867 protein-coding genes, 14 tRNA genes, 6 rRNA genes, 1 other RNA gene, 15 pseudogenes, 1 riboswitch and 2 other annotated features (2 of these 906 cut by a window edge) are annotated in these 917,498 nt (G+C 57.7%); of the genes and pseudogenes, 427 read left to right on the top strand and 476 right to left on the bottom strand.

Going from position 1 to position 917,498, the window contains the following annotated elements; all coding sequences use genetic code 11:
* Positions 1-733, top strand: the 3' portion of a protein-coding gene (locus CE636_RS22205; protein WP_017899026.1) for a PLP-dependent aminotransferase family protein. The gene continues 731 nt to the left of window position 1, outside the view; 733 of the gene's 1,464 nt are visible here — the last part of the coding sequence; its start codon lies off the left edge, out of view; the stop codon is at positions 731-733.
* Here the strand turns inward: CE636_RS22205 and CE636_RS22200 are convergent.
* Complete coding sequence (locus tag CE636_RS22200; RefSeq protein WP_017899025.1) at positions 730-2,064, bottom strand: PLP-dependent aminotransferase family protein; 1,335 nt, start codon at positions 2,062-2,064, stop codon at positions 730-732. The genes CE636_RS22205 and CE636_RS22200 overlap by 4 nt on opposite strands.
* Before the next feature lie 124 nt (positions 2,065-2,188).
* Between CE636_RS22200 and CE636_RS22195 the strand changes: the two genes are divergently transcribed.
* Positions 2,189-3,097, top strand: a complete 909-nt coding sequence (locus tag CE636_RS22195; protein WP_020481001.1) for a DMT family transporter — start codon at positions 2,189-2,191, stop codon at positions 3,095-3,097.
* A 106-nt stretch (positions 3,098-3,203) separates the two neighbouring features.
* Here the strand turns inward: CE636_RS22195 and CE636_RS22190 are convergent, their stop codons facing one another.
* From CE636_RS22190 to CE636_RS22165, 6 genes are all read right to left on the bottom strand, one after another.
* Positions 3,204-4,472 (bottom strand): Zn-dependent hydrolase, encoded by a 1,269-nt coding sequence (locus CE636_RS22190; protein ID WP_017899023.1) that lies wholly within the window; start codon positions 4,470-4,472, stop codon positions 3,204-3,206.
* 94 nt (positions 4,473-4,566) lie between these two features.
* Positions 4,567-5,577, bottom strand: a complete 1,011-nt coding sequence (locus CE636_RS22185) for an ABC transporter ATP-binding protein (RefSeq protein ID WP_017899022.1) — start codon at positions 5,575-5,577, stop codon at positions 4,567-4,569.
* Positions 5,567-6,604, bottom strand: coding sequence for an ABC transporter ATP-binding protein (locus CE636_RS22180; RefSeq protein WP_017899021.1), 1,038 nt, complete (start codon positions 6,602-6,604; stop codon positions 5,567-5,569). The genes CE636_RS22185 and CE636_RS22180 overlap by 11 nt, the downstream gene beginning before the upstream one ends.
* 3 nt (positions 6,605-6,607) lie before the next feature.
* A complete protein-coding gene (locus CE636_RS22175) occupies positions 6,608-7,501 on the bottom strand; it encodes an ABC transporter permease (protein WP_017899020.1) in 894 nt (297 codons plus the stop codon).
* Positions 7,502-7,503: 2 nt separating this feature from the next.
* On the bottom strand, positions 7,504-8,457 hold the full coding sequence (locus CE636_RS22170) for an ABC transporter permease (RefSeq protein WP_017899019.1): 954 nt from the start codon (positions 8,455-8,457) through the stop codon (positions 7,504-7,506).
* An 18-nt stretch (positions 8,458-8,475) separates the two neighbouring features.
* On the bottom strand, positions 8,476-10,143 hold the full coding sequence (locus CE636_RS22165; RefSeq protein WP_017899018.1) for an ABC transporter substrate-binding protein: 1,668 nt from the start codon (positions 10,141-10,143) through the stop codon (positions 8,476-8,478).
* Positions 10,144-10,469: 326 nt separating this feature from the next.
* On the opposite strand from CE636_RS22165, the gene CE636_RS22160 reads away from it, so the two are divergent.
* The gene (locus CE636_RS22160) at positions 10,470-11,585 is read left to right on the top strand and encodes a YbdK family carboxylate-amine ligase (RefSeq protein ID WP_004202501.1); all 1,116 of its coding nucleotides are present in this window, start codon (positions 10,470-10,472) and stop codon (positions 11,583-11,585) included.
* 47 nt (positions 11,586-11,632) lie between these two features.
* The gene (locus tag CE636_RS22155) at positions 11,633-12,352 is read left to right on the top strand and encodes a phosphodiester glycosidase family protein (RefSeq protein ID WP_017899017.1); all 720 of its coding nucleotides are present in this window, start codon (positions 11,633-11,635) and stop codon (positions 12,350-12,352) included.
* A gap of 348 nt (positions 12,353-12,700) precedes the next feature.
* On the opposite strand, the gene CE636_RS22150 is transcribed toward CE636_RS22155, so the two are convergent.
* The 3 genes from CE636_RS22150 to CE636_RS22140 are packed head-to-tail and all read right to left on the bottom strand — an operon-like array spanning position 12,701 to position 19,662.
* Positions 12,701-15,793, bottom strand: a complete 3,093-nt coding sequence (locus CE636_RS22150; protein ID WP_017899016.1) for an efflux RND transporter permease subunit — start codon at positions 15,791-15,793, stop codon at positions 12,701-12,703.
* A gap of 13 nt (positions 15,794-15,806) precedes the next feature.
* Positions 15,807-16,886 (bottom strand): efflux RND transporter periplasmic adaptor subunit, encoded by a 1,080-nt coding sequence (locus CE636_RS22145; RefSeq protein ID WP_004202498.1) that lies wholly within the window; start codon positions 16,884-16,886, stop codon positions 15,807-15,809.
* A gap of 52 nt (positions 16,887-16,938) precedes the next feature.
* Entirely contained in the window at positions 16,939-19,662 is a 2,724-nt protein-coding gene (locus tag CE636_RS22140) for a cation-transporting P-type ATPase (protein ID WP_017899015.1), read from the bottom strand.
* 501 nt (positions 19,663-20,163) lie between these two features.
* On the opposite strand from CE636_RS22140, the gene CE636_RS22130 reads away from it, so the two are divergent.
* Positions 20,164-20,412 carry a DUF1158 domain-containing protein gene (locus CE636_RS22130; protein ID WP_002893037.1) on the top strand — a complete coding sequence of 83 codons (249 nt, stop codon included), beginning with the start codon at positions 20,164-20,166 and terminating at the stop codon, positions 20,410-20,412.
* A 17-nt stretch (positions 20,413-20,429) separates the two neighbouring features.
* Here CE636_RS22130 and CE636_RS22125 read toward each other — a convergent pair whose 3' ends face one another.
* Positions 20,430-20,771, bottom strand: coding sequence for a RamA family antibiotic efflux transcriptional regulator (locus CE636_RS22125; protein WP_004202492.1), 342 nt, complete (start codon positions 20,769-20,771; stop codon positions 20,430-20,432).
* A gap of 30 nt (positions 20,772-20,801) precedes the next feature.
* Positions 20,802-21,917 (bottom strand): MBL fold metallo-hydrolase, encoded by a 1,116-nt coding sequence (locus CE636_RS22120; protein WP_025999133.1) that lies wholly within the window; start codon positions 21,915-21,917, stop codon positions 20,802-20,804.
* 179 nt (positions 21,918-22,096) lie between these two features.
* On the opposite strand from CE636_RS22120, the gene CE636_RS22115 reads away from it, so the two are divergent.
* From CE636_RS22115 to nfsB, 3 genes are all read left to right on the top strand, one after another.
* Complete coding sequence (locus CE636_RS22115; protein ID WP_017899014.1) at positions 22,097-22,678, top strand: TetR/AcrR family transcriptional regulator; 582 nt, start codon at positions 22,097-22,099, stop codon at positions 22,676-22,678.
* The gene (locus CE636_RS22110) at positions 22,678-23,046 is read left to right on the top strand and encodes an MmcQ/YjbR family DNA-binding protein (protein WP_004202487.1); all 369 of its coding nucleotides are present in this window, start codon (positions 22,678-22,680) and stop codon (positions 23,044-23,046) included. The genes CE636_RS22115 and CE636_RS22110 overlap by 1 nt, the downstream gene beginning before the upstream one ends.
* Positions 23,047-23,165: 119 nt before the next feature.
* Positions 23,166-23,819 carry an oxygen-insensitive NAD(P)H nitroreductase gene (nfsB, locus tag CE636_RS22105; RefSeq protein WP_004202485.1) on the top strand — a complete coding sequence of 218 codons (654 nt, stop codon included), beginning with the start codon at positions 23,166-23,168 and terminating at the stop codon, positions 23,817-23,819.
* A 257-nt stretch (positions 23,820-24,076) separates the two neighbouring features.
* Here nfsB and CE636_RS22100 read toward each other — a convergent pair whose 3' ends face one another.
* The 4 genes from CE636_RS22100 to CE636_RS22080 form a co-directional block, all read right to left on the bottom strand.
* Positions 24,077-24,364 (bottom strand): helix-turn-helix domain-containing protein, encoded by a 288-nt coding sequence (locus CE636_RS22100; protein ID WP_017899013.1) that lies wholly within the window; start codon positions 24,362-24,364, stop codon positions 24,077-24,079.
* A complete protein-coding gene (locus CE636_RS22095; protein ID WP_017899012.1) occupies positions 24,357-24,674 on the bottom strand; it encodes a type II toxin-antitoxin system RelE/ParE family toxin in 318 nt (105 codons plus the stop codon). Before CE636_RS22095 ends, CE636_RS22100 begins: the two co-directional genes overlap by 8 nt.
* A gap of 184 nt (positions 24,675-24,858) precedes the next feature.
* On the bottom strand, positions 24,859-25,902 hold the full coding sequence (locus CE636_RS22090) for a hypothetical protein (RefSeq protein WP_017899011.1): 1,044 nt from the start codon (positions 25,900-25,902) through the stop codon (positions 24,859-24,861).
* Between the two features lie 532 nt (positions 25,903-26,434).
* Positions 26,435-27,304 (bottom strand): helix-turn-helix transcriptional regulator, encoded by an 870-nt coding sequence (locus CE636_RS22080; protein ID WP_017900842.1) that lies wholly within the window; start codon positions 27,302-27,304, stop codon positions 26,435-26,437.
* A 108-nt stretch (positions 27,305-27,412) separates the two neighbouring features.
* On the opposite strand from CE636_RS22080, the gene CE636_RS22075 reads away from it, so the two are divergent.
* Both CE636_RS22075 and CE636_RS22070 read left to right on the top strand, forming a co-directional pair.
* Complete coding sequence (locus CE636_RS22075) at positions 27,413-28,840, top strand: MFS transporter (protein ID WP_017900841.1); 1,428 nt, start codon at positions 27,413-27,415, stop codon at positions 28,838-28,840.
* A gap of 70 nt (positions 28,841-28,910) precedes the next feature.
* Positions 28,911-30,155, top strand: a complete 1,245-nt coding sequence (locus CE636_RS22070; protein ID WP_004202471.1) for a mechanosensitive ion channel family protein — start codon at positions 28,911-28,913, stop codon at positions 30,153-30,155.
* Positions 30,156-30,157: 2 nt separating this feature from the next.
* Here CE636_RS22070 and CE636_RS22065 read toward each other — a convergent pair whose 3' ends face one another.
* Positions 30,158-31,138, bottom strand: a complete 981-nt coding sequence (locus tag CE636_RS22065) for a LacI family DNA-binding transcriptional regulator (RefSeq protein ID WP_017900840.1) — start codon at positions 31,136-31,138, stop codon at positions 30,158-30,160.
* A gap of 248 nt (positions 31,139-31,386) precedes the next feature.
* Between CE636_RS22065 and CE636_RS22060 the strand changes: the two genes are divergently transcribed.
* Positions 31,387-31,803, top strand: coding sequence for an Exc2 family lipoprotein (locus CE636_RS22060; protein WP_017900839.1), 417 nt, complete (start codon positions 31,387-31,389; stop codon positions 31,801-31,803).
* 18 nt (positions 31,804-31,821) lie between these two features.
* Here CE636_RS22060 and CE636_RS22055 read toward each other — a convergent pair whose 3' ends face one another.
* The 5 genes from CE636_RS22055 to CE636_RS22035 form a co-directional block, all read right to left on the bottom strand.
* Complete coding sequence (locus CE636_RS22055; RefSeq protein ID WP_017900838.1) at positions 31,822-32,973, bottom strand: Gfo/Idh/MocA family protein; 1,152 nt, start codon at positions 32,971-32,973, stop codon at positions 31,822-31,824.
* Position 32,974: 1 nt separating this feature from the next.
* Complete coding sequence (locus CE636_RS22050; RefSeq protein ID WP_004202459.1) at positions 32,975-33,997, bottom strand: sugar phosphate isomerase/epimerase family protein; 1,023 nt, start codon at positions 33,995-33,997, stop codon at positions 32,975-32,977.
* Positions 33,998-34,013: 16 nt separating this feature from the next.
* A complete protein-coding gene (locus tag CE636_RS22045; protein ID WP_025999301.1) occupies positions 34,014-35,219 on the bottom strand; it encodes an MFS transporter in 1,206 nt (401 codons plus the stop codon).
* Positions 35,220-35,406: 187 nt separating this feature from the next.
* Positions 35,407-36,783: a phenylalanine transporter gene (gene pheP, locus CE636_RS22040; RefSeq protein WP_004202454.1), complete on the bottom strand. Its 1,377-nt coding sequence runs from the start codon at positions 36,781-36,783 to the stop codon at positions 35,407-35,409.
* A 246-nt stretch (positions 36,784-37,029) separates the two neighbouring features.
* Positions 37,030-38,514, bottom strand: coding sequence for an aldehyde dehydrogenase family protein (locus tag CE636_RS22035; protein WP_017900837.1), 1,485 nt, complete (start codon positions 38,512-38,514; stop codon positions 37,030-37,032).
* 159 nt (positions 38,515-38,673) lie between these two features.
* On the opposite strand from CE636_RS22035, the gene CE636_RS22030 reads away from it, so the two are divergent.
* The 4 genes from CE636_RS22030 (at position 38,674) to CE636_RS22010 (ending at position 42,855) form a co-directional block, all read left to right on the top strand.
* Positions 38,674-39,975, top strand: coding sequence for an NAD(P)/FAD-dependent oxidoreductase (locus tag CE636_RS22030; protein ID WP_017900836.1), 1,302 nt, complete (start codon positions 38,674-38,676; stop codon positions 39,973-39,975).
* A gap of 13 nt (positions 39,976-39,988) precedes the next feature.
* Positions 39,989-40,354 carry a cupin domain-containing protein gene (locus tag CE636_RS22025; protein WP_002892824.1) on the top strand — a complete coding sequence of 122 codons (366 nt, stop codon included), beginning with the start codon at positions 39,989-39,991 and terminating at the stop codon, positions 40,352-40,354.
* Positions 40,355-40,784: 430 nt separating this feature from the next.
* Positions 40,785-42,284 (top strand): APC family permease, encoded by a 1,500-nt coding sequence (locus tag CE636_RS22015; RefSeq protein WP_002892820.1) that lies wholly within the window; start codon positions 40,785-40,787, stop codon positions 42,282-42,284.
* A complete protein-coding gene (locus tag CE636_RS22010; RefSeq protein WP_004202449.1) occupies positions 42,262-42,855 on the top strand; it encodes a DUF3156 family protein in 594 nt (197 codons plus the stop codon). The genes CE636_RS22015 and CE636_RS22010 overlap by 23 nt, the downstream gene beginning before the upstream one ends.
* Positions 42,856-42,861: 6 nt before the next feature.
* Here the strand turns inward: CE636_RS22010 and CE636_RS22005 are convergent, their stop codons facing one another.
* The 3 genes from CE636_RS22005 to CE636_RS21995 all read right to left on the bottom strand — a co-directional run bounded on the left by CE636_RS22005 (position 42,862) and on the right by CE636_RS21995 (position 45,967).
* Positions 42,862-43,977, bottom strand: a complete 1,116-nt coding sequence (locus CE636_RS22005; protein ID WP_017900835.1) for a class II histone deacetylase — start codon at positions 43,975-43,977, stop codon at positions 42,862-42,864.
* Between the two features lie 16 nt (positions 43,978-43,993).
* Positions 43,994-45,166, bottom strand: coding sequence for an MFS transporter (locus tag CE636_RS22000; RefSeq protein WP_017900834.1), 1,173 nt, complete (start codon positions 45,164-45,166; stop codon positions 43,994-43,996).
* Positions 45,167-45,283: 117 nt separating this feature from the next.
* A complete protein-coding gene (locus CE636_RS21995; protein WP_004202446.1) occupies positions 45,284-45,967 on the bottom strand; it encodes a response regulator transcription factor in 684 nt (227 codons plus the stop codon).
* A 425-nt stretch (positions 45,968-46,392) separates the two neighbouring features.
* On the opposite strand from CE636_RS21995, the gene CE636_RS21990 reads away from it, so the two are divergent.
* The 4 genes from CE636_RS21990 (at position 46,393) to CE636_RS21975 (ending at position 51,039) form a co-directional block, all read left to right on the top strand.
* Complete coding sequence (locus tag CE636_RS21990; RefSeq protein WP_017900833.1) at positions 46,393-47,580, top strand: anaerobic sulfatase maturase; 1,188 nt, start codon at positions 46,393-46,395, stop codon at positions 47,578-47,580.
* Between the two features lie 45 nt (positions 47,581-47,625).
* Positions 47,626-49,359: an arylsulfatase gene (locus CE636_RS21985; RefSeq protein ID WP_017900832.1), complete on the top strand. Its 1,734-nt coding sequence runs from the start codon at positions 47,626-47,628 to the stop codon at positions 49,357-49,359.
* An 86-nt stretch (positions 49,360-49,445) separates the two neighbouring features.
* On the top strand, positions 49,446-50,222 hold the full coding sequence (locus CE636_RS21980; RefSeq protein WP_004202438.1) for an SDR family NAD(P)-dependent oxidoreductase: 777 nt from the start codon (positions 49,446-49,448) through the stop codon (positions 50,220-50,222).
* A 25-nt stretch (positions 50,223-50,247) separates the two neighbouring features.
* Positions 50,248-51,039: a MoaF C-terminal domain-containing protein gene (locus tag CE636_RS21975; RefSeq protein ID WP_017901098.1), complete on the top strand. Its 792-nt coding sequence runs from the start codon at positions 50,248-50,250 to the stop codon at positions 51,037-51,039.
* 663 nt (positions 51,040-51,702) lie between these two features.
* Here CE636_RS21975 and CE636_RS21965 read toward each other — a convergent pair.
* The 3 genes from CE636_RS21965 to CE636_RS21955 form a co-directional block, all read right to left on the bottom strand.
* Positions 51,703-52,656 carry an aldo/keto reductase gene (locus tag CE636_RS21965; protein WP_017898790.1) on the bottom strand — a complete coding sequence of 318 codons (954 nt, stop codon included), beginning with the start codon at positions 52,654-52,656 and terminating at the stop codon, positions 51,703-51,705.
* A gap of 128 nt (positions 52,657-52,784) precedes the next feature.
* On the bottom strand, positions 52,785-53,561 hold the full coding sequence (locus CE636_RS21960) for an ABC transporter substrate-binding protein (RefSeq protein ID WP_017898791.1): 777 nt from the start codon (positions 53,559-53,561) through the stop codon (positions 52,785-52,787).
* A 19-nt stretch (positions 53,562-53,580) separates the two neighbouring features.
* Entirely contained in the window at positions 53,581-54,759 is a 1,179-nt protein-coding gene (locus CE636_RS21955) for a M20 aminoacylase family protein (protein ID WP_004202432.1), read from the bottom strand.
* 233 nt (positions 54,760-54,992) lie between these two features.
* Between CE636_RS21955 and CE636_RS21950 the strand changes: the two genes are divergently transcribed.
* Complete coding sequence (locus CE636_RS21950; RefSeq protein ID WP_017898792.1) at positions 54,993-55,580, top strand: YSC84-related protein; 588 nt, start codon at positions 54,993-54,995, stop codon at positions 55,578-55,580.
* Between the two features lie 60 nt (positions 55,581-55,640).
* Here the strand turns inward: CE636_RS21950 and CE636_RS21945 are convergent, their stop codons facing one another.
* Together CE636_RS21945 and CE636_RS21940 are read right to left on the bottom strand one after the other, a co-directional pair.
* Positions 55,641-56,096, bottom strand: a complete 456-nt coding sequence (locus CE636_RS21945; RefSeq protein WP_017898793.1) for an RcnB family protein — start codon at positions 56,094-56,096, stop codon at positions 55,641-55,643.
* Positions 56,097-56,274: 178 nt separating this feature from the next.
* Positions 56,275-56,664 carry a hypothetical protein gene (locus CE636_RS21940; RefSeq protein ID WP_002892699.1) on the bottom strand — a complete coding sequence of 130 codons (390 nt, stop codon included), beginning with the start codon at positions 56,662-56,664 and terminating at the stop codon, positions 56,275-56,277.
* Positions 56,665-56,933: 269 nt separating this feature from the next.
* On the opposite strand from CE636_RS21940, the gene CE636_RS21930 reads away from it, so the two are divergent.
* From CE636_RS21930 to CE636_RS21920, 3 genes are read left to right on the top strand one after another with little or no spacing between them, the layout of a single operon-like run.
* Complete coding sequence (locus CE636_RS21930; protein ID WP_017898794.1) at positions 56,934-58,052, top strand: ABC transporter substrate-binding protein; 1,119 nt, start codon at positions 56,934-56,936, stop codon at positions 58,050-58,052.
* 60 nt (positions 58,053-58,112) lie between these two features.
* Positions 58,113-59,141, top strand: a complete 1,029-nt coding sequence (locus tag CE636_RS21925) for a FecCD family ABC transporter permease (RefSeq protein ID WP_072140534.1) — start codon at positions 58,113-58,115, stop codon at positions 59,139-59,141.
* On the top strand, positions 59,138-59,935 hold the full coding sequence (locus tag CE636_RS21920) for an ABC transporter ATP-binding protein (protein ID WP_017898796.1): 798 nt from the start codon (positions 59,138-59,140) through the stop codon (positions 59,933-59,935). Before CE636_RS21925 ends, CE636_RS21920 begins: the two co-directional genes overlap by 4 nt.
* A gap of 41 nt (positions 59,936-59,976) precedes the next feature.
* Here the strand turns inward: CE636_RS21920 and CE636_RS21915 are convergent, their stop codons facing one another.
* The 3 genes from CE636_RS21915 to CE636_RS21905 form a co-directional block, all read right to left on the bottom strand.
* Complete coding sequence (locus tag CE636_RS21915) at positions 59,977-61,119, bottom strand: HlyD family secretion protein (protein ID WP_017898797.1); 1,143 nt, start codon at positions 61,117-61,119, stop codon at positions 59,977-59,979.
* Positions 61,119-61,463 (bottom strand): DUF3302 domain-containing protein, encoded by a 345-nt coding sequence (locus tag CE636_RS21910; protein ID WP_004202413.1) that lies wholly within the window; start codon positions 61,461-61,463, stop codon positions 61,119-61,121. Before CE636_RS21910 ends, CE636_RS21915 begins: the two co-directional genes overlap by 1 nt.
* A 137-nt stretch (positions 61,464-61,600) precedes the next feature.
* Positions 61,601-62,242, bottom strand: coding sequence for a Crp/Fnr family transcriptional regulator (locus CE636_RS21905; protein ID WP_025999104.1), 642 nt, complete (start codon positions 62,240-62,242; stop codon positions 61,601-61,603).
* Positions 62,243-62,480: 238 nt separating this feature from the next.
* On the opposite strand from CE636_RS21905, the gene CE636_RS21900 reads away from it, so the two are divergent.
* The 5 genes from CE636_RS21900 (at position 62,481) to CE636_RS21880 (ending at position 68,995) form a co-directional block, all read left to right on the top strand.
* Positions 62,481-63,404 (top strand): aminoimidazole riboside kinase, encoded by a 924-nt coding sequence (locus tag CE636_RS21900; protein WP_017898799.1) that lies wholly within the window; start codon positions 62,481-62,483, stop codon positions 63,402-63,404.
* A gap of 164 nt (positions 63,405-63,568) precedes the next feature.
* Positions 63,569-65,086: a carbohydrate porin gene (locus tag CE636_RS21895; RefSeq protein WP_004202408.1), complete on the top strand. Its 1,518-nt coding sequence runs from the start codon at positions 63,569-63,571 to the stop codon at positions 65,084-65,086.
* 104 nt (positions 65,087-65,190) lie between these two features.
* On the top strand, positions 65,191-66,561 hold the full coding sequence (locus tag CE636_RS21890; protein ID WP_017898801.1) for a sucrose-specific PTS transporter subunit IIBC: 1,371 nt from the start codon (positions 65,191-65,193) through the stop codon (positions 66,559-66,561).
* Positions 66,561-67,961 (top strand): sucrose-6-phosphate hydrolase, encoded by a 1,401-nt coding sequence (locus CE636_RS21885; RefSeq protein WP_017898802.1) that lies wholly within the window; start codon positions 66,561-66,563, stop codon positions 67,959-67,961. Before CE636_RS21890 ends, CE636_RS21885 begins: the two co-directional genes overlap by 1 nt.
* Positions 67,962-67,984: 23 nt before the next feature.
* A complete protein-coding gene (locus CE636_RS21880; protein WP_017898803.1) occupies positions 67,985-68,995 on the top strand; it encodes a LacI family DNA-binding transcriptional regulator in 1,011 nt (336 codons plus the stop codon).
* 53 nt (positions 68,996-69,048) lie between these two features.
* Here the strand turns inward: CE636_RS21880 and CE636_RS21875 are convergent.
* The 5 genes and pseudogenes from CE636_RS21875 to CE636_RS21855 form a co-directional block, all read right to left on the bottom strand.
* Positions 69,049-69,652: pseudogene (locus CE636_RS21875) on the bottom strand (hypothetical protein).
* Positions 69,653-69,836: 184 nt separating this feature from the next.
* Positions 69,837-70,859 carry an ABC transporter permease gene (locus CE636_RS21870; protein WP_025999105.1) on the bottom strand — a complete coding sequence of 341 codons (1,023 nt, stop codon included), beginning with the start codon at positions 70,857-70,859 and terminating at the stop codon, positions 69,837-69,839.
* Between the two features lie 19 nt (positions 70,860-70,878).
* Positions 70,879-72,363 (bottom strand): sugar ABC transporter ATP-binding protein, encoded by a 1,485-nt coding sequence (locus CE636_RS21865; protein WP_004202401.1) that lies wholly within the window; start codon positions 72,361-72,363, stop codon positions 70,879-70,881.
* A gap of 32 nt (positions 72,364-72,395) precedes the next feature.
* Positions 72,396-73,319, bottom strand: coding sequence for a sugar ABC transporter substrate-binding protein (locus tag CE636_RS21860; protein ID WP_002892597.1), 924 nt, complete (start codon positions 73,317-73,319; stop codon positions 72,396-72,398).
* Between the two features lie 429 nt (positions 73,320-73,748).
* Positions 73,749-74,768, bottom strand: coding sequence for a LacI family DNA-binding transcriptional regulator (locus tag CE636_RS21855; RefSeq protein WP_025999106.1), 1,020 nt, complete (start codon positions 74,766-74,768; stop codon positions 73,749-73,751).
* Positions 74,769-74,871: 103 nt separating this feature from the next.
* Here CE636_RS21855 and CE636_RS21850 point away from each other — a divergent pair, with 103 nt between their 5' ends.
* Positions 74,872-75,879, top strand: coding sequence for a Gfo/Idh/MocA family oxidoreductase (locus CE636_RS21850; RefSeq protein ID WP_004202399.1), 1,008 nt, complete (start codon positions 74,872-74,874; stop codon positions 75,877-75,879).
* A 242-nt stretch (positions 75,880-76,121) separates the two neighbouring features.
* Here CE636_RS21850 and CE636_RS21845 read toward each other — a convergent pair whose 3' ends face one another.
* The 3 genes from CE636_RS21845 to iolE (CE636_RS21835) are packed head-to-tail and all read right to left on the bottom strand — an operon-like array spanning position 76,122 to position 79,252.
* Positions 76,122-77,153 carry a Gfo/Idh/MocA family protein gene (locus CE636_RS21845; protein ID WP_017898807.1) on the bottom strand — a complete coding sequence of 344 codons (1,032 nt, stop codon included), beginning with the start codon at positions 77,151-77,153 and terminating at the stop codon, positions 76,122-76,124.
* Between the two features lie 9 nt (positions 77,154-77,162).
* Positions 77,163-78,335, bottom strand: coding sequence for a Gfo/Idh/MocA family protein (locus CE636_RS21840; RefSeq protein ID WP_004202397.1), 1,173 nt, complete (start codon positions 78,333-78,335; stop codon positions 77,163-77,165).
* The gene (iolE, locus tag CE636_RS21835) at positions 78,332-79,252 is read right to left on the bottom strand and encodes a myo-inosose-2 dehydratase (RefSeq protein WP_017898808.1); all 921 of its coding nucleotides are present in this window, start codon (positions 79,250-79,252) and stop codon (positions 78,332-78,334) included. The genes CE636_RS21840 and iolE (CE636_RS21835) overlap by 4 nt, the downstream gene beginning before the upstream one ends.
* 572 nt (positions 79,253-79,824) lie before the next feature.
* Here iolE (CE636_RS21835) and CE636_RS21825 point away from each other — a divergent pair.
* On the top strand, positions 79,825-80,250 hold the full coding sequence (locus CE636_RS21825; protein ID WP_025999107.1) for a hypothetical protein: 426 nt from the start codon (positions 79,825-79,827) through the stop codon (positions 80,248-80,250).
* A gap of 131 nt (positions 80,251-80,381) precedes the next feature.
* Here the strand turns inward: CE636_RS21825 and lysS are convergent, their stop codons facing one another.
* The 7 genes from lysS to CE636_RS21785 all read right to left on the bottom strand — a co-directional run bounded on the left by lysS (position 80,382) and on the right by CE636_RS21785 (position 90,835).
* Positions 80,382-81,899 carry a lysine--tRNA ligase gene (lysS, locus tag CE636_RS21820; RefSeq protein ID WP_004202393.1) on the bottom strand — a complete coding sequence of 506 codons (1,518 nt, stop codon included), beginning with the start codon at positions 81,897-81,899 and terminating at the stop codon, positions 80,382-80,384.
* Between the two features lie 319 nt (positions 81,900-82,218).
* Positions 82,219-83,694 carry a dipeptide permease DtpD gene (dtpD, locus tag CE636_RS21815; protein WP_004202391.1) on the bottom strand — a complete coding sequence of 492 codons (1,476 nt, stop codon included), beginning with the start codon at positions 83,692-83,694 and terminating at the stop codon, positions 82,219-82,221.
* A 59-nt stretch (positions 83,695-83,753) separates the two neighbouring features.
* A complete protein-coding gene (cadA, locus tag CE636_RS21810; RefSeq protein WP_002892486.1) occupies positions 83,754-85,901 on the bottom strand; it encodes a lysine decarboxylase CadA in 2,148 nt (715 codons plus the stop codon).
* 82 nt (positions 85,902-85,983) lie between these two features.
* Positions 85,984-87,318 (bottom strand): cadaverine/lysine antiporter, encoded by a 1,335-nt coding sequence (gene cadB, locus CE636_RS21805; RefSeq protein ID WP_017898811.1) that lies wholly within the window; start codon positions 87,316-87,318, stop codon positions 85,984-85,986.
* A 365-nt stretch (positions 87,319-87,683) separates the two neighbouring features.
* Positions 87,684-89,252, bottom strand: coding sequence for a lysine decarboxylation/transport transcriptional activator CadC (cadC, locus tag CE636_RS21795; protein ID WP_017898812.1), 1,569 nt, complete (start codon positions 89,250-89,252; stop codon positions 87,684-87,686).
* A 289-nt stretch (positions 89,253-89,541) separates the two neighbouring features.
* Positions 89,542-89,814, bottom strand: coding sequence for a DUF1471 domain-containing protein (locus tag CE636_RS21790; protein ID WP_004202387.1), 273 nt, complete (start codon positions 89,812-89,814; stop codon positions 89,542-89,544).
* 100 nt (positions 89,815-89,914) lie between these two features.
* On the bottom strand, positions 89,915-90,835 hold the full coding sequence (locus CE636_RS21785; RefSeq protein ID WP_017898813.1) for a Kdo(2)-lipid IV(A) acyltransferase: 921 nt from the start codon (positions 90,833-90,835) through the stop codon (positions 89,915-89,917).
* A 508-nt stretch (positions 90,836-91,343) separates the two neighbouring features.
* Here CE636_RS21785 and CE636_RS21780 point away from each other — a divergent pair.
* Positions 91,344-92,210 (top strand): GNAT family N-acetyltransferase, encoded by an 867-nt coding sequence (locus CE636_RS21780; RefSeq protein ID WP_017898814.1) that lies wholly within the window; start codon positions 91,344-91,346, stop codon positions 92,208-92,210.
* A 72-nt stretch (positions 92,211-92,282) separates the two neighbouring features.
* On the opposite strand, the gene CE636_RS21775 is transcribed toward CE636_RS21780, so the two are convergent.
* The 3 genes from CE636_RS21775 to uraH form a co-directional block, all read right to left on the bottom strand.
* Positions 92,283-93,587 (bottom strand): citrate synthase, encoded by a 1,305-nt coding sequence (locus CE636_RS21775; protein ID WP_017898815.1) that lies wholly within the window; start codon positions 93,585-93,587, stop codon positions 92,283-92,285.
* 45 nt (positions 93,588-93,632) lie between these two features.
* Positions 93,633-93,773 carry a hypothetical protein gene (locus CE636_RS28930; RefSeq protein WP_032446989.1) on the bottom strand — a complete coding sequence of 47 codons (141 nt, stop codon included), beginning with the start codon at positions 93,771-93,773 and terminating at the stop codon, positions 93,633-93,635.
* 368 nt (positions 93,774-94,141) lie between these two features.
* On the bottom strand, positions 94,142-94,543 hold the full coding sequence (gene uraH / locus CE636_RS21770; RefSeq protein WP_017898816.1) for a hydroxyisourate hydrolase: 402 nt from the start codon (positions 94,541-94,543) through the stop codon (positions 94,142-94,144).
* A 380-nt stretch (positions 94,544-94,923) separates the two neighbouring features.
* Between uraH and CE636_RS21765 the strand changes: the two genes are divergently transcribed.
* Positions 94,924-95,463, top strand: coding sequence for a hypothetical protein (locus tag CE636_RS21765; protein ID WP_017898817.1), 540 nt, complete (start codon positions 94,924-94,926; stop codon positions 95,461-95,463).
* 467 nt (positions 95,464-95,930) lie between these two features.
* Here the strand turns inward: CE636_RS21765 and CE636_RS21760 are convergent, their stop codons facing one another.
* The 57 genes and pseudogenes from CE636_RS21760 to CE636_RS21490 all read right to left on the bottom strand — a co-directional run bounded on the left by CE636_RS21760 (position 95,931) and on the right by CE636_RS21490 (position 134,135).
* Positions 95,931-96,215, bottom strand: a complete 285-nt coding sequence (locus CE636_RS21760; protein WP_017898818.1) for a hypothetical protein — start codon at positions 96,213-96,215, stop codon at positions 95,931-95,933.
* Positions 96,216-96,859: 644 nt separating this feature from the next.
* Entirely contained in the window at positions 96,860-97,891 is a 1,032-nt protein-coding gene (locus CE636_RS21755) for a glycine-rich domain-containing protein (protein WP_017898819.1), read from the bottom strand.
* Between the two features lie 11 nt (positions 97,892-97,902).
* A complete protein-coding gene (locus CE636_RS21750) occupies positions 97,903-98,220 on the bottom strand; it encodes a hypothetical protein (protein WP_017898820.1) in 318 nt (105 codons plus the stop codon).
* Complete coding sequence (locus CE636_RS21745) at positions 98,220-98,459, bottom strand: hypothetical protein (RefSeq protein ID WP_025999108.1); 240 nt, start codon at positions 98,457-98,459, stop codon at positions 98,220-98,222. The genes CE636_RS21750 and CE636_RS21745 overlap by 1 nt, the downstream gene beginning before the upstream one ends.
* A gap of 387 nt (positions 98,460-98,846) precedes the next feature.
* Positions 98,847-99,596 carry a hypothetical protein gene (locus CE636_RS21740; RefSeq protein ID WP_017898823.1) on the bottom strand — a complete coding sequence of 250 codons (750 nt, stop codon included), beginning with the start codon at positions 99,594-99,596 and terminating at the stop codon, positions 98,847-98,849.
* A gap of 2 nt (positions 99,597-99,598) precedes the next feature.
* A complete protein-coding gene (locus CE636_RS21735; RefSeq protein ID WP_017898824.1) occupies positions 99,599-101,746 on the bottom strand; it encodes an SGNH/GDSL hydrolase family protein in 2,148 nt (715 codons plus the stop codon).
* A gap of 62 nt (positions 101,747-101,808) precedes the next feature.
* On the bottom strand, positions 101,809-102,327 hold the full coding sequence (locus tag CE636_RS21730) for a hypothetical protein (protein ID WP_127837818.1): 519 nt from the start codon (positions 102,325-102,327) through the stop codon (positions 101,809-101,811).
* Between the two features lie 54 nt (positions 102,328-102,381).
* On the bottom strand, positions 102,382-103,086 hold the full coding sequence (locus CE636_RS21725; RefSeq protein ID WP_017898825.1) for a hypothetical protein: 705 nt from the start codon (positions 103,084-103,086) through the stop codon (positions 102,382-102,384).
* A 1-nt stretch (position 103,087) separates the two neighbouring features.
* Positions 103,088-104,506: a ubiquitin-activating E1 FCCH domain-containing protein gene (locus CE636_RS21720; protein WP_017898826.1), complete on the bottom strand. Its 1,419-nt coding sequence runs from the start codon at positions 104,504-104,506 to the stop codon at positions 103,088-103,090.
* Positions 104,503-104,835: a hypothetical protein gene (locus CE636_RS21715; protein WP_004884185.1), complete on the bottom strand. Its 333-nt coding sequence runs from the start codon at positions 104,833-104,835 to the stop codon at positions 104,503-104,505. The genes CE636_RS21720 and CE636_RS21715 overlap by 4 nt, the downstream gene beginning before the upstream one ends.
* Entirely contained in the window at positions 104,832-105,548 is a 717-nt protein-coding gene (locus CE636_RS21710; protein ID WP_017898827.1) for a hypothetical protein, read from the bottom strand. Before CE636_RS21710 ends, CE636_RS21715 begins: the two co-directional genes overlap by 4 nt.
* Positions 105,549-105,550: 2 nt before the next feature.
* The gene (locus CE636_RS21705) at positions 105,551-106,519 is read right to left on the bottom strand and encodes a hypothetical protein (protein WP_017898828.1); all 969 of its coding nucleotides are present in this window, start codon (positions 106,517-106,519) and stop codon (positions 105,551-105,553) included.
* The gene (locus CE636_RS21700; RefSeq protein WP_017898829.1) at positions 106,519-106,794 is read right to left on the bottom strand and encodes a phage baseplate plug family protein; all 276 of its coding nucleotides are present in this window, start codon (positions 106,792-106,794) and stop codon (positions 106,519-106,521) included. Before CE636_RS21700 ends, CE636_RS21705 begins: the two co-directional genes overlap by 1 nt.
* The gene (locus tag CE636_RS21695) at positions 106,791-107,516 is read right to left on the bottom strand and encodes a hypothetical protein (RefSeq protein WP_017898830.1); all 726 of its coding nucleotides are present in this window, start codon (positions 107,514-107,516) and stop codon (positions 106,791-106,793) included. The genes CE636_RS21700 and CE636_RS21695 overlap by 4 nt, the downstream gene beginning before the upstream one ends.
* A 2-nt stretch (positions 107,517-107,518) precedes the next feature.
* The gene (locus tag CE636_RS21690) at positions 107,519-109,405 is read right to left on the bottom strand and encodes a lytic transglycosylase domain-containing protein (RefSeq protein ID WP_025999110.1); all 1,887 of its coding nucleotides are present in this window, start codon (positions 109,403-109,405) and stop codon (positions 107,519-107,521) included.
* A gap of 123 nt (positions 109,406-109,528) precedes the next feature.
* Positions 109,529-110,101: a hypothetical protein gene (locus tag CE636_RS21685; protein ID WP_017898832.1), complete on the bottom strand. Its 573-nt coding sequence runs from the start codon at positions 110,099-110,101 to the stop codon at positions 109,529-109,531.
* A gap of 3 nt (positions 110,102-110,104) precedes the next feature.
* Positions 110,105-110,542 (bottom strand): hypothetical protein, encoded by a 438-nt coding sequence (locus tag CE636_RS21680; protein WP_025999111.1) that lies wholly within the window; start codon positions 110,540-110,542, stop codon positions 110,105-110,107.
* Between the two features lie 3 nt (positions 110,543-110,545).
* Entirely contained in the window at positions 110,546-111,940 is a 1,395-nt protein-coding gene (locus CE636_RS21675; RefSeq protein WP_017898834.1) for a hypothetical protein, read from the bottom strand.
* A 4-nt stretch (positions 111,941-111,944) separates the two neighbouring features.
* A complete protein-coding gene (locus CE636_RS21670; protein WP_017898835.1) occupies positions 111,945-112,883 on the bottom strand; it encodes a hypothetical protein in 939 nt (312 codons plus the stop codon).
* Positions 112,867-113,301, bottom strand: a complete 435-nt coding sequence (locus CE636_RS21665) for a hypothetical protein (protein WP_017898836.1) — start codon at positions 113,299-113,301, stop codon at positions 112,867-112,869. Before CE636_RS21665 ends, CE636_RS21670 begins: the two co-directional genes overlap by 17 nt.
* On the bottom strand, positions 113,298-113,726 hold the full coding sequence (locus CE636_RS21660) for a hypothetical protein (protein WP_017898837.1): 429 nt from the start codon (positions 113,724-113,726) through the stop codon (positions 113,298-113,300). The genes CE636_RS21665 and CE636_RS21660 overlap by 4 nt, the downstream gene beginning before the upstream one ends.
* Positions 113,723-114,205 (bottom strand): hypothetical protein, encoded by a 483-nt coding sequence (locus tag CE636_RS21655; RefSeq protein ID WP_017898838.1) that lies wholly within the window; start codon positions 114,203-114,205, stop codon positions 113,723-113,725. The genes CE636_RS21660 and CE636_RS21655 overlap by 4 nt, the downstream gene beginning before the upstream one ends.
* A gap of 71 nt (positions 114,206-114,276) precedes the next feature.
* Positions 114,277-115,308: a hypothetical protein gene (locus CE636_RS21650; RefSeq protein WP_004884229.1), complete on the bottom strand. Its 1,032-nt coding sequence runs from the start codon at positions 115,306-115,308 to the stop codon at positions 114,277-114,279.
* 13 nt (positions 115,309-115,321) lie between these two features.
* Positions 115,322-116,182: a hypothetical protein gene (locus tag CE636_RS21645; protein WP_025999112.1), complete on the bottom strand. Its 861-nt coding sequence runs from the start codon at positions 116,180-116,182 to the stop codon at positions 115,322-115,324.
* A 15-nt stretch (positions 116,183-116,197) separates the two neighbouring features.
* Positions 116,198-117,811: an NUDIX hydrolase gene (locus CE636_RS21640; protein WP_017898840.1), complete on the bottom strand. Its 1,614-nt coding sequence runs from the start codon at positions 117,809-117,811 to the stop codon at positions 116,198-116,200.
* A 12-nt stretch (positions 117,812-117,823) separates the two neighbouring features.
* Positions 117,824-118,654, bottom strand: coding sequence for a hypothetical protein (locus CE636_RS21635; RefSeq protein ID WP_017898841.1), 831 nt, complete (start codon positions 118,652-118,654; stop codon positions 117,824-117,826).
* Entirely contained in the window at positions 118,651-120,066 is a 1,416-nt protein-coding gene (locus tag CE636_RS21630) for an anti-CBASS protein Acb1 family protein (RefSeq protein ID WP_017898842.1), read from the bottom strand. Before CE636_RS21630 ends, CE636_RS21635 begins: the two co-directional genes overlap by 4 nt.
* An 11-nt stretch (positions 120,067-120,077) precedes the next feature.
* Positions 120,078-121,409 carry a terminase large subunit domain-containing protein gene (locus tag CE636_RS21625; RefSeq protein WP_020480997.1) on the bottom strand — a complete coding sequence of 444 codons (1,332 nt, stop codon included), beginning with the start codon at positions 121,407-121,409 and terminating at the stop codon, positions 120,078-120,080.
* 3 nt (positions 121,410-121,412) lie between these two features.
* Positions 121,413-122,153, bottom strand: a complete 741-nt coding sequence (locus CE636_RS21620; RefSeq protein ID WP_017898844.1) for a hypothetical protein — start codon at positions 122,151-122,153, stop codon at positions 121,413-121,415.
* A gap of 60 nt (positions 122,154-122,213) precedes the next feature.
* Positions 122,214-122,588: a hypothetical protein gene (locus CE636_RS21615; protein ID WP_017898845.1), complete on the bottom strand. Its 375-nt coding sequence runs from the start codon at positions 122,586-122,588 to the stop codon at positions 122,214-122,216.
* Positions 122,589-122,711: 123 nt separating this feature from the next.
* Positions 122,712-122,969, bottom strand: coding sequence for an Rz1 lytic protein (locus tag CE636_RS29425; RefSeq protein WP_218839463.1), 258 nt, complete (start codon positions 122,967-122,969; stop codon positions 122,712-122,714).
* A complete protein-coding gene (locus CE636_RS21605; protein WP_025999114.1) occupies positions 122,854-123,243 on the bottom strand; it encodes a DUF2570 domain-containing protein in 390 nt (129 codons plus the stop codon). The genes CE636_RS29425 and CE636_RS21605 overlap by 116 nt, the downstream gene beginning before the upstream one ends.
* The gene (locus CE636_RS21600) at positions 123,240-123,770 is read right to left on the bottom strand and encodes a lysozyme (RefSeq protein ID WP_017898848.1); all 531 of its coding nucleotides are present in this window, start codon (positions 123,768-123,770) and stop codon (positions 123,240-123,242) included. The genes CE636_RS21605 and CE636_RS21600 overlap by 4 nt, the downstream gene beginning before the upstream one ends.
* Positions 123,771-123,772: 2 nt before the next feature.
* Positions 123,773-124,021: a phage holin gene (locus tag CE636_RS21595; RefSeq protein WP_004146526.1), complete on the bottom strand. Its 249-nt coding sequence runs from the start codon at positions 124,019-124,021 to the stop codon at positions 123,773-123,775.
* A 576-nt stretch (positions 124,022-124,597) separates the two neighbouring features.
* Positions 124,598-124,673 (bottom strand) — tRNA-Thr (locus CE636_RS21590).
* 175 nt (positions 124,674-124,848) lie between these two features.
* The gene (locus CE636_RS21585) at positions 124,849-125,349 is read right to left on the bottom strand and encodes an antiterminator Q family protein (protein ID WP_017898850.1); all 501 of its coding nucleotides are present in this window, start codon (positions 125,347-125,349) and stop codon (positions 124,849-124,851) included.
* A complete protein-coding gene (locus CE636_RS21580; RefSeq protein WP_004884232.1) occupies positions 125,346-125,486 on the bottom strand; it encodes a YlcG family protein in 141 nt (46 codons plus the stop codon). Before CE636_RS21580 ends, CE636_RS21585 begins: the two co-directional genes overlap by 4 nt.
* The gene (locus tag CE636_RS21575) at positions 125,483-125,707 is read right to left on the bottom strand and encodes a hypothetical protein (protein ID WP_017898851.1); all 225 of its coding nucleotides are present in this window, start codon (positions 125,705-125,707) and stop codon (positions 125,483-125,485) included. Before CE636_RS21575 ends, CE636_RS21580 begins: the two co-directional genes overlap by 4 nt.
* Entirely contained in the window at positions 125,704-126,285 is a 582-nt protein-coding gene (locus tag CE636_RS21570) for a recombination protein NinG (RefSeq protein WP_017898852.1), read from the bottom strand. Before CE636_RS21570 ends, CE636_RS21575 begins: the two co-directional genes overlap by 4 nt.
* Positions 126,278-126,448 (bottom strand): NinE family protein, encoded by a 171-nt coding sequence (locus CE636_RS21565; protein ID WP_017898853.1) that lies wholly within the window; start codon positions 126,446-126,448, stop codon positions 126,278-126,280. The genes CE636_RS21570 and CE636_RS21565 overlap by 8 nt, the downstream gene beginning before the upstream one ends.
* Complete coding sequence (locus tag CE636_RS21560; protein ID WP_017898854.1) at positions 126,429-127,013, bottom strand: NUMOD4 motif-containing HNH endonuclease; 585 nt, start codon at positions 127,011-127,013, stop codon at positions 126,429-126,431. Before CE636_RS21560 ends, CE636_RS21565 begins: the two co-directional genes overlap by 20 nt.
* A complete protein-coding gene (locus CE636_RS21555) occupies positions 127,006-127,437 on the bottom strand; it encodes a hypothetical protein (RefSeq protein ID WP_017898855.1) in 432 nt (143 codons plus the stop codon). Before CE636_RS21555 ends, CE636_RS21560 begins: the two co-directional genes overlap by 8 nt.
* A 200-nt stretch (positions 127,438-127,637) precedes the next feature.
* Positions 127,638-127,895, bottom strand: a complete 258-nt coding sequence (locus CE636_RS21550) for a DNA polymerase III subunit theta (RefSeq protein WP_017898856.1) — start codon at positions 127,893-127,895, stop codon at positions 127,638-127,640.
* A gap of 48 nt (positions 127,896-127,943) precedes the next feature.
* A complete protein-coding gene (locus CE636_RS21545; protein WP_017898857.1) occupies positions 127,944-128,177 on the bottom strand; it encodes a hypothetical protein in 234 nt (77 codons plus the stop codon).
* Between the two features lie 84 nt (positions 128,178-128,261).
* Positions 128,262-128,675: a DUF551 domain-containing protein gene (locus CE636_RS29700; RefSeq protein WP_017898858.1), complete on the bottom strand. Its 414-nt coding sequence runs from the start codon at positions 128,673-128,675 to the stop codon at positions 128,262-128,264.
* A complete protein-coding gene (locus CE636_RS21535) occupies positions 128,672-129,289 on the bottom strand; it encodes a hypothetical protein (RefSeq protein ID WP_416234135.1) in 618 nt (205 codons plus the stop codon). The genes CE636_RS29700 and CE636_RS21535 overlap by 4 nt, the downstream gene beginning before the upstream one ends.
* A pseudogene (locus CE636_RS29695) lies at positions 129,287-129,440 on the bottom strand (hypothetical protein); the annotation flags it as partial. The pseudogene CE636_RS29695 and the gene CE636_RS21535, both read right to left, overlap by 3 nt.
* Before the next feature lie 98 nt (positions 129,441-129,538).
* Entirely contained in the window at positions 129,539-129,751 is a 213-nt protein-coding gene (locus CE636_RS21530; RefSeq protein WP_023283338.1) for a hypothetical protein, read from the bottom strand.
* Positions 129,751-130,041 (bottom strand): hypothetical protein, encoded by a 291-nt coding sequence (locus CE636_RS21525; protein WP_017898861.1) that lies wholly within the window; start codon positions 130,039-130,041, stop codon positions 129,751-129,753. The genes CE636_RS21530 and CE636_RS21525 overlap by 1 nt, the downstream gene beginning before the upstream one ends.
* A complete protein-coding gene (locus CE636_RS21520) occupies positions 130,038-130,244 on the bottom strand; it encodes a hypothetical protein (RefSeq protein ID WP_004178825.1) in 207 nt (68 codons plus the stop codon). Before CE636_RS21520 ends, CE636_RS21525 begins: the two co-directional genes overlap by 4 nt.
* Positions 130,241-130,807, bottom strand: a complete 567-nt coding sequence (locus CE636_RS21515) for a hypothetical protein (protein WP_017898862.1) — start codon at positions 130,805-130,807, stop codon at positions 130,241-130,243. The genes CE636_RS21520 and CE636_RS21515 overlap by 4 nt, the downstream gene beginning before the upstream one ends.
* Positions 130,804-131,097 carry a protein ren gene (locus CE636_RS21510; protein ID WP_012542626.1) on the bottom strand — a complete coding sequence of 98 codons (294 nt, stop codon included), beginning with the start codon at positions 131,095-131,097 and terminating at the stop codon, positions 130,804-130,806. The genes CE636_RS21515 and CE636_RS21510 overlap by 4 nt, the downstream gene beginning before the upstream one ends.
* Positions 131,097-132,512, bottom strand: a complete 1,416-nt coding sequence (locus tag CE636_RS21505) for a DnaB-like helicase C-terminal domain-containing protein (RefSeq protein WP_164852396.1) — start codon at positions 132,510-132,512, stop codon at positions 131,097-131,099. The genes CE636_RS21510 and CE636_RS21505 overlap by 1 nt, the downstream gene beginning before the upstream one ends.
* A gap of 4 nt (positions 132,513-132,516) precedes the next feature.
* The gene (locus CE636_RS21500; RefSeq protein WP_164852372.1) at positions 132,517-133,368 is read right to left on the bottom strand and encodes a DNA replication protein; all 852 of its coding nucleotides are present in this window, start codon (positions 133,366-133,368) and stop codon (positions 132,517-132,519) included.
* 40 nt (positions 133,369-133,408) lie between these two features.
* On the bottom strand, positions 133,409-133,555 hold the full coding sequence (locus CE636_RS28925) for a hypothetical protein (protein WP_004151298.1): 147 nt from the start codon (positions 133,553-133,555) through the stop codon (positions 133,409-133,411).
* Positions 133,556-133,589: 34 nt separating this feature from the next.
* Positions 133,590-133,874 (bottom strand): CII family transcriptional regulator, encoded by a 285-nt coding sequence (locus tag CE636_RS21495; RefSeq protein WP_017898865.1) that lies wholly within the window; start codon positions 133,872-133,874, stop codon positions 133,590-133,592.
* A 39-nt stretch (positions 133,875-133,913) separates the two neighbouring features.
* A complete protein-coding gene (locus CE636_RS21490; protein ID WP_071600374.1) occupies positions 133,914-134,135 on the bottom strand; it encodes a helix-turn-helix domain-containing protein in 222 nt (73 codons plus the stop codon).
* A gap of 102 nt (positions 134,136-134,237) precedes the next feature.
* Here CE636_RS21490 and CE636_RS21485 point away from each other — a divergent pair, with 102 nt between their 5' ends.
* The 16 genes and pseudogenes from CE636_RS21485 to CE636_RS21415 all read left to right on the top strand — a co-directional run bounded on the left by CE636_RS21485 (position 134,238) and on the right by CE636_RS21415 (position 143,416).
* Positions 134,238-134,933, top strand: a complete 696-nt coding sequence (locus tag CE636_RS21485) for an XRE family transcriptional regulator (RefSeq protein WP_032446994.1) — start codon at positions 134,238-134,240, stop codon at positions 134,931-134,933.
* A gap of 19 nt (positions 134,934-134,952) precedes the next feature.
* Positions 134,953-135,387: a hypothetical protein gene (locus CE636_RS21480; RefSeq protein ID WP_017898867.1), complete on the top strand. Its 435-nt coding sequence runs from the start codon at positions 134,953-134,955 to the stop codon at positions 135,385-135,387.
* Between the two features lie 343 nt (positions 135,388-135,730).
* Positions 135,731-135,856 (top strand): hypothetical protein, encoded by a 126-nt coding sequence (locus CE636_RS28920; protein WP_164852370.1) that lies wholly within the window; start codon positions 135,731-135,733, stop codon positions 135,854-135,856.
* Positions 135,849-136,043 carry a hypothetical protein gene (locus CE636_RS21475; protein ID WP_017898869.1) on the top strand — a complete coding sequence of 65 codons (195 nt, stop codon included), beginning with the start codon at positions 135,849-135,851 and terminating at the stop codon, positions 136,041-136,043. The genes CE636_RS28920 and CE636_RS21475 overlap by 8 nt, the downstream gene beginning before the upstream one ends.
* 87 nt (positions 136,044-136,130) lie before the next feature.
* Entirely contained in the window at positions 136,131-137,102 is a 972-nt protein-coding gene (locus CE636_RS21470; RefSeq protein WP_017898870.1) for a hypothetical protein, read from the top strand.
* A gap of 7 nt (positions 137,103-137,109) precedes the next feature.
* On the top strand, positions 137,110-137,394 hold the full coding sequence (gamL, locus tag CE636_RS21465) for a host nuclease inhibitor GamL (protein WP_017898871.1): 285 nt from the start codon (positions 137,110-137,112) through the stop codon (positions 137,392-137,394).
* Between the two features lie 15 nt (positions 137,395-137,409).
* A complete protein-coding gene (gene bet / locus CE636_RS21460) occupies positions 137,410-138,255 on the top strand; it encodes a phage recombination protein Bet (protein WP_017898872.1) in 846 nt (281 codons plus the stop codon).
* Positions 138,252-138,932, top strand: a complete 681-nt coding sequence (locus CE636_RS21455; protein ID WP_017898873.1) for a lambda exonuclease family protein — start codon at positions 138,252-138,254, stop codon at positions 138,930-138,932. Before bet ends, CE636_RS21455 begins: the two co-directional genes overlap by 4 nt.
* Positions 138,929-139,357: a hypothetical protein gene (locus tag CE636_RS21450; RefSeq protein WP_017898874.1), complete on the top strand. Its 429-nt coding sequence runs from the start codon at positions 138,929-138,931 to the stop codon at positions 139,355-139,357. The genes CE636_RS21455 and CE636_RS21450 overlap by 4 nt, the downstream gene beginning before the upstream one ends.
* The gene (locus CE636_RS21445) at positions 139,354-140,010 is read left to right on the top strand and encodes an MT-A70 family methyltransferase (protein ID WP_017898875.1); all 657 of its coding nucleotides are present in this window, start codon (positions 139,354-139,356) and stop codon (positions 140,008-140,010) included. Before CE636_RS21450 ends, CE636_RS21445 begins: the two co-directional genes overlap by 4 nt.
* Positions 140,007-141,059, top strand: a complete 1,053-nt coding sequence (locus tag CE636_RS21440; protein ID WP_017898876.1) for a DNA cytosine methyltransferase — start codon at positions 140,007-140,009, stop codon at positions 141,057-141,059. Before CE636_RS21445 ends, CE636_RS21440 begins: the two co-directional genes overlap by 4 nt.
* Entirely contained in the window at positions 141,056-141,277 is a 222-nt protein-coding gene (locus tag CE636_RS21435; protein ID WP_017898877.1) for a hypothetical protein, read from the top strand. Before CE636_RS21440 ends, CE636_RS21435 begins: the two co-directional genes overlap by 4 nt.
* Positions 141,274-141,810, top strand: coding sequence for a hypothetical protein (locus CE636_RS21430; protein WP_017898878.1), 537 nt, complete (start codon positions 141,274-141,276; stop codon positions 141,808-141,810). The genes CE636_RS21435 and CE636_RS21430 overlap by 4 nt, the downstream gene beginning before the upstream one ends.
* Entirely contained in the window at positions 141,807-142,025 is a 219-nt protein-coding gene (locus tag CE636_RS21425; RefSeq protein ID WP_009483816.1) for a TraR/DksA family transcriptional regulator, read from the top strand. The genes CE636_RS21430 and CE636_RS21425 overlap by 4 nt, the downstream gene beginning before the upstream one ends.
* A gap of 3 nt (positions 142,026-142,028) precedes the next feature.
* Positions 142,029-142,121 (top strand): annotated as a pseudogene (locus tag CE636_RS29585) (helix-turn-helix domain-containing protein); the annotation flags it as partial.
* Positions 142,122-142,255: 134 nt separating this feature from the next.
* Positions 142,256-143,416 (top strand): tyrosine-type recombinase/integrase, encoded by a 1,161-nt coding sequence (locus CE636_RS21415; RefSeq protein ID WP_017898879.1) that lies wholly within the window; start codon positions 142,256-142,258, stop codon positions 143,414-143,416.
* Between the two features lie 18 nt (positions 143,417-143,434).
* Here CE636_RS21415 and CE636_RS21410 read toward each other — a convergent pair.
* A tRNA-Arg gene (locus CE636_RS21410) sits at positions 143,435-143,511 on the bottom strand.
* A gap of 339 nt (positions 143,512-143,850) precedes the next feature.
* Here CE636_RS21410 and folD point away from each other — a divergent pair.
* Positions 143,851-144,717: a bifunctional methylenetetrahydrofolate dehydrogenase/methenyltetrahydrofolate cyclohydrolase FolD gene (gene folD / locus CE636_RS21400; protein ID WP_004143017.1), complete on the top strand. Its 867-nt coding sequence runs from the start codon at positions 143,851-143,853 to the stop codon at positions 144,715-144,717.
* A gap of 1 nt (position 144,718) precedes the next feature.
* Complete coding sequence (gene ybcJ, locus CE636_RS21395) at positions 144,719-144,931, top strand: ribosome-associated protein YbcJ (RefSeq protein WP_004143016.1); 213 nt, start codon at positions 144,719-144,721, stop codon at positions 144,929-144,931.
* A 45-nt stretch (positions 144,932-144,976) separates the two neighbouring features.
* Here ybcJ and cysS read toward each other — a convergent pair whose 3' ends face one another.
* Positions 144,977-146,362, bottom strand: coding sequence for a cysteine--tRNA ligase (cysS, locus tag CE636_RS21390; RefSeq protein WP_004204706.1), 1,386 nt, complete (start codon positions 146,360-146,362; stop codon positions 144,977-144,979).
* 175 nt (positions 146,363-146,537) lie between these two features.
* Between cysS and ppiB the strand changes: the two genes are divergently transcribed.
* From ppiB to mnmH, 6 genes are all read left to right on the top strand, one after another.
* Entirely contained in the window at positions 146,538-147,032 is a 495-nt protein-coding gene (ppiB, locus tag CE636_RS21385; protein WP_004151319.1) for a peptidylprolyl isomerase B, read from the top strand.
* Between the two features lie 3 nt (positions 147,033-147,035).
* Positions 147,036-147,758 carry a UDP-2,3-diacylglucosamine diphosphatase gene (gene lpxH / locus CE636_RS21380; RefSeq protein WP_004204708.1) on the top strand — a complete coding sequence of 241 codons (723 nt, stop codon included), beginning with the start codon at positions 147,036-147,038 and terminating at the stop codon, positions 147,756-147,758.
* A gap of 107 nt (positions 147,759-147,865) precedes the next feature.
* The gene (locus CE636_RS21375) at positions 147,866-148,204 is read left to right on the top strand and encodes a hypothetical protein (protein ID WP_017898880.1); all 339 of its coding nucleotides are present in this window, start codon (positions 147,866-147,868) and stop codon (positions 148,202-148,204) included.
* A 96-nt stretch (positions 148,205-148,300) separates the two neighbouring features.
* Positions 148,301-148,810: a 5-(carboxyamino)imidazole ribonucleotide mutase gene (purE, locus tag CE636_RS21370; RefSeq protein ID WP_004204711.1), complete on the top strand. Its 510-nt coding sequence runs from the start codon at positions 148,301-148,303 to the stop codon at positions 148,808-148,810.
* Positions 148,807-149,874 (top strand): 5-(carboxyamino)imidazole ribonucleotide synthase, encoded by a 1,068-nt coding sequence (purK, locus tag CE636_RS21365; protein WP_004204712.1) that lies wholly within the window; start codon positions 148,807-148,809, stop codon positions 149,872-149,874. The genes purE and purK overlap by 4 nt, the downstream gene beginning before the upstream one ends.
* A 111-nt stretch (positions 149,875-149,985) precedes the next feature.
* Positions 149,986-151,062, top strand: coding sequence for a tRNA 2-selenouridine(34) synthase MnmH (mnmH, locus tag CE636_RS21360; protein ID WP_017898881.1), 1,077 nt, complete (start codon positions 149,986-149,988; stop codon positions 151,060-151,062).
* A 108-nt stretch (positions 151,063-151,170) separates the two neighbouring features.
* Here the strand turns inward: mnmH and CE636_RS21355 are convergent, their stop codons facing one another.
* Positions 151,171-152,316, bottom strand: a complete 1,146-nt coding sequence (locus CE636_RS21355; protein WP_017898882.1) for a porin — start codon at positions 152,314-152,316, stop codon at positions 151,171-151,173.
* Positions 152,317-152,407: 91 nt separating this feature from the next.
* On the opposite strand from CE636_RS21355, the gene CE636_RS28915 reads away from it, so the two are divergent.
* Positions 152,408-152,536, top strand: a complete 129-nt coding sequence (locus tag CE636_RS28915) for a hypothetical protein (protein WP_032446990.1) — start codon at positions 152,408-152,410, stop codon at positions 152,534-152,536.
* Here the strand turns inward: CE636_RS28915 and ybbP are convergent.
* Together ybbP and ybbA are read right to left on the bottom strand one after the other, a co-directional pair.
* Positions 152,498-154,912, bottom strand: coding sequence for a putative ABC transporter permease subunit YbbP (gene ybbP, locus CE636_RS21350; protein ID WP_017898883.1), 2,415 nt, complete (start codon positions 154,910-154,912; stop codon positions 152,498-152,500). The two genes, CE636_RS28915 and ybbP, sit on opposite strands and share 39 nt — an antisense overlap.
* Positions 154,909-155,595, bottom strand: coding sequence for a putative ABC transporter ATP-binding protein YbbA (gene ybbA / locus CE636_RS21345; RefSeq protein WP_004146399.1), 687 nt, complete (start codon positions 155,593-155,595; stop codon positions 154,909-154,911). The genes ybbP and ybbA overlap by 4 nt, the downstream gene beginning before the upstream one ends.
* Here ybbA and tesA point away from each other — a divergent pair.
* The 3 genes from tesA to CE636_RS21330 are packed head-to-tail and all read left to right on the top strand — an operon-like array spanning position 155,566 to position 157,901.
* A complete protein-coding gene (tesA, locus tag CE636_RS21340; protein ID WP_025999119.1) occupies positions 155,566-156,189 on the top strand; it encodes a multifunctional acyl-CoA thioesterase I/protease I/lysophospholipase L1 in 624 nt (207 codons plus the stop codon). The two genes, ybbA and tesA, sit on opposite strands and share 30 nt — an antisense overlap.
* Complete coding sequence (locus CE636_RS21335; RefSeq protein ID WP_025999120.1) at positions 156,179-156,988, top strand: SDR family oxidoreductase; 810 nt, start codon at positions 156,179-156,181, stop codon at positions 156,986-156,988. The genes tesA and CE636_RS21335 overlap by 11 nt, the downstream gene beginning before the upstream one ends.
* A gap of 58 nt (positions 156,989-157,046) precedes the next feature.
* Positions 157,047-157,901 (top strand): co-chaperone YbbN, encoded by an 855-nt coding sequence (locus CE636_RS21330; protein ID WP_004204720.1) that lies wholly within the window; start codon positions 157,047-157,049, stop codon positions 157,899-157,901.
* Positions 157,902-158,008: 107 nt separating this feature from the next.
* On the opposite strand, the gene fetB is transcribed toward CE636_RS21330, so the two are convergent.
* Together fetB and fetA are read right to left on the bottom strand one after the other, a co-directional pair.
* Positions 158,009-158,791 (bottom strand): iron efflux ABC transporter permease subunit FetB, encoded by a 783-nt coding sequence (fetB, locus tag CE636_RS21320; RefSeq protein ID WP_004204721.1) that lies wholly within the window; start codon positions 158,789-158,791, stop codon positions 158,009-158,011.
* Entirely contained in the window at positions 158,778-159,455 is a 678-nt protein-coding gene (gene fetA / locus CE636_RS21315; RefSeq protein ID WP_004204722.1) for an iron efflux ABC transporter ATP-binding subunit FetA, read from the bottom strand. The genes fetB and fetA overlap by 14 nt, the downstream gene beginning before the upstream one ends.
* A 140-nt stretch (positions 159,456-159,595) precedes the next feature.
* On the opposite strand from fetA, the gene CE636_RS21310 reads away from it, so the two are divergent.
* Together CE636_RS21310 and CE636_RS21305 are read left to right on the top strand one after the other, a co-directional pair.
* Positions 159,596-160,513: an SPFH domain-containing protein gene (locus CE636_RS21310; protein ID WP_004204723.1), complete on the top strand. Its 918-nt coding sequence runs from the start codon at positions 159,596-159,598 to the stop codon at positions 160,511-160,513.
* Positions 160,510-160,968, top strand: a complete 459-nt coding sequence (locus tag CE636_RS21305) for an NfeD family protein (protein WP_017898886.1) — start codon at positions 160,510-160,512, stop codon at positions 160,966-160,968. The genes CE636_RS21310 and CE636_RS21305 overlap by 4 nt, the downstream gene beginning before the upstream one ends.
* On the opposite strand, the gene cueR is transcribed toward CE636_RS21305, so the two are convergent.
* Positions 160,965-161,375, bottom strand: a complete 411-nt coding sequence (gene cueR / locus CE636_RS21300; RefSeq protein ID WP_004204725.1) for a Cu(I)-responsive transcriptional regulator — start codon at positions 161,373-161,375, stop codon at positions 160,965-160,967. The two genes, CE636_RS21305 and cueR, sit on opposite strands and share 4 nt — an antisense overlap.
* 106 nt (positions 161,376-161,481) lie before the next feature.
* Here cueR and copA point away from each other — a divergent pair, with 106 nt between their 5' ends.
* The 3 genes from copA to ybaK all read left to right on the top strand — a co-directional run bounded on the left by copA (position 161,482) and on the right by ybaK (position 165,590).
* Positions 161,482-163,983 carry a copper-exporting P-type ATPase CopA gene (gene copA, locus CE636_RS21295; RefSeq protein WP_032446995.1) on the top strand — a complete coding sequence of 834 codons (2,502 nt, stop codon included), beginning with the start codon at positions 161,482-161,484 and terminating at the stop codon, positions 163,981-163,983.
* A 131-nt stretch (positions 163,984-164,114) separates the two neighbouring features.
* Positions 164,115-164,909, top strand: a complete 795-nt coding sequence (locus tag CE636_RS21290) for a TraB/GumN family protein (protein ID WP_017898888.1) — start codon at positions 164,115-164,117, stop codon at positions 164,907-164,909.
* 201 nt (positions 164,910-165,110) lie between these two features.
* Entirely contained in the window at positions 165,111-165,590 is a 480-nt protein-coding gene (gene ybaK, locus CE636_RS21285) for a Cys-tRNA(Pro)/Cys-tRNA(Cys) deacylase YbaK (protein WP_004204728.1), read from the top strand.
* A gap of 105 nt (positions 165,591-165,695) precedes the next feature.
* Here ybaK and ushA read toward each other — a convergent pair whose 3' ends face one another.
* Complete coding sequence (ushA, locus tag CE636_RS21280) at positions 165,696-167,348, bottom strand: bifunctional UDP-sugar hydrolase/5'-nucleotidase UshA (protein ID WP_004204729.1); 1,653 nt, start codon at positions 167,346-167,348, stop codon at positions 165,696-165,698.
* Between the two features lie 268 nt (positions 167,349-167,616).
* Here ushA and CE636_RS21275 point away from each other — a divergent pair, with 268 nt between their 5' ends.
* On the top strand, positions 167,617-168,837 hold the full coding sequence (locus CE636_RS21275) for an MFS transporter (protein ID WP_004204731.1): 1,221 nt from the start codon (positions 167,617-167,619) through the stop codon (positions 168,835-168,837).
* A gap of 225 nt (positions 168,838-169,062) precedes the next feature.
* On the top strand, positions 169,063-170,739 hold the full coding sequence (gene ybaL / locus CE636_RS21270) for a YbaL family putative K(+) efflux transporter (RefSeq protein ID WP_004204732.1): 1,677 nt from the start codon (positions 169,063-169,065) through the stop codon (positions 170,737-170,739).
* A 34-nt stretch (positions 170,740-170,773) separates the two neighbouring features.
* Here ybaL and CE636_RS21265 read toward each other — a convergent pair whose 3' ends face one another.
* From CE636_RS21265 to CE636_RS21225, 9 genes are all read right to left on the bottom strand, one after another.
* Complete coding sequence (locus CE636_RS21265) at positions 170,774-172,078, bottom strand: inosine/guanosine kinase (protein WP_004204733.1); 1,305 nt, start codon at positions 172,076-172,078, stop codon at positions 170,774-170,776.
* Positions 172,079-172,141: 63 nt separating this feature from the next.
* Positions 172,142-173,104 (bottom strand): ferrochelatase, encoded by a 963-nt coding sequence (gene hemH, locus CE636_RS21260; protein ID WP_017898889.1) that lies wholly within the window; start codon positions 173,102-173,104, stop codon positions 172,142-172,144.
* Positions 173,105-173,232: 128 nt separating this feature from the next.
* Positions 173,233-173,877: an adenylate kinase gene (gene adk / locus CE636_RS21255; RefSeq protein ID WP_002892184.1), complete on the bottom strand. Its 645-nt coding sequence runs from the start codon at positions 173,875-173,877 to the stop codon at positions 173,233-173,235.
* A gap of 222 nt (positions 173,878-174,099) precedes the next feature.
* On the bottom strand, positions 174,100-175,974 hold the full coding sequence (gene htpG, locus CE636_RS21250) for a molecular chaperone HtpG (RefSeq protein ID WP_004177228.1): 1,875 nt from the start codon (positions 175,972-175,974) through the stop codon (positions 174,100-174,102).
* A gap of 111 nt (positions 175,975-176,085) precedes the next feature.
* Positions 176,086-176,691: a recombination mediator RecR gene (gene recR, locus CE636_RS21245; protein WP_002892177.1), complete on the bottom strand. Its 606-nt coding sequence runs from the start codon at positions 176,689-176,691 to the stop codon at positions 176,086-176,088.
* Positions 176,691-177,023 (bottom strand): YbaB/EbfC family nucleoid-associated protein, encoded by a 333-nt coding sequence (locus CE636_RS21240; RefSeq protein WP_002892173.1) that lies wholly within the window; start codon positions 177,021-177,023, stop codon positions 176,691-176,693. Before CE636_RS21240 ends, recR begins: the two co-directional genes overlap by 1 nt.
* Before the next feature lie 57 nt (positions 177,024-177,080).
* Complete coding sequence (gene dnaX / locus CE636_RS21235) at positions 177,081-178,988, bottom strand: DNA polymerase III subunit gamma/tau (protein WP_017898890.1); 1,908 nt, start codon at positions 178,986-178,988, stop codon at positions 177,081-177,083.
* Positions 177,684-177,748: a sequence feature (DnaX frameshifting element), on the bottom strand. Its footprint overlaps the gene before it by 65 nt.
* A 92-nt stretch (positions 178,989-179,080) precedes the next feature.
* A complete protein-coding gene (gene apt / locus CE636_RS21230) occupies positions 179,081-179,632 on the bottom strand; it encodes an adenine phosphoribosyltransferase (RefSeq protein ID WP_004204738.1) in 552 nt (183 codons plus the stop codon).
* Between the two features lie 150 nt (positions 179,633-179,782).
* The gene (locus CE636_RS21225; RefSeq protein WP_004204740.1) at positions 179,783-180,160 is read right to left on the bottom strand and encodes a DUF454 family protein; all 378 of its coding nucleotides are present in this window, start codon (positions 180,158-180,160) and stop codon (positions 179,783-179,785) included.
* Positions 180,161-180,229: 69 nt separating this feature from the next.
* On the opposite strand from CE636_RS21225, the gene priC reads away from it, so the two are divergent.
* The 3 genes from priC to CE636_RS21210 all read left to right on the top strand — a co-directional run bounded on the left by priC (position 180,230) and on the right by CE636_RS21210 (position 181,922).
* Positions 180,230-180,757, top strand: coding sequence for a primosomal replication protein N'' (priC, locus tag CE636_RS21220; RefSeq protein WP_004204741.1), 528 nt, complete (start codon positions 180,230-180,232; stop codon positions 180,755-180,757).
* A 12-nt stretch (positions 180,758-180,769) separates the two neighbouring features.
* Positions 180,770-180,943 carry a pleiotropic regulatory protein RsmS gene (rsmS, locus tag CE636_RS21215; protein WP_004204742.1) on the top strand — a complete coding sequence of 58 codons (174 nt, stop codon included), beginning with the start codon at positions 180,770-180,772 and terminating at the stop codon, positions 180,941-180,943.
* 67 nt (positions 180,944-181,010) lie between these two features.
* Complete coding sequence (locus CE636_RS21210) at positions 181,011-181,922, top strand: Rpn family recombination-promoting nuclease/putative transposase (protein ID WP_017898891.1); 912 nt, start codon at positions 181,011-181,013, stop codon at positions 181,920-181,922.
* Between the two features lie 35 nt (positions 181,923-181,957).
* On the opposite strand, the gene mscK is transcribed toward CE636_RS21210, so the two are convergent.
* Both mscK and acrR read right to left on the bottom strand, forming a co-directional pair.
* The gene (gene mscK / locus CE636_RS21205; protein WP_004204744.1) at positions 181,958-185,305 is read right to left on the bottom strand and encodes a mechanosensitive channel MscK; all 3,348 of its coding nucleotides are present in this window, start codon (positions 185,303-185,305) and stop codon (positions 181,958-181,960) included.
* 128 nt (positions 185,306-185,433) lie between these two features.
* Positions 185,434-186,084 carry a multidrug efflux transporter transcriptional repressor AcrR gene (gene acrR, locus CE636_RS21200; RefSeq protein ID WP_004204746.1) on the bottom strand — a complete coding sequence of 217 codons (651 nt, stop codon included), beginning with the start codon at positions 186,082-186,084 and terminating at the stop codon, positions 185,434-185,436.
* Between the two features lie 142 nt (positions 186,085-186,226).
* On the opposite strand from acrR, the gene acrA reads away from it, so the two are divergent.
* From acrA to maa, 5 genes are all read left to right on the top strand, one after another.
* Positions 186,227-187,420, top strand: coding sequence for a multidrug efflux RND transporter periplasmic adaptor subunit AcrA (acrA, locus tag CE636_RS21195; RefSeq protein ID WP_004204747.1), 1,194 nt, complete (start codon positions 186,227-186,229; stop codon positions 187,418-187,420).
* Between the two features lie 22 nt (positions 187,421-187,442).
* Positions 187,443-190,589 carry a multidrug efflux RND transporter permease subunit AcrB gene (acrB, locus tag CE636_RS21190; RefSeq protein WP_017898892.1) on the top strand — a complete coding sequence of 1,049 codons (3,147 nt, stop codon included), beginning with the start codon at positions 187,443-187,445 and terminating at the stop codon, positions 190,587-190,589.
* Between the two features lie 484 nt (positions 190,590-191,073).
* Positions 191,074-191,448, top strand: coding sequence for an Hha toxicity modulator TomB (gene tomB / locus CE636_RS21185; protein WP_002892066.1), 375 nt, complete (start codon positions 191,074-191,076; stop codon positions 191,446-191,448).
* A gap of 26 nt (positions 191,449-191,474) precedes the next feature.
* Positions 191,475-191,693, top strand: a complete 219-nt coding sequence (locus CE636_RS21180; protein ID WP_002892050.1) for an HHA domain-containing protein — start codon at positions 191,475-191,477, stop codon at positions 191,691-191,693.
* A gap of 158 nt (positions 191,694-191,851) precedes the next feature.
* Entirely contained in the window at positions 191,852-192,418 is a 567-nt protein-coding gene (maa, locus tag CE636_RS21175) for a maltose O-acetyltransferase (protein ID WP_004204750.1), read from the top strand.
* Here maa and CE636_RS28905 read toward each other — a convergent pair.
* On the bottom strand, positions 192,390-192,512 hold the full coding sequence (locus tag CE636_RS28905; protein WP_032426076.1) for a hypothetical protein: 123 nt from the start codon (positions 192,510-192,512) through the stop codon (positions 192,390-192,392). The genes maa and CE636_RS28905 overlap by 29 nt on opposite strands.
* Before the next feature lie 42 nt (positions 192,513-192,554).
* On the opposite strand from CE636_RS28905, the gene CE636_RS21170 reads away from it, so the two are divergent.
* Entirely contained in the window at positions 192,555-193,025 is a 471-nt protein-coding gene (locus CE636_RS21170) for a YlaC family protein (protein ID WP_017898893.1), read from the top strand.
* On the opposite strand, the gene CE636_RS21165 is transcribed toward CE636_RS21170, so the two are convergent.
* A complete protein-coding gene (locus CE636_RS21165; protein WP_017898894.1) occupies positions 192,994-194,451 on the bottom strand; it encodes a PLP-dependent aminotransferase family protein in 1,458 nt (485 codons plus the stop codon). The two genes, CE636_RS21170 and CE636_RS21165, sit on opposite strands and share 32 nt — an antisense overlap.
* Positions 194,452-194,551: 100 nt before the next feature.
* Here CE636_RS21165 and CE636_RS21160 point away from each other — a divergent pair, with 100 nt between their 5' ends.
* Entirely contained in the window at positions 194,552-195,250 is a 699-nt protein-coding gene (locus CE636_RS21160) for a GNAT family N-acetyltransferase (RefSeq protein ID WP_017898895.1), read from the top strand.
* On the opposite strand, the gene ykgO is transcribed toward CE636_RS21160, so the two are convergent.
* From ykgO to CE636_RS21145, 3 genes are all read right to left on the bottom strand, one after another.
* Complete coding sequence (gene ykgO / locus CE636_RS21155; protein ID WP_002892018.1) at positions 195,247-195,387, bottom strand: type B 50S ribosomal protein L36; 141 nt, start codon at positions 195,385-195,387, stop codon at positions 195,247-195,249. The two genes, CE636_RS21160 and ykgO, sit on opposite strands and share 4 nt — an antisense overlap.
* Positions 195,387-195,650, bottom strand: coding sequence for a type B 50S ribosomal protein L31 (locus CE636_RS21150; RefSeq protein WP_004204754.1), 264 nt, complete (start codon positions 195,648-195,650; stop codon positions 195,387-195,389). The genes ykgO and CE636_RS21150 overlap by 1 nt, the downstream gene beginning before the upstream one ends.
* Before the next feature lie 116 nt (positions 195,651-195,766).
* Positions 195,767-196,837 carry a LacI family DNA-binding transcriptional regulator gene (locus CE636_RS21145; RefSeq protein WP_004204755.1) on the bottom strand — a complete coding sequence of 357 codons (1,071 nt, stop codon included), beginning with the start codon at positions 196,835-196,837 and terminating at the stop codon, positions 195,767-195,769.
* Between the two features lie 270 nt (positions 196,838-197,107).
* On the opposite strand from CE636_RS21145, the gene CE636_RS21140 reads away from it, so the two are divergent.
* Complete coding sequence (locus tag CE636_RS21140; RefSeq protein WP_004204756.1) at positions 197,108-198,379, top strand: maltoporin; 1,272 nt, start codon at positions 197,108-197,110, stop codon at positions 198,377-198,379.
* Between the two features lie 136 nt (positions 198,380-198,515).
* On the opposite strand, the gene CE636_RS21135 is transcribed toward CE636_RS21140, so the two are convergent.
* From CE636_RS21135 to CE636_RS21110, 6 genes are all read right to left on the bottom strand, one after another.
* The gene (locus CE636_RS21135; RefSeq protein WP_004204757.1) at positions 198,516-198,830 is read right to left on the bottom strand and encodes a glucose PTS transporter subunit EIIB; all 315 of its coding nucleotides are present in this window, start codon (positions 198,828-198,830) and stop codon (positions 198,516-198,518) included.
* Positions 198,831-198,895: 65 nt separating this feature from the next.
* Positions 198,896-200,953, bottom strand: a complete 2,058-nt coding sequence (locus CE636_RS21130; protein WP_017898897.1) for a beta-galactosidase — start codon at positions 200,951-200,953, stop codon at positions 198,896-198,898.
* 30 nt (positions 200,954-200,983) lie between these two features.
* A complete protein-coding gene (locus CE636_RS21125) occupies positions 200,984-202,186 on the bottom strand; it encodes a glycoside hydrolase family 53 protein (RefSeq protein WP_004204760.1) in 1,203 nt (400 codons plus the stop codon).
* A gap of 4 nt (positions 202,187-202,190) precedes the next feature.
* The gene (locus CE636_RS21120) at positions 202,191-203,042 is read right to left on the bottom strand and encodes a sugar ABC transporter permease (protein ID WP_004204761.1); all 852 of its coding nucleotides are present in this window, start codon (positions 203,040-203,042) and stop codon (positions 202,191-202,193) included.
* A 10-nt stretch (positions 203,043-203,052) separates the two neighbouring features.
* Positions 203,053-204,360 carry a carbohydrate ABC transporter permease gene (locus CE636_RS21115; RefSeq protein ID WP_017898898.1) on the bottom strand — a complete coding sequence of 436 codons (1,308 nt, stop codon included), beginning with the start codon at positions 204,358-204,360 and terminating at the stop codon, positions 203,053-203,055.
* 62 nt (positions 204,361-204,422) lie between these two features.
* Positions 204,423-205,655: a maltodextrin ABC transporter substrate-binding protein gene (locus tag CE636_RS21110; RefSeq protein ID WP_017898899.1), complete on the bottom strand. Its 1,233-nt coding sequence runs from the start codon at positions 205,653-205,655 to the stop codon at positions 204,423-204,425.
* Positions 205,656-206,010: 355 nt separating this feature from the next.
* Between CE636_RS21110 and CE636_RS21105 the strand changes: the two genes are divergently transcribed.
* A complete protein-coding gene (locus tag CE636_RS21105) occupies positions 206,011-207,120 on the top strand; it encodes an ABC transporter ATP-binding protein (RefSeq protein WP_017898900.1) in 1,110 nt (369 codons plus the stop codon).
* Between the two features lie 236 nt (positions 207,121-207,356).
* Positions 207,357-208,916, top strand: coding sequence for an EAL domain-containing protein (locus CE636_RS21100; protein ID WP_004204766.1), 1,560 nt, complete (start codon positions 207,357-207,359; stop codon positions 208,914-208,916).
* A 62-nt stretch (positions 208,917-208,978) separates the two neighbouring features.
* On the opposite strand, the gene CE636_RS21095 is transcribed toward CE636_RS21100, so the two are convergent.
* The gene (locus CE636_RS21095) at positions 208,979-209,251 is read right to left on the bottom strand and encodes a metal-sensing transcriptional repressor (protein ID WP_004204767.1); all 273 of its coding nucleotides are present in this window, start codon (positions 209,249-209,251) and stop codon (positions 208,979-208,981) included.
* Between the two features lie 164 nt (positions 209,252-209,415).
* On the opposite strand from CE636_RS21095, the gene CE636_RS21090 reads away from it, so the two are divergent.
* Positions 209,416-210,279 carry a nickel/cobalt efflux protein RcnA gene (locus tag CE636_RS21090; protein WP_017898902.1) on the top strand — a complete coding sequence of 288 codons (864 nt, stop codon included), beginning with the start codon at positions 209,416-209,418 and terminating at the stop codon, positions 210,277-210,279.
* Positions 210,280-210,323: 44 nt separating this feature from the next.
* Here the strand turns inward: CE636_RS21090 and CE636_RS21085 are convergent, their stop codons facing one another.
* Entirely contained in the window at positions 210,324-210,938 is a 615-nt protein-coding gene (locus CE636_RS21085) for a YczE/YyaS/YitT family protein (RefSeq protein WP_017898903.1), read from the bottom strand.
* 88 nt (positions 210,939-211,026) lie between these two features.
* On the opposite strand from CE636_RS21085, the gene CE636_RS21080 reads away from it, so the two are divergent.
* On the top strand, positions 211,027-212,454 hold the full coding sequence (locus CE636_RS21080; protein ID WP_017898904.1) for a PLP-dependent aminotransferase family protein: 1,428 nt from the start codon (positions 211,027-211,029) through the stop codon (positions 212,452-212,454).
* Between the two features lie 134 nt (positions 212,455-212,588).
* Here the strand turns inward: CE636_RS21080 and CE636_RS21075 are convergent, their stop codons facing one another.
* The 3 genes from CE636_RS21075 to ffs all read right to left on the bottom strand — a co-directional run bounded on the left by CE636_RS21075 (position 212,589) and on the right by ffs (position 213,466).
* Positions 212,589-212,804, bottom strand: a complete 216-nt coding sequence (locus CE636_RS21075) for a hypothetical protein (protein ID WP_004142688.1) — start codon at positions 212,802-212,804, stop codon at positions 212,589-212,591.
* Positions 212,801-213,058 carry a hypothetical protein gene (locus CE636_RS21070; RefSeq protein WP_004204776.1) on the bottom strand — a complete coding sequence of 86 codons (258 nt, stop codon included), beginning with the start codon at positions 213,056-213,058 and terminating at the stop codon, positions 212,801-212,803. Before CE636_RS21070 ends, CE636_RS21075 begins: the two co-directional genes overlap by 4 nt.
* Positions 213,059-213,369: 311 nt before the next feature.
* Positions 213,370-213,466, bottom strand: an RNA gene (gene ffs / locus CE636_RS21065) — signal recognition particle sRNA small type.
* A 241-nt stretch (positions 213,467-213,707) separates the two neighbouring features.
* On the opposite strand from ffs, the gene CE636_RS21060 reads away from it, so the two are divergent.
* Together CE636_RS21060 and CE636_RS21055 are read left to right on the top strand one after the other, a co-directional pair.
* Positions 213,708-214,115: a hypothetical protein gene (locus tag CE636_RS21060; RefSeq protein WP_017898905.1), complete on the top strand. Its 408-nt coding sequence runs from the start codon at positions 213,708-213,710 to the stop codon at positions 214,113-214,115.
* Between the two features lie 66 nt (positions 214,116-214,181).
* On the top strand, positions 214,182-214,493 hold the full coding sequence (locus tag CE636_RS21055; RefSeq protein WP_004204778.1) for an MGMT family protein: 312 nt from the start codon (positions 214,182-214,184) through the stop codon (positions 214,491-214,493).
* Positions 214,494-214,531: 38 nt separating this feature from the next.
* On the opposite strand, the gene CE636_RS21050 is transcribed toward CE636_RS21055, so the two are convergent.
* Positions 214,532-215,023, bottom strand: a complete 492-nt coding sequence (locus CE636_RS21050) for a YbaY family lipoprotein (protein ID WP_002891903.1) — start codon at positions 215,021-215,023, stop codon at positions 214,532-214,534.
* Between the two features lie 216 nt (positions 215,024-215,239).
* On the opposite strand from CE636_RS21050, the gene tesB reads away from it, so the two are divergent.
* Positions 215,240-216,103 (top strand): acyl-CoA thioesterase II, encoded by an 864-nt coding sequence (gene tesB / locus CE636_RS21045; RefSeq protein ID WP_004204779.1) that lies wholly within the window; start codon positions 215,240-215,242, stop codon positions 216,101-216,103.
* Between the two features lie 51 nt (positions 216,104-216,154).
* On the opposite strand, the gene amtB is transcribed toward tesB, so the two are convergent.
* The 5 genes from amtB to CE636_RS21020 all read right to left on the bottom strand — a co-directional run bounded on the left by amtB (position 216,155) and on the right by CE636_RS21020 (position 222,101).
* On the bottom strand, positions 216,155-217,441 hold the full coding sequence (gene amtB, locus CE636_RS21040; protein WP_004204781.1) for an ammonium transporter AmtB: 1,287 nt from the start codon (positions 217,439-217,441) through the stop codon (positions 216,155-216,157).
* A gap of 33 nt (positions 217,442-217,474) precedes the next feature.
* Positions 217,475-217,813 carry a P-II family nitrogen regulator gene (gene glnK / locus CE636_RS21035; RefSeq protein ID WP_002891893.1) on the bottom strand — a complete coding sequence of 113 codons (339 nt, stop codon included), beginning with the start codon at positions 217,811-217,813 and terminating at the stop codon, positions 217,475-217,477.
* Between the two features lie 243 nt (positions 217,814-218,056).
* Positions 218,057-219,835 (bottom strand): SmdB family multidrug efflux ABC transporter permease/ATP-binding protein, encoded by a 1,779-nt coding sequence (locus CE636_RS21030; RefSeq protein ID WP_004204783.1) that lies wholly within the window; start codon positions 219,833-219,835, stop codon positions 218,057-218,059.
* Positions 219,828-221,600: a SmdA family multidrug ABC transporter permease/ATP-binding protein gene (locus CE636_RS21025; RefSeq protein WP_017898906.1), complete on the bottom strand. Its 1,773-nt coding sequence runs from the start codon at positions 221,598-221,600 to the stop codon at positions 219,828-219,830. The genes CE636_RS21030 and CE636_RS21025 overlap by 8 nt, the downstream gene beginning before the upstream one ends.
* A gap of 42 nt (positions 221,601-221,642) precedes the next feature.
* A complete protein-coding gene (locus tag CE636_RS21020; RefSeq protein ID WP_004204786.1) occupies positions 221,643-222,101 on the bottom strand; it encodes an Lrp/AsnC family transcriptional regulator in 459 nt (152 codons plus the stop codon).
* Between the two features lie 115 nt (positions 222,102-222,216).
* On the opposite strand from CE636_RS21020, the gene CE636_RS21015 reads away from it, so the two are divergent.
* Positions 222,217-223,269, top strand: coding sequence for a PLP-dependent cysteine synthase family protein (locus CE636_RS21015; RefSeq protein ID WP_017898907.1), 1,053 nt, complete (start codon positions 222,217-222,219; stop codon positions 223,267-223,269).
* A 44-nt stretch (positions 223,270-223,313) separates the two neighbouring features.
* Here the strand turns inward: CE636_RS21015 and cof are convergent, their stop codons facing one another.
* A complete protein-coding gene (gene cof, locus CE636_RS21010) occupies positions 223,314-224,132 on the bottom strand; it encodes an HMP-PP phosphatase (protein ID WP_017898908.1) in 819 nt (272 codons plus the stop codon).
* Between the two features lie 127 nt (positions 224,133-224,259).
* On the opposite strand from cof, the gene CE636_RS21005 reads away from it, so the two are divergent.
* Both CE636_RS21005 and queC read left to right on the top strand, forming a co-directional pair.
* A complete protein-coding gene (locus tag CE636_RS21005; protein ID WP_017898909.1) occupies positions 224,260-225,957 on the top strand; it encodes an SgrR family transcriptional regulator in 1,698 nt (565 codons plus the stop codon).
* A 66-nt stretch (positions 225,958-226,023) separates the two neighbouring features.
* A complete protein-coding gene (gene queC / locus CE636_RS21000) occupies positions 226,024-226,725 on the top strand; it encodes a 7-cyano-7-deazaguanine synthase QueC (RefSeq protein WP_017898910.1) in 702 nt (233 codons plus the stop codon).
* A gap of 132 nt (positions 226,726-226,857) precedes the next feature.
* Here the strand turns inward: queC and CE636_RS20995 are convergent, their stop codons facing one another.
* From CE636_RS20995 to bolA, 9 genes are all read right to left on the bottom strand, one after another.
* Complete coding sequence (locus CE636_RS20995) at positions 226,858-227,259, bottom strand: YbgC/FadM family acyl-CoA thioesterase (protein ID WP_017898911.1); 402 nt, start codon at positions 227,257-227,259, stop codon at positions 226,858-226,860.
* A gap of 111 nt (positions 227,260-227,370) precedes the next feature.
* Complete coding sequence (locus CE636_RS20990) at positions 227,371-227,739, bottom strand: ComEA family DNA-binding protein (RefSeq protein WP_004204794.1); 369 nt, start codon at positions 227,737-227,739, stop codon at positions 227,371-227,373.
* A 148-nt stretch (positions 227,740-227,887) separates the two neighbouring features.
* The gene (ppiD, locus tag CE636_RS20985; protein WP_017898913.1) at positions 227,888-229,762 is read right to left on the bottom strand and encodes a peptidylprolyl isomerase; all 1,875 of its coding nucleotides are present in this window, start codon (positions 229,760-229,762) and stop codon (positions 227,888-227,890) included.
* A 214-nt stretch (positions 229,763-229,976) separates the two neighbouring features.
* Positions 229,977-230,249, bottom strand: a complete 273-nt coding sequence (gene hupB / locus CE636_RS20980) for a nucleoid-associated protein HU-beta (RefSeq protein ID WP_002444653.1) — start codon at positions 230,247-230,249, stop codon at positions 229,977-229,979.
* Positions 230,250-230,458: 209 nt separating this feature from the next.
* Positions 230,459-232,813, bottom strand: a complete 2,355-nt coding sequence (lon, locus tag CE636_RS20975; protein WP_025999121.1) for an endopeptidase La — start codon at positions 232,811-232,813, stop codon at positions 230,459-230,461.
* Positions 232,814-232,996: 183 nt separating this feature from the next.
* Entirely contained in the window at positions 232,997-234,271 is a 1,275-nt protein-coding gene (gene clpX, locus CE636_RS20970; RefSeq protein WP_002891807.1) for an ATP-dependent protease ATP-binding subunit ClpX, read from the bottom strand.
* Positions 234,272-234,520: 249 nt separating this feature from the next.
* Positions 234,521-235,144 carry an ATP-dependent Clp endopeptidase proteolytic subunit ClpP gene (gene clpP / locus CE636_RS20965; protein WP_002891804.1) on the bottom strand — a complete coding sequence of 208 codons (624 nt, stop codon included), beginning with the start codon at positions 235,142-235,144 and terminating at the stop codon, positions 234,521-234,523.
* A 308-nt stretch (positions 235,145-235,452) separates the two neighbouring features.
* Positions 235,453-236,751: a trigger factor gene (gene tig / locus CE636_RS20960; protein ID WP_004204798.1), complete on the bottom strand. Its 1,299-nt coding sequence runs from the start codon at positions 236,749-236,751 to the stop codon at positions 235,453-235,455.
* Positions 236,752-237,096: 345 nt separating this feature from the next.
* Entirely contained in the window at positions 237,097-237,414 is a 318-nt protein-coding gene (bolA, locus tag CE636_RS20945; RefSeq protein ID WP_002891649.1) for a transcriptional regulator BolA, read from the bottom strand.
* Positions 237,415-237,716: 302 nt separating this feature from the next.
* Between bolA and CE636_RS20940 the strand changes: the two genes are divergently transcribed.
* The 8 genes from CE636_RS20940 to CE636_RS20905 all read left to right on the top strand — a co-directional run bounded on the left by CE636_RS20940 (position 237,717) and on the right by CE636_RS20905 (position 245,659).
* On the top strand, positions 237,717-238,295 hold the full coding sequence (locus tag CE636_RS20940) for a lipoprotein (protein ID WP_004204800.1): 579 nt from the start codon (positions 237,717-237,719) through the stop codon (positions 238,293-238,295).
* A gap of 43 nt (positions 238,296-238,338) precedes the next feature.
* A complete protein-coding gene (gene ampG / locus CE636_RS20935) occupies positions 238,339-239,814 on the top strand; it encodes a muropeptide MFS transporter AmpG (protein WP_017898915.1) in 1,476 nt (491 codons plus the stop codon).
* 479 nt (positions 239,815-240,293) lie between these two features.
* Complete coding sequence (gene cyoA, locus CE636_RS20930; protein ID WP_017898916.1) at positions 240,294-241,238, top strand: cytochrome o ubiquinol oxidase subunit II; 945 nt, start codon at positions 240,294-240,296, stop codon at positions 241,236-241,238.
* 19 nt (positions 241,239-241,257) lie between these two features.
* Positions 241,258-243,249 (top strand): cytochrome o ubiquinol oxidase subunit I, encoded by a 1,992-nt coding sequence (gene cyoB / locus CE636_RS20925; RefSeq protein ID WP_004204804.1) that lies wholly within the window; start codon positions 241,258-241,260, stop codon positions 243,247-243,249.
* Positions 243,239-243,850, top strand: coding sequence for a cytochrome o ubiquinol oxidase subunit III (locus tag CE636_RS20920; protein ID WP_002891635.1), 612 nt, complete (start codon positions 243,239-243,241; stop codon positions 243,848-243,850). The genes cyoB and CE636_RS20920 overlap by 11 nt, the downstream gene beginning before the upstream one ends.
* Entirely contained in the window at positions 243,850-244,179 is a 330-nt protein-coding gene (locus CE636_RS20915) for a cytochrome o ubiquinol oxidase subunit IV (protein WP_017898917.1), read from the top strand. The genes CE636_RS20920 and CE636_RS20915 overlap by 1 nt, the downstream gene beginning before the upstream one ends.
* Positions 244,180-244,190: 11 nt before the next feature.
* Positions 244,191-245,078, top strand: coding sequence for a heme o synthase (gene cyoE, locus CE636_RS20910; RefSeq protein ID WP_002891629.1), 888 nt, complete (start codon positions 244,191-244,193; stop codon positions 245,076-245,078).
* Positions 245,079-245,326: 248 nt separating this feature from the next.
* On the top strand, positions 245,327-245,659 hold the full coding sequence (locus CE636_RS20905) for a hypothetical protein (protein WP_017898918.1): 333 nt from the start codon (positions 245,327-245,329) through the stop codon (positions 245,657-245,659).
* A gap of 38 nt (positions 245,660-245,697) precedes the next feature.
* Here CE636_RS20905 and CE636_RS20900 read toward each other — a convergent pair whose 3' ends face one another.
* A complete protein-coding gene (locus tag CE636_RS20900; protein WP_004204808.1) occupies positions 245,698-246,456 on the bottom strand; it encodes an IclR family transcriptional regulator domain-containing protein in 759 nt (252 codons plus the stop codon).
* Between the two features lie 152 nt (positions 246,457-246,608).
* On the opposite strand from CE636_RS20900, the gene CE636_RS20895 reads away from it, so the two are divergent.
* From CE636_RS20895 to CE636_RS20860, 8 genes are all read left to right on the top strand, one after another.
* Positions 246,609-247,430 (top strand): shikimate dehydrogenase family protein, encoded by an 822-nt coding sequence (locus tag CE636_RS20895; RefSeq protein WP_017898919.1) that lies wholly within the window; start codon positions 246,609-246,611, stop codon positions 247,428-247,430.
* Positions 247,427-249,103, top strand: coding sequence for an FAD-dependent oxidoreductase (locus CE636_RS20890; RefSeq protein ID WP_017898920.1), 1,677 nt, complete (start codon positions 247,427-247,429; stop codon positions 249,101-249,103). Before CE636_RS20895 ends, CE636_RS20890 begins: the two co-directional genes overlap by 4 nt.
* Positions 249,104-249,116: 13 nt before the next feature.
* Positions 249,117-249,437 (top strand): NIPSNAP family protein, encoded by a 321-nt coding sequence (locus tag CE636_RS20885; protein ID WP_004204812.1) that lies wholly within the window; start codon positions 249,117-249,119, stop codon positions 249,435-249,437.
* Between the two features lie 10 nt (positions 249,438-249,447).
* The gene (locus CE636_RS20880) at positions 249,448-251,139 is read left to right on the top strand and encodes an FAD-dependent oxidoreductase (protein ID WP_017898921.1); all 1,692 of its coding nucleotides are present in this window, start codon (positions 249,448-249,450) and stop codon (positions 251,137-251,139) included.
* A 58-nt stretch (positions 251,140-251,197) separates the two neighbouring features.
* Complete coding sequence (locus tag CE636_RS20875; protein WP_017898922.1) at positions 251,198-252,016, top strand: sugar phosphate isomerase/epimerase family protein; 819 nt, start codon at positions 251,198-251,200, stop codon at positions 252,014-252,016.
* A gap of 10 nt (positions 252,017-252,026) precedes the next feature.
* Positions 252,027-253,388, top strand: a complete 1,362-nt coding sequence (locus tag CE636_RS20870; protein ID WP_017898923.1) for an MFS transporter — start codon at positions 252,027-252,029, stop codon at positions 253,386-253,388.
* Positions 253,389-253,719: 331 nt separating this feature from the next.
* Entirely contained in the window at positions 253,720-254,898 is a 1,179-nt protein-coding gene (locus tag CE636_RS20865) for a Gfo/Idh/MocA family protein (RefSeq protein ID WP_004204816.1), read from the top strand.
* A 159-nt stretch (positions 254,899-255,057) separates the two neighbouring features.
* On the top strand, positions 255,058-256,422 hold the full coding sequence (locus tag CE636_RS20860; RefSeq protein WP_017898924.1) for an MFS transporter: 1,365 nt from the start codon (positions 255,058-255,060) through the stop codon (positions 256,420-256,422).
* A 43-nt stretch (positions 256,423-256,465) separates the two neighbouring features.
* Here the strand turns inward: CE636_RS20860 and CE636_RS20855 are convergent, their stop codons facing one another.
* Positions 256,466-256,957, bottom strand: a complete 492-nt coding sequence (locus tag CE636_RS20855) for a YajQ family cyclic di-GMP-binding protein (protein ID WP_002891465.1) — start codon at positions 256,955-256,957, stop codon at positions 256,466-256,468.
* A gap of 218 nt (positions 256,958-257,175) precedes the next feature.
* Between CE636_RS20855 and panE the strand changes: the two genes are divergently transcribed.
* From panE to CE636_RS20840, 3 genes are read left to right on the top strand one after another with little or no spacing between them, the layout of a single operon-like run.
* Complete coding sequence (gene panE, locus CE636_RS20850) at positions 257,176-258,087, top strand: 2-dehydropantoate 2-reductase (RefSeq protein ID WP_017898925.1); 912 nt, start codon at positions 257,176-257,178, stop codon at positions 258,085-258,087.
* Entirely contained in the window at positions 258,050-258,643 is a 594-nt protein-coding gene (gene yajL, locus CE636_RS20845; protein WP_004204820.1) for a protein deglycase YajL, read from the top strand. Before panE ends, yajL begins: the two co-directional genes overlap by 38 nt.
* 51 nt (positions 258,644-258,694) lie before the next feature.
* Positions 258,695-259,171: an SRPBCC family protein gene (locus CE636_RS20840; RefSeq protein ID WP_017898926.1), complete on the top strand. Its 477-nt coding sequence runs from the start codon at positions 258,695-258,697 to the stop codon at positions 259,169-259,171.
* 66 nt (positions 259,172-259,237) lie between these two features.
* Here CE636_RS20840 and thiI read toward each other — a convergent pair whose 3' ends face one another.
* Positions 259,238-260,686 (bottom strand): tRNA uracil 4-sulfurtransferase ThiI, encoded by a 1,449-nt coding sequence (gene thiI, locus CE636_RS20835; protein WP_004204823.1) that lies wholly within the window; start codon positions 260,684-260,686, stop codon positions 259,238-259,240.
* A gap of 181 nt (positions 260,687-260,867) precedes the next feature.
* Between thiI and xseB the strand changes: the two genes are divergently transcribed.
* Genes xseB through CE636_RS20815 form a run of 4 tightly spaced genes read left to right on the top strand, consistent with a single transcriptional unit; the run spans position 260,868 to position 264,926 of the window.
* Positions 260,868-261,110, top strand: coding sequence for an exodeoxyribonuclease VII small subunit (xseB, locus tag CE636_RS20830; RefSeq protein ID WP_004204824.1), 243 nt, complete (start codon positions 260,868-260,870; stop codon positions 261,108-261,110).
* A complete protein-coding gene (ispA, locus tag CE636_RS20825) occupies positions 261,111-262,010 on the top strand; it encodes a (2E,6E)-farnesyl diphosphate synthase (protein WP_004204826.1) in 900 nt (299 codons plus the stop codon).
* An 18-nt stretch (positions 262,011-262,028) separates the two neighbouring features.
* Positions 262,029-263,891: a 1-deoxy-D-xylulose-5-phosphate synthase gene (dxs, locus tag CE636_RS20820; RefSeq protein WP_004204827.1), complete on the top strand. Its 1,863-nt coding sequence runs from the start codon at positions 262,029-262,031 to the stop codon at positions 263,889-263,891.
* A gap of 60 nt (positions 263,892-263,951) precedes the next feature.
* Complete coding sequence (locus CE636_RS20815; RefSeq protein WP_017898927.1) at positions 263,952-264,926, top strand: aldo/keto reductase; 975 nt, start codon at positions 263,952-263,954, stop codon at positions 264,924-264,926.
* A 45-nt stretch (positions 264,927-264,971) separates the two neighbouring features.
* Here CE636_RS20815 and pgpA read toward each other — a convergent pair whose 3' ends face one another.
* From pgpA to nrdR, 6 genes are all read right to left on the bottom strand, one after another.
* Entirely contained in the window at positions 264,972-265,475 is a 504-nt protein-coding gene (pgpA, locus tag CE636_RS20810; RefSeq protein WP_004177266.1) for a phosphatidylglycerophosphatase A, read from the bottom strand.
* On the bottom strand, positions 265,468-266,439 hold the full coding sequence (gene thiL / locus CE636_RS20805) for a thiamine-phosphate kinase (protein ID WP_017898928.1): 972 nt from the start codon (positions 266,437-266,439) through the stop codon (positions 265,468-265,470). Before thiL ends, pgpA begins: the two co-directional genes overlap by 8 nt.
* A gap of 71 nt (positions 266,440-266,510) precedes the next feature.
* Positions 266,511-266,930, bottom strand: coding sequence for a transcription antitermination factor NusB (gene nusB / locus CE636_RS20800; RefSeq protein ID WP_004204833.1), 420 nt, complete (start codon positions 266,928-266,930; stop codon positions 266,511-266,513).
* A 19-nt stretch (positions 266,931-266,949) separates the two neighbouring features.
* The gene (gene ribE / locus CE636_RS20795; RefSeq protein ID WP_001021161.1) at positions 266,950-267,420 is read right to left on the bottom strand and encodes a 6,7-dimethyl-8-ribityllumazine synthase; all 471 of its coding nucleotides are present in this window, start codon (positions 267,418-267,420) and stop codon (positions 266,950-266,952) included.
* 87 nt (positions 267,421-267,507) lie between these two features.
* Entirely contained in the window at positions 267,508-268,611 is a 1,104-nt protein-coding gene (ribD, locus tag CE636_RS20790) for a bifunctional diaminohydroxyphosphoribosylaminopyrimidine deaminase/5-amino-6-(5-phosphoribosylamino)uracil reductase RibD (protein ID WP_004204834.1), read from the bottom strand.
* A gap of 3 nt (positions 268,612-268,614) precedes the next feature.
* The gene (nrdR, locus tag CE636_RS20785; RefSeq protein ID WP_002890417.1) at positions 268,615-269,064 is read right to left on the bottom strand and encodes a transcriptional regulator NrdR; all 450 of its coding nucleotides are present in this window, start codon (positions 269,062-269,064) and stop codon (positions 268,615-268,617) included.
* Between the two features lie 147 nt (positions 269,065-269,211).
* On the opposite strand from nrdR, the gene CE636_RS20780 reads away from it, so the two are divergent.
* A complete protein-coding gene (locus CE636_RS20780) occupies positions 269,212-269,751 on the top strand; it encodes a DUF3251 domain-containing protein (protein ID WP_004204835.1) in 540 nt (179 codons plus the stop codon).
* 300 nt (positions 269,752-270,051) lie between these two features.
* Positions 270,052-270,936: a nucleoside-specific channel-forming protein Tsx gene (locus CE636_RS20775; RefSeq protein WP_004204836.1), complete on the top strand. Its 885-nt coding sequence runs from the start codon at positions 270,052-270,054 to the stop codon at positions 270,934-270,936.
* A gap of 42 nt (positions 270,937-270,978) precedes the next feature.
* Here the strand turns inward: CE636_RS20775 and CE636_RS20770 are convergent, their stop codons facing one another.
* The 8 genes and pseudogenes from CE636_RS20770 to CE636_RS28895 all read right to left on the bottom strand — a co-directional run bounded on the left by CE636_RS20770 (position 270,979) and on the right by CE636_RS28895 (position 277,895).
* Entirely contained in the window at positions 270,979-271,674 is a 696-nt protein-coding gene (locus CE636_RS20770; protein ID WP_004204837.1) for a helix-turn-helix transcriptional regulator, read from the bottom strand.
* Positions 271,675-271,698: 24 nt separating this feature from the next.
* Positions 271,699-272,064 (bottom strand): VOC family protein, encoded by a 366-nt coding sequence (locus CE636_RS20765; RefSeq protein WP_004204838.1) that lies wholly within the window; start codon positions 272,062-272,064, stop codon positions 271,699-271,701.
* A gap of 137 nt (positions 272,065-272,201) precedes the next feature.
* Positions 272,202-273,173, bottom strand: a complete 972-nt coding sequence (secF, locus tag CE636_RS20760; RefSeq protein WP_004204839.1) for a protein translocase subunit SecF — start codon at positions 273,171-273,173, stop codon at positions 272,202-272,204.
* 10 nt (positions 273,174-273,183) lie between these two features.
* Positions 273,184-275,031 carry a protein translocase subunit SecD gene (gene secD, locus CE636_RS20755; protein ID WP_004204840.1) on the bottom strand — a complete coding sequence of 616 codons (1,848 nt, stop codon included), beginning with the start codon at positions 275,029-275,031 and terminating at the stop codon, positions 273,184-273,186.
* A gap of 26 nt (positions 275,032-275,057) precedes the next feature.
* Positions 275,058-275,390, bottom strand: a complete 333-nt coding sequence (yajC, locus tag CE636_RS20750; protein ID WP_002890398.1) for a preprotein translocase subunit YajC — start codon at positions 275,388-275,390, stop codon at positions 275,058-275,060.
* A gap of 22 nt (positions 275,391-275,412) precedes the next feature.
* The gene (gene tgt / locus CE636_RS20745) at positions 275,413-276,540 is read right to left on the bottom strand and encodes a tRNA guanosine(34) transglycosylase Tgt (protein ID WP_002890395.1); all 1,128 of its coding nucleotides are present in this window, start codon (positions 276,538-276,540) and stop codon (positions 275,413-275,415) included.
* A 110-nt stretch (positions 276,541-276,650) separates the two neighbouring features.
* The gene (queA, locus tag CE636_RS20740; RefSeq protein ID WP_004204841.1) at positions 276,651-277,715 is read right to left on the bottom strand and encodes a tRNA preQ1(34) S-adenosylmethionine ribosyltransferase-isomerase QueA; all 1,065 of its coding nucleotides are present in this window, start codon (positions 277,713-277,715) and stop codon (positions 276,651-276,653) included.
* Positions 277,716-277,779: 64 nt separating this feature from the next.
* Positions 277,780-277,895 (bottom strand): annotated as a pseudogene (locus CE636_RS28895) (hypothetical protein).
* 88 nt (positions 277,896-277,983) lie between these two features.
* Here CE636_RS28895 and acpH point away from each other — a divergent pair.
* Together acpH and CE636_RS20730 are read left to right on the top strand one after the other, a co-directional pair.
* A complete protein-coding gene (acpH, locus tag CE636_RS20735) occupies positions 277,984-278,565 on the top strand; it encodes an ACP phosphodiesterase (protein ID WP_017898929.1) in 582 nt (193 codons plus the stop codon).
* A gap of 127 nt (positions 278,566-278,692) precedes the next feature.
* Positions 278,693-279,295, top strand: a complete 603-nt coding sequence (locus tag CE636_RS20730; protein WP_004178733.1) for a peroxiredoxin — start codon at positions 278,693-278,695, stop codon at positions 279,293-279,295.
* Positions 279,296-279,439: 144 nt separating this feature from the next.
* Here the strand turns inward: CE636_RS20730 and CE636_RS28890 are convergent, their stop codons facing one another.
* A complete protein-coding gene (locus CE636_RS28890) occupies positions 279,440-279,586 on the bottom strand; it encodes a hypothetical protein (protein WP_032446996.1) in 147 nt (48 codons plus the stop codon).
* Positions 279,587-279,641: 55 nt separating this feature from the next.
* On the opposite strand from CE636_RS28890, the gene CE636_RS20725 reads away from it, so the two are divergent.
* The 5 genes and pseudogenes from CE636_RS20725 (at position 279,642) to fba (ending at position 283,708) form a co-directional block, all read left to right on the top strand.
* Positions 279,642-280,085, top strand: a complete 444-nt coding sequence (locus tag CE636_RS20725) for a PTS sugar transporter subunit IIA (protein ID WP_004204845.1) — start codon at positions 279,642-279,644, stop codon at positions 280,083-280,085.
* 5 nt (positions 280,086-280,090) lie between these two features.
* Positions 280,091-280,378 carry a PTS sugar transporter subunit IIB gene (locus CE636_RS20720; RefSeq protein WP_017898931.1) on the top strand — a complete coding sequence of 96 codons (288 nt, stop codon included), beginning with the start codon at positions 280,091-280,093 and terminating at the stop codon, positions 280,376-280,378.
* 20 nt (positions 280,379-280,398) lie between these two features.
* Positions 280,399-281,790 (top strand): annotated as a pseudogene (locus CE636_RS20715) (PTS ascorbate transporter subunit IIC).
* Positions 281,791-281,855: 65 nt separating this feature from the next.
* Positions 281,856-282,818: a carbohydrate kinase family protein gene (locus CE636_RS20710; protein ID WP_004204849.1), complete on the top strand. Its 963-nt coding sequence runs from the start codon at positions 281,856-281,858 to the stop codon at positions 282,816-282,818.
* Between the two features lie 35 nt (positions 282,819-282,853).
* Positions 282,854-283,708 carry a class II fructose-1,6-bisphosphate aldolase gene (gene fba, locus CE636_RS20705; protein WP_074194122.1) on the top strand — a complete coding sequence of 285 codons (855 nt, stop codon included), beginning with the start codon at positions 282,854-282,856 and terminating at the stop codon, positions 283,706-283,708.
* A gap of 58 nt (positions 283,709-283,766) precedes the next feature.
* Here the strand turns inward: fba and CE636_RS20700 are convergent, their stop codons facing one another.
* The 3 genes from CE636_RS20700 to CE636_RS20690 form a co-directional block, all read right to left on the bottom strand.
* The gene (locus tag CE636_RS20700; RefSeq protein WP_017898933.1) at positions 283,767-285,635 is read right to left on the bottom strand and encodes an amidohydrolase; all 1,869 of its coding nucleotides are present in this window, start codon (positions 285,633-285,635) and stop codon (positions 283,767-283,769) included.
* Between the two features lie 24 nt (positions 285,636-285,659).
* Positions 285,660-286,205 carry an antibiotic biosynthesis monooxygenase gene (locus CE636_RS20695; protein ID WP_017898934.1) on the bottom strand — a complete coding sequence of 182 codons (546 nt, stop codon included), beginning with the start codon at positions 286,203-286,205 and terminating at the stop codon, positions 285,660-285,662.
* Positions 286,206-286,388: 183 nt separating this feature from the next.
* On the bottom strand, positions 286,389-287,030 hold the full coding sequence (locus CE636_RS20690) for a hydrolase (RefSeq protein ID WP_002890357.1): 642 nt from the start codon (positions 287,028-287,030) through the stop codon (positions 286,389-286,391).
* A gap of 265 nt (positions 287,031-287,295) precedes the next feature.
* On the opposite strand from CE636_RS20690, the gene CE636_RS20685 reads away from it, so the two are divergent.
* Entirely contained in the window at positions 287,296-288,198 is a 903-nt protein-coding gene (locus CE636_RS20685; RefSeq protein ID WP_004204855.1) for a LysR substrate-binding domain-containing protein, read from the top strand.
* On the opposite strand, the gene malZ is transcribed toward CE636_RS20685, so the two are convergent.
* The 5 genes from malZ to phoB form a co-directional block, all read right to left on the bottom strand.
* Positions 288,195-290,012, bottom strand: a complete 1,818-nt coding sequence (gene malZ, locus CE636_RS20680) for a maltodextrin glucosidase (RefSeq protein WP_017898935.1) — start codon at positions 290,010-290,012, stop codon at positions 288,195-288,197. The genes CE636_RS20685 and malZ overlap by 4 nt on opposite strands.
* 151 nt (positions 290,013-290,163) lie before the next feature.
* The gene (proY, locus tag CE636_RS20675) at positions 290,164-291,537 is read right to left on the bottom strand and encodes a proline-specific permease ProY (protein ID WP_004204857.1); all 1,374 of its coding nucleotides are present in this window, start codon (positions 291,535-291,537) and stop codon (positions 290,164-290,166) included.
* Between the two features lie 86 nt (positions 291,538-291,623).
* On the bottom strand, positions 291,624-292,943 hold the full coding sequence (brnQ, locus tag CE636_RS20670) for a branched-chain amino acid transporter carrier protein BrnQ (RefSeq protein ID WP_004204859.1): 1,320 nt from the start codon (positions 292,941-292,943) through the stop codon (positions 291,624-291,626).
* Between the two features lie 414 nt (positions 292,944-293,357).
* Positions 293,358-294,653 (bottom strand): phosphate regulon sensor histidine kinase PhoR, encoded by a 1,296-nt coding sequence (gene phoR / locus CE636_RS20665; RefSeq protein ID WP_017898936.1) that lies wholly within the window; start codon positions 294,651-294,653, stop codon positions 293,358-293,360.
* A gap of 21 nt (positions 294,654-294,674) precedes the next feature.
* The gene (gene phoB / locus CE636_RS20660) at positions 294,675-295,364 is read right to left on the bottom strand and encodes a phosphate response regulator transcription factor PhoB (RefSeq protein WP_004204861.1); all 690 of its coding nucleotides are present in this window, start codon (positions 295,362-295,364) and stop codon (positions 294,675-294,677) included.
* Between the two features lie 182 nt (positions 295,365-295,546).
* Between phoB and sbcD the strand changes: the two genes are divergently transcribed.
* Positions 295,547-296,752 (top strand): exonuclease subunit SbcD, encoded by a 1,206-nt coding sequence (sbcD, locus tag CE636_RS20655; RefSeq protein WP_017898937.1) that lies wholly within the window; start codon positions 295,547-295,549, stop codon positions 296,750-296,752.
* Positions 296,749-299,892, top strand: coding sequence for an exonuclease subunit SbcC (gene sbcC / locus CE636_RS20650; RefSeq protein WP_017898938.1), 3,144 nt, complete (start codon positions 296,749-296,751; stop codon positions 299,890-299,892). Before sbcD ends, sbcC begins: the two co-directional genes overlap by 4 nt.
* Before the next feature lie 201 nt (positions 299,893-300,093).
* On the opposite strand, the gene mak is transcribed toward sbcC, so the two are convergent.
* Positions 300,094-301,008, bottom strand: coding sequence for a fructokinase (gene mak / locus CE636_RS20645; protein WP_004204864.1), 915 nt, complete (start codon positions 301,006-301,008; stop codon positions 300,094-300,096).
* A gap of 91 nt (positions 301,009-301,099) precedes the next feature.
* Between mak and rdgC the strand changes: the two genes are divergently transcribed.
* On the top strand, positions 301,100-302,011 hold the full coding sequence (gene rdgC / locus CE636_RS20640) for a recombination-associated protein RdgC (protein ID WP_002890285.1): 912 nt from the start codon (positions 301,100-301,102) through the stop codon (positions 302,009-302,011).
* Between the two features lie 70 nt (positions 302,012-302,081).
* Here rdgC and ppnP read toward each other — a convergent pair whose 3' ends face one another.
* From ppnP to aroL, 4 genes are all read right to left on the bottom strand, one after another.
* Positions 302,082-302,366 carry a pyrimidine/purine nucleoside phosphorylase gene (gene ppnP / locus CE636_RS20635; RefSeq protein WP_004204865.1) on the bottom strand — a complete coding sequence of 95 codons (285 nt, stop codon included), beginning with the start codon at positions 302,364-302,366 and terminating at the stop codon, positions 302,082-302,084.
* Between the two features lie 77 nt (positions 302,367-302,443).
* Complete coding sequence (locus CE636_RS20630; protein WP_072096489.1) at positions 302,444-303,124, bottom strand: AroM family protein; 681 nt, start codon at positions 303,122-303,124, stop codon at positions 302,444-302,446.
* A gap of 249 nt (positions 303,125-303,373) precedes the next feature.
* Positions 303,374-303,565, bottom strand: a complete 192-nt coding sequence (locus tag CE636_RS20625) for a YaiA family protein (RefSeq protein WP_002890278.1) — start codon at positions 303,563-303,565, stop codon at positions 303,374-303,376.
* Between the two features lie 71 nt (positions 303,566-303,636).
* A complete protein-coding gene (aroL, locus tag CE636_RS20620; RefSeq protein ID WP_017898939.1) occupies positions 303,637-304,170 on the bottom strand; it encodes a shikimate kinase AroL in 534 nt (177 codons plus the stop codon).
* A 329-nt stretch (positions 304,171-304,499) separates the two neighbouring features.
* Between aroL and CE636_RS20615 the strand changes: the two genes are divergently transcribed.
* Entirely contained in the window at positions 304,500-305,201 is a 702-nt protein-coding gene (locus CE636_RS20615) for a DUF2076 domain-containing protein (RefSeq protein ID WP_017898940.1), read from the top strand.
* Here the strand turns inward: CE636_RS20615 and CE636_RS20610 are convergent.
* The gene (locus tag CE636_RS20610; RefSeq protein ID WP_004204870.1) at positions 305,198-305,656 is read right to left on the bottom strand and encodes a YaiI/YqxD family protein; all 459 of its coding nucleotides are present in this window, start codon (positions 305,654-305,656) and stop codon (positions 305,198-305,200) included. The genes CE636_RS20615 and CE636_RS20610 overlap by 4 nt on opposite strands.
* Positions 305,657-305,772: 116 nt before the next feature.
* Here CE636_RS20610 and proC point away from each other — a divergent pair, with 116 nt between their 5' ends.
* Positions 305,773-306,582, top strand: coding sequence for a pyrroline-5-carboxylate reductase (gene proC, locus CE636_RS20605; protein ID WP_004204871.1), 810 nt, complete (start codon positions 305,773-305,775; stop codon positions 306,580-306,582).
* Between the two features lie 67 nt (positions 306,583-306,649).
* On the opposite strand, the gene CE636_RS20600 is transcribed toward proC, so the two are convergent.
* The 5 genes from CE636_RS20600 to CE636_RS20580 all read right to left on the bottom strand — a co-directional run bounded on the left by CE636_RS20600 (position 306,650) and on the right by CE636_RS20580 (position 311,193).
* Positions 306,650-306,967, bottom strand: a complete 318-nt coding sequence (locus CE636_RS20600; protein ID WP_004204873.1) for a PsiF family protein — start codon at positions 306,965-306,967, stop codon at positions 306,650-306,652.
* Between the two features lie 91 nt (positions 306,968-307,058).
* Positions 307,059-308,489 carry an alkaline phosphatase gene (gene phoA / locus CE636_RS20595; protein WP_025999123.1) on the bottom strand — a complete coding sequence of 477 codons (1,431 nt, stop codon included), beginning with the start codon at positions 308,487-308,489 and terminating at the stop codon, positions 307,059-307,061.
* Positions 308,490-308,578: 89 nt separating this feature from the next.
* Positions 308,579-308,839: an anti-adapter protein IraP gene (gene iraP / locus CE636_RS20590; RefSeq protein WP_004204875.1), complete on the bottom strand. Its 261-nt coding sequence runs from the start codon at positions 308,837-308,839 to the stop codon at positions 308,579-308,581.
* A gap of 301 nt (positions 308,840-309,140) precedes the next feature.
* Positions 309,141-310,340: a multidrug efflux MFS transporter gene (locus CE636_RS20585; RefSeq protein ID WP_004204877.1), complete on the bottom strand. Its 1,200-nt coding sequence runs from the start codon at positions 310,338-310,340 to the stop codon at positions 309,141-309,143.
* Between the two features lie 169 nt (positions 310,341-310,509).
* Positions 310,510-311,193, bottom strand: a complete 684-nt coding sequence (locus CE636_RS20580) for an extensin family protein (protein ID WP_017898943.1) — start codon at positions 311,191-311,193, stop codon at positions 310,510-310,512.
* A 99-nt stretch (positions 311,194-311,292) separates the two neighbouring features.
* Here CE636_RS20580 and ddlA point away from each other — a divergent pair, with 99 nt between their 5' ends.
* Complete coding sequence (gene ddlA / locus CE636_RS20575; RefSeq protein WP_004151348.1) at positions 311,293-312,390, top strand: D-alanine--D-alanine ligase; 1,098 nt, start codon at positions 311,293-311,295, stop codon at positions 312,388-312,390.
* Positions 312,391-312,422: 32 nt separating this feature from the next.
* On the opposite strand, the gene CE636_RS20570 is transcribed toward ddlA, so the two are convergent.
* Positions 312,423-312,626 carry a DUF2754 family protein gene (locus CE636_RS20570; protein WP_004204881.1) on the bottom strand — a complete coding sequence of 68 codons (204 nt, stop codon included), beginning with the start codon at positions 312,624-312,626 and terminating at the stop codon, positions 312,423-312,425.
* Between the two features lie 252 nt (positions 312,627-312,878).
* Here CE636_RS20570 and CE636_RS20565 point away from each other — a divergent pair, with 252 nt between their 5' ends.
* Entirely contained in the window at positions 312,879-313,181 is a 303-nt protein-coding gene (locus CE636_RS20565) for a YaiY family protein (RefSeq protein WP_017898944.1), read from the top strand.
* Here the strand turns inward: CE636_RS20565 and CE636_RS20560 are convergent.
* The 3 genes from CE636_RS20560 to CE636_RS20550 form a co-directional block, all read right to left on the bottom strand.
* Complete coding sequence (locus CE636_RS20560; RefSeq protein ID WP_017898945.1) at positions 313,178-314,284, bottom strand: DUF1615 domain-containing protein; 1,107 nt, start codon at positions 314,282-314,284, stop codon at positions 313,178-313,180. The two genes, CE636_RS20565 and CE636_RS20560, sit on opposite strands and share 4 nt — an antisense overlap.
* An 18-nt stretch (positions 314,285-314,302) precedes the next feature.
* Positions 314,303-315,523, bottom strand: coding sequence for a peptide antibiotic transporter SbmA (sbmA, locus tag CE636_RS20555; protein WP_017898946.1), 1,221 nt, complete (start codon positions 315,521-315,523; stop codon positions 314,303-314,305).
* A gap of 117 nt (positions 315,524-315,640) precedes the next feature.
* Entirely contained in the window at positions 315,641-316,153 is a 513-nt protein-coding gene (locus CE636_RS20550; RefSeq protein WP_072096510.1) for an isochorismatase family protein, read from the bottom strand.
* 219 nt (positions 316,154-316,372) lie between these two features.
* On the opposite strand from CE636_RS20550, the gene ampH reads away from it, so the two are divergent.
* Both ampH and hemB read left to right on the top strand, forming a co-directional pair.
* Positions 316,373-317,533, top strand: coding sequence for a D-alanyl-D-alanine-carboxypeptidase/endopeptidase AmpH (gene ampH / locus CE636_RS20545; protein WP_004204886.1), 1,161 nt, complete (start codon positions 316,373-316,375; stop codon positions 317,531-317,533).
* A gap of 106 nt (positions 317,534-317,639) precedes the next feature.
* Positions 317,640-318,614 (top strand): porphobilinogen synthase, encoded by a 975-nt coding sequence (hemB, locus tag CE636_RS20540; protein WP_004204887.1) that lies wholly within the window; start codon positions 317,640-317,642, stop codon positions 318,612-318,614.
* 47 nt (positions 318,615-318,661) lie between these two features.
* Here the strand turns inward: hemB and CE636_RS28885 are convergent, their stop codons facing one another.
* Positions 318,662-318,838, bottom strand: a complete 177-nt coding sequence (locus CE636_RS28885; protein WP_017898947.1) for a hypothetical protein — start codon at positions 318,836-318,838, stop codon at positions 318,662-318,664.
* Between the two features lie 24 nt (positions 318,839-318,862).
* Between CE636_RS28885 and CE636_RS20535 the strand changes: the two genes are divergently transcribed.
* Together CE636_RS20535 and CE636_RS20530 are read left to right on the top strand one after the other, a co-directional pair.
* The gene (locus CE636_RS20535) at positions 318,863-319,354 is read left to right on the top strand and encodes an REP-associated tyrosine transposase (protein WP_004204888.1); all 492 of its coding nucleotides are present in this window, start codon (positions 318,863-318,865) and stop codon (positions 319,352-319,354) included.
* 178 nt (positions 319,355-319,532) lie between these two features.
* Positions 319,533-321,248 (top strand): lysophospholipid acyltransferase family protein, encoded by a 1,716-nt coding sequence (locus CE636_RS20530; protein WP_017898948.1) that lies wholly within the window; start codon positions 319,533-319,535, stop codon positions 321,246-321,248.
* A gap of 70 nt (positions 321,249-321,318) precedes the next feature.
* On the opposite strand, the gene tauD is transcribed toward CE636_RS20530, so the two are convergent.
* The 7 genes from tauD to CE636_RS28880 all read right to left on the bottom strand — a co-directional run bounded on the left by tauD (position 321,319) and on the right by CE636_RS28880 (position 327,512).
* Positions 321,319-322,170 carry a taurine dioxygenase gene (gene tauD / locus CE636_RS20525; RefSeq protein ID WP_017898949.1) on the bottom strand — a complete coding sequence of 284 codons (852 nt, stop codon included), beginning with the start codon at positions 322,168-322,170 and terminating at the stop codon, positions 321,319-321,321.
* Complete coding sequence (gene tauC / locus CE636_RS20520) at positions 322,167-322,994, bottom strand: taurine ABC transporter permease TauC (protein WP_017898950.1); 828 nt, start codon at positions 322,992-322,994, stop codon at positions 322,167-322,169. The genes tauD and tauC overlap by 4 nt, the downstream gene beginning before the upstream one ends.
* A complete protein-coding gene (tauB, locus tag CE636_RS20515; protein ID WP_004178719.1) occupies positions 322,991-323,758 on the bottom strand; it encodes a taurine ABC transporter ATP-binding subunit in 768 nt (255 codons plus the stop codon). Before tauB ends, tauC begins: the two co-directional genes overlap by 4 nt.
* 11 nt (positions 323,759-323,769) lie before the next feature.
* Positions 323,770-324,732 (bottom strand): taurine ABC transporter substrate-binding protein, encoded by a 963-nt coding sequence (gene tauA / locus CE636_RS20510; protein WP_004204897.1) that lies wholly within the window; start codon positions 324,730-324,732, stop codon positions 323,770-323,772.
* A gap of 240 nt (positions 324,733-324,972) precedes the next feature.
* Positions 324,973-325,905, bottom strand: a complete 933-nt coding sequence (gene mmuM, locus CE636_RS20500; protein WP_017898951.1) for a homocysteine S-methyltransferase — start codon at positions 325,903-325,905, stop codon at positions 324,973-324,975.
* Positions 325,892-327,301, bottom strand: a complete 1,410-nt coding sequence (gene mmuP, locus CE636_RS20495) for an S-methylmethionine permease (RefSeq protein WP_094354774.1) — start codon at positions 327,299-327,301, stop codon at positions 325,892-325,894. The genes mmuM and mmuP overlap by 14 nt, the downstream gene beginning before the upstream one ends.
* An 82-nt stretch (positions 327,302-327,383) precedes the next feature.
* Positions 327,384-327,512 carry a hypothetical protein gene (locus tag CE636_RS28880; protein ID WP_162489163.1) on the bottom strand — a complete coding sequence of 43 codons (129 nt, stop codon included), beginning with the start codon at positions 327,510-327,512 and terminating at the stop codon, positions 327,384-327,386.
* A gap of 62 nt (positions 327,513-327,574) precedes the next feature.
* On the opposite strand from CE636_RS28880, the gene eat reads away from it, so the two are divergent.
* From eat to eutC, 3 genes are read left to right on the top strand one after another with little or no spacing between them, the layout of a single operon-like run.
* Positions 327,575-328,954 (top strand): ethanolamine permease, encoded by a 1,380-nt coding sequence (gene eat / locus CE636_RS20490; protein ID WP_042939282.1) that lies wholly within the window; start codon positions 327,575-327,577, stop codon positions 328,952-328,954.
* A 9-nt stretch (positions 328,955-328,963) separates the two neighbouring features.
* Positions 328,964-330,352 carry an ethanolamine ammonia-lyase subunit EutB gene (locus CE636_RS20485; protein ID WP_004204902.1) on the top strand — a complete coding sequence of 463 codons (1,389 nt, stop codon included), beginning with the start codon at positions 328,964-328,966 and terminating at the stop codon, positions 330,350-330,352.
* Entirely contained in the window at positions 330,349-331,125 is a 777-nt protein-coding gene (eutC, locus tag CE636_RS20480) for an ethanolamine ammonia-lyase subunit EutC (protein ID WP_004204903.1), read from the top strand. Before CE636_RS20485 ends, eutC begins: the two co-directional genes overlap by 4 nt.
* Before the next feature lie 426 nt (positions 331,126-331,551).
* On the opposite strand, the gene CE636_RS28875 is transcribed toward eutC, so the two are convergent.
* Complete coding sequence (locus CE636_RS28875) at positions 331,552-331,695, bottom strand: hypothetical protein (protein ID WP_032426080.1); 144 nt, start codon at positions 331,693-331,695, stop codon at positions 331,552-331,554.
* On the opposite strand from CE636_RS28875, the gene CE636_RS20475 reads away from it, so the two are divergent.
* From CE636_RS20475 to CE636_RS20455, 5 genes are read left to right on the top strand one after another with little or no spacing between them, the layout of a single operon-like run.
* Positions 331,688-332,794, top strand: a complete 1,107-nt coding sequence (locus tag CE636_RS20475) for an ABC transporter substrate-binding protein (protein WP_004147267.1) — start codon at positions 331,688-331,690, stop codon at positions 332,792-332,794. The two genes, CE636_RS28875 and CE636_RS20475, sit on opposite strands and share 8 nt — an antisense overlap.
* A gap of 19 nt (positions 332,795-332,813) precedes the next feature.
* Positions 332,814-333,713 (top strand): branched-chain amino acid ABC transporter permease, encoded by a 900-nt coding sequence (locus CE636_RS20470; RefSeq protein WP_004204905.1) that lies wholly within the window; start codon positions 332,814-332,816, stop codon positions 333,711-333,713.
* Positions 333,713-334,762, top strand: coding sequence for a branched-chain amino acid ABC transporter permease (locus CE636_RS20465; RefSeq protein ID WP_002890127.1), 1,050 nt, complete (start codon positions 333,713-333,715; stop codon positions 334,760-334,762). Before CE636_RS20470 ends, CE636_RS20465 begins: the two co-directional genes overlap by 1 nt.
* The gene (locus CE636_RS20460; RefSeq protein ID WP_017900983.1) at positions 334,749-335,531 is read left to right on the top strand and encodes an ABC transporter ATP-binding protein; all 783 of its coding nucleotides are present in this window, start codon (positions 334,749-334,751) and stop codon (positions 335,529-335,531) included. The genes CE636_RS20465 and CE636_RS20460 overlap by 14 nt, the downstream gene beginning before the upstream one ends.
* Positions 335,524-336,219, top strand: a complete 696-nt coding sequence (locus CE636_RS20455) for an ABC transporter ATP-binding protein (protein WP_004204908.1) — start codon at positions 335,524-335,526, stop codon at positions 336,217-336,219. Before CE636_RS20460 ends, CE636_RS20455 begins: the two co-directional genes overlap by 8 nt.
* A gap of 116 nt (positions 336,220-336,335) precedes the next feature.
* Here CE636_RS20455 and CE636_RS20450 read toward each other — a convergent pair whose 3' ends face one another.
* The gene (locus CE636_RS20450) at positions 336,336-336,506 is read right to left on the bottom strand and encodes a hypothetical protein (RefSeq protein WP_002890108.1); all 171 of its coding nucleotides are present in this window, start codon (positions 336,504-336,506) and stop codon (positions 336,336-336,338) included.
* A gap of 334 nt (positions 336,507-336,840) precedes the next feature.
* Between CE636_RS20450 and CE636_RS20440 the strand changes: the two genes are divergently transcribed.
* From CE636_RS20440 to CE636_RS20425, 4 genes are read left to right on the top strand one after another with little or no spacing between them, the layout of a single operon-like run.
* Positions 336,841-337,650: an ABC transporter substrate-binding protein gene (locus CE636_RS20440; protein ID WP_017900982.1), complete on the top strand. Its 810-nt coding sequence runs from the start codon at positions 336,841-336,843 to the stop codon at positions 337,648-337,650.
* Position 337,651: 1 nt separating this feature from the next.
* The gene (locus tag CE636_RS20435; RefSeq protein WP_017900981.1) at positions 337,652-338,470 is read left to right on the top strand and encodes an amino acid ABC transporter ATP-binding protein; all 819 of its coding nucleotides are present in this window, start codon (positions 337,652-337,654) and stop codon (positions 338,468-338,470) included.
* On the top strand, positions 338,467-339,219 hold the full coding sequence (locus tag CE636_RS20430) for an amino acid ABC transporter permease (protein WP_017900980.1): 753 nt from the start codon (positions 338,467-338,469) through the stop codon (positions 339,217-339,219). The genes CE636_RS20435 and CE636_RS20430 overlap by 4 nt, the downstream gene beginning before the upstream one ends.
* The gene (locus tag CE636_RS20425) at positions 339,209-339,898 is read left to right on the top strand and encodes an amino acid ABC transporter permease (RefSeq protein WP_017900979.1); all 690 of its coding nucleotides are present in this window, start codon (positions 339,209-339,211) and stop codon (positions 339,896-339,898) included. Before CE636_RS20430 ends, CE636_RS20425 begins: the two co-directional genes overlap by 11 nt.
* Positions 339,899-339,901: 3 nt before the next feature.
* Here CE636_RS20425 and CE636_RS20420 read toward each other — a convergent pair whose 3' ends face one another.
* The 6 genes from CE636_RS20420 to ecpR form a co-directional block, all read right to left on the bottom strand.
* The gene (locus CE636_RS20420) at positions 339,902-340,612 is read right to left on the bottom strand and encodes a fimbria/pilus periplasmic chaperone (protein WP_017900978.1); all 711 of its coding nucleotides are present in this window, start codon (positions 340,610-340,612) and stop codon (positions 339,902-339,904) included.
* A complete protein-coding gene (gene ecpD, locus CE636_RS20415) occupies positions 340,581-342,224 on the bottom strand; it encodes a fimbrial adhesin EcpD (RefSeq protein ID WP_004204915.1) in 1,644 nt (547 codons plus the stop codon). The genes CE636_RS20420 and ecpD overlap by 32 nt, the downstream gene beginning before the upstream one ends.
* A complete protein-coding gene (locus CE636_RS20410) occupies positions 342,214-344,739 on the bottom strand; it encodes a fimbrial biogenesis outer membrane usher protein (RefSeq protein ID WP_017900977.1) in 2,526 nt (841 codons plus the stop codon). The genes ecpD and CE636_RS20410 overlap by 11 nt, the downstream gene beginning before the upstream one ends.
* A gap of 25 nt (positions 344,740-344,764) precedes the next feature.
* Positions 344,765-345,433: a hypothetical protein gene (locus tag CE636_RS20405; protein ID WP_017900976.1), complete on the bottom strand. Its 669-nt coding sequence runs from the start codon at positions 345,431-345,433 to the stop codon at positions 344,765-344,767.
* 57 nt (positions 345,434-345,490) lie between these two features.
* Positions 345,491-346,078: a common pilus major fimbrillin subunit EcpA gene (ecpA, locus tag CE636_RS20400; protein ID WP_004204919.1), complete on the bottom strand. Its 588-nt coding sequence runs from the start codon at positions 346,076-346,078 to the stop codon at positions 345,491-345,493.
* Positions 346,079-346,151: 73 nt separating this feature from the next.
* On the bottom strand, positions 346,152-346,694 hold the full coding sequence (gene ecpR / locus CE636_RS20395; protein WP_004144585.1) for an ECP biosynthesis operon DNA-binding transcriptional regulator EcpR: 543 nt from the start codon (positions 346,692-346,694) through the stop codon (positions 346,152-346,154).
* Positions 346,695-347,531: 837 nt separating this feature from the next.
* On the opposite strand from ecpR, the gene phnC reads away from it, so the two are divergent.
* From phnC to phnE (CE636_RS20375), 4 genes are all read left to right on the top strand, one after another.
* Positions 347,532-348,374 carry a phosphonate ABC transporter ATP-binding protein gene (gene phnC, locus CE636_RS20390; RefSeq protein ID WP_004204921.1) on the top strand — a complete coding sequence of 281 codons (843 nt, stop codon included), beginning with the start codon at positions 347,532-347,534 and terminating at the stop codon, positions 348,372-348,374.
* A 22-nt stretch (positions 348,375-348,396) separates the two neighbouring features.
* Positions 348,397-349,335 (top strand): phosphonate ABC transporter substrate-binding protein, encoded by a 939-nt coding sequence (gene phnD, locus CE636_RS20385; RefSeq protein WP_025999319.1) that lies wholly within the window; start codon positions 348,397-348,399, stop codon positions 349,333-349,335.
* A gap of 66 nt (positions 349,336-349,401) precedes the next feature.
* Positions 349,402-350,274: a phosphonate ABC transporter, permease protein PhnE gene (gene phnE / locus CE636_RS20380; protein ID WP_017900974.1), complete on the top strand. Its 873-nt coding sequence runs from the start codon at positions 349,402-349,404 to the stop codon at positions 350,272-350,274.
* The gene (gene phnE / locus CE636_RS20375) at positions 350,271-351,155 is read left to right on the top strand and encodes a phosphonate ABC transporter, permease protein PhnE (protein WP_017900973.1); all 885 of its coding nucleotides are present in this window, start codon (positions 350,271-350,273) and stop codon (positions 351,153-351,155) included. The genes phnE (CE636_RS20380) and phnE (CE636_RS20375) overlap by 4 nt, the downstream gene beginning before the upstream one ends.
* A gap of 735 nt (positions 351,156-351,890) precedes the next feature.
* Here the strand turns inward: phnE (CE636_RS20375) and CE636_RS20360 are convergent.
* Together CE636_RS20360 and CE636_RS20355 are read right to left on the bottom strand one after the other, a co-directional pair.
* Positions 351,891-352,556 (bottom strand): HAD family hydrolase, encoded by a 666-nt coding sequence (locus CE636_RS20360; protein WP_017901338.1) that lies wholly within the window; start codon positions 352,554-352,556, stop codon positions 351,891-351,893.
* A 95-nt stretch (positions 352,557-352,651) separates the two neighbouring features.
* Entirely contained in the window at positions 352,652-353,521 is an 870-nt protein-coding gene (locus CE636_RS20355; protein WP_017901339.1) for a DMT family transporter, read from the bottom strand.
* A 410-nt stretch (positions 353,522-353,931) separates the two neighbouring features.
* Between CE636_RS20355 and CE636_RS20345 the strand changes: the two genes are divergently transcribed.
* Positions 353,932-354,498, top strand: coding sequence for an NlpC/P60 family protein (locus tag CE636_RS20345; RefSeq protein ID WP_004222859.1), 567 nt, complete (start codon positions 353,932-353,934; stop codon positions 354,496-354,498).
* Between the two features lie 45 nt (positions 354,499-354,543).
* On the opposite strand, the gene phoE is transcribed toward CE636_RS20345, so the two are convergent.
* Positions 354,544-355,596, bottom strand: a complete 1,053-nt coding sequence (phoE, locus tag CE636_RS20340) for a phosphoporin PhoE (RefSeq protein WP_017901340.1) — start codon at positions 355,594-355,596, stop codon at positions 354,544-354,546.
* 289 nt (positions 355,597-355,885) lie between these two features.
* On the opposite strand from phoE, the gene proB reads away from it, so the two are divergent.
* The 3 genes from proB to CE636_RS20325 all read left to right on the top strand — a co-directional run bounded on the left by proB (position 355,886) and on the right by CE636_RS20325 (position 358,439).
* Positions 355,886-356,989 carry a glutamate 5-kinase gene (proB, locus tag CE636_RS20335; protein ID WP_008805306.1) on the top strand — a complete coding sequence of 368 codons (1,104 nt, stop codon included), beginning with the start codon at positions 355,886-355,888 and terminating at the stop codon, positions 356,987-356,989.
* A gap of 10 nt (positions 356,990-356,999) precedes the next feature.
* Positions 357,000-358,253, top strand: a complete 1,254-nt coding sequence (proA, locus tag CE636_RS20330) for a glutamate-5-semialdehyde dehydrogenase (RefSeq protein ID WP_004147253.1) — start codon at positions 357,000-357,002, stop codon at positions 358,251-358,253.
* 113 nt (positions 358,254-358,366) lie between these two features.
* Positions 358,367-358,439, top strand: a tRNA-Thr gene (locus CE636_RS20325).
* Positions 358,440-359,169: 730 nt separating this feature from the next.
* On the opposite strand, the gene CE636_RS20320 is transcribed toward CE636_RS20325, so the two are convergent.
* Both CE636_RS20320 and CE636_RS20315 read right to left on the bottom strand, forming a co-directional pair.
* Positions 359,170-359,868: a hypothetical protein gene (locus tag CE636_RS20320; RefSeq protein WP_023286074.1), complete on the bottom strand. Its 699-nt coding sequence runs from the start codon at positions 359,866-359,868 to the stop codon at positions 359,170-359,172.
* A 78-nt stretch (positions 359,869-359,946) separates the two neighbouring features.
* Entirely contained in the window at positions 359,947-360,213 is a 267-nt protein-coding gene (locus tag CE636_RS20315) for a hypothetical protein (RefSeq protein WP_071600431.1), read from the bottom strand.
* Positions 360,214-360,793: 580 nt separating this feature from the next.
* Between CE636_RS20315 and CE636_RS29415 the strand changes: the two genes are divergently transcribed.
* The 4 genes from CE636_RS29415 (at position 360,794) to CE636_RS20290 (ending at position 363,143) form a co-directional block, all read left to right on the top strand.
* Entirely contained in the window at positions 360,794-361,240 is a 447-nt protein-coding gene (locus CE636_RS29415) for a hypothetical protein (RefSeq protein ID WP_223171734.1), read from the top strand.
* Positions 361,241-361,308: 68 nt separating this feature from the next.
* Positions 361,309-361,623 (top strand): hypothetical protein, encoded by a 315-nt coding sequence (locus tag CE636_RS20300; protein WP_127837817.1) that lies wholly within the window; start codon positions 361,309-361,311, stop codon positions 361,621-361,623.
* A 139-nt stretch (positions 361,624-361,762) separates the two neighbouring features.
* Entirely contained in the window at positions 361,763-362,134 is a 372-nt protein-coding gene (locus tag CE636_RS20295; RefSeq protein ID WP_017901343.1) for a hypothetical protein, read from the top strand.
* A 457-nt stretch (positions 362,135-362,591) separates the two neighbouring features.
* Positions 362,592-363,143, top strand: coding sequence for a recombinase family protein (locus tag CE636_RS20290; protein WP_017901344.1), 552 nt, complete (start codon positions 362,592-362,594; stop codon positions 363,141-363,143).
* A 429-nt stretch (positions 363,144-363,572) separates the two neighbouring features.
* Here the strand turns inward: CE636_RS20290 and CE636_RS20285 are convergent, their stop codons facing one another.
* On the bottom strand, positions 363,573-363,944 hold the full coding sequence (locus tag CE636_RS20285; RefSeq protein ID WP_017901345.1) for a hypothetical protein: 372 nt from the start codon (positions 363,942-363,944) through the stop codon (positions 363,573-363,575).
* Positions 363,945-364,874: 930 nt separating this feature from the next.
* Here CE636_RS20285 and CE636_RS20280 point away from each other — a divergent pair.
* From CE636_RS20280 to CE636_RS20235, 11 genes are all read left to right on the top strand, one after another.
* Positions 364,875-366,043 (top strand): IS3-like element ISEc52 family transposase gene (locus tag CE636_RS20280; RefSeq protein WP_085929673.1). Its coding sequence is split into 2 segments (ribosomal slippage): positions 364,875-365,124 and positions 365,124-366,043, totalling 1,170 coding nucleotides; the frame shifts between segments, so codons are not numbered across the junction.
* Between the two features lie 60 nt (positions 366,044-366,103).
* The gene (locus CE636_RS20275; protein ID WP_017900993.1) at positions 366,104-366,370 is read left to right on the top strand and encodes a hypothetical protein; all 267 of its coding nucleotides are present in this window, start codon (positions 366,104-366,106) and stop codon (positions 366,368-366,370) included.
* Between the two features lie 158 nt (positions 366,371-366,528).
* Complete coding sequence (locus CE636_RS20270; protein ID WP_023286072.1) at positions 366,529-366,720, top strand: hypothetical protein; 192 nt, start codon at positions 366,529-366,531, stop codon at positions 366,718-366,720.
* The gene (locus CE636_RS20265) at positions 366,695-367,324 is read left to right on the top strand and encodes a DUF6945 domain-containing protein (RefSeq protein WP_017900994.1); all 630 of its coding nucleotides are present in this window, start codon (positions 366,695-366,697) and stop codon (positions 367,322-367,324) included. The genes CE636_RS20270 and CE636_RS20265 overlap by 26 nt, the downstream gene beginning before the upstream one ends.
* Before the next feature lie 15 nt (positions 367,325-367,339).
* Complete coding sequence (locus CE636_RS20260) at positions 367,340-367,879, top strand: hypothetical protein (protein WP_017900995.1); 540 nt, start codon at positions 367,340-367,342, stop codon at positions 367,877-367,879.
* Positions 367,880-367,996: 117 nt separating this feature from the next.
* Positions 367,997-368,311, top strand: coding sequence for a hypothetical protein (locus CE636_RS20255; protein ID WP_017900996.1), 315 nt, complete (start codon positions 367,997-367,999; stop codon positions 368,309-368,311).
* Between the two features lie 627 nt (positions 368,312-368,938).
* Complete coding sequence (locus CE636_RS20250) at positions 368,939-369,283, top strand: hypothetical protein (protein WP_017900997.1); 345 nt, start codon at positions 368,939-368,941, stop codon at positions 369,281-369,283.
* A gap of 18 nt (positions 369,284-369,301) precedes the next feature.
* Positions 369,302-370,318 carry a major capsid protein gene (locus CE636_RS20245; RefSeq protein ID WP_017900998.1) on the top strand — a complete coding sequence of 339 codons (1,017 nt, stop codon included), beginning with the start codon at positions 369,302-369,304 and terminating at the stop codon, positions 370,316-370,318.
* A gap of 116 nt (positions 370,319-370,434) precedes the next feature.
* Positions 370,435-370,644: a hypothetical protein gene (locus tag CE636_RS20240; RefSeq protein ID WP_017900999.1), complete on the top strand. Its 210-nt coding sequence runs from the start codon at positions 370,435-370,437 to the stop codon at positions 370,642-370,644.
* A 90-nt stretch (positions 370,645-370,734) separates the two neighbouring features.
* Positions 370,735-370,908 carry a hypothetical protein gene (locus CE636_RS28870; RefSeq protein WP_023286069.1) on the top strand — a complete coding sequence of 58 codons (174 nt, stop codon included), beginning with the start codon at positions 370,735-370,737 and terminating at the stop codon, positions 370,906-370,908.
* Positions 370,886-371,368, top strand: a complete 483-nt coding sequence (locus tag CE636_RS20235; protein ID WP_017901000.1) for a hypothetical protein — start codon at positions 370,886-370,888, stop codon at positions 371,366-371,368. Before CE636_RS28870 ends, CE636_RS20235 begins: the two co-directional genes overlap by 23 nt.
* 71 nt (positions 371,369-371,439) lie before the next feature.
* Here CE636_RS20235 and CE636_RS20230 read toward each other — a convergent pair whose 3' ends face one another.
* The gene (locus tag CE636_RS20230) at positions 371,440-372,654 is read right to left on the bottom strand and encodes a site-specific integrase (protein WP_017901001.1); all 1,215 of its coding nucleotides are present in this window, start codon (positions 372,652-372,654) and stop codon (positions 371,440-371,442) included.
* Between the two features lie 314 nt (positions 372,655-372,968).
* On the opposite strand from CE636_RS20230, the pseudogene CE636_RS20225 reads away from it, so the two are divergent.
* The 5 genes and pseudogenes from CE636_RS20225 (at position 372,969) to CE636_RS20210 (ending at position 379,357) form a co-directional block, all read left to right on the top strand.
* Positions 372,969-374,153 (top strand): annotated as a pseudogene (locus CE636_RS20225) (tyrosine-type recombinase/integrase).
* Between the two features lie 402 nt (positions 374,154-374,555).
* On the top strand, positions 374,556-377,129 hold the full coding sequence (locus tag CE636_RS20220; RefSeq protein WP_032447082.1) for a hypothetical protein: 2,574 nt from the start codon (positions 374,556-374,558) through the stop codon (positions 377,127-377,129).
* Entirely contained in the window at positions 377,074-377,913 is an 840-nt protein-coding gene (locus CE636_RS29195; protein ID WP_017901003.1) for a hypothetical protein, read from the top strand. The genes CE636_RS20220 and CE636_RS29195 overlap by 56 nt, the downstream gene beginning before the upstream one ends.
* A complete protein-coding gene (locus CE636_RS29190; protein ID WP_206613388.1) occupies positions 377,850-378,545 on the top strand; it encodes a hypothetical protein in 696 nt (231 codons plus the stop codon). Before CE636_RS29195 ends, CE636_RS29190 begins: the two co-directional genes overlap by 64 nt.
* Before the next feature lie 89 nt (positions 378,546-378,634).
* Positions 378,635-379,357: a hypothetical protein gene (locus CE636_RS20210; RefSeq protein ID WP_127837816.1), complete on the top strand. Its 723-nt coding sequence runs from the start codon at positions 378,635-378,637 to the stop codon at positions 379,355-379,357.
* Positions 379,358-379,515: 158 nt separating this feature from the next.
* On the opposite strand, the gene CE636_RS20205 is transcribed toward CE636_RS20210, so the two are convergent.
* Entirely contained in the window at positions 379,516-383,325 is a 3,810-nt protein-coding gene (locus CE636_RS20205) for an SIR2 family protein (RefSeq protein ID WP_025999323.1), read from the bottom strand.
* A gap of 656 nt (positions 383,326-383,981) precedes the next feature.
* Here CE636_RS20205 and CE636_RS20200 point away from each other — a divergent pair.
* Positions 383,982-385,505 carry an AAA family ATPase gene (locus tag CE636_RS20200; RefSeq protein ID WP_071600420.1) on the top strand — a complete coding sequence of 508 codons (1,524 nt, stop codon included), beginning with the start codon at positions 383,982-383,984 and terminating at the stop codon, positions 385,503-385,505.
* Positions 385,498-386,355, top strand: a complete 858-nt coding sequence (locus CE636_RS20195; RefSeq protein ID WP_071600421.1) for an HNH endonuclease — start codon at positions 385,498-385,500, stop codon at positions 386,353-386,355. The genes CE636_RS20200 and CE636_RS20195 overlap by 8 nt, the downstream gene beginning before the upstream one ends.
* Before the next feature lie 408 nt (positions 386,356-386,763).
* Here CE636_RS20195 and CE636_RS20190 read toward each other — a convergent pair whose 3' ends face one another.
* Positions 386,764-389,529 carry a LuxR C-terminal-related transcriptional regulator gene (locus CE636_RS20190; RefSeq protein WP_017901008.1) on the bottom strand — a complete coding sequence of 922 codons (2,766 nt, stop codon included), beginning with the start codon at positions 389,527-389,529 and terminating at the stop codon, positions 386,764-386,766.
* A gap of 255 nt (positions 389,530-389,784) precedes the next feature.
* Here CE636_RS20190 and CE636_RS20185 point away from each other — a divergent pair, with 255 nt between their 5' ends.
* The 12 genes from CE636_RS20185 to CE636_RS20125 all read left to right on the top strand — a co-directional run bounded on the left by CE636_RS20185 (position 389,785) and on the right by CE636_RS20125 (position 402,549).
* Positions 389,785-390,744 (top strand): thiamine pyrophosphate-dependent dehydrogenase E1 component subunit alpha, encoded by a 960-nt coding sequence (locus CE636_RS20185; protein WP_017901009.1) that lies wholly within the window; start codon positions 389,785-389,787, stop codon positions 390,742-390,744.
* Positions 390,745-390,755: 11 nt separating this feature from the next.
* Positions 390,756-391,775 (top strand): alpha-ketoacid dehydrogenase subunit beta, encoded by a 1,020-nt coding sequence (locus CE636_RS20180; RefSeq protein ID WP_017901010.1) that lies wholly within the window; start codon positions 390,756-390,758, stop codon positions 391,773-391,775.
* Between the two features lie 3 nt (positions 391,776-391,778).
* Positions 391,779-393,314, top strand: coding sequence for a 2-oxo acid dehydrogenase subunit E2 (locus CE636_RS20175; RefSeq protein ID WP_017901011.1), 1,536 nt, complete (start codon positions 391,779-391,781; stop codon positions 393,312-393,314).
* Positions 393,304-394,701: a dihydrolipoyl dehydrogenase gene (lpdA, locus tag CE636_RS20170; RefSeq protein WP_017901012.1), complete on the top strand. Its 1,398-nt coding sequence runs from the start codon at positions 393,304-393,306 to the stop codon at positions 394,699-394,701. Before CE636_RS20175 ends, lpdA (CE636_RS20170) begins: the two co-directional genes overlap by 11 nt.
* 176 nt (positions 394,702-394,877) lie before the next feature.
* Positions 394,878-395,129 carry a zinc ribbon domain-containing protein gene (locus tag CE636_RS20165; protein ID WP_017901013.1) on the top strand — a complete coding sequence of 84 codons (252 nt, stop codon included), beginning with the start codon at positions 394,878-394,880 and terminating at the stop codon, positions 395,127-395,129.
* A gap of 511 nt (positions 395,130-395,640) precedes the next feature.
* On the top strand, positions 395,641-396,432 hold the full coding sequence (locus tag CE636_RS20155) for a class I fructose-bisphosphate aldolase (RefSeq protein ID WP_002889868.1): 792 nt from the start codon (positions 395,641-395,643) through the stop codon (positions 396,430-396,432).
* Positions 396,433-396,446: 14 nt separating this feature from the next.
* On the top strand, positions 396,447-396,998 hold the full coding sequence (locus CE636_RS20150) for a glycerol-3-phosphate responsive antiterminator (RefSeq protein WP_017901014.1): 552 nt from the start codon (positions 396,447-396,449) through the stop codon (positions 396,996-396,998).
* A gap of 20 nt (positions 396,999-397,018) precedes the next feature.
* Positions 397,019-398,557 (top strand): FGGY-family carbohydrate kinase, encoded by a 1,539-nt coding sequence (locus CE636_RS20145; protein ID WP_017901015.1) that lies wholly within the window; start codon positions 397,019-397,021, stop codon positions 398,555-398,557.
* 11 nt (positions 398,558-398,568) lie between these two features.
* Positions 398,569-399,330 (top strand): SDR family NAD(P)-dependent oxidoreductase, encoded by a 762-nt coding sequence (locus CE636_RS20140; RefSeq protein ID WP_017901016.1) that lies wholly within the window; start codon positions 398,569-398,571, stop codon positions 399,328-399,330.
* 16 nt (positions 399,331-399,346) lie between these two features.
* Complete coding sequence (locus CE636_RS20135) at positions 399,347-400,342, top strand: 2-hydroxyacid dehydrogenase (protein ID WP_017901017.1); 996 nt, start codon at positions 399,347-399,349, stop codon at positions 400,340-400,342.
* 88 nt (positions 400,343-400,430) lie between these two features.
* Positions 400,431-401,693, top strand: coding sequence for a PTS galactitol transporter subunit IIC (locus CE636_RS20130; RefSeq protein WP_004204671.1), 1,263 nt, complete (start codon positions 400,431-400,433; stop codon positions 401,691-401,693).
* A 217-nt stretch (positions 401,694-401,910) separates the two neighbouring features.
* Positions 401,911-402,549, top strand: coding sequence for a glutathione S-transferase family protein (locus tag CE636_RS20125; protein WP_017901320.1), 639 nt, complete (start codon positions 401,911-401,913; stop codon positions 402,547-402,549).
* Positions 402,550-402,589: 40 nt separating this feature from the next.
* Here CE636_RS20125 and CE636_RS20120 read toward each other — a convergent pair whose 3' ends face one another.
* Both CE636_RS20120 and CE636_RS20115 read right to left on the bottom strand, forming a co-directional pair.
* The gene (locus tag CE636_RS20120; protein WP_017901319.1) at positions 402,590-403,339 is read right to left on the bottom strand and encodes an SAM-dependent methyltransferase; all 750 of its coding nucleotides are present in this window, start codon (positions 403,337-403,339) and stop codon (positions 402,590-402,592) included.
* Between the two features lie 57 nt (positions 403,340-403,396).
* The gene (locus tag CE636_RS20115) at positions 403,397-403,654 is read right to left on the bottom strand and encodes a YjhX family toxin (protein ID WP_002889848.1); all 258 of its coding nucleotides are present in this window, start codon (positions 403,652-403,654) and stop codon (positions 403,397-403,399) included.
* A 463-nt stretch (positions 403,655-404,117) separates the two neighbouring features.
* Between CE636_RS20115 and glaH the strand changes: the two genes are divergently transcribed.
* The 6 genes from glaH (at position 404,118) to csiR (ending at position 411,433) form a co-directional block, all read left to right on the top strand.
* Positions 404,118-405,095, top strand: a complete 978-nt coding sequence (gene glaH, locus CE636_RS20105; RefSeq protein WP_025999352.1) for a glutarate dioxygenase GlaH — start codon at positions 404,118-404,120, stop codon at positions 405,093-405,095.
* 27 nt (positions 405,096-405,122) lie between these two features.
* On the top strand, positions 405,123-406,391 hold the full coding sequence (gene lhgO / locus CE636_RS20100) for an L-2-hydroxyglutarate oxidase (protein ID WP_017901317.1): 1,269 nt from the start codon (positions 405,123-405,125) through the stop codon (positions 406,389-406,391).
* A 23-nt stretch (positions 406,392-406,414) separates the two neighbouring features.
* The gene (gene gabD / locus CE636_RS20095) at positions 406,415-407,863 is read left to right on the top strand and encodes an NADP-dependent succinate-semialdehyde dehydrogenase (protein ID WP_004204664.1); all 1,449 of its coding nucleotides are present in this window, start codon (positions 406,415-406,417) and stop codon (positions 407,861-407,863) included.
* 12 nt (positions 407,864-407,875) lie between these two features.
* Positions 407,876-409,159 (top strand): 4-aminobutyrate--2-oxoglutarate transaminase, encoded by a 1,284-nt coding sequence (gabT, locus tag CE636_RS20090; protein WP_017901316.1) that lies wholly within the window; start codon positions 407,876-407,878, stop codon positions 409,157-409,159.
* A gap of 135 nt (positions 409,160-409,294) precedes the next feature.
* Complete coding sequence (gabP, locus tag CE636_RS20085) at positions 409,295-410,695, top strand: GABA permease (RefSeq protein WP_004204661.1); 1,401 nt, start codon at positions 409,295-409,297, stop codon at positions 410,693-410,695.
* A 45-nt stretch (positions 410,696-410,740) separates the two neighbouring features.
* Complete coding sequence (gene csiR, locus CE636_RS20080; RefSeq protein WP_004204660.1) at positions 410,741-411,433, top strand: DNA-binding transcriptional regulator CsiR; 693 nt, start codon at positions 410,741-410,743, stop codon at positions 411,431-411,433.
* Positions 411,434-411,530: 97 nt separating this feature from the next.
* On the opposite strand, the gene crl is transcribed toward csiR, so the two are convergent.
* The 3 genes from crl to gpt all read right to left on the bottom strand — a co-directional run bounded on the left by crl (position 411,531) and on the right by gpt (position 413,795).
* Entirely contained in the window at positions 411,531-411,929 is a 399-nt protein-coding gene (gene crl / locus CE636_RS20075) for a sigma factor-binding protein Crl (protein WP_002889793.1), read from the bottom strand.
* A gap of 57 nt (positions 411,930-411,986) precedes the next feature.
* Positions 411,987-413,231 (bottom strand): esterase FrsA, encoded by a 1,245-nt coding sequence (gene frsA, locus CE636_RS20070; RefSeq protein WP_004204644.1) that lies wholly within the window; start codon positions 413,229-413,231, stop codon positions 411,987-411,989.
* A gap of 105 nt (positions 413,232-413,336) precedes the next feature.
* Positions 413,337-413,795, bottom strand: coding sequence for a xanthine phosphoribosyltransferase (gene gpt / locus CE636_RS20065; protein ID WP_002889733.1), 459 nt, complete (start codon positions 413,793-413,795; stop codon positions 413,337-413,339).
* A 257-nt stretch (positions 413,796-414,052) separates the two neighbouring features.
* On the opposite strand from gpt, the gene pepD reads away from it, so the two are divergent.
* Positions 414,053-415,510 carry a cytosol nonspecific dipeptidase gene (pepD, locus tag CE636_RS20060; RefSeq protein WP_012968882.1) on the top strand — a complete coding sequence of 486 codons (1,458 nt, stop codon included), beginning with the start codon at positions 414,053-414,055 and terminating at the stop codon, positions 415,508-415,510.
* A gap of 48 nt (positions 415,511-415,558) precedes the next feature.
* Here pepD and CE636_RS20055 read toward each other — a convergent pair whose 3' ends face one another.
* On the bottom strand, positions 415,559-416,005 hold the full coding sequence (locus CE636_RS20055) for a GNAT family N-acetyltransferase (protein ID WP_017901315.1): 447 nt from the start codon (positions 416,003-416,005) through the stop codon (positions 415,559-415,561).
* Between the two features lie 2 nt (positions 416,006-416,007).
* Positions 416,008-417,063 carry a DNA polymerase IV gene (dinB, locus tag CE636_RS20050; protein WP_004204641.1) on the bottom strand — a complete coding sequence of 352 codons (1,056 nt, stop codon included), beginning with the start codon at positions 417,061-417,063 and terminating at the stop codon, positions 416,008-416,010.
* A gap of 159 nt (positions 417,064-417,222) precedes the next feature.
* Between dinB and CE636_RS20045 the strand changes: the two genes are divergently transcribed.
* Positions 417,223-418,083, top strand: a complete 861-nt coding sequence (locus CE636_RS20045; protein WP_017901314.1) for a glycerophosphodiester phosphodiesterase family protein — start codon at positions 417,223-417,225, stop codon at positions 418,081-418,083.
* A gap of 146 nt (positions 418,084-418,229) precedes the next feature.
* On the opposite strand, the gene nqrM is transcribed toward CE636_RS20045, so the two are convergent.
* The 7 genes from nqrM to CE636_RS20010 are packed head-to-tail and all read right to left on the bottom strand — an operon-like array spanning position 418,230 to position 424,290.
* Entirely contained in the window at positions 418,230-418,445 is a 216-nt protein-coding gene (gene nqrM / locus CE636_RS20040) for a (Na+)-NQR maturation NqrM (protein ID WP_004204638.1), read from the bottom strand.
* A gap of 2 nt (positions 418,446-418,447) precedes the next feature.
* The gene (gene nqrF / locus CE636_RS20035; protein ID WP_004204637.1) at positions 418,448-419,671 is read right to left on the bottom strand and encodes an NADH:ubiquinone reductase (Na(+)-transporting) subunit F; all 1,224 of its coding nucleotides are present in this window, start codon (positions 419,669-419,671) and stop codon (positions 418,448-418,450) included.
* A gap of 12 nt (positions 419,672-419,683) precedes the next feature.
* Positions 419,684-420,280: an NADH:ubiquinone reductase (Na(+)-transporting) subunit E gene (gene nqrE, locus CE636_RS20030; protein WP_004177335.1), complete on the bottom strand. Its 597-nt coding sequence runs from the start codon at positions 420,278-420,280 to the stop codon at positions 419,684-419,686.
* A gap of 6 nt (positions 420,281-420,286) precedes the next feature.
* Positions 420,287-420,925, bottom strand: coding sequence for an NADH:ubiquinone reductase (Na(+)-transporting) subunit D (locus CE636_RS20025; protein ID WP_002889716.1), 639 nt, complete (start codon positions 420,923-420,925; stop codon positions 420,287-420,289).
* Positions 420,918-421,712 (bottom strand): Na(+)-translocating NADH-quinone reductase subunit C, encoded by a 795-nt coding sequence (locus CE636_RS20020; protein ID WP_017901313.1) that lies wholly within the window; start codon positions 421,710-421,712, stop codon positions 420,918-420,920. The genes CE636_RS20025 and CE636_RS20020 overlap by 8 nt, the downstream gene beginning before the upstream one ends.
* Positions 421,705-422,943, bottom strand: a complete 1,239-nt coding sequence (locus CE636_RS20015; RefSeq protein WP_017901312.1) for an NADH:ubiquinone reductase (Na(+)-transporting) subunit B — start codon at positions 422,941-422,943, stop codon at positions 421,705-421,707. Before CE636_RS20015 ends, CE636_RS20020 begins: the two co-directional genes overlap by 8 nt.
* A gap of 3 nt (positions 422,944-422,946) precedes the next feature.
* Entirely contained in the window at positions 422,947-424,290 is a 1,344-nt protein-coding gene (locus CE636_RS20010) for a Na(+)-translocating NADH-quinone reductase subunit A (RefSeq protein WP_004204633.1), read from the bottom strand.
* Positions 424,291-424,701: 411 nt separating this feature from the next.
* Between CE636_RS20010 and dpaA the strand changes: the two genes are divergently transcribed.
* The gene (gene dpaA / locus CE636_RS20000) at positions 424,702-425,442 is read left to right on the top strand and encodes a peptidoglycan meso-diaminopimelic acid protein amidase (protein WP_002889699.1); all 741 of its coding nucleotides are present in this window, start codon (positions 424,702-424,704) and stop codon (positions 425,440-425,442) included.
* Here the strand turns inward: dpaA and CE636_RS19995 are convergent.
* Both CE636_RS19995 and lpcA read right to left on the bottom strand, forming a co-directional pair.
* Complete coding sequence (locus CE636_RS19995) at positions 425,413-426,180, bottom strand: class II glutamine amidotransferase (RefSeq protein ID WP_004204630.1); 768 nt, start codon at positions 426,178-426,180, stop codon at positions 425,413-425,415. The genes dpaA and CE636_RS19995 overlap by 30 nt on opposite strands.
* A 74-nt stretch (positions 426,181-426,254) precedes the next feature.
* A complete protein-coding gene (lpcA, locus tag CE636_RS19990; protein WP_004145825.1) occupies positions 426,255-426,836 on the bottom strand; it encodes a D-sedoheptulose 7-phosphate isomerase in 582 nt (193 codons plus the stop codon).
* A 239-nt stretch (positions 426,837-427,075) separates the two neighbouring features.
* Here lpcA and fadE point away from each other — a divergent pair, with 239 nt between their 5' ends.
* The 3 genes from fadE (at position 427,076) to CE636_RS19975 (ending at position 431,819) form a co-directional block, all read left to right on the top strand.
* Entirely contained in the window at positions 427,076-429,520 is a 2,445-nt protein-coding gene (gene fadE / locus CE636_RS19985; protein ID WP_017901311.1) for an acyl-CoA dehydrogenase FadE, read from the top strand.
* A 178-nt stretch (positions 429,521-429,698) separates the two neighbouring features.
* Positions 429,699-430,469 (top strand): amidohydrolase, encoded by a 771-nt coding sequence (locus CE636_RS19980; protein WP_004204628.1) that lies wholly within the window; start codon positions 429,699-429,701, stop codon positions 430,467-430,469.
* A gap of 249 nt (positions 430,470-430,718) precedes the next feature.
* Positions 430,719-431,819, top strand: a complete 1,101-nt coding sequence (locus CE636_RS19975; protein WP_017901309.1) for an AI-2E family transporter — start codon at positions 430,719-430,721, stop codon at positions 431,817-431,819.
* 28 nt (positions 431,820-431,847) lie between these two features.
* Here CE636_RS19975 and eamB read toward each other — a convergent pair whose 3' ends face one another.
* Entirely contained in the window at positions 431,848-432,438 is a 591-nt protein-coding gene (eamB, locus tag CE636_RS19970) for a cysteine/O-acetylserine transporter (RefSeq protein ID WP_004204623.1), read from the bottom strand.
* A 103-nt stretch (positions 432,439-432,541) separates the two neighbouring features.
* Between eamB and CE636_RS19965 the strand changes: the two genes are divergently transcribed.
* Positions 432,542-433,423, top strand: a complete 882-nt coding sequence (locus tag CE636_RS19965) for a LysR family transcriptional regulator (protein ID WP_012968890.1) — start codon at positions 432,542-432,544, stop codon at positions 433,421-433,423.
* 59 nt (positions 433,424-433,482) lie between these two features.
* Here the strand turns inward: CE636_RS19965 and CE636_RS19960 are convergent.
* A tRNA-Asp gene (locus tag CE636_RS19960) sits at positions 433,483-433,559 on the bottom strand.
* A gap of 133 nt (positions 433,560-433,692) precedes the next feature.
* Entirely contained in the window at positions 433,693-434,424 is a 732-nt protein-coding gene (gene dnaQ, locus CE636_RS19955; protein WP_004204621.1) for a DNA polymerase III subunit epsilon, read from the bottom strand.
* A 64-nt stretch (positions 434,425-434,488) separates the two neighbouring features.
* Between dnaQ and rnhA the strand changes: the two genes are divergently transcribed.
* Positions 434,489-434,956 (top strand): ribonuclease HI, encoded by a 468-nt coding sequence (gene rnhA / locus CE636_RS19950; RefSeq protein ID WP_004204620.1) that lies wholly within the window; start codon positions 434,489-434,491, stop codon positions 434,954-434,956.
* Here the strand turns inward: rnhA and CE636_RS19945 are convergent.
* Positions 434,953-435,675, bottom strand: coding sequence for a class I SAM-dependent methyltransferase (locus CE636_RS19945; protein WP_004204619.1), 723 nt, complete (start codon positions 435,673-435,675; stop codon positions 434,953-434,955). The two genes, rnhA and CE636_RS19945, sit on opposite strands and share 4 nt — an antisense overlap.
* Positions 435,676-435,707: 32 nt before the next feature.
* On the opposite strand from CE636_RS19945, the gene gloB reads away from it, so the two are divergent.
* Together gloB and mltD are read left to right on the top strand one after the other, a co-directional pair.
* A complete protein-coding gene (gene gloB / locus CE636_RS19940) occupies positions 435,708-436,463 on the top strand; it encodes a hydroxyacylglutathione hydrolase (protein ID WP_004204618.1) in 756 nt (251 codons plus the stop codon).
* A gap of 71 nt (positions 436,464-436,534) precedes the next feature.
* Complete coding sequence (mltD, locus tag CE636_RS19935; RefSeq protein ID WP_017901308.1) at positions 436,535-437,902, top strand: murein transglycosylase D; 1,368 nt, start codon at positions 436,535-436,537, stop codon at positions 437,900-437,902.
* A 59-nt stretch (positions 437,903-437,961) separates the two neighbouring features.
* Here mltD and CE636_RS19930 read toward each other — a convergent pair whose 3' ends face one another.
* From CE636_RS19930 to CE636_RS19920, 3 genes are all read right to left on the bottom strand, one after another.
* The gene (locus CE636_RS19930; RefSeq protein ID WP_017901307.1) at positions 437,962-438,732 is read right to left on the bottom strand and encodes a class I SAM-dependent methyltransferase; all 771 of its coding nucleotides are present in this window, start codon (positions 438,730-438,732) and stop codon (positions 437,962-437,964) included.
* 89 nt (positions 438,733-438,821) lie between these two features.
* A complete protein-coding gene (locus CE636_RS19925) occupies positions 438,822-439,619 on the bottom strand; it encodes an endonuclease/exonuclease/phosphatase family protein (RefSeq protein WP_004204614.1) in 798 nt (265 codons plus the stop codon).
* Positions 439,620-439,721: 102 nt separating this feature from the next.
* The gene (locus CE636_RS19920) at positions 439,722-440,912 is read right to left on the bottom strand and encodes an MFS transporter (protein WP_004204613.1); all 1,191 of its coding nucleotides are present in this window, start codon (positions 440,910-440,912) and stop codon (positions 439,722-439,724) included.
* Positions 440,913-441,016: 104 nt separating this feature from the next.
* Here CE636_RS19920 and yafC point away from each other — a divergent pair, with 104 nt between their 5' ends.
* Complete coding sequence (gene yafC / locus CE636_RS19915; protein WP_004204612.1) at positions 441,017-441,922, top strand: DNA-binding transcriptional regulator YafC; 906 nt, start codon at positions 441,017-441,019, stop codon at positions 441,920-441,922.
* Positions 441,923-441,954: 32 nt separating this feature from the next.
* On the opposite strand, the gene dkgB is transcribed toward yafC, so the two are convergent.
* From dkgB to gmhB, 8 genes are all read right to left on the bottom strand, one after another.
* Positions 441,955-442,758 (bottom strand): 2,5-didehydrogluconate reductase DkgB, encoded by an 804-nt coding sequence (gene dkgB, locus CE636_RS19910; RefSeq protein WP_017901305.1) that lies wholly within the window; start codon positions 442,756-442,758, stop codon positions 441,955-441,957.
* Positions 442,759-442,922: 164 nt separating this feature from the next.
* Positions 442,923-442,999: transfer RNA gene (locus CE636_RS19905), tRNA-Asp, on the bottom strand.
* A 57-nt stretch (positions 443,000-443,056) separates the two neighbouring features.
* Positions 443,057-443,172: ribosomal RNA gene (gene rrf, locus CE636_RS19900) — 5S ribosomal RNA — on the bottom strand.
* Between the two features lie 196 nt (positions 443,173-443,368).
* Positions 443,369-446,270: ribosomal RNA gene (locus CE636_RS19895) — 23S ribosomal RNA — on the bottom strand.
* Positions 446,271-446,447: 177 nt separating this feature from the next.
* Positions 446,448-446,523, bottom strand: a tRNA-Ala gene (locus CE636_RS19890).
* 106 nt (positions 446,524-446,629) lie between these two features.
* A tRNA-Ile gene (locus CE636_RS19885) sits at positions 446,630-446,706 on the bottom strand.
* A gap of 70 nt (positions 446,707-446,776) precedes the next feature.
* Positions 446,777-448,316: ribosomal RNA gene (locus CE636_RS19880) — 16S ribosomal RNA — on the bottom strand.
* The 16S, 23S and 5S rRNA genes sit together here with 3 tRNA genes alongside, the layout of an rRNA operon.
* Positions 448,317-448,684: 368 nt before the next feature.
* A complete protein-coding gene (gene gmhB / locus CE636_RS19875) occupies positions 448,685-449,251 on the bottom strand; it encodes a D-glycero-beta-D-manno-heptose 1,7-bisphosphate 7-phosphatase (RefSeq protein ID WP_004204479.1) in 567 nt (188 codons plus the stop codon).
* A gap of 188 nt (positions 449,252-449,439) precedes the next feature.
* On the opposite strand from gmhB, the gene metN reads away from it, so the two are divergent.
* The 7 genes and pseudogenes from metN to CE636_RS19840 all read left to right on the top strand — a co-directional run.
* Positions 449,440-450,471, top strand: a complete 1,032-nt coding sequence (metN, locus tag CE636_RS19870; RefSeq protein ID WP_002889450.1) for a methionine ABC transporter ATP-binding protein MetN — start codon at positions 449,440-449,442, stop codon at positions 450,469-450,471.
* Entirely contained in the window at positions 450,464-451,117 is a 654-nt protein-coding gene (locus tag CE636_RS19865; RefSeq protein ID WP_004204478.1) for a methionine ABC transporter permease MetI, read from the top strand. Before metN ends, CE636_RS19865 begins: the two co-directional genes overlap by 8 nt.
* Positions 451,118-451,160: 43 nt before the next feature.
* Positions 451,161-451,976: a methionine ABC transporter substrate-binding lipoprotein MetQ gene (gene metQ / locus CE636_RS19860; RefSeq protein ID WP_002889445.1), complete on the top strand. Its 816-nt coding sequence runs from the start codon at positions 451,161-451,163 to the stop codon at positions 451,974-451,976.
* 107 nt (positions 451,977-452,083) lie between these two features.
* Entirely contained in the window at positions 452,084-452,491 is a 408-nt protein-coding gene (gene rcsF / locus CE636_RS19855) for an Rcs stress response system protein RcsF (protein WP_004204477.1), read from the top strand.
* The gene (gene tsaA / locus CE636_RS19850) at positions 452,488-453,195 is read left to right on the top strand and encodes a tRNA (N6-threonylcarbamoyladenosine(37)-N6)-methyltransferase TrmO (protein ID WP_017900660.1); all 708 of its coding nucleotides are present in this window, start codon (positions 452,488-452,490) and stop codon (positions 453,193-453,195) included. Before rcsF ends, tsaA begins: the two co-directional genes overlap by 4 nt.
* A gap of 112 nt (positions 453,196-453,307) precedes the next feature.
* Complete coding sequence (gene proS / locus CE636_RS19845; protein WP_004204474.1) at positions 453,308-455,026, top strand: proline--tRNA ligase; 1,719 nt, start codon at positions 453,308-453,310, stop codon at positions 455,024-455,026.
* Positions 455,027-455,084: 58 nt separating this feature from the next.
* A pseudogene (locus CE636_RS19840) lies at positions 455,085-455,378 on the top strand (hypothetical protein); the annotation flags it as partial.
* A gap of 187 nt (positions 455,379-455,565) precedes the next feature.
* Here the strand turns inward: CE636_RS19840 and nlpE are convergent.
* The 3 genes from nlpE to CE636_RS19825 are packed head-to-tail and all read right to left on the bottom strand — an operon-like array spanning position 455,566 to position 457,262.
* Positions 455,566-456,264: an envelope stress response activation lipoprotein NlpE gene (nlpE, locus tag CE636_RS19835; RefSeq protein ID WP_020481015.1), complete on the bottom strand. Its 699-nt coding sequence runs from the start codon at positions 456,262-456,264 to the stop codon at positions 455,566-455,568.
* 42 nt (positions 456,265-456,306) lie between these two features.
* A complete protein-coding gene (arfB, locus tag CE636_RS19830) occupies positions 456,307-456,720 on the bottom strand; it encodes an alternative ribosome rescue aminoacyl-tRNA hydrolase ArfB (RefSeq protein WP_017900657.1) in 414 nt (137 codons plus the stop codon).
* On the bottom strand, positions 456,717-457,262 hold the full coding sequence (locus tag CE636_RS19825) for a YaeQ family protein (protein ID WP_017900656.1): 546 nt from the start codon (positions 457,260-457,262) through the stop codon (positions 456,717-456,719). Before CE636_RS19825 ends, arfB begins: the two co-directional genes overlap by 4 nt.
* A gap of 197 nt (positions 457,263-457,459) precedes the next feature.
* On the opposite strand from CE636_RS19825, the gene CE636_RS19820 reads away from it, so the two are divergent.
* Complete coding sequence (locus tag CE636_RS19820) at positions 457,460-457,660, top strand: YaeP family protein (RefSeq protein WP_002889429.1); 201 nt, start codon at positions 457,460-457,462, stop codon at positions 457,658-457,660.
* On the top strand, positions 457,647-457,907 hold the full coding sequence (gene rof / locus CE636_RS19815; protein ID WP_002889424.1) for a Rho-binding antiterminator: 261 nt from the start codon (positions 457,647-457,649) through the stop codon (positions 457,905-457,907). The genes CE636_RS19820 and rof overlap by 14 nt, the downstream gene beginning before the upstream one ends.
* A gap of 12 nt (positions 457,908-457,919) precedes the next feature.
* Here the strand turns inward: rof and tilS are convergent, their stop codons facing one another.
* The 20 genes from tilS to rpsB form a co-directional block, all read right to left on the bottom strand.
* Entirely contained in the window at positions 457,920-459,233 is a 1,314-nt protein-coding gene (tilS, locus tag CE636_RS19810; RefSeq protein ID WP_017900655.1) for a tRNA lysidine(34) synthetase TilS, read from the bottom strand.
* Positions 459,234-459,286: 53 nt separating this feature from the next.
* The gene (locus tag CE636_RS19805; protein WP_004204463.1) at positions 459,287-459,676 is read right to left on the bottom strand and encodes a VOC family protein; all 390 of its coding nucleotides are present in this window, start codon (positions 459,674-459,676) and stop codon (positions 459,287-459,289) included.
* Positions 459,677-459,722: 46 nt separating this feature from the next.
* Positions 459,723-461,876: a lysine decarboxylase LdcC gene (locus CE636_RS19800; RefSeq protein ID WP_004204462.1), complete on the bottom strand. Its 2,154-nt coding sequence runs from the start codon at positions 461,874-461,876 to the stop codon at positions 459,723-459,725.
* 113 nt (positions 461,877-461,989) lie between these two features.
* Positions 461,990-462,949: an acetyl-CoA carboxylase carboxyl transferase subunit alpha gene (gene accA, locus CE636_RS19795; protein ID WP_004204460.1), complete on the bottom strand. Its 960-nt coding sequence runs from the start codon at positions 462,947-462,949 to the stop codon at positions 461,990-461,992.
* Positions 462,950-462,961: 12 nt separating this feature from the next.
* Positions 462,962-466,444 carry a DNA polymerase III subunit alpha gene (gene dnaE / locus CE636_RS19790; RefSeq protein WP_017900653.1) on the bottom strand — a complete coding sequence of 1,161 codons (3,483 nt, stop codon included), beginning with the start codon at positions 466,442-466,444 and terminating at the stop codon, positions 462,962-462,964.
* Between the two features lie 17 nt (positions 466,445-466,461).
* Positions 466,462-467,061, bottom strand: a complete 600-nt coding sequence (gene rnhB, locus CE636_RS19785; RefSeq protein WP_004204458.1) for a ribonuclease HII — start codon at positions 467,059-467,061, stop codon at positions 466,462-466,464.
* Positions 467,058-468,209 carry a lipid-A-disaccharide synthase gene (gene lpxB / locus CE636_RS19780; protein WP_004204457.1) on the bottom strand — a complete coding sequence of 384 codons (1,152 nt, stop codon included), beginning with the start codon at positions 468,207-468,209 and terminating at the stop codon, positions 467,058-467,060. Before lpxB ends, rnhB begins: the two co-directional genes overlap by 4 nt.
* Complete coding sequence (lpxA, locus tag CE636_RS19775) at positions 468,209-468,997, bottom strand: acyl-ACP--UDP-N-acetylglucosamine O-acyltransferase (protein ID WP_004204455.1); 789 nt, start codon at positions 468,995-468,997, stop codon at positions 468,209-468,211. The genes lpxB and lpxA overlap by 1 nt, the downstream gene beginning before the upstream one ends.
* A gap of 3 nt (positions 468,998-469,000) precedes the next feature.
* Complete coding sequence (gene fabZ, locus CE636_RS19770; RefSeq protein WP_004145858.1) at positions 469,001-469,456, bottom strand: 3-hydroxyacyl-ACP dehydratase FabZ; 456 nt, start codon at positions 469,454-469,456, stop codon at positions 469,001-469,003.
* Between the two features lie 105 nt (positions 469,457-469,561).
* Entirely contained in the window at positions 469,562-470,587 is a 1,026-nt protein-coding gene (gene lpxD / locus CE636_RS19765; protein ID WP_004204453.1) for a UDP-3-O-(3-hydroxymyristoyl)glucosamine N-acyltransferase, read from the bottom strand.
* 3 nt (positions 470,588-470,590) lie between these two features.
* Positions 470,591-471,076 (bottom strand): molecular chaperone Skp, encoded by a 486-nt coding sequence (gene skp, locus CE636_RS19760; protein WP_002889325.1) that lies wholly within the window; start codon positions 471,074-471,076, stop codon positions 470,591-470,593.
* 121 nt (positions 471,077-471,197) lie between these two features.
* Positions 471,198-473,627, bottom strand: a complete 2,430-nt coding sequence (bamA, locus tag CE636_RS19755) for an outer membrane protein assembly factor BamA (RefSeq protein WP_004204452.1) — start codon at positions 473,625-473,627, stop codon at positions 471,198-471,200.
* 31 nt (positions 473,628-473,658) lie between these two features.
* A complete protein-coding gene (rseP, locus tag CE636_RS19750) occupies positions 473,659-475,011 on the bottom strand; it encodes a sigma E protease regulator RseP (RefSeq protein ID WP_004204451.1) in 1,353 nt (450 codons plus the stop codon).
* An 11-nt stretch (positions 475,012-475,022) separates the two neighbouring features.
* Positions 475,023-475,880, bottom strand: coding sequence for a phosphatidate cytidylyltransferase (cdsA, locus tag CE636_RS19745; protein WP_004204449.1), 858 nt, complete (start codon positions 475,878-475,880; stop codon positions 475,023-475,025).
* A 12-nt stretch (positions 475,881-475,892) separates the two neighbouring features.
* On the bottom strand, positions 475,893-476,651 hold the full coding sequence (ispU, locus tag CE636_RS19740; protein WP_002889316.1) for a (2E,6E)-farnesyl-diphosphate-specific ditrans,polycis-undecaprenyl-diphosphate synthase: 759 nt from the start codon (positions 476,649-476,651) through the stop codon (positions 475,893-475,895).
* 237 nt (positions 476,652-476,888) lie between these two features.
* Positions 476,889-478,091 carry a 1-deoxy-D-xylulose-5-phosphate reductoisomerase gene (gene ispC, locus CE636_RS19730; RefSeq protein ID WP_017900652.1) on the bottom strand — a complete coding sequence of 401 codons (1,203 nt, stop codon included), beginning with the start codon at positions 478,089-478,091 and terminating at the stop codon, positions 476,889-476,891.
* A gap of 228 nt (positions 478,092-478,319) precedes the next feature.
* Positions 478,320-478,877 (bottom strand): ribosome recycling factor, encoded by a 558-nt coding sequence (frr, locus tag CE636_RS19725; RefSeq protein WP_002889308.1) that lies wholly within the window; start codon positions 478,875-478,877, stop codon positions 478,320-478,322.
* Between the two features lie 150 nt (positions 478,878-479,027).
* Positions 479,028-479,753, bottom strand: coding sequence for a UMP kinase (gene pyrH / locus CE636_RS19720; RefSeq protein WP_002889306.1), 726 nt, complete (start codon positions 479,751-479,753; stop codon positions 479,028-479,030).
* Positions 479,754-479,900: 147 nt separating this feature from the next.
* Entirely contained in the window at positions 479,901-480,752 is an 852-nt protein-coding gene (gene tsf, locus CE636_RS19715; RefSeq protein WP_004151930.1) for a translation elongation factor Ts, read from the bottom strand.
* 119 nt (positions 480,753-480,871) lie between these two features.
* Positions 480,872-481,597 (bottom strand): 30S ribosomal protein S2, encoded by a 726-nt coding sequence (gene rpsB / locus CE636_RS19710; RefSeq protein WP_004204447.1) that lies wholly within the window; start codon positions 481,595-481,597, stop codon positions 480,872-480,874.
* 321 nt (positions 481,598-481,918) lie between these two features.
* On the opposite strand from rpsB, the gene map reads away from it, so the two are divergent.
* From map to CE636_RS19690, 4 genes are all read left to right on the top strand, one after another.
* Positions 481,919-482,713 (top strand): type I methionyl aminopeptidase, encoded by a 795-nt coding sequence (gene map, locus CE636_RS19705; protein WP_004204446.1) that lies wholly within the window; start codon positions 481,919-481,921, stop codon positions 482,711-482,713.
* A 57-nt stretch (positions 482,714-482,770) separates the two neighbouring features.
* A complete protein-coding gene (glnD, locus tag CE636_RS19700; RefSeq protein ID WP_017900651.1) occupies positions 482,771-485,434 on the top strand; it encodes a bifunctional uridylyltransferase/uridylyl-removing protein GlnD in 2,664 nt (887 codons plus the stop codon).
* 30 nt (positions 485,435-485,464) lie between these two features.
* Positions 485,465-486,289, top strand: a complete 825-nt coding sequence (gene dapD / locus CE636_RS19695) for a 2,3,4,5-tetrahydropyridine-2,6-dicarboxylate N-succinyltransferase (RefSeq protein ID WP_002889295.1) — start codon at positions 485,465-485,467, stop codon at positions 486,287-486,289.
* Between the two features lie 107 nt (positions 486,290-486,396).
* Complete coding sequence (locus tag CE636_RS19690) at positions 486,397-486,783, top strand: DUF3461 family protein (RefSeq protein WP_002889292.1); 387 nt, start codon at positions 486,397-486,399, stop codon at positions 486,781-486,783.
* 120 nt (positions 486,784-486,903) lie between these two features.
* On the opposite strand, the gene cdaR is transcribed toward CE636_RS19690, so the two are convergent.
* The 3 genes from cdaR to dgt form a co-directional block, all read right to left on the bottom strand.
* Positions 486,904-488,061 carry a DNA-binding transcriptional regulator CdaR gene (gene cdaR / locus CE636_RS19685; protein ID WP_004204443.1) on the bottom strand — a complete coding sequence of 386 codons (1,158 nt, stop codon included), beginning with the start codon at positions 488,059-488,061 and terminating at the stop codon, positions 486,904-486,906.
* A 167-nt stretch (positions 488,062-488,228) separates the two neighbouring features.
* On the bottom strand, positions 488,229-489,662 hold the full coding sequence (degP, locus tag CE636_RS19680) for a serine endoprotease DegP (RefSeq protein ID WP_004145870.1): 1,434 nt from the start codon (positions 489,660-489,662) through the stop codon (positions 488,229-488,231).
* 134 nt (positions 489,663-489,796) lie between these two features.
* Positions 489,797-491,311, bottom strand: a complete 1,515-nt coding sequence (dgt, locus tag CE636_RS19675; protein WP_017900649.1) for a dGTPase — start codon at positions 491,309-491,311, stop codon at positions 489,797-489,799.
* A gap of 83 nt (positions 491,312-491,394) precedes the next feature.
* On the opposite strand from dgt, the gene mtnN reads away from it, so the two are divergent.
* Genes mtnN through CE636_RS19660 form a run of 3 tightly spaced genes read left to right on the top strand, consistent with a single transcriptional unit; the run spans position 491,395 to position 493,549 of the window.
* Entirely contained in the window at positions 491,395-492,093 is a 699-nt protein-coding gene (gene mtnN, locus CE636_RS19670; protein WP_004204440.1) for a 5'-methylthioadenosine/S-adenosylhomocysteine nucleosidase, read from the top strand.
* On the top strand, positions 492,086-492,886 hold the full coding sequence (gene btuF, locus CE636_RS19665; RefSeq protein WP_004204438.1) for a vitamin B12 ABC transporter substrate-binding protein BtuF: 801 nt from the start codon (positions 492,086-492,088) through the stop codon (positions 492,884-492,886). Before mtnN ends, btuF begins: the two co-directional genes overlap by 8 nt.
* Before the next feature lie 36 nt (positions 492,887-492,922).
* Positions 492,923-493,549 (top strand): TRIC cation channel family protein, encoded by a 627-nt coding sequence (locus CE636_RS19660; RefSeq protein WP_004204437.1) that lies wholly within the window; start codon positions 492,923-492,925, stop codon positions 493,547-493,549.
* An 81-nt stretch (positions 493,550-493,630) separates the two neighbouring features.
* On the opposite strand, the gene erpA is transcribed toward CE636_RS19660, so the two are convergent.
* Together erpA and clcA are read right to left on the bottom strand one after the other, a co-directional pair.
* On the bottom strand, positions 493,631-493,975 hold the full coding sequence (erpA, locus tag CE636_RS19655) for an iron-sulfur cluster insertion protein ErpA (RefSeq protein WP_002889275.1): 345 nt from the start codon (positions 493,973-493,975) through the stop codon (positions 493,631-493,633).
* A gap of 81 nt (positions 493,976-494,056) precedes the next feature.
* On the bottom strand, positions 494,057-495,475 hold the full coding sequence (clcA, locus tag CE636_RS19650) for a H(+)/Cl(-) exchange transporter ClcA (protein ID WP_004204436.1): 1,419 nt from the start codon (positions 495,473-495,475) through the stop codon (positions 494,057-494,059).
* 180 nt (positions 495,476-495,655) lie between these two features.
* Between clcA and hemL the strand changes: the two genes are divergently transcribed.
* Entirely contained in the window at positions 495,656-496,936 is a 1,281-nt protein-coding gene (gene hemL / locus CE636_RS19645; RefSeq protein WP_017900647.1) for a glutamate-1-semialdehyde 2,1-aminomutase, read from the top strand.
* A gap of 174 nt (positions 496,937-497,110) precedes the next feature.
* Here hemL and fhuB read toward each other — a convergent pair whose 3' ends face one another.
* The 7 genes and pseudogenes from fhuB to mrcB all read right to left on the bottom strand — a co-directional run bounded on the left by fhuB (position 497,111) and on the right by mrcB (position 507,078).
* Complete coding sequence (gene fhuB, locus CE636_RS19640) at positions 497,111-499,093, bottom strand: Fe(3+)-hydroxamate ABC transporter permease FhuB (RefSeq protein ID WP_004204433.1); 1,983 nt, start codon at positions 499,091-499,093, stop codon at positions 497,111-497,113.
* Positions 499,090-499,980: a Fe(3+)-hydroxamate ABC transporter substrate-binding protein FhuD gene (fhuD, locus tag CE636_RS19635; RefSeq protein ID WP_004204432.1), complete on the bottom strand. Its 891-nt coding sequence runs from the start codon at positions 499,978-499,980 to the stop codon at positions 499,090-499,092. The genes fhuB and fhuD overlap by 4 nt, the downstream gene beginning before the upstream one ends.
* Positions 499,980-500,777 carry a Fe3+-hydroxamate ABC transporter ATP-binding protein FhuC gene (gene fhuC, locus CE636_RS19630; RefSeq protein WP_004204431.1) on the bottom strand — a complete coding sequence of 266 codons (798 nt, stop codon included), beginning with the start codon at positions 500,775-500,777 and terminating at the stop codon, positions 499,980-499,982. The genes fhuD and fhuC overlap by 1 nt, the downstream gene beginning before the upstream one ends.
* A gap of 45 nt (positions 500,778-500,822) precedes the next feature.
* Positions 500,823-502,649, bottom strand: a pseudogene (gene fhuA, locus CE636_RS19625) (ferrichrome porin FhuA); the annotation flags it as partial.
* Positions 502,650-502,659: 10 nt separating this feature from the next.
* A protein-coding gene (locus tag CE636_RS19620; protein ID WP_085929673.1) for an IS3-like element ISEc52 family transposase occupies positions 502,660-503,828 on the bottom strand; the annotation gives its coding sequence in 2 pieces (ribosomal slippage) (positions 502,660-503,579 and positions 503,579-503,828; 1,170 coding nt in all).
* 73 nt (positions 503,829-503,901) lie between these two features.
* Positions 503,902-504,282: pseudogene (locus CE636_RS19615) on the bottom strand (TonB-dependent receptor plug domain-containing protein); the annotation flags it as partial.
* A 234-nt stretch (positions 504,283-504,516) separates the two neighbouring features.
* Entirely contained in the window at positions 504,517-507,078 is a 2,562-nt protein-coding gene (gene mrcB / locus CE636_RS19610) for a bifunctional glycosyl transferase/transpeptidase (RefSeq protein WP_004204429.1), read from the bottom strand.
* A gap of 587 nt (positions 507,079-507,665) precedes the next feature.
* On the opposite strand from mrcB, the gene gspS reads away from it, so the two are divergent.
* On the top strand, positions 507,666-508,040 hold the full coding sequence (gene gspS, locus CE636_RS19600) for a type II secretion system pilot lipoprotein GspS (RefSeq protein ID WP_023319765.1): 375 nt from the start codon (positions 507,666-507,668) through the stop codon (positions 508,038-508,040).
* A gap of 39 nt (positions 508,041-508,079) precedes the next feature.
* Here the strand turns inward: gspS and gspB are convergent, their stop codons facing one another.
* Positions 508,080-508,637: a type II secretion system assembly factor GspB gene (gene gspB / locus CE636_RS19595; protein ID WP_004204426.1), complete on the bottom strand. Its 558-nt coding sequence runs from the start codon at positions 508,635-508,637 to the stop codon at positions 508,080-508,082.
* A gap of 60 nt (positions 508,638-508,697) precedes the next feature.
* On the bottom strand, positions 508,698-511,988 hold the full coding sequence (pulA, locus tag CE636_RS19590; RefSeq protein WP_017901151.1) for a pullulanase-type alpha-1,6-glucosidase: 3,291 nt from the start codon (positions 511,986-511,988) through the stop codon (positions 508,698-508,700).
* Between the two features lie 184 nt (positions 511,989-512,172).
* Here pulA and CE636_RS28860 point away from each other — a divergent pair, with 184 nt between their 5' ends.
* The 14 genes from CE636_RS28860 to CE636_RS19525 are packed head-to-tail and all read left to right on the top strand — an operon-like array spanning position 512,173 to position 523,916.
* Positions 512,173-512,310 carry a hypothetical protein gene (locus CE636_RS28860; RefSeq protein WP_032426032.1) on the top strand — a complete coding sequence of 46 codons (138 nt, stop codon included), beginning with the start codon at positions 512,173-512,175 and terminating at the stop codon, positions 512,308-512,310.
* The gene (gene gspC, locus CE636_RS19585; protein WP_017901152.1) at positions 512,295-513,137 is read left to right on the top strand and encodes a type II secretion system protein GspC; all 843 of its coding nucleotides are present in this window, start codon (positions 512,295-512,297) and stop codon (positions 513,135-513,137) included. Before CE636_RS28860 ends, gspC begins: the two co-directional genes overlap by 16 nt.
* A gap of 9 nt (positions 513,138-513,146) precedes the next feature.
* Positions 513,147-515,120, top strand: coding sequence for a GspD family T2SS secretin variant PulD (gene pulD / locus CE636_RS19580; protein WP_004204420.1), 1,974 nt, complete (start codon positions 513,147-513,149; stop codon positions 515,118-515,120).
* Positions 515,117-516,610, top strand: a complete 1,494-nt coding sequence (gspE, locus tag CE636_RS19575) for a type II secretion system ATPase GspE (protein ID WP_017901153.1) — start codon at positions 515,117-515,119, stop codon at positions 516,608-516,610. The genes pulD and gspE (CE636_RS19575) overlap by 4 nt, the downstream gene beginning before the upstream one ends.
* A 1-nt stretch (position 516,611) precedes the next feature.
* Positions 516,612-517,826: a type II secretion system inner membrane protein GspF gene (gspF, locus tag CE636_RS19570; RefSeq protein ID WP_004204418.1), complete on the top strand. Its 1,215-nt coding sequence runs from the start codon at positions 516,612-516,614 to the stop codon at positions 517,824-517,826.
* A gap of 20 nt (positions 517,827-517,846) precedes the next feature.
* Positions 517,847-518,269, top strand: a complete 423-nt coding sequence (gene gspG, locus CE636_RS19565; protein ID WP_004204417.1) for a type II secretion system major pseudopilin GspG — start codon at positions 517,847-517,849, stop codon at positions 518,267-518,269.
* A complete protein-coding gene (gene gspH, locus CE636_RS19560; RefSeq protein WP_017901154.1) occupies positions 518,269-518,784 on the top strand; it encodes a type II secretion system minor pseudopilin GspH in 516 nt (171 codons plus the stop codon). The genes gspG and gspH overlap by 1 nt, the downstream gene beginning before the upstream one ends.
* Positions 518,781-519,146, top strand: coding sequence for a type II secretion system minor pseudopilin GspI (gene gspI / locus CE636_RS19555; protein ID WP_004204415.1), 366 nt, complete (start codon positions 518,781-518,783; stop codon positions 519,144-519,146). Before gspH ends, gspI begins: the two co-directional genes overlap by 4 nt.
* Positions 519,143-519,739 carry a type II secretion system minor pseudopilin GspJ gene (gene gspJ / locus CE636_RS19550; RefSeq protein WP_017901155.1) on the top strand — a complete coding sequence of 199 codons (597 nt, stop codon included), beginning with the start codon at positions 519,143-519,145 and terminating at the stop codon, positions 519,737-519,739. Before gspI ends, gspJ begins: the two co-directional genes overlap by 4 nt.
* On the top strand, positions 519,736-520,716 hold the full coding sequence (gspK, locus tag CE636_RS19545; RefSeq protein WP_017901156.1) for a type II secretion system minor pseudopilin GspK: 981 nt from the start codon (positions 519,736-519,738) through the stop codon (positions 520,714-520,716). Before gspJ ends, gspK begins: the two co-directional genes overlap by 4 nt.
* A complete protein-coding gene (gene gspL / locus CE636_RS19540) occupies positions 520,709-521,905 on the top strand; it encodes a type II secretion system protein GspL (protein ID WP_004204411.1) in 1,197 nt (398 codons plus the stop codon). Before gspK ends, gspL begins: the two co-directional genes overlap by 8 nt.
* Positions 521,898-522,383: a type II secretion system protein M gene (locus tag CE636_RS19535; RefSeq protein ID WP_004204409.1), complete on the top strand. Its 486-nt coding sequence runs from the start codon at positions 521,898-521,900 to the stop codon at positions 522,381-522,383. The genes gspL and CE636_RS19535 overlap by 8 nt, the downstream gene beginning before the upstream one ends.
* Complete coding sequence (locus CE636_RS19530; protein ID WP_004204408.1) at positions 522,373-523,101, top strand: type II secretion system protein N; 729 nt, start codon at positions 522,373-522,375, stop codon at positions 523,099-523,101. Before CE636_RS19535 ends, CE636_RS19530 begins: the two co-directional genes overlap by 11 nt.
* Positions 523,102-523,115: 14 nt before the next feature.
* On the top strand, positions 523,116-523,916 hold the full coding sequence (locus CE636_RS19525; RefSeq protein ID WP_017901157.1) for a prepilin peptidase: 801 nt from the start codon (positions 523,116-523,118) through the stop codon (positions 523,914-523,916).
* Positions 523,917-523,963: 47 nt separating this feature from the next.
* Here the strand turns inward: CE636_RS19525 and hrpB are convergent, their stop codons facing one another.
* Positions 523,964-526,393, bottom strand: a complete 2,430-nt coding sequence (gene hrpB / locus CE636_RS19520) for an ATP-dependent helicase HrpB (RefSeq protein ID WP_017901158.1) — start codon at positions 526,391-526,393, stop codon at positions 523,964-523,966.
* A gap of 72 nt (positions 526,394-526,465) precedes the next feature.
* Here hrpB and thpR point away from each other — a divergent pair, with 72 nt between their 5' ends.
* From thpR to panD, 9 genes are all read left to right on the top strand, one after another.
* On the top strand, positions 526,466-527,002 hold the full coding sequence (thpR, locus tag CE636_RS19515) for an RNA 2',3'-cyclic phosphodiesterase (RefSeq protein WP_004204405.1): 537 nt from the start codon (positions 526,466-526,468) through the stop codon (positions 527,000-527,002).
* The gene (gene sfsA / locus CE636_RS19510) at positions 527,002-527,718 is read left to right on the top strand and encodes a DNA/RNA nuclease SfsA (RefSeq protein ID WP_004204404.1); all 717 of its coding nucleotides are present in this window, start codon (positions 527,002-527,004) and stop codon (positions 527,716-527,718) included. Before thpR ends, sfsA begins: the two co-directional genes overlap by 1 nt.
* Positions 527,719-527,880: 162 nt before the next feature.
* Positions 527,881-528,336, top strand: a complete 456-nt coding sequence (dksA, locus tag CE636_RS19505; protein WP_002888845.1) for an RNA polymerase-binding protein DksA — start codon at positions 527,881-527,883, stop codon at positions 528,334-528,336.
* Between the two features lie 59 nt (positions 528,337-528,395).
* On the top strand, positions 528,396-529,277 hold the full coding sequence (gluQRS, locus tag CE636_RS19500) for a tRNA glutamyl-Q(34) synthetase GluQRS (RefSeq protein ID WP_017901159.1): 882 nt from the start codon (positions 528,396-528,398) through the stop codon (positions 529,275-529,277).
* A 62-nt stretch (positions 529,278-529,339) separates the two neighbouring features.
* The gene (gene pcnB / locus CE636_RS19495; RefSeq protein WP_071592560.1) at positions 529,340-530,734 is read left to right on the top strand and encodes a polynucleotide adenylyltransferase PcnB; all 1,395 of its coding nucleotides are present in this window, start codon (positions 529,340-529,342) and stop codon (positions 530,732-530,734) included.
* The gene (folK, locus tag CE636_RS19490) at positions 530,731-531,210 is read left to right on the top strand and encodes a 2-amino-4-hydroxy-6-hydroxymethyldihydropteridine diphosphokinase (RefSeq protein ID WP_017901161.1); all 480 of its coding nucleotides are present in this window, start codon (positions 530,731-530,733) and stop codon (positions 531,208-531,210) included. Before pcnB ends, folK begins: the two co-directional genes overlap by 4 nt.
* A 119-nt stretch (positions 531,211-531,329) precedes the next feature.
* Positions 531,330-532,121 (top strand): 3-methyl-2-oxobutanoate hydroxymethyltransferase, encoded by a 792-nt coding sequence (panB, locus tag CE636_RS19485; RefSeq protein ID WP_004204400.1) that lies wholly within the window; start codon positions 531,330-531,332, stop codon positions 532,119-532,121.
* An 11-nt stretch (positions 532,122-532,132) separates the two neighbouring features.
* Complete coding sequence (gene panC / locus CE636_RS19480) at positions 532,133-532,987, top strand: pantoate--beta-alanine ligase (RefSeq protein ID WP_017901162.1); 855 nt, start codon at positions 532,133-532,135, stop codon at positions 532,985-532,987.
* 93 nt (positions 532,988-533,080) lie between these two features.
* Positions 533,081-533,461 (top strand): aspartate 1-decarboxylase, encoded by a 381-nt coding sequence (gene panD, locus CE636_RS19475; protein WP_004204397.1) that lies wholly within the window; start codon positions 533,081-533,083, stop codon positions 533,459-533,461.
* A 36-nt stretch (positions 533,462-533,497) separates the two neighbouring features.
* On the opposite strand, the gene CE636_RS19470 is transcribed toward panD, so the two are convergent.
* The 4 genes from CE636_RS19470 to CE636_RS19455 all read right to left on the bottom strand — a co-directional run bounded on the left by CE636_RS19470 (position 533,498) and on the right by CE636_RS19455 (position 537,066).
* Positions 533,498-534,751 carry a polysaccharide deacetylase family protein gene (locus tag CE636_RS19470; RefSeq protein ID WP_017901163.1) on the bottom strand — a complete coding sequence of 418 codons (1,254 nt, stop codon included), beginning with the start codon at positions 534,749-534,751 and terminating at the stop codon, positions 533,498-533,500.
* 58 nt (positions 534,752-534,809) lie between these two features.
* Positions 534,810-535,250, bottom strand: coding sequence for a PTS sugar transporter subunit IIA (locus CE636_RS19465; protein WP_004204391.1), 441 nt, complete (start codon positions 535,248-535,250; stop codon positions 534,810-534,812).
* A gap of 122 nt (positions 535,251-535,372) precedes the next feature.
* Positions 535,373-536,143: an ABC transporter permease gene (locus tag CE636_RS19460; protein ID WP_004204389.1), complete on the bottom strand. Its 771-nt coding sequence runs from the start codon at positions 536,141-536,143 to the stop codon at positions 535,373-535,375.
* Positions 536,140-537,066, bottom strand: a complete 927-nt coding sequence (locus CE636_RS19455) for an ABC transporter ATP-binding protein (RefSeq protein ID WP_004204387.1) — start codon at positions 537,064-537,066, stop codon at positions 536,140-536,142. The genes CE636_RS19460 and CE636_RS19455 overlap by 4 nt, the downstream gene beginning before the upstream one ends.
* Positions 537,067-537,244: 178 nt before the next feature.
* Here CE636_RS19455 and can point away from each other — a divergent pair, with 178 nt between their 5' ends.
* Positions 537,245-537,907 carry a carbonate dehydratase gene (can, locus tag CE636_RS19450; protein ID WP_004204385.1) on the top strand — a complete coding sequence of 221 codons (663 nt, stop codon included), beginning with the start codon at positions 537,245-537,247 and terminating at the stop codon, positions 537,905-537,907.
* 55 nt (positions 537,908-537,962) lie between these two features.
* On the opposite strand, the gene hpt is transcribed toward can, so the two are convergent.
* On the bottom strand, positions 537,963-538,499 hold the full coding sequence (gene hpt, locus CE636_RS19445) for a hypoxanthine phosphoribosyltransferase (RefSeq protein ID WP_004204384.1): 537 nt from the start codon (positions 538,497-538,499) through the stop codon (positions 537,963-537,965).
* Positions 538,500-538,503: 4 nt separating this feature from the next.
* The gene (locus CE636_RS28855; protein WP_032426021.1) at positions 538,504-538,623 is read right to left on the bottom strand and encodes a hypothetical protein; all 120 of its coding nucleotides are present in this window, start codon (positions 538,621-538,623) and stop codon (positions 538,504-538,506) included.
* Between the two features lie 79 nt (positions 538,624-538,702).
* On the opposite strand from CE636_RS28855, the gene CE636_RS19440 reads away from it, so the two are divergent.
* Positions 538,703-541,093: a glucose/quinate/shikimate family membrane-bound PQQ-dependent dehydrogenase gene (locus tag CE636_RS19440; protein WP_004204383.1), complete on the top strand. Its 2,391-nt coding sequence runs from the start codon at positions 538,703-538,705 to the stop codon at positions 541,091-541,093.
* 75 nt (positions 541,094-541,168) lie between these two features.
* On the opposite strand, the gene cueO is transcribed toward CE636_RS19440, so the two are convergent.
* Positions 541,169-542,770, bottom strand: a complete 1,602-nt coding sequence (gene cueO / locus CE636_RS19435) for a multicopper oxidase CueO (RefSeq protein WP_017901164.1) — start codon at positions 542,768-542,770, stop codon at positions 541,169-541,171.
* 145 nt (positions 542,771-542,915) lie between these two features.
* On the opposite strand from cueO, the gene CE636_RS19430 reads away from it, so the two are divergent.
* The 5 genes from CE636_RS19430 to speD all read left to right on the top strand — a co-directional run bounded on the left by CE636_RS19430 (position 542,916) and on the right by speD (position 547,675).
* Complete coding sequence (locus CE636_RS19430) at positions 542,916-543,263, top strand: YacC family pilotin-like protein (RefSeq protein ID WP_004204381.1); 348 nt, start codon at positions 542,916-542,918, stop codon at positions 543,261-543,263.
* A gap of 246 nt (positions 543,264-543,509) precedes the next feature.
* Complete coding sequence (locus CE636_RS19425) at positions 543,510-543,920, top strand: hypothetical protein (protein ID WP_004204380.1); 411 nt, start codon at positions 543,510-543,512, stop codon at positions 543,918-543,920.
* Between the two features lie 674 nt (positions 543,921-544,594).
* Positions 544,595-545,848 carry an FKBP-type peptidyl-prolyl cis-trans isomerase N-terminal domain-containing protein gene (locus CE636_RS28845; protein ID WP_164852394.1) on the top strand — a complete coding sequence of 418 codons (1,254 nt, stop codon included), beginning with the start codon at positions 544,595-544,597 and terminating at the stop codon, positions 545,846-545,848.
* Positions 545,849-545,995: 147 nt separating this feature from the next.
* The gene (gene speE, locus CE636_RS19415) at positions 545,996-546,856 is read left to right on the top strand and encodes a polyamine aminopropyltransferase (protein ID WP_017901167.1); all 861 of its coding nucleotides are present in this window, start codon (positions 545,996-545,998) and stop codon (positions 546,854-546,856) included.
* Between the two features lie 24 nt (positions 546,857-546,880).
* Complete coding sequence (gene speD / locus CE636_RS19410; RefSeq protein ID WP_004204375.1) at positions 546,881-547,675, top strand: adenosylmethionine decarboxylase; 795 nt, start codon at positions 546,881-546,883, stop codon at positions 547,673-547,675.
* Between the two features lie 154 nt (positions 547,676-547,829).
* Here the strand turns inward: speD and yacL are convergent, their stop codons facing one another.
* Positions 547,830-548,192 carry a protein YacL gene (yacL, locus tag CE636_RS19405; RefSeq protein WP_004204373.1) on the bottom strand — a complete coding sequence of 121 codons (363 nt, stop codon included), beginning with the start codon at positions 548,190-548,192 and terminating at the stop codon, positions 547,830-547,832.
* 187 nt (positions 548,193-548,379) lie between these two features.
* Positions 548,380-550,977: a bifunctional aconitate hydratase 2/2-methylisocitrate dehydratase gene (gene acnB / locus CE636_RS19400; protein ID WP_017901168.1), complete on the bottom strand. Its 2,598-nt coding sequence runs from the start codon at positions 550,975-550,977 to the stop codon at positions 548,380-548,382.
* Between the two features lie 431 nt (positions 550,978-551,408).
* Here acnB and CE636_RS19395 point away from each other — a divergent pair, with 431 nt between their 5' ends.
* Positions 551,409-553,046, top strand: coding sequence for a DUF3300 domain-containing protein (locus tag CE636_RS19395; protein ID WP_017901169.1), 1,638 nt, complete (start codon positions 551,409-551,411; stop codon positions 553,044-553,046).
* A gap of 11 nt (positions 553,047-553,057) precedes the next feature.
* Positions 553,058-553,864 (top strand): DUF2950 family protein, encoded by an 807-nt coding sequence (locus tag CE636_RS19390; RefSeq protein WP_017901170.1) that lies wholly within the window; start codon positions 553,058-553,060, stop codon positions 553,862-553,864.
* A 43-nt stretch (positions 553,865-553,907) separates the two neighbouring features.
* On the opposite strand, the gene CE636_RS19385 is transcribed toward CE636_RS19390, so the two are convergent.
* The 5 genes from CE636_RS19385 to pdhR all read right to left on the bottom strand — a co-directional run bounded on the left by CE636_RS19385 (position 553,908) and on the right by pdhR (position 561,481).
* A complete protein-coding gene (locus tag CE636_RS19385; RefSeq protein ID WP_004204367.1) occupies positions 553,908-554,192 on the bottom strand; it encodes a hypothetical protein in 285 nt (94 codons plus the stop codon).
* A 164-nt stretch (positions 554,193-554,356) separates the two neighbouring features.
* Positions 554,357-555,781: a dihydrolipoyl dehydrogenase gene (gene lpdA / locus CE636_RS19380; RefSeq protein WP_002888731.1), complete on the bottom strand. Its 1,425-nt coding sequence runs from the start codon at positions 555,779-555,781 to the stop codon at positions 554,357-554,359.
* Between the two features lie 206 nt (positions 555,782-555,987).
* Positions 555,988-557,886 carry a pyruvate dehydrogenase complex dihydrolipoyllysine-residue acetyltransferase gene (gene aceF / locus CE636_RS19375; RefSeq protein ID WP_017901171.1) on the bottom strand — a complete coding sequence of 633 codons (1,899 nt, stop codon included), beginning with the start codon at positions 557,884-557,886 and terminating at the stop codon, positions 555,988-555,990.
* 14 nt (positions 557,887-557,900) lie between these two features.
* Positions 557,901-560,564: a pyruvate dehydrogenase (acetyl-transferring), homodimeric type gene (aceE, locus tag CE636_RS19370; protein WP_004204365.1), complete on the bottom strand. Its 2,664-nt coding sequence runs from the start codon at positions 560,562-560,564 to the stop codon at positions 557,901-557,903.
* A 137-nt stretch (positions 560,565-560,701) separates the two neighbouring features.
* On the bottom strand, positions 560,702-561,481 hold the full coding sequence (gene pdhR, locus CE636_RS19365; protein ID WP_002888699.1) for a pyruvate dehydrogenase complex transcriptional repressor PdhR: 780 nt from the start codon (positions 561,479-561,481) through the stop codon (positions 560,702-560,704).
* Between the two features lie 644 nt (positions 561,482-562,125).
* Here pdhR and aroP point away from each other — a divergent pair.
* The 3 genes from aroP to CE636_RS19350 all read left to right on the top strand — a co-directional run bounded on the left by aroP (position 562,126) and on the right by CE636_RS19350 (position 566,038).
* Entirely contained in the window at positions 562,126-563,496 is a 1,371-nt protein-coding gene (gene aroP, locus CE636_RS19360; RefSeq protein ID WP_017901172.1) for an aromatic amino acid transporter AroP, read from the top strand.
* Positions 563,497-563,681: 185 nt separating this feature from the next.
* Positions 563,682-565,088 carry a glycoside-pentoside-hexuronide (GPH):cation symporter gene (locus CE636_RS19355; protein ID WP_017901173.1) on the top strand — a complete coding sequence of 469 codons (1,407 nt, stop codon included), beginning with the start codon at positions 563,682-563,684 and terminating at the stop codon, positions 565,086-565,088.
* Positions 565,088-566,038, top strand: coding sequence for a family 43 glycosylhydrolase (locus CE636_RS19350; protein WP_017901174.1), 951 nt, complete (start codon positions 565,088-565,090; stop codon positions 566,036-566,038). The genes CE636_RS19355 and CE636_RS19350 overlap by 1 nt, the downstream gene beginning before the upstream one ends.
* A gap of 223 nt (positions 566,039-566,261) precedes the next feature.
* Here the strand turns inward: CE636_RS19350 and ampE are convergent, their stop codons facing one another.
* Both ampE and ampD read right to left on the bottom strand, forming a co-directional pair.
* Positions 566,262-567,116, bottom strand: coding sequence for a beta-lactamase regulator AmpE (ampE, locus tag CE636_RS19345; protein WP_004204361.1), 855 nt, complete (start codon positions 567,114-567,116; stop codon positions 566,262-566,264).
* Positions 567,113-567,676, bottom strand: coding sequence for a 1,6-anhydro-N-acetylmuramyl-L-alanine amidase AmpD (gene ampD / locus CE636_RS19340; RefSeq protein WP_017901175.1), 564 nt, complete (start codon positions 567,674-567,676; stop codon positions 567,113-567,115). Before ampD ends, ampE begins: the two co-directional genes overlap by 4 nt.
* A 133-nt stretch (positions 567,677-567,809) precedes the next feature.
* On the opposite strand from ampD, the gene nadC reads away from it, so the two are divergent.
* The 4 genes and pseudogenes from nadC (at position 567,810) to hofC (ending at position 571,906) form a co-directional block, all read left to right on the top strand.
* On the top strand, positions 567,810-568,703 hold the full coding sequence (nadC, locus tag CE636_RS19335) for a carboxylating nicotinate-nucleotide diphosphorylase (protein WP_017901176.1): 894 nt from the start codon (positions 567,810-567,812) through the stop codon (positions 568,701-568,703).
* A gap of 180 nt (positions 568,704-568,883) precedes the next feature.
* A pseudogene (gene ppdD / locus CE636_RS19330) lies at positions 568,884-569,306 on the top strand (prepilin peptidase-dependent pilin); the annotation flags it as partial.
* Between the two features lie 19 nt (positions 569,307-569,325).
* Positions 569,326-570,711: a type II secretion system protein GspE gene (gene gspE, locus CE636_RS19325; RefSeq protein ID WP_017901178.1), complete on the top strand. Its 1,386-nt coding sequence runs from the start codon at positions 569,326-569,328 to the stop codon at positions 570,709-570,711.
* On the top strand, positions 570,701-571,906 hold the full coding sequence (hofC, locus tag CE636_RS19320) for a protein transport protein HofC (RefSeq protein WP_017901179.1): 1,206 nt from the start codon (positions 570,701-570,703) through the stop codon (positions 571,904-571,906). The genes gspE (CE636_RS19325) and hofC overlap by 11 nt, the downstream gene beginning before the upstream one ends.
* 36 nt (positions 571,907-571,942) lie before the next feature.
* Here hofC and CE636_RS19315 read toward each other — a convergent pair whose 3' ends face one another.
* Positions 571,943-572,986, bottom strand: coding sequence for a GMP reductase (locus tag CE636_RS19315; RefSeq protein ID WP_017901180.1), 1,044 nt, complete (start codon positions 572,984-572,986; stop codon positions 571,943-571,945).
* A gap of 343 nt (positions 572,987-573,329) precedes the next feature.
* On the opposite strand from CE636_RS19315, the gene coaE reads away from it, so the two are divergent.
* Genes coaE through yacG form a run of 3 tightly spaced genes read left to right on the top strand, consistent with a single transcriptional unit; the run spans position 573,330 to position 574,897 of the window.
* Complete coding sequence (gene coaE / locus CE636_RS19310; RefSeq protein ID WP_017901181.1) at positions 573,330-573,950, top strand: dephospho-CoA kinase; 621 nt, start codon at positions 573,330-573,332, stop codon at positions 573,948-573,950.
* Positions 573,950-574,693, top strand: a complete 744-nt coding sequence (gene zapD / locus CE636_RS19305; RefSeq protein ID WP_017901182.1) for a cell division protein ZapD — start codon at positions 573,950-573,952, stop codon at positions 574,691-574,693. The genes coaE and zapD overlap by 1 nt, the downstream gene beginning before the upstream one ends.
* A gap of 9 nt (positions 574,694-574,702) precedes the next feature.
* Positions 574,703-574,897 (top strand): DNA gyrase inhibitor YacG, encoded by a 195-nt coding sequence (yacG, locus tag CE636_RS19300; protein ID WP_004204348.1) that lies wholly within the window; start codon positions 574,703-574,705, stop codon positions 574,895-574,897.
* 52 nt (positions 574,898-574,949) lie between these two features.
* Here the strand turns inward: yacG and mutT are convergent, their stop codons facing one another.
* From mutT to leuO, 23 genes are all read right to left on the bottom strand, one after another.
* Positions 574,950-575,342: an 8-oxo-dGTP diphosphatase MutT gene (gene mutT / locus CE636_RS19295; RefSeq protein ID WP_017901183.1), complete on the bottom strand. Its 393-nt coding sequence runs from the start codon at positions 575,340-575,342 to the stop codon at positions 574,950-574,952.
* A 57-nt stretch (positions 575,343-575,399) separates the two neighbouring features.
* Positions 575,400-578,105, bottom strand: a complete 2,706-nt coding sequence (secA, locus tag CE636_RS19290) for a preprotein translocase subunit SecA (RefSeq protein ID WP_004204346.1) — start codon at positions 578,103-578,105, stop codon at positions 575,400-575,402.
* A 62-nt stretch (positions 578,106-578,167) separates the two neighbouring features.
* Positions 578,168-578,665, bottom strand: a complete 498-nt coding sequence (gene secM, locus CE636_RS19285) for a secA translation cis-regulator SecM (RefSeq protein ID WP_196611919.1) — start codon at positions 578,663-578,665, stop codon at positions 578,168-578,170.
* Between the two features lie 323 nt (positions 578,666-578,988).
* On the bottom strand, positions 578,989-579,906 hold the full coding sequence (lpxC, locus tag CE636_RS19280) for a UDP-3-O-acyl-N-acetylglucosamine deacetylase (protein WP_002888632.1): 918 nt from the start codon (positions 579,904-579,906) through the stop codon (positions 578,989-578,991).
* Between the two features lie 100 nt (positions 579,907-580,006).
* Positions 580,007-581,158 (bottom strand): cell division protein FtsZ, encoded by a 1,152-nt coding sequence (gene ftsZ, locus CE636_RS19275; RefSeq protein ID WP_002888628.1) that lies wholly within the window; start codon positions 581,156-581,158, stop codon positions 580,007-580,009.
* A gap of 62 nt (positions 581,159-581,220) precedes the next feature.
* Entirely contained in the window at positions 581,221-582,483 is a 1,263-nt protein-coding gene (gene ftsA / locus CE636_RS19270; RefSeq protein WP_004204343.1) for a cell division protein FtsA, read from the bottom strand.
* Positions 582,480-583,310, bottom strand: a complete 831-nt coding sequence (ftsQ, locus tag CE636_RS19265) for a cell division protein FtsQ (protein WP_004204342.1) — start codon at positions 583,308-583,310, stop codon at positions 582,480-582,482. Before ftsQ ends, ftsA begins: the two co-directional genes overlap by 4 nt.
* Position 583,311: 1 nt before the next feature.
* A complete protein-coding gene (locus CE636_RS19260; RefSeq protein WP_004204341.1) occupies positions 583,312-584,232 on the bottom strand; it encodes a D-alanine--D-alanine ligase in 921 nt (306 codons plus the stop codon).
* On the bottom strand, positions 584,225-585,700 hold the full coding sequence (gene murC, locus CE636_RS19255; protein WP_017901185.1) for a UDP-N-acetylmuramate--L-alanine ligase: 1,476 nt from the start codon (positions 585,698-585,700) through the stop codon (positions 584,225-584,227). The genes CE636_RS19260 and murC overlap by 8 nt, the downstream gene beginning before the upstream one ends.
* A gap of 47 nt (positions 585,701-585,747) precedes the next feature.
* On the bottom strand, positions 585,748-586,818 hold the full coding sequence (murG, locus tag CE636_RS19250; protein ID WP_017901186.1) for an undecaprenyldiphospho-muramoylpentapeptide beta-N-acetylglucosaminyltransferase: 1,071 nt from the start codon (positions 586,816-586,818) through the stop codon (positions 585,748-585,750).
* Entirely contained in the window at positions 586,815-588,089 is a 1,275-nt protein-coding gene (gene ftsW / locus CE636_RS19245; protein ID WP_004204337.1) for a cell division protein FtsW, read from the bottom strand. Before ftsW ends, murG begins: the two co-directional genes overlap by 4 nt.
* Positions 588,089-589,405, bottom strand: coding sequence for a UDP-N-acetylmuramoyl-L-alanine--D-glutamate ligase (murD, locus tag CE636_RS19240; protein ID WP_004204336.1), 1,317 nt, complete (start codon positions 589,403-589,405; stop codon positions 588,089-588,091). Before murD ends, ftsW begins: the two co-directional genes overlap by 1 nt.
* Before the next feature lie 2 nt (positions 589,406-589,407).
* Positions 589,408-590,490 (bottom strand): phospho-N-acetylmuramoyl-pentapeptide-transferase, encoded by a 1,083-nt coding sequence (gene mraY / locus CE636_RS19235; protein ID WP_004204335.1) that lies wholly within the window; start codon positions 590,488-590,490, stop codon positions 589,408-589,410.
* Positions 590,484-591,842 carry a UDP-N-acetylmuramoyl-tripeptide--D-alanyl-D-alanine ligase gene (gene murF, locus CE636_RS19230; protein ID WP_017901187.1) on the bottom strand — a complete coding sequence of 453 codons (1,359 nt, stop codon included), beginning with the start codon at positions 591,840-591,842 and terminating at the stop codon, positions 590,484-590,486. The genes mraY and murF overlap by 7 nt, the downstream gene beginning before the upstream one ends.
* Entirely contained in the window at positions 591,839-593,326 is a 1,488-nt protein-coding gene (gene murE / locus CE636_RS19225; protein WP_017901188.1) for a UDP-N-acetylmuramoyl-L-alanyl-D-glutamate--2,6-diaminopimelate ligase, read from the bottom strand. The genes murF and murE overlap by 4 nt, the downstream gene beginning before the upstream one ends.
* Positions 593,313-595,079, bottom strand: coding sequence for a peptidoglycan glycosyltransferase FtsI (locus CE636_RS19220; protein ID WP_004204330.1), 1,767 nt, complete (start codon positions 595,077-595,079; stop codon positions 593,313-593,315). The genes murE and CE636_RS19220 overlap by 14 nt, the downstream gene beginning before the upstream one ends.
* A gap of 15 nt (positions 595,080-595,094) precedes the next feature.
* Positions 595,095-595,460, bottom strand: a complete 366-nt coding sequence (ftsL, locus tag CE636_RS19215; protein ID WP_002888550.1) for a cell division protein FtsL — start codon at positions 595,458-595,460, stop codon at positions 595,095-595,097.
* Positions 595,457-596,398, bottom strand: coding sequence for a 16S rRNA (cytosine(1402)-N(4))-methyltransferase RsmH (gene rsmH, locus CE636_RS19210; RefSeq protein ID WP_017901189.1), 942 nt, complete (start codon positions 596,396-596,398; stop codon positions 595,457-595,459). The genes ftsL and rsmH overlap by 4 nt, the downstream gene beginning before the upstream one ends.
* A gap of 2 nt (positions 596,399-596,400) precedes the next feature.
* Positions 596,401-596,859, bottom strand: coding sequence for a division/cell wall cluster transcriptional repressor MraZ (gene mraZ / locus CE636_RS19205; protein WP_004204327.1), 459 nt, complete (start codon positions 596,857-596,859; stop codon positions 596,401-596,403).
* A gap of 640 nt (positions 596,860-597,499) precedes the next feature.
* Positions 597,500-598,504, bottom strand: a complete 1,005-nt coding sequence (cra, locus tag CE636_RS19200) for a catabolite repressor/activator (RefSeq protein ID WP_004145952.1) — start codon at positions 598,502-598,504, stop codon at positions 597,500-597,502.
* Between the two features lie 180 nt (positions 598,505-598,684).
* Complete coding sequence (ilvN, locus tag CE636_RS19195) at positions 598,685-599,176, bottom strand: acetolactate synthase small subunit (protein ID WP_002888536.1); 492 nt, start codon at positions 599,174-599,176, stop codon at positions 598,685-598,687.
* A gap of 2 nt (positions 599,177-599,178) precedes the next feature.
* Entirely contained in the window at positions 599,179-600,903 is a 1,725-nt protein-coding gene (ilvI, locus tag CE636_RS19190; RefSeq protein ID WP_017901190.1) for an acetolactate synthase 3 large subunit, read from the bottom strand.
* Positions 600,904-601,297: 394 nt separating this feature from the next.
* Positions 601,298-602,266 carry a transcriptional regulator LeuO gene (leuO, locus tag CE636_RS19180; RefSeq protein WP_072140386.1) on the bottom strand — a complete coding sequence of 323 codons (969 nt, stop codon included), beginning with the start codon at positions 602,264-602,266 and terminating at the stop codon, positions 601,298-601,300.
* A 614-nt stretch (positions 602,267-602,880) separates the two neighbouring features.
* On the opposite strand from leuO, the gene leuL reads away from it, so the two are divergent.
* The 9 genes from leuL (at position 602,881) to aroD (ending at position 613,061) form a co-directional block, all read left to right on the top strand.
* Positions 602,881-602,967, top strand: coding sequence for a leu operon leader peptide (leuL, locus tag CE636_RS19170; protein WP_017901192.1), 87 nt, complete (start codon positions 602,881-602,883; stop codon positions 602,965-602,967).
* Positions 602,968-603,062: 95 nt separating this feature from the next.
* A complete protein-coding gene (leuA, locus tag CE636_RS19165; protein ID WP_004204323.1) occupies positions 603,063-604,634 on the top strand; it encodes a 2-isopropylmalate synthase in 1,572 nt (523 codons plus the stop codon).
* Entirely contained in the window at positions 604,634-605,725 is a 1,092-nt protein-coding gene (gene leuB, locus CE636_RS19160; RefSeq protein ID WP_017901193.1) for a 3-isopropylmalate dehydrogenase, read from the top strand. Before leuA ends, leuB begins: the two co-directional genes overlap by 1 nt.
* A gap of 2 nt (positions 605,726-605,727) precedes the next feature.
* Complete coding sequence (gene leuC / locus CE636_RS19155; RefSeq protein ID WP_004177417.1) at positions 605,728-607,128, top strand: 3-isopropylmalate dehydratase large subunit; 1,401 nt, start codon at positions 605,728-605,730, stop codon at positions 607,126-607,128.
* A gap of 10 nt (positions 607,129-607,138) precedes the next feature.
* Complete coding sequence (gene leuD / locus CE636_RS19150; RefSeq protein ID WP_004204321.1) at positions 607,139-607,744, top strand: 3-isopropylmalate dehydratase small subunit; 606 nt, start codon at positions 607,139-607,141, stop codon at positions 607,742-607,744.
* A 397-nt stretch (positions 607,745-608,141) separates the two neighbouring features.
* Positions 608,142-610,175 carry an FAD-dependent oxidoreductase gene (locus CE636_RS19145; RefSeq protein ID WP_004204320.1) on the top strand — a complete coding sequence of 678 codons (2,034 nt, stop codon included), beginning with the start codon at positions 608,142-608,144 and terminating at the stop codon, positions 610,173-610,175.
* 11 nt (positions 610,176-610,186) lie between these two features.
* A complete protein-coding gene (locus tag CE636_RS19140) occupies positions 610,187-611,050 on the top strand; it encodes a shikimate dehydrogenase (RefSeq protein WP_017901194.1) in 864 nt (287 codons plus the stop codon).
* Positions 611,051-611,060: 10 nt separating this feature from the next.
* Positions 611,061-612,275: an MFS transporter gene (locus CE636_RS19135; RefSeq protein ID WP_004204317.1), complete on the top strand. Its 1,215-nt coding sequence runs from the start codon at positions 611,061-611,063 to the stop codon at positions 612,273-612,275.
* Between the two features lie 30 nt (positions 612,276-612,305).
* Entirely contained in the window at positions 612,306-613,061 is a 756-nt protein-coding gene (aroD, locus tag CE636_RS19130; protein WP_004204316.1) for a type I 3-dehydroquinate dehydratase, read from the top strand.
* 37 nt (positions 613,062-613,098) lie between these two features.
* Here the strand turns inward: aroD and CE636_RS19125 are convergent, their stop codons facing one another.
* Positions 613,099-613,995 carry a LysR family transcriptional regulator gene (locus CE636_RS19125; protein ID WP_004204315.1) on the bottom strand — a complete coding sequence of 299 codons (897 nt, stop codon included), beginning with the start codon at positions 613,993-613,995 and terminating at the stop codon, positions 613,099-613,101.
* A 231-nt stretch (positions 613,996-614,226) separates the two neighbouring features.
* Here CE636_RS19125 and CE636_RS19120 point away from each other — a divergent pair, with 231 nt between their 5' ends.
* The gene (locus CE636_RS19120) at positions 614,227-615,537 is read left to right on the top strand and encodes an MFS transporter (RefSeq protein ID WP_017901195.1); all 1,311 of its coding nucleotides are present in this window, start codon (positions 614,227-614,229) and stop codon (positions 615,535-615,537) included.
* 44 nt (positions 615,538-615,581) lie between these two features.
* Here the strand turns inward: CE636_RS19120 and CE636_RS19115 are convergent, their stop codons facing one another.
* Together CE636_RS19115 and sgrT are read right to left on the bottom strand one after the other, a co-directional pair.
* A complete protein-coding gene (locus CE636_RS19115; protein WP_004204311.1) occupies positions 615,582-616,766 on the bottom strand; it encodes a sugar efflux transporter in 1,185 nt (394 codons plus the stop codon).
* 271 nt (positions 616,767-617,037) lie between these two features.
* Positions 617,038-617,190: a glucose uptake inhibitor SgrT gene (gene sgrT, locus CE636_RS19110; RefSeq protein WP_017901196.1), complete on the bottom strand. Its 153-nt coding sequence runs from the start codon at positions 617,188-617,190 to the stop codon at positions 617,038-617,040.
* A gap of 87 nt (positions 617,191-617,277) precedes the next feature.
* Here sgrT and sgrR point away from each other — a divergent pair, with 87 nt between their 5' ends.
* The 4 genes from sgrR to thiQ all read left to right on the top strand — a co-directional run bounded on the left by sgrR (position 617,278) and on the right by thiQ (position 622,476).
* Positions 617,278-618,933 carry an HTH-type transcriptional regulator SgrR gene (gene sgrR / locus CE636_RS19105; protein ID WP_017901197.1) on the top strand — a complete coding sequence of 552 codons (1,656 nt, stop codon included), beginning with the start codon at positions 617,278-617,280 and terminating at the stop codon, positions 618,931-618,933.
* A gap of 36 nt (positions 618,934-618,969) precedes the next feature.
* Positions 618,970-619,189, top strand: a riboswitch (TPP riboswitch).
* Positions 619,190-619,221: 32 nt separating this feature from the next.
* The gene (gene thiB, locus CE636_RS19100; protein WP_004204306.1) at positions 619,222-620,205 is read left to right on the top strand and encodes a thiamine ABC transporter substrate binding subunit; all 984 of its coding nucleotides are present in this window, start codon (positions 619,222-619,224) and stop codon (positions 620,203-620,205) included.
* Entirely contained in the window at positions 620,181-621,791 is a 1,611-nt protein-coding gene (gene thiP, locus CE636_RS19095; protein ID WP_004204304.1) for a thiamine/thiamine pyrophosphate ABC transporter permease ThiP, read from the top strand. Before thiB ends, thiP begins: the two co-directional genes overlap by 25 nt.
* Positions 621,775-622,476: a thiamine ABC transporter ATP-binding protein ThiQ gene (thiQ, locus tag CE636_RS19090; protein ID WP_017901198.1), complete on the top strand. Its 702-nt coding sequence runs from the start codon at positions 621,775-621,777 to the stop codon at positions 622,474-622,476. Before thiP ends, thiQ begins: the two co-directional genes overlap by 17 nt.
* Here thiQ and CE636_RS19085 read toward each other — a convergent pair.
* Both CE636_RS19085 and araC read right to left on the bottom strand, forming a co-directional pair.
* Positions 622,463-623,230 (bottom strand): DedA family protein, encoded by a 768-nt coding sequence (locus CE636_RS19085; protein WP_017901199.1) that lies wholly within the window; start codon positions 623,228-623,230, stop codon positions 622,463-622,465. The genes thiQ and CE636_RS19085 overlap by 14 nt on opposite strands.
* A 128-nt stretch (positions 623,231-623,358) precedes the next feature.
* Complete coding sequence (gene araC, locus CE636_RS19080; RefSeq protein WP_004204301.1) at positions 623,359-624,204, bottom strand: arabinose operon transcriptional regulator AraC; 846 nt, start codon at positions 624,202-624,204, stop codon at positions 623,359-623,361.
* Positions 624,205-624,541: 337 nt separating this feature from the next.
* On the opposite strand from araC, the gene araB reads away from it, so the two are divergent.
* From araB to rluA, 6 genes are all read left to right on the top strand, one after another.
* Positions 624,542-626,251: a ribulokinase gene (araB, locus tag CE636_RS19075; protein ID WP_017901200.1), complete on the top strand. Its 1,710-nt coding sequence runs from the start codon at positions 624,542-624,544 to the stop codon at positions 626,249-626,251.
* Positions 626,252-626,261: 10 nt separating this feature from the next.
* The gene (araA, locus tag CE636_RS19070) at positions 626,262-627,764 is read left to right on the top strand and encodes an L-arabinose isomerase (protein WP_004204297.1); all 1,503 of its coding nucleotides are present in this window, start codon (positions 626,262-626,264) and stop codon (positions 627,762-627,764) included.
* 136 nt (positions 627,765-627,900) lie between these two features.
* On the top strand, positions 627,901-628,596 hold the full coding sequence (gene araD, locus CE636_RS19065; RefSeq protein ID WP_017901201.1) for an L-ribulose-5-phosphate 4-epimerase: 696 nt from the start codon (positions 627,901-627,903) through the stop codon (positions 628,594-628,596).
* Positions 628,597-628,772: 176 nt separating this feature from the next.
* Positions 628,773-631,130 (top strand): DNA polymerase II, encoded by a 2,358-nt coding sequence (gene polB, locus CE636_RS19060; protein WP_017901202.1) that lies wholly within the window; start codon positions 628,773-628,775, stop codon positions 631,128-631,130.
* A 187-nt stretch (positions 631,131-631,317) separates the two neighbouring features.
* A complete protein-coding gene (gene rapA / locus CE636_RS19055; protein WP_017901204.1) occupies positions 631,318-634,224 on the top strand; it encodes an RNA polymerase-associated protein RapA in 2,907 nt (968 codons plus the stop codon).
* Between the two features lie 11 nt (positions 634,225-634,235).
* On the top strand, positions 634,236-634,895 hold the full coding sequence (rluA, locus tag CE636_RS19050; RefSeq protein WP_004204288.1) for a bifunctional tRNA pseudouridine(32) synthase/23S rRNA pseudouridine(746) synthase RluA: 660 nt from the start codon (positions 634,236-634,238) through the stop codon (positions 634,893-634,895).
* 42 nt (positions 634,896-634,937) lie between these two features.
* Here rluA and citX read toward each other — a convergent pair whose 3' ends face one another.
* Both citX and CE636_RS19035 read right to left on the bottom strand, forming a co-directional pair.
* Positions 634,938-635,477, bottom strand: coding sequence for a citrate lyase holo-[acyl-carrier protein] synthase (gene citX / locus CE636_RS19045; protein WP_004204286.1), 540 nt, complete (start codon positions 635,475-635,477; stop codon positions 634,938-634,940).
* A 179-nt stretch (positions 635,478-635,656) separates the two neighbouring features.
* Complete coding sequence (locus CE636_RS19035) at positions 635,657-637,021, bottom strand: 2-hydroxycarboxylate transporter family protein (RefSeq protein WP_017901205.1); 1,365 nt, start codon at positions 637,019-637,021, stop codon at positions 635,657-635,659.
* Positions 637,022-637,353: 332 nt separating this feature from the next.
* On the opposite strand from CE636_RS19035, the gene CE636_RS19030 reads away from it, so the two are divergent.
* Positions 637,354-638,979 carry an ATP-binding protein gene (locus CE636_RS19030; RefSeq protein ID WP_017901206.1) on the top strand — a complete coding sequence of 542 codons (1,626 nt, stop codon included), beginning with the start codon at positions 637,354-637,356 and terminating at the stop codon, positions 638,977-638,979.
* Complete coding sequence (locus CE636_RS19025) at positions 638,969-639,667, top strand: response regulator (protein WP_004204282.1); 699 nt, start codon at positions 638,969-638,971, stop codon at positions 639,665-639,667. The genes CE636_RS19030 and CE636_RS19025 overlap by 11 nt, the downstream gene beginning before the upstream one ends.
* 30 nt (positions 639,668-639,697) lie before the next feature.
* On the opposite strand, the gene djlA is transcribed toward CE636_RS19025, so the two are convergent.
* Positions 639,698-640,525 (bottom strand): co-chaperone DjlA, encoded by an 828-nt coding sequence (gene djlA / locus CE636_RS19020; protein ID WP_008807470.1) that lies wholly within the window; start codon positions 640,523-640,525, stop codon positions 639,698-639,700.
* Between the two features lie 243 nt (positions 640,526-640,768).
* Here djlA and lptD point away from each other — a divergent pair, with 243 nt between their 5' ends.
* Genes lptD through apaH form a run of 6 tightly spaced genes read left to right on the top strand, consistent with a single transcriptional unit; the run spans position 640,769 to position 647,504 of the window.
* A complete protein-coding gene (gene lptD / locus CE636_RS19015) occupies positions 640,769-643,117 on the top strand; it encodes an LPS assembly protein LptD (RefSeq protein WP_004204279.1) in 2,349 nt (782 codons plus the stop codon).
* A gap of 54 nt (positions 643,118-643,171) precedes the next feature.
* On the top strand, positions 643,172-644,458 hold the full coding sequence (gene surA, locus CE636_RS19010; protein WP_004204278.1) for a peptidylprolyl isomerase SurA: 1,287 nt from the start codon (positions 643,172-643,174) through the stop codon (positions 644,456-644,458).
* Between the two features lie 5 nt (positions 644,459-644,463).
* Positions 644,464-645,453 (top strand): 4-hydroxythreonine-4-phosphate dehydrogenase PdxA, encoded by a 990-nt coding sequence (pdxA, locus tag CE636_RS19005; protein ID WP_017901207.1) that lies wholly within the window; start codon positions 644,464-644,466, stop codon positions 645,451-645,453.
* Complete coding sequence (gene rsmA, locus CE636_RS19000) at positions 645,450-646,271, top strand: 16S rRNA (adenine(1518)-N(6)/adenine(1519)-N(6))-dimethyltransferase RsmA (RefSeq protein ID WP_004204275.1); 822 nt, start codon at positions 645,450-645,452, stop codon at positions 646,269-646,271. The genes pdxA and rsmA overlap by 4 nt, the downstream gene beginning before the upstream one ends.
* Positions 646,272-646,273: 2 nt before the next feature.
* Positions 646,274-646,651, top strand: a complete 378-nt coding sequence (gene apaG / locus CE636_RS18995; RefSeq protein WP_004204274.1) for a Co2+/Mg2+ efflux protein ApaG — start codon at positions 646,274-646,276, stop codon at positions 646,649-646,651.
* Positions 646,652-646,655: 4 nt separating this feature from the next.
* Positions 646,656-647,504, top strand: a complete 849-nt coding sequence (gene apaH / locus CE636_RS18990; RefSeq protein WP_004204272.1) for a bis(5'-nucleosyl)-tetraphosphatase (symmetrical) ApaH — start codon at positions 646,656-646,658, stop codon at positions 647,502-647,504.
* Positions 647,505-647,781: 277 nt separating this feature from the next.
* Here the strand turns inward: apaH and folA are convergent, their stop codons facing one another.
* The 12 genes from folA to citC form a co-directional block, all read right to left on the bottom strand.
* Entirely contained in the window at positions 647,782-648,261 is a 480-nt protein-coding gene (gene folA, locus CE636_RS18985; RefSeq protein ID WP_004204271.1) for a type 3 dihydrofolate reductase, read from the bottom strand.
* Positions 648,262-648,434: 173 nt separating this feature from the next.
* Positions 648,435-650,300, bottom strand: coding sequence for a glutathione-regulated potassium-efflux system protein KefC (gene kefC / locus CE636_RS18975; protein WP_004204270.1), 1,866 nt, complete (start codon positions 650,298-650,300; stop codon positions 648,435-648,437).
* The gene (kefF, locus tag CE636_RS18970) at positions 650,293-650,826 is read right to left on the bottom strand and encodes a glutathione-regulated potassium-efflux system oxidoreductase KefF (protein ID WP_004204269.1); all 534 of its coding nucleotides are present in this window, start codon (positions 650,824-650,826) and stop codon (positions 650,293-650,295) included. Before kefF ends, kefC begins: the two co-directional genes overlap by 8 nt.
* A 131-nt stretch (positions 650,827-650,957) precedes the next feature.
* The gene (locus CE636_RS18965) at positions 650,958-651,191 is read right to left on the bottom strand and encodes a YgdI/YgdR family lipoprotein (protein WP_002888059.1); all 234 of its coding nucleotides are present in this window, start codon (positions 651,189-651,191) and stop codon (positions 650,958-650,960) included.
* A 169-nt stretch (positions 651,192-651,360) separates the two neighbouring features.
* Complete coding sequence (carB, locus tag CE636_RS18960; RefSeq protein WP_017901208.1) at positions 651,361-654,585, bottom strand: carbamoyl-phosphate synthase large subunit; 3,225 nt, start codon at positions 654,583-654,585, stop codon at positions 651,361-651,363.
* 17 nt (positions 654,586-654,602) lie between these two features.
* Positions 654,603-655,751 carry a glutamine-hydrolyzing carbamoyl-phosphate synthase small subunit gene (gene carA / locus CE636_RS18955; protein WP_004204266.1) on the bottom strand — a complete coding sequence of 383 codons (1,149 nt, stop codon included), beginning with the start codon at positions 655,749-655,751 and terminating at the stop codon, positions 654,603-654,605.
* 457 nt (positions 655,752-656,208) lie between these two features.
* Positions 656,209-657,030: a 4-hydroxy-tetrahydrodipicolinate reductase gene (dapB, locus tag CE636_RS18950; RefSeq protein ID WP_004204265.1), complete on the bottom strand. Its 822-nt coding sequence runs from the start codon at positions 657,028-657,030 to the stop codon at positions 656,209-656,211.
* 227 nt (positions 657,031-657,257) lie between these two features.
* The gene (gene citG, locus CE636_RS18945) at positions 657,258-658,166 is read right to left on the bottom strand and encodes a triphosphoribosyl-dephospho-CoA synthase CitG (RefSeq protein ID WP_017901209.1); all 909 of its coding nucleotides are present in this window, start codon (positions 658,164-658,166) and stop codon (positions 657,258-657,260) included.
* An 18-nt stretch (positions 658,167-658,184) separates the two neighbouring features.
* Positions 658,185-659,711, bottom strand: a complete 1,527-nt coding sequence (gene citF / locus CE636_RS18940; RefSeq protein ID WP_025999339.1) for a citrate lyase subunit alpha — start codon at positions 659,709-659,711, stop codon at positions 658,185-658,187.
* Positions 659,712-659,721: 10 nt separating this feature from the next.
* A complete protein-coding gene (gene citE / locus CE636_RS18935; protein ID WP_017901211.1) occupies positions 659,722-660,591 on the bottom strand; it encodes a citrate (pro-3S)-lyase subunit beta in 870 nt (289 codons plus the stop codon).
* Positions 660,588-660,881: a citrate lyase acyl carrier protein gene (citD, locus tag CE636_RS18930; RefSeq protein WP_017901212.1), complete on the bottom strand. Its 294-nt coding sequence runs from the start codon at positions 660,879-660,881 to the stop codon at positions 660,588-660,590. Before citD ends, citE begins: the two co-directional genes overlap by 4 nt.
* Positions 660,882-660,911: 30 nt before the next feature.
* A complete protein-coding gene (gene citC / locus CE636_RS18925) occupies positions 660,912-661,940 on the bottom strand; it encodes a [citrate (pro-3S)-lyase] ligase (protein ID WP_017901213.1) in 1,029 nt (342 codons plus the stop codon).
* Between the two features lie 256 nt (positions 661,941-662,196).
* On the opposite strand from citC, the gene citS reads away from it, so the two are divergent.
* The 6 genes from citS (at position 662,197) to CE636_RS18895 (ending at position 669,536) form a co-directional block, all read left to right on the top strand.
* Positions 662,197-663,537, top strand: coding sequence for a citrate/sodium symporter CitS (citS, locus tag CE636_RS18920; RefSeq protein ID WP_004204255.1), 1,341 nt, complete (start codon positions 662,197-662,199; stop codon positions 663,535-663,537).
* Positions 663,538-663,694: 157 nt separating this feature from the next.
* Positions 663,695-663,943 carry an oxaloacetate decarboxylase subunit gamma gene (locus tag CE636_RS18915; protein ID WP_004204254.1) on the top strand — a complete coding sequence of 83 codons (249 nt, stop codon included), beginning with the start codon at positions 663,695-663,697 and terminating at the stop codon, positions 663,941-663,943.
* Between the two features lie 15 nt (positions 663,944-663,958).
* Positions 663,959-665,728 carry a sodium-extruding oxaloacetate decarboxylase subunit alpha gene (oadA, locus tag CE636_RS18910; protein ID WP_017901214.1) on the top strand — a complete coding sequence of 590 codons (1,770 nt, stop codon included), beginning with the start codon at positions 663,959-663,961 and terminating at the stop codon, positions 665,726-665,728.
* 15 nt (positions 665,729-665,743) lie between these two features.
* Positions 665,744-667,045 carry an oxaloacetate decarboxylase subunit beta gene (locus CE636_RS18905; protein WP_004204249.1) on the top strand — a complete coding sequence of 434 codons (1,302 nt, stop codon included), beginning with the start codon at positions 665,744-665,746 and terminating at the stop codon, positions 667,043-667,045.
* A gap of 165 nt (positions 667,046-667,210) precedes the next feature.
* The gene (locus tag CE636_RS18900) at positions 667,211-668,839 is read left to right on the top strand and encodes an ATP-binding protein (protein WP_048322953.1); all 1,629 of its coding nucleotides are present in this window, start codon (positions 667,211-667,213) and stop codon (positions 668,837-668,839) included.
* Positions 668,832-669,536, top strand: a complete 705-nt coding sequence (locus CE636_RS18895; protein ID WP_017901216.1) for a response regulator — start codon at positions 668,832-668,834, stop codon at positions 669,534-669,536. The genes CE636_RS18900 and CE636_RS18895 overlap by 8 nt, the downstream gene beginning before the upstream one ends.
* Positions 669,537-669,541: 5 nt before the next feature.
* Here the strand turns inward: CE636_RS18895 and CE636_RS18890 are convergent, their stop codons facing one another.
* A complete protein-coding gene (locus CE636_RS18890; RefSeq protein WP_004204246.1) occupies positions 669,542-670,171 on the bottom strand; it encodes a hypothetical protein in 630 nt (209 codons plus the stop codon).
* Between the two features lie 92 nt (positions 670,172-670,263).
* On the opposite strand from CE636_RS18890, the gene CE636_RS18885 reads away from it, so the two are divergent.
* The gene (locus tag CE636_RS18885) at positions 670,264-671,193 is read left to right on the top strand and encodes a LysR family transcriptional regulator (protein WP_017901217.1); all 930 of its coding nucleotides are present in this window, start codon (positions 670,264-670,266) and stop codon (positions 671,191-671,193) included.
* Here the strand turns inward: CE636_RS18885 and CE636_RS18880 are convergent.
* The 8 genes and pseudogenes from CE636_RS18880 to CE636_RS29690 all read right to left on the bottom strand — a co-directional run.
* Complete coding sequence (locus tag CE636_RS18880; protein ID WP_017901218.1) at positions 671,141-671,506, bottom strand: DUF805 domain-containing protein; 366 nt, start codon at positions 671,504-671,506, stop codon at positions 671,141-671,143. The two genes, CE636_RS18885 and CE636_RS18880, sit on opposite strands and share 53 nt — an antisense overlap.
* A 29-nt stretch (positions 671,507-671,535) precedes the next feature.
* Positions 671,536-672,450 (bottom strand): ribonucleoside hydrolase RihC, encoded by a 915-nt coding sequence (gene rihC / locus CE636_RS18875; RefSeq protein WP_004204242.1) that lies wholly within the window; start codon positions 672,448-672,450, stop codon positions 671,536-671,538.
* A 67-nt stretch (positions 672,451-672,517) separates the two neighbouring features.
* Positions 672,518-673,468: a 4-hydroxy-3-methylbut-2-enyl diphosphate reductase gene (gene ispH, locus CE636_RS18870; RefSeq protein WP_002887979.1), complete on the bottom strand. Its 951-nt coding sequence runs from the start codon at positions 673,466-673,468 to the stop codon at positions 672,518-672,520.
* Between the two features lies 1 nt (position 673,469).
* On the bottom strand, positions 673,470-673,919 hold the full coding sequence (fkpB, locus tag CE636_RS18865; RefSeq protein ID WP_004204241.1) for an FKBP-type peptidyl-prolyl cis-trans isomerase: 450 nt from the start codon (positions 673,917-673,919) through the stop codon (positions 673,470-673,472).
* 116 nt (positions 673,920-674,035) lie between these two features.
* Positions 674,036-674,536 (bottom strand): signal peptidase II, encoded by a 501-nt coding sequence (gene lspA, locus CE636_RS18860; RefSeq protein ID WP_017901219.1) that lies wholly within the window; start codon positions 674,534-674,536, stop codon positions 674,036-674,038.
* Positions 674,536-677,352, bottom strand: coding sequence for an isoleucine--tRNA ligase (gene ileS, locus CE636_RS18855; protein WP_004204238.1), 2,817 nt, complete (start codon positions 677,350-677,352; stop codon positions 674,536-674,538). The genes lspA and ileS overlap by 1 nt, the downstream gene beginning before the upstream one ends.
* Positions 677,353-677,395: 43 nt before the next feature.
* Positions 677,396-678,334, bottom strand: a complete 939-nt coding sequence (gene ribF / locus CE636_RS18850; RefSeq protein WP_004204236.1) for a bifunctional riboflavin kinase/FAD synthetase — start codon at positions 678,332-678,334, stop codon at positions 677,396-677,398.
* A gap of 7 nt (positions 678,335-678,341) precedes the next feature.
* A pseudogene (locus CE636_RS29690) lies at positions 678,342-678,547 on the bottom strand (DUF2575 domain-containing protein); the annotation flags it as partial.
* A 116-nt stretch (positions 678,548-678,663) separates the two neighbouring features.
* On the opposite strand from CE636_RS29690, the gene rpsT reads away from it, so the two are divergent.
* Positions 678,664-678,927 carry a 30S ribosomal protein S20 gene (gene rpsT / locus CE636_RS18840; RefSeq protein ID WP_002887965.1) on the top strand — a complete coding sequence of 88 codons (264 nt, stop codon included), beginning with the start codon at positions 678,664-678,666 and terminating at the stop codon, positions 678,925-678,927.
* 108 nt (positions 678,928-679,035) lie between these two features.
* Here rpsT and nhaR read toward each other — a convergent pair whose 3' ends face one another.
* The 4 genes from nhaR to dnaK form a co-directional block, all read right to left on the bottom strand.
* The gene (gene nhaR / locus CE636_RS18835; protein ID WP_002887961.1) at positions 679,036-679,932 is read right to left on the bottom strand and encodes a transcriptional activator NhaR; all 897 of its coding nucleotides are present in this window, start codon (positions 679,930-679,932) and stop codon (positions 679,036-679,038) included.
* A 53-nt stretch (positions 679,933-679,985) separates the two neighbouring features.
* Positions 679,986-681,161 (bottom strand): Na+/H+ antiporter NhaA, encoded by a 1,176-nt coding sequence (nhaA, locus tag CE636_RS18830; RefSeq protein WP_017901221.1) that lies wholly within the window; start codon positions 681,159-681,161, stop codon positions 679,986-679,988.
* Positions 681,162-681,337: 176 nt separating this feature from the next.
* Positions 681,338-682,471, bottom strand: a complete 1,134-nt coding sequence (dnaJ, locus tag CE636_RS18825; RefSeq protein WP_002887955.1) for a molecular chaperone DnaJ — start codon at positions 682,469-682,471, stop codon at positions 681,338-681,340.
* A gap of 87 nt (positions 682,472-682,558) precedes the next feature.
* Positions 682,559-684,475 carry a molecular chaperone DnaK gene (gene dnaK / locus CE636_RS18820; RefSeq protein ID WP_004204234.1) on the bottom strand — a complete coding sequence of 639 codons (1,917 nt, stop codon included), beginning with the start codon at positions 684,473-684,475 and terminating at the stop codon, positions 682,559-682,561.
* A 396-nt stretch (positions 684,476-684,871) separates the two neighbouring features.
* Here dnaK and CE636_RS18815 point away from each other — a divergent pair, with 396 nt between their 5' ends.
* From CE636_RS18815 to satP, 3 genes are all read left to right on the top strand, one after another.
* Entirely contained in the window at positions 684,872-685,276 is a 405-nt protein-coding gene (locus CE636_RS18815; RefSeq protein ID WP_017901222.1) for a DUF2541 family protein, read from the top strand.
* A gap of 28 nt (positions 685,277-685,304) precedes the next feature.
* Complete coding sequence (gene msyB, locus CE636_RS18810; protein ID WP_004204232.1) at positions 685,305-686,054, top strand: acidic protein MsyB; 750 nt, start codon at positions 685,305-685,307, stop codon at positions 686,052-686,054.
* Positions 686,055-686,142: 88 nt separating this feature from the next.
* Positions 686,143-686,709, top strand: a complete 567-nt coding sequence (satP, locus tag CE636_RS18805) for an acetate uptake transporter (RefSeq protein ID WP_004204231.1) — start codon at positions 686,143-686,145, stop codon at positions 686,707-686,709.
* 56 nt (positions 686,710-686,765) lie between these two features.
* Here the strand turns inward: satP and CE636_RS18800 are convergent, their stop codons facing one another.
* The 3 genes from CE636_RS18800 to tal all read right to left on the bottom strand — a co-directional run bounded on the left by CE636_RS18800 (position 686,766) and on the right by tal (position 689,827).
* A complete protein-coding gene (locus tag CE636_RS18800) occupies positions 686,766-688,067 on the bottom strand; it encodes an MFS transporter (protein ID WP_004204230.1) in 1,302 nt (433 codons plus the stop codon).
* Between the two features lie 119 nt (positions 688,068-688,186).
* The gene (gene mog, locus CE636_RS18795; RefSeq protein WP_004204229.1) at positions 688,187-688,774 is read right to left on the bottom strand and encodes a molybdopterin adenylyltransferase; all 588 of its coding nucleotides are present in this window, start codon (positions 688,772-688,774) and stop codon (positions 688,187-688,189) included.
* Positions 688,775-688,873: 99 nt separating this feature from the next.
* Positions 688,874-689,827 (bottom strand): transaldolase, encoded by a 954-nt coding sequence (gene tal / locus CE636_RS18790; RefSeq protein WP_004204228.1) that lies wholly within the window; start codon positions 689,825-689,827, stop codon positions 688,874-688,876.
* A 202-nt stretch (positions 689,828-690,029) separates the two neighbouring features.
* Between tal and CE636_RS18785 the strand changes: the two genes are divergently transcribed.
* Together CE636_RS18785 and yaaA are read left to right on the top strand one after the other, a co-directional pair.
* Positions 690,030-691,460, top strand: a complete 1,431-nt coding sequence (locus CE636_RS18785) for an alanine/glycine:cation symporter family protein (RefSeq protein WP_004204227.1) — start codon at positions 690,030-690,032, stop codon at positions 691,458-691,460.
* 77 nt (positions 691,461-691,537) lie between these two features.
* Complete coding sequence (yaaA, locus tag CE636_RS18780) at positions 691,538-692,311, top strand: peroxide stress protein YaaA (RefSeq protein WP_017901223.1); 774 nt, start codon at positions 691,538-691,540, stop codon at positions 692,309-692,311.
* 48 nt (positions 692,312-692,359) lie between these two features.
* On the opposite strand, the gene thrC is transcribed toward yaaA, so the two are convergent.
* The 6 genes from thrC to yjjY all read right to left on the bottom strand — a co-directional run bounded on the left by thrC (position 692,360) and on the right by yjjY (position 698,623).
* Positions 692,360-693,640: a threonine synthase gene (gene thrC / locus CE636_RS18775; RefSeq protein ID WP_002887863.1), complete on the bottom strand. Its 1,281-nt coding sequence runs from the start codon at positions 693,638-693,640 to the stop codon at positions 692,360-692,362.
* Positions 693,641-693,643: 3 nt separating this feature from the next.
* Entirely contained in the window at positions 693,644-694,573 is a 930-nt protein-coding gene (gene thrB / locus CE636_RS18770; protein WP_002887853.1) for a homoserine kinase, read from the bottom strand.
* Position 694,574: 1 nt separating this feature from the next.
* Positions 694,575-697,037: a bifunctional aspartate kinase/homoserine dehydrogenase I gene (thrA, locus tag CE636_RS18765; protein ID WP_009309175.1), complete on the bottom strand. Its 2,463-nt coding sequence runs from the start codon at positions 697,035-697,037 to the stop codon at positions 694,575-694,577.
* 25 nt (positions 697,038-697,062) lie between these two features.
* Positions 697,063-697,180 (bottom strand) — a sequence feature (Thr leader region).
* Positions 697,119-697,187 (bottom strand): thr operon leader peptide, encoded by a 69-nt coding sequence (gene thrL, locus CE636_RS18760; RefSeq protein ID WP_004222578.1) that lies wholly within the window; start codon positions 697,185-697,187, stop codon positions 697,119-697,121. It overlaps the preceding feature by 62 nt.
* Positions 697,188-697,398: 211 nt before the next feature.
* Complete coding sequence (locus CE636_RS18755; protein ID WP_004204223.1) at positions 697,399-698,085, bottom strand: tRNA/rRNA methyltransferase; 687 nt, start codon at positions 698,083-698,085, stop codon at positions 697,399-697,401.
* A 397-nt stretch (positions 698,086-698,482) separates the two neighbouring features.
* Positions 698,483-698,623, bottom strand: a complete 141-nt coding sequence (yjjY, locus tag CE636_RS18750) for a protein YjjY (RefSeq protein WP_004146984.1) — start codon at positions 698,621-698,623, stop codon at positions 698,483-698,485.
* Positions 698,624-698,718: 95 nt separating this feature from the next.
* Between yjjY and arcA the strand changes: the two genes are divergently transcribed.
* Positions 698,719-699,435 carry a two-component system response regulator ArcA gene (gene arcA, locus CE636_RS18745; protein ID WP_002887843.1) on the top strand — a complete coding sequence of 239 codons (717 nt, stop codon included), beginning with the start codon at positions 698,719-698,721 and terminating at the stop codon, positions 699,433-699,435.
* A 63-nt stretch (positions 699,436-699,498) separates the two neighbouring features.
* Here the strand turns inward: arcA and creD are convergent, their stop codons facing one another.
* The 4 genes from creD to creA are packed head-to-tail and all read right to left on the bottom strand — an operon-like array spanning position 699,499 to position 703,516.
* Entirely contained in the window at positions 699,499-700,857 is a 1,359-nt protein-coding gene (gene creD, locus CE636_RS18740; RefSeq protein WP_017901224.1) for a cell envelope integrity protein CreD, read from the bottom strand.
* A gap of 59 nt (positions 700,858-700,916) precedes the next feature.
* A complete protein-coding gene (gene creC, locus CE636_RS18735; protein WP_017901225.1) occupies positions 700,917-702,341 on the bottom strand; it encodes a two-component system sensor histidine kinase CreC in 1,425 nt (474 codons plus the stop codon).
* Positions 702,341-703,030, bottom strand: coding sequence for a two-component system response regulator CreB (gene creB / locus CE636_RS18730; protein ID WP_017901226.1), 690 nt, complete (start codon positions 703,028-703,030; stop codon positions 702,341-702,343). The genes creC and creB overlap by 1 nt, the downstream gene beginning before the upstream one ends.
* 12 nt (positions 703,031-703,042) lie before the next feature.
* Entirely contained in the window at positions 703,043-703,516 is a 474-nt protein-coding gene (creA, locus tag CE636_RS18725; protein ID WP_004204218.1) for a protein CreA, read from the bottom strand.
* A 209-nt stretch (positions 703,517-703,725) separates the two neighbouring features.
* On the opposite strand from creA, the gene robA reads away from it, so the two are divergent.
* Positions 703,726-704,595, top strand: a complete 870-nt coding sequence (robA, locus tag CE636_RS18720; RefSeq protein ID WP_004204217.1) for an MDR efflux pump AcrAB transcriptional activator RobA — start codon at positions 703,726-703,728, stop codon at positions 704,593-704,595.
* Here robA and gpmB read toward each other — a convergent pair.
* Entirely contained in the window at positions 704,592-705,239 is a 648-nt protein-coding gene (gene gpmB, locus CE636_RS18715; RefSeq protein WP_004204216.1) for a 2,3-diphosphoglycerate-dependent phosphoglycerate mutase GpmB, read from the bottom strand. The two genes, robA and gpmB, sit on opposite strands and share 4 nt — an antisense overlap.
* Positions 705,240-705,352: 113 nt before the next feature.
* Here gpmB and yjjX point away from each other — a divergent pair, with 113 nt between their 5' ends.
* Positions 705,353-705,868: an inosine/xanthosine triphosphatase gene (gene yjjX / locus CE636_RS18710; RefSeq protein ID WP_004204215.1), complete on the top strand. Its 516-nt coding sequence runs from the start codon at positions 705,353-705,355 to the stop codon at positions 705,866-705,868.
* Here yjjX and trpR read toward each other — a convergent pair.
* Together trpR and sltY are read right to left on the bottom strand one after the other, a co-directional pair.
* Positions 705,855-706,184: a trp operon repressor gene (trpR, locus tag CE636_RS18705; RefSeq protein WP_004204213.1), complete on the bottom strand. Its 330-nt coding sequence runs from the start codon at positions 706,182-706,184 to the stop codon at positions 705,855-705,857. The two genes, yjjX and trpR, sit on opposite strands and share 14 nt — an antisense overlap.
* A gap of 88 nt (positions 706,185-706,272) precedes the next feature.
* Positions 706,273-708,210, bottom strand: coding sequence for a murein transglycosylase (sltY, locus tag CE636_RS18700; RefSeq protein WP_004204212.1), 1,938 nt, complete (start codon positions 708,208-708,210; stop codon positions 706,273-706,275).
* A 228-nt stretch (positions 708,211-708,438) separates the two neighbouring features.
* Here sltY and ettA point away from each other — a divergent pair, with 228 nt between their 5' ends.
* Positions 708,439-710,106 carry an energy-dependent translational throttle protein EttA gene (gene ettA, locus CE636_RS18695; protein ID WP_004204211.1) on the top strand — a complete coding sequence of 556 codons (1,668 nt, stop codon included), beginning with the start codon at positions 708,439-708,441 and terminating at the stop codon, positions 710,104-710,106.
* Positions 710,107-710,281: 175 nt separating this feature from the next.
* Here ettA and nadR read toward each other — a convergent pair whose 3' ends face one another.
* The 3 genes from nadR to serB are packed head-to-tail and all read right to left on the bottom strand — an operon-like array spanning position 710,282 to position 713,899.
* Positions 710,282-711,514, bottom strand: a complete 1,233-nt coding sequence (nadR, locus tag CE636_RS18690) for a multifunctional transcriptional regulator/nicotinamide-nucleotide adenylyltransferase/ribosylnicotinamide kinase NadR (RefSeq protein ID WP_004886547.1) — start codon at positions 711,512-711,514, stop codon at positions 710,282-710,284.
* Positions 711,515-711,535: 21 nt separating this feature from the next.
* Positions 711,536-712,918: a DNA repair protein RadA gene (gene radA, locus CE636_RS18685; RefSeq protein ID WP_002887800.1), complete on the bottom strand. Its 1,383-nt coding sequence runs from the start codon at positions 712,916-712,918 to the stop codon at positions 711,536-711,538.
* A 9-nt stretch (positions 712,919-712,927) separates the two neighbouring features.
* Positions 712,928-713,899 (bottom strand): phosphoserine phosphatase, encoded by a 972-nt coding sequence (gene serB, locus CE636_RS18680; RefSeq protein WP_017901228.1) that lies wholly within the window; start codon positions 713,897-713,899, stop codon positions 712,928-712,930.
* A gap of 104 nt (positions 713,900-714,003) precedes the next feature.
* Between serB and CE636_RS18670 the strand changes: the two genes are divergently transcribed.
* Both CE636_RS18670 and lplA read left to right on the top strand, forming a co-directional pair.
* On the top strand, positions 714,004-714,651 hold the full coding sequence (locus CE636_RS18670; RefSeq protein WP_017901229.1) for a YtjB family periplasmic protein: 648 nt from the start codon (positions 714,004-714,006) through the stop codon (positions 714,649-714,651).
* A complete protein-coding gene (gene lplA / locus CE636_RS18665; RefSeq protein ID WP_017901230.1) occupies positions 714,651-715,667 on the top strand; it encodes a lipoate--protein ligase LplA in 1,017 nt (338 codons plus the stop codon). The genes CE636_RS18670 and lplA overlap by 1 nt, the downstream gene beginning before the upstream one ends.
* Before the next feature lie 89 nt (positions 715,668-715,756).
* On the opposite strand, the gene deoD is transcribed toward lplA, so the two are convergent.
* From deoD to CE636_RS18600, 13 genes are all read right to left on the bottom strand, one after another.
* Positions 715,757-716,476: a purine-nucleoside phosphorylase gene (gene deoD, locus CE636_RS18660; RefSeq protein ID WP_004886539.1), complete on the bottom strand. Its 720-nt coding sequence runs from the start codon at positions 716,474-716,476 to the stop codon at positions 715,757-715,759.
* Between the two features lie 103 nt (positions 716,477-716,579).
* The gene (gene deoB / locus CE636_RS18655; protein ID WP_004886536.1) at positions 716,580-717,803 is read right to left on the bottom strand and encodes a phosphopentomutase; all 1,224 of its coding nucleotides are present in this window, start codon (positions 717,801-717,803) and stop codon (positions 716,580-716,582) included.
* Positions 717,804-717,855: 52 nt separating this feature from the next.
* Complete coding sequence (deoA, locus tag CE636_RS18650) at positions 717,856-719,178, bottom strand: thymidine phosphorylase (RefSeq protein ID WP_004886532.1); 1,323 nt, start codon at positions 719,176-719,178, stop codon at positions 717,856-717,858.
* 109 nt (positions 719,179-719,287) lie between these two features.
* Positions 719,288-720,067 carry a deoxyribose-phosphate aldolase gene (gene deoC, locus CE636_RS18645; RefSeq protein ID WP_017901231.1) on the bottom strand — a complete coding sequence of 260 codons (780 nt, stop codon included), beginning with the start codon at positions 720,065-720,067 and terminating at the stop codon, positions 719,288-719,290.
* A 415-nt stretch (positions 720,068-720,482) separates the two neighbouring features.
* A complete protein-coding gene (locus CE636_RS18640; protein WP_017901232.1) occupies positions 720,483-721,760 on the bottom strand; it encodes a NupC/NupG family nucleoside CNT transporter in 1,278 nt (425 codons plus the stop codon).
* A gap of 129 nt (positions 721,761-721,889) precedes the next feature.
* Positions 721,890-722,684, bottom strand: coding sequence for a metal-dependent hydrolase (locus CE636_RS18635; protein WP_017901233.1), 795 nt, complete (start codon positions 722,682-722,684; stop codon positions 721,890-721,892).
* Positions 722,681-723,754, bottom strand: a complete 1,074-nt coding sequence (locus tag CE636_RS18630; protein ID WP_004886521.1) for a patatin-like phospholipase family protein — start codon at positions 723,752-723,754, stop codon at positions 722,681-722,683. Before CE636_RS18630 ends, CE636_RS18635 begins: the two co-directional genes overlap by 4 nt.
* Positions 723,755-723,907: 153 nt before the next feature.
* Positions 723,908-724,069: a DUF1328 domain-containing protein gene (locus CE636_RS18625; RefSeq protein ID WP_002887716.1), complete on the bottom strand. Its 162-nt coding sequence runs from the start codon at positions 724,067-724,069 to the stop codon at positions 723,908-723,910.
* Between the two features lie 129 nt (positions 724,070-724,198).
* On the bottom strand, positions 724,199-724,819 hold the full coding sequence (gene osmY / locus CE636_RS18620) for a molecular chaperone OsmY (protein ID WP_017901234.1): 621 nt from the start codon (positions 724,817-724,819) through the stop codon (positions 724,199-724,201).
* 219 nt (positions 724,820-725,038) lie between these two features.
* Positions 725,039-726,628 (bottom strand): peptide chain release factor 3, encoded by a 1,590-nt coding sequence (gene prfC / locus CE636_RS18615; protein WP_004886513.1) that lies wholly within the window; start codon positions 726,626-726,628, stop codon positions 725,039-725,041.
* Positions 726,629-726,718: 90 nt separating this feature from the next.
* Positions 726,719-727,396 carry a pyrimidine 5'-nucleotidase gene (gene yjjG / locus CE636_RS18610; protein WP_004886511.1) on the bottom strand — a complete coding sequence of 226 codons (678 nt, stop codon included), beginning with the start codon at positions 727,394-727,396 and terminating at the stop codon, positions 726,719-726,721.
* Positions 727,397-727,410: 14 nt separating this feature from the next.
* Positions 727,411-727,857, bottom strand: a complete 447-nt coding sequence (gene rimI, locus CE636_RS18605) for a ribosomal protein S18-alanine N-acetyltransferase (protein ID WP_017901235.1) — start codon at positions 727,855-727,857, stop codon at positions 727,411-727,413.
* Entirely contained in the window at positions 727,826-728,239 is a 414-nt protein-coding gene (locus CE636_RS18600) for a DNA polymerase III subunit psi (RefSeq protein WP_004886506.1), read from the bottom strand. Before CE636_RS18600 ends, rimI begins: the two co-directional genes overlap by 32 nt.
* 102 nt (positions 728,240-728,341) lie before the next feature.
* Between CE636_RS18600 and rsmC the strand changes: the two genes are divergently transcribed.
* The 6 genes from rsmC to CE636_RS18570 all read left to right on the top strand — a co-directional run bounded on the left by rsmC (position 728,342) and on the right by CE636_RS18570 (position 730,092).
* Positions 728,342-729,370, top strand: coding sequence for a 16S rRNA (guanine(1207)-N(2))-methyltransferase RsmC (rsmC, locus tag CE636_RS18595; protein WP_017901236.1), 1,029 nt, complete (start codon positions 728,342-728,344; stop codon positions 729,368-729,370).
* Between the two features lie 171 nt (positions 729,371-729,541).
* Positions 729,542-729,628 (top strand) — tRNA-Leu (locus tag CE636_RS18590).
* Between the two features lie 28 nt (positions 729,629-729,656).
* Positions 729,657-729,743 (top strand) — tRNA-Leu (locus CE636_RS18585).
* A gap of 30 nt (positions 729,744-729,773) precedes the next feature.
* Positions 729,774-729,860, top strand: a tRNA-Leu gene (locus tag CE636_RS18580).
* 28 nt (positions 729,861-729,888) lie between these two features.
* A tRNA-Leu gene (locus CE636_RS18575) sits at positions 729,889-729,975 on the top strand.
* Between the two features lie 30 nt (positions 729,976-730,005).
* Positions 730,006-730,092, top strand: a tRNA-Leu gene (locus tag CE636_RS18570).
* A 21-nt stretch (positions 730,093-730,113) separates the two neighbouring features.
* On the opposite strand, the gene CE636_RS18565 is transcribed toward CE636_RS18570, so the two are convergent.
* On the bottom strand, positions 730,114-730,353 hold the full coding sequence (locus CE636_RS18565) for a DUF1435 domain-containing protein (protein WP_025999141.1): 240 nt from the start codon (positions 730,351-730,353) through the stop codon (positions 730,114-730,116).
* Between the two features lie 70 nt (positions 730,354-730,423).
* Here CE636_RS18565 and CE636_RS28820 point away from each other — a divergent pair, with 70 nt between their 5' ends.
* The 3 genes from CE636_RS28820 (at position 730,424) to fhuF (ending at position 732,559) form a co-directional block, all read left to right on the top strand.
* The gene (locus CE636_RS28820; RefSeq protein WP_164852368.1) at positions 730,424-730,594 is read left to right on the top strand and encodes a hypothetical protein; all 171 of its coding nucleotides are present in this window, start codon (positions 730,424-730,426) and stop codon (positions 730,592-730,594) included.
* Positions 730,595-730,617: 23 nt separating this feature from the next.
* Positions 730,618-731,664 (top strand): GGDEF domain-containing protein, encoded by a 1,047-nt coding sequence (locus CE636_RS18560; protein WP_017899096.1) that lies wholly within the window; start codon positions 730,618-730,620, stop codon positions 731,662-731,664.
* A gap of 106 nt (positions 731,665-731,770) precedes the next feature.
* Positions 731,771-732,559, top strand: coding sequence for a siderophore-iron reductase FhuF (gene fhuF / locus CE636_RS18555; RefSeq protein ID WP_017899097.1), 789 nt, complete (start codon positions 731,771-731,773; stop codon positions 732,557-732,559).
* Positions 732,560-732,609: 50 nt separating this feature from the next.
* On the opposite strand, the gene CE636_RS18550 is transcribed toward fhuF, so the two are convergent.
* Positions 732,610-733,953 carry a PTS cellobiose transporter subunit IIC gene (locus tag CE636_RS18550; RefSeq protein ID WP_002887650.1) on the bottom strand — a complete coding sequence of 448 codons (1,344 nt, stop codon included), beginning with the start codon at positions 733,951-733,953 and terminating at the stop codon, positions 732,610-732,612.
* Between the two features lie 333 nt (positions 733,954-734,286).
* On the opposite strand from CE636_RS18550, the gene CE636_RS18545 reads away from it, so the two are divergent.
* A complete protein-coding gene (locus CE636_RS18545) occupies positions 734,287-734,745 on the top strand; it encodes a YbaK/EbsC family protein (protein WP_004886490.1) in 459 nt (152 codons plus the stop codon).
* A gap of 5 nt (positions 734,746-734,750) precedes the next feature.
* Here the strand turns inward: CE636_RS18545 and bglJ are convergent, their stop codons facing one another.
* The 4 genes from bglJ to pobA all read right to left on the bottom strand — a co-directional run bounded on the left by bglJ (position 734,751) and on the right by pobA (position 738,455).
* Entirely contained in the window at positions 734,751-735,425 is a 675-nt protein-coding gene (bglJ, locus tag CE636_RS18540) for a DNA-binding transcriptional activator BglJ (protein WP_025999142.1), read from the bottom strand.
* Positions 735,386-736,108 (bottom strand): helix-turn-helix transcriptional regulator, encoded by a 723-nt coding sequence (locus tag CE636_RS18535; protein WP_025999143.1) that lies wholly within the window; start codon positions 736,106-736,108, stop codon positions 735,386-735,388. Before CE636_RS18535 ends, bglJ begins: the two co-directional genes overlap by 40 nt.
* 264 nt (positions 736,109-736,372) lie before the next feature.
* Positions 736,373-737,254, bottom strand: coding sequence for a helix-turn-helix domain-containing protein (locus CE636_RS18530; RefSeq protein WP_017899100.1), 882 nt, complete (start codon positions 737,252-737,254; stop codon positions 736,373-736,375).
* 16 nt (positions 737,255-737,270) lie between these two features.
* Positions 737,271-738,455, bottom strand: coding sequence for a 4-hydroxybenzoate 3-monooxygenase (pobA, locus tag CE636_RS18525; RefSeq protein WP_017899101.1), 1,185 nt, complete (start codon positions 738,453-738,455; stop codon positions 737,271-737,273).
* A 280-nt stretch (positions 738,456-738,735) separates the two neighbouring features.
* Between pobA and CE636_RS18520 the strand changes: the two genes are divergently transcribed.
* The 6 genes from CE636_RS18520 (at position 738,736) to opgB (ending at position 744,467) form a co-directional block, all read left to right on the top strand.
* Positions 738,736-739,512: a threonine/serine ThrE exporter family protein gene (locus CE636_RS18520; protein WP_017899102.1), complete on the top strand. Its 777-nt coding sequence runs from the start codon at positions 738,736-738,738 to the stop codon at positions 739,510-739,512.
* Positions 739,503-739,976 (top strand): threonine/serine exporter, encoded by a 474-nt coding sequence (locus CE636_RS18515; protein ID WP_004886472.1) that lies wholly within the window; start codon positions 739,503-739,505, stop codon positions 739,974-739,976. The genes CE636_RS18520 and CE636_RS18515 overlap by 10 nt, the downstream gene beginning before the upstream one ends.
* A 102-nt stretch (positions 739,977-740,078) precedes the next feature.
* Positions 740,079-740,618: a primosomal protein DnaT gene (dnaT, locus tag CE636_RS18510; RefSeq protein WP_017899103.1), complete on the top strand. Its 540-nt coding sequence runs from the start codon at positions 740,079-740,081 to the stop codon at positions 740,616-740,618.
* 2 nt (positions 740,619-740,620) lie between these two features.
* Positions 740,621-741,358, top strand: a complete 738-nt coding sequence (gene dnaC, locus CE636_RS18505; protein WP_025999144.1) for a DNA replication protein DnaC — start codon at positions 740,621-740,623, stop codon at positions 741,356-741,358.
* Positions 741,359-741,423: 65 nt separating this feature from the next.
* Positions 741,424-741,918, top strand: a complete 495-nt coding sequence (locus tag CE636_RS18500; RefSeq protein WP_004886462.1) for a DUF2501 domain-containing protein — start codon at positions 741,424-741,426, stop codon at positions 741,916-741,918.
* Positions 741,919-742,175: 257 nt separating this feature from the next.
* A complete protein-coding gene (opgB, locus tag CE636_RS18495; RefSeq protein WP_017899105.1) occupies positions 742,176-744,467 on the top strand; it encodes a phosphatidylglycerol--membrane-oligosaccharide glycerophosphotransferase in 2,292 nt (763 codons plus the stop codon).
* A 54-nt stretch (positions 744,468-744,521) separates the two neighbouring features.
* On the opposite strand, the gene CE636_RS18490 is transcribed toward opgB, so the two are convergent.
* The 9 genes from CE636_RS18490 to CE636_RS18450 form a co-directional block, all read right to left on the bottom strand.
* Positions 744,522-745,466: an Rpn family recombination-promoting nuclease/putative transposase gene (locus CE636_RS18490; protein ID WP_017899106.1), complete on the bottom strand. Its 945-nt coding sequence runs from the start codon at positions 745,464-745,466 to the stop codon at positions 744,522-744,524.
* Between the two features lie 133 nt (positions 745,467-745,599).
* Positions 745,600-746,610: an SIS domain-containing protein gene (locus tag CE636_RS18485; protein ID WP_017899107.1), complete on the bottom strand. Its 1,011-nt coding sequence runs from the start codon at positions 746,608-746,610 to the stop codon at positions 745,600-745,602.
* A gap of 17 nt (positions 746,611-746,627) precedes the next feature.
* Positions 746,628-747,689: an SIS domain-containing protein gene (locus CE636_RS18480; protein ID WP_017899108.1), complete on the bottom strand. Its 1,062-nt coding sequence runs from the start codon at positions 747,687-747,689 to the stop codon at positions 746,628-746,630.
* Between the two features lie 12 nt (positions 747,690-747,701).
* Positions 747,702-748,553 (bottom strand): PTS system mannose/fructose/sorbose family transporter subunit IID, encoded by an 852-nt coding sequence (locus tag CE636_RS18475; RefSeq protein ID WP_017899109.1) that lies wholly within the window; start codon positions 748,551-748,553, stop codon positions 747,702-747,704.
* A complete protein-coding gene (locus tag CE636_RS18470; RefSeq protein ID WP_004886445.1) occupies positions 748,531-749,310 on the bottom strand; it encodes a PTS mannose/fructose/sorbose/N-acetylgalactosamine transporter subunit IIC in 780 nt (259 codons plus the stop codon). The genes CE636_RS18475 and CE636_RS18470 overlap by 23 nt, the downstream gene beginning before the upstream one ends.
* Before the next feature lie 16 nt (positions 749,311-749,326).
* Complete coding sequence (locus tag CE636_RS18465; RefSeq protein ID WP_023319678.1) at positions 749,327-749,797, bottom strand: PTS sugar transporter subunit IIB; 471 nt, start codon at positions 749,795-749,797, stop codon at positions 749,327-749,329.
* Between the two features lie 14 nt (positions 749,798-749,811).
* Positions 749,812-750,234, bottom strand: a complete 423-nt coding sequence (locus CE636_RS18460; protein ID WP_004886440.1) for a PTS sugar transporter subunit IIA — start codon at positions 750,232-750,234, stop codon at positions 749,812-749,814.
* 99 nt (positions 750,235-750,333) lie between these two features.
* A complete protein-coding gene (locus tag CE636_RS18455; protein WP_017899111.1) occupies positions 750,334-753,099 on the bottom strand; it encodes a sigma 54-interacting transcriptional regulator in 2,766 nt (921 codons plus the stop codon).
* A 99-nt stretch (positions 753,100-753,198) separates the two neighbouring features.
* Positions 753,199-754,029 carry a GNAT family N-acetyltransferase gene (locus tag CE636_RS18450; RefSeq protein ID WP_017899112.1) on the bottom strand — a complete coding sequence of 277 codons (831 nt, stop codon included), beginning with the start codon at positions 754,027-754,029 and terminating at the stop codon, positions 753,199-753,201.
* Between the two features lie 32 nt (positions 754,030-754,061).
* On the opposite strand from CE636_RS18450, the gene CE636_RS18445 reads away from it, so the two are divergent.
* Positions 754,062-754,595 (top strand): GNAT family N-acetyltransferase, encoded by a 534-nt coding sequence (locus tag CE636_RS18445; RefSeq protein ID WP_017899113.1) that lies wholly within the window; start codon positions 754,062-754,064, stop codon positions 754,593-754,595.
* A 29-nt stretch (positions 754,596-754,624) separates the two neighbouring features.
* Here CE636_RS18445 and CE636_RS18440 read toward each other — a convergent pair whose 3' ends face one another.
* The 5 genes from CE636_RS18440 to CE636_RS18420 all read right to left on the bottom strand — a co-directional run bounded on the left by CE636_RS18440 (position 754,625) and on the right by CE636_RS18420 (position 760,779).
* Entirely contained in the window at positions 754,625-755,635 is a 1,011-nt protein-coding gene (locus CE636_RS18440; RefSeq protein WP_017899114.1) for an Ldh family oxidoreductase, read from the bottom strand.
* 11 nt (positions 755,636-755,646) lie between these two features.
* Complete coding sequence (locus tag CE636_RS18435) at positions 755,647-757,248, bottom strand: APC family permease (protein ID WP_017899115.1); 1,602 nt, start codon at positions 757,246-757,248, stop codon at positions 755,647-755,649.
* Between the two features lie 15 nt (positions 757,249-757,263).
* Positions 757,264-758,868: an aldehyde dehydrogenase (NADP(+)) gene (locus CE636_RS18430; protein WP_017899116.1), complete on the bottom strand. Its 1,605-nt coding sequence runs from the start codon at positions 758,866-758,868 to the stop codon at positions 757,264-757,266.
* 14 nt (positions 758,869-758,882) lie between these two features.
* Positions 758,883-759,803 carry a dihydrodipicolinate synthase family protein gene (locus tag CE636_RS18425; RefSeq protein ID WP_004204197.1) on the bottom strand — a complete coding sequence of 307 codons (921 nt, stop codon included), beginning with the start codon at positions 759,801-759,803 and terminating at the stop codon, positions 758,883-758,885.
* 151 nt (positions 759,804-759,954) lie between these two features.
* Complete coding sequence (locus CE636_RS18420; protein WP_017899117.1) at positions 759,955-760,779, bottom strand: AraC family transcriptional regulator; 825 nt, start codon at positions 760,777-760,779, stop codon at positions 759,955-759,957.
* A gap of 310 nt (positions 760,780-761,089) precedes the next feature.
* Here CE636_RS18420 and CE636_RS18415 point away from each other — a divergent pair, with 310 nt between their 5' ends.
* The 4 genes from CE636_RS18415 to CE636_RS18400 are packed head-to-tail and all read left to right on the top strand — an operon-like array spanning position 761,090 to position 764,646.
* On the top strand, positions 761,090-762,037 hold the full coding sequence (locus tag CE636_RS18415) for a 4-hydroxyproline epimerase (RefSeq protein ID WP_004204193.1): 948 nt from the start codon (positions 761,090-761,092) through the stop codon (positions 762,035-762,037).
* The gene (locus tag CE636_RS18410; RefSeq protein WP_017899118.1) at positions 762,034-763,143 is read left to right on the top strand and encodes an NAD(P)/FAD-dependent oxidoreductase; all 1,110 of its coding nucleotides are present in this window, start codon (positions 762,034-762,036) and stop codon (positions 763,141-763,143) included. Before CE636_RS18415 ends, CE636_RS18410 begins: the two co-directional genes overlap by 4 nt.
* Positions 763,140-763,403, top strand: coding sequence for a (2Fe-2S)-binding protein (locus CE636_RS18405; protein ID WP_017899119.1), 264 nt, complete (start codon positions 763,140-763,142; stop codon positions 763,401-763,403). The genes CE636_RS18410 and CE636_RS18405 overlap by 4 nt, the downstream gene beginning before the upstream one ends.
* Positions 763,384-764,646 (top strand): FAD-dependent oxidoreductase, encoded by a 1,263-nt coding sequence (locus CE636_RS18400; RefSeq protein WP_017899120.1) that lies wholly within the window; start codon positions 763,384-763,386, stop codon positions 764,644-764,646. Before CE636_RS18405 ends, CE636_RS18400 begins: the two co-directional genes overlap by 20 nt.
* Positions 764,647-764,649: 3 nt before the next feature.
* Here CE636_RS18400 and hpaR read toward each other — a convergent pair whose 3' ends face one another.
* A complete protein-coding gene (gene hpaR, locus CE636_RS18395) occupies positions 764,650-765,090 on the bottom strand; it encodes a homoprotocatechuate degradation operon regulator HpaR (RefSeq protein WP_002887503.1) in 441 nt (146 codons plus the stop codon).
* Positions 765,091-765,154: 64 nt separating this feature from the next.
* Between hpaR and CE636_RS28815 the strand changes: the two are divergent.
* The 16 genes and pseudogenes from CE636_RS28815 to CE636_RS18315 all read left to right on the top strand — a co-directional run bounded on the left by CE636_RS28815 (position 765,155) and on the right by CE636_RS18315 (position 780,786).
* A pseudogene (locus CE636_RS28815) lies at positions 765,155-765,319 on the top strand (hypothetical protein).
* Between the two features lie 57 nt (positions 765,320-765,376).
* Positions 765,377-766,770 (top strand): annotated as a pseudogene (locus CE636_RS29685) (fumarylacetoacetate hydrolase family protein).
* The gene (gene hpaE / locus CE636_RS18380; protein WP_017899122.1) at positions 766,767-768,233 is read left to right on the top strand and encodes a 5-carboxymethyl-2-hydroxymuconate semialdehyde dehydrogenase; all 1,467 of its coding nucleotides are present in this window, start codon (positions 766,767-766,769) and stop codon (positions 768,231-768,233) included. Before CE636_RS29685 ends, hpaE begins: the two are co-directional and overlap by 4 nt.
* A 1-nt stretch (position 768,234) precedes the next feature.
* A complete protein-coding gene (gene hpaD / locus CE636_RS18375; protein WP_017899123.1) occupies positions 768,235-769,092 on the top strand; it encodes a 3,4-dihydroxyphenylacetate 2,3-dioxygenase in 858 nt (285 codons plus the stop codon).
* A 9-nt stretch (positions 769,093-769,101) separates the two neighbouring features.
* Positions 769,102-769,482, top strand: a complete 381-nt coding sequence (locus CE636_RS18370) for a 5-carboxymethyl-2-hydroxymuconate Delta-isomerase (protein ID WP_017899124.1) — start codon at positions 769,102-769,104, stop codon at positions 769,480-769,482.
* A 108-nt stretch (positions 769,483-769,590) separates the two neighbouring features.
* Positions 769,591-770,394 (top strand): 2-oxo-hept-4-ene-1,7-dioate hydratase, encoded by an 804-nt coding sequence (hpaH, locus tag CE636_RS18365; RefSeq protein ID WP_004204180.1) that lies wholly within the window; start codon positions 769,591-769,593, stop codon positions 770,392-770,394.
* A 10-nt stretch (positions 770,395-770,404) separates the two neighbouring features.
* Positions 770,405-771,202 carry a 4-hydroxy-2-oxoheptanedioate aldolase gene (gene hpaI, locus CE636_RS18360; RefSeq protein ID WP_017899125.1) on the top strand — a complete coding sequence of 266 codons (798 nt, stop codon included), beginning with the start codon at positions 770,405-770,407 and terminating at the stop codon, positions 771,200-771,202.
* A 21-nt stretch (positions 771,203-771,223) separates the two neighbouring features.
* Positions 771,224-772,582: a 4-hydroxyphenylacetate permease gene (gene hpaX / locus CE636_RS18355; RefSeq protein WP_004204177.1), complete on the top strand. Its 1,359-nt coding sequence runs from the start codon at positions 771,224-771,226 to the stop codon at positions 772,580-772,582.
* A gap of 9 nt (positions 772,583-772,591) precedes the next feature.
* Positions 772,592-773,482 (top strand): 4-hydroxyphenylacetate catabolism regulatory protein HpaA, encoded by an 891-nt coding sequence (hpaA, locus tag CE636_RS18350; protein WP_004204176.1) that lies wholly within the window; start codon positions 772,592-772,594, stop codon positions 773,480-773,482.
* A gap of 223 nt (positions 773,483-773,705) precedes the next feature.
* Positions 773,706-775,268, top strand: coding sequence for a 4-hydroxyphenylacetate 3-monooxygenase, oxygenase component (gene hpaB / locus CE636_RS18345; RefSeq protein ID WP_017899126.1), 1,563 nt, complete (start codon positions 773,706-773,708; stop codon positions 775,266-775,268).
* Between the two features lie 19 nt (positions 775,269-775,287).
* Positions 775,288-775,800, top strand: a complete 513-nt coding sequence (locus tag CE636_RS18340) for a 4-hydroxyphenylacetate 3-monooxygenase reductase subunit (RefSeq protein ID WP_017899127.1) — start codon at positions 775,288-775,290, stop codon at positions 775,798-775,800.
* Positions 775,801-776,095: 295 nt separating this feature from the next.
* Positions 776,096-778,246, top strand: a complete 2,151-nt coding sequence (locus tag CE636_RS18335; RefSeq protein WP_004204173.1) for a carbon starvation CstA family protein — start codon at positions 776,096-776,098, stop codon at positions 778,244-778,246.
* A 110-nt stretch (positions 778,247-778,356) separates the two neighbouring features.
* On the top strand, positions 778,357-778,560 hold the full coding sequence (locus tag CE636_RS18330; RefSeq protein WP_004204171.1) for a YbdD/YjiX family protein: 204 nt from the start codon (positions 778,357-778,359) through the stop codon (positions 778,558-778,560).
* An 11-nt stretch (positions 778,561-778,571) separates the two neighbouring features.
* Positions 778,572-779,528, top strand: a complete 957-nt coding sequence (gene yjiA / locus CE636_RS18325) for a GTPase (protein ID WP_017899128.1) — start codon at positions 778,572-778,574, stop codon at positions 779,526-779,528.
* A 392-nt stretch (positions 779,529-779,920) separates the two neighbouring features.
* The gene (locus tag CE636_RS18320; protein ID WP_004204167.1) at positions 779,921-780,466 is read left to right on the top strand and encodes a YfaZ family outer membrane protein; all 546 of its coding nucleotides are present in this window, start codon (positions 779,921-779,923) and stop codon (positions 780,464-780,466) included.
* Positions 780,466-780,786, top strand: a complete 321-nt coding sequence (locus CE636_RS18315; RefSeq protein ID WP_004204165.1) for a hypothetical protein — start codon at positions 780,466-780,468, stop codon at positions 780,784-780,786. The genes CE636_RS18320 and CE636_RS18315 overlap by 1 nt, the downstream gene beginning before the upstream one ends.
* 48 nt (positions 780,787-780,834) lie before the next feature.
* Here CE636_RS18315 and CE636_RS18310 read toward each other — a convergent pair whose 3' ends face one another.
* On the bottom strand, positions 780,835-782,205 hold the full coding sequence (locus CE636_RS18310) for an NAD-dependent succinate-semialdehyde dehydrogenase (RefSeq protein WP_017899129.1): 1,371 nt from the start codon (positions 782,203-782,205) through the stop codon (positions 780,835-780,837).
* 159 nt (positions 782,206-782,364) lie between these two features.
* A complete protein-coding gene (locus CE636_RS18305; protein WP_017899130.1) occupies positions 782,365-783,267 on the bottom strand; it encodes an Rpn family recombination-promoting nuclease/putative transposase in 903 nt (300 codons plus the stop codon).
* 215 nt (positions 783,268-783,482) lie between these two features.
* Between CE636_RS18305 and CE636_RS18300 the strand changes: the two genes are divergently transcribed.
* The 8 genes from CE636_RS18300 to CE636_RS18265 all read left to right on the top strand — a co-directional run bounded on the left by CE636_RS18300 (position 783,483) and on the right by CE636_RS18265 (position 790,136).
* Positions 783,483-784,298, top strand: coding sequence for an AraC family transcriptional regulator (locus CE636_RS18300; protein ID WP_025999145.1), 816 nt, complete (start codon positions 783,483-783,485; stop codon positions 784,296-784,298).
* A gap of 47 nt (positions 784,299-784,345) precedes the next feature.
* Complete coding sequence (locus tag CE636_RS18295) at positions 784,346-785,008, top strand: LysE family translocator (RefSeq protein ID WP_017899132.1); 663 nt, start codon at positions 784,346-784,348, stop codon at positions 785,006-785,008.
* Complete coding sequence (locus tag CE636_RS18290; protein ID WP_017899133.1) at positions 785,001-786,293, top strand: DUF445 domain-containing protein; 1,293 nt, start codon at positions 785,001-785,003, stop codon at positions 786,291-786,293. Before CE636_RS18295 ends, CE636_RS18290 begins: the two co-directional genes overlap by 8 nt.
* 53 nt (positions 786,294-786,346) lie before the next feature.
* The gene (mdtM, locus tag CE636_RS18285) at positions 786,347-787,594 is read left to right on the top strand and encodes a multidrug efflux MFS transporter MdtM (RefSeq protein ID WP_025999147.1); all 1,248 of its coding nucleotides are present in this window, start codon (positions 786,347-786,349) and stop codon (positions 787,592-787,594) included.
* Between the two features lie 25 nt (positions 787,595-787,619).
* On the top strand, positions 787,620-787,859 hold the full coding sequence (locus CE636_RS18280; protein ID WP_004204157.1) for a DUF2164 domain-containing protein: 240 nt from the start codon (positions 787,620-787,622) through the stop codon (positions 787,857-787,859).
* Positions 787,860-787,956: 97 nt separating this feature from the next.
* Positions 787,957-789,108, top strand: a complete 1,152-nt coding sequence (locus CE636_RS18275) for a double-cubane-cluster-containing anaerobic reductase (protein WP_017899135.1) — start codon at positions 787,957-787,959, stop codon at positions 789,106-789,108.
* Between the two features lie 9 nt (positions 789,109-789,117).
* Positions 789,118-789,885, top strand: a complete 768-nt coding sequence (gene yjiL, locus CE636_RS18270) for a putative 2-hydroxyacyl-CoA dehydratase activator YjiL (RefSeq protein WP_017899136.1) — start codon at positions 789,118-789,120, stop codon at positions 789,883-789,885.
* A complete protein-coding gene (locus tag CE636_RS18265; RefSeq protein WP_004204154.1) occupies positions 789,882-790,136 on the top strand; it encodes a DUF3343 domain-containing protein in 255 nt (84 codons plus the stop codon). Before yjiL ends, CE636_RS18265 begins: the two co-directional genes overlap by 4 nt.
* Here CE636_RS18265 and CE636_RS18260 read toward each other — a convergent pair.
* The 4 genes from CE636_RS18260 to CE636_RS18245 all read right to left on the bottom strand — a co-directional run bounded on the left by CE636_RS18260 (position 790,133) and on the right by CE636_RS18245 (position 793,053).
* Positions 790,133-791,197: a DUF2955 domain-containing protein gene (locus tag CE636_RS18260; RefSeq protein ID WP_004204153.1), complete on the bottom strand. Its 1,065-nt coding sequence runs from the start codon at positions 791,195-791,197 to the stop codon at positions 790,133-790,135. The genes CE636_RS18265 and CE636_RS18260 overlap by 4 nt on opposite strands.
* On the bottom strand, positions 791,187-792,254 hold the full coding sequence (locus CE636_RS18255) for an HlyD family secretion protein (protein WP_004204152.1): 1,068 nt from the start codon (positions 792,252-792,254) through the stop codon (positions 791,187-791,189). Before CE636_RS18255 ends, CE636_RS18260 begins: the two co-directional genes overlap by 11 nt.
* A gap of 6 nt (positions 792,255-792,260) precedes the next feature.
* A complete protein-coding gene (locus CE636_RS18250; protein WP_004204151.1) occupies positions 792,261-792,725 on the bottom strand; it encodes a MarR family winged helix-turn-helix transcriptional regulator in 465 nt (154 codons plus the stop codon).
* A 163-nt stretch (positions 792,726-792,888) separates the two neighbouring features.
* Positions 792,889-793,053 carry a DUF1127 domain-containing protein gene (locus CE636_RS18245; protein WP_004204150.1) on the bottom strand — a complete coding sequence of 55 codons (165 nt, stop codon included), beginning with the start codon at positions 793,051-793,053 and terminating at the stop codon, positions 792,889-792,891.
* 177 nt (positions 793,054-793,230) lie between these two features.
* Here CE636_RS18245 and CE636_RS18240 point away from each other — a divergent pair, with 177 nt between their 5' ends.
* On the top strand, positions 793,231-794,643 hold the full coding sequence (locus CE636_RS18240) for a PLP-dependent aminotransferase family protein (protein ID WP_004204148.1): 1,413 nt from the start codon (positions 793,231-793,233) through the stop codon (positions 794,641-794,643).
* 72 nt (positions 794,644-794,715) lie between these two features.
* Here CE636_RS18240 and fosA read toward each other — a convergent pair whose 3' ends face one another.
* Complete coding sequence (gene fosA / locus CE636_RS18235) at positions 794,716-795,135, bottom strand: FosA5 family fosfomycin resistance glutathione transferase (protein ID WP_017899137.1); 420 nt, start codon at positions 795,133-795,135, stop codon at positions 794,716-794,718.
* On the bottom strand, positions 795,129-796,037 hold the full coding sequence (locus CE636_RS18230; protein ID WP_017899138.1) for a LysR family transcriptional regulator: 909 nt from the start codon (positions 796,035-796,037) through the stop codon (positions 795,129-795,131). The genes fosA and CE636_RS18230 overlap by 7 nt, the downstream gene beginning before the upstream one ends.
* An 86-nt stretch (positions 796,038-796,123) precedes the next feature.
* On the opposite strand from CE636_RS18230, the gene CE636_RS18225 reads away from it, so the two are divergent.
* The 21 genes from CE636_RS18225 (at position 796,124) to CE636_RS18125 (ending at position 816,880) form a co-directional block, all read left to right on the top strand.
* Entirely contained in the window at positions 796,124-796,906 is a 783-nt protein-coding gene (locus CE636_RS18225; RefSeq protein ID WP_017899139.1) for an NAD(P)H-dependent oxidoreductase, read from the top strand.
* 141 nt (positions 796,907-797,047) lie between these two features.
* Positions 797,048-797,632, top strand: coding sequence for a TetR/AcrR family transcriptional regulator (locus CE636_RS18220; protein ID WP_017899140.1), 585 nt, complete (start codon positions 797,048-797,050; stop codon positions 797,630-797,632).
* A gap of 21 nt (positions 797,633-797,653) precedes the next feature.
* Complete coding sequence (locus tag CE636_RS18215) at positions 797,654-798,460, top strand: winged helix-turn-helix domain-containing protein (protein ID WP_017899141.1); 807 nt, start codon at positions 797,654-797,656, stop codon at positions 798,458-798,460.
* Positions 798,457-798,975, top strand: coding sequence for a FidL-like protein (locus CE636_RS18210; protein WP_004204137.1), 519 nt, complete (start codon positions 798,457-798,459; stop codon positions 798,973-798,975). The genes CE636_RS18215 and CE636_RS18210 overlap by 4 nt, the downstream gene beginning before the upstream one ends.
* Positions 798,976-799,421: 446 nt before the next feature.
* Positions 799,422-799,700 carry a BMC domain-containing protein gene (locus CE636_RS18205; protein WP_004182810.1) on the top strand — a complete coding sequence of 93 codons (279 nt, stop codon included), beginning with the start codon at positions 799,422-799,424 and terminating at the stop codon, positions 799,698-799,700.
* 17 nt (positions 799,701-799,717) lie between these two features.
* Positions 799,718-800,002, top strand: coding sequence for a BMC domain-containing protein (locus CE636_RS18200; protein ID WP_002442227.1), 285 nt, complete (start codon positions 799,718-799,720; stop codon positions 800,000-800,002).
* A 12-nt stretch (positions 800,003-800,014) separates the two neighbouring features.
* Positions 800,015-800,293 (top strand): BMC domain-containing protein, encoded by a 279-nt coding sequence (locus CE636_RS18195; protein WP_004146125.1) that lies wholly within the window; start codon positions 800,015-800,017, stop codon positions 800,291-800,293.
* A 53-nt stretch (positions 800,294-800,346) separates the two neighbouring features.
* The gene (locus CE636_RS18190) at positions 800,347-801,951 is read left to right on the top strand and encodes an acetaldehyde dehydrogenase (acetylating) (RefSeq protein ID WP_017899142.1); all 1,605 of its coding nucleotides are present in this window, start codon (positions 800,347-800,349) and stop codon (positions 801,949-801,951) included.
* Positions 801,952-801,976: 25 nt separating this feature from the next.
* Positions 801,977-802,243, top strand: coding sequence for a EutN/CcmL family microcompartment protein (locus CE636_RS18185; RefSeq protein WP_017899143.1), 267 nt, complete (start codon positions 801,977-801,979; stop codon positions 802,241-802,243).
* An 8-nt stretch (positions 802,244-802,251) separates the two neighbouring features.
* Positions 802,252-803,406, top strand: coding sequence for a 1-propanol dehydrogenase PduQ (locus CE636_RS18180; protein WP_017899144.1), 1,155 nt, complete (start codon positions 802,252-802,254; stop codon positions 803,404-803,406).
* Between the two features lie 25 nt (positions 803,407-803,431).
* A complete protein-coding gene (gene cutC / locus CE636_RS18175; protein ID WP_017899145.1) occupies positions 803,432-806,818 on the top strand; it encodes a choline trimethylamine-lyase in 3,387 nt (1,128 codons plus the stop codon).
* Positions 806,819-806,903: 85 nt separating this feature from the next.
* Positions 806,904-807,851, top strand: coding sequence for a choline TMA-lyase-activating enzyme (cutD, locus tag CE636_RS18170; protein ID WP_017899146.1), 948 nt, complete (start codon positions 806,904-806,906; stop codon positions 807,849-807,851).
* A gap of 12 nt (positions 807,852-807,863) precedes the next feature.
* A complete protein-coding gene (locus tag CE636_RS18165; protein WP_004204127.1) occupies positions 807,864-808,262 on the top strand; it encodes a BMC domain-containing protein in 399 nt (132 codons plus the stop codon).
* Complete coding sequence (locus CE636_RS18160; RefSeq protein ID WP_017899147.1) at positions 808,259-808,879, top strand: phosphate propanoyltransferase; 621 nt, start codon at positions 808,259-808,261, stop codon at positions 808,877-808,879. The genes CE636_RS18165 and CE636_RS18160 overlap by 4 nt, the downstream gene beginning before the upstream one ends.
* A 12-nt stretch (positions 808,880-808,891) precedes the next feature.
* On the top strand, positions 808,892-809,560 hold the full coding sequence (locus CE636_RS18155) for a hypothetical protein (protein ID WP_004204125.1): 669 nt from the start codon (positions 808,892-808,894) through the stop codon (positions 809,558-809,560).
* Between the two features lie 31 nt (positions 809,561-809,591).
* On the top strand, positions 809,592-810,005 hold the full coding sequence (locus CE636_RS18150; protein ID WP_017899148.1) for a DMT family transporter: 414 nt from the start codon (positions 809,592-809,594) through the stop codon (positions 810,003-810,005).
* 19 nt (positions 810,006-810,024) lie between these two features.
* Positions 810,025-810,354, top strand: a complete 330-nt coding sequence (locus tag CE636_RS18145; RefSeq protein ID WP_004204123.1) for a DMT family transporter — start codon at positions 810,025-810,027, stop codon at positions 810,352-810,354.
* 279 nt (positions 810,355-810,633) lie between these two features.
* Entirely contained in the window at positions 810,634-811,641 is a 1,008-nt protein-coding gene (trpS, locus tag CE636_RS18140; RefSeq protein ID WP_017899149.1) for a tryptophan--tRNA ligase, read from the top strand.
* 306 nt (positions 811,642-811,947) lie between these two features.
* Positions 811,948-813,015, top strand: a complete 1,068-nt coding sequence (locus CE636_RS18135) for an HlyD family secretion protein (RefSeq protein WP_017899150.1) — start codon at positions 811,948-811,950, stop codon at positions 813,013-813,015.
* The gene (gene rbbA, locus CE636_RS18130; protein WP_017899151.1) at positions 813,012-815,756 is read left to right on the top strand and encodes a ribosome-associated ATPase/putative transporter RbbA; all 2,745 of its coding nucleotides are present in this window, start codon (positions 813,012-813,014) and stop codon (positions 815,754-815,756) included. The genes CE636_RS18135 and rbbA overlap by 4 nt, the downstream gene beginning before the upstream one ends.
* The gene (locus CE636_RS18125; protein ID WP_017899152.1) at positions 815,756-816,880 is read left to right on the top strand and encodes an ABC transporter permease; all 1,125 of its coding nucleotides are present in this window, start codon (positions 815,756-815,758) and stop codon (positions 816,878-816,880) included. The genes rbbA and CE636_RS18125 overlap by 1 nt, the downstream gene beginning before the upstream one ends.
* Positions 816,881-816,921: 41 nt before the next feature.
* On the opposite strand, the gene CE636_RS18120 is transcribed toward CE636_RS18125, so the two are convergent.
* The 6 genes from CE636_RS18120 to CE636_RS18095 form a co-directional block, all read right to left on the bottom strand.
* A complete protein-coding gene (locus CE636_RS18120) occupies positions 816,922-817,239 on the bottom strand; it encodes a hypothetical protein (protein ID WP_004204117.1) in 318 nt (105 codons plus the stop codon).
* 321 nt (positions 817,240-817,560) lie between these two features.
* The gene (locus CE636_RS18115) at positions 817,561-817,836 is read right to left on the bottom strand and encodes a DUF2574 family protein (protein ID WP_004204116.1); all 276 of its coding nucleotides are present in this window, start codon (positions 817,834-817,836) and stop codon (positions 817,561-817,563) included.
* 365 nt (positions 817,837-818,201) lie between these two features.
* A 5S ribosomal RNA gene (rrf, locus tag CE636_RS18110) occupies positions 818,202-818,317 on the bottom strand.
* Positions 818,318-818,412: 95 nt separating this feature from the next.
* Positions 818,413-821,314: ribosomal RNA gene (locus tag CE636_RS18105) — 23S ribosomal RNA — on the bottom strand.
* Positions 821,315-821,496: 182 nt separating this feature from the next.
* Positions 821,497-821,572 (bottom strand) — tRNA-Glu (locus CE636_RS18100).
* A gap of 85 nt (positions 821,573-821,657) precedes the next feature.
* Positions 821,658-823,197: ribosomal RNA gene (locus tag CE636_RS18095) — 16S ribosomal RNA — on the bottom strand.
* Positions 823,198-823,788: 591 nt separating this feature from the next.
* On the opposite strand from CE636_RS18095, the gene CE636_RS18090 reads away from it, so the two are divergent.
* Positions 823,789-824,910: a cupin domain-containing protein gene (locus tag CE636_RS18090; protein ID WP_017900882.1), complete on the top strand. Its 1,122-nt coding sequence runs from the start codon at positions 823,789-823,791 to the stop codon at positions 824,908-824,910.
* 57 nt (positions 824,911-824,967) lie between these two features.
* On the opposite strand, the gene CE636_RS18085 is transcribed toward CE636_RS18090, so the two are convergent.
* Together CE636_RS18085 and cusR are read right to left on the bottom strand one after the other, a co-directional pair.
* Positions 824,968-826,404 carry a Cu(+)/Ag(+) sensor histidine kinase gene (locus CE636_RS18085; protein ID WP_017900883.1) on the bottom strand — a complete coding sequence of 479 codons (1,437 nt, stop codon included), beginning with the start codon at positions 826,402-826,404 and terminating at the stop codon, positions 824,968-824,970.
* On the bottom strand, positions 826,394-827,077 hold the full coding sequence (gene cusR, locus CE636_RS18080; RefSeq protein ID WP_004206716.1) for a copper response regulator transcription factor CusR: 684 nt from the start codon (positions 827,075-827,077) through the stop codon (positions 826,394-826,396). Before cusR ends, CE636_RS18085 begins: the two co-directional genes overlap by 11 nt.
* A gap of 172 nt (positions 827,078-827,249) precedes the next feature.
* Between cusR and CE636_RS18075 the strand changes: the two genes are divergently transcribed.
* The 5 genes from CE636_RS18075 (at position 827,250) to CE636_RS18055 (ending at position 833,894) form a co-directional block, all read left to right on the top strand.
* Positions 827,250-828,635, top strand: coding sequence for an efflux transporter outer membrane subunit (locus tag CE636_RS18075; RefSeq protein ID WP_025999306.1), 1,386 nt, complete (start codon positions 827,250-827,252; stop codon positions 828,633-828,635).
* A gap of 17 nt (positions 828,636-828,652) precedes the next feature.
* Positions 828,653-828,997, top strand: a complete 345-nt coding sequence (gene cusF, locus CE636_RS18070) for a cation efflux system protein CusF (protein WP_017900885.1) — start codon at positions 828,653-828,655, stop codon at positions 828,995-828,997.
* Between the two features lie 44 nt (positions 828,998-829,041).
* Complete coding sequence (locus tag CE636_RS18065; protein ID WP_017900886.1) at positions 829,042-830,313, top strand: efflux RND transporter periplasmic adaptor subunit; 1,272 nt, start codon at positions 829,042-829,044, stop codon at positions 830,311-830,313.
* An 11-nt stretch (positions 830,314-830,324) separates the two neighbouring features.
* Positions 830,325-833,474, top strand: a complete 3,150-nt coding sequence (locus CE636_RS18060; protein ID WP_017900887.1) for a CusA/CzcA family heavy metal efflux RND transporter — start codon at positions 830,325-830,327, stop codon at positions 833,472-833,474.
* Between the two features lie 72 nt (positions 833,475-833,546).
* Positions 833,547-833,894 carry a DUF1294 domain-containing protein gene (locus tag CE636_RS18055; RefSeq protein ID WP_017900888.1) on the top strand — a complete coding sequence of 116 codons (348 nt, stop codon included), beginning with the start codon at positions 833,547-833,549 and terminating at the stop codon, positions 833,892-833,894.
* Positions 833,895-833,903: 9 nt separating this feature from the next.
* Here the strand turns inward: CE636_RS18055 and CE636_RS18050 are convergent, their stop codons facing one another.
* Positions 833,904-834,437 (bottom strand): lipocalin family protein, encoded by a 534-nt coding sequence (locus tag CE636_RS18050; protein WP_002887259.1) that lies wholly within the window; start codon positions 834,435-834,437, stop codon positions 833,904-833,906.
* A 117-nt stretch (positions 834,438-834,554) separates the two neighbouring features.
* On the opposite strand from CE636_RS18050, the gene CE636_RS18045 reads away from it, so the two are divergent.
* The 10 genes from CE636_RS18045 to CE636_RS17995 all read left to right on the top strand — a co-directional run bounded on the left by CE636_RS18045 (position 834,555) and on the right by CE636_RS17995 (position 842,369).
* Positions 834,555-835,283: a MerR family transcriptional regulator gene (locus tag CE636_RS18045; RefSeq protein WP_004206722.1), complete on the top strand. Its 729-nt coding sequence runs from the start codon at positions 834,555-834,557 to the stop codon at positions 835,281-835,283.
* Between the two features lie 231 nt (positions 835,284-835,514).
* Positions 835,515-835,949 carry a nuclear transport factor 2 family protein gene (locus tag CE636_RS18035; RefSeq protein WP_016946719.1) on the top strand — a complete coding sequence of 145 codons (435 nt, stop codon included), beginning with the start codon at positions 835,515-835,517 and terminating at the stop codon, positions 835,947-835,949.
* Positions 835,946-836,665 (top strand): SDR family NAD(P)-dependent oxidoreductase, encoded by a 720-nt coding sequence (locus CE636_RS18030; protein ID WP_017900889.1) that lies wholly within the window; start codon positions 835,946-835,948, stop codon positions 836,663-836,665. The genes CE636_RS18035 and CE636_RS18030 overlap by 4 nt, the downstream gene beginning before the upstream one ends.
* The gene (locus CE636_RS18025; RefSeq protein WP_017900890.1) at positions 836,662-837,921 is read left to right on the top strand and encodes an NAD(P)/FAD-dependent oxidoreductase; all 1,260 of its coding nucleotides are present in this window, start codon (positions 836,662-836,664) and stop codon (positions 837,919-837,921) included. Before CE636_RS18030 ends, CE636_RS18025 begins: the two co-directional genes overlap by 4 nt.
* Position 837,922: 1 nt before the next feature.
* Positions 837,923-838,645 carry a DUF1365 domain-containing protein gene (locus CE636_RS18020; RefSeq protein WP_004178444.1) on the top strand — a complete coding sequence of 241 codons (723 nt, stop codon included), beginning with the start codon at positions 837,923-837,925 and terminating at the stop codon, positions 838,643-838,645.
* The gene (locus CE636_RS18015) at positions 838,642-839,862 is read left to right on the top strand and encodes an SAM-dependent methyltransferase (RefSeq protein WP_004206726.1); all 1,221 of its coding nucleotides are present in this window, start codon (positions 838,642-838,644) and stop codon (positions 839,860-839,862) included. The genes CE636_RS18020 and CE636_RS18015 overlap by 4 nt, the downstream gene beginning before the upstream one ends.
* A complete protein-coding gene (locus tag CE636_RS18010) occupies positions 839,859-840,344 on the top strand; it encodes a DUF2878 domain-containing protein (protein ID WP_017900891.1) in 486 nt (161 codons plus the stop codon). The genes CE636_RS18015 and CE636_RS18010 overlap by 4 nt, the downstream gene beginning before the upstream one ends.
* Complete coding sequence (locus CE636_RS18005; protein WP_004214859.1) at positions 840,341-840,865, top strand: hypothetical protein; 525 nt, start codon at positions 840,341-840,343, stop codon at positions 840,863-840,865. Before CE636_RS18010 ends, CE636_RS18005 begins: the two co-directional genes overlap by 4 nt.
* A complete protein-coding gene (locus CE636_RS18000) occupies positions 840,862-841,413 on the top strand; it encodes a DUF3833 domain-containing protein (protein WP_017900892.1) in 552 nt (183 codons plus the stop codon). Before CE636_RS18005 ends, CE636_RS18000 begins: the two co-directional genes overlap by 4 nt.
* Positions 841,410-842,369 (top strand): YbgA family protein, encoded by a 960-nt coding sequence (locus CE636_RS17995; protein WP_004206730.1) that lies wholly within the window; start codon positions 841,410-841,412, stop codon positions 842,367-842,369. Before CE636_RS18000 ends, CE636_RS17995 begins: the two co-directional genes overlap by 4 nt.
* 183 nt (positions 842,370-842,552) lie before the next feature.
* On the opposite strand, the gene CE636_RS17990 is transcribed toward CE636_RS17995, so the two are convergent.
* A complete protein-coding gene (locus CE636_RS17990) occupies positions 842,553-843,935 on the bottom strand; it encodes a carbohydrate porin (protein ID WP_127837815.1) in 1,383 nt (460 codons plus the stop codon).
* Between the two features lie 330 nt (positions 843,936-844,265).
* Positions 844,266-845,585, bottom strand: a complete 1,320-nt coding sequence (gene xylA / locus CE636_RS17985) for a xylose isomerase (RefSeq protein ID WP_017900971.1) — start codon at positions 845,583-845,585, stop codon at positions 844,266-844,268.
* 426 nt (positions 845,586-846,011) lie between these two features.
* On the opposite strand from xylA, the gene CE636_RS17980 reads away from it, so the two are divergent.
* On the top strand, positions 846,012-847,451 hold the full coding sequence (locus CE636_RS17980; RefSeq protein WP_072206957.1) for an MFS transporter: 1,440 nt from the start codon (positions 846,012-846,014) through the stop codon (positions 847,449-847,451).
* Between the two features lie 58 nt (positions 847,452-847,509).
* Positions 847,510-849,189: a glycoside hydrolase family 43 protein gene (locus tag CE636_RS17975; RefSeq protein WP_017900969.1), complete on the top strand. Its 1,680-nt coding sequence runs from the start codon at positions 847,510-847,512 to the stop codon at positions 849,187-849,189.
* An 82-nt stretch (positions 849,190-849,271) separates the two neighbouring features.
* Here CE636_RS17975 and CE636_RS17970 read toward each other — a convergent pair whose 3' ends face one another.
* Positions 849,272-849,910: an HNH endonuclease gene (locus CE636_RS17970; RefSeq protein WP_017900968.1), complete on the bottom strand. Its 639-nt coding sequence runs from the start codon at positions 849,908-849,910 to the stop codon at positions 849,272-849,274.
* A 179-nt stretch (positions 849,911-850,089) separates the two neighbouring features.
* Here CE636_RS17970 and CE636_RS17965 point away from each other — a divergent pair, with 179 nt between their 5' ends.
* On the top strand, positions 850,090-850,959 hold the full coding sequence (locus CE636_RS17965) for a phosphorothioated DNA-binding restriction endonuclease (protein ID WP_017900967.1): 870 nt from the start codon (positions 850,090-850,092) through the stop codon (positions 850,957-850,959).
* 1,016 nt (positions 850,960-851,975) lie between these two features.
* Complete coding sequence (locus tag CE636_RS17955; RefSeq protein ID WP_071600417.1) at positions 851,976-852,752, top strand: hypothetical protein; 777 nt, start codon at positions 851,976-851,978, stop codon at positions 852,750-852,752.
* A gap of 161 nt (positions 852,753-852,913) precedes the next feature.
* On the opposite strand, the gene CE636_RS17950 is transcribed toward CE636_RS17955, so the two are convergent.
* From CE636_RS17950 to CE636_RS17890, 13 genes and pseudogenes are all read right to left on the bottom strand, one after another.
* Entirely contained in the window at positions 852,914-854,287 is a 1,374-nt protein-coding gene (locus CE636_RS17950) for a reverse transcriptase domain-containing protein (protein ID WP_032447079.1), read from the bottom strand.
* Positions 854,280-854,819 carry an SLATT domain-containing protein gene (locus CE636_RS17945; protein ID WP_017900964.1) on the bottom strand — a complete coding sequence of 180 codons (540 nt, stop codon included), beginning with the start codon at positions 854,817-854,819 and terminating at the stop codon, positions 854,280-854,282. The genes CE636_RS17950 and CE636_RS17945 overlap by 8 nt, the downstream gene beginning before the upstream one ends.
* A 378-nt stretch (positions 854,820-855,197) precedes the next feature.
* A pseudogene (locus tag CE636_RS17940) lies at positions 855,198-855,287 on the bottom strand (TA system toxin CbtA family protein); the annotation flags it as partial.
* A gap of 21 nt (positions 855,288-855,308) precedes the next feature.
* Entirely contained in the window at positions 855,309-855,665 is a 357-nt protein-coding gene (locus CE636_RS17935; RefSeq protein WP_017900963.1) for a type IV toxin-antitoxin system YeeU family antitoxin, read from the bottom strand.
* A gap of 25 nt (positions 855,666-855,690) precedes the next feature.
* On the bottom strand, positions 855,691-855,912 hold the full coding sequence (locus CE636_RS17930) for a DUF987 domain-containing protein (protein ID WP_071600415.1): 222 nt from the start codon (positions 855,910-855,912) through the stop codon (positions 855,691-855,693).
* On the bottom strand, positions 855,909-856,451 hold the full coding sequence (gene radC, locus CE636_RS17925; RefSeq protein WP_017900962.1) for a RadC family protein: 543 nt from the start codon (positions 856,449-856,451) through the stop codon (positions 855,909-855,911). The genes CE636_RS17930 and radC overlap by 4 nt, the downstream gene beginning before the upstream one ends.
* A 12-nt stretch (positions 856,452-856,463) precedes the next feature.
* Complete coding sequence (locus tag CE636_RS17920) at positions 856,464-856,901, bottom strand: antirestriction protein (RefSeq protein ID WP_017900961.1); 438 nt, start codon at positions 856,899-856,901, stop codon at positions 856,464-856,466.
* Between the two features lie 74 nt (positions 856,902-856,975).
* On the bottom strand, positions 856,976-857,239 hold the full coding sequence (locus CE636_RS17915) for a DUF905 domain-containing protein (RefSeq protein WP_017900960.1): 264 nt from the start codon (positions 857,237-857,239) through the stop codon (positions 856,976-856,978).
* Positions 857,236-858,054 carry a DUF932 domain-containing protein gene (locus CE636_RS17910; protein WP_017900959.1) on the bottom strand — a complete coding sequence of 273 codons (819 nt, stop codon included), beginning with the start codon at positions 858,052-858,054 and terminating at the stop codon, positions 857,236-857,238. The genes CE636_RS17915 and CE636_RS17910 overlap by 4 nt, the downstream gene beginning before the upstream one ends.
* 82 nt (positions 858,055-858,136) lie before the next feature.
* Complete coding sequence (locus CE636_RS17905; RefSeq protein WP_017900958.1) at positions 858,137-858,478, bottom strand: hypothetical protein; 342 nt, start codon at positions 858,476-858,478, stop codon at positions 858,137-858,139.
* Between the two features lie 20 nt (positions 858,479-858,498).
* Positions 858,499-858,963 (bottom strand): hypothetical protein, encoded by a 465-nt coding sequence (locus CE636_RS17900; protein WP_017900957.1) that lies wholly within the window; start codon positions 858,961-858,963, stop codon positions 858,499-858,501.
* A 28-nt stretch (positions 858,964-858,991) separates the two neighbouring features.
* The gene (locus tag CE636_RS28810; RefSeq protein WP_052705568.1) at positions 858,992-859,246 is read right to left on the bottom strand and encodes a hypothetical protein; all 255 of its coding nucleotides are present in this window, start codon (positions 859,244-859,246) and stop codon (positions 858,992-858,994) included.
* 211 nt (positions 859,247-859,457) lie between these two features.
* On the bottom strand, positions 859,458-860,345 hold the full coding sequence (locus CE636_RS17890; RefSeq protein WP_017900955.1) for a GTPase family protein: 888 nt from the start codon (positions 860,343-860,345) through the stop codon (positions 859,458-859,460).
* 390 nt (positions 860,346-860,735) lie between these two features.
* Here CE636_RS17890 and CE636_RS17885 point away from each other — a divergent pair, with 390 nt between their 5' ends.
* Together CE636_RS17885 and CE636_RS17880 are read left to right on the top strand one after the other, a co-directional pair.
* A complete protein-coding gene (locus CE636_RS17885) occupies positions 860,736-861,485 on the top strand; it encodes a restriction endonuclease (RefSeq protein ID WP_017900954.1) in 750 nt (249 codons plus the stop codon).
* A gap of 56 nt (positions 861,486-861,541) precedes the next feature.
* A protein-coding gene (locus tag CE636_RS17880; protein ID WP_085929673.1) for an IS3-like element ISEc52 family transposase occupies positions 861,542-862,710 on the top strand; the annotation gives its coding sequence in 2 pieces (ribosomal slippage) (positions 861,542-861,791 and positions 861,791-862,710; 1,170 coding nt in all).
* Here the strand turns inward: CE636_RS17880 and CE636_RS17875 are convergent.
* Positions 862,703-863,677, bottom strand: a pseudogene (locus tag CE636_RS17875) (tyrosine-type recombinase/integrase); the annotation flags it as partial. The gene CE636_RS17880 and the pseudogene CE636_RS17875 sit on opposite strands and share 8 nt — an antisense overlap.
* 198 nt (positions 863,678-863,875) lie before the next feature.
* Positions 863,876-863,960: transfer RNA gene (locus CE636_RS17870), tRNA-Leu, on the bottom strand.
* A gap of 591 nt (positions 863,961-864,551) precedes the next feature.
* On the opposite strand from CE636_RS17870, the gene CE636_RS17860 reads away from it, so the two are divergent.
* From CE636_RS17860 to CE636_RS17820, 8 genes are all read left to right on the top strand, one after another.
* Positions 864,552-865,226 (top strand): carbonic anhydrase, encoded by a 675-nt coding sequence (locus CE636_RS17860; RefSeq protein ID WP_017899876.1) that lies wholly within the window; start codon positions 864,552-864,554, stop codon positions 865,224-865,226.
* Positions 865,223-866,692, top strand: coding sequence for a SulP family inorganic anion transporter (locus tag CE636_RS17855; RefSeq protein WP_017899877.1), 1,470 nt, complete (start codon positions 865,223-865,225; stop codon positions 866,690-866,692). The genes CE636_RS17860 and CE636_RS17855 overlap by 4 nt, the downstream gene beginning before the upstream one ends.
* Positions 866,693-866,803: 111 nt before the next feature.
* Positions 866,804-867,823 (top strand): NADPH-dependent aldehyde reductase Ahr, encoded by a 1,020-nt coding sequence (gene ahr, locus CE636_RS17850; protein WP_004178400.1) that lies wholly within the window; start codon positions 866,804-866,806, stop codon positions 867,821-867,823.
* 130 nt (positions 867,824-867,953) lie between these two features.
* Complete coding sequence (locus tag CE636_RS17840; protein WP_004146807.1) at positions 867,954-868,838, top strand: carbohydrate ABC transporter permease; 885 nt, start codon at positions 867,954-867,956, stop codon at positions 868,836-868,838.
* Positions 868,828-869,715 (top strand): carbohydrate ABC transporter permease, encoded by an 888-nt coding sequence (locus CE636_RS17835; RefSeq protein WP_017899878.1) that lies wholly within the window; start codon positions 868,828-868,830, stop codon positions 869,713-869,715. Before CE636_RS17840 ends, CE636_RS17835 begins: the two co-directional genes overlap by 11 nt.
* 10 nt (positions 869,716-869,725) lie before the next feature.
* Complete coding sequence (locus CE636_RS17830) at positions 869,726-870,550, top strand: phosphodiesterase (RefSeq protein WP_017899879.1); 825 nt, start codon at positions 869,726-869,728, stop codon at positions 870,548-870,550.
* 5 nt (positions 870,551-870,555) lie between these two features.
* Positions 870,556-871,629 carry an ABC transporter ATP-binding protein gene (locus CE636_RS17825; RefSeq protein WP_017899880.1) on the top strand — a complete coding sequence of 358 codons (1,074 nt, stop codon included), beginning with the start codon at positions 870,556-870,558 and terminating at the stop codon, positions 871,627-871,629.
* Entirely contained in the window at positions 871,622-872,932 is a 1,311-nt protein-coding gene (locus tag CE636_RS17820) for an ABC transporter substrate-binding protein (protein WP_017899881.1), read from the top strand. Before CE636_RS17825 ends, CE636_RS17820 begins: the two co-directional genes overlap by 8 nt.
* A gap of 186 nt (positions 872,933-873,118) precedes the next feature.
* On the opposite strand, the gene iolE (CE636_RS17815) is transcribed toward CE636_RS17820, so the two are convergent.
* Genes iolE (CE636_RS17815) through iolD form a run of 4 tightly spaced genes read right to left on the bottom strand, consistent with a single transcriptional unit; the run spans position 873,119 to position 877,968 of the window.
* Entirely contained in the window at positions 873,119-874,018 is a 900-nt protein-coding gene (gene iolE, locus CE636_RS17815; protein ID WP_002886970.1) for a myo-inosose-2 dehydratase, read from the bottom strand.
* Between the two features lie 23 nt (positions 874,019-874,041).
* Positions 874,042-874,926: a sugar phosphate isomerase/epimerase family protein gene (locus tag CE636_RS17810; RefSeq protein WP_004152193.1), complete on the bottom strand. Its 885-nt coding sequence runs from the start codon at positions 874,924-874,926 to the stop codon at positions 874,042-874,044.
* A 41-nt stretch (positions 874,927-874,967) separates the two neighbouring features.
* Complete coding sequence (locus CE636_RS17805) at positions 874,968-875,981, bottom strand: Gfo/Idh/MocA family protein (RefSeq protein ID WP_004186740.1); 1,014 nt, start codon at positions 875,979-875,981, stop codon at positions 874,968-874,970.
* 46 nt (positions 875,982-876,027) lie between these two features.
* Positions 876,028-877,968: a 3D-(3,5/4)-trihydroxycyclohexane-1,2-dione acylhydrolase (decyclizing) gene (gene iolD / locus CE636_RS17800; RefSeq protein ID WP_017899882.1), complete on the bottom strand. Its 1,941-nt coding sequence runs from the start codon at positions 877,966-877,968 to the stop codon at positions 876,028-876,030.
* 505 nt (positions 877,969-878,473) lie between these two features.
* Here iolD and CE636_RS17795 point away from each other — a divergent pair.
* Positions 878,474-880,387 carry a bifunctional 5-dehydro-2-deoxygluconokinase/5-dehydro-2-deoxyphosphogluconate aldolase gene (locus tag CE636_RS17795; protein ID WP_017899883.1) on the top strand — a complete coding sequence of 638 codons (1,914 nt, stop codon included), beginning with the start codon at positions 878,474-878,476 and terminating at the stop codon, positions 880,385-880,387.
* A gap of 151 nt (positions 880,388-880,538) precedes the next feature.
* On the top strand, positions 880,539-881,396 hold the full coding sequence (locus CE636_RS17790) for a MurR/RpiR family transcriptional regulator (protein WP_004206536.1): 858 nt from the start codon (positions 880,539-880,541) through the stop codon (positions 881,394-881,396).
* An 869-nt stretch (positions 881,397-882,265) separates the two neighbouring features.
* Here the strand turns inward: CE636_RS17790 and iolB are convergent.
* A complete protein-coding gene (gene iolB / locus CE636_RS17780) occupies positions 882,266-883,075 on the bottom strand; it encodes a 5-deoxy-glucuronate isomerase (RefSeq protein ID WP_017900561.1) in 810 nt (269 codons plus the stop codon).
* Positions 883,076-883,093: 18 nt separating this feature from the next.
* Positions 883,094-884,599: a CoA-acylating methylmalonate-semialdehyde dehydrogenase gene (locus tag CE636_RS17775; protein ID WP_004146794.1), complete on the bottom strand. Its 1,506-nt coding sequence runs from the start codon at positions 884,597-884,599 to the stop codon at positions 883,094-883,096.
* Between the two features lie 351 nt (positions 884,600-884,950).
* Here CE636_RS17775 and CE636_RS17770 point away from each other — a divergent pair, with 351 nt between their 5' ends.
* Both CE636_RS17770 and CE636_RS17765 read left to right on the top strand, forming a co-directional pair.
* Positions 884,951-885,772 carry a TIM barrel protein gene (locus tag CE636_RS17770; protein ID WP_017900562.1) on the top strand — a complete coding sequence of 274 codons (822 nt, stop codon included), beginning with the start codon at positions 884,951-884,953 and terminating at the stop codon, positions 885,770-885,772.
* Between the two features lie 97 nt (positions 885,773-885,869).
* Positions 885,870-887,372, top strand: coding sequence for a helicase HerA-like C-terminal domain-containing protein (locus tag CE636_RS17765; protein WP_017900563.1), 1,503 nt, complete (start codon positions 885,870-885,872; stop codon positions 887,370-887,372).
* Between the two features lie 48 nt (positions 887,373-887,420).
* Here the strand turns inward: CE636_RS17765 and lptG are convergent, their stop codons facing one another.
* Both lptG and lptF read right to left on the bottom strand, forming a co-directional pair.
* The gene (gene lptG, locus CE636_RS17760; protein WP_002886956.1) at positions 887,421-888,503 is read right to left on the bottom strand and encodes an LPS export ABC transporter permease LptG; all 1,083 of its coding nucleotides are present in this window, start codon (positions 888,501-888,503) and stop codon (positions 887,421-887,423) included.
* The gene (gene lptF, locus CE636_RS17755; RefSeq protein WP_012969078.1) at positions 888,503-889,600 is read right to left on the bottom strand and encodes an LPS export ABC transporter permease LptF; all 1,098 of its coding nucleotides are present in this window, start codon (positions 889,598-889,600) and stop codon (positions 888,503-888,505) included. Before lptF ends, lptG begins: the two co-directional genes overlap by 1 nt.
* A gap of 389 nt (positions 889,601-889,989) precedes the next feature.
* On the opposite strand from lptF, the gene pepA reads away from it, so the two are divergent.
* The 4 genes from pepA to CE636_RS17730 all read left to right on the top strand — a co-directional run bounded on the left by pepA (position 889,990) and on the right by CE636_RS17730 (position 895,544).
* Positions 889,990-891,501 carry a leucyl aminopeptidase gene (gene pepA / locus CE636_RS17745; protein WP_004206531.1) on the top strand — a complete coding sequence of 504 codons (1,512 nt, stop codon included), beginning with the start codon at positions 889,990-889,992 and terminating at the stop codon, positions 891,499-891,501.
* 121 nt (positions 891,502-891,622) lie between these two features.
* The gene (holC, locus tag CE636_RS17740) at positions 891,623-892,066 is read left to right on the top strand and encodes a DNA polymerase III subunit chi (protein ID WP_004206530.1); all 444 of its coding nucleotides are present in this window, start codon (positions 891,623-891,625) and stop codon (positions 892,064-892,066) included.
* Positions 892,066-894,921 (top strand): valine--tRNA ligase, encoded by a 2,856-nt coding sequence (locus CE636_RS17735; RefSeq protein ID WP_017900564.1) that lies wholly within the window; start codon positions 892,066-892,068, stop codon positions 894,919-894,921. The genes holC and CE636_RS17735 overlap by 1 nt, the downstream gene beginning before the upstream one ends.
* A gap of 119 nt (positions 894,922-895,040) precedes the next feature.
* Complete coding sequence (locus CE636_RS17730) at positions 895,041-895,544, top strand: GNAT family N-acetyltransferase (RefSeq protein WP_017900565.1); 504 nt, start codon at positions 895,041-895,043, stop codon at positions 895,542-895,544.
* A 283-nt stretch (positions 895,545-895,827) separates the two neighbouring features.
* On the opposite strand, the gene miaE is transcribed toward CE636_RS17730, so the two are convergent.
* Both miaE and rraB read right to left on the bottom strand, forming a co-directional pair.
* Positions 895,828-896,592: a tRNA isopentenyl-2-thiomethyl-A-37 hydroxylase MiaE gene (gene miaE / locus CE636_RS17725; protein ID WP_004206526.1), complete on the bottom strand. Its 765-nt coding sequence runs from the start codon at positions 896,590-896,592 to the stop codon at positions 895,828-895,830.
* A gap of 58 nt (positions 896,593-896,650) precedes the next feature.
* Positions 896,651-897,073 (bottom strand): ribonuclease E inhibitor RraB, encoded by a 423-nt coding sequence (gene rraB, locus CE636_RS17720; protein WP_004206524.1) that lies wholly within the window; start codon positions 897,071-897,073, stop codon positions 896,651-896,653.
* Positions 897,074-897,171: 98 nt separating this feature from the next.
* Between rraB and argL the strand changes: the two genes are divergently transcribed.
* Positions 897,172-897,267, top strand: a complete 96-nt coding sequence (gene argL / locus CE636_RS29680; RefSeq protein ID WP_370736902.1) for a putative translational regulatory protein ArgL — start codon at positions 897,172-897,174, stop codon at positions 897,265-897,267.
* The gene (gene argF, locus CE636_RS17715) at positions 897,237-898,241 is read left to right on the top strand and encodes an ornithine carbamoyltransferase (protein ID WP_017900566.1); all 1,005 of its coding nucleotides are present in this window, start codon (positions 897,237-897,239) and stop codon (positions 898,239-898,241) included. The genes argL and argF overlap by 31 nt, the downstream gene beginning before the upstream one ends.
* Positions 898,242-898,310: 69 nt before the next feature.
* Here the strand turns inward: argF and CE636_RS17710 are convergent, their stop codons facing one another.
* The gene (locus CE636_RS17710) at positions 898,311-898,763 is read right to left on the bottom strand and encodes a YhcH/YjgK/YiaL family protein (protein WP_017900567.1); all 453 of its coding nucleotides are present in this window, start codon (positions 898,761-898,763) and stop codon (positions 898,311-898,313) included.
* Between the two features lie 194 nt (positions 898,764-898,957).
* Here CE636_RS17710 and CE636_RS17700 point away from each other — a divergent pair, with 194 nt between their 5' ends.
* The 5 genes from CE636_RS17700 to ridA all read left to right on the top strand — a co-directional run bounded on the left by CE636_RS17700 (position 898,958) and on the right by ridA (position 901,049).
* Positions 898,958-899,062 (top strand): pyrBI operon leader peptide, encoded by a 105-nt coding sequence (locus CE636_RS17700; protein ID WP_002886930.1) that lies wholly within the window; start codon positions 898,958-898,960, stop codon positions 899,060-899,062.
* Entirely contained in the window at positions 899,037-899,096 is a 60-nt protein-coding gene (locus CE636_RS29675) for a pyrBI operon leader peptide (protein ID WP_227650304.1), read from the top strand. The genes CE636_RS17700 and CE636_RS29675 overlap by 26 nt, the downstream gene beginning before the upstream one ends.
* Positions 899,097-899,098: 2 nt before the next feature.
* Positions 899,099-900,034 carry an aspartate carbamoyltransferase gene (pyrB, locus tag CE636_RS17690; protein ID WP_004206522.1) on the top strand — a complete coding sequence of 312 codons (936 nt, stop codon included), beginning with the start codon at positions 899,099-899,101 and terminating at the stop codon, positions 900,032-900,034.
* Positions 900,035-900,048: 14 nt separating this feature from the next.
* Entirely contained in the window at positions 900,049-900,510 is a 462-nt protein-coding gene (gene pyrI / locus CE636_RS17685; RefSeq protein ID WP_002886927.1) for an aspartate carbamoyltransferase regulatory subunit, read from the top strand.
* A gap of 152 nt (positions 900,511-900,662) precedes the next feature.
* Positions 900,663-901,049, top strand: coding sequence for a 2-iminobutanoate/2-iminopropanoate deaminase (ridA, locus tag CE636_RS17680; RefSeq protein WP_002886926.1), 387 nt, complete (start codon positions 900,663-900,665; stop codon positions 901,047-901,049).
* Positions 901,050-901,122: 73 nt separating this feature from the next.
* On the opposite strand, the gene mgtA is transcribed toward ridA, so the two are convergent.
* Both mgtA and mgtL read right to left on the bottom strand, forming a co-directional pair.
* Complete coding sequence (gene mgtA / locus CE636_RS17675; RefSeq protein ID WP_004206521.1) at positions 901,123-903,831, bottom strand: magnesium-translocating P-type ATPase; 2,709 nt, start codon at positions 903,829-903,831, stop codon at positions 901,123-901,125.
* A gap of 145 nt (positions 903,832-903,976) precedes the next feature.
* Positions 903,977-904,030: a mgtA regulatory leader peptide MgtL gene (mgtL, locus tag CE636_RS29670; RefSeq protein ID WP_219340445.1), complete on the bottom strand. Its 54-nt coding sequence runs from the start codon at positions 904,028-904,030 to the stop codon at positions 903,977-903,979.
* A gap of 178 nt (positions 904,031-904,208) precedes the next feature.
* Between mgtL and treR the strand changes: the two genes are divergently transcribed.
* From treR to nrdG, 5 genes are all read left to right on the top strand, one after another.
* On the top strand, positions 904,209-905,156 hold the full coding sequence (gene treR, locus CE636_RS17665; RefSeq protein WP_004206520.1) for a trehalose operon repressor TreR: 948 nt from the start codon (positions 904,209-904,211) through the stop codon (positions 905,154-905,156).
* A gap of 131 nt (positions 905,157-905,287) precedes the next feature.
* On the top strand, positions 905,288-906,706 hold the full coding sequence (treB, locus tag CE636_RS17660; protein ID WP_017900568.1) for a PTS trehalose transporter subunit IIBC: 1,419 nt from the start codon (positions 905,288-905,290) through the stop codon (positions 906,704-906,706).
* 51 nt (positions 906,707-906,757) lie between these two features.
* Entirely contained in the window at positions 906,758-908,413 is a 1,656-nt protein-coding gene (gene treC / locus CE636_RS17655; RefSeq protein ID WP_017900569.1) for an alpha,alpha-phosphotrehalase, read from the top strand.
* A 385-nt stretch (positions 908,414-908,798) separates the two neighbouring features.
* Positions 908,799-910,937 (top strand): anaerobic ribonucleoside-triphosphate reductase, encoded by a 2,139-nt coding sequence (gene nrdD, locus CE636_RS17650; RefSeq protein ID WP_004206513.1) that lies wholly within the window; start codon positions 908,799-908,801, stop codon positions 910,935-910,937.
* A 310-nt stretch (positions 910,938-911,247) separates the two neighbouring features.
* Complete coding sequence (nrdG, locus tag CE636_RS17645; protein ID WP_004206512.1) at positions 911,248-911,712, top strand: anaerobic ribonucleoside-triphosphate reductase-activating protein; 465 nt, start codon at positions 911,248-911,250, stop codon at positions 911,710-911,712.
* Between the two features lie 3 nt (positions 911,713-911,715).
* On the opposite strand, the gene CE636_RS17640 is transcribed toward nrdG, so the two are convergent.
* From CE636_RS17640 to CE636_RS17610, 7 genes are all read right to left on the bottom strand, one after another.
* Positions 911,716-911,997 carry a type II toxin-antitoxin system RelE family toxin gene (locus CE636_RS17640; protein WP_017900571.1) on the bottom strand — a complete coding sequence of 94 codons (282 nt, stop codon included), beginning with the start codon at positions 911,995-911,997 and terminating at the stop codon, positions 911,716-911,718.
* On the bottom strand, positions 911,987-912,229 hold the full coding sequence (locus CE636_RS17635) for a type II toxin-antitoxin system RelB/DinJ family antitoxin (protein WP_002886901.1): 243 nt from the start codon (positions 912,227-912,229) through the stop codon (positions 911,987-911,989). Before CE636_RS17635 ends, CE636_RS17640 begins: the two co-directional genes overlap by 11 nt.
* A 77-nt stretch (positions 912,230-912,306) precedes the next feature.
* Positions 912,307-914,217 (bottom strand): BglG family transcription antiterminator, encoded by a 1,911-nt coding sequence (locus CE636_RS17630; protein ID WP_017900572.1) that lies wholly within the window; start codon positions 914,215-914,217, stop codon positions 912,307-912,309.
* A gap of 22 nt (positions 914,218-914,239) precedes the next feature.
* The gene (locus tag CE636_RS17625) at positions 914,240-915,391 is read right to left on the bottom strand and encodes a lactonase family protein (RefSeq protein ID WP_017900573.1); all 1,152 of its coding nucleotides are present in this window, start codon (positions 915,389-915,391) and stop codon (positions 914,240-914,242) included.
* Between the two features lie 67 nt (positions 915,392-915,458).
* Positions 915,459-916,199, bottom strand: a complete 741-nt coding sequence (gene dagF / locus CE636_RS17620) for a 2-dehydro-3-deoxy-phosphogluconate aldolase (RefSeq protein WP_017900574.1) — start codon at positions 916,197-916,199, stop codon at positions 915,459-915,461.
* Positions 916,196-917,314 carry a DgaE family pyridoxal phosphate-dependent ammonia lyase gene (locus CE636_RS17615; RefSeq protein ID WP_017900575.1) on the bottom strand — a complete coding sequence of 373 codons (1,119 nt, stop codon included), beginning with the start codon at positions 917,312-917,314 and terminating at the stop codon, positions 916,196-916,198. Before CE636_RS17615 ends, dagF begins: the two co-directional genes overlap by 4 nt.
* Positions 917,298-917,498, bottom strand: partial view of an amidohydrolase/deacetylase family metallohydrolase gene (locus tag CE636_RS17610; protein WP_004206505.1) — the 3' end only. The gene runs 933 nt beyond the window's last position; 201 of the gene's 1,134 nt are visible here — the last part of the coding sequence; the start codon falls outside the window, past its right edge — the gene reads right to left on this strand; its stop codon occupies positions 917,298-917,300. The genes CE636_RS17615 and CE636_RS17610 overlap by 17 nt, the downstream gene beginning before the upstream one ends.

Here is a 917,498-nt window from a genome sequence, read left to right as displayed (position 1 = left end):
GGTGGATGAAGAGGGGATCGTGCTTAATGAGCGTCCCTGCGATTACTACTATGTCACCCCCGGCCACCAGGTGCCCACCGGTGTGGCGATGAGCAGCGCGCGCCGCCGCCAGCTGCTGGAGCATGCCGCCCGCCATGACGCGGTGATCATTGAAGATGATTATGACTCGGAGAGTAACTTTACCCAAAACCCGCTGCCGGCGCTGAAGGCCAGCGATCGCAGCGGCCGGGTGGTGTATGTCAGCAGCCTGTCAAAGGCGCTGTCGCCGGGGCTGCGGCTGGGGTTTATGGTCGCCGACCCGGACCTGATCGACGAGGCGCGCGCCCTGCGCCGGTTGGTCTATCGCCATCCGCCGACCAACATTCAGTACCAGATGGCCCATTTCCTCGCCCAGGGCCATTATGAAACCCATCTGCGGCGCTACCACTACGACTCCGCCCAGCGCTGGGAGCGCCTGCACGCCGCCCTGCAGCGCTATCTGCCGTCGTGCCGCGCGCTGGCGGGGAGCGAACACGCTAACGCCTTCTGGCTGCAGACACCGGCGCAGATCAACACCCAGCAGCTCACCTGGCGCGCCGCCCACGCCGGCGTGCTGATTGAGCCCGGGGCGCGCCATTTTCTCAGCGCCGCGCCGCCGGATAACTACTTTCGCATGGGTTTCCACGCCATTAACCCCGACGCCATCGCCCAGGGGGTGGAGGTCCTGCGCGGCCAGCTGGAGCAGATGGGTTAGCGAAATTGTTCGTACTCAACGGCATCGCGCACGCTGAGCAGCGCCGGGCGCAGACTGTCGAAAGGCACCGATCCGAGCGCAACGCGCAGCGCCTGTGGAATCGTGGCGGAGACGCAGAACGGCTCGGCGGTCGACACCGAAATACGCCGTTCCATCAGCGCGTTCGCCAGCCGATCGGCCCGGCTCTCTTCCCCCAGAGGCAGCCAGACGAAGTACGAATCGGGATGACTGACAACGGGAAGCCCACAAAGCACCTCGCGGGCCACCTGCTGCCGCTGTCGCGCATCCTGGCGTTTCTGTGTTTCAAAGCGGGCCACCGTGCCATCTTCAATCCAGGCGCAGATCAGCGAACTTATCAGCGTCGGCGTATTCCACGTCGTGGCCCGGATGGCGCGCTCAATCTCCGGCCGATAGCGCGGCGGAGAAATCACCACCCCCACGCGCAGCCCGGTGGCGATATTTTTCGAAAATCCGGTGACATACACCGTTCTTTCCGGCGCATAGCTGACCACCGGCGGCGGCGGGCGGCTCACCAGCCTGGCGTAAGCCGCATCTTCAATAATCAGCAGATCGTGCTGGCGCGCGAGGTCGGCCAGCGCCTGCCGCTGCCCGGCGTTGAGCACCCAGCCCAGCGGATTGTGCAGCGTCGGCATGGTATACACCGCCCGCACTCGCCGCTGCTGGCACAGCGCATGAAGCGCCTGCAGGTCCGGCCCCTCGGCCCCACAGGGGATGGCCGCCAGCTCCAGATGATAGAGCGCCGCCAGCACCTTGAAGCCCGAATAGGTCAGAGCATCAACCGCCACCACATCGCCCGGACGTAACAGCCCCATAACGGTCACCGCCAGCCCGTGCTGTGCGCCGTTAACGATCAGGACATTTTCCGCGGCCGGCGCAAAGTGTCGGCAGGTCAAATGGCGGGCGATAATGTCCCGCTCGGCGAGCCGCCCGGCGTGAGGCTGATAGCGCAGATGCGAATCAATATCGCCCGCTATCGCCAGCTGCCTGAGCGCCTCGCGCAGCGCATCGCCCTGCGCCGGCAGCGAAGGGTAGTTGAAGTTAAGATCCACGACGTCAGCGGCCACCACCTGCTGATCGACCCCGTGCCCCGGCGGCAGCGCGAGGTCGCGCACGAAGGTGCCGCGGCCGGTTTCGCCGCTAACCAGCCCCATCTCTTCCAGTTCACGGTAGACGCGGGTGGCGGTGGCCAGCGAGAGGCGTTCATTGGCGGCAAGGGTACGGTGCGTTGGCAGACGGCTGCCGGCGGGCAGCTGCCCGCTGCGGATCGCCTGCGCGTATCGGTCGACAACGGCTTTGTATCGAGCTTTCATCGTGAAATGTATCTATGACAATAATTTGATTGTATCAGATTGGCCACATTACCATCGCCACTGACGATGCTCAAGCGGGCGCAGCCCAATCAGATAACGCGAGGTTAACGTGGTAGATTCAATATTGGATAAATCGGCGCCCGGCCCCTGGTCCGGATGGTTTCATGGTTTACTGGGGGTGATTATTTTTAGCGGTTCCCTGCCCGCGACGCGGCTGGCGGTGCAGGATATGGATCCGTTGTTATTGACCTTTCTGCGCGCCTCCATCGCCGGGCTGCTTGCCATCGCCTTGCTGGTCGGCTTTCGCCAGAAACGCCCGCGCCTGGTGCAGCTTGTCCCCCTGATCATCATCTCATCAGGGGTGGTGATCGGCTTTCCCCTGCTCACGGCGCTGGCCCTGCAGCGCATCACCTCGGCGCATTCGATTGTGTTTATTGGTCTGCTGCCGCTGATGACCGCTATTTTTGGCGTGCTGCGCGGCGGCGAGCGTCCGCAGCGCGCTTTCTGGATCTTTTCGCTGCTGGGCAGTCTGCTGGTGATGGGATTCTCCCTGACGCAAAGTGCGGCGACGTCGCTCAGCGGCGATCTGCTGATGCTTGCGGCGGTTATCGCCTGCGGCCTCGGCTATGCGGAAGGGGCGAAGCTGACGCGGGAGCTCGGCGGCTGGCAGGTGATCTGCTGGGCGCTGATGATTGCCCTGCCGTTGATGCTCCCCGCCTCGCTGATGGTTCAGCCTGCGTCCTGGCATGCCATATCGGCCTCCTCCTGGACCGCGCTCGGCTATGTGTCGCTCTTCAGTATGCTGATCGGTTTTATCTTCTGGTACAAAGGGCTGGCCGCGGGCGGGATCGCCGCCGTCGGCCAGCTCCAGCTATTGCAGCCGTTCTTCGGGCTTGGCCTGTCGGCGGCGCTGTTGCACGAAACCGTCAGCCCCTTGATGCTGGCGGTTACCCTCGGCGTGGTGCTGTGCGTAATGGGCTCGCGCAAATGTGGCCGCCGGCGGGTTAGCGCAGAGAGCAGGAGCAGTGATTGACCGCCCCTACATCCGCCGTCCCGGGTTTCGGCGGCGTAACCGCTGACCCGGGCTACCGCATGACAAACGGCTGGAAACAGGTCGCCCCGCCGGGGAGGGCGACCGCCTACAGCGGCCGCGCGTACTGGAGCATCACCTGCAGCAGCACGTTGGCGCCGGCGGCGACGTGCTCCGGCGAGGCATACTCCATTTCGTTATGGCTGATCCCATCCTTGCAGGGGATAAAAATCATCCCGGTCGGCGCCAGGTAGCTCATATACACTGCGTCATGCCCGGCGCCGGAGACGATCGGCCGCGCCGGGTAGCCCAGCCGCTGCGCGGCATCGGCAATGGCCTGCTGGCATTCGCCATCGAAGGGCGCCGCCGGATAGTGGCTCACCTGCTTCAGGGCCACCTGCAGACCGCTTTCCCGCTCAACCTCCGCGATAAACGCCCGCAGCTGGCGATCCATTTCATCCACCAGCGCATCGCTGAGATTGCGCATATCAATGGAGAAGGTGACCTCTCCGGGCACCACGTTGCGGCTGTTGGGCCACACCTGCACGCTGCCGACGGTGCCGCGTCCCTCTTCGCTGCGTCCGGCAATGGCTACCACCTCCTGCATAATGCGGGTCGCCACCTGCATGGCATCCTGACGCAGGCGCATCGGCGTGGGCCCGGCATGCGACGCCTGACCGGTCACCACGCAGTCGTACCAGCGGATCCCCAGCACGCCCTGCACGATACCGATGGTTTTCGCTTCATCTTCGAGAATCGGCCCCTGCTCAATGTGCGCCTCAAAATAGGCGCCGACGGGATGCTCTCCCGGGGTCTGCTCGCCGATATAGCCGATCTGCGCCAGCGCCTCGCCGACGCTGACGCCCTCTTTATCCGTGACGGCCCAGGTCTCCTCCAGCGGGAAGACCCCGGCAAAGACCCCGGAGCCCATCATCACCGGCACAAAGCGCGACCCCTCTTCGTTGGTCCAGAACACCACCTCAATCGGCGCCTCGGTGGCAATCTGCAGATCGTTGAGCGTGCGCACCACCTCCAGCGCCGCCAGCACGCCGTAGTTGCCGTCAAATTTGCCGCCGGTGGGCTGGGTGTCGATATGGCTGCCGGAGACGATGGGCGGCAGGCTGGGGTTGCGCCCTTCCCGACGCATAAACACATTGCCGATTTTATCGATGGTGACGCTCATCCCGGCCTCCCGCGCCCAGCCAATCACCCGATCCCGCCCCTGACGGTCGAGGTCGGTGAGGGTCAGACGGCGGCAGCCGCCCTTCGGCGTGGCGCCGATCTGCGCGAGATCCATTAACGACGCCCACAGGCGGTCGCCATTGATGCGCCAGCCGGTGGTGTCGGTGGCGGGGGTAAAAAGTACATCACAGCTCATGGTGGTCTCCTGACATCAAGGTCGCCGCCAGCGCAACCGGCGGTGGGAAAAAAGGCATCAGCGCCTGGTCTTCATCGTGGTGTGTTGCCGCCGGTCAGACGGCCAGGGCCTGCGCGTTGGCGTCAATCGCCAGCTCGCGCCAGCGGTGGCAACTCACCGCATGGCGCTCCGCGACGGATTCCGTCGGCGGCAGGCTCTGCTCGCAGACCGGGCGACGGTGCGGGCAGCGCTCGGCAAAGGCGCAGCCGGGCGGCAAGCGCGCCAGATCCGGCGGCGCGCCGGGAATGCAGTGCAGGGCATCGCCTTTCTTAAGCCCCTCTTTCGGCCGGCTGCCCAGCAGCACCCGGGTATAAGGATGGCGTGGGTGGCGCAGGATCTCACTCATAGAAGCCTCCTCGACGATCCGCCCGGCGTACATCACCGCCACCCGGTCGGCGATCTCCACCGCGGCGCCGATGTCGTGGGTCACAAACACGATCGACAGCCCGCGCTGCTTTTGCTGCTCGCGCAGCAGGATCAGGATCTGGATTTGCACCGTGGCGTCGAGGGCGGTGGTCGGCTCATCCGCCAGCAGCAGCTGCGGGTTACAGGAGAGCGCGAGGGCGATCATCGCCCGCTGGCGCATCCCGCCGGACATCTCGTGCGGGTAAGCGTCCAGCCGCCGCTCGGGGCTGGGAATGCGCACCTGGCGCAGGGCCTCCAGTGCCCTGTCCCGGGCCGCCTGGCGCGACAGCCCTTCGTGGCGACGCAGCCCTTCAATAATCTGCTGCCCAACGGTGTAGACCGGGTCGAAGGCCAGTAGCGGCTCCTGAAAAATCATCGCGCAGCGCCCGCCGCGGTAGCGCCGCAGCTGGCTGGCGCTCATCGTCAGCACCGCGTCGTCACCCACCCGCAGGGTGCCGGAGAGCTCACTGCTCCCCGGCGGGTGCAGGCGCATCAGCGCCCGCAGGGTCACGCTCTTGCCGGAACCCGACTCGCCAATCAGCGCCATCACCTCCCCCTTTTGTACGTCAAAGGAGACCCCGTTGACCGCGTTGATGGTCTGCCCGTCGCGGCGAAAGACGACCCGCAGGTCGCGCACATGGACAAAGGCGTTATCCGACATGGCTGACCTCCTTAAGGGGGATGCTCTGATGCCAGAGCGAGGCCGGCTGCGCCATCAGGCAGGCGCTCTGGTGCCCCTCCCCGACCGCCTCCAGCCGCGGTTTCACTTCGGCGCAGACCGCCTTCGCATGCGGGCAGCGGGTGTGAAAGCGACAGCCGCTCGGCGGCGCGATGGGGCTGGGGGGATCGCCGCTCAGCGGCGAGGTCAGGGTGCGGTGTTCCGGGTCCATGGAGGGCATGGAGCTTAACAGCGCCCGGGTATAGGGGTGGGCGGAGGCGGTAAACAGCTGCTCCGCCGGGCCGATCTCTACCACTTCGCCAAGGTACATAACGAGGATCCGATCCGACAGCCAGCGAACCACGTGCAGATCGTGGCTGATAAACACATAGGTCAGCTCGAGGGTGCGTTTTAGCTCCTGCAGCAGCTGCAGCACCTGAGCTTCCACCGATTTATCCAGTGCCGACACCGCCTCATCAAGAATGACCAGCCGCGGCTTCATCGCCAGCGCGCGGGCGATATTCACCCGCTGCCGCTGGCCGCCGGAGAGCGCATGCGGGTAGCGGTCGGCAAAGCGCGCCGGTTCAAGGCCGACGTGCGCCAGCAGATAGCGGGCGTATTCGCTGGCCTCTCTGGCGCTGACGCCGTGGACGCGCTGGCCGAAGGCGATACTCTCCTCCATGGTCATGCGCGGATTGAGCGAGGCATAGCTATCCTGGAAAACCATCTGCACCTGGCGACGGTAGGCTTTCATGGGCAGACGCGACGAGCCAACCTCCAGCCCGTCGAAGATCAGTTCGCCGCTGTCCTGGGTGAGCAGCTGCATCAGCAGTCGGGCGGTGGTCGATTTGCCGCAGCCCGACTCGCCGACCACCCCCAGGGTTTCACCTTTCATCACCGTGAAGCTGATATCGTCCACCGCCTGGACCACCTCCCGGCCTTTGCCGCCGCGGAAGTACTTCAGCAGGTGATTGACCTTCAGCAGCGGCTGCGCCGGCCCGCCGAGATCGATATTGATAAAGGGTTGCATCGCTTACTCCTTAATCGCCATTGCCGCACGCAGGCGGTCCGCGAGGATATTGAACGAAATGGAGGTGATAAAAATCATCAGGCCCGGCAGGGCGGCCACCCACGGCTGGGTATAGATTGCCGTGCGCAGGGTATTGAGCATCAGCCCCCACTCGGGCTCCGGCGGCCGCACGCCGAGGCCGAGAAACGACAGGCCGGAGGCGAGGATCATGCACACCGAAATCAGCCCGGTGGAGAAGACGAAGATCGGCCCGAGCACGTTACCCAGCACCTGGACGCGGATAATGGTCAATGCGCTGGCGCCGGTGGCCCGGGCGGCGTCGATATAGTCCATATGCCGTACCTGGGCGGTCACGCTCTCGGCAATCCGCGCCACCTGCGGGACAAACACCAGGGTCAGCGACAGCAGCGCATTGTCGATGCCCGCCCCCAGCGCCCCCGACAGCGCAATCGCCAGCAGGACCGAGGGAAAGGCATAGAACACATCCACGGTGCGCATAATCACGGTATTGATTTTGCCGCCCATGTAGCCGGCGATGATCCCGATGGCGCCGCCGATAAAAAAGGCGAACACCACCGGGACAATCCCCATAAACAGCGACAGCCGGGTGCCGAGAATCAGTCGCGACAGCATGTCGCGCCCCAGCTCATCAGAGCCCAGCGGGAAGCCGTCGCTGCCGATGGGCTTCAGGCGCAGGAACATTGACGTTTGATAGGGGTCTTTGACGATAAGCCATGGCCCTAACAGCGCCAGGGCCAGCAGCAGCAGGATCACTACCCCCACCACCACGCCGCCGGGATCGCGCAGTAAGCGGCGCAGCACGCCGCGCCAGTAACCTTGCCGGGAAGCGTTGGCCGGCGCGGCCGGGACCGCTTTCGTCGTTGCCGTATCCACCATGGTCAGCTCCTCTTAATGCGCGGGTCGAGGGTGGCCTGCAGAATATCCACCAACAGGTTGAGCAACACGAAAAACAGCGCCAGCACCCAGATAGTGCCCTGCAGCAGGGGCAAGTCGCGCTGAAAGATGGCGGTGTTGAGCAGCAGCCCGGTCCCCGGCCAGGAGAAGACGGTCTCCACGAGGATCGAGCCGCCCATCAGATAGCCCACCTGCAGCCCCATCACCGCCAGCGCGGTTGGCGCGGCATTTTTCATGACGTGGACAAAGATGCGCGATTCGTTAAGGCCGCGGGCGCGCAGGCCAACGATAAACTCCTGGCTGAGGATATCGGCTACCTGCGAGCGCACGGTGCGGGCGATAATCCCGGTCGGGATCACCGACAGCGTGATGGCCGGCAGCAGCATGAACTGCAGGTGCGCCCAGTCCCATTGCCAGCCCACCTCGCCTATCGGCCCGCCGCCGGTGGCCGGCAGCAGCGCGAACTTGACGCTGCAGAGGATCACCAACAGCATCCCCAGCCAGTAATGCGGCACGCTGACGCCAAACACCGACAACACCGAGGCCAGACGGTCAATGACGCTGTTGCGAAAATAGCCGGCGACAAAGCCAAACAGGCTGCCGAGGACGAAGCCGATCGCCGTCGCCAGCAGCGCCAGGCGCAGGGAGTAAGCCACTGCGGTCATCACCTCGTCTATCACCGGGCGGCCGGTGGCGACCGACATACCGAGGTCGCCGTGCAGTGCCCGCCACAGCCAGTGGATAAACTGCAGAGGCAGCGGCTTATCAAAGCCGTAGGCCTGCATCAGCGTCTGGCGCAGCGCCTCCGAGGCGTCCGGCGGCATCACCGACACCAGCGGGTCGCCCGGCGCGATCTGCACCAGCATGAAACAGATCACCGCCACCCCAAGCATGGTGGGGATAGCCAGCAGAATGCGGTATAGCAGCGTATTGATCATCGGTTGCCCCTTTCGCGATTACTCTTTTTTGCTCACCAGGCTGAGGTCGATAAACCAGCTCTGCGGTTGCACCACTCCGGTCACCGCGGGCGAAATCGCGCGCGGCCCGACGTCGTGGGCGACAAACAGGAACGGCACCTGATCCACCAGCGCGGCGTGCAGATCGCCGGCGGCTTTATTCATCGCTTCCGGGGTAAAGGCGTGCTTGACGGCGGCGGCGAGTTTTTCCGTCTCTGGGGTGGCGAAGTAGCCCCAGTTGGTCGCCACCGGCGGAAACGCTTTGGCGGTCGAGAAGCGGATCAGGCCAAAATAGGGATCATTGACTGCGGCGCTGACGTTGATCGCGTCGATCCCTTTTGCCGAGGGATCCCGGGCGCCCAGGCGCCAGTTGGTGAACAGGGTGTTCCATTCCACCACTTTAATATCCACATTGAAGAAGCAGCTCTTCAGGCTCTGCTGGATATACTCGTTCATCGGCAAGGGCTGCATCTGCCCGGAGCCGGAGGCCGAGGTGGCCACCGTGACGTGCAGCGGCTTGCCGGCGCTGTATCCAGCCTCGGTCATCAGTTGACGGGCGGCGTCCGGGTCATATTTGATCTGGAAGGTGGGTTTGCCATGCCACGGGCTGTCGGCCTCGTAGACCCCGGTGGCCTCGGTCATGTAGCCGCCGAGGTAGCTCTTCAGCTCGGCGCGGTTCAGACACAGGTTGGCCGCTTTGCGCACCCGAATGTCCTGCCACGGCGATCCTTTTTCAAAGGAGAACTGCCAGGGCCACAGGTGCGGCTGGGTGTTGGCGTAAAGGTGAAAACCCTGAGACTTGATCTGATCGATGGCGTCCGGCGCCGGGGCTTCAATCCAGTCCACCTGCTTCGACAGCAGCGCCGCGGTGCGGGCGTTGGCCTCCGGCAAAGGGATCAGCACCACCTTATCCACCCGGGGAATGCGATCTTTGTTCCAGTAGTCGGGGTTTTTCGCGAGGATCAGCTGCTGCCGCGGCACCAGCTTCTCCAGTTTGAACGGGCCGCTGCCCACCGCATGGGCGGCGAAGACGGTCCACGCCTGTTTGCTGCGCGCGGCGCTATCCCCCGCGCTGGCCGGCACCGCGTCATACTGCTTCTGCCACGCCGTGGGCGAGACAATAAACAGGTTGGTGATGTTGTACGGCAGCAGCGCGTCCGGTTCCGAGGTGGTCAGCGCCACAGTGTGGTCGTCAATTTTCTCCGCGCCGGTGAGGGTCGGCATCCGCGACAGGGTGTTGCCGATCTGCCCCGGGGCGTACTGCGGCGCTGCTTTATTGAGCACCTTATCCACGTTCCAGACGATGGCGTCGGCGTTCACCTCCGTCCCATCATGAAACTTCACCCCCGGACGCAGGGTGAAAATCCAGCGGCTGGTGTTCTGCGGATCGATGTGCCACTCGGTCGCCAGCCCCGGCACCAGACCGCTGGGCTTTTCACCTTGCGACAGATCCCACTCCACCAGCGCGTCATACAGCGGGATGCCGGTAAAGCGGTTGCCCTCATAGCCCTGATCCGGCTGGCCGAGGGTTAACGGAATATCCGCGGCGGTCATGGCGATCCGCAGCGTGGAGGCGTTGGCAGGTAAGGCGGCGCCCGCCAGGGCCAGTGCGCCGCTCACCGCCACGGCGAGACGACCGGCACGCGAAAATAACGTTGTTTTGTGCATCACATGATCCCTGTTAAATAAAGTGTCACGAATTAACAGGCAAAATGCGTACCAGCTCTTGCGCGGGCGGAAATAGGCCGAAACCGACCGATAAAATAAGAAGGACTTATATTATCACCATGATAATTATGGGAAAATAATTGCACCTTATTCCGTCGCACCGCCAGCGGGAAATATGTTGCAGAATTGCACCAGTCGCTATATGGCAAATTTCAAATAATCACTCTGCGTCACTTTTTTATTCATCCCCGTCCTCCGCCGCGGCGTATTCTCCGTCGGGATCAATCCCTTCTATACTTCAGGGAACACATCGACCGGGAGAGACTATGCCTTTAGCCGATTTTCACCGCTCCGATCCTTTTACCCTCGGTATCGAACTGGAGCTGCAGGTGGTGAACCCGCCGGGTTACGACCTCAGCCAGGATGCCTCGACGCTGATTGCCGACGTCCAGCATGAGCTGACCGTGGGAGAAGCCAAGCACGATATCACCGAGAGCATGCTGGAGATCGCCACCGGGGTGTGCCGCGACATCAGCCATGCGCAAATCCAGCTCAGCGCCATCCAGCAGGCGGTCCAGCGCGCGGCGCTGCATCATCATCTGCAGATCTGCGGCGGGGGTTCCCACCCCTTTCATGCCTGGCAGCGCCAGCAGATCAGCGACAATCCGCGCTATGTCAAAACCGTCGAGCATTTTGGCTATCTGGCGCAGCAGGCGACGGTCTTTGGCCAGCATGTGCACGTCGGCTGCCAGAGCGGCGACGACGCCATCTATCTGCTGCACGGCTTGTCGCGCTTTGTGCCGCACTTCATCGCCCTCAACGCCGCCTCGCCGTGGTTCGACAGCACCGACAGCCGCTTCGCCTGTTCGCGCCTCAACCGCTTCTCCTCCTATCCCGACAACGGTCCGATGCCGTGGGTGGCCGACTGGCAGGGGTTTCGTCGCCTGTTCCGCCAGCTGAGCTACACCAGCATGATCGACAGCATGAAGGATCTGCACTGGGATATTCGCCCCAGCCCGCAGTTTGGGACCGTCGAGGTGCGGGTGATGGACACTCCCCTGACCCTCGCCCAGGCGATCCATATCGCCGGCTTTATACAGACCCTGGCCTGCTGGCTGTTGACGGAGCGTCCTTTTAAGCACCAGCCTGACGATTATCTGCTGTATCCTTTTAATCGCTATCAGGCCTGCCGCTACGGGCTGGACGGGACCCTTACCGACGTGCGCAGCGGGGAGCAGCGCAGCATCCGCCAGGAGATCCTGCAGCTCGCCGACCGGCTGGCTCCTTTCGCCCATCAGCTGAAGGCGACGGCGGCGCTGGAGGCGGTGGTTCGCCAGGCGAAATCGCCGCACAGCGAGGCGCAGCAGATGCGCGAGTTTATCGCCAACGGCGGTTCGCTTTCCGGGCTGGTGCAAAAACACTGTGAGATTTGGGCGGCATAAGACAGCGAGGCGGGTATACTCGGCGCAGACCATAGAAAGGATTGCCCATGTTATTACGCTGCCTGCTCCCCCTGGCGCTGCTGCCCCTGGCCGCCGTCGCCAGCGCCGCCTGTACCCTCACCGACCCGACGCTAACCCTGCAGAGCTATCGGGTGGATGCGCAGAAAGAGCGCATTGCAATGTACTGGCAGGATCGGCACGGTAAAGCCTGGGGTTCCCTGCGTTCGCTGCTGGCGGGTATCGATGGCGATGGCCGGGTGCAGATGGCGATGAACGGCGGCATTTACGATAAGGCCTACGCGCCGCTGGGGCTGTATATCGAAGACGGCAAACGCCTGACGCCGGTAAACCGCTCCGCCGGCGGCGGGAACTTCTTTATCCGCCCCGGCGGCGTATTCCTGGTGGAGAACGGCCGGGCGAAAATCGTGCCGCTGCCGGCGTACAAACGCTCTCCCGCCATCCGCTATGCGGTGCAGTCCGGCCCGATGCTGATTGAGAATGGCGTCATCAACTGGCGGCTGAAGCCCTCCGCCAGCTCGCGCAAACTGCGCAACGGGGTTGGCATCGATAAGCAAGGCCGGGTGGTGTTTATGCTCAGCGATCGCGAGACCAACTTCTATGATTTTGCCTGCTATGCGCAGTCAAAGCTTGGGGTGCGGCAGATGCTTTATCTCGACGGCACCCTGTCGAAGATGTACCGCAAAGGCGGCAGCGTGCCGTGGCAATATCATCCGTTCGTGACCATGATAACGGTGGAGAGGAAATAGCGGGCGCGTTTGGGGGCGGCCATTCCAGCCAGGAGAGTGAATAAATTAACGGCAGGCCGGGCAAGGTATTGCCGCCGTGCCCGATGTCCTTGCCCGGTGGCGCTGCGCTTACCGGGCCTACAGAGTCTGTTCGCTATGATATGGCCCCTGAAATCTACGGGCGTGCAGCAGGGCCGATTCCCGCTGAAATCGGCTAACCGGAGGTCGGCAGATAAGGCGGGGCTCACGCCCAAACGCAACGTGAACGCAAAACCCACCCTCACCCTACCCCTCTCCCAAAGGGAGAGGGGACCGCCCGGTAGTCGTTGCAGCCTGGAGTATCCCCGTTACCGACCGGTAGCGCCGCGCTTACCCCCGCCGATGCGCCCACTCGCGCATACGCTGAAACAGCACATACAGCGAAGGAATAAACAGGATGCCAACCATCGTCGCCACCAGCATTCCGCTGAACACCGTGGTGCCGATGATCCGCCGGCTCTGCGCCCCGGCGCCGGTGGCGAGCATCATCGGCATGATGCCGATAATAAACGACACCGCGGTCATCATCACCGCGCGGAAGCGGCGGGTGGCGCCCTCGCGCGCGGCGTCGACTATCGACAATCCCTCTTCGCGCCGGCTGCGGGCAAACTCAACGATCAGAATCGCATTCTTCGCCGCCAGGGCGATCAGCAGCACCAGTCCTATCTGGACATACACATCGTTGGCATAGCCCGCCGTCCACAGCCAGAGCAGCGCTCCGCCGATGGCGAACAGCACCGAAAGCATGACGCTCGCCGGCAGCGTCCAGCTCTCATACTGCGCCACCAGGAACAGCCACGCCATCGCCACCGCCGCCAGCACGATCCACACCGCCTGATTGCCGGTCTGCTGCTCCTGCCAGGAGATGCCGCTCCAGGCGTAGTCATACCCCGGAGGCAGATGGGCCTGCAGAATCTGCTCCATGGCCGCCATCGCCGTACGGCTGCTGACCCCCTCGGCCGCTGAACCGCTCACCGACACGGACGGGAACTGGTTGTACTGCTGAATAAACGGCGCCCCCACCGTCGGCGTAATGGTGACCAGATTGCTCAGCCGCACCCGCTCGCCGTCGCGGCTGCGGACGTACAGCTCGCTAATCTGCTCAGCCCGCTCGCGCCACTGCATCTCATTTTGCATCACCACATGATAGACACGGTTGTTAAGGCTGAAATCGCCGGCGCGCGTGCCACCGAACGCCGTCTGCAGGCTGCTGAAGATCTGCGCCACCGGCACATCCAGCAGCGCCGCCCGATCGCGGTCGACCGTCAGGGTCAGCTGCGGCACGTTGCTGCTCCAGGTGGTAAACACCCGGCTCAGCTGCGGATGCTGGTTCGCCAGTTGAAGGATCTCCCGCGTCACCTGCTCCAGCTCCGCCGACGACTGACCGGCCTGCGCCAGGATGCGCAGGTCAAATCCCGAGGCATTGCCCAGGCCCGGCAGGGTCGGCGGCGCGAAGGTCATGATCGTCGCCTCCGGCAGCGACAGCAGCTGGCGCTGGATATCCGCCATCACCGTATCCAGCGGCGGCCGCTGATGCCAGTCCTTGAGCATCACCGAGATAAACCCGCCGTTAGCGGCGCTGGTGCCGTTGAGAATGTTGAAGCCGGACACCTGAATCACATCCTCCACCGCCGGGTTAGCCATCAGCAGCTTGCGCGCCTGGGCCATCACCGCTTCGGTACGCTCCAGCGACGCCGCCTCCGGCAGCTGCACGCTGGCAAACAGGTAACCCTGATCTTCCTGCGGCAGGAAGCCTTTCGGCATTGAGCTAAAGCTGAACGCCACCAGCGCGCCCGCCGCGACCGTCGCCGCCAGCGCCAGCCAGGGGCGGCGGTTCATCCAGCCAACCAGCCGGCCATAGCCGTCGCGGGTGCCGTCGAGGAGACGGTTAAACGCCCGCCACACCGCCGCCGGCCGGGCGGGACGCGGGCGCAGCAGCAGCGCGCAGAGGGCCGGGGTCAGGGTTAACGCCACCAGGCTCGACAGGGCCACCGCGGTGGAGAGCGTCACGGCAAACTGCCGATACAGCTCGCCGACGATCCCCGGGAGCAGCGCCACCGGCACAAACACCGCCAGCAGCACCAAGGTCGTAGCGATCACCGGCCCGGCGATCTGCCGCAGCGCCTGGGCGGTGGCCTGCAGGCGATCCAGCCCTTCCGCCATTTTGGTTTCCACATTCTCCACCACCACAATGGCGTCATCCACCACCATCGTCAGGGCGAGAATGATCGCGAACAGGCTGAGGGTGTTGGCGCTGTAGCCCAGCAGATAGAGCACCGCAAAGGTGCCGATCAGTGACACAGGGATTGCCAGCACTACGATCAGCGTCGCCCGCCAGCTCTGCAGGAACAGCGACACCACCACGACCACCGCCAGCAGGGTCAGCGCCAGCGAGACGCCGATCTCTTTGATCGTCGCCGCCACAAAGCGGGTGGTATCGAACTTCACCTCCCAGGTGAGATCCGCCGGAAAGCGGGTGTGCAGGCGGTTAAGCTCAGCGCGCACTGCGCTGGCGACCTGCAGGGCATTGGCGGTGGGCGTCGGGTAGATACCCAGATAGGCCGAGGCTTTACCGTTCAGCTGCGCGCCGGAGCTGTAGCTGCGGGCGCCCAGCTCAATGGTCGCCACGTCAGCGAGGCGAACCAGCTGCCCCTGCGCGCCGCGGCGGAGGATAATCTCGCCAAAGCTGGCCGCCTCGTTCAGACGCCCCAGCCCGTTGATGGTCAGCGTCTGCTGCTGACCGTTGAATACCGGCGGGGTGCCCACCTGCCCCGCCGCGCCCTGCACATTCTGCTCGCGCAGCGCCTGGGCAACGTCATCCGTGGTGATGTTGAGGGCGTTCATGCGGTCCGGACGCAGCCAGATGCGCATACTGTAATCCCGGGCGCCAAACATCTGCACCTCGCCGACGCCGGGCAGGCGCGCCAGCGCCTCGCGTACCTGGGTGCTGGCGTAGTTACTGACAAACAGCGGCGACAGCGTGCCCAGCGGCGAATAAAGGCTTACCCCCATCAGCAGGTTGCTGGCGCGCTTGCGTACCTGGACCCCATTCTGCTGCACCTCCGCCGGGAGCTGCGCCAGCGCCTGCGACACCCGGTTTTGCACGTCGATCGCCGCCAGGTCGGCATCGGTGCCCGCCGCGAAGGTAATACTCAGGCGGTACGTTCCCTCATCCGAGCTGGTGGACTCCATATACAGCATATGATCGACGCCGTTGAGCTGGGTCTCCAGCGGGGCGGCGATAGCCTCCGCCACGTCTGACGCGCTGGCGCCTGGCCAGCTGGCGGTAACGTTCACCACCGGAGGCGTGATCGCCGGGTACTGCTCCACCGGGATCAGCTTCAGCGACACCGCGCCGACAAAGGTCAGCAGCAGCGCGATCACCATGGCAAATCGCGGACGACGGATAAAAAAGGTCAGCATCCCTTCTCCTTACTTAGTTCAGCACCTGTACCGCGGCGCCTTCGCGTAAACGCTGCGCGCCGTCGGTGATCACCTGCTCGCCCGCCTGCAGCCCTTTCTCAACCGCAAACTGCTGCCCCTGCTGCCCGGCGAGGGTCAGACGACGCTGCCCGGCGGTATGGTCCGGCTTCAGCACCCAGCTGAAAAAGCCCTGCGGATCCTGCTGCACGGCGGCGGCCGGGATCATCACCCGTGACTGCAGCTCCTGCGGACGGAACAGGATTGTTACGCTGCCCCCCGGCAGCAGACGGTGCTGCGGATTGGCGAACTCCGCCCGCACCGCCACGCTGCCGGTGCGGGCATCAATCCGGTTATCGATGGAGGTCAACACCCCATCGCGCCGTTTGCCATCCACGTCAATCTGCGCCAGCCACGCCTGCTTCAGAGCGTGGATGTCGGCATGCTGGCCGGTTTTGCTGAAAAACGCGGCTTCGTCGAGGGCGAACGACACCCGCACCGGATCCAGCTGCACAATGTCCACCAGCACTCCGCTGGATGGGTTAATCAGCGTCCCGACGTGAAAGGCGCTGTGGCCCACCCGTCCGGTCACCGGCGCCGCAATCCGGGTATAACTGAGCACAATCTGCTGGGCCTCGACGCGGGCTTTCGCCTGCTGCACGGCGGCGGCGGCGACGTCGCGCTGCATCCGGGCTGTGTCGACGTCGTTGCGGCTGATGGAGTGGTTGTTGATGAGTCGCTCGTAGCGAGTGAGCAGCTGTTGCGACTGGCGTAATGAGGCCTCTGCGCTTTTCAGCTCGGCCTGCGCCAGGGCCAGCGCCGCGCGGGGCTGTGCGTCGTCGAGGGTAAACAGCAGGTCGCCCTCGGTCACATACTGCCCGTCCTGGAAGTGGCGCTGAACAATCACCCCTTCGGTGCGCGCGCGAATGTCGACGGCGCGGATTGCCTCGACCCGTCCGGGGATGGCGCGTTCTTCAGCATGAGGAGCCAGTTCGGCTGTGGCGACACGGACCGGCACCGCCGGCGCGGCGGTGGCCGTCAGGGCGCTGCTGGCCAGGGCGCTAGCCAGCAGCGCAAAGCGGAAGGTTTTAATCATAGGGGATCCTTGCGACAGTAACGCGCGCCTGCGGCGAGGCGCGCGAGATCGATCAGGCCGTTTTGCGGAACCGGCGCGTCAGACGCTTCTCGATTTCCACCACCAGGAACATGGCGATGCCGATGACCAGGGTGACAAACCAGTAGCGCAGCGGCAGCGCTTCCGTGCCAAACATGTTCTGCATCAGCGGGACATAGATAATCACCAGCTGCATCAGCAGCAGGACACCGGTCACCAGCCAGATGCCTTTGTTGCGCAGCAGGCCCATGCTCAGGGAGAAGCTGTCGCTGCTGCGGCAGTTGATCATGTAGACCCACTGCGCCGTCACCAGCATCTGCAGCAGCACGGTGCGGATAAACTCCGGACTGTGGCCGCGCGGCGCCAGCCAGGCCTCAAGGATAAAGGCGGCAATAGCAATCATAGACCCGACAAAAGCCACCCGCCACACGGCGAAACCATCCATCACGTGCTGGCCGGTTTTACGCGGCGGGCGGTTCATCACGTTGCGCTCCGCGGCCTCAAAGGCCAGGCCGAAGGAGAGCGTCGCCGACGTCGCCATGTTCATCCACAGGATCAGCACCGGGGTCAGCGGAATCATGTTCCCCGCCAGCAGGGCGATGATGATCAGCAGCCCCTGCGCCAGGTTGGTCGGCATGATGAAGAGGATGGTCTTCTTCAGGTTGTCATAGACCCGGCGCCCCTCTTTTACCGAGCTGGCGATGGTGGCGAAGTTATCATCGGTCAACACCATGTCAGCCGCCTCTTTGGTGACTTCGGTACCTTTGATACCCATCGCGATACCCACGTCGGCCTGGCGCAGCGCCGGCGCGTCGTTGACGCCGTCGCCGGTCATGCCGACCACTTCGCCGTTATCCTGCAGGGCTTTCACCAGGCGCAGCTTATGCTCCGGACTGGTGCGGGCAAAGATGTCGTACTCCACCGCCGCCTTCGCCAGCGCCGCATCGTCCATGTGCTCCAGCTGGTAGCCGGTCATGGCCTGGCTGCTGTTGGTGATCCCCAGCATCTGGCCGATGCTCATCGCCGTCTGCGGGTGGTCGCCGGTGATCATCTTCACGCGGATGCCGGCGGTCTGGCAGGCGTGGATAGCGTCAATGGCTTCCGGACGCGGCGGATCCATCATCCCGGCTATGCCGAGGAAAATCAGTCCCTCCTGCAGATCCTCATGGTTCAACGTGGTGGCATCAAGGCTGGCCGGCTTACAGGCCGCCGCCACCATGCGCAGTCCCTGACGGGCGAAGCGCGCCATCTCCTCTTCCCAGTACTGCGCCTCGAACGGCACCGCGCCCTGGCGGCTCATCTGCTCACGGCACATGCCGAAGATGACGTCCGGCGCACCGGTGATTAACACCCGGGCATCGCCATCGATGTGCTGCAGTGTGGACATATATTTGTACTGCGAGTCAAAGGGGATCTTGGCCACCAGACGGGCCTCCACCGCCGGGAGCTGCGCTTTCGCCGCCAGCACCTTCAGCGCCCCTTCGGTTGGCCCGCCGGTGATCCCCCACAGGCCGCGCTCATCCTGGATAAGCTGGCTGTCGTTGCACAGGTCGATGGTGCGCAGCCAGGTCTCCAGCACGGTACCCGGCTGAACCTGCACGGGCTCATCGCTCCCCTCAAGGAAGATCCGCCCCTGCGGCTCATAGCTGTCGCCTTCCACCCGGTAGCAGCAGTCGGCGGTGATGATCGCCTTGACGGTCATTTCGTTCATTGTCAGGGTGCCGGTTTTATCCGAGCAAACCACGGTCATGGCGCCGAGGGTTTCCACGGTCGGCAGCTTACGAATAATCGCCCGCTTGCGCGCCATCGTCTGCACGCCGAGCGACAGAATAATTGAAATGATCGCCGGCAGCCCCTCCGGTACCGCGGCCACCGCCAGGCTAATCAGCGACAGCAGCAGCTCGCCCATCGGGATATCCCGCAGCGCGAGGCTGAAGATAAACAGCGCCACCATCATGGCGAGGATAATGACGAAAATCGCTTTGCCGAGCTTATCCATTTGCACCAGCAGCGGGGTGCGGTGCTTCTCAATGCCCGCCATCATCTGGTTAATGTGGCCGAGTTCGGTCTGCGCGCCGGTGGCGGTCACCACGCCGACGCCGCCGCCGGCGCTGACGGTGGTCCCGGAGAAGACCATGTTCACCCGGTCGCCCAACGGCAGGTCGCCTTCCAGCGCGTCGGTGATTTTATCCACCACCGTCGACTCGCCGGTGAGGATCGCCTCTTCCACCCGCAGGTTGTGCGTTTCAATCAGCCGCATGTCCGCCGGCACGCGGTCGCCGGCGCGCAGGATAACGATATCTCCCGGAACCAGGTCGCGCGTCGGGATAGTCTCATGTTTGCCGTTACGCTGGACGCGGGCATCGCTGGAGAGCATGTTGCGGATCCCCTGCAGGGACTTTTCGGCGTTGCTCTCCTGGATATGGCCGATCAGGGCGTTAATCACCGTCACGCCGAGGATCACCAGGGTATCGACCCAGTGCCCCATGATGGCGGTCAGCGCCGCGGCGGCCAGCAGCACGTAAATCAGTACGTCGTTAAAGTGGGCAAGAAAGCGCAGCCAGGCCGGTTTCCCTTTCTTTTCCGGCAGCGCGTTCGGCCCACAGCTATTCAGGCGCTCGGCGGCGTCTGCGGAACTTAACCCAGCGGCCTGGCTTTTGGTCTGCGCCAGCACTGCGTCAACGGTCTGCTGCCAGACCTGCCGTGGCGCGGTGTCGCCCGAGGGCGTCGTAAACTTTGGGTTATTCATCTTGGTCAAATTACATTTTCCTTATAAATTCCGTGAGTCGGAAAGCCTGAAATCATTCCTGGCCAATGCAGTAAAAGGTGGCGAAAAAGCCGATAAAAATGTGAACCAATACAAGCCTAAATTTTTCGCAAAATAAAAAATATGTGGTAAGTTAATTCCACGAGACAACTATTACAGAATATTAATAAACCAAAACTAAACGAGGTTAAATATGTTTGGAATCTACCGCGGACGCCGTCTGGCGCTGTACATCTTGCTGGCCATCATCGCTGCCACGCTGGTGGGATATAGCACTTATAGTTTTGTAAAAGCGCTGGCATAATAATGACAGTAATTTACAGGAGACTGATTTTAATTTAATTACAAATTATTTCAGATTAATTAACATGGGAATAAAAGGCAGGCCATAATATTAAACAGAAGCGCATTAAGGCGAGTAAAATACAAAGCATATTGCGTTAGGGATTATTTTGCCGGACAATATGTTTTTTAACTGATGATTAACATGACATGAAACATCCGCTGGAAACGCTCCTCTCCGCCGCCGGGATCCTGCTCCTGGCTCTGCTCTCCTGTCTGCTGTTGCCCGCGCCGTCGCTGGGCCTGACGCTGGCGCAAAAGCTGGTTGAGACATTCCATATGATGGATCTCAACCAGCTTTATACGGTGTTGTTTTGTTTGTGGTTCTTAGCACTGGGCGCCATTGAGTATCTGGTGCTGCGCTGGGTGTGGCGTCGCTGGTTTTCGCTCGAACGCTAAACCAGGAAGGGCGCGCCTCAGTGGGCGCGACTGTGGTTCTCTTTACGGTAGGCGCCCGGCGGCAGATTGAAGGTCCGGGTGAAGACGCGGGTAAAGGTCTGTTGCGAATCGAAGCCATACTTCAGGCAGATATCGTAGACCCGCTGATCGGTGTCACGCAGATCGCGGGCGGCCAGCAGCAGCTTCCTTTCGCGAATATAGCGCCCCAGGCTCTCCCCTTTATACTGTAAAAACAGCCGTTGCAGATGCCATTTCGAATACCCGGCATGGCGAGCGATATCATCAATACGCAGCGGTTGATGCAGGTTGTCATCAATCCACTCGACGATAGTATCAATCACCTGAGCGGAAATCGTCATATGCTCTCTCCTCTGATACTGCACTGGCGCTTAGCGCCACCAGGCGTTAAATGATTGCGTCTTATCGGCGACCCACACCGGCTCGCCCTGCACAGGCGTCAGCAGACGCCAGGCCCTTCCTTCGCTGGCAGCCGCCAGCCGTTGATACGGTTCATCCCAGCTGTGTTTCGCCAAAACGAATCGTCCTGCATGCCCAGGCAGCACCGCGCGAGCGCGCAGGTCGTCGGCGGCCTGAGCTGTTTCATCCGGCATCATGTGAATATATTTCCAGTCCTGGTCATACTGCCCGTTCTCCATGATCGCCAGATCGACCGGACCAAATTCATCGCCTATCGCTTTAAAGTGCGGCCCATAGCCGCTGTCGCCGCTGTAATAAATCTTTTGCTGCGGGGTAACGAACAGAAAACTGGCCCACAGCGTCTGGTTGCGCTTCAGCCCACGGCCGGAAAAGTGCCGCGCCGGCAGGACGTGGACGGTGAGCTCGTCGTTAACCGGAATCGCCTGCTGCCAGTCCGCTTCGGTAATCAGCGCCCCGTCCATCCCCCAGTAACGCAGGTGCGAGCCAACCCCCAGCGGCGTAATGACCCGCTTAATTTTCGGCAGCAGAGCGCGGATGGTGGCGTAATCCAGATGGTCGTAATGATCGTGGGAGATGATCAGCAGATCGATCTCCGGCATCCCTTCCGCCCGCCACGGATAGTCGCCGGGGAAAGCTTTATTAATAAAGGAGAACGGCGCCGCGTAATCGCTGAACACCGGGTCGATCAGGATGCGTTTTCCCGCCAGCTGCAGATACCAGGAGGAGTGGCCGAGCCAGACCATCACGTCCTGCCCGAGGGGCAGCGTCGCCAGATCGGTCTTCACCAGCGGCAGCGGCTGCGCGGGACGGGCGTTTTCCCGTTTAGTCATCAGGAAATCCCACCATGCCGCCAGCATATTTTTTTGCCCGGTGAACCCCGGCGTGGGCAGCTGGTTATGGAACTGGCCATCCCGGTAGTGGGGGGACGCTTCCACCTGGCTAAGCTGTGCCCCCTGCGGCGCCTTACCAAAACCGGCATTGAGGACAAACGGCAATGTCGTTGCTGCTGCGAGTAACATGATGGCGACCACGCTGAAAGTGACACGGTTCATATCCTGACCAGACAAAAGCCCCCATCCCGGAGGCTTTATGATATAACTTGATTATGAGTGAGTACGCACTCATTATTAGGAATGTGATGAAAGTCGTCAAGACGATTTTCAGTTTTTGCGTTCCGCCGTTGCAGCAACCAGGTCAGACGTGCAAAGATCGGCGGTTTGTTTAAACCTGCGTGAGGAAAAAAGTAGTGGCTCGTCCAAAGAGTGAAGATAAAAAGCAAGCGTTACTGGAAGCTGCCACCGCGGCTTTCGCCCAGTCCGGCATCGCCGCCTCGACGTCGGCCATCGCCCGCAGCGCCGGTGTGGCCGAGGGGACGCTGTTTCGCTATTTCGCTACCAAGGATGAGTTGCTCAACGAACTGTACCTCGCCATTAAGCTGCGCCTGGTGCGCACCATGATCGCCGGGCTGGATCCGGACGAGAAGCGCCCGAAAGAGAATGCGCGCAATATCTGGAACAGCTATATCGACTGGGGCGTGCGCAACCCGATGGAGCACAAGGCGATCCGCCGTATGGCGCTCAGCGAGCGCATCACTGACGAAACCCGCCGCCAGGTGAAAGAGAGCTTTCCGGAGCTCAACGAAATGTGCCAGCTGTCGGTGAAAGAGATATTCCTCAGCGAGGCGTATCGCGCCTTTGGCGACGCCCTGTTTTTGTCGCTGGCGGAAACCACCATCGAATTCGCCAGCCACGATCCGCAGCGCGCCCGGGAGATTATCGCCCTCGGTTTTGAAGCCATGTGGAACGCCCTGCATGAGGCGGACGCCTAATGACGCCGGAAACACTGCATCCCTGCGCTCACCGTATCGCCCTGACCTACCCGTTTACCGAACATTGCTGGCCCTTTGGGCCGGAGTACGATGTGTTTAAGGTCGACGGCCGCATCTTTATGATCACCATGACCATTCGCGGGCGGGCGCTGGTCAACCTGAAGGCCGAGCCGCAGAAGTCGCTGCTCAATCAGGAAATTTATCGCAGTATCGAACCCGGCTACCATATGAACAAGAAACACTGGATCACGGTGGTGCCGGGCGACGACATCAGCGAGGATCTGCTGGCCGAGCTGATTGACGATTCGTGGCACCAGGTGGTGAACAAGCTGAGCAAAAAGGCGCAGCAGCGCCTGCGTCCGCGCTGATTTTCAGCCAAACGCGATAAGTGTTATCGCATTTTTCACCCTTATCATTTTGCGATCTTCGCTGTACTCTTCCTCTCCTGAACGCACCGGTAAGGTGCTGTAAACTGTGAGGAAGAGTTATGGATATCGTATCGGTCGCTTTGAAGCGCTATTCCACCAAGGCCTTTGACGCCACGAAAAAGCTGACTGCCGGGGAAGCGGAACAGCTGAAAACGCTGCTGCAGTACAGCCCGTCAAGCACCAACTCCCAGCCGTGGCACTTTATCGTTGCCAGCACCGATGAAGGCAAAGCCCGCGTGGCGAAAGCCGCCAGCGGTACCTACGTGTTCAACGAACGTAAAATTCTTGACGCCTCGCACGTGGTGGTGTTCTGCGCGAAAACCGCGATGGACGACGCCTGGCTGCAGCGCGTCGTGGATCAGGAAGAGGCCGATGGCCGTTTCGCCACTCCTGACGCAAAAGCCGCTAACCACAAGGGTCGCACCTTCTTTGCCGATATGCACCGCAAAGAGCTGAAAGATGACGATCAGTGGATGGCGAAGCAGGTGTATCTCAACGTCGGCAATTTCCTGCTGGGCGTAGCGGCGATGGGCCTCGACGCCGTGCCGATCGAAGGGGTTGATTTTGCGATCCTCGATGAGGAATTTGACCTGAAAGCCAAGGGCTACACCAGCCTGGTGGTGGTCCCGGTTGGCCACCATAGCGTGGAAGATTTCAACGCTACCCTGCCGAAGTCGCGTCTGCCGCAGTCGACGACCATTACCGAGATTTAATCTCTCCACGGGCGCCTTTAACCGGGCGCCTCTGGTGCCGCTTGTCAGTGCCGGATGGCGGCCAGGCCTTAACCGGCCTACATAACCATCCATATATCAGATAGTTACCCTTTGCCGTAGGCCCGCGCAAACGCAGCGCCGCCGGGCGATGACAACGGGCTCGGAGCCGATTTTATGCCTGGTGGCGGCTGCGCCTGACCCGGCATACGGGATCCTCTTACAGGCTTACACCTCGCAGCGCCGCCGGGCGCGTTAATTTAGTAAAGTAAAACTTGCGGGTGCTTTATACCGCACGCTAACGCGTATCGCGTTAAGGTATCCAGGCTGGTGCGGGTGATATTGGCTTCCATTCTGGAGACCGTTGGCGCACTCACCCCCATCCTCTGCGCAACCTGGGCTCGGGTCAGCCCCGCCTGCTCGCGCCATTGTGCCAGCATAGTACGTAATCGGTGCTGACGTTCTTGCGCATCGAACGCAGCCTGAACCTCAGGCTGGCTAAGCAGTTCTGTTTTTAACGTATCCCAGTCAATGATCTTTTTACTCATTGCGCATCTCCTCTAATCGCTTCAGCGCCAGGCGAATTTCCGATAACGGGGTTTTTTGCGTTTTCTTGACAAAAACACGTAGCAGAAAGAGCGTTTTGTTTTGCTGAAAAACGTAGATCCCCCGCCCCTGTACCGAACCTAACGCTCGAATTTCAAATAGCCCTTGTCCAAGCGGTTTACTATCAGGTTCTCTCAGCGCGGTGGGATTTTGGCGTAACTTGTCTAATTGCCTGATCATCTTCGCCTGGACAATAGCCGGAAGCGCCTGCAACTCCTTTTTAACGTCCACATGCACAACCATTCTGAACATCAGACTCCCTTCCTCTGAATGTTAGCATAGAAGATAAATTGCCTTAAAGGCTAATCTTTGAGATACCCGGCAAGCCTATGCTCATTTGCAGCCAATCGCAGAAAAATGCGCTAAAACTGGAATCAGGGACGAAAAAAAGCCGCGACTTAGCGCGGCCTGAGTGGTGAGCATGCTCAAAACGAGATTAGTTGTTCTTCCCCCGCCCTTCACCCGCGTGCCAGATGCGCTCGGCATAGCGGCCAATCACCGCCAGCGAGACGGCAAGGATCAGGAAAAACAGCACCTTGTGCATCCCGTTCCAGAAAAACTCAAAGAAGCGGGTATAGAGATTGATCGCCAGGAAGGTTAACCCAAAGCCGCGCAGCATTGCGTCATCGGTTTTCAGACTGATAAAAATGCAGACGCCGGCCGCCGCGGCAAACAGCAGCCCCCACGGCAGGAGTCGCGCCTGGCTTACGTTGTACCAGCTGTCAGCGTCGTAATTGCCGAAAATCGACAGGATCCACAGCGCAATAAACAGATACGTGAGGCCCATCGCCTTGCTGACGGTAAACAGCTGCCGCTGGCGAAGCAGGGACTGCGCGCCGTAGCAGAGCGCCAGCAGCGCGCCGCCGAACAGGACGAAGCGAATCGGGTAGTTCATGCCCAGCCAGTAGGCGCCCCACCCCGAGACGTAGCCGGTTTCTGCGCCAAACCAGTTACCCAGCGCCAGCAGAAAAAAAAGCCACACCAGCCCGGAGCGGGCAACATAGCCGATAGCGCCGTAAATCATGCATCCGGCCAGAAACAGCGGCGCGATATGGCCGCTGCCGTTATCCAGCCGTTCACCCAACTGCCATAGCGCCACCGCGGTAAAGACGACGCCCAGAAACAAAATCGCCTCGGTGCTGTAGTGCCACTGCGTCTCCCGCTGCTGGCGGCGAAAACCCCAGCCGTAGCAGGCGACTGCCAGCAGTGCAGGCAGCAGGATCCGCGTCAGCGCCGAGTGGCTGAACAGGCTCAGCAGCCACGCCACCAGTTCGCTGTCGGCAAACAGACTGCCCAGAGCAATCAGCACGCAGGCCAGCGCGGTCCAGAAGGCATAGCGGCTCAGGCGCCGCCAGTCGAAGGGGGAGACGCACAGCGTGTGCGCCAGCCGCTGACTGTCCGACGGGGTTAACTCCCCGCTGGCCTGCCAGGCGTTCAGCGCGCGCTGAATAATGCGCTGCTCTTTTCGGGTTACGTTCATAGGCATTCCTTGAGACTGATGACAAACCTGTTTTCGCTAATATGCTCGCCTTTTTGCCGGGTGGCGGCGTACGCCTTACCCGGCCTACAAACCCAAATCACCGCGGGTCCTGGGGCTGCTGAAACTGCCGGTGCTGGCGGCCTCAACATCGCTGAGACGTTCCCGGCAGGCCGGGGCAGCCCGCATGGATGCGGGCTGAGGGCCGTGTTTTGCATGGACGCTGCCTCGGCCCGACCCGAAGCCTGCAGGGATAAGTCGAAGGCACCACGCAGTGGCGATTTTGCTGGCCGGAGCCCGGGGGTACAGGGGGCGGCGGCGACTGGCCGCCCCCTGTGCGCTCCCTGCGTCATGAGAGATATAACGCAGAAGACTAACCGGGAGCGCAATGTGCGCTGAAGTCGCAGATAACATAAAAGACTTCCCTGCAGTGCTTTCCCTCACCCTGGCCCTCTCCCGGAGGGAGAGGGAACCGTCCAGCAGCCCGGCCGGGCAATACCCGAAGATGGCACATTCTCAACCATCTGAGTCCTTGTCATGAATGTTGGTCCAGCCACGCCAGCGCCTGCTCGCCCGCCTCGTCCATCGGCAGGTAGACCAGCAGACGCGAACCATTGCGCGGCGCCGAATACCAGTACATCTGCTGCAGGCTGAATCGCCCGAGCTGCGGGTGGTTAAAATGTTTAATCTGGTTTTCCACGCCGCGCACCTCGTAGCGCTGATGCCACAGCGCTTCAAACTCCGACGAGGCGGCGAAAAAGCGCGCCAGTTTGTTTTCCCATGCCGGATCGCCACGGTGCTCGGCCATCGCGGCGCGGAAATAGGAGACAAAAGTCGGCAGCACATCGCGATTTTCAATCCGGCTGCGCCAGGTCTCATGGGTCAGATACAGATAAATGCAGTTGCGATCTTCTTCCGCAAGGGTGGCGAAATCGACACCCATCAGGCGGCAGAAGCTGTCGTTCCAGGCCACAATATCAAAGTTCGGTTTTTGAATGCTGGCCGGCTGCGGCATCAGGCTGTCCAGCATGCGACGGGTGCCGGGGCTGATGCCTTCGCACGCCGTCACCTGGGTGGCTTCCGGCGGGGTCAGCCCGGCGAGCACGAACAGATGCCGGGTCTCCAGCGGACTGCACTGCAGGGCATTCGCCACCCCCACCAGCACTGCCTCCGACGGATTCACCTCCCGCCCCTGCTCCAGCCAGGTGTACCAGGTAACGCCGACGTCGGCGAGCATCGCCACCTCTTCCCGGCGCAGACCCGGCGTGCGTCGGCGGCCCACCCGGGGTAACCCCAGGCGCTGCGGATCGAGGCTTTCACGGCGGGCGCGCAGAAACGCCCCCAGCTGTTTGCGCCGATCGTCCGGCACGGCGAACGTCGACTCCCGTTGCGGCATCGTGGTCATCACCCCTCCAGCATGGTAGTTCCAGTACCAGTATAGACAGGAACTGGTACCCGTTTAATTTATCGGTAATGCTACGTCGGTCTGCTGAATGACGCAATGGAGATTCCCATGAAAACGTCTGCTGTTTCACCCGGCCGCGCCGGTCTGTTGCTGCTGCTGGGCGGCCAGATGCTGCCGCTTATTGATACCTCGATCACCAATGTGGCGCTGGACGCCATCACCCATACCCTGGCGGCCAGCGCCACGCAGCTGGAACTTATCGTCGCGCTCTACGGTGTCGCCTTTGCCGTCTGCCTGGCGATGGGCAGTAAGCTTGGCGATAACTATGGCCGCCGGCGCCTGTTTATGTGGGGCGTCGCCCTCTTTGGCATCGCTTCCCTGCTGTGCGGGATGGCGAACAGCATCGGCGCCCTGCTGGCGGCCCGCACCCTGCAGGGCGCCGGGGCGGCGCTGATTGTGCCGCAGATCCTCGCCACCCTGCACGTCACCCTCAAAGGCCCCGCCCACGCCCGGGCCATCAGCCTGTACGGCGGGATCGGCGGGATCGCCTTTATCGTCGGTCAGATGGGCGGCGGCTGGCTGGTGTCGGCGGACATCGCCGGGCTGGGCTGGCGCAACGCCTTTTTTATCAATGTGCCGATCTGCCTGCTGGTGCTGGCTCTGAGCCGCCGCTATGTGCCGGAAACCCGTCGCGAGACGCCGTCGCGGATTGACTGGCAGGGCACGCTGTACCTCGCGCTGATCCTCTGCTGCCTGCTGTTCCCGATGGCCCTCGGTCCGGAGCTGCGCTGGCCGCTGTGGCTGCAGCTGATGCTGGTGGCGGTCCTGCCGCTGCTGTTCGCCATGCGTCAGAGCGCCCTGCGCCAGCAGCAGCGCGGCGATCATCCCCTGCTGCCGCCGCGTCTGCTGCAGTTGACCAGCATCCGCTTCGGGATGGCCATCGCCCTGCTGTTTTTCAGCGCCTGGTCCGGCTTTATGTTCTGCATGGCGCTGACCATGCAGGAGGGGCTGGGGATGGCGCCGTGGCAGTCCGGCAATAGCTTTATCGCCCTCGGCGTGGCCTATTTTATTTCGGCGCTGTATGCCCCGCGGCTTATCGCCCGCTACAGCATGGGGCGGATCCTGCTGACCGGTCTGGCGGTGCAGATCGCCGGTCTACTGCTGCTGTGCGCCACCTTCTCCCGCTTCGGGATCGCCACCACCGCCCTGACGCTGGTCCCCGCCACGGCGCTGATCGGCTACGGCCAGGCGCTGATCGTCAACAGCTTTTACCGGATTGGCATGCGCGATATCAGCGCCAGCGACGCCGGGGCCGGGAGCGCCATCCTCAGTACCCTGCAGCAGGCGACTCTCGGCCTTGGGCCGGCTATCCTCGGCTCGCTGTTCCTGGCGCTGGCCCGTCGCGGCGGCGGAAACTATCCGCAGGCGCTGATTGATTTTCTGCTGGTCGAGGTGGCTATGATGCTGTTGCTGGGGGCCATCGCGCTGTGGCTGCGTCATCATCTCAACCGACAGCCGGCGACGGTAGCGTCGTAATACCGGCGGCGGTGATTTGCATAATCGTCATCCAGCGGTCATCATACCCGCTGGATATTCAGGAGACGTTATGCAGGAATTAATATCGCAAATTGCCGCCTTAGGAATCGAAATAACTCCCACCCGCTCGCTGATGATTATCTTCGGCATTATCTTGTTCACCGCCGTCGTCGTGCATCTGATATTGCATAAAGTGGTGCTGCGCGCTTTTGAAAAACGGGCATTGGCCAGCAGCCATCTGTGGCTGCAAATCATCACGCAGAATAAACTCTTTCACCGACTGGCCTTTACCCTGCAGGGGATCATCGTCAACGTGCAGGCGGTGCTGTGGCTGCAAAAAGGCAGCGAGGCCGCAGAAATATTAACCACCGTGGCTCAGCTATGGGTGATGATATATGCCATGCTGTCCTTCTTCTCGCTGCTGGATGTGATCTTAAAGCTGGCGCAGAAATTTCCCGCCGCCTCTCAGCTACCGCTGAAGGGGATATTCCAGGGAATTAAGCTGGTGACGGCGATTATTATCGGCATCCTGATTATTTCCCTGCTGATAGGCCAGTCGCCAGCGATCCTGATTAGCGGGCTCGGCGCCATGGCCGCGGTGCTCATGCTGGTATTTAAAGATCCGATCCTTGGCCTGGTGGCCGGTATCCAGCTCTCGGCCAACGATATGCTCAAGCTTGGCGACTGGCTGGAGATGCCGAAGTACGGCGCCGACGGCGCGGTGATCGATATCGGCCTCACTACGGTCAAGGTACGTAACTGGGATAATACCATCACCACCATTCCGACCTGGTCGCTGGTCTCCGACTCGTTTAAAAACTGGAGCGGCATGTCGGCCTCCGGCGGCCGCCGCATTAAGCGCAGCCTCAACATCGACACCACCAGCATTCATTTCCTCGATGAACAGGAGCAGCAGCGCTTGATCCGGGCGAAGTTGCTTAAACCCTATATGGATTCGCGCCACGAGGAAATTAGCGCCTGGAACCAGCAGTATGCCGGGGAACAGTCGGTTCTCAATGAGCGGCGAATGACCAATGTCGGCACCTTCCGTGCCTATCTGCAGGAGTATTTACGTCATCATCCACGCATCCGCCAGGATATGACCCTGATGGTGCGCCAGCTGGCGCCGGATGCCAACGGCTTGCCGATCGAGATCTATTGCTTCACCAACACCGTGGTGTGGGCGGAGTATGAGGGGATCCAGGCGGATATTTTCGACCATGTCTTCGCCGTGGTGGAGGAGTTTGGCTTACGCATTCATCAGACGCCCACCGGCAACGACATTCGCGCGCTGGCGGGCGCCTTCTCCCGCTGAACTCAGGCGCTGGCGCGGGCTATCACGCGCCAGTCCATCATCACCCGCTCAACGGCAGCGTCGGGATCGTCGATGCGTTTCATTAACAGATCCACCGCCGTGCGGCCGATCGCCCGGGAGGGCTGTTCAACGGTGGTCAGCTGCGGGGAGACCACTTCCGCCAGCTCGGTGCCGTCGAAGCCGATCACCGCGATATCCTCCGGCACCCGCAGTCCAGCCTGGTCAATCGCCCGTAGCGCCCCGGCGGCAAGGGAGTCCGAAACGGCAAACACCGCGTCAGGCTTCTCGTCTTGCGACAGCAGCTGCTCCATCGCCCGTTTACCGGCCGCCGCGCTAAGATCCTGCGCGTAGGTCACCTGCTGATACGCCAGACCGTGCACGTGCAGCACGCTTTTATAGCCGCGCTCGCGCAGGCGGGCGTAGCGATAGCTGAGGTCGTGATTAATGAGCGCGATGCGACGGCGGCCGCCGTCGGCCAGCCGGGACACCGCCCCCTGAGCCGCCTCGACGTCGTTAATCCCGACGCAGGAGATGCTGCCGGTATCGGCATACTCCGCACACTGCACCCAGGGCGCATCGCCAATCATGGTGGTCAGTTCCGGCAGGCTGGAGAGCGCGTTCATGGTAATAATGCCGTCGACCATTTTGCCGGAGAGCAGCTGCAGGCCCGAGGTCGAGCGGGCCAGATCCGACCCGGAATTACACAGCAAAATGCGGTAGCCGTTCTTCTCCGCCTCTTCTTCTATCCCTTTCACCACCTCGGCGCAAAAAGGGTTAGCGATATTGGAGACCATCACCAGGATCATATTGCTGCGGGCGGTTCGCAGCTGACGCGCCAGCAGGTTCGGCTGATAGTTGCTCTCTTTGATCGCCTGCAGCACGCGCTCACGGTTTTTGGCTTTTACCGTATCGCTGTTGTTCAGCACCCGCGACACCGTGGCCACCGAGACGCCGGCCAGACGAGCAATTTTCTGAATAGACATAAACCCTGCACTTCCTGCGATAGAGGTGGATCCTGCAGGCTATCATAAATGAGCTCTGGTTGGCCTGCCAGCCTGGCGCGAAAGCGTGGCTCAGTGAGACGGCGTCTCGGGACACTATTAATAATCAGGGCTTCTCTCCCGCCCCGATAACGCGCATCCTTTTGCCGTTTCATATTCTCATTAGCGCAGGAGGCGCAACAGACCGCCTGCGCCCCATTTGTGCTTTTATGATTAAGGATGATATCCCCATGAGGCTCTCCACCACGATTCTCGCCCTCAGCTGTGCCCTGGCAACGATCACCGGCTGCACCTCGTCAAAATCGTCACCGGAACGCCACGCCTACGCGTTCGTCGCCCACCGCTCCGATTTTGTCGGCGGCAACTTCACCGTCAACCGTCAGGAAAATTACCGTTTAAACCTGCCGACCTTCACGGCGATGTACGCCCGCGGCCAGCAGGATAAAGCCGCTGGCATGAACGAAAGCGACGCCCGCCGCACCGCGGAGGCCATCAAACAGCAGGCGGCGCAGGGCACCCGCACCGAGCACGCCTTTACCGGCAACGCCAGCGACAAATGGGATAATGCAATGGAAAATAAAGATGCCGTCCTGTTCGGCAACGAACTCTCCGGTGCCTATCTCGACGGCTATCTTGGGGTGAAATAATCCTTCGCTCCCCCGCCCTCAGCGTTCGACGCTCACCCAGCGCTGCTGCTGATGGCTTTTGACGATCGCCTCGATGATGTACATCACATCGGCGCCGTCGTCGAAAGCGGCGAAGCGCCGGGCCCCGGCCTCCGGCATCTTCCCGGCGCGCACCGCCTGATAAAAATGCCCCATCATATTCTTAAAGGCGTCCGGCCAGCCCTCAATATGGCCGCCGGGGTAATGGGCGCTGTCAGCGATCTCCGGCCGCAGCAGGCTGGGGTCGTCGCTGAGCCGCCGATCCGGCTGCTCGCGGTGGCCGATCCACAGCCGCTGGGGCACTTCCTGATCCCAGGCCAGAGAACAGCGGCTGCCGTTAACCTCCACCGCCAGACGGTTTTTCCGCCCGGCGCTCACCTGAGAGACCATAAAGCTGCCTTTGCTACCATCGTCAAAACGCAACAGTACCGTGCCAAAGTCCTCAGTATCGACAGGCCGGGTTTCATATCCCTGCGCCTCGTGAACGGCGCTGAAGGTCGCTTGGCCATTGACCGGCGCTTTACGCGTCGGCCAGACGATAGACAGATCCGCCATCACCTCGACAATCCGCCGACCGGTCATAAACTGCACGGTATCGCACCAGTGGGAGCCGATGTCAGCCACCGTCCGCGATGCGCCGCCCTGCGCCGAATCAACCCGCCAGTTGTAGTCGGTCTCCAGCAACATCCAGTCCTGTAAATAGCTGCCGTGCGCCGCGAAGATTCTGCCGACCTCGCCATGGCGGATCATCGCCGCCGCCTGCTGGACCATGGCGAACTGGCGATAGACGAAGCTGACGCCATGCACCACGCCGGCCCGGGCGGCAAGCGCCACCAGCTCCCGCGCCTCCTCCGCCGTCATACACAGCGGTTTTTCGGAGAAGACGTGCAGCCCGGCGGCGAGGATCTGCCGGTTAATCTGGGCATGCAGATGGTTCGGCGTACAGTTATGCACCACCTGTAGCCCCGGATGGGTCAGCAGCGCTTCCACGCTGTCGTAGGCATGGGCAATATTCAACGCTTGCGCCTTGCGCTGCGCCGCCTCAAGGCTGCTGTCGCACAGCGCCACCACCTCGATATCCCCCAGCCGCCGCAGCGCCTCCAGATGCGCCGGGCCAATAAACCCAGCCCCAATAATCGCGACCTGAATCATGTTATTCCCTCCCACCGGCGGCAAAGTCATCGAAGGCCCGTCCGGCAACGGGAATGATATGGCGACGAATAAACTCGCTGCCCTCGCGCGCGCCGGTCTCGGCATCCTTCAGGCAGCACTCCCACTCCAGCACCGCCCAGCCGTCAAAATCATATTCGGTCAGCTTACTGAACACCCCTTTGAAGTCGATCTGCCCGTCGCCGGGAGAGCGGAAACGGCCAGCCCGCTGCTGCCAGGGCTGATAGCCGCCGTAGACGCCATTGCGCCCGTTGCGGCGAAATTCGGCGTCCTTGACGTGAAACGCCTTAATACGCGCATGATAGATATCGATATAGGTCAGGTAATCCATTTGCTGCAGATGCAGGTGGCTCGGGTCATAGAGCATATTGCAGCGCGGATGGTTATCCACCCGCGCGAGAAAACGCTCAAAGGTCACGCCATCGTGCAGGTCTTCGCCGGGGTGGATCTCATAGCAGACATCGACCCCCTGCTCGTCGAAGAGGTCCAGCAGCGGCCGCCAGCGCCGGGCCAGCTCGGCAAAGGCCTCATCCAGAAGCGACTGATTATGCGGCGGCCACGGATAAAAAAAGGGCCATGCCAGCGCCCCGGAAAAGGTCGCATGCGCCTGCAGCCCCAGGCGGCCGGAGGCCACCGCCGCCTGGCGCACTTTCTCCACCGCCCAGCGCTGGCGCGCCTGCGGATCGCCGTGCAGCGCCGCCGGGGCGAAGGCGTCAAACGCCGCGTCATACGCCGGATGCACCGCCACCAGCTGTCCTTCAAGATGAGTGGACAGCTCGCTGATGACCAGCCCATGCTCCGCCAGGGTACCGCGGACCTCGTCGCAGTAGGTCTGGCTCGCCGCCGCCCGCTCGACATCGAAAATCGCCGGGTGGTTGCAGGGGATCTGCAATGCCTTGTACCCCAGGCCGGCGGCCCACTGCGCCATCCCCGCCAGGGTGTTGAACGGCGCCTGCGGGCCGATAAACTGCGCCAGAAAAATGCCCGGTCCCTTGATCGTTTTCATACCCCCTCCTGTAAAATTAGTGCGGCTCTTTCTCGTTGTACTGGAAAGAGAAAAGGAAAATCAGCGCGATAACCGCGGCGGCCACCGCCGGGATCCACCAGAAGGTCACCCAGGCCTGCGGCACGCTCTGGCCGGCCACCAGATGGTTATACAGCGCGCCGGAGATCTGCGAGCCCAGCAGCATGCCGATCCCGTAGGTGAACATCACAATCATGCTCTGCGCCTGGCCTTTGACCTTCTCGCCCGCCACGCGGTCGGTGTAGATAAAGCCGACGACAAAGAAAAAGTCATAGCACACGCCGTGCAGCAAAATACCCAGATAGAGCAGGAAGCGCCCCTCTTCGCTGACCCCGAGGGCGAAAAAGGCATAGCGAACAAACCACGCCGCCATGCCGATAAGCAGCATGTATTTCACCCCGAGGCGACGGAACAGCAGCGGGATCACCAGCATAAAGACGATCTCTGACATCTGGCCGAAGGACATCGCGGTGCTGACATCCTTAACGCCGGCATCCGCCAGATACGACGCGGTATAGGCGTAATAGGTGCCTAACGGCACGGAAATTAAGGTGGCGCAGAGGGAGAAAATCAGGAAATGGCGGGTTTTCAGCAGCGCGAAGGCGTCCGCGCACAGCAGATCGCGAAACTGAACCGGCATGCCTTTGGCCGGCGCCGGGGTGTGGGGCAGCGTCAGGCTGTAGATCGCCAGCGCCACCGAACAGAGCGCCGCCACGGTGAAGATGCCGGTGGTGTCAGAGATGCCGGTCACCCCGATGCAGATCCCAGCGATAATCCAGCCGATGGTGCCGAACACGCGGACCACCGGAAAGGTTTTATCGACGTTAGCCAGGCTGTGGAAGGCGATATTGTTGGTCAGCGCCAGGGTCGGCATATAGCACAGCGTATAGCCGAACAGCAGGCCAATCAGCAGCGCGCCATTCTGCGCCACCAGCGCCTGGGGGACAAACCACAGGATCGCCGCCCCGGCCAGGTGCATCACCGCCATCACCTTCTGCGAGGCGAAAAAGCGATCCACCAGCATCCCTAGCACAAAGGGGGACAGGATGGAGGCGATCGGCCCGGCGGAGAACGCATCGCCGATCAGCAATGACATCTCATAGCGGGTCATCACCAGCCCCAGGGTCACCGACCAGCTGCCCCAGATAAAGAACTGCATAAACATCATTAACGACAGCCGCGGCACCAGAAAACGGTGGCTCACGCGGACACTTTCCCGACCTTCTGTTGTTGTGACCATGTTGCTCGCCCTCAGAAAAGTAATCGATTACAAAATCGCTCCAAACAAAAGTAATCGATTACAAAAAGAAGATCGCCAGGCAAATGCCCCACCTGCGAAGAGGATCACAATAAAAAGCCAGGCAGCCCCGCCGGACGGCGGGGCATCTCGCTTACGCCGGGCGGCGCAGCAGTTTGAAGGCGATAAACAGGAACAGGATCCACACCGGCAGCAGGATCGCCGACAGGCGCATCCCGTCGATAGTGCACATCAGCGCCAGAATCAGCCCAAGGAAAGCAATGCAGAAGTAGTTGCTGGCGGGCGCCAGCAGCGCTTTAAACTTCGATTCACGCCCTTTGCGGCGCTGGGCGGCGCGGAACTTCAGGTGCGCCATACAGATCATGATCCAGTTCAGCAGCAGCGTCGCCACCACCAGGGCCATCAGCAGTCCCAGCGCTTCATGCGGCAGCAGGTAGTTCAGCACCACCACCAGCGAGGTGATAATCCCCGAGAGCAGCAGAGAGTTCACCGGCACGCCGCGCTTGCTGACGCGGGCGAGGAACGTCGGCGCATTGCCCTGCACCGACAGGCCGAACAACATCCGGCTGTTGGAGTACACGCCGCTGTTATACACCGACAGCGAGGCCACCAGAATGACGAAGTTCAGCGCGGAGGCCACCAGGTTGCTGTCGAGATGATGGAAAATCATCACGAACGGGCTACTGTCGGATTTGATCTCCACCCACGGGTAGAGCGCCAGCAGCACCACCAGCGAACCGATATAGAACAGCAGGATACGATAAACCACCTGGTTGACCGCTTTTGGAATGCTCTTTTCCGGGTTTTGCGCTTCAGCGGCGGTGATGCCGATAAGCTCCAGCCCGCCGAAGGAGAACATGATCACCGCCAGCGACAGGATAAGACCGTGCCAGCCGGTGGCGAGGAAGCCGCCGTGTTTCCACAGATTATCGAATCCGGCTTTGCTGCCGCCGTGGCCGCCAAACAGCATCCACAGGCCAAAGGCAATCATGCCGATAATCGCCAGCACTTTTATCAGCGCAAACCAGAACTCCGCTTCGCCATACAGGCGTACGTTGACGAGATTGACGGCGTTAATAATGAGGAAGAAGGCCGCCGCCCAGATCCAGGTCGGGACGTCGGGCAGCCAGTACTGCATGTAGATCCCGGCGGCGGTCAGCTCCGCCATTCCCACCAGCACGAACATCACCCAGTAGTTCCAGCCGGAAAGGAAGCCGGCGAACGGGCCCCAGTATTTGTAGGCAAAGTGGGCAAAGGAGCCGGATACCGGCTCTTCCACCACCATTTCGCCCAGCTGGCGCATGATCAGAAAAGCGACAATCCCGGCGACGGCGTAGCCCAGTAATACCGCCGGACCGGCCATCTGGATAGCGGGACCAATGCCGAGAAACAGGCCGGTGCCAATCGCGCCGCCAAGGGCGATAAGTTGAATGTGTCGGTTCTGTAAACCGCGATGAAGCGTCGGGCCGCTCTCTTCTACGGCATCCGACGACGTTGACGCGTCTTTCACGTCGTTCCCCTGTGTGTTTTTGCGAAGGGGCACCTTTTATCACTTAGGGGGGATTGTCGCAAGTTGCGAGGGGTTATGGCGGCGGCGACATTAACCTTCGCTTGCACGGACTCAGGCCGTGCAAGGCGCCGTCGTCGCCTGGCACATTCGCGGCTGTCCATCCGCTGTCCTTGCCCGGAGGCGCTGCGCTTACCGGGCCTACGCAGACGCCTGAAGCCCGGTTAAGGCTACCTCCACCGACAAAACTTAATAGCGCACCATCACCGACTTCAGCTCCGTGTAGTCATCGATAAACGCGCTGCCGAATTCGCGCCCGATGCCCGAGCCCTTCATGCCGCCGAACGGTACCGCCGGGTCGAGGAAGGTATGCATATTGACCCACACGATGCCGGCCTCAATCGCCTCCGAGTAGCGCAGCGCCAGGCGAATATTATCCGACCAGACGCTGGCCGCCAGGCCATACGGCGAGGCATTGATCCGCGCCAGCGCCTCGTCTTCACTGTGATAACCGATAAAACTGCACACCGGGCCGAAGGTCTCCTCGCGCATCAGGGTGCTCTCTTCGCTGCGCACTTTGACCGCCGTCGGCTGCAGGAAATAGCCCTCCCCCGGCAGGGCTTCGCCGCCGCAGACGATGGTATCGCCCTCGTCGCGCGCGGTCTGAATGAGCCGCAACACTTTGTCATACTGCTGGCGGTTGGCCAGCGGCCCCATCAGCGTGCGCTCATCCAGCGGCGATCCCGGCGCGAAGGCGCTGAGCTTATCTTTCAGCAGCGCCAGCACCGCATCCAGTTTACCCTGCGGCAGATAAAAGCGCTCCGCGGCGGCGCAAATCTGCCCCTGATTCAGGTAGCCGGCTTCCAGAATGCCGTTGACCATCGCCTCCGGCGTCAGATCATCCAGGAACAGCGCGGCGTTTTTGCCCCCCAGCTCAAGGGTCACCCGTTTACCTGACGCACTGGCCGACTGCTGGACTTTCTCGCCAGTGGCCACCGAGCCGGTGAAGCTCACCTTGGCGCAGGCCGGGTGGGTAATCAGCCGCTGAGCAATCTCGCCGCCGGCGCCGTTGACCACGTTAATCACCCCGTCCGGAATACCCACCGCTTTTGCCAGCTCCGCCACGCGCAGCAGCGTCAGCGGCGTATACTCGCTCGGCTTGAGAACAATGGTGCAGCCGCAGACCAGGGCCGCCGCCAGCTTCCAGACGGCAATCATGATGGAGAAGTTCCACGGCACGATGCCCACCACTACCCCCAGCGGCTGACGGCGAGTGAAGGCGGTATATTTCTCCCCGGCCATCGACGGCAGCGACACATTCAGGGTTTCGCCGGTGACTTTCCCCGCCCAGCCGGCGAAGTAGCGCAGGAAAGCGACCGATTGATCCAGCTCGAGCATGCGCGCCAGCGTGATGGTCTTGCCGGAGCAGAGACTTTCCAGCTGCGCCAGCGCTTCGCGATGCTCAGCCAGGGCATCCGCCAGCTTCAGCAGCAAGGTTCCGCGCGCCAGCGTCGGCATTTCGCGCCACTGATTAAACGCCTGGCGGGCACTCTCTACCGCGCGATCCGCCTGGTCGCTATCCGCCGCGGTGACCTCGGCGATCGCCCGCCCGGTGGCCGGGTTGATCACCGCAAACGGCGCGCCGCGGCCCGCCTCTCGCTCACCGGCGATAAACTGCCCGTGCGGCTGGCGTAAAAAGGCGGTCACTTCCGCCAGTAAGGTTATCTCGCTCATCGTCAGTACCCGTTTTTTCAGCAACGTTGGCCCATCACAGCACGGCTTCCCGCCGCCGCCTATCGTTCTAAAGAACGTCATTCTTCCGGACGATATTCAACGCCCGCGCGGCGTGCTGTGATGAGGCACTTGAGCGAGGCAAGACCACAGGGTAACGCGATGAACATCAAAATCGATGCGCTGAACTACTACGGCGCGACGAAGAAATACCACCTCCATTTTCCGGCGCTGCGGGAAGATATTGAAGCCGACGTGGTGATTATCGGCGGCGGCTTCTCCGGTATTAACACCGCCCTTGAGCTGGCGGAACAGGGCATCACCAACGTGGTGGTGCTGGAAGCGCGCCATCTCGGCTATGGCGGCACCGGGCGCAACGGCGGCCAGGTGATGGCCGGTATCGGTCACGACATCGAAGCGGTGAAAAAGCACGTCGGCAAAGAAGGGCTGGAAACGCTGTTTAAAATCGCCAACCTTGGCGCGGGCATCATTCGCGAACGCATCCGCAAATATAATATCGACGCCGATTTCGTCCCCGGCTATGGCTATCTCGCTTATAACCAGCGGCAACTGAAAACGCTGCGCCAGTGGGAGAAGGAGTTTAAGGCTGCCACCCCGGATGAAGAGATCGAGCTGTATACCGGGAAAGAGGTGCAGCAGGTGGTGGGCTCCGAGGTCTACTGCGGCGCGCTGAAACATATGGGCGGCGGCCAGATCCATTCGCTCAATATGCTCCTCGGCTCGGCGCAGGCCGCCCATTCGCTGGGAGTGAAGATCTTCGAATCCTCGCCGGTGGTGGAGGTGAATTACGGCAAACAGGTGCGGGTACGTACCGCGATGGGCAGCGTCAAAGCCGCCAAACTGCTGTGGGCCTGCGACAGCTTCCTCAACAATATGGAGCCGGAGATCTACAACAAAACGCTGGTCACCTACTCCTATCAGGTATCGACCGAGCCGCTCTCCGATGAATTGATCGAGCGCATCAGCCCGCTGCGCGGCGCCTTCAGCGATATTCGCCCGGTGATTAACTACTACCGCGTCACCCGGGAAAACCGCCTGCTGTTCGGCAGCGCCACCCGCTTTGTGGAGTATACGCCGAACGATTTCGCCGCCTGGAACCGCACCCTGCTGGCGGAGGTCTTCCCCTATTTGAAGGATGTGAAGATCGATTTCGCCTGGGGAGGGCCAATGGCCTGTAGCGCCAACCTGTTCCCGCAGATCGGCACGCTACGCGATCACAACAACGTCTTTTACGTCCAGGGGTACTCCGGCTTCGGCGTCACCCCATCGCACATCGTGTGCAAAATCCTCGCCGAAGGGATCAACGGCGGTTCAGACCGCTATCGTCTGCTGAGCAGCATCCCCCACGCGACCATCCACGGCCGTGACAGCCTGCGCCTGCTGCTGGTCACCGCCGGAAAATTGATGCATCAAACCGCCGGTTTCTGGAAAGGCCGGAGTTAACCAGGAGAACGCTATGCACGCTTTTAAACTTAAACACCCGGTGCCCGACCTGCAGCCAATCGGCAGCGTCAGCCTGCTCGGCGCGACGCCGACCGCCGGCGACCCGCAGGTGGCCGGGGCGATGATCTACGGCGAGCCGCAGGATGCCTTTACCTGCGGACTGTTTTCGTCCACTGAAGGGAGCTTTACCATGACCTATCCGTTTACCGAACACGCCACCGTGCTGGAAGGCGAAGTGGAGTTGACCGTCGCCGGCGGTGAACCGCAGCGCTTTGCGCCAGGCGATAGCTGGTTTGTTAAACAGGGCACCGAAGTGGAGTGGAAAATCCTGACGCCGCGCTTTGTGAAGCACTACCTGGCGAACGTCGAGACGCGCTAACGCGCTGATACTGCCCGGCGGCGCAGGGGGGACCCGGAGGCGACGCATTGCGCCTTCTCCGGGCTACCAAATCGCACAGCGCTGTAGCCCCGGTAAGCGGCAGCGCCACCGGGGGTTTTGAGGCCGCCAACACCGGCAGTTTCAGTCAGCATGGTGAATAAATTAAAGGCAGGCCGCGCGGATCGTAGGCCGGGTAAGGCGCAGCCGCCACCCGGCAGAAACAGGCGCAACGTGGCAAGACGGATGGCCCCGGTTTTCGGGGTCATCTTGTTTATCCACCCTCACATTCATGGACTGCGTCACAGAATCATGCGCCACCCTCCACCTTCCGGACGATATTCGTTGAGCAGGATGCCCGCCTAAATTATGACTATCCGGGAGTGGCGCTGGCTATTCCCTGCCCTACCCCATTATTGTGCAGAGGTTGACTATGTTTAGTAACAGACTTGCCAGCCATCTTGAGCGCGGCGTCGTCGGCTTCCCGACCACCCTCGCCAGCTCCGTCGGGCTGATTATGGCCAGCCCGGTGATCCTGACGGTGACCAGCGGCTTCGGCATGGGCGGCGATACCTTCGCGCTGGCGGTGCTGCTGGCCTTTATTATGATGCAGGCGCAGGTCACCACCTTTGCCGAGGCGGCGACGCTCATTCCCACCACCGGTTCGGTGTACGACTATATCTCCTGCGGCATGGGCCGCTTTTTCGCTATCACCGGCGCGCTGTGCGCCTATCTGATCGTCCATATTTTCGCCGGGACGGCGGAGACGATCCTGGCGGGCATTATGGCGCTGGTGAACTTCGAATCGATCAACGCCCAGATGGCCGCTCACCAAAACACCTGGATGGTGGGCGTCGGCATGGTGGTGATTTTCGGCCTGCTGAACGCCATCGGCGTGGAAATCTTCGGCAAGGTCGAAGTGGTGCTGACCTTCGGCATGTGGACCACGCTGACCATTTTCGGCCTGTGCGGCATTTTTATGGCGCCGGTGACTCATCTTTCCGGCTGGTTCGGCACGCCGCTGAACGTTAGCGATATCAACGGCCTGTTCGGCTATATCGGCATGGCGATGTTTATGTTCGTCGGTTGCGAACTGGTGACGCCGATGGCGCCGGAGATCAAACAGGCCCACCGCACCATACCGCGGGCGATGGCGCTGGGCCTGCTGGGGGTCGCCAGCTGCATGTTTATCTACGGTGCGGCGATCAACCGCCAGGTGGAGAATACCGTGCTCGACGCGGCCAACAACGTCCATCTGCTGGATACGCCGATGGCGATCCCGGCCTTCGCCGAGCGGGTGATGGGCCACGCCGGCCAGTACTGGCTGGGGGTCGGGCTGCTGCTGGCGGGCTGCGCCACCATCAATACGCTGATGGCCGCCGTGCCGCGCATTATCTACGGTATGGCGCTGGACGGCGCGCTGCCCCGCTTCCTGACCTGGCTGCATCCGCGCTTTAAAACGCCGGTAATCGCCATCGCCATCGGGGTGGCGATCCCCTGCCTGCACGCCTGGTATCTGAACGGCGATCTGGACCGCATCGTGCCGCTGATCCTCGCCGCGGTCTGCGCCTGGGGCGTCGCCTATCTGCTGGTGACGCTGTCGGTGGTGATGCTGCGCATTCGCCGCCCGGACCTGCCGCGCGCCTACCGCTCGCCGTGGTTCCCACTGCCGCAGATTATCTCCAGCGTCGGCATTATCATCGCTATCGTCAATATCACCCCGCCGGGGATGGACAGTCGCCAGGTGCTGGTGCCGTTCGGCATTATGCTCGGCCTGACCGCCGCCTACGCCCTGTTCTGGACGGTGTGCGTGCAGCGCGTCAATCCGTTCAAGCCGCTGGTGGTGGAAGAGGTAGTGGAGCGCGCCATCAACAACTACGAAAAACAGACCCGCGGGGAGATGACGCCAGATGTCCTCCGTCCCCTGGTTTGAAACGCCGTTAATGAACGCGGTGCAGCGCGATCTGGCCGGCTGGCCCTGCGAAAAGCTGAGCGAGCGCAGCGCGCTGCTGCGCTTGAACAACGCCACCGCCGTGACCTTCAGCGTGCGTCAGAAGCGGCTGTTTATGGCCAGCATTCACAGCTGCGAGTTTGTCGTCGAGGGGCCGGTGACCCGGCCCGTACGCGGTAACATTCACGCCCATCAATCCGGCTGGTGGAAACGCCAGCCGATCCGCTTTATCGGCGGCAAAGGCAGCGAGGCACTCGCCGGCTATCTCAATGGTTTCCCTAATCTCCAGCAGACCTTAAGCGAGCTGGACTACCGCCGCTTTTCGCTGACCTTTGACGGTCGCGGCTGGCGCTGCAGCATTGAACCCTGGGCCGCCAGCGAAGTGGTCTGTAAAATGCCGCCGCTGCGCCGTTATCTGCGGCTGGAAGCGCAGCAGCGGATGCTGCTGCTCAGCGTGCTGGCGATGATCGATCAGGCAGTAAGTCAGTGGATGCGCGGTGAAATCGTAGAAGAGAAAGCATTGACTTCCCCGCCATCACCGCGGGGAAGCTGAGGCGTTTTATAGCAGGCCAAACTGCTGCGCCAGCCGATCGAGAGCCCGCCTCTGGAACTGCGCAAACTCCGCCCTCGGCTGTTGTTGTTGAATAAATTCCCGCAGCGGATCCTGGACCTCGGTGCGGATGCCGCTCAGAGCCTCCATCACCGCCAGGCCGCAGAACGGCACGTAGGATTCGGCGTAGCCGCCTTCGTGCACCATCACCAGTTTCCCGCCGCACAGGCGATCCGCCGCCTGCTGGACCTGTTCAGTCATCGCCCGGAAGCTGTCGCTGTGCAGCTGCATGCGCGCCAGCGGATCCATGGCGTTGGCATCATAGCCGCAGGCGATGATAATCAGCTCCGGCTCAAAGCGCGCCAGCGCCGGAATAACGATGGTTTCCAGCGCATAGCGCCAGCTGTCATCCCCCGCGCCGGCCAGCAGCGGAATATTGATGTTGTAACCCTCCCCCGCCCCCACGCCGCGATCCTCCTCGCCAGAGTAGCCCGGCGGGAAGCAGCCGTCCTGATGCAAGGAGATAGTCAGCACGTCATCGCGCTGCAGGTAGATATGCTGGGTGCCGTTGCCGTGATGAACGTCCCAGTCAATGATCGCCACCTTGCCGAGCCCGAGCAGCGCTTTCGCTCGCTCCACGGCAATGGGGATATTGGCGAGAAAACAGAAGCCCATCGACTGGTCCGGCAGGCAGTGGTGTCCGGGCGGACGCGACAGCGAATAGGCGTTATCCAGTTCTCCCTTCAGCACCGCTTCCACCGCCGCGCAGGCCAGCCCGGCGGAAAGACAGGCGATTTCATAACTGCCCGGCCCCAGCGGCGCCTCTTTGCCGAGCATGCCGCCGCCGTTATCGCTTATCGCCTTGAAGCGCTCCAGATAACTGTCGGGATGGATCCGCCGCAGGTCCGCAAGGCTCGCCGGCGCCGCGCTGCGCAGCGCCAGCTGCGGCGTCAGCCCGGAGACATCCATCAGGTTTTTCATCCGCCGTTTGGTCTCCGGCGATTCGGCATGACCGCCGCCGGCGGGTGGCTGTACCCACCCGCCCACCGGCAGCGTCACTGCGTGCAGCCCGGTACTGTGCCAGAAACAACGTTCATCAAAGAAGAAACCGGTTTTTCTTTTCACTCTATCCTCCCGTGGGCTAACCCTTCCCGGCGGCGGAAGCCGCCACAATTAAAATCAGTGACAGCAGCGCGCAGACGCCTGCCGCCGCCAGCAGCGGGTCGGCGCTGGCGAAGCGTTGCAGTAAGGCCCCCGCGAGCGCCGGGCCTGCCGCCATGCCGCCGCCGATCACCAGATTGATGCTGTTCATCAGCCGACCGCTGTTATCGAGCCCGGCGACGCGGGCGAGAATAAAGGGCAGCACGAAGGTCCAGGTGAACTTAAACAGCAGCGCCGCGATGGCGTAGCGCGCCAGCAGCGGCTGGCCAACCAGCAGCCCGACGCTGACGATCAGCAGCCCGTAGCCCAGCCACACCGGTAAGCGATCGGCGCGCCGGGTGCCGCGCAGGGCCGCGCCGCCGGCGCCGATAATGCCGCAAACCGTCGCCGCCGCCAGCACCAGCCCCACCTGCGTCGGGCTCAGCCCCGCCGTGCTGCCGATGGTGCCGATAAAGGTCCACACTGCGCTGAGGCTGATATAGAAAGTGAGCACCGCCAGCACCGCCAGCGCCTGACGCCACAGCGCCGTCGACGGCTGCTGGCGGGAGGCAGAGAGCGGTTGAAAGCGCGGCGGGAAAGCGGACACAAGCGGCAGGCAGCAGAGCATGATGGCGGCGAGGATCAGATACACCACCTTCAGGCCAAAGGTCGCGAACAGGCCGGGCAGCGCCAGCAGGCCAAGCATCCCCAACAGCAGTTGCCCGAGCACCCAAAAGGCGTAGACCCGCGACGGGTTCGGCGTTCCCGCCGCGCAGCTGATGCACAGAATCATCAGCGTGCCGCCCGCCAGTGAGGCGATAAAGCGCGCCGCCAGCAGCGTCTCATACTGGGTGACCACCGCCGAGGCGAGGTTGGCGGTCAGAAACACCGCCCCGGCCATCAGGGCGACCCGCCGCCAGTCGAGGCGACTCATCCACCACCACGCCGGGAGCGTCGCCAGGCTCATCGCCCCCAGCTCCGCTGAGAACAGCCAGCCTACCTGCCCGGGTTTTAGCTGCCATTCGCTGGCCAGCTGCGCCGCTACCGCCGGCGCGGTCATCAGAATACCCGGCGCAATAGCGGCAAAAATCACAATCGCCGCCAGCAAACGCAGGGACACCACCAGCCCGGCGGGCCGGGAAAGCGCATTATCAGTGACAGGTGTACTCGACATCGTAGGGCGTGCTCCGGTCAAAAAAGCCTCCCCCCGGAGGATCCTCCAGGGAGTGATACCCACAGGCATCAGGAAAACGCCGTGTTGCCACGGCGCGCGCGGGATGTGAAAGTCAGATCACAGATGCAGCGTACGCTGAGCAGCCGGCATCCAGGTTCGGGAAACCAGTTCGGTACGATTGACCACTTCGGTCTTGGCGAAGATATTGCGCAGGTGCGTTTTCACCGTCGAGAGCGAGATATCCAGCTGGCGGGCAATCAGCTTATTACTGGCCCCTTCGCGCACCATGCCGACGATTTCCCGCTCTTTGGCGGTCAGGATAGCGGGCAGGTCATCTTCTTCCTGCAGGCAGTCGCGGATCGCCAGCTCCACCAGCGGCAGCACCGCCTGGGCCCGATGACGCTCTTCGCTGGAGAAAGGCACGTCGCGCATCAGCGAGATACCGGCGATGATCCGCCGCTCGCGGCGGATGAAGATCTCGGTCATGTCACGCACGTTATTCGGCAACATAAATTCATGATAATAATGCCGGTTGCGATCGCAGAGCCGCGGCGTCATCGCCGCCACGGTGGTGTTCTGGTGGCTAAAGTGCGCCGGTAAATGCGGATCCAGCGGCTGGAAGTTTTCCAGATATTGTTGGTGCGTATTATCGGAAATATTATGCAATATATAGTTTTCGGGTTTTAACCGGTTATTTACTCGATAAAACACCGCTGAAGTCAGTGGAATTAACTGAGAAATAGTCTGTAAACAACGGGCTATTATCGCATCATTACGGCTGGCTTTTAACAAAGCAGACATGATAGGGCCTCCCCGTCGAGATGATGGTGCATGACACATGGATGACTACCGATAATTGAAGCATACATTTCACATTTAAGTAACACAATCATTAACATATTAACAATGTGATAGCCGTTACAAAATTTTCAGCAATGCATTGTTATATAAAGCATTTAAAAAACACACTCGCCATGCCTTACGATAGCGGCGTTAAAACATAAACAAAAAAGATTAATACCCGGCGTACCTGCCTCTGGTGATAAAAAAACCCTATCCCGGACGCGTCTCTCTCATCCTTAAGAACGATGGATTTCTGTTTTTTTTCACTTATACCCTTAACAGGATGCCATTAATTTTCGCCGCGGCTTAATCATGTGATTACGCCTGACCCGCTGTTGCCAAAATAATAGCAACAGCGCCGGTCATTAACCGAGGATAAGCCGATGCTGAATATCGCCGCCCTGCGCCAGCAGCAAATTCCGCTGGCCGCTGAGCCGCGCTCGCCGGTGCCGTTTCATATTCTGATGAAGCCGATTGGCCCCGCCTGCAATCTCGCCTGCCGCTACTGCTATTACCCCCAGGATGAAACGCCGGTCAACAAGATGGACGAGGCGCGGCTGGAGCAGTTTATCCGCCGCTACATCGCGGCCCAGCCCGTCGGCGCGCGGGAAATCAACTTTGTCTGGCAGGGCGGTGAGCCGCTGCTGGCCGGCCTGAGCTTTTACAAAAAAGCGCTCGCCCTGCAGGCGCGTTATGCCCCCGACGGCGTCACCATCAGCAACAGTCTGCAGACCAATGGCACGCTGATCAACGACGCCTGGTGCCGGCTGTTCCGCGAGCATCGCTTTATTATCGGCTTGAGCCTCGAAGGCAGCGAAGCGCTACAGGACCAGCATCGTCCGGATAAACGCGGCCGGGCCAGCTGGCCGGCGGCACTGCGCGGCATCGGCTTTCTCCACCAGCATCAGGTGGATTTTAACCTGCTGGTGGTGGTGCATAACGAGATGGCGGCCCACGCGGCGGCGATTTATGACCGGCTGGTCAGCCTCGGCGCGCGCTATCTACAGTTTCAGCCGCTGATGAGCGAAGGCGCAGCGTTGCGCGAGGGCTATCAGCTGAGTGCCGATAACTGGGGGCGTTTTATGGTCGGCATCTGGCGGCAGTGGCAGAAGCGCTGCGACAAGGGGCGGGTGTTCGTCATCAATATCGAGCAGGCGTGGGCGCAGTACTTCACTCACACCAGCGGCAGCTGCGTGCACAGCGCCCGCTGCGGCAGCAATCTGGTGATGGAGCCCGACGGAGAGCTCTACGCCTGCGACCATCTGATCAACGCCGAACATCGGCTGGGCCGCCTTGACGACATGACGCTGGCGCACGCGGTTGACGCCTCGGTGCAGCTGCCTTTCGGTCAGCAGAAAAGCCTGCGCCGCGAATGCCAGACCTGCGCGGTCAAAATGGTCTGCCAGGGCGGCTGCCCGGCGCATCTGAACGCCGCGGGCAACAACCGCCTCTGCGGCGGCTACTACCGCTTCTTTAGCGAAATTCTGGCGCCCGTGCGCCCTTTTTCCCGCGACCTTCAAGGGCTACAAGCCTGGCGGGCCGCGTTTGTCGGGGCCGCGCATCCGGCGTAGCCCATTGCTCTGAAAGTGATACCCGCAGAAACAGGAGAATCCGTTGTGAATAAAACAGCCATGGCCGCGGCGGTCAGTGTGATCCTCGCCGGTGGCGCGCACGCCGCCCAGCAAGAGCGTCCGAACGTCATCGTGATTATCGCCGATGATATGGGCTACTCTGACATCAGCCCCTTCGGCGGCGAAATCCCCACCCCCAACCTGCAGGCGATGGCCGAGCAGGGGATGCGCATGAGCCAGTATTACACCTCGCCGATGTCGGCCCCGGCGCGTTCGATGCTGCTCACCGGTAACAGCAACCAGCAGGCCGGGATGGGCGGTATGTGGTGGTACGACAGCACCATTGGCAAGGAGGGCTACGAGCTGCGGCTGACCGACCGCGTCACCACCATGGCCGAGCGCTTTAAAGACGCTGGCTATAACACCCTGATGGCCGGCAAGTGGCACCTCGGTTTTGTTCCCGGCGCCACGCCGAAAGATCGCGGCTTTAATCACGCCTTCGCCTTTATGGGCGGCGGCACCAGCCACTTTAACGACGCGATACCCCTGGGGACCGTTGAAGCCTTCCACACCTACTACACCCGCGACGGCGAGCGCGTCTCCCTACCGGATGATTTTTACTCCAGCGAAGCCTACGCCCGGCAGATGAACAGCTGGATTAAAGCGACGCCGAAGGAACAGCCGGTCTTCGCCTGGCTGGCCTTCACCGCCCCTCATGATCCCCTGCAGGCGCCGGACGAGTGGATTAAGCGCTTCAAAGGCCAGTATGAGCAGGGTTACGCCGAGGTCTATCGCCAGCGCATCGCCCGCCTGAAAGCGCTGGGAATTATCCATGACGATACCCCGCTGCCGCATCTGGAGCTGGATAAAGAGTGGGAGGCGCTAACGCCAGAGCAGCAGAAATATACGGCGAAAGTGATGCAGGTGTATGCGGCGATGATCGCCAATATGGACGCGCAGATCGGCACCCTGATGGAGACGCTGAAACACACCGGGCGCGATAAAAATACCCTACTGGTCTTTTTAACCGATAACGGCGCCAACCCGGCGCAGGGTTTTTATTACGAATCTACCCCGGAATTCTGGAAGCAGTTCGATAACCGCTATGACAACATCGGCCGCAAAGGCTCGTTTGTCTCCTACGGCCCCCACTGGGCCAACGTCAGCAACGCCCCCTACGCCAACTACCATAAGACCACCAGCGCCCAGGGCGGGATTAACACCGACTTTATGATCGCCGGTCCCGGGATCACCCGCCACGGTCACATCGACGCCTCGACGATGGCGGTGTACGACGTAGCGCCGACCCTGTATGAATTCGCCGGTATCGATCCGAACAAATCGCTGGCGAAGAAGCCGGTGTTGCCGATGATCGGCGTCAGCTTTAAGCGCTATCTCACCGGCGAAGTACAGGCGCCGCCGCGCGGGAAATACGGCGTTGAGCTGCACCATCAGGCGGCGTGGGTCGATGGTGAATGGAAGCTGCGGCGGCTGGTGCCGCGGGGCCTCACCGCCGGTGACGCGCCGTGGCAGCTGTTTAATCTGCACGACGACCCGCTGGAGACCCATGACGTCGCGGCCCAACATCCCGATCGGGTCAAAGCGATGAGCGAGGCCTACGAGGCGTTCGCCAGACGCACCATGGTCACCTGGGCGCAGGGCAAGATGATCGATTACGTCGGTATTGACAGCAAAACCGGACGCTATCTGGCGGTCGATCCCGCCACCATGAAGCCGGTTCCGGCGCCGCAGGCGATCCCGGTGAGCGAGATCCATTAACCCCGCGGCTATCGTTCTTCCGGGCGATAGCCGGGAGCTGACGCGCTTTTTAAGGTAATCGGAAACCCCATTACAGGAGAGAGCGAATGGCGAGAGTCGTGGTGATCACCGGCGGCGGAACCGGAATTGGCGCCGCCTGCGCGCGGCTGATGCGCGCCGCGGGCGACCGCGTGTTTATTACCGGACGGCGCGAGGCGCCGCTGCAGGCTGTCGCCGATGAGACCGGCGCCACGGCGCTGATGGGCGATGCCGCCGACGGCGAGGTGTGGCGCCAGCGGCTGTTGCCGGCCATTCTCGACCAGAGCGGCGGTGTTGATGTCCTCATCTGCAGCGCCGGCGGGATGGGCAACAGCCCCGCCGCCGAGACCAGCGACCGCCAGTGGCGCGAGGCGCTGGACGGCAATCTCACCAGCGCCTTCGCCAGCGTTCGCGCCTGCCTGCCCTCGCTGATTACCCGCCGTGGCAACGTGCTGTTTGTTGCCTCCATCGCCTCGCTGGCCGCCGGTCCGCAGGCCTGCGGCTACGTCACCGCCAAACACGCCTTAATCGGCCTGATGCGCTCCGTCGCCCGCGATTACGGTCCCCAGGGGGTGCGCGCCAACGCCGTCTGCCCCGGCTGGGTCACCACGCCGATGGCGGATGAAGAGATGCTCCCGCTGATGCAGGCGGAAGGGCTATCGTTGACTGAGGCTTATCAGCGAGTCTGTCGCGACGTTCCGCTGCGCCGCCCCGCCAGCCCCGAGGAGATAGCCGAGGCTTGTCAGTTTCTCTGTTCGCCGCAGGCCGCCATCATCAGCGGCGCCACGCTGGTCGCCGACGGCGGCGCCAGTATCGTCGATGTTCCCACTCTGGCGTTTGCCTAACGCCCTACTCTGTTCAGGAGCCCCTATGACTTCAGAAGCCGTATTTATCCAGGTCGGCGCGCTGGCCGATGGTTTTGCGCCACACGGTAATTTACTCGCCACCGCCAGCCTGCCCGCAGGCGAGCGCTTTACCTTTTATGTCGCCGGAAGTGAGCCGCAGCAGCTGATCATCGAAGATGAGCAGACGCTAAGCTGGAACGGCAAGCGCGCCCCCTGGCGGGCGACCGCCCTGCGCCCGGATATTCTGTTTATCGACTTCCTTGACCCGGAGCGGGATAACGCCAGCGTCAGCGCGGTATGCAACCTGACGCAGCGCAACGCCACCCTGGTCTACGGCCAGCTGCCGGACGAAGCCGCCGCGCGGCTGGACGCTTTCAGCCGGGTGGAGCGAGGCCTGCCGCTGACCGCGGTAGAAACGCGCTTTGTCTTCGCCCGCCTGGATGCGCAGCCGGGGCCGCTGCCGGGCTTTACCGATGCGCTGGTCGGCATGCGCAATCAGTACACCTACAGCCCGACTGAGCGCTATGAGCACATCTATCTCAACGATAATTTTTACGCCTGGCAATGTCTGGACGGCGTGGAAAAGGGGCTGGCGGATGTCGATCGCTGCCACTATGTGCAGGTGGCTGAGGATCTCTATTTGTTCGTCTGGCGGGAGAAAATCATTCCCACGCTGGGGGTGATCCTGATCGATCTTCAGCAGATGCGCACCGACGGCAAGATCATGGGCTATCAGGGCAGCGACTTCGGCGCCCTCAGCAATTTCCCGGTCGGCGCCAGCGCGAAGATCCTCAACCTCACCCGCCATCAGGAATAAAGGGCCGCCGCCGGGCACGCTTTCAGGCCCCCTGCCCGTCATGTTGCCGGGTGGCGGCTGCGCCTGACCCGGCCTACAGGGTCCTCTCACAGGCTGATACATCGTAGGCCCGGCAAGCGCAGCGCCGCCGGGCGATGACAGCGGGTACGGAGCCGCTTTATGCCGGGTGGCGGCTGCGCCTGACCCGGCCTACAGGGTTCGTGCGACCTGTCCTTGATTTACCCACTTGCACGACTGAAACTGCCGGTGCTGACGGCCTCAAAATCGCTGAGACGTTCCCGGAAGGCCGGGGCAGCCCGCATGGATGCGGGCTGAGGGCCGTGTTTTGCAGGGACGCTGCCTCGGCCCGACCCGAAGCCTGCAGGGAAAAGTCGAAGGTACCGCGCAGCGGCGATTTTGCTGGCCGGAGCCCGGGGGTACAGGGGGCGGCGGCGACTGGCCGCCCCCTGTGCGCTCCCAGCGCCATAAGAGACATAGCGCAGAAGACATATCGGGAGCGCAATCTGTCCGGAAATCACATAGAAGTTGTAGCCCTGCCAGGCGCATTGCAAACAGGGAAATTGACGATTGTGCCGTTATTTCGCCGGGTGGCGGTTGGCGCCTTACCCGACCTGCGGTCTGCGCCATTTGTCCACCCTCTCCCCGCCGGGAAGAGGGCGTGACTTAGGCGCTGGCGCTATCCAGTCGCGCCACCTGCTCCGCGCTCAGGCTCAGCGCCGCCGCGCGGGCAAAACTTTCCACCTGGGCCACGCTGGTGGCGCTGGCGATCGGCGCGGTCACCCCTTCGCGGCCGATCAGCCACGCGAGGGCCACTTCCGCCGGCTTCGCCCCCTGCTCATCCGCGACCGCCACCAGGGTATCGATAATCCGCATCCCGCGCGGATTCAGGTACTTACCAATCCCTCCTCCGCGCTGGCTCTGCGCCAGGTCCGACGGCTGACGGTACTTACCGGTTAAGAATCCCGAGGCCAGGCTGTAGTAGGTCACCACCCCGATATCGCGGCTGACGCAGAGATCGCACAGCGCGCCTTCAAACGCGGAGCGGTGGTAGAGGTTATATTCCGGCTGCAGCACCTGCCAGGCAGGCAAGCCGCCCTTGCGCGCTACCTCCAGCGCCCCCGCCAGCTGCATTGCATCGAGGTTAGAGGCCCCCATCGCGCGAATTTTCCCCGCCTGTTGCAGGCTGTGGAAAGCCTCCAGCGTTTCCGCTACCGGGGTTTGCGGATCCGGCCAGTGGGAAAAGTAGAGATCGATATAGTCGGTATTGAGGCGGCGCAGGGAGTCGTCTACCGCCTGCTGGATCCAGGCTTTGCTGAGTCCCTTATGGCCTGGAAGGCCGAGATCGGAGCCGACTTTGGTGAAAATTTTGACTTTATCGCGCATGCCGGGGCGCGCCTGCAGCCAGCGGCCAATAATGGTTTCGGATTCGCCGCCCTGGTTGCCCTCTGCCCAGCGGGAATAAACATCCGCCGTATCGATAGTGTCAAAGCCGTGGTCAACAAAAGCATCAAGAAGGGCAAAACTGGTTTTTTCATCAATGGTCCAGCCAAAGACGTTACCGCCAAACACTAACGGGGCGATGGAAAATCCGGTTTTGCCCAAGGGACGTGTCATCATGCCGAGTACTCCTTAGCTTATATTCTGCTTCCCTCAGGTAACCACAATGGTCAGGAGAGGAGGTCGATTGGATAATCAGAAAAGGAATCTTACGGCGGGCGATCCATGCCCGCGGGTACACTCAGACATTATGTCCCGGAATAAACATCAAAGCTAAAATATTTGCTGGCTAATTTTTTATAGGTGCCGTCGGCAAGGATCTTCGCAATCGCGCCGTTTATTTCCTGACGCAGCGCCTCATCGTCTTTACGTAAGCCGATAGCCGCCCCGGCGCCAAACAGCGTATCATCCTGCAGATGGCTGCCGACAAAGGCGAATTCCTTACCCTGCGGCTGCTGCAGGAAGCTGTAGTCGGCCATCATGCCGGAGAGTACCGCGCCGTCGATGCGCCCGGACTCCAGATCGCGCACCACGCTATCGGCCCCCTGGTAGGCCACAATGTTGATCCCCTGCGGACGCCAGTGCTGATTAACGTAAGTCTCCTGCGCCGAGCCCTGCTCGACGCCAATGGTTTTGCCCTTCAGCTGGTCCGGCGTATTGCCTTTCAGGGTATTTTTACGCGCCACGAGGAACACTGGCCCGTTATACAGCTTGTCGCTAAAGGCAATCTGCGCTTTACGCTTCTCGGTCATGTACATCCCGGAAAGGATGGCGTCGAATTTCCGCGCCTTCAGCGCCGGGATAATGCCGTCGAAATTGCTTTCCACCCACACGCATTTCGCCTGCAGCTGCTGGCAAATGGCGTTGCCTAAATCGATATCAAACCCCGCCAGCTTGCCCTGCGGATCCTTCCATTCAAACGGCGCGAAGGTCGGGTCGACGCCAAAGCGGATCGCCTTTCCCCCTTCGGCCAGCGCCGACGTCGACGCCATTAACGCCAGCCATAGCAGTAGTGATTTTTTCATTCCAGTTCTTCTCCAGAGGTTAACGGCAGTGCTTTTCCACCAGACGGGCGAACAGCGTCGCGCCGGTGGTGATAATGTCATCGTTGAAGTCGTAGCCGGGGTTATGCACCATGCAGCCGCCTTTCTCCCCCTTCTCGCCGTTGCCCAGCAGGAAGTAGCAGCCCGGACGTTCGCGCAGCATAAAAGCGAAATCCTCGCTGGCGTTCATCGGCGAGACCGACTCCAGCACCCCTTCGCGGCCAAACACCTCCAGAGCCAGCGCCCGGGCGAAGTCAGTCTCTTCAGGGCTGTTGGTTAATACCGGGTAGGAGTCGTAAACCTCCACCGCGCTGCTGGCGCCATAGCTTTTAGCGGTAAATTCGCTGAGCTCGTGAATACGTTTGATCAGCAGGTCGCGGATTTCCGGCTTCATCGCCCGCACGCTGAGCTCCATCACCGCGCTCTCCGGAATGACGTTGGAGGCGATACCGGCCTGGAAGGTGCCGACGCTGACCACCGCCGTTTCGCCCGGCGGCACGTTGCGCGCCACGATGCTCTGCAGGGCCATCACCAGCGCCGCGCCGGCGACGATCGGGTCGACGGTGCGCTCCGGATGGGCGCCGTGGCCGCCGTAGCCGGTAAGGGTGATTTTGACGGTGTCCGCCGAGGCCATAAAGTTGCCGGCATAGAAGCCCAGCTTGCCCACCGGCAACCCCGGCATGTTGTGCAGACCGAAAATGCGTTCGCAGGGGAACTGCTCAAACAGGCCGTCTTTAATCATTAAATCGGCGCCGCCGATAGCCTCTTCCGCCGGCTGAAAAATCAGATGCACCGTGCCATTGAACTGACAGGCCGGCGAGGCGATGTATTTCGCCGCTGCCAGCAGAATGGTGGTATGGCCGTCATGACCGCAGGCGTGCATTTTCCCCGATACCGTACTGGCCCAGGGTAAACCGGTGGTTTCCTCGATCGGCAGTGCGTCCATATCGGCGCGCAGGCCGATGGTGCGCGGCGAATCGCCTTTGCTCAGGCTGCCGACCACCCCGGTCTTGCCGAGGCCGCGCGTCACCTGATAGCCCCACTCGGTCAGCTTGCTGGCGACCAGTTCGCTGGTATTAAACTCTTCCAGACTTAATTCCGGATTGGCATGTAAATAATGACGCAGAGAAATCATTTCCGCTTCCGTCGCTTTAATTTCTGGAATTACATAATCACTCATGCCGCTCTCCGGGAAATATCGTAAGGACTTAACACGGTAGCGTGGTGAAAACTTTATGCAAGCAGGATTTCTAATATCGGAAATGACGGCATCTTATTTAATAATGCGTTCGCGGCAGTGTAAAAAGCATTCGAAACGGTGAAATTTAAAAATAAATGTTTATTTCATGGAGGATTAACCGTTATTTACCCTACTATTTCCGGCCGTATTCAGATTTAAATAAAAAGACTTCTATGAGATTACAGACGCTTTTCCTCGTCGCCATGACCGCGCTGGCGGGCTGCAGCGCGCAGGGGGATACCGCCAGCCAGCAGCGGGCCAGTATTCAGAAGATGCGCAACGAAACCCTCAATAAACTTTACACCCTGCAGCCCGAGGCCCGCAGCGATATTCAGCATGCGAAGGGTTATGCGGTCTTCGCCAACAACAGCAGCAAGATCCTGCTGTTCGGATTTGGCAGCGGCTACGGCGTGGTGCGGGATAAGGCCACCGGGAAGGACACCTATATGAAAATGGCCCAGGGCGGCGCCGGCCTGGGGATGGGGATTAAACAGCAACGCACGGTGCTGGTTTTCCATGATAAAGCGGCCCTGGAGACCTTTATCCGCCAGGGATATATGGTCGGCGCCGATGCGAACGCCGCGGCGAAATATGATGACAAAGGCATCGCGCCGATCGCCGCCTCCGCGAACGGCGTAGCGAAGGACACCTCCTCGCTGCCGTCAAAAGTGAACGTCTATGAAATCACCGACAAGGGGCTGGCCGCCCAGGCGATGGTCAATGGCTATAAATACTGGCCGGATGACGAACTGAACCCGTAGCCCCGGCGGTGATCCATCGCCGGGTCAGGTGTTCCCTGCCCGGCGTTGGGAGACGTGCATTTAGTGGCCGAGGGCGCCGCTCACCAGAATCGAGGTGATGATCCCGGTCGCCGCGGCGATCAGCACATAGTTACCGTCGATATAGGACCAGTGATGGCCCTCCGGCGGGGGCGGCAGGCCGCGGTCGCTCCAGTCACGGACGCGATACTCATCGCCACGGAACGGCGCCGGAGCCGGGTGGCCTTTGCGGAAATCGTTACCGCGCCAGGCGAAATGGTCCTGCTCATGCCGTGCCTGATCGCGCTTGTCATGCCCGTCACGATCCGGGCCACGCAGGTCATGGTCACCCTGACGATGCGCGTCAGGTCCGCCCTGCGGCGCATGCCCATGATGATCCGAACCGTTCTGCCACACCGTTGGCTGCCCCGGACGATGGCCGTCGTTTGGGCCATCGGCAAAGGCCTGGACGCTCAGCACAGTGGATAATATTACCGCCAGAGAAATCATCTTTTTCATCGTACACCTCCTGATTGAAGTTCTTTGTAACGGGAAAATGTGAAGAAAGAGTGAGTATCCGCTTAACCAGGACGATTCCTGGCATCTGGGGTTTCTGCTGTCGGGGAAGGCATTATGGGGGAGTACGAGCAATAAAAAAGGCCGCTCTCGCGACCTTTATTCAGACTGATATCAGGACTTACTCAGTCACTTTATTTTTTAACTCTTCAGCGCCGGTTTTGGTTTTATCCCAGCCCTTTTCTGCGCCGGATTTGGTGGCGTTCCAGCCTTTTTCGCTGACCTCTTTGGTCTTATCCCAACCTTTCTCAGTCCCTTCTTTGGTCTTGTTCCAGGTCTTCTGCGCGCCTTCGCTCACCTGGCTGCCGACGCTATCCTGTTTGCCTTCGGCCGCATGTTTCGCCTTCAGCTGCTGCTCTTCGCCCTCGTGCTGGGCCTGGTGCAGCTTCTCTTTAGCGGTGTTGGCATTGGCATTGGCCGCCGCGACGGTATCATCTGTTGCATGTGTTGTCGCAGCAAAAACCGGAGCCGCAACCAGAATAGCCGATAACGCAATCATTGCTTTTTTCATAATATCCTCTCTCACGTGTCGTGTTATGAGTCGTATTCAGGATGGCACAACGAACCGGGGATGACATTAGGAATTAGCCTGAAAAACGTCTTCGACCAGCAACCATGGCAGAAAATGCTGACGCTGTGCGCCCTGTCGGCGTTGGCATAATTTCCAACATGTTTGTTACATTTCGTGAAATTTGCGCTTGATATACTTGCCGTTGACGTTTACTCGAGAATAATTCTCAGAATCATTATATTTATAAATTGGCAAACGGAACTCATTTTATGGCAAGAAAATCAGTAAGATCGCTGTTGCTTACTGCGCTGATCGCGACTCCCTTCTTCAGCTATGCAACCCAATATCCTCTGACGGTTACTGACCTCGACGGCCGGCAGGTCACCCTGGCTAAAGAGCCGCAGCGTATTATTTTGCAGGATGGCCGCGACATTATGACCCTCGCCCTGCTGGACCGGGACAATCCATTTAAGCGGCTGGTGGCATGGAATAATCTGGCGAAAAAGCAGGACGTTGCCACCTGGCAGATGCTGAAAACGACGTGGCCGCAGTCGGCCACGATCCTTGACATGGGCTTCAGCGACAAGGGGAATGTCGATCTTGAAAGCGTCATCGCCCGCCAGCCGGATCTGATGATCGCCCAGCTGCGCGCCAGGCCAGCGCTGATGGAGAGCGGCGTCATCGACAAGCTCAGCGCCCTGCACGTTCCGGTGCTGTTTGTCGACTATGAGATCGACCCGGCGAAAGATACCGCTCCCAGCATCGACCTGCTGGGCAAAGTCCTCAACCGCGAGAGCCAGGCCAAAGCCTTTACCGATTACTATCGTCAGCAGCTGCAGTCGATTCGCCAGAAAACCGCGACCATCACGCCGAAGGCCAACGTCTTCGTGGAAGCGCTGGCCGGCAACAGCGACGCCTGCTGCTTTACTCACGGCCACAGCGGCTGGGGCGGGCTGGTGGAGGCGGTCGGGGCGAACAATATCGGTTCGCAGCTGCTGCCGGGCGCCTCCGGGTTCGTCTCGCTGGAGAAAATCATCAGCATGAAGCCCGACGCCTGGATAATGACCGGCTCGAAGCGCGGAAACAGCCAGGTGCTGCCCCTCGGCTATGAGGTTAAGCCGGAGGCGGTGAAAGCCCAGGCGCAGACGCTGCTGGCGCGACCGGGGGTCAGCCAGATCCCGGCGGTGCAGGAAAAGCGGGCCTATGGCGTCTATCACCACTTCTATAACCATCCGTGGAATATTGTCGGCATGGAATATCTGGCGAAAGATATCTATCCGCAGGCCTTCCGCGATCTCAACCCCGATGAGACTTACCATTATATCGTGCGTCACTTCACCGACCTGCCGGACCAGCCGTTCGTCTTTTCCTGGCAGCAGAGCGAGTAATCCGGCATGCGTTTAACCTCCGACTCCGTGCTCGACGAGCTGCCCGCCGGGACTTCTGGCGTGATGGATCATTATCGCCATATCGTGCGTCGCCGCCTGCTGCTGTTGCTGCTGCTGGCGCTGTTGATTGTCGCTTCACTGCTGTTCGATTTTATGCTCGGCCCTTCCGGACTGCCGCTGCAGAGCCTGTGGCAGACGTTAACCGATCCGGCCAGCGCCGATCCGGGCATTCGCGCCATCGTCTGGGATATCCGCCTACCCTATGCGGTGATGGCGATTATCGTCGGTCTGGCGCTGGGACTGGCTGGTGCCGAAATGCAGACCATCCTCAATAACCCGCTGGCCAGCCCGTTTACCCTGGGCGTCTCCTCGGCTGCGGCGTTTGGCGCCGCGCTGGCGATTGTGCTGGGTATTGGTCTGCCCGGTATTCCCGGCCAGTGGTTTATCTCGGCCAACGCCTTTATCTTCGCCCTGCTGGCGGCCCTGCTGCTGGATGGCATTACCCGCTGGACCCAGGTGGCTACCTCCGGCGTCATTCTGTTCGGCATCGCGCTGGTCTTTACCTTTAACGCCCTGGTCTCGATGCTGCAGTTCATTGCTAATGAAGACACTCTGCAGGGGCTGGTGTTCTGGACCATGGGCAGCATCGACCGCGCCTCCTGGAGCAAAGTCGCCATCCTGCTGGTCGCCCTGGCGCTGGTGATGCCCCTGTCGCTGCGCAGCGCGTGGGCGCTGACCGCCCTAAGGCTGGGCGAGGACCGGGCCATCAGCTTTGGCATTAACGTTCGCCGTCTGCGCCTGACCACGCTGCTGCGGATCAGCATTCTGTCGGCGCTTTCGGTGGCCTTTGTCGGGCCAATCGGCTTTATCGGCCTGGTGGCGCCGCATATTGCGCGGATGCTCTTCGGCGAAGATCATCGCTTTTACCTGCCCGCCAGCGCGCTGATCGGCGCCCTGGTGCTCTCCCTGGCCTCCATCGCCTCGAAGAACCTGATACCGGGGGCCATTATTCCGGTGGGGATCGTCACTTCCCTGGTAGGGGTCCCGTTCTTTTTGAGCATTATTTTACGTCACCGGGGGCAAGTATGAGCGACCAGACGTTATCCGGGCTGTCGCTGTCTCACTTCAGCGCTGGCTACCCCAGACGCAAGGTGATCGAGAACCTGACGGTTCCCCATCTGCCGCGGGGGAAAATCACTGCGCTGCTGGGGCCAAACGGCAGCGGTAAATCGACGTTAATGCGAGCGATGGCGGGGCTGGGCCCCTGCCGCGGCGAGCTGCGCCTGGAGGGAGAAAATCTGCTGACGCAGCCGTTCTCACGTCGCGCAGAACAGGTGGTCTATCTTCCGCAGACGCTGCCCGCCGGCGTGCATCTGCATGTGCTGGAGTCGATTATCGTGGCCCAGCGCGCCGCCGGGGGACGCCACAGCGCCCAGCAGCAGGAAGAGGTGATGGCGCTGCTGCGACAGCTGGGAATTGCCCACCTGGCGATGAGCTACCTCGATCAGCTCTCCGGCGGGCAAAAACAGTTGGTGGGTCTCGCCCAGTCGCTGATTCGCCAGCCGCGCCTGCTACTACTCGATGAACCGCTCAGCGCGCTTGACCTCAACTACCAGTTTCACGTGATGGATCTGGTGCGCCGGGAGACCCGGCGGCGCAACATCGTGACTCTGGTGGTGGTGCACGACATCAATATTGCCCTGCGTCACGCCGACCACGTGCTGATGCTCAAAGCGGGCCAGCTGCTCGGCGACGGCACCCCGGCCACGGTCATCACCCCTGAGACCCTGGCGGCCGTCTATGGCGTGCGCGGCCGTATTGAACCCTGTTCGCAGGGGGTGCGGCAGGTGATTATTGACGGGCTGGTGGACCGCGAGGCCTGACCGCGGCGCGGGGATGGTTGGTCCTCCCCGCGCCCGCCGGCTTAGTGATCGAGATAGATGTAATTTTCCCAGCTCTTCATGCGGATCAGGATCTTCCTGATCAGCGACAGCTCTTTCAGGTGATCTGAGTAGACCGCCGCCTCGAGGGTAGCACCCTGCGGCAGGGCGTATTCGGCAAAACGTGGATCGGTCACCTTCAGCACCACCAGCGCCCGGCCATGGGTATTGAGCGCGTCCGTGGTCAGCAGTTTGCCCTGGCCCTGAAACTGACTCTCGCCAATCGCCGGCAGCACATCGGCCACTTCCCCGCGGAAGACGGTGCCCGGGATGGCCGGAAACATCAGCTCCGCGGGCTCGCCTTTGTACAGACGCTGCAGGGCGTTCTGGCGAAATGCCGCGACATACTCCCGCGAGGCGTCGCCCTCCACCGGCACAAAGGTCATCAGCGGCAGCATTCCCAGCGCGGTGGACATGGTGCCAGGGCGTAAGCCGACGGTGCTAACATAGCCGTCTTCCGGGGCGCGGACGACGGTGTTATCCAGCTGAAACTGCGCCTTCTGCAGCTGCGCCAGCAGGGAGGCCACGGTGGTATTTTTGCCCTTCACCACCGAGTCCAGCGCGTTACGCGCCTGAACCACTTTCGCCTGAGCCGCGCTGACGCTGGCTTCATCGGCTTTCCACGTCTGCAGACGGGTATCGACCATTTGATCGGAGAAGGCGCCCTGGGCATGCCCCTCCCGAAAGCGGGCATACTCCCGCCGCGACTGGTCGCGCTGAGCCACCGCTCTGCTCAGCTCGGCCTCCGCCTGGCTTAACGCGGCGTTGAGGGAGAGCGCATCCTGGCTGGCCGCTTTAATCTGCGCCTGCAGATCGTCCACCTTTGCCTGGAACGGCGTCGGGTCGAGAGTAAACAGCACATCGCCCTTATGCAGCCTCTGGTTAGGCCTCACCGGTACGCTCTGCACCCGACCGCGCACCTGCGACACAATCGGTACGGTGCGAAACACCTGATTACCGACGTCGGTATAGGGGAAGTTGTAATTCATCCCGAAAATCACCGCGCCAATCAGGGCGATACCGCCGAGCACCGCCGTCGGCACGGTCCACTTATTGAGCGGGATGCGGAAGACTTTAAACACCACGATGCATAGCGCGGCGTAGGTCAGCAACATTAACGTTTCCATTATTTTGCCTCCTTCGCTTTCAGAAGGTCCACTTCGCGCTGCACCTGCTCCAGCCGCTGGACCACCGTTTCCAGACGCTGATGCAGCACCTGCTGGTCGTCGGCGATGCGGCGCATCCCCCATCCGCGATCTTCGCGCCACAGCGTCGCCCAGATCCACAACAAGGGCCACAGGGCATGCAGGGTAAATAAGCTGACCCAGCCGGCATAATGAATCGCATCCTGATGAGGATGGCGCCGCTCTTTGGCGATTTCATAAGGAATATCGTGAATAACAATCACGCCATAAAAAAGTATTAAGGCCACGGCGATCAGAATCGCCAGCGCCACATAGTCCAGGGTCATAAAATAACTCCAGAGTGCAAGGTTAAATAAATAAAACGGCCAGATTCAGGCGTAGCAGGGCCGGGAGAAAACGCGCGCTTAGCGCTTTCCCCGGGCGGATTTTAGCGACGTTATGTCGGGGAGCCGACGAATCTGAATCAGAATTTCTCAGGAATAGAGCGGTCGATGGAAATCAGTTTGCCTTTTTTCACCGTGATATATCCCCCCTCGCGCAGGGCGGCCAGCACCTGATAAACATAGCTGCGCGAGAGATTGGTTCGTTTAATAATAAATGCCGACAGACTTTCATGTTGCCCACCATCGATTTCACCGCGATATAAATAGCGCGACAGCATCGACTTAATAGTCTGAAAGCTAGTCTGGCTGCCGCGTTCATAGTGGGCATCAAGGGCAAATATACCCATATAGGCCAGGATCGTGGTCAGCTCTTGCATATAGCCCGGCGACGAATGAAAGAATATCCGTTCAAAATCGTTGGCAGATATTTTCGCCAGCTGGCATTCGCCCAGACACTGATAATAAAGCGCCACCGACGGACAATAATGTTCCAGCAACCCTAACGGCATATGCGCGATAACAATCCCGATCAGGTTCTGCTCGTCACCAAAGGCCAGCGTCATTTGCCCCTGCAGCAAAAAATAGAGATAGCCCGGCTGCGGCAGAAACGGCTGGTCTTTACTCAGGCTCAGGGTTTCACTGCAGGCGATCACCGCCGGCAGGTGCGTGGTCAGCGTCAGCTTCTGGTACCGATCGTAAATATCGCCAAAACTGGGGTTCATCGCGCTACGCACTCCTTCACCTTTTATCACCGCGGCGGGGCTAACCGCGGCCTGTGGAACTATACCTAAGCGGGTCAGGAAGGAAAAGTCCAGATCTGGAGTGGCGAAATATTCCGCCTGGCTCACATTTTTCACCCTCGCCCCGCCCTTTCGTCCGCCAATCGTTCCGCTTGCTGCCAGGCTGTGCTTTAATTAGCTAAAACGGTTTAACAAAGTTTAGCTAAGAGGAACTAGTCCTATGAATGGTAAAATCTGGGTACTCGGCGATGCGGTCGTCGATCTCCTGCCCGACGGAGAGGGCCGCCTGCTGCAATGCCCCGGCGGCGCGCCGGCCAACGTCGCGGTCGGCGTGGCGCGGCTCGGCGGCGATAGCGGGTTTATCGGCCGCGTCGGCGACGATCCCTTCGGCCGCTTTATGCGTCACACCCTGGCGCAGGAGAAGGTGGATGTGAACTATATGCGCCTCGATGCGGCGCAGCGCACCTCCACGGTGGTGGTCGATCTCGATCGCCACGGGGAGCGCACCTTTACCTTTATGGTCCGTCCGAGCGCCGACCTGTTTCTTGCGCCTGAGGATCTTCCGCCGTTTGCCGCCGGTCAGTGGCTGCACGTTTGCTCTATCGCTCTCAGCGCGGAGCCGAGCCGCAGCACGGCATTCGCGGCGATGGAGGCGATAAAGCGCGCCGGGGGCTATGTCAGCTTCGACCCCAATATCCGCAGCGACCTGTGGCAGGATCCGCAGGAACTGCGCGACTGTCTCGACCGGGCGCTGGCCCTCGCCGACGCCATAAAACTCTCGGAAGAGGAGCTGGCTTTTATCAGCGGCAGCGACGACATCGTCAGCGGCATCGCCCGGCTGAACGCCCGCTACCAGCCGACGCTGTTGCTGGTGACCCAGGGCAAAGCGGGGGTGCAGGCCGCGCTGCGCGGGCAGGTTAGCCACTTCCCTGCCCGCCCGGTGGTCGCCGTCGATACTACCGGCGCCGGCGATGCCTTTGTCGCCGGGCTGCTCGCCGGACTCGCCGCCCATGGTATCCCTGACAACCTCGCCGCCCTGGCTCCCGACCTCACGCTGGCGCAAACCTGCGGCGCGCTGGCCACCACCGCCAAAGGCGCCATGACCGCCCTGCCCTACAGGGACGATCTTCAGCGCTCGCTGTGATCCCGTTGGGCCGGCTAACGGCCCACTTTGCTGGCGACATCACAATTCTTAAACCGGTTTAGCAATTTTTATTTTCACCGCATTACCGACATGTTTACCATATTAACTAAACCGGTTTAGCAAACGTTAGCACACTCACTGATTTACCTTTGGATGTCACCAACATGTATAAAAAACGGAAGTTAGCCATTCTTATTGCTTTGCTAACCGGCGCCGCCGCCGCCCATGGGCAGACAGACCTGAACAGCATTGAAGCGCGTCTCGCCGCCCTGGAAAAACGTCTGCAGGATGCCGAGACTCGCGCCAGCACTGCCGAAAGCCGCGCCGCCTCGGCGGAGCAGAAAGTTCAGCAGCTAACCCAGCAGCAGCAACAAACCCAGGCCACCACCCAGCAGGTGGCCAAACGCACCACCCAACTGGAAGAAAAAGCCGAACGGCCCGGCGGCTTTGAGTTCCACGGCTACGCCCGCTCCGGGGTGATCATGAACGACTCCGCCGCCAGCACGAAATCCGGGGCCTATATGACCCCCGCCGGGGAAACCGGCGGCGCCATTGGTCGTCTGGGCAACCAGGCCGATACCTATGTGGAAATGAACCTCGAACATAAGCAGACCCTGGACAACGGGGCGACCACCCGGTTCAAAGTGATGGTGGCCGATGGGCAAACCACCTATAACGACTGGACGGCGAGCAGCAGCGACCTGAACGTGCGCCAGGCGTTCGTCGAGCTGGGCAACCTGCCGACCTTCGAGGGTCCGTTCAAAGGCTCGACCCTGTGGGCCGGGAAGCGCTTTGACCGCGACAACTTCGATATCCACTGGATTGACTCGGATGTGGTGTTCCTCGCCGGGACCGGCGGCGGGATCTACGACGTGAAGTGGAACGACAGCCTGCGCAGCAACTTCTCGTTATACGGCCGCAACTTTGGCGATATCGCCGACAGCAGCAACAGCGTGCAGAACTATATCGTCAGCATGAATAACTTTGCCGGCCCGGTGCAGATGATGGTCAGCGGGATGCGGGCGAAAGATAATGACGACCGCCAGGACGCAAACGGCAATCTGGTGAAAGGCGATGCCGCTAACACCGGGGTTCATGCCCTGCTGGGTCTGCACAATGAGAGCTTCTATGGCCTGCGCGACGGGACCAGCAAAACGGCCCTGCTGTACGGTCACGGCCTGGGCGCCGAGGTCAAAGGCATCGGCTCCGACGGCGCGCTGCGTCCGGGAGCCAACACCTGGCGTTTCGCCAGCTACGGCACCACCCCGCTGAGCGATCGCTGGTTTATTGCCCCGGCCGTGCTGGCGCAGAGCAGTAAAGATCGCTATGTCGATGGCGACAGCTATCAGTGGGCCACTCTCAACCTGCGTCTGATTCAGGAAGTGACGCAGAACTTCGCCCTCGCCTGGGAGGGCAGCTATCAGTACATGGATCTGCAGCCTGAAGGCTACAACGATCGCCATGCGGTCAATGGCAGCTTCTACAAGCTGACCTTCGCCCCGACCTTCAAGGTCGGCAGCATCGGCGACTTCTTCTCGCGCCCGGAGATCCGCTTTTATACATCGTGGATGGACTGGAGCAAAAAGCTGGATAACTACGCCAACGACGACGCGTTAGGCAGCAACGGGTTCAAATCGGGCGGCGAATGGTCGTTCGGTATGCAAATGGAGACCTGGTTCTGACGTGAACCCGGGCGACAGGGTAAGTAAAACATAAATATAAGGTTCGCGGTGCCAGCCATGGCCGGCGCCGCCCACGCCATATCATCATGCATTCAGAGGGTACTATGGATTTTGAACAGATTTCCCGCTCACTGCTTCCCCTGCTGGGCGGCAAGGAAAATATCGCCAGCGCCGCGCACTGCGCCACCCGGCTGCGGCTGGTGCTGGTCGACGACGCGCTCGCCGACCAGCAGGCGATTGGCAAAATCGACGGCGTGAAAGGCTGCTTTCGTAATGCCGGACAGATGCAGATCATCTTCGGCACCGGGGTGGTCAATAAAGTCTATGCTGCCTTTATCCAGGCGGCGGGTATCAGCGAATCGAGCAAATCCGAAGCCGCCGACCTGGCGGCGAAAAAGCTGAACCCGTTCCAGCGCATTGCCCGCCTGCTGTCCAACATCTTTGTGCCGATTATTCCCGCCATCGTCGCCTCCGGCCTGCTGATGGGCCTGCTGGGGATGGTGAAAACCTACGGCTGGGTCGACCCGGGCAACGCTATCTATATCATGCTGGATATGTGCAGCTCGGCGGCGTTTATTATTCTGCCGATCCTGATCGGCTTTACCGCCGCCCGCGAATTTGGCGGCAACCCTTATCTGGGCGCGACCCTCGGCGGGATCCTCACCCACCCGGCGTTGACCAACGCCTGGGGCGTCGCCGCCGGCTTCCACACCATGAATTTCTTCGGCATCGAAGTGGCGATGATCGGCTATCAGGGTACGGTCTTCCCGGTGCTTCTGGCGGTGTGGTTTATGAGCCTTGTCGAAAAACGGCTGCGCCGCGTTATTCCTGACGCGCTGGATCTGATCCTCACGCCGTTCCTGACGGTGATTATCTCTGGCTTTATCGCCCTACTGCTGATCGGCCCGGCCGGGCGCGCGCTCGGCGACGGCATTTCGTTTATCCTCAGCACGCTTATCAGCCATGCCGGCTGGCTGGCGGGCCTGCTGTTCGGCGGCCTCTATTCGGTGATCGTCATTACCGGTATCCATCACAGCTTCCATGCCATTGAGGCGGGTCTGCTCGGCAATCCGTCAATCGGCGTCAACTTCCTGCTGCCTATCTGGGCGATGGCCAACGTCGCTCAGGGCGGCGCCTGCTTTGCCGTGTGGTTTAAAACCAAAGATGCCAAAATCAAAGCCATTACCTTGCCGTCGGCGTTTTCGGCGATGCTGGGGATCACCGAGGCGGCGATCTTCGGGATTAACCTGCGCTTTGTGAAACCGTTCATCGCCGCACTGGTGGGCGGTGCCGCCGGCGGCGCCTGGGTGGTGTCGATGCACGTCTACATGACCGCGGTGGGCCTGACGGCGATCCCGGGAATGGCCATCGTGCAGGCCAGTTCGCTGCTGAACTACATTATCGGGATGGCGATCGCCTTCGCCGTGGCATTCGCGCTCTCTCTGACGCTGAAATACAAAACGGACGCTGAATAATGTCATTACCGTCACGCCTGCCTGCGATCCTGCAGGCCGTTATGCAGGGCCAGCCGCAGGCGCTGGCCGACGACCATTACCCGCAATGGCATCTGGCGCCGGTCAGCGGACTGCTGAACGATCCCAACGGCTTTTGCCAGGTCGCCGGGCGTTATCACCTGTTTTATCAGTGGAACCCGCTCGCCTGCGACCACACCTATAAGTGCTGGGGACACTGGAGCTCAGCCGACCTGCTGCACTGGCGGCATGAACCTATCGCCCTGATGCCGGATGAAGAGTATGACCGCAACGGCTGCTACTCCGGCAGCGCAGTCGAGTTCGAGGGTACCCTGACCCTGTGCTACACCGGCAACGTGAAGTTCCCCGACGGCGGGCGCACCGCCTGGCAATGTCTGGCGACGGAAAATGCCGATGGCACCTTCAGCAAGCTGGGGCCGGTACTGCCGCTGCCGGAAGGCTATACCGGCCATGTACGCGACCCTAAGGTGTGGCGCCAGGACGGGCGCTGGTACATGGTCCTCGGGGCGCAGGATGTGCAACAGCGCGGCAAAGTGCTGCTGTTTACCGCCAGCGACCTGCGGGATTGGCGCCTGGTGGGCGAGATAGCCGGGCATGACGTTAACGGCCTGGCGAACGGTGGCTACATGTGGGAGTGCCCGGACCTGTTTCCGCTGGCGGACACCCACCTGCTGATCTGCTGCCCGCAGGGGCTGGCCCGCGAAGCTCAGCGTTTTCTCAATACCTATCCTGCGGTGTGGATGGCAGGCCGTTTCGACGCCGAACGCGGCGCCTTCGACCATGGCCCGCTGCACGAGCTGGACAGCGGATTTGAGTTCTACGCGCCGCAGACCATGCTGGCCGAAGATGGCCGCCGCCTGCTGGTCGGCTGGATGGGCGTCCCGGACGGGGAAGAGATGCATCAGCCCACACGCGCGCAGGGATGGATCCACCAGATGACCTGCGTGCGCGAACTGGAGTGGCAGTCGGGTGCCCTGTATCAGCGTCCGCTGCGCGAACTGACCGCCCTGCGCGGGGAAGCCCAGGGCTGGCGCGGGCAGACTCTGCCCCTCGCCCCGATGGAGCTGGCCTTTGACATCGCCTCCAACAGCACGCTGGGGCTGGATTTTGCCGGCGCCCTGCAGCTCACCGTCAACCGCGACGGCCTGCGCCTGTCGCGCCGCGGCCTGCAGACGGCGGAGATGCATCACCGCTACTGGCGCGGCGAGGCGCGGCGGCTGCAGATCTTTATCGACCGCTCCAGTGTGGAAATTTTCATCAACGATGGCGAAGGGGTAATGAGCAGCCGCTTCTTCCCGGGCTATCCGGGGCAGCTCATCTTCAGCGGTGCGACGCCGGTGGCATTCTGCCGCTGGCTGCTGCGGCCATGCATGGTAGAATAAGCGTTTTGCTTTCAGGCTCCCGGGTGCTGATGAAAACCAAACGCGTAACTATCAAAGATATCGCCGAACTGGCGGGCGTCTCCAAAGCGACCGCCAGCCTGGTACTCAACGGTCGTGGCAAAGAGCTGCGCGTGGCGCAGGAGACGCGCGAGCGCGTGCTGGCGATCGCCCGCGAGCAGCACTATCAGCCGAGCATTCACGCGCGCTCGCTGCGTGATAACCGCAGCCATACCATTGGCCTGGTGGTGCCGGAAATCACCAACTACGGGTTTGCCGTTTTCTCCCATGAGCTTGAGACGCTCTGCCGGGAAGCCGGCGTGCAGCTGCTTATCTCCTGCACCGACGAAAACCCCGGCCAGGAGAGCGTGGTGGTCAATAACATGATTGCCCGCCAGGTCGACGGCCTGATCGTCGCCTCGTGCATGCACAGCGATGCCGACTACCTGAAGCTCAGCGAACAGCTGCCGGTGGTGCTGTTTGACCGCTCCCCCAGCGACAGCGCCCTGCCGCTGGTGATGACTGACTCGGTCACCCCAACGGCCGAACTGATCTCCCGCATCGCCCCTCAGCATGCGGACGAGTTCTGGTTTCTCGGCGGCCAGCCGCGGCTATCGCCTTCGCGCGACCGGCTGGCGGGATTCACCCAGGGCCTGGCTCAGGCGGGGGTTACGCTGCGTCCCGAATGGGTGATCAACGGCAACTATCACCCCAGCTCCGGCTACGAGATGTTCGCCGCGCTCTGCGCGCGGCTGGGACGGCCGCCGAAGGCGCTGTTCACCGCGGCCTGCGGCCTGCTGGAAGGGGTCCTGCGCTATATGAGCCAGCACCATCTGTTGGACTCCAATATTCATCTCGCCAGCTTCGACGATCACTATCTGTACGATTCACTTTCCCTGCGCATTGATACCGTGCAGCAGGATAATCGCCAGCTGGCCTGGCACTGCTACGATCTGCTCAGCCAGTTGATCGACGGCCAGGCGCCGGAGCCGCTCCAGCGCTATCTGCCCGCTACCCTGCAGTTTCGCCATGCCTGACGGCGCCGGCGGCGATTAGCGTTTTCGCCGGGCGCGCGCCGCCTGCCTCAGCGTCAGCAGCACGCTGGCGAGCACCACGCCGAGGCCAATTGTTACCTGCCAGCGGTAAGCCATCAGCAGCGAGGGCAATCCGCCGTCCGGCGCCAGCATCACGAGATTCCAGCCCGCCAGGCCGGCATTGCCGTTCAGCGCCCGGCTTAACATCCGCTGATGCGGGGCGAAGGGCTGAATGGTCTGGTAATGGCTGCCGAACAGCGGCGGCTGCATCTCCCGCGGGAATTGTGCCTGCACCTGGGCCAGCACGCTGGCCGGCAACGCATGCGATGCCGCCAGCAGATGCCCGTCGCCATTCACCAGCAGTAGCCGATAATGCCGCTGCCGGGCCAGGGTATGCAGATCGGCGCGCATCACCGCCAGCGGCCAGGTCGCTTCCCGCTGCGGAGCGGGGGTGTTCATCCGCTGTTCAAGGCGTTCCGCCACCCACCGCGCATCCTCCTCCAGCTGCCGGGTATGCATCTCACGGTAAACCTCTCTGGCCGGCAGGTTCACGCCCCGACTGAGGATCAGGATCGCCAGTCCCGCCAGCAGGCTGACGATAATGCCCTTTCTCCCCGGTCGCGAGAGCGGCGAGGATTTGATTAAGGATGGTGTATTCATACGACTCCAGAAACAGGGGGCAAGGCGTGGCCCCCTGGCGAATGGACAACAAAAGTCGCGAAACTGTACAGGATGCGCAGCGCGGGAAAAATAGACAGCCGGCGCCTGGCGGGACGTATTTTGTTTATTTCTGGACAGGGCTGGCGGCAACGACGCGCTTCGCCGTTGCCGCCAGTTGATAAGATTAGCGTTTTTTCCGGTTGCGGCGCATGTCGATGGTCACCGCCGCGACGATAATGATCCCTTTAATAATATCCTGCACGTAGGCATCGACGCCGACAAAGGTAAAGCCGCTCTTGATCAGGCCAAGGATCATCGCGCCAATCAGGGTGCCAGTAATGCGCCCCACCCCGCCCATTAAGCTGCTGCCGCCGATCACCGCCGCGGCAATCGCGTCCAGCTCGTAGGACATCCCCATGCTGGACTGGCCACTGCTGACGCGCGCCGCCAGCACTACCCCAGCCAGCCCGGAGAGCGCCCCGGCGATGGTGTAGACGATCACCAGGTATTTATTCACGTTGATGCCGGACACTTTGGCCGAGGTCATGTTGCCGCCGATGGCATACACATATTTGCCATACCGGGTATGCTTCAGCGCAATGTGAAACACTGCGGCAATCACGAAGAAGATGATCACCGGCATCGCCCCCTGGCCTATCGCCGTAAAACTGTCGGAGAGGAAGCTTATCGGATTGCCCTGGGTGTAATACTGCGCCAGACCGCGCGCCGAGACCATCATCCCGAGGGTGGCGATAAATGGCGGGATGCCGGTTCGCGTCACCAGGAAACCGTTGGTCAGCCCACACAGCAGGCCGACGCCGATCCCCGCGCAAATCGGGATCACCGCCGGCAGGTTGACCAGCGCCGGGAACATTGGCGACAGGCTGTCGGAGGTTTGCGCCAGGCTCGCCGCCACCACCGCCGCGAGGGCGATAACCGAGCCGGAGGAGAGGTCAATCCCGGTGGTGATGATCACCTGGGTGACGCCGACGGCGATGATGCCGATGATCGCCACCTGCAGCACAATCAGCACCAGGCGGTTGGTATTGAGCAGGAACGACTGGTCGCGAACATACCAGCCGGCGATTTCAAAGGTCAGGGCAATCACCAGCATCACCACAAAGATGCCGGTATCTTTCGGCATTTTATGCCGCAAATTAGCGAAGAAGGAGGAACCCTCGCTGGCCGGAGCCGCCGTTAATTTCATATTACTCATTCTCTGTGCCTCAATGGGATGCCAACGACAAAATGGTTTCCTGGTCGGCTTCGTCTTTTTCCAGGATGCCGGTGATACGGCCTTCATGCATCACCATGACCCGGTCACTCATGCCAAGGATTTCCGGCAGCTCAGAGGAGACCATAATGACCGCCACCCCCCGGTTCGCCAGTTCACTGATAAGATGATAAATTTCCGCCTTCGCCCCGACGTCGATGCCGCGGGTCGGCTCATCGAGAATTAAGATTTTCGGTTGCGCTAACAGCCAGCGCGCAATCAGAACTTTTTGCTGATTCCCCCCGCTGAGGTTATTAATAATTTGATCCATCGTCGGCGTTTTAATATTGAGCCGACGGATTTGCTCCATGCAGTCTTCGGCCATTTTCACGTGCTGGACAAAACCGCTCTTGCCGATATATTCCGGCATTTTGACGATACTCATATTTTCCAGCACCGACAGCACCAGAAACAGGCCCGACTTTTTACGGTCTTCGGTTAATAACGCCATTCCCTTTTCAATCGCCACGGAGGGGGAATCAATGGTCACCGGCGCCCCGTCGATCAGCACTTCGCCGCTGTCGAAGCGTTCCATGCCAAACAGGCTTTCCATCACCTCGCTGCGCCCGGCGCCCACCAGCCCGGCCACGCCGAGGATCTCGCCGCGACGCACGGTAAAGCTGACATCATGGAACACGCCCTGGCGCGTCAGATTGCGTACCGTCAGCACCTCTTCGCCGATGGTGTTATTAAATTTCGGGAACAGCTGGGTTAATTCGCGGCCCACCATCTGGGTAATCAGCGACTGGCGGGTAAATTCGGTGGTGTTTTTGCTCCCCACCCAGGTCCCATCGCGAAAGACGCTGATCTCATCGGTGATAGCGAAGATCTCATCCATTTTATGGCTGATATAGATGATCGCTTTGCCCTGGGCCCGCAGGTCGCGGATGATGGTGAACAGGTGAGCTACCTCGCCTTCGGTCAGCGCCGAAGTGGGCTCATCCATGATCACAATATCCGCGTTCCATGAGACCGCTTTGGCAATCTCCACCATCTGCTGGGCGGCGATGCTCAGGTCGCCCACCAGCCGGTCGGCGGTTAAGCGAATATTCAGCTTATCCAGCAGCGCCTGGGTCTGGCGGGTCAGCTGGCCGTGGTCGACAAAGCCGTACTTCATCGGCTCGCGCCCCAGCCAGATATTCTCCGCCACCGTCATATGCGGCACCAGATTCAGCTCCTGGTGGATCATCGATATCCCCGAGCGCAGCGCATCCATGGTGTCGGTAAACTCAACCGGCTCACCTTTCACGCGAATCGATCCTTTATCCGGGCGATAGATACCGATCAGGCACTTCATCAGCGTGGATTTACCGGCGCCGTTCTCACCCATCAGGGCGTGCACCGTTCCCGGGCGCACGCGTAATGAGACATTATCGAGCGCCTTCACGCCGGGGAAGAACTTACTGATACCTTCGGCTTCAAGAGCAAAAGCGTTCATACATCCACCTCCGTACAGCGGGTTGGCCAGGATTATTTCTGATTACGATTGGTAAATTCAGCCATGTTCTCTTTGGTGATCAGCTGATACGGCACGTCGATGATTTTCTCCACTTTCTCACCGTTCGCCAGCTTGATGGCCGCGTCTACGGCGCCCTCGCCCTGGCCTTTCGCATCCTGGAAGATGGTGGCGATCATCTTGCCGCTCTTCAGCATCTGCAGCGCATCCGGGGTGCCATCCACGCCGGCGATGAGAATATGGTTCGGGTTTTTACCCAGCGCCTGCAGGGCGCCGATCGCCATTTCATCGTTGTTGGAGGCGATGGCCTGGATATCCTCGCCGCTGGTCATCCAGTTGCTGACCACGTCCACGGCGTCATTGCGGGTGAATTTCGCGGTCTGCTTCTGCACGATTTTGATGTTCGGGTATTTGGCGACGACCTCTTCCACCCCTTTGGTGCGGTCGCGAGTAGATTCATTCGCCAGGTCGCCGAGCAGGATCGCCACATTGCCCTTGCCGTTCATCGCTTTCGCCAGCGCTTCCATCTGCAGACGGCCGGCGAGAATCGAGTCCGACCCCACATAGGCCATCTTGTCGGTCAGCTCCGCCTGCGGGCGACGGTTCACAAATACCAGCGGGATCCCGGCCTTGGTGGCCTGATCCATGATCGGTTTCACCGCATTGGTATCCACCGGGTTAACGATAATGGCGTCCACCCCCTGGCCTATAAAGTTCTGCACCTGCTGCAGCTGCTGGGAGACATCCCCTTTCGCGTCCTCGATCTGCGATTTCACCCCATCTTTTTTCATCTCTTTTTGCATCGAGGTACGCAGGATCGTCAGGAAGTTATCGTCAAACAGCGCCATCGAGACGCCAATGGAGACATCTTTTGCCATAACCACCGCAGGCAGCATGCAGGCTAACAAAGAGGCAACAATCGTTTTCTTAATATTCATAGTTGATCCTTGATTTTGTAGGTACGCCGGTGAATGAAACAAAATGAAAAATTAATTTCAATCAGGTTGCGACAAATGTCTGTTGTGACGGCGACGGCGCTGCGGGGTTTTCCGCATTTCGCCGTGATCGGAATCACAAATAATGACTGTTTTATCATCACTTTTTTGAAACATCAGTCCATTTATGCCACACCGTGAATTCCAGACCATTTATTTCATTAACAAGACATTTGAAACTTTTATAAGTAAATAACTGAAATGAAAATTTTAAAACTATGCGGTAACAGAATTTTGACAGACATCTAACATTGCTGCATAAATGAGCGAAAAATGAGAGGCAGACAACGCTTTAAAGCGATCGCCCCCGGTGGGGTTGACATTTACCCGCCGGGGAAATCCGTGTTGTCAGGAAGGGAGGCGCCGCACGCCTTAGTCCACGTTCTCGGCGCTGTAGAGGATAAAGTCGACTTTCCCGTCGGCATAGGTTTGCGGCTGATAGCCGGACTCCAGATGGCGCAGCATCAGGTCGATCGCCAGCTGGGCGTGCTGGCGGGTGTTCTGATCGAGCGTTAACGCCAGGCTGCCCCGGGCCAGCTGCTTGCGGGTGGTATTGTAGCGCTCATGGGTGATCCAGCAGACGTCGCTTTCGCGGCGGTGGCGAGCCAGCGCCTCGGCTATCTGAGTATTGCCAAGCCCGGTGTTATAGATCCCGACAATATGCCGGCTGCGGCACAGGGCCTGCTCCAGCAGGCGGGTGATCTGCTCCCGCCGCTCCTCGCCCGCCAGCACCTCATTTAGCTGCAGGTGGGGAAAGCGCTGGCTCAGCACCTCGCGGAACCCCTGGATGCGCAGGCGATGCGCGCTGTAATCCTCCCGGCCGCTCACCATCAGCACCTCCCCGGGCCGCGGCGTCATTCTCCCCATCATTAACCCCGCGGTGCGGCCAGCCTGCAGCTGATTGATCCCGACGTGGCAGAGCCGGTCGGCGCCGGGCAGATCCGTCGCCAGGGTGATGACGGGGACGCCCGCTTCCCGGCAGCGGCGCAGCGCGTCATGCACCACAGGGTGGTCATTGCCGAAGACGATGATCCCCTGACGCTGCTGGCAGCTGCGCATAATGCGCCGGGCCAGGGTCGCCGGCTGCGACTCCGGGACAAAGGTGCGGTGCAGGGTCAGACGGCGATAGCCGAGGCTATCCGCGACGGCGGCGAAATCCTGCGCCAGCTGCGGAAAAAAGAACGAGTCATTGCTGCTGAGAAAGAGCTCAATCTGCCACGGAAAGCGGTGCTCCTCCGGCAGGATCCGCTTCAGCCCCGCCTCCCGCGCCGCCTGCAGCACTTTGCGCGTGGTCTGCGGCGATACGCCGCCGCGTTCGTTCAGCACCCGGTCCACAGTGGCCACGCCGACGCCAATCTGTCTGGCCAGCATCGCCAGTGACATGTTTTTCATCGCCCCTCTCTTCAATGATGGAAATACATCAAAACGGCAGTGTCAGTGAGTTTAGCAAACCGATTATGGTGGCACCGTCCCTTCGCCATTCTGGAGAAAAATAATGAATTGCAAACGTTTTGCCCTGGTAGGCAGTGGTTTTATCGGTCAGGTTCATGCCGCCAGCCTCGCCCGTCATGACGGGAGCGAGTTGACGATGGTAGCCGATGTCGCGCCGGAGCGCGCCCAGGCGCTGGCCGCCCGCTATGGCGCCCGGGCGGTGACGGTGAGCGAGGCTCTCCGTAGCGACGCCATCGACGCTGTGCTGATCGCCAGCTCGACCCCGTCGCATGCCGAACTGCTGGAAGCCGCCGCCCGGGCGGGCAAGGCAGTCTATTGCGAAAAACCGATCGACCTCTCCCTGGCGCGCGCCCGCGAGGTGGTGGAGCGGGTGCTTCCCCTGAACGTGCCGGTCACCGTCGGCTTTAACCGGCGCTTCGACAGCAGCCATCAGCAGCTCCGCCGCCAGCTGGAGCAGGGCGCGATCGGTCGGGTGGAGCTGGTGCAGATGGTCTGCCGCGCCTCCAGCATGCCGCCGCTCGACTATCTGCGCAGCTCCGGCGGTCAGATGCGCGATCAGGCGATTCACTTCTTCGACCTTCTGCGCTTTCTCACCGGCGATGAAGTGCATACCGTGGCGGCGATGGGCGCGGCGCTGGCCCTGCCGGAAATCGCCGAATTTGGCGATGTTGACACCTCCATCCTGATGATGCAGATGCGCGGCGGCGCGCTGGCGCAGCTGGACAACACCCGCCGCACCGGCCACGGGTATGATGAACGGATCACCCTGCTGGGCGCAGAGGGCGCGCTGGAGTCCGGCAGCCAGTCGCCGGTGGGCCCTACCCTGTGGCGCGGCAATCAGCGCATTGAGCCAGGCCTGTGGCCGGACTGGTTCAGCCGGGTGCAAGGATCTTATTACCAGCATCTTGACGCCTTTATCCGCGCTCTGAATGGCGAAACCGTGGCCGACCTGCCCGGCCTGGTGGACGGCCTGCAGGCGCAGGCGATTGCCGAAGCGGCCGTTCAGTCTCTGCAGCGCGGCCAGTTTGTCGCCGTCGACGACTGTCGATGAGGGGTTGCGTGGCACCAGCTATCAGGCTCTGAACCTGCCTTTATGCCGGGCGGCGGCAACGCCTTGCCCGGCCTACATAACACAGGCATTAATCTGCTTTAATATCAAACGGTTGCATAGATACCCCAGGCCCGCGCAAGCGCCGCGCCGCCGGGCAAGGACGGCAGGCACCGTGCGCGTCCCGGTGCCGGGCAATGGCGGACACGCTCGTGCGGCCTGCAAACCAAAGCCCGGCCGGCCCCTTAGCGTTCTTCGTTAAACACCGCGCCCACCTGGCGCCGCACCTCATCCATCACCTGCAGATTCTGCAGCACCTGACTGAGCGGCCGCAGCGGCGAGTCCCGCAGCCCCTGACCGATGCACCAGGCAAAATGCTCCGCCTGCCAGAACAGCTGGTCGTAGCGATTGCGCGGCTCTTCCCAGCGCAGCGCCTGCCCGCCCTGGCTGGCGGCGAGGGTGAACCCGCCGGGGGCGTAAAACTGACCGTCGATCGTCAGGGTCGCCTGGCGTCCGGCCACCACTGCCCCGCCCGGCGTGTTGCTGAACAACGTCGTGTTTAACAGCCCCTGCATCCCGTTCCGCCAGCTGAACAGCATCGACGTCTGGCCGTTAAGCCCCTCTGCCGTCGCGCTGCCGCGGGCGACAATCTCCTGCGGCATGCCGCCCACCATTAGCGCAAACGAGGTCAGATAGCTGCCGAGGTCCATCATCGGCCCGCCGGCAAGGTCGGCATTAAAGATGCGGTGGTCGGTAGTAAAATACTCGCCGTGATCGGCCAGCAGGGTATGCAGGTCGCCGAGTACCCCATCCTCCAGCAGCTGGCGGATCACATCATACTTCGGCGCGTAATCGCACCACATCGCCTCCAGCGCCAGTTTTCCCTGGCGGGCGGCTTCGGCCTGCAGTTCACGTCCTTCGCCAAGGTTGAGCGCGAAGGGCTTCTCAATCAGCACGTGTTTGCCCGCCTTCAGCGCCTGCATGCCGTCGGGAAAGTGATGGTTGTGCGGCGTCGCAATATACACCGCATCAATATCCGGACGCGCCAGCATCTCCGCCACATGGCCGTAAGCCTGGGGGATCCCCCATTCCGCAGCTACCCGGTCGGCCTTCGCCTGGCTGCGGGAGGCAACGGCCACCACCTGCTGCCGGCTCTGGGTTTTCAATGAGTGCACAAAGCGCTCGGCGATCCAGCCTGGACCGATGATGCCCCAGCGCAGGGAGGGAATGCTCTGCGCCGCCGGGCGGCGCGGGGTCGGTAATTGTGAGGGAAACATAACGGCTCCTTAATCCTTAACCACGTTAACCCAGCGACGGCTGACCATTGAGGCTTCAATCGCCGACAGCACGCGCTGATTCTGTAAACCAAATTCAAAGCTGGGATAGCAGTCGTCGTCCCCGCAAATCCCCTGCACCAGGTCATGCACTTCAATCACCTTGACGTCAAAATAGCCCAGCCCGCCGCCGCCAAAATCGAAGCCGAAGAAGCCGGCATAGGCCGGGATCTGGCTCCCGGCATACAGCGTTTTAAAGCCGCGGTCGTGTTTGTCATCGCGGAAGCGATAGACCTGCAGTTCGTTAAAGCGCTCCCCGTCCATATACAGCGTGCCTTCGGTGCCGGAGACCTCCCAGAACACGCCGAAGATGCGCCCGGCGGCGATGCGCGAGGCCTCAATCACCCCCGCGGCGCCGCTGTCGAAATTGACCAGACACTGAACCTGATCGTCATTTTCCACTTCCCGCCACTCGGCATCGGCCGCGACCCGGCTGGCATACCCGGCATCGGTCTGCGGTACCGGACGCTGGCGCAGACAGGTTTGCGCGCTGGCGGTCACTTCACGGATCCCGCCCATCAAAAACTGGGCGACGGACAGGGTATGGGCGCCGAGGTCGCCAAGCGCCCCGCTGCCGCCGAGGGTTTTCGAGCAGCGCCAGGACCAGGGCAGGTTCGGGTCGTTATAAAACCCCTGATCAAAGGTGCCGCGAAAGCGCACCGGTTCGCCAATATCGCCCCGGGCGATAATCTGCTTTGCCAGCAGCGCCGCCGGGGTTTTGATGTTGTTAAAGGCCACCATGGTCTTCACCCCCGCGCGCCGGGCCGCCTGCGCCATCTCCTGCGCCTGCTGCTCGTTAACCGCCAGCGGCTTCTCGCAATAGACATGTTTACCCGCCGCGATCGCCGCCATCGCCATCGTGTAGTGCAGATGGTTCGGCGAGGTAATATCCACCACGTCCACCAGCGGATCGTTCACCAGTTCGCGCCAGTCACCGTAAGCCTTCTCCGCCCCCAGCTTCACCGCATGACGTTCGGCCAGCGCCTGATCCTGATCCGCCAGCGCGTAAAGATAGGGGCGCTTCGGCAGATCGGGATAGAACATGGCCGCGCGACGGTAAGCGTCGGCGTGCGCCTGGCCCATAAAACCGGAGCCGATGAGACCAATATTTAACCGCGCGCTCATGATGCGTGCTCCTCTGATGATGAAGGGGACGAGAAATGGTGCGCCAGCCAGGCGAAGGCGCGGCGGGCGGTGGCCAACGGCGGCGCCATCGCCGGGTCCTGCTCGGCTTCGATAATCAGCCAGCCGCGGTAGTCGCTGTCGCGGGCAAAGTCGAGGATCGGCGCATAGTCGATGCAGCCGTCGCCTGGGATGGTAAACAGCCCGGCGCGCACCGCCTCGTTAAAGCTCAGGTTTTCGCGATACAGGCGCCCCAGCACCTGCGGACGGACGTCTTTCAGATGCAGATGGCGGATACGGTGACCATATTTTTCCAGCACGCGCGGGATATCGACCCCGGCGACGAAGGCGTGTCCGGTATCAAACGCCAGCCCGACGTTGTCATGGGTCTGTGACAGAAACCGCTCCAGCTCGTCGTCGTGCTCCACCAGCATCATCAGGTGATGGTGATAGGCCAGCCGCAGACCGTAGTCCCGCAGCAGCAGGTCGGCAAAGGTATTCAGCTTATGGCAATACACCGTCAGACTGACGCGGCTTAACGGCGGTGAGAGCGAGATCGGCTCATCAAGCGGCGTTTCACCGGGCAGCTGCCCGCACTCGCCATAGACCATGACCCTGGCGGCGAGCTGCTGCAGGAGCTGCGCGTGGCCCCGCACCGCCTCCAGCTCCGCTTCCACGCTGCGGTCAGCCAGTAAGCCGCTGTACCAGCCGGACGCCAGCCGCAGGTCAGCCGCCGCCAGCAGAGGCCCCAGCGTCTCCGCCTGGCGGGGAAACTTGCGCCCTAACTCAATGCCCTGAAATCCCGCCTCCCGCGCCTCGCGCAGACAGGTGTCGAGAGGGATATCGCCGCCTAAATCCTCCAGCACATCGTTGGTCCAGCACAGGGGGCTAATGCCCCACTGCAGGTGCTCTGTCGCCATGTTTATCTCCTTTTCAGCCAGTCGTCTGGTGTGCCGTCACTATAAGCAGGCGACGACCAGCGATGAAAACGGAGAAATGATGGAAATCCATCATTGCCGCGGGCGGAATATCCGTTGTCGCCAGTAGCCCTGGAAAATTAATGGAAATAATGCTTGCCGCAGGCTTATTTTGCAGATAAAAATTACTGGCTTAATAACCCGTTTCAGAGGTTATCCCTTTCATTCGAAATATGATGATAGCAATATGAAAAAACTCAATACCGCACCAGCGCGGGCTTTAGCCCTGCGCCCAGGCCTGGCCTGCTGTTATTTGCGTAAGTGACAAATAATCGCTTTTAAAACATCAATTACTTAACATTCTCTCTGCAATAATATGACAAGCAGCGGGAAGATACGGTGATAAATAAAATCAGGGTAATGATGTTTTTACAAATAAATAACCCTTCGCCTTTCTGCTCATTATTTGTCAGGAATGGCTGCGGTTATATTTATTCTGACGCCCCCGGAGAATACACCAATGTGTATCAACCTTTTTGACAATGCGCGCCGCTATCGCTATGAGAAACAATAAGATGAATAAGACCTGGCTTTTCACCACCCTCACCCTGGCGCTGGTCGCCGCCGCGCCGGCCCACGCCATTAGCGCGAAATACCGGGAGCAGCTTGAACGCTCCGGCTGTACGCAGATGACCGACGGGACCACCTGCGATATTCATAAAACCAAAGCCGAGAATGCCGCCGCCGCGCAGCAGGCCAGCAGCGGCTTCGGCCCCTGGCTGGGCACCTGGTATGTTTATACTGAATATGGCGATAAAATTGATGAGATTACCGTCACCGCTAAAACGGTGAAAACTCATGGTCATCTGGTGGAGGACGCGAAAGCGAGCCAGGGTAAGCTGACTTTCCGGGTGAAAAACTCAACCTTTACTCTCAACGACGCCTTTAACGGCAACTGGACAAACGGCAGCCAGCGCGGCACGTTGCAAAAAATAGAGTAAACTCCCTGCTCCCCGGCGTGGGCACACCATGCCGATAGACTGCGGTGACCGGTTCGTCCGGCCAGGCAAGCAATGTGATGTGACTCATGCGGGGAGACCTCCCGGCGCGGGCCGGGAGGGAGTGCAACAGATTACTTCTGCGGACGCATGGCCGGGAAGAGGATTACGTCGCGGATGGTATGGCTGTTGGTAAACAGCATCACCATGCGGTCGATACCGATGCCCAGACCGGCGGTCGGCGGCAGGCCGTACTCCAGCGCGGTGACGTAGTCTTCGTCATAGAACATCGCTTCGTCATCGCCCGCCGCTTTGGCGTTGACCTGATCCTGGAAACGCTGCGCCTGATCTTCCGCATCGTTCAGCTCGCTGAAACCGTTACCGATTTCGCGGCCGCCGATGAAGAACTCGAAGCGGTCGGTGATTTCCGGGTTCACGTCGTTGCGGCGCGCCAGCGGGGAAACTTCCGCTGGATATTCAGTGATAAAGGTCGGCTGGATGAGGTGCGCTTCCGCCACTTCATCGAAGATTTCGGTGACAATGCGCCCCAGACCCCAGCTTTTCTCTACCTGAATGCCGAGAGATTCCGCCAGCGCTTTCGCCGCGTCGAAGTTATCCAGATCCGCCATGTTGGTTTCCGGACGATGTTTTTTGATCGCCTCGCGCATGGTCAGTTTTTCAAACGGCTTGCCGAAGTCAAACACCTGGTCGCCATACGGCACCTCGGTTTTGCCCAGCACCGTCTGCGCCAGGGTGCGGAACAGCGACTCGGTCAGTTCGATCAGGTCTTTGTAGTCCGCGTACGCCATGTACAGTTCCATCATGGTGAACTCTGGGTTATGACGTACCGAGATCCCTTCGTTGCGGAAGTTACGGTTGATTTCAAACACGCGTTCGAAACCGCCGACCACCAGACGTTTCAGATACAGTTCCGGCGCGATGCGCAGGTACATATCGAGATCGAGCGCGTTGTGATGAGTGATAAACGGACGGGCGGACGCGCCGCCAGGGATCACCTGCATCATCGGGGTTTCCACTTCCATAAAGCCGCGGGCCACCATGAACTGACGCATGGTCGCGAGGATCTGCGAGCGGATGCGGAACGTATGGCGCGACTCTTCGTTAGCGATCAGATCCAGATAGCGCTGGCGATAGCGGACTTCCTGATCCTGCAGGCCGTGGAATTTATCCGGCAGCGGGCGCAGGGCTTTGGTCAGCAGGCGCAGCTCGGTGCAGTGGATGGAGAGTTCGCCGGTTTGCGTTTTGAACAGCTTGCCGCGGGCGGCGATGATGTCGCCGAGATCCCATTTCTTAAACTGTTCGTTGTAGACGCCTTCCGGCAGGTCATCGCGGGCCACGTACAGCTGGATACGGCCGCCGACGTCCTGGAGGGTGACGAAGGAGGCTTTGCCCATCACGCGGCGGGTCATCATCCGGCCGGCCACCGCAACTTCAACGTTCAGGGAAGCGAGTTCATCGTTATCCTTCGCATCGAATTCAGCGTGCAATTGGTCAGAGGTATGATCGCGACGGAAATCGTTGGGGAAAGCTACGCCCTGCTCACGCAGCGCAGCCAGTTTTTCGCGACGAGTTTTCAGTTCATTATTAAGGTCAATGGCCTCATCGGCACCTTGTGCTTGTTGTTCAGACATATGGGTTCCTCATAACCTTGCTTTCAAACTAGCTTCGATAAATTGAACCAGGTCACCCTTCCGCGCGGCCTGTCTCCGGCTTTACACCGAAGAACAAGAGTAACGAATCTGGCTTCACTTCAAGCTGATCTCACTCAGCTATGCCTTCACTAACGGTATTTTTTATCGTTGGCCTCCGCGCCTGCCAGAATATCCTCCTCCTGTTCACTACGCTGTGCAAGGAGCGGCTTTGCGCTCCGCTGTTGATGGGATACCCCCGGTCGCGCTGCGCTTACCGGGGCGATAAATCGCGCTGGCCGATAGCCCGCCGGGACGCGCATCAGGCGCCGCCGCCGGGAAGTTCGCCAGCCGCCGCGCGGCGTTTGCCGACGCTACAGGCTGCGGCAAAGGCGATAATCACCATCACCGCCACGCAGCCGAGGGTCCATTCGCCCATCTGCGAGAAAAAATGCTGATAGGCGGCAATCGCCGTATCGCTGATTTGCGATTCGGTGGTCTGCTGGGCGACCACGCCCGCCAGCCAGTTGGCCACCGCGCCGGTGGCCAGCATGTAGATCCCGGTCAACACCCCGGTGACGCCGGGCATGTTCAGGCGGGTGATTTGCGCCATCGCCACCGGGTCGATAAACAGTTCGGCAAAGCCCATCATCGCCAGCCCGGCGACCATCATGCCCATCGAAGCCTGACCGTCAGCGGCGCCGTGGCGGGCATTAAGCGCCAGCAGCATAAAGCCGCCGCCCATCAGCAGCAGGCCGAAAGCGAATTTCAACCAGACGCGCAACACCGAACGTACGCTGCCTTCCGGGCGCATCAGCCACGCCAGTACCACGCCGGCCGCCATCACCGCCACCGCATTAACCGACTGGAACAGCGCCGTCGGCACCTCCCAGTTCAGCAGGCGGCGGTTAACAAAGTGGTCGATAAACAGGCTAATCGAGCTCCCGCCTTGCTGAGCCAGCACCCAGAACAGCGTCCCGGCAAGCATCAGCAGGACGATCTGCCATAGCGCGCGACGATGCTCGGGCGCTTTGATCATGATCCGCGCCACCATCTGGGCGGCAAACAAGCAGACGATCGCCAGCAGATAGCCGGACCAGTTGTTTTGCAGTAGCAATGTGAAGAACACCGGCGCAAGGCACAGCATCACCAGCAGCCAACCCCAGGTCGGCAGCACGAATTTCACCGCCCGCAGCGCCGGTTTATCGACGCCGCGGGTATGCCGGAAATGGCGGCTGCCGCTTAAGAAAATCATCAGTCCGATGAACATACCGATTCCCGCCAGGGCGAAGCCGATATGCCAGCCGTACCACTGGGCCGCCAGCCCGCAGGCGATGGGCGCGGCGATGGAGCCGACATTGCCGGCGGCGTACAGCAGCGAAAAGCCGCCGTCGCGACGCGGATCGTCGTGGGCGTAGAGTTCGCCAAGCAGGCAGCTGATATTGGATTTGAACAGGCCATAGCCGCAGATAATGATCGCCAGCGCGACGTACAGGCTCCATGCGGAGGTCGACTCAACGCCCAGCACCACGTGGCCGAGAGTCATCAACAGCGCCCCGGCAATCACCGCCGTGCGGTTGCCAAGCAGGCGGTCGGCAAGCCAGCCGCCGAGAATAGGGGTAACGTAAACCAGAGATGCGTAAGCGCTGAACAGGCTGATGGCGTGGCTGTCGTCGAAGCCAAGCTGGTGGGTGAGGTAGAGGATGAGTAAGGCGCGCATGCCGTAAAAGCTGAAGTACTCCCAGATCTGGATCGCAACGATGTAGTAAATCGCGCGCGGCTGTGAGGGTGTTTTCATGTGTTCTCCTTGCAGCGTGAAAAAGGGAAGTGGCAAGCCACTTCCCTGGTGTGCGTCTATTACTTGTTATTCTCTTCTTTCAGCACTTTAACGGTGTAACGACCATCCGCCTGACGATAGGCGCCGTGGATATCGGTTTCGAAGCCCGGGTAGTGGGCGCCGATTTCGCACAGCATCTGCAGGAACTCCAGCACCGGACGGCTCTCTTCGGTGATCATTTCACCCGGCATCACCAGCGGCACTCCCGGAGGATACGGCAGGATCATGTTGGCGTTGACGCGGCCGACCATCTCTTCGAGGTACACTTCTTCCGTCTGACCGTGCAGCTCTTTCTGGAACGCGGCATACGGGGTCATCACCATCGATGGCAGCACTTCGAAGGCGCGGAACATCAGATCCGGCAGGTTGTGGTGCTCAATCAGTTTGTGAATGTTCTGCGCCAGGTCCTGAATACGCATGTTCTCATAGAATTCAGGATCTTCACGGTACAGCGACGGCAGCATGTTTTTCACCCGCAGGTTCAGGTCGAACGCGCGTTTGAAGTCGGTCAGCGCACGCAGCAGGCTCAGCGCTTTGGTTTTGTCGATACCGATGCTGAACAGGAACAGCAGGTTGTACGGACCGGTTTTCTCCACCACGATGCCGTGTTCGTCGAGATATTTCGCCACGATGCTTGCCGGAATACCGAAGTCATCCATGGTGCCGTCTTTCTTCATCCCCGGGGTCAGCAGCGTGACTTTGATCGGGTCGAGGTACATGTGTTCGTTATCGATGTTTTTGAAACCGTGCCATGCGCTGTCAGAGCGCAGCGGCCAGCATTCAGGGCCGTCGATATGTTCCGGCTGCCATACGTCGAAGAACCAGCCGTCAGACTCGCCTTTCAGACGTTTGATCTCTTTACGGAACTTGATGGAACGTTCGATAGAGCCGTCGATCAGGCGCTTACCGGCGTTGCCTTTCATCATCGCTGCCGCGGTTTCGGTGGACGCCACGATCCCGTAGTGCGGGGAGGTGGTGGTGTGCATCATGTAGGCTTCGTTAAAGGTCTCTTCGTTAACGTCGCCTTTCACGTGGATCATCGACGCCTGAGAGAACGCCGCCAGCAGTTTGTGCGTGGACTGGGTTTCGTAAATCACTTTCCCTTCGACGCGGCCGCCGCTCATCCCGCATTTGCCTTCATAGATCGGCGAGAAGTTGGTGTAAGGCACCCACGCGGAGTCAAAGTGGATGGATTTCACATCCAGGGTTTTCTTGATGAAGTCAGTGTTGTACAGCAGACCATCGTAAGTCGAGTTGGTGATCACCGCGTGTACCGGCCAGGTCGCGTTCGGCGTCTCTTTCACACGCTTGGCGATAGTCGCGTGCTGAAATTCGCTCTGCGGAATACCGCCGAGGATACCGTAGGCGTTACGGGTCGGACGGAAGTAGATCGGCGTAATGTCGCTCATCATCATCAGGTGAGTCAGCGATTTGTGGCAGTTACGGTCAATCAGCACGGTGCTGCCGGCCGGCGCGGAGTACATACCGACGATTTTGTTGGCGGTAGAGGTACCGTTGGTCACCATGTAGCTGCGTTCTGCGTTAAAGACGCGAGCGATATACTCTTCCGCTTCTTTGTGCGGGCCGCTGTGGTCCAGCAGGGAACCCAGTTCAGAAACCGAAATCGAGATATCGGATTTCATGGTGTTGGAGCCAAAGAAATCGTAGAAGATGCTGCCTACCGGGCTTTTCTGGAAGGCGGTACCGCCCATGTGGCCCGGGGTACAGAAGGTGTATTTGCCTTCACGCACATATTTGAACAGCGCTTTGGTCAGCGGCGGCAGAATGGTGTCGATATATTCGTCAGTGTTCTGTTTGATTTTGTTCGCGATATCTTCCGCAGCGCCCAGCGCATATTCGAAGAAGCGAACCTGCATGCGCAGATCGTTCAGGCTAACGTCCAGCGTGGAGTAGGTGTTAGCGAACGCATACAGCGGCATGTACTCGTTCATTTTGCTGATTTCTTCGCACAGCTCGAGATTGTATTTATCCCAGTCGAAGATCACGCCGCACAGACGAGAGTTGTTTTCGATCAGTTTTAATAAGTCGTCACGGTCGTTCGGGTAGACAATGCGGAAGTCCAGGCGTTCGAGAGCACGATGCAGTTCACGGATGGGTTCTTCTTTGAAGTAAACCCCCATGTGATTCATGATTGCAATAACGTTCATAGTCAAATCTCCAGATGTAGAAAGCCCCTCCCGTCGCGCTATGACAGGTGATGGAAGGAGCCTCAGGAAAAAGGGTTACTGATTAGTGCGCGTTAGCGGGGCTGTTGCTATCCGATGTGTTGTTCTGGCGCTGGTGCATTTTGCGACCGTAGAACATCAGGATAATCAGGCTAACGATAAAGGTGCCGGCCAGTTCGAAGGAGCTTGCGCCCATCAGCGCGATGAAGCAGAACACGCAACCCAGTACCGAACAAATCAGGCTGACAAAGTTACGGATGTTGATGCCTTCAAAACGAATCAGGTCAACACAGGAGTAGAAGTAAGGCAGCATGGTCAGCAGTACCGCGATACCGGTCAGTTCGCCGAACAGGTCAGAGGCTTTACCACCGGCGGAGTTCATCAGGGTAATCAGCACCATCAGCGCGGTCATTTTCACTGCGGCCAGCAGCAGGCCTTTTTTCGGGATACCGTTGCTATCAACTTCGCCATACACTTTCGGGAAGTTGCCGTCGTTGGCGGCGCGGACACCGGCCTGGCCAACCAGCATCATCCACGAGCCCAGAGAAGTCAGGCAGGCAAAGGCGGTGAAAGCGGATACCATCGGCGCAGCCCAGCCGCCGAGAATAGTAGAGGCGCTAATCGCGAACGGCGCACCCGACGCGGCCATCTGAGAAGCAGGATACATACCGGCGATAACCTGAGTCGCGGCGATATAGACGATACCGGCCATCGCAGTACCCAGCATGGTAGCCAGCGGTACGGTACGTTTCGGGTTTTTCACCATCCCGGTACTCACGGCGGCGGATTCTACGCCAACGAAGGCCCACAGGCAGAGCAGGATACTTTTAATGACCGCGTGGCTATCGGTGGAGCTGGAGGTGTTCCAGTTCGCCTGATAGGTAGCGACATCAAACCAGTGCCAGCCGACGACCGCGGTCATCACCACTGGAATAAGCACCAGCACCAGACCAATGGTGGTCAGACGGCTGACCCAGGTCCCGCCGAGCATATTAACGAAAGTAAAGATCCACACGATGGCAATACAGGCAATCCCTGCTGGCACCGGGTTATTTAAAATGGGGAAGAACGTAGACAGATAAGAAACCGCGGTAATCCCGATAGCCAGGTTACCAATCCAGTTTGCATGATAATAAAGCACACCGGTCTGGAAACCGAATGCCGGAGATATTTCCCCTGCGTAAGCAATTGGGCCACCCTGCTGCGGGTTTTTAGTGGCCAGTCGGGCATAAACATAAGCCAGAGACATCGCACCAATAATTGAAATCACCCAGCCCCAAATGGCAATACCACCGATGCTGGCCAGGTTCGCAGGTAATAATGCAATACCGCTCCCCATCATATTACCGGCGACAACACCGGTACAGGCAAATAGCCCGATCTTCTTGGCAGAACTCATGGTTGTTTTTCTCCTAAGTTTATTTGGGAGGTACAGATCATGATACAGAACCATTAATTGACCCGACCAACTGCCAACAAGATTACTGATTTGTACGAGATAAGTCCTAAAGATAAAGTGAAATAACAACAAACATCAGACAAATGATATTTTGACCTTTTTCGCTTAACATATAAACATGACAACAGGGTGTCATAAAAAGATAAACATTGTTGTTTTACATGCACTTAAACCAGATGCAGTGTGTTGCCGAACTGTTATTTAAAGCCTACTGAATGCTAAATACAAATAACAACAAGAGGCTTCATGAGAAACATAAATTTAACCTCATCATGCCCAAAACCTTGTACACGATGAGGGTTTACTTATTCTGAAGAGAGGAAATTATCGAGATACGGAACCACCCGGTTGACCGACGTCTGGAAAACCCCGTTTTCAATCCAGTACAATGTGTCTCCCCCGGGGCGTAAATTAAACGCCGTAATGTAAGAATCTGCTGCCAGCCGGTTCTCACCTTTCATCTCATAGACTTTGCCTAACAGCACATAATTCAGCCACGACATCTCTAAATCGATCGCACTGTTAATCGCGGTATTCGCTTCATCGACTTTGCCCTTCCCCAGCAAATCCACCGCTTTTATTTGATAATAAATCGCCATGTCTTTAATACCTGGCATCTCCCCTACCCGCTCAACTTCGCTGTAGAGGGCTGCCAGCTGTTTATCATCCAGCGGCTGTTGCGAATGGCGTAATACATCCACCAGCGTCTTTTCGGCATACGCATAAATAAAATCAGGCGCCCGTTTAATCACGTCATCCAGCAGGCTGCTGGCCTTGCTTAATGAGTCAACATCGCCCTTCATTAACAGCTGATGCGACTGGTAGAAATAGGTTAACGCCACGCTTTGCGAGGGTTGATACTGCCTGAGCATCGCCTGCATCCGCGCCGGCCACGGCTGCGTCAGGGCATCCGACAGGCTGTTCATCAAATCGTTCTGGATGGTGAGCTGGTTGTCATTGGTCACAAAGTAGCGCTTATCGAGCATCGTCGAGCTGTCGGCATTATCCACCAACTGTACCGACATAAAGCACTGCTGCGCCCGGTAGTGGCGCTGATTGACGAACTCAATGGTTAGCGTTTTACCGGAACTGCTCGGCTCATTGATGTTGTAGTCCGTTTTGTCATGCACCATAAAGGTCGAGAAGGTGTTCAGCGAGGTGGTGATCAGGCTGGCCAGGCCGACCGCGTAGGAGTGCTGCGACGACCAGTTGGTGCAGGAGTTACCATTCACCAGGTGGATATCGATATCGCGCGGATTAAGCAACAGGCGCGCCTTGTTGACCGGCGGCCGCGATTCCATGCTCGACAGCGCCACCAGCGCCACGCAGGTGCCCAGCGCCAACAGGAACAGTCCCCACACCAGGGCGGTGGTGAGCCGTTTACGCACTGACGGCGCGCTGGCCACTGTCGGAGCGGGAGCTGGCACGGCGGGATCGGCGGCGGAGACGGGCGCATCGGGCGGCGCACCGGCAGCCGGCGGCGCGGTCGCGGCGACCGAAGGCGAAGGCGTCAGCGCCTCCATCTGTGGGGCGAGTTCCTCCCCTTCTTCGGTGCACCAGATCACCGGCACCGTGAGCTTATACCCCCGTTTGGGTACCGTCGCGATGTACTCAAGGCTAACGTCGTCGCCGTCTTTGAGCGACTTGCGCAGTTCAGAAATACTCTGCGTGACGACGTGGCTGGTCACAACGTTCCGGGTCCAGACGTTTTCGATAAGCTCGTCCCGACTAAGCACTTCCCCCGGATGGCGAGCGAAAAAGACCAGAAGGTCGATTAAACGCGGTTCAAGGGTAAGCTGGCGCCCCTTCCTGCTGATTTGGTTTACAGAGGGGGTTACCAGCCATTCACCGACGCGAACAACAGGTTGTAGCATACAAGAAAGCCCCAGACAAAAAGGGAAAGGCGCGATGATAACACATTTGTCCTACCTATTTTTGCCAGGGGTCACTCCCTCAGGCATTAGGTTGGAATTCGCCTTTTAGCGACAATAAAAAGCAATATTTCATTAACATCGTGATCATCAAATTCATATATAGCGATAAAAAACGTTTTCGCTTCCGCTTAGCCGTCGGAACGTGGGCAGCGGAAAAAAATAAGCCCGGAGGCGTAATGCGCTCCAGGCTCAGTCAGTGGCGTGCCGTTATGGCACGCGGAAGAATCGATTATTTATACACTTCCGCTGTGGCTTCAAAGTTAGGACCATGCTCACGCGCAGCAGTAATCACGTAGTACTTTCCGCCTTTCTCATCGGCCAGCTTGGAGAGCTGATCGTGCAGATCGGAAGGTGAAGAGAACTGCCCACCTGACGGCCCCACCGAGATCGGTCCGACCTTGGTCAGTTTAAAGTGTTTAGCTTCTTCTTTGGTGATCAACTGCGCGGCGGACGCGCCAAACGCAACGGCGGAAAGGGCTAACGCGACTATCACTTTTTTCATCCTGCAATCTCCTTGGAATGGGCCTTAGATCAGGCTCTTTCAGTATAGACGGCGATTTAATAAGCGTGCTACCGGTGCGCTGATTTTTTGGCCGCAGCGTTCAGTAACGTGGCGGCACCCCTTCCGGGCGGGTCTTAAAGCGCCGGTGCAGCCACATATATTGTTCAGGCGCCATCAGGATGCACTGTTCGATAATCTGGTTCATCCACGCCGCGGTAACCTCGGCGCTGGCCAGCGGCGGCGTGCGCTCCGGCGTCAGGGAGATCAGCTCATATCCCATACCGTTAGGCTTGCGTCGCGGAACAAACGGCACAATCGTCGCCCCGGACATCTTCGCCAGCATCCAGGTGCCGGTAGTGGTCGCCGCCTGCTCGACAGCAAACAGCGGCGCAAAAACGCTGCTGGCCGGCCCGTAATCATGATCCGGCGCGTACCAGAGGATCTCTCCCTCTTTCAGCGCCCTGACCATGCCTTTCAGATTTTTTCGATCCAGCATGGTCTTGTTCGAGCGCAAGCGTCCCCAGGTCTGCAGCCAGTCAATCAGCGGGTTATCATTGGGCCGGTAGACGCCGATCCCCGGGGTAAACATGCCATACATTCTCGCCCCCATTTCGAGGGTCAGAAAATGGATACCGATCAGTAAGATGCCCTGCTTTTGTTCCAGAAGTTCGACCACCTCGTTTACGCCGCTGGTCTCGGTCCAGCGCGCCACCCGGTGCGTCGGCCAGAACCAGGCCATGCCGGTCTCCATCAGCCCCATGCCCAGCGATTCAAAGTTTTTCACCAGCAGTGCCTCACGCTCGGCGACGCTCATCGCGGGAAAGCAGAGTTCGAGATTACGTCTGGCAATCCGTGCGCGGCTTTTCATCACCCGCATTGCCAGCCGCCCGAGCGCAGTGCCCAGTCGGTAGATCACCGGATACGGTAATTGCACCAGCAGCCATAAGAGGCCAATTCCCAGCCATAACAGCCAGTAACGCGGGTGCAACAGCGCGCGGGAAAATTTGGGTAAATTTGACATAGTAATCCTGTTAATTCACTCAATAATAGCTGAGCAAAAACCGCGAAATAAAGTAGCGGATCCTGCCGGTTGTATTTTTCCAATTCGTGCGGTAACACTAAGACACAAAGCACGATATTATACGTTGTTCAATCACTAATTTCAGTCTTGCGATTGCGGCTACTCTATTATTAGCCACATCGCGTAAAACTTCCTTTTTTACGCATAAAAAAATAAACCAGACCTCTACAGCGCGACTGGTTGCCCAAAAAACAAACAGCATATTTTCTCATCGCCTGTTGCATTGGCCCCTTGGTTGCTCTGCAGCACGGAGATAACGTGCTGCGCGGCGGGATGTTCAACGTCATTTGTGACGCCTTCATGCGGTTATTTGTGACTCGGGCAAAGGTTAAGCATCGACATTGCGGATCCTTTTCCCAGATATGCTACGTTTACAGCGCTCATTCGACGCAAGTGCCTTTGCCGACGTCGTCGCTTTCAGAAGCCATAGTGAGAAGGAACTATGACAATGAATTATCAATTAGTGAAGCAAGTCAGAGAAAATAACATATTAAGAAAAAGCTTCATTGACCTTGCCGTTAAGACTTTCGACCTGTCTTTTGAAGAGTGGTATCAGCAAGGTTACTGGACCGACGCCTATATCCCCTACGCCTTTGTCGAACGTAATAAAATTATCGCTAACGCCTCGGCCAACATCATCGATCTGCGCTGGCAGGGCGAGCCCCGGCGGTATATTCAGATTGGTACCGTGATGACCGAACCGGACCACCGCAATAAGGGATTAGCCGGCCAGCTTATCCACCATATTCTGCAGGACTGGCAGCAGGAGGCGGACGCCTTCTTTTTATTTGCCAATCCCACCACGGTGGATTTTTACCCCAAATTTGGTTTCACCCGCAGCGAAGAGCATCAATATATTATGCCGGTCGCTCCGCGCGCCGGTGATTTTCGCAAACTGGATATGGACAGCGCTGACGATGTCGCCCTGCTCCGCCATTACTATGAAAAATCCAACCCGTTCTCACCGCTGCGGGTGGAGCACAACTTTGGCCTGCTGATGTTTTACTGCTCAGCCTTTATGAAGCATTTCGTTTACTATTCGGCAAAAAATGAGGCGGTGGTTATCGCCATGCAAAACGGTCCGGTGCTGATCTGCTTTGACCTGTTCTGCGATGCGGGCAAAAGCCTGTCGACGCTGGTCAACGAGCTGGCCGATGACTATGTTTACCAGGCTATCCTCGGCTTTACCCCCAATGAAGACCGGCTCGGCGAGTACGAGAAGATTGAAGGAGAAGATATCCTCTTTGTCTATGACCAGAAGGAAAACTTGTTTAAAGACAGGAAGTTGATGTTTCCTTTACTGGCGCATGCCTGACGGCGCCGCGCCGTCAGGCCGATCAGTTATAGGTCACCACGAAGGTCGCGCTGGCGTTCACCTCACCCGCTGTCACTGCGGGCCCGTTGACCGCTCGCCGCGTCGGGAGACGTAATCCCGATACTCCTCGCCAACGTAAATCTGCCGTGGCCGGTAGATGGTCAGCGGCGCCTGGTGCATCTCGTTCCAGTGCGCCACCCAGCCGACCGTCCGGCCGACCGCGGTGACCACCGCAAACATCGACGAAGGCAGATTCATCGCCTTGAGGATCACCGCGGTATAAAAATCCACGCTCGGCGACAGGCCATTGTCCACAAAGTAGGGATCGGTCAGCGCCACGTCCTCAAGGGCCATCGCCACCTGCAGCAGACGGTCAGACATGCCTACCTCCGCCAGGACCCGATGGCTGGTTTCACGCAGGATATCGGCGCGCGGGTCACGGTGACGGTAGCGTGAGTTGCCAAAACCGAGGCGGCGAAATGCCTGCGGGTCGCGCTTTGCCTGACGCAGAAACGCCGGAACCTGATCGACGCTTTCAATCTCCTCCAGCATTCGCATGCTCGATTCATTGGCCCCGCCGTGCATCGGTCCCCATAATGATGCCAGCCCGGCGGCGACGCAGGCGAATAAGTTCGCTCCGGAGGAGCCCGCCGCGCGCACCGTGGTGGTGGAGGCGCACTGCCCGTGATCGGCATGCAGGACCAGGATCTGGTTCATCGCCTGCTCGATAACCGGATTGAGGACGTACTTTTCGGCCGGGATAGCAAACAGCATCTGCAGGAAATTTCCGGCATAGGAGAGATCGTTGCGCGGATAGGCGGCGGGTTGTTCAATGGTGTACTTGTAGCTCATGGCGGCGATAGTGGGCATTTTCGACAGCAGCCGCGTGGCGGCCAGCGCCCGGTGCTGCGGATTTTCCACGTCCAGAACATCATGATAGAACGCCGCCAGCGCCCCCACCAGAGCACACATCAGCGCCATCGGGTGCGAATCGCGGCGAAAGCCGCTGCACATGCGGGCTATCTGCTCGTGCACCAGGGTATGGCGGGTGATGGTCTCGCGAAACGTTTGATAGCTGGCCTCATCCGGCGCGTCGCCCCGCAGCATGATGTACGCCACCTCGAGAAAATCACACTGGCGAGCCAGCTGATCCACCGGATAGCCTCGGTGCAGCAGCACGTTGTTTTCCGTATCGATCCACGAGATCGCCGACTGGCATCCGGCGGTGTTGGCAAAGCCAGGGTCGTAGCTGCAGAATCCGGAGTGATTCAGCTCGCGTATGTCGACTCCCACATGGCCCCGGGTTCCCGGCACCTGCGGCAGGGTGATGGGCGTCGGTTGCCCGGCAATAGAAAGCGTTAACGGTGTGGTGCTCATCCTGTCAGTTCCCCCAGCAGCTTATCAGCGACCTGAAGTCATTCTTCAGGCGGAAAGACCAACATAACCAATGTGATGCAGCTTATTCATTGATGTCATCACTATAACTCTGACAAAGAGGATATTTTGCTGGCCTTCCCGGGGAAACAGGCCATCTTTCCCCACCCCATCGTCGGATAGCGGCACAAATCGCCAAGGATAAAGGCGATCAGCGCTGTCAAAATTTACGCTGAGTACAGAAAGGATGAAGAGGAGCTACCATGAATTTTGTGCTGTCGATGACGCTTATCTGCATCGCCATCGCCTGGCTGATGATGAGCCTCCTGCCGGTGTAGGCGCAGCGCTTTCCGGCCCGCCAGAGATTTATCCCTGGTATTGACCTTTCCTCACGGTCTGCGTATCTGAGGATTTCCCACCCTGCCAGCGATGTCCGGCGAGGCCATTAACACGTAAAAGAGGAAGAGACCGGGCGTTAGGCGTGGAGGTCGTTGTGCGGGGAAAGGGTGACGCCTGCGGGAGACGCGCAGGCGTTGGCTGGATAGCGGCTTGGGTCATCAGCTGCCGCGGTAGGTAGAGTATCCGTACTGACTGAGCAGCAGCGGGATATGCAGTTTTTGATTTTGCTTTGTGACATTGAAAATAACAGGAATCACCGGGAAGAACGTATTCATGTTTTGGCTTTTAAAATAGTCACCGGTTTTAAACGTCACTTTATAAACCCCCGGCTCCATATTTTCCGCCTGCGGATAGAGCGATTTAATCCGCCCATCGGCATCCGTTTTGCCGGTGGCGATATGCTGCCAGCTCTCCCCTTGCTGCTTATCCAGATCAATCTGCACACCCGGCGAAGGGAGCCCGGTTTGCTGATTAAGAATGTGTACGCTGAGCGTGCCCTCTGGCGCCGCCAGCGCGCTGAAGCTGAGAAGGGAAATTACGGAGGCGATAACTAATTTCATAATCGTGACCTTTTGGGCAAGTGAAAGTGCCCTAACTATAGTCAGGGCGGCGGGGAAAAAAATTAAACTTTTTGTTATCAGATTGCGGTTATTTGGCGGGGAACGGTACAACTGGGTGTACTCTGAAACAGGCCGCAAGCGGCCTCCTGCGCAGAGAAGTCGGCTAACAGATATGGTTTGCGAAGCCACTTTTCATCTTGAAAAGTAGATTTTTTCCGGATGGCGGGTAACGAACGTCCGGGACCCACCGCTGATATTTATACCGTTAGACGCTCGTTGTCAGAAGAGGGATTGATTGTATATAGACTTTGGATAAATGTTTGACCAGGATGGGAGCATAGTTTGTCACTGATGCGCTCAATTTTACAAGGAATAATCTGATGCCATTACCCGAACGTCTGCAACCAGCCAAAGTAAACCGCCAGAAACTGAAACAGCTAGCGGACATGGCCGAAGAGATACTGGCGCAAATTGATAACGGGGCTAAGGAAGAGGATGCCGGGGTGAAAATGTTGATAAATGACTGGAATAGCCAGGTTATTAACCCGTATGCATTCTCTGATTTCCGGGATTTCTCTTCCTGGACCAGTGCAAAAGACTTCACCCGGATGGCGTTTAATCAAGAAAAATACGTGGCGGATTTATCCTGGGATGAGCTGATTCAGATCATCCAGTTTGTGTGTCAGGCCGAAGGTAAGGAATCTGAACAAAGCTACGCGCTGGGACTGCTTGAGAAAAACTTTGATGCCAATCCATCCGACCTCATCTACTGGCCTAATGAATGGTTTCAGGATAAAGACATGCTTCATGTCGATTTAACGCCTGAAGAAATCGCCGGATACCTGATGGCAAAATCTGGCCGGCGGCTAAGCGATGCGCCGCAAATCGAGCTGAAGTATCCTATCCCTTCAAATATTTAAGGTGTATTACCCTGCCCGCAAAATGTGAGTACGGGCCCCGCTCCAGTGAGGAGTCTACCAGGTATATAGCCTGCGGATATTCAACGTAATGCGCGACTATTATAAATAATTCAGAGTAACGAACCATGCATAATTTGCGTTATGTCCGACGCCCTTCAGAAGCCAGCGATAGTGTAAGTATCACTGCAAAAAGCAGGGCGAGGCTAAACGTTGTCTTGCAATAGGTAGACCAGGCGATCAACTACTGATGAATCCGTTTAACGCTCCGCCAGGCGCCAACTCAATGAATGCCAAGTCATCGACAGCATGCACATCTTTGCAGATGAGTTATCACTTAATAAACCCCTGAGTGCTATCCAGGATTGATAGCGGAAACTAGAGGATAAAAGTACATAGCTGCAAAGGTGTTCGAGTTAGTCGGTTACGTCGTGCCATGAACCTATTTTCGGGTAATCTGGATGTTGCTATTACCGCGGATGCGGAAAGTATTTCTCCATTTTCACGAACTCTGGTTCAACCCATTTAGGCCCCTTCACTACTTGACCATTCTCACCAGTCATCAAAATTCCGGCCTGATATAATCGGTCAAACGACTCGATTAATTCCGCATTTGTGATGTGCTCTGTTCGCCCCCTGATGATTAATGGGTCTAATCTGTACAAAGGAATCTTGTACGCAAGCGCGGTTAGCAGGTCATTAATAGACTCATCACGAAGCATTGCCTTAAATCTTTCAAGTTCAATATCTGACATGTGAAATCAGGCTCCTGTTCCTTCAATATAACGAACGAGCATTCATATATTACCCAAGCCTTAATATTTTTGAGGAGGGCTCCTGACAGCAACGGTATCCTACCACAGCCGCCATGCTTAGCGCTCGCTGATTATCGGTCTGAAAACATGATGCGGGTAATGAAGTGCCCCTGCTGTTACGTGTCGTTGGCTGACAATAATGCATTCCAACTCACGCGCATCAAACGGTGCTAAAGGCCACCGACATCATACAGTTTATAGGGTTTGTTCTTAGTTTTAGATATATCGACCTGGCGGGCTGCGAGCTTCACCTGGGGTATCTCCTTTCATTGAATAGGAATCTCCCTCCACATGAATGTGGATTTCAATGAATCATAGAAGACATTGAGGTAATGGAATATTTGAAAATGCCGCGTATATACTGGGTTGAGTAGACTTTAGAGGTCGCTAAGAGAAGTGAGTATGGCACGCCCTACAGGATTCGAACCTGTGACCTACGGCTTAGAAGTTCCTAGAACTATACGCTAATTCATATACTTACCGCGTCATTCCTGCGCTCACACGTCCCATGATGCGAAAAGTTAGAAAGAGATGAAAACGGTTAAGAAGCTATGATTGTCCCAAAACCGTCTCACCCAGCCCCATTACGCGAATTCTTCCACGATCAGGATGCCATCCGCGCCCGCGCCGCCGGTATAAGCCGTGCTGGTAAACCCAAGGTCATACGCGCCACCACCGCCGGAGCCAGGAGCAGCGCCAGCAATACCGGCCTGAGCCCCTGCCCGGCCACCGCCGCCAAAATACGACGCCCCACCGTTACCCGTCAAAAGGCTCTTGCCTGTCTGGCCATCTGACCCAGTGCCACCGTTGATCCTGATGCCTCCGGCCGCCGCCGTACCTCCGGCGCCGCCGGCGGTATTGGACACGCCTGACTTCACGCCGCCTTTCCCGCCAGGAGCTGAGAACAGGCTGGCAAACGAGGTGGCCCCACCATCTGCACCACTTACTGCGCCAACGCCTCCCACACCACCTTTTCCGACAGTAATCGCATATGAACTGGCAGCAGATAAGTCAACCCATACGATAATGGTCGCGCCCGCGCCGCCGCCAGCACCGGAAAAGGTTTCGGTGTTATTAGATGCCTGGCAGCCGCCACCGCCGCCGCCGCCTCCGACCAACGTTACTTTTGCAAAACGGGCCAGCGGTGAGCGCGTATAGGTTCCATTAGCATAAAAAGATTTTGGTGCACCAAGTGAACGCCCGACAAAACCAGAGGAATCAGATATTCCGAGGTTATAACGGGCTTCATTTACCGCATCCTCACCGGCATCTTTAATTTCTGACAGGTTATTACTGATCTGCAGGAAAGATAATAATGACCCAGCGGTCATTAAATTCGCGACAATGTCATTCGTTGACCATACGCGCGCCGTAGTTCCTTCCTGACCACGAATTACTGTCATCACGTCACCAGATACTGACGTAACGTGCATAATTTCAGAAATTGTTTTCGTGGCCGCGTCGGTTATCGTTAATTTGAAATAACTCTGCCCAGATACAGGGGAAGGGAATAAAGACCCCGCTCCAGTACCCACGGTAATAACGGTAGCGGACGCGCTAATACCCGCAGCGAGCACACTCTTTGCGTTATTATTGGCTAATAGCTTCAGCGCCATATATACCCCAGTTAAATAATAGAATTATCAGAACGAACATCGCAGATAGTAAATGTCACGACCCCGATGACCGTAACATCGTCCAGGGCTTCGCCCTCGATCGCTTCGCCATCTTCGGTAATCAGCGACCTTCCTCTCAGCGTGGCAAGCTCTGTCCCGCCTCCGTGCTGGATCAGAACCTGACTGCCTTGTGATGGCTTCAGGGAGATATCCAGCACAACGTAACCGCCTGATCGCTCGAAGAGGCGCGTATTTGGCCCGACATTGCAGATCGAGTTAACCGTTAATCGCTGTTCTGTGTAGTCCGTCGCGGGTGATGGAAAGCCCATTACAGGACCCTCCCCATATTGGTCATCATCCACAGGCGGTTTTCACTATGCTCTGCCGTTTTATCGATGAAATAAGACTGCTCTCGTGCGATCCAGGAGTTAGCCTCCACCTCGGTAAAGTGAATGCCACGCCGGCGCAGCGCGGTAACGAAGTCGCGAGTGTGAAGGTACTGGAACCCCTTGGAACTGCGCAAAATGGACTCGCGGAAAGCCGCGGCGATGTCTGACTGTCGAAGCATGATCTGCCCTCCGATGAATACTGTTTTTATATACAGTAGTTTCATTTGAGGGCCGGATCAATACCTGATGATGACTTTGTTTAGTCTTGCGGCTGACCATTAAATTGCTTTTTATACAACTAATTGATATCAATGCGGCAATAATGAACCTGCCAAGACACTTCGCCACCAAAATGAGTACAAAACGTGACACCCTTATTCGTAGAATACTACGTAAATCAGATGGCCTGGGCCTCAAGCTCAGCAAGTCTGTGATCAACTACGAGGCCCTACAGTCACATGGATGGGCTGAAGTTTCAGATGGCACTAACACGATAATGGTGGAGCTTACTGATGGTGGTAAGTTGCAATTCTTCTTATGCGTCAAACATCTGAGAGCATAGCCAGTTATTGCATCGCCAGTAAAAATTGAGAGACAGATATTTTTTCCGCAGAAGTTAAAGTGCCGTTCATCAGCAATGTTGACTTAATATACTTGCTGGATGTTTCAACGTTGTTATCCGTCTTTCTGCCCATCAGTACGTTGTTTGTTCCGGCAACTCTGGTGCCTGGTAGGGTAGATGTTGCAGATACCAACGAAGATGTTGCGGCGTTGAAAATATCAATCGCTACCACCCCTTGGTTAACGGTAGCCACAAATGCAAACAGACTTCCTGAGGCTATTGATGAAGGAAAATCTGCATAAGCATACACCGCAGACTTCCCGGTATTTTGAGCTACACAGAACAACCGGCCGGTAGTATCAAAGCCTATAGAAAATCCGCTGCCCGTAGAGCCGCTCCCTGCATAATCGGCAATCATATGAGCGTTCAGTCCAGCTGCGGCATTCCTTTTTACCACGCCGCAAATGGTAACACTAAGTGTTGCTTTCTTCCTTGTATCCAGATAGTTACTAGGATTAACGGTAATAAACCCGCCAGTGTTATTCACTGCCCCGTTAATCACCGCCGGGTTATTTTGATCGTATGAATCGTAAGTAATATCTGTTACCGGGTCCCCGAAATAGAACCCGGCATACGGTGTTGCCCCTGTGGTTGGCAGACCAATAAACCAGTTCGAAACATCAAAATCAGAAAGAGTTTTCATTCCTGCTATCACAGGAAGAACTGCATCAATATAAATGGCGGAAATAGGCATTATCAACTCCCGATAAAAAATTCTTTTTTAATTGCTCTCGTCAGTACGTACGCGCCAAGAGGACTTAGATGGAGGCCGTCAGCCCACGCCCCCCCAACACTGTTATAAACCTTTGGAAATAGTTGATACCCACTAATAAAATTAACATTTTGCTCTACAGCTATTTCCCTCATTGTTTTATCGTACTCTGACAATGCTGGCGTACCTGTGGCGTTGCATTGCGCGGGTGACATTAGGCAGATGCAAATATCTGGCGTTGCACTACGGTATTTCGAGATAATCTCAACTATTCCTGACTTGTACTCAGCGACACCCTGGCTCAGTCTGAAGTCATTTGTCCCGAGAATAATAAACAGCAGATCAATGTCCAGATATTGCGCTACTGGCTGTATCCATGATGAAAAGTTGAAATAATCGCTCGCTATAGATGCTCCGTTGCCCATCCTTGATACGGTAAGCCCAGATGCAATAGAGTTATTTTTACCGTACATTCCAAGGATAGAAACAACACCGGTACCGGTACTTTGGATCGTCACCGTATGTGCTGTCGCGCTAAGTCCGCTGAAATCATACTTCTTGGCAGTTCCTGTATTCCCTCCCGTGATTGTTATGGGTGTATTACTGTCGATGGTGATAGTGAACGTTCCAGACCCGTCATAATAAAATACTGATAGATTTGTTACGGTCACGCCGGTCCAGACGAGAGAACCAACAGTGTTGTTGTTATAGTACCCGTTTCCATCAGGCCCGCAGCCATACGGCGGAATGTTCGTGTTATTGCTCCCACCATCATATTTTGTAAAGTTGGTGGCTGTAACGGGTGATATCCCGGACATGACACCATCAGTTCTGTCTGAGCAACTTATCCACCCAGGGTCTTTGTATGTACCACCAAGAATATTAATTAAAGACTGAGGAATGGTGTTTTTCTCTGTCCACGAATCGCCGGTGAAAGCAATGTTTAGGCTTGTAGACTGGCCTGCAAAAATACGGCTATTTTTGAAAAAGAACTTGTACTGGTCCCCTTCGATGAAGGAACGAACCGCATCAACTTCTCCACCAGATACAAGGTTTTTTACATATTCCTGCAATACCGGGCCAAGACCTGGAGCATCGAATAGCCCACCATGAAACCACGCATATACTTTCCCTTGCTGGTCATATAAAAAAGGAAAGTAATAAGGTGAAAAGTCTCCTTGCGGGATAAACTTCTGGGCCCATTCGTTTGGAATTTCAGAAACAACCCGTGTAACATTTGGGCCCAGTCCGGCCACATCAAATTTGCCGCCATCAAACCATGCTGGCACCATACTATTCCTGTCAAAGAAGGCCGGGAAATAACCAGGCCTGTATTCACCTGGGACGAGGCGTTCATTAATTTTATTATCTATTGTTTTTGAAGAAGGAGAGATTACTCCTGTAGGCTGCAAAGTTCCGGAGTTGTTTATATATTCATTTGCAAGAGAGCTATCATCCGCGCTTGTCACCCAGCATTTCGCTCCTGGCTGTATATTCCCTGCGTCAGCGTCGGCCTGCGCCGCATCCAGCGTCGGAAATTCGCGGATGGTCCCGGTTATAGCTGCCGTTCCCGGCTGAGAAGCCTGCAGCACAGCCACGCCATCCTGGTTCTCGTAGGTTTTGAATGCCGCTGTCGCTTCCGGACCTTCCGCTACACGAAACGACTGTCCGTTGGTTGTAGCAGCGAGCCCTGCAATTGTGCCGTCCGGATCGCTCGGTGTTTTATAGAAAGTGAACTTGTTCAGCGCATACTCAGAAGCGTTATCTGCATACTCTTCAGCCAGTGCTGCTGATGCAGCTGCCTGCTGGGAATATTGAGCGATGATGTTCAGCGTATCCGCCGTCATCATGTTGGCAACCATATCATTGGCCGCCCACGCACGCGCCAGCGTTCCTTCTTGCGCACGTTCAATCGTGAAGATGTCCCCAGCCTTAGCTGTCACGTTCACGATCTCAACCTGTGAGCCAGTGGCGGCATCGGTGAGCGTGAGTTTAAAGTAGCTCTCGCCTGCCACAGCATCAGGGAACTCGGCACCAGTTCCAGCGCTAACGATCAGCGACGTGTCGATTGCGCTGATAGCAGAAGCCAGCGTGCTTTCTGCGTTGTTTGTAGCCAAAAGGGTTAGTGCCATGTCTCCTCCGGATTTAGGCATAAAAAAACCCGCCGAAGCGGGTTAGTGTGAAATTAAAGGCTCTATATTTTTCTACATTCACTTAAAGTGATGTTACCTGCATAGACTGGGGTTAATATTTGATGTGCCGTTCCGTAAACAACCTTATATAAAGACCCGTCTTTTATTTTGCTTTCAAAGTTAACTTCATACCGGTACCCTACGCTATCTTCCCTGTAACCGACGAAAACACTTGCAGTAATATTTTCATCTTCTAATGATGCCGTTCTATCTTTTGTTATGGTATTTATGGAAAGTTCTGGACTTGTAAATACCAAGTTGTTTTGTTCATACACTTTAAATCTAACAACTTCATCAGTTACTTTAACTATCGAATTTGGTTTCAGGCCTTTAAATTCTGAGCCAAATGTTTTACATAAGAATTCACCACCTTGGTGTTCCTCATTTTCTTTTAATATTTTGGCAGCCTTTTGGTTTTCTCCTTCATCAATCCTATCAATTAAGTATTTATGATACTCGGATGAAGTCATGCAACCAGATGAAAGAAAACATAAAAACAGCACTACAGGAAATAATTTCATAGCCATGCCCCATCAAATAAATTCAAATAAATTTATTAGTAGTGGGATAAAAAATCAATCAATTATTTCAACGCTAATTGACTGATAAAACGGCATGTGCAGCAGGCCGCTATCCATGGCCTGCTTGAAGAAAATGGCGAACTCGAAATCCTCGGTGATCACAAAGGCCGTGTCCTTCTGGTTGTACTTCCTGGAGTTATAGGCCGATGCGTTGTAGATGGCGCTGCGCGTGAACCTACGCCGCCCCTTATAGATGGATATCACGATACCGCCATCCACAAACTGGATCGATATACTCCACCGCTGGTCATTGATGATGTCAGTGCCATTCACTCCCAACAGGAACCGCAGAATACGCCGCTTTATCCATGGAATGGAGAAATAGAAACCGTCACCTTTGTAAAAATTCCAGGTCATGATCCGCTTAAAAAGGTCATCGGAGACAACAACCTGGTTCGACTGGTCAATCACCCGGTACTCATTGAATGCCAGCTGGTTAAATTCGAAGGTGTTATATGGGCCTATCTCCTGCTGTTCGCTGCTGGAAATCACCGGCGGCAACACGCCATAAATGCCATGGGCAATCCACCGGAGCTGGTCACCGGTATTGTAGTCACCGATGAAAATCGGCAGGTTGGCATTAACCATCCAGTCATAAATGCCCTGCGCCATCGAGTTATACGCAGTAAAAAACGCTCGCAGATTGTCATCGTCGTTATATTGCGTATACATATACGACCGGATGATATCGTCCAGCATGCTACGCCCCTGTTACGATCACGCCATCCGACGCGATATAAAAATAACTGAACTTATCGCCGCTGATGATATTCGTCCCGGAATCCGGTGGCGTTATCACACCATTGATGGTGACCACGACGTTTAAAGTGCTGATCAGCCCCATGTCGATTGTCGAGTTAATCGCCTGTAAGAATGCGTCTTTCAGGTTGTTAACGTTCAGCGGTTTCCCGGCGAATATGCCGTTCACATACTGAATCGTAGGAGCCGAGACCAGAGAGGCGACCGTCGCATCAGTCAGGTAGTTAACACTTTCGGTCCCCCACTGATACGTCACAGTGATCCGCTGCAGCAATGGCGTCACGAACGGGATCACGTAGTTATCAGGCCAATCATTCACCGTCACGGTATTGTTTCTGACGTTCGGCGTCACCTCGCCGCCGCCTCCCCAAGTTCCGGATGAAGTGGTGTCAATCCCGATGGAAAAAGTGTGAGGAGACAGTACCGTCACGGCCAGAGGAACGTCATTAATGCCCGTCATCCCGGTAACGCCAGTGATCCGGATAACCTGGCCGTCAGTGTAGCCATGAGTCAGGTCTGTGCTGACGACGCCAGGATTTGCATTCGTGATCCCCGTTACGTTCAGTGAACACCCTTTCAGCCGGCTGATATCCCCCGCAGACTTATAGAGCGCGCCAGCAATATCGTAAATATCACCGCCTGCGCACATGACTATCCACTTATCCCCGTCCTGAATGACAGAAACCAGGCGCGCCTGCACGTTATCAAGGCTGGTGAGATGTTGCCGGATAAATCCAGGATATCCCTGAACTGTGGCCATCTGAGCCTGCCATACTCGATCACGAAACTGATAATTCGTTTCCGGGTCAGCACCAGGAGTGCCGGCGATCGGGTTGGTGCAGGTAATGGTGACGTCAGAAGGAAGACTGGTGATTATCTGGTTAACCGTATTTGCCGGTACTGCCCAAGTACCGGTCTCCGTTCCTTCGCATGACACACTGGCAGACACACCGGACGAGGAGATTATCGTCGCATCACTAACGGAATACGTATGTGTGCCATCAGAAACAATAAAACCTTGTGGGATGACAAACCCAGCCGGGCCGGAAAACTGAATCGGTACCGTGGTAGTGCCAGCTGTTTTCTGGCCCGGGATACCTGCCTGCTGTGCGAGAAGCTCCAGCATGGCGAGGTTAGCCTTTAGCGGCCCCACTGAGTTAATCAGGTCAACCCTTGCCTGATCACAAACGATGAGCGCGCCAACATCGGTACTGGCCACGTCTTCAATCAGAGAGCCAGGCAAATCAGTTGTGAGTCCCGGAGATAGCGCAATGGCCTGGGAAACGAGCTGTGCTCGTAGCTCTTCCGCCGTCAGAGGAACCGGGCCCGCTGACGTATAGCTGACTGGTAAATCGCTCATACGGCCACCTGTGTAATTATTTTTGAACCTGCGTTTGTGATTGCCGAGATGTTATAAACAGGCGGGTCGTCGCTGATCAGTGCAATCTGCAGCGAGGAAAAATACTGGCTGAACTGTTTTTGAATACGGTTTACGTAATACGTCGGCAGGATTTGCTGGATCACCGACCCGGCGGCCGGTATTCCGTTGTTCGCATAAAATGGTGACTCCTGCGGCGCCAGTTTCAGATTCTGGATCAGGGTGGTTAAATACACCGAGTCATTAAACCCATTTTCGTCGGTTTCCACCAGGACCCACTTCCCCTCAGAGTTTCGGCCATAGGTTCTCACTCGGTGATACTCCCGTTAAACGTTGAAGTCGGCCCCCCGGTATCATTTCCATCGTTGCCGTTTGAATGTTCATGGCTGTTAAGCCAGGTCAGAAGCGACTGCCACCCGGCGTGCATGATTGCAGGGCTGGTACTGGCCACTGAATCCTGCAGGTGACCAGCCTGGCCTGAAAGGCTCCATTTGCTACCCGTCAGTGAGAAAACTGTCCCGCCAACGGTGACGGTGAAGCTGTCAGGTGTGGAAATAGCAATGCTGCCAGGCTTCAGGAGAAAAGTAGTATTGCTGCCGCTGTCGCGCAGCGTTACACCCTCCGGCCCGTATACCGTCACCACCTGTCCGTCGACATCCTGCCACTCGGTATTGCTGATCGGCAGATAAACCAGTGCGCTGAGGTTCATCGGCTGAGTCAGATCGGCAACGCCGCCACCCAGGCCGCTCATTCCGCCGATATAGGTATCAGCAGGGATCACAATACCCCGATCTCCTGGCTGCATTGGATAGCGCACGTACTCCGGACCAAAAAGAGGAATGGTTACCTGTGGCAAGGTAAATGGGATATTCGTCAGGCTGAACGAGACAGTGATCATTTTCCCTGACTGGCTGACGACAGTTGCAGGCAATACCTTCCCGACCAGCTCCATTGCTTCGGCAATTTTCACCTCAGCGAAATTGTTCATACTCTTGGCGAAGTTAAGACGCTGACTAATAGTCACAATCAGGCCTCCTGCGTCACATACGCCTCATAGATGGTTACCCAACTCGCAGCGTCTGGCTGCCTGCTGTTTCCTACACATCTGCAGGTCTGCACAGCGAACACGCCGGAAAAGGCGCTTTTACTGCGATACTGAGAATATGATGAGGCCTGCGTTACCGCCATTGCACCGGCAGGCATCCTCACGTAGTCACCAACCTGAATATCCGCCCTCATTACGCAGGTGATCATCACCCGGTTGTATTCAATCCACACCGGCTGTCCGACGAGATCGGTAAACTCGAGCTGAATGGGGGTTTTCTTTTTCTCAGTAGCGGCGCTATCCCATACTCTGATCTCTTTCCCCGGGAACATGGCCATTTCCACGCCGAGATAATTCTCATCACGGATAATGCTACGGCTCAGGTTTTTAAGGTTCGATGCAAGCTGCTGCATGGTCGAGCAGTAAATCGGGGAATCGTAGTTCAGAACCAGCAAGTCGCTGATGTTGATATTTATTTTATGCCCAGGGAAGGCACGTTGAAGCGCAAAAAATAGCGCAACAGACAGCTTTTGCCCCTTTATCCACGGCATTGTAATGTTCACTGGCTGATCTACTGATCCAGCCCCAGCCGTAATAATCATGTCCAGAGATAGATCGATTCCTTGCCAGTTACCGAATGGCTGCTGAATGATACCTTCAAGAATCATTCCGCTCTGGGAGGATTTGGCCAGTGGCAAACCTTTCGACATACCGACAAATCCCTTAATGGTCATGCCGAACATGTTTTGCTCTGCCTGCTGCATTTCTTTAATGCTGACGCCATACACCCTTACGAGACTTGACCCTATAGGCGTGGACATTCCATATCGCTGAATGTCAAACTCCACCATCAGGCATCCAGGGTTATAATTTCCATAGGCATCAAGGCTTTTGTACTGACGATAAAGTTTTCCGTCATGGTCAAAAATCTGGAAATCGTAATACCTCATTAGCTGGTCACCTCAATTACGCCGTTTTGCTCCCGCCAGATCATGGTTGTTCCGGAGAAAACGCCAGCTAGCAGGTTTATGCCGGTTCCATTGGTAGAGCCCACCGCGGGAGTGTTCAGCATGGTGTTGCCGGAATTGTCGGTGATCAGGATGTACCAGCGTTGCGCCGCTATATTCCACTTCACCTGGCAGTTATAAACCGTTCCATCCAGCGTCGGAGTAAAAGCTACGCTCTCTCTTTCATTGCCGGTAAACGTGTAGGTATCCGTCGTCATAGGCCAAACTCCCCGCTCAGCTTACCGATGAGGCCTACTATGTCATTCGCGGCGCCTGACACGGTGCCGCCGAGAGAGGTATTCCCGAGGGCTGCGACAGTGTTTGTCCATGACGCATCCGTTTGCCGGGTTCCTCCATCGATTTTGCTCAGGAAACTGTTAACCGCCTGCTCGGCGCCTGTTTCAGATACCAGCGGCTGCTCAAAATCCCATAACCAGGATCGCTGAGGCACAGCCTCATTAAAACTGGTCATGTCCTTAACCGTACGCAATATACAGCCGCTATAAAACAGCGCTGGCGTAGCGACGATATAGGTTCCGCCAAGGTTTGCATGCGCCTGCAGAACAGCTTGCAGCGCACTGAGAGTCACGAATTTCGTCATCGCCCCAGTATTTTCATTCACCGGGGCATCCATCATCAACGCAATGCGCAAAGGCTGAGCAAGTAGCGCGTTAGCGGCAACGGTCTGGTTAGCAAACGGGTATTTGGCGATGTCGTAATCGACCATCGTCCCACCCTGAACCGGCTTCCAGTGGCAAAAATATTTATCGAGGTCAGTAAGGTTGAATGCGCCGCCCAAAAGCCCTGTGACAAAGCTCGCGCTCTGCGTCAAAGCTACAATGGGCAGCATTCCGCCGGGGATGCTCTGCGCAATCCCGTTGCACAGAATCACCGGAGAGACTTCAAAACCCAGCTTATACAGTTCGCGAGTGAATCCCATATCTATCGCACTCCGCTAAGAAGGGCGCCGGAGACAATGGCGTTCCCACCCGTGTTGTTGTAAACGACGATCTCCCTACCGCTATTACCGTGGTTATCGACGATTTGCTGCAGGAGCTGGTTAGTTTTCGAGGTGTTTTTAGCAATCTCAAAACTATTGACGCCGGTAGCATCATTGTTCTTCGGTGCGCCATACATCTCAGCATACTTTTCCCTGATCCTGCCGGGATAAGCCCTGTTTTCAGCACTGCCGCGGCGGCTTCCGCCGTTGTAATAACGCAGTGCCTCGTCGAGATCGCCATTCGCGCTCTGCATCGCCCAGGAGAAAACTCGGGCCCCAGCCATGATGTTGTCCCGCGGGTCAAATGGATTCTCTCCCGGCAGGAAGTTGCCGGGCATCACCTGCATTAACCCTTTGGCTCCCGCCTTGCTGACAGCATTTTGGTCCCAAGAGGATTCCCCCGCGGTAATGGCTTTAAGCCAGCGCGGGTCGACGTTGTACTTATTGGCTGCATCAAGGAAATACTGGTCATACTCCTTCGGCGCCGTTCCGCTCCAGCTGTAGAGGTGGCGAGTCAGCCATTTCGAAAATGCTGGCGTGTTCGGATCGCTGAGACCGCCTTTTACGAAGTGGTTTCCGCCGGCATCGGTCTGGACGTCATTATTCAGGAGTGAGGAGCCGGACTTGATATCGTCCATCGCCGACGATCCGCCATCGAGCCAGCCGAGCACTTTCATGATGACGCGCCCAAGCCGCTCAACGCCCGACATAAACGACTCAACGTCGCTTTTGAACGTCGGCGAAGCCAGGTAGTTACCGAACCGCTCAATGCCACCGGCCAGCGCGTCAATCCACTTGCCGAGTTCGGGGGATTTCAGGACGGTATCGATCGCGCCTGCCAGCGCATCAGACAGCTTGCTCAGCTGCGGCGTGAGCGGACCGAGTCCGCGCACAAACGTGTTCCTGATGCTCTGGCTGCTGTAGTCGAGCTGGACGTTAAAATCCTGCCACTGGCGAGCCTGCTGGTCGGTAATTTGCAACATGCGCGCATCCTGCTGCGCGCGCTTCTCCATGGCGGTGATCTCTTCATCGCTCATGTTTTTGAAGCGGTTCAGGTCGTCCAGCGTAAAGAAGTTTGTCAGGCCGTGCGCCTGTGCGCCCTGCAGCGTGCTTCCGTTCTGTACGAAGATATCGCGCGCATTACGAATCATCTGCGGGAGCAGTTTGGCCGGGTCCTGGTCGGGATTGTTAATCCCCATCGCCTGAAACGTCCAGCGCTTCGACAGGTCCATTTGCGAATCGCGGATAGCGCCCAGCGTCCCCGCCGGGTTACCCAGCGCTTTCTGGTAGTTTATGGCGGTAGAATCCAGCGCACCGATGCTCGTCCCGAGCCCGAGAGAGGTAAACCGCTGGGCGCCGGTGGTGGCCGCCAGACGGTTGATGCCAAACAGGCCGCCAACGCCCAGGACGCCGGTAAATATCCCGACAATACCACCCCAGGACAGAAGGCTGGCCGTCGCTTCCTTGATGTGTCCAGCAAGTTCTTTGGCATCCTTTTTTGCCTGATTAATAAATCCCTGACCTTGCCCGGCTTTTTTGTTGAATTCGTCCTGCTTTTTATTCGAGTCTTCCAGGTTGGCATTGAGCCGATCGATACCGCTGTTAATGGTCAGGATGGCCTCGGCCACGGCATTAAACTCCGCGCCTAACCCCTTCGCCTCACCTTTGGCCTTTTCGGTCTGCTTGCTGCTTTCGCCAATACCAACGGCAGCTACCCGCCAGGCTTCCGGTAAATCATCCAGCGCGCTCTGGTACTCGCGAAACCTTTCCATAAACGCGACAAACTTGTCGTCATTTACGTCAATGTCGACGATCGACTTAGCTACCATTGAAGAAACCTCTTTCTTTGAGCGCGGCGAGAAGGTAGCGCTGCCGGTACTGCGCCGGGCTGGCATACTCCTCGCCGGTGATCTCCCTTATCACCTGCCAGAATCCCTCATTAGACGCCCAGTCTAAGAGGGTATAAATGACGTTTCCGGCTGGGCATTCTGGGTCGGGGTATCGGTATCCGGCCTCGACGTCTGCAACGAATCGCGGAACGCCGTAACGCTCGATGAGGTTAATTGCCCATCGTACATTTTGATCACCGTTCCCACTGTCGGCGCGATCAGGTTTGCCTTCTGAATAGCAGAGGAAACCATAAAAAAAACCACTTCGCCTTCGACCTCGCGATACTCATCAGGGTCGATAATCCCCTGCTTGAATGCCACCTCAAGAGGCGTGGTTTTCCACTGGCCGCCGACGTTATGGATAACGACCGTCAGTCGCTGAATTTCATCAACGATGTTCGGGCCTGTCCGACCGTTATCGATTTCCGCTTTCAGGCTCTGCCTCAGCATCATCGCGGCGATTCTGGCGGCGCCAAGACCACCCACCTGCGAGATGAATTTGGTGAACAGATTTCCCAGCAGGATGCAGTGCTCTTCCACCACCTCATAGGGGAACGGCGTCACATGCAGGTATACGGTCGAGCCGTCATCTCGGGTAATGTTGGTGACCAGATTCAGTTTCTTGTCGATTTTCATGCATTACGCCCACATGTTGTCATTGGTGACCATATAGCCGCCGATAGTTACCACAAAGGCCGGGTCCATCCCGTTTACAGTCACCTCGTTAAAGTTGACCAGGTAGCAGTTGAGCAGCGTGGTATTGCCGAACGTCGTTGCATCCGGCGTCACCACGATTTCACCCAGCGATGTATCGGTTAAAAAACGCTGCCGGTAGCTTTCGCCCAGCCCCTGAGTTTTCAGAAGATGCACGGTCAGCGTTACTTGCTGATAAGGCACCTGACTGCCGACGGTGCCGGTCTGCGTAGGGATGATGTCGGTAGCCGGGCCGTCAGGCCGCATACTGATACCATCTTTTGCCAAATAAGATGCCGAAACATTCAACGCAGGAATTTCCGTGACAGAAATAGCCCCGCGTACGCGGTTAAGAAAGCCCTGCGATACTAATGGGTTCGCCATTTTTTACGCCCCTACAAAGTTCGTTACGTTCACGTTAAACGTGATGGATTCGAAGCCGCGGCGCGGCGTCATGACGGCGCTCAGCCCGTTATATTTGCCTTCCTGGTAATCGGAGGGGTTCAGGCTGTTGTAGTTACTGAACGGCACGGCGTTGATCACGGCGTTGCCGGCGTAAGTGCCTTTGTCATACTCGGTGTTGAAATCTTCCTGCGTCAGTTGCGTGTCAATGACGCGACCGAGGATCAGCCCGTAGCTGATGCCATTACGCAAGGTTTTCAGAGCACGACGCTGCAGGCGGTCAATGCCCTTCTGCTCGTAGTACAGCGGGTTAACGGTCGTGTTGGAGCCGTTGATGATTTCATTCGCCAGGTCGAGCTCAAGGTTGATCGCCGTCCACGCCACCGAATACCAGTAGTTGAACGGGTTACCGTCTAGCATGCGGCCGGTGAACAGCACTTTGTTACTGAGACCACCTTCGGCGCCGGTGCCGATGTAGTTGATGTTGCTGTCCTGCAGCGATTTCAGCAGCGCGCTGTTGCCTTCCAGCGGGTACTCAGTCAGGCCGTACATAAAGCGGTACGACATCGGCGGCACCATGTTGCTCGACCCCGGGTCGTTTGCCAGGGATGACTGGAACGGGCCGGCCATGGAAAACTCGCTCGCCGGAATATCAGGAGCCTCGACGCCGGCAAAGACAGTTTTGTTTTTCGTCGCAGTCCACGCTTCATAGGTAGCGATCGTCGAGGTGACAAAGAAGTAAACCAGGCTGCCCGGCGAGGTATAGAGGCTGGTCAGGGTTTTAAATTCATCGACCGAATCCCATTCGCGCGGCACCAGATAGGAGAAAAACTTCTGGTAGGTGTTACCCAGGGAGACGTCTTCAGCAATGAAGGTTGTCAGTGCTGCGACAGCTGCCTCCATGGACACAGCACCAAGCTCCAGCACATAAACTGCCCGCGTTTTCCCCTGGGCCCAGAACGAGGTATTCATCTGGGAAATTTCGGTCTGTACTACCGTTTTTACCGTACCCATTGCCGTTGCGGTGCCGGGGTTGGTCGTCAGCGGATAGGTGAAGGTATTGGCACCTGTCACCGTGGCGGTATATGCGCCATTGTATCCCGCCGGAGTCGCGCCGGAGATGATCACCGGGACCTGTGATCCGTTAGTCCAGCCATGAGCGGCCGCCAGCGTGACGGTTACCACGCCAGTAGCCCAGGCGAGCGTTGAGATAGTCTTTGCCGGTGCGAGGATGTCGGCCAGGTCGGTTTCACTGGTCAGCAGCTGATATTCACCGGCATTCAGCGTCGTGCCGCCCATAGAAATCATCGCCCCGGACTTTAACAACTGCGAGGGCTTCGGCGGATTCGTCACCGACACGTTAATATTAACAATTGCCATTTACTTATTTCTCCGGGTCAATGGACGGAATTGCAGACGTGATCAGCTGGCGCGCTAAGTTACGCATCCGTTGCTGGTAATAATTGATTTTGAATTTGATGGTCTTACGCATGGCGATGATGTTGAGCTCGTTCTGAGTGACTCGCTCATCCTGCACGACGGGAATATTCATGATCCCCATCTCCGGGTCATCGCCGGTCGTGTAGTCCTGCACATACCGCACAAAGTCTTCAATGCTGGCGTTACGCAGGCCGGTGACCGAAAGCGTCACATCTTCCGATACCAGCTGATACTGGTTTTGCTTCTCGTCCAGATAGAACGCGCCGGCTATCGGTGACGTGTTACTGCATTTCACCGTTGCATACGGCGGTGAAAGGTTCTGCGTTGAGAGCATAGCCGGGAACATCGGCATGTACTGATTCAGGGCCAGCCAGATCGGCAACGAGCTCGACACCACTACATCAGAGAGGTCTATGTCATCCGCAGAGTTGACGATCTGCGACCGCATGTGCGGGAAAATAGCCTCTCCGGTGTAGTGGTACAGGTTCGCCGGTTCATTCAGCCCGGTACGCCGGGAGAACGAGAACTGCACGCCAAAAAACTCGCCGATATACAGCACCTCTGACCCGATGTCGTTAAACGGGTCGATGTCCGCCTGCGCGGTGAACGTCACCACGTTGCGATCGTACAGCTGCTCGTCGTCCTGAATGGTTTCTGTCGTCAGGTGCAAATAGCCCTTCACATCCACCGTATCCGGCTCATTGTTCGGATCGTCAGACAGAACCGAGGCTTTCACCCAGAACACGAAGCCATCGAGCGGAAGCACCTTTCTGATGTACTTCGTGAACGTCACCACCTGGAACCGACTCAGATCATCCAGCCCCTGCGTCAGGGTAGCGTTAAGCTCGGTTTTGGCGTTCTGTAACTCACTCAGGGAAGGCATTCAGCACCCCGCTTACCCAGGCGCGCATAGCTGCCTGATAGGTTCCTGTGTCAATGAAGGAAGGACGCGGCGGCCCCTTTTTGCCTTTAAAGCGCTTCGAGATGCCCTCAAGCGCGCGGCGCGTTGGTACTCCAGGGAGGCCGTTCATCTCGGTGTTATCGAGGAAGCCGACAAAGAGATCGTGAACTTTGGACATTGACTCAGCGAGCGGGTCTTTTGCCGGCGGCGCGCCGGCGAACATGTTTTCAAACGCTGCGGCCAGGTCTTTGCTCATCAGATCAGCGATGTCGTTCCCGTAGCGGTCAAAGAACGTCTGCATAATCTGATACCTTGCTTCCAGCTCTTCCGCTACGCTCCCCGTCGTGGTGTCCTCGTCCTCGTAGGGGATATCGATAACGCCCAGATGAAAGGTGATCATGTCAGACCCCACAGGCTCCCGAACTGCTGAGCGATCATCAGGTAGCGACGGCCCCACGGGTCCTGGAGCATCTGCAGGTCTGCCAGCGACAGGTCTTTGAAGAAGTCAGGGACCAGGCGCTGTGCGCTGGTAGAGTTATCCCCGGCTCCCGTGATAACCCCGGCCTTGAAGTCATTCAGCCCATACTGGCTACGGAAATTGGCGAACACAGCCTCTGCCCCGTAATTGATGAGAAACGACGCCCCAAGGTTATAAACGGCGATGCTGTACATGTTCGGCATAACGCACGCGATGTCCGGGTTTACCCATTCAACGGCGCCGCCATAGGCGAGAGAAAAAGACGGCGAGTCGTCGGGAACCTGGTCGGGGGTGATGCCCATATCAGATCGAACGAATTCGATAAATCCCGACAGACTGGTGGTCATTTCTTCTTGCTCCCGGCTTTCGGCGTGACAATTTTTTCGTTGATGGTCGGATCGTCAGAATGGTCATCGCGCCCCTTGGCCTGCTCTGCGCTGAATTCCATGTCACCCTCGTAGCCGATACCGCTTTCGCGCAGTGTGTTATCCAGCGCAGCGACGGATGCCTGCCGGCGGTTATGAGCGCCGCGGGTCAGATGGCCATCGTTATCGCGAATGGTTTTCTCAATAACGCTGGCGGAAACGGGTTTGTTGATGCTGTAGCACAGACCGACAAATGCCTGGCTCTGGTCGATTTTGGTTGAGTCAACCAAGCCGTAAACCTGATGATGCTGAATAACCGCTTCGACTTCTTCGGTCGAACCATCCAGAACCTGCATCTGAGAACCGTGCTCAATGGGGATCTGGCGGAGGCGCCCGGTTTCCAGCTGGCGGAAAGTGAAGATGTGGCGCTGCTTGGTAGTGTTGGCGATGTACAGTTTCATTGTTTACCCTCGTAAAAAAGCCCCTGCACAGCGAACCATGCAGAGGCTTAAGCACTTCTCAATTTCGCGTTTTAGGAGCTGTATGCCATCGACAGGATGGTGATAGCTTCCGGACGGACTGCCCAGCCAGCCGTAGAGCGCATTTCTGACAGCACGTCGATAGCGCCCCCGGGGATTGGCGTCGGGATTTCCATCGGTGCCGCCATGTCGGTGAACATCAGGGCATTCGCCGCCAGAGACGGGCTCAGTTTGGCGAATTCGTTGGTGTTCACGGTGGAATTGACCATCGGCACTTCCACTTCAGGGATGGTGATAACCACCGCGTCAGTACCACCGGCACCGGCGCCGATCAGCGTGTCGTCGTATACCCAGTCAACCTGGACATTCGCGCCGCGGAGCACCTCTTTCATTGTACCGGCGACGGTATCAGTACCACCACCAGGACGCTGATAAGAGGTCAGCTGAACGATCTGCTGAATCTCCATCGCGCCCAGCACGCGCTGCGGCCCGAGGATAACGACACGCTGCTGGCGACCAAGTTGCATGGTGCGGGTCAGCGCGGCCTGCACGTGGCCCAGCAGATAGACCGCCATCTGTCCGTGGTCATAGGTCAGCACAGTGGTATTGCCGCTGCTGTCCGCCGGCAGGGTTTCGGTGGTCGCGCCTGCGGTGTTCAGCAGACCTTCGCCGCCTGCCGGGTTCATGCCGTACAGCAGCGCAGAACGCAACTGCTGGAAGATTCCCTGACGCATGCCGAGACGCTGAGCTTCTGGCAGAGCCACGTTCCAGTTACCGGCCGCCGCGGTGTCGTGGTGATCGTAGATACCACGGCAGCGGAACAGATAGGTTGGGGTGGAGATCATGCGCGCCTCGAGTGCCACGCTCGGCAGCTGGTTGGCGTTGCCGGACTGGCTTGAGGTCACCTGGGTGCGGATATCCAGGCGGCGCATATAAACGTACTGGTCGCCCACGCCAAGGCGGACCTGCGGGTTACCGCTGGCGATGGTTTCGAACGCACCGGACGCCTGCTGGTAACCAATGATCAACTCCGGCGCAATATACGACGGGTTGACGATGGTGTAGCTGGGGGTAATTGCAGCCATTTAAAGCTCCCGATTAAAGTAAGACCAGCGCGCAGCTGTCGGTGTTGTTCCAGGTAAGGAAGCCCGTAGCGCTGTCATAGCTGACAGTTTTCGAGTTCCCGCTCTCGATGGAGATAACTTTCACCGGCAGGGTGATGTCTGCCTGAGCCACAGCACCGATATTGCCCTGCGTGGTTGCGGAACCGCCCGGCGCGCTGGCAGGCGCATAGGTGAAGGTTGTCGCACCGCCCACGGTCAGCACAACGACGGTGCCGTTATAGGCCGCCGGAGCTACGCCGCTGATCTTCACGTACTGGCCAGCGGTCAGTCCATGCGCAGAGGCGGTGGTGGCGGTGGCCACGCCGTTCGAATAGGTCACGGCAGTGGTGGCAATGTCAGCACCGGCAAAAGCCGCCGCGGCTGCGGTGGTGACCTGGTTATTGACGAAGTCCCACGCCAGCGGCGTTTTCACTGATGCGCCAGCGGTTCCCAGCGCGACCACCTGCGCTGAAGCTTTCAGCGGAACGCGCATGTTGGAGCCAAGGCGATAGAATGAAACGCTCATGCCGGACGCATACAGCGGAACCGGTGATTGCGGAGTGGTAAGCCCGTTGTGGGCCTGGTTGAAGACGGTGAAGCCTTCGAGCTCAGCCAGTGACACAGCGCGACGAATAGTCGACCCGCGAGGGCTGGAGTTCACGCCGGGAAGCAACTCGGCAACCGGCAGGCCGCCCCAGAGCGGTTTGGTTTCGGTGGCGGCGACAGTGCCGGACGCCAGGTTAAAGCGGTTTGCCGGATCATCCAGAGCAACGCCCTGAATGAAGCCATCAGACTGCACACCGAAGGAACCAGCGGCATTCGTGGTCGCCATCGGGTTAAGAGATAAATTAGCCATGCTTCAGAGCTCCCGTTAAGCCTGGTTGTTAAAACTGGTGACCTGACGCTTGCCAGACTGGAACGGCGCCCAGGTGACGGCGGGATCGCCTTCAAAGGTGCTGATCTCGCGACCAGTAGCATCCTTGCGCTTAATCTCGCGCAACATGCCCGGACCAACTGACAGGCTGGCCGCCTTCTGCGCATCAGCGTAGATATGCTTTTCGGCAGTGCTCAGCAGTTGAGAGTCAGCGATGGCAGAGAGATCGACGGCTTTGTAGTCCGGCGAATGCTCCTGCAGTTGAATCATCAGCCGGCGGCGATACGCCATCGGTTTTTCACCGGACAGCGGGATCGGGGCGCGCTTGCCAAAGCTGGAGAAGACGCTATCAGCTTTCACCTGCGCTTCAGCAACTTCGTTGCGCTCTTCGTCGCTCAGTTCGGTAGGAATGCGGGAGCGAAGCTCAGCAATTTCCTGGCGGATTTGAGAGTCGGCTTTTTCTTTTGCCATTTTCTCAGCCTCTTCGGCATCTGCCTTTTCTTTGGCTTCAGCATCAGCTTTTTCCTTAGCGGCTTTCTCTTCCGCGTCGGCTTTAGCTTTCGCCTCTTCCGCTTCTTTGTCTTCTGCGTCCGCCTTCTCTTTCTTGGCGGCCTCTTCGGCGTCAGCCTTGGCTTTCGCTTCCTTCTCTTCGTCGGCCTTAGCCAAACGCGCATCGATCGCCTTATTAATCAGCGCTACGATTTTTTCCTCGTCCATCTTTTCAGCCTCTTCAGGAATGGAATCAGATTTAACACCGGTAGGGGCAAGGAGCTTGTCCCACACGCCCTGTTCACAAATTGCAACGTGGTCGAGCAGCTCGGGGGATGGCTCCACCAGTAGAGGCTGACCGTCGACAATGATTGATTGAGCAACCTCTGAGAACTTCACAGTTGGCGAGGTGCTTAATTGCCTTGTTGCCATAATTTCAGCAGCTTCGGCGTCGTACACACGCGCAACGGCCCACACTTCGCCCTTATCGGCAACCCAGGCATTTGTCAGGGTGCCAATAACGCGCTTTGAGAACTCGTCGCTATCAAGTGTTCTTTTTTCGGGGTGAAGCCAGATAAGCGGTACGCCAGCTACCCGCTGGAGAAATTCAGGGGTGAGATAGTCGTCCGGGTTACGGAACGTCATCTCCTGATCTGCAGATCGCCAGGTAACCCCTGTTCCGGTCACCCGGATGGCGAACATCCACATGTTGTAAAAATATTGCGGGCTGCTGAGCGTTCCGTCAGCGATGAGCGCGGCCACGTCGGTTTCATTGAGCGCCTGCTGCGCCAGCATTTCAGCGAATGGCTGATGAAGCGGCTTTGGCAGATCGTCAATATGGAACCATCCGGCGGCCAGCGATTCGTCGTTTATCTTCGCTTCGAACTGCTCCGGCACGTCGGCGCGGTAGGTCAGGTAGTCACCATGTACGCTGTGCGGCGTCAGCGGGCCATCGTACTGATAGCCTGTTTCCTCCAGCACCTCGCGCCGTGCGGCGTCTATGGCTAACTCTCCCGGCTCTATCGTCCCGCCCGGCTGGCACCATGTGCCATCATCCGAGCGCTGGATCAGGAAGACGAACTTCCCCTGACGGAACATTATCCCGCTGCCAAAAATAGCCACGTTTTAATGCTCCTATGCTGCTTTCATGGACTCCAGGAACTTGCTGCCCTTCTGGGTCAGCATGTTCTCGGGAATGCTGCGGAGGTTGTAGAGATAGGTGACGTAGCACCGACAGAAAACCTCTTCGCCAGGCTGTGTGATTTCGTCGAGATAGCCGGCAGGGCCAGCTTTGACATAGCCATTTTTCTGCGCCCAGTTTCCGCGGATGAGATAGACCAGCTTGTCCCTCTCCTTGTGATCTTCCCGGTAGTCATACCCTGGCTGGCGCCAGTGGCTATGCCATTCGGCAGCAATCGCGTTATTGCCCGTCGCGATGATGTTGTCGATATTGGCGATCAGCTTATGGCTCTGGTCAATCATCACGCGGCGCGCTTCGTAGTCCACCTGCTCAGCACTCTTCTGAATGTGCTGGGCGTTTGCCACAATGCCACTTCGCGACGACGCAGACAGGCCGCCACCGACATAATCCTGCACCGGGATGCTGGTTGCCCAACCACTGAAACGCTGAACGGTTTTGTTAATCGCCGCGGTGCGATTCAGCTTTATCAGGTCAGCGCTGGCCAGGATGCGGCGGTCCAACTCGCTGCGTAGCTTCGGCTCCATGTATTTCAGCGTGAAGCGTGAAAGCCCCTTGTGGCGCTCCAGCGCTCCAGCCTTGCTCACCTGCAGGTCATAGGTCTTACGCAACCGATCCGACACCATACTCATGTAGTCGTCATCAGTTTCGCTTTCGGCTGCCTGTCGGATAATGGCCTGCCATTGCTCCAGCTCCTGCCGCGAGGTGTAGCCATTGCGCAGAAAGAACTTCACCGCCTCACGTACGGTGCGCGTGAAAGTCTTCATAGCATCATCCCGCCACCGGGATCTTCTCCCTGCGGCTGCTGAGGTCGGTTAGCCTTTAACGATTCGATATCGAGATCGAGACGCTGCGGGAACAGGCTTTCGTTAGCGTTCGCGTTGGTTTGCGCCCACTCGATAAGCAGAGAGCGGTTTTCATCATCCGTGTTGACCTGCGGAAGCAGCACTTCCAGCATGCTGACGATCGCCTTAAACCGGATTTCGTCGACCTTCACTTTTTCGCTTTCCGGCTCTTTCAGGGATGACGGCCAGCGATATTCGAAGTTGTTAATCCACGATGAGAAATACAGGCTGTAGGTGTTTTTCAGATCTGGGAAGTCAGCACGCAGCGACTGGAAGAACTCAATGCTCCAGGCGCGGTACTGGCAAATGCGGATGAAATAGTCATACAGCGGCTCAAGCCATTCGCGAATGTTGTCGATGTAGACCGCAACCGAACGCGCGTCTTCCGTGCCCTCGCCGAAGCCCTGGGCGAATGTTTCCGAGTTCAGAATGATAGCCGGCATGTCAGCTGCCGCCGCGATGTTCTCCAGAATGTGATTGCGGGAGGAGTCGAGCGGCTTTTCCAGGTTGCTCAGGTCGATGGATTCGATGCTGTCATTTGCGCCGATCTGCAGGACTTCGCCTGTCTTTCCTCGCTTCAGCATCATTCGTTTGATGCCGCTGAGCTTTTGCATCATGTTGTTGACGACTGAGCTCGGGCCCTGAATCTTCGTTACCAGCAAGCCACCCTTCACGGAAACCATGTCGTCAGTGCGCATGGTCTGGATGAAGGATTTCAGCGGAAACAGTGCGCGCTGGTAAACGCTGCGACCGGTAAAGCCAAAGGCCGCAGAGTTATAGGCCAGATAAATCGGGTCCTCGTTCTGCTGCACAACGCAGCGGGATTTGTGATACGGCTTGCCCGCCACTCTGATCCCGTCGACCCTCTGGAAGTCTTGCGCGTTAGGATCCTGGTTCAGAACGATGCTCCCCGCGGTATTCAGCGGGTCGAGAATGTTGAATGTCACGTTGTGCTTATACAGCGTGCGGTAGTCCACCGCTGAGGACGACTCCTGGTTATCAACCAGCATTGCGATCGCCGAAACACCGTAAATGCGAGAGATGCGCGCCGCATTAGCGATGTGCTTATCGGCGCCCAGCGCTTTCCACTCCCGCTCAAATGCATCGCGAAGACGCTGCTCAATGCCATACGCCTGCGAAATGTGAACGGTGCGCGATTCGTTCATCGCCATCTTGATCGGGCGATCCACCATTTTCCCGCCCAACGGGTGGAAGAGGTAAATCGTTTTGCAGGTCTGATAGCCAGCCGACATACCCGGCTGAATATCATCGCTGTCCAGGAGCGTGATCAGCTCCGGCGAGCAACTGCCGATTGCGATATCATCTTCGTTCATTGGTTTTCTCGCTAGAGTGCGTCGCCGCTACCGAACGCGATGATCAGCCCGTAGGTATAGCAGTCGAGCAAGTCGTCGGCGCGCTTGTGCGCTTTCTTATCGGCAAGGTGGAATCGGGATACCTGCTTATGCAGATGGTTTGCTGTTTCGCCTTTGAAGACGGCTGTCTTCTCGTAGGCGTATCGGGATATTTTCGCCAGCCCGCGGTAGTGATACCCAGAGGCCATAATGGCGCGCTCATCCTTCCCTTTGCTGGTCAGAGCGGATTCAATTTTGTTGACCGGCCATCCCAGGCTTTCGCCTTTCTGCAGGAGGATGCTGCCCATACTGGCGTCTTCGATGAAAACGCCGAGGCTGCCATTTACAGCGACGCACTGGCCGGATAGCTCATTCAGCCGGGCGAAAACGGACGGAATCCACTCTTCCAGCAGCGCGCCATCGATCTGCACCACATCCCAGTCGAGAATGGTCAGGCGCTGAATGCCGGGCCTGGTGTCGACGGCGTAGTAAACCACCGCCGTGCCGTCGTGCTCTGTTCCGCCCTTAACGGCGGTATCCATGACAGCGAAGACGGCCTGACACATCGCAGGGTAATCGACAGGTTGATCCTGGTTTTCACCCTCAAACCATTTGCGGACGTCGAACAGCGACGCAGCGGACCAGTCGACGAACTCGGCCAGGAACTCCTGCCGGAAAACGCGAGGGTCGTTGTTCTGTCGCTCTTTCTCCAGCTCCTCGGGAGGAACGAAGGGGTTTGATGACGTCGGAGCATGATGCTCATGGAAGCCGAGGTCTTTGTTATGGCAGATGGCATAAAAGAAGTTTTCTTCGTCCACACCGTCAGGCGTTGAGAATACGTAGGCCCGGCCTTTTGTCGTCAGTAGCGTCGGCTTAATCGACTTCGGCCAGATTTCCTTCAGCATTTCAGGCGACTTGGTAAACGCCGCCTCATCGATCAGGATAATTTCATATTCACGACCACGACCGGCCAGTTTGTTGTCGTTGGTGACCCAGAAGTCAATCTTACCGCCATTCTTCAGCAGCAGGCGCTTTTCCTGCCGGCTGAAGCTCTTTTTCAGCGGCAGAAGGATTTCTTCCAGCTTGTCGTAGATCTCCTGGTACTGGCGATACTCGGCAGTGAAGATACCGACCCGCCCGCCCAGCTCGATGTCCATGCCCGGGCGCCGGAACTGCGACGTTGCGTAGGTCACCGCAGCGCTCGACAGCATGAAGGTTTTCCCCCAGCGTCGACCACAGCGAACCGCATTCAACTGGTGATCCCAGGAGTCAGACCAGACCGTTAACTGCCCGTTGTGTAGCGTGGGTAGGTAAATGTCGGCCATGATTTATCTTCCAGGGATTGGCAGCGAGTTATGCACGACGATCGCGTTATCCTTGTCACCGTCTTTCAGCACATCGATTTCGAGTTCAACCTTTTCGGTCGCGGCTTCGCGGTAAGCGGCATCAACGCGCTGCTTGATAATCGCCGCTTTGGTGTACTCCAGCGACTCAATGCGCGCAGTGTTGCGATGCATAGCCTTCTGCGCCTGAGAGATAAGGTCGTGCAGATCTTTGGCCCGCTCGCTGTCTGCCGTCTCCAGCTCTGTATGCCAGCGCCCGATATTCTCTGCCGCTGTCAGGCTCGCCGCACGCAGCCAGAAAAGCTCATCGTCGAGCGTGAGCATCTGGGCATCTTCAGTGATAGCGTCAGAGAGCAGCATCCGCCGGCCGTAGCCACCGTGCTTTAATGCATTCTGGTTGCCATGCTGGAAAGCGTTCGTCGGCGGTGCGGTGCGTGATCCGCGTATCGGTTTCGTTTCTGGAGATTTTGAGCGGGCGCCTGTGTCGGGCTGGTTTTTTTTCACCCTCCCGTTTTTATTGGCCCCGCCTTTCTCCTTCTGCGAATTCGCAGATTTATTCGCACTTTTTTTTTGCGAATTCGCACCGTAAGTCGTTACTTTGATATAGCGTTTCGCAGATGAGTAATTCAGTCCCTGCGCTGCGCACCAGTCTTTCGGGGATATTCCTGTTTTGGCATGCTCGGCGAGGAACTGGTGTTGCAGTGCTCCCCAGTCCGGTTTTGCCATAGTCCTTACCTCGTTGTGACATTATCGAGCCACCTCTTGAAGTGGCTCTGTAATGCCCGATCAGTCCTTAATGAACTCTTCCGTGTGAATGCCGATTTCACCAGTAAGCAGTTGAGCACTGGTTGCGTCGATGCTCACTGATGTATGAGGGTTGGCGTTTTCGTTAAGCCATTTGATTACCGGCTTCACTACGTCTTCAAAGGAGGATGATTTTGACTGCATTGCCTTAGCTTGTACCCCCGGAATTTTCCCTGCGGAAATGGCATCGAATAGGCTCAGGATTTGATCCCAGTCCCTTCCGCCGTTCGGGAAATATTCCTGCATTATTCCTGCAGCGAGATTCCGGTTTTCGTCATAAACGTTGCATTCGCCAAGGCATGGACCTTTATCGGTAAAGCAGTTTATGCAGGCGTGATCGTGGATTTCACCTTTCATATTTTTTCCTTTTAGATGTGAGCCTGTCGCATGGCAAAGCCGCCAAGAGTGAACGGCTTGCCCAGGCTCACGACTGAAAGTCTCTCTTCGAAATGCGCATGCGAAGCGCAATAAAAAGCCCCGCTATTGCGAGGCTCTTTTCTTCTCTGCTTGCCTGATGTCAGCCTTATCACGGTTGCACTGCCCAAGCGCTGATAGCAGACTGACATTTAAATCAAGGCTCTGGCCCCACGTCAGGTTGTCAGGGATTTCCGGTTGCGGGGTGTCAGCCGTCAGGCTGGCTGGTAACGGGACCACCGGCACTTTGACGTAGACCGTTCGCGTATTGCTGCAGCCGCTTAACTGCGCCAGCAGGCACAGGGCGATTAGTGCAATCATCATTCGCAACAGCAACCCGGATATCAGCCGAGGCTCCCGATGCGTCCAGTGCGATCTGCTCTTTTGCATGCTGATTGGCCTCGACGATGGTGTTGAAGATGGTCATGGTGGTCAGAACGTTGGAGGTGATCGCCTGTGCTGCGTTTACCTGCTGCTCAGCGCTATCGGCTCTGGTTTTCTGCTCAGCAGCAGCATTGTGGTAATGCATTGCCAGCCACCCAAGGCAAACAACCAGGCAGATCACAATCGCGCTGATAATGGCGGTTAACCGGCTCATTCATCTATCCCCCAACATGCCAGTGCGCTTTCCTGATCACGACGAGAGACCTGGCCGTAACAATTGTTGGAACGCACGCGGCAATCTTTTCCGCCATCAAAAATCCACCTGCGAATTTCAGCGCAGGCGCCTTTCCGGTCACCGGCATTCAGCTTGCGGTAGAAAGTGGAAGGAAAGCATTTACCTGGCCCGATATTATAGGGGCAGAAACTGGCAATTCCGACCTTTTGAGGAGGCGTAAGATGAACCCGCACATTCTGATCAACCCATGCCAGCGCTTTATTGCGCTCGACGGCATTAACTTGGTCGCATTTAGCCTGGGTTAACTTCATCCCCTGCGTTACAGGCCTTCCGTCTACCCGGGTTGCTCCACGACATATCGTCCAGATGCCGGAGCCATCGCGGTATGACGTGAGGCTATTGCCCTCTTTCTCATTCAGGAACTGATCCATGAGAACGGGAGCTGATGCGCCAGCAGCGATAAGCGCCAGCATGGCCGCACTGAGTTTCGTTTTCAGGTTAGCCATCGCTATTCATCCTGCGGTGGCGGGCCACCATAACCACGATCGAGGGACTGCTGATACATCTTCGTCCAGCGGCGCTTAAAGTAGAGATTGGTCAGGTAAGTCGCTACACCGATTATCACGCCGCTGGCCAGGGCAATAAAATTCCAGTCAAGACCATGAAACCAGTCATAGGTCCTTGCCAGCCCGGTGCATATCAGGCCGCCTGACGAGCAGTACGAGGCCGCCGAAAAGATTTTGTCAGGCATTTTCATAGTCTCCACCTCCGATAATGTTCGGGGTGCTATCTGTAGTCAGTAAAAGGTTCAGGGCCGTCGGGCTGATTTACCAACAAAGCGTCGAGGGTGATTCCCGCGACCCTGAAAATAAAAAACCCGCTCAAGGCGGGAAGAAATACCAAGGGTAAAAGCGACGGCGCGGTAGCCGTAATGGTCCCAAGGTAGAGGGATGAGGTGGTGGTGGCCGGTGCTGATCTCCGGCTTTCTCTGGCATACACGTACCCAAGACTATTCTCCAGAGATAGCGCTGTCCTCATCAAGGGGTGCCGTCTCTAACGTATCAGCCTACGCATTCACCACAACGGAAAGAGCACTGCGGCGGAATCGAACCGCATCTGCATAAGCCGCATTTCCCAGATATGCTACTTACAATGCCCTTACCTGTTATGGGCTCCGTTTCGTGGAGCAACGGCCAGGCGATCAATCTGGCACCGGGGGAGGACTTATTTTAGGCGATAATGCCCGTGCTCCATATCTGGCGGCCTGTTGCGTTGCGCCAACAACGCCCTGATGGATTGGATTATGAGCCCGTCATCAGGCCAGGCCATTATCTGGTGCTGGTTGACGGAATCGTACCGCCGACATCCTGCTTACAAGGCAGGCGCTCTACCTGCTGAGCTAAACCAGCAATCTGGTTCAGGGCTCTGCGCGTGTAGGGTTTCAACGTGTCGTGCAGCACGTCTCTACCCAAGAGCCCTGACCGGATTGCAGATACAAAAAAGCCCCGCACGATGGCGAGGCTCGGTGTTCTGATAGGTCAAACGCAAATACGGCAACCTACACTAAATATATTGCTCATTTGTTCATTGAAATGCAAGCACGTTATGACTATTTTTTGCAATTTTCCTCACGCTTTCGCGATCGTTAAACGCATTTTGCAGCGGCTGGTACAGGCAAAAGAGTGCCGCGTTGATAACCTGCTTAACTTCCCGGCGGATGGTTGAAATGCTCGGGTGCTTATACTGGTTTCCGGCACGGGTCTTCATCAGGCGAGGTTTGCTCACAGCATGCTGCCATGAAGCGATCCTTATCTCGCTTGAGTTACAGACGTAATAGGCAAAAATTACCTTCCATGCGTTCTCATCTACGTTTTTCAAATAATGCCGGATAACGGCATCAATCAGCATCCCATCATCATCGCTGCACACAGGCCTTGATGGTGCTTGTGGCTCAACGGTGGCCATGAACTTGGCAATCATATTTATCATCGCCTTGTCTATCTTCCCTGTCTGGCACCACGCGCCCCAAAGCTGGAGCCACTGATCTATCCACTGGTGCTGTTCGTTGGTTAATTCCAGTTTCATGCTGTCTCTCCCAGGGTCTGATAGATGCGAACGAAATTTCTCAGTATGCGGTAGTCAACCAGTACAGTGCCGCGGTGCCGGCAGAGGCGGAGCTTTTGCCAGCGGTCGCGGATGCGTTCGATAACGTCACGGCTCATTTGGCCTCCGCCATAAGTTGGTCATACGTCAGGTAAAGGCCCCAGCAGCTAAACAGCACATGCGCCTTAACGACGGCCATCTCCTCGTTGTTCCACCGGCAGAACCATCTGATCGCGCCCATAGCCTCGCTCTCTATCTGATGCGCCCCGTTCAGGTGGATGGGATAAACCACGTCATCAAAAACTGCGGCAGTGGACATTGGGTATTGGATTTTGCTCATGCGGCCTCCCGTTGTTTTATGAGCGCACGGCGTAGCGCGCTGTAATGGCGCCTGATGCCTTCCAGTTCTTCGATGGTGTATCGGTGAGGGGTGTTGTTGTTTTCGAGCGCCTCGACGCGCTCAGCGCCGATTTTCTCTACCAGGCCGATGCGGTACTGCTGCTGGTTACCTGACATTTGCACGTTGCAGTGATGGCACTGCTTGTGAATGTTGTCCTCGTTGTAGCGCAGGTGAGACGCTTTCCCGCGGGATCGGTAATGACCGGCCTCCCACTGAACAGTGTCGAACGTGCCGCAACTGATGCACGGCAGATCGTGGTCACGCTCGCGGATATAGTCGTTAACGACACGCTGAGTCATATCTTCCCAGTGCCGGAGCGGTTTCACCGCTGCTTTGCGCTTTCTCCAGGCTGCGCGCTCTTTCTTCTCTTTCGCCTGAGCCTGCTTTTCGCGCTTCTTCTCAAGTTCCTGCATGGCAAATTCAGCACCATGCTCAGGGCAGCACCAACGATGGTTTTCGAATGTTGGGGTGAATTTGGCCCGGCAGATTTTGCAACGGCGCTGAGCACGTTTAAGCATGTGGACTCCTTGCTCTCAGGCGGAGCCACTTCTTATCGACCAGGCGGGCGGTGTAGTCCTTCAGGGTCGGTATATCGGAAGGCTTAACCTCGACCTTGCGCTTGCGGCGCGCCGGTACGCGGAAGATGCCGCGATCCATGACCTTAGCGAGCAGACTGTGCATGCGAAGACTCCTCAAAGCGCCAGTAATATCCTTTGTGGCTTACTGACTTCCCGTTGCAGCAACGGCTAATGCAGCTACTATCAAAACCGTCTCGAACGGCGTCCATTGCAGCGCCATATCTGATTTCTTTTCCGGTGATTTTGCAGGTGGCTATAACTACCTTACTTGCGTTATTGTCTTCGCCATATTTCCCTAGCTGTTCCGGTATTACGCCCAGCTCTCTATAGGCGTGTTTGATATTTTCTGAGCTAGTTACCCACTCAAGGTTTTCAGCTCTGTTATCTGCTCGATCTCCATTTTTGTGGTTTACCACGAGGCCATTTGCGAACCCTTCACAAAATGCCAGCGCAACCAGCCGATGGGCTAAATATTTTTTCCCGCAGATTTTTACCTGGAGATACCCTGTCGGCTGCACCTTAAAAGGCTTGATCGGCATCCCTGATAATCCTTTTGAATAGCCGCCAATGGTTTCAATGACACGATCAACCGATCTGAATCTCCCCTCCGAAGAAACCTCATAATCACGAGAAACAGCCGTTTCTTTCCATACCTCATCGTCAAACATGATCATGTCCTTTTTCGTGGTATTCGGAATTAGCAGGAATGCGTAGTTTGATACCTCTTTCTGCGCACCAGACTTCAATGCGGCGCAGGTAAAAGGTCATCTCTTCGGTGTCGAGGAGCTTGGTGGACTTCACCATCTTGGTTTCACCAAAAACCGTTACTGGCTTGGCAGGGCAGAACATGTCCTTCAGGAACTCGTGTAGGTCTTCCTCGTTAAGTTTTTCAGTCGAATGTTGGTTTACTGCAGTTGCCACATCGCTGTTCCACATCCACATAAGAGAATTTTGCGGAATGGATCGCTTGTCTCGCCAAGGCTTTAGGATCAGCCGATAGCAGTCACCAGATTCCAGCATTGGCTGAATCTGTTGCCCTATGGCGGAGAAATTAGATTTATGAAGGCGGATGCCATCTTTTTGGATGCTCACGCTTCACCTCCGCAGAGGCCAAACGCTGAATGCAGAAAATCGCCGGTGGCCTTCGTCATCGGTGACAGGGATTGCTGTAAGGTTTTGTGCGCCATGTGTCCCCACTTGGCGCCGGATAATCGTGTCAGTTGCTCAGGCTGACCAGGTAATTATCGCCCGTCACGGGGATAAAAGCAAAATGAGCATATACGAGAAAATCGCTATTTCTTGGCGTTCTGCTCTGCCATTTCGAGATAGCGCGGATCGGATGCGCGGGGGAGCTGGACGCTCTGCTCGCGGTAGTAGCGGACGCGCTCCATGAAATACTCGCGCAGGTGTTCTGGCTGCTCTCTGGCTACCACTTCGGCGACTACCGGCTGGTTAAGCCGCTCTTTGTACGCGACACCGGACGCCGCGAGGTCGACGTTGACCTTGTCCTGCTCGTCTTTCGATTTGGCTGCAATGTTCCACTTCGACATAAGAAAAATCCCCTCTGCTGTGGAGGGGATTATATACCACTATCAACCTTATTTCGGAATAAAGCGATGCTTGGTCAGCCTGGATGATGCCATCTCGTGTTCCTGCCGCATGGCCTCTCTTGTCTCGTCAAAGCGCCTTTTGCTTTCGGCAACAAATGAAAGCGCCACTTTCGTGGGATCGACACACTCAGGCTCCTTTCCATTCCTGAATATCACGAAGCTTGTTCCGTACAGCTCAGCAAGTTTCTCAGCCTGCTGCTGCCACTCTGGTTTATTTTCCATTCGTTATCTCCTGCGCCGTTCTGCGCTGAGCTATTACCAGCAAACAAGTCAGCACGAAAGCGCGGTGCTGTCGCATTCCCTCAGTCATGGTTTTGGCTCCTGCGGTGCGGCCGGCAGCGGCATCCAGTGAGTTGGCGTCCATGACGCGCCGGGAATCAACCAGCCACTACCCTGCGCATCAGGGTGGCCAGGGATATACGTTGCCCATTTGCAACACCACCGCGGCTTCTCTCCCCACCAACGCCCGACCAAAACCTCATGACGACTTGGTGGCATCTGCTCGCTTAACGGAATCCATCCATGCCTTTGCGCTGGAGTGTCGCCGCCTTGCTCCGGAGAAACGTGGTTTTGCGCCAGGCAGCAATCTGATTGCGCCGGAGGGTTGCCAGCCTTATTCACAAGAATGTCGATAGCTCTCTGCAGGAGCATTGCTTCAGCGAATGATATTCTATGCCCCATCTTCAGCTGATTTCTGAGTAGCAGCAGCTTGTCTTTCATGGCTTACCTCCGCTGAGCATCGCGGCGCGGAGTGTGCTTGCGATATCGCCATCAGTTTCGCCGTATGCATCTTGAGCCGCCGCTAGCATGTCGCCGTTCGGCTCGACAGGAACCATCACGTAACCATCCGGAATTCCCGTATAGTTGCCGATTATCGACTCAGCTTTTTTTTGCAAGGAAACCAGATCTGGCGCGGGATTGATGCTGGTTAGCGACTTCTCATCGACACGGTCGACAAGTTGTCGTTCGAGCATGGCGGCGCGGCAGGCGTTCCAGCCCTTCACCTCAGCGATGGCTGCTACTGCATCCACGGCGTACATGCTCAGTGTATTTGGAATTGGTTTTTCCTCCGGCACTACCGGCGCTGGCTGCACGTGGCGATAGAGCGGCGCTATGTTTCGCTCGAGGTCGGTAATGACGCTCCAAATTGGTACTGACTCGACGCCTTGTTTCGCCATATCACGATAACTGTCGGCATACGCCAGCACAGGATTGCGATCCGGCTCGCTGTCCGCCACCGGCTGCGCGTGGCGATAGAGCTGAGTGCCAACAGGAAGCGCCCTGTCAATTGTCGACGTGTCATTGCCTGGGCGGTTAGATAAAACTTCTGCCACTGGCTCGATATCTACTACCGGCTGCGCGTGGCGATAGAGCGGCGCACCCTCGGTACCAGCAGAGACGGAGATTACCTTTCTCATCCTGGCTGTATCGGTTGATACAGAATAGTTTTCTCTCCTTGCAGTCTGCCTCGCTTTCCATTGCGGCCAGCGCCATGCGGGCCATCATCGCAAACTCGCTACCCTGATTAATCATTGGGTCGCTGACAATTTCTTCCAGGCGCTCTCTGGTTATGGTTGATTTGGTCATTGGTTGGCTCCCCGTGAAATTTTGTGGCCTGGCGCATAGCAGCGCTGACGGTCTTTGCTGATGCGCCAGCCAGCTTTGCGCGCCTGCTGAGAAATGTCGGTCATATTCCGGCCAATAAAATCAGCCTGCCCCTGCGGATAGATTTTCCCTGACTGACAACCATCACAGTCGCAATACAAATCGGCGCAAAATCCTTCAGTTATTCCCATCACTCAGCCTCCCACTTGATGCCAGCGGCGGTAAGCGCTGCATCGACCTCGTCGGCGTAGTAGTAAGTTAATCCGCTCGATGATTTAGCCAACTTGAATGGCTCTGGCAGCTTCACAGTGCGGGACTCCAGCTGAGAAATCCGCTTCTGCGCCTTCTCCAGCGCCTCTACCAGCGCGAGGAATTCATCCCATTTCATGACTGGCGCATACGTATCTTTATCGCCGTGTTTCAGCTTCATATCTGAAATTATGTGTTCGACTCGCCGCGCCATTTCGGTGATATCAGTCATGCTGCTCGCTCCGCCTTCTGCTTGTTGTATACGGCCCAGCTAAGGGCATCGAGTTTGCGCTGGCCGGCTTTGTCGAAGAGGTGAATGCCGTTTTTGCAGGCATGCTCGGCCTTAACCTGCTCCTCAAGCTCCGCCAGTTGCTCATAGGTGAGCGTTGCCAGTTTCAGGCGGTTCCAGCCGAAATTAGGGATGCGATTGCTCATTTGCCGTCCCCCTCGCGCAGCTGCTTGGCGAAGTCATCAGCGTGCTCACTGGCAAGCCACCAGTTGTCCCTGATATCAGAAGAAATGGCCTGCTTAGATTTCTCACGGCATTTTTCAACAAACTCCTCCACCCCATCAGCCTTAATCCCGGCTACGATGCGATCGGTGGCGGGGGTTTCAGGCAGCAATCTGTAATCGCACGAGCCAAGCCACCCGTTTTCAGCTGACGGCTTTTCGTAATCACACTCAGTGGCCTGTTGGATAATCACGCCCCAGCAGGTTGTTCCTGCCTCCTCCGGCCATCCATCGCCAGCATCCCCGCGATAATCATCAATCATCTCTTCAGCTGCTTTGATTGCCTCTTCGCGAGTCTGGTACTTCTCAAACCCTGCATCATCGCTGTACATGAAAAACTTGCGCCCTGCCTTCAGCCCCACATTCTCCGCAGCCAGCTGCTTAAACGCTTTCGCCAGCGCCATAACCTTTGTCTCTTTGATCGACAGCTCTCCTGCGCTCTCCAGGGAGGCGATGAGCTCGTTTACTGCCTGTAGTGTGATAGTCATGCTGATGTTCTCCCGTAAACAGCCAGTACCCGCTTCATCGCCGGGCTTTGCCGACACTCGTTGAAAATCTGGTTTGTGCTCTTTCTGCCTGAAATTTCTTCTTCAGTGGCCAGCCGGTAGTAAACCGTCCGCCACACCCGAGCTTCAGCTACCAGCACCCCCTGCTTTGCCAGGATATTTGCAGCCTGGTTGATGCAGGTATGCGTCATCCCGGAAGCCGCGGCTACATCTGGCGAGCTACAGGTTTTATGCGTTTTCAGGTAGTTCAGAATTGCGTCTTTGCCTGTCATCAAAATCCACCCCGCTTGGTTGGTTTTTGCTCTTTATCGCGACGGCGCTGACTGGCAGCCTCCTGATCGCAGTCATAAATTGCCCCGTGACGCTGCTCGCAGTAGACAACCCCAGTCTCACCATGCCGGTTAAGGCGCAGGAGGAGTTCTGTGTCGCTCTGGTTTGCGTTCTCGTCGTAGGCGCCCTCCCGGTATATGGCCAGCCAGTAATCGCAGTCCTGTTCAATCTGCCCGGTGTCTCTGGAGTCGCTCGGCAAGGGGCGCTTATTGGTTCGCTTCTCAAGCTCACGGTTAAGCTGAGTCAGGAGAACGACGACGCAATCCAGCTCCTTAGCCAGGGTCTTGAGGCCTTTGGTGATCAGCCCGTAAGCCAGGTCATTACGCTCTGCCTTATCGGCAGTCATCAGCGTCAGGTAGTCAACGAGGATCATCCCGACCTTGCCGCGTTCGCGCTTGACGCGGCGAGACTCAGCCATGACATGCGCCAGTGAAATGCCCGGGGTGTCATCAATCAGGAGATTGTTGGTTTCAATAAGCGCGCCCATTACACCGGTGGCCTTTTGCAGATCGCTGTTCCAGTCCCCGCGATAGCCGTAGTCATCCTTCGTCATGTCCGGGTAAAACAGGTTTGGCGAGATCCGACTTTTCTGGGCGGTGATTTTCTCGACCATCTGCCCCTCCGGCATTTCCAGGGAAAACATAAGGGCAGGCTCGTTCTCGACCGTCGCGCAGTTGATCCCCATCTGGGTGTAGAGCGTGGTTTTACCCATTTTCGGGCGAGCGCCGATAACGAACAGGCTGCCACGCACAATGCGTTTCACACCGAGAAGCTCATCCAGAGAGCGGATCCCGGTCGACAACCCGCGGGAACGACCATCCGGCTTGAGCCTTTCGTCGAATTCTGCTGACCAGTCAGTGACAGCGTCGTAGAACGTGCGAAGCCCTGTCCGCCGGCCGGTTTTTACGTGCTCGGTTATCTCAGTGAACAGCCCCTGAATAGCATCGAATTTCTGCTCTGCCGTCATCCCGTTGCGGGAGTACAGCAACTCGATCGCCTTCGTTGTTTTCTCGATGCCGTAACGCTCCATCGCCGTCTCACGAACGCGCATTGCATAAGCCACGATGTTGGCCGCGCTTGGCGTGTTCTTCGACATTTCAGCCAGGTATGCAAAGCCCCCAACGGTCTCTGTCAGCCCCTTGCTTTCCAGAGCATCAAACAGGGTCAGCAGATCGACCGGCTTATGGTCGCGGTACATCTGGCGCATTTCAGCGAAAATGACCTGGTGCTGGCGCGAGTAGAAAGATTCCGGCTTGAGGATCGAAAGCACCTTCTGAGTACGCTCGCTGGTGTCGTCGTCCAGCAGGAGCCCGCCCAGCACGCTCTGCTCTGCTTCAATGCTGTGCGGAGGTGTCATGAAATCAGAGGTCATCACAGGCCCCCTCGCGCGTTTTGGCGTAGACATCGACATTCAGGAAGTATTCCAGCGACTTGCGGCGCCAAGTTTTCCCGGTGCGCTGATCAGGGCGATTCTCAAGCATCCAGCGGCAGTTACTGGCGATGTAGCTCAGGTAAGACTCCCAGTCGGCCAGGGTAAAGCTGTGGCCATCAAGCTGACGGGTAATTTTGTTGGCCTTCTGCCAGAACGAGCGGATCAGGTTACGGCGCTTGTCAGTGAGGATCCTGATACCTTGAGCTTCTGGCAGAACCCGGTGGTAAACCTCAACAACCTGCTCACAGCTGAGAGACGGTTTTTTTGGTTCTGATTTTTGCGATGCTGATGCACTCTCTTCTACGTCAGTAGAAGAGATATTATTTAATATATTGTTTGTGGCACTCTGTTGGCATTCTGTTGGCACAACCTCGCCTGTACGCAGCGTGGTTACTGGGTTTGCGTTGGCATTCTGTTGGCATTCTGTTGGCACAAAAAATTGCTGATAGTCGTCGTATTTGGTGACGGTTAAGAGGGTAAATTTCTTGTTTGCAAGAGTGGTGATCATGCCCATTTTCGCGAACTTGTTCAGCAGGTACTTAACCCTGTCAGGTGCTATTCCCGTGTCTTTCGACAAGGCATGTCGCCCGGTGATCACCTGACCGCGGGAAACTGGGTATTCGCCAAACTCCGTGGTGACCATACCGTCAGCTGAATTCACTTCCATGATGAGATGGATCCACAAATGGACGGCCTCACTGTCGCTCTTGTAGAACGGCAGCTCTCTTACTTTACGGTGCAGGAATACCAACCCCTGCCCTGATGGCTGAGGTTTCTCCATGGGCTTCTGAGACCCTCTAAAATCGGATATGCGGAGAACGTTACTCACGGCCTTCCTCCTTCCGTTTCAGCTCTTCCAGGATGGCGCGCATTTTCATGCCAACCACCGGGTTAACCGAGCGAATGAAGCGATCGCGGGTAACATTTTTGTGTGTTTGTGCCTGGTAAAATCTGTTGCTCTTAGGCATAATTACTCCTGTGAATTTGTTCAGTTAATTCGCATCAGGCCTCAAAGTGTTTCGAGCACTTTGGGGCCATCTCTTTTTTGAGAAGACTTGCCACCTCCTTTGCCAGCCGGGCCATGTCATCATCGACCACGCCCCACTCAAGAACCGCCAGTAACATCGCCATTTTCGGCACCCAAGATGATTTCCAGCGCGTAACCTGCGACTCATTGACGCCTACAGCCATGGCCACTTTTTTCCCTCCCATGAGAGAGATGCGATTCAGCAGCCATGTCTCGATGCGACGTGCGTTGTCCTTATTGCGTTTAATTGCGTTCTCCATTTGTGATACTTCCTCTGGTGTTGATTGAAAGGCCGCCGGTTAGGCGGCATTAGTTTTAGTCCCTTGCTCTCCAAAAAGAAGCCAGCGTGGCTCGCACTGAAGGGCAGTAGCTAGCTCAATGAGCTTGCGTGGGCGTTTTGTTAATCCGGATTCAACTTGCTGAATAGTCTGTTGTTTTGTTCCAGAAAGCTCAGCAAGACCAGCCTGGGTCAAATTAAGTTCACTGCGGCGTTTTTTAACGCGGTCAGAAAGAGTTTCCATGATGCCTCCTTTACAAGGTTATTTGTATTTTATTGTCAAACAAACTTGTTTGTCAAATACCTTGTTTCTTGTAAGCATGAGGGATCGGTTTATGAGGTGGATATGAATATTGCGGACAGAGTAAAACTTAGGCGTGCGGAGCTATCATTGACGCAGGCAGAGCTGGCTTCACTAGCTAAAACCTCTCAGCAGGCCATACAGCAACTCGAAGACGGAAGAACGAAGCGCCCAAGATACTTGCCAGAGCTAGCAGCAGCTTTAAAGTGCTCAGTTAGCTGGCTGTTAACTGGTGAGCATGAAATGACCAGTGAGATCCCTCCCGAGAAAGAATGGTCCCAGGTCGACTCATGGGACAAAAATACCCCGCTAAGTGAGGGTGAAGTAGAAGTGCCATTTTTGAAAGATATCGAATTTGCCTGCGGAAATGGGCGCATTCAAAGTGATGATCACAATGGCTTTAAGTTGAGATTCTCCAAAGCTACTCTGCGAAGAGTTGGTGCCAACAGCGATGGTTCTGGCGTTATCTGCTTCCCAGCTACTGGAGACAGCATGGAGCCAGTTATTCCTGATGGAACAACGGTTGCAGTTGACACCAATAACAAACGGATTATTGATGGAAAACTATATGCTATTGCGCAACCAGGGGCCGGAGATGAAAAGCTAAAGCGGATAAAGCAGCTATACCGCAAACCAGGTGGAATTCTTGTGATCCGCAGCTTCAACCGAGAGGACGAAGAGGCGATGGAGCAGGACGTTGAAATCATAGGGCGAGTTTTTTGGTATTCAGTTTTACTTTAACCTTTAAGGTATTGTAATAATGAGTATTTTATCTTTTTTGCTGGGTGCCTTTTCAGCAGTTTTTTGTTGCCTATTTATTCTTTTCCGGCATAAAAAACAGTCTGCGAAAAAGAAGTTGAAACAGTATGAGCCATTAAACATTGACTCTTCGGTTAATAATGCGAAAACGCTACTGAATGCAGCTGACCATAATTATGCAATTGATAACAATGCCCTTGCAGCTGTATGGAAATCAAGAGGCTGCAAAGAGCATGAAGAACGAGATGGGAGGATCTATGTAATTAAGGGATCATGGGCGATAAAGAAAAAATTGATAAAGCCTGGGGCTGATGGTTTTCTCAATGACATATCGCTCCCAAGGGATTGCGGGTGTTATATGACTTACCTTTATCATCTTCGCAGCCTCCCCCCTTCTATGCTCAATCCTTCAGCAATAAAAATCCTGCAAAAATAACCGCCACCACTACTGCAGAGCCCGATGTCGGGCTTTTTTTTCGCCCGCGACACAACATACCTCACGAAAAAACGCCAAATAACAAATATTAAAACAACAAAAACAACCACTTGATTGCCAAATACAACAAAATACAATTTTATGTGTTTACAAGATAGATTGTATTTTGTATATTCAATCCATCCAAACAACAACGTTGGCGCCGGGAATAGGTAACAACGCTCCGTTAGCCGCGATAAGGCAAAGGTGAAGAGATGATCCGCGAAGAAGACAAGCCTGCATGGCGTAATTTTTGGTTAAAGGTCGTTCCGTTTTTGGTTGCAGTCCTCTTTTTTAGCTTCGCATGCTGGGGTGGCAAATGAGCAAACAAGGCATTCGTTCACTGATTTACTGCCTGCTGATCTGCGGCGTTATCTGGACAGCGTTGATTATCAAAATTCTTCACGTAACGGGGGTGCTCAATGGATAACTCAATTCCTAACAGCGGACGCGCCGTGATGATGCGCAATCGCCGCACCGGCGCCGCCTGGCTGGTCAGCTTCGACTATCGCGACGGCAGCTACTGGCATGAGCCGCAGGGCAATCTGCGCCACATCCGCCGGCCATACGCTTCACGCAATATCGAACCGAACCTGGTTCCAGCCGGGACGCATTAACCGCGCATATCGGCGCATGAATTTAACCGAGCTATCAGGCAGCCATTACGGTGCCGGGATTCTTACAACCAAATTTCAGGGGAAACCATGAGCGAAATAATGGATTTAACCGTCATCGAAATAAAACCAGAACAGGCGCCGACCCTGTACCGGGCTGGCGGTCTTGACGCGTACCTGGAGCAGATTCGCCAGGCCGTGAACGAGGTTCCGGACCTGACTACCAAGAAAGGTCGTGACCGTGTCGCTTCTCTGGCGGCGCAGGTATCACGCAGTAAGACGGCAATCGAAAAGCCGGGCCGCGAGTACCTGAAGCGCCTTAAAGAGGCTGTGCGCCCTGCTGAGGCGGAAATTAAGCGGTTCGTTGACGCATGTGACGAGCTGCGCGATGCGACACGTAAGCCGTTGACCGAATGGGAAGCCGAGCAGGAACGCATTAAGGCAGAAGAAACCATGAACGCCCTTCACGTCGAAGCGCTGGTCATGAATGAAGAGTTCGATCGTCAGCTGGCTGCTCGTATTGAGTCTGACCATGAAATGGCCCTGCTGATGAATGACGCTTTCGACCGTGATCAGGCCGAGAAGAATGCAGAAGCCGAACGCCAGCGCATTGCCCGCGAAGAAGAGATTAAGCGCCAGGCCGAAGAGAAAGCGAAGCGTGAAGCAGCAGAACAAGCGCAGCGTGAAATTGACGCCGCAGCCGCCAGGGAGCGTGAAGCGATTTTGGCCAAAGAGCGAGCCGAACGTGAACAGCGAGAAGCAGCTGAGCGTGCGGAGCGCGAAAAGCAGGCTGCTGTTGAAGCAGAGCGCCGCAAAGCACAGGAAGAAGCCGATCGCATCCGCCGCGAGGCAGAGCAGCGCGAACAGGCCCGCCTGGCTGAGGAGAAACGTAAAGCAGATGAGCAGGCGCGCCGCGAAGCCGACGTTAAGCACCGCAAGGCTGTAGGCACTGAAATCGTCAAAGCTCTTCTGGCCAATACCAGCCTTACCAGGGATCAGGCTATCGAGGTACTCACCGCGGTTAAAGACGGCCGCATTCCTCATACCGGTATCAGTTACTGAGGTGCTTATGAACGCATACCGCGCATACGACGCTATCGAAGAACGGAAATGGGCTGAACAGTCGCTCACCGAAGAGAAGCAAAAGTGGGTTGACGATCGGGCGCAGGAAATTATCGACGCGCTGCCGAAAGAGCCGTCAGGCCTGTTCCGCTTCTCTGTGCCGATGGACAAAAGCCCATACGAAGGCCTCCGCAGCGATGCAGCTGGCGAGGCATATAACGATCTCATCTCGGCAGTAGCTTACGCCCAGGCGGAATACGACTGGGATCACCGCACCGGCTGCCCGTTTTAACTTTGGGGAATAGCAATGGCTAACGAACTTGTGATTACAGCCAGCTCTCTTGCTGAGCGAGGCATTGACGGCGCTACCTGGAGCGCCCTCAAGAACAGTATTTATCCTGGTGCCAAGGATGAGTCGGTGATGATGGCGCTGGACTACTGCCGGGCCAGAAACCTCGATCCGCTTCTGAAGCCCGTTCATCTGGTGCCGATGAGCGTTAAGGACTCGAAGTCGGGTAAAAGCGAGTGGCGCGATGTGGTTATGCCTGGCATCGGGCTTTATCGGATTCAGGCCGATCGCTCCGGTGATTACGCTGGCGCAAAAGAACCAGAGTTCGGCCCGGACGTCACTCTGACGCTTACCGGTATTGAAGTGACCGTACCTCAATGGTGCAAATACACAGTCAGCAAGCGCATGCCGAGCGGGGAGATCGTCGAATTCAGCGCGAAAGAATACTGGGTTGAGAACTATGCCACCGCCGGCCGCGACACTACCGCGCCAAACGCAATGTGGAAAAAGCGCCCTTACGGCCAGTTGGCGAAGTGTGCCGAGGCTCAGGCTCTGCGTAAGGCGTGGCCTGAAATTGGCCAGCAGCCCACTGCCGAAGAGATGGAAGGTAAAACACTGGAAGTTGATGCGCGTGACGTAACTCCGCGAACCACGACAGAGGCGCTCCCCCTGGTGGCCAGTGAGGAAACGTTGCAGGCAATTACCGACCTTCTGACGTCCCTGAATAAGGACTGGGATCAGGACTTCCTGCCTCTGTGCAGCAACATCTTCAAGCGTGACATTTTCCAGGCGTCACAGCTCACCGAAGAAGAAGCGCAGAAAGGCTTTAGCTTCCTCCAGAAAAAAGCGCAGGTGGCAGCATGACACCAGAAATTATCCTTGCACGCACTGGCATTGACGTTACCCGCGTTGAGCAGGGTGATGAATCCTGGCACCGCTTACGCCTGGGCGTGATCACCGCCTCGGAAGTCCATAACGTCATTTCGAAGCCGAGATCAGGCACCAAGTGGACTGACATGAAAATGTCTTATTTCCACACGCTGCTCGCAGAGGTTTGCACCGGCGCGGCGCCGGAAGTTAACGCCAAGGCGCTGGCCTGGGGGAAACAGTATGAGTCCGACGCTCGCACCCTGTTTGAGTTCACCACCGACGTGCAGGTAACCGAGTCGCCGATCCTTTTCCGTGACGAAGGTATGCGCACTGCCTGCTCACCAGACGGCCTGTGCAGTGATGGCCGCGGCCTTGAGCTGAAGTGCCCTTTTACCTCTAGGGACTTCATGAAGTTCCGGCTTGGCGGCTTCGAGGCTATCAAATCCGCCTACATGGCCCAGGTGCAATTCAGCATGTGGGTAACCGGGAAGGATGCCTGGTACTTCGCGAATTACGACCCTCGCATGAAGCGAGAAGGTATTCACCATGTTGTTGTTGAGCGCGACGAAAAATACATGTCCGACTTCAACGAAATGGTGCCGGAGTTCATCAGCAAGATGGACGAATCGCTGGCGGAGATCGGCTTTACCTTCGGGGAGCAGTGGAAATGAAACGCACCCCATTTTACCGCAGGCCAGGCAAAGCAGGGAAATTCTCCGGCCTTCGCGAGCGCGTGATCTGGATGATTCAGACGCGCGGACGTCCTGTTACCGGCAGCGAAATAGCGGAGAAGTTCGGCGTGACGCTTGTCGAGTTTAACCGCGTTGCGAACGGCATAACCAAGGGAGAAGGCCGCATTGCACAGCTGATCGCATCGGAAACCTGGCTTAACGAGGACGGCATCTGCGATCGCACCTTTGACCTGATCACAAGGCCAAAGGTCATTACCCCGCAGGGTAAAACTCGCCTGTTCACTAAGCGCTCGATAGCTCAGGCCGCCTCTGGCAACCGCCAGAAATGTATTGATAAAGCGGCCCGGCGCCGCCGGCTTATCGCATCTGGCCTCTATATCGATGAAATGGAGTCAGTCCTATGAACCGCTACTCACTTATCTATGCCGACCCGGCCTGGTCTTACGGGAACCAGATCAGCAACGGCGCCGCCGTCGACCACTACCCCACCATGAGCTTGCTCGATATGAAGCGGCTCCCGGTGTGGGAGCTCGCCGCGGATAACGCCGTGTTGGCGATGTGGTACACCGGCACCCACAACCAGGAGGCGATCGAGCTGGCCGAAGCCTGGGGCTTTACGGTGCGCACAATGAAGGGCTTCACCTGGGTGAAGTTGAATCAGCTGGCCGAGTTGCGCATTACCAAGGCTCTGGCAGAGGGAGAGATCTCCGACTTTTACGACTTCCTCGACCTGCTGAATGCCGAGACACGCATGAACGGTGGCAATCATACCCGCGCCAATACCGAAGACGTTCTTATCGCCACCCGCGGTGCCGGGCTGGAACGCAAGCACGCCGGAATTAAGCAGGTGGTCTACAGCCCACTCGGCGCGCACAGCGAGAAGCCGTGGGAAGTTCGCCACCGCCTGGAGCTGCTCTACGGCGACGTGACGCGGATTGAGTTATTCAGCCGCAGCGCAGCGCCAGGCTGGAGCCACTGGGGCAACCAGTGCGCCACCGCTTCCGTTGAGCTGATCCCTGGCTGCGCCATCGACGTTGTGAAGACGGAGGCAGCATGAGCGCGACAGCTTACTACAACGAGATCGACCCATTCGCGGCGCAGTGGCTGCGTAACCTCATAGCCGCCGGGCATATCGCCCCGGGCGAAGTTGACGAACGGAGTATTGAAGATGTCACACCTGACGACCTCAGAGGATTTACCCAGTGCCACTTTTTCGCCGGGATTGGTGGATGGTCATATGCTCTGCGTCTGGCCGGATGGCCGGATAACAGACCGATTTGGACAGGAAGTTGCCCATGCCAGCCTTTCTCCTCGACTGGCAAAGGCGCTGGGTTTGGTGACGAGAGACATTTGTGGCCTGCCTTTGGCTGGCTTATCAAGCAGTGCCGACCTCAGCGCATCGCTGGCGAGCAAGTTGCAGGAGGTCGTGCGGATCCATGGTTCGACCTTGTACAAAATGACGTGGAAAGAATGGGCTACGCCTTCGGGCTTACGCCGTTCCCGGCTGCGGGTGTCGGGTCGCCGAACGAACGAGAGCGGGCCTACTGGGTGGCCGACGCCAACCTGCAATACGAATCCACAGCCAGAAACGAAGCGCGGACTGCAGAACCTGTCCGGAGCGGTGAAATTATCTGGCTGGCAAACTCCGCTCGCGAACGACGCGACGGGGTCGACCCATTGCTACAGCGGAAAGAACCCGGACGGTACTCCGAAAGTCTGCCTGAAATTACCGGGAACCGTTCTACTGACGGGTTGGGTAACTCCAACGTCACGCGACTGGAAGGATTCGTCGGGAATGACGGCGCAGCGGGACGGGAAAGATCGACTGGACCAGCTGCCGCGCCAGGCTTACACCTGCGGCCCCTTGAGGTTAACGGTTTTTGGCGAGATGCGGACTGGCTCTTTTGTCGAGATGGAAAATGGCGTCCAGTTGAACCCGGCACATTCCCGCTGGTTGATGGGGCTGCCGCACGCCTGGGACGAGTCGAGCCCGGGGTGGCAAGAGTGGCAAGCAGCAACCGCGTCGGCCGCCTGAAGGGTTACGGCAACGCCATAAACGCACAGGCAGCTGCGGCTTTCATTCGCGCTTATATGGGGGTCGCATGACGCCAGAAGAAAAAGAAAACGCTCTCCGCGCCCAGGCTCGTCGCTGCGCAGAAGAGATAACAAAAGCGATGAGCGTAAAGCCTAAACCGAAGTGGAACGCTGTATGCCCCCCCATCCTTCGCAAGCACTACGAGAAGGTAAAGCCGATGGGTGTCAGCCTGGTGAAATTTGTCAGTGTTATTGGCCGCATGAATGGCCGGTATGGAGTGGAATCATGAAGGTAGAAAAAAGCGATGTTCTGGCATTTACCATTTCCGATGTTGAACGCCTCGACCCTGTCAGGGTGGTGATTGAAAACTACGAGCCAGGAAAGGGGTGCATCACTGTAACCTGCTTCGGAAAGGCGTGGACCGGTGCCTGGTTTGCTATGGGCGGAGACAACGTTCAGGAGTTCATTAAGCGTGTCAGCAATGACTACCTTATCGGCTATTTCGACCCGCAACTGCAAAGCACAGTTGATGATGATAACGACGCCAACCTTGAATTTGTAAAGGGTGAAATCATCAAACTCCGGCGTCAGCAGGAAATCGATGCTGAGGAGGCCAGGGATATGTGGGTGGAGGCAGAAAACGCTGAGGATGTGAAGGAAAGCTGCTGCGATTGTCGCATCGGTAATAAGTTGCCTGGTCTGCTTGGTGATGATCCGTGGTATGCAAAATGGCCGGCAGTGCCAAACCACAATTATCAATATCTCGAACGCATCATTGACGCGGTACGTGGCGGGCTCGCAGAACTGGAGCGTGCAGCATGAGCGCAGAAATCATCGATCAGGCCAACGAGCTGGCAGAGCGCCGGCTTGAAATGACCATCCAGAACATGCGCATCAACCATGCGGCGGTCTCGGCTACTCACTGCCGCGACTGCGGGGAAGAGATACCCGAGCGGCGCCGGGAACTGGTGGCGGGCTGTCAGCGCTGCGCTGACTGTCAGGAAGAAGAGGAATTACGCGGTAAGCATCGGAGGTGATGGATGGAATCACATAGCCTTACTCTGGCCGAAGCCTGTGAGTTTCTGCAGATATCACGTCCTACAGCCACTAACTGGATACGATCAGGCAGGCTTATCGCAACCAGAAAAGACCCAAGTAAACCAAAGTCACCATACCTCACAACCAGACAGGCATGCATTGCAGCACTAAACTCGCCACTGCATACTGTCGGAGTGAGCGCGGGTGATGCACATAAAGAGGATCGAAAATGTCCATCTTCCGCAGAGGTGAAATATGGTACGCCTCGTACTCGCTCCCGGGCGGGAAGCGAATTAAGGAATCTCTTGGGACAGCGGACAAGCGGCAAGCTCAGGAGTTGCACGATAAAAGAAAGGCCGAACTCTGGCGAGTAGACAGGCTCGGCGACTTTCCTGAAGTGACTTTTGAAGAAGCATGCCTCCGCTGGCTGGAAGAGAAAGCAGACAAGAAATCGCTCGATACCGATAAAGGCCGGATGGGATTCTGGCTTGAGCATTTCGAAGGCGTGACGCTAAAGGATATTACCGAGGCAAAGATTTATGCTGCGGTTAGCAGGATGCAGAACAGGAAAGCAAGGGAGACCTGGCAGAAAAGAGTTGAAGCGGCAAAGAGGAAGGGTAAGGAGATCCCAGTGTTTGAGCCAAAGCCTGTCACTACATCGACAAAGGCTAAGCACCTGGCGCTGATGAAAGCTATCCTGCGCGCAGCTGAGCGAGACTGGAAATGGCTGGAGAAAGCGCCAGTCATCAAGATACCGTCAGTGAGAAATAAGCGCGTTCGGTGGCTAGAGCATGAAGAGGCGAAAAGGCTGATTGATGAATGTCCGGAGCCGCTGAAGTCGGTCGTTAAGTTTGCGCTGGCGACCGGCCTCAGAAGGTCGAACATCATCAATCTGGAATGGCAGCAAATCGACATGCAGCGTCGGGTTGCCTGGGTTAACCCTGAGGACAGCAAATCAAACCGCGCTATTGGCGTAGCGCTTAATGATACTGCCTGTAAGGTTCTGCGCGATCAGATAGGGAACCATCATAAATGGGTGTTCGTCCATACTAAAGCATGGCATCGCCCGGATCGCTCATTAACCCCATCTGTAAGGAAGATGCGCGTTGATGACAATCGGGCGTGGAACTCGGCATGCAAACGGGCAGGAATTGAGGATTTCCGTTTCCATGACCTGAGACACACCTGGGCAAGCTGGTTAATTCAGTCTGGCGTTCCGCTTTCTGTACTTCAGGAAATGGGTGGTTGGGAAAGCATCGAAATGGTCCGTCGATATGCTCACCTGGCACCTAACCATTTAACTGAGCACGCACGTCAAATTGACTCGATTTTTGCAGAAGGTGTCCCAAATATGTCCCACAAGGAAAAATCAGCGACTGGAGGAAGTTGATAAGTGATTGATTATTAATGGCACGCCCTACAGGATTCGAACCTGTGACCTACGGCTTAGAAGGCCGTTGCTCTATCCAGCTGAGCTAAGGGCGCCCTGAGAAGCGAGTGCTTCGCGGAGTGAAACGCCTGGAATTATACGGTCCACGTCGGTTGAGTCAATCCATTTTGCCAGGAAACTGCGGGGCTTATACGACGCTGGCGAAATATCCTCCACCAACTGTACAAGAAGCATACCGCCGGGCCTAATGCGCGCGTAAATCGACTCAGTAGCCAGGCGCAACGCACCTATAACCATGTAATAACCAGGGTCATAACAGGCTAAATTAGCCTCAGACAGGATAAAACAGCAAACGAGGACTGACAGCGAGGCCGGCTTCTGACAAAATATCCTCATCCCCCTTTCGTAAAGATACAGATGGAATCCTCTCTCTGATGGCAGCAAAAATTATTGACGGTAAAACGATTGCGCAGCAGGTACGCTCTGAGGTTGCGGAAAAAGTGAAGGCTCGCGTTGCGGCCGGAAAACGCGCCCCTGGGCTGGCCGTCGTGCTGGTCGGCAGCAACCCGGCCTCGCAGATTTATGTCGGCAGCAAGCGCAAAGCATGTGAAGAAGTGGGCTTCGTCTCCCGCTCTTACGATCTCCCGGAAACCACCAGCGAAGCCGAGCTGCTGGAGCTTATCGACACCCTGAATGCCGATAAGACCATCGACGGTATTCTGGTTCAGCTGCCCCTGCCTGCAGGGATAGATAACGTCAAAGTTCTTGAGCGCATCGCGCCGGATAAAGACGTTGACGGCTTCCATCCTTACAACGTTGGCCGCCTGTGCCAGCGGGCGCCGCGCCTGCGTCCGTGCACCCCACGCGGTATCGTGACGCTGCTGGAACGCTACAATATCGACACCTACGGCCTGAATGCGGTGGTCATTGGCGCCTCCAATATCGTTGGCCGCCCAATGAGCATGGAGCTGCTGCTGGCCGGCTGCACCACCACCGTCACCCACCGCTTTACCAAAAACCTGCGCCATCATGTCGAAAACGCCGACCTGCTGATCGTCGCGGTGGGTAAACCGGGCTTTATTCCTGGCGAATGGATCAAAGAAGGGGCGATTGTGGTCGATGTCGGCATTAACCGTCTGGAAAGCGGCAAAGTGGTCGGCGACGTGGTGTATGAAGATGCCGCTGAACGCGCCTCCTACATCACCCCGGTTCCCGGCGGCGTTGGCCCGATGACCGTCGCCACTCTGATTCAGAACACGCTGCAGGCGTGCGAAGAGTACCACGACGTTGAGGAGGCCTGAGATGGCGACATTTTCCTTAGGAAAACACCCGCACGTTGAGCTGTGCGATCTGCTGAAACTCGAAGGCTGGAGCGAAAGCGGCGCCCAGGCGAAGATCGCCATCGCCGACGGGCTGGTAAAAGTCGACGGTGCGGTGGAAACTCGCAAACGCTGCAAAATCGTCGCCGGTCAGACAGTGAGCTTTGAAGGCCAGAGCGTGACCGTCACGGCCTGACCGCGAAAAGGAAAACGCCCGCTTAAGCGGGCGTTTTTTTATGGCTTACTTCCGGCGCCAGGTGGTGCCCTGCGGGCCATCTTCCAGCACGATACCCATCTCGTTAAGACGATCGCGCGCCGCATCCGCCGCCGCCCAGTCTTTCGCTTTACGCGCGTCCAGACGCTGCTGGATAAGCGATTCAATTTCCGCCACTTCCGCGTCGTCAGCCTGCGCACCGCTCTGCAGGAAGGCGTCCGGCTCCTGCTCCAGCAGCCCCAGCACCGACGCAAGCTTACGCAGGTGGGCCGCCATGGCGTTCGCCGCGGCCGCGTCCTCGGTTTTCAGACGGTTCACTTCGCGAGCCATATCGAACAGCACCGAGTAGGCTTCCGGGGTGTTGAAGTCATCGTCCATCGCCTCGATAAAGCGTGCTTCGAAGGCTTCGCCGCCCGCCGCATCGACGGATTTGTCGGTACCGCGCAGCGCAGTATACAGACGCTCCAGCGCCGAACGCGCCTGCTTGAGGTTCTCTTCGCTATAGTTCAGCTGGCTGCGATAGTGGCCGGACATCAGGAAGTAGCGAATGGTCTCGGCATCGTAATACTTCAGCACGTCGCGGACGGTAAAGAAGTTGCCCAGCGATTTCGACATCTTCTCGCGGTCGACCATCACCATGCCGGAGTGCATCCAGTAGTTAACGTACTCGCCGTCATGGGCGCAGGTGGACTGAGCGATTTCGTTTTCGTGATGCGGGAACATCAGATCGGAACCGCCGCCGTGAATGTCAAAATGGTTGCCCAGCTGTTTGCAGTTCATCGCCGAGCACTCGATATGCCATCCCGGACGGCCTGCGCCCCACGGCGACGGCCAGCTTGGCTCGCCCTCTTTCGACATCTTCCACAGGACGAAGTCCATCGGATTACGCTTGACGTCAACCACGTCGACGCGCGCCCCCGCCTGCAGCTGATCGAGATCCTGACGCGACAGCAAACCGTAGTTCGGGTCTGTCGGCACATCGAACATTACGTCGCCGTTATCCGCCACATAGGCATGGCCTTTGGCGATCAGTTGCTCGGTAATCTCGATGATCTCCGCAATATGATGCGTCGCGCGCGGCTCGCTGTCGGGACGCAAAATATTCAGGGCGTCAAAATCCTTGTGCATTTCGGCGATCATCCGATCGACCAGCGCGACAAAGCTTTCGCCGTTTTCATTAGCGCGCTTAATGATTTTGTCGTCGATATCGGTGATATTGCGCACGTACTTCAGCTTATAGCCGAGAAAACGCAGATAACGCGCCACAACGTCAAAGGAGACGAAGGTACGCCCATGGCCGATGTGACAGAGATCGTAAACGGTAATACCACACACGTACATGCCGACTTCCCCGGCATGGATAGGTTTAAATTCCTCTTTCTGGCGCGTCAGTGTATTAAAAATTTTTAACATCGAAGATTCCGTGTAGACGTGTGTGGGTGATGAAGCCTCTATAATACCCATAATTCAGACAGGACGCAGCACACATTGCAAGGTGCATCGACCCCCGCGGTTATGCTATAACACCCCCCTATATCTCACCCGACACCGGGTGCTGGCACCACACTCATCGGAACAGGATGCAAAAATGGTTACTTTCCACACCAATCATGGCGATATCGTAATCAAAACGTTTGACGACAAAGCGCCGGAAACAGTTAAAAACTTCCTGGACTACTGCCGCGAAGGTTTCTACGACAACACCATTTTCCACCGTGTTATCAACGGCTTCATGATTCAGGGCGGCGGTTTTGAACCTGGCATGAAACAAAAAGCGACCAAATCTCCGATTCAGAACGAAGCAAACAACGGTCTGAAAAACACCCGCGGCACGCTGGCGATGGCCCGTACTCAGGCGCCGCACTCTGCCACCGCGCAGTTCTTCATCAACGTGGTTGACAACGACTTCCTGAACTTCTCCGGCGAAAGTCTGCAGGGCTGGGGCTACTGCGTCTTCGCGGAAGTGGTTGAAGGCATGGACGTGGTTGACAAAATCAAAGCGGTTGCCACCGGCCGCAGCGGCATGCACCAGGATGTGCCGAAAGACGATGTGATTATCAAAAGCGTCACCGTCAGCGAGTAATTCGTGGCGACACTTTTTATTGCAGATTTGCACCTGCAAACAGAAGAACCGGCGATCACCGCCGGTTTTCTGCGTTTTTTACAGGGGGAAGCCCGTCAGGCGGACGCCCTGTATATCCTTGGCGATCTGTTTGAGGCGTGGATCGGCGATGACGATCCCAACCCGTTGCATCAGCAAATCGCTACGGCAATCAAAGCCGTCGTCGACGCCGGCGTGCCCTGCTACTTCATTCACGGCAACCGCGATTTTCTCGTCGGCCAGCGCTTCGCCCGTCAGAGCGGGATGATCCTGCTCGCCGAAGAAGAGCGACTGGACCTCTATGGCCGTGACGTCTTGATTATGCATGGCGACACGCTGTGCACCGATGACCAAGGCTATCTGGCGTTTCGCGCGAAAGTCCACACCCCGTGGATCCAGCGTCTGTTCCTGGCTCTGCCGCTGTTTGTCCGCCGCCGCATCGCCGCCCGCATGCGCGCCGACAGCAAAGCCGCCAACAGCAGCAAATCAATGGAAATTATGGATGTGAATCCACAGGCGGTGGTTAACGCCATGGAGCGGCATCACGTGCAGTGGCTGATCCACGGCCATACCCATCGCCCGGCGGTCCATGACCTGCAGGCCAACGGCCAGCCCGCATGGCGCGTGGTACTCGGCGCCTGGCACAGCGAAGGTTCGATGGTGAAGGTGACGCCGGACGACGTCGAACTGATCCATTTCCCGTTCTAATTCCTGCGCGAGCACAATTCTGAAATCCCCTCTTGCCTGGACGGAGGTATGCTCCTGCCGGCATTGCGCATGCTAGTCTTCCACAACATCACTCTCAAGGAACGAGCATGAGCAGGAAAAAGTGGAGCCAGCCGCTGATCTGGGGAATGATCATCGCGATCCTCAATCCGTTAGGGATAAGTTATATCGCCTTAATCGGCATCGCTCTCGGCAACACGCTGACGTTTGTCTGGTGTGCGATGCTGGCGTGGGCTATTTATTTCTATGCCATTTATTTGCTCTGTACCCGCCCTCACGAGAGCCGACTGGTACAAATCTATTTACTGATGATGGGCACCCTGATGCTCCCCTGGGGGTTAGTACTGCTTATCACTTGTTGCATGAATGAGATCAAGGCCATTAAGCCGCGATCGTCGTCATCGCAGAGTGAGACAAAAGACGGCTAACCATGCACACGCAACCGTTTTCCTTGCCGGCAGTTCATGCTATTCTCTGTGGCCTCTAAAGCAGTGTGAAACACACCCACAGGAGTTTTAAGACGCATGTCTTCCCGCAATAATTCGGCGCGTATCGCCATCGTGATGGGGTCCAAAAGCGACTGGGCTACCATGCAATTTACCGCAGAAATTCTTGATGCCCTGAACGTTCCGTACCATGTCGAAGTGGTCTCCGCCCATCGCACGCCCGATAAGCTGTTCAGCTTCGCTGAAAGCGCCGAAAGCAATGGCTATCAGGTGATTATTGCTGGGGCAGGCGGCGCGGCGCATCTGCCGGGCATGATTGCGGCGAAAACCCTGGTGCCAGTGCTCGGCGTACCGGTTCAGAGCGCAGCCTTAAGCGGTGTCGACAGTCTTTACTCCATTGTTCAGATGCCGCGCGGTATTCCGGTCGGCACACTGGCCATCGGCAAAGCCGGCGCCGCGAACGCCGGTCTGCTCGCCGCGCAGATCCTCGCCCAGCATGATGCTGAACTCCACCAGCGCCTGAGCGCCTGGCGCCAGGCGCAAACCGATGAAGTGCTGGATAACCCGGACCCGCGGGGTGCGGCATGAAACAGGTATGCGTACTCGGCAACGGCCAGTTAGGCCGTATGCTGCGCCAGGCCGGCGAGCCGCTGGGTATTGCCGTCTGGCCGGTGGGGCTGGAAGCCGATCCGGAAGCGGTGCCATTCCAGCAGAGCGTCATCACGGCAGAAATTGAACGCTGGCCGGAAACCGCCCTCACCCGCGAGCTGGCCCGCCACCCGGCGTTCGTCAACCGCGACGTCTTCCCGATTATCGCCGATCGCCTGACGCAAAAGCAGCTGTTTGACAAGCTTGGTCTCGCCACTGCCCCGTGGCAGCTGCTGGCGGATAAAAGCGAGTGGCCGGCGGTGTTTGCCCGCCTTGGCGAACTGGCGATCGTTAAGCGTCGCGTTGGCGGTTACGACGGCCGCGGCCAGTGGCGTCTGCGGGAAAACGAGATCGATCAGCTACCGGCCGATAACTACGGCGAGTGCATCGTCGAGCAGGGGATTAACTTCTCCGGCGAAGTGTCGCTGGTGGGTGCCCGCGCCCATGACGGCAGCACCGTCTTCTACCCGCTGACCCGCAACCTGCATCAGGACGGTATTCTGCGCGCCAGCGTCGCCTTCCCGCAGGCCAATGTCCGCCAGCAGGAGCAAGCGGAAAGCATGCTGACGGCGATCATGAACGAGCTGAACTACGTCGGTGTGATGGCGATGGAGTGCTTCGTCACTGCCGAGGGACTGCTGATCAACGAGCTGGCGCCGCGCGTGCACAACAGCGGCCACTGGACGCAAAATGGCGCCTCCATCAGCCAGTTTGAGCTGCATCTGCGAGCGATTACCGGCCTGCCGCTGCCGCCGCCAGTGGTTAACAGCCCGTCGGTAATGATCAACCTGATCGGCACCGATCTCAATTACGACTGGCTGAAGCTGCCGCTGGTCCACCTGCACTGGTACGATAAAGAGGTGCGCCCGGGTCGTAAAGTCGGCCACCTGAACCTGACCGACAGCGATACTGACCGTCTGAGCGCGACGCTGGAAGCGATCAAGCCGCTGCTGCCAGCGGAGTACACCAGCGGTCTGTTCTGGGCGCAATCGCAGCTCAGCTAAACTCTTCGTGCCGGGGATTTGATCTATCCCCTTCCCCGGCACACCTTGAGGCGCGTACAATCCCCCCCTTGCTGTAAAGCCCATTTCTGTTTTGACTTCAGAGGATACCCCATGACCAATGGGACGGATTATCGCGCCATTCTCGCCAGCGATACGCCACTGATTGACGTACGCGCCCCGGTGGAGTTTAGCCAAAGCGCGATGCCGGCGGCGATCAACCTGCCGCTGATGAATGATGAAGAGCGCGCCGCAGTCGGCACCTGCTATAAGCGCCAGGGGCCGGAAGCGGCGCTGGCGCTCGGCCATAAGCTGGTTCAGGGCGATCTGCGCGCCAGCCGGATCCGGGCATGGCTGGAAGCATGCGCCCGTTACCCGCACGGTTACCTGTGCTGCGCCCGCGGCGGCCAGCGCTCGCATATTGTCCAGCAGTGGCTGAAAGAAGCTGGCGTGGATTACCCCCTGATCGTCGGCGGCTATAAAGCGCTGCGCCAGGCGGCGATCCAGGCTACCGACGCGCTGGTACAGCGGCCGATCGTGCTGATTGGCGGCTGCACCGGCAACGGCAAAACCCAGCTGGTTTGCTCGCGACCGGACGGTATCGATTTGGAGGGCCATGCCCACCACCGCGGCTCTTCGTTTGGCCGCACGCTACAGCCGCAGCATCCGCAAGCCACCTTTGAAAACCACCTGGCGGTCAGCCTGCTCAAAAAAGCCGAACAGCAGACGCGCTGGGTGCTGGAAGATGAAGGCCATATGATCGGCGCCAACCATCTGCCGGAGTGCCTGCGCATCCGCATGGCGCAATCGCCGCTGGCGGTGGTGGAAGATCCGTTTGACGTTCGCCTCGAACGGCTGCGCGAGGAGTATTTCGATCGCATGTATCGCGACTTTATCGCCGCGTATGGCGAAGAGAAAGGCTGGCAGGCATACGGCGAGTATCTGCATCACGGCCTGTTTGCCATCCGCCGTCGCCTGGGGCTGCAGCGTTTTGCCCAGCTCACTGAACGCCTCGATGAGGCGCTGGCGCAGCAGCAGCGCACCGCCAGCACCGAGGCGCACTTCGCCTGGCTGGTGCCGCTACTGGAAGAATACTACGACCCGATGTATCGCTATCAGTTGGGGAAAAAAGCCGGGAAGATTATTTTTCGCGGCAGCTGGCAGGAGGTCGCCGCCTGGCTGGCGAAGTAATCGCATGCTCGATTGTCCCGGCTTGCGGCGTAAACGCCTTAGCCGGGCTACCGGTCGGCACGATTTGTAGCCCCGGTGAGCGCATCGCGACCGGGGAGATGTGACCGCTTAGAAGTCGTAGCGCAGACGCACCAGGTTCATATCGCCCAGATTGTCGGTGCTGGAGGTAAACACGTGCTCGTAGTCAACGCGGAAACCGTAATCCAGCTGGAAGCTAATCCCCAGACCGTTATCGATACGCTGGTAGTTGCGGCCATTCACGTACTGCAGACGGTCGCCCATAAAGTACGGCTGAATAGATTTAACAGCGTATTGATTGATCGGGAATTTATAGCCCGCAAAATATTCAATCCCCCAGGCGTCGCCGGCGAAGTAATTATGCACATCGGTTTTTTTGGTGGTGAGGAAGTTCTGATACCAGCCGCCGCCGAAGGAGAAGGTCCAGTTATCCGGGGTCCAGCTCAGCGCGGTACCGACGATGTTCTGGTCATAGGTTTTGCTGTCGGCGCTTGACGGGTCGCGCATTTCGGCGCGGGTGTAGTTCCATGCGGTCCCCCAGGTCAGATCCTTCATGATGTGGTAGTCCGCGCCAACAGAACCGCCGCCTTTACGTTTATAGCGCAGACCGTTACCCGGCAGGTATTCGCTGTCTTCGAACAGATAAGAGCCGTAAAGATCGACATCGCCAACGGTTTTCTTATATTTCAGCATATTACGTGAACGATAAGAACCATCGTAATCGCCGTTAATGCCGTTGCCCGGGGCCTGGCCGATCATGTCGTAGTCCCAGATATCGGTTTTCACCCCCACCACATCATAGTAAATACTGTTTTGCTGACCGTAGGTTAACGTCCCCCAGGTATCGCTTTTCAGGCCGGTATACAGCATGCGGCGGGTAGTATTGTTCGCCCCTTCCGCGTAGTGATTATCCCAGTCGAACAGCGCCGGAATGTTCACCCCCAGTTCGTAGTAGCTGATCCAGCTAATATCATCGAACAGGTAGTAATCCGCCGCGAAGCGGAAACGGGTGCCGCCGTCGAAACCGTTACGCTTATAGGAGCCTTTATCGCCATCGCCGGTCATCATGTTGAATTGCGGACGAATACTCCCGCCGACGGTAAAGTTAAGCCGGCTTAACGGATCGCCCGCCTGCGGATCTTGTTTCAGCAGCGTGATCTCCGCGTGAGAAGCAAATGAAGTGAACACCAGTGTTGCGCCGATCGAGATCGCCAGCGCTTTTATTTTATGTGCCATAGTTTTCCCTTGATTAATAAGCAACCTTATATTTACCAGCTGAATATTAACCGCGAATCAGTACAGCGTGTTGTCGGTTTTTTAATGTTTTGTGCGCTTAAAAATCAAAGAGTTATCAATTTGTGCGCTTAAAATAAAAGCGCCGCCAAAAACGGCGGCGCATCATCAAAATGCAATAATCTTACTGGCTAAACTGACGGAACAACGCTTTCCCTTTTAACAAACGCAGCCCCAGCCCGCCGCCGCACAGGGATAACAACACCGCCCCCGTCAGCGGCAGCATCACCCACAGCCGCCAGTCCGGCGTCCAGGGGAAATCAAAGACTTTCGTCTGCAGCATCGCCAGCGCCACTTCCGCGCCTATCGCCGCCACCAGGCCGGAAACCAGCCCCAGCAGGGCAAACTCCGCCCACAGCGTGGCGCGCAGCAGCGATTTTCCGGCCCCCAGCGTGCGCCAGACCACCAGCTCCTGATGACGCTGGCGCATACCGACCTGGACCTGCGCCAGCAACAGCAGCACGCCGCAGGCCGTGACCAGGCCCACCATCACCTCCAGCGCCCGGCTGACCTGGGAGAGCACCTGGCCGACCTGACGCAGGATGGCGCCGATATCCAACAGGCTAACGGTGGGAAACTCGCGGTTCAACTGGGTCAACATCGCGGGACCGTTATCCCAGCGGAAGCTGGTGAGCCAGCTCTGCGGCTGCCCGTCCAGCGCCCCGGAGGGGAAAATAAAGAAGAAGTTGGGCCGCAGGCTCTCCCAGTCGACTTTGCGCACGCTGCTCACCTTCGCGCTGAAGTCCTGAGTATCGCCGGTAAAGGTCACCGTATCGCCGATCTTCACCCCCAGCCGCTGCGCCAGCCCCTCCTCAATCGATACCTCGCCCGACTTCGGCGGCCAGCTGCCGGCCACCAGCGGATTATGATCCGGACGCTGTTCGCTCCAGGTGAGATTAAGCTCGCGATTCAGCGCTTCGTCTTTGTTCCCGTCCGTGGAGTGGCCGTTGATCTGCGTCAGACGAGCCCGGACGATCGGATAAAATTCCGCCGCCCGCGTCTGGTGTTCGGCGAGGAAAGTCTTCACCGGCATTATCTGCTCAGGGGCGATATTGATCAGGAAGTAGTTTGGGCTCTCCGGGGGCAGCTGCTGCTGCCAGCGGTCGAGCAGATCGCCGCGCAGCACCAGCAGGAGCGCCAGCAGCATAAACGACAGGGAAAACGCCGCCAGCTGGCTGAGGGTCGACCACGGCTGGCGCAGCAGGCGGTTCACCGCCAGACGCAGCGGCAAGGCGCTGAGCGTCAGGCGTTTGAGCAGCCACAGCAATCCCCAGCCCACCAGGCCGCACAGCAGCGCCAGCACCACCGCCCCGGCCAGCACCGACCACAGCAGGGGGCTGCCGCCCATCAGCCACGCCAGCAGGCCCACCACCACGGCGCTGACCGTCGGGATCCAGATTTTCAGCGGCCAGACGTTAGCCACCACGTCCTGGCGCAGCACCCGCAGCGGCAGGGTCGCCAGCAGCAGCCGATAGGGGCGCAGGCCCACCAGCAGGGAAATCACGCCGGTCGCGCCCACCGCCCACAGCCACGGCCAGCCGCTGGCCGGCGGGAGCGCGGCGGGCAGAACCGGTTTGAGCACCAGCAGCAGCAGACGCTCCAGCGCTAGCCCTGCTGCCCCGCCGGTTATCAGCGACAGAGTCAACAGCAGCAGCCATTGGCCGACAATCAGCTTGCGCAGCTGCGCCCGTCCGGCGCCCAGCGTCTTGAGTATGGCGACCAGATCGTAGCGGCTGCGGCAGTAGTGGCCCATCGCCACGGCCACCGCCGCGACGGCCAGCAGCAGCGTCAGCAGCGCGGATAACAACAGGAATTGCTGCGAGCGTTCGAGGGATTTGCCCAGCGCGCTGTCGTCCTGGTCAAGACCAATCCAGCGATGCTCCGGGCCGAGTTTCGGCAGCAGCCACTGCTCATAATTGGCCAGCTGTTCAGCGTCGCCGGCGAACTTATAGCGCCATGCGACGCGACTCCCGGGCTGCACGGCGCCGGTCTTTGCCACGTCGGCCATATTCATCATCAGCCGCGGCGCCATCTGGAAGGGGTTGAACCCCGCATCCGGCTCCTGAATCACTTCCCCGGCAATGCGCAGCGTGGCGTCGCCAACGTCAATCGTATCGCCGGTTTTCAGGTTCAGCAGCGCCATCAACCTTGGCGCCAGCAGCACGCTGCCCGCCTGGGGCTTCAGCCCCGGCGGCTGCGTCTCGAGAGTGCCATACAGCGGATAGCGGTCATCCACCGCCTTGACGTCCGCCAGCTGCGGCGTATCGCCCGCAAAGGTCATGGTGGCGAAGCTCAGCTGTTCGCTGACGCTCAGCCCTGACTGGCGCGCATGCGCGATCCACTCAGCGGGCACCTCGCGCGAACTGCGCAGCGTGCGGTCGCCTGCCATAAACTCACGGCTTTGCTGGCTGAGGCCTTTCTCCATCCGATCGCTTATCGACCCCAGGGCCAGCACGCAGGCCACGGCGAGGCTTAACGCCAGCCAGACGATCAGCAGCGACGGCGAGCGCCATTCGCGCCAGAACCAGCGGGCGATCATGCTTCCTCCCGCAGCTGGCCATCCACCAGGCGCAGACGACGGTCGCAGCGCGCCGCCAGCAGCGGATCGTGAGTGACGAGGATCAGGGTGGTGCCGTGTTCGCGATTAAGCGAGAACAGCAGATCGGCAATTTTATCCCCGGTCTGGCGATCGAGGTTGCCGGTGGGCTCATCGGCGAACAGAATGGCCGGACGACCATTGAAGGCCCGGGCCAGCGCGACCCGCTGCTGTTCACCGCCGGAGAGCTGTGCCGGCAGGTGGTGCAGGCGTTTGCCAAGCCCCAGCTGCTCAAGTAGCGCGCGGGCATCGCCCCGGCTCTGGCTATCGCTGGCGCCACGCAGCAGCGCCGGCAGCTCGACGTTCTCCAGGGCGTTGAGCGTCGGGATCAGCATAAACGACTGAAAGACAAAACCGACGTGCTGCGCCCGCAGCGCCGCCCGCGCCTCCTCATCCATCCGATGCAGCGGTTTGCCCAGCATCGATACTTCCCCACTGCTGCCATCGTCCAGGCCGGCGAGGATCGCCAACAGGGTCGATTTACCGGAGCCCGACTCGCCGATCAGGGCGATGGTCTGCCGCGGTTTGACAACCAGCTCAACTCCGGTAAGGATGGAGAGCTGATGCTCCCCCTGACCGACGGACTTCTTAAGATGATGAACTTCAAGTATGTTTTCCGCTGGCATGTGCCTTTCCTGTTTTTGTTCCTGTTTACCTGCCGCGCGATGGCGGCGGATACGCTGCTGATCCTCGGCGACAGCCTGAGCGCTGGCTATCGGATGGCGGCTAACGCCGCGTGGCCTGCGCTGCTCAATGAGAAGTGGCAGGCGAAAACGCCAGTGGTGAACGCCAGCATCAGCGGCGATACCTCCCAGCAAGGGCTGGCTCGTCTGCCTGCGCTGCTTAAACAGCATCAGCCGCGCTGGGTGCTGGTTGAGCTCGGCGGCAATGACGGGCTACGCGGCTTTCCGCCGCAGCAGACCGAGCAGACGCTGCGCACCATTATTAAGGATATCAAAGCGGCCAACGCCGAGCCGCTGCTGATGCAAATTCACCTGCCGGCGAACTATGGCCGCCGCTATAATGAAGCCTTCGGCGCGATTTACCCGGCCCTGGCCAAAGAGTTCGCTATTCCTCTCCTGCCCTTTTTTATGGAGGAGGTGTATCTGAAACCCCAGTGGATGCAGGACGACGGCATTCACCCGAATCGCGACGCGCAGCCGTTTATCGCCGAGTGGATGGCGAACCGGCTGGCTCCCTTAGTTAATCATGACTCCTGAACGCCAGGGGTCGCTGACAGGTAAAGTTATGCAAAAAACGGTTTTAGTGACAGGCTGTTCCAGTGGAATTGGTCTGGAAAGCGCACTGGATTTAACCCGCCAGGGCTTTCGCGTGCTGGCGGCCTGCCGCAAGGCAGAGGACGTGGCGCGGATGCAGGAGCTGGGGCTAACCGGTATTTTGCTCGATCTGGACGACCCGCAGAGCGTGGAGCGCGCGGCGGCGGAGGTGCTTGCGCTGACCGATAATCGTCTCTACGGCCTGTTCAATAACGCCGGATACGGCGTCTATGGCCCGCTGAACACCATCAGCCGCCAGCAGATGGAACAGCAGTTTTCCGCTAACTTTTTCGGCGTCCATCAGCTCACCATGCTGCTGCTGCCAGCGATGACGCCGCACGGCGAAGGTCGCATCGTGATGACCTCGTCGGTGATGGGGCTTATCGCCAGCCCCGGCCGCGGCGCCTACGCCGCCAGTAAATACGCCCTCGAGGCATGGTCCGACGCACTGCGCATGGAGCTGCGTCACAGCGGTATCAAGGTCAGCCTGATTGAGCCGGGCCCGATCCGCACCCGCTTTACCGATAACGTCAACCAGACGCAAAGCGACAAGCCCGTTGAAAACCCGGGCATCGCCGCCCGTTTTACCCTCGGGCCGGAGGCGGTAGTGGAAAAAGTGCGCCACGCTTTTATCAGCGATAAGCCGAAGCTGCGCTACCCGGTCACCCTGGTCACCCACGCGGTGGCGCTGCTCAAACGCCTGCTGCCAGACCGCGCGATGGACAAAATTATCCACGGCTGAGTTGAAGCGCGGCATGCCGCCCCCATGTAAAACAGAAATCGACTAACGAGAAATGCCCATGTCCGAACAGAATATTGTCAACATTAGCGAAGCGAACCTGCAGCAGACGCTACAGCAGTCCATGAACGTCCCGGTGCTGTTTTACTTCTGGTCTGCCCGCAGCCAGCACTGCGAACAGCTGACCCCGGTTCTTGAGCGCCTGGCCGCTCAATACAACGGCCAGTTTACGCTGGCAAAGGTCGATTGCGACGCCGAGCAAATGCTCGCTTCACAGTTTGGTCTGCGCGCCATCCCTACGGTTTATCTGTTCCAGAACGGCCAACCAGTGGACGGTTTTGAAGGCCCGCAGCCGGAAGAAGCGATCCGCGCCCTGCTGGATAAAGTCCTGCCCCGCGAAGAGGAGCTGAAAGCGCAGCAGGCCCTGGCCCTGATGCAGGAAGAAAAATACGCCGATGCCCTGCCGCTGCTGAAGGAGGCCTGGCAGCTGTCGAATCAGGACAGCCAGATTGGCCTGCTGTTGGCGGAAACGCTGATTGCTCTGCACCGTTCCGATGAAGCGGAAAATGTACTGAAGACTATTCCGCTGCAGGATCAGGATACCCACTATCAGGGTCTGGTGGCGCAGATTGAGCTGCTCAAACAGGCCGCCGACACGCCGGAAATCCAGCAGCTGCAGCAGCAGGTGGAACAGAATCCGGAGGACGCGCAGCTGGCCTCCCAGCTGGCGCTACAGCTGCATCAGGTCGGGCGTAACGAAGAAGCGCTGGCGCTGCTGTTCAGCCATCTGCAGAAGGATTTAGGCGCTGGCGACGGCCAGGCGCGCAAGATGCTGCAGGAGATCCTCGCCGCCCTCGGTACCGGCGATGCGCTGGCCGCCAAATACCGCCGTCAGCTCTATTCGCTGCTGTACTAATCCGTTGCCAGCCCCGGATAGCGCTGCGCTTATCCGGGCTACGCGAACGATGCGGAACCTAGCCTTAGTCGCCCGGGTGAGGCGTGAACGCCGCAACCCGGGATCGTTCACGGGCGCTTTTTCAGCTGCGTCACCACCAGCTGATGGCGGGCGTTGAAGAACTTCCGGTAGGTCAGATAGCCGGCGATAATCGTCGACAGACTGGCGGTCGACAGCAGCATAAAGGTCACCATGATCTGGTACTTAATCGCCTTTACCGGGTCAATACCGGCAAAAATTAGCCCCGACATCATCCCTGGCAAGCTCACCAGGCCGACCGTTTTCGCTGAATCGACGGTGGGTATCAATGACGCGCGAATGCTGTCGCGAATCAGCCGCGCCGAGGCCATTTTCGGCGTCGCGCCGAGGCTCAGCTTCTCCTGAATCTGCTGCTGCTCGCTGCTGAAGCGCTGGCCCATATTGTTGTAGCACAGTCCCACCGCTACCATGGCGTTCCCGGCCACCATCCCGGCAATCGGGATCACCTGCATCGGGACAAAGGCTATCGAGCCAGAGAACACCAGCACCGCCAGCGTCAGCCCGGCGCCGGTGGTGATGGCGATAAATGACGAGACAAAAGCCTTATCGATATACTTGCTGCGCTTTTTGGCATTCCACGCCGCGTTAAAGCAGATAAACAGCACCATCAACAGCGTCAGAACCGCATGATTGACGTTAAAGATATATTTCAATACATAGCCGACGATAATCAGCTGCACGATCGCCCGGCAGATGCTCCAGAGAATATCTTTTTCCAGCGCCAGCTTTTCCCGATAGCTCACCAGAATAGCGATCAGCACCAGCACCATCGACAGCGCCAGCGATTCGTTCGTAATGTTATGCCCGTTCATGCCGCACCTCCTGCATGTTTCCGCCGGCAGGCTGCAAGGTAATCACTTCATCGGCATGCGAAATTTCGTTGCGATCGTGGGTGACCCACAGAACAGCGACCTGCTTTTCCGTCGCATAGCCATGAATAATGTCATTCACATTCTGTTTATTACTGTCATCCAGCGCGCTGGTAATTTCGTCCAGCAGCAGCACGCGCGGCAGAAATTGTAAATTGCGGATCAGCGAGACGCGCTGCTTTTCCCCGCCGGACAGTTCATTAATCGATTTTTCCAGCATATTTTCGCCAAGACCAAAGCGCTGCAGGTCGGCCACCAGCGCCTGCGGATCCGGTTGTTTATTGCGGATCTGCCACGGAAAAATCAGGTTATCGTAAACCGAATCCCCGAACAGCGCCGGCGTCTGCGCACAGTAAGAGACCTGCTGGCGATACCTTTCCGGCGACAGCGTCGCGACATCGGCATTGTCGAAAAACAGCCGTCCGGAGGTCGGACTGAGCAGCGAGGCGATAATTTTCAGCAAGGTGCTTTTCCCGCAGCCGGAAGGCCCGGTAATCAACTTAAATTCCCCGGGTCTGAGCTCAAGATTGATATTGTGTAAAATAACTGCGTCGTCGGTCTTAAATCCCACACCCTCGAGACGCAAAAGCGCGTTATTTTCCTTCATGAGGCTTCCTGATTATTTTCTGAAACACCGCTAGTTTACCGCACTTTCCTTTCTCCCGGTGGTGGAGAAAGATATACTCAGTTTAAACACGCGCTATTTCTTTGTAGCGCTTCACCAGGCAACAAGACAGGAGGTTTTTGATGCTGATTTTTATTCCTATCCTTATTTTCGTCGCGCTGGTCATTGTGGCCGCGGCGGTGAAAATCGTCCCGCAGGGCTACCAGTGGACGGTGGAGCGCTTCGGGCGTTTTACCCAGACGCTGCAGCCGGGATTAAGCTTAGTCGTGCCGTTTATGGACCGCATCGGCCGCAAAGTGAACATGATGGAGCAGGTGCTCGACATCCCCTCACAGGAGGTTATCTCCAGAGATAACGCCAACGTCACCATCGACGCCGTTTGCTTTATTCAGGTGGTTGACGCGCCAAAGGCCGCCTACGAGGTCAGCAATCTTGAGCAGGCGATCGTCAACCTGACGATGACCAACATTCGTACCGTGCTCGGCTCGATGGAGCTGGATGAAATGCTCTCCCAGCGCGACAGCATTAACACCCGCCTACTGCATATCGTTGACGACGCCACCAACCCGTGGGGGGTGAAAATCACCCGCGTCGAAATTCGCGACGTTCGCCCACCGGCGGAGCTTATCGCCTCGATGAACGCCCAGATGAAAGCCGAACGTACCAAACGCGCCTATATCCTTGAGGCCGAAGGGGTGCGTCAGGCGGAAATTCTGAAAGCGGAAGGGGAAAAGCAGTCGCAGATCCTCAAGGCGGAGGGCGAGCGGCAGTCCGCCTTCCTGCAGGCGGAGGCCCGCGAGCGTTCCGCTGAAGCGGAAGCCCGCGCCACCCAGATGGTCTCCTCAGCGATCGCCTCAGGCGATATTCAGGCGATCAACTACTTCGTGGCGCAGAAATACACCGATGCGCTGCAGCAGATTGGCGCCGCCAACAACAGTAAAGTGGTGCTGATGCCGCTGGATGCCAGCAGCCTGATGGGATCGATCGCCGGGATCAGCGAGCTGATCAAAGAAGGCGCTGGCGATCGGAAAAAATCATGATCGACATGATCCTCGCCCACCCTCATCTGTTCTGGCTAAGCCTCGGCGGGCTGCTGCTGGCGGCCGAGATGCTGGGCGGCAGCGGATACCTGCTGTGGAGCGGCGTCGCCGGCGTGGTGACCGGCGCCCTGACCTGGCTCCTGCCGCTGAGCTGGGAATGGCAAGGCACGCTGTTTGCCGTCCTCACTCTGCTGGCGGCGTGGCTGTGGTCGAAGTGGCTGCGTAAGCGCGTCAAACTGCAGCGTCCTGCCGATGCTCAACTCAACCAGCGCGGGCAGCAGCTGATAGGCCGCCGTTTGACGCTGGATGCCCCGCTGGTAAACGGCCGCGGCCACGTGCGCGTGGGCGACAGCTCATGGCCGGTGATGGCTGACGAGGACCTCGCCCCAGGCAGTCAAGTCGAAGTGGTCGCCGTGGAAGGGATTACGCTACGGATCAGACCCGTCGTTCGTTAAGCCTGCGCCTTGCGATGACAGCAGCCGGAAAGATTATCGATAATCGGGCACTCCGCGCTGTCGTCGCCGGGACAGGATTCGGCCAGCGCCAGCAGGTGCGCGCGCATATTTTGCAGCTCGCGGATGTGGTTCTCAATATCCGCCACTTTCTCCAGCGTGCGTTTTTTCACATCGGCGCTGTGGCGTGACGGGTCGTTGAATAACGCCACCAGCTCGCGGCACTCTTCCAGATTAAACCCCACCTGCCGCGCCTGGCGCAGCAGCGTCAGCTCATCGAGATGCTGCTGACCGTAGGTGCGGTAGCCGTTTTCGCTGCGCAACGGCGGCGTCACCAGCCCCTTTTCTTCGTAAAAACGAATCGCTTTGCTGGTTAAGCCGGTTTTTTTCGCCACATCGCTGATATTCATTTTTTCTCCTTGACCTTCCCCTTGCTGGAAGGTTTAACCTTCTTAATACTCGATGAAAGAGTGGTTCTGGTCAATCGTTGACCGGAAAATTATTCAGGAGTTATTTATGTCTAACACTATCGACCTGACGCTGGATGGCCTCTCCTGCGGCCACTGCGTCAAACGCGTGAAAGAGAGTCTGGAGCAGCGTCCTGACGTTGAGCAAGCGGAAGTCACCCTCACTGAAGCCCATGTGACGGGCAGCGCCAGCGCACAAGCGCTGATTGAAACCGTTAAACAAGCCGGATACGGCGCGGAGCTCAGCCACCCAAAGGCTAAACCGCTGGCAGAATCATCAATCCCGTCGGAAGCACTGACAGCGGCCACTCCTGAGCTTCCGGCAGCCCATGACGAAGATGACAGTCAACAGCTGCTGATCAACGGCATGAGCTGCGCCAGCTGCGTCTCCCGGGTACAGAACGCGCTTGCCGCGGTGCCGGGCGTCTCACAGGCGCGGGTTAACCTGGCGGAACGCACGGCGCTGGTGATGGGCAGTGCGTCCGCCGCAGAATTAGTGCAGGCGGTGGAGAAAGCGGGCTACGGCGCGGAGGCGATCGAGGACGATCTGGAACGCCGCGAACGTCAGCAGGAAACCGCCATCGCCACCATGAAACGTTTTCGCTGGCAGGCGATTGTCGCTCTGCTGGTCGGCGTGCCGGTGATGGTCTGGGGCATGATCGGCGATAACATGATGGTCAGCGACGACAACCGTTCGCTGTGGCTGGTCATCGGCCTCGTCACCCTTGCGGTGATGGTCTTCGCCGGCGGGCACTTCTACCGCAGCGCGTGGAAAAGCCTGAAAAACGGCACCGCCACCATGGATACGCTGGTGGCGCTCGGTACCGGCGTCGCCTGGCTGTACTCGATGAGCGTCAACCTGTGGCCACAGTGGTTCCCGATGGAAGCCCGCCATCTCTATTACGAAGCCAGCGCAATGATTATCGGCCTGATTAACCTCGGCCATATGCTGGAGGCCCGCGCCCGCCAGCGCTCCTCAAAAGCGCTGGAAAAACTGCTCGACCTGACGCCGCCTTCAGCCCGCGTGGTGACCCCTGAGGGAGAAAAGGATCTGCCGCTCGCTGAAGTTCAGGCCGGCATGACGCTGCGCCTGACCACTGGCGATCGCGTTCCGGTTGACGGCGTGATAAGCCAGGGCGAAGCCTGGTTTGATGAAGCGATGCTCACCGGCGAACCGGTACCACAGCAAAAAGGCGATGGCGATGCCATTCACGCCGGCACCGTGGTGCAGGACGGCAGCGTGCTGTTCACCGCCAGCGCCGTCGGCAGCCAGACCACGCTGGCACGTATTATCCGCATGGTGCGCCAGGCGCAGAGCAGCAAGCCGGAGATCGGCCAGCTGGCGGATAAAATCTCCGCGGTGTTTGTCCCGGCGGTGGTCGCCATTGCGCTGATTAGCGCGGCGATCTGGTACTTCTTCGGCCCGGCGCCGCAGATCGTCTATACCCTGGTGATCGCCACCACGGTGCTGATTATCGCCTGTCCGTGCGCCTTAGGGCTGGCGACGCCAATGTCGATCATTTCCGGCGTTGGCCGGGCGGCGGAATACGGCGTACTGGTGCGCGACGCCGATGCGCTGCAGCGCGCCAGTGAACTCGACACCCTGGTGTTCGATAAAACCGGCACCCTGACCGAAGGCAAGCCGCAGGTGGTGGCGGTGAAAACTTTCACTGGCGTTGATGAGATTACCGCGCTGCGTCTTGCCGCCGCGCTCGAGCAGGGCTCAAGCCATCCGCTGGCGCGAGCGATCCTCGATAAAGCCGGAGACAGCCCGTTGCCGGAAGTGAGCGGCTTCCGCACCCTGCGCGGCCTTGGTGTCAGCGGTGAGGCGGAAGGTCATCGCCTGCTGCTCGGCAACCAGGCGCTGCTCAACGAGCAGCATATCGCCACCAGCGATATAGAAAGCGAGATGATGGCGCAGGCCTCGCGCGGCGCTACGCCGGTGCTGCTGGCGGTGGATGGTCAGGCGGCCGCGCTGTTCGCCATCCGTGACCCGCTGCGCGAAGACAGCGTCGACGCCCTGGCGCGCCTGCATCGTCAGGGCTACCGCCTGGTGATGCTCACCGGGGATAACCCCACTACCGCGAATGCCATCGCCAAAGAAGCCGGCATTGATGAAGTGATTGCCGGCGTGCTGCCGGACGGTAAAGCCGACGCCATTAAGCGTCTGCAGAGCCAGGGGCACAAAGTGGCGATGGTTGGCGATGGGATTAACGATGCCCCGGCGCTGGCGCAGGCGGATGTCGGTATCGCCATGGGCGGCGGCAGCGATGTCGCTATTGAAACCGCGGCGATCACCCTGATGCGCCATAGCCTTCACGGCGTGGCCGATGCGCTGGCGATTTCGAAGGCGACCTTACGCAATATGAAGCAGAACCTGCTGGGGGCCTTTGTCTACAACTCGCTGGGCATCCCGATTGCCGCCGGGATCCTCTGGCCGTTGACCGGCACGCTGCTCAATCCGGTGGTCGCCGGCGCGGCGATGGCGCTGTCGTCGATCACCGTGGTGAGTAACGCTAACCGCCTGTTGCGCTTTAAACCAAAAGAGTAAACGCTGTTGCAGGAAAGCGGACGCTGACAGGATCGGCGCCCGCTTTTTTTCCGGGGCAAGAAAAGCCCGCCGGAAGGGTGACGTGTATCACCATATGCGCTAGCATGAATGCCTCACACTTCGGAGCGCGTATGGGCCTGTTAAACCGGATAAAAATGCTGTGGCGAGCCGCCGTCGGCTCGTCTTATTCCTGGCCTGCGATGGATATCGTCCTGCCCGGCAAACGCTATCTGCACCTCGTCGGCAGCATCCATATGGGCACCCGCGACATGGCGCCGCCGCCAGCGAAACTGCTGAAAAAAATACGCCAGGCCGATGCGTTAATCGTCGAGGCCGATATCAGCGGCAATGAAACCCCGTTTAGCAATCTCCCCGCTTATCCGCCGCTGGCGGAGCGCCTGAGCGGCGCGCAGCTGAGCGAGCTACAAGCGCGAGCCGGCGAGCTGGGCCTGTCGGTCGAGCTGTTCGACAGCCAGCCGCTGTGGCAGGTGGCGATGGTTCTGCAGGCCACCCAGGCGCAGAAGCTGGGGCTGCGGCCGGATTACGGTATCGATTATCAGTTGCTGATGGCAGCCCGCGAGAGCAACATAGCGGTGATGGAGCTGGAAGGCGCCGACAGCCAGATCGCGCTGCTGCGCGACCTGCCCGATGGCGGAATGGCGCTGCTGGAAGATACGCTGACCCACTGGCGCACCAACGCCCGTTTACTGCAGGTCATGATCGGCTGGTGGCTGGAGCAACCGCCGTCGCGCGGTGCGGTATCGCTGCCGACGACCTTCAGCCAGTCTTTATATGATGTGCTGATGCATCAGCGCAATCTCGCCTGGCGCGAGACGCTGCTGGCCTTGCCGCCGGGGCGCTACGTGGTCGCCGTCGGCGCGCTGCATCTGTATGGCGAAGGGAATCTGCCGGATATGCTGACATAAAAAAATGGCCAATATTGCTATTGGCCCGTCAAAGAGGAATTTCATCATTATTATTATCCCGGGATTTGTATCCCGGATCGTCTGATTGTCGCTCAAAGTGACCATCACTGCCAACACTATTGCGCAAGATGGTACTATTTTTTAGACAACCTGCGGGCGTATTCTGACGTCACGCAAAACCGGTTGGTAAGAAGGATAGCTATGACTCCCGCCGTTAAATTACTCGAAAAAAACAAAATTCCCTTTCAGATCCACAGTTACGATCACGATCCCAATGAGACCAACTTCGGTGATGAAGTGGTGCGCAAGCTCGGCCTCAATGCCGATCAGGTTTACAAGACCCTGCTGGTCGCCGTTAATGGCGATATGAAGCATCTGGCGGTCGCCGTCACCCCGGTCGCCGGGCAACTGGATTTGAAGAAAGTGGCGAAAGCGCTGGGCGCCAAGAAAGTCGACATGGCCGACCCGATGGTGGCGCAGCGTATCACCGGCTATCTGGTGGGCGGTATCAGTCCGCTGGGGCAGAAGAAGCGCCTGCCGACGGTGATTGACGCCCCGGCGCAGGAATTTGCCACTATCTATATTTCCGGCGGCAAACGCGGGCTGGATATTGAGCTGGCGGCCAGCGATCTGGCGCAGCTTCTGGATGCGAAGTTCGCCGATATCGCCCGCCGCGATTGATAACACTATCCCGGATAACGGCGCACGCGCCTTATCCGGGCCCCCCAACTCATAGCCACGGTAAGCGTAGCGCCACCGTGGAAATAGCTCACCCGAAACCCAGGCTTACTGCCAGCTCACCTCGCCTTTCGGCTCATAGGCGGCGGCATCCAGCGGCGAGTTCTTCTCGATATACTCTTTCAGCACTTCGGCATCGATAAAGCCGGTATTCACATACCCAGGTTTATCGGCGATGTTCGGGTAACCATCGCCGCCGGTGGCGTTAAAGCTCAGCGTCGCCATCCGATAGGTCTTCGACGGATCCACCGGTTCGCCTTTGATTTTCAGATCGTTCAACTTGCCGTCTTTGGCCACAAAGCTGACGTTGGCAAACTGCGGATAGGCGCCGGAATCTGGCTTCATCTGCGCGACGGCGGTCAGGTAATCCACCACCTCCTTGCCGCTCATATCGACATAGGTCAGCACATTGCCAAACGGCTGGACCTTCATCACATCCTTGTAGGTGATATCGCCCGCCTCAATGGAGTCGCGGATCCCGCCGCCGCTCATCACCGCGAAATCCGCATTACTGCGCGCCATCTGCGCCGCCAGCAGCAGGTGGCCCATGTTGGTCTGCACGAAACGCACTTTACTGCGATCGCCCTCCAGATGACCATTCACGCTGCCGATCTTGACCTGCAGTTGCGCCTTACCTTTGTTCTGGAACGGCGTCAGCAGCGACATCATCTGCGGGTTCTCCGCGATCTGCGGCGTATACAGCACCCGCTCGCTTTGGCCGTTATCGTAAGTCACTTTTTTCTTCAGGTTGACCGGGATCAGCTGATAGTGCACCAGCTTCATCTCGCCGTTGCGGAACTCAAAATCGGCGCGGCCGACGTATTTGCCCCACTCATGCGCCTGGACGATCCAGATGCCGTTCTGACGATCCGGGGCGCACGGCGTCCCTGGCACATAGTCGACCTGCTTTTTATTTTCCGACGCCATGCACACCGGATCCTGCGAGTGACCGCCGACGATCATCGCCAGCGAGCCCGCGGGTAAACTCCGCGCCATCTCGACATCCCCCGGCGCGTTAGAGCCGTGGTTGCCGTTGTCATAGTGGCCCATATGGGTGGTGGCCAGGATCACGTCCGGCTTTTCATTCTGCTGCAGCTCCTGGATCACCAGCTTCGCCTCTTCCGCCGGTTTGCGGAATTCGATATCGGTGAAATATTCTGGATTGCCAATCTTGGCCGTATCGTCAGTGGTTAAGCCAATCACCGCGATTTTTAACCCGCCGCGCTTAAACAGCGCCCAGGGTTTGAACAGCCGTTCGCCGGTGCTTTTCTGATAAATATTGGCCGACAGGAACGGGAACTTCGCCCACTTTTCCTGCTGGCGCAGCACGCTCAGCGGATTATCAAACTCGTGGTTCCCCACCGCCATCGCGTCGTAGCCGATCAGGTTCATGCCGCGAAAATCGGGCTCTGCATCCTGTAAATCAGACTCCGGCACCCCGGTATTGATATCCCCGCCGGACAGCAGCAGAACGCTACCGCCTTCAGCCGCCACCTCTTTACGAATACCGTCCACCAACGTTTTCTGCGCCGCCAGGCCATATTCGCCGTAGTCATTGCGCCAGAAATGGCCGTGGTGATCGTTGGTGTGCAGGATGGTAATTTTATAGGTTTTATCCTGCTCATAGGCCTGCGCGGACAGGCTGCCCAGCGATAACGCGGCGAATAACGCCAGCGCCACGCTGTGTTTTAAACAATGCATGCTTCACTCCCTGACTTAATCCCAAGTGCCGAAAGTATAGCGAGTTAGTCGCATTGACAAATATGTTTTCAGAATTGCGACTTCCTTCAAACCTTGTCAGCAGGTATGTTAGTTGGATAATAATTCCACCTGCATCCTCTATACGCCTTCGCGTTGTATGGCAGTGCGTTAGCCCGTTCGTCATATTTCCCATGCAGTAGCCGGGAAAATCAGGGCAGTCGCATGGCGTACAAATAACGAAAGCTATATAAAAAAGTGACGTGAACCTATGGCAATCAATCAGACCGCTCAACCCGTGTCCGGCCCCGCTGCGCCGCCGCAAAAAGCGCGCACCTCGTTTGGCATCTTAGGCGCGATCAGCCTGTCCCATTTGCTTAACGATATGATCCAGTCGCTCATTCTCGCGATCTACCCGCTGCTGCAGGCCGAGTTCTCCCTTACCTTTGTGCAGATCGGGATGATCACTCTCACCTTCCAGCTCACCTCATCGCTGTTCCAACCGGTGATTGGCTATATTACCGATAAACGATCGATGCCGTGGTCGCTGCCGGTGGGCATGTGCTTTACCCTCTGCGGTTTGATCCTCCTGGCGCTGGCCGGTAGCTTCGGTATGGTGCTGCTGGCCGCCGCGCTGGTGGGTACCGGCTCCTCAGTTTTCCATCCGGAATCGTCCCGCGTAGCGCGGATGGCCTCCGGCGGCCGTCACGGCCTGGCCCAGTCGCTGTTCCAGGTCGGCGGCAACTTCGGCAGTTCGCTTGGTCCGCTGCTGGCGGCGGTGATCATCGCCCCGTATGGTAAAGGCAACGTCGCCTGGTTCGTACTGGCCGCCCTGCTGGCTATCGTCGTGCTGTCGCAAATCAGCCGCTGGTACGCCGCACAGCACCGGATGAATAAGGGCAAACCGAAGCCGGCGATCGTCAATCCGCTGCCGCGCAATAAGGTGATTCTGGCGGTAGGTATTCTGCTGATGCTGATTTTCTCGAAATATTTCTATATGGCGAGCATCAGCAGCTATTACACGTTTTATCTGATGCATAAATTCGGCTTATCGGTGCAAAATGCCCAGCTGCATCTGTTTGCCTTCCTGTTCGCGGTGGCCGCCGGGACGGTGATTGGCGGGCCCGTTGGCGATAAGATTGGGCGAAAATATGTTATTTGGGGCTCTATCCTCGGCGTGGCGCCCTTCACCCTTGTTTTACCCTATGCCAGCCTTGAATGGACCGGGATTTTAACGGTGATCATTGGTTTTATCCTCGCCTCGGCCTTCTCCGCTATCCTGGTCTATGCCCAGGAGCTGCTGCCGGGACGTATCGGTATGGTTTCTGGTCTGTTTTTCGGCTTCGCCTTTGGCATGGGCGGCCTTGGCGCCGCGGTGCTGGGCCTGCTGGCGGACCATACCAGTATCGACCTGGTGTATAAAATCTGCGCCTTCCTGCCGCTGCTGGGATTCCTGACGATATTTCTTCCTGATAACCGGCAAAAAGCCTGATTATCCGGCGGCCAAAGTGTAACGTTGGCCGCCGTTACCCCTTGCGCCATCGGCCTGATGCGCGCATTCCTCCCTCGATTTTCCCTTCTGTGCCTTTTCATCCACTAATTGCATTTTTTTGCACAATTCAAGAATTATTCATAAACAAAGTGAACGTTTTTGTCATAAACTATTACGCGGACAGGGTAGCAAAATGGACCGATTCACCACTGGAAAGGAGACGGAATGCACCACGCAACACCGCTAATCACCACCATTGTCGGCGGCCTCGTGCTCGCCTTTATTCTCGGCATGATTGCCAATAAGCTACGTATTTCTCCTCTGGTGGGATATCTCTTAGCGGGCGTGCTGGCCGGACCTTTCACCCCTGGCTTTGTTGCTGACACCAAACTGGCTCCGGAACTGGCGGAACTCGGCGTGATCCTGCTGATGTTCGGCGTCGGGCTGCATTTTTCCCTCAAGGATCTGATGGCGGTAAAGTCGATCGCCATTCCCGGGGCCATCGCCCAGATAGCTGTGGCGACGCTGTTGGGTATGGCGCTCTCCGCCGCCCTTGGCTGGTCGCTGATGACCGGCATCGTCTTTGGCCTGTGTCTCTCCACCGCCAGTACCGTGGTGCTGCTGCGCGCCCTGGAGGAACGACAGCTGATTGACAGTCAGCGCGGGCAGATCGCCATCGGCTGGCTGATTGTGGAAGACCTGGTGATGGTCCTGACGCTGGTCCTGCTGCCAGCAGTGGCCGGTATGGCGGAGAAAGGCAACGTTGGCTTCGCTTCCCTCGCCCTCGACCTCGGGATCACCATTGGCAAAGTGGTGGCCTTTATCGCCATCATGATGCTGGTCGGCCGTCGGCTGGTGCCGTGGATCATGTCCCGCAGCGCGGCCACCGGCTCGCGCGAGCTGTTCACCCTGTCGGTGCTGGCCCTGGCGCTGGGCATCGCCTTCGGCGCCGTGGAGCTGTTTGATGTCTCCTTCGCCCTCGGCGCCTTCTTTGCCGGCATGGTGCTTAATGAATCCGAGCTGAGCCACCGCGCCGCCCATGACACCCTGCCGCTGCGCGACGCCTTCGCGGTGCTGTTCTTTGTCTCCGTCGGCATGCTGTTTGACCCAATGGTGCTGGTCCAGCAGCCGCTGGCGGTGCTGGCGACGCTGGCGATCATTATCTTTGGTAAATCCGCAGCCGCCTTTTTCCTCGTGCGTATGTTTGGCCACTCGCCGCGTACCGCACTGACGATTGCCGCCAGCCTGGCGCAGATTGGTGAATTTGCCTTTATTCTCGCCGGCCTGGGGATGGCGCTTAACCTGCTGCCGCAGGCCGGGCAAAACCTGGTGCTGGCCGGGGCGATCATCTCGATTATGCTCAACCCGGTGCTGTTTACCCTGCTGGAGAAATATCTCGATAAAACCGAAACCCTCGACGAGCAGACCCTGGAAGAGGTGCTGGAAGACGAGAAGCAGGTGCCGGTCGATATCTGCAACCACGCGCTGCTGGTCGGCTTCGGCCGCGTCGGCAGCCTGCTGGGCGAGAAGCTGATGGCCCAGGGGATCCCGCTGGTGGTGGTTGAAACCTCGCGCACCCGCGTGGATGAGCTACGCGAGCGCGGGATCAGCGCGGTGCTGGGCAATGCCGCCAATGAAGAGATCATGGAGCTGGCGCATCTCGACTGCGCTCGCTGGCTGCTGCTGACCATTCCCAACGGCTATGAGGCCGGCGAGATTGTCGCCTCCGCACGGGAAAAATGTCCGAATATCGAGATTATCGCCCGCGCCCATTACGATGATGAAGTGGATTACATTATCGACCGTGGGGCCAATCAGGTGGTGATGGGCGAGCGGGAAATTGCCCGCGCCATGCTGCAGCTTCTGGAAACGCCACCCGCCGGTGAAGTGGTCACTGGCTGATGTACAGCCCTCTCCCGTCGGGAGAGGGACTCGCTTATCGATCCCAGTACGCCTCTTCCAGGCTGTCCTCACGTTCCGGCAGGCCGCGGGTTAAACGCGGCGAGTGCTGGTTCAGCACCTGATAGCTCACGCGGTTGGCATATTTACACACCTGCGCCAGCGAGGAGTAGGTCAGCCATTTGCATTTGTGTTTGCTGGAGTTGGGTACGTTATTGCGATGGTAGTTATTGGCGGTGATGTCATGCAGCAGCGCCGCCAGCGCGCCGTCGCCTGCGCCGTTGGTGTTCATGATCTTCTCCGGGCCGCCCATATACGGCGCGATGTGCGAATAAATGCGCAGCGGATTGACGCAGTCCTGGTGACGCATCGCGCGACTGAATTCAAACTGGTTAAATTCCGGGATCGCCCCCGGCAGCAGCGGATGCTGGGTTTTACGCTTCGCCTCTTCTTCGGTGAAGCCCGCCATATATAGCCCCGCCGGTCCGGCGGTGCACAGCACCAGGTCGACCCAGTCCAGCGCTTTGTCCGCCGCCGACAGCGGATCGGCAAAACCGGTCAGCGCTTCCCCTTCCTCTTCATTCATCGCCAGAATCGAGACATGATCCTGCAGGAACTGCTGCCACCACGCCGGGTTATCGGCAATCACGTATTTGGTACCAAGAGTTAACACCACCGGCACATCATGCTTTTTGGCATACTCGATGGCTTTCATCGTCGCGTCCGGCATCGGCTCGCCCGGCTTGCAGCGTACCAGGTAGGAGGTCAGCACCAGCGCCGAGGCGCCAGCGATCACCGCTTCCGGAATGCTTTCCGGGCGCAGCTTGTTCATATGACCCGGGCTAATGGCGAAGGTGCGCTCGCCGCTATCGCCGATCAGGGTGAAGCAGCGGCCAATGGCGCCGTCAACGCCCTGCAGATAGTTCAGATCGGTACGGCTGGAGGTATTGCACAGGTAGCGATAGGCATAGCCGCCGATTTCGATATTACTGCACATGACGCCAAGCAGCACCGAGCGATCGTCCGCCAGCACCGAGTAGTTGTGCATGGTATTGCCGATCGTGCCGCCGGCAAACTGATGAGTAATAAGATTATTGCGCACCAGCTCCTGGTACAGCGCCTCGGCGACATCATCTTCAATCACCAGAGAGTGGCCCGCGCTCAGGCCGTAGCGCACGATAAACGCCTCATCCACTTTCGCTTCGATATCCACCAGCGTCTGGTCAATACCCACCACCCAGGAGACGCTGGATTCATTCTCCGGCTGAATTTGCTGCAGCAGCGGGTCGCGGGCGTTAACGGGAAAATAGTGTTTGGACTTGCGTTTACCGGGAAATTTCATAGTGGCGCTTAAATAACAGGGAACAAGCGGGAAATAGTAGCATATTCCCCGCCCTGCGCGCGATCAGCGATAAGGCGCCGTCAGGTTGACCATCATCTCAATATGCGCGGCGTCCGCGTTAAGCGCCGGAATGTATTCATATTGCTTGCCACCCGCTTCGAGGAAGATTTCCCGGTTCTGGACGGCGATCTCTTCCAGCGTTTCGAGACAGTCGGCGGCAAAGCCCGGGCACAGCACCTGAATATGCTTCGTCCCTTTCTCGCCGAGCATCTTCAGCGTCTCATCGGTGTACGGCGTCAGCCAGGGTTCCCGCCCAAAGCGCGACTGGAAGGTCATCATCACCCGCTCCGGTGGCAGCCCCAGCGCGGAGACCAGTTCCCGCGTGGTATCACGACAGCGCTGAGGATAATCATCTCCCTGGTTGGCATAGCGCTGCGGGATCCCATGATAGGAAAGCAGCAGCAGATCCGGTTCCCCATGAACGGCAAACGAGGCGCGCACGCTGGCCGCCAGAGCATGGATATAGTCCGGGTGCCCGGCGTAATCGCGAATAAACGAGATACCGGGAATGGCACGTTTTTTCGCGAGGATCCGCGCCAGCTCATCCCAGACGGCAGCCACCGTCGAGCAGGAATATTGCGGATACAGCGGCAGCACCACGATGTGCCCCACCCCTTGCGCCAGTAAATCATCCACCGCGCTGGCCAGCGACGGCGTTCCATAGCTCATGCCCAGCGCCACCGGGGTATCCGGCAGTCTGGCAGCCAGCGCCTGCTGCTGGCGACGGCTGTATACCATCAGCGGCGACCCCTCTTCCATCCAGACGGACTGATAGAGTTTAGCCACGCGGGGAGAGCGAATCGGCAGTATGACGCCGCGCAGCAGCGGCCACCATAGCAGACGAGACGTATCCACCACCCGTTTGTCGCTGAGGAATTGTCGCAGATAACGCTTCACCGCACCGGGGGTGGGCGCATCGGGAGTGCCTAAATTGGCCAGCAAGATACCTGTTTTCGTCTGATGCATTACCGCCTCTTAACCATTTGAATCGCAGCCAATTGTAGCTGAAATGGCGCTAAACGGAACCAATCATAGCAAAAGGTAGGAATGAGAGGAGTTCTCATCCTGCCGCAGCAGGATGAGAAAAGGCTTTATCAGCCGAGGATTTTTTCCAGTTCGGCGCGCACGTCAGCCACCGCTTTGGTGCCGTCGACTTTGGCGTATTTGGTGTTGCCCGCCTGCGCTTCTTTGGTGTAGTAGCCGATCAGCGGCGCCGTCATCTGATGATATTCCACCAGACGCTTACGCACGGTCTCTTCCTGGTCGTCTTTACGGGTGGTCAGCTCTTCGCCGGTCACGTCGTCTTTGCCTTCCACCTTCGGCGGATTGAATTTGATGTGGTATACGCGACCGGATGCCGCGTGAACGCGACGGCCAACGATACGGTCGACAATCAGTTCGTCCGGCACGTCGAATTCCAGCACGTAATCAACGGTAATGCCCGCTTCTTTCATGGCGTCAGCCTGCGGAATAGTGCGCGGGAAACCGTCCAGCAGGAAGCCGTTACGGCAATCTTCCTGGGCGATACGCTCTTTAACCAGCGCGATAACCAGCTCATCGGTCACCAGCTTGCCGGCGTCCATGATGTCTTTCGCCTGCTTACCGAGCTCAGAGCCGGATTTTACCGCAGCGCGCAGCATATCGCCGGTGGAGATTTGCGGAATACCGTATTTCTCCATGATGAACTGAGCCTGAGTTCCTTTACCCGCGCCCGGAGCGCCAAGCAGAATAATACGCATTACGAAAATCCCCTCAAAAGTCGATTCAATTTTTCAAAAACGCTAAACCATACCACCAGAACGGCGATGGCTCAAGGAAGGCGGTGCGGCTGAAACGGTTAATGGTGAGATATTTTATGCAATCCAATGTGAAATGCCCCGTCTGAGCAAATCGCTCAGACGGGGCATTTATCCCGTTCCCGGCGTCGCGTCGCTCGGCCGGGCTACTCGTTCAGGTTCGCGTCAGGAAGCCAGCAGCTGGTTCATACGGCGGATAAACTGGTTCGGATCTTCCAGCGTGCCGCGCTCGGCCAGCAGCGCCTGATCCAGCAGCAGTTCCACCCATTCGCCGAACTGCGCGTCATCCTGGGTATCGGCTGCGCGTTTCACCAGCTGATGCGCCGGGTTCAGTTCGAAGATGTATTTCACTTCCGGCGCCGCCTGGCCCGCAGCCGCGAAAAGCTTCGCCATCTGGGTGCTCATCTCGTCGGCATCGGTGGTGACAATCGCCGGGGTATCGGTCAGACGATGGGTCAGACGCACCTCTTTGACCCGGTCGCCAAGCAGGTTTTTCACACGCTCAACGAACGGCTCCAGCGCTTTTTCGGCTTCTTTGGTGGACTCGTCCACTTCATCCGCCAGCTTGTCCAGCGACTCGTCGGCTTTAGCGACAGACTGGAACGCTTTGCCGTCGAACTCGGTCAGGTAGCTCATCATCCACTCGTCGATGCGATCGGAGAGCAGCAGCACTTCGATCCCTTTCTTACGCAGCAGCTCGAGGTGCGGGCTGCTCTTCGCCGCCGCATAGCTGTCGGCAGTGATGTAGTAGATCTTCTCCTGACCTTCTTTCATGCGTGAGACGTACTCTTCCAGCGACACGGTCTGCGCGGAGGAATCAGTATGGGTGGTCGCGAAGCGCAGCAGTTTGGCGATCGCCTCCTGGTTGCTCGGATCTTCCGCCGGCCCCTCTTTCAGCACCAGGCCGAACTGTTTCCAGAAGGTCTGATATTTTTCGGCGTCGTCTTTCGCCAGCTTATCCAGCATCTGCAGCGCGCGTTTGGTCAGCGCGGTGCGCAGGTTGCGGGTCACGCTGCTGTCCTGCAGAATTTCACGGGAGACGTTCAACGGCAGATCGTTGGAGTCTATCAGGCCGCGTACGAAGCGCAGGTAGTTCGGCATAAACTGCTCGGCGTCGTCCATGATGAACACACGCTGGACGTACAGCTTCAGGCCGTGTTTATGATCGCGGTTCCACATATCCCACGGCGCCTGCGACGGGATATACAGCAGGCTGGTGTACTCCTGCTTACCTTCCACGCGGTTGTGGCTCCAGGTCAGCGGGTCGCTGTAGTCATGGGCAATGTGCTTGTAGAATTCTTTGTATTCGTCGTCGTTAACTTCAGACTTGCTGCGAGTCCACAGGGCCTGCGCCTTGTTGATTTTTTCCCAACTGATAACGGTTTCGCCGTCTTTCTCTTCCCGTTTCTCAATCTCAACCGGCAGCGCGATATGGTCGGAATACTTGCTGATGATGGAGCGCACGCGCCAGTCGTTGAGGAAATCGTCCTCACCTTCGCGCAGATGCAGGGTGATTTCGGTCCCGCGATCGGCTTTGGTGATGTCAGCCACGGTATATTCCCCTTCGCCGGCGGATTCCCAGAACACGCCGTTCTCAGGTTTATCGCCTGCCGCACGGGTACGGACGGTCACTTTATCCGCCACGATGAAGGCCGAATAGAAGCCGACACCGAACTGGCCAATCAGCTGGCTATCTTTTGCCTGGTCGGAACCCATCGATTCGAGGAACGCTTTGGTGCCGGATTTGGCGATGGTGCCGAGATGGTCGATAACCTCTTCCCGGTTCATACCGATACCGTTATCGGCAATGGTCAGGGTACGGTTGTCTTTATCAAACGAAACCCGCACGCGCAGCTCGCCGTCTCCCTCATACAAATCCGGCTGCGACAGCGCGCGGAAACGCAGCTTATCGGCCGCATCAGAGGCGTTGGAAATCAGCTCACGCAGAAAGATTTCTTTGTTGGAATAGAGGGAATGGATCATCAGGTGCAGAAGCTGTTTTACTTCTGACTGAAAACCACGAGTTTCTTGTCCTTTCATCTGATTCAACCTCAACAATGCCATTTTAAATGGGTAAAAAACCGTTGAGTGGGAGATGGGGACAGCGGGGAAATTTTTCAAGCGGAGGCGGCGATAGCCGCCTCCATTTGTTCAGAAAGTAATCTTGTGGCGACCGGCCAGCGAGTGGGACAGCGTGGTGCCGTCGACCATCTCCAGCTCGCCGCCCACCGGCACGCCGTGGGCGATTCGGCTGGCGTCGACGCCATACTGCGCGCACAGCTCCGCGATATAGTTGGCTGTCGCCTCGCCCTCAACGGTCGGGTTGGTGGCAAGGATCACCTCGGTGATCGACTCCGCCTCCAGCCGTTGCTCCAGGCGATCGAGCCCGATGTCATCAGGCCCGATGCCGTCGAGCGGCGACAGGTGCCCCATCAGCACGAAGTAGCGGCCGGAATACTGCCCGGTCTGCTCAATGGCGTAGATGTCCGCCGGACTCTCCACCACGCAGATCTGGCCGTTTTCCTGGCGACGCGGGTTGCTGCAGATATTGCACACCTCCTGCTCGGTGAAGGTGCGGCAATCGGCACAGTGGCCGATCTCCGACATCGCGCGCGTCAGCGCCTGCGCCAGACGCATCCCGCCGCTGCGATCGCGCTGCAGCAGGGTAAACGCCATGCGCTGCGCCGACTTCGGGCCGACGCCCGGCAGACAGCGCAGTGCTTCCATAAGCTGAGTTAACAGCGGGCTGGTTTGCATCAGAACGGCATCTTGAAGCCTGGCGGCAGCTGCATACCGGCAGAGACGGAAGCCATCTTCTCTTTCTGAGTCTCTTCGATACGGCGCGCAGCGTCGTTGAACGCGGCAGCCACCAGATCTTCCAGCATCTCTTTGTCATCTTCCAGCAGGCTTGGGTCGATCTCCACGCGGCGGCAGTTGTGCGCGCCGTTAATGGTCACTTTCACCAGACCCGCGCCGGATTCGCCGGTCACTTCCAGCTGAGCGATCTCTTCCTGCATCTTCTGCATTTTTTCTTGCATCTGCTGGGCCTGCTTCATCAGGTTACCCAGGCCGCCTTTTCCACCAAACATAGGCTTCTCTCTCAGTCAGTCATCATTAAAGGTACTGACTGCAAGTCAAACTTGCAGTCAAATGGGGCGAATACTCTCTTCATCCAGATCGGCGTCAAAGAAACGACGCAGGGTCTGAATGTTATTATCCGCAATAATCGCTTCGCGCGCCTGCGCGAGCTTCTCTTCATAAATAGCCTGCCGCCACTCCAGCGGCGTGCGCATCGCGGGATTATCGTCTTCCACGATGGTCAATTCAACGGGCGTACCGTACAACACCCCCAGCGCTTCAGCCAGCTTTTGCTGTGCGCCGGCGGAATTGAGGTGGCGCTGGCTGGAGCGCAGATGCAGACAGACGCGATTGCCCTCCTGCTCTTTCCACGCGTTGAGCGCTACCTGCTCGACCAGCTTCGGTACTGCCAACTGGCTCACTTCCGCCGCCCAGCTGTCGCGCTCGACCGCTTCAACGGCAAGCTTGGCCGCCAGCTCAGGCGTTTTTTCATGCTCCAGCGCTTTTTTCAGCGCTTTAGGCGTGGCGACTTCGACTTTGGTCTCTTCAACCACCGTCGTCGCCTTCCAGCGATAAGCCTCTTTCTTCGCCGGGGCCTGCTCCAGCGCCGCCGCGGCCGGACGAGCCTGGACGCGCTCGGTAATCGAACTCAGTCGCTCCAGCGCAGCGTTATTCACCGGCCGCGCGCGGGAAGCGGCTGCCGGTTCACTCTTTTTTGGGGTGGTTGCTCCCTGGCTGCGCTGCAGGTGGCTGCGGGCCGCCAGCACCTGGCTGGTGGTCGGCGGCAAACTCTGCGGCGGCTGTGGCGGCGGCGCTGCGGGGGAAACCGGCTGGCGCGGCGCGGGCGCGGCGGCCTGCGCCGGCTGCACCTCGGGCTCCGGCAGCGGCTTACGCGGATGAAACGCCAGGGCGCGCAGCAGCGTCATTTCGACGCCCATCCGCCGGTCCGGGGCATAGGGTAGCTCTTTGCGGCCAATCAGCAGCGTTTGGTAGTAGAGCTGAACGTCGCTCGGCGGTACGGTGCGCGCCAGTTCGCGCATCCGCACTTCGACCGCGGCCATGTCGGTGCCCAGCGCCGAAGGGGACAGCTGAACCATGGCGATGCGGTGCAGCAGGCTCTGCATCTCCACCAGCAGCGCCTCCCATTCAACGCCGCGCGCGGCGGCGTCATTGACGCCCGCCATGACTCGCTCGCCATCGGCGGCGACCAGGGCTTCAATCAACGACAGTGCCTGATCGTCATCGAGGGTGCCGAGCATGGTGCTCACCGACGCCGCCGTCAGTTGCCCTTCTCCACTGGCAATAGCCTGATCGGTCAGGCTTAAGGCATCGCGCAGGCTGCCGTCGGCGGCGCGCGACAACAGCTGCAGCGCGCGGGGCTCGAAGGCAATCTGCTCTTCGCCAAGAATATGCTCCAGCTGATGGCGGATCTGTTCAACGTCCAGCGCCTTCAGGTGGAACTGCAGGCAGCGGGATAAGATCGTCACCGGCAGCTTCTGCGGATCCGTCGTCGCCAGCAGGAATTTGACGTGCGCCGGCGGCTCCTCCAGCGTTTTTAATAACGCATTGAAGCTGTGGCGCGACAGCATATGAACTTCGTCGATGAGATAGACCTTGAAGCGGCCCCGGGCCGGCGCGTACTGGACGTTATCCAGCAGGTCGCGGGTATCTTCGACTTTGGTGCGTGAGGCGGCGTCAATCTCAATCAGATCGACAAAGCGCCCCTGTTCAATTTCCCGGCAGTTATCGCACACGCCGCAGGGGGTGGCGGTGATGCCGGTTTCACAGTTTAACCCTTTCGCCAGCAGGCGGGCGATGGAGGTCTTACCGACTCCGCGGGTACCGGAAAAGAGATAAGCGTGATGAATGCGCCCTAACGACAAGCCGTTCGCCAGTGCGGTCAGCACATGTTCCTGGCCGACGACGTCAGCAAAGGTTTGTGGGCGCCATTTACGGGCTAAGACCTGATAACTCATGGGCTGGCTCTGAAACGCTGGAAGGTGAAATCACGAAGGGGTCATGCTATCACAGCCCCGCCCGATCGGCGAGGCTATGTGGAGGGATTTGCTTAGTGGCCCGGGAACGGCACCAGACTGAAGCAGTGGATCCCCAGCTTCTCCAGGCGCTGTTCGCCGCCCAGATCGAAGAGATTGATAATGAAAGCGGCATCCTGCACTTCGCCGCCGAGACGGCGGATCAGTTTGACCGTCGCGTCGATGGTTCCGCCGGTCGCCAGCAGATCGTCCACCACCAGCACTTTGTCGCCCGGTTTGATGGCGTCAACGTGGATCTCCAGCTGATCGGTGCCGTATTCCAGCTCATAGCTCTCAGCGATGGTTTCACGCGGCAACTTACGCGGCTTGCGTACCGGAACAAAGCCCACGCCCAGCGCCAGCGCAACCGGTGCGCCGAAAAGGAAGCCACGCGCCTCAGTCCCTACCACTTTGGTAATTCCCGCGTCTTTGTAGCGCTCGGTCAGCAGTTCAATGCTGAGCGCGTAAGCTTTCGGGTCTTCCAGTAAACTGGTGACATCGCGGAAAAGAATGCCCGGTTTTGGATAATCCTCGATACTCTGGATGCTGTTCTTCAGATATTCAAGCTGCTGTGCAGTTGCGGTCATAAGTGTATGCCTGATTGAAACGGTGTTACCCACGGGCGTGCAAAAGGGGCCAAAGAAACATTTGTTTAACCTTTGACCAGGCTTACCCGCGCTCGAAAACGCCAGAATTTACTGGCTGTCAGCAACAATTGCAACAGGCATTATTGCGCATCAGTGCTTTTGTTGCTTTGCGTCAACCACCGGAATGCGCCACATAAAGATCAGCAGACAGGCCAGAATGACCAACAGCATGATGCGCACCCACGTAAGCTTAACCAGCCACAGCGAAATAGCAAAAGTCGCCACGATCATGGCAATGGCGCGCGGTTTGGCGCCGCGAGGCATGGCGCGGTACTGTTGCCAGTGGCGAAGATAGCCGCCGAACCATGAGCGATACAGCAGCCACTGGTGAAAGCGCGGCGATGAGCGGGCAAAGCACCAGGCAGCAAGCAGAATAAACGGCGTCGTCGGCAGCAACGGTAAGAAGACGCCCAGCGTACCCAGCGCTACCGCCAGCCAGCCGATAATGGTTAAAATAACAGGTGGCATAATGCGAATCGTTATCAAACAGATACGGCTACTGTAGCACAGTTGGCTGATGGAGAATGGAGGGGGTTGGTGAAAACAGCTCAACTTTTACAAACGCTGAACAATCAGCTCAGCGAGCTGGCCGCGCAGGTGGCGCCGCTGGCGGAGCACGCGACCCTCAGCCCGCGCTTTGACCGCCAGCTCTTCCACACCCGCAGCACGCTGATGCAGGCCTATCTGGCGGAAGCCCAACACAACTTTCACCAGCTCCGCCAGGCCGTCGAGCGCCAGCAGTTGCCGCAGGTAGCCTGGATCGCCGAGCGTCTGGCGGCGCAAATCGCTGCGCTGCGTCGCGAAACCGCCACCTGGTCGCTGCGCAGTTGGGACCATGCCTCGCCAACGCTGAGCCGCTGGCAGCGCCGTCGCCTACAGCATCAGGAGTATGAGCGCCGCCTGCTGGCGATGCGCGACCAACGCCAGCGCCAGCTGACGCAGGCTACCAGCCTCGACGAGCAGCAGCGGCTGGCCAGGGAAGTCGAGGTCTACAGTGGACGGCTGGCGCGCTGCCGACAGGCGCTGGATAAGATTGAAAACGTACTGGCGCGGCTGACGCGCTAACAGGAGAGTCCGATGTCGCTGGAAAATGCCCCCGATGAGGTCAAACTGGCCGTCGATTTAATCATGTTGCTGGAATCACATCAGATCCCGGCGCAAACCGTGCTGGACGCGCTGGAAATTGTCAGGCGGGATTATGCAAACAAGTTAAAAAACGCGGAAAGCGCCTCGCAAACGCCGCAGAAGTAAGATGTTGCCCACGGCGGAGTGCTGGCAGAGTGGTCCTCTGCGCATGACGCCGATGGAGGCAATATTGATGGAAAAGGTCAGTCAAACCCCGTACGATGCGGTTTTTCGCCAGATGCTGATGCATCAGGCGGTGGCGAAGGATTTCCTGCAGCTGTATCTGCCCGCGCCGTTTCTGGCAATCTGCGAGCTGGATTCGCTGCAGCTGGTCTCCGGTAGCTTTGTTGAAGAGGACCTGCGCGCCAGCTATTCCGATATCCTTTACTCACTGCGCACCCGCCACGGACCGGGCTATGTTTACGCGCTGATTGAGCACCAGAGTACCCCGGACAAGCTGATGGCGTTTAGACTGCTGCGCTACGCGCTGGCCGCCATGCAGCGTCATCTGGACGCTGGCCACGATACGCTGCCGCTGGTGGTGCCGATTCTGTTTTATCACGGCAAGGTCACCCCCTGGCCCTGGCCCCGCAACTGGCAACAGCTATTCGCCGAACCGGCGCTGGCGAAGGCGCTCTATAGCGGTGATTTTCCGCTGGTGGACCTCACCGTTATGCCAGATAATCAGATCGTCCGTCATCGGCGGATGGCCATGCTGGAGCTGTTGCAAAAGCATATCCGCCATCGCGATCTGGCCGAGCTGCAGGTGCCGCTGATTGCGCTGATGACGCAAGGCTATCTGACAGAAGCGCAGTTGAATACGCTGCTGCGCTATATGTTGCAGGCGGGTACAACGGAACATCCGGGGGCGCTGATCCGCGCGCTGGCGGCGCAGTCGCCCAGGCATAAGGAGCTGATGATGACCATTGCCGAATGGCTGGAAGAGAAAGGCCGTAAACAGGGGCAGCAGGAGGGCGAGCAGGAAGGTCGAGAAGCCGCCACTCGCAGCATCGCCGCCAGAATGCTGGCGCGCGGCCTCGAAAGACAAATCGTGCGGGAACTCACCGGGCTTAGCGACGAGGAGCTCGCCGCGCTGGCGCCCTGATGCAGCAGGGGCGGCGTTGCGCCGCCCCTCTTCAGTTAAGACGCGACGGAGGGTGCTAAATCGTCGCCCTTTCCATCCCGCTTCACTTCCGTGACTTCATCACCCTTTTCATTTCGCAGATGGACTTCCAGCTGGTTAAAGGCAATGTTGATGTCATTCTCCCGGCACAGACGGTCGATGGCGCGGTTGAGCTCATCCACCGTGTAGCTGCGATCGCGCAGTTCACGGACATACAGACGTAGTTCATGATCCAGCGTACTGGGGCCGAAGGTGGTGAAGAAGACCGCCGGCGCTGGCTCCTGCATCACTTTCGGATGATCGTGCGCCACCTTCAGCAGCACCTCCTTCACCTTATCCAGGTCGGAACCGTAGGCGACGCCGAGGCGGATTACCACGCGGGTCACGGTGTCGGAGAGCGACCAGTTGATCAAGCGCTCGGTAACGAACGCCTTGTTCGGGATGATCACCTCTTTGCGATCGAAGTCGGTAATGGTGGTGGCGCGAATACGGATTTTGCTTACCGTACCGGAGAAGGTGCCGATAGTCACCGTATCCCCGATGCGCACCGGACGTTCGAACAGAATAATCAGGCCGGAGACAAAGTTACCGAAGATCTCCTGCAGACCAAAACCCAAACCAACCGACAGCGCGGCCGCCAGCCATTGCAGTTTGTCCCAGGAGACGCCCAGCGACCCGAATACCGTCATCGCCCCAATGGCGATAATCGCATAGTTAAGAATGGTGGTGATGGCGTAGGAAGTCCCCTGACGCATATTGAGCCGCGACAGGACCAGCACCTCCAGCAGCCCCGGCAGGTTGCGGATTAGCGCCCAGGCAACCATCGACGCCACAATGGCAAACAGCAGGCTGCCCATCGTCACGCTGCGCACCACGCTGGCCCCCGCCTCGGTGCCGTTGTAATGCCAGAGGGTGATGCTGTCGAGATAGGCGAAAACGGTGATCAAATCCGACCAAATCGCCCAGAACATGACCGCGAACAGCGCGATCATCACCAGCATGGTGATGCGCAACGTCTGCTGGTTAACCTGTTCGAGAGCGATAGTCGGCTCCTCCTGCGGCTCAGCGCCTTCCGCGCCCTCCTTCACCAGATGCTGACGGCGCGCCAGCGCCCGGCGCCAGGCGATACGCCGCGCCGCCACGCTCAGGCCACGCAGCACGGTCTGGTACAGCAGGTTCCAGATCATTACCAGATAAACCGTCTCGATCCAGCGTCCCGCCAGGCGCAGCGTGGTGTAGAAGTAGCCGGTCGCCGTCAGCACCATCAGGGCCACCGGAACGATAGACAGCACCGTGATCGTCAGCAGGCGCAGGCTGTGCGACTCTTTATCGCGCCAGCTTTCCCGGCACATCGGCCAGACCAGCACCGCGATCAGCAGTAAGTTGAAGAAAATCACCAGCTGCCCCAGCACATCGTCCATCAGGTTCAGCGGCGACAGCTCGGAAATCACCGACCAGAAATTCAGCGGCAGCAGCGCCAGGCTGACGCGGACAATCTGCCGCCGCCAGTGGCTGGTCAACTGCGCCGGCATATTAAAGTGGCTGACCGCCACGCCGTTCTTTTCCAGCACTTTCCAGCACAGGCCAAACACCAGCCAGAACATCGCCAGTTTTTTACTGTACGCCCACAGCAGTCCGCTGATATTTAACTGCATGGTGAGTAAGATCAGGCCAATCGCCAGAATCACCAGCACCACCGGTAAGGCGCGGATCAGGTCGATAAAGATCGCCTTCGGCGTATGCAGTTGGGTATCATTGCGTAGTTGGCCTACCTGAGAAGCCAGCTTCGCCTGATAATCCTTGAGCCACTGCAAACGCCAGCGGATCAGGCCGGCAATTAGCAGCAGCGGTAATCCGGCGAGGAAAGCGATAAATACCGCCGGCCACGCTTTTTCCCAGTTCACGGTGATTTTCATCGCCTTAAACTGACCTTTCAGCGCTTCCGGGAAGGCCTTAATCCACTCCCAGTCCATCGGTTTATTGCTGTTCACCCAGAAAATTTGCTGGGTCAGGATTTCTTTCAGGCTGCTGGAGACGCTCATCAGCTGCTGCTGATTGATCTGCAGGTTGATGGCCATCATCAGCTGGTTCCCCAGCTGTTTATTGAACTGGTCAAGCAGCTCGCGACGCATGTCGATCACTTCCAGCAGCGCGGCGTGCACTTCATCGGTTACTTCAGCGCTGTGCCCCTCTTCCAGCTTAGCGACATAGGCATCGCTCTGGAACAGGGCGTCGCGCTGCTGGTTAACTTCAAACTGTTCGAGCCGCAGGTCGGCTATGCGATTAGTCATATCCTGCAGCTCATCCGCCGACGGCAGCGTCTGCTGCTGCTGATAAAGAATGCGCGACAGCAGGAGGCTGCCCTTGAGCACGGAAATTTGCTCTTTAATATCCCGCTCAGACTGCAGGGCGCGGTCGAGCCAGTTCTTTACCTGGATATTGCGCTGCACCAGCTGGTTGCCATTCTCCGTCGCCTGGATCAGCTTCTCGCTCAACTGGTGGTTAACATCCAGCTCCTGCTTGACCAGCGGGTTGGCCTGAATACGCGTGGTTTCATCCGGCGTGACCGCCTCCTGGGCGGTTTTCTCAGTCAGCGTCAGCCGCTTGCTGTTCACCGCCTCCTGCAGCAGCTGCAGCTGATGCTCCAGCCGGTTGCTCCAGGCGGTTACATAGTCACGCTGCTTCTGCAGGGTATCCTGCAGGATAGTGTTGCCTTCGAGGCTCTTACGCTGCTGCTCGATCTGCGCGTTGAGCAACGCCTGCTGGGCCTGCAGCAACACCTGCTGGGTCGGACGCAGAGTCTCATCGCCCACCGAGGTGCCATTCAGACGATTACGGATCTGCTGCAGCTGCTGGGAGGCGTTGTACATCGCATTTTGCACCCGTTCCGGCTGCGTTTGCAGGGAAACCAGCTGGCTGTTGTAGGTTGCCAGATCGTTTTGCGCATTCTGCAGATCGTCCAGCGTTTGGGTGACGCGTGATTCCAGCTGACGCAGGGAGAGCGTGCTCAGCGTCTTGCGCGTCGCGTCGTCGTTCGGGACATCGCTCAGGTTGTTAAGGTTATCCACCGCCTGGCGCAGCTTCGCCGGGGCTTGCTCGACCTGCTGGCGGAGCTGCGTCGTCTCGCTCTTGATGCGATCGATTTTATCCAGCGTTTCCAGGGTCTGGGTCAAATCCTGCTGGACCAGTTTATCCTGCGGAGTCAGTTCCTTTTGCTTGTTTAATGTGTTGAGCTGACTCTGTACCTCCGCCCGGTCAGGGAGGTCTGCGGCGCGGCCCTGAACTGGACTGAAAAGGCCAATAAAACAGAGCAGCATAATGGTAAAGATGAACGTGGCGCGTTGCCTGGAGATCGTGTGCAGCATAGTTAATATGAATGAATGCAAATGCCGGAGAATACCGGGGGTCGTCGCAAGCGCGCAGAATAGCACTTCTCATCGCTGGCGAATAGCGGCGGACCACGCTAAAAATTCACGCTCATCCGCACGCTTCGTTAAGCTGGCAGGCTCTCCGGGCCGCGAAGCGTGGGGCAGAATTGATACATCTCCAGCAGGATGGCGACGTAGTCACGCGCTTCCGCATGCAGGTCGAACGAGTCGGGAGCAAACAGCCAGTTCTCCATCAGGCCTGAAAGGTAGCTGCGCATTAAAATCGCCGCTCGCCGGGTGAGTAAATTGGCAGGCAACAGCTTCGCCGCGATACACTCTTTTAAGGTTTGCTCGATACGCTCGTAGCTCGCCAGGGAGAGCTGCCGCTGGGCCTGCTGCACTACGGTCATTTCTCCGACGAATTCGCACTTATGGAAGATAATCTCCATCATCAACCGACGACGCTCTTCTGTCACTGTCGCTTCAAGAACATAGACTAATATCTCCCTGATAACTGAGAGTGGATCGTTGGGGAATTTTGCCCGATACTCAATTTCGAGATCGCTAATACTGGCGTCTGACAGCTCCCAAATTTCGTTGAATAAATCTGATTTATTCTTGAAATGCCAGTAGATAGCCCCCCTCGTTACACCCGCAGCTTTTGCAATTGTTGCCAACGAGGTAGATGATACGCCTTGCTGCGAAAACAGACGCAGAGCAACATCCAGAATCAGTTGCCGGGTTTCACGTGCCTGTTGTTTGGTTTTTCGTGCCATAGGTTAATGACTTTACAGAGGTTACGTTTACATACATTTGTGAATGTATGTACCATAGCACGACCATAATAGAAAGACTGTAGTGGGTTTGTGGTTGTTTGAGCCACTGAACATTTTGAAATTGGACACTCGAGGTTTACATATGAACAAAAACAGAGGGTTAACGCCTCTGGCGGTCGTTCTGATGCTCTCAGGCAGCTTAGCGCTAACAGGATGTGACGATAAACCGGCTCAACAAGGAGCCCAGCACATGCCGGAAGTCGGTATTGTGACGCTCAAATCCGCACCTCTACAAATAACCACCGAACTGCCAGGCCGCACCAGCGCCTATCGCATTGCGGAAGTTCGTCCTCAGGTCAGTGGCATTATTTTAAAACGTAACTTCGTGGAAGGTAGCGATATCCAGGCCGGCGTTTCCCTGTATCAGATCGATCCAGCCACCTATCAGGCCAGCTATGACAGCGCCAAAGGCGACCTGGCAAAAGCCCAGGCGGCGGCAAACATGGATCAACTGACGGTCAAGCGTTATCAGAAACTGTTAGGCACTAAATATATCAGTCAACAAGACTACGATACCGCCGTCGCGACGGCGCAGCAGAGCAATGCGGCCGTGGTCGCGGCGAAAGCAGCCGTTGAAACCGCGCGCATCAATCTGGCCTACACCAAAGTCACCTCGCCGATTAGCGGTCGCATTGGTAAATCCGCAGTGACCGAAGGGGCGCTGGTGCAAAATGGTCAAACAACCGCCCTGGCAACCGTTCAGCAGTTGGATCCGATCTATGTCGACGTCACCCAGTCGAGCAATGATTTCCTGCGCCTGAAACAGGAGCTGGCCGATGGCCGTCTGAAACAGGAAAACGGGAAAGCGAAAGTGGAGCTGGTGACTAACGACGGTCTTAAGTATCCGCAGGCTGGCACGCTGGAATTCTCGGATGTCACCGTCGATCAGACCACCGGCTCTATCACGCTGCGCGCTATTTTCCCTAACCCGGATCACACCCTGCTACCGGGGATGTTTGTCCGTGCCCGTCTGGAAGAAGGGGTTAACCCTGACGCCCTGCTGGTGCCGCAACAGGGTGTCACCCGTACGCCGCGCGGCGATGCCAGCGTCATGGTAGTGGGTGAAGGCGATAAGGTCGAAGTCCGCCAGGTCACTGCTTCTCAAGCGATTGGCGATAAATGGCTGGTCACTGACGGTCTGAAATCCGGCGATCGCGTTATCGTCACTGGCCTGCAAAAAATCAAACCAGGCGTGCAGGTAAAAGCGCAGGAAGTAGCTTCTGATGATAAACAGCAAGCCGCAGGCAACGCGCCATCAGAACAAACCAAGTCTTAACTTAAACAGGAGCCGTTAAGACATGCCTAATTTCTTTATCGATCGCCCCATATTTGCATGGGTGATCGCCATCATCATCATGCTGGCTGGGGGATTATCGATCCTCAAATTGCCGGTGGCGCAATATCCGACGATTGCGCCGCCAGCAATTTCCATTACCGCCATGTACCCCGGTGCTGACGCCGAAACCGTGCAGAACACCGTGACTCAGGTTATCGAACAGAATATGAACGGTATCGATCACCTGATGTACATGTCCTCGAATGGCGACTCCACCGGTACGGCGACCATCACCCTGACCTTCGAATCCGGTACCGATCCGGACATCGCCCAGGTTCAGGTTCAGAACAAGCTGGCCCTGGCCACCCCTCTGCTGCCGCAAGAAGTACAGCAGCAAGGGATCAGCGTTGAGAAAGCGTCCAGCAGCTTCCTGATGGTTGTCGGCGTTATTAACACCAACGGCACCATGAACCAGGACGATATTTCGGACTACGTGGCGGCCAACATGAAGGACCCGATCAGCCGTACCAGCGGCGTCGGCGACGTTCAGCTTTTCGGTTCCCAGTACGCGATGCGTATCTGGATGGATCCGAATAAACTGAATAACTTCCAGCTCACGCCGGTGGACGTGATCAGCGCTCTGAAAGCGCAGAACGCCCAGGTAGCCGCTGGTCAGTTAGGCGGTACGCCGCCGGTGAAAGGCCAGCAGCTCAACGCGTCTATCGTCGCACAGACGCGTCTGACCAATACGGAAGAGTTTGGCAACATCCTGCTGAAGGTGAACCAGGATGGTTCCCAGGTTCGTCTGCGTGATGTCGCCAAAATTGAGCTGGGTGGCGAAAGCTATGACGTGGTGGCGAAGTATAACGGCCAGCCAGCGTCCGGTCTGGGTATTAAACTGGCTACCGGCGCGAACGCGCTGGATACCGCCAACGCGATCCGCGCTGAACTGGCGAAGATGGAGCCGTTTTTCCCGTCGGGGATGAAAATCGTTTACCCGTATGACACCACCCCGTTCGTGAAAATCTCTATTCACGAAGTGGTTAAAACGCTGGTGGAAGCGATCATCCTGGTCTTCCTGGTGATGTATCTGTTCCTGCAGAACTTCCGCGCCACGCTGATCCCGACCATCGCGGTGCCGGTGGTCCTGTTAGGGACCTTCGCGGTGCTGGCGGCGTTTGGCTTCTCGATAAACACCCTGACGATGTTCGGGATGGTGCTCGCCATCGGCCTGCTGGTGGATGACGCCATCGTGGTGGTCGAGAACGTCGAGCGCGTCATGGCCGAAGAAGGCCTGCCGCCGAAAGAAGCGACGCGTAAATCGATGGGGCAGATTCAGGGCGCGCTGGTAGGTATCGCCATGGTGCTGTCGGCGGTATTTATCCCGATGGCATTCTTCGGCGGTTCAACCGGCGCCATCTATCGCCAGTTCTCCATCACCATCGTTTCCGCGATGGCGCTATCGGTACTGGTCGCGCTGATCCTGACGCCGGCGCTGTGCGCCACGATGCTGAAGCCTATCCAGAAAGGCAGCCACGGCGCGACCACCGGTTTCTTCGGCTGGTTTAACCGCATGTTCGATAAGAGCACGCACCATTACACCGACAGCGTAGGCAACATTCTGCGCAGCACCGGTCGCTATCTGGTGCTGTATCTGATCATCGTGGTGGGCATGGCGTGGCTGTTCGTTCGTCTGCCGAGCTCGTTCCTGCCGGACGAAGACCAGGGGGTATTCCTGAGTATGGCCCAGCTGCCTGCCGGCGCCACCCAGGAGCGCACGCAGAAAGTGCTGGATGAGATGACGAATTACTATCTCACCAAAGAGAAGGACAACGTGGAATCCGTGTTTGCGGTTAACGGCTTCGGCTTCGCCGGCCGCGGCCAGAACACCGGTATCGCGTTCGTCTCGCTGAAAGACTGGAGCCAACGTCCGGGCGACGAAAACAAAGTTGAAGCGATCACCGGTCGGGCGATGGGCTACTTCTCGCAGATTAAAGACGCGATGGTCTTCGCCTTTAACCTGCCGGCTATCGTTGAACTGGGTACCGCGACCGGCTTTGACTTCCAGCTGATTGATCAGGGCGGCCTGGGACACGAAAAACTGACCCAGGCACGTAATCAGCTGTTTGGTATGGTGGCGCAGCATCCTGACGTGCTGACCGGCGTGCGTCCTAACGGTCTGGAAGATACACCGCAGTTCAAAGTCGATATCGATCAGGAAAAAGCCCAGGCGCTGGGCGTCTCCATCAGCGACATTAACACCACGCTGGGCGCTGCCTGGGGCGGAAGCTATGTCAACGACTTTATCGACCGCGGCCGCGTGAAGAAAGTGTACATCATGTCCGAAGCGAAATACCGTATGCTGCCGGAAGACATCGGCAAGTGGTATGTTCGCGGCAGTGATGGCCAGATGGTGCCATTCTCCGCCTTCTCCACCTCGCGTTGGGAATACGGTTCGCCGCGTCTGGAACGCTACAACGGTCTGCCATCGATGGAAATTCTTGGCCAGGCAGCGCCAGGCAAGAGTACCGGTGAGGCGATGAGCCTGATGGAAGAGCTGGCGGGTAAACTGCCGTCGGGTATCGGCTACGACTGGACCGGGATGTCTTATCAGGAGCGGCTGTCCGGTAACCAGGCCCCTGCCCTGTATGCCATCTCGCTGATTGTCGTCTTCCTGTGTCTGGCAGCGCTGTATGAGAGCTGGTCGATTCCGTTCTCGGTCATGCTGGTCGTACCGTTAGGTGTGGTCGGCGCGCTGTTAGCCGCCACCCTCCGCGGTTTAACCAATGACGTTTACTTCCAGGTTGGCCTGTTGACCACCATCGGCCTGTCGGCGAAGAACGCGATACTGATCGTTGAATTCGCCAAAGACCTGATGGAGAAAGAGGGCAAAGGGCTGATTGAGGCGACGCTTGAAGCGGTGCGTATGCGTCTGCGTCCGATCCTGATGACCTCTCTGGCGTTTATCCTTGGGGTTATGCCGCTGGTTATCAGCTCCGGTGCTGGCTCCGGTGCGCAGAACGCCGTCGGTACAGGCGTAATGGGCGGGATGGTGACCGCGACGATCCTGGCTATCTTCTTCGTGCCGGTGTTCTTTGTGGTGGTTCGTCGCCGCTTTAGTAAGAAAACGGAAGATATTGAGCACAGCCATCAGGTTGAGCATCATTAATCTGCACTACTGAACAAAGGGCCGCCACCGCGGCCCTTTTTTTGTTCATTACCGACAGGGCACATATTGCCATTGTTTATTTTTCGCGCTGCATTTAATATCTATTGATGTGTTGCAGACTATATCTATCGCGCTGTTTAGCCCTTAGGATCTTCTTACGCTCATTTACCAGGAATAATCCTAATATCATCATTCACGGCCGGCGGTTTCTGAACGCGACGACTGCCTGTCTTAAACCAATGATTGATAAGACATCTCTATTTTTCAGGCTGCGCGCCCGGGCCGCAGAAATTAATTCGTCTATTTTTAAGATAATTTCTCTCTGATAATTGTAATTTTTCGTAATAGCACGATGAAATCTCCTGGAGAGTGGATTATAGTTAAATCAGCAGGATTACTCAGTTAGTGTCAGGTCAGTTAGTCGTGTTCATCCCACAACGGTGTTTGTTAGTCGTCGTTTAAACCACTCAAAAGGGGATGCGTTATGGACGAATACTCGCCAAAAAGACATGATATCGCACAACTACGCTTTCTCTGCGAAACGCTGTATCATGACTGCCTTGCAAACCTGGAAGAGAGCAACCATGGCTGGGTCAACGACCCGACATCGGCTGTCAATCTCCAGTTAAATGAACTGATCGAGCACATTGCCACATTCGCCCTTAATTATAAAATTAAGTACGCTGAGGATAATAAGCTGATCGCTCAGGTTGACGAATATCTGGACGACACATTTACGTTGTTCAGTAACTACGGCATTAACTCTACGGATTTGCAAAAGTGGAAAAAATCCGGTAATCGGTTATTTCGTTGTTTTGTCAACGCCAGCCGGGAAAATCCGGCCAGTCTTTCGTGTTAGGATTATTACAATCAAAAGGTGGAATTATGTCTGATAAGCCATTAACTAAAACAGACTATTTGATGCGCTTACGTCGTTGCCAGACAATTGACACGCTGGAGCGCGTCATTGAAAAAAACAAATATGAACTTTCTGATAATGAGCTGGCGGTATTTTACTCAGCCGCCGATCATCGTCTGGCTGAACTGACTATGAATAAGCTGTACGATAAAATCCCGACGTCTGTCTGGAAATTTATCCGCTAATTAGTGCGCCCGACGCGGTCTGCTGACCGGATGGTAATCGCCAGCCTCAGCAGGACATCTTTGTGATAGTCATCACAGCATTCAGCCAACAGCAAACTTGTAACCGGTTTCTTTTTTATACTGTTGCGACCCTCTAACGTCAGGTATAAGGAAGACCAATGAGTGAAGAAAAACGCAAAATGATCGCCGGTGAGCTCTATTTATCTGGCGACCCAACGCTTCGCGCCGATCGCCTGCGCGCCAGACAGCTGCTGCACCGTTATAATCATTCCGCCCCGAATGCCCAGGAAGAACGTCAGCATATTCTGGCCGAGCTGTTCGGTCGCGCTGGCGATGCGTATATCGAGCCAAGCTTTCGCTGCGACTACGGCTACAATATCTTTCTCGGCGCCGGTTTTTACGCCAATTTCGACTGTGTGATGCTGGACGTCTGCCCTATCCATATTGGCGATAACTGCATGCTGGCGCCGGGCGTCCATATCTATACCGCCACCCATCCGCTGGATGCTGAGGCCCGAAACAGCGGCCAGGAATATGGCAAACCGGTGACCATTGGCCACAATGTGTGGATTGGTGGTCGGGCGGTGATCAATCCCGGGGTGACCATTGGCGATAATGCGGTCATCGCCTCCGGAGCGGTGGTCACTAAAGACGTTCCCGCCAGTACCGTTGTCGGCGGCAACCCGGCGCAGATCATCAAGCGCCTTCCGCCGCCGAATGCGTAACTGTTATGCTTTTCTGTAACTGATCTGTTACTTTCTCCGCAGAATACTGCAACATAAAATAACCTTCAGGCTGAGCCTGCCGCACCTGATCCATCGGGCGCACGGGGCGGGCTTATTGCAGAATTCGGGGACCAAGATGACAGAAATACAACGCCTGCTGACTCACACCATTGACGAACTTAACGTGCAGGAAAAACGCGATAATCGCCCGCGTTTTAGCATCAGTTTCATCCGCAACCATCCGGGCCTGTTTGTTGCCATGTATGCTGCGTTTCTGGCGACGCTGGTGGTCATGCTGCGCTCTGAAACGCTGGTGGATTCGGTCTGGTTGTTGGTGGTGCTGTTCATCCTGTTCAACGCTTTTTTCTTCTTTGACGTCTATCCACGCTATCGTTACGAAGATATCGATGTCCTCGACTTTCGCGTGTGTTACAACGGCGAATGGTACAACACCCGCTTTGTCCCCCAACAGCTGATCGACCGTATCCTGCAGTCGCCGGACGTCGATAGCGAGCAGAAGGCACAGCTTAAAAAAATGGTCGACACCAAAGGCGAACTCTCCTTTTACGATGTCTTTACGCTGACCCGCGCCGGTACTGCGCAATAAGACGATTCAGCGTCCGCAGCGCCAGCGGATAGCGGGAAGCCGAAGTATTGCCATACCCCAGCACCAGCCCGCTCCGCCCCCGCCGCGGGTCGAGATAGAAATGACTTAGCGCAGCGGGCGCCAGCTGAAACTGACGCGCCTGCTGCGCAATCGTTTGATCGTCGATCCCCTCTATGGCCAACGTCAGATGGAGTCCCCCTTCCCCACCGAGGACTTCGCACGGCACGGTAATCTCTTGTGCCAGCGCCTCGCGCAGCTGTTGCTGACGTTTGCGGTACAGACGACGCATCGCTGCCAGATGACGCGCATAGTGTCCCATCTCGATAAAGCTGGCCAGCGCACGCTGTTCAGCGCGGTGCCCGCCGCGCAGCAGCGCGCCAATGGCCTCCTGAGCGGCATCCGCCAGCGCGGACGGCATGACCATAAAACCGATACGCAGCGCCGGAAACAGGGTTTTGCTGAAGGTGCCGAGATAGACCACCGGGGCATCCGGGACCATCCCCAGCATCGCCGGGATCGGCTCTCCGCTGTGGCGAAACTCGCTGTCGTAGTCATCCTCCACAATCCACGCGCCGTGCCGATGGGCATACTCCACCAGCGCCAGACGCCGCGCGGCGCTCATGACGCTCCCAAGGGGATACTGATGAGAGGGAGAGGTGAAAATCAGCCGGGGTGGCTCTGCCACGCCGTTGGCAATACACATCCCTTCACCATCGACGGCCATCCCACAGACCCGCAGCCCCGCTCGCTGGAAACCACTCCTGGCGCCCAGGTACCCCGGCTCTTCCAGCCACACGCTGTCGCCCGGGTTGGTCAACAGCGAGGCGCATAAGTTGACCCCTTCCAGCGCCCCCTCGGTGATGACGATCTGCCGGATATCGCACCGGATGCCCCGGGAGAGCGCCAGATGGCGGGCGATAGCCTCCCGCAGTTGGGGATCGCCCGCGGCCTCACCGTAGCCCAGCAGCGTGCTGCCTTCGTCGCGCAATGCCTTATCGATTAACCGCCGCCACAGCGGCAGCGGGAAATAGTTCACCGCCGGCATGCCAGGCGTAAACGGCAGCGCCGGCGAGTCACGGCGCATAGCGGCTGGCAGCCCCTGCAGCCGCTCAGACAGCACAACGGGTGGCGCGATTACCTCCTGCCGACCGCTAGCGGCGAGCGGCACCACCTGCGTCCCCTGACGGCTTCGCGTCAGGTATCCCTCCAGCGTCAGCTGCTCCAGTGCGGCATTCACCGTATTACGCGACAGATGCAGTCGACCGGCAATCACGCGCGATCCTGGCAAACGGCAGCTGGCCGCCAGGGTTCCCTGCAGGATGGCATGGCGCAAAGTGTGGTAAAGGGCACGCTGCAGGGTTTCGTCCGTTCGCTGCCGCATCCCCTGCGTCACCAACCCATAAAACGCATCGTCCGGTATATTCATGTCGCCTCCTCGTGGATCCATAAAAACATACTCTAATGGCACTTTTTATGGAACCAGCCAGCGCGTACGCTGCCTGTACATCCCCAATAAGGAAACCGCAATGTGTGAATGCAATCAGTTTGGACAGGCGCTCGGCGCCGCGCTGCCCGACTGGCAACCCCGCCCCTGGCCGACCCGGCAGATACTTCAGGGCAGCCGCTGTCGGCTCGAACCACTCACCCTCGCCCACGCCAGCGATCTGTTTGCTGCCCATCAGCTGGCGCCCGACGCCCGCAGCTGGACGTGGCTGCTGCGCGAACCGGAAACCAGCCTGGCTGAATTTAGCGCCTGGGTGGCGCAGGTTGCGACGCTGGCCGATCCGATCCATTTCGCCGTCGTTGACCAGCAGCGTGGAACGGCGGTCGGCTCGCTGGCGTTAATGCGCATCGATGCCACCCATGGCGTGGTCGAGGTGGGGCATGTCCATTTCTCTCCGCTGCTAAGCCGAACGGCTATGGCCACCGAAGCGCACTGGCTGTTGATGCAGTATGTGTTCGAGACGCTCGGCTACCGTCGCTATGAATGGAAATGCAATAGCCTCAATACGCCGTCAGGCCGTGCGGCAAGGCGACTGGGATTTCAGTACGAAGGACGTTTTCGTCAGGCACTGGTGAGCAAAGGACACAACCGGGACACGGACTGGTTTTCAGTGATTGATGGCGAATGGCCGCAGCTGGATAGCGCCATGCGCCAATGGCTGGCCGCCGACAATTTTACCGCCGACGGCCAGCAGCGCCGTCCCCTGGAAAGCTTCCGTTAACGACGTTTTTTGCGCCCCTGCACTGCTTTGAAGCGGGGGTTGCTCTTGCAGATCACGTACAGCCGCCCTTTGCGTTTGACCAGCTGGCAATCCGGGTGGCGCTGTTTGGCGCTGCGTAATGAGTTAACGACCTGCATCATGCCTTCCTTTTTGCATCAATGAAGCCGCCAAAGCGCTGGCGGAAACGGGCCGCGCTACCCTCGCTGGCGAACGTTTTTTGTTTGCCGGTGTAGTAGGGATGCGATTTCGAGGAGACGTCGATCGTCACATACGGATACGTCTCACCGTCGAGCTCAATCACGCGTTCGGTGCGGATGGTTGAGCCAACTTTAAAATATTCATTGGCGCTGGTGTCGTGAAACACCACCGTGCGATAGGGAGGATGGATATGGGCTTTCATCATGACCTCGTCATTATGTTATAACATAACAATTAAGGTACGCCGTTCCACGACAAAGATCAACCATGGTCATATCAGGGGTAATAACAAAGAGGCGAGTTTCCTCGCCTTTGGCTTCAGGGCGCCAGACGGTGGGCGATAGCGCGAAGTTGCTCCGCGATAGCCTGCAGATCTTTCCCCTGCTCGACTCTGGCGCCGCTGGAATGGCGAATCACCAGGCGCGCCGGCAGGATGGATGAGGTATGCGCCGCACCGCTGGTACTGGCGAGGATCCGCCGCACCGCCTCTTTCCCCTGCAGGTCGAGGTCCAGCGAGACCGTACTCAATGCCGGATAGAAAAAGGAGCTTTCGTAGGTATCGTCATAGCCAATCACCGACTTCTCTCCCGGCACCGCCACCTGATGCTGATGGAAGGCGCTGAGCACCCCCAGCGCCATCTGGTCATTGCCCACCAGCACGGCGCTGAAATTAGGCGTTTCCCGCAGCATCTGCAGCGCGCCGGCGTAGCCGCTCTGCGCATCCCAGTTGCCGCGCAGGACGGTCACCGGCTTCAGACCGTAGCCATCCAGGGTCTCGAGCCAGCTTTTCAGCCGCAGTTTCGCCGATACGGAGCTGTCCGGGCCTGCCAGCAACGCAATCTCCCGATGCCCCATCTCATAGAGATATTTGACGCTGGCCCGGGTGCCGTCCGCCGGGTTAAACGAAACGTTAAACACGGAGCTGTAGGGATCAACGTCGAGAAACAGGCAGACGATATCATCATTGTCAGCGGCGATTTTCTGCGCCTGTTCGGTCTCCAGCGGCACGTTGATAATGACCTTATCCACCCGCTGAGACTTCAGCTCATTGATGGAATCCTGGATGCTTTGGTTGACGCTCTCATCAATCATTGAAATCAGGACCTGGTAACCTTCCAGATTAGCATAGCGTTTTACCGCCGCCGCCACCTGGGAGGGGGCATGCCAGGCCAGCGAAATCGTCACCAGTCCGACCGTCTGGCTCTCCTTCCCCACCAGCTGCTGCGCCAGCCGGTTTGGCACATAGCGCAGAGCCTCTATCGATTTCTCCACCTTGCGGCGCGTCGCTTCGGATACATTGGCAGATTTGTTGAGTACCCTGGACACGGTCTGGTAAGAGACGCCCGCATGACGAGCGACGTCTTCCAGAGTAGCGCTTTTAGACTTCATGGTCCGGTTCCTTATGTTGTTATCCCATGATTGTAACAGGGGCCATTTGAAAAAACGCTCACCGCTACCTCTCATCGCAAAATTACACCACAAAAAGTATTACGTTCACAACCAGGTTAATTGTGAAACACTTCACTCATCACAACAAAAACCAGCGTTATTATTTGCACTTAGTCACACAATAATCATATCTCATTTGCCTGAAGTTACATTTAGGCATTTTATGACATCAGTTATGTGAACGTAATACAAAACAATAAGAGGATAGAGATGAATACGACACTGCGCGTCCTTTCCACAGCATTAGCCGCTGCGCTAATCGCCCCTTCCGCCTTTGCGGCTACCGCTGCGATCCCGACCGTTGATTTTCATGGCTATTTGCGTGCCGGGGTTGGGGTCTCCGGCGACGGTAGCGAAGCGGAATGGCAAAAGAACAAGCTGGGCCGGTTGGGGAACGAATCGGATACCTATGGCGAGCTGGAGCTAGGCTCCGAGGTCTACAAAAAAGATGATGTCAGTTTCTATCTCGACAGCATGGTCAGCATGGTCTCCGATGGCTCTAACGATAATGAAACCACGCTGAACGATGACGCGCAGTTCGGCTTACGTCAGCTGAACCTGCAGATCAAAGGGCTGATCCCGGGCGATCCGAATGCGGTGATCTGGGGCGGCAAACGTTACTACCAGCGTCACGACCTGCACATCATCGATACTAAATACTGGAACATTTCCGGCTCCGGGGCCGGGGTGGAAAACTACACCCTTGGCCCGGGCGCCGTCTCGCTGGCGTGGATCCGCGGCGATGCCAACGACGTTGACTATCGCGTCGATGGCGACAGCAACGTCAATATCAACTATATCGATTTACGCTACGCGGGATGGAAGCCGTGGTCCGGGTCGTGGACCGAATTCGGCATCGACTACGCCATGCCGAACACCACTAAAAAACAGGACAGCTACGGCGGACTGTACGATGCCGAAAATGGCGTGATGCTGACCGGTGAAATCAGTCAGGATATGCTGGGCGGCTATAACAAAACCGTGCTGCAGTATGCCAACAAAGGTCTGGCGCAGAACATGGTCTCCCAGGGCGGCGGCTGGTACGATATGTGGAACTACGTGAACGACGCCACCGGCTATCGCGTGATTAACACCGGTCTGATCCCCATTACCGAGAAGTTCTCCATCAACCACGTTCTGACCTGGGGCTCGGCGGATGACATTACCGACTATACCGATAAAACGCGGATGCTGTCGCTGGTCGCCCGCGGGCAGTATCAGTTCACCGACTACGTGCGCCTGATTGGCGAAGTCGGCGGTTTCTATCAGAAAGACAGCTATAACAATGGCACCAGCTACAAACAGGCCGGTGAGAAATATACCATTGCGCTGGGCCTGGCGGACGGGCCGGACTTTATGTCACGCCCGGAATTACGTATTTTCGCGTCGTATCTGAATGATTCCGAAGATGGTAAACCGTTTGAAGACCAGACGGCGAATAATACCTGGAATTTCGGCGTACAGGTTGAAGCCTGGTGGTAATATCGCGCTGGTAAGACAAATACGTTATTGATATCTCCAACTGTAAGGTCATTAATTTCCCTCCGGTAATCATTATTGCCACTGCTGTCTTTGTCTTATTTTCGGGATAACCTGTTTTCAGGTTATCCCGTTTTATTTATTTCCGCGCGGCAAAATGGTCATCCAGCAATTGACGTAGCGCATCGGACTGCTTACCGAAAATAGCATGAACCTGCTGGCCAAGAATAATGACACCCAGCGCGCCCTGCTGCTGTAATGCGTCCGAGTCCACGGCTGCCAGATGACGAACCGTTACCCGTAGACGGGTAATACAGGCGTCCACTTGGGTAATATTCGCTTCACCGCCGAAGGCCTGAACCAACGCCTCGATTTGCTGTTTTTCCGCTTCGCTTAACGGCTGTGCCGGACGTGCAGGAGAGAAATAGTGCAGGAAAGATTTTAAACTCACCATCATAAACTCCAGGGTAATAGATACAAAAAAGCCTGCTCGGCAGAGCAGGCGTGGAGAAAAAAGGATTAGGCGTGGCGACGGAGAATACGGCAATCCCATGCTGACAGGGTCAGCGGGTCCGACACCGCCGCGTCGGTCAGGCAATCCCGATACCCTGACGGCAGGCTCAAGGTATGGCTTTGCGCGCTGTAGTTCTGCAGGAAGACAAACGTGCTCTCACCGTCGGTGCGCGCAGTAGCCACCACGCCGGGCGGTAAATCCGCCGCGATCGCCCGCGGTAGCGCCAGCTCCTTGCTCAGGGCGGCAAAGAAGTCGCGCTGGAAGGCCAAATCGTTGCGGGAGGCCACATGCCAGGCTTTACCTTTCCCGAAGCCGTTCACCGTCACCGCTGGCCTTCCGGCATAAAAATCATCCCGGTAGGTGGCCAGCGTCTGCGCGCTTTCGGTATGGATCAGTTCACAGAGATGGCGCACCTGATACGGGCCCTGCAGACCGCACTGATTCCCGGCCAGGCCCTGCACCAGATTAAACTCGCCGTCATTCAGGCAGTCGATCTCTTCCGCCCAGATGCCCAGCAGATTGCGCAGCGGGCCCGGGAAGCCGCCGAGATAGCAGAGATCGGATTCGTTGACGATGCCGGTCCAGTAAGTGGTCACCAGATGGCCGCCGCTGGCGACAAACGCCTCCGCCCGCGCGGCAAAGCCGTCGCGCACCATGTATAACATCGGGGCAATGACCAGCCGGTACGGCGTTAAATCAGCGTCGGCGTCAATCACATCGACGGCGATGCCCTGCTCCCAGAACGGACGGTAGTGCTCATTGACCGTCTTCTCATACTCCATACCCAGATTGCGCGGTCCCTGGGCGTCATCAAGCGCCCAGCGGTTCTGCTGGTCGAAGATAATCGCCACTTTAGCCTCGGTGCGACAGCCCCGGACCTCCGGTAGCTTGCTCAGTATCTCACCGAGTTTGCTGACTTCACGGCCAATACGGGTATCGATGTGCCCGACATGGTCGACCACCGCGCCGTGAAATTTCTCAACCGAACCGCGACTTTTCCGCCACTGGAAATACTGCACCGAGTCGGCGCCATGCGCCACCGCCTGCAGCGAGGAGAGAATATGCATGCCCGGTTTCTTCAGTTTGCTGGTCGGCTGCCAGTTAGTCGCGCCCGGCGTGGACTCCATCAGCACAAACGGCTGGCCGCCCTTCAGGCTGCGCATCATGTCGTGATACATCGCGGTGTAGCAGGCCAGCGCGGTTTCGTCTTTATCGCGGTGCCACATCGGATAGCTGTCCCACGAGATAAAGTCCAGCACCTCCGCCAGCTGCCAGTAGTCGTAATCGTAGAAATACTCCATAAAGTTGGTGGTCACCGGCAGGGCGGCATTCGCCGCCTTCAGCGGGGCGATTTCATGGCGGCAGAAATCGGTCACCTGAGCGGTGTTAAAGCGATGCCAGTCAAGGTTGAGACCGTGGATCGACGTTTCGCCCTGCGGCGCAGGCGATTCAATCTGCGACCAGTCGCTATAGGTATGGCTCCAGAAGGTGCTCCACCAGGCCTGGTTGAGGTTCTCCAGGGTCTGATACCGCGCCTTCAGCCAGCCGCGAAAGCGGGCCTGGCAGAGATCGCAATGGCATTCGCCGCCATATTCATTGGAAATATGCCAGCCCAGCACCGCCGGGTGCGCAGAATAGCGATCCGCCAGCAGGCTATTGATTTTCAGGGTCTTCTCACGATAGATCGGCGATGACATACAGTGGTTGTGACGGCCGCCGTGCAGGGCCGGCACCCGATCGCGCCCCACCCGCAGAACCTGCGGATAGCGTTGAGACATCCACGCCGGACGCGCGCCGCTCGGCGTGGCCAGAAATACATGAATGCCGGCGGCATACAGTTTATCGAGAATAGTATCCAGCCAGGCGAAATCAAATACCCCTTCGCGCGGCTCAAGTTTCGCCCAGCTAAATATGCCCACCGACATCACATTGCATTTTGCCTGCTGCATCATGGCAATGTCTTTATCAATAATGTCGGGGTCATTCTCCCATTGTTCCGGATTATAATCCGCGCCATGCAGCAGCGTATTAACCTTTGGATGTAAAGGTGCAAATTTATTCATAATAAACTTCCTGAAAAGAACGACAAATAATTAATTAAATACTTTTACCGACGGCAGTACTTTTCCCTGGCAGTCAAATAGCGCCTGATTTTCCCGCGCATTACCCTCTTTCCATTCGTCATGGATATATTTCATCCCCGCCGGGGTGGCCCAGGTATTTCCCGGCACGGCAATCCACGTCGGCTCCCAGTAAAAAATACCTTTGCCGCGCTGGTCAGGAACATCTATTACGGCCTGCATCAGATCGTGAATATAGCGATATTGCCCCTGCACGGTGGCGGGATAGCCTCCGTCCTTTTCCTCTTTGGCCTGAAAACTGTTTTCCGCGTTATCGCAGTTAGCCAGGGTATAGGCATAGGCCGCCTCGACGACAATGACATCTTTGTTATAGCGTTTGCTGATGTCATCCATATTGGCCTTCAGGGCGCTGATCGGCCCGTTCCAGTAGGTGTACATCGACAAACCAATCACGTCATAGGGCACATGACGTTTCTCTATTTCGTCAAACCACCAGCGGAAGGTATCGTTCTTGGTCCCTTCAGCCAGATGCAGCATGATTTTCACCTGCTCGCCATTGCGCAGATTCGCCTTCAGACCATCAATGGCCGCGTTCAGCAGCCCGGCCAGCCGGTCGAACTCGCCGCCCCCCTGCCCCCAGCTTTTCCCTTCCGGCCACAGCATACCGCCGTTGATCTCATTGCCGATCTGCACCATATCCGGCAGGACGCCCGCCTGCTTAAAGCGGGCGATGGTATCCCGGGTATAGTCATGAATCGCCGTTTTCAGCTGCGGATAATCCATCTTTTCCCAGGCCTTGGGTTTGAACTGCTTGCCGGGATCGGTCCAAAAATCGCTGTAATGGAAGTCGAGCAGCAGCTTCATTCCCTGGGCTTTCGCCCGTTTCGCCAGCGCCAGAGTAGTGGCCAGATCGTTATTCCCGCCGCCATAGCCCTCGCCGCTTGCCGATTGCGGATCCACCCACAGGCGGAGGCGAACATAGTTGACGCCGTTCTCTTTCAGAATGGCGATCGGATCCTTACGCTGGTTATTCTGGTCGTAGAAAATTGCCCCGTGCTTTTCGGCATCCAGCAGCGTGGAGATATCCGCGCCTTTAATAAAGTCCGCCGGCATACCCTGAAAGGCGCGGGTTTCAAGCGCGTCCGCTGCCAGCGAAGGGAGGGAAAAACTGCATGCCAGACAAACCGCAAGCCATGCGGGTGTAAATCTTTTCATGTGCTTATCCTTTAGTACTGCCCGAGGTCAGGCCGGAGACGAAGTATTTTTGTAACGCCAGATAGAGGATCGCGACCGGCACGGCAATCAGCACCGCCCCCGCCGCGTAGGTGGTGTAGCTGGCCCCCATTTTTTGTGCCACCAGGTTATACAGACCGATAGGCAGCGTGTATTTATCCGGGGTACGCAGGATGGTGCTGGAGAGGATGAAATCCCCCAGCGGGCCGGTGAAGGAGAACAGCGCCACCACCGCGAGGATCGGCCTCGACAACGGCATGATGATCTCAATAAAGATGCGAAAGCTACTGGCGCCGTCCATGCGGGCGGACTCATCCAGATCTTTAGGGATCGCGTCGAGATACCCCTTCATCAGCCAGGTGTTCATCGGGATCATTCCCCCGACGTAGATCAGCACCAGCGCCAGATGGCTGTTTATCAGGCCAAGCAGTTGCGACAGCACAAAGATGGCAATCAGCGCGGAAAACTGCGGGATCATCTGCAGCAGCAGGAACAGCATCAGCCCGTTTTGCCGCCCTTTAAAGCGGAAGCGGGAGAAGGCGTAAGCGGTAAAGCTGACGCTAATCAGGGTCAGCACCATGGTCAGAAAGCTGATTTTCATCGAGTTCCAGTACCAGGTGAGGTAATTCACATTGCCATTGAACAGATCGGCATAGTGCTGGAACGACAGGTTTTCCGGAATGATCGAGGTACTGAGCAGGCTATTGCCGGCGTTCAGCGACGCCCCGACGGTCCAGACCAGCGGGTAGATAATCACCACCGAGACCAGGATAACCACCAGCCAGGTGAGAGAGAGTCGGATCCACTTTTCGCGTTTAATACTGGGTGATTGAGCCATGTTGCTTCCCTTACGCCATGTCGTCATTTTTGAAGGATTTGGTGGCGCGGAACTGCCACAGCGCCAGGCCGACGACGAAGATCGACAGCAGGATAGTGATGGTCGCCGCGATGGCGTACTGCGACGAGGACATCGTCAGCTTATAGATCCACGACACCAGAATATCCGTCCCGCCGGCGTTAGATCCCGCCACCGCAGGGCCGCCGTTGTTAAACAGATAAATAATGTTGAAATTATTAAAGTTGAAGGTGTACTGGGTGATGATGATCGGCGCGATCGCGTACAGCACCAGCGGCAGGGTGATGGTGCGCAGGCGGGTAAAGGCGCTGGCGCCGTCCATCGTCGCCGCTTCATACAGATCGTCCGGGATCGCCTGCAGCACGCCGGTGGTCATGGCAAAGACAAACGGAAAGCCAAGCCAGGTCTGCATCATGATCAGCGCGGTTTTGGTCCAGAACGGATCGGTTAGCCATGCCTTCGGGCTGATGCCGAAGAATGACAGGATCGCGTTGTTAATCACCCCGAAGGAGTCATTGAACATCCCGGCAAAGACGAGGATAGTGACAAACCCCGGCACCGCCCACGGCAAAATAAAGATGGTGCGGATCAGCGGCTTAAAGCGCAGATCTTTTTGGTTCACCAGAATCGCCAACAGCACGCCCACCGTACACTGCAGGGTGGTCGCCAGCAGCGTCCACACCACGGTCCACTGCAGCACATCCAGGAAGGTGGAGCGCCAGATGGAGAGGGTGAAAATATTGACGAAGTTTTTCAGCCCCACCCAGTCCACCAGCTTCGCCGGCGGCGTGTGGTACAGGTTGTAGTTGGTGAAGGCGATGGCAAAACCAAACAGAATGGGAAAGATCACCACAAAGACCAGCAGAATAAAGCCCGGGGTGATCATCAGGTACGGGAAGCCGTCGCTCAGCAGCATCTGGTACTGCTTACGCACGCTGTTCAGCGCGACCCCTTCATCGCGTTTTTTGCCGTTCAGCCACGCGTCCCGCAGCGAGAGAAAATAGATCAGCACGCCAAAAGCGACGATCAGCACGCTGATAATCCCCTCCGCTAACAGGAAGATAGAGTTATCCCGGGGCACCTCTTCACCCAGGGTATAGAGCCCCCACAGCCCCTCGCGCAGGAAATCGTAAAAAATACCCAAAAAGCTGCTCAGCAGCACCAGGAAGACCAGCCCCTTCAGCCACTGGCGATGATAAAACTGGCCGAAACCCGGCACGATTGCCAGCAACAGGCCGCACCACGCATGGCGCCCGGGCCCGCGCGCGTCGCTAAAATTTTCGCTGGAATGGATGCTCACACTCGACTCCTTCTACAAACGGGAGGTCCCCCTCCCGCTCGGTGACTTCACGTGACGGTAAATTACTGATTGCTGGCCTGCATCGCTTCAATCTGCATCTTGATCTGTTTCACCGCATTATCGAGCGCGGCCTGCGGCGCCTGCTTGCCGGTGAGGCTCAGTTCAAGCGCGGCATTGGCCGGCCCCCACACTTCCCCCATCTCCGGAATGCCCGGCATAGCCATCGCCCGAGCCGACTGAACGGCGACGGCGCTGGCCTTTTCGTCATTTTTAATCACCGGGTCGTCAATCATCGCCTTCAGCGGCGGGATTTCGCCGGTGGCGACATAGCGGGCTTTTACATACTGCGGCTGGTTGATGAACTCGATAAACTGTTGCGCCAGCGCCTTGTCTTTACTCCAGGTCGATACCACGTAGCCCTTAACGCCGAGGAAGGAGCTCATTGGCTTGCCGTCCGGCAGGGTCGGCAGCGGCACCACGCCATAGTTGATACCGGCGGCTTCATACGGCTGGAAGGCCCAGGGGCCGTTGATCACCGCCGCCGCTTTTTTCTCGGTAAACAGCGAATCAATGGCGTTCAGCCCGTTATCGCCGAGGATTCCTGCGGGGAAGGCCTTCTCGGCATAGAATTTTTTCAGGAAGGTCACGGCTTCCACGGCGCCGGGCGTATTGAGCCCCACCTGCTGCGGATTAAAACCGCCGCCGTCGTTCTTCGCGAAGATATAGCCGCCCATCGGGCCAATCGCCCCCCAGCTGTAGTAGATCTGATCAAACTTGGCCAGCAGGCCGTATTTGTTCTGCTCGCGCTGGGTCTTCGAGTAGTCCAGCCAGGCCTGCAGACTGTCCAGCGGCTTGTCGATCAGGTCCTTGTTGTAGATAAGCACCAGGGTTTCCACCGCTTTCGGGATCCCATACAGCGCGTTGTCCATGCGGAAGGCGTTGATAGAGGCTGGCGTAAAGGCATCCTGTTTCGCCTGCTCAACGTTGAGCGGCGAGAGAAGTCCCTGAACGACGGCGCCGCCGAGCTGGTCATTCGGGATCACCAGCACGTCCGGCCCAATGCCCGCCGGGCCATCGAGGCGCAGCTTTTCCAGCTGCTGGGCATAAGGCATCTCCTGCAGATTGACCTTCACGTTGTACTGCTTCTCAAAATCGCTGACCGCGGTTTTGATGCCAGTGGATTTTTTAATGTCTTCCCAAACGTTGAGCTGCCCGGCGGCATGCGCCTGCAGGCTGGTAAGTTGCCCCGCCGCGAGGGTGGTAAGGATCAGTGCAGCAAGCGTGTTCTTTTTCATTATCAACCTCATGTGAAGGTATAACAATTTAATGGTTTTTTATTTGACTTACGTCTGCCAGTTAGAAAAAAAATCATTTCAAACTGCCGTGTTACATAGAAAGCAGACTCTGGTTCGCTTTTGTTACACGCTACGCTTTGATTGGGGATAAAACTACCATAAGCTGCCAGTTGTGTGATCATCCTTGCAGAAATGAAACGCCGCTGTATGGCGCAAAAACCGCGGAAGTTATAGTCAGGACATGATTTTAGCGCTGTTGAATATTGTCACGCTGATTTGTTACACGTAATACAAACACACTCAAATCAACGACACGCCAACGGCAAACAACGGCTACTCACTTCGGGGAATGTGGATGTCCAATATACGACTGAGGAATGTCACCAAAAGGTTCGGCAGCACGGTGACGCTGCACCAGGTCAATCTCGATATTGAAGATGGCGAGTTTGCGGTCTTCGTCGGCCCTTCCGGCTGTGGAAAATCGACGCTGTTACGTATGATTGCCGGGCTGGAAGAGGTCAGTGACGGGGAAGTGCTGATTGGCGATGAGGTGATGAACGATGTGGTCCCCGCCCGCCGCGGCGTGGCGATGGTTTTTCAGTCCTATGCGCTCTATCCGCACATGACGGTGGCGGAGAATATGGGCTATGGGCTGAAAGTGAATAAAGTGCCGAAAGCGGAGATCCGTCGCCAGGTGGAAATGGTGGCCAAAACGCTGCAGCTCTCTCACCTGCTGGATCGTAAACCGAAGCAACTCTCCGGCGGCCAGCGGCAGCGTGTGGCCATTGGCCGCGCTATCGTGCGTAATCCCCGGGTGTTTATGTTCGATGAGCCGCTTTCTAACCTCGATGCGGAGCTGCGCGTCGATATGCGCCTGCATATTGCCCGCCTGCACCAGGAGCTGAAGACCACCATGGTGTATGTCACGCACGATCAGGTGGAGGCGATGACGCTTGCCGATAAAATCGTAGTCATGAACTACGGGAAGGTCGAACAAATGGGTTCGCCGATGGCGCTGTACTACAATCCGGTCAACAAATTCGTCGCCGGTTTTATCGGCTCGCCAAAGATGAACTTTTTGCCGGCCACCGTCAGCGACTGGCAGGCAGAGCGCTTAACGGTCACACTCGCCCAGGACCAACAGCTCACCCTGAACGTTGCCACCCAACCGCTGAAGCCCGGCGCCGCAGTCACGCTGGGGATCCGGCCAGAGCACCTCACGCCGGAAGTCTCCACCGGTACCGTGGTGGAGTTTCAATGTGAAGTGGTGGAGCGTCTGGGCAACAATACCTACCTGTTCGGCCAGTGCTACGGTCACGATAACGTCAAGGTTCTGCTGCCCGGCGACGTCCTTTTCCGCCCGTGGCAGAAGATTAATCTGGCCTTCGATGACCGCTTCTGCATGGTGTTTGATGAGAACGATCTGCGCATCAGCGCCGATATCACGGCGCCGGATGCGCACTAAGCCAACATATTGCTGTCATCTGCGCAGCGTATGCTGCGACTGAATGCCGGAATACATCCTGCCCGGCATTCACACCCTCATTTTTATTCTGCTGCATCGGAATCATCCTTCTCACCCGGCATCGCAGGCTATTGTGATGCCGGTTTTTTTTCCCCGCGCAGCGCGATTTCTCCCGCTGCGCCCGGTTTATCTTTCGCATATACTGATGACACCCGGCGAACGATAAGGATACAGGCATGAGGACCCGGCATCTGATGGCGCTGTTTACAGGAGTGCTGATACTGGCCATCATCCTGCCTATCTCGCTCAGCATCTGGCAGGCGGCGCGGCAGGCCAAAATGCAGTTCTATCGTGAGCTGGATGATTATTCCAACCGTATTGTCGTCCGCACGCTGCAGGTCGCCGATCAGGCCCGGGAAGCACTGAGGGAGGCCGACTCACACTCTGCCGCCTCCTGTAGCCCGGAGCATCTGCTCGCCCTCCGCCGGATCGCCTATACCCATCGCTACGTGCAGGAAGTGCTCTGGCTGGAAGATTCCGTACCGCAATGCTCCTCCCTGGAAGACCATAGCGTTGCGGTGACCTTCCCGCCACCGGACCACATTGCCCCCGACGGCTATCGCACCTGGCTGACCTCGATTAACGATCTTGGCCTTAATCACCAGATGACGGCCATGGCCAGCCGGCAGCATATGGTAATGATCGATCCCATCTCCTTCATTGATGTGGTGCCCGCCAGCGAGGAGAAGATCCATACCATGCTGTTTGGTTTGGACCATCTGAAAATGGTGATCAGCAGCCAGCCGCTGCCGGCGAAGGTCTGGCAACGGATTAAAGATCCGCACCTGAATATGCTGACCCTGGATAATACGGTCTACCGGATCCAGCGCATTCCCGAGCTGGGATCCGGCATTGTGACCTGGTCATCCACGCTGCCGCTACAGCAGCGTATTCGCCAGCAGCTGATCTTCTGGCTCCCTGTCGGCATCTTCACCAGCCTGCTTGCCACCTGGCTGCTGCTGCGCCTGCTGAGACACCTGCGTTCACCGCGCAACAGTATGCTGGACGCCCTCAATTCCCAGGCGATTCAGGTTCACTATCAGCCGATTATTTCATTGCAGGACGGAAAAATCGCCGGGGCCGAAGCGCTGGCGCGCTGGCAGCAACCCGACGGCACCTTTTTATCGCCGGATATCTTCATTCCCCTGGCCGAGCAAACCGGACTGATCACCCAGCTGACGGAAGATATCGTCAGGAAAATTTTTGCCGACCTGGGTCCCTGGCTGAGGCAGCGGCCGGAAGTGCATATCTCCATCAACCTGTCGGTGGATGACTTACGCTCTCCCACCCTACCCAAGCTATTACACGATCAGCTGCAGCACTGGGGGATCGCCGCGGAACAGATTATCCTTGAGATCACCGAGCGCGGGTTTGTTGACCCGGAGACCACCATGCCGGTGATCGCACACTACCGCGAGGCCGGGCACCGCATTTCGATTGACGATTTCGGTACCGGCTACTCCAGCCTGAGCTATCTGCAGAAGCTGGACGTCGACACGCTGAAAATCGATAAATCCTTTGTCGATACGCTCGAGTACCGGCCGCTGACGCCGCACATTATTGAAATGGCCAAGGCGCTCAATTTGGCCACCGTCGCCGAAGGGGTGGAAACCGTAAGCCAGCGCGACTGGCTGAGACAGCATGGCGTTCAGTACGCCCAGGGCTGGCTGTACAGCAAAGCGCTGCCAAAAGAGTCGTTTATTCTGTGGGCGGAAGAGAACCTCCATGCGCATTAAGCGGCAGGCGGCCTGCGCAGAAGGTCAGCGGGCGCGGCCTCTTCGCCGCCCTCTGCCGGAGGCTACTTCAGATAGGATTTAATCACCTGCATCACCGTCTCCAGATCCGCCTCACGCTGCGTCTCGTCTGGCTCTTTCACCACATGGTCGGTGAGATGTCCCTGGATAACCTGCAGCATCATGCCATTGACCGCGCCGCGGATCGCCGCCAGCTGCTGTAGCACCTCAGCGCACTCATGCTCGCGATTAAGCATTTTCTCTAATGCGGTACTCTGCCCCTGAATTTTCTTCAGCCGGGTCAGTAACTTCTTTTTGTCTCTCACTGTGTGTGACATTACGCGATCCACCGTTTTTTTCTGTCCGGGATTACCGACCTGCGTGGTCAGCAACGCCTGCCAGCATACCATGATCCTTTTTATTAGCCGCCTTATCTACTGGGGGGTAGTATTTTACTACTGGGGGGGAGTAGGATAAAGGCACTTTTGGCAAGGATCCCGATATGAACGATTTCACTTCCCTTCTGCAGCAGGGCAATGCCTGGCTGTTTATTCCCAGCGCAATACTGCTCGGCGCGCTGCACGGCCTCGAACCCGGGCACTCAAAAACAATGATGGCCGCCTTTATCGTGGCGGTGCGAGGAACCTTAAAACAGGCGGTACTGCTGGGGCTGGCGGCCACGGTTTCGCATACGGCGGTGGTCTGGCTGATCGCCATGGCCGGTCTGTGGTTTGGCCGCGGCTGGAACGCCCAAACCTCTGAACCCTGGTTTCAGCTGGTCTCAGGGATTGTCATTGTGCTGATTGCCTGCTGGATGCTCTGGCGCACCTGGCGCGAATCGCAGCCCCACACGCACCATGATCACCACCATGAACATGAGCACCACCATGAACATGAGCACCACCACGAACATGATCATCACCACGAACATGATCACCACCATGACCATCACCATGCGTCCTCATCCGCCGCGCCGCTGGTGGCGGAGGAGTGGCAGGACGCGCATCAGCGGGCCCATGCCCAGGAGATCAACCGGCGCTTTGATGGCCGTCAGGTGACGACCGGGCAGATCGTGCTGTTTGGCCTGACCGGCGGGCTGATCCCCTGCCCGGCGTCCATTACCGTGCTGCTTATCTGTTTACAGCTGAAGAAATTCTCGCTGGGCGCCACGCTGGTGCTGGGCTTTAGCGTCGGTCTGGCGCTGACGCTGGTGGCTTCAGGGGCTATCGCCGCCCTGAGCATGAAACATGCCACCCGCCGCTGGCCGTGGCTTAACGACCTCTCGCGCAAGGCACCCTGGTTCTCAGGCTTACTGATTATTGTGGTGGGGATCTACATGATGCTTCATGGCCTGAGCGGCCTGTAAGCGATGAAAGGCCCTCTCCGTGATGAAGAGGGCGATGGGTTAATTCAGGAGACTATTTCCCGGGGAGGGCTGACCGCGTTGCGGTTGACGGGCTGACTGAACCACGGCAGGCACAGCTGGATAAGCGGTCCAATCGACAGCGCGTAAATGACGGTTCCGACGCCAAACTTCCCCCCCAGCAGACAGCCAATCAGCAGCACGGAAAGCTCGATCGCCGTCCGGATACCGCGCAATGACCAGCCGGTGCGAGCGTGCAGCCCGGTCATCAGGCCATCGCGCGGACCCGGGCCAAACCCCGCGCCAATGTACATCCCGGTGGCGATCGCGTTCAGCACAATCGCCACCACCAGCAGCGCACTGCGCGCCACCAGCGATTCCAGCGGCGGCAGGACGGCCAGCGTGGCGTCCGCCGCCAGCCCCAGCACGATCACATTGCTCACCGTGCCGAGCCCCGGCATCTGCCGGATCGGGATCCATAGCAGCAGCACCGCGGCGCCGGTCAGAATAATCACGGTCCCGAAACTGATCCCCAGCTGTTTAGCCACTCCAAGATGAAAGACGTCCCACGGATCGGCGCCGAGATTAGCATGCACGAAGAGCGCCGTGGACACGCCGTAGAGCACCAGACCGATATATAACTGCAGCAGGCGACGAAGCATATTTTTTCCTCAACATCATTGCGAATGCCCTCATCATCAGCAAAAATGGACTGATAATTAATGGCCAGTTTTGGAAAAGTGGATCGCTATGTCAGCCCGACGCTTTGGAACACAGTCCCTGGTACGCCTGCTCGGCAACTGGCAGGAGTCCAGTTCTCGCACACCGCTATGGCGCCAGCTGGCGGAAGCGCTCCGCCTGCTGATCCTCGATGGCCGTCTGACGCTACAGACGCGCCTGCCCGGCGAGCGCGAGCTGGCGGCGGCCCTCAACGTCAGCCGGACGACCATCGCCAGCGCCCTCGGCCAGCTGCGGGAGGAGGGATTTATCCAAAGCCGCCAGGGGAGCGGGTCGCGCATTGTTTTGCCGGAACGCCCTGCCGACCTGCCGCCGCCCTCTGCGACCCCCTCGACGATCAATCTCTCCACCGCCGCCCTCAGCGCCGGTCCGGAGGTCCATCAGGCCTTCCAGCATGCCATGACCCTGTTGCCGCCCTATCTCGCCCAGACCGGTTACGATCAGCAGGGGCTCCCGGTGCTACGGGAAGCGATTGCCCGGCGCTACAGCGAACGTGGCCTGCCGACGCGGCCCGATGAAGTGATGGTGGTCAACGGCGCGCTCAGCGCCTTCGCGCTGATCCTGCGTCTGTTCACCGGCCCCGGTGACCGGGTGGTCATTGATGCCCCGACCTATCCAATGGCCATCAGCGCCATTCAGGGCGCCTCCTGCCGGCCCATTGGGGTCGCACTCCCACAGCAGGGGTGGGACTGCGATGGATTCGCGGCGATCATTGCGCAGACCGCGCCGCGTCTGGCATGGCTGATGCCGGATTTTCACAACCCCACCGGGCGCTGTATGGATGCCCTCACCCGCCAGCGGGTCGCGGACATCGCGGCCAGGACGCGAACAACGCTGGTGATCGATGAGACCATGGTCGACCTCTGGTATAACGCCCCGCCCCCGCCGCCGCTGGCCTGCTTTAATCCCGACGCCGCGGTGATCACCATCGGTTCGGCCGGGAAAAGTTTCTGGGGGGGACTGCGCATCGGCTGGATCCGCGCCAGCACGCGGACGATCGCCTCGCTTATTCAGGCCCGCGACTCTCTGGACTTGGGTACGCCGCTGCTGGAGCAGCTGGCCTGCAGCTGGCTGCTGGCAAACGCCGCCACGCTGCTGCCGCCGCGACGGGAGATGCTGAAGGCGCGCCGGGACATGTGCGAAGAGCTGATGAAAGAGTATTTTCCCCGCTGGCGCTTTACGCCACCGGAAGGCGGGCTCTCTTTTTGGGTGGAACTCCCTGACATGCTAGCCACTTTGTTCTCTGCACGTGCGGAAAGCCAGGGGATCCATATCGGCACCGGCACGCGGTTTGGTCTGGAGGGCGCGTTCGATCGCTATTTACGTCTGCCGTTTACGCTGCCGGATGAAGCATTGCGCCAGGCCTTCTCCACGCTACAACCATTGTGGCACAGCCTTGCAGAACAGCGGGAAAGTACGCGTTTGCGGAAAATAATATAAGAAAATATCGACGGGCTGGCTTCAGCCCGTCAAAAGTCCGTCATCCATGAGGTATATGAGATGTTTTTATAAAATTGCCTGGGTATCCTGCCATCTGGTTATGGCAACCCGGTGACGGAAATAAGGCTATTTCATTAATGCTGGCGCGGAATAGGAAACCCTTTCAAGGAAATAATAAAGCCATCTTCATCTTTTTTAATTTTAGCGCCGGTGTCACACCAGTCGGAGGCAATGCGAAAGAACTCATCACTACCGATATTCCAGTTCAGGCGAACGTGTTTCACGTATCCTGAGCGCAACATATCGCAGGCTTCGCTGTAGTTACTGGCTGTAGAGAATTGTTGTTTCATTTTTTCTTCTTCAGAAGTTTTCTTAATGCTTTGATTTCTTTAGGGGTTAATGGCGTCGCTTCCTCTTCGGTATGCTGGCTGTCAATGTCCTCTTCCGTCACCCCCGCCTCATCTGCTGACGCCTCCAGCTGAAAAGCCAGCTGCAGCAGCTTTTCCGTTGCCGTACCCAGGTTCTCGTTATTCACTTCCGCATAATGACGCAACTTCTCTTTTAACTCAGCGTCAATTTTTACATTCAAAACCACTGTGGTCATAGCTACGCTTCCCGTGCAATAAAATCATCATAATTAATACACGAAGTTAACATGCTGATCCAGAGATATATTTTATAGCATGGATCTGGCAACAAATTCCCACCAATAAGATGCGCTTTATTTATGACACGCAAATGACATTAATATTTCAGTAGCATTTCAGATTTATGACAAGTAAATATTATGGAATAAGTAGAGGGTGTTTTAGCAACTAAAAATAATATGTGATCTGTATTAGGAATAAATTCTGGCCAGCAGAGAAGACCGCACAAATACAAGGGGAAAATTACGAAGGCCGAAATGGGTGGGGGCCCTGCCAGCTACATCCCGGCACACACGTCGTCTGCTCTGGCTGCTTCCTTCCGGACCTGACCTGGTAAACAGAGTAGCGTTGCGGGAGAACCAACAGAGCCCCCATTGAGAGCGTTGTTACCCAACGCGCTGGCGCATTATCCCTGCTGACCTGGTGAATTGCAAGCACGCCCCGACTGCCTGCTGGTTTATTGCGCAATAATGCGAATAAAACCAGTCACTCACGCTCAACCTGTGAGATTGCGAGCGCGCGCTCAGCACACAGTCGGGATATCCACCATACTTAGCCATCTTGCGTCCCCTTTTATCATCAGCACCTTGTCTCGACGGTAATCGAATGACTGACTCATCACCACAGACCATCACTCTGCCTTTACCCGCCATTGAAGGGATGACCATCGCCTTTCAGGGGGTGAATTATCTGCGCCCTGAAAAAATGCTCGACTTCGTGACCATCAGTCAGGCGCCGGTGCGGGCGGTCACGCCGCTGGCGCTGCTCTATTCCACCGTCGGCGTCCTGCGCCAGGTGGAACTGCGCAAGCTACCGGTCTACATCAGCGGTCGGGTGGTATACCCCATCTCGTCGCTGACCATGCCGGGCCTGCGCGCGAAGCTGATCATCAACGCGACCTCGCAGCGGTTAAAATTCCTTGAGAGCCTCATCGCCAGTTCACCTTCCGACAATGTCCATGGCATGCAGATCCTCGGCCTCGCTCTGACGTTCACCGTCGAACAGCCCGCCTGATCGGGCAGGCTGTACAGCCTGAAGATCAGCGCTTATGCTGGCGTTTTTCGGGTAACAGGACTGAATATGGATCCGCACGATACATTTCCCCAACGTGTCTGGCACATTGTGGCGTCGATACCGGAAGGGTATGTCACGACCTATGGCGATGTCGCCAGGCTGGCCGGTTCGCCGCGCGCGGCGCGCCAGGTGGGCGGTGTGCTGAAGCGTCTGCCGGAAGGGTCCACTCTGCCCTGGCATCGGGTGGTCAATCGCCATGGCGATATCTCCCTCACCGGCCCCGATCTGCAGCGGCAGCGTCAGGCGCTGCTGGCCGAAGGGGTGCAGGTCTCCGGCGGCGGCCATATCGATCTCCAGCGCTATCGCTGGGTTTACTGAAGACCAAAAAAAAGCCCCCATTCGGGGGCTTAGCGAGCTTACTGTGCGACAGGCACGGCGGTCTGCTGAACCGGAACCAGCGTCAGGTCGGCATGGGTGCCCCCCTGGTTGATCACCGTCTGCACGGTATCGGTAATGAACATCAGCTGGCCGTTAACCGTAATCGCTGCGCTCAACAGAATGCGGGCGTTCGGTTGAATATCTGCCGGGTTGTAAGGCAGTGCAAAGTTGAATGGCGCCTGCTTGCCTTCGGTACGCACCGCTTTTTGCGACAATACGCGGGCTGGCGCATCGGCCAGAGAAGCATCCGACAGGGTCACCGTCAGCACCGCATCCGGCGGCAAAGCGATTCTCTGGCGGATATTAATCGTCCCCGTGACGCTCGGCTGCTGCTGCGCCACGCTCAGCGTCGCAATACCGTAAGGGTCGGGTGCAGCCGCCTGCGTCGAAGAATTGTTCGAGTGGTGATTAGCACAGGCGGTCAGCGTCGCGGCGACGGCTAAGGCACTAAACATATAGGCAAATTTCATGATGTTCTCCTTATCATCCCTTAATACCCAGGAGGATGTTCCGCCGCTTCGCCGGCAGGAACTTTCGTGTCGTCAATAAGTGTGGCACAGATCGCAGATTTCTTCCTGTTGACCGGTTGTTATTCAGATTATTACACCCATCGGACCACTTGCGATTCCAGGTTATACTTTGCCACATTACGCGCGCGGCGCCGCCATTGTTAACTGAGGAAAAGTATGAGTCAGGCACTCTCTAACCTGCTGGCATTATTAGATTTGGAAAAAATTGAGGAAGGGTTGTTCCGTGGACAGAGCGAAGACCTGGGATTGCGCCAGGTTTTTGGCGGCCAGGTGGTGGGCCAGGCGCTGTATGCGGCAAAAGAGACCGTGCCCGTTGAACGTCTGGTGCATTCGTTTCACAGCTACTTTCTGCGCCCCGGCGACAGTCAAAAACCGATCGTCTACGATGTGGAGGTGCTGCGCGACGGCAACAGCTTTAGCGCCCGCCGGGTCGCCGCCATCCAGAACGGGAAGCCGATCTTCTATATGACCGCCTCCTTCCAGGCGCCAGAGCACGGCTATGAACATCAGAAAGCGATGCCGGCCGCCCCCTCCCCTGATGGGCTGCCTTCGGAAACCGACATTGCCCGCAAGCTGGCGCATCTCCTGCCGCCGCAGGTGAAAGACAAATTCCTCTGCGATAAGCCGCTGGAGATCCGCCCGGTGGAGTTTCATAACCCGATGAAAGGCCATATCGCCGAGCCGGTGCGTCAGGTGTGGCTGCGCGCCAACGGCGCCGTTCCCGACGATCTGCGCATTCATCAGTATCTGCTGGGCTATGCCTCGGACTTTAACTTCCTGCCGGTGGCGCTGCAGCCGCACGGCGTTGGTTTCCTTGAGCCCGGCATGCAGGTCGCTACTATCGATCACTCGATGTGGTTCCATCGGCCGTTTAATATCAATGAGTGGCTGCTGTACAGCGTCGAAAGCACCTCGGCCTCCAGCGCCCGCGGCTTCGTCCGCGGCGAGTTCTACACCCAGGATGGCACGCTGGTTGCCTCAACGGTGCAGGAAGGGGTGATGCGCAACCGCAACGCATAAAAAAAGCCTCCCCTACGGGAGGCTTTTTGCTACATGGAGAAGGGTTTTCTGTCAGGCGTTGTAAGCGTTTTCGCCATGGCTGTTGACGTCCAGCCCTTCGCGCTCCTGCTCTTCCGGCACGCGTAGCCCTACGGTCATATCCGCTACTTTGTAGCCGATAAAAGCGACGACGCCGGACCAGACCACGGTAATGCCGATACTTTCCAGTTGCACCAGCAGCTGATGGCCCATGGTGACGCCTTCCGCATAACCGACGCCGCCCAGAGAAGTCGCCGCGAAGATACCGGTCAGAATACAGCCGACGATGCCGCAGACGCCGTGAACGCCGAAGACGTCGCAAGGGTCATCCACACGCAGCCAGCGTTTCAGCGCAGTCACGCCCCAGATACCCGCCAGGCCAGAGGCGATACCGACGATCAGCGCGCCGCCGACACCGATATAACCACACGCCGGCGTAACGCCAACCAGACCGGCAATTGCCCCGGAGCAGGCGCCCAGCAGTGAAGGTTTGCCGCGCAGAGCCCATTCGCCAAAGGTCCACGCCAGGATAGCAGCGGCGGTCGCCACGACGGTGTTAACGAACGCCAGGGCCGCGATTTCATTCGCTGCGCTGGCAGACCCGGCGTTGAAACCGAACCAACCCACGTAGAGGATAGCGGTGCCGGTGAACACCATCGGCAGGTTATGCGGTTTGAACGCTTCTTTGCCGAAGCCCACGCGTTTGCCCATCATATACGCGCCCACCAGCCCGGCGACCGCGGCGTTGATGTGCACAACGGTGCCGCCGGCGAAATCCAGCGCGCCATGCGTCGCCAGCAGACCGCCGCCCCAGACCATATGCGCAATCGGCACGTAGGAGAGCGTCATCCACACCACCACGAAAATCAGCACGGCGGAGAAACGGATACGTTCAGCCAGCGCCCCGACGATCAGCCCGACGGTGATGCAGGCGAACGAGCCCTGGAAGGCGACGTGGATATACTGATAGAAGGTGCCCATCAGCGCTTTCAGTTCAATATTTTTCAGCATCACCCAGTCAAAGCTGCCGAAGAAGCTGCCGCCGGTGCCGAAGGCCAGAGTATAACCATAAATGACCCACAGTACGCAGACCAGGCCAAAGGTGACAATCACCTGCGTCAGCATGGAAAGAACGTTCTTACCGCGGATCAGGCCGCCGTAAAACAGCGCAATCCCCGGGATAGTCATAAACAGAACCAGCGCGGTGCAAATCATCATAAACGCGTTATCGGCTTTGTCCGCCACCGCAGGCGCGGCCATCGCCAGCCCCGGAAGAAGGGCTAATGCCCCCAGACCCGATTTCATTGTTGCCATTTTCATTGTTTCGTTCCCCATCACTGTGTGGTCTGGAAATTACAGTGCCGCTTCGTCAGCTTCGCCGGTACGGATGCGAATGACGCGCTGCAATTCAGCGACAAAAATTTTGCCGTCGCCAATTTTTCCGGTGTAAGCCGCTTTGCTGATGACATCGATAACTTCATCCAGCTGATCGTCGGCGATCGCCACATCAATCTTCACTTTTGGCAGAAAGTTGACGCTATACTCGGCGCCGCGGTAGAGCTCCGCATGTCCTTTCTGACGGCCAAATCCTTTGACTTCAGTGACCGTCAGGCCCTGAATGCCGATGGAAGACAAGGCTTCACGCACGTCTTCCAGTTTGAATGGTTTGATTACCACGGTAACCAGCTTCATAAGTCCCCTCCAGTCAGTATTCGGTAATGGCCGCAGCTAACACGATGGATATAAAGCAAGGGCTATGCCAGAAATGAAAAAAGGCCGCTGAGCGGCCCTTTGATGGCAAAAAACAGGCGAGAGGTCAGGCATTAGCCGGCGTAAAGGCATTTAACGGGCAAAAATGCACCACAGCGGTGCATTTGATGTAACGTTTTTGCACCACGACAGGCCGCCCAGCCTTCGCTGCCTGCTGGTGGTGCATCAGGCGCTGAGCGACTCTTCTCTGGCGCTGGCCGCCAGCTCTTCACCAGCCAGCTGTAGCTGATACATCTGCCAGTAGCGGCCTTTCGCCGCCAGCAGCTGCTGGTGGTTGCCCCGCTCGACGGCCTGACCACGATGCAGAACCAGAATGGTATCCGCCTCGACGATGGTCGACAGCCGATGGGCGATAACCACCAGGGTGGTATGCTGGCGAACCTTCGCCAGCGCCTGCTGGATCGCCTGCTCGGTACCGGAGTCGATGTTTGCCGTCGCCTCATCCAGAATCAGTACCTGCGGGGTGTCCACCAGCACGCGCGCCAGCGCCAGCAGTTGCTTCTGTCCGACGGAGAGATTATTGCCCTGCTCGCCCAGTTGGGTGTACAGGCCGTCGCTCATGCTGCGCGCCACCGCCGCCAGCTGCACCGCCTCCAGCGCTTCCCAGACCTGGGTTTCGCTGATGTCCCGGCCCAGCGCGACGTTGGCGTAGAAGGTATCCGCCAGCACCACCGGATCCTGTTGCACCATCGCGATGCCCCGACGCAACGCGCTGTGGCTAAGAGAAGCGAGCGGCCGGCCATCGATGCGGATCTCCCCGTGGGTTAACGGGTAATAGCCCATCATCAGACTGGCGAGGGTACTCTTCCCGCTGCCGGTATGCCCGACCAGCGCCACAAAGCTGCGGGAAGGGATATCCAGCGTGATATCCTGGAGGACCAGACGATCGCCGCGGTAGGCGAAGGAGAGATGGTCGATTTCCACTCGACCGCTGCTCAGCGGCGCATCATCGGCGCCCCACGCCTGGCGCGGACGATCCATTAGCTCGAAAACGCGTTCGCCAGCGACCACCGCCTGCTGCAGCATTGACTGCTGGGTGGTCAGCTCAATGAGCGGCTCGTTAAGGCGTCCGAGATAGCTGATAAACGCATACAGGACCCCGACCTCAATCGTGCCCGCCGCGCTAAAGCCGAACAGCATCAGCAGCCCGCACAGCACCAGCGAGGAAAAAAGACTCAGCAGCGGACGCAGCAGAAAACCGTCGAGGCGTAGCGTCTGCATCCGCGCCAGGTAGTGGGCGTAGCTGGCCTCACGCATCCGTTCGCCAAAACGCGCCTGCTGGCGGAACTGCTGAATGACCCCCATGCCGTTGATCACTTCGTTAAAGCCATCGTTGATGTCGGCAAGCCAGGCGCGTACCCGGCGCACGATCGGCGTGCTATAGCGCTGATAAATGATCATCACGATCAGCACCGCCGGGAAAATCGCGATCGCCACCAGCGCCATCCGCCAGTCGAGGCTAAACATCGCCACCAGCATCGCGCCGATCAGCGCCGCGCTACGCAGCACCGTCGCCACTACCGTCACGTACAGGTCGCGAATGACTTCCGTATCGTTGGTTACCCGGGAGATAAGCTGCCCGACCGGCTGAGTATCAAACTCGCTGAGCGGCTGATGCAGGGCGGCATCCATCACATCGCTGCGTAACTGCTGGACCACGCCAACCGCGGCGCGGTTAAACAGCAGCGACTGGCTATAGTGCAGTAACGCCGCCAGCAGCTGCAGACCGATATATGCTGCCGCCAGGCCTGCCACCAGCTTCAGCGGCAGAGTATGTTTCGCCACCATATTGTCGATGAAATAGCTGATAAGCAGCGGACCGCTCACTTCCGCCGCCGCCGCGATCCACATCATCGCCACCGCGATGGCCAGCGGCTTACGCCACGGTGAACCATAGGCCAGCAGGCGTTTAAGCGTCGGCCAGAGTTCGGTAAAGCTACGCATCCAGGACCTCCTCTTGCTCCTGGGGAACCTCGTCGAGCGCGGCCTCCAGCTGCTGATAGCGATACATGTCGCGATACCAGCCTGGCTGCACGGCCAGCGCCTCATGGCGGCCGCGCTGGGCGACATGCCCATGCTGCAGCACCAGAATTTCACTGGCCTCGGTCAGCGCCGACAGCCGGTGGGCGCTGATGATCACCGTCCTCCCCTCTCCCCATTGGCGCAGGTTGTGCAGGATCTGGTGCTCCGTACGGCCATCCACCGCCGATAAGGCATCATCCAGGATCAGAATTTCGGCCTCCAGCAGCAGGGCGCGGGCAATAGAGATACGCTGTTTCTGGCCGCCGGAGAGCATCACGCCGCGCTCGCCCACTTCGGTATCGTACCCCTGGGGCAGACGCAGAATGTCGTCATGCACGCTGGCCAGCCGCGCCACCCGCTCAATCTGTTCCGGCGTCGCGTCCGGTTTTCCCAACGCGATATTATTGGCGACGGTATCGGAGAATAAAAACGGCGTCTGATTGACCACCGCCAGCCGTTCGCGCCAGCTGTCGAGCTGCAGACGCGGTAGCGGCAGATCGTGAAAGCGGATCTCGCCGCTGGTGACGTCAAAATGGCGCTGCAGCAGGGCCAGAATGGTGCTTTTGCCGGCGCCCGTCGGCCCGCAGATGCCCAACATTTGCCCCGGCTGAAGGGTAAAATTAACCTGTTCCAGTGAAGGTTTGCTCGCCTGCGGATAGATGAAATCGCGGATAGCGACCTGCAGGACGCCGCGGCCTGCCGGCACCGTCTCGGTCCCGTCGTCCACCGCCGGCGCCTCTTCGAGCAGGGTGCGGATACGACCATAGGCCGCGCTACCGCGCTCCACGATGTTAAACATCCACGCCAGCGCCAGCATCGGCCAGATCATCAGGCCAAGGTACATCACGAAGCTGGTCAGCTGCCCCAGCGTCAGGCTGCCGTGGATAACCATCCAGCTGCCGCCGCCGATGGCCAGCAGGTTCGCCGCCCCGATGGCGATATAGATGGTAGGGTCGAAGCGCGCGTCAATTCGCGCCACGCGCATATTTTTCGCTCCGGTATCGGCCGCATCGGCGGCAAACTGCGCCGACTGGCGATCCTCCAGCCCGAACGCCTTAATCATGCGGATGCTGGTCAGGCTCTCCTGCGTGCGATCGTTGAGGCTGGAAAAGGCCGCCTGGGCGACGCGAAAACGTTCGTGAAGGGCATCGCCGTTGCGTTTGATCGCCAGGGCCATCAGCGGCATCGGCAGCAGCGCCAGCAGGGTGAGCTGCCAGCTAATCTGCGTCGACATCACAATCAACACCGCACAGCCCATCACCAGGGAATCCACCAGGGTTAACACCCCTTCACCGGCGGCAAACACCACCCGGTCCACGTCGTTGGTGGCGCGGGCGATCAGATCCCCGGTGCGATGGCGCAAATAGAACGCCGGATGCTGGCGGCTCAGCTGCCGGTAAAAGTCTTCCCGCAGTTCGACCGCCAGCTGGTAAGAGGCGCCGAACAGCAGCACGCGCCAGACATAGCGCAGCAGGTAGACCATCACCGCGATCAGCACCAGCGCGCCGATCCACATCCACACCTTCTCCGCGGTGTAATGTTGTTGCGTCACGCCGTCGACCACAATGCCCACCACCTTCGGCGGAACAAGCTGCAGGACGGCAATAATGGCCAGCAGGGCAATTGCGCCAAGATAGCGGCGCCACTCCCGGCGGAAATACCAGCTGAGTTGTGCAAATAATCGCAAGCAGTAAGATCCTGATTTGTTATGGGTTACGGCGCAATACCGTTATTCGACAGGCAAGGCGGTGGTGTATTTTATCTGTTCCATGGCAAAACTCGAAGTGACATCCGACAGCCCCGGCACGCTGTTCACCAACCGTTTATAAAAGTCGTCATAGCGCTTCATATCGGCCACCTGCACCCGCAGCAGATAGTCATACTCCCCCGCCATCCGCCAGAAGCCGAGCACTTCAGCCATCTGCGTCACTTCGCTCACAAAATGGCAATACCAGTCGCTGCTGTGATGCTGGGTCTTGATTAGGACAAACGCCGTCAGCCCCAGCCCCACCTTTTCCGCATCCAGTAAGGCGACGCGCCCGCGGAGAATACCCTCATCCTCGAGTCGTTTCAGGCGTTTCCAGCAAGGGGTCGTGGTCAGATTAACGGCATCGGCCAGCGCCTGCAAAGAGAGGGTGCAATCTTCCTGCAGCAGCGCCAGCAGCTTACGGTCAATTTTATCTAACATAAGGCCACCAGAGAGAATAATTTACTCCCGCAATTGTAATTGAAAGGTCAAATAGCAACAATTTTTCCCGCACAATCCGCTAAGCTGGGCACAAAATGACAAACAGGAATCCGAGATGAATAGCGCCTGGGTAAAACACGCCATTAGTGAAATTAACGCCGACTATCAGCGTTCCGCCGAAACACACCTGATTCGCCTGGCGTTGCCTGGTTTTCCGGGGATCCCGATTTATCTGAAGGATGAAAGTACGCATCCGACCGGTAGCCTCAAACATCGTCTGGCGCGGTCGCTGTTTCTCTATGGCCTGTGCAACGGCTGGATCAAAGAAGGCACCACGATTATCGAATCGTCTTCGGGTTCGACCGCAGTTTCTGAAGCCTATTTCGCCCGCCTGCTGGGGCTGCCGTTTATCGCCGTGATGCCCTCCTGCACCGCCAGACGAAAAATCGAACAGATCGAGTTCTACGGCGGACGCTGCCATTTTGTGCAGAGCGCCTGCGAAATCTACGCGGCTTCCGAAACGCTGGCGCGTGAACTGAACGGCCACTATATGGATCAGTTTACCTTCGCCGAGCGGGCCACCGACTGGCGCGGCAATAACAATATCGCCGACAGTATTTTCCGCCAGATGAGCCATGAGCCGCACCCGCAGCCGTCGTGGATCGTGATGAGCGCCGGCACCGGGGGGACCTCGGCGACCATTGGCCGCTATATTCGTAGCCAGGGTTACGAGACGCAGCTGATGGTTGTCGACCCGCAAAATTCAGTATTCCTCGATTACTGGCAGACCCGCGACGCCAGCCTGCGCAGCCCGATCGGCAGCAAAATTGAAGGCATCGGCCGCCCGCGCGTCGAGCCATCGTTTATTCCCGATGTTGTCGATGAGATGCTGCGCGTGCCGGATGCGGCGAGCGTGGCCACTGCTCTGTGGCTGGAAACGCAGCTTGGGCGAAAAGTCGGCGCCTCGACCGGGACCAACATGTGGGGCGTGCTGCAGCTGGCCGCGCGGATGCGCGAGGAAGGACGCACGGGTTCCCTCGTCACCCTGCTGTGCGACAGCGGCGAGCGTTATCTGGAAAGCTATTACAACCCGCAGTGGGTGGCGGCCAACATCGGCGATATCGCACCCTGGCAGGCGGAGATCGCCCGGCTGGTCGGCAGAACATAAAAAAAGCCAGATAGAATGCTATCTGGCTTGCTGGAAGGGTCTCTCTATTCGGGGGAATAAGGAAGATCAGGATTATCCAGCCAATGCGTTAAAAAATGGGAGACCGCCTGATGCCGGCAGTCGCCAATAACCGGGAGATGCGGCAGCTCGGCTTTCAGCTGCGGCATCGCGTTGCCCATGATGAACCCCCGCCCGACGCTGCGAAGCATCTCGCGATCGTTCATCGCATCGCCGAAGGCCATGCACTCCTGTAGGGAGAGTCCCAGGTGCTGGCTCAGCCTCGCCAGCGCCGCGCCTTTATTGCAGCCAACCGGCAGCACTTCCAGACAGTCCATCGCCGAGAAGCAGAGAAACGCGCGCTGGCCCAGCGCCTCATTCAGTTGGATCCGCAGGCGGCGCAGATCGTCATGATCGCCGCAGAAGCAGATCTTGGTGACATGATGCGCCGACATACGTTTCGGATCGCACAGTTGATAGCGAAACCCGCTGAAGACATGCGCCTTCAGCAGCTCAGGTCTTGCCTGGCCGGTGAACCAACCGCCGTCATTAAACACGTGCATGCTGGCCCGGGTATCCCATCGACTATGCAGCACGTCTTCCGCTACCTCGGGATTGAGATCCTGACGGTACAGCTCCTCCCCTTCCAAAGAGTGGATGCGCGTCCCGTTGCCCGTGATCAGAAATGCGTCCAGGGAAAATTCACCCATCACATGGTGCATCTCCAGCGCATGGCGGCCGGTGGCGAACGTCAGGGTGATATCGCGTTCCCGCAGCCGTTTCAGCGCGGTGAGCGTCTTTTCTCCGAGACGATGGTCCGGCATCAGCAAGGTGCCGTCCATATCAAATGCTGCCAGTTTTGCCATGGTGTTTTCCCCGATGTGTGATGGGCTTCGCTTGTGTTGCAGTATCACCTGGGATATACGGAAGTAATAGTGAATAGATAATATAAATTGTTCCGGGTTTATTGCGGCCCGGTGGGCGACAGCGCTTATGCGACTCTTACACCGTTTAAACCAGTACCAGCGGCTGTGGCAGCCCTCTGCCGGGGCGCCGCAGCAGGTCACCGTCGGCGAGCTGGCGGAACGCTGTTTTTGCAGCGAACGCCACGTCCGTACCCTACTGCGTCAGGCGCAGGAAGCTGGATGGTTAAGCTGGCAGGCCAGCTCCGGGCGCGGCAAGCGCGGCTTGCTCTCTTTTTACAAAACGCCGGAACGTCTGCGCAATGAGATGATGGAGCAGGCGCTGCATAAAGGTCAGCAGCAAAACGCGCTGGAGCTGGCGCAGCTGGCCCCGGTGGAGCTGAAAGCCCTGCTCCACCCCTTTCTGGGCGGTCAATGGCAAAACAATACCCCGACGCTGCGTATTCCCTACTATCGCCCGCTGGAGCCGCTGCGTCCCGGCTTTCTGCCCGGACGCGCCGAGCAGCATCTGGCCGGGCAGATCTATGCCGGGCTGACGCGCTTCGACGAAGGTGACAATATGCCGATCGGCGATCTGGCGCACCACTGGCAGGTCTCCCCTGACGGCCTGCGCTGGCAGTTTTATATCCGCTCCACGCTGTGCTGGCACAACGGCGATGCGGTGGAAACCGCACAGCTGCGGCAGCGCTTACTGCTGCTGCTGGATCTGCCCGCCTTGCGGACCCTCTTCGCCAGCATCAGCCGCATCGATGTCACTCACGCCCAGTGCCTGACCATCACGCTGCATCGTCCTGACTACTGGCTGCCGTTCCGCCTCGCCAGCTATTGCAGCGTGCTGGCCCATCCTGACGATCCGGCCATCGGCTGCGGACCGTTCCGCCTGAAGCGGTTTAGTCCGGAACTCGTCCGCCTGGAGAACCATCCCCGCTACCACCTGCGGCATCCGCTGATCCAGGCGGTGGAGTACTGGATCACCCCCCAGCTCTTCGATCGCGATCTCGGGACCAGCTGCCGCCACCCGGTGCAGATCACTATTGGCGATCGCGAAGAGCTGCATAACCTGCGCCAGGTCAGCAATAGCATCAGTCTTGGCTTCTGCTATCTGACCCTGCGTCACAGCCCTCGGCTTAGCAAAGCGCAGGCCCAGCGGCTGGTATCGATAATTCACCGCTCGTCGTTGCTGGACACGCTGCCGCTCGACGAGGATCTGATTACGCCAAGCCATGAGGTGTTGCCGGGATGGTCCATCCCGCAGGGGCCGGAAAACAGCGCGGTGCCGCTGCCGGCCAGGCTCACGCTGCTCTACCATCTGCCGGTCGAACTCCACGCCATGGCCGAACAGCTGAGACAGCGGCTGGCTGTGCTCGGCTGCGAGCTGACGCTGCTGTTCCATGACGCCAAAAACTGGGAAGGCTGCCAACATCTGGGGCAGGCCGACCTGATGATGGGCGACCGCCTGATCGGCGAAGCGCCGGAGTATGCCCTGGAGCAGTGGCTGCGCTGCGATATGCTGTGGCCCAATTTGCTGACCGGGGCGCAATATGCCCATCTGCAGGCGACATTAGACGCGGTACAGGCGCAGCCGGAAGCCCGCAGCCGCAACGATGCGCTGCGCAACGTATTTAACAGCCTGATGGAAGACGCCATCATGACGCCGCTGTTTAAATATAACTATCGGATCAGCGCCCCGCCGGGAGTCAATGGCTTGCGCCTCAACGCCCGCGGCTGGTTCGACTTCGCCAGCGCCTGGCTGCCGGCGTCGACGTGACAGAGCTGGTGGTGGCGGGCGTCTGGCGCTACCATATCGCCTTTACTCATTTAGTCAGGAATTGCCATGAAACGCGCCGTAGTTGTCTTCAGCGGAGGACAAGATTCAACCACCTGTCTGGTGCAGGCTCTGCAACAGTATGATGAAGTGCATTGCGTCACTTTTGATTATGGCCAACGCCACCGCGCGGAAATCGACGTTGCGCGCGAACTCGCCCTGAAACTTGGCGCCGTCGCGCATAAAGTGCTGGACGTTACCCTGCTCAATGAACTGGCGGTCAGCAGCCTGACCCGCGATAACATTCCGGTACCGGACTATCAGCCTAATGCCGAGGGCATTCCCAATACTTTTGTCCCGGGGCGCAATATTCTGTTTTTAACCCTGACGGCCATCTACGCCTATCAGGTAAAAGCCGAAGCTATCATCACCGGCGTGTGCGAGACCGACTTCTCCGGCTACCCGGACTGCCGCGATGAGTTTGTCAAAGCGCTGCACCACGCCGTCAGCCTTGGAATGGCGAAAGACATACGCTTTGAAACACCGCTGATGTGGCTGAACAAAGCCGAGACCTGGGCGCTGGCCGACTACTGGGGTCAGTTAGATCTGGTGCGCCGGGAAACCCTTACCTGCTACAACGGCATTAAGGGCGATGGCTGCGGCCAGTGCGCCTCCTGCAACCTGCGCGCTAACGGGCTTAACCAGTATCTGGCCGATAAAGTCGGGGTAATGGCGGTGATGAAGCAAAAAACCGGGCTGATACAGGCATAGCCTCCGCAGAGGTATCTTCCAAAAGCTTCAGTTCAACTTCCCCGGTAGCGCTACGCTTACCGGGGCAAGGGGTTCATCACCTTCCGTGGGTCGAGGTGCGCCACCGCCCGGCACGCACGCACGCGACGGTTGTCAGCGCAAGTTCATCTGGTCGAGTTTCTCACGCAGTTCCCCTTCCAGCGGCAGCGCCTTCTGGGTTTTCAAATCGATACAGACGAAGGTAATCAGCGCATCGGCCACCACCTCGCCGTTGGGGTTGAGAGTGACCACCTGGCTGAGCGTGCCGCTTTTGCCGTTGAGTTGCTCCAGTTTGCTGCTCACTGTCAGCACATCGCCCAGGACCGCCGGACGGCGGTAGTTAATATTAATGTTCACCACCACGAAGGCGATGTTTTTCTCGGTCATCCACTGAAATGCCGGACTCTTTTCCAGACCATCCCAGCGGGCCTCCTCAAGGAACTCCAGGTAGCGTGCGTTATTCACATGCTGGTAGACGTCCAGATGATAGCCGCGAACTTTAATTTGTGTCTGCATAGCATCAATGCCTTTCTGTTATTGTTGTTTATGAGGTAAGAGGTCACACCACTTGATGCAACCTCTTTATCCTGGCAAAAAATCACCGCTGTGCAAGCGCTGGCAAAAAATTTACAGCGTCAGATGGGATAAATTCCGCTCCACCAGCGCGCTGCCCATCCCCGGGACCTGCTTCAGATCATCAAGGGTTTTGAACGGTCCGTACTCCTCACGGTAGCTGACAATCGCCTGGGCTTTTTTCAACCCCACGCCATTCAGAGCCTGCGCCAGCTGTTCGGCGCTGGCGTGGTTAATGCTGACTTTGGTCGCCCCGTTGTTGGCCTCGCCGGGCTCCGCTTTCGCCTTCGCCGAAGAGGACGCCTGGACATGCTCTTTGGTTACCGCCGCTTTGCCGCTGGCGGGGGCAGCCAGCGCGCCCTGTGCGCCTACCGCGAAAACCAGAACGCCCGCGGCCATCAGTGCTTTTATTCCATATTTCATGCTGATATCTCCTTGTGTATAGACAGCAAGGCTACGATAGCGTCAGTGCGGATGGCCGACAAAAGGCAAATCACAGAAATGGAAAGGGCCGCGAAAGCGGCCCTTGAGGATTACATGGTGTTGCGTATTTTTGCGAAATGACGCGAAATTACTGCTGCTGGTCGATGCTGTCGCCCAGCTTAATTTTCGCCGCCTTGCGCAGGTTGCTCATCAGCGCTTCGAAAGCGATTTGGGCATTGTTCTGGGTAATCCCCTGAACCATAGCCTTCTTCTGCTCTTCCGGCATGCTGCCTGCTTTCACTTCATCGAGCGCCACCAGCACCACATCGCCTTGCATGTTGCTGCCAACGCCATAGACCGGTTTGCCCTGCTGCGGCAGCGGCAGAGTAAATGCCAGCTGGCTCAGCGGATCCTGGCCGGTACGGGAAAGCGTCTGCGGTGCGCCAAAGCTCAGGCCAGCCGCCTTCATCGCCTCATCGCCTTTGCCGTCTTTCAGCGCCGCCAGCAGCTTATCGGCATCCCGCTTCGCCTGCTGTTCCGCTTTATTGTGCTTAACGATATCGCTGACCTGTGCCTTCACTTCGGCCAGCGGTTTCACCGCCTCGGCTTTGTGCTCGCTGATACGCAGAACAAAGGCTCGATCGCCGTCAACGGTAATGATGTCGGAGTTGCTGCCCGGCGCGCCGTTCACACCGACCAGACCGCCGTTGAAGATAGCGTCAGCGACCGGTTTAAAGTTCAGCTCTTCCGGCAGGTTATCGCGGCCAAACCAGCCGGTTTCCACCACCTGCAGTCCGGCGACCTGCGCCGCGCCCGCCAGCGATTCATTATCGTTGCTGGCCGCATCGCTCACCTTCTGCTGCAGCGCATAGTAAGCATCCAGCGCTTTCTCCTGCTTCACTTTCGCCGCAATGTCATTGCGCACGTCAGCCAGCGGCTTGACTTGAGCCGGCTGGACGTCGTCCAGACGGGCCACCAGGAAGCCAACCGAGGATTTGATCACCCCGGAGAGCTGGCCTTTCTCTTTCAGGCCGGCGTCTTTCAGCTCAGGCACGGTAGAAGCATCTTCCATCCACCCCATATCGCCGCCGTTGCGGGCAGAGATAATATCGGTCGATTTTTCTTTTGCCAGCGTGGCGAAATCGGCGCCTTTTTGCAGCTCGGCCAGTACCGCTTTCGCATCAGCTTCAGTTTTAGTCTGAATCACGCTGTAGCGATTACGCTGCGGCTGAGTGAACTGATCTTTGTGCTGGTCATACCACGACTGAATTTCTTCGTCAGAGGCGTTTTCCTGCATGCTGGCGGCATCCATCTTGATGTAGCTTACGCGGAACTGCTCCGGCGCCATAAAACGGGCCTGATTCTGCTGCCAGAAAGCGTTGATTTCCTCATCGCTGGCGGTCTGTTTTGCCGCCAGGGCGTTGACGTTGATGGTCGCTTCGCGAACGACACGCTGCTGAGACACCAGCGCCGCCAGCTGATCGGACTCGCCGGGCAGCATGAAGTCGGTACCCGCAATGGCGTTAATCAGCTGCTGCGTGGTCAGCTGGTTACGCAGCGCCTGGGCGTACTGATCGGTGGTCATCCCCATCTGGGCGACAATACCGCTGAAACGCTGGTTGTCGAACTTACCGTTCGTCTGGAACGCCTGCGTCTGGAAGATCGCCTGCTTCACCTGCTCATCGCTGATGCTGAGGCCCAGCTCGCGGGCATACTGATCCAGAAGCGACTCGTCAATCAGGCGGTTCAGCACCTGCTGGCGCATGGTTTTCATGTAGTTTTCGTTCGCCGCCAGCTCGGAGAACTGGTCGCCAAGCTGCTGCTGCATACGGTTACGTTCGCTGGCGACGGCGTTTTCAAACTGCCCACGGCCAATCTCCTGGCCATTCACTTTTGCGGCATAGTTTTTGCCACCGCCAATCAGGTAACCACTCACCCCGGTCAAAATGAACGAGACGATAATGATACCGAAAATAATCTTGAGCACGACGCTGTTGGCGGCCGTGCGTAGGTTGTCCATCATGGTGTAACAACGCTCCGCTGTAGATGACTTTAGCTCGCGCAGCATAGCACGTGATGGCCGCCGCGCGTGAGGACGTATTTTGACAAGAAAACAGGGTGATTGTCAGCCCACAAGTGGCGATAAACACACATAAAGTGGTCTGAAAAGGCAATAAAAAAGGCACATCTCACGATGCGCCCTTGTACTTCGTCACATTCCCTGACGGGAAAGCCGATCAGTTCACCGCGTCTTTCAGCGCTTTACCAGCACGGAAGCCCGGCACTTTTGCGGCAGCGATAGTAATTTCTTTACCTGTTTGTGGGTTGCGACCAGTACGGGCGGCACGTTCTTTAACAGCAAAGGTACCGAAACCTACCAGCGCAACGTCATCCCCAGCCTGCAGAGATTCAGTAACAGAAGCGATTAAAGCATCTAACGCACGTCCAGCTGCAGCTTTAGAAATGTCCGCACCCGCAGCAATTTTGTCAATCAGTTGAGATTTATTCACTGTTCTCTTCCTCTCTTTATAATTTATATCGCACCAGAGTCCTTCATAGTGCGACCGCGCAGCAGTTATATCAGGACTGTCATGCCCTTACAACAGCAGTTGTCGATGACCCCCCTGCCAGCGATCTAAGTTAGCTACACAAAAAAAGGCTGGCAAGTCCGAAATGACTTACCAGCCCTATTTTTATTAGCGCAATTTGCGCAGAATCACTATTTCGCGGTCACAACCTGCATGCCAAACGGTTCGTTTTGCAGCGCAAGTGTCAGAACTTCCTCGATTCGTTTCACCGGATGGATATCCAAATCAGCGATAACGTTATCCGGAATTTCTTCAAGGTCGCGTTTGTTCTCATCAGGAATCAGAACAGTCTTAATACCGCCGCGATGCGCCGCCAGCAGTTTTTCCTTCAGACCGCCGATCGGCAGCACCTGACCACGCAGCGTAATTTCCCCGGTCATCGCCACATCGGCGCGTACCGGGTTGCCGGTCAGGCAGGAGACCAGCGCCGTACACATGGCAATCCCCGCGCTCGGACCGTCCTTCGGCGTCGCCCCTTCCGGTACGTGGACGTGAATATCACGCTTCTCGTAAAAGTCGGCGTTAATCCCCAGCTTGTCCGCCCGCGAACGTACCACGGTCAGCGCAGCCTGAATCGACTCCTGCATCACCTCGCCCAGCGATCCGGTGTAGGTCAGTTTGCCTTTGCCCGGTACGCAGGCGGTTTCGATGGTCAGCAGATCGCCGCCCACTTCCGTCCACGCCAGACCGGTCACCTGACCGACGCGGTTCTCGCTATCGGCGCGGCCATAGTCGAAGCGCTGCACGCCGAGATAATCATGCAGATTCTCACCATTAATTTCGATGTGTTTCAGCGATTTATCCAGCAACAGCTGCTTAACGGCCTTACGGCACAGCTTGGAGATTTCACGCTCCAGGCTACGAACGCCCGCTTCACGGGTGTAGTAACGAATAATGCCGATAATGGCGCTGTCGTCGACGGTCAGTTCGCCTTTCTTCAGCGCGTTGCGTTCGATCTGCTTCGGCAGCAGGTGACGCTTGGCGATGTTCAGTTTTTCATCCTCGGTGTAACCCGAGAGGCGAATCACTTCCATACGGTCCAGCAGCGGCGCCGGAATGTTCATGGAGTTGGAAGTCGCCACGAACATCACGTCGCTGAGATCGTAATCCACTTCCAGATAGTGGTCGTTAAAGGCCACGTTCTGTTCCGGATCCAGCACCTCAAGCAACGCAGAAGCCGGGTCGCCGCGCATGTCGGAAGACATTTTGTCAATCTCATCCAGCAGGAACAGCGGGTTTTTTACCCCCACTTTCGCCATTTTCTGGATCAGTTTGCCCGGCATCGAGCCAATATAGGTTCGACGATGACCGCGAATTTCCGCTTCATCGCGCACGCCGCCCAGCGCCATGCGGACGTATTTCCGGCCAGTCGCTTTGGCGATAGATTGCCCCAGCGAGGTTTTACCTACCCCCGGCGGTCCCACCAGGCAGAGGATCGGCCCCTTGATTTTGTTCACCCGGCTCTGCACCGCGAGATACTCAAGGATGCGGTCCTTCACGCGCTCCAGACCATAGTGATCGGTATCGAGGATCTCCTGGGCCTGACGCAGGTCTTTCTTGACCTTACTGCGCGCATTCCACGGCACCTGCACCATCCAGTCGATGTAGCCACGCACGACGGTCGCTTCCGCAGACATCGGCGACATCATCTTCAGCTTCTGCAGTTCCGCTTCGGTTTTCTCTTTCGCCTCTTTCGGCATTTTCGCCGCGTCGATCTTGCGCTTCAGCGCTTCGTTTTCGTCCGGGGCGTCGTCCATCTCGCCGAGTTCTTTCTGAATCGCTTTCATTTGCTCGTTCAGATAGTACTCGCGCTGGGATTTCTCCATCTGCTTTTTGACGCGGTTGCGAATGCGCTTCTCAACCTGCAGCAGATCGATTTCCGATTCCATCATCGCCATCAGATATTCCAGACGTTCGTTGACGTCGGACATCTCAAGCACGGACTGCTTGTCCGCCAGCTTCAGCGGCATATGCGCCGCGATGGTATCCGCCAGGCGCGCCGCATCGTCGATGCTGTTCAGCGACGTCAGCACTTCCGGTGGAATCTTCTTATTCAGCTTGATATAGCCTTCAAACTGGCTGATAGCGGTACGAACCAGCACTTCCTGCTCACGTTCGTCAATCGCCGGCGAGTCGAGATACTCCGCTTTCGCCGAGAAATGCTCGCCATTATCAGACAGCGCAGAAATGCGTGCACGCTGTAGCCCTTCGACCAGCACCTTCACGGTGCCGTCTGGCAGCTTCAGCATCTGCAAAATAGACGCCACGGTTCCAACGGTGAAAAGATCGTTTACACCCGGCTCATCCGTCGACGCTTCTTTCTGCGCAACCAGCATGATTTTTTTATCATGGTCCATGGCCGCTTCGAGGCAACGGATAGATTTTTCCCGCCCTACGAACAGGGGTATGACCATGTGCGGATAAACCACCACATCGCGCAACGGCAATACGGGGATTTCAATGCGTTCAGAACGCTCAGGATTCATAGAGCTCTCTCTTAGTTTAAAGTCCGCCAGGTAGCCGACGACGCCACACTCCACTGCATCGTCGTTAATATGTAATCCAGTATATGGGGATGTATTCCACACATTCAACGGCGGGAATGCAGGAAAAATAAAAGGGGAGATAAAATCCCCCCTTTTTGTTAACTGCTTGAGTGAAATGGCTAATTATTCGCCAGATGCCTGCTGCGCTTCCGGTTTGCCGTAGATCAGCAGCGGTTTGCTCTGACCGGCGATAACCGACTCATCAATGACCACTTTTTCGACATCTTCCATCGAAGGCAGATCATACATGGTGTCCAGCAGCGCCGCTTCCACAATGGAACGCAGGCCACGGGCGCCGGTTTTACGCGCCATCGCTTTCTTGGCGATGGCATCCAGCGCTTCGTCGCGGAATTCAAGCTCTGCGCCTTCAAGGCTAAACAGCGCCTGATACTGCTTGGTCAGGGCGTTTTTCGGCTCTTTCAGGATCTGGATCAGCGCTTCTTCGCTCAGCTCGTTCAGGGTCGCCACGACCGGCAGACGGCCGATGAATTCCGGAATCAAACCAAACTTGATCAGATCTTCCGGCTCGACCTGGGCCAGCAGCTCGCCTTCGCTCGCTTTGTCGGACTTCGCTTTAACCGTCGCGCCAAAACCAATGCCGGAGCCGGTTTCCACACGGTGGGAAATCACTTTGTCCAGACCGGCAAACGCGCCGCCGCAGATAAACAGGATCTTGGAGGTATCAACCTGCAGGAACTCCTGCTGCGGGTGTTTACGCCCGCCCTGCGGTGGAACGGCGGCGACGGTGCCTTCGATAAGCTTCAGCAGCGCCTGTTGCACGCCTTCGCCGGAGACATCGCGAGTAATCGACGGGTTATCGGACTTACGCGAAATTTTGTCGATTTCGTCGATATAGACGATGCCGCGCTGCGCTTTCTGCACGTCGTAATCGCACTTCTGCAGCAGTTTCTGAATGATATTTTCTACGTCCTCACCCACATAACCGGCTTCGGTCAGGGTGGTGGCGTCCGCCATGGTAAACGGCACATCCAGCAGGCGCGCCAGCGTTTCCGCCAGCAGCGTTTTACCGGAGCCGGTCGGCCCGATCAGCAGGATGTTACTTTTACCCAGCTCTACGCCATTGCTGGTATCGCCATTGCGCAGACGTTTGTAGTGGTTGTATACCGCGACCGCCAACACTTTTTTCGCCTGTTCCTGACCGATGACGTAGTCATCAAGGTGGTGGCGAATCTCGTGCGGCGTCGGCAGCGCGCTGCGCTCGCGGTGCGGCGCAACTTCTTTAATCTCTTCGCGAATGATGTCGTTACATAAATCAACGCATTCGTCGCAGATATACACGGATGGCCCGGCGATCAGCTTACGCACTTCATGCTGGCTTTTGCCGCAAAAAGAGCAATACAACAATTTGCCCGATCCATCTTTGCGTTTATCTGTCATGAGTCCAAACCTCTTTTTAAGTTCTTTGTGCCGCACACGACGACGCAAATGCCATTCTCAGGCGCAAGCCGCCATATAGCGTTGTGCCGCCCTTCATTAGTATATACACAAAATCCTTCGCGCTACATCGCGGCGGTAGCGAAGCGACCGGCCGCCTGCCTGCCCGGCAAGCGTCCGGAAAAATGCCAACCGCTCAGCAAACGTGGCGAGAAGGATGAAGCGTAAAGCGGCACCCTTACGCCCAGGGCATCAATTACGATGGGTCAAAATAGAGTCGACCAGTCCGTACTCCACGGCTTCCGCAGCAGACAGGAAGCGGTCACGCTCGGTGTCACGCTCAATCTGCTCAAGAGACTGGCCGGTATGATGCGCCATCAGCTCATTCATGCGTCCTTTCACCTTCAGGATTTCACGGGCGTGGATCTCAATATCCGTCGCCTGCCCCTGATAGCCGCCCAGCGGCTGGTGGATCATCACGCGGGAGTTCGGCAGGCAGAAACGCTTGCCCTTCGCCCCGGCGGTCAGCAGGAACGCGCCCATGGACGCGGCCTGGCCCATACAGATGGTGCTGACGTCCGGCTTGATGAACTGCATGGTGTCATAAATCGACATCCCGGCGGTGATCACCCCGCCCGGAGAGTTAATGTACAGGTAAATGTCTTTTTCCGGGTTTTCCGCTTCCAGAAACAGCATCTGCGCCACGATCAGATTTGCCATGTGGTCTTCGACCTGGCCGGTCAGAAAAATGACGCGTTCCTTAAGCAGACGGGAGTAGATATCAAAAGAACGTTCACCGCGTGAGGTCTGTTCAATGACCATCGGCACCAGGGCCATATGGGGTGCAAAGTTGTCTCGTTCGCCACTGTATGACATTTCCGTCTCCTGGAGTAATTTTAAAATACCTGCTGCACTGATTGTAACCTTACGGACGGATTATCAGCCACAGTTTCTATCCGCTGAACGCGTCACCGCCTCTTCAACACGCGTGCGATTGCGGATGCAGTTGCCTCCCTCGGTAATGGGGATGGCGTTGCCATATTTCAAGCATAACAAGCTTTTGCTGTAACGCTATCATGGTAAATGCGTTTTAGCACCGTGCCTGAGGCTATCATTAGCTAAAAAAAAACCCGCCGCCTTTCGGCAACGGGTTTTTGCCCGAACCTTGAACAATCGCGGCGAAATTACGCCTGCTGGTTCATCAGTTCGTTGAAGGAAGTGGCTTTTTCAGACACTTTGGCTTTCGCCAGCACGGCTTCAACAGCCTGCTCTTCCAGCGCCACGTTGCGCATGTTGTCCATCAGCTCTTTGTTCTTGCTGTAGAACTCAACCACTTCTGACGGATCTTCGTAAGCAGAAGCCATCTCTTCGATCAGGCCTTTCACGCGCTCTTCGTCAGCTTTCAGCTCGTTGGTGCGAATCACTTCGCCCAGCAGCAGGCCAACCACTACGCGGCGTTTAGCCTGCTCTTCGAACAGTTCGCGCGGCAGTTCCAGAGCCTGTTTCTCGTTGCCACCGAAACGCTGAGCTGCCTGGCGACGCAGCACGTCGATTTCGCTGTCGATCAGAGCTGCCGGAACGTCGATGTCGTTAGCTTTAACCAGACCTTCGATAGCCTGAGACTTCACGCGGTTACGCACAGCGCCTTTCAGCTCGCGTTCCATGTTTTTACGCACTTCAGCGCGCAGGCCAGCGACGGAACCATCTTCCACGCCGAAACGTTTGATGAATTCTTCGGTCAGCTCCGGCAGTTCACGTTCTTCAACTTTCTTCAGGTTGATAACGAACTTAGCCGCTTTACCTTTCAGGTTTTCTGCGTGGTATTCTTCCGGGAAGGTCACGTCGATGGTGAACTCGTCACCCGCTTTGTGGCCTTTGATACCGTCTTCGAAGCCCGGGATCATGCGACCCTGGCCCATCGCCAGTACGAAGTCAGAAGCTTTGCCGCCTTCGAACTCTTCACCATCTACGGAACCGGTGAAGTCGATGGTTACGCGATCTTCAGCGTCAACCGCGCCTTCTTTTTCTTTCCAGGTTGCCTGCTGCTTGCGCAGGGTTTCCAGCATGGTGTCAACGTCAGCGTCGGTCACTTCAACAACCGGTTTTTCTACTTCGATCGCTTCCAGACCCTGCAGTTCAACTTCCGGATACACTTCGAACTCTACCGCGTAGGTGAAGTCTTCACCCAGTTTGTATTCGCCCGGAACGTAGTTCGGCGCGCCGGCCGGATTGATTTTTTCTTTGATGATCGCGTCAACGAAATGACGGCTCATCAGGTCGCCCAGCACGTCCTGACGAACGGAAGCGCCATAGCGCTGAGCAACAACATTCATCGGCACTTTGCCTTTACGGAAGCCGTCAATGCGAACTTTTTTCGCTACGTTGACCAGCTCGCTTTTGACAGCATTCTCGATGCTGTCAGCGGCGATAGTAATCGTTACACGGCGCCCAAGGCCCTGAGTGGTTTCAACTGAAACTTGCATCTTGTTACCTCAAAAAAATCACAGTGCTCGGTCAACTCTGGAAGCGCGTGTAGGTGGCTTCGCAGAACCGGGATGCCCTCTTCAAATCAGAAACACATTCCCTGTCGTCAGAATCATCCCGAAGACATTCATATATAAGACGCGGCATTATAGCGGCATCACTTTTGTGAGTCGAGAACGGTTGTCGCCTGGTGCTGCGGCATTTTTCACATTTCCCGCTCAATTTTGTCCGCAAAAGCGCTGAGTTTGCGCATTTTCCAGGCAAAACAAAACGGCCCGTAGGCCGTTTTTGCTAAATCTGCAAGCAACATACTGGAAAAGCGCCAGCGGTTGCAAATGGGATTTCTAGGCGATGCTCCCCGCGCCGCGGCACGGCGGCGAGGCGAAAACCGTATCCTGTAGCGCTTCCCATTCTTTAATCGTGTAGGTGTGTAGCGCCAGGGCGTGCACCGTATTCGACAGCTCCTCGGTTAGCGTGCCGTAGATCATACGGTGGCGATTTAGGAAACGCTCGCCAGTGAAGCGATCGCTCACTAACACCACTTTAAAATGACTTTCAGAGCCCGCAGGGACGTTGTGACGATAACTTTCATCCACGACTTCGAGATACATCGGGTCGAACGCTGCTCTAAGTTTTGCTTCGATCTGTTCACGTATCATCATGAATTTTCTCCTCCGACAACGCTGAGATGCCGCCACTCCATTTAAATGTTAGCCGCTTTTACCGCTTCCATTAGGAGAAAACAACAAAAAATTAGCATTGTTCTGATATTTTCATTCAAAAGTATCACGTTTACTGGCTCTGGTCGCCAGATCCGCCGGGGAAAGAGCGATTAACCGTGGCGGGACGCTCAGAAAACCGCCAGGGCGATGGATTTACACGCGTTGCCACTTCCCCTTGCCGTTGGCAATGCTATGATGGCGGTAATTTTCCTTATAACAACACCATGCGTTGAGACCTGAACATGCTTAAGAAGATCCTTTTCCCGTTGGTCGCCATGTTTATGCTGGCAGGATGCGCCACGCCGCCGACCACCATTGAAGTATCGCCGAAAATCACGCTGCCGCAGCAGGATCCTAGCCTGATGGGCGTGACCGTCAGCATCAACGGCGCCGACCAGCGTCCGGACCAGGCGCTGGCGAAAGTGACGCGCGACAACCAACAGGTCACCCTTACCGCCTCCCGCGATCTGCGCTTCCTGCTGCAGGAAGTGCTGGAGAAACAAATGACCGCGCGCGGCTACATGATTGGCCCGAACGGCGCAGTCGATCTGCAGATCATCGTCAACAAACTCTACGCTGACGTCTCCCAGGGCAACGTGCGCTACAACATCGCCACCAAAGCCGATATCGCCATCATCGCCACCGCGGCAAACGGCACGAAGATGACCAAAAACTACCGCGCCAGCTACTCGGTAGAAGGTGCCTTCCAGGCCTCGAACAAAAACATCGCTGATGCCGTCAACAGCGTCCTGACTGATACCATCGCCGATATGGCGCAGGACACCAGCATCCACGATTTCATCAAGCAAAACGCGCGTTAATGCCCCCACGAACCCGGCCTCCGCCGGGTTCGTGCTTTATGCTATGTCCAGTCACTACTTACGCATTTTTCAGCAGCCTAAATCAGCGATTTTGCTGATCCTCGGCTTCGCCTCCGGTCTGCCGCTGGCCCTCACCTCCGGTACCCTGCAGGCCTGGATGACGGTGGAAAACATCGATCTGAAAACGATCGGTTTTTTCTCGCTTGTCGGCCAGGCCTATGTCTTTAAATTCCTCTGGTCCCCGCTGATGGACCGCTACACGCCGCCGTTTCTCGGGCGCCGTCGCGGCTGGTTGGTGACCACCCAGGTCCTGCTTCTGCTGGCCATCGCGGCGATGGGTTTTCTCGAACCTGCCTCCCAGCTGCGCTGGATGGCGGCGCTGGCGGTAGTGATCGCCTTCTGTTCGGCGTCGCAGGATATTGTTTTTGACGCCTGGAAAACCGACGTTCTGCCAGCGGAAGAGCGCGGCGCTGGCGCCGCGATCAGTGTGCTGGGCTATCGCCTCGGGATGCTGGTCTCCGGTGGTCTGGCCCTGTGGATCGCCGACCGCTATCTCGGCTGGCAGGGCATGTACTGGCTGATGGCGGCGCTGCTGGTGCCCTGCATCATCGCCACGCTGCTGGCGCCCGAGCCAAGCGACGTTATCCCGGTTCCCCGGTCGCTGGAGCAGGCGGTAGCTGAACCGCTGCGCGATTTTTTCGGCCGTAACAACGCCTGGCTGATTCTGCTGCTCATCGTTCTTTATAAGCTTGGCGATGCGTTTGCCATGAGTCTGACCACCACCTTTCTCATCCGCGGCGTCGGTTTTGACGCCGGCGAGGTGGGAATGGTGAACAAAACCTTAGGCCTGTTCGCCACCATTCTTGGCGCCCTGTACGGCGGCGTCCTGATGCAGCGATTGACGCTGTTCCGGGCGCTGCTGATCTTCGGTCTGCTGCAGGGGGTTTCCAACGCCGGCTACTGGCTGCTGTCGATTACCGATAAGCACCTCTATTCCATGGCGACCGCGGTATTCTTTGAAAATCTGTGCGGGGGAATGGGGACGGCGGCGTTTGTGGCGCTGCTGATGACGCTGTGCAACAAGTCGTTCTCCGCCACCCAGTTCGCGCTGCTCTCGGCGCTGTCCGCGGTTGGCCGCGTGTACGTCGGGCCGATTGCCGGCTGGTTTGTCGAGGCCCACGGCTGGTCCGCCTTCTATCTCTTCTCCGTGGTCGCGGCGGTGCCGGGGATCGCGCTGCTGCTGCTGTGCCGACAAACGCTCGAGCATACCCAACGCACGGCAAGCTTTATGCCGCGTAGCGAATATCCGCAGGCCTATGCGCTGGCGCTGGGGATCCTGACGCTGGGCTGCCTGCTGCTGGCGGTATGGCTGGGTCTGCTGATCCTCAACGCGCTGGATTATACGTCGTTCAGCTTCCTGTCCGGCCTGCTGGAAGTTGCCGCGCTGACCGCCGTTGGCGGTATTTTGTTCGGCGGCCTGCTCGACTACCTGGCGCTGCGTAAAACCCACCTGATTTAAGGACGCTGCATCATTATTAGCCGTTGTAATTACGAAACGTAATTATAACGGCTTATTAACGCTTTTATATTGCCCGCCGCGCTATTTGTTGTTTTGTGCGTTTTTGTTTTCTGGAAATTATTGACAGTTTTCATTCGATTCTTTAAATAATTTAACCGATTCAGCTACGCCGTTTTTATTTCACGTTTCCACAATGTCTTTTATTTGATAATTAAATGTTAAACAATTGTTCTAATTTTTGGGTGGTTATGCCCATTCGCCGCTAAGTACACCTTTTCTTATCTCTTTCGTTATCGATCCCACGAAAATCAGGCTTTGCAAGCGATTACGTAACACTACGTAACATATGTGACAAACCAAGCAGAAGCCGCTAACACAGAACTGACAGAGATCCAATCATGTTTACAGTAATGCAACCTTACCGTAAAATGCCCATACACTTTAAACGCCACCAGATCCCGTGGAATTGAGGTCGTTCAATGAGACTCAGGAAATACAATAAAAGTTTGGGATGGATGTCATTAATCGCAGGTACTGTATTACTCAGTGGTTGTGATTCTGCACTCCTTGACCCAAAAGGACAGATTGGACTGGAGCAACGCTCTTTGATTCTGACGGCCTTCGGCCTGATGATGATTGTCGTTATTCCGGCCGTCTTGATGGCAGTAGGATTTGCCTGGAAGTATCGCGCGAGCAATAAAGATGCGAAGTATAGCCCGAACTGGTCACACTCCAATAAAGTGGAAGCTGTGGTCTGGACGGTACCTATTCTGATCATCCTGTTCCTGGCCGTTCTGACCTGGAAAACCACTCACGCACTGGAGCCAAGCAAACCGCTTGTCCATGACGAGAAACCAATCACCATCGAAGTCGTATCGATGGACTGGAAATGGTTCTTTATCTATCCGGAACAGGGTATTGCTACCGTTAACGAAATCGCCTTCCCGGCGAACGTACCGGTACACTTCAAAGTGACCTCTAACTCGGTGATGAACTCGTTCTTTATTCCGCGCTTAGGCAGCCAGATCTACGCAATGGCCGGGATGCAGACTCAGCTGCACCTCATTGCTGACGAAGCTGGTACTTATGACGGTATCTCCGCTAGCTACAGTGGCCCGGGCTTCTCTGGTATGAAGTTCAAAGCGATTGCTACCCCGGATCGTGCAACTTTCGATCAGTGGGTTGAAAAAGCGAAACAGTCTCCGAACGCCATGGACTCTATGGCCGCGTTCGAGAAAGTGGCTGTGCCTAGCGAATACAACAAAGTGGAATACTTCTCTAACGTGAAACCGGATCTGTTCAAAGATGTTGTGAACAAATTCATGTCTCACGAGAGCATGAACATGTCCCAACCTGAAGGCGAGCATGCCGCTCACGACGGGATGGAAGGCATGGACATGAGCCACGCGGAAACCGCTCACTAAGGGGCCGAGGAAGAAAACGATGTTCGGAAAACTTACACTGGATGCAGTGCCCTACCACGAACCTATTATCGTGGTAACGGTGGCTGCGATTATCATTGGGGGACTGGCGCTTCTGGCAGCCATCACTTACTTCGGTAAGTGGTCCTACCTATGGAACGAGTGGCTGACCTCTGTCGACCACAAACGTCTCGGTATCATGTACGTTATCGTGGCAATCGTCATGCTGCTGCGTGGCTTTGCTGACGCCATCATGATGCGTAGCCAGCAGGTGCTGGCCTCGGCCGGGGAAGCAGGCTTCCTGCCGCCTCATCACTACGATCAGATCTTTACCGCCCACGGCGTTATCATGATCTTCTTCGTGGCGATGCCGTTCGTTATCGGTCTGATGAACCTGGTAGTTCCGCTTCAGCTCGGCGCACGCGACGTAGCCTTCCCGTTCCTCAACAACCTGAGCTTCTGGTTCACCGTTGTGGGCGTGATTCTGGTTAACCTGTCTCTGGGCGTCGGTGAGTTCGCGCAGACCGGTTGGCTGGCTTATCCGCCGCTGTCGGGAATTGAATACAGTCCTGGCGTAGGGGTCGACTACTGGATTTGGGCGCTGCAGCTCTCCGGTATCGGTACTACCCTGACCGGTATTAACTTCTTCGTGACCATTATCAAGATGCGCGCCCCGGGCATGACCATGTTCAAGATGCCGGTATTCTCCTGGGCATCTCTGTGCGCTAACATCCTGATTATCGCCTCTTTCCCAATTCTGACCGTCACCATCGCGCTGCTGACCCTGGATCGTTACCTGGGCACCCATTTCTTTACCAACGATATGGGTGGCAACATGATGATGTACATCAACCTGATTTGGGCCTGGGGTCACCCGGAAGTGTACATCCTGGTTCTGCCGGTGTTCGGGGTCTTCTCCGAAATCGCCGCGACCTTCTCGCGTAAGCGTCTGTTCGGTTACACCTCTCTGGTGTGGGCAACCGTCTGTATTACCGTTCTGTCGTTCATCGTTTGGCTGCACCACTTCTTCACCATGGGTGCTGGCGCGAACGTAAACGCCTTCTTCGGTATTACCACCATGATTATCGCGATCCCGACCGGGGTTAAGATCTTCAACTGGCTGTTCACCATGTATCAGGGCCGCATCGTCTTCAACTCGGCGATGATGTGGACTATCGGCTTTATCGTCACCTTCTCCGTCGGTGGGATGACCGGTGTGCTGCTGGCGGTACCGGGCGCGGACTTCGTTCTGCACAACAGCCTGTTCCTGATCGCGCACTTCCATAACGTTATCATCGGCGGTGTGGTGTTCGGTTGCTTCGCCGGTCTGACCTACTGGTGGCCGAAAGCCTTTGGCTTCACCCTGAACGAAACCTGGGGCAAACGCGCTTTCTGGTTCTGGATCATCGGCTTCTTCGTGGCGTTTATGCCGCTGTACGTGCTGGGCTTCATGGGGATGACCCGTCGTCTGAGCCAGCAGATCGATCCGCAGTTCCACCCGATGCTGGTTGTTGCAGCTTGCGGTGCGGCGCTGATCGCCTGCGGTATCCTGTGCCAGCTGATTCAGTTCTACGTCTCTATTCGCGACCGCGATCAGAACCGTGACCTGACCGGTGACCCATGGGGTGGCCGTACGCTGGAGTGGGCAACCTCTTCTCCACCGCCGTTCTACAACTTCGCTATCGTTCCTCAGGTTCACGAGCGTGACGCCTTCTGGGAAATGAAAGAGAAAGGTGAAGCGTACAAACAGCCTGCTCACTATGAAGAAATTCATATGCCGAAGAACAGCGGCGCCGGCATCGTCATTGCCGCCTTCGCGACGGTATTTGGTTTCGCCATGATCTGGCATATCTGGTGGATGGCGATCGCCAGCTTCATCGGCATCGTAGCGACCTGGATTATTAAGAGCTTTGACGAGGACGTGGATTACTACGTACCGGTTGCAGAAGTCGAAAAACTGGAAAAACAGCATTTCGATGAGATTAACAAAGCAGGGCTGAAAAATGGCAACTGATACTCTTGCGCATACTGCCCACGCGCATGAACACGGGCACCATGATACAGGACCGATGAAGGTATTCGGTTTCTGGATCTACCTGATGAGCGACTGCATTATCTTCGCTACGCTGTTTGCTACCTATGCCGTTCTGGTGAACGGCACAGCCGGCGGACCAACTGGCAAAGATATTTTCGAACTGCCGTTCGTTCTGGTTGAAACCGCACTGCTGCTGTTCAGCTCCATCACCTACGGCATGGCGGCTATCGCCATGTACAAAAACAACAAGAGCCAGGTGGTTTCCTGGCTGGCGTTGACCTGGTTGTTTGGCGCCGGATTTATCGGGATGGAAATCTATGAATTCCATCACCTGATCATGGAAGGCTTTGGTCCGGATCGTAGTGGCTTCCTGTCCGCGTTCTTCGCGCTGGTCGGCACCCACGGTCTGCACGTGACCTCCGGTCTTATCTGGATGGCGGTGCTGATGTTCCAGGTTTCACGTCGTGGCCTGACCAGCACTAACCGCACCCGTATCCTGTGCCTGAGCCTGTTCTGGCACTTCCTGGACGTGGTGTGGATCTGCGTGTTCTCGGTTGTCTATCTGATGGGGGCGATGTAATGAGTCATTCTACCGATCATAGCGGCGCTTCTCACGGCAGCATGAAGAGCTACATGACAGGATTTATCCTGTCCATCATCCTGACGGTCATTCCGTTCGCCATGGTGATGAGTGGCTCCGCCTCGCATGCGGTTATCCTTGGCACCATTCTGGTGACCGCTGTGGTGCAGATCGTGGTACACCTCGTGTACTTCCTGCATATGAACAGCAAGTCCGATGAAGGCTGGAACCTGACCGCATTTATCTTCACCGTAATCATCATTGCGATCGTGGTTGTCGGCTCCATCTGGATTATGTGGAACCTGAACTACAACATGATGATGCACTAAGAGCGGCGAGTATGTTTAAGCAATACCTGCAAGTTACGAAACCAGGCATTATTTTTGGCAACCTGATCTCCGTGATCGGCGGTTTCCTGCTGGCCTCCAAAGGCCACATCGACTATCCGCTGTTCGTCTGGACGCTCCTTGGAGTATCCCTGGTGGTCGCCTCGGGTTGTGTATTCAACAACTACATCGACCGGGACATCGATCGTAAGATGGAACGGACGAAAAACCGGGTGCTGGTCAAAGGGCTGATCTCGCCAGAAGCTTCGCTGGTGTACGCCACCTTGCTGGGTATTGCTGGCTTTATGCTGCTGTGGTTCGGCGCAAATCCGCTGGCCTGCTGGCTGGGGGTGATGGGGTTCGTGGTTTATGTCGGCGTCTACAGCCTGTACATGAAACGCCACTCCGTCTATGGCACGCTGATTGGCTCACTCTCCGGCGCAGCGCCGCCGGTGATTGGCTACTGCGCAGTGACCGGTGATTTCGACAGCGGTGCGGCTATCCTGTTGGCTATCTTTAGCCTGTGGCAGATGCCTCACTCCTACGCCATCGCGATTTTCCGCTTCAAGGATTATCAGGCGGCGAATATTCCGGTGCTGCCGGTAGTGAAAGGTATATCGGTCGCCAAAAACCATATTACGCTGTACATCGTCGCCTTTGCCGTTGCGACCCTGATGCTCTCGCTGGGGGGCTATGCCGGGTACAAATACCTGGTCGTAGCGGCAGCAGTCAGCGTCTGGTGGCTAGGCATGGCGCTGCGCGGCTACAAAGTGGCAGATGATAAAGTCTGGGCGCGTAAGCTCTTCGTCTTTTCCATCGTCGCCATCACTGCGCTGTCCGTGATGATGTCCGTTGACTTTATGGTGCCGGATTCACATAGTCTGCTGGCTTATGTGAGATAATCACCCGCTCCAGTATGATATAAAGCCCCGTTTTTACGGGGCTTTTTCTTTTCTGTTTCATGTCTTTTTCCTTTCTCAATTCATACTTCCCTCCCCTCCCCCACACCGTTTTCGTAGCTACCCGCTAATAAATGAGGAAAAAATGAGCTTATACCAGCTCGACGTCGCTCGCCCCGTTCAGCTCTACGGTGCTACCTTTCGCCTCGGGCTTACGCCCGTTTTGGAAATATTCAATACAAGGAATTGCAATGAAAGAGTTAACACTGAACGAAATGGACTACATCTCCGGCGGCTTTAACCTGTTCGGCGCGGCCAGCGGCTTCGCCAGCTTCGTCGCCAACTCGGGCATCGGTTTCACCTCATTTGTCCTCACCTCTGGCAACGCATTCGCCTCGTTCGTCTGCGACAGCACAATGGCGTTTGGTTCCTTCCTGACCGGTCAGTCAAATTGGGAAACCTTTGTGACCGCCGGTAAGGATAACTGGGGAAGCTTCGTCAATACCGCCGGCAACAGCTGGAACACCTTTGTCGATAACGCCGCCAGCGACTGGAGCAGTTTCCTGAACAAAGCATCAGCCTAAGCGACATCTTGCCGAGGGCAGCGCATCGGCTGCCCTGTTTACCCCACCAGCATCGCCTGCGCGCTGTAGAGCAGATCGAGATGATCACGGCATAACGCTTCCAGCGAGGTCCGCGATTGATGGCTGGTCAGACTTAGCGCTCCCCACCAGGTTCCTTCCCTGTCGGTTAACGGTACCGCCAGCACCAGCATGCCAATCTCAAACTCCTGTTCAATGGTGGCGTATCCCTGACGCCGCACCTGAGCGATTTTCTCCATCAGCGGCGCGACGTCGGTCACCGTATAGGGCGTGCGTTGTTCCCGGGTAATGCGCTGCAGAACCGCTTCACACTCTGCTTCCGGCAGCGAAGCCAGCCATAATCGCCCCCCGGCGGTACAGAAGATGGGCACCCGCTCCCCTAACCGAACCGACGTGGAGTTAAACGGCGTATGCCGGCTGCGGGCGATATAGACCAGCTCATCTTCATCCACCACCCCCACCGAGGCGTGCTCTTCGGTCCGGCTGGCGATGTATTCGACAATCGGTCGCACCATGCGTGGAAACTGCGCCGAATCAACATAGGCCTGGCCAAGCCGCAGGGTCTTCGGGGTAAGCCAGTAATAGCGCCCATCGGTTTGCAAATAACGATCATGCAGCAGCGTCAACAAAAAACGTCGTGCCGCGCTTTGCGTCAGACCGCTCATTTTCGCCGCCTGGGCAACAGTGAGCTTTGGGCAGTTTTTGGAAAAAAGCTGGATCAACGCCAACCCTTTTTGTAAACCGACGATCAGATCGCGTGGATGAATGGTGTTTTGCATATTCGCTCACATTTTTGCAACATCATTATCGATTTCCTGCGATTATCGCAGCGATGGTGCGATTAACAACCAACATGTCCGAATTCTGCGTTGTCGCTCCCAGCTTCCGCTGAAATACTTTCACAACATTCATTTAACAAATGAGGTTTGAAATGGTCAGTGGAACTACCCAGGTTGTCGCCGTGATTGGTCATCCGATCGCCCAGGTGAAATCACCGGATAACTTCAACCGCTACTTTGCCGAACAGCACATGGACAGCGTCATGATCCCGGTGGATATCGTCCCGGACGCGGTGGCCGCCTACCTCAACGCCCTGCGCGGCTGGCAGAACATGAGCGGCGTGCTGGTGACGGTACCGCATAAACAACGCGCCGCCGCGCTGGTCGACGAGCTTACGCCGCGCGCTCGCCGACTCAACGCCATCAATGTGATCCGCAAGCTGGCGGATGGCCGGTTACAGGGCGATATGCTGGACGGCGTCGGATTTCAGCTTGCCGCCGAGGCACAGGGTTTTCAGCCGGCAGGTAAGCAGGCGCTGCTCTCCGGTTGCGGCGGCGTCGGCAGCGCCATCGCCTGGGGATTGTGCGAGGCGGGGATCCGCCAACTGGCTCTGTACGATCAAAACCCGGCCACCCGGCAACGCCTGCACGATCTTCTGACCGAGGCCTTTCCGGCGGTGCAACTGAGCACGCTGCCGGACAGCCTGCACGGTGTCGATCTGCTGATCAACGGCTCGCCGGCCGGCATGGCCGGGTTTGATGCACTGCCCCTACCCCAGGCGCTGCTGGAGACGCTCGACAGCGCCACCCACGTGGCCGACGTTGTCACCGCCCCGGTGATGACGCCGTTGCTCACCTTCGCCGCCGCCCGCGGCTGCCGGGTACAGACTGGGCCGGAAATGGCGCTGGCGCAGATGACGCTGATGGGCCAGTTTATCGGCGCCATCCCGTCGGCGCAGGGAGCGGCGGCATGAAAAGCTGGGATGTGATCGTCATCGGCAGTGGCGCCGCTGGCTTTGCCGCCGCGGTCACCGCCAGCTGCAAAGGGCTGTCGGTGCTGATGCTGGAGAAAGCCGGTGAGTTCGGCGGCACCTCGGCCATCTCCGGCGGCGCCGTGTGGCTGCACGATACCGACCAGGCGCGCGCCGAGGGCAAAAGCGGTAGCGCCGAAGCGATCAAAACCTATCTACGAACCATTATCGGCGAGGCCCACTACCGCGAAGATATCGCCGAGGCGTTTGTCCGCGCCGGGCGAGAGGCCCTCTCCTTTCTGGAGCGCGAGGGGGCGGTGAAATATAGCCTGCGCCCGCTCTCACCCGATTACTATCCGGATGAGCCCGGCGCCGTCGACGTCGGTCGGGCGCTGGAGGTGGTCGAGTATGACGGCCGTGAACTGGGGGACGCGTTTCGCGACCTGCGCTCGCCTCCGCCGGGGATGCTGCTGTTTGGCGGGATGATGGTCAACCGCGTCGACATTCAACATTTTCTCGATATGCGTCGCTCGCTGCGCTCCCTGGCCCATTGCACCCGGCTGCTGCTGCGCTACGCCCGCGACCGGGTGAAATATCCTCGCGGCACCCGCCTGGCGATGGGCAATGCGCTGATTGCCCGCATGGCGACCACGGCGCTGCGTAAAGGCATGAGCCTTCGGCTGAATGTCAATGTGCTGGCGCTGTGCGAATCGCAAGGCGCGGTCACCGGGGTAGAGATTGACTATCAGGGGCAAAAAGAGACGCTACACGCCCGCCGTGGGGTGGTGCTAGCCGCAGGCGGCTTTGCCGCTGGCGCGCTGGCGGCGCGCTATCGGCCTCACACCCGAGAGCACTTCACCATGTCGCCGCCAGCCAATGATGGCGCTGCGCTGCGTCTTGCGGCGGCACTTAACGCTCGCGAGGGAGCCGATCGCGCGTCCAACTTTTTCTGGGCGCCGGTATCGGTGCTGACCCGGGCCGACGGTAGCGAGGAGCGCTTCCCCCACCTGGTGACCGACCGGGCCAAGCCGGGCGTGATTGCCGTCAATCAGCAAGCGGTACGCTTCGTTAACGAGTCCAGCTCCTATCACCATTTTGCCAGCGCGATGCAGCGTGCAGCGGAGAATGCCCCCTGCTTTTTACTGTGCGACGCGCAGGCGATGAAGCGTTACGGCCTCGGGCTGGCGCGCCCGGCGCCGGTGAACAATGACGCCCTGATCGCCGCTGGCTATCTGCATAGAGCCGATACCCTGGCCGCGCTGGCGCAGCAGCTTGGGCTGGATGCCCACGCCCTGAGCGAGACGGTCGCCCGCTACAATCGTGACGCCGCGCAGGGTGTGGACCGTGAGTTTGCCAAAGGCGGCAACAGCTATAACCGGGCGATGGGCGATCCGGGCCGTCATCCTGACGCCTGCAACGCTCCCCTGCTCAGCGCGCCGTTCTATGCCATCAAACTCTATACCGGCGATCTGGGGACTTCTCGAGGTCTGGTCACCACCGCCGATGCCCAGGTCGTCAACGCTGAAGGCAACCCCATTGCGGGTCTGTACGCGGTGGGAAACGACATGGATTCGCTGATGGCCGGCACCTACCCGGGTCCCGGCATCACCCTTGGCCCGGGGCTGACGTTTGGCTACCTCGCCGCCTGCCATCTGGCGCAACCCGCCACCCACTAATCAGGAAAACATCATGATCTACGAAAAACGCACCTACACCATCAATCCGCTGAAAATGGCCGACTGGCTGGCGCTGTACCAAAGCGATGCCCTGGCGGTGCAAACTGACCATCTTGGCAAACTGATCGGCTTCTTTTTTACCGAGATCGGCGTGGTCAATCAGGTAGTGCACATCTGGGCTTACGAAAGCCTGGACGATCGCCTGGTACGCCGCGCACGGATGGCCCAGGACGAGCGCTGGCAGACCTTCTCGCGGAAAAACCGCGAACTGGCCGCCGTGGAGCGCCTCGAATCGGTGCTGATGCGCCCCACCGCTTTTTCACCATTGCAATAAGGAGTCCATCATGAGCGGGCCTGTGAAGGTGGATGTGCTGGTGGTCGGATCCGGCGCGGCGGGACTCTCTGCCGCGGTCACCGCGGCAGTGCACGGCGCCAGCGTCATGGTGGCGGAGAAAGCGTCAGTGCTCGGCGGGACCAGCGCCTGGTCCGGCGGCTGGCTGTGGATCCCCCGCAACCCGCTGGCGCGAGCGGAGGGCATCGACGAAGCGGCCGATGCCCCGCTGACCTATCTGCAGCATGAGATGGGGGGAGAAGCCGCCGACGAACGGCTGCAGACCTTCCTGCATTACGGACCGGAAATGGTGGATTTTTTTCATCAACGGACGGCGGTGAAGTTTCTGTCGGGCAGCACCATGCCGGACTTTCACGCGTCGCCGGGCGCGGCGAACGGTGGGCGGTCGGTCACCGCTCAGCCCTACGATGGCCGCCTGCTCGGCGACTGGCTCCACCGACTGCGCCCGCCGCTGGAGACCATCAGTCTTGCCGGGATGGGCATCGCCGGCGGCGCGGACATGGCGCATTTTTTCAACGCTACCCGCTCGCCGCGCTCTGCGCTGTATGCCGCCCGCCGCCTGCTGCGCCACGGCTGGCAGCGGCTGCGCGCCGGACGAGGGCTGCATCTGGTCAATGGCAATGCGCTGGTCGCCCGTCTGCTGCGATCCGCCCTCGACGCCGGGGTGCGCTTTCAGCTCAACGCCCCGGCGGTCAGACTGCTGCAGGGTCCGCAGGGAGTGTCCGGTGCAGTGCTGCGTAGCGACGGCGGGGAGATACTCGTCGAAGCGGGCGCCGTGGTGCTGGCCTGCGGCGGTTTTCCCCACGATCGGCAGCGCCTGGCGCAGGTGGTGCCTCATGCCGCGGAGGGTTACGGCCATTTCTCCGCCGCGCCGCCTGACAATCAGGGCGAGGGGATCCGCCTTGGCGAATCCGCCGGCGGCCAGTTCGATACCCGCCTGCGCCACCCGCTGGCCTGGGCGCCGGTGTCCCGCGTCACCCTCGCCAGCGGCCAGCAGCTGATGTTTCCCCATCTGGTGGAACGCGCCAAGCCCGGGGTGATCGCCGTCCTGCCTAACGGCAAACGCTTTGTTAACGAGGCCGACTCCTATCACGACTTTATCGCCGCCCTGCTGGCGGCGACGCCCGCGGGCGACACGCCGCAGGCCTGGCTGCTGGCCGATCGGCGCGCGCTGCGCCGCTATGGCCTGGGCCACGCCAGGCCCTTTCCATTCTCCCCTACCGCCTGGCTGCGTACCGGCTATCTGCGGCGAGGAAACACCCTTGCCGAGCTGGCGAAGCGGTGCGCCATCGATACCGATGCGCTGGCGGAAACCGTTGCACGCTTTAACCATTTTGCCAGCACCGGTGAAGACATCGATTTTCACCGCGGCGCATCGGCCTATAACCGCGCGCAGGGTGACCATCAGGTGACGCTCGGACCGCTGCGCGAAGGGCCGTTCTACGCGGTGCGCATTCTGCCCGGCTCGCTGGGCACCTTTAGCGGGTTACAAACCGACGAGCACGCTCGGGTGTTGGATGGGCAGCAGCAGCCGATACCGGGCCTGTTCGCCATCGGCAACGACATGTCGAGCGTGATGCGCGGCTATTACCCCAGCGGAGGGATCACCCTCGGGCCGGCTATGACCTTCGGCTACCTGGTGGGCAAAAATCTGGCGGCAAACACAATAAAAACAAAGCAATAAAAACCAGGGACGGCAATACCCCTGGCTAACTTCACCTGCAACTGTACCGGAGCCCTTTATGAACATGCGTACCCTATCGCTCGCCGCGCTGAGCCTGCTCGATGTCCCTCCCCCCGAACAGGTGCGGATAGCGGCCAGAACCGGTTTTACCCACGTGGGACTGCGGCTGCTGCCCGCCACACCCGCCGACCCGGACTACGACATGCTGGGCGATACCCCCGCCGTCCGCGCGACCCTGGTCGCGCTGATGGAAACCGGCATCCGCGTCTCGGACGTGGAGATCGTCCGCCTCAGCCCGGGGTTTACCCTCGACGATCGGCTGCAGCGCTTTATGGAGACCGCCGCGCGGCTTGGCGCCGGACAGGTGTTAGTCGCCGGGAATGACGACAACCTGCAGCGCAGCGCCGACAACCTGGCCACTCTCGCCGCAGCCGGTCGCTCATTTGGCCTGACCATGAACCTTGAGCCGATGCCCTGGACCCAGCTGCGCACGATCGCCGATGCGCAGGCGCTGATCGCCGCCAGCGGGCGGGAAGATATCGGCATCCTGGTGGACGCCCTTCATTTCTGGCGCGCGGGGGAATCGCTCGCCGCCCTCTCCAGCCTGCCCGCGCATCATCTGAACTATATGCAACTCTGCGATGGCGCGGCGCAGCGGCCGGAAAGCGAGCAGGAGCTCATCCGCCAGGCCCGCTCAGCGCGCAACGTGCCTGGGGAAGGCGGTCTGGATCTGCACGGTCTGATGGCGGCACTGCCGGCAACGCTACCGGTCTCCCTCGAAGTGCCGCTGGACGGTGAGCAGGGCGCCCTGCCGCCCCTCCAGCGGGCGCAATTACTGTTCAATGCCGCGCAGCCCTACCTGCGCTCCTGCGCATAAGGAATACGCTATGACACAGACTCAACGCCTGGATGTCAGAGAGTTAATTAACCGTAATCCTCTGAGCCGCTTTCAAAAGCAGATTATTTTTCTCGGCTTTTGCGTTATCGCTCTTGATGGGTTTGATATCGCGATCATGGGCTTTATCGCCCCGACGCTGAAGCTGGAGTGGGGGGTAAGCAACCACCAGTTGGGCCTGGTGATTAGCGCCGCGCTGATCGGCCTCGCGCTGGGCGCGATTTTCTCTGGCCCGCTCGCCGACTGGCTGGGACGCAAGAAGATCATCATCAACAGCGTCTTCTTCTTCGGCTTCTGGACCATCGCCACCGCCTTCTCGCACAACATTGAGCAGATGATGTTCTTCCGCTTTATGACCGGCCTCGGACTGGGCGCCGCGATGCCGAACATCGGGACGCTGGTGTCGGAATACGCTCCGGAACGCCAGCGCTCATTTATTATTACCGTCATCTTCTGCGGCTTCACCTTCGGCGCGGCGGCCGGAGGATTTACCGCGTCATGGCTGATCCCGCAGTTTGGCTGGCACTCGCTGATGGCGCTCGGCGGCATTCTGCCGCTGCTGTTTGCCCCCCTGCTTATCTGGCGGCTGCCGGAATCGGTTCGTTTTCTGGTGATCAAACAAGCGCCCGCGGCGCGCATTCGCGCCATCCTCAATCGTCTTTATCCCGGACAAATCAGCGACAACGTGACGTTTATCCTGCCGGCGCAGCCGGCGGCCGGGAATGCGATGCGCATTGTGCTCTCCCGCCAGTATGGCTTTGGCTCGCTGATGCTATGGCTGGTCTACTTTATGGGGCTGTTCCTCGTCTATATTCTCGGCAGCTGGCTGCCAACGCTGGTTAAGGAGGTCGGGCTTACCGTCAGCCAGGCGGCCGTCATGACGGCCATCTACCAGGCGGGAGGTACCCTCGGCTCGCTGTTTGCCGGCTGGCTGATGGACCGCATCAATCCCCATCGCGCGCTGGGGATGATCTACGCCGTCGGCGGCCTGTTTACCATGGCGATGGGCTACGCGGCGGGCAGCTTTGCCCTGCTCTGTATGCTGGCGTTTATCAGCGGCGCCTGCCTGAACGGCGCCAATACCGGCATGAACGCCCTCTCCGCCCGTTACTACCCCACGCAGGCGCGAGCGACGGGATCCAGCTGGATGCACGGCGTCGGGCGGATCGGCGCGATCCTCAGCGCCTTTGCTGGCGCTGAGATGATGGCGCTCAACCTGCCCTTCGAAAGCGTCTTTTTGATCCTCGGCATCCCGGCAGCCCTCACCGTCGCAGGCCTGGCGGCGAAGGGTATCTTTGCGGCCGGTAATCCTCCCGCCGCTTCGCCAGCCCCCGCATCTGTGCGCGGAGCGTAATGTCGTCGTCTTCCTCCGGTGCAATCTGCGGATTGCACCGCACGTTGAGGTTAAAAAGAAAATTTATTTCATCTTGCTCTGTAACGAAAAGCATTCCGCCACATTCCGGCCTGTACCCGTCGCCGTTGATTCCCCTCTCCTTTTCAACCCAGCGGAAAATAAACTTCTGCTTATTCGATCCCCTTCGCATATATGAAAAATAAATTCCACAATACAATTGAAACAGAACAAACATTTCCTTAAGTTTAGGTCAGTCTATCCGGATGCGCGTTGCCGCAGGCGTCGGCATTGAGCGCCTCAGAGTGCGAATGATTTCAAAAAGGAGAGCACCATGTTAAACGGTCTGAAACCCTTATCCCGTTCCCTGCGTTGGGGCATGGTCGGCGGCGGGGGAACCAGCCAGATCGGCTACAGCCACCGCTGTGCGGCGCTGCGTGACAATGTTTACACCCTACTGGCCGGCGCGCTTGACGTCGATGCCGAGCGCGGGCGCGCGTTCGGTGAGCAACTGGGCATCGCGCCGGAGCGCTGCTACGCCGACTACCAGACCCTGTTTCGTGAAGAGGCGCAGCGCCCTGACGGCATCGAGGTCGTCTCGGTCACCACCCCGAATAATACCCATTTCGCCATCACCAAAGCGGCGCTGGAAGCGGGCCTCCATGTCATCTGTGAAAAGCCCCTCTGTTTTACCGCCGAAGAGGCGCGCGAACTGGTGGACCTGAGTAAAAAACAGAACAAAATCGTCGGCGTCACCTACGGCTATGCCGGCTATCAGATGATCCAGCAGGCGCGGCAGATGATTGCCGATGGACTGCTCGGCGAGATCCGCATCGTCAATATGCAGTTCGCCCACGGCTTTCATAACCAGGCCGTCGAGCTGCAGGCAGAATCCACCCGCTGGCGCGTGACGCCGAAGTTCGCCGGGCCCAGCTATGTGCTGGGAGATTTGGCCACCCATCCGCTGTTTGTCGCCGAAACCATGGCGCCACAGCTCAATATCAAACGGCTGATGTGCTCCCGCCAGAGCTTTGTTCCCTCTCGCGCGCCGCTGGAAGATAACGCCTTTGTCCTGATGGAATATGACAACGGCGCGGTTGGCTCGATGTGGACCAGCGCGGTGAACAGCGGCGCCATGCACTCGCAAAAAGTACGCATCGTCGGCGAAAAAGCGAGTATCGAATGGTGGGATGAGCATCCTAACCAGCTCAGCTATGAGGTGCAGGGCGAGCCGGCGCGCATTCTGGAACGCGGGATGCCCTACCTGAGCGCAAACGCGCTGGCGGACGATCGCATCGGCGGCGGTCATCCGGAAGGGCTGTTTGAAGCCTGGGCCAACCTCTATCGCCGCTATGCGCAGGCGATTGACGCTACGGACCGTGACGATCGCGCCTTCCTGCAAGACTTCTGGTATCCGGACGTCGAAGCCGGTCTGCACGGCGTCTATTGGGTCGAGCAATGCGTCAAATCGGCTGATGCCGGCAGCCAGTGGGTTGACTTTACTTTACCTTAATTTTCCCCCTCGCCAGTGGAGTCCTCCTCCACTGGTTTATTGATTTTTACCAACTTGCCGCATCGCGCAACAGCCCCGTAATATCTGTTAAACAAACATTTATTTACGCTTCTTACCCCCCGCCGCTACACTAGGCGCAGTTTTTATATTGAGGTGGTAATGAACGATAACAAAATGACGCCAGGGGAACTGCGCGCGACCTGGGGTTTGGGGACGGTATTCTCCCTGCGCATGCTTGGCATGTTTATGGTCCTGCCGGTTCTGGCCACGTATGGCATGGCATTGCAGGGCGCCAGTGAAGCGCTGATTGGCCTGGCGATCGGCATCTACGGTCTGGCGCAGGCGGTGTTCCAGATCCCCTTCGGACTGTTATCTGACCGTATTGGCCGTAAGCCGTTGATCGTCGGCGGCCTGCTTATTTTCGTGCTCGGCAGCGTCATCGCCGCGCTCACCGACTCCATCTGGGGCATCATTCTTGGCCGTGCCCTTCAGGGCTCCGGCGCCATCGCCGCCGCGGTCATGGCCCTGCTCTCCGATCTCACCCGCGAACAGAACCGCACTAAAGCGATGGCGTTTATTGGCGTCAGCTTCGGCGTCACTTTCGCTATCGCCATGGTGCTGGGGCCGATTATTACCCATCAGCTGGGTCTGCACGCCCTGTTCTGGATGATCGCCATCCTGGCGACCGTCGGCATTCTGCTCACCCTGTGGGTGGTTCCCAACAGCCAGAACCACGTGCTTAACCGCGAATCCGGGATGGTGAAGGGCTGCTTTAGCAAGGTGCTGGCGGAGCCGCGCCTGTTGAAGCTCAACTTTGGCATCATGTGCCTGCACATCATGCTGATGTCCACTTTTGTCGCGCTGCCCGGACAGCTGGAGGCCGCCGGCTTCCCGGCCGCCGAGCACTGGAAGATTTACCTGGTCACCATGGTTATCTCCTTCATCTCGGTGGTGCCGTTTATCATCTACGCCGAAGTGAAGCGTAAGATGAAGCGCGTCTTTTTGCTCTGCGTCGCCATCCTGCTGATTGCGGAGATTGTCCTCTGGGGCGCAGGAGGCTACTTCTGGGAACTGGTGGCGGGCGTTCAGCTCTTCTTCCTGGCGTTTAACCTGCTGGAAGCGCTGCTGCCGTCGTTGATTAGCAAAGAGTCGCCGGCGGGCTACAAAGGCACCGCGATGGGCGTCTACTCCACCAGCCAGTTCCTCGGGGTGGCGATTGGCGGCGCCCTTGGCGGTTGGGTCGATGGTTTCTTTGATTCGCAGACCGTGTTTCTGCTGGGCGCCCTGCTGGCGATGCTGTGGCTGCTGGTGGCCAGCACCATGAGCGAGCCGCCCTACGTCAGCAGCCTGCGGGTAGAGGTACCGGACGGCGTGGTGGTCGACAGCGCGCTGCAGGCGCGTCTGCTGAATGCCAGCGGGGTTCATCAGGCGCTGGTGGTGCCCGAGGAGCGTTCGGTGTATATCAAAATCGACAGCAAAGTCACCAACCGCTTTGAGATAGAGCAGCTCATCAAAGGGGTATAAAAAAAGCGGGGAATTCCCCGCTTTTTGCTGTCTGTCGGCCGCCTTAGTCGCGGAAGTTTTTGAACTGGAACGGTTGTCCCAGATCGCCACCGCGCACCAGCGCCATCACCGACTGCAGATCGTCGCGGGACTTACCGGTCACGCGGATCTCTTCGCCCTGAATCTGGGCCTGCACTTTCAGCTTGCTGTCTTTGATCAGTTTAACGATCTTCTTCTGCACCGCGCTTTCAATGCCCTGCTTCAGCTTCGCTTCAACAAACCAGGTTTTACCGCTGTGTACGATATCTTCCGGCACGTCGAGGGAGGTGCCTTCAATGCCGCGCTTGAGCAGCTTGGCGCGCAGGATATCCAGCAGCTGGTTCACCTGGAAGTCAGACTCGCTCAGCACTTTAATGGTCTTGTTGGCGTCGTTTAATTCAAACGTGGCTTCAACGCCACGAAAATCAAAACGCGACTCGACTTCGCGGCTCGCGTTGTCTACCGCGTTACGGGCTTCCTGAAGATCAACTTCAGAGACAATATCGAAAGATGGCATCTTTTCCTCTCCTTCCGTTTCTTTTGCGTTGCATAATACCTACAACGCGGCATAACTCAACTTGTTATCCCGGAAGCTTAGCTGATTACGCAACGCTCGCGCTATTTTCCCCATGCTGCCCGACGACGCCGAAACCCCCTTTCCGTGCGACGATGCGAAAAGCGACGAGATAGACTTTAGTCATCAGCGCCTGGGGTAGCGGCAGATGAGGAGGAACAATGAAAGTAACCGTACTGGGATGCGGTGCACTGGGACAACTATGGCTGACCGCGTTGTGCAAACAGGGACATGAAGTCCAGGGCTGGCTGCGCGTGCCGCAGCCATTCTGTAGCGTCAACGTCATTGAAACCGACGGCTCGGTGTTCAACGAGTCGCTGACGGCCAACGATCCCGATTTTCTTGCCAGCAGCGAGCTGCTGATTGTCACTTTAAAAGCCTGGCAGGTTTCAAACGCGGTGAAGCACCTGGCCGCGATCCTGCCGGACACCACGCCGATTGTGCTGGTGCATAACGGCATGGGAACCGTCGAGGAGCTGCGCAGCGTGAAACAGCCGTTGCTGCTGGCCTCCACCACCCAGGCTGCTCGCCGGGACGGGAATGTCATCATCCACGTCGCCCAGGGCACCACGCATATCGGGCCGGCGAAAAGCTACGAACAGGACTACAGCTACCTCGCTGAAGTGCTGCAGAACGTGCTGCCGGATGTCGCCTGGCACAACAATATTTTCTCGGCCACCTGGCGCAAACTCGCGGTTAACTGCGTGATTAACCCCCTGACCGCGATAAAAGGGTGTAAAAATGGCGATCTGCGCGACTATCCGCAGGAAGTTGCGGCCATTTGTCGCGAGGTGGCGGCAGTGATGGAGCGCGAAGGTATTCATACCTCGGCGGAAAACCTGCTATTTTATGTCGAACAGGTGATTGAAAGTACGGCAGAAAATATCTCATCCATGCTGCAGGACGTTCGCGCCCAGCGGCACACGGAGATCGACTATATCACCGGTTTTCTGCTCAACCGCGCCCGCGCCCACGGCGTTGCCGTACCGGAAAACGCCCGCTTATTTGAACTGGTCAAGCGTAAGGAGAATGAATATGAGCGCGTCGGCACTGATTTGCCTCGCCCCTGGTAGCGAAGAGACCGAAGCGGTCACCACTATCGACCTGCTGGTCCGCGGCGGGGTGAAGGTGACCACCGCCAGCGTCGCCAGCGACGGCGGCCTGACCATCGTCTGCTCGCGCGGCGTCAAGCTGCTGGCGGATGCTCCTCTGGTCGAGGTGGCCGATGGCGATTTCGATATTATCGTCCTCCCGGGCGGCCTCAAGGGAGCGGAGTGCTTTCGCGACAGCCCGCTGTTGGTGGAAACCGTCCGCCAGTTTCATCTCTCTGGGCGCATTGTGGCCGCTATCTGCGCCGCTCCGGCGACCGTGCTGGTACCTCATCATCTGTTCCCGATCGGCAACATGACCGGTTTTCCAGCGCTGAAGGCGCAGATCCCCGCCGATCAGTGGCAGGATAAGCGGGTGGTCTGGGATCCGCGGGTGAATCTGTTAACCAGCCAGGGTCCAGGGACATCGATTGATTTCGCCCTGAAAATGATCGATCTGCTGGTGGGGCGCGAGAAAGCGTATGAGGTCGCCTCACAGTTGGTGATGGCCGCCGGCATCTATAATTACTACGAAGCCTGATAGCCGGTCCGCGCCGCGGACTGGCTCCCCCTTTTCCTGAGGAGTCGTAGCATGTCCCGTAGCGCAACCGATTCTCGCGATCTTGTTATCAGCCGCCTGCTCAGCGCGCCCGCCGCAGCCCTGTGGCGCGCGTGGGCCGACCCGGCATTACTCCGAACCTGGTGGTGCCCGAAGCCCCGGCAAACCGAGGTTCTGACCTTTGATTTTCGCGCCGGCGGGGCCTTTCACACCGTGATGCACGGCCCTGACGGTGAACGCAGCGATAACCCCGGCTGTTTTCTTGAGGTTATCCCGCAACAAAAAATCGTCATGACCTCGATGCTGACGGCGGATTATCGCCCCGCCGTTTCCCCCTTCGCGATGACGGCCATCATCACTTTTGCCGATGAACAGGGCGGGTGTCGCTATACGGCTACGGTGCTGCATGCCGATGATGAAACCCGCGAGCAGCATGAGCAGATGGGATTTTTCGAGGGCTGGAATATTGTCATCGATCAACTCAATGACCTGGCGCTGACCCTGCGCTAATACACTCCCCAGCCAATAGTAAAAAGGCCTTCCATCAAGGAAGGCCTTTTGCATCATAACAACCTGTTACGGGCGATAAACTTTCACGTTGCTGAAGCCCTGCTCGCGCAAATAAAGCGCCTGCAGACGGCTCATCACTCCGCGTTCGCACCACAGCAGCCAGGTTTTACTCTGATCGAGATCGCCAAACTTGGTGCTCAGCTTGTAGAACGGCAGAGAAACAACTTCAACCCCCTCGACCTTAAGCGGCTTGTCTTCCTGCTCGTCGATGGAGCGAATGTCGAGGATCGCGTCGTTGGCGCCAAAGCCGTTCACGGTTTCCACTTCCACCACCGTCTCTTCCGTCTGCTGGGCGATTTCGCGGATATCGATATTGCTCGCCTCTTCCACCACTTTATCGAGGATGCTGAAATCGAAGTGTTCTTCTTCCGCTTCAATCTTCGCCTTCACCGCCTTCACGGTCGGGCTCTTGGAGATCACGCCGCAGTACTCCGGCATCGTGCGGGCGAAATCTTCCGTACCGATCTCGCGGGCCAGGTCGATGATGTGCTCTTTATCGTGCGAAATCAGCGGACGCAGGATCAGGGTATCGGAGACGTTGTCGATCAGGCGCAGGTTGGTGAGAGTCTGACTGGAGACCTGGCCCAGCGCTTCGCCGGTGACCAGCGCCTGCACGCCGTAGCGTTCCGCGACTTTTGACGCGGCGCGGACCATCATGCGCTTGAGCACCACGCCCATCTGGCCGTCATCCACTTTTTCAAGGATTTCGCCGACCACCGGCTCAAAGTTAATCGCCACAAAGCGAACGCGGTGAGAGCTGCCGAAGCGGTTCCACAGGTAATGCGCGACCTGGCGGACGCCAATCTCATGGGCGGCGCCGCCAAGGTTAAAGAAGCAGTAGTGCACGCGGCAGCCGCGGCGCATCAGCATGTAGCTGGAGACGCCGGAGTCAAAGCCGCCGGAAATCAGCGACAGCACATCTTCCTGCGTGCCGATCGGGAAACCGCCGATACCTTCATAGCGGCCTTTCACCAGCAGCAGGCGATCGTTTTCAATCTCAAGATTGACGGTAACGTCCGGGTCGGTCAGCTTCACGCGCGCCGTTTCAATATGCTGATTCAGGCCGCCGCCGACGTAGCGCTCCACCTCAATTGAGGTGAATTCATGTTTGCCGCGACGCTTCACCCGCACGCAGAAGGTTTTGCCTTCCAGCGCCTCGCGCCACAGCGGCAGCGTCTGCTCAAAAATATCGTGCAGCGAGGTGAACGGTACGTCTTCGACTTCCAGAATATGGTGGATGCCGGGAATACGGGTCAGCGCATCGCGAATAGCCGGGCGCTGATTTTCATCTTTCGCGCGAACTTCGATATGATCCCAATGGCGAACGACGGCCAGCGTCTCGTCATAGTTTTTGAGAACGTTACGAATGTTCCCGGTTAAGATTTTAATGAAGCGCAACCGCACAGATTGGCTTTTGATGGTGATTTCCGGGAACAATTTAATGATAAACTTCATGGCGACAATAGTTCGTTGGCAAGCCCGACGGGGCTTTAAGCAAAAGTTGTAAAGCAGCGCACACCGGTGCCTGCATCCTGGGCGCGGAGTATATCACCATTGCGCGTTATTTGCTTACACGCGTGACTTCGTTACCATACCCGGTATTGCCGTCGCGAAATAACAAGAGTCTATATTCACTATGCCAAAGAAAAATGAGGCCCCGGCCAGCTTTGAAACTGCACTGGGCGAACTGGAGCAGATCGTAAACCGTCTGGAAAGCGGCGATTTGCCGTTAGAAGAAGCGCTCAGCGAATTTGAGCGCGGGGTCCAGCTGGCCCGCCAGGGGCAAAGCCAGCTGCAGCAGGCCGAACAGCGCGTGCAGATCCTGCTGGCGGATAGTGAAGATTCCCCGACCACGCCTTTTACGCCGGACGCTGAATAAATGGATTTCCCGCAACAATTGCAGGCCTGTGTGGAACAGGCTAACGAGGCGCTGCGCCGTTTTATCGCGCCGCAGCCCTTTCAGAACACTCCGCTGGTGGAAGCGATGCATTATGGCGCACTCTTAGGCGGTAAACGCCTGCGTCCCTTCCTTGTCTACGCTACCGGCGAGATGTTCGGCGTGAGCCGCACCACGCTGGATGCCCCTGCCGCCGCGGTCGAATGCATTCATGCTTATTCTCTGATGCATGATGATTTGCCGGCGATGGATGATGACGATCTGCGTCGCGGACTGCCGACCTGCCATATTAAATTTGGCGAAGCCAACGCAATTCTTGCGGGAGATGCCCTGCAAACGCTGGCGTTCTCTATACTCAGTGATGCGCCGATGACGGACGTCCCTGACCGGGATCGTCTGGCGATGGTTTCCGAACTGGCGCAGGCCAGCGGCGTGGCGGGCATGTGCGGCGGCCAGGCGCTGGATCTACAGGCGGAAGGACAGCAGGTGAATCTGCAGGCGCTGGAACGTATCCACCGCCACAAAACGGGCGCGCTAATCCGCGCCGCCGTCCGCATGGGGGCGCTGAGCGCCGGCGAGCGCGGGCGTGCCGCCCTGCCCGCGCTGGATCGCTATGCGGAAAATATCGGCCTGGCCTTCCAGGTCCAGGATGACATTCTCGACGTGGTAGGGGATACTGCGACCCTTGGCAAACGTCAGGGTGCCGACCAGCAATTGGGTAAAAGCACCTATCCCGCCCTCCTGGGTCTTGAGCAAGCCCGGAAGAAAGCGCACGACCTGATCGCTGATGCCCGCCGTTCGTTAGATGAACTGGCCGCACAATCTCTGGATACTTCGGCACTGGAAGCGCTCGCGAATTACATTATTCAGCGCGATAAATAAACAATAAATGAGTCTCTGATGAGTTTTGATATTGCCAAATACCCGACCCTGGCGCTGGTAGATTCCACCCAGGAGTTGCGCCTGTTGCCAAAAGAGAGCCTGCCGAAGCTGTGTGATGAGCTGCGGCGCTACCTGTTGGACAGCGTCAGCCGCTCCAGCGGTCACTTTGCCTCTGGCCTCGGCACGGTGGAACTGACCGTGGCGCTGCACTACGTCTATAACACGCCCTTCGATCGCCTGATCTGGGACGTCGGTCACCAGGCCTACCCGCATAAAATTCTGACCGGCCGCCGCGACAAAATCGGCACCATTCGCCAGAAAGGCGGCCTGCACCCCTTCCCGTGGCGCGGTGAAAGCGAGTACGACGTGCTGAGCGTCGGTCACTCCTCCACCTCCATTTCCGCTGGCATCGGGGTGGCTATCGCCGCCGCGAAAGAGGATAAACAGCGGCGCGCGGTGTGCGTGATTGGCGACGGGGCGATTACCGCCGGCATGGCGTTTGAGGCGATGAACCACGCCGGGGATATCAAACCCGACCTGCTGGTGGTGCTGAATGACAATGAAATGTCGATCTCCGAGAACGTCGGGGCGCTGAATAATCATCTGGCGCAGCTGCTCTCCGGTAAGCTCTACTCCACCCTGCGCGAAGGCGGCAAAAAGGTCTTTTCCGGCGTACCGCCGATTAAAGAGCTGCTTAAGCGGACCGAAGAGCATATCAAAGGCATGGTGGTGCCTGGGACGCTGTTTGAAGAGCTGGGCTTTAACTACATCGGCCCGGTGGATGGCCACGATGTGCTCGGTCTGGTCAGCACCCTGAAGAACATGCGCGACCTGAAGGGCCCGCAGTTCCTGCATATTATGACCAAAAAAGGCCGCGGCTATGAGCCCGCCGAGAAAGACCCGATCACTTTCCACGCGGTGCCAAAGTTCGACCATACCAGCGGCGTACTGCCCAAAAGCAGCGGCGGTCTCCCTTCCTATTCGAAAATCTTCGGCGACTGGCTGTGCGAAACGGCGGCCAAAGACAGCAAGCTGATGGCCATCACCCCGGCGATGCGCGAAGGTTCAGGGATGGTGGAATTTTCGAAGAAATTCCCCGATCAGTACTTTGATGTCGCCATCGCCGAGCAGCATGCAGTCACCTTCGCCGCCGGACTGGCGATTGGCGACTACAAACCAGTGGTGGCTATCTACTCCACCTTCCTGCAGCGAGCCTACGATCAGGTGATCCACGATGTGGCTATTCAGAAGCTGCCGGTGCTGTTTGCCATCGACCGCGCCGGGATTGTCGGCGCAGACGGCCAGACGCATCAGGGGGCGTTCGATCTCTCCTTCCTGCGCTGTATTCCGGATATGGTGGTGATGACGCCGAGCGATGAAAATGAATGCCGCCAGATGCTGTACACCGGCTACCACTACAGCGACGGACCCTGCGCGGTGCGCTATCCGCGCGGCAGCGGCACCGGCGCGACGCTGGAGCCGCTGGCATCGCTGCCGATCGGCAAAGGGGTAGTGAAACGCCAGGGCGAAAAGGTAGCGATCCTCAACTTCGGCACCCTGCTGCCGGAGGCCGCAGCGGTGGCGGACAAACTCAACGCCACCCTGGTGGACATGCGCTTTGTGAAGCCGCTGGATACCGCGCTGATCCTGCAGCTGGCAGGCGAGCACGACGTTCTGGTGACGCTGGAAGAGAACGCCATTATGGGCGGCGCCGGCAGCGGCGTGAATGAAGTGCTGATGGCCCATCGCCGGGCGGTACCGGTGCTCAATATTGGCCTGCCGGACGTCTTTATTCCGCAGGGCACTCAGGAAGAGATCCGCGCCGACCTCGGCCTCGATGCCGCCGGTATTGAAGCCAAAATCCTCGACTGGCTGGCATAATCGCCCCTCCCGCTCCTGCTATGCTTAAGGGATACCCTTGATGAATAGCAGGAGCGCACCATGCACTATATCCCCCTCGGCGATACTGCCTTACGTGTTTCCCGACTCTGCCTCGGCTGCATGACCTTCGGCGAGCCGGACCGCGGCAGACACGCCTGGACGCTTCCGGAAGAGAGCAGTCGCCCGCTCATCCAGCACGCCATTGAAGGCGGCATCAACTTCTTCGATACCGCAAACAGCTACTCCGACGGCAGTAGCGAAGAGATCGTCGGCCGCGCTCTGCGCGACTTTGCCCGCCGCGACGAGGTGGTTGTCGCCACCAAGGTCTATCACCAGGTCGGCGATCTGGCGGAAGGGCTTTCCCGGGCGCAGATCCTGCGCTCTATCGACGACAGCCTGCGCCGTCTCGGTATGGACTATGTCGACCTGTTGCAGATCCACCGCTGGGACTACAGCACCCCGATTGAAGAGACGCTCGAAGCGCTGGACGAGGTGGTGAAAGCCGGCAAAGCGCGCTATATCGGCGCCTCGTCCATGCATGCCCGGCAGTTTGCCCAGGCGCTGGCGCTTCAGCAGCAGAACGGCTGGGCGCGCTTCGTCACCATGCAGGATCACTACAACCTGATTTACCGGGAAGAAGAGAATGAGATGCTGCCCCTGTGCCAGCGTAACGGCGTGGCGGTGATCCCGTGGAGCCCGCTGGCGCGCGGCAGGCTGACCCGCCCATGGGGTGAGACCACCGCCCGGCTGGTCTCGGATGAGTTCGGCAAATCGCTTTACAGCACCAGCGAAGAGAACGACGCGCAGATCGCCGGGAATCTCGCGGACGTGGCGGAAGAGCTCGACGCCAGTCGCGCGCAGGTCGCCCTCGCCTGGCTGTTAAGCAAGCCCGGCGTCGCCGCGCCAATTATCGGTCCGTCGCGTCAGGAACAGCTCGATGACCTGTTGCAGGCGGTGGATTTGACGCTATCTCCGGAACAGATCGACAAACTGGAGGCGCCCTATCAGCCGCATCCGGTGGTGGGATTTAAGTGACGGGCGTGGTTTCCCCGACAGCATGGCGCTGCCGGGGAGAAGCGGTCAAAGCAGACCGATGGGCCAGTGATGGCCAATAACATACAGCACGCCGGCGGAGATCACGCCGGCGACGATATCATCCACCATGATCCCCATTCCGCCGTGAATATTACGGTCAAACCAGCGAATCGGCCACGGTTTCCACATATCGAAGATACGGAAAATGACGAAGCCGGCGGCCACCCACTGCCAGTCCAGGGTCGGCAGCGCCATCAGGGTGATCCACATCCCGACGAACTCGTCCCAGACGATGCTGCCGTGGTCATGGGTGCCCATATCTTTGGCCGTGCGATGGCACAGATAGACCCCGATACAGATGCTCATCATCACCACCAGCGAGTAGAGCTGCCAGGGGAGAAAAGTCATCAGATACCAGAACGGGATCGCCGCCAGCGACCCCATCGTGCCCGGCACCACCGGGCTTAAGCCGCTGCCAAAGCCGGTCGCCAGCAGATGCCATGGATTACGCATACTCAGGCGGCTAAGCGCCTCGTCTCGACTACGCAAAGTGATCGTATCCCTTTAAATCAAGCGTGACCGGCTTACCGTCGCGGATAAACTGCAGACCTTCGCTCTCCGGCGCAATCTGTCCGATACAGGTAAAACGCGCGCCAAGATGGCCAAGGGCCACGTCCAGCGCCCCACGGTTCAGTTCCGGTACGGTAAAGCACATCTCGTAGTCTTCGCCACCGGCGAGCGCCCAGCGCAGCGCCTGCTCAGAATCAACCTGGCGTAGCATCGCGTCAGAGTACGGCATGGCATCAAGCTCGATACGCGCGCCGCAGCCGCTGGCTTTGAGAATATGACCCAGATCGGAGATCAGGCCGTCGGAGAGATCGATCGCCGACGTCGCCAGGTCGCGCAGCGCCTGGCCCTGCAGCACGCGGGGCATCGGACGCAGGTGACGGGCCAGCAAATAGTCGGCGTCAGTCGGCGTATCCACCGTCAGCCGGTTCTGCAACAGCGCCAGGCCGGCGGCGCTGTCCCCCGGGGTACCGGTGACATAGATCCAGTCTCCCGGCTTCGCACCTGAACGCTTCATGGCGCGCCCAGGCGGCACAAAGCCGTGGATACCCAGGGTCATGGCGAGCGGGCCACGGGTGGTGTCGCCGCCAATCAGCTGCATATCGTAGTAGTCAAGCTGGACAAACAGGCTGTCGCTGAAGGCTTCCAGCCAGGCTTCATCCACCTCCGGCAAGGTCAGCGCCAGGGTGAGCCACGCCGGCTCCGCGCCCATCGCTGCGAGGTCGCTCAGGTTCACCGCCAGGGCTTTATAGGCGAGGTCGGCCGGGTCGATATCGGGTAAGAAGTGATTGCCCGCCACCAGAGTGTCGGTGCTGATTGCCAGCGTTTTTTTCTCGGGAATATTCAGGAGAGCGCAGTCGTCGCCGATACCGGTCTCGACATCAAGACGAGCGCTTTTAACGCGATCAAAATAACGGGCAATCAGGGAGAATTCGCCACATGCCATACGTTATGCCTCAGCAAAATAATAAATAAGGCCGGGTTGCGAGACGACCCTCGCAAAACCCGGCCTGCAGTTTACTTCTTGTGGGGACGAATTACCGGAGCCGCTTTGTCCAGCACACCGTTGACGAACTTGTGGCTATCTTCAGCGCCGAAGGTTTTCGCCAGTTCGATAGCTTCATTGATGGCCACTTTATACGGTACGTCATCGCGTTTGGACAGCTCAAACAGCGCGATACGCAGCACCGCTTTTTCCACCTGACCCAGCTCTTCCAGCTGACGGGACAGGTAGGGCTTCATCAGGCCGTCGAGGTACGCGCTGTTAGTCGCCACTCCGGACAGCAGTTCGCGGAAATACAGAACATCAACATCTTTTACGTCCTGTTCCGCCAGGAACTGGTATTCGACATCAGCGATGTCGTTCTGGGACAACTGCCAGGAGTAGAGCGCCTGAACGGCACACTCACGGGCGCGGCGACGAGCAGCAGGTTTCACGGAATTCCCCTTACAAAAATCAGGCCTTGATGGCTTTCAATACGTTAATCATTTCCAGCGCGGTCAGCGCAGCTTCTGCGCCTTTGTTACCGGCTTTGGTGCCAGCGCGCTCAATGGCTTGTTCAATACTTTCAGTGGTCAGAACACCAAAGGCTACCGGGATTTCGCTGTCCTGAGCGACGTGCGCCAGGCCATTGCTGGCACCGCCTGCCACATATTCAAAGTGGGCGGTACCGCCGCGAATCACCGTACCCAGCGCGATCACCGCGTCATATTTACCGGTTTTCGCCAGTGCGCCAGCCGCCAGCGGCAGCTCATACGCGCCTGGAACCCAAACAACGGTGATGTTTTCATCTTTTACCTGACCAATGCGTTTCAGGGCGTCAATCGCACCTTCCAGCAGGCTGTCATTGATAAAGTTGTTGAAACGCGCAATGGTGATGGCGACGCGAGCGTCCGGGGTAGCAACGTTAGCTTCAATAATGTTCATACTCTTCCTTCGGGTTCATGTGCCCCGCAAGGGGGGCGGATTTTATCATATTATTCTGAGCGCTGCTTCCTAATAATCAGGAAAGCCTCACGCAGTGGTTAAATGCAGGCAGACATCCGGGCCAACCTGACGTATCTCATTGAATTTAAAATGGGGCGCCTGGCTCAGTTCTTCAAGCCCCGGCAGCGCGCATAATCCACGCGCCGCATTGCCTAACAGTTTAGGCGCAATATAGACGATAAGCTCGTCGACCAGCCCCGCCTGCAGCAGCGCCCCGGCAAGCGTGGCCCCCGCCTCCACCCAGACGCTGTTGATCTGCTGTTTGCCAAGCAGCATCATCAGCAGCACCAGATCGAGATGGCCGTTATGTTCCGGAACCAGCAGCGTGCGCACGCTGTCCGGCCACTGGCGCTCATCGGCGCCCAGGCGGGCAAACAGCGTTTCCCCCGCCTGCTGCACAATACGATGCTCAGGCGTGACGCGGTTCTGACTGTCGATCACGACGCGCAGCGGCTGGCGCAAATTCTCTTGGGGATACAGCGCCTGGGTATCGGCGCTCAGCTCCTGCCAGCGCACGGTCAGCGCCGGATCGTCCGCCAGTACGGTGGCGCTGCTGGTCAGAATGGCATGGCTCTGTGCGCGCAGACGCTGCACGTCGCGTCGCGCCTGCGGGGAGGTGATCCACTGGCTTTCGCCGCTGGCCATCGCCGTGCGGCCGTCCAGCGAAGCACCCAGCTTGAGCTGCACCCAGGGAAAACCGGTGCGCATCCGCTTCAGGAAGCCCTTGTTCAGCGCTTCCGCCTCGTTCATCATCAGCCCGTGGCTGACTTCAATACCGGCCTGCTGCAGACGGTACAAGCCGCGCCCCGCCACCTGCGGGTTCGGATCCTGCATCGCGGCGACCACGCGGCTGATGCCGGCGGCAATCAGCGCATCGCAGCACGGCGGCGTACGGCCGTGGTGGCTGCAGGGCTCAAGGGTGACATAGGCGGTGGCGCCTCGCGCCTGTTCCCCCGCCATCCGCAGGGCGTGCACTTCGGCGTGCGGCTCGCCGGCGCGATAGTGGAACCCTTCGCCGACGATCTCGCCGTCTTTTACAATGACACAGCCAACGTTAGGGTTAGGATGGGTGGTAAAGCGACCGCGGGCGGCGAGCTTAAGCGCACGCGCCATGTACATTTCGTCCTGCATGGCTTAGTCCTGTAAGCGGGCGATCTCTTCGCCGAATTCTTTGATATCTTCGAAGCTGCGATAGACCGACGCGAAGCGAATATAGGCGACTTTATCCAGTTTTTTCAGCTGTTCCATCACCAGATTGCCGATCATTTTGCTGGCCACTTCGCGCTCGCCGGTGCCGCGCAGATGGGTTTTGATATGGTTGACCGCCATTTCGACGTCATCGGCGCTGACCGGACGTTTCTCCAGCGCTTTCAGCATCCCACTGCGCAGCTTGTCTTCGTTGAAGGGTTCACGCACATCGTTACTCTTCACCACCCGGGGCATCACCAGCTCCGCCACTTCGAAGGTGGTAAAGCGCTCATTACAGACCAGACACTGCCGACGGCGACGCACGGAAGAGCCTTCCCCCACCAGACGAGAGTCAATCACTTTGGTATCCACGGCGAAACAGAAAGGGCAATGCATAGCGCGTCCTGACAGGTAGTTAAACTGAAGGGTAGTTTACCGCGAAGTGACCTGACTACAAAGAAAGAGCTTTTGAGACAAAGGATCTATGGGAGAGACAGGCGGTTTGGCTACCATTAAGCATCCTCTGCAAACGGAATCCTGACCATGACAAGACGTTACCTGAAACTCGCCATCGCGGGCAGCCTGTTTACCCTTACCGCCTGCGCCCAGCAAAGCGAAATCCGCCAGATGCACCAGAGCGTGAGCACCCTGAGCCAGGAGATGACCCAGCTCAATCAGCAAACGATCAAAATTACCCAGCAAAACGCGCTGAACGCGAAATCTACCCGCGGCGTCTATTTGCTGCCGGAGGCGAAAACCCCGGCGCGGCTGGAGAGCCAGATCGGCACCCTGCGCATGTCGGTGGCGAGCATTACGCCGGATGGCGACGGATCACGCCTGACGTTACGTATTCAGGGCGAATCCAACGATCCGCTGCCGGCCTTTACCGCCACCGTCGCCTCCGGACAGATCACCGGCACTACCCACAGCTATCAGGAAGTGAATGTTCAGGATCAGTTGATCAGCGCCCCGGCCAGCATCCTCGCACCCAGCGATGTCAACATCCCGCTGCGCCTGAACGTAACGCCGGACAAAGTCGGTTTTATTCGCGTCCACGATATCCAGCCCGCCGCCGCACAGTAAGCCTTTGCGCCGGGCTTTCCCCTGCCCGGCGACATCCTGCCCCGTCATTCTTCTCCACTTACAACTTTTCACAAGAGTTCATTAGAAATCGTTCTGCATCGCGATTTTCAGTAGCATTTTGTCAAGAAATGCATAGAATCGTGAACGCAATCGATTACGCATGTTCTGGTTATGTGAAACAACACGTATTTTTGTGAGCAATGATTCCTATAATAGACCTCCACAGAAAGACGAAATATTTAGAAACGCTTCGGCACTTCTTTTAACGCCTTCAGGCTCAATTTAAACAGTGGCATTACTATGAAAAAAACATTACTGGCAGCGGGTGCGGTTGTGGCGCTCTCCACTTCTTTTACCGCGGGCGCGGCAGAAAACGACAAACCGCAGTATCTGTCTGACTGGTGGCACCAGAGTGTTAACGTGGTAGGGAGCTACCACACCCGTTTCGGACCGCAGATCCGTAACGATACCTATCTGGAATACGAAGCGTTCGCCAAAAAAGACTGGTTTGATTTTTACGGCTATATCGATGCTCCGGTGTTCTTCGGCGGCAATAGCACGGCAAAAGGTATCTGGAACAACGGTTCTCCGCTGTTTATGGAGATCGAACCGCGCTTCTCTATCGACAAGCTGACCAACACCGATCTGAGCTTCGGGCCGTTCAAAGAGTGGTATTTCGCGAACAACTATATCTACGATATGGGCCGCAATGATTCCCAGGAGCAGAGCACCTGGTATATGGGTCTGGGTACCGATATCGACACCGGCCTGCCGATGAGCCTGTCGTTGAACGTCTACGCCAAATACCAGTGGCAGAACTACGGCGCGTCCAATGAGAACGAGTGGGACGGCTACCGCTTCAAAGTGAAATACTTTGTGCCGCTGACCGACCTGTGGGGCGGTTCGCTGAGCTACATCGGCTTCACCAACTTCGACTGGGGTTCTGACCTCGGCGATGACAACTTCTACGATCTGAACGGGAAGCACGCGCGCACCAGCAACTCCATCGCCTCCAGCCACATCCTGGCGCTGAACTACGCGCACTGGCACTACTCGGTAGTGGCCCGTTACTTCCATAACGGCGGCCAGTGGGCTGACGATGCCAAGCTGAACTTCGGCGATGGCGATTTCAGCGTCCGCTCAACCGGCTGGGGTGGTTACTTCGTGGTTGGTTACAACTTCTAATTGCTGAAACGGCAAGACAACGCCCGGGCCATCCGGGCGTTTTTATTTCTCCCACACGTCGCACCGAACCTTGCGCAGAAAATCATTTAACGAGCGGTCGGCGCACTCGCTGAATCGACGCTCGGTCGCCCTGACCGCCAGACAGCGGTCGAGGCGAAAGTTGCGATAATCATTGCGCAGCTCACACCAGGCTACCAGCAGCCAGCGCTCCCCCCAGAAAAACAGCCCCAGCGGCAGCACGTCGCGCTCGGTCACCCGACCGGACTCATCCTGATAGCGCAACGCCAGCACCTGCTGGCCGGAGACCGCCTGATGAATGATGTCAAAGAAGGTTTTGGCATAGCGATGGGCGCCGAGATCGGGGGCAAACAGGCGGGTCTGCTCCGCCTGGCGTCGGCGCGCCTCCGGCAGGATCGCCAGCATCTTCTCCTGTGCGGATTCCAGCGATTGCGACAGCGCCTCGCCGCCCCAGGTTTTCAGCAGCCGGATCGCGGCGATCAGCGCTTCGGATTCTTTGGTGGTCAGCATTAGCGGCGGCAGATCGTAGCCCGCCAGCAGCCGGTAGCCGCTACCCGCCTCCCCCTCCACCGGCACGCCGGAGAGGGAGAGATCGCGAATATCGCGATACACGGTGCGCTCCGACACGCCCAGCCGCTCCGCCAGCAGCGAGGCGGTGGTGAGCCGCCTGCCGCGCAGGATCTGCACAATCTGAAATAAACGGTCGGCGCGTCGGGTCATGTTTCACTTCACAAAAAGTTCAGGTTAAGCCGGTTGATGCAGGCCGACGCGGTTGCCCTCGCTGTCAGTAAACAGCGCGATGGTGCCAATATTATTCGGCAGCGTCAGCGGCCCGAAAACACACGCCCCACCCGCCGAGGCGACGCGGTCGAGTGTGGCGGCAAGATGGTCTGTATGCAGGTAAATAATAGCGCCCTGCGCTGAAGGCGCGATACCCTCAAATTTGGCCAGCGCGCCGCCGGGGGCCGGGTCCTGATGCGGGAACACCGCCAGCTCGGCGCAGTCCATGGTTTCGCGACGCAGCGTCACCTGCATCACCGGCTCATAAAACGCGACGGCGCGATCCATATCGGCGACCGGAATTTCAAACCAGTTAATCACGTTATTCATACTTCCTCCTGCTCGTTATTGAGTTCAAAAGGAGTGTATGGGAGGGCTCCTGACAGCATACTGTCAGCAGGTTTTGTCGCGGGCAAAAAAAATCCCGGCCGCCTGGGCCGGGATTGCTTTATTTCAACTGAACCGTATTACGGCAGAATTGACGGCTGGTCCGCCCCTTCTTTTTCCACCTTCTGCTGCAGCAGATGCTCGCGCTTCATGCCCAGCTTCAACGCCAGCGCGGAGGCGACGTAGATAGAAGAAGCCGTACCGATGGAAACACCGATCAGCATGGTCAGCGAGAAGCCTTCCAGAATCGGGCCGCCGAACAGGAACAGCATCAGGATCACCATCAGGGTGGTCCCGGAGGTGATCAAGGTACGGTGCAGCGTCTGGGTCAACGACACGTTGAAGATCTCGTACGGCGTACCGCGGCGGATCTTACGGAAGTTTTCACGGATACGGTCCGATACCACGATACTGTCGTTCAGCGAGTAGCCGATAACCGACATCAACGAGGCCACAATGGTCAGGTCGATTTCGATATGGAACAGCGACAGCACGCCCATGGTGATCACCACGTCGTGCGCCAGGGCGATAACCACCCCCGCCGCCAGACGCCATTCGAAGCGGAAGCCGACGTAGATCAGGATACAGACCAGCGCGGCAATCAGCGCCAGGGCGCCGGTTTGCGCAAGGTCCGCACCGACGCTCGGGCCGACAAACTCAATGCGCTTCACCGCCGCGTTCTGGCTGGTCGATTCGTTAATCACCGTCACGACCTTACTGCCCAGCTCCTGGCTGCCGTTGGCGTCATGCACCGGCGGCATACGTACCATGATGTCGCGGCTGCTGCCAAAGTTCTGCACCTGCGGCTCTTCAAAGCCCGCTTTTTGCAGGGAATCGCGCATCTGGTCGAGATCGACCGGCTTCTCAAGGGTAATTTCGATCACCGTACCGCCGGTGAAATCGAGACCCCAGTTAAAGCCGCGGACGCCGATGATGGCGATCGACACAATCAGCAGAAAACCTGAAATGCCGAAGGCCCAGTAGTCCCAGCGCATAAAGTCCCAGACTTTACGGCCGTGGTTCAATTGTTCAACAGTATATTCCTGTGCCACAACGCACTCCTCAGATAGACAGCTTTTTAACGCGCTTGCCGCCGTACAGCAGGTTCACGATGGCACGGGTGCCGACGATAGCGGTAAACATTGAGGTCGCGATACCGATACCGGTAGTAATCGCAAACCCTTTAATGGCACCGGTACCGACCGCGTACAGGATGATCACTTTGATAAGCGTCGTCACGTTGGCGTCGAAGATCGAGCTGAACGCGCCGCGATAACCTTCGTCAATCGCCTGCTGAACGGTACGCCCGTTGCTCAACTCTTCTTTGATGCGCTCGTTGATCAGAACGTTAGCATCGACCGCCACCGCAAGGGTTAACACGATACCCGCGATGCCCGGCATGGTCAGCGTCGCCCCCGGGATGAGGGACATAATGCCGACAATCAGCACCAGGTTGGCAATCAGCGCCGAGGTCGCAATCAGACCGAACTTCTTATAGAAGAGGATCATGAACAGGATGGAGACCACCAGGCCGGCCAGACAGGCTTCCAGACCCTGCTTGATGTTCTGCATACCAAGGGTTGGGCCGATAGTCCGCTCTTCGACGATCTGAATCGGCGCAATCAACGCGCCGGCACGCAGCAGCAGCGACAGCTGGCGCGCTTCGTTCGGGTTGCTGATACCGGTAATACGGAAGCTGTTACCCAGACGCGACTGGATGTTGGCGATGTTAATCACCTCTTCCTCTTTCGCCAGGATAGCCCGACCGTTGGCGTCTTTCTTACCGCTGTCTTTATACTCCACGAACAGGGTCGCCATCGGCTTGCCGATATTGTCCTTGGTGAAGTTGGACATGATGTTACCGCCCGCGCTGTCCAGCGAGATGTTGACCTGCGGCTGGTTGTACTCATCCATGCTGGAGGTCGAGTCGGTGATATGGTCACCGGTCAGGATCACCCGCTTGTACAGCACCACCGGCTGGCCTTCACGCGTCTGCTTCACTTCCGAGTCGCCCGGTACGCGGCCAGAGGCGGCGGCGGACTGGTCAACGTTGGTATTGACCAGACGGAACTCGAGGGTCGCGGTCGCGCCAAGGATCTCCTTCGCCCGCGCGGTATCCTGGATACCCGGCAGCTCAACGACGATGCGGTCAGCGCCCTGACGCTGAACCAGCGGTTCGGCGACGCCTAGCTGGTTCACACGGTTACGCAGAATGTTAATGTTCTGCTGAACCGCGTACTCACGGGCTTCTTTCAGGCGCTCATCGGTCATCACCGCTTTCAGGCTGTTGTCACCCTGAGAGGAGATCACCAGATCGCGATGGCGAGGGCTGAGATAAGAGATAGCCTGGTCGCGCGCCGCGCTGTCGCGGAAGACGATGCTCAGACCGTAGTTGTCTTCCTTGCGCACGGTCGCGTAAGGAATGCCTTTGTCGCGCAGCTCGCTGCGCAGGCTGTCGATGTTCTGTTCCTGCAGTTTGCCTAACGCGGTGTCCATGTCGACTTCCATCAGGAAGTGCACGCCGCCGCGCAGATCAAGACCCAGCTTCATCGGTTCGGCATAGAGTGCCGCCAGCCAGCGTGGGGTTGCCGGAGCAAGGTTTAGCGCCACGACGTATTTGTCACCCAGCACGGTAAGCAGCGCTTCACGCGCGCGCAGCTGGGTATCAGTGGTGTCGAAGCGCGCAAGAATAGCGCCCTCTTCCAGTGCCACAGACTTCGCGGTAATTTTTTCTTCTTGTAAAGTTTTCTGGACCTGGATCAGCGTTTGCTCACTGGCGGCGACGCCGCGCGCGCCAGTGATTTGAACAGCCGGATCCTCACCATACAGGTTGGGAAGCGCATAGATCAGGCCGACGACAATGACGACGACCAGCATGACATACTTCCACAAAGGATAACGGTTTAACACGGCAGTTCCCTTTGGGAAAAGTTAGATTACAGCGCCTTCATGGTGCCTTTCGGCAGAACGGCAGCAACGAAGTCACGTTTGATAACCACTTCAGTGGTATCGTTCAGCGCGATAGCAATGTAGCCAGTTTCCGCTACTTTGGTCACGCGACCGACCAGACCGCCGTTGGTCAGCACTTCATCACCTTTGGCGATAGAGTTCATCAGGTTCTTATGTTCCTTGGTGCGCTTCTGCTGTGGACGCAGGATCATGAAGTAAAAAATCAGACCGAACACCACCAGCATCAGAATCAGAGACATCGGGCTGCCCTGCGCCGGTGCACCCGTTGCCGCTACCGCATCAGAAATAAAAAAGCTCATTGAAATTCCCTCATTATTAAAATTAATCAACGTTCAAAGGAGGCACGGTGCGCCCCTGACGTTGGTAAAAATCGGTCACGAAGCTCTCTAATTTACCCTCTTCGATAGCCTTGCGTAAACCAGCCATTAAACGCTGATAGTAGCGCAGGTTATGAATGGTATTGAGACGCGCGCCCAATATTTCGTTGCAACGGTCAAGGTGATGCAAGTAAGCGCGTGAATAATTGCGACATGTATAGCAATCACACTCGGCGTCCAGCGGCGCGGTATCGCTTTTGTGCTTCGCGTTACGGATTTTCACCACGCCGTCGGTGACGAACAGGTGGCCGTTACGCGCGTTGCGCGTCGGCATGACGCAGTCGAACATATCGATACCGCGACGTACCCCTTCCACCAGATCTTCCGGCTTCCCGACGCCCATCAGGTATCGTGGTTTATCGGCCGGGATCTGCGGGCAGACGTGCTCCAGAATACGGTGCATGTCTTCCTTCGGCTCGCCGACCGCCAAACCGCCGACAGCGTAGCCATCAAAGCCAATCTCTACCAGACCTTTCACCGAGATATCACGTAAATCTTCGTAAACGCTGCCCTGAATGATGCCGAACAGCGCATTTTTATTGCCAAGGCTATCGAAACGGTCACGGCTGCGCTTCGCCCAGCGCAGAGACATCTCCATTGAGCGCTTGGCGTAATCCCAGTCCGCTGGATACGGCGTACATTCGTCGAAGATCATCACGATATCAGAGCCGAGATCGTACTGAATCTCCATGGATTTTTCCGGATCGAGGAAAATCGGATCGCCATTGATTGGGTTGCGGAAATGCACGCCCTGCTCGGTGATCTTACGGATATCGCCAAGGCTGAACACCTGGAAGCCGCCGGAGTCGGTCAGGATCGGTCCTTTCCACTGCATAAAATCGTGCAGATCGCCGTGCAGCTTCATGATCTCCTGACCCGGGCGCAGCCACAGGTGGAAGGTGTTGCCGAGAATAATCTGCGCGCCGGTGGCTTCCACCTCTTCCGGCGTCATCCCTTTGACGGTGCCGTAGGTGCCAACGGGCATAAAGGCCGGTGTTTCCACCACGCCGCGCTCAAACACCAGGCGACCGCGGCGGGCGCGACCGTCGGTGGTATCCAGTTCAAATTTCATGCTTGCTCCTGCGTCAGAAAAACAGTCCGACGTTTTCATACTCGCCACGGAATGATTCCGTGGCTAAAAAAATGCGTCATGGCGTCCAAAAAGCCGGCGGGCCGGCCTCTTCAGGGACGCTCAGAAATAGCCTGCGGATTGTACGTGATAAACATCGCATCCCCGTAGCTAAAAAAGCGATATTTCTGCTCCACCGCTACCTTATAGGCGTTCATGGTGTGCTGATAACCCGCAAACGCCGACACCAACATAATCAGTGTGGATTCAGGGAGATGGAAGTTGGTTACCAGCGCATCGATCACCTGGTACTGATAACCCGGATAGATGAAAATCTGCGTATCGTCGAAGAACGGCGCAATCAGGGCGTCTTTCGCCGCCTGCGCCGCGCTCTCCAGCGAGCGTACCGAGGTGGTGCCCACCGCGATCACGCGATTGCCGCGCGCCTTCGCCGCCAGCACCGCATCGACTACCTCCTGCGGCACTTCCGCATATTCAGAGTGCATGGTGTGCTCTTCAATGCTGTCGACGCGCACCGGCTGGAAGGTACCCGCGCCCACGTGCAGGGTGACAAACGCCATCTCAACGCCTTTGGCGCGCAGTTTATCCAGCAGCGGTTCGTCGAAGTGCAGACCAGCGGTCGGGGCGGCTACCGCGCCCGGCCTGGTGCCGTAGACGGTTTGATAGAGCTCGCGGTCAGCGTCTTCATCCGGGCGGTCAATGTAGGGCGGCAGCGGCATATGGCCAATCCCGTTAAGGATCTCCAGCACCGGGCGCTCGTCGTTAAATTCCACTTCAAACAGCGCGCCGTGACGCGCCAGCATGGTGGCCTGAATGCTCTCGTCGTCGCCCAGCAGCAGCTCGGCGCCCGGCTTCGGCGCTTTCGAGGCGCGAATATGGGCGAGGATGCGCTTATCATCCAGCATCCGCTCCACCAGCACTTCGATCTTGCCGCCGCTGGCCTTACGACCGAACAGACGCGCCGGGATCACCCGGGTGTTGTTAAACACCAGCAGATCGCCAGGATTGAGCTTATCGAGGATGTCGGTGAAGGTGCCATGCGTCAGCGCGCCCGTCGGCCCGTCCAGGGAAAGTAAGCGGCAGCTGCTGCGCTCAGGCATCGGATAGTGGGCGATCAGAGATTCGGGTAGTTCAAAAGCAAAATCGGTAACGCGCATGACGGTAACTCAGACTGAATAAAGAGGCGGGTAGTCTAGTGCCGGGGCGTTCTGCCTGCAACCTTTACCCCTCCGGACGAATGACATAATCTATATTCCAAATCATTCCGAATGCCGCCATGCGGCAGCCGAATGCATCACCGGTGGCAGAGGGCCGCGCGCGGCCAGACAGCACGCCATTCGGGCACCGGGGCTGCCGTTCAGGGCGACGCGCAGCGCTACACCGCTCACTCTGCTCGCCATAAAGTATTTAAAGGATGTCGTCGCTATGAATTTTCTCGCCCACCTGCACCTGGCCCATCTCGCCGACAGTTCGCTGCCCGGCAATCTGATGGCCGACTTTGTGCGCGGCAACCCGCAGGGCGACTATCCGGCGACGATCGTCGATGGCATCTATATGCATCGGCGAATTGACGTGCTGACTGACAACCTGGCGGAAGTCAAAGAGGCGCGGGAGTGGTTTCGCCCGCAGACCCGCCGCGTCGCCCCCATCACCCTCGACGTCATGTGGGATCATTTCCTGTCGCAGCACTGGGCGCAACTCTCCCCTGACCTGCCGCTGGACGAGTTCGTGCGCTACGCCGAGCGGCAGATCGTGCCGATCCTGCCCGACTCGCCGCCCCGCTTCGTCAATCTCAATCAATACCTGTGGTCGGAGCGCTGGCTGGAGCGCTATCAGGAGATGGATTTTATTCAGCGCGTGCTCAATGGCATGGCCAGCCGCCGCCCGCGTCTCGAGGCGCTGCGCGACTCCTGGCAGGATCTGGATACCCACTACGACCGGCTGGAGGGGCAGTTCTGGCGCTTTTATCCGCAGATGATGCGTCAGGCGAAAAACAAACAGCTGTAATCGCTGCGACATTGATAGGTAAAAGCTGGCTGAACGATTGTCAGCGCCTCTTTGTGTTATTGGCGGACAGGCTCTATACTTGCCCGCGTTGCGTTCCAAATAACCTTAGTAATTACAGGAGAATCAAATGGTTCTGGTCACTCGTCAAGCGCCGGATTTTACTGCAGCCGCTGTGCTGGGTAATGGTGAGATCGTTGAGAAATTCAATTTCAAACAGCACACCAACGGTAAACCTACCGTTCTGTTCTTCTGGCCGATGGACTTCACCTTCGTTTGCCCGTCTGAGCTGATCGCGTTCGACAAACGTTACGAAGAATTCCAGAAACGCGGCGTGGAAGTGGTTGGCGTTTCCTTCGACTCCGAGTTCGTGCACAACGCATGGCGTAATACCCCGGTAGACCAGGGCGGTATCGGCCCGGTTAAATACGCGATGGTTGCCGACATCAAACGTGAAATCCAGAAAGCTTACGGTATCGAGCATCCGGACGAAGGCGTAGCGCTGCGCGGCTCCTTCCTGATCGACGCCAACGGCGTGGTTCGCCACCAGGTGGTTAACGACCTGCCGCTGGGCCGTAACATCGACGAAATGCTGCGCATGGTTGACGCGCTGCAGTTCCACGAAGAGCACGGCGAAGTCTGCCCGGCGCAGTGGGAAAAAGGAAAAGAAGGTATGGCTGCCTCTCCGGAAGGCGTGGCAAAATACCTGACCGAAAACGTCTCCAGCCTGTAATCGGCACCCGTTTTTATAAAAGGCCCGCTCAAGCGGGCCTTTTTTGTTAGCGGCGTCAAAATTTAAGAAAATGACCCGCTGATATTTGTGACCAGCAATACACTTCTGCTGAAAAATTTCGCTCTGCCTCTCATTTTTTCTCTGTCAAATTTCAGCGTTAAATCTCAACCACTTCATAACAGTCTGAAAAACAAATAAATTAATTATATGATTTTCAGCCAGCACTTTGCCGTCGATGTGATCGCCATCAATATTTAAAACCGCGGATGTGATCTCATCCATCATTTTTATCAATGTATTTGGTCATGATTTTACTCAGGAACAGGAATACGTTCAGGAGAAGAGAATGGATATTATTTTTGACCCGACGTTAATCGCCCTGAAGCAGAATATTTCCCATGCGGAGGAGGCCATCGAACTGGCGGGTTCATTACTCGCCAGGCGCCAGATTTGCAGCGCCGAATATGTCAACGAGATGCTGACAGTATACGAGGATTTTGGCGCCGCCATCGTGATAGATGACGGGATTGCCATGCCGCACGCCCGCCCGGAAAAAGGGGCATTGCAGACCGGATTTTCGCTTGTCACCACCGCCACACCAGTGACCTTCGGCCACGATGAGTTCGATCCGGTTACCGTCGTCATCGCGATCGCCGGCGCCGATGCTGACAGTCATATCAAAATGATCCAACTGATTGCCTCGCTGATCGAGTCAGATATCGTGACTTTTCTTCAGCAGGAAAATGACGTGAATTCAGTCTTACATTTCATCCAAAAACAAATGGAGTAGTCATTATGTTAGTTATCAGAACGGTTTGTGGTAACGGTATTGGCAGTTCATTGATGGCTGCGAATAATGTGAAGAAGATCTGTGAAGAATTAGGTATCAAAGCGGACGTCGCTTCGGTCGATTTTGCTAACGCCGTCGGGGAAAAAGCCGACCTTTACGTCACGATCAAAGAACTGGCAAATCAATTTCCGGCCCACTGTCATGTCGCCATTATTCGCAGCTACGTCCATAAAGCAAAAATCGCCGAGGATATTACCGACGCGCTGATGAAAATTGCTGCGACTCACTCTTAATCAGCATAGAGGGAACGACCATGCAGGCTATTCTTAGTTTCTTAACGGAAATATTCAGTCAACCCGCTTTTTTAATGGGGCTTATCGCCTTCGTTGGCTTAGTGGCGCTGCGCTCCCCCGGCAACAAACTCCTTACCGGCACATTAAAGCCGATTTTAGGCTATTTGATGCTGAGCGCTGGCGCAGGCGTTATCGTTGCCAATCTCAACCCGCTGGGCGGTATTATCGAAGCTGGATTTAATATCCGCGGCGTTATTCCTAACAATTAAGCCATTGTCTCCGTCGCCCAGAAAATGCTGGGCGTGGAAACCATGAGTATTTTGCTGTTGGGCTTTATTTTCAACCTGATCATAGCCCGCTGCACCAAATATAAATATATCTTTCTCACCGGCCATCATTCGTTCTTTCTCGCCTGCCTGTTCTCCGCCGTCCTGCAGGCGGCGGAGTTCCAGGGCTGGATGTTGATCCTGATCGGCGGATTCCTGTTGGGCTCATGGTCGGCCATTTCCCCGGCCATTGGCCAGCGTTACACCAGGCAGGTAACCGAAGACGGCGGGATCGCCATGGGCCATTTCGGCTCCCTGGGCTACTACCTCTCGGCGTGGATCGCCAGCCGGACCGGCAATCCGGCAAACTCCTTCGCCGATACCGAAATCTCAGAAAAATGGGGTTTTCTGCGCGATACCACCGTCACCACCGGTATCGTGATGTTTGTTATCTACTTCATCTGCAGCGCTGTCGCCGGGTCGGCGTACCTGAGCACCATCACCGACCAGAATATGCTGATCTTCTCCGTGCTGACCGGTCTGCAGTTCGCCGTTGGCGTAGCCATTGTCTACAACGGCGTGCGGTTGATCCTCGGCGATCTGGTGCCGGCATTCCAGGGCATCAGCCAGAAACTGATCCCGGACTCCATCCCGGCCGTTGACTGCGCGGTGTTCTTCACCTTTAGCCCCACCGCGGTGGTGGTGGGATTCATCAGCTCCTTTGTGGGCGGTCTGGTCGGGATGCTCATGCTCGGCGGACTGGGCATGGCGCTGATTATTCCCGGCATGGTGCCGCACTTCTTCTGCGGCGGCACCTCCGGGGTCTTTGCCGACAAGCTGGGCGGTAAGCGCGGGTGTATCATCGCCGCGTTTATCGGCGGGATCTTCCTCGCCTTCCTGCCGGCGATGCTGCTGCCGGCGCTCGGCAACCTCGGGTTTGAAAACAGCACCTTCGCCGATTTCGACTTCGCAGTGTGGGGCATCATTATTGGTAACGCGTTCACCCAGTTTGGCCAGGTCACTATCTACCTGATTTGTCTGGCGCTGCTCGTCGCGCTGCTGGTGCCTTTCTGCTTCCGTCAGGTACGGGTAGTGGGCAACACGCTCAGCTATGAGGAGCTTACTGCCAAGCAGAAAAATGAATAAGCGAGGTCATTTTTCCCTGCGGGAAGGTCACGCTTCCCGCCGCTGACAAATAATCAGGAGTGGTTATGGCTATTTTGTCCATTGGATTTGCCTGTTTCGATCAGTTTTTCTTTCTCAATGAATGGCCCCAGGAGAATACCAAAAACTTTTGTCATGATTTTATAGAAAGCGGCGGCGGCCCGGCGGCCAATGCGGCATGGCTGCTGGGATTATGGGGTGAGGAGGTCTATTACATCGGCCATCTGCATCAGGACCTTTACGGTCAGCGCATTATCGATGAGTTTGCCGAAGCGGGGGTGGATACCAGCCAGGTGGTTTTCTCCGATGACATGATCACCCCGCTGGCCTCGGTGCTGGTCAATCGCTTAACGGGTTCGCGGACGATTATTACCCGCAAGATGCAGACACCGCCTTCCCTGACCTACGATCAAAAGCTCAAACTGGACGACCTCGCCGAACGACTGATTGCCGCCGAGGAGCCGGTCACCATTTTAATTGACGGCCATGAGCCGGAAATCAGTGAATATTTAATTAAGAAACTGCCGAACGCCAGAGTGGTGATGGACGGCGGGTCACTGCGCGCCAGCAATATAAAACTCGCAGCCTGGACCGACTATTTTGTAGTGAGCGAACATTTTGCCCGCGATTATATGAGCTATCGCTCGCTGAGCACCGAAGCAGAAATTAAAGCGGCGCTGATTGAGCTGAATAAAATTTGCCGCGGTGAAGCATTTATTACCCTTGGCGAAAAAGGCTGCGCTTTTTTAAAAAGCGGTATGCTGCAGATCGTTCCTTCCTGGCTGTGCAATGCCGTTGATACCACCGGAGCCGGAGATGTATTTCACGGTGCCTTCACCTATGGCGTCCACTACTCATGGCACATAGATAATATTATTTTATTTGCCAGCCTGACCGCCGCCATTTCTATTGAGAAAAAAGGGGTACGGGAATCTATGCCGGACCTGGCGGTCGTCCACCACTCGTTAAATAACTACGAGAGAAACTTAAAGCAATATTTTGAAGAATAACTGCATTTAATAAATATCAAGAGGTGAATATGTTAGTGTCGATGAAGGACATGCTTCAGCATGCCCTGCGGGACGGCTACGCCGTCGGTCAGTTCAACATTAATAATCTGGAATGGGTCGGCGCCGTATTAAGCACCGCCCAGCAGTGCCGCTCACCGGTTATTTTGGGCGTGTCCGGCGGCACGGTTAAGCATATGCTCGGGTTAAAATGTATTCATGACATCGTAGTTAACGCCATGGAGTATTTGCATATTGATGTTCCGGTGGCGCTGCATCTGGATCATGGCACCTCCCGGGAGGCCTGCGAAGCGGCGATCGCCGCCGGCTTCAGTTCCATTATGTTTGATGGCTCGCATCTGCCGTTCAGGGAAAACCTGGCTATTACTCGCCATCTGGTGACGCTGGCGCACAGCAAAGGTATCTCTGTTGAGGCCGAACTGGGGACTATCGCCGGCAGTGAAGACGGCATTGTCAATTCCGAAGTCATCTACGCCGATCCCGAGGAGTGCTACACCCTGGTGACAGAAACCCAGGTGGATTGCCTCGCCGCCGCGCTGGGCTCCACCCATGGCCTGTATAAAGGCAAAGCCCGACTGGGATTTACCGAGATGAAAGCCATTGCCGAGCGGGTGAAGATTCCGCTGGTGCTGCATGGCGGCACCGGTATTGCCGATGAGGATATGCGCCGGGCGATTGCCTGCGGCACCGCCAAGATTAACGTTAATACCGAAAATATGTACGCCTGGTGCCAGCAGGTGAAGGCGATCTTTGCTGCCGATACCGGGCACGATGTGAACGATCCGCGGAAAGTGATCGCCCAGGGACTGCAGCCAGTACGCGAAATGATTGCCCGCCGCATGGCGCTTTTTGGCTCACAGCAGCGCTATTGATGCGTGAAAGGTGGCTGAGACCTCCGCCCCTTAGCAACCGGGGCGGAGGCGTCAGGCATCAGAAGGCAAAGCAGGAGCAACCCAGCACGCCCCAGAAGGCCTGCTCGTCGGAGACCGGGATCGACGATTTTCGCGCGATATCATGCTGATGGCCGTGGACACCGCAGCTACCGCAGCACTGGTGCATCTGCACTATGGCGCCAATTTTGGCCGCCGCTGGCGGAGCGGAACGGTAATGGCCCGGGACCTTCACCACCGGCGACCACTCCGGCAGCACCGGGATCGGCGGCGGCGCCAGCGGCGAGAAGTGACCGGCGGCGTACACCACTTTGCCATCAACCACCGTCAGCACCGACTCAATGCCTTTGATCTCCTCTTCCGCGACGCTGAAATAGTCCTTCGACAGCACCACCAGATCGGCAAGCTGACCGGCGGCCAGACGGCCCTTTTTACCCTGCTCGCTGGAGAACCAGGCGCTGCCCGCCGTCCACAGCTCCAGCGCGACATCGCGCGGCAGGCGGTTGTTGTCGTCATACATCGCCATCCCGCCAACGGTGCGCCCGGAGACCAGCCAGTACAGCGCGGTCCACGGATTATAGCTGGCGACGCGGGTGGCATCGGTCCCTAACCCTACCGGTACGTCCAGCTCCAGCATTTTCGCTACCGGCGGCGTATGTTTCACCGCCTCTTTGCCGTAGCGATCGACAAAATATTCGCCCTGGAAGGCCATCCGGTGCTGCACCGCAATGCCGCCCCCCAGCGCCTTCACCCGCTCAATGTTGCGCTCGGTAATGGTCTCGGCATGATCGAAGAACCAGTGCAGGCCATTAAACGGAATGTCACGGTTCACCTTCTCAAACACGTCCAGCATCCGGCTGATGGACTCGTCGTAGGTGGCATGCAGGCGGAACGGCCAGCGATGTTCTACCAGATGGCGCACCACCCGCTCCAGCTCATCTTCCATGCCTTGCGGCAAATCCGGCCGCGGCTGCAGGAAATCTTCAAAATCCGCCGCCGAAAACACCAACATCTCGCCGGCGCCGTTGGCGCGATAGAAATCGGTTCCCTGCCCCGGCTTCAGCATATCGGTCCAGCGCTCGAAGTCCTCCAGCTCCTGCTTCGGTCGCTGGGTAAACAGGTTGTAGGCGATGCGCACGGTCATCTGATCTTTTGCGTGCAGCTGCTCGATAATTTCGTAATCTTCCGGGTAGTTCTGGAAACCGCCCCCGGCGTCGATGGCGCTGGTCAGCCCCAGTCGGTTCAGCTCGCGCATAAACTGACGGGTGGAGTTCACCTGCAGATCCAGCGGCAGCTTCGGCCCTTTGGCCAGGGTGGCGTAGAGGATCATGGCGTTTGGTTTGGCAATCAGCATCCCGGTCGGGTTGCCGTGGCTATCGCGGACGATCTCTCCGCCCACCGGATCCGGCGTCTCTTTGCTATACCCCACGGCTTTCAGCGCCGCGCGGTTCAGCAGTGCGCGATCGTAGAGATGTAGCACAAACACTGGCGTATCGGGCGCCGCGTCGTTTAGCTCTTCCAGGGTCGGCATCCGTCGTTCGGCGAACTGGAATTCGCTCCAGCCGCCGACCACCCGCACCCACTGCGGCGACGGTGTGCGATCCGCCTGATCCTTAAGCATTCGCAGGGCATCGGCCAGCGAGGGCACGCCCTCCCAGCGGAGCTCAAGGTTGTAGTTCAACCCTCCGCGGATCAGATGCAGGTGAGAATCGTTGAGGCCCGGGATCACCGTATGCCCTTTGAGATCGACGATCTGCGTTCCCTCGGCGGCAAAGCTCATGATCCGATCGTGGCTTCCGGTGGCAACAATTTTTCCGTCGGCGATGGCCACGGCTTCCGCCAGCGGATTCGCACGATCGAGGGTATGAATCTGGCCGTGGGTCAGAATCAGTGTGGCAGTTTGCGACATAACACACTCCTTGGGGAGGCTGACTCAGTTTTTCTTCAACCAGCCAGCAAACAGGCGGGTCACGATGGGCATCCAGAACCAGACCACCAGCGCAACCACGCAGGCATCATTGATCAGGTGCAGCAGCAGGCTCCCCTTAAGCGTCGGCAACAGCATGCCGGTCACCGTCGGCACCAGGTTGGTGCTGGGGAAAATCACCAGCAGGGTGATCAGAAACTGTTTCCAGCGCCGCGGCTGGCGCACATTCGCCACCGGCGGGGTAAACCAGAAGGCCGGTTCGGTCCGCACCTCCGTCCGATCGCCCTCCGTCAGCAGCGGGGCAATTTCCGCCACCAGCTGACGACGGGTTTCCGACTGCGTCCAGGCATAGAGATGCTCCAGGGTGTCGAAGCGGATAATCACGCTCCACAGATTCTGCCCTGCGGCGGGCCGGATCACATTCGCCCCGAGATGGCCGGGAAACTCAGCCGCGATGGGCATGATTTTGCCGAGCCACTCTTCGTAGCGCTGGCCGTGTTGCGGATCGAGCAGATGGCTGATGACAAGGGTCACCGATTTTTGCTGCGCCATAAAGATTCCTTGCTTCAGGGGAATGGCAGGATGATTCTCGCCATTAGCCATAGATGACCATACACAACGTCATTCATGCTGCGTCGAGGCGGCAAGCCGGCACGTCCCGGGAGCTGACATCAGTCAGTGACCGGGGCGGGCAAACCCAGCTAACAAAGAGGCAGCCTGAAGGGTGAAGTGTATTTAAGCTTTACGCTCTGGCGCGCCATGCACCATGGTATAAGCGTAATCCACGCCCATCCCGTAGGCGCCGCTGTGTTCGCGCACCAGGTCCATCACCGCATCGTAAGTCGCTTTGCGCGACCAGTCGCGCTGGTACTCCAGCAGCACCTGCTGCCAGGTCACCGGCACCGCGCCCGCCTGCACCATCCGGTCAATGGAGCGCTCATGGGCGTCGACAGAGGTACCGCCGGAGGTATCGGTGACCACATACACTTCGTAGCCCGCCTCCAGGGCCATCAGCGCCGGAAACGTCAGGCAAACTTCGGTCCACAGAGCGGAGATCACCAGCTTTTTACGGCCGGTCGCTTTCACCGCCGCAACGAAGGCATCGTCTTCCCAGGAGTTCATTGAAGTACGCTCAATCGGCTTGACGTCAGGATGCACGGCCAATAATTCCGGCCAAATATAACCGCTGAAGCTTTTGGTCTCTACGGAAGTGTAAATCACCGGTACATTAAAAATTTTGCCGGCTTTAGCCAGCGCCACGGTGTTATTTTTGAGGGTCTGGCGATCGATATTCGCCACGCCGAATGACATCTGTGGCTGATGATCAATAAAGATAAGGGCGGAATTAGTGGGATCGAGCAGTTCACGAATAGACATTAAATACCTTCTTAATCAATTAGTTAAAAAGATGACATGATGGTTAATGCGTCGTGTAGATCCTGACTGATAAAGCATGGTGAGTATAGCCAGTTATTTCTAACAAGTTATTAAAGTTTTTTTGTGGTTTATATTTTGTCAGCGGTTAGTATTTACTCATGCCAGCGTTCATCAAAATTTTACGGCAAACTGTTCTGATTTATTCACTGGCATTGATTATTGCGCTTAGGTACAACAAGGGGAAATTAATGAATGGAAACTCCTGATGCGCGTAAACTTTGATGTTCTGATGATCCTTGATGCGCTGGACCGACACGGATCCTTCGCCACCGCCGCAGAGTCGCTTTATAAAACCCCCGCCGCTCTGAGCTATATGATCCAGAAGCTGGAGAGCGATCTGGAGATCGTCTTGTTGGATCGTTCCGGCCATCGGGCAAAATTTACTGATACCGGGCGGCTGATGCTGGAGAAGGGGCGACAGCTTTTAAGCGCCGCCAGAGATCTGGAAAAGCAGGCCCAGCAGCTGAGCGCGGGCTGGGAGCGAGAGCTGGCGATCGCCCTCGACGCCTCGTTTCCCTTTTCGGCCCTGCTGCCGCTGATCGCCGAGTTCTACGCGCAAAACCCGCAGACCCGGCTGAACTTCAGTCATCACACCCTCGCCGGTTCATGGGAAGAGCTGACCCACCATGGCGCGGATATTATCCTCGGCGCCATCAATGAGCCGCCCACCTCTGCCGAGTGGTCATGGCAAACCCTCGGCGCGCTGGATAACATTTTCGTGGTCGCCCCGGCCCACCCGCTGGCCGGAGCGGAAACGCCGCTCAGCAATAAGCAGCTCAGCCAGCACCGGGCGGTGGTGATCCGCGACAGCGCCCGCTATTGCCATCCGCTGAACAGCAATCTGCTTGATGAACAGCCGCAAATCGGCGTCGATGATTTCGCCAGCAAAGTCGAACTGCTGTGCGCCGGGCTGGGCTGCGGCTTTCTGCCGCGTCATATCGCCCGCCCGTGGCTGGAAAAAGGCTGTCTGGTGGAGAAAAGCGTCGCCGGCTGGCGGGAAAAAGATATCACCTACATGGCCTGGCGCAGCGGGAATGACGGACTGGCTCAGCGCTGGTGGCGGGAGGCGCTCCTCCGCGACGACCTGCTGAGCCAGCTCTATCGTTAACGACCGGACCAGACGCAGGCGGAGATAGCCGGGAGCGTCAGTACCCCGTCATGGAAGGCGCCGGCGCCCTCCTGCAGCGTCCAGGCTCCCACGTCCAACAGCGGCGAATCCTCGATAACCACTTCGCAGGCTTCGCCGCGGTTAATCGCCACCAGTACCCGCTGCTGTTTGTAGACGCGGACAAACACCACCACGTTATCCTCGGCGTAAATCACCTGGCAGCCGCCGTAGCGCAGCGCCTGGTGGGCTTTACGTAGTTTCGCCATTCGCTGATACAGCGCCAGCAGCTGGGTATCCTGCAGCGCCGGATCCCACGGGAACGGTTTGCGGCAGAACGGATCGTTATTGCCATCTACGCCCACCTCATCGCCGTAGTAGATACACGGTACTCCGGGCCAGCTGAACAGCCACACCACCGCCAGCGGCAGACGCGCTACGTCTTTGCCAAGGAGAGATTTAAAACGCGCCGTATCATGGCTGTCGAGCTGGTTGAACATCCGCAGCTGCTGCTGATGCGACAGCCCGGCGCGATAATTATCCATCCACGCCATACAGGTCTGGGCGTCTATCTTCTGCGGATCGTAAGAGATATCGGTATTGGCGAGGAATCCCCAGATCGGGAAGGTGAAGCCGCGGTAGTTCATTGCCGCATCTTCAGCATCCGCCTGCAGCCACTGGCGCGCGTCGCCAAAATGTTCGCCAAAGACAAAGGCTTCCGGCTGCGTTTGTTTCGCCGCCAGGGTGATGCCGGCGATATGCCGCAGGTTATTCCGCGCCCCGCCGCCTTCGCCGAGCATATGCACCACGTCCAGACGCCAGCCGTCCATACTCCACGGCGCCTTCAGCCAGTGGCGTACGATGCTGTCCTCGCCGGCATAGATCTCGTTGACCAGGCTGGTCGACCGATAGTCGAGCTTCGGCAGACTGGCATAGCCCAGCCAGTTGTGCGCCTGCCCCTCCCCGGAGAAGGTAAACCAGTCGCGCCACGGGGAGTCCGGATGGTGGCCGGCGCCGCCGCTGCCCTGCTGGTGGCGATCGAACCAGGGATGGGAATCGCCGGTATGGTTGAACACGCCGTCGAGGATCATGCGCATCCCCGCCCGCTGGGTGTTGTGGCGCAAGCGGAGCAGCGCCGCGTCGCCGCCAAACTGCGGATCGACGCGCCGATAATCCTCGGTGTCGTATTTATGCACGCTGGGGGCGGCGAAGACCGGGTTCAGATACAGGGCGGTGACACCGAGCTGCTTCAGGTAAGGCAGTTTTTCGCTGATGCCGTCGAGATCCCCGCCGTAGAACGTCGACCCGCCCGCCTCGCCGGTAAGCGGTTCGTCCCACGCCTTGCGCACAATCTCCCGTCCCGCCGCGTGATGGTAATAGACCGCATCCTGTTCGGCGTCACGCGCAGCGCTGCGGGCAAAGCGATCGGGGAAAATCTGGTAGAAAACCTGATCGGCCACCCACTGCGGGCCGGCGTCCGGCAGGTCGACGGCGAACTGCTCCAGCCTGGCCGGCGGGAAACGGCTGAAGCCCTGCGGCGTAAACCAGCGCTGATGGTCGGCCCACAGTAGCTTAAAGCTGTAGCGGCGGCGCGGCTGACCGTTGGCGAGAGAGATTTCGCCGCGCCATGCCACCACACCCGGCCTCGGCGCCTGGCGGAGGCGCTGCATCGGCAGCGACAGCTCTTCGTTATCTTCTTCCGCGCGCAGCGTGATCCGCTGCGGCAGCGACTCACCGCTCAACCACAGGGTAATAAACAGTCGGTCCTGTTGCACCTTGATAAAGGGTGCAACCGGAAGGTGCCATGCCTTCAACATCGTGAATCCTCATTGTGCAGAATGGGCACACCTTGCCATAGCCGTCAGGCGCAGAACTCATCGTCACAGGATTTTTTGGGGGAGGATAACGGGGGAGGACGCGGGTCGGCAAGCCGCCCCGGTCGCGCGATGCTGACCGGGGCGATGTTGATTACTGCGCCTGCGCCAGGCGGCGCTCACGACGGGTCTTAAAGACCCAGCCCAGCAGCAGCAGCGCAATCCACGCCATACCGACGTACAGCGAGATGCGGGTGTCCGGATGATAGCCGATCAGGGCGATAATAAACGCCAGGAACAGCAGGCCGACAACCGTGGTCGCCACCCCACCGGGAACTTTGAATTTCAGGGCTTTGACCTCCTCCGGCGACAGACGGCGGCGGAAGGCAATCTGCGACAGCAGGATCATAATCCACACCCACACGGTGGCGAAGGTGGCCAGCGAGGCGATCACCAGGAAGACGTTTTCCGGCATGATGTAATTGAGGTATACCGCAAACAGCAGCGCAATGGTCATCACCATCACCGTCACCCACGGAATACCGCGACGCGAGGTTTTGGCGAACACCTTCGGCGCGCTCCCCTGCTCGGCCATGCCGTGCAGCATACGGCCCACGCCGAACACGTCGGAGTTAATCGCCGACAGCGAGGCCGTCAGGACCACGAAGTTAAGAATGCTGGCCGCAAAGGTAATGCCCAGATGCTGGAAGGTCAGGACAAAGGGGCTGCCGTCGGTACCCACCTGGTTCCACGGATAGATAGACATAATGACAAACAGCGTGCCGACATAGAACACCAGAATGCGCATCGGCACCGAGTTGATAGCGCGTGGAATGGATTTCTCCGGATCTTTCGCCTCACCGGCGGTAATACCGATGATTTCGATACCGCCGTAGGCGAACATCACCATCTGCAGCGACATCACCATTCCCAGCCAACCGTTGCTGAAGAAGCCGCCGTTGCTCCAGAGGTTATGAATGCCCGTCGGCTGGCCGCCGTTGCCGATCCCCCAGATAATGATGCCGAACCCGGCGAGGATCATAATGATGATGGTGGCCACTTTGAAGAACGAGAACCAGAACTCCAGCTCGCCAAACACCTTGACGCTCATCAGGTTGACGGCGCAGATGATGAGCACCACGCTGAGCACCCAGATCCAGTGCGGCACCGTCGGGAACCAGACGCCCATGTAGATACCGAAGGCGGTGACGTCGGCGATGGCGACGATCAGGATTTCAAAGCAGTAGGTCCAGCCGGTGATATAGCCCGCCAGTCCGCCGAGGTTTTCCTGAGCATAGCGAGAGAATGAGCTGGCGGAAGGGTTATGCACCGACATCTCACCGAGCGCGCGCATAATGATATATGCCGCGACGCCGCCGATAATGTAGGCCAACAGTACGCTGGGTCCGGCCATTTTAATCGCGTCGGCTGAACCGTAAAAAAGCCCGGTGCCGATGGCGGAACCCAGGGCCATAAAGCGGATGTGCCGGGTGCTTAGCCCGCGCTTAAGCTTGTTACTACTTTCCATCGTGGTTTTTCAATGCCGTTTAACACAAAAAATAAAAAACCACGGAACCCGAAGTCCCGTGGTTAAACGCTTGTCTTCAACGCCGGTTAGTGCGCGCTGGAGGTCACCTGACGTCCGGCGGCACGGTCCCAGATCACCGCGAGGATTGCCATCACGGCGGTCGGCATCAGCCAGGCCAGACCTTGCTCCGCCAGCGGCAGACGCGCGGTCCAGGCCGGCAGGATAGCGGCAAACGCCGATGACTTAATCCCGTCAATGATACCAAACATCAGACTGATAAACATGGCCGGCGCGATAACACGTGACGAATTATGCCACCAACTGCGGGTAAAGCTTAATACAACCAGTGCGATACACGGCGGATAGATAGCGGTCAACACCGGAATCGACACCTGAATCAGGTGGCTCAGACCAAGGTTGGAGACCGCCATCGAGAACAGGCCGAGGATGAAGACCAGCGTGCGATAGGAGAACGGCAGATACTGGGCAAAGAACTCAGCGCAGGCGCAGGTCAGACCCACCGCCGTCACCAGGCAGGCGATGAAGATCAGCGCCGCCAGCAGGAAGCTGCCCGCCCCGCCGAAGGTATGCTGCACGTAAGCGTGGAGGATTGCCGCGCCGTTAGCGGACTGGTCCACGAGGGTGGCGCTATCAGAGCCCAGACGGAACAGCGCCAGATACAGCAGGGTCAGACCGACGCCTGCCATCAGGCCCGCCCAGACGGTGTAGCGGGTCAACAAACGCGCTTCGCTGACGCCGCGGGAGCGTGCGGCATTGACAATCACGATCCCGAACACCATCGCGCCGAGGGTGTCCATGGTCAGGTAGCCGTTGACGAAGCCATTGGAGAATGGCGCGGTACGATACGCTTCCATCGCGTCGCTGATCGGGCCCGCCGGCCAGACAACCGCGGCGACCGCCAGCACAATCAGGGCGATAATTTTCAGCGGCGCAAGGAAATTTCCCACCGTATCCAGCAGTTTGCCCGGATAGAGTGAGACCAGGATCACCAGCGCGAAGTAGATAACGCTGTAGATCAGCAGCGGCAGCGGGCCGTCGCCGGTCAGCGGCGCAATCCCGACCTCAAAAGAGACGGTCGCGGTGCGCGGGGTCGCGAACAGCGGTCCTACCGCGAGATAACACACCACCGCCAGCAGGATACCCGCCACTTTACCAATCGGGGTGCTCAGGCTTTCAACGCCTCCGCCGACTTTCGCCAGCGCCACCACCGTCAGCACCGGCAGACCCACCGCAGTGATCAGGAAGCCGATCGCCGCCGTCCAGACGTGCTCGCCCGCCTGTAAGCCAACCATCGGAGGGAAAATAATATTGCCTGCGCCAACGAACAACGCGAAGGTCATAAAGCCCAACGCTATGATGTCGCGAGATTTTAACTGATGGGTCATAAATTCATTACTGCCTGTGGATGTGGTGTTGTAAAAAAATGGAAAAATACCGCGCTACCCTCTCAGGGACGATACAGCGGCGATTGCCGGTAAACTCAGCGAGATATGCTCCCGAAGCGGCGTGGGAAAGAATTGTTTTTGGTATTACCACGCAAAAGCAGTCTGTCATCGACTGCGCAGGCGCAATTTAAACGCTTATAACGTTTTAAAGCAAGGCACGATCGCAAAAGCAGATGATTATGCTGGTTATCCTTTTCACACCAGAATCATTTACCATATTGATGGAAAACCCGTGGCTTATCATGCGAACAAAAAAGCAGCGCACGTTCATTAAATAGGCGAGGGGAAAATGACTGCCAATGAAAATGACCAGCCGAAGCTGGTCATTGGCAAGATAAGCTGACAGTGCGCCGCTCAGGTGTCGTTTCTGGCAATTAATCGTTCCGGGAGCAGGAAGCTAAAACGGGTTCCCTTGCCCACCGTACTTTCTATTTCCAGTCGGCTGTCATGATGGTTGACCGCGTGTTTGACAATCGCCAGCCCCAGGCCGCTGCCCCCCGTTTGCCGGGAGCGGGCTTTATCCACCCGATAGAAACGCTCGGTCAGACGGGGAATATGCTCCGGCGCAATGCCTGGCCCATTATCTTCGACGCTGAACAGCGCCCCCTGCGGCGTTCGCTGCCAGCTGACGCGAATTTCAGTGCCCGGCGGGGTGTGGTTCACCGCGTTATAAACCAGGTTAGAAATGGCGCTGCGCAGCTGCTCTTCGTTGCCCAGCACCTTGAGCTGCTCATCGACGGTAAAAAACAGCGTCTGCTTATCCTGGCTGAGGGTCTGCGCCTCGCGCTCCACCACCCGCAGCATCATCGGCACGTCGATGCGGTCATTCATCGCCAGCGCCGGCGCGGCTTCAATACGCGACAGCGTGAGCAGCTGCTTCACCAGCCCCTCCATACGCTGGGTTTGCTCACGCATGGTGTGCAGGGCCTTTTCACGGGTCGCCCCTTCCAGCACCTGCTCCTGCATCATCTCCAGATAGCCCTGCAGCACCGTCAGCGGGGTGCGCAGCTCATGGCTGACGTTAGCGAAGAAGTTACGCCGCGCCCCTTCCAGTTGATGCATCTGCGTCACGTCGCGCGCCACCATTAGCCACTGCTTGTCGCTGTAGGGCATCACGCGAATTTCCAGATGACGGGCATTATTCAGCACCAGATTGAGCGGTTTTGAAAAATCACGCTGTTTCAGGTAGGTGGCGAATTCAGGATAGCGCAGAAGGTTAAGAATGTTTTGCCCACTGTCGTCCGGCCAGCGCAGGTTTAAAATCTGCTGCGCCAGGCCATTACACCAGAAAATGGCTCCCTCCTCCGTGGTCAGGACCACCGCGTCCGGCAACGATTCCGCTCCACTGCGGAAGCGTTTAATCAGGCTTCCCAGCTCACGTCGACGCTTTTTATTACGCATCTGCATCTGGTGCAGACCATACAGCAGCGGCTCCCAGCTGCCGCGGCCGGGCGGAGGGGTCATGCTCCGGTCCACCCACAGCCACCACGACAGGCGCATCAAATTCCAGAAATGCCAGATCAGCAAACCGGTCACTGCCGCCAGTAAAAACCACGGCAAATGACCCACAAACGCCCCCAGAATCAGGGCCGGAATACACGCTAAAAAGAGCTCCAGCGCCAGCCTTTTCCATGACAGCCGTTCCAGCACGGGTCACACTCCTGTCAAAATTCAGAAACGGGCGGAGAAACGATACCCCGTGCCGCGAACCGTTTGCACCATCCGATCATGGCCACTGTGTTCCAGCGCTTTGCGCAGGCGACGAATATGGACGTCCACCGTGCGGTCTTCCACATAGACGTTGGTTCCCCAAACGTGGTTCAGCAGCTGCTCGCGGCTGTACACCCGCTCCGGATGGGTCATAAAGAAATGCAATAATTTAAATTCCGTTGGCCCCATGTCCAGCGGACTTTCGCCGGTCATCACCCGGTGCGATGAGGGATCGAGGCTCAGCCCCTGCATTTCAATCACCTCTTCCACCGCCATCGGCGAAATACGGCGCATCACCGCTTTGATTCTCGCCACCAGCTCCTTCGGTGAGAAAGGCTTGGTAATGTAGTCGTCCGCCCCGGTCTCCAGGCCGCGAACGCGATCCTCTTCTTCTCCGCGCGCGGTCAGCATCACCACCGGAATATCACGGGTCATCGCCTCGCGCTTGAGCAGCTTAATAAACTGCAGCCCCGAACCGCCCGGCAGCATCCAGTCAAGGAGAATCAAATCAGGCCAGGGTTCATTGAGTTGATTCACCGCGCTGTCATAATCTTCCGCTTCGACAGGCTGAAAGCCATTTTGCTCCAGAACAAAGCAGACCATTTCGCGGATTGGAGCTTCATCTTCAACGACCAGAATTCTTCTCGCCATTATTTACCCTGTGTTTTTTAGCCATCAGTATAGAAGTGCGGCGTCATTATGCGTCACTTTTGTGACAGATTTATGAAAAAAATGACCGTCTGATGATCGGGTATTTTGAAGCATGACGCGGACTTACCCCTCTCCGACAAATGATATACTGCCGCTCATGCTTTTTTCGCTAGGGAAGATTTATGCGCATCCTTCACACCTCCGACTGGCACCTGGGCCAGAATTTTTACAGCAAAAGCCGTGCGGCCGAACATGACGCCTTCCTGAGCTGGCTGCTGGCCCGCGCGCAGGAGCATGAAGTCGACGCCATCATCGTGGCCGGCGATATTTTTGATACCGGATCGCCGCCGAGCTACGCTCGCGAACTGTATAACCGCTTTGTCGTCCAGTTGCAGCAGACCGGCTGTCGCCTGGTGGTGCTGGCGGGCAACCACGATTCGGTGGCGATGCTCAATGAATCCCGCGATATCCTCGCCTTTTTACACACCACCGTCGTGGCGAACGCCGGCTGCCCGCCCATTGAGCTGCCGCGGCGCGACGGCACCCCTGGGGCTATCTTCTGCCCGGTGCCGTTTTTACGCCCGCGCGAGCTGGTCATCAGCCAGGCCGGCCACTCCGGTCGGGAAAAACAGCAGCAGCTGCTGCACGCCATCAGCGACTATTATCAGGAACAGTATCAGCAGGCCTGCGCGCTGCGCGGCGATCGCCCGCTGCCCGTCATTGCCAGCGGCCATCTGACCACCGTCGGCGCCAGCAAAAGCGATGCCGTTCGCGACATTTATATCGGCACGCTGGATGCCTTCCCGGCGCAGCACTTCCCCCCTGCCGACTACATTGCGCTGGGCCATATTCACCGGGCGCAGGTGGTCGGCGGCTGCGAGCACATCCGCTACAGCGGCTCGCCGCTGCCGCTGAGCTTTGATGAAACCGGCAAAGCGAAATCGGTGCATCTGGTGAGCTTTAGCGATGGGCGACTCAGCGCCGTGGAAACCCTCGAGGTGCCCGTCACCCAGCCGCTGGCGGTCATCAAAGGCGATCTGGCCGCCATCACCGCCCAGCTGGAGCAGTGGCGCGGCGTTGAACAGGACCCGCCGGTGTGGCTGGATATCGAAATCACCACCGAGGAGTACCTGCACGATATTCAGCGTCAAATTCAGGCGCTGACGGAGGATCTGCCGGTGGAAGTATTGCTGGTGCGCCGCAGCCGCGAGCAGCGCGAGAAAATACTGCTCAACGCCCAGCGGGAGACCCTCAGCGAACTGAAGGTGGAAGAGGTGTTCGAGCGCCGGCTGGCGCTGACCGAGATTGACGATGAGAAGCGCGCCCGGCTGCACGAGCTGTTCGCCCATACGCTGCATACGCTCACCGCGGAGGACGAAAACGCATGAAAATCCTCAGTCTGCGTCTGAAAAACCTTAACTCCCTGAAAGGGGAATGGAAGATAGACTTTACCGCCGAGCCGTTCGCCAGCAACGGCCTGTTCGCCATTACCGGCGCCACCGGCGCCGGGAAAACCACCCTGCTCGACGCCATTTGCCTCGCGCTTTACCACGAAACGCCGCGCCTGAATAAAGTCTCCCAGTCGCAAAACGACCTGATGACCCGCGATACCGCCGAGTGTCTGGCGGAGGTGGAGTTTGAAGTGAAGGGCATCGCCTACCGCGCCTTCTGGAGCCAGAACCGGGCGCGTAACCAGCCGGATGGCAACCTGCAGGCGCCCCGCGTCGAGCTGGCGCGCTGCGCCGACGGCAAAATCCTCGCCGATAAGGTCTCGGATAAGCTGGAGCAAACCGCGACGCTCACCGGCCTCGACTATGGCCGCTTCACCCGCTCGATGCTGCTCTCCCAGGGACAATTTGCCGCCTTCCTGAACGCGAAGCCGAGCGATCGCGCGGAGCTGCTGGAGGAGCTGACAGGCACGGAAATCTACGGTCAGATTTCGGCGATGGTCTATGAGCAGCACAAAACCGCTCGCCATACGCTGGAGAAGTTCGAAGCCCAGGCGGCGGGCATCGTACTGCTGACGGAGGCCCAGCAGCAGGCGCTGCAGGAAAGTTTGCAGGTGCTTACTGACGAAGAGAAAGCCCTGCTGGCGCAGCAGCAAAACCAGCAGCGGCAGCTCCAGTGGCTAACGCGCCGCGACGAGCTGGCGCAGCAGCAGCAGCAGGCGGTCAGCGGCCAGGAGCAGGCCCGCCAGGCGCTGGCCGACGCCGCGCCGGCGCTGGCGAAGCTTGAGCTGGCCCAGCCCGCCGCCCAGCTGCGCCCCCTGTGGGAGCGCCAGCAGGAGCACGCGGCAGGCCTGGAGCAAACCCGCCAGCGAATCAATGAAGTAAATGCTCGCTTACTTGCCAGCACGACGCTGCGCGCGCGCATCCGCCGCAGCGCCCTGCACGCTCAGCAGCAGCGGCAGGCTGAACTGACCGATCTGGCGCAGTGGCTGGCGGCCCATGAGCGATTCCGCTTGTGGGGCCAGGAGATTGCCGGCTGGCGGGCGCAATTTTCGCAGCTAACGCGGGATAAACAGCAGCTGACGGCCCAGACCAGCCGCCTGGCCGCGCTGCGCCAGAAGCTGACCGCGCTGCCGGCCAGTCCTCTGTCGCTGAGCGCCGATGACGTTGCGGCGGCGATAGCGCAGCAAACCCAGTCGCGACCGCTGCGCCAGCGGCTGCTCTCCCTGCATGAACAGCATCAGCTGCTGCGCAAGCGTCTGCGCCAGAACGCCGAAAGCGTACAGCAGGCGCAGGCGGAGCAGGCAAAACTCAACGCTACCCTGGCGCAACGCCGGGCGCAGTACAAAGACAAAAACCAGCACTATCTCGACCTGAAAGCGCTCTGCCAGCGGGAAGAAACGATTAAAGATCTGGAAGATTACCGCGCCCGGCTTGAGGCGGGTAAGCCCTGCCCGCTGTGCGGCTCCTGTGAACATCCGGCGATTGAGCAATACGCTTCGCTAACAGTCACGGATAATCAGCGCCGCCGCGATGCGCTGGAAAAAGAGGTCGCCGCGCTAAAAGAAGAAGGTCTGCTGATCCTCGGGCAGGTCAACGCCCTGACGCAGCAGCTCCAGCGTGAGACCGAAGCGGCCGGGCGGCTCGCTGAGGAAGAGCAAGCGCTCACTAAAGCGTGGCAGGAAACCTGCGCCTCTCTGCAGGTCACGCGGGATATTGCGCAAGAGATAAACGACTGGATCCAGGAGCAGGAGCGCTACGAGCAGCAGCTCTACCAGCTCAGCCAGCGCCTGATGCTGCAGAGCCAGCTCAACGATCAGGAGGCGCTGGAGCGCCAGGCTCTGCAGCAGCTGACGGCCACGCGCCAGGGGCTGGAGAGCGCCCTGCAGGCCCTGACGCTGACCCTACCGGAAGAAGGGACAGAATCCGCCTGGCTGAACGCTCGCGAAAGCGAATTTGCCCAGTGGCAGGCGCAACAGACCCGGCATGGCGCCATTCAGGAGCAGATTGCCGCCCTGCAGCCGCTGCTCGAGACGCTGCCAGCCAGCGACGAGGCAGAGGCTGAAGCTGAAGCGGAACCGGCGATCCCCGACAACTGGCGCGCGATCCACGAAGAGTGCCTGGCGCTGCACAGCCAGCTTGTCGCTCAGCAGCAGCTGGAGACCGAAGAGAAGGCGCGCCTGGACCAGTCGCAGGCGCAATTTACCGCCGCCCTGGCCGCCAGCCGCTTTAACGATCGGCAGGCGTTCCTCGCCGCGCTGCTGGACGACGAGACCGCCCAGCGGCTAACGCAGTTAAAACAGACGCTGGAGCAGCAGCTTCAGCAGGCGACGGCGCTCTGCGAGCAGGCGACCCGGCAGCAGCAGGCGCACCTGGCGCTGCGTCCGCAAGGGACGGACGCGGACATCCCCGCCCTGCAAACTCAGCTGCACGACCTGGCCCAGCGGCTGCGGGACAACACCACCCGCCAGGGCGAGATCCGTCAGCAGCTCAGGCAGGACGCAGAGAGCCGTCAGCATCAGCAGGCGCTGGGGCGGCAGATTGCAGAGGCGGCGCAGCTGGCGGATGACTGGGGCTATCTCAACTCGCTGATCGGCTCCAGCACCGGCGATCGGTTCCGCAAATTCGCCCAGGGGCTGACGCTGGATAATCTGGTCTGGCTGGCAAACCAGCAGCTTAACCGCCTGCACGGGCGCTATCTGCTGCAGCGCAAAGCCAGCGAAGCGCTGGAGCTGGAGGTGGTCGATACCTGGCAGGCCGACGCCGTGCGCGACACCCGCACCCTCTCCGGCGGCGAAAGTTTCCTCGTCAGCCTGGCGCTGGCCCTGGCGCTGTCAGACCTGGTGAGCCATAAGACGCGGATTGACTCTCTGTTTCTTGATGAAGGCTTCGGCACCCTCGACAGCGAAACGCTGGACACGGCGCTGGACGCGCTGGATGCGCTCAACGCCAGCGGCAAGATTATCGGGGTGATCAGCCACGTGGAGGCGATGAAAGAACGCATTCCGGTGCAGATCAAAGTGAAGAAGATAAATGGTCTGGGCTACAGTCGGCTGGATAGAGCGTTTGCGGTGGAGTGAGGTCTGAGTCATTGCGATGTTCCCTCACCCTAACCCTCTCCGGGGGGAGAGGGAACCGTCCGGCGCTGGTTTTCCGTTTCGTACGCTGTTGCGATTACCCCTCTCCCCGCAAGAGACCGGGGGTTCCTGCCACACCCCCAACCACCGACGCCGCCTTTCCCCCTCTCCCTCCTGGAGAGGGCCGGGGTGAGAGGGAGTGGTTCAGGTCCCCTGCAGCGGCCACAGCCATGCCGCGCCGCGTACTCCGCTGGAGTCGCCGTGCATCGCTTTACGGATCGGCGTTTCACACTCGCCGCCGAAGACCCACTGTTTCACCAGGTCCGGCACCGTCTGATACAGCCGCTCGACGTTGCTCATCCCGCCGCCCAGCACGATGACGTCCGGATCGAGGATGTTCACCACGTGGGCGAGCGATTTCGCCAGCCGCTGTTCATAGCGGCTCAGCGCCAGTTCGGCTTTTTCGTCACCTTCACCCACCAGGCGCATAATCTCGCTGCCGCTTAACCCCTTGCCGCTCAGCCGCTGATAGTCAGTGGCAAAGCCGGTGCCGGAGATAAAGGTTTCGATACACCCCTGTTTACCGCAGTAGCAAGGCACTTCCGCACGGTAGCGCAGCTCATCGTCGTTCATCCACGGCAATGGGTTATGTCCCCACTCGCCGGCGTTACCGTTGCCGCCGATATGCGCCCGCCCGTTGAGCGCTACGCCCGCGCCGCAGCCGGTGCCGATAATCACCGCGAACACCGTTTGCGCCCCCGCCGCCGCGCCGTCCACCGCTTCCGACACCGCCAGACAGTTGGCGTCGTTAGCCAGCCGAACTTCGCGGTCAAGGCGCAGGCTGAGGTCCTTGTCAAAGGGCTGGCCGTTGAGCCAGGTCGAGTTGGCGTTTTTCACTACCCCGGTATAGGGCGAAATCGAGCCCGGGATCCCCATCCCCACGGTGCCACGCTGTCCGGTCGCCTGCTCGGCCATCGCCACCAGGGTAGCGATAGTCTCGATGGTTTGCCGGTAATCCTCCCGCGGCGTGGGTAACCGATGGCGAAACAGCTGCTCTCCCTGGTCGCTCAGGGCTATCACTTCGGTTTTTGTACCACCTAAATCAATACCAATACGCACGCTCAGCTCCTCACCCCGATTAACAATGCAAGCATAGCGACAATTCGCTATCATGCCCGCCTGATTTAACGACAAAGCCGTGGAAATTATCATGCTGTGGTTCAAAAATTTAATGGTTTACCGTCTCAGCCGCGATATCGAATTGCGCGCCGAGGAGATGGAAAAACAGCTGGCCGAGCTGACATTTACCCCTTGTGGCAGCCAGGATATGGCGAAAACCGGTTGGGTATCGCCGATGGGATCGCACAGCGACGCGCTGACGCATACGGCGAACGGCCAGATCATTATCTGCGCGCGTAAAGAAGAAAAGATCCTGCCGTCGCCGGTGATCAAGCAGGCGCTGGAGGCGAAGATCCAGAAGCTCGAAGCCGATCAGGGGCGCAAGCTGAAGAAGACTGAGAAAGATTCCCTGAAAGATGAAGTGCTGCACTCGCTGCTGCCGCGCGCCTTCAGCCGCTTCAGCCAGACGATGATGTGGATCGACACCGTCAACGGCCTGATCATGGTGGACTGCGCCAGCGCGAAAAAAGCGGAAGATACCCTGGCCCTGCTGCGTAAAACCCTCGGCTCGCTGCCGGTGGTGCCGCTGACCCTGGAGAATCCGATCGAGCTGACGCTGACCGAGTGGGTCCGCTCCGGCACCGTAGCGCAGGGCTTCCAGCTGCTGGACGAAGCCGAGCTGAAAGCGATGCTGGAAGATGGCGGCGTGATCCGCGCCAAGAAGCAGGATCTGGTCAGCGACGAAATCGCTGTGCACATTGAGGCCGGGAAGGTCGTCACCAAGCTGGCGCTGGACTGGCAGCAGCGTATTCAGTTTGTGATCTGCGACGACGCGTCAATTAAGCGCCTCAAGTTCTGCGATGAATTACGCGACCAAAACGAAGATATCGATCGGGAAGATTTCGCCCAGCGCTTTGACGCCGACTTTATCTTAATGACCGGCGAACTGGCTGCCCTGATCCAAAGCCTGGTGGAAGGGCTCGGCGGCGAAGCGCAGCGCTAAGCGCCGCTTTCTTTCCTGCCTGACAGGAAAAAAATACAACCCGGCGGCAAGCGCCGGGCGTTACGCTGACTTACAGATAGCGGCACAGATAGGAGGTTGGCTCAGCCACCTGCAGATGGAATTCGCTGTTGCCTGGCACATTGAAGGCTTCGCCGGCGGCGTAAACTTTCCACTCAGTCTCACCCGGCAGCAGGACATTCAGCGCCCCGCTGACCACCGTCATCTCTTCCGGCTGCGCCGTACCAAAGGTGTATTCTCCTTCCGCCATCACGCCAACGCTGGCGCGACCGGTACTGCTGCTGGTGAAGCCAATGGATTTCACTTTTCCGTCAAAGTATTCATTGCTTTGAAGCATAAACAAGCCCTTCTGATCGTCGTTGAAAGGCTCAATATAGGGGGCGCTCCTTGCCCCTGTCACGTGAAATTAACACATTAGACTAATAGTTCTGCCGCCAGTCGGGAAACCAGCACATTCGACAGCAAAACCGGGACATCAAGGGCTTTTTGTAACACATCGCGATGATGCTGATAGTAACCGAGACAGTCGAGGACCAGCACGTCGGCCCCCTGCTCCAGCAGCGCTTTACCGGCGGTTAACAGCTCACTGTCGCTACCGGTAAACGGGTTGGCCAACGCGTAGTACGGTGACTTCTCCAGTGAATGCCACTTTTGTCGCTGCATGGGCATGATCTCTTCCACCGGCACGATCACCCCGACCTGGTGCCCATCGACGATCGACGCCACAAGCGGCGGAATGATCCGCTGCGGCTCGAGGAGGATCGCGTGGTGGGTGGTAAAACCGGTCAGCTGTTCGGAGCTGAGCAGCAGGATCACATCAAAATGCTGTCGATCCAGCATGGCGATCACGCTGCGAACATCACGTTCAATTTTTTGTCGCGACACCATCACCAGCTGGTTATCGCTGAGCAAGGTCAACAGACCCTGTTCGCCGTCACCCACGGCGTACTCTGCCATCACGTCGTCACGCGTCATCTCGCCCAGCAGGCTGATGTGAGCGATCTGTTCTTCCCTGATATGTTCGGTCAGGAGCGGTAATACTCCCGCCAGCGGCACAACGCCGATGGTCAAAATTGCCATCGTTGCACTACTCATATCATGTACCTTTTCACTACCACTGCTTCAACACAGGCTTACCACACACAGCATTCGCCCCCCTGGTGAGTAAAAATCAACCGTCGAGAAGCGTAGCAGCTCCACGCCGCGGTTGAATGTAAAGATTGCCGGGCAGCGGCGGCGTGCCTGAAAAATCCGTGTGTTAGAAATTCATTAGTACGACTGATAAATAAAAAATGTGAGATACGCCCGATATTGCCCGCAGGACAGGCAATCCGGGCTCAGGGGTTAAGACTTGTCGGGATCTTCATAACGCCGCTTGGCATCCACGGCTTCCTGCTCGGTAGGATGTTCGCTGATTAGCGAATCGGGCTCAGGATAGTCCGCGCGGAGTTGATACCAGGTCACCGTCTGACCCTGAGGACCTTTCTCTACCGCAACCACGCGCGCTTCTCTCGGATATGGGGGTCTGTTTGGCATAGTTCTTCCTTCTTCCGGTATCAGAACTATCAAGTATAGGCGCCCCTCGCCGCCTTAATGTAAGTAAATTCTTAACTTACCGGAGCTGCCGTCGCGCCGCACAGCATGGTCATAATTTGCTCCACCACCCGATCCGGGGAGGCTGTAGCATCGACAATATGATGGGCAGCATCACGGTATAACGCTTCACGCTGCGACAGCACCTCGCCCACTTCCTCACGCACCGGTTTCCCGGTGAGCGTCGGCCGTTGTTCGGCTTTCGGGTAGGCTTCCAGACGGTCAATCAGCGCCGACACCGACGCCTGAAGATAAATCACCACGCCGTTCTCCCGCATAAACTGACGGTTACATTCCGCGAGGATGATGCCGCCGCCGGTGGCGATCACCGTATTCGGCAGGGTCACGGCCTTCAGCGACAGGGTCTCCAGCTCGCGAAAGCGCGCCCACCCTTCCGCCTGCACGATCTCCGCCACCGTCCGCTGCTCATGGGCCTGCAGCCGATGATCGGTATCGGAGAACTGAAAATGTCGCGCTCGCGCCAGCGCATGGCCGACGGTGGTTTTACCGCAGCCGCGTGGCCCGATGAGAAAGATTGGCTGTGTCATAACCGAAGACCCCCTGGTTCCGTCTGTCGCAAAAAAAGGAAAACGAAAGAACGTATTATCGCTGTCTGTTCCGCAACGTAGTCGTAAAGAAAACGTTACAAAACTTCTTTACACCCCATCACCGCAGTGAGACAAAGGGCTCTTAATGTAAACTTATCATTGCATTTGGTGTTTAACCAGCTTTACTTTTCTGCCTGGCGTTATTTTTTATCCACTGCTGGCGTAAACGGTAACACATTTATGCATAGCTTTACGAAGCAACATATTTACAACATCGTGTTTCAGACGCACCCTGATGCCTATTCGACAGTGTGACAGAGGAATGTAACATGCAATCTGAAGAACAACGCCTTATTGATGGACTGTTTTCCCGGCTGAAAGAGGCTGAGGCGCACAGTGCATCGCGCGATGCCAGCGCCGAGGAGCGGATTGCCCAACACGTGAGCGCGCAGCCGGCGGCCCCCTACTATATGGCGCAAACCATCCTTATCCAGGAAGCCGCGATTAAACAGCTCAACGATCGCATCCAGGCGCTGGAGAGCCAGGTCAGCCAGCTGCAGACGGCGAAGCCCAGCAGCGGCGGTTTCCTCTCCGGCCTGTTTGGCGGCGGCGGCTCGTCACGCGGTTCTGACCCGATCCCGGGCGCGGAGCAATACGGTCGCCCGCAGGCCAGCTCACAGCCGCAGTATGCCCCACAGCAGCAGCAGAGCTATGCCCCGCAGGCTGCCGCACGCGGCGGCGGCTTTATGGCGGGCGCGCTGCAAACGGCCGCAGGCGTAGCGGGCGGGGTGGTGCTGGGCAATATGCTGACCAGTATGTTCAGCGGCTCGCACCCGCAGGAGATTGTGAATATCATCGAAGAGAAGCCGCAGCCTGATGCTGACGCCCCCGCCGCACAGGACGCCGCCGCGGGTGACGATCCGTTCCGTCAGGGAGACGATCAGTTCCTTGCCGACAACACCTGGAACGACGACTTCGACGCCGGCTTTGGCGATGATGATATTGGCAGCGATGACGACAGTTGGGTTTAACCCTGCTGACGTTTAACCGCCAGCAACCACTTCTCCAGCTCGGCGGCAAACTGTTGCCGATCGCGCTGCGATAAACTATCCGGGCCGCCGGTCTGAACGCCGCTGGCCCGTAATGTCTCCATAAAATCCCGCATCGTCAACCGCTCGCGGATCGTCGCTTCGCTGTAGCGCTCTCCGCGCGGATTGAGCGCCGCCCCGCCCTTCGCCAGCACCTCCGCCGCCAGCGGAATATCGGCGGTGATCACTAAATCCCCCGCCGCGCACTGACGGACGATTTCGTTATCCGCCACGTCAAAACCCTGCTCAACCCGCAGGGTGCGGATGAAACGCGACGGCGGTACGCGCAGCGGCTGGTTCGCCACCAGCGTCAGCGGCGTCTGGGTCCGCTCTGCCGCGCGGAACAATATCTCTTTAATCACGTTCGGACACGCGTCTGCATCCACCCAAATGGCCATGCCAGCTCCTGTTACCTGCAATAAGTGTCGCCAATGTTACCTGCTTTTCTCCCCCATGAAAGCGCCAGGATGATAAGCTAATCAGATCGTAACGAAAAAAGCAGAGGGGAATGGTGATGGATAAGAAAATTGGCTTTATCGGCTGCGGCAATATGGGTAAGGCCATTCTGGGTGGACTGATCGCCAGCGGCCAGGTACAGCCGGGACAAATTTGGGTCTACACCCCGTCGCCGGACAAGGTTGCGGCTCTGCGCGACCAGTACGGCATCAACGCCGCCGATAGCGCCCAGGAAGTGGCGCAAATTGCCGATATCGTCTTCGGCGCGGTGAAGCCGGGGATCATGACCAAAGTGCTGGGCGATATCGCCTCCAGCCTGAATAAAGAGTCGCTGGTGGTCTCCATCGCCGCCGGCGTCACGCTTGACCAGCTGGCGCGCGCGCTCGGCCACGATCGCAAAATTATTCGCGCGATGCCCAATACCCCGTCGCTGGTTAACGCCGGCATGACCTCCGTTACGCCAAACGCGCTGGTGAGCAGCGAAGATGTGGCTGAAGTGTTGACCATTTTCCGCTGCTTTGGCCAGGCGGAGCAAATTGCCGAGCCGATGATCCATCCGGTGGTGGGTGTGAGCGGTTCGGCGCCAGCCTATGTCTTTATGTTTATCGAAGCGATGGCCGATGCCGCCGTTCTCGGCGGGATGCCGCGCGCCCAGGCCTACAAATTCGCCGCGCAGGCGGTGATGGGCTCTGCCAAAATGGTGCTGGAGAGCGGTGAGCATCCGGGAGCGCTGAAAGATATGGTCTGCTCTCCTGGCGGGACCACCATCGAAGCCGTGCGCGTGCTGGAAGAAAAAGGCTTCCGCTCCGCGGTGATCGAAGCCATCAGCCAGTGCATGGAAAAATCAGAGAAACTGAGCCGCTCCTGAAGCTGAGCTGGCGGGCTGCAAGCCCTGAGAGGTCAAAGAACAAGGGAGCGCGTGCGCTCCCTTTTTTTCAGGCTTTCTTCAGGCAGCTACTCATGAAGGTACTGCGTTCATCGCCCTTCAGTGATTTTGCCGAAGCCGCTTTGTTGCAGTCGCTCATCTTCTGCTGTTGGGGCGTGAGGGGCTTTCCTTGCGAGGTCGTGGTCTCTTTTTTGAGGCACTGACTCATAAAGGTTTTGCGCTCCTCCCCTTTCAGCGTTTTGGCTGACGCTTGCTGATTGCAGTCCGTCATCCTTTGCTGCTGAGGAGTGGGCGTTTTTTCTGCCGCGCCAACCGCGCTGATAAAGATCAAGCCAAACAGTAGGGTCATCAGTAAGGTTATTTTCATCGCACCATCCTTCTGTGAGTGGATCGTTGTAAGTCTGGACGCAGATAGAAAAAAAACCAGCCGGTGACGCGATTTCGCCACCGGCAGCGACTTATTTCAGACTCAGGGCAGCTTTCATAGTTGAGAAGAGGTCGGTCTGATCGGTCAGGCCGACGACGTTAGCCGCATGCGGACCGTAGGCCGCAATGCGCAGCTGGGTGCCGGTGTGCTCCATCGACTCTTCCTCTGAGTTGCCGTAGCTCATGACCATCACTGCGCCATCGTGAGTATTCAGAGCCTGAGTCAGGCCCGGGGCTTTGCTATCCGCCGGGATGATCTGGCTGGCGTGCGCATGGTCGGCGGTGACGATCACCAGGGTATTGCCGTCTTTTTTGGCAAATTCCAGCGCCTTCTGCACCGCCTCGTCGAGATCAACCGTTTCGCCGATCTGGCCGCACGGATTCGCCGCATGATCCTGCTTATCGATGGAGGCACCTTCCACCTGCAGGAAGAAGCCTTTCTCGTGGCGGCTCAGCAGGTCAATCGCTTTCTCCGTCATCTGCGCCAGCGTCGGCACCGAGGCGTCGCGTTTCGGGTTTGGGGTACAGGTTACCGGCGGCTTATCGATATTACCGTGATAAGACGCCTTGGGCCCTTCCCAGCGTACCGGCATATTGCCGTCGGCGAAGAGTCCCAGCAGCGGTTTATCCTGGCTGGCTTCCGTCGCGGCGGCAAGAGAGGCCGCGTCGGTCACAATCTGGTAGCCGCGCGCTTCCGCCTGCTCACGCAGGGTTTTGCCCTGCCACTCGCCCGCCGTCGCCGTTTCGGCAAAAGTCTTCGCGCCGCCGCCCAGGGTGACATCCGGCCGGGCGTTCAGCAGCTGTTCGGTAATGGAGCCTTTGCCCCCTTTCTCCAGCGCATTGCTGGGGCATTTTTCGCTGGTAACCGTAGGGCCGTAGCATTTACGCGATGTCACATGCGCCACCAGCGCCGCGGGGGTAGCGTCCTGCAGCTCGGCGGTGGAAACGTTGCCGGTGGCCAGTCCCGCCGCTTTCGCCAGTTCGAGGATGGTCTGATGCGCGTTCTCATGAATATCGACGCCCAGCGCGCCGTTATAGGTCTTCACGCCGGTGGTCCAGGCGGTGGCGGAGGCCGCCGAGTCGGTGACGTAGTCCGGTTTACCGGTTTTTTTATCCAGCGAATAGTGCGTGTACTGCCCGGTTAACGGCAGGGCGTCAATGCCTTTAAAGAAACCGCCCGCCCCTTCCGCATAATTTCGCGCAGCGGTAATTTCAGAATCGCCCATCCCATCGCCAATCAGCAAGATAATGTTTTTGGCCGGCTTATTGATTATCGAGGCGCGCAGCGCTTCGGTTTGATCGCCCGTTAAACGACGCGCGCCGCCGGGAGTGGTGATATCTCCCTGGGCAGCGCGATTTTCCAGAACCGGCGCGGTCGTGGTTTCCGCATGAATAACCGGCGAGCCCAGCAGAGGCAGCAGGGCAATAAACAGGGCGCTTAATTTCACTTTTGTCATCTCCATGTAAAAAATACTTAAAAAAACAAAACGTGGGAGACTTTATAAAAGGGAGATGACAGAAAAATGACGGCATCCTTGTCGCGTCGCAAAGATTAGCTACGAGGATGCCGCAACAGCTTCTTTAGATATTGCTGCAGCAGGATGGCATCCTGGTCGTTGACCGGCGGACAAGGCGTCACCTGGTCTATCGCCTGCTCAATATCCTGAATCAATGCCTGCTGGGCATCATGCTCCATATGGCGCAATAATGCGGTGACCACGATCTCCAGCGCTTCAACCTGCACCGTCAGTTCCTTTGCTTCTTCTTCTTTTTGCGCCAGTTTAACCAGTAACTCAGCAATGAGATTCTTCATAGCACCAGTTCCTTATGCGAGGCCTGTTTTTCGATTGAGATGTCATACCTGATGACGGACCCCAGAATTACTTAAAATAAGAATCGTCGCAACACCCAATATACAGCGAAACGTTTTACCACAACAAAATACCACTATAAATAGTATTGTTTAATCACAACCGGGTCTGTTTATAACTAAATGACGTCGGAAATAATAAAATGGAATAGCGCTCACGCAATGGCGATAACAAAAAGTAATGGTAAATCGACCGACGTTGAATAACGCTGACGGTATTGCGTTAAATACCGTCAGCAGAGGTTCAGGCATTCGCCCGGCGGGTACGGCGCAGCATCCATGCCAGTTGCCAGAGGTTAATGAAAACGATAATGGCGGTAGCAATAAACACCCAGCGGAAGCCGGCCATCGCTGATACGGAAGCGCCAATTAGCGGCCCGGCGACGTTGCCAAGATACATAAACGACTGGTTATAGCCAAAGATGCGCCCGGTGACGCTGTCGCTGCTGTATTTCAGCAGCAGGGTCTGCACCGCCGGAAGCATCGCGCCATCGGCAAAGCCGAGCAGAAAACGCAGCGTACCTAATTGCAGCGGGGTGGTGACAAAGGACATGGCGAAGAACATCACCACCGCGCAGCAGAGCGTCGCCAGCAGGATCCGCGAGGTGCCGATGCGGTCTCCAAGCTTACCCAGACGTGGCGCAGAGATCAGCGCCGACACCCCGGGCACCGCGGCGATCATCCCGGCCAGAAAAGCGATATTGTTGCTGTCCGGCGCCATCGACTTGATAAACAGCGCCAGAATCGGGCCGATTGAGCCGTTGCACAACTGGATCACCAGAGTGGTGAAAAAGAGGCTGATTACCAGCCCCGGATAGGGCAAGGAGGCAAAGACCTGTTTCCCGGTGAGACGATCGCTTTTGCTGACCTGCGGGCGAACGCCCTCTTTAATCAGAAACAGGGTCACCAGAAAACTGATGGTCAGCAGGATCGCCGTAATAAAAAAGACCATTCGCAGCCCGACGTGGTCCGCCAGGAAGCCGCCCAGCAGCGGCCCGCCGATCACGCCGCTGATTTGCGCCGTCGACAGGGTGCTCAGCGCCCAGCCGCTGCGCTCGCGCGGCACCTGGGAGGCCACCAGCGCCATGGCGTTAGGGATATAACCGGAGGTTAAGCCCATGATCGCCCGCAGGATAAACAGCTGCCAGACATTAGTGGCGAAGGCCTGCAGTAAAATGGCGATCGCCATTCCCAGCGAGGCGCGCAGCAGCATCAGCTTGCGACCTTTGCGGTCCGCCAGGCTCCCCCACATCGGCGAGACGATCGCCGAGACGAGGAAGGTGACGCTGAAGGTCAGCCCCGACCACATCGACAGCGCTTCATGCGAGGTGACGCCCAGCTGGGAGACGTAGAGCGGTAAAAAGGGGAGAATTTGACTGATCGCCAGGCCGGTAAAAAAGCAACCAAACCAGACAGAGATAAGATTAACCTTCCAGGATTCCATAACTACGCGTATTCATTAATGATTTGCCAATTATTACCTAGCTTAGCAATTTCATTGCACTGGTGTACTACCATAGATGCGCTGGCGGTGAGTTTGGTGTTTTATGACTGCGCATGAGAGGCTGACGAAGCATTTTCTGGTCATTCAGGCTGCTCACAGGGCTTTATGCTCAAAAGCAGAAGCCCTGCCCGCGCATCCCAAAGTGAAAATGGTTGGCGTGCGCCGCGTTGTACTCCGGCCCCAGGGCGTTGCCGAAGTAAGGGCAGCTGTTGCTTAACAGCGCCGCCAGCCAGGGGTGAGAGCGATCGCTGCGCCAGCCCTGCAGGACGCTGATGCGTCTGCCGTCCGTCAGGCGGAAGCCGCTAACATCAAGGGCATCCGCCGTCGCGTGTTCACTACGCCGCGCCTGTTCCCGATGGTAGATATTGCGGCAGGCGAAGCTGCCGAGATGATCGATCTGGCGCAGATCGCTGGCCATCAGCTGACGGGTTAGCGGCTTCGCCTGTTGCTCGACGTACAGCGCGCTGCTGAGCGCCAGCGGGCAGCTGGCGAGGAAACTACTGCTCAACTGCACCGAGCCAAAATTAGCCACCCGCACCACGTTACGCAGCGGGCAGGCGCCCTCGCTGTCGGCCACCGGCTGGCTGGCGATGAGCCGCCGGCGGTTGGCCTCCGCCAGCAGGGAGGCGCACTGGTCGGCCGTCAGGCTGCGCAGCTTGAACGACGTCAGCCAGCCCGGGGGATCGTCAAGGGCCAGCGGCGCCAGCGGATTCAGGTGTGGCGGCAGATAGCGATATCCCACAAGGCCCGCGCCGAGCAGCCCGGCCAGCACCAGCAGCGTCTTTCCTCTCACGCCCGCTCCCGTCAATTGATCAGGTAAATATTATGGCAGGCAGGCGGCGGTTTCACATGGTATGTTATGCCCTTTGATGTAATCTGGATGGAAGTTGAAATGGCAAAGATGAGGGTTGGGATCGTTTTTGGCGGTAAGTCGGCAGAGCATGAAGTGTCGCTGCAGTCAGCGAAGAATATCGTGGAAGCGATTGATAAATCACGCTTCGATGTGGTTCTGTTAGGGATTGATAAACAGGGGCTATGGCACATCAACGACGCCGGCAACTACCTGCTCAACGCTCAGGATCCTGCCCGCATCGCCCTGCGCCCTTCAACGGTGACCCTGGCGCAGATCCCGGGCCGCGAGGCGCAGCAACTGATTAACGCCGAAAGCGGCCAGCCGCTGGCGGCCATCGATGTAATTTTCCCCATCGTCCACGGCACGCTGGGCGAAGACGGTTCCCTGCAGGGGATGCTGCGCATGGCCAATCTGCCTTTCGTCGGATCCGATGTGCTGGGCTCTGCGGCCTGTATGGACAAAGATGTGACCAAACGCCTGCTGCGCGACGCCGGTCTCGCGGTTGCGCCGTTTATCACCCTGACCCGCGCCAACCGCGCGCAGTTCAGCTTTGCCGATGTCGAAGCGAAGCTGGGCCTGCCGCTGTTCGTTAAGCCGGCCAACCAGGGATCGTCGGTTGGCGTCAGCAAAGTTAAAAACGAAGAGCAGTACCATCAGGCGGTGGCCCTGGCCTTTGAATTTGACCATAAAGTGGTGGTGGAGCAAGGTATTAAAGGGCGGGAAATTGAGTGTGCGGTGCTGGGTAACGACCATCCGCAGGCCAGCACCTGCGGTGAAATTGTCCTCAACAGCGAGTTTTACGCTTACGACACCAAGTATATCGACGACCAGGGCGCGCAGGTGGTGGTCCCGGCCGCTATCGCCCCGGAGATCAACGACAAGATCCGCGCTATCGCGGTGCAGGCTTACCAGACCCTGGGCTGCAGCGGCATGGCCCGCGTCGACGTCTTCCTCACCGCCGACAACGAGGTGGTGATCAACGAGATCAACACCCTGCCGGGCTTCACCAATATCAGTATGTATCCGAAGCTGTGGCAGGCCAGCGGCCTCGATTACACCAGTCTGATCACCCGCCTGATTGAGCTGGCGCTGGAGCGCCATGCCGCGGACCGGGCGCTGAAAACCTCCATGAACTAAAACGCGTTTTACCCCGCCTGGCAGCGGCGGCCTCAGGCCTCTTCTGCCGGGCGGCGGCGGATCACAAAGCCCGCAATCCAGAAGCTTATCACCCAGGTGACCAGACCGACGGCGTAGGATTGCCAGCCCTGCGTCTCAAACCCCAGCAGCCCCACCACGCCATTAAGAATAAAAATTAACCCCAGCGCCACCGCGTAGTAGTGCCAGTCGCGGCGAATTTTATCAGTGAGCTTCATGCGGCCTCCAACAGCAAAAAACGCATCTTCGCATAGCCGCCCGCGGCGGTCTGTAGCGATATGGAGAATGTTGCTGGATTGCGACGCCGGTCTCCCTTTTCCCTTCCTGTGGCGCGGTTAACACAACGGCGAAAACAGGATTATTCCTGGAGGGCAATTACCAGCAATCTGATACTGGCGACGGCGTCGCACTGCCAGAATACCTGCCATAGAGCTGGAGAAAAAACCAGCAGTACAGAGGTGGGAGGGCCTATGGCTGAATTCAGTTTTTCAAAATCGCTTTTGGGAAATAAAAAGAGAGGGGCGCTGACCGGCAGCCATGTCGCCTACGGGCTGTTCGTGCTGATCTGCTGCTGGGCCGGCGCGCAGATGCTCAGCATGCTGATCCACGCCCCGGGGGTGTTTGAGCGCCTGATGCAGGCCCAGGACGCCAGCCGTCCGCAGGTCGACATCAGTCTCGCCGTTGGCACCCTCTTTGGCCTGATCCCTTTCCTGGTCGGCTGCGCGTTCATCGGGCTGCTGGCGATCATTGTACGCTGGCGTCGGCGCCGTTAACGCCGCGCCATACAGCTTGCCCGCCGCTCATCGACCCGTTTCGCAAACCACGCCGTCGTCAGATTACGGGTGATTTTCGGACTCTCAAGCTGGATCCCCGGCAACATCTCCCGCGGCAGGGTTTTGCCCGCTTTTTTATCAGCGAGACGGAAAACCTGTTGATAGAGGTCGGTCTTCTCAAACGCCAGGCTGTCGCCCTTTTTCAGCTGGCTGTGGATCTCGCTGTCGCTCATCCCCAGCTGGCCCGCCAGGCGACGTACCGCCAGCTCGGTGCTGCCCGGCTCGTCGCTGTCATAGCGGATAAGGTCGCCGTCGAGCGCCAGTTTCACCCCGCTGGCTTTCACCACCGCGTTCTGGAAGGCGGCGTTACGGCTGGCATACCAGCCGGCGTTAAAGTCGGCAAAACGGTACAACGGCACGCTGTAGCTGGCCGGGTAGTTCAGCAGATGATAGGTGCCAAACCACAGGCCGCCGCGCAGGCTGAAGACCTCCTGGCGCACCGTACCGTTCATTTTCCACGGGTAGCCGGAGGTATGCTGCTCAGCAAAGGCGATGCTGACCTGCATTGGGCCGCCGGTGTGCACCGGGTTCAGGGAGCCGAACAGCTTCTGCCCCATCGGCACCATCCCGATAAAGTCATCAAAAATAGCGCTCAGCTGCTTTTCCGTCTTCACGTTGTCCAGACGGTCGCTGTAGCTTTTGCCGTTTGGCGAGGTGATCTTCAGCGCGGTATGGACCAGAAACAGCGGAATGTGCATTTTTTCCGCCCGGCGGTCGATCTCCTGCCAGGCGATTTTATTCAGCCCCGGCACCACCGGATCGGACTGATAATTGGACTCCTGCTGCGCGACCGCCAGCACCGAGCAGACGTTCTCTTCCGTCGGCGCCAGCTTCTGGCTGTCAAAGGCGGTGGCGATGGCTTGCGCCCAGGCCTCCCGATCCTTGACGCTGGCGGGCATTTTCTGCCGCACCACCGACGCCACGTCAACGGGCTTCTCGCCCTCTTTCAGCACCGGCGCCTGCTGGCTGGTACAGGCGCTGAGCACCACGGCCGCCAGCAGCGTCAATGAACCGGGTATAATGCGCGATAAACGTGCGGCCATCCTGCTTCCTTGTCTTGATTAACGTAATGTCGGGATCGCTTCCTGCAGCGACTTGCCGTCCAGTTCGCGCTCAAAGCTGCGCAGACGTTTGTAGATGGACATCAGTTCCACCAGCGTCGTCCACGAGCTGATCAGGTACTGGAACGAACCGCGCACCTGGCCGAAAACGTTGGTAATTTGCGTCATCAGCCCGAGGGTAATCGTACCGGCAACGATCGACGGAAACAGCAGGAAAAGGCCGAAAACGTTATCCACCTGCAGATAGAGAATGCGGGCGATATTGAAGTACATATAGTGAAAATAGAGACGGAAATAGTTGCGACGCACCGCGCTGAACAGCTCGCGCACCGTCGGCGGCGTGGCGCGGGTTTCATCGTCCTCGCCGTAGACCAGCTCTTTACGATAGGCCGCTTCCACGCGCTGGTTTTTAAATTCCAGACCCGGCAGCTTAATCCCCACCACCGCCAGCAGGCCGGTCCCCATCAGCGACCAGACGATCGCGGCAATCACCAGGCCATACGGCAAGTGACCGACGATGGGCAGGTCGGGAACGTGTTCGGAGAGCGTCACCAGCACCGGCAGGAAGGCGATCAGGGTCATCACCGCGTTGATAAAGCTCACGCCCATATCTTCCAGGGTGGAGGCAAAGCGCATGGTATCTTCCTGCACACGCTGCGCGGCGCCTTCGATATGGCGCAGATGCTGCCAGTGGGCCATGTAGTGTTCGTTCATCGCCGTGCGCCAGCGGAAGACGTAGTGGCTGACGAAAAAGTTGTTCATCACGCCGATGATCACCGCGATGAGCGCGATGCCGAGAAAGATGCCGATCTCATGATAAAACTGGTTGATACTGACCTTATGCGGGGTGGCCAGCGCGCTCTGGATCAGATCATAGAACGGCGCATACCAGGCGTTGATCGCCACCCCCACTTCCACCAGAAACCAGGTGACGAAGATGATGAGCGACGTGCCGAGAATCGACCAGTACTGCCAGCGATGCGGGCAGTAGACAAACCAGAACAGCGCAAACACGCCGACGCAAAACAGATAGTAAGCGTAGAACACCAGATAGTTGAGCGACCAGAAGCGCGCCGCGCTGATCGCCACATCCTTCGATGCCCCGGTGACCCGCAGCAGCCAGTCGCCGCCGCCCGCCTGCCAAAAGATCACCGCCAGCAGCGACCAGATAAAGGCAGAAATAAAAAACGGCCCCGGTTTGGGGAAAAAAGATTTAAACATCATTGTCTCCTGCTAACTTCTTATCGTTCTGCTATTGCTGTATACGACGCATACGTCGGCCGCCGCGTGAAAGCGCTCTCGCGGGGAAGACGGATGATAAGACCGGATATCAACAGCTTAGTTCTGCTGCCAGGCGTGCAGAATTGTTTCTGTGGGTTTCACCTGTAAAGGATTGCCAGGAACGGTCAGCGTACGCCACACCTCATTGTAGTGGGCGATCAGCGTCGCGGCCTGCGCGGCGGGGCGGTTGGCGGTGGTGTGGGCATCTTCCGCGATAACAATGCCGTACCCGCGGCTGGCGCCGTTTTTAATGGTGGTGTCGAGGCAGTAGTCGGTGGCGCAACCGCAGATGACGAACTGCTGAATGTCGTGTTCCCGCAGCACCTGCTCCAGCGAGGTGTGGTAGAAGGCGTCGCAGGCGGTTTTGGTGACATACAGCGCGCCGGCCGGCTGTTCCAGCTCAGGGAGCAGGGCGAAGCCTTCGCTGCCGGCTTCGAGGCCGCCGGCCTCATCATGCTGAATAAAAATCACTTTATCCGCCGCGCGCACCAGACGATTAATTTGCGCGACGCAGCGCTCGCGCGCCAGACGCGGCGTGGCGAACACGCCGTTTTGCATATCCACGACCATCACTACCCGTTGAGCCGCCATTGTTTTCTCCCGCAAACCTTCAGCCAAACGGTCATCATACGCGCCGGCGAAAAAAGCCGGTATCCGAAAGCGTAAAAAAGTCTTTTTTACGCACCGTTACCTTTTTCCTGCAGGAATGTCGTGAATCCCGCTTTGTTCTGCGCCACTTCGTAGTATAAATACCCTCTTCTTTTTTATTTATTTAATGGATGATCTCCGTTGAAACGTAGTTTGCTCATTTTTGCTGCGCTGTGCGCGGCGTCGTGGACCTCGGCGCAGGCCGCACAGCCTACCGTTGACCCGGTTTTCGCCTCGGATGTGGTCGATCGTTACGCCAATCATATCTACTACGGCAGCGGCGCCACCGGCATGGCGCTGGTGGTGATCGATGGCAATCAGCGTGTGTTTCGCAGCTTTGGCGAAACCCGCCCGGGGAATAATCAGCACCCGCAGCTCGACTCGGTGATCCGTATCGCCTCCCTCAGCAAACTGATGACCAGCGAGATGCTGGTGAAGCTGCTCGACCAGGGGGTGGTGAAACTCAACGATCCGCTGAGCAAATACGCTCCGCCGGGCGCCCGAGTGCCTGACTGGCAGGGAAAACCAATCACTCTGGTGAATCTCGCGACCCATACCAGCGCCCTGCCGCGCGAACAGCCTGGCGGCGCCGCTCATCGTCCGGTGTTTGTCTGGCCAACCCGCCAGCAGCGCTGGAACTGGCTCTCAACCGCCACCCTGAAGACCGCGCCCGGCTCGCAAGCGGCCTACTCCAACCTTGCCTTCGATTTACTGGCGGACGCGCTCTCCACCGCCGCCGGCAAACCTTATCCGCAGCTGTTTGAAGAGCAGATCACCCGGCCGCTGGGGATGAAGGACACTACTTTTACCCCATCGCCGGATCAGTGCCAGCGGCTGATGATCCCGGAGAAAGGCGCCAGCCCGTGTAACAACACTCTGGCGGCGATCGGCAGCGGCGGCGTCTACTCGACGCCGGGGGATATGATGCGCTGGATGCAGCAGTTCCTGTCATCCGATTTCTATACCCGCAGCCAGCAGGCCGACCGGATGCAGACGCTGATTTATCAGCGTAACCAGCTGACTCGGGTGATCGGTATGGACGTGCCTGGCCGCGCCGACGCGCTGGGGCTTGGCTGGGTGTATATGAAGCCGAAGAATGGCCATCCGGGGATTATTCAGAAAACCGGCGGCGGCGGCGGGTTTATCACCTATATGGCGATGAATCCGCAGGCTAACGTCGGCGCTTTTGTGGTAGTGACCCGCTCGCCGTTAACCCGTTTCAACAATATGAGCGATGGCATCAACGATCTGGTCAGCGAGCTGAGCGGCATGCAGCCCAACATGCAGACGGCCAGTCAGTAAGCCCGGGGGAGGTTTCGCCGATGCGACATAACGATCGTTTTGGCGAAACATCCCGCTGCCATTTCAGTTACACTACCCTCTTTCATTTCACAAAATCAGGCAAACCATGACAGATTTAATCACTCGCCCCCGCCGCCTGCGTCAATCCGCTGCGCTGCGCGCCCTGTTTGAAGAGACAACACTGAGTTTGAACGACCTGGTGTTGCCGATCTTTGTTGAAGAAGAAATTGATGATTACAAAGCGATCGAGGCCATGCCCGGGGTGATGCGCATTCCGGAAAAATATCTGGCGCGCGAGATCGAACGCATCGCCAATGCCGGCATTCGCTCGGTGATGACCTTTGGTATTTCTCATCACACCGATGCCACCGGCAGCGATACCTGGAATGAAAATGGTCTGGTGGCGCGTATGTCGCGGATCTGTAAGTCCACGGTGCCGGAGATGATCGTCATGTCCGATACCTGCTTCTGCGAATACACCTCCCACGGCCACTGTGGCGTGCTGTGCGACCACGGGGTGGATAACGACGCGACCCTGGAAAACCTCGGCAAACAGGCCGTTGTCGCTGCCGCCGCCGGCGCGGATTTCATCGCCCCTTCCGCCGCGATGGATGGTCAGGTGCAGGCGATTCGCCGCTCGCTGGACGCCGCCGGCTTCACCAATACGGCGATCATGTCCTATTCGACCAAGTTCGCCTCTTCCTTCTACGGCCCGTTCCGCGAAGCGGCCGGTACCGCGCTGAAGGGCGATCGTAAAACCTATCAGATGAGCCCGATGAACCGCCGGGAAGCCATTCGCGAGTCGCTGCTCGATGAAGCCCAGGGCGCCGACTGCCTGATGGTGAAACCGGCGGGCGCCTACCTGGATATTCTGCGCGATATCCGCGAGCGCAGCGATCTGCCGCTCGGCGCGTATCAGGTCAGCGGGGAGTACGCGATGATCAAATTCGCCGCCCAGGCGGGCGCTATCGATGAAGAGAAAGTGGTTCTGGAAAGCCTCGGCGCTATCAAACGCGCGGGCGCCGATCTGATCTTCAGCTATTTCGCCCTCGACCTGGCCGAGAAAAACATCCTCCGTTAAGCCTCCCTCTCCCCGGTGGCGCTGACGCTTACCGGGGCTACCAAACCTCATCTCCGGTGCGCTGTATTTATCGCGACCACCACACCGTAGCCCGGATAAGGCGCTTGCGCCGCTATCCGGGGACAGGCGCTAAACAATATCTGTAGCTGCACGCCGCTTTCCATCTTCTGCGCGTTCTTCTTGGCGTACCGGATTTCGCCTTTTAACGTGTTAAACCACATCATAAATACCGAATTCCAGGAGATCCTGTGGTGGCTTATCGACGTTATTACATTAAAGGGGGAACCTGGTTCTTCACCGTTAACCTTAAAGACCGTAGAAGCATGCACCTAACTGAAAACATAGAATTATTGCGCTACTCTGTCGCCGTAGTTAAACAACATCGCCCCTTTATTATTGATGCCTGGGTGGTGTTGCCTGAACATCTGCATTGCATCTGGACACTACCTCATAATGATGACGATTTTTCTTCACGCTGGAGAGATATCAAAGGCTGTTTTACCAGAACGTTAAAACGACACCCCCTCTGGCAACCGCGCTTTTGGGAGCATGCCATACGCGATGAAGATGATTACCGCCGACACGTTGATTACATCCATATCAATCCACTTAAGCATGGCTGGGTCACCCGAGTGATCGATTGGCCATTTTCAACCTTTCATCGCGATGTCCAGCGCGGGCTATATCCCCCAAATTGGGCTGGCGATAGCTTTGATCTTAGCTGCGGTGAACGCCGATAGCCTCTCCCCGGTGGCGCTGACGCTTACCGGGGCTACAAATCGGCGCCAACCGTAGCCCGGATGAGGCGTTAGCCGCTATCCGGGAAACCTCGCTTGCTGCGACCGAATCTTCACCCAACTGTAATCTGAACGACATCTCTACCTTCTACTGTCTGGGCAGGACGGAGGAGGAGCCACTATGTTTAGTCTCGACAACGTACTCGATGACCTGTGGCCTCAGGCGAGGCCCGCACCCTGGCAAAAGAAACTGTTAAAAAAGCTATTTTATGAGGAAGAGTTTCAACAATTTGCCGACCGTCACCGCCACCTGAAGGGGCTTGATACGGTCGAACAGGTGCTGGAATACCTCAATATCCGCTGCGCCATCCCGGCGCACGATCTCGAACAAATCCCCGAATATGGCCCGCTGGTCATTATCGCCAACCACCCCACCGGCACCCTCGACGGCCTGGCGCTCCTGTATGCGGTATCCCGCGTGCGACGCGACGTCAAAGTGGTCACCAACCGCATGCTCACCCACCTTGAGCCCCTGAGCTCGCTGTTTATCCCGGTGGATAATATTCATGGCCGCACCGCTAAAACAGCGCTGCAGCAGATGGACCAGCAGCTACAGGCCGGTGGGGTGCTGATCTTCTTCCCGGCGGGGGAAGTCTCTCGCCTTACCCGTCGCGGCATCCGCGATAAAAAATGGCACTCGGGCTTTATTAAGCTGGCGGCGAAATATCGCGCCCCGCTGCTGCCGGCGTGGATTCATGCCCACAACAGCGCCCTGTTTTACGCCAGCACCCTGGTCTCCGACAACCTGCCGCTGCTCCTGCTGATGCAGCAGATGTTTCGCCGGCGCAACAGCAGCTTGCCGGTGCGTATCGGCCAGCAGATCCCCTGGTCGAGCTGGTTCGATGCCCAGTCCAGCGCTCGCGAACTTACCGGCCGCTGCTATCAGCACCTTGAACAGCTGCGCAAAGGGCTGCCTGGGCAGTTCAAAACTGAAAGCGCCATCGCCCGCCCGGAAGATCGGGCGCGGCTCAAACGCGAACTGCACAAGGCCGAATGCCTGGGCCGCACCGCCGATGGCAAAGTGATTTACCTCTGGCAGCGCAACGGTCAGGAGGAGGCGCCGCTGCTGCGCGAGCTGGGACGCCTGCGGGAAATCGCCTTCCGCGCGGTTGGCGAAGGCAGCGGCAAACGGCGGGATATCGACGGGTATGATGACGACTATTTGCATCTGATCCTGTGGGATGAAGAAGACCTCGAGATCGTCGGCGCTTACCGCTTTATGCCGACGGCCATACAGCTGGCAAAGCGCGGCCTGGAGGGGATCTACAGCTCCAGTCTGTTCCACTACGACGGGCGAATGGACGACATCCTGCAGCACGGCATTGAGCTGGGGCGCAGCTTTATCCAACCGCGCTACTGGGGTCGACGCGGGCTGGACTACCTGTGGTCCGGCATCGGCGCTTATATGGCGCGCTACCCGCACTATCGCTATCTGTTTGGCCCGGTATCGATTTCTGGTGGGCTGCCGCCCGCCGCTCGCGATCTGCTGGTGGCGTTCTACCGGCTGTGGTTCCCGGCCACGCACCCGCTGGCGGAGTCCCGTCGCCCTTATCCGGCGTCGCTGCCCGATGTGCTGGCGCAGTTTGGCGGGGAGGATTACAACGACGACCTGGCCCGGCTGAAGTCCCTGCTCGGCAACCTCGGCTGCGCGATCCCGCCGCTGTATAAGCAGTACTCGGAAGTGTGCGAGCCGGGCGGCGTGCAGTTTATCGATTTCGGCAGCGATCCGGATTTCAATAACTGCGTGGATGGTCTGGTGCTGGTGGATTTGACCTATCTGAAAGCGAACCGCTATCAGCGCTATATTGGCGCGCATTTAGCTTTGCAGGCCGGATAGCCGGTTTATCCTGCCATCCGGCCAGGGTGGCGGATGGCAGGGGTAGTTCTGCAGGCAACATTAACCGCGGCTACGACGCCCGGAAATACGGCTTATCGCCGAGAATCGTCGCCCGGTGCATAATGCGCCGCTGCGGCAGATAGTCGGCATTGGCGTAATGCTGCGTCACCCGGTTATCCCAGATAGCGACATCGTTCGGCTGCCAGCGCCAGCGCACCTGAAACTCCGGTTTGGTGATATGGGCAAACAGGAAGCTCAGCAGCGCCGCGCTCTCTTTCTCGGTCACGTCGACAATCCGCGTGGTAAAGCCTTCATTAACGAACAGCGCCTGCTTGCCGGTCACCGGGTGGGTACGCACCACCGGGTGCAGCAGGGGTGGATGCTTCGCCACCGCCTCCTGCCAGCGCCGATGCTCGGCTTCCGTGTGGTTGTACTTATACTCCTGGAACGATTTACGGAAATCGTGTTCCGCATGCAGGCCGCTCAGCAGCTGCCGGAAGGGTTCTGACAGCGCTTCCCAGGCGGCAATGCCGCTGGTCCACAGAGTATCCCCGCCGGTCGCCGGCAGCTCTTTCGCCGCCAGAATGGCGCCGGCGGGCGGCGTGTCGATAAAGGTGACATCGGTATGCCAGTTGTCATTATCCGGCGGATTATCGTTGTGGGTATCGAGGACGATAATCTCTTCCACGCCAGGGGCGTGAGGGTAGACCGGATGAATATGCAGGTCACCAAACCGCAGCGCCAGGTCGCGCTGTTGCGCCGGGGTGATATTCTGTTCGCGCAGGAATACCACCTGATGACGCAGCACCGCGTGATACAGCTGCTCAAACTGGTTGTCGCTCAGCGGACGGGTTAAATCCGCCCCGGTCACCAGCGCGCCAATATACGGCCCCAGCGGGGTAATGCTCAGACGTTCACTCATTGTACTTCTCCATGCCAGGGCGTCAGGCGGCGCTGCAGCGCGCGCAGCCCCAGTTCCAGTAAAAAGGCGATAATGGCAATGACTGCGATCCCCGCCAGCACCACATCGGTGGCGAGAAACTCGCCGGCGGACTGCACCATAAACCCTAACCCACGGGTGGCGGCGATCAGCTCTGCGGCCACCAGCGTTGACCAGCCCACCCCGAGACCAATGCGCAGCCCGGTGAGGATCTCCGGCAGCGCGCCGGGCAGGATCACCAGCCACAGCACCTGCGCCCGGCTGGCGCCCAGCGAACGGGCGGCGCGAATCCGCACCTGCTGCGCGCTTTTCACCCCCGCCAGCGCCGACATCGCTACCGGGGCGAAAATCGCCAGGTAGATCAGCAGGATCTTTGACGTTTCACCAATGCCAAACCAGATCACCATCAGCGGTAAGTAGGCCAGCGGCGGCACCGGACGATAAAGCTCGATCAGCGGATCGAGGATCCCGCGCACCGTTGAGTTGAGCCCCATGGCGATCCCCACCGGTACGCCGAGCAGCACCGCCGCCAGCAGCGCGATAACGATCCGCGTCAGGCTCGCCGCCAGGTGCTGCCAGAGCGTCGCATCCATAAAGCCCTGCGGCCCGGCGATGGTGATAAGCTTCTGCAACACCTGTCCTGGCGGCGGCAGAAACAGCGGGCTAATCAGCTGCAGCGCCGCGACCGCCCACCAGACGGCCAGCAGCACCGCCAGGGTCGCCACGCTGAGGGTAAGCTGACGGGAGAGCGGCCAGCGCCATTTCAGCGTCGACTGACGCGGTTTGTCGTTCAGTACCACGCTCATGAGAAAGCCTCCCGTTGGTCAAACACCCGGCTCAAAATGTATTCCCGCTGTTCAATAAAGCGCGGGTCGGATTTGATGCTGCGGCAGGATTCGCCCGCGACAAAGCGACGGCTGAAATCAAGCGGCAGCCGCTCCACCACCCGTCCCGGCCCCGGCGACAGCAGCACCAGCTCGGTGGCCATAAAGATGGCCTCTTCAATGTCATGAGTGATCAGCAGCACCTGTTTGCCGGTCTCATGCCACAGTTTCAGCAGCAATGTCTGCATCTGCTCGCGGGTAAAGGCGTCAAGCGCGCCGAAGGGCTCATCCAGCAGCAACAGCTGCGGATTCGCCGCCAGCGCCCGGGCGATGCCCACCCGCTGGCGTTGACCGCCGGACAGCTGCCAGATAAAGCGTTTTTCCGCCCCTTCGAGACCCACCTTCTTCAGCATCTGCGCCGCCGCTTGCCGGCGCTGCGCTTTATCCACGCCCGCCAGCTGCAGACCCAGCGCCACGTTATCCTGCACATTGCGCCACGGCAGCAGACCTTCGTTCTGGAAGACCACGCCGCGCTCTGCGCCCGGCCCGGTCACCCGCTGACCTTCGAGAGTGATGCTGCCGTGCTGATAGGGCACGAATCCGGCAATCAGGTTCAGCAGGGTAGTTTTACCGCAGCCCGAGGGCCCCAGCACCACCAACAGCTCCCCACTCTCCAGCGTCAGGTTGATATCCGCCAGCGCCGGTTTACCGCCGTAGTCGGCGGAAAGATGCGAGATTTGCAGCATCGCCGCCTCCTTTACTTCACAAAGCGGTCAGTCACGTACTGACGATAATCGGTTCCCGCCGCAGGCACTTTGCCCTGCTCTTTCAGGAAGCGCGCGGTATCCACGATGGCCTGATTGACCGGCCCGTTCAGCGCCTGCGCCTGCTCAGCGGCGGTGAGATAGGTATTGCCCTTCACCAGCCCCGGGACATCGGCTTCCGGCACCCCGCTCAGGCGCGCCAGCTTGCTGATGTTGTCCGGCTGTTTCAGCCATGCCTCCGGGTTGGCGATGTAGGGCTGCTGGGCGTCGATGGCGCTTTTAGCGAACGCTTTGACAATCTCCGGATGCTGCTCGGCGAAGTCCTTACGGACCACCCAGACGTCGAGGGTCGGCGCGCCCCACTCCCCAACCTGCGCGGAATCGGTCAGCACCTTGCCCTCTTTTTCCAGTTCATTAACCGCTGGCGCCCAGACGTAAGCGCCATCGATATCCCCGCGCTGCCAGGCGGCGATAATCGCCGGCGGCTGCAGGTTAATAATCTGCACCTGGCCCGGCTTGATGCCCCAGTGTTTGAGCGCCGACAGCAGGCTATAGTGGGTGGTGGAGATAAACGGCACGGCGATGCGCTTGCCGATCAGATCTTCCGGTTTGGTGATGCTTTTCTTCACCACCAGCGCTTCGGAGTTGCCGAGCTTTGAGGCAAGCAGGAACACTTCAATCGGCACCTGCTGGCTGGCGGCCACCGCCAGCGGGCTGGAGCCGATATTGCCGATCTGCACATCGCCGGAGGCCAGAGCCCGCACCACGCTGGCGCCGCTGTCAAATTTCCGCCAGTCGACGGTCGCCCCGCTGGTTTTGGCGAAGGTGTTGTCCGCCTGGGCGACTTTCGCCGGCTCAGCGGAGGTTTGATACGCCACGGTCACGTTGACCGCCTGCGCCTGGAAGGCGGCGACGGCCAGCGCCGCCAGAAGAGTAATTCGCGATGTGAATGCCATAATGTCTGCTTCCCCTGAGTTGTTATAGGTGCAGTATTTCCGGCATCAGGATGGAGATGAAGTAATTAAAAATTCTGGCTAATAGCGAATCGTTTTTAGAACAAAAGCGGGAAAGGATAGTTGATTTTGAGCGATTGGTTGGTGGCAGATGGTTGGCGCCGGGTGGCGGCTGCGCCTTGCCCGGCCTCCGGTTCGCGCAATATGTAGGCCGGGTAAGCGCAGCGCCACCCGGCAAAAAACTCAGCGCTTCGCGTTAAGCTCAGCAATATCCTTCGGCGTGGTGCGGCAGCAGCCGCCGATCAGCTTCGCCCCGGCCGCCAGCCACTGCGGCAGATAATCCGCCAGGCTGGCGCAGGCTTCGCCATGATGATGCCAGGTCTTGCTCACCGCATCATAATGCTCGCCGGAGTTAGGATAGACCACCAGCGGCAGCGCCGTCAGGCTGTGCAAATGCGCCAGCGCCGCGGGCGTATTTTCCAGCGCGATACAGTTGATCCCCACCGCCACCACCTGCGGGTTATCCGCCAGGGCGGCCATCACCTCGCGCAGCGGCGTGCCGTCGCTGAGATGTTCGGCGTCGCGCAGTGTGAAGGAGTACCAGGCGCGAGCGCGGGGATACTCCTGCAGCAGGGCCGCCAGGGCCTGGATCTCGGCGAATGACGGCAGGGTTTCACAGGCCAGCAGGTCGGCGCCCGCATCCAGCAGCGCTTCGACGCGCGGCCGGTGGAAGGCCTGGAACTCTGCCGCGCTGCGCTGATAATCGCCGCGATACTCCGAGCCGTCGGCAAGAAACGCGCCATACGGCCCCACCGAACCGGCGACCAGCAGCGTGCCGGCCTGCGGGTTCTCGGCGAGGTACGCCTCGCGCGCTTTGCGCGCCAGCTCGACGCTTTTGCCGATCAGCGCCCGGGACTGCGCGTCATCCAGCCCGCGTGCGGCAAAACCCGCCGGGGTGGCCTGATAGCTGGCGGTGATCGCCACCTGCGCCCCGGCGCGAAAGTAGTCGAGATGCACATCGCGGATCAGCTGCGGGTTCTCCAGCAGCACTTTCGCCGACCACAGGCTGTCAGCCAGATCGCAGCCGCGGGCCTCCAGCTCGGTGGCCATAGCGCCGTCCAGCAGCACGAAAGGCTGGGCGGCAAGCAGGGCGGTAAACGGATTAGTCTGCGACATGTTGGGGCTCCTGAGTCATTTTCCGTGAACGAGTAAGATACCAGGCACCATAGCACAGGGCCACAAAGGGGATCCCGCACCACAGCGCAATTCTCTGGCTCGGGTCAAAAGCAAGGCCCACGCAGGCCACCAGGCACAGCACAAAGCCCAGAATCGGCACCACTGGATACCAGGGGGCGCGATATTGCAGGTCGCTCAGCGCCTTACCCTGCTGCAGATGGCGGCGGCGGAACATAAAGTGCGAGGCGCAGATGCTCAACCACACCGCCACCACCGCAAAACCGGAGATCGCCGACAGCGCCACAAACACCGTGTCGGGCGCCAGCACGCTGGAGAACAGCGCCAGCACGCCGCCCAGCATACTCACCGACAGCGCGGTCACCGGCACGCCCCGTTTATTGACTTTGGCAAAGCAGGCCGGCAGCGTCTTCTCGTTCGACAGCGACCAGAGCATCCGCCCGGAAGCGTACAGGCCGGAGTTGGCCGCCGAGAGGATCGCCGTCAGGATCACGAAGTTGAAAATATCCGCCGCGTAAGGGATACCCACCTTTTCAAACACCAGCACGAAGGGGCTTTTCTCCACCCCCGCCTGCTGCATCGGGATCAGCGCCGCCAGCACAAATACGGTGCCGATAAAGAAAATAATCAGCCGGGCGATGGTGGTGCGGATGGCGACCGGAATAACCTTATGCGGGTTTTCCGTCTCCCCGGCGGCAATGCCGATAAGCTCCGTCCCGGAGAAGGCGAAGTTCACCGCCACCATGGTCATCAGGATCGGCAGGCCGCCGTGCGGGAACCAGCCTTCGGCGGTGATATTGCGCAGGCCCGGCGCCGGGGAGCCATCCTGCATCGGAATGATGCCGAAAATGGCCGCGCCGCCGAGAATAATAAACGCGATGATGGTGATCACTTTCACCAGCGAGAACCAGAACTCGCCTTCGGCGAAGAAGCGGGTCGAAATGATGTTAAGGCCGAAGATCACCGCGCAGAACACCACGCACCAGATCCAGACCGGCACCTGCGGGAACCAGTACTGCATACAGAAGCCGGCGGCGGTAAAGCTCGAACCCAGCGCCACCGTCCACGTCAGCCAGTAGAGCCACGCCACGGTATAGCCCGTCGCCGGGCCAAGGTAACGCGCCGCGTAAACGTGGAAAGCGCCGGTCTCCGGCATCGCTACCGACAGTTCGCCGAGGCACTGCATCACCAGCCAGACCACCAGGGCGCCAATCAGATACGCCAGCAGCGTCCCGGCCGCGCCGGTGGTGGAGATGATATAGCCGGTATTAAAGAACAGGCCGGTGCCAATCACGCCGCCGAGCGACAGCATGATCAGATGACGCGTTTTCATGGTGCGCTTCAGTTGCCCACCTTGTTGTTGTGTTGTGCTTTGCATTTTATTTTCTCACGCCAGCCCGCTTGCCCGGGTCATGATGCGTATAAACGTATAGACATCTAAACATCCAAAAGAAGAAGTGTTATACCGTGCCGCCGCTGAAAAAGCAAAGCCGCTGCACCAGGTCGCGCGCCGACAGCGTGCAGCCTGCCCCATTTTTGCGCAGCGCCGACCGGCGCTCCCCGAACTGGCGCCTCATCGCGACGGACAACGTTCTGGCACTCTCTTTGCAGCCTGTCGTTCAGAACCTTTCTATCTGGCGAGGCAACACGTATGACAGAGCACACCACCACCTTAAAAAGAACGCTCGGCAGTTTTCGTTTATGGGGGATCGCCGTCGGACTGGTGATATCCGGGGAGTACTTCGGCTGGAGCTACGGCTGGTCGCAGGCGGGCACGATGGGGTTTATGGTCGTCGCCCTCGCGGTCGCCGCCATGTACTGCGCCTTTATTTTCAGCTTTACCGAGCTGACCACCGCCATCCCGCACGCTGGCGGCCCTTTCGCCTATGCCTACCGCGCCTTCGGGCCCACCGGCGGCTTTATCGCCGGTTTTGCCACTCTGATTGAATTCGTCTTCGCCCCGCCGGCCATCGCCATGGCCATCGGCGCCTACCTCAACGTGCAGTTTCCGGCGCTGGATCCGAAATGGGTCGCCTGCGGCGCCTACGTGATCTTTATGACGCTCAATATCCTCGGCGTCGGCATCGCCGCCACCTTCGAGCTGATCGTCACCCTGCTGGCCATCTTCGAGCTGCTGGTGTTTATGGGCGTAGTCGCCCCCGGCTTCTCCTGGAGCCATTTCACCACTAACGGCTGGGCGGGCGCGGAAAGCTTTAGCGGCCTGGCGCTGCCGGGGATGTTCGCCGCCATTCCGTTCGCTATCTGGTTCTTCCTCGCCATTGAGGGGGCTTCCATGGCCGCCGAAGAGGCCAAAGATCCGCAGCGCACCATTCCCCGCGCCCTGGGCGGCGGCATTCTGACGCTGACGGTGCTAGCGATTGGGGTGATGGTCTTCGCCGGCGGCGTCGGCGACTGGCGCGCGCTGTCCAATATTAACGATCCGCTGCCCCAGGCGATGAAGACGGTCGTGGGCAACGGCAGCGGCTGGCTGCATATGCTGGTGTGGCTGGGGCTGTTTGGCCTCGTCGCCTCCTTCCACGGCATCATTATGGGCTACTCGCGGCAGATCTACTCCCTCGCCCGCGCCGGCTATCTGCCCGCCGGTCTGGCCACCCTCAATCGCCGCACCCGCACTCCGCATCTGGCGATCCTCGCCGGCGGCGTGGTGGGCATCGCCGCGATTTTCTCCGACTCGCTGATCACCATCAGCGGCATGCCGCTAACCGCCTGCATCGTCACCATGTCGGTATTTGGGGCTATTGTTATGTATATCACTTCCATGGCGGCGCTGTTCAAACTGCGCCGTAGCGAGCCGAAGCTGATCCGTCCGTTCCGCGCGCCGCTCTACCCGCTGGCGCCGGCCTTTGCCCTCGGCATGGCGGTGCTCTGCCTGGTGGCGATGGTTTGGTATAACCTGCTGCTGGCGCTGATTTTCGCGGCGATGATGCTCGGCGGCTACCTGTGGTTCCGCAAAACCGCAGCGGCCCGTGAACGGGCGCCAGTGGATCCTCAACTGCGAACGGTCTCCTGAGGAGGCGGCATGTATAAAACCACGCTATCGGGCCAGGTATGGCGCTTTGATAGTCTGAAAACGCTGATGGCGAAAGCGTCGCCGGCCCGCTCCGGCGACGCCCTGGCGGGGGTTATCGCCCACTCAGCCGAAGAGCGGATGGCGGCGAAAATGACCCTCGCCGAGGTGCCGCTGACCGACATCCTCGACAATCCGCTTATCCCTTACGAGCAGGACGAAGTGACCCGCCTGATCATCGACACCCACGATGCGCAGGGCTTTGCCGCCCTGCGTCACCTGACGGTCGGCGATTTCCGCGACTGGCTGCTGGACGATGCCACCGATACCGCCACGCTGCAGCGGGTCGCCCGCGCTATCACCCCGGAGATGGCGGCGGCGGTAAGCAAGCTGATGCGCAATCAGGATCTGATCCTCGCCGCCAGCAAATGTCAGGTGGTGACGCGCTTTCGCAACACCATCGGCCTGCCCGGCCACCTCAGCGTGCGCCTGCAGCCCAACCATCCCACCGATGACCTGAAAGGCATTGCCGCCAGTATGCTCGACGGGCTGCTGTACGGCGCCGGGGACGCGGTGATCGGCATCAACCCGGCCAGCGACAGCTTACCGGTGCTGGCGCAGTTGAACGTGATGCTGGACGATATTATCCAGCGCTTCGCCATTCCCACCCAGTCCTGCATTTTGACCCACGTCACCAATACGCTGCAGCTGATTGAGCGCGGCGCGCCGGTGGATCTGGTGTTTCAGTCGGTGGCGGGAACCGAAGCGGCCAACAGCGGCTTCGGCATCAATCTTGCCATGCTGCAGGAGGCCCGCGAAGCGGCCCTCAGCCTCGGTCGCGGTACCCTCGGCAACAATGTGATGTATTTTGAGACCGGCCAGGGGAGCTGCCTGTCGGCCAACGCCCACCACGGCGTCGACCAACAGACCTGCGAGGCGCGGGCCTACGCCGTCGCCCGCCACTTTGAACCGCTGCTGGTCAATACGGTGGTCGGCTTTATCGGTCCGGAGTATCTCTACGACGGCAAGCAGATTATTCGCGCCGGGCTGGAAGATCACTTCTGCGGCAAGCTGATGGGCCTGCCGATCGGCTGCGACGTCTGCTATACCAACCACGCGGAAGCGGATCAGGATGATATGGACACCCTGCTGACCCTGCTGTGCGCCGCCGGGCTCACCTTCCTGATCGGCGTGCCCGGAGCGGACGATATCATGCTCAATTACCAGAGCACCTCGTTCCATGACGCGCTGTACGCCCGTCGTCTGCTGGGCTTAAAGCATGCCCCGGAGTTCGCCGACTGGCTGGCGAAGATGCAGATTATCGATCCGCACGGCGCGCTGCGGCTCACCGACGCCCGTCATCCACTGTTGTCCGTCCTGCCGCAAGGAGCCTCCGTATGAACCGTCCCGACGCCTGGAACCCGCTGCGTGAATTTACCGATGCGCGGATTGCCCTGGGGCGCAGCGGCGCCAGCCTGCCGACCCGCGAAGTCCTCAACTTTGGTCTGGCCCACGCCAGAGCGCGGGATGCTATTCATCAGCCGTTCGCCAGCCAGCAGCTGGTGGCGCCGCTGGCGGCGCTCGGCCTCGACGCTCTGACGGTGCACAGCGCCGCGCCGGACCGTCACACCTATCTGCGGCGTCCGGATCTCGGAAGGCAGCTTGCCGACGAAAGCCGCGCCGACCTCGCCGCCAGCGGCGTCCGCCCCGCCGACCTGCTGCTGGTGATCGGCGACGGCCTCTCTTCATGGGCGGTAGAGCGCCAGGCGGTGCCGTTGATCCGCGCCCTGCTGCCCTATCTGCAGACGCTGGGTATCGGCCTGGCGCCGGTGGTGCTGGCCCATCAGTCACGGGTGGCGCTGGGGGATGATATTGGCGAAACCCTGAAAGCCCGCGCGGTGGCGATCCTGATTGGCGAACGACCGGGTCTCTCCTCACCGGACAGCCTCGGCGTCTACCTCACCTGGCAGCCGCATCGGCAGCGGCTGGAGTCGGAGCGCAACTGTATCTCCAATATTCGCCCGGAAGGGCTGAGCCATGACGCCGCCGCCTTTAAACTGGCCTGGCTGCTGGAGCAGGCTTTTTTACGACGGCTTACCGGAGTGCGCCTGAAAGATGAAAGCGATAATCCGGCGCTGCATGGGAAAATAAAACCATTGCCCCCTTTAAAATAATAAGTCACGTGAGCAGCAGAATACATTGTTAATATGACCGGGCGCACCTGAATATTATATTCGGGTGCACGCTGAAATTTCCCGGCGGCGCTTCGCTTGCGCGGGCCGACGAAAACCGTTTAACCGGTATATTGCCTGTTTTCAGGCCGGTGAAGGCGCCTGTCGCCACCCGGCAAAATGCGTTCACCGTATCAAAAACCGTGTGGTCGCCAGCCTTATGCCCTTGCCTGCAGGTAATAAGAATATTGCATGAGTAAAAACGAAACGGACGTTGTAAGGTAATTCAGCGCATTAAAAATACCCGTCATACTTCAAGTTGCATGGGCGTTGGCTGTCAGTCACTTACTTCTGTAAGCGCCTGGGGACTCGCTCACTTGCCGCCTTCATGCGACTCGAATTATTTAGGGTATATATCTCGTTATCTATTCAACATAACAGCCAATAATTTGCCGGATAAGCTGGCGCATTATTCCTCAATGTTATGCAGTCATTGATGGTTAAAGATAAATAATCGACCGACGGAGAAATACCCATGAAATCGTTTTCCGGGAAAGCGTCTTTAATGGCCACGCTGGTTGCCGCGCTGGTCGGCGCCAGCAGCGCGCAGGCAGCGGAAATTAAAATCGGGGTGGTATTACCCCTGAGCGGCGCCCTCAGCGGCTATGGCCAGCCGTCGCAGAAAGGTCTGGACATTATTCAGGCCATCACCCCGACGTTAAAAAATGGCGATACCATCAAGCTTATCGTTATCGATGATAAAAGCGACAAAGTCGAAGCGGCCAACGCCATGCAGCGCCTGGTCTCCAGCGATAAAGTGGATGCCGTTATCGGGGAAGTCACCTCCTCCAACACCCTGGCGATGACCAAGATCGCCGATGACAGCAAAACGCCGCTGGTCTCCTCCACCGCCACCAACGACCGCGTCACCCGCAACCATCCCTACGTCAGCCGGGTCTGCTTCTCGGACAGCTTCCAGGGGGTGGTCGGGGCCAATCTGGCCTCCCGCGATCTGAAAGCCAAAACCGCCGCCATCGTGTTTGACAGCAGCAACGATTACTCCGTCGGCCTGGCGAAAGCGTTCCGCACCCAGTTCCTGAAAAACGGCGGCACCATTCCCATCGAGGTCCAGGCCCCGGGCGGCAGCAAGGACTTTAAAGCCCAGCTGGCGAGCGTCAAGGCGAAGAATGTCGACATGATTTACATGCCGATCTACTACACCGAAGGGGCGCTGATTGCCGTGCAGTCTAAACAGCTGGGGCTCAACAAACCGGTGGTGGGCGGCGATGGACTGGCCGCGGATCAGGTCTTCTTCGATGTCGGTAAAGACGCGGTCAACGGCTATATGACCACCGATTATTACTCGCCGAACGCCAAAGAGCAGACCCCGGCGGGGGAAACCTTCATCAAAGCCTGGGAAGCCAAATACCAGCAGCCGACCCATACCTGGGGCGCAATGGCGGCGGATGCCTATAACGTCATCGTCAACGCCATGAACCAGTGCAGCGATCCCCACGATCGGGTCTGCGTAAATGAAAAAATCCGCGCCACCAAAGATTTCCAGGGCGTGACCGGCACGCTGACCTTACAGAACGGCGATGCCATTCGCAGCGCGGTCATCAACGAAGTGAAAGATGGCAAGCTGGCGTTTCGTACCGTGGTTAACCCTTAAGTTGTGACGAGGCTACAAAATGGACGGCGCCATTTTTCTCCAGCAAGTGGTCAATGGAATGAGTCTTGGGGGCATGTACGCCCTGATTGCCATCGGTTATACGATGGTTTATGGCGTGCTGCGGCTGATCAACTTCGCCCATGCGGACGTGATGATGGTCGGCGCGTTTAGTACGCTGTTTTTATTTTCTTCGGTTGGGCTACCCTTCGGGGTAGCCGTTTTCCTGACCCTCGGGCTGTGCGGCCTGTTTGGTATGCTAATTGACCGGGTCGCCTATCGTCCGCTGCGTCAGGCCTCGAAAATCTCCATGCTGATCACCGCCATCGGCGTCAGCTTCTTCCTCGAAAACCTGTTTAACGTGCTGTTCGGCGGCAGCTCGCGCTTCTTCTCCGCCCCGGACTTTTTCAACCAGACCCGAGCCTTTGGCAGCGTCATCATTACCAACGTGGCGTGGATTGTGCCGCTGATCACCGTCCTGCTGCTGCTGGCGATCCTCTGGCTGCTGTACCGCACCCGCTATGGGATGGCGATCCGCGCGGTGGCCTTTGACGTCAACACCGTGCGCCTGATGGGCATTGACGCCAACCGGATCATCTCCCTGGTCTTCGCCCTCGGCAGTAGCCTCGCGGCGCTCGGCGGCGTGTTCTACTCCATCAGCTACCCAACGATCGATCCCCTGATGGGCGTGCTTATCGGCCTGAAGGCCTTTGCCGCCGCCGTGCTCGGCGGGATCGGCAGCGTCACCGGCGCGGTGCTGGGCGGCTTTATCCTCGGTTTTACCGAAGTGGTCGCGGTGGCGATCGTCCCCGAACTGGGCGGCTATAAAGATGCTTTCGCCTTCCTGTTCTTGATTCTGGTCCTCTTGTTCCGCCCGGTCGGCATTATGGGCGACGAACGTCTGGAAAGGAGCCGTTTCTGATGCTCAACGCGACGACGACCGCCGGGGCGCAGCTGCGCAACCTGGCCATTATTGTCATCTGTATCGCGCTGTTGGCCGGAATCAACGTGGTTTTCAATGACTACATTGTTCGCGTCATCAGCACCATTTTTATCTTTATGATCCTCGCGGTCAGCTACAACCTGATCAACGGCGTGACCGGCCAGCTGTCGCTGGAGCCGAACGGCTTCGTGGCGGTGGGCGCCTACGTCACCGCCCTGCTGATCCTCTCCAGCGACAGCAAGGTAGACATGTTTGAAATGGCCGCCCCCAGCCCGTGGATCCTCAGCCTGCACGCGGGTTTCCTCCCCGCCCTGCTGATAAGCGGCCTGTGCGCGGCGGCGCTGGCGGTGTGCCTCGCCGTACCGGTCTTCCGGGTGCGGGGCGACTACCTGGCCATCGTCACCCTCGGCTTCGGGTTTATCATCAAGATCCTCGCCATTAACAACCCGCAAATCACCAACGGCGCCATCGGGCTGAACGATATTCCGCAGCAGCCGCATCTTCTGTTCTGGTGCGGGCTGTTCGCCCTGCTGGCCACCGGCATGATCCTTCAGCTGGTGTGGTCGAAGTATGGTCGGATGATGAAAGCTATTCGCGACGACGAAGATGCGGCGATCGCCATGGGGGTCAACACCTTCCGCATTAAAACCTGCGCCTTCGCCACCAGCGCCTTCTTCGAAGGGATCGGCGGCGGTCTGCTGGCTTCCCTGCTGACCACCATCTCCCCGGGGCTGTTCGACTTTATGCTCACCTTCCAGCTGCTGATTATTATCGTCCTCGGCGGACTCGGCAGCACCACCGGCGCCCTGCTCGGCACCGTGCTGGTGGTCGGCAGCGGCGAGTGGCTGCGCTTTCTCGACCAGCCGCTGCAGTTCTTCGGTCACGATCTCGGCGCCTATCCGGGCCTGAGAATGGTGGTCTTCTCCCTGCTGCTGCTGATTATCATGCTCTTCGCCCGCGAAGGGCTGCTGGGGAAAAAAGAGATTTGGCAGACCGGAAGAAGGAGCGGCGGCTATGGCGGAAAATAAAATCATCCTGCAGGTGCAGGACGTCACCATGCAGTTTGGCGGCCTGCGGGCCATCGACAACGTCAGCTTCCATGTTGACGAGGCGGAGATCTTTGGCCTTATCGGCCCGAACGGCGCGGGCAAGACCACCCTGTTTAACGTCATCACCGCCAACTATAAGCCCACCAGCGGCAGCGTCACCCTCGCGGGCGCCTCGCTGAAGGGGCTGAAGCCCAACCAGGTGGTGAACGCCGGGATCGCCCGCACCTTCCAGAATATCCGGCTGTTTAACTCTATGACGGTGCTGGAGAATGTGATGGTCGGGCTCGACCGGGCCAGCCGCTATTCGCTGCTGGAGGCGGCCCTGCACATTGGCCGCTACTTTCCGGCCGAGCGGGCGGCGAAGGCCAAAGCGATGGCCATTCTGGAGGATATCGGCATCGCCCACTTCGCCCATATGCAGGCCACGAACCTGAGCTATGGCAACCAGCGCAAAGTGGAGATCGCCCGCGCGCTGGCCACCGCGCCGAAGCTGCTGCTGCTCGATGAGCCGGCTGCCGGGATGAACCCAAAGGAGACCGAGGATCTGGCGGAGCTGATCTTCCGCATGCGCCATGACTATCAGCTCAGCGTCCTGTTAATCGAGCACGATATGCCCTTCGTCAACCGCCTGTGCGAACGGGTGATGGTCCTGGAGTATGGTAAGCCATTGTTCAGCGGCCTGATGGCCGAGGCGATCCAGCATCCGGACGTCATTTCCGCTTATCTGGGAGAAGCCAATTATGCTTAACGCCCGGGAACTGAAGGTTTTTTACGGCGTGATCCAGGGGCTGAAGGGCGTCGATATCGACGTCTATGACCGGGAGATCGTCACCCTGATCGGTAGCAATGGCGCCGGTAAAACCTCCACCCTGAACGGGATCGTCAACCTGGTGCGCTCCAGCGGGCGCGTCAGCTTCCTTAACGACGATATCTCGCGCAGCCAGACCCACCAGATCGTGCGCCGCGGGCTGGCGCTGGTGCCGGAGGGACGCCGGGTCTTTACCAACCTGACCATCGAAGAGAACCTGCGCATGGGCGCTTACAATAATCTCGCCGGCTACACCCGCCTGCGCGATCGCATGTACGCCCTCTTTCCACGGCTCAAGGAGCGGCGCCATCAGATGGCAGGCACCATGAGCGGCGGCGAGCAGCAGATGCTGGCCATCGCCCGGGCGCTGATGAGCGAGCCGGTGTTATTGATGCTGGATGAACCGAGCCTCGGACTGGCGCCGAAAATTGTCGGCGAGCTGTTCGGCATCATTAAGCAACTGCGCGAAGAGAATATGACGGTGCTGCTGGTGGAGCAGAATGCGACGGCCGCGCTGGCGATCGCCGATCGGGCGTATGTCCTGGAGAATGGCCGGATCACCTTGTCAGGCGCGGCGCGGGAGATGCTGACTAATCCGGAAATTAAGCGGATGTATCTGGGGGGATAGGCATGGTCAAAACTGCCTGGGCTGCGGCGGCGCCTCCTGCGAGGCCGCAACCTCAGGCAGTCTCTTGCTACACAAAGCACACCTCGTTCCAGTAGGCTTCTCGCGTCCTGCGTCGCTCAGTATGTCTTATCATGACGGAACCACCGGGTTTCCACGTTGCCAATGTCCACGCCGTAAAGGCTGGCCACCGGCAGGATCGCCTCCATGACGCGTTGGGTATCTTGCTGTCCGGCTTCACCGTTGGACAAAAAAGCCAGCCAGCCCGTTAACCGTTGCCACAATGCCACTTTCGTTTTCTCCTCTGTCGGGAAGCGTATCGCCTGGGTCTATTTCAACCACAGTTGGCCGGGCGCGGGAAATATTAATTCCGAATTTGCAATCCTGGCTGGCGCATATTACCCCCGGTCCTTTTCCCCTCACCCTAACCCTCTCCCTGAGGGAGAGGGAACCGTTCGGCGGTCGTTGTCGCACCGGGAAAACGCCAGCGGCGCATAAAGAATACCCATAAGTTTGTTAAGTTCTTTTTGGTTATAGATAAGAATTTTTTCTTCTTTGCCGCCGACGGGGAATTTGTGGGAGCGTGATGTCCACAAAACAAAACAGGGATTCAGGGGAAAAACTATGCGCAACAAAACCACAAAAATCGCACTGGCGCTGGGTATGCTGCTGCTCGCCTCGCAGGCGCAGGCCGACCAGCTGGCTGACATCAAAGCCGCCGGCGTCGTGAAAGTCGCCACCTTTGACGCCAACCCGCCGTTCGGCTCCGTAGACGCCAAAACCCACCATATCGTCGGCTACGACGTCGACTTTGCCCAGGCGCTGGCGAAAGCGCTCGGCGTCAAACTCGAGCTGGTGGCCACTAACCCGGCCAACCGTATTCCGCTGCTGCAGTCCGGCAAAGCCGACCTGATCGTCGCCGACATTACCATCACCCCGGAGCGGGCCCAGGTTATTGATTTCTCAACGCCGTATTTCGTCACCGGCCAGCAGTTCCTCGTGCCGGCCGGTTCTCCGGATAAGCTTGATGAGTACAGCAAAGCGCGCATCGGCGCGGTGAAAGGCACCACCGGCGAACAGGCCCTGCACCAGCGTTTCCCGCAGGCTCGCGTCATCTCCTATGACGATATTCCGCTGGCCCTGACCGCCCTGCGCAACGGCAACGTCCAGGCCATCACCCAGGACAGCACTATCCTTGCCGGTCTGTTGGCGGAAGCGCCGGATAAAGCCAAGTTTAAAATTCTGCCCGACCTGCTCAGCAAAGAAGAGATTGGCGTGGGCGTGAAGAAAGGCGAACCGGCCCTGCTGAAGGCCGTCAACGATGAGCTGGTGAAGCTGGAGAAAACCGGCGAAGCCGCGAAAATTTACGATGTCTGGTTTGGCCCTGCCACTAAAACGCCGCAGCCGCGCGCCTTTACCATAGAAGCGAAATAATATGTTCTCGGGTTTATTCTCCCACTCCGCGGCCCCGGCCGCGGATTTTTCACGTCTGCAGCGCGCCAGCATAACGTTTCGTGAGGTAGCCAAGCGCTTCGGCGATCATCAGGTGCTTAACGCTATCAACCTGCAGGTCGAGCCCGGCGAAGTGGTGGCGATCCTCGGTCCTTCCGGATCGGGAAAATCGACGCTGATCCGCTTGATCAACCAGCTCGAATCCTTAAGCGGCGGCGAGATCCTGATCGACGGTAAACCCACCAGCCGGCTGAGCGGCAGCGCCTTGCGCCAGCTGCGTAGCCGCGTCGGCTTTGTCTTCCAGCAGTTCAACCTTTACGCCCACCTGACGGCGCAGGAGAACATCACGCTGGCGCTGGAGCGCGTCCACGGCTGGGGAAAAAGCGCGGCTCAGGAGCGAGCGCTTGCGCTGCTGCGCCAGGTCGGGCTGGAGGAGAAAGCGCAGCAGATGCCGGCGCAGCTCTCCGGCGGCCAGCAGCAGCGGGTGGCCATCGCCCGCGCTCTGGCCTCCTCGCCGCAGATTATCCTGTTCGACGAGCCCACCTCGGCCCTCGACCCGGAGATGATCGGCGAAGTGCTGCAGGTGATGAAAAACCTCGCCCACAGTGGGATCACCATGCTGGTGGTGACCCACGAGATGCAGTTTGCCCGCGAAATTGCCGACCGGGTGGTGTTTATCGACGGCGGCGACATTCTCGAGGTCGCCCCGCCGGCTGAGTTTTTCGCCCATCCGCAGCATGCCCGCGCGCGGCGTTTTCTGCAGAAGGTGCTGGATCCGCTGCACCAGGAGAGCCTCGAGTGACGCCGATGCTTGACTGGCACGGCGTCCTGAGCGGACAGCCGTTGCAATGGATTATCTCTGGTTTTCTCACCACCGTCTGGGTCAGCGTCGCCGGGATCCTGCTCGCCACTGCGCTGGCGGTCCTGCTGCTGGCCCTGCGTCTCGGCGGCGGCCGCGTGGGGCGCGGGCTGGTGGCCGCGTGGGTCTCGCTGTTTCGCAATACTCCGCTGCTGGTCCAGCTGCTGTTCTGGTACTTTGCCGCCTGGAACCTGCTGCCGCTGGCGGTGAAGGACGTGGTAAACGACGAGCACGCCTGGTCCATTCTGCCGGGCAACGTCTGGTGGCTGACGCCGGAGTTCCTCTGCTCGATGTGGGGGCTGGGGGTCTTTACCTCTGCCTTTCTGGTGGAAGAGATCGCCTCCGGACTGCGCGCCGTCAGCCACGGGCAGCGGGAAGCCGCGCTGTCGCAGGGCTTTACCCCATGGCAGGAGCTGCGCTTTATCCTCCTGCCGCAGGGACTGGCCAACGCCTGGCAGCCGATTGTCGGCCAGTATCTCAACCTGATGAAACTCTCATCGCTGGCCAGCGGCATCGGCTTTGCGGAACTGACTTATCAGGTGCGGCAGATTGAGAGCTATAACGCGCACGCCCTGGAGGCGTTTGCCGTCGGCACCGCGCTGTATCTGGCGCTGGGGGTGGCGATGGGCGTGGCGCTAACGCGTCTCGGCCCGGGAAGAAAACTGCAACGGAGCGCCCAACATGAACGCTAATCTGGCGGTGATCGCCGATAACCTTGATTACCTGCTGTGGGGCCGGCTGGCGGAGGGCCAGCCCGGCGGCGTGGCCCTGACCCTGCTGATGGCCATCGGCGCCACCCTGCTGGCGCTGCCGGGAGGCATTGCGCTGGCGGGGCTGGCCTGGCGCTACGGCGGGCTGACGCGACGTCTGCTGTTCCTGTGGGCGGAAATTATCCGCGGCATCCCGCTGATATTTGTCATCTTCTGGCTGTGGTATCTGCTGCCGATGCTGACCGGCGGCGATCTGCCCGGCGCGGTGACCGTGACCCTGGCGCTGGCGTGGTTTACCGCCGCCTCGGTGATGCATTCGGTGCTGGCCGGGCTGCAGTCGCTGCCGAAAGGACAGTATGAGGCGGCGCTGACCCAGGGGTTCGCCCCCGGGCAAACGCTGCGCCTGGTGCTGCTCCCGCAGGCGCTGCGCAACGTTCAGCCGTCGCTGGTGGGGATCTTTATCGGCCTGCTGAAGGACACTTCGCTGGCGTTTATCGTCAACGTCCCGGAGCTGACCACCGTGGCCGGCCAGGTCAACAACCGGGTGCAAATCTATCCCCTGGCGATCTTCGTCTTCACCGGCGCGGTGTACTACCTGCTGTGCTGCGGTCTGAGCCTGCTGGCCAGCCGGCGCTTTACCCGCCGCGCGACCGCCGGATAAGGCTCACTCCGCGGGACGGGGCTTCAGCGGACAGGTATCGCTGATTTTAATAAATTTGTCGTTATAGACCAGATAGTGGTTCCCCGGCTGGCGCAGCGCCGGCTGGCGAACTACGTCCCCGGGACGCAGATACCACGCGTCGCCCTCCTCTTCGGTCGAATCGCACCCGGGTTTAATCAGCAGCTTAAACCAGGTATTGCCGGTGTTGCTCACCGTCCCGGCCGCCTTATCGAAAGACCATTTAAACTGTACCTGCCGCGGGCGCACCACCAGAATGGTATCCATCACCACCACCGGCTCCATGCTGACTTCGCCGCCGGTCGGGCTGCGCCTCGTCAGGTTACGGGTGGGAATTTCACGAAACGAGACCCGATAGTAGCGCTCGCGGTTATCCCGCGGCCCATGATAATAAAATTTGAAATATTCGCTCTCCCCGGCCTGCAGCGCCAGCTGGCGGGGGGCGAACAGCAGTTCGCCATCCACCGGCCGGGAGCGCACTTCGCTGCCGCCAGGGCGGTCGATGGCGCTGACGGTGATCCGGTACAGCCGCGCGCTTTTATTGTTATTGACCACCCGTTTGCTGGCGAAATCCGCTTCAGCCGGCAGGGAAAAGGTCAGATTGCCGACCGAGATCGCCTGCGCCAGCGGCGCCGCCAGCAGGCAGCTCAGCGTCAGCAGGGCCTTAGTTAATGTTGCGCCACGTCGCCTGGACATGAATCTCTCCTGAAGCGCTGACTTCGCCAAACCAGCCGTTATCGTCTACCGTCCGCAGCGAAATGGCGTTATCCATCGGAATCGAAAATTTCACCGTGGTCTTATCCATCTGCCCCACTTCGCCGGAGATATCGGTCCACGGCGTGGTCAGCCACAGCGCATCGGTCATATCCCGCCAGCTGTCATCGCACCCGGCGTCGTAGGTCTGCGTCGCGCCGCTGCGGGTGATAAAAGAGAGCGTCGCCGGGAACGGCACTTTCGCCGTACCGTCATCGGAGCTGAAGAGACAGTAGGAGCGCCCACCAATCACCTGCGCCGGTCCGGTCACTTTGATCAGCACTTCGTCGGCGGCCGTTTTACCGCTGGTGGTGACGATGTAGCCGAAATCGAGCGCCGGTTCACCGCTGCCGACATACCCCTCCCGCGACGGCGCCGAGGTATATTCGTCAGAGATAATGCTGATGCTGAAATCACGGGGCTTGATAATCAGCGTATTGGAGGTGGAAAACTCATACCAGCCTGACTCCGGCGAGGTGGTGTTCTGGAAGCGAAAGTTGAACAGATCCTTGGTATTGATATCGCTGATCCCGAGATTCACCATCTGCTTAAAGAAGTTGCTGGAGAAGAACACATAGATCGCATCTGAGCTCTTCATCTCGTTGAAGGTGTAGTAATAGGCGGTATTGCTCACCGGCTTCCATGAGCTGCCGTTGAGGCTGAACTGCATATCATACGCCCCGACGGCCGAGGCCAGCGACGAGTTGGCGATCGCTGGGAAAATATGGATCGACGTATTGCTTAACCCATTGGTCTGCAAGGTATAATTGACCATCTTACAGCTTAATCCTGAACGGCTGCCAATGGTCTGCGTCCGGCAGTCGGCGTTCCCTTCCCCAAGGGTTGGCACGCCATCGCTGTTGATAAACACCTCCGCCAGCGAGTGGGTGTTAATCAACCGCAGGTTCGCGGCTTTGGTGTGGGTTACGTTGCGCACATACCAGTTGCCGGAAGCCTGATCCTTACAGCGCGCGCCGCTGCTGGCGTCGTAGTTCACCGAGGTCTGACAGGCATTGATGGTCATCGTAAAGCTGCCGCCGACCGGCATCTGTTGCAGATACTGATAAAACGCGTCCGACATCATACCGTGCATCCACTTCGCGCCGCCGCTGGTCACCGTCGCGCCATAGAACCCGCTGGCGTCAGTGGTCTGCGGCAGGATCAGGCTGGTGGCCATATCGCACCCGGCGTACCAGTTGATGCAGCGCAGGCCGGTTAAGGGGTGCGAAACCGGCGAGTTTTCCAGCCACATATCAAACTTCCAGTTGGCATTGAGCCCGGTGTTGTAGCCGTTATCGATATAGCCGAGACTCTGCTGATAGATGGTGCCGGAGCCGGTGTATTTTAAGCCGGTCCAGCGGTTGGCGCCGGTCATGCGCGGATCCAGCGCCCCGCCAGGAGTGACGAAAAAGTTGTCGTCGGAGTTGTTTTCCACAAACACAAACTCGCGCGCCGGCGCATCCGACCAGGTGGTCTTGGTCACCGCCGCCCTGAGCGCAGCCGCCGGCCAGAGCAGCGCGAGGATCGCCAGGGCGATTAATGGGTTAACTTTCATTCTCTTCTCCTGTCTGCTGCACCGCCGCCCACGACGAGAGGCCGCTGCAAACCACATCCCCCACCCACACGGCGCCGCGCGCCTGGCTGAGCTCCAGCGCCACTTCGCAGGTTTTATTGCCGCCGTAGCTGAAATCGATCGTGGGGTATTTCTTATCCACATCCATAACAAACTCGCCGTTTTCATCGGTGCGGGTACGGCCGATATGGTTGTTAATCCGCGCATTCGCCAGCAGCGTGCCGTCTTCCGCCCGAATACGACCGGAGACGGTGACCATCTGCTTCACCTCTGGCTCAATCACCGCCACGTTGCCGGGATAGAGAGTCAGATGACTCTTGCGCCCGCTGACGATGTCGTAACTGTCGAGCGAGTTTTTGCTGTTCTGCAGCTCCACCTCATAGCGGCCATAAGGGGAGAGCGGCAGATAGTTACGCTTACCGCTGAGCGGGAAGATCCGCCCGTTGACCCTGGCGCTGATTTGACCATCGTCCTCCAGCCCGGTGTTGAAGATCACCCCGGCGTTGCCGTCGGTTCGTCCGCTGGCGGCGATATTTTTGCCCTGCCAGCCGACGCTGCCGCTGGCGGTGAGGTTGGTGTTGACGTAGCCGTCCGCTGCGCTGTTGACGTTCAGCGTGCCGCTGGCGTAGCGGGCGTCGAACTGGGCATACGCCCCGCCGCTGAGGGTTTTGTCATCCCCGGTATCGCCGGAGATGGCCCGCGACAGATTGGCGCCGATGGTGCGAATGGTGCCTTCATCAAACTGTTTACGCGCTGAGAGGTTAGCCATGGTGTAGCCGTTCTGATGGGTCATCCCGGCGCTGAACCAGTTGCCCAGCGGCAGCGACAGATCGAGGGCGATATATTTCCCGGTGTTGGCGCTGCTGTCGCCATTGTTATAGCGCTGGATCCCCGCCCGCAGGCCGAGCGAGCCAAAGGCGCCGCTGTAGACCGTCTGATAGTAATCCGCGGTGTAGTAATGGCTGTTGTAGCGGCGATCATCGTTGTAGCTCACGCTGAACGTCCCCAGCTTCGACCACAGCGCGTTCAGGTTGAGGGTGCCGCCGATCGCCCGGTTATCGGCATCGCTGCGCCGCAATTGATCGCCAATGTGGGTTCTCTCCTGGTTGACCCACACTGAACTAAAGCCCCCCGGCAACGTGGCGCTGATGCTGCCGACGCTGCTCCACGAGCTGTCGCTGGCCAGCATGTTTTGCAGGTTAACGTTGATCGCCTCGCCCAGCGGCAGCGTCAGGCGAGTTTCTCCCACCGCCTGGTTGTCGTAGCCATAGCCCGTTGCCGCCCAGCTCAGGGTGCTGAGCGACCCGGAGGCCGAGAGGCCCGCCAGCCAGCTCTCTTTCGCCGGTCGGGTCTTTTTTCCGCTCTCCGACCAGCGATCCATATGAAAACTGCCGCCCCATACCTGCCACGCCAGCGGCGCGCCGGCGCCGCGTCCCCGGCTGAACAGCTTATTGACCCGCTGGGTGCGTTTGCTGACCACCCGCCCGTTGACGATCACCTCCACTTCCACGTCGTAAATACCGTACGGCAGGCCGCGGGTATCCACTTCATGGTTGCCCATGGCGAAGTTCTGGACGCTCAGCAACCGGCCGTCGCGGGTGAGATGCACCTCGCCCGCCGCCGGTAAAAAGGCAATCACCGGCGTGGCGGACTGGCTGTTGTCGAAGACGGTGGAGCTGGCCTGGTTCCCCCAGGAAAGGCCGTAAATCTTGCCCGCCGAAATAGCGGTCATCGGTCCCAGAGACTGCAGGTTCCAGGTGTCAAGCATCCCGCCGGCAAAGCGGTGGCCGGCGAAATCGCGTTCATACATGGCTTTATATAATTCACTGTCCTGCTGACCACTGCCGATGCCGTACAGCGAGCCGTCGAGCACCACGTGATGCTCACGCAGCGCCGTGACGTTGTTCAGCGACAGGTAGCTGGAGGTGTTGCTTCCGCCGTTGCGCATCTGGTTGTTATAGACGCCGAGGTTATAGCTCAGGTTGCTGCTCAGGGCGTTGACGCTCGACTGGCCGATGTCTTCGCTGCGCGAGCGCAGCACAGTGCCCAGCGCCTCGCGCTTGACCACCAGCTGCAGCAGCAGCTGACGCAGGCTGAGATCCAGCTGCGCGCTGTCGGTCAGAGTAATGGTGAGCGCCTCGCTGAACGGGGCGTTGGCGAGGCCGATCAGCTGCTGTCGGGTCTGTTCACTGACGCTGGCGTTACCCTCATTGTCCTCCAGGCGGATCTGCCGAACGCGCAGCTGGCCGCCGTCCAGCCAGATAAAGGCGCTGCCGATCCGCTGATCGTCCCGGGTGTCCTGGCTGCCGGCAAGATGAATATAAAGAGGAACGCTCATGCCGTCCTGCAGCGCCTGGCTGAAGGCCTGCGGAATAATCACCCCGCCAATCTGCTGCGCGCCTGGGGCCGCCGCACTGGCGTCGGGCTGAATGAACAAAAAAAACATGCCGAAGGCAAGCCGCGTTTTCAGTCCTGGGGAAATCCGTTGTAGAGGCATCGTCGTTATCCATCTGCACAGCTGTCTATTTCACGGGAACAAACTGCTCACCCTGCCAAAGCGCAACCCGTCCTTTTTTATCCGCCGTGTCCACGCGCGTAAAACGGCGTGATTTACCCGGCATCAGGTAGTAGTTCTCTTTGCACTCCTTACCGTCGGCGGCCTTCAGGCAGGGGCCGTAGGCGAGGATCCGCAGCGTCGCATTCCCGGTGTTGGTCAGGGAGCCGTTGGCGTACTGAAAGCGGTAGTTCACCTGCCGGGGCGCCACCACCAGGATGGTGCCGATGCGAGCGGAAGCGGTGGCCACCGCGCTGCGGGTGGCGTTATCGCGCTGGGCATCGCTGAGCGCCTGGTCGAACCAGACAATGCGGTAGTAGCGCTCTTTGTTATCCGCCGGGCCTTTGTAGAAGAAGCGGATCACATCGCTGGCCTGGGCGGGTAGCAGCAGGCTGGCGGGAGTGAGCAGCACCTCATCCGGTTTATCCATCGGGATAACCTGTCCGTCGTCCAGCGGGGAAGAGAGCCTTTCGAGATGGATATTGATCAGGCGGCCGCTGTCGGTGCTGTTCTTGATCGTTTTGCTCAGTGTGCTGCTGCCGCTGTTCATAAACGATGAGATATCGCCGACATCCAGCGCCTGCGCCGGCGATACTCCGGCAAGCAGCAGCCCGAGGGCCAGAAGGTGCTTTTTCATAACAATTCCGTCCGTGAAAAAAGCAGGGGGAGCCCCCCTGCTGGCGCATCACAAGGATCAGCTGGTCCAGGTGGCGTCGAACTGTACGCTGACGTCGCCGCTCCAGATCCCTTCCGGCAGGGTGCTGTAATCGGTCACGGCGGTGGTGCCGTCGGTGGTGCCGCTGATGATCGAGAAGGTGAAACCATCCTGCGCGGTGGTACGGCCGCTGGCGTTGTAGCCGTTAGCCAGCGCGCTGAGGTTGCCGCCCAGAACGTTGTTGGCGGTATCGATCATCACGGTATCACCGGTTTTTTCCACCGCTGCGCCGTTATAATCCACGCCCACGCTCAGCGTGGAGCCGGAGGTATCCAGCTGGGTTAAGGTGTTGGTGATAAGACGCGAGGTCAGCTTAAAGGCGGTCGCCGTTGCGTCACCCTCAATCGCCACGTCAAACAGACCTTTCTGTGAGTTAAAACCTTTCACGCCTTCGGCATACTGGAACGCCAGGCTGCCGAGCGGGGTGACCACCAGCTTGCTGGTGGTGTCTTTTTTGGCGGTCGCAGACCAGGTCGCTACAGCCTGAGCCGTTACGTCAGCAGCCTGCGCCACGCCCATACCGGTAAACGCCGTTACCAGAGCTATTGCCAGAACCTTTTTTTTCATCGCTTTTTCTTCCTGAGTTGAATTAAGGACATGATGTCCCGGTGAACCATTCAAAAATTAACTTACCTGGGTGTTACTGAACTAATTTGTATATTTTGGAATACAGCTTGGCCTCGGCATTGCGCCGATGGGTATATACTGTCTTCACGCTACAATTTTCAATTCTGGCGATCGATTTCGGCTGCATGCCCTGGGCGGTCATGCGGATAATTTTCATTTCCCGGTCTGTAATTTTATCTTTCTTAATATCTTTACGGAGAAACCTGCCATTAATCACATAGGCCAGCTCTTTTCGAATATCGCGACTCAGGCCAACATATACCACGCCGCGAATATCGCTATTGTAATACCAGTAATTCGCTAAGGCTTCTGACTTCCTGGCCGCAATTAATACGACCTGTTTCCCCTTTACCGCGGATAGCCATTCGCTGTCGCGCCTGATAAACTCGTTTAACGAAGCCGTATTGAGATTGATAAACACGAAATCTTTTCTGATTTTCTCTAGCGACAGATAAATTAATTCGTCGATATCTACAATCAGTTCGGACAATCCTTTATAGAAGTAGGAGTCATCGGCAGACCAAATATACTTATCGGAACAGCTTTTATATTCCATATAGTTTTTAACCTCATAGTCCTTGAAGTAATCATTTTTAAAACGTCACTGCTTGCCAGGCCTATAAAGTTTACTGGCGTATTCGATTCCTTTAGTAAATCGCCATTAAATAAGACACGCATTACTTATCAATATTGAATAAGCGGGGTTAAACTATAATTATTTTCTGCTTGGCGTTGAATTTAAGTTTTTTCCTATGGAGTGTCAACATGCGGGAAGGCAATGAATTTCGCGCCCAGGTCAATATTTACAAAAACTGAAAATATCTCATTTTTGAGCGCAAGAAAAAGGTATTTATTTTCATAAGGTTATTAGCAATATAACCCTCAATTCTTAGCTGAATTTTATATTACCCAGGATCTTCACCCTATTATGTTAGGAATATTCTTAATGAAGGGCAGAATGCAGTTGTCAAATAAACCAAATTTATTCAAAAATAAAGAATATAAGTCTAAAAATCAGCAATAACCAGGATGATTCACCAATGCATAAGACTCATAAATAGATTAACATGCCGCACAAAATAGTTATATATATGTTAATTTTGCGGAATGATGAATGCTAAACAAAGGCAGAAGCATTATCTATTCGATTAAACAGACCTCATTAGCAAGATAAAACGAGTTTTGCCGATGGGTTCCTGCCGCACGGGGACGCCAGCCTCCGCGTTCCCGAAAGCATAGCCGCTTTTCGGCGCTTCGCCAGCGTACCGCGCACGGTGAACCGCTCACCGCCGCCCTTTCCCGCCTGTTCACGGTTTGTTCGCAATACCGTCATCGAAATTTCACATAAAGACCTATTAATAGTGGCCAGTTAATGACGAACCTGGACACTCTTATGAACAGCTCTCTTGCCGCGGTGGCCGAAACTGATTTCCAGCCGTTCACCGAACTCAATGCCGGCCGGCAGCGGAAGGTCTTAAGCGTGCGTAATCTGAGTAAAGCTTATCAAGCCCAGCACAAGGTGCTGGACGGCATCAGCTTTGATCTGCACGCTGGCGAAATGGTTGGCATCATAGGCCGCTCCGGCGCCGGTAAATCGACGCTCCTGCATGTCCTCAACGGCACCCACAGCGCCAGCGGCGGCGAAATTCTTAGCTACCCGGAAGTCGGTACCCCGCACGATGTCTCCCGGCTGAAAGGGCGCGCGCTCAATGCCTGGCGCAGCCACTGCGGAATGATTTTTCAGGACTTCTGCCTGGTGCCCCGTCTCGATGTGCTCACCAACGTCCTGCTGGGCCGCCTCAGCCAGACTTCAACCCTGAAATCGCTGTTTAAAATCTTTCCTGAAGCCGACCGGGCGCGCGCCATTGCGCTGCTTGAGTGGATGAACATGCTGCCGCACGCGCTGCAGCGGGCGGAGAACCTCTCCGGCGGGCAGATGCAGCGGGTGGCGATCTGCCGGGCGCTGATGCAGAACCCCGGGATCCTGCTGGCCGACGAGCCTGTCGCCTCGCTGGATCCGAAAAACACCCAGCGCATCATGGATGTGTTGCGCGAAATTAGCGAGCAGGGCATCAGCGTGATGGTAAACCTGCATTCGGTAGAGCTGGTGAAGACCTACTGCACCCGGGTTATCGGCGTCGCCAGCGGTCAGCTTATTTTTGACGATCACCCCTCCCGGCTGACGCAGGATGTGCTGCAGCGGCTGTACGGCGATGAAGTTAGCCAATTGCATTAATTTCACTCACACGGGCAACATAATGAAAAAATCTATGACTGGCGCAGTTCGTTTATCCGCAATGGTCGCGGGCATGATGATGGCATGGCAGGCAGCGGCGGCGCAGCCGAAAGAGCTGAATCTGGGCATTCTCGGCGGACAGAACGCCACCCAGCAAATCGGCGATAACCAGTGCGTGAAGGCCTTCCTCGATAAAGAGCTGAACGTGGACACCAAACTGCGCAACTCTTCCGACTATTCCGGGGTGATCCAGGGTCTGCTGGGAGGGAAAGTCGACGTGGTGCTGAGCATGTCTCCCTCCTCTTACGCCTCGGTTTATCTTAATAACCCCAAAGCGGTGGATATCGTCGGTATCGCCGTGGACGACAAAGATCAGTCTCGCGGCTACCACTCGGTGGTGATTGTCAAAGCTGACTCCCCGTATAAAAAGCTGGACGATTTAAAAGGCAAAGCCTTCGGCTTCGCCGACCCGGACTCCACTTCCGGGTATCTGATCCCTAACCATGCGTTTAAAGAAAAATTTGGCGGTAACGCCGACAACAAATACAACAACACCTTCTCCAGCGTCACCTTCTCCGGTGGCCACGAGCAGGACATCCTCGGCGTGCTGAATGGCCAGTTCGCGGGCGCGGTCACCTGGGCCTCGATGGTGGGCGATTACAACACCGGCTACACCACCGGCGCGTTCAACCGCCTGATTCGCATGGATCATCCGGATCTGATGAAGCAGATCCGTATTATCTGGCAATCGCCGCTGATCCCGAACGGCCCGATCCTGGTGAGCAATGCGCTGCCAGCAGACTTTAAAGCGAAGGTCGTGGCGGCGGTGAAAAAACTGGATACTGAGGATCACGCCTGCTTTATCAAAGCGATGGGCGGTACTCAGCACATCGGCCCGGGCAGCGTGGCTGACTTCCAGCAGATTATTGATATGAAACGCGAGCTGGTGAGCGCGCGTTAATCCTGCCTCAACGCCGCCTGCTTGCCCCAGGGTAAGCGGCGGCGCTACGTTGAAGATCCCCGACGCATGAAGACGACCCACACCGAATTTGAACACTATTACCAGCAGGTACGCTCGCGGCAAAAGCGCGATGCCGTCTGCTGGTCGCTGCTGCTGCTGGCGCTCTATTTTGCCGCCGGCAGCGCCGCGGAATTTAATCTGCTGACTATCTGGCACTCGCTCCCCCATTTCTTTGACTATATGGCAGAAACCATTCCGCCCCTGAGCGCCGGCAACCTGTTCGCCGACGTGCAGACCAAAGGCTCGCTGGCCTGGTGGGGCTATCGCCTGCCGATCCAGCTGCCGCTGATCTGGGAAACTCTGCAGCTGGCGCTGGCCTCAACCCTGGTGGCCGTCGCCATTGCCACGGTTTTCGCGTTTCTTGCCGCCAATAACGCCTGGTCCCCGGCGCCGGTGCGCTTTGCCATTCGCGTGCTGGTGGCGTTTTTGCGTACCATGCCCGAGCTGGCGTGGGCGGTGATCTTTGTGATGGCGTTCGGCATCGGCGCGATTCCGGGCTTTCTGGCGCTGATGCTGCATACCGTCGGCAGCCTGACCAAACTGTTCTACGAGGCGGTGGAAAGCGCGCAAAACAAACCGGTACGCGGCCTGGCGGCCTGCGGCGCATCCCCGCTGCAGAAAATTCGCTTCGCTCTGTGGCCTCAGGTGAAACCTCTGTTTCTCTCCTATGGCTTTATGCGGCTTGAAATCAACTTCCGCTCGTCGACCATTCTCGGGCTGGTGGGCGCGGGCGGCATCGGCCAGGAGCTGATGACCAACATCAAGCTCGACCGCTACGATCAGGTGAGCATCACCCTGCTGCTGATCATTCTGGTGGTGTCGGCGCTGGACATGCTGTCCGGTCGTCTGCGCCTGTGGGTACTGGAGGGTAAGAAATGAGCGTCTGGCACATGCAACCGGATCTCGCCGCCAGCCGGCGGCAGCATAAGCAGCTCTATCAGGTCCAGGGGCGCTACCTGCGCTACGTCGGGCTGGTGGCGCTGGCCTGCCTGCTCTATTACGTCTGGTTTTTTCTGCAGTTCGGCATCAGCGGCGAACAGCTGACCACCGGCCTACAGCAGATTGGCCGCTATCTGGCGCGGATGTTCGTCTGGCACGACTTCTGGAACTGGCCGTTCGGCTATTACTTCACGCAAATCGGCATCACCCTGGCTATCGTCTTCGCCGGGACACTCACCGCCACGGTGCTGGCGCTGCTGCTTTCCTTCTTCGCCGCCCGCAACATCATGCGCGGCGTGGTGCTGGGGACCCTCGCCCTGCTGATGCGCCGCCTGTTTGATGTGCTGCGCGGTATCGACATGGCTATCTGGGGGCTGATATTCGTGCGCGCGGTAGGCCTCGGGCCGCTGGCCGGGGTGCTGGCGATCATCATGCAGGACACCGGCCTGCTGGGACGGCTGTACGCGGAAGGCCATGAAGCGGTGGACCGCTCCCCCGGGCGCGGACTGACCGCCGTGGGCGCGAATGGCCTGCAAAAGCATCGCTTTGGCATTTTTACCCAGTCGTTCCCGACCTTCCTCGCGTTGAGCCTGTATCAGATTGAATCCAACACCCGCTCCGCGGCGGTGCTGGGCTTCGTCGGCGCCGGCGGTATTGGGCTTATCTATGCCGAGAATATGCGCCTGTGGAACTGGGATGTGGTGATGTTTATCACCCTGCTGCTGGTGGCGGTGGTGATGATCATGGACACCCTCTCCGCCTGGCTGCGCCGTCGCTATATCGGCGGCGCCGTGGTGCCGCTGTATCAGGACGAACGCTAGCGCACCTTTGTGCCGGGTGGCGGCTACGCCTTACCCGGCCTACAGGATCCTCTCACAGGTTCACACGCCGTAGGCCCGCGCAAGCGCAGCGCCGCCGGGCGAGGGCATCAGGCACGGCGCTGCTTTTATGCCGGGTGGCGGCTGCGCCTTACCCGGCCTACGGCCCGAGCAACCAGTCATTAATTTACCCACTTGCGCGACTGAAACTGCCGGTGCTGGCGGCCTCAACATCGCTGAGACGTTCCCGGAAGGCCGGGGCAGCCCGCATGGATGCGGGCTGAGGGCCGTGTTTTGCAGGGACGCTGCCTCGGCCCGACCCGAAGCCTGCAGGGATAAGTCGAAGGCACCACGCAGTGGCGATGTTGCTGGCCGGAGCCCGGGGGTACAGGGGGCGGCGGCGACTGGCCGCCCCCTGTGCGCTCCCGGCGCCGTAAGTGACATAACGCAGAAGAACTAACCGGGAGCGCAATCTGCCCGGCATTAAAATAGAAGTTGTAGCCCTGCTAAACGCAGCGCGAGCAGGGACATTTCCGGTTGCGCCGATATTTCGCCGGGTGGCGGCTGCGCCTTACCCGGCCTACAGGGCCCTCTCACAGGCTCACACCCCGTAGGCCCGCGCAAGCGCAGCGCCGCCGGGCAATGACCGCCGGCACGGAGCCGCCTGTATGCCGAATGGCGGCACACGCCTTATCCGGCCTGGAACGACTGAACCCGAAGAAACATTTATCCGCTCCGCTATTCCAGCCGCCAGCTCAGCACCGGCCAGCCGTATCCGGCACCGGCCGCCTGCAGCTGCGGACAGGGATTGACCAGCCGCACACGATCCGCATGCAGGCACAGCGGCAGATCGTTAATGGAATCGGTATAGAACGTCACCTCGCCGTCATACTGCGGATGCGCCTCGCGCCACTGCGCCAGACGCGCCACCTTCCCCTGCTGATAGCTGGGGATCCCGTCGATTTCACCGCTGTAGCCGCCGTCGACCATCTCCACGTCAATGCCCAGCGCCTGATCGATCTCCAGCGCGGCGGCCACCGCCTGCACCAGCAGGCTAACCGAGGCGGAGATAATCAGCATCTGCTCCCCCTCGGCCCGCAGACGACGAATGAGCTCCCACGCCTGCGGATAGACCCGGGGCAGGATCGCCTCGCGGACGCAGCGGGCCACCAGCGCGTCAACGTCCGATTTCGGTATTCCGGCCAGCGGCGCCTGGATCAGGGCCACATAATCGGCGATATTCATCTCTCCCCGGTCATAATCCGCCATTAGCCGCGCCTCGCGGGCAAGATACCCCTGCTGCGTCGCCAGCCCTTCGCGAACCATAAACTGGCTCCAGACCGTACTGCTATCGCCCTGTATCAGGGTGTTATCGAGATCAAAAATCGTCAGCGTGTTGCCCATGGTACTTTCCCTTACTGGTCAAAATAAGCTGCCGGGAGCATGCGTAAAAAAGATGACAGGAAAATGAACCGGACGCCGCAGCGCCCGGCTCGTCGTCAGCCGGCGCGGACCTTGCCGGTGCGGAACACCAATACGATCCCGCCGACGATCGCCACCATACCGACCATCGCCGCCGCCGGCAGCCGGTTGCCCAGCAGCAGATAATCCAGCAGCGCCGTGATCGCCGGCACCAGATAAAAGAGGCTGGTGACATTGACAATATTTCCCGCGCTCAGCAGACGATACAGCAGCAGCTGGGCGACCACCGAAATCAGCAGCCCGAGAAACAGCACCGGAATAATCAACCCGACGTTAACGGTAAACCGGAAGCCGCTGACCGGGGCGATCAACAGGCACAGCCCCAGACTCACGGCATACTGCAGCGGCAGGACATCCGCCGGCGACTGGCGGCTGCGCTTTTGCCACAGCGCGCCAAAGGTCATCAGCAGCAAAGCCGCCAGCGCAAACAGGATCCCCGCCATCGCCATGGGCGACGCCGCCAGGCTGCGCCATACCAGCAGCACCAGCCCCGCCAGGGCAAGCAGCAGCCCCAGCAGCCGCCGCCCCTGCAGGCGGCGCTCCACCACGCAAAGCGTGAGGATGGGCTGGATCCCCATCATGGTGGCGATAAGTCCCGGCGTCACGCCGTTGGCCATCGCCTCGAAGTAACAGACCGAATAGCCGCCAATCAGCATCAGGCCGGTGGCCGCGGTCTGCAGGCGAGTGCCCGGCGCGGGCAGCCAGCGCCGACGGACGATGGCCAGCGGCGCCAGCGCGACCAGGGCAATCAGAAAACGAAAGACCAGCAGCGCCATCGGCGAGGCATTGTCCAGTCCCCAGCGGGTGAAAATGGCCGCGCTGCCCCACAGCAGCACAAAGGTGGCCGTTGTCGCCTGCGAGGCGAGCAGAGAATAGCGAACGTGCATAGCATGCTCCCGAACGTCAAACACAAGGTATCAAGCGTCATACCGGCAGGTAAGCGCCTGGAAAGACGGCGTTAAGCGCCGAAAACAACCCGGTCTGGAGGGGGAGGCGGTGGGCAGAGCGTGGCGAAGCAATGATGAGGCGCAGACGTCATCCACCCCGCGTCGAAAGCGGCGCCGGGTAAAGTCTCGGTGGCGATGGCGTTATGCGTCATGGAATGCCTCGTGAAATGTTTAATCAGAATCCTGGCACAGGCCGTTCGGAAGTGACAACTGCCTTTTATGGGTGATCTCTCGGCTGGTTGTTTATTTTTAATCGTAAATAAACGTAAAGGCGGCCTCGGCTTATTCAGCCGTTCTTTTTAATCGGCTATAAAACAAAGCAGTCTGCTTGCTACTTCGAAAATAACGATATGAAGCCAAAACTGACGCATGCTCTCTTTTTAATTCCTTTTTTGCTGTTGGCAGGATGCTCCTCCTCACCGAAACAGGCAAAGAACACAAAATCTCATGCGGATATGACCATTGACGGCGGATCGGACGATCTGATCCCGGTGGTGGCGGCCCTGCATGATCAGATGCACACCTGGCAGGGAACCCCCTATGAATGGGGCGGTACTGAACAAAGCGGCGTCGACTGCTCGGGTTTCGTCTGGCGCACGCTGAAGGATCGCTTTAACCTGCCGATGGAGCGGATCACCACCCGCGAGCTACTGCACATGGGCGTGCGGGTCAATAAGCGCGATTTACGTCCCGGCGATCTGGTGTTCTTCCGCACCCGGGCCGGGATGCACGTTGGCTTTTACGATACCGATCATAATTTCCTTCACGCCTCGAGCAGCCAGGGCGTGATGCGTTCTTCGCTGGACAACCCTTACTGGGAGTCGGCGTTCTACCAGGCGCGTCGTCTGCCGAAGGAGTATAACGCGCAGATCACCATGAACAGCGACACCCTGCATCTGGCGAAGAATCGCCGCTAAAAAAAAAGCCGCAGCCAGGGCTGCGGCGGGTGGTTCTGAAGTTGATCAGAACTGGTAGGTCATGCCCAGCGCGACGATGTCGTCATCGTTGATGCCGAGTTTGTTATCGCTTTTCAGCTGGTTGATTTTGTAATCCACGAAGGCGTTCATGTTTTTGTTGAAGTAGTAGGTCAGGCCCACGTCAATGTAGTTAACCAGATCTTCGCTCCCCACCCCTTCGATATCCTTCCCTTTCGACAGCACATAGCCGAGGGACGGACGCAGACCGAAGTCGAACTGATACTGGGCCACCGCTTCAAAGTTCTGCGCTTTGTTGGCAAAACCGCCGCTGATCGGGGTCATTTTGCGGGTTTCAGAATACATGGTCGCCAGGTAGATATTGTTGGCGTCATATTTCAGGCCGGTCGCCCAGGCTTCCGCTTTCGAACCCTGGCCGCGGGCCAGAAGGTTCTGATCGTTGGTACGGTCGGAGCTGGTGTAGGCTGCGCTGACGGCGAAGTCGCTGCCGCCGAAGTCATAGCTTAACGAGGTGCCGACGCCGTCGCCGTTCTGTTTCTTCGCTTCACGGCCTTCGTTTTTACCCTGGTACTGCAGGGTCATATCCAGGCCATCCACCAGACCGAAGAAGTCGGTGTTGCGGTAGGTCGCCAGACCGCTGGCGCGCTTGGTCATAAAGTTATCGGTCTGAGCAGAGGAATCGCCGCCGAATTCCGGGAACATATCGGTCCAGGCTTCCACGTCGTACAGGGCGCCAAGGTTACGGCCGTAGTCGAAAGAACCGTAGTTCTTCAGCTTCACCCCAGCGAACGCCAGACGAGTCTTCTGGCTGGAGTCGCTCTCGGTTTTGTTACCCGAGAATTCAGATTCCCAACGGCCATAGCCGGTCAGGTCTTCGTTAATCTGCGTTTCGCCTTTAATACCGAAACGCACGTAAGTCTGATCGCCATCTTTGCTGTCATAATCGCTGAAGTAGTGCATGGCTTTGATCTTGCCGTACACATCCAGCTTGTTCGCGTTCTTATTATAAACTTCCGCTGCCTGCGTCGCTGTTGAAGCCACAAAGCCCATCATCATTAATGCCAGAGTACTCTTTTTCATTATTCAGTCCTGGTGATTTATTTATACGCGCTATTCAATTGCGGGCGCTCGCCCATCAAAAACTGGAGGTTTTTTAACGCCGGGATATTAAATATTTATGACAAGATGGAACTTTTTATAAAAAAGGGTATTTAAATGTATCTGACATATTTTTGTCACATTCCCTCTCCAGAATGCCCGATCCCGCGCAATAAAATGGCGCGCCCGCCGCCCCGGGTGTTGGCAAGCGGGCCGACTCCTGCTACAACATCAGCTCGATATCGATATTCCTTTTGAACGGCAGAGAATCATGAGTGAAAGCCAGACGCTGGTGGTAAAACTGGGCACCAGTGTTTTAACAGGCGGGTCCCGTCGCCTGAACCGCGCCCATATCGTCGAGCTCGTGCGCCAGTGCGCACAGCTGCACGCCATGGGACACCGTATTGTCATCGTGACCTCCGGGGCCATTGCCGCCGGGCGCGAGCACCTTGGTTACCCGGAACTGCCCGCCACCATCGCCTCCAAGCAGCTGCTGGCGGCGGTGGGACAAAGCCGTCTTATCCAGCTGTGGGAACAGCTGTTTTCTATCTATGGCATTCACGTTGGCCAGATGCTGCTGACCCGCGCCGACATGGAAGACAGAGAACGGTTCCTCAACGCCCGCGACACTCTGCGCGCGCTGCTGGATAACAGCATCGTCCCGGTCATTAACGAAAACGACGCCGTCGCCACCGCGGAAATCAAAGTGGGCGATAACGACAATCTCTCCGCGCTGGCCGCGATCCTCGCCGGGGCAGATAAGCTGCTGCTGTTAACCGACCAGCCAGGCCTGTTCACCGCCGACCCGCGTAGCAACCCGCAGGCGGAGCTGATTAAAGACGTTTACGGCATCGACGACGCGCTGCGCGCCATCGCCGGCGACAGCGTCTCCGGACTCGGCACCGGCGGCATGGGCACCAAGCTGCAGGCCGCGGACGTCGCCTGCCGCGCGGGGATTGATACCATTATCGCCGCCGGCAACCGCCCGGACGTCATCGGCCATGCGATGGAAGGCCTGCCAGTAGGCACCTGCTTCCACGCTCAGGAGTCTCCGCTGGAGAACCGTAAGCGCTGGATCTTCGGCGCCCCGCCGGCCGGTGAACTGACCGTCGATGCGGGCGCGACTCAGGCGATCCTCGAAAGAGGCAGCTCGCTGTTGCCAAAAGGCATCAAAATCGTCAGCGGCAACTTCTCCCGCGGCGAAGTGATCCGCATCCGCAATAGCGAAGGACGCGATATCGCTCACGGCGTCAGCCGCTACAACAGCGATGCGCTGCGCCTTATCGCCGGCCAGCACTCGCAGCAAATCGATGCCATTCTGGGCTACGAATACGGCCCGGTGGCCGTCCACCGCGATGATATGATCATCCGTTAAGGAGCTGAAAATGCTGGAACAAATGGGCATTGCCGCCAAAGCGGCCTCCTGGCAGCTGGCGTTACTCTCCAGCCGGGAAAAGAACCAGGTACTGGAAAAGATCGCCGATTATCTGGAAGCGCAGACCGACGATATTCTGCGCGCCAACGCGGAAGATTTAGCCGAAGCTCGCGCCAATGGCCTGAGTGAAGCGATGCTTGATCGCCTCGCGCTGACCCCGGCGCGCCTGAGCGGCATCGCCAGCGATGTGCGCCAGGTGTGCAATCTGGCCGATCCGGTCGGCCAGGTGATCGACGGCGGGCTGCTGGACAGCGGTCTGCGTATTGAACGTCGCCGCGTCCCGCTGGGGGTGATTGGCGTGATTTATGAAGCGCGTCCCAACGTGACGGTCGACGTCGCCTCCCTGTGTCTGAAAACCGGCAACGCGGCGATCCTGCGCGGCGGGAAAGAGACCTGGCGCACCAACGCCGCCACGGTGAAGGTGATCCAGCAGGCGCTGCAGGAGTGCGGTCTGCCGGCCGCCGCGGTACAGGCCATTGAGAGCCCGGATCGCGCGCTGGTGGGCGAAATGCTGAAGATGGATAAATACATCGATATGCTGATCCCCCGCGGCGGCGCGGGCCTGCACAAGCTGTGCCGCGAGCAGTCAACGATCCCGGTGATCACCGGCGGGATTGGCGTATGCCATATCTTCGTTGATGAAACCGCCGAGATCGCCCCCGCGCTGAAGATCATCGTCAACGCCAAAACCCAGCGGCCGAGCACCTGCAATACCGTGGAAACGCTGCTGGTGCACCGCAACATCGCCGACACCTTCCTGCCGGCGTTGAGCAAGCAGATGGCCGAGAGCGGCGTCACCCTGCATGCCGCCCCTTCCGCCCTGCCCGCGCTGCAGAACGGCCCGGCGAAGGTCGAGCCGGTGAAGGCGGAGCAGTATGACGACGAGTATCTGTCGCTGGATCTGAACGTCAAAGTGGTGGCTGATATGGATGAGGCTATCGCCCATATCCGCGAACATGGCACCCAGCACTCCGACGCCATCCTGACCCGCACCCTGCGTAACGCCAACCGCTTTATCAATGAAGTGGACTCTTCCGCGGTCTATGTGAACGCCTCCACGCGCTTCACCGACGGCGGCCAGTTCGGCCTCGGCGCGGAAGTGGCGGTCAGCACTCAGAAGCTGCACGCCCGCGGCCCGATGGGGCTGGAAGCGTTAACCACCTATAAGTGGATTGGTTTCGGCGACGATACTATTCGTGCGTAAATGAGAACGGGCGATGTAAAAATAGGCAGTTGATTCCACTGACTATTGACGCATCGCCCGCTAAGTTCTAACCTTTTGCCTCGTGATTCACGCTCGTGAACACCTCTTGCAGGGCCGATATAGCTCAGTTGGTAGAGCAGCGCATTCGTAATGCGAAGGTCGTAGGTTCGACTCCTATTATCGGCACTCACACAACAAAATCCATTAAAAACAATAACTTAAAGAATATTTCTCTCTCAAGTTACGATCTTCTTTTAAGGGATTATTTGACCAACAGTTGCCGCTATGGTTAACAGTGGCTATTCAGGGATGTTAGCACGTAGCGGCCTGTAGTTGTAAAGCTCGAACAGGTATAAAGCGTGAACGGGGCCGATGCTCGGTGAACCATTGGTTCATTCGATAATTTTTATCACAGGGTTGTAACCTGCTTATTATCGAACCGGATAACAGTCCACATGAACCGCTATCAACTCGAAGCTGATGACGCTGCCAACGTCTTTAATCAATCCCGCAACTTTTAACCGTTCCACACTTAGCGCGGTGTCCCGTAACAGCCTGTCGTGATGACACGCCACGGATAAACGAGCAAATGATGGGAATCCTAACCAGTCCGGGAAAGGGGCTGGCTCTCTCGTGGTGTTCACCGTGCCATAAACGAACGGTACTCGATAAGAGAACGGTTAACTGACATACCATGATGATGCGCCTATCGGCGCTTGCTATAGTGTCCCATCACGGCGCTAAATGGCTACTATTGTCAAAATACTGGAGGATTTTGAGCTATGAACAAAGCAGCGCCGCTTAAATGCAATAATTCATGCCATGAAGTATCCGGGTTGGATTGAGTTAAAGAGTCCTGTGCAAAAGCCAATTCAGCTTAGTCTTTATGTAAATAGGGCATATTAGTCCTATCTAATTATAACTTTCTCACTTTTCTTTTCTCTCTTTCTTCTAGAGCATTTTTACACCACTCGTCATATGCTATTCTTTCTTTTTCTCTATCACTTGAACTATAGTTATCTGTTTTAATTTTTTTAGACCCTTGTGTAATAGGTCTCCAGTCATCTCTAATTTTTTTAATCTGGTCCGCTATTTGCGTCAGTGGGTTTCGTGCACCTAAATAAGTAACTCCCTCAAATGAGGTCATGTCATATTCGTATTGGTTGACCTCTCTTTCAGACGAGTTGGCTTTCTTTGACCAACTGATTGTTACAGTATAGGTCTTTCCTTTTATCTGATTGTAATCACAGAGGTTACTAGATAAAACCTGACCATTCTTCAATATGCTAATTTTTCTGAATGGTATAGAGTGCTGTCTGGCTTCTCTGTGTTCTGCATTGGTCAAAGGTGGGTCAAAATTAACTTCGATGTTGTAAGCTGGTGCATTACCTGTATTTGCTACATTAATATCAAAATAATATACAGACCAAGCATTAGGTTCAAGAGTCACAACGATATTTGGCTGTGATGAGGCTTCAACCATTCGGGTAGTCTCTCTCGCAAGTAATTTTGTTACGCGCCAAAGGAAAAATGTAGCTACGGCTGTTAATACTGCTGCGACTGCACTTATGAATGTACTCCATTGTTCAATATGAGATATAAGAATATCAAACATAATGATTTCCTCAGATGGTATATAGAAGGTTTCATAAATAAAAGTTAATGAAATGAGGAGGCTTTAGCCTCCTCTAATCTAAATAACCTGAAGATAAGAATCATTCACACCGTTACGATACCCTTCAGCAAAAGCAGCCTGTGGGCTTTTATGACGCACAGTCCCTGCCTGACTATCAGGAAGAGCCGCCAAATCAACCCAAGGTTGACCTGTACGAGCTAGACCAGCGCGATACCCCTGATCATAGGCACAACCACAACATTTGTGGCGACCATCACCACCTTGATCATGAGGTAAGCTGATGAAAATAGAGTTATAACGGTGTGCTTGTTTGCAAATTGGCATGTATTTGTCCTTTATCAACATTAACTTCAGGGTTTACATGACCAACCAAGCCAGGCACAATCAAGTCGTCAAAAATGATGATGAGGCTAACAATCGTTATGAGTCTGCAAACTCATGGCGGTCATGCTTCAGAGACCGGGTTTGTGAAAATGGACCCGGTTTTTTTATGCCTACAATTTAGGCAAGGGTACTACATGTAGTGGAATACTCATGACTACCTACTACATAAGCAATATTTTATTAAGGAATCTTTTGAGTACAAGGGTTGATTTTGACGTTAAATTGAGGTTGCGGAAGGGTAATAATTCGCAAGCCCACGTCGCATAAGGCCTGGAGAAGATTTCAACAAGATTGAAAAAAATATGTAAATTTGATCGAATGCTGATTTCTTCATCGTTTGTACTAACTAAGCGGCTTCATGCCGCGCAATCACCATAAGCGGAGGGGCTGACCTCAGTCCTGTTTTGCGGAGATATGCAACATATAGTTAACAATTGTCTCGCATTATCTGTGAGGAACCTAGATCACCATCTGATAGGTCTGGTTCACTTCGTCCTGGGTAATATCAAGATACGTCATAGTGACTGCTGGGCTGCTGTGGTTCAGCATCTTACTGATCGTCTCGATTGGTGTTCCTGCCTCCCCCAATGATGCGCCTACAGCGCTTTTATGGTGTCCCATCACGGCGCTAAATGGCTGCTATTATCTAAAATCTGGCTTTCGAAAGAATTTGATTGATAATATGAATGGTACATTCCATATACTAAACAAAAAGCTTTCAACTGGGGGAGTCATGGGACGAGTAATGCAAGAGATGAAGAAAAGTGACGGAAAGATTATCTCTATTTATGAAAGAGATGCAGGGTGGAGCGTAGTTATGTCGTATTCCTCAGAATGTCTCGCCAGCCAAAATTTCGGGAGTTATGCCGAGGCTGAGTCATACGCAAGAACACTGTCTGGGATGCCTGCCAATGAGGATTTACCTTGGGAACATCTCGTTACATCCACCTCAACTGAGCTTAAGTAAAGAATCTATCATAATGGACCAGTGGTATTACTGCCGTCGACAATAAAAAATAGGGGTAGGTTAGAAACATGAGTGATTTAAAGGATTTTTATCAAATTCAAGATGCTGATGGAAACCCACTATATGGACATTTAAGAAATGATGGAGGGGTATGGTGGTATGAGTTGAATCCTCTTGCAGGGCCTGCTCAAGAATTAACCGCCAAAGGTAATTTTACATTAAAAGGCAATCGAACATATCAAAGCGCATGGATTACTCCCAACCTTCCAGACCATGCGATTGTTGATTGGGAAAAACTGACTGTTAGGACATCTAATGGGGACATGTTTAATTTAGTCTATATCGCACCTTTTGATGACGAGAATCGTTTGATAATCAAATAGGCGAAAATGGCAATGTCTGCTTAGTTTTTCTTCGAATCACAATGGCGGTAGAGATCGACTCTTGCATCACAAAAGTGTTACCACTAATGTAATGTGGGTTTTATTTTGATAAAACGTCACACATCACGAGGTCAGAACTATGTCATACAATGAAGATGAGAAAGTGCTAGACGGTATTGATTCAAATACGTTAGTTGCGGGGCTTGAAACGTTTGGCGGTACCAGTCGAGTTTTGGAGGTTCTGTGTGATGCCACAAATTTACTCGTTGAAAATAACAAGCAAGAAGTGATTGAAGTTTCGATTGATTTTTGTGATGACCCTCTCTTTAAGAACCCGGAAAATTTACTTGAGGATCACCTTGTTCAACTGGGGGATGATTACCAAGCGTACGCTAATGAAGAAACTGGCGTATACAAATCGCACAATGGAGAAGTGGAGCGGGACTTCAAGTCTGCTGAAGAACTTCGTGAAGATATTGAACATCATTTTTCTACCAAAAAGGGGCGTTAGTTCCTTTTATCATTTTGATTCACTTCAGGAGCGTATATAATTGCGCTCCTGTGATTGCTGAAACCTTGATGAAGTGTAGGTTTCGGCGTGTGGCTCACGCCACATCCTGAAACCCACCTGTCCCCCCACGAGAAAAATGTAAACAAGCACCCCCCTCTTCTGATGTTCTGCCGAAAAATATCTGTTTCACATCATCTGTGGTGTCTAACGGACAGATCCTACCGTCAACTATCTTTACGGATCTTTACGAAATATCGATGGGGTTAGTGGCCCGGCCCCCGGTATCCTGGTTCATTAGGCTGGCTGCATAACCTTTACTATGCAGTCTTAAAAGGACTTCCTTTTGAGACTATTTTACTTAACAGAAGAATGCGCCCTGATGATGTCTTAAAAGTTTGATTTTAGGTTTTGAGACAGTTATATTAATGAGACTTACTTTTGAGACAGGGAAATTACCATGACATCAATCATCGGATATGTGCGTGTGTCTACCAACGAGCAGACAGTAGAGAACCAGAAGCAGCAGATTGCTGATGCAGGTTACCAGGTTAGCAAGTGGTACTGCGATGAAGCCACAAGCGGTAGTGTGAAGGCGGCAGAGCGTAAAGGGTTCGGTGACCTTCTGGCTTACATTCGTGAAGGTGATACCTTAATTGTGGTTGGTATAGACCGCTTAGGCCGTAACACTATCGACGTATTATCCACGGTTGAGACTTTACGGGCTAAAGGTGTGAAGGTTATCAGCTTGCGTGAAGGCTTCGACCTATCAACACCTGTGGGTAAATTGATGTTAACCATGATGGCTGGACTGGCTTCACTGGAAAAGGATTTGATCGCAGAGCGTAGAACCGCTGGCATTAAACGTGCTCAGTCTGAGGGGGTTCACTGCGGTAGACCTAACAAAGTGACGCCAGAACAGGTTCAGGAGCTAATTAGCTCCGGTTTACCACCAAAGGATATTCAAAAGGAGTTGGGTATCAGCAAGGCTACTTTCTATCGTCTGAAATGATTTAACTTTACGCCCCTTGTCTCTCTGACCTCGCCACTTAGCGGGGTTTTTTATTGCCTGAAATCCACACCAGCGCGAGCACCACCACCAATCCCTCCTACGTTTCACCAGAAGCCCGTAGCGGCGTTATCTCCACACAATCGTGACTGCCTCACCCATATCACAGCGCCCCGCTGAGAGGCTCTCACAGGCCCAGGAATGGAGGGTTTTCAATTGTTTTTTCGAAGAAAATTAATTTTTTCGGTATTGAAGGGCGGATCGGTAAACTGGTTTAACACCCGACTGGGTGACAGATTTAACGAAGCCGCGTCTGTGCTGGATGTGTTGCGCACATCTCGATATAACGATCACCAAATCCCACAGGCGAGCCAGCGACAACAGACAGGATTTTCTATCAATTAACCGCAATTAACAGGTATTTAAGCTCAATTATTTCCCGCCGAAAATCCGACCGATGATGGCACCGATGAGCGCTGTCCGGGTTTCACCTGCTGCACCTTTCAGAATGTTGATCACAGTATCGCCTACGCCTGGAGCCTGCTGTTGAAGTAAATTCAAACCACGAGGTGTTAACTTGGCGGCGCTGTCCATATCGGTTGAAGAGATTATTTCGATATAACCCATATCGCTGAGAGCCTGGAGTGTGTTGCAAAGCAGGTCAATCTGAGTTCTGTCTCCTCTGGGCTTCCAGCCGAAGTCTGAAAATTCGAAAGAAGAGTAAGCCGGATAGTCCGCAAACAGTTTCACCAAGATTCCAGTTGCCATCTCGTTAAAGCAGTCTTTGCCTTGGATGAATTCCATAATGTTTCCTTTTGTTCACTGATTGAACGAGGTTACTCAGTTACGGCAGGAAGTACCAGTCAGAAGTCATCGGTAACGAATACATATGAAAAGAAGTTTTCATCGGTAATGGTTACAGATGGGTCATCGGTAACGGTTACACACCAATAAGATCAACACATTAAGATCAAATAAAAACCATTAAGATCTTTAAAACCTTAAGGTCAAAGGCAGGGTGAACTGGTGTTCACTAGTTGGTGTTAAGGAGTGATGTCTTATCGCTCTGAATGGCTCTGCCACTTCAGATATGTGTGGAAGACAAGCGCAAGCGCGTCAGTCAATGTGAACGGCTTCGATGAAGCCAGGAGCTTTAAACGCGACGTAACTCCCCCCTTGGAGGGCGGCGCTCCCCCCTCAGACTTCACAGGAGGTTCACAGAGCGCATCAGACACGCTACACGGCATTTAAACGGTAGAGGTAACCCATAGGTACTGCCTACGGCTTGGAATCGCTTAGAGTGCGTCAGGGGCGATTTGTGTAACCCTGAATTATTTCCCATCTAAAATAAGAATGCAATACATATAATTAAATTCAGCACGAATTGCTAATGACATTGTATGTTGCTTTATGGGACTATGCGGTCCAGCCCAAAATTGGATAGCACAATTTTATCCATGATGCAATAAAAAACTTGAAAAAAAGTGTGATTTATGACATAATATAATAATAAAGTAAGAAACTAATATTAATTGACCTAGGAGACTAAATGGCAAAACCAGTCCTGTTCGACTTCTCGAACGCTACCGCATCTGAGATTGTTTCTGCAATCGACAACAAGATCACCTCTTTAGTAAATCTGAGAAGTTTCAGAACTCGCGTTGAAGTGGTTTACTGAATTTGGCCACCTGAACAGAGGTGATATGCTCACCTCAGAACAACACAGGTGTCATAATGAAAAAAAGAAATTTCAGCGCAGAGTTTAAACGCGAATCCGCTCAACTGGTCGTTGACCAGAACTACACCGTGGCAGATGCAGCCAGCGCTATGGATGTCGGCCTTTCCACAATGACGCGATGGGTGAAACAATTACGTGATGAACGGCAGGGCAAAACACCAAAAGCCTCCCCCATTACCCCGGAACAAATTGAAATCCGTGAGCTCAGGAAAAAGCTACAACGTATTGAAATGGAAAATGAAATATTAAAAAAGGCTACCGCGCTCTTGATGTCAGACTCCCTGAACAGTTCTCGATAATCGGGAAACTCAGGGCGCGTTATCCTGTGGCCACTCTCTGCCATGTGTTCGGGGTTCATCGCAGCAGCTACAAATACTGGAAAAACCGTCCTGAAAAGCCAGACGGCAGACGGGCTGTATTACGCAGTCAGGTACTTGAACTGCATGGCATCAGCCACGGCTCTGCCGGAGCAAGAAGCATCGCCACAATGGCAACCCAGAGAGGTTACCAGATGGGGCGCTGGCTTGCTGGCAGACTCATGAAAGAGCTGGGGCTGGTCAGTTGCCAGCAGCCGACTCACCGGTATAAGCGTGGCGGTCATGAGCACGTTGCTATCCCGAATCATCTTGAGCGACAGTTCGCCGTAACGGAACCAAATCAGGTGTGGTGCGGTGATGTGACCTATATCTGGACGGGTAAGCGCTGGGCGTACCTCGCCGTTGTTCTCGACCTGTTCGCAAGAAAACCAGTGGGCTGGGCCATGTCGTTCTCGCCGGACAGCAGGCTCACCATGAAAGCACTGGAAATGGCATGGGAAACCCGTGGTAAGCCCGTCGGGGTGATGTTCCACAGCGATCAAGGCAGCCATTATACGAGCAGGCAGTTCCGGCAGTTACTGTGGCGATACCGGATCAGGCAGAGTATGAGTCGGCGTGGAAACTGCTGGGATAACAGCCCAATGGAGCGCTTCTTCAGGAGTCTGAAGAACGAATGGGTGCCGGCGACGGGCTATGTAAGCTTCAGCGATGCAGCTCACGCAATAACGGACTATATCGTTGGATATTACAGCGCACTAAGACCGCACGAATATAATGGTGGGTTACCGCCAAACGAATCAGAAAACCGATACTGGAAAAACTCTAACGCGGTGGCCAGTTTTTGTTGACCACTTCACGTTGGCGGCTCCAGAGTTGCCGATCGGCGCTATCCAGCTACTCGCGAAGCAATGAACATCATCAAACGCCTGCGTCAGCAAGCGAAAGATGCAAAAATCATCCGTGATATTTTGCAACCATACTCAGCAGAGTTGGCAAAAGGTCGTGATGTTATGGAAATCATCAAGCCTGTTATTAGTGCCTGGAAAGAGTTCTACTTCTCCAAAGGCTTCGGTCTGGCTGATGAGCAAGTTTTGATTCTCAGGATGATTGAATGTGGTAGTGAACTTGAGAGCTTGACCGGACGAACTACCCCGGATATGACAACCCCAGCTTAACCCGCCTTAGCTCTACCCGCTGGCAGCAATGCCGAGCTAACAAATCGCCGCAAATACGGCAGACCATATGATTAAAGCAGGCCATAGGGCCGCCTAATCCTGATCGCTCCCCGCGAAAGCAGGATCGATAACTTTTATGCATTCGGAGGAAACTTGATATGAATTTGAAGATTCAACAGCACGTATACGCCGGACTTTTAGAAGAAGCGAAGCGCCGGGGAACAACTGTTCCAAACCTTGCACGCGAAGTGCTAGAAATCGCCGCCCATCTTTTTGATAACGGTGAACCTTTACCCGCCTTGGGGAATATTAATGGAGAACATAATGAACAGCAGAGCATCGCAAAATAAGCCAGAGCTATGGATTGAAGAAGATCGCCTCCTTTTCTTTGCAGAAACCATCACAATTAAAGCAACTGGTGAATGTTTCAACATTGAGGACAAACTTGAAAAGATTCATACCTACATGCTTGACCAATATAACAGTTACCGTGCTGATGGTAAGAATTTCTATGAAGATCAGCGGGATATTGCGACTAAATGTAAATGCACGCCAAAAACTCTTAGCAAGTGGCTGAAAGTTCTTCAAGCACTTGGTCTACTTATCATTGATGAGAGCCAGAAGAGCCACTCTTACACGGTGCGGTCAGTAGTCAGCCAGCAACACAACTTGATTTTCAGCTATCCGAAATTGTTGAACGGCAAGCCGTCATACGACCATGAAGAGGCGCTTAAACGCCTTTATGCATCTCAGGGACGTAGGAACGTAAAAAATCATCAGCCAAAAACCGAAGAGAGCGGTAAGAATGAGCAAAAACCTGTTGTGGAATCTGCCGCGCCTGCTGTTGGAAAACCCGACGGCGTACCTGTTGTGGATATTCCTGTCGATGCTGATGTACCTGCCAATGATGATGCGATGAACCTGGATGAAATGTTTAATGAGATCCCATACTAATAATACGGAGGACAATTGTGTACGCAAGCAACTGGCGATTGCCAGACTACCAACAACCGCCAGGCTGACCAGGAAGAACAACTCCCCGACTTAACCAGACTGTTCAAAAATCGTGCACGAGATAGCGACGTAATAAAAAAATGCAAAACCATGCTCATCGCCGGGTATAGCCCCCAGAAAACAGCACTTTTGCTGCGCCTGCCGATAGAAAAAGTTATTGATTTATATAATAATTCCTACAATCCGAAATGCAGGCGATTTGCCAACCGCAATTCCTTTCAAGATGCAAAACTAGCCCTAACGATGTTTCATCAAGGTGAATCACTCGCTGATATCTGTGATGTGCTAGGAGGACTACATCTATATACTGTGGTGATGTCCCTCCGGCAGAATGGCGTTGCTGAATCCGCTATTGAGCAGCGTTTACCTCATGAAGGCGACCCCTTACTAATCGAATACCAACGCGTCTGCAAAAGAAAGTCTACCAGCAGATATAAGGCTATCCAGATCAATCCGGTCCAACGAGTCAACACTGGGTTGGCAACTACTGCCTGAAAGCACGGCCTGATAGCACAGTTTTGAACCTATTTGAAATTTTACCAAGCCTACCGTTGTCGATGGCTGTTTTCCTATGCCTCCGTGACGGCCTGAACCTCTACAGGAAATATAAAAATGACACTGAACAGCATTCGAAATGCTCTGTGCGCCGCGATGCATGGCATGACACCGGAGGAATACGAACTTCAAAAGGCACGGGATAATCTGAAGGGCGTCACCGATAACTTTCTGGATCAACATCCTGAATATCTCCGAGGGAGATTTGCCGAAGGCAACCCCCCTACCGAGTTAGAAGTGCTCAAATCCGTCCCGGTTAATGCCGGAACGTTTACACCTCACATTATAGATGAGGGCGCTCTCGAACGTGCTCGCGTTAAATGCCGCGAGGTTGTAGCCTCAGACCCAGACCGCTATTCACATATTATCTAACCAGCACGTAGCGGTGCTGGTTAGATATAATCTTTTATTTTGAATCACAAATAAACCAAGATGTCAATTAAATTGATGGCGAATTTAACGGTTTAATGATAAAATAATAAAAAGATGTGATTAATAGATTCGAAAGAGTCTGCGTACTACTGCCAATTGTTACGTGTCACCTCTCAGGCAGCTGGTCTCCGAAACGCTTTGCACGAGCCTCTTTGCACCAGCCAGCCGCTTATTCGTTCAGCCGGACAACAAACCCCGACTGAAACAAAATAATACTGCCGTGGTATCACCTCGACGGGATTAGCCAAAGCCCTGCCTCCTCGCAGGCCGTCATCGCCAGACGAAAACTGGCACGAGCGCGGTGCGTTTGAGACTCCTTGCCCATCAATTGGCGTTAGCCGTGCTCCCTTCTTCTTAATCTCTCCATCAGAAAAATAATAAACGCTGTTTATTTCTCTACCACCGGGGCAGGCGCTCCTGCTTCCGGGTGTTTTTTCTGCGTGGAACACGAAGCGAAAAAGGTCGCCCCTGGGCGGCCTCTTTTACACCTGTACCAAATCCCGGCAAATCTGCCGAATAACGATAACTACCTGTATATCAGGCTATTTAACTGTATGGAGATACAAAATGGCATTCGAATATGAAAGCAAAACCCCACAGGATGTATTGGTTTATACCGATAGTCCGATTTTCCACAAACGAGAAGTTATCCTCGATCTGGCTGCTGACGTGACTTGTGGTGATGTGATTAACCCGACCACTGGCGCGGCATATGTTGCAGCCGATGCTGATAACTGTGCTGTTGCACTGCAAAACCAAATCGCAGGTGAGGCACGTAGCCTCGTTATCAGTGATACCCAATGTGTTTTCAACCCGGCGGGTCTGGTTGTAGCGGCTGCTGCAAAAGATGCTGCTTACGCCGCCCTTGTTAAGCAAGGCAACCGCATTGCTGACGCAAACACCGCTATCTAATCAAGGAGAGATAACAATATGAAATTAAGTGATTTTACAAACCTTTCTGGGCAATTCGTCAAGCCGAGTGGTGAGGGGTTCCTTCTGTCCAGTCTGGGGATCTTTACCAGCCGTCCGAGTGATACACAAATCATCGCACTCGACACTTTGGAAGATGTGCAGCGTGAAGTGACTAAATCAGTTGCCCGTTATGGTTCTGAAATGAGCGCTATCAACTTCCCTAAAGCGGCTAACGTGACTATCACCGCGCCGTTACATGTCTACAGCTCAACCATCACCAGCCAGGATTGGCAGGGCAAAAGGGCACCAGGGACAAATCGCCAGATGACCGCTGAAGATGTAGTTGCTAATCATACCCTGAAGCACTACCTGCAAACCCGCCGTGACGTTGAATATGCAATGGCGCAGAGTCTTCTGCATAACGTGACTGAAGCCACGCATTTACGCGAAGGCCCAACCATTCACTGGGACCAGTTCTGGGGTATTAACCAGCCGTCTGCTGTGGTGAAAACTGGCACCAGTGCCAACGTCATTACTGAGATGCAGAACGCTGTCACGTTGCTGAAGAAAAATCTGGGTGGCTGGTCTTCCAGCATCAAGCAGGTTTATCTGCTAGCGAGTCCGAGTCTTTTCACCGCCATTCAAGGTAACCCAACCGCATATCAGGCTGCATTATTTGGAGCAACTTCCCGCGCCATCATTTTCCCTGACACTTTGGGTGCATATGATCGATACAACATTGGGCGCGTAACTGTAGTTCAAGTTGACGATCCGTTATACGGCATTGCAGATGGTGAAGGCTACATGCTGGCGACGTTCTCCAATGTTGTTGAAGGCGACCTTTCACCTTATATGACCTACTGCACGCCAGCCTCACGCCACGCAGAAGTTGCTAATGGTCCGGTTTATCCGTCTTACCATTACGTTCTGCGTGATAAGTTCATGAACTATGAGGTGGTCAGTGAGTTATCACAGATTCAGATCCCAATGCGTCCAGACTTCGTTCTGAAGGTCACTATGGACGACGCAGCGTAAGACAGCCGATTTTGGGGGCGCATTGCCCCCGCTGCTGGCGAGGCTAATGGTGCGAAGCACTCTCGCTATTGCGAGACACCTTCGGTGCTGGAGGCAAAGAAGAGGAGATACACAACATGAAATTAGCTTTGATCGGTACTGGCAACATGCCGCTTATGCAGTGGATTCTAGATGGCAAGGGCGATGATGCGATTATCAACATGTCAGCGCTGGCGCGTCGGCTTGAGTGTAGTCGTTCCAGCCTACTTGACCGCATCCATACGCATGGATTCGACAGCGCTATCAGGTACTACCTGAGCGAGAAAAGAAAAAGAATGATTAACTAACCGGACGGGAAGCCGTCCGGTTTTTTTAAAGATTTTTCTTTGTAGTGGTTATGCTTTATACTATTGGCGTAGATTAACTGGAGGTTCCCTATGAAATACTCTCCAACACAAAAAGAGATTGTTGAGATTTTGAATGCCGCCCGTACAAGTGGTAGTGTTCATTTGACTGGCTCGAGAGAAGCCCGCAAAGCGCAGTTGCAGGCTCTCCGCCGTAAAGATTTAACCGAGGAAGGTTATCAAGTTGTCCAACAGTACATCGGATAAAGGGAAATGCATTTACATCTCCAAAGTTGAGGTGGCTGAGAAATTTGCTTCAACAAGCATAAAGTTTGGTTATGATGAGGAAACGCAAGAATCCTACGATGACGACTTGTTAGATCTCCAAACGGAATGGGAGAAAAACGGGTACATTGAGATTTATGATAGCGCAGTTCATGGTGACCGCGCTGTATATCCTTTGGCTAAAGATTCAAACAAAACCCCGGGATCCTCTCCGCACTACACTGGGCTATACCATGCTCGTTTATTAAGCGATAGTAGCCCAGACCCTTTAGTTATTGTGACCTTTCAAGGGGCAACGGTAGACCCAGATCGGTATGAGAAAGCGGTTATTGAGGCTATGATTTATCATGACCTTATGTTTTTGCCTAAGGGTAAAAAAACCCCAGAAAAGATGAAAAATCAAGGTAGTTGGGTGCGTTCAAAACTCGAAGATAAAAACTAATCGCTGATTGCGTGGCTATACATTTTCAAACGAAGAGGCCTTACGTGATTGTAAGGCCTCTTCGTTTTTACTTAATTGATATCTAACGATTTATAACTCACCAACTCAACGTATTTTGATAGCTCCATCATCCCCGCGCCCTTGCTGTACGTTCTGAAACTCTCCGTTTTGCCTCGCTCATGGCCCACGATTAGGGCGATCCTGTCTTCTGGTACACCATGCCGATCAAGTTGGCTGACGAACATTCCCCGGAGACTATGAAACACCTTACGCTCTGTCCCCTGCTCTCCTAAAGCTATACGCTTAGCCCGTGTAAATCGCTGCGTATGCCACGTTGAGCGCTTGCCATCTGCACGTTCTGTGATGCTGGCATGGTAGAATAAGAAGCCATTGTGGTTGTTCTGGACGAGGTCTTTAACGAGTGTCGTCAATCGGCTATGAATTGGAACCAAGCGAGCCGCATTGCGTGTCTTACCTTCCGTCACCTCGAAACACCATACCCCCTCAACGGTTTTGATATTGCTGATTTGCAGAGAGCAGATTTCGTTAAGACGCATACCGCTATACATTCCCACTATCGCAACGGCTTTCATCTCTTCATCAAGCATCGCATACACTTTAGCCAGTTCGTCACCGCTAAAGGGTTCGTAGCTTTCCCGATCATGGCGCACGTCCAGTTTATGGCCTGTAAAAACATTCTCTTTTGGCGCGTCGTGATAACGGTTTTGAGCCAGTGTCACAAGCTGGGACAGACAACCAAGGTAATTAGCCAGCGTTTGACTAGCTTTCTCTTGTTTTGCCATGTCGAGCCAATCAGTCACCATTGTTCTGTTGATGTCGTGCAAGCGAAAATCCTTGCATCGGAAATGAGCCGTAAAGACTTCAACCGCTTTAATGTACTTGCTGAGCGTAGACAGCTTACGCCTGTCGTTGTGCTGAACAATAAATTCATCACGTAACTGGACAAGTGAAGGACAAACACGAGCCGTTGCGAAGTCTATTCCCGCATTCTGGTTTACATACTGGTGGATTGAGCGTAGTTCCTTCAGGACGCGCTCAACGCAATTTCCTTGCGGCTTAGGCTTGAGTTGCTCACGCAGAGTGAAAAATTCGTGCATGATTCTGTCCCGAATGATTCGGGCTTCCCTAATATCTGTCGTGCCAGTTGTACGCATGAAGGCTGTTCGATTCCCAAAAAGGGAACGCATATAATGCGGTATGGTGACCTTGACGGAGTACACCGAAGAGTTTTCTTTAACAAGATACGCATTAGGCTTGTATTTCATCTTTCCCCCGATCTATTATTCAGGGGCAACTGTGATCAGTTGTGTCAGTTTTGCCTTTAATGAGCAGCGCATTCGGTTCGAAGAATCAATAACTTATGAAGTAAGTTATTGGAATCGAAGGTCGTAGGTTCGACTCCTATTATCGGCACCATTTCAAACTCTTCCCAAGTAAACCGAAATCAATTAAACCCAAGAATACTGCGCTTTGTAGCCCGGTTCTTATCTTCCGTTATCAACTTGATTCAACCGAAATCAAGCACCTGTTGGGGGCATAAGTGGGGGCGTTCTGTGTTCGGTCCAGGGAGATGCCCCCAATGAAGCTTAATGCTCGACAGGTAGATGCAGCTAAACCCAGAGAGAAAGCCTATAAGCTGGCAGATAGTGCTGGTTTGTATCTTGAAGTTGTTCCCTCTGGTTCCCGATACTGGCGGATGAAATATCGCTTCAATGGAAAAGAGAAGCGTATGGCTTTTGGGGTCTATCCGGCAGTTTCCCTTGCACAAGCGAGGGCAGTGCGCAATGAAGCTAAGAAAAAGCTGGCCGAGGGTATTGATCCATCGTTTGCCAAGAAATAAGAAAAGCTGGTTCGGGATGTGCAGCTCAATAATACGTTTCAGGCTGTGGCGCTTGAATGGCACGGAACAAAGGTGAACCGATGGTCAGAAGGTTATGCCTCCGACATTATCGAAGCTTTCAATAAAGATATTTTTCCCTATATCGGCCAGCAGCCGGTGAATGAAATCAAACCGCTGGTTCTGCTTAATGTGCTGCGTCGAATGGAAAGCCGTGGCGCGACAGAGAAGGCTAAGAAGGTTCGCCAGCGCTGCAGTGAAGTTTTTCGTTACGCCATCGTTACTGGACGCGCGGAATACAATCCTGCTGCAGATCTAACCAGTGCGATGTCAGGGCATGAATCAAAGCATTATCCCTTCCTTACTGTTGAGGAGTTACCAGACTTCTTTAAAGCCCTCGCAGGCTACACAGGAAGCCCGTTAGTTGTTCTTGCAGCACGTTTGCTGATCCTATACCGGCGAGCTTCGAGGTGCTTTCTGGAATGAGTTTGATCTTGAGAAAGCGGTGTGGGAAATTCCTGCCGACCGATGAAGATGAAACGGCCTCACCTTGTCCCCCTCTCTACCCAAGCACTAGAGATCGTACAACAGCTCAAAGGGATGACTGGGCAATATCCACTGGTATTCCCAGGGCGAAATGATCCCCGCAAAACGATGAGCGAAGCGAGTATAAATCAGGTGTTCAAGCGGATTGGATATACGGGGAAGGTAACGGGGCATGGTTTCCGCCACACGATGAGTACGATTTTGCATGAGGAAGGGTTCAATACGGCAGGGATTGAAACCCAGCTGGCTCACGTTGATAAGAATGCTATTCGTGGGACGTATAACCATGCGTTGTATCTGGAAGGGCGAAGAGAGATGATGCAGTGGTATGCGGATTATATTGATAAAGTTGGAAGGGGTGCTCTCAGGAGTGCTTCATAATTAGATTTCTCTAAGCCTAACTGGATCGTTAGGAATACAGGAAAACTATATATACAATTATTGCTCCTCCATAATGGAGGGGCTGTGAATAATTATTTTTTTATGAATCACACTCAAGTTGATTATTAGCTTCCTCAACTATTAGATATAAGGTTTCTAAATCCCAGAAGAATATGTAAATTATAACTTATTTATTGGTTAACTTGAGGGGGCGATAAATAAGTTCACATTTAATGATGCTACAAACCTCGAAATACTACCCCTTTGGATGTGAGTTGGTTTTTATATGTAACTAATTGACTTATATCACATTTCATAATACACAGCATTCATTGTTTTAGGTATAATAATCCGGTTACAGCATTTTAGATGAGTACATATTCCTTATAAAGGGTTATCTAAATGGATGATTTTGAAGATAAAAAAAGATTTGAAGAGGCAATCGAAGCTGGTCAACGAAATCTCCGTGCTGTACACCTACTTAGTAACTGGTGTTCTCACTCTGAATTCATTCGATCAGAGGGGAGAAGCATGATTGAGGCTGAAACAGGGTTACCCATTGGTCACATGGGAGTTCAATGCAAATTTGTTAAGCAAAGTTCAATGCTTAGCTGGCTTCTGGAAGACTCGGTTTACAGCTTCTATAAACAGAACTGTAAACATTGTAATCAACGGGTTCCGGTGGGATTTCCCAATATTTTAGAGTTTGTAGGCCCAAGAGAAAAATCTGCCGAAGAACGAAATTTGGCTCGCAAAGAAGAAGAAAGGCAGAGAAAGCAGAAGCAGCTCAATAGACAACAAGAACGAGCAGTATTACGTCTTTCACTTACTCTAGAAGAAACGTTTGTGCTTGATTTGCTTGATGAACTCGATCAAGAAGATATAGAGAACAACGATCCCCGTTTGGAACAACTTGCTAATCTGGCACCTGAGACATTTACAAGTAAAATAATTGAACACTTGTTGCCTGCAGTGTTACATGAGAAATTACCATATTCAATGCCAGTAGCAAAAGCTTTAATAAGAACTGAATTATCACAAGCGGAAAAACTGGCAATTTCAGTATATTTAATAAACAACTTCGAATATTGTCCACCTGCTATAGAAGCAATACTCTTGGAAGCAGAGAATCTATCTGGAGATGATTTCTTAAAAGTCCTTTACCACTTTGTTAGAATGGCTGTTGAATCTCCTCCTGGAATGATGATTGGTACATTTAAGCGAAAAGTACTTAATAAAGGCCCCATTCAGTCACTTTTTAAAAAAAGACAAGCTGATATCTGTGATGTTGTTGATGAATACATAAAAGATACTCACCAGGGAAAATTTCAATTTGCTATTGAGATAATTATTGCATCGGATGATGATGAGCTGCTTCTAAGACATATTAGAAGTATATTTGCTAAGCTGATGCGTCGACGGACTCTACTCCCGGAGGAACGGAGAGATAGCAGCATTCTTTTCTTTCTTCGGGAGGCTGCTACGAAATGCTTAGATAGATTTCCCGATGAAAGCGATAAAGTTATTCAATCCTATCTTGCTGACAAAGATGATATTGGGAGACATGAGGCCAATAGAGCTTACAGATCTGTACTGCGAAATAACTATAGAAAAAAAAGTAAAATAGGAAAGACGCAAAAAATAGCTTTTAGACGTTTACTCTGGGCTGCAGTGGAAAATCCAGAGGATAGCATGGATGATGCAGGACAATTCTTTAGGCACTCTTGGGACGAATTTACTGAGCTTGCAGTTGATAATTTTGACGATTTGATCGGAGCGGCTGCAACGCTAAGCGAGAAATTTGATGCGTTGAATAAAGAAAAAATCATAGAAATAAATGAGAGTTTTCTAGATCATTTAGATAAAAGTAATAAGCGTAATGCTATTGATGGCTTACAGGGTGCATTGATTGAATGGGCTGCGATTGGAGCTAAATCTAGAGGGAGTGAAGGAATCGATGATTTTCTTCAGCTCTATAGAAGCTTACCAGAAGAACAAACTCAAATGCGTGGGAACATGATTGCCCATGTTTCTAAGTTATTAACTGGTATTGACAGCCTAACACTAGTGCTCTCTGATTGGTATCGTGCTCTTATGGATGAGAGTACATTGATTCGAGCACGTGCCGTACAAGCGTGGGAAAATGTTCCCTATGATTTAGTGAAGAATTTCCCAGATTTATTCTTCGAAGCATATTCAGTCTTGCTATTAGATCAATATGTTATGGTGCATCAGTATGCTGTTCGCGCTTTGAGCCGTAGATCTTTTCCTGAGGAGAAACGGGGACTTGTGAGATCCCGGCTGTGGAATCTAATTTGCTATTATACTCAACAAGATAAAAAAGATAATTTCATTGTAGAATGCATTGACGTATTTTCTTCTCTTTGCTTATCAGATGAAGAGAGAAAGGGAAAAATAGGATTGCTTCTTTCTAATATATTATTAATCTTAGAAGGAAGTGCACTTTATGATGCTATTAATCGATTGCGTTTCCATTTTGATGATATTCCCGGTTTTGTCAAAGTCGCACTCAAAGCAATTCAGGATAAGTATACTCGCAGTATTTCTATTGATGACTGCATCTCAGTGATATTAAGAGCGCCATATGATGAGCTTCGAAATTCTAAAGACGATCTCCAAAAAGCATTTAATGCTCTGAAACCATTTAAACCTCAACAATTTATTGAAGCATTAGTGTACGTGGCTGCGTTAAGCAAGTGTGGTGATAACGTAACTGCAAATGTTTGTTTAAAGGAACTACTGGAAGAAATTCCAAATGATGAAAGAAATACGCAATGGAAACTTAAGGCTGCTTTAGTTACAGAAGCAGCTAGTATTGAACATGCCATAAGTGTTTGCGAACCCTATAATGACTTAATTGAAAAATGGAAGGGCCTTACGGCTGAGTTGGAGAAAGAATATGAAGAACGAGCTAAATTTCGAGATTTTCCGCCAAGCTTTTTCTCCGAGAGTTGAGATTGCAGCAGCGTTGGATGGTGCACTCAAGTCCATTCCGAATGACTTGGTGAAACTTAAAGAAGCGTGTCAAAAGCTCAATGAAACGCTCGATGAGCTCGGTCAGGGATACGTTGAGGATCAATATCGTGCATATTGCATAGCAATGACTATATTTGTATCTCTAGCTGAGTGGAAACATGCTATACGTAATGCTGAGACTGATGCTCAAAGGTTTTTAAATTCAGCACAATTAAAAGCATCAGAGATCGAAATGACGACGAGTCTCTCGGAGAACAAACAATTTAATGAATTTATAGAGCAAGTCCGTTCAATCAGTAAATTAGATTCATTAAAACAAATACAAGACCAGTTAACAAGCTGGTCATTGCCTCTACTCTTATTCGCAAATCTTCGCGATAAAAATATTGAGGGGATTAGGCAAGGGATATCTAGTAAAGGGGCAAAAGAGAATAAAATACAAGAATCAACAGTTGCATTTCTAAAGTTTGATATTGATGGGGAACCAGCTCAGCAATGGAATTATCTTAAGCCGGGTACAGCTTATGACCTTAACATAGAGGTCAGGGTTTCAAATTGGCCAAAAAGTGCAAATTTCCTCTCATTAAAGCCAGTGACAATTGATGCTCGTGAGCGAGACTGGTTGCCTGATTTTAGATTTGAGAAACCAGAGGGGGAAGGCCCCTTCACACTGAAGGGATCGGTCGTGTCGTCTTGGAAGTGGCAAATTCATTTGGGTCGAGACCTTACGAATTCCTATATGCTGCCGAGTTTGACAATTTAAGTAATTGCCAAAATATTGCTATCGTAGGACATAGGCGCTTACTACTTGAAGGGAGTGATTCCGCTCAAGCTCCATTAACTGGATTTTCAAGCGTCGATAGGCATCTTATAAAAATTCGTAACATATTAAGAGCTTTCCCTGGATTACACTCAGATGACATTGCTAATACAATGGTTATACTTGGCGGCTTAGGAAATGTTGCAGCACAAGCTCTTAAAGCTAGTTTATTTATTGCTGGCACATCAGAGCAAAAATTTCAGCGTAAAATAGCCGAAATGCTTAGAAGTAGGAATGAGATTGGCGAGAACTTACAAGGCCATCCAGAGGCTGCTGGCGGGATAACGGATCTTACATTTAAAGACATTCCGATAGAACTAAAAGTTGAAAATAATAAAGTTCTTTTCCCCAAGGATTTTCAAAAATATTTCGATCAAACAGCAGCTTATGCCATTGGATTAGGTAAGCGTATCGGTATTTTGGTTGTTCTGGAATCAACGTCAAAATCAGCGCCGGTGGGAGTCATAGAGGATGATATTGAAGTATTCACTCATCCAACAGGTCAATCTCAAGTTGCAATTGTTGTTGTCGTCGTCAGAGGTGGTTTCCCTAAACCCAGTTCTTATTCTCGATAGCCATTTATATCAACAATTAGTAGAATATAAAGATTATATGGAATTGTATTTTGTCTATATGATTTTATTTTTTATGCAGAGGGCTACGTGTGAAAAGAAAAGTTGAAATAACCAAGAACAGCTTTTTTGAGCTTTTTTCTGATGCAATAACTCTTTATGAATTATCAATTGCAACAAAAGAATCATACATCAAAAAAACACTTGCCAAATCAAGTGTACTTTCAATTAACTACGCTATTGAGGCTGCAGCTAACTCATTTTTATCTTCTATAGAAATAACGCAAAAGTTAAAAGATCAAATTGACAGGTTCTCTTCACTTGATAAATTTGACTATACTCTCCAATGGCATAAAGACATATCTTTACCTCGCGGAGCCACTCAAACACAAATAATAAAAGAATTAATAGCACAACGAAATGCATTGGTACATCCCAAGATTAAAATTTTCACCGATACAATACAAACTAAACCGGGTGAAGGAAAAGTTGCTTATCAACACCAGTCTAATATTAATTCCGAACAAGCTAAAAGTAATATATCAGGTATATCCCTCGATCCTGAAATATATACTGAAAAAGATGCTTTTATTGCGATTAAGGCTCTTGTTGATTTTTTAAATTGCTATGTTAACGATTGGTGGGGTATTGATTTGGAAACATCTGCTTTATTGCTTTTGCCATCATGGAACGGCTCAATACAAGCACAATCAATAATTTATGAGCGGAACTCACTTGAGACTATTCTAAGGCATGATCCTGCACTAAAAATAAAATTTATTGGGTTGCATGGTATATTTGAGCAATTTCAATAATACTCCAAAAATTATTTCTAAAAGAAGGAATGGTTAGAGGTTTTCCTTTAACCAAACTTTAACGCCTGCTTCTCATCTTAGTCAAGAACAGGCAGTAAGCGCTACGGCATGTCGAAAAGCGTTGCTGAGTAATCAACAACGGTAAAAAACCATAAATGCTAATTTTTCTCAACCAGTGCAATAAGCCGTAAGTACCGTGAATCCTTGGTCAGACTTATATCTGTATCTTCAATTAGCTCAAGAATCTTCTGCAGCTCTCCTGATGTACGCGTGAATATCTGTGGTGTTATTTTGTCCATTAAATCAAGTGTGGTTTCTGGAAAAATAGTTGCAATTGCTCCTTTACCACCGAGCTCCCGAGTGAATCTGTAGAACAAATGATCAATTGTCTCAATTGGTACTAAGTATGTTTTTACTGAATCGTAAACCTCCGGAAACTTATCGCCAGTATCGTCAAGTAAACCAACCCATGCTTTTACAGAGCTCGTGGTTCTGTATTGGCGTTCTTTGGGCCAGTCCTCTCTGATTAATGGGATCACATACTTAACCCAGCCACTCTCGTTTTTCTGCCCGACCAATCCTAACCAGGAAATAAAACGATTTCGAGCCTCGTCAGATAATGCTCGTAATATGGAGCGCATTTCATTCCTGGAAGGACTGGAGGGCTCATCAGGGTGAAACATTCTCATTAAGCCAAGCCATTGCGAAGCTCGAACTGAATAATCTTTTTCCCAAGAAAGAGATTCGATCCAAGGGATAAGGTTAAGAAAAGTTGGTTTAATAAGTTCAGCTACTGCAATTGAAGGCATAGCATTGCACTGAAGATAACCATTCCATGCTGGTTCTGCTGCAGGATGTTTTAAATCCAAAATGGGTATAAGCCATTCCTTTACCCATGCAGGATCAACAAACATTAGCCGATTTAGATTGCGAGAAGTTATAGCTATAGCGTGGTCCGCTCCTTCTCCTGGTGCAGTAAAAAGACGTTCAATACGAGACTTAATAGAGTAAGGAATAAGCGAACCAGCTTTTTTCTCTTCACTTGGCATTGCTTGAAAAAGCGCTTGAGTACATTTACCGACAGGACCATTGATTGCATGACTGAACGTGCGCCGAGACTGTATTACAACTTCTCCATTCCGGATAACTTCTTCGAAACTACCCCGTATTGCACTGGCCCCACCACTCAGTATGCCTGCTATGACATGATCGTAAACTGCCCACCCGAGATCCTCATCAAATTCAAGAGTCGCAACTAAATTTTGTTCAAGCCAGTTACTTAATGTATGTCGTAACTCGATCAAAGCTGTAACTGGCAACCGCATAATTCGGTTCAGGAATACTCGTCTCACCCTTGGTTTAAGATCTTTAGGTAACTCACTTATCATTGGCGACCAAAATTCCTTAGGGTAATCACCGCCTCTCCCTGCAATAGCGAGTGCAGACAAAGCCTTACGCGGGTTTTCTTTTATCAATCCGACAAAGGGCTGCCTACTAGTAAAGCTGTCATCTTCTCGTTTAAGTATCTCTTTTACTTTTGGGATTATTTCGTTTGCTGGAAGATCTAAGATTATATCTGGCTTTTCGTCTGTACGAACCCAACCTGTCCGTGAACCCCAATTGATGACAACAGATCTAGCCCAGCCATCATTCCAGTCAGGAATTCTTTTAATCATCGCAGTTAGTTGGTCACGATGAATAGTGGTCATTTTACAGCCGTTTAGTTCGAGATAGCGAGCGTATCTAGCTGCCAGTATCTCCCTTTTTTTTGGAATTTCTTCCTCAGGAAAAGAAAGTGAATGGTTCGGACCGGTTAAAATATGCTCTATAATTCGATTCTGATTTTCTTGCGAGAATTCTTCCCAACGATCAGTGAGCAGAAAAAGAAGTTCGCGGGTAACATTTGTGTCCCAAAATTCATCTTGATCCAAGGATAAAATCTCTTCAACAACACGGTTAGCCTCAAAGACGTCTGTTTTACTGAATGCATAAAGTCTAAGCTTTCGGAAGAAAAATGGCTCCTTTACTGGCCAAGTTGTTACATGTGCGTTAGCTAATTCTGGCCACTTCATAGCAACTCGGTCAAAAAGGTGGACAAACCATGTCAATATCTCCGCACCTTTCGAGAAATGTTCTTCACCTTCAACCGCACGTTCTGGATAACAACTTGGGCTTGGAAAGTAGTACGTATCAATTTCCTCTAACATTCCGGAGGCAATTATTATTTGCTCTTCTAAAACGCTAAATACTGGTAGTAATACCTTGTCAGGTATGTCTAAATCGTCATCATGTCTTTCGGTAAACACAACTTCAAATTGGCCTAATTCGCTGAACTGGAGTTCCTCCCAGGAGCCACTTGGTGGTCTGACTTCACCCAATCCATATGGCGATTTCATTTCCAATCGGGGTGCCATTACCCTACGAAAATCTCGTAATACACCAGCTGTCCAGCCTTGGTTTGTAATTCGAGCTTTTAAGTCGTACCAATCAACGTCATAACGACGATTGCGAGGATCTCTATGATGTTCGAGAATTAAGCTCCACAGTTGACGAGAGCGTTTGTGGATTGATGTTGAATACTCAATGTTGCGTTCAATATTTTGTAGTAGTAGGGGATGAATGCTGATTTTTCTGATAGCCCACCAAGCCATCACGGGGCTGTCTAGAGATTTGCATAGCCAGGCCATTAGATGACTCAATCGTTTCGGCATTGCCTCAAAACATCCAGCCAAACGATGGTAATCTGACGGATTATCATCTTCGTCGCGCCATTCAAGGAGATTATCGTTATTCACTCCACGCTTACGTTCATCGTCAGAGATATCTTGCAGATCGTCATCAAGTCCATAAGCTTCTTGCGGATCGAAGGTCTCTGCATCATTGTCATCAATCGTGTAGTATCTTTTCTTCTGTTTGGCTGACCGAATATTTGCATCCATCACACAAATCCACTCTGGATGAGGAATAGGAACAGCTTCAGAAAACAATTTCGCACCTTGTGTAGTGCGAAGTATATGGGCAAGTTGACCACGTTCATACGGCGCTAGAACTTTAGGATCTTGCTGGCTTTTAGCGATAATAGACGCTCGCCATCGACGTGGATCATCTGCTCGCTCAGCCCATGCTTCCAAAGTCTTCCAAAGAGCTGGATGATCGGAATAGGCTATGGCTGTAACTCCTCTGTCACGCCATTTGGCTTCGATATCCTCGGCAAGGCCGCGATCAAATGCATAAAGTCTGGAACGATCATATTGGCCATCATGATTGAGACCCTGAAGGAGGTATTTAACTGGTGGGTCTTCTGCCTGATAACCGACCAAAACAACGATGTATCGTTCCAGAAGAAGCTTAATAAAATTGGTCGCCCATCCTTCTGAAAGATATGCTCGTCCAAAGTCTGCACTGCTCAGCACATAAGGATGGTTTACAGCATTTTCGTCGACCAGGCGGCCGTGAAGATATGTTATTCCCTCAATTGTCGAACCGAAATTCAGATTTGGGAAAGCTGGCGGCACATATCGAGTTAGATTATCTTGCGCTTGGTTATCCTCGAACAGTCGGTCAAAGTTCGTTGTGACAATCTGTGGGACACCACTCTGATTTGAGGAAATTCTTTTAATCAGGGCATGCTCACGTCCAATCTCTATATCAGTTCTTGCAGTCCCCAGACGCTTTGATACCAAAGAATTCACCTCATCCTTGCCATATTCCAGATGTAGGAGGTTGAAAATTTGGTCGAGAGGGACATTTGCCGAAGATTGGTCGTGCAGCCATGGGCGAAATGCGGCCATGATTTCTGAATCGTGTGGTGGATCAAAGTATTCAATTACATGCCGGGTAAGCTCTACAAAGCTTGGCATCCCTGAAGGTAATGAAACCCCAGCACCACAGAGAAATACAACTCGACCTGTATCACAGCGTTCTAAGAGGATATCGGGTATGGAAGGCCCTTCAGGGTGGAATCTCATGAGCTCAACTTTTCTAAGCGTTAATGTCTGCTTGGATTCTACTATTCATAGCCATGTGATGAACACTGGTAATGAAAAAACCTTGGTCATTCAAGTGATTCATCTCAAAGTAAACGATATGAATTGCCACTGTTTTGGTAGTCATCCTTTTAGGTGGCTGGACTGACCCCGCCCCGGTAGACGATCCTGCCCTATAGTTGGACTGCCCCACAAAAGTGCCAACTTCCGCTTCACGCTCATAGCGGAGATTCAGCCCAATTATCTTGTCTGCTTCGTGCCAAATGCAGACATTATCATGTACCAATCAACGCGACGTCAGCCTGTCAGCCAGCTAGTTGGTGATGGAAGTGAGTTGTCAAAAGTTGTAGCTCCCTACCAGCGCCATCGGGGATTCTTGAGTGTACCCACCCTAAGTTACAGTTGCTTCATTGTGAAAGCTTATATTTGAGATAAACCAAAAAATCTCCTTATGTATCAGTAAATTATAATCATAGTTAAAACAGAGGGTTAATGGTTTTTTTGTCAATTAGAATCACTTACAAAGAGAACAATTGATTTTGCCAACCCAACTGCAAAAATGAATAAAAGTATGGAGATTTAATACTCTATGGACATAATGATGTTTACTATACTCATGCAGGATAATCGAGCATTTTATGAACATTTTAATCATCCCTCGAGAGCAAAGAATCCCTTATTCAGGGGTAAACACAGCTTATCTACATGTTGATCGCTGGGATGATTACTCTTTCATAACAATGTTTTATTTGTCTTTACATGATGAATCAGGAAATTTGCATGAAATTGGAAATGTAAAAATTGGATTTCAAGGTCAAGTTATTGGAAAGCCAACACATACAACCCTAGGGCATGCATTTCAGGCTTTACCAAATGGATATTTTTCAGTTGGTCAAGACGTGGAATATTATCAAAAAATATTTAATCTTTCCGATTCTATAAAAAATAAAATTCTTGAATCATTAAAGGATATAGCTTATTCATCAGAGGCCATGGCATTAGCTGAGACCGAAGCTGTTTTTAAAACATCTCTTCTTAGAGATGTTAGTTTGTCAGTTATCAAAGGTCAGTTTACTAGGGTTATTGAAGGAAAGAATCCATTAACAAACTTTGAATTTAAATTCATGAGGCCTGCTACGGAAAAAATTTCAGGCATTGAGTTAATGTTTAAAGTTGAAATAGATGAAAAACCCAGTACAAATATTCATGCGATAATAGGTAGGAATGGAGTCGGTAAAACAACCCTTCTAAATGGAATGATTGAGGCAGTTACCAGCAGAGGACATTCAAATTCAAAATTTTATGATGTTGAGGGTTTTTCTGAAAGTCCAATCGGAAAAGATTATTTTAGTAGTTTAGTTTCAGTCTCTTTCAGTGCTTTTGATCCTTTCGAACCCCCGACTGAACAAGATGATCCTTCAATGGGAACATGTTACTTCTATATAGGTTTAAAAAAAGCAGGTGAAGTTCTTAAGGGGCTTAATGATATTCATGAAGATTTTATTCAAGCATTAAAGCAATGTTTTAGCCAAGGCCCTAAAAAAAAGAGGTGGGTAAGCGCTATTGATACCCTTGAATCTGATGAGAATTTTGAAAGTATGGATCTTAAAGATCTTGTGCGGTTTACCGGTGCAGATTTAGTTAATAATGCTCGAAAGCTAATAAAGAAAATGAGTTCAGGACATGCTATTGTTCTATTAACCATCACACGATTAGTTGCTACTGTAGAGGAAAAAACATTAGTTCTAATCGATGAACCTGAAAGCCATCTACACCCTCCATTGCTTTCAGCTTTTATTCGAGCGCTATCAGATTTGTTACTTGACCGCAATGGCGTAGCTCTCATCGCAACACATTCACCAGTAGTCCTTCAGGAAGTGCCTAGAAGTTGTGTTTGGAAGCTCAATCGTTCTCGATTAGTAACAGTGGTGCGTAGACCAGATATAGAAACGTTTGGTGAAAATGTTGGGGTTTTAACGAGAGAAGTTTTTGGTCTAGAAGTAGTGAAGTCGGGTTTTCATGATTTATTAACAAAATCTGTTGAATCAGGTCAATCTTATCAAGATATAATTAATGAATATAAAGGTCAGCTTGGGGTTGAAGCAAGGGCACTATTAAAAGCTTTAGTGATCCACCGGGATAGGGGGGCAACTAGTGTTTAAACTTAAAAGACCAATATTTACTTATGGTAATGCATTAACTCTATGTTGTAATGGAATTACTGGGAATAATGATTTACTAGAAAAAGTTCATAAAGCTTCAACTGATTTGGAGTTACAAGTAAGTTCTTATGAAAATTCAGCATTAACTGAAGAGCTTTTCACAATTCAACCTATCAAAATGGATGATGTTGCAGATCCTGTAATATTAAAAGGTTTGAAAAAATCTGATTTCATAAAATTATATACACTTTATTTGGTCGGAATGACGAAGCCAGCAAGAGAAATTTATGATGTACTTATGGCTTCAGCTAATGAAAGATGTCCGTTTTGTGGTGGAATAGGGCGTCCAAGGAACCTAGACCATTACTTACCAAAGGCATATTTTCCACAGTTTGCCATTGCACCGATGAATCTTGTTCCATCCTGTCGGGATTGTAATATGGATGGTAAGGGAGAAGATTTTGCCACGTCAGCTGGTGAGCAAATACTTCATCCTTATTTAGATAATGATCGCTATTTTAATGTTCAATGGATTTTTGCGCGATACTTAGCGGGTGCCCAAGGTGAACCTGGGGTAATTGAATATTTTGTTTCTCCTCCTGTTGAATGGGACGCAAATCAAAAAGAGCGAGTCATAAAGCATTTTAATGATTTTAATCTGTCGTTAAGATATTCGAAGGAAGCAAGCGCAAGACTTGGTACTTTATTATCTCAATATGATGGATTGCTTAAAATAACATTGGATAAAGAAACATCGAAGCAAATTATATTTCAGACAGTTATAGACAATGCGGCATTTGTCAATCATTGGGAAAGGGTTATGTGTTTGGCACTTATGAGAGATCTTTAGTGTAGCAAAAGGTTCATTCCAGCTTATTCAGGACATCCAATTTGCAAAACGGCTTAGTGTAAAGATGGATTTGGAGGGCACCTTTTGGGGTGCCTTATATGTTGTGTTTTAATATTATTGTTATAAAGCAATGTGTTTCCATTTGTGAATTGTTCCTATTATCGGCACCACCTCAATCAAAACGTTACAGAAAACACTCGCCTAAAGCCTCACTGTGATGACTTTCCCCTGGCGTCGCCTCCTTAAAACCAATGTTCATATCGCTGAGCCTGGGCATCAAAACTGCCATCACTGTTCAGAGAGCTCCCCATGGACTTACAAGTACCTCACTTATCCATGGCTCATAGCCCGTTAAGAAAGTGGCTCGTTTGAATAATATTTTGTGCCCAGCCCTCCCTGTTCAAACCGTTAATCCAGTAATTTCATCTCCAGCGCCCGGCTCATCGCTTGAGTGCGACTATTCACTTTAAGCTTCGCGTAGATGTTTTTGATATGCCATTTGACCGTCTCGGCAGAAATAGCGAGGGAGCGAGCGATTTCTTTGTTCATCTGACCTTCAGCGATCAGTTGTAATATCTGCAACTCTCGCTCGCTGAGTTCCCCATGAATATCGGGGCTTCCACTATTAAACGGTGTTCCATCTGCAGGCGCGCGCTTGCCGGCCCAGGGTTCATGGACTATCCCTTCCTCTGTACAAGCCGAAGAGGAATCGTTCATACCGATAAGCAAAGGTTGCAATGTATCGCCAGCGTCAAGAAAGAGGCCTTTGAGATGCTGTTGTTCAGCCAGCTGCACGACAGGCTGAAATGTCGTGCGCGCTGCCGCAGTTTTGCCGCTGTGCCACAAGGCTAATGACCAGAGCGTACGCAGACGCGCTGCGGTTAACCTGTCCCCCCGGCTTTCCTGATCGGAGACCATCTCAGCCAGTAGAATGCAGGCTTGCGGCGCCAGGCCTCTGGCGAGAAGAAGCCGGCTGCGGCTAAGGGATGCAGACATAACCATAGCGCGTTGGCAGGGATGTTCGGCATCCATTCTGAAGCTGGCGGCCATTTGTTCAAGCTGTCGCTGCAGTTGCTCTGCGCCTGTGAAATTGCCGCTCTGCAGTCGCACCCTCACCTGCTCGGCTAACATCATGGCCTGGAGCCGTTGCCAGCCGCGAGACACCGCAAGACGCTGCGCATGCTCCAGCAATCGCTCGGCCTCATACGGCATATCGCCGTCCAGGGCCTGACGCGCGAGATAGGTATAGCAACGACTCAGCGCGTCGGGTGGACTGAATCGGTCGATGAATTCGAGCCGATCGGCTAACAGATGCTCGGGCGAGTCCCCCCTCTGACATTCATAGGCTATCTCCGCCAGCAGCGGCGCCAGCGTCGCGCCACTGGTCGACTGGGTACCGGTATAACATTCAGCCTGGCGCAACGTTTTCTCTGCATACCACCCGGCTTTTCCCAGATCGCCCTGACAAAGATGGCACTGGGCAATGATAAACGCGCGATAAACCGAGACAAACAGATTATCTAAAGGACTTTCCGGAGAGGGCATATGCTGTTGAACCTCCAGCGCGTCGTGATAGCGCTGGTTAACAACATGGCAATAGCTGAGAATATTGCATATCAGACCATCAACCCAGGTGTCACCGCAGGGCACTTCGGCCAGCAACGGCTGAACAATAGCCAGACTCTCCGGGATGTTTTCCGCAAAGGCTTCGCAAATTGCCCGCACAACGCGCAATTTACACCAGGTGCTGCGAGTTAAATCCTCACGATGATGAAGTACCATCTGATCGAGGTTATCAAGCAGCTGCCTCGACTCATCAAAGTGGAAATAATGCGCCAGTGCCCAGGCCAGGTTAATTTGCAGGTCAATGCGCGAAGGATCGGTGCTGGGCGGTAAATGATGCATCCATGAGATCAGGGTATCGATATCCCCTTCTTCCGCCAGTGACTGAGCGCTTGCGCCATCCTGCACGGGGCTATGCACCGGCTTGCCTGCGCTGAGCGCATGGCGTACCGCCTCAGACCACAGCTTCTGTTCGACGAACCAATGACTGGCTAATTCATGTAGCTGTTTGCGATCAATAGCGTTGTTCTGCTGCAGCATGGTCCGAAGATTTTCCTGCAACAGAGGGTGGTAGCGAAACCAGTAGCCTTGTTCGTCAAGGGCTGACAAAAAAAGGTTGTGTCGCTCAATCCATGCCAGCATTGCTTGACTGTCATCTCGTCCTGTCACTGCATTGCATAGTTCGGCATTTAACCGGCTGAGGAAGGACGTTTTCACCAGGAAATCGAGAACCTCTTCCGGCAGCGGGTCCAGTACCACCTCTTTCAGATAGCGGGCAATGGACCGTGTTCCTCCATGCATATTGCGCAACAGATGCTCGGGATCATGCTGTAATTCTGCCGACAATGAAGCGATCTTCATCCCTGCGATCCAGCCCTCTGTCACGGACTGTAGCCGCTGTGCATGGTGGTTGCTGAGGGGTAGCGCAACCGTACGGCTAAAATAGTGTTTTGTTTCTTCGAGCGTGAATTGCAGGTCTCGATCATAGATCTCCACCAGTTGGTCCTGGGCCTGCAGCTGGCTCAGCGCAAGATTCGGGTGGAAACGGCTGCCAATGATCAGATGCAAGGCGGCAGGCGCATGCTTGATTAAATACCCCAGCGCTTCATAGACCCCACGATCGTTAATCACGTGGAAGTCGTCGATAATCAGGTACACGTCATGCGGGCAGTAGTGTAGCTGGTTAATGAGCCCGGCCAGCAGTTGCTCGGAGCTGGAGAGCTTCTGTTCTTCCATGTCACGCCAGAAATCGGCGTCCCAGTCAGCATAGAGTGGACGCAATGCTTGCAGCAGATAAGGAATAAACTGCCATACGTCATCATCATCCTCATCGAGGCTCAGCCAGGCGATACGTTCGCCCTGGGCGACCATCTGCTGATGCCATTGCGCCAACAGAGTGGTTTTGCCAAATCCAGCGCCGGCGCAGACGACGCCCAGCCGGCACTGCTGAACGGGACTGAGAAGCTGAAGCAGCCGGGGGCGCTCCAGCAATTGTATCGAGGAGCGAGGCGGGACGAATTTGGTCAGGATTAGCGGCAAGCCTCGCGTCAGCCGCAATGGCCCGGAGACCAGTGAGGGTGATTGGCGACTTTCTAAATCCGATGGCTTCATCCGTGGTTATCTACTCGCTTTGTTTTTTTTCAATTGTACGCCAGCCCCCGGGATGACATGGGACAGCCAAACTTTATTACTACACAAAATTTAGAAAGTTTGACCTCAAGCATGAAAACCCCCACCTACCCCCCCCATGAAGGTGGCTTCGCACTCCCTTTAACCGCTCGTAGATTCATTGCATGGGTGTGGCCAGGGTTATCCGCCCTGTCTGTTGGCCCCGCCTGAGTGACCTTTATTGAGGAGAATTAAACGATGCTCAGCAAACAGGCGTTATTGCAGGCTTACCGCAAGATGCGGGAGATCAGGACCTTTGAAGAGCGGTTGCATCAGGAAAATACCAGCGGTGATATTCCGGGCTTCATTCACCTTTACACCGGCGAGGAAGCCATCGCGGTGGGGGTCTGCGAAAATTTAACGAGCGCAGATTTCATTGGTTCAACACACCGTGGACATGGCCACTGTATTGCTAAAGGTTGCGACATTCACGGCATGATGGCCGAAATATTCGGTAAGGACAGCGGGTTATGTCGCGGTAAGGGCGGGTCGATGCACATTGCCGATCTGTCGAAAGGAATGCTGGGGGCGAACGCTATCGTTGGGGGAGCCCCTCCCCTGGCCATCGGCGCCGCGCTAACGGCAAAGACGCTAAAAACCGGCAACGTCGGTGTCTCTTTTACGGGCGATGGGGGTTCTAATCAGGGCCTGGTCTTTGAAGCCATCAATATGGCCGTCGTGCTCCAGCTTCCAGCCGTCTTTATTTTCGAGAACAACGGTTACGGCGAAGGGACCGGTCACGACTACGCCGTGGGTGGGCGTGATATCGCCCGACGCGCCGCTGGCTTCGGCCTGCCGGCAGTGACCGTTGATGGCACCGATTTCTTTGCCGTTTATGAGGCAACCTCAGAGGCGGTCAAGCGTGCGCGAGAAGGCGGTGGCCCAAGCGTCATTGAGGCCAAAGCCTTCCGCTGGCATGGTCATTTTGAGGGCGATCCCGCGCTATACCGCGCGGAAGGTGAAGTGCAACGCCTGCGTGAACAACATGATCCGCTGAAGATTTTCACCGCTAAGGTCAAGCAGCATATCACCCAGGAAGAACTGACGGCGATTGACGAGGAAGTAGAAGGCCTGGTCAACGATGCGGTATTGAAGGCCCGCGCCGCTGCCTATCCGGCTCCGGAAGACCTGCTGACAGACGTTTATGTCTCATACTGAGGGTGATAACTATGGCGATTAAAACTTATCGTGAAGCGGTCAAGGAAGCCCTGGCCCAGGAAATGGAACGCGATGAACGCGTGGTGCTGATCGGTGAAGACTTACGTGGCGGTCATGGCGGAAATGCGCCCGAAGAGGCGAAGATAGAAGCCTTTGGCGGTGTGCTTGGGGTCACTAAAGGGCTGTGGACGCAGTTCGGCTCCGATCGGGTGATCGACACGCCCATTACCGAGTCGGCCATTATCGGTATGGCGGCCGGCGCCGCAGCGACGGGTCTGCGGCCGGTCGCGGAATTGATGTTCATGGATTTTTTTGGCGTGAGTCACGATGCGCTGTACAACCAGGCGGCTAAGTTCCGCTACATGTTTGGTGGCAAAGCCAGGGCCCCGCTGGTGATGCGAGGTATGATCGGCGCGGGGTTTTCCGCCGCGGCCCAGCATTCACAGTCACCCTATAATATCTTTGCCACCACCCCAGGGCTGAAGGTGGTGGTGCCCTCGACGCCTTATGACGTCAAGGGTCTGTTAATCCAGTCCATTCGCGACGACGACCCGGTGGTATTCTGCGAGCATAAAATGCTGTACGACCTCAAGGGCGAGGTACCGGACGAGAGCTATACCATCCCGCTAGGTGTAGCCAACTATACCCGCGAAGGAGAGGACGTCACCATCATTGCGCTGTCGGCAATGGTGCATAAAGCCAACCAGGTGGCGGACAAGCTGGCCAAAGAGGGGATCTCGGTCGAGGTGGTCGACCCGCGAACCATTTCGCCGCTGGATGAGGAAGGGATTCTGGAATCGGTGGCTTCCACGGGGCGGGTCGTGATTGTCGACGAATCCGCGGCACGCTTCGGTTTTGCTCATGATGTCGCAGCGCTGATTGCGTCCCAGGCATTCCATTTCCTCAAAGCGCCCGTTCTGCTGGTGACGCCGCCACACACGCCGGTCCCGTTCTCCCCTGCTCTCGAAAAACTCTGGATCCCTGGCGTAGAACGTATCGAAGCCGCCGTCCGTCAAGTGCTGGAGGATTAACCGATGAGCGAAATCAAGACGCTTGAAATGCCAAAGTGGGGGCTTTCCATGGAGGAAGGCTTGCTCGCTCGGTGGGCAATCCAGGAGGGTGACAGCTTCACCCCAGGGCAGGAAATCTGTGAGATTGAAACCAGTAAAATCGTTAATGTGCTGGAGGCACCCTTTGCCGGTACGTTACGTCGGATAATCGCCCGCGAGGGTGAGACGCTTCAGGTAGGCGCCGTGCTGGCCCTGGCGGCTGACGCGTCGGTCAGCGATGCTGAACTGGACGAATTTGCTGCCAGCCTGGCTTCGGCGAAACCCGCAGCCCCTGGCCCGGAGTCTGCCGCGCCGGGCGTAGCGGCACAGGCAGGCGCTAAGCCAGCTTCCGTTGTTTCCCCGCCATCCAACAGCCCCGAGCCCCCTGTTGGGCAGACCGATATCCCCGTTAGTCTGCAAGGCGTGACCGATGTGACTCAGGTTAATGCCACGCCCCATGCGTTACGACTCTCTGCCCGCTGGGGTGTCGACCTGAAAAAAGTCCGCGGCAGCGGGCGCGGGGATCGTATCTCTGTTTCTGATCTGGAAAGCGCGATCGTTGCCGCCGGCGGTCGTCTGGCCTCTCCGACGCCTCCCGTTCGTCGCAGCAAAGCGCCCCGCTCGCATGCCGATGACAGCCAGGTATCGGCCACCCCGCTGGCGCGCCGTCTGGCCGGCAAACTGGGTATCAACTTACATGACTGCCGAAGCAGCGGTTCACGCGGTCGAGTGAGTCGCGATGATGTGCTGGCCGCGGCGTTGTTACTCGACGAGCACCCGCAGACCAGCCCTGTGCAGGAGAGTGCCCCGGCACCCTTTGAGAGCATCCCGATGTCCGGTATGCGGCGGGCTATCGCTTCTCGCCTGCAAACGTCCAAGCAACAGTCTCCCCACTTCCGTTTGAACGTCGATCTCGATCTGGAACGACTGTTAGCGTTACGTCAGGACATTAACCGCGAAGTACCCGGCGTCAAGATTTCGGTTAATGACCTGTTGGTGAAGGCCTGCGCCCTGGCTTTGGTGGCCGTGCCTGACGTCAACATCCAGTTTGATGAAGCGACACAAAGTATCCGCCGCTTTGCGGATGCCGACATTTCGGTGGCCGTTGCGCTGCCTGCCGGGCTAATTACCCCTATTGTTCGCTCGGCGAACCGGAAATCGATTAGCGACATATCGAACGAAATTCACTCGCTGGTGACCAGAGCCAAAGCGGGCACGCTGAAGCCGGAAGAGTTCCAGGGCGGGACCTTTAGCGTGTCAAATCTGGGAATGCTCGGCGTCCGGCAGTTTGACGCCATCATCAATCCACCGCAAAGCGCAATCCTCGCCATTGGCGCCGGCGAGCTCCGGGCGGTAGTACGCGACGGGCAAATCGTCGCGCGCCAGCAAATGACGGTATCGCTATCCTGCGATCACCGGGTCATCGATGGCGCGGCAGGTGCGGCTTTTCTCCGGGAACTCAAGCGACTGATTGAAATCCCGACCTTGATGTTTATCCAGGAGACGAGCTATGCACGATAAATACGATGTGCTGATCATCGGCGGTGGTCCTGGGGGATACGTTGCCGCCATCCGTGCCGGTCAGCTAGGGCTTCGTACCGCATTAGTGGAAAAACAGCATCTGGGCGGCATCTGCCTGAACTGGGGATGCATTCCAACCAAGGCGCTGCTGCATGGCGCTGAGGTTGCGCACACTATCACCCATGCCAGTCAGCTGGGCATCAGCGTGGGCGAGGTGAACGTCGATCTGCAAAAACTGGTGCAATTTAGCCGTAACGTATCGCAACAGCTCACCGCAGGGGTTGCGTACCTGTTGAAGAAAAATGGCGTGCAGGTCATTGATGGCACCGCGCGGCTGCGCGGCAAGGGGCAAATCACGGTCGAGGATGCACGCGGTGAAGCGCGCGATTACCGGGCCGATCACGTGATCCTGGCAACCGGCGCCCGGCCACGCGCATTACCAGGCATCACGCCAGATGGCGAATATATCTGGACCTATTTCGAGGCGCTGCGGCCTAAGCTATTACCCAAGTCGCTCTTAATCATCGGTTCAGGGGCGATTGGCGTCGAGTTCGCCAGCCTTTATAACGATCTGGGCTGTAAAGTGACGCTGGTCGAGCTAGCTTCGCAGATTTTGCCAGTGGAAGATGCCGAGGTGTCTGCAGCAGTGCGTAAGTCATTCGAAAAACGCGGTATTCAGGTCCATACCCAGACCCTGGTGACGCAAGTACAGCTCACCGATACCGGGGTGCGCTGCACACTGAAAAACACCGGCGGCGAATATTCCCAGGATGTCGAACGTGTGCTGCTGGCGGTCGGCGTACAGCCGAATATTGAAGATCTGGGGCTGGAAACGCTGGGCGTTGAGTTAGACCACGGTTTTATCAAGACGGACGCGGCTTGTCGCACTAACGTATTCGGGCTTTATGCCATCGGCGATGTAGCCGGCCCGCCGTGTCTGGCGCACAAGGCCAGCCACGAAGGCGTGATCTGCGTTGAAACCCTGGCCGGTGTCGAAGGCGCCCATCCGCTTGATCGCGACTATGTACCCGGTTGCACTTATGCCCGGCCTCAGGTTGCCAGTCTGGGCCTGACGGAATCGACGGCTCTGGCCAGGGGACGGCCCGTCAGGATCGGTAAGTTCTCTTATCAGAGCAATGGTAAGGCGCTGGCCAGCGGCGAGACAGAGGGTTTTGTGAAGACGATTTTCGATGCTGAAACCGGCGAGTTGCTGGGCGCGCATATGGTTGGCGCACAGGTCACGGAACAGATCCAGGGCTTTGGCATCGCCCGTCACCTGGAGGCCACAGACGAAAGTCTCCTGTCGATGATCTTTGCGCATCCGACACTTTCCGAAGCGATGCATGAATCCATACTCGCGGCCTGCGATCAACCGTTGCATCAATAAAAAATAAGGGAGGCGATAGCTGTGCGATACGGAGTAAGTTCCCGTTATCCCTCCCGCACTCCCCGGCAGAAGATCCCCAACAACGGTTACGGCAGGATCTATTGATCTGAAACGCTAAGCGCCATGCGTAAATTCTGTATGTTTAGTAGACAACCAAACGACAGGAGGGGCGATCTATGACACAGCACGAAAGTTTTTGCCAGGCCTGCGGAATGCCGATGTCCGCACCTGATGCGCAAGGGACCAGCGATAAATATTGCGCGTATTGCAGCGACAGCGACGGTAATCTGAAATCCTGGGAAGAGGCCGTATCCGGTCTGGCGGCTTTTCTCGACTCCTGGCAAAAGGTGGGCGTAGCGGAATCACGGAAACGGGCAAAACGTTATCTGACGGCGATGCCTGCCTGGGCGCACAAAGCGGATGAGTAATTTGCCCGGGCGGCAGGATGAAATCAGTAGGGACAGATCGCCATGCCGACAACATTGCTATAGCGTTTTTGTACGCCATCCGGACAGGAATAAATGCGCGTTGTAGATGACGACCTGCAGGCATAGGCATGCATGGATGCGATCTTCATGCGGATGAAATAAACGCCTGGCGTTCTCACCCTTGACCAGATGCGTTATTGCCTGGTTTTTAAAGGTTCTGTTTCTGTATTTAACCCGGCACTTCTCATGGAATACAACATATTGATGTGATGAATCTCTCATTTCAACGATACCAACTGGACAATAAGTTATCGCGTGTGTTAGTTATTTAATCACGCAAGAGAATAGATTTAATTTAAACAAAAGTTAAACCTTTCTCACTTTGCTAAAAAATTGCATTGATAATGCTTTGGATTCCCGAACCATTATCAAAAGGGTATGTGAACAGAAAGCCCTCAGAGACGCGAGTCTCTGAGGGCTTTTTTTTGTTTTTTATCTCAGGAGTAAATAAATGTCTAAAGAACGTCGTCTCTCAAGAATATTCGCAAAAGATGGTAAATCCGTGACCTTAGCGCTGGATGGCTACTATTTTTCCACGAAAACAAATGGTATTGATAATACGATAAATCAGCTCCCTGCTCTGGTGGAACACGGCCTGGATTGCGCGCTCGTCACGTACGGCATGTTGAAGAATTATCGTGAAGCGCTGAACAGCGTTCCCGTTGTGTTACGCGTCGACAGCACGGTCAGTATCTTTGACAATACCGTTCCCGATACTACCCCCGTTTTTTCCGTCGAAGATGCGCTTAAAGTCGCTGCCGAGGGCGTGGTCTGCATGACCTTCCCCGGCGCCTTCAATGAAGAAAAAACCCACATTATGGCGATGCAGCTCGCGCAGGCAGCGGATCGCTGGAACGTACCGCTGATTGTCGAATCGCTCCCGTATGGTTATCCCGTCACCAGCGATGACTCTAACAATCCGGCGATCATCGCTGCATCGGCCCGCGCAGCGGTGGAGCTGGGCGCGGACGTCATCAAAACGCGTTTTACCGGTTCACCAGAGGACCGACTGATCGTTGAAGCTGCTGGCGTGCCGGTGCTTGCCTTAGGGGGGCCAAAAACCGGCATCGATGGTTACTTCAAATTTGTTCAGCACTGTATGCAGATGGGTGCGAAAGGCGTGGCTGTGGGACGAAACATTACCCAGGATCCGCAGCCGGCGAAAGTGGTAGCAGGTCTGAATGCCATCATCCATGAAAACGCAACAGCGGAAGATGCATACAGCCTCTACATGGCTAAATAACATCGGAAATTAATATGATTTTAAATAACACCATCATCCCTTCCATCAGGAAGTATAAATACTTTGAGAAAGCATTATCCTGCCAGTCAGAATATGTGCTGCTATCCGAAGCGAATATCGGCAATCTGCAGTCGCTGATTGGCAAATGCCATCAAAGCGGTAAGAAGGTCCTCGTTCATCTTGAATTACTGGGTGGTTTCAAACCGGATCAGGCGGGGATCAATCTACTGAAAAATTATTACAAGGTTGATGGTGTTATTTCTTCCAATCTCTCCGCGCTACGCTACGCCAAAAAAGAGGGATTGCTGACCGTATATCGGGTTTTACTTATCGATTCGCGATCGCTTGATCAGTCGCTCGATATTGTTAAACACAGTCCACCGGACGCAATTGAAATCTTACCTGCTGAATATGCCTGCCAGTGTCTGGAGTTGATTAGCCGAAATTTGAAAGGCTTTGATGTGGTATTCATCGCCGGAGGCTTTGTTAAGCGCAAATACCTTGTAGATAAAATATTCCATGCCGGATTTAAAGGGATAACCACCAGCGAGCCCGGCTTATGGTAACCAATAAGGAGTCCACGCGAATGAAAGATGAATACGTCATGGGCATCGACAATGGTGGAACCGTCACCAAGGCAGCCATCTATGACCGTAAAGGACAGGTGCTCGCCATCGCCTCAAAATCCACGCAGATGCTGACACCCCGGGAATTCCACACAGAGCGCAGTATCGATGAGCTGTGGACCGCGAATGTTGAAGTGATTAAAAAAGCGATTGCGCAATCAGGTATCGATGCCAGCCAGATAAAAGGAGTGGCCGTCACCGGTCATGGTAACGGTCTGTATCTGGTTGACGAAGAAGGTCACCCGGTGCGTAACGGCATTATATCCACCGACAGCCGGGCAAAAGAGTACGTTGAGAGATGGCAACGCTCGCCAGAATTCCTTACCGACATTTTGCCAAAAACAATGCAGTCCATCTGGGCCGGACAACCTGTCGCCTTGTTGGCATGGCTGAAGGAGTTCGAGCCCGAGACGCTGCAAAAAGCGCGTTATATTTTTATGGTCAAGGACCTGATCCGTTTTTACCTGACCGGAGAGGCTTTTCTTGAGCTGACCGATATCTCAGGCACCAACCTGATCAACGTACGTGACTGCCAGTATGACGATGAACTACTGGCATGGTGGGGACTTGATGAACTGCGGGACAAATTGCCCCCCATCAAACGCTCAACGGAATGCTGCGGAAAAATCACTGACGACGTGGCCCGTCTGACCGGTTTATGCGCAGGTACGCCGGTTTCTGGCGGGGTGTTTGATATCTCGGCCTCTTCCATTGCCTCGGGGATCAACAGTCTCGATAAGATGGCGATCGTCACCGGCACCTGGAGCATAAACGAATACGTTACCGACCACCCGGTTATTGATAAAGATCTGTTTATGACCTCCATTTATCCCATTGAGGGTAAATGGCTCATCACCGAGGCCAGCCCCACCTCCGCGAGCAACCTGGAGTGGTTTATTAACAACTTTATGGAGAGCGATCGGAAAACCTCCGCCGAACAAGGATCGTCGGTCTATGACCTGTGCAATAAGCTGGTTTCATCAACGACGCCGGATGAAAGTCACCTGCTGTTCTTTCCGTTCGTGTTTGGCTCTAACACCATTCCCGACGCCTCGGCCGGCTTTATCGGTGTCAACAGCTTCCATAAAAAAGCCCATTTTCTGCGGGCGATTTATGAGGGCGTGGCCTTCAGCCATCTCTACCACACCGAGCGCTTACGCAATATTAACCCAAAGTTAAGCCGCACTATTCGTATTGCTGGCGGCGTCACGAACTCCCCGGTCTGGCTGCAGATATTCGCCGATATCTTCCAGGCCACGCTGGAAATCGTTGACGTCAAAGAGCACGGGACCCTGGGTACCGCGATGACCGCCGCCGTTATGGTGGGCTGGTTTGCAGAGGTATTTGCGGCCTCAAACGACATGGTCCATGTCTCACGCACCGTCTCCCCTAATCCGGAAAACCACCGGGTCTACCAGACCAAATACCAGCTTTATAAAAACCTGTTATCAGAAATGCAGTCGCCGTGGAAAAGCTGCAGCAACTACATCGCGCACTAAGTGAGGAAAAAATGGATCTGAATTTAACGAATCGTACGGCCATCGTGACAGGCGGCGCAACCGGCCTGGGGAAAGAGTTTGTTCTTTCTCTCGCCAAAGAAGGCGTCAATATCTGCTTTACCTATATGCGTGAGGAAGAGCATCCCGAACGGCTGATCGAAACGGTGAAGGCCAGCGCGAACGTAGAGATCATTGCGGTCAAAACCGATCTCTCTGACGAGCAGAGCCGGGAAAATCTGTTTGCCACCTGTATCGACAGACTGGGCAAAGCCGACATTCTGGTGAATAACGCCGGGATCTGGCTGAGCGGCTACGTCACCGAGATCAGCCCGCAGGACTGGGATCTGGTGATGAATGTCAATCTGAAAGCCATCTTCCATATCAGCCAGCTGTTTGTAAATCACTGCCTGCAGCATGACCAGATGGGCAGCATTCTGAATATTACCTCGCAGGCCGCGTTCCACGGCTCCACGACGGGACATGCGCACTACGCGGCAAGTAAGGCCGGCCTGGTCGCCTTTGCTATCTCTCTGGCGCGGGAAGTCGCCAAACAAAAAATCAATGTGAACAATATCGCCGTCGGGATCATGGATACTGCGATGATCCGTAAGAACATTGAGCAAAACCCTGACTATTACGTCAGTCGTATTCCGGTGGGCCGCGTGGCCCAGCCGCAAGAAATTGCCGACATCGGAGTCTTCATGGTTTCTCCTAAGACCAGCTATATGACGGGAGCAACTCTGGACGTTACCGGCGGTATGTTGATGCGTTAATCTAGGGAGAATCATTATGAAATGTCTGGCAATTGCCGATCTGTTTATCAATGCAGCGATGATGGAATCAGGACTGAAAGCGCTCAGGGATAAGGGAATTGAAGTAGAAATACGCGAGTGGTCACATGACTCCGTTGAGAAACTTCAGGAAGATAATCTGCGGGTTGAACAGGAAGGAGCAGAAGCCGTGGCCTTACCGGAAGCGCTGCTTCAGGGAACGGATGATATTGACATCCTGATCACTCAGTTTGCCCCCGTCAATACTGCGGTGTTCGATAAACTACCAAAGCTGAAATATGTAGGCGTGCTCCGCGGTGGCGTGGAAAACGTGAATCTTCAGGTGGCGAACGCCCGGGGCGTTGAGGTGATAAACACACCGGGGCGTAACGCTCGCAGCGTCGCCGAATTCACGGTCGGCATGATCCTGACGGAAATGCGCAATATCGCCCGTTCACACGATGCCCTGCGTGACAAATACTGGCGTAAAGACAGTCCGAACCATCAGGCGATCCCGGAGCTTGGCGGAAAAGTCGTGGGGCTGGTTGGCCTCGGTCATATTGCCCAACTGGTCGCGGGATTTCTCAGTGGCTTTGGCACGGAGATTATCTTTTACGATAAGTACGTTGCAGACCATGAACGTTATGAGAAAGTCGATTCTCTGGACGAACTGGTACAACGCGCCGACGTTATCTCGTTACATGCTCGCCTGACGCCGGAAACCGAAAATCTGATTAATGCACACCATTTCGCGCTAATGAAGCGCAGTGCCATCATTGTTAACACGGCACGCTCCGGGTTAATCAATGAAAAAGAGATGGTTGATGCGCTCAGATCCGGGCAAATCATGGGCGCCGCGCTTGATACCTTTGATGACGAGCCACTCCCTGACGACAGTGCATTCTATACACTGAATAACGTGACTATTACGCCGCATATTGCCGGGAGTACCATTGACGCATTCAGTAATTCGCCCAAACTCTTCGCTGAGATCCTTTTAAAGAAACTCAGTTAAATACTAAAAGAACCATTAAAGGTATTAACAGGGCCCAATGGGCACGGGTTAACTCGTGCCCAATTCGCCCGCCTTTTAAGGAATCATTATGGATATTATCAACAGCATTATTAGTCTGGGGGCATCAGTAATGATGCCAGTAATATTCTTTATTATCGCGCTTTGCTTTGGCGTTAAAATCGGTACGGCATTTAAAGCAGGAATGCTGGTAGGCATTGGTTTTGAAGGGGTGGGGCTGGTGATTGGCCTGCTGCTGACAAATCTGGGCCCCGCATCGCAGGCGATGGTTGAGCGTATCGGCCTGCAGTTAACGGTCGTTGATACCGGTTGGCCTACCGCATCGACCATTGGCTGGGGTTCGCCGCTGATGCTGCCCGTCGTGGTGGGCTTTATCGTCATCAACCTGGCTATGCTTCTGTTGAAATTAACCAAAACGGTGAATATCGATATTTTTAACTACTGGATTTTCCTGATCATGGGGTCTGTGGTCTATGCCGGAACGGGAAATTACTGGCTTTCGGTCGGTATTACATTCGCTATTTTTGTGTTGACGCTATTGGCGGCAGATTTAACGGCTCCATATTTACAAAAAAACTATAATCTTAAAGGGATATCATTCCCACATCTTACCTGTATAGCTTACGTGCCGTTTGGCATTGCCTGTAATTACATCATTGATAAGATCCCGCTTATCAATAAAATCAATTTCGATCCGGAAAGTATTAATAAAAAATTCGGCGTTTTTGGCGAGCCTCTTACCCTGGGATTTGTGCTGGGACTGCTGTTGGCCTTCCTGGCGGGATATGACGTTTCTGCTGCCGTTTCACTGGCCATTAAGGTTTCAGCCGCCATGCTGCTACTGCCTAAAATGATTGAAATTCTGGTGCAGGGATTGTTGATTGTCCGTGATGCCGCTGAAGCAAAACTGAAGGCTAAATTCCCGGGGCGCGATTTTTACATCGGGATGGATACGGCGTTACTGATCGGTGAACCTTCGGTACTGGCGACCGGTCTGCTGTTAATCCCTATGGCTGTGGTGCTGTCTATCATTCTGCCCGGCAACCGCGTACTGCCCTTTGTCGATCTGGCTTCATTAATGTTCCTGCTGGCAATGGTCACGCCGTTCTGTAAACGAAATATGTTCCGCATGTTCATAACCGGAACCCTGATCGTGACCTGCATCCTGTATGTCGGGACGGACATTTCGCAAGAATACACTCAGGCGGCGGTGAACTCGCATATTCCAGTGCCGGAAGGGATGGCCGAGATCACCAATATCGTCGGCGGCGCCACGACGCCTGTCGGCTGGCTGGCCGTCAAGTTTGGCGAGTTTTTTAGCGCCACACCTTAGTACAAGACCACACAAGTAAACAGAGGGCAAACTGCTGCCCTCTGTTTCTTCCTCTTATACTGTGTACTGAATAGCTGGCTCAGCTACGCCCCTGGTTTGAACATCTGACCAGCGCGTCCGCCCCCTGCGCGGCGAGGTGGTTCATTTCTTTTGTGCCCCCTCACGTTTTCAACCCAACCTGCTATGCTCCTTCTTTCATTATTCTCTGGAGATCCCGATGTTGACCATCTGGGGCCGAAAAACCTCCTCTAACGTGCAGGCGCTGATGTGGTGTGTTGGCGAGCTTGGGTTGGACTATCTCCGGTTCGACGTGGGGCATCGCTATGGCGGTACCGACAGCGAGGCGTTTTATCAGCTCAATCCCAATCGTACGGTGCCAGTGCTGCAGGATGACGAAAATCCGCCGCTGTGGGAAACCGGCGCGATCCTTCGCTATTTAGCCAGTCGCTACGCCGACGACGCCTTCTGGCCGGGCGAACTGCTGGCTCGTACTGAGGTTGATCGCTGGGCCGAGTGGTCAAAGCAGAATATCGCCCTCGGCTTTACGGCGCCGGTGTTCTGGCGCGTGGTGCGCACGCCCGCCGCCGAGCGGGATCCGCAGGCCATCGCCGCGGCGGTGACGGCCCTGGAGCAAAAGCTGGCGATTGCCGAGGCACGTCTCGCCGGCAGTCGCTATCTGGTGGGCGATACCGTCACCCTGGCCGATATCCAGTTTGGTCATGTGCTGTACCGCTACTTTGCCATCGATATCACCCGTCGTCCCCTCCCCCACCTTGCGGCGTATTATGCACGGCTAACCGCACGGCCCGCCTTTCGCCAGCACGTCATGGTCAGCTACGACGAGCTGAAGGTCTGAAAATGGTCGGTAGCGCCTCCTGACGCTACCGACATACCGGTTAACGCGCCATCAGGACAAACACGCCCCAGCCGAGATATTCCCGGGTCCAGGTGACGTGGTGTAGCGGCGCAGTGGTCAACTGCTGGCGAACCTCCGGCGCGAAGTCATCGTGCGGATTGGCCTCCAGCCAGCGGCGCATCGTCAGCCATTTCGCCGCTTCATAACGATCCCAGCCCTCCTGGTCGGCCAGCACCATCTCCACCACGTCATAGCCCAGTTCGCCAAAGTGAGCGACCAGCGCCGGCAGCGTCAGGAAGTCATCGGGTGACTGCGCGCCGCAGGCAACCGCTTCTTCCGCCGTGGCGGGGCGTTTGCGCCACCATGGCTCGCCGATAAGCAGCATGCCGCCTGGGTTAAGACTCTGCTTCAGTAGCGCAATCGTGCCTGCCACTCCGCCGCCGATCCACGTTGCCCCCACGCAGGCGGCAATATCGCACGGCTGACTGGCGACATACCCGCTGGCATCCTGGTGTATGAAGGTCACCCGGTCGCTCACCCCGAGCGCTTCTGCCCGGGCGGCCGCCTGCTGACTGAATAGCAGACTCATGTCCACCCCGGTGCCGACGATCTGATGATCGCGCGCCCAGCTACAGAGCATCTCGCCGGAACCGCTGCCGAGGTCAAGAATGGTGGTGCCCGGCGCCATTCGCAGCGCCCGTCCCAGCGTGGCGTACTTTTCCGGGGTAAAAGGGTTATGAATACGGTGTTCGCTTTCACTGATAGTAAAAATGCGAGGGATATCGATCATGGGTGTTTCTCCTTGAGAGCCATACGCCCGGGCAGCGACCCTGCCCGGGTCGCTGTATCAGCGGTTGTCCGCCTGTGCGCGAACGTTATTCAAACCGGTGGTGTTGATCCGGTACGGCTGGCCATTCACCGACTTAATCAGCTTTTTGGTTTTGAGCTTTTTGAAGACCGCGAGGGTACAGTCGCTCAGCAACAGCCCTTCCCGGGTGTAGCATTCGACGGCGGTAATGCGGCCGGAGGTATCGCGGACGTGCGCAATACGGCCACCTTTGGCGAGTACGTGTAAGGTCCGTTGTTCCTGACGGGATAAATTCATACTGAAACCTGTTCATTATCATGTGCGAAAACATGCCTACACCCGCAGGTGTGTGCGTAAGGTTTAAGCGCAGCGATAATCAGTCCGGCCTGGGCAGGTCGGGAAGCTGATTATCTGATAATGACATTCTCCAGCATCGAAGCCTCGGTGAGCATTGAAAGGTATTTACCGGCTGAATATTAACACCTTCATCTGGTAAGGGTATTGTGCAGATTAAAAACTGTGACCGGTATTACGATTTCCCGTCAGCCTACCCCCCATTTTTTGCGCTATCCGCCGCTCGCTCTGCTCCTCAACTTTCACCACCACCTTATCCCCCTCCCGCATTGTTAAATAATTGTTGTCAGATCACAAAATGGAAACAAAAAGGCCATTTCGTACGCATTTTATAAAAATGTAGATATTTTTAATTTATGGCTACGAAATGAACATCACCCTGACCTTACAGCGAGGAACGATCCTGATGAACGCCCTGACCGCAGTAAAACCGACACCCGCGCCGTTAGCCCAGCAATACCCTGGCTTTACCGTCTCCCCTTCCGCCCAGTCGCCGCGCCTGCTGGAGCTCACCTTTTCCGCGGACACCACCACCCAGTTTCTGCAGCAGGTCGCGCAGTGGCCGGTGCAGGCGCTGGAGTACAAATCTTTCTTACGCTTCCAGGTGGGCAAGATCCTCGACGATCTGTGCGGCAACCAGCTGCAGCCGCTGCTGATCAAAACATTGCTCGATCGCGCGGAAGGCGCGCTGCTGATCAACGGCGAAGGGATCGATAACGTCAGCCAGGCCGAAGAGATGGTCAAGCTGGCCACCGCCGTCGCCCACCTGATTGGCCGTTCCAACTTCGACGCCATGAGCGGCCAGTATTACGCCCGCTTCGTGGTGAAAAACGTCGATAATTCCGACAGCTACCTGCGCCAGCCGCACCGGGTGATGGAGCTGCACAACGACGGTACCTACGTCGAAGAGCAAACCGACTACGTGCTGATGATGAAGATCGACGAGCAGAACATGCAGGGCGGCAATTCCCTGCTGCTGCATCTCGACGACTGGGAGCACCTCGACGAATTCTTCCGCGACCCGCTCGCCCGCCGCCCGATGCGCTGGGCCGCGCCGCCGAGCAAAAACGTCAGCAAAGATGTTTTCCACCCGGTGTTCGACGTCGACCAGCTGGGTCGCCCGGTGATGCGCTATATCGACCAGTTCGTCCAGCCGAAAGATTTCGAAGAAGGCACCTGGCTGAGCCGCCTCTCCGACGCGCTGGAGACCAGCAAAAACATTCTTTCTATACCGGTGCCGGTAGGCAAATTTCTGTTGATTAACAACCTGTTCTGGCTGCACGGCCGCGACCGTTTTACGCCGCACCCGGACCTGCGCCGCGAGCTGATGCGCCAGCGCGGCTACTTTGCGTATTCCACGAATCATTACCAGACTCATCAATAAGGGTTTTCAGGCGAAGGAATTGAGCGGATGTATGATTTCGTGATTATCGGCGGCGGCATCATCGGCATGTCGACCGCCATGCAGTTAATTGAGATTTACCCGGACGCCCGCATTGCGCTGCTGGAAAAAGAGTCCGGCCCGGCCTGCCATCAGACCGGCCACAACAGCGGCGTGATCCACGCCGGGGTGTATTACACCCCCGGCAGCCTCAAGGCGCAGTTTTGCCTCGCCGGCAACCGCGCTACCAAGGCCTTTTGCGAGCAGAACGGCATCCGCTATGACGTCTGCGGCAAGATGCTGGTCGCCACCTCGCCGCTGGAGATGGAGCGGATGCGCGCCCTGTGGGATCGCACCGCCGCCAACGGCCTGCAGCGGGAATGGCTGAGCGCCGGGGAGCTGCGCGAGCGCGAACCGAACATCAGCGGGCTCGGCGGGATCTTCGTCCCTTCCAGCGGCATCGTCAGCTACCGCGACGTGGCGGCGGCGATGGCGAAGAACTTCGAATCGAAAGGCGGCGCCATTGTCTACAACGCCGAAGTCAGCGCCCTGAAAGAACACGCCAGCGGCGTGGTGATCCGTACCCGTCAGGGCGGTGAGTATGAGGCCTCGACGCTGATTACCTGCTCCGGGCTGATGGCCGATCGGCTGGTGAAAATGCTCGGCGTCGATCCCGGGTTTATCATCTGCCCGTTCCGCGGGGAGTATTTCCAGCTTGCCCCGCAGCACAATCAGATCGTCAACCATCTGATCTATCCGATCCCCGATCCGGCGATGCCGTTCCTCGGCGTCCACCTGACCCGCATGATCGACGGCAGCGTCACCGTCGGCCCCAACGCCGTGCTGGCCCTGAAGCGCGAAGGCTATCGCAAGCGTGATATCTCGCTGGCCGATACCCTGGAGATCCTCACCTCGCCCGGCATCCGCCGGGTGCTGCAAAACAACCTGCGCTCCGGACTGGGCGAAATGAAGAATTCGCTGTGCAGAAGCGGCTATCTGCGGCTGGTGCAGAAATACTGCCCGAGCCTGACGCTCAGCGATTTACGCCCGTGGCCGGCCGGCGTGCGGGCGCAGGCGGTGTCGCCGCAGGGCAAACTGATCGACGATTTTCTCTTTGTCACCACCGCGCGTTCCATTCACACCTGTAACGCGCCGTCGCCGGCGGCGACGTCGGCTATCCCGATCGGCGCGCATATCGTCAGCAAGGTGCAGACCCTGCTGGCCAGCCAGAGCAATCCCGGACGCACGCTGCGTGCGGCACGTAGCGTGGAGACACTACACGCCGCTTTTACCCGTTAACCCCCTGAAGACAGGAAGCGATTATGCAACTCAACGATATGACTCTGTTTCGCCAGCAGGCGCTGATTGATGGTCAGTGGCGCGATGCGCCCAACGGCGACGTGATTGCGGTGACCAACCCGGCCAACGGCGAGCAGCTCGGCAGCGTGCCGAAAATGGGCGCCGACGAAACCCGACAAGCGATCGAGGCCGCTAACCGCGCCCTTCCCGCCTGGCGTGCCCTCACCGCCAAAGAGCGGGCGAACATTCTGCGCCGCTGGTTCGATCTTATGATGGAGAATCAGGACGATCTCGCTCGTCTGATGACCCTCGAGCAGGGGAAACCGCTGGCGGAAGCCAAAGGTGAAATCAGCTACGCCGCCTCCTTTATTGAGTGGTTCGCCGAAGAAGGTAAGCGCATTTACGGCGACACCATTCCTGGCCACCAGGCCGACAAGCGCCTGCTGGTGATTAAGCAGCCCATCGGCGTTACCGCCGCCATCACCCCGTGGAACTTCCCGGCGGCGATGATCACCCGCAAAGCGGGCCCGGCGCTGGCTGCGGGCTGCACCATGGTCCTGAAACCGGCCAGCCAGACGCCGTTTTCCGCGCTGGCGCTGGCCGAACTGGCCAATCGCGCCGGGATCCCCGCCGGGGTGTTCAACGTCGTCACCGGCTCAGCCGGCGCGGTCGGCGGCGAACTGACCAGTAACCCGCTGGTGCGCAAGCTCTCCTTTACCGGCTCGACCGAGATTGGCCGCCAGCTGATGGAGCAGTGCGCGAAAGACATCAAAAAAGTCTCCCTGGAGCTGGGCGGCAACGCGCCGTTTATCGTCTTCGACGATGCCGACCTCGACAAAGCCGTCGAGGGGGCGCTGGCGTCGAAGTTCCGCAACGCCGGGCAGACCTGCGTTTGCGCCAACCGCCTGTACGTCCAGGATGGGGTATATGACCGTTTCGCCGAGAAGCTGCAGCAGGCGGTGGAAAAACTGCGCATTGGCGACGGCCTGCAGGACGGGGTCACCACCGGCCCGCTGATCGACGAGAAAGCCGTCGCCAAAGTTGAAGAACACATTGCCGACGCCATCGCCAAAGGCGCGAAGGTGGTCACCGGCGGCAAACCGCACGCCCTGGGCGGCAACTTCTTCCAGCCGACCATCCTGGTCAACGTTCCCGACAGCGCCAAAGTGGCGAAAGAGGAGACCTTCGGCCCGCTGGCCCCGCTGTTCCGCTTTAAAGATGAAGCCGACGTCATTGCCCAGGCCAACGATACCGAGTTCGGCCTCGCCGCCTATTTCTACGCCCGCGATCTGAGCCGCGTGTTCCGCGTCGGCGAAGCGCTGGAGTACGGCATCATCGGCATCAATACCGGCATTATCTCCACCGAAGTCGCCCCGTTCGGCGGCGTCAAGGCCTCCGGCCTCGGCCGCGAAGGGTCGAAGTACGGTATCGAAGACTACTTAGAAATCAAATACATGTGTATTGGCCTTTAACAGGAGTGTCGGATGAACAGCAATAAAGCATTAATGGCGCGTCGCAGCGACGCGGTCCCGCGCGGCGTCGGCCAGATCCATCCTATCTTCGCCGAGCGCGCGGAGAACTGCCGGGTGTGGGACGTCGAAGGGCGGGAATATCTCGATTTTGCCGGCGGTATCGCGGTGCTCAATACCGGCCACCTGCATCCGCAGATTGTCGCCGCCGTGGAGGACCAGCTGAAAAAGCTGTCCCATACCTGCTTCCAGGTGCTGGCCTACGAGCCCTACCTGGCGCTGTGCGAAAAGATGAACCAGAAGGTGCCAGGTGATTTCGCCAAGAAAACCCTGCTGGTCACCACCGGGTCGGAAGCGGTGGAGAACGCGGTGAAGATCGCCCGCGCGGCAACCGGGCGCAGCGGCGCTATCGCCTTCACCGGCGCCTATCACGGCCGTACCCACTACACCCTGTCGCTGACCGGTAAAGTGAATCCTTACTCCGCCGGTATGGGCTTAATGCCGGGCCACGTCTATCGCGCCCTCTACCCGTGCGCGCTGCACGGCGTCAGCGATGACGAGGCGATCGCCAGCATCCATCGCATCTTCAAAAACGATGCCGCGCCGGAAGATATCGCCGCCATCATTATCGAGCCGGTGCAGGGTGAAGGCGGATTCTATGCCGCCTCCCCGGCCTTTATGCAGCGCCTGCGCGCCCTGTGCGACGAGCACGGCATTATGCTCATCGCCGATGAGGTTCAGAGCGGCGCGGGCCGCACCGGTACCCTGTTCGCCATGGAGCAGATGGGCGTCGCGGCGGATATCACCACCTTCGCCAAATCCATCGCCGGCGGTTTCCCGCTGGCGGGCGTCACCGGCCGCGCGGAAGTGATGGACGCCATCGCCCCCGGCGGACTGGGCGGCACCTACGCTGGCAACCCCATCGCCTGCACCGCCGCCCTGGCGGTATTGCAGATTTTCGAGCAGGAAAACCTGCTGGAAAAAGCCAACCAGCTCGGCGATACCCTGCGCCAGGGCCTGCTGGCGATCGCTGAAGATCATCCGGAGATCGGCGATGTCCGCGGTCTGGGAGCGATGATCGCCATCGAGCTGTTTGAAGAAGGCGACCACAGCAGACCGAATGCAAGACTCACGGCGGATATCGTCGCCCGCGCGCGCGACAAAGGCCTGATCCTGCTCTCCTGCGGGCCGTACTACAACGTACTGCGCATCCTGGTGCCACTGACCATCGAAGAGGCGCAGATCGAGCAGGGGCTGAAGATCATCGCCGACTGCTTTACCGAGGCGAAACAGGCATAAAACAACAGATATGCGGACACGAAGTACGTTAGTAAGGGAATGAAGACGAGACCTGCAAAACAACAATAATACGCGTGCCCCGGCGCGGGAATGTCGGGGCGCTCTCCCAGGTGACACACTTCGAGAGGGTAAATGATGGGGCAACTGTCGCAATCACAGGATTTAGGGGCGGGACTGAAGTCGCGCCACGTCACAATGTTATCTATCGCCGGGGTGATCGGCGCGAGTTTATTTGTCGGATCCAGCGTCGCCATTGCCGAGGCGGGCCCGGCGGTGCTGCTGGCCTATCTGTTTGCCGGGCTGCTGGTGGTGATGATTATGCGTATGCTGGCCGAAATGGCGGTCGCCACGCCGGATACCGGCTCCTTTTCCACCTATGCTGATAAAGCCATCGGCCGCTGGGCGGGGTATACCATCGGCTGGCTGTACTGGTGGTTTTGGGTCCTGGTTATTCCGCTGGAAGCCAATATCGCGGCGATTATTTTGCATTCATGGGTGCCGGGCGTCCCGGTGTGGTTGTTCTCCCTGGTCATCACCCTCGCCCTCACCGGCAGTAACCTGCTGAGCGTCAAAAACTACGGCGAATTCGAGTTCTGGCTGGCGCTGTGCAAAGTGGTCGCTATTCTGGCGTTTATCGTCCTGGGCGCGGTCGCCATTACCGGTTTTTATCCCTATGCCGAGGTGAGCGGCATTTCGCGGCTGTGGGATCACGGCGGCTTTATGCCCAACGGCTTCGGCGCGGTGCTCAGCGCGATGCTGATCACCATGTTCTCGTTTATGGGCGCGGAGATTGTCACCATTGCCGCCGCCGAATCAGATACTCCGGATAAACATATCGTGCGCGCCACCAACTCGGTGATCTGGCGTATCTCTATTTTTTATCTGTGCTCGATCTTTATCGTCGTCGCCCTCATCCCGTGGAATATGCCGGGGCTGAAGAGCATCGGCTCCTACCGCTCGGTGCTCGAGCTGCTGCATATTCCCTATGCCAAGCTGATTATGGACGGCGTGATCCTCCTGTCGGTCACCAGCTGTCTGAACTCGGCGCTGTATACCGCTTCGCGGATGCTCTACTCCCTGAGCCGCCGCGGCGATGCGCCGGCCATCATGGGGCGGACCAACCGCAGCAAAACGCCGTACGTGGCGGTGCTGCTCTCCACCGGCGCGGCATTCCTCACCGTGGTGGTGAACTACTACGCGCCTGCCAAGGTGTTTAAATTCCTCATCGACAGCTCCGGCGCCATCGCCCTGCTGGTCTATCTGGTGATCGCCGTTTCGCAACTGCGGATGCGCAAAATCCTTCAGGCGCAAGGCGGCGAGATCCGTCTCAGAATGTGGCTCTATCCGTATCTGACCTGGCTGGTGATCGCCTTTATCACCTTCGTGTTGGTGGTGATGCTGTTCCGTCCGGCGCAGCAGCTGGAGGTGATCTCTACCGGCCTGTTAGCATTGGGAATTATTTGTACGGTACCGATTATGTCGCGCTGGAAAAAGCTGGTATTGTGGCAAAAACTGCCGCTGCAAAATACGCGTTAACCCTCTTCCCGGCGCCCGCCGGGAAGAGTCTTCAGGAGTAAGAACATGACCGCCATTTCCCAGGCGACGGCCATTGACGGGTACCGTTGGTTAAAAAACGACATCATCCGCGGGGTCTACCAACCCGATGAGAAGCTGCGGATGAGCCTGTTGACCTCGCGCTATGCCCTGGGGGTCGGTCCGCTGCGCGAGGCGCTTTCGCAGCTGGTGGCCGAGCGGCTGGTGACGGTGGTCAATCAGAAAGGCTATCGGGTAGCGCCCATGTCGGAACAGGAGCTTCTCGATATCTTCGACGCGCGCGCCAACATGGAAGCCATGCTGGTGCGCCTCGCCATTGAGCGCGGCGGCGATGAGTGGGAAGCCGAGCTGCTGGCCCGCGCCCATCTGCTCAACAAGCTGGAGTCGTGCGAAGCGAGTGAGCACTTACTCGATGAATGGGACCAGCGCCATCAGGCATTTCACACCGCCATCGTCGCCGGCTGCGGTTCGCAGTATCTGCTGCAGATGCGCGAACGGCTGTTCGACCTGGCGGCCCGCTACCGCTTCATCTGGCTGCGCACCACTGTGCTGTCGGTGGAGATGCTGGAAGATAAGCATGTCCAGCATCAGACTCTGGTGGACGCTATTCTGGCGCGCGACGCTGAACAGGCCAGCGCGCTGATGCGCGAGCACTTACTGACTCCGATCCCGATTATTCAGCAGGCGATGGCCGGCAAGCTGCAGCCGCAGGTAGTGTGAGTCAGGCGGCGGGGTAGAAAGTACGGGGATGCCGGCAACGTCTTCGTCACGCTCCTCCACGCCGCACGGGCGTGGAGAAATCGTATCCGTAGATCAATCAGGCCCGCAGACGAACCGGCTCGCTGAAATCGTCGGCCGGTTCCAGCTTCAGATTAAAGGTGGTCAGCAGCGCTGCCGCGCGCTCGTGAAACTCGCGCAGCGTTTTTTCCAGTCTGTCGCTCACTTCCGGGTCGTCAATATCGACCGCCTGCCAAGACCCTTCTTTATTGAACAGACCAAACTGGTAGCTATAGGTGAAACGTGACTCTTGTGCTTCCATTTCCATCCACCAGCCCCAGAATTCACGCTTCTCCGGCGCGGGCTTAACATTGACGCAAACTGCCAGGCAATCGAAAAAGAAACGGTTGTCATGGCACTGCTCTTCGCGAATGTAAGGCCCTAGCGCCGTGAATTTCTTGATCAACTTACTTTTCAGGTGTCCACTCGGTAACGTCATTGCGATCTCCTTTAGTGATGCAACTGTTTTACCAAACCAATAGAATTTAGCAATAAATTAACCAAATCTATGATTGATCCAGCGGGCGATCTGTCGCAATGCGTGATCAAAATTGCGATACACCGGGTTAAACGGGATCTCCAGCAGTTTGCCATCGGCAGATGACGAGGTGATTAACCGCGACTCCTCTTCAGGGCTGAACGGATCATCCTTCCAGAAGCCGGAGAGCATCGGCGTCGGGCAACGGCGCCCCAGCAGTCCCTGGGTTTTGAGCGAATAGCGATTGAGCTCCACGCGCAGCGCTTCATCGGATGCGTCATGCATGCCCAGCCGCGAGGCCAGCACGTCGAGGTACATCTCCGGCACGCGCCCCTGATGCAGGGGATCCACCAGCAGACCGTGGACCACCGGCCCCAGACAGGCTACGGCCTTCAGCCGCTGCGGCTCCAGGTAACCGAGACGCACCGCGATATTGGCGCCAAAGCGGAAGCCGAAGGCGGCGACCCGGGTATGGTCAATCCACGGCACATTTTCCAGATGGCGCAGCGCGTGCTGATGCAGCAGGCTGGTGTCCTGATTCAGCGTCCATTTTGATGAGAAGCCGATGGAGGGCATATCAATGGTCAGCATGGCAATGCCGAGCGGTGAGAAGTAGTTTTCATACAGGTTGTAATAATCGGTCTGCAGCGAGTCCAGCCCCCCGCACATCAGCACCGTCGGAAACGGCCCCTCGCCTTTCGGCATATGCAAAAAGCCGGTTATCGGCGAGCCGCCAGGGATAGTAAACTCCAGCTCGCGCAGGGCGCCAGGCAGTCGCTGGGCGGCCTCTTCATACGCCCGGTTGGCTAAAGCCTGCGCCTGTTCCGCCAGCTCATCGCCTTTGATATGCGGATAAGCGGCAATGCTGTACAGGTTCGAAGCATGCAGCCAGTGGCGGCCGCTCAGCAAAGGATCGGCTTCCTGCCCGGCCTTTTGCTGCCACTGCATGGCTTCTTTCGCCCACTCAAAAATCCAGTTGCCGCCGCGATAGCCGATAACGGTATCGAACAGCTCGGGATCGGTTCGTTCGGCCTCGCTCATCACAATGCGCGCTTGCACATCGAGGATCTCCTGCGGGGTTACGCCGCGCCAGATCCACATTAAGCGATTGATCAGACGGTACCAGTGATCGACGTGATTGCCGCTCAGCGCTGACTGCATCGCCTGGGGTTTTCCGGCAGAAAACCGGCGCACCAGCGTAGAGGTTTCGGGATGTTTGAAGCGAGGTTTAAACAGCGTTTCGCTAAGGTTAGCCTGTGACATGTGCAGTCTCCGTCGTAGTGCCACTCCGGATATTGTAACCTGCTAAAGGATAAAAAAAACCACGCCCGGCAAGCCGGGCGTGGTAAATAGCACTGTCCTGAAGAATTAACGACCTGCGATAGGCGGTACAAACACCACGCCCATATCCCACGGCTGTTCAATCCAGGTATCCTGCGGAATATCAACCACGTAATCATCCACCAGCGGACGGCCTGCCGGTTTGGCGAAAATGGTGACAAAGTGCGCTTTGGGATACATTTCGCGGATCGCCACAGCGGTCCCGCCGGTATCCACCAGATCGTCGATAACGATAAAGCCTTCGCCATCGCCTTCCGCACGTTTCAGCACTTTCAGCTCGCGCTGGTTATCATGGTCGTAGCTGGAGATGCATACGGTATCAACATGACGAATGCCCAGTTCACGCGCCAGTAACGCTCCCGGTACCAGTCCGCCGCGGCTAACGGCAATAATGCCTTTCCATTGCTCAACCGGCAGCAGACGGCTGGCCAGTTTGCGGGCGTGAATCTGCAACATGTCCCAGGTGACGACGTATTTTTCGCTCATGTGAAGTGTCCCAGCCTGTGTAATACGGCTTAAATAATGTTCGAGGGGGAAAATGGTTGCGCGAGATTATAGAGATCTGACGCACTAAAAACCAGTGTTAAGCGGTTTGCGCAACGCTTTTTGCGTTGTTTACACTACCTGCGGCGGTGGAAAGTGGTATTCTCAACCCCATCGCGCAAGCCCGGGCTTGTTGTGTATTTTAACGCTAACCCTCGTCCTGCAACCGCTGTATGCAGGAGTCTGTAAGGAGACTTACCGTGTCTGAACTGTCTCAACTATCCCCGCAGCCGCTTTGGGATATTTTTGCCAAGATTTGCTCCATCCCGCACCCGTCCTATCACGAAGAACAGCTCGCCGAGCACATTATGGGTTGGGCAAAAGAAAAAGGCTTACACGCGGAACGCGACCAGGTTGGCAACATTCTGATTCGTAAAGGCGCGACTGCCGGTATGGAAAACCGTAAGCCGGTAGCGCTGCAGGCGCACCTCGATATGGTGCCGCAGAAAAATAACGACACCGTCCACGACTTCGCCAAAGATCCGATTCAGCCGTACATTGACGGCGAATGGGTGAAAGCGCGCGGCACCACGCTGGGCGCGGACAACGGTATCGGGATGGCGTCCGCGCTGGCGGTACTGGCCGACGACAGCGTCGCTCACGGCCCGCTGGAAGTGCTGCTGACCATGACCGAAGAAGCCGGCATGGACGGTGCCTTCGGTCTGCAGGCCAACTGGCTGCAGGCCGATATCCTGATCAACACCGACTCCGAAGAAGAAGGCGAAATCTACATGGGTTGCGCCGGCGGGATCGATTTCACCTCTAACCTGGCGCTGACCCGCGAAGCGATTCCGGCCGGGTTCCAGAGCTTTAAAGTCACCTTAAAAGGGCTGAAAGGCGGCCACTCCGGCGGTGATATTCACCTTGGTCTGGGTAACGCCAACAAGCTGCTGTCGCGCTTCCTCGCCGGCCACGCCGATGAGCTGGATCTGCGTCTGGTCGATTTCAACGGCGGCACGTTGCGCAACGCCATCCCGCGTGAAGCTTACGCTACTGTCGCCGTCGCCGCGGATAAAGCCGATGCGCTGAAAGCGCTGGTGAATACTTACCAGGCGCTGCTGAAAAACGAGCTGGAGGCCAAAGAGAAGAACCTGGTGGTGCTCCTTGAAGCGGTCGATAACGACAAAGCGGCGCTGACTCAGGCTTCCCGCGACGGTTTCATCCGCCTGCTGAACGCCACGCCGAACGGGGTTATCCGCAACTCTGACGTGGCGAAAGGCGTAGTGGAAACTTCGCTGAACGTCGGCGTCGTCACCATGACCGATGACAACGTACAGATCCACTGCCTGATCCGCTCGCTGATCGACAGCGGCAAAGACTACGTGGTCAGCATGCTGGATTCTCTGGGTAAGCTGGCGGGGGCGAAAACCGAAGCCAAAGGCGCTTACCCTGGCTGGCAACCGGACGCCAATTCGCCGGTGATGCACCTGGTGCGCGAGACCTATCAGCGTCTGTTCAACAAGACGCCGAACATCCAGATCATCCACGCCGGTCTGGAATGCGGCCTGTTCAAAAAACCGTATCCGGAAATGGACATGGTCTCCATCGGGCCGACCATTACCGGTCCGCACTCTCCGGATGAGCAGGTACATATCGAAAGCGTCGGCCAGTACTGGACGCTGCTGACCGAGCTGCTGAAAGCCATTCCGGCTAAATAAGCACCACCACCGGCGGCAGTCCGCCGCCGGTTTTTCACCCGCCTCACCTTAGCAACCCGCGTTTTCCATCCGGTAGTTAATAAACCACTCTCCGCGCGCCGCTACCCGCTGCTCAGCCACCACCTTAAAGCCATGGGCTGTAAAACAGGGTTTTGCCGTAATGCTGGCGTCCACCGTCAGGATTTGCGCAGGATACTGAGCGCAGAGCGCCTCGATAAGCGCGCCGCCGATACCCTGCCGGCCATGATCCGGCGAGACGAAGAGTAAATCGATATGCGTCCCGATGGCGGTGATAAAGCCAACCGGTTGATGCTCTACTTCCGCCACCAGCCCGATTGAATCAGCCAGCTTTTGCCGCCATCGCGTCTCATCCACCTGCGCCCAGGCCGCAATCTGCGCCGGGGTATAGTCCCGGCTGGCCGTTTCCCGCACCGCGCGCAGAAAGATCTGGCAGAGCAGTGGTAAATCGCTGTCGTGGTAAGGGCGAATGTGCATGGTTAAATCCCTAATAAAAGCTGCCTTTCCAGCTGCGGATCGAGCAGCGTTACGTGGAGCCCAACCAGACGCACGCCACGTCCGCCACGGCGCTCATCCCAGGCCTTGTGCGCGGTGGCAATCAGATCCGCTTTGTTCAGCCGCGGCCAGACGTGCTCCTGGGTGGTCAGCTGGAAGTCATTGAATTTCAGTTTAATCCCCTGACGGGCGATCAGCAGGTCCGGTTTAACCTTCGCCAGCCGGCGCTCCAGCTCCGGGTAGAGGTTTTCGATTATCGCTTCGCACTCCGGCCATTCGTGAATATCTTCCGCCAGGGTGCGCTCCACGCCCACCGACTTGCGCTGACGGTCGTTATGGATTTCCCGCTCATCAATCCCGTGGCTGCGCTCCCACAAAATACGGCCAAATTTACCGAAGCGCTTAAGCAGCATGGCCAGATCGCTGTTCTGCACATCGCCACAGGTACGCAGGCCCATATTTTCCAGCTTCGCTGCCGATACCTTCCCGACGCCGGGTATTTTCGCCAGCGGCAGCGCCCGCACAAACTCAGCCACCTGATGGGGAGCGATAACGAACTGGCCGTTGGGTTTATTCATGTCAGAGGCGATTTTGGCAAGAAACTTTACCGGCGCGACCCCCGCCGAGGCGGTGAGGCGCAGCTCCCGTTCAATGGTTTCGCGGATCTCCTGGGCTATCAGGGTGGCCGACCCGTGACAATGCACGCTGTCGCTGACGTCAAGATAGGCTTCATCCAGCGACAGCGGCTCAATGCGCGAGGTGTAGCGGGAGAAAATTTCGCGGATATGGTTCGAGGCTTCTTTGTAGGCATCGAAGCGGCCGGGAAGCAGTGTGAGATGCGGGCACAGCTTGAGCGCTGTCGCCGTCGGCATAGCGCTGCGCACGCCAAACTTGCGCGCAGGATAGTTCGCGGTACTAATCACGCCACGCTGTACCCGACTGCCGCCTATTGCGAGGGGGATATCGCGCAACGCCGGGTTGTCGCGCATCTCCACCGCCGCAAAGAAACAGTCCATATCGACATGGATAATTTTACGCATCGTCAGACTCAACACTGTATACCCATACAGCATAGCAAAACTCGCTGCGAATTTGATGCTTTTTTTATTTCATCGGCTAAAAAAGCGGTCAAAACATAAAAATGCAATGAATTATGTTTATTTTCATAAAGTTAACCAATGAATCTGGAAGGTGTAATCATGAAGAAAATACTTACCGCACTTTGCCTGCTGGCCACCGCCGGCGCCTGGGCAGCCCCACAGCTGATTGCCCACCGCGGCGGCACCGGCGATGCGCCGGAAAATACCCTGCCAGCGATCAAGCTGGCGCTGGAGAATAACGCTGAGGCCATCTGGGTCACCGTGCAGTTAAGCCGCGACGGCGTGCCGGTGCTCTACCGGTCAAGCGATCTTTCCGCATTGACCAATAGCGAGGGCAAAGTTTCCAGTTTGACCGCCGCCGAGATGGCGAAAGTCGATGCCGGCTGGAAATGGGGTGATGACAGCCACCCCTGGCGCGGCAAGCAGGCCACCATTCCCACGCTGCAAGCCGTTTTGCAGCAATGGCCGCACACGTTCTTCTACATCGACATTAAATCTCCTGATGCCGACCCGACCGTGATGGGCGAGCGCCTGCTTGCGGTGTTAAAAGCCACGCACAGCCTCAATCGCGTACGGGTCTATTCCACCGAAGACCGCTATATCGCCGCGCTGCCACCGGCTATTCCCCGCTTCGTCACCCGTAGCGAAACCCGCACCAGGCTCGCCAGTATTTCGCTCAGCCATCAGTGCCAACCTGCCAGCCAGCGCGAAGGCGAACAGTGGTATGGGCTGGAGCTGAAGCGCAAGGTAGAGGTGGTGGAGAAATTCACCCTTGGAGAAGGGATCTCCCCGGCGACGCTCACCTGGGATAAAGAGGCGATGGATTGCTTCCGCTCGCAGGGCAAAGCGCACATTATCTTCTTCGGCATCAACAGTGCGGAAGATTACCGCACGGCGAAGGCGCTGGGCGCTGACGGCGTGATGGTTGATTCCCCGGCGCAGGCGAAAAGCTGGCAGTAAGAGCGCAAAGGGATAAAAAAGGCCGCGAAAGCGGCCTCACGTTGCTGGCATGTTGTTGCCGGGTGGCGGCTGCGCCTGACCCGGCCTACAAAACCGAAGCAGCAGGCCCGGCAAGCGCAGCGCCTCCGGGCCAAAATGGCCAAAGATTACAAAATACGCCGCTGCTGGCGCTGCGCCTCGCGGGCGAGACGTTTCTTACGCGCGTCGCAGGGCTCAGGACAGTCGCAGACTTTCTCCAGCCCCAGCGAGGAGATCCCCCCGCAGCTGCCCTGAATGCTCTTGCGCTTCACCAGGTAGCCCAGCGACATCCCGAGGATCACCAACGCAAAAATCACAAAGGTTGCGACAAACACCGTCAGCATCGTCAGCCTCCAAAGTCGTCGAGCAGAATATTCTCGTCCTCGACGCCCAGGTCCTTCAGCATCTTAATCACCGCGGCATTCATTACCGGCGGCCCGCACATGTAGAACTCGCAGTCTTCCGGCGCCGGGTGATCGCGCAGATAGTTCTCGTACAGAACGTTATGGATAAAGCCGGTATGCCCCGTCCAGTTATCTTCCGGCAGCGGATCGGAGAGCGCGACGTGGAAGGTAAAATTCGGGTTATCCCGCGCCAGCTGTTCAAACTCATCATCGTAGAACATCTCACGCAGCGAGCGCGCTCCGTACCAGAAGCTGATTTTGCGTGTGCTGTGCAGGCGCTTGAGCTGGTCGAAAATATGCGAACGCATCGGCGCCATCCCGGCGCCGCCGCCGATAAACACCATCTCAGCGTCGGTTTCTTTGGCAAAGAACTCGCCGAACGGCCCGGAAATCGTCACCTTATCGCCCGGCTTCAGCGACCAGATATAGGACGACATGATCCCCGGCGGGGCATCCGGCACCTTCGGCGGCGGCGTCGCAATGCGCACGTTGAGCATAATGATGCCCTTCTCTTCCGGATAGTTAGCCATCGAGTAGGCGCGCAGGGTCGGCTCTTTCACCTCAGAGACGTAGCGGAACAGGTTGAACTTGTCCCAGTCCGAGCGGTATTCATCCGGAACATCGAAGTCAGCATAGGCCACTTTATGCGGCGGGCATTCGATCTGAATATAGCCCCCCGCGCGGAACGGCACCACCTCCCCCTCCGGGATCCGCAGCTTGAGCTCTTTAATGAAAGTGGCTTTGTTATCATTGGAGATAACTTCACACTCCCATTTTTTCACACCGAAGATTTCCTCCGGTAGCTCAATCTTCATGTTCTGCTTCACCGCGACCTGGCAAGCCAGACGGCAGCCGGCTTTTGCTTCACGTTTGGTAATATGCGAAAGCTCGGTCGGCAGGATATCGCCGCCGCCCTCTTTGATAGTCACCCGACACTGGCCGCAGGAGCCGCCGCCGCCGCAGGCGGAGGAGACAAAAATCCCGTTGCTCGACAGCGTGTTCAGCAGCTTATCCCCCGCCGGGGTGCGGATCTGCTTATCCGCTTCGTTATTGATCTCAATAACCACGTCGCCCGCGTTCACCAGCTTTGAGCGCGCTGCCAGGATAAGCCCCGACAGCACCAGCACAATCAGCGTGAACATCACGACGCCAAGAATAATTTCCATACTTATTCGCCCTTATAGCTGCACGCCTGAGAAGGACATAAAGCCCAGCGCCATCAACCCGGTGGTAATAAAGGTGATCCCTAACCCGCGCAAGCCGGCAGGCACATTGGCGTACTTCATCTTTTCGCGGATCCCCGCCATCGCCACGATCGCCAGCATCCAGCCGATACCGGAGCCGAAGCCGTAGACGATGGATTCCGGGAAGTTGTAATCACGCTGCACCATGAACGACACACCGCCAAAAATCGCGCAGTTAACTGCAATCAGCGGCAGGAAGATCCCCAGCGCGTTGTATAGCGCCGGGAAGTACTTATCGAGGATCATCTCGAGGATCTGCACCAGCGCGGCGATCACCCCGATAAAGGTGATGAAGTTCAGGAAGCTGAGGTCCACCCCTTCCACCAGCGCGCCGTCGCGCAGCACCAGGTTATACACCAGGTTGTTGATCGGTACGGCAAGACCCAGCACCACCGTCACCGCAACGCCGAGGCCGAAGGCGGTGGAGACCTTTTTCGACACCGCGAGGAAGGTACACATCCCGAGGAAGAAGGCCAGCGCCATGTTCTCAACGAACACCGCGCGGACAAACAGGCTAATGTAATGAGCCATCATCGATTACTCCTTTTCCTGCTGTTCAGGCTTCCAGCTACGCAGGGCCCAGATCAGCAAACCGATAATGAAGAACGCGCTCGGCGCCAGCAGGAACAGGCCGTTCGGCTGATACCAGCCGCCGTTCTGCACCGTCTCCAGCACCGTGATACCGAACAGCTTGCCGCTGCCGATAAGCTCGCGCAGGAAGCCGACGATAATCAGGATCGCGCCATAGCCGAGACCGTTGCCAATACCGTCCATAAAGCTCGCCAGCGGTGGCGACTTCATGGCATAGGCTTCGGCGCGGCCCATCACGATACAGTTAGTGATGATAAGCCCGACGAACACCGACAGCTGCTTAGAGGTCTCATAGGCGAAAGCCCGCAGTAGCTGATCCACCACGATAACCAGCGAGGCGATGATCGCCATCTGCACGATGATGCGCACGCTGTTGGGAATGTGGTGGCGGATCATCGAGATAAACATGCTGGAGAACGCCGTCACCAGGGTTACCGCAATGGTCATCACGAAGGCGGTTTCCAGTTTAGTGGTGACCGCCAACGCGGAGCAGACGCCCAGCACCTGCAGGGCGATGGGGTTATTGGCGATGAGCGGGCCCACCAGCACGCGCTTCACCTCTTTCATATCGCTCTGTTCAGCCATTGTTCAGCCCTCCTTCACGCACCTTTTTCAGGAACGGACCAAAGCCCAGTTCACCCATCCAGAAATCAAAGCTGTGCTGTACGCCATTTGACGTCAGCGTGGCGCCCGATAAGCCATCAACCGCATGCAGGTCACCAGCGCGCGCGCCGCCTTTGACCACTCTCAGCGCCGGCATGCCGTTGTCATCCAGCACCTGCTTGCCGACAAACTGCTGGCGCCAGTTCGGGTTCTCCACTTCGCCGCCCAGCCCCGGAGTCTCCCCCTGGTCATAGTAGGTAATGCCTTTCACCGTGCGGCCATCGACGTCCAGCGCTACGAAGGCGTACATCATCGACCACAGGCCATTGCCATAAATGGGCAACACCACCTGCTCAATCCTCTGCTGCGCGTCACGCACCAGGTAGATTTCCGCCAGATTGCTGCGGCGTTTTATCCCGGCCGGATCCTGGCTGGCGTCCAGCGCCATACTCTGTTGCGGATCCTTCAGCGCCTGGGCCTGATTGAATTTTGCCGGGTCTTTCTCCAGCAACTCACCGGTCGCCAGATTCACCAGTCGCGGCGAAATGCGCGCCGCGAAGGTGTCCGCTACCGCATCCGCATCCATACCGGGCTGCATCAGGCCGGACACCGCCAGGATATTACGCTGCTTATCCAGCGCCCGTTGCGCCTGCTGGCGGGATTTCAGCCCCACGGCCGAGCCCGCTACTACAATGGAGCAGACCAGACAAAGCACCAGCACCACCAGCAGCGTTTTGCCGATGCTATCGTTACTTTTCTTCTCAGCCACGCGACTTCCTCCGCTTAATATTGGCCTGCACCACCAGGTAGTCGAACAGCGGTGCGAAGAGGTTGGCGAAGAGGATCGCCAGCATCATCCCTTCCGGATAAGCCGGGTTCACCACGCGGATCAGCACGCACATCACGCCGATCAGCACGCCGTAACTCCATTTCCCTTTATCAGTAAACGAGGCGGATACCGGGTCCGTCGCCATAAACATCATGCCGAAAGCAAAGCCGCCGAGCACCAGATGCCAGTACCATGGCATAGCGAACATCGGGTTGGTGTCGGAGCCGATAACGTTAAACAGGGTGGCGGTGGCGATCATGCCGATCATTACCCCGGCGACGATGCGCCAGGACGCGACGCGGCCAAAGAGAATGATCGCGCCGCCGATCAGGATCATCAGCGTTGAAACTTCGCCAATCGAGCCCGGAATATTGCCGAGGAAGGCGTCCATCCAGCTCACCGGGATGCCTGTAGCGACGTTAACCAGCGCTTCACCGCCGCCGCTGGCCCACTGGGAGAGCGGCGTCGCGCCGGAGAAACCGTCCGCCGCCGTCCACACCAGGTCGCCGGAGATCTGCGCCGGATAGGCGAAGAACAGGAACGCGCGCCCCGCCAGCGCCGGGTTGAGGAAGTTGCGCCCGGTGCCGCCGAAAATCTCCTTAGCGATCACCACCCCGAAGGAGATCCCCAGCGCCGCCTGCCATAGCGGCAGCGTGGGCGGGACGATCAGCGCAAACAGAATCGAGGTGACAAAGAAGCCTTCGTTGATCTCATGTTTGCGCACGATAGCGAACAGCACTTCCCAGAAGCCGCCGACGATAAAGACGGTGATATAGATAGGCAGGAAGAAGACCGCGCCTAAGGTCATCATGCTCAGCCAGCCGGCGTCGGCGCTGAAGCTCACCCCTAACCACTGGGCAACGCTATAGTGCCAGTTGTTGGCAATGACCTGCTGCAGCTGTTCGGCGCCGTAAAGCTTATGTAGCGCCGGAATGGTCTGTAGCCCGACGTTGTACATCCCCCAGAACATCGCCGGGAATACGGCAAACCACACGAGGATCATCATCCGCTTGAGGTCGATGGCGTCACGCACGTGCGCCGCGCCGCGGGTGACCTGGCCTGGAGTGTAGAAGATGGTCGCCGCCGCCTCATACAGCGGGTAATATTTTTCCAGCTTGCCGCCGTGCGTGAAATGCGGCTCAAGTTTTTCAATCAGATGCTTTAAGCCCATCTCTTATCCTTCCTGCTCAATCCGGGTTAATACGCTGCGCAGCGCCGGGCCATATTCATATTTCCCGGGGCAGACGTAGGTGCAGAGCGCCAGATCTTCTTCATCCAGCTCCAGACAGCCCAGCGCCTGAGCGCTGTCGGTGTCCCCGGCCAGCAGATCGCGCAGCAGTATAGTCGGCAGGATATCCAGCGGCATCACCCGTTCGTAGTTGCCGATCGGCACCATCGCCCGCTCGCCGCCGTGGGTATCGGTGGAGAAATGAAAGCGCTTGCGCTTGAAGAAATGGCCTAGCGTAGTGCGGGTAATCGAGAACTTCTCTTTGCCCGGCATCACCCAGCCAAACAGCTCTTTTTCCCGACCTTCGCGAACCACGCTCACCTGCAGATGGAAACGCCCGAGGAAGGCGTGGGGGCCGTGGGCGCGGGTACCGCTAAGTACCGAGCCGGAAATGACGCGGTTTTCCCCCTCCTCCAGCTCGCCCGCCAGCAGATCGTCCAGACTGGCGCCCAGCGTCGTTTTGACCAGCCGCGGCGACTTCACCTGCGGGCCGCCGAGCGCAATCACCCGCTCGCAGTTCAGCTCACCTTCAAGGAAAAGCTTACCAATGGCGATCGCGTCCTGATAATTGAGGTGCCAGACCTGCTTATTCAGGCTCACCGGCTCCAGAAAGTGAATATGCGTTCCCGGCAGCCCCGCCGGGTGCGGCCCGGTGAACTGGTTAAAACAGACCTGGCCAGCTGGATGACCGCCGAGCTTACCGCCGCTGGGCTGGCAGACGTGGACTTTCCCGTCGGTCAGACGCGTCAGCACGGTAAGGCCGGCGTCGAAAGCGGCCCGTTCGGCCAGAATAATCGGCTGCGGCTCCGCCGCCAGCGGATTGGTATCCATGGCGTTAACAAAGATAGCAGCCGGCACGCTGCCCGGGCGCGGCGTTTTACTGAATGGCCGGGTGCGCAGCGCCGTCCACAGGCCCGACGCCAACAGCTGCTGCTGCACGGTGTCGCGCGGCAGTTCAGCCAGCGCGTCCGCGGCGTAACGGGTAAACGCCACCGCGTCATTGCCCTCGATATCAATCACCACCGACTGCAACACGCGCCGTTCACCGCGGTGGATCGCGCTGACGACCCCGCTCGCCGGGGCGGTAAAGCAGACGCCGGGGATCTTTTTATCTTCGAACAGGATCTGACCTTTTTTGACCCGATCGCCTTCTTTGACCGCCATGGCGGGACGCATGCCGACGTACTCTTCTCCGAGTAGCGCGACGCGCTTCACCGCTGGCGCGGAAGAAATCTGCTGTAATGGCATGCCAGCTATGGGCAAATCCAGCCCTTTCGTGATTTTAATCATATCGTTAGCAGGTATCCGTAACCTCAACCCCGACGCAGGCCGGGGCCAGCTTATTGACAGAATGGTAGAGAAGAAAGGTCAAAACGGCGCCAGTAGCGCTCAGGACGGAAGAGAAGCATCCTTTCTTACTCTGGTGATGAACCGGCGCAAGTGTAACATTTCGTGAGCGGCGGCTGTAGCGCAAGGGGCGATAAGTGCTTCTAAAATGCGAGCTATTGCGCAAAGTTCTCACTGTGTTTTCGTCGGCGTCAGGGTATAAAGTGAGGCGGAATTGTAAACGCCGCCACGTCGCCCTTGCGAAAAAATGCCGTGATGCTAATGTGAGCGCTCTAAATCCAGAAAACTCTGATTTCGGGTCTCTCTTGCCGTCCTGGCAATGTGGCTATTTTGTTTTATCAAGGAACAAGCAGTATGCGCAAAATCGCATTATTTATTGCGATGCTTCTGCTGCCGTGCGTGTCATTTGCCGGGCTGCTCAGCAGCAACAGCCCGACGACGCCGGTTAGCAAAGAATATAAGCAGCAATTAATGGGTTCACCGGTTTACATTGAGATCTTTAAAGAAGAGCGCATGCTCGACCTTTACGTCAAAATGGGTGAGACCTACCAGCTCCTCGACAGCTATCGGATCTGCAACTACTCCGGTGGCCTGGGCCCGAAACAGCGCCAGGGCGATTTCAAGAGCCCGGAAGGGTTCTATAACGTCACCCGCAGCCAGCTCAAACCCGACAGTCGCTTCTATAAAGCGATTAATATCGGCTTCCCGAACGCCTACGATCGCGCCCATGGTTATGAAGGGAAATACCTGATGATCCACGGCGACTGCGTATCAGTCGGCTGCTACGCCATGACCGACAGCGGGATCGATGAGATCTTCCAGTTCGTGACCGGCGCCTTAGTCTTCGGTCAGCCAAGCGTGCAGGTGAGTATCTATCCGTTCCGCATGACCAACGCCAATATGGAACGCCACAAATACTCCTACTATGCGGATTTCTGGAAACAGCTGAAGCCTGGCTATGATTATTTCCAGCAGACCCACAAACCGCCGGTCGTATCAGTGACCGACGGCCGCTATGTGGTGAGCAAGCCGCTCAGCCACGAGGTTGTCCAGCCGCAGCTGGCCTCAAACTATACGCTCCCCGAGACAAAATAACGCCCACTCGCCTGGCATGATCTTATGCCAGGTCTCATTGGCCGTCAGCGGCTGCGTGGCGATAACCGTGACCACATCGTTGGGTGTGGTCTCGCGTTGAAAGTCGATCTCCACATCCTGGTCCAGCAGTTTTGCCACGCCGAACGGCGCCCGCCGGGTGATCCAGTGCAGGTTGGTCGAGCAGAACGCCATCACATAGCGTCCGTCCGATAGCAGCATGTTGAACACCCCTTTCTCACGCAGCTCCCCCGCCAGGGTGGCGATATACTTAAATACGCCCAGCATATTGCCCGGCGTACGCGGGTAGCGCTCGGTTAAGCGGTGCAGCAGCCAGCAGAAGGCCTTTTCACTGTCGGTTTCACCTACCGGGTGGAAATTGCCGGTTTTCAGCGATTTATAGCCTTTGAGCTGCCCGTTGTGCGCGTAGGTCCAGTTGCGCCCCCACAGCTCGCGGGTGAACGGATGCGTATTCTCCAGGGCCACCATCCCGCGGTTGGCCTGACGGATATGCGCGACGACGGAACAGGACTTAATCGGGTAATCCTGGACCAGTTTCGCGATCGGCGACTGAAAGCTCGGCTGCGGATCTTTGAATGTGCGACAGCCTTTGCCTTCATAGAAGGTGATGCCCCAGCCGTCTTTATGCGGCCCCGTCCCGCCTCCGCGCTGTACCAGCCCGGTAAAGCTAAAACAGATATCTGTTGGCACATTGGCGCTCATCCCGAGCAGTTCGCACATAGATCACCTCACCATCACAAATCACGACGGCGCCAAAGCGAGGCCGCCGTCAACAGTACACACTCACCTGCCTGTTAGCCTTTCGCCATCTCTTTTTCGATCAGCATAATCAGGATATGGATCACTTTGATGTGGATCTCCTGAATGCGGTCGGCGTAGCCAAAGTGCGGCACGCGAATTTCAACATCGGCGCTACCGGCCATTTTACCGCCGTCTTTACCGGTCAGGGTGATCACTTTCATCCCCTGCGCCCGGGCGGCTTCAATGGCCTTGATAACGTTGCCGGAGTTGCCGGAGGTGGAGATGCCAAGCAGCACATCGCCCGCGCGGCCGACGGATTCAACGTAGCGGGAGAATACATACTCATAGCCAAAATCATTGCTCACACAGGAGAGATGGCTGACGTCGGAGATCGCAATGGCCGGATAACCCGGGCGGTTTTCGCGATAACGTCCGGTCAGCTCTTCCGCAAAATGCATCGCATCGCAATGGGAACCGCCGTTACCGCAGGACAGCACTTTACCACCCGCCTTAAAGCTATCCGCCAGCAGGACAGCGGCACGCTGGATAGCATGGATATTGGCTTCGTCCTGCAGAAAGTTAGCCAGCGTTTCCGCGGCTTCGTTCAGTTCGTTACGAATAAGATCCTGGTACATGAGGATAATCCTTCAGTATGAGTGGAATAACCCTGGCAGTGTACCGGATAGCCGCCGAAGCGAGAAGCAGCAGGCAGCGTTATCCCCCGCCCTTTTGATTTTATGTGCCGCTTTTGCATACAACAATGTGAGCAAGGTTGTAATTATTTTGTAAACACATTGCTAAATAAAAAAGCATGCACTACAACCAATACATCACAAGTGGTCAGACCTCCTACAAGCACAGGGAGCATTTCTCTATGATGATTTTGAGTATTGTTGCAACCGTTGTTTTACTCGGTGCGCTCTTCTATCACCGGGTCAGCCTGCTGCTCAGCAGCGTGATCTTGCTCGCCTGGACCGCAGCGCTCGGCGCGGCCGGTCTGTGGAATATCTGGCTGCTGCTGCCGCTGGCGATCATTCTGTTGCCGTTTAACTTTGCGCCTATGCGTAAATCCATGATTTCCGCACCGGCGTTTCGCGCTTTCCGCAAGGTGATGCCGCCGATGTCGCGTACTGAAAAAGAAGCCATCGACGCCGGGACCACCTGGTGGGAAGGGGATCTGTTTCGCGGCAACCCTGACTGGCACAAGCTGCATAACTATCCGCAGCCGCGTCTGACCGCCGAAGAGCAAGCCTTCCTCGACGGCCCGGTGGAAGAAGCCTGCCGGATGGCCAACGACTTCGCCATCACCCACGAAATGGCCGATCTGCCGCCGGAGCTGTGGGCGTATCTGAAAGAGCATCGCTTCTTCGCGATGATCATTAAGAAAGAGTATGGCGGGCTTGAATTCTCCGCTTATGCCCAGTCGCGGGTGCTGCAGAAGCTCTCTGGCGTCTCCGGCATTCTGGCGATCACCGTCGGCGTCCCGAACTCACTGGGGCCGGGCGAGCTGCTGCAGCATTACGGTACCGAAGAGCAGAAAAACCATTATCTGCCGCGTCTGGCGCGCGGGCAGGAGATCCCCTGCTTCGCTCTCACTAGCCCGGAAGCGGGCTCTGACGCCGGCGCCATTCCGGATACCGGCGTGGTCTGCATGGGTGACTGGCAGGGCCAGCAGGTGCTGGGTATGCGCCTGACATGGAACAAACGCTACATTACGCTGGCGCCTATCGCCACCGTGCTGGGACTGGCGTTTAAACTTTCTGACCCAGATCGTCTGCTGGGGGGAGAAGAAGAGCTGGGCATCACCTGCGCGCTGATCCCGACCTCCACCCCGGGCGTGGAAATTGGCCGTCGTCACTTCCCGCTTAACGTCCCTTTCCAGAACGGCCCAACCCGCGGCAAAGATATCTTCGTGCCGATCGATTACATCATTGGTGGGCCGGGGATGGCCGGTCAGGGCTGGCGCATGCTGGTTGAATGTCTGTCGGTGGGACGCGGTATTACTCTGCCGTCCAACTCCACCGGCGGCCTGAAATCGGTGGCTATGGCGACCGGGGCTTACGCCCATATTCGCCGCCAGTTCAAAATCTCGATCGGTAAAATGGAAGGGATTGAAGAGGCGCTGGCGCGCATTGCCGGTAATGCTTATGTAATGGACGCTGCGGCGTCGCTTATCACCTACGGCATTATGCGCGGCGAGAAACCGGCGGTGCTCTCCGCGATCGTGAAATATCACTGCACCCACCGCGGCCAGCGCTCCATTATCGACGCAATGGATATTACCGGCGGGAAAGGCATTATGCTGGGCGAAGGCAACTTCCTCGCCCGGGCCTATCAGGGCGCGCCTATCGCCATCACCGTGGAAGGGGCGAACATTCTGACCCGCAGCATGATGATCTTCGGTCAGGGTGCGATCCGCTGCCATCCGTACGTGCTGGAGGAGATGGCCGCCGCGCAGAACAACGACCTGAACGCCTATGACAAGCTGCTGTTCAAACATATCGGCCATGTCGGCAGCAACAAAGTACGGAGTTTCTGGTTGGGCCTGACCGGCGGACGCACCAGCAGCGCGCCGACCCGCGACGTCACCCGCCGCTACTATCAGCAAATGAACCGCCTGAGCGCGAACCTGGCGCTGCTGTCAGACGTCTCGATGGCGGTGCTGGGGGGCAGTCTCAAGCGTCGCGAACGTATCTCCGCGCGTCTGGGGGATGTGTTAAGCCAGCTGTACCTGGCCTCGGCGGTGCTGAAACGCTATGACGATGAAGGACGCAACGAAGCCGATCTGCCGCTGGTTCACTGGGGGGTGCAGGATGCGCTGCATCAGGCCGAGCAGGCCATCGACGATCTGCTGAAAAACTTCCCCAACCGTCTGGTGGCTGGCGCAATGCAGCTGGTCATCTTCCCGACCGGTCGTCATCATCATGCGCCGTCGGATAAGCTGGACCATAAAGTCGCTAAAATTCTGCAGGTGCCCAGCGCCACCCGCTCCCGCATCGGTCGCGGTCAGTACCTGACGCCGAGCGAGCATAACCCGGTCGGCCTGCTGGAAGAGGCGCTGCTGGAAGTGATGGCGGCCGATCCTATCCACCAGCGTATCTGTAAAGAGCTGGGTAAAAATCTGCCGTTCACCCGTCTCGACGAACTGGCCACCCATGCCCTGGCGAAAGGCTTAATTAATCAGGAAGAAGCCGCTATTCTGACCCGCGCAGAGCACAGTCGCTTGCGCAGCATTAACGTCGACGACTTTGCGCCAGAGGAGCTGGCGACAAAGCCGGTAAAGCTGCCGGAAAAAGTTCGCAACGTTGAAGCCGCATAATAAAACAATCACCACATCACAGGCCGGGCGGGGAATTTTCCCCGCCTTTTTTTCGTCCCCCCCTCCTCCGTGGCTTCTGTCAGTAGCATTTTTTTAACAAAATATTCCGCTGACCGCCGCGAGGCTGATAAGGTGTTACAGTTAACCTAACCCCCTCATGAGAATGGAGTTGACCATTGTGCCTGGCCTGAAAATTACGCTGTTGCAACAACCGCTGGTCTGGATGGACGGCCCTGCTAACCTGCGCCATTTTGATCGCCAACTGGAAGGGATTGTCGGGCGCGATATCATTGTTTTACCTGAGATGTTTACCACCGGCTTTGCGATGGAAGCGGCAAAACAGTCTTTACCCGAGGCCGAGGTGGTGGCGTGGATGCATGCCCGGGCGGCGCAAACCCAGGCGTTGATCGCCGGCAGCGCCGCGCTGCAAACTGAGCGCGGGGCCGTTAACCGCTTCCTGCTGGTCGAGCCTGACGGCACGGTTCATCATTATGATAAACGGCACCTGTTTCGTATGGCGGATGAACACCATCACTATGAGGCCGGGGACAAGCGCGTGGTCTTTGAATGGCGCGGATGGCGGATCCTGCCGCTGGTCTGTTACGACCTGCGCTTCCCGGTATGGTCGCGTAACCTTAACGATTATGATCTGGCGCTGTATGTGGCGAACTGGCCGGCGCCGCGCTCGCTGCACTGGCAGTCGCTGCTGGTCGCCCGCGCGATTGAGAACCAGGCCTACGTCGCCGGCTGTAACCGGGTCGGCACCGACGGCAACGGTCATCATTACCGCGGTGATAGCCGGGTTATCAGTCCCCAGGGGGAGATTGTCGCCACCGCCGATCCGCATCAGGCCACTCGTCTTGACGCCGAACTGTCGCTGAGCGCCCTGCAGGAATATCGTGAAAAATTCCCCGCCTGGCGCGATGCCGATCCTTTTACTCTGGATTAATCCCCCTCCGCTTTCTTCCCCCCTTCTGCGGGAAAAGAAAGCGGAATTTCCTCTTGCAGCGCCCAACAGAATATTTACAGGGCGCCTTTCATTTCTGTTCTACACTCATTAAAAGACCCCACAACCAAACGGGCGGAGATCATTTTCAATTCACTTCTGCTTTGTAAATCATGAGTTTTCTATTGCCAGCTTGTTTTGTTGAACCCGGCTGAGCGTTGGCGTATGAATATTTAATGAGCGTAATGGAAAATGGATAATAATAATCTTCAGTTAATAGAAAAACGGCTGGTCACCCGCTTTCTCGATATGTTTATTCGGTTCGGTCTTATTCTGGCGCTGGCCTCATTCTGTTTTACCGTCTTTTCTCCCTTCGTCAATATGATGCTCTGGGCGTTGATTCTGGCCGTGGCGCTCTATCCTTTACATCAGTATTTTGCCAGACTGTTAGCGGGAAAACAGGGACTGGCGTCGGTGGTGCTGGTGCTGTTAGGTATTTTACTGATTGTTATCCCCACGGTGCTAATGATCACCTCGCTGGCGGAAAGCGCCAGCGCCATGATTGACAAGATGGGTAGCCAGAGCTTTACCATTCCCCCGCCCTCTTCACGAATTGCCTCTTTACCGATCGTTGGCGAGCGGCTTAGCGCCCTGTGGATGCGGGCTTCCGTGGATCTCCCGGGACTGCTCAACAATTACCGTTCGCAAATCGGCGATATTGCCAAACAGTTCCTCAGCATATTAGCCAGCATGGGCGGCGGACTGATTGGCTTTATTATTTCGTTTATCGTCTCGGGCATTATGATGGCCTGGGGCGCCGCGGGCGCCATCAGCGCCCAGCGTATTGCCATCCGTATTACCGATGAAAATAAAGGCGTGACCCTCACCCGCCTGTGTACCAGCACCATCCGCGCGGTCGCCCAGGGCGTCATCGGGGTGGCATTGATCCAGGCGCTGCTGGTCGGTGTGATCATGCTGATGGCCAGCATTCCCGCCGTCGGGATCTTCTTTATACTTGCCCTGATCCTCGGCATTGCACAGGTGCCGGTGATCCTGGTGACGGCCCCGGCCATCGCACTGATGTGGAGTCTCGGCACCCACAGTACCGGAATGGATATCTTCTACACCATCCTGCTGATCGTCGCCGGTATGGCCGATAACGTCCTCAAACCTCTGCTGCTGGGGCGCGGAGTCGATGCGCCAATGACGGTGGTGCTGCTGGGCGCCCTCGGTGGAATGGCCTCTAACGGCATTCTCGGTATGTTCCTCGGCGCCACCCTGCTGGCCATCGGTTATCGGATCTTCATGACCTGGGTAAATGAAGGGCAACCCGCCCTGCCGCAGGATAAATAACCGCAGGGGAGCGTTACGCTCCCTTAATTCATTCCATAAACATTCGTACCGCGCACCAGACCAGCAGCAGCGCCAGCAGCAGATTTAACCCTCTTCCATGGCGTTCGAACACCGGCTGAAACAGATGACCGGCCAGCGCCCAGCAAAGATTGCCGGCAACGCCTATTACTGATAGCAACAGGCTTATCATCACCAGCCAGAATGGCTCGCGAGTCACCGGCAGAACAAAGGTCGACAGGGCCGTGATGCCGTACAGGATAATTTTTACATTCACAAACTGCAGCCCCAGGCTGGCCCAGAAGCTGACAGGCCGCTCCTCCTGCCCACCGCTGGCCGGGTCGCTGCGCGCAATGTGCCAGGCCAGCCACAGGATATACCCCGCGCCGACCCAGCGTAGCAGGGAGGTTATCCCCTCATCCAGGGTAACGAGAGTGAACGTCAGCCCGGCACAAATCAGCATGATGATCACAAACCCCAGGCTCATGCCGGCCAGAACCCGCATGCTCCGTCGAAAGCCGTGCGCGGTGACGCTGCTCAGCGCCAGAATATTATTCGGCCCGGGCGTCAGGGCGGTGATCAGGGTGTAAGTTAAAAAGGCGCTAATCAGGGTAGGTGTCACGTGTTTTCTCCTCTTGACTGGCAGACAGTACCCGAAGCTGATAATTTAAAAAAATGAATGTTTTTTCATTCTGAATTCGAGAATGTCGATATAAAGAGGAAATATGGATCTGCGACGCTTTATCACCTTCAAAACGGTTGTCGAAGAAGGATCCTTTCTGCGCGCCTCGCAGAAACTGTGCTGCACCCAGTCCACCGTAACCTTTCATATCCAGCAGCTTGAGCAGGAGCTTGCTATCCCGCTGTTTGAGAAAATTGGCCGGCGGATGTGTCTCACCGCCGCGGGTAAGAATGTCCTGCCGCACGTCTACGATCTGACCAAAGTGATGGCGTCGATTCGCCAGGCGGCGCGCCAGGACGATGAACCCGGCGGCGAACTTCGCGTCGCCACTGGTGAAACCCTGCTGGCGTACAAAATGCCGCCGGTGCTGCAGCGTTTTAAGCAACGCGCCCCGAAGGTCCGCCTGTCACTGCAGTCGCTCAATTGCTACAGCATCCGTGATGCGCTGCTCGCTGACGAAGTCGACTTGGGGGTGTTTTACCGGGTTGGCAACGATGATGCACTCACCATGATGGAACTTGGCCCGCAGCCGCTGGCGCTGGTCGCGTCAGTCGATCAGGCGCCAGTCGACTTCCTGCGCCCGCGGCAGCATATCCCATTGAGCTTTATCATCAACGAGCCCCAGTGCGTGTTCCGGCAGATTTTTGAAAGTACCCTGCGCCAGCGCGGCATTACCATGGAGAACACCATCGAACTGTGGAGCATTGAAAGCATCAAACAGTGCGTGGCGGGCAATCTTGGGGTGAGCTTCCTGCCGCGCTTTGCGGTAGAGGAGGAACTCAAACGCGGGACGCTGGTCGAGCTGCCGTTCAGCGAGACGCCGCTGACGATCCATGCGCTCTGCGCCCATCACGCCGGGAAAGCAATCAGTCCTGCGATGCGGGTATTCATGCAGTGTATGCAGGAGGAACAAGAGGCGCGCTGAAATTCGGCGACGAAAACGACGAAAGCCTGAATCATTGCTGATTCAGGCTTTCTGAATAGTGGCGGAACGGACGGGACTCGAACCCGCGACCCCCTGCGTGACAGGCAGGTATTCTAACCGACTGAACTACCGCTCCGCGTTGTTGTTCCGTTGGGAACGAGGCGAATATTACGGATTCCCCTCTACCCCGTCAACGCTTTTTCTACCGTTTTGAATCGTTTGCTGCAAAAATCGCCCAACCGCCTACTTTTAATCCATTTTAGTGGTTATCAGGCACGCCACAGGCAGCTTCCGCCTTTCTTTTGTACCAGATCGAGGCGGGATTCATGGTTCACCAGTTCTTCATCAGAGGCATAAACTACCCGTAACTGGCTGGCGGCGCGGACGACGCGCTGAATGCCCATCTCTCCCGCCTGCTGCTGGCTTTCGCCTTCCATAGAGAACGCCATCGACGTCTGGCCGCCGGTCATCATCAAATAGACATCGGCAAGGATCTGGGCATCGAGTAATGCCCCGTGCAGCGTGCGCTTGCTGTTATCTATTTCGTAACGCGAACATAACGCATCCAAACTGTTGCGCTTGCCGGGGAACATTTTCCGCGCCAGTGCCAGACTGTCGGTGATTTTACAAAAGGTCTCGGTTTTTCCGATGCCGCGGTTCAGCTTACCGAACTCATAATCCATAAAGCCGATATCGAACGAGGCGTTATGGATCACCAGCTCCGCGCCGCGGATGTAATCCATAAACTCATCAGCCACATCGGCAAAGGTGGGTTTATCCAGCAGGAATTCATCGGCGATCCCGTGCACGCCGAACGCCTCCGGATCCACCAGCCGATCGGGCTTCAGATAGACGTGGAAATTGTTACCGGTCAGGCGGCGGTTGATCACCTCCACCGCGCCGATCTCAATGATCTTGTGTCCTTCGTAGTGCGCCCCGATCTGGTTCATACCGGTGGTTTCGGTATCGAGAACAATCTGGCGCGTAATTGCAGTGCTCATAGCGGTCATTTATGTCAGACTTATCGTTTACAAATCGATTTCAATTACAGGAAGTCTACCAGAGATGCTCAAACAGGTAGAAATTTTCACCGACGGCTCTTGCCTGGGAAATCCAGGACCCGGCGGTTACGGCGCCATCATGCGCTACCGCCAGCACGAAAAAACCTTTAGCGCCGGCTACCGTCTGACCACCAATAACCGCATGGAACTGATGGCGGCGATCGTCGCTCTCGAGGCGTTAAAAGAGCATTGTGAGGTGGTGCTCAGCACCGACAGCCAGTATGTCCGCCAGGGGATCACCCAGTGGATCCACAACTGGAAAAAGCGCGGCTGGAAAACGGCAGAGAAAAAACCGGTAAAGAATGTCGACCTCTGGCAGCGGCTGGACGCCGCGCTTGGCCAGCATAAGATCAAATGGGAGTGGGTGAAGGGCCACGCCGGCCATCCAGAAAACGAACGCTGCGACGAGCTGGCCCGCGCGGCGGCCTCCCATCCCACTCAGGACGACATCGGCTACCAGCCGGAGAGCTAATTCTGCCCCTTGCGCCACTGCCGGGTGGCGCCGACTGCCGGCCGCAGCTGGGTTTTCGCTTTACCGGATTTCATCGGATTGAGCGTCAGCGGAATGGTCCGTTTGCGGGCGACAATCAATTGCAAACAGCCCAGCGCTGGCAGATGGGTGCTCAGCAGTTTGCCGCCATGCCGCGACCAGGGTAAAACCTGATAACGCCCATAATGCAGCACTTCAAAGTTGAGCAGCGACAGCCAGTCCAGCTGGCGCATCAGCGTAAACATACGGCTGTTGTACGGCGTGCCTTTGCGCAGGACCGGCACCAGTTTACGCAACCCCATCAGGCTCACCGGATTAAACCCGGTCAGGATCATCCAGCCATCATCGATCAGGACGCGATCGGCCTCCCGCAGCAGGCGATGCGGATCGCTGCACCACGGCAGGGTATGCGCCAGCAGGCAGGCGTCGACGGACTTTTCGGCAAAGGGCAAATGCAGCGGGTCGGCCCGGACCTGCATTGGGTTTCCCGCCAGCGAGACATTCACCTGGTGCGAGATGGCGCAAGCTTCGGTATTGATTTCCGCGCTCAGATTGCCAATCTTAAGCAGATGAAAGCCATATAATTTAGCCAGCCATGGCTTCATCTGCTGTTCAAGCGTTTCGCGATAGTATTCGCCCCACGGCATACTGGACCAATGCTCAGGCGCTGTCACTGTATGAGGTATCCTTGCCGGCTTCATTGCCACCTTCCGCTACGCTTTAGAGGTAATTTATGAATCTTATCAGTATTCCCGCGTTTCAGGACAACTACATCTGGGTTCTCATTGAGAATCACGGCCGCTGCATCATCGTTGATCCGGGCGAGGCCGCGCCGGTTCTGGCGGCAATCGAGGAAAACCAGTGGCAGCCCGAGGCCATTTTACTGACCCATCACCATCAGGATCACGTCGGCGGCGTAAAACAATTACGTGAAAAATTCCCCTCTCTGGTGGTTTACGGGCCGGCAGAAACCCAGGATAAGGGGGTTACTCAGGTAGTAGACGATGGCGATCGGTTGTCAATTCTGGGTCACGATTTTTCCATTTTCTCCACGCCAGGTCACACATTAGGACATATCTGTTACTACAGCGAACCTTATCTGTTTTGCGGCGACACAATGTTCTCCGGCGGCTGCGGAAGGCTGTTCGAAGGCACCGCAGAGCAAATGTATCAATCATTTATGAAAATTAACGCCCTTCCTGCAGAAACCATTATATGTTGCGCACATGAATATACGTTAGCGAATATGAAGTTTGCGTTAAGTATCCTGCCTGATGATAGGGACATAAACGATTACTATCATAAAGTTAATGAGTTACGTGCAAAAAAACAAAAAACACTACCCGTAATTCTGAAAAACGAGCGGCGTATAAATTTATTTTTACGCGTAAATGATGTTGATTTAATTGATAAAATTAACAAAGAAACAAAATTGCAACACTCTGTGGCGCGATTTGCGTGGTTAAGGTCAAAGAAAGACGAATTCTGACATTTAATTCTTGTCATCGGCTAACTTCGCCGTTATCCTTGGTCGTCTTTTAAGCAACTATTGACACACACATGAAGGCACGAGCGATATTATTCGCCTCTGTCCTGCTGGTGGGGTGCCAGGCGTCTAAGCACGATGGCACCGTCGAACAGCGAGCACAGAGCCTTTCTGCGGCTGGTCAAGGGGAAGCAGGCAAGTTCACAAGTCAAGCGCGCTGGTTAGATGATGGAACCTTCTACGCGCAAGACCAGGATCTGTGGACTTCCATAGGCGACGAGCTAAAGATGGGAATACCGGATAACCCCCGGATTCGCGAGCAAAAACAGAAGTACTTGAGAAATAAGAGCTATCTCCACGATGTAACTTTACGGGCAGAGCCGTATATGTACTGGATAGCCGGGCAGGTTAAGAAACGTAACATGCCAATGGAACTGGTATTACTACCCATAGTGGAGAGCGCTTTTGACCCACACGCGACGTCTGGCGCCAATGCCGCAGGCATCTGGCAGATCATTCCGAGCACAGGGCGCAATTATGGTTTAAAACAGACCCGCAGTTACGATGCGCGTCGTGATGTTGTCGCATCGACAACCGCGGCGCTGGACATGATGCAACGTCTGAACAAAATGTTCGACGGCGACTGGTTGTTAACGGTCGCGGCATATAACAGCGGCGAAGGTCGGGTCATGAAGGCAGTGAAAGCGAACCGTTCGCGTGGCAAACCCACCGATTTCTGGTCGCTGTCTCTGCCGCATGAAACGAAAGTCTACGTACCGAAAATGCTGGCATTGAGCGACATCCTCAAAAACAGCAAACGTTACGGCGTAAAGTTGCCTACGGCTGATGAAAGCCGTGCGCTGGCGCGCGTTCGCCTCGACAGTCCGGTTGAGATTTCTCAGCTCGCGGATATGGCCGGTATGCCGGTCAGCAAGCTGAAGACCTTCAACGCCGGCGTAAAGGGGTCAACGCTGGGCGCTAGCGGGCCAAAGTATGTCATGGTGCCGCAGAAGCACGCCGCTCAGCTGCGTGAATCGCTGGCCTCTGGCGACATTGCCGCCGTGCAGCCGACGCAGCTCGCGGACAATACGCCGCTGACCAGCCGTAGCTATAAGGTACGCTCTGGCGACACGATTTCCGGGATTGCTTCCCGTCTCGGCGTCACGACCCGGGATTTGCAGCAGTGGAACAATCTGCGCGGTTCAGGGTTAAAAGTCGGGCAGAGTCTGGTTGTCGGCGCAGGTAGCAGCGCACAGCGCCTGGCGAACAACAGCGATAGCATCACCTATCGCGTTCGCAAAGGTGACTCGCTGTCGAGCATCGCCAAACGTCATGGCGTTAATATTCGCGACGTCATGCGCTGGAACAGCGATACCGACAATCTGCGGCCTGGCGATCAGCTAACCCTGTTTGTGAAAAACAGCGATCGACCAGAGTCCTGATACGTCAGGGTTCGATAAAAAGGCACCGACTTCCCCCGGTGCCTTTTTTGTTGTCCGTATTAAACCGCTTTATGCGCTTCAAACATGATGGTATCGCTGGTAAAGGAACCATCCTGCTGTAACTCAAAGTAGGCTTTCACCTCCGCCGAGGCGCTCTGCTGGTATAAACGAATCGCCTCCACCAGCGGCTCAGGGGTACGCATCCGCGCCACCCACGAACTGAATTCCAGCGGCAGGCGATCGGTCAACAGCCGATTAATCACCAGCCCCGCCTCCGTCGCCAGCGTCAGCCACTCGCCGCTGGAATAATTACGCACGTGCGAGGTATCGCGCAGGGCTTCCACGGTCTGCAACCAGACATCACGCACCGGATGACCCGGCGACATCACGTCCATCACGATCATCACCCCGCCCGGCTTGAGAACACGTTTCACCTCACGCAGCGCCTGGCCGACATCATGCCAGTGGTGCGCGGAATAGCGGCTGATAACGATATCAAAGCTGGCATCAGCGAACGGCAGCGTTTCGGCATACCCCTGCTGGGTCACGATATTGCTAAAACCTTTTTCCTGTGCCGCGGCGGCAACGACCTCCAGCATCTGGCTCGATAAATCATAGGCGGTCACCTCGGCAACCTGTCCCGCCGCGGTAAAGCTGGCGTGCCCTGCCCCGCAGCCCATATCCAGCACTTTCGCCTGCGGAAAATCAGCCAGACGTTCCGCCAGCCGCTGCAGATCGCGACCAGAGGCGTGTACGGCGCTGGTCAGATAGGCGCTGGCCTGGGAGCTGAACTGCTTTTCAACGTTGTCATGGTGAGAGCGTGTTGTCATGTTGTCTTGTCCTTACGGTTTTTTGAGTAATAAAAGGCAGCACCATGCATGCGCAGGCCTGCCCCATGGCAGGCCTGACCAACCTTAAATTAATCAGGCTTGCCGGGACTGAATTCGACTAGTAGCGGGTTGTGGTCGGAGGCGCGGGTTACCAGCACGGAAGCATCGTGCACGCTTAACCCACGGTAGAACACAAAATCGAGCGGGCGACCAAACGCGCGGCGGCGCTGGTCGTCAGAGAAACGAACTTCACGCAGCGACATCTCGCGTGCAAAGCGGTACAGGGCGTTCATCCGCGGGCGGCTCCAGGCATTGAAGTCGCCGGCCATGATCACCGGCCCGCTGTGATGGGCAATCTGATCGCCAATCGGCAGCAGCTGTTTGCTGTAGACGTCGACGCCAAGGCTGAAATTGACGGCATGGATATTGACCACCATTAACAACCGCGCATCGGGCAGCGGATAGACAGTCACTAATGCTGATTTAGGCAGACGCAAAATAGGTTCACGCTCGCGCAATGGGCAGCAATAGATAGGATGAGCGGAAGCCAGCGTCATCACGCCGGAAGGATGCTGGGGCAGCACCAGCGCAGGCACCTGATCGGCGGCCAGATAGTTGGTGGTCGCGAACCTGACCAGCTCCGGCGTCGTCTGCGCCTCCTGTAACAGGACCAAATGCGCGTCTTTGCCAAAATTCTTAAGGACCGACTGCCACTCTGCTCGCTGCTGTTTGAAGATATTCCACACCAGCACGCGGATCTTCTCATCGCTGCTTAACGGCGTGCCGGCGGGATAAACCGGACTCACGCCCGCAAACGCCCCCGGAGGCAATATTCTCTCCGCAGGTTGTCCGGCGACATAGCGCATGGCGTAGGTGTTCTTTCGCAATTTGGGCATTAATCCTCGATAACAGAAACCAGCCCGACGACGACTGGTTCTTCTGTTATAGGGATTTTCCCATACACTTTCAATGCAATTTGCGAGAAACCCTTAGCCTTCGGGAGAAAGCGCTGCCGAACGGCGCGGCAATTTATCTAAACGCCCGCTCAGGACCACCAACAGCAAAGCGACCAGCACAATCACCGCGCCAATCCACGGCGTCTGCGCCAGACCATATCGTTCAACTGTCTGCCCACCGACGATCGATCCCAGCGCAATACCAATATTGAAGGCGGCAATATTGAGACCGGAAGCGACGTCGACGGCGCCAGGCGTATACTGTTCGGCTTTTTGCACCACATAGACCTGTAGACCCGGCACGTTGCCGAAGGCGAAAACGCCCATCACCAGCACCGTTGCCAGCGCGGCATAGTGAACGCTGGCGGTCAGCTGGAACACCAGCAGCAGCACAACCAGAGCGGCGAAGATAAACTTCAGCGCGGAGACGGCGCCATGCTTATCGGCCAGTTTGCCGCCCCATACGTTGCCGATAGCCACCGAGACGCCATAACCCAGCAGGATCCAGCTCACCGCTGAGGGGCTGAAGCCGGCCAGCTCCTGCATCATCGGCGCAAGGAAGGTAAAAGCGGTAAACACGCCGCCATAGCCCAGCGCGGTAATGGCATAGATCATCAGCAGGCGCGGATGGGTTAAGACTTTCAGCTGATCGCGCAGGCTGGCGCTGGCGCGGCCCGGAATATTATTCGGCACCAGAATCAGACTGCTGACAAGCGCAATTACACCCAGAATCGATACCGCGAGGAAGGTTTCACGCCAGCCGAAATGCTGGCCAATAAAGGTGCCAAAGGGAACGCCGGTCACCAGCGCGACCGTCAGGCCGCCGAACATAATGGCGATAGCCGAGGCTGCTTTCTCTTTTGCCACCAGGCTGGTGGCGATTGTCGAGCCGATAGAAAAGAACACGCCGTGCGCCAGGCCGGTCAGCAGGCGCGCCAGGATCAGCGTTTCATAGCCTGGAGCCTGCCAGGCCAGCACATTACCCGCCGTAAACAGGACCATCAACGCCAGCAGCAGCTGTTTACGCGGCATACGCCCGGTTAATGCCGTCAGCACCGGGGCGCCGATCGCCACGCCCAGCGCGTAGATAGAGACCAGCAGTCCCGCAGAAGGTAGAGAGATAGAAAGTTGTTGGGCAATCGTCGGGACCAGGCCGACAATCACGAATTCAGTGGTGCCAATTGCAAAGGCACCGATGGTTAAGGCAAATAGCGCCAGTGGCATAATTTACTCCGTAGCATCAGGATTAAGATGACACGTAGTATGAAGGGTTGTATAAATAACAAAAACTATCAAAGTATCAATAGAGTTTTGCTACAGGTGCAATAATGAGAGCCACATCCGAGGAGATCGCCATCTTTGTGGCGGTAGTGGAAAGCGGGAGTTTCAGCCGGGCAGCCGAACAGCTGGGTCAGGCCAACTCTGCCGTCAGCCGGGCAGTCAAAAAGCTCGAATCAAAGCTTGGTGTCAGCCTGCTTAATCGGACCACCCGCCAGCTCAGTCTGACAGAGGAAGGCGAGCGCTATTTTCGGCGGATGCAGGTGGTATTGCAGGAGATGGCGGCGGCAGAAAATGACCTGCTGGAAACGCGCACGACGCCGCGGGGCTTGCTGCGGGTGGATGCCGCGACGCCGGTGATGCTGCATTTTCTCATGCCGCTGGTGAAGCCGTTTCGCGAGCGTTACCCGGAAATGACGCTGTCGCTCGTCTCTTCAGAGACGTTTATTAACCTGATTGAACGGAAAGTGGATGTAGCGATACGGGCCGGAACCTTAACGGATTCCAGCCTGCGCGCCCGACCGCTGTTCACCAGCTATCGTAAGATCGTCGCCTCGCCAGCGTATGTCTCGCGCTACGGTGTGCCGCAGCATCCGTCAGATCTGAAACAACATCAGTGTCTGGGCTTCACTGAACCCGTCTCTCTGAACACCTGGCCAGTCTCCTGTTGCGATGGTCAGTTGTTAGAGATTGAGGCGGCGGTGTCATCAAACAGTGGGGAAACCCTCAAACAACTGTGTCTGACCGGCAACGGTATTGCCTGTCTGTCGGATTATATGGTGGATAAAGAGATAGCCAGCGGGGAGTTTGTTGAACTACTGGCCGACAAACGCTTGCCGGTGGAGATGCCCTTCAGTGCGGTGTACTACAGCGACAGAGCCGTCAGTACACGTATCAGGGCGTTTATTGATTTTCTAAGCGAACACGTAAAACAGCTCCCGAAGGAGCTGTCGTAGTACTCTCTGATAGGCATGCCGGAAGCGGGAGATTAATCCCACTGCGGCGCCAGACCTTCCGGGCTCACCAGCCGATCGTTGCAATCCAGCGCAGCGATCGCCTGGCGATCTTCATCATCCAGCTGCAGATCCAACGCCTTCAGGTTGCTGGCCAGGTTCTCACGCTTCGTCGAGGACGGGATTACCGCGTACCCCTCGCCCATCGCCCATGCCAGGATAACCTGCGCCGGAGTCGCATTATGTTTCGCCGCGATACGGGCAATCACCTCATCTTTCAGTGCCTTACCGTAGGCCAGGGTCATGTAAGAGGTGATATGGATACCGTGCTCACGCGCCCAATCGACGACTTTACGGTTTTGCAGATACGGCGAGAGCTCAATCTGATTGGTAGCAATGTTTTCAGCGCCAACGGCGGCAATCGCGCGCTCCATCAGTGGAATAGTGAAGTTGGAGATACCGATCTGACGGGTCAGGCCGAGCGTCTTCGCTTCCATCAGAGCGGCCATAAACTCTTCAACAGCCACCGCATCGTTCGGTGACGGCCAGTGGATCAGCGTCAGATCAACATAGTCAGTGCGCAGCTTCTGCAGGCTCTCTTGCAGGCTGGCGATGAGTTTGTCTTTGCTCAGGTTCTCGATCCAGATTTTGGTCGTGATGAACAACTCATCACGCGGCACGCCGCTCTCAGCGATAGCCTGACCCACCGCGCCTTCGTTGTCATAGATTTGCGCGGTGTCGATAGTACAATAGCCCAGCTCCAGCGCGGTTTTTACGGATGCGATAACAACATCATCTTTCAGACGGAAGGTGCCAAGACCAAATGCAGGAATTGCCATGTTTTTCCTCGTTATTTGTTCATTTCGGTTAACGGATGAAATTATGGCGGATGGTGTGGAGGGGAAAAAGAGCGATTAATGCAGAGGATTTTTGCTGGTTTAGCAATAATCGGGAACAGATGAAACAAAAAAGCCCTGAGCAAATGCTCAGGGCTCTTATTAAGTGGCGGAACGGACGGGACTCGAACCCGCGACCCCCTGCGTGACAGGCAGGTATTCTAACCGACTGAACTACCGCTCCACCGAATTTTTTCGCTTTATGACCACCGGTTGTCACCCCGGCTTACTGCAATTTGATGCCTGGCAGTTCCCTACTCTCACATGGGGAGACCCCACACTACCATCGGCGCTACGGCGTTTCACTTCTGAGTTCGGCATGGGGTCAGGTGGGACCACCGCGCTAGTGCCGCCAGGCAAATTCTTTGTGCTCAGCACGCAATTCTTTATCGCATCAGCTGCGTTGCCTGCGCTCGTAAAGTCAGTCACATACTTCAGTATGCTCCTTCCTTTCCTTCGCTGGTCGCCTTGCTGCTGCGCAAATTATTGCGTACTCAACTCTGAATCTAAGCTGAAAATCTTCTCAAATCCGCCAAAACATCTTCGGCGTTGTAAGGTTAAGCCTCACGGTTCATTAGTACCGGTTAGCTCAACGCATCGCTGCGCTTACACACCCGGCCTATCAACGTCATCGTCTTTAACGTTCCTTCAGGAGACTTAAAGTCTCAGGGAGAACTCATCTCGGGGCAAGTTTCGTGCTTAGATGCTTTCAGCACTTATCTCTTCCGCATTTAGCTACCGGGCAGTGCCATTGGCATGACAACCCGAACACCAGTGATGCGTCCACTCCGGTCCTCTCGTACTAGGAGCAGCCCCCCTCAATTCTCCAGCGCCCACGGCAGATAGGGACCGAACTGTCTCACGACGTTCTAAACCCAGCTCGCGTACCACTTTAAATGGCGAACAGCCATACCCTTGGGACCTACTTCAGCCCCAGGATGTGATGAGCCGACATCGAGGTGCCAAACACCGCCGTCGATATGAACTCTTGGGCGGTATCAGCCTGTTATCCCCGGAGTACCTTTTATCCGTTGAGCGATGGCCCTTCCATTCAGAACCACCGGATCACTATGACCTGCTTTCGCACCTGCTCGCGCCGTCACGCTCGCAGTCAAGCTAGCTTATGCCATTGCACTAACCTCCTGATGTCCGACCAGGATTAGCTAACCTTCGTGCTCCTCCGTTACGCTTTGGGAGGAGACCGCCCCAGTCAAACTACCCACCAGACACTGTCCGCAACCCCGGTAAGGGGCCAACGTTAGAACATCAAACATTAAAGGGTGGTATTTCAAGGTTGGCTCCACGCAGACTGGCGTCCACGCTTCAAAGCCTCCCACCTATCCTACACATCAAGGCTCAATGTTCAGTGTCAAGCTATAGTAAAGGTTCACGGGGTCTTTCCGTCTTGCCGCGGGTACACTGCATCTTCACAGCGAGTTCAATTTCACTGAGTCTCGGGTGGAGACAGCCTGGCCATCATTACGCCATTCGTGCAGGTCGGAACTTACCCGACAAGGAATTTCGCTACCTTAGGACCGTTATAGTTACGGCCGCCGTTTACCGGGGCTTCGATCAAGAGCTTCTCCTTACGGATAACCCCATCAATTAACCTTCCGGCACCGGGCAGGCGTCACACCGTATACGTCCACTTTCGTGTTTGCACAGTGCTGTGTTTTTAATAAACAGTTGCAGCCAGCTGGTATCTTCGACTGGTCTCAGCTCCATCCGCAGGGACTTCACCTACACACCAGCGTGCCTTCTCCCGAAGTTACGGCACCATTTTGCCTAGTTCCTTCACCCGAGTTCTCTCAAGCGCCTTGGTATTCTCTACCTGACCACCTGTGTCGGTTTGGGGTACGATTTGATGTTACCTGATGCTTAGAGGCTTTTCCTGGAAGCAGGGCATTTGTTACTTCAGCACCGTAGTGCCTCGTCATCACACCTCAGCCTTGATTATCCGGATTTGCCTGGATAACCAGCCTACATGCTTAAACCAGGACAACCGTCGCCCGGCTAACATAGCCTTCTCCGTCCCCCCTTCGCAGTAACACCAAGTACAGGAATATTAACCTGTTTCCCATCGACTACGCCTTTCGGCCTCGCCTTAGGGGTCGACTCACCCTGCCCCGATTAACGTTGGACAGGAACCCTTGGTCTTCCGGCGAGCGGGCTTTTCACCCGCTTTATCGTTACTTATGTCAGCATTCGCACTTCTGATACCTCCAGCAGCCCTCACAGGCCACCTTCGCAGGCTTACAGAACGCTCCCCTACCCAACAACACATCGTGTCGCTGCCGCAGCTTCGGTGCATGGTTTAGCCCCGTTACATCTTCCGCGCAGGCCGACTCGACCAGTGAGCTATTACGCTTTCTTTAAATGATGGCTGCTTCTAAGCCAACATCCTGGCTGTCTGTGCCTTCCCACATCGTTTCCCACTTAACCATGACTTTGGGACCTTAGCTGGCGGTCTGGGTTGTTTCCCTCTTCACGACGGACGTTAGCACCCGCCGTGTGTCTCCCGTGATAACATTCTTCGGTATTCGTAGTTTGCATCGGGTTGGTAAGTCGGGATGACCCCCTAGCCGAAACAGTGCTCTACCCCCGAAGATGAGTTCACGAGGCGCTACCTAAATAGCTTTCGGGGAGAACCAGCTATCTCCCGGTTTGATTGGCCTTTCACCCCCAGCCACAAGTCATCCGCTAATTTTTCAACATTAGTCGGTTCGGTCCTCCAGTTAGTGTTACCCAACCTTCAACCTGCCCATGGCTAGATCACCGGGTTTCGGGTCTATACCCTGCAACTTAACGCCCAGTTAAGACTCGGTTTCCCTGCGGCTCCCCTATACGGTTAACCTTGCTACAGAATATAAGTCGCTGACCCATTATACAAAAGGTACGCAGTCACACCCGAAGGTGCTCCCACTGCTTGTACGTACACGGTTTCAGGTTCTTTTTCACTCCCCTCGCCGGGGTTCTTTTCGCCTTTCCCTCACGGTACTGGTTCACTATCGGTCAGTCAGGAGTATTTAGCCTTGGAGGATGGTCCCCCCATATTCAGACAGGATACCACGTGTCCCGCCCTACTCTTCGAGTTCACAGCCTGTGCATTTTGGTGTACGGGACTATCACCCTGTACCGTCGGACTTTCCAGACCGTTCCACTAACACACAAGCTGATTCAGACTCTGGGCTGCTCCCCGTTCGCTCGCCGCTACTGGGGGAATCTCGGTTGATTTCTTTTCCTCGGGGTACTTAGATGTTTCAGTTCCCCCGGTTCGCCTCGTTAACCTATGTATTCAGTTAACGATAGTGCAACGAATTGCACTGGGTTTCCCCATTCGGACATCGCCGGTTATAACGGTTCATATCACCTTACCGACGCTTTTCGCAGATTAGCACGTCCTTCATCGCCTCTGACTGCCAGGGCATCCACCGTGTACGCTTAGTCGCTTAACCTCACAACCCGAAGATGTTTCGTAAAACATCATCGCGTCGCGAAAATTTGAGAGACTCGAACACACATAACATGTGTGTCGTTTCAATTTTCAGCTTGATCCAGATTTTTAAAGAGCAAAACTTCGCAGTGCACCTTTTCAGGTTCACTCTGAAGTTTTCTTGTATTCGCAGTAAAGATGGTGGAGCTATGCGGGATCGAACCGCAGACCTCCTGCGTGCAAAGCAGGCGCTCTCCCAGCTGAGCTATAGCCCCATCGGTGTTATCTCTGTACCGGTAATTTTTCCTGAGACAAGGCGTGGTGAAGCGAAGCATACTGAAGTATGCGAGCTTTGCCACAACGCAGTATTCAGGGAAAATTTGGTAGGCCTGAGTGGACTTGAACCACCGACCTCACCCTTATCAGGGGTGCGCTCTAACCACCTGAGCTACAAGCCTGCAGAGATTATTTACTGCTCTATTTCATCAGACAATCTGTGTGAGCACTGCAAAGGCAGGTTCTTTAAGGTAAGGAGGTGATCCAACCGCAGGTTCCCCTACGGTTACCTTGTTACGACTTCACCCCAGTCATGAATCACAAAGTGGTAAGCGCCCTCCCGAAGGTTAAGCTACCTACTTCTTTTGCAACCCACTCCCATGGTGTGACGGGCGGTGTGTACAAGGCCCGGGAACGTATTCACCGTAGCATTCTGATCTACGATTACTAGCGATTCCGACTTCATGGAGTCGAGTTGCAGACTCCAATCCGGACTACGACATACTTTATGAGGTCCGCTTGCTCTCGCGAGGTCGCTTCTCTTTGTATATGCCATTGTAGCACGTGTGTAGCCCTGGTCGTAAGGGCCATGATGACTTGACGTCATCCCCACCTTCCTCCAGTTTATCACTGGCAGTCTCCTTTGAGTTCCCGGCCGAACCGCTGGCAACAAAGGATAAGGGTTGCGCTCGTTGCGGGACTTAACCCAACATTTCACAACACGAGCTGACGACAGCCATGCAGCACCTGTCTCACAGTTCCCGAAGGCACCAAAGCATCTCTGCTAAGTTCTGTGGATGTCAAGACCAGGTAAGGTTCTTCGCGTTGCATCGAATTAAACCACATGCTCCACCGCTTGTGCGGGCCCCCGTCAATTCATTTGAGTTTTAACCTTGCGGCCGTACTCCCCAGGCGGTCGATTTAACGCGTTAGCTCCGGAAGCCACGCCTCAAGGGCACAACCTCCAAATCGACATCGTTTACGGCGTGGACTACCAGGGTATCTAATCCTGTTTGCTCCCCACGCTTTCGCACCTGAGCGTCAGTCTTTGTCCAGGGGGCCGCCTTCGCCACCGGTATTCCTCCAGATCTCTACGCATTTCACCGCTACACCTGGAATTCTACCCCCCTCTACAAGACTCTAGCCTGCCAGTTTCGAATGCAGTTCCCAGGTTGAGCCCGGGGATTTCACATCCGACTTGACAGACCGCCTGCGTGCGCTTTACGCCCAGTAATTCCGATTAACGCTTGCACCCTCCGTATTACCGCGGCTGCTGGCACGGAGTTAGCCGGTGCTTCTTCTGCGGGTAACGTCAATCGACAAGGTTATTAACCTTATCGCCTTCCTCCCCGCTGAAAGTACTTTACAACCCGAAGGCCTTCTTCATACACGCGGCATGGCTGCATCAGGCTTGCGCCCATTGTGCAATATTCCCCACTGCTGCCTCCCGTAGGAGTCTGGACCGTGTCTCAGTTCCAGTGTGGCTGGTCATCCTCTCAGACCAGCTAGGGATCGTCGCCTAGGTGAGCCATTACCCCACCTACTAGCTAATCCCATCTGGGCACATCTGATGGCATGAGGCCCGAAGGTCCCCCACTTTGGTCTTGCGACGTTATGCGGTATTAGCTACCGTTTCCAGTAGTTATCCCCCTCCATCAGGCAGTTTCCCAGACATTACTCACCCGTCCGCCGCTCGTCACCCGAGAGCAAGCTCTCTGTGCTACCGCTCGACTTGCATGTGTTAGGCCTGCCGCCAGCGTTCAATCTGAGCCATGATCAAACTCTTCAATTTAAGTTTGATGCTCAAAGAATTAAACTTCGTAATGAATTACGTGTTCACTCTTGAGACTTGGTATTCATTTATTGTCCGAAGACATTAAGAATCCATGTCACTTTGAGTGCCCACACAGATTGTCTGATAAATTGTTAAAGAGCAGTTGCGACGCGCTTTAGCGCTCTGTCGCGAGGTGGCGTATATTACGCTTTCCTCTTTCAGAGTCAACCCGTTTTTCAGGATTTTTCTCTTCAACCGAACTGGCTGTTTGTGTGAAGTGATTCACATCCGCCGTGTCGATGGAGGCGCATTATAGGGAGCCCGCCGGGAATGACAAGCGGAAAAATACAATTTTATTTCAACCGCTCATCTTTTATACGTAACGCTTATTTTTGCTGCTTTTTAATCGCCGCCGGCAGCTCTGTCAGGCTATTTAGCACCCAGTCCGCGGCTTTTTCCGCTTCTTCAGTAACAGGCTTACCGGTACGTACCAGCACTTTAGTACCGACATCAGCAGCCGCTGCAGCCTGCATATCTTCCAGTTTGTCCCCTACCATATAGGAAGCGGCCATATCGATATGCAGATAATCGCGAGCTGAGATCAGCATCCCCGGATGCGGTTTACGGCAATCACAGGTCTGACGGTACTCCTCAACCGCACCCTGCGGGTGATGCGGGCAATAATAGATACCGTCCAGATCGACGCCACGGTCTGCCAGAGACCAGTCCATCCATTCGGTCAGCGTTTCAAACTGAGCTTCGGTAAATTTACCGCGAGCAATACCGGACTGGTTAGTGACCAGCACCAGCGCGTAGCCCATCTCTTTTAGTTCGCGCATTGCGTCAATGACGCCATCGATAAATTCAAAATTGTCGATTTCGTGGACGTAGCCATGATCGACATTAATAGTGCCGTCACGGTCGAGAAAAATTGCGGGTACTGACTTTGCCACCGGTTTGCTCCTGAAAAAGGCTAGTGCCGTTAGTATCGCATGTTTCCGCATGCAAGAAAGTGCTCATTATAAAGAGTCAGATTGATTTAGACGTCTGGATGCCTTAACATCCATTTCATTGCCAGGCATCGCCTGGATACGGCAGAAGAAAATGCCACGGCAAACGGCTAAACGATAATAAATAACTGATGATTAAACTTTCCAATATCACCAAAGTGTTCCAGCAGGGGAATCGCAGCATTCAGGCGCTGAATAACGTCAGCCTGCATGTCCCTGCCGGACAGATTTACGGCGTCATCGGTGCCTCCGGCGCCGGTAAAAGTACGCTGATTCGCTGCGTTAACCTGCTGGAGCGCCCGACCGAGGGCAGCGTACAGGTTGACGGTCAGGAGCTGACTGCGCTGTCGGAAAAAGAGCTAACCCGCGCTCGCCGTCAGATTGGCATGATTTTCCAGCATTTTAACCTGCTGGCATCCCGCACCGTTTTCGGCAACGTGGCGTTACCTCTGGAGCTGGATAACACGCCACAGGCAGAAATCAAACGCCGCGTGACGGAACTGCTGGATCTTGTCGGCCTGGGTGATAAGCACGACAGCTATCCGGCTAATCTCTCCGGCGGTCAGAAACAGCGTGTCGCCATTGCCCGCGCGCTGGCCAGTAACCCCAAGGTACTGCTGTGTGATGAAGCCACCAGCGCCCTGGATCCGGCCACCACCCGTTCCATTCTCGAACTGCTGAAAGACATTAACCGTCGTCTGGGACTGACCATCCTGCTGATCACCCACGAAATGGATGTGGTGAAACGCATTTGCGACTGCGTGGCAGTGATTAGCAACGGCCAGTTGATTGAGCAGGACACGGTGAGCGAAGTCTTCTCCCATCCGAAGACGCCGCTGGCCCAGCAGTTTATTCAGTCGACCCTGCACCTGGATATTCCGGATGACTACCAGGCGCGCCTGAAACCTACCGCTACAGCGGATAGCGTACCAATGCTGCGCATGGAATTTACCGGCCACTCCGTCGATGCGCCGCTGCTTTCTGAAACCGCGCGTCGCTTCAACGTGAATAACAACATTATTAGCGCGCAGATGGATTATGCCGGCGGGGTGAAGTTCGGCATCATGCTGACTGAAATGCACGGTACACAGGAAGACACTCAGGCGGCTATCGCCTGGCTGCAGGAACATCATGTAAAAGTAGAGGTATTGGGTTATGTCTGAGGCAATGATGTGGCTGCTGTTGCGCGGCGTATGGGAAACGCTGGCAATGACCTTTGTCTCCGGCTTCTTCGGTTTTGTCCTTGGTCTGCCGGTGGGCGTGCTGCTGTACGTGACCCGTCCGGGGCAAATCGTCGCCAATGCTAAACTGTACCGGACGCTGTCGGCGCTGGTGAACATTTTCCGCTCCATCCCGTTCATTATCCTGTTGGTCTGGATGATCCCGTTTACCCGCGTGATCGTCGGCACCTCAATCGGCCTGCAGGCGGCGATCGTGCCGTTGACAGTGGGCGCCGCGCCGTTTATCGCTCGCATGGTGGAGAACGCGCTGCTGGAGATCCCGACAGGCCTTATTGAAGCCTCCCGGGCAATGGGCGCTACGCCGCTGCAGATCGTGCGTAAGGTCCTGCTGCCTGAAGCGCTGCCGGGTCTGGTCAACGCCGCCACTATCACTCTTATCACCCTGGTGGGCTATTCCGCCATGGGCGGCGCGGTGGGCGCCGGCGGTTTGGGGCAGATTGGTTATCAGTATGGCTATATCGGCTACAACGCCACCGTGATGAATACCGTACTGGTATTGCTGGTTATTCTGGTTTATTTAATTCAATTCTCTGGCGATCGCATCGTCCGGGCTGTGACTCATAAATAACGTTATTGGCAGACAACACTCATTCTTACAGGAAGGAAATAACATGGCCTTTAATTTCAAAACCTTTGCGGCAGTTGGTGCGTTAATCGGTTCTCTGGCGCTGGTGGGTTGCGGTCAGGATGAAAAAGATCCGAATCATATTAAAGTCGGCGTTATCGTCGGGGCGGAGCAGCAGGTCGCTGAAGTCGCGCAGAAAGTGGCAAAAGAGAAGTATGGCCTTGACGTTGAGCTGGTGACCTTCAACGATTACGTTCTGCCGAACGAAGCGCTGAGCAAAGGTGATATCGACGTCAACGCCTTCCAGCATAAACCGTACCTCGACCAGCAGATTAAAGACCGCGGCTACAAGCTGGTGGCTGTCGGCAACACCTTCGTCTACCCGATCGCGGGTTACTCGAAGAAAATCAAATCTCTGGACGAACTGCAGCCGGGCTCGCAGATCGCCGTCCCTAACGATCCGACCAACCTCGGTCGTTCTCTGCTGCTGCTGCAGCAGGTGGGCCTGATCAAACTGAAAGACGGCGTTGGCCTGCTGCCGACCTCGCTGGATATCGTCGAGAACCCGAAAAACCTGAAGATTGTTGAACTGGAAGCACCGCAGCTGCCGCGTTCTCTCGACGACGCGCAGATTGCGCTGGCCGTTATCAACACCACTTACGCCAGCCAGATTGGCCTGACCCCGGCGAAAGACGGCATCTTTGTTGAAGGGAAAGAGTCGCCGTACGTGAACCTGATCGTGGCGCGTGAAGACAATAAAGATGCTGAGAATGTGAAAAAATTCGTTCAGGCTTACCAGAGCGATGAAGTTTACGAAGCAGCAAACAAGATCTTTAACGGCGGCGCAGTGAAAGGCTGGTAATCTTTTCTCACCGTAATATCATTCAGGACGGGCTTCACGCCCGTCTTGTCATTTATGCAAGCACCTGATTCAATAACGCCCTGTTTTTTATTCATTGAGGAAATATTATGCGTGCTTTACCGGTCTGTTTGATAGCACTCATGTTAAGCGGTTGTTCCATGCTAAGCAGATCTCCCGTCGAGCCTGTTCAAAGCACTGCAACTCCTCCGGTTAAATCGGAGCCGACCAAACCACGCGCAACCCGTCCGGCGCCAGTACGGATTTATACCGATGCGTCAGAGCTGGTAGGTAAACCGTTCCGCGATCTGGGTGAAGTGTCTGGCGAGTCCTGCCAGGCTTCGAATCAGGATTCTCCGCCGAATATCCCTACCGCCCGCAAGCGCCTGCAGATTAATGCCGCACGAATGAAAGCCAATGCTGTCCTGCTGCACCGCTGCGAAGTGACCAGCGGTACCCCAGGCTGCTACCGTCAGGCGGTTTGTCTGGGCTCGGCGCTTAACGTATCGGCGCAATGAGTGCATTTCAGTTCGCGCAGATAGGCGTTATCCGCTCGCCGTATAAAGAGAAGTTTGCCGTGCCTCGCCAGCCGGGTCTGGTCAAGCACGGCGGCGGAGAACTCCATCTGATCGCGCCCTACAACCAGGCCGACGCCGTGCGTGGTCTGGAAAGCTTCAGCCATCTGTGGATCTTGTTTGTGTTTCATCAGACCATGGAAGGCGGCTGGCGTCCGACGGTGCGCCCTCCCCGTCTCGGGGGCAACGCGCGTATGGGCGTCTTCGCCACCCGCTCCACGTTTCGCCCCAATCCCATTGGCATGTCGCTGGTTGAGCTGAAGGGCGTTCGCTGTCAGAAAGAGCAGGTGATACTGGAGCTCGGCAGCCTCGATCTCGTCGACGGTACGCCGGTGGTCGACATCAAACCCTATCTGCCGTTTGCCGAAGCGCTGCCCAACGCGCACGCCAGCTACGCGCAACAGGCACCGCAGGCGGATCAGGTCGTCAGTTTTACCGCCGAGGTCGAAACGCAGCTTTTGCATCTGGAGAAGCGTTATCCGCATCTGAAGGCGTTTATCCGAGAGGTGCTGGCGCAGGATCCGCGTCCGGCCTACCGTAAGGAAGAAGAGGCAGGTAAAAATTACGCCGTCTGGCTGCTGGATTTCAACGTCCGCTGGCGGGTGACTGCCGCCGGTTTTGAAGTCTTTGCTCTCGAAGCGCGCTAATTTTATTTTCCTCTCTTTTGGCATCTTTGCCACACTGGTAAACTAAACCACTTTTTTTGTTTCAGGCTGGGCAACCAGCCTGTTCCGCTCGTTTAACTGGAACCGTTACAACATGCGTACTAGCCAATATCTGCTCTCCACTCTGAAGGAGACACCTGCCGACGCCGAGGTAATCAGCCACCAGCTGATGCTGCGCGCCGGGATGATCCGCAAGCTGGCCTCCGGGTTATACACCTGGCTGCCGACCGGCGTGCGCGTCCTGAAAAAAGTCGAAAACATCGTGCGTGAAGAGATGAACAACGCCGGTGCGATCGAGGTGTTAATGCCGGTCGTTCAGCCATCTGAACTATGGCAGGAGAGCGGTCGCTGGGAGCAGTACGGCCCGGAACTGCTGCGCATTGCCGATCGTGGCGATCGTCCGTTCGTCCTCGGTCCAACCCACGAAGAGGTCATCACCGACCTGATCCGCAACGAGCTGAACTCCTATAAGCAGCTGCCGCTGAACTTCTATCAGATCCAGACCAAATTCCGCGACGAAGTGCGTCCGCGTTTCGGCGTGATGCGCTCCCGCGAATTCCTGATGAAAGATGCGTACTCTTTCCATACTTCGCAGGAATCGCTGCAGGAAACCTACGATGCGATGTACGCCGCTTACAGTAAAATCTTCAGCCGCATGGGGCTGGACTTCCGCGCGGTACAGGCTGATACCGGTTCTATCGGCGGCAGCGCCTCTCATGAATTCCAGGTGCTGGCGCAGAGCGGCGAAGACGATGTGATCTTCTCCGACAGCTCCGACTACGCGGCAAACATCGAGTTTGCGGAAGCCGTTGCGCCGAAAACGCCGCGCGCGGCCGCCACCCAGGAGATGACCCTGGTCGACACGCCGAACGCCAAAACCATCGCCGAGCTGGTTGAGCAGTTCAACCTGCCGATCGAAAAAACCGTGAAAACCCTGCTGGTGAAAGCGGTTGAAGATAGCGCTTCCCCGCTGGTTGCCCTGCTGGTGCGCGGCGATCACGAGCTGAACGAAGTGAAAGCCGAAAAACTGCCGCAGGTCGCCAGCCCGCTGACCTTCGCCACCGAAGAAGAGATCCGCGCTCTGGTGAAAGCCGGTCCTGGCTCCCTGGGTCCGGTGAACCTGCCGGTGCCGGTGATTATCGACCGTACTGTGGCGGTGATGAGCGATTTCGCCGCCGGCGCCAACATCGATGGCAAACACTACTTCGGCATCAACTGGGACCGCGATGTCGCCACGCCGGAAGTCGCGGACATCCGTAACGTCGTCGCCGGCGATCCGAGCCCGGACGGCAAAGGTACCCTGCTTATCAAGCGCGGTATCGAAGTGGGTCATATCTTCCAGCTGGGGACGAAGTACTCCGAGGCGATGAAAGCCGCGGTCCAGGGCGAAGATGGCCGCAACCAGATCCTGACGATGGGTTGCTATGGTATCGGGGTCACTCGCGTAGTGGCGGCGGCGATTGAGCAGAACTTTGACGATCGCGGTATCGTCTGGCCGGATGCGATTGCGCCGTTCCAGGTGGCGATCCTGCCGATGAACATGCACAAATCTTACCGTGTGCAGGAGCTGGCGGAGAAACTGTACGCCGAGCTGAGCGCCCAGGGTATTGAAGTGCTGATGGACGATCGTAAAGAACGTCCGGGCGTGATGTTCGCCGATATGGAGCTGATCGGTATCCCGCACACCATCGTGCTGGGCGATCGTAACCTCGACAATGACGATATCGAATACAAGTATCGTCGCAACGGTGAGAAGCAGCTGATTAAGACCGGGGATATTGTGGAATATCTGGTTAAAGCGATAAAAGGCTAATCACCCAACCAGGGCCCTGAACGGATGTCAGGGCCTTTTTTTTACAAGGACTGTACCCATGACTGCACCTCTTCTCAGCAGCGGGCTGCTGACCTCCACCCTGCTCCTGCCTACCGCCTGCACTGTAGACGTCGGCCGCAACGCCCCTTCCGCATCCGCGACCGATAGCCGCTCACTGCCATGGGCGGTCCCCCTCCAGCGCCAAAGCTCGATTGCCGGCAGCGGACTGCGCGAAATCGCCGAAAGCGACCTACGTTCCGGCGACCTGCTCTTCTTCTCCAGCCTCGGCGTCACTTCGTTTGGGATCCGCGCCTTCAGTCCCTCTTCCGTGAGCCACGTCGCGCTGTATCTGGTGAACAAACCGAAGGCCGGTGCGGAGTAAAAGAACGATTTGCCCTTTCCCACCCGTCATGAGGCTCATGATTCGTGCGCTATGGTTGGTGGAAAAGGGGGACGGTAAAACCACCATGAACGAAGTCCGCTGGCCGGCTACCGCTGAGGCGTATCTCCTGCCCATTCCCCGGGCAGGAGCCGGACAATCAGTGTCCGCAGTCTTTCCCTGGAATAAATTTGCCGGCCTGATCCGTCATCAGCGTTTTCATCATTTCGCCGGTATCCGGGTTCGCCTCGAGGGTAAAGTGCCCTTCCACCACCAGCAGAACCGGACGTGAATCATTGCCGCGGGCAGCGGCATAATCCCGCTCAAGCTGGGCATTGTTCGCCACCGCGACGCGTTTACCGGTCGCGCAATCAGTAAAGGTTGCCGCATCGGCCATATAGAAGTACATGCCACGCATCGCCATCGGGGTGGTCGGCAGGCTGGCCTTCACCGGCTCCAGGGTATAGTTGAGAGGAGACTGAATGGGACTCCCGTTGCGGTCGAGCATCTCCAGCTTGTCGCCCTTCGCGCGAAAGTACGATTTTTCGCCCTTGCTGTTGGTCAGTACCAGCTTATCCGCTGTACGCGCCCAGGTGCCGTAAGAGGCAAAGGAAGATGGTTTACGACCAGCGCCCTGGTAGTGCTCATTCATCACCCAGGTACCGTCTTTTTCCAGGAACAGCGAGGTGTCGATGCCTTCGCAATCCGCGCAGGGCAGCACCCCACGCCAGCTTTGCTGCATCGGTTTGAGCTCTTCCATCGCTGGCGGCTGAACCGTGTCATTTTCGGCGCGATGGTTACAACCAAACAGCGCGAACAGCGAACAGGCCGCTATCACGGAGAATATGATTTTCTTCACTCTACTTTCCTTATGATCCATTCCACCCGTTCGCCGACGCCTTCACTGGCGAACTTTTCCACGCAGCGCCTTGACCGAGGACTTTTGCGCCTTAGAAGCAAGGCGTCGCTCTTTGGATGCCCGAGTCGGTCGCGTCTCCCGGCGACTTTTTTGCACTGCGGTTAATTCTTTGATAAGGGCCACCAGCCGGGCGATCGCCGCTTCTCGGTTCATATCCTGACTGCGATATTCCTGAGCCTTAATGATAACCACACCGTCAGCAGAAATTAAGTGATGGCTGGCGGCAAGCAGGCGCTCTTTGTAAAACGCCGGCAGGCTCGAGGCTTTAATATCGAAGCGCAGATGGATCGCGGTCGACGCTTTGTTCACGTGCTGGCCCCCGGCCCCCTGGGCGCGAATACCTTCCAGCGTGATCTCGTTATCAGCAATGGCCACACTGCGGCTGATAGTAATCATGCCGGCGCTTGCCAGGCGGTAAGCTGAATTTCCAGATTATTCTGAGCATCGGATAACCAGATGCTCCCCTCCTGCAACGTGGCCTGCAGCGTCATCGTACGGTCGGCAAAAGCGCTAAGCTGCGCCAGCTGGGCATCATCAAGATACCAGATGGTCAGCTTCGGGTACGCCGCAAGCTTGTTCTGATTTTGCTGCCACCAGATTTCAGCCGCCCGGCTGTTATAGGCGAACAACGCCACCGCCTGCGCCCGCGAGCAGGCTTTCTTGATACGTTTTTCGTCCGGCAGCCCCATCTCGATCCACAGATCAACCCCGAGATGATCGTTAAGCAGCCACAGCTCCGGCTCGTCGTCTGACGAGAGGCCGCGCGTAAACTGCAGCCGTTCATCGGCATATTTGATCCACGCCAGCAGGCGCAGCATCATGCGCTCCTGGGTTTCCGACGGGTGCTGCGCCAGCGTCAGGTTAGCATCCAGAAACTGGTTGCGATCCAGATCGGCTACATTCACCGCGGCTTTATATATCGTCGCTTTCAGCGCCATGAATAAACTCCTGAAAAAAAATGGCGTACATTGTAGCGAAACTGGCGGCAAAAGGCTGTCAGCAATCGCAGCAACCTGTTTCATCCTGCTGAAATTGCTTAAATGACTATGATATAGTTCCCTTGCTAAACAGAGTTTATCTTCGTAGGCTTAAACTTGCATCCCACGGTTGAGTCAGAACGCTGACAGGAGGGCATGTGGACCACTATTGTGAGTTAATACGCAAGCGGTATGCGGAAATAGCCAGCGGAGACTTAGGGTATATCCCGGATGCGCTGGGTTGCGTGTTGAAAGTATTGAATGAGATTGCGGCGGATGAGGCCCTTTCGGAGTCAGTCAGGGAAAAGGCCGCTTATGCGGCAGCAAACTTACTGGTGAGCGATTATGTCAATGAATGATACTTATCAACCCATTAACTGCGATGATTACGACAACCTGGAGCTGGCCTGCCAGCATCACCTGGTGCTGACGCTGGCGCTGAAGGATGGCGAACAGCTGCAGGCGAAGGCCAGCGATCTAATCTCGCGTAAAAATATCGAGTATCTGGTGGTCGAACTCGCCGGCAACGTCCGCGAGCTGCGCCTGGATAAAATCGCCAGCTTCAGTCACCCGGAAATCGGCACCGTGGTGGTGAGCGAATCCTGAATCAAAACGGGCTTAATCGCCCGTTTTCCTCCATGTCAGACTGACCCCTTCCCCGTCTTTGACTTCACCTTCGTGGGTCACAAACAGATTGTCCGCTGCGGCAATCGGCGTTTCACCGTAAAACAGCAGCGGCGTGGTGTCTCGTCGCCACGGAGCAACGCCCAGCTCCTGCCAGATCTTCTTTAGCTTACGGCCGCCATGACGCCCGACGATATGCAGATTGCCGCTGGCGCGAAAGCGGACGGTGATCGGCTCATCCGCCGAGGGCGGGCGCAGCCTGCCGCCCGGCTGCAGCATCAGCTCGCCGAGACCGTCCGCCAGCCGCAGCGGCTGGCGCCAGTCGGGCCAGTGCTGGACGCTATCCGCCTGCCCGGGTACATATCTCACCCAGTACAAGCGCTGCTGAAAACGACGGACGGTAAATTCCCCCAACCGCAGGCAGGGGCTGGCATCTTCCCGCGCCAGCGCCACCTCGTGCCAGAGGCGCTCCGGCACCTCGCGGGCAGGCATCGGCGCCCGCTGCCCGGCGAGCCAGCGACGCAGCAGCGCCGCGCGGCGGGGAGAACTCATCGACGTCAGTGGTGCGATAGCCAGCGACCCGTCTTCGGCCACCAGCGACGCGAGCTCCGCCGCCAGTATCTCGTCCAGCAGTTGCTCCTGCTCGGCGCACAGGCTGGCGCTGCGGGCGACGGCCTCGCTAAAGTGCGGCCAGCGCTCGCGCAGCAGCGGGATCACCCGCAGGCGCAGAAAGTTGCGGTCATAGGTATCGTCCTGATTACTCTCATCTTCAATCCACGACAACTGATGGGCGAGCGCCCACTGGCGTAGCGATTCGCGGGTTTCATTGAGGAGAGGACGCAGTAGTCGGCTGTCGGCAAAGGCAGAGGATGGCGCCATCGCCGACAGACCAGTAGGACCGCTGCCGCGTTTTAACGCCAGCAACAGCGTTTCGCACTGGTCATCCTGGTGCTGGGCGGTCACTAACACCTCGCCGGCATTGAGCGTATCCTGAAAGGCCTGATAGCGCGCCGCACGGGCATGGGCCTCGACGCCCAGGCCGCCCCGGGCTAACGTCACGCGATGCACCACCAACGGCACCTGCCACTGCTGGCAAATCTGCCGACAGTGCGCCACCCAGTCGTCTGCGTGGGCGCTAAGGCCGTGGTGAACATGCACCGCCCGCAGCGTCAGCGAGGGATCCTGTTCCCGCAGCAGCACCAGCTGATGCAGAAGAACCGTCGAGTCCAGACCGCCGCTGAAGGCCACCAGCAGCTGGCGATGGGGATGAAGCGTATGCGCAATGTCAGCCGTCATAACCACAAACATACCGAGAAGTGATAGCCCGGCACGTTACCGGGCCAGGGTCGCGCTGGCAAGGTTTACTGCTGATATATTTCCAGCGGCAGGTCGTCCGGATCGCTAAAGAAGGTAAAGCGTTTACCGGTAAAGGGATCGACGCGAATCGCTTCGCACTCCACGCCATGCGCAGTCAAATGCGCTACCGCAGCGTCGATATCATCCACGCTAAAGGCCAGATGACGCAGCCCGCAGGCTTCCGGACGACTGGGGCGGGCCGGCGGAAACGGGAACGAGAACAACTCAATCACATACTCGCCGTTGAGCGCCAGATCGCCTTTCCAGGAGTCACGCTCGGCGCGATAAAACTCACTTTGCAACGTAAACCCCAGAGTATCGCAATAGAACGCTTTACTGCGGGCGTAGTCGGTCGCAATGATGGCAATATGGTGAACCCGTTTCAAACCCAGCATGGTCAAACTCCTTCTGTTAAGCCAGCCACGTTACTCGTGCGCGCCGTTAACGCGCAAGCCTTTCGTCATTTTTTAAGACTCGTACCCGATAAACGCCGTCCTCATCGCGCTTCGCGCCGTGAATATCGGTCTCAAACCCCGGGTAATGACGTCCTATGGAGCAGAGCATCAGCAGGAAGTCGAGCACCGCCCGGCTCTCCTCCGTGATCATCTCTCCTGGCATCAGCAGCGGTACCCCCGGCGGATAAGGGAGGATCATGTTGGCCGAAATCCGGCCCACCAGGTTCTCCAGTTCAATGGTTTCCACCTCACCTTTAATCTGGCGCTGCCAGGCATGATGCGGCGTCATTTTCATTTCCGGCAGGACGTCAAAGGCGCTGAGCATCAGCTGCGGCAGCTGGTGCTGGCGGATCAAGCGGTGGATCCCCTGCGCCAGATCCTGGATCCGCATATTGCGGTAGAAGTCGGGATCTTCGGCGTACAGATCCGGCAGCATATTCTTCACCCGCAGATTGAGATCGTAGGCACGCTTAAACTCGGTCAGGCCGCGCAGCAGCCCCATCGCCCGGGTTTTATCGATACCGATGCTAAAGAGGAACAGCAGGTTGTAGGGGCCCGTTTTCTCCACCACCACGCCCCGCTCGTCGAGGAACTTCGCCACCAGCGCCGCCGGGATCCCCTCTTCATCCATATTCCCCTGCTCGTCCATGCCCGGCGTCAGAATGGTGACCTTCACCGGATCGAGATACATATGATCCGCATCGGCATCTTTGAAACCGTGCCAGTCTTCGCCCGGTGCCACCGGCCAGCACTCGGCTTTATCCACCGCTTCCGGCTGCCAGATATCAAAGAACCAGCCGTCCGACTCTTCGCGCAGTCGCTGCACCTCTTTACGGAAGTCCAGCGCCCGCTCAATGGAGCGCTGGATCAGGCGCTTACCGGAGTTACCGCGCAGCATCGCCGCCGCGGTCTCAATCGACGCGACGATGGGGTAGCTCGGCGATGTAGAGGTATGCATCATAAAGGCTTCATTAAAGGTCTCTTCATCATAGTTGCCCTTAATGTGGATCAACGAGGCCTGCGACAGCGCGGCCAGCATCTTATGCGTCGACTGCGTCTCGAAGATGACTTTACCGGGGATCCGCTCACCGCTCATGCCGCTTTTCCCCTGATATATCGGATGGAAATGGGTATACGGCACCCAGGCGGAATCGAAATGGATCGACGGGACGTCGAGCGTCTCTTTAAGCCAGGTGGTGTTGTAGAGCAGGCCATCGTAGGTGGAGTTGGTGATCACCGCATGCACGGGCCACTGCGCCCCGCCCGTGTCGCGCACTTTCTGCTGAATACTGTCGCGGGTAAACTCGCGCCGGGGGATACCGCCGAGGATCCCCAGCGCGTTGCGGGTCGGCTTCAGCCACAGGGGAACCACATCGCTCATCATCAGCAGGTGGGCCAGCGATTTGTGACAGTTACGGTCAATCAGCAGCGTGCTGCCGGCGGGCGCCGAGTACATGCCGACAATTTTATTGGACGTTGAGGTACCGTTGGTCACCATATAGCTTTGCTCGGCGCCAAAGGCGCGAGCGATATACTCCTCCGCCTCCAGATGCGGGCCGGTATGATCCAGCAGGGAGCCCAGCTCGGTGACCGAAATCGAGACATCCGCCTTCAGCGTATTCCCGCCAAAAAAGTCATAGAACAGGCAGCCCACTGGGCTTTTCTGATAGGCGCTGCCGCCCATATGACCCGGCGTACAAAAGGTATATTTACCCTCCTGCACATAGTTAAACAGCGCGCGGGTAAACGGCGGGGTGATATTGTCCAGGTACTCGCGGGTATACTGCCCGATGCGGGTGGCGATCTCTTCGGAGAGTCCCAGCGCATATTCGAAGAACCACAGCGTCATGCGCAGATCCTGACTGCTGACATCCATCGTCGAGTGGGCGTTAATAAAGGCGTACAGGGGAAGGTATTCATTGAGCTGATTGATATCGCTGCACAGATCGACGCTGTATTCATCCCAGTCGAAGATCACCCCGCAGATGCGCGGGTTGTGCTCGATAAACTGCAGCAGGTCGGCGCTGTTTTGCGGCCAGATGGTCTGGAAGCCCTGGCGCTGCAGCGCCGCTTCCAGTTCTTTGATCGGCTCGTCTTTGTGGTAGACGCCGTGAGGCCCCATGATGGCGATGATATTCACGCTTTCCTCCTGGTATTCACCTAAGTCAAGCATCATAGCAATCCCCCGGGCGCATCGCACATAAAAAAAGGGCCGGAAAATCCGGCCCTTAGTGTTTAGTCCTGACGAAAAAGTTAAGCGTAACCGTAGCTCATCAGACGTTGATAGCGGCGGTTAAGCAGCTCTTCTTCGCTGAGAAGATCGAGATCGGCCAGGTCCGCCAGCAGCTGCGCTTTCAGGTTTGCCGCCATCGCTTCCGGGTTGCGGTGGGCGCCGCCCAGCGGTTCCGGAACGATAGAATCGATCAGCTTCAGCTCTTTCAGACGCGGGGCAATAATGCCCATCGCTTCCGCAGCCAGCGGCGCTTTATCCGCGCTCTTCCACAGAATGGAGGCACAGCCTTCCGGCGAAATCACCGAATAGGTGCTGTACTGCAGCATGTTGACCTTGTCGCCCACGCCGATAGCCAGCGCGCCGCCGGAGCCGCCTTCGCCGATCACGGTGCAGATCACCGGCACGCTCAGACGCGACATTTCACGCAGATTGCGAGCGATCGCTTCCGACTGGCCGCGCTCTTCCGCGCCAACGCCCGGGTAGGCGCCCGGGGTGTCGATGAAGGTGATGATCGGCATTTTAAACCGCTCAGCCATCTCCATCAGGCGCAGCGCTTTGCGGTAGCCTTCCGGGGCCGGCATACCAAAGTTGCGACGAATTTTTTCTTTGGTTTCGCGACCTTTCTGATGGCCAATGATCATCACCGGACGACCATCAAGACGCGCGATACCGCCGACAATCGCTTTATCGTCAGCGTAGGCACGGTCACCGGCCAGTTCGTCAAACTCGTCGAACGCCAGGCGGACATAATCCAGGGTGTAAGGACGGCGCGGGTGGCGCGCCAGTTGCGCAACCTGCCATGCACCGAGATCGGAGAAGATTTTGCGCGTCAGCTCTACGCTTTTCTCGCGCAGACGATGCACTTCTTCATCGATGTTAATATCCAGTTTCTCATCCTGACGGCTTACCGCAGTCAGGGAATCGATTTTCGCTTCCAGCTCTGCAATCGGCTGTTCAAAATCTAGGAAATTCAGACTCATAGTATTCCTGTATTAGTCAAACTCCAGTTCCACCTGCTCCGAGCCGATAAGGCCACGCAGATCGTTGAGTAAACGATCGCTCGGAGAGACGCGCCATGTTGCGCCGAAACGCAACCGCGCGCGTGCATCCGCCCTCTGATAGTAGAGGTGCACTGGAATGGTTCCCGAACGGTGGGGTTCCAGAGACTGACGGAGTCGGTTTAAAAGCTGGTCATCAATTTGCCTGTCCGTCAGCGAGATAGCAAGCCCGCGAGCATATTTTTCCCGGGCTTCGTCAATGTCCATGACTTCACGGGCGGTCATTTTAAGCCCCCCGCTAAAGTCATCAAAGCTGACCTGTCCGCTGACGATAAGTATGCGGTCTTTTTCCAGCAACTGCTGATATTTATCCAGCGCGTCGGTGAATAACATCACTTCCAGCCGCCCGGAACGGTCATCCAGGGTACAGATGCCGATACGATTGCCGCGCTTGGTGACCATTACCCGCGCCGCAATCACCAGCCCCGCCGCCGTGGTCACTTTTCCACGATCGGTCGGATGCATGTCTTTGAGCCTCACGCCGCCGACGTAGCGCTCAATCTCTTTCAGATACTGGTTAATCGGGTGCCCGGTCAGGTACAACCCCAGGGTCTCCCTTTCACCATCCAGCACCACCTGCTCAGGCCACGGCTGGCAGCTGGCGTAGGACTGTTCAATCTGCTCAGGCTCTTCCGCCAGTACGCCGAACATATCAGCCTGGCCGATGGCCTCGGCTTTGGCGTGCTGGTCGGCGGCTTTCAGCGCATCGCCCAGCGAATTCATCAGCGCCGCACGGTGCGGACCGAGACGATCGAACGCCCCGGACATAATCAGCTTTTCCAGCACGCGACGGTTGAGCTTTTTAATATCGGTCCGCGCGCAGAGGTCGAACAGCTCGCGGAAATAACCGCCGTTGTTGCGCGCCTCAATGATCGCTTCGATCGGCCCTTCGCCGACGCCCTTGATGGCGCCGATACCGTAGACGATCTCGCCGTCGTCGTTGACGTGGAAATGGTACAGGCCGGAGTTAATATCCGGCGGCAAAATTTTCAGCCCCATCCGCCAGCACTCGTCCACCAGGCCAACGACCTTCTCGGTGTTGTCCATATCGGCGGTCATTACCGCCGCCATAAACTCAGCCGGATAGTGCGCCTTAAGCCATAGCGTCTGGTAAGAAACCAGCGCGTACGCGGCGGAGTGCGATTTGTTAAACCCGTAACCGGCGAATTTCTCCACCAGGTCAAAGATTTTCATCGCCAGTTCGCCGTCAATGCCGTTTTTCTTCGCCCCATCCTCAAAGATAGAACGCTGCTTAGCCATCTCCTCCGGCTTTTTCTTACCCATCGCGCGACGCAGCATATCCGCGCCGCCGAGGGTATACCCGGACAGCACCTGGGCAATCTGCATGACCTGTTCCTGATACAGGATGATGCCGTAGGTCGGCTCCAGCACCGGTTTCAGGCTTTCATGCTGCCACTGCACGTCCGGATACGAGATCTCTTCTCGGCCGTGCTTACGGTCGATAAAGTTATCTACCATCCCCGACTGCAGCGGGCCCGGGCGGAACAGGGCCACCAGAGCGATCATATCTTCGAAGCAGTCCGGCTGCAGGCGTTTAATCAGATCTTTCATGCCGCGCGATTCAAGCTGGAAGACCGCAGTGGTTTCCGAGCGCTGCAGCATGTCGAAGCTTTTCTTGTCATCCAGCGGGATGGCGGCGATATCCAGCGGCCCTTCGCCGTTCTTCTCACGGCGCTTATTAATCATCTCCAGCGCCCAGTTAATGATAGTGAGCGTACGCAGACCGAGGAAGTCGAATTTCACCAGCCCGGCGTATTCCACGTCGTTCTTGTCAAACTGGGTAACCGGATGCAGCCCCTGCTCATCGCAATACAGCGGGGCGAAGTCGGTGATCTTGGTCGGTGCGATAACCACGCCGCCCGCATGCTTACCGGCGTTTCGCGTCACCCCTTCCAGCTTACGCGCCATGTCGATCAGCGCTTTCACTTCTTCGTCCGCCTCGTAGATCTCCGGCAGTTGCGGCTCGGCCTCGAAGGCTTTCGCCAGCGTCATGCCCGGATCGGGCGGCACCAGCTTGGAGATGCGGTCGACAAAGCCGTACGGGTGACCCAGCACGCGGCCCACGTCGCGGATGACCGCCTTCGCCGCCATGGTACCGAAGGTGATGATCTGCGATACCGCGTCGCGGCCATACATATCCGCCACGTGCTCGATAACCTGGTCGCGTTTCTCCATACAGAAGTCGACGTCGAAGTCGGGCATCGAGACACGTTCCGGGTTGAGGAAACGTTCGAACAGCAGGTCGAATTCCAGCGGGTCGAGATCGGTGATCTTCAGCGCGTAGGCCACCAGCGAGCCGGCGCCGGAACCGCGGCCCGGGCCGACCGGCACGCCGTTATCCTTCGACCACTGGATAAACTCCATCACGATCAGGAAGTAGCCGGGGAAACCCATCTGGTTGATCACCTGCAGCTCGATATCCAGACGCTCGTCGTATTCCGGCCGGCGCTTCGCGCGCACTTCCGGATCCGGGAAGAGGAATTCCAGCCGCTCCTCCAGACCCTCTTTCGATTTCATCACCAGGAAATCTTCCGTGGTCATATCGCCGGTCGGGAACTGCGGCAGGAAATATTCGCCAAGCCGCACGGTGACGTTGCAGCGCTTGGCAATTTCAACGCTGTTTGCCAGCGCTTCCGGAATATCGGCGAACAGCTCGCACATCTCTTCCTCGCTGCGCATATATTGCTGCGGCGAGTAGTTGCGCGGCCGTTTCGGGTCGTCGAGGGTGAAGCCGTCGTGAATAGCGACGCGGATTTCATGGGCGTCAAAATCGCCAGTATCGAGGAAGCGGACATCGTTGGTCGCCACCACCGGCAGACCACGCGCTTCCGCCAGCGCCACGGCGGCATGAAGATAACTCTCTTCATCCTGACGACCGGTGCGGATCAGCTCCAGAAAATAGCGATCCGGGAAATGCTCTTCATAGAAGGCGACGCACTGCTCAACCAGCGGCATGTTGCCGCGGATCAGGCTGACGCCGACGTCGCCTTTACGGCCGCCGGAGAGCAGAATCAGCCCTTCCTGATGTTCCACCAGCCAGTCGCGATCGATCCACGGCCCCAGGGCGCCGTAGCCGCGCTGATAGGCGCGGGAAATCAGCAGAGTCAGGTTCTGATAGCCGGTGTTATTCGCCGCCAGCACGGTCAGCTCGGTAAATTCGTCGCCGAGCAGGTCGCACTGCACGTGGAAATCGGCGCCGACGATCGGCTTAATCCCCGCGCCGTGTCCCGTCCCGTAGAACTTCACCAGCCCACAGAGATTGGTGAAATCAGTGATCGCCAGCGCTGGCATGCCAAGCGAGGCCGCCTTCTTGACCAGCGGCCCGGTCTTTGCCAGCCCATCGATCATGGAATAGTCGCTGTGCACCCGCAGGTGTACGAAACGTGGTTCAGCCATCTTTAGATCCCGGTGACTTAGTTGGACGCCAGGCCCAGGGCACGCTTCACCGGGCCAAAACTGCGCCGGTGATGCTCTGTTGCGCCGTGTTCCTGCAGCTTCTGCAGGTGAACAGCGGTGGGATAGCCTTTATGCTGGGCAAATCCGTAGTGGGGAAATGCGAGGTCCAGCGTGGCCATTTCGGCGTCACGAGTGACTTTTGCCAGAATAGACGCTGCGCTGATTTCTGCCACCCGGCTGTCGCCTTTGACTACTGCCAGGGAGGGCATCGGTAGCGATGGGCAGCGGTTGCCATCGATCAGAACAAACTCGGGTACAATGCTCAGGCCGGCGACGGCGCGCTGCATCGCCAGCATAGTGGCATGCAGGATATTCAGCTCATCGATTTCGTGCGGCTCGGCGCGTCCCAGGCTCCAGCACAGCGCTTTCTCTTTAATCTCATCGAACAGCGCCAGACGACGCTTCTCGCTGAGTTTTTTGGAATCATTCAGACCCACAATCGGCTTCGCCGGATCGAGGATCACCGCCGCGGTCACCACCGCGCCAACCAGGGGGCCACGCCCGACCTCATCGACGCCGGCAACCAGATGGGTATGCGGATAGACGAACTCCATCATTGTTTTGCTAACTCCAGTACGGCATCCGCCGCCTGCTCATCGGCGTTGCAGCGGATCTGCTGATGCAGCGCGCGGAATGTCTCATGCATCTCATGACTGGTTTTGCCATCGGCCAGCAGCGGCTGCAGAGCGGCAGCCAGCGCCTGCGGCTCGCACTCATCCTGCAGCAGCTCTTTAACCAGCTCGCGCCCGGCCAGCAGGTTCGGCAACGAGACGTAGTCGGTTTTAACCAACCGCTTCGCCAGCCAGAAGGTGAACGGCTTCATGCGATAGCCAACCACCATCGGGCATTTCGCCAGCATACACTCCAGCGCCGCCGTCCCGGAGGCCAGCAGCGCGGCGTCGCTGGCGATCATCGCATCGCGCGCCTGACCGTCCAGCATATGGACGATCATATCCGGCGCCGTTTCAGCTTTAATTCGCTCAAACTGCTCCCGCCGTTTGGCATTAACCAGCGGCACCACCACCTGCAGATCGGGATAGCTAGCCCGCAGAAGCTGAGCGGTTTTCAGAAAGTCCGCGCTGAGCATTTCGACTTCTGCGCCGCGGCTGCCGGGCAACAGCGCCAGGCAACGCACGTCGTGCGGGATCCCTAACCGATCGCGCGCTGCGCCTTTGTCAGGATCCAGCGGCATCGCATCCGCCATGGTATGGCCGATAAAACGGCAGGGAACGTTAAATTTGTCATAAAACGCTTTTTCGAAAGGCAGAAAGGCCAGCACCAGATCGGTGGATCTGCCGATTTTGAAAACGCGTTTTTGTCGCCAGGCCCAGACCGACGGGCTGACGTAGTGAATGGTTTTGATGCCCTGCTTTTTCAGATTCCCTTCGAGGGTAATATTGAAATCAGGGGCGTCGATGCCGACGAAGACGTCGGGACGCAGCTCGCCGAAGCGGCGGGTCAAATCGGCGCGAATATGGAGTAAGCGACGCAGGCGACCGAGCACTTCAACAATACCCATCACCGCCAGCTCTTCCATTTCGTACCAGGCTTCACACCCTTCCGCCTGCATCAGCGGTCCCGCCACGCCGACAAAGCGCGCATTCGGGATGCGTGCTTTGAGGGCGCGGATGAGGCCGGCGCCAAGAATATCGCCGGAGGTTTCTCCGGCGACCAGGGCAATCGTCAGGGGACGCTGTTCAGTCATTAACGAATCAAGCCGCGGGTAGAGCGGGCGAAGAAATCGACAAACGGCTGGACTTCAGGATGCTGAGTCGCCAGTTCGGCGATCTCCGGCTTGGCTTCTTCCAGCGTCTTGCCGCTGCGGTACAGCAGTTTATACGCGTTGCGGATCGCGGTAATCGCTTCCCGGCTGAAGCCGCGGCGTTTCAGGCCTTCGATATTGACGCCGAATGGCGTCGCATGGTTGCCCTGGGCAATCACGAACGGCGGAACGTCCTGCGCCACGCCGGAGCAGCCGCCAACCATAACATGTGAGCCAATGACGCAGAACTGGTGCACCGCGGTCATGCCGCCGATAATGACATAATCATCCAGCGAAACATGGCCCGCGAGCGTCGCGTTATTGGCCAGAATGCAGCGATCGCCAAGCGTACAATCGTGCGCCACGTGGGCGTTGATCATCAGCAGGTTATCGTTGCCCACCTTTGTTAATCCACCGCCCTGTACTGTGCCGCGATGAATGGTGACGCTTTCGCGAATGCGGTTGCGATCGCCAATTTCCACCCGGGTCGGTTCGCCAGCATATTTCAGATCCTGGTTAACTTCGCCGATGGAAGCGAACTGATAGATCTCATTGTCACGGCCGATTTTGGTGTGGCCATTAACGACAACGTGAGACTTCAGTACGGTGCCTTCGCCGATTTCGACGTTGGCGCCAACAATACAAAACGGACCAATGTGGACGTTAGCGCCAATCACGGCGCCTTCTTCTACAATGGCGGTAGGATGAACAAAAGCGGTTTTATCAATCACGTATCAGGCCTCCCGGCTACGCGCACACATCATCGTCGCTTCGCAAACCACTTTACCGTCAACCAGCGCAACGCCTTTGAAACGGGTCAGGCCGCGGCGGGTTTTCTCGAAAGTGACTTCCATAATCATCTGATCGCCTGGTACTACCGGGCGTTTGAAACGTGCTTCATCGATGCCCGCGAAGTAATACAGCTCGCCTGGTTCCAGTTTTCCAACGCTTTTGAATGCCAGAATCCCGGTGGCCTGCGCCATTGCTTCCAGAATCAGGACGCCCGGCAAAATCGGCTTACCAGGGAAATGCCCCTGGAAAAACGGCTCGTTTACAGAAACATTTTTTACTGCGCGCAGAAAACGACCTTCTTCAAAATCCAGCACGCGATCTACCAGCAGGAACGGGTAACGGTGAGGCAGAAGTTCCAGAATCTCTTCAATGTGCAGAGTATGAGTGTCAGTAGTCAAAATACTCTTCCTGTCTAAATGTACTAAAAGGCAATAATAACACGGCCTGCGGCAATCTTTTAGCGAATGCAACAGGCCGGAAATGTCATGTGACCAAATGATGAATTAGTCTTGTTGATTAACCTTGCGCTCAATCGCTTTCAGGCGCTTGCTCATCTCGTCAATATTCATCACCAGCGCAGCGGTTTTACGCCACGCCTTGTTCGGCTGCAGCGGAATACCGGAGGAGTATACGCCAGGTTCGCTGATAGGACGCATCACCATCCCCATCCCCGTGACGGTGACCTTATCGCAGATTTCCATATGGCCGTTAATCACGCTGGCGCCGCCAATCATGCAGTAGCGGCCGATTTTCAGGCTGCCTGCCATGATAACGCCGCCGGCAACCGCGGTATTGTCGCCAATCACCACGTTATGTGCAATCTGGCACTGGTTATCGATGATAACGCCGTTGCCAATCACGGTATCGTCCAGCGCGCCGCGGTCAATTGTGGTGCAGGCGCCGATCTCCACGCGATCGCCAATAATGACGCGACCCAGCTGCGGGATCTTCACCCAGTTGCCGCGATCGTTGGCGTAGCCGAAGCCATCCGCGCCGATCACCGTGCTGGACTGGATCAGGCAATTCTCGCCGATCTCAATCTCATGGTAAACGGTCACATTGGCCCACAGACGCGAGCCGGCACCTATTTTCGTATTTTTCCCAACGAAGCAGCCTGCGCCGATGACCACGTTATCACCCAGCACTACCCCGGATTCGATAACGGCGTTGGCGCCGATGGCAACGTTGCTACCCAGCTTCGCCGTCGGATCGATAACCGCGCTCGGCGCGATATCCTGTGCCGGCTGCGGCGTGGTATCCAGAATTTGAGCCATGCGCGCATAGGTCAGGTAGGGATTACGCACTACCAGCGCGGCGCTATGGGCAAAAGGCAAATCATCCTGCGTCATCACAACGGCAGAAGCCTGGCAAGCGGCCAGGTGCTCACGGTACTTAGGGTTGACCATGAAAGTGATTTGGCCCGTTTTCGCGCTCTGCATGGACGCAACGCCGGTGATGACGATATCGCCATCACCGTGTAATTCTGCATCCAACTGCTGCGCGAGATCAGCCAGTCGAATTGAAGGCATTACTTATTTAACCTGTTTCAGCACATCAGCGGTGATGTCTTTTACATCGCTGCTGTTGTATGCAACGGCATTCGCGTCAACCACCAGATCGATGCTCTGATCTTTCGCTACGCTCTGTACGGCAGTCTGGATACGGGTCACCAGTTTGCCACGCTCTTCGTTGGAACGACGAGCGCGATCCTGTTCAAACGCCTGCGCTTTCTGGGAGAAGGTCTGGCGCTGAGCCATCACGTCTTTTTCCAGTTTGGTACGATCGGCGCCCGGCTTCATGGACTGCAGACGCTGCATTTTAGACTGCAGGTCGCCTTCCATACGCTGCAGTTCGCTAGCGCGGCCTTTGAACTCGTTTTCCAGCGTGTTGGAAACGCCAGTTTTCTGGGCAACCTGTTGGAACAGGCTGTTCATGTTCACCAGGGCAATTTTATCTGCCGCCTGAGCGGAAGTTACCATTGCCAAACCCAGACCTGCAGCTAATAACCACTTTTTCACAATAAACTCCTTACCATCCCATGAGTACCCAGGGGTACCGTTATTTGCGTGGCGAGGCGATAAACGCGTTATCGCCTACGGTCAGCGCTATACTGCACTTGCATTCCGTTGCCGCCAACAATTACCAGGTTTTACCAATGTTAAACTGGAACTGTTCGGCTTTGTCTCCATCGTACTTTTTGAACGGTTGGGCGTAGGAGAAGACCAACGGCCCCAACGGCGACATCCACTGCACGGCAATACCCGCAGACATACGGATGTTGCTCGGATCGCTGTAATCCGGATATCCAGCGTACGCGTTCGAATCCCAGTGAGTATCCCATACGGTACCCATATCCCAGAAGAAGGAAGTCCGGACCGAGTTCGCATATTTGTCACTAATAAACGGCGTCGGGGTAATCAGCTCCAGGCTGGCCACCGCCATGGCGTTACCGCCCACCGCATCATCGGATTTACACGGTGCGGATTCGGTGCTCTTACAGTCGTTGGTATAGCCGCTGTCGCCATCATGACGGCTGCTCGACGGGAAGTACACCGCCTTCGGACCAATGGTGTTCGACTGGAAGCCACGCACGGTGCTGGAGCCACCTGCATAGAAGTTCTCATAGAACGGCATCTCTTTGCCGCCGATACCATCGCCATAGCCAAAGCGGGTACGACCCAGCACCACCCATTCATGATCGTTGTCGATCGGCACATAGGTGGCGGTATCCAACGTCGCTTTGTAGTATTCGTTGTCCGAACCCGGAATGGTCACTTTACCGTTCAGGTTGACGCGCGAACCTTCGGTTGGGAAGAAGCCGCGGTCAAGCTTGTTATAGGTCCAACCGTAGTTGAAGGTGAAGTCATTCGCACTGAACGAGTTCCGGTCGTTGGTGTTGTCCGGATACTGGCCCATCGAGTTCAGGTAACGCCACATCGCCACCTGCGGCTGCATATTGGACAGGGAGTTATGCACATACCCGACGCCCGCGCGCAGCGTGTTGTATTCGTTGACCGGGAAGCCCAGCGTGACGTCTGTACCATAGCTTTTGTTGGTATAGTCAGACAGATCCGCATCGTTCGCGTCAAAGTCATTATAGAAGATACGACCGCCGAGGCTCACACCGTCTACGGTGAAGTACGGGTTGGTCACCGACAGCTCGGTATAGGTCTGGTAGTCGTTTTTGGTGCCGTTGATCCCGACAGCATAGCCAGTACCTAACCAGTTATCCTGCTGAACGCCCGCCTGGAAGCTGACGCCGCTCTCGGTACCGTAACCGATACCGAAGTTGAAGCTACCGGTGTTACGCTCTTTCACCTTGTAGACTACGTCGACCTGGTCCGGACTGCCTGGTACGCGCTGGGTATCGGTATCGACCGTTTCGAAGAAGCCTAAACGGTTGAGACGGTCTTTACCCTGATCGACGAGGTCGCTGCCCAGCCACGCGCCTTCCATCTGGCGCATTTCGCGGCGCAGAACGGCGTCTTTGGAGGTGTCATTGCCTTCGAAGCGAATTTTACGCACGTAATAGCGGTTGCCCGCGTCGACGTTGACGTGCAGCTTAACGGTTTTATCGCTGTCGTTGATCTCCGGCTGCGACTGTACGCGCGGGTAGGCGTAACCATAACGACCCAACAGTTTCTTGATGTCGTTTTCCATCTTGGTCACTTTCGCGCCGTTATACAGTTCACCCGGCTCGACTTTGGTCAGCGCTTCGATTTCCGCGGAATGGCCGGCGAGGTTGCCCGTCACCTGCACCCCGGAAAACTTGTACTGATCGCCTTCGGTGATGTTGACGGTGATGTAGATCCCTTTCTTATCCGGCGTCAGGCTGACCTGGGTAGAATCGATGTTGAAACGGGCATAGCCGCGATCCAGGTAGTAGCTGCGCAGGGTTTCAAGGTCGCCCGCCAGTTTCTGCTTCTGGTATTTACGGTCGCCGACCACGTTCCACCACGGCACTTCATCGCGCAGCTGGAAGTGGGAGATCAGCTCATCAGTCGAAAACGCATGGTTGCCGACGATGTTGATCTGCTGAATTTTAGCGGAGACGCCTTCCTGGAAGACCAGTTTCAGGTCGACACGGTTACGCGGCAGCGGGGTAACGACCGCTTTGACGCTGGCGCTGTATTTACCGACGCTGTAGTAGAAATCCTCGAGGCCCTTCTCGATATCCGCGATGGTCGTGCGGTCAAGCGACTCGCCCACCCGAACGCCAGAGGCCTCAAGGTTCTGCTTGAGCATGTCATCTTTCACCGACTTGTTGCCGGAGAAGGTGATGCTGGCGATCGTCGGACGCTCTTTCACCTGCACCAGCAGGGTATCACCATCGCGCAGGACGCGGACGTCCTCGAAGTTGCCAGTGGCAAACAGCGCGCGAATAGTGTTACTGATATCATCGTCGGTCACCGTATCGCCAGGACGCACTGGCATACTGAGGAGGGCCGCACCAACAGCGACACGCTGCAAGCCTTCGAAATGAATGTCCTTCACCACGAACCCTTCAGCACCGTATACAGTCGCGCTGCTAAACAGCAGCGACGCTATGAGCAACTTTTTCATCGCCATCGTTATTATGCGTTCTTCCTAACAAACTCTCTTATAACCGAGAGAAATCATTGAAAAGTGCAAGCCCCATTAACAGCACCAGCAGTATTGAGCCAATGCGATAACTAAAGTCTTGAACTCGCTCGGATACCGGCCCGCCCTTCAGCTTTTCAATCGCCAAAAACAGCAGATGTCCCCCATCCAGTACGGGTAGTGGGAACAGGTTGATGATTCCGAGGTTCACGCTAATCAGCGCAAGGAACATCAGATAATAAATCAACCCAAACTCCGCTGACATTCCAGCCCCCTGAGCGATAGAGATCGGCCCACTGAGGTTGTTCAGTTTGACATCACCGGTTATCAATTTACCCAGCATCCTGACCGTCAGTGACATCAGCTGCCAGGTTTTATCCGTGGCTTCAGCGATGGCGGCAAACGGTCCGTACTGACGTACTGTCTTGTATTCTTCAGGCAGCGGGATGACCTTTGGCACCACCCCTGCGAACCCTTCTGCCTTACCTTTCACCGTTTTTGCATCCGGCGTCAGGGTTAACGGCAGCGCACTCCCCTGCCGTTCAATCTCCAGCGCCAGCGCTTTGCCCGGATTATCGCGCACCAGATTAACAAACGTCATCCACTGCGTTAACGGTTGACCATCGACTTTAACGATCCGGTCGCCCGCTTGCAAACCTGCTTTCTGCGCTGCCGAGCCCGCCTGGACCTCCGCCAGCACCGTATCAATCTGCGCGCTGCGCGGCTGGATCCCCAGCGACGTGACGGGATCTTGCTTGTCTGGCTCAAACGCCCAGTGCCGCAGATCGACGATTTTATCCTGGCGCTGATTAGTCCCGAAAGGGGCGACGGTAAGTATTGTTTGCGGGTTGCCGATTTTGGCCACCAGCTGCAGACGCACCGCATCCCAATCAGGCGTTTCGATACCATCTATCGCTTTAAGTTCCGTTCCTTTTGCAATTTGTGCTTGCGCGGCAACCGAATTGGGCGTTATTTCACCCACTACCGGACGGACCCCAGGAACGCCGATGATGAAGACCAGCCAGTAGGCAAAGATAGCGAAAAGGAAGTTAGCGATGGGACCGGCGGCAATGACCGCCGCGCGCTGGCCGACGGTTTTATTATTGAACGCGTAGTGGCGCATCTCCGGCGCCACCGCTTCAACACGCTCATCCAGCATCTTGACGTAGCCGCCCAGCGGGATCAGGGCAATGACGAACTCCGTACCCTGCTTATCCATCCGCCGCCACAACGCTTTGCCGAAGCCGATAGAAAAACGCTCAACCCGGATACCGCAGCGACGCGCTACCCAAAAATGGCCAAACTCATGCACCGTAATCAGTACGCCAAGCGCAATGATAAAAGCTGCCAGATTCCAGAGCACGCTCAGCATATCACCTTCCGTCAAATCGTCCTGAAGACCAACAGTAGCAGACAGGCGAAGACCGGCACCGCCGCCGTCAGGCTGTCGATACGATCGAGAATACCGCCGTGTCCGGGAATCAAGTGCCCGCTGTCCTTAATGCCGGCCTCGCGCTTAAACATACTTTCCGTCAGATCGCCCAGCACCGAAGCCAGGGCGGCTACTACCGAACAGACCAGCAGCACCGTTGGCGTAACGTCAAGATGGGCCCACACCCCGTAGGCCCAGGAGATCACCGCCGCGGTCAGCAAACCGCCAAAAAAGCCCTGCCAGGTTTTTCCCGGCGAAACCTTCGGCGCCAGCTTGTGCTTGCCAAACATTTTACCAAACATATAGGCGCCGGAATCCGCGCCCCAGACCAGAATCATCACGTACAGGAGCCACAGCGCACCGCTGTAATGGTTATCGGTATAGTGCCAGGCGCGTAGCGCCAGCATGCCCCAGAAAAACGGGACAATGGTCAGGATACCGAAGATGAGGCGCAGCACTTTAGAGTGACGCCAGAATGCCGCCGACGCCGGATAAGAGAGCACCAGCAGCAGCGCGACGATCCACCAGACGAAAGAGGCCCACAGCGAGCCTTCAACCATCGGTTGATGAACGTCATAATGGTATTCCGGCAGCAGAAACAGCATCGCCGCCAGCAGAAGGCCGCACAACACCGCCAGCCAGACCCGCTGCGACGTCGAGGTGAAACCACTCAGTTGCCCCCACTCCCATGCGGCGAGCATACAGACCACCAGGGTCACGATAGCAAACCCCATAGGCGGCAATAAAAACAGCGCCGCAATGACGACGGGGATTAAGACGAAAGCAGATATCAGGCGATACTTCAGCAAAAGTGACCCCCATCAGGCATGACTGCCACCCGGCTCAGTGCCGCCGAAACGACGCTCTCGATTAACAAAGGCATGGAGTGCACCTTCAAAGTCCTGTTCAGCAAAATCGGGCCAAAGAACATCCGTAAAGTAAAGTTCGGCATAGGCAATTTGCCAAATCAGAAAATTACTTATTCGGTGCTCTCCCCCGGTCCTAATAACTAAATCTACGGGAGCCAGTTCATGCATGCAGACCTGCTGACTCAGCATGTCTTCCGTGATCTGCTCAGGCAGCAGCGTCCCGTCCTGTACCTGTTTCGCCAGCAAACGAACGCCCTGGGTAATATCCCAGCGACCGCCGTAATTGGCCGCAATATTCAGCGTTAAGCCGGTATTGTTCGCGGTCAGCGCTTCCGCTTTGCGGATACGCTCCTGCAGGCGCGCATTGAAGCGCGTGGTGTCGCCAATAATCCGCAAACGCACATTGTGTCGGTGCAGGCTTTTGACTTCGCTATCCAGCGCCCAGACGAACAGCTCCATCAGCGCACTGACTTCCTGAGCCGGACGGTTCCAGTTTTCGCTGCTGAACGCGTATAACGTTAACGCCTCAATCCCATTATTCGCCGCGAAAGAGACCGCGCGACGCACGGATTTCGCACCGGCCTTGTGCCCGAAAGCGCGAATTTTACCTTGCCGTTTCGCCCAACGGCCGTTGCCATCCATAATAATGGCGACATGACGGCAGCCATGTGTGGGCGATATTTCGCTGACAGTTTGATTAGCAGACAACATCACGCGTTTTAAGTCCATAATAAGGATTAACTAGCCACCAAACAGAGGCCACCGGGCCGCGCTGGATACGCATTTTTATCCGGTGCCGGGGCTGCAGCCAATCGCAGAGAACAACCAAAAGCTTTACGCAAAAAAGCCGTGTTTTGCCACGGCCACCGTAATCTTTAACAACAAAATGCAACGATCGGGTGGCGCAGACTATATCACTGAAGCTTTGCGCCCACAAATATCACCGCGTTACGCCTGGGTGACCAACCGTTTCAGCTGTTGATGAGCAACCGCGCGGGCCTCAGCGTCGATAACCAGAACGTCATCAATGCTTTGCGGCTCCTGCAGGTTCATCTTATCCAGCACAGTCTGGTTAACCGCCGCAATATCGGTAAAGCGGATATCGCCATGCAGAAACGCGGCAACCGACTCTTCATTGGCCGCATTCAGCGTGGTGGTCGCCGCCTGGCCGACGTCAAACGCCTCCATCGCCAGCTTCAGGCACGGATACCGCGTATAGTCTGGCGCGGAGAAGCTCAGATTGCTCAGCTGGCAGAAGTCCAGCGGCTTAGCGCCGGAGTTAAGCCGTTGCGGCCAGCCCATGGTATGGGCGATCGGCGTGCGCATATCCGGCTCTCCAAGCTGCGCCAGCACGCTGCCGTCCTGATAGCGAACCATCGAGTGGATCACCGACTGCGGATGGATAAGGACCTCCATCTGCCGGGCCGAGGCGTTAAACAGCCAACGCGCTTCAATATATTCCAGGCCTTTGTTCATCATCGTAGCGGAGTCAACGGAGATCTTGCGTCCCATCGACCAGTTAGGATGACGGCAGGCCTGATCCGGCGTCATCGCCGCCAGTTCAGCTACCGCTGTATCACGGAAAGGCCCGCCCGAGCCGGTCAGCAGGATGGATGAAACGCCATTCTGCGCCAGGTCAGCGTATCCCAGATGCTGCTGAATTGTCTCCGGCATACTCTGAAAAATCGCGTTATGTTCGCTATCGACCGGCAGCAATCGCGCCCCCGACCGTTGAACCGCCTCCATGAACAAGCGACCGCAGGTCACCAGCGACTCTTTATTCGCTAACAACACCGTTTTCCCGGCGCGGATCGCCGCCAGCGTCGGCACCAGCCCCGCCGCGCCGACGATAGCCGCCATCACCTGATCGACCTCCTCCAGCGCTGCGACCTCTGCCGCCGCCTGCTGGCCGCTCAGCACCTCGGTACGGCAGCCATGTTCCTGCAGACGGGTGCGCAATCGCTCAGCGCTTTGCGCATCGTCCATCACGGCGTAACGGGGGGTAAATTCAAGGCATTGTTCAACCATACGGTCAACGTTTTTCCCCGCGACCAGCGCGGCGACGGAAAAGCGACCGGGATTATGGCGCACCACGTCCAGCGTGCTACAGCCAATGGAGCCGGTCGAACCGAGAACGGTTAATTGCTTCATGAGACGTCCAGAAGAGTGGAAACAGAATAAAAAGCAAAACGCCGCCAGCAAGCCCCTACGCAGCAATTATCAGGGATAAGACGGCGGCATTAGGCCTTCAACTTAGCGCTAAAGGCTACAAGGCCAGCGGTCGCAACGCAATCCCGAGAATTGAGCGTACAGTCTTCTGTACGGCGTTTCGGATTTTACTCAGACCAGACGCTGTCAGGCCCGAGTAAGGGCAGAGCATCAGAACTGCATCAGTTCTGCTTCTTTGTCTGCCAGCGCCGCGTCAACTTTCTTGATGGCGGCGTCAGTCATTTTCTGCACGTCGTCCTGAGAACGGCGATCGTCATCTTCGCTGATCTCTTTCTCTTTCAGCAGCGCTTTGACTTTGTCGTTGGCGTCGCGGCGAACGTTACGTACGGCAACACGCGCCTGCTCAGCTTCACCACGCACGATCTTGGTCAGATCTTTACGACGCTCTTCGGTCAGCGGCGGCAACGGAACACGAATATCGCTGCCGGCAGAGCTTGGGTTCAGACCGAGGTCGGACGCCATGATCGCTTTTTCAACGGCCGCGGACATAGAACGGTCAAAGACGTTGATTTTCAGGGTACGGGAGTCTTCGACGGTGACGCTGGCCAGCTGGCGCAGCGGGGTCGGCGTACCGTAGTATTCAACAACAATCCCGTCCAGCAGGCTCGGAGAAGCACGACCCGTGCGAATTTTGCTGATTTGGTTTTTGAATGCTTCGACGCATTTTTCCATGCGGATTTCAGCATCTTTTCTGATATCGCTAATCACGTTACGAATCCTTGAAAGCTTGTCTCAGTCAGACCAGACGGGGCACCCGTCGGAAAATGAGCTAAGTATAGTCAGATTTAATGAAAATCACCGGGTAATATCCCCGCGAAAGTAAAGCGGAATATTACCCGGATTTGGCGCTGACGGGAATTATTCCGTGATCAATGTGCCTTCTTTTTCGCCCATCACCACGCGACGCAGGGCGCCAGGTTTGTTCATGTTGAAGACGCGAATCGGCAATTTATGGTCACGCGCCAGGGTAAAGGCCGCCAGATCCATCACTTTCAGCTCTTTTTCCAGCACTTCGCTGTAGGTCAGCTGATCGTACATCGTGGCGGAAGGATCTTTGGCCGGATCAGCGGTGAATACGCCGTCAACCTTGGTGGCTTTCAGCACCACATCGGCTTCAATTTCAATACCGCGCAGGCAGGCTGCGGAATCGGTGGTAAAGAACGGGTTGCCGGTACCCGCGGAAAGGATCACCACGCGGTTGTTGCGCAGCAGGCTGATCGCCTCTGCCCAGCTGTAGTTGTCGCACACACCGTTCAGCGGAATGGCGGACATCAGACGAGCGTTCACATAGGCGCGGTGGAGCGCATCGCGCATCGCGAGGCCATTCATGACCGTTGCCAGCATGCCCATGTGGTCGCCCACAACGCGGTTCATACCCGCTTTCGCCAGACCAGCACCACGGAACAGGTTACCGCCACCAATTACTACGCCAACCTGAATACCCAGCTCAACCAGCTCTTTGATCTCCTGAGCCATGCGGTCAAGTATGCTTGCATCAATACCGAAGCCTTCTGAGCCCTGCAGCGCTTCGCCACTTAATTTCAGCAGAATACGTTTGTAGACGGGTTTTGCATTGGTAGCCATGTTTCTTTCCTGAGACTGTCAACGAATGAGATGTGAGAATTCCGGCGACATTGTATGTCGCATTTCAGCGCGGTCACTATAAGCAGTTGGCTGAATTTACAAAATGGGCGCAAAAAGAAGCCGCCCTCAGGCGGCTCCTTGTAAAAATTAAGACTGCTTGGACATCGCAGCAACTTCTGCTGCAAAGTCAGTCTCAACTTTCTCGATGCCTTCGCCCACTTCAAAGCGGATGAAGCCAGTCACGTCAGCGTTGTGCTCTTTCAGCAGCTGACCAACAGATTTGCTCGGCTCCATGACGAAAGGCTGACCAGTCAGAGAAACTTCGCCGGTGAATTTCTTCATGCGGCCTTCAACCATTTTCTCTGCGATTTCTTTCGGCTTACCGGACTGCATCGCGATGTCCAGCTGAACCTGGTACTCTTTCTCTACCACTTCAGCAGACACGTCTTCCGGCTTAACGAATTCCGGCTTGCTTGCAGCAACGTGCATTGCCAGCTGCTTAACCAGCTCTTCGTCAGCGCCTTTAGCGGCAACCAGAACGCCGATGCGCGCACCGTGCTGGTAGCTGCCCAGAACGTCGCCTTCCAGAACAGCGATACGACGGATGTTGATGTTCTCACCGATTTTAGCAACCAGGGCAACACGTTCTTCTTCGAACTGCGCTTTCAGAACTTCAACGTCGGAGATTTTACCCGCAACAGCGGCGTCCAGTACTTTGTCAGCAAATGCCTGGAAACCACCATCTTTAGCAACGAAGTCAGTCTGGCAGTTAACTTCCAGAATGTAACCGTAGTTGCCTTCGATTTTGGTTTTGATCACGCCGTCAGCAGCCACGTTGCCTGCTTTCTTCGCCGCTTTGATCGCGCCGGATTTACGCATGTTTTCGATTGCCAGCTCGATGTCGCCATTCGCTTCAGTCAGCGCTTTTTTGCAATCCATCATGCCTGCGCCAGTACGTTCGCGCAGCTCTTTTACCAGGGAAGCGGTAATTTCAGCCATTCTAAAATCCTCGGGAGATGTGGATACTGCCCGGCCAACGGCCAAACAGCGTAAATTGAAAAAAGGGGCCGATAATGGGCCCCTATTCATACACGGTACTAATAAGGGCTTAAACCTTATTATTCAGCTTCTACGAAGCTTTCTTCCGCCTGAGAAGCCAGGTCCTGAGAGCGACCTTCACGAACGGTAGCAGCAACAGCGCCCAGGTACAGGCTTACTGCGCGGATTGCATCGTCGTTACCCGGGATAACGAAGTCTACGCCGTCCGGATCAGAGTTGGTATCAACGATAGCAAATACCGGGATGCCCAGGTTGTTTGCTTCTTTGATAGCGATGTGCTCGTGGTCAGCGTCGATTACGAACAGTGCGTCCGGCAGGCCGCCCATGTCTTTGATACCGCCCAGGCTGTTTTCCAGCTTGTCCAGCTCACGAGTACGCATCAGCGCTTCTTTCTTGGTCAGCTTGTCGAAAGTACCGTCCTGGGACTGAGTTTCCAGGTCTTTCAGACGTTTGATGGACTGACGAACGGTTTTCCAGTTAGTCAGCATACCGCCCAGCCAGCGATGGTTCACGAAGAACTGGTCGCAGCTCAGAGCAGCGTCTTTTACCGCTTCGCTTGCAGCGCGCTTAGTACCAACGAAAAGGATTTTACCTTTACGAGCAGCGATCTTGTTCAGTTCAGCCAGAGCGTCGTTGAACATCGGTACGGTTTTCTCAAGGTTGATGATGTGAACTTTGTTACGCGCACCGAAGATGAACGGCTTCATTTTCGGGTTCCAGTAACGGGTCTGGTGACCGAAGTGAACACCAGCCTTGAGCATGTCGCGCATGGAAACAGTTGCCATGTTTAAAACCTCTATAGATTAAATTGGGGTTATGCCTCCACGTATCCCATATTACCGACCCCAAAGGGCACCCCGGAATATGTGCCGATACGTGTGTGTTGTTACACAAAGTGAGATTTGTCGCTCCCGTCCATCCTGTGTATCTGAGATGGATCGGAAGTCCGGCGCGCTTTATACCACAAAATCCACCCAGACACCAACTCTTGTTGACGTCGCGTGCTGTTAATGATTCTCAGTTTGGCACCAGCCTGCCCGGACTGTTACCATTGACAGGACTTACTCTATTATTGTCGAAAATATCGACACTGCTGGACATACTCCATGGCTATCTCTATTAAGACATCTGAAGATATTGAAAAAATGCGCGTTGCCGGTCGCCTGGCCGCTGAAGTGCTGGAAATGATCGAACCCTGGGTTAAGCCGGGCGTCAGCACTGGCGAACTGGACCGTATCTGTAACGACTATATCGTTAACGAGCAGAAGGCCATTTCCGCCTGTCTCGGCTATCACGGCTATCCGAAATCCGTCTGCATTTCGGTCAACGAAGTGGTCTGTCACGGTATCCCTGACGACGGCAAACTGCTGAAAGATGGCGATATCGTGAATATCGACGTGACCGTCATTAAAGATGATTTCCATGGCGATACCTCCAAAATGTTTATCGTCGGCAAACCGACGATTCTCGGCGAGCGCCTGTGCCGCATCACTCAGGAAAGCCTGTACCTGGCGCTGAAGATGGTTAAGCCGGGCATCAATCTGCGCACCATCGGCGCGGCGATCCAGAAATATGTGGAAGCGGAAGGATTCTCCGTGGTTCGCGAATACTGCGGTCATGGCATCGGCCGCGGCTTCCATGAAGAGCCGCAGGTGCTGCACTACGACTCGCCGGAAACCAACGTCGTGCTCAAACCAGGCATGACCTTTACCATCGAGCCGATGGTCAACGCCGGTAAAAAAGAGATCCGCAGCATGAAAGACGGCTGGACGGTGAAAACTAAAGACCGGAGCTTGTCTGCACAGTATGAGCATACTATTGTGGTGACAGACAACGGCTGCGAAATTCTGACGCTACGTAAGGATGACACCATCCCGGCGATAATCTCGCACGATGAATGATGAAAAGCCGGCGCCCGCCGGCTTTTTTATTAGATAGTTTTTTCTTATGGTGACGCGATGAGCAACTCATTACCTGACACAGCCTCCCCTCTTCTGCCCATCCCGCCGGAACATCCGGTGAGCTGGCCGCAGGGCGATCTGAACTGTGCTGCAATAAAGGCGCACATCGATACCTTTCAGCACTGGCTGGGCGAGGCGTTTGACGCCGGTATCGCCGCGGAGCTGCTCATTGCGGCGCGCACCGAATTTATCGACCAGCTGCTGCAGCGGTTGTGGATCGCCAGTGGATTCGAATCCGTCTGCGACCTGGCGCTGGTGGCCGTCGGCGGCTATGGCCGCGGCGAGCTGCATCCGCTTTCTGACGTCGATCTGCTGATCCTCAGCCGCAAAAAGCTGCCGGACGACCAGGCGCAAAAGGTCGGCGAACTGCTGACGCTGCTGTGGGACGTCAAACTGGAGGTAGGCCATAGCGTACGCACTCTCGAAGAGTGTTTACTGGAAGGGCTTTCAGATCTCACCGTCGCCACGAACTTAATCGAATCGCGCCTGCTGATCGGCGATGTCGCGCTGTTCCTTGAGCTGCAAAAACATATTTTTAGCGACGGCTTCTGGCCATCAGAAAAGTTCTTCGCCGCCAAGGTCGAAGAGCAGAACGTCCGTCATCAGCGTTATCACGGCACCAGCTATAACCTCGAGCCGGACGTGAAAAGCAGTCCCGGCGGCCTGCGCGATATCCATACGCTACAGTGGGTGGCTCGCCGCCATTTCGGCGCCACCTCAATGGATGAGATGGTCGGCTTCGGTTTTCTGACCGAAGCCGAGCGCAATGAGCTCAACGAGTGTCTGCATCAACTGTGGCGTATCCGCTTCGCGCTGCATCTCGAACTCACTCGCTATGACAACCGCCTGCTTTTCGACCGCCAGCTCAGCGTCGCCCGCCGGCTCGGCTATGAAGGCGACGGCAACCAGCCGATTGAGCATATGATGAAGGACTTCTTCCGCGTCACCCGCCGGGTGAGCGAGCTGAACCAGATGCTGCTGCAGCTGTTTGAAGAGGCCATCCTTGCGCTGACCGAGGATGAAAAACCGCGCCCGATCGATGATGACTTCCAGCTGCGCGGCACGCTGATCGATCTGCGTGACGATACGCTGTTTATTCGCGAGCCGCAGGCCATTCTGCGCATGTTTTATATTATGGTGCGCAACAGCACCATCACCGGCATCTACTCCACGACGTTGCGCCATCTGCGCCACGCCCGCCGCCATCTGACCCAGCCGCTGTGCTATATCCCGGAGGCGCGCACGCTCTTTCTCAGCATGCTGCGCCATCAGGGGGCAGTGAGTCGCGGACTGCTGCCGATGCATCGTCACAGCGTGCTGTGGGCCTATATGCCGCAGTGGTCCCATATCGTCGGCCAGATGCAGTTCGACCTGTTTCACGCCTATACCGTCGATGAACACACCATCCGCGTGATGCTCAAGCTGGAGAGTTTTGCTAAAGAAGAGACTCGTAGCCGCCACCCGCTGTGCGTGGAGCTATGGCCGCGCTTAACGCACCCGGAGCTGATTTTAATCGCTGCCCTGTTCCACGATATCGCCAAAGGGCGCGGCGGCGACCACTCGATCCTCGGCGCACAGGATGTGCTGAAGTTTGCCGAGCTGCACGGGCTGAACTCCCGGGAAACGCAGCTGGTCGCCTGGCTGGTGCGTCACCACTTGCTGATGTCGGTCACCGCCCAGCGGCGCGATATTCAGGATCCGGAGGTGATTAAGCAGTTCGCCGAGGAGGTGCAAACGGAAAATCGCCTGCGCTATCTGGTGTGTCTGACCGTCGCCGATATCTGCGCCACCAACGAAACCCTGTGGAACAGCTGGAAGCAGAGCCTGCTGCGCGAACTCTATTTCGCCACTGAAAAACAGCTGCGTCGCGGCATGCAAAGCACCCCGGACATGCGCGAACGCGTGCGTCACCATCAATTGCAGGCGCTGGCCCTGCTGCGGATGGACAATATTAATGAAGAGGCGCTGCATCAGATCTGGAACCGCTGCCGCGCCAACTATTTCGTGCGACATACGCCGACGCAGCTCGCCTGGCACGCCCGCAACCTGCTGCGCCACGATCTGAATAAGCCGATGATCCTCCTGAGCTCGCAGGCCACCCGCGGCGGAACGGAGATTTTTATCTGGAGCCCGGATCGCCCTTACCTGTTCGCCGCGGTGTGTGGCGAACTGGACCGTCGCAACCTCAGCGTCCACGATGCGCAGATCTTCACCACCCGCGACGGTATGGCGATGGACACCTTTATTGTCCTCGAACCCGACGGCAGTCCGCTGTCCGCCGATCGCCACGAAGCGATCCGCCAGGGTCTGGAACAGACCATCACGCAGCGCAGTTGGGAACCCCCGGCGCCCCGTCGTCAGGCGGCAAAACTGCGTCATTTCTCGGTGGACACCGAGGTAAATTTCCTGCCGACCCATACCGATCGGAAATCGTTTCTCGAGCTGATAGCCCTTGACCAGCCCGGGCTGCTCGCCCGTGTCGGTCAGGTATTCGCCGACCTCGGAATTTCGCTTCACGGGGCGCGAATTACGACAATTGGTGAGCGAGTAGAAGATTTATTTATAATCGCTACCGCCGACCGGCGTGCCCTTAATAATGAGCTGCAACAAGAAGTGCAACAACGGTTGACAGCGGCCCTCAATCCAAACGATAAAGGGTGACGTATTTTTTTTAGTGAATGGAAAGAAACAATGCAGCAGTTACAGAACGTTATTGAGTCCGCTTTCGAGCGTCGCGCCGACATCACGCCGGCTAATGTGGATACCGTGACCCGCGAAGCGGTTAACCAGGTTATCGCCCTTCTGGATTCCGGCGCGCTGCGCGTCGCTGAGAAGATCGACGGTCAGTGGGTGACGCATCAGTGGCTGAAGAAGGCGGTACTGCTCTCTTTCCGTATTAACGATAACCAGGTTATCGATGGTGCGGAAAGCCGCTACTTCGATAAAGTCCCGATGAAATTCGCTGACTATGACGAAGCGCGTTTCCAGAAAGAAGGTTTCCGCGTGGTGCCGCCGGCAGCGGTTCGTCAGGGCGCGTTCATCGCCCGCAACACCGTGCTGATGCCGTCCTATGTGAACATCGGCGCCTACGTTGACGAAGGCACCATGGTTGACACCTGGGCCACCGTCGGCTCCTGCGCGCAGATCGGTAAAAACGTTCACCTGTCCGGCGGCGTCGGCATTGGTGGCGTACTGGAGCCGCTGCAGGCGAACCCGACCATCATCGAAGATAACTGCTTCATCGGCGCGCGCTCTGAAGTGGTTGAAGGGGTGATTGTCGAAGAAGGCTCCGTGATCTCCATGGGCGTTTACCTCGGTCAGAGCACCAAAATCTACGATCGCGAAACCGGCGAAGTCTTCTACGGCCGCGTGCCGGCCGGCTCGGTAGTGGTATCAGGCAACCTGCCGTCGAAAGATGGTAAATACAGCCTGTACTGCGCGGTGATCGTGAAGAAAGTCGATGCCAAAACCCGCGGCAAGGTCGGCATTAACGAACTGCTGCGCACCATCGACTAAAGCAAATAAAAAGCGGGAGATATCCCGCTTTTTTTATATTTGATGCTGGCGAAAATGGATTTTTTCGTTAATTATTCAATGGTTATGATGCTATCAAAGGTACCGTTATGTACGACAATCTGAAAAGTCTTGGCATTACCAACCCTGATGAGATCGATCGCTATAGCCTGCGGCAGGAAGCTAACAACGACATTCTGAAAATTTACTTTCAGAAAGACAAAGGCGAATTCTTCGCCAAGAGCGTGAAGTTCAAATATCCGCGTCAGCGCAAAACCGTCGTCGCCGACGGCGTCGGCCAGGGCTACAAAGAGGTCCAGGAGATCAGCCCGAACCTGCGCTACGTTATCGATGAGCTGGATCAGATCTGCCAGCGCGATCGCACTGAAATCGATCTCAAGCGTAAAATCCTCGACGATTTACGCCATCTGGAAAGTGTGGTCACCAATAAGATCAGCGAAATCGAAGCCGATCTGGAAAAGCTCACCCGTAAGTAAGCGCATCCCCGGCGGCGCGTCGCCTGACCGGGCTGGCGGTATCAAGCCGCTACCGACAGCATGCATCGTCCAAGGCCGGGTATGGCGAGTCGCTACCCGGCATTTTTTTACCTCCACGCCTTAGCGTTGTTCATCCAGCTGCAGCGCAATATACAGCAGCAGCCGGTCGTCAAAGCTGCCAAGATCCAGCCCCGTCAGCTCCGAGATACGATTCAACCGGTACTCCAGGGTATTGCGATGAATAAACAGCGCCTTTGACGTCGCCAGGGGCTGCACGTTATGGCGAAACCACGCCTGCAGCGTTCGCCGCAGCAGCCCGTTGTTGTCCATCGCCTTGAGACGCGCCAGCGGACGGGCCAGCTCATTGGCCTGCCAGCCGCCGCGCAGGCTGTCAAGCAGCACCGGCAGCATCAGATCCTGATAGAAGTAGCAGCGGCTCTCCGGCATCCGCTGCTTGCCCACCATCATCGTCGTGCGTGCGGTACGGTAAGAGCGGGCGATACTCCCGGGACCGGTGAAGAAGTTGCCCAGCGCCACGCGGAAGCGGAGCTGCCCATTCTCTTTCATCCTGGCGATAAGCTGCTCGACGCGGCGGACGTGATCGTCTGCGTCCCAGCGGCCAAAGCTGTTCAGCGCCGGTTTCAACACCACCATTTCCGTGAGCGAGACAATGGCCACCAGATTATTGCGATCGGGGGTGGTCAGCGCGTTCTGCAGCTGCTGTAGCTCTGCCATCGCGCTGTCCACGCCGAGCTGGCCGCTGTCCACCTCAATCATCGCCACTACGCGCGGCTGATTCAGATCAATTCCTAAACGCTGCGCCCATTCGTTCAGCGCCGGGGTATGCTCTTCCGCCTGAATCAGGTTCATCACCAGCTCTTCGCGCAGACGGCTGTCCTGCGCCAGGAGATGCATCAGTCGCGACTGCTCAAGCATCATCTCAGCCGTCATGCACACCAGCTCGCCATATTTTCGCAGCGACTCCGGCTCGCCGGTCAGGCCGATCACCCCGACAATCTCCCCCTCCAGGCGCAGCGGCAGGTTAATGCCCTGGCGCACCCCGTGGAGATGGCGAGCCACCGCATCGTCGATATCCACCACCCGCCCCTGGGAAAGCACCAGCAGCGCGCCTTCGTGCAATTCACCAATCCTTTCCCGATCGCCGCTGCCGATAATCCGCCCGCGGGCATCCATCACGTTGATGTTGGTATCGATGATGCGCATCGTCCGCGCCACAATATCCTGCGCCATTTTGGTATCAAGATGCCAGCCAGCCATGTAATCCTCCCCTTTGCAGGGCACCAGCATAAAAGAGTCGTTGCTCTGCTGCATTGTGCATATGCCCGAAGCCCGGGTGAGATATGTGGAGTTGTGGAAGCGGTCACAGAACGAAAAAAAGCCCCTGCCCTCGGCGAGGGAAGGGGCTGGAGAGCGAGCGCTGACTGTTACTGCAACAGCAGATAGATAGAGGCGTCGCCGCGCTGAATGTTCAGCGCCAGCACGGACGGTTTGGCGTCGAAGATTTTCCGCAGATCGGCGATGTTTTTCACCGGCTGCTGGTTCGCCCCGACGATGACGTCGCCTTTCTTGAGGCCAATCTGCGCCGCCGGGGTACCGGCTTTCACATTATTGACCACCACACCTTTGTCCTGACCCTTGTTGCTCATTTCCGCCCCTTCAATCCCGTTGAAGATGGTGCTGGAGTCAACCTGGGTCTGGTTGCTCTGCTGCAGTTCGACGGTCACGGTCACCGGTTTGCCGTCGCGCAGCAGACCAAGCTCAACTTTGCTGCCGATAGGCATGGTGCCGACCTGGGCACGCAGCGCGGCGAAGCTGCTGATCGCCTTCCCGTTGAGAGAGGTGATCACGTCGCCGGCTTTAATGCCCGCTTTCGCGGCCGCCGAACCTGGCATCACCTGGCTGACAAAGGCGCCGCGCTGGGCGTCGACTTTCATCGCTTTCGCCAGCTCAGAGTTCAGTTCGGTCCCCATGATGCCGAGCTCGCCGCGTTTCACCTGGCCATATTTCACCATCTGCTCGGTCAGGTTTTTCACCATGTTGCTTGGGATAGCAAAACCGATACCGATGTTGCCGCCGTCCGGCGCCAGAATGGCGGTGTTGATGCCGATCAGCTCGCCGTTGAGGTTCACCAGGGCGCCGCCGGAGTTCCCGCGGTTAATCGCCGCATCGGTCTGGATAAAGTTTTCGTAGTTTTCCACGTTCAGGCCGCTACGACCCAGCGCGGAAACAATCCCGGAGGTCACGGTTTCGCCCAGACCGAACGGGTTACCGATAGCCACGGTGTAGTCGCCAACGCGCAGCGCGTCAGAGTCGGCGAGCTTAATCGCCGTCAGGTTTTTCGGATCCTGAATCTGAATCAGCGCGATATCAGAGCGCGGATCTTTGCCAACCACTTTGGCATCAAACTTACGGCCATCGCTCAGTTGAACCTTAATTGTGGTGGCGTTGTCCACGACGTGGTTGTTGGTCACCACATACCCCTTGGCCGCATCAATGATCACGCCGGAGCCCAGCGCCATAAATTTCTGCTGCTGGCCGCCGTCAGGCTGACCGCCCTGTCCGCCGCCCTGGCAAAACGGCGAACTCTGGAAAGGAGAACCGTCCTGGCAGAACGGCGAGTTATCGCCAAAGAACTGCTGGAAGTTACGTGGCATCCGTGGGGTATTAACGGTGGTGCTACCTTCAACGTTAATGCTCACCACCGACGGCATCACCTTCTCCAGCATCGGGGCCAGGCTTGGCATCTGCTGTGCATTAGTGGCCGAAGATGCCGTTTCTGCCGCGCTCGCAGAGAGCGGGGACAACGCCAGACCTAAACTCAGAGCCAGTGCACTCATTGCTAACGTGGTTTTTTTCATCAGTTTCAATCTCAATATCAGAAAACGAAAGTTGCTGTGTACGTGACTATCAGAGTCATTTTATAGCGCTAAGTTCCGGAATTAAGTTTCTGGAAAAAGTAAAAATTTATTGTCCATCTTTACAAAACTCCAGCTTATTCCACCGCCATTAGCCGCCGATATTCATCCCACGCATACAAATCCGTCATCCCGCTGATATAATCCTGAATCAGACGGCAGCGATAATAGTATTCCATCAGCGCAAATTCAGGCGCCGTGCGCGCCAGCTTATTTACCGCTTCCACATAGGCCAGCCGGTGGCGGGTTGATAGTTTCTGATACAGCCGGGAGGCAATGGGTAAACGCCGTACCCGCTCCTGCGCCACTAATTCGCTGAAATCCTCGAGCGATAATTTCAGCAGCGGCTGATAGATATCCAGCAGGCCACTGATCACCCGGTAGCCCTGCAATTCCAGCTGCTCGACATCCGGATGGCTAAACACCTGTTTCATCGCCACATTTTTATAAAGCTCCAGCAGCTGACTGCAATCGCTGTCGTCCTCGAGCAGCGCATGATTAAAGTCGCCCGTAAAGATGGCCGGCAGGTTGTCAATAAATCGGCGCGCCGCGTAGGGCACCAGCTTATTCAGCGTGTTCACCCGCAAATACATAAAAAACTGATCTTCCGCGCTCTGTTTCAGGGAATTGGCTCGTGATTTCTCCCAGGCATTTTCCACTACCTGTGAGAATAACGATCCTTTTTCATGGCTGCCCCAGGCGTCGTAAAGATGCTGATAAAGCTGCTCAGCGCTGAAAATACGTTTTTCCACCGCGTCCTCGAGATCCGCGACGCAATATGAGATGTCATCCGCGGCTTCCATAATCCAGGTTAATGGGAACCGATTGTAAGGCGCCAGATCCAGTTCTTTACGCAGGCGCGCCACATACTCCTCTTCGGCTAAATAGTAGCCAGGCTTTTTCATTAAATAGCTGTGGCTGGCTGGCGTCGCCTCGGACCACCACGCCGGCCGAGTATATTTCAGAATACAGCCGACCTGCGCCCAGGTCAGATTCATGCGCATCAGCGTATGGACCAGACGAATGCCCTGGGCGTTGCCCTCAAAGCTGCAGAGATCCTGGCGCACTTTGCGGCGCAGCGCGTTAAGCGACGTTTCCCCTTCATGCAAGCGTAATGCCTGCACTTCACAGCGATCGTCGGTCAGCGGCTGCCCGAGCGCATCGCCGGGCGCCAGACGCTGGCGGAACCAGTCGTTAATCGCCGCCTCGCCAAAATGGCCAAACGGGGGATTGCCGATATCGTGCATCAGGCAGGCCATCTCCACCACGCTCTCGAATGGCCCGGTCAGCTCTTCCAGGCCATACTCTTCCAGCAGCCTCAGCTCTTTCAGCCGGCTCAGCACCTCTTTGGCGATATAGCGTCCCACCTGCTGCACCTCCAGCGAGTGGGTCAGGCGGGTACGCACCGCCGCGTTGCGCTCCAGCGGGAAGACCTGAGTTTTTTGCTGTAAGCGACGGATTGCCGGCGAGTTGACGATCCGTCCCCGATCGCTTTCGAAGATCCGCAGGATGTCGCGCTCCGTCTCGACACGCGGCGGCGAACGGAAGCGTCGACGCCAGTTTATCTTGTTGCGAAAATCAATCTTTGCCATAGCCTCTCCCGCGCGAGCAATACGCTTCCCCTTAAGCGCATGATAGACTATGCAACTAAACCTGACACATCGCGAGTAAATCTATGAAAATTGGCATTATTGGCGCTATGGAAGAGGAAGTTACCCTTCTGCGCGACAAAATCGAAAACCGCCAGACTATCACTATTGGCGGGAGCGAAATCTATACCGGCCAACTTCACGGCGTTGACGTCGCGCTGCTGAAGTCTGGTATCGGGAAAGTGGCCGCGGCGATGGGCGCGACCCTGCTGCTGGAGCGCTGCCAGCCTGACGTGATCATTAATACCGGCTCTGCCGGCGGCCTGGCGCCGACGCTGAAGGTCGGCGATATCGTCGTCTCCGATGAAGCGCGCTACCACGACGCCGACGTCACCGCCTTCGGCTATGAGTACGGCCAGTTGCCTGGCTGTCCGGCCGGCTTTAAAGCGGACGAAAAACTGGTGGCCGCGGCGGAGAGCTGCATTAACGCGTTAGATCTCAATGCCGTTCGCGGCCTGATCGTCAGCGGTGATGCCTTCATTAACGGCTCTGTCGGTCTGGCGAAGATCCGCCATAATTTCCCGCAGGCGATCGCTGTGGAAATGGAAGCGACCGCCATCGCTCACGTCTGCCATAACTTTAAGGTTCCTTTCGTGGTGGTTCGCGCCATCTCCGATGTGGCCGACCAGCAGTCTCACCTCAGCTTTGAGGAGTTCCTTGCGGTCGCCGCCAGACAGTCCACCCTGATGGTGGAGAATCTGGTACAGAACCTGGCACGTGGCTAAGTCGCTCTCCTTCGCGCTTGCCGCGCTGCTGTTACTCGCCCCGGCGTGGCTGCTGGCCGCGCCGCGGGTGATCACCCTCTCCCCCGCCAATACCGAACTGGCCTTTGCCGCCGGGATCACGCCGGTCGGCGTCAGCAGCTATTCCGATTATCCGCCGCAGGCCAAAACGATTGAGCAGGTTGCCAGCTGGCAGGGAATGAACCTGGAGCGCATCGTAGCGCTCAAGCCAGACCTGGTGCTGGCCTGGCGCGGGGGCAATGCCGAACGTCAGGTTAACCAGCTGCAGTCGCTGGGGATCCACGTCCTCTGGGTGCAGACTTCGACCATCGAAGAGATCATCGCCACCCTGCGTCAGCTGGCGCAGTGGAGTCCACAGCCGGAAAAAGCACAGCAGGCAGCGCAGGCGATGCAGCAGGAATACGATGCGCTGAAAGCGCGCTATGCCAGCGCGCCGAAGAAACGCGTCTTCCTGCAGTTCGGTTCCGCACCGCTATTCACCAGCGGCCCCGGCTCAATTCAGGATCAAGTGCTGAGGCTGTGCGGCGGCGAGAATATCTTTGCCGCCAGCCGCGTTCCCTGGCCGCAGGTGAGCCGCGAACAGGTGCTGGCCCGTCAGCCGCAGGCGATTGTGGTGACCGGCGACGCCAGCCGCATCGCCGAAGCGCAGCGCTTTTGGCAACATCAGCTCACCATTTCGTTGATTGCGTTACACAGCGACTGGTTTGAACGCGCAAGCCCACGTATTATCCTCGCCGCCAAACAACTTTGTGCGGCGCTCGACCAGGTAAAATAACCATCCGGCATACCGGATGTTCAGTGGGAATCTACAATGCTTGTCTATTGGCTGGATATTATTGGCACAGCTGTCTTCGCGATCTCCGGCGTTCTGCTGGCGGGGAAGTTGCGTATGGACCCATTCGGCGTGCTGGTGTTAGGCGTGGTGACGGCCGTGGGCGGCGGTACCATCCGCGATATGGCGCTGGCGAATGGCCCGGTATTCTGGGTCAAAGATCCCACCGATCTGGTGGTGGCGATGGTCACCAGCATGCTGACCATCCTGCTGGTCCGCCAGCCGCGCCGGCTGCCGAAATGGATCCTGCCCGTTCTTGATGCCGTCGGTCTGGCGGTGTTTGTCGGCATCGGGGTGAATAAAGCGTTTCTCGCCGGCAGCGGCCCGCTGGTCGCGGTGTGCATGGGCGTGGTGACCGGCGTTGGCGGCGGGATAATCCGCGACGTGCTGGCGCGCGAAATTCCTATGATTCTGCGCACCGAGATCTACGCCACCGCCTGTATTGTGGGCGGCATTGTCCACGCCACCGCGCACGACACCTTTCATCTCCCGCTGGAGAATTCGGCGATGATGGGGATGGTGGTGACCCTGGTGATTCGTCTGGCGGCGATCCGCTGGCACCTGAAGCTGCCGACGTTTGCGCTGGACGATAACGGACGGTCATAAAAGCAAAACGGTAACCTGAGGTTACCGTTTTTAACGTTGGCGCCCTCTCGCAGAAGGGGAAGACGCCCGGTCGCACTCGCTTTATACGCTGAACGAGGATCCGCAGCCGCAGGTGCTTTTCGCGTTCGGGTTGGTCACGATAAAGCGCGAACCTTCCAGCCCTTCGGTATAGTCGACAGAGCCGCCGACCAGATACTGCAGGCTCATCGGGTCAACCACCAGGCCGACACCCTGTTTCTCAATGGTCATATCCCCTTCGTTCACCTGATCGTCGAAGGTGAAGCCATACTGGAAACCGCTGCAACCGCCGCCGGTAATATACACGCGCAGTTTCAGGTTCGGATTATCTTCATCCGCAATCAGGTGTTTTACTTTATTGGCTGCGGCTTCGGTAAACTCCAGCGGCAACGCTACGTCATCACTCATTTTTTGCTCCCATTGATACTTCCGGCCGGTTAAAGAATAACCGGGCCTTTTGAGCCATTATCTAATACCCTGGTAAATCGTTCAAGTATTCTCCCGGGGCGCCTGCTGCGCTTTTGCCGCCTGCTCGGCCTCCTGCTTCGCCAGAGTACGTTGCAGAATGGTCGAATACAAAGGCTTACCGCCGAGGAATTGCGCCAGTAGTGTTGCGCCAAGGCAGGTAATAATCATTGGCAAAATGAGCTGATAGTTATCGGTCATCTCCAGCACCAGCACAATCCCGGTCAGCGGCGCGCGCACCGAGGCGGCGAGCAGCGCGCCCATGCCGGCGATAGCGAAGGTGCCGGCATCGAGATGGTAGGACGGAAACAGCGGAATAGCCGCCATGCCGAACGCCGTGCCCAGCAGCGTGCCGAGCGCCAGCATCGGGGCGAAGATGCCCCCCGGCGCGCCGGAGGAGAAGCAGATCAGCGTGGTCACCACGCGGGCAATAAAGATAAACAGCAGCAAACCGACGGAGAAGTTACCGGCGGCGGCGATGGGGATCAGGTTAAAGCCACCGCCCACCGCGGAGGGCTGCATCAGCCCCAGCAGACCGCAAAGCCCGCCGATGATCCCGCCCATTAACACCCATTTTTTGATGTTGCCGCCGTGAATGCGCTGGAACAGATCCTGGGTGCGCAGCACCAGAAAATTAAACAGCGGGCCGAAGCAGCCAAACAGCATCCCCAGCACCAGGTACAGCCACAGAGTGTTCACCGGGGCATTGCTCAGCTTGCCCACCTCTATAATTGCCGCCTCGCCGTTAAAAATGCGAAACACAATGCTCGACATGATCACGCCGGTAAATACCGCTTTAATGGAGATCAGGTTGTAGCGGAACTGCGGGCGCATCTCTTCGATGATAAACAGGATACCAGCCAGCGGCGCGTTAAAAGCCGCTGAGAGACCCGATGCCGCGCCGGTCGCCAGCAGCGTGTGCCGCGCTTCCGGACTGCGCATGCGGAAAATATCCAACACCATGCGCCCAATGTTGCCGCCAAGCTGCACCATCGGCCCTTCGCGTCCCAGCACCATTCCGGCGCCCAGGGTCCCCATGCCGCCGATGAATTTTACCGGCAGCACGCGCCACCAGCGCACCGGCCGCAGCTCCTCCAGCGCCCCTTCGATCTCCGGGATCCCCGATCCGCCAGCCTCCGGCGCAAAGCGGCGCACGAGGAAATAGCCGACCATCGCCAGCAGCGCCGACAAGATAAACGCCAGCGGCCAGACCAGATACCAATGGTCCGCTACCTGCGCCAGCGCGCCGATCCGCTGGTTCTGCACCCAGTTCACGCTCTTTTCAAACGCCACGCCCACCAGCCCGGCCAGCGTGCCGACCACCGCCGCCATAAACAGCACCGCCAGCGGCGTTTTATCGCGCTGAATTAAGCGGCGCACCGCATCGCCGCGACGCACCCGCACGAACTGATGTGCTTCAAAAGAGGGAGTTTCTGCTTTCATGCCGTTATCAATTATTGGTAATACAAATGAAGAGAGAGGCATTTTAGCCGCCCCGGCGCGCTGCGTCGTCAAAAAAATGCCCTTGCGGCACATTGTTTCAATTGGGCAAAACTTTCATAACCATCCTGGAATAACTTAGAATAGCCGATAAAACATTTTTCACGAACCAGGACCCTGGCCATGAGCAAATCTGAAAATCTGTACCATGCTGCGCGCGAACTGATCCCCGGCGGCGTTAACTCGCCGGTGCGCGCCTTTACCGGCGTCGGCGGCACCCCGCTGTTTATCGAACGCGCGGATGGCGCTTACCTCTATGACGTGGATGGAAAGGCCTATATCGATTATGTCGGCTCGTGGGGTCCGATGGTGCTGGGCCACAACCATCCGGCGATCCGCAACGCGGTGATCGAGGCGGCGTCACGCGGCCTGAGCTTTGGCGCGCCGACCGAAATGGAAGTGAAAATGGCGGCGCTAGTGACCGAGCTGGTACCGACCATGGATATGGTGCGGATGGTGAACTCCGGTACCGAAGCCACCATGAGCGCGATTCGCCTGGCGCGCGGCTTCACCGGCCGCGACAAGATCATCAAGTTCGAAGGTTGCTACCACGGCCATGCCGACTGCCTGCTGGTGAAAGCCGGTTCCGGCGCGCTGACCCTCGGCCAGCCGAACTCGCCGGGCGTGCCGGCTGATTTCGCCAAACACACCCTGACCTGCACCTATAACGACCTCGCCTCGGTGCGCGCGGCGTTCGAGCAATATCCACAGGATATCGCCTGCATCATCGTCGAGCCGGTCGCCGGGAATATGAACTGCATTCCGCCGCAGCCGGAGTTCCTGCCGGGCCTGCGCGCGCTGTGCGACGAATTTGGCGCCCTGCTGATCATCGACGAAGTGATGACCGGCTTCCGCGTGGCGCTGGCGGGCGCGCAGGCTTATTACGGCGTGGAGCCGGATCTGACCTGTCTCGGGAAAATCATCGGCGGCGGGATGCCGGTAGGCGCTTTCGGCGGCCGTCGCGAGGTGATGGACGCTCTGGCCCCCACCGGCCCGGTTTATCAGGCCGGTACCCTCTCCGGTAACCCGATCGCCATGGCCGCCGGCTTCGCCTGCTTAAGCGAAGTGGCGCAGCCGGGCGTACATGAAACCCTCACCGAGCTGACCAACCAGCTGGCGCAAGGTCTGCTTGATGCGGCGCGTGACGCCGGGATCCCGCTGGTGGTCAATAACGTCGGCGGCATGTTCGGCATCTTCTTTACCGATGCCGAAACTGTCACCTGCTATCAGGATGTGGTGAAGTGCGATGTCGAACGCTTCAAGCGCTTCTTCCATCTGATGCTGGAGGAAGGCGTGTACCTGGCGCCGTCAGCATTTGAGGCTGGCTTTATGTCCGTGGCCCACAGCGAAGAAGATATCGACAATACCATCGACGCCGCGCGTCGGGTGTTTGCCAAACTGTAAGCTCCCTGCATGCCGGGTGACGCTCCGCTTACCCGGCCTACCAAACCCGCAATGGCACGGACCGTAGGTCGGGTAAGGCGTTAGCCGCTACCCAACAAAAAAACGGCACCGTGCGGTAGCCCGGATAAAGCGCAACGCGCCGCTATCCGGGATCTTTCGCGCTAACGCCACGCGTTAGCGGCTCTGCTTTCTCAGCAAATAGATAAAGTACGGCGCGCCGATAAAGGTTGATAACAGCCCCGCCGGGATCTGGTAGGGAAACATGATCATTCGTCCACACCAGTCGGCGAAGACCAGCAGCAGCCCGCCAGTCAGCCCGGAGATCACCATATGCGGCAGCGTGCGCCGGAAGCCCATCATCCGTGCGATATGCGGCGCCATCAGCCCGACGAAGCTCAGCGGGCCGATGGTCAGCGTCGCCGCCGCCGTCAGGCAGGCCGCCAGCAGCAGCAGAACAATCCGCGATGAGGTCAGCGCCATGCCCACCGCTCGCGCCGCCTCCCCGCCCAGCGGCAGGATGGTCAGCCAACGGCGACAGAGCGGCGCCAGCGCCAGCAGGAGCAGCATCACCGCGCCGCTGCGGACCACCCTCTCCGGCGTCGCGCTGTAGGTCGACCCTGAGATCCACGTCAGGATCTGCGCCATGCGCGGATCGCCGCTGGCCTGCAGCATCATCAGCAGCATGGTGAAGGCGGTACTGAGCGCCATCCCCGCCAGCAGCATCCGATGCGGCGAAAAGCCGCCGCGCCCGGCGGCCAGCATAATGATCAGCAAGGTGCCGGCCGCGCCAAGGCTCCCGGCCGGCAGCAGCCAGCCAAAGGCGTCGCCAGGGACGAAGAACAGCATCAGCACCACGCCAAAGGCGGCGCCGGAGCTGATGCCCAGCACTTCCGGACTGGCCATCGGGTTGCCGGTCAGGCGCTGGATAATACAGCCGGCGACCGCCAGCATCACCCCGGCGAACAGCGCCGACAGCACTCGCGGCCAGCGCCAGGGCAGCAGTTGCTCCAGCAGATCGCCGTGAGCCCACAGCCAACCGTGGGCATCGCGACCAAAGGCCAGCGCCACGCTCACCGCCAGCAGCAGCAACGCGACGCCCCCGAGAACAAACCCTTGCACGTGATAGCGCTCAGGCTGCACGTTATCGCCGCCGTTCATCACCGGAGCGCTGATGCTGCGCAGCCGCGGCAGCAGCCACAGCAGCAGCGGCGCGCCAATCAGGGCGGTGACCGAGCCGGTGGAGACTTCCCGCCATACCCTGCTCAGCCAGAGGATCACCTGATCTGAAAGCCACAGGAGCAGCGCGCCGATCAGCGCCGCCAGCAGCAGCCGGGCCAGCAGTCGACGGGCGCCGAGCATTTTCGCCAGCAGCGGCGCGAACAGGCCGATAAAGCCGATAATCCCGACCGCGTTGACCAGCAGCGCGCTCATCACGATCGCCAGCGTCAGGGCGCCGAGGCGCGCCAGAGACAACGCCAGCCCAAGGTTGCGCGCCACTCCGTCATCGAGCCCCATCAGGGTCAGCGGACGCAGCAGCAGCAGCGTGAGTACTGCGCCGCCCAGCAGCTGCGGCCACAGGCGCTGCGCCACGCTCCAGTCGGTTTGCGTCAGCGTCCCGGTGCTCCACAAGAACATACTCTGCAGCTGGTCGTGATGGAAAATCACCATCAGCTGGTTAAGCGCCCCGCAGTAGAGGCTGACCACCAGGCCCGCCAGGATCAGCGTTACCGGCGACAGGCGCTTGCCCCAGGAGACGCCAAACACCAGCGCTCCCACCAGACAGGCTCCGGCCAGCGCGGCAAACTGCGACGCCAGCACGCCGGGGATGGCCCACAGCGTAGTGACTGTGATCCCCAACTGCGCGCCGGTGGCGACGCCAAGGGTGGTTGGCTCCGCCAGCGGATTGCGCAGCACCTGCTGGAACAGTACGCCGACCAGTCCCAGCCCGGCCCCCACCAGCAGTGAAACGGCCACCCGCGGCAGCAGGCTGTAATGAAACAGCATCTGGGCAATCCGATCGCTATCCGGCTGCCACAGCGCCTGCCGCCATTGCGCATAGGGCAAGGCGACATTGAGATTGACGATGCTCAACGCGAAGGCGGCAACCAGCAGCCCGGCCAGCAGGATAATGGCTAACGGTGAAATACGCCTATTCATGCCGGATTCCCCTGGGCCTCGGCCAGCACGCGGGCAAAATGCATCGCCGACAGCGTCGCGCCATAGAACCACACCGCCGGAACGCGCTGGAAGCGCCCCGCGCGCACGAACGGCATCGCCTGCCACAGCGGGGTCGCCAGCAGTTGGGTCATCTCCCGCTCGTTACCATGATCGAAACAGATCACATCGGCCTCGTTAAACGCCGCCAGCCGGTCGATGCCAACGCTGACGCTGCCCCAGAACGCCGCTTCGCCGCGCCAGGCGTTTTTGATGCCAAAGCGATCGAGCACTTCCTGGAACAGGCAGTTTTCGCCAAAAACCAGTACATGGCGCGGATCGAGCAGGGAGATCATCAACAGCGGACGGTCGCCGCGCCCGGCAAAACGCGGCTTCAGGCTCGCCATCAGCGCCTCAAACTCCGCCAGGTGGTGCTGAGCCTGTTGTGTTTTGCCCAGCAGGTCAGCCATCTCCAGAAGCGAGCGCTGAGCCATCGCCAGCGGACGTTTGCCATCGCTGAAGGTAAATCCGCGGCCGGGGGCGATACGCGCCAGCTTCTCCGGCGACGGGCCGTAGCCTGCCGACCAGACGATAAATGACGGTTTCATCTGCGTCAGCAGTTCAAGATTGGGTTCGGTACGCAAACCGACATCGATCACCGAGTCGGGCAGCGCGGGTTCGTTCACCCACAGGCGATAGTTGGGGATATCGGCCACGCCGTAAGGCGTGACGCCCAGCGCCAGCAGCAGCTCCGCCGGCAGCCACTCCAGGGCGACCACGCGCTGCGGGTCAACGTTCGCCGCCTGCGCGCCGCGCATCTGCCACAGCAGCGGCGAGAGCGCCATCGCGGTCAGCAGGCGGCGTCGGGTTATCTGAGTCGGGGTCATCATCAATAGACAAAGCTTACCGGCGCCGCGCCGGCCGGGTGCGGCAGGATCCCCATCGGGATGCCGTAGATTTGTTCCAGGGTGTCGCTGCGCATCAGTTCCGCCGGCGTCCCCTGGGCGATCATTTCTCCGCCGCGCAGGGCCACCAGATAGTCGCAGTAGCGGGCCGCCATATTAATGTCGTGCAGGACGGCGATCACCGTCAGGCCGCGCTGCTGACTGAGACGATGCACCAGCGCGAGGACATCAACCTGATGGGCGATATCCAGCGCCGAGGTGGGTTCATCGAGCAGCAGACAGCGGCTATCCTGCGCCACCAGCATGGCGATCCACGCCCGCTGGCGTTCGCCGCCGGAGAGGCTGTCCACCAGGCGATGGGCGAGCGGCTTCAGTCCCACCAGCGCAATCGCCTCTTCCACTTTCTCGCGGTCCGCCGCGCCAAAGCGACCCAGCGCGCCGTGCCACGGGTAGCGGCCGATGGCCACCAGCTCACGCACCGTCATACCCTCGGCCGGCGGCAGCTGCTGGGGCAGATAGGCCACTTTGCGGGCAAAGGCTTTGCTGCCCCAGCTCTCCAGCGGCTGCCCGTCCAGCAGCACATCGCCTGCGGAAGGCGGCTGATGACGGCCAAGCATTTTCAGTAACGTCGACTTGCCGGAGCCATTATGACCGATCAGGCCTGTGACTTTTCCAGCCGGGAAGGTGAGCGAGAGCGGATGGAGCAACGTGCGGCCAGGCACACGGAAAGTGACGCGATCCAACGCGAAGGTGGTTTCTGCGTGCGGAGTCTGTTCCTGCATAGCGATAACCTGATAAAGGGCGCGGCGAACCGCGCCCGTAGGTGGTTAGAAACGGAAGGTGGCGGTGGCGACGACCTGACGTCCGGCCCCCCAGTAGCAAGCGTATTCGCTGTAGCAACTGGAGACATATTCGCGGTCGAACAGGTTGTTGACGTTGACGCCGACCGACGATCCCGGCAGGCCAAAGCGCGCCAGATCGTATTTCACCGTCGCATCCATCAGCGCATAACCGGCCACACTAAAGGAATCATTTTTCTTACCGGTGCTGGTGTCATTTTTGTAGTAGCTGACCGTTGAACCGATATAGCGCGCCCCGGCCCCAATCGTCAGACCGCTGAGCGCGGTTTCGTGGAAGGTATAATCTGCCCACAGGGAGGCCATATTACGCGGCACTTCCGCCGGACGTTTGCCGTTGAACACCGTATCGTGAGTGTATTCCGCATCGGTATAGCTGTAGGCTGCGGTCAGGTTGATATTGGCGTTAACTGCCGCTTTCGCCTCCAGCTCAAGGCCGCGGGAGCGGATCTCGCCGGTCTGGATGCTGAACGCCTGGTTAGCCGGATCCGCCGTCAGGTTCTTGTCTTTGGTCAGCTGATAGACCGCCGCGGTGACCACCACCGGCATATCTTTCGGCACATATTTCACGCCGGCTTCATACTGCTTACCGCGCGACGGATCGAACGGCTTGCCGCTGCTGCTGGAGCCCGATACCGGTTCAAACGATTCGCTGTAGCTGAAGTACGGAGAGATACCGTTATCGAACAGGTAGTTGATGCCGCCGCGCCAGCTGAACTGCTGGTCGTGGTTCTCCGCCAGGCTGTTGGTGGCGCGGGTTAACGTTGAGGTGGTGGCGTAGTCGTAACGACCGCCCAGGGTCATGACCCACTTATCCCACTCCATCTGATCCTGCGCGTACAGGCCGGTCTGTTCCATCCGGTTGAGCACCGCGTACGGGAAGGTAACCTGAATATTCGGGTTGCCGTACTGCGGATTATTCATGCTGATAGGATCCGCCGTCCCGTAGTCGGCATCCACATCATTACGCATCCGCGAGTAGTCCACGCCGGTCAGCAGCGTATGGCTGACCGCGCCGGTGGCGAAATCAGACTGCAGCTGGGTATCGACGGTAAAGGTGTTCAGGTGCTCGTCGGAGCGCACATAGGCGCGATTCATGTAGCCCGGCGCGACATAGCCATTGCCGTACACCGAGCGATACAGGGTATCGACCTCGGCATAGCGCAGGTTCTGCCGCACGGTGAAGGTGTCATCGAACTGATGGGAGAAGCTGTAACCCACCATCTTCTGGCGGCGGGAGATTTTATTATCCGCCTCGCCTTCGTTGAAATCGGTTGGCAGCTTGTGCGCCTTACCATTGGCGTCGTAATACGGCACCACGGTGCCTTCACGCGGCAGCCAGCCGTAGTAGCCCGCATCCGGGTCATTCTGGAAGTTGCTCAGGAAAGTGAAGTCGGTTTTATCGTCCGGACGCCAGCTAAAGGAGGGCGCCACCGCGTAGCGGGTCGATTTCGCCATCTGCTGCTGGGCATCCTGGCTGCGGCCCAGGCCGGTCAGGCGGTAAGACCAGACGCCGGCATCATCAATGGCGTCGCTGAAGTCAAACCCGGTCTGCCACAGATTGTCGGTGCCCATCTTAAACTGCACTTCTTTCAGCGGCTCGGTGGTCGGGCGTTTGCTGACCATGCTGACGATACCGCCCGGGTTGCTGTTGCCGTACAGCACCGAGGTTGGCCCGCGCATCACTTCCACGCGCTCCAGGAAGTAAGGATCCATGGAGACTTCAGAGTAGTTATTCCCCTGCAGCTTCATGCCGTCCAGATACTGGTTGGTGTTGACGGTCGTCGAGGTGGTGAAGCTGAAGTGGTCAACAAAAACTGGCCACCGCGTTAGAGTTTTTCCAGTATCGGTTTTCTGATTCGTTTGGCGGTAACCCACCATTATATTCGTGCGGTCTTAGTGCGCTGTAATATCCAACGATATAGTCCGTTATTGCGTGAGCTGCATCGCTGAAGCTTACATAGCCCGTCGCCGGCACCCATTCGTTCTTCAGACTCCTGAAGAAGCGCTCCATTGGGCTGTTATCCCAGCAGTTTCCACGCCGACTCATACTCTGCCTGATCCGGTATCGCCACAGTAACTGCCGGAACTGCCTGCTCGTATAATGGCTGCCTTGATCGCTGTGGAACATCACCCCGACGGGCTTACCACGGGTTTCCCATGCCATTTCCAGTGCTTTCATGGTGAGCCTGCTGTCCGGCGAGAACGACATGGCCCAGCCCACTGGTTTTCTTGCGAACAGGTCGAGAACAACGGCGAGGTACGCCCAGCGCTTACCCGTCCAGATATAGGTCACATCACCGCACCACACCTGATTTGGTTCCGTTACGGCGAACTGTCGCTCAAGATGATTCGGGATAGCAACGTGCTCATGACCGCCACGCTTATACCGGTGAGTCGGCTGCTGGCAACTGACCAGCCCCAGCTCTTTCATGAGTCTGCCAGCAAGCCAGCGCCCCATCTGGTAACCTCTCTGGGTTGCCATTGTGGCGATGCTTCTTGCTCCGGCAGAGCCGTGGCTGATGCCATGCAGTTCAAGTACCTGACTGCGTAATACAGCCCGTCTGCCGTCTGGCTTTTCAGGACGGTTTTTCCAGTATTTGTAGCTGCTGCGATGAACCCCGAACACATGGCAGAGAGTGGCCACAGGATAACGCGCCCTGAGTTTCCCGATTATCGAGAACTGTTCAGGGAGTCTGACATCAAGAGCGCGGTAGCCTTTTTTAATATTTCATTTTCCATTTCAATACGTTGTAGCTTTTTCCTGAGCTCACGGATTTCAATTTGTTCCGGGGTAATGGGGGAGGCTTTTGGTGTTTTGCCCTGCCGTTCATCACGTAATTGTTTCACCCATCGCGTCATTGTGGAAAGGCCGACATCCATAGCGCTGGCTGCATCTGCCACGGTGTAGTTCTGGTCAACGACCAGTTGAGCGGATTCGCGTTTAAACTCTGCGCTGAAATTTCTTTTTTTCATTATGACACCTGTGTTGTTCTGAGGTGAGCATATCACCTCTGTTCAGGTGGCCAAATTCAGTAAACCACTTCAAGCCGCGAATGGTGACCACGTCATAGGTGGTCGAACTGCCGCGGGTGGAGAAGACGCTTGGCGTATAGGAGAGCGCCTCTTTTACCGTCGTCGGCTGGCGCATCTCCATCTCCTGGCGCGTCACCACCGACACAGACTGCGGCGTTTTTTCAATCGGGGTATCGGTTTTCGTCGCCGTGGCGGAGCGTTTCGCCGCGATGGTCGGCGCCGGTCCCCAGGCGCTTTCCTGGGCGGCCGGAGCGGCAACGACGGTGATGGTTTCTTCTTGCTTCGGTTGTTCTGCTGCCTGTGCATAGACAGACATGCCGCTAACCGCCGTGGCTACTACAGCTGCGACTTTACGCAGCGAGTGATTTGGCTGAGCAGTTTTTGGACGCGCCATGGGTATATCTCTGATGAAAGTGAATGATAACGTAAACGAGAATTATTATTATGACGGGCGATATAATAGGCGAAACGTCGAAGGCAAGGCAAGCGATATGCCTGTCGCTGCGGGTTGAAGGCTGAATTAATAACCAGATAGTTATTATGGAGTTAAAGAGCCGTTAACTTTTTTACAGGCATAAAAAAACCCCTTAATACTTTCGTCTTAAGGGGTCTGGTCTTAAGGCTTAGATCAGTTACTGCCGAACATATCCTTGATCCAGCCCGCGACGCCGTCGCTCTTCTCCTGCTGCTTCGGCGGCTGTTGCTGCGGTTGCTGTTGCTGTTGCTGCTGAGGCTGCTGCTGCCCGGACTGATTGAACGGGTTGTTCGCTTCCTGCTGCTGCAACTGCTGCTGCTGCATCATCTCGCCCTGGCGGCACAGCGCATCCGGCTGCGTCGTCCACACCGGCAGCGAACGCATCCCGCCGCTGCAGACGAAGTTGCCGTTGCTGTCCACGCCCATGTCGACCACATCTTCGGGCGGCGTCAGCACCAGCGGCGTTGGCGTCTGGTTCGCCAGATAACGCTGATAAATCGACATCGCACCGCTGGCACCGTACAGTTTGGTTGGCTGGTTATTGTCGCGACCCACCCAGGTGATGGTCACCTGGCTACCGTCGATCCCGGCAAACCAGGTATCGACGTTATTGTTGGTGGTCCCGGTTTTCCCCGCCAGATGGAGGCCCGGATACTTCGCCCCCAGCTGACGCCCCGTCCCGCGCTGCACTACCTGCTGCATGGTCCACAGCGTCATGTAGGCCGCCTGGGCAGGCACCGCGCGCTCCGCCTGCGGGTAGCTCTGATACAGCACCGTGCCATCTTCCGCAATCACTGACCGCAGGGCGGAGAGTGGTGCACGGTTGCCGCCGCTGGCGATAGTCTGGAAGGCCTGGGCCACTTCAATCGGCGTCAGGTTCAGCGCGCCAAGCAGCATCGCCGGCACGGCGTTGAGCTGATTCTTCGGCGCCCCCAGTTTGGTCCAGGTATCGACCACCGCCGGCAAGCCCAGCGCCATCCCGAGGTTAACCGTCGGCACGTTCATCGAACGAGTCAGGGCATCTACCAGCATCACCTGGCCGCTGAAGCGACGATCGTCGTTCTGCGGCGACCAGGTCTGGCCATTGGACAGGCGAATGGTCACTGGCGCATCGGCGATCCACGTATTCAGGCGATACTGATTCGGCTGGCTCAGTGCGGTCAGATAGGTCGCCGGCTTGGCCAGAGAACCAATCGACCGGCGGGCCTGCATCGCGCGGTTGTAGCCGGCGAACTGCGGCTCCGCGCCGCCGACCATCGCTCGCACTTCACCGGTAAAGCGGTCCACCACCACCATGGCGGTTTCCAGATCTGCCAGCTTGCGCTGTTTCTTCAGTACCGGGATCCCTTCAGTAGCCGCTTTTTCCGCGGCATCCTGCGCCACCGAGTCGAAGGTAGTGAAGATCTTCACGCCGGAGAGATCTTTTACTTTATCGCCCAGCTTCGCCTGCAGCTCCTGACGCACCATCTGCATGAACGCCGGCTGTGGTGAAATCACCCCGCCGCGCGGCTGCACGCCCAGTGGACGCGCGCTCAGCATGTCGTACAGCTCCTGGTCGATGACCTGCTGCTGCTGCAGCAGACGCAGCACCAGATTGCGTCGCTCAAGGGCCAGCTTCGGGTTGCGCCACGGGTTATACACCGAGGCCCCTTTCACCATCCCCACCAGCAGCGCCTGCTGGTCGAGGCTCAGCTCTTCCACCGGACGGCCAAAGTAGTACAGGCTGGCCAGCGGGAAGCCGCGAATTTCGTTATCGCCGCTCTGACCGAGGTACACCTCGTTCATGTACAGCTCAAGGATGCGATCCTTGCTGTAGCGGGCGTCGACGATCAGCGCCATGTACGCTTCGTTGGCTTTACGCCAGTAGGAGCGCTCGCTGGAGAGGAACAGGTTTTTCACCAACTGCTGGGTCAGGGTACTTGCCCCTTGCACCGTCCGGCCTGCCGTCAGGTTCGCCAGCACCGCACGGCCGATGGAATAGAGGCTGATGCCATCGTGCTCGTAGAAGTGGCGGTCTTCGGTCGCCAACAGTGTATCCACCAGCAGGTCAGGGAAGCCGCTGCGCTTCACGAACAGACGCTGCTCGCCGTTCGGCGACTGCAGCATGGTAATAAGCCGCGGATCGAGGCGGAAGAAACCGAACTGGCGGTTGTTATCCATATTCTCGATGGTTTCCAGATGGTCGCCGTCGAAGGTCAGACGCGCGCGCACCTGCCCTTCTTTACTGTCCGGGAAATCGAACGGACGGCGGATCATCTCGATGCTGTTGGCCTGCACCGTATATTCGCCGGGACGCGTCATCGCGCTAACCTGACGATACTGGGTGGCGTTCAGCAGACGCACCATCTCGTTTTTGCTGATCTGCATGTCCGGCTCAAGGTTCACCATCCGGCCATAGACCGCAGCCGGCAGCTCCCAAACTTTACCGTCGATGCGGCTGCGGATTTTCTGGTCGAGGTAGACGCCATAGGCGGCAATCAGCACCGCGAAGACAATCCCCAGCTTGACCAGCAGCCATAGCCAGCTGCGCTTACGACGAGGCTTGCCACCTTTGCCTTTGGCTTTTCTCGGCACCGGTTTCTCATCCTCATAATCATCGTCATCATACTCGTCGTCGTAGTCCTCTTCCCGGACCCGGCGACGGGTGACTTTCTGTTTTGTCGGACGTGAGGGTCTTCCCTTACGTCCGATAGGCTCGCGGTCATCTCCCGCCATGCTTTTTCTCCGCAACGTTCAGGCGCAAAGGCCTGATTCTCAATACTTCCTCCGTTCAGAGGAAGAAGAAATCTCTCAAATTAACGTTCAGGCTGCTCATCCTCAGGACGACAACCTGCTGGCGGGCAGAACGCGCCGCCCACCTTTCAAAGGGTTGCTTTGCTTCGCTTCACATGATACTAACAATAGAAATTCACCATAAAATCAATGTGTTAAACGCATCACTGGCAGAATAAGTCAGAACATAGCACGTAATGTTCAGGGCATACAGGATAGCACTAAAATGCGACATTCTTAACCAGCATTTTACCTCGTGCTTACGTAACAAGATGGGAAAGAGTATGTTTTTTAATAACATAAAAAATGACGCTCGCCCTGATGCCAAATGCGGCGGCATCGCCTCAGACTGAAAATATATTTCCTGGACGACAGCATTTATTATTGAGAGAAGTAAAGGGGATGAATCGAGTTTCTGCCAATAAAAATGAGAGGCTGTTAACATTTATGTAGAATAATATTTTATGATGACACCAGGGAAATATTTGTTAAACTAGCGGCCAGTGATTCATTATTTTGATTACTCTACTATGCGCATTCCACTTATATTCCCGCTTTGCGTGGTGGCCTTACTCTCTGGCTGCCAACAGAAACCCGCCTCAACGCTCAGTCCGGCCATCAGTAGCCAGGCGCAGCTTGAGCAGCTCTCGTCCGTGGCGGCAGGAACGCGCTATCTCAAGAATAAATGTAATCGTAGCGATCTGCCCGCCGATGAAACTATTTATCGGGCGGTGGTGAATGTCGGCAAAGCGCGCGGATGGGGAAATATTGACCCGGCAACGTTAAGTCAAAATAGCGACCGGCTTTACCAACAGCTTTTACAGGACAGCACCCCGGAAGCCACACAGTGCAGTCAATTTAATCGCCAGCTTGCTCCCTTTATTGCCAGCCTACGCGGCGACTAAGCAAAATATCTTCAACGCGCATTGAATTGCGCTTGCTCCTTATTCGCCTTTCGGCTCCTCGTCAATTTTCCCGCCGGGCCAGTCCTCCAGCGCCGCGAGGGTAAAGGTCGTGCCATTGAAGCTAAAGATCGTCACATCCTGCTGGATCTGCTCCACCACCAGATTGGGCAGCGGGGAATCGCCCTCGGTCCACGCTTTGCCGTTTAACACAATGCTGCGCTTTTCCGCTAACGAGGCGTAGACATGGGCGCTGTAGCGCAGAGGCGGCAGCGTATCGCTGTCCACCACCGGCGCGGCGGGCGCGCTGGCTTTTGCCGCCGGTGGCGGCGTCTTTGGCGCGGCCTCTCCGGCAGCGGTTAACGGCAGAAGCGCCGCATGCGCCACCGGCAAGGGCAGCGTTTGCGGCGGTGCCGGGTGACGCCACTGCTCGCCGCCAAACCAGCCGAGCGCGATAAATAATCCGGCGTACAGCGGGATAATCCAGCCAGGGATCTGCACCATCCGGCCGCGGACCACCGGCGCGTCCGCCAGTGTGGTGGGCGGCTGATGCGCCACCAGCGGGGGGATCCCTCTTTCACTGTCATCACGAACAATCACAACGGTCTCCTGTTCCCTCACGATAACGAGAAGGCGCCCTTACGGGCGCCCCACGTCACCTTATTTACTGCTCACCGGCAGGCCGGCGCCCTGCGATTCGCCCTGCGGCAATTCGAGGACGGCAACCGACCAGGCCGGCAGCGTGACCGAGCCGTCAGCGGCAACCTGCACGCCGCTGGCCAGCGACCGGTCGCCCGCCGCCTGCTGAATAGCGCTCAGCTGGAGCGATGTGCCGGCGAAATCCTGCAGCGTCCGGCTTTCCGGGGCAGCGTTGATCGCTACCACGATGCCGTCGACGCGGCTGTCCAGGCTGGCGCCAGCCTGCATCCCGTCATCGATGGTCATCACCAGCAGACCAGTCTGCTGATCGGCGCCGGTATTGCGGAAGTCCACGCGCTGCATCACCGTCGCGCCGTCGCCGAGGGTAAACAGCGGCGACGATTTACGCAGCGCGGTCAGCTCCTGATAAAACGCGGTCATCTGCTTGAGCTCGGCTTCGCCCGGGGTGGCCACCCAGTCCTTCACGCGGGCGATGATGTCATAGTTGCTGCCATCATCGCTGCTGCGCGGCATACCGACGTTGTAGTTGTTGTCCTGCAGGGAGTAGTCCACGCGGTTAAACCAGTCGCCGGAATCATACGAGTCGCGGGTAAAGGATTTAGAGCGCAGCAGCTCTGAGCCCTGCTGGTCAAAGGCGATCCCCTGGCCGAGCATCACCGTCGCCAGCGACACCGCCTGCATCCGGACGCGGGTATCGAGATCTGCCTCCTGAGCGGCTTTATAGCTGATCATGTCCCACAGCGTCTGGTTATCGTGTTTTGACACATAGTTCACGACTTCCGTCGGATCAGCCGCGTAGCCGCCTGGCGCGCCGTTATAGTCAATCTCGCTGCCTCTCTTCACCGCGCCGTCTTTGTCGATCAGCACGAAGTCCGCAAGGTTACCGGCCATGCCGAGACGGGTCAGATCGGCGAGGTGACGCGCCTGATCGTCGGTCAGGGTGGTCAGCTCATTCGGCAGAACGCCAGCCCCACTGCCCACGCCCTGGTTCTGGCGCAATGCATCACCGGAGTCGAACGGCCCGCCGCCGCGCACGGCGTCGCGCAGACGATCGGAGAACGTGCCGATCCCGGTGCCTTTGAGATTGATTTGCGAGGCAATTTCAAAGCGATCGCTCTGGTTGGAATCCCAGCCTTCGCCAAAGAAGTAGATATCCGGGTTCAGCGCTTTAATGCGTTCCCAGGCCGAGAGGATCTGCGCTTTCGGGTGGTAGCCCATCAGGTCGAAGCGGAAGCCATCGATCTTATAATCGGTGGTCCATACCGCCAGTGAATCGGCGATAAGCTTGGCGAACATCCGGTGCTCTGGCGCCGAGTCGGAGCAACAGGTAGCCGATTCCACGCTGCCGGTAGTTTCGTTCAGACGCTGATAGTACCAGGGGACGATCTTATCCAGTACCGAAGTGCGGTCGGTCGGGCCGGCGGCGTTGGTGTGGTTGTACACCACGTCCATAATGACGTTCATTCCCAGATCCTGCTTGATCGCCTGAATCATGGTGCGGAACTCTTTAATGCGCGCCGTGCCTTCCGGATCGGTGGCGTAGGATCCTTCCGGTACCGTGTAGTGGAACGGATCGTAGCCCCAGTTATAGGAGTCGGTCAGCGCCACCAGCGTATTCAACGCCTGCACCTGCGGGTTATCCTTGCTGTCGTTCTGCTTCAGCTGAGTCAGCACCTCTTCAACCGTCGAACCGCTGTCGCAATAGCCCGCGAACTCGCTGCTCTTCACCGCGCTGTTGACCTCGCACAGGCGACTGAACGGCTGCTGAATATCAGCGACTTTGTCGCTGAACTCATTGACCGTCGCCAGATCGAAGACCGGCAGCAGCTCAATATGGGTCACGCCCGAGGCCGACAGCTGTTTCAGATGCTGGACCATATTGCTCTCCTGGGCGGTGAGCGCCAGATACTTACCGCGCAGCTCCGCAGGAACGGTTTGATCCCAGGCGGAGAGATCGCGAATATGCGATTCGTGGATCGTCATTTTCGCCAGGTCGGCTTTGGTTTTCTGCGCGTGCGGCATCGTCAGCCCGTCCCAGCCTTCCGGCTTCAGCGCGCTGTCGTTCAGATCGACCACCTGGCTGTACTCCGAGTTGGTCGACAAACTATGGGCGTAGGGATCGGTCACTTCGTACTGCTCGACTTTACGCGACTGCGGGTGGTAGACCGTCATCGCGTAGCGGTAGAACGCGCCTTTCAGGTCGCTCCCTCCCTGCCAGGACCAGGCGCCGGAGGCGCTGTCGCGGGTCATCGGGTGACTGGCTATCACTTTCTTGTCCGCGCTATAGATCACCAGCTCGACCTGCTGCGCCGTGGGCGCCCAGACGCGGAAGGTCACGCCGCTATCGGTTAGCTGGGCGCCATAGCTCAGCGCCTCGGCGGCGGCGGCATAGGTATCGTCCAGTACGCCGGCGGTCTGCACCTGGGTGGCGGAGCTCAGGATCCCGTCGCTTTCGGCGGATATCGCCACCGTCTCGCCCTGCAGCAATTCATCGACGTTGACGTCATCCGGCAGCTTAAAGGCAGGATAGCTAGCGAGATGCGGGAAGCGCATGCTCACCTGCTGGCTGACGGTGGTGGGGGTCAGCTTGACATATTTATCGGTAAATTCGCCGTTACTGTCGGCAGCCACCTTACTGCTGTGGCTGTAATAGAGGCGCACAATGGGTTTATTTTCCCCGCCCGGCCACAGCAGAGTGGTCTTATCGACCCAATGCGCATCGGCCAGCGCCACGCCAAAGGCGGCGCGGAAGGCGTCGGCGCGGGAGTCATAGACCGCGCTGTTGCCGGCGATGACCGATACCGTCCGATCGGTGAAATCGCTGAAAGAGACGCGCAGGTCGCTGTCGATAAGCTTATTGGTGCCATCGCGGACGATAACGTTGATACATCCGCTCTCTTTGGTCAACGGGATCACCCAGTAAGGGCCATATTTGTCGCTGCCGGTCGGCGTGGTGCTGACATCATTCCAGTCCGCCACCGGCGCGCTCAGCGCATCGCAGGTTTCGTTATTCCACAGATAGAGGTTTTTGCTGGCATAGTCGGCCGGCGTGCTGCTGGTGATGCCGGCGATATCGACGAGATGAATGACAGCCTGGTTGGCAGAGGCCTGTACCGCTTCGCCAGGGACGGCAACGTCCGGTAAACGGACGACGACATCCTGTGGGTCGGGCGTGCCGGGATTACCTGGGTCGCCAGGTGAGCCAGAGGAAGAGGAGGAAGAGCTGTTATCACAGCCACTCAATAATACTAACGATCCAATAAATAGGGCATGACAGGTATATCTGAGCATTCGATAGTCCCTAATATGCTTATTAAATTATAAAAGGTAAGAAAGGATGAATATCTTTACAGCGCGCTAATTAGATATTTTTGCTTTCCCAGGCGCAATCATCCCCCACAAATGAGAGGGGGGCGTAGGAAGCCGGGGGAGTAAATGAATAAAGGGAATGACGACCGCAAACCGCAAACTGATTATGATTCGCCACGCTTATCGCCACTCTCCGGCAATAATTCATTCAAAAGCCAATAATCACCTACCTGTTTCGGTAGGGTATTACGCCAGCGTGCAGAAAAATAAATTAGCAAAGGAATTAAAATGCCAGTTTCTGTGATGGGGTTAACAAATATAAATAAAGGGATAATTAAATTATTACCCCAAATTGTGACGCTCATCATATTAATAACCGCCATTCCGCAGCTGGCGAAATTAACCTGGCGGGTGGTATTCCCTGTGAGTCCTGAGGATATTTCCGCCCTGCCGTTAACCATGCCTCCGGCGGCAGATCCGGAATTTAAAAATGTGCGGCCCGCATTTACCCTGTTTGGCCTGGCGGCTAAAAACCCCCCCGCGCCAGCGGTGGCCACCAGCCTCAATCAGGTGCCGGTTTCCAGCCTGAAGCTACGTCTGGCCGGGCTGCTCGCCAGCAGCAACCCGGCGCGATCCATCGCGATTATTGAAAAGGGAAATCAGCAGGTTAGCCTTAGCGTCGGCGATACCACCCCGGGGTACGATGCGCAGATCGCTGCCATCCTGCCAGACCGGATCATCGTCAACTATCAGGGGCGCCAGGAGGCCATTTTATTATTTAACGATACCCGCGCGCCGTCGTCATCGCCCGCCGCCGCGCCCCGTCCGCCCCTGATGAAGCGACTCCGCGAGCAGCCGCAAAATATCCTCACGTATTTAACGATTTCGCCGGTACTCAGCGGCGACAAACTGCAGGGCTATCGACTTAACCCTGGCAAAGACCCCTCGCTGTTTCGCCAGGCCGGCCTACAGGCAAATGATTTGGCGATTGCCTTAAATGGCATCGATTTACGCGAACAGGAACAAGCGCAACAGGCGCTGCAGAATTTGGCCGACATGACCGAAATAACGCTAACCGTTGAGCGGGAAGGCCAACGACACGATATTGCTTTCGCCCTGGGGGATGAATAATTGCCAACCATGAAACGCCTGCGAAAAATGCTGCCTGCGCTGCTGATATTAACCCCGCTGCTATTTTCCCCGGCCGCCGCGGAGGAATTTTCCGCCAGTTTTAAAGGCACCGATATCCAGGAATTTATCAATACCGTCAGCAAAAACCTGAATAAAACGGTGATTATCGATCCCAGCGTACGCGGCACTATCACCGTGCGCAGTTACGATATGCTCAATGAAGAGCAATATTATCAATTCTTCCTCAGCGTGCTGGATGTATACGGCTTCGCCGTGATTAATATGAATAACGGCGTGCTGAAGGTGGTCCGCGCTAAAGACGCCAAGACCTCGGCCGTTCCGGTCGCCAGCGAGGCCGCGCCGGGCGAAGGCGATGAGGTCGTCACCCGGGTGGTGCCCCTGACCAACGTCGCCGCCCGCGATCTCGCGCCGCTGCTCCGCCAGCTGAACGATAACGCTGGCGCCGGCAGCGTGGTCCATTATGAACCCTCCAACGTCCTGCTGATGACCGGCCGCGCGGCGGTCATCAAACGCCTGCTGACTATTGTCGAACGCGTCGACAACGCCGGGGATCGCAGCGTGGTGACCGTGCCTCTCTCCTGGGCCTCCGCCGCGGAGGTGGTCAAACTGGTTACCGAACTCAATAAAGACACCAGCAAATCGGCGCTGCCGGGATCGATGGTGGCGAACGTGGTGGCCGATGAGCGTACCAACTCGGTGCTGGTGAGCGGCGAGCCAAACTCGCGCCAGCGCATTATCGCCATGATCAAACAGCTCGACCGCCAGCAGGCGGTGCAGGGCAACACCAAAGTGATCTACCTGAAGTACGCCAAAGCCGCCGATCTGGTGGAGGTACTGACCGGGATCAGCAGCTCGTTGCAGAACGATAAGCAAAGCGCCAAACCGGTGGCCGCGATCGATAAAAATATCATTATCAAAGCCCACGGCCAGACCAACGCCCTGATCGTCACCGCCGCGCCGGACGTGATGAACGATCTGGAGCGAGTGATCGCCCAGCTGGATATCCGCCGCCCGCAGGTGCTGGTGGAGGCGATTATCGCCGAAGTGCAGGATGCCGACGGCCTCAATCTCGGTATCCAGTGGGCCAATAAAAACGCCGGCATGACCCAGTTCACCAACAGCGGTTTGCCGATATCCAGCGTCATCGCCGGCGCCAACCAGTACAACAAAGACGGCACCATCAGCAGCTCGCTGGCCAGCGCCCTCGGCTCGTTTAACGGTATCGCCGCCGGTTTCTATCAGGGGAACTGGGCGATGCTGCTGACCGCCCTCTCCAGCAGTACCAAGAACGATATTCTGGCCACCCCCAGCATCGTCACCCTCGACAATATGCAAGCCACCTTCAACGTCGGCCAGGAAGTCCCGGTGTTAACCGGCTCGCAAACCACCTCCGGCGACAACATCTTTAATACCGTCGAGCGCAAAACCGTGGGCATTAAGCTGAAGGTGAAGCCGCAGATTAACGAAGGCGATGCCGTGCTGCTGGAGATTGAGCAGGAAGTATCGAGCGTCGCCGATTCGGCCTCCAGCACCAGCAGCGATCTCGGAGCGACCTTTAATACCCGGACGGTGAATAACGCCGTGCTGGTCGGCAGCGGCGAAACGGTGGTGGTTGGCGGGCTGCTGGATAAAAGCGTCACCGATACCGCCGACAAAGTGCCGCTGCTCGGCGACATCCCGGTGATCGGCGCGCTGTTCCGCTCCGACAGCAAGAAAGTGTCGAAGCGCAACCTAATGCTGTTTATCCGCCCGACCATTATTCGCGACCGCGATGAGTACCGCCAGGCCTCTTCCGGCCAGTACACCGCCTTCAACGATGCGCAAACCAAACAGCGGGGCAAAGAGAGCAGCGAAGCATCGCTCAGCAACGATCTGTTGCACATCTACCCGCAGCAGGAGACCCAGGCCTTCCGCCAGGTCAGCGCCGCCATTGACGCTTTTAACCTCGGAGGCCGCCTATGACGCCAGCCGCCGAACGCCGTCCGCTGCTGCCCTTCGCCTGGGCCCGCGCGCACCATCTGGTGCTGCTGAGCGACGGCGAACGCTGCGAAGCGCTGTGCCGCGCGGACACCGCCGCCCGGGCGCTGCTGGAAGCGCGCCGCCTGGCGGACGGGCCGATGAGCGTCAGCCGTCTGGCGCCGGACGCGTTCGAGAAAGCGCTGGTGCTCAGCTATCAGCGCGACTCGGCGGAAGCGCACCGGATGATGGCCGACATCGGCAATGAGCTTGACCTCTATACCCTCGCCGAAGAGCTGCCGGATACCGACGATCTGCTCGACAGCGAGGACGATGCGCCGATTATCCGTCTGATCAACGCCATGCTCACCGAGGCTATCAAAGAGAAAGCCTCCGATATCCATATCGAAACCTATGAGCGCCATCTGCAGATCCGCTTTCGCGTCGACGGCGTGCTGCGGGAAATTCTCCGCCCGCAGCGGCGGCTGGCCGCGCTGTTAATTTCGCGTATCAAGGTGATGGCGAGCCTGGACATTGCGGAAAAACGGGTTCCCCAGGATGGCCGTATGGCGCTGCGCATCGGCGGGCGGGCGATAGACGTGCGCGTCTCCACCCTGCCCTCCAGCCATGGGGAACGCGTCGTGCTGCGCCTGCTGGACAAAAACAGCGTCAACCTGGATCTGCTGACGCTGGGCATGCCCCCCGCCCTGCTCGACCAGGTCGACGCGCTGATCGCCCGGCCACACGGCATCATTCTGGTCACCGGGCCGACCGGATCCGGGAAAAGCACGACGCTCTACGCCGCCCTCAGCCGCCTCGACGCCCGGGAGCGCAACATCATGACCATTGAAGATCCGGTGGAATATGAGCTGGAGGGCATCGGCCAGACCCAGGTCAACGCCAAAGTCGAGATGACCTTCGCCCGCGGCCTGCGCGCCATCCTGCGCCAGGATCCGGACGTGGTGCTGGTGGGCGAAATCCGCGATGGCGAAACCGCGCAGATCGCCGTTCAGGCCTCGCTCACCGGCCACCTGGTGCTGTCGACTCTGCACACCAACAGCGCGCTGGGCGCTATTTCCCGCCTGCAGGATATGGGCGTGGAGCCTTTTTTACTCTCCACGTCGCTGCTGGCAGTGATGTCGCAGCGGCTGGTGCGCCAACTGTGCCCGCACTGCCGTCAGCCCACGCAGGCGGATGCCGACACCGCCCGGCAGATGGCGGTCCCGACCGGCACGCCGCTGTGGCGGCCAAAAGGCTGCGCCCGGTGTAATTTCACCGGCTATCGCGGACGCACCGGCATTCACGAGCTGCTGCCGATCGACGACCGCGTCCGCGCCGCCATCCACCGCGGCGAAAATGAGATCACCCTGATCCAGCAGCTGGGGCCGGCCTGGCAGACCCTGCGCCATGCCGGGCGCGATAAAGCGCTGGCGGGGATCACCAGCTGGGAGGAGGTGATGCGGGTCACCGAACAGCAAACGGCGGACAGCGTCTGAGATGGCCCTGTTTCGCTATCAGGCGCTGGACGCGCAGGGCAAAACCCGCCGCGGCGTTCAACAAGCCGACTCCGCCCGCCACGCCCGCCAGCTGCTGCGGGACAAAGGCTGGCTGGCGCTGGAAGTGGCCGCCGCCGACCCGGCGAGCCGGCTTTGGCGCGGCGGGCTCCTTACCCGGCGCACCAGCGCCGGTGATTTAGCCCTGCTCACTCGCCAGCTGGCCACCCTGGTCGCCGCCGGCATTCCGCTGGAGAAAGCGCTCGATGCCGTCGCCCAACAGTGCGAAAAGGCGCCGCTGAGAACGTTAATGGCCGGGGTGCGGAGCAAAGTGCTCGAAGGCCATTCGCTGGCGGAGGCGATGCGCGGCTATCCCGCCTGCTTCGACGGCCTGTTCTGCGCCATGGTGGCGGCTGGCGAAACCTCCGGCCATCTCGACGGCGTGCTGAATCGGCTGGCGGACTATACCGAGCAGCGCCAGCAGCTTCGCGCCCGCCTGCTGCAGGCGATGATCTACCCCATCGTGCTGACGCTGGTCGCCATCAGCGTGATCGCCATTCTGCTCTCCACCGTGGTGCCGAAAGTCGTCGAGCAGTTTGTCCATCTTAAACAGGCTCTGCCCTTCTCTACCCGGCTGCTGATGAGCCTGAGCGACATGGTGCGCAGCGCGGGCCCCTGGCTGGTGCTGCTGTCGTTACTGGCGCTGCTGGGGCTGCGCTATCTGCTGCGCCAGCCTGCCCGGCGGCTCGCCTGGGACCGGGCGCTGCTGCGCCTGCCGGTCATCGGCCGCGTGACGCGAAGCGTCAACAGCGCGCGCTACGCCCGCACCTTAAGCATTCTCAACGCCAGCGCGGTGCCGCTGCTGCTGTCGATGCGCATCAGCGCGGGCGTTCTCAGCAATGCCTGGGCGCGCAGCCAGCTGGAGACCGCCAGCGAGTCGGTGCGCGAAGGCGTCAGCCTGCATCGCGCGCTGGAGGCCACGGCGCTGTTTCCGCCGATGATGCGCTACATGATCGCCAGCGGCGAACAGAGCGGTGAGCTGACCGCCATGCTGGAGCGCGCGGCGGAGAACCAGGACCGGGAACTGAGCGCGCAGATCCAGATGTCCCTCAGCCTGTTTGAACCCCTGCTGGTGGTCACCATGGCCGGCATGGTGCTGTTTATCGTGCTGGCCATCCTGCAGCCGATCCTGCAACTGAATACCCTTATGAGTATGTGACTGTATTAATGGAGAAAACTATGCAACGGCAACGCGGCTTCACGTTACTGGAAATTATGGTGGTGATCGTCATTCTCGGTATCCTCGCCAGCCTGGTGGTACCTAACCTGATGGGCAACAAGGAGAAAGCGGACCGCCAGAAGGTGGTCAGCGATCTGGTGGCGCTCGAGGGGGCGCTGGACATGTATAAGCTGGACAACAGCCGCTACCCGAATACCGAACAGGGTCTGCAGGCACTGGTGACCGCCCCGGCCGTCGAGCCGCATGCCCGCAACTACCCGGAAGGTGGCTATATCCGCCGCCTGCCGCAGGACCCATGGGGAAATGAGTATCAGCTGTTAAGCCCCGGTCAGCATGGCGCCATCGACGTCTTCAGCGTCGGCCCGGACGGGATGCCCGACACCAATGACGACATCGGCAACTGGACCCTCGGGAAGAAATAGTGTCTCAGCGCGGTTTCACCCTCCTGGAAATGATGCTGGTCCTGCTGCTGATCGGCGTCAGCGCCAGCATGGTGCTGCTGGCGTTTCCCTCCGCCCGCACCCAGGAGGCCACGCAGATCCTGGCGCGCTTTCAGGCGCAGCTGGATTTTGTCCGCGAGCGCGGGCAGCAAACCGGCCAGCTCTTCGGGATCGTTATCCACCCTGACCGCTGGCAGTTTATGCGCCTGCAGCCTGCCGACGAAGGCGCCCCGGCGGCGGCTGACGACCGCTGGGGCAACGCGCAGTGGCTTCCGCTGCAGGCCGGGCGCGCCACCACGGTGGAAACCCTCCCGCGTGCCAGGCTGACGCTGCGCTTTCCCAACGGCCAGGCGTGGACGCCGGGCGAGCAGCCCGACGTGATCATCTTTCCCGGCGGCGAAGTCACCCCGTTTCAGCTGCGGATTGACGCCGCGACGGGCATCAACATCGACGCCCAGGGCGACAGTCAGCCGCTGGCGGCGCGGGAGCAGCCATGAAACGCGAGAGCGGAATGACGCTTATCGAAGTGATGGTCGCGCTGGTGATTTTCGCCCTCGCCGGCCTGGCGGTGATGCAATCCACCCTGCAGCAGACGCGGCAGCTCGGGCGTATGGAAGAGAAAATCCTCGCCAGCTGGCTGGCGGATAATCAGCTGGTGCAGCTGCGGCTGGAGAAACGCTGGCCTGCCCTCAGCTGGTCTGAAACCACCGTGGAGGCCGCCGGGACGCGCTGGTTCGTCCGCTGGCAGGGGGTGGAAACCGCGCTGCCGCAGCTGCGGGCGCTGGACGTGGAGGTCCGGCGGCAAAAAAGCGATCCCGCGCCGCTGGCGACTCTGCGCACCTGGGTGACGCCGCCATGATAACGAAAATGCGCGGTTTCACCCTGATTGAAACGCTGCTGGCGCTGGCTATCCTCGCCGTCCTCAGCGCCGCCGCCGTGATGGTGCTGCAGAACGTCATCCGCGCCGATGGCCTCACCCGCGAGAAGAGCCAGCAGATCGCCGCCCTCCAGCGCGCTTTTCGCCAGATAGCCGACGATGTCACGCACATCATTCCTCGTCGCGCCAGAAACAGCGACACGCTTTTCTTTGCCGGACGTTTTCAGTTGCAGAGCGATGACTGGGGGCTGGCCTTCAGCCGCAGCGGCTGGCCGAATCCGCTGGGGATCCTCCCGCGCTCGGAGATCCAGAACGTCAGCTACCGCCTGCGCCAGCAGCAGCTTGAACGGCTGAGCTTCGATCAGCAGGATCCGCTGACCAGGAGCCAGCCGACGGTCCGGGTGCTGCTGCGCGAGGTGACGGCGTTTCGCCTGCGGTTTTATGCCGACGGGCGCTGGCAGGAGACCTGGGACCGCTCGCAAAAACTGCCGCAGGGGCTGGAGATCACCCTGACCCTGGCGAACAGCGGGGAGATAACCCGCCTGTTTTTACTTACCCCGGGGGGCGGCCAGTGAAAAATCGGCAACGCGGCGTCGCGCTCCTGATGGTGCTGTTCATCCTCGCCCTGATGATGATCCTCGCCAGCGCCATGACCGAACGCACCTCGGTCATGTATCAACACACCGCCGTGACCCTCGATAATCTGCAGGCCAGATGGTACGCCCTGGCGGCGGAAAACATGGCCGCCGCGCTGCTGCAACGCGACGCGCTGGACTCGCCCAGTCAAACGAACCTGGCGCAAACCTGGGCGCAGGAGGGACGCCGCTTTACCCTCGACGATGGCGAAATCCTCGCCACGATCCGCGACGGGCACGCCTGCTTTAACCTCAATGCCATCAACCATCGCGCGGATGAGACCAGCGGCGAAACGCCCTACCCGACCGACGTCTTCGTCCGGCTGCTGGCGCTGCTCGGCGAATCGCCGCTGCGCGCCAGCCAGATCGCCGCCGCCCTCGGCGACTGGACGGACAGCGACGGCCAGCCGCGACTGAACGGGGCGGAGGACGAGGTTTATATGGCGCAAACCCCGAGCTATCTCGCCGCCAACCAGCCGATGCAGGATGTCAGCGAGCTGCGCCTGCTGGCCGGTATGGACGCCGCGCTCTATCAGCGCCTGCTCCCCTTCGTCTGCGTCCAGCCGGATGACGCGCTGCAGGTCAATGTCAACACCCTGCGGCCCTCACAGGCCGCCCTGCTGGTGGCCCTCTTTCCCGGCGATCTGACGCTGCAGGAGGCGCAACAGCTGTTGCACAACCGCCCGCGAACCGGGTGGAGCAGCGTCGCCGCGTTTCTCGCGCAGCCTACGCTGCAGAAAACCGATACCACGCTCGCCCGCCCCTGGCTGACGGTGCGCAGCACACGCTTTATCGCCGCCTTGACCGTGGTGACCGGCAACCTTCGCTTTCAGCTGCACAGCGTCCTGCAACAGGAGGGGCGCGCCTTTACCGTCGTCCAGCGGCGATACGGACTTTCTATGGTGGTTGATGAATAAGTTTAACGCTTCCCCCCAGGCCATGCTGATCGTGCGCTTCGCCCCCGGGCAGGCGCCGCTGCACTGGCAACTCTTCGCCCCCGGCGATCCGCATCACGAAGCCCGCGGCCGGTGGCCGGCTGACGACGCCAGCCCTTTCCCGGCGCTGGCGGCGCATTATCCGGCCTGGGTGCTGATCCCGGCCAGCGACTGCGCGTTTCACCCCCTCAGCCTGCCGGCAGGCCTGCGTAAACCGCCGCTGCAGGTGGCCCCGTTCCTGTTGGAAGAGCAGCTGGCCGACGATGTGGAAGCCACCCATTTTGCTCTGCTCCACCGCCAGCAGGCCCAGTGCGAGATCGTCGCCGTGCAGCGGCAAAAAATGCGCGACTGGCTGGCGCGCTGCGAGTCGCTCTCCCTACGGCCCCTGGCGTTGACGCCCGATGTGCTGGCCCTGCCCTGGCAACCGCCGGCGTGGAGCGCGGTGCAGGTGGACGAGCAGTGGCTGATCCGCCACCAGCCATGGAGCGGCATGGCGGCGGAAAGTTCCTGGCTGGCGGAGCTGCTGCGGGGCGAGGCGGAAGAGCACGTCATCGACAGCTATTCGCCGCCGCCCGCGGCGCCGGGAGCGTGGCGCGCGCAGCCTGCGCAGACGCTGCTCTCCCTCGCCGCAAATCAACCGGCGGCGCAGAAGCTCAGCCTGCTGCAGGGAGAGTTTGCCATCCGCCGTCGGCAGCCTGCGCAGGGGAGCTGGCGTCCGGCTCGGTATGCCGCGCTGGCCCTGGCGCTGCTGGCGGCGGTGAATAGCGTTCTGGATCATCGCGATCTGGCGCGCCAGGCCGAGGCGGCCCAGCAGGCCAGCCGGGCCTACTATCATCGCTGGTTTCCTACGGAGAAAAAGGTGATTAACCCGCGACTGCAGATGCAGCAGCATCTGCAAACCCTCGCCCGTCAGGCGCAGCATGCCCCCCTCGTCGACCGCCTCAGCGCGTTGCAGAACATCATCAGCGAAACGCCGGGGATCCGCCTGCGGGCGCTGAGCTGGGATGCCGCGGGCAACCGTCTGCAGCTGGATATCGCCGCGGCCTCTTCCCGGGCGCTGGAGCAGTTCACCCAGCGGGCGCAGCCGCGGTTTCGCGTCCGGCCAGGCGACATGACCACGAAACCGGATGGCATTGAGGGACAACTGACGCTGGAGGAAAACGATGGCTAATCTGTTTATCTGGTGGCGGCAGCGCACGCCGTCGGAGCAGCGCCTGCTGCTCGGACTCGCGGGGCTGCTGGTGGTGTGCGCCCTCTGGTACGGGCTGTGGCAGCCCTGGCGAGCCCGCGAGGCGCAGTGGCGGCAAACCCTGGTGAAAGAACAGGCCAGCCTGCGCTGGATGACGCAGCAGGGTCCGCGCCTGCAGCAGCTCAGCCAGCAGCCCGCGCCGGCGGCAAAAGAGGCGCTCACCGCGCTGGTGATGCGCGAGGCGGCGAGCCACGGGCTGGAAGTCGTTCGTCTGCAGCCGCAGGGAAAACGTCTTCAGGTCACCCTTCAGCCCTGCGCCTTTCAGGCGCTGATGGACTGGCTGGACGCCCCGGCGATGCGCGGCGTCAACGCGGTCTCGCTATCCGTAACCGCACAGCCGTCGCGGCCGGGCTGGGTCACGGTCAACCATCTGCTGCTGGAGCGCGACGATGAAAGCTAACGGGTTCGCGGTTGGGCTACTGCTGGCGCTCTATCTGCTGTGGTTGACCGCCACCGCCCCGGCGCGTCTGTTAGTCCCGATGCTGCCGCCCGAGGTACAGGTGGCCAACCTCAGCGGCAGCATCTGGCGCGGCGCGGCGCAGTCAGTCTCCTGGCGCGGCGAACGGCTTGAGCGGCTGACGTGGTCACTCACCCTGGCTGGCTGGCAGATCGCGCTCAGCGATCCCCGCGGCGTGGAGGGTCAGGCCCGGCTGTGGGGCATCCGCGATCTGCGCCTGCAGGAGGGACGGCTCACCGCCCCCGCCAGCCTGCTCGGTCGCTGGCTAACGCCGACCATGCCCGTCAGCGCCGAAGGAGAGGTCACTTTCAGCCTGGCCGAAGCGCACTTCAGCGAGGGGCGCTGTCAGCAAATCACCGCCGGACGCGCGCAGTGGCGTCAGGCCAGGCTGCACTCTCCGGTCGGTAGCCTGGAGTTAGCCCAGGTCAGTGGCACCTTAAGCTGTAAGACGACCGGCGCCGTGGCGCTGGCCATCCGCCAGGATTCTCATCAGCTGAGCCTCAGCGGCCAGGGAACCCTGTCGCCCGATGGCCGCTATCTGTTTCACGGTACGCTACAGCCCAGGCAGGGGATACCGCCCCTGCTGGCGCTGCTGGTCACCCGCCCGATGGCCAAAAACGACCCGGGCCCGACGCCGTGGCAGCTGCAGGGAAAATGGTGATTAAAGGAGCAAAAATGACGACATTAGCCGCATTATCGCTGCATTTCCCCCTTGTCTGGTATGGCTTTCTGCTGCTGTTCGGCCTGGCGCTGGGCAGCTTTTACAACGTGGTGATCTACCGTCTGCCGCGCATGCTGGCCCAGACCGCGGACGACGAGCCGCTAACCCTCAGCACGCCGGGCTCATCCTGTCCGCAGTGTCGCCAGCCGATCGCCTGGCGGGACAATATCCCGCTGCTCAGCTTCCTCTGGCTAGGCCGTCGCGCCCGCTGCTGTCAGGCGCGCATCTCGTGGAGCTATCCGCTGACCGAGCTGACCACCGGCCTGCTGTTTATCCTCGCGGGGGCGCTGCTCGCACCGGGACTGGCGCTGGCGGGCGGCCTGGTGCTGCTCTCCTTTCTGCTGATACTGGCGCGGATTGATGCCCGGACCCAGCTGCTGCCCGATCGCCTGACCCTGCCCCTGCTGTGGGCCGGACTGCTGTTTAATCTTAACGAGGTGTACATTGCGCTGCCGGACGCGGTCGCCGGGGCGATGGCTGGTTATCTGGCACTGTGGTCGGTCTATTGGCTGTTCCGCCTGCTGACCGGCAAAGAGGCTCTGGGCTATGGCGATTTTAAGCTGCTGGCGGCGCTGGGCGCCTGGTGCGGCTGGCAGGCTCTGCCGCAGGTGCTGTTGTTCGCCTCGGCCAGCGGGCTGACGTGGACCCTGCTGCAGCGCCTGTGGACCCGGCAGTCGCTGCAGCAGCCGCTGGCCTTCGGCCCCTGGCTGGCGCTGGCGGGAGGGGGCGTTTTTCTCTGGCAGCAGATGGTCTAGCGTGAGTGGTTCGACTGGCCGGGCAGAATGCCGCCCGGCGCCTGGGGCTACGAATATTTTTTGCTGCGCCGGGTCGGGGCGGCGTTGGCCGGATCGTCCGGCCAGACGTGTTTCGGATAGCGTCCCTTCATCTCTTTCTGTACCTCACGGTAGCTCCCCTGCCAGAAGGCGCTGAGATCGCGCGTGATCTGCAACGGACGCTGAGCGGGCGACAGCAGCTCCAGCACCAGTGGCACTCGCCCCTCGGCGATAACCGGCGTCGTGGCCTCGCCGAACATCTCCTGCATACGCACCGCCAGCGCCGGCGGGTTCTCCGCATGGTAACGGATAGCCAGACGGCTGCCGGTCGGCACGGTATAGTGCGTCGGCAGCTCGCGATCCAGCTTCTGGCGCAGCGGCCACGGCAGCCAGTCCTGGAGCGCCTGCCGCAGATCCAGCGCCTTCAGCGCCCGCAGCGAGTGAACGCCGTTCATCTGCGGCAGCAGCCATGCCTCCAGCGAGGCCAGCAGCGAAGCGTCATCCACCGCGGGCCACGCCTCTTCCGGCAGCCATTGCGCCGCACACTGCAGCCGCAGCCGCAGCTGCTCGGCCTCTGGCGTCCAGTTGAGCACACCGAGGCCTTTCTCACGAATCCCGTTGAGCATCGCCTGATGCAGCTCCGCCTCAGAGGGCTTCGCCAGCGGCTGGGTCTTAATCACCAGCTGGCCCGTCACCGTCCGCCGCCAGGCTTTCAGCGTCCCCTGCGCTTCATCCCACTCCACCGTGTCGGAACGCTGCGCCAGCTCGGGACGGGCGGCGATCAGCTCGCCGATATCCACCGGCAGAGCCAGCAGCATGCGGGCATCCGGTGAGGCGCTGCCCTGCAGCAGCAGCGGAGCGATCAGCCACTCATGGCGGCCCAGCGCGTCGTCGGCGTCCAGCATCGCGCCCATACCGTTCGCCAGCTGATAGCGTCCCTCCTGACCGCGGCGGCGGGCGATGCGGTCGGCGAAGGCCGACGCCAGGAGCGCAGCCATTCGTCCCGCGTCGGGCTGGCCGCTGCGGCAGGCCAGACGCTTCATCAGCTGCTGCGCCCGCTGCTGCCAGTTGGCCTGCTGACGGGAAAAGACGGCGCCCAAATCCACCAGCCCGCCGCGCGGCGGCTCCTCAAGGATCGCCGCCAGCCTGGCCGCCGTCGCCACCTCGTCATCGGTCTGCGCAGCGGCCAGCATCGCCGCCAGCCGGGGCTCGTTGCCGAGGGTGGCCATTTTGCGGCCAAACGCCGACAGCCGCTCGCCGTCCAGCGCCGAGAGCGCCTCCAGCAGGCGGCGCGCGGCGGCCAGGTTCACCGCCGGCGGCTGATCCAGCCAGGCCAGCGCGGCCGGATCGTGGCAACCCCACTGCAGCAGCTCCAGCAACAGCGCCGACAGATCGCTGTGCAGGATCTCCGGTTCGCTCTGCGCCGCCGCTCGTTCGGCCTGTTCTTTGCCGAGCAAATGCAGGCAGATCCCCGGGGAGAGACGACCGGCGCGTCCGGCGCGCTGGGTCATCGATGCCTGGCTGATGCGCTGCGTCACCAGCCGGGTCAGGCCGGTGCGCGGGTCAAAGCGGGCAACACGCTCCTGGGCGGTGTCGACCACCAGGCGGATGCCCTCGATGGTTAAACTGGTCTCAGCAATGTTGGTGGCCAGCACCACTTTGCGCTTCCCGGCCGGCGCCGGGAGGATCGCTTTGCGCTGCTCGCTTAGGGGCAAAGCGCCATACAGCGGGCAGAGGATGACATCCTCCGCCACGCGCTCCGTCAGCTGTTCCTGAACGCGCTGGATCTCGCCGACGCCGGGCAGAAACAGCAGCATCGATCCCTGTTCATGCCGCAGGAGCTCCGCCGCCGCTATCGCCACCGCCTCATCAAAACGCTGGTGCGCGGAGAGCGGGCTGAAGCGACGCTCCACCGGATAAGCGCGCCCCTCCGAGACCACCACCGGCGCCTCAGGCAGCAGACGCTGCAGGCGATCGTTATCAAGGGTCGCCGACATGATGAGCAGTTTGAGATCGTCACGTAACCCCTGCTGGACATCAAGCAGCAGGGCCAGCGCCAGATCCGCCTGCAGGCTGCGCTCGTGAAACTCATCGAGGATCACCAGCCCCACGCCCGTCAGCTCGGGATCGCGCTGGATCATGCGCGTCAGGATCCCCTCCGTGACCACCTCCAGGCGGGTCTGTGGCCCGACGCAGGTTTCGGCACGCATGCGGTAACCCACGGTCTCCCCTGGCTTTTCGCCGAGCAGTTCAGCCAGCCGCTGCGCGACATTGCGCGCCGCCAGACGCCTAGGCTCCAGCAGGATAATGCGTCCCGCGATGTTACCCTCAGCGAGGATCTGCAGCGGCAGCCAGGTCGACTTCCCGGCGCCGGTCGGCGCGTTGAGCAAAACCTGCGGCGCATGCTGCAGGGCGGATAACAGTTCTGGGAGGACGGCGGCAACCGGCAATGAGGACACAAAAGGCTCCGGGGGTTAACATTCAGGGGCTCGCATTGTAGCATCCCCCTAATTCATTACCGAGTCTCTATCATGTCTGAGCCGAAAAGGCTGTTTTTTGCGATTGAACTGCCGCCTGCCGTCCGCAAACAGATTGTTCAGTGGCGGGCAACGCACTTCCCTGAGGATGCCGGCAGGCCCGTCGCGGCGGATAACCTTCATCTGACGCTGGCGTTTCTCGGCGAGGTGAGCGCGGAAAAACAGCGGGCGCTGTCTGCCCTCGCCGGCCGCCTCCAGCAGCCGGGCTTTACCCTGACGCTGGACGATGCCGGACAGTGGCTGCGTTCGCGGGTGGTCTGGCTCGGGACCCGTCAGCCACCGCGCGGCCTGCTGCAGCTTGCCAGTATGCTGCGCGCTCAGGCGGCGCGCAGCGGCTGCTATCAGAGTCCGCAGCCGTTTCATCCGCACATTACCCTGTGGCGCGATGCCCGTCAGGCGGTGCCGATCCCGCCGCCCGGCTTTCGCTGGACGTTTCCGGTGAACGAGTTCGTGCTCTATGAATCCAGCTTTAGCCGCGGGCGCACGCGCTACACGGCGCTGGAACATTATCCGTTTGATAAGGAAAATTGATGCAGTTTGATCCGCCGTTGCAACCCGCCATTTTGCTTAAACGTTACAAACGTTTTCTTGCCGACGTGGTGACCCCCGATGGCCGCGAATTGACGCTCCACTGCCCAAATACCGGTGCCATGACCGGCTGCGCCGTCCCGGGCGACACCGTCTGGTATTCCACTTCTGACAATGCGAAGCGCAAATATGCCCATACCTGGGAATTAACTGAAACGCAGCAGGGCGCCGTTATTTGCGTCAACACGCTGCGCGCGAATACGCTGGCGAAAGAAGCAATTTCCGCCGGAATAATCCCTGAACTTTCAGGCTATAACCAGCTGAAAAGCGAAGTGAAATATGGCGCTGAGAATAGCCGTATCGATATTATGTTACAGGCAGATGATCGCCAAAACTGCTATATTGAAGTGAAATCGGTTACGTTGGCGGAGAAAGAATACGGTTATTTTCCTGATGCGGTGACTATGCGCGGACAGAAGCACCTGCGGGAGCTGATGGCCGTCGCGGCAAATGGCGACCGCGCGGTGATTTTATTTGCCGTCCTGCATTCGGCAATTGACCGTTTCTCTCCCGCGCATCATATTGATGCCAGATACGCACAGCTGTTAACAGAAGCCCGCGACAAGGGGGTGGAAATTCTCGCCTGGAAAGCGGAACTTTCTACGACGAGGATGACTCTGAATAAGCCGATCGCCGTGGTGTTAAACCCCGGTAAATAAGTGGCTAAATAGTGTTCGGGTCGCAAGCGCGAATACGCTTTTCTTCACAGGGTTGTCAAGTGTAACGTTTAGATAATTGCTATCCGGAAAAGCATCTGCTATTTATAGCGGCCTGATTTTCCCCCACATGGGGATCGATAGTGCGTGTTAAGGAGAAGCAACATGCAAGAAGGGCAAAACCGTAAAACATCGTCCCTGAGTATTCTCGCCATCGCTGGGGTGGAGCCGTACCAAGAGAAACCGGGCGAAGAGTATATGAACGAAGCCCAGCTGGCGCACTTCAAGCGTATTCTTGAAGCATGGCGTAATCAACTCAGGGATGAAGTGGATCGCACCGTATCGCACATGCAGGATGAAGCTGCTAACTTCCCGGACCCGGTAGACCGTGCCGCCCAGGAAGAAGAGTTCAGCCTGGAGCTGCGTAACCGCGACCGCGAACGTAAACTGATCAAAAAGATCGAGAAAACGCTGAAAAAAGTTGAAGACGAAGACTTCGGCTACTGCGAATCCTGCGGCGTGGAGATCGGCATTCGCCGTCTGGAAGCGCGTCCGACAGCGGATCTGTGCATTGACTGCAAAACCCTGGCGGAAATTCGCGAAAAACAGATGGCGGGCTAATCCCCTGCTGCCTCACTCTCTGGCGGGAGTCTCTCCCGCCTGGTTCTGTTGTCCGTACCATGACTGACTCACGCTATATAGGGCGCTTTGCTCCCTCCCCCTCCGGCGAACTCCACTTCGGCTCTCTGATCGCCGCGCTCGGCAGCTACCTGCAGGCCCGCGCGAACCAGGGTATCTGGCGCGTTCGTATTGAAGATATCGACCCGCCGCGCGAAGTCACCGGGGCCGCCGACACCATCCTGCGCCAGCTCGACCACTATGGTCTGCACTGGGACGGCGAGGTGCTCTGGCAGTCGCAACGGCACGAAGCCTACCGCGAGGCGCTGGCCTGGCTGAGCGAGCAAGGGCTGAGCTACTACTGCACCTGCACCCGCGCGCGTATCCACGCCGTAGGCGGGATCTATGATGGTCACTGCCGCGACCTTGGGCTGGGGGCGGAAAACGCCGCGCTGCGTCTGCGCCAGACCCGTCCGGTTCTGCAGTTCACCGACCGCCTGCGCGGCACGCTGGTCGCCAACGAGCCGCTGGCGCGAGAAGATTTTATTATCCACCGTCGCGATGGACTGTTTGCCTACAACCTGGCGGTGGTGGTCGATGACCACTTTCAGGGGATCACCGAGATCGTCCGCGGCGCCGATCTGATTGAGCCGACGGTGCGGCAGATTTCGCTGTATCAGCATTTTGGCTGGCAGGCACCGGACTACCTCCATCTGCCGCTGGCCCTCAATGCCGACGGCAATAAGCTCTCTAAACAAAACCACGCGCCGGCGCTGCCGGAAGGCGATCCGCGCCCCGAAATCGTCCGGGCGCTCCGCTTTCTGAATCAGGAGATCGCCGGGGAGTGGCAGGCCCTGAGCATCGATGATTTACTCGCCCAGGCCGTCGCCAACTGGCAGCCGGCGAAAATCGAGCATTCTCAAATGGCTCCCGCTGAGCTATGATTAGCCGCTATTTTTACACTGTACAGTTGATCTGAAGTCCGTCTGACACTACGAGGTGCACCATTTTTACCCGAGTCGCTAATTTTTGCCGTAAGGTGCTAAGCCGTGAGGAGCGCGAGGCAGAAGCCGCCGTCGAACCAACGCCTATGACGGTGATCCCGCGTGAGCAGCATGCTATTTCCCGCAAAGATATCAGTGAAAACGCCCTCAAGGTCATGTACCGCCTCAACAAGGCGGGCTACGAGTCCTGGCTGGTCGGCGGCGGCGTCCGCGACCTGCTGCTTGGCAAAAAGCCAAAAGATTTTGACGTCACGACCAACGCCACGCCGGATCAGGTGCGTAAGCTGTTCCGCAACTGCCGTCTGGTCGGGCGCCGTTTCCGCCTCGCGCACGTCATGTTCGGGCCGGAAATCATTGAGGTCGCTACCTTCCGTGGCCATCACGAAGGACACACTACCGATCGCGTCACCTCCCAGCGGGGCCAGAACGGCATGCTGCTGCGTGATAATATCTTCGGCTCGATCGAAGAGGACGCCCAGCGTCGCGACTTCACCATCAACAGCCTCTATTACAGCGTGGCGGACTTTACCGTTCGCGACTACGTCGGCGGCATGAAGGATCTGCAGGACGGCGTGATCCGCCTGATCGGCAATCCGGAAACCCGCTATCGCGAGGATCCGGTACGCATGCTGCGCGCGGTGCGCTTCGCCGCCAAGCTGGATATGACCATCAGTCCGGAAACGGCCGAACCGCTGCCGCGGCTGGCCGCCCTGCTCCACGACGTGCCGCCGGCGCGCCTGTTCGAAGAAGTGCTCAAGCTGCTGCAGGCCGGGCATGGCTATCAGACCTACCTGCTGCTGCGGGAATACAACCTGTTCCAGCCGCTGTTCCCGACCATCACCCGCTACTTTACCGAGCGCGGCGATAGCCCGATGGAGCGGATCATCAACCAGGTGCTGAAGAACACCGATACCCGCATTCGTAACGACATGCGCGTCAATCCGGCCTTCCTGTTCGCAGTGATGTTCTGGTATCCGCTGCTGGAGACGGCGCAGAAAATCGCCCAGGAGAGCGGTCTGGCGTACTATGACGCCTTCGCCCTGGCGATGAACGACGTACTGGACGAAGCCTGCCGTACGCTGGCGATCCCTAAGCGCATCACCACCCTGATCCGCGATATCTGGCAGCTGCAGCTGCGCATGTCCCGTCGCCAGGGCAAACGCGCCTGGAAGCTGATGGAGCATCCGAAATTCCGCGCCGCCTACGATCTGCTGGAGCTACGCGCTGGCGCTGAAAACAACGGCGAACTGCAGCGTCTGACCAAATGGTGGGGCGAATTCCAGGTCGCCGCGCCGCCGGCGCAAAAAGATATGCTCAACGACCTCGGGGACGATCCGGCGCCACGCCGTCGCCACCGCCGTCCGCGCAAGCGCGCGCCACGCCAGGGTAACGCATGACCCTGGCCTATATCGCCCTCGGCAGTAACCTCGCTTCGCCACTGGCGCAGGTGCAGGCGGCTATCCACGCCCTGGGCGAAATTCCGCACAGCCGCGTGGTGAACGTCTCTTCGTTCTACCGCACGCCGCCGCTGGGCCCGCAGGATCAGCCAGACTATCTCAACGCCGCCGTCGCGCTGGAAACCACGCTGTCCCCTGAGGCGCTGCTCGATCACACCCAGCGCATTGAGCTGCAGCAGGGTCGGGTGCGCAAAGCCGAACGCTGGGGGCCGCGCACCCTCGATCTCGACATTATGCTGTTTGGCGATGCGCTCATTAACAGCGAGCGCCTGACCGTTCCGCACTACGATATGAGAAACCGCGGCTTTATGCTCTGGCCGCTGTTCGAGATCGCCCCGGACCTCCACTTTCCTGACGGCATGGCGCTGCGCGCCGTGCTGGATGATCTCGGCGCGGCAAAGCCCGCTATCTGGTAATTCCCTCTCCTTTTTTAGCATTTGCGGCGATCGTCGTAATCGGTTGCCCAAAATCATTGCCCCTCTGAATGCTGCTGTTAGAATGCCGGTTAATATGACTTTCATCATCAGGAAATGTTATGAAACCGACCACCATTGCCCTGCTGCAGAAATGCAAACAGGAAAAGAAGCGCTTTGCCACCATTACCGCCTACGACCATAGCTTCGCGAAGCTGTTCGCCGATGAAGGCATTAATGTGCTGCTGGTGGGCGACTCGCTGGGAATGACGGTGCAGGGTCACGACTCCACCCTGCCGGTCACCGTAGAAGATATCGCCTATCACACCCGCGCCGTCCGCCGCGGCGCGCCGAACAGCCTGCTGCTCGCCGACCTGCCGTTTATGGCCTACGCCACGCCGGAGCAGGCCTTCGAAAATGCCGCCGTCGTGATGCGCGCTGGCGCCAATATGGTCAAACTCGAAGGCGGCGCCTGGCTGGCCGAGACCGTGAAGATGCTGGCGGAACGCGCGGTGCCGGTTTGCGGCCATCTCGGCCTGACGCCGCAGTCGGTGAACGTCTTCGGTGGCTATAAAGTGCAGGGACGCGGCGATGCGGCGCAGACCCTGTTTGAAGACGCGTTAGCGCTGGAAGCGGCAGGCGCGCAACTGCTGGTGCTGGAGTGTGTCCCGGTCGCCCTGGCGAAACGCATCACCGAAGCCCTGACCATTCCGGTGATCGGCATCGGCGCGGGCAACGTCACCGATGGGCAGATCCTGGTGATGCATGACGCTTTCGGCATTACCGGCGGCCACATTCCGAAATTTGCCAAGAATTTCCTTGCCGAGGCGGGCGACATCCGCGCCGCGGTGCGGCAGTATATTGCCGAAGTCGAATCCGGGGTCTATCCGGGCGAAGAACACAGTTTCCATTAAGGAGTCTTGTTGTGCTGATTATAGAATCCGTGCTGCTGCTGCGTCAGCATATCCGCCGTCTGCGTCAGGAAGGCAAGCGTATCGCGCTGGTCCCGACGATGGGCAACCTGCATGATGGTCATATGAAGCTGGTTGATGAAGCCAAAGCCAGCGCGGACGTGGTGGTGGTCAGTATTTTCGTCAATCCGATGCAGTTTGACCGCGCCGATGACCTGGCGCGCTACCCGCGCACCCTACAGGATGATTGTGAAAAGCTGAACAAGCGTCATGTCGATTTTGTCTTCGCGCCGACGCCGGCGGAAGTCTACCCGCAGGGCACCGAAGGCCAGACCTACGTCGACGTCCCCGGCCTGTCCACCATGCTGGAAGGCGCCAGCCGCCCGGGCCATTTCCGCGGCGTATCGACCATCGTCAGTAAGCTGTTTAACCTGGTTCAGCCTGACGTCGCCTGCTTTGGCGAGAAAGACTTCCAGCAGCTGGCGCTGATCCGCAAGATGGTTGCCGACATGGGCTACGATATCGATATTATCGGCGTGCCGATCGTCCGCGCCAAGGATGGCCTGGCGCTAAGCTCGCGTAACGGCTACCTGACCACCGACCAGCGCAAAATCGCTCCCGGCCTGTATAAAGTGCTGAGCGCGGTGGCGGAAAAACTGGCCGCCGGCGACCGTCAGCTCGACGAGATCATCGCTATCGCCGAACAGGAGCTGAACGAGAAAGGTTTCCGCGCCGACGACATTCAGATCCGCGATGCCGACACCCTGCTTGAACTGACCGACGCCAGCCAGCGCGCGGTGATCCTGATGGCCGCCTGGCTCGGTCAGGCCCGCCTGATCGACAACCAGATCGTCACGCTCGGTCAGTAGACAGCGGGTAAAAATCGGGCAATACTTGCCCGGGCTTTTCTCAGGGCGGACGTCGTGTCCGCTCTGCTACATTAAGGTTATAGGGTAGAAGTTATGATGCGTAATATGCTGCAGGGCAAGCTCCACCGCGTAAAAGTGACGCAGGCTGACCTCCACTATGAAGGTTCCTGCGCCATTGACCAGGACTTCCTGGATGCGGCCGGTATTCTGGAGAATGAAACCATTCACCTCTGGAACGTCACCAACGGCAACCGTTTCTCCACCTACGCCATTGCCGCCGAACGGGGCTCCAGAATCATCTCCGTTAACGGCGCCGCCGCGCACTGCGCCAGCGTCGGCGATATCCTGATCATCGCCAGCTTCGTCACCATGTCTGACGAAGAGGCGCGCCGCTGGCAGCCCAACATCGCCTACTTCGAAGGCGACAACGAAATGAAGCGCCAGGCAAAAGCGATTCCGGTGCAGGTCGCCTGATGACCACGGCGCCGCGCTCAGGCGCAGCGCCGAAGTTTACCCCTGCGGCTGGTTACTGATCAGCCGCGACATCGTCTCCAGCGAATCCGTGCGTAAGATATATAACCGCTTTAGCAGAAACGGATTGTCCCCCGGCTTCACCTTCCCACGCACCGTCGTCACCGCCATATGAAACCCGGCGTCATTCGCCGCCTGCACCGCCGTGGCGTTATACCCGCCGAAGGGATAGGAAAGGTAGAGCACATGTGGATTAAACTGGCTCAGCGCCCGGCGCGAGCGGGCAAAATCAAACAGAATATTATGGTAGTTGCGGCTGAATAAGATCGGCCGCCGGCTGGCGTCCACCCGGTGGAGAAAGTGGGTATGCGACTGAATGTCAAAGACGTCCTGGATCTGCCGGAGCTCAGAAATGCTCATGAACTGCAGCGATTTCGGATCCCATTGCTGCGGATGACGCTTAATACGCGATGAAATAATAAAGGCGGTGGCGTGGAAGCCATACTGTTTCAGCACCGGATAGGCGTAGCGATTTACCGATTTCAAGCCGTCATCGAAGGTGATGGCGACTGCCCGCGCCGGAAGGTTGATTTTATTGCGCACGTAGCCTTCCAGCTGATAGAGGGTCAGCGTGGTATAACCCTGATCCCGCAGCCAGGTCATCTGGTTATTAAAGGCGCGTACCGAGGTGGTGGTCGAGGTATGGCGGAAACGGGTGTTCTCTTCGTCACGCAGAATATGGTGATAGGTCAGCACGGGGATCCCGTTATCCTCCTGCGCATCCAGACTGCTGACCCACGCCAGCCGGTCGCCAATGCGGATCTGAAACCAGGTCTGATTGAGCCGGTCCTTCAGCTTGCTGAGGATCGGATAGCGCAGATTATTGGCCAGCGTGCCGAACGGCGCGCTGCTCACAGAGGGAGCGTCATAGAGCGGCGTATCTTTCCAGGTGAGTAAATTCTGGTTACTCAGCGGCTTATTGAGATCCCCAAGACGGTCCTCCACCCGCTGCTTACCCTGCACTGGCTCCAGATGGCCCTTGTCAATAAACCCGGTGCCGAAGCCGAAGCGAAACTCATAGTAATCAGCCGCCGTCGGGACAACCGCGAGGATTTGCCCGGCACGCACATTGCCGACGCTGACCACATGGTTCCCCACCTGCGCCCAGATAACCGCGTCTTCGGTGGTTTGCATATAGCGCACAGGCTTGCCCTGCTGGCTAAGCAGACTGGCGGAGGCGCTGAGTGAGGTCAGTAAAAGAAGCAGAGTAAAAAATCGGGCAAGCATGCGCATCAAACCGGTAAACCATCAACGGCGGTTATTGTAACAAAAGCGGCATCTGTCCCGCTGCTTAATTTCCAAAGGTATCATGACGCAACCGGAACGGGGGGTTCTTCTGCTGCTGATGCCACAGGCTGCTCACCATCGGACCGCCCGCGCTGACGATAGCCTGGCGAAACGCCTCGCTGCTTAACGTATTCCGCAGCAGATACATTCGCTCAAGTAATGAATAGCTGACGCCGGAGATCACTTCGCAGTGGGTATGTTTGTGGCTCATCAGCGCCGCGGCCCGATAAGGCGCCGCGCCGGTTCTGTCGGTAAGGAAAATGACCCCGTCCCCGGAGTCGGTGGCATGCAGCGCATCGCACATCATCCGGCTCAACATATTGCTGCTGAGATTGCGCCAGTAATTGACCGCCCGGCACTGGGCCAGTGGACCAAATTTTTGTTCAAGACGATCCAGCATCTCCTGCGCCAGCTCATCGTGGCAGGTAATGACCCAACCAAGCATGCTTCCCTCCTTAGCCAGCCAACAATGTAGCAAGGGGAAGATGGCGTATCGGTGATGGCGGTCAAAGATAAGCGGTTAGCGCTTCGCGTATTGGCGTCCGGAAGCGCTAACCGTGATGAGTATCAGCTACGCAGGCCGCGGCCGCGCTGGATTAACGACCAGCAGAGGAGATAGAAGGCGACGATGAAGACCACCAGCACCGCAAAGGTGGTCACCAGCGGCACATCGTTGATACCGAGGAAGCCGAAGCGGAAACCGCTGATCATGTAGACGATGGGGTTCAGATGCGACAGCCCCTGCCAGAACGGCGGCAGCAGGGTCAGCGAGTAGAACACCCCGCCGAGATAGGTCAGCGGCGTCAGCACAAAGGTCGGGATCAGGCTGATGTCATCGAAGGTCTTGGCAAACACCGCGTTCAGCAGCCCGGCCAGCGAGAACAGCACCGCGGTAAGGAGCAGCGTCAGGGCGACAAACAGCCAGGAGTGAACCTGGAACGGCACAAAGAACAGCGACACCGCGGTCACCAGGATGCCCACGCACAGCCCGCGCGCCACCCCGCCGCCCACATAGCCGGCGATAATCACGTGCGTCGGCACCGGTGCCACCAGCAGCTCCTCAATGTTGCGCTGAAACTTGGCGCTGAAGAACGACGAGGCGACGTTGGCGTAAGCGTTGGTGATCACCGCCATCATGATCAGGCCCGGCACGATAAACTGCATATAGGTAAAGCCATGCATCTCGCCGATGCGCGAGCCGATCAGGTTGCCGAAAATCACGAAGTACAGGGTCATGGTGATCACCGGCGGCACCAGCGTCTGCACCCAGATGCGCATAAAACGGTGGATCTCTTTGGTCCAGATGCTTTTCAGCGCGACCCAATAAAGCTGCATCATGCTGACTCTCCTTTTCGCTCATGCACCAGGGTGACAAACAGCTCTTCCAGACGGTTGGCTTTGTTACGCATACTCAGTACCTGCACCCCCTGGGCGCTCAGCTGCGCGAAGACGCTGTTAATCCCCTGCTCGCGCAGGACCTCCACTTCCAGCGTCGAGGTATCGACCAGCTGATACTGGTAGCCCTCGAGCTTCGGCACCGGGCTTTTTGGCGCGAGGTCGAGAATAAAGGTCTCTGACTTCAGCTTCGACAGCAGCGCTTTCATCGAGGTGTTTTCCACCAGGGTACCGTGCTGGATGATGCCGATGTTGCGGCACAACATTTCGGCCTCTTCGAGATAGTGGGTGGTCAGAATAATGGTGGTTCCGCGATCGTTGAGATCCTTGAGGAAGCCCCACATCGAGCGGCGGAGTTCGATATCGACGCCGGCGGTCGGCTCGTCGAGGATCAGCAGCTTCGGCTCATGCATCAACGCGCGAGCGATCATCAGGCGGCGCTTCATCCCGCCGGAGAGCATCCGCGCGCGTTCACTGCGTTTTTCCCACAGATCGAGCTGTTTTAAGTACTTTTCGCTGCGGGCGATGGCTTCTTTACGCTCAACGCCGTAGTAGCCCGCCTGGTTAACGACGATCTGCTGCACGGTCTCGAACGGGTTAAAGTTAAACTCCTGCGGCACCAGGCCAAGCTGGCGCTTGGCGTTGACGACATCTTTCTCCAGATCGTAGCCAAAGACATTGACCTGACCGGAGGTTTTGTTCACCAGCGAGCTGATGATGCCGATCGTCGTGGATTTTCCCGCCCCGTTCGGGCCCAGCAGGGCATAGAAATCCCCCGCTTCAACCTGCAGGTCGATTCCCCGCAGTGCCTGAACCCCGCCGGGGTAGGTTTTTTTGAGCTGTTTTAATTCCAGAGCAATGGTCATTAAATATCTCTTCTCGTGTCATGACACGTCATTAACCCGCCTGACTGACGTTTGCGCTGTACTCGCGCGGCCAGCGCATCTGCAGCCTGAAGTATCACGGGTTAAGATGGTTTTAAAAAAGGTGAGCTTACCCTATATTAGCGCAACGCACTTACTTGGTTACAGGCCGATAACGTCCATGAATGATATAGATACACTCATCAGCAACAATGCACTATGGTCAAAAATGCTGGTGGAAGAGGACCCCGGCTTTTTTGAGAAACTGTCGCAAACGCAGAAACCGCGCTTCCTGTGGATTGGCTGTTCTGACAGCCGCGTTCCCGCTGAGCGACTCACCGGCCTGGAGCCAGGCGAACTGTTTGTGCATCGTAACGTGGCGAATCTGGTGATCCACACCGACCTCAACTGCCTGTCGGTGGTACAGTATGCCGTCGATGTCCTTGAAGTTGAGCACATCATTATCTGCGGCCACTACGGCTGCGGCGGCGTGCAGGCGGCGGTGGAGAACCCGGAGCTGGGGCTCATCGACAACTGGCTGCTGCATATCCGCGATATCTGGTTTAAACACAGCTCGCTGCTGGGGGAAATGCCGGAGGAGCGCCGTCTGGATACTCTTTGTGAACTGAACGTGATGGAGCAGGTATACAACCTGGGACATTCGACGATTATGCAATCGGCGTGGAAGCGCGGACAGAAAGTCACCATCCACGGCTGGGCATACGGCATTCACGACGGACTGCTGCGCGATCTGGATGTGACCGCCGTGAGCCGGGAAACCCTCGAACAGCGCTATCGCCACGGGATCTCCAACCTCAAGATCAAGCACATCAACCACAAATAGCCTTCAGACTTAGCCGCTCAGGCGCGAGCGGCGCGCGCCTGAGTGGAATATTCCCTTACTCGTCCAGCAGGGTGACTTTGCCGATATACGGCAGATGGCGGTAGCGCTGAGCGTAGTCGATACCGTAGCCCACCACGAACTCGTCCGGAATGGCGAAACCGACGAACTCAACCGGGACATTCACTTCACGGCGGCTTGGTTTATCCAGCAGCGTACAAATGGCCAGCGACTTCGGCTCGCGCAGGCTGAGGATCTCACGCACTTTAGACAGGGTATTGCCGGAGTCGATGATGTCTTCCACGATCAGTACGTCTTTACCACGGATGTCTTCGTCCAGATCTTTGAGGATTTTCACATCACGGGTGGTGGACATGCCGCTGCCGTAGCTCGAGGCGGTCATAAAATCGACTTCATGCGGCACCTGCACTTCACGGCACAGGTCGGCCATGAACATAAACGAGCCGCGCAGCAGCCCCACCAGCACCATTTCGCTGCCGCTGTCCTGATAATGTTCGTTGATTTGACGACCCAGTTCCGCGATGCGCGCTTTGATCTCGGATTCCGGGATCATCACTTCTACAGTATGTTTCATAAGACTAACCATTTGATTCTAAATATAAATCATCAAAGCCGCTGCTTTCGCCCCGACGATGACCGGCAAGCCATCCAGTATACCAGCAAAAAGAAATCTGCGGTGCAGGGATTAATAAAGCCATATTTGTGATTCCGATCACACTTGTTAAATCCTATAATTAATTGCAGTTAAAAAATTAACAAACACATGAGTAACTTTCTATGGCTGAAACAAAGTCTCAACAATCAAGGCTCCTGGTGACGCTGACTGCGCTATTTGCAGCGTTCTGCGGCCTCTATCTTTTAATCGGCGGAGCATGGCTGGTCGTGCTTGGCGGCTCCTGGTACTACCCCATCGCCGGTCTGGTGATGCTGGGCGTGACCGTGATGCTGCTGCGCGGCAAGCGCGCTGCGCTGTGGCTGTACGCCGCACTGCTGCTGGCGACCATGATCTGGGGCGTCTGGGAAGTCGGCTTCGACTTCTGGGCGCTGACGCCGCGTAGCGACATCCTCGTCTTCTTTGGTATCTGGCTGATCCTGCCTTTTGTCTGGCGTCGTCTGCCGGTGCCTTCCGCTGGCGCCGTAGGCGCGCTGGTCGTCGCCCTGCTGATCAGCGGCGGCATGCTGACCTGGGCTGGTTTTAACGACCCGCAGGAGATCAACGGCACCCTGAGCGCCGACGCCACCCCGGCCGCGCCGATCTCCACCGTTGCCGACGGCGACTGGCCGGCCTATGGCCGCAACCAGGAAGGTCAGCGCTTCTCCCCGCTGAAGCAGATTAACGCCGACAACGTGAAGAACCTGAAGGAAGCCTGGGTGTTCCGCACCGGCGACCTGAAACAGCCGAACGATCCGGGTGAAATCACTAACGAAGTGACACCGATTAAAGTCGGCGACACGCTCTTCCTGTGTACCGCCCATCAGCGCCTGTTCGCGCTTGACGCCGCCACCGGTAAAGAGAAATGGCATTTTGACCCGCAGCTGAACGCCGACCCGTCATTCCAGCACGTCACCTGCCGCGGTGTCTCGTATCACGAAGCGAAAGCGGATAACGCCCCTGCTGACGTCGTGGCCGACTGTCCGCGCCGCATTATCCTGCCGGTGAACGATGGTCGCCTGTTCGCAGTAAACGCCGACAACGGTAAGCTGTGCGAAACCTTTGCCAACAAAGGTATTCTCAACCTGCAGACCAATATGCCAGTGACCACGCCGGGCATGTATGAACCCACTTCCCCGCCGATTATCACCGATAAGACCATCGTGATTGCCGGCGCAGTCACCGATAACTTCTCTACCCGTGAGCCGTCAGGCGTGATCCGCGGTTTTGATGTGAATACCGGGAAACTGCTGTGGGCCTTCGATCCAGGCGCGAAAGATCCGAACGCCATCCCAAGCGATGAGCATCACTTCACGCTCAACTCACCGAACTCCTGGGCGCCTGCCGCCTACGACGCCAAACTGGATCTGGTCTATCTGCCGATGGGCGTGACCACTCCGGATATCTGGGGCGGCAACCGCACGCCGGAGCAAGAGCGCTATGCCAGCTCGATTGTCGCGCTGAACGCCACCACCGGTAAACTGGCCTGGAGCTACCAGACCGTCCACCACGACCTGTGGGATATGGACATGCCTTCTCAGCCGACGCTGGCTGACATTGAAGTCAATGGCAAAACCGTGCCGGTCATCTATGCTCCGGCGAAAACCGGCAACATCTTCGTGCTGGATCGTCGTAACGGCGAGCTGGTGGTCCCGGCCCCGGAAAAACCGGTCCCGCAGGGCGCCGCCAAAGGCGATTATGTGGCCAAAACCCAGCCCTTCTCCGATCTGAGCTTCCGTCCGAAGAAAGATCTGACCGGCGCGGACATGTGGGGCGCCACCATGTTCGACCAGCTGGTGTGCCGCGTGATTTTCCACCAGATGCGCTATGAAGGTATCTTTACCCCGCCGTCTGAGCAGGGTACCCTCGTCTTCCCGGGTAACCTGGGGATGTTTGAATGGGGCGGCATCTCCGTCGATCCGAACCGTCAGGTGGCTATCGCCAACCCAATGGCGCTGCCGTTCGTCTCTAAACTGATCCCACGCGGCCCGGGCAACCCAATGGAACCGCCGAAAGATGCGAAAGGTTCAGGCACCGAGTCCGGCGTGCAGCCGCAGTACGGTGTCCCTTACGGCGTCACCCTGAACCCGTTCCTGTCGCCGTTCGGCCTGCCGTGCAAACAGCCGGCATGGGGCTATATCTCCGCGCTGGATCTAAAAACCAACGAAGTGGTATGGAAAAAACGTATCGGTACTCCGCAGGATAGCCTGCCGTTCCCGATGCCGGTTAAACTGCCGTTCACCATGGGTATGCCGATGCTGGGTGGGCCAATCTCCACGGCGGGTAACGTCCTGTTCATCGGCGCGACCGCGGATAACTACCTGCGCGCGTACAATATGAGCAATGGTGAGAAACTGTGGGAAGCCCGTCTGCCAGCCGGCGGCCAGGCGACTCCGATGACTTACGAAGTGAATGGCAAACAGTATGTTGTCATCTCTGCCGGCGGTCACGGCTCGTTCGGCACAAAAATGGGCGATTATATCGTCGCCTATGCGCTCCCGGATGAGGCGAAATAAAACGCAAAACGGCAACGAAAGTTGCCGTTTTTTTTGTCTTGATCCCCTATTTCCACGCGCCAGGGCTATACCGCCCTAAACCGTGAACCCCAACATCATCCCGGTGTCTTCATGTTCCAGCAGGTGGCAGTGGGCCATATAGGCAAACTCCTTCGGCGCCGGATGATCAAACTTCACTAATACTTCACTCACGTCCCCTTCCACACGAACGGTGTCTTTCCAGCCGCTACGATGCGCCGCTGGCGGCTTGCCGTTTTCGCTAAGGATGCGGAACTGGGTGCCGTGAATGTGGAACGGATGCAGCATCATGTCGCCCTTGCCGGAGATGACCCAGCGTTCATACTCTCCTCTGGCGGCGGCAAACATCGGCACATTCATGTCGAAGGCTTTGCCGTTGATGCGGTTGGCGTTATGGAAATCAAACCCCTTAGCCGACGACATACCATGATTCATGCCGGACCCGTGGTTCATGTTGCTCATGTCGCCGTGGTGCATACTCCCCATGTCGCCCATCCCGCCGTGCCCCATCATGCCGTGATCCATTCCGGCCATCGCCTGATCGCCATATTTCTCCATCAGCGCCTGCATGCCCATCCTGTCAAGCATCGGATCCATCGACAGCTGGAGCTGACGCTGCGTCAGCCCCGTCAGGGACGGTAGCGCCGGCAGAGCGGCCAGGGTATCCAGCAGCTTACCGGAGGCAGGAATAACCAGCGGCTGGACGCGCAGTACCGGCTGTGGTTTATCGAAAGGCGCAATGGCCATGCCCATCTGGCTCACCGGCAGGGTCACCAGATCAAAAGGTTTACCGTCGCTGGTGTCCACCAGCACCTCAAAACGCTCCCCCATCAAGACCGGCAGTTCATTGACCTTCACCGGCTCCGCCAGCAGACCGCCGTCGCTGGCCACCACGTACAGCGGGCGCTTATCACTGGTCGCAAAATTGAGGGAACGGGCATTACAGCCGTTCAGCAAGCGCAGACGTAGCCAGCCGCGCGGGGCGGCATGTTCAGGATAGAGAGCGCCATTGGTCAACAGCGTATCGCCAAACCAGCCGACGGCGGCGCTCATGACATCCAGCTGATAATCAATTTCGCCAGCGGCGGTAAACTTCTTGTCCTGTACGATAACCGGTACATCATCGATTCCCCACTGCTTCGGCAACAGCAGGCGTCCGCTCTCTTCATCCTCGATCAGCACCAGCCCCGCCAGCCCCATCGCCACCTGCCGACCGGTGGTCCCGTGCTGATGGGGGTGAAACCAGCAGGTGGCCGCCCGTTGCGTTGGCGAGAAGCTCACCGTCCGAGTGGAGCCCGGGGCGATAACCCCCTGCGGTCCCCCGTCGACCTCGCCCGGGACCTCCAGACCATGCCAGTGCAGCGTGGTCTCTTCTGCCAGCTGGTTAGTAATGTCCACCGTGATGGTCTTCCCCTGCGTCAGCTGCAGCGCGGGCCCCAGCAGCGAGCCGTTATACCCCCAGGTGGTGGCGTTCATCGCGCCAAACTGCGTTTTGCCCGCCTGGATGGTCAGCGCGATACGGTTGCGCGCATCGGCCGTCAACAGCGACGGTACCGGCAGGGCCGGGCGACTGGCTGCAAAGACCGCACGGCTCCAAAGCGGTAACGCGCTGGCCATGCTGACCGCGGCGGTCAGTTTGAGGAAGTCTCGACGTTGCATATTCACATCCTTTTATTCTGCGGGCGAATATTTGAGCTTAAACCCTACCGTAACGGGAAGGTCAAGCAGAAGAGTGAGAATAAAGATCGGCGCTGTGTAAAGAAGTATGCTAATTTGAAGCGTCGGTGATCTAACGGTAGAAAAAATGAAGACGCTTTTCAGAACAATGGTACTCGGCAGCCTGCTTACTCTCTCCGCCAACAGCTACGCGCTCAGCGAATCCGAAGCGGAAGACATGGCTGATTTAACCGCGGTTTTTGTGTTTCTGAAAAACGACTGTGGCTACCAGAACCTGCCCAACACGCAGATCCGGCGCGCCCTGGTGTTCTTTGCCCAACAGAACCAGTGGGACCTGAGCAACTACGACAGCTACAACATGAAAGCGCTTGGCGAAGACAGCTATCGCGATCTCAGCGGCATTAACCTTCCGACGGCGAAAAAATGTAAAGCGCTGGCCCGCGATTCACTTAGCCTGCTGGCTTACGTCAAATAATTTCCCGCGCGGGCGGCAACGCGCCGCGCTTTTCCCCTCCTCACCCGCCTCTAATATTTACCATTATTATTTTATATAAAATAAACCTTATATATATCGCAATACATAAATCCAATAAATAAATTAAACCCGCACTAACAGCCTTTCCAGAAAAAAAACAATAAAATATCCCTAATGATATATTGCAAAATAAAAAACAGCCTTTTAGAATCCGTTGAAAATATATCTACTTCATGGACTGAAATTGTGAATATCTCGCTGACTCTTCGTATTATTCCACTCGCCGCTATGTTATTAGCCGGCTGTAGCAATACCGCCTCTCGCCAGCAGGTAAAACCGCTCACCACTCCGCTAACGTCACAGCAGCAGGCAGAACAGGAGCGCGCGGCTAGCGAACAAGCGCGTATTGAATCCTGCCGACAGGCGCTGGACTCGCTAAAAGAGGTTAACCCACAGCAGGCAACCAAACTTAGCAATGACTTCAATGCCTTAGTGCGTGCGGCATCACAATACAACAGCGTGCGCGAGAAAGTGGCGGATCCCACCCGGCTTGGCATTGACTCCATGTATCAGTTTAAATCCATCAAACTATGCGCCGATATCCAGAAAACGCTGATCGATAGCCTGGTACAGCGGGGTGAAAGCAAACAGCCATGAACAGAGCCGCCACGCTGACCCTCAACGCGCCCCTGCTGATGCTCGTCGCGGCGCTGGCGCTTTCAACACCGTTCTTCGCCGGCGCCGCGCCGGCGTTTCTTGACTACGCCCAGCAGCAAACCCAGGCGCATGAAAAAAGCGATACTGCAACCGCAAAGCAAACGTCAGGCGGTCGTCAAAATGCGGATAATAAAAAAAAGACGCCTAATACCGCACAATTGCAAAAAAGAATCGCCAGCCAGCAGGCGACCATTGAGCAAAAAGATAAAACTATTCAGCAATTAAAAAAACAGCTTGCTAACACTCCGGCCACCGAAACCTCCATCGCGAATGAGCAAGCGGCATTAAATAACAAAATAAAAGAATTACAGGTCGCCTTAACCGCCGCCACCGCGAAAAATGAGGCGTTAATAAAAAAAGAAAGCACAGCCCAGAATTCTATTCTGCAGCAAAGTCAGGCCGCCGCGCTGCAGCAGATCCAACAATTAACGTCACAGCTTCAGCAAGCCGAAGCTGAAAATAAACGGCTCAGCGCCATCCTCACCGCTCTGAATACGGATAAACAGACGCTCGCTACCCGGTTGGCTGCGATGGAAAAAGCGCAGCAGGCCGCTCCTGACCACGCAAAAGCCCTCGCCGCCGACAAGCAGTCGTTAACCACCCGGCTGGCCGTGATGGAAAAAGAGAAGCAGACCGCTCTCGACCAGGTCAAAGCCCTTAACGCCGATAAGCAGTCGCTGACAAACCGGCTCGCCGCGGCAGAGAAGACGCAGCAGACCGCCCTCGAGCAAGTCAAAGCCCTTAACGCCGATAAGCAGTCGCTGACAAACCGACTCGCCGCGGCAGAGAAGACGCAGCAGACCGCCCTCGACCAGGTCAAAGCCCTTAACGCCGATAAGCAGTCGCTGGCTAACCGGCTCGCCGCGGCAGAGAAGACGCAGCAGACCGCCCTCGACCAGGTTAAAGCCCTTAACGCCGATAAGCAGTCGCTGGCTAACCGGCTCGCCGCGGCAGAGAAGACGCAGCAGACCGCCCTCGACCAGGTCAAAGCCCTTAACGCCGATAAGCAGTTGCTGGCTAACCGGCTCGCCGCGGTGGAAAAAGCGCCATCGAGCCGCGCCGATGCCGCCGTGGCGGCAAAAGATGAGCCTCCCGAGATGGCGGCCATAGTGGCGGCCTATCGCCTGCAGGCGGACAAAGATAACGCCCAGCTGCGGATGAAAGAGGATGAAATCCAGCTGCTGCGGACGCAGCTGACGGTCCCGCCGAGAAATACCACCGGCAAAACCGCCGCCAAACTCAGCGCGCCAGGTGAACAGCAGGCTTACGCCATCGGCGCCTCGATGGGTACAGAGGCGCTTAATGTCCTCACGACTCGTCGCACTCAGGGGGTTAACGTCGACGCCGACCTGGTGCTGCAGGGCATCGAGGATGCCTTCAGCGGCCAGCTTCGCCTCGGCGAACAGGAGCGTAACAAAGCGCTGTTTGACATTTCACAGCAGGTTTTCCAGAACCTGAATAAAATCGAGCAGAAAAACATCAGCGCCGGTCAGAAATACCAGCAGGCATTTGCGCGCAAAAAAGGTGTGGTCTTCAAAGAGGGCGTCTACAGCCGTATCGATTACCCGGGTAAAGGAAAAATTAGCGGCAACGATCTGGTGACCGTGGTGATCAAAGAGATGCTGACGGACGGAACGGTGATCAATGATATGGAGACGAAAGATCAGGCGCTTACCCAGAAACTGGATGCCTATCCCCCGGTATTTCGCGGGCCGCTGAAGCGCCTGCAGAACCACGGCTCCGTGACGCTGGTCGTCCCGCCCGACAAAGCCTATGGCAGTAAAGGGTTGCCACCGAAGATCCCCCCAGGCGCCACCATGGTCTATTCCGTGCGGATAGTGGATAGCCAACCCGCGCCGGCAAAATAGCCCTGTCTCCCCACCGCCCTCTCCGGGCGGTGCTGTTATTCCTGCCGCATTGCTGCAATAACCGCCGTGCATCCTCATCTATAGTTGTCTATGATGTTGCACTCGTTTTACGGGTGTAACAGATGTTAACGAAGGAGGAGCCTCACCGTGGCCGATAATCCACTGTGGCATGAAACGCTGCATGACCATTTTGGTCAGTACTTTAGCGTTGATAACGTGCTGTACCACGAAAAAACCGATCATCAGGATCTGATCATCTTTGACAACCGCGCCTTTGGCCGGGTAATGGCGCTGGATGGCGTCGTGCAGACCACCGAACGCGATGAGTTTATCTATCACGAAATGATGACCCACGTGCCGCTGCTGGCTCACGGCAACGCCAAGCATGTCCTGATCATCGGCGGCGGCGATGGCGCGATGCTGCGCGAAGTCTCTCGTCATCGCAGCATCGAAAGCATCACCATGGTGGAAATCGACGCCGGGGTGGTCTCATTCTGCCGCCAGCACCTGCCCAACCATAGCGCCGGCGCCTATGACGATCCGCGCTTTACGCTGGTAATTGATGATGGCGTCAATTTTGTTAACCAGACGACGCAAACGTTTGATGTGATCATTTCGGACTGTACCGACCCTATTGGCCCTGGGGAAAGCCTCTTCACCTCGGCTTTTTATGAAGGCTGCAAACGCTGCCTGAATCCGGGAGGGATTTTCGTTGCGCAGAACGGCGTCTGCTTCCTGCAGCAGGATGAAGCGGTGGGCAGTCATCGTAAGCTGAGCCACTATTTTCGCGACGTCAGCTTCTACCAGGCGGCGATTCCGACCTATTACGGCGGGATCATGACCTTTGCCTGGGCGAGCGACAACGAGGCGCTGCGCCATCTTTCCAGCGAAATCATTCAGGCGCGCTTTCACAAAGCCAACCTGACCTGCCGTTACTACAATCCGGCAATCCATACGGCGGCCTTCGCCTTACCACAATATCTGCATGATGCTCTGTCCGCACCGTGAAGCGAAATAAGGGGGTGAACTAAATTGAAAAAATTGAAGCTGCACGGCTTTAACAACCTGACCAAAAGCCTGAGTTTTTGTATCTACGATATCTGTTACGCCAAAACGGCAGAAGAGCGCGACGGCTACATCGCCTATATCGACGAACTTTATAATGCCAATCGCCTGACAGAGATCCTGAGCGAAACCTGCTCTATTATTGGCGCTAATATCCTGAATATCGCCCGCCAGGATTATGAACCCCAGGGCGCCAGCGTGACCATTCTGGTAAGCGAAGAGCCCGTCGACCCGCGGCTTATCGACCAGACCGAACACCCCGGCCCGCTGCCTGAAACCGTGGTCGCCCATCTCGATAAAAGCCATATCTGCGTGCATACCTATCCGGAGAGCCACCCGGAAGGCGGCCTGTGCACCTTCCGCGCCGATATCGAAGTCTCTACCTGCGGGGTTATTTCACCGCTCAAAGCGCTGAACTATCTGATCCACCAGCTGGAATCGGACATTGTGACCATTGACTACCGCGTGCGCGGCTTTACCCGCGACATCAATGGGATGAAGCATTTTATCGATCATGAAATCAACTCAATTCAGAACTTTATGTCTGACGATATGAAGTCGCTGTATGACATGGTCGACGTCAACGTTTATCAGGAAAATATCTTCCATACCAAAATGTTGCTTAAGGAGTTCGACCTTAAGCATTACATGTTCCATACCCGACCGGAAGAGTTGACCGCTGAAGAGCGCAAGGTCATTACCGACCTGCTGTGGAAAGAGATGCGCGAGATTTACTACGGCCGCAATATTCCTGCCGTGTAATGCCTCAAATGCCCGGCGGCGATTTTGCGCGCCGGGCCTGGGTTCTGCGCCGGCGGGAAGCGGGGAAAGGTACTCGTCGCGACCGGAGATGTGCCCTGCGCACGCGACGCTTAGCCGGGCTACGCTTTTCCGCAGCCCGGCGCACAACGAGTCATCAACGCTGCTGCATAAACTCACGATAGGCGGCAACCACCTGCAGGAAATCCTCAACACCACACAGAGAGAGGCTTTCTTCGTCGTAGTAGCTCATCCCCTCCTCGATTTCGTCGCCGGAAAATTCCAGCTGATTGGCGCGGATCATCACCTCTTCGCCATCCAGCCACAGCGTATATTCATGTCCGGCACGCTGCCAGGAACGTTCACTGCCCTTCACGGTGCGCGCAGCCTGCTCCACTTCGTCAAGCAGAGCAAGATTGTCTTTCACCTCCTCGTTGAACCAGTGGCCAATCGCCTCGTGATCCATCGACATTCGCACCTTTACCACTCCGGTAATATCGCGCAGAAATTCGTAGTCCATCGTCTTTTCCTCTGCAAGGGCAATGCGTCACCGCTGCACTGTACCCATGGAGTAATTATCGCAGCAGACCGAAAGAAAAAAAGCGTAACAGGCAGGAGGTTTGGAAATAAAAATGCCCGGTGATGCAATGTTCACCGGGCATTGAGGAGTTTGTAGCCAAACGGTCAGCTGGGCTGACCGAATGGTTTTACACCGCGGTCTGGAAGATCACGCCGTCAGCTTTTTCAGTGTACTGATCCAGCTGGTTGAAGTTCAGATAGCGATAGGTATCTTCCGCTGTCTTATCCACCTGCGCCACGAAGGTCTGGTACTCTTCCGGCGTCGGCAGTTTACCGAGCAGAGAAGCTACCGCCGCCAGTTCGGCAGAGGCCAGATAGACGTTAGCGCCGGTACCTAAACGGTTCGGGAAGTTACGGGTAGAGGTGGAAACCACCGTCGCGCCGTCGGCCACGCGCGCCTGGTTACCCATACACAGGGAACAGCCAGGGATTTCGATACGCGCCCCGCTCTTACCAAATACGCTGTAGTAACCTTCTTCGGTCAGCTGCGCGGCGTCCATACGGGTTGGCGGCGCCACCCACAGGCGAGTCGGCAGCTGGCCTTTGTGGCTGTCCAGCAACTTACCGGCGGCACGGAAGTGGCCGATGTTGGTCATGCAGGAGCCGATGAACACTTCGTCGATCTTCTCGCCCTGCACATCAGACAGCAGGCGGGCATCGTCCGGATCGTTCGGCGCGCACAGGATCGGCTCTTTGATATCCGCCAAATCGATGTCGATTACTGCCGCGTATTCCGCGTCAGCATCGGCTTCCAGCAGCTGCGGATCCGCCAGCCATTTTTCCATACCCTGAATACGACGCTCCAGAGTGCGGCGATCGCCATAGCCTTCGGCAATCATCCACTTCAGCAGGACGATGTTGGAGTTCAGATACTCAACGATCGGCTCTTTGTTCAGCTTGATGGTGCAACCTGCAGCAGAACGTTCAGCAGAGGCATCGGTCAGCTCGAACGCCTGCTCCACTTTCAGATCCGGCAGGCCTTCAATCTCAAGGATGCGGCCAGAGAAGATGTTTTTCTTACCTTTCTTCTCAACGGTCAGCAGGCCCTGCTTGATGGCGTACAGCGGGATAGCGTGAACCAGGTCGCGCAGCGTAATCCCCGGCTGCATTTTACCTTTGAAACGCACCAGCACCGATTCCGGCATATCCAGCGGCATCACGCCGGTCGCGGCGGCGAAGGCCACCAGACCAGAGCCCGCCGGGAAGGAGATCCCGATGGGGAAACGGGTATGGGAGTCGCCGCCGGTACCCACGGTATCCGGCAGCAGCATGCGGTTCAGCCAGGAGTGGATAACGCCATCGCCCGGACGCAGTGAGACGCCGCCGCGGTTCATAATGAAGTCCGGCAGAGTATGGTGCGTGGTGACGTCAACCGGCTTCGGATAGGCTGCGGTGTGGCAGAAGGACTGCATCACCAGGTCAGCGGAGAAGCCCAGGCACGCCAGGTCTTTCAGTTCATCACGGGTCATTGGACCGGTGGTGTCCTGAGAACCGACGGAGGTCATTTTCGGCTCGCAGTAGGCGCCCGGACGGATACCGGCAACGCCGCAGGCGCGGCCAACCATTTTCTGCGCCAGAGAGAAGCCGCGGGTGCTTTCCGCCACGTCTTTCGCCTGACGGAAGACATCGCTGTGCGGCAGACCCAGCGCTTCGCGCGCTTTGGTAGTCAAACCGCGACCAATGATCAGCGGGATACGGCCGCCGGCGCGCACTTCGTCGATCAGCACATCGGTTTTCAGCTCGAAGCTGGCCAGCAGTTCGTTGGTTTCGTGGTTACGCACTTCGCCTTTGAACGGGTAAACGTCAATAACGTCGCCCATGTTCAGGTTTGACACATCCACTTCGATAGGCAGCGCGCCTGCATCTTCCATGGTGTTGAAGAAGATTGGCGCGATTTTGCCGCCAAGGCACAGGCCGCCGCCACGCTTGTTCGGCACGTTCGGGATATCGTCGCCCATAAACCACAGCACCGAGTTGGTGGCCGATTTACGTGAAGAACCGGTCCCGACCACGTCGCCAACGTAGGCCAGCGGGTAGCCTTTCTGCTGCAGGGCTTCGATCTGTTTGATCGGGCCAACCACGCCCGGCTGATCCGGTTCAATGCCTTCGCGGGCGTTTTTCAGCATCGCCAGGGCGTGCAGCGGGATATCCGGACGCGACCAGGCATCCGGCGCCGGAGACAGGTCATCGGTGTTCGTTTCGCCAGTCACCTTGAAAACGGTAACGGTGATTTTTTCTGCCAGCTGCGGGCGGTTCAGGAACCACTCAGCGTCGGCCCAGGATTGCATGACCTGTTTTGCGTGCTCGTTACCTGCTTTCGCTTTCTCTTCCACGTCGTAGAAGTTATCGAACATCAGCAGGGTATGGGACAGCGCTTTCGCGGCGATCGGCGCCAGTTTCGCGTCGTCCAGGGCATCGATCAGCGGGTGGATATTGTAACCGCCCTGCATGGTGCCCAGCAGTTCAACGGCTTTTTCAGGGGTAACCAGGGGGGAGGACGCTTCGCCTTTGGCGATCGCGGCAAGGAATCCAGCTTTAACATAGGCGGCTTCGTCAACGCCCGGCGGCACACGATTAATCAGCAGGTCTAACAGGAATTCTTCTTCGCCCGCAGGCGGGTTTTTCAGCAGTTCTACCAGCGCGGCCATTTGGGTTGCATCTAAGGGTTTGGCAACAATCCCCATGGCGGCACGCTCAGCTACGTGCTTACGGTATTCTTCTAGCACGACGGTTCTCCTCGCTTCTCATTGTCATAATGCGGCCTACACGTCTTCAATCAATCTGCTTCGGTATTGGCAGTTTGCCGCCTTGACGCATCTTGAAGGATTTAGTGGCTGGGCGATTTTCTTCACGCTCCTGTGAGACAGCAGTTTGTAGGGTAAATGCCCGATACCGCGTCGGCAGCATAGCAGGATTTTTGAAAGGTGTTAATCTGTTTACAAAAAAGCAACATTAAAATTTAGCTGAATCGTTAAGGGCAGGATATTGCAGGCTTTCTGTTCAAATCCCGCGACAAAAATTCCTTTCCACGTACAACGCCATGGGCCGATCCCAACAATCATCAATAAAAAGCCATACCGCTTACTTATACTCAGCAAACGCGCCGTTTTCGCCGATACTTTAGCGAGATGGGTTACTTTTTGGGTCAGGAGCTTCTATGTCACTGCCATTCAAACCCCATATTATCGCCCTGCTCTGTAGCGCTGGTTTACTCGCGGCGGCGGGAACACTCTATGTGCAAAGCCGTACTCCAGAGACGGTCACGGAGCCGACGGCGCAGGCTGCGCCGGCACCCACTCCAGCCACACAGCCAGTCGCCGCGCAGCCGGTAGCCACCACCTACACCCAGGCGCAGATTGATCAGTGGGTTGCCCCCATCGCGCTCTATCCGGACAGTCTGCTGTCGCAGGTGCTGATGGCCTCCACCTACCCGGACAACGTCATGCAGGCCGTGCAGTGGTCCCAGGATAACCCCTCCATGAAAGGGGATGCCGCCGTTCAGGCTGTTGCCAGCCAGCCGTGGGATCCCAGCGTTAAATCGCTTGTCGCTTTCCCGGCCCTGCTGGCGATGATGGGCGAGAATCCGCCCTGGGTGGAAAATCTCGGTAATGCGTTTTTGGCCCAGCCGCATGATGTGATGGACTCGGTGCAGCGTCTGCGTGCCATCGCCCAGCAGACAGGGACGCTGAAATCTACGCCGCAGCAAAAAGTGATTGTCGCCGCAGCGGCGCCTGCGCCGGCCTCCACCTCGAAAAGCAGCACGGTAACAACGTCAACGACCAGCGCGATGGCGCCCGCACCGACGCAGGTCATAAAAATAGAACCGACCGATCCACAGGTGGTCTATGTTCCCAACTACAACCCCTCCACCGTCTATGGTACCTGGCCGAACAGCGCCTATCCTCCGGTCTATCTGCCGCCGCCTCCCGGGGAGCAGTTTACCGATAGCTTCGTCAAAGGCTTCGGTTACAGCCTGGGCGTGGCGACCACCTGGGCGCTGTTCAGCAGCATCGACTGGGATGATGATGATGACCACCACCATCACGATGACGACTACCACCGCGGCGATTACTCGCATAACGGCGATAACATCAATATCAATGTGAATAACTTTAACCGCATTACCGGACAAAACCTGCCGGGCGACCGCGTAAACTGGCAGCACAACCCCGCCTATCGCGGTCACGTGCCATACCCCAATAATACCGTCGCCCAGCGCTTTCATCAGACCAACGTATCCGGCGGACTGAGCGCGACCCAGCATGCGCCGGTCGATCGTGAGGCGCAGCGCCAGGCGGCGATGACCCAGCTTCAGCAGCGCAGCGCGTCGACCGCCACGGCGGGCAACCTGGCGGCAAACACCGCCTCGCGCGATGCCCAGCGTCAGGCGGCCTCGGCGCAGTTGAAACAAGCCACCCAGCGCAGCAACTACCGCGGTTACGACAGCGAGCCGACATCGACCCAGCAGCGTCGAGACGCGGCGAAAGCGCAGTTGAAAAACCCGACGCCGCAGCAACAGCAGCGTAGGGAAACCATTAAGAGCCGCGAGCAGAATACTACACCGCAGCAGCAACAGCGCCGGCAGCAGCTCCAGTCCGCCACGCCAGCCCAGCGTCAGCAGACGGTCAGTCATCTGCGCGCCAGCGCCCTTAGCGGCAACGAAAGCCGCGCCCCCTCCTGGCAAGCGCAGCAGGAACGGGGACGGCAGAGTCGTCAGTTTTCCAGCGTAAACCGCGAGCAGCGCGACGGCGCCAGAGAGCGTCTTTCTGAACACCATGAACTACGCCGCCGCTGAGGATGAGCAGAATGAGAAACCCATTACCAATTGCCCTGTTCACGTTAATGCTGTCGCCGCTTGCCGCCTTCGCCCAGCAGCAGTATGCCACCCCCGAGCAGGCCGCAAGCGCGCTGGCCGAGGCGATCGGCCAGCAAAATGACGCGGCGCTGAGTGAAGTGCTTGGCGATAACTGGCAGCATTTTTTACCCCCCGACGGGATCGACCCCACTGCCGTCGACCGCTTCCAGCGCGACTGGCAGGTGAAACATGTGATTGTGCAGCAGGGTGAAAAAGCCTGGCTCGACGTCGGTAGCGAAGCATGGCGGCTGCCAGTCCCCATCGTCAAAGCATCCCAGGGCTGGCGCTTTGATATGGCGGCTGGCGAAGAAGAGATCCTCACCCGCGCTATCGGCCGTAATGAACTGTCGGCGATAGCCGCCATGCATGCCTACGTTGACGCCCAGCAGGATTACTATCAACTGAACCACCGCTGGGCGCAGAAAATCATCAGTAGCGAAGGCAAAAAAGATGGTCTGTACTGGCCCACCTCGCCGGGCGAAGCGCCAAGTCCGCTTGGGCCAGCCTTTAGCCCGACGGTTCCCGGCAGCGGCTACCATGGCTACCGCTTCCGCATTATCACCGGTAGAGATGAGCAGAGCGTCGCCTTGCTGGCGTGGCCGGTGGCGTGGGGGGAAACCGGCGTGATGAGCTTTATGATCGATCAGCACGATACCGTTTATCAGGCCAATCTCGGTGAAGAGAGCGCGGCAAAGGCCCAGGCGATAACGCGCTTTGCCCCCGACGCTGACGCCGGCTGGCAGGTGGTCAACCCATAAAAAACGCCCGGTTACGTACACGCAACCGGGCGTTTTCATTCACTTAGCCCTGGTGGGGCATCAGCGACGGATCGCCGGCAAAGGCTGGTTTTGTACTGGACAATGCCGATTCGTCAGCGCTGATGCTGCCGGAATTCGCCGCCCATACTCCTTCACTGGTCTTGGTCACTTGCTGATGCTGAGCATTCAGATCCTGGCCCATCGCCGCAATATGGGTCGTTTCCGTACCACCGCTGTTATCCGCCCACGGAATCGTGGCGTCAGCCGCGCAGGCGACACCGGATAAGCACGCTGCTGCGACCAGCGCTGTGGTTAAAAAGCGTTTCATCACACACCTCATTGATATCGTTAACTACCTATAAGTTTACAGAGTGACTATTTACAAGGTATGTATGAGGTGTAGCGGTTTATGAATAGCGACATAGTTCTAAACATCAGGCATAAAAAAAGCGGCTCCGGGAGCCGCTTATGCTTTTTGCCTGAAAGAAAAAGTTACTTTTTCTTCGCTTTGGCGTTCGGCAGGTCGGTGATGCTGCCTTCGAATACTTCTGCCGCCAGGCCAACAGACTCGTGCAGAGTCGGGTGAGCGTGGATAGTCAGCGCGATGTCTTCAGCGTCACAGCCCATCTCGATAGCCAGGCCGATCTCACCCAGCAGCTCGCCGCCGTTGGTGCCGACAATCGCGCCGCCGATAACACGGTGGGTCTCTTTGTCGAAGATCAGTTTGGTCATGCCGTCTGCGCAGTCGGAAGCGATAGCACGGCCGGAAGCAGCCCACGGGAAGGTGGCGGTTTCGTAGCTGATGCCTTTCTCTTTCGCTTCTTTCTCGGTCAGACCCACCCATGCCACTTCTGGCTCGGTGTAGGCGATCGATGGGATCACTTTCGGATCGAAGTAGTGCTTCAGGCCGGAGATAACTTCTGCGGCAACGTGACCTTCGTGGACGCCTTTGTGCGCCAGCATCGGCTGACCGACGATATCGCCGATAGCAAAGATGTGCGGCACGTTGGTGCGCATTTGTTTGTCAACGCGGATGAAGCCACGATCGTCAACTTCCACGCCCGCTTTGCCTGCGTCGAGGTTTTTACCGTTCGGTACGCGGCCGATAGCCACCAGCACGGCGTCGTAACGCTGTGCTTCCGCCGGCGCTTTTTTGCCTTCCATGGAAACATAAATACCGTCTTCTTTTGCTTCAACGGCTGTCACTTTGGTTTCCAGCATCAGGTTGAATTTCTTGCTGATGCGTTTGGTGAAGACTTTCACCACATCTTTATCGGCAGCCGGGATGACCTGGTCGAACATTTCAACCACGTCGATCTCTGAACCCAGCGCATGGTATACGGTACCCATTTCCAGACCGATGATACCGCCGCCCATGACCAGCATGCGTTTCGGCACAGATTTCAGCTCCAGGGCGTCGGTGGAGTCCCATACGCGCGGATCTTCATGCGGAATAAATGGCAGTTGAATCGGACGGGAGCCCGCCGCGATGATAGCGTTGTCGAAGTTGATCACGGTTTTGCCGTTTTCGCCTTCCACTTCCAGGGTGTTAGCGCCGGTGAATTTACCCAGACCGTTAACCACCTTCACTTTACGCCCTTTGGCCATGCCAGCCAGACCACCGGTCAGCTGAGTGATGACTTTTTCTTTCCAGGTGCGGATCTTGTCAATGTCAGTTTTCGGTTCGCCGAAAACGATGCCGTGTTCGGCCAGCGCTTTCGCTTCTTCGATAACTTTTGCCACGTGCAGCAGCGCTTTAGAAGGGATACAACCCACGTTCAGGCACACCCCACCGAGGGTGCTGTAACGTTCTACGATGACGGTTTCCAGACCTAAATCAGCGCAACGGAAGGCTGCAGAGTAGCCTGCAGGACCTGCCCCAAGTACCACGACCTGAGTTTTGATTTCAGTACTCATCATGACCTCTGTAATTTATATCCGGCGGGTCTGACGCTATTATTTTTACGCCCAAGTCCACCGGGACGTTCTATCCGCGTGTATTTTACAAAATTGTTAACAATTTTTAAACAACAAACGGCAAACGATTTTGTCCTTTGTTGCTGATAATCCCAAACAGCCTGAGGTTATCAGAAAAAAGCCGGCCGTCAGGCCGGCTTTTTCAATTACATCACCAGGCGGCGAATGTCGCTCAGGGTGTTGTTGATGATGGTAATGAAGCGGGCACCATCAGCACCGTCGATGACGCGGTGGTCGAAGGACAGAGAAATCGGCAGCATCAGACGCGGCACGAACTCTTTACCATTCCATACCGGCTCCATCGCGGACTTAGACACGCCGAGGATGGCCACTTCCGGTGCATTAACAATCGGCGCGAAGTGGGTGGTACCCAGGCCGCCGATGCTGGAGATGGTGAAGCAACCGCCCTGCATTTCGCCCGCCGTCAGTTTGCCATCGCGCGCTTTCTTCGAGATGGTGGTCAGTTCACGAGACAGCTCGGTGATGCTCTTCTTGTTCACGTCTTTAAAGACCGGAACCACCAGACCGTTCGGGGTATCCACCGCCACACCGATGTTGATGTATTTCTTCAGCGTCAGACGCTGACCATCTTCGGAGAGCGAGCTGTTGAAGCGCGGCATCTGCTCAAGCGCAGCGGCCACGGCTTTCATGATGAAGACAACCGGGGTGAATTTCACATCCAGTTTACGCTTCTCAGCTTCGGCGTTCTGCTGCTTACGGAACGCTTCCAGATCGGTGATATCGGTTTTATCGAAGTGCGTAACGTGCGGGATCATGACCCAGTTACGGCTCAGGTTGGCACCAGAGATTTTCTGGATACGGCCCAGCTCCACTTCTTCGATTTCACCGAACTTGCTGAAGTCAACCTTCGGCCATGGCAGCATGCCCGGGATACCGCCGCCAGCGGCAGCAGCAGGCGCCGCTTCAGCACGCTTAACAGCGTCTTTCACGTAAGCCTGAACGTCTTCGCGCAGGATACGACCTTTACGGCCGGTGCCTTTCACTTTCGCCAGGTTAACGCCGAACTCGCGCGCCAGACGGCGAATCAGCGGAGTGGCGTGGACGTAAGCGTCGTTTTCAGCGAATTCGGTTTTACCTTCCGCTTTCGCAGCCGGTGCCGCGGCAGGCTTAGCGGCCTGAGCCGGAGCTGCAGCCGGTGCCGGCGCAGCCGCCTGAGCCGGTGCGGCGGCAGGCGCAGCGCCTTCCACTTCGAAGACCATGATCAGGGAGCCGGTTTTGACTTTATCGCCGGTGCTGATTTTGATCTCTTTGACGGTGCCCGCGAACGGCGCCGGCACTTCCATAGACGCTTTGTCGCCTTCGACGGTGATCAGGGACTGCTCAGCAGCCACTTTATCGCCGACTTTTACCATCACTTCGGTCACTTCAACTTCGTCGCCGCCGATGTCCGGTACGTTAACGTCTTTCGCACCGCCAGCCGCAGCTGGAGCAGCCGCCGCCGGAGCAGCAGCCTGAGCAGGTGCGGCAGCAGGCGCAGCGCCCGCCACTTCGAAGATCATGATCAGGGAGCCGGTTTTGACTTTATCGCCGGTGTTGATCTTGATCTCTTTCACGGTACCCGCGAACGGCGCCGGCACTTCCATCGAGGCTTTATCGCCTTCGACGGTGATCAGAGACTGCTCAGCCGCAACGGTATCGCCCACTTTCACCAGAATTTCAGTGACTTCAACTTCGTCACCGCCGATGTCCGGCACGTTCACTTCTTTCTCTGCCGCGGCAGCTGCTGGAGCAGCGGCGGCCGGAGCGGCTTCTTTCTTCTCTTCCTGCGCAGGTGCAGCGGCTGCTGCACCCTCGGCGGAATCGAAAATCATAATCAGTTTGCCAGTCTCGGTTTTATCGCCGACGGAGACTTTAATCTCTTTCACGACGCCAGCCTGCGGAGACGGGACTTCCATAGAGGCTTTATCGCCTTCTACGGTGATCAGCGACTGTTCAGCTTCAACTTTGTCGCCCACTTTGACCAGAATCTCGGTGATTTCAACTTCATCAGCCCCGATGTCCGGTACTTTGATTTCGATAGCCATTATTCTTTTACCTCTTACGCCAGACGCGGGTTAACTTTTTCTGCATCGATGTTGAATTTGGTAATTGCGTCCGCAACCACTTTCTTATCGATTTCACCACGTTTAGCCAGTTCGCCCAGCGCTGCAACGACCACATAGGAAGCATCGACTTCGAAGTGGTGACGCAGGTTTTCACGGCTGTCGGAACGACCGAAGCCATCGGTACCCAGTACGCGGTAATCGTCAGCCGGTACGTAGGTACGAACCTGCTCGGCGAACAGTTTCATATAGTCAGTGGATGCCACTGCCGGAGCGTCGTTCATCACCTGAGCGATGTACGGCACGCGCGGTGTTTCCAGCGGGTGCAGCATGTTCCAGCGTTCGCAATCCTGGCCATCACGCGCCAGTTCGGTGAAGGAGGTGACGCTGTACACGTCAGAGCCCACGCCGTAGTCTTTCGCCAGGATCTGCGCTGCTTCACGGACGTGACGCAGGATAGAACCGGAGCCCAGCAGCTGAACTTTACCTTTGCTACCTTCGATGGTTTCGAGTTTGTAGATACCTTTGCGGATACCTTCCTCGGCGCCTTCCGGCATGGCCGGCATGTGGTAGTTTTCGTTCAGGGTAGTGATGTAGTAGTAAACGTTCTCTTGTTTCTCACCGTACATACGCTCCAGGCCGTCATGCATGATGACCGCCACTTCGTAGGCGTAGGAGGGATCGTAAGAGATACAGTTCGGGATAGTCAGAGACTGAATATGGCTGTGGCCATCTTCGTGCTGCAGACCTTCGCCGTTCAGCGTCGTACGACCGGAAGTACCACCAATCAGGAAGCCGCGAGCCTGCTGGTCGCCAGCCTGCCAGCACAGGTCACCGATACGCTGGAACCCGAACATCGAGTAGTAGATGTAGAACGGGATCATCGGCAGGTTGTTGGTGCTGTAAGAGGTCGCCGCAGCCAGCCAGGATGCGCCTGCGCCCAGCTCGTTGATCCCTTCCTGCAGGATCTGACCTTTCTCGTCTTCTTTGTAGTATGCAACCTGCTCACGGTCCTGCGGGGTGTACTGCTGGCCGTTCGGGCTGTAGATACCGATCTGACGGAACAGACCTTCCATACCGAAAGTACGCGCTTCGTCGGCGATGATCGGCACGAGGCGGTCTTTGATGGATTTGTTCTTCAGCATCACGTTCAGGGCACGAACGAACGCGATAGTGGTAGAGATCTCTTTATTCTGCTCTTCCAGCAGCGGGCGGAAATCTTCCAGCGTCGGCAGCTCCAGCTTCTCAGTGAAGTTCGGCTGACGGCTCGGCAGATAGCCGTGCAGTTTCTGACGCTGAGCGTGCAGATAGGTGTGCTCTTCGGAACCTTCCGGGAAGGTGACGTACGGCAGTTTTTCCAGATCGGCATCGGCAACCGGCACGTTGAAACGATCGCGGACGTAGCGAACGCCGTCCATGTTCATTTTCTTAACCTGGTGAGCGATGTTCTTACCTTCAGCAGTGTCACCCATGCCGTAACCTTTGATGGTATGGGCGAGGATAACGGTCGCTTTGCCTTTGGTTTCCTGCGCTTTTTTCAGAGCAGCATAAACTTTCTTCGGATCGTGGCCACCGCGGTTCAGGGCCCAAATCTGCTCGTCAGTCCAGTCGGCAACCAGCGCAGCGGTCTCCGGATATTTACCGAAGAAGTGCTCGCGCACATAAGCGCCGTCTTTGGATTTAAAGGTCTGGTAATCGCCGTCAACGGTTTCTTCCATCAGCTGAATCAGCTTACCGCTGGTGTCTTTACGCAGCAGCTCATCCCAACGACCGCCCCAGATAACCTTGATAACGTTCCAGCCAGCGCCCGCGAAGATGCCTTCCAGTTCGTTAATGATTTTGCCGTTACCGGTGACCGGACCGTCAAGACGCTGCAGGTTACAGTTGATAACGAACACCAGGTTGTCGAGCTTCTCACGGGTCGCGATGGTGATCGCGCCTTTAGATTCCGGCTCGTCCATCTCACCGTCGCCCAGGAACGCGTAAACGGTTTGTTTGGAGGTGTCTTTCAGACCACGGTGTTCCAGATATTTCAGGAATTTAGCCTGATAAATCGCCCCGATTGGGCCCAGGCCCATAGAAACGGTCGGGAACTGCCAGAATTCCGGCATCAGTTTCGGGTGCGGATAAGAGGACAGACCTTTACCGTGAACTTCCTGACGGAAGTTGTTCATCTGCTCTTCAGTCAGACGACCTTCCAGGAACGCACGCGCATAAACGCCCGGAGAGATGTGACCCTGGAAGTACACCAGGTCGCCGCCATCCTGCTCATTGCGTGCGCGGAAGAAGTGGTTGAAGCACACTTCGTAGAAGGTTGCGGAAGACTGGAAAGAAGCCATGTGGCCGCCCAGTTCGAGATCTTTTTTCGATGCGCGCAGAACGGTCATGATGGCGTTCCAGCGGATCGCAGAACGGATACGACGTTCCAGATCCAGATTACCCGGATATTCCGGCTCATCTTCAACGGCAATAGTGTTGACGTAACCGCCGGTCGATGCGCCAGCAGCCACTTTCACCCCGCCTTTGCGGGCTTCAGAAAGGAGTTGGTCAATAAGATACTGAGCGCGCTCAACACCTTCTTCACGGATGACCGATTCGATCGCCTGTAGCCAGTCGCGAGTTTCGATCGGATCCACGTCATTTGGTAAACGTTCTGACATGGGGGGTATTCCTTATCTATCTAATCGTTGATTAATCTGGAACCTGTCCCATTGAACTCTTCGTTCTTCACCGTTGAACAACCAAAAATTCAATAAGACAGGTTCTGCGTTTAGTTGCCGCGCTCTAAAAATGGCGCTTAAGAACCGGAGTTCTCGTCCTTTCGTTGCTGTAAACGACGCAGCGAACGTTCTCTACGACTCTGCTCACGGCTACGGTCCAGCAAAATTTCCTCAATGAACGCCAGGTGACGGTGCGACGCCTCACGCGCCTGCTCCGGCTCCCCGGCCATTATCGCCTCGAAAATGCGAGTGCGATGGTTGCTGACCAACGGGAGCATTTCCCGGCGGGCATACAGCAATTCAAAGTTCTGACGCACGTTTTGCGCCAGCATCGGCTCCATACACCTTAGCAGATGGAGCAAAACCACATTGTGTGCCGCCTCGGTGACGGCGATTTGGTACTGGACGACGGCGCCGGACTCAGCGTCCAGATCGCCCGACTGCTGAGCCCGCTCAATAGCCTGATGCAGCTCGCGGATACGGTCGCGATCTTCATCATTGCTGCGCAGCGCCGCGTAATAAGCCGCAATGCCTTCCAGCGCGTGACGGGTCTCAAGCAGATCGAATTGGGATTCAGGGTGATCGGACAGCAGCTCGACCAGCGGATCGCTGAAGCTCTGCCACAGGCGGCTCTGAACAAACGTTCCACCTCCCTGACGACGAAGCAACAGGCCCTTGGCTTCGAGGCGTTGAATCGCCTCACGCAGCGAGGGGCGGGAAACGTCGAACTGTTTAGCCAGTTCGCGTTCAGGCGGGAGTTTTTCACCGGGGCGCAAGGTCCCCTCAAGGATCAGAAACTCCAGCTGCTGCTCTATCACATCGGATAATTTTGGTTGGCGGATTTTGCTGTAGGCCATATTCCCTGTCTCTGCCATTAGCCCGGAGTCAATTGGTCTTACCAATTTAAAGTTCGTAGCGCTAAAGTAACAAAGTATTCACCTTCTGTCCATACAGGTTTTGATTGAAATCAGTAAACGACGGACATTTTAACAACCTTACAGAAATAACATTTCAGAAATGTAACCTTGCACAAATGTTACGTTTACTCATAAAGAGGTAGCATTAACTTAATGGAAACGAAAAATTACGCTATCTGAACCGATTCAACGACCCAATAAATGAATATAAAGACAATACAATTGAATAAATAATCACAAAGAAGCAATGCATCGGAATAATACAGAATGTGTCTATTGATGTCTTTTTAGACACATGGTCATCATCCCTTCATAAAGCAGGTGCATTCAAACGCGCTTACCACTATTCTCCCTGAGACGAAAGGCCTTTTTCTGAATTACCGCACCGCCTTCCGTAAACAAAACAATACAGAAACGGAAGTCGCTACATACACAAACACAACAATATGTGCGCGCCATCACTCAGGTAAAAAGTGGGCCACTTCGCCCAAATTTTCGCTGGCTATGCTTTCTGGCAGGGACAGCAGTGAAGCAGCAACCTGACGGATGACGTACACAAAAAATAATCACACACGAGGTTTCATATGGAAGGTCAACAGCACGGCGATCGGCTGAAGCGCGGCCTGAAAAACCGCCACATCCAGCTCATCGCGCTGGGCGGGGCTATCGGCACCGGCCTGTTTCTGGGGAGCGCGTCCGTCATTCAGTCCGCCGGCCCGGGTATCATTCTTGGTTACGCGATTGCCGGTTTTATCGCCTTTCTGATCATGCGTCAGCTGGGCGAAATGGTGGTGGAAGAGCCGGTAGCCGGTTCGTTTAGCCACTTTGCTTATAAATACTGGGGCGGCTTTGCCGGCTTCGCCTCCGGCTGGAACTACTGGGTGCTGTATGTCCTGGTGGCCATGGCGGAACTCACTGCCGTCGGCAAATATATCCAGTTCTGGTGGCCGGAAATCCCAACCTGGGCCTCAGCGGCGGTCTTCTTCATCGCCATCAACGCCATTAACCTGACCAACGTGAAAGTGTTCGGGGAAATGGAGTTCTGGTTTGCCATTATCAAAGTGGTCGCCGTTGTGGCGATGATTTTGTTCGGCGGCTGGCTGCTGTTCAGCGGTAACGGCGGCCCGCAGGCGACAGTACGTAACCTCTGGGATCAAGGCGGGTTCCTGCCGCACGGCTTTACCGGGCTGGTAATGATGATGGCGATCATCATGTTCTCCTTCGGCGGTCTGGAGCTGGTGGGTATCACCGCGGCGGAAGCGGATAACCCGGAGCAAAGCATCCCGAAAGCCACTAACCAGGTTATCTACCGTATCCTGATCTTCTATGTTGGCTCGCTGGCGGTCCTGCTCTCGCTGCTGCCGTGGACGCGTGTGACTGCGGACACCAGTCCGTTCGTCCTGATTTTCCATGAGCTTGGCGATACGCTGGTGGCAAACGCCCTCAACGTAGTGGTGCTGACGGCGGCCCTGTCGGTGTATAACAGCTGCGTCTACTGCAACAGCCGTATGCTGTTCGGTCTTGCCCAGCAGGGGAACGCACCGAAAGCGCTGCTCAGCGTCGACAAACGCGGCGTGCCGGTGAATACCATTCTCGTCTCCGCCGTGGTCACCGCCCTGTGTGTGCTGATCAACTACCTGGCGCCGGAATCCGCATTTGGCCTGCTGATGGCGCTGGTAGTCTCCGCCCTGGTGATCAACTGGGCGATGATCAGCCTCGCGCATATCAAATTCCGTCGCGCCAAACAGCAGCAGGGCGTCACCACTCGCTTCCCCGCCCTCTTCTACCCGCTGGGTAACTGGGTGTGCCTGCTGTTTATGGCCGCGGTGCTGGTAATTATGCTGATGACCCCGGGGATGGCGATTTCCGTTTGGCTGATCCCGGTATGGATCGCCGTGCTGGGCGTGGGCTATCTGTTTAAACAGAAAGCCGCCGCCACCATAAAAGCACAATAATACATCTCATCAATAATTCTCTTTGCTCTGCGCCCCCTCCCTGAATGACGGGCGCAGAGCATTGTTATCTGCTTCACACTTTCCCCTCCATAGCTTTTTTATCCATATCGTCAACGCGTTCCTGCAACGTAATTCTCTCGATAGCAGCCAATAATTCTCTCCATACTGCAACGGAGAGACCGCACATGGCAGACAATAGACTTTCAATAAAAGAAAAGATTGGTTATGGGATGGGGGATGCCGGATGCAATATCATCTTTGGCGCCATCATGCTGTTTGTTAACTATTTTTATACCGATATTTTCGGTCTGGCGCCGGCGCTGGTGGGCGTACTGCTGCTGTCGGTGCGCGTCATCGATGCGGTGACCGACCCGATCATGGGCGCCCTCGCCGACCGCACCCGCAGTAAATATGGCCGCTTTCGTCCATGGCTGCTGTGGATTGCTTTCCCCTACGCCCTGTTCAGCGTCCTGATGTTCACCACTCCTGAGTGGACCTATAACAGCAAAGTCATCTATGCGTTTGTCACCTACTTTCTGCTGTCGATTACCTATACCGCGATTAACATCCCCTACTGCTCGCTGGGAACGGTGATGACTGCCGATCCGAAAGAGCGCGTTGCCTGCCAGTCTTATCGTTTCGTGATGGTGGGTATCGCCACGCTGTTGCTGTCATTAACGCTGCTGCCAATGGCCGACTGGTTCGGCGGCGCCGATAAAGCGAAGGGCTATCAGATGGCGATGACCGTGCTGGCCTTCATCGGCATGTGTATGTTCCTGTTCTGCTTCGCTACCGTACGCGAACGCATCCACCCGGCGGTACAGACCAATGATGAACTGAAAAAAGATCTCAAAGATGTGTGGAAAAATGACCAGTGGGTACGCATCCTGTTGCTCACGCTGTGCAACGTCTGTCCGGGCTTTATCCGCATGGCCGCCACCATGTACTACGTCACCTGGGTAATGGGGCAAAGCACCCATTTTGCCACTCTGTTTATCAGCCTCGGCGTGGTCGGGATGATGATTGGCAGCATGCTGGCAAAAGTCCTCACCGACCGCTGGTGCAAACTGCAGGTCTTCTTCTGGACCAATATCGTGCTGGCGATCTTCTCCTGCGCCTTCTATTTCTTTAATCCGCACGCCACCACGCTGATTATGGTGCTCTACTTCCTGCTCAACATCCTGCATCAAATTCCCTCCCCGCTGCACTGGTCGCTGATGTCCGATGTTGACGACTACGGCGAGTGGAAAACCGGCAAGCGCATCACCGGCATTAGCTTCTCCGGCAATCTGTTCTTCCTCAAAGTCGGCCTGGCGGTCGCCGGGGCGATGGTCGGATTCCTGTTGTCATGGTACGGCTACGACGCTGGCGCCAAAGCGCAAAGCGCCTCCGCCCTCAACGGCATCGTGCTGTTGTTCTCGGTTATCCCCGGCGTCGGCTACCTGATCACCGCCGGCGTGGTGCGCCTGCTGAAAGTTGACCGCACCCTGATGCGCCAGATCCAGAGCGATTTAGAGAAGCGCCGCAGCAACTACAGCGAGCTGAATGAATACCAGGAACTGAAAACCAGTGAACACGTAAGGAAAGCCTGATGAATAACTGGCCCAACCCCTTTATTGAACAGCGCGCAGATCCCTTTATTCTGCGCCACCTTAATCACTACTACTTTATTGCCTCGGTGCCGGAATACGACCGGCTGGAGATCCGGCGCGCGGCGACCCTTGAAGGATTACGCGATGCGGAGCCGGTAGTGGTCTGGCGCGCACCGCAAAGCGGGCCGATGAGCCAGCTGATTTGGGCGCCGGAGCTACATGAGATAGACGGTAAGTGGTATATCTATTTTGCCGCCACCCATACCCACGATCTGGATGCGCTGGGCATGTTCCAGCATCGTATGTTCGTGATCGAGTGCGCCGACCACGATCCGCTGACCGGCCGCTGGCAGGAAAAAGGCCAGGTGGTCACGCCTTTCGATACCTTCGCCCTCGATGCCACCACCTTTATCCATCAGGGCAAACGCTGGTACCTGTGGGCGCAAAAATCGCCGCATATCGAGGGCAACTCAAACCTGTATCTCGCTGAAATGGCCAACCCGTGGACGCTAAAAGGCAAGCCGGTCATGCTGAGCAAGCCGGAGTTCGACTGGGAGTGTCGGGGATTTAAGGTCAATGAAGGACCCGCGGTGCTGGTGCATGGCGATAAGCTGTTCATCAGCTATTCCGCCAGCGCCACCGACGAAAACTACTGCATGGGGTTGCTCTGGATTGACCGGCAGGCCGATCCGCTGCAGCCGGCAAACTGGCATAAAGCCCCGCAGCCGGTGTTCCGGACCAGCTATGAAAACCGCCAGTATGGCCCGGGCCATAATAGTTTTACCCAAACGCCGGCGGGGGAAGATGTGCTGGTCTACCACGCGCGGAATTACACCGAGATTGAAGGCGACCCGCTGTATGACCCCAATCGTCATACCCGGCTAAAACTCGTCAGCTGGAGAGAGGACGGCATGCCCGACTTCGGCATCCCGCCGGCGGATACGCTGTAGCGGTTCGGTATGCGGCCCGCTGGCGCGGGTTCTCCAGGCCGGGTCAGGCGAAACCGCCGCCCGGCAACATGCCAGGTACGGCGTCTGATATAGAACCCGGCGCCGCTGTTGCTTGCCGGGCCTGCGCAGTGTGGGTCTCCAGGCCGGATAAGCGCAACGCCATCCGGCAAATAACGCCCCAGATGTGAGAGTATCGTGGCAGGTAGAGTACGAGCGCAGGCCGTTACACCAGGGTGCCGTAAATCGTCAGCAGCGCCATGATCACCACCACCACCAGCGAGGTTTTCTTGGCCATCGACACCGCGGCCTTCGGGGTCGCCACTTTATCCACGTGCGGTTCACGAGCCAGGGAATACTGCGCCAGGCGGGTCAATACCTGATACTGCGACGAATGGCGGTCGCCTAACGATGCAAACCACGCCGGGAGCGCTTTCTCTCCATGCCCCACCAGAGCATAGACAACCCCCACCAGACGCACCGGCAGCCAGTCCACAATATGCAGGATACCATCGATTCCGGACTGCAAACGATGATGCGGCGTCTGGTAACGCGCCAGCCACGTCTGCCAGGCACGCAGGACGCTATAGGCGATAAGCGTCAGCGGCCCCCACGCCCCACCGACCACAAACCAGAAGAGTGGCGCCAGGTAGTAACGATAGTTAATCCATAGCAGCGCATTTTGCAGTTCGCTAAGGTACTCGCGCTCATCACAGCCCGGGGGGACGCCGTGTATCAACGTCAGCTCGCTGGCCATCGCATCGCAGGCGCGGCTGTCATTGCGCGACGCCGCTTTCAGATAGGCATGATAGTGCAGCCGAACCTTACCGGCGCCGATGCACAGCAGGCCTAGCAAAATCCAGAACACCAGCAGCGGTACGTTGAACAGCTGCCCCTGCAGCAAGCGCTGAATAATGTAGACCACCGCGACGGCGACCAGGGTCATCAGCAGCGTTCCCGGCAACGAGAAATGTTTTATCCGGCGGAACGCCACCTCCAGCCGATGATCAAGCTGCCAGTGTTCGCCCAGTTTAAACAGGCGTTCAGCGATAAGCACCAGCAGCGTAGTAAACAGCGTCATGAGGTCTCCTTTTCGGACGGCGCGCTGAGCAGCGCACGAAATTTTTTCCAGTCAAAGGCCGGTCCCGGGTCCGTCTTGCGAACGGGCGCGATATCGCTATGGCCCGTGATGTTTGCGGCGATGGCAGGATAAATCGTGATAAGCAGATCCGTCACCGCCGCCAGCTGCTGGTACTGCGCATCGGTATACGCCAGGGTATCCGTGCCTTCCAGCTCAATACCGATGGAAAAGTCATTGCAGCGTTCACGCCCCTGATAGCTGGAGACACCCGCATGCCATGCACGCTTATCGAAAGGCACATACTGCACGATTTCACCATCACGGCGAATCAGACAATGCGCCGAAACGCGCAGATGAGCGATCTCGGCAAAGAAAGGATGCGCGTGAGGATCCAGGGTGCCGGTGAACAGCGCGTCAATCCATGGACCACCAAATTCACCTGGCGGCAGGCTGATATTATGCACCACCAATAAGGAAGGGGCCTCTTCATCCGGACGGCAGTCATGGTGCGGCGAGGGAACCCGCCGCGCGCCGACCAGCCATCCCTCGTTCAACTGCATGCGGGATCTCCTTTCGCGAACTCATGCTTCCGGGCCACACGCCGGCCCAAAGGATGAAGTGTGTATGGTACTGAAACGTCGTTCAGGTTAGCATGTTTCCCACTTCTGAATCTTATCTATCTGGAGCTTTATCATGTCGCCTCGTCGTTACAACCCCGACCGCCGCCGTGACGTGCTGCTGGAACGTATTAATCTCGATATTACCGATGCTGTCGCACATTCCCTGCGGGAAGATTTGGGCGGCGAAGTCGACGCCAGCAACGATATTAGCGCACAATTATTGCCGCAGGATGCACGCTCCCATGCGGTGGTCATTACCCGCGAAGATGGCGTCTTCTGTGGTAAACGCTGGGTGGAAGAGGTCTTCATTCAGCTCGCCGGTGACGACGTGAATATCACCTGGCACGTCGCCGATGGCGATGCGGTCAAAGCCGATCAACCCCTGTTCGAGCTGGAAGGCCCATCGCGCATTCTGCTCACTGGCGAACGTACGGCGCTGAACTTTGTACAAACCCTCTCCGGCGTCGCCAGCGTTGTCCGCCGCTATGTCGACCTGCTGGCGGGCACCAAAACCCAACTCCTGGATACGCGCAAAACGCTGCCAGGGCTGCGTACCGCTTTGAAATACGCGGTTCTCTGCGGCGGCGGCGCCAACCACCGCCTGGGGCTGTTCGACGCTTTCCTGATTAAAGAAAACCACATCATCGCCTCCGGCTCGATCCGTCAGGCGGTGGAAAAGGCGTTCTGGCTGCATCCTGATGTGCCGGTGGAAGTGGAAGTGGAAACGCTGGATGAGCTGGAGCAGGCGTTAAAAGCCGGGGCCGATATCATTATGCTCGATAACTTCACCACCGACCTGATGCGCGAGGCGGTGAAAATCACCGCTGGCCAGGCGGCGCTCGAGGTCTCCGGCAACGTCACCTTTGACACCATCCGCGAATTTGCCGACACCGGGGTCGACTATATCTCCGTCGGGGCCCTGACCAAACATGTGCAGGCGCTCGACCTGTCGATGCGTTTTCGCTGAAGATTGGGCCTTCACGTTTCCGGCGTGAAGGCCTGAATTTGCGACCCGACTCGCAGCCGCTCTTGCTCACCATGCAATCCCGCTAAAAACCCTGGAACCCGGTTTCCCGGATCGTTTTCGTCTCCTCGCCTGTCCCCCTGAATCCCGTCACAGTGCTTCTGTCACAACAAGGAGCGACTTATGGATAAACAACGAGGTTTTACCCTGATTGAACTGATGGTGGTCATCGGCATCATCGCCATTCTCAGCGCCATCGGCATCCCGGCCTACCAGAACTACCTGCGTAAAGCCGCCCTCACCGATCTGCTGCAGACCTTTGTCCCCTACCGGACGGCAATTGAACTTTGCGCGCTCGATCATGGCGGCCTGACGACATGCGACGGCGGCAGCAATGGCATCCCCTCGCCAACCACCACGCGCTACCTCTCCGCCATGAGCGTGGCAAAAGGGGTCGTTACCCTCACCGGCCAGGAAAGTCTCAACGGACTGGGCGTCACCCTAACCCCGACCTGGGATAACGCCGAGGGCGTCACCGGCTGGCAGCGGGTATGCACTATCACCGACAACAGCGCGCTTCAGCAGGCCTGCGAAGACGTCTTCCGCGTGAAGAGAGGGCGACAACATGAAAACAGAACAGCTGATCCCTCTCTGTCGTCGCCATCACGCCCTGCTGCTGCACAGCGATGAGCAGACGATATCCATTGCGGTGGTCGATACCCCGCCGACGGAGCTAATGGAGGCGCTACGTTTCGCGACGCAAAAACGGATCGATATTGAATGCTGGAGCCAGGAGCAGATGGATAAGCGCCTGCAAGTCCAGGAAAAGCAGGCGCTGCTGGCGCAAAATGCAGGCCCGGAAAACATCGCCGAACGGGTCAATCAGATCCTCGAGCAGGCCCTGCGTCAGCGGGCCTCCGATATTCATATCGAACCCACGGAAACGCACTTACGGATCCGCCTGCGTGTCGATGGCGTGCTACACGCCCTGCCGCTGCTGGCGCCCGAGCTGGCCGCGCCGGTTATCGCACGACTCAAAGTGATGGCCAGTCTCGATATCGCCGAGCATCGTTTGCCGCAGGATGGTCAGTTCGCGCTGAACCTCGCCGGACGGCAGCTCTCCTTTCGCATCGCCACTCTGCCCTGCCGCTATGGCGAGAAAATTGTCCTGCGCCTTCTGCATCAGGTTGACCAGGCGCTGGATCTGGAGGCGCTCGGCCTCTCATCCTCTCAGCTGGCGGCCTTCCGCCAGGCGCTGAATCAGCCGCAGGGGCTGCTGCTGGTCACTGGCCCAACCGGAAGCGGGAAAACGGTAACCCTCTACAGCGCCCTGCAGGCGCGAAACCGGGAGCAAGTGAACATCTGTAGCGTCGAGGATCCTCTGGAGATCCCCATCGCCGGGATGAACCAGACGCAAATCAACCCGCGCGCCGGGCTGACCTTTCATAGCGTACTGCGCGCCCTGTTACGTCAGGACCCGGATATTGTGATGGTGGGTGAAATCCGCGATGCCGAAACCGCTGAAATCGCGCTGAAAGCCGCCCAAACGGGTCATCTGGTGCTCTCTACTCTGCACACCAATTCCACCAGCGAAACCCTTACCCGCCTGCAGCAAATGGGCATCGCCCGCTGGATGATCTCCTCTGCGCTCTCGCTGGTTATCGCCCAGCGTCTGGTCCGCAAGCTGTGCCCCCACTGCCGGCGCAATGCCGGCAGTGCCGCCGACCTGCCGCACAGTCTGTGGCCCCGCTCGCTGCCGCGCTGGCAGGCCGCGGGCTGCGAACACTGTTATCACGGGTATCACGGCAGGCTGGCGCTGTTCGAGGTCTTGCCTGTCACTCCGGGGCTACGTCAGGGGATAGTCCAGGGGCTCAACGCCATTGAGATCGAATCTCTGGCGCGAGCCGCGGGCATGATGACGCTCTTCGAAAGCGGATGTCAGGCTATCGAACAGGGCTTGACCAGCCTCGAAGAGGTGGTGCGGGTGCTGGGGATCCCCCATGGCGACTAAGCGTCTCTGGCGCTGGCGAGGCGTCGATGCGCAAGGCGCTCCTTGTCAGGGGATGCTATGGCAAGCCAGTCGTCCGGAGGTGCTGCATCACCTCCAGCAGCAGCGCATCCTGCCGCTGGCTATACGCCGCTGTACGGTGAAGCAAAGCCTGTGGCACCCGCGCTACAGCAGCGAAACAATCCGCCAGTTGGCAACCCTGCTGCAGGCCGGGCTACCGTTGGCGGAAGGGTTATCGCTTCTGGCGCAGCAGCAACCGCATGGGCAGTGGCAGGCGCTGCTTGAGGCGCTGGGCCGCGAACTGGCCCAGGGCGTGACTTTCTCTGCCGCACTGGCGCAGTGGCCGCAGGCTTTTCCGCCACTGTATCTGGCGATGATTAGCACTGGCGAACTGACGGGCAAGCTCGATATTTGCTGCCAGCAGCTGGCCAACCAGCAGCAGGAGCAGCAGCGGCTCGCCGGCAAGGTCAAGAAGGCGCTGCGCTACCCGCTGATCGTGCTCACACTGGCGCTGCTGGTGGTGCTGGGGATGCTTTATTTTGTCCTTCCTGAATTCACTGCCATCTACCAGACGTTCAATACGCCGCTGCCGTTATTAACGCGAATGGTTATTGCGGCAGGGGACATGCTGAGCCGCGGCTGGCCGTTACTGCTGGCCTTTCTGATGAGCCCGCTGCTGCTCAACCAGCTGGTCCGGCAGCGCGCCGACTGGCTGCTGCGTCGCCAGCAGCTGCTTAACGCACTCCCTCTCATCGGCCCCCTGATCGGCGGCCAACAGCTGAGCCTGATATTCACCGTTCTGGCGTTAACCCAAAGCGCCGGTATCAGCTTTCTGCAGGGGCTGCAAAGCGTTGAAGAGACCCTGTCGTGCCCGCTGTGGCGCCAGCGCCTGGCGCAGGCCCGCGCGCTGATCGTTCAGGGGGATCCGATCTGGCAGGCGTTAAGCCGCTGCGGCGGTTTTACACCGCTGTGTCTGCAGCTCATCCGCACGGGGGAAAGCGCGGGGGCACTGGATCAGATGCTGGAAAACCTGGCGCATCATCATCGTGAGCAGACCCATCAGCGAGCCGACAGTCTGGCTGCGCATCTGGAACCCCTGATGCTGGTGATAACCGGCTCGCTGGTCGGGATCCTGGTGGTGGCGATGTATTTGCCCGTTTTTCATCTGGGCGATGCCATTGGCGGGGCGGGAGGATAAGCAACGCTGGCACCGCGCAGGCGCCAGCGCAGCCAGTTACAGGCTATTGAATACCCGGTTCTCTTGTTCCTGAACGCGGATAAAGGTGGTGCGTTTGGTCAGCTCTTTCAGTCGCGAGGCGCCAACGTAAGTGCAGGCAGAGCGCAGGCCGCCGAGAATGTCGCGCGCGGTATTGTCCACCGGGCCACGCAGCGGCAGCTTAACGGTTTTCCCTTCCGCCGCGCGGTATTTCGCGACACCGCCCACATGGCGGGTCATCGCCGATTCGGAGCTCATACCGTAAAACAGCATGAATTTTTCACCGTTCTCTTCAACCACAGTCCCGCCGCTCTCTTCGTGGCCCGCCAGCATACCGCCGAGCATCACGAAATCAGCGCCGCCGCCGAAGGCTTTCGCCACATCGCCCGGCATGGTGCATCCGCCGTCGCTGATGATCTGGCCGCCAAGGCCATGTGCGGCATCAGCACACTCGATCACGGCGGAGAGCTGCGGGTAGCCGACCCCGGTTTTGACGCGGGTGGTGCAGACGGAGCCCGGGCCAATGCCAACTTTGACGATATCGGCGCCGGAGAGGATCAGCTCTTCACACATTTCACCGGTGACCACGTTCCCGGCGATAATGGTTTTTTGCGGCCAGGCTTCGCGCGCCTTCGCCACAAACTGGACGAAGTGTTCAGAGTAGCCATTGGCGACGTCAATGCACACAAAGTTCAACTGTGGGTTCTGAGAGATGATCTGTTGCGTTTTATCAAAATCCGCATCGGAAGTACCGGTGGAAACCATCACATGCTTGAGAACGTCTGCGGATACGCTCTGGACAAACGCCTGCCATTCTTCCGCGGTGTAGTGCTTGTGTACTGCCGTCAGAATGCCAAAAGTGGCCAGCGCTTTCGCCATGCTGAAGGTGCCGACGGTGTCCATGTTAGCCGCAATAATCGGCACACCGGACCAGGTCAGGCCTGAATGTTTAAAGGTGAATTCACGTTCCAGCTCAACATCAGAACGGCTTTTGAGGGTAGAGCGTTTCGGGCGGATAAGAACGTCTTTGAAACCAAGCTTCAGATCTTCTTCAATACGCATGTGCGAATTCCTGGGGTTAATGGCATTAATGTGAGAGCACAACTCCAGTGACGTTATCATACGCACGAATCAGGCCCGCGCAAGACTGCGATTTTCACTTTTTTTACGCTACAATCGTATAAATTTACCTGGTGAATGGAGAAAAAAGCGCTTATATCTCCACCCGCCAGCGCATTATTTTTAACCATTTGATTTGCTTGATTAAAAGAAACAGAATAGCGGACGGCGCTCCCGGCTGGCACGGGGCCATCACGACAAGATCGCTGTCGCCTCTCCGGCATACTGCCCGTCCTCGCTGTCTGAATACCAAAAATACGAGCAATCCGTTTCAGGGTCAGAAGATATGGGGTACACAGTCGCGTTAACAGGCGGGATTGGCAGCGGTAAAAGTACGGTCGCCGACGCCTTCGCGCAGCTCGGGATTAAGGTTATCGATGCCGATGTTATCGCCCGCCAGGTGGTCGAACCCGGCACCCCGGCGCTCCAGGCCATTGCCGGCCACTTCGGGCCACAGATGATTGCCCCCGACGGCACGCTAAACCGCCGTCTGCTGCGGGAAAAAATTTTTGCTCAGGTGGAGGAAAAAGCCTGGCTCAACGCGCTGTTGCATCCGCTGATTCAGCAGGAAACGCGCCGCCAGATGCAGGCCGCCACCTCCCCTTATCTCCTCTGGGTCGTACCTTTGCTGGTCGAAAACCGCCTGTCCAGCCAGGCCGATCGCGTACTGGTCGTCGATGTGCCAAAAGAGACGCAAATCGAACGCACCATGCTGCGCGATAAGGTCAGCCGCGAACATGCTGAACATATTCTTGCCGCCCAGGCCACGCGCGAGCAGCGCCTGGCCGTCGCGGACGATGTTATTGAAAACACTGGCACGCCGGATGCAGTGGCATCGGATGTTGCCCGCCTGCACGAAAAGTACTTAACGCTGGCATTGCAGGCCGCCTCACAGGAAAACTCGTAATGCATACCCCCGTTCTGTTTGAACATCCTCTTAATGAGAAAATGCGCACCTGGCTGCGCATCGAATTTCTGATCCAGCAGATGGCTTTCCATCCGATGATTGCCAGCCATGCCGATGCGCTCCATTTTTTCCGTAACGCCGGCGATCTGCTGGATGTCCTGGAGCGCGGCGAGGTGCGTACCGATCTGGTCAAAGAGCTGGAGCGCCAGCAGCGTAAGCTCCAGTCCTGGGCAGAAGTGCCGGGAGTCGATCAGGAGCGCATTAACGCGCTGCGCCAGCAGCTCAAGCAGTCTTCCAGCACCCTGATGGCCGCGCCGCGCATTGGTCAGTTTCTGCGTGAAGATCGCCTGATTGCGCTAGTGCGCCAGCGCCTGAGTATCCCTGGCGGCTGCTGCAGCTTCGATTTACCGACCCTGCATATCTGGCTCCATATGCCGCAGGCGCATCGTGACGAGCAGGTGGCCAGCTGGCTTGCCAGCCTCGATCCATTGGTCCAGTCCCTGAGCCTGATCCTCGATCTGATTCGTAACTCCGGACAGTTTCGCAAACAGACCAGCCTCAATGGCTTTTATCAGGATAATGGCGAAGATGCCGATCTGCTGCGCCTGCGTCTCGATCTGGCCCACCAGCTTTATCCGCAGATCTCTGGCCATAAGAGCCGTTTCGCCATCCGCTTCCTGCCGCTGGACAGTGAGTATGGGATCGTGCCGGAGCGCTTTGATTTTGAACTGGCCTGCTGTTAAGGAGATAACATGTCAGAAGAGACTATCGTCAATTGTCCGACCTGCGGCAAAAACGTGGTATGGGGCGAACAAAGCCCCTATCGTCCATTTTGCAGCAAACGCTGCCAGCTGATCGATTTGGGAGAATGGGCAGCAGAGGAGAAGCGCATCCCCAGCGCGGGCGATCTCTCCGACAGCGATGACTGGAGCGAACAGCAGCCCTGATTTGACGGCACGCTAACCCAACGCCAGTTGGGTTAGCCTCCCAACCTGGGGTTCAGCCCTGGGCGATAAGTTTGCGGATAACCGGTTCATTCGCCGGGGGAAACGCTTCCGGATCCAGCGCCTGCCGCGTCATCCACTGTCCCGGCTGCCCCTCTTTACCCCAGGGCTCGCCTTCCCAACTTTCCACGAGGAAAAACCACAGCGTAATGTGGCGATCGGGGAACTGATACTCCAGCTTATCAAATAGTGAAAAGGTAGTGGCCGTAATTCCCACCTCTTCCTGCAGCTCGCGGATCAACGCCTGCTCCGGCGTTTCATCAGATTCAATCTTCCCGCCCGGGAACTCCAGCTTATTCGCCATATGGGCATCCGCGGCGCGCTGGGTAATAAAGATGTCGCCTTCTGGATTGCGAATTATCCCTACGGCGATTTGCAGTTTTTTCATTGAATCAGCTCCATAAAAAAGGCGCAGAACTCTGCGCCTTTGTTTTTTTATCAGCCCTTAGCTCAGACGGCCATGGCACTGTTTGTATTTTTTACCGGAACCGCACGGGCAAGGATCGTTACGCCCCACTTTACGTTCGCCGGTTTGTGCCGCCAGATCCTGTGCAGCGGCTTCATCATCGCTCTGATGGCTGAGCTGCTGCATCTGCGCCAGGCGCTCGGCCTCTTCACGACGTTGCTGCTCCATCGCCTCGACTTCTTCCGGCATCCGCACCTGCACTTTGCTCAGGGTGCTGATCACTTCATACTTCAGTGACTCCAGCATCGCGGCAAACATAGAGAACGATTCGCGCTTGTACTCCTGCTTCGGATCTTTCTGCGCATAGCCGCGCAGGTGGATACCCTGGCGCAGGTAGTCCATCGCCGCCAGATGTTCTTTCCACAGTGAATCCAGAGTCTGGAGCATCACGCCTTTCTCGAAGTGGCGCATCATTTCAGCGCCGACCACTTCCTCTTTACGCTGGTAGGTCTCTACCGCGCTCTGCAGAATACGTTCGCGCAGGGTCTCTTCATGCAGCTCCGGCTCTTTATCCAGCCACTCTTTGATTGGCAGGTCGAGGTCGAAGTCGTTTTTCAGACGCTCCTGCAGGCCTTCGATATCCCACATCTCCTCCAGCGACTGCGGCGGAATATGGGCATCGATAGTCGCCTTAAACACGTCTTCGCGGATGCTGTTGATGGTTTCGCTGACGTCAGACACGTCCAGCAGTTCGTTACGCTGGGTGTAAATCGCCCGGCGCTGGTCGTTGGCCACATCATCATATTCCAGCAACTGCTTACGAATATCGAAGTTACGGCTCTCAACTTTACGCTGCGCGTTGGCGATAGCCTTGGTGACCCACGGGTGCTCAATGGCTTCGCCGGGTTTCATCCCCAGTTTACGCATCATGCCGGAAACGCGATCGGAGGCGAAGATACGCATCAGGGCGTCTTCCATCGACAGGTAGAAGCGGGAAGAACCGGCATCCCCCTGACGACCGGCACGGCCGCGCAGCTGGTTATCGATACGGCGTGATTCATGACGCTCGGTACCGATAATGTGCAGGCCGCCTGCGGCCAGTACCGCATCGTGGCGCACCTGCCAGTCGGCTTTGATTTTTTCAATCTGCTCAGGCGTTGGATTTTCCAGCGCCGCGACTTCCGCCTGCCAGCTACCGCCGAGCATAATATCGGTACCACGGCCCGCCATGTTGGTAGCGATGGTCACCGCGGAAGGATAGCCTGCCTGAGCGACGATATCCGCTTCGCTGGCATGGAACTTGGCGTTCAGAACGTTGTGCTTAATGCCGGCTTTGGTCAGCTCACGGGAAACCACTTCCGATTTTTCGATCGAGATTGTCCCCACCAACACCGGCTGACCGGCTGCGGTACGGGTTTTGATATCTTCGATAATCGCCTGAATTTTTTCCGCTTCGGTCATATAGACCAGATCCGCCATGTCTTTACGGATCATCGGACGGTTGGTCGGCACGACCACGGTATCCAGCTTATAGATAGAGCTGAATTCAAAGGCTTCAGTATCGGCGGTACCGGTCATCCCCGCCAGTTTCTCATACAGACGGAAATAGTTCTGGAAGGTGATAGAGGCCAGAGTCTGGTTCTCGTTCTGGATCTCCACGCCCTCTTTGGCCTCAACGGCCTGGTGCAGACCATCGGACCAGCGCCGGCCCTGCATTGTACGACCAGTGTGCTCATCGACGATGATAACTTCGCCATCTTTAACAATGTAGTCAACGTCGCGGGTGAACAGCGCATGGGCGCGCAGCGCGGCGGTGACGTGGTGCATCAGCATAATATTGGTCGGGGAGTACAGGGACTCACCTTCATCCATAATGCCTTCCTGTACCAGCAGCTCTTCAATCAGCACCAGACCACGTTCGGTCAGGTTAACCTGACGCGCTTTTTCATCCACCGAGAAGTGGCCTTCGCCGGTGAAGGTGTCCGAATCTTCTTTTTCCTGACGGATCAGGTGCGGAATGATCTTGTTGACCTTACGGTACATTTCAGAGCTGTCTTCCGCCGGGCCGGAAATGATCAGGGGCGTACGCGCCTCATCGATCAGGATGGAGTCCACCTCATCCACCAGCGCATAGTGCAGTTTACGCTGAACGCGCTCTTCCGGGCTGAAGGCCATGTTGTCGCGCAGGTAGTCGAAGCCGTATTCGTTGTTGGTGCCATAGGTGATATCGGCAGCGTAGGCTTCACGCTTCGCCGGCGCCGGCAGGCCGGACATGTTGATGCCAACCGTCATGCCCAGGAATTCAAACAGCGGGCGGTTATTTTCGGCGTCACGCTGCGCCAGATAGTCGTTGACGGTCACCACGTGAACGCCTTTGCCGGTCAGCGCATTGAGGTAGGCCGGCAGGGTCGCGGTCAGGGTTTTACCTTCACCGGTACGCATCTCGGCGATGCAGCGATCGTTAAGCACCATACCGCCCAGCAGCTGGACGTCGAAGTGGCGCATGCCGAACACACGCTTACTGGCTTCGCGAACGACGGCGAACGCTTCAGGGATCAGGTTTTCCAGCACTTCGCCTTTTTCCAGGCGCGCGCGGAATTCAGCGGTTTTCGCTTTCAGCTCGTCATCAGAGAGTTTTTCCATCGCCGGTTCCATACCGTTGATGATATTGACGACTTTGCGCATACGACGCAGCGTACGGTCGTTACGGCTGCCGAAAACCTTAGTTAACATTTTAATAAGCATAATAAAATCTCAAACGCCCCGCGGTGCGGAGTCACAAAAAATAGGATGGTCCGTGGTTATTTTCAGCTGAGACGTTGAGGGCCTGCGCGGATCCCCGCTACCTGGCTTATCCAGGCGCTGACGCGGAAGGCAGAATATGAGGAAGGGATATACGCCGCCTGGCGGATCACTACCGGCGGCGTACTGTCCTGCGTCAGCAGCGCGCTGAGCGTGTCGAGCAGCGCCAGATGCTGCGCCTGCAGCGGAGACGCTTCTTCCGCCACCGGCAACGCCTGCGGCGCCATGGCGAAAGAGAGATGACGAATAACGGTGCGAATGGCATGCTGATGCCAGTAGTCGACGGTAAAGTTGGGCCGGCGATTCGTCTCCAGCAGCGCCAGCTGGGAGAAATTAACTTTACTCGGGTTGTGGTTGCTGGCGGTCGCCTTTGCTGGCGTCGCGGTCGCATGGCCGTTGCTTAGCGCAGGCAGGCCGAGGCTGGCCGCGACCATCCCCAACAGGAGATGCGGCCAAAAATACCGTCTGCCAAACTGTCGCCAGCGCGTCAGCAATCCACTCACGTTCATTACCTTTCTTTGGTATACCCGTCGTCGTTCAGGCTGTCTCTTTATTGACGTTTTTCGCAGGACAACCTGATGTCCACGGGGTAAAGCAACCCGGAGAAATAATTTTGCGCTCAAATACTAACATTAATAGCGCGCTGAGGCAGCATGAATGAAGGCCGTTGCCCGGGGAAAACGCTTAATAAAGCAGCGAACGCGCGCTAATTATTACCCAGCGATCGCAGCGAAAAATAACGGGAAGAGGCTATAAAAGAAAAACGACTGGTTCCCTGGTCGGAGAGAGTACCAGGTTACCAGTCGAATTTACTGAATGGTCAGGCTTACGCCAGAACCATCGACGGTGCGCGGAACGCCATTGGCAATTTTGCGTCGTCTTCGAAGGTCACATACTCCCAGGCTTCCTGTTTTGCCAGAACAGCCTGCAGCAGTTTGTTGTTCAACGCGTGACCCGATTTGTACGCCGTGAATGCGCCGATAATGTTGTGACCACACATAAACAGGTCACCGATCGCATCCAGCATTTTGTGGCGAACAAATTCGTCTTCAAAGCGCAGACCGTCTTCGTTCAGTACGCGATAATCGTCAACAACGATGGCACAATCGAAGCTGCCGCCCAGGCACAGGCCACGGGACTGCAGATATTCGATATCGCGCATGAAACCGAAGGTACGCGCACGGCTAATCTGACGCATGAACGCATCGGCCGAGAAGTTCAGCGTATAGCGCTGGGTGCTGGCATCAATCGCCGGATGGTTAAAATCGATGGTGAAGTCCAGCGAAAAACCATTGTACGGTTTGAATTCAGCCCATTTGTCGCCATCTTCGACGCGAACCGTCTCTTTGATACGTACAAATTTCTTGGCGCAGTTCAGTTCATCGATGCCGGCGTCCAGCAACAGATAAACGAACGGAGCCGCACTGCCGTCCATAATCGGGATTTCCGGTGCATCGACTTCAACAATAATGTTGTCGATACCCAGGCCAGCCAATGCGGCGTTCAGGTGTTCAACCGTAGAAATCCGCACGTCATGCTCATTAACCAGGCAAGTACAGAGCATGGTATCACGCACAGATTTGGCATCAGCCGGAAAATCTACCGGTGGATTCAAGTCGGTGCGACGATAGATGACCCCGGTATTTGCCGGCGCAGGGCGTAACGTCAGTGTGACTTTCTTGCCGGTATGCAAACCGACACCAGTCGCCTGAACGATACGTTTAAGAGTCCTTTGTTTGATCATCGTATAATCTCGCCAATTTACCTATCCAACCGAAGTGTACACCACTATCGGGAGGCCAGTTTAGCACAAAGAGCGCAGATGCCCAACTTCCAGTCGATTCTTAATCGGCTTGCTTACGCAGGAAAGCTGGGATATCCAGATAATCCGGCTCTTTCGCGGTTTGCGGCGTATTGTCGTTCACCACTTTTGCCGCCGGCTTCTGCTCTTGCGTCAGCGGGGACATACCGTGCTGCTGGTAGCGATCCATCACCGGCTGCTGAACCTGTTTGTTGGTCACCAGGGTAATTTCCGGACGCTTGTCCATGCCGATACCGGTCGCCACTACGGTGACGCGCAGTTCGTCGTTCATATCCGGGTCCAGAGAGGTACCGATAACCACGGTGGCGTTATCCGAGGCAAATGCGCGGATAGTGTTACCCACGGTTTCGAACTCATCCAGACGCAGGTCGAAGCCCGCGGTGATGTTAACCAGCACGCCGCGCGCACCGGACAGGTCGATATCTTCCAGCAGCGGAGAAGAGATGGCCATTTCAGCCGCTTCTTCCGCACGGTCTTCACCGCTCGCCACGCCGGAGCCCATCATCGCGTAGCCCATTTCAGACATCACGGTACGGACGTCCGCGAAGTCAACGTTCATCAGACCCGGACGGGTGATCAGTTCAGCGATACCCTGCACCGCGCCTTTGAGGACGTCGTTTGCCGCGCCGAACGCGTCAAGCAGAGAAATACCGCGGCCAAGTACTTTCAGCAGCTTGTCGTTTGGGATGGTGATCAGTGAGTCAACGTGCTTGGACAGCTCGGTGATCCCCTGCTCAGCAAACGCCATGCGCTTCTTACCTTCAAAATTAAACGGCTTAGTGACCACCGCAACGGTGAGGATCCCCAGATCCTTAGCCACTTCGGCAACAACAGGCGCCGCGCCGGTACCGGTACCGCCGCCCATGCCTGCCGCGATGAACACCATGTCTGCGCCATCAAGGGCCGCACGCAGCGCTTCACGGTCTTCGTCCGCCGCATTACGGCCGACTTCCGGGTTCGCGCCAGCGCCCAGACCTTTGGTAATACCGCTACCGATCTGGATAGTCTGGCCAACAGCCGTTTTACGCAGCGCCTGCGCATCGGTGTTCACCGCGAAGAATTCAACACCCTCAATGCGCTCGCGCACCATGTGTTCAACGGCATTACCGCCGCCGCCACCGACGCCGATGACTTTAATCACCGCGTCGTTGGTCAGTTCCATAGGTTCAAACATAGTTTCTCTCCGTCTTGTGCCTGTCGCCTGAGAACGCTAATTGTCTGCGTTCTCTTAAAAAATTAAAACTCTTTTCGCAGCCAGCTGTTGAGTCGCTTAATCCACGAGCCCACCGACGCCGTCACGCGTTTTTCGACTTCCGCTTCACCACTCAGATGTGACTCTTTTCCGTAGTGCAGCAGCCCCACCGCCGTCGAATAATACGGCTCCTGGGCATAGTCCGTTAAACCGGTGATGTTCAGCGGCGCGCCAATGCGCACCTGGGTATGGAACACGCGCTGCGCACAGGCCGCCAGACCTTCAATTTGCGCCGCGCCGCCGGTTAACACAATCCCCGCCGCCAGATGGTGTTTCACCCCCTGCTGGCGGAGCTGTTCCTGCAGCTGCAGGATCTCTTCATTGACCAGATTAAGCAGTTCGGTATAGCGCGGTTCAATCACCTCAGCCAGCGTCTGACGTTGCAGGCTACGCGGCGGCCGTCCGCCTACGCTCGGTACTTCGACGTTTTCGTCTTTACCGACGATGGAACCCAATGCGCAACCGTGACGAACCTTGATGGCTTCGGCGTCGCTCGGCGGCGTCCCGAAGGCATAGGCGATATCGCTGGTCACCACGTTGCCCGCGTACGGGATCACTTTGGTGTGACGCAGCGCGCCGCCGGTATAGACGGCGATATCCATTGTACCACCACCAATATCCACCACGCAGACGCCCAGCTCACGTTCGTCTTCTGTTAATACGGAATAACTGGCCGCTAAACCGGCGAAAATAAGTTGGTCAACTTTCAGACCACAACGTTCCACCGCTTTAACAATGTTTTTCGCCATATCGTTATGGCAGGTAATCAGATGCACCTTCGCCTGCATGCGCACGCCGGACAGCCCAACCGGGTTTTTAATCCCTTCCTGGTAGTCAATGGCGTATTCCTGCGGAATCACGTGCAGGACGCGATGCTCATCGCGGACGCGAACCGACTTCGCGGTATGGACCACGTTTTCGACGTCGTCCAGCGTCACTTCTTCTTCCGAAATCGGTACCATCCCGATTTCATTCTGACAGCTTATATGTTTACCCGAAAGAGCCAAATAAACTGATGAAATCTGGCAATCCGCCATCAGTTCGGCCTGGTCGATGGCGCGCTGTACGCATTTCACCACCGACTCGAGGTCGTTCACACCGCCTTTATCCATACCACGCGATGGGCAACTGCCCACGCCGATGATATTAATCATGCCGTCGGGCAGAACTTCCCCTACTAAAGCGGCCACCTTGGCGGTGCCAATCTCCAGTCCAACTACCAGTTTTCTGTCCGTCGCCTTGATCATTGTTGTTCTGCCTGTGCCTGATTCTGTTGTTGATTAGTTTCCTCTGCGGGAGCAGGTACCCAGCCCACTGCCGCACCCGAGTCATAACGCAAATCAACGTAGCTAATCCGTTTGCCGTCGGTCTGCGCCTGCTGCTGAAGAACCGGGTAGAGTTCCATAAAGCGCTGAAGCCGTTTCATGGTGTCGCCACGGCCAAGGTTGAGCTTAATGTCATTATTAAGCGTCAACTGCCAGGAACGACGGGCGGTCATTGCCGCCACTTTCAACGTGAATTTATCCTTTGCCAGCACCTGCCCCATGTCACGGTACCCTTGCAGCACTTCGTTCTCGCTGCCTTCCGGGCCGTATAACATCGGTAAATTCTGTTTGCTGGTGCGATCCGCCGGCACGCTGAAGGCATTTCCTTCTGCATCCACCATATGTTGATCATTCCAGCGTGCAATCGGCACATATTCAACCAGATGAATCTTCAATTCATCGGGCCACTGCTTTCGGACGCTCGCCTGCTTAATCCATGGCAGACGTTCAATCTGACTCTGAATGATGTTCACATCCTGAGTCATAAAGGTGCCCGGCGAACCCAGCGCCAGGATCGCCTGGCGGATGTCATCATTGCGCGTATAGTGACGCTCGCCGGTCACCACCATCTTCGACAGCGGTAAACGCTGCGCGTCTTCCATCCAGCCAAGAACCATCCACCCGCTGACCAGCACGGTAAACAGCACCGCCAGCAGGAAAACGATCCCTGCCAGCCGCGTTCCATTACTCCGACGCGAAGAAGAAACGTCCTCTTCATGGTTCCGCGTATTCAGCGCAGCCTGCGACATATCACCCCGCCAGGTCCAGAATTCGTACAACAAGCTGGGAGAAGCTCATTCCTGCCTGACGCGCCGCCATCGGTACAAGGCTATGGCTGGTCATGCCCGGGGAAGTATTCGCTTCCAGCAGATAAAACTGGCCATCGCTGTCCAGCATGACGTCAATACGGCCCCAACCTTTGCAACCCAGAACATTCCAGGCTTTAAGCACCAGGCTTTGAATGGCTGACTCACGCGCTGGATCCTCCAATCCTGGGCAGAAATATTGCGTCTCATCAGAGAGATACTTCGCCTCATAATCATAGAAGGTTCCAGCCGTCTGGATACGTATTGACGGTAAAATTTCTTCACCGACGATGGCGACGGTAAATTCCGGCCCACTGAGCCATTTTTCGACTAAAACTTCATCATCATGCTGAAAAGCCAACGCCAGTGCACTCGCTAAATCACAGCTTTCGCTGACTTTCGACATCCCAACGCTGGAGCCTTCGCGGCTGGGCTTGATGATGAGCGGCAGACCCAGCGCCGCAATCTGCTGTTCGACATCAGCAGACAATCCGGCGCTAAACTGGGCGCGGGTCAGCGCCACCCACGGCGCGACCGGTAATCCGGCCCCCTGCCACAGCCATTTGCTGCGCAGTTTATCCATTGAAATCGCCGAAGCCATCACGCCGCTGCCGGTATAAGGCAGCTGGATCAGATCCAGCAGCCCCTGCAGCGTGCCATCTTCCCCGCCGCGGCCGTGGAGGGCAATAAACGCTTTCTTAAAGCCCAGCTTTTTCAACTGGGTAATATCGACATCGCGCGGGTCAACCGGATGGGCATCCACCCCGGCTTCACGCAGCCCGGCCAGCACCGCGGCGCCTGAATTCAGCGACACTTCACGTTCAGCGGAGGTTCCACCGAAAAGCACCGCGATTTTATCAGCCATGGCGCTCCTCCTCCGTTTTTTGCGGGATCAGTTTGATTTCAGCCAGGTGACGGGCGATTTTTCCAATGTTTCCGGCCCCCTGCACCAGCACTAAATCGTTGCCGGTCAGCACCGACGCCAGCATCGCCGCGGCCTGCGTCGGGTCGGACACCAGAATCGGGTCAACTTTACCGCGACCACGGATTGTACGGCACAGCGAGCGGCTATCGGCACCCGGGATCGGCGCTTCGCCTGCCGGGTAGACATCGAGCATCAGCAGCGCATCGACCTGGGTCAGCACGTTGGCGAAATCATCGTACAGATCGCGAGTACGGGTATAACGGTGCGGCTGGAATACCATGACCAGATTTTTATCCGGCCAGCCGGCACGCGCCGCTTTGATAGTGGCGTCGACTTCCGTCGGGTGGTGGCCATAGTCATCGATCAGCATCGCGCTGCCCGCTTTGCCGTTGACTTCCGTCAGCGGATATTCGCCAAGGAAGTCGAAACGACGGCCGGTACCCTGGAAGCTTTCCAGCGCGCGCAGGATCGCCTGATCGTCAATCCCCTCTTCCGTCGCCACGGCGACCGCCGCCGCCGCGTTCAGCGCGTTATGGCGTCCCGGGGCATTGAGCGTCACCTGCAGCAGTTCTTTATCCTGACGCACCAGGCGGAAATGCCCCTGCGCTCCAACCTGACGGTAGTCTTCTACGCGGACGTCGGCGTCGTCGCTAAAACCGTAGGTGGTGATCTGCCGGCCGACGCGCGGCAGCAGTTCCCGGATCACCGGGTCATCCACACACATCACCGCGCGTCCATAGAACGGCAGGTTGTGCAGGAAGTTAATAAAGGTCTGCTTCAGATTCTCGAAATCGCCATGGTAGGTGTCCATGTGGTCGGCTTCGATGTTGGTAACAATGGCCACCATCGGCTGCAGGTGCAGGAACGATGCATCGCTCTCATCCGCTTCCGCAATCAGGTAACGGCTATGGCCGAGGCGCGCATGGACGCCCGCCGCTTTCACCAACCCGCCGTTGACGAAAGTCGGGTCCAGCCCGGCTTCGGCGTAAATACTGGATACCATCGCGGTGGTGGTGGTTTTGCCATGGGTCCCGGCAATGGCGATCCCGTGACGGAAGCGCATCAGCTCCGCCAGCATTTCCGCACGACGGATCACCGGGATACGCGCCTCGTGCGCGGCGACGATTTCCGGGTTATCGGCGGAAATCGCGCTGGAAACTACGACCACGCTGGCATCGCGCACGTTTTCCGGGCGATGGTTGAAATAAATGGTGGCGCCAAGCTGCGACAGCTGCTGGGTTACCGGATTCGGCGCCAGGTCGGAGCCGCTGATCTGATAACCTTCGTTAGCCAACACTTCGGCAATACCGCCCATACCGGCACCGCCGATGCCGACAAAGTGAATGTGCCGGACGCGACGCATCTCGGGCACTATGGAACGCAGTTTTGCCAAATCTTGTGTATTCATTCTTTACGCCATCAACTTCTGTATTCGGGCGGTGAAAATCACCGCAATTAGCGCGCCAAAGCTACGGCGCTGACCTCTTCTGCTACCCGCTCGGTAGCGTCCGGAATCGAAGCGCCACGCGCTCGTTCCGCCATGTCCAGCAAGGTTTCCCGATCCCAGCTCGCCAGAGTAGAGGCTACCGCCTCTACCGTGAACGCCGGCTGTTCGAGAATTTTCGCCGCGCCGGCTTTCTCCAGCGGCAGCGCATTCCAGTACTGCTGACGATCTTTGTGCTGGAACGGTACAAACAGCGCCGGTAAGCCCGCGGCCGCGATTTCGCTAACCGTCAGCGCGCCGGAACGGCAAACCACGACATCTGCCCAGGCATACGCCGCGGCCATATCATCAATAAATTCCGTCACTTTATGCTGCGGCTGCCCCGCGGCGGCATAGGCCTGCTGCACGGTTTGCTGGCCGCCTTTACCGCTCTGATGCCAGATGGTCACCGTATCGCCGAGCTTCGCCGCCACCTGCGGCATGGTCTGGTTCAGGACGCGCGCGCCCTGAGAGCCACCGACCACCAGCACGCGAATCGGCCCCTGACGGCCTACCAGACGTTGCCCCGGCAGCGGCAGCGCCAGCACATCGGTGCGCACCGGATTCCCGACGACGTCCGCATGCGGAAAGGCGCCGGGAAACGCCTGCATCACTTTCTTCGCAATCTTCGCCAGCCATTTGTTGGTCAGGCCGGCAATGCCGTTTTGTTCGTGGAGGACCACCGGGATCCCCAGCGACCACGCCGCCAGGCCGCCAGGCCCGGACACATAGCCGCCCATACCCAGCACCACGTCCGGCTGGAAACGCTTCATGATCGCCCGCGCCTGACGCCAGGCGTTGAAGATCCGCACCGGCGCCAGCAGCTGTGCTTTAATCCCTTTGCCACGCAGGCCGGAGATACGGATAAAATCAATCTCGATGCCGTTTTTCGGCACTAAATCCGCTTCCATACGATCGGCGGTACCCAGCCAGCGAACCTGCCAGCCCTGGTCCATTAGATAGTGTGCGACCGCCAGTCCCGGGAACACATGCCCGCCGGTACCGCCCGCCATCACCATCAACCGCTTTTCCTGACCGCTCATCGAACACCCCGTGTAAACGCCTGGGCTTTTTCCAGACGCGTTTCATAATCAATTCGCAACAACAACATGATGGCCGTCGACATAATCAGCAGACTGGAACCACCATAACTGATCAGCGGCAGCGTCAAACCTTTCGTCGGCAGCATCCCCGCCGCCGCCCCGACGTTAACTAACGCCTGGAAGCTAAACCAGATACCAATCGCACAGGCGAGGAAGCCGGAGAAGCGATGATCGATCTCCAGCGCTTTTCGGCCAATCGACATGGCGCGGAAAGCGACGAAGAATACCATTAAAAGCGCCAGTACCACACCGATATAACCGAGTTCTTCGCCGATGATGGCGAAGATAAAGTCAGTGTGCGCTTCCGGCAAATACTCCAGTTTTTGCACCGAGTTGCCGAGTCCCTGCCCCCACATCTCGCCGCGGCCAAAGGCCATCAGCGACTGGGTCAGCTGATAGCCGCTGCCGAACGGGTCTTCCCACGGGTTCCAGAAGGAGGTCACGCGGCGAATACGGTACGGTTCGGCGAGGATCAACAGAACCACCGCCGATATGCCCATGCCGATAATAGCGATGAACTGCCACAGCTTGGCGCCGGCGAGGAAAAGCATCGCCAGCGTGGTGACGAACAGCACCACCACCGTACCGAGGTCAGGCTGCGCCAGCAGCAGGATGGCCAGTACGAAAATCACGCCCATCGGTTTTAAGAAGCCGCGCAGGTTGTTGCGCACTTCGTCGGCTTTGCGCACCAGATAGTTGGCGATGTAGCAGAACAGCGACAGCTTGGTGAACTCCGCCGGCTGGATGCGCAGCGGACCGAGGGCGATCCAGCGCGATGCGCCGTTTACCGAGCTACCCACCACCAGCACGATCAGCAGCATGACGATCGAGGCGATCAGCATCGCGGTACTGTGGCGCTGCCAGAAATCCATCGGCAGGCGCAGCGTCACCAGCGCGAGGACAAAGGCCAGCACAATGTACAGGCCGTCACGCTTGGCGAAGAGGAAAGGATCGTTCGCCAGGCGCTGTCCCACCGGCATTGATGCCGAGGTCACCATAATAAAGCCGATCGCCGCCAGGCCGAAGGTCAGCCACAGCAGCATCCGGTCATACATCACCAGACTGTCGTTATCTTTTGGGCGCGAGCCCATCACCCAGCCTTTCAGCGCGGCGAACAGCCAGGCGAAGATAAACATCCCCGGCAGTCGCGGCAGTCTCAACCGAGGCAAGCTCAGCTGCGGCATTCTCAGGCGTGGGAGAGAGAAACGCATCAACCTAACTCCTTCGCCAGGCGGGCAAACATCTCGCCCCGTTGTTCAAAGTTCTTAAACTGATCCAGGCTGGCGCAGGCTGGCGACAGGAGAACCATATCGCCCGCCTTCACCAGGGGCGCTATCTGACGCATCGCCTGCTCCATGGTTTCAGTTTGTACCGCCACCTCAGGACGCAGCTCGGCGAGCTCGGCGCCGTCGCGACCAAAGCAGTACAGACGGATACGATCGCCGCCAAGGTAGCGCTTCAGCGGAGTGAAATCAGCGGACTTGCCGTCGCCGCCCAGCAGCAGATACAGCGTGCCATCAAGCTGCAGGCCGTTCAGCGCCGCCTCGGTACTGCCGACGTTGGTTGCCTTCGAGTCGTTAATCCAGCGCACGCCGTTGTGATCCAGCACCAGCTGGAAGCGATGCGCCAGGCCGGTAAAGGTGGTCAGCGCCTTCAGGCTGCTGGCACGCGGCAGACCCGCGGCATCGGCCAGCGCCAGCGCCGCCAGGGCGTTGCTGTAGTTATGCTGGCCCGTGATAGACATCTCTTTCACATTGAGGACTTTCTCACCTTTTACGCGCAGCCAGGTCTCGCCCTGCTGACGGTTAAGGTGATAGTCACCGACGTCGATACCAAAGCTGATGCAGCGATCGTCCGCGCCGCGTACCGGCATGGTGAGCGCATCGTCCGCGTTGACCACGCAGGTCTTCGCATTCTCGTAAATCCGCAGCTTCGCCGCGCGATACTGCTGCAGCCCCAGCGGGTAGCGGTCCATATGGTCCTCAGTCACGTTGAGGATGGTTGCCGCCACCGCCTGCAGGCTGGAGGTGGTTTCCAGCTGGAAGCTGGAGAGCTCCAGAACATACAGCTCACGATCGGTATCCAGCAGCATCAGCGCCGGCAGGCCGATATTGCCGCCCACGCCGACGTTAATCCCGGCCGCTTTCGCCATCTCGCCCACCAGGGTGGTGACGGTGCTTTTGCCGTTCGAGCCGGTAATGGCGATGATCGGCGCCTGCGCTTCGCGGCAGAACAGTTCGATATCGCCAACGATCTCTACGCCAGCGTCTGCCGCCGCGCTCAACGAAGGATGGGCCAGCGCGATGCCAGGACTGGCGACAATCAGATCCGCCGCCAGCAGCCAGGTATCATTGAGGCCACCGACATGGCATTCGACCGATTCAGGCAATTTATCCAGCCCAGGAGGCGCGACGCGGGTGTCCATCACGCGCGGGGTTACGCCGCGCGCCATGAAAAAGTCCACGCATGACAGGCCGGTCATGCCCAGCCCAATAATGACGACTTTTTTACCCTGATAATCTGCCATGATTAACGTACCTTCAGCGTCGCCAGGCCAATCAGCACCAGCATCAGCGAAATAATCCAGAAGCGCACGATAACGCGCGGCTCCGGCCAGCCTTTCAGTTCATAGTGGTGGTGGATCGGCGCCATGCGGAAGATACGCTGACCGCGCAGCTTAAAGGAGCCAACCTGCAGGATCACCGACAGGGTCTCCACCACGAAAACGCCGCCCATAATCACCAGCAGGAATTCCTGACGCAGCAGCACGGCGATAATGCCCAGCGCGCCGCCGAGCGCCAGCGAACCGACGTCGCCCATAAAGACCTGCGCCGGGTAGGTGTTAAACCACAGAAAGCCTAGCCCCGCGCCGACGATCGCCGTACAGACGATCACCAGTTCGCCGGCGTGGCGCAGATAAGGAATGTGCAGGTAGTTGGCGAAATTCATGTTACCGGTCGCCCACGCCACCAGCGCAAAACCCGCCGCGACGAAGACGGTGGGCATGATCGCCAGGCCGTCGAGACCGTCGGTCAGGTTAACCGCGTTGCCGGTGCCGACGATCACGAAGTAGGCCAGCAGGATATAGAACAGCCCCAGCTGCGGCATGACGTCTTTAAAGAACGGCACCACCAGCTCGGTCGCCGGGGTGTCTTTCCCCGCCAGATACAGGGCAAAGGCGACCCCAAGGGCAATCACCGACATCCAGAAGTACTTCCAGCGGGCGATCAGGCCTTTGGTGTCTTTGCGCACCACTTTACGGTAGTCATCAACGAAGCCGATGATGCCGTAGCCGATCAGCACCGTCAGCACACACCAGACGTACGGGTTGGACGGGTAAGCCCACAGCAGCACCGACACGGTGATCGCGGTGAGGATCATGATCCCCCCCATGGTCGGGGTACCGCGCTTACTGAAATGAGACTCCGGACCGTCGTTACGAACCACCTGGCCGAAGGAGAGTTTTTGCAGACGGGCGATCATGCGCGGGCCCATCCACAGAGAGATGAACAGCGCGGTCAGCAGGCTGACGATGGCGCGAAACGTCAGATACGAAAAGACGTTAAAGCCGGAATAATATTTGACCAAATGTTCGGCCAGCCATACTAACATGTCCCAGTCTCCTGTAATGCGCGTACTACCTCTTCCATGGCGGCACTACGTGAACCCTTCACTAAAATGGTCATTATCTTATGCTCAGCCAGCAGCTCGCGCAGGCGAGCCACCACGGCGGCTTTATCGTTAAAATGTTCGCCCACGCCGCTGGCGTGGCTGATATCCGCGCTCAAGGCGCCGACGCTGAGAACGCGATCCAGGCCTGCCGCTTTCGCCGCTTCGCCGACTTCACGGTGGCAAGCCGCGCTTTCCGCGCCAAGTTCGGCCATATCGCCGACCACCATCGTTCGGAAGCCCGGCATCTCTGACAGGACCTGCACCGCTGCGGTCATCGAACCGACGTTAGCGTTATAGGAGTCATCCAGCAGCAGCTGGCTCTCGGTCAGGCGGATCGGGAACAGACGTCCCGGAACGGCCTGCAGCTGCGCCAGACCGGCTTTCACCGCCGCCAGATCGGCGCCTACCGCCATCGCCAGCGAGGTCGCCGCCAGCGCGTTAGCGATGTTGTGGCGTCCCGGCAGCGGCAGCAGTACATCAACGTTACCGGTTGGAGTCTGCAGCGTAAATTCGGTGCCGTGGCTGGTGATCTGCACGTTAGTCGCAGTGAAATCGCTGTTGGCCGCATTCGGTGAGAAGCGCCACACTTTGCGATCGCCAATCACTGCCTGCCAGTTCAGCCAGTCGTTGTTGTCGGCATTGAGAATGGCGATGCCGTTTTCCGGCAGACCGGTATAGATTTCGCCCTTCGCCTTCGCCACGCCCGCCAGCGAGCCGAAACCTTCAAGGTGCGCGGCGGCAAGGTTGTTGACCAGCGCCGCTTCAGGACGCGTCAGGCTGACGGTCCAGGCGATTTCGCCCTGGTGGTTGGCGCCGAGCTCAATCACCGCGTACTGATGTTCTTTGGTCAGACGCAGCAGAGTCATCGGTACGCCGATATCGTTGTTCAGGTTGCCGGCGGTATACAGCGTGTTGCCGCACTGGCTGAGGATCGCCGCGGTCATCTCTTTGACCGAGGTTTTACCGGACGAGCCGGTTAGGGCGACGACGCGGGTCGGCACCTGCTGACGGACCCAGGCGGCTAACTCGCCGAAAGCCTGCCGGGTATCTTTCACGATCACCTGCGGGAGATCGCAGGCCAGCGGACGGCTCACCAGCAGCGCGCCGGCGCCTGCCGCTTTCGCCTGTTCGGCAAAATCATGGGCGTCGAAACGCTCGCCTTTTAGCGCCACAAACAGGCAGCCCGCTGTGACTTTACGGGTGTCGGTGGTTACCTCGTCGATAGCGATATCGCTACCCTGCCGTTCGCCATGGGCGATCGCGGCGAGCTGGCTTAACGTAAAGCGAATCATGCTACCGCTCCCAGCAGACGCGCGACGGTGACGCGGTCGGAATAATCCAGACGACGGTTACCGACGATCTGGTAATCTTCATGGCCTTTACCCGCCACCAGCACCACGTCGTTCTCCTGCGCCTGCATCACGGCGTTGGTCACCGCTTCCGCACGGCCTTCCATCACTTTTGCATGACCTGCATCGAGCATGCCGGCCAGAATATCGTTGATAATCGCCCGCGGTTCTTCGGTACGCGGGTTGTCGTCAGTGACGACCACGATATCGGCGAACTCTTCTGCAATCGCCCCCATCAGCGGACGCTTGCCTTTGTCACGGTCGCCGCCGCAGCCGAAGACGCACCACAGCTTGCCGCTGCAGTGCAGGCGCGCGGCCTGCAGTGCTTTTTCCAGTGCGTCAGGGGTATGGGCATAATCCACCACCACCGCCGGTTTACCGGGCGCGCTGAACACTTCCATACGGCCGCATACCGGCTGTAAACGCGCCGCAGTTTTCAGCAGATCGGCCAGCGGATAGCCCAGCGCCAGCAGCGTGGCCAGCGCCAACAGGAGGTTGCTAACGTTAAAGGCGCCCATCAGGCGGCTTTCGATTTCACCGTTGCCCCAGCTGGAGTCAAACTGGATGGTGGCACCGCTGTCGTGATAGTTAACCGCGGTGGCCTTCAGCCAGCGGCCGTGGCAGTTCGGATTGATATGATCTTCCATCGACACCGCCACCGCGTCCGGCAGCTTCGCCAGCCAGCGACGACCGACTTCATCGTCAGCGTTGACGATGGCCTGACCGCAATGGTGGGTGGAGTACAGCAGCCATTTTGCCGCTTCGTAGTGCGCCATGTCGCCATGGTAGTCGAGGTGGTCGCGGCTCAGGTTGGTAAATACCGAGGCGGCAAACTGCAGGGCCGCCACGCGGTGCTGTACCAGCCCGTGGGAAGAGACTTCCATCGCGCCGAAGGTTGCCCCCTGCTCGACCAGGCCGGAAAGCACGTGCTGAACATCGACCGCAGAACCGGTGGTGTTTTCGCTCGGCACCACTTTATCCAGCAGGCCGTTGCCGACGGTCCCCATCACCGCGCTGGTTTCGCCGAGCAGTTTCGCCCATTGCGCCAGAAGCTGGGTGGTGGTGGTTTTGCCGTTGGTACCGGTCACGCCCACCAGACGCAGCTGCTGCGACGGCTGATGATAAAAACGCCCGGCCAGCGCCGATAAGCGTTCGTTAAGCTGGCTCAGGTAGATAACCGGCACGCCGTGCATTTCACGGATCTCACCGTCTTTAGCTTCGCCCTGGGCTTCAGCAATAATGGCAGCCACACCTTGCGCTATCGCCTGCGGGATATAACGACGCCCGTCCGCCTGATGACCCTGTACCGCGATAAAGAGATCGCCGGAAGCAGCCACCCGGCTGTCCAGCGTCATCTCTCGCAGAATGCGCTCCGGTGCGTTTGGCACCCATGGAGCGAGAAGGTCGCGCAAATTACGATCTGCCACCTGTTCCCTCGCCTTGATTAATTACAAATTCACTTTTTTCGCCCGTTGCCAGCGCATCCGGCTCGATGTTCATGGTGCGCAATACACCGCCCATGATGGCACCGAACACCGGCGCGGAAACGGCGCCACCGTAGTATTTACCTGCCTGCGGGTCGTTGATCACCACCACCAGCGCAAAGCGCGGATGGCTGGCGGGCGCAACGCCTGCGGTGTAAGCAATATATTTGTTGATGTAGCGGCCATCCGGCCCCACTTTTTTCGCCGTACCGGTTTTAATCGCGATGCGATAGCCTTTGATCGCCGCTTTCACGCCGCCGCCGCCAGGCAGCGCCACGCTTTCCATCATATGAACGACGGTACGAACGAGTGATTCCGGGAAGACACGTTCGCCCGGAACCGGTGGATCAACTTTGGTAATCGACAGCGGGCGATAGATGCCGTAGCTGCCAATCGTTGCGTAGACTCGCGCTAACTGTAACGGGGTTACCATTAGCCCGTAGCCGAAAGAAAAGGTGGCCCTCTCTATGTCAGACCACCGTTGTTTTTGAGGATATAAGCCACTGCGTTCTCCGACCAACCCCAAATTGGTCGCCTTTCCAAGCCCAAAACGTGAGTAAGTATCTACTAACGCTGAGGACGGCATCGCTAACGCCAGCTTAGAAACACCGACGTTACTCGACTTCTGTAGTACCCCGGTCAGGGTCAATTCGCTGTAGCGCGCCACGTCTTTAATTTCGTGGCCGTTAATTCGATAAGGCACGGTATTGAGCACGGTATTTTCGTTGACGATACCGCGCTGCAGCGCCGTCATCACCACCATCGGCTTCACCGTCGAACCCGGTTCGAACACGTCGGTGATGGCGCGGTTACGCATGGTGTCTTTCGCCGTGCCGGCAAAGTTGTTTGGGTTGTAGGACGGGCTGTTGGCCATCGCCAGCACTTCGCCGGTGTTCACGTCCACTAACACCGCGCTGCCGGACTCGGCTTTGTTAAAGGCCACGGCGTTGTTCAGCTCACGATAGACCAGCGCCTGCAGACGCTCGTCGATGCTCAGCGCCAGGTTGTGCGCCGCCTGGCTGTCGGTGGAAGAGATGTCTTCAATTACCCGGCCATAGCGGTCTTTACGCACGATACGCTCGCCCGGCTGGCCGGTAAGCCATTTATCAAAGCTCTTTTCGACCCCTTCAATCCCCTGGCTGTCGACGTTGGTAAAGCCGATGAGGTGGGCGGTCACTTCCCCGGAAGGGTAGTAACGACGGGATTCTTCACGCAGATGAATGCCCGGCAGCTTCAGTTTTTTGATGTAGTCGGCCATGTCAGGGTTAACCTGACGCGCCAGATAGATGAAACGCATCCGCGGATTGGTATTGATGCGCGTCGCCAGCTGATCCAGCGGCATATTGAGGGCATCCGCCAGCGCCTTCCAGCGCGTATCCAGGGTTACCCCGCCGGCATCATGAAGTTCTTTTGGATCGGCCCAGATAGCCTTCACCGGCACGCTGACCGCAAGCGGACGACCGGAGCGGTCGGTAATCATCCCGCGCGCGGTGGATACTTCCTGTACGCGCAGAGAACGCATATCGCCCTGGCGCACCAGCATGTCCGGGCTGACTACCTGTAGCCAGGCAACCCGCCCCAGCAGAAAAGCCAGCGCCAGTAGAATACAGCCGCACAGCAACGCAAAACGCCAACTGATAAAGTTGGCCTGTTCTTCCTGACGTTTTGCTTTAGGCGTTTTTGGCGCTGCTTTCATCCGTCGCAATAATCCTTATTTCTGTACAACGATATTTTCTTGGGATGGATCGACGTGCTGCATCTGCAACTTCTCGGTCGCGATCCGCTCAACCCGACTGTGATCGCCGAGCGCGTTCTCTTCGAGGATCAGGTTGCGCCATTCAATGTCCAGGGCGTCGCGTTCCAGAACCAGTTGTTCACGCTGCGCGGTCAGCAGGCGCGTGTGGTGCGCGGTGGTGACCACGGTAATCGCCGTAATAATGATGCAAATGAACAGGCAGAGTGGCAGTTTCCCAAACCGCAGAAGGTCGTCCCCGATCACGCCAGGCAAAGCATGGCGCTCGTTGCTTCCAATCGACCCTTTAACCTTGCTTAAGGCCTCTGTCACTCTGCCGATCATGCGTTCGTCCTCTCTGCAATACGCAGCACTGAACTACGGGCGCGTGGATTCTCTGCCACCTCTTCTTCGCCCGGCATCAACTTGCCTAGTGCTCGTAACTCACGGCCGCCCAGTTTTTTGAGCTGCGATTCGGTCATCGGTATTCCCGCCGGAACCTGCGGACCGCGGCTTTGCTCGCGCATAAAGCGCTTTACAATGCGATCTTCCAGCGAATGAAAACTAATGATCGACAGCCGCCCACCCGGGGCCAGCACGCTGAGCGAGCTTTTTAGCGCCTGCTCTATCTCCTCCAGTTCACTGTTTACCCAAATGCGCACCGCCTGGAAGGTACGGGTCGCGGGATGTTTGTGCTTATCTTTTACCGGCATAGCAGCGGCGATGACCTCCGCCAGCTCTTTGGTGCGAGTCATCGGTGCAATGCGATTACGTTCAACGATCGCGCGGGCAATCCGTTTGCCGAAACGCTCTTCGCCGAAGGTTTTAATCACCCAGGCGATATCCGCTTCTTCAGCGGTCTGCAACCATTCGGCCGCAGACTGACCGCGCGTCGGATCCATGCGCATATCCAGCGGTCCGTCGCGCATAAAGGAAAAACCGCGTTCCGCATCGTCAAGCTGTGGGGAAGAGACGCCGAGATCGAGCAGAATGCCGTCGATCTTACCGGTAAGATTGCGCTCGCCGACATAATCAGCAAGCTGTGAAAATGGACCATGTACGATGGAAAAGCGGGGATCATCGATGGTTTGCGCGACGGCAATCGCCTGTGGATCGCGATCGATTGCCAGCAAGCGTCCTTCCGCTCCCAGCCGGGAGAGGATCAGGCGCGAGTGACCGCCGCGACCAAAGGTACCATCAATATAGATACCGTCTGGACGAATATTGAGGCCGTTGACGGCTTCATCCAGAAGTACCGTAGTGTGTTTAAAATTTTCCATCATTTTTATAAAGACAAATCCTGCAGGCGCTCCGACAGTTCACCGGTCGCGGACTGCTCAGCGTCGATATCTTCCTTGACCCGTTGATACCAGGTCGTTTCGTCCCACAGTTCAAATTTATTAAACTGCCCGACCAGCATCACTTCTTTTGTCAGCCCGGCATGCTGCCGTAACACCGGCGCAATCAGCAAGCGACCAGCATTATCCATCTGACATTCGCTGGCATGACCCAGAAGCAAACGCTGTACGCGCCGCTCAACGGGATTCATGCTCGATAAACGCGACAATTTCTGCTCGATGACTTCCCATTCAGGCAATGGATAAAGCAGCAGGCACGGGTGATGAATGTCAATGGTGCATACCAATTGACCGGCAGCGTCCTCGATCAGCCCATCGCGATAGCGCGTTGGCACGGCCAGGCGGCCTTTGCTGTCGAGATTGACTAACGTTGCTCCACGGAACATGCCAGCCTCACCCCTTTTCGCCACTTTATCCCACAAATTCCCACCAGAAGGAGTTTACGGAGCGGAGGAAAAGCTTGTCAAGCCAGCACGAATGCCAACGGAGCTCAAAAACCCATTATTTACAGCCGACATTAGCCCTGATGAAAAAATCATCAACAGGCGAGGCAAATTAACGTTATGAATACGTGTAAGAAAATAACCAACAAACTCGTAACAGTTATAAACAACAAAATATCTTCGGCGGGAAAATATAAAGTGTCAGTTTGCGACGCGAGCGGCATTTTAGGCCATTATGCCGGCCGTTAACAGTACCTGTTGCTGCCTGAGGGGTGGACCAGGCGCGGGATAAGGCAGGGGAGAACGGTAGTGGCGAACAAAATGGGTGTTAATTCAGCAATTAACCTGGTGAATGTAACAAAATAATACAATTAAAGCCTGCACCATCATTTTTTGTGTCCTGTTTTGAGTCACAAAACGATTGCCAGGGAATAAAACAAAATAACGCGTAAAGAAGTTTAGGGATTTGTCTGAAATATATTCAGTTTTGCATTCTGGACGTCAGTTGCCTGATTTATCGCCAGCGGCCTGCTCTCTGGCAGGCCTGCCAGGAATAATCCTGGATGCTGACGATATTGCGCCCTTAACGGCGATTCAGGCTGCCGCGGCGATAAAGATTACGACGAATACGGCTGAGGCCTGGTTTCGGCTTGCGCGGTTCATCGAGGCTAGCGAGGACGATCTCGAGCACCCGCTCAGCAACATCGCGATGGCGCTGGGCCACGGCCAGTACCGGACACTGCAGGAAATCGAGCAGCTCATTATCGCCGAAGGTGGCGATCGCCAGCTCGGAAGGCAGTTTACCCTCACGGCGCAGCGTCACATCCATGACGCCCTGCAGCAGCGGGAAAGAGGTGGTAAACAGCGCCTGCGGCATCGGATGAGTTTCAAGCCATTTTTCAAATAGCTGGGCCGCCGCTTCTCGCTCATAGCTGTTGGCATAGAGATAATGCACCTCACGCGGATCGTCCTGCCAGGCTTTACGGAAGCCTTGCTCGCGCAGGAAGCTCACCGACAGTTCCGGCAGCGCGCCAAGATAAAGCACCGTTTCGCCTGGAAAAGTCCGCAGCTCGGCGGCGAGCATCTCGGCGTCATCCTGATCAGCGCCGACGACGCTGGTGAAGTGCTCGCGATCAAGGGCGCGGTCGAGGGCGACAATCGGAAACGGATCGTTAGCCCAGCGCTGGTAGAAAGGGTGCTCCGGCGGCAGCGAGGTGGAAACAATGATGGCGTCCACCTGGCGCTGTAGCAGATGCTCGATACAGCGCATTTCGTTATCGGGCTGATCCTCCGAGCAGGCAATCAGCAGCTGATAGCCGCGCTGGCGCGCCTGCCGCTCCAGATAATTTGCAATGCGGGTATAGCTGGTGTTTTCCAGATCCGGGATCACCAGACCGATAGAGCGTGTGCGTCCTGCACGCAGGCCAGCAGCGACCGCATTCGGATGATAGTTGTGCTCTCGCACGACAGCCATCACCTTTTCGACCGTCTTGTCGCTTACGCGGTACTGCTTCGCTTTGCCATTAATCACATAGCTCGCGGTGGTTCTTGAAACACCGGCCAGCCGGGCGATTTCATCCAGTTTCACAATTGCCCCTTGGGTAAGAAGTGCCAAACATAACCATTATTCAGGTATGGAACCCTTTTTATAACATCTAAGCGCAGAATAGTTAGCGCAGCAACCGCTTTCGCTTACAGTTCCTACTGATTTCGCAAAAAAAAAGCCCGACAGTCGCTGCCGGGCTATTTTTGCATCAGTTCCCGATCCTCAGCGCATGATTTTATCACCACGAGACAGGCCGACCACGCCGGAGCGAGCCACTTCCACGATCCGAGCGACATCGCGCAGCGAGGCCAGGAAGGCGTCGAGCTTATCGCTGGTGCCGGCGAGCTGGACGGTATAGATAGAAGGCGTCACGTCGATAATCTGTCCACGAAAGATTTCGGTGTTGCGCTTCACTTCTTCACGGCCGTAACCGCTGGCCTGGACCTTCACCAGCATGATTTCACGTTCGACATGAGCCCCCTGCCCCAGTTCGCTGACCCGCAGGACATCCACCAGCTTGTGCAGTTGCTTTTCAATCTGCTCGATCGCTTTTTCATCGCCCACGGTCTGGATGGTCATCCTGGAGAGGGTCGGATCGTCTGTCGGCGCGACAGTCAGGCTTTCTATATTATAGCCGCGCTGGGAAAAGAGGCCGATAACGCGGGACAATGCGCCCGATTCGTTTTCCAGTAATACCGATAATATCCGGCGCATAATCAGGTCCTCTCCGTTTTGCTCAACCACATTTCATCCATGCCGCCGCCGCGGATCTGCATGGGGTACACATGCTCACTGCCGTCGACGGTGACATCGACAAACACCAGCCGGCGCTGTCGCACCTGCTCCAGGGCTTCAGCAAGCTTCGTCTCCAGTTCCTGTGGCTCACTGATGCGGATGCCAACGTGGCCATAGGCTTCCGCCAGACGCACAAAGTCCGGCAGCGACTCCATATAGGACTGCGAGTGGCGCCCGGAATAGAGCATATCCTGCCACTGCTTCACCATCCCCAGATAGCGGTTGTTGAGGTTAAGCACCAGGACCGGCAGTTCATATTGCAGCGCGGTAGAAAGTTCCTGAATATTCATCTGGATACTGCCGTCACCGGTCACGCAGACGACCATTTCGTCCGGCAGAGCCATTTTGACCCCCAGCGCTGCCGGTAGGCCAAAGCCCATGGTGCCGAGACCACCGGAGTTAATCCAGCGCCGCGGTTTGTCGAAGGGGTAATAAAGGGCGGCGAACATCTGGTGCTGACCCACATCGGAAGTGACATAGGCATCGCCCTGGGTCAGTCGCCAGATCGTTTCAATCACCGCCTGCGGTTTGATCTTATCGCTCTGGTCGTCGTAGCGCAGACAATGGCGGGCGCGCCACTGCTCAATCTGTAGCCACCAGTCGCGAATATCGTCCAGCGGCTGCTGCGCCTCTTCCTGTTCCAGCAGCTCCAGCATCTGTTCCAGCACCAGCCGGGCATCGCCGACGATCGGCACATCTGCCGGCACGGTTTTCGAGATTGAGGTCGGATCGATATCAATATGCAGCACAGTCGCGTTCGGACAGTATTTGGCCAGGTTATTGGTGGTCCGATCGTCAAAGCGAACGCCGACGGCAAAAATCACGTCTGAATGGTGCATGGTCATGTTGGCTTCATAGGTGCCGTGCATGCCCAGCATCCCCAACGCCTGCGAGTGCGTCGCCGGGAAAGCGCCCAGCCCCATCAGGGAGGAGGCCACCGGCAGCTTCAGCTTTTCCACCAGTTCGCGCAGCTGTGGTTCGCATTGCGCATTGATCGCCCCGCCGCCGACGTAGACGACCGGCTTGCTCGCCGCCACCAGGGTCTGCAGGGCGCGTTTAATCTGGCCTTTATGGCCGCTGGTCGTCGGGTTATACGAGCGCATGCTGACCGCGTCTGGCCAGACGTACGGCAGTTTCTTCGCCGGATTGAGTATATCCTTCGGCAGATCGACCACCACCGGCCCGGGGCGACCGCTGGCCGCTAACCAGAAGGCTTTCTTCAGCACGCCGGGAATATCTTCGGTCTGCTTCACCAGGAAACTGTGCTTCACCACCGGTCGGGAAATCCCCACCATGTCGCACTCCTGGAAGGCATCGTAGCCGATAAGCGATGTCGCCACTTGCCCTGAGAGGATCACCAGCGGGATAGAGTCCATATAGGCCGTCGCGATACCGGTGATGGCGTTCGTCGCCCCAGGCCCTGAGGTCACCAGCACCACACCGACCTCCCCGGTCGCTCGCGCCAGACCATCCGCCATATGCACCGCCGCCTGCTCGTGGCGAACCAGCACATGATCGATACCGCCAAGGGTATGTAACGCATCATAGATATCGAGGACTGCGCCTCCGGGATAGCCGAATACTTGCTTGACGCCCTGATCGACAAGCGATTGGACGACCATCTCGGCTCCTGACAACATCTCCATGGTTTGCCTCCAGGCTTATTGTTTTACGACAGCGGAACTCAATTTCCGCGCGCTCGCACGATGCGAAGGGGTACCCCTCCGCACTGAGGTGAATGGACTGCATGCCACTACCATAACTGCTCGCCAGCAGGCAGGCAATTCGCCACGACAGGGGCTTTCTAAGTGGAATAAGAAGAAAAACAAGCGGAGAGAGGAAAATATGGTGGAATGCTTCAGAGATAAGAAAAGAGAATAGTAAATACTCGGAGAAAAGGCGCGATAGCAGGAATTGATCCATTTTTTGTTAACGGGAGGAGAGCAACTGAAAGAGTAAACAGCATAAAATTCTGCATTCTTGTAATTCAATCATATAAAAAAAGGAGCCGAAGCCCCTTTCATGATCATTGCCATCGGCTCAGCGCTGACAAATATCCACCAGCAGCTCTTCCATCCACTGATGGCCTTTATCGCGACCCGCCGCTTCGTGCCAGGAGAGATAGCAGGTCCGGCTATTCACCTTCAGCGGTAGAGGTAATATTTGCAGCGCTAACTTATCGGCAAACTCATTTGCCAACCAGCGCGGCGCAATGGCCACCATCTGTGTTTGTGACACCACGTTTAATACGCTGACCATCGCATTACCTTGATATGCGATGCGCGCTTGTTTATCGGCCGTGTCATACCACGGCAGACTGAATGAGGCATACCGATCGAGAGCCACCGCGGCATGCTCCTCGCGATAAATATCAGCCTCCATCACCGGTCCGGAGATACGCGGATGGTTGCGACTGGCCACCAGAACCATTTCATCTTTGAATAGCGGCACACAGGCAAACTCAGGGCGACGGAACTCTTCATAACCGATCACAAATTCCGTTTCCTGATAACGTAGCTGATGTTCCGTATTTTGATTAAGCGCTGATTTAAAGACTAAATGAATATTGGGCGCGATTTCAGCGACTTTATTAAATATCACCGACGTCAGGATGTTATCCAGCGGGCTACAGACGCACAGATTGAAAACACGCTCACTGCTCAGTGGTTCAAAACCGGAGCCTGGCAATTCGTTTTGCACCAGCTGCAGCGCCTGGCGCACTGAGCCAAAGAGCTGATAGGCCCGCGCCGTCGGCTGAATACCGCGGCCATAGCGCACAAACAGTTCATCATTAAACATCACTTTCAGACGTGAAACCGCGTTGCTCACCGCCGGTTGAGACATGCCGAGCGTATGGGCGGCACGGGTAATATTCTGTTCCTGCATAACCGCATCAAAAACGGTAAGCAGATTGAGATCAACCATCCGTAGTTGAGGTTTTACGACTTCCTGTCCGGGGGCTGATTTATATTCTGGACTTTCAATTAACATATCTAGTTCCGCCGTCACGATGAATTCCCTTTACTAAACCGCTATGATTAGCGGCGAAAATATCATTTATCATGCTAATGACATTTGCAAAATAGCAAAGGTGTATTTTAGGAATATATCAAGGCTATGAGTGGCAGTGTAAATCCGGTACCGCCGGAGTAGGTGAACTGCTCAAACCATACTAGTTACTTAATGATGATGAGTTTAACCATAATTCAGAAAAATAAAAACAACACCAATGATTAACTGTAACTTAAGCAATAATAAAGCATTTTATTTTCTACCCCATAAAATTAACAACCATTTATCATTGAAAAAAGAGCCGCTAAGGGGTGGAGATATTCACACGAAAAATAAATATAATCTTTTCATTTAGATAGCGATTTTTTGCCGCCTCGCTCGCGGCGCATCGTGAGCGAAGCCTTTAATGCAAAGTACATTGTCAAATGAAACATATCCCAGTGCGCTCCCGCAGGGCCAAAAAAGGATCTTCGGCAAAAAAGGGCAAACATCAGCACAATTAGCTAATTCACGCCGTGGACCAAAAACGCTTTTTCCATGCCAGGGGTTGACTTTGAAACGGCTATCCAGTAACTCTAAAAGCATAACGATTTCATCTGGAGTTTGACGCAATGATTCGCACCACTCGCATCACCAGCCTACTACTACTAAACGCATGCCATTTGCGCGGTAGGCTGTTGGGCGACGTTCAGCGTTAAGTCATCTTCCAGCAAGACTATAAAACCCGCGCCTTGGCGCGGGTTTTTTTATGCTCGTCAACAAGGCGCCAGGACACAGACTAAGGATCCAAACCATGAGCCAGCAAGTCATTATTTTCGATACGACCTTACGTGATGGCGAACAAGCGTTACAGGCAAGCCTGAGTGTCAAAGAGAAGCTGCAGATCGCTCTGGCCCTCGAGCGCATGGGTGTTGACGTGATGGAAGTCGGTTTCCCGGTTTCTTCTCCGGGCGATTTTGAATCCGTGCAGACCATCGCGCGCACCATCAAAAACAGCCGCGTATGCGCTCTGGCGCGTTGCGTTGAGAAAGATATCGACGTGGCGGCGGAATCCTTAAAGGTGGCCGAAGCGTTCCGTATCCACACCTTCATCGCCACCTCGCCGATGCATATCGCCACCAAACTGCGCAGCACCCTGGATGAAGTCATTGAGCGAGCGGTTTATATGGTGAAGCGGGCGCGCAATTACACTAACGATGTCGAATTCTCCTGTGAAGACGCCGGCCGTACGCCAATAGCTGACCTGGCTCGCGTCGTGGAAGCAGCGATTAACGCTGGCGCCACCACCATAAATATTCCGGATACCGTCGGCTACACCATGCCGTTCGAGTACGCCAACATTATCAGCGGCCTGTATGAGCGCGTACCGAATATCGACAAAGCCATTATCTCCGTTCACACCCATGATGACCTGGGCATTGCCGTCGGCAACGCCCTCGCCGCGGTCCACGCCGGAGCTCGCCAGGTAGAAGGCGCGATGAACGGTATCGGCGAGCGCGCCGGCAACTGCGCGCTGGAAGAGGTCATCATGGCGATTAAAGTGCGCAAAGACATCATGAACGTGCACACCAATATCAACCACCATGAAATCTGGCGCACCAGCCAGACCGTCAGCCAGATCTGCAACATGCCGATCCCGGCGAACAAAGCCATCGTCGGCACCGGCGCCTTCGCCCACTCCTCCGGTATCCACCAGGACGGCGTGCTGAAGAACCGCGAAAACTACGAGATCATGACCCCGGAATCCATCGGTCTGAACCAGGTGCAGTTGAACCTGACCTCCCGTTCCGGCCGCGCGGCGGTGAAACACCGGATGGAAGAGATGGGCTACCAGGAGAGCGATTACAACCTGGATCATCTGTATGACGCGTTCCTGAAGCTGGCGGACAAAAAAGGACAGGTCTTCGATTACGATCTGGAAGCGCTGGCCTTTATCAACAAGCAGCAGGAAGAGCCAGAGCATTTCCGCCTGGATTACTTCAACGTTCAGTCCGGCTCCAGCGATATCGCCACCGCCTCGATCAAACTGGTCTGCGGGGATGAGATCAAAACTGAAGCCGCCAACGGCAACGGTCCGGTCGATGCTATCTACCAGGCGATTAACCGCGTCACCAATTACAACATTGAATTAGTGAAATATGGCTTAAGCGCGAAAGGCCACGGCAAAGACGCCCTGGGCCAGGTGGATATCGTCGTTGACTACAACGGCCGCCGTTTCCACGGCGTTGGTCTGGCAACGGATATCGTAGAGTCGTCAGCCAAAGCGATGGTTCATGTGCTGAACAACATCTGGCGCGCCGCCGAAGTCGAAAAAGAATTGCAACGCAAAGCTCAGAATAAAGAGAACAATAAGGAAACCGTGTAATGTCGAAGAATTACCATATTGCCGTTTTGCCGGGTGATGGCATTGGCCCGGAAGTGATGAACCAGGCGATGAAAGTACTGGAAGCCGTGCGCCAACGTTTTGCCATGCACATTACCACCAGCCAGTACGACGTCGGCGGCGCGGCCATCGACCGTCAGGGAACTCCCCTGCCGCAGGCGACGGTCGCCGGATGCGAGCAGGCGGACGCGATCCTGTTCGGCTCCGTTGGCGGCCCGAAGTGGGAACACCTGCCGCCCGCAGAACAGCCAGAGCGCGGCGCCCTGCTGCCGCTGCGTAAACACTTCAAACTGTTCAGCAACCTGCGCCCGGCCAAACTGTATCAGGGGCTGGAAGAGTTCTGCCCGCTGCGCGCCGACATCGCCGCCAACGGCTTCGACATTCTCTGCGTTCGCGAACTGACCGGCGGCATCTACTTCGGCCAGCCGAAAGGCCGCGAAGGCAGCGGTCAGCATGAGAAAGCTTTTGATACCGAGGTGTATCACCGCTTTGAAATCGAACGTATCGCGCGCATCGCTTTTGAATCTGCCCGTAAACGTCGTCACAAAGTGACCTCCATCGATAAAGCCAACGTTCTGCAGTCCTCTATTCTGTGGCGCGAAATCGTCAGTGAGATCGGCAAAGAGTATCCGGACGTTGAGCTGGCGCATATGTATATCGATAACGCCACCATGCAGCTGATTAAAGATCCGTCTCAGTTCGACGTGCTGCTGTGCTCCAACCTGTTCGGCGACATCCTCTCCGACGAGTGCGCAATGATCACCGGCTCGATGGGTATGCTGCCGTCCGCCAGCCTTAACGAACAAGGTTTCGGCCTGTACGAGCCTGCAGGCGGCTCGGCGCCGGATATCGCTGGCAAAAATATCGCTAACCCGATCGCGCAGATCCTCTCCCTGGCGCTGCTGCTGCGCTATAGCCTTGACGCTAACGAGGCGGCGAGCGCAATTGAAAGCGCGATTAACCGCGCTCTGGAGGAAGGGGTTCGTACCGGCGACTTAGCGCGCGGCACGGCGGCGGTCAGCACTGATGAAATGGGCGATATCATTGCCCGCTATGTCGCAGAAGGGGTGTAATCATGGCGAAGACGTTATACGAAAAATTGTTTGATGCGCACGTGGTGTATGAGGCGCAAAACGAAACCCCGCTGTTGTATATCGACCGCCATCTGGTGCATGAAGTTACCTCCCCGCAGGCCTTTGACGGCCTGCGCGCCCACGGCCGCCAGGTGCGCCAGCCGGGTAAAACCTTCGCCACTATGGATCACAACGTCTCGACGCAGACCAAAGACATTAACGCGTCCGGCGAGATGGCCCGCATTCAGATGCAGGAGCTGATTAAGAACTGTAAAGAGTTCGGCGTTGAGCTGTACGACCTGAATCACCCGTACCAGGGCATCGTTCACGTAATGGGCCCGGAACAAGGGGTGACCTTGCCGGGGATGACCATTGTATGCGGCGACTCCCATACCGCCACCCACGGCGCGTTCGGCGCGCTGGCCTTCGGCATCGGCACTTCCGAAGTGGAACATGTGCTGGCGACCCAGACCCTGAAACAGGGTCGTGCGAAAACCATGAAAATCGAAGTGCAAGGCAAAGCGGCGCCGGGCATCACCGCCAAAGATATCGTGTTGGCGATCATTGGTAAAACCGGCAGCGCCGGCGGCACCGGCCACGTGGTGGAATTCTGCGGCGAAGCGATCCGCGATCTGAGCATGGAAGGTCGCATGACCCTGTGCAACATGGCGATCGAGATGGGCGCCAAAGCGGGCCTGGTCGCGCCGGATGAAACCACCTTCAATTACGTACGCGGCCGTCTGCACGCGCCGAAAGGCAAAGATTTTGACGATGCGGTGGCGTACTGGAAAACCCTGAAAACCGACGACGGCGCCACATTTGACACCGTGGTGACGCTGCAGGCGGCTGAGATTGCTCCGCAGGTGACCTGGGGCACCAACCCAGGCCAGGTGATTTCGGTCACCGATAATATCCCCGATCCTGCGTCATTCAGCGACCCGGTGGAACGCGCCAGCGCTGAGAAAGCGCTGGCCTATATGGGACTGAAATCCGGCATCCCGCTGACGGAAGTGGCTATCGATAAAGTGTTCATCGGCTCCTGTACCAACTCGCGTATCGAAGATTTGCGCGCCGCGGCGGAAATCGCCAAAGGGCGTAAAGTGGCACCGGGCGTCCAGGCGTTGGTGGTACCAGGTTCCGGTCCGGTGAAAGCGCAAGCGGAAGCGGAAGGCCTGGATAAGATCTTTATCGAAGCCGGCTTTGAGTGGCGCTTACCGGGCTGCTCGATGTGTCTGGCGATGAACAACGACCGCCTGAACCCGGGCGAGCGCTGCGCCTCCACCAGCAACCGTAATTTTGAAGGCCGTCAGGGCCGCGGCGGACGCACGCACCTGGTGAGCCCGGCAATGGCCGCGGCGGCGGCTGTGACCGGCCATTTCGCCGATATCCGTAATCTGAAGTAAGGAGACCATCATGGCAGAGAAATTTACCCAACATACCGGCCTGGTGGTTCCGCTGGATGCTGCAAACGTCGATACCGACGCGATTATTCCCAAGCAGTTTCTGCAGAAAGTGACCCGCACCGGCTTTGGCGCGCACCTGTTCAACGACTGGCGCTTCCTCGATGATAAAGGTCAACAGCCGAACCCGGAGTTCGTGCTGAACTTTCCTGAGTACAAAGGCGCCTCTATCCTGCTGGCGCGGGAAAACTTCGGCTGCGGCTCCTCCCGCGAGCATGCGCCGTGGGCGCTGACCGATTACGGTTTTAAAGTCGTTATCGCCCCAAGCTTTGCCGATATTTTCTACGGCAACAGCTTCAACAACCAGCTGCTGCCGGTGACGCTGAGCGATGAGCAGGTCGACGAGCTGTTCAGACTGGTGCAGGCCAACCCGGGCATTACGTTTGAAGTGGACCTGGAAGCGCAGGTGGTGAAAGCGGGGGATAAAACCTACAGCTTTAAGATCGACGATTTCCGTCGCCACTGCATGCTTAATGGCCTGGATAGCATCGGCCTGACGCTGCAACATGAAGCGGCGATTTCCGACTATGAGCACAAGCTGCCGGCGTTTATGAATTAAGCTTCGCGCCCGGTCATTTGACCGGGCTTTTTAATTTATTGCGGCAGAAAATTGAGATCTCACGCACAAAAAACAATATTAATTCTTCGAACGTCAGCCCATGACGTTGGCCTGCCCCACGCGATAAAGACGAATGATTTCGCTTTCTTCCCCCTGACCTGCGCGGTTTATGTATTAACCCTTCACTGCAAGTAAAAATAAGGTATGAGTGTTTAATATAAAAATATAACAATGTGAAAGAAGCGTTAATCTCATAGAGAACCCCTATAGCTCACAGCAAAAAAAAACATTATTTTTCAATTTTTCCCCTCGCTATCTTTTTCCACAGAGAAATATTAACTAAGGACACGCCCGGGCCCCCGCATAGCGGCCTCCCGGCCTCCTGTGGAGAGAAGAGATGAGCCACTATCCGCACCTTTTCAGTCCGTTGACCATCAACGGCATGACGCTAAAAAACCGCATTATTATGCCCCCGATGGGCACCAATATGGCTACGCTCAATGGCGAGGTCTCGCAGGAACAGCTGGAATACTACGAACTACGGGCCAAAGGCGGCACCGGTCTTATCACCATCGAAAACATCTGTATTGATTTCCCTTTCGCTTCCAACGGCACCACCCAACTGCGGATCGATAACGATCAATATATCCCGCGGCTGTTTAAATTAACCGAGACCCTGCATAAACACGGCGCCTGCGTATCCATTCAGTTAAATCACGCTGGCGCTTCCGCTTATGCCTACCGCCTCGAGGGTCAGACACCGCTCTCCTCCTCGACGACGCCCTCGAAAAAGCACGGTAATATTCCGCGGCCAATGACCCATGAGGAAATTTATCACGCGGTGGAAAAATTCGGGGACGCCGCAGAGCGCGTTCGTCGCGCGGGTTTTGACTGCGTCGAAATTCATGCCGGCCACTCCTATTTAATTAGCCAGTTTTTATCGCCGTTATTTAACAAACGCACCGATGAATTTGGCGGCAGCGTCGAAAACCGCACTCGAATATTAGGTCTGATTGTCGATAAAGTTCGCGCCTGCGTCGGGCCACGTTTTCCGGTCAGCCTGCGCATCAGCGCCGACGACTTCCTCAAAGGCGGCAATACCCTCGAAGATTCCTTGCGCATCCTTGAGCTCTGTCAGGAGAAGGTCGATATCATCAACGTCTCGGCGGCGCAGAACGACAACCTGAATCTGCAAATCGACCAGATGTCGCTGGAGGATGGCTGGAAGCGTTACCTCTCCCGCGCGGTGCGCGATAAATTCCATAAGCCCACGGTCATCGCCGGCAATATCCGTACCCCGCAGGTGGCCGAGGATATCCTCGCCAGCGGCGATGCCGATCTCATTGCCATTGGTCGCGGTCTGATTGCCGAGCCGGAGTGGGTCCAGAAGGTGCAAAGCGGTAAAGAGCGCGTGATGCGCAAATGCATCTCCTGCAACATCGGCTGCGCCGACCATCGCATCGCCCGCTCGCGTCCGCTGCGCTGTTCAATTAACCCGGACATCATTCACGGCGATGCCTACAAAACGCGACGCGTTAATCGCGAAACGAACGTGGTCGTCATCGGCGCCGGCACTGCCGGGATGGAGGCCGCCTGCACCGCGGCGGAAGTCGGCTGCCACACCTGGCTGCTGGAGGCGAAAAATCACGTCGGCGGTCTCGCCAGCGATATCGCCCGTCTGCCGGAGAAAAAACGCATCGCGGATTTCCCGCAGTTTATGAAAAACCGCATCGCCGCGCTGGACAACCTGATGCTGCAGGTCGGCAAACGGGCAGACGTGGCCTCGGTTTCCGCCCTGCGTCCACATCTGATCGTCAATGCCACCGGCTCAACCCCCCTGCTGCCGCCCATTGCTGGACTGCGGGAGAATATTGACGCCGCGGAAGGCAAAGTCTTCTCCATTACCGGCATGATCGACAATCTGGCGAAATTTACCCATGTCGAGGGCAAACGCATCGCCGTTGTCGGCGCGGGCGCCGTTGGCCTCGACGTCATCGAATACTTTACCGCTCGCGGCGCGCAGGCGGTCTTAATCGAAATGCAGGACGCCGCCGGTCGCGATCTCGACATCATTACCAAGAATGCCATGTTGACCATGCTCGACGAGCACCAGGTCGAACAGCACATGAATACGCAACTGATGGCGGTGGCTGCCGACCATTTCCAGGTGAAAAATACACAGCACACCTTCGATATCCCCTTCGACTACGGCTTTGTCTGTCTGGGGATGCGCGCCAATCGGACGGGTCTCGACGAGATCGAACGCTGGGCCAATGCCAATAACGTCAAAATCATGAATATCGGCGACAGCGTGATGGCGCGACGCATTATCGACGGCATCCGCGAAGGCCGCAACGTGCTGGACACCCTCGAAGACATGGGTGCGCTGGGCAGCCGCGAAGCACAACGAATTCCCTTTCTAACTTATTGAGGATTTTTGTCATGGCAGAACGTATTACTGGACACACTGAGCTGATTGGTCTGATAGCCACCCCGATTCGCCACAGCATGTCGCCCACCATGCACAACGAGGCTTTCGCCCATCTCGGGCTGGACTACGTCTACCTGGCTTTTGAAGTCGGTAATCAGGAGCTGAAAGACGTTGTCCAGGGCTTCCGGGCTTTGAAGCTGCGCGGCTTTAACGTCTCTATGCCGAACAAAACCGAGATTTGCCAGTATCTCGATAAGCTGTCGCCGGCGGCGCAGCTGGTCGGGGCGGTGAATACCGTGGTCAATGACGACGGCGTCCTGACCGGGCATATCACCGACGGCACCGGCTATATGCGCGCCCTTAGCGAAGCGGGTATCGATATCATTGGCAAGAAGATGACCGTGCTCGGTGCCGGCGGTGCGGCGACCGCACTCTGCGTCCAGGCGGCACTGGATGGCGTGAAGGCGATCTCCATCTTCAACCGTCGCGATAAATTCTTCGCCAACGCCGAAGAAACGGTCGCCAAGATCCGCAACAACACGCGCTGTGAGATCCATCTGTTCGATCTTGACGATCATGACAAACTGCGTGCCGAAATCGATAGCAGCGTGATCCTGACCAATGCCACCGGGGTCGGCATGAAGCCGTTCGAAGGCCAGATGCTGCTGCCGGACGACAGCTTTCTGCGTCCGGATCTGATCGTCTCCGACGTCGTATACAACCCGCGCAAAACCCACCTGCTGGAAGTGGCTGAGAAAAAAGGCTGCCGCACGCTAAACGGCCTCGGGATGATGCTGTGGCAAGGCGCGCGCGCGTTCGAAATCTGGACGGGTAAACAGATGCCGGTTGATTACATCAAAAGCATCCTGTTCTAAGGGGCAAGCGATGAAAAATAAATACATCCCTACCGCGGCAGGGCTGTACCTCAACTACCTGATTCATGGCATGGGGGTGCTGCTGATCACCCTCAACATGGCTCATCTTCAGGAGCAGTGGGGAACAGATAAAGCCGGCGTATCGATCGTTATCTCCTCGTTAGGTATTGGTAAGTTAGCGACCATCGTGACCGGCTTTCTGTCGGATCGCTTTGGTCGTAAGCCCTTTATCTATCTGGGGATCCTCAGCTATCTGATCTTTTTTATCGGCATTCTGCTGACCAAAAATATCTATCTGGCCTATGTCTTCGGCATTATGGCGGGCTTGGCGAACAGCTTCCTCGACTCCGGCACCTATCCGGCGCTGATGGAATCTTTCCCGCACTCCGCCAGCCGGGCCAACGTGCTGATCAAAGCCTTCGTTTCCGCCGGGCAGTTCCTGCTGCCGTTCATTATCAGCTTCCTGATCTGGGCGAATCTATGGTTCGGCTGGTCGTTCGTGATTGCGGCGGCGCTCTTTGTACTGAGCGGGATTTACCTGCTTAAAATGCCATTCCCTGACAGCCAGGCAGCGAAAAAAGAGGAATCTCCTGAGCCACAGGCGGAAACGTTCGCCCGTCCGCAGGCCAACAAACTGGATATGATGATCTTCACGCTGTACGGCTATATCGGCATGGCGACGTTCTATCTGGTCAGCCAGTGGCTGGCGCAGTACGGCCAGTTCGTGGTCGGGCTGCCCTATGCCTCGGCGATTAAGCTGCTCAGCATCTATACCGTTGGGTCGTTGGTCTGCGTCTTCGTGACTGCTGCCTTCGTCAAAGAGGTGTTCAGCTCTGCCGTCGCCATGATCATCTATACTGGCCTGTCGATGGTCTCGCTGCTGCTGGTGTGCCTGTTCCCGACGCCGATGATGGTTACCGGCTTCGCCTTTGTCATCGGCTTTGCCGCCGCGGGCGGAGTGCTACAGCTGGGAGCGACGATCATGGCGATGAGCTTCCCGAACGGGAAAGGCAAGGCAACCGGGATCTTCTACACCGCCGGCAGTATCGCCAGCTTCACGATCCCGCTGATCACCGCCAAACTTTCGCAGATCAGTATTGCCAGCATTATGTGGTTTGATTTTGCGATCGCCGTGATCGGCTTTGTGATCGCCCTGTACATCGGCTATCGTCAACTGCAGGCTCGGGCGGCGCAAAAAGTATCACGCACCGCAGTCACCGCCTGAGGTTCAACGCGAATAATAATGGATGCCTACATGACAAATGCAGTTACCGTAAAGAACATCACCTTCCAGGAAGGGGAAACCTTAATTTGTGTACCGCTGATCGGCAAAACGCTGGATGAAATACTGGGTAACGCCCACGGCCTGGTCGACGCCGGCGCCGATATCATCGAATGGCGCGTTGATCACTTTACGCAGGTCAGAGAGATGGCCCAGGTGATGGCCGCGCTGGCGGAAATCCGTGGTGCGCTGAAAGCCCTGCCGTTGCTGTTCACCTTCCGCAGCAAGAAAGAAGGCGGCGAGACCGAGCTCAGCGACGATGCCTACTTCGCGCTCAACCGCGAAGCGGCGCGCAGTGGACTGGTTGATGTCATCGATGTCGAGCTGTTCAATGATGAAGCGCAGATCCGCGCGCTGGTTGACGATGCGCATGCCGCGGGCGTCAAAGTGATCATGAGTAACCATGATTTTCATAAAACCCCCGCCCAGGAAGATATCATCTATCGCCTGCGCCGCATGCAGGATCTGGGTGCCGATCTGCCGAAGATCGCGGTGATGCCGCAATCGCCGCAGGACGTTCTGACCCTGCTCGCCGCCACGCTGACCATGAAAGAGAAGTATGCCACCCGCCCGCTGATCACCATGTCGATGGGAAAATCAGGCGGCGTCAGCCGGGTGACCGGGCGTCTTTTTGGCTCAGCCATGACCTTCGGTACAGTGGGTCAAGCTTCCGCGCCGGGACAGATAGCCATCAATAAGCTGCGTGAAGTGATGGATATTCTCTCCTGATAACCCCTTAGCCCGGAGGACCACTCCGGGCTATTCGCTAACAGATCTTCTGGCTGTCGTGGATGACCACATTTTTAAACGACTGCAGCGCCGGGGAAAGTCCCCGGTCTTTCATGGTCGCCAGATAGATATAGCGCGGAGGGAGGGTGTTTTTAATCTTCAGGATATGGACGTTGTAATGGGAGAGCGCCGAGATCCGCGGCATGATCGCGATCCCGTAGTCAATGCTGACCAGCCCGGCCATCGCGGTATCCTCTTCCACGTAGCAGGCAATCTCCGGCACCAGCTTTTGCTGCATAAATACATTATCGATAAACGGACGTAAGCCGCTATTTTCTGAAAAATAGATATAGGGATAATGAATCGTCTCCACGAGGTCGACTTCATGTTCATACAGACGGGCCAGCGGATGATCCCTGGCGGTCACCACCACCAGCTCCTGCTGAATAACCGGAATAAAATCGATATCGGGCTCATCGGCAATATAAGAGCAGATCGCCAGATCGACTTTTCCCGCTTTCAGCTCCTGCAACAGCGTCAGCGAGGTCCCTTGAGTAAAAGAAAAAGTCACATTGTGAAACTCAGGTGAAAGAGAATATTTATTAATTAACTGCGGAACAACATATTCGCCCATCGTGTAAATAAAGGCGATACGAATGTTTTCTTTATTTTCAGCGCCGTTTTTTTGCAAAACTGTGCGGCCATTTTCCAGTGAGGCCAGGGCATCTTCGACATACGGCAGAAAACGCTTGCCGTTTTGCGTAATTTTAACGTTCCGTCCCTGTCTGGCGAACAGTGCGACCCCTAACTCCTTCTCCAGCTCTGATATCGCATGGCTTAGCGAAGGCTGGGTGATGCACAGACTGGAGGCCGCTTCGGTATAATGTTCAGTTTCAGACAGACGTTTAAAATAATAAAGTTGCTTTAGGTTCATTATTTTTGCCCGTATAATATAAGAATAAATCCACTGATGCTAATATACCATGCAAGCCACCAATAATGTGCATGAGCGGGTAAATATCGGCGGTGTATCAAATATTATTTTCTGAAGCGTATGAATGTGCCACAAAGCGTTGCCATTCATAGATACTACCTATAGTTCCCGGAGATATTTTTGCATATACAAATATATGCAAAAATATTTTAAACTTTAAAGGAACTCGCTATGAGTATGTCAAACTCTCAGGAAGTCCTCACTTCCTCATCAGGGACGAAAAAAAGAAGCCACGTTCGGATAGTTATTTTACTGCTGTTGTCCGTCGGAACGATGATCAATTATCTCGACCGCACCATCCTCGGTATCGTTGCCCCACAGTTAACCCAGGAAATTCATATCGATCCGGCGATGATGGGCATCATTTTCTCCGCCTTTGCCTGGACCTATGCCCTGGCGCAGATCCCCGGCGGCATGTTTTTAGACCGCTTCGGCAACAAACTGACCTATGCCCTGTCAATTTTCTTCTGGTCGCTGTTTACCCTGCTGCAAAGTTTCACCCTCGGGCTTAAATCTCTGCTGCTTCTGCGCCTGGGACTTGGCGTCAGTGAAGCGCCCTGCTTCCCGGCCAACAGCCGCATCGTCAGCACCTGGTTCCCGCAGCATGAGCGCGCACGGGCGACGGCAACATATACGGTTGGTGAATATATAGGACTGGCGGCCTTCTCACCGCTGTTATTTTTAATCCTCGAACATCACGGCTGGAGAACGCTTTTTTTCCTCACCGGAGGATTAGGTATTTTATTTACTTTGGTGTGGTGGCGTTTTTATCACGAACCCCATGAATCGCGCACGGCTAATCAAGCGGAGCTGGATTATATCGGCGCAAACGGTATTAACAATAAAATCCAGAACGTTCCATTTAACTGGCGTGACGCCAGGCGCCTGCTGGGCTGTCGCCAGATCCTCGGCGCCAGTCTGGGTCAGTTTGCGGGCAACACCACGCTGGTGTTTTTCCTGACGTGGTTTCCCAGCTATCTGGCCAACGAGCGCCATCTTCCCTGGCTGCACGTTGGCTTCTTCGCCACCTGGCCGTTTCTCGCCGCCGCCATCGGCATCCTCTTCGGCGGCTGGATCTCGGACCGACTGCTGAAGCGAACCGGCTCCGTCAATATCAGTCGGAAGTTACCAATAATTTCCGGATTATTACTCTCCAGCTGTATTATTGCGGCGAACTGGGTGAGCGCCAACAGCACCGTTATTATTATTATGTCAGTGGCATTTTTTGGTCAGGGAATGGTTGGTCTGGGCTGGACGTTAATTTCTGATATTGCCCCGGAAAATATGGCAGGCCTGACCGGCGGGATATTTAATTTCTGCGCTAATATGGCGTCGATTATAGCCCCACTGATAATTGGCGTGATTATCTCCGCAACGGGTAACTTCTTTTACGCACTGATCTACGTCGGCCTGACGGCGCTGATCGGCGTGATTGCCTACATTTTTATCATCGGCGACATCAAGCGAATCGAACTGAAGTAAAGACGGCGGCCCCGGCGAATTGCACGCCGGGGCGAAGAGGACGGTCAGATATCTTTCACCTTGCTGGTTAAAAACAGCGTCACCAGCGAAATCGCGGCGATCGTCCAGTAGACGCTGGCGTGGCCATAGCTCTGCGACAGCGCCCCCTGCATCACGCCGGCGAGGATCACGCCAGTGGAAATACTGTTGGTAAACAGGGTGGTCGCCGCCCCCGCGCGTCCCGGCATTAAATCCTGGAACCACAGCATGCCGATCCCGGCGATTATGCCGATAAAAATGGCGTTGAACAGCTGCAGGGCCAGCAGCGCCGTTCGGGCATGAAACAGGATCAGCCCCAGATAAAACAGCACACCGGCCGCCACCGCCGCTACCATCATTTTACGTTTACCAAAGCGCTTCACGTAGTAGCCGGCGAGGATCATCGCCGGAATCTCCAGGCCGGCGGCGGTGCCCATCAGGATCCCGGCCAGACTGTCGGGAAGCCCGAGATCGCTGCTGATCCACAGCGGCATATCAATGATATACATGGTGTTGCAGGTCCACATCAGGGTGGAGGCGATAAACAGCATCCGCACATTCTTGTCCTGCCAGCCGCCGGCCTGCGCCAGCGCCTCCGCCTCTTCCGAGGGCTGTTCCACGCGCGGAACCGAGGGCAGTTTGACCGCAATCAGCGCCAGGCTGATCGCAAAGATGCCCGCCGCAATAGAGAACATGGTGGTAAAGCCATAGTTGAGCGCCAGCATAAAGGCCAGCGGCGGGCCAATCACCCACGCCAGAGACAGCTGGGCACGCATGACCGAGCTGAACATCACCACTTCCCGCGCCGAGCTGTCGGCATATTCCCGCGCCAGGGCAAAGAGCTGAGGCATGGCGGCGTTAGCGATGGATGCCAGCATCACCCCACAGGTGATCAGCGTCAGATAGTGGCGGTTGAAGGCAAACAGCAGCGCATTGCCTACCGCCATCAGACAGCAGAACATAATTAACCGCCGCCGGTCGCCGCGGCTATCGGAGCGCTTGGCCAGCGCCAGGCTCACCAGGATCCCGGCTATCGCATTCACGGTGTAGAACAGGCCCACCCAGAACGGCTGCGCCCCCACTTCGCGGCTGAGAAACAAACTCAACGTCGGGGCCTGCAATGCGCCCGCCACGCCCATCATAAAAGCAACCAGCATAAAGGCGGCATAGACGCCGTTTAGCCGTCGTCCCATCGTCATCAACCACAGCATGGAATGTCCTTAACACACGCGAAGTAAACGAAAAAAGCCAGCAGAGGCTTTCTGCTGGCGGGTGATTCTATACTCTGTGGATTTCACATTGCAGGAGCAAACGGTTAACCGCTTGCGATGGCTCTGAAAGGGTGAGTCCCTTAGGGGCGATTCACGCGGCCAGAACATAGGGCCAGGGCTCATCGACAGCGATAGACCCGGGCTAGCGCACCTGCAGCTTGAAAAACGACGAGTATAACACCAATACTCAGTCACACATGATGTCTGCAAGTCAATGATTAGAGGTCTTTGACGTCACTCCCCACTGCATCAGTTCTCCCAGGATTTCCTGCTGTCGTCCTGCCATCAGGCGGGCCAGCCAGGACGCTTCCTGCGTCGCAGAAAAGTAGCGCTGGTAGAACGATTTTGCGGTAGACCTCATCATATTCACCTCCTCGCTTCATCGGGATTCATTATTGGCTTAATATGGGGAGTAATAAATTGCTGAGTTTTGCGCAGGAGTTCCCCTTTTATGTCTTCCGGCCGTCTGCAACAACAGTTCATCCGTCTATGGCAGTGCTGCGACGGCAAGTCGCAGGAGACCACCCTCAACGAACTGGCGGAAATGCTGAGCTGCTCGCGCCGCCACATGCGCACCTTGCTTAATATGATGGAGTCCCGCGGCTGGCTGACCTGGGAGGCGGAGGCTGGCCGCGGAAAACGCTCGCGGCTGACCTTTCTCTATACCGGCCTCGCCCTGCAGCAGCAGCGTGCCGAAGATCTGCTTGAACAGGATCGCATCGATCAGCTGGTGCAGCTGGTCGGCGATAAAGCCGCCGTCCGTCAGATGCTGGTCTCGCATCTCGGGCGCAGCTTCCGCCAGGGGCGGCACATCCTGCGCGTGCTCTACTACCGGCCGATGAAGAATTTACTGCCCGGCAGCGCGCTGCGACGTTCGGAAACCCATATCGCCCGGCAAATATTCAGCGCGCTGACGCGGGTAAATGAGGAAAATGGGGAACTGGAAGCTGATATTGCCCACCACTGGCAGCAGTTGACGCCCACCCACTGGCGCTTTTTCCTCCGACCAGGCATCCATTTTCACCATGGCCGTGAGCTGGAGATGAGCGATGTGATCGCTTCTCTGCAGCGCAGCAATGCCCTGCCGCTCTATTCGCATATCGAACGCATCGAGTCGCCCACCGCCTGGACCCTGGATATTCATCTGCGCCAGCCCGACCGCTGGCTGCCCTGGCTGCTGGGCCAGGTGCCAGCGATGGTGCTGCCGCAGGAGTGGCAGACCATGAACCACTTTTCTTCGATGCCGGTCGGCACCGGCCCGTATGCCGTGGTGCGTAACAATCAGAACCAGCTCAAGATCCACGCCTTTGAGGACTATTTTGGCTACCGGGCGCTGATCGATGAGGTGAACGTCTGGGTGCTACCGGAAATTAGCGAAGAGCCCAACGGCGGCCTGACGCTGCAGGGCAATACCGAAAGCGAAAAGGCGGTGGAGAGTCGTCTGGAAGAGGGGTGCTACTACCTGCTGTTTGACTCGCGAAGCCCGCTGGGCGCCAACGAGGCGGTGCGCCGCTGGTTAAGCTATTTGTTCCAGCCCGCGAACCTGCTCTACCACGCGGGCGAACACTACCAGGGCAACTGGTTTCCCGCCTACGGCCTGCTGCCGCGCTGGCATCACGCCAGCAATCACGCCAGCGACAAGCCGGCGGGGCTGGAGACGGTCACCCTCACCTATTACCGCGATCACGTCGAACACCGGGTGATCGGCGGGATCATGCGCGACCTGCTGGCCGCGCATCAGGTGAAGCTGGAGATCCAGGAGCTGGAGTACGATGCCTGGCATCGCGGCGAGGTAGTCAGCGATATCTGGCTCAACAGCGTTAACTTCACCTTGCCAATCGAATTCTCGCTATTCGCCTATCTGTACGAAGTCCCGCTGATTCAGCGCTGCATCCCCATCGACTGGCAGGAAGACGCCAGCCGCTGGCGCGCGGGAGAGTTTAATCCGGCCACCTGGAGTCAGCGTCTGCTGGCCAGCCAGCATATCGTGCCGCTGATCCATCACTGGCTGATGATTCAGGGCCAGCGCAGTATGCGCGGCGTGCGGATGAACACCCTCGGCTGGTTCGATTTTAAATCCGCATGGTTTGCGCCGCCGGAGCCGTAAGCCTTTCCGTCATCTGACAAAATCATTACACTAAGGCCGTTCTCAACGGGGTGCTAATAAACATACGCAATATCATTCAAGTTGCATCAAGGCAGCAAGCGGGTGAATCCCCTGGAGCATAGATAACTATGTGACTGGGGTGAACGCGCGAAGCTAACGCAGATGCGGCTTGAAGGATGAAGCGTATGGGCTGAGAAAATACCCGTCGAACCTGATCCGGATAACGCCGGCGAAGGGATTTGAGGCTCACTCAAAATCCTTTGCCCCCCCTTTTTTCTGAGGTGCAAAGTGTTGAAAAAATTACTCCCGCTGCTGGCGCTGGTCGCCATGCCCGCTCTGGCGAAGCCTGTCCTCACTGTCTATACCTATGACTCCTTCTCTGCCGACTGGGGCCCCGGCCCGGCGGTCAAAAAAGCGTTTGAAGCGGACTGCGGCTGCGAGCTGAAGTTCGTCGCGCTGGAAGATGGCGTTTCGCTACTGAATCGCCTGCGCATGGAAGGCAAAAACAGCAAGGCCGACGTCGTGCTGGGCCTTGATAACAACCTGCTGGAAGCCGCGGCGCAGAGTAAACTGTTTGCCAAAAGCAACGTACCCGCCAGCGCGGTCAGCGTGCCGGGCGGCTGGGATAACGACACCTTTGTCCCCTACGATTACGGCTATTTCGCCTTCGTCTATGACAAAAACAAACTGGCCAACCCGCCGAAGAGCCTGAAAGAGCTGGTCGAGAGCCCGCAAAAATGGCGGGTCATCTATGAAGATCCGCGCACCAGCACCCCGGGGCTGGGGCTGCTGCTGTGGATGCAAAAGGTCTATGGCGATAAAGCGCCCGAGGCCTGGCAGAAGCTGGCGGCGAAAACCGTTACCGTCACCAAGGGCTGGAGCGAAGCCTACGGTCTGTTCCTGAAAGGGGAAAGCGACCTGGTCTTGAGCTACACCACCTCGCCGGCCTACCACATGATTGAAGAGAAGAAAGACCACTATGCGGCGGCGAACTTCGCGGAAGGCCACTATCTGCAGGTCGAGGTTGCCGCCCGCACCGCCGCCAGCAAGCAGCCGGAACTGGCGGAAAAATTCCTCAAATTCATGGTCTCGCCCGGCTTCCAGAACGCTATCCCCACCGGCAACTGGATGTATCCGGTGACCCAGGTCGCGCTGCCGGCCGGTTTTGCAAGCCTGGTAAAACCGCAGACCACGCTGACGTTTACCCCGCAGCAGGTCGCCAGCGAGCGTCAGACCTGGATTAGCGCATGGCAACGCGCCGTCAGCCGCTAAACCTGAGCGGGCTGCTGCCGGGCCTGTTCGCCGCTACGCTGCTCTGCGCCGTCGCGCTGGCGGCGTTTCTGGCGCTGTGGTTCAGCGCGCCCGGCGCGGGCTGGCGGACGGTCTTCAGCGATAGCTACCTCTGGCATGTGGTGCGCTTCTCCTTCTGGCAGGCGTCGCTGTCAGCGCTGCTCTCGGTGGGGCCGGCTATCTTTCTCGCCCGCGCGCTTTATCGGCGTCGCTTCCCCGGCCGCACGCTGCTGCTGCGCCTGTGCGCGATGACCCTGATCCTGCCGGTGCTGGTGGCGGTGTTCGGCATCCTCAGCGTCTATGGCCGCCAGGGCTGGCTGGCATCGCTGTTTCACACTTTCGGCTGGCAGTGGGATTTCTCACCTTACGGCCTGCAGGGCATCCTGTTGGCGCACGTCTTTTTCAATATGCCGATGGCCACCCGCCTGCTGCTGCAGGCGCTGGAGAACATTCCCGGCGAGCAGCGGCAAATTGCCGCCCAGCTTGGCATGCGCGGCTATGCCTTCTTCCGCCTCGTCGAATGGCCATGGATGCGCCGGCACATTCCCGCCGTCGCCGCGCTGATTTTTATGCTCTGCTTTGCCAGCTTCGCCACCGTGCTGTCGCTGGGCGGCGGCCCGAAGGCCACCACGATTGAGCTGGCTATCTACCAGGCGCTGAGCTTTGACTACGATCCGGCGCGAGCGGCAATGCTGGCGTTGATTCAGATGCTCTGCTGCCTCGGGCTGGTGCTGCTCAGCCAGCGCCTCAGTAAAGCGGTGGCTATCGGCGTCAGCCATGTCCGCGGCTGGCGTGACCCTGACGATCGCCTGCATAGCCGGCTGAGCGATGGGTTGCTGATCGGCGCCGCCCTGCTGCTGCTGCTGCCGCCGCTGCTGGCGGTCATCGTCGACGGGGTCAACCGCAATATGCTGGACGTGCTGGCGCAGCCCGCCCTCTGGCAGGCATTAACGACTTCCCTGCGCATCGCCATCGCCGCCGGGCTGTTGAGCGTGACCCTGACAATGATGCTGCTATGGAGCAGTCGAGAGCTGCGCGCCCGCCAGCGGCCGCTGGCCGGGCAGGCGATGGAGCTGAGCGGCATGCTGATCCTTGCCATGCCGGGCATCGTGCTGGCTACCGGCTTCTTTCTGCTGCTCAATAACAGCATCGGCCTGCCGGAGTCCGCCGACGGCATCGTCATCTTTACCAACGCTCTGATGGCGATCCCCTACGCGCTTAAAGTGCTGGAAAACCCGATGCGCGACATTGCCGTCCGCTACAATATGCTGTGCCAGTCGCTGGGGATCGAAGGCCTGACGCGACTGCGGGTCATCGAACTTCGCGCGCTCCGGCGCCCCCTAGCCCAAGCGTTAGCCTTCGCCTGCGTGCTGTCGATTGGCGACTTCGGCGTGGTGGCGCTGTTCGGCAACGAGGCGTTCCGCACCCTGCCTTTCTATCTCTACCAGCAGATAGGCGCCTACCGCAGCCAGGACGGCGCCGTCACCGCTCTGCTTCTGCTGCTGCTCTGTTTCTTACTATTTACGCTGATTGAAAAACTTCCGGGGCGTGATGCTAAAACTCAATGATGTGACCTGGCTGTACCAACATCTGCCGATGCGCTTTACTCTCGACGTCGCGCGCGGCGAGCGCATCGCGGTGCTCGGCCCCAGCGGCGCCGGAAAGAGCACCCTGCTGAATCTGATCGCCGGTTTTCTGCCGCCCGCCAGCGGCAGCCTGCAGATTAACGGCGAGACGCATCACGCGACGCCGCCGGCGCAGCGTCCGGTCTCGATGCTGTTCCAGGAGAATAACCTGTTTAACCATCTGACCATTCGGCAGAATATCAGCCTCGGGATCCACCCTGGCCTGAAACTGAGCCGCGAACAGCAGCATAAAGTCACGGCGATTGCCGCCCAGATGGGAATTGATGCCCTGCTTGACCGCCTGCCGGGAGCGCTCTCCGGCGGTCAACGGCAGCGCGCGGCGCTGGCCCGCTGTCTGGTGCGCCAGCAGCCGGTGCTGCTGCTGGATGAACCCTTCTCGGCGCTCGACCCGGCGCTGCGTCAGGAGATGCTGGCGCTGGTGGCGGATGTCTGTGAACAGCAGCAGCTCACCCTGCTGATGGTTTCGCACAGCGTGGAAGATGCCGCGCGCATCGCGCCGCGCTCGATTGTGGTCGCCGAAGGGCGCATTGTCTGGGATGGCGCTACCGCCGAACTGTTAAGCGGCCGCAGCAGCGCCTCGCATCTGATGGGGATCAGCGCGCGATAACCTTGTGCAGGATCGCCAGATAGACCGGCATCAGCGGATGGCGGAAGACAAATGTTAACGCCGTTGCCGCCAGCGCGACCATACACGGCGCCAGCCACAGCAGACGCCCGCGCGGCAGCCAGCGGGACAGCCGATCGCCAGACGTTTTCGCGCTCCGCCACAGCCGCCAGCACAGCCACCCCGCCAGCCAGGCCAGCAGCGCCGCCCCCAGCAGCAGCCATTTAAAGCTGGCGCTGTTTTCATCGGCCGGAATATCAATCGCCGCGCCGGCGAGAATCCCCGGCAGGAAATAGAGCGGCGGCCAGAGCAGGCAGCCGATAATATTCGGGAGCACGAATTTGGCCACCGGCAGGTCGAGCATCCCGGCAACCATCGGCACCAGCGGACGCGTCGGCCCGACAAAGCGGCCAATCAGGATGGTGATCATGCTGTGCTGGTGCAGCGCATGCTCGGTTTTTTCCAGCAGGGCGCGGTTTTTCTTCATGAACGACCAGCGGTGCAGCGGCTTTTTAAAGCGCCAGCCGAGCCAGAATGAGATCCAGTCTCCCAGCAGACAGCCCACGATCCCCGCCAGCCACGCCTGCCAGAAATTAACCTCACCGCCGCCAATCAGCGCCCCAAGGCCGGCCATCATCACCGTTCCGGGTAAAATAAGCCCCACCAGCGCCAGCGACTCGAGAAAGGCCACCAGCATCACGGCTAACAACGAGTAGACCGTGGATTGGGTAATAAAGTGTTCGAGCAATGCTTGCATAATGTACCCGGTTAAAAAACGAAGCCCGGATTCTCCGAAGCCATCGCGCCGTCGTCAAGCCAACAATTGTCTTAATAGTTTACTGGCTGTGACATTTAAGCGGGTCATCATTTCACTTTCTTTACTTTTTATTCACATCCCGCGCGGAATTCGCTCGGGCTGGCGCCGGTGCATTTTTTGAACACGCGGGAAAAATAGAGCTGATCTTCAAAGCCGACGTTGCGCCCGACGGTGGCGATCGGCATCCGCGTGGTGCTCAGCAACAGTTTGGCCTGGCTGATGCGCTGGTCTTCACGCCAGCCGAGCACGCTGATCCCTAACTGCTGGCGGAACAGGTGCGACAGACGCGAGGGCGACAGGCAGACGTGCTGGGCGACGCTGGCGATATCAAAATGGCTGTCCGCCAGATGGTCGCTGATGTACTGGCAGGCGTCGCGCACCCGGTTATCCAGCGGCGGATGCAGCGATTCGTTGATCGCCTCCATCCGCCGCAGCAGGAGCTGTTCCAGCAGATTAATCGCCAGCAGTTCGGAATAGCGCCCCGCCCCCTGTCCGGCATCGACTATCTGGCCGAACAGCTCGCCAAAGCGCGCCTGCCACTGTTCGTCCGGACGGAAAAAGCCGGTCTGGGCGAAGATGGTCGGCCAGTTGAGCCACTCGTGCCAGTAGGCGCGCGGGCGGAAGTAGACCCACTGGTGATACCACTCGCTGGCGTCGGGATGGCGGCCGTAGTGATGGATCTCCCCCGGCGGGAACAGCAGCATATCGCCCGGCCGGCAGACAAACTGCTCGCCGTGGTTGTTGATCACCCCCTCGCCGCGGATCGTCAGGTTGAGGATATAGCCTTTCATACCCAGCGGGCGGTCGATAAAAAAATCCAGGTATCCCTGCGCCTCAATCGGCGTCAGACCGGTGACCAGATGAGCGTTAAAAGAGTAGCCCGGCAGCAGCGGATCGTTTTGCGTTTCGGCCATACGCGTGGTTCTCCCCGAAGGTATTAGTGACACCAATTGTCCATATTCATCATTTTATCGCTCTCGGCCCTGTCACGACTGCGACGGCAGTGGGAATTTCGCTAAAAAGCCGCACAGCAAGCGAAAAAAGCGCCAGCGGCGTGCATTCCACCGTGATATGCCGGGTAACAAAAGTGTCTATAAATACGGCAGGAAAGTCCACATCGAATATTTGCACGGCGTCACACTTTGCGAGGTGACAGCAAAATAATCCATAAGATTAGCGAATCCGGCCTGACGGATTTTGCCGGGGATATCTACTGTTGCTGCATGAATGATTTCTGCATGGAGTAACAAGATGGCAATTGCGATTGGCCTCGACTTTGGTAGTGACTCAGTCCGCGCCCTGGCGGTGGAATGCGCCTCCGGCGCAGAACTGGCGGCAAGCGTGGAGTGGTATCCGCGCTGGCGGGAAGGACAGTATTGCGATGGCGCTAACAACCGGTTCCGCCACCACCCGCGAGATTACATCGAGTCCATGGAAGCGGCGCTGAAAAGCGTACTTGCCTCCCTGAGCGCCGAACAGCGCGCCGACGTCGTGGGCATTGGCGTCGACAGCACCGGCTCAACCCCGGCACCCGTTGATGCCGAGGGCAACGTGCTGGCGCTGCGCGAAGAATTCGCTGACAACCCTAACGCCATGTTTGTCCTGTGGAAAGATCACACCGCGGTCGAGGAAGCCGAGGCGATCACCCGCCTGTGCCACCAGCCGGGCAAAGAGGATTACTCGCGCTATATTGGCGGGATTTACTCCAGCGAATGGTTCTGGGCCAAAATCCTCCACGTCACCCGGGAAGATAGCGCCGTCGCCCAGGCAGCCGCCTCGTGGGTGGAGCTTTGCGACTGGGTACCCGCCCTGCTCTCCGGCACCACCCGTCCGCAGGATCTGCGCCGCGGCCGCTGCAGCGCCGGGCATAAATCGCTGTGGCATGAGAGCTGGGGCGGTCTGCCGCCGGCCAGCTTCTTCGATGAGCTTGATCCCATCATTAACCAGCATCTGGCCTGGCCGCTGTTCACCGATACCTGGACGGCCGATGTGCCGGTCGGCACGCTGAGCGCAGAGTGGGCCCAGCGCCTGGGCCTGTCGCAGACCGTGGCCATCTCCGGCGGCGCCTTCGACTGCCATATGGGCGCCGTGGGCGCCGGCGCGCAGCCTAACGCGCTGGTGAAAGTCATCGGCACCTCCACCTGCGACATTCTGATTGCCGATAAAGAGAGCGTCGGCGACCGCACGGTCAAAGGCATCTGCGGCCAGGTCGACGGCAGCGTAGTCCCGCACTTTATCGGTATGGAGGCAGGCCAGTCCGCCTTCGGCGATATTTACGCCTGGTTCGGTCGCATTCTCGGCTGGCCGCTGGAGCAGCTAGCCCAGCAGCAGCCAGCGTTGCGGGAGCAAATCAAAGCCAGCCAAAAACAGTTACTGCCGGCGCTCACCGAAGCCTGGGCCAACAATCCATCGCTGGAGCATCTGCCGGTGGTGCTTGACTGGTTCAACGGCCGCCGCACGCCGAATGCCAACCAGCGCCTGAAAGGGGTGATCACCGACCTTAACCTGGCCACCGACGCGCCGGCGCTGTTCGGCGGTCTGATCGCCGCCACCGCCTTCGGCGCCCGCGCCATTATGGAGTGCTTCACCGAGCAGGGGATCCCGGTTAACAACGTCATGGCGCTTGGCGGTATCGCGCGGAAAAACCAGGTCATCATGCAGGCCTGCTGCGACGTGCTGAACCGTCCGCTGCAAATTGTCGCCTCCGATCAGTGCTGCGCGCTGGGGGCGGCTATCTTCGCCGCCGTCGCCGCCGGTGTCTATGAGGATATTCCAGCCGCCCAGCAGCGGATGGCAAGCCAGGTGGAAACCACCCTGCAGCCGCGCCCGGCGCAGGCACAGCGTTTCGAACAACTCTATCAGCGCTACCAACAGTGGTCGGTCAGCGCCGAACAACACTATCTCCCTTCGGCTGCAAAGGCGGAAAAAGCCCCGCAATCTCAGGCAGCGCTCACCCATTAAGGATACGAAAATGACGATTTTTGATAACTATGAAATATGGTTCGTTATTGGCAGCCAACATCTGTACGGCCCGGAAGCCCTGCGCCAGGTGACGAAGCATGCCGAACATGTGGTGAACAGCCTGAATGCGGAAGCCAAACTGCCGTGCAAACTGGTCCTTAAGCCGCTGGGCACCACCCCGGACGAAATCACTCACATCTGCCGCGACGCTAACTACGATGACAAATGCGCCGGGTTAGTGGTCTGGCTGCACACCTTCTCGCCGGCAAAAATGTGGATCAACGGCCTGACCATTCTCAACAAGCCGCTGCTACAGTTCCATACCCAGTACAATGCCGCGCTGCCCTGGGACAGCATCGATATGGACTTTATGAACCTGAACCAGACCGCGCATGGCGGCCGCGAGTTCGGCTTCATCGGCGCCCGTATGCGCCAGCAGCACAGCGTGGTGACCGGCCACTGGCAGGATAAAGAGGCCCACCAGCGCATCGGTGGCTGGATGCGCCAGGCGGTCTCCAGACAGGATACTCGCCATCTGAAAGTGTGCCGTTTCGGCGATAACATGCGCGAAGTGGCGGTGACCGACGGCGATAAAGTCGCGGCGCAGATCAAGTTTGGCTTCTCAGTGAACACCTGGGCGGTCGGCGATCTGGTGCAAGTGGTCAACAGCGTCAGCGACGGCGATATCAGCGCCCTGGTCGATGAATACGAGAGCAGCTATCGTCTGACCCCGGCGGCGCAGGTTCACGGCGACAAGCGTCAAAACGTGCTGGACGCCGCGCGCATTGAGCTGGGGATGAAACGCTTCCTCGAACAGGGCGGTTTCCACGCCTTTACCACCACCTTTGAAGATCTCCACGGCCTGAAACAGCTCCCGGGGCTCGCCGTACAGCGCCTGATGCAGCAGGGCTACGGCTTTGCCGGCGAGGGCGACTGGAAAACCGCCGCTCTGCTTCGCATCATGAAGGTGATGTCAACTGGTCTGCAGGGCGGCACCTCCTTTATGGAGGATTACACCTACCACTTCGACAACGGCAACGATCTGGTGCTCGGCTCGCACATGCTGGAAGTGTGCCCGACGATCGCCACCGCCGAGAAACCGATCCTCGACGTCCAGCCGCTGGGCATCGGCGGCAAAGCGGATCCGGCGCGCCTGATCTTCAATACTCAGACCGGCCCGGCGATTGTCGCCAGCCTGATCGACCTGGGAGACCGCTTCCGTCTGCTGGTCAATACCATCGAAACCGTCCCGACCCCGCACGACCTGCCGAAGCTGCCGGTGGCTAACGCCCTGTGGAAAGCGCAGCCGGATCTGCGTACCGCTTCGGAAGCCTGGATCATCGCCGGCGGCGCGCACCATACCGTCTTCAGCCATGCGCTGAACCTCGACGATATGCGCCAGTTCGCCGAACTGAATGATATCGAGCTGACGGTCATCGACAACGACACCCGTCTGCCGGCCTTCAAAGACGCGCTGCGCTGGAATGAAGTCTATTACGGTTCAAAACGCTAAGAGGTCGCCCCCTCACCCTCCCCTCTCCCCGCCGGGGAGAGGGTACCGGCCTGGCGCGATGCCGCCTTTCTCCCTCTCCCGCCAGGAGAGGGTCGGGGTGAGGGATACCCGACTCGCCTGCTATTCGGAGCACACTATGTTAGAAGATCTTAAACGCCAGGTGCTGGAAGCCAACTTAGCGCTGCCGCAGCATAATCTGGTGACCTTAACCTGGGGCAACGTCAGCGCCGTCGACCGCGACCAGGGCGTTCTGGTTATCAAACCCTCCGGCGTGGATTACCGCGTGATGACCGCCGACGATATGGTGGTGGTCAGTCTGGAGAGCGGCGAAGTGGTGGAGGGTAAGAAGAAACCCTCGTCGGATACCCCGACCCATCGCCTGCTGTATCAGGCCTTCCCGACGCTGGGCGGCATTGTGCATACCCATTCGCGCCACGCCACCATCTGGGCGCAGGCCGGGCAAGCTATTCCGGCGACCGGCACCACCCACGCCGACTATTTCTACGGTCCGGTGCCCTGCACCCGGCTGATGACCGATGCGGAGATCAACGGCGAATACGAATGGGAAACCGGCAAGGTGATTGTCGAAACCTTCCGCCAGCGCGAGATCGACCCGGCGCAGATGCCCGGCGTGCTGGTTCATTCCCACGGCCCGTTCGCGTGGGGTAAAAACGCCGAAGACGCGGTGCATAACGCCATCGTGCTGGAAGAGATCGCCTATATGGGCATCTTCTGCCGCCAGCTGGCGCCGCAGCTGCCGGATATGCAGCAGACGCTGCTGGATAAACACTATCTGCGTAAGCATGGGGCCAAAGCCTACTACGGCCAATAATCACCCTGCTCGCGCTGCGTTTAGCAGGGCTACGGCTCTGCACCGTCTGGCAGACCGGATAAGGCGCAAGCCGAAATCCGGGGCCACCCCAGCGCCGAATACCTGTATAAAATCCCAGCACCCAGTGAGAAACCAGGCTATAATCAGGTCTGGTTTTTTTATCATCGAGAGCACCCGTGACCCAGCCACGAGCAGGTTTTCTACTCACCCGTCACTGGCGGGACACTCCGCAAGGCACCGAGCTTTCCTTCTGGCTGGCCACCGACGACGGCCCGCTGCAGGTCACGCTGCCGCCGCAGGAGTCCGTCGCTTTTATCCCCGAAGCGCAGCGGGCGCAGGCTGAGCGACTGCTGCAGGGTGAGAAAGGCTTCCGCTTCGCCCCGCTGGCCCTGAAAGATTTCCACCGCCAGCCGGTTGTCGGCCTCTACTGCCGCGCCCATCGTCAACTGATGCGTCTGGAGAAGATGCTCCGCGACAGCGGCGTCACCCTCTATGAGGGCGATATCCGTCCGCCGGAGCGCTACCTGATGGAGCGCTTTATTACCGCCCCGGTGTGGGTGGAAGGCGAAACGCGCGGCCCACAGCTGGTTAACGCGCGCATGAAACCCAATCCTGACTATCGCCCGCCGCTGAAATGGGTGTCGCTGGATATCGAAACCAGCCGCCACGGCGAGCTGTACTGCATCGGCCTGCAAGGTTGCGGTCAGCGGGTGGTCTACATGCTGGGCCCCGAACCGGAAACGCCGCCAGACGTCGATTTCGATCTGGTCTACGTCGTCAGTCGCCCCCTGCTGCTGGAAAAGCTCAACGCCTGGTTTGCCGATCACGACCCCGACGTGCTGATCGGCTGGAACGTGGTGCAGTTCGATCTGCGCGTCCTGCAAAAGCATGCCGAACGCTACCGCATCCCGCTAAGGCTCGGCCGCGGCAACAGCGAGCTGGAGTGGCGCGAGCACGGTTTTAAGAACGGCGTCTTCTTCGCCCAGGCCCACGGCCGGCTGATTATTGACGGCATCGACGCGCTGAAATCGGCGTTCTGGAATTTCTCCTCCTTTTCGCTGGAGGCAGTGGCCCGCGAGCTGCTGGGCGAAGGCAAAGCCATCGACAACCCATGGGATCGGATGGACGAGATCGATCGCCGCTTCCATGAAGATAAACCGGCGCTGGCCATCTATAACCTACAGGACTGCGAGCTGGTGACGCGGATCTTCCACAAAACGGAGATCATGCCGTTTCTACTCGAGCGGGCGACGGTCAACGGCCTGCCCGCCGATCGCCACGGCGGCTCGGTCGCCGCCTTCAGCCACCTCTATTTTCCGCGCATGCACCGCCTGGGCTACGTGGCACCGAACCTCGGCGACGTGCCGCCCCAGGCGAGCCCCGGCGGCTATGTGATGGACTCCCGCCCCGGCCTGTATGACTCGGTGCTGGTGCTGGACTACAAGAGCCTGTATCCGTCGATCATTCGCACCTTTTTAATCGATCCGGTCGGCCTGGTGGAGGGCCTGGCGCAGCCCGATGACCAGCACAGCATTGAGGGCTTCCTCGGCGCCCGCTTCTCGCGAGACAAGCACTGCCTGCCGGGGATTGTCAGCCAGATCTGGCACGGCCGCGATGAAGCCAAGCGCCAGCACAATAAGCCGCTCTCCCAGGCGCTGAAGATCATCATGAACGCTTTTTACGGCGTGCTGGGCACCAGCGCCTGCCGCTTCTTCGACCCACGTCTCGCCTCGTCGATCACCATGCGCGGCCACGCGATCATGCGTCAGACTAAAGCGTTAATTGAAGCCAATGGTTATGACGTCATCTACGGCGATACCGACTCCACCTTCGTCTGGCTTAAGCGCCCGCACAGCGAAGCGCAGGCGGCGGAGATCGGCCGGACGCTGGTGAACGACGTCAACGCCTGGTGGGCGCAGGAGCTTGGCAAAAGCCAGCTAACCAGCGCCCTGGAGCTGGAATACGAAACCCACTTCTGCCGCTTTTTGATGCCGACGATCCGCGGCGCCGATACCGGCAGCAAGAAGCGTTACGCCGGAATGATTCAGGAGGGCGACGGCCAGCGCATGGTTTTCAAGGGTCTGGAAACAGTGCGCACCGACTGGACGCCGCTGGCCCAGCAGTTTCAGCAGGAGCTGTACCTGCGCATCTTCCGCAACCAGCCCTATCAGGATTATGTGCGGGAGACTATCGCCAGGCTGATGAACGGCGAGCTCGATGAGCAGCTGGTTTATCGCAAACGCCTGCGTCGGCCGCTGGCGGAGTATCAGCGCAACGTGCCGCCGCATGTGCGCGCCGCGAGGCTTGCCGATGAGCACAACCTGAAGCGGGGTCGGGCGCAGCAGTATCAGCAACGCGGCACCATCAAATACGTATGGACCACCGGCGGTCCGGAACCGGTGGATTATCAGCAGTCGCCACTCGATTACGACCACTATTTGTCAAAGCAGCTGCAGCCGGTAGCGGAAGGGATCCTGCCCTTCGTCAACGACGACTTTGCTACAATAGTGACAGGACAGCTGGGGCTATTTTGATTTTTTCTCACCCATTCCGCGGGCGCAGAAGCCTGAAAATGAACCGTGAGGAGGACGTGACGAACGTTCTGCCATCCAGTAATATAGCGCCCTTTCCATTCCTGGCCCCAATTTTGACGCATCTCCGGTTGTCCATGGAGATGATCAACTATTGCCTGCAATTAAAGAACTAAAGAGCCGAACATATATGCCTTTTACACTTGGTCAACGCTGGATTAGCGACACAGAGAGCGAACTAGGATTAGGGACGGTGGTAGCGCTGGATGCGCGCATGGTCACTCTCCTTTTCCCCGCCATCGGCGAAAACCGTCTGTACTCACGCAACGATTCCCCGATCACTCGCGTGATGTTTAACCCGGGCGACACCATTACCAGCCACGAAGGCTGGCAGCTCCACGTTGACAAAGTGCATGAAGAGAACGGGCTGCTGTCCTACACTGGCACCCGCCTCGATACCCAGGAAGCGAACGTCACCCTGCGTGAAGTGCTGCTCGACAGCAAACTGGTGTTCAGCAAGCCGCAGGACCGTCTGTTCGCCGGCCAAATCGACCGCATGGACCGCTTTGCCCTGCGCTACCGCGCGCGCAAGTTCCAGAGCGAGCAGTACCGCATGCCGTGGAGCGGCCTGCGCGGCCAGCGCACCAGCCTGATCCCGCATCAGCTGAACATCGCCCACGACGTGGGCCGTCGTCACGCGCCACGCGTCCTGCTGGCCGATGAAGTGGGCTTAGGTAAAACCATCGAAGCCGGGATGATCCTGCACCAGCAGCTGCTCTCCGGCGCCGCCGAGCGCGTACTGATCGTGGTCCCGGAAACCCTTCAGCACCAGTGGCTGGTGGAGATGCTGCGCCGCTTCAACCTGCGCTTCTCGCTGTTTGATGACGAGCGCTACGCCGAAGCGCAGCATGACGCCTACAACCCGTTCGAAACCGAACAGCTGGTGATCTGCTCTTTAGACTTCGTGCGCCGCAGCAAGCAGCGCCTGGAGCACCTGTGCGACGCCGAGTGGGACCTGATGGTGGTCGATGAAGCGCACCACCTGGTGTGGAGCGAAGAGGCGCCGAGCCGCGAATATCAAGCCATTGAACAGCTGGCCGAGCGCGTGCCGGGCATTCTGCTGCTGACCGCGACGCCGGAACAGCTGGGGATGGAGAGCCACTTTGCGCGCCTGCGCCTGCTGGATCCGAACCGCTTCCACGATTTCGCGCAGTTTGTCGAAGAACAGCAGAACTACCGTCCGGTGGCCGACGCTGTCGCTCTGCTGCTGGCGGGCAACAAGCTAAGCGATAGCGAACTCAATACCCTCGGCGATCTAATCGGCGAGCAGGATATCGAGCCGCTGCTGCAGGCCGCCAACAGCGATCGCGAAGACGCTCAGGCCGCGCGCCAGGAGCTGGTCTCGATGCTGATGGACCGCCACGGCACCAGCCGCGTGCTGTTCCGTAACACCCGTAACGGCGTCAAAGGTTTCCCGAAACGCGAGCTGCACACCATTCGCCTGCCGCTGCCGACCCAGTACCAGACCGCCATCAAAGTATCCGGCATCATGGGCGCCCGCAAAACCGCGGAAGAGCGCGCGCGCGACATGCTCTACCCGGAGCAGATCTATCAGGAATTTGAAGGCGATACCGGCACCTGGTGGAACTTTGACCCGCGCGTCGAGTGGCTGATGGGCTACCTGACCAGCCATCGCTCGCAGAAGGTACTGGTGATTTGTGCCAAAGCCGCCACCGCGCTCCAGCTGGAGCAGGTGCTGCGCGAGCGCGAAGGTATCCGCGCCGCCGTGTTCCATGAAGGGATGTCGATTATAGAACGCGACCGCGCCGCGGCGTGGTTTGCTGAAGAAGACACCGGCGCCCAGGTGCTGCTGTGCTCCGAGATCGGCTCCGAAGGACGCAACTTCCAGTTTGCCAGCAACCTGGTGATGTTCGATCTGCCGTTTAACCCGGATCTGCTGGAGCAGCGTATCGGCCGTCTCGACCGTATCGGCCAGGCGCACGATATCCAGATCCACGTCCCGTACCTGGAAAAGACCGCGCAGTCGGTGCTGGTGCGCTGGTATCACGAAGGCCTCGACGCCTTTGAACATACCTGCCCGACCGGACGGACCGTCTACGACAGCGTCCATGACGAGCTGATCAACTACCTTGCGGCGCCGGAATCCACCGACGGCTTTGACGATCTGATCAAATCCTGCCGCCAACAGCATGATGCCCTGAAGGCGCAGCTGGAGCAGGGCCGCGACCGTCTGCTGGAGATCCACTCCAACGGCGGCGAGAAAGCCCAGGCCCTGGCGGAGAGCATCGAAGAGCAGGATGACGACACCAGCCTGATCGCCTTCTCGATGAACCTGTTCGATATCGTCGGCATCAACCAGGACGACCGCGGGGAAAACCTGATCGTCCTCACCCCTTCCGACCATATGCTGGTGCCGGATTTCCCGGGCCTGCCGGAGGACGGTTGCACCATCACCTTCGAGCGTGACGTGGCGCTGTCCCGTGAAGACGCGCAGTTCATCACCTGGGAACACCCGCTGATCCGCAACGGCCTCGACCTGATCCTCTCCGGCGATACCGGCAGCAGTACTATTTCCCTGCTGAAGAACAAGGCGCTGCCGGTCGGCACTCTGCTGCTGGAGCTGATCTACGTGGTCGAAGCGCAGGCGCCGAAGCAGCTGCAGCTCAACCGCTTCCTGCCGGCGACCCCGGTTCGCATGCTGCTGGATAAAAACGGCAACAACCTCGCCGGCCAGGTGGAGTTTGAAAGCTTCAACCGCCAGCTGAGCGCGGTCAATCGCCACACCGGCAGCAAGCTGGTCAACGCGGTGCAGCAGGACGTTCATGCCATTCTGCAGCAGGGCGAAGCGCAGATCGCCAAGGCGGCGCAGGGGCTGATCGACGCGGCGCGTAGTGAAGCCGACGATAAGCTGACGGCGGAGCTCTCCCGTCTGGAAGCGCTGAAGGCGGTCAACCCGAACATCCGTGACGACGAACTGGCGGCGATTGAAAGCAACCGCCAGCAGGTGCTGGAGGCGCTGGGACAGGCCGGATGGCGTCTGGACGCGCTGCGTCTGATCGTCGTCACTCACCAGTAACGGAACGCGAAATGGCGATGGAAAACTACAATCCGCCGCAGGATCCCTGGCTGGTGATCCTGTATCAGGATGAGCACATCATGGTGGTCAACAAGCCGAGCGGCTTGTTGTCCGTGCCGGGTCGTCTTGATGAGCATAAAGACAGCGTGATGACGCGCATTCAGCGCGACTTCCCGCAGGCCGAATCGGTGCATCGCCTTGATATGGCCACCAGCGGCGTGATTGTGGTGGCGCTGAATAAGGCGGCGGAGCGCGAACTGAAGCGCCAGTTCCGCGAGCGCGAGCCGAAGAAGCAGTACATCGCCCGCGTCTGGGGCCATCCGCAGCCGGCGGAGGGCCTGGTGGATTTACCGCTGATTTGCGACTGGCCGAACCGGCCAAAGCAGAAGGTGTGTTATGAAACCGGCAAAGCGGCGCAGACCGAGTATGAGGTGCTGGAGTACGCGGAAGATAATACCGCCCGCGTGCGCCTGAAGCCAATTACCGGACGGTCACACCAGCTGCGCGTGCATATGCTGGCGCTGGGACATCCGATCCTTGGCGACCGCTTTTACGCCACGCCGGAGGCGCTGGCGATGGCCCCGCGCCTGCTGCTTCACGCCGAGACGCTCACCATCACCCACCCCGCCTACGGCAACGCGATGACCTTCCGCGCGCCGCTCGACTTTTAGGACCTCCCCGGCAGCGCTCTGCCGCCGGGGAATGCTAACCCGTTAATCGCGGGCAAACCACGCGTCAATCATCTGCTCAACGCGGGCAACGACGAGATCGGTATCGTGACGACGGCTACGCGCGCAGGCGTGCGCCGGCTCATCGCACAGCAGGCAGCGGCGCTGCGACTCGCCCAGCGACTGGCGTCCCACCTGCCCGCTCTGCGGACAGATCACATCGATATCCCACAAGCGTCCCAGCGGATGGCTCTGCTCCAGCGTACTGCACATCGCTTTGATTTCGCTGGCCGGATGCGCCACGCACCACAGCGCTTCAGGCCCGGTCGGCAGCCACAGCACCTGACGATCCAGCGTTTGCCAGCGGTGCTTCCAAAGCAGCTGATCGCAGGCCTGGAGGGCTACGCCCATCATGTTGCGATAGCGAATGCTGTCCTTCACCGCCCCGGGGGTCACCAGGGTCAGGGAAATAACAGGCTGCTGATAATGGGCCAACCAGTCGGCCTGGCGGGCTGCACGCTGCTCTTTCGCCGCCAGCAATGCGTCGATGCTGACGCCCGCCTGGGCGGGAGTATCCACTGACATTAATTCCTCTCCTACATATGATAAATGCGACAGCGCCTGGACTGTCATAATGATGGTTGCGATAGCCGATCGCGCGCTGATTGTAACGCTAAATGCGGAGCATTTAGGATACAGAACGCAGATATTTTCGGCGTTCTGTAGCGGAAAATAGCAGTTTTATCGCTGAGCGTAGCGTTATATCACGCCAGATAGTGGCTGAGGAACAGCAACCCCAGAGAGACATTTATCGCCCCGCCAATCCGGGTAGCGATCTGCGCGAACGGCATCAGGCTCATGCGGTTACCAGCGGTCAGGATCGCCACATCGCCGGTGCCGCCCTGCCCGCTCTGGCAACAGGAGACAATCGCCACATCGATCGGGTGCATCCCTATCTTTTTACCGACCAGGAAACCGGTCGCCACCAGCGCGGAGACGGTGCTGACGATCACCAGCAGGTTAGTGAAAGTGAAGGCGTTCACCAGCTCCTGCCACGGGGTGATCGCCACACCGACGGCAAAGAGGATCGGGTAGGTGACCGCGGTGCGGAAGAATTTATACACCATCTGCGATCCCTCCTGCAGGCGCGGAGACACCACATTAGCCAGCTTTAACAGCACCGCGAGAAACAGCATGCCCACCGGCGCCGGCAGACCAATCAGTTTGTGGCCGAGCATTCCCATCATATACAGCAGAACCGCCAGCAGCGCGCCGGAGGCCAGCGTCCCGACGTCGGTTTTACCGCTCATGCCTTCACTCTCGCCGAGGCTGTGGGTTTCATGGCTGCGGTTCGGCATCAGTTGCCCTTCGCCGGTCAGATGCGGGAGGCGCTTGCCGAGCTGGTTGAGGCAGCCGGAGATGACGATCGCCGTCAGGCTGCCGAGCATCACCATCGGCAACACCCGGCCCAGGGCCACCCCCTGCTCCATATGCATCAGCGCGGCATAGCCCATCGACAGCGGGATCGCCCCTTCCCCCACGCCGCCGGCCATGATCGGCAGCACGATAAAGAAGAACACCTGAAACGGCTCCATGCCCAGCAGCGTGCCAACGCCGATGCCCACCAGCATGCCGACCACCTCGCCGCACAGCATTGGGAAGAAGATCTTCAGGAAGCCCTGAATCAGGGTGGTGCGGTTCATACTCATGATGCTGCCGACGATAATGCAGCAGATATAGAGATAGAGGATGTTGGTGGATTTATAGAATTTGGTGGTGGATTCCACGACCACGTCTGGCAGCAGGCCGTAATGGACCAGCGCGGAAGGAATAAAAGTGGCGCAGATCGCCGCCGCGCCGAGTTTCCCCAGCACCGGCAGGCGTTTACCAAACTCGCCGCAGGCGAAACCAAAGAAAGCCAGAGTGGCCACCATCACCACGATATCGCTCGGCAGTTTACCGCCAAGGCAGTCGAGGGCAATCAGCCCCCCGGCCAGCAAAAACAGCGGCAGCGGGACGATCCCTACCTTCCAGTTATCCATGATGTGCCACCAGCGCTGCCGGAGCGTGGTTTTCGGCGTATTGATCGGTTCAAGGGTTGCAGAGAATGCATTGTCTGTCGTGCTCATAAATTCAGCCCTGTCGTTATTATTCATTTTCAGCGTAAAGGGACAGCGGCGTCGTTAATGTGAAGCTCCCCGAATTAAAAAAGAAGTTTTAATGGTCACTATGGTTTTTATGGTTTCTATTCGCGGATCCGCGCAGGGGTGATATATCTCTGATTTATTATCGTGGTTTTTATGGTTTTTATGGTTTTTATTTCCCATCACGCCTTATATCCACCGCAACCGCTGGCGGCAGCCCGCGCCTGCGCCACTGATCACAACTTTCCTTTAACATTTACGTCACGTGACAGAAAAATGATAGAGTGCCGGTATGGTGAATACGTCGTCTGGGACCTATGAAATTATCTTTTCAATATAAGCTGTTTATTTCGCTGGTCGCTTTTTTCTCAGTCCTCTTTATCGCACTGGGTATTTATTATTACTTTGATGCCAGCCGCCAGCTTTATCAGGAAATGAGCGCCCGGGCCAAAATTCAGGCCGAAGAGATAGCCCTGATGCCAAATTTACGTCAGCAGGTCAGCCGGCATGACCCACAGGCGATTCAGGCGTTTATGCAGCAAATCGCCGCCCATAGTGACGCCAGCTTTATCGTCATCGGCGACCGCCAGGGGGTGCATCTGTTTCATTCGGTCCATCCGGAGTGGGTCGGCACGCGGCTGGTTGGCGGCGACAACCAGGCGGTACTGGAGGGAAAATCCATTACCACCATTCGCAAAGGCGGACTTGGGGTCTCGCTGCGCAGCAAAACGCCGATCGTCGATGACGAGGGGCGGGTGATCGGCATTGTCTCCGTCGGCTACCTCACCAGCTATCTCGACAGCATTACCCTGACCAAAGTGATCAATATTTTTATCGCCGCCGTTCTGCTGCTCATCGCCCTGTTTATCTTCTCCTGGTACTTTACCCGCAGCATCAAAAAGCAGATTTTTTCGCTCGAGCCGCGGGAGATAGGCCTGCTGGTGCGACAGCAAAAAGCGATGATGGAGTCGATCTTTGAGGGGGTGATCGTCATCGATCGCCAGCGGCGCATTGAGGTGATAAACCATGCCGCCCGCAGCCTGCTGGGACTCAGCCAGCCCGCCAGTCAGCTGCGCGGTCAGTCGATTGACAGCGTGATTTCCCCGCAGCCCTTTTTCGCCAGCGGCGACATGCTTGAGCGCGACACCCACGATGAGCTGTGCCGCTTCAACCAGTTGACCGTGCTCGCCAGTCGGGTACGCATTATGCTGGAGAATACCCTGCAGGGCTGGGTGATCACATTCCGTGACCGCAATGAAATCAATGCCCTCACCGCCCAGCTGAGCCAGGTGAAGCGCTATGTCGACAATCTGCGCATCATGCGCCACGAGCAGCTCAACCGGATGACTACCCTCTCCGGCCTGCTGCATATGGGCCATTATGACGAAGCGATCCGCTATATTCAGGCCCAGTCGGAACATGCTCAGGAGCTATTGGACTTTATCTCCTCGCACTTCCACTCGCCGACGCTGTGCGGTCTGCTGCTCGGCAAAGCCACCCGCGCCCGCGAAAAAGGCGTGGCGCTGAGCTTCGACCCGGCCTGCCGCATCGACCGTCCCCTGCCGTCGCTGATGGAATCCGAGCTGATCTCCATCATCGGCAACCTGCTGGATAACGCCATCGAAGCCACGCAGCGCGCCGAGCTTCCGCATGAGCCGGTGGAAGTCCTGATCCAGCTCAACGCCCGGGAGCTGATTATCGAAGTAGCCGACCGCGGCGTCGGCATCCGCCCCGATATCCGCGAGCGCATTTTTGAACGCGGCGTCACCACCAAAACCCGTGGCGATCACGGCATTGGTCTGTATCTTATTGAACATTATGTCACTCAGGCGGGCGGCACCATCGAAGTCGCCGATAATGCGCCGCGGGGAACGATCTTCACCCTGTTTATCCCGGCCGACGCACCTGCCCGTCCGCACCCGGAGGCCCACGATGCATCATGACCTGGTCGATGTGCTAATCATTGAAGATGAGAGCGAGCTGGCGCGCCTGCACGCCGAGCTTGTGCAGAAACACCCGCGTCTGCGGCTGGCGGGCATGGCGGCCTCCCTCGCCCAGGCCCGCCAGTTGCTCCACGCCACCCCGCCGCAGCTGGTACTGCTGGATAACTATTTGCCGGACGGCAAAGGGGTGACGCTGATGACCGATCCGGCGCTGGCGACCAGCCAATGCTCGGTGATCTTTATCACCGCCGCCAGCGATATGGAAACCTGCAGCCAGGCTATCCGCAACGGCGCCTTCGACTATATTCTTAAGCCGGTATCATGGAAGCGGCTGAGTCAGTCGCTGGAGCGTTTTATCCAGTTCTACGATCAGCAGCGGGAGTGGAAAATCGTCGATCAGCAGAACGTCGATTCCCTCTATCAACTGCAGGCGAAGAACTATCGCGTAGATAGTGGCAGCAAGGGGATTGAAGAGAAGACGCTGGCGCTGGTGCAGGGTCTGTTTAGCGGCCGGGAAGCGCACTGCTTTTCCGTTGATGAGGTGGTCAGCGCCGCCGGACTCAGCAAAACCACCGCCCGCCGCTATCTTGAACACGGCGTTGAGACCGGGTTTCTGGAGGTGGAGATGCTGTATGGAAAAATCGGCCATCCGCGGCGGCTGTATCGCCGCGCACAGGCCAAACGCTAACCCCTCTCGCCGGGCGAGGGGCTGAAAAACTCAGAAGCCGCGCTGTTCTTTGATCAGCTCCCAGGCCTTCTGGATCTCCTGGGCTTTCTGTTTGGCCATCTCCATCATCTCCGGCGGCAGCCCTTTCGCCACCAGCTTGTCCGGATGGTGCTCGTTCATCAGCTTACGATAGGCGCGCTTCACCGTCGCCGCGTCGTCAGTCGGTTTCACCCCCAGCACGTTGCAGGCGTCCTCCAGCGTTGGCCCGCGCTGCGCCTGCTGCCAGCCGGCGTTGCCGCCGTGCTGACCATAAGATTGCTGCTGCGAACCGCCGCCAAACTGGGCGCCGCCCTGCATCATTCGCAGGAATTGATCGAACTGGGCGCGAGAGATGCCAAGCTCATCGGCGATGACGAACAGCACTTCACGTTCGTTAGGGTGCAGTTCGCCGTCAGCGAACGCCGCCTGCAGCTGAATTTCCAGAAACATCCGAATCAGATCGAAGCGGCCAAAGCAGACGCTGCGCAGCTGGCGCATCTTCTCGCGCAGCGGATAATTGTCGGCTTTGCCGTCGCGAAACGCCTGCTGCGCCGCGGTACGCGAAGCGCCGTGCAGATTCATGCGATCCATCAGCACATTGGCGACGTGAATATCCGCCTCGGTAACGCGACCCTTGGATTTGGTCAGATGCCCCATCACTTCAAAGGTGGTGGAAAAGAAGAGCGACTGACGCTCCTGTTGATTGGCGAAGAGATTCAACCGGCGGCTGCGCGCCCGGTCAAACATATGGCCGACCAGGAAGCCGAGCACCACGCCCCAGAACCCACCGCCCATCAGCAAAGCTACTGCCACGCCAATCACTTTACCCAAATACTGCATAGACTCCCCAACTGTTTGTCGCCGTTAAGCACGAATATGACCGCACGTTACCCGGCACTCGCGCCTCGGTCAATTGTGGGACATAGCCTATAATTTGCTTTATCATACTCGTCATTCAACAGGGTGCCTAACGCTCGGGCTCGAAACGGGCAGGATTAACACTAGCGTGATAAAGTTGAGTAAGTTAGGCTCTGACCGTTTGCAAGCCGCTGCCACAAGATGATGGAACAATAAATACAACGTATGAAAAAACGTATTCCCAGCCTCCTGGCTACGATGATTGCCAGCGCCTTGTATAGCCAACAAGGCCTCGCTGCCGATCTCGCAACGCAATGTATGCTTGGCGTGCCAAGCTTTGATCGTCCGCTCGTGGAAGGGCGGCCTGGCGATCTGCCGGTGACGATTAACGCCGATCATGCGAAGGGCAATTACCCGGACAACGCCGTCTTTACCGGCAACGTCGATATCAACCAGGGGAATAGCCGCCTCCGCGCCGACGAAGTTCAGCTGCATCAGCAGCAGGCCGCGGGCCAGGCGCAGCCGGTGCGCACGGTGGACGCGCTGGGCAACGTGCATTACGACGATAACCAGGTGATCCTCAAAGGACCAAAAGCCTGGTCGAATCTGAATACCAAAGATACCAACGTCTGGCAGGGCGATTATCAAATGGTCGGACGCCAGGGACGCGGTACTGCTGACCTGATGAAACAGCGCGGTGAAAACCGCTATACCATTCTGGAAAACGGCAGCTTTACCTCCTGTCTGCCGGGCTCCGACACCTGGAGCGTCGTGGGCAGCGAAGTTATCCACGATCGCGAAGAGCAGGTCGCCGAGATCTGGAACGCCCGCTTCAAGCTTGGCTCCGTGCCGATTTTCTACAGCCCCTACCTGCAGCTGCCGGTGGGCGATAAGCGTCGTTCAGGCTTCCTGATCCCGAACGCGAAATACAGCACCAAAAACGGCGTGGAGTTCTCCCTGCCGTACTACTGGAACATCGCGCCAAACTTCGATGCCACCATCACCCCGCACTATATGAACAAGCGCGGCGGCGTGATGTGGGAAAACGAATTCCGCTACCTGACCCAGCTCGGCAGCGGCTTAACGGAGTTCGACTACCTGCCGTCGGATAAAGTCTACGAAGATGACCACTCCAGCGACAGCAACAGCCGCCGCTGGCTGTTCTACTGGAACCACTCCGGGGTTATCGATCAAGTGTGGCGTCTGAACGCTGACTACACCAAGGTCAGCGATCCTGACTACTTCAACGATTTCAGCTCGAAGTATGGTTCCAGTACCGACGGCTATGCGACGCAGAAATTCAGCGCCGGGTATGTCAATCAGAACTTTGACGCCACGGTCTCAACCAAGCAGTTCCAGGTCTTCGATCGGGAGTCGAGCAATTCCTACTCGGCTGAGCCGCAGCTCGACATCAACTACTACCAGAACGATGTCGGTCCGTTCGATACCCATCTGTACGGCCAGGTCGCCCATTTTGTTAACTCGAATAACAACATGCCGGAAGCGACCCGCGTTCACTTCGAACCGACGATCAACCTGCCGCTGTCGAACGGCTGGGGCAGTCTGAATACCGAAGCCAAGCTGCTGGCGACCCACTACCAGCAGAGCAACCTCGATAAGTACAACGCCGCCAACGGCACGGACTACAAAGAGTCCGTTAGCCGCGTGATGCCGCAGTTTAAAGTCGACGGCAAAATGGTCTTCGAGCGCGACCTGCAGGAGGGATTCACCCAAACGCTGGAACCACGCATGCAGTATCTGTATGTGCCGTACCGCGATCAGAGTGAAATCGGCAGCTACGACTCCACGCTGTTGCAGTCAGACTACTCCGGCCTGTTCCGCGACCGTACCTATAGCGGTCTCGACCGCATCGCGTCGGCCAATCAGGTCACTACCGGTATCACCTCGCGCGTGTACGACGCCGCCGCGGTGGAACGTTTTAACATTTCCGTTGGTCAAATCTACTATTTCACCGAGTCACGCACCGGTGATGACAACATCAACTGGGAGAACAACGACACCACGGGTTCACTGGTATGGGCCGGCGACACCTACTGGCGCATTGCCGATAACTGGGGTCTGCGCGGCGGGATCCAGTACGATACGCGTCTGGATAACGTCGCAACCGGTAACGGCACCATTGAATACCGTCGCGATGAAAACCGCTTAGTCCAGCTTAACTATCGTTACGCCAGCCCGGAATATATTCAGGCCACACTGCCGTCATATTCCACCGCGGCGCAATATAAAGAGGGTATCTCGCAGGTGGGGATGACCGCCAGCTGGCCGATCGTCGATCGCTGGTCCGTGGTCGGTGCCTACTACTACGATACCAATACCCGAAAAGCAGCAAACCAGATGTTGGGTGTCCAGTATAACTCCTGCTGCTACGCCATCCGTCTTGGCTACGAACGTAAAGTCAACGGCTGGGATAGCAACAACAACGGCGGCGAGAGCAAATACGACAACACCTTCGGAATCAATATCGAATTGCGCGGTCTGAGCTCTAACTACGGCCTCGGCACCCAGCAGATGCTGCGTTCGAACATTTTACCGTACCAGAGCTCCCTGTGATGCGGCTGGTTTACAACATCATCCGCATTTGCGGTTAATCGAAATGGAAAAAGTATGAAGAACTGGAAAACGCTGCTTCTCGGTATCGCCATGATCGCGAATACCAGTTTCGCTGCCCCCCAGGTGGTCGATAAAGTAGCGGCCGTCGTCAATAATGGCGTCGTGCTGGAAAGCGACGTCGATGGTTTGATGCAATCGGTTAAGCTCAATGCTGGTCAGGCTGGCCAACAGCTGCCGGATGACGCGACCCTGCGCCATCAGATCCTCGAAAGACTGATCATGGACCAGATCGTGTTACAGATGGGGCAGAAGATGGGCGTGAAGGTCTCTGACGACCAGCTCGATCAGGCCATCGCCAACATCGCTAAACAAAACAACATGACCATGGATCAGATGCGCAGCCGTCTGGCCTATGAAGGCATCAACTACAACACCTACCGTAACCAGATCCGTAAAGAGATGCTGATTTCGGAAGTGCGTAACAATGAAGTGCGTCGTCGCATCACCGTGCTGCCGCAGGAAGTGGAAGCGCTGGCCAAACAGATCGGCGACCAGAACGACGCCAGCACCGAGCTCAACCTGAGCCACATCCTGATCCCGCTGCCGGAGAACCCGACCTCCGATCAAGTCGCCGCGGCCCAGGAGCAAGCGAATGCTATCGTTGAGCAAGCGCGCAACGGCGCCAACTTCGGTAAACTGGCGATCACCTACTCCGCCGACCAGCAGGCGCTGAAGGGCGGCCAGATGGGCTGGGGTCGTATCCAGGAGCTGCCGGGCATTTTCGCCCAGGCGTTAAGCACCGCGAAGAAAGGGGATATCGTCGGTCCGATCCGTTCCGGCGTCGGCTTCCACATTCTGAAAGTGAACGATCTGCGCGGCGGGACCCAGAACATCTCCGTCACTGAAGTACATGCCCGTCATATTCTGTTGAAGCCATCGCCAATCATGAACGATGCGCAGGCTCAGGCTAAGCTGGAGCAAATTGCCGCCGACATTAAGAGCGGGAAAACCACCTTCGCTAAAGCGGCAAAAGCGTATTCTGAAGATCCGGGCTCGGCGAACCAGGGCGGTGATTTAGGCTGGGCCACGCCGGATATCTTCGACCCGGCGTTCCGCGATGCGCTGATGCGTCTGAACAAAGGGCAGACCAGCGGACCGGTACACTCCTCCTTCGGCTGGCACCTGATCGAACTGCTGGATAGCCGTCAGGTCGACAGAACCGACGCCGCGCAGAAAGATCGTGCTTACCGTATGCTGATGAACCGCAAATTCTCTGAAGAAGCGGCAACCTGGATGCAGGAACAGCGCGCCAGTGCGTATGTTAAAATTCTGAGCAACTAATATCGATGCCTGAAACCCATAAAGTTGTTATCACTCCCGGCGAACCAGCCGGGATTGGCCCTGACCTGGTCGTGCAGCTTGCCCAGCGCGACTGGCCAGTTGAGCTGGTGATCTGCGCCGACGGCGCCCAGTTAACTGACCGAGCCCAAAGGCTCGGTCTTCCTTTATCTCTCCTGCCATACGATCCTGCGCAACCGCCCGTTCCGCAGCGTGCCGGTACGTTGACGCTGCTTAACGTCCCGCTGAGCGTCCCGGCGGAGCCCGGCGTGCTGAACGTACAGAACGGCGCCTACGTGGTCGAGACGCTGGCGCGCGCCTGCGACGGCTGCCTGAGCGGCGAATTCGCGGCGTTAGTGACCGGCCCGGTGCACAAAGGCAACATCAACGACGCCGGCATCGCCTTCACCGGTCATACCGAGTTCTTCGAAGAGCGCGCGCAGGCCAGCAAAGTGGTGATGATGCTGGCGACCGAGGAGCTGCGGGTGGCGCTGGTGACGACCCATCTGCCGTTGAAAGCCATCAGCGAGGCGATAACGCCCGACCTGCTGCGCGAGATCATCACGATTCTCGATCACGACCTGCGCACGAAATTTGGTATTGCCCAGCCGCACGTGCTGGTTTGCGGGCTTAACCCGCATGCTGGCGAAGGCGGTCATATGGGAACGGAAGAGATAGACACCATCATTCCGGTGCTGGAAGAGATGCGCGCGAAGGGGATGAACCTCAGCGGTCCGCTGCCAGCTGACACCCTTTTCCAGCCCAAATACCTTGACCATGCCGATGCAGTACTCGCGATGTACCACGATCAGGGCCTGCCCGTGCTAAAATACCAGGGCTTTGGCCGCGGCGTGAACATTACGCTCGGTTTACCTTTTATTCGTACCTCCGTCGACCACGGCACCGCACTGGAATTAGCGGGCCAGGGAACAGCGGACGTCGGCAGTTTTATCACGGCGCTTAATCTCGCCATCAAAATGATTGTTAATATCCAATGAATAATCGAGTCCATCAGGGCCATTTAGCCCGTAAACGCTTCGGGCAGAACTTCCTTAACGATCAGTTTGTGATCGACAGCATCGTCTCGGCGATTAATCCGCAGAAAGGCCAGGCGATGGTTGAAATCGGCCCCGGTCTCGCCGCGCTGACCGAGCCGGTCGGCGAACGCCTTGACCAGTTGACCGTCATTGAGCTGGACCGCGATCTGGCGGCACGCCTGCAGACGCATCCGTTCCTCGGGCCGAAGCTGACCATCTATCAGCAGGATGCGATGACCATGAACTTCGGCGAACTGGCGGAGAAAATGGGTCAGCCGCTGCGCGTCTTCGGCAATCTGCCGTACAATATTTCGACCCCGCTGATGTTCCATCTGTTCAGCTATACTGATGCCATTGCCGATATGCACTTTATGCTGCAGAAGGAAGTGGTGAATCGTCTGGTTGCCGGACCGAACAGTAAGGCGTATGGTCGGTTAAGCGTGATGGCGCAATATTATTGCCAGGTGATCCCGGTACTCGAAGTGCCGCCGAGCGCGTTCACCCCGCCGCCTAAGGTCGATTCCGCGGTGGTCCGTCTGGTGCCGCACAGCACGATGCCGTATCCGGTCAAAGAGATCCGGGTGCTGAGCCGCATCACCACCGAAGCGTTCAACCAGCGCCGCAAGACCATCCGCAACAGTCTCGGCAATCTGTTCAGTGTGGAAGTGCTGACCGAGCTGGGCATCGACCCGGCCATGCGTGCAGAAAATATTTCCGTGGCGCAGTACTGCCAGATGGCCAACTGGCTGTCTGACAATCTGCCATCGAAGGAGAGCTAACCATGATTAATTCGCCTCGTGTTTGCGTCCAGGTGCAAAGCGTCTATATCGAATCGCAATCTTCTCCGGAAGAAGAGCGCTACGTCTTCGCTTATACCGTCACCATTCGCAATCTGGGGCGGAGTCAGGTTCAGCTGCTTGGCCGCTACTGGCTCATCACTAACGGCCACGGTCGTGAGACTGAAGTTCAAGGTGAAGGGGTGGTCGGCGAGCAACCGCATATTCCCGCCGGCGGTGAATATCAATATACCAGCGGCGCGGTCATTGAAACGCCGCTGGGAACCATGCAGGGTCATTATGAGATGATCGATATCGACGGCGCGCCGTTCCGTATCGAGATCCCTGTTTTCCGTCTCGCAGTTCCAACGCTCATTCATTAAAACAATGTCAACATACCTTATTGGCGACGTTCACGGTTGCTACGATGAACTGATCGCATTATTAGCGCAGGTTGAATTCGACCCGCGGAGCGATACGCTGTGGCTGACCGGCGATCTGGTAGCCCGTGGCCCGGGGTCGCTGGAGGTTCTGCGCTATGTCAAATCTCTGGGCGACAGCGTGCGACTGGTGCTGGGCAATCACGATTTACACTTGCTGGCGGTCTTCGCCGGCATCAGCCGCAACAAGCCGAAGGATCGTCTGAAATCACTGCTGGAAGCGCCGGATGCCGATGAGCTGCTTAACTGGCTGCGTCGTCAGCCGCTGCTCCAGGTGGACGAAGAGAAAAAGCTGGTGATGGCCCACGCCGGCATCACCCCCCAGTGGGATCTGGAGACCGCCCAGCAGTGCGCGCGCGATGTTGAAGCGGTGCTCTCCAGCGACTCCTACCCTTTCTTCCTCGATGCCATGTACGGCGACATGCCGAATCACTGGAGCAACGAGCTGAGCGGCCTGGCGCGCCTGCGCTTTATCTCTAACGCTTTTACCCGCATGCGCTACTGCTTCCCGAACGGCCAGCTGGATATGTACTCGAAAGAAGCGCCCGAGGACGCCCCGGCGCCGCTGAAGCCGTGGTTTGCCATTCCTGGTCCGGTCAGCAGTGCCTACAGCATTGCCTTTGGCCACTGGGCGTCGCTGGAGGGACGCGGTACGCCGGAGGGCATTTACGCGCTGGATACCGGCTGCTGCTGGGGCGGTGAACTCACCTGCCTGCGCTGGGAGGATAAGCAGTACTTTACCCAGCCGTCGAACCGGCAGAAAAGCCTCGACGAAGGCGAAGCCGTCGCGTCCTGAAGAAACAGGCGCACTCCCCCGGGCCCGCGCAAGCGCAGCGCTGCCGGGCAAGAACTGCGGACGCGGAGCCGCTTTTGTGTCGGGTGGCGGCTAACGCCTTACCCGACCTACGTTTAGGTGCCATTTGTCAGCCGGGCAGCACTCTGGAAAGACGCATCCCGCGACGGGTAACATGGCGCAGAAAAGTAGTGGCAGCGTCATCCGCGCTGAATTCACGCCAAAGAAAACCCCGGTCACGCCAGACGCGACCGGGGTTTTTCATTGCTATCCTTCCCGCTTAACGGCGTTCGAGGATCTCAAAGCAGTAGCTGTGGGAGTTCTGCGCGTCGGCGTCATGAAACTCGCTGAACACCGATTCCCACTGGTCCGGATCGTAATCCGGGAAATGGGTATCGCCTTCCACTTCCGCATCGATATGGGTCAGATAGAGCTTCTGCGCCTTTGGCAGGAACTGCTCATACACCCGACCGCCGCCGATCACCATGATCTCTTCCACATCGCCGCAGGCGGCAATCGCTTCGTCAACGGAGGAGACCCACTGCACGCGATCGTCGCTGCCTGGCTTGCTGCTGATCACGATATTTTTACGCCCCGGCAACGGGCGCCCAATGGATTCCCAGGTCAGACGCCCCATCACTACCGGCTTATTTAATGTGTTGCGTTTGAACCAGGCGAGATCGGCAGGCAGGTTCCATGGCATGGCGTTTTCCATACCAATGACGCGATCTACCGCTAACGCCGCAATCAGACTGATCATTCATTCATTCCTGAGTACAAAAAATTGTCGCCACTATACGGAAAGCGTACAACTTCGTCGACTGGCCGGAGGGTAAAGAATAAGAAAATTTTCTGATTTGCTGGCAAGCCCACGTTCACACCGTGGGCCGCCAGAACAGGATCCAAACGAAAACAGAATGTTACTGATTAGCGTCAGGCGGAGGGCTTATTTTCCGGCTCATCGGCGATATCGCCGGTGTGCCTGCCCTCTTCCGTCCCCTGCCAACCGTGCCGCTGCACCAGCGACAGATGATGACGATCTTCGTTGATGATGCCGGTCAGCATATCGCTGGTCCGCTTGAAGACCGCCACCCGCGACGCCGCGTCGTTTTCCGCCATCGCCACCATCTCTTCGACCATCTGCAGGTTGAAACGACGGAACAGATCGGCCCGCTCGCGCGCTTCATACGCGCCGAGCCCCAGCGCCTCCAGCGTCATTCGGCCGGATTTCAGTGCCGCCTCGAAGGTTTCACGCTCCGGGGCATCAACGCCAGCCTGACGCAGCTGGATATAGTGATCGACATCGCGGGCGCGGGAGATAATCTGCAGATGCGGAAAATGCTCTTTTACCCTCGCCACCAGCTCCAGGCTGACATGCGGATCGTCAATGGCATTGATCAGTACCTCCGCCTTTTCGGCGCCGGCCGACTCCAGCAGATCGACCCGGGTGGCATCGCCGTAGAAGACCTTCATATCAAATTTGCGCAGGGTATCGACATGGTCCGGGTCGTGATCGAGGATCACCATCTTCACCCCGCTGGAGAGCAGGAGTCGCCCGGCGATCTGCCCGAAGCGGCCAAAGCCGGCGACAATCACCCGCGGCTGCTCTTCATCAATCTCGTCCGCATCCCGCGCCTGGCCGCTGGACGATTTCTCCAGACGGGTCAACAGCACCAGCAGAATGGGGGTTGCCGCCATCGACAGCGCCACCGCCAGGGTCAGCGCCTTTGCCCATTCGCCGTCCAGCACCTCCGCCATCCGCGCGGCGCCAAAGACCACAAACGCGAACTCACTCCCCTGCCCCAGCAGCACCGCAAACCAGCGGCGCTGAGCGCGAGGCACGCCAAGCGGCCTGGCGATAAGCCACAGCATCAGCATTTTTATCGCCAGGAAACCCACCAGCAAAATCACGATACGCAGCGGATGGGTGACCAGGGTGCCGAAATCAATCGACATCCCGACGCCGATAAAAAACAGCCCCAGCAGCAGGCCTTTAAACGGCTCAATATCGCTTTCCAGCGCATGGCGATACTCGGAGCTGGCCAGCAACACCCCGGCGAGAAACGCCCCCATCGCCATCGACAGCCCCACCTCCTCCAGCAACAGCCCAAAGCCGAAGACCAGGAACAGGGCCACGGCGCTGAATACTTCGCGCAGACCGGAACGGGCGACAAAGCGCAGCAGCGGACGGGTCAGATAGCGCCCCAGCACCACCACCAGCGCCAGCGCTGCGGCCACCTTCAGCGCGGAAAGGGCAAAAGCCATCAGCGAAGTGGCGCCGCCGCTGGCCGCCAGCAGCGGGATCATCGCCACCAGCGGGATCGCCGCGATATCCTGGAACAGCAGCACCGCGAAGGCGCTGCGCCCCATCTGCGATACCGTCAGATTGCGCTCATTCATCGCCTGCATGGCGATCGCGGTTGAGGAGAGCGCCAGGGTCATACCGATCAGCTCGGCCACCTGCCAACGCAACCCCAGCAGCATGCAGAAGAGGCCGATCAATACCCCACAGGCCACCATCTGCAGCGCACCGCCGCCAAACACCGAAGCGCGCAGCTTCCACAGACGCTGCGGATCCAGCTCCAGACCAATGACGAACAGCATCAGCACCACGCCAATCTCGGCAAAGTGCAGAATCGCCTCGGCGTCGGTCACCAGCCGCAGCCCCCACGGCCCAATAATACAGCCGGCGATGAGATAGCCCAGCACCGACCCAAGCCCAAGGCGGACGGCGATGGGCACAATCAGCGCCGCGGCGCCCAGGTAAATCAGCGCCTGTATCAGCGTATGGCTATCCATTTTGATGTGCCTCCTGCCAGTCGATTAAGCGTTGACGATAATGGCGGGCCTGCGCCTGCAGCGTTTCGTCATCGCAGATAAAGGTGCAGTGCATGGCGAACGGCGGCAGCCATTTCATCCCGCAGTAGAGCGCCGTGGCCTGCAGCGGCTGCGCCAGCACCGGGAAACCGGGAAACGAACCGATATCAAAGTGGCTTTCACCGCCGCCGGTGGTCACCGCCCACATCAGCGATTTACCGCGCAGCGCAATACCGTTATGGCCATAGGCCCAGCCGTGCGACAGCACTTTGTCCATCCACAGCTTCAGCAGCGGCGGCACGCTATACCACTGCATCGGGTGCTGCCAGATAACCAGATCGGCACGGGCGAGCGCCGCCTGCTCGGCGGCGACATCGATATTAAAGTCGGGATAGAGTTGATAGAGGGAGCGTATCTCTACGCCTTCAAGCGTCCCTGCTTGTTCAAGCATTCGCTTATTCGCATGCGAATGCTGCGGATAAGGATGCGCATAAATTATCAGAATCATTGATTGGCCTGCGTTAGCTCTTGTCGTAATCAGCAAGAGTGTAGACAGTTAAATGAACCGCTTACAATGATAACTGTGATTTATGTCGCGGTGGTGGACACAACGCGCGCCTGAATGGCAAACGTCAGGCCTTAATTATCCAGCTCATCCATAGATTTCACCTGATCGCGGTTAATCTGCTCCACGCGTCCGGTTTCGGCATTTTTGTAAGAGACCAGACCGGTATCATCATCCACCTGCGGTTTACCGCTGGTGACAATGGTCTTGCCGTCGGTGGTTTTGATCGACTGATTCGATGAGCAGCCGGCCACGAACATGATTGCCGTCGCTGCCAGTGCGGATGCCACCAGAATATTGTTCCGCATTGTATCCTCCTGTCTTTTCATCAATAGGTATCGTTATGGTGCTAACTATAGTTAGCCTGACCCGACAGGGGGTTAAAAGCAGAACTCTCTGAAGATGGCCGCGGCCAAAAAAAATGGGCTGACGAAGTCGTCAGCCCAGGTGTGTTGCTATCCGGCCAGGCCGGAGCGCTTATTTGGTGATTTGCGCGTGCATTTCCTGAACCGAAATCACCTTGTCGGTGGCGTCAGCGTTCAGCGCCATCGCGGTGGCAAAGCCGCCGTTCAGGGTGGTGTCATAGTGCACCTTGTACTGCAGCGCGCTGCGGCGAATCAGCTTGGAGTCTTCAATCGCCTGACGACCTGCGGTGGTGTTGATGATGTAGGTATATTCGCCATTCTTGATACGGTCCTGAATGTGCGGACGACCTTCATGCACCTTGTTCACCAGACGCGGGTTGATGCCCGCTTCGCCCAGCACAATCGCCGTGCCGTGAGTCGCATCCAGCTCGAAGCCAAACTTCAGCAGCTTCGCTGCCAGGTCGACCACACGCTCTTTGTCGCCTTCGCGGACGGAGAGCAGCGCGCGACCCTGTTTCTTCATGGTCGAGTTGCTGCCCAGCTGCGCTTTGGCGAACGCTTCGGCAAAGGTACGGCCAACGCCCATCACTTCCCCGGTGGAACGCATTTCTGGCCCTAACAGCGGGTCAACGCCCGGGAATTTGTTGAACGGCAGGACCACCTCTTTCACCGAGTAGTACGGCGGGATGATCTCTTTGGTCACGCCCTGCTGCGCCAGCGTCTTACCGGCCATCACGCGCGCCGCCACTTTCGCCAGCGGTACGCCGGTGGCTTTGGAGACGAACGGCACGGTGCGCGCCGCACGCGGGTTGACTTCAATCAGATAGACTTCGTTATCTTTCACCGCGAACTGGACGTTCATCAGACCGCGAACCTGCAGCTCGAAGGCCAGCTTCTGCACCTGCTCGCGCATCACATCCTGAATCTCTTTGCTCAGGGTATAGGCTGGCAGGGAACAGGCGGAGTCGCCGGAGTGGACGCCTGCCTGTTCGATATGCTCCATGATGCCGCCAATCAGCACCATTTCGCCATCGCAGATGGCATCGACATCCACTTCAATCGCGTCGTCGAGGAAGCGGTCCAGCAGCACTGGCGCGTCGTTGGAGACGCTGACCGCAGTCTGGAAGTAGCGGCGCAGATCCTGCTCGTCATAGACGATCTCCATCGCCCGACCGCCGAGCACGTAAGACGGACGCACCACCAGCGGGTAGCCAATCTCTTTCGCTTTCTCTACCGCCTGCTCAATGGCGGTAACGGTGGCGTTCGCCGGCTGCTTCAGCTTCAGACGGTCAACCGCGTGCTGGAAGCGCTCACGATCTTCCGCCCGGTCGATAGCGTCCGGGCTGGTACCGATAACCGGTACGCCTGCGGCTTCCAGGGCGCGCGCCAGCTTCAGCGGAGTCTGCCCGCCGTACTGCACGATAACGCCTTTTGGCTTCTCGATGCGCACGATTTCCAGCACGTCTTCCAGGGTAACCGGCTCGAAGTACAGACGGTCGGAAGTGTCGTAGTCGGTAGAGACGGTTTCCGGGTTACAGTTGACCATGATGGTCTCGTAACCGTCTTCGCGCAGCGCCAGCGAGGCGTGTACGCAGCAGTAGTCAAATTCGATACCCTGACCGATACGGTTCGGGCCGCCGCCGAGGACCATGATTTTATCGCGGTCAACGGACGGGTTGGACTCGCACTCTTCTTCATAGGTGGAGTACATGTAGGCGGTATCGGTGGCGAATTCCGCGGCGCAGGTGTCCACGCGCTTGTAGACCGGGTGCAGGTCATACTGGTCGCGCAGTTTACGGATTTCCGCTTCCCGCACGCCCGCCAGCTTCGCCAGACGCGCATCGGCAAAGCCTTTACGTTTCAGGGTGCGCAGGAAGTCAGCGTCGAGGCCGTTGATGCCCACTTCCGCCACTTTCTCTTCCAGACGGACCAGCTCTTCAATCTGCACCAGGAACCAGCGGTCGATGTTGGTCAGGTTGAAGACGCCGTCAACCGAGAGGCCCGCGCGGAACGCGTCGGCGATGTACCAGATACGCTCAGCGCCGGCGTCTTTCAGCTCGCGGCGGATTTTGGTCAGCGCTTCCGGATCGTCGAGGCTCACTTTCGGATCGAAGCCGGTGGCGCCCACTTCCAGACCGCGCAGCGCTTTCTGCAAGGATTCCTGCTGGGTACGGCCAATCGCCATCACTTCGCCGACGGACTTCATCTGGGTGGTCAGACGGTCATTGGCGCCGGCGAATTTTTCGAAGTTAAAGCGTGGGATTTTAGTGACCACGTAGTCGATGGACGGCTCGAAGGAAGCCGGGGTACGGCCGCCGGTGATGTCGTTCATCAGCTCGTCGAGGGTGTAACCTACTGCCAGCTTGGCTGCCACTTTGGCAATCGGGAAACCGGTGGCTTTGGAGGCCAGCGCCGAGGAGCGGGAAACGCGCGGGTTCATTTCAATAACGATCAGGCGACCGTTTTTCGGGTTGACCGCGAACTGAACGTTAGAGCCGCCGGTTTCGACGCCGATTTCACGCAGCACCGCCATCGAGGCGTTACGCATGATTTGGTATTCTTTGTCGGTCAGGGTCTGCGCCGGCGCAACGGTGATGGAATCACCGGTGTGGATCCCCATGGCGTCGAAGTTTTCGATAGAGCAGACGATGATGCAGTTGTCGTTCTTATCGCGCACCACTTCCATCTCATACTCTTTCCAGCCGATCAGCGATTCATCAATCAGCAGCTCGTTGGTAGGAGAGAGATCCAGGCCGCGGGTACAAATCTCTTCAAACTCTTCGCGGTTATAGGCGATGCCGCCGCCGGTGCCACCCATGGTGAACGACGGACGGATGATGCACGGATAGCCGACGTCAGCCGCTACCGCCAGCGCCTCTTCCATCGTATGGGCGATACCTGAACGCGCGGTGTCGAGACCGATTTTTTTCATCGCGATATCGAAACGGCGACGGTCTTCGGCCTTGTCAATCGCATCGGCGGTGGCGCCAATCATGGTCACACCGAATTCAGCCAGCACTCCCTGACGCTCCAGCTCCAGCGCGCAGTTCAGCGCCGTCTGGCCGCCCATGGTCGGCAGCACCGCGTCCGGGCGCTCTTTTTCGATGATTTTGCGCACCACTTCCCAGTGAATCGGCTCGATGTAGGTGGCATCGGCCATTTCCGGGTCGGTCATGATGGTCGCTGGGTTAGAGTTCACCAGGATAACGCGGTAGCCCTCTTCGCGCAGGGCTTTACAGGCCTGGGCGCCGGAGTAGTCAAACTCGCACGCCTGACCGATAACAATCGGGCCCGCGCCCAGAATCAGGATACTTTGTATGTCTGTACGTTTTGGCATGGCTCTTTTACTCCTGATTATTTCGCGGACTGACGGTATTGCTCAATTAACTCGATAAAGTGGTCGAACAGCGGCGCGGCATCGTGCGGCCCCGGGCTCGCTTCAGGGTGCCCCTGGAAGCTGAACGCCGGCTTGTCGGTGCGATGGATCCCCTGCAGGGTGCCGTCGAACAGCGACTTGTGGGTCACGCGCAGGTTGGCCGGCAGCGTCGCCTCATCCACGGCGAAGCCGTGGTTCTGGGCGGTGATCATCACCACGTTGTTATCAATATCTTTCACCGGGTGGTTGCCGCCGTGGTGGCCGAACTTCATCTTAATGGTCCTGGCGCCGCTCGCCAGCGCCAGCAGCTGATGGCCGAGGCAGATGCCGAACACCGGAATATCGGTCTCGAGGAATTTTTCAATCGCCTCGATAGCGTAATCACACGGCGCCGGGTCGCCAGGGCCGTTGGAGAGGAAAATGCCGTCCGGATTCAGCGCCAGCACATCCGCCGCCGACGTCTTCGCCGGCACCACCGTCAGGCGGCAGCCGCGGTCAACCAGCATGCGCAGGATGTTGCGTTTCGCGCCGAAGTCATACGCCACGACGTGGAACGGCAGCTCGCTTTCCGCTTTCGCTTCCGGCAGGTCGCCCGCCAGGGTCCAGCTGCCTTGCGTCCAGCTGTAGGTTTCTGCGGTGGTCACTTCCTTCGCCAGGTCCATGCCGTTCAGGCCCGGGAATGCTTTCGCTTTTTCCAGCGCCAGCTGGGCATCCGGGCTGTCGCCCGCGATGATGCAGCCATTCTGCGCCCCTTTCTCACGCAGCAGACGCGTCAGCTTGCGGGTATCGATATCGGCAATCGCCACGATGTTATGGCGCTTCAGATAGGAAGAGAGGTCTTCGGTACTGCGGAAGTTGCTGGCAATCAGCGGCAGGTCGCGAATAACCAGACCCTGAGCATGTACCTGAGAAGATTCTTCATCGGCGGCGTTGGTGCCGACATTACCAATATGAGGATAAGTAAGAGTGACGATTTGGCGGGAATAGGAAGGATCAGTGAGGATTTCTTGATAACCGGTCATTGAAGTATTGAAAACGACTTCCCCAACCGCCGTGCCGGTTGCCCCGATGGCCCGACCGTGAAACTGGGTTCCGTCTTCCAGAACCAATAGCGCTGACTTAATCAAAACATCCTCCAGAGAATATCCACTCACTTTATTTGCATATTAATTCATAAACACGATCTGAATCAATGCAAATCTGTTGCCCGCAGATTTTTGGCAAACGGCGGCATTCTGGAGAGATGTCGGATAAAAGTCAACTTAAAGCGGAGATTTTTAATGTCATTTTACGCCACTGGCGCATAACATGTGATTTTTACGCCAAAAAGATCAACAAACCTGGCTGAGAAAACGCTTGCGGACGGCGAAGAGTGTAAAATCTGGCGCTGGACGGCAAAAAAGTGGACCAGATGGTCAAAATTTACATTTCATTCACTTAAAAACCGAACAACACCCTAACTTATAGCCCATTCAGAAAAATAACAACCTAAAGCGGCCAAAAATAAAAAAGGGCAACAAAATATTGCCCCTTGCATCAATAACTTATTGATAGCAATAACCACATCACGATGGGTAATAATCGTTATAAACTATTCAGATCCAGCACATCACGCATATCAAAGAGTCCGCTTTTCTTGCCTTTCAGCCACAATGCAGAGCGAACCGCGCCATTAGCAAAGGTCATTCGACTGGAGGCTTTATGGGTGATCTCGATACGTTCGCCAATATCAGCAAACATCGCCGTATGCTCCCCGACGATATCCCCCGCGCGGACGGTGGCGAAGCCAATGGTGCCCGGGACGCGTTCGCCAGTGTGGCCTTCACGGCTGTAGACCGCGCAGTCCTTGAGATCTTTGTTCAATGCTCCGGCGATCGCTTCGCCCATCGCCAGCGCGGTGCCTGACGGCGCATCCACTTTATGCCGATGGTGCGCTTCGATAATTTCGATGTCGGTGTAGTCGCCCATCACCTTCGCCGCCTTCTCCAGCAGCTTTAACAGGACATTGACGCCGACGCTAAAGTTCGCGGCGAAGACAATGGCAATCTCCTGCGCGGCGTCGCGAATCGCCTGCTTGCCGGCGTCGTCAAAACCGGTGGTGCCGATGACCATCCCTTTGCCGTGGTCGCGGCAAAACGCCAGATGGTTCAGCGTGCCTTCCGGGCGGGTAAAATCGATCAACACGTCGAAATCATCTTTTACCGCCGTCAGGCTGCTCTGCACCGTGACGCCCGCTTTGCCGGCGCCCGCCAGCTCGCCGGCGTCGCTGCCCACCAGGCTGGACCCTTCGCGCTCCAGCGCCGCGCCCAGCGCCACTCCATCCATCTGCAGCGCAGCCTGAATTAACTGGCGTCCCATCCGGCCGCCCGCGCCGGCGATGGCCACGCGGATTTGTGCATCATGCATAGCTATTCTCTTTTGTTAACATTACGTAAATTGTTTTCAGAGTAACCAGCCCGTCAGCGGGCCGCTACTCAAAAACGCCGATAATTAGAAATTTATGACAAACGGCGGACGATATCAGTAAAAACTATACGATTGTGCCGCAATTCCTCGTTTACGCAGTGATAACCAGGATGGCGAATGATGATGCCCCGCCCGCACGGTGCGGGCGAAGGCCATGTTGCAGAGGGTTACAGCGGGAAAAGCGCGCCGGCGGGAAACGCGGATAAAAACCAGGTCACCGCCAGCAGATCGGCGCTACCGCCGGGGCTGAGATGGCGGGCAATCAGATCGTCATCAAACTGGCGCAGCGCCTCCAGGCCACCGTCAGCCAGTACGCCGCCCTGCCACAGCAGCCGCTGCGCCTCCTGCTGGACATAGTTCAGCCCGGCCAGCCCGCCGCGAGACACCAGATTGGTGTCATCATTCCATGCCATCAGATGCAGCAGGGTTTGCAGCAGCGCCAGATTGCTGTCGCCAGTCTCCTCCATCATGCGGTTAAAGACCGGTAACGCCTGGGTACGCACGGTCAGGAATCCGCTCTCCGCCTCGCCGCGGGCGCCGGAGAAACCGTAACGCAGAAAATGAATCCCGCCTTTGCTCAGCCGTTCCCCGCTGGCGGAGGATAATTCCTGCATAACCATGCCGCGACAGAAGCGCGCCACCTGGTCGCAAAGCCGGTGCTGTTCTATCGGCTCGCCTTTCGAAACCAGCCTGCCCGCCGCCGCGCTGAGCAGGCCAAAAGCGAAGATCGCCCCACGATGGGTATTCACCCCGCCGGTGACCTCCAGCATATCGTTCTCGCAGGCCATTCCCACCGGCCGCAGCATCATCAATACCTGCTCCGGCGCGACCGCCGCGGTATCGTGGCCCATGATAAAAAACTTCTCCATCCACGGCGCCACCACCGCGGTACTGGCCTCAAACGAGGCCAGATCCATATCCCGGTGCGCGCCAGCGTTACGAATATCCACCAGCCCGGGCTTTGGGGTCAGGCGAACTTCGGTCAACAGCGCGCGCTCTACCGCGCTGACCACCTCTTCGGCGCTCAGTGGTTTCCCGCGTAGCACACGCGGAGGTTGAATTAACACGTCGCTCATAGCCTTTCCCCTCTGCGCTTAGTCGCTGTTTTTCACCTGATGGATCACATCGATGACCGAACCGTCGCGATAGCGGACTACCGCCACCACCCGATCGGTAAATTCGATCGCCTTCGGTTTGCCCGTCAGTAGCTCCGCGCGCTGCTGCAGTTCCTCAATGGTCATCAGCGGAATACCGGCGTTGCGTAAATTGTCGATCAGGTCCTGGCGCGCCGGGTTTACCGCAATGCCATGGTCGGTGACCAGCACATCCACGCTGGCTCCCGGCGTCACGCGGGTCAGCACTTTTTCCACGACGCAGGGAATGCGGCCGCGAACTAACGGCGCGGTAATGATGGTCAGATCCGCGCCGGCGGCGGTATCGCTATGTCCGCCTGACGCGCCGCGCAGCACGCCGTTGGAGCCGGTCATCACGTTGACGTTAAAGTCGGTGTCAATTTCCAGCGCGCTGAGCATCACTACGTTTAAGCGCTCGCAGGAGGCCCCTTTGGAACCCGGGCTGGCATACTGATTGGTAGAGATTTCGACGTGGTTCGGGTTCTGCGCCAGCGAGCGCGCCGCATCGCCATCGAACGATTGGGTGTCGAGCAGCGTTTTAATCAGCCCTTTCTCATGCAGGTCGACCATCGTCCCGGTGATGCCGCCAAGGCCGAAGCTGGCGGTAATGCCGTTGCGGCGCATTTTGTCTTCCAGGAAGCGGCTCACCGCCAGCGAGGCGCCGCCGGTGCCGGTCTGCAGCGAGAAACCATCTTTAAAGTAACCGGAGTGTTCAACCACTTTCGCCGCCTGGCGGGCGATCAGCAGCTCGCGCGGGTTGCTGGTCAAACGAATGGCGCCCGCGGTGATTTTTTGCGGATCGCCCACTTCGTCCACCTGAACGATCAGATCCACCTGATCCTGGGCGATACTGGCCGGGTAGTTAGGGTAGTCCACCCACTCTTCGGTCAACAGCACGACGCATTTGGCATGTTCCGCATCAACGCGCGCGTAGCCCAGCGAGCCGCAGCGCGACTTACCGCTAAAGCCGTTGGCGTTGCCAAACTCATCGCAGCAGGGAACGCCGAGGAACGCCACGTCAATGGACAGCTCACCGCATTGGATCAGCTGTACGCGACCACCGTGAGAGTGGATCTGCACCGGATTTTCCATCAGGCCGGCGGAGATCTCCTCGCCAAGCTTCCCGCGCAGACCGGAGGTGTAGATCTGACGGATCACGCCGTTTTTAATATGCTCAATCAGCGGCCAGTGGGCGTCGATCAGCGAACTGGACGCCAGGGTCAGATCGCGAAATCCCATCTCCGCTAGCTTCGCCACCACCATATTGACCACTTTGTCACCGCCGCGAAACGCGTGGTGGAACGAGATGGTCATGCCGTTTTGCAGACCGGAGCGACGGATTGCCGTTTCCAGCGAGTCGCAGATTTTACGCTGACGCTTTTCCGTCTCACTAGCCAGCCACGGACTTTTCGCCGTCACGCCGTTGTAAGGGGTCAATCCTTCCGGCATCACGTACTGCTGATTAAGCATTGCTACTGTCTCTTTCATCTTATTCCCCTTAATCCCGAATACCGGAAGCCGAAAGCGCCACCACTTTGCGCGCGTGGTCGATAATCGGTCCATCGATCATCTTACCGTTCAGCGACACCACGCCCAGACCGCGCGACTCTGCCTCTTCCGCCGCGGCAATCACCTCCAGCGCATGGTCGACCTCTTTTCGCGTCGGGGCATAGACCTGGTGCAGCAGTTCGATCTGGCGCGGGTTGACCAGTGATTTCCCGTTGAAGCCGAGGTTCTTCGCCAGATTCGCTTCCGCAAGAAATCCCTCTTCATTATTAATATCCGACCACACCACGTCATAGGCGGCGATGCCGGCAACCCGCGCAGCATGTAGCACGGCGCAGCGGGCATAGAACAGCTCAGTGCCGTCGCCGCGGGAGGTGCCCATATCCATCACGTAATCGAAAGCCGCCAGCGCGATGGCCGACAGACGCGGGCTGGCGCGGGCGATCTCGACCGCGTTTACCACCCCCAACGCCGACTCGATGGCCGCCATGAGCCTGGTGCTGCCCACTTCGCGGCCACACGCACGCTCAATAAGCTCAACGTGAGCTTCCAGCTCATGGATATCTTCTTTGCTGTCGGTTTTCGGCAGGCGCACCATATCCACGCCCGCACGAACCACGGCTTCCAGATCGGCCAGTCCAAACGGGGTATTTAGCGGGTTAATACGCACCACCGTTTCGATATCCTGATACAGCGGGTGCTGCAGCGCCTGATACACCAGCAGACGAGCGGTATCTTTCTCGCGCAGCGAAACGGCATCTTCAAGGTCGAACATCACCGCATCGGCGCCGTAGACGAATGAAGTACTTAACATGGCGGCATTGGCGCCGGGGATAAACAGCATACTGCGACGTGGTTTCATAGCTGGCTCCATTGCAATTGAGACTGTTGCGCCGCGCGCAGGGCCGCAGCCTGAACTCGGGCGCGCAGAACGCACTCCAGCGCCCCTTTATCATCCACCACCACGTTGGCCTGGCTAACGCCGAGCTGCATCAGGGTTTCTCTGACCACTCGCTCAATCGCATCGCCAAACTGCTGCTTCACAATGCTGTCGATCTCCAGTTGAATGCCCGGCTGCGTCGCCGGCCCAATCCTGACCATCACATCGCTGGACTCCAGCGTGCCGGCCAGGGCGTCAATCTTCATTTCCATAGAGGCAAATCCTTTGTTATGGCGTAAAAATCAGGCGGTTTGATGTTCGCTTTCCGCCAGTTGCATCAGAAAAGAGAGGGTTCCCGGCGGCACCAGCGCCGCCACCGCCTGCCAGTTGCGCTGCCGGTACAGTTCGCGCACCCTGGAAGCCGATATCGGCCCGCCGTTTTTTTCGATCCGCGCCAGCTCAACGACCTCAACAGGCGGCGCGTCGCCCGGCGCTGCCAGCAACGCTTTCATACGCTGGTTGTAATGGCGGGTCAGCGAACACAGCGGCTCGGTGCCGACAAAACGATGGGTTATCTTCAGCGCCGGGGCTAAATGTTCGCGGAACAGCTGGAGATCGATCTGGTTGTGGCAGTCGTCCACCACCCCCTGTTCTTTGAGGAAGTAGCCAGGGAAGGTGGCCCGCGAGATGAGGTATGCCGAACCGGGATGCAGCGTTACCTTGTCGATGCCGGCAATCCCTTTTTCGATTAGCGTGTAGCGATCCTGATACGTGAAACGGGAGGCATCCTCTTTCACCACAAACAGGTGTAGCCAGTCGCACTGACGGGCCGCCTGCTCCACCAGCCAGCGGTGGCCGAGCGTGAACGGGTTGGCGTTCATCACGATAGCGCCTATTTTGCGTCCCGGCTGACGGTACATCGCCAGCTGGCGGCAGTAGCGGGTCAGCCGTTCGCGGCTATTTTCCAGTAACACGGCGAGATCGCCGGCCTGCGCGATTGGCCAGAAGCCGGCGCCGGCAAAGAGCGCGGCGTTACAGGGCTTAGTGAATAAAAACAGTTCGCTGCGCCCCAGTTCGTAAGCCAGGGTGAGTAATTCTGTCAGTAGCTTAAGGCTCAGCCCCTCCCCCTGCAGCGAGGGGTCGATAGCGATGCACTTCAGCACGTTGCCGGCGATGGCGCCGCAGCCGACCAGCCGCTGCCGGTACTCGGCGATAATGGCCATTTCGCAATCAGCCTCTAATGAGAGCTGATGCTGACGGAGAAAGAGGTCAATCGCCTCTCGCCGCGATTTATCCTTCCGTAGCTGAACGCGTTTTAATATCAGAGTCATTTTTTAGCGCTTCGTTATTCCAAAACGACCTGTATTTCGCCAGCGTTCGGCTATCGATTCTTGTATTTAAATCACAGTTTTTCTCGTCGCTTAATTGGCTTTATGGTTTTTATGTTGTTAATTCATTCAGCATAATAAAAATAATTAAATTAATTAAAAACACGAGTATTCAGTGAAGGTTATCACACCTTAACACTGAGTCTATTTATTACTATGCGCCGGTCTTATTACTTCATTGATAAACAGGATAACGTTTATGACTAACATGAGCCAGGCTCCGGCGACGGAGAAAAAAGGCGTGAGCGACCTGCTGGGATTTAAAATCTTCGGCATGCCGTTACCCCTTTATGCGTTTGCGTTAATTACGCTATTACTTTCCCACTTCTTTAATGCGTTACCCACCGACCTGGTTGGCGGCTTTGCCATTATGTTTATTATCGGCGCCCTGTTTGGCGAAATAGGTAAACGCCTGCCGATATTCAACAAATATATCGGTGGTGCGCCAGTGATGATCTTTCTGGTGGCAGCATATTTCGTTTATGCCGGTATTTTCACGCAGAAAGAGATCGATGCCATCAGTAACGTCATGGATGAGAGTAACTTCCTTAACTTATTCATCGCCGTATTAATTACCGGCGCGATCCTGTCGGTAAACCGTCGTCTGCTGCTGAAATCGCTGCTCGGCTACATCCCGACCATTCTGATGGGCATTGTCGGCGCGTCGATTTTCGGTATCGTCATCGGCCTGGTGTTCGGCATCCCGATGGATCGCATTATGATGCTGTACGTCCTGCCGATCATGGGCGGCGGCAACGGCGCGGGCGCGGTACCGCTGTCGGAAATTTATCACTCCGTTACCGGTCGGTCTCGCGAAGAGTACTATTCAACCGCTATCGCTATTCTGACCATCGCCAATATCTTTGCCATCGTCTTTGCCGCCGTACTCGATATCATCGGTAAAAAACACACCTGGCTGAGCGGCGAGGGCGAGCTGGTGCGCAAAGCCTCGTTTAAAGTCGAAGAAGACGAAAAAGCGGGCCAGATCACTCATCGCGAAACCGCCGTCGGCATGGTGCTGGCCACCACCTGCTTCCTGCTGGCCTACGTGATGGCGAAGAAAATCCTGCCCAGCATTGGCGGCGTATCGATTCACTATTTTGCCTGGATGGTGCTGATCGTCGCGGCGCTGAACGCCTCTGGCCTCTGCACACCCGAAATCAAAGCTGGCGCCAAACGCCTGTCGGATTTCTTTTCCAAACAGCTGTTGTGGGTGCTGATGGTCGGCGTCGGCGTCTGCTACACCGACCTGCAGGAAATCATCAACGCTATTACCTTCGCTAACGTCGTCATCGCCGCGGTTATCGTCGTTGGCGCGGTGGTTGGCGCGGCCCTGGGCGGCTGGATGATTGGCTTCTTCCCGATTGAATCAGCGATCACCGCGGGTCTGTGCATGGCCAACCGCGGCGGTTCCGGTGACCTGGAAGTGCTCTCTGCCTGTAACCGTATGAACCTTATCTCTTATGCGCAAATCTCCTCCCGTTTGGGTGGCGGTATTGTGCTGGTCATCGCCAGCATCGTGTTCGGCATGATGATTTAACCCATTTGCACGATGGCGCCGTTGAACGGACGACGACTAGCATCGCCAGGGTCCAATGCCGGGAGCGGCAGAGGGAAATCCACCCTGCTCCTTAGCCGGGAATGCCAGAAACGTCGCCAGGCAGCGCGCCATCGTGCCCCTATTTTGAGAGGTATACATGACTGATGCTGCGCTGCTAGGCGAAGGCTTCACCCTGATGTTTCTCGGCATGGGCTTTGTGCTGGTGTTCCTGCTGCTGCTCATCTTCGCCATCCAGGGGATGTCCCTCGCCGTTAACCGTCTGTTTCCCGAGCCGCTTCCGGCGTCAAAACCGGCACCGGCCGCCGTCGCGCCCGCCGACGACTTCGCCCGCTTAAAGCCGGCGATTGTCGCCGCCATTCACCACCATCGCCGTTTGCACCCTTAATTCACGGAGGAATTCATGACCGTTGCCATTACCGATGTCGTCCTGCGCGACGCCCACCAGTCCCTGTTCGCCACCCGCCTGCGCCTCGACGATATGCTCCCCGTCGCCGCTCAGCTTGACGACGTCGGCTACCGCTCCCTCGAGTGCTGGGGCGGGGCCACCTTTGATGCCTGCATCCGCTTTCTCGGCGAGGACCCGTGGGTCCGCCTGCGCGAGCTAAAAAAAGCGATGCCGAAAACCCCGCTGCAGATGCTGCTCCGCGGCCAGAACCTGCTCGGCTACCGCCACTACGCCGATGACGTGGTGGCGCGCTTCGTGGAGCGCGCCGTCAAAAACGGCATGGACGTCTTCCGCGTCTTCGACGCCATGAACGACCCGCGCAACATGCAGGCCGCCCTGCAGGCGGTGCGCAGCCACGGCGCCCACGCCCAGGGCACGCTTTCGTACACCACCAGCCCGGCGCACATCCTGCAGACCTGGCTCGACCTCACCGAACAGCTGCTGGAGACCGGCGTCGACTCCATCGCCATCAAGGACATGTCCGGCATTCTGACGCCGCATGCCGCCTTTGAGCTGGTCAGCGAAATCAAAAAACGCTACGACGTCACCCTGCACCTGCACTGCCACGCCACCACCGGCATGGCGGAGATGGCCCTGCTGAAGGCCATTGAAGCCGGGGTCGACGGCGTGGATACGGCGATTTCGTCCATGAGCGCCACCTACGGCCATCCGGCAACCGAAGCGCTGGTGGCCACCCTCGCCGGCACGCCGTACGACACCGGCCTCAATATCCACAAGCTGGAGAGCATCGCGGCCTACTTCCGCGAGGTGCGTAAGAAGTACCACGCCTTCGAAGGGCAGCTGAAAGGCACCGACAGCCGTATCCTCGTCGCCCAGGTGCCGGGCGGGATGCTCACCAACCTCGAAGGCCAGCTGAAGCAACAGAGCGCCGCCCACCGTCTGGATGAAGTGCTGGCGGAAATCCCTCGCGTGCGCGAGGACCTCGGTTTCATCCCGCTGGTCACCCCGACCTCGCAGATTGTCGGCACCCAGGCGGTGCTCAACGTCCTCACCGGCGAGCGCTACAAAACCATCGCGAAGGAGACCGCCGGCATTCTGAAAGGTGAATACGGCCACACTCCGGCGCCGGTGAACGCCGCCCTGCAGGCGCGGGTACTCGAGGGCGCAGAGGCCATCACTTGCCGCCCGGCGGACCTGCTGAAGCCGGAGCTGGCGCAGCTGGAAGCCGACGTCAGACGCCAGGCGCAGGAGAAGGGCATCACGCTTGCCGAAAACGCCATCGACGACGTGCTCACCGTGGCGCTGTTCCCGCAAATAGGCCTCAAGTTCCTCGAAAACCGCCACAATCCGGCAGCCTTTGAACCGCTGCCGCAGCTGGAAGAAGCCAGACCTGCCGCGAAGGCTGAGAAACCAGCCGCCTCCGGCGTCTACACCGTGGAAGTGGAAGGCAAGGCCTTTGTGGTGAAGGTCAGCGACGGCGGCGACGTCAGCCAGCTCAGCGCCGCGCCGGTGGCCGCTACGCCTGCTGCCGCCCCGGCCCCGGCCGGCGCCGGCACCCCGGTGACCGCCCCGCTGGCGGGCAATATCTGGAAGGTGCTGGCCGCGGAAGGCCAGGCGGTGGCCGAAGGCGAGGTGCTGCTGATTCTGGAAGCCATGAAGATGGAGACCGAAATCCGCGCCGCGCAGGCCGGCACCGTGCGCGGTATCGCGGTGAAGTCCGGCGACGCGGTGGCGGTCGGCGACACCCTGATGACCCTGGCGTAAGGACGAGGAGCGGAAATGGAAAGTCTGAACGCCCTGATTCAGGGGATGGGGCTGATGCACCTGGGGTTCGGCCAGGCGGTGATGCTGCTGGTCAGCCTGCTGCTGCTCTGGCTGGCGATTGCCAGGAAGTTCGAGCCGTTACTGCTGCTGCCGATTGGCTTCGGCGGCCTGCTCTCCAATATTCCGGAGGCCGGGCTAGCGCTCACCGCCCTGGAGAGCCTGCTGGCCCACCACGACCCGGCGCAGCTGGCGGTGATTGCCGCGAAGCTCCACTGCGCGCCGGACGTCCACGCCATTAAGGACGCGCTGGCCCTGGCCCTGCCGTCGGTGCAGGGGCAGATGGAGAGCCTGGCGGTGGACATGGGCTACTCCGCCGGGGTGCTGGCCATCTTCTATAAGGTGGCGATTGGCTCGGGCATCGCGCCGCTGGTAATTTTCATGGGCGTCGGGGCGATGACCGATTTCGGCCCGCTGCTGGCCAACCCGCGCACCCTGCTGCTGGGGGCGGCGGCGCAGTTCGGTATCTTCGCCACCGTGCTCGGGGCGCTGACGCTGAACTACTTCGGCATCATCAGCTTCACCCTGCCGCAGGCGGCGGCCATCGGCATCATCGGCGGCGCCGACGGCCCGACGGCTATCTACCTGTCGGGCAAGCTGGCGCCGGAGCTGCTGGGGGCCATCGCGGTGGCGGCCTACTCCTACATGGCGCTGGTGCCGCTGATCCAGCCGCCGATCATGAAGGCGCTGACCACGAATAAGGAGCGGAAGATCCGCATGGTGCAGCTGCGTACGGTGAGTAAGCGGGAGAAGATCCTCTTCCCGGCGGTGCTGTTGCTGCTGGTGGCGCTCCTGCTGCCGGACGCCGCGCCGCTGCTGGGGATGTTCTGCTTCGGCAACCTGATGCGCGAGAGCGGGGTGGTGGAGCGGCTGAGCGACACGGTGCAGAACGCGCTAATCAACATCGTGACCATCTTCCTCGGGCTGTCGGTGGGAGCCAAGCTGGTGGCGGACAAGTTCCTGCAGCCGCAGACCCTGGGGATCCTGCTGCTGGGGGTGATCGCCTTCTGCGTGGGCACCGCGGCCGGGGTGCTGATGGCGAAGCTGCTGAACAGGTTCAGTAAGAACCCGATCAACCCGCTGATCGGTTCAGCCGGGGTGTCGGCGGTGCCGATGGCGGCGCGGGTGTCGAACAAGGTGGGTCTGGAAGCGGACGGGCAGAACTTCCTGCTGATGCACGCCATGGGCCCGAACGTGGCCGGGGTGATCGGCTCGGCGATCGCCGCCGGGGTGATGCTCAAGTACGTGCTGGCGATGTAGGCCGGCATCCTCTCCGGAGGCGTGGCCGTTACCTCGCCTCCGGGTCAGGATTAACAGCGCCCCCTTGCCATCGATCACTTTTCTGAAATTAGCGGTTCTGTGCGCCATCTGCGGGTTCTCGGGCCGCGAAACGGGGAAACTAATCATTTAATGTCTATTGGCGCTATGTATACCCGAAAAATCACCCACTGGTTTGCCAGGCGATCGTTTCAGAATCGCATCTTCCTGCTGATCTTATTCACCTCGACGATCGTTATGCTGGCGATGTCATGGTATCTGACCGACATTACCGAAGAGCGTCTGCATTACCAGGTCGGGCAGCGGGCGCTGATTCAGGCAATGCAGATTTCGGCGATGCCGGAGCTGGTCGAAGCGGTTCAGAAACGCGATCTCGCCAGAATCAAAGCGCTTATCGATCCCATGCGTTCGTTCTCCGACGCTACCTATATCACCGTCGGTGATGCCAACGGCCAGCGCCTCTATCATGTTAATCCTGATGAAATCGGCAAATCGATGGAGGGCGGCGATAGCGATGAAGCATTGTTAAACGCGAAAAGCTACGTGTCAGTGCGCAAAGGCTCGCTGGGCTCCTCGCTGCGCGGTAAATCACCGATTCAGGACGAGACCGGCAAGGTGATTGGCATTGTGTCGGTAGGCTATACCATTGAACAGTTAGAGAACTGGCTCAGCCTGCAGATAAGCTCGCTGCTGATCCCGATGGCGATCATGTTACTGCTCCTGCTCTACTGCGCCCGCCGCTTCTCGTTGCATATCAAAAAGCAGATGCTGAATATGGAACCTCAACAGCTGTCGCAGCTGTTGATCCAGCAAAGCGTGTTGTTTGAATCCGTGTTCGAAGGGCTCATCGCCATCGACTCCCGTTACAAGATCACCGCGATTAATCAGACTGCCCGCCGGCTGCTCAACCTGAGCCAACCGGAACCGACGCTTATCGGTAAAGGGATCAGCAGCGTTATTTCTCAGGAGGCTTTCTTCTACGATGCGCCGCAGACCAATAAAAAAGACGAGATCGTCACCTTCAATCATATCAAAGTGATCGCCAGCCGGATGGCGGTGATCTTAAATAATGAGCCACAGGGCTGGGTGATCAGCTTTCGTAGTAAAGACGATATCAACACCCTCAGCCTGCAGCTCAGTCAGGTGCAACAGTATGCCGATAACCTGCGCGCCGTGCAGCATGAGCATCGCAATCTGATCTCCACCATCGCCGGCCTGCTGTTTCTTAAACGCTACGATCATGCGCTGGATCTGATCCAACAGCAGTCGGAAAGCCACCAGAAAGTGATCGATTTTATCGCGCGGAATTTCCAGGATAACCATCTGGCCGGGCTGTTGATCGGCAAGTATTACCGCGCCAAAGAGCTCGGTCTGGAACTGGTTTTCGATCCGGCCTGCTTCGTCGACAGATTACCCACCGCCCTTTCTCACAACGAATGGATCTCGATCGTGGGGAATCTGCTTGATAACGCCTACAATGCCAGCCTGCAACAGCCGCAGGGCTCAAAGCAGATAGAGTGCCTGATCAACAGCGACGGCCACGAGGTGATTATCGAGGTCGCCGATCAGGGATGCGGCATTGACGAGACGCTGCGCGATCGGATCTTCGAGCGCGGCGTCACCAGCAGCGTCAGCAAAGATCATGGCATCGGACTCTGGCTGGTTCGCAGCTACGTGGAACAGGCAGGCGGCAGCATCGTCGTCGAAAATAACCTTCCCTTTGGCACCATCTTTACTCTTTATATTCCCCTGACCCGAGATGAACATCATGGATAGCATCACCACTCTTATCGTTGAAGACGAACCTATGCTGGCGGAGATCCTGGTGGATAACATCAAACAGTTTCCCCAGTTCGACGTCATTGGCATTGCGGATAAACTCGAGAGCGCCAGGAAACAACTCAGACTGTATCAACCGCAGCTGATCCTGTTGGATAATTTCTTACCTGATGGCAAAGGTATCGATCTGATCCGCCATGCGGTCAGTACCCATTACAAGGGGCGGATCATCTTTATTACCGCTGATAATCATATGGATACCATCAGCGAAGCGCTGCGCCTGGGGGTGTTCGACTATCTAATTAAGCCGGTGCATTATCAGCGCCTGCAGCACACCCTGGAGCGCTTCGCCCGCTATCGCAGCTCGCTGCGTTCCAGCGAACAGGCCAGCCAGATCCACGTCGATGCGCTGTTTAATATTCAGGCTCGGGAACAGACGGAACCGGCCAGCGCACCGCTACGCGGGATCGATGAAAGCACCTTTCAGCGCGTACTCCAGCTGTTTGCCGACCCGGCGGTGGTACATACCGCCGACTCGCTGGCGCGTATCCTTGGCAGCAGCAAAACCACCGCTCGCCGTTATCTGGAACAGGGAGTGAAGAACGACTTTCTGGAAGCGGAAATCAGCTACGGCAAGGTTGGCCGACCGGAGCGTATTTATCGCGGCAAACAGACCTACCCTGAGCAGAACTGAAACGTTTACGTCAGGGAATAGCTGATCACCAACTGCCCCTTCTTCATCTTAATCTGACTAATGACAATGTCGCCCAGCTCCGCCAGACGGGCGACGTGGGTGCCACCGCAGGGATAGGCGGGCAGCTCGCCGAATCCCACTTTGCGCATGCCGTCAGCGAACGTCACCTGACGCGGTAAATCCTGCGCCTGCCATGCCTTTACTAGCGCCAGTAGCGCACTGGCGTCCGGCAGCGCGGCGCTATTCCTGCTGGCAAAGGTTATCCGCCCTTCGCCGGGCCAGTGGTGCGCTTTCACCGGTTGCCAGCCAAGCTGTTCGCCCGCCAGGCCAAGCAGGTGGCCGGCAGAATGCAGACGAGCATGCAGCTGTCTCGCGGAGGCATCAATTTTCATCTCCACTTCACCGAGGGGAAGCAGTTGCGACAGAATATGCAGCACCCTGTCGCCGCGCACAACCACCGTCTCAACGGCCTGTCCGGCAATCCAGCCGCAATCCGCCGGTTGACCGCCCCCTTGCGGGTGAAACAGCGTCCGATCCAGTTCGATGGCGTAACGGCCATCCGCTTCTGCAGTGCAGGCGATGATCTGGGCGCGCCCGTCGGTAGCATCGCTGGTGTAATAAACCCGTTCAGTCATAGTGATTCTCCTCTCTGTTCGCCCAGTATATTATTAATACCGACAGCGATAATCCCATCATCCGCCAATGCACTCTTGCTCCAGGGGCACAAATGAATCTGAACCTCCTGCCCGACCTTGCCCTCTTCGTACAGATCGTCGACCAGGGCAGCTTCTCCGCCGTCGCCCGCCAGAGCGGCATTACCCCTTCCGCGGTTAGCCGTAGCGTGTCGCGGCTGGAGCGAGAGATGGGCTGCAAACTGCTGCAGCGTACCACTCGCAAGCTGCGTCTGAGCGATGCCGGGGAAACGGTTTACCAGCATGCCCAGCAGATGCTGGAAGCGGCGCGACAGGCGATGGATTCCGCCGGCAGTCGCCAAACGGTCGCCCAGGGAAAGCTGACGCTCAGCGTCCCGAAAGCCATCGGCCGCTTTGTGATCCATCCGCTGATGATGGCGTTTTTCCACCGCTACCCGCACGTGGACGTCTGCCTGCGGCTGGAAGATCGCCCTCTGGATTTTATCGATGACGGTATCGATCTGGCGCTACGCATCACCGATACCCCCTCGCCCGGCCTGCATGGCAAACCGCTGATGCCGGTCACGCACGTTATCTGCGCCACTGAAGCCTATTTACAGCGCCACGGTATGCCGCACACGCCGCAGGAACTGCGGGCGCACAGCTGCATCAGCCTTGGCGAAACGCCCGCCGACGCGCGCTGGAAGTTCCGTCGGGAAGGGAAAATCGAAACGGTGCAAACATACGGGCGGTACGCCGCCAACCATACCGCCGTGCGCCTCGACGCGGTTAAGCAGCATCTGGGGATCGGCAGCCTGCCGCTGTTCACCGCCCGCGAGGCGCTGGCGAATGGCGACATTGTGCAGGTGCTGCCCGAGTGGGAATTTATCAGCAGCTATTCCGGCGATCTGTGGCTGCTGTGGGCGGGAGATAAGCATATGCCCGCCAGAATGCGGGCGATGATTGATTATCTCAGCGAGACGGTGCCGGCGCTGAACGCAGGCAGCACAGAGCCAGCGAAATAACCGCAAACCACGGAATGATAACCCCCAGCACGAACCAGATCCCGGAGCGACCGATGTCATGCATCCGCCGGCAGCCAACTGCCAGCAGGGGGATCGCCATCAACAGCAGCCACAGCGCCGCAAAGGGTATGACCACAAAACTGAAGATGCCGTAGCGAGGGTCTACGCGGGTCGCCAGGCACCAGACGGCCAGCGGCGCGCTGGCGATCAGTAGATTGATAAGAAAAAACGTCCAGAACTGCTGTCGGCTGGCCCGGCCGCTAAAATTAAAGGTCTCTTTCCAGCCGCTCAAATACGCCTGTCCATAGGTCATTGCTTCTCTCCTTGAAGATTGGGTGGGTATTACGGCGCCAGGGCAATCACCTCCGCCGCCCAGCGCTGAAACCCTTCCACATCGATATCCAGCGCCACCTGGGCGTTCGCCGGCTGACCCAGTCGTCCTTCAATATCTACCACCGTGGTGCCGGCGGTCCAGGTGCCCTGCGTCTCCACCGCCACAAAACATGGCTGCAGAGTGAACAGTTCCGGGCGGGCCAGCCATGCGATAGCGCAGAGATCGTGCATTCGCAGACCACTGCTCATGCTGCCGCTGCGATAGTGGCTAAACAGCGCATGGAGCATTTTACCGGTCTGGTTCAGCGTCGGCAGGGTTGCGAGATAATCCGCCGTCAACAGCGCCCGATTGGTGACGTCCAGCCCGCACATCACAATCTCCAGCCCGCTGTGGAAGACTTTCGCGGCGGCTTCCGGGTCGATGGCAATATTGAATTCGGCATTCGGCGTAAAGTTGCCGCGGCCCGCCGAGCCGCCCATGATCACCAGCCGGCGAATGTTGAATACGCATTCCGGATACTGGGTCAGCAGCAGCGCAATATTGGTCAGCGGGCCAATCGCCACCAGAGTGATCGGCTCGGCAGCGTGCATCAATGCATCGCGGATCGCCTGGAAGGCCGGCTTCGCCAGCGGTTGACGTTGATGCTCAACAAAGTCATACCCTTCCATACCGGATTCGCCATGCACCGAAGCGGCATCGCGCAGGGGACGCACCAGCGGCATCGAAGCGCCCTGCGCCAGCGGCACATCGGCATGCCAGAAGTGCAGCAGCTGCAGCGCGTTACGGGTCGTCTTCTCCACCGAGACATTGCCCGCCACGGTGGTCATTAGCTGCAGATCCAGCTCGGGAGCGAACAGCGCCGCAGCAATGGCGGCAGCATCGTCGATGCCCGGGTCAGTATCAAGAATGATCGGTAAGCGCATGGTTTCTCCCTAAAAAAAATGCCAGACGTTAAGTCTGGCATCTTCTCATATTGCAGGCGGAAAGAACTTACTCTACTTCACGGACATCCACACGCAGCTCTTTCGGCACTTCAAAAACGATATTCTCTTCTCGGCCTTCCAGCGGCACCGCTTCGCCACCGCCCAGCTCCTGCAGGCGGGTGATAACGTTCTGCACCAGAATATCCGGCGCCGATGCGCCCGCCGTCACGCCGACGCAGGCCGCATCCTTGACCCAGGCTTCCTGAATATCGGAGGCATCGTCAATCAGGTAGGCTGCCTTACCCATCCGCTGCGCCAGTTCGGCGAGGCGGTTAGAGTTGGAGGAGTTTTTCGAACCGACCACCAGCACTACGTCAGCCTGCTCCGCCAGCGCGCGCACCGCTTCCTGACGGTTAGTGGTGGCATAGCAAATGTCGTCTTTGCGCGGGCCGACGATTTTCGGGAAACGCGCGCGCAGCGCGTCAATCACATCAGAGGTATCGTCCACCGAGAGGGTGGTCTGGGTCATAAACGACAGCCGGGCGTCGTTTTTGACTTCCAGCTTGAGAACGTCTTCCGGCGACTCGACCAGGTACATGCCCCCTTGCGGGTTATTGTACTGCCCCATAGTGCCTTCGACTTCCGGGTGTCCGGCATGGCCGATCAGAATCGACTCTTCGCCACGGCGGCTGGCGCGGGCGACTTCCATATGCACTTTCGTCACCAGCGGACAGGTGGCGTCGAACACCGTCAGGTCGCGGCTCTTCGCTTCATTCCGTACCGCCTGCGATACGCCGTGAGCGGAGAAAATCAGGATCGCGCCGTCCGGTACTTCGCTGATCTGTTCGATAAATATGGCGCCGCGCTTGCGCAGGCTATCCACCACATAGCGGTTATGCACCACTTCATGACGAACATAAATCGGCGCGCCGTACAGCGTCAGCGCGTTTTCTACAATGCTGATAGCGCGGTCAACGCCAGCGCAAAAGCCGCGCGGGTTAGCCAACAGGATCTGCATGTTACTCCTCCAGCGCCGGATCGATCTCCAGCACTTCAATATCAAAATGAACGGTGCGCCCGGCCAGCGGATGGTTGAAGTCGACGGTGATGGAATCGCCGTTCACTTCGCGGATCACGCCAGGCATTTCGCTGCCATCCATTGCGGTAAAGAGCATAATCGCGCCGATCTCCGGCTCGCCGGCGTCGATAAACTCGCGGCGAGAGAAATACTGAATCAGGTCCGGGCTCGGGACGCCAAAAGCGGCGTCAGGCTCCAGCGAAAAGGCCTTTTTCTCGCCCTCTTTCAGACCAAGAAGCTGTTGCTCCAGCCCTTCAGACAGGGAGGTGTCGCCGAGGCGAAACAGCGCCGGTTTGCCATTGTTACGGGTGGACTCGGCGGTGGATCCATCGTCCAGCTTCAGCGTGAAGTGAACGAGAACCGCGCTGTTGCTCTGTACGGATTTAGACATGCAAATTGCTCGCTTGTTTTAGGTCACCTGTTGCCCGGAGGCGCTACGCTTACCGGGCGACGGGAGACCACACATTCTGTAGGCCGGGCAGGCGTGGCGCCACCCGGCATTAACATTTACACCTGCTCTTTTGCGGTCGGTTTCGGCAGGAAGCCTTCCAGCACAATCATCGCCGCGCCGATGCAGATAGCGCTATCGGCGAGGTTGAAAGTGGCGAAGTGCCAGTCGCCGACGTAGAAGTCGATCATATCGACCACAAAGCCGTGCCACAGGCGATCGAACAAGTTGCCCAGCGCGCCGCCAATAATCAGGGCGTAGGCAATATTGTTCAGCTTTTGCGTCGCCTTCGAACGGTACATCAGCACCGTCAGCACCACGCAAATGCCGATCGCGATCCCGGAAAAGAACCAGCGCTGCCAGCCGCCGCTGTCGGCGAGGAAGCTAAAGGCCGCGCCATAGTTGCGGGCATAATGCAGATTAAGCGACGGGAACAGCGGAACCGTCTCCCCCAGAGCGAAGTTCTGGAGGATCAGGAATTTGCTGCCCAGATCGATAATCAGCACGGCTACGACCACCCACAGCCAGCGTAGCCCCGTTGAACAGATCGATTTACTCATCAGGCGAATTTACGTTGCTCGCCGTCACCGGCGACGTTGCTCACACAGCGTCCGCAGATTTCCGCGTGTTCCGCCACCTTGCCGATATCGGTGGTGTAATGCCAGCAGCGCGGGCATTTCTCACCTTCAGCTTTACTCAATGCGACTTTCAGCCCTTTGAGCAGTTCGCTCTGCTGCGCATCAGCAGATGCGCTCGCATAGTCTGCGACGTTCGCCCCGGAGGTCAACAGGACAAATCGCAATTCATCCCCCAGTGCGTTGAGCTTAGCGGCCAGGTCGGCATCAGCATACAGCGTCACCGCAGCTTCCAGCGAACCACCGACTTTCTTATCCGCACGCGCCTGCTCGATCACTTTGTTGACTTCGCCGCGGACTTTCAGCAGCTCATCCCAGAAGCCGTCATTCATCGCTTCGTCGTCGGCCAGGCCGAAGAGACCCTGATACCATTCGCCGGTAAAGACGTATTTCTCACGCTCGCCCGGCAGGTAACCCCAGATTTCGTCCGCAGTGAAGGACATGATCGGCGCCATCCAGCGCACCAGCGCTTCCACGATGTGGAACAGCGCGGTCTGGCAGCTGCGACGCGCCACGCTGTCCGCCTTAGCGGTGTACTGGCGATCTTTGATGATGTCGAGGTAGAACGAGCCCATCTCAATAGAGCAGAAGCGCATCAGGCGCTGCACCACTTCGTGGAAGTCGTAGGACTCGTAGGCTTTCAGGATATCTTCCTGTGCCGCCTGCGCGCAGCCGACCGCCCAGCGATCCAGCACCACCATCTCTTCCGGTTTGACCATGTCTTTTGCCGGATCGAAACCGTTCAGGTTCGCCAGCAGGAAGCGCGCGGTGTTACGGATACGACGATAGCTGTCCGCGGCGCGTTTGAGGATCTCGTCAGAGACCGCCATTTCGCCGGTGTAGTCGGTGGAAGCCACCCACAGGCGCAGGATATCGGCGCCCAGCTTGTTCATCACGTCCTGCGGGCTAACGGTGTTGCCGATAGACTTGGACATTTTGCGCCCCTGACCATCGACGGTGAAGCCGTGGGTCAGTACCTGACGATATGGCGCTTTGCCTTTCATCGCCGTGGAAATCATCAGCGAGGACATGAACCAGCCACGATGCTGGTCGGAGCCTTCCAGATACATATCGGCGGCGTGACCGGCGAATTCCGGACGCACGTCAACCACGGAAGAGTGGGTCGATCCGGAGTCAAACCAGACGTCGAGGGTATCCGGCACTTTCTCGTAGCTGTCAGCGTCATCGCCAAGGATGTCGCGGGAATCGAGATCCCACCACGCCTGGATGCCGTCGACTTCAACACGCTTCGCGACTTCTTCCATCAACTCAAGGGTACGCGGGTGCAGTTCGTGGGTTTCTTTATGCACGAACAGCGACATCGGCACGCCCCAGGTACGCTGACGGGAGATACACCAGTCAGGACGGTTGGCGACCATCGATTCGATACGCGCCTGGCCCCAGTCCGGGATCCACTGCACGCCTTTGATCTCTTTCAGCGACTGCGCGCGCAGACCTTTCTGATCCATGCTCACGAACCACTGCGGGGTGGCGCGGAAGATGATCGGCGACTTGTGGCGCCAGCAGCACGGATAGCTGTGCTGCATTTTTTCCACATGCAGCAGCGCGCCGCGCTCACGCAGCATCTCAACGATGATATCGTTGGCTTTGAAGACGTTGATACCGTCCAGGGACGGATAGGTGCCTGGCAGATAAGCTCCGTCCGGGCCAACCGGGTTAGCGATTTCCAGACCGTATTTCTGGCTGATCGTGTAGTCGTCCGGACCGTGGCCGCCGGCGGTATGCACCGCGCCGGTACCGGCATCCAGCGTCACGTGGTCGCCAAGGATCGCCGGCACGTCGAAATCCAGGAACGGATGCTGGAAACGCATCAGTTCAAGCTCGGCGCCGTTCACCGCCGCCAGGATGGTGTAATCGGCCGCGCCAACGCGCTTCATCACGCTCTCGACCAGGTCTTTCGCCAGGATCAGCGCCTGACCGTCAACCTGCACCAGCGCATAGTCGAACTCCGGCGACAGGGAGATGGCACGGTTAGCCGGCAGGGTCCACGGAGTGGTGGTCCAGATAACCAGCGACACCGGGCCGTTGACGTCGGCGACGCCGAATTTCGCCAGCACCGCGGCTTTATCTACCGCGTGGAACGCCACGTCGATGGATGGGGAAGTCTTGTCGTAATACTCCACTTCCGCTTCCGCCAGCGCGGAACGGCAGTCTACGCACCAGTGCACCGGCTTGGCGCCTTTATGCAGATGGCCGTTGCCGATGATTTTGCCCAGCGCGCGAATGATATTGGCTTCGGTTTTGAAGTCCATGGTCAGGTACGGATGCGACCAGTCGCCCAGCACGCCGAGGCGAATAAAGTCTTTACGCTGGCCGTCGATCTGCTCGGCGGCATATTCGCGGCACTTGGCGCGGAATTCTGCTGCGGTGAACTTCTCACCCGGCTTGCCGTATTCCTGCTCTACTTTCAGCTCGATCGGCAGACCGTGGCAGTCCCAGCCCGGAACGTAAGGCGAGTCATAGCCCGTCAGTCCTTTGGACTTAACGATAATGTCTTTCAGAATCTTGTTTACCGAGTGACCAATATGAATGCTGCCATTCGCATAAGGAGGGCCATCATGCAGAATGAAGGTTTTTTTGCCTTTTTTGGCTGCACGAATGATGCCGTACAGGTCATCATCGGTCCAACGCGCCAGCATTCCCGGTTCGCGTTTGGCGAGGTCGCCACGCATAGGGAACCCTGTTTCCGGCAAATTCAGGGTCGATTTATAGTCACTCATCAGATTCTCGGTTCCGTATTTCGGTTTGATAAACACCAGTGGCTCAGGCCTGGCTGGTCAGCCCAAATAATTCGCGGGCCGTTAACTCATCACGTGCGATTTGCGCCTTCAGCTCGTCCAGCGACGCAAACCGCTGCTCATTACGTATCTTTTTACGCAGTACTACATTGATATGGCGACCGTAGAGGTCCATTACAACGTCCAACAGATGCACTTCGAGCTGCTGACGCACGCCCGCTACCGTTGGACGGGTGCCAATATTGGCGACACCGGCGATCGGTTTGTCGCCCAGACCTGTCACTTCTACCGCATAGACCCCTTTAACCGGGGAAACCTGACGACGCAGCGGTAAGTTCGCCGTCGGAAAACCTATGGTACGGCCCAGTTCGTCGCCATGCACGACGCGTCCGGAAATGCTAAACGGATGGCCGAGCAGCGTCTCCGCAAGAAGAAGATCGTCATCGGCCAGCGCCTGACGCACCGCCGTGCTGCTGATCCGTACCCCGCCTTCGCAGAAGGTTTGGGTGCTGGTGACGTCGAAGCCGTATTCCGCCCCCGCCTTTTGTAATAACAAGAAATCCCCCTGGCGACCAGCGCCAAAGCGGAAATCGTCACCGACGGCAAGGAACTGCACGCCCAGGCGGCGCACCAGCAGTTCACTGATAAAATCCTGCGCCGTCAGCGCGGCGAACCGGCGGTCGAAGCGAACGCACAGCACATAGTCGACCCCGCTTTCAGCCAGATAGCTCAGCTTTTCACGCAGGCGGGTCAACCGCGCCGGGGCTTTATCGGCGGCAAAAAGCTCGAGCGGCTGGGGTTCGAAAATCATCACCACCACCGGTAAACCGCGCTGGCGGCCCTCTTCGCGCAATCGCTGCAGCAGCGCCTGATGCCCACGATGCACGCCGTCAAAATTGCCAATGGTCAGCACGCACCCGTGCGGGGCCTGACTGAGATTATGTATGCCGCGTATCAGCTTCATGTCTGGCTCAAAACAGTGAAAATCGTCCGAGTATACCTTGTACAACTGTCAACGTTAACCAGCGATTGCTCCTCGGCAACGAAAGTTCTCAGGAATTCATTCACTCAGCGCGGGTAAGCGGGAAAACCGCCCGCCCCCGGCGATTTTTATGGTGGAAAAGCTGTATTCGCCTGCAACAAGCTGGTAGAATCTTGCGCCATCACTACGTAATGAAGCGCTGTGGTGTTAAACGGCGCTTATTTGCACAAATCCATTGACAAAAGAAGGCTAAACGGGCATATTCCTCGGCCTTTGAATTGTCCATATAGAACACATTTGGGAGTTGGACCTTGGCTAATATCAAATCAGCTAAGAAGCGCGCCGTTCAGTCTGAAAAGGCTCGCAAGCACAACGCTAGCCGTCGCTCTATGATGCGTACTTTCATCAAGAAAGTATACGCAGCTATCGAAGCTGGCGACAAAGCTGCTGCACAAAAAGCATTTAACGAAATGCAACCGATCGTGGACCGTCAGGCTGCTAAAGGTCTGATCCACAAAAACAAAGCTGCGCGTCATAAGGCTAACCTGACCGCTCAGATCAACAAACTGGCTTAATCGCTGCTTGTTGTCGCTTTGTGAAAAAACCCGCGAAAGCGGGTTTTTTTATGCCTGTCATCTTCCCCGCCCTGGCGCGACCTGAGCCACGCCAGCCACGCTTTCCGGCTATCTCGGTTCAGTAAACAGCGACGAATAATCGCGATTGCAGATGCGCTGTACCGCCGGATGCTGAATCATCCGTTCGGCGAAAATAGCGTGATACTCCTCCATCACACTATCCATGCGGCCAATTTCGACAATCGATTCATCATGATAGAAATCATGCGCGTAGAGCGTCGGCGCGACAAATATCGCATTATGCGCAGCGCCAAAGGCTTTCATGAGCGCCGCGTCGTCAAACTCGCCGAGAATCTCCACCTTCAGACCCTGCACATTAATCCAGTTCAGCAGCTTACGTCCCAGCATCGATCGTCGGCCGGGGATTAGCAGCCGTCGCTCTTCGAGACAAGCCGGGAACGGCTTCGTCGGCGCCGGGTTCATACACCAGAAGCTGACGCTACACTCGCCAATCTTCACCGAAAACAGCCCTTCCTGCTGCGTCGAGTCGATCGGGCAGTCAGAGATAATCATATCGAGCTTATGCTGGCTCAACTGCTCCAGCAGCAGCTCATGGGTGGATTCAAAACAGCGCAGATGAATCTGCTCGCTTTCGACAACGGCGGCATCCAGCACGCCGCTGACCAGCCGCTTCGAGAGCGCATCGGCCACGCCGACGTCAAACAGCAGATTAGACTCTTTGCGATAGTTGACGATGTCGAGCATCTCCTGGCTCAGGGTAAACATCCGGTCGGCATAGCGGAAGACCAACTCCCCGAGCTCGCTCGGCTCCAGCCCTCTTCCCTTGCGCTTGAATAATTTACCCTGCAGACGCTCCTCCAGCGCTTTGATCTGCCCGGTAATGGTCTGCGGCGTCAGAAACAGCGCCTCCGCCGCGCCCACGACAGATCCTTCTTTATAGACGTGCCAGAAGTAGTACAGATGGTTGTAGTTGATATGTGACATGCTTCTCTCCCTGATAATGTCCTGGAGGGCCGGAGAGGCCCTCCGCAGAAAGGTTATACCGCGAGGCGAGTATCCGTCGCGCGCTGACGCAGTATGAGGTATCCGGTGACGGCCGATAACACTGAGCCGATCAAGATGCCAAGCTTGGCCCAGTTGATCAACGCGGGATCCACGTTGCCAAAGGCGAGACTGGCGATAAAAATCGACATCGTAAAGCCAATCCCGCACAGGATACCCACCGCCATAATCTGCCCGCAGGTGGTCCCCTCCGGCAGCGAGGCCCACTTCAGCTTCAGGGCCAGCCAGCAGAACAGGCTGATCCCCAGCGGCTTACCGATAAACAGGCCGGCCATGATGCCCAGAGGCAGCAGCGACGTCAGTCCATCAAGTGTGACCCCCTGCAACGAGACACCCGCGTTGGCAAAGGCAAACAGCGGTAGGATCATAAACGCGACCCACGGGTGCAGGACATGCTCAAGCGCTTTGGCCGGGGATTTACCCTGCTTTTCCTGTAACGGAATCATAAAGCCGACGATGACCCCGGCAAGCGTCGCGTGAACGCCGGACTTCAGCACCGCCGTCCACAGCACCGCGCCGACCAGAATATAGATCCCAGTGCGCCGCACGCCGCTCAGATTCAGGGCCACCAGCACCGCAATCGCCGCCGCCGCCACGCCCAGCGAGAGCATTGACAGGTCGTGGGTATAAAACAGCGCGATAATCACGATAGCCCCCAGGTCATCAATGATCGCCAGCGCCATCAGGAAAATCTTTAGCGCCGTCGGGACGCGGCTGCCTAACAGCGCCAGCACGCCGAGGGCAAAGGCAATATCCGTCGCTGCCGGGATCGCCCATCCCTCTCTGGCGACAGGATCCTGAGCGTTAAAGGCCAGATAGACCAGCGCCGGGACGATCATCCCGCCGAGCGCGGCAATCACTGGAAAGACCGCCTGACGACGACTCGCCAGCGAGCCCTGAATCAGCTCGCGTTTGACCTCCAGGCCAATCAGCAAGAAGAACACCGCCATCAGAGCATCATTGATCCAAAGCAGCATATTCTTGTTGATCTCCAGCGCCCCCACCCGCAGCTGTACAGGCGTATCAAGGAAGGAGTGATACAGACCGCTGGTCACGCTGGTATTGGCCATGACCATCGCCAGCACCGCGGCGATGATTAAGACAATGCCGCCGGAAGCATCGCTACTGAAGAATCGTTGCAGATGTTTCACTTTTACTTTCATCCTGTTGGTGAATAACTCGATAAAAGCATAATACACAAACTGATAACTCGAAAAAATCAGATTTAAGTTGAGTAAACATTCGATTTTTACGAATCAAAGAGGAGCGATAAGACAAAAAAAGCCCGGGCAGCAAAGGCCCGGGCCAGGAGTCAGCGAAAGCGGAATTAGCGGGTCAAATCGTCGAAGAACTTCTTCACACCGTCGAAGAAGCTTTTCGAACGCGGGCTGTTGTTTTCCCCGGTCGGGCCGCCGAAGCTTTCCTGCAGCTCTTTCAGCAGCTGCTTCTGCTTCTCGTTCAGCCCCACCGGCGTCTCCACCACCACCCGGCACAGCAGATCGCCCTGCGCGCCGCCGCGAACGGATTTCACGCCTTTGCCGCGCATGCGGAACAGTTTGCCGGTCTGGGTTTCGCCAGGAATCTTGAGATTGACACGGCCGTCGAGCGTCGGGACCTCAATCTCGCCGCCCAGCGCAGCCATGGTGAAGTTGATCGGCACTTCGCAGTACAGGTTGTTGCCTTCACGCTCAAAGATAGCGTGCTGCTTCACCTGGACCTGAACGTACAGATCGCCTGCCGGTGCGCCATGCTCGCCGGCTTCACCTTCGCCCGCCAGACGGATCCGGTCTCCGGTATCCACGCCCGCCGGGATTTTAACCGACAGGGTTTTGGTCTTCTCAACGCGGCCGTGACCATGACATTTATTGCACGGATCTTTAATCAGCGTACCGCGTCCCTGACAGTGCGGACAGGTCTGCTGTACCGCAAAGAAGCCCTGACGCATCTGGACCTGGCCTGCGCCATGACAGGTCGGACAGGTTTGCGGTTTGCTGCCAGCTTTGGCGCCGCTGCCGTGGCAGACGTCGCACTCTTCCAGCGTCGGAATACGGATCTCTTTGGTGACGCCACGTACCGCTTCTTCCAGCGTCAGCTCCATGTTGTAACGGAGATCGGCGCCGCGCGCCGCGCGCTGCCGGCCACGTCCGCCGCCAAAGATATCGCCGAAAACATCGCCAAAGATATCGCTGAAGTCCGCACCGCCGCCAAAACCGCCGCCGCCGCCCATGCCGCCCTGCTCAAAGGCCGCGTGGCCGTACTGATCGTAGGCCGCACGCTTCTGGGCATCAGTCAGGATTTCATACGCTTCTTTGATTTCTTTAAATTTGGCTTCGGCCTCTTTATCACCCTGATTGCGGTCCGGGTGATACTTCATGGCCAGGCGCTTATAAGCCTTTTTGATTTCACGCTCTTCCGCTGTTTTGGAGACGCCTAAAATCTCGTAGTAATCTTGCTTTGCCATCGGTGTTTTTCAGCCCCTTAACATGCGTGCACGGGCGGAGAGGAAACCTCTTCGCCCGTGCCAGTGTTTTACCCGTTCAAAGGGCGATTATTTTTTATCTTTCACTTCTTCGAACTCAGCGTCGACAACATCGTCGTCTTTCGCGTTGCTCGCCTGAGCGTCAGCGGAACCCGCCTGCTGCTGAGCATGCTGCTGCTGGGCGATTTCCATCAGCTTCTGGGAAGCCTGCGCCAGCGCCTGCATTTTCGCTTCGATGTCCGCTTTGTCTTCACCTTTCAGCGAAGTTTCCAGCGCGGTCAGCGCAGACTCAATGGCAGTTTTGTCGTCAGCCGGCAGTTTATCGCCTGCTTCTTCAACCTGCTTGCGAGTGCTGTGCAGCAGATGGTCGCCCTGGTTGCGGGTCTGTACCAGCTCTTCGAACTTACGGTCAGATTCGGCGTTAGCTTCCGCTTCGCGAACCATTTTCTGAATTTCTTCTTCATTCAGACCGGAAGACGCTTTGATGGTGATCTTCTGCTCTTTACCGCTGTTTTTGTCTTTCGCGGAGACGTGCAGGATACCGTCAGCATCGATGTCAAAGGTCACTTCGATCTGCGGCATGCCGCGCGGCGCCGGGTTGATACCATCCAGGTTGAACTGACCCAGAGATTTGTTATCAGACGCGCGTTTACGCTCACCCTGCAGCACATGGATGGTGACCGCAGACTGGTTGTCTTCAGCGGTAGAGAACACCTGGCTGTGCTTGGTCGGGATGGTGGTGTTTTTGCTGATCAGCGCAGTCATCACGCCGCCCATGGTTTCGATACCCAGCGACAGCGGGGTCACGTCGAGCAGCAGAACGTCTTTCACATCACCAGTCAGTACACCGCCCTGAACGGCAGCACCGATCGCCACGGCTTCATCCGGGTTAACGTCTTTACGCGGTTCTTTACCAAAGAACTCGGCCACTTTCTTCTGCACCATCGGCATACGAGTCTGACCACCAACGAGGATCACGTCGTTGATATCGGAAACGGACAGACCAGCATCCTGCAGGGCTACTTTCAGCGGCTCGATGGAACGGTTAACCAGGTCTTCTACCAGGCTTTCCAGTTTCGCGCGAGTCACTTTGATGTTCATGTGTTTCGGACCGGTCGCATCTGCAGTGATGTACGGCAGGTTAACGTCGGTCTGCTGAGCAGAAGACAGTTCAATCTTCGCTTTCTCAGCGGCTTCTTTCAGACGCTGCATCGCCAGCGGGTCGTTGCGCAGGTCAATGCCCTGATCTTTCTTAAATTCATCAACGAGGTAGTTGATCAGACGGGTATCGAAGTCTTCGCCGCCCAGGTGGGTGTCACCGTTGGTCGCCAGTACTTCGAAGGTTTTTTCGCCATCCACTTCGTCGATTTCGATAATAGAGATATCGAAAGTACCACCACCGAGGTCGTAAACCGCGATAGTACGGTTGCCCACTTCTTTATCCAGACCGTACGCCAGCGCGGCCGCGGTCGGTTCGTTGATGATACGTTTGACTTCCAGACCGGCGATACGGCCAGCATCTTTGGTGGCCTGACGCTGCGCATCGTTGAAGTAAGCCGGTACGGTGATAACCGCTTCAGTTACCGGTTCACCCAGGTAATCTTCAGCCGTTTTCTTCATTTTTTTCAGCACTTCAGCAGAGATCTGCGGCGGTGCAGTTTTGGTGCCTTTCACATCCAGCCATGCGTCGCCATTGTCTGCGGCAACAATTTTGTATGGCATGATAGAAACGTCACGCTGAACTTCTTCGTCCTGGAAGCGGCGGCCAATCAGGCGTTTAATCGCAAACAGGGTGTTTTGCGGGTTTGTCACTGCCTGACGTTTAGCCGGCTGACCAACCAGAGTTTCACCATCCTGGGTATAGGCAATGATAGAAGGCGTGGTGCGATCGCCTTCGGCGTTCTCCAGCACGCGTGCAGTAGTGCCATCCATAATCGCTACACAAGAGTTGGTAGTACCCAGGTCGATACCAATAATTTTACCCATCTAAACGTCTCCACTAAAAATTCGATCAACATGTGGTTGTGAACCTGTAATAAGGGCGAAACCTGCGGTTTCAACTGCCCAGACATCATTTTTTTTCAGGTTCTTCACTGCGGTTGACTACAAGATGGGGTCGCCCACTCCGGCATCAAGGGGCAAGTAGAAAAATTTTTTGCCGGGGACCAGCCGACGCCCTCGCCCCCTGTCGCCGATGGCTCAGCAAAGGATATTGCCGGGCGGCAAAAAAGATGGCGAAACATCTATATAAATAACGAATAAAATAACCAAATATATTCATAATATCATTGACATAAAACGCAATACTTGTGCGCTAAAAGCTCCGTTTTCGCAGTGATAAGATCCCCGCCCTCGCACTTTACTTATTCAGGGGACAGATTAATGAAATCACTATTCCGGCTTTCAGCGGGGCTTATCCTTAGCGTGTCAGTTATCACCTCGGCGGCCGCCAACGACCATAAGATCCTCGGCGTGATCGCCATGCCGCGCAATGAGACCAACGAACTGACGCTGAAGCTCCCCGTCTGCCGGGTGGTCAAACGTATTCAGCTCAGCGCCGAGCGCGGCGATATACAGCTCTCCGGAGCAACCGTCTACTTTAAGGCCAGCCACGGCGCCAGCCACACGCTGAACGTGCCCGCCGGGATCAAAGAGGGCAACACCACCGGCTGGATCACCCTCAACAGCGATAACGACAACAAGCGCTGTGTGAAAAAAATCGCCTTCTCAGGCCAGACGGTCAACTCCTCAGATATGGCCTCACTGAAAATTATCGGCGACGACTAACGTCGTCCCCTGCCCGAGAGAAAACGTTATGCGTATTAATTATCTGGATGATGACGATCTCGCCTTTCTGCCTGAGTGCAGCGAGGCGCATCTGGAAGCGTTTACCCGTATTCTGACCCACGGGGAAAATGGCAAACCCCGTCTCTCCAGTACGCTGCTGCGCAACGAAACCTTTCTGTCTATGGAGGGCCACCCGGAGCGCTATCGCCGCAACTGGCAGTTGATCGCCGGCGAGCTACAGCATTTCGGCGGCGACAGCATCGCCAATACGCTGCGCCGCCATGGCAAATTTTATCGCGCCATCCTGCTGGATGTGTGTAAGAGGCTGAAGGCAAAGGTCGATAAACAGATGACGACGCCGCAGATCGAGCAACAGTTGTTGACGCATTTTCTGCAGCACAGCTGGAATAAGCTGGATGCGGAACAAAAAACGCAGTTTCTCGCCGCGGTGGAGTGCCGGAGTCTTGAGCTGGAAAGCCTGCTGCCCCATCTGTTGAGACGCCGCAAGCTGAGTGAAGGCGTTGCCCTGCTACTGGATGAGCGGTTAACCGCCATCCTGCGCACGCACGCCGCCGTGAGCGTCATCGGTCATGGCCTGGTACGCGGCGCCGGGCTGGGGGGGCCGCTTGGCGCCGCGCTGAACAGCGTGAAAGCGGTGAGCGGCAGCGCTTATCGAGTCACCATCCCCGCGGTCCTGCAAATTGCCTGTTTACGACAAATGCTCCACTCGTCGTCAGGCGCAACTGAAATTGGTGAAAAATACCCCGCCAGATCATAGACAGCCTTTACGCGCCTCATTATTATGCCGCGCCCCGCCGCCAAGTCGCGGGGTAATGCTTCCCTTTTAATGATAATTTTGAGGAATTATGGGCAACACTAAGTTGGCTAATCCGGCACCGCTGGGCCTTATGGGCTTCGGCATGACCACTATTCTGCTTAACCTGGCGAATAGCGGCCTCTTCGCATTCGATGTAGCTATCCTGGCGATGGGCATTTTTTACGGTGGCATTGCGCAAATTTTTGCCGGCCTGCTGGAATACAAAAAAGGCAACACCTTTGGCTTGACCGCTTTTACCTCCTACGGCAGCTTCTGGCTGACGCTGGTTGCTATCCTTCTGATGCCGAAAATGGGCCTGGCTGATGCGCCGAACGCGCACTTCCTCGGTATGTATCTCGGCCTGTGGGGTATTTTTACGTTGTTCATGTTCTTCGGCACGCTGAAAGCCGCACGTATGCTGCAGTTCGTGTTCCTGAGCCTGACGGTGCTGTTCGCGCTGCTGGCGATTGGGCATCTGGTAGATAACGAAGGCATCGTGAAAGTAGCCGGCTGGATCGGCCTGATCTGCGGCGCCAGCGCCATTTACCTGGCGATGGGCGAAGTGCTGAACGAGCAGTTCGGCCGCACCGTGTTGCCGATCGGCGAACCGCGTTAATCTTCCGCCGCCGCCCTGTGACAGGGCGGCGGCTGGTCATCATCGGTAAACCCTGCTTAGCGCTGCAGCTCCCCTTCCGGCAACCTCGCCGCCGTCAGCCCCTGACGCAGCCAGATACCTAATCCCAAGCCCATCAGCGACAAGGCCAGAACATACCAGGCCGGGGCCATCGGCGACACCCCCATCAGCATCGTGACGGCAATCGGCGTCAGGCCGCCAAAAATCGCGTACGACAGATTGTAGGAAAAGGAAATGCCGGTGAAGCGCACTTCCGCCGGGAAGGCCCGCACCATGACATAAGGCACCGCCCCCACCACGCCCACGCAGAGTCCCACCGTACCGTACAGCAGAAACAGCCGCTGCGGGCTGGCGCCGGACAGGTGATAAAATGCCCAGCTGGCAACCGCCAGCAGCAGGCTGCCGACGATAAAGGTGCGGCTGGCGCCGAAGCGGTCCGCCGCCAGCCCGGCGAGCAGACAGCCGATGCACAACATAATCGTGGCAATGCTGTTGGCCTGCAGGGTCATCGCCGGGGCGAAGCCATAGTGTTTCTGCAGCCAGACCGGCGACATCAGGATCACCACCACCACGCCTGCCGACAGCAGCCAGGTCAGCAGCATAGAGACCGCAACCGCCTTCTGGTGCTTGAGGACGACCGCCTTTACCGGCAGTTCCTGCGCCAGCGCTTTGCGCTGCTGCATCTCAAGGAAAATCGGCGTCTCCTGCAGCCAGCGGCGCAGATACATCGCCACCAGGCCAAATACGCCCCCCAGCAGGAAGGGGATCCGCCAGCCGCCGTCGTGGATCCCCTGCGGCGTCAGGCTGGTGTTGATAAGCGTCGCCACCACCGATCCCAGCAGGATGCCTACGGTCAGGCCGGCCGTCAGCGTGCCGCAGGCGATACCAATGCGTTTTTCCGGAACATGCTCGGCGACAAACACCCAGGCGCCAGGCACCTCGCCGCCGATCGCCGCCCCCTGCAGAATACGCATCAGCAGCAACAGCAGCGGCGCGACGATGCCCACCGAGCTGTAGGTCGGCAGCAGACCAATCGCCAGGGTCGGCACCGCCATCAGCAGAATGCTGAGGGTAAACATTTTTTTACGCCCTACCAGATCGCCAAAGTGGGCCATGATGATCCCCCCCAGCGGACGCGCCAGGTAACCGGCGGCGAAAATGCCAAAGGTCTGTACCTGGCGCAGCCATTCCGGAATATCCGCGGGGAAGAAGAGCTCGCCGACGACGGCGGCGAAGAAAACGAAGATGATAAAGTCATAAAACTCCAGCGCGCCGCCAAGGGCGGCCAGCGTTAGCGTTTTATAATCCTGGCGGTTGAGCGGTCGGTTTGCATATGACATAACGCGATTTCATCCTGAGGTGTGCAGCGTATTTTATAGTGTGTAAAGTAAACAGCACTATATCGTAAATAAAACGGCACACCATCAGCGATGCAGGTTATGTCACAAATGCATCAAATTCAGGATAAAGTTTCGCGTCTGGCGCTTTTTGGACGAAATGCTTCTACCACACGGCCATCGGTTTCCACATAAGGCCCCTCCAGCAACTGTACACAATAAGGTACACTTGCGAAAATACCGTGCACCAGCACGTTGCCGTCAGCATCTTTCACCCCTTCCAGGGTCTCCTGAATCGCTTTCGGTTGTCCGGGTAGATTGAGGATCAGCGCCTGCTTGCGGATCACCCCGACCTGCCGGGAAAGGATCGCCGTCGGCACAAAGTGTAGGCTAACCTGGCGCATTTGCTCGCCGAAGCCCGGCATCTCGCGATCGGCAATCGCCAGCGTGGCGTCGGGCGTCACATCGCGACGCGCAGGGCCGGTTCCGCCGGTGGTCAGCACCAGGTGGCACCCCATCTCGTCAACCAGTTCGCACAGCGTTTGCTCAATAATGACCTGCTCATCCGGAATCAGGCGAGTCTGCAGTTCAAAAGGGGTAGTGAGGGCACGCGCCAGCCACTCTTCCAGTGCCGGGATGCCTTTGTCCTGATAGACGCCGCTGGAGGCGCGATCGGAAATGGAAACTAAGCCGATTCGTAAGGTATTCATGGTTATTCCGTTCAAACTGTAGCGTTAAACGAAATGATACACTGCTGCTGGCGGGACAGACAGTGTAATGTGGCCGACGGGCGTCGGCCACCTGCAGGATTACAGCAGTTCGCCGATCATTTTTTCCAGTTTTTCCTGGTCGATCGCAAACTTACGGATACCTTCCGCCAGTTTGTCTACCGCCATCGGATCCTGGTTATGCTGCCACAGGAACTCAGATTCGGTAATACGCTCCGGACGCGCTTTCACTTCACCGGTGTACACCAGTTTACGCTCAACGGCCCCTTCGCTTTCGGACAGCTCTTTCAGCAGCGCTGGCGCGATGGTCAGGCGGTCACAGCCAGCCAGTTCGAGAATTTCACCAACGTTACGGAAGCTAGCGCCCATCACTACGGTTTCATAACCGTGCTGCTTGTAGTACTCGTAGATTTCGCTGACGGAAACCACGCCCGGATCTTCTGCCGGCGCGTACTCTTTCTTGTCGGTGTTGGCTTTGTACCAGTCGAGGATACGACCAACGAACGGCGAAATCAGGAAGACGCCCGCTTCGGCGCAAGCACGAGCCTGAGCGAAGGAGAACAGCAGGGTCAGGTTGCAGTTGATGCCTTCTTTTTCCAGCTGCTCAGCGGCGCGAATGCCCTGCCAGGTGGAAGCCAGCTTGATCAGAATACGATCGTTGCTGATGCCCGCGTCGTTATACAGCTTGATGATGCGCTTAGCTTTGGCGATAGACGCTTCGGTGTCGTAGGAGAGACGTGCATCCACTTCGGTGGAGATACGGCCCGGGATCAGTTTCAGGATTTCGAGACCGATGTTCACCGCCAGCTTATCGGAAGCATCAAGGATCTGCTGCGCGCGATCGCTGCTCTGGCTACGAGCCCAGGCCACAGCGTCATCAATCAGCTTACGGTACTCAGGGATCTGAGCCGCGCCGAGGATCAGGGAAGGGTTGGTGGTGGCATCCTGAGGCTGATACAGCTTCATTGCCGCAATATCTCCGGTGTCAGCGACGACAGTGGTGTACTGACGCAGAGAAGTTAATTTATCCGTCATGATATATTTCTCTTAAACAGCAGTTAAGGGGATGTAACCGGTCTGCCCAGATGATAACACGCTGCCGGGTCAGCGCAACCGCCGACGAGAGAAGAGCGCAGAGTGTGATAAACTATGCAGATTAATTTGCTGAAAGCGCAAGGATTGTCACTTAATTGGTAACGCTTACACTGGCGTGCCGGCATGGACAAGAGGATGTTTAATGCCTGATTTTCTCTCATTTATCAATGAAATACTCTGGGGCTCAGTGATGATTTATCTGCTACTGGGCGCCGGCATCTGGTTTAGCTGGCAAACCCGGGGTATTCAGTTCCGTTACGTGCGCAAATTTAGCCGCAGTCTGAAAAAAAGCCTGCACCCGCAGCCGGGCGGTTTAACCTCTTTTCAGGCGTTATGTACCAGTCTTGCCGCCCGGGTTGGCAGCGGTAATCTTGCCGGCGTCACGCTGGCCATCGCCGCCGGCGGACCAGGAGCGGTATTCTGGATGTGGGTCTCCGCCCTGCTCGGCATGGCCAGCAGCTTCGCCGAATGTTCCCTTGCCCAGTTGTATAAAGAACGCGATAGCCGCGGCCAGTTTCGCGGCGGCCCGGCCTGGTATATGGCGCGCGGGCTCGGCATGCGCTGGATGGGCGTGCTGTTTTCGATCCTCCTGCTGCTGGCCTATGGTTTTATCTTCAATACCGTGCAGGCTAACTCCGTGGCCCATGCCCTGCGCTATGCGTTCGATCTGCCGGCGGCGGTCAGCGGCGGCGTGCTGGCGGTTGTCGTTCTGCTGGCCATCCTCCGCGGTTTACGCGGCGTGGCGCGCCTGATGCAGTGGATAGTGCCCATCATGGCGCTGCTATGGATCGCCACCAGTCTGCTTATCGGCCTGTGGCATATCACCGCTCTGCCGACGATTTTCGCCACCATCTTTCGCTGCGCCTTCGGCTGGCAGGAAGCCGCCGCCGGCGCGGTGGGCTACACCATCAGCCAGGCGCTGACCAGCGGCTTTCAGCGCGGCATGTTCTCCAATGAAGCAGGGATGGGCTCTTCGCCTAACGCCGCCGCAGCCGCCGCCTCATGGCCACCGCACCCGGCGGCGCAGGGTATCGTGCAGATGATAGGCGTGTTTATCGATACCATCGTGATCTGTACCGCCAGCGCGATTATCGTCATGCTGGCGCCGCGGCCCGACAATGAATATACGCTCAATGGTATTCAGGACTTGCAACACGCGATGAGCGTGCTGGTCGGCGGCTGGGGAGCGGATTTTATCGCCCTCATCGTGCTGCTGTTCGCTTTTAGCTCTATCGTGGCCAACTACGTGTATGCGGAAAATAATCTGATCTTTCTGCATCTGGATAAGCCGCGTTATATCTGGGGTCTGCGAATACTCACCGTCCTGATGGTGCTGTTGGGGACCCTGGTTAGCCTGCCGGTCGTCTGGCAGAGCGCGGATATCATTATGGCGCTGATGGCGATGACCAACCTGACGGCCATCCTGCTGCTCTCCCCGACGGTGCGAATTATCGCCAGTGATTATCTGCGTCAGCGCCAGCTGGGCATCCAGCCCACTTTTGATGCATCGCGCTATCCCGAGATTCACCAGCAGCTGGCCCCGGGCGCGTGGAATGAACTGCCGCGTGAATAACGCGGCAATCGCAGCTATCGATCCCACCATGCACTTTTTTTGTTAAAATTCGTCGAAATTACCTGCAAGGACTGGATATGCTGATTCTGATTTCACCTGCTAAAACGCTCGATTATCAAAGCCCGCTGGCAACGACTCGCTATACCCAGCCCGAACTCCTCGAGTATTCTCAAGAGCTTATCAGCATCGCCCGTCAGCTGACCGCGCCGCAAATCGGCAAGCTGATGAGCATCAGCGACAAGCTGGCGGATCTGAACGCCACCCGTTTCCACAACTGGCACCCTGACTTTACGCCGCAAAATGCCCGCCAGGCGATCCTCGCCTTTAAGGGCGATGTCTACACCGGCCTGCAGGCAGAGACGCTCACTGAGGACGACTTTGACTTCGCCCAGCGACACCTGCGCATGCTCTCCGGCCTGTATGGCGTGCTGCGCCCGCTGGACCTGATGCAGCCCTACCGCCTGGAGATGGGGATCCGTCTGGAAAACCCGCGCGGTAAAGATCTGTACCAGTTCTGGGGCGATACCATTACCGAGAAGCTGAATCAGGCGCTGCAGGCTCAGGGCGACGATATCGTCATCAACCTGGCTTCCGATGAGTATTTTAAATCGGTGAAAACGCAAAAATTGCAGGGCCAGCTGATCAAGCCGGTCTTCCTCGATGAGAAGAACGGCAAATTCAAAGTGATCAGCTTCTATGCCAAGAAAGCCCGTGGCCTGATGAGCCGCTACATTATTGAAAATCGCTTAACCCAGCCGGAGCAGCTGAAATCCTTTAATAGCGAAGGCTATTTCTTTGATGCGGAGGCTTCGGAGAAAGGCGAACTGGTGTTTAAACGCCACGAGCAGTAAGTAAGCGTCCCCCTGCGGCGTTCGAGGCGACAGGGGGACGGTAAGGATTTAGCCCATCATCAGCTTACGCAGCGCGGCGAAATCCGCCGGCAGGTTGTGAGACAGCAGCGGCAGGTCGGCGCGGTCGGCCAGCTCTTTCGGCAGCGGCAGGGTCTCCTGCAGGATCTCCTCCACGCTCTCTTTGAACTTCGCCGGATGCGCAGTACCGAGGAACAGACCGTACTCTCCCGGCTGCAGCTGATCGCGCAGCGCGCGCCAGGCAATCGCCGCGTGCGGCTCAGAGATGTAGCCGATGGCCTTCAGCTCGCGCATTGCCGCTTTGGTGGTCTCATCATCGACCGCGGCATAGCCCAGCTCGCTGAGACGCCAGATTTTACGGCGGAACAGCTCTTCGACACGCGGCCAGTTGTTCGGCTGGCTGACGTCCATGGCGTTGGACAGCGTCGCCTGGGTGGCTTTTGGCGCCCACTCGCCGCCCTGCAGATAGCGCGGAACAGTGTCGTTGGCGTTGGTGGCAGCGATAAAGCGTTTGATCGGCAGACCCAGCGACTTCGCCAGCAGACCGGCGGTCAGATCGCCGAAGTTGCCGCTCGGCACAGAAATCACCAGCTGATTGCGGGCTTCCTGCGGCAGCTGCGCCGCCGCTTCGAAGTAGTAGCAGATCTGCGCCAGCAGGCGGCTGATGTTAATGGAGTTAGCCGAGTTCAGCCCCAGCGTCGCCTTCAGTTCTTCATCGTCAAACGCCTGCTTCACCAGCGCCTGGCAGGCGTCGAAGTCGCCGTCAATCGCCACGGTTTCGATGTTGCCGCCGAGAGTACAGAACAGCTTCTCCTGCAGCGGGCTGATCTTGCCGCGCGGATAGAGGATCACCACCTTAACGTTCGGCAGACCATAGAAAGCATGCGCCACCGCCGCCCCGGTATCGCCAGAGGTCGCGGTGAGGATGGTGACCGGCTTGTCGCCCGCAATGTGGGTCAGCATCTGCGCCATAAAGCGGCCGCCGAAATCCTTGAACGCCAGCGTGGGGCCATGGAACAGTTCCAGACAGCCGACATCCTCCTGAACCTTGCTCACCGGCGCCGGAAACGCAAACGCCGCGCGGACCCGCTGCTGCAGGACATCCTGCGGGATCTCATCGCCGATAAAGGCGGATAAAATTTTGGCGCTGCGGGTGACAAAGTCCTGCGCCAGCATATCGTCGATTTCAGTCAGGCTGAATTCCGGCAGATCGTGCGGAAAGAACAGGCCCTGATGCTTGCCAAGTCCCTGGGTAACGGCCTGCGCAAAGCTGACCTGCTCATTGTGATCTTTTAAGTTATACAGTTTCATTGGTTATCCCACTACGCGTGCGCCCGCCGTATCCAGCCGGCAAATATGAACAAAGCCTTCCTGATTCTGTAGATAGTGCGCGCCAAGCCAGTCGGCGACGCGCTGTGCGGTGTCCGGCTTATCGCACAACGCGAATAGCGTTGGGCCAGAGCCGGAGATGCCGCAAGCCTGGGCGCCCATCTCCATGGCCGCCTGACGCGCTTCGCTAAAGCCCGGCAGCAGTTTGGTTCGGTACGGTTCGGCAATCACATCTTTCATCAATTTTGCCGCCAGCTGCGGCTGGCGGGTGTAGCAGGCATGAATAAAGCCCGCGAGGTGGCGACCATGGGCGATACAATCCTGACGGCGGTACTGCGCCGGCAGAATCGCCCGCGCTTCGGCGGTGGAGACTTTAATCCCCGGATAGGCCAGCACCCACAGCCACTCATCAAACCCGGGCACCTGCTGGCTGATAATCCCATTCTCTTCGATCATCAACTGCATGCCGCCAAGATAGCACGGCGCCACGTTGTCGTAGTGAATGCTGCCGGAGATACGCCCTTCCATCTCCCCCATCAGCGCCAGCATGCGCGTCTCGTTCAGCGGCTTACCGCAAAACTCGTTCATCGCCACCAGCGCGGCGACCACCGAGCAGGCGCTGGAACCCAGCCCGGAACCAATCGGCATGTTTTTTTCCAGCGTCATCGCCACCGGCACCGTCTTACCGATCTCCCGGCAAAAGCTTTCCCAGCACTGGTAAACAATGTTCTCCTGCGGCGCCGTCGGCAGTTTGCTGGCGAAGCGTCCCAGATTCTGCAGGCTGAATTGCTCCGCCGCTTCGACAGTGACGTTGTCGCCAAGCAGCGTGCCATCGACCGGCGTGACCGCCGCGCCCAACACATCAAACCCGACGCTCATATTGGCACTGGAAGCCGGGGCATATACTTTGACCATCTTAAACTCCTAACTTCCAGGAAAGGGTGCGCAGCAGGTCGGCGAATACGCCGGCCGCCGTGACGTCGTTCCCGGCACCATAGCCGCGCAGCACCAGCGGCAATGGCTGATAATAGTGGCTGTAAAAGGCCAGCGCGTTCTCGCCATTTTTGACTTTGTACAGCGGATCGTTACCGTCAACGGCGGCAATTTTCACCCGGCAGGTACCATCCTCTTCGATGTTACCGACATAGCGCAAGACTTTACCTTCATCGCGCGCCTTAGCAATCCGCGAGGCGAACTCATCATCCAGCGACGGCAGGCGGGCCATAAAGGTCTCGACATCACCGCTGGCGTCGAAGTCCGCCGGCAGCGCCGACTCGACGATAATGTCCGACAGTTCCAGTTCACGTCCGGTCTCACGGGCCAGAATCAGCAGCTTACGCGCGACGTCCACCCCGGATAAATCGTCGCGCGGATCCGGCTCGGTATACCCCATCTCACGGGCCATTGCCGTCGCCGCCGAGAAACTCACCCCCTCATCCAGCTTGCCGAAGATAAACGACAGGGAGCCGGAAAGGATCCCGGAGAAATGGCGCAGTTCATCGCCGGCGTTGAGCAGGTTCTGCAGGTTCTCAATCACCGGCAGGCCAGCGCCAACGTTCGTATCATAGAGGAACTTGCGGCGCGAGCTGCTCGCCGCGTGGCGCAGCTGATGATAGTAATCCAGTGAAGAGGTATTGGCCTTTTTATTCGGCGTGACCACATGGAATCCTTCGCGCAGGAAGTCGGCGTACTGATCGGCGACCGCCTGGCTGGAGGTACAGTCGACGATCACCGGATTCAGCAGGTGGTACTCTTTTACCAGGCGGATCAGGCGACCAAGATTAAAGGGTTCTTTCGCCTCCGCCAGCGCTTCACTCCAGTTTTCCAGATTCAGACCATGCACGCTGGTCAGCAGCGCCTGAGAGTTGGCCACGCCGCAAACGCGCAGATCGATATGTTTGCTCTTCAGCCAACCCTGCTGGCGTTTGATCTGCTCCAGCAGCGCGCCGCCGACGCCGCCGACGCCGATGACGAACACTTCGATCACCTGATCGGTGTTGAACAGCATCTGATGGGTCACGCGCACGCCGGTGGTAGCATCGTCATTGCTAACCACCACCGAAATGGAGCGCTCGGAGGAGCCCTGAGCAATCGCCACGATATTGATATTGGCGCGAGCCAGCGCGGCAAAAAACTTTGCCGAGATACCGCGCAGGGTGCGCATCCCGTCGCCCACCACCGAGATAATAGCCAGACGCTCCATAATGGCCAGCGGCTCCAGCAGTCCCTCTTTCAGCTCGAGGTAAAACTCATCTTCCATCGCCCGTTTGGCTCGCGCGCAGTCGCTCTGCGGCACGCAGAAACTGATGCTGTACTCGGAGGAGGATTGGGTGATCAGCACTACCGAGATGCCGGCGCGGGACATGGTGGCGAAGACGCGGGCGGCCATGCCGACCATGCCTTTCATCCCCGGCCCGGAAACGTTGAACATCGCCATGTTGTTGAGGTTAGAGATGCCTTTAACCGGCAGATCGTCCTCGTCGCGGCTGGCGCCGATGAGCGTTCCCGGCGCCTGCGGGTTGCCAGTATTTTTAATCAGACATGGGATTTGGAATTGGGCGATAGGGGCGATGGTGCGCGGGTGCAGCACTTTCGCGCCAAAATAGGAGAGCTCCATCGCCTCCTGATAAGACATCGATTTCAGCAGACGCGCATCCGGCACCTGGCGCGGGTCGCAAGTGTACACTCCGTCGACATCGGTCCAGATTTCGCAGCAATCGGCGCGCAGGCAGGCGGCCAGCACCGCAGCCGAATAGTCGGAGCCGTTGCGCCCCAGCACCACCAGCTCCCCCTTCTCATTGCCAGCGGTAAACCCGGCCATCAGGATCATATGGTCTGCCGGGATCTGGCTGGCGGCGATGCGGCGGGTGGATTCGGCGATATCGACCGTGGACTCCATGTAGTGACCAACGGCAAGCAGTTTTTCCACCGGGTTAATGACACTGACTTTATGACCACGGGCTTCCAGCAGACCCGCCATGATGGCGATGGAGAGCTTTTCGCCTCGGCAGATCAGCGCGGCATTGACGCTATCCGGGCACTGACCCAGCAGGCTAATACCGTGCAGGACATGCTTAATCTGAGCAAACTCCTGCTCAACAAAGGCTTTCAACTGGGCGAGCGGGAAAGCGGGCTGGGCGTCGGCAAGGCCCTGAAGAAGTTCGGCAAAAATGCGTTCAGCGTCGGCAATATTGGGGAGGGCATCCTGGCCGCCAATGGTCTTTTCAATCATCGCTACCAGATGGTTAGTGATCTTCGCCGGGGCAGACAGGACGGTCGCTACCTGCCCCTGCCTGGCATTACTCTCCAGAATATCGGCAACCCGCAGAAACCGTTCCGCATTTGCCACTGATGTACCGCCGAACTTCAACACTCGCATGGTTCTTACCCCTTGATCTCTTGTCAAAAAAAAAGCCCGCACTGTTCAGGTGCGGGCTTTTTTCTGTGTTTCCTGTACGCGTCAGCCCGCACCGTTACCTGTGGTAATGGTGGTGGTGATAATGGTGGTAATCATGCCGATGCGATTCATGGATGTTGTGTACTCTGTATTTTTATCTGTCTGTGTGTCCTGCCTATATTGGTTAAAGTATCTGCCGTCTTAAGTCAATGAATTTCTCAATTAACCCTATTTCAGCCGGCTTACGTATTGCGCCACCCCGACAAGAAAAAACACCCAGATTGGCGGAACACCTCCCGCAAAAACAGTACATGCAACCATAAATAAAAAATATGACAGAACTTTATTCTGGTAGGTTTTTTTCAATATCATGCAGCAAACGATGCAACATTGCCGTGTCTCGCTGCTGCAGCAGCCCCAATCGTTGCGACAGCCAGTCGGCCAGTTTGGCATCGTCCTCCACGCCCAGACGCGAAAGCAAGGCCATGGTGCGGAGGCGCAACGCCTGCAGCTGATGATGGTCTGCCGCGGCAGCGGCGGGAGCCGATTGTTGCATAAGCGATGCTAATTGATAGCAGTAAACCATCACCGACTGACCGAGGTTCAGCGACGGATAATCCGCGACCATCGGCACGCCGGTCAGCACATCGGCCAGGGCCAGCTCCTCATTGGTCAATCCGGCGTCTTCACGGCCAAATACCAGCGCGGTATGGGTCATCCAGTTCGCCTTCTCCTCCAGCAGCGGCAACAACTGCTGCGGCGTGGCGTAATAGTGAAACCGCGCGCGACTGCGGGCGGTGGTGGCGACGGTAAAATCGACGTCGTGCAGCGCCTCAGCAAGGGTGGAATAGGTGGTGATGCCATCGAGGATGTCGCCTGAGCCGTGCGCCACCCAGCGTGCCGCCGGCGCCAGATGGGCTTCACTGTCCACGATCCGCAGATCGCGAAATCCCATGGTTTTCATCGCCCTGGCGGCGGCACCGACGTTCTCGGCCCGGGCAGGACCGACCAAAATAATCGTTAAACGCATTGCGGTTTCATTCTCTCTCTCAGGCGTTGTCTGAGGCGCGGAGCCCCCCATTTTACGCGGTGAAAATTTACAAATTTGCAACAAAAATCACTAAAATTGCGTTTTCTTACCCATAAAAAAATCTAAACTGTTCTCAGGAGGCCATGACAAGGAGTATGTTAACAGAACCCATTTATCCATATGATGAGCAATGAAATTTCATCTGACGCATCGTTCCAGACATTGGATTCACTGTATTTATTAATTTATCCACGCAACTAGTTGAGCCGGGTAAAGATTGTGACTATAAAGAGCATGGCGATGCAATGATTTCACAAGGCTGTTAACGTGCTACAATTGAACTTGATATATGTCAACGAAGCGTAGTTTTATTGGGTGTTCGGCCTCTCTTAGCCTGTTATGTTGCTGTTAAAATGGTTAGGATGTCAGCCGTTTTTGACACCGTCGGGTCCAGAGGGAAAGTACCCACGACCAAGCTAATGATGTTGTTGACGTTGATGGAAAGTGCATCAAGAACGCAATTACGTACTTTAGTCATGTTACGCCGCGCATGTTAATTTGCGACATGCACCAGGCAGGTCAGGGACTTTGGTACTTCCTGTTTCGATTTAGTTGGCAATTTAGGTAGCAAACATGCAGACCCCGCACATTCTTATCGTTGAAGACGAGTTGGTAACACGCAACACGTTAAAAAGTATTTTCGAAGCAGAAGGTTACGATGTATTCGAAGCGACCGATGGCGCGGAAATGCATCAGATCCTGTCTGAAAATGATATCAACCTGGTGATCATGGATATCAACCTGCCGGGTAAAAATGGTCTTCTGCTGGCGCGCGAGCTGCGCGAGCAGGCCGACGTCGCGCTGATGTTCTTAACCGGCCGCGACAACGAAGTGGATAAGATCCTTGGCCTCGAAATCGGCGCTGACGACTATATCACTAAACCGTTTAACCCGCGTGAACTGACTATCCGCGCGCGCAACCTGCTCTCCCGTACCATGAACCTCGGTACCGTGAGCGAAGAGCGTCGCAGCGTGGAAAGCTACAAGTTCAACGGCTGGGAACTCGATATCAACAGCCGTTCCCTGGTTAGCCCGAACGGCGAACAGTACAAGCTGCCGCGCAGTGAATTCCGCGCGATGCTGCACTTCTGCGAAAACCCGGGCAAAATTCAGTCTCGTGCCGAGCTGCTGAAGAAAATGACCGGTCGCGAGCTGAAGCCGCATGACCGTACCGTTGACGTGACCATTCGTCGGATTCGTAAACACTTCGAATCCACTCCGGATACTCCGGAAATCATCGCTACCATTCACGGTGAAGGTTACCGTTTCTGTGGCGATCTGCAGGAATAATGCGAGTTATTCCGCAGCTATGATGTGAAAACGGCGCCCCGAGGGCGCCGTTTTTTTATGCCGTCACTCTTTCCACAGGCGCAGTTTGTCGTCATCGGCAGATGGCGGCGGAGGCGCACTGCCTTTCGGTAACGATAACGCATACCAGTCCACTCGCCGGGTCAAAAACATCAGAATGCTCAGCGCCAGCACCAGCACACCGGTCCCCAACAGCAGCGCGCTGTCCTCGGAGTGCAGCAGAAACCACATCACCCCATCCAGCAGCAGCAGCGCGGCGACAAACAGCAGGCTGTTGCGCCATCCCCTGAGCACCGCCTGGAGGTAGATCCCATTCATCACCGCGCCGCACAGACTGGCGGCCAGCCAGGCGGCGGTAAAGCCAATGTGCTCCGAAAGCGCCAGCAGCACCAGGTAAAACAGCACCAGCGATAAGCCCACCAGCAAATATTGCATCGGATGCAGGGGCCGATGGGTCAGGCTCTCGAAAGCGAAAAAGGCCATAAACGTCAGCCCGATTAACAGGATGGCATATTTTGTCGCCCGATCGGTTAGCTGGTACTGGTCGGCAAGCGACATGACATCGGCACTGAACGCCGGTAAGCGCGACCACGGGATCTCCATATCATCCTTGAAATAGCTGCCCATATCATTGGCGAACCAGCTGCTTTGCCAGTGGGCGCGATAGCCGGCAGCATTCACTTCGCGTTTCGTTGGCAGGAAGCTGCCGAGAAAGCCGGGATGCGGCCAGTTACTGGTCAGCTGCAGCTCGCTGTTGCGCCCGAGCGGCGCCAGTGAAAATGCGCCCGTCCCGTTCAGATCGAGCGAAAAAGCAATCTCAAGCGGCTTGTTGTCCTCCGCCAGCGCAGGCATCCGCATATGGATGCCCGCCCCATCGCCGCTGATCCCCAGCCCTGGTTCCACGCTTAATACGCTGCCGTTAACCTTCGGGGCGTGGATGGCGCCAATGCCGCGGGCATCGCCGACGCTCACCACCAGCCGCGGCAGGCCCAGGGTGATATGCGTTTTTCGCAGCGACGCCAGACGCAGCGGATCGAAGGTGGCCTTAATCTGCAGGGCGTTATGCCATACCTGCCCGCTGTAGATGCCCACCCTTCTCGACTCCACGGTCTGTTTGCCGGTGACCGCCAGCGACTCCGGCAGCCAGTAGTACACCCAGCTACGCTGATAGGCGACCTCTTTTTGGTTTTCCCTGCGGGTCAGCGTCTCGGTTACCGGAATAGCGATCAGCGGCCCGGCGAGTTTTTGCGAACCGCTGGTGCTCTGCTCAATGGCGTCCACTACCTCGCTGCGATAATCAGCCCGCTCATTGATGAGCTCCCTGACCATCATTAAAGGTAGAGATAACAGCACAATACAGCCTATTAGCGTGGTGATTTTCCAGAATAACGGTGATTTCAACATAGCTTTCTCCCTATCGTGATGGCCTCACCATAGGGCGGCTGTGTGGGGAGAATTTGAAGCTATGTGAAGGGACGGTGAAGTCTCAGCGTAGCGACCACGCCGCCTTCGGGCCGATTGCGCAGACGGATATCGCCATGATGCAGGCGCGCCACTTCACGAACGAAGGCCAGCCCAAGGCCGCTGCTCTTGTGGCCGTCTTCACGCGGTAGCGAGTAGAACCGCTCAAAGATCCGCGTCAGGGCATAGTCCGGAATACCGCATCCGTTATCCGTTACGCTCAGTTGCACCTCTGCATTTCGTTTCTCTACCCCCAGGGCGATCTCGCCGCCCTGGGGGGTAAAATCAATCGCGTTGTCGAGCAGATTACCCAGCGCCTGGGCCAGCAGTTCGCCATCGCCATTGACCAGCATCCCACTCGCCTGCCAGCGCAGAGTAATGGCTTTCGCCGCCAGGGCGATGTCGCGCTCCTCCGCCAGGCGTTGGTATAGCGCATCTATCGACACCGGCTGTAGCTTTATCTCCAGCCGGCTTTCCAGTCGCGCCTGCTGGAGTAACCGCTCCACCAGCAGCTGCATGCGGGTGTTCTGCGCAAGGATATTCTCAGTAAACCGCGCCGCCACCGCAGGCGGCGGCCCTTCGCGCAGAATCTCCGCCGCACCGCGAATAGCCGCCAGCGGACTTTTCAGCTCGTGCGTCAGGTCATAGACATAGTTTTCGATGGCGTTTTTGCCTTCGAGCTTCACCCGCATGCTCTCCAGCGCCTGGGCCAGCTTACGCAGTTCGCTGCTGCCGACCTCCGGCAACGGCAGCGGGCGGTCAGCGGTCACGGAGTCCGCATAGCGCACCAGCTTACCGATAGAGAAATTAATCCACCAGACGACGCCGCAGCCGATCAACAGCGCAATGCCCAGCAGGGCGCCGCCGGCCCAGAGGATCCGCCGCTCGCTGCGCTTAATGACCGGCGTCATCGCCAGGTTAGGTTTACCGACGCTCAGCACGCCGATAATCCGCCCCTTATCCATCACCGGCGCGGCGATATACATCACCGAGCTGGCTTCATCATGCGGATCGCTGCGCGAACTGCGCGCGCCATACTGCCCGCGCAGGGTGAGCCAGACGTCGTTCCAGCGTGAATAGTCCTGCCCTGTCGCCTCTCCACTGGAGTCAAACACGACCTTGCCCCGGGCATCGGTCAGATAGACGCGGTACTCATTACGCACCTTTTTAATTCCGCCAATGTTGGCGTTTAGCCGCTGCTGGTTGAGCTGTTGAAAGGCCTGCGCCAGCCTGCCCTGCTGCGGGTTTGCCGCCAGCAGGTCCTCACGCGCCAGCGCCGCCAGCAGGGTGGCGGTATCGTTGAGGGTCCCCTCCGTCGCCCGGCGCACGCCCGGCTTCACTTCCTGGACAAAGATCGACAGTACAAACCACGCGGCGATCGCGACGATAAGAAAATAGCCCAGCAGCAGGCGCATGCCGATGCGCATCAGCTGCGCCCCAGGCTGTAGCCCATCCCGCGATGGGTATTGATTGGCGACAAATCAGGATTCACGGCCCGCAGTTTAGCGCGCAGGGTTTTGATGTGGGTGTCGACGGTGCGGTCGAGGCTTTCCCAGGCATCGCTCCATACCTGCTCCATCAGCTGCTGACGGGAGAAAACGCGACCGGGCGCGTGAAGCAAAGTTTTCAACAGCAGAAATTCATAGCGCGTCAGGTTCAGGGGCTGGCCGAACCAGCTTATCGACGCCGCCTGCTCGTCAAGCACAAACTCGCCGACGCGAACTACCGACGAAGGCGCGGCAAATTTTTGCAGCCGTCGCAGCACGCTGCGCACCCGCGCGCAAACTTCACGCGGCGAAAACGGCTTGGCGATGTAATCGTCAGCGCCGATTTCCAGCCCCAGCAGCTTATCGACCTCATCGCTCCGCGCCGTGAGAAACAGCACCGGCAGCGCCGGAAAGCGCGTCAGCAGGCGCCGACAGAGCTCGAAGCCGCTGATATCCGGCAAGCCAACGTCGAGGATGGCGGCATCGGGCGCCTGATGCGCCGCCGCCTCCAGCGCGGGTAACCCGCGGTCAAAGACGGTGACCTGGAAGCCCTCCTGCTGGAGCATATAAACCAGGGTATCGGCGATACTCTGTTCATCCTCAACTAACCAAATCCGTGGCTGCTGCATGCGCGCTCTCGTTTATTTATTCCAGGGCATAATCGGCACGGCGCTGATGGCGTTCTTCGGCGAACCATCAACTACTTTATCCGAATAGGTCAGGTAGACCAGCGCATTGCGTTTCGCATCATAGAAGCGAACGACCTGTAGCTTTTTAAATACTAACGAGGTGCGCTTCTGGAACACCACGTCGCCCTGGCTTTTGCCATTTTTGATTTTGTCCGTCAGCTCAATCGGCCCGACCTGCTGGCAGGAGATGGCCGCGTCGGAGGTATCCTCCGCCAGCCCCAGGCCGCCTTTGATCCCGCCGGTTTTCGCCCGGCTGATGTAGCAGGTCACGTTCTGGACATCCGGATCGTCAAAGGCTTCGACGACAATTTTGTGATCCGGTCCTAACCATTTGAAGACCGTATCCACAGAACCAATCTGCTCCGCCTGAGCAATCTGACAGCCGGCCAGCAACAGCAGGCCCATCGCAAACTTCTTGTATTTCATATTGTTACCATTATTAAAAAATATAGCTAAGTGATTATCACGGACTTAGCAGAAAAGGTTTATAGATCACAGCTTTACAAAATTATCGTTCAGATCCACTGACCTACCGCATTTAAAAGCAAAAAAAACACTGAATGCTAAAACATCAAAAAATGCTATTATCCGCTACTTTAATACCAGGCACCTGTGTTTAAGGATGGGGACATTTTATGGATCAAGCAGGGATTATTCGCGATCTCCTTAGCTGGCTGGAAGGTCACCTGGATCAGCCGCTTTCTCTGGACAATGTGGCGGCGAAGGCAGGTTATTCCAAGTGGCATCTGCAGCGAATGTTTAAGGATGTCACCGGCCACGCTATCGGTGCCTATATTCGCGCGCGCCGGTTGTCGAAATCAGCTGTCGCATTACGCCTTACCGCCCGTCCAATCCTTGATATTGCGCTGCAGTACCGTTTCGACTCCCAGCAGACCTTCACCCGGGCGTTCAAGAAGCAATTCTCGCTGACGCCGGCTCTCTACCGCCGCTCGCCGGACTGGAGCTCGTTCGGTATGCGTCCGCCGCTACGTCTTGGCGAGTTTACCCTGCCGAAACATGAATTTGTCGCCCTACCCACGACTCAACTGCTCGGTGTGACTCAGAGCTATACCTGTAAGCTGGAGGAAATCTCCGACTTCCGCAACCAGATGCGGGTCCAGTTCTGGCGAGATTTCCTCGGCAACTCGCCGTCGATCCCCCCGGTGCTCTACGGGCTGCATGAACCGCGTCCGAGCCTGGAGAAAGACGATGAGCAGGAAGTGTTCTATACCACCGCGCTGACGCCGGAGATGGCTAACGGCCACCTGCAGAACGCCCATCCGGTGACGCTGGAGGGCGGCGAGTATGTCATGTTTACGTATGAAGGGCTGGGTACCGGCCTGCAGGAATTCATCCTGACGGTCTACGGCACCTGCATGCCGATGCTGAACCTGACGCGTCGCAAGGGGCTGGATATTGAACGCTTCTATCCTGAAGATGAAAGCCGGGATCAGGCCACGCCGATTCAGTTGCGCTGCGAGTATCTGATCCCGATCCGCCGTTAACGCTGCAGCTCGTCCATCGCGGGGGCGTCAAGATGCGAGACGTCGCCCGCCGTTTCCACCACCCAGCCGGAAGCCAGCCACGGGCTTTGCTGATAATCGACGCGCGAGATCGAGCAGTTGCGCAGGCGCAGACGACGCTCTGCGTATGCCGGCAGCCCTAAAATCGTACTCACCAGGCAGCCCAGCGCGATACCATGACTCACCAGCAGCGGTCGACTACCGGCCGGTAATTCCAAACAGGCGGCCAGCGCCGCATGCATACGTTCGCTAAGCTCCTGCATCGATTCGCCCTGCGGAATGCGACCATCCGGCGTGCCGTTGACCAACTGGCGGCGCCAGCCCTCTTCTTCTTCGCTGAGCGAGTCAATATGGCGCTTCTCCAGCACTCCCATATCCAGCTCGCGCAGGCGCGCATCAGCGATCACGCTGCAGCCGCAGGCTTCGGCGATAATCTCTGCTGTGCGACGGGTTCGCCCCAGATCGCTGGTAATGATATGGGTGATCCCCAGCGTTCTGGCGCGCTCGCCAACCTGCCAGGCCTGGCGCTCACCGTGTGCGGTCAGCGGGCTGTCGGACTGACCCTGAATACGTCGCTCGGCGTTCCACTGCGTTTCACCGTGGCGAACAAGGTATACCTGTAACATGCTTTTTTTCCGTTCTGAACTCGTTATCGACCGCTTGCGGGCATTACCGACTGCCCTGGGGGTGATTTAGAGTATACTGCGATGACGTTAGTTTATTCTGAGTTGTTTTGATTATGCACCATGTTGTCTCAGCGACCACTAATCCCGCCAAAATTCAGGCAATTCTGCAGGCTTTTGACGAGATTTTCGGCGAAGGATCCTGCCACATTGAGTCCGTCTCCGTCGAGAGCGGCGTGCCGGAACAGCCCTTCGGCAGCGAGGAAACGCGCGCTGGCGCACGAAATCGCGTCGCCAATGCGCGCCTTGCCCAGCCCCATGCCGATTTCTGGGTCGCCATCGAAGCCGGAATTGACGATGACAGTACCTTTAGCTGGGTGGTCATCGAAAGCGCCAGCCAGCGCGGAGAAGCGCGCTCAGCCACGCTGCCGTTGCCTGACGTTATTCTTGAGCAGGTTCGCGCTGGCGAAGCCCTCGGGCCGGTCATGTCGCAGTATACCGGCATCGATCAGATTGGTCGTAAAGAGGGAGCGATTGGGGTTTTCACCGGCGGCAAATTAACCCGCAGCAGCGTTTACCATCAGGCGGTCGTGCTGGCGTTAAGCCCGTTCCACAACGCTATTTATCGCTAGCCAGCAGCGTCTGCTCCAGCCACTGGCGCAGCTCAACCGGTGCCGACTTCAGGCTGTTGGACCCGCGGGTAATGGTCGCAATGCCGGCACCGAGCTCATTTTTCAGCTCGCGCTGGCTCATCTCACCGCGCAGCAGCTCTTCGATAATGCGCACCCGAGTCCCCAGCGCTTCACGCTCATCAGGGGTCAGCATGAGCTGCAGCAACGGTAGATGCAGATCCTGCGCATAGGCCTGCTGTAGCAGCGCCACAAAGCGCAGCCACTCCTGATGACGTTGTTCGGCAACGGCCGCGGAATAGGGAGATTGTTGGGTCATATCGCGCCACCATATTGAGACGGGCAGCTTACGCTGCCCGTCGAATGTACTCATCAACGAGTACAAAGCATAACATACTTCCCGGCGATCAGTAACGCTGCCGCCACTCCGCATCGCTGAAGAGCTTATCCTGCTGACCCATAAAGTAGCGATAGTAGGCGTCATAGGAGAGGACATTCTTCACGTAGCCGCGTGTTTCCGAGAACGGAATACTCTCGACAAACGCCACGGCGTCGATCCGTCCGGCGCTGTTCCCCTGCCAGGTGCGTACCCGACCCGGCCCGGCGTTATAGGCCGCCGAGGCGTAGATGCGGTTATTACCGAACTGCTGGTAAACGTACTGCAGATAGCTGGTGCCGATGTTGATGTTGGTTTCCGGATCCAACAGCTGCGACGGGCCGCTGTAGCCGGGAATGCTGAACATGCTGACGGTATGCGTCGCGGTGCCCGGCATAATCTGCATCAGCCCGCTGGCGCCGACCGGCGAGCGCACTTTCGGGTTCCAGGCGCTCTCCTGGCGGGCAATCGCCATCGCGTAGCTCTGCGGAATATCTTTACCGCTGATATAGCGGGCAAACAGATCGTTATAGGCCAGCGGGAAGCGCTCCTCCAGCTGATCCCACAGTTTTCCGGCGATCGTCGCCTGCACGCTCAGATCCCACCAGTGTTGATCAAAAGCGTAACGCGCGAGCTGCGCCTGCTGGGATTTACTACGGCTGGTGACCAGGTTCGCCCATTCAGTGCGCGCGGTGTTATCCATATTCCAGTACATCAGCTCGCGCACCCGGGCCATCTCCGGACCGGAGGCCAGCGCCGGATCGAGCGTGCCAATCGCTTTATCAATGCGGAAGGTATACTCCTCGCCGAGACGCTGCGCAGCGACCATCGGGTAGAAACCCCGCTGCTGCATCAACGACCGGAGGATCGCCTGCGCCTCCTCGTCCCTGCCGCGCTCCAGCAACAGATCCGCCTGCCAGTAGCGCCATTCGTCTTTCTCTTTCGCCTCCATCGGCAGGCGCGCCAGCCAGGTATTCAGACCATGGCGATCGCCCGTCCCCAGCGCCATCCGTACCCGCCGCTCCACCAGCGGCGTGGACTGCGAGCGCATAATCGCATCGTCGCGCCAGATGGCCTGCTCTTCGGTCACATCGTTCCCCATCAGGCGCCAGGCGACAATATCGCGTAGCTCCTGGGTCTGATCCTCATTGAGCTGCTGGGCCTGCACCAGCGAAGGGATCATCAAACGGGCATTTTCCACATCCTGACGGGCGACGCTGGCGAAAGCGACGGCGGCCATCTGGCGGGTAAAGTCCGTCGCCCCGGTGGTGCGGGCAAAGGTCAGAACGCTGTTAGGATCGTTAGCCAGGGCGACCACGGCGCTGGCGATGCTCTGGTAGTTGGCAGGCATCTGCTGGGCCAGCGATTTCACCAACCCAATATTGCCGGCCTTCATCGCCAGGCGGATCCGTTCGAGATAGGCCAGCGGATCCTGTTGGCCGGAGTCGCGCCAGGCGCTGAACAGCGGTTCACAGGCGCCGGGCTGGTTCTTGCCCGTCAGCCAGAGCGCTTTCGCTCCGCTCCAGGCCTCCTGCGACTGACCCACGCTCAGTTTGGCGTAGTAGTAGTTGCACTGCGCCTCGGTGCTGGTCGGCTTATCGGGGCTAAACGCCAGCAAGCCGCGCCAGTCGCTGCGCCGGGCCAGTTCATTCACGAAACGCGAACGTAATGAACGCGCCGGGGGCAGCGTCGGGTTGGCGTCAATAAAGTTTTTCACCACCAGCGCCGGCTGGTTCATCAGATCGTCGGTAATCTGCCGGTACTGCAAATAGGGATACAGGGGATAGGTGCTTAACGTGGGCATCAGCTGGTCAACCACATCCATCTGCCGGTTATCCCACGCCTGCTTAATTTGTGCGTAGCGGCTGCGCTGTTCATCCAGTGAATCCGCATGCGCCAGCTGACTCAACGCCAACAGACCAACGCTGGCAGCCAAAAGATGCCACGCCATTTTTTTGGCTTTTTCCACAAGCTCTTCCTCTTTCAGGTGCATTTTCGCAGCATCGTGCCGCTTAAAAGCCCCTGCCGGTTCGGCAGGCGGCTTTACTTATGCTAATCAGACAACGCTAAACGCGCCATGTCCTGAACATTTTTTTACGCTTCTGTGAATCCTGTCGCCTCGCTGGGATTAGCGCGCGAAAAAGGCTACACTTCGGCTTTGAACTATCTATCAAAATAGAAAGAGGCGAAGTCCAACGTGGCTCAATTCGTTTATACCATGCATCGTGTCGGCAAAGTGGTTCCGCCGAAACGTCATATTTTGAAAAATATCTCCCTCAGCTTTTTCCCTGGCGCGAAAATCGGTGTGCTCGGTCTGAACGGCGCCGGTAAATCTACCCTGCTGCGCATCATGGCCGGTATCGACACCGAGATCGAAGGTGAAGCGCGTCCGCAGCCCGGCATTAAAATTGGCTACCTGCCGCAGGAGCCGCAGCTCAACCCGGAGCACACCGTGCGCGAGTCCGTGGAAGAAGCGGTCGCCGAAGTGGTTAACGCGCTGAAGGGTCTGGACGAAGTCTATGCCAAATACGCCGAGCCGGATGCGGACTTCGATAAGCTTGCCGCACAGCAAGGCAAGTTCGAAGAGATTATCCAGGCGCACGACGGCCACAACCTGAACGTGCAGCTGGAGCGCGCGGCCGACGCCCTGCGCCTGCCGGACTGGGATGCGAAAATCGCTAATCTTTCCGGTGGTGAACGCCGCCGCGTCGCGCTGTGCCGCCTGCTGCTGGAAAAACCGGATATGCTGCTGCTCGACGAACCGACTAACCACCTCGACGCCGAGTCCGTCGCCTGGCTGGAACGCTTCCTGCACGACTTCGAAGGCACCGTGGTGGCGATTACCCACGACCGTTACTTCCTCGATAACGTCGCCGGCTGGATCCTCGAACTTGACCGCGGCGAAGGTATTCCGTGGGAAGGCAACTACTCCTCCTGGCTGGAGCAGAAAGATCAGCGTCTGGCGCAGGAAGCTTCTCAGGAAGCCGCACGTCGCAAATCCATCGAGAAAGAGCTCGAGTGGGTTCGCCAGGGCGCGAAAGGCCGTCAGTCTAAGGGCAAAGCCCGTCTGGCGCGCTTTGAAGAGCTTAACAACGTTGAATACCAGAAACGTAACGAGACCAACGAACTGTTCATTCCGCCAGGCCCGCGTCTGGGCGATAAAGTTCTGGAAGTCAGCCATCTGCGCAAATCCTACGGCGACCGCGTGCTGATCGACGATCTGAGCTTCTCGGTACCGAAAGGCGCTATCGTCGGCATCATCGGTCCGAACGGCGCGGGTAAATCCACCCTCTTCCGCATGATGTCTGGCCAGGAACAGCCAGATTCCGGCACCATCACCCTGGGTGAAACCGTTAAGCTGGCTTCCGTCGATCAGTTCCGCGACGCGATGGACAACAGCAAAACCGTGTGGGAAGAAGTGTCCGGCGGCCTGGATATCATGAAGATCGGCAACACCGAGATGCCGAGCCGCGCCTACGTGGGCCGCTTTAACTTCAAAGGCGTCGACCAGGGCAAACGCGTTGGCGAGCTGTCCGGCGGTGAACGCGGTCGTCTGCACCTGGCGAAGCTGCTGCAGGTCGGCGGTAACGTCCTGCTGCTCGATGAACCGACCAACGACCTGGATATCGAAACCCTGCGCGCGCTGGAAAACGCCCTGCTGGAGTTCCCGGGCTGCGCGATGGTTATCTCGCACGACCGCTGGTTCCTTGACCGTATTGCCACCCACATTCTGGATTACCAGGATGAAGGTAAGGTGGAGTTCTTCGAAGGTAACTTTACCGAGTACGAAGAGTACAAGAAACGCACTCTCGGCGCCGACGCGCTGGAGCCCAAGCGAATCAAGTACAAACGTATCTCAAAATAAAATGCAAAAAGGCAACGCAAGTTGCCTTTTTTAATGTTTGCTCCCTCTCCCACCGGGAGAGGGCCGGGGTGAGGGCAAGGTAAAAGTAAAAAGGCAACGCAAGTTGCCTTTTTTAGGGTTTGCTCCCTCTCCCACCGGGAGAGGGCCGGGGTGAGGGCATCAGCCCGCAGAGGACCTACCCCTGCTCCCCCATCAGCTGCTTCACCAGCTCGACGCAGCGCAGGAAGCGCGTATCGTAGTCCGACTCCTTAACATGGACGAACTCGATCTCATTCTCTTTCAGCAGCGACACCAGCAGCGACTGAAACTCTTTACGATCCACGGAACTCCCAAGACTGCGTAACCCATCAGCCACCCACGGGGTGTTGTTCTCCAGCAGAATCACCAGGTCAAAGCGGTATTCATCAATCAGCGCCTGCACGAACGGGTGCTCACGCCCCTCGTACTTCAGACAGAACGCCTGAGTGCTGACGAAGTCGGTATCGATAAATGCCACCTTGTTGGCATATTTCACTGCGAAATCAATATACTGGGCATGCCCGAGGGCAATTTTATCGTAATCAGAATACTGGAGCGCCATCTCATCGCCGCCGAGATGCGAAAAGACATAATCCCGGCCATATTCCCAGGCGCTGGTAGTATTGAAGATATTGGCGAGCTTATTGACCAGCGTTGATTTACCGCTCGACTCGCCGCCGAGGATCGCCACCGTCCGCACAAAGAACGGTTTCACTTCCGTCGGAATATATTCCCAGTAGCGGAACGGGTTCTCGCGGATCTGGCCGCCGCTAATATTCATAAAGGTCCGCTTAGGATCGATAAGCACCGTCTCGATCCCCAGATGCTCAAGGTACTGCGGCGCATCGGCCTCTTCCGAGGTATAGATCCGGTTCGGCTCGATCCCTTTTTCGCTCATAAAAGCGCGGATCCCATGACTCCACACATCCCAGCCGTGCGGATAGGGCTCCATCCCCTCTTCATTGAACGCATGGATGCGAATATTCTTCTGATATTTAAAGGTCTGCAGCAGCCAGCGCAGGCGGTCAGGCACCGTTGGCTGCTGCGACATGGCGCTCTCTTCAAACAGCTCGCGGTCGCGGGTATCGTCATAACCCATGATGATATGCAGCTCATCGACCTGGCTACAGGCGCGTTGAATCAAATAGATGTGCCCGGTATGCAGCGGGTAAAACTTACCAAACACCACGCCGACGCTTTTCTGTCGGCGGGGAAACTCCAGCCCGAGGAAGCGATGCAGCGCTTCAAGCTTCTGCGCGCTCGGGCTTTTGATTTTGGCGTTCAACAGCTGGCTGAGATACCCCTTGGTCATCCCGCTGGCTTCCGCCACCTGCTGCAGGGTACAGCCTTTCTGCTTTATGGCGCTTTTTAAATAGTCAAATGACGACATCGCTAATCTCCTTTTAACTTATTATAAGTCGTCAAAAACGCTTAGCGCGTCTGAAAGCTTTTTCACACCAAAGATTTGCATGCCTTCCGGCACTTTTTTCGGCACATTGGCCGCCGGGACGATGGCGCGGCGGAAGCCATGCTTCGCCGCTTCGGAGATACGCTCCTGACCGCTCGGCACCGGGCGAATTTCGCCGGCCAGCCCCACTTCGCCAAAGACCACCAGATCCTGCGGCAGCGGGCGATCGCGCAGGCTGGAGACCATCGCCAGCAGCAGCGCCAGATCGGCGCTGGTTTCCGTGACCTTCACCCCGCCGACCACGTTGACGAAGACATCCTGATCGGCCATCTGCAGGCCGCCGTGGCGATGCAGCACCGCCAGCAGGATCGCCAGACGGTTCTGTTCCAGCCCCACCGCCACGCGGCGCGGGTTGGACATCATCGAGTGATCCACCAGCGCCTGGATCTCCACCAGCAGCGGGCGGGTCCCTTCCCAGACCACCATCACCGAGCTGCCGGAGGTGATTTCATCTCCCCGGCTGAGGAAGATAGCGGACGGGTTGCTGACTTCGCGCAGCCCCTGCTCGGTCATGGCGAAAACGCCCAGCTCATTCACCGCGCCAAAGCGGTTTTTGTGGCTGCGCAGAGTGCGGAAACGGGAGTCGGCATCACCGTCCAGCAGCACCGAGCAGTCAATACAGTGCTCCAGCACCTTCGGGCCGGCCAGCGAACCGTCTTTGGTGACGTGGCCGACCATAACGATCGCCACGCCGCGAGTTTTGGCAAAGCGCGTCAGATAGGCCGCCGTTTCACGTACCTGGGCGACGCTGCCCGGCGACGACTGAACGTCGGCCATATGCATCACCTGGATTGAGTCGATCACCATCAGCTGCGGTTTTTCTTCATCGGCAATCTGACAGATCTGCTCAATGCTGGTTTCCGAGAGCATGTTCAGGTTCGCCGTCGGCAGCCCAAGGCGATGGGCGCGCATCGCCACCTGCTGAAGGGACTCCTCCCCGGTGACATACAGCGTTTTCATCCCTTCCGCCAGCTTGCACAAAGTCTGCAGCAGCAGGGTCGATTTCCCCGCGCCGGGGTTGCCGCCAATCAGGATCGCGCTGCCCGGCACCACGCCGCCGCCGAGTACGCGATCGAACTCTTTAAACCCGGTGGAGAAACGCGGCAGCGCTTCCAGGCTGATGTCTGACAGCTTCTGCACCTTCGAGACGCCGGCGTTACCGGCGTAGCCTGACAAACGCTCGTTTCTCGCCACCTGCGGCGACGCGGCGATGCGCATCTCGGTGATGGTATTCCAGGCATGGCAGGCGCTGCATTGCCCCTGCCACCGCGGATAATCCGCACCACATTCATTACAGACAAATGCGCGTTTTGGAGCTTTCGCCACGTTTACCTCTTACTTTTGGTTCATGCTGCCCGAGAGAATACAGAATACCCCCATCAGGTCAGCGTGGCGGATAGTCACTTCCGCCTGTTCATTCACTTTAGGCTTCGCATGATACGCGATGCCAAGCCCGGCAGCCTTAATCATCGGCAGGTCGTTGGCGCCATCGCCGATGGCCACGGTCTGCGCCGTTGGGATCTCATACTTTTCCGCCAGCTTGCGCAGCGTATTGGCTTTGTATTTGGCATCGACGATATCGCCGAGCACGTTGCCGGTAAGCTTACCGTCGCGGATCTCCAGTTCGTTGGCGAACACCGCGTCGAGATGCAGTTTGTCGCGCAGATACTCCGCAAAGAAGGTAAAGCCGCCGGAGGCGATCGCCACCTTCCAGCCCAGCGTTTCCAGCTTGAGCACTAGCTGCGGCAGGCCCGGCATCAGCGGCAGCGCGTCGCGAACCTGCAGCAGAATGTTGGCATCGGCGTCTTTTAGCGTCGCCACGCGCTGGCGCAGGCTGGCGGTGAAGTCCAGCTCGCCACGCATCGCCCGCTCGGTCACTTCCGACACCAGCTCGCCGGTGCCGGCCAGTTTCGCGATCTCATCGATGCATTCAATTTGGATCGCCGTGGAGTCCATATCCATCACCAGCAGCCCTGGGGTGCGCAGATGGGGGATTTTACCCAATGGCGCGACATCCAGCCCCGCCTCATGCGCCAGTCGCGTCGCTCGCGGGGTAAGCGAGCCCGCCAGGCGGATCACCTGGTAATCCTCGACCACCCAGGAGGCGACGATCACTAACGCGGCGCCCAGCTCGCGCTGCCACGCCGTCAGACGGCGTTTATCCAGCCCACGTCCGTACAGCAGCCAACCGCTGCGCCCGGCGTGATAATCCAGCGGCATGACCTCGTCACCGCTCAGGGAAAGCGGCAACCCAGGCCACAGGGAAACGTCTTCAGGCAGGTCGCACCAGGTCAAACTGTTAGGCATTACGGCTCCACATCTCTTCATTCAGGCGAGGAAAATAACGCATGAGGCTACCTTGTAACCAGCGCTTCTGGCAACATTAAGCTGCAAATTTTCAAAGGTGGAATATGGTTCGCGCAAAACTGAAATTCCGGCTGCATCGTGCGGTCATTGTCCTTATCTGTCTCGCCCTGCTCGTCGCGCTGATGCAGGGCGCCTCGTGGTTCAGTCAGAACAGTCAGAAACAACGCAATCCGCAGCTGGAAGAGCTGGCCCGCACGCTGGCGCAGCAGGTGGTGCTGAATCTCGCGCCGCTGATGCGCAGCGAGACGCCGGACGAGAAGCGCATCCATCAGCTGTTGACGCAGCTCACCCACAACAGCCGCGTACTTGACGCCGGGGTATATGACGAACAGGGCGACCTGGTGGCGCGCTCTGGCGAAAGCGTCGAGGTTCGCGACCGGCTGGCGCTGGATGGTAAGAAAGCCGGCGGCTACTTCAACCAGCAGATTGTCGAACCGGTGCCGGGAAAAAATGGCCCGCTGGGCTATCTGCGTCTGACCCTCGATACCCATACTCTGGCGACCGAGGCGAAGCAGGTGGATAATACCACCAATATCTTACGCCTGATGCTGTTGCTGTCCCTGGCCATCGGCGTGGTACTGACCCGCACGCTGCTGCAGGGCAAACGCACCCGCTGGCAGCAATCGCCCTTCCTGCTCACCGCCAACAAGCCGGTTGAGGATGAAGACGATGAAAAGAAAGGAAATCTATAATGTCCACACTGCGCCTCCTGCTTTCTGACTCTTACGACCCGTGGTTCAACCTGGCGGTCGAGGAGTGCATTTTCCGCCAGATGCCCGCCACCCAGCGGGTGCTGTTCCTGTGGCGCAATGCCGATACCGTGGTCATCGGCCGCGCGCAGAACCCGTGGAAGGAGTGTAATACCCGCCGAATGGAAGAAGATCATGTGCGGCTGGCCCGTCGCAGCAGCGGCGGCGGCGCGGTGTTCCACGACCTCGGCAATACCTGCTTTACCTTTATGGCTGGCAAACCGGAGTACGACAAAACCGTCTCCACCGCTATTGTGCTGGCGGCGCTCAATTCACTCGGCGTAACCGCCGAAGCCTCCGGGCGCAACGATCTGGTGGTCAAAACCAACAGCGGCGACCGCAAAGTCTCCGGCTCCGCCTATCGTGAAACCATGGACCGCGGTTTTCACCACGGCACCCTGCTGCTCAACGCCGATTTAAGCCGTCTCGCCAACTACCTCAACCCGGACCAGAAAAAGCTGCAGGCTAAAGGCATTACCTCGGTGCGCGGGCGAGTGGCGAATCTGGTTGAGCTACTGCCGGGCATTACCCATCAGCAAGTTTGCGAGGCGATCCAGGAGGCGTTCTTCAGCCATTACGGCGAACGGGTAGACGCCGAGGTGATCTCCCCGGACAACACGCCGGACCTGCCGAACTTTGCCGACACTTTCGCTCGCCAGAGCAGCTGGGAATGGAACTTCGGCCAGGCGCCCGCCTTTTCCCACCTGCTGGACGAGCGCTTCCCCTGGGGCGGCGTCGAGCTGCATTTTGACGTTGAGAAAGGCCATATCACCCGCGCGCAGGCCTTTACCGATAGCCTGAATCCGGCGCCGCTGGAGGCGCTGGCGGCACGCTTAGTCGGCTGTCAGTATCGGGCTGAGGTTTTGCAGCAGCAGTGTGAGGCGCTGGTCGGCGATTTCCCGGAGCAAGACGCGGAACTGAAAGAACTGTCGGCATGGATTGCCGGCGCGGTGCGCTGATAAAAAAAGCCGGATGGCGGTTACGCCTTATCCGGCCTACAGATTTGACTCAAGCCCGGTAAACAAAGCGCTACCGGGCTATACCACGCTTACTCCTGGTCGCCCAGCAGTACCGATTCCAGCGCGATTTTAATCATGTCGTTGAACGTGGTCTGACGCTCCGCGGCAGTGGTCTGCTCGTGGGTACGAATATGGTCAGACACGGTGCAGATGGTCAGCGCTTTCGCCCCGAACTCCGCCGCCACGCCGTAGATACCCGCCGCTTCCATTTCCACGCCCAGGATGCCGTATTTTTCCATCACGTCGAACATGGACGGGTCCGGGGTATAGAACAGGTCTGCGGAGAAGATGTTGCCGACGCGCGCGTCAACGCCCAACGCTTTCGCCGCGTCTACCGCGTTACGCACCATGCCGAAATCGGCAATCGCCGCGAAGTCATGGTCTTTAAAACGCAGACGGTTCACTTTGGAGTCGGTGCAAGCGCCCATGCCGATCACCACGTCGCGCAGTTTGACGTCTTCGCGCACTGCGCCGCAGGAGCCAACGCGGATGATTTTCTTAACGCCGAAATCGGTGATCAGCTCTTTGGTGTAGATAGAGCAGGACGGGATACCCATCCCGTGGCCCATTACGGAGATTTTGCGGCCTTTATAGGTGCCGGTGAAGCCCAGCATGCCGCGCACGTTATTCACTTCACGCACGTCTTCGAGGAAGGTTTCGGCAATGTGCTTGGCGCGCAGCGGGTCGCCCGGCATCAAAACTACGTCAGCGAAATCGCCCATTTCTGCGTTAATGTGAGGAGTTGCCATCTTCAGTTCCTTTTATATTGTTGTTTTTGCCGGGTGGCGGCTACGCCTTACCCGGCCTACAAAATAGTAGGCCCGGATCGCTGTGCGCCACCGGGCAATGACCTCAGAACATGGCTTTGCCATATTCCATGTCAGACGTACCAAAGTATTTCGCGATAGTCTGGCCGATATCCGCGAAGGTTTCACGGTGACCGAGCGAACCTGGTTTCACTTTCGGGCCGTACACCAGCACCGGAATATGCTCGCGGGTGTGGTCGGTACCGGTCCAGGTCGGGTCGCAGCCGTGGTCGGCGGTGAGGATCAGAATGTCGTCTTCCCCTACCAGCTCCATCAGCTCCGGCAGACGACGGTCGAACAGTTCCAGACCCGCCGCGTAGCCGGCGACATCGCGACGGTGGCCCCAGGAGGAGTCAAAGTCGACGAAGTTGGTGAAGACGATAGTCTCGTCGCCAGCTTCCTTCATCTCTTTAATGGTTGCGTCGAACAGCGCGTCCAGCCCGGTGGCTTTCACTTTTTTGGTGATGCCGCAGTTGGCGTAGATATCCGCTATCTTACCGACAGACACCACGTGGCCGTTCTTCTCGTCAACCAGCTTCTGCAGCACGGTCGGCGCCGGCGGTTCGACCGCCAGATCGTGACGGTTGCCAGTACGCTGGAAGTTACCGGCTTTATCGCCGATAAACGGACGGGCGATGACGCGGCCAATGTTGTAGCCGCCTTCGGTCAGCTCTTCACGAGCGATTTCGCACAGCTCATACAGTTTGTCGAGGCCAAAGGTCTCTTCATGACAGGCGATCTGGAATACGGAGTCAGCGGAGGTATAGAAAATCGGTTTCCCGGTTTTCATATGCTCTTCGCCGAGCTGATCGAGGATCACCGTCCCCGAAGAGTGGCAATTGCCGAGGTAGCCCGGCAGGTTGGCGCGTTTCACCAGCTTATCCAGCAGCTCCTGCGGGAAGCTGTTTTCGTGATCGCTGAAGTAGCCCCAGTCAAACAGTACCGGCACGCCAGCGATTTCCCAGTGGCCGGACGGCGTATCTTTACCAGAAGAGAGTTCATGCGCCCAGGCATAGGCGCCAATCACTTCGGCATTGCCATCCATTCCGGCGGCAATTTTACCGGTGGAGCCTTCATGCGCTTTCACCAGCCCCAGACGGGTCAGGTTCGGTAAATTCAGCGGGCCTTTGCGGCCGTGGTCAGCTTCGCCTTTGGCGCAGGCTTCCGCAATGTGGCCCAGCGTATCGGCGCCGACGTCGCCAAAGCGGTCTGCGTCTTCCGTTGCGCCAATCCCAAAGGAGTCCAGCACCATGATAAATGCACGTTTCATCTTGTTCTCCATACATCTTGCGCTGCAAAAAAGCGATCAGATCAGTATATCGCTATTCAGTGATACGGCGATAGACTGTCGGTGTAATTTCCGGAGCTTTATCGTCCAGTTTAATGGCCGCTTTGACCGCTTTCGCGGCCTCCTGCCAGCTGTTCTCGTCTTTGGCATGGATCACCGCCAGCGGACGCTGTCCGTCCACGCGGTCACCCAGACGCGCCATCTCGGTAAAGCCAACGCTATAGTCAATGGTGTCTGATGCCTGACGGCGGCCGCCGCCCATAGAAACCACTGCCATGCCCAGCGCGCGAGTGTCCATCGCGCTGATAAAACCTTCGGTATCAGCATAGACTGCTTTGCTCAGCATCGCCGTCGGCAGATAATGATCATAATTCTCGACAAAGTCGCTCGGTCCTTTCTGCGCCGCGACCATGCGACCAAAGACTTCCGCTGCTTTACCGTTATCCAGCACCGCCTGCAGTTTCGCCCGGGCTTCGGCGTCATCTTTCGCCAGATTGCCGGAAATCAGCATCTCCACACACAGCGCCATCGTCACGTCGAACAGGCGTGGGTTGCGGTATTCGCCGGTCAGGAACTGAACCGCTTCGCGAACTTCAACGGCGTTCCCGGCGCTGGAGGCCAGCACCTGGTTCATATCGGTCAGCAGCGCGGTGGTGCGCACGCCGGCGCCGTTGGCGACCCCGACGATCGCTTCCGCCAGCGCGGCGGAAAGCTCATAAGTCGGCATAAACGCGCCGCTGCCGACTTTAACGTCCATCACCAGCGCATCCAGCCCTTCCGCCAGCTTTTTGGCAAGGATCGAGGCGGTGATCAGCGGGATGGAGTCCACCGTCGCGGTAATATCGCGGGTGGCATAGAAACGTTTGTCCGCCGGAGCGAGGGAGCTGGTCTGCCCGATAATCGCCACGCCGACATCTTTAATAATCTCGCGGAAGCGGTTGTCGTCCGGGAAAATATCGAAGCCCGGGATGGCTTCCAGTTTATCCAGGGTACCGCCGGTATGGCCGAGGCCGCGGCCGGAAATCATCGGCACATAGCCGCCGCAGGCGGCCACCATCGGCCCCAGCATCAGCGAAGTGACATCCCCGACGCCGCCGGTGGAGTGTTTATCGACGATGGGGCCGTTAAGGTTGAGGCTTTTCCAGTCCAGAACGGTACCGGAATCCCGCATCGCCATGGTCAGCGAAACGCGCTCCGGCATAGACATATCATGGAAGAAGATGGTCATCGCCAGCGCGGCGATCTGCCCTTCTGAGATAGTATTGTCGCGGATGCCGTTGATGAAAAAGCGGATCTCTTCATCGCTTAATGCCTGACCATCACGTTTTTTACGAATAATTTCTTGTGCGAGAAACACGGTAACCCCCATGAGGAATCGGGTGAATGGTGGCGGGTGGCGCTACGCTTACCCGCCCTACGATCCTGTAGGCCGGATAAGTGAAGCCTCATCCGGCAATGTCTGACAATCAGTAGCTGCTGGTGCTCTTGCCGTCGCCGTGACCCAAGGCTTTCAACAGGCTGGCCAGCAGGCTGGAGGCGCCAAAGCGGTAGTGACGAGCATCGGCCCAGTCGGCGCCAAACAGCTCATCGGCGATCGCCAGGAACTGCTGCGCATCTTCCGCGCTGCGCACGCCGCCCGCCGGTTTGAAGCCAACGGTTTTCTCAACGCCCATATCACGAATGACTTCCATCATGATGCGCGCGCTTTCTGGCGTGGCATTCACCGGCACTTTACCGGTCGAGGTTTTGATGAAATCGGCCCCGGCTTTGATAGAGATTTCAGACGCTTTACGGATCAGCGCTTCTTCTTTCAGCTCACCGGTTTCGATGATCACTTTCAGCAGCACGTTGGCCGCCGCGCAGGCCTCTTTACAGGCTTTCACCAGCTCGAAGCCGACCTGTTCGTTACCGGCAATCAGCGCGCGGTACGGGAAAACCACGTCCACTTCATCAGCACCGTAAGCGATCGCCGCGCGGGTTTCCGCCAGAGCAATGTCGATATCGTCATTACCGTGCGGGAAGTTGGTGACCGTGGCGATGCGGATATCCGGCGTTCCCTGCTCGTTCAGCGTCTTACGGGCAATCGGGATGAAGCGCGGATAGATACAGACCGCCGCGGTGTTACCCACCGGGGTTTTCGCCTGATGACACAGGGCAATCACCTTCTCATTGGTGTCGTCGTCGTTCAGGGTGGTCAGGTCCATCAGTTTTAACGCGCGCAGGCTGCTTGCTTTTAAATCAGTCATTTCATACTCCGCCGGCGCAGTGCCGGTTCAATAGTTTGTTCACCTTGCGAGTCTGTTACTATTGTAACATTCACTCGCTGTTACACTTCGACATTCATCACAGTTAATGAAAACTACTTACTAATTTGCATTACTGTAATGTGATTTTAATCACGAAACATCGGTGCATACCGCGACAATTATCATCACGCCCCTCTTAAGCATAATCAAAACTCTGCAACCAATGGGGATGTGACAATTCTAACACATAATAACAGCGCCACTCGACAACGTGGCGCACATTTTGTCCGCACTGCCGGTGATAAAATGATTATCATTTGAAATGTAAATGGTTTTTCTGAAAACCAGAAATGATGGAATTTTCACAAACTCAATAAAACCAGCGACGCGACGGCCGCTGGTTCAGGTAACAGGTTTAGAGGGCGAGGAAAACCCCGGCGATGGTGGCGCTCATCAGGTTAGACAGCGTCCCCGCCGCCACCGCACGCAGCCCAAGCTGGGCGATATCCTGACGCCGGTTGGGTGCCATCCCCCCGAGGCCGCCAATCAGGATGGCGATCGATGACAGATTGGCGAATCCGCATAGCGCGAAAGAGATAATGGCTTTGGTGTGATCTGAAATGACCTGCAGCCCGGCCGCCGCCACCTCAGCGTCCGCCTTCAGATACTCGCCAAAGTTCATATAGGCCACGAACTCGTTAATGATCAGCTTCTGGCCGATAAACGACCCCGCTACCGTCGCTTCGTGCCACGGCACGCCGATCACCCACGCCAGCGGTGAGAAGACCCAGCCGAGGATCATCTGCAGCGACAGCTCCGGATGGTTAAACCAGCCGCCGACGCCGGACAGAATGCCGTTCAGCAGAGCGATCAGCGCAATAAACGCCAGCAGCATTGCGCCGACGTTGAGCGCCAGCTGCATACCAGACGCGGCGCCGGAGGCGGCGGCGTCCAGCACGTTGGCCGGTTTATCCGCATCCGCGCTCTGGCGGTCATGAGCTGGGTTATCGTCCGGTTTCTCCGTTTCCGGTACGATAATTTTGGCAAACAGCAGTCCACCCGGCGCCGCCATAAACGACGCGGCAATCAGGTACTCCAGCGGAACGCCCATCTGCGCATAGCCCGCCAGCACGGAACCCGCCACCGAGGCCAGGCCGCCGCACATGACCGCAAACAGCTCCGAGCGGGTCATGGTGGCGATATAAGGACGCACCACCAGCGGCGCTTCGGTCTGACCAACGAAGATGTTCGCCGTGGCCGACAGCGACTCGGTACGCGAGGTCTTCAGAACCGCCCGCAGCGCGCCGCCGAGAATGCGAATGACCAGCTGCATAATGCCCAGGTAGTAAAGCACGGCAATCAGCGACGAGAAGAAAACGATCACCGGCAGCACGCGCAGGGCAAAGACGAAGCCGCCGCCGCCAAACACCTCGAACATTTTATCGGAAACCAGCCCGCCGAAGATGAAACTAATCCCTTCATTGCCGTAGGCAATAACGCTGGCGACGCCGTTCGACATCGCTAACAGCGCCGAGCGCCCGGCCGGTACATACAATATTAACGCGCCGATACCCACCTGGATTATCCAGGCGCCGAGCACGGTACGCAGGTTAATGGCTTTTCGATTATTGGAGAGCAGCACAGCAATGGCCAACAGCGCCACCATGCCGATAAGTCCCATGAGGATTTGCATACAGATTCCCTGTGTTTTGATAGTCCAGCACTAACGGCGTGATTATATCGGCCCGAAACTATCCTGCCCGCCTGGCTTCACACATTTTAAGCAAATCAATGATATGGATGGACAATTATGAGAATTCGATCACCATACAGTGGCTGAGGGTAAGGAAAACAAGGCGAGTGTGTTGCGCATTATCCCTTCGGCTATGGCTGCCGGAGGCTCAGGGCGCAGTTCGCACAGGGCCTCAAATACCCGCGCAGCTTGCTCCGGGCGATTGGGCAGTCCCTGAAAGCCATTGAGCGGCATATCCGGGGCATCGGTCTCCAGCAGCAGGGCTGAAAGCGGCAGACGCGCCATCACCTCGCGGGTTTTGCTGGCGCGGGGATAGGTAATGGTGCCGCCAACGCCGATCTTATAGCCAAGCTGCACAAAGCGCTCGGCCTGCTGCAGACTGCCGGCGAAGCCATGTACCACCCCAGTACGCGGCAGGGCATGTTTTTTCAGCAGCATCGCCAGCTTATCGTGGGTGCGTCGGGAGTGAAGAATCACCGGCAGATCGTAACGCTTCGCCAGACGCAGCTGCGCTTCCAGCAGCGCCTGCTGACGATCGAACTGCGGCTCGTCGCGATAGAGATCGAGACCAATCTCCCCCACCGCCACCAGTTTTGGCGGGCGCTGCGCAAGCGACGCCTCCAGTTGCGCCAGCCCCTCATCGGTATGCTGCTCAATGACAATCGGATGCAGGCCCAGCGCGGCATACAGCGCCTCGTGCTGCGCCGCCAGCGCCAGCACGCGGCTAAAACGCTCAGCGGAGATGGCCGGAACGATAATTCGTCCGACGCCGGCCTGCGCCGCACGCGCCAGGCTGGCGACCTCATCTTCCGCGAAGGGGGGAAAATCGAAGTGGCAGTGGGTATCGATAAAACGGTGCGTCACGCCAGATCCTCATGATTAAAGCTTGCGTCATTGGCCTGCGGCGCAGCGATGATGGTCGCCTGCGGCGCTTCATTGGCCACCGGCACCGGCGGCACCACCACCGGCGAGGGCCGGGCAACACGCGGCGCGTGGCGCAACAGCGGCGGCCGGTCGGCCAGCAGTTTACCCACGGTGGCCAGGAAATAACGGCCGCACTGGCGTCCGGTTTTGTAGTCCTCCAGCAGCGCCGGCAGTCGGCTGCCAAGCGCCATGCTGCGCAGCGGCCGCTGGGGATAGATTTCGAAGATCCGCAGCTTACCGGGCGGTTTCTCGATGAACTGCTGGATGGCGCGATAGGTGGTTTCGTGGTGATGCACCAGATTGACCAGCGGCTGCAGGCTGCTCTCCCCCAGCCAGCGCTCCATCCGCTTAAACCACTCCGGGGTATAAAACATCTGCGAGGGGACGGTGCGGATCACCACGATGGTCTGAGCGCCGCGGCGGGCCGCCTCCTGAACCGGGATCGCATCGCTGACGCCGCCGTCAAGGTAGCTGACGCCGTCAAGCAATACGCCGCTGCGATAAAATCCAGGGATGGCGCTGGAGGCGCGGATCAGATCCAGCCAGGTTTGCGGCGTTGGTGAAAAATAGCTGGCGGAGTAATCGTCGCCGCGACAGGCGCACATCCACAGCTCTTTTCCCTGCGCGAACTGCGTTTCAGCATAGTTCATGGCCAGCGGCATCTGCTGCGAGGTGGCCTCGACCAGCCAGTCGAGATCGATAAGGTTGCCGCCGCGCACAAAGCGCATCGGATCGAAAAACTGGCGTGAGGTGGTGTAGCGGGTGATGACTTTGCGGGCATAGCCTTGCTGATTACACATGTAGGCGGAGAGGTTTTGCGCCCCCGCGGAGGTCCCCAGCATCAGGTCAAAGGGGTTAAATCCGGCGCGCATGAATTCGTCCAGAACCCCGGCGGTGAAAATCCCTCGCTGTCCCCCGCCTTCACACACCAGCGCCAGCTTGCCTGGTCGGAAGGGTTTAACCGCCAGCGGGGCGATATTGCCCAGCGTGACGGGAATGCGTTGCCCCACCCTGCTTTCCTGTTCGATTGGTCTTCTCCTGACAAGGTAACGCAATTTGCCCGCCGCTTAAACCGCGAAAGCCAGTCCGCAGGACTGGCTTTGTGTAAGACGACGTGTCAGTAAAAATGCTCAGGCTTCAGCATCGCCCGCATCGCGGGCCACCTAAGGACGTCTGCGTCCAGTAAACAGGCTCACCAGGAACAGGATAATCCCGACGACAAAGACGATTTTCGCGGCGCCAGCGGCAGTACCCGCCAGACCACCGAAGCCCAGGGCCGCAGCAATTAATGCAATGACCAGAAAAATAATTCCCCATCGAAACATACTTTTCTCCTTACCATAATGGACGGTGAACAGCGGTTTGCGCACCCTTTCTGTCTAGCTCATCGCTCAGTGGATGCTGCTATTCGTTCGGCAACCTTGGCCAGACAACACTTTTGTTAATAACTCGATTTACTTCACGCTAAGATCGTTGCGGACGCTTTTTACACCGGAGACCGCTTTCGCAATCTCTGCGGCGCGCTCAGCCTGCGCAGCGGAAGCCACCGTACCGGTCAGATGCACGGCGCCGGCGTTAGTTTCTACTTTCACATTGCGCGAAGGGACAATGTCATCCGCCAGCAGCTTGGCTTTCACTTCGCTGGTAATAGCGGTATCCCCGGCATAGCCTTTCAGCGTCGCCGTCTCGCTCGACGATTTGTGCTGCACCGTCAGTTTGTCGTTAACCTGAGAGACGCCTTCGACCGCTTTTGCCACGCTCAGCGCCTGACTTTTCTGTTCAGCACTGGTGACGTCGCCGCTGAGGGTGACCACTTTGTTTTCCGTTTTCACCGAAATATCGCCGGAGTTAATATCCTTATGGTCGATCAGCGCCGCCTTTACCCGCGCGGTAATGGTGCTGTCGTCCATAAAATCGCCGACTTTATTAATCGAATTGTCTACCGCCTCTCCCGCATTGCTGGCAGCTGACTTCGCACTGTCTACCGTTGTTTTTTCCGTCTCTGCCGAGGCGTTCAACGCGGCTAAGCCTAAGAAGAGCGCCAGCAACATATTGGCATTCTTTAGTCTGGTCATCGTGATGTCCTCGTTTTTTCACCAGCGCTGGCGTCTTATCGCAGTGAATTACGCCAGCATTTTTAAAAACACGAATTAAATATAGTAGACAGGCGAAGGGGTTGCGGAGGATATGGATAAAAAACAGACGAATTAGCGGCGTTTTAAGAACTTTCCAGAAGGAAGGAAGCGCGGGCAGAAGAAGAAAAAAGCGCGGCCTGCGCCGCGCTTCGTCAGGGATTAGTGCTCGCGCGTTTTGCGGAACACCACGTCAGGATAACGCTCCTGCGTCAGGTTCAGGTTGACCATCGTCGGAGCGATGTAAGTCAGGTTATCGCCGCCATCCAGTGCCAGCTGAACTTCGTTTTTGCGCTTGAACTCTTCGAATTTCTTCACGTCAGTGGATTCAACCCAGCGCGCGGTGGCCACGTTGACCGATTCGTAAATCGCTTCCACGTTGTATTCGCTTTTCAGGCGCGCCACGACGACGTCAAACTGCAGCACCCCCACGGCGCCGACGATCAGATCGTTATTGGCGATCGGACGGAAGACCTGCACCGCGCCCTCTTCAGAGAGCTGAACCAGCCCTTTCAGCAGCTGTTTCTGCTTCAGCGGATCCTTCAGGCGAATACGACGGAACAGTTCCGGTGCGAAGTTCGGAATACCGGTGAACTTCATCATCTCGCCCTGGGTGAAGGTATCGCCAATCTGAATGGTGCCGTGGTTATGCAGGCCGATAATATCCCCAGGATAGGCTTCCTCGACGTGTGAACGGTCGCCGGCCATAAAGGTCAGCGCGTCGGAGATCACCACGTCTTTACCGATGCGCACCTGACGCAGCTTCATGCCTTTCTCATATTTACCGGACACCACGCGCATGAAAGCCACGCGGTCGCGGTGTTTCGGGTCCATATTGGCCTGAATTTTAAACACGAAGCCAGTGAACTTCTCTTCCGTGGCGTTGACTTCACGGGTGTCGGTGTTACGCGGCATCGGCGCCGGCGCCCACTCCACCAGGCCATCCAGCATATGGTCAACGCCGAAGTTACCTAACGCGGTCCCGAAGAACACTGGGGTGATTTCCCCGGCCAGGAACAGATCTTTATCGAACTCGTTCGACGCGCCCTGCACCAGCTCCAGCTCGTCACGCAGCTGCTGCGCGAGATCTTCCCCCACCGCCGCGTCAAGATCCGGGTTGTTGAGCCCCTTCACGATGCGCACTTCCTGGATGGTATGGCCTTTACCGGTCTGATACAGGTAGGTTTCATCTTTGTAGAGATGATAGACGCCCTTGAACAACTTACCGCAGCCGATAGGCCAGGTAATCGGCGCGCAGCCAATTTTCAGCTCGTTCTCGACTTCATCCAGCAGCTCCATCGGATCGCGGATATCACGGTCGAGTTTGTTCATAAAAGTGAGGATCGGCGTATCGCGCAGACGGGTGACTTCCATCAGCTTACGGGTCCGATCTTCGACGCCTTTTGCCGCGTCAATCACCATCAGGCAGCAGTCCACCGCCGTCAGGGTACGGTAGGTATCTTCGGAGAAGTCTTCGTGCCCCGGGGTATCCAGCAGGTTCACCAGACAGTCATGATACGGGAACTGCATTACCGAGGTGGTGATCGAGATACCACGCTGCTTTTCCATCTCCATCCAGTCGGATTTCGCGTGCTGGCTGGAGCCACGGCCTTTTACGGTACCGGCGGTCTGAATCGCCTGTCCGAACAGCAGCACCTTTTCGGTGATGGTGGTCTTACCGGCATCCGGGTGAGAGATAATGGCAAAAGTGCGGCGTTTGGCCACCTCTTGCAGATAAGGAGACAACGTCATAATTAATCTTCTAAGTAAACGCGGCCATGGGCCACGCATGTGGAATACGAAAAATTGCGGCTATTTTACCCATCAACGGGGGGGAGGCAATCAGTGTTTACACAGGAGCTGCTCCAGTTCGCTTAACGAGGTCACCGTCCAGTCCGGCTCGAGGTCCGCCGGCAGCTCGCGCTGATGCGCATTGAGCCAGCAGGTCGCCAGTCCGGCGTTCACGCCGCCGCGAATATCCGACTCGGCGGTATCGCCGACCATCAGCACCCGCGAGCGCGGTGGGTTACCCGCCTTCGCCAGCGCGTAATCGAAAATGCGCGCGTCCGGTTTAGCGACGCCCACTTCTTCAGAAATAATTAGCAAATCAAAGTGATCGCGTAAACCGGTCCGCTCCAGACGAGTCTGCTGCAGCGAGGTAAAGCCGTTGGTGATGATGCCCATTTTGACCTTGCCCTGCAGCGCGTTGAGCAGAGAGACCGCACCCGGCAGCGGCGCACAGATTTCCGCCATCGCATTCATAAACGCGTCGTTGAGCTCCCCCGGCGGCACATTCAAACGTTGCGCCCAGTTGTCAAAACGCTGGTGCTGCAGCTGCAGCGAGGTGATGGCGCCGTTTTGGTAATCCACCCATAGCGGCTTATTCACGGCCTGATAGTCCTGAAAATCTTCGGCGGTAAAGGTCACGCTGTAGTCGAGAAACATCCGCTGTAAGCCGCTGAAAGAATCAAACGTAAACAGCGTTTCATCGGCATCAAAGAAAATCCAGTCCCATTTCATCGTATCACCTTGTCTTACATACTGATTGGCAGAGCCATAACAATGGCGTCTTCGCGCCCGTCGGCCGTCGGGTAGTAGTTGCGGCGAATCGTCGCTTCATTGAAGCCTAAGCTTTCATACAGCGCGAGGGCGGCAACGTTGGAGGCGCGCACCTCCAGCCATAGCGTGACGACGCCGAGCTTTTCGACTTCATCAATGACATGTTCCAGCAGCGCTCGCCCCAGGCCACGGCGCTGGTAAGCGGGATCGACAGCGATATTGAACAGCGTCGCCTCATCCAGCACCACTTGCGTAATGGCGAAAGCCGCCATTTCGCCATCCACCGACAGCTGATAGTTGCGATAGCGTTCCCCCTGGTTACTGGCCAGGGTCTGTTCGCTCCACGGGAAAGCGTGGGCGCGGGTTTCGATTTGCCAGGCTCGGGTTAAATCAGCCGTGCTGAGGATAGAAATCGTGTTCATGTGCGCAGATTTGTTGCCAGAGCGCCCTGCGAGCCGGCGCGCTGGTCTGGAGTTCATCAAAAGCGGGGGTGGACACCTGGGCGCCCGCCAGCGGCAGCGACGCCTCTGTGCCCAACCGCCAGCTGTTACAGCGGCTGTCCTGCGGCAGCATCGCCACCCGCTCCGGGGTCAGCTGCAGGACCTGATCTGGCGTTACGGCCAGCGCGCGCAATACGTCGCCAATCAGCGGCTCTGTCAGCGACGGCGGGGTTTCCGCCACCATCACCAAACGAATATGTTCAGGAAGCGAGATAGCGATTTCGCCCTGTAACGCCCCCGGTCGGCGCAGCGACCACTGGGTAATGCCCAGCTGCTGTAGTTGCCAGTCTCGTCGGGATGTCATAGCGAAACACTCCTGTTAAACAAGCGCGCAATATAGCAAATCCGTCGTATCTGCGCCAACAAACTACTATAATCGGCGCCAGTCTTAATGAAGGAGTGTTTCATGTCCGCTTTTACCCCGGCAAGTGAAGTCTTGCTGCGCCACAGTGATGATTTCGAGTCCGCCCGCGTTCTGTTTGCCGGTGACCTGCAGGATGACCTGCCTGCGCGTCTGGATACCGCGGCCAGCCGCGCCCACACCCAGCAGTTCCACCACTGGCAGGTCCTCAGCCGCCAGATGGGTGACACCGTCCGTTTTAGCTTAGTGGCTGAGGCGGCTGACGTCGCCGAGTGCGACACCCTGATCTACTACTGGCCAAAGAACAAACCAGAGGCGCAGTTCCAGCTGATGAACCTGCTCTCTCTGCTGCCGGTGGGAAGCGACATTTTCGTCGTCGGTGAAAACCGCAGCGGCGTCCGCAGCGCGGAGCAGATGCTGACTGAATACGCGCCATTAAACAAAGTGGATAGCGCTCGCCGCTGTGGCCTCTATCATGGCCGTCTGGAAAAGCAGCCCGCCTTCGACGCCGAAGCTTTCTGGGGCGAATACACACTGGATAATCTGATGATTAAAACCCTACCGGGCGTCTTCAGCCGCGACGGTCTGGACGTCGGCAGCCAGCTGCTGCTCTCCACCCTCGAGCCGCATACCAAAGGGAAAGTGCTGGACGTCGGCTGCGGCGCGGGTGTGCTGGCCGCCGCGCTGGCCAGCCATTCGCCGAAAGTGCGCCTCACCCTGTGCGACGTCAGCGCCCCGGCGGTTGAAGCCAGCCGCGCGACGCTTGCCGCCAACGGCCTGGCTGGCGATGTGTTTGCCAGCAACGTCTTCTCCGAGGTCAATGGTCGCTTCGACATGATCATCTCCAACCCGCCATTCCATGACGGCCTGCAGACCAGCCTCGAAGCTGCCCAGGCGCTGATCCGCGGCGCGGTTCGCCATCTCAACAGCGGCGGCGAGCTGCGCATTGTCGCCAACGCCTTCCTGCCGTATCCGCAGGTGCTGGATGAGACGTTCGGCTTCCATGAGGTGATCGCCCAGACCGGACGTTTTAAGGTCTATCGCACCATCATGACCCGTCAGGCGAAAAAATAATCGTCTTTTCACGCCGGCGGCCCGCTCCTGGTGCCGCTGGCGCTTCCCGCGGGCAAATCCGCCCATTTTTGCAGCAATCGATACAACCTGCATAATTAACTATTGACGTGTCGCCGAAAACCACTAGAATGCGCCTCCGTGGTAACGATACTTTCATAGTGTCGATGGTATGCGAAGGTGGCGGAATTGGTAGACGCGCTAGCTTCAGGTGTTAGTGTCCTTACGGACGTGGGGGTTCAAGTCCCCCCCCTCGCACCATAATCCACGAAGATATTGCTCGCACTGGGCGAAGGTGGCGGAATTGGTAGACGCGCTAGCTTCAGGTGTTAGTGTCCTTACGGACGTGGGGGTTCAAGTCCCCCCCCTCGCACCAACGAGGCAATATCCAAAGAAAGAATACTGTGCGAAGGTGGCGGAATTGGTAGACGCGCTAGCTTCAGGTGTTAGTGTCCTTACGGACGTGGGGGTTCAAGTCCCCCCCCTCGCACCATAATCCACGAAGATATTGCTCGCACTGGGCGAAGGTGGCGGAATTGGTAGACGCGCTAGCTTCAGGTGTTAGTGTCCTTACGGACGTGGGGGTTCAAGTCCCCCCCCTCGCACCAACGAGGCAATATCCAAAGAAAGAATACTGTGCGAAGGTGGCGGAATTGGTAGACGCGCTAGCTTCAGGTGTTAGTGTCCTTACGGACGTGGGGGTTCAAGTCCCCCCCCTCGCACCAATATTCTTCCCTCTCCCGACGTTATCCTCTCAGTTTGATATCCACCATCATCAGCATTATCCCACCAATCAATGCAACGCACGATGGCAGCAGGATAAAATGGCGCAGTTGACGATGCCATATCATCACCGCGGACATCAGCATGCCCACCGCGACCAGCGTCCGCCATACGTCAGCCGACACCCCGGCATACCCGAGAGCGACAATCAGCGCGCCGGGAACGACGACTGCCCAACCGCTTCCTAATGCTCGCTGCAGCATGGTTTTACCTCTCACAACGATAATGATAACCAATATCATATGATAATTTTTATCATTTGTCATTTGCAAAGTGCTCTGTGCCTTATTCTTTACGTTCGCGGTAATGACATACATTCATGAAGGTGATAAATTAAGCGGATTATCGATATATATTAAATATTTTTCTTATTTTGCAAATAACCTTTTTTTGCAAATTGTTATCAGACTCTTCATTTTTGGCTTTCATCATTTTGAAATTTAACGACTAATAATGATTCTTCCGATATGACTGCACAATCCTGGCGAGCACATTACGCACAAAAATATCAATATTCCTTACGGCTTTTTTTACTGCTTAATTTCATTTCTTCCTCTCTGTCGCTGGTCACCCCCCTATTTACGGTAGTTCGTTTCACGCTGCCCTGCGCCCTGATCGTGGCCTGCAGCGGGTTGCTGCTACTCTGGCACTGGAAATGGCCGCAATCGAAAATAAATATTTCCGCTATCTCGTTGTTATTTGGCATGCTATGGGCATGGCACGTAGTGACAAAGGCGATGCTATTGACACCGCCGCATTTTAACTATCTGGTGATCGCCCTATTAAGCATTCTGTTTATCGGCACCATCGCTTTTTCCAATAATATCACTGCCTTTACCCTCCACTCTTTACCGACTTTCCTTGCCTGCCTGATAATGGCGGAGGGAGAACAATGGTTGCGCATGACTTACTGTTTTATGCTGCCTATTGCCGGTATTACCCTGCAAAATATTATCCAGAAGCGCAGCGATGCCTTTACACAAGGATTGATGGATAAACTGATGCAGGAACGCAACACCCTCAACGATCTCAGTATGCTGGATCCCCTGACCGGTTTGTATAATCGCCGCGGACTGCAGAATCGCCTCGATACCCTGCTGGCGCTGGACGGCGATAACCACTTCGTGCTGCTCCTCGATATCGATCATTTCAAAGCCTATAACGATCACTACGGTCATATGATGGGCGATCAGGCGCTCATTCGCGTCTCTGCTGCCATTCGTAACGCCGTACGCTCGCGCGATATTGTCGCCCGCTTTGGTGGAGAGGAGTTTATGGTGCTGCTGACCAATAGCAGCGAAGAAACGGCCTGGCAGGCTGCCGAACGAATTCGACAGCGGGTCTATGACCTGAAAATCCCGCATATGTTTAATGAGAGCGTCGCCACCAACGTGACCATCAGTATTGGTCTGACGCCGCTCATTGATGACAATATTGAGCAAGCGCTGGCGCGAGCCGATGGCGCACTCTATGAAGCCAAAAATAAAGGCCGCAACATTATTTTGGCCAGTTAACCCGCGCGCGCTGCGACATCGTGGCGCCGACAAAATTCTTGCCATGCCGCCTGCAAACAACTAATATCAGGAATCATTATCATTTAGATTTGTATCTGGAAATCGAATGGCCTGGCGTTCCCTTCCTCTCAGCGATGAACTTATCTGGCGGGCCCCTTTGCCGACGGCTGAGCGCGCCCTGGCGGAGAGTATTCGGGAAAAAATCGCCACCCTGTGCCCCCATCTGCTCGATTTCCTGCGCCTGGATGAATCCGCTCCAGGTCACGCGTTGACGCTCGCCGAGTGGTCGCAACCCACCGCCTTACGCTCCCTGTTGGCCACTTATTCCGATCATATCTATCGTCATCAGCCAACGCTGACACGGGAACAGAAACCTCTGCTCTCGCTCTGGGCGCAATGGTATATCGGTCTGCTGGTGCCGCCGCTGATGTTGGCGTTGCTCAATGAACCACAGGGTCTCAGCCTGGCGCCGGAACATTTCCACGTCGAATTTCACGAAAGCGGCCGGGCGGCCTGTTTCTGGATTGATGTCCATAGTGATGCCGGCATCGAGAGACTGTCACCGCTGTCGCGGATGGATGCCCTGGTGACGCGCACCCTGCAGCCGGTTATTGAGGCGCTGGAAGCGACGGGCGAAATCAATGGCAAGCTTATCTGGAGCAATACAGGCTATCTGATTAACTGGTATCTTGGGGAAATGCGCGCGCTGCTGGGGGATGAGCAGCTTGCCGCCCTGCGCCAGCACTGTTTCTTTGAAAAACAACTCGCCGATGGTCAGGATAACCCACTATGGCGAACGGTCGTGCTGCGTGAAGGGCAGTTAGTCCGACGCACCTGCTGTCAGCGCTATCGCCTGCCGGACGTCCAACAGTGCGGCGACTGCACGTTAAAATAACGCCCTGTTCCCAATAAGCTACGGGCAGCCTGTGGCCGCCCGGTCACTATTTATGCGGTCTGCTGACTCTCCTGTTCCGCCCGTTCGGCCTCTTCCGCTTCCTGAGCAAGCAGCTGTTTCTCATACACCTTAAAGAACGGGAAGTAGATAATCGCCGACACGCAGGCCAGAACGATGACCAGAATTGCCGCCCGGAAATCCCAGCCCAGCGCCCAGGCACCGCCAATCGGCGCCGGCGCCGTCCACGGCACCACGGAGATGACGCGGCCGATCAGATCCAGCTTCATTGCCGCCCAGGCCAGTACCGCATTCACCATCGGCGCCAGCAGGAACGGAATAAAGAACACCGGATTCATGACAATAGGCGTCCCAAAGATGACCGGCTCGTTAATGTTAAACAGGCTTGGCACCACGCTCAAACGACCAATGGAGCGCAAATGCGCTGAACGACTGCGCAGATAGCAGAACACCAGCCCCATGGTGGCACCAGAACCTCCGACCACGATAAAGAAGGTCCAGAACGCCTCCATAAAGATATGCGGCAGAGGTGCGCCCTGGGCCAGCGCCTGCTGGTTCATACCGAGGTTGGTCAGCCAGAACATCTGCAGCATCCCGGAAACGATCGCCGCACCGTGGATCCCGGCAAACCACAGCAGGTGGCCGATGAGAACCGCCAACAGGATCGCCGGCAGGGAATCGGCCGCCGAAACCAGCGGTTTGAAAATCGCCATAATGGCCTGCGGGATCAGCATGTCAAAATGGTGTTGAATAAACAGGCTCAGCGGATAGAGCGTTAGCACAACCACCAGCACCGGGATCAACAGATCAAAGGAATTTTTGATCATCGGAGGGACCTGATCCGGCAGACGGATACCGATGTTATGTGCCTTGAGAAAACGCATCATCTCCACACAGTAGATCGCCACCAGAATGGCGGTAAAGATCCCTGTTCCGCCGAGGCTATCCACCGGCAGCGTGCCATTCGTCTTCGGCGCGGCAATCAGTAAAAAGGCCATGATCGACAGCATCGCGCACATAAAGGGATCGAGCTGATTGGATTTCTCGTAGTGCTTACCGAGGTTGTAAGAGATTGCCGCGCAGATGTAGATCGACATGATCCCCATTGTCATATCAAAGGGGGTCAGAATGCGCCCCTCGAACTCTTTTGCCAGATCCAGCCAGGCGCGGGCGAAACCCCAGGTGGTATCCGGGGAAAAAGGAGGATAAGCAAACACCAGCAGAAACGATCCGACGATCATAAACGGCATCGCGGAGATAAAACCGTCACGGATAGCCATGACGTGACGCTGCGATGAGATCCGCCCTGCTATGGGGCTTATGTAATTTTCTACAAAGCGAAATATCAAATTAAACGCAGCATGGTTAGCAGACATAGTAGCCCTCCTGACAGGCTATTGATACTGGCCCAACAACGATTACCCTGCCGTTACGATGACCGCTTTTTGATGCAGCAAGCCGCGGGTGGATCACCGGCTATACTGCTCATAACACAACGATTCATACACGGCTCTTTTGTTATAAATAAAAGGAGAAGTGACTGTTCCAGTATTCATCTCAATGCAGATAACCGCAACCGGTTACAGTAACCGGTTACGGTGAATGTGAAGGAGATCGACAAAATAGAAAGAATCTGGATTGTCCGCGCCGATATTTACACTCCGCCAGGCTTGTGACAGATTTAACCAGGCTTAAATCAGGAGAATCCAATGAGTCTGCAGTCTGTACGGCAGTTCTTTGCCGAACACGCCCCCGATATCGAAATTATTGAGTTAAACCAGAGTACCGCCACCGTGGCGCTCGCCGCTGCCGCGCACAACGTTGAGCCGGGACAAATAGCCAAAACGCTGTCGCTCAAGATCAAAGATAAAATTGTACTGATCGTCGCCAGGGGCGATGCGCGGCTGGATAATAAAAAGCTGAAAGAAACCTTTGGCGCAAAAGCGCGTATGTTGAGCAGCGATGAGGTGGTGACCTGGACCGGCCATCCGGTCGGCGGCGTGTGCCCGTTTGGTCTGGAAAATCCGCTGGACGTCTTCTGTGACGTCTCGCTCAGGCACTATCAGGAGGTACTACCCGCAGCGGGGGCTATTCACAGCGCCGTTCGCATCGAACCAGAACGAATGGCGCAGCTCACCGACGCAACATGGGTAGACGTATGCATATAGCCGCGTTATGCCACCTGTTTAACGGCGCTGGTCGGGCCGTTTATCGGTAAATGCAGCAAGATATCCGCCGCGTTTAATAAACCAATGTCAGAGCGAACCCCGAGCTTGGTCATGGCGTTGAACTTATGCGCGCGGATGGTTTTAATGTTCCGGTTCAGCTGCACCGCAATTTCCGAAAGCGAATATCCCCACGACATATACCGAAGAATAGCGTGCTCCGTCGGACTTAGCGGATCGTTGCATGCCTCTCTGCCGCAAAAATGCTCTTTGCCGGCGAGGGAATGATTATCCAGCAGCTGTAATAAATGCTCCTGCAACCCGCGTCGCGGCGCAGATTTATTTAATATACCGTGCAGGCAGGACGGCATTAAATGGCCGATCAGGCGCATTTCGCTTTCATTATTAGCCAGAATAATCGTTTGGACTTCCGGTCGGATCCTCGCCATCTCGTGAAGAAAAAGCAGGCTCTCGGCTCTGGACGAACGACTCCCTGAAAGTGAAAAGATCATTGCTGACCATGGGAACGACGCTTCCACCGCCCTGAGCAAATTGATATTTTTAAAAAAATGAATGCCGTATTGGCTGTTATCTTCACGGCTAAAGATATAGCGCCAGGCCATTTCCGTCATCACACATTTTTCTACGATGGCGACATGACGGGTTGTGCTATTTTTTTCCATTCCATTTGCTCCCCGTAAGCTGAATTGATATTCAGCTCTTGCATTCCCTGCGCGCTGTTGATCCAGGCATACATTTCAGCGTTGCTGCGTAGCGATAAGCGACGCATTGCGCTATTTTTCTGCGCGCTGATCGTCTTATTGCTCTTTTTCAACAGCGCGGCGATCTGGTTAATTCCCCATCCCTTCGCCAGAAGGCGCAGAACTTTTCGCTCTGACAGGGTCAGCATCGCCGCAGAGTGGTAGCTTGCGAAATCGCTGTCCTCATTCCCGGTAAACAGCGTACGGCTAATCTGCTCAGCCGCACGGCTACCGGCACAAATCACCTCAATCAGCCGGTTTACCGGCTCGCTCTCGGAAATGAGCGAGCTTTCGGGACGAATTAATAGCTCAACGGCTAATGGATAGAGGCTGTCGCTGACCATAAAAACCCAGTGAATATCACGATACTGGGTCATGAGGGCGTAATAACGCTCGCAGACGGCCCGGGGTTGCGCAATCTCGCCGGAGATATCCGCAACGACCAGCACCGCCCGCCGCAGTTGTAAAAGGGTGAGCTCATCATGAGAGCGACAAAAACTGAGTTCGTAATCCGGGAGGTTCTCATTGAAGATCACCTTTAACCCTGACTGCATGACGGGGATTTTACTAATAACGACGCCAAACTTACCTTGTCCTGGTAACATAACACCTCCGCTTCCTGTCGAAGTTCCTTCGCTTGCCCGTAAACGTTCGGCGAGTGACTCGATCGCCATACCATTTACTGGATGAATATTAAAAACATATTCATGGCCCGCGTACACGATATACTGAATGACCGAACCGTGGTCATACCGTGTAAATATTATTCCTGTGTATACTTGCGATGAATATTAGCACAGACGCCTCTGCGCTAATAAATTAGAAAAGATAAAACTATTATTTAGCAAAAATAATTTCAGGCTTGAAAATTATGAAGCATTCTCTTTAATTGCTTCTCTAAATGCTTTAGGCGACATGCCACTGTAGCGGCGGAAAAAGCGAGAAAAATAGGCGGCGTCGCTAAAACCCAAATAATCAGAGAGTTGCGTTACCGTCATGCGAGTGTACTGCAGGTTACGCCGCGCCTCAAGCATCAGTCGCTGATGCAGTACCCCGAGAGCGCTACAGCCATAGAACTCGCGACATAAATAGTTTAAATGCGTGACCGACAGCCCAATCAACTTCGCATACTCCGCCAGCGGGAGATGCTGCCGGTAGTGGCTCTCAATAAACCGGGAAAAATGACGCATCATACTGCGCTTTCGCTCCGCTTTGTCTTCCGCGGGCGGTGCGGGGCGGCACTGCCGGTTCAGCCAGACCAGCAGCGTCCCCAGCAGCGAATAAAGCATCATTTCCCGTGCGTCATGATCGGCACTGTACTCCTCGCGAAGCGCTGAAAACAGCGTATGCATACGCCCCCGGGAACGCCCCACCGGCAGACACTGCGCTACGCTAAGCACATCCAGCGGCCGGCCGAACTGATTTTCAAAGCGGCTCAGCAGCGGCAGCGCCAGGGAGAGCACAAATCCGTGCGTCCCGGGTGAAAAATGAAAGCCATGAATGCAGAGGGCGGGCACCACCTGGATGCAGGATTCCGTCATCACCGCGGTGGTGCCTTCAATTTCGATCTCCGCCCGACCTTTGTGCAGATAGAGGAGCTGGACCATTTCGGCGTGCTGGTGGACGCGAATATGCCACTGATACAGGCTGCTGCGCTGCAAAATCGATTCGCAGTGCAGCAGGTCCGGCGTCGGCCAGCCGCGCTCCTCGCCATAGAGCTTAAATACCGGAACAGTTTGGACGGGCGACATAGTTACTCCTGTTCAGTCAGACGACGCGCTCCATGGGCAGGCCCACGTAGTTTTCCGCGATGGTGGTCAGCCCGGCGCGCGAGCCCAGATAGTAGCGGCGATCGGCCGCCTGCATTTTGGCGTCGAATTCGCTCTGCTGCGGGAAATCGTGCAGCAGGCGGGTCATGAACCAGCTAAAGCGTTCCCCTTTCCAGACCCGATCCAGCGCTAGTCGCGAATAGGTCGCGAGCAGATCGCTCCGGCCATGATGGTAGTATTCGCGAAGGATCCGCCACAGATAGTTCACGTCCGATGCCGCCAGGTTCAACCCTTTAGCGCCGGTCGGCGGTACGATATGCGCGGCATCCCCCACCAGAAACAATCGCCCATATTGCATCGGCTCTACGACGAAGCTGCGCAAGGGAGCGATGCTTTTCTCAAGTGAGTGACCAGTCACTAACTTTGATGACAGATCCGCCGGCAATCGGCATTTCAACTCCTGCCAGAAGCGTTCGTCCGACCAGTCTTCCACTTTATCGCTCAGCGGAACCTGCAGATAGTAGCGGCTGCGAGTAAGTGAGCGCTGACTACATAAAACGAATCCCCGCTGATGATGCGCATAGATCAGCACCGGATTGACCGGCGGCGTATCCGCCAACAGGCCTAACCAGCCGAACGGCCAGACGCTCTCGTAAGTTTTGAGGATGTCAGCGGGAATACTTTGCCGCGACACGCCATGGAACCCGTCGCAACCGGCGATAAAGTCACACTCCAGGCGGCAGAATTCACCTTCGCTAAGATAGGTGATCGTCGGCCGGTCGCTTTTCGCGTCATGGATAGTCACTTCGCTCACGCCGTACACGATCGGCGCGTCGCTGGCGGCCCGGGCAGCCATCAGGTCGCGGGTCACTTCAGTCTGGCCGTAAACCATCACGCTCTTGCCGTCGGTCAGCTCGCTCAGTGAGACGGGCACCCGCTGGCCGTCAAAGAGAAACTCCACCCCATGATGCACCAGGCCTTCGACGTCCATTCGCTGCGCCACGCCCGCTTCGCGAAGCAGATCGACGGTACCGCTTTCCAGAATTCCCGCGCGGATGCGCCCCAGCACATACTGCGGCGTTTGACGCTCAAGAATGACCGTGTGGATGCCGGCGTTGTGCAGGAGCTGCCCCAGCAGCAGTCCGGAAGGGCCAGCGCCAATAATCGCGACCTGTGTTTTCATAGGATTGTCTCACTTTTGCAGGGTTAATTATTTGTATATTTTTTGTTTAATAAAAGTGCTTTCCTGCATTTTTGATAAGTCAGACGGGAAAAAGAAGGGATGAATGGCGACAAAAATTGCACTTTTCACCAAACTGGCAAAAGTGTGGGAAGCTTCAAATTCTGCCCCTCCGGCGGGCGGGAAATTTTTGCACATTATTTGATCCCACCCCCCTCAGCCGCCCAGGCGCTTCAGGTTAAAGTATCGGCAGATACCAGGCGTCGCGGACAGCAGAGGAAATATGCAGGTTGATCGGGCACAGCAGCGGGCAATCACACGATTATGCATCCAGTGTGGTCTTTTTTTGTTACAGCACGGCGCCGAAAGCGCGTTGGTGGAAGAGCTTTCAACGCGTCTCGGGCTGGCGCTGGGGATGGACAGCGTCGAAAGCGCCATCTCCTCCAACGCTATCGTCCTGACCACCATTAAGAATGGCGAATGTCTTACCTCCACGCGTAAAAATGTCGACCGCGGCATTAATATGCATGTGGTGACGGAAGTGCAGCATATCGTGATCCTCGCCGAGCATAAGCTGCTGGATTATCGCGACGTCGAGAAGCGCTTCGCGCAGATTAGGCCCCTGCGCTATCCCCGCTGGTTGCTGGTGATCATGGTGGGCCTCTCCTGCGCTTGTTTCTGTAAACTGAATAACGGCGGCTGGGATGGAGCGCTGGTCAGCTTCTGCGCCAGCACGGTGGCCATGTACATTCGCCAGGTGCTGACCCACCGTTCCATGCATCCGCAGATCAACTTCTGCATCACCGCCTTTGTGGCCACCACGATCTCCGGGCTGCTGCTGCGCCTCCCTACCTTTGCCAGCACCCCGACCATCGCCATGGCCGCCAGCGTCCTGCTGCTGGTCCCGGGCTTTCCGCTGATCAACGCCGTCGCCGATATGTTTAAAGGGCATATTAATACCGGCCTCGCCCGCTGGGCGATCGCCAGCCTGTTAACCCTTGCCACCTGCATTGGCGTAGTGATGGCAATGACCGTATGGGGGCTGCGGGGATGGGCATAATTTCGTTTATTTTCGCGCTGGCGGAAGACATGCTGCTGGCGGCGATCCCTGCCGTCGGGTTTGCGATGGTCTTTAATGTCCCGCAGCGCGCCCTGCGCTGGTGCGCGCTGCTGGGGGCCATCGGCCACGGTTCGCGCATGGTCATGATGAGCGCCGGTTTTAACATTGAATGGGCCACGTTTCTCGCCGCCCTGCTGGTGGGTTGCATCGGCATCCAGTGGTCGCGCTGGTATCTGGCGCATCCGAAGATTTTTACCGTTGCCGCCGTGATCCCGATGTTTCCCGGTATTTCCGCTTACACTGCGATGATCTCCGCGGTAAAAATCAGTCATTTTGGCTATTCTGAAGAGATGATGATTTTGCTGCTGAGCAATTTTTTAAAGGCCTCTTCAATCGTGGGCGCCCTCTCCATCGGCCTGTCGATACCCGGTCTGTGGCTGTATCGTAAGCGCCCTCGCGTCTAATCCCGGCGTCGCGGTAAAGCCGCGACGCTCCTTCCGCGACGGGCTCTGTGCTACTATGTGCAGATCACCCCACTCTTTGCAGTTCAGAGTTGAGATAGAGTTATGTCTTCGCGAATTTTAACCTCCCATTTTAGCGGCCTGGAAGAGTTCCTCCAGCAGCACGCGGCGCTGCTGGCGAAATCGACTGACGGCACTGTCGCCGTTTTTGCCAACAACGCCCCGGCGTTCTATGCGCTGACCCCAGACCGGCTGGCGCAGCTGCTGGAACTGGAAGCCAGGCTGGCGCGCCCCGGCAGCGACATCGCGCTTGACCCGCAGTTTTTCGACGAGCCCGCGGCGGCGCCCGTTGCGGTGCCGATGGGCAAATTTGCCATGTATGCGGCCTGGCAGCCGGACGCCGACTTTCAGCGTCTGGCCGCGCTGTGGGGCATCGCCCTGAGCCAGCCGGTCACCCCGGAAGAGCTGGCCGCTTTCGTCGCTTACTGGCAAGCGGAAGGTAAAGTGTTTCACCACGTGCAGTGGCAGCAGAAACTGGCTCGCAGCGTGCAAATCAGCCGCGCCAGCAACGGCGGGCAGCCGAAGCGCGATGTGAACAGCGTGAGCGAACCCGACAGTCATATTCCGCGAGGTTTCCGAGGATGAGCATGAAAAACGTTGGCGATCTGATGAAGCGCCTGCAGAAAATGATGCCGGCTCATATCGAACCGGCGTTTAAAACCGGCGAAGAGCTGCTGGCCTGGCAAAAAGAGCAAGGCAAGCTGCGTTCCGAAGCGCTGGAGCGGGAGAACCGCGCGATGAAAATGCAGCGCACCTTTAACCGCTCGGGGATCCGCCCGCTGCATCAGAACTGCTCCTTTGATAACTATCGCGTCGAGTGCGAGGGGCAGATGAACGCCCTCGCCCGGGCGCGTCAGTACGTGGAGGAGTTTGATGGCAATATCGCCAGCTTTATCTTCTCCGGCAAACCGGGCACCGGTAAAAACCACCTCGCGGCTGCTATCTGCAACGAACTGCTGCTGCGCGGGAAATCGGTCTTAATTATCACCGTGGCTGATATTATGTCAGCCATGAAAGATACCTTCGGCAATCGGGAGACGAGCGAAGAGCAATTACTGAGCGATCTCAGCAAGGTCGATCTTCTGGTGATTGATGAAATTGGTATGCAGACGGAGTCTCGCTATGAAAAGGTCATTATCAATCAGATAGTTGACCGCCGCTCTTCCTCCAAACGGCCTACCGGTATGCTAACCAACAGTAATATGGAAGAGATGAATAAGCTGCTCGGCGAACGGGTGATGGACCGTATGCGCCTGGGCAACAGCCTGTGGGTTATCTTCAACTGGGAAAGTTACCGGCACCGCGTCACCGGCAAGGAGTATTAAGAGATTTCCGGACAACGGCGGCGTTATACTAAAGTGATTCTTCAGTCACGCTTATGAGTCCGTCTATGAAATCGTTAAAAAATGGCTTACTTGCCGCGCTTACCCTCAGCGCATTTACCCTCTCCGGGGCCCACGCTGCCTCCTGGCAGGATTCTCTCAACAGCGCCGCCAGCCAGCTCAGCGGCGGCAGCACCCAGGCTGGCAGCGGCGGCATGTCCGTCTCCTCGCTAACCAGCCTGCTCAGTGGCAGCAGCCAGTCGCTGACCGCCAGCAGCATGAATAATGCGGCCGGGATCTTGTCATATTGCGCGCAACAGAAGCTGGCCTCCGTGACCAGCGCCGATAACGTCAAAAACCAGGTGCTGGATAAACTAGGACTCAGCACGCCGGAAAAACAGAAACAAGACACCAACTATCTCGATGGCCTGCAGGGGTTGCTCAACAGTAATAACGGCCAGCAGCTGGACCTGAATACGCTTGGCAACAGCTCGCTGGCGAAACAGGTGAAAACCAAAGCCTGCGATCTGGTCTTAAAACAGGGCGTTAACTTCCTCTCCTGATACGTACTGCTAATGCCGCGTTTGTCGCCTTCGCGACGGCAGCGCGGCCTGAAACGGCTTTTTTCTCCTTTTTCTCCTTGCGCTTCCCCGCCACGCCGGCTGCGACGCCGATCAAAAAAAGCAACTTCTAAACCAATTCTGAATAACTGCACACTTTCATGACGCTAGAATTGCAGCAAGATGGCGCTGCAATTACAGTGTGGCTTGAAAAGTAATCTGTTCTGCCAGCCGATAACTGGCGTTAATGAGGATGAGCTGTGTCAGAGTTGTTATCCATCGCCTTATTTTTAGCTTCGGTGGCGCTTTATGCCTGGAAAGCGGGTCGTAACACCTGGTGGTTTGCCGCCACGCTCACGGTGTTAGGCCTGTTCGTGGTGCTGAATATCACCCTCTACGCCAGCGACTACTTTACCGGCGACGGCATCAACGACGCGGTACTCTACACTCTGACCAACAGCCTGACCGGCGCCGGGATCGGCAAATACATTCTGCCGGGCGTCGGCGTGGCCGTCGCGCTGGTTGCCGTTTTTGGCGCCCTGGGGTGGGTGCTGCGCCGCCGTCGGCATCATCCTCATCACGTCGGCTACAGCCTGGCGGCGCTGCTGCTGGCGCTGGCCTCGGTCGACGCCAGCCCGGCCTTCCATCAAATCAGCGAGCTGGTGAAATCGCAATCACGGGAAGGAGACCCGGACTTTGCCGCGTACTACAAAGAACCGTCGAAGCGTATCGACAATCCGCAGCTGAATCTGGTCTATATCTATGGCGAAAGCCTTGAGCGCACCTATTTTGATAACGATGCGTTCCCCAACCTCACCCCTGAGCTTGGCAGAATTAAAGATGAGGGCATTGATTTCAGCAATACCATGCAGCTGCCGGGGACCGATTACACCATCGCCGGCATGGTCGCGTCACAGTGCGGCATTCCGCTGTTTGCGCCGTTTGAAGGCAACGCTTCGGCCTCCGTATCCAGCTTCTTTCCGCAGAATATCTGCCTTGGCGATATCCTGAAAAACTCCGGTTACGAAAACTATTTTGTGCAGGGAGCTAACCTGCGCTTTGCTGGCAAAGACGTCTTTCTCAAGTCCCACGGCTTCGATCACCTGTTCGGGGCGGAAGAGCTCAAAACCACGGTAGCGGATCCCGCCTACCGCAACGACTGGGGCTTCTATGACGACACGGTACTTGAGGAGACGTGGAAAAAATTCGAAGAGCTGTCGCAGTCCGGAAAACGCTTTTCGCTGTTCGCCCTGACGGTGGACACCCACCATCCCGACGGCTTTATTTCGCGCACCTGCGAGCGTAAACGCTATGACGTGGACGGTAAGAAAAACCTCTCCTTTAGCGCCGTTAGCTGCAGCCAGGAACATATCGCCGCGCTAATCGAGAAGATCAAAGCCTCTCCCTATTTCAAAAACACGGTCATCGTGGTCTCTTCCGACCACCTGGCCATGAAGAACAGCGCCTGGGATTACCTCAACAAGCACGATCGCAGCAATTTGTTCTTTGTCCTGCGCGGCGATCGGCCGCAGCAGGAGACCCTGGCAGTGAAACGCAACACCATGGATAACGGTGCGACGGTGCTGGATATTCTCGGTGGCGATAACTATATCGGCCTCGGGCGCAGCAGTCTCTCTGGCCAGTCGCTCTCCGGTATTTTCATCAATATGAAAGAGAAGATCCTGGCCTGGAAACCCGACGTGATCCGCCTGTGGAACTTCCCGAAAGAGATTAAAAACTTCACCATCGACTCGCAGAAGAACATGATCGCCTTCTCCGGCAGCCATTTCCGTCTGCCGCTGCTGCTCCGGGTGTCGGATCAGCGCGTTGAACCGCTGCCGGAGAGCGAATACTCGGCGCCGCTGCGCTTCCAGCTGGCCGATTTCGCACCGCGGGATAATTTCGTGTGGGTCGATCGCTGCTATAAAATGGGCCAGCTGTGGTCTCCTGAGCTGGCGCTCTCCACCGACTGGTGCGTCTCGCAGGGCCAGCTCGGGGGTGAGCAGAAGGTTCAGCACGTTGATAAGCCACAGTGGAAAGGCAAGACCGCCTTCAGGGACACCCTTATCGATATGGAGCGCTATAAGGGCAACGTCGATACGCTGAAAGTTGTCGACAACGATATTCGCTATAAGGCCGACAGCTTCGTGTTTAACGTTGCCGGCGCGCCGGAAGAGGTGAAACAGTTTAGCGGCATTTCGCGCCCCGAGTCCTGGGGTCGGTGGTCCAATGCCCAGCTGGGCAGCGACGTGAAGATTGAATATAAAGAGCCGCTGCCGGAGAAATTTGATCTGGTGATCACCGCCAAAGCCTACGGTCCCAATGCCAATAAGCCGATCCCGGTGCGGGTTGGTCAAAGTGAGCAAGTGCTTACTCTGGTCAATGATGTGACCACCACGACGCTGCATTTCGACAACCCGACGCGCAGCAACACGCTGACCATCACTCCGCCGGACCCGCAGTCCACCAACGAGGGCAATATCCTCGGCCACTCCCCGCGTCAGCTGGGGATCGGTATGGTGGAGATCAAAGTGGTGAAAAGCGAAGGTTAAAGCCACCTTGCCCGGCGGGTTTTGGCGCCGGGCAACGGTTTGGGTGGCGGGGTGTTAGCAATACAGCGGCTTGAGCTCGTCAGCCGACAGTCCGGTAATCTTCTGTACCGTCTCTTTGTCGAGGCCATTCTGTAACATGCTGCCGGCAATGCGCAGCGCCTCACGCCGGCTCCCTTCCTGTAAGCCCTCAAGGCGCCCTTCCAGGCGCCCTTCCTGTCGGCCCTCATGCCGACCTTCCTGCTTAAGCTTTTGCGCGATAGACATCAATGTCTCCTCATACTGTGGCAGACGGCGGGCCAGCCGGCGGAGAAACACGCCCGGCTCGGCCGTGTTACCGTACTGCAGCATATAGTGAAACAGCATTCTCAACTGCCGGGGGCTAGTGTATCCCAGCATCACCACGGCCGCCAACGACTCCGTTATGTCGCTGAGATCGCGCTGGCGAATATGCTTTTGCATCAGCTCCAGCAGGGCGACCCGCCGATGCTGCACGATTTCATCGTCCGGCATGACCGTGACGTCGATCAATGGAAACTGATTGCCGTACAGCTTCTTCGCCAGCTGCGGGTCGGCAAATTCATCCAGCCAGTTGAGGGAAAAAGGATAGGGACTGGTTGCGCCGTGATAAAACAGCATCGGCACCACCAGCGGCAGCGTTTTGTGCCCGGCGTCGAGGTGTCGCTGCATCGCGGCAATCGCATAGCGCATCAGACGAAAAGCCATATGGTTGTCCGGCGAGCTCTGATGCTCTATCACCACGTAAATATATCCCGCCCCGCAGGTGGTTCGCACCGACCACAGCACGTCCGAATACCAGGCGCGCAGATCCTCATCGATAAAACTCGCCGATTGCAGCCTCAGGGTAGCGAAATCGCACCGCTGGCGGATCGCTTCGGGAAGATAGAGCATGAGGAAATCATTCGCTGTCTCCGGGTGGCGAAGAAATCGTTTAAACACCGCATCATGCGGCGTTGAGGTCATCCGTTTTTTCATGGCCATCCGCTTGCCTGAAAGAGAAGGAAAGCCGGACTCTACCACCGGTTTTTACCCGGCTGGATTTGACGATGATTTTCTGGGAAGCGCCTCGGAGAATAGCGGAGCGGCCAGTCTGACTGGCCGCCATGGGCAAGATTTAGTAATCAAACTGCCGGTAATAACGGCGGATATTCAGGTCGTGGCCGGTATGGTGCTCAAAGTGGGCCGCCAGCCGGTCCACCAGCAGAGTTGACACCACGCACGGCGCCATAATCCAGCGGAACGCATCATCAATGCCGTTCAGCGGATAGTCGCGTGGGTCGATCACCACCAGATGGTCAGTTATCTTTTCGGCAAAGCGTTCGACGCGCTCGTCCAGCGCCCGGCATTTCCCCTCGCCCTTCACCAGAAACAACGGGACCTCTTTTTCCAGCAGCTCCAGGGTACCGTGGAAAAATTCAGCCGAGCTTACCGACTTCGTCCGCTTCCACTGCATCTCTTCGAGAATACACATCGAGAACAGATAGACTTCCCCCCACATTTCCGCGCCGCCAATCCACATCATGTAGTCGCTATTATGGTATTGCGCGGCAATTTTATCCGCCTGCGGATCGAACTGGCGCTTGGCCTCTAGCAGATTTTCCGGCAGCAATTCCAGCTGGCTGGCAAAACGCTCATATTCAGCAAACTCGCCGTGACGATAAATCACGCGGAAGAATAACCAGTACAGCAGCATATACTCATATTCCACGCCATTCTTATGGCACATCGGAATATGCCAGCTGGCGGCGGCAGCCAATGGCGAATCGGCATGACGGGTAATGGCTACAACGCGTATCCCCTGCGCCTTGCACCATTCGGCAATGGCCACCGACTCTTTGGTATCGCCGGATTTAGAGAGCGTGACGACAACCGCCTCTTTATTTAATTTTTTATGCCCGCGATGGATTAATTCCGCCGCCTGCTCAAGATAAACCGGTACGCTGGTTAATTCTTTGGCAAACTCATTAATAGCCATCATCGGGGCCAGGGAACCGCCAACCGAGGCAAAAAATAATGCGCTGCAGCCGCTGTCATAAATAGCGTCGGCCACGGTTTCAGCCTGTTTACGCGCAGCAATGATCTCGCGAGCACTGGTCAGGTACTCGTCCTGATTAAAACCCAACATAGTTTTCTCCTGAATAATCAGATTTTACTTTTTAAGACGCGGTCAAAATCGTCGAAAATACGTATCGCCAGATCGATGCCTTTTAGCCCGGCGGTATGCCAGGCGAGCATCTGCACTGGGACAATCAGCAACAGCGGCGCCAGGTGATGCTCGCACGGGCAGTTAAGCGCCAGCGTTTGTTCATCCTCTTCGTCGCCCAGCGTCAGGGTAAAGGCCCGGGCAATGGACGGCGCCATATAGTCGCGCAGCGCCCGGGTTCGCCCGTCCGGCGTATCTTCAATAAACAGCATCACATGGCGGGCATTGGCTTCCAGATAGGGGCCGTGCATATAGGCTTCCAGCTCAAAGCCGCTGGAAGGCACGCGCACCGTCTCGGTAAATTTGGTTTCGAACTCTTTCGCCACGCCAACCAGCGCGCCATAGCCGGTGGCGACAAAGCGCTCGCCGCGCCGCAGCGTTTCGCTATGCCGATCGATAAAGCGCGAAGTGCGGGCGATAACCTCCGGGATCGCCGCCGCCAGCCGCTGGAATTCGGCAAGATAGTGCTGCTCCTCGGCTTCGCTGGCCTTCCCCTGGCTGCGGGCAATCATCAGCGCTATCAGCAGCAAATTGAGCACTGTCGCGCTAAAGCCGCGGGTGACAAACCCTACGCTCTCGATCCCGGTATTGATATCCAGCACGCCATCGCAGGCGCGCCCGGTCGGGCTTTGCGGGTCGGAGGTCAGGGCAAATACCGGCAGTCCTGAGGCCTGTACCTTACGCATCGCCTCCAGCGTCGACGCGCTTTTTCCGCTCTGTGAAATCGCCACCACCAGATCGGTATGCGGGTCGATAGCTTCGTAATGGGTAAAGTTGTACGGCTCTTTAATGTCAACCAGCACGCCGAAGCGTTGTTCAAAGAAATAGCGCGCGCACAGCGCGGCGTTCAGCGACGATCCGGTCGCCAGCAGCAAAATTCGGCGTACCGGGTGCTGGCGGGCAAAGGTCTCAATCGCCGCCAGCTTTTGCCGGTAGTCGCGCAGGATCTGCGCCAGACAGGCCGGCTCTTCGCTGATATAGGTCATCATTGTTGGTCGCATAGCTCACTCCCGTTAAAACAATCCGATCCACGAACCCAGAATGCCCACCAGCGCCATTCCGCCGATAATAGAGAGCGGTTTAACCTTGCGCCCAAGCAGCCAGTAGACGATGCCGAAACTCACCAGCGGCAGCATGCAGGGCAGAATGTCGTTGATGATGTCCTGCACCTGGGTTTTGGCTTCCCCGGTCCCGAAGGAGACAGGGATGGTGATATCGATCATTGAGGCGGTCATCGCCCCGACCACCATCAGGCCGATAATCGATGCCCCGTAGGTCAGGCTCTCCATCATTCCGCTCTTCTGGATCCGCTGCAGGACGCCGGTGCCCAGCACGTAGCCCCAGCGGGTAAAGCACCAGCGCGCCAGAATGTGCGGCACGTTAAATACCAGCAGAAACAGGATTGGCCCGAGAATATTGCCTTTTAGCGCCAGGCTGGTGCCGATACCGGTGGCGATCAGGCGCAGCGTGCCCCAGAAGAAGGAATCACCCAGCCCGGCCAGCGGCCCCATCAGCGACGCTTTGACGTTATCAATGGCATTGGCATCCATATTTTTCTGCTGGCTATTTTTCTCCTCCATCGCCGTGGTGATTCCCAGCAGCAGGGTGACGATATGCGGCGTGGTATTGAAGAACACCAGATGGCGTTTCAGCGCCCCGGCCAGCTCCTCTTTGCGCGGATAGAGCTTCTTCAGCACCGGGATCAGCGCGTAAACAAAGGCGAGATTCATCTGTCGCTCATAGTTCCACGAGAACTCCATCTGGAAGGAGCGCCAGAACACCCGGCGTAAATCACGCGGCGTAATTCGCGTTTCTTCCTGCTCCTGCGGCTGCAGGGTCTCTTCAGAAATCATCTTCGTCGTCATCGCTGACTCCTTGTTCTGTCGTGGTACGAGGTGCGCTAAATGCGGTGACGTTAACCATCACCACCGCCACGATGGCGCCGAGAATGGCGATACCGGTCACCGGGATTTTCAAATAGGCCATCAATACAAAGCCGAGGAAAAAGTACGGCGCCACTTTCTTGTTAATCAGCAACCTGGCGAGCATCGCGAAGCCGAGAGCCGGAATGATCCCGGTGGCTACGCTAAGCCCGTGTTTGATAAATTCCGGGATCGCATCGAGCAGAGATTTCACCGCGTTGCTGCCCACCAGGAATGAGACGGTCACCACCGTGGCAAGCATTAGCGACAGGCCGAATCCGGCGATCAAATGCATCCGCTCAATGCCGCGCGTATCCGCCCGTTCCGCATAGCCGTCCGCTTTCTGGCTGAGCAACGGAATGAACATCCCCAGATAAACGTTTTTCAGGATCAGGGTCAGGGTGGCGATAGGCAGGCCGAGCAACAGCGCCGTTTCCGTGCCCGCGCCGGAGGTGATAGCGAACGCCACGCCGAGAATACCGCCGGTCACCACGTCGGGCGGGATCGAGGCGCCAACGGAGAACGAGCCGATAAACGCCAGCTCTAGCGTCGCGCCCATGATGACGCCGGTCTGCACATCCCCCAGCACCAGACCGGTCAGCAGCCCGGTGACGATAGGCCGGGAAATCAGCGACGTCCCTAAGGCATATTCCGATTGCGCGATAAACGCCACCAGACCCAGTAAGAGAGCCTCTACCATAATCTGTCCTCCGGAATTACACGCATTCCGTAAAAAGCTGTTTGCGATCGTTCGGGACCTGGCGAATTTCCACCTCGACGCCTTTGCCCACCAGTTGTTGCAACTGCTCTATTTCCTCCGGCAGTAAATTAATCGCCTTAGAAATATTTTTACTGCCCTCTTTGGCCTTAATCCCACCGAGATTAATACTTTTTATTTCCTCAACGGCGCTGGCAATACGCCAGGCGTCATTGACCGATTCCACAACAATAAATAAATTATATTTATCGGTAACCCCGCTTTTTATCGCTTCAATAGAATCATTTATATTTTTAATCACCAGCTTTACCGAGGGTGGTTTAGCAAGCTTAATGGTGGTTTTCCGAAGTTCATCCTCAGGGACACTGTCGTTGGCGATTAAAATACAATCGGCACCGACATATTGGGTCCAGGAAAAGGCTACCTGGCCGTGAAGTAATCGATGGTCAACCCTTAATAACGTAATCATCATGCATCCTCATTTCAGAAGTCTTTATCCATAGTCATCGCCCCGGCAATACTCTGATTGCAGTACTGAATGCTCTCTTTGGCGTTGATTAATGCTTCAGAAATTAATTTTTCGGTATTCTCTTCCGCTGCAGAAATAAGCAGGTCAATAATTAACGGTAGATTTAACCCAGATAATAAATGGAAGTGCGGGCGCGATAAAAAACGCACAAACTCATTATTGACGCTACCGGCGAAAATATCCGTAATCACTATCAGCTCATCCTGCGCCGGGAAACGCGCCAGCAGCGCCTCCACCTGCTGCGTCAGATCGACCTCCTCTTCTACATAGGCGCACAGAGTATGAATATCCGGCTGTTTACCGAGGATCAGCTCCACAGAGTTCAACAAACCGTTAGCAAAGGTGCCGTGGCTGGCAAAAATATAGTGTCGTTTCATCCTTACCTCGAAAGCGCATTCCACTGCTTTCTTAATTGCAACCGACGTGCCAGAAACAGTGGCGCGTCGGCTAACGTAAGGATAAAAGGGGGAGAAGCGTTAAAACTCTTGATCTTCCTGAATAAATTCCGTTTCCCGCGTCAGGATGTCGTGAATGTAATAGAGCTCGACAACGGGAATTTTGACACTATATCCGCTCTCTATGACACTAAAGGCCTCGCGCAGCGTAGCCAGCTCGCGCTCCGGACACTGCCTTCCCGAATAATGGGTTGGGGAAGCGTGGCGAATTAACCGCTCTATCAGACAGCTGATGTGCACATACAGCGCTACCTTACGTTCGTTGGGCACCTCGTACCCGGCCAGATGCTCATAGCGCAGCAAAAACTGCTCAACCTGGTTGATCACCTTCGCGGTATCAAGGATCGTCACCGACTCAATCACTCGCCGCAGCGAGAAGTTTTTCAGGATCAGGTTGTTGATCTCGCTAACCTGCTCCGCCGTCGCCAGTTCGCCGAAGATACGCATCAGCGGGCGACTTCCTTCGCCGGAAATCAGCGAATCCAGCGAGATCCACGGGAGATCGGCAAGATGCGGATCGAGGGTGCCGACGATCGCCAGCACCTCGTAGCGGCTGAGCATCGGCTCCCGCCGCGCGGGATCGGCAAGGGTCTCCACATCACAGGCCACAATATCAATGCCAAGCGCTTCAGGGATGCTGGCTTTTAACAGCGCCGACAGGTTCGCCGCCGCGCCCAGTCCGGTGGCGCAGGTGGTCAAAATCGCCCGCGGTTTATCGGTCTGCGGGTAATAGAGCTGGTGCTCAACCGCCAGATCATCGCCGATCTCGCGGACGATATCTTCCAGCATATCGCCGTGCAAAATCCGCTCCCCGACGTACATCGCCATGCCGGTGGAGACATTGTTAATAATCGCCACCGGCGTGTTCAGACGACGATTAAAATGGCTGTGAATAGCGTTCAGGGATCCCATATCGACCAAAATGATCAGCCCTGACGCCAGCGCGTGGCGCTCAATGTAGGCCATCACCTGATTAGCGATAGCCTCCGGCGTCACGTCGAGCGGCATGTCGAATGACTCAAACAGCGGGCTTTTCAGCAAGCGGTTCGCCACGCTGGCAATGCTGCTGGCGGTGGCGTAACCGTGAGCGAGAATAATCGCCCGGGTCACCTGCTGCTGGCTAATAGCGCCATTTTTCTGGAACCACAGCACCAGCAACAGCAGGTCAATACGTTGGGGCTCAATATCCAGCTTCAGCGCCAGCGCGTCGAGGATCGCTTCGCAAAAGCGATACAGCAGCGGGAATTTGTTTGCCAGAAAATCCGCCAGCAGACGGATTTTCTCATTGCTCATCGTGGACGGCGCCTGACGGGATCGATGGATCAGGTAGTGGCTCAGGGCGTAAAGACAGTTACCGTTAAACTGGATATTGAAGCGTTTTTCCAGGCGATAATACTCCTCCCGCACCTGATGGGCGATCAGCAGCAACATCTGCGAGCTACTGGCATCCTGGTTATCAAAGATCAGCCGATCGAAGAGGGTTTCAATCTCCTCCCCCATGCTTCTTTGCGCCTCTTCCCAGACCGTTTTTTTATTCAGCACCGCTTCATGCAGCGCCAAAATCCGACACTGAACGTCATAGATCAGCCCCTGAATCGGGTCGCGCGCCCGCAGCAGCCAGACCAGGCTGGTCTGCGGCTCGATTAGCAGCGGCTCCTGCTGACCCATCGCTTCACTGAGCGCCGGCGTCGCCGCCATGATCGTTTCCGGCAGATCGTGCAGCGTCACGGTCAGCATCTCGCTGCCCGGAGACCTGGCCCAGGCTGATGCCACGGCGTACTTCACCACATTCTTCAGTTCGCCGACGTTGCCCCGATAAACGTACTGCGTCAGGACCTGCAAAAGCCGCGGCGTTAGCTGCAGCCGGGCGGCCAGCGTCCGGGCCTCCTGCCAGAAAAACTGCAGCGTTAGCGCCTCCTTCTCCTCTCGGCTGCGGTGTTGAAGATCGGGCAAGCTGACCAGGATCGGAATACGACGAAGAAAGGTGGTCAGAAAGGTGCTGTGAATCTCTTCGGTGGTGGCAAACACCAGCCGCAGCGAAATCGGCAGGCCTTGAGCGGTCTCCCCCACCCGGTAGATCTCCTTGCGATCCAGCCAGGTGAACAGCTTCTCCTGCCCCTGAGCATCCAGGCGGTGGACCTCGTCGAGAAACAGCATCCCGCCGTTTGCCGCCTCGAACGCCCCGGCTTTATCGCTCTGCGCGCCGGTAAACGCGCCTTTGACGTAGCCGAACAGGTTGGCGGCCAGCAGCTCCGGATTACTGGCATACTGCGCGCAGTTGAAGCTCACGAAGGGCGCATCGGGCGCCAGCAGGCCCTGGGCGATCGCGAACTCGTGCATCAGCTCCGCCATATAGCTTTTACCGGTCCCGCTGTCACCGGTGATAAGCAGCGGTAGCCCGCCGTTGGGATAAAACAGCGCGGTTTTCATCTGCTCAATCGGTTTACGCAGGCTGCCATCATGGCCAGTCAGCAACGAAAAATGGTCCGCCTGTTCCGGCTGGCGGTCACTCTCCGCGAGCAGCTCCGCCATGCTGGCGTACTCGCTGCGGGAAAGGGGGAAGAACTGTTGGCAGAAGGCTTTTTTATGCAGAAAATAGACCGGCCGGGTGTTGATCTTCACCAGCACGTCCTGGGCGACCAGCTGATTGAGATAATGGCTGGCGGTATTTCTTTGCATCGCGAAACGCTGAGCCAGCCAGCTGGCGGTGAACACTTCGTTCAGGTTATCCGGATCGAAAAAATCGGTCTGATTTTGCAAAAAAGCCAACAGTTCCGTTTTACGCATTACATCCCCCTCGTCGCCATTACGAAGAGATATGATGCGGCAAAAGAGAGGCTTATCGGCGCCCCGTGCTGTTTTTTGCGGCCCAGCGCACACTCCCGCTTAAGCGAACTTTGCTGCGGTCAACTCCATCGTCATTTCATACTGCTGCAGCGATAGCGGTGAATATCCCGCCGTGGCAAACAGCGGCGTAAAGGTTTCCGGGACCGTCACCGAAGTGCCGATACCCGGGAACTGCTGCGCCAGCGCCATCAGCAGCGCCCGTGCCAGCCCCTGGCGACGGGCGGCGGGTTCAACCCATAAAAACTGCAGTACAGGCCGTGAACCCGAGGTGCCCAGTACCGCGAAGGCGCGCTGTTCCAGCGTCACGACGCGGCATGGCAGGGTGGCGAAGGTAAGCGGATCCATCAGCCAGGGGAGCTGACTGTTACTCTCCTCAACGGCGCGTCTAAGCAGCGCCAGGGTGGGATAAGGCTGTAACACGCCTGGCGCCGCAGCCTGAGGCTCTGCGCTCAGGTAGCCGCAGAGCCCATAGCGCCGCGTAAAGCCTAACGACTGATACAGCGCGACGGCCACATGGTTATCGCGGATCACCTCCAGGGAAACCGCCTCGATCTCCTGCTGCTGCAGAAGCATCAGCAGCTCCTGCATCAATTTCCGTGCAAGACCTTTGCCGCGCCAGGCCGGACGCAGGGCAAAGGCCGCCAGGCGAGCCATATTCCCCCGACGCGCGACGATCGCGATCGCCGCCGGTTCATCTCCGGCCAGCCAGACGCGGGAATCGATCAGGCTCATCCCCTCGGCGCTAAAGCGCTGAACAAATCCCTCCACCGACTGGGTCACCGGTACCAGATAGTCTGCAAAACAGGCGTTAAGAATATCCGTTAACTGCACGCTGCTGAACTGCGTGGCGGGAACGGCGGTCAGCTCCATACTTTTCTCCCGAAGGCTGCTATGCTGAGGTGATGAAAACTAACACTATAACTGCCGGTGCCGGATTACGCCTGACCGAGGAGAGTGATATCGCCCTTCTGCCGGCCATTGAACGTTCCGCCGCTCAGGCTTTTCGTCAGATCCCCGCTCTCGCCTGGCTGGCGGACAGCGAGGTGATTAGCGTTGCGCGTCATCATGATTATCTGGAAACCGAGCATAGCCTGCTGGCGGAAGCCGCCGGGCAGCCGATTGGCTTTATTCTGACCGAACCGCTCGACGATGCCTTATTTATCGTCGAAGTCGCCGTCCACCAGGCCTGGCAGCATCAGGGCATCGGGCGGATGCTGCTGGAGCAGGTTATCGACGGCGCCCGGCAAATGGCTTACCCGGCGGTGACCCTCACCACCTTCCGCGACGTGCCGTGGAATGCGCCGTTTTATACCCGTCTGGGATTCGCCATGCTCGATGAACTGACCCTGCCCGCCGGGCTGGCGGCGAAAAGAGAACAGGAGACCCGGCACGGCCTGCCGCCGGAGACGCGCTGCGCCATGCGCCTGGCGCTCTGATGTTCGGCCCCGCCGCGCTCTGCGCTTTGCTACGGCCGCAAGGCGCAAATCTCATCATATAAGGCGCGGCTGATAGCCACTCCCTGCTGCTCACTCTGCTGGCGACAGGCGAACCGCCGCTCGCCCGGTAACCGTGCCCCTTGCTCCTGCATCCCGCTGAACAGGGTTTCGGCGCGCGCCAGCTGCTCTTGTGCCTGCTCGCCGAGAAAGCGCTGCGGATCCAGCGCCAGAATCAGCTCTCCGCCGTAGGGTAAACCGCCCGCGCCGTTATCCCACGCCAGCGATTCGGCGCTGGTCATATCGCCGATAAGCGGCCCGGCCAGCAGCTCAACCATTGCCGCCAGCGCCGAGCCCTTATGGCCGCCGAAGGTTAACATCGCGCCGTTCAGCACCTCTGTGGCATCGGTGGTCGGCTGCCCCTGGCTGTCGATTCCCCACCCTTCCGGTAGCGCTTTGCCGGCGCGCTGATGCAACTGGATCTCGCCGCGCGCCGCGGCGCTGGTCGCCATATCAACAATAAACGGCGGCTTGTCCCGCCGCGGCCAGCCAAAGGCGATAGGGTTGGTGCCGAACAGCGGACGGGTGCCGCCCGCCGGGGCGACCCAGGCGTGGCTTGGCGTACAGGCTAGCCCCACCAGCCCTGCCTCGGTCAACGGCTCAATATCGGCAAACAGCGCGGAAAAATGGACGCAGCGGTTAATCGCCAGCGCCGCAATGCCGCTGTGCCGCGCTTTCTCCAGCAGCTGCGGCAGCGCGCGCTCGTAGGCCAGCAGCGAAAAGGCGCCCCCTGCATCCGCCCGCACAATCGCCGGCGCCTGGTCGTGGATCTGCGGCTCGGCATCAGGCGATACCTTACCTTTACGTAAGGTATCGACAATGCCCAACAGCCGCCACAGGCCGTGGGAAGCGCAGCCGTCGCGCTCCCCGGCAGCCACGTTACGGGCGATGGCCGCCGCGTGGTCGGCGCTGAATCCATTGGCGCTGAGCACCGCCAGCGCCAGGTCATAAGCTTCTGGTAACGATAGAGTTACCGACTCCATACTGTTCTCCTTTACTCTTCTTCGTCTCCGCTAAAATTAGCCTGCGGCAGACAGCTGCGCGCGCCCCAGTAATAAATCCCCAGCGACATTGCCGCCACCAGCACCGTATCCCAGGGGTGACCAATAACATTAAGCCCGCCGAAGCTGCCCAGCCAGGAAAAGAGGATAATCAACGCATAAAAAGCGATCAGCCACAGCGAAGACTTCACCTGCTGCGCCAGGCTCACGGTATGTTCCGGCACCTTGCCTTTGCACATCACGTACACCACAAACATCACGATCTGCAGCCCCAGCAGCCACGAGAGCGTATTCCAGCCGGACCAGTAGACGATCAGAGCCGAGACCATAAACGACACCGGGCCGATGATGGCGAAGGCGCGCACGCGGAACGGCCTCGGCAGATCCGGGGCGTTGCGGCGCAGCCCGGCGGCGGTCACCGGGGCGATGGCGTAGCTCAGCACCAGGGCAGCCGACACCACGCTAATTAACTGTTCCCATGAGGGGAATGGCAGCGTCCAGAAAATCGACAGCCCGAAGGTCAGCCACAGCGCCGGGCGCGGAATACCGGACGCTTTATCGATATGGGTAAAGGCTTTAAAGAAGGTGCCCGCCTTCGCCCAGCCGTAGATCACCCGCGGCGTCGCGTTCATGTAGATATTGCCGGTGCCGCTCGGGGAGATGATCGCATCGCTAATGACCATAAAGGCCAGCCAGCCCATGCCGAGGGTAATGGCGATATCGCGATACGGCAGCGAGAACTGTTTGCTCACCTCGGCCCAACCGCCGGTCAGCATCTCGGTGGGGATACTGCCAAGGAACGCCAGCTGCAGCAGCACGTAGATAATCGTTGACAGCACCACTGATAAAATCAACGCAATAGGGATAGTCCGCTGCGGCTTTTGCACTTCGCTGGCCACCGAGATAATCGGCGTCAGTCCCAGATAGGCGAAGATAATCCCTCCGGCGCTGATCGCCGCTTCCACCCCGGACATACCGAACGGCGCAATGCCCTGCGCGTGCAGGTTCTCCGGTTTAAAGAAGGCGAACAGCGTCACCACCACCAGCAGCGGCACCAGAAACTTGAGCACGCTGATGAAGTTGTTCGAGCGGGCGAAGGTCTTGACGCTGTAGTAATTCAGCGCAAAGAAGAAACAGAGCAGCAGGAACTGCACTACCCACCCCAGCAGCGTCGGCGAGCTGGAGCCCGGCTGGGTCAGCACCGGAAACCAGGCCGCGGCGTATTGCCGGGCGGCGACGATTTCTATCGAGATCAGGCTGGAGAAGGCGATCAGGGTGATGAACCCCAGCAGATAGCCCATCAGCTCGCCGTGGGAAAAGACCGGGTAGCGGATAATGCCGCCGGCGCGCGGCAGCGCCGCCCCCAGCTCACAGTAGACAATCCCCAGCAGCAGTACCGCAAAGCCGCCGATCACCCACGACGCGATCCCGGCCGGACCGGCAATGGATGCGACGTGGCTGGCGGCGAATAACCATCCCGAGCCGAAAATCGCGCCCAGGCCGATAAAGGTGAGGTCGGTCAGGGTCAGCTGTTTTTTAAACTTACCCGACTCAGCAACGCGGGTTTGACTGTTATGCGTAGTGTGAATGGTCATGGTGATGCCCTTGCGTCAATGAGAGGAGGAAATCGCTTCCCGGGTCCACTGGCCGTTGACCAGGCGCAGCAGGTTCAAAGGGTTCGCATCCTGCAGCGCCGGCGGTAACAGGGCGGCCGGCGCATTCTGCAGGCAGACCGGGCGCAGAAAACGCTCAATCGCCCGGCTGCCGACCGACGTTCCGCGCGCATCGGTCGTCGCCGGCCACGGGCCGCCGTGGACCATCGCATCGCACACTTCCACGCCGGTGGGATAACCGTTAAACAGCACCCGTCCGGCCTTCTCGCACAGCAGCGGTAGCAGGTTGGCCGCCAGCGGGCCGTCGTCCGCTTCCGCGTGCAGCGTCGCGGTGAGCTGTCCCTGCAGCGCTTTCACCACCGCCTGTAGCTGGACCGCGTCGTCCACTTCCACCAGCAACGATAGCGGGCCGAAAACTTCGGTCTGCAGCAGCGTATCCTGCGCCAGCAGATCCTCGACCTGAGCCTGCCACAGCTGGGTTTGCGCCTGCCCGGCGCCGGCGGCGAGGCCGCTCGCCAGCCTCTCGATACGCGGGTGCGCCGCCAGGGCCGCCACGCCCTGGCGGTAGTGCTGGAGAGTCGGCGCATTGAGCAACACCTGCGGCGCAGAGCCCGCTACCGCCGCGCACAGCGCCGACTTAAAGCGTTCCAGCCCGGCGCCGCGCAGCGCCAGAATCAGCCCCGGACGGGTACAGAACTGGCCGCCGCCGAGGGTGAATGACGCCACCAGCTCGTTCGCCAGCGCCTCGGCCCGCGTCTGCAGCGCCTGCGGTAGAATAATCAGCGGGTTAATCGCCGACATTTCAGCAAACAGCGGGATTGGCTGCGAACGCTGCTGCGCCAGTTGATACAGCGCCTTACCGCCGGCCAGTGAGCCGGTAAAGCCAACGGCCTGAATCGCCGGATGGCGGACTAATTCGGCGCCGATATCAGTCCCGAAAATCATATTGAAGACGCCGCCGGGTAACCCGCATCGCGCGACCGCCCGGACGATCGCTTCAGCGGTCAGCTCGGCGGTGGCCATATGGCCCGGATGGGCCTTCACCACCACCGGGCAGCCCGCCGCCAGCGCCGAGGCGGTATCGCCGCCAGCGGTGGAAAAGGCCAGCGGAAAGTTGCTGGCGCCAAACACTGCCACCGGCCCTAACGCCTGCTGATACTGGCGCAGGTCCGGGCGCGGCAGCGGTTGACGGTCGGCTAAGGCAGTATCAATACGGGCGGCGAAGGTATCCCCGCGCTGGATCACGCCAGCAAACATCCGCAGCTGGCCGCTGGTGCGCGCCCGCTCGCCCTGCAGCCGCGCCAGCGGCAGCGCGGTCTCCTGTTCGGCTAGTGCAAAAAACGCTTCCCCCAGCGCGTCCAGCTCATCGGCAATGGCGCAGAGAAAGCGCGCCCGCTGCTGCGGCGTGGTTTGTGAATAAACGGCAAACGCCTGCTGTGCCGCCTCCGCGGCCTGGGCGGCCTCCTCGCGTGAAGCCGGATAAAAGCGATGGCCGGTGGCTTCCCCATCCACCGCCCGCAGGCTCAATAGCGTCGCCTCGCCGCTGGCAACGCGGCGGCCGGCAATAAACTGCCGTCCCGCCATGGTCTGAGATGCATTCATACTGACTCCTGGGTTCAGAGGCCGACGTCCGGCAGGGCTGGACGAGTCGCCAGCGCCTGTTCCACGATCGCCACCACCTGCTGGCGCGTTTCCCCTTCCAGCGCCAGACGCGGCGGACGGGTCACGGCGCTGCCGCGTCCGAGTAGCTCTTCGCACAGCTTGATGCACTGCACCAGATCCGGACGCGCATCGAGATGCAGCAGCGGCATGAACCAGCGGTACAGCGCCATCGCCTCTTCGTAACGCTGTTGGCGGGCGAGACGGAATAACGTTTCCCCTTCGCGCGGGAAGGCGTTGGACATTCCGGAGATCCACCCTTCCGCGCCGACGGCGATACTTTCCACCACCACGTCATCCAGCCCGGCAAACAGCACGAAGCGATCGCCAACGGTGTTACGCAGGTCGATAAAGCGGCGGGTATCGCCGGAGGAGTCTTTAAAGCAGACGATGTTGTCGCAATCGGTCAGGGTGGCGAGAATGTCCGGCGTCACGTCGTTTTTGTATATCGGCGGGTTGTTGTAGACCATGATCGGCAGGTCGGTGGCGGTGGCCACGCTGCGGAAGTGGGCGGCGGTTTCATGCGGTTTTGAGGAGTAGACCAGCGCCGGCATCACCATGATCCCGTCCACGCCGACGCGCTCCGCCTCTTTCGCCATCTTCTGGGCAAAGGCGGTGGTGAACTCGGCCACCCCGGCGATCACCGGAATTTTGCCGCCGGCGGCATCTTTCGCCACTTCGATAATCTGCAATTTTTCATCAGTGCTCAGGGAGGTGTTCTCCCCGACGCTGCCACACACCACCAGCCCGGAAACGCCATCTTTGACCAGGTTTTTCATCACCGCGTGGGTGGCGTCTAAATCGAGGGAGTAATCGCTACGAAACTGCGTGCTAACCGCCGGGAATACGCCGCTCCAGTGAATCGCTTTATTGCTCATGCTCGGTTCCTTGTCGTCATTTTGTTAAGTCGAGGTGAATGATTGGTGAATATTCACTGACAGATTGACGCGTCGCGGAACCGGCGGCTTGTCGGTTTTCCCTTAATCCGATGACGAAATTAGCACAGTCGACAAAAGTGTGAGCCAGCCGTTATCCCTGCAGCGTCAGGCGAAAATCGCGCGGCGTCGAGCCGGTCATCGCTTTGAACTGGCGGCTGAAGGCGCTGTGATCGGTATAGCCGCACTGCAAGGCGATATCGGTAATCGGCGTATCGCCGGCCAGCAGTTCGGTGGCTTTTTCCAGACGCACTTTGTGGATCATCTGCCGCGGGGTGAGATGAAAGATCCGCTTGCAGTAGCGCTCGATCTGCGCAATCGACATCCCGCTTAGGGCGGTCAACTCTTCCATGGCGATCGGCCGGTGATAGTGGCGCCGGATATGATCGTCGACGATCGCCAGCCGCTGCCACGCCGGATGGCGGGCGTGGGCCTCCTGCAGATCGTGAGAGATCCCGGCCATGCCGATCACCTGACCGCGGACATCGCGCAGCGCCAGCTTCTGCGTCAGGCACCAGCCTCGTTCCCGGCCATTGTAGAGATGCATTTCCAGCTGGTCGCGCAGGGTCACGCCCTCCCGTAATACCCGAAGATCCTGTTCGGTGTACCCCTGCCCCAGCGTGGAAGGAAAGACGTCGGCGGAGGTTTTCCCCAGCAGCGAGGAGACGGTTTTGAAACCGCAGCGGCGGGCCAGCGTCAGGTTCGCCAGCAGATAACGCGCCTCGCGGTCTTTGATAAAAAAGACCACGTTGGGGATGGCATTGAGCAGGGGGGCGATCAGCGCCAGGGCATTGAGCAGCGCCGGCATATTCTCCGGCCGCTGGCGCGCCAGCCCTTCGCAGATCTGGCTCAGCTCATCGACCGCCAGCTCCGGTTGATTAACAGCGCGCGGCGGCGCCGCTTCAGAAACACCGATCATAGGGCTTCCTCATGGTAAGTGACCGAAGGATATTTATTCACTTCCTGTTAACACCTCAAGCGGTAACCGCCGGTTTTGCGATCCTGGATCCGCTTTACGCCTTCCCCTGGTTTATCCACTGGCGCAATCGCCACTTTCGGTTTACCACGCCATTAACCAAATGATTAATAAGAAATAACTATGCAACGTATGCACATCACCCCGGCACGATTATGCCGATTTCGTCATTATCTCTGCCGAAAGTGCTCAAGCCGCCCGCCCCGGGTTGCGCCAGCATGATGAAACATGTTGTTAACTTTCGGAGAGCAGAATGACCGCGCCACGCCCCCCTATTGCGCTGAGAGCCATTGATTCACACACCGGCGGCGAACCCACCCGCCTGATCGTTGACGGCTTCCCCGACCTCGGCGGCGGCAGCATGGCGCAGCGCCGCGACCGTTTCGCCCGTGACTTCGATCGCTGGCGTCAGGCGGTGATTCTCGAACCGCGCGGCAACGATGTGCTGGTCGGCGCGCTGCTGTGCCAGCCGGTCTCGGCGGCGGCCACCGCTGGCGTCATTTTCTTCAACAACGCCGGTTTTCTGAATATGTGCGGCCACGGCACCATCGGGCTTATCGCCTCGCTGGCGTGGCTTGGCCGTATCCAGCCAGGCGTACATCTGATTGAAACCCCGGTCGGCGACGTAAGCGCAACGTTGCACGACGATGGCAGCGTATCGGTGCAAAACGTCCCGGCCCGCCGCTGGAAAAAGCAGGTCCGCGTGGAGACCGCGCTCGGCCCCGTCGTCGGCGATATTGCCTGGGGCGGCAACTGGTTTTTCCTGATCAACGATCACCCGTTCGCCATTACCCCGGAGCACATCCCACAGCTCACCGACTACGCCTGGGCGGTGCGTGAGGGGCTGGAAGCCGCGGGGATCCGCGGCGACGACGGCGGCGTTATCGATCATATCGAGCTGTTCGCCGATGACGATGCCGCCGACAGCCGCAGCTTCGTACTCTGTCCGGGAAAGGCCTGGGATCGTTCGCCGTGCGGCACCGGCACCAGCGCCAAGCTGGCCTGCCTGGCGCAGGATGGCAAACTGCAGCCGGGAGCGATCTGGCGCCAGGCCAGCATCATCGGCAGCCAGTTTACCGCCAGCTACCAGCGCGCCGCCGCGGGCATCATCCCCACGATCCGCGGCGAAGCCTGGGTGTGCGGCGATAATCAGTTGATCCTCAACCCGGACGATCCCTTTTGCTGGGGGATCGCCCCGTGAAGTCGTGCGATGTCATCGTGATCGGCGCCGGGATCATCGGCGCCGCCTGTGCGTGGCAGCTGGCGAAGCGGGGGCAGAGCGTGACGCTTATCGACGACGGTCAGCCCGGCGCGACAGCGGCCGGTATGGGCCATCTGGTGTGCATGGATGACGACCCCGCCGAACTGGCGCTGTCGGCGTGGTCGCTGGCGCGCTGGCGCGCCATCACGCCGCGGATGCCCGACGCTTGCGCCTGGCGCGGCTGCGGCACGCTGTGGCTGGCGGATAGCGAAGAAGAGATGGCCGTCGCGGGCGAAAAACAGCGGCGGCTGGCAGGCTATCAGGTCCACAGCGAGCTGCAGACCCCGCAGCAGATCGCCGGGCGCGAACCGCTGCTGCGCAGCGGGCTGGCCGGCGGGCTATGGGTGCCCGGCGATGGTATCGTCTACGCGCCGAACGTCGCCCGCTGGCTGGTGGCCGATGCCGGAGACCATCTCACCTGCCTGCACGACAGCGCGCAGGCGATTACCGAACCACAGGTACAGCTCGCCAGCGGCAAACGGCTACAGGCGCGGGCCATCGTGGTGGCCTGCGGACTTGAAGCCAACGCGCTGTTAGCGGAAAACTGGCTGCGGCCGAAAAAAGGCCAACTGGCGATAACCGATCGCTACGGACCGCGGGTGCATCACCAGCTGGTTGAACTGGGTTACGGCGCCAGCGCCCACGGCGGCGGCACCTCGGTGGCCTTTAACCTGCAGCCGCGGCCCACCGGCCAGCTGCTGATTGGCTCGTCGCGCCAGTTTGATAACCGCGAGCGCCAGCTGGATCTCCCCTTGCTGGGGCTGATGCTCGATCGCGCCCGCCATTTTGTGCCGGCGCTGGCGACGCTGAATATCATCCGCTGCTGGAGCGGCCTGCGCGCCGCCTCACAGGATGGCAATCCGCTGATTGGCCCGCATCCCACGCGCCGCGGTGTATGGCTGGCGCTGGGCCATGAAGGGCTGGGCGTCACCACTGCCCCGGCGACGGCTGAGCTGCTGGCGGCGCAGATCCTCGGTGAACGCTGCCCGCTGGCGCCTGAGGCCTGGCTCCCGACCCGTCTGTATCATCAGGAGGCGATCGCATGAATAACACGCTCACTATCACCGTCGATGGCGAAGCGCTGACGGTGCCGGAAGGGATCAGCGTGGCGGCGGCGCTGGCGTTGACCGGCGATCCCACCACCCGCCAGGCGGTTAACGGCGACCCCCGCGCGCCGTTTTGCGGCATGGGGATCTGCCAGGAGTGCCGGATCACCGTCGACGGCCGGCGGGTGCTGGCCTGCCAGACCCTGTGCCGGGCCGGCATGCAAATAGAAAGGAGCCGCTATGCACACGCTGCGCTGTGACATTTTAATCCTCGGCGCCGGCCCCGCCGGCATGGCGGCCGCGCTCTCTGCCGCCGCCTGCAATAAGCAGGTCATTATTCTCGACGATAACCCCGCACCCGGCGGGCAAATCTGGCGCGCCGGCCCGCAGACGACGCTGCCCGCCCTGGCCCGGCGCTACCGCGACGCCATCGCCGCGTCTGCCGCCATCCGGATGGTGAACGGCGCGCGGCTGATTGCCCGCCCCTCCGCGCGCAGCGTGCTGTTTGAAACCGCCGACGGCGGGGGCGTGGTTGACTGGCAGAAACTGATCCTCTGCTGCGGTGCGCGCGAGCTGTCGCTGCCCTTTCCCGGCTGGACCTTACCCGGCGTGACCGGCGCGGGCGGCCTGCAGGCGCAGATCAAGCAGGGCCTGTCGCTGAAAGGAGAAAAGGTGGTGATTGCCGGCAGCGGCCCGCTGCTGCTGGCGGTGGCGGATACGGTGAATAAGGCCGGAGGCCAGGTAACGAATATCATTGAGCAAGCGGCGCTCCCGGCGCTGCTGCGCTTCGCCAGCGGGCTGTGGCGCTGGCCGCAGAAGCTGCGCCAGTTAGCGACGCTGGCCCCGAAAGGCTATCTTAGCGGCGCCCAGGCGATCCGCGCCCACGGCACAACGCGGCTGGAGGCCGTGACATTGCGCCAGCGCGGCGTCGAGCGGACTATCGCCTGCGATCGGCTGGCCATCGGCTACGGACTGGTGCCCAATATCGAGACGGGGCTGCTGTTCGGTTGCGCCACGGCGCAGGAGGCGATCCAGGTTAACCGCTGGCAGGAGACCAGCATCGCGGATGTCTACGCCGCCGGGGAGTGCACCGGTTTCGGCGGGAGCGAGCTGGCGCTGGTAGAGGGCGAAATCGCCGGGTATGCCGCCGCCGGTGCCAGCCAGCAGGCCCAGGCGCGATTTGCCCGTCGCGCCCGCTGGCAGCGCTTCGCCGCGGCTATCAACCGCACCTTCCAGCTGGCGGAGTCGTTGAAAAACGCGGCGACGCCGGAGAGCCTGCTGTGCCGTTGCGAAGATGTGCGCTGCGGCGACGTGGCTGCCGCCGACGACTGGCTGCAGGCCAAACTGACCCAGCGCTGCGGAATGGGCGCCTGTCAGGGGCGCACCTGCGCCGCCAGCGCCCGCTGGCTGTATGGCTGGCCGCTGCCGCAGCCGAGAGAGCCGCTGTCCCCCGCCCGCGCGGAAACGCTTATTACCCTCGCCAGACTGAATGCCGAGCCGTAACCGCTACTCTTCTTCATCACCGCGCCCGGCAGGGACGCCAAGCGCAATAAACTCCTCCAGCAGCGAGGTCAGTTGCTGCAGCTTTTCCGTGGTGAACTGAGCCTCCAGCAGGCGATAGGTTTCTTCCACCTCCGCCTGGGCGCTTTCGTACAGCGCGGTTCCGGCAGGCGTCAGCGAGACGTATAGCTTGCGCTGATCGTTGACCGGCTTCAGGCGCAGCACCAGCCCATCCCGCTCCATACGCGTCAAAATACCGGTCAGACTGGGGCGCAGGATACAGGCGCGAAAAGCCAGATCGTGAAAATCCATCGACGGACGTTCGGCGAGGATCCGCACGATCCGCCACTGCTGTTCGGTGAGATTGTGTCGTTTAACGATCGGTCGAAAGTAGGCCATCGCCGCTTCACGCGCCTGCAACAAGGCAATGGTTAATGAATCATGCATAGTTTCCCCTCAACGGCCTCATCTAAAACTTATTAACAAATTAATAATTAGCGTTAATCCTGCCATGTACAACCGGTTTCTGCACCTGAAAAGTACCAGTCTTTCCCTGAAAACAATTCAACTCATTGATTAATAACAAATAAGTTATTGATGTGTAAATATTGTGTTAATCCGATCACAAAACATTCACTTCCAGTTGCTAAACCTCAGCGCAAAGCATAAAAGATGATCATTAATATATTAACGAAATCCCTTTAAACCGAAATCAGTCCCAGAGGAGTGGTGAATGAAAGGTACCATCTTCGCCGTTGCGCTCAATCATCGCAGCCAGCTCGACGCCTGGCGCGAGGCGTTTCAACAGGCCCCCTACAAGACGCCGCCGAAAACCGCGGTCTGGTTTATCAAGCCGCGCAATACCGTGATTGGCGATGGCGAGGCGATCCCCTATCCGCCGGGTGAAACCGTGCAAAGCGGCGCCACCGTGGCGCTGATTGTCGGCAAAACCGCGCGCAAGGTGGCGGAAGAAGAGGCGGCGAACTATATCGCCGGCTACGCGCTGGCTAACGACGTCAGCCTGCCGGAAGAGAGTTTTTATCGCCCGGCGATCAAGGCCAAGTGCCGCGATGGCTTCTGCCCCGTCGGCGCGCTGTCGCCGGTGCGCAACGTCGATAACCTGACCATCATCACCGAAATCAACGGCCGCGAAGCGGACAGCTGGCATACCGGCGATCTGCAGCGTAACGCCGCGCAGTTGCTGAGCGCCTTGAGCGAGTTCGCCACCCTCAATCCCGGCGACGCGATCCTCATCGGTACGCCCCACTCCCGCGTCACGCTGCGCCCCGGCGACCGGGTACGTATCCTCGCCGACGGTTTCCCGACGCTGGAAAACCCGGTTGTCGCAGAAGGAGAGCTGGCATGAAACAGGCACGCATTGAATGGCAGGGACAGGTACGCGACGTGCTGGTCGATGAACGCGACCAGGTGCGCCTGGACGATGGCACGGTATTAAAAGGAGGTGAATTCCGTTGGCTGCCGCCCGCCGACGGCACGCTGTTCGCGCTGGGGCTGAATTACGCCGACCACGCCAGCGAGCTGGAGTTTAAGCCGCCAACCGAGCCGTTGGTGTTCATCAAAGCGCCAAACACCTTTACTGGCCACCAGCAGCAGTCGGTACGCCCGGATAACGTCGAATACATGCACTACGAAGCCGAACTGGTGGTGGTGATCGGTAAAACCGCCCGCCGCGTCAGCGAAGCCGAGGCCATGGACTATGTCGCCGGCTATACCGTGTGCAACGACTACGCGATCCGCGACTATCTGGAAAACTACTATCGGCCGAACCTGCGGGTGAAAAGCCGCGACACCCTGACGCCGATCGGCCCGTGGATCGTCGGCAAAGAGGCGATCCCGGATCCGCATAATCTGGCGCTGCGCACCTGGGTCAACGGCGAGCTGCGCCAGCAGGGCACCACCGCCGATCTGATCTTCAGCATCCCGTTTCTCATCGCTTACTTAAGCGAATTTATGACCCTGCAACCGGGCGACATGATCGCCACCGGCACGCCGAAGGGGCTGTCCGACGTGGTGCCCGGCGACGAGGTGATCGTTGAAGTCGAGGGCGTGGGCCGCCTGGTCAACCATATCATCAGCCAGCAAGCGTATGAGGAGACACTGTCATGAAAAAAATTAACCATTGGATCAACGGTAAAAACGTTGCCGGCGCAGACTATTTTCATACCACCAACCCGGCCACCGGCGAGGTACTGGCTGAAGTCGCCGCCGGCGGTGAAAGTGAAGTCCATCAGGCGGTAGCGGCGGCGAAAGCGGCCTTCCCGAAGTGGGCTAACCTGGCGATGAAAGAGCGCGCCCGCCTGATGCGCCGCCTGGGGGATCTGATCGATCAGAACGTCCCGGAGATCGCGGCGATGGAAACTGCCGATACCGGCCTGCCGATCCACCAGACCAAAAACGTGCTGATCCCGCGGGCGTCACATAACTTCGAATTTTTCGCCGAAGTGTGCCAGCAGATGAACGGCAAAACCTACCCCGTCGACGACAAGATGCTGAACTACACCCTGGTGCAGCCGGTGGGCGTCTGCGCGCTGGTGTCGCCGTGGAACGTGCCGTTTATGACCGCCACCTGGAAGGTGGCGCCGTGCCTGGCCTTAGGCAATACCGCAGTGCTGAAAATGTCCGAGCTGTCGCCGCTGACCGCCGATCGTCTGGGCGAGCTGGCGCTGGAGGCAGGGATCCCGGCCGGCGTGCTGAACGTGGTGCAGGGGTACGGCGCCACCGCCGGCGACGCGCTGGTGCGCCATCATGATGTGCGCGCCGTCTCCTTCACCGGCGGCACCGCTACCGGGCGCAACATCATGAAAAACGCCGGCCTGAAAAAGTACTCCATGGAGCTGGGCGGCAAATCGCCGGTGCTGATTTTTGAAGATGCCGATATCGAGCGCGCGCTCGACGCCGCGCTGTTCACCATCTTCTCGATCAACGGCGAACGCTGCACCGCCGGCTCGCGCATCTTTATTCAGCAGAGTATTTATCCGGAGTTCGTCAAGCGCTTCGCCGAGCGCGCCAACCGCCTGCGCGTGGGCGATCCGACCGATCCGAATACCCAGGTCGGCGCGCTGATTAGCCAACAGCACTGGGAGAAAGTGTCCGGTTACATTCGCCTCGGCATCGAAGAGGGGGCCACCCTGCTGGCCGGCGGCGCGGATAAGCCGTTCGACTTGCCGGCGCATCTGAAAGCCGGCAACTTCCTTCGCCCGACGGTGCTGGCGGATGTCGACAACCGCATGCGCGTCGCGCAGGAAGAGATTTTTGGCCCGGTCGCCTGCCTGCTGCCGTTCAAAGACGAAGCGGAAGGGCTGCGCCTGGCTAACGATGTGGAATACGGCCTGGCGTCGTATATCTGGACCCAGGACGTCAGCAAAGTGCTGCGTCTGGCGCGCGGTATTGAAGCCGGGATGGTGTTCGTCAACACCCAGAACGTGCGCGACCTGCGTCAGCCGTTCGGCGGCGTGAAGGCCTCCGGCACCGGCCGCGAAGGCGGCGAGTACAGCTTTGAAGTGTTCGCCGAAATGAAAAACGTCTGCATCTCGATGGGCGACCATCCGATCCCGAAATGGGGAGTCTGATATGGGTAAGTTAGCGTTAGCAGCAAAAATCACTCACGTGCCGTCGATGTATCTGTCTGAGCTGCCGGGGAAAAACCACGGCTGCCGCCAGGGCGCGATCGACGGACATAAAGAAATTGGCAATCGCTGCCGCGAAATGGGCGTCGATACCATCATCGTGTTCGACACCCACTGGCTGGTCAACAGCGCCTACCACATCAACTGCGCCGACCATTTCCAGGGCGTCTACACCAGTAACGAACTGCCGCATTTTATTCGCGACATGACCTACGACTACGACGGCAACCCGGAGCTGGGCCAGCTCATCGCCGACGAGGCGGTGAAGCTCGGGGTACGCGCCAAAGCGCACAATATTCCGAGCCTGAAGCTGGAGTACGGCACCCTGGTGCCGATGCGCTACATGAACAGCGATAAGCATTTCAAAGTGGTGTCTATTTCCGCCTTCTGTACCGTTCACGACTTTGCCGACAGCCGCAGGCTGGGCGAAGCGATCCTCAAAGCCATTGAGAAATATGACGGCACCGTGGCGGTGCTGGCCAGCGGCTCGCTGTCGCACCGCTTTATCGACGATCAACGCGCCGAAGAGGGGATGAACAGCTACACCCGCGAGTTCGATCATCAGATGGATGAGCGGGTGGTGAAGCTGTGGCGCGAGGGCAAATTTAAAGAGTTCTGCACCATGCTGCCGGAGTACGCCGACTACTGCTACGGCGAAGGCAACATGCACGACACGGTGATGCTGCTCGGCCTGCTGGGCTGGGATAAATATGACGGCAAGGTGGAGTTTATCACCGAGCTGTTCGCCAGCTCCGGCACCGGCCAGGTTAACGCCGTGTTCCCGCTGCCGGCGCAGGCGTAAGGGGGCCCCATGCCGCATTTTATCGCCGAATGTACCGACAACATCCGCGAGCAGGCCGATCTGCCCGGGCTGTTCGCCAAAGTCAACGAGGCGCTGGCCGCCACCGGCATCTTTCCGATCGGCGGGATCCGCAGCCGCGCCCACTGGCTCGATACCTGGCAGATGGCCGACGGTAAGCAGGATTACGCCTTTGTCCATATGACGCTGAAGATCGGCTCCGGGCGTAGCCTGGAGAGCCGTCAGGACGTGGGAGATATGCTGTTCGCGCTGATCAAATCCCACTTTGCCGCGCTGATGGAGAGTCGCTACCTGGCGCTGTCGTTCGCCATGGAAGAGCTCGACCCGACGCTGAACTACAAACAGAACAACGTGCACGCGTTATTTAAATAATGTGCAAATTGCCCGGTGGCGCTGCGCTTACCGGGCCTACAACGGCCATGAATTTGTAGGCCGGATAAGCGAAGCGCCATCCGGCAATACAATGCCACAGGAATCACTATGCTCGATAAACAGACCCGAACCCTGATTGCCCAGCGGCTGAATCAGGCCGAAAAACAGCGTGAACAGATCCGCGCGATCTCGCTGGATTATCCGTCGATCACCATTGAGGACGCTTACGCCGTCCAGCGCGAGTGGGTCGAGATGAAGATCGCCGAAGGCCGCGTACTCAAAGGCCACAAGATCGGTCTGACCTCAAAAGCCATGCAGGCCAGCTCGCAGATCAGCGAGCCGGACTACGGCGCGCTGCTTGACGATATGTTCTTCCACGACGGCAGCGATATCCCCACCGACCGCTTTATCGTTCCGCGTATCGAAGTCGAGCTGGCCTTCGTGCTGGCCAAACCGCTGCGCGGCCCGAACTGCACGCTGTTTGATGTCTACAACGCCACCGACTTCGTTATTCCGGCGCTGGAGCTTATTGACGCCCGCTGCCACAACATCGATCCGGAAACCCAGCGCCCGCGCAAAGTGTTCGACACCATTTCCGATAACGCCGCCAACGCCGGGGTGATCCTCGGCGGCCGCCCGATTAAACCCGACGAGCTGGATCTGCGCTGGATCTCCGCCCTGCTGTACCGCAACGGCGTGATTGAGGAGACCGGCGTCGCCGCCGGGGTGCTCAATCACCCGGCCAACGGCGTGGCCTGGCTGGCCAACAAGCTGGCGCCGTACGATGTTCAGCTCGAAGCCGGGCAGATTATTCTCGGCGGCTCCTTTACCCGTCCGGTACCGGCACGCAAGGGCGATACCTTCCATGTCGACTACGGCAATATGGGCGCCATCAGCTGCCGCTTTGTCTGAGGAGAGCAACATGAACAACGCTTTTAAAGCGGCGCTCAAGGCCGGGCGTCCGCAAATCGGCCTGTGGCTTGGGCTGTGCAGTAGCTACAGCGCCGAACTGCTGGCCGGCGCCGGCTTCGACTGGCTGCTGATCGACGGCGAACATGCGCCCAACAATGTACAAACGGTGCTGACCCAGCTTCAGGCCATCGCGCCCTACCCTAGCCAGCCGGTGGTCCGCCCATCGTGGAACGACCCGGTGCAGATCAAACAGCTATTGGATATCGGCGCGCAAACCCTGCTGGTGCCGATGGTGCAGAACGCCGACGAAGCGCGGCTGGCGGTCAGAGCCACCCGCTACCCGCCCGCCGGCATGCGCGGCGTCGGCAGCGCGCTGGCCCGCGCCTCGCGCTGGAACCGCGTGCCGGATTATCTCCACCAGGCCAACGACGCCATGTGCGTCCTGGTACAGATTGAGACCCGCGAAGCGCTGAAAAATCTGCCGCAGATCCTCGATGTCGACGGGGTGGACGGGGTGTTTATCGGCCCGGCGGACCTCAGCGCCGATATGGGTCACGGCGGCAATCCGCAGCACCCGGAAGTACAGGCCGCCATTGAAGATGCCATCCAGCAAATCCGTCAGGCCGGTAAAGCGCCGGGGATCCTGATGGCCAATGAACAGCTGGCGAAGCGCTATCTCGAACTGGGCGCGCTGTTCGTCGCCGTCGGCGTCGATACCACCCTGCTGGCCCGCGGCGCAGAAGCGCTGGCGGCCCGGTTTACCCACACCGCAACGACCACAACCGATAACAATAAATCCGTCTATTGAACGGATAATGTGGAGCGCAACATGACTACCTCTACCCTGCAACACAATGATAATAAATCCGTTGAAGTAGAAAACCGGGTGATCAAAAAGCTGTTCCGCCGCCTGATCACCTTCCTGTTCGTTCTCTTTGTTTTCTCATTTTTGGACCGCATTAATATCGGCTTCGCCGGCCTGACGATGGGCAAAGACCTCGGTCTGACCTCCACCATGTTCGGCCTGGCGGCGACGCTGTTCTACGTCACCTACGTACTGTGCGGGATCCCCAGCAATATCATGCTGGCGAAAGTTGGCGCGCGCCGTTGGATCGCCGGGATCATGGTGGTCTGGGGGATCGCCTCGACCTGTACCATGTTCGCCACCAGCCCGCATACGCTGTACATCCTGCGCATGCTGGTCGGCATCGCCGAGGCTGGTTTCCTACCAGGGATCCTCGTCTATCTGACCTGGTGGTTCCCGGCCTACCATCGCGCCCGCGCCAACGCCCTTTTTATGATCGCCATGCCGGTGACGATGATGCTCGGCTCGATACTTTCCGGCTATATTCTGGCGCTCGACGGCCTGTGGAACCTGAAGGGCTGGCAGTGGCTGTTTCTGCTGGAAGGCCTGCCATCGGTGGTGCTTGGCGTCGTCACCTGGTTCTTCCTCAACGACACGCCGGATAAAGCCAACTGGCTGGATAACGAAGAGAAACAGGCGCTGAAGGCGATGATCGATCGCGAACGGGAACATGCGGCGATCGTCCCGGCTTCGCCGCGTTCCACGCTGCGCGAAGTCCTGACGCCAGCGGTGCTGATGTATACCCTGGCCTACTTCTGCCTGACCAATACCCTCAGCGCCATTAATATCTGGACGCCGCAGATCCTGCAGAGCTTCAACACCGGCAGTAGCAACATCATGATTGGCCTGCTGGCGGCGATCCCGCAGTTCTGCACCATTTTCGGCATGATCTGGTGGAGTCGCCGCTCCGACCGGCGCAAAGAGCGCAAGATGCATACCATCCTGCCCTACCTGTTCGCCGCGGCGGGTTGGCTGCTGGCTTCGGCAACGCACCACAGCCTGATCCAGCTGATCGGCATTATTATGGCTTCGGTGGGATCCTTTACCGCGATGGCCATTTTCTGGACCACCCCGGATCGGGTGATCAGCCTGCAGTCGCGCGCGGTGGCGCTGGCGGTGATCAACGCCATCGGCAACGTCGGCTCTGCCGTCAGCCCGCTGTTGATCGGCATTTTGCGTGATACCACCGGCAGCTTTAGCTCCGGGCTGTGGTTTGTCGCCGGACTGCTGATCGTCGGCGCGCTGGTGCTCACCCGCATTCCAATGAGCCAGCGTGAGGACGCCGCCGCCGCGCCGGGCTTAGCGGCGCAAAAAGGCCACTAAGGAGCGGGTATGTGTCAGCATTCCATCGCCAACATCGACATCAATAAAGATTACGACGAGAGCCTGGGTACCGAAGAGGTGCACTATCAGTCGTTTGCCCGTATGGCGGCCTTTTTTGGCCGCGACATGCAGGCGCATCGCCACGACCGCTATTTTCAGATGCACTTTCTTGATACCGGGCAGATTGAGCTGCAGCTTGATGACCATCGCTACTCGGTGCAGGCGCCGCTGTTTGTGATAACGCCGCCTTCGGTGCCGCACGCCTTTATTACCGAGTCCGATAGCGATGGTCACGTGTTGACGGTGCACGAAGAACTCATCTGGCCGCTGCTGGAGGTGCTTTATCCCGGCACGCGGGAGACCTTCGGCCTGCCGGGGATCTGCCTGTCGCTGGCGGATAAACCCGACGAGCTGGCGGCGCTGGCGCACTACTGGCAGCTGATTCGCCGGGAATCTACCGCCCAGTTGCCGGGGCGCGAGCATACCCTGGCGCTGCTGGCGCAGGCGGTCTTTACCCTGCTATTGCGTAACGCAAAGCTCGACGATCACGCTGCCAGCGGCATGCGCGGCGAGCTGAAGCTATTCCAGCGCTTTAACCAGATGATCGACAGCCACTACCATCAGCACTGGACGGTACCGGATTACGCCAGGGAGCTGCACCTGACCGAATCGCGGCTGACCGATATCTGTCGCCGCTTTGCCAACCGTTCGCCGAAGCGGCTGATATTCGACCGCCAGCTACGCGAGGCGAAGCGGCTGCTGTTGTTTTCCGATAGCGCGGTTAATGAGATAGCCTGGCAGCTGGGGTTTAAAGATCCCGCTTATTTTGCGCGCTTTTTTAGCCGCCAGGTCGGCTGCTCGCCCAGCAGCTACCGGGCGCAAAAAGTACCGGTATCGTAAGTTCCCGCTGGCGCTGCGCCTGCAGGACGATGGCCCACAGGTAGGGTCAGCGCCGCGCCAGCCGGCAAAAGCTGCAGAGATCACAAAATTCACTCCCGCCTGAAAAGTACCCGTCGTTGTCGCAAACGTCCCTTCACGACAAGCGCAATAACCGCTTCAATTAAACAACAAAAACAAAACATATATTTAACATTATTTTCCGATAAATACTGAAGAGGCCCCTATGAAACCTGAAGATTTCCGCGCCGACGCGAAACGCCCGTTAACTGGCGAAGAATATTTAAAAAGCCTGCAGGATGGCCGCGAAATTTATATCTACGGCGAGCGCGTGAAGGATGTCACCACCCACCCGGCCTTCCGTAATGCCGCGGCTTCTGTCGCTCAGCTGTACGATGCGCTGCACAAACCGGAGATGCAGGATTCCCTGTGCTGGGGCACCGATACCGGCAGCGGCGGCTACACCCATAAATTCTTCCGCGTGGCGAAAAGCGCCGACGATCTGCGCCAGCAGCGCGACGCCATCGCCGAGTGGTCACGCCTAAGCTACGGCTGGATGGGCCGCACCCCGGACTATAAAGCCGCCTTCGGCTGCGCGCTGGGCGCCAACCCGGCGTTTTACGGCCAGTTCGAGCAGAACGCCCGCAACTGGTACACCCGCATTCAGGAAACCGGCCTGTACTTTAACCATGCGATCGTCAACCCGCCGATCGACCGCCACAAGCCGGCTGATGAAGTGAAGGATGTTTACATCAAGCTGGAAAAAGAGACCGATGCCGGGATCATCGTCAGCGGCGCGAAAGTGGTCGCCACCAACTCGGCGCTGACCCACTACAACATGATCGGCTTCGGCTCCGCACAGGTGATGGGCGAGAACCCGGACTTCGCGCTGATGTTCGTCGCGCCGATGGATGCCGAAGGGGTGAAGCTTATCTCCCGCGCCTCCTATGAGATGGTCGCCGGCGCGACCGGGTCCCCGTACGACTATCCGCTCTCCAGCCGTTTCGACGAGAACGACGCGATTTTGGTCATGGATAAAGTGCTGATCCCCTGGGAGAACGTGCTGATTTACCGCGACTTTGACCGCTGCCGTCGCTGGACCATGGAGGGCGGTTTCGCCCGCATGTATCCGCTGCAGGCCTGCGTGCGCCTGGCGGTGAAACTGGACTTTATCACCGCCCTGCTGAAGCGTTCTCTGGAATGTACTGGTACCCTCGAATTCCGCGGCGTGCAGGCCGACCTTGGCGAAGTTGTGGCGTGGCGCAACATGTTCTGGGCGTTAAGCGATTCCATGTGCTCGGAAGCGACGCCGTGGGTCAACGGCGCATGGCTGCCGGATCACGCCGCGCTGCAGACCTATCGCGTGATGGCCCCGATGGCCTACGCCAAGATCAAAAACATCATCGAGCGCAACGTCACCAGCGGCCTGATTTATCTGCCGTCCAGCGCCCGCGATCTGAACAACCCGCAGATCGACCAGTATCTGGCGAAGTACGTGCGCGGCTCCAACGGTATGGATCACGTTGAACGCATCAAGATCCTCAAACTGATGTGGGACGCCATCGGCAGCGAATTCGGCGGCCGCCACGAGCTGTATGAAATCAACTACTCCGGTAGCCAGGATCAGATTCGCCTGCAGTGTCTGCGCCAGGCGCAGAGCTCCGGCAATATGGACAAGATGATGGCGATGGTCGACCGCTGCCTGTCCGAGTACGACCAGAACGGCTGGACGGTGCCGCATCTGCACAATAACGCTGATATCAACATGTTGGATAAGCTGCTGAAGTAATTCGCAGCGGGAGGTCATAATGCAATTAGATGAACAACGCCTGCGTTTTCGCGATGCCATGGCCAGCCTGTCGGCGGCGGTGAATGTGGTCACTACCGCAGGCGAAGCCGGCCGCTGCGGGATTACCGCCACGGCGGTGTGCTCGGTGACGGATACGCCGCCATCGGTGATGGTGTGTATCAACGCCAACAGCGCGATGAACCCGGTGTTTCAGGGCAACGGCAAGTTGTGCATCAACGTGCTGAACCACGAACAGGAAATCATGGCCCGTCATTTCGCCGGGATGACCGGGGTGACGATGGAAGAGCGGTTTGCCCTCAGCGGCTGGCAGCACGGCGCGCTCGGGCAGCCGGTGCTGAAGGGCTCGCTGGCCAGTCTCGAAGGCGAGATTAGCCAGGTGCAAACCATCGGTACCCACCTGGTATATCTGGTGGAGATCCGCAATATTACCCTGAGCCCGCAAGGCCACGGCCTGATTTACTTTAAACGCCGTTTCCACCCGGTGATGATGGACATGGAAGTCGCGGTGTAATGGCCTCACCTGCTCCTCCCCGGTTGGGGAGGAGCGTTAACCAACAGAGTCGCAGGCCACAATCTCCTGTGATCACAATCACATAATCCAGCCCTGTTCACTTCGTAGCCAACCGCTTACCCCCTCCAGTAACCGCTTAACCCCCTATACAACCACTCACCGATTTACCCAACTTTACGCGCGCGTAGTTCTGGCAAGATCGAAGCCAGCCTAGCTAATCAATACCTCCATTAACCCTTACTTAAAACCAGACGGCTTCGGCCAATTATTCATCTAATTAACGCCAGGTTTTACTATGGATACCAAAAAACTACTCAAGCACATACCCTGGGTGATTCTCGGAATCATCGGGGCATTTTGCCTCTCAGTCGTCGCCCTGCGCCGCGGTGAGCACGTCAGTGCCCTGTGGATCGTCGTGGCGTCGGTTTCCGTGTACCTCGTCGCCTACCGGTATTACAGCCTGTATATCGCGCAGAAGGTGATGAAGCTTGACCCGACGCGCTCGACGCCGGCGGTCATTAATAACGATGGCCTGAACTATGTGCCGACCAACCGCTACGTGCTGTTTGGCCACCACTTCGCCGCCATTGCCGGCGCCGGCCCGCTGGTGGGCCCGGTGCTTGCCGCGCAGATGGGCTATCTGCCTGGCACCCTCTGGCTGCTGGCCGGCGTGGTGCTGGCGGGGGCAGTACAGGACTTTATGGTGCTGTTTATCTCCTCGCGGCGTAACGGCGCCTCGCTGGGCGAGATGATCAAGCAGGAGATGGGGCCGGTTCCGGGCTCTATCGCCCTGTTTGGCTGCTTCCTGATTATGATCATCATCCTCGCGGTACTGGCGCTGATCGTAGTGAAAGCGCTGGCGGAGAGCCCGTGGGGCGTCTTTACCGTCTGCTCGACGGTACCTATCGCGCTGTTCATGGGGATCTACATGCGCTTCCTGCGCCCTGGCCGCGTGGGTGAAGTGTCGGTTATCGGTATCGTGCTGCTGGTGGCCTCCATCTGGTTCGGCGGCATTATTGCTCACGACCCCTACTGGGGCCCGGCGCTGACCTTTAAAGACACCACCATCACCTTTACCCTGATTGGCTACGCGTTTATCTCCGCCCTGCTGCCGGTATGGCTGATTCTGGCGCCGCGTGACTATCTGGCTACTTTCCTGAAAATCGGCGTTATCGTCGGCCTGGCGCTGGGGATCGTTATCCTCAACCCGGACCTGAAAATGCCGGCGGTGACCCAGTACATTGATGGCACCGGCCCGCTGTGGAAAGGCGCCCTGTTCCCGTTCCTGTTTATCACTATCGCCTGCGGCGCGGTCTCCGGCTTCCACGCGCTGATCGCCTCCGGCACCACGCCGAAGCTGCTGGCCAACGAAACCGATGCCCGTTTTATCGGCTATGGCGCGATGCTGATGGAATCTTTCGTGGCCATCATGGCGCTGGTCGCGGCATCGATTATCGAACCGGGTCTCTACTTCGCGATGAACACCCCGCCGGCGGGCCTTGGCATCGTCATGCCGAACCTGCACGAAATGGGCGGTGAAAACGCGGCGATGATCGCCGCGCAGCTGAAAGAAGTGACCGTCCACGCGGCGGCGACCGTCAGCTCCTGGGGCTTCGTGATTTCACCTGAGCAGATCCTGCAGACGGCGAAAGATATCGGCGAACCTTCGGTACTGAACCGCGCCGGCGGCGCGCCGACGCTGGCCGTCGGTATCGCCCACGTGTTCCATAAAATCATCCCGATGGCGGATATGGGCTTCTGGTACCACTTTGGTATCCTGTTTGAAGCGCTGTTTATCCTCACCGCGCTGGATGCCGGTACCCGCGCAGGCCGCTTTATGCTGCAGGATCTGCTGGGTAACTTCGTGCCGTTCCTGAAAAAAACCGACTCGCTGGTCGCCGGGATTATCGGTACCGCGGGCTGCGTCGGGCTGTGGGGCTACCTGCTGTATCAGGGCGTGGTCGACCCGCTGGGCGGCGTGAAGAGCCTGTGGCCGCTGTTCGGTATCTCTAACCAGATGCTGGCCGCCGTGGCGCTGGTGCTTGGCACCGTGGTGCTGGTCAAAATGCAGCGCACCAAATATATCTGGGTCACCGTGATCCCGGCTGCGTGGCTGCTGCTGTGCACCACCTGGGCGCTGGGCCTGAAGCTGTTCAGCACCAACCCGCAGATGGAAGGCTTCTTCTTTATGGCTCAGCAGTATAAAGAGAAGATTGCTGCCGGCGGCGAGCTGACCGCGCAGCAGATTGCCAACATGAATCATATCGTGGTCAACAACTACACCAACGCCGGGCTGAGTATCCTGTTCCTGGTGGTGGTGTACAGCATCATCTTCTACGGCATCAAAACCTGGCTCAACGTGCGCAACAATAAGGTGCGCACCGACAAAGAGACCCCGTACGTGCCGGTACCGGAAGGCGGTGTGAAGACCTCTTCACATCATTAACTCTGATGCCGGATAGCGCTACGTTTATCCGGCCTACAAACAAGCGCATTAACGTAGGCCGGATAAGGCGCGAGTCGCCATCCGGCTTTATTCGTTATCTGGAACTTACAATGTTTGGTAACTTAGGTCAGGCTAAAAAATATCTCGGTCAGGCGGCGAAAATGCTGATTGGCATTCCGGATTACGACAACTACGTCGCCCATATGCAAACCAACCATCCGGATCAGCCGTACATGACTTATGAAGAATTCTTCCGCGAACGCCAGCAGGCCCGCTACGGCGGCGACGGCAAAGGCGGCGTACGCTGCTGTTAATGGAGGCAATAATGGCACCGATTGCAGTCACCCTACTCACCGGTTTTCTCGGCGCAGGAAAAACCACCCTCCTGCGCCATATCCTGAATGAGCAGCACGGTTTCAAAATCGCCGTGATTGAAAATGAATTTGGCGAAGTCTCCGTTGACGATCAGCTGATCGGCGACCGCGCCACGCAGATCAAAACCCTGACCAACGGCTGCATCTGCTGTACGCGCTCCAACGAACTGGAAGACGCCCTGCTCGATCTTCTCGACAGCCGCGATCGCGGCGAAATCGAGTTTGACCGGCTGGTGATTGAGTGCACCGGCATGGCCGACCCGGGGCCGATTATCCAAACCTTTTTCTCCCATGAGGTGCTTTGCGAGCGCTATCTGCTGGATGGCGTGATCGCCCTGGTGGATGCGGTCCATGCCGACCAGCAGATGGATCAGTTCACCATCGCCCAGTCGCAGGTGGGCTACGCGGACCGCATTTTGCTGACCAAAACTGATGTAGCCGGCGATACCGAAAAGCTGCGCGAACGCCTGGCGCGCATCAATGCCCGGGCGCCGATTTATACCGTCATTCATGGCGATATCGATCTAAGCCAGCTGTTTAACACCAGCGGCTTTATGCTGGAAGAGAAGGTCGTTAACAGCACACCGCGTTTCCACTTTATGGCCGAGAAGCAAAACGACGTGTCATCAATCGTGGTTGAGATGGATTACCCGGTGGATATCAGCGAGGTATCACGGGTAATGGAAAACCTGCTGCTCTCCTTCGCCGATCAATTGATGCGCTATAAAGGGATGCTGTGGATCGACGGCGAGCCGAATCGGCTGCTGTTCCAGGGCGTGCAGCGCCTCTACAGCGCCGACTGGGATCGCCCGTGGGGCGATGAAACGCCGCACAGCACGCTGGTGTTTATCGGCATTCAGTTGCCGGAAGAGGAGATTCGCGCGGCGTTTGCCGGGTTACGACGCTAACCTACCCGCCTGCGCGCTAAGGCGCAGGCCCCCTTCTCTCACCGCACATCGTCAAAGACAGGAACAAAACGTCGTCATCGCGTCGAAAAATGTAAATCAACGTTTTTATAAGTAACAGTAGAAACACTTTTGGAAATAATAAGAAACTAAATGAATAGGATCCTTAATAATTAATGCCCGCCCTGTTCAGTTTCTGTTTAGCTCACCCATTAAACCTCTGCTAAACAGACCAAATTTCATGATTGACCTCGCCGTAACCCAACGTCTTTACAACATTATCAAAACACACCGCTGACAAAACCAGCATAAAAAATCGACGTAAGTCACATTTGCAGAGTTAAACATCGATTGTTAAGGTGCCCTCAGACAAATTTAATGACGAGGAGCAAACCATGAAAAAGCTTAACATCCTTATTGTTGCTGCCCTGACCGCGGTCTCTGGTTCCGCCATGGCAATGGGGTTTACCGTTGAACAAGGTAAGAATTTTACCAACCTGAATATGGAAATGGGTAAATCCTCTTCCGGCCTGTATGCCGAAAGCCACTGGCTGAAGAATACCGATGACGGTAGCCAGACCGGCGGCGTTGGCGCGGGTTACAATCTGGAAGTGGGCCCGGTGATGCTCAACGCTGGCGCGAAAGCTATCTATCTGGGACCGAAAAAAGGCGATAACGGCGTCGCGTTTCCGGTCGGCGGCGGGGTGAACGTGGCCCTGACCGACAGCATCCACGTATTTGGCGAAGGGTATGTCGCGCCCGACGGCCTGAACAACAGCGTGAAAAACTATGTTGAAGCGAACGGCGGCGTGAGCTGGTCCCCGGTTGGTCCATTGACCCTGAAGGTGGGTTACCGTCACGTGAGCGTTGACGGCAAAGAGGGCCGCCCAAACCACACCCTGATTGACGGCGCCTACGTAGGCGGCGGGGTTACCTTCTGATGAAATCACGTCTCGCCGCGCTCTCTGCGCTGAGCCTGGCGTTGCTGCTGACCGGCTGCACTCAGTATACCTGGGTGAAGCCGGGTTTAAGCGATGCCGAGATGCATAAAAAGCTCACCGAATGTGAAGCGCAGGCCCTGGTCGATCTCCCGCCGGATAACGTGGTGACCGGGTCCAGTTCAGAAAAAACGGACAAAAAACAAAAGAAACAGGATGTTGAAACAAGTTATACAGTAGAAGACGCGAATGAATATCAGCGGGAGACCTTAGTCGACAGCTGTATGTTCAAAAGCGGCTGGGATAAAGTCGAAGTGCAATAAATCTATTATAAAAAAACCTGCCAGATGGCAGGTTTTTTTATGGCAGGCCTAGCGGCGCACCACCACCAGCTTCTGGTTCACGAACTCTTTGATCCCGAGATCGGAGAGCTCCCGGCCATAACCGGAACGCTTCACGCCGCCAAACGGCAGTTCTGGCGCGGTATCGGTCAGCCAGTTGATATAGACCATCCCGGTTTCAATGGCGGATGCCATCCGTTTGGCGCGTTCGATGTCCTGACTGAACACCGCGCCGCCCAGGCCATAGTGAGAATCATTGGCAAGCGCAATCGCCTCCTCATCGTTTTTCACCACGTAGATCTGCGCCACCGGGCCAAAGAACTCTTCGAAGTACGCCGGGTTGTCACGGGTGATACCGGTCAGGATAGTGGGTTCAAAGAAGTTGCCCTCCCGCGCCACCGCTTTGCCGCCCAGATGCAGCGTGGCGCCGTTTTTGACCGCCTCGTCCACCTGCTTGCTCAAGGTTTCCAGCGCATCTTTAGAGGAGAGCGGCCCCAGCGTGGTGCCTTCATCCAGCGGATCGCCTATTTTTACCTGGCGAAACGCCTCGCTAAATTTCGTCAGAAACGACTCAGCGATGCTCTCATGCAGAATAAACCGCTTGGCGGCAGTACACACCTGGCCGGCGTTATTCAGCCGCGCCTGGACGCCGATTTTCACCGCGCGATCGAGGTCGGCATCGTCGAGCACCACAAACACATCGTTGCCGCCCAGTTCCAGGGTCGATTTCTTAATATGCTTCGCCGCCTGCGCCGCCACCACGCTGCCAGCTTTTTCCGACCCGGTCAGCGCCGCGCCCTGCACACGGTCGTCGGCGATAATCTTCGCCACCTGATCCTGAGAGATAAACAGGTTGGTCCACGCCCCTTCCGGTGCGCCGGCCTCGCGCACCAGATGGGCAAAGGTCTCCGCGCAGTGCGGCACGATGCTGGCGTGTTTGGCGATAACCGGGTTCCCGGCCGCCAGGTTTGGCGCCAGGACGCGCATCAGCTGGTAATAGGGGAAGTTCCACGGCTCCACCGCCAGTAAGACGCCGATGGGGTGGTGCTCAACCCAGGCTTCACCCAGTTCGGAGGGATACTTCACCGGCGCCAGCATCGATTTGGCGTTATCGGCGTAATAGCGGGCGATTTGCGCGCACAGTTTCACTTCGCCGCGGCTCTGCTTAATGAGTTTCCCCATCTCCTGGCTGGCGATTTTCGCCAGATCTTCCACCCGGCTGTCGATCAGATCCGCCAGCTTATGCAGCACCGCCAGGCGCGGTTCAATATCGCCTTTCGCCCAGGCCGAATGATAGAGCGCATCCGCCTGCTGCAGCGCCGCCTCCACGTCCGCATCGCTGTGCGCCGGGTACGTTTTAATAAGCTGATTGTTCGCAGGATTCACCGTCTGATAGGCCATATCGCATGTCTCCTTGTTATCGCTATTAAGGCAGTCAAAAATGCCGTTAAGGATATTAAGGGTAGTCGAGATGGCTGGCGATGCGGGTAAAGTTAGGTATATCCGGAATATTCCATAACGGTGACTAACCGGGGCGACCGTCAGGCCGCCCCGGCGTTATCAATGCGCCAGCGCGGCGACCTCATCGGCGGTCAGGCCGGTGATTTTCACCACCGTCTCGCGGGCAATGCCGTCGGCCAGCATCCTCTGGGCAATGCGCAGCGCCTCGGCATGCTGTCCTTCACGTTTGCCTTTTCTGCGCCACACTTCCTGTAATCGTTCGGCGATGGTCATCAATCTCTCCCTGTGCTGAGGAACCCGTTGCGCCACTTCCTGGATAAACCGGCCAAAGCGGCGCGCGTTGCCAGTCTGCAGTAGATAATTAAACAGCGTTTTTATCTGCCTGTCATTAGCGTCACCGCTAAGTAAAATCGTCGTCAGCTGCTCAACAATACCCATTAAATCGCGCTGGCGAATATGCTTCTGTATCAGCTCGAGTAATGCCACGCGCCGGTGACGAACGATCTCATCGTCGGGGATCACCGTGATATCCACCAGCGGAAAGGGCGAGGCATAAAGCTCCCTCGCCAGCGGTGGATCGGCAAAGCAGTCCAGCCAGTTGAGCGACCACGGGTATGGCGTGGTCGCTCCGTGATAGAACAGCATCGGCACCACCAGTGGCAGTCTGGTATGACCGCTATCCAGATGGCGCTGCATCGCGGCGATGGCGTAGCGCATCAGGCGGAAGGCCATCTGCGCATCCGGAGAGCTCTGATGTTCGATAACCACATAAATGTAGCCCTCGCCAGACGCGGTTTTGAGTGACCACAGCACATCGGAGTACCAGGCCCGCAGGCTCTCCTCGATAAAGCTTGCCGACTCCAGCTGTAAGGTATCGAGGTCGCAGCGCTGACGCAGCGCAGGCGGTAGATGGATCGCCAGGAAATCACGGGCGATGTCGGCCTGAGTGAGAAACTGTTTAAACACCGCATCATGCGGCGTCGAGGTGGTGCCCTTTGCCATCGGCTCATCCCTGCCTGCTTATCCTGCAGGGACTCTACCTCCCATGAATGACTCTGGCACCCCGGAAACCGGAGTTTTACATTCCGCGACGAAAACATATTTCCCCGGACTGCAAGCGCGACATCCTTTTTCGACGCGGTACGCAAATCTCGGCGGGCGACAGCCTCGGCGCAGCATGCTATAAACGATTTATCCCCTCAGCAAAGGTCGATGCGGTGAACCATACCCGAGATATTCCCCAAACCTTCTGGCGAGACGATCGCCTGCCGTGGCTGGAGCTGCGCAGCACCTGGCGCAGCCGTCAGGCCTATAAGCGCCACAGCCACCCGCAGCTCTCGGTGGGGGCGATTATCGACGGTGAAACGCGCTGCCTGTGCAATGGACAGGAATATCTCCTGCAGCCCGGGGATCTGATCGTGATCCCGCCGCACGCGCCGCATAGCTGTAATCCGCTGCGTGACCAGCCGCGCAGCTATCATATGCTGTACCTGGAGGCGGCATGGTGCCATGCGCAGCGTCCGGATATTCCCCCTACCGTCAGCATGGCTTCGTCCCAGCCGCTGCTGCGCGACAGCCCTCTCTTTGCCTGCTTCCAGCAGATTGTCGCCCTGATGAGCCGCGGCCGCATTGAGCAACTGCCAGCCCGGGTGGCGCAGCTCCTGCACGCGCTGCCGCTGTGCGCCGCCGCGCCGCAGGCGCCACATCACGCCAGCGCCCTGCTGTTTCAGCGCCTGGCGACAGATCTGCCGGCGCCGCCATCGCTGGATAAGCTGGCCCACGATAGCGCGCTACGTAAAGAGACCGTTATCCGCGCCGTGAAACAGGATACCGGCCTGACGCCCGCCAGCTTGATCAATATGGCGCGCATTGAATATGCGAAAACGCGCTTACGCGCCGGGGACCCTATCGCCGACGTCGGCTATCAGGCCGGCTTTGCCGATCAGAGCCATTTCCATAAAACCTTTGTCAGCTACACCGCTGCCACGCCGCGGCAGTATGCGCACAGCAGATCAATTTCCGACAATAAGTAATTTTCCATCTGGCGTAGGGTGGCCTCAGCACCATTATCGAGGCCACTATGCATACCTTATCGACTCTCTTCCCCGCCGCCTTCCCGGCGTTAGCCCTGTCCCACTTTGTCGCCCTGCTCAGCCCGGGCCCCGATTTTTTTCTGCTGGTCGGTTACGCTGTACGCTACCGGATCCGCGGCAGCCTCGGACTGTGTCTCGGCATCGCCGCCGGCAATGCGCTGTATATTGTTCTGGCCATCGTTGGCTGGGGACTTCTGCGCCAGGCGCCGCTGCTGTTTTTACTCATCGAGCTGTTGGGCGCGGGCTACTTACTGTGGATTGGCAGCCTGCTGATTCGCAGCCGTCCCGCGGCGATGGCGGTAGAGAGCGTTCGCGCATCGCGTCCGGGGTTCGGCAAGCAGCTACTGCTGGGGCTGGGGTCATCGCTGCTCAACCCGAAGAATGCGCTGTTTTATCTGGCGCTGATGACTTCCCTGCTGGGGCCGGCGGTCACCCTGCTGCAGCAAACGGTGAGCGGACTGTGGATGGTCAGCGTGGTGTTCTTCTGGGATTTACTGCTGGTGAGCGCGATTGCGCTGCCGCAGGTGCAGCGCCGCCTGAGCGCTATCGTCTGGCGGGTCGAGCGGGCGGCGGGAGCGATCCTGATGTTGTTCGGTCTGTGGATTATCTGGCGATTTTTGCACGACCTCGCCGTCAGGTTATATGCTTAAGTTTATGGAAAAACTCGCTGAACTGAAACGCGCCAAACTGCTGGCGCTGTCGCTGCTGCTGATCGCCGCCGCGCTATTTATTACCACCCTGCTGCTGCCGCCGACGCCGTGGGTCAGCGCGCTGAAGGCCATTTCCGAAGCGGCGATGGTCGGGGCGCTGGCCGACTGGTTTGCGGTGGTGGCCCTGTTTCGCCGTATTCCGCTGCCCTTTGTCACCCGCCATACCGCGATTATCCCGCGCAACAAAGATCGCATCGCCGACAACCTCGGCCGCTTCGTTGAGGAGAAGTTCCTCGATACCCCGTCGCTGGTGGCGCTGATCCGCCGCTATCAACCAGCGCTGATGCTCGGCAACTGGTTCAGCCAGCCTGAGAACGCCCGGCGGGTTGGCCAACACCTGCTGCAGGTGATGAGTGGTTTTCTCGAACTGACCGATGACGCCCGCATTCAGCGCCTGCTGCGGCGCGCGGTGCATAAGGCGATCGATAAGGTCGACCTGACGCAAACCAGCGCCATGATGCTGGAGGGGCTGACCCGCGACAACCGCCATCAAAAGCTGCTGGATTCGCTGATAAATCAGCTGATCGCCCTGCTGCAGCGCGACAGCTCCCGCGCTTTTATCGCCCGCGGCATCGTACACTGGCTGGAGACCGAACATCCGCTGAAGGCCAGGCTTTTACCCACCGAGTGGCTCGGCGAGCACAGCGCCGAGATGGTCACCGACGCCGTGAATACCCTACTGGACGAAGTCACCCACGATCGCACCCACCAGATCCGCCAGACCTTTGACCGCGCGACGCAAAAGCTAATCGATAACCTGAAATCCGACCCGGAACTGGCGCAGAAGGCCGATAACATTAAAGCCTGGCTGAAAAACGATGAGACCTTCAACCGCTATCTTGGCGAAGTGTGGGGCGACCTGCGCGGCTGGGTAAAAAACGATATCAGCAGCGACGACTCGCGTATCAAGCAGCGCATCGCCGAGGCCGGCCAGTGGTTCGGTGAAACCTTACTCCGCGACGACGCTCTGCGCGAATCGCTCAACGAACACCTGGAGCAGGCGGCGCATCGGGTGGCGCCGGAGTTCGCCGCCTTCCTCACTCGACATATCAGCGACACGGTGAAGAGCTGGGACGCCCGCGATATGTCGCGGCAGATCGAGCTCAACATCGGTAAAGATCTGCAATTCATCCGCATCAACGGCACCCTGGTGGGGGGAACTATCGGCCTGTTGTTGTGGCTGCTCTCGCAGATCCCCTCGCTGCTGCATCTGCATATTGGTTAGCAATGATACTATCTGAACAATAGCGCTGATAAATATTCCACAGGGAGGGCGAGATAATGCACCGGATGACACACTGGCTAACCCGGCACGCCGCCGCGCTGTTCTTCCCGGCGGCGCTCATTCTGTATGATTTTTCCGCCTATCTCACCACCGACCTGATCCAGCCGGGGATCCTCCACGTGGTGCGGGATTTTAACGCCGATGTGGCGCTGGCCCCAGCCTCGGTAAGCCTGTATATGGCCGGCGGCATGGCGCTGCAGTGGCTGCTGGGGCCGCTCTCTGACCGAATCGGACGGCGTCCGGTACTGCTCACCGGCGCGCTCATTTTCACCCTCGCCTGCCTGGCGACGCTGTTCACCACCTCCATGACCCAGTTCCTGATTGCCCGCTTCGTGCAGGGCACCAGCATCTGCTTTATTGCCACCGTCGGCTACGTCACCGTGCAGGAAGCCTTTGAGGAAAAAAGGTCGATCAGGCTGATGGCGGTGATCACCTCCGTCGTGCTGGTGGCACCGATCGTCGGCCCGCTCTCCGGCGCGGCGCTGATGCATTTTATCCACTGGAAAGCGCTGTTCGGCATTATCGCCGCCATGGGGCTGGTGGCCTGGCTGGGGCTGCTGTTGACCATGCCGGAGACGGTGCGCCGGGGCGATGTGCCGTTCAGCCCCCTGGGCGTGCTGCGCGATTTTCGCAACGTCTTTCGCAACCGCATCTTTTTGCTCGGCGCCGCCACGCTGTCGCTGAGCTATATTCCACTGATGAGCTGGGTGGCGGTATCGCCGGTGATTTTAATGGACGCCGGCGGGCTGACCACCAGCGAGTTCGCCTGGAGCCAGGTGCCGGTCTTCAGCGCCGTCATCATCGCCAACCTGTCGGTGGCGCGCTGGGTAAAAGATCCCACCCGCCCGCGCTTTGTCCTCAGCGCGGTGCCGGTACAGATGCTCGGCCTGGCCATCCTGATCGTTGGGAATCTGGTATGGCCGCACGTCTGGCTGTGGTCGGTGCTCGGCACCTGCTTCTACGCCTTCGGCATCGGGCTAATTTTCCCGACGCTGTTCCGCTTTACCCTCTTTTCCAACGACCTGCCGAAAGGCACGGTCTCCGCTTCGCTGAATATCGTGATCCTCAGCGTCAGCGCCTTATCGATTGAAGGCGCGCGCTGGCTGTGGTTCCATGGCGGGAGACTGCCCTACCACCTGTTAGCGGTGGCCGCCGGGCTCATCGCCGCCTGCTGCCTCGCCGGACTGTTACGCCACCAGCGTCAGTGTGCGCAAGCGGTCATTGAAGCCCGGCAGTCGTGACCCCTTTTACGGAGAAAGCCCCATCATGAGTGAGATTGAACTCAGCCCGGCGCAGCGTGACCTGCTGCGCGACAGGCTCAGCAAGTACTGCGAAGAGACGTTTAACCTCGAGCTGGAGCAGTTTGACGCTGAATTTTTTGTCGACTTTATCGCCCAGGAGCTGGGGCCGCTGTTCTACAACGCCGGTATCGAAGAGGCCATCCGCACTCATCTGGCGTGGAGCGAGCGGATCCAGGAAGAGATGGATTTAAAGAAGGTCTATTAACGCCGCGCGCAGACGCAGGAGATCAATAAAAGCATACAAACAACAGGGTTATAATGGCGACTCTTTCAGCATCTCCCGTGTACGGGGAAGGAAAACCATGTCGCTTATCACCGATCTACCCGCTATTTTTGACCAGTTCTCGGAAGCTCGCCAGAAGGGCTTTCTCACCGTCATGGATCTTAAAGAGCAGAACGTGCCGCTGGTGGGTACCTACTGCACCTTTATGCCTCAGGAGATCGCTATGGCGGCGGGGGCCGTGGTGGTCTCGCTGTGCTCTACCTCCGATGAAACCATCGAGGAAGCGGAAAAAGATCTGCCGCGCAATCTCTGTCCGTTAATCAAAAGCAGCTACGGCTTCGGCAAAACCGATAAATGCCCCTACTTCTATTTCTCTGACCTGGTGGTCGGGGAAACCACCTGCGACGGCAAAAAGAAAATGTACGAGTACATGGCCGAGTTCAAGGCGGTCCACGTGATGCAGCTGCCGAACAGCGCCAGCGACGCGGCCTCCCGCGCGCTGTGGAAAGCGGAGATCCTGCGCCTGCAGCAGGTGATTGAGGCGCGGTTTGGCGCGCCGATTAGCGAGGCGGCGCTGCGCGAAGCCATCGTGCTGAAAAACCGTGAACGCCGGGCGCTGGCCCACTTTTATCGTCTCGGGCAGCTCAATCCGCCGGCGCTCAGCGGCGGCGACATCCTGAAAGTGGTGTACGGCGCCACCTTCCGCTTCGACAAAACCGCGCTGATTGACGAGCTCAACGCCATGGCGGAGCGCATCCGTCAGGAGTGGCAGCAGGGTAAACGACTGGCATCCCGCCCGCGCATTCTGATCACCGGCTGCCCGATCGGCGGCGCGGCGGAGAAAGTGGTTCGCGCCATCGAAGAAAACGGCGGCTGGGTGGTAGGCTATGAAAACTGCACCGGCGCGAAGGCCACCGAGCGCTGCGTGGCGGAAGAGGGCGACGTCTACGACGCCTTAACCGACAAATATCTCGCCATCGGCTGCTCCTGTATTTCCCCTAACCATCAGCGCCTGCAGCTGCTGAGCCAGATGGTGGAGGAGTACCAGGCCGACGGGGTGATCGACGTCATTCTACAGGCCTGCCATACCTATGCCGTGGAATCGCTGGCCATTAAACGCCATCTCCGCCAGCAGCACGACCTTCCTTATATGGCGATAGAAACCGACTATTCGACAGCGGACCTCGGCCAGCTCAGCACTCGCGTCGCCGCCTTTATCGAAATGCTATAAGGAGCACGCGTGATCTACACGGTTGGTATTGATTCCGGCTCCACTGCCACGAAAGGCATCCTGCTCGCGGACGGGGTGGTTACGCGTCGTTTCCTCTGCCCGACCCCCTTTCGCCCCGCCGACGCCATCCATGAGGCCTGGGAGACGCTGCGCGCTGGCCTCGCGGAAACGCCCTTTTTAACCCTCACCGGCTATGGTCGCCAGCTGGTAGATTTCGCCAATAAACAGGTGACGGAGATTTCCTGTCACGGTCTCGGCGCCCGCCTGCTGGCACCGGACACCCGCACGGTGATTGATATCGGCGGCCAGGACAGCAAGGTTATCCAGCTGGATGCCGGGGGCAACCTCAGCGACTTTCTGATGAATGACAAATGCGCCGCCGGCACCGGCCGCTTTCTGGAGGTCATTTCACGCACCCTCGGCGCCAGCGTCGAACAGCTGGACGCCATTACCGACGGCGTGGAACCGCATGCCATCACCAGCATGTGTACGGTATTCGCCGAATCGGAAGTCATCAGCCTGCGGTCGGCGGGAGTCGCGCCGGAGGCGATTCTGGCGGGGGTGATTAACGCCATGGCCCGGCGCAGCGCGAACTTTATCGGCCGCTTATCAGCGCAGGGGCCGCTGCTGTTTACCGGCGGCGTCAGCCACTGCGCCGCCTTTGCCCGCATGCTGGAAAGCCATGTCGGCATGGCGGTGACAACCCATCCCGACGCCCAGTTCGCCGGGGCGATCGGCGCGGCGCTGATCGGCCAGCGCCAGCGGAGGCGCGGATGACAACGTTTCTGTTTTTATTTCATTCCACGGTGGGAGTGGTGCGAACGCGCAAAGCCCTGCAGGCGGCGGGAATGACCTTCGAGGTCAAAGATATTCCCCGCCAGCTGCGCAGCGGCTGCGGGCTGTGCATCCTGCTTGAGGGGACGGAAGCCGACGCGCGAGCCTGGATCGTCCCGGAACAGACGGCGGCGTTATATCAGCAGGACGGGGAGGCGTGGCGCTGTCTCGCCACCTTCCCACCGGCAGGTTAATCGCTTACCACAAAGCGCGTCGCCGCAAAGCAGTTCAGCAGACGGTGCATAAGAAAAACCAGGGTCAGCGTGACCACCAGCGAGACCGTCACCGAGGTGATGCGGTACAGATCGCTGAACACCAGATCCTGATAGGGATGCAGGTTTTGGCCAAACATAATGCCGATGGTGGTAATGCTGGCGAAGCCCACCCCGGCGCCCACTTTCTCCATCACGTGCAGGCGGGCGCTAAAGGCCAGCCCGAGGCCAATCAGCGGCATCATCAGGATCATGTGATTGCTGAAGTCATAGATAATCAGCTGCACCACCAGAATATAGAGACAGGCCAGCACCACCCCCGCCACGCGCCAGATCGAGCTGATCACCGCCCCGCGATAGTGCATCGGGAACAGGATCAGGATCCCGGCCATCAGCGCCGACAGCGAGTCGCTGAGATCGCAGATCTGAAACACCACGAAGATGATCGTCGCCACCGTGCCGGAGAGCAGCGACTCGTGGCGGATGCGGGCGGCGTCTTTTTCAATGCGCGGCGGCGGCTTGCGCGGTTCGACGTCCGGGATCAGGTAATGCAGCAGCGCGCTCAGCGCCACCGCCAGCACGCACGCTTCCATGTTGGAGAACATCAGGGTGTGCCAGTTGCTGGTCGGGTAGCTCATAAAGTTGAGCATCGTGCTCTGACACACCACCCCCATCGACCCCAGCAGAAACAGCGGCCCCTGGCTCATAAAGCGAAAACGCATCACGTACAGGGCGAACACCACCAGCGTCATGATCACCGGCCATTGCGACAAATAACCGACAATCAGCACCATTTCAACGCAGTTCACCGCCGCGCTGAACACAAACTGGCGGGCGACGTGGCGGTTGAACACCGGCACCAGCGACATCAGCATCAGCGGATACACCACAAAAAATACGCCGTACTGCACGTCGTAGAAGGTGGAGATGCTGAGCGCAATGGTCCCGGCCACGGCGATACGCACCGTCTGGCGAAAATCATTCGCCGTGTAGACGATATTGCCGTGCGGGGTAAAGACGTGCGCCAGGGTATTAATAGACATAGTGCAACCAGCTCACCAGATGGATCTGCAGGCCGGCGAAGGTGCGGGCGAAAGGTCCCTCGCTATTGTACAGCTGCACCGTGGCGCGGGCGCCGGTCGGCAGCGGTTTCGCCAGCGGCTGATCCAGCGCGACGTGAATGCGCATTCGCTGGGCATCACGCACCCAGCGGGTGGACTGTTCCGGCTGCGACAGCTGCCCGTTAACCGCCTCCTGCCCCGCCAGAATCCCGGCATCGCTGCTGGTCACGTGCGCCGGGAAAACTTCCCCCGGCAGGGCGTCAAAAACCACCGCCGCATCGGTGTTTACCGCGGTGTGGCGCAGGCTCTTCTCACGGAAGTCAGCGACGATATCGGTATTGTTGTTGACCAGCGCCAGCACGGCCGTCGCCGCGGTGGCGTAGATCCCCGGGTTAAGCTGCAGGTTGCTGACCATGCCGTCAGTTTCCGCACGCACTTTGGTCCAGGCCAGGTTCAGCTGCGCCTCCTCCAGCGCGTTGCGGTATTTCTGCAGGGTGACGTTGCGCTTATCGTCGCGCTCGCCGCGCTGGATCAGCAGGTTCTGGATCTGCGCGTTCAGCGCCGAGACCGACTGCTCGCTGGTCTGCCAGGTGGTCCGCACCTTGTCGAGATCGGACTGCGAGACGTTCTGCATGGTGCTCAGGCGCTGATAGCGATCGAGCGTGACCTTATCGTTACGGGCGGTGTACTGCGCGGTGCGCAGGTTGGCGCGGGCGGCGGCGATTTGCGCGTCCAGCTGCTGGTTGCTCAGTTTCGCCTGTTCAAGGGCGATCTGTGCCGCTTCAACTTTATTAATGAATGGCGTCGGGTCGAGCTCATACAGCAGGTCGCCCTTTTTCACCTGGCTATTGTTATGCACGTAGACGTGCGAGACATAGCCGGAGACCCGCGACGAAACCGGGGTCACCACGCGCATGACGGTGGAGTCCGGCGTCAGCGGGATCCAGATATCGGCAACGATAAACCAGGCGAATATTCCCAGAAAAGCGGCAATACTCACCCGTACCCAGCGGGCAAATTTTTGTTCAGGCGTCATCATAGTGTGTTAGATCTTGTTATCTTCTTCGCGGATATTCCGCAAACGGCAGGCGATTTGATTTAACGTGGCGCTGAAGGTGACGAGGTCGGCTTCCGGGATGGTCTGGGTTACGCGCTCCTGATAGGTCTCGATCACGCGGCTCAGTTTTTCCAGAATAGCCCGCCCCTCGGCGGTCAGCGTCAGCAGGCGAATGCGTTTGTCATATGGCGATGTGGAACGCAACAGATAGCCCTGCTTTTCCAGTAATGAGAGGGTGCGCGTCAGCGGCGGCAGTTCAATCCCCTGCACCTCCGCCAGTTCGCTGACCGAGACGTTGTCCCCCAACTGATGCAGTTGCATCAGCACCGTCCAGCTGGACTGGGTGAGTCCCGTATCGGTGATAGCGGAGTCAATAATCGCGCGCCACTGGCGCACCACCATGGCCATCCGCATCCCCAGCGGGCGGCGGGCAAACAGTTCGTCTTCAGTCACAGCTTTTCCTCTCATTGTTGAGAAGAAAATAATACTTATCAGGGTAAGTATCAAGAAACGGAAGGTCACGTCGCATCAATTGATAAATTTCGTGAATGATTCCCCGGCATCGCCAGCGCTTACCGGGGCAAAGAAGAAGTGATGCCTGAAAAAAAAGCACTTTTTAATTGATCTGATCCCGACGCAGGCCGATATCTTTCAGCTGTTCGTCGCTCATTTTCTGCAAAGCTCTGCGCGTTTGCTCCTGAAGCCACCATTTTTTGACAAACCGTGCCAGCAATACGAAACCGATAAATGGCTGTCTTGCCCTGTTCTCATGAAATTCCATCCTCTACCTCCTCACCTTGCCAGAGACTTTATCTTCACGGATTTGGGGGGAAGGAATACAGATTCACAAAACACTTTTCTTTAACATACAGATTGGCTAAAACGTACAGCAGACCGCAATTTTTCCTGCCATCTGTACTGGTTATTCCATCTGTATGGCGACAATTAAGGATACAGCATGACCCGCTATCAACATCTTGCGACGCTGCTGGCCGAACGCATTGAACAGGGCCTGTATCGCCACGGCGAAAAGCTGCCGTCGGTGCGCAGCCTGAGCCAGGAGCACGGCGTCAGCATCAGCACCGTCCAGCAGGCCTATCAGCTGCTTGAGCAGCAGCAGATGATTGTGCCGCAGCCGCGATCGGGCTATTTCGTCGCCCCCCGCAAGGCCCAGCCGCCGGTGCCGCCGATGTCGCGTCCGGTGCAGCGTCCGGTGGAGATCACCCAGTGGGATCAGGTGCTGACCATGCTCGACGCCCGCTACGATAAAACGATCATCCCCTTCGGCGGCGGCTCGCCGGACGTGACGCAGCCAAGCCTGAAGCCCATCTGGCGCGAACTGAGCCGGGCGATCCAGCACAACCTCACTGAGGTGTTGAACTATGACGAATTGGCCGGGCGCCGCGAGCTGCGGGAGCAGATCGCCCGCCTGATGCTCGACGGCGGATCGGTGGTGACTGCCGACGATCTGGTGCTCACCAGCGGTTGCCACAGCGCGCTGTCGCTGGCCCTGCTGTCGGTGTGCCAGCCAGGGGACATCATCGCCGTGGAATCCCCCTGCTACTACGGCACCATGCAGATGCTGCGCGGACTGGGATTAAAAACGATTGAGATCCCCACCGATCCGGAAACCGGGATCAGCATCGAGGCCCTGGAGTTGGCGCTGGATCAGTGGCCGATCAAAGGGGTGATCCTGGTGCCGAACTGCAACAACCCGCTGGGATTTATCATGCCGGACGCCCGCAAGCGCGCGGTGCTGAACCTGGCCCAGCGCCACGATATCGTTATTTTCGAGGATGATATCTACGGCGAGCTGGCTACCGAATATCCGCGCCCGCGCACGATTCACTCCTGGGATATCGACGGCCGGGTGATGCTCTGCAGCTCCTTTACCAAAACCATCGCCCCCGGCCTGCGCATCGGTTGGATAGCGCCCGGGCGCTACTACGACAAGCTGCTACAGATGAAGTACGCCGCCAGCGGTACTAACGTCCCTTCAACACAGCTGGCGGCCTTTAACTTTATTCGCGAAGGCCATTATCACCGCCACGTGCGGCGGATGCGGCAGATCTATCAGCGCAATATCGAGATCTACACCTGCTGGCTGCGGGAGTTTTTCCCCTGCGGGATCTGCGTCACCCGGCCGAAAGGCGGTTTTATGCTGTGGGTGGAGCTCCCGGAGCAGGTGGATATGGTCTGCGTCGCCAAACAGCTGTGCCGGCTGAAGATCCAGGTCGCGCCGGGGTCGCTGTTTTCCGCGGCGGGCAAGTATCGCAACTGCGTCAGGATCAACTGCGCCCTGCCGCCGACCGAGAAACATAAAGCGGTGATGGTGAAGCTGGGAGAAGCGGTGAAGGTGGCGATGGAGTGAGGTTTAGCCTGTTCTCCCCGGTGGCGCTGCGCTTACCGGGGCGACGGGTTACCTCGCGTCCGCAAATCAGCTTCACTGGTCAAAAAACACCATCCCCTTATACGGCTGTTCGCGGCAGGCGGCCAGGCGCTGGGCGAGACTGCCGACGTGCAGCTCCAGCTTGTGGCCGTCGGGGTCGAGGAAATAGTGCGAGGCGCCTTCGCTACGGTTCAACTTCCACACCGCCACGCCGGCAACCTCAAGGCGAGCGGCGAAGCGGGCGAAATCCGCTTCGCTGATGCTAAACGCATAATGGGTGTAGTCGCTCTCCTCCGGCGGAGTGACACGCCGCTGCGGATCCAGCGACAGGCACAGCCACAGATCGCCGCAGGAGAGATAGGCGCCGCTGTCCCAGCGGGCGTGCAGCGTCATGCCCAACAGCTGCTGATAAAACGCTACGCTCGGCGCCAGCTGGCTGACCGCCAGGGTCAGGTGATTCAGTCCGCTCAGCATGTCTGTTCCTCCAGTGAATTCACAATGAACTGGCGCAGCCATTGATGCGCCGGGTCGCGGTGCCAGCGTTCGTGCCATAGCATCAGCATCTCAAAGCCGGCGACCGCCAGCGGCGGCTCGACGACTGCCAGCCCGCTCTGCCCGCGCACCAGCCGCTCCGGCAGCACCGCCACCAGATCGCTATTGCGCAGGGTCTCCAGCATAAACAGGAAATGTGGCACGGAAAGGACAACCCGCCGCGTCAGGCCAAGGTTCGCCAGCGCGGTATCGGTCGCCGCGCTGAAGCCGCCTCCGTCCGGGGAGACGATCGCTTGCTCCAGCTGACAGAACGTTTCCAGGCTCAACCCTTGCCGCAGCACCGGATGCCCGGCCCGGCCCGCCAGCACGTAGCGCTCGCGAAACAGCAGGCGCTGATGCAGCCCCGGCGGCGCGCCCTCGCGGGTATGGAAAAAGAGATCCACTTCATCGCTGGCCGCCTGCTGCTCCAGCCGCGCCGGCTGGAGTTCGAATACCGCCAGCCGACTGCCGGGAGAGGCCAGGCGTAGCCTGCCCAGCATCGGCATGAGGGTCGCCGAAGCCATATAGTCCGTCGCCGCCACCCGCCAGGTCTCCGCCGCCGCGGCCGGATTAAAAGGTGCTACCGGCGCCACCGCCTGCTCCAGCGCGGCTAACGCAGCGCGCAGCGGCTGGCGAAGCTCATCGGCGCGGGCGGTGGGCTGCATGCCGCGCGGGCCCGGCATCAGCAGCGGGTCGGCAAACATCTCCCGCAGCCTGGCGAGTTGAATGCTGACCGACGGCTGCGACAGATTCAGCCGCTGCGCCGCCCGGGTAACGTTATTTTCACTGAGCAGCACGTCGAGCGTGCGCAGCAGATTGAGATCCAGACGATGTAAATTAATCACAACTATACCTGGGATTGAAGTAATTAATTTCTACTATAGCGCCAGCTTTCATACTCTGCAGCTCTTCCCACTTCAGAGGTGATGTTATGAAAGTACTGCTGATTTACGCCCATCCGGAACCGCGCTCCCTCAATGGCGGACTCAAAGATTTCGCCATCCGTCATCTGCTGCAGGCCGGTCATGAAGTCCAGGTCTCCGATCTCTACGCCATGCGCTGGAAGGCCGGGTATGACGCCGACGACAGCGGCGCGCCGCCGGTCGGCGAGTTCTGGCGTCCTACCCTGGACTCCAGACAGGCCTTTGCCCAAGGTACTCAAAGCGCGGATATCGCCGCCGAGCAGGAAAAGCTGCTGTGGGCCGATACGGTGATTTTTCAGTTTCCGCTGTGGTGGTTCTCGATGCCCGCGATCATGAAAGGCTGGATCGACCGGGTGTACGCCTGGGGCTTTGCCTATGGCGTCGGCGAGCACAGCGACCGCCACTGGGGCGATCGCTATGGGGAAGGCACCTTCGTCGGCAAGCGGGCGATGCTGATCGTCACCGCCGGCGGCTGGGCGGAACACTATTCACCGCGCGGGATCAATGGCCCCATCGACGACATTCTGTTCCCCATTCAGCACGGTATGCTGTTCTATCCCGGCTTCGAGGTGCTTCCGCCGCTGGTGTTTTACCGCACGGATAAAACTGATGCCGCGCAGTTCGCCGACCAGTGTGCCACGCTGGCCGAGCGGCTGGACACGCTGTGGCAAACCGAGCCCATTCCATTTCGCCGGCAAAATCATGGCGACTATCTGATCCCGTCGCTAACGCTGCGTCCGGAGCTGGCGCCGGGGCAAAGCGGCCTGGCGGTGCACCTGGCAACGAAATAAACCTCAACGCGATAGCCCTTCCGGGTTATCGCTTTCATTAATATGACAATTTGTGAGCCTCCACGCATTAACGGCATCCCGTCGCGCGAAGCCGCCTCTCATATTGATAGCGATCAAAAATAATCATACCGTCTGGTCGGTATGATTCCGGCCATGAACATGGAAGCCCAGCATCGTAAAAAAGATCCCGTCCGTCTCCACCGTCAGCTGCTTGAATCGGCGGCGATGATTGCCGGCCGGGACGGTATCGCCGCCCTGTCGCTGAACGCTGTCGCCCGCGAGGCTGGAGTCAGCAAAGGCGGCCTCCTGCACCATTTTCCCAATAAGCAGGCGCTGATTTTCGCTCTGTTCGCCAGGCTGCTGGCGATTATGGAAAAGGCGATTAGCGAACTGATGGCCGCCGATAACATCGCTTACGGACGCTTTACCCGGGCCTATTTGCACTATCTGTCCAATCCGCAGTTGACGGACACGCACGAAAGCCGTCAGCTGATGGTGCTGTCGCTGGCGATGCCGGACGAACCGGTGCTGCGAAAATGCTGGCGCGACTGGATGCTGGATCATCTGGCGCAAGGCGATGCGCTGGATAACGGCCCAACCGGTACCCTGGTACGCTACGCCGCCGACGGTATCTGGTTATCGGAGCTGACCGAGGGGCGCACCATGAGCAGCGAACATCGCCAGTCGCTGGTGAACGATCTGACCAAAATGACGCTTCCCGCATGAAGCGAATAGAGTGAGGCCGCGATGCGCTACAACATCAATGCCCGTCTCATTTATGATGCAACAGACGGCACGCTAACCCTGCCCGGCAACGATGAACCAGATAGCCAGCTATCCATCACCGCCAGCGCGCTGCTCTATTTTTTTCTCCGCCATACCGGCGTGGTCAGTCGCGATGAAGTGTTGAAAAAAGTCTGGGACGATAACGGCTTAACTTCTTCCAATAGCAACCTCAACCAGTATCTGAGCATGCTGCGCAAAACTTTCCGCCACTACGATATCGATAACATTATCGTCACCGTGTCGCGCGGCATGCTGCAGCTGAATCAGGATCTCAGCATCGAACTGCTCGACGCCGGGCCGGCGCTGGCCGATGTCGCCAGCCCGGCCGCGCCGCCTGGCGAACCCGCCGGGGCAGGAAGGGAAACCACACCTCCTGCCGCTTCACCACATGCGCGCGGAATGTGCTGGTATCTGGCCGGCGGCTGCCTGCTGGTCATCGCCCTGCTTCTGGTGGCATTCACGTTTACCGGAACCCACGTCGCCCGGCCAATTAATCTGACGCTGATGAACCACCGCCAGTGCGAACTGCTCGCCAGCGATGAAATGCTGCGTTCGGTCTCGGCGACGGCCTACAGTAAGAATTTTGATGAGGTGCGTCAGCGGCTGAAGCTCAGCTGCAAGCCGGGGGAGCGTTTTGTTTTCTTCTATGGCGACCGGCTGGAGACCAACGGCCTGGGCCGGGTATTTCTCGCCCACTGCGCGATGCACGAAGACAACCCGTTTAGCTATTGCGATAACTACTTTTACTACTCCTGGAAGCCGCAATGAGACTCGCGCCCCGCACCTTTTTCGCCCTCTCTGCCCTCGCGTTTATCGCCGCCGCCGGGTTTAGCGCCTGGCGCCTGCTGCCGGATGCCAACGACGGCGTGATGAGCTGCTCCACCAAAGCGATCATGCGTTTTGAAAACATGGAAAAAGAGAATGTGAACGGCAATATCCATTTTAATTTTGCCGCCAATGGCAACGGGTCGATGGTAGTGGAAGGCTATACCGATTCTGCCGCCGGCTGGCTCTACCTGCAGCGTTACGTCAAATTCAGCTACACCAGCCAGCGCATCTCAGCGACCGAGCGCCACTACCGCATCAAGAAATGGGAATCCAGCGCCTCGTCCATCGATGAATCGCCGGATGTCATCTTCGACTATTTCATGCGCGAGATGTCCGACAGCCACGACGGCCTGTTCCTCAATGCGCAAAAGCTTAACGACAAAGCTATCCTGCTGAGCTCTATCAACTCACCGCTCTACATCTGCACGCTGAAGTCCGGCAGCACGCTTAATTAACCCGTCCCCCCTGTACCACTGCGAGGAAAATGCGCCCTCGCTCACGCTCCATTATTGCCCCCTCTTTCCACGATGCTAAAAGCGCACGTTTTGCGTTTAGCTTCGACGCGAGAACTTGAGCATACCCACAATTATAACGTGGCTATATTACCGATTGCTGGCAAGTAATTAGCATCTTATTAACATTCATCTCCCGCCGATAAATAGCTTAAAAAAACGCCATATCATCATGAAAATCTTCACGCATGAAACAGAATGAAAATATAAAAAGAAGCCTAAATAAGGCTAAATAGCAGAGTAAAAACCTAAAATATTCATCTACACGGATTTAAATTTCACTTATCTCCCCATTCCCTATAGTGAACCCCGAACGCCGCTTCCGCGTGTTGATGCCGTTACGCGGACGGTTTTCCCGAATCACAAAACCTGTTCTGGAGGAGATCACGATGGGTGATGCATTGGGGCTTATCGAAACCAAAGGTCTGGTGGCCTGTATTGAAGCAGCGGACTCGATGTGTAAAGCCGCCAACGTCGAACTGATCGGCTATGAAAACGTCGGCTCCGGCCTGGTCACCGTGATGGTGAAGGGCGACGTCGGCGCAGTAAAAGCGGCGGTGGATTCCGGTGTGGAATCGGCGCAGCGCATCGGCGAAGTGGTGACCTCGCTGGTCATCGCGCGTCCGCATAACGACATCAACAAAATCGTCATTAAACACAAGGCCTGAAGGCCAGGAGAACGCAAATGGGTGATGCATTAGGTCTGATTGAAACCAAAGGTCTGGTGGCCTGCATTGAAGCAGCGGATGCGATGTGTAAAGCCGCCAACGTCGAACTGATCGGCTATGAAAACGTCGGTTCCGGCCTCGTCACCGCGATGGTGAAAGGCGATGTCGGCGCGGTGAAAGCGGCGGTGGATTCCGGCGTTGAATCGGCCCAGCGCATTGGCGAAGTGGTGACCTCGCTGGTCATCGCCCGTCCGCATAACGACATCAACAAAATCGTCTCGCATTACAAAATTGCGGACTAACGGAGAAACCTGATGAAAGAAGCGCTTGGTCTTATCGAAACCAAAGGTCTGGTGGCCTGTATTGAAGCCGCGGACGCGATGTGCAAAGCCGCCAACGTCGAACTGATCGGCTATGAAAACGTCGGCTCCGGCCTCGTCACCGCGATGGTGAAAGGCGACGTCGGCGCGGTCAACGCGGCGGTCGACTCCGGCGTGGAAGCGGCGAAACGCATTGGCGAAGTCGTCAGCTCTCGCGTCATCGCGCGTCCCCATAACGACATCGAAAAAATCGCGGCGCAGCACAAAGCATGACCTGACAGGGCACGCCCCGTCCCCACTCTTTTCGTCTGATGAAGGATAGACTCATGATTGAACTGGATAACGATTTGCAGTCCCGGCAGAACGCCCGGGAACTGGTGCGCAACGCCAAAAAAGCGCAGGCAATGCTGGCCACCTTTTCGCAGCAGCAAATCGACGCCATCGTGAAAAACGTGGCCCAGGAAGCAGCGCACCACGCCGAAGCGCTGGCGAAAATGGCCGCGGAAGAGACCGGTTTTGGCAACTGGCAGGACAAAGTGCTGAAAAACCGCTTCGCCTCGCTGCGCGTCTACGACGCCATCAAAGATATGAAGACCGTTGGCATCATTCATGACGACCCGGTAAAAAAAGTGATGGACGTGGGCGTGCCGCTGGGCGTGATTTGCGCGCTGGTCCCCTCAACTAACCCAACCTCTACGGTTATCTATAAAGCGCTGATCGCCCTCAAGGCGGGCAACGCCATTATCTTCTCTCCGCATCCGGGCGCGCGTCAGTGCAGCTGGAAGGCGATTGAGATCGTCAAACGCGCGGCGGAAGCGGCCGGCGCGCCGGAGGGCAGCGTCGACGGCATCACCCAGCTGACCCTCGAAGCCACCTCAGAGCTGATGCACAGCAAAGACGTTTCGCTTATCCTCGCCACCGGCGGCGAAGGCATGGTGCGCGCGGCCTACGCGTCCGGCACCCCGACCATCAGCGGCGGTCCGGGCAACGGCCCGGCATTTATCGAACGCAGCGCCGATATCCACCACGCGGTGAAAGATATCATCACCAGCAAAACCTTCGATAATGGCGTGATCTGCGCCTCCGAGCAGTCGATCATCGTCGAAGGCTGCATTTACGATGAGGTTCACCGCGAGCTGGAAGCGCAGGGCGCTTACTTCATGAATGAAGATGAAGCGGCGAAAATGGCGGCGCTGCTGCTGCGCCCGAACGGCACCATCAACCCGAAAGTGGTTGGCAAAACCGCGTTGTACCTCAGCCAGATGGCCGGCTTCTGCGTCCCGGCCAGCACCAAAGTGCTGATCGCCGAGCAGACCACCGTCTCACCGAAAAACCCCTACTCGCGCGAAAAACTGTGCCCGGTACTCGGTCTGTACGTGGCTGAGGACTGGAAAGCCGCCTGCCACCGCGTGGTAGAGCTGCTGACTAATGAAGGGCTCGGCCATACGCTGGTGATCCACACCCGCAACCAGGACGTCATCCGCCAGTTCAGCCTCGAAAAACCGGTCAACCGCATCCTGATCAACACCCCGGCGGCGCTCGGCGGCATCGGCGCCACCACCAATATCTCCCCGGCGCTGACCCTCGGCTGCGGCGCGGTCGGCGGCGGCTCCAGCTCCGACAACGTCGGCCCGATGAACCTGCTCAATATCCGCAAAGTCGGCTATGGCGTGCGGTCGATTGACGAGCTTCGCGCGCCGGGCAGCCGCCCTGAGCCACAGCCGACCATCGTCACGCCGGCGAGCGATCCGCAGCGCAGCATTCTTGATGACGTGCGTTTCAACGCTCCGGCCAGCGCTGCGCCAGCACACGCGGCAGGCAGCGATGACCGCTTCGCCAGCCCAGGCGCCGCAGCGAATGCGGAAGGCGCAATCAACGAACAAAACGTGGAACGCGTTATCCGCCAGGTGCTGGAGCGCCTTGCTAAGTAACGCACTGATATAAGGCGATATAACGATGATTCTCGCAAAGGTGACCGGCCATGTTGTCGCCACGCAAAAATGCGATGAGCTGCGCGGCAGCAACCTGCTGTTGATCACCCGCTTAGATGACAAACAGCAGCCGATGAAGGACCAGACCTGGGTCGCCGTCGATAACGTCGGCGCCGGTATGCACGACATCGTGCTGGCGGAAGAGTACTTCGCGCTCAATAAAGACCGCTACAAAGCGATGTCGGTGGTCGCCATTGTTGAGAAGGTGTTTCGGGACGCCGAACAGGAGTGAATAGCCCAATGAGTGAATTTTTACTGAAACCACGGATTTGCTTCGGTCAGGACGCCCTCTCGGTACTGAACGAAATTTCCGCCCGCAGCGTGCTGCTGGTGACCGATCAAGCGATGGTGAAGTTTGGCCTCGCCGAGCGCGTCACCGCCCTGCTGCGCCAGCGCGGGATCGCCTGGCAGGTGTGGGACGACGTGGTGGCGGATCCGGATATCGCCACCGTGGTGCGCGGTATGAAGCTGATGGATAACCACTACCCGGATCTGGTTATCGCGCTCGGCGGCGGTTCGGTAATCGATGCCGCCAAAGCGGTTATTTTCTCCCTGGCGCAAACCCGTCCGCTGGCCGACCGTCCCCGACCGTGCTTCGTCGCCATCCCGACCACCAGCGGTACCGGTTCGGAAGTCACCGCCTTTTCGGTGGTGAAAGCCAACGCGGAAAAGCTGGTGCTGGTGGATGCGTCATTGCTGCCGGATATCGCCATTCTGGACCCGGCGCTGGTGGCTTCGGTGCCGCCGGCAATTACCGCCGACACCGGCATGGACGTGCTGTGTCACGCCCTTGAGGCCTACGTCTCCCGCGCCGCCAGCGACTTTTCCGACGCCCTGGCGGAGAAAGTGGTGCAGCAGGTATTTCGCTATCTGCCGACCTGCTGGCGCAGCGGCGACAACCTGCAGGCGCGCGAAAAGATGCACAACGCCTCCTGCATGGCGGGGATGGCCTTCACCAACGCGTCGCTGGGGATAACCCACAGCCTGGCCCACGCCCTCGGCGGCGTCTTCCGCGTGCCCCATGGCCGCGCCAACGCCCTGCTGATGGCGCACGTCGTCGCCTGGAACGCTGATTATCACGGGCTGTGCGATACCGATGCCGCCCGCAAATATGCCCGACTAGCCCATCTGCTGGATCTACCTGCGGCCACTACCCGCCAGGGCGTCACCAGCCTGCTGGTCGCCATTCAGGCACTTAAAGACGAAATGAGCATGCCGGCCGGCATCCGCGATACCGGCGTCCTTGCAGACGAGTTTGAACAACGGCTGGCGGAGATGATTGGCCAGGCGTTACGCGACAGCTGTACTCCGACGAACCCACGCGCGCCGGATGCTCACGCACTGACCGAACTCTATCGCCGGGCATGGACCGGCAACGCCGTTCAGGGCCACTGATAACAAGATTTGGAGAACCTTACCCATGGCACACTACAGCTTAACGCCGCGCGTCAAAGTGCTGGCAGACCGTTTACTCGCCCAGAAAAGCACGCTGTGCACTGAACATGCCACCACGCTGAACGCCCTGGATGGCGATATCGCGGGCGTTCCCGCCGCCGTTAAACCGGCGCGCCGTTTCTATGAACTGATGCGCCAGCTGCCGCTGACCATCAGCCCCGACGAACTCATTGTCGGCAACCAGAGCCGTAAACCGCACGGGGCGATTTTCCATGACGAAAACGCGACCCGTCGCCCATCGGCTTTCCAGTTCCTCAACCTCAACAGCGATCTGGATTCGCCGGACTACAGGCTGGTGGTCGAAAAAGGGGTGCTGGCGATTAAGCACCAGCTGGAAGAGAAAACCCGCGCACTCGGCAGCGCGGTCAGCCGCAGCGGTATGGATGAAGTCAACGGCTGCCGCGCCGCCATCTACGCCTGCGACGCCCTGCTGGCGCTGGCGCAAAATCTGGCCAACAGCGCCGAGCAGCTGGCGGCGGCGGAGACCAATGCTTATCGCAAAGCCGAGCTGCTCGATAGCGCAGCCATTCTCCACCACGTGCCGGCCCATCCAGCGCGTAATTTCAAAGAAGCCTGCCAGGCGTTCTATCTGTTCCAGCTGGCGCTCCAGCTGGATAACGGCAGCTATGCAGTCAACCCGGAAGGGGCGGACAAGGCGCTGCTGCCTTACTTCCAGCGCGATATCAACAGCGGCGCGCTGAATACCCAGCAGGCGTATGAGCTCGTGGAGTGCCTGTGGTTCAAGCTGGCGGAACTGAGCGAAGTCCGCGCCGCCTGCGCCATTGACGGCTATCCGATGCTCGACGCCATGTTGCATGGCGCCGCTTTTGACCATGCCGAGGTGAACGAACTCTCGGCGATGTTCATCAGCGCCCAGCGCAATCTCAGCGCGTTGAATCTGCCGGTGCGTCTGTTTAGCGGCGCACAACAGGTCAGCCATGCGCCGTTCGCCGCCTGCGCCGACACGCCGGTGATGGAAGGGTTAACCCCGCGTATGCAGCGTCTGCGTAACCACTATCTGACGGTACGCCCGAGCGTCTCTATCTATCGCGCGCTGGCCTTTACCGAAGTGGTGAAAGCTAACCCAGGCATGCCGACCATTCTGCTGCGAGCGAAAGCCTTCCGCCACGCCTGCGAAACCGCGCCGATTCTGATTCAGGACGATGAGCTGATCGTCGGCCATCCGTGCGGCAAGCCGCGCGCGGGCGCCTTCTCGCCGGATATCGCCTGGCGCTGGGTGCGCGACGAGCTCGACACCATGAGCACCCGCCCGCAGGATCCGTTTGAGATCAGCGAAGCGGATAAAAAAACCATTCGCGAAGAGATCGTCCCATTCTGGGAAGGCCGTTCGCTGGATGAGATTTGCGAAGCGCAATACCGTGAGGCTGGCGTCTGGGCCTTCAGCGGCGAGACCTTCGTCAGCGACCTCTCCTATCACCAGATTAACGGCGGCGGCGATACCTGCCCGGGCTACGACGTGCTGCTGTTCACCAAAGGGATGAACGGCATTAAAGCCGATGCCGAGGCGCATCTGGCCAGCCTGAGCATGGAAAATCCGGAAGATATCGACCGCATTTACTACTACAAAGCGGCGATTGAAACCTGCGAAGGGGTGGTCAACTACGCTCGCCGCATCGCCGCCCATGCCCGCGAACTGGCGGCTAAAGAGCAAAACGCCCAGCGCCGCGCCGAGCTGCTGACCATCGCCGACGTCAACGAAAACGTGCCGGCCAATCCGCCGAAAACCCTGCAGGAAGCGCTGCAGAGTATCTGGACCGTCGAATCACTGTTTGAAATCGAAGAGAACCAGACCGGGCTGTCGCTGGGACGCGTTGACCAGTACTGCTATCCGATGTTCGAAGCCGATATCCGCGAAGGCCGCTTGACCCACGACACCGCGCTGGAGCTGCTGCAGGCGTTCATCATCAAATGTGCCGAACTGATGTGGATGTCGAGCGAACTGGGTGCGAAATATTTCGCGGGTTATCAGCCGTTTATCAACCTCACCGTTGGCGGCCAGAAACGTAGCGGCGGCGATGCCTGTAACGATCTGACCTATCTGATTATGGACGCCGTGCGCTTCGTGAAGGTTTACCAGCCGTCGCTGGCCTGCCGTATCCACAACCAGTCGCCGCAGAAATACATGGAAAAAATCGTCGACGTGGTGAAAGCGGGAATGGGCTTCCCGGCCTGCCACTTCGATGACTCCCACATCAAGATGATGCTGCGCAAAGGCTTCGATTTTGAAGACGCCCGCGATTACTGCCTGATGGGCTGCGTTGAACCGCAGAAATCCGGGCGCATCTACCAGTGGACCTCCACCGGCTACACCCAGTGGCCTATCGCTATCGAGTTCGTGCTTAACCGCGGGCGGATGGTGCTGTTCGATAGCTATCAGGGGCTGGACACCGGCGACCTGCGCGACCTGCGCACCTTCGAAGCATTCGACGCGGCGGTGAAACAGCAGATCGCCCATATCGTGCGCCTGTCGGCTATCGGCACCGTCATCAGCCAGCGCGTCCACCGCGATGTGGCGCCGAAGCCGCTGATGTCGCTGCTGGTCGAAGGCTGCATGGAGAGCGGCAAAGATGTCGCCGCCGGCGGCGCGATGGTCAACCACGGTCCGGGGCTGATTTTCTCCGGTCTGGCGACCTACGTCGACTCGATGGCGGCGATCCGCAAGCTGGTGTTCGAAGAGAAGAAATACACCCTTGAGCAGATCCGCGATGCGCTGCTGGCCAACTTTGAAGGTTACGAAGCGCTGCGCCGCGACTGCCTGAACGCGCCGAAATACGGTAACGACGATAACTATGTCGACCAGTACGCGCTCGATATTACCGAATGGACCGAGAAAGAGTGCCGTAAGTACAAGATGCTCTACTCGACCCTCAGCCACGGCACCCTGTCTATCTCCAACAACACGCCCATCGGCGAGCTAACCAACGCCACGCCGAACGGCCGCCTGGCGTGGATGCCACTCTCCGATGGCATCAGCCCGACCCAGGGCGCGGATAAGCAAGGCCCGACGGCGATTATCAAGTCGGTCAGCAAGATGAACGTGGAAACCATGAACATCGGCATGGTGCACAACTTCAAATTCCTCAAAGGGCTTCTGGATACCCCGGAAGGTCGCCATGGCCTGATTACCTTGCTGCGTACCGCCTCGATTCTCGGCAATGGGCAGATGCAGTTCAGCTATGTCGATAACGAAGTGCTGAAGAAGGCGCAGCAGGAGCCGGAGAAATACCGCGACCTGATCGTTCGCGTCGCCGGCTACAGCGCCTACTTCGTTGAGCTGTGCAAAGAGGTCCAGGACGAGATCATCAGCCGTACGGTGATTGAGAAGTTCTAGTTCTCTTAGAGAGAATTAAATGAGCTGTATTTGAGAAATAACCGGAAGTTCTCCGTCCCGTAACGGGACGGAGCGGGAGGCAAGCGTGATCGCAAAACAAGAATTAACGGGCCGAATTTTCAATATCCAGAAATATTCGATCTATGACGGCGATGGCATTCGCACGCTGGTGTTTTTTAAGGGCTGCAACATTCGCTGCCCGTGGTGCGCCAACCCGGAAGGGCTGAATAGCCAGTTCCAGGTGATGTTCTCGCACGACAAATGCATTAACTGCGGCGACTGCGTCAGCGTCTGTCCGGCGGGTATTCATTATCGGGCGGAAGAGAACGGCGAAATGAAGCACTTCGTCGACCGCCATAAAGACTGCATCGGCTGCCGCAAATGCGAAGAGATTTGCACCCAGAACGCGCTGGACATTATGGGCAAGGACGTCACCTTCAGCGAGCTGATGGAGATCATCATGCAGGACTACGACTTCTACATCTCCTCCGGCGGCGGCGTCACCATCGGCGGCGGCGAGATGAGCCTGCAGACCGATTTTGCCGTCGCCTTATTCAGCGAATGCAAAAAGATGATGATTAACACTGCCGTCGAAACCCAGGGCACCACCCCACTTGCCAACTACCAGAAGCTCGCGCCGGTCACCGACACCTTCTTATTCGACATTAAGCAGATTAACAGCGAACACCACAAGGCGATGCTCGGCATCGGCAACGAAGGGATCCGCCGCAATCTCGAATGGCTGGTGGATTCCGGCGCCAACGTCATTGTGCGTATGCCGCTCATTCGCGGCTACAACGACTCATTCGACGCCATTACCGGCGCCATTGATTACGTACAGAAGCTGGCGAAGCGCGGGAATATCCGCCGTATCGACATGCTGCCGTACCACCAGCTGGGACGCAAAAAGTACGAACGCCTGGATATGCCCTACCCGATTAGCCAGGACCCGTCTTATTCGCCGGATGAACTGGACCGGCTGGAAGCCTTCTTCCGGCAATTTGATTTTGATATTCGCTTAGTCCGCCATTAACAGGAGCCGACCATGAAAAGTTTAGGCGTAATTGAAACGCGAGGATGGGTCGCCGCCATTCAGGCCGTCGACGCCGCCTGTAAAGCCGCGGGAGTGACCTGCATTGGCTATCGCAAACCAGGCTCCGGGCTGGTGAGCGTCTGCTTTGAAGGGGAAATCAGCGCCATCCACACCGCTATAGAACGCGGCGTGGCGGTTGCCGGCGCCGAGCACACCGTGAAGTCGCTGGTCATTGCCCGTCCGGAGCGTTGCGTGGTTGAAGCGTTAAGCAACCTCAAAGGCAACCCTCCGCGCGAGGAAAAAACGGACGAACCGGTGGTTATCACCGCCCCGGAACCCATCGTTCCGCCCGCTATCCCGAACGAAGCGGAAGATAAGCACCCTGCGCTGAAGAAAGGGAAGAAGTCATGATCGACACTTTGCTTCGCGAAAAAATCGTCGCCCGCCTGAGCGCAACGGCGCCGGCGATCCCGGTGGGGATCTCCAACCGCCACGTCCATCTCGCGCAACAGGACGTCGAGGCATTGTTCGGTAAAGGCTACAGCCTGACGCCGTTCAAACCGCTGCGCCAGCCGGGGCAGTTTGCCGCCCAGGAGTGCGTGACCGTCGTCGGGCCGAAGGGCTCGCTGACCAACGTTCGCGTCCTCGGCCCGACCCGCCCGCTATCGCAACTGGAAGTGTCGCGCGCCGACTGCTTCACGCTCGGCATTCAAGCGCCAGTTCGTGAGTCCGGGCAACTGGAGAATGCCGGTAGCGCGCTGCTGATTGGCCCCGCCGGTCACGTTGAGCTCCATTCTCAGGTGATCTGCGCCTGGCGGCATATTCATATGTCGCCGCAGGACGCGCGCCAGCTCAACGTCAGCAATGGCCAGAAGGTCAGCGTGCGCAGCAACGGCGAGCGCCAGCTGACTTTCGATGAAGTGGTGGTGCGGGTGCGCGATGACTTCGCGCTGGAATTTCACATCGACACCGAAGAAGCCAATGCCGCCGGGTTAAAAAACGGCGCGCAGGTGACGCTCATCGGCTAACGGAGGCTCGCCATGACCGACGAACAGATTGAAGGTGTAGTTGCGCGGATTTTGCAGCGCCTGCGGCCGCCGGTACTGGTGATGGTGACCGCCGCTGACGGCTACCGCGCAGCTATCCGCCAACGCCTGGCGGGAAGCGGCTATCCGCTGCGCCTCGCGCTGGAGGAGGGTCTCGCCGACGCCGCCGCCTGGCGAGAGGTGGGCGAGATTATCCCGTCATCGGCCTGGCAGGATGCCCTGCCGTCAGCGCCATGGCGGGGGGTACTGCTGCCTTTTCTCGATTATCCGCAAGCCTCTGATCTGCTGAACGGCACCCTGCGCAATCCGGTTTCCCGCTGCGCGCACGAGGCGCTGCTGGCGGGTATTCCGGTTCTGGCCCTGCGCTACCACTGCGATCCGCACAGCGAGCTCAACCAGCTGCGCGGCGCGCAGGCCGGCAGCGCCTATGCCGGGCATCTGCAGGCCACGCTGGCTCGTCTGGAAGCCTGCGGCGTCTTCCTCGGCACCATGAATGAGCTGCTGGCGAAGCTGGACGCACCCACCGCGCCGGCCGCCGCCAGCAGCGAACCGCGCCGTTATCTTACCGTCACAGACGTGGTGAATAATCCGGCGCTGGCGGCGGCCCCGCGCGCTCAGCTGACCGATGCGGCTATTGATTACTTAAAAAACAGAAAGATATGACCTTACCCAACGAAAAACCTGGAGCTTAACGATGTCTTCGAAAACAAAATGCTGGTTATGGATGCTGCTGGTTATCCTCTCCGAAACCTCGGCAACCTCGACGTTAAAAATGTTCGGTAGCAGCGAAGGCGGCAGCAAAATGCTGCTGCTCGGGCTGCTGATTGCGCTTTACTGCACCTGCTATTACTCGCTCTCAAGGGCGGTGAAAGATATCCCGGTCGGCCTGGCGTACGCCACCTGGTCCGGCACCGGCATTCTGGTGGTCTCGACGCTGGGAATGGCATTCTACGGCCAGCACCCGGATACCGCCGCCATCATCGGCATGGCGGTGATCGCCAGCGGCATCATTATCATGAACCTGTTCTCGAAAATGGGTTCCGAAGCGAGCGAAGAGGCGGCGCCCGCCGCGCCAGCCGCCGCCATGGATAAGAACATCGCTAACTAACAGGAAAGGAATACCCCCTATGTTTAATCTCGGATTTTTATGGCTGGCGCTGTCTATCGGCTCCGAAATCACCGGCACCTCGATGATCAAAAAGACCAACGGTTTCAGCAAACTGGCCCCTTCGGTGCTGGTGGTCTGCGCCTACGGCCTCTGCTACTTCGCCCTCACCCGCGCAATGAGCACCATCCCTGTGGGCGTGGCCTACTCGCTGTGGTGCGGCTTCGGTATCGTCGGCGTCACCATCTGCTCCATGATCCTCTATAAGCAGAAACCGGACCTGGCGGCCATTATCGCCATGGCGCTGATTATCTCCGGCGGCGTGATCATGAACGTCTTCTCGACCATGTAACAGCGGTCGTTTTATCCTGTTACCCGGCCTGTGCGGGCAGTCCGTAGGCCCGCGCCAGCGCAGCGCCGCCGGGCGTTTTACCAAACAGGGTTTACCCCACTATGGTTTCGTGGCAGGATAAAAAGATGAACAGAAACGCGATCGTGACCTATCCCCGCCGTTGGTGGCTGCCTGCATAACAGGCGGCACGATATACGTTTCCATTTTCAAAGCCGCCGGAAGGCGGCTTTGGTGTTTTCAGGACGTCTTTCGGCTGAACAGTCTGATAAGGAGTTCCTGATGAATCACCCGCAAACCATTCTCACCGGCGACCGCCCCACCGGCCAGCTACATCTTGGCCATTACGTCGGCTCGCTGCGCCAGCGCGTCGCGCTGCAGCACGACCACCAGCAGTTTATCCTGATCGCCGACCTGCAAGGGCTCACTGACAACGGCAGCAATCCGCAAAAAGTTAGCCACCATATCCTCGAAGTGATGGCCGATTATCTGGCCGTCGGCATTGACCCCAGGCTCACCACGATCTGCCTGCAGTCCGCCCTGCCCGCGCTGGCGGAGCTCAGCGCGCTGTATATGAATATCGTCACCGTCGCCCGCGTGGAACGTAATCCGACGGTCAAGAATGAGATTGCCCAGAAAGGATTCGCCCGTTCGCTGCCGGTGGGCTTTCTTGCCTATCCGATTAGCCAGGCCGCCGATATCACCGCCTTCAAGGCCGAGCTGGTGCCAGTGGGCGACGATCAGCTACCGATGATTGAGCAGACCAACGAGATCGTCCATAAGATGAATAGCCTCACCGGCGCGCCAGTGCTGCGCCACTGCAAGGCGCTCCTCAGCGAAGTGAGCCGCCTGCCGGGCGTCGACGGCAACGCCAAAATGACGAAATCGCTGGGCAATACGCTGACGTTATCGGCCAGTGAAGAGGAGATTCACCGCGCGGTCAGCGCGATGTATACCGACCCGACACACCTGAGAGTCAGCGATCCGGGGCATGTCGACGGCAACGTGGTGTTCACCTATCTCGACGCTTTCCATAGCGATAAAGCACTGGTGGCTGAGATGAAAGCCCACTATCAGCGCGGCGGGCTGGGCGATCGCCAGTGTAAAAATGAACTGGAGACCTGCCTGCAGGCGCTACTGGCGCCGATCCGCGAACGGCGAGCCACCTTTATTCAGGATAAAGGGATGCTGCTGGATCTGCTGCGCCAGGGCAGCGAGCGCGCCCACCAGCTGACGCAGCAGACGCTGCATGAGGTGAAACGTGGTCTGGGGCTGCCGGTGCTGTTCTGAGGTGATGAAATGTTGCCGGTAGTGGATATTTTGTTAACACGTCGACAAGACCCTGCCTTTCGTATGGACAAGCCCGCCACGGATGTTACTATCGCGTTAACGGTAGCTCTCACTATGCGTGTTTCATTAAGGCCAGGATCGCTGATGATGACCACATAAGTAGTACAGCGTTCGGCTGCGCATCGACGCGGTAGAGCGCTGCGTCAGCGGCCCTTCCCCTCTTTATTCGTCCTTCGCAAGGAGGACGCTCCGCCCGCCGGAGGAGACACGCGTATCACTCAGCACAGGGAACCAAGCGAGTCGCGTATGGACAAAATAAAGAAACGTTGGACAGGGTATTTTGTCGGCTTACTGGTGGTACTCGCCGCCGCGGCATGGTGGCTGCTGCGCCCGCCGGGCCTCCCGGAGGGGTTTGCCAGTAGCAACGGACGAATAGAAGCCACCGAAGTGGATATTGCCAGCAAAATCGCCGGGCGTATCGACACCATTCTGGTCAAAGAGGGTCAGTTCGTGCGCCAGGGAGAGGTGCTGGCGAGAATGGATACCCGTGTACTGAACGAGCAGCGTCTTGAAGCCGCCGCGCAAATCAAGGAAGCGGAAAGCGCGGTCCTGGCCGCCAGAGCCTTGCTCGATCAGCGGCAAAGTGAAATGCGCGCCAGCGAAGCGGTTGTGAAGCAGCGTCAGGCGGAGCTCGACTCCACAGCGAAACGTCACGTCCGCTCGAATGCCCTGTCGCAGCGCGGCGCCGTCTCCGCCCAGCAGCTGGATGACGATCGCGCCGCGGCAGAGAGCGCCCGCGCGGCGCTGGAGTCGGCGAAAGCCCAGGTCTCCGCCGCCCGCGCCGCCATCGAGGCCGCCCGCACCAGCATTATTCAGGCGCAAACCCGCGTCGAAGCGGCCCAGGCGACCGAGCGGCGGATCCTTGCCGATATTGACGATAGCGAGCTGAAGGCGCCCCGCGACGGCCGTATTCAGTATCGCGTCGCCGAGCCGGGGGAAGTGCTGGCCGCCGGTGGTCGGGTGCTGAACATGGTCGATCTCGCCGACGTCTATATGACTTTCTTTCTGCCCACCGAACAGGCGGGCCTGCTGGCGCTTGGCAGCGAAGCGCGGCTGATCCTTGATGCCGCCCCTGATCTGGTGATCCCGGCCAATATCAGCTTTGTTGCCAGCGTCGCGCAGTTTACGCCGAAAACGGTGGAGACCCGCGACGAGCGTCTCAAACTGATGTTCCGCGTCAAAGCGCGCATCCCGCCGGAGCTGCTGGCGCAGCACCTGGAGTATGTCAAAACCGGCCTGCCCGGCATGGCTTACGTGCGGCTGGATAACCAGCACTCCTGGCCAGAAGACCTGACGGTGAGGTTGCCGCAATGATATTGACGCCACTGGATACCTCGCCCCCCATTGCCCGGCTGGACAACGTTGGCCAGCGCTTCGGCGCCACCGTGGCGCTGCGGGATATCAGCCTGGCGATCCCGGCGCGGCGCATGGTCGGCCTGATTGGCCCGGACGGCGTCGGCAAATCGAGCCTGCTCTCTCTCATCGCCGGGGCGCGGGCCATTGAGCAGGGTAATGTGATGGTGCTCGGCGGCGATATGCGCGACGTTCATCATCGCCGCGAGGTGTGCCCGAAGATTGCCTGGATGCCGCAGGGACTGGGGAAAAACCTCTATCACACCCTCTCGGTGTATGAAAACGTCGACTTCTTCGCCCGCCTGTTTGGCCATGATAAAGCCGAACGCGAATCACGTATCCACGAGCTGCTGCAGAGCACCGGGCTGGCGCCGTTTCGCGATCGCCCGGCGGGTAAGCTCTCCGGCGGGATGAAGCAAAAGCTGGGTTTATGTTGCGCCCTTATCCACGACCCGCAGCTGCTGATCCTCGATGAACCTACCACCGGCGTCGACCCGCTTTCCCGGGCGCAGTTCTGGGAGCTTATCGACAGCATTCGTCAGCGCCAGCCGGAGATGAGCGTGCTGGTGGCCACCGCCTATATGGAAGAGGCTGAGCGCTTTGACTGGCTGGTGGCGATGAACGCCGGCGAGGTGCTGGCGACCGGTACCGCTGCGGAGCTGAAAGCGCAGACCGGCAGTCAGACGCTGGAGCAGGCGTTTATCGCCCTGCTGCCGGAAGCGCAGCGCCAGGCGCATAAGGCGGTGGTGATCCCGCCGCGCGACGACCGCGAGGAAGAGATCGCCATCGAAGCCCGTGGGCTGACCATGCGCTTTGGCGACTTCGTCGCCGTCGACCACGTTAACTTCCGCATCGCGCGCGGTGAAATCTTCGGCTTCCTCGGCTCCAACGGCTGCGGCAAATCCACCACCATGAAGATGCTCACCGGCCTGCTGCCCGCCAGCGAAGGCGAAGCCTGGTTGTTCGGCCAGCCGGTCGATCCGAAGGATATCGCCACCCGCCAGCGGGTGGGCTATATGTCGCAGGCCTTCTCGCTCTATAGCGAACTGACCGTCCGGCAAAACCTCGAACTGCACGCCCGCCTGTTTCATATTCCGGACGGCGAAATCCCCGGTCGGGTGGCGGAAATGAGCGAGCGCTTCATGCTCAGCGAGGTGGAAGACGCCCTGCCCACCGCCCTGCCGTTGGGCATCCGTCAGCGCCTGTCGCTGGCGGTGGCGGTCATCCATCGCCCGGAAATGCTGATCCTCGACGAACCCACCTCCGGGGTCGATCCAGTGGCTCGGGATATGTTCTGGCAGCTGATGGTCGACCTCGCGCGTCAGGATCGGGTGACCATTTTTATCTCCACCCACTTTATGAATGAGGCGGAACGCTGCGACCGCATCTCGCTGATGCACGCCGGCAAGGTGCTGGCCAGCGATACGCCGCAGGCGCTGGTCGAACAGCGCGGTGCCGCCAGCCTCGAAGAGGCGTTTATCGCCTGGCTCCAGGAGGCGCAGCCAACCGCCGCAGTTCCTGAGGAACTTGCGCCTACTGCAGCATCCCATCCAGAACGCGCGGCCCCGCGCCAGGCCTTCAGTCTGCAACGGCTGTTCAGCTACAGCCGCCGCGAAGCGCTGGAGCTGCGCCGCGATCCGGTACGTTCGACGCTGGCGCTGCTGGGAACGGTGATCCTGATGTTTATCATGGGCTATGGGATCAGCATGGACGTCGAGGATCTGCGCTTTGCGGTACTCGATCGCGATCAAACCCTCAGCAGTCAGGGCTGGTCGCAGAATATCGCCGGCTCACGCTACTTCATCGAACAGGCGCCGCTGCGCAGTTACGATGAGCTCGACCGGCGGATGCGCGACGGCGAACTGGCGGTGGCGATAGAGATCCCGCCGAACTTTGGCCGCGATATCGCCCGCGGCACGCCGGTACAAATCGGCGTCTGGGTGGATGGCGCAATGCCAAACCGCGCGGAGACGGTGCGCGGCTACGTGCAGGCCATGCATCTCGCCTGGCTGCAGGAGATGGCCGGGCAGCAAAGTAGCCCGAATCGTGAGACCTCGCTCATCTCCATCGAGACCCGCTATCGCTATAACCCGGACGTGAAGAGCCTCCCGGCCATCGTCCCGGCGGTGATCCCGCTGCTGCTGATGATGATCCCGGCGATGCTCAGCGCCCTGAGCGTGGTACGTGAGAAGGAGCTCGGGTCGATCATCAACCTGTACGTGACGCCGACCACCCGCAGCGAATTCCTGCTCGGCAAGCAGGTGCCTTACATCATGCTGGGAATGTTTAACTTTTTTCTGCTGTGTGCGCTGTCGGTCTTCGTCTTTGGCGTATCACATAAGGGCAGCTTCCTGACGCTAAGCCTGGCGGCGCTGCTGTACGTCACCATTGCCACCGGACTGGGACTACTGATCTCAACCTTTATGAAGAGCCAAATCGCCGCTATTTTCGGCACCGCCATCATTACGCTAATCCCGGCGACCCAGTTCTCCGGGATGATCGATCCGGTAGCGTCGCTGGAAGGCCCCGGGCGCTGGATTGGGCAAATCTACCCGACCAGCCACTTCCTGACTATCGCCCGCGGCACCTTCTCCAAGGCGCTGAATCTCAGCGATTTGTGGGGCTCCTTTATTCCACTACTGATTGCAGTGCCGCTGGTGCTCGGGCTGAGCGTGCTGCTGCTGAAGAAACAGGAGGGGTGATGCGCGGATTACGCAATATTTATAATCTTGGCGTCAAAGAGCTGCGTAGCCTGCTGGGTGATAAAGCGATGCTGGCGTTGATCGTGTTTGCTTTTACGGTGTCGGTGTACTCCTCAGCCACGGTGATGCCCGGCTCGCTACACCTGGCGCCGATTGCGGTTGCCGATATGGATAAGTCGCAGCTCTCTTCACGCATTATTAACGCATTCTACCGCCCCTGGTTTCTCGAACCGGAGCTGATTACCGCCGATGAGATGGACGCCGGCCTGGATGCCGGGCGCTACACTTTCGCCATCAATATTCCGCCTAACTTCCAGCGCGATGTGCTGGCCAGCCGCCAGCCGGAAGTGCAGGTCAACGTCGACGCCACGCGCATGAGCCAGGCCTTTACCGGCAACGGCTATATCCAGAATATTATTAGCGGCGAAGTAAACAGCTTCATTGCCCGCTATCGGGACAACAGCGTGCTGCCGGTAGAGCTGGCGATAAGAATGCGCTTTAACCCTAACCTGGAACAGGAGCGCTTTGGCGCGGTGATGGCGATCATCAACAACATCACCATGCTGGCCATTGTCCTCACCGGCTCGGCGCTGATCCGCGAGCGCGAGCACGGTACCATCGAGCATCTGCTGGTGATGCCGGTCACGCCGTTTGAGATCATGATGGCCAAGATCTGGTCGATGGGGCTGGTGGTGCTAGTGGTCTCGGGTTTGTCGCTGGTGCTGATGGTACAGGGGATGTTGCAGGTGCCCATTGAGGGGTCGATTCTACTGTTTATGCTGGGGGTGGCGCTCAGCCTGTTCGCCACTACCTCGATCGGCATTTTTATGGGCACCCTCGCCAGCTCAATGCCGCAGTTGGGGCTGCTAATGATCCTGGTGCTGCTGCCGCTGCAGATGCTCTCCGGCGGCTCCACGCCGCGGGAAAGTATGCCGCAGCTGGTTCAGGATATCATGTTGACCATGCCGACCACCCACTTCGTCAGTCTGGCGCAGGCGATTTTGTACCGCGGCGCCAGCTTCAGTATCGTCTGGCCGCAGTTCTTAACCTTGCTGGCTATCGGAGCGGTGTTCTTTACTATCGCCCTGCTGCGTTTTCGCAAAACGATTGGTCAAATGGCATAAGGACTTAAGAAGGGCCGTCGACTCCCGGCGGCCCGCATGGTTTATTTGTGGCGGTTCATAAAGTGGCGCAGACCCCAGGTGAAGGCCATCGCCATGCTGAAGAGAATGAACAGCAACACCACCCAGCTGATGGAGATGCGCAGCAGCGTGCCGGGGGTCATAAACGGCTGCAGATAGACGGTGAAGGACTGGGCGGGTGATTTCCCCAGCAGTTCATACAGGTTATCCGTAAGCCATACGCCGACCCGGCAGAACAGCCAGATTATCGCTGGCCAGCAGAGCAGCACCAGAAAGGTAAAGCGCTCCTGAAGGTAAGTGAAGAGCCGGCGCAACGGCGACCAGTTAAGCAGGATTTTCATTTCTATTCTCATATTGCCAGCCGATAACCAAAGCAGATAACGCAAGGTACGTCGGGCAGCATCCATACAGGCAATCATCCCTCTTTGTATATCAAATTTGCTGTCATATAAACCAGATCAAGTTAACAAAGTGTTAATGATATCGCTCATTAAACCAAAAAACCGGCGAGAAGCATACCCATTGTCGCCATAAATGGGAGTGATGTATTCAGCGGTGGGAATAATTTCGTAATTTCGCTAACGCGTTAATATATATGAAGAAGATGCAGCGCTATTATTTAGCAGAAAACAATATAATAGCGCTGAAATAGAGAGAGGTATTTAATCGTAGCTGCTGATAATTATTTTTCGACTCGTATCATTGGATAAATTCACTGTACGAGTGACCACACCACGCGCGTGATTCGCTATATTTTTCGAGGCAATGAGGTAGGTATTTTTTCCGCAGCGCTGCAGAGGTTGTTTATTCACAATATCAGTATTGCAGGTTTCTGACACGACCCGTCCGGAAAGCGTTAGGTTGGCGGTTTCGGCAGCAAACAGAGGTGAGCTTAATCCATAAGCGAAAATCAGAATCCCAATTAGCGGTTTTTTCATTTAATGTTTAACCAGTTAACAGGATGAAAGATAAGCGAGTTGCTTAATATTTTCTCCGTCAGGAGAGCGATGCATTGGTACATCACGCAGGGAAGATAAACCATAGTATTACTAAGGGCAATGTAAAGATAACCTATTAATGTGATAATTATTGCTGATAGTAGCGAACCGGCATAGTGGTCTGCCTGGAGACGGTGCTGCGCACCAGGTTTTGTGGCTCAGGATCCGTAGCCCCGGTAAGCGCAGCGCCACCGGGGGGCATACCCCACACAGCAAAAAACCCCGCACCTTTCGGGACGGGGTTCTTGTTAAAACGCAAAAACAAAAGGCCCAGTCTTTCGACTGAGCCTTCTGCTTTATTTGATGCCTGGCAGTTCCCTACTCTCACATGGGGAGACCCCACACTACCATCGGCGCTACGGCGTTTCACTTCTGAGTTCGGCATGGGGTCAGGTGGGACCACCGCGCTAGTGCCGCCAGGCAAATTCTGTTTTATCAACACGCCCTGCGGACGCATCGACTAATCTGTATCAGCTGAAAATCTTCTCAAATCCGCCAAAACATCTTCGGCGTTGTAAGGTTAAGCCTCACGGTTCATTAGTACCGGTTAGCTCAACGCATCGCTGCGCTTACACACCCGGCCTATCAACGTCGTCGTCTTCAACGTTCCTTCAGGAGACTTAAAGTCTCAGGGAGAACTCATCTCGGGGCAAGTTTCGTGCTTAGATGCTTTCAGCACTTATCTCTTCCGCATTTAGCTACCGGGCAGTGCCATTGGCATGACAACCCGAACACCAGTGATGCGTCCACTCCGGTCCTCTCGTACTAGGAGCAGCCCCCCTCAATTCTCCAGCGCCCACGGCAGATAGGGACCGAACTGTCTCACGACGTTCTAAACCCAGCTCGCGTACCACTTTAAATGGCGAACAGCCATACCCTTGGGACCTACTTCAGCCCCAGGATGTGATGAGCCGACATCGAGGTGCCAAACACCGCCGTCGATATGAACTCTTGGGCGGTATCAGCCTGTTATCCCCGGAGTACCTTTTATCCGTTGAGCGATGGCCCTTCCATTCAGAACCACCGGATCACTATGACCTGCTTTCGCACCTGCTCGCGCCGTCACGCTCGCAGTCAAGCTAGCTTATGCCATTGCACTAACCTCCTGATGTCCGACCAGGATTAGCTAACCTTCGTGCTCCTCCGTTACGCTTTGGGAGGAGACCGCCCCAGTCAAACTACCCACCAGACACTGTCCGCAACCCCGATAAGGGGCCAACGTTAGAACATCAAACATTAAAGGGTGGTATTTCAAGGTTGGCTCCACGCAGACTGGCGTCCACGCTTCAAAGCCTCCCACCTATCCTACACATCAAGGCTCAATGTTCAGTGTCAAGCTATAGTAAAGGTTCACGGGGTCTTTCCGTCTTGCCGCGGGTACACTGCATCTTCACAGCGAGTTCAATTTCACTGAGTCTCGGGTGGAGACAGCCTGGCCATCATTACGCCATTCGTGCAGGTCGGAACTTACCCGACAAGGAATTTCGCTACCTTAGGACCGTTATAGTTACGGCCGCCGTTTACCGGGGCTTCGATCAAGAGCTTCTCCTTACGGATAACCCCATCAATTAACCTTCCGGCACCGGGCAGGCGTCACACCGTATACGTCCACTTTCGTGTTTGCACAGTGCTGTGTTTTTAATAAACAGTTGCAGCCAGCTGGTATCTTCGACTGGTCTCAGCTCCATCCGCAGGGACTTCACCTACACACCAGCGTGCCTTCTCCCGAAGTTACGGCACCATTTTGCCTAGTTCCTTCACCCGAGTTCTCTCAAGCGCCTTGGTATTCTCTACCTGACCACCTGTGTCGGTTTGGGGTACGATTTGATGTTACCTGATGCTTAGAGGCTTTTCCTGGAAGCAGGGCATTTGTTACTTCAGCACCGTAGTGCCTCGTCATCACACCTCAGCCTTGATTATCCGGATTTGCCTGGATAATCAGCCTACATGCTTAAACCGGGACAACCGTCGCCCGGCTAACATAGCCTTCTCCGTCCCCCCTTCGCAGTAACACCAAGTACAGGAATATTAACCTGTTTCCCATCGACTACGCCTTTCGGCCTCGCCTTAGGGGTCGACTCACCCTGCCCCGATTAACGTTGGACAGGAACCCTTGGTCTTCCGGCGAGCGGGCTTTTCACCCGCTTTATCGTTACTTATGTCAGCATTCGCACTTCTGATACCTCCAGCAACCCTCACAGGTCACCTTCGCAGGCTTACAGAACGCTCCCCTACCCAACAACACATCGTGTCGCTGCCGCAGCTTCGGTGCATGGTTTAGCCCCGTTACATCTTCCGCGCAGGCCGACTCGACCAGTGAGCTATTACGCTTTCTTTAAATGATGGCTGCTTCTAAGCCAACATCCTGGCTGTCTGTGCCTTCCCACATCGTTTCCCACTTAACCATGACTTTGGGACCTTAGCTGGCGGTCTGGGTTGTTTCCCTCTTCACGACGGACGTTAGCACCCGCCGTGTGTCTCCCGTGATAACATTCTTCGGTATTCGTAGTTTGCATCGGGTTGGTAAGTCGGGATGACCCCCTAGCCGAAACAGTGCTCTACCCCCGAAGATGAGTTCACGAGGCGCTACCTAAATAGCTTTCGGGGAGAACCAGCTATCTCCCGGTTTGATTGGCCTTTCACCCCCAGCCACAAGTCATCCGCTAATTTTTCAACATTAGTCGGTTCGGTCCTCCAGTTAGTGTTACCCAACCTTCAACCTGCCCATGGCTAGATCACCGGGTTTCGGGTCTATACCCTGCAACTTAACGCCCAGTTAAGACTCGGTTTCCCTGCGGCTCCCCTATACGGTTAACCTTGCTACAGAATATAAGTCGCTGACCCATTATACAAAAGGTACGCAGTCACACCCGAAGGTGCTCCCACTGCTTGTACGTACACGGTTTCAGGTTCTTTTTCACTCCCCTCGCCGGGGTTCTTTTCGCCTTTCCCTCACGGTACTGGTTCACTATCGGTCAGTCAGGAGTATTTAGCCTTGGAGGATGGTCCCCCCATATTCAGACAGGATACCACGTGTCCCGCCCTACTCTTCGAGTTCACAGCCTGTGCATTTTGGTGTACGGGACTATCACCCTGTACCGTCGGACTTTCCAGACCGTTCCACTAACACACAAGCTGATTCAGACTCTGGGCTGCTCCCCGTTCGCTCGCCGCTACTGGGGGAATCTCGGTTGATTTCTTTTCCTCGGGGTACTTAGATGTTTCAGTTCCCCCGGTTCGCCTCGTTAACCTATGTATTCAGTTAACGATAGTGCAACGAATTGCACTGGGTTTCCCCATTCGGACATCGCCGGTTATAACGGTTCATATCACCTTACCGACGCTTTTCGCAGATTAGCACGTCCTTCATCGCCTCTGACTGCCAGGGCATCCACCGTGTACGCTTAGTCGCTTAACCTCACAACCCGAAGATGTTTCACTTCGTGTCGCGAAAATTTGAGAGACTCGAACACACATTAACTGTGTGTCGTTTCAATTTTCAGCTTGATCCAGATTTTTAAAGAGCAAATATCTCAAACGTCACCCGAAGATGAGTTTTGAGATATATCGGCACGCGTCTTTCACTCACGAACCAGCAAGTGGCGTCCCCTAGGGGATTCGAACCCCTGTTACCGCCGTGAAAGGGCGGTGTCCTGGGCCTCTAGACGAAGGGGACACTGAAGTCTCAATCGCAAGACGCCTTGCTTCTTTACTTTCATCAGACAATCTGTGTGAGCACTACAAAGGCAGGTTCTTTAAGGTAAGGAGGTGATCCAACCGCAGGTTCCCCTACGGTTACCTTGTTACGACTTCACCCCAGTCATGAATCACAAAGTGGTAAGCGCCCTCCCGAAGGTTAAGCTACCTACTTCTTTTGCAACCCACTCCCATGGTGTGACGGGCGGTGTGTACAAGGCCCGGGAACGTATTCACCGTAGCATTCTGATCTACGATTACTAGCGATTCCGACTTCATGGAGTCGAGTTGCAGACTCCAATCCGGACTACGACATACTTTATGAGGTCCGCTTGCTCTCGCGAGGTCGCTTCTCTTTGTATATGCCATTGTAGCACGTGTGTAGCCCTGGTCGTAAGGGCCATGATGACTTGACGTCATCCCCACCTTCCTCCAGTTTATCACTGGCAGTCTCCTTTGAGTTCCCGGCCTAACCGCTGGCAACAAAGGATAAGGGTTGCGCTCGTTGCGGGACTTAACCCAACATTTCACAACACGAGCTGACGACAGCCATGCAGCACCTGTCTCACAGTTCCCGAAGGCACCAAGCCATCTCTGGCAAGTTCTGTGGATGTCAAGACCAGGTAAGGTTCTTCGCGTTGCATCGAATTAAACCACATGCTCCACCGCTTGTGCGGGCCCCCGTCAATTCATTTGAGTTTTAACCTTGCGGCCGTACTCCCCAGGCGGTCGATTTAACGCGTTAGCTCCGGAAGCCACGCCTCAAGGGCACAACCTCCAAATCGACATCGTTTACGGCGTGGACTACCAGGGTATCTAATCCTGTTTGCTCCCCACGCTTTCGCACCTGAGCGTCAGTCTTTGTCCAGGGGGCCGCCTTCGCCACCGGTATTCCTCCAGATCTCTACGCATTTCACCGCTACACCTGGAATTCTACCCCCCTCTACAAGACTCTAGCCTGCCAGTTTCGAATGCAGTTCCCAGGTTGAGCCCGGGGATTTCACATCCGACTTGACAGACCGCCTGCGTGCGCTTTACGCCCAGTAATTCCGATTAACGCTTGCACCCTCCGTATTACCGCGGCTGCTGGCACGGAGTTAGCCGGTGCTTCTTCTGCGGGTAACGTCAATCGACAAGGTTATTAACCTTATCGCCTTCCTCCCCGCTGAAAGTACTTTACAACCCGAAGGCCTTCTTCATACACGCGGCATGGCTGCATCAGGCTTGCGCCCATTGTGCAATATTCCCCACTGCTGCCTCCCGTAGGAGTCTGGACCGTGTCTCAGTTCCAGTGTGGCTGGTCATCCTCTCAGACCAGCTAGGGATCGTCGCCTAGGTGAGCCGTTACCCCACCTACTAGCTAATCCCATCTGGGCACATCTGATGGCATGAGGCCCGAAGGTCCCCCACTTTGGTCTTGCGACGTTATGCGGTATTAGCTACCGTTTCCAGTAGTTATCCCCCTCCATCAGGCAGTTTCCCAGACATTACTCACCCGTCCGCCGCTCGTCACCCGAGAGCAAGCTCTCTGTGCTACCGCTCGACTTGCATGTGTTAGGCCTGCCGCCAGCGTTCAATCTGAGCCATGATCAAACTCTTCAATTTAAGTTTGATGCTCAAAGAATTAAACTTCGTAATGAATTACGTGTTCACTCTTGAGACTTGGTATTCATTTATTGTCCGAAGACATTAAGAATCCATGTCACTTTGAGTGCCCACACAGATTGTCTGATAAATTGTTAAAGAGCAGTTGCGACGCGCTTTAGCGCTCTGTCGCGAGGTGGCGTATATTACGCTTTCCTCTTTCAGAGCCAACCCGTTTTTCAGGATTTTTCTCTTCAACCGAACCGGCTGTTTGTGTGAAGTGATTCACATCCGCCGTGTCAGTGGGAGCGCATTATAGGGAGTTCGCCGGAAGTAGCAAGGGTTAAAATAGAAAAATCTTATCGACCGCTCATTATTTGAACTTTTCGCTTATTCCTCTTCCTACCATTAAAGCCGCCATCCCAGTGTTCATGCGGCCTGCAGCGTAGTTAACGCGAAGAACGCTTTTTGGCAAAAAAGTGATTTTTCTCTCTTACCCAACGCCATTATCGCGCCGATGGTGAATTAAGCGCCACTCTTGACCCACGACAAAGCGCCCGCGCGGCCCCCCTTCCTATAATCAGGCCCGTTTCTTCTTACTGGTAATAATCGATGGCTTATCAACTCAACATTAACTGGCCCGAGTTTTTAGAGAAATACTGGCAAAAGCAGCCGGTGGTTTTAAAAAACGCGTTTCCGGACTTCGTCGACCCGATTACCCCGGACGAGCTGGCCGGATTAGCCATGGAGCCGGAAGTCGACAGCCGGCTGGTCAGTCTGACCAACGGTAAATGGCAGGCCAGCAATGGACCTTTTGAACATTTCGACGGCCTGGGCGAGACCGGCTGGTCGCTGCTGGCCCAGGCGGTAAACCACTGGCATATGCCGGCCGCCGAGCTGGTGCGACCGTTCCGCGTACTGCCGGACTGGCGTCTGGACGATCTGATGATCTCCTTCTCCGTCCCCGGCGGCGGCGTCGGGCCGCATATCGATCAATATGACGTCTTTATTATTCAGGGCATGGGCAGCCGCCGCTGGCGCGTGGGGGATAAGCTGCCGATGCGTCAGTTCTGCCCGCATCCGGCACTGCTGCACGTCGACCCGTTCCCGCCGATCATTGATGAAGATCTGCAGCCAGGCGATATCCTCTATATTCCACCGGGATTCCCGCACGATGGGATCACCCACGAAACCGCGCTGAACTACTCCGTCGGCTTCCGCGGGCCCAACGGCCGCGACCTGATCAGCAGCTTCGCCGACTATGTACTGGAGAACGATCTTGGCGGCGAGCACTACAGCGATCCGGACCTCACCTGCCGCGAGCATCCTGGCCGGGTTGAAGAGTATGAACTCGAACGTCTACGCGGCATGATGATCGACATGATTCGCCAGCCGGAAGACTTCAAACAGTGGTTCGGCAGTTTCGTCACCACCCCGCGTCACGAGCTGGATATTGCGCCGACGGAACCGGCATATGAAGAAGAGGAAGTGGTCGATGCGCTGCTGGGCGGCGAAAAGCTCTCCCGCCTGAGCGGCCTGCGCGTTCTGCATATCGGCGACAGCTTCTTCGTGCATAGCGAACAGCTGGACACCACCGATGCCGAAGCGCTGGATGCGCTGTGCCGCTATACCTCATTAGGTCAGGAAGAGCTCGGCAGCGGCCTGCAGAATCCGGCGTTCGTGAGCGAACTGACGCGGCTGATTAATCAGGGCTACTGGTACTTCGAAGAATAAGAGAGTCGCGATACTGCGGGCAGCCGCCTGGCGCTGCCCGCTGGCTTTCAGCCGTTATTACACCTGTTTCGGCAACACTACAATAAACCGCGTCGAGCGCAGATCGGACTGCGCAGCCACGCTGCCGTGGTGGGCGCTGACGATGGATTTCACTATCGCCAGGCCGATGCCGCTGCCCTCCCCTTTGCGCTGGCGCGAGGGGTCGACGCGATAGAAACGGTCAAACAGCCGCGGCAGATGTTCGGCGGCAATCGGCGTACCGGGATTCTCCACCACCAGGCGGACCGTCTCCGCGCTTTCGCTCAGCGCGAGCGTCACCGCCTGGCCAGCCGGGGTGTAGCGGATCGCGTTCGACAGCAGATTGCTGATCGCCCGCCGCAGCATCAGCGGGTCGCCAATCACCCGGCAGTGGCTACCGACAAAGCGCAGCGCCACCGCCTTCTCTTCCGCCCACGCCTCGAAAAACTCAAACACCTTATGCACTTCCTCAGCCAGATCCAGTTCCCGCTGTTCGGGGATCAGCTGGTTGTTATCGGCCTGGGCGAGGAACAGCATATCGCTGACCATCCGCGACATACGCGAGAACTCTTCGAGATTGGAGTAGAGCACCTCTTCCAGCTCCTGCTGACTGCGGCTCTGGCTTAAGGCGATTTCGGTTTGCGTCACCAGGTTGGTGATCGGCGTGCGGATCTCATGGGCGATATCGGCGGAGAAGTTCGACTGACGGGTAAAGACATCCTCCATCCGCTCCAGCATGTGGTTAAAGGAGAGCGCGAGCCGCTCCAGTTCGATAGGCACCGCCTGCGGGTCAAGGCGCACGTCGAGATCCCGCGAGGTAATATTCTGGATCTGCCGGCTGATCTGGCGGATCGGTTTATGTCCCTGATAGACCACAAACAGCACGATGGCGACGATCAGCAGGCTGATTATCGACGCGGCGGAAATCAGCTTCGCTTTCAGCTCATTAATATAGTGCAGGTGAAAATCGATGGATAAGGCCATCAGCAGATGGTACGCCGGTTTGCCGTCCGCCTGCTTGCCCAGCGGCAGCATGATCAGCCGCCAGGCGCGGGTCTCCATTTGATTATCGTGCGCCATTGCCCGCGGCTGCGGGTCGGTCCATGAAATCACATTCCCGTCGCGCAGCTGCATCGCCAGGCCTGGCGTACTCAGCATATGGCTGAGATCCGGCCCGTTGGGCGACTGGAACAGAATATTGCCCTGCCCATCGTCCAGGCAGATAAAGACGTTGGCGTAACCCGCAATGATATTCTTCACGATCTCCAGCCGCCGCGCCTGCGGGTAGTCAGCGTGGTCGAGGACCGTCTCCAGGGTGGTACTGAGCTGCCTGAGATCGTGAACGTCGCGCTCTTCAAAGTGGGCCTTCACCGAATGGATCATGATCCAGGTGAAGGCAAAGAAGGCGATGATGGTGGCGAGGCTAATAAAGAAGCTCAGCCGGGTGGCCAGGGAAAAGGGGCGCTTAGCGGCCATCCGGCACCTCAAGCATATAGCCGACGCCGCGCACGGTCTGGATCAGCTTCGGCTCGAAGTCGTTATCGATTTTGGCGCGCAGCCGCTTCACCGCCACATCTATCGCGTTGGTATCGCTGTCGAAATTCATATCCCACACCTGCGAGGCAATCAGCGAACGCGGCAGCACCTCGCCTTGATGGCGCAGGAAGAACTCCAGCAGAGTGAACTCCTTGCTGGTCAGGGTGATGCGGGTGGCGCCGCGCGTCACCTTACGGCTGACCAGATCGACGCTGAGATCCGCCGCCTGAAACTGGCTTTCGACAATAACCGCCGCTCCGCGGCGCAGCAGCGTCCGCACCCGCGCCAGCAGTTCCGCAAAGGCGAACGGCTTCACCAGATAGTCGTCGGCGCCCAGCTCCAGCCCCTTCACCCGATGCTCAATGGTGCCCAACGCGGTAAGCAGCAGGATCGGCATGCCTTTCCCGGCGGCGCGCAGCATGCGCACGATATCCCAGCCGTTCACGTCCGGCAGCATGATGTCGAGGATCAGCAGATCATAGTCACCGGTCATCGCCAGGTGATAGCCGTTAAGGCCGTTATCGGCCAGGTCGACGACGAAGCCAGCCTCGGTGAGCCCTTTGGTCAGGTACTCCCCGGTTTTCTTCTCATCTTCGACAATCAAAATCTTCACCGCAGGCTCCTTCACGCGCGTTCTGTGCGGGTATTCAATTTTAGAGGAGCGCCTCCGGATAGCAATGAAATATCAGGAAAATGACAGCTTTGTCATTTTCCTGTCACGTCCTGAACAGAGGCCGCTACGTAAAGTAGCCGCCATGGATAAATCGTCGAAAACGTCTGCCGCCATGCGCCCAATAACACGTCTTACCCTCAGCGTGATACTCGCCTTAACCGGCTGTGTCTCGCTCGCTCCGGACTACCAGCGCCCCGCCGCGCCGGTACCGCAGCAGTTCTCTCTCAGCCAGAACAAGCTGGTGACCGCAACCGCGGGCTATCAGGAGACCGGCTGGCGCACCTTTTTCGTCGACCCGCAGGTGAAAAGCCTGATTGGCACCGCGCTGACCAACAACCGCGATCTGCGGATGGCGACGCTGAAAGTGCAGGAAGCCCGTGCCCAGTATCGGGTGACCGATGCTGACCGCTACCCGCAATTGAACGGTGACGGCAGCACCACCTACGGCGGCAAGCTTAAAGGCGACACCACCACCAGCAGCGATTACGCTGCCGGCCTGAATCTCAGCTATGACCTCGACTTCTTTGGCCGGCTGAAAAACCTTAGCGAGGCCGACCGGGAGAACTTCTTCGCCAGCGAAGAGGCCCGGCGCGCAGTGCATATCCTGTTGATTGCTAACGTTTCACAAAGCTACTTCAACCAGCGGCTGGCGGCAGCGCAGCTGCAGGTGGCCAACGATACCCTGCAAAACTATCAGCAGTCTTACGCGTTCGTTGAAAAACAGCTGCTGACCGGGAGCACTACCGTGCTGGCGCTGGAGCAGGCGCGGGGGATGATCGAGAGCACCCGCGCCGATATCGCCAGACGGCAGGGCCAGTTGGCGCAGGCTAATAACGCTCTGCAGCTGTTGCTCGGCAGCTATCAACCTCTGCCGGACGATAGCGCCAGCAGCGCCGTCGATCTGCAAGGCGTTACCCTGCCGCCGTCGCTCTCCTCAGCGATCCTGCTGCAGCGGCCGGATATTTTAGAGGCCGAACACAGCCTGCGGGCGGCCAACGCCAACATCGGCGCCGCGCGGGCGGCCTTCTTTCCGTCGATCACCCTGACCAGCTCGCTCTCCGGTAGCAGCAGCGAGCTCGCCAGCCTGTTTAACGCCGGCAGCGCGATGTGGAACTTCATCCCCAAAATCGACATACCGATTTTCAACGCCGGGCGCAATCAGGCCAACCTCGATCTGGCGGAGATCCGCCAGCAGCAGCAGGTGGTCAACTACGAGCAAAAAATCCAGTCCGCCTTTAAAGAGGTAGCCGACGCGCTGGCCCTGCGCCAGAGCCTGGCCGATCAAATTGCCGCACAGGAGCGCTATCTCGCGTCGCTGAATATCACCCTGCAGCGCGCCACCGCGCTCTATCGCCACGGCGCGGTCAGCTACATCGAAGTGCTGAGCGCCCAGCGCGATATTTTCACCACCCGACAAACCCTGCTGGAACTCAACTATTCCCGTCAGGCAAATGAAATCACCCTGTTCACCGCCCTCGGCGGCGGCTGGATGGAATAACCCAAGGAGTCCCGATCATGAATTCACTGTCTAAAGTCGCCCTGTTCACTCTGATTTCTGGCGCGGTGTTCGCCGTCCAGGCCGCCGACCCGCACGCCGGCATGGCGATGCACGAACAGCCCGCCGCCGCGCAGACGCAAAGCATCAGCGGCAAAGGGGTCATTAAAGCCATTGATATGGATAGCAAAAAAATCACCATCGCCCACGAAGCCATCCCGGCGGTGAACTGGCCGCCGATGACCATGCGCTTCACCATCACCCCGCAGACCCAGCTCAACAATGTGAAGGACGGCGACAGCGTGGACTTCACCTTCGTTCAGCAGGGCAACCTGTCGCTGCTGCAGGATATTCGCGCCCACTAATGGCCCGGCGACGGCAAGCCTCTCAACGACGGAATGGACAACACATGGCATCCCTGACACTGAAAAACACGGCGCTGATCCTCGGCAGCATGGCGATCGGCGGCGCGCTCACCGCAGCGCTGTATACCCGGACTGCGGCGCCCCACGACGCTGCCGCAGCCGCCCCGACGGCCGAGCAGCAACGTAAAGTGCTGTTCTGGTACGATCCGATGTACCCGAACACCCGCTTTGATAAACCGGGTAAATCGCCGTTTATGGATATGGACCTGGTGCCGAAATACGCCGATGAGGAGAGTGCCGCCGCCGGGGCGCCGGGGGTGCGTATCGACCCGACGCAGACCCAGAATCTTGGCGTGAAAACCGCCGCCGTCACCCGCGGGCCGCTGCGCTACGCCCAGACCTTCCCGGCCAACATCAGCTACAACGAGTACCAGTACGTGATTATGCAGGCGCGGGCGGCGGGCTTTATTAATAAAGTCTATCCCCTGACCGTCGGCGACAAAGTGCAACAAGGTACGCCGCTGCTGGAACTGACCATCCCGGACTGGGTGGAAGCGCAGAGCGAATACCTGCTATTGCAGGAGACCGGCGGCACCGCCACCCAGGTCGAGGGGATCCTCGAGCGGCTGCGTCTCGCCGGAATGCCGGACGACGATATCCGCCGCCTGAAAGCCACGCGCAAGATCCAGACCCGTTTCACCCTCAAGGCGCCCATCGACGGGGTGATCACCGCCTTCGATCTGCGCGCCGGAATGAACATCGCCAAAGATAACGTGGTGGCGAAAATTCAGGGCATGGATCCGGTGTGGGTCAGCGTGGCGGTCCCCGAGTCCATCGCCTGGCTGATCAAAGACGCCTCGCAGTTCAGTATTCAGGTTCCCGCCTGGCCGGACAAAACCTTCCGCATCAGCAAATGGACGATCCTCCCCAGCGTCGATAGCGCCACCCGCACCCTGCAGCTGCGCCTGCAGGTCAACAACCCGGATGAAGCGCTGAAGCCAGGGATGAACGCCTATCTGCAGCTGACCAGTGAAAGCGAACCGATGCTGCTGATCCCCTCCAAAGCGCTGATCGACAGCGGCAGCGAGCAGCGAGTGATTACCGTGGATAACGAGGGCCGCTTCGTGCCGAAGCGGGTCCAGGTCTTCCATGAATCCAATGGCGTCACGGCCATTCGCAGCGGGCTGCAGGAGGGCGAGAAAGTGGTCGCCAGCGGCCTGTTCCTGATCGACTCGGAAGCCAATATCGCCGGCGCGCTGGAGCGCATGCGCGCGCAGGCCCCGGATGCCGTTGCCCCTGCCGCCCACGCGCACTGAGGAAAGGAACCATGATTGAATGGATTATCCGCCGCTCGGTGGCCAACCGCTTCCTGGTGATGATGGCGGCGCTGTTCCTCAGCATCTGGGGAACCTGGACCATCGTCCATACGCCGGTGGACGCCCTGCCGGATCTCTCCGACGTACAGGTGATCGTCAAAACCAGCTACCCGGGACAGGCGCCGCAGATCGTCGAAAACCAGGTCACCTGGCCGCTAACCACCACCATGCTGTCGGTGCCCGGCGCCAGAACGGTGCGCGGCTTCTCGCAGTTTGGCGACTCTTATGTGTATGTGATTTTTGAAGACGGCACCGATCCTTACTGGGCGCGCTCGCGGGTGCTGGAGTATCTCAACCAGGTACAGGGCAAACTGCCCGCCGGGGTGAGCGCTGAAATGGGCCCGGATGCCACCGGCGTCGGCTGGGTCTTCGAGTACGCGCTGGTCGACCGCAGCGGCAAGCACGATCTCGCCGAACTGCGCTCCCTGCAGGACTGGTTCTTAAAATATGAGCTGAAAACCATTCCTAACGTCTCGGAAGTGGCGTCGGTCGGCGGCGTGGTCAAGGAGTACCAGATTGTCGTCGACCCGATGAAGCTGACCCAGTACGGCATCAGCCTCGGCGAGGTGAAATCGGCGCTGGACGCCTCTAATCAGGAGGCGGGCGGCTCTTCGGTCGAACTGGCGGAAGCCGAATATATGGTGCGCGCCAGCGGCTATCTGCAGACCCTAGACGACTTCAAAAACATTGTGCTGAAAACCGGTGACAACGGCGTGCCGGTGTATCTCGGCGACGTCGCGCGGGTACAGGTCGGCCCGGAGATGCGCCGCGGTATCGCCGAACTGAACGGCGAAGGCGAAGTGGCCGGCGGGGTGGTGATCCTGCGCTCCGGCAAGAACGCCCGGGAAGCGATCTCGGCGGTCAAAGAAAAACTGGCGTCGCTGCAAAGCAGCCTGCCGGAAGGGGTTGAAGTCGTCACCACCTACGACCGCAGCCAGCTTATCGACCGCGCCATCGACAACCTCAGCCACAAACTGCTGGAAGAGTTTATCGTCGTCGCCCTGGTCTGCGCCCTGTTCCTGTGGCACGTGCGCTCGGCGCTGGTGGCGATTATCTCCCTGCCGCTCGGCCTGTGCTTCGCCTTTATCATGATGCATTTCCAGGGACTCAACGCCAACATCATGTCGCTGGGCGGGATCGCCATTGCGGTGGGAGCGATGGTCGATGCCGCCATCGTGATGATTGAGAACGCCCACAAGCGGCTGGAGGAGTGGGCGCATCAGCATCCGGGAGAGAAGCTCGGTAACGACAGGCGCTGGAAAATCATTACCGACGCCTCGGTGGAGGTTGGCCCGGCGCTGTTTATCAGCCTGCTGATCATCACCCTGTCGTTTATCCCCATTTTCACCCTCGAAGGCCAGGAGGGCAAACTGTTCGGCCCGCTGGCCTTCACCAAAACCTGGTCGATGGCCGGGGCGGCGCTGCTGGCGATCATGGTGATCCCGATCCTGATGGGCTTCTGGATCCGCGGCAGGATCCCGGCGGAGAGCAGCAACCCGCTGAACCGCTTTTTGATCCGCATTTATCATCCGCTGCTGCTGAAGGTGCTGCACTGGCCGAAGACCACCCTGCTGATCGCGCTCCTGTCGATCCTGACGGTTGTCTGGCCGCTTAACCGGGTCGGCGGCGAGTTTCTGCCGCAGATCAACGAGGGCGATCTGCTGTATATGCCGTCAACGCTGCCGGGGATCTCCGCCTCGCAGGCGGCGGATATGCTGCAGAAGACCGACAAGCTGATCATGACGGTGCCGGAGGTGGCGCGGGTGTTCGGCAAAACGGGTAAGGCAGACACCGCTACCGACTCCGCGCCGCTGGAGATGGTAGAGACCACCATTCAGCTCAAGCCGCAGGATCAGTGGCGGCCGGGGATGAGCATGGAGAAGATCGTCGACGAACTGGACAAGACCGTGCGCCTGCCGGGGCTGGCGAACCTGTGGGTGCCGCCGATCCGCAACCGCATCGACATGCTCTCCACCGGCATCAAGAGCCCGATTGGCATTAAGGTTTCCGGCACTAACCTGGCCGATATCGACGCCATCGCCGGGCAAATTGAGGTGGTGGCGCGCAGCGTGCCGGGGGTTACGTCAGCGTTAGCCGAGCGGCTGGTGGGCGGGCGCTACCTCGACATTGATATCCAGCGTGAGAAGGCGGCCCGCTACGGCATGACCGTCGGCGACGTGCAGCTGTTCGTCTCGTCCGCTATCGGCGGGGCGATGGTCGGCGAAACGGTGGAGGGCGTCGAGCGCTATCCAATCAACATCCGCTACCCGCAGAGCTATCGCGACAGCCCGCAGACCCTGCGCCAGCTGCCGATTCTCACCCCGCTGAAGCAGCAGATCGTCCTCAGCGACGTCGCCGAGGTGAAGGTGGTCAGCGGGCCATCGATGCTGAAGACCGAGAACGCCCGCCCCACCAGCTGGATCTACATCGACGCCCGCGACCGTGACATGGTGTCAGTGGTGCACGATCTGCAGCAGGCCATCGGTAAAGCGGTGAAGCTGAAGCCGGGCATCAGCGTGTCGTATTCCGGGCAGTTCGAGCTGCTGGAGCGCGCCAATCAGAAGCTGAAGCTGATGGTGCCGATGACGCTGATGATTATCTTTGTGCTGCTGTACCTGGCGTTCCGCCGCGTCGGCGAGGCGCTGCTGATCATCGCCAGCGTGCCGTTCGCCCTTGTGGGCGGGATCTGGTTTCTCTACTGGATGGGGTTCCATCTGTCGGTAGCCACCGGCACCGGCTTTATCGCCCTGGCCGGGGTGGCCGCGGAGTTTGGCGTGGTGATGCTGATGTACCTGCGCCACGCCATCGAGGCCGAGCCATCGCTGGAGAACCCGCGTACCTTCAGCGTCGATAAGCTCGACGAGGCGCTGTACCAGGGGGCGGTGCTGCGCGTGCGGCCGAAGGCGATGACCGTGGCGGTGATTATCGCCGGCCTGTTGCCGATTTTGTGGGGCACCGGCGCCGGGTCGGAGGTGATGAGCCGCATCGCCGCGCCGATGATTGGCGGAATGATCACCGCCCCGCTGCTGTCACTGTTTATTATTCCGGCGGCGTATAAGCTGATGTGGCTGTCCCGGCATCGGGGCAAGCGCGGCCGATAGCCCGCCGCGTTTACGCCGGTCCGGGAAATTGGCTATAGTGGCGCCATTCTTCTGGCCGGCATGAACGTCCCTATGAATCTGAACCTGGTATGTTATTCCCTGCTGCTGCTCACCGCCGTGGGCAGCGCCCTGCTGCCCTACCCGCTGGCGATGTGGTTTTTACTGAGCAGCCTTCTGACATGGCTTATCTATGGCGCCGACAAGCTGGCGGCACGCAAAGCCTGGCGCCGGGTGCCAGAAACCACGCTACTGGTGCTGGGCCTGGTGGGAGGCTGGCCGGGGGCCATCCTCGGCCAGCAGTGCTTTCGTCATAAAACGCAAAAGCAGCCCTTCCGGACGTGGTTTTTCATCAGCGTGGCGCTGAACGTGGCGGCGCTGGCCGGGCTGTACGTGGTTTATACCCACCTGCTCAGCCGCTAAGGGGCGAGGCTAGCGCGGCGTCTGGCGGATCCACACCAGGCGATCGACGTCAAAGCCCAGCTCGCGCGCGGTATTCAGGTAATCCTGCTTCACCGCCGCCGGAATGGTGGGGGTGCGCGACAGGATCCAGAGATAGTCGCGGTTGGGGCCGCTGACCAGCGCGTACTGGTAGTCGTCGTCCAGACGGATCACGTTATAGCCGCCGTAGAATGGCCCGAAGAACGACACCTTCAGCGCCGCGGTGGTGGGGGCGCCGGTGAAATAGGCTTTCCCGTCGCTCTCATTCCAGCGTTTTTTAACCGGGTCATAACCGCGATTGACGACGCTGATCCCCCCGTCGCTGCGGGCGCCGTAGGTGGCGGTCACCTGCTCCAGGCCTCGCTCGAAGCGATTCTCCAGGCGAGCGACCTCATACCATTTTCCGAGATAACGACTGGCGTCAAACCCGCTAATCGGCTGTACGCCCTTCGGCGGGGTGGGCGATTTGCAGGCCACGAGGGTCAACGCGATAGCGACGCCAGTGACAACAGGCCATAGCTTCATGAGAACTCCTTTCATTTACGCGGTTGGGGGAAAGTGTAGTGCAAAGCCGCTACACTTCACGCCAGCCGACGTGATTCGTAGTATATTGAGAATATTCTTTGTTAACAGGTGGCCTCCATGCCTTACTCCATCGGCGAATTTGCCCGACTTTGCGGGATAAATGCGACCACGCTTCGCGCCTGGCAGCGCCGCTACGGCCTGCTTAAGCCGCTGCGCACCGATGGTGGACACCGTCTGTACAGCGATGACGACGTCCAGCAGGCGCTGAAGATCCTCGACTGGGTGAAAAAAGGGGTGCCGGTTAGCCAGGTGAAGCCCCTGCTGTCGCGCCCCGGCGCGCGGCGCACTAACAACTGGCTGACGCTGCAGGAGACCATGCTGCAGCGGCTGAAAGAGGGAAAAATCGAGTCCCTGCGCCAGCTTATCTACGATGCCGGGCGCGAATATCCGCGTCAGGAGCTGGTGACCGAGGTGCTGCGTCCGCTGCGCAGCCAGGTCTCCGCCAACGTACCGGCCATCATGACCCTGCGCGAAATCCTCGACGGCATCATCATCGCCTACACCTCGTTTTGCCTCGAAGGCGATAAGAAGGCGCCCGGGGATAACTTTCTGATCACCGGCTGGCACCTGACCGACGCCTGCGAAATCTGGCTTGAGGCGCTCAAGCGTACCGGCCAGGGTCATCGCATCGACGTCCTGCCGGTGCCTCCCGCCGCCCTGGCGCCGGAGATTTTTCCCCAGCGCAACTGGCTGCTGGTCACCAGCGGTAAACTCTCCGCCGCTCGTCAGAGGCAGATCGAACTCTGGCAGCAGCAGGTCGTCTCCCTCGAGGTGATCCCGCTCTAACCCCCTGTTTTCACTTACCTCCACGCTCTGTTCCGCCAGCGCCCGGTGGCGCGGCGGGCGCACGCTTGTCCTTTGCGCCACGCGTGATTTTCACCCTTTAAAACACCAATCATAACCAGATGATTTTTAACACAAATAAAATATATTTTTCCACAAACTTGGACAAATAATTTTATTTGTGTAAGTTTTAAGTATGCCATTACGCCACCGTGTTTAGCCAGGATGTGATCCATGAGCACCTCGCCGTCCGTGATTCGTCGTTTCGTTGAGTACTACGCCGGGCTGGATGCGCAGCCGCCCTCGGCGCTGGCCGCGCTGTACCATCCGGACGCGACGCTGAGCGATCCTTTTGGTCAGCACCAGGGGCTGTTCGCCATCCAGCGCTACTTTACCCATCTGCTGGCCAACGTGGAGCAGTGCCGGTTCACCATCGACACGCCGCTCTGCGACGGTCAGCGGTTCGCCGTGACCTGGACCATGCACTGGTCGCATCCGCGCATTGCCGGCGGAGAAACGCTGGCCCTGCCGGGCTGCTCGGTGGTGGACATCGCTGGGGAGCAGATTCTCCATCAACGCGACTACTACGACGCCGGGGAGATGATCTACGAGCATCTTCCCCTGCTGGGCTGGGCGGTACGCGGCGTGAAACGGAGGGTGCGCTCATGATGACGGTGCTTATCACCGGCGCCAGCTCCGGGATTGGCGCCGGCCTGGCGAAATCCTTCGCGGCGGATGGCCACCTGGTCATCGCCTGCGGGCGCGATGCGTCGCGCCTGACGGCGCTGCAGCAGTTCAGCCCCAACATCAGCGCGCGCCTGTTCGATATGACAGACAGGGACGCCTGTCGCCAGGCGCTGACGGGCTGTTTTGCCGACCTGATCATTCTCTGCGCCGGCACCTGCGAATACCTCGATCACGGACAGGTGGATGCCGCCCTCGTGGAGCGGGTGATGGCCACCAACTTCCTTGGGCCGGTGAACTGCCTGGCGGCGCTGCAGACGCAGCTGGAGGCTGGCGATCGGGTGGTGCTGGTCAGCTCCATGGCGCACTGGCTGCCCTTCCCGCGCGCGGAAGCCTATGGCGCCTCCAAGGCGGCGCTGACCTGGTTTGCCAACAGCCTGCGTCTTGACTGGGAGCCGAAAGGGGTCGCCGTCACGGTGGTCTCTCCAGGCTTCGTCGACACCCCGCTGACGCGCAAAAACGACTTTGCCATGCCCGGCCGGGTGAGCGTGGATCGGGCAGTGGCGGCGATCCGCCACGGCCTGGCGAAGGGAAAAAACCACATCGCCTTCCCCACCGGTTTCAGCCTGGCCCTGCGGCTGCTGGCCAGCCTGCCGTCAGGTATGCAGCGCCTGCTGTTGCGCAGGATGGTGCGCTCATGAACATCGCCATCATCGGCAGCGGCATCGCCGGGCTGACCTGCGCCTGGCGGCTGGCCGGACACCATCAGGTGACGCTGTTCGAAGCGGGCGCCACGCCGGGCGGCCACACCGCCACCGTGGATGTCACCACGCCGCAGGGCACCTGGGCCATCGATACCGGATTTATCGTCTACAACGATCGCACCTATCCGCGCTTTATGGGCCTGCTCAGCGAGCTGGGGATCGACGGGCAAAAAACGCAGATGAGCTTCTCGGTCCACAACCCGGCCAGCGGCCTGGAGTACAACGGCCACAGCCTGACCTCGCTCTTCGCCCAGCGACGCAATCTGCTGAAGCCGGCCTTCTGGGGGCTGCTGAGCGAGATCGTCCGCTTCAACCGACTGGCAAAACTGGCGCTGACCGAGGCGCTGGATCCGGGCGCGACGCTGGAGAACTTCCTCTCCCGCCACCGTTTTAGCCCCTTCTTCGCCCGCCACTATATCCTGCCGATGGGGGCGGCCATCTGGTCGTCGTCGCTGCAGGAGATGCGCCGCTTCCCGCTACCGCTGTTTTTGCGCTTCTTTGAAAACCACGGTCTGCTGGATATTCGCGATCGTCCGCAATGGTACGTGGTGCCCGGCGGTTCCCGGGAATACGTCCGCGCCCTGCTCGCCAGGCTCGGCGATCGCCTGAACCTGCGGCTCAACGCGCCGGTGCAGCAGGTGGACCGCCACCCGGCGGGAGTTATCCTGCGGCTGGCGTCCGGGGAGGCGCATTTTGACCAGGTGATCTTCGCCTGCCACTCCGCGCAGGCGCTGGCGATGCTGGCGGCGCCCACCGACGCCGAGCGTGAGGTGCTGGGGGATATCGGCTGGCAGCGCAACGAGGTGGTGCTGCACAGCGATCCGCGCTGGCTGCCGGCGCGTCAGCGCGCCTGGGCCAGCTGGAACTATCGCCTGAGCGACGGGGATCTGGCCCGGGCCTGCGTCACCTACAACATGAATATTCTCCAGGGGCTGCCTGCGGGCGCCCCCCTGTTCTGCGTCACTCTGAACCCGGACGCGCCAGTGGACGATCGCTATGTCTGGCAGCGCTTCGTCTATGAGCATCCGCTGTTTAACCCGCAAAGCTGGTCGGCCCAGCTGCGGCGCGAAGAGATTAACGGCCAGCAGCGGAGCTGGTACTGCGGGGCCTACTGGTACAACGGCTTTCATGAGGACGGGGTGCGCAGTGCGCTCGACGTGGTGCAGGGCATCGCCGCGGCGGAGGACAACTGAAATGAACAGCTGCCTCTATCAGGGCGTCCTGCGCCACCGTCGCCTGCAGCCGAAGGCGCACCACTTCGTCTACCGCCTGTTTATGGCCTGGCTTGACCTCGACGAACTGGACAGGCTGCCTGAGGCGGGCATCCGTCGCAACCGCCTGGCCGCCGCCGCCTGGTACGACGCCGATTATCCGCTGGGCGCGCCGCTGAAGGCCCAGGTGCTGAACCGGCTGGAGAGCCTGACCGGCTGCCGCCCGGCAGGCCGCGTGATGCTTCTGACCCAGCTGCGCTACTTCGGCTTCCATTTTAATCCGGTCAACTTTTACTACTGCTATGACGAAGCCGACACCCTGCGCTGGGTGCTGGCCGAAGTGCGCAACACGCCATGGAATGAGCGTCATTATTACGCGGTGGACGGCCAGCAGGCGCGCCCGCTGGAGAAAGCCTTTCACGTTTCGCCGTTTAACCCGATGGACATGGTCTATCACTGGCGCTTCAACGCGCCCGGCAAAACGCTGCACATGCACATTGAAAACCATCAGGCCAGCAAGGTGTTCGACGCCACGCTGGCCCTGAGCCGCGTGCCGTTAACCCGCGCCAATCTTCGCGGGCTGCTGCTGCGTCTGCCGATGATGACCCTGAAAACCGTCCTCGCCATCTACTGGCAGGCGCTGCGGCTGTGGCTGAAGCGCGTGCCGCTGTACAACCATCCTGTCAGCAGGAGTGAACGCTCATGACCGATCCCGTCTTTGCGCTTGAACCCGATGTGCCGCGCAACGTGCGGCTCGCGCGCTGGCTGCTCTTTCGTCTGTTGAGCGGCCTCCGCGAAGGCTCGCTCACCGTGCGCGAAGGGGCGCAGACTTTTCATTTTGGCGACCCCGCCGCCGCGCTGCGCGCTGAGGCGCGGGTCTGCACGCCGGAGGTGTACTGGCGTCTGCTAACCGGCGGCAGTCTCGCGGCGGCCGAGGCCTGGATGGACGGCGACTGGGAGAGCCACCAGCTGACGGCGCTGTTGCAGATCCTCGCGCGCAACGGCGAGGTGCTGGGGCGTCTGGAGCGCGGCTTTCGTCTGCTGGGTAAGCCTGTCGCCCGCCTGCGCCACTGGACTCGACGCAACACCCGCGCCCAGGCGCGGGAGAACATTGCCGCCCATTACGACCTCGGCAACGAATTTTATGCCCACTTTCTGGATGACGACCTGCTCTACTCCAGCGCGCTGTTTACCGACGACGAGCAGGATCTGACCCAGGCCCAGCGGGCCAAGATGGCGCGTCTGTGCGACCAGCTGGCGCTCAACCCCGGCGATCATCTGCTGGAGATTGGCACCGGCTGGGGGGCGCTGGCCGAATACGCCGCCCGCCATTACGGTTGCCGGGTCACGACTACCACCCTTTCCCGGGAGCAGCACCGCTGGGCTACCGAGCGCATGGCCCGCGCCGGGCTGCAGGATCGCGTCGAGGTGCTGCTCTGCGACTACCGCGATCTGCGCGGCGAGTACGACAAACTGGTGTCGGTGGAGATGATTGAGGCGGTGGGCCAGCGCTACCTCCCGGCCTTCTTCCGCACCTGCCAGGCGCGCCTGCGCCCGGGCGGCAGAATGGCCCTGCAGGCGATCACCATTCAGGATCAGCGCTATCGCGACTACAGCAAAAGCGTCGATTTTATCCAGCGCTACATCTTCCCGGGCGGCTTTTTGCCCAGCATCACGGCAATGAGCGAGCTGATGACCCGCCATACCGATTTTGTGGTGCGCAACCTGTTCGACATGGGCCCGGACTATGCCCGCACCCTGGCGCACTGGCGGCAGCGTTTTACCCACGCCTGGCAGGATATTGAAAAGCTCGGCTTTGATGAGCGCTTCCGCCGGATGTGGCTCTACTACTTCGGCTATTGCGAAGCCGGATTTAACGCCCGCACCATCAGCGTGGTGCAGCTCACCGCGGAGCGGGTATGACACGCCCGGCGCAGCACTTGCTGATGGCCCTCGCGTTCGATGTTTACTGGACGCTGGTGGTGATGTTGCGCGAGCGCGGCCTGCTGATCTGGCTGACGCTGGCCATCTTCGCCTGGCTGCGGTTGCCGGCGGCCAGTCGTCCGCCCGCCCTGCTGCTGGCCGCGGCGGGCTGCGGGCTTGACGCCTGCTGGGCGCTGGCGGGGCTGATTGATTTTCCCGGCGACAGCCTGCTGCCCCTGTGGATGGTGGCCCTGTGGCTGATGTTCGCCGTCGTCTGGACCCGAATGACCCGCGCCGCGACGCTTCCCGGCTGGGTGCTGGCTACGGCGGCGACCCTCGGCGGCCCGGTGGCCTACCTGATCGGCGCTCGCCTCGGAGCCATGACCCTGCTGGTGCCGACGGCGCTTGCCGTGGCCGCCATGGCCTGCGGCTGGCTGGTGATCATGCTGCTGTTCCATCTGGGGATGGGGAGGCAAAAATGAGATTCGCCCTGTTACTACTATGGCTGACCGCCCTCGCCCCGGCGGCCCACGCCGCCGACTGGCTGGCGTGGCGCCGCGTCGGCGAGGCGACCCTCACCTGGGGGCCGTTCACCGTCTATCACTCACAGCTGCGCACGCCCAATGGTCGGTATGACGGCCCGCAGCAGGATCGGGCGCTGATCATCACCTACCGGCGCGACATCGATCGCGAGGCGCTGGTGGACGCCACCCGCGACCAGTGGCAGGCGCAGGGTATTCTGCAGCAGGAGCCACGCAGCGAAGCCTGGCTGCGCATGCTGCAGGGGATCTGGCCGGACGTCGCGCCGGGCAGCCAGCTGGCGTTCGTGGTCCGCGGCGGCGAGGGGCAGTTCTGGTACCGCGCCAGCGCCGCACAGACCGCCTTTACCCCGCTCGGCCCGCGCCAGTCGGCGGCGTTCAGCACCCGCTTTCTCGCCATCTGGCTCGATCCACGCACCACTTATCCCGAACTGCGTCAGCAGTTGATCGGAGGTACTCCATGAAACGCATTCTGACCCTTGGCCTGGCGCTGCTGATGCTGATGCTCGCCGGCTGCAGTACCGAGGTCACCGAATACCGGCAGCAGCAGCCCGCCCTCGACATCTTTCACTATTTTCAGGGCCGAACCGAAGCATGGGGGATGGTGCAGGATCGCCGCGGCAAGCAGCTGCGCCGCTTCCATGTAGCGATCGATGGCGACGTCGTCGGCGATACCCTGACGCTCCATGAGCGCTTTGTCTATGACGATGGCGAGAAGCAGCAGCGGGTGTGGCGCATTCGCCGCACCGGCGATAACCGTTATCAGGGCACCGCCGGGGATATCGAAGGCGTGGCCAGCGGCCAGGCGGCAGGCAATGCCTTTCACTGGCGCTACAGCATGAACGTCGAGGCCAGCGGCAGCCGGTGGCTGCTGCACTTTGACGACTGGATGTACCTGCAGGACGGCAGCCATTTGTTTAACAAAACCGAGATGAAGAAATTCGGCATTACGGTCGCCACCGTGACCCTTTTCTTTACCCGAACCACAGCAGAAGAGAGGACAGCGCCATGAACACGCAACCTGTCATTGGGATCAGCGGATGTTTAACCGGCTCAGCCGTGCGATTCGACGGCGGGCATAAGCGTATGGGCTTTGTGATGGATGAGCTCGCGCAGTGGGTGGCGTTTAAGCCCGTCTGCCCGGAGATGGCGATCGGCCTGCCCGTACCCCGCCCGGCGCTCCGCCTGGTGCAGACTCCGGTCGGGGAGATCCGCATGCGCTTCAGCCACGCCCCGCACGAGGATGTGACGGAGAAGATGGCCGATTTTGCCAACGCCCATCTGGCAACTCTGGGCGAGCTGTCGGGCTTTATCGTCTGCGCCAAATCGCCGAGCTGCGGGATGGAGCGCGTGCGGCTGTATGACGAAAAAGGCAATCGCGGGCGTAAGGAAGGCGTGGGGCTGTTTACCGGCGCCCTGATGGCGCGCTACCCGTGGCTGCCGGTGGAAGAGGATGGCCGGCTGCACGATCCGCTGCTGCGGGAGAACTTTGTCGAGCGCGTTTTCGCCCTGCATGAACTCAACGCCCTGCGCGCCCGCGGCCTGACCCGCCACGGCCTGCTGGCCTTTCACAGCCGCTACAAGCTGCAGCTGCTGGCTCACCACCAGGCGGGCTACCGCGAGATCGGCCCGTTCGTCGCCTCGCTGCATGAATGGGAGGATCTGGAGGCTTTCTTCGAGGTCTACCGTGAGAAGCTGATGGCGATCCTCAAGCGGCCCGCCTCGCGGAAAAACCACACCAACGTACTGATGCATATTCAGGGTTATTTCCGCGACCAGCTGAACAGCCGCCAGCGCGGCGAGCTGCGGGAGGTGATCCTCAACTATCGCGCCGGGCTGCTGCCGATCCTCGCCCCGCTGACGCTGCTTAAGCACTATCTGGCCGAGTATCCGGATCGCTACCTGCAGGCGCAGAACTATTTTGACCCCTATCCGCAGGATCTGGCCCTGCGCCTGACGGTGAACTGAGGGGGGATGGGCCAGCTGCCCGGCGGTGCTGCGCTTGCGCGGGCCTGGGGGGGTGAGCCTGTGTGAGGGAACGTAGGCCGGATAAGGCATGTATGCCGCCATCCGGCATAAATGGAGCGCACCAGTCGTAGCCCGGCTAAGCGTAGCGCCAGCCGGGAACGCTCCTTCAACAACGCTATCGCATCAGAACCACGCCTCAAACATCCCGCCGACGTTCAGCGAATCCAGCTGCTGGTCCTGGGTGCCGTTCACCTTCGCGGTATGCTCGTTGTCCACCTGACCGCCGGTCACGTAGAAGCGCAGCATCGGACGGAACTCCGGCCCCATGCCGATGGCGATGTTCTGCGACAGCGTCAGCTTCCAGCCGTGGTTATCCCCGCCCTGGTCGTAGTCCACGCGCTGGTAGCCCGCTTCCAGCCAGGTGGAGTGCACGTCGTTCCAGAAGTACATCGGCCGCACGTTGGCGCCGTAGTTCTTGCGGTTGTCGGTGTTGTCCCTGCCGTTGTCGTAGTCGTGGAAGGCCAGCAGATATTCCACCTGCGCCTGCTGGGTAAACTTATGGCTGCCCTCGAAGCTGGCGTAGACCGTGGTCAGGTCGTCGGTTTTGTTGTAGACGCTGTTATCCGAGTTGTCGGAGTAGCGCAGGATCACCTTGTTCACCCCGCTGTCGTTGGTGTGGCTCAGCACCAGGCCGCCCTGCCAGGCTTCGAGGCGCGCGTCGCTGTCCACCGCCTTTGAATCAAAGCCGTAGTTGGCGTACACCTCGACGTCGATCGGCCCGGCCTTGATGTTGTGGGTTTTGGTGGTCAGCGCGTAGTGGCCGTTGTCGCCGGTGTCGGAACTGCCGGTACAGGTGATGCGCGACGGGTTGGTCTCGTCGGCCATCACTTCCGGGCTACAGGATTTCACCTGCGACACCGCCGCCACGTCGAACTGCACGCCGCCGATATCAAAGTTCTTCACCCCGGCGCCCTGGCCATCGTGGTTCATCCAGAAGTAGTCGTTGATCCCCTGTTGCGGACGCTGGTGGAAGTCGCGGCCGGCCCAGAGATAGGCGTTGGGGTTGGATTCCAGCACGTTGGTGACGCCGACGTAGGCCTTCTTCAGGTTAACCTCGTCGCTCCAGTGGTCGAACATCACGTTAAGATCCCAGATAGCCCCCTGCGCGCTTTTGAAGGCCTTGCTGATCTGGAATTCGCCGCCGTTGCTTTCGTTGCCCAGGCGGCCGATCGCCGAGGCGCCGTTATAGGAGCCGTCGACGCCGACATATTTCTGGTCGCCGGTCTGGAAGTGGGCGCCATAGCGGGCATAGCCGCTGAACTTGAGGCCGAACGGAATGGCCATATCCGGCGAGGCGGCGGTGGTCTGCGGGTTGGTGATCACGTCGACCTTTTTGTCGGCCGCGGCGTCGATTTTCGCCTGGCGTTCGGCCAGCGCTTTATCAACGGCCTTGGCGACGATGGCGTCGATCTGTTCCTGAGTAAATTCTTGCGCCATTACAGAGGTAAGCGGAAAAAACGCGGCGATAACCGCCATGGTTAATGGAAGTTTTTTTATCATTGTCATGAGTTTCTCAATATAGGTTAATTTTATTCAGACAATAACCAGCCTATTCTGAGCTGACAGAATATGTCGCTATCATCAGAACAAGTTATTTTTTATTTTGTACGGTCACAGAGGCATTACACAATTATCGCGACTCTTCCTCCTTCACTAATATTAAACAGGTGGCACAATAGCAGAACCATCCGCACAGCGGATTGTTCATCTATAGACAGTCAAACAGATAGCCTTGCGGCGCAGACAGCATAAATACAACACGAACCAATAAACGCTATTTCCTGGCAGCGGGCAGATGGCGGAATATATGCCCCCGCAGGGGCATATTAGCCAAATTTAACCAAAGATATAGGTATTGACGAGATTTTCGAGTAATTCCTGACGCCCGCTGTGATGCTGCGGATTCAGATTATGCTGCTCAGCGTACCGGGCAATATTATCCAGCGACATGCGGCCGGCCATAATTTGTTGCCCCAGCTCGCCCTGCCAGCCGGCATAGCGTTTTGCCAGAGCCCGATCGAGCTTGCCATCCTCAATCATGCGCGCGGCCAGCTTGAGGGACAGCGCCATCACGTCCATGGCGCCAATATGGCCATAGAACATGTCGTATTTGTCGGTGCTTTGCCGGCGAACTTTGGCGTCAAAGTTCAGGCCGCCGGTGGTGAATCCCCCGGCTTTGAGGATCTCGTACATCACCAGAGTATTTTCTTCCACGCTGTTCGGGAACTGATCGGTATCCCAGCCGAGCTGCGCATCGCCGCGGTTGGCGTCAACGGAGCCGAAAATGCCCAGCGCGATGGCGCTGGCGATTTCATGATGGAAAGAGTGCCCCGCCAGGGTGGCGTGGTTGGCTTCAATGTTCACCTTGATCTCATTTTCCAGACCAAACTGCTTCAGGAAGCCATACACCGTCGCGACATCGTAATCGTATTGATGCTTGGTGGGCTCCTGCGGTTTCGGCTCGATAAGCAGCGTGCCGCCAAAGCCAATCTTATGCTTGTGCTCCACCACCATCTGCAGGAAGCGGCCAATCTGCTCGCGCTCCTGGCGCAGATCGGTATTCAACAGCGACTCGTAACCTTCGCGGCCGCCCCACAGCACATAGTTTTCGCCGCCGAGCTGGTGGGTGGCGTTCATGGCGGTCACCACTTGCGTGGCCGCCCAGGCAAACACCTCCGGATCGGGGTTGGTCGCCGCCCCGGCGCCGTAGCGCGGGTGGGTAAAGCAGTTGGCGGTGCCCCAGAGCAGTTTCACGCCGGTTTGTTGCTGTTTCTCCGCCAGCACTTCGGTCATCACGGCGAAATTATGCAAATACTCTTTCAGCGACGCGCCTTCTGGCGAGACGTCGACATCATGGAAGCAGTAATACGGCACGTTGAGCTTGTAGAAAAATTCAAACGCCACGTCCGCTTTGCGTTTGGCCATTTCCAGTGCATCGCCCGCGGCCTGCCAGGGACGCTCAAACGAGCCGGCGCCAAACATATCCGCGCCATTCCAGCAGAAGTTATGCCAATAACAGGCGGCAAAACGCAGATGATCTGCCATCCGTTTTCCCAGCACGATTTCATCCGGATTATAGTGGCGAAACGCCAGCGGATTATCGGTTTTAGGTCCGGCAAAAAGAACGCGTTCGAGCTGGTCAAAATAAGTTTGCATGATGAACTCCGAAATTGAGGAAGCCGAAAATTAACAACTGTGACACATCGTGTATTCTCATCGTCGGTTGCTCAATTACGTTATTTCACTCAGCGATTGAGAAAATGCTCAAATGTGAGCCATCTCGCAAATAAAACTATTTTAAATATCTCGCTTCGCGCGCGTATAGCGTACACTTCCAGGGGAATTCAGGTGAACATAGCGAATTAAAATGCCGGTTTTGTCACATTGCATATCTGTCAGAAAATTAGCGGCGGATAACGATTCAACGCAGGTGATACAGGCCTTTGCTTCGAGGATCACAGAAGTAAAAAAACATAATTACTTAATTTAAAAACGTAATAGATTCTTCCAGGTCAACTGTGTCAGAAAGTGTTTCACCTACACAAAACAAACCGGAGTCTGCTTAGAATGAGTAAAAACATAATGCACAGTCGGCATGATGAATATCATAAATTAACCCGCGGAGAACGAATTGGTTATGGCATGGGCGACTTTGCGCAAAACCTGGTTTTCGGCACCATTGGGGGTTTTCTGGCTTTGCATATGCTGACGGTAAATACCATCAGCACGGCAACGGCAGGCTTTATTTTTCTTTTTGTCCGCATCATTAATGTGTTTTGGGATCCGATGGTCGGAACCTACGTGGATAAACGAACCTCGAAGGCAGGAAAATATCGCCCCTGGCTTTTACGAGCCGGCGTGCCGCTGGTGATCCTGTCGGCATTACTGTTCGCGCCCATCCCCGGAGTGAAAGGTTCGGTGGCTTTCGCCTTTATTATTTATCTGGCGCTGGACCTGGTTTATTCCTTAGTCAATATTCCCTATGGCTCGCTGAATGCGTCGCTGACCCGCGACCCGGAATCGATCGATAAGCTGACCAGTACCCGTATGATGCTGGCCAACAGCGCCAACCTGCTGGTCTATACCCTGTTCCCGATGTTTGTGCAGATGGCGGCGCCGAAAGATCGCAGCCTGAAAGACACCGGCTTTTTCGGCCTTGAGCTGAATCTGGGCAACTATACCGATCCGTCGGCGAACTACGCCTGGTTCGGCGTGTACGCCATCTATATGATCATCGGCGCGGTGGCCCTGTTTATCTGTTATAAATTCACCAAAGAACGCGTTGTCGCGACCGCCGAGCAGACCGCCAACGTCAAAACCACCGACCTTTTCCACGAGCTCAGACATAACCGCCCGCTGGTTATTCTCGGCATGTTCTTTATGCTGGCCTTTACCTTCATGTTCTTTATGAACACCGTTAACGGCTTCTTCAACCAGTACGTCGTCGGCCACTCCGAATGGATGGGTGCGGTGGGTCTCGTCGCGTCTATTCCCGGCATCGCCTTCCCGATTTTCTGGCCGAAACTGAAAAAAATCTTTGGTAAAAAAGGCTTCTTCCATCTGTTCCTCGCCATGTTCATCGTCGGCGAACTGCTGACCTACGTCTGGTCCCGCGAAGGGATGCACGACGCCCTGTGGCTGGCCTATATCGCCACCTTTATTAAACAGTGGGGCTTAACCTCCGCCACCGGCTTTATGTGGGCGCTGGTACCGGAAGTCATCGCGTATGGCGAATTAAAATCTGGCAAACGCAATGCCGCCATTATCAATGCCATTATGGGACTCTTCTTCAAGATCGGCTTCACCATCGGCGGCGCGATCCCGCTGTGGCTGCTGGCGGTGTATGGATTTAATGAAAGCGGCGCCGTGCAGAGCGCCAGCGCCATCGACGGGATCATTATGACCGCGGTGTGGATCCCGATTGCGCTGGCCGCTATTTCGATGGTGATCATGCAGGTTTATCCGATCTCCGATAAACATGTTACCGACATCAACCGTCAGCTGGATGAGATCCGCGTGTAGTTAAAAAAATTATAAATCAGACCGATTCGTCACTTTCCATTTTAAAAGGTGTAATGAAATGTCACTTATTCAAAACCCGATATTACGCGGCTTTAATGCCGACCCCAGTATTATTCGCGTCGAGGATACGTACTATATTGCCAACTCGACGTTTGAGTGGTTCCCGGGCGTGCGTTTACATGAGTCGAAAGACCTGAAAAACTGGAACCTGCTGCCTTCGCCGCTCTCCACCACCACCCTGCTGGACATGAAGGGCAACCCCTCCTCCGGCGGCATTTGGGCGCCGGCGCTCTCCTGGGCCGATGGGCAATTCTGGTTGGTGTATACCGATGTGAAGGTCACCGAAGGCGCCTTTAAAGACATGACCAACTATCTGACCACCGCAAAGGATATTCGGGGCCCGTGGAGCGACCCGATCAAGCTGAACGGCGTCGGGTTTGACGCCTCGCTGTTCCATGACGACGATGGCCGGAAATATATCGTTCAGCAAACCTGGGATCACCGGGAGTACCATCACCCCTTCGATGGCATTACCTTAACGGAGCTGGATACCAACACGCTGAAGTTAATGCCGGAAACCGCGCGCACCATCTACCGCGGCACCGCCGTGGCGCTGGTCGAGGGGCCGCACCTCTATAAACTGAACGGCTACTACTATCTGTTTGCCGCCCAGGGCGGCACCGTGTTTACCCACCAGGAGGTGGTGGCGCGGTCGAAAACCCTCGAGGCCGACAGCTTCGAAACCGAACCGGGCGACGTGTTCTTAACCAACGTCGACACGCCGGACAGCTACATCCAGAAACAGGGCCATGGCGCGCTGGTCTCCACTCCGGAAGGCGAATGGTATTACGCCTCGCTCTGCGCCCGCCCGTGGAATCGCCCGGGGGAATCCATCTACGACCCGCGCGGCTGGTCAACCCTCGGCCGGGAAACCTCGATCCAGAAAGTGTACTGGGACGACGAAGGCTGGCCGCGTATTGAAGGCGGTCACGGCGGGAAGACCTTCGTCGAAGGGCCGAAAGACGCCATCTTCACCGAAAGCCCCAGCGATAATAGCCAGCAGGATGACTTTACGTCGCCAGCGCTCGACCCGAACTGGAATACCCTGCGGGTGCCGTTTACGGCCAAAATGGGCACCACCGGCAACGGCAAATTAACCTTAATCGGCCAGGGTTCGTTAGCCAATACGCATGACCTGTCGCTGATTGCCCGCCGCTGGCAGGCCTTCTATTTTGACGCCGCGGTGAAGGTGAAATTCGAGCCCTTCAGCTATCAGCAGATGGCCGGGTTAACGAATTACTATAACGACCGCCACTGGAGCTTTGTCTTCCTGACCTGGAATGAAATTAACGGCAAGGTCATCGAAGTCGGCGAAAATAACCGCGGGAAATACACATCGTACCTGAAAGATAACGCCATCAAGGTGCCGGACGGCGTCGAATACGTCTGGTTCCGGACCAAAGTCCGCAAGCAGACCTACAGCTATGAATACAGCTTCGATGGCGTGACGTTCACCGAGATCCCGGTCCAGCTGGATGCCGCGGTGCTGTCCGATGACTATGTGTTGCAGAGCTACGGCGGGTTCTTTACCGGGGCGTTCGTCGGCCTGGCGGCGGTAGACTACGCCGGGTACGGCACCCAGGCTGAGTTTTATCAGTTCGAGTATCAGGAGCTGGGCGATAGGTTAGCGGCCGATGGCAGCTACAGCTGGGAGGCTGGCGAGACGCGGGATAAGTAAGAGAGAGCGGGCCCACGCTACCGGTGAGGTAGCGTGGGATTTGTGGGGTGTTTGATGTAATGAAAGCGAGCGCTGTCGGATGTCAGTCAGCAGAGCGCAGCCGGGCCTTCAGCTCTTCTGGAGTAAACGGCGGATCTCGCCGGTGCAGCATTGCATGGCAGTTGGGACATACCGGGATCAGATCGGTTTCTGGGTTCAGACGGTAGTCCTGCTTTATCCCGGAAAGCGGGATGAGATGGTGGATATGGATAAAGCCCTGGCCGATATCGCCATAGCGGCTGGCCATATCCAGACCGCATACCTGACACCGGCAGCCATGCAGGCGAAGCGCCGTCTGACGAGCCTGACGGTCGCGCTCATAGCGATTGACCACCACCTGCATCGCCGCCCCTTCCACGTACTCCATGGTCGTCAGTCCCTCATCGGGGAAAAGCGCAACCTCGTCATCGCCAGCGCCCTGCGACGCGATCGTAAATCCTTGCTCCAGTAACAGACGCACGCATTTGGATTTAATCCCCCCGCTGAAATCCGCCGGGGTAAATTCCGTTCCTGTCGCAAACGTGGCCGCTAACCCGGCGATGGCTTTTGAAGGATACCGACGCCCCTCAAACTCGATCTCATACAGACGCGCGCTTTTAAACTGATGCGCAACGCCTGCATCATAAGCGCGAATGGCGGCGATGATGCATTCCCTGGATAAATGGTCCGGTAGTTTTTTCATAAGACATAGCTATCTGATGGCGCGAAGCTTGAGTATAAATAGAAAGCTATGGGCTTTTCGAACAAATAACTAGCAGTGATAATTAAATAGCGATCCACGTAGAATCGCCGCATCTGGTAGGTTGATCGGCAAGGATTTTGCGAGCATCATCGCATTTATTTAGCTGCCAATATCACGCTATGCCCTCCAGCATGACCCTGCAACACGCGATCGAGAACATCACCATCTGGCGCAAAGGCGAACAGCGTGCACCGCATAAGCCACTGCTGCTGCTGTACGTCCTCTCACAGTACCAGCGCGGCCATGCGCGGATGTTCGACTACGCCTCAGAGATACGCGATGAGCTGCATAGCCTGCTGGAACGCTTTGGCCCGCAGCGCCGCCAGTACCGGCCGGACATGCCCTTCTGGCGCCTGAAAGGCGACGGCTTCTGGGAGCTGCACAACAGCGAACAGTGTTCAACCCAGGGCAGCCGACAGCCGCCCGGCAAAGAGCTGGAGCTCTGCCACGTCGCCGGCGGCTTTGATGAGCCGCATTTTGCGCTACTCAACAGAAATAAGAAGCTGATCAATACCCTCGCCCATCAGATCCTCGAGGCGCATTTCCCGGAGAGTATTCAGGAAGAGCTGGCTGAAGAGATGGGGTTTGATCTGCTGCAGATCCGTAAAGAGCGCGACCCGCATTTTCGCCAGCAGGTGCTGCGCGCCTATAACTATGAGTGCGCGATCTGCGGCTTCAATATGCGCCATGATAATACCTCCGTCGCCCTGGAAGCGGCCCATATTAAATGGAAGCAACACGGCGGCCCCTGCGAAATCCCTAACGGCCTGGCGCTCTGCGCGATTCACCATAAGGCTTTTGATAAGGGATCCATTGGTCTGGATGAGGATATGCGCATCCAGGTTTCGCCGGCGGTGAACGGCGGGGGCATCGTTGGCAGGCTGTTCTGGGATTTTGATGGTAAGCCGATTACCTTGCCGCAGGGGAAAGCATGCTATCCGCAGGAGGGGTTTGTGGCATGGCACCGGCGGGAGGTGTTCAGGGGATGAGGGAGGATGGTGTGTGGGGTTTAATGTTGAGCGTAGGGTTTAAGGATTGTGAATGTGTTTCGGAGAGGATTTCGTGGTTGATCAATGATTGGTCGTGGCTAGATTAAAGGACTTATTTATTGGTTGTTTTGATATTGATGCGAAGGCCGGACTCGAATTTCACACCCAATAGACTGATATCAATGTAGTTTATAATTAGGAATAAGTAATTATACCCGCACTTGTACCCACGAGTTAAAATCCGTACAAAAAGTAGACATTGAAAGTGGGTATAAAGCCACACCAGTAGAACACCGATATGGCTGTCAAAGCAAGGTTCAGGCAGGAACGCTTTCTTTAGAGGGATCAATTCGTATCTACTCAGAACAAAGTCAGATGTAGCCGAGATATGAACGTTAACATTAATCTTACTTTACTATGCCAGTTCCCATGGCAAATCTCTGCGTCTATTTACTGGTTTCAGAGTACCCTCGTTTCTCAATTGCTGAGCGGCCCAACGAATGTCATATTGCCACGTATACAACATATCGCCGGAATCCCTTAGCTCAGCCTCGTAGCTGTCCCATACATACTTTGAGACTTCACGTGGCCAAGCACTACCACCCCGTTCCTGAAGACACTCGATGATCCATTTTTTCATGCTTTCCCTGGTTACAATCATTTCTCCTAACCTTCACTCGTTGATCGATACATCACAATACTAACATTGACAGCTTCTGGTACAAGGTGGGCAGAATCTAAGCACTTGTAGTCAGCTATGAGCGAGAAGCGGACTTTAGAAGGCACCCAGAAAAGGTTCTTCTGCTGTATTTATTTCAATCAATACCTACAAATCCTGGTGTAGGTTTTTGGTATAGTGACACTTAATTCAAAATATTAATATTTATTGACATAACCACAATTCGGTGAGAGGCTATATTAAGACTCAATTACACCTATTCTATTACTATTTAGTAATGTGAATTTAGGTTGATTTAATTTGTAAGGTATTAGGTGAAGTTAATTATGAGGCTAACATGAGTAACTCTGAAAAATTTTGGAATATTGGTCCTCATTCCCCGTTGCCTGTTGAAAAAACATTTCATTCGTTTGTCCGTAAGTATGGGGGGGGTGTTGTTTCTGACATATTACCTGGAAACCCATCCTTTGAAAATGCTGATTATTCGTTTAAAAATAATAATATAATCGGAGAGTTAAAGGAAATCGAGACTGAATTCCTTAACCAAGAAAATGCAAAAATAAAATTTACCGAAATGATGGAAAGGTTATTAAATGAACGCCCAAATTGGAAACCTTCTCTTATGGGAGGGGAAAATGACTATCCCGATTGGTTTAAGATTGAATTTATAAGACTGGCTCGTCCGAGTATTACTAGAATTTTAAAGAAAGCAAACAAGCAAATCAAAGAAACAAAAAAATATTTTCATGTCCCTAATGCAAACGGGGTATTGTTTTTTGTCAATGATGGTTTTACTGGTATTTCACCTTTTTTAGTTCAGGCCTTAGCTTGTGATGCATTAACTCATTCCTATTCCTCAATAGATTGTTTTTTATACATAACCCTCAATCGCTATGTAGAACTCGATGGTTCAAATGAACCTCAATTAATTTGGGCTCCGAGCTACAGTGATCGAGCTGATAATTCCTTTGTTGAGTTTATAGATGATCTGGGACATAATTGGTTTAATTTTTTAGAGGAAAAAATAGGAGGCTTTACGTCTCGACATGAAGAAAGTGACAGAAGTATCCTATTAAATTCTAAAGCAATAATCATCCCACCTCTCCAAAACTGAAAATAGCCTCATTTCAATAATTGATAGTAGGTTGGATGAAACTATCTTTCTAAATCAAAAAGCCAAAGAACTTACAGAATGTTAAGAAGTGATGGTCTTGTTTTACATAAGGGGGAGAGACTCTCCCCCTTAGCAGAGACAAATAAATTTAATATTAAACACTATGAAAAACCAGCGATGTCCTGTTCAAGCTCTTTGACAGACGAGGCGATCTTGTGATTAAACATTCTTACCACTGCCGCATTGTTTAGCTTACTTGCTTCTTCAGTTCCAACCCATAAAGAAACTATCGCTCTTTGTTGCTCGACTGATAAGCCATCAAAGTTTGGGATGTATTTATGGGAACTTTTATCCCCTCGGTGCCACTCATAGAAAGTTTTAATTAGTGATTTCGGTTTGATAATATCTTTTACTTCAAACCGCTTTATCAACTTTGTTATAGTATGATTAACGGTTCGGAGCTGGGTTGTACTTGATATTTGAGAGAAGTAAGCCACCCACCCCATACGCTTTCCATCAAACACACATCCAGTAATGCGTAAATTAAGCTTCCATTGACAGTACGCTATTGCCCGTTGTTTATCTTTCTTACTTTTTGCTTTAGTTAATGCATGCCGATATGCAGTAAATATTTTTGCAAGTGATGATTCAAAACGCAATATACTATCTTTTTTGATTGCAATTCCTTTTGCGCTTACCTCATAGCCTAGAAAATTAAAAGCCTCACTTAGTACCCCCACTTTTGATTTTGAATCAATCCCCCCAATGGGGTGTGGGGTAAGGCCTATATTTTCCAGAGCACCTATAATGCCATCAGCAACTTCGGCAGATTTTCCAGACTGGGTAAGGATAAGGATGTCGTCTACATAACGTTTATACCAAATTTTTGGGATGAGGCTAATTTTTTTGTCAATTTTTTGCAATGCAATTTCTGCCAGAACATTGGAAATAGATAATCCTTGAGGCACTCCGGTTCTATTTTTCACAGAACCTTTACTTCCTGCAGACTCACTGACTGTCGGAGTTGAAATAGCATTACTGATAAGCGTTCTGAACTCAACTTTTCTGATCTTGCTTTTTATCGAGCTTTCAATTAACTCGTGAGGAATTGAAGGGTAAAAATTTTTGAGATCAATTTTAGCAAACTCGGTATATTGTCCAGATTCAATAGCATCTTTGAGTGACTCTATTACTACTTGCGGCAGTGATAGTTTTGCATCAGGAAAGACTTCTGAGAGAGACTCACATAGAGCTCGAAGTGTGATTCGGTCTCGAACAGTTGGAATAGAAATCTGCCGGGGAAAGGAATATGCCCCCTTCGATATTAACTTTTCTTTATATGCAGTAAATTTATAGCTTCCATCAGTAACTTTTCTGGCAATCAATGACAATTCAGTAGCATAATTTTTCTCAAAACCATTTGGTCTAACTCGATCAATGCCAATAGCTCCCGATTCTTTAATTTTTTCGAAATAAATTTTCTTTAAATTTTTTACTGTAAAACATCTCTTAAAACTACGTACAGCACTACTCATAGAGATACCACGCAACTATAACCGGGGTAGTATAGAAAATGAGTAAAACAACATACTTGAACACTGTAAAAAAATAGACTTGGAAATATTCCTTTTTCCTCGGGTGCCGAGACGTCAACTGCGATGAATTGCGTACCCGGAACGTCTTATCGTCCATATCTTGGTGATTTTCTACATCATTCATTAACTCGTCATATTTAACAATATCTTCTGGTTGAACGGTATTTCTTGTACTTATGACATTGTACAAATGTTGCAATGCCAAATAATTTTTTCGCATATTTAACGCTCTGCCGCGGAAATCCCGATTTGCGACAGACAGCGATACACCAAGCAATGTAATTGACAAAATTGCACCAAAAATATCTGTATTTTTACCCAGTAATGTTGGGTATCGGATTGCAACAACCGCTAACGCGGCACCTAAGATAGCGTACCAAACAAGAAGAAATTGCGAATGCGTATCCATCCATTCTAACCGATGGTGTGCCTGAATCCGTGCCTTATAGGTAAACCATACCTTGTTGAGCATGAACATCTCCATATGAGAAGGGGCGAGAGACAGGGAAATTTGAATACTTATTGAACATCCCGCAGGATCAGTGAGCAGAAGCTCAACAGCTAACGCTGTTCTTTATCAGAGCCGCCCTTACCAAAAAGTAAGAGGAAGAACCTGTCTCTCTTACTATAATTTATATCACCGTTCCTAATAATAAATCAACTTAATATCATAGAGTTAAGTTGAAATAATTTTCTTCCGAAACACCTCAGGTGATGATGGTGAAGCAAGCATAAAAATATTGACCTGCTCCCCTCCAATTGATGCTGTTCAGATTTACTAACATCCGCTCTTGGCACAAAGCGGACACTAAGTCTCCGTTTAAAGTCAACTTGGTAAAGACTATGCCGATAGCAGATGAGTAAGTAACATTTGCCAGATAGCGACAGGTGGCGGGCATGACTTCGCTGCACGCAGAGTTGTTGCAGGTAGAAACTTCATTGATGGCTCCCGTGAAAGAAATTAAAGTTGAGTGGGATAAACAGCGATGTATACGTAGCCGCAACTACCAAGCGTATCGGCTTCGCAGGTGAGTCCGTTGTGGTAAAGCGTGACACAGTGCTGATGCCGTGAAGAGAGTTCTCCGCTGGTGAGCATCAGCTCCAGTTGCTTGAGTATCAACGTAAAGGCTTGATCCAGGTGCAGCGTGTCATCATCGCTGAAAGCACCGTTAAACCCGGCTCGGTCAGCGAGAAAATGCACTCGACTGCCTTCCTGTACCAGACGAGCGCCAAAACAGGGTGTAATAGCGCGTTTAAGCTCCCACTGCTGACAGGTGGGATTCTCCGGTTTGGTACCGGGGTCTGAGTGATTGTTCATTATTGTTCCTGATTAAAGGGAAGGATTAATTGAGAGTGACACTTCTAAGAATGACATAGGGACCATTGCGGTCCTGACGGCGTTCAGCAAACACGGCCAAAACACCGCGTATGTCCTGAACTTCCCGGCCAGCATAATGGCAGATACTTCCAGACCATTTATATTTGCCGGTACAGAAGTGAAACAGCCGGGAGCCTGGATGCTGTCGGTACAAAGCCATTGCCTGGCGTTTACTGATGATTTTCATATCCACCCTCGCTCCGCAAACGACACAATGCCATCTGAACCGACGACCAAATGATCAAGCGTGTTCACATCAACCAGTGCCAGGGATTCTTTAAGCCTACCGGTAATGTTGCGATCGCATTGGCTGGGCTCCGGGTCGCCGGATGGATGGTTATGCGCCAGCACGACAGCTGCTGCATTGAAGCGAAGCGCTGACTTCACTACCTCTCGAGGATGGACCTCAACATGGTTAATCGAACCGGCAAATAGCGTTTCACTCTCCAGTAAACGATGCTGGTTATCGAGATAGAGCACCATAAACACTTCCCGTTCTTGTCCTGCCAGCTGTAACCGAAGCCAGTCACGGGCTGCCGTACTTGAGGTAAATGATATGCCTGGCTGACGAAGATATTTATCCAGCAGGTTGATAGCGCGGCGGATGGTCCGTTGGGCATAGGGCGTCAATCCAGATGTCGCGGGGAGCAGACAACCATGCTGGGCCATAACCGTCAGCGGAAAGAGTTCAGGCTGCGATGACACCGGGGATAATACGGTATTCATGTCAGGCATTCCTCAGTCAATGAGATACATAATGGCGCTGCATTCCGGATGGTTCAGCGCGTAGTCGCGTAAGCGATAATAGTGCTCAGTCATCGCGTCACATGCGGTACGACAGGCATGGTGGCTGTATGCCATCAGGCAAACGACTATCCCTGCAGCTTCGCGGGTGAGTCCAGCCCCGTTACCGTTCATTCTGTTAAACAGCGTCCATTTATCTTCGTTGTCTTCATCAGCCTCCGGGGCCATAAACGCGCCCCCGTTGTTAAGCGTATAAAAGGTCCAGATGCCGCCGTGATAATCGGAACACAGACCGTCCATCCAGGCGAAGATTTGGGGCTCAAGTGTTATCCATTGCGGGATGCTGCCAAAGTGCTGCGGCCAGAAGTGGATACGCTGCTCGTCGGCAACAACAGCGGCGGAAATGATGAGTTCATTTGTGGTGTCAGTCATGGGTTTCTCCGGTAATGAAAAGCCAGCGGTTCAGGCTGGCGGGTCAGGGGAAAAATGAATGCGTGGCAATGTGGTTAATAAGGCAGGCGGCTGAGAGGGCCCTGCAGGATGCCGTAGTCCCGGATGTACGCATTAAGCCCGGTCCCGGCCTCCGGTTCAAAGTTCCAGTCCCGCCACAGCATCCGGCCATCCGCATCGCGCAGGACCAGCCGAAAATGGCTTCCCTGGTCATCCTCGAAGAAGATGTTTTGGTATGCCGCGGTGACGTACTCCGCCTGCTGGCGGGTAAAAGGTCCGGCCGGAAGCAGGCTCTGGCCCTTTTCTTTCTGCGCGGTCATGATGCGAGCTCCAGCATGTTTTCAGCCATGACCCAAAGGGCACGATTGAGCTTCACATCCCCATCGATGCCTTTCACTGCGCGGGTATGGGCCCGTTTGCCTTTGGTCGTTCTACCGGACAGACCGCCTTTAATCAGGTTTTCCTGAATGCGCTGGTACGTGGTCCACAGGTCATTGCTCTCATCCTGCCAGCGGCGTGGCGCAAGAATTTGTGACTCTGCGACCGGCTGATGCTCTTCCCCAAAACGGTATGTCAGCGCGGCTCTGGCAAACGCCTGCTGCGCTGGTGGAGGCAGCATCAGCGACTGCATGGCATCCCGCTTCTCCTCCACCCGGTCAAATACGCCCAGCACTTCGTAAGCCCCTTCAGTCACCTTCTCCACTACGTTGCCTTTATGCGGCACACGCACCTCACCAAAGGTTTCGCCACAGACAAGTCCGTTCTGACAGACAAAGCGAAACAGGCCGGGAAGCATCTGGTATGAACTGGAGCCGTCATGGCTGTTGAGGAGGATAATTTCCGGCACCTGCTGGCCGGTAATCTGGCCTTCACGGCGCAGGCGCAGCATATGCTTCGTGTGTTCGCGCTTATCGGGATTACGCACGCGGGTCTGGCAGGCAAAGAACGGCTGAAAGCCCTCCCGCTGCAGATTATCAAGCAGGGTGATGGTGGGAATGTATGTGTAGCGGTCTGAGCGTGATTCATGTTTTTCCTCGCTGAACACGCTTGGCACATAGTGTGCCAGTTCATCACGGGTCAGGGGGCGGTCACGGCGAACCAGGTTCACCGCGCCAAAACGGCTGGCTAAACGCATGGTAGTTTCCTTTCTGAGAGACAAAAGAAAACGCCCCGCTCGGATGAGCAGGGCGTTGATGAATGGGGAACTAAAGTAAGTGTTACTGGCTGGTATTAAAAGACCATAAGCCATGGTCAGTATCTACTGCAATTTCCAGTATTCTGCAGGCCGACATAAACCCTTTACCGACGAACAGCCGGTCCACGGTATTACCGAATCCCAGTCTGACAGGTTTCCAGGGCATCGCTTCGGCATCCTGGCAGTTGCCACGGTTAACGAGAATTTTCTTTACCACCACCGGATCTGACCGGGACGTGATATAGACCTTGCTGTAAAGCGCTCCTGCATTGCTGGGGCCGGCACTTACTGTAAAAGGTGCTTCAGCTGCCACAGCAGAATACGAACCCAGGCCGAGTAATGCGGCGAGTAATATACTTTTCATCAATTTTTCCTTCAGCGATATCAGCGTGCGAACTCAGCCACACAGGAAGAATCTTTATATTCAGGTAAAGTTTTGCCCGCGCCTTTCAGGGTAAAGGTGGCAGGCTTCACGCCATCGCCGGAGACAGTTACCTGTTTACCTGTACGCAGTTTGTCCCACATCCAGGCAAAATTATCCGCCCCTGCATGACTTGCTGTTTCACTGACGTCAGTGGCCTCTTCCCTGTCAATTTTCACCATGATGCGCTGATTACTGTCCGTGCTGACCTGTCGCCCGGATTCATCAGTAAAAATGAGCATTTCAGGTTTGTCACCGTAGCTGTCGCAGGCCAGGTAAAGCTGTGACTGCCCTTTACCCAGAATGGTGTATTCCGCAGTGCCCTGCGCATAGCCGCTGACCCACGCATCGCGGTTGCCAGAAGCCTGAGAGGCACCAGGCATCAGAGCAGTAGTTACCAGCGTTGTAATTAAAAGTACTTTTTTCATGAAGTATTCCTGTCAGAAACCCGCCATGTCACCAGGAGTGGAGGTAATGAACAGCAGGCAGGTCATAAAGATGATGAGTGTGATGAACCAGCAGGTCGCTTTTCCGGGAAGTCGCAGAGGGGGTTTCGTGTGCACTCCCTGACGATAACCAGTACACCAGGCCTGCAGGTATCGGGTCGATAATCAGTCCAGGAATAAACCAGCCCTGGAATGAACGGCTGTTACCGGACGCAATAAATCCCGGCAGCAGGGCCAGTCCGACCCACAGAAGAGTTAATGGCATACGCCTCCCTGAAAACGCGAATCTCCCTGCGATTCATCATATTGATTTCTAATGAATAAAAAAGTAAATGGAGCAGACCCTGAGGGATTCTATAACCTGAAATTGATTGGGGATAATGAATAAACCCGATCGGTTCGATCGACAAAATCGATCGTCGTTAAGCAAAATGACTTATCGATACAACAATTCTGGTTGTGCGGCAGACAGGCGATTAACCAAAGAAAAATCCCCAGAGAGAACGGGCCGCACGGGCGACGGTATGGGTGACGGCCTGCAGTGCACTACGGGCCATCTGCGGTAAAGGAGCCAAATCAATGATCTGGTCAATTACGTCCACTACGGCATCACCGAAACTGCTGCTGGCAGTGCTGATGACAGCTTCCGTGCGATAGCTGGTCTGCAGGTGGGGAACCAGCGGACTGCGGGCCTGCTTTGGGAGCCGGGTTATCATCGCCTCCACCAGACGTGACAGCCGGTAACGCCCCCGGACCGAGACAGGCAGAATATCGGTTTCGGCGATGTTTAACTGCCGGGCGACGGCCTGCACCTTTTGTATAATGCGTTCAGCCTGCAGTGCCGATGGCTGAGCGGACGGCCAGTTCCATTGCTCTGCAGGTTCAGTTTTGTCCACCTGATTGAGTACCCACAACACCGGCGGCAGCAGTCCGCAGTACTGCGCGAATACGTCCCGATAAAACTGCTCTTCAACCGCATAAGCCCGGTCATCGGCTTTGAGTACCCACAGCACCATATCGAGCTGCGGCATCAGTTCACGGTACAGCTCACGATATTCACCGTCACGGGCCTGACTCTCGCCCACGCCGGGCAAATCGACCAGCGTAAGATAATGGTTGCCGAAACGCAGGCGGACACGCTGGGGCTGTCGGGTACAGGCTTCCACTGCATTGACCGCACAGACCTCACTGCGGAACAGGGCGTTGCAGAGCGAAGATTTGCCGACGCCGGTTTTCCCCATAATGCCAATCACAGGTTCATACGTGACGAGCTGGTTAAGCTCCTGCAACAGATGCTGGCGCAACGAGCGCGGATAACGCCGCAGATGGCGGCGAATAAGGGCATAGCCCGAGGGATGCTTCATGCTGACCTCTGAATGAAAAAAAACCACCCGGAATGGATGGTTTTTTGAAGGGAAAGGTAAGGATATTCAGTAAGATGATATATAACTGACAAAAATTTAGACGTCAGCTCTGACAATCGGTTAAAGCGAGCACTGGATGAAGGCTAATGAATTAGATATACGGGTTGACTTGCTCCCCGTAGATTAACACTCTCCAATATCAGTAAAGCCACCTTATGTGAGTCTTTCCAGATTCCGAGGTCACCCGGTCCAATCTGTTCGTTTTCCTGCACGGCACAGGTTTCCGGTAAAATCAGTGCGGTCCCACCTAACGCGCACGAGGCATAGTGCACCAGATGAAAATCAGTTACGTTAAGCAGGATAACCCTACGGAGCTTATAAGAGAGAAAAATGAATAAGAACAGGCAGTATGAAATTTTTACACAGCGACTCTGTAAGACTCTGATGAAAATGTATCCTAATCATGAAGTGAAGCATGACCAGAAGATTGGAGGACATCAGATTGATGTCACCATGACCTTAAGCACGCCACTTGGCAATCATTTGACCCTTGTTGAATGTAAAAATTACAGCTCAACGTTAGAAATGAATATTGCCAGGCAGTTGGGATTCAACATGGAGGATCTCAATGCAAACGGCGTGTTAGTAACAACATGTGGATTTGATCCTGGTGTGATAGACATTGCCAGAAAGAATGGTCGAATGGAGCTTCTGCAGGTGAATTTTACAGAAAAAGAAGGCGGGGAGCTCCACTTTGGCGCCTCGTTTAAGACAAGCCTGAAATATTATTTTGACCCCCAGACTACTACTGCAAGGCAATTTGAAATACTTAATAAACTTAACAGCTCTGGAGCTTTAGCTGAATTAGAGGTATTCCGTGCGGAGGATGGTGAAAGGATTCGCTTTGGTGATCTGCATCATGAACTCCCGATGGATGGTCCGGATGGAGTGAAATATATTGGATTCAACGGCATTTATGTCAGGTTCCCTTCCCCGCTGAATGAAACGGTGCGTCTGGATTCAGCTGAATATACCGTGGTCACAAAGGGCAAGAGATGGCGTGATATTGGGTTTACTCTCAGAGCAACAATCCTGACCGCAAACGTCCTTAATGTTCTTACCGGTGAAGTGGTTTACTGAATTTGGCCACCTGAACAGAGGTGATATGCTCACCTCAGAACAACACAGGTGTCATAATGAAAAAAAGAAATTTCAGCGCAGAGTTTAAACGCGAATCCGCTCAACTGGTCGTTGACCAGAACTACACCGTGGCAGATGCAGCCAGCGCTATGGATGTCGGCCTTTCCACAATGACGCGATGGGTGAAACAATTACGTGATGAACGGCAGGGCAAAACACCAAAAGCCTCCCCCATTACCCCGGAACAAATTGAAATCCGTGAGCTCAGGAAAAAGCTACAACGTATTGAAATGGAAAATGAAATATTAAAAAAGGCTACCGCGCTCTTGATGTCAGACTCCCTGAACAGTTCTCGATAATCGGGAAACTCAGGGCGCGTTATCCTGTGGCCACTCTCTGCCATGTGTTCGGGGTTCATCGCAGCAGCTACAAATACTGGAAAAACCGTCCTGAAAAGCCAGACGGCAGACGGGCTGTATTACGCAGTCAGGTACTTGAACTGCATGGCATCAGCCACGGCTCTGCCGGAGCAAGAAGCATCGCCACAATGGCAACCCAGAGAGGTTACCAGATGGGGCGCTGGCTTGCTGGCAGACTCATGAAAGAGCTGGGGCTGGTCAGTTGCCAGCAGCCGACTCACCGGTATAAGCGTGGCGGTCATGAGCACGTTGCTATCCCGAATCATCTTGAGCGACAGTTCGCCGTAACGGAACCAAATCAGGTGTGGTGCGGTGATGTGACCTATATCTGGACGGGTAAGCGCTGGGCGTACCTCGCCGTTGTTCTCGACCTGTTCGCAAGAAAACCAGTGGGCTGGGCCATGTCGTTCTCGCCGGACAGCAGGCTCACCATGAAAGCACTGGAAATGGCATGGGAAACCCGTGGTAAGCCCGTCGGGGTGATGTTCCACAGCGATCAAGGCAGCCATTATACGAGCAGGCAGTTCCGGCAGTTACTGTGGCGATACCGGATCAGGCAGAGTATGAGTCGGCGTGGAAACTGCTGGGATAACAGCCCAATGGAGCGCTTCTTCAGGAGTCTGAAGAACGAATGGGTGCCGGCGACGGGCTATGTAAGCTTCAGCGATGCAGCTCACGCAATAACGGACTATATCGTTGGATATTACAGCGCACTAAGACCGCACGAATATAATGGTGGGTTACCGCCAAACGAATCAGAAAACCGATACTGGAAAAACTCTAACGCGGTGGCCAGTTTTTGTTGACCACTTCACTCATGGGTTTACGGGGATCGTGATCGCCTACGAAAATCAGCTCTCGATTCCCATTCATGCTTTTAATCTTTTCCAGAATAGTTAAGGCTTGCCGCGACAAAGGAACAAGATGAGGAGTCCGCATCTTTGAACCACGCTGCGAATGTTTAACACCGTCCAACGGTGCACGCTCGCCCGGAATCGTCCACATAGCCGTTTCAAAATCCACTTCTGTCCAGCGAGCAAAACGTAACTCGCTCGAACGGACGAAAACCAGTAACGTCAAATCCACAGCTAACCGCGTTAATGGTCTGCCGGTGTAGTTATCAATACGATGGAGTAACTCAGGAATTCGGTTGAGATCTAGCGCAGCGCGATGCTTTCGTTTAGCTGTTGCGATCGCACCAGCGATCTCTTGTGCAGGATTGTAATCAATTAAGCCGTTCTGTACTGCAAAGCGCATTATTGCCGTTGTTCGCTGTTGAAGACGCGCAGCCACTTCAAGGCGTCCTGACTTTTCCACTGCTTTAATTGGAACCAGTAAGTCACGAGTACCAATATCTTTTATATTTCGCTTCCCAACTGAAGCAAATATATTGTCTTCGAGGCTTTTCAATACACGAGCACTATGCGATGCGGACCACTTCTGATTGCTGGCATGCCATTCTCGGGCAACCACTTCAAACGTTATCGCTTCCTGCTCTTGTTCTACCTTAACAGCTTTCTTATTCTCACTAGGGTCGACGCCGTTAGCTAATAGCTTACGGGCCTCATCCCGGCGTGCCCGGGCATCCGCCAATGACACTTCAGGGTATTTCCCCAGCGCCAGCATCTTCTCTTTGCCACCGAAGCGATAACGTAGCCGCCAGTATTTGGAGCCGTTAGGGTGAACCAGCAAAACCATGCCGTCGCCATCAGTCAGCTTATAGGCTTTTGCTTCAGGCTTTGCCGAACGAACCTTCACATCACTCAGAGCCATAATGAGTATCCTTTCAAGGGTTCTGTGTGGGTACAAACATTATCGAACCGCGATATACCCGCAGTTGTACCCGCATCAGTAAGTTGATGTAGATTGAATCAGGTTGACTTAGGTTGAGTGAAAAAGCGAGGAAAACCTTGCGGATACTGGATTTCAGGCACAAAAAAAGACGTCCGTTGACGTCTATTGATGTTCCGATGGTGCCGAAGGCCGGACTCGAACCGGCACGTATTTCTACGGTTGATTTTGAATCAACTGCGTCTACCGATTTCGCCACTTCGGCACTGAAGGGGATGCGGAAACGTTCTGGATTATACCTGTCGGCGGCGGTCATGCAAGCGACAGCGTGCCGTCATTGCGCTAAGTGTTGAAAAAAACAGCGCTATCCTGCGCGGCGTCACCTTTTGCTGCCGTTCCATAGCGCGACTGCCACCAGCCCCCTCCTCTCACCCTCCCGCAAATCCAACTCCACTTGCCAGCCGTTCCCCCTTCTCCCCCAGCACTCCCAAATCCCACTCAAATTCATCTCAAATTATTCTCACATCACTCTCGCCCGCATCCCCATCACAATCCATCTCTCCCCAAACAAATCCACTCACCAATCGCCAAATATCCCCCTAATCCCACCCACCATCATTCCTATATATTCCAGAAAGTTTTAGCCAATACCTTTTTGTTATTCATCCGTTCCCGCAGCTGTGTATTAATTTCATCAATATTTTTATAACTTTACATTAATGAAAAGTTTTCTTTTTGCCGTTTATTCCAGGATTTTCCTCAGGCGTGAAGGGTTCCGGTAAACACTATTTTTACTAGTCGCTGTACGAGTCTTGATGGACATATTCACTCGATGAATTAACTCAGGAGAATACTTGTGACGACGTTAAAACCTTTGCTGGCCCGCAACCGCAGCTGGGCGCTGCAGAAGTGTCAGCATGATCCGGACTATTTCGAAAAATGGGTCGACGGGCAGCGGCCCCACTCGCTGTGGATCGGCTGCTCCGACAGCCGCGTTCCCGCCGAGGTGCTCACCGGCAGCCAGCCCGGCGAGCTCTTTGTCCACCGTAATATCGCCAACATGCTCGACCCCGCCGACGACAACGTCATGAGCGTCCTGCAGTATGCTTTGCATTACCTTGAGGTGGAGCGGGTGGTGCTCTGCGGCCACTACGGCTGCGGCGGCGTGCAGGCGGCGCTCTCTCTGCCCACCCTGCCGCTGGCGCAGGAGTCCTCGGCGCTGGCTCGCCGCATCGGCCAGCTGCGCCACACCCTGCATCATGAAATGGTGCAGATCGCCGATGGATGTGGTGTTGCGGCCTCCTCCGGCGCCAGCGCCAGCACCGATTCGGAGCGCTCTCGCCATGCGCTGGACGCCCTGGTGGAAGCCAACGTTCGCGCCCAGTTCGCCCGTCTGCTGGAGAGTGAGCCGGTGCAGACGGTGCTCGCCAGCGGGCGGCCGCTCAGCCTGCACGGCTGCGTCTACGATCTGGCTTCCGGCCATTTAACCACCCTCGTCGAACACCTCTCACCGCAGGAGCACGCCCCATGAACACGCTTCGTCAGGACTCTCTCGCCGGCATCGTCGTCTTCCTTGTCGCCCTGCCGCTGTGCCTCGGCATCGCCCAGGCCAGCGGCTTACCGCCCTTCGTCGGCCTGCTGACCGGCATCATCGGCGGCCTGGTCGTCACCGCCCTCAGCCCCTCCCGCTTCGCCGTCAGCGGCCCCGCCGCCGGACTGGTCACCATCGTCGTCGCCGCCATTGAATCCCTGGGTTCCTTCTCCGTCTTCCTGATGGCGCTGGTGCTGGCCGGCGTGCTGCAGCTACTGTTCGGCATCCTGCGGGCCGGGCGCTTTATCTCGCTGGTTCCCGCCAGCGTCATCAAAGGTATGCTGGCGGCGATCGGCATCCTGCTGATTATGCAGCAGATCCCTGTCGCGCTCGGCACGGCGGAAGAGACCGGGCTTGCCGATGTGGTTCAGGGCAATGCCGCTTTCTCCGTCACTGCGATTGCCGTGGCCGCGGGCGGCCTGCTGGTGCTCTGGCTGTGGGGTTCGCCGCTTATCCGCCGGGTGAAGAGCCTGCGCTGGATCCCCGGGCCGCTGATCGCCGTCCTGCTCGGCTGCGTGACCACCCTGCTGCTGACCCATTTTGCGCCGCAGCAGCTGGCCGCTCTGCCGCGTATTACCCTGCCGGCGTTCGGCAGCCTCGGCGATCTGCTGGGCGAGCTGGAGTCTCCCGCATGGAGCGCGTGGCGCAATCCGTCGGTGTGGGTGGTGGCGGTAACCCTGGCGCTGGTCGCCAGCCTCGAAACCCTGCTCAGCCAGGAGGCGCTGAAAAAGCTGCGCCCGCAAAATCCGCCGCCTTCGCCGAACCGCGAAATGGTCGCCCAGGGCGTGGGCAATCTGCTCTCCGGCGTGCTGGGGGCGATGCCGATCACCGCGGTGATCGTCCGCAGCTCGGTGAACGTCAGCAACGGTGCGCAGAGCAAACTGTCGATCTTTATCCACGGCGTACTGCTGCTGATCTGCGGCCTGTGGTTCAGCGGCCTGCTGACCCTGATCCCGCTCGCCAGCCTCGCCGCCGTGCTGCTGTATACCGGCTATAAGCTGGCGACGCCGCGGCTGTTCATCGAGCAGTTCCGCCAGGGGGCGGCGCAGTACGTCCCGTTCCTCGCCACCATCGGCGGGATTATCGCCTTCGGCATGCTGGCGGGGATCGGGATTGGTCTTGCCACCCAGATGGCGTTCAGCCTCTGGCGCAGCCATCGCCACTCGCTGCAGCTGGCGCGCTACGATGACCACTACGTGCTGCGCATCCAGCAAAATCTGACCTTTATGCACAATCCGCATCTGCTGGCCCTGCTGGCGAAAATTCCGGAAAAGAGTGTGGTGATCGTCGAGCACGACAGCGTCGGCTATCTGGACCCGGACGTGCGGGCGGTGCTGGATGATTTTGCCGAGAACGCGCCGCAGCGCGGCATCCGCCTTAATCAGTGGCCGCTGGCCAGCCGCTGAGCTTAACGGGCGGCTGGTCCGCCCGCTTCGCGACCCCTCCGATTGCCAAGCGCCGTGGAATACCATGCTCTACACTTTCTGGGTTATCACGCCAACCCCAAGGAAATAAACATGAGCATCATTAAAAGCTACGCCGCCAAAGAAGCGGGCGCCGATCTGTCGCTGTGGGAGTACGATGCCGGCGAGCTGCAGCCGGAAGATGTTGAAGTTGAAGTGGAATACTGCGGGATCTGCCATTCGGATCTGTCGATGATCGACAACGAATGGGGGATGTCGAGCTACCCGCTGGTGGCCGGTCACGAGGTGATTGGCCGGGTGGCGGCGCTGGGCAGCGCGGCGCAGGATAAAGGGCTGAAGATTGGCCAGAAGGTCGGCATCGGCTGGACGGCGCGCAGCTGCGGCCATTGCGACGCCTGCATCAGCGGCAACCAGATCAACTGTCTGGAAGGCTCGGTGCCGACCATTCTCAACCGCGGCGGCTTCGCCAATAAGCTGCGCGCCGACTGGCAGTGGGTGATCCCCCTGCCGGAGAGCATCGATCTGGCGTCCGCCGGCCCGATGCTGTGCGGCGGCATCACCGTCTTTAAACCGCTGCTGACCCACCACGTCACCGCCACCAGCCGCGTCGGGGTGATCGGCATCGGCGGCCTCGGCCATATCGCCATTAAGCTGCTGCGGGCGATGGGCGCGGAAGTGACCGCCTTCAGCTCCAACCCGGCCAAAGAGCAGGAAGTGCTGGCGATGGGCGCCGATCGCGTGGTCAACAGCCGCGATCCCGAAGCCTTAAAAGCGCTGGCCGGCCAGTTTGACCTGATCATCAACACCGTGGCTGTGGACCTCGACTGGCAGCCGTACTTCGAAGCCCTGGCTTACGGCGGCAACTTCCATACCGTCGGCGCGGTGATGAAGCCGTTCCCGGTGCCGGCCTTTACCCTTATCGGCGGCGACCGCAGCATTTCCGGCTCGGCGACCGGCAACCCGTCCGAACTGCGCACGCTGATGAAGTTCGCCGGGCGCAGCAAAGTGGCCCCGACCACCGAGCTGTTCCCGATGTCACAAATTAACGAAGCGCTGAAGCACGTTCGCGAAGGCAAAGCCCGCTACCGCGCGGTGCTGAAAGCCGACTTCTGATGGTTCTCTCCCGCCGGGCGGCCCGCTCGCCCGGCGTTTTCCCCGTCGCTTCATCAAACCGTCATCTCCCCGCCATGCCTCTGTAGTCATTGCTTCCCACAATCCGGGCTTCGATAAATGGCTGAACGAGATGCGCGTCACCATGAGAAAGACCTGGCTTCCCTGGCTGATCCTGTCGCCTTCCCTGCTGTTTTTACTGCTGTTTACCTGGTTCCCGCTGGGGCGTTCGGTGTATGACAGCCTGTTTGATACCCGCATGGCCAGCGACGGCGCACAGTACGTCGGGCTGGATAACTTCGCCCGCCTGTTTGCCGATAACGTCTTCTGGCAGTCGCTGGGCAATAACCTGCTCTATATCCTGCTGACGGTGGTGCCCGGGGTGACCCTCGCCCTGCTGCTGGCGGTGGCGCTGAGCGAGAACCATCGCGTCAACCGCTGGCTGCGCACCGCCTTCTTCTTCCCGATGATTATCCCGATGGTCAGCGCCGCCGCGCTGTGGCTGTTTATCTTTATGCCCGGCCTCGGCCTGCTCGACCACTATCTGGCGAAGCTGTTCGGGCCGATGAACAACAACTGGCTGGGGCGCAGCAACAGCGCGCTGCTGGCCCTGGCGCTGATTGGCGTGTGGAAGTTCGCCGGCTACTACATGCTGTTTTTCCTCGCCGGGCTGCAGAGCATTCCGGCCTCGACGCGGGAAGCGGCGCTGATGGAAGGGGCCACCCGCACCCAGGTATTTTTTAAAGTGACGCTGCCGCTGCTGCGCCCGACGCTGAGCTTTGTAATCACCACCGCGCTGATCTACTCCATTACCCAGATCGATCACGTGGCGGTAATGACCCGCGGCGGGCCGGACAACGCCACCACCGTGCTGCTCTATTACATCCAGAATCTCGCCTGGGATACCCACGACCTCGGTAAAGCCTCCGCCGCCACCTTCCTGACCCTGGCCGGGCTGTTCGCCTTCTCGCTGATTAACCTGAAACTGCTGGAGAAAGGAGCCCACTATGAGCGCTGACATCTCGCCGCTGCTGGTCCGCTCGCCCACCGCTACGCGTCCACTGTGGTTGCGCCTGCGCCGCTCGTCGCCCTTTACGCTCACAGTATTAATGTGCTGCCTGGCGCTGCTGTGGATCAGCCCGTTTATCTGGATGCTGGCCACCTCGTTCAGCGCCACCACCTTCGGGGAAGATATGGCCTCGCTGCTGCCGTGCCTGCCGCTGACCCTCGATAACTTCCGCGACGCCTGGAACAGCGCCGACTGGCTGAGCCTGTACGCCAACACCCTTATCTTCACCTTCGGCACCTTCTTTGTGCAGCTGTTGACCATCACCACCGCCGGGTACGTCTTCGCCTGCCACGAGTTTCGCGGCAAGCAGACGCTGTTTCTCCTGTTCCTGGTGCAGCTGATGATCATGCCGGTAGTGATGATGGTGCCGAACATGCTGACCCTGAAAACCTTCGGCCTGCTCAACACCCTCACCGGGGTGATGATGCCCTACTTCACCTCGGCGTTCGGCGTGTTCCTGATGCGTCAGGCGTTCCTCGCCATCCCGAAAGAGCTGGAGGAGGCGGCGCTGATGGAGGGCTGCCGCTGGTGGCAGGTGTTGTTCCGCGTGCTGCTGCCGATGTCCTGGCCGTCGGTGCTGGCCTTCGCCACCGTCAGCATTACCTACCACTGGAACGAGTACCTGTGGCCGCTGATGATGCTCAACGATCCCGATAAGCAGGTGCTGACCGTCGGGCTGGTCTCCTTCGCCATGGGCGCCGAATCCGGCGGCCAGTGGGGCACCATCGGCGCCGGGACGCTGATGGTCTGCCTGCCGCTGATGCTGGCGTTCATCCTTTTTCAGAAACAGTTCCTGCGGAGCTTCGGCTTCTCCGGGATCAAATAAGGAGTGATTCATGCTGTTAGCGCACATTTCCGATACCCATTTCCGCAGCCGCGGCGAGAAGCTGTACGGCTTTATCGACGTCAACGCCGCCAACGCCGACGTGGTCTCGCAGCTTAACGCGCTGCGCGAGCGCCCGGACGCGGTGGTGGTGAGCGGGGATATCGTCAACTGCGGCCGCCCGGAGGAGTATCAGATGGCCCGCCAGATCCTCGGCAGCCTGAACTATCCGCTGTATCTGATCCCCGGCAACCACGACGACAAAGCCCATTTTCTGGAGCATCTTCACCCGCTGTGCCCGCAGCTGGGCAACGATCCGCAAAATATGCGCTATGCGGTGGATGACTTCGCCACCCGCCTGCTGTTTATCGATTCCAGCCGCGCCGGCACCTCGAAGGGCTGGCTGACCGACGAGACCATCGGCTGGCTGGAAGCCCAGCTGTTCGAGGGCGGCGACAAACCGGCGACCATCTTTATGCACCACCCGCCTCTGCCGCTGGGCAATGCGCAGATGGACCCGATCGCCTGCGAAAACGGCCACCGTCTGCTGGCGCTGGTGGAGCGTTTCCCGTCGCTGACGCGCATCTTCTGCGGCCATAACCACAGCCTGACCATGACCCAGTATCGCCAGGCGCTGATCTCCACTATCCCTGGTACCGTCCATCAGGTGCCGTACTGCCACGAAGACACCCGGCCCTATTACGACCTCTCCCCGGCTTCATGCCTGATGCACCGCCAGGTCGGCGAGCAGTGGGTGAGCTACCAGCACTCGCTGGCCCACTACGCCGGCCCCTGGCTGTACGACGAAAACATCAGTTGCCCAACGGAAGAGCGCTAACCGCCATGCTCAGTCTGCAAAACATCAGTAAACGTTTCGACGGCAAACCGGCGCTCAGCGCCCTGTCGCTGGATATTCACGAAGGTGAATTCGTGGTGCTGGTCGGCCCGTCGGGCTGCGGGAAAAGCACCCTGCTGCGCCTGCTCGCCGGCCTGGAGCCGGTCAGCGAAGGCCAAATCTGGCTGCATGATGAGAACATCACCGCCGCCACGCCGCGCGAGCGCAACTTCGCGATGATCTTCCAGAACTATGCCCTGTTTCCGCATCTGTCGGTGCGCGACAACATCACCTTCGGCATGAAAGTGCGCAAGGAAGAGAAAAGCAGCTGGCAGCCACGGGTGGATAAAGTGGCGCAGATGCTGCAGCTGGAGGCGCTGCTCGACCGCAAACCGGCGAAGCTCTCCGGCGGCCAGCGCCAGCGGGTGGCGATGGCCCGGGCGATCGTGCGCAATCCGCGGCTGTTCCTGATGGACGAGCCGCTCTCCAACCTCGACGCCCGCCTGCGCAGCGAAGTGCGCGACAGCATTATGGCCCTCCACCAGCAGCTGAAAACCAGCACGATCTATGTGACCCACGATCAGACCGAGGCGATGTCGATGGCCGACCGCATCGTGGTGATGAACGGCGGCCACGTACAGCAGGTCGGGCGCCCGGAGTATCTGTACGCCAACCCGGCCAACCTGTTCGTCGCCGGGTTTATCGGTTCGCCGGCGATGAACCTGCTGTCGCTGCCCTGCGCCAATGGTGAAGTACTGTTGGGAGAACAGCGCTATCCGCTGCCGCCGCGCCACCGGGATCAGACCCGCGTCTGGCTGGGCGTTCGCCCGGAACATATTACCGACCGCGTGGAGGAGGGCCATCTGCGCCTCCCGGCCACCGTTCTGCAACGAGAACTGATGGGAGCCGACTACCTGCTCCACGTCAGCACCCCGATCGGCACCCTGCGCTTTAGCCGCCGCCACCGCGGCACGGTGCCGGAGAAAGGCGAGTCGCTACTGGTCGGCTTCTCGCCTGCCGATGTGCATCTTTTTCATGCTGAGACCCAGCATAATTTACTGATGGAGTGTAATCATGTTTAAACCTCTTACGGTAGTCGCGGTTGGCCTCAGTCTTGCCCTGAGCGGCGCGGCGCTGGCAAAAGAGAAAATAGACTTCATGTTCCCGGCGCCGGTGGACGGCAAGCTGACCATGGAGATGACCCGCGTCATTAAGCAATTCAACGACTCGCAGCAGGATGTCGAAGTGCGCGGCATCTTCACTGGCAACTACGACACCACCAAGATCAAAGCCGAATCGGCGCAGAAGGCCGGCCAGCCGCCGGCGCTGGTGATCATGTCCGCCAACTTCACCACCGATCTGGCGCTGAAGGATGAGATCCTGCCGATGGACGAGCTGTTTAAATATGGCGATCAAAAGGCTGGCGATTTTCTGCAAAAGGAATTCTGGCCCGCGATGCATAAGAACGCCCAGGTGATGGGCACCACCTATGCGATCCCGTTCCATAACTCGACGCCGATCCTCTACTACAACAAGACGATGTTCGATCGGGCCGGGATCAAACAGCCGCCGCAGACCTGGGCCGAGCTGCTGGCTGATGCCAAAAAGCTGACCGACGAGAGCAAAGGCCAGTGGGGGATCATGCTGCCGTCGACCAACGACGACTACGGCGGCTGGATCTTCTCGGCGCTGGTACGCGCCAACGGCGGGAAATACTTTAACGAAGACTATCCGGGCGAGGTCTATTACAACTCGCCGACCGCCATCGGCGCCCTGCGCTTCTGGCAGGATCTGATTTACAGGGACAAGGTGATGCCGTCCGGGGTGCTGAACTCGAAGCAGATCAGCGCCGCGTTCTTCTCCGGTAAGCTCGGGATGGCGATGCTCAGCACTGGCGCGCTGGGCTTTATGCGCGAGAACAGCAAAGACTTTGAGCTTGGGGTGGCGATGCTGCCGGCCAAAGAGCAGCGCGCGGTGCCGATCGGCGGCGCCAGCCTGGTGAGCTTTAAAGGCATCAGCGATGCGCAGAAGAAAGCGGCGTATCAGTTCCTGACCTATCTGGTGAGCCCCGACGTGAACGGCGCATGGAGCCGCTTTACAGGCTACTTCTCGCCGCGCAAGGCGTCATACGATACGCCGGAGATGAAGGCCTATCTGCAGCAGGATCCGCGGGCGGCGATCGCCCTTGAGCAGCTTAAGTACGCCCATCCGTGGTACTCCACCTGGGAGACCGTAGCGGTGCGTAAGGCGATGGAGAACCAGCTGGCGGCGGTGGTTAACGATGCCAAAGTGACGCCGGAAGCGGCGGTTCAGGCGGCGCAGAAGGAAGCCGACGCGCTGATGAAACCTTATGTGGATAAGACCGCGCTGGCGGAAGTGAAGTGACGCTTTACCCGTCATCCTCACCCTCACCCTGGCCCTCTCCCTGAGGGAGAGGGGACGGTTCGGCGCTGTGGTTGAGCCCTAATCCCGGGAGAGGGAACTGTCCGGCGCCGTGGTTGAGCCCTGGGTCCGGTTGAGGAAGGAAAAAAAGCAGGCCATACCCGGTATGGCCTGAAAATGTCACAACGATTAGATCCCTGCCGTTTCGCGGATATATTTGCGCGCTTTGACGGCGTATTCGAAAGGATTGGCCAGAGCAGGATCCTGCTCGGCTTCCACCACCATCCAGCCTTTATAGCCAAAGTCGTCCAGCAGCTTGAACACCGGACGGAAATCGATCACCCCGTCGCCCGGGACGGTGAAGGTGCCTTTTTTCACGCCGTCGAGGAACGACAGGCCGTCGCGGCGCACCTGGTCGATCACCGGCGGACGGACGTCTTTCAGGTGAACGTGGTTGATGCGCGGCAGATACTTTTTGAGGATCGCCAGCATCGGCGCTTCGCCGCCTTCGGAATACCAGGCGTGGCCGGTGTCGAACAGCAGGAAGACGCGCTCGTCCACCAGCGACATAAACTTGTCGATTTCCGCAGTGGTCTGGATGCCGGTGCCCATGTGGTGGTGCAGACAGACCTGCATCCCCTTCTCCGCCGCCAGGCGACCGAGGGTGTTATAGCCTTCCGCTACCCGCTGCCACTCTTCGTCGCTGAAGCACGGCTTCGCATCGCCGAGGATCGGTTTATCCAGCCCCTGGATGCTGCCGCTCTGCTCGGAGCAGCCAATCACTTTCGCCCCCATCGCATGCAGGAAATTCATGTGATTGACGAATTCATCAATGGTTTTTTCCCGCTGGCCGTTGGCGAAAAAGGTGCTGAACCAGGCGTTGCAGATCTGAATGCCGCGGATATCCAGCATCGGCTTGAGGACCGCCGGGTCGCGCGGATATTTGCTGCCGACTTCGCTGCCGGTAAAGCCGGCCAGCGCCATTTCGCTGACGATCTGCTGGAAGGTGTTTTCGCTGCCGAGTTCCGGCATATCATCGTTAGTCCAGCCGATCGGGGCGATAGCCAGTTTGACGTTATCTTTGTTCATAGTAGGGCTCCTGCCGCTGCGCCTTAACGGCGCAGCAATTCACGTTCAATGAGTTCACGGGTTTCCACTGCCTGGTATTTCATTTTTTCCGGGTAGCCAAACAGCGAGGTGGCGACAATCGGCTCCCCGCCGACCTTGAAGGTCTGCTCGGCGAATTTCATTTCGCGCAGGGTGCGGAACAGCGCGTCGAAATCCACATCCCCTTCTCCGACGCCTACGTGCTGGTGCACCACGGCATCCACGCCCGGCGGGTTAACGATATAGCGGCAATGTTTCGTATGATTGCGGGTGTCCGCAATCAGGACATGGGAGAGATCGCTCCCGGCGTAGCGCAGCATGCTCGCCACGTCGCCGACGCCTTTGTCGTAGAAAAAGGTGTGCGGCACGCTGTAGACGTACTTCACGTTATCGCTGCGGAACGACTTCACGATATCGACGGTTTCATTGTTCTCTTCGCAGAAATCCCAGGGATGCGCCTGGATCTCCACGCGGATGCCTTCCCGCTCAAAAATCGGCAACAGCTCTTCCATCGAGCGATAGAACATTTCATCGCAGATTTCGGGCTGATTCGGATCGCCGGAGAACTCGGTGTTGATCACCTGAACGCCCATCTCCACCGCAATTTCCACCAGCCGTTTCCAGTTTTTCACCGCCGCCTGACGGCGCAGTTCGTCCGGGCCGGACCAGCGGTAGACGCAGATAAACGACGACAGCTCAAGGCCGGTATCGCGCAGCGCCTGCTTGTACTCCGCCATGATCTCCCGGCTGGCGCGCGGGTGCTTGTAGAACGGGTTAATCTGCGGGTGCGGCGACTGTTCAATGTACTTGTAGCCCCACTCCGCTACCTGATGGACCATGCGGGTGATCCCGAGGTCCTTAATCACATCCACATCAAAGGCAATTTTCATCGTCGTTACCTGTGCAAAGAAGTTCCGTCAGCAAAACGTGCTTAACGTTTATAGAATGCCGGGCACTCAGGCAGCGTCACTTCAACCGGCTCGCTGGTTCCCTGCGCTTTAATGCAGGCGTCCGCCGCCACCGACGCCGCGTAGCCGTCCCAGGCCGACGGGCCGTGCAGCTGGCCGGCTTTGACGTCGTTGATAAAGGCCTGCAGCTCGACGTCGTAGGCTTTGATAAAGCGGTCTTTCCAGTCGGTGAGAATGGCGGTCGACAGGCTGGCGGACTTGCGCATCTGGACGGCAGACGGCTCCGGCAGACGGGCAATCCCGGTCTCGCCGACCACTTCGCACTGGATGTCATACCCGTACTGGCAGTTCACGAACACTTCGACGTCGATCAGGGTGCCTTTTTTGGTTTCAAAGGAGACGATCTGCGGATCTTTCAGGCGCGCATGGGTGTGCGAGGTGGAGCGCGGGAAGCGCACCTGCACGGAACGGTAGTCATCGTTCAGCAGCCAGCGCAGCACGTCCAGCTCGTGGATCAGGGTGTTGGTGATCGCCATATCGGTGGTGTAGTTCTCGCCGACCGACTGGTTGCGGTGGGCGCAGCGCAGCATCAGCGGCGCGCCGATATCGCCATCGTCGATCACTTTTTTCAGCGCCAGATAGCCTTCGTCGTATGGGCGCATAAAACCTACCTGCACCAGGCGACGGCCGGCCTTCATTTCGGCATCGACGATGCGGCGGCAGCCTTCCGCGGTCATCGCCAGCGGTTTTTCGCAGAACACTGGCTTACCGGCGGCGATGGCGGCCAGGGTGTACTCTTCGTGGGTCGGGTCCCAGGAGGTGACCAGGATGGCATCGACATCGCTGGCGTTAATCACGTCGTGGCCGTCGGCGTAGACTTCCGCCTGCACGCCCGGCAGCGCGACCGCCGCGCGGGCGTTGTCGGCATTGATATCAGACACCGCCACAACGGTGGCGCCCTGCAGAACCTGGGTGCAGCGACGGATGTGTTCTTTACCGATAGCGCCAGCGCCGATGACACCTAATTTGAGCGACATAATGGTTTTCTCCGTAAGTCTGTAGGATTCAGAGTGGATGTTCGTTTTAGTAATCACGCGCCTGGGCGCGCTTTTCATTAATCATTTGCGCAACTTTGCGGATCCGCTCAGAGAGCGCCGTCTGGGCGACGCCAACGTTCCACCAGCTGCCGTATTTGTGCACCATGGTCTTCGGCAGCACTTTAATATCAATCAGGGTGCTGACCGTTTCGCGACGGGCGGCGTCCAGCGCGTGGCGCAGTTCGTCCAGGGTGGTGACGCGCCAGGTTTTGCAGCCGTAGCCGGCGGCGATGGTGGCGAAGTCCACCGGCACCAGGCCGCCCTGCAGCTGGCCGGTTTCCGGCTGGCGGTAGCGGAACTCGGTGCCGAAGCTGTCCATCCCGTGCTCCATCTGCAGGTTGTTGATGCAGCCGTTGGCCATGTTGTCGAACAGCACGACGTTGATCTTCGCCCGCTCCTGCAGAGAGGTGACCAGTTCAGAGTGGAGCATCATGAACGAGCCATCGCCGACCAGGGAGTAGACTTCGCTCTGCGGCTGCGCCAGTTTCACGCCCAGCGCGGCGTTGACCTCATATCCCATGCAGGAGTAGCCGTACTCCACGTGGTAGGTGTTTTCCGCGCGGTTGCGCCAGACGCGCTGCAGATCGCCGGGCAAGCTGCCCGCCGCCGCGACGATCACCGCCTCGGCCGGCAGCGTTTCATTCAGTACCCCAAGGACGCTGCTCTGGGTCAGGGTGGAGTCGGTGATCTGGCGGAACTCGCGATACACCGATTCGCGATCGAGATGATCGTCGATCTCCGGGACAAAGGATTTTTCCTGCCACACCGCCTGGTAGACGCGCTGGGTCTCTTTTAACTGACGGCTCTGCACGCTCTCGATCTGCGCGCCCCAGCCGGCCTGCCAGCCGCTGTCCGCCAGCGCCGCGTCGAGGGTGGTCATCGCTTCCCGGGCGTCCGCCAGCATGGCAATGCCGTCCAGCTTCCAGGCGTCGAAGTTGCTGACGTTAATATTCAGGAAACGCACCTCCGGGTGCTGGAAAATCCATTTCGAGGCGGTGGTAAAATCGCTGAAACGGGTGCCAACGCCGATCACCAGGTCGGCCTCTTTCGCCAGCAGGTTCGCCGCCAGACAGCCCGTCTCGCCGACGCCGCCGACGTTCAGGGGGTGAGAAGAGACCACCGTCCCCTTCCCGGCCTGGGTTTCGGCAAAGGGCACCCCGTAGCGCTCGGCGAAACGGGACAGCGCTTCGCCCGCGCCGGAGTATTTCACCCCGCCGCCGCAGACGATCAGCGGTTTACGACTGGCTTTGATGGCCGCCACGGCGTCCGCCAGCTGCGCGGCGCTGGCCGGGCGGCGGTCGAGACGGTGCACCCGGCGCGCAAAGAAGGATTCCGGGTAGTCCCAGGCTTCGCCCTGCACGTCCTGCGGCAGGCACAGCGTCACCGCGCCGGTTTCCGCCGGGTCGGTCAGGACGCGCATGGCATTGATGCAGGCGCTCATCAGCTGTTCCGGGCGGGTAATGCGGTCCCAGTATTTGCTGACCGCGCGGAAGGCGTCATTGGTGCTGATGCTGAGATCGTAGCTCTGTTCAATCTGCTGGAGCACCGGGTCCGGCTGGCGGGTGGCGAAGACATCGCCCGGCAGCAGCAGCAGCGGAATACGGTTGGCGCTGGCGGTGCCGGCGGCGGTGATCATGTTGGCCGCCCCCGGACCGATGGAGGAGGTGCAGGCGATAATCTGCCGGCGCAAGGCCTGGCGGGCAAAACCGGTGGCCGCGTGGGCCATCCCCTGCTCGTTGCGCCCCTGATAGACGCGCATGTCGCCGCTGTCCTGCTCCAGCGCCTGCCCCAGCCCCAGGACGTTGCCATGGCCGAATATCGCGAAAATGCCTTTCACGAACTTCAGCTCTACGCCATCCACTTCCAGGTACTGGTTATCGAGGAACTTCACCAGCGCCTGCGCCGTTGTCAGTCTCAGTTTGCCCATGATGCACAATCCTTATTGTTCAGTATTTGTGTGTGGCGTCGCGCCGATGCCGCCGGGGCCGTCGTTCACGTCACTGGAATACCTGTGGATTATAGGCAAACATTTTTTTCATTAAATACAAATACAGAAGAAATATTTCATTTTGCGAGAAGGATCAAACTCTCTACCCATTTCATACGTTTCACTTACATTCCTGACACGTTTTCGGGCCCTTTTTTGCCGCAGCACACGACAATATCCCCTTAAAAATCATAGGTAAATGGCTGTCGTGTGGCGTTTCATTTTCTCCCGGGTCAACAGTGGGGACGATCCGCGCTCACGCGAGGCTCAGTGCGGCAGAGTGGTAGATCCCTCACACTTTTGGTTTTTTAATTTCGAACGAGTTTGCAAATGAAATATTTATTTCTCAAACTAAGGGTAACCAATAACCCTCAGGCTGTTCACGGAGTCAACGTCGGGATCCCGACCCTTCCAGGCAGCAGACACCAAAAAGGAAATCCTAGCTATGAATGCAGCAGTAAAGCGGCTCGACGTCATCTGTATAGGTCGGGTGGCAGTCGACCTCTATGCCCAGCAGATCGGTTCGCGGCTAGAAGACGTTGCCAGTTTCTCGAAATATCTGGGCGGCTCCTCCGGCAACGTGGCCTTTGGCACCGCGATTCAGGGGCTGAAATCGGCCATGCTGGCGCGCGTTGGCGATGAACACAACGGCCGTTTCCTGCGTGAAACGCTTAACGGCGCCGGGGTGGATACTGAGTATCTGATTACCGACAAATCCCGCCTGACCGCGCTGGTGATGCTGGGGATAAAGGATCAGGAGACTTTCCCTCTGATTTTCTACCGCGATAACTGCGCCGATATGGCCTTAACGCCTGACGACATCAGCGAGGAGTATATTGCCTCCTCCCGGGCGCTGGCGGTGACCGGCACCCATCTGTCGCACGCCAACACCCGCGCCGCGGTGCTGAAGGCGCTGGAGTACGCCCGCCGTCACGGCCTGCGTACCGCGCTGGATATCGATTACCGTCCGGTGCTGTGGGGACTCACCTCGCTCGGCGATGGAGAAACCCGTTTCATTGAGTCCGGGCCGGTCACCAGCCAGCTGCAGGAAGTGCTGCATCTGTTCGATTTGGTGGTGGGAACCGAAGAAGAGTTTCATATTGCCGGGGGCAGCACCGATACCCTGACCGCGCTCAAAAATGTGCGCAATGCCACCAAAGCCACCCTCGTCTGCAAGCGCGGGCCGATGGGCTGCGTGGTGCTGGAAGGCGACATCCCGGACAGCTGGGACCAGGTGCCGCTGCAGCAGGGCGTGCGCGTGGAGGTGCTCAACGTGCTGGGCGCCGGAGATGCCTTTATGTCTGGCCTGCTGCGCGGCTGGCTTAACGACGAGGGCTGGGAGCAGGCTTGCCGTTATGCCAATGCCTGCGGGGCGCTGGTGGTCTCCCGCCACGGCTGTGCGCCGGCGATGCCGACCAAAGTCGAACTCGATGACTATCTGCAGCGCGCCGAATCGGTGCCGCGCCCGGACGTCGACGAGCGCCTCAACCACCTGCACCGGGTGACCAGCCGCCGCCAGCAGTGGCCGGAGCTGTGCATTTTCGCCTTCGACCATCGCAAACAGCTGGCCGATCTGGCGCGGGAGGCCGGGCGCGATGAAGCCTGCATTCCGCAGCTCAAGCTGCTGTTGTTGGCCGCGGCCGAAGCGGCGGCGCAGGAGGCGGGCCTTGACCAGCGCAGCGGTATTCTGGCCGACGGCACCTACGGCCAGCGTGCGCTGAACGCCATTACCGGCAAGGGCTGGTGGATCGGGCGCCCTATCGAACTGCCCAGCTCGCGACCGCTGCGTCTGGAGCATGGCAACATCGGCTCGCAGCTGATCGACTGGCCGCTGGAGCATGTCGTCAAATGTCTGGTCTTCTATCACCCGGATGACCCGACGGCGCTGCGTGCAGAGCAGGACGCCCTGCTGCTCGAGGTGTGGCAGGCCTGTAACAAGTCAGGCCATGAATTGCTGCTGGAGGTGATCCTGCCGGAAAATGGCCCGGACAAAGACGAGCGCCATTACCACACCATGCTGGAACACTTCTATCAGCTGGGGATCAAGCCGGACTGGTGGAAGCTGCCGCCGCTCTCCAGCGCCAGCTGGCAGCAGATCACCGCCCTTATCGAGCGCGAAGATCCGTGGAGCCGCGGGATCCTGATCCTCGGCCTCGACGCGCCTTCCGACAAACTGCGCGCCGGTTTCGCCGAGGCGGCCGCACACCCGATGATCAAAGGTTTCGCCGTCGGGCGCACTATCTTTGGCCAGCCGTCGCGGCGCTGGATGCAGGGTGAGCTCAGCGATGAGGCGCTGATAGAGGAAGTGAAACGCAACTACCTGACGCTTATTGGCTACTGGCGCGAAGCCCGCCGCTGATCCCCCGACGCCCGTCTCCGTCACCTTGCGGAGCGGGCGTTTTTCTGTTTCTTCGTGAAATGAATCGCGTATTTCGTCGCAATAAATGAAAAATTCGCTTCATTTGGTACACTGGAAGCCATATTCCTTCCATTTTCTCAGAGCGCACTCTATGGCCAATAACCCAACACAGCTGACCATCCTGCAGGATGAAATCAGGCGTCGCTACGATACGTTAAGCAAACGCCTGAAACAGGTCGCCCGCTATATCCTTGATAACAGCAATAGCGTGGCTTTCGATACCGTGGCCTCCATTGCGCAACAGGCGGACGTTCCCCCTTCCACGTTGATTCGTTTTGCCAACGCCTTCGGCTTCAGCGGCTTTAACGAAATGAAACAGATGTTCAAGCAACATTTGATGGAAGAGACCGCCAACTATACCGAGCGCGCCCGTCTGTTCCGCCAGACCACCAGCGATGAGTCCAGCCCGCCGGAAACGCCGACGGAAATTCTCAATATGTTCACGATGGTGAACAACCAGGCGCTGCAGCAGCTGGCGATGCAGACCTCCAGCGATGAGCTGGAGCGCGCGGTGGCCCTGCTGGGCGAGGCGGAAAATATCTACGTCATTGGCCTGCGCCGGTCGTTCAGCGTCGCCTCCTATCTGACCTATGCGCTGCGCCACCTCGATCGCAAAGCCTTTCTGATCGACGGCCTCGGCGGCATGTTCACCGAGCAACTGAGTCTGGTCGGCCCGAAAGACGTGGTGGTGGCGGTGAGCTTCTCGCCGTACGCCCGGGAAGTGGTCGAGCTGGTGGAGCTGGGCGCGCAGCGCAAAGCGCGGCAGATCGCCATTACCGACAGCCAGGTCAGCCCGCTGGCGGCCTTCAGCGATGTCTGCTTTGTGGTGCGGGAAGCGCAGGTGGATGGCTTCCGCTCGCAGGTTGCTTCGCTGTGCCTGGCCCAGACGCTGGCGGTCTCGCTGGCGCTGAACAGCAGTCAGGAGTCTGAGGCCAAGCAGAAGGCGTGAAATAAGCCGCCTGGCGTTAGTTGCCCGGCGGAGTTGTATAAGCCTGCGGGAGGCGCCGGTAGGCCGGATAAGGCGAAGCCGCCATCCGGCACAAAGGCAGGTATGGCGCCGGAGGTGTCCTGCCCGGCGGCGCTGCGCTTGCCGGGCCTGGGATATGTGCACCTGCGGGTCGCCGTAGAGACTGTTATCGGTTTGCAACTTTCCCGGCCAGACAATGCGTTTATCACGTGTAACTTCAGCGAAATTTGCGCTCCCGGTTAATCGTCTGCGTTATGCCTGGCATGGTGCAGGGAGCGCACAGGGGGCGGCCAGTCGCCGCCGCCCCCTGTACCCCCGGGCTCCGGCCAGCAAAATCGCCGCTGCGCGGTCCCTTCGACTTATCCCTGCAGGCTTCGGGTCGGGCCGAGGCAGCGTCCCTGCAAAACACGGCCCTCAGCCCGCATCCATGCGGGCTGCCCCGGCCTTCCGGGAACGTCTCAGCGATTTTGAGGCCGTCAGCACCGGCAGTTTCAGTCGCGCAAGTGGGTAAATCAGGGACAGGTCGCAGGGACCCTGTAGGCCGGGCCAGGCACAGCCGCCACCCGACAACATCCCAGGTATCGAGTCTGATATCTTGTCCGGCGGCGCTGCGCTTGCCGGGCGTGGGGTATATGGGCTCAGGAGAGGATCCTGTAGGCCGGATAAGCGTAGCGCCATCCGGCATAAGACGGGTATGGCGCCTGAGGTGTCCTCCCCGGCAACGCTGCGCTTGCCGGGCCAGGGAGTGGGATTCCGCGGAGCGTTACGCTACAAATGTACCCGCTGCTCTCAAACAACAAGGCCGGTTAGCATCGCTAACCGGCCTTTTTTATCCGCTTCTGCACCGCGCATCAGTCGTGACGCGGATACTCCGGCGTGTTGATCCAGGCGTGGTCATCTTCCCAGGTGAACAGCCATTTCCGGTCCGGCCCGGCCATGACGTTCAGATAGTAGCTGTCGTAACCGGCAATCGCCGCCACCGGATGGTAACCGCGCGGCACCATCACCACATCGTGGTTATAGGGCGCCATGCAGGCGTCCAGGCTACGGTCGTCGGTGTAGACCCGCTGGAAGGCAAAGCCCTGCGGCGGATCGAAACGGTGATAGTAGGTCTCTTCCAGTTGCGTTTCTTTGCCCGGCAGGGCGGTATCGTGCTTATGCGACGGCCACGAGCTGGTGGCCCCTTCGTCGGTGTAGACTTCCACCACCAGCAGGCAATCCGCCTCGGCGCTGTCCGGCAGAATATTATGCACCCGACGCTGGTTGCGCCCTTTCCCACGATGCTCGACGCCGACATCTTCCGGCCGAATAAGGCGTGCCGGGAAGCTGCCTTTGCCCGGCGCGCTACACACCGCCAGCTCCAGATCGGAATCGGCGGTCACCTCGACCCGATCCTGCGGCGGCACGTACACCGACCACGGCGGGGTGCGTTCAAACGGCGACATCCGTTTACCGAGATTCGGGAAATCGGCCTGCTGCGTTTTCACCGACGCCAGGCCGGCGACCAGCACCAGGCACAGCTCGCGGTCGCCGCTCTCCAGCGTCACGGTCTGCCCTTTTTTCAACATCCAGACATCAAAGCCGATATAGCGCCAACCGGCGCTTTGCGGCGTAATATGCTGGATCTGTCCCTCTTTTCGCGATTTAGCCAGTAACGACATGGCGCTCTCCTTCGCCGATTAACCTAACGTCGGCATGCTGAATTCAGATACGGTCTGCTGCCCTGCCGGCCAGCGTACGGTGGCGGTCTTCATGCGCGTGTAGAAGCGCACGCCGTCCGGCCCGTGAACGTTCAGCGCCCCGAACACTGAGCGCTTCCAGCCGCCAAAGCTGTGGAACGCCATCGGCACCGGGACCGGCACGTTCACCCCGACCATCCCCGCCTGCACGTCGTGGACGAATTCACGCGCGGTGTGGCCGTTACTGGTGAAGACGGCGCTGCCGTTGCCAAACTCGTGGCTGTTGACCAGCTCGAGGGCGCTGTCATAGTCCGCCGCGCGCACAATCCCCAGCACCGGGCCAAAGATCTCTTCGCGCCAGATGGTCATCTCCGGGGTGACGTGATCGAACAGGGTGCCGCCGACATAATAGCCCGCGTCGTAACCCGGCACGCGCAGTTTGCGGCCATCGACCACCAGTTTTGCCCCTTCGCTTTCGCCTTTATCAATATAGCCGAGGACTTTTTTCTGGTGAGTATCAGAAACCACCGGCCCCATCTCGTTCTCTTCCTGGCCGCGCATGCAGCCCGGGCCCACTTTCAGCGCCTCCACCAACGGCTTCAGGCGGGCGATCAGTTTGTCGGCGGTTTCATCTCCCACCGCGACCACCACCGGCAGCGCCATGCAGCGCTCGCCTGCGGAACCGAAGGCGCCGCCCATAATGGCGTTAACGGTGGCGTCGAGATCGGCATCCGGCATCACTATCGCGTGGTTTTTGGCGGCGCCAAAGGCCTGCACGCGCTTGCCGTGGGCGCTGGCGGTCTTATAGATATACTCCGCCACGCCGGAGGAGCCAACGAAGCTCACTGCCGCAATGCGCGGGTCAGTGTACAGCTGCTCGGCATCTTCATTGCTGCAGTGCACGACGTTAAACACGCCGTCCGGCAGACCAGCCTCTTTCAGCAGCTCTGCCAGACGCACGGCGGCCGTCGGCGCCAACGCCGGCGGTTTGAGGACGAAGCTGTTGCCGCAGGCCAGCGCCAGCGGGAACATCCACATCGGCACCATCGCCGGGAAGTTGAACGGGGTGATCCCGGCCACCACGCCCAGCGGCTGCATCAGCGAATAGCTGTCGACGCCGGTGCCGACGTCAGAAGAGTATTCACCTTTAATCAGGTGCGGGATCCCGCAGGCGAATTCGACCACTTCCATGCCGCGGGTCAGCTCGCCCAGCGCATCCGACCACACTTTGCCGTGCTCGCTGACGATGATCCCCGCCAGCTCTTCCACGTGCTGCTCCAGCAACATTTTGAAGTTGAACAGCACGCGGGCGCGGCGCAGCGGCGTGGTACGGGACCAGCTGTCAAACGCATCGCGAGCAACCTGAATCGCCTCAGAGACTTCCTGCGCGGTCGATACCGTGACTTCGCGCACCGCTTTGCCCGTCGCCGGATCGTACACCGGCATCGTTTCGTTGCTGCTGCTGATAACGGTTTTCCCGCCAATAAAGTTTCCTGTGATCGTCATGTTCTCGCCTCATAGTGAAGAGGGCCAGCGCACACCGGCCCGTCGCTGATTCTGCTGTGCTATAACCGTAGTAAAATGAAATTTATATTTCAACATTGTTGTGAAATGAAATTTCATTTTGGTGATAACAGTCGCATTTTGCGCTCACGCATCGCTTACACGCTTCCCCCATCGAGCCGCGCCGCCTCGTGATGCCAGGCTCCCCGTCCCGGTCGCTCCCGCCGCGGCGGCCGGGAATATTTTGCGAGGCAGCTCAAACAATCATCATTTTCATTCTTGCTTATTTTGGAATAAACGTTTTGACTGTTAGCCAATTGAACGAACCTAACCCTCTTCCGTCAGGAGTGTCCTATGGCCATCGCAATGCAACGTTTTTGTATTAACCGCAAAATCGCGCCAGCGCTCAGCATTGAAGCGTTTTTCCGTCTGGTGAACCGTCTGGGCCTGAATAAAGTCGAGCTGCGCAACGATTTACCCAGCGGGAAGGTGACCGACGATTTAAGCCATCAGCAGGTGCGCGAGCTGGCGGCGCGTTATCACATCGAGATCCTGACGATTAACGCGGTCTATCCCTTTAACCGCCGTAGCGAAGAGGTGCGGCAGCTGACCGAGTCGCTGCTGAAAGAGGCTCAGGCCATCGGCGCCAAATCGCTGGTGCTCTGCCCGCTCAACGACGGCAGCGAGGTGCCGGCCAGCGACACCCTGGGCGCCCTGCGCGACCTGGCCCCGCTGTTCGCCTTCTACGGCATCCACGGCCTGGTGGAGCCGCTGGGCTTCCCGCAAAGCTCGCTGCGATCGGCGCACCAGGCGCAGACGCTGATCCATGACGCGCGCGTGCCGTTTAAGCTGCTGATCGACACCTTCCATCACCATCTCTACCCGCAGGCGGCGGACGAGTTCAGCCAGGTGGAAGTGGCGGACATCGGGCTGGTCCACCTTTCCGGAGTGGACGATACCCGTCCGCGCGAGCAGCTCACCGATGCCGAGCGCATCATGCTGACGCCGCAGGATCGTCTCGGCACCTGCGAGCAGGTTAAGGCCCTGGAAGCCCGCGGCTATCAGGGGGTATACGCTTTTGAACCCTTCGCTCCCGAGCTGGCGCAGTGGAGCGAAGCGGATATCGAGCGCGAAATTGAGCAGAGCATCGCGCTTATCCAACGCCACTGCGCCTGAGGCCTCTCGCTAAAGCGTGCGCGGCGCGTGACGATTTCCCCAACGCCGGACGACGAGGTTGCCTATAATCGTCGCAGGATAAATGGAGGAATCGATCATGAGCTCACCCCTGTTGATTGCGCGCACGCTGGATAACACGCTCTATTTGCTGCCCGCCATGGCCAACCGCCATGGGCTGATCACCGGTGCGACCGGCACCGGTAAAACCGTCACCCTGCAAAAGCTGGCTGAGTCGTTTTCGGAGATTGGCGTGCCGGTATTTATGGCGGACGTCAAGGGCGATCTGACCGGCATTGCCGCCGCGGGCCAGAGCTCAGAGAAACTGCAGGCGCGGCTGGAGAAGATCGGCGTCAGCGACTGGGAGCCGCACGCCAACCCGGTGGTGCTCTGGGATATCTTTGGCGAAAAGGGCCACCCGGTGCGGGCGACGGTCTCCGATCTTGGCCCCCTGCTGCTGGCGCGCCTGCTCAATCTCAATGAGGTGCAGAGCGGCGTGCTGAACATTATTTTCCGCATCGCGGACGACCGCGGCCTGCTGCTGCTCGACTTCAAAGACCTCCGCGCCATCACCCAGTTTATCGGCGACAACGCCAAATCTTTCCAGAATCAGTACGGCAATATCAGCAGCGCCTCGGTCGGCGCCATCCAGCGCGGGCTGTTGACCCTGGAGCAACAGGGCGCCGGGCACTTCTTCGGCGAGCCGATGCTGGATATTGCCGACTGGATGCGCGTCGATGCCAGTGGCAAAGGGGTGATCAATATCCTCAGCGCTGAAAAGCTCTACCAGATGCCGAAGCTCTACGCCGCCAGCCTGCTGTGGATGCTCTCCGAGCTGTACGAGCGCCTACCGGAGGCGGGCGATCTCGACAAGCCCAAACTGGTGTTCTTCTTCGATGAGGCGCATCTGCTGTTCAACGATGCGCCGCAGGTGCTGCTGGATAAAATCGAACAGGTGATCCGTCTTATCCGCTCCAAGGGCGTCGGCGTCTATTTTGTCTCGCAGAACCCGGCGGATATTCCCGACGCTGTGCTCGGCCAGTTGGGCAACCGTGTGCAGCACGCGCTGCGCGCCTTTACGCCGAAGGATCAGAAAGCGGTGAAAACCGCCGCCCAGACCATGCGCGCCAACCCGGCCTTCAGTACCGAACAGGCGATCCAGGAGCTGGGCACCGGCGAGGCGCTGATCTCCTTCCTCGATGAGAAAGGCAGTCCGTCGGTGGTCGAGCGGGCGATGGTTATCGCTCCCTGCTCGCGGATGGGGCCAGTCAGCGATGACGAGCGCAATGGTCTGCTGAATCACTCGCCGCTGTACGGCAAGTATGAAGAGGAGGTGGACCGCGAGTCGGCCTTCGAGATGCTGCAGCAAGGGGTGCAGGTCACTACCGAGCAGCAGTCGGCTCCGCCGGCGAAGGGTCAGCAGAGCGGAGAAGACGACGGGCTGCTCGGCGGCCTGAAAGATATCCTGTTCGGCAGCACCGGCCCGCGCGGCGGCAAACGCGACGGTATCGTGCAGACCGCGGCGAAAAGCGCAGTTCGCCAGGTCACCAATCAGATCGTCCGCGGCATGCTGGGCAGCCTGCTGGGCGGACGCAAGCGCTAAAAAAAAGCCCCCTCATCAATGAGGGGGCTTAGGTTTCAAACTTACCCGCTAGGCCTTACGCATCATCAGCCAGAGGCTTATCAGGAAGAAGCTGGCGCTTGGCAACAGCGCGCCGATGATCGGCGGTATGCCGTACACCAGGGTCAGCGGGCCGAAAATCTGATCCAGCACGTAGAAGATAAAGCCGAAGCTAATCCCCGTCACTACCCGGACGCCCATCGGCACGCTACGCAGCGGGCCAAAGATAAACGACAGCGCCATCAGCATCATCACCGCCACCGACAGCGGCTGGAAGATTTTGCTCCACATATTGAGCTGGTAGCGTCCCGGATCCTGACCGCTGGATTTCAGGTATTTCACATAGTTGTGCAGCCCGCTGATCGACAGCGCATCCGGATCCAGGGCAACCACGCCGAGCTTGTCCGGCGTCAGGTTGGTTTTCCAGGTACCGCTCACCATCTGCGACCCGGTCACCTGCTTCGGATCGGTCAGATCGGATTCATCCACCTGCGACAGGCGCCACACTTTATTCTCGCTATCGAATTTTGCCGAGGCGGCATAGCGCACCGACTGTAAACGACGCTCCGGGTTGAAAGCATAAATGCTGACGCCCCCCAGCTCATCGTTACCTTTCACCCGTTCGATATAGACAAAGTTATGGCCATCTTTCGCCCACAGCCCCTGCTGGGTGGAAAGTAGCGAACCGCCGTACATCTGCTGGGCGCGGTAGTTGCGCGCCATCTGTTCGCCCTGCGGCGCCACCCACTCGCCGATCGCCATGGTCAGCAGCACCAGCGGGATAGCGGTTTTCATCACCGCCAGCGCCACCTGCAGCCGGGTGAAACCGGACGCCTGCATCACCACCAGCTCGCTGCGCTGGGCCAGCATCCCCAGCCCCAGCAGCGCGCCAAGCAGCGCCGCCATTGGGAAGAAGATCTGGATGTCTTTCGGCACGCTGAGGATGGTATAGAGGCCGGCGCCCAGCGCGTCGTAACTGCCCTGCCCGGACTTTTTCAGCTGATCGACAAACTTGATAATGCCGGAGAGCGACACCAGCATGAACAGCGTCATCATGATGGTGTTGAAAATCGTCTTACCGATATAACGGTCAAGTACGCCAAACGCCTGCATCAGGCCGCTCCTTTATTAAAACGGGCGCGGAAGCGGCGCATCGGCACCGTGTCCCACAGGTTTAACAGCACCGCCAGCGCAAAATAGAGCAGGTTGATCGCCCACATCCAGATAGCCGGGTCCATTTTGCCTTTGCCGCCGTTCGACTTAATCGAGGTCTGCAGCAGGAAGAACACCAGGTAGAGCAGCATCGCCGGCAGCATCGACAGCACGCGGCCCTGGCGCGGGTTCACCACGCTGAGGGGCACCACCATCAGCGCCATAATGAAGACCGTCGCCACCAGCGTGAAGCGCCAGTGCAGTTCGGCGCGCGCGCGGTCGGTGTGGGTCTGCCACAGAGTGCGCATATCCATCTGTTCGGTGTCGTCCGGATCGGAGGTCACCGCCTGGTGGCCGATAATGGCCTGATAGTTATTGAAATCGGTAATGCGGAAATCGCGCAGCATCGCGGTGCCTTCAAAGCGGGTGCCCTTGTTGAGGGTCACCACCTGCGAACCGTCTTTCTGCTGCGACAGCTCGCCGGAATCCGCCACCACCACGGAGGGGCGCGCGTTGCCTTTCGGACGCAGCTGGGCAAGGAAGACGTCATGGAAGCGGTTGCCGTTCACGCTCTCGATAAACATCACCGCGTTACCATCGCTGGCCTGCTGGAACTGGCCCTGGGCCAGAGCGGCCATGCCGGGGTTGGCCTTGGCTTCCGCCAGCACTTCATCCTGATGGCGCGACGACCACGGCCCCGCCCACATCACGTTGACCGCCGCCACCGCGCCGGTGAACAGCGCGAGGATCATCGCCGCCTTGATCAGCACGGCTTTACTCAGGCCGCAGGCGTGCATCACCGTAATTTCGCTTTCGGTGTACAGCTTGCCGAGGGTCATCAGCAGGCCAAGGAACAGACTTAACGGCAGGATAAGCTGCGCCATCTCCGGGATGCCGAGCCCCAACAGCGAGAGCACCAGATTGGTTGGGATATCGCCATCCACCGCAGCGCCGAGGATCCTGACTAATTTCTGACAAAAGAAAATCAGTAACAGGATGAATAGGATCGCCAACTGGCTTTTCAGCGTCTCACGAACCAGATATCTTATGATTATCACTATAAATACGCCCGTAAAAACCCGTTTTAGTGCAGGAAAATTGCTTGTTTCATGGCTTAAACGTCATTTATTCTCTTTGGTCGTCGAAAACGTCGCTAAGATTAAATGACTCATCGGTTCTGCATGTCAGGATCTTTTCTGACGAACCCAGGCCTTAATAACGTTAAGATTAACACGAAGTCACCGCAACAGCGGATATGAGTTACGAAAGCTTGCAATTATATACTCAATGGATTTCGAGTTGTAAGAAGGCAGCAGGGCTGTGGCCCCTGGCGCGCACAATGTGCCACGTCAGGGTAAGCAGGCGCAGCCGGCGCATCTGCAACTTGAAAGGCGACGAGTATAGCCGTAGCCACCACTGTTGTCTTTAAGATTCAGGAGCATAGTGCATGGAGTTCAGTGTAAAAAGCGGTAGCCCGGAGAAGCAGCGGAGCGCCTGTATCGTGGTCGGCGTCTTTGAACCACGTCGCCTCTCCCCCATCGCCGAACAACTCGATAAAATCAGCGACGGCTACATCAGCGCCCTGCTGCGTCGCGGCGAGCTGGAAGGCAAACCTGGCCAGACGTTATTGCTGCACCATGTGCCAAACATTCTGTCTGAGCGCATTCTGCTGATTGGCTGCGGCAAAGAGCGCGAACTGGATGAGCGTCAGTACAAGCAGGTCATCCAGAAAACCATCAATACCCTGAATGATACCGGTTCAATGGAGGCGGTCTGCTTCCTGACCGAGCTGCACGTCAAGGGCCGTAACAACTACTGGAAAGTTCGCCAGGCCGTTGAAACCGCCAAAGAGACGCTGTACAGCTTCGACCAGTTGAAGACCAACAAAAGCGAGCCGCGTCGCCCGCTGCGTAAAATGGTCTTTAACGTGCCGACCCGTCGCGAGCTGACCAGCGGCGAACGCGCCATTCAGCACGGGCTGGCGATCGCCGCCGGCATCAAAGCGGCGAAAGATCTCGGCAACATGCCGCCGAACATCTGTAACGCCGCCTATCTGGCCTCCCAGGCACGCCAGCTGGCCGATACCTATAGCAAAAACGTTATCACCCGCGTGATCGGCGAACAGCAGATGCGCGAGCTAGGAATGAACGCCTACCTCGCCGTCGGCAACGGTTCGCAGAACGAGTCGCTGATGTCGGTCATCGAGTATAAAGGCAACCCGTCGGAAGACGCGCGCCCTATCGTGCTGGTCGGTAAAGGCCTGACCTTCGACTCCGGCGGCATCTCCATCAAGCCGGCTGAAGGCATGGACGAGATGAAGTACGACATGTGCGGCGCCGCAGCGGTGTACGGGGTGATGCGGATGGTTGCTGAGCTGCAGCTGCCGCTGAACGTGATCGGCGTGCTGGCGGGCTGTGAAAACATGCCTGGCGGTCGCGCGTATCGCCCGGGCGATGTTCTGACCACCATGTCCGGACAGACGGTGGAAGTGCTGAACACCGACGCCGAAGGCCGTCTGGTGCTGTGCGATGTGCTGACCTACGTTGAACGCTTCGAGCCGGAAGCGGTTATCGATGTGGCGACGCTTACCGGCGCCTGCGTGATTGCCCTCGGCCATCACATCACCGGCCTGATGTCGAACCATAACCCGCTGGCCCATGAGCTGATCGGCGCCTCCGAACTGGCCGGCGACCGCGCATGGCGTCTGCCGCTGGCCGATGAGTTCCAGGACCAGCTGGAATCCAACTTTGCCGATATGGCGAATATCGGCGGCCGTCCTGGCGGCGCGATCACCGCCGGCTGCTTCCTGTCGCGCTTCACCCGCAAGTACAACTGGGCGCACCTCGACATCGCCGGCACCGCCTGGCGTTCCGGCAAAGCCAAAGGCGCCACCGGTCGTCCGGTCGCTCTGCTGTCGCAGTTCCTGCTCAATCGCGCGGGTTTTAACGGCGAAGAGTGATTGCCGTCTGATGCCCGGTGGCGCTACGCTTACCGGGCCTACGGAAAGATGCCGTTTGTAGGCCGGGTAAGCGTAGCGCCACCCGGCTTTGCATTTAAATCCACGACAAGAAGCCCCATATATGAAGAATGCAACGTTCTACCTTCTGGACAACGAAGACACCGTCGACGGCCTGAGCGCCGTCGAGCAGCTGGTGTGTGACATTGCCGCAGAACGTTGGCGCAACGGCAAGCGCGTCCTGATCGCCTGTGAAGATGAGCAGCAGGCGATTCGTCTCGATGAGGCGCTGTGGTCGCGGCCGCCGGAGAGCTTTGTGCCGCACAATCTGGCGGGCGAAGGCCCGCGAGGCGGCGCGCCGGTGGAGATTGCCTGGCCGCAAAAGCGCAACAGCAGCCCGCGGGATATTCTGATCAGCCTGCGGCTTAACTTTGCAGATTTTGCCACCGCTTTCACAGAAGTGATAGACTTTGTCCCTTACGAAGAAAATCTGAAACAACTGGCGCGCGAACGCTATAAGGCGTACCGCATGGCTGGTTTCAACCTGAACACGGCAACCTGGAAATAATGGAAAAGACATACAACCCACAAGATATCGAACAGCCGCTTTACGAGCACTGGGAAAAGCAGGGCTATTTCAAACCGAATGGTGATGAAAGCCAGGAGAGCTTCTGCATCATGATCCCGCCGCCGAACGTCACCGGCAGTTTGCATATGGGTCATGCCTTCCAGCAAACCATCATGGATACCATGATTCGCTACCAGCGCATGCAGGGCAAAAACACCCTGTGGCAGGCGGGGACCGACCACGCGGGTATCGCTACCCAGATGGTGGTTGAGCGTAAGATTGCCGCTGAAGAAGGGAAAACCCGCCACGACTACGGCCGCGACGCCTTCATCGACAAAATCTGGCAGTGGAAAGCGGAATCCGGCGGCACCATTACCCGTCAGATGCGCCGTCTCGGCAACTCCGTGGACTGGGAGCGCGAGCGCTTCACCATGGACGAGGGGCTTTCCAATGCCGTGAAAGAAGTGTTTGTTCGCCTGTACAAAGAAGATCTGATCTACCGCGGTAAACGCCTGGTTAACTGGGACCCGAAACTGCGCACCGCCATTTCCGACCTCGAAGTGGAAAACCGCGAATCGAAAGGTTCGATGTGGCACATCCGCTACCCGCTGGCCGATGGCGCGAAAACCGCTGACGGTAAAGACTACCTGGTGGTCGCCACTACCCGTCCGGAAACCCTGCTGGGCGATACCGGCGTGGCCGTTAACCCGGAAGATCCGCGCTACAAAGATCTGATTGGCAAATTCGTGGTGCTGCCGCTGGTAAACCGCCGCATCCCGATCGTGGGCGACGAACACGCCGACATGGAGAAAGGCACCGGCTGCGTGAAGATCACCCCGGCGCACGACTTTAACGACTACGAAGTGGGTCGTCGTCACCAGCTGCCGATGATCAACATCCTGACCTTTGACGGCGACATCCGCGAAAGCGCGGAAGTGTACGACACCAAAGGCAATGAATCTGACGTCTACTCCAGCGAGATCCCGGCGGAGTTCCAGAAACTGGAACGCTTCGCGGCGCGTAAAGCCGTCGTTGCGGCGGTTGACGCCCTCGGCCTGCTGGAAGAGATCAAACCGCACGACCTGACCGTCCCTTACGGCGACCGCGGCGGCGTGGTTATCGAACCGATGCTGACCGACCAGTGGTACGTGCGCGCGGACGTGCTGGCCAAGCCGGCGGTGGAAGCCGTTGAAAACGGCGACATCCAGTTCGTGCCGAAGCAGTACGAAAACATGTACTTCTCCTGGATGCGCGATATTCAGGACTGGTGTATCTCCCGTCAGCTGTGGTGGGGTCACCGCATTCCGGCATGGTATGACAACGACGGCAACGTCTACGTGGGCCGTAGCGAAGACGAAGTGCGTCAGGAAAACAACCTGAGCGCCGACGTTGCGCTGCGTCAGGACGAAGACGTTCTCGATACCTGGTTCTCCTCCGCGCTGTGGACCTTCTCCACCCTCGGCTGGCCGGAAAACACCGACGCCCTGCGTCAGTTCCACCCAACCAGCGTGATGGTGTCCGGCTTCGACATCATCTTCTTCTGGATCGCCCGCATGATCATGATGACCATGCACTTCATCAAAGATGAAAACGGTAAACCGCAGGTTCCGTTTAAGACCGTCTACATGACTGGTCTGATCCGCGATGACGAAGGCCAGAAGATGTCCAAATCCAAGGGTAACGTTATTGACCCGCTGGATATGGTTGACGGCATCACCCTGCCGGAGCTGCTGGAGAAACGTACCGGCAACATGATGCAGCCGCAGCTGGCGGAGAAAATCCGTAAGCGCACCGAGAAACAGTTCCCGAACGGCATCGAGCCGCACGGCACCGACGCCCTGCGCTTCACCCTGGCGGCGCTGGCCTCTACCGGCCGCGACATCAACTGGGATATGAAGCGTCTGGAAGGTTACCGTAACTTCTGTAACAAGCTGTGGAACGCCAGCCGCTTTGTGCTGATGAACACCGAAGATCAGGATTGCGGCTTCAACGGCGGCGAGATGGTGCTCTCCCTGGCCGACCGCTGGATCCTTGCGGAATTCAACCACACCGTCAAAGCGTATCGCGAAGCGCTGGATAACTTCCGCTTCGATATCGCCGCCGGCATCCTGTATGAGTTCACCTGGAACCAGTTCTGCGACTGGTACCTGGAACTGACCAAGCCGGTCATGAACGGCGGCAGCGAAGCGGAGCTGCGCGGCACTCGCCATACGCTGGTGACTGTGCTGGAAGGTCTGCTGCGCCTGGCGCATCCGATCATTCCGTTCATCACCGAGACCATCTGGCAGCGCGTGAAGGTCATCTGCGGGATCACCGCCGACACCATCATGCTGCAGCCGTTCCCGCAGTACGATGCCTCTCAGGTGGACGACGCGGCGCTGGCCGACACCGAATGGCTGAAGCAGGCGATCGTCGCCGTGCGTAACATCCGTGCGGAAATGAACATCGCTCCGGGCAAACCGCTGGAACTGCTGCTGCGCGGCTGCAGCAAAGAGGCCGAGCGTCGCGTGAACGACAACCGCAGCTTCCTGCTGAATCTGGCGCGTCTGGAAAGCATTACCGTGCTGCCTGCCGAGGATAAAGGTCCGGTCTCGGTGACCAAGATCGTCGACGGCGCCGAACTGCTGATCCCGATGGCGGGCCTCATCAACAAAGAAGATGAGCTGGCGCGTCTGGCGAAAGAAGTGGCGAAAATCGAAGGTGAAATTGGCCGCATCGAAAGCAAGCTGGCCAACGAAGGCTTTGTGGCCCGTGCGCCGGAAGCGGTGATCGCCAAAGAGCGCGAGAAGCTGGAAGGCTACGCGGAAGCGAAAGCGAAGCTGATTGAACAGCAGGCGGTGATCGCCGCGCTGTAACCCTCCCGCCCCTTGCCACCCGGCAAGGGGCGTTTTTATGAAACATCCTCGCTTGCGCTCTCCCCTGCCGCGATGTTATTAACATCATCATTCGTTTTTTTTGGGTAATGAGTCATTGTATGAATACGAGCGTCCCCGCGGCGACGTTGCTGCGTCGCATTACGGCGGCAGACAATCCCGCCATCGCCAGGGTCATCCGTCAGGTCTCCGCTGAATACGGCCTGACCGCCGATAAAGGCTATACGGTCGCCGACCCGAATCTCGATGAGCTGTATGAGCTGTACAGCCAGCCGGGCTCCGCCTACTGGGTGGTGGAGAAAGAGGGAGAAGTGGTGGGCGGCGGCGGCGTCGCGCCGCTCGCCTGCAGCGAGCCGGATATCTGCGAGCTGCAGAAAATGTATTTTATGACCAGCGCCCGCGGCCAGGGGCTGGCGAAGAAGCTGGCGCTGTTGGCGCTGGACTACGCCCGCGAGCAGGGCTTTAAACGCTGCTATCTGGAAACCACCGCCTTCCTGACGGAGGCGATCGGCTTATATGAGCATCTTGGCTTCGAACATATTGACGGTCCGCTGGGCTGCACCGGCCACGTGGACTGCGAAGTGCGGATGTTGAAAACGCTGTAGCGCCTCGATATCGCAGGCGTCCCCGGTAGCGCTACGCTTATCGGGGCGACAGTTCGGTAGCCCGGCTAAGCGCAGCGCGAGCCGGGGTATGTCCCGGATGGCACTGCTGGCACCTTACCCGTGCTCGCGGTGCCGTTTTTTTGTCGGGTGGCGGCTAACGCCTTACCCAACCTACGGCCCGTACTATTGCGAGCTGAAGCTCTCAACGCTATCTCTCTCCCCATGGCTAATGAAACTGCCGGTGTTAGTGGCTACCGGGGCTACAGGGGCCGAATAGCGTGGGCTACGCCGCCGCCGGCACGCCGCTGTGAAAGCGGAACTCGGCCTCCGGACGGAGGATCAGCGCCGCTTCCGCCTCGCCGAGCTGGCGTACCCGCTCGCTGATATCTTCTCCGGCAATCTTCTGCGCCAGATCCAGGTAGTCCTGATAGTGACGCGCTTCCGAGCGCAGCAGCGACAGATAGAACTTCTGCAGATCGTCGTCCAGCCACGGCGCCAGCGCCGCAAAGCGCTCGCAGGAGCGGGCCTCGATATAGGCGCCGCAGATGAGCTTATCGATCAGCATCACCGGCTCATGTGAGCGTACCTCCCGTCGCATGCCGCGGGCATAGTTGCTGGCGGTGATTTTGACATAGGGGATATCGCGCGCCAGCATCATCTCCCGCACTTGCCAGAAGTGATGCAGCTCCTCTTTAATCAGCAAAATCATGCTGTCCAGCAGCTGACGGCCCCATGGGTCGTCGGTCTGCGGCATGGCGCTTTTGTTGATCCGCTTATGCAGAGCGACAAAATCCGGCTCCGGCCCCCGGCGGTAGGTGAAGTCTTCATACGGCTTCAGGCAGTCCAGAAGCTCATCGGCGTCGGCTTTATCCGCGACGTAGCGACGCACCAGCAGCATGGCGTTCTGCGCCGCTTTCAGTTCGCACACCATATGGTCGGTCAGCAGCAGCGGCAGGTTTTCCGGCTTGCGGGCTTCGTCAATCCACGCCTGCGGCGTCGGGCAGTGCAGGAAGTTGATAATCGGGGAGAGTATCTGCGGGTAATCCATGGAAGTTCCTTGCTATACGGCGGCTGGCGCCGCCGTATCCATCTACAACATCTGCGACTTAGTGACGAACGCCATCGTCGTCTTCATCGACAAAATCTTCGTCATCATCGCCGTCTTCTTCGCCGTTCGGGTCCTCATAGTAGGTGCCCCAACCGTCATACTCGACGTCAAATTTTTCTGCCAGCGTCATCAGCTGTTCCACCTGGGCATCGATCAGTTCTGCGTTCAGGGCGCATTCGCTCAGAATATCGCAGCAGATGACCACTTCACCCTCTTCCACTTCCAGCTCTTCGGGCTCGGTTACTTCGTAGCCCAGCTTAAAGGCTTCCACCGCCACTTTCTCCAGGGTTTCGAAATCGTCTGCAGAGAGGTGATGCTCAATCGTGTACAGTGCGTCCGGATCGCTGCCATCCTCCAGCAGCTCTTCGATAATCAGACGCGTCTCTTCACGCTGTTCTTCCAGGTGTTCCGGGTTTGCCATGGCTCGTTCCTCATAATGTGCGGCAGTTATCCCTATTGTCACATACCGCCGTCATTGCCTCCACTTCTCAGTGAAAGATTTCGATCACAGACTTGCAAATGAATATTCATACATATAAATTGAATTTTAATTCAATTAGTGGCCTATGCCAGGTGAGGGAACCATGTCTGCGTTTTACCAGAAGCATTTTTTAAAGTTACTCGATTTTACGCCTGCAGAAATCACCGCTCTGCTCGAGCTGGCGGCAAAGCTGAAAGCCGATAAGAAAAACGGTATCGAAGTCCAGAAACTGGCAGGGAAAAACATCGCGCTCATCTTCGAAAAAGACTCAACCCGTACACGATGCTCTTTCGAAGTTGCCGCATACGATCAGGGCGCCCGCGTGACCTACCTGGGGCCCAGCGGCAGCCAGATTGGCCATAAAGAGTCGATCAAGGACACCGCCCGCGTGCTCGGACGGATGTACGACGGCATTCAGTACCGCGGCCACGGCCAGGAAGTGGTGGAGACCCTGGCGCAATACGCCGGCGTGCCGGTGTGGAACGGCCTCACCAACGAGTTCCACCCCACCCAGCTGCTGGCGGACCTGCTGACCATGAAAGAGCATCTGCCGGGCAAAGCCTTTAACCAGATGACGCTGGTCTACGCCGGCGACGCGCGCAACAACATGGGCAATTCGATGCTGGAAGCCGCCGCGTTGACAGGTCTGGAGCTGCGCCTGGTGGCGCCATCGGCCTGCTGGCCGGAGGCCGCGCTGGTGGAAACCTGTACCGCGCTGGCGAAACAGCAGGGCGGCAACATCACCCTGACGGAAGATATCGCCGCGGGGGTGAAAGGCGCCGATTTTATCTATACCGACGTCTGGGTCTCAATGGGCGAGGCGAAGGAAAAATGGGCCGAACGTATCGCCCTGCTGCGCGACTATCAGGTTAACAGCGCGATGCTGGCGCTGACCGGCAATCCGCAGGTCAAGTTCCTCCACTGCCTGCCGGCGTTCCATGACGACCAGACCACGCTGGGCAAACAGATGGCGGCCGATTACGGCCTGCACGGCGGCATGGAAGTGACTGACGAGGTGTTTGAGTCGGCGGCAAGCGTGGTCTTTGACCAGGCGGAAAACCGGATGCACACCATCAAAGCGGTGATGGTGGCGACGCTGAGCAAATAGTCCTTCGCTCGCCGTCAAATCCCGGATCGCTCGGCGCGTATCCGGGATACCGCCCGTCAGGGCGCTGCGTTACGCCATCAGCATCTTCACCACCGCTTTGCGCACCTTCGCCGGCGCGCCCACGGCGCACAGCGGTTTATGCACTTCCCCGGGATAAAACACCACAAAGTCCCCTTCGTTAAGGATCACCGTTTGCTCCTGCGTCCCCTCCGCCAGGAAAGCGATGTCTTTCTCCGCCAGCCAGTCGGTCTGCGGCTCTCCTGCCGGCAAGGTGCTGAAGGTCATCCCCTCGCTGCCGCGGAGCACAATCTGGATATCGAGATAGCGGGTATGATATTCCGCGCGGCGTGCGGCCTGCGGCTCGGTGGTGTCTTCGGAAATCAGATAAAACAGGTTGTCGCCGTCGATATCGTGTTTACCCAGCGGCGTCGCCTCGCTGACATGGGCGATAACGTGTTCGATAGCCTCGCGCAGCGCGGCCGGCAGCCACGGCTGCAGATGGTGGATATTGCCAATAATCATCGCTTACCTCAAATATAAAACAACATTTCATTTTTGCGTTTTATACCCCCATCGCCGCTGCCATACCAGTACAGTTTCATGGTTCTTTGCGCTGGCGCACTTTTCTGCAGGCAAACGATTACCTGATTGTGAATGAATCGCTTGATCGTCATAACGGTCTGCGTATAATGCCAGTCGTTTTGCCGGGAGGAAGCATGGCCAATTGCGTACGACATTCTGTCTTAGCGCGTCTCAATGCAGACGCTGGCCTGCCGTTTTTCTTTCCGTTGCTCATTGGATTCCCGAAGCCCCTTATTTAAGGGGCTTTTTTTTTGCCCAGGCGTCAGGAGATAAGCATGGCTAACCCGCTATATCAAAAACATATCATTTCCATAAACGATCTCAGCCGCGAAGACCTCGAACTGGTGCTGGCGACGGCGGCAAAGCTGAAAGCCAATCCACAACCCGAGCTGCTGAAGCATAAGGTTATCGCCAGCTGTTTCTTTGAAGCCTCGACCCGCACCCGCCTCTCTTTTGAAACCTCGATGCACCGCCTGGGGGCCAGCGTGGTCGGCTTTTCCGACAGCGCCAACACTTCGCTGGGCAAAAAAGGGGAAACGCTGGCGGATACCATCTCCGTCATCAGCACCTACGTTGATGCCATCGTGATGCGTCATCCGCAGGAGGGCGCGGCCCGTCTGGCGACCGAATTCTCCGGCGGCGTGCCGGTACTGAACGCCGGCGACGGCGCTAACCAGCACCCGACCCAAACCCTGCTCGACCTGTTCACCATTCAGGAGACCCAGGGCCGCCTCGAAAACCTCAACGTGGCGATGGTCGGCGATCTGAAGTATGGCCGTACCGTCCACTCCCTGACCCAGGCGCTGGCCAAGTTCAGCGGCAACCGCTTCTACTTCATCGCCCCGGACGCGCTGGCCATGCCGCAATACATCCTCGATATGCTGGATGAAAAAGGTATCGCCTGGAGCCTGCATAGCGCCATCGACGACGTAATGGCGGAAGTGGATATTCTGTACATGACCCGCGTGCAGAAAGAACGTCTGGATCCGTCGGAATATGCCAACGTCAAAGCGCAGTTCGTCCTGCGCGCCGCCGACCTTGAAGGGGCGCGCGCTAACATGAAGGTGCTGCACCCGCTGCCGCGCATTGACGAAATCACCACCGATGTCGATAAAACGCCGCACGCCTGGTACTTCCAGCAGGCCGGTAACGGCATCTTCGCCCGCCAGGCGTTACTGGCACTGGTACTGAATAGCGAGCTGGCTCTGTAAGGGGGAAATGAGAGATGACACACGACAATAAACTGCAGGTAGAAGCGATCAAACGCGGCACCGTGATCGACCACATCCCGGCGCAGGTCGGCTTTAAGCTGCTCACCCTGTTCAAACTGACCGAAACCGACCAGCGCATCACCATCGGCCTGAACCTGCCCTCCGGCGAGATGGGCCGCAAAGACTTGATTAAAATCGAGAACACCTTCCTGACCGACGAGCAGGTTAACCAGCTGTCGTTATACGCCCCGCAGGCGACGGTAAACCGCATTGATGATTACGAAGTGGTGGGCAAATCCCGCCCGAGCCTGCCGGATCGTATCGACAGCGTGCTGGTCTGCCCGAACAGCAACTGTATCAGCCACGCCGAACCGGTTTCTTCCAGTTTTGCAGTGAAAAAGCGCGCTGATGACATCGCACTCAAATGTAAATACTGCGAAAAAGAGTTTTCTCATTATGTGGTGCTGGCCAACTAAATGCGGTTGGTATTGGTGGTAGGCCTCCCTATAATGGCTACCACCCTACGCTTCGTCCTTCAGGCGGCGTCTGCGCCGGCGATACAGCGCTTATCGCCTGGCGGCAACCTGAATGATTTTGCGTAACATTACTCAGTTCATCTGGAGATAACATGAGCAAAACTATTGCGACGGAAAATGCACCAGCAGCAATTGGCCCATACGTTCAGGGCGTTGACCTCGGCAGCATGATCATCACCTCTGGCCAAATCCCGGTCGACCCGAAAACCGGCAGCGTTCCGGAAGACGTGTCCGCACAGGCGCGCCAGTCGCTGAACAACGTGAAAGCGATCGTTGAAGCCGCTGGCCTCACCGTCGGCGATATCGTCAAGACCACCGTTTTCGTCAAAGACCTCAACGATTTCGCTACCGTTAACGCCACTTACGAAGCATTCTTCACCGAGCACAACGCCACCTTCCCGGCGCGCTCCTGCGTTGAAGTGGCGCGTCTGCCGAAAGATGTGAAGATCGAGATCGAAGCCATCGCCGTGCGTCGCTGATCGCTAACCTCGGCATGAAAAAAGGCAGCCCGCAGGCTGCCTTTTTTACGTGGGTCATCCGTAAACCTTCCCCTCATTGCCAGCCGTAGCGGCGGCTGTAGAAGCCTTTGACGGTTTGGGTCAGCACCATATAGCCCGCCAGGATCGCCACCAGCCACGGGAAGTAGCTCAGCGGCAGAGCCTGCAGCTGCAGATAGCCCGCCAGCGGCGAGAACGGCAGCGCGATCCCCACCGCCATCACCACCAGGGTCATGGCGAACAGCGGCCAGGCGGCGCGGCTCTGGACGAACGGAATGCGCCGGGTGCGGATCATGTGCACAATCAGCGTTTGCGACAGCAGCCCCTCGATAAACCAGCCGGACTGGAACAGGGTCTGCATCTCCACGGTATTGGCGTGGAACACCCACCACATCAGGCCGAAGGTGAGGATATCGAAAATCGAGCTGATCGGGCCGAAGAAGACCATAAAGCGCCCGAGATCGGCCGGGTTCCAGCGCTGCGGTTTGCGGATCTGTTCATCATCGACGTTATCGAACGGGATCGCCACCTGGGAGACATCGTACAGCAGGTTTTGAATCAACAGGTGCAGCGGCAGCATCGGCAGAAACGGCAGGAAGGCGCTGGCCACCAGCACGCTGAAGACGTTGCCGAAGTTGGAGCTGGCGGTCATTTTGATGTACTTAAGCATGTTGGCGAAGGTGCGGCGTCCTTCGATCACCCCCTCCTCCAGCACCATCAGGCTCTTCTCCAGCAGAATGATATCCGCCGCCTCGCGGGCAATATCCACCGCGCCGTCGACCGAGATGCCGATGTCCGCCGCGCGCAGCGCCGGGGCGTCGTTGATGCCGTCGCCCATAAAGCCCACCACGTGGCCTTCGCGTTTCAGCAGCGTCACGATACGCTCCTTATGCAGCGGCGCCAGGCGGGCGAAGAGCGTGGTGCGTTTCGCCAGCGCCGCCAGCTCGTCGTCGCTCATCGCTTCAATCTGGCTGCCAATCACCACTTCGCCGGCATCCAGCCCCACTTCATGGCACACCTTGGCCGCCACCAGCTCGCTGTCGCCGGTGAGGATCTTCACCGTGATGCCGCTGGCTTTTAACGCTTTCAGCGCCGGAGCGGTGGTCTCTTTCGGCGGATCGAGGAAAGCGATGTAGCCTTCCAGGATCAGGTCCGACTCATCGGCGCGCTGGTAGTCGCCTTCGCGGGCCGGCAGATATTTGGTCGCCACCGCCACCACCCGCAGCCCCTGCCGGTTGAGGGTGTCGGTCACCCGGCGAATGCGGCGCAGCATGGTGTCGTCAAGCGGCACGATATCGCCGTTGTAGCGCACCTGGGTTGAGACGTTGAGGATCTCCTGCAGCGCCCCTTTGCAGATCAGCTGATGCGCGTCGTCCTGCTCTTTGACCACCACCGACATGCGGCGGCGTTCGAAGTCGAAGGGGATCTCATCTACCTTCTGCCAGCGCGCCGCCAGCCCGCGGGCGGCTTCCAGCTCAACGCCCTCCAGCACCGCGGTGTCGAGCAGGTTTTTCAGGCCGGTCTGGTAGTGGCTGTTGAGCCAGGCGGCATGCAGTACCCGCTCGCTGACCTTGCCGGAGACGTCGGTATGGTTCTCCAGCACGATTTTATCCTGGGTCAGGGTGCCGGTTTTATCGGTGCAGAGGATGTCCATCGCGCCAAAATTCTGAATGGCGTCGAGGTGCTTCACGATAACCTTTTGCTTCGACAGCTTCACCGCCCCGCGCGCCAGCGTCGAGGTGACGATCATCGGCAGCATCTCCGGCGTCAGGCCAACCGCCACCGACAGCGCGAACAGCGCCGCCTCCCACCAGTCGCCTTTGGTGTAGCCATTGATCAGCAGCACCACCGGGGCCATCACCAGCATAAAGCGGATCAGCAACATGCTCACCCGACTGATGCCTTTCTGGAAGGCGTTCGGCTCGCTCTCCTGCTCGCTGACGCGGCCGGCCAGTTGACCAAACCAGGTGTGGCCGCCGGTGGCGAAGACGATGGCCTGCGCCGAGCCGCTCACCACGTTGGTGCCCATAAAGCACAGGGTGTCGCACTCCAGCGGGTTCTGCTGCAGCGGATCGCGGCTGCGGGCCACTTTCTCCACCGGCAGCGATTCGCCGGTCAGCGAGGCCTGGGCGACGAACAGATCCCGCGCCTGCAGGATACGCAGGTCGGCCGGGATCATGTCTCCCGCCGACAGCCTGATGATGTCGCCCGGCACCAGCTGGTCGATAGGCAATTCCAGCCAGCGGCTCTCCCCCTGCTCGTTGACCACCCGCAGCACGGTGGCGGTATTGCTCACCATCGCCTTCAGCGCATCCGCCGCTTTGGTCGAGCGCGCCTCCTGGATGAAGTTGAGCAGCGTCGAGATCCCCACCATCAGGGCGATAACCCCGGCGGCGAACAGATCCTCGGTGGAATAGGAGACGATGCCGAGCACCGTCAACAGCAGATTGAACGGGTTGCGGTAGCAAGTCCACAGATGCACCCACCACGGCGAGGGCTTCTGCGCCGGGATCTGGTTGTCACCGTGTTTGAGGATTTTCGCCGCCACTTCGCCTTCATTGAGCCCTTCTGGGTGGCTGTCAAAGGCGCGCCAGATCTCCTGGTCGTCCATCGCCGCCACGTCCAGGCACTGTTTGCCCAGCGACTCAGGAATGGGGCCGCTCGCCAGATGGCGGGCGTCCGGCAGCGGATCGCGCTGGACTAAACGGCGTGGCAGATGGCGGCTAAGCTGTGCGAACAGCTGCCGGGTATAATTTTTCAGCATAAACAGTCCCTCCGCGCTCGCGTAAGCGAACGCAGCGTTGCCGACGGGCGTAGCAAAACCTACCTGTCAGGCATGTTATTTTTATGGCAGGGACATCAAGGACGTCACTGCTTTACGCTTTCCGGTAAAGCAGTGTTAAACAGGCTTACCGGAAAGAAAGGTTGCTCCATCGAGGATGAGGAGTGGGATCGGGGTCCATAACTATCTCCGGTAAGTGAATATAAACGGCGCGGATTATAGCGCCCTCGTTAAGGATTGTGTGGCAATAATGGCGATGATAAACCCGCGCAACTAAACCGAACGTAAACCAGACTTTGCTCATTGCGGTTTGGTTGAGTAGCATTATGCTCACTTCTACCCCCTGACGAGAATTCCGCATGCAGAACCGGCTGACCATCAAAGATATCGCGCGCTTAAGCGGCGTAGGGAAATCAACGGTATCCCGCGTCCTCAACAACGAGAGCGGGGTCAGCGAACGGACCCGCGAGCGCGTCGAAGCGGTGATGCAGCAGCACGGTTTCTCGCCCTCCCGCTCCGCCCGCGCCATGCGCGGCCAGAGCGATAAAGTGGTGGCGATTATCGTCACCCGTCTCGATTCGCTGTCGGAAAACCTCGCCGTGCAGACCATGCTGCCCGCCTTTTATGAGCAGGGTTACGACCCGATTATGATGGAGAGTCAGTTCTCCCCGGGGCTGGTGGAGGAGCATCTCGGCATGCTCGCCCGGCGTAATATTGACGGCGTGGTACTGTTCGGTTTTACCGGCATCGACGAGGCGATGCTCGCCCCCTGGCGCGACACCCTGGTGCTGATGGCCCGCGACGCCCCCGGCTTCGCCTCGGTATGCTATGACGACGAGGGGGCCATCACGCTGCTGATGCAGCGGCTCTACGAACGCGGACATCGCCACATCAGCTTCCTTGGCGTACCGCACAGCGACGTCACCACCGGCGAACGCCGCCATCTCGCCTACCTCGCCTTCTGTAAAAAGCATCGTCTGACGCCCACCGCCGCCCTGCCGGGGCTGGGCATGAAGCAGGGGTATGACACCGTCGCCAGCGTGTTGACGGCCGAGACCAGCGCCCTGGTCTGCGCCACCGATACCCTCGCCCTCGGCGCCAGTAAGTACCTCCAGCAGCAGGGCCGCGATGCGCTGCAGCTCGCCAGCGTCGGCAGCACGCCGCTGATGAAGTTTCTCCACCCGGAAATCTTGACCGTCGATCCGGGCTATGCCGAGTCCGGACGCCGGGCCGCCCGGCAGTTGATCGAGCAGATCGCCGGCAGCGTTGATCCCCGCCAGATCGTAATTCCCGCCGCCCTGAATTAATCTCGTTCGGGCGATTTATGTGATCGTCGCCGGGTTTCGGGAACGTTCCCATTTTGCAAATCAAGCGGAACGGTTAGGATGCCCTCAAGGTAAAAACGGCATCTCTCCCCCTCTGTTTTTGAGGCTTCATCATGAGCAAAGTAAACCAGCAGGACATCGATAAACTGATCGAACTGGTGGGCGGGCGCGGCAATATCGCCACCGTCAGCCACTGTATTACCCGTTTGCGCTTTGTGCTGAACGACCCGGCCATCGCCAGACCAAAAGAGATTGAGCAGCTGCGCATGGTGAAGGGATGCTTCACTAACGCCGGCCAGTTCCAGGTGGTCATCGGCACCGAGGTGGGCGATTACTACAAAGCCCTGCTGGCGACCACTGGCCAGACTTCCGCCGATAAAGAGCAGGTCAAACAGGCCGCGCGGCAAAATATGAAGTGGCATGAACAGCTGATCTCGCACTTCGCCGAGATCTTCTTCCCACTGCTGCCGGCGCTGATCAGCGGCGGTCTGATCCTCGGTTTCCGCAACGTCATCGGCGACTTACCTATGAGCAACGGCCAGACGCTGGCCCAGATGCACCCGTCGCTGAAAACCATCTATGACTTCCTGTGGCTGATTGGCGAGGCGATCTTCTTCTATCTGCCGGTGGGGATCTGCTGGTCGGCGGTGAAGAAGATGGGCGGTACGCCGATCCTCGGGATCGTCCTTGGCGTGACCCTGGTGTCCCCGCAGCTGATGAATGCCTATCTCCTCGGCCAGCAGGTGCCGGAGGTGTGGAACTTCGGCCTGTTTACCATTGCTAAAGTCGGCTACCAGGCGCAGGTGATCCCGGCCCTGCTGGCAGGCCTGACCTTAGGCTTTATCGAGACGCGCCTCAAGCGCATTGTGCCGGACTACCTCTACCTGGTCATTGTGCCGGTCTGCTCGCTGATCCTGGCGGTATTCCTCGCGCACGCCATTATCGGTCCGTTCGGCCGCCTGATCGGCGACGGCGTGGCCTTCGCGGTGCGCCATCTGTTAACCGGCAGCTTCGCGCCGATCGGCGCCGCGCTGTTTGGCTTCCTCTACGCGCCGCTGGTGATAACCGGCGTCCACCAGACCACCCTCGCCATCGATATGCAGATGATCCAGAGCATGGGCGGTACCCCGGTGTGGCCGCTGATTGCGCTGTCCAACATTGCCCAGGCGTCGGCGGTGGTCGGCATCATCATCGCCAGCCGCAAGCAGAATGAACGTGAAATATCGGTGCCGGCGGCGATCTCCGCCTATCTCGGGGTCACCGAGCCGGCAATGTACGGTATCAACCTGAAGTACCGCTTCCCGATGCTGTGCGCAATGATCGGCTCCGGCCTCGCCGGCCTGCTGTGCGGCCTGAACGGCGTGCTGGCGAACGGCATCGGCGTCGGCGGCCTGCCGGGGATCCTCTCCATCCAGCCAACCTACTGGCAGGTGTACGCCATGGCGATGGCCATCGCGGTGGTGGTGCCGATTATCCTCACCACCGTGGTGTATCAGCGCAAGTACCGTCAGGGCACCTTGCAGATTGTCTAACTTCTTCTTTCGGGGCGCCTTTGGCGCCCCTCGTTGCAGCAGGAAAGTACTATGAATCAACTCCCCCACTGGTGGCAAAACGGCGTTATTTATCAAATCTATCCGAAGAGTTTTCAGGATACCACCGGCAGCGGTACCGGCGACCTGCGCGGCGTCACCTCCCGCCTCGACTATCTGCAAAAGCTTGGGGTAGACGCCATCTGGCTGACGCCGTTCTACGTCTCTCCGCAGGTGGATAACGGCTACGACGTGGCGAACTACACCGCCATCGATCCCTCCTACGGCACGATGGCCGACTTTGACGCCCTGGTGGCGGAGGCGAAGGCCCGCGGGATCCGCATCGTGCTGGATATGGTGCTGAACCATACCTCGACCGAACACGAATGGTTCCGTCAGTCGCTGAATAAGGAAAGCCCCTACCGTCAGTTCTATATCTGGCGCGATGGCGAACCGGACGCCCTGCCGAACAACTGGCGCTCCAAGTTTGGCGGCAACGCCTGGCAGTGGCACGCCGACAGCGGGCAGTATTATCTGCACCTGTTCGCCATTGAGCAGGCGGATCTCAACTGGGAGAATCCGGCGGTGCGCGCCGAGCTGAAAAAGGTCTGCGAATTCTGGGCTGACCGCGGCGTCGACGGTCTGCGCCTCGACGTGGTCAACCTGATCTCAAAAGACCAGACCTTTCCCTGCGATCTGGACGGGGATGGCCGCCGCTTCTATACCGACGGCCCGCGGGTGCATGAGTTCCTGCAGGAGATGAGCCGCGATGTCTTCACCCCGCGTAACCTGATGACCGTCGGCGAGATGTCTTCCACCTCGCTGGAACACTGCCAGCAGTACGCCGCGCTTGACGGCCGCGAGCTGTCGATGACCTTTAACTTCCACCATTTAAAAGTCGATTATCCCGGAGGGGAGAAGTGGACCCTCGCCCGCCCGGACTATGTGGCGCTGAAGGCGCTGTTCCGCCACTGGCAGCAGGGGATGCACAACCGGGCATGGAACGCGCTGTTCTGGTGTAACCACGATCAGCCGCGCATCGTCTCGCGCTTTGGCGACGAAGGCGCGTACCGGGTGCCGGCGGCGAAGATGCTGGCGATGGTGCTGCACGGCATGCAGGGCACGCCCTATATTTATCAGGGCGAAGAGATCGGTATGACCAATCCGCACTTCAACAGCATCAGCGATTATCGCGACGTCGAGAGCCACAATATGTTTATCGAACGTGCGGCGCAGGGACAAAGCCCGGACGAACTGCTGGCAATCCTTGCCAGCAAATCGCGCGACAACAGCCGCACGCCGATGCCGTGGCATAGTGGCGAGAACGGTGGCTTTAGCGACGGTGAGCCGTGGATCGGCCTTGGCGATAACTACCGGGAGATCAACGTCGAGGCGGCGCTGGCGGATCCCGATTCAGTGTTTTATGCCTATCAGCAGCTGATTACGCTGCGTAAAACCCTGCCGCTGCTGACCTGGGGCGATTACGAGGATCTGCTGCCGGAGCATCCGTCGCTGTGGTGCTATCGCCGTCAGTGGCAGGGGCAAACGCTGGTGGTCGCCGCCAACCTGAGCCGCGACCTGCAGACCTGGCAGCCAGAGGAGGCCCCAGGCGACTGGAAGATGATTATCAGCAACTATGCCGAGACCACGCCCCGCCCGACCGGGCTGACGCTGCGGCCGTTCGAAGCGGTATGGTGGCTGCAGGCGTAAGGTATCCCCTGCCCTCCCGAGATGAGAATGTCATGCCTGGCGCCGGAGGCGAACGCCAGGCATTTTTGCTTATTTTCCAGCCAGATAAATTTACATTTATCGCCAGCGCCCATCATCCGTACTCTCACCTTTTTACCTTGTTCTGGGTCAATAAAATCGCAAACATCTTTGATGCAAATCACTACATATAGAACTTAAAATGCGTCCCGGCCCTACATGTTGTATTAATCGTCTATTATGTCACCATATCTTATCGATGTCTGGCGGTGATGAGATGTGGATAAAACGGGCCGGATCTGAAGGCAAACAGCACGAGCCGTAGCGCGCAGCGCCTTCGGGATAACCTCCGCCTCTGTGGATAACCTGTTCTATATATGGAGTGATCATGACACCGCATGTGATGAAACGTGATGGCTGTAAAGTGCCGTTCAAGTCAGAGCGCATTCAGGAAGCGATTCTGCGTGCAGCTAAAGCAGCGGGAGTCGATGACGCAGACTATTGCGCCACCGTCGCAGAAGTCGTTAGCCAACAAATGCAGGGCCGCGCCCAGGTCGACATCAATGAGATCCAGACCGCGGTGGAAAACCAGCTGATGTCCGGCCCCTATAAGCAGCTGGCGCGCGCCTATATTGAGTATCGCCATGACCGCGATAGCCAGCGTGAGAAGCGCGGCCGCCTCAATCAGGAGATCCGCGGCCTCGTCGAGCAGACCAACTCCGCGCTGCTCAACGAAAACGCCAACAAGGACAGTAAAGTCATCCCGACCCAGCGCGACCTGCTGGCCGGTATCGTCGCCAAGCACTACGCCCGGCAGCACCTGCTGCCTCACGATGTGGTGATGGCCCACGAACGCGGCATGATCCACTATCATGACCTCGATTACTCGCCCTTCTTCCCCATGTTTAACTGCATGCTGATCGACCTGAAAGGCATGCTGACTCAGGGCTTTAAGATGGGCAACGCGGAGATCGAGCCGCCGAAGTCTATCTCTACCGCCACCGCGGTAACAGCGCAGATCATCGCCCAGGTCGCCAGCCATATTTACGGCGGCACCACCATTAACCGCATCGATGAAGTGCTGGCGCCGTTCGTCAGCGAAAGCTTTAACAAGCATCGCAAAATCGCCGAAGAGTGGCAGATCCCGGATGCCGAAGGCTATGCCCGCGCCCGTACCGAAAAAGAGTGCTACGACGCCTTCCAGTCGCTGGAGTATGAGGTTAACACGCTGCATACCGCCAACGGCCAGACGCCGTTCGTCACCTTCGGGTTCGGCCTCGGCACCAGCTGGGAATCGCGGCTGATCCAGCAGTCGATTCTGCGTAACCGCATTGCCGGCCTCGGTAAAAACCGTAAGACCGCGGTGTTCCCGAAACTGGTGTTCGCGATCCGTGACGGCCTGAACCATAAGTTCGGCGATCCGAACTACGACATCAAACAGCTGGCGCTGGAGTGCGCCAGCAAGCGCATGTACCCGGATATCCTCAACTACGACCAGGTGGTGAAGGTTACCGGGTCGTTTAAAACGCCGATGGGCTGCCGCAGCTTCCTCGGGGTGTGGGAAAACGAGAACGGCGAGCAGGTGCACGATGGGCGCAATAACCTCGGCGTTATCAGCCTCAACCTGCCGCGCATCGCCCTGGAAGCGAAAGGCGACGAAGCCGCCTTCTGGGCGCTGCTGGACGAGCGCCTGCAGCTGGCGCGCAAAGCGCTGATGACCCGTATTGCCCGCCTGGAAGGGGTAAAAGCGCGCGTGGCGCCGATCCTCTATATGGAAGGGGCCTGCGGCGTGCGACTGAAAGCCGACGACGACGTCTCCGAGATTTTCAAAAACGGCCGGGCGTCGATTTCGCTGGGCTATATCGGTATCCATGAAACCATCAATGCACTGTACGGCAATCAGCACATGTACGACAGCGAGGCGCTGCGCGAGAAGGGTGTGGCCATCGTCCAGCGCCTGCGCGACGCCGTCGATTTGTGGAAGGAAGAGACCGGCTACGGCTTTAGCTTGTACAGCACGCCGAGCGAAAACCTGTGCGATCGCTTCTGCCGTCTCGATACCGCCGAGTTTGGCGTGGTGGAAGGGGTAACCGACAAAGGTTACTACACCAACAGCTTCCACCTCGACGTGGAGAAGAAGGTCAACCCATACGACAAGATCGATTTTGAAGCGCCGTATCCGCCGCTGGCCAACGGGGGCTTCATTTGCTACGGCGAATACCCGAACATCCAGCACAACCTGAAGGCGCTGGAGGACGTGTGGGATTACAGCTATCAGCATGTGCCGTATTACGGAACCAATACGCCGATCGATGAATGCTACGAGTGTGGTTTCACCGGCGAGTTCGAGTGCACCAGCAAGGGTTTTACCTGCCCGAAATGCGGTAACCACGACGCCTCCCGCGTTTCCGTTACCCGCCGGGTGTGCGGCTACCTCGGTAGCCCGGACGCGCGTCCGTTCAACGCCGGCAAGCAGGAAGAAGTGAAGCGCCGCGTGAAGCACCTGGGCAATGGGCAGATCGGTTAAAGAACAATGCGCTTTTCCCGGATAGCGGCGCGCAGCGCCTTATCCGGGCTACCACTGCCTGGTGAGTCGTAGCCCGGCCGAGCGCAGCGACGCCGGGAAATGGCCGCACTCCTCCGTTTTCGCAAAGCAAATAACGTCAGAGCAAGGCGGCAAACGAAGGGATCCCAGACAGCCAGGTGGGTTTCCTCAAATCAGTTGGCGTTGTAGCAAGGCGGCAAACGAGTAAGTCCCGGGGAGCTTACTGGAGTAAGTGACCCGGGCGAGCGAGCGCAGCCAACGCCGCTGCAGCGGCAAATGAGAAGAGGAAACAATGAATTACCATCAGTACTACCCGGTAGATATTGTCAACGGCCCCGGCACCCGCTGCACCCTGTTTGTCTCCGGCTGCGTCCATGAGTGCCCGGGCTGCTACAACAAAAGCACCTGGAGGGTGAATTCCGGCATGCCCTTCACGACCGAGATGGCCGACCGCATCATCGCCGACCTCAACGACACCCGCATCAAGCGCCAGGGGATTTCGCTCTCCGGCGGCGATCCGCTGCATCCACAGAACGTCGCGGAGATCTTAAAGCTGGTTCAGCGCGTGCGCGCCGAATGCCCCGGCAAAGATATCTGGGTCTGGACCGGCTATAAGCTGGAAGAGCTGAATGAGGCGCAGATGCAGGTGGTGAACCTGATCAACGTGCTGGTCGACGGTAAGTTTGTGCAGGATTTAAAAGACCCGGCGCTGATCTGGCGCGGCAGCAGCAACCAGGTCGTGCATCATTTGCGATAGCGTTTAGAGCCGTTTATTCGCCTGATGATAAACGGCCGCTTTCTCTCTTTTGCCAATGGCAATAACGTAAACCACCACCACCCTATCTCGTACTTGATACACCAGCCGATAACCTGACGCCTTAAGCTTGATTTTGTAGCAATCCGGCAAATCGCTCAGCCTGGCCGACTCAATTCGCGGATTCTGCACAATCTGCTGGAGCTTATTTTTGAACTGTTTTTTGACCGTCTCGCCAAGCTGCCATTCGCGCCAGGCTCGTGGATCAAACTCCAGTTCATAGGTCATCCAGACTCACCTTAACCCCCGGCCGTGGGTTTTCCAGCCGCTCGCGAACGGTGCGTAACAACGCCGCTTCGCCATCGCTGATGGTCATACTTTTCACCGGCATGCGGCCATTTTCCGCAATGTATTGAAACAGCAGGCGTACCGCCTCCGTTGGCGTCATATCGAGTTTCTCCAGCACGGCATAAGCCTCTTTTTTGAGTTTATCATCCAGTCGAACGTTGAGCGTGGCCATTATGCCTCCAGAAAGGGATATTTTGTAATGCATTATAGCATTACATTTGAATTACACTCGAATCTGGAAAACGCCTCTCAAAACCGACTGACGCATTCCATCGCCACCGTTTTAAACTCATCGAAGCTGCGGGTCGTGGCGAGGCGGCTCATGGCGCGCTCGCGCAGGAAAGTCACGAAAATATCGTAGATCGCCATCGCCTCTTCATACTCGCGCTTGCTGATAGCGAGCAGGAAGATGATATGGGCGGTTTCGTCCCCCCAGGCGATGCCCTGCGGAGCGATAACGGTATAGACCACCGTCTTTTTCGCCAGCAGACCCAGGGAGTGCGGTAGCGCAATACCGTCGCCGAGCATGGTGCTGACGATCGCTTCACGCTCCACCACCGAAGCATGAAACTCCGCATCGACGAAGCCTTCCTCCAGCAGCTGCTGACACAGTTCGGCGAATAGCGTTTGCTGATCCATCGGCGTGTCGATCACCCGGAAATGGGCGGCATCGAAGTACTTATTCAGCATCCACGGACGGGTGCGGTCCACCAGCACCAGCTTGCCGATCTGATCCAGTTGATAGTCAGTGGGGAACGGCGCGATGGTCACTACCGGCTTGTCTTTTTCGCTGATCCGCACCGTGGAGATAACAAAATCCTCCTCGATCGCGTCCCGCTGTTCGTACTCGCGCTGGGAAATAGTGGCGGCGATCTCCAGCTGCGGATATTTGCGCTGCAGGATCGCCTCAATCATCCGCACCATCGCATTGCTGGTATCACACACCAGCAGCACCTGCGGCTGACGCTGGTAGCCGATGTTGTAGTGGCGCTCCAGCCCGACGCCGATATGCAGCACCAGAAAACCGATTTCGTTTTCGCTAATGGTATAAGGCGTGTATTTGCCCCAGCTGGAGACCGCGGCGAGGGTCATATCCCAGGCCATCGGGTAGTGCTGTTTGATGTTATCCAGCAGCGGATTGGGGATCATGATCTGGTAGCGTACGCGGGTGATCATGGTCTTTATGTGGGTCAACAGATCGGCGTGCAGCTGGGCATCGTCCAGCAGATTGTAGTTATACTGGCTGTTGATGTAGCGCAGGATGTAGTTGACCAGCGCTTCGTCATCGTCGGCGCTGATGGTTTCCGGGTCCACGTCCTGTACCTGACGGGCAGCGATATGCACGCACAGCCACTCTTCTTCCGCGGGCGATAAAGGTTTACCGGCCAGCCGCTGCAGTTCGCCCGCCAGATCGCGCGCGGCATCACGGACGTTCTGCGCCACATCTTCAGCACTGAAATCCGCCAGCGGGTAGCCTTCGCTGACGCGGCGCACCACCACCGCCCCGTACAGGCAGATAAAGCGCTCGCCGACGTCGGTGAGGCGAATATGGTGCCGGGTTAGCGTCTCCTGCAGCACGGGCTCCAGCAGCGCTGGCACCTCCGCGGCAAAGGCCTCGGCGCCGATCGGCGGCGCGATACCGCCCTGCTGGGCCAGCTCCCACAGCAGGTCGGTGAGGCAGGCGCGAACCGATACCTCGCTGCCAAACAGCTTCATACCGTGGCGCGGGCGGGTTTCAAGGGTGAGCTGATAGCGCTGGAAGCGCTCGCGCACCTCGACCATATCGTTCTGCAGCGTGGCGCGGCTGACGAACCACTCATCCGCCAGGTCTTCCAGCTTGATGGAGAACGCCGACGTCAGAAAACGCACCAGCAGAAACGTGATGCGATCCTGGGCGGTACGCGGGACATGCTGCGCCTTCGGCGACGCCTCCTCCAGCGTCTGAAAGCTCGCCGGGTTATCAATTTTCAGCTGATAACCGCTGCCGCGGTTGAGGATAAACTGCGCGCCATACTGCGCCAGTAGCGCATTCAGGGCGGTAATATCGGCGCGCACGGTACGGGTGGAAACCGACAGGCGTTGCGCCAGCTCATCCTGCGGCAGCGTTTCATTCCGCAGCAGGGTGAAGAGTTGCGCTAAGCGTTGGTTGGGAAATCGCATGTCAGTTCCTTGTGGTTACGGCTCAGGGTTGGGCGGATATCACCATCTGCGATGGGCTGCCGACCGGCGTGTAGTCTGAGACAAAGGTCAATTTGCCATCCTTCGGCGCCACGCTGAAGCGGGTAATATTATCGCTACGCTGGTTCATGACGTACAGCCACTGCCCCTGAGTATCCAGGGTCAGCGTGCGGGGGTAATCTCCGCGCGTCCAGATATCCTCCTGGTGGCTCAGGCGGCCATCGGCCTGCACCGTAAAGTGGGCGATGCTGTTATGCAGACGGTTGGCGACGTATAGCTGTTTGCCGTCGTTGCTCAGCGCCAGACCGGCGGCAAAGCTGGTGCCCTTATACTCTTTCGGCAGCGCGGAGACGGTTTTGCCTTCGCGCAGCAGACCGCTTTGCTGCTCCAGATGATAGAAGGTCAGCGTCGACGCTTCTTCGTTAATCAGCCACAGGCCGTCGCCCTTTGGCGTAAAGACGAAGTGGCGCGGGCCGGCGCCCGGCGACGAAGCGGCGATAAATGGCGGATCGTTCGGCGTCAGCTTGCCGCTGGCGCTATCCAGCCGGTACTGATAGATCCGATCCAGCCCCAGATCGGTAGAGTAAACGTATTTTCCGCTGGGATCGGCGGCGATCATATGGGCGTGCGGGCCATTGTGATCGCTGATGGCGAAACTGCCCTCGACGGCCGCCGCCGGGCGTTCGGCCCCTGCCGGGCCTTCATCCTGATGCCTGTCCACCGCCTCACCCAGGCTACCATCTTCTTTGACCGGTAGCACGGCGATGCTGCCGCTGACGTAGTTGGCCACCAGCAGCTGTTTACCGTTTGGCGTCAGGGAGAGATAAACCGGCCCGGCGCCGCCGGAGGCGACCTGATTGAGTGCGGTCAGCTCACCGTTCTTCTCAATGCGCCACGCCTGCACCACGCCTTTCTCCACCTCGCTGGCGGCATATAGCGTTTTGCCATCGCGCGAGACGGTCAGCTGCGCGACATTCGCCAGCGAGCTCACCAGCGCCTTGTCCCGCAGCGCGCCGGTGTGGCCATCAACGGTAAAGCGGTACAGACCTTCGCCATTGGGATTATAGGTGCCAATCCAGGCGTAGTGGGTTTGCGCGGCGGCGCCGGCGGCAAGCAAAGACAGTGAAGCAACAAGCAGGTGACGAGCGGTTGGCATGGTAACTCCTTGATGGTTCGGTGGGATCAGTTGCCCCTCATCCTTTGATGGGTGAGGGGCAAGGGCACTACTTCACTAACTGTTTGGTCATCTCCAGCAGCTGGCGAACATCGGCCGGGCGGGTGTTGCCGCTGGCCTTATCGATAATCGAGCTGTAGATATGCGGGATGATTTTGCTCACCCCGGCATCGAGGGCGATCTTCAGGATCGCGCTGTAGTTTTCCAGATCGATACCGCCGGTCGGCTCCAGCCAGAAATCGTGCGCGGCGCAGGCTTTGGCCACTGCTTCGAACTCGTCGCGGTGCTTCAGGCCGCCCATCGGGAAGTATTTGATGGAGCTGCCGCCCATATCTTTTAACAGCGCGATGGCGGTTTCCAGCGGCACAATCCCATCCGCCGCGCCGCTGCTCAGCGGGCCGGTGGAGATCTTCACCATCCCCGGGGTGCCGGTGGGCGAGACCAGGCCGTTGACCACCGTCTCGTTCTGCCCGAGCAGCGCGCGGCTGGTGGCCACGCCGGTGAAGACCTGGTTGACGTGCTGCGGCTGCACCTGGCGAGAAATCTCGCTCACCATCGCCGACTGATTCGGATCCCCCGCGCCCAGCCCGACGGAGAGGGCGTTATCAATCAGCTTCGCGTAGTCGCGCATATCGGCCACCGCGCTGGCGACGTCCGGGTAATTTTTGGAGAGCACGCCGACCAGGACATGACCTTCCGCCGCGTCGTAGATTTCCCGAGCGTTGTCTTTGCTGCCCGCCAGGACGTTCAGGCACACGCGGTCACGGTAAAAGTTTGGGGTCAGTTTCATGCTTGTTTCTCCTTGTGCAGAACTTCCGCGATGCGACGGGCGACCACCGCCAGCTGCTGTGCGTTAACGCTGCGGACATCGGCTTCGATAATGCCTTCATTCGCTTTATAGCCGCGGAAGTAGATGGCGTATTCGCCTTGCTTCAGCGCGTTAACCAGATCGCCGGTCTTCACGCCGGTCACCGCTTCGTCGAATTTGATTTCGGCGCGGGCGATATCGCGGCCGGCGCTGTCCCATACCACACGGGCAGAAACGCCGTCGAGGGTGTTGAGCTGTTCGATAAACGGCGTCATCTTCGTCACCATCTCCTCACCGCTCTCTTTGCTCGCCGTCAGGTAGTGTTCAATGGCGCAGGTCAGGCCGAGGATCCCCTCTTTACCCACTTTCATCGCCCGGCCAATGCCCATCGACTGGCGTTTAACCCACTCAACGTACTGCGTTTTGCCGATCACCAGCCCGCTGGTCGGCCCTTCAATCGCTTTCGCGCCGCTGTAGATAACCAGGTCGGCGCCCATGCGGTAGTAGCACTGCAGATCTTCCTCCGCCGCCGCGTCGACGATCAGCGGTAAATGATGCTGACGCGCTACTTCCGCGGCCTGCGCGACGTTGAGCATGCTTTTCTGCACGCAGTGGTGGGATTTGATGTAGAGGATCGCCGCGGTGCGCGGGGTGATCGCCGCCGCCAGCTGTTCGGCAGAGCATTCGTTGGCGTAGCCCGCTTCCACCAGCTTACCGCCGCCCAGCGCCACCATGGTGCCGACCGGCGCGCCGAAGTTGACGTTGTGGCCCTTCGGCAGGACGATTTCGTTATTCTCTATCGGCGTAACGTGCAGGTTCTCCAGCAGCCAGTCGCTGTCTTTCACCAGCACCGCCGCCACCGACTGGGCAATCCCTGCCGACGCGCAGGAGACCACGGTCGCCCCTTCCACGTCCAGCAGCCTGGCGATGTACTCGCCGGTCTTATTCACCAGGTCTTTCATTTCAAAGTACTGGTTCATACCGGCCATCGCGGCTTCCACCACTTCCGGGCGCGGCGTGGAGACGCCCAGCGCCGTCATCCGGCCGGAAGTGTTAATTACTTGTTTTAAAAGGTATTTTTCAAAAATCGAAGGCATGTTCCGCGCTCCCTTGTTCGGTCAGATAGCCTTTGCCCGCGCGGATCGCGGCCAGCGGCACCAGAATGTTGTCTGCCTGGAGGCTCTCTTTTTCGGCATCCACCAGCAGCGTTGGCTGGCGCTCCAGGCGAAATAGCGTTAGATCGGCGTCGAAACCCACTTCCAGCCGCCCTTTACGCGACAG

It is taken from the genome of Klebsiella sp. LY (assembly GCF_004010915.1).
Lineage (GTDB): Bacteria > Pseudomonadota > Gammaproteobacteria > Enterobacterales > Enterobacteriaceae > Klebsiella > Klebsiella quasipneumoniae.
This window is presented reverse-complemented; position numbering and strand designations above follow the sequence as displayed.

What these genes read in the sequence shown, in the direction of transcription:
- CE636_RS20625 (WP_002890278.1), bottom strand. Translation starts at nt 303,565, where the DNA reads ATGCCAAACAGACCCCCATATCCGAGAGAAGCGCGCGTGGTTGCGGTA.
- CE636_RS18240 (WP_004204148.1), top strand. Translation starts at nt 793,231, where the DNA reads ATGACCCGCTATCAACATCTTGCGACGCTGCTGGCCGAACGCATTGAA.
- clpX (WP_002891807.1), bottom strand. Translation starts at nt 234,271, where the DNA reads ATGACAGATAAACGCAAAGATGGATCGGGCAAATTGTTGTATTGCTCT.
- ftsW (WP_004204337.1), bottom strand. Translation starts at nt 588,089, where the DNA reads ATGCGTTTCTCTCTCCCACGCCTGAGAATGCCGCAGCTGAGCTTGCCT.
- lpxC (WP_002888632.1), bottom strand. Translation starts at nt 579,906, where the DNA reads ATGATCAAACAAAGGACTCTTAAACGTATCGTTCAGGCGACTGGTGTC.
- yacG (WP_004204348.1), top strand. Translation starts at nt 574,703, where the DNA reads ATGTCAGAAGAGACTATCGTCAATTGTCCGACCTGCGGCAAAAACGTG.
- CE636_RS19220 (WP_004204330.1), bottom strand. Translation starts at nt 595,079, where the DNA reads ATGAAAGCAGCGCCAAAAACGCCTAAAGCAAAACGTCAGGAAGAACAG.
- CE636_RS17765 (WP_017900563.1), top strand. Translation starts at nt 885,870, where the DNA reads ATGAGCTCACCCCTGTTGATTGCGCGCACGCTGGATAACACGCTCTAT.
- CE636_RS21375 (WP_017898880.1), top strand. Translation starts at nt 147,866, where the DNA reads ATGAGCAGGAAAAAGTGGAGCCAGCCGCTGATCTGGGGAATGATCATC.
- CE636_RS21965 (WP_017898790.1), bottom strand. Translation starts at nt 52,656, where the DNA reads ATGATGACACGTCCCTTGGGCAAAACCGGATTTTCCATCGCCCCGTTA.
- CE636_RS20695 (WP_017898934.1), bottom strand. Translation starts at nt 286,205, where the DNA reads ATGGCGCAGCAAAAATCGGTGACCCTTGTCATCAGCCATCTGCTCGAT.
- yjjX (WP_004204215.1), top strand. Translation starts at nt 705,353, where the DNA reads ATGCACCATGTTGTCTCAGCGACCACTAATCCCGCCAAAATTCAGGCA.
- nqrM (WP_004204638.1), bottom strand. Translation starts at nt 418,445, where the DNA reads ATGCTGACGGTGTTTGTCGCAACCTTTGTGATTTTTGCGTTGGTGATC.
- CE636_RS20995 (WP_017898911.1), bottom strand. Translation starts at nt 227,259, where the DNA reads ATGCAGACACAAATTAAAGTTCGCGGCTATCATCTGGACGTCTACCAG.
- CE636_RS20460 (WP_017900983.1), top strand. Translation starts at nt 334,749, where the DNA reads ATGGCGGAAAATAAAATCATCCTGCAGGTGCAGGACGTCACCATGCAG.
- CE636_RS20685 (WP_004204855.1), top strand. Translation starts at nt 287,296, where the DNA reads ATGCGCGTAAACTTTGATGTTCTGATGATCCTTGATGCGCTGGACCGA.
- CE636_RS21900 (WP_017898799.1), top strand. Translation starts at nt 62,481, where the DNA reads ATGAATGGTAAAATCTGGGTACTCGGCGATGCGGTCGTCGATCTCCTG.
- tauC (WP_017898950.1), bottom strand. Translation starts at nt 322,994, where the DNA reads ATGAGCGTGGTACTGAACGACAAACCGCGTCAGTCGACGCTGAAATGG.
- treB (WP_017900568.1), top strand. Translation starts at nt 905,288, where the DNA reads ATGAGCAAAGTAAACCAGCAGGACATCGATAAACTGATCGAACTGGTG.
- CE636_RS21015 (WP_017898907.1), top strand. Translation starts at nt 222,217, where the DNA reads ATGAATAGCGCCTGGGTAAAACACGCCATTAGTGAAATTAACGCCGAC.
- mtnN (WP_004204440.1), top strand. Translation starts at nt 491,395, where the DNA reads ATGAAAATTGGCATTATTGGCGCTATGGAAGAGGAAGTTACCCTTCTG.
- CE636_RS21700 (WP_017898829.1), bottom strand. Translation starts at nt 106,794, where the DNA reads ATGACGACGGATACCTACACGTTTACCGGCAATGAAAGAGAGAGCGTA.
- CE636_RS19030 (WP_017901206.1), top strand. Translation starts at nt 637,354, where the DNA reads ATGAAATTATCTTTTCAATATAAGCTGTTTATTTCGCTGGTCGCTTTT.
- dapB (WP_004204265.1), bottom strand. Translation starts at nt 657,030, where the DNA reads ATGCATGATGCACAAATCCGCGTGGCCATCGCCGGCGCGGGCGGCCGG.
- CE636_RS21980 (WP_004202438.1), top strand. Translation starts at nt 49,446, where the DNA reads ATGGCGAGAGTCGTGGTGATCACCGGCGGCGGAACCGGAATTGGCGCC.
- CE636_RS20615 (WP_017898940.1), top strand. Translation starts at nt 304,500, where the DNA reads ATGCAATCTGAAGAACAACGCCTTATTGATGGACTGTTTTCCCGGCTG.
- dkgB (WP_017901305.1), bottom strand. Translation starts at nt 442,758, where the DNA reads ATGGCAATTCCTGCATTTGGTCTTGGCACCTTCCGTCTGAAAGATGAT.
- araB (WP_017901200.1), top strand. Translation starts at nt 624,542, where the DNA reads ATGGCAATTGCGATTGGCCTCGACTTTGGTAGTGACTCAGTCCGCGCC.
- CE636_RS21695 (WP_017898830.1), bottom strand. Translation starts at nt 107,516, where the DNA reads ATGGGATTCACTCGCGAACTGTATAAGCTGGGTTTTGAAGTCTCTCCG.
- CE636_RS18315 (WP_004204165.1), top strand. Translation starts at nt 780,466, where the DNA reads ATGAAATCACGTCTCGCCGCGCTCTCTGCGCTGAGCCTGGCGTTGCTG.
- dagF (WP_017900574.1), bottom strand. Translation starts at nt 916,199, where the DNA reads ATGAAACTGACCCCAAACTTTTACCGTGACCGCGTGTGCCTGAACGTC.
- CE636_RS18965 (WP_002888059.1), bottom strand. Translation starts at nt 651,191, where the DNA reads ATGCGGAACAATATTCTGGTGGCATCCGCACTGGCAGCGACGGCAATC.
- gspC (WP_017901152.1), top strand. Translation starts at nt 512,295, where the DNA reads ATGCCAGTTTCTGTGATGGGGTTAACAAATATAAATAAAGGGATAATT.
- can (WP_004204385.1), top strand. Translation starts at nt 537,245, where the DNA reads ATGAATGATATAGATACACTCATCAGCAACAATGCACTATGGTCAAAA.
- CE636_RS18490 (WP_017899106.1), bottom strand. Translation starts at nt 745,466, where the DNA reads ATGGCCATGAAAAAACGGATGACCTCAACGCCGCATGATGCGGTGTTT.
- pyrB (WP_004206522.1), top strand. Translation starts at nt 899,099, where the DNA reads ATGGCTAACCCGCTATATCAAAAACATATCATTTCCATAAACGATCTC.
- ampD (WP_017901175.1), bottom strand. Translation starts at nt 567,676, where the DNA reads ATGCAGTTGAACGAGGGATGGCTGGTCGGCGCGCGGCGGGTTCCCTCG.
- CE636_RS18035 (WP_016946719.1), top strand. Translation starts at nt 835,515, where the DNA reads ATGAGCACCTCGCCGTCCGTGATTCGTCGTTTCGTTGAGTACTACGCC.
- gpmB (WP_004204216.1), bottom strand. Translation starts at nt 705,239, where the DNA reads ATGTTACAGGTATACCTTGTTCGCCACGGTGAAACGCAGTGGAACGCC.
- CE636_RS20120 (WP_017901319.1), bottom strand. Translation starts at nt 403,339, where the DNA reads ATGATCGATATCCCTCGCATTTTTACTATCAGTGAAAGCGAACACCGT.
- CE636_RS22190 (WP_017899023.1), bottom strand. Translation starts at nt 4,472, where the DNA reads ATGAGCTGTGATGTACTTTTTACCCCCGCCACCGACACCACCGGCTGG.
- CE636_RS21825 (WP_025999107.1), top strand. Translation starts at nt 79,825, where the DNA reads ATGAATAAGACCTGGCTTTTCACCACCCTCACCCTGGCGCTGGTCGCC.
- CE636_RS21870 (WP_025999105.1), bottom strand. Translation starts at nt 70,859, where the DNA reads ATGAAATTAACGGCGGCTCCGGCCAGCGAGGGTTCCTCCTTCTTCGCT.
- CE636_RS22035 (WP_017900837.1), bottom strand. Translation starts at nt 38,514, where the DNA reads ATGAGCGAGATAACCTTACTGGCGGAAGTGACCGCCTTTTTACGCCAG.
- CE636_RS28860 (WP_032426032.1), top strand. Translation starts at nt 512,173, where the DNA reads ATGATTCGCCACGCTTATCGCCACTCTCCGGCAATAATTCATTCAAAA.
- CE636_RS20295 (WP_017901343.1), top strand. Translation starts at nt 361,763, where the DNA reads ATGTCATACAATGAAGATGAGAAAGTGCTAGACGGTATTGATTCAAAT.
- mrcB (WP_004204429.1), bottom strand. Translation starts at nt 507,078, where the DNA reads ATGGCGGGAGATGACCGCGAGCCTATCGGACGTAAGGGAAGACCCTCA.
- cof (WP_017898908.1), bottom strand. Translation starts at nt 224,132, where the DNA reads ATGGCAAAACTGGCAGCATTTGATATGGACGGCACCTTGCTGATGCCG.
- CE636_RS20550 (WP_072096510.1), bottom strand. Translation starts at nt 316,153, where the DNA reads ATGGTCGTGGATATGCAAAACGGCGTGTTCGCCACGCCGCGTCTGGCG.
- CE636_RS17735 (WP_017900564.1), top strand. Translation starts at nt 892,066, where the DNA reads ATGGAAAAGACATACAACCCACAAGATATCGAACAGCCGCTTTACGAG.
- CE636_RS21165 (WP_017898894.1), bottom strand. Translation starts at nt 194,451, where the DNA reads ATGAATATACCGGACGATGCGTTTTATGGGTTGGTGACGCAGGGGATG.
- CE636_RS18180 (WP_017899144.1), top strand. Translation starts at nt 802,252, where the DNA reads ATGAGTGAATTTTTACTGAAACCACGGATTTGCTTCGGTCAGGACGCC.
- rsmH (WP_017901189.1), bottom strand. Translation starts at nt 596,398, where the DNA reads ATGATGGAAAATTTTAAACACACTACGGTACTTCTGGATGAAGCCGTC.
- yjiA (WP_017899128.1), top strand. Translation starts at nt 778,572, where the DNA reads ATGGCACCGATTGCAGTCACCCTACTCACCGGTTTTCTCGGCGCAGGA.
- ahr (WP_004178400.1), top strand. Translation starts at nt 866,804, where the DNA reads ATGAGCATCATTAAAAGCTACGCCGCCAAAGAAGCGGGCGCCGATCTG.
- djlA (WP_008807470.1), bottom strand. Translation starts at nt 640,525, where the DNA reads ATGCAGTATTTGGGTAAAGTGATTGGCGTGGCAGTAGCTTTGCTGATG.
- CE636_RS22080 (WP_017900842.1), bottom strand. Translation starts at nt 27,304, where the DNA reads ATGACCACGATGCCGCAACGGGAGTCGACGTTCGCCGTGCCGGACGAT.
- CE636_RS18640 (WP_017901232.1), bottom strand. Translation starts at nt 721,760, where the DNA reads ATGCAAATCCTCATGGGACTTATCGGCATGGTGGCGCTGTTGGCCATT.
- creD (WP_017901224.1), bottom strand. Translation starts at nt 700,857, where the DNA reads ATGTTGAAATCACCGTTATTCTGGAAAATCACCACGCTAATAGGCTGT.
- CE636_RS19945 (WP_004204619.1), bottom strand. Translation starts at nt 435,675, where the DNA reads ATGAAGCCGGCAAGGATACCTCATACAGTGACAGCGCCTGAGCATTGG.
- argL (WP_370736902.1), top strand. Translation starts at nt 897,172, where the DNA reads ATGAATATTCATACATATAAATTGAATTTTAATTCAATTAGTGGCCTA.
- rdgC (WP_002890285.1), top strand. Translation starts at nt 301,100, where the DNA reads ATGCTGTGGTTCAAAAATTTAATGGTTTACCGTCTCAGCCGCGATATC.
- osmY (WP_017901234.1), bottom strand. Translation starts at nt 724,819, where the DNA reads ATGACCAGACTAAAGAATGCCAATATGTTGCTGGCGCTCTTCTTAGGC.
- CE636_RS21525 (WP_017898861.1), bottom strand. Translation starts at nt 130,041, where the DNA reads ATGACTGATATCACCGAAATGGCGCGGCGAGTCGAACACATAATTTCA.
- CE636_RS18545 (WP_004886490.1), top strand. Translation starts at nt 734,287, where the DNA reads ATGAGTCTGCAGTCTGTACGGCAGTTCTTTGCCGAACACGCCCCCGAT.
- CE636_RS17730 (WP_017900565.1), top strand. Translation starts at nt 895,041, where the DNA reads ATGAATACGAGCGTCCCCGCGGCGACGTTGCTGCGTCGCATTACGGCG.
- CE636_RS21085 (WP_017898903.1), bottom strand. Translation starts at nt 210,938, where the DNA reads ATGCTTCGTCGCCTGCTGCAGTTATATATCGGTCTGGTGCTCTACGGC.
- CE636_RS18045 (WP_004206722.1), top strand. Translation starts at nt 834,555, where the DNA reads ATGCCTTACTCCATCGGCGAATTTGCCCGACTTTGCGGGATAAATGCG.
- CE636_RS21760 (WP_017898818.1), bottom strand. Translation starts at nt 96,215, where the DNA reads ATGTCAGATATTGAACTTGAAAGATTTAAGGCAATGCTTCGTGATGAG.
- CE636_RS28855 (WP_032426021.1), bottom strand. Translation starts at nt 538,623, where the DNA reads ATGGCTTTATTAATCCCTGCACCGCAGATTTCTTTTTGCTGGTATACT.
- CE636_RS21455 (WP_017898873.1), top strand. Translation starts at nt 138,252, where the DNA reads ATGACACCAGAAATTATCCTTGCACGCACTGGCATTGACGTTACCCGC.
- CE636_RS19385 (WP_004204367.1), bottom strand. Translation starts at nt 554,192, where the DNA reads ATGAAACGCTTTTTAACCACAGCGCTGGTCGCAGCAGCGTGCTTATCC.
- CE636_RS20265 (WP_017900994.1), top strand. Translation starts at nt 366,695, where the DNA reads ATGAACAGCAGAGCATCGCAAAATAAGCCAGAGCTATGGATTGAAGAA.
- CE636_RS21885 (WP_017898802.1), top strand. Translation starts at nt 66,561, where the DNA reads ATGTCATTACCGTCACGCCTGCCTGCGATCCTGCAGGCCGTTATGCAG.
- CE636_RS21335 (WP_025999120.1), top strand. Translation starts at nt 156,179, where the DNA reads ATGACTCCTGAACGCCAGGGGTCGCTGACAGGTAAAGTTATGCAAAAA.
- dnaJ (WP_002887955.1), bottom strand. Translation starts at nt 682,471, where the DNA reads ATGGCAAAGCAAGATTACTACGAGATTTTAGGCGTCTCCAAAACAGCG.
- lhgO (WP_017901317.1), top strand. Translation starts at nt 405,123, where the DNA reads ATGTATGATTTCGTGATTATCGGCGGCGGCATCATCGGCATGTCGACC.
- CE636_RS19430 (WP_004204381.1), top strand. Translation starts at nt 542,916, where the DNA reads ATGAAGACGCTTTTCAGAACAATGGTACTCGGCAGCCTGCTTACTCTC.
- pulD (WP_004204420.1), top strand. Translation starts at nt 513,147, where the DNA reads ATGAAACGCCTGCGAAAAATGCTGCCTGCGCTGCTGATATTAACCCCG.
- thiP (WP_004204304.1), top strand. Translation starts at nt 620,181, where the DNA reads ATGGCAACGCGCCGTCAGCCGCTAAACCTGAGCGGGCTGCTGCCGGGC.
- frsA (WP_004204644.1), bottom strand. Translation starts at nt 413,231, where the DNA reads ATGTCACAGGCTAACCTTAGCGAAACGCTGTTTAAACCTCGCTTCAAA.
- CE636_RS20560 (WP_017898945.1), bottom strand. Translation starts at nt 314,284, where the DNA reads ATGGCCGCACGTTTATCGCGCATTATACCCGGTTCATTGACGCTGCTG.
- CE636_RS18885 (WP_017901217.1), top strand. Translation starts at nt 670,264, where the DNA reads ATGAATCTGAACCTCCTGCCCGACCTTGCCCTCTTCGTACAGATCGTC.
- CE636_RS20420 (WP_017900978.1), bottom strand. Translation starts at nt 340,612, where the DNA reads ATGTCCAGGCGACGTGGCGCAACATTAACTAAGGCCCTGCTGACGCTG.
- CE636_RS20840 (WP_017898926.1), top strand. Translation starts at nt 258,695, where the DNA reads ATGTCCCGTAGCGCAACCGATTCTCGCGATCTTGTTATCAGCCGCCTG.
- CE636_RS28920 (WP_164852370.1), top strand. Translation starts at nt 135,731, where the DNA reads ATGCTGGGGTGGCAAATGAGCAAACAAGGCATTCGTTCACTGATTTAC.
- phoE (WP_017901340.1), bottom strand. Translation starts at nt 355,596, where the DNA reads ATGAAAAAGAGTACTCTGGCATTAATGATGATGGGCTTTGTGGCTTCA.
- CE636_RS18190 (WP_017899142.1), top strand. Translation starts at nt 800,347, where the DNA reads ATGATTGAACTGGATAACGATTTGCAGTCCCGGCAGAACGCCCGGGAA.
- bglJ (WP_025999142.1), bottom strand. Translation starts at nt 735,425, where the DNA reads ATGGAAAAAAATAGCACAACCCGTCATGTCGCCATCGTAGAAAAATGT.
- CE636_RS21655 (WP_017898838.1), bottom strand. Translation starts at nt 114,205, where the DNA reads ATGAAACTGTACATCGCCAACACTACCAAGCAGCGCCACATCTTCACT.
- CE636_RS20455 (WP_004204908.1), top strand. Translation starts at nt 335,524, where the DNA reads ATGCTTAACGCCCGGGAACTGAAGGTTTTTTACGGCGTGATCCAGGGG.
- CE636_RS21775 (WP_017898815.1), bottom strand. Translation starts at nt 93,587, where the DNA reads ATGAGCACCACACCGTTAACGCTTTCTATTGCCGGGCAACCGACGCCC.
- CE636_RS18220 (WP_017899140.1), top strand. Translation starts at nt 797,048, where the DNA reads ATGATTCCGGCCATGAACATGGAAGCCCAGCATCGTAAAAAAGATCCC.
- nqrE (WP_004177335.1), bottom strand. Translation starts at nt 420,280, where the DNA reads ATGGCTCATTACATTAGCCTGTTTGTCCGCGCGGTGTTCGTTGAGAAC.
- CE636_RS21500 (WP_164852372.1), bottom strand. Translation starts at nt 133,368, where the DNA reads ATGGAGAAACCTCAGCCATCAGGGCAGGGGTTGGTATTCCTGCACCGT.
- CE636_RS19460 (WP_004204389.1), bottom strand. Translation starts at nt 536,143, where the DNA reads ATGATGCAGCTTTATTGGGTCGCGCTGAAAAGCATCTGGACCAAAGAG.
- nqrF (WP_004204637.1), bottom strand. Translation starts at nt 419,671, where the DNA reads ATGGAAATTATTCTTGGCGTCGTGATGTTCACGCTGATTGTGCTGGTG.
- mgtA (WP_004206521.1), bottom strand. Translation starts at nt 903,831, where the DNA reads ATGCTGAAAAATTATACCCGGCAGCTGTTCGCACAGCTTAGCCGCCAT.
- CE636_RS22025 (WP_002892824.1), top strand. Translation starts at nt 39,989, where the DNA reads ATGCACGCTTTTAAACTTAAACACCCGGTGCCCGACCTGCAGCCAATC.
- citE (WP_017901211.1), bottom strand. Translation starts at nt 660,591, where the DNA reads ATGAAACCACGTCGCAGTATGCTGTTTATCCCCGGCGCCAATGCCGCC.
- uraH (WP_017898816.1), bottom strand. Translation starts at nt 94,543, where the DNA reads ATGAAATTAGTTATCGCCTCCGTAATTTCCCTTCTCAGCTTCAGCGCG.
- CE636_RS20610 (WP_004204870.1), bottom strand. Translation starts at nt 305,656, where the DNA reads ATGGCCATTTGGGTGGATGCAGACGCGTGTCCGAACGTGATTAAAGAG.
- CE636_RS17630 (WP_017900572.1), bottom strand. Translation starts at nt 914,217, where the DNA reads ATGCGATTTCCCAACCAACGCTTAGCGCAACTCTTCACCCTGCTGCGG.
- CE636_RS18600 (WP_004886506.1), bottom strand. Translation starts at nt 728,239, where the DNA reads ATGACATCCCGACGAGACTGGCAACTACAGCAGCTGGGCATTACCCAG.
- gspE (WP_017901178.1), top strand. Translation starts at nt 569,326, where the DNA reads ATGAAAACAGAACAGCTGATCCCTCTCTGTCGTCGCCATCACGCCCTG.
- adk (WP_002892184.1), bottom strand. Translation starts at nt 173,877, where the DNA reads ATGCGTATTATTCTGCTTGGCGCTCCGGGCGCGGGTAAAGGAACTCAG.
- CE636_RS18625 (WP_002887716.1), bottom strand. Translation starts at nt 724,069, where the DNA reads ATGTTTCGATGGGGAATTATTTTTCTGGTCATTGCATTAATTGCTGCG.
- rsmA (WP_004204275.1), top strand. Translation starts at nt 645,450, where the DNA reads ATGAATAATCGAGTCCATCAGGGCCATTTAGCCCGTAAACGCTTCGGG.
- phnC (WP_004204921.1), top strand. Translation starts at nt 347,532, where the DNA reads ATGAACAGCTCTCTTGCCGCGGTGGCCGAAACTGATTTCCAGCCGTTC.
- mmuP (WP_094354774.1), bottom strand. Translation starts at nt 327,301, where the DNA reads ATGCAAAGCACAACACAACAACAAGGTGGGCAACTGAAGCGCACCATG.
- CE636_RS21110 (WP_017898899.1), bottom strand. Translation starts at nt 205,655, where the DNA reads ATGAAAAAGAACACGCTTGCTGCACTGATCCTTACCACCCTCGCGGCG.
- CE636_RS18290 (WP_017899133.1), top strand. Translation starts at nt 785,001, where the DNA reads ATGCTTAAGTTTATGGAAAAACTCGCTGAACTGAAACGCGCCAAACTG.
- CE636_RS18550 (WP_002887650.1), bottom strand. Translation starts at nt 733,953, where the DNA reads ATGTCTGCTAACCATGCTGCGTTTAATTTGATATTTCGCTTTGTAGAA.
- CE636_RS18420 (WP_017899117.1), bottom strand. Translation starts at nt 760,779, where the DNA reads ATGATCGGTGTTTCTGAAGCGGCGCCGCCGCGCGCTGTTAATCAACCG.
- CE636_RS20345 (WP_004222859.1), top strand. Translation starts at nt 353,932, where the DNA reads ATGAAGCCAAAACTGACGCATGCTCTCTTTTTAATTCCTTTTTTGCTG.
- CE636_RS21955 (WP_004202432.1), bottom strand. Translation starts at nt 54,759, where the DNA reads ATGAGTGATTATGTAATTCCAGAAATTAAAGCGACGGAAGCGGAAATG.
- CE636_RS18195 (WP_004146125.1), top strand. Translation starts at nt 800,015, where the DNA reads ATGAAAGAAGCGCTTGGTCTTATCGAAACCAAAGGTCTGGTGGCCTGT.
- gspJ (WP_017901155.1), top strand. Translation starts at nt 519,143, where the DNA reads ATGATAACGAAAATGCGCGGTTTCACCCTGATTGAAACGCTGCTGGCG.
- bolA (WP_002891649.1), bottom strand. Translation starts at nt 237,414, where the DNA reads ATGATGATACGTGAACAGATCGAAGCAAAACTTAGAGCAGCGTTCGAC.
- CE636_RS28810 (WP_052705568.1), bottom strand. Translation starts at nt 859,246, where the DNA reads ATGCCATTAACTCTTCTGTGGGTCGGACTGGCCCTGCTGCCGGGATTT.
- panE (WP_017898925.1), top strand. Translation starts at nt 257,176, where the DNA reads ATGAAAGTAACCGTACTGGGATGCGGTGCACTGGGACAACTATGGCTG.
- CE636_RS18065 (WP_017900886.1), top strand. Translation starts at nt 829,042, where the DNA reads ATGGCATCCCTGACACTGAAAAACACGGCGCTGATCCTCGGCAGCATG.
- ppiB (WP_004151319.1), top strand. Translation starts at nt 146,538, where the DNA reads ATGGTTACTTTCCACACCAATCATGGCGATATCGTAATCAAAACGTTT.
- ybcJ (WP_004143016.1), top strand. Translation starts at nt 144,719, where the DNA reads ATGGCGACATTTTCCTTAGGAAAACACCCGCACGTTGAGCTGTGCGAT.
- xylA (WP_017900971.1), bottom strand. Translation starts at nt 845,585, where the DNA reads ATGCAAACTTATTTTGACCAGCTCGAACGCGTTCTTTTTGCCGGACCT.
- CE636_RS20630 (WP_072096489.1), bottom strand. Translation starts at nt 303,124, where the DNA reads ATGAGTAGTGCAACGATGGCAATTTTGACCATCGGCGTTGTGCCGCTG.
- CE636_RS21865 (WP_004202401.1), bottom strand. Translation starts at nt 72,363, where the DNA reads ATGAACGCTTTTGCTCTTGAAGCCGAAGGTATCAGTAAGTTCTTCCCC.
- dksA (WP_002888845.1), top strand. Translation starts at nt 527,881, where the DNA reads ATGCAAGAAGGGCAAAACCGTAAAACATCGTCCCTGAGTATTCTCGCC.
- yacL (WP_004204373.1), bottom strand. Translation starts at nt 548,192, where the DNA reads ATGGACTACGAATTTCTGCGCGATATTACCGGAGTGGTAAAGGTGCGA.
- msyB (WP_004204232.1), top strand. Translation starts at nt 685,305, where the DNA reads ATGCGTATTAATTATCTGGATGATGACGATCTCGCCTTTCTGCCTGAG.
- deoB (WP_004886536.1), bottom strand. Translation starts at nt 717,803, where the DNA reads ATGAAACGTGCATTTATCATGGTGCTGGACTCCTTTGGGATTGGCGCA.
- glnK (WP_002891893.1), bottom strand. Translation starts at nt 217,813, where the DNA reads ATGAAGCTGGTTACCGTGGTAATCAAACCATTCAAACTGGAAGACGTG.
- cusF (WP_017900885.1), top strand. Translation starts at nt 828,653, where the DNA reads ATGAATTCACTGTCTAAAGTCGCCCTGTTCACTCTGATTTCTGGCGCG.
- CE636_RS20690 (WP_002890357.1), bottom strand. Translation starts at nt 287,030, where the DNA reads ATGTCTATTCGTGAACTGCTCGATCCCACTAATTCCGCCCTTATCTTT.
- CE636_RS19115 (WP_004204311.1), bottom strand. Translation starts at nt 616,766, where the DNA reads ATGCTGTGGTTGATGACGATGGGACGACGGCTAAACGGCGTCTATGCC.
- CE636_RS21780 (WP_017898814.1), top strand. Translation starts at nt 91,344, where the DNA reads ATGAATTATCAATTAGTGAAGCAAGTCAGAGAAAATAACATATTAAGA.
- CE636_RS18450 (WP_017899112.1), bottom strand. Translation starts at nt 754,029, where the DNA reads ATGGAGCTGACCGCCGTTCCCGCCACGCAGTTCAGCAGCGTGCAGTTA.
- aroP (WP_017901172.1), top strand. Translation starts at nt 562,126, where the DNA reads ATGGAAGGTCAACAGCACGGCGATCGGCTGAAGCGCGGCCTGAAAAAC.
- citX (WP_004204286.1), bottom strand. Translation starts at nt 635,477, where the DNA reads ATGTCAGTGGATACTCCCGCCCAGGCGGGCGTCAGCATCGACGCATTG.
- lptD (WP_004204279.1), top strand. Translation starts at nt 640,769, where the DNA reads ATGAAAAAACGTATTCCCAGCCTCCTGGCTACGATGATTGCCAGCGCC.
- gamL (WP_017898871.1), top strand. Translation starts at nt 137,110, where the DNA reads ATGAACGCATACCGCGCATACGACGCTATCGAAGAACGGAAATGGGCT.
- CE636_RS18900 (WP_048322953.1), top strand. Translation starts at nt 667,211, where the DNA reads ATGTATACCCGAAAAATCACCCACTGGTTTGCCAGGCGATCGTTTCAG.
- CE636_RS20880 (WP_017898921.1), top strand. Translation starts at nt 249,448, where the DNA reads ATGAGCGGGCCTGTGAAGGTGGATGTGCTGGTGGTCGGATCCGGCGCG.
- murD (WP_004204336.1), bottom strand. Translation starts at nt 589,405, where the DNA reads ATGGCAGATTATCAGGGTAAAAAAGTCGTCATTATTGGGCTGGGCATG.
- CE636_RS21120 (WP_004204761.1), bottom strand. Translation starts at nt 203,042, where the DNA reads ATGGCTCAATCACCCAGTATTAAACGCGAAAAGTGGATCCGACTCTCT.
- rseP (WP_004204451.1), bottom strand. Translation starts at nt 475,011, where the DNA reads ATGCTGAGCGTGCTCTGGAATCTGGCAGCTTTTATCATTGCGCTTGGC.
- iolB (WP_017900561.1), bottom strand. Translation starts at nt 883,075, where the DNA reads ATGTCGTTACTGGCTAAATCGCGAAAAGAGGGACAGATCCAGCATATT.
- CE636_RS18085 (WP_017900883.1), bottom strand. Translation starts at nt 826,404, where the DNA reads ATGGCCGCTAAGCGCCCCTTTTCCCTGGCCACCCGGCTGAGCTTCTTT.
- CE636_RS17805 (WP_004186740.1), bottom strand. Translation starts at nt 875,981, where the DNA reads ATGTCGCTCAAATTAGGTGTCATCGGCGCTGGCGCTATCGGTAAAGAA.
- CE636_RS19355 (WP_017901173.1), top strand. Translation starts at nt 563,682, where the DNA reads ATGGCAGACAATAGACTTTCAATAAAAGAAAAGATTGGTTATGGGATG.
- CE636_RS21080 (WP_017898904.1), top strand. Translation starts at nt 211,027, where the DNA reads ATGTCAGCCCGACGCTTTGGAACACAGTCCCTGGTACGCCTGCTCGGC.
- araA (WP_004204297.1), top strand. Translation starts at nt 626,262, where the DNA reads ATGACGATTTTTGATAACTATGAAATATGGTTCGTTATTGGCAGCCAA.
- CE636_RS20180 (WP_017901010.1), top strand. Translation starts at nt 390,756, where the DNA reads ATGGCGATTAAAACTTATCGTGAAGCGGTCAAGGAAGCCCTGGCCCAG.
- htpG (WP_004177228.1), bottom strand. Translation starts at nt 175,974, where the DNA reads ATGAAAGGACAAGAAACTCGTGGTTTTCAGTCAGAAGTAAAACAGCTT.
- CE636_RS18415 (WP_004204193.1), top strand. Translation starts at nt 761,090, where the DNA reads ATGACCGCGCCACGCCCCCCTATTGCGCTGAGAGCCATTGATTCACAC.
- CE636_RS21450 (WP_017898874.1), top strand. Translation starts at nt 138,929, where the DNA reads ATGAAACGCACCCCATTTTACCGCAGGCCAGGCAAAGCAGGGAAATTC.
- CE636_RS22100 (WP_017899013.1), bottom strand. Translation starts at nt 24,364, where the DNA reads ATGAGTAAAAAGATCATTGACTGGGATACGTTAAAAACAGAACTGCTT.
- CE636_RS20855 (WP_002891465.1), bottom strand. Translation starts at nt 256,957, where the DNA reads ATGCCATCTTTCGATATTGTCTCTGAAGTTGATCTTCAGGAAGCCCGT.
- CE636_RS21725 (WP_017898825.1), bottom strand. Translation starts at nt 103,086, where the DNA reads ATGCTGGACGATATCATCCGGTCGTATATGTATACGCAATATAACGAC.
- CE636_RS18145 (WP_004204123.1), top strand. Translation starts at nt 810,025, where the DNA reads ATGTTTAATCTCGGATTTTTATGGCTGGCGCTGTCTATCGGCTCCGAA.
- CE636_RS19995 (WP_004204630.1), bottom strand. Translation starts at nt 426,180, where the DNA reads ATGTGCGAACTGCTCGGGATGAGCGCCAATGTGCCAACAGATATCTGT.
- CE636_RS18060 (WP_017900887.1), top strand. Translation starts at nt 830,325, where the DNA reads ATGATTGAATGGATTATCCGCCGCTCGGTGGCCAACCGCTTCCTGGTG.
- CE636_RS17945 (WP_017900964.1), bottom strand. Translation starts at nt 854,819, where the DNA reads ATGCTCAACAAGGTATGGTTTACCTATAAGGCACGGATTCAGGCACAC.
- araD (WP_017901201.1), top strand. Translation starts at nt 627,901, where the DNA reads ATGTTAGAAGATCTTAAACGCCAGGTGCTGGAAGCCAACTTAGCGCTG.
- CE636_RS20890 (WP_017898920.1), top strand. Translation starts at nt 247,427, where the DNA reads ATGAAAAGCTGGGATGTGATCGTCATCGGCAGTGGCGCCGCTGGCTTT.
- CE636_RS21575 (WP_017898851.1), bottom strand. Translation starts at nt 125,707, where the DNA reads ATGAGCAAAATCCAATACCCAATGTCCACTGCCGCAGTTTTTGATGAC.
- tomB (WP_002892066.1), top strand. Translation starts at nt 191,074, where the DNA reads ATGGACGAATACTCGCCAAAAAGACATGATATCGCACAACTACGCTTT.
- csiR (WP_004204660.1), top strand. Translation starts at nt 410,741, where the DNA reads ATGACCGCCATTTCCCAGGCGACGGCCATTGACGGGTACCGTTGGTTA.
- CE636_RS21940 (WP_002892699.1), bottom strand. Translation starts at nt 56,664, where the DNA reads ATGAAAAAAGCAATGATTGCGTTATCGGCTATTCTGGTTGCGGCTCCG.
- CE636_RS21945 (WP_017898793.1), bottom strand. Translation starts at nt 56,096, where the DNA reads ATGAAAAAGATGATTTCTCTGGCGGTAATATTATCCACTGTGCTGAGC.
- CE636_RS19805 (WP_004204463.1), bottom strand. Translation starts at nt 459,676, where the DNA reads ATGCTGGGTTTGAAACGGGTTCACCATATTGCCATCATTGCGACCGAC.
- CE636_RS21440 (WP_017898876.1), top strand. Translation starts at nt 140,007, where the DNA reads ATGAGCGCGACAGCTTACTACAACGAGATCGACCCATTCGCGGCGCAG.
- dnaQ (WP_004204621.1), bottom strand. Translation starts at nt 434,424, where the DNA reads ATGAGCACTGCAATTACGCGCCAGATTGTTCTCGATACCGAAACCACC.
- CE636_RS20600 (WP_004204873.1), bottom strand. Translation starts at nt 306,967, where the DNA reads ATGAAAATAACCTTACTGATGACCCTACTGTTTGGCTTGATCTTTATC.
- CE636_RS18530 (WP_017899100.1), bottom strand. Translation starts at nt 737,254, where the DNA reads ATGTCGCCCGTCCAAACTGTTCCGGTATTTAAGCTCTATGGCGAGGAG.
- CE636_RS21495 (WP_017898865.1), bottom strand. Translation starts at nt 133,874, where the DNA reads ATGGAGAACGCAATTAAACGCAATAAGGACAACGCACGTCGCATCGAG.
- CE636_RS20410 (WP_017900977.1), bottom strand. Translation starts at nt 344,739, where the DNA reads ATGCCTCTACAACGGATTTCCCCAGGACTGAAAACGCGGCTTGCCTTC.
- aceE (WP_004204365.1), bottom strand. Translation starts at nt 560,564, where the DNA reads ATGTCAGAACGTTTACCAAATGACGTGGATCCGATCGAAACTCGCGAC.
- CE636_RS20485 (WP_004204902.1), top strand. Translation starts at nt 328,964, where the DNA reads ATGTATAAAACCACGCTATCGGGCCAGGTATGGCGCTTTGATAGTCTG.
- CE636_RS21430 (WP_017898878.1), top strand. Translation starts at nt 141,274, where the DNA reads ATGAAGGTAGAAAAAAGCGATGTTCTGGCATTTACCATTTCCGATGTT.
- gspL (WP_004204411.1), top strand. Translation starts at nt 520,709, where the DNA reads ATGAATAAGTTTAACGCTTCCCCCCAGGCCATGCTGATCGTGCGCTTC.
- thrC (WP_002887863.1), bottom strand. Translation starts at nt 693,640, where the DNA reads ATGAAACTGTATAACTTAAAAGATCACAATGAGCAGGTCAGCTTTGCG.
- hpaX (WP_004204177.1), top strand. Translation starts at nt 771,224, where the DNA reads ATGACTACCTCTACCCTGCAACACAATGATAATAAATCCGTTGAAGTA.
- CE636_RS21480 (WP_017898867.1), top strand. Translation starts at nt 134,953, where the DNA reads ATGAGTATTTTATCTTTTTTGCTGGGTGCCTTTTCAGCAGTTTTTTGT.
- CE636_RS21095 (WP_004204767.1), bottom strand. Translation starts at nt 209,251, where the DNA reads ATGTCACACACAGTGAGAGACAAAAAGAAGTTACTGACCCGGCTGAAG.
- CE636_RS21415 (WP_017898879.1), top strand. Translation starts at nt 142,256, where the DNA reads ATGTCCATCTTCCGCAGAGGTGAAATATGGTACGCCTCGTACTCGCTC.
- cadC (WP_017898812.1), bottom strand. Translation starts at nt 89,252, where the DNA reads ATGCTACAACCTGTTGTTCGCGTCGGTGAATGGCTGGTAACCCCCTCT.
- sbcD (WP_017898937.1), top strand. Translation starts at nt 295,547, where the DNA reads ATGCGCATCCTTCACACCTCCGACTGGCACCTGGGCCAGAATTTTTAC.
- CE636_RS20770 (WP_004204837.1), bottom strand. Translation starts at nt 271,674, where the DNA reads ATGACCCGACGCGCCGACCGTTTATTTCAGATTGTGCAGATCCTGCGC.
- leuL (WP_017901192.1), top strand. Translation starts at nt 602,881, where the DNA reads ATGATTCGCACCACTCGCATCACCAGCCTACTACTACTAAACGCATGC.
- CE636_RS17615 (WP_017900575.1), bottom strand. Translation starts at nt 917,314, where the DNA reads ATGCCTTCGATTTTTGAAAAATACCTTTTAAAACAAGTAATTAACACT.
- CE636_RS20435 (WP_017900981.1), top strand. Translation starts at nt 337,652, where the DNA reads ATGTTCTCGGGTTTATTCTCCCACTCCGCGGCCCCGGCCGCGGATTTT.
- citS (WP_004204255.1), top strand. Translation starts at nt 662,197, where the DNA reads ATGACTAACATGAGCCAGGCTCCGGCGACGGAGAAAAAAGGCGTGAGC.
- rpsB (WP_004204447.1), bottom strand. Translation starts at nt 481,597, where the DNA reads ATGGCAACTGTTTCCATGCGCGACATGCTCAAGGCTGGTGTTCACTTC.
- proA (WP_004147253.1), top strand. Translation starts at nt 357,000, where the DNA reads ATGCTGGAACAAATGGGCATTGCCGCCAAAGCGGCCTCCTGGCAGCTG.
- CE636_RS20915 (WP_017898917.1), top strand. Translation starts at nt 243,850, where the DNA reads ATGAGTCATTCTACCGATCATAGCGGCGCTTCTCACGGCAGCATGAAG.
- folK (WP_017901161.1), top strand. Translation starts at nt 530,731, where the DNA reads ATGACCCTGGCCTATATCGCCCTCGGCAGTAACCTCGCTTCGCCACTG.
- metQ (WP_002889445.1), top strand. Translation starts at nt 451,161, where the DNA reads ATGGCCTTTAATTTCAAAACCTTTGCGGCAGTTGGTGCGTTAATCGGT.
- CE636_RS21070 (WP_004204776.1), bottom strand. Translation starts at nt 213,058, where the DNA reads ATGACCACAGTGGTTTTGAATGTAAAAATTGACGCTGAGTTAAAAGAG.
- CE636_RS18005 (WP_004214859.1), top strand. Translation starts at nt 840,341, where the DNA reads ATGAGATTCGCCCTGTTACTACTATGGCTGACCGCCCTCGCCCCGGCG.
- CE636_RS21265 (WP_004204733.1), bottom strand. Translation starts at nt 172,078, where the DNA reads ATGAAATTTCCCGGTAAACGCAAGTCCAAACACTATTTTCCCGTTAAC.
- CE636_RS20475 (WP_004147267.1), top strand. Translation starts at nt 331,688, where the DNA reads ATGGCCACGCTGGTTGCCGCGCTGGTCGGCGCCAGCAGCGCGCAGGCA.
- dtpD (WP_004202391.1), bottom strand. Translation starts at nt 83,694, where the DNA reads ATGAAAACACCCTCACAGCCGCGCGCGATTTACTACATCGTTGCGATC.
- pdxA (WP_017901207.1), top strand. Translation starts at nt 644,464, where the DNA reads ATGCCTGAAACCCATAAAGTTGTTATCACTCCCGGCGAACCAGCCGGG.
- CE636_RS21425 (WP_009483816.1), top strand. Translation starts at nt 141,807, where the DNA reads ATGAGCGCAGAAATCATCGATCAGGCCAACGAGCTGGCAGAGCGCCGG.
- CE636_RS20130 (WP_004204671.1), top strand. Translation starts at nt 400,431, where the DNA reads ATGGATATTATCAACAGCATTATTAGTCTGGGGGCATCAGTAATGATG.
- CE636_RS21565 (WP_017898853.1), bottom strand. Translation starts at nt 126,448, where the DNA reads ATGCACAGTCTGCTCGCTAAGGTCATGGATCGCGGCATCTTCCGCGTA.
- CE636_RS18335 (WP_004204173.1), top strand. Translation starts at nt 776,096, where the DNA reads ATGGATACCAAAAAACTACTCAAGCACATACCCTGGGTGATTCTCGGA.
- rraB (WP_004206524.1), bottom strand. Translation starts at nt 897,073, where the DNA reads ATGGCAAACCCGGAACACCTGGAAGAACAGCGTGAAGAGACGCGTCTG.
- rimI (WP_017901235.1), bottom strand. Translation starts at nt 727,857, where the DNA reads ATGAACACGATTTCTATCCTCAGCACGGCTGATTTAACCCGAGCCTGG.
- CE636_RS21890 (WP_017898801.1), top strand. Translation starts at nt 65,191, where the DNA reads ATGGATTTTGAACAGATTTCCCGCTCACTGCTTCCCCTGCTGGGCGGC.
- fkpB (WP_004204241.1), bottom strand. Translation starts at nt 673,919, where the DNA reads ATGTCTAAATCCGTACAGAGCAACAGCGCGGTTCTCGTTCACTTCACG.
- glnD (WP_017900651.1), top strand. Translation starts at nt 482,771, where the DNA reads ATGAGCAACTCATTACCTGACACAGCCTCCCCTCTTCTGCCCATCCCG.
- pdhR (WP_002888699.1), bottom strand. Translation starts at nt 561,481, where the DNA reads ATGGCCTACAGCAAAATCCGCCAACCAAAATTATCCGATGTGATAGAG.
- CE636_RS18160 (WP_017899147.1), top strand. Translation starts at nt 808,259, where the DNA reads ATGATCGACACTTTGCTTCGCGAAAAAATCGTCGCCCGCCTGAGCGCA.
- CE636_RS21090 (WP_017898902.1), top strand. Translation starts at nt 209,416, where the DNA reads ATGAACGATTTCACTTCCCTTCTGCAGCAGGGCAATGCCTGGCTGTTT.
- hpaI (WP_017899125.1), top strand. Translation starts at nt 770,405, where the DNA reads ATGAACAACGCTTTTAAAGCGGCGCTCAAGGCCGGGCGTCCGCAAATC.
- surA (WP_004204278.1), top strand. Translation starts at nt 643,172, where the DNA reads ATGAAGAACTGGAAAACGCTGCTTCTCGGTATCGCCATGATCGCGAAT.
- CE636_RS18210 (WP_004204137.1), top strand. Translation starts at nt 798,457, where the DNA reads ATGAGACTCGCGCCCCGCACCTTTTTCGCCCTCTCTGCCCTCGCGTTT.
- proS (WP_004204474.1), top strand. Translation starts at nt 453,308, where the DNA reads ATGCGTACTAGCCAATATCTGCTCTCCACTCTGAAGGAGACACCTGCC.
- tal (WP_004204228.1), bottom strand. Translation starts at nt 689,827, where the DNA reads ATGACGGATAAATTAACTTCTCTGCGTCAGTACACCACTGTCGTCGCT.
- sbmA (WP_017898946.1), bottom strand. Translation starts at nt 315,523, where the DNA reads ATGTTTAAATCTTTTTTCCCCAAACCGGGGCCGTTTTTTATTTCTGCC.
- dnaC (WP_025999144.1), top strand. Translation starts at nt 740,621, where the DNA reads ATGAAAAACGTTGGCGATCTGATGAAGCGCCTGCAGAAAATGATGCCG.
- CE636_RS20900 (WP_004204808.1), bottom strand. Translation starts at nt 246,456, where the DNA reads ATGCAAAACACCATTCATCCACGCGATCTGATCGTCGGTTTACAAAAA.
- CE636_RS18890 (WP_004204246.1), bottom strand. Translation starts at nt 670,171, where the DNA reads ATGACTGAACGGGTTTATTACACCAGCGATGCTACCGACGGGCGCGCC.
- CE636_RS17830 (WP_017899879.1), top strand. Translation starts at nt 869,726, where the DNA reads ATGCTGTTAGCGCACATTTCCGATACCCATTTCCGCAGCCGCGGCGAG.
- ispC (WP_017900652.1), bottom strand. Translation starts at nt 478,091, where the DNA reads ATGAAGCAATTAACCGTTCTCGGTTCGACCGGCTCCATTGGCTGTAGC.
- ilvN (WP_002888536.1), bottom strand. Translation starts at nt 599,176, where the DNA reads ATGCGCCGGATATTATCGGTATTACTGGAAAACGAATCGGGCGCATTG.
- CE636_RS20865 (WP_004204816.1), top strand. Translation starts at nt 253,720, where the DNA reads ATGTTAAACGGTCTGAAACCCTTATCCCGTTCCCTGCGTTGGGGCATG.
- CE636_RS19465 (WP_004204391.1), bottom strand. Translation starts at nt 535,250, where the DNA reads ATGCTTGGTTGGGTCATTACCTGCCACGATGAGCTGGCGCAGGAGATG.
- lspA (WP_017901219.1), bottom strand. Translation starts at nt 674,536, where the DNA reads ATGAGTAAATCGATCTGTTCAACGGGGCTACGCTGGCTGTGGGTGGTC.
- CE636_RS19535 (WP_004204409.1), top strand. Translation starts at nt 521,898, where the DNA reads ATGGCTAATCTGTTTATCTGGTGGCGGCAGCGCACGCCGTCGGAGCAG.
- CE636_RS20010 (WP_004204633.1), bottom strand. Translation starts at nt 424,290, where the DNA reads ATGATTAAAATCACGAAAGGGCTGGATTTGCCCATAGCTGGCATGCCA.
- creB (WP_017901226.1), bottom strand. Translation starts at nt 703,030, where the DNA reads ATGCAGCAGCCACGGATTTGGTTAGTTGAGGATGAACAGAGTATCGCC.
- rnhB (WP_004204458.1), bottom strand. Translation starts at nt 467,061, where the DNA reads ATGATGGAGTTCGTCTATCCGCATACCCATCTGGTTGCCGGCGTCGAT.
- CE636_RS22125 (WP_004202492.1), bottom strand. Translation starts at nt 20,771, where the DNA reads ATGACGATTTCCGCTCAGGTGATTGATACTATCGTCGAGTGGATTGAT.
- CE636_RS20190 (WP_017901008.1), bottom strand. Translation starts at nt 389,529, where the DNA reads ATGAAGCCATCGGATTTAGAAAGTCGCCAATCACCCTCACTGGTCTCC.
- ftsL (WP_002888550.1), bottom strand. Translation starts at nt 595,460, where the DNA reads ATGATCGGCAGAGTGACAGAGGCCTTAAGCAAGGTTAAAGGGTCGATT.
- tgt (WP_002890395.1), bottom strand. Translation starts at nt 276,540, where the DNA reads ATGAAATTTGAACTGGATACCACCGACGGTCGCGCCCGCCGCGGTCGC.
- CE636_RS20720 (WP_017898931.1), top strand. Translation starts at nt 280,091, where the DNA reads ATGTTAGTTATCAGAACGGTTTGTGGTAACGGTATTGGCAGTTCATTG.
- maa (WP_004204750.1), top strand. Translation starts at nt 191,852, where the DNA reads ATGAGTGAAGAAAAACGCAAAATGATCGCCGGTGAGCTCTATTTATCT.
- CE636_RS18880 (WP_017901218.1), bottom strand. Translation starts at nt 671,506, where the DNA reads ATGACCTATGGACAGGCGTATTTGAGCGGCTGGAAAGAGACCTTTAAT.
- CE636_RS18025 (WP_017900890.1), top strand. Translation starts at nt 836,662, where the DNA reads ATGAACATCGCCATCATCGGCAGCGGCATCGCCGGGCTGACCTGCGCC.
- CE636_RS21645 (WP_025999112.1), bottom strand. Translation starts at nt 116,182, where the DNA reads ATGGCTAATTTATCTCTTAACCCGATGGCGACCACGAATGCCGCTGGT.
- CE636_RS21850 (WP_004202399.1), top strand. Translation starts at nt 74,872, where the DNA reads ATGAATTGCAAACGTTTTGCCCTGGTAGGCAGTGGTTTTATCGGTCAG.
- CE636_RS22200 (WP_017899025.1), bottom strand. Translation starts at nt 2,064, where the DNA reads ATGAAAGCTCGATACAAAGCCGTTGTCGACCGATACGCGCAGGCGATC.
- hemL (WP_017900647.1), top strand. Translation starts at nt 495,656, where the DNA reads ATGAGCAAATCTGAAAATCTGTACCATGCTGCGCGCGAACTGATCCCC.
- iolE (WP_002886970.1), bottom strand. Translation starts at nt 874,018, where the DNA reads ATGAACAAAGATAACGTCAAACTGGCTATCGCCCCGATCGGCTGGACT.
- CE636_RS19455 (WP_004204387.1), bottom strand. Translation starts at nt 537,066, where the DNA reads ATGACCATTGCTCTGGAATTAAAACAGCTCAAAAAAACCTACCCCGGC.
- ybaK (WP_004204728.1), top strand. Translation starts at nt 165,111, where the DNA reads ATGACTCCCGCCGTTAAATTACTCGAAAAAAACAAAATTCCCTTTCAG.
- CE636_RS18470 (WP_004886445.1), bottom strand. Translation starts at nt 749,310, where the DNA reads ATGGTAGAGGCTCTCTTACTGGGTCTGGTGGCGTTTATCGCGCAATCG.
- CE636_RS22150 (WP_017899016.1), bottom strand. Translation starts at nt 15,793, where the DNA reads ATGCTGACCTTTTTTATCCGTCGTCCGCGATTTGCCATGGTGATCGCG.
- sfsA (WP_004204404.1), top strand. Translation starts at nt 527,002, where the DNA reads ATGCAGTTTGATCCGCCGTTGCAACCCGCCATTTTGCTTAAACGTTAC.
- CE636_RS20250 (WP_017900997.1), top strand. Translation starts at nt 368,939, where the DNA reads ATGGCATTCGAATATGAAAGCAAAACCCCACAGGATGTATTGGTTTAT.
- amtB (WP_004204781.1), bottom strand. Translation starts at nt 217,441, where the DNA reads ATGAAAATGGCAACAATGAAATCGGGTCTGGGGGCATTAGCCCTTCTT.
- thiI (WP_004204823.1), bottom strand. Translation starts at nt 260,686, where the DNA reads ATGAAGTTTATCATTAAATTGTTCCCGGAAATCACCATCAAAAGCCAA.
- CE636_RS22070 (WP_004202471.1), top strand. Translation starts at nt 28,911, where the DNA reads ATGCAGGAATTAATATCGCAAATTGCCGCCTTAGGAATCGAAATAACT.
- rapA (WP_017901204.1), top strand. Translation starts at nt 631,318, where the DNA reads ATGCCTTTTACACTTGGTCAACGCTGGATTAGCGACACAGAGAGCGAA.
- CE636_RS20285 (WP_017901345.1), bottom strand. Translation starts at nt 363,944, where the DNA reads ATGGAATTCATCCAAGGCAAAGACTGCTTTAACGAGATGGCAACTGGA.
- ushA (WP_004204729.1), bottom strand. Translation starts at nt 167,348, where the DNA reads ATGCATTGTTTAAAACACAGCGTGGCGCTGGCGTTATTCGCCGCGTTA.
- CE636_RS18425 (WP_004204197.1), bottom strand. Translation starts at nt 759,803, where the DNA reads ATGAGCAATAAAGCGATTCACTGGAGCGGCGTATTCCCGGCGGTTAGC.
- CE636_RS20165 (WP_017901013.1), top strand. Translation starts at nt 394,878, where the DNA reads ATGACACAGCACGAAAGTTTTTGCCAGGCCTGCGGAATGCCGATGTCC.
- CE636_RS21585 (WP_017898850.1), bottom strand. Translation starts at nt 125,349, where the DNA reads ATGAAACTGGAATTAACCAACGAACAGCACCAGTGGATAGATCAGTGG.
- CE636_RS17775 (WP_004146794.1), bottom strand. Translation starts at nt 884,599, where the DNA reads ATGACGATCACAGGAAACTTTATTGGCGGGAAAACCGTTATCAGCAGC.
- CE636_RS21305 (WP_017898886.1), top strand. Translation starts at nt 160,510, where the DNA reads ATGATCGACATGATCCTCGCCCACCCTCATCTGTTCTGGCTAAGCCTC.
- CE636_RS18565 (WP_025999141.1), bottom strand. Translation starts at nt 730,353, where the DNA reads ATGCTGCAGCGAGCATTAGGAAGCGGTTGGGCAGTCGTCGTTCCCGGC.
- CE636_RS21485 (WP_032446994.1), top strand. Translation starts at nt 134,238, where the DNA reads ATGAATATTGCGGACAGAGTAAAACTTAGGCGTGCGGAGCTATCATTG.
- fetB (WP_004204721.1), bottom strand. Translation starts at nt 158,791, where the DNA reads ATGAACGGGCATAACATTACGAACGAATCGCTGGCGCTGTCGATGGTG.
- CE636_RS19025 (WP_004204282.1), top strand. Translation starts at nt 638,969, where the DNA reads ATGCATCATGACCTGGTCGATGTGCTAATCATTGAAGATGAGAGCGAG.
- bet (WP_017898872.1), top strand. Translation starts at nt 137,410, where the DNA reads ATGGCTAACGAACTTGTGATTACAGCCAGCTCTCTTGCTGAGCGAGGC.
- hpaA (WP_004204176.1), top strand. Translation starts at nt 772,592, where the DNA reads ATGTGTCAGCATTCCATCGCCAACATCGACATCAATAAAGATTACGAC.
- CE636_RS21615 (WP_017898845.1), bottom strand. Translation starts at nt 122,588, where the DNA reads ATGAAAGGTGAAATCCACGATCACGCCTGCATAAACTGCTTTACCGAT.
- folA (WP_004204271.1), bottom strand. Translation starts at nt 648,261, where the DNA reads ATGATCAGTCTGATTGCGGCGTTAGCGGTAGATCGCGTCATTGGTATG.
- cueR (WP_004204725.1), bottom strand. Translation starts at nt 161,375, where the DNA reads ATGAATATCAGCGATGTGGCGAAAAAAACCGGCTTAACCAGCAAAGCG.
- gspE (WP_017901153.1), top strand. Translation starts at nt 515,117, where the DNA reads ATGACGCCAGCCGCCGAACGCCGTCCGCTGCTGCCCTTCGCCTGGGCC.
- tauD (WP_017898949.1), bottom strand. Translation starts at nt 322,170, where the DNA reads ATGAGTGAACGTCTGAGCATTACCCCGCTGGGGCCGTATATTGGCGCG.
- dnaE (WP_017900653.1), bottom strand. Translation starts at nt 466,444, where the DNA reads ATGGCTGAACCACGTTTCGTACACCTGCGGGTGCACAGCGACTATTCC.
- CE636_RS21910 (WP_004202413.1), bottom strand. Translation starts at nt 61,463, where the DNA reads ATGACCCTGGACTATGTGGCGCTGGCGATTCTGATCGCCGTGGCCTTA.
- serB (WP_017901228.1), bottom strand. Translation starts at nt 713,899, where the DNA reads ATGCCTAACAGTTTGACCTGGTGCGACCTGCCTGAAGACGTTTCCCTG.
- CE636_RS21625 (WP_020480997.1), bottom strand. Translation starts at nt 121,409, where the DNA reads ATGGCCGACATTTACCTACCCACGCTACACAACGGGCAGTTAACGGTC.
- CE636_RS21310 (WP_004204723.1), top strand. Translation starts at nt 159,596, where the DNA reads ATGCTGATTTTTATTCCTATCCTTATTTTCGTCGCGCTGGTCATTGTG.
- CE636_RS21845 (WP_017898807.1), bottom strand. Translation starts at nt 77,153, where the DNA reads ATGTTTCCCTCACAATTACCGACCCCGCGCCGCCCGGCGGCGCAGAGC.
- tsaA (WP_017900660.1), top strand. Translation starts at nt 452,488, where the DNA reads ATGAGTGCATTTCAGTTCGCGCAGATAGGCGTTATCCGCTCGCCGTAT.
- gspS (WP_023319765.1), top strand. Translation starts at nt 507,666, where the DNA reads ATGCGCATTCCACTTATATTCCCGCTTTGCGTGGTGGCCTTACTCTCT.
- CE636_RS20940 (WP_004204800.1), top strand. Translation starts at nt 237,717, where the DNA reads ATGCTTAAGAAGATCCTTTTCCCGTTGGTCGCCATGTTTATGCTGGCA.
- ampG (WP_017898915.1), top strand. Translation starts at nt 238,339, where the DNA reads ATGTCCAGTCACTACTTACGCATTTTTCAGCAGCCTAAATCAGCGATT.
- CE636_RS17790 (WP_004206536.1), top strand. Translation starts at nt 880,539, where the DNA reads ATGGCCAATAACCCAACACAGCTGACCATCCTGCAGGATGAAATCAGG.
- clpP (WP_002891804.1), bottom strand. Translation starts at nt 235,144, where the DNA reads ATGTCATACAGTGGCGAACGAGACAACTTTGCACCCCATATGGCCCTG.
- metN (WP_002889450.1), top strand. Translation starts at nt 449,440, where the DNA reads ATGATTAAACTTTCCAATATCACCAAAGTGTTCCAGCAGGGGAATCGC.
- sgrT (WP_017901196.1), bottom strand. Translation starts at nt 617,190, where the DNA reads ATGATGAGGTCTACCGCAAAATCGTTCTACCAGCGCTACTTTTCTGCG.
- CE636_RS21600 (WP_017898848.1), bottom strand. Translation starts at nt 123,770, where the DNA reads ATGGCTAACCTGAAAACGAAACTCAGTGCGGCCATGCTGGCGCTTATC.
- CE636_RS22185 (WP_017899022.1), bottom strand. Translation starts at nt 5,577, where the DNA reads ATGTCGGATAACGCCTTTGTCCATGTGCGCGACCTGCGGGTCGTCTTT.
- CE636_RS17920 (WP_017900961.1), bottom strand. Translation starts at nt 856,901, where the DNA reads ATGACTGACACCACAAATGAACTCATCATTTCCGCCGCTGTTGTTGCC.
- CE636_RS20405 (WP_017900976.1), bottom strand. Translation starts at nt 345,433, where the DNA reads ATGAAAAAGCACCTTCTGGCCCTCGGGCTGCTGCTTGCCGGAGTATCG.
- CE636_RS21735 (WP_017898824.1), bottom strand. Translation starts at nt 101,746, where the DNA reads ATGGCACTAACCCTTTTGGCTACAAACAACGCAGAAAGCACGCTGGCT.
- murG (WP_017901186.1), bottom strand. Translation starts at nt 586,818, where the DNA reads ATGAGCGGTCAGGAAAAGCGGTTGATGGTGATGGCGGGCGGTACCGGC.
- dpaA (WP_002889699.1), top strand. Translation starts at nt 424,702, where the DNA reads ATGCGCAAAATCGCATTATTTATTGCGATGCTTCTGCTGCCGTGCGTG.
- lpxD (WP_004204453.1), bottom strand. Translation starts at nt 470,587, where the DNA reads ATGCCTTCAATTCGACTGGCTGATCTCGCGCAGCAGTTGGATGCAGAA.
- leuA (WP_004204323.1), top strand. Translation starts at nt 603,063, where the DNA reads ATGAGCCAGCAAGTCATTATTTTCGATACGACCTTACGTGATGGCGAA.
- accA (WP_004204460.1), bottom strand. Translation starts at nt 462,949, where the DNA reads ATGAGTCTGAATTTCCTAGATTTTGAACAGCCGATTGCAGAGCTGGAA.
- fhuD (WP_004204432.1), bottom strand. Translation starts at nt 499,980, where the DNA reads ATGATGACCCCGACTCAGATAACCCGACGCCGCCTGCTGACCGCGATG.
- CE636_RS20895 (WP_017898919.1), top strand. Translation starts at nt 246,609, where the DNA reads ATGGTCAGTGGAACTACCCAGGTTGTCGCCGTGATTGGTCATCCGATC.
- CE636_RS28870 (WP_023286069.1), top strand. Translation starts at nt 370,735, where the DNA reads ATGAAATACTCTCCAACACAAAAAGAGATTGTTGAGATTTTGAATGCC.
- CE636_RS21960 (WP_017898791.1), bottom strand. Translation starts at nt 53,561, where the DNA reads ATGAAAAAATCACTACTGCTATGGCTGGCGTTAATGGCGTCGACGTCG.
- CE636_RS20315 (WP_071600431.1), bottom strand. Translation starts at nt 360,213, where the DNA reads ATGCCAATTTGCAAACAAGCACACCGTTATAACTCTATTTTCATCAGC.
- CE636_RS20320 (WP_023286074.1), bottom strand. Translation starts at nt 359,868, where the DNA reads ATGTTTGATATTCTTATATCTCATATTGAACAATGGAGTACATTCATA.
- CE636_RS21570 (WP_017898852.1), bottom strand. Translation starts at nt 126,285, where the DNA reads ATGCTTAAACGTGCTCAGCGCCGTTGCAAAATCTGCCGGGCCAAATTC.
- acrR (WP_004204746.1), bottom strand. Translation starts at nt 186,084, where the DNA reads ATGGCACGAAAAACCAAACAACAGGCACGTGAAACCCGGCAACTGATT.
- dxs (WP_004204827.1), top strand. Translation starts at nt 262,029, where the DNA reads ATGAGTTTTGATATTGCCAAATACCCGACCCTGGCGCTGGTAGATTCC.
- CE636_RS18265 (WP_004204154.1), top strand. Translation starts at nt 789,882, where the DNA reads ATGACAACGTTTCTGTTTTTATTTCATTCCACGGTGGGAGTGGTGCGA.
- CE636_RS18185 (WP_017899143.1), top strand. Translation starts at nt 801,977, where the DNA reads ATGATTCTCGCAAAGGTGACCGGCCATGTTGTCGCCACGCAAAAATGC.
- CE636_RS21140 (WP_004204756.1), top strand. Translation starts at nt 197,108, where the DNA reads ATGAATACGACACTGCGCGTCCTTTCCACAGCATTAGCCGCTGCGCTA.
- CE636_RS19525 (WP_017901157.1), top strand. Translation starts at nt 523,116, where the DNA reads ATGACGACATTAGCCGCATTATCGCTGCATTTCCCCCTTGTCTGGTAT.
- CE636_RS18000 (WP_017900892.1), top strand. Translation starts at nt 840,862, where the DNA reads ATGAAACGCATTCTGACCCTTGGCCTGGCGCTGCTGATGCTGATGCTC.
- kefC (WP_004204270.1), bottom strand. Translation starts at nt 650,300, where the DNA reads ATGGATAGCCATACGCTGATACAGGCGCTGATTTACCTGGGCGCCGCG.
- miaE (WP_004206526.1), bottom strand. Translation starts at nt 896,592, where the DNA reads ATGGATTACCCGCAGATACTCTCCCCGATTATCAACTTCCTGCACTGC.
- CE636_RS18215 (WP_017899141.1), top strand. Translation starts at nt 797,654, where the DNA reads ATGCGCTACAACATCAATGCCCGTCTCATTTATGATGCAACAGACGGC.
- CE636_RS18135 (WP_017899150.1), top strand. Translation starts at nt 811,948, where the DNA reads ATGGACAAAATAAAGAAACGTTGGACAGGGTATTTTGTCGGCTTACTG.
- CE636_RS22110 (WP_004202487.1), top strand. Translation starts at nt 22,678, where the DNA reads ATGACGCCGGAAACACTGCATCCCTGCGCTCACCGTATCGCCCTGACC.
- CE636_RS19690 (WP_002889292.1), top strand. Translation starts at nt 486,397, where the DNA reads ATGTACGACAATCTGAAAAGTCTTGGCATTACCAACCCTGATGAGATC.
- acrB (WP_017898892.1), top strand. Translation starts at nt 187,443, where the DNA reads ATGCCTAATTTCTTTATCGATCGCCCCATATTTGCATGGGTGATCGCC.
- apaG (WP_004204274.1), top strand. Translation starts at nt 646,274, where the DNA reads ATGATTAATTCGCCTCGTGTTTGCGTCCAGGTGCAAAGCGTCTATATC.
- xseB (WP_004204824.1), top strand. Translation starts at nt 260,868, where the DNA reads ATGCCAAAGAAAAATGAGGCCCCGGCCAGCTTTGAAACTGCACTGGGC.
- CE636_RS20115 (WP_002889848.1), bottom strand. Translation starts at nt 403,654, where the DNA reads ATGAATTTATCCCGTCAGGAACAACGGACCTTACACGTACTCGCCAAA.
- CE636_RS20440 (WP_017900982.1), top strand. Translation starts at nt 336,841, where the DNA reads ATGCGCAACAAAACCACAAAAATCGCACTGGCGCTGGGTATGCTGCTG.
- CE636_RS21180 (WP_002892050.1), top strand. Translation starts at nt 191,475, where the DNA reads ATGTCTGATAAGCCATTAACTAAAACAGACTATTTGATGCGCTTACGT.
- ridA (WP_002886926.1), top strand. Translation starts at nt 900,663, where the DNA reads ATGAGCAAAACTATTGCGACGGAAAATGCACCAGCAGCAATTGGCCCA.
- queC (WP_017898910.1), top strand. Translation starts at nt 226,024, where the DNA reads ATGAAACGCGCCGTAGTTGTCTTCAGCGGAGGACAAGATTCAACCACC.
- CE636_RS17930 (WP_071600415.1), bottom strand. Translation starts at nt 855,912, where the DNA reads ATGAAAATCATCAGTAAACGCCAGGCAATGGCTTTGTACCGACAGCAT.
- CE636_RS29195 (WP_017901003.1), top strand. Translation starts at nt 377,074, where the DNA reads ATGAAGAACGAGCTAAATTTCGAGATTTTCCGCCAAGCTTTTTCTCCG.
- CE636_RS22065 (WP_017900840.1), bottom strand. Translation starts at nt 31,138, where the DNA reads ATGTCTATTCAGAAAATTGCTCGTCTGGCCGGCGTCTCGGTGGCCACG.
- CE636_RS19395 (WP_017901169.1), top strand. Translation starts at nt 551,409, where the DNA reads ATGTCACTGCCATTCAAACCCCATATTATCGCCCTGCTCTGTAGCGCT.
- thiL (WP_017898928.1), bottom strand. Translation starts at nt 266,439, where the DNA reads ATGGCATGTGGCGAATTCTCCCTGATTGCCCGTTATTTTGATCGCGTT.
- CE636_RS20145 (WP_017901015.1), top strand. Translation starts at nt 397,019, where the DNA reads ATGAAAGATGAATACGTCATGGGCATCGACAATGGTGGAACCGTCACC.
- nrdD (WP_004206513.1), top strand. Translation starts at nt 908,799, where the DNA reads ATGACACCGCATGTGATGAAACGTGATGGCTGTAAAGTGCCGTTCAAG.
- yaaA (WP_017901223.1), top strand. Translation starts at nt 691,538, where the DNA reads ATGCTGATTCTGATTTCACCTGCTAAAACGCTCGATTATCAAAGCCCG.
- oadA (WP_017901214.1), top strand. Translation starts at nt 663,959, where the DNA reads ATGACCGTTGCCATTACCGATGTCGTCCTGCGCGACGCCCACCAGTCC.
- CE636_RS19140 (WP_017901194.1), top strand. Translation starts at nt 610,187, where the DNA reads ATGGCAGAACGTATTACTGGACACACTGAGCTGATTGGTCTGATAGCC.
- CE636_RS17955 (WP_071600417.1), top strand. Translation starts at nt 851,976, where the DNA reads ATGAGTAACTCTGAAAAATTTTGGAATATTGGTCCTCATTCCCCGTTG.
- gspG (WP_004204417.1), top strand. Translation starts at nt 517,847, where the DNA reads ATGCAACGGCAACGCGGCTTCACGTTACTGGAAATTATGGTGGTGATC.
- CE636_RS18020 (WP_004178444.1), top strand. Translation starts at nt 837,923, where the DNA reads ATGAACAGCTGCCTCTATCAGGGCGTCCTGCGCCACCGTCGCCTGCAG.
- CE636_RS20055 (WP_017901315.1), bottom strand. Translation starts at nt 416,005, where the DNA reads ATGCACATTCGCCCTTACCACGACAGCGATTTACCACTGCTCTGCCAG.
- ykgO (WP_002892018.1), bottom strand. Translation starts at nt 195,387, where the DNA reads ATGCAGGTCGTTAACTCATTACGCAGCGCCAAACAGCGCCACCCGGAT.
- rbbA (WP_017899151.1), top strand. Translation starts at nt 813,012, where the DNA reads ATGATATTGACGCCACTGGATACCTCGCCCCCCATTGCCCGGCTGGAC.
- gabD (WP_004204664.1), top strand. Translation starts at nt 406,415, where the DNA reads ATGCAACTCAACGATATGACTCTGTTTCGCCAGCAGGCGCTGATTGAT.
- CE636_RS20205 (WP_025999323.1), bottom strand. Translation starts at nt 383,325, where the DNA reads ATGAGATTCCACCCTGAAGGGCCTTCCATACCCGATATCCTCTTAGAA.
- CE636_RS21005 (WP_017898909.1), top strand. Translation starts at nt 224,260, where the DNA reads ATGCGACTCTTACACCGTTTAAACCAGTACCAGCGGCTGTGGCAGCCC.
- CE636_RS18075 (WP_025999306.1), top strand. Translation starts at nt 827,250, where the DNA reads ATGCGCCCAATAACACGTCTTACCCTCAGCGTGATACTCGCCTTAACC.
- CE636_RS21630 (WP_017898842.1), bottom strand. Translation starts at nt 120,066, where the DNA reads ATGAACGAAGATGATATCGCAATCGGCAGTTGCTCGCCGGAGCTGATC.
- ppnP (WP_004204865.1), bottom strand. Translation starts at nt 302,366, where the DNA reads ATGCTTCAAAGCAATGAATACTTTGACGGAAAAGTGAAATCCATTGGC.
- CE636_RS17770 (WP_017900562.1), top strand. Translation starts at nt 884,951, where the DNA reads ATGGCCATCGCAATGCAACGTTTTTGTATTAACCGCAAAATCGCGCCA.
- dgt (WP_017900649.1), bottom strand. Translation starts at nt 491,311, where the DNA reads ATGGCAAAGATTGATTTTCGCAACAAGATAAACTGGCGTCGACGCTTC.
- ybbA (WP_004146399.1), bottom strand. Translation starts at nt 155,595, where the DNA reads ATGCCAGCGGAAAACATACTTGAAGTTCATCATCTTAAGAAGTCCGTC.
- CE636_RS20990 (WP_004204794.1), bottom strand. Translation starts at nt 227,739, where the DNA reads ATGAAATATGGAATAAAAGCACTGATGGCCGCGGGCGTTCTGGTTTTC.
- citD (WP_017901212.1), bottom strand. Translation starts at nt 660,881, where the DNA reads ATGGAAATGAAGATTGACGCCCTGGCCGGCACGCTGGAGTCCAGCGAT.
- fhuB (WP_004204433.1), bottom strand. Translation starts at nt 499,093, where the DNA reads ATGAATAGGCGTATTTCACCGTTAGCCATTATCCTGCTGGCCGGGCTG.
- CE636_RS18475 (WP_017899109.1), bottom strand. Translation starts at nt 748,553, where the DNA reads ATGACGACGAAGATGATTTCTGAAGAGACCCTGCAGCCGCAGGAGCAG.
- CE636_RS20425 (WP_017900979.1), top strand. Translation starts at nt 339,209, where the DNA reads ATGAACGCTAATCTGGCGGTGATCGCCGATAACCTTGATTACCTGCTG.
- CE636_RS28905 (WP_032426076.1), bottom strand. Translation starts at nt 192,512, where the DNA reads ATGGATCAGGTGCGGCAGGCTCAGCCTGAAGGTTATTTTATGTTGCAG.
- ileS (WP_004204238.1), bottom strand. Translation starts at nt 677,352, where the DNA reads ATGAGTGACTATAAATCGACCCTGAATTTGCCGGAAACAGGGTTCCCT.
- leuD (WP_004204321.1), top strand. Translation starts at nt 607,139, where the DNA reads ATGGCAGAGAAATTTACCCAACATACCGGCCTGGTGGTTCCGCTGGAT.
- cadB (WP_017898811.1), bottom strand. Translation starts at nt 87,318, where the DNA reads ATGAGTTCTGCCAAGAAGATCGGGCTATTTGCCTGTACCGGTGTTGTC.
- CE636_RS17840 (WP_004146807.1), top strand. Translation starts at nt 867,954, where the DNA reads ATGCGCGTCACCATGAGAAAGACCTGGCTTCCCTGGCTGATCCTGTCG.
- hofC (WP_017901179.1), top strand. Translation starts at nt 570,701, where the DNA reads ATGGCGACTAAGCGTCTCTGGCGCTGGCGAGGCGTCGATGCGCAAGGC.
- CE636_RS21545 (WP_017898857.1), bottom strand. Translation starts at nt 128,177, where the DNA reads ATGGAAAATAAACCAGAGTGGCAGCAGCAGGCTGAGAAACTTGCTGAG.
- CE636_RS18340 (WP_017899127.1), top strand. Translation starts at nt 775,288, where the DNA reads ATGCAATTAGATGAACAACGCCTGCGTTTTCGCGATGCCATGGCCAGC.
- CE636_RS20730 (WP_004178733.1), top strand. Translation starts at nt 278,693, where the DNA reads ATGGTTCTGGTCACTCGTCAAGCGCCGGATTTTACTGCAGCCGCTGTG.
- CE636_RS22075 (WP_017900841.1), top strand. Translation starts at nt 27,413, where the DNA reads ATGAAAACGTCTGCTGTTTCACCCGGCCGCGCCGGTCTGTTGCTGCTG.
- CE636_RS19125 (WP_004204315.1), bottom strand. Translation starts at nt 613,995, where the DNA reads ATGAACCTAAAGCAACTTTATTATTTTAAACGTCTGTCTGAAACTGAA.
- CE636_RS20775 (WP_004204836.1), top strand. Translation starts at nt 270,052, where the DNA reads ATGAAAAAAACATTACTGGCAGCGGGTGCGGTTGTGGCGCTCTCCACT.
- argF (WP_017900566.1), top strand. Translation starts at nt 897,237, where the DNA reads ATGTCTGCGTTTTACCAGAAGCATTTTTTAAAGTTACTCGATTTTACG.
- ybaL (WP_004204732.1), top strand. Translation starts at nt 169,063, where the DNA reads ATGCACCACGCAACACCGCTAATCACCACCATTGTCGGCGGCCTCGTG.
- ecpD (WP_004204915.1), bottom strand. Translation starts at nt 342,224, where the DNA reads ATGAAAGTTAACCCATTAATCGCCCTGGCGATCCTCGCGCTGCTCTGG.
- CE636_RS21620 (WP_017898844.1), bottom strand. Translation starts at nt 122,153, where the DNA reads ATGGCAAAACCGGACTGGGGAGCACTGCAACACCAGTTCCTCGCCGAG.
- CE636_RS21740 (WP_017898823.1), bottom strand. Translation starts at nt 99,596, where the DNA reads ATGCCTATTTCCGCCATTTATATTGATGCAGTTCTTCCTGTGATAGCA.
- CE636_RS17640 (WP_017900571.1), bottom strand. Translation starts at nt 911,997, where the DNA reads ATGACCTATGAACTGGAGTTTGATCCACGAGCCTGGCGCGAATGGCAG.
- panD (WP_004204397.1), top strand. Translation starts at nt 533,081, where the DNA reads ATGATGCGTAATATGCTGCAGGGCAAGCTCCACCGCGTAAAAGTGACG.
- CE636_RS18535 (WP_025999143.1), bottom strand. Translation starts at nt 736,108, where the DNA reads ATGTTACCAGGACAAGGTAAGTTTGGCGTCGTTATTAGTAAAATCCCC.
- crl (WP_002889793.1), bottom strand. Translation starts at nt 411,929, where the DNA reads ATGACGTTACCGAGTGGACACCTGAAAAGTAAGTTGATCAAGAAATTC.
- CE636_RS21050 (WP_002891903.1), bottom strand. Translation starts at nt 215,023, where the DNA reads ATGAAATTTGCCTATATGTTTAGTGCCTTAGCCGTCGCCGCGACGCTG.
- CE636_RS17905 (WP_017900958.1), bottom strand. Translation starts at nt 858,478, where the DNA reads ATGAAAAGTATATTACTCGCCGCATTACTCGGCCTGGGTTCGTATTCT.
- malZ (WP_017898935.1), bottom strand. Translation starts at nt 290,012, where the DNA reads ATGTTGAAGGCATGGCACCTTCCGGTTGCACCCTTTATCAAGGTGCAA.
- CE636_RS19120 (WP_017901195.1), top strand. Translation starts at nt 614,227, where the DNA reads ATGAGTATGTCAAACTCTCAGGAAGTCCTCACTTCCTCATCAGGGACG.
- ybbP (WP_017898883.1), bottom strand. Translation starts at nt 154,912, where the DNA reads ATGATCGCCCGCTGGTTCTGGCGCGAATGGCGCTCGCCGTCGCTGCTG.
- CE636_RS18050 (WP_002887259.1), bottom strand. Translation starts at nt 834,437, where the DNA reads ATGAAGCTATGGCCTGTTGTCACTGGCGTCGCTATCGCGTTGACCCTC.
- CE636_RS28885 (WP_017898947.1), bottom strand. Translation starts at nt 318,838, where the DNA reads ATGATGTGGTTTAACACGTTAAAAGGCGAAATCCGGTACGCCAAGAAG.
- phnD (WP_025999319.1), top strand. Translation starts at nt 348,397, where the DNA reads ATGAAAAAATCTATGACTGGCGCAGTTCGTTTATCCGCAATGGTCGCG.
- radC (WP_017900962.1), bottom strand. Translation starts at nt 856,451, where the DNA reads ATGAATACCGTATTATCCCCGGTGTCATCGCAGCCTGAACTCTTTCCG.
- phnE (WP_017900974.1), top strand. Translation starts at nt 349,402, where the DNA reads ATGAAGACGACCCACACCGAATTTGAACACTATTACCAGCAGGTACGC.
- hpaR (WP_002887503.1), bottom strand. Translation starts at nt 765,090, where the DNA reads ATGCATGATTCATTAACCATTGCCTTGTTGCAGGCGCGTGAAGCGGCG.
- CE636_RS20725 (WP_004204845.1), top strand. Translation starts at nt 279,642, where the DNA reads ATGGATATTATTTTTGACCCGACGTTAATCGCCCTGAAGCAGAATATT.
- CE636_RS21355 (WP_017898882.1), bottom strand. Translation starts at nt 152,316, where the DNA reads ATGGCACATAAAATAAAAGCGCTGGCGATCTCGATCGGCGCAACACTG.
- mraY (WP_004204335.1), bottom strand. Translation starts at nt 590,490, where the DNA reads ATGTTAGTATGGCTGGCCGAACATTTGGTCAAATATTATTCCGGCTTT.
- fhuC (WP_004204431.1), bottom strand. Translation starts at nt 500,777, where the DNA reads ATGCAGGAACAGACTCCGCACGCAGAAACCACCTTCGCGTTGGATCGC.
- CE636_RS18485 (WP_017899107.1), bottom strand. Translation starts at nt 746,610, where the DNA reads ATGTTGGGTTTTAATCAGGACGAGTACCTGACCAGTGCTCGCGAGATC.
- CE636_RS17995 (WP_004206730.1), top strand. Translation starts at nt 841,410, where the DNA reads ATGAACACGCAACCTGTCATTGGGATCAGCGGATGTTTAACCGGCTCA.
- murC (WP_017901185.1), bottom strand. Translation starts at nt 585,700, where the DNA reads ATGAATACACAAGATTTGGCAAAACTGCGTTCCATAGTGCCCGAGATG.
- CE636_RS19035 (WP_017901205.1), bottom strand. Translation starts at nt 637,021, where the DNA reads ATGAGCACGACAGACAATGCATTCTCTGCAACCCTTGAACCGATCAAT.
- CE636_RS19660 (WP_004204437.1), top strand. Translation starts at nt 492,923, where the DNA reads ATGCTTGTCTATTGGCTGGATATTATTGGCACAGCTGTCTTCGCGATC.
- CE636_RS20860 (WP_017898924.1), top strand. Translation starts at nt 255,058, where the DNA reads ATGAACGATAACAAAATGACGCCAGGGGAACTGCGCGCGACCTGGGGT.
- CE636_RS21470 (WP_017898870.1), top strand. Translation starts at nt 136,131, where the DNA reads ATGAGCGAAATAATGGATTTAACCGTCATCGAAATAAAACCAGAACAG.
- CE636_RS17810 (WP_004152193.1), bottom strand. Translation starts at nt 874,926, where the DNA reads ATGAAAATTGCCTTTGATGTGGATGTGATTAAGGACCTCGGGATCACC.
- pobA (WP_017899101.1), bottom strand. Translation starts at nt 738,455, where the DNA reads ATGAAAACACAGGTCGCGATTATTGGCGCTGGCCCTTCCGGACTGCTG.
- hpaB (WP_017899126.1), top strand. Translation starts at nt 773,706, where the DNA reads ATGAAACCTGAAGATTTCCGCGCCGACGCGAAACGCCCGTTAACTGGC.
- CE636_RS21745 (WP_025999108.1), bottom strand. Translation starts at nt 98,459, where the DNA reads ATGCTTCGACAGTCAGACATCGCCGCGGCTTTCCGCGAGTCCATTTTG.
- cadA (WP_002892486.1), bottom strand. Translation starts at nt 85,901, where the DNA reads ATGAACGTTATTGCAATCATGAATCACATGGGGGTTTACTTCAAAGAA.
- CE636_RS21055 (WP_004204778.1), top strand. Translation starts at nt 214,182, where the DNA reads ATGGATCCGCACGATACATTTCCCCAACGTGTCTGGCACATTGTGGCG.
- cutC (WP_017899145.1), top strand. Translation starts at nt 803,432, where the DNA reads ATGGCACACTACAGCTTAACGCCGCGCGTCAAAGTGCTGGCAGACCGT.
- CE636_RS18435 (WP_017899115.1), bottom strand. Translation starts at nt 757,248, where the DNA reads ATGACCATTCACACTACGCATAACAGTCAAACCCGCGTTGCTGAGTCG.
- tauA (WP_004204897.1), bottom strand. Translation starts at nt 324,732, where the DNA reads ATGGCATTCACATCGCGAATTACTCTTCTGGCGGCGCTGGCCGTCGCC.
- CE636_RS17795 (WP_017899883.1), top strand. Translation starts at nt 878,474, where the DNA reads ATGAATGCAGCAGTAAAGCGGCTCGACGTCATCTGTATAGGTCGGGTG.
- CE636_RS18280 (WP_004204157.1), top strand. Translation starts at nt 787,620, where the DNA reads ATGAGTGAGATTGAACTCAGCCCGGCGCAGCGTGACCTGCTGCGCGAC.
- ecpR (WP_004144585.1), bottom strand. Translation starts at nt 346,694, where the DNA reads ATGGAATATAAAAGCTGTTCCGATAAGTATATTTGGTCTGCCGATGAC.
- CE636_RS20870 (WP_017898923.1), top strand. Translation starts at nt 252,027, where the DNA reads ATGACACAGACTCAACGCCTGGATGTCAGAGAGTTAATTAACCGTAAT.
- apaH (WP_004204272.1), top strand. Translation starts at nt 646,656, where the DNA reads ATGTCAACATACCTTATTGGCGACGTTCACGGTTGCTACGATGAACTG.
- CE636_RS21075 (WP_004142688.1), bottom strand. Translation starts at nt 212,804, where the DNA reads ATGAAACAACAATTCTCTACAGCCAGTAACTACAGCGAAGCCTGCGAT.
- CE636_RS18400 (WP_017899120.1), top strand. Translation starts at nt 763,384, where the DNA reads ATGCACACGCTGCGCTGTGACATTTTAATCCTCGGCGCCGGCCCCGCC.
- cysS (WP_004204706.1), bottom strand. Translation starts at nt 146,362, where the DNA reads ATGTTAAAAATTTTTAATACACTGACGCGCCAGAAAGAGGAATTTAAA.
- CE636_RS22095 (WP_017899012.1), bottom strand. Translation starts at nt 24,674, where the DNA reads ATGTTCAGAATGGTTGTGCATGTGGACGTTAAAAAGGAGTTGCAGGCG.
- CE636_RS20885 (WP_004204812.1), top strand. Translation starts at nt 249,117, where the DNA reads ATGATCTACGAAAAACGCACCTACACCATCAATCCGCTGAAAATGGCC.
- panB (WP_004204400.1), top strand. Translation starts at nt 531,330, where the DNA reads ATGAAACCGACCACCATTGCCCTGCTGCAGAAATGCAAACAGGAAAAG.
- CE636_RS21660 (WP_017898837.1), bottom strand. Translation starts at nt 113,726, where the DNA reads ATGACCACCAGTCTGTCGGGATTTATCGAATTCGTTCGATCTGATATG.
- CE636_RS21030 (WP_004204783.1), bottom strand. Translation starts at nt 219,835, where the DNA reads ATGCGTAGCTTTACCGAACTCTGGCCGACGCTTAAACGCCTGCTGGCC.
- bamA (WP_004204452.1), bottom strand. Translation starts at nt 473,627, where the DNA reads ATGGCGATGAAAAAGTTGCTCATAGCGTCGCTGCTGTTTAGCAGCGCG.
- CE636_RS20875 (WP_017898922.1), top strand. Translation starts at nt 251,198, where the DNA reads ATGAACATGCGTACCCTATCGCTCGCCGCGCTGAGCCTGCTCGATGTC.
- CE636_RS18055 (WP_017900888.1), top strand. Translation starts at nt 833,547, where the DNA reads ATGAATCTGAACCTGGTATGTTATTCCCTGCTGCTGCTCACCGCCGTG.
- CE636_RS21020 (WP_004204786.1), bottom strand. Translation starts at nt 222,101, where the DNA reads ATGTTAGATAAAATTGACCGTAAGCTGCTGGCGCTGCTGCAGGAAGAT.
- satP (WP_004204231.1), top strand. Translation starts at nt 686,143, where the DNA reads ATGGGCAACACTAAGTTGGCTAATCCGGCACCGCTGGGCCTTATGGGC.
- dinB (WP_004204641.1), bottom strand. Translation starts at nt 417,063, where the DNA reads ATGCGTAAAATTATCCATGTCGATATGGACTGTTTCTTTGCGGCGGTG.
- CE636_RS21330 (WP_004204720.1), top strand. Translation starts at nt 157,047, where the DNA reads ATGTCCGAACAGAATATTGTCAACATTAGCGAAGCGAACCTGCAGCAG.
- araC (WP_004204301.1), bottom strand. Translation starts at nt 624,204, where the DNA reads ATGGCCGAAACGCAAAACGATCCGCTGCTGCCGGGCTACTCTTTTAAC.
- lon (WP_025999121.1), bottom strand. Translation starts at nt 232,813, where the DNA reads ATGAATCCTGAGCGTTCTGAACGCATTGAAATCCCCGTATTGCCGTTG.
- ftsQ (WP_004204342.1), bottom strand. Translation starts at nt 583,310, where the DNA reads ATGTCGCAGGCTGCGCTGAATACGCGGAACCATGAAGAGGACGTTTCT.
- CE636_RS22175 (WP_017899020.1), bottom strand. Translation starts at nt 7,501, where the DNA reads ATGGTGGATACGGCAACGACGAAAGCGGTCCCGGCCGCGCCGGCCAAC.
- CE636_RS18445 (WP_017899113.1), top strand. Translation starts at nt 754,062, where the DNA reads ATGAAAACTAACACTATAACTGCCGGTGCCGGATTACGCCTGACCGAG.
- CE636_RS21895 (WP_004202408.1), top strand. Translation starts at nt 63,569, where the DNA reads ATGTATAAAAAACGGAAGTTAGCCATTCTTATTGCTTTGCTAACCGGC.
- thrA (WP_009309175.1), bottom strand. Translation starts at nt 697,037, where the DNA reads ATGCGAGTGTTGAAGTTCGGCGGTACATCAGTGGCAAATGCGGAACGG.
- CE636_RS17915 (WP_017900960.1), bottom strand. Translation starts at nt 857,239, where the DNA reads ATGACCGCGCAGAAAGAAAAGGGCCAGAGCCTGCTTCCGGCCGGACCT.
- gspI (WP_004204415.1), top strand. Translation starts at nt 518,781, where the DNA reads ATGAAACGCGAGAGCGGAATGACGCTTATCGAAGTGATGGTCGCGCTG.
- CE636_RS29700 (WP_017898858.1), bottom strand. Translation starts at nt 128,675, where the DNA reads ATGAAAGACAAGCTGCTGCTACTCAGAAATCAGCTGAAGATGGGGCAT.
- ispH (WP_002887979.1), bottom strand. Translation starts at nt 673,468, where the DNA reads ATGCAGATCCTGTTGGCTAACCCGCGCGGCTTTTGCGCTGGCGTTGAC.
- CE636_RS18245 (WP_004204150.1), bottom strand. Translation starts at nt 793,053, where the DNA reads ATGGAATTTCATGAGAACAGGGCAAGACAGCCATTTATCGGTTTCGTA.
- CE636_RS17950 (WP_032447079.1), bottom strand. Translation starts at nt 854,287, where the DNA reads ATGAGTAGTGCTGTACGTAGTTTTAAGAGATGTTTTACAGTAAAAAAT.
- CE636_RS20290 (WP_017901344.1), top strand. Translation starts at nt 362,592, where the DNA reads ATGACATCAATCATCGGATATGTGCGTGTGTCTACCAACGAGCAGACA.
- ftsZ (WP_002888628.1), bottom strand. Translation starts at nt 581,158, where the DNA reads ATGTTTGAACCTATGGAACTGACCAACGACGCGGTGATTAAAGTCATC.
- CE636_RS21160 (WP_017898895.1), top strand. Translation starts at nt 194,552, where the DNA reads ATGTGTGAATGCAATCAGTTTGGACAGGCGCTCGGCGCCGCGCTGCCC.
- ampE (WP_004204361.1), bottom strand. Translation starts at nt 567,116, where the DNA reads ATGACGCTGTTTACTACGCTGCTGGTGCTTATCGCTGAACGCCTGTTT.
- acpH (WP_017898929.1), top strand. Translation starts at nt 277,984, where the DNA reads ATGAATTTTCTCGCCCACCTGCACCTGGCCCATCTCGCCGACAGTTCG.
- nhaR (WP_002887961.1), bottom strand. Translation starts at nt 679,932, where the DNA reads ATGTCACATATCAACTACAACCATCTGTACTACTTCTGGCACGTCTAT.
- fhuF (WP_017899097.1), top strand. Translation starts at nt 731,771, where the DNA reads ATGGCCTGGCGTTCCCTTCCTCTCAGCGATGAACTTATCTGGCGGGCC.
- CE636_RS22055 (WP_017900838.1), bottom strand. Translation starts at nt 32,973, where the DNA reads ATGATTCAGGTCGCGATTATTGGGGCTGGGTTTATTGGCCCGGCGCAT.
- CE636_RS17965 (WP_017900967.1), top strand. Translation starts at nt 850,090, where the DNA reads ATGCCCTCCAGCATGACCCTGCAACACGCGATCGAGAACATCACCATC.
- CE636_RS21930 (WP_017898794.1), top strand. Translation starts at nt 56,934, where the DNA reads ATGGCAAGAAAATCAGTAAGATCGCTGTTGCTTACTGCGCTGATCGCG.
- CE636_RS19315 (WP_017901180.1), bottom strand. Translation starts at nt 572,986, where the DNA reads ATGCGTATTGAAGAAGATCTGAAGCTTGGTTTCAAAGACGTTCTTATC.
- CE636_RS19135 (WP_004204317.1), top strand. Translation starts at nt 611,061, where the DNA reads ATGAAAAATAAATACATCCCTACCGCGGCAGGGCTGTACCTCAACTAC.
- CE636_RS21975 (WP_017901098.1), top strand. Translation starts at nt 50,248, where the DNA reads ATGACTTCAGAAGCCGTATTTATCCAGGTCGGCGCGCTGGCCGATGGT.
- CE636_RS21125 (WP_004204760.1), bottom strand. Translation starts at nt 202,186, where the DNA reads ATGAAAAGATTTACACCCGCATGGCTTGCGGTTTGTCTGGCATGCAGT.
- CE636_RS20155 (WP_002889868.1), top strand. Translation starts at nt 395,641, where the DNA reads ATGTCTAAAGAACGTCGTCTCTCAAGAATATTCGCAAAAGATGGTAAA.
- CE636_RS20905 (WP_017898918.1), top strand. Translation starts at nt 245,327, where the DNA reads ATGAAAGAGTTAACACTGAACGAAATGGACTACATCTCCGGCGGCTTT.
- citC (WP_017901213.1), bottom strand. Translation starts at nt 661,940, where the DNA reads ATGACTCTGATATTAAAACGCGTTCAGCTACGGAAGGATAAATCGCGG.
- citF (WP_025999339.1), bottom strand. Translation starts at nt 659,711, where the DNA reads ATGAAAGAGACAGTAGCAATGCTTAATCAGCAGTACGTGATGCCGGAA.
- trpS (WP_017899149.1), top strand. Translation starts at nt 810,634, where the DNA reads ATGAATCACCCGCAAACCATTCTCACCGGCGACCGCCCCACCGGCCAG.
- CE636_RS18560 (WP_017899096.1), top strand. Translation starts at nt 730,618, where the DNA reads ATGACTGCACAATCCTGGCGAGCACATTACGCACAAAAATATCAATAT.
- CE636_RS17975 (WP_017900969.1), top strand. Translation starts at nt 847,510, where the DNA reads ATGTCACTTATTCAAAACCCGATATTACGCGGCTTTAATGCCGACCCC.
- CE636_RS18125 (WP_017899152.1), top strand. Translation starts at nt 815,756, where the DNA reads ATGCGCGGATTACGCAATATTTATAATCTTGGCGTCAAAGAGCTGCGT.
- CE636_RS17625 (WP_017900573.1), bottom strand. Translation starts at nt 915,391, where the DNA reads ATGCCAACCGCTCGTCACCTGCTTGTTGCTTCACTGTCTTTGCTTGCC.
- hpaE (WP_017899122.1), top strand. Translation starts at nt 766,767, where the DNA reads ATGAAAAAAATTAACCATTGGATCAACGGTAAAAACGTTGCCGGCGCA.
- sgrR (WP_017901197.1), top strand. Translation starts at nt 617,278, where the DNA reads ATGTCTTCCGGCCGTCTGCAACAACAGTTCATCCGTCTATGGCAGTGC.
- CE636_RS21605 (WP_025999114.1), bottom strand. Translation starts at nt 123,243, where the DNA reads ATGAGCCGGTTAACCGCCATTATCAGCGCGATTGTGATCTGCCTGGTT.
- CE636_RS21445 (WP_017898875.1), top strand. Translation starts at nt 139,354, where the DNA reads ATGAACCGCTACTCACTTATCTATGCCGACCCGGCCTGGTCTTACGGG.
- CE636_RS22030 (WP_017900836.1), top strand. Translation starts at nt 38,674, where the DNA reads ATGAACATCAAAATCGATGCGCTGAACTACTACGGCGCGACGAAGAAA.
- cyoA (WP_017898916.1), top strand. Translation starts at nt 240,294, where the DNA reads ATGAGACTCAGGAAATACAATAAAAGTTTGGGATGGATGTCATTAATC.
- CE636_RS21990 (WP_017900833.1), top strand. Translation starts at nt 46,393, where the DNA reads ATGCTGAATATCGCCGCCCTGCGCCAGCAGCAAATTCCGCTGGCCGCT.
- CE636_RS21275 (WP_004204731.1), top strand. Translation starts at nt 167,617, where the DNA reads ATGGCAATCAATCAGACCGCTCAACCCGTGTCCGGCCCCGCTGCGCCG.
- CE636_RS20140 (WP_017901016.1), top strand. Translation starts at nt 398,569, where the DNA reads ATGGATCTGAATTTAACGAATCGTACGGCCATCGTGACAGGCGGCGCA.
- CE636_RS21210 (WP_017898891.1), top strand. Translation starts at nt 181,011, where the DNA reads ATGGAAAAGGTCAGTCAAACCCCGTACGATGCGGTTTTTCGCCAGATG.
- CE636_RS17935 (WP_017900963.1), bottom strand. Translation starts at nt 855,665, where the DNA reads ATGAACAATCACTCAGACCCCGGTACCAAACCGGAGAATCCCACCTGT.
- CE636_RS18320 (WP_004204167.1), top strand. Translation starts at nt 779,921, where the DNA reads ATGAAAAAGCTTAACATCCTTATTGTTGCTGCCCTGACCGCGGTCTCT.
- CE636_RS18305 (WP_017899130.1), bottom strand. Translation starts at nt 783,267, where the DNA reads ATGGCAAAGGGCACCACCTCGACGCCGCATGATGCGGTGTTTAAACAG.
- ilvI (WP_017901190.1), bottom strand. Translation starts at nt 600,903, where the DNA reads ATGGAGATGTTGTCAGGAGCCGAGATGGTCGTCCAATCGCTTGTCGAT.
- CE636_RS18785 (WP_004204227.1), top strand. Translation starts at nt 690,030, where the DNA reads ATGCCTGATTTTCTCTCATTTATCAATGAAATACTCTGGGGCTCAGTG.
- eutC (WP_004204903.1), top strand. Translation starts at nt 330,349, where the DNA reads ATGAACCGTCCCGACGCCTGGAACCCGCTGCGTGAATTTACCGATGCG.
- CE636_RS22160 (WP_004202501.1), top strand. Translation starts at nt 10,470, where the DNA reads ATGCCTTTAGCCGATTTTCACCGCTCCGATCCTTTTACCCTCGGTATC.
- gloB (WP_004204618.1), top strand. Translation starts at nt 435,708, where the DNA reads ATGAATCTTATCAGTATTCCCGCGTTTCAGGACAACTACATCTGGGTT.
- CE636_RS18310 (WP_017899129.1), bottom strand. Translation starts at nt 782,205, where the DNA reads ATGGCCTATCAGACGGTGAATCCTGCGAACAATCAGCTTATTAAAACG.
- CE636_RS20530 (WP_017898948.1), top strand. Translation starts at nt 319,533, where the DNA reads ATGTTTAGTCTCGACAACGTACTCGATGACCTGTGGCCTCAGGCGAGG.
- CE636_RS22000 (WP_017900834.1), bottom strand. Translation starts at nt 45,166, where the DNA reads ATGTCGAGTACACCTGTCACTGATAATGCGCTTTCCCGGCCCGCCGGG.
- ftsA (WP_004204343.1), bottom strand. Translation starts at nt 582,483, where the DNA reads ATGATCAAGGCGACGGACAGAAAACTGGTAGTTGGACTGGAGATTGGC.
- mutT (WP_017901183.1), bottom strand. Translation starts at nt 575,342, where the DNA reads ATGAAAAAACTGCAAATCGCCGTAGGGATAATTCGCAATCCAGAAGGC.
- CE636_RS20230 (WP_017901001.1), bottom strand. Translation starts at nt 372,654, where the DNA reads ATGAAATACAAGCCTAATGCGTATCTTGTTAAAGAAAACTCTTCGGTG.
- treC (WP_017900569.1), top strand. Translation starts at nt 906,758, where the DNA reads ATGAATCAACTCCCCCACTGGTGGCAAAACGGCGTTATTTATCAAATC.
- rsmC (WP_017901236.1), top strand. Translation starts at nt 728,342, where the DNA reads ATGTCCGCTTTTACCCCGGCAAGTGAAGTCTTGCTGCGCCACAGTGAT.
- CE636_RS28845 (WP_164852394.1), top strand. Translation starts at nt 544,595, where the DNA reads ATGGAAAAAGAGAAGCAGACCGCTCTCGACCAGGTCAAAGCCCTTAAC.
- CE636_RS21170 (WP_017898893.1), top strand. Translation starts at nt 192,555, where the DNA reads ATGACAGAAATACAACGCCTGCTGACTCACACCATTGACGAACTTAAC.
- yjjG (WP_004886511.1), bottom strand. Translation starts at nt 727,396, where the DNA reads ATGAAATGGGACTGGATTTTCTTTGATGCCGATGAAACGCTGTTTACG.
- apt (WP_004204738.1), bottom strand. Translation starts at nt 179,632, where the DNA reads ATGACCGCAACTGCACAGCAGCTTGAATATCTGAAGAACAGCATCCAG.
- CE636_RS21510 (WP_012542626.1), bottom strand. Translation starts at nt 131,097, where the DNA reads ATGACAGGCAAAGACGCAATTCTGAACTACCTGAAAACGCATAAAACC.
- lpxB (WP_004204457.1), bottom strand. Translation starts at nt 468,209, where the DNA reads ATGACTGAACAGCGTCCCCTGACGATTGCCCTGGTCGCCGGAGAAACC.
- thrB (WP_002887853.1), bottom strand. Translation starts at nt 694,573, where the DNA reads ATGGTCAAAGTATATGCCCCGGCTTCCAGTGCCAATATGAGCGTCGGG.
- iolE (WP_017898808.1), bottom strand. Translation starts at nt 79,252, where the DNA reads ATGGCGACAGAGCACCTGCAGTGGGGCATTAGCCCCCTGTGCTGGACC.
- CE636_RS22015 (WP_002892820.1), top strand. Translation starts at nt 40,785, where the DNA reads ATGTTTAGTAACAGACTTGCCAGCCATCTTGAGCGCGGCGTCGTCGGC.
- CE636_RS21145 (WP_004204755.1), bottom strand. Translation starts at nt 196,837, where the DNA reads ATGAAGTCTAAAAGCGCTACTCTGGAAGACGTCGCTCGTCATGCGGGC.
- CE636_RS20015 (WP_017901312.1), bottom strand. Translation starts at nt 422,943, where the DNA reads ATGGGCTTAAAGCATCTGATTGAAAAACTTGAGCCGCATTTCACGCAC.
- fosA (WP_017899137.1), bottom strand. Translation starts at nt 795,135, where the DNA reads ATGCTGAGCGGACTGAATCACCTGACCCTGGCGGTCAGCCAGCTGGCG.
- CE636_RS17635 (WP_002886901.1), bottom strand. Translation starts at nt 912,229, where the DNA reads ATGGCCACGCTCAACGTTCGACTGGATGATAAACTCAAAAAAGAGGCT.
- kefF (WP_004204269.1), bottom strand. Translation starts at nt 650,826, where the DNA reads ATGATTCTGATAATTTATGCGCATCCTTATCCGCAGCATTCGCATGCG.
- gabT (WP_017901316.1), top strand. Translation starts at nt 407,876, where the DNA reads ATGAACAGCAATAAAGCATTAATGGCGCGTCGCAGCGACGCGGTCCCG.
- rsmS (WP_004204742.1), top strand. Translation starts at nt 180,770, where the DNA reads ATGTCGCTGGAAAATGCCCCCGATGAGGTCAAACTGGCCGTCGATTTA.
- CE636_RS18150 (WP_017899148.1), top strand. Translation starts at nt 809,592, where the DNA reads ATGTCTTCGAAAACAAAATGCTGGTTATGGATGCTGCTGGTTATCCTC.
- nadR (WP_004886547.1), bottom strand. Translation starts at nt 711,514, where the DNA reads ATGTCGTCATTTGACTATTTAAAAAGCGCCATAAAGCAGAAAGGCTGT.
- CE636_RS21840 (WP_004202397.1), bottom strand. Translation starts at nt 78,335, where the DNA reads ATGAGCGCGCGGTTAAATATTGGTCTCATCGGCTCCGGTTTTATGGGC.
- CE636_RS21755 (WP_017898819.1), bottom strand. Translation starts at nt 97,891, where the DNA reads ATGGCGCTGAAGCTATTAGCCAATAATAACGCAAAGAGTGTGCTCGCT.
- gpt (WP_002889733.1), bottom strand. Translation starts at nt 413,795, where the DNA reads ATGAGCGAAAAATACGTCGTCACCTGGGACATGTTGCAGATTCACGCC.
- CE636_RS17980 (WP_072206957.1), top strand. Translation starts at nt 846,012, where the DNA reads ATGCACAGTCGGCATGATGAATATCATAAATTAACCCGCGGAGAACGA.
- CE636_RS20565 (WP_017898944.1), top strand. Translation starts at nt 312,879, where the DNA reads ATGGCTGAATTCAGTTTTTCAAAATCGCTTTTGGGAAATAAAAAGAGA.
- iraP (WP_004204875.1), bottom strand. Translation starts at nt 308,839, where the DNA reads ATGAAGAATCTCATTGCTGAGTTACTGGTTAAACTGGCGCAAAAAGAA.
- CE636_RS20270 (WP_023286072.1), top strand. Translation starts at nt 366,529, where the DNA reads ATGAATTTGAAGATTCAACAGCACGTATACGCCGGACTTTTAGAAGAA.
- purE (WP_004204711.1), top strand. Translation starts at nt 148,301, where the DNA reads ATGTCTTCCCGCAATAATTCGGCGCGTATCGCCATCGTGATGGGGTCC.
- fetA (WP_004204722.1), bottom strand. Translation starts at nt 159,455, where the DNA reads ATGAAGGAAAATAACGCGCTTTTGCGTCTCGAGGGTGTGGGATTTAAG.
- CE636_RS18460 (WP_004886440.1), bottom strand. Translation starts at nt 750,234, where the DNA reads ATGAAACGACACTATATTTTTGCCAGCCACGGCACCTTTGCTAACGGT.
- CE636_RS21855 (WP_025999106.1), bottom strand. Translation starts at nt 74,768, where the DNA reads ATGAAAAACATGTCACTGGCGATGCTGGCCAGACAGATTGGCGTCGGC.
- CE636_RS21130 (WP_017898897.1), bottom strand. Translation starts at nt 200,953, where the DNA reads ATGAATAAATTTGCACCTTTACATCCAAAGGTTAATACGCTGCTGCAT.
- mmuM (WP_017898951.1), bottom strand. Translation starts at nt 325,905, where the DNA reads ATGTCGCAGACTAATCCGTTTACCGCCCTGCTTGCCGCCCAGCCTTTC.
- brnQ (WP_004204859.1), bottom strand. Translation starts at nt 292,943, where the DNA reads ATGACCCATCAGTTAAAATCTCGCGACATCATAGCGTTGGGCTTTATG.
- CE636_RS20300 (WP_127837817.1), top strand. Translation starts at nt 361,309, where the DNA reads ATGAGTGATTTAAAGGATTTTTATCAAATTCAAGATGCTGATGGAAAC.
- tesA (WP_025999119.1), top strand. Translation starts at nt 155,566, where the DNA reads ATGAACTTCAAGTATGTTTTCCGCTGGCATGTGCCTTTCCTGTTTTTG.
- pyrH (WP_002889306.1), bottom strand. Translation starts at nt 479,753, where the DNA reads ATGGCTACCAATGCAAAACCCGTCTACAAACGTATTCTGCTGAAATTA.
- CE636_RS21665 (WP_017898836.1), bottom strand. Translation starts at nt 113,301, where the DNA reads ATGATCACCTTTCATCTGGGCGTTATCGATATCCCCTACGAGGACGAG.
- CE636_RS19865 (WP_004204478.1), top strand. Translation starts at nt 450,464, where the DNA reads ATGTCTGAGGCAATGATGTGGCTGCTGTTGCGCGGCGTATGGGAAACG.
- lptG (WP_002886956.1), bottom strand. Translation starts at nt 888,503, where the DNA reads ATGCAGGCGTTTGGCGTACTTGACCGTTATATCGGTAAGACGATTTTC.
- CE636_RS20815 (WP_017898927.1), top strand. Translation starts at nt 263,952, where the DNA reads ATGCACTATATCCCCCTCGGCGATACTGCCTTACGTGTTTCCCGACTC.
- gabP (WP_004204661.1), top strand. Translation starts at nt 409,295, where the DNA reads ATGGGGCAACTGTCGCAATCACAGGATTTAGGGGCGGGACTGAAGTCG.
- CE636_RS18800 (WP_004204230.1), bottom strand. Translation starts at nt 688,067, where the DNA reads ATGTCATATGCAAACCGACCGCTCAACCGCCAGGATTATAAAACGCTA.
- glaH (WP_025999352.1), top strand. Translation starts at nt 404,118, where the DNA reads ATGAACGCCCTGACCGCAGTAAAACCGACACCCGCGCCGTTAGCCCAG.
- CE636_RS22165 (WP_017899018.1), bottom strand. Translation starts at nt 10,143, where the DNA reads ATGCACAAAACAACGTTATTTTCGCGTGCCGGTCGTCTCGCCGTGGCG.
- CE636_RS18275 (WP_017899135.1), top strand. Translation starts at nt 787,957, where the DNA reads ATGTCGCTTATCACCGATCTACCCGCTATTTTTGACCAGTTCTCGGAA.
- CE636_RS18465 (WP_023319678.1), bottom strand. Translation starts at nt 749,797, where the DNA reads ATGATTACGTTATTAAGGGTTGACCATCGATTACTTCACGGCCAGGTA.
- trpR (WP_004204213.1), bottom strand. Translation starts at nt 706,184, where the DNA reads ATGACCCAACAATCTCCCTATTCCGCGGCCGTTGCCGAACAACGTCAT.
- cdaR (WP_004204443.1), bottom strand. Translation starts at nt 488,061, where the DNA reads ATGGCTGGCTGGCATCTTGATACCAAAATGGCGCAGGATATTGTGGCG.
- CE636_RS20585 (WP_004204877.1), bottom strand. Translation starts at nt 310,340, where the DNA reads ATGGAATCCTGGAAGGTTAATCTTATCTCTGTCTGGTTTGGTTGCTTT.
- dnaT (WP_017899103.1), top strand. Translation starts at nt 740,079, where the DNA reads ATGTCTTCGCGAATTTTAACCTCCCATTTTAGCGGCCTGGAAGAGTTC.
- CE636_RS21790 (WP_004202387.1), bottom strand. Translation starts at nt 89,814, where the DNA reads ATGAAAAAAGTGATAGTCGCGTTAGCCCTTTCCGCCGTTGCGTTTGGC.
- CE636_RS18225 (WP_017899139.1), top strand. Translation starts at nt 796,124, where the DNA reads ATGAAAGTACTGCTGATTTACGCCCATCCGGAACCGCGCTCCCTCAAT.
- treR (WP_004206520.1), top strand. Translation starts at nt 904,209, where the DNA reads ATGCAGAACCGGCTGACCATCAAAGATATCGCGCGCTTAAGCGGCGTA.
- CE636_RS17885 (WP_017900954.1), top strand. Translation starts at nt 860,736, where the DNA reads ATGAATAAGAACAGGCAGTATGAAATTTTTACACAGCGACTCTGTAAG.
- lpcA (WP_004145825.1), bottom strand. Translation starts at nt 426,836, where the DNA reads ATGTACCAGGATCTTATTCGTAACGAACTGAACGAAGCCGCGGAAACG.
- yajL (WP_004204820.1), top strand. Translation starts at nt 258,050, where the DNA reads ATGAGCGCGTCGGCACTGATTTGCCTCGCCCCTGGTAGCGAAGAGACC.
- CE636_RS18200 (WP_002442227.1), top strand. Translation starts at nt 799,718, where the DNA reads ATGGGTGATGCATTAGGTCTGATTGAAACCAAAGGTCTGGTGGCCTGC.
- mltD (WP_017901308.1), top strand. Translation starts at nt 436,535, where the DNA reads ATGAAGGCACGAGCGATATTATTCGCCTCTGTCCTGCTGGTGGGGTGC.
- CE636_RS18440 (WP_017899114.1), bottom strand. Translation starts at nt 755,635, where the DNA reads ATGGAGTCGGTAACTCTATCGTTACCAGAAGCTTATGACCTGGCGCTG.
- CE636_RS22170 (WP_017899019.1), bottom strand. Translation starts at nt 8,457, where the DNA reads ATGATCAATACGCTGCTATACCGCATTCTGCTGGCTATCCCCACCATG.
- purK (WP_004204712.1), top strand. Translation starts at nt 148,807, where the DNA reads ATGAAACAGGTATGCGTACTCGGCAACGGCCAGTTAGGCCGTATGCTG.
- citG (WP_017901209.1), bottom strand. Translation starts at nt 658,166, where the DNA reads ATGAGCGACGTGTTAATTCAACCTCCGCGTGTGCTACGCGGGAAACCA.
- CE636_RS20135 (WP_017901017.1), top strand. Translation starts at nt 399,347, where the DNA reads ATGAAATGTCTGGCAATTGCCGATCTGTTTATCAATGCAGCGATGATG.
- CE636_RS22155 (WP_017899017.1), top strand. Translation starts at nt 11,633, where the DNA reads ATGTTATTACGCTGCCTGCTCCCCCTGGCGCTGCTGCCCCTGGCCGCC.
- CE636_RS18255 (WP_004204152.1), bottom strand. Translation starts at nt 792,254, where the DNA reads ATGATGACGCCTGAACAAAAATTTGCCCGCTGGGTACGGGTGAGTATT.
- tilS (WP_017900655.1), bottom strand. Translation starts at nt 459,233, where the DNA reads ATGTTTGTGGTTATGACGGCTGACATTGCGCATACGCTTCATCCCCAT.
- CE636_RS21060 (WP_017898905.1), top strand. Translation starts at nt 213,708, where the DNA reads ATGACTGACTCATCACCACAGACCATCACTCTGCCTTTACCCGCCATT.
- CE636_RS17710 (WP_017900567.1), bottom strand. Translation starts at nt 898,763, where the DNA reads ATGATTATTGGCAATATCCACCATCTGCAGCCGTGGCTGCCGGCCGCG.
- CE636_RS22050 (WP_004202459.1), bottom strand. Translation starts at nt 33,997, where the DNA reads ATGAAAACGATCAAGGGACCGGGCATTTTTCTGGCGCAGTTTATCGGC.
- ecpA (WP_004204919.1), bottom strand. Translation starts at nt 346,078, where the DNA reads ATGAAAAAAAAGGTTCTGGCAATAGCTCTGGTAACGGCGTTTACCGGT.
- thiQ (WP_017901198.1), top strand. Translation starts at nt 621,775, where the DNA reads ATGCTAAAACTCAATGATGTGACCTGGCTGTACCAACATCTGCCGATG.
- CE636_RS21705 (WP_017898828.1), bottom strand. Translation starts at nt 106,519, where the DNA reads ATGAGGTATTACGATTTCCAGATTTTTGACCATGACGGAAAACTTTAT.
- CE636_RS19440 (WP_004204383.1), top strand. Translation starts at nt 538,703, where the DNA reads ATGGCTGAAACAAAGTCTCAACAATCAAGGCTCCTGGTGACGCTGACT.
- CE636_RS20175 (WP_017901011.1), top strand. Translation starts at nt 391,779, where the DNA reads ATGAGCGAAATCAAGACGCTTGAAATGCCAAAGTGGGGGCTTTCCATG.
- ppiD (WP_017898913.1), bottom strand. Translation starts at nt 229,762, where the DNA reads ATGATGGACAACCTACGCACGGCCGCCAACAGCGTCGTGCTCAAGATT.
- thpR (WP_004204405.1), top strand. Translation starts at nt 526,466, where the DNA reads ATGTCTGAGCCGAAAAGGCTGTTTTTTGCGATTGAACTGCCGCCTGCC.
- mnmH (WP_017898881.1), top strand. Translation starts at nt 149,986, where the DNA reads ATGACCAATGGGACGGATTATCGCGCCATTCTCGCCAGCGATACGCCA.
- CE636_RS20045 (WP_017901314.1), top strand. Translation starts at nt 417,223, where the DNA reads ATGAAGAAAATACTTACCGCACTTTGCCTGCTGGCCACCGCCGGCGCC.
- eat (WP_042939282.1), top strand. Translation starts at nt 327,575, where the DNA reads ATGACAGAGCACACCACCACCTTAAAAAGAACGCTCGGCAGTTTTCGT.
- CE636_RS21950 (WP_017898792.1), top strand. Translation starts at nt 54,993, where the DNA reads ATGAGATTACAGACGCTTTTCCTCGTCGCCATGACCGCGCTGGCGGGC.
- proB (WP_008805306.1), top strand. Translation starts at nt 355,886, where the DNA reads ATGAGTGAAAGCCAGACGCTGGTGGTAAAACTGGGCACCAGTGTTTTA.
- CE636_RS18295 (WP_017899132.1), top strand. Translation starts at nt 784,346, where the DNA reads ATGCATACCTTATCGACTCTCTTCCCCGCCGCCTTCCCGGCGTTAGCC.
- CE636_RS20570 (WP_004204881.1), bottom strand. Translation starts at nt 312,626, where the DNA reads ATGAAGCTCACTGATAAAATTCGCCGCGACTGGCACTACTACGCGGTG.
- CE636_RS20780 (WP_004204835.1), top strand. Translation starts at nt 269,212, where the DNA reads ATGACAAGACGTTACCTGAAACTCGCCATCGCGGGCAGCCTGTTTACC.
- CE636_RS18405 (WP_017899119.1), top strand. Translation starts at nt 763,140, where the DNA reads ATGAATAACACGCTCACTATCACCGTCGATGGCGAAGCGCTGACGGTG.
- CE636_RS17820 (WP_017899881.1), top strand. Translation starts at nt 871,622, where the DNA reads ATGTTTAAACCTCTTACGGTAGTCGCGGTTGGCCTCAGTCTTGCCCTG.
- CE636_RS20185 (WP_017901009.1), top strand. Translation starts at nt 389,785, where the DNA reads ATGCTCAGCAAACAGGCGTTATTGCAGGCTTACCGCAAGATGCGGGAG.
- rof (WP_002889424.1), top strand. Translation starts at nt 457,647, where the DNA reads ATGTCAATGAATGATACTTATCAACCCATTAACTGCGATGATTACGAC.
- murF (WP_017901187.1), bottom strand. Translation starts at nt 591,842, where the DNA reads ATGATTCGCTTTACGTTAAGCCAGCTCGCCGCGATCGCCCATGGCGAA.
- CE636_RS17910 (WP_017900959.1), bottom strand. Translation starts at nt 858,054, where the DNA reads ATGCGTTTAGCCAGCCGTTTTGGCGCGGTGAACCTGGTTCGCCGTGAC.
- CE636_RS21765 (WP_017898817.1), top strand. Translation starts at nt 94,924, where the DNA reads ATGCCATTACCCGAACGTCTGCAACCAGCCAAAGTAAACCGCCAGAAA.
- CE636_RS20360 (WP_017901338.1), bottom strand. Translation starts at nt 352,556, where the DNA reads ATGGGCAACACGCTGACGATTTTTGATCTCGATAACACCCTGATACAG.
- dnaK (WP_004204234.1), bottom strand. Translation starts at nt 684,475, where the DNA reads ATGGGTAAAATTATTGGTATCGACCTGGGTACTACCAACTCTTGTGTA.
- holC (WP_004206530.1), top strand. Translation starts at nt 891,623, where the DNA reads ATGAAGAATGCAACGTTCTACCTTCTGGACAACGAAGACACCGTCGAC.
- leuC (WP_004177417.1), top strand. Translation starts at nt 605,728, where the DNA reads ATGGCGAAGACGTTATACGAAAAATTGTTTGATGCGCACGTGGTGTAT.
- CE636_RS20025 (WP_002889716.1), bottom strand. Translation starts at nt 420,925, where the DNA reads ATGGCTGAACAGAGCGATATGAAAGAGGTGAAGCGCGTGCTGGTGGGC.
- creC (WP_017901225.1), bottom strand. Translation starts at nt 702,341, where the DNA reads ATGCGCATCGGCATGCGCCTGCTGCTGGGCTATTTTCTTATCGTCGCG.
- cyoB (WP_004204804.1), top strand. Translation starts at nt 241,258, where the DNA reads ATGTTCGGAAAACTTACACTGGATGCAGTGCCCTACCACGAACCTATT.
- CE636_RS21225 (WP_004204740.1), bottom strand. Translation starts at nt 180,160, where the DNA reads ATGCCACCTGTTATTTTAACCATTATCGGCTGGCTGGCGGTAGCGCTG.
- ribE (WP_001021161.1), bottom strand. Translation starts at nt 267,420, where the DNA reads ATGAACATTATTGAAGCTAACGTTGCTACCCCGGACGCTCGCGTCGCC.
- lpdA (WP_017901012.1), top strand. Translation starts at nt 393,304, where the DNA reads ATGCACGATAAATACGATGTGCTGATCATCGGCGGTGGTCCTGGGGGA.
- cyoE (WP_002891629.1), top strand. Translation starts at nt 244,191, where the DNA reads ATGTTTAAGCAATACCTGCAAGTTACGAAACCAGGCATTATTTTTGGC.
- CE636_RS19145 (WP_004204320.1), top strand. Translation starts at nt 608,142, where the DNA reads ATGAGCCACTATCCGCACCTTTTCAGTCCGTTGACCATCAACGGCATG.
- CE636_RS21595 (WP_004146526.1), bottom strand. Translation starts at nt 124,021, where the DNA reads ATGAAAATGCCTGACAAAATCTTTTCGGCGGCCTCGTACTGCTCGTCA.
- CE636_RS19085 (WP_017901199.1), bottom strand. Translation starts at nt 623,230, where the DNA reads ATGCAAGCATTGCTCGAACACTTTATTACCCAATCCACGGTCTACTCG.
- secA (WP_004204346.1), bottom strand. Translation starts at nt 578,105, where the DNA reads ATGCTTATTAAAATGTTAACTAAGGTTTTCGGCAGCCGTAACGACCGT.
- CE636_RS21690 (WP_025999110.1), bottom strand. Translation starts at nt 109,405, where the DNA reads ATGGTAGCTAAGTCGATCGTCGACATTGACGTAAATGACGACAAGTTT.
- CE636_RS21505 (WP_164852396.1), bottom strand. Translation starts at nt 132,512, where the DNA reads ATGACACCTCCGCACAGCATTGAAGCAGAGCAGAGCGTGCTGGGCGGG.
- CE636_RS21675 (WP_017898834.1), bottom strand. Translation starts at nt 111,940, where the DNA reads ATGGCAATTGTTAATATTAACGTGTCGGTGACGAATCCGCCGAAGCCC.
- CE636_RS21100 (WP_004204766.1), top strand. Translation starts at nt 207,357, where the DNA reads ATGAGGACCCGGCATCTGATGGCGCTGTTTACAGGAGTGCTGATACTG.
- CE636_RS19930 (WP_017901307.1), bottom strand. Translation starts at nt 438,732, where the DNA reads ATGACAACACGCTCTCACCATGACAACGTTGAAAAGCAGTTCAGCTCC.
- CE636_RS21920 (WP_017898796.1), top strand. Translation starts at nt 59,138, where the DNA reads ATGAGCGACCAGACGTTATCCGGGCTGTCGCTGTCTCACTTCAGCGCT.
- CE636_RS22130 (WP_002893037.1), top strand. Translation starts at nt 20,164, where the DNA reads ATGAAACATCCGCTGGAAACGCTCCTCTCCGCCGCCGGGATCCTGCTC.
- copA (WP_032446995.1), top strand. Translation starts at nt 161,482, where the DNA reads ATGTCTAACACTATCGACCTGACGCTGGATGGCCTCTCCTGCGGCCAC.
- CE636_RS19530 (WP_004204408.1), top strand. Translation starts at nt 522,373, where the DNA reads ATGAAAGCTAACGGGTTCGCGGTTGGGCTACTGCTGGCGCTCTATCTG.
- CE636_RS20355 (WP_017901339.1), bottom strand. Translation starts at nt 353,521, where the DNA reads ATGCACGTTCGCTATTCTCTGCTCGCCTCGCAGGCGACAACGGCCACC.
- arfB (WP_017900657.1), bottom strand. Translation starts at nt 456,720, where the DNA reads ATGATTACTATCAGCCGCAGTGTGGCCATTGCTGATAACGAGATCACG.
- phnE (WP_017900973.1), top strand. Translation starts at nt 350,271, where the DNA reads ATGAGCGTCTGGCACATGCAACCGGATCTCGCCGCCAGCCGGCGGCAG.
- CE636_RS21150 (WP_004204754.1), bottom strand. Translation starts at nt 195,650, where the DNA reads ATGAAAGCCCATATCCATCCTCCCTATCGCACGGTGGTGTTTCACGAC.
- CE636_RS18895 (WP_017901216.1), top strand. Translation starts at nt 668,832, where the DNA reads ATGGATAGCATCACCACTCTTATCGTTGAAGACGAACCTATGCTGGCG.
- CE636_RS21490 (WP_071600374.1), bottom strand. Translation starts at nt 134,135, where the DNA reads ATGGAAACTCTTTCTGACCGCGTTAAAAAACGCCGCAGTGAACTTAAT.
- carB (WP_017901208.1), bottom strand. Translation starts at nt 654,585, where the DNA reads ATGCCAAAACGTACAGACATACAAAGTATCCTGATTCTGGGCGCGGGC.
- CE636_RS18515 (WP_004886472.1), top strand. Translation starts at nt 739,503, where the DNA reads ATGGGCATAATTTCGTTTATTTTCGCGCTGGCGGAAGACATGCTGCTG.
- CE636_RS20470 (WP_004204905.1), top strand. Translation starts at nt 332,814, where the DNA reads ATGGACGGCGCCATTTTTCTCCAGCAAGTGGTCAATGGAATGAGTCTT.
- sbcC (WP_017898938.1), top strand. Translation starts at nt 296,749, where the DNA reads ATGAAAATCCTCAGTCTGCGTCTGAAAAACCTTAACTCCCTGAAAGGG.
- CE636_RS21135 (WP_004204757.1), bottom strand. Translation starts at nt 198,830, where the DNA reads ATGGTGAGTTTAAAATCTTTCCTGCACTATTTCTCTCCTGCACGTCCG.
- hpaH (WP_004204180.1), top strand. Translation starts at nt 769,591, where the DNA reads ATGCTCGATAAACAGACCCGAACCCTGATTGCCCAGCGGCTGAATCAG.
- CE636_RS19350 (WP_017901174.1), top strand. Translation starts at nt 565,088, where the DNA reads ATGAATAACTGGCCCAACCCCTTTATTGAACAGCGCGCAGATCCCTTT.
- CE636_RS20200 (WP_071600420.1), top strand. Translation starts at nt 383,982, where the DNA reads ATGAACATTTTAATCATCCCTCGAGAGCAAAGAATCCCTTATTCAGGG.
- CE636_RS18165 (WP_004204127.1), top strand. Translation starts at nt 807,864, where the DNA reads ATGAAAAGTTTAGGCGTAATTGAAACGCGAGGATGGGTCGCCGCCATT.
- degP (WP_004145870.1), bottom strand. Translation starts at nt 489,662, where the DNA reads ATGAAAAAAACCACGTTAGCAATGAGTGCACTGGCTCTGAGTTTAGGT.
- CE636_RS19920 (WP_004204613.1), bottom strand. Translation starts at nt 440,912, where the DNA reads ATGCCACTGGCGCTATTTGCCTTAACCATCGGTGCCTTTGCAATTGGC.
- CE636_RS18430 (WP_017899116.1), bottom strand. Translation starts at nt 758,868, where the DNA reads ATGAATGCATCTCAGACCATGGCGGGACGGCAGTTTATTGCCGGCCGC.
- tig (WP_004204798.1), bottom strand. Translation starts at nt 236,751, where the DNA reads ATGCAAGTTTCAGTTGAAACCACTCAGGGCCTTGGGCGCCGTGTAACG.
- iolD (WP_017899882.1), bottom strand. Translation starts at nt 877,968, where the DNA reads ATGGGCAAACTGAGACTGACAACGGCGCAGGCGCTGGTGAAGTTCCTC.
- deoD (WP_004886539.1), bottom strand. Translation starts at nt 716,476, where the DNA reads ATGGCAACTCCTCACATTAACGCAGAAATGGGCGATTTCGCTGACGTA.
- CE636_RS18670 (WP_017901229.1), top strand. Translation starts at nt 714,004, where the DNA reads ATGGTTCGCGCAAAACTGAAATTCCGGCTGCATCGTGCGGTCATTGTC.
- CE636_RS18155 (WP_004204125.1), top strand. Translation starts at nt 808,892, where the DNA reads ATGACCGACGAACAGATTGAAGGTGTAGTTGCGCGGATTTTGCAGCGC.
- CE636_RS22145 (WP_004202498.1), bottom strand. Translation starts at nt 16,886, where the DNA reads ATGATTAAAACCTTCCGCTTTGCGCTGCTGGCTAGCGCCCTGGCCAGC.
- aroL (WP_017898939.1), bottom strand. Translation starts at nt 304,170, where the DNA reads ATGACACAGCCAATCTTTCTCATCGGGCCACGCGGCTGCGGTAAAACC.
- CE636_RS22090 (WP_017899011.1), bottom strand. Translation starts at nt 25,902, where the DNA reads ATGAACGTAACCCGAAAAGAGCAGCGCATTATTCAGCGCGCGCTGAAC.
- CE636_RS21240 (WP_002892173.1), bottom strand. Translation starts at nt 177,023, where the DNA reads ATGTTTGGTGGAAAAGGCGGCCTGGGTAACCTGATGAAGCAGGCCCAG.
- CE636_RS20125 (WP_017901320.1), top strand. Translation starts at nt 401,911, where the DNA reads ATGTTGACCATCTGGGGCCGAAAAACCTCCTCTAACGTGCAGGCGCTG.
- nrdG (WP_004206512.1), top strand. Translation starts at nt 911,248, where the DNA reads ATGAATTACCATCAGTACTACCCGGTAGATATTGTCAACGGCCCCGGC.
- CE636_RS21720 (WP_017898826.1), bottom strand. Translation starts at nt 104,506, where the DNA reads ATGAGCGATTTACCAGTCAGCTATACGTCAGCGGGCCCGGTTCCTCTG.
- acrA (WP_004204747.1), top strand. Translation starts at nt 186,227, where the DNA reads ATGAACAAAAACAGAGGGTTAACGCCTCTGGCGGTCGTTCTGATGCTC.
- lpdA (WP_002888731.1), bottom strand. Translation starts at nt 555,781, where the DNA reads ATGAGTACTGAAATCAAAACTCAGGTCGTGGTACTTGGGGCAGGTCCT.
- nrdR (WP_002890417.1), bottom strand. Translation starts at nt 269,064, where the DNA reads ATGCATTGCCCTTTCTGTTTCGCCGTGGATACCAAAGTGATTGACTCT.
- CE636_RS29425 (WP_218839463.1), bottom strand. Translation starts at nt 122,969, where the DNA reads ATGATGATTGCACTAATCGCCCTGTGCCTGCTGGCGCAGTTAAGCGGC.
- rcsF (WP_004204477.1), top strand. Translation starts at nt 452,084, where the DNA reads ATGCGTGCTTTACCGGTCTGTTTGATAGCACTCATGTTAAGCGGTTGT.
- CE636_RS18370 (WP_017899124.1), top strand. Translation starts at nt 769,102, where the DNA reads ATGCCGCATTTTATCGCCGAATGTACCGACAACATCCGCGAGCAGGCC.
- CE636_RS21435 (WP_017898877.1), top strand. Translation starts at nt 141,056, where the DNA reads ATGACGCCAGAAGAAAAAGAAAACGCTCTCCGCGCCCAGGCTCGTCGC.
- CE636_RS20710 (WP_004204849.1), top strand. Translation starts at nt 281,856, where the DNA reads ATGGCTATTTTGTCCATTGGATTTGCCTGTTTCGATCAGTTTTTCTTT.
- aroD (WP_004204316.1), top strand. Translation starts at nt 612,306, where the DNA reads ATGACAAATGCAGTTACCGTAAAGAACATCACCTTCCAGGAAGGGGAA.
- clcA (WP_004204436.1), bottom strand. Translation starts at nt 495,475, where the DNA reads ATGAAAGCAGAAACTCCCTCTTTTGAAGCACATCAGTTCGTGCGGGTG.
- CE636_RS17890 (WP_017900955.1), bottom strand. Translation starts at nt 860,345, where the DNA reads ATGAAGCATCCCTCGGGCTATGCCCTTATTCGCCGCCATCTGCGGCGT.
- gspF (WP_004204418.1), top strand. Translation starts at nt 516,612, where the DNA reads ATGGCCCTGTTTCGCTATCAGGCGCTGGACGCGCAGGGCAAAACCCGC.
- CE636_RS19390 (WP_017901170.1), top strand. Translation starts at nt 553,058, where the DNA reads ATGAGAAACCCATTACCAATTGCCCTGTTCACGTTAATGCTGTCGCCG.
- CE636_RS18455 (WP_017899111.1), bottom strand. Translation starts at nt 753,099, where the DNA reads ATGCGTAAAACGGAACTGTTGGCTTTTTTGCAAAATCAGACCGATTTT.
- CE636_RS18120 (WP_004204117.1), bottom strand. Translation starts at nt 817,239, where the DNA reads ATGAAAATCCTGCTTAACTGGTCGCCGTTGCGCCGGCTCTTCACTTAC.
- CE636_RS20220 (WP_032447082.1), top strand. Translation starts at nt 374,556, where the DNA reads ATGGATGATTTTGAAGATAAAAAAAGATTTGAAGAGGCAATCGAAGCT.
- hemB (WP_004204887.1), top strand. Translation starts at nt 317,640, where the DNA reads ATGACAGATTTAATCACTCGCCCCCGCCGCCTGCGTCAATCCGCTGCG.
- aceF (WP_017901171.1), bottom strand. Translation starts at nt 557,886, where the DNA reads ATGGCTATCGAAATCAAAGTACCGGACATCGGGGCTGATGAAGTTGAA.
- tauB (WP_004178719.1), bottom strand. Translation starts at nt 323,758, where the DNA reads ATGCTGCAAATCTCGCATCTTTCCGCCGACTACGGCGGTAAACCGGCG.
- pyrI (WP_002886927.1), top strand. Translation starts at nt 900,049, where the DNA reads ATGACACACGACAATAAACTGCAGGTAGAAGCGATCAAACGCGGCACC.
- nfsB (WP_004202485.1), top strand. Translation starts at nt 23,166, where the DNA reads ATGGATATCGTATCGGTCGCTTTGAAGCGCTATTCCACCAAGGCCTTT.
- CE636_RS19975 (WP_017901309.1), top strand. Translation starts at nt 430,719, where the DNA reads ATGGATAATAATAATCTTCAGTTAATAGAAAAACGGCTGGTCACCCGC.
- lplA (WP_017901230.1), top strand. Translation starts at nt 714,651, where the DNA reads ATGTCCACACTGCGCCTCCTGCTTTCTGACTCTTACGACCCGTGGTTC.
- robA (WP_004204217.1), top strand. Translation starts at nt 703,726, where the DNA reads ATGGATCAAGCAGGGATTATTCGCGATCTCCTTAGCTGGCTGGAAGGT.
- fadE (WP_017901311.1), top strand. Translation starts at nt 427,076, where the DNA reads ATGATGATTTTGAGTATTGTTGCAACCGTTGTTTTACTCGGTGCGCTC.
- CE636_RS19965 (WP_012968890.1), top strand. Translation starts at nt 432,542, where the DNA reads ATGGATCTGCGACGCTTTATCACCTTCAAAACGGTTGTCGAAGAAGGA.
- CE636_RS20700 (WP_017898933.1), bottom strand. Translation starts at nt 285,635, where the DNA reads ATGTCGCAAACTGCCACACTGATTCTGACCCACGGCCAGATTCATACC.
- folD (WP_004143017.1), top strand. Translation starts at nt 143,851, where the DNA reads ATGGCAGCAAAAATTATTGACGGTAAAACGATTGCGCAGCAGGTACGC.
- CE636_RS18755 (WP_004204223.1), bottom strand. Translation starts at nt 698,085, where the DNA reads ATGCGTTTAACGATTATTTTGGTCGGTCCTGCCCGGGCCGAGAACGTC.
- tsf (WP_004151930.1), bottom strand. Translation starts at nt 480,752, where the DNA reads ATGGCTGAAATTACCGCTTCCCTGGTAAAAGAGCTGCGCGAACGTACT.
- CE636_RS18480 (WP_017899108.1), bottom strand. Translation starts at nt 747,689, where the DNA reads ATGCGACCAACAATGATGACCTATATCAGCGAAGAGCCGGCCTGTCTG.
- CE636_RS22060 (WP_017900839.1), top strand. Translation starts at nt 31,387, where the DNA reads ATGAGGCTCTCCACCACGATTCTCGCCCTCAGCTGTGCCCTGGCAACG.
- rihC (WP_004204242.1), bottom strand. Translation starts at nt 672,450, where the DNA reads ATGCGCTTACCGATCATTCTTGATACTGACCCGGGCATCGACGATGCT.
- CE636_RS17700 (WP_002886930.1), top strand. Translation starts at nt 898,958, where the DNA reads ATGGCCAATTGCGTACGACATTCTGTCTTAGCGCGTCTCAATGCAGAC.
- lysS (WP_004202393.1), bottom strand. Translation starts at nt 81,899, where the DNA reads ATGTCTGAACAACAAGCACAAGGTGCCGATGAGGCCATTGACCTTAAT.
- ddlA (WP_004151348.1), top strand. Translation starts at nt 311,293, where the DNA reads ATGGCAAAGATGAGGGTTGGGATCGTTTTTGGCGGTAAGTCGGCAGAG.
- ribD (WP_004204834.1), bottom strand. Translation starts at nt 268,611, where the DNA reads ATGCAGGACGAAATGTACATGGCGCGTGCGCTTAAGCTCGCCGCCCGC.
- cueO (WP_017901164.1), bottom strand. Translation starts at nt 542,770, where the DNA reads ATGCAACGTCGAGACTTCCTCAAACTGACCGCCGCGGTCAGCATGGCC.
- coaE (WP_017901181.1), top strand. Translation starts at nt 573,330, where the DNA reads ATGGGGTACACAGTCGCGTTAACAGGCGGGATTGGCAGCGGTAAAAGT.
- CE636_RS18330 (WP_004204171.1), top strand. Translation starts at nt 778,357, where the DNA reads ATGTTTGGTAACTTAGGTCAGGCTAAAAAATATCTCGGTCAGGCGGCG.
- CE636_RS21785 (WP_017898813.1), bottom strand. Translation starts at nt 90,835, where the DNA reads ATGTCAAATTTACCCAAATTTTCCCGCGCGCTGTTGCACCCGCGTTAC.
- CE636_RS17970 (WP_017900968.1), bottom strand. Translation starts at nt 849,910, where the DNA reads ATGAAAAAACTACCGGACCATTTATCCAGGGAATGCATCATCGCCGCC.
- CE636_RS21550 (WP_017898856.1), bottom strand. Translation starts at nt 127,895, where the DNA reads ATGTCGAAGTGGAACATTGCAGCCAAATCGAAAGACGAGCAGGACAAG.
- tesB (WP_004204779.1), top strand. Translation starts at nt 215,240, where the DNA reads ATGAGTCAGGCACTCTCTAACCTGCTGGCATTATTAGATTTGGAAAAA.
- CE636_RS19825 (WP_017900656.1), bottom strand. Translation starts at nt 457,262, where the DNA reads ATGGCGCTGAAAGCGACGATATATAAAGCCGCGGTGAATGTAGCCGAT.
- CE636_RS17855 (WP_017899877.1), top strand. Translation starts at nt 865,223, where the DNA reads ATGAACACGCTTCGTCAGGACTCTCTCGCCGGCATCGTCGTCTTCCTT.
- erpA (WP_002889275.1), bottom strand. Translation starts at nt 493,975, where the DNA reads ATGAGTGATGACGTAGCGTTGCCGCTGGAGTTTACCGAAGCCGCAGCC.
- CE636_RS18915 (WP_004204254.1), top strand. Translation starts at nt 663,695, where the DNA reads ATGACTGATGCTGCGCTGCTAGGCGAAGGCTTCACCCTGATGTTTCTC.
- phoB (WP_004204861.1), bottom strand. Translation starts at nt 295,364, where the DNA reads ATGGCGAGAAGAATTCTGGTCGTTGAAGATGAAGCTCCAATCCGCGAA.
- gluQRS (WP_017901159.1), top strand. Translation starts at nt 528,396, where the DNA reads ATGACTGACTCACGCTATATAGGGCGCTTTGCTCCCTCCCCCTCCGGC.
- CE636_RS20255 (WP_017900996.1), top strand. Translation starts at nt 367,997, where the DNA reads ATGACACTGAACAGCATTCGAAATGCTCTGTGCGCCGCGATGCATGGC.
- rluA (WP_004204288.1), top strand. Translation starts at nt 634,236, where the DNA reads ATGGCGATGGAAAACTACAATCCGCCGCAGGATCCCTGGCTGGTGATC.
- CE636_RS22010 (WP_004202449.1), top strand. Translation starts at nt 42,262, where the DNA reads ATGTCCTCCGTCCCCTGGTTTGAAACGCCGTTAATGAACGCGGTGCAG.
- CE636_RS20920 (WP_002891635.1), top strand. Translation starts at nt 243,239, where the DNA reads ATGGCAACTGATACTCTTGCGCATACTGCCCACGCGCATGAACACGGG.
- CE636_RS20765 (WP_004204838.1), bottom strand. Translation starts at nt 272,064, where the DNA reads ATGAATAACGTGATTAACTGGTTTGAAATTCCGGTCGCCGATATGGAT.
- zapD (WP_017901182.1), top strand. Translation starts at nt 573,950, where the DNA reads ATGCATACCCCCGTTCTGTTTGAACATCCTCTTAATGAGAAAATGCGC.
- CE636_RS21995 (WP_004202446.1), bottom strand. Translation starts at nt 45,967, where the DNA reads ATGTCTGCTTTGTTAAAAGCCAGCCGTAATGATGCGATAATAGCCCGT.
- nadC (WP_017901176.1), top strand. Translation starts at nt 567,810, where the DNA reads ATGTCGCCTCGTCGTTACAACCCCGACCGCCGCCGTGACGTGCTGCTG.
- CE636_RS18500 (WP_004886462.1), top strand. Translation starts at nt 741,424, where the DNA reads ATGAAATCGTTAAAAAATGGCTTACTTGCCGCGCTTACCCTCAGCGCA.
- CE636_RS17900 (WP_017900957.1), bottom strand. Translation starts at nt 858,963, where the DNA reads ATGAAAAAAGTACTTTTAATTACAACGCTGGTAACTACTGCTCTGATG.
- proC (WP_004204871.1), top strand. Translation starts at nt 305,773, where the DNA reads ATGGATAAGAAAATTGGCTTTATCGGCTGCGGCAATATGGGTAAGGCC.
- yafC (WP_004204612.1), top strand. Translation starts at nt 441,017, where the DNA reads ATGAGAGCCACATCCGAGGAGATCGCCATCTTTGTGGCGGTAGTGGAA.
- CE636_RS20275 (WP_017900993.1), top strand. Translation starts at nt 366,104, where the DNA reads ATGAACATCATCAAACGCCTGCGTCAGCAAGCGAAAGATGCAAAAATC.
- CE636_RS28925 (WP_004151298.1), bottom strand. Translation starts at nt 133,555, where the DNA reads ATGCCTAAGAGCAACAGATTTTACCAGGCACAAACACACAAAAATGTT.
- CE636_RS18815 (WP_017901222.1), top strand. Translation starts at nt 684,872, where the DNA reads ATGAAATCACTATTCCGGCTTTCAGCGGGGCTTATCCTTAGCGTGTCA.
- ispA (WP_004204826.1), top strand. Translation starts at nt 261,111, where the DNA reads ATGGATTTCCCGCAACAATTGCAGGCCTGTGTGGAACAGGCTAACGAG.
- leuB (WP_017901193.1), top strand. Translation starts at nt 604,634, where the DNA reads ATGTCGAAGAATTACCATATTGCCGTTTTGCCGGGTGATGGCATTGGC.
- CE636_RS20245 (WP_017900998.1), top strand. Translation starts at nt 369,302, where the DNA reads ATGAAATTAAGTGATTTTACAAACCTTTCTGGGCAATTCGTCAAGCCG.
- queA (WP_004204841.1), bottom strand. Translation starts at nt 277,715, where the DNA reads ATGCGCGTTACCGATTTTGCTTTTGAACTACCCGAATCTCTGATCGCC.
- mscK (WP_004204744.1), bottom strand. Translation starts at nt 185,305, where the DNA reads ATGCTGCACACGATCTCCAGGCAACGCGCCACGTTCATCTTTACCATT.
- CE636_RS21670 (WP_017898835.1), bottom strand. Translation starts at nt 112,883, where the DNA reads ATGCCTTCCCTGAGTGAGTTACAGAACGCCAAAACCGAGCTTAACGCT.
- ispU (WP_002889316.1), bottom strand. Translation starts at nt 476,651, where the DNA reads ATGTTGTCTGCTAATCAAACTGTCAGCGAAATATCGCCCACACATGGC.
- CE636_RS20465 (WP_002890127.1), top strand. Translation starts at nt 333,713, where the DNA reads ATGCTCAACGCGACGACGACCGCCGGGGCGCAGCTGCGCAACCTGGCC.
- ribF (WP_004204236.1), bottom strand. Translation starts at nt 678,334, where the DNA reads ATGAAGCTGATACGCGGCATACATAATCTCAGTCAGGCCCCGCACGGG.
- CE636_RS21915 (WP_017898797.1), bottom strand. Translation starts at nt 61,119, where the DNA reads ATGGAAACGTTAATGTTGCTGACCTACGCCGCGCTATGCATCGTGGTG.
- hpaD (WP_017899123.1), top strand. Translation starts at nt 768,235, where the DNA reads ATGGGTAAGTTAGCGTTAGCAGCAAAAATCACTCACGTGCCGTCGATG.
- arcA (WP_002887843.1), top strand. Translation starts at nt 698,719, where the DNA reads ATGCAGACCCCGCACATTCTTATCGTTGAAGACGAGTTGGTAACACGC.
- CE636_RS21580 (WP_004884232.1), bottom strand. Translation starts at nt 125,486, where the DNA reads ATGAGCCGTGACGTTATCGAACGCATCCGCGACCGCTGGCAAAAGCTC.
- map (WP_004204446.1), top strand. Translation starts at nt 481,919, where the DNA reads ATGGCTATCTCTATTAAGACATCTGAAGATATTGAAAAAATGCGCGTT.
- CE636_RS21635 (WP_017898841.1), bottom strand. Translation starts at nt 118,654, where the DNA reads ATGAAGACTTTCACGCGCACCGTACGTGAGGCGGTGAAGTTCTTTCTG.
- prfC (WP_004886513.1), bottom strand. Translation starts at nt 726,628, where the DNA reads ATGACGTTGTCTCCTTATCTGCAAGAGGTGGCCAAACGCCGCACTTTT.
- proY (WP_004204857.1), bottom strand. Translation starts at nt 291,537, where the DNA reads ATGGAAAGTAGTAACAAGCTTAAGCGCGGGCTAAGCACCCGGCACATC.
- CE636_RS19260 (WP_004204341.1), bottom strand. Translation starts at nt 584,232, where the DNA reads ATGGCTGATAAAATCGCGGTGCTTTTCGGTGGAACCTCCGCTGAACGT.
- CE636_RS21750 (WP_017898820.1), bottom strand. Translation starts at nt 98,220, where the DNA reads ATGGGCTTTCCATCACCCGCGACGGACTACACAGAACAGCGATTAACG.
- CE636_RS18010 (WP_017900891.1), top strand. Translation starts at nt 839,859, where the DNA reads ATGACACGCCCGGCGCAGCACTTGCTGATGGCCCTCGCGTTCGATGTT.
- recR (WP_002892177.1), bottom strand. Translation starts at nt 176,691, where the DNA reads ATGCAAACCAGCCCGCTGTTAACTCAGCTTATGGAAGCACTGCGCTGT.
- phoA (WP_025999123.1), bottom strand. Translation starts at nt 308,489, where the DNA reads ATGGAGATGACAAAAGTGAAATTAAGCGCCCTGTTTATTGCCCTGCTG.
- CE636_RS17825 (WP_017899880.1), top strand. Translation starts at nt 870,556, where the DNA reads ATGCTCAGTCTGCAAAACATCAGTAAACGTTTCGACGGCAAACCGGCG.
- CE636_RS18205 (WP_004182810.1), top strand. Translation starts at nt 799,422, where the DNA reads ATGGGTGATGCATTGGGGCTTATCGAAACCAAAGGTCTGGTGGCCTGT.
- CE636_RS21290 (WP_017898888.1), top strand. Translation starts at nt 164,115, where the DNA reads ATGGGCCTGTTAAACCGGATAAAAATGCTGTGGCGAGCCGCCGTCGGC.
- CE636_RS20240 (WP_017900999.1), top strand. Translation starts at nt 370,435, where the DNA reads ATGAAATTAGCTTTGATCGGTACTGGCAACATGCCGCTTATGCAGTGG.
- CE636_RS18520 (WP_017899102.1), top strand. Translation starts at nt 738,736, where the DNA reads ATGCAGGTTGATCGGGCACAGCAGCGGGCAATCACACGATTATGCATC.
- CE636_RS18015 (WP_004206726.1), top strand. Translation starts at nt 838,642, where the DNA reads ATGACCGATCCCGTCTTTGCGCTTGAACCCGATGTGCCGCGCAACGTG.
- CE636_RS21560 (WP_017898854.1), bottom strand. Translation starts at nt 127,013, where the DNA reads ATGTTTGACGATGAGGTATGGAAAGAAACGGCTGTTTCTCGTGATTAT.
- pepA (WP_004206531.1), top strand. Translation starts at nt 889,990, where the DNA reads ATGGAGTTCAGTGTAAAAAGCGGTAGCCCGGAGAAGCAGCGGAGCGCC.
- CE636_RS17835 (WP_017899878.1), top strand. Translation starts at nt 868,828, where the DNA reads ATGAGCGCTGACATCTCGCCGCTGCTGGTCCGCTCGCCCACCGCTACG.
- creA (WP_004204218.1), bottom strand. Translation starts at nt 703,516, where the DNA reads ATGAAATACAAGAAGTTTGCGATGGGCCTGCTGTTGCTGGCCGGCTGT.
- CE636_RS18030 (WP_017900889.1), top strand. Translation starts at nt 835,946, where the DNA reads ATGATGACGGTGCTTATCACCGGCGCCAGCTCCGGGATTGGCGCCGGC.
- CE636_RS21905 (WP_025999104.1), bottom strand. Translation starts at nt 62,242, where the DNA reads ATGAACCCCAGTTTTGGCGATATTTACGATCGGTACCAGAAGCTGACG.
- CE636_RS22180 (WP_017899021.1), bottom strand. Translation starts at nt 6,604, where the DNA reads ATGCAACCCTTTATCAATATCGATCTCGGCGGGCCGGCGCAGCCGCTG.
- CE636_RS21860 (WP_002892597.1), bottom strand. Translation starts at nt 73,319, where the DNA reads ATGAATATTAAGAAAACGATTGTTGCCTCTTTGTTAGCCTGCATGCTG.
- CE636_RS21475 (WP_017898869.1), top strand. Translation starts at nt 135,849, where the DNA reads ATGGATAACTCAATTCCTAACAGCGGACGCGCCGTGATGATGCGCAAT.
- dnaX (WP_017898890.1), bottom strand. Translation starts at nt 178,988, where the DNA reads ATGAGTTATCAGGTCTTAGCCCGTAAATGGCGCCCACAAACCTTTGCT.
- CE636_RS18260 (WP_004204153.1), bottom strand. Translation starts at nt 791,197, where the DNA reads ATGTCTATTAATACCCTGGCGCACGTCTTTACCCCGCACGGCAATATC.
- CE636_RS21530 (WP_023283338.1), bottom strand. Translation starts at nt 129,751, where the DNA reads ATGGGAATAACTGAAGGATTTTGCGCCGATTTGTATTGCGACTGTGAT.
- CE636_RS21730 (WP_127837818.1), bottom strand. Translation starts at nt 102,327, where the DNA reads ATGAAATTATTTCCTGTAGTGCTGTTTTTATGTTTTCTTTCATCTGGT.
- CE636_RS19470 (WP_017901163.1), bottom strand. Translation starts at nt 534,751, where the DNA reads ATGCGCATGCTTGCCCGATTTTTTACTCTGCTTCTTTTACTGACCTCA.
- dapD (WP_002889295.1), top strand. Translation starts at nt 485,465, where the DNA reads ATGCAGCAGTTACAGAACGTTATTGAGTCCGCTTTCGAGCGTCGCGCC.
- yjjY (WP_004146984.1), bottom strand. Translation starts at nt 698,623, where the DNA reads ATGACTAAAGTACGTAATTGCGTTCTTGATGCACTTTCCATCAACGTC.
- CE636_RS21680 (WP_025999111.1), bottom strand. Translation starts at nt 110,542, where the DNA reads ATGGCGAACCCATTAGTATCGCAGGGCTTTCTTAACCGCGTACGCGGG.
- deoC (WP_017901231.1), bottom strand. Translation starts at nt 720,067, where the DNA reads ATGACTGATTTAAAAGCAAGCAGCCTGCGCGCGTTAAAACTGATGGAC.
- pulA (WP_017901151.1), bottom strand. Translation starts at nt 511,988, where the DNA reads ATGCTCAGATATACCTGTCATGCCCTATTTATTGGATCGTTAGTATTA.
- mraZ (WP_004204327.1), bottom strand. Translation starts at nt 596,859, where the DNA reads ATGTTCCGTGGAGCAACGTTAGTCAATCTCGACAGCAAAGGCCGCCTG.
- CE636_RS18090 (WP_017900882.1), top strand. Translation starts at nt 823,789, where the DNA reads ATGGCTTATCAACTCAACATTAACTGGCCCGAGTTTTTAGAGAAATAC.
- CE636_RS18905 (WP_004204249.1), top strand. Translation starts at nt 665,744, where the DNA reads ATGGAAAGTCTGAACGCCCTGATTCAGGGGATGGGGCTGATGCACCTG.
- rnhA (WP_004204620.1), top strand. Translation starts at nt 434,489, where the DNA reads ATGCTCAAACAGGTAGAAATTTTCACCGACGGCTCTTGCCTGGGAAAT.
- yajC (WP_002890398.1), bottom strand. Translation starts at nt 275,390, where the DNA reads ATGAGCTTTTTTATTTCTGATGCGGTAGCGGCAACGGGTGCACCGGCG.
- CE636_RS21520 (WP_004178825.1), bottom strand. Translation starts at nt 130,244, where the DNA reads ATGAGCAATCGCATCCCTAATTTCGGCTGGAACCGCCTGAAACTGGCA.
- CE636_RS20150 (WP_017901014.1), top strand. Translation starts at nt 396,447, where the DNA reads ATGATTTTAAATAACACCATCATCCCTTCCATCAGGAAGTATAAATAC.
- hpt (WP_004204384.1), bottom strand. Translation starts at nt 538,499, where the DNA reads ATGAAACATACTGTAGAAGTGATGATCCCGGAATCCGAGATCAAAGCG.
- CE636_RS21105 (WP_017898900.1), top strand. Translation starts at nt 206,011, where the DNA reads ATGTCCAATATACGACTGAGGAATGTCACCAAAAGGTTCGGCAGCACG.
- mog (WP_004204229.1), bottom strand. Translation starts at nt 688,774, where the DNA reads ATGAATACCTTACGAATCGGCTTAGTTTCCATTTCCGATCGCGCCTCC.
- CE636_RS18115 (WP_004204116.1), bottom strand. Translation starts at nt 817,836, where the DNA reads ATGAAAAAACCGCTAATTGGGATTCTGATTTTCGCTTATGGATTAAGC.
- CE636_RS21515 (WP_017898862.1), bottom strand. Translation starts at nt 130,807, where the DNA reads ATGACTATCACACTACAGGCAGTAAACGAGCTCATCGCCTCCCTGGAG.
- CE636_RS21650 (WP_004884229.1), bottom strand. Translation starts at nt 115,308, where the DNA reads ATGGCTGCAATTACCCCCAGCTACACCATCGTCAACCCGTCGTATATT.
- CE636_RS21685 (WP_017898832.1), bottom strand. Translation starts at nt 110,101, where the DNA reads ATGAAAATCGACAAGAAACTGAATCTGGTCACCAACATTACCCGAGAT.
- CE636_RS17990 (WP_127837815.1), bottom strand. Translation starts at nt 843,935, where the DNA reads ATGACAATGATAAAAAAACTTCCATTAACCATGGCGGTTATCGCCGCG.
- hemH (WP_017898889.1), bottom strand. Translation starts at nt 173,104, where the DNA reads ATGCATCAGACGAAAACAGGTATCTTGCTGGCCAATTTAGGCACTCCC.